Here is a 712,928-nt window from a genome sequence, read left to right as displayed (position 1 = left end):
CCTTCACCCCGCTGTCGTTGAGGTTCTGCGCGTGCGCGTGGCCCTGGCTGCCGTAGCCGATGATCGCGACCGTCTTGCCCTTGATGAGGGACAGATCGCAGTCCTTGTCGTAGAAAACTTTCATGGTTGCTCCGTTGGAATGGAAGGGGTGATCAGACGCGCAGGATTCTCTCGCCGCGGCCGATGCCGCTGGCACCGGTGCGCACCGTCTCCAGGATGGCGCCGCGGTCGATGGCTTCCAGGAAGGCGTCGTTCTTGCCCTGGTCGCCGGTGAGTTCGATGGTGTAGCTCTTGTCGGTCACGTCGATGATGCGGCCGCGGAAGATGTCGGCCATGCGCTTCATCTCCTCGCGTTCCTTGCCCACCGCGCGCACCTTCACCATCATGAGCTCGCGCTCGGTGTAGGCGCCTTCGGTGAGGTCGACGACCTTGACCACCTCGATGAGGCGGTTCAGGTGCTTGGTGATCTGCTCGATGACGTCGTCCGACCCGGTGGTCTGGATCGTCATGCGCGAGAGGCTCGGGTCCTCCGTCGGCGCCACGGTGAGCGATTCGATGTTGTAGCCACGGGCCGAGAACAGGCCCACCACGCGGGAGAGTGCGCCGGGCTCGTTCTCGAGCAGCACGGCAATGATGTGCTTCATATGCAGCTTCCTCTTTTTGCCGCCCTCCCCCGTGCACGGTAATGCACGGGCTCGACGGTCAATAGATTCGACTTGGGGATGGACCGGCCTCGCGGCCGGTCCGCGGGGGGTGGATCAGAGGTCTTCCGAACCCAGCAGCATCTCGGTGATGCCCTTGCCGGCCTGGACCATGGGGAACACGTTCTCGGTCGGGTCGGTGCGGAAGTCCATGAAGACCGTGCGGTCCTTGAGCTTGCGCGCCTCGCGCAGCGCCGGCTCCACGTCCTGCGGGCGCTCGATCAGCATGCCCACGTGGCCATAAGCCTCGGCCAGCTTCACGAAGTTGGGCAGCGCGTCCATGTAGCTGTGGCTGTAGCGGCCCGAGTACTCGATCTCCTGCCACTGACGCACCATGCCCAGGTAGCGGTTGTTGAGCGAGACCACCTTGATCGGCGTGTTGTATTGCAGGCAGGTGGACAGCTCCTGGATGCACATCTGCACCGAACCTTCGCCGGTGATGCAGAACACCTCGGACTCGGGCTTCGCGAGCTTGATGCCCATGGCGTAGGGAATGCCCACGCCCATGGTGCCCAGGCCACCCGAGTTGATCCAGCGGCGTGGCTGATCGAAGCGATAGAACTGCGCCGCCCACATCTGGTGCTGGCCGACGTCGGAGGTGATGTACGTCTCCGTGTCCTTGGTCATGTTCCACAGGGTCTCGATGACCATCTGGGGCTTGATGACGTCCGTGTTGTGGCGGTCGTACTTGAGGCAATCGCGCGAGCGCCACCCCTCGATCGTCTTCCACCAATCCGCCAGCGCCTTCTCGTCCGCGCGCTGAGGCGTCTCGCGCACCATGTGGATCAGCTCGGTGAGCACGTCCTTCACGTCGCCGACAATGGGCACATCGACCTTGACGCGCTTGGAGATGCTCGACGGGTCGATGTCGATGTGGATGATCTTGCGCTCGTTCTGCGCGAAGTGCTTGGGGTTGCCGATCACGCGGTCGTCGAAACGCGCGCCCACGGCCAGCAGCACGTCGCAGTTCTGCATGGCGTTGTTTGCTTCGATGGTGCCGTGCATGCCCAGCATGCCGAGGAACTTGCGGTCCGACGCGGGGTAGGCGCCCAGGCCCATGAGCGTGTTCGTCACCGGGTAGCCGAGCATGTCGACCAGCGTGCGCAATTCCTGCGTGGCATTGCCCAGCAGCACGCCGCCACCGGTGTAGATGTAGGGACGCTTGGCGCTCAGCAACAGCTGCAAGGCCTTGCGAATCTGGCCACCATGGCCCTTGCGCACCGGGTTGTAGGAGCGCATGGCCACGGACTCGGGGTACCCGGTCCAGGTGGTCTTGTTGAAGGACACGTCCTTCGGGATGTCCACGACCACGGGGCCGGGTCGGCCCGAGCGCGCGATGTGGAACGCCTTCTTCATCACCTCGGCCATGTGGCGCACGTCCTTCACCAGGAAGTTGTGCTTGACGATGGGGCGCGTGATGCCGACCGTGTCGCATTCCTGGAAGGCGTCCAGGCCGATGGCCGCCGACGGCACCTGCCCGGTGAGGATCACCATCGGGATGCTGTCCATGTAGGCCGTGGCGATGCCGGTGACGGCGTTGGTCACGCCGGGACCGGAGGTGACCAGGGCCACACCCACGTCGCCCGTGGCGCGCGCGTAGCCGTCGGCGGCGTGCACGGCGGCCTGCTCGTGGCGCACCAGCACGTGCTGGATGCTGTCCTGCTTGTAGAAGGCGTCGTAGATGTGCAGCACGGCACCGCCGGGGTAGCCCCAGACGTACTTCACGCCTTCGGCCTGCAGGGCCTTGACGAGGATTTCCGCGCCGCGGAGTTCGAGGGGGGGCTGGCCGGATGTGGAAGCGGCGGCCGCCGAGGCCAGTTCGGCCTTGGTGATGTCCATGATCAACCTTTCGAGAATTTCTCTGACGAAAAACCTTGGGTGCCCCTTGGCCCACCCTTGTGGGGCGGCTTCGGGACTTGAGACCAGTGGCCATGGGCGGAACGATCTGCCGCCGGACCCTGATCCGTTTGCCTTGTGAAGACGGAAGCCCGAGATTATGGCACTGCAGCAAAAGCCGGCCAGGGCTTTTTTGTCGGCCCGGGCCGGAATGCGACAATTCCGCCCTTCTCCCAGAGTCCCCATGACCCCCGACGCCCCCGCTTCCGGCGCCGCCGACCGCCCCGACCGCCCCGACCTCACCGCCCCTTCGCTGCGCCGCCGCATGGCCTGCTGGCTGTACGAAGGCATGCTCATGTTCGGTGTGGTCTTCATCGCCGGCTACCTGTTCTCCGCCCTCACCCAACAGCGCCACGCACTGGAAGGCCGCCACGCCCTGCAGGGCTTCCTGTTCGTGGTCTTCGGCATCTACTTCACCTGGTTCTGGCACAAGGGGCAGACCCTGGCGCAGAAGACTTGGCACATCCGCGTGGTGGACACCGCAGGCCGGCCGATTGGCCAGGCCCGCGCCCTGGTGCGCTACGTGTTCTCGTGGCTGTGGCTGCTGCCGCCACTGGCGCTGAGCTGGGTGCTCGGTGCCCAGGGCGGCGAGGCCGCCGTGCTGCTGATCGGCTGGGTGCTGGTCTATGCGCTGCTCTCGCGCCTGCACGCGCAGCGCCAGTTCCTGCACGACGCGCTGGCCGGCACCCGGCTCGTGCACCACGCGCCGCCCCCCCAACCGAAGAAACCGAAGAAAGCGCGCCGCCCGTGAACGCCCCCGAAGTGAACCCGCAGAAGCGCCGGCGCGGCATCAGCCGCGTGTGGCACGCGATGTTTTACTCCCTGGCCGGGCTGCGCGCCGGTTGGGGCGAAGCCGCCTTTCGCCAGGAGGCCATCGCCGCCTTCCTGCTGGTGCCGCTGGCTTTCTGGGTGGGAGAGGGATGGGTCGAGGTGGCGCTGCTGATCGGTACCGTGGTGCTGGTGATGGTGGTCGAGTTGCTCAACACCGGCATCGAGACGGCCATCGACCGCATCGGGCCCGAATGGCACGCGCTGTCCAAGCGTGCCAAGGACATGGGCAGCGCCGCCGTGCTGCTGAGCCTGCTGCTGTGCGGTGGCACCTGGCTGGCGGCGTTGTGGGTGCACGCGAAGGATCTGCTGTGAGCGCCCCGAGTTTTTCCCTTTGTGTGTACTGCGGTTCGAGGCCGGGGGGGAGTCCCGCGTTCCTGGACGCCGCCCGCCAGGTGGGCGAATGGATCGGCCGCCACGGTGGCCAGCTCGTCTATGGCGGTGGCCGCAACGGCCTGATGGGCGTGGTCGCCGACAGCACGCTCAAGGCCGGTGGCCGCGTGGTGGGCATCATTCCCAAGGCCTTGGTGGAAAAGGAATGGGCCCACAACGGCTGTACCGAACTGCACGTGGTGGACACCATGCACGAGCGCAAACGCCTCATGGCCGAGCACGCGCACGCCTTCCTGGCCCTGCCCGGCGGCATCGGTACCTTCGAGGAGTTCTTTGAAGTCTGGACCTGGCGCCAGCTGGGCTACCACGACAAGCCCGTGGGCCTGCTCAACGTCGGCGGCTACTACGAGGGCCTGATGGCCTTCCTGCGCACCGCCGTGCAGGCGCAGTTCATGAACGACTGGCAGATGGACCTGATCCGCGTGGACGCGGACATCGAGCGCCTGCTGCCGGCGCTCATCGAGGCCGCGGGCACGGCGCCACAGCCTCGTCTGGACGAAATCTGAGCGCCTGAACCTGTGCGGGAGGGCGCGCGGGCGCTCAGACCGCGGTTTCGTCTTCTTCGCCGGTGCGGATGCGCACCACGCGTTCGACAGAGGTGACGAAGATCTTGCCGTCGCCAATCTTGCCGGTGCGCGCGGCGCGCACGATGGCATCGACGCAGCGATCCACGTCTTCGTCCTTCACGACGACCTCGACCTTCACCTTCGGCAGAAAGTCCACCACGTATTCGGCGCCGCGGTACAGCTCGGTGTGTCCCTTCTGCCGCCCGAAGCCCTTGACCTCCGTCACCGTCAAGCCGGTCACGCCTTGTTCGGCCAGCGCTTCGCGCACCTCCTCGAGCTTGAACGGCTTGATGACGGCGGTGATCTGTTTCATGAGCGGGGCCCTTATGGATGACGGAACGTGCCGAAAAATGTATCACGCTCACGTCATCGACCGGCCCCGCAGGCCCGGCCAGCCGAAGGCCGTCGTCGGAAATGGATCTTTCGCTGTCCCCGACACCCTCGCGTGCCATACTGCCGCCCCCATACCGCCCCACGCCATGCCCCCTCACTGGCCCCGTCACGTCCCCATCACCGTGAGCTGCCGCGGTGGTCACCCGGAGAACGTGCACCACGGCTCGTTCGCGGTGGTCGATCGTGCGGGTCGGGTGCTCGCGAAGGCGGGCGACGTGGACACACCGGTGTTCACGCGCTCTTCGCTCAAGCCGTTCCAGGCCATGCCACTGATCGCGCGCTCGGCCGAGCGGCTGGCGCTGGACGAGGCCGACATCGCCTTGCTGTGTGCCAGTCACAACGGCGAGCCGGAACACGTGGCCCGCGTGGCCGCGCTGCTCGCGCGCATCGGTGCCGACGAATCGGCCCTGGCCTGCGGCGCGCACGAGCCGTATGTGTTCCGCTTCAACGGCCTGACGCCGCCGACCGGCGAGCGCTACGGCCCGCTGCACCACAACTGCTCGGGCAAGCACGCGGGCATGCTGCTGCTGGCCGAGGCTTTGGGGGCCCCTCTGGCGGGCTACCTGGCACCCGACCACCCCGCACAACGCGAGATCGCGCGCTGCGTGAGCCACTGGTCGGGCCTGCCCGAGGCCGCTCTGGTGCGCGGCCTCGACGGTTGCAGCGCGCCGAACTTCGCCCTGCCGCTGCGTTCGCTGGCACAGGCCTTCGCGCGGCTCGCCTCGCCCGAGCCCGACCCCGTGTACGGCCAGGCGCCGCAGCGCATCGCGCGAGCCATGAGCCGGCACCCCCACCTGGTGAGCGGCCGGGGCCGCAACGACCTGTTCCTCATGCGCGCGGGCCGGGGCGACTGGGTGAGCAAGGTGGGCGCCGACGGTGTGCAGGCACTGGCCAGTTTCCGTCGCGGCATCGCCATCGCGGCCAAATGCGGCGACGGTCAACTCACGCCGCTGATGGTGGCGCTGGTGGCCGCCCTGGAACAGCTGGGCTGGATCGACGACGGCATCGACCGCGAGGAGCTGGCCCGGCTGCTGCCGCCGCCGATGCAAAACGCGGCCGGCGCGGAGGTGGGCGAGATGCGGGCCGTGCTGCACCTGTCGGCCGCCTGAAGGGCCCCAGGCGGACGGCTCACGCCCGGTACTTGCTCGTGATCGGGTAGCGCCAGTCCTTGCCAAAGCTGCGGTGCGTCACGCGGATGCCCACGGGCGCCTGGCGGCGCTTGTACTCGTTGATGCGGATCAGCCGCACCACCTTCTCGACGTCCGCGCGCGCGAAGCCCGCGGCCACCAGGGTCTGCGGACTCTGGTCGTTCTCCATGTAGCGCTCGATGATGGCATCGAGCACGGCGTACTCGGGCAGGCTGTCCTGGTCCGTCTGGTCGGGGCGCAGTTCGGCGCTGGGCGGGCGCGTGATGATGCGCTCGGGGATGGGGTTGCCGCCGGTGCCGTAAGGGTCGTGCGCGTTGCGCCAGCGCGCGAGCTTGAAAACCGTGGTCTTGGCCACGTCCTTGATGACCGCAAAGCCGCCGGCCATGTCGCCGTACAGCGTGCAGTAGCCCGTGGCCATCTCGCTCTTGTTGCCGGTGGTCAGCACGATGCTGCCGAACTTGTTGGACAGCGCCATGAGCAGCGTGCCTCGGATGCGCGCCTGCAGGTTCTCTTCGGTGGTGTCCTCGGCGCGGCCCTCGAACAGCGGCGCAAGCGAGGCCTTGAAGGCTTCGAACTCGGGCGCGATGGCGATCTCGTCGTAGCGCACGCCCAGGCGCGCGGCCATGTCGCGCGCGTCGATCCAGGAAATGTCGGCCGTGTAGGGCGAGGGCATCATCACCGTGCGCACCTTGTCCCTGCCCAGCGCGTCGACGGCGATGGCCAGCACCAGGGCCGAATCGATGCCACCCGACAGGCCCAGGATGGCGCCGGGAAATCCGTTCTTGCCGACGTAGTCGCGCACGCCGAGCACCAGGGCGTGCCACAGGTCGGCCTCGGCGCTGTGTTCGCGATCGATGGCGGCGTGGATGCGCCAGGCGCCCTGCCCCGCGCGCTCGAAGCGGGCGTCGAACTCGGCTTCCTCGAAGCTGCGCGCGCGCCCGGCGAGATCGCCCGCCGCGTCGAGCACGAAGCTGCGGCCCTCGAACACGATCTCGTCCTGCCCGCCCACCAGGTGGGCGTAGACCAGCGGCAGGCCGGTGGCGCGCACGCGTTCGCGCATGGTGGCCTCGCGTTCACCGCCCTTGCCGGCATGGAAGGGCGAGGCGTTGATCACCGCCAGCAGCTCGGCGCCCGCGGCGCGCGCGTCGGCGGCCGGCGCCTCGAACCAGGCGTCCTCGCAAATGAGCAGGCCCACGCGCACCGGCTGGCCGTCGGTGCCGGGCACGTCGAACACGCAGGGGGTGTGACCGGGCACGAAGTAGCGGCGCTCGTCGAAGACCTGGTAATTGGGCAGCTCGCGCTTGGCGTAGGTCGCCACCACACGGCCTTCGCACAGCACCGTGGCGGCGTTGTGCAGCGAGGCCACGGCCACGCTGCGCCCGCGCGCCCCGCCGCCCGCGCGGGCCGGATGGCCCACCACGATGCAAAGGCCTTTGAGCTGCGCCGTGCAAGCCGCCACCGACTTGAGGGCATCATCGCAGGCGTCGACGAAGGCGGGCCGCAGGTACAGGTCTTCGGCGGCGTAGCCGCAGAGGGCGAGTTCGGGCGTGAGCAGCAGCCTCACCCCGCGCGCGTGGGCGGCCGTGGCGGCCTCGACGATGCGGCGGGCATTGCCCGCCATGTCGCCCACCACGAAGTTGAGTTGGGCAACCGATACGGAAAACGACATGGAATCTGGTGCGAAGGCAGGGGTCGGGCGTGGCTGAAATCGATTATGTCACCCGCGTCCTGGGCGATTGGGGCGCGGTGGACGCCGCGCAATGGGCGCAGTTGCTGGCCCTGGAGGACGACCCCAGCCCCTTCGCGCGGCACGAGTACCTGCGGGCCATGAGCGACACGGGCTGCGCCACGCCGGACACCGGCTGGACGCCGCGCATCCTCACCCTGTGGCGGGGTGAACGACTGGAAGCCGCCTGCGCGGTCTATCTCAAGTCGCATTCCTACGGCGAATACGTCTTCGACTGGGCCTGGGCCAACGCCTATGCGCAGCACGGCCTGGCCTACTACCCCAAGGCGCTGGTGGCCGTGCCCTTCACCCCCGTACCGGGCGCGCGGCTGCTGGCGCGCGACGGCGCCGCGCGCGCCGCGCTGGTGCGCTCGCTCGTGCGCTGGTGCGAGGAAGAGCGCCTGTCTTCGCTGCACCTCCTGTTCGCCCAGCCGCGCGACGCGACCGCCTGCGCCGAGGCCGGCCTCATGCTGCGGCACACGGTGCAGTTCCATTGGCAGAACACCGGGTGGCCCGACTGGGACGCCTTCCTCGCCAGCCTGCAGCAGGACAAGCGCAAGAAGATCCGCCAGGAGCGCCGCAAGGTGGCCGAGGCCGGGGTGCTGTTCCGCCACGCCGAGGGCCACGCCATCGCCCCGACCGACTGGGATTTCTTCTACCGCTGCTACGAGCGCACCTACTGGGAGCACGGCAACCCGCCCTACCTCAGCCGCGGCTTCTTCGAACGCATGGCGAGCGACATGCCGGAGCACTGGCTGCTGTTCATCGCCGAGCGCGGGGGCCAACCCATCGCCAGCAGCCTGATCGCCATCGACCCGGCGCATCGCGTGGCCTATGGCCGCTACTGGGGCGCCCTGCAGCGCGTGGATTGCCTGCACTTCGAGGCCTGCTACTACCAGCCGCTGCAGTGGTGCATCGCCCAGGGCTACCAGCGCTTCGAGGGCGGCGCCCAGGGCGAACACAAGATGGCGCGCGCCCTGCTGCCCGTCAAGACCACCAGCGCCCACTGGCTGGCCCACCCGGCATTCGCCGAGGCGGTGGACCGCTTCCTCGAACGCGAAGGCGAAGGCGTGGAGCAGTACCTGGGGCATCTCGCCGCGCGCAACCCGCTCAAGGCCGAGCCCTCCTGAGCGAACCCTTTCGCTACACTCGGCCGCCATGGACGAGCAGGACGCGTTCTTCACCCACGGCATCGTGGGCGCCCCGTTTTCGGTGCTGCTCGGGCGGCGCCTGGACACGGGCGACCGCAAGGCGCAGGGCCTGCGGCTCGACCCCAACAGCGGCGACAGCCGCCTGAGCTCGGCCTGGCGGTCCTGGGCCATCGAGCGCCTGGCCACGCTGCCCGCGGGGCAGCCGCGGCGCCGCCCCAGGCCCCTGCGCCGCTGGCTGGAGCGCCACGCCCTGGCCATCGCCGCGCTGGGCCTGGTGGCGCTGGCCGCGGGACTGGTGCTCACCGCCCGGTCCCAGGGCTGGCTGGCCCCGTTGCTGCCGAGGCTGCCATGGTGAGCAAGAACGCGCAGGACACCCTCACCATCGACCCGGTGGCGATGGAGATCACCAACCGCGTGGCCGCTGGCTGCGATCTCAGCGGCGACCTCAACTTCGAAGGCGGCCTGCTGGTCCAGGGGCACCTGGAAGGCCACATCCGCGTCGACGGCCGCCTCATCATCTGGACCGGTGCCAGCGTGCGCGGGCGCATCCGCGTGATGGGCGACCTCTACCTCTTCGGCCAGCTCGGCTCGCCCAACGGCGGCCCGCACGACACCAGCCTGGAATGCGAGGGCATGGTCTACGTGAGCAAGTCCGGCGTCAGCACCGGCACCCTGTTCGCGCGGCGGCTGCAGATGTACGAAGGGGCCCAGTTGAAGGGCCCCTTCCATACCCTGCAGGTCGAAGACCGCCTGCCGGTGCTGCGCGACGTGCTGGTGCAGCCGCCCGCCGCGTCCTGAACACCCTGGCCGCTCAGGCCTTTTTCTGGGCCTTCTCGTAGTTGGCGATCCCGTCCAGGATTTCCTTGTGGGCGGCGGCCTTGTCGGCCCAGCCCAGCACCTTGACCCACTTGCCCTGCTCCAGGTCCTTGTAGTGCTCGAAGAAGTGCTGGATGGTCTTGAGGCGCATGGGGTTCAGGTCCTCGGGCTTCTGCCACTGGGTGTAGATCGACAGGATCTTGTCCACCGGCACGGCCAGCAGCTTGGCGTCCTCGCCAGCCTCGTCTTCCATGCGCAGCATGCCCAGGGCGCGGCAGGTCACCACCACGCCAGGGTGCAGGGGCACGGGGGTGATCACCAACACGTCCACCGGGTCGCCGTCGCCCGAGATGGTCTTGGGGATGTAGCCGTAGTTGGTGGGGTAGTGCATGGACGTGCTCATGAAGCGGTCCACGAAGATGGCGCCGGTTTCCTTGTCGACCTCGTACTTGATCGGGTCGGCGTTCATCGGGATTTCGATGATCACGTTGAACGCTTCGGGAACCTTGCTGCCAGGGGTGACGTTGTCGAGGGACATGAAAGACTCGAGGGGAGGTTGAAGGGGATCGGTCACGGAGCCGTCGCGGGCGCGACGGGTGGGCGCGGCGCCCGCTCCGTATTTACCCTGATTTTACCGACGCCAGCCTGACGCCCCCGATGGCAAACGGGGGGAATCTGGCTACATTGCGTCGGTTGGCCAATCGCCGGTGCCCTGCTGCAAGTTCCGCAGCGCGGGCGACAGCGAGGAAGCAACGCAGCGGGGGCATACCCCGGAGGCGTTGCCCCCTCCAAGTCGAACTCACTGGCAGGAGAACTTCATGGTTGGTCAAAGTGCGCTGATCTTCGCGCTCGTCTGTGGCCTGATCGCCGTGGTCTACGGCTTCTGGTCGCGCAGCTGGATCCTTTCGCAGGACGCCGGCAATCCCCGCATGCAGGAAATCGCCGGCGCCATCCAGACCGGCGCGGCCGCCTATCTGGCGCGGCAGTACAAGACCATCGGCCTCGTGGGCATCGTGCTCGCGGTGCTCATCGGCGTCTTCCTCGACGGCCCCACCGCCATCGGCTTCTTGGTCGGCGCGGTGCTCTCGGGCGCCTGCGGCTTCATCGGCATGAACATCTCGGTGCGCGCCAACGTGCGCACCGCGCAGGCCGCCACCAAGGGCATGGGCCCGGCGCTGGACGTGGCCTTCCGCGGCGGCGCCATCACCGGCATGCTGGTGGTGGGCCTGGGCCTGCTGGGCGTCACCGGTTTCTTCTGGTTCCTGGTGGGCAACGGCAACCTCAACGCCGCCTCCAACCTGTCCAAGATGCTCAACCCGCTGATTGGCCTGGCCTTCGGCTCCTCGCTGATTTCCATCTTCGCGCGCCTGGGCGGCGGCATCTTCACCAAGGGCGCCGACGTGGGCGCCGACCTGGTGGGCAAGGTGGAGGCCGGCATTCCCGAAGACGACCCGCGCAACCCGGCGGTGATCGCCGACAACGTGGGCGACAACGTGGGCGACTGCGCCGGCATGGCGGCCGACCTGTTCGAGACCTACGCCGTCACGCTCATCGCCACCATGGTGCTGGGCGCGCTGATGGTGGCGACCGCGCCGCTGCAGGCCGTGATCTACCCGCTGGTGCTGGGCGGCGTGTCCATCATCGCGTCCATCATCGGCTGCTTCTTCGTCAAGGCCAGCCCCGGCATGAAGAACGTGATGCCCGCCCTGTACAAAGGCCTGGTCATCGCCGGCGTGCTCTCGCTGATCGCCTTCTGGTTCGTCACCGCCTGGGTCATGCCCGACAACGCCATCACCCAGAGCGGCAGCCAGCTGCGCCTGTTCGGTGCCTGCGCGGTGGGCCTGGTGCTCACCGGCGTGCTGGTGTGGATCACCGAGTTCTACACGGGCACGCAGTACAGCCCGGTCAAACACATCGCACAGGCTTCCACCACCGGCCACGGCACCAACATCATCGCCGGCCTGGGTGTCTCGATGCGCTCCACGGCCTGGCCCGTGCTGTTCGTCTGCGCGGCCATCGTGGCCGCCTACATGCTCGCGGGCCTGTACGGCATCGCCGTCGCCGCCACCTCCATGCTGAGCATGGCCGGCATCGTGGTCGCGCTCGACGCCTACGGCCCCATCACCGACAACGCCGGCGGCATCGCCGAGATGGCCGAGCTGCCCAGCAGCGTGCGCGACATCACCGACCCGCTGGACGCCGTGGGCAACACCACCAAGGCCGTCACCAAGGGCTACGCCATTGGCTCGGCCGGCCTGGCCTCGCTGGTGCTGTTCGCCGACTACACCCACAAGCTGGAGACCTACGGTGCCAAGGTCAGCTTCGACCTGAGCGACCCGATGGTGATCATCGGCCTGTTCATCGGCGGCATGATTCCCTACCTCTTTGGCGCCATGGCCATGGAGGCCGTGGGCCGCGCGGCTGGCTCGGTGGTGGTAGAGGTGCGCCGCCAGTTCAAGGAGATCGCCGGCATCATGGAAGGCACGGCCAAGCCCGAGTACGGCAAGGCGGTGGACATGCTGACCACGGCGGCCATCAAGGAAATGATCGTGCCCAGCCTGCTGCCGGTGATCGTGCCCATCCTGGTGGGCGTGTTCCTGGGGCCCAAGGCGCTGGGTGGCCTGCTCATGGGCACCATCGTCACCGGCCTGTTCGTCGCCATCTCCATGTGCACCGGCGGCGGCGCCTGGGACAACGCCAAGAAGTACATCGAGGACGGCCACCACGGCGGCAAGGGCTCGGAGGCGCACAAGGCCGCCGTCACCGGGGACACCGTGGGCGACCCCTACAAGGACACGGCCGGCCCGGCGGTGAACCCGCTGATCAAGATCATCAACATCGTGGCGCTGCTGATCGTGCCGCTGCTGCCGCTGACCTGACCCTCGGCAAGCCCATCAGGAAGCCCGCCCCGCGCGGGCTTTTCTGTTTTCAGGCCTGCGCGAGCCGGCGCACGATGTCGCTGGCCGCTGGTGTGAGCGAGGTGAGCCGCGCCTGCTCGCCGCGTTCGATCGCGTCGAGCACCAGCTCGGTGATCGCGCCCACGGCCGCCATGGCCATGGCCTCGCTCAGCGCGTGTTCGGCGTCGCGATCGCGGTTGACCGTGTCGCGCATGAAGTCGGCCAGAGATCGCATGACCTCTCGGCGCACGTTGGCGCCCGCCTCGCCCAGGTGGTGGATCTCCACAAACAGCGTGCGCAGCAGTTGCGGCCCGGCCGCAAGGTGAGCGAAGTAGGCCTGCAGCGCCGTTTCCAGCTGCGCCTGCCAGGGCCGCTCGGGCTGCACCGACTCGCGCAGCGTGCGCAGCGCCGAGGCGCTGGCCTGGCGGTACAGCGTGAGAAAGCAGGCGTCCTTGTCGCTGAAGTGTTCGTAAAAGGTGCGCTTGGAGACGCCCGCCACGCGCACCACGTCGGACACGGTGGTGGCCGCCAGTCCCTTCTCGCCGGCGACGGCGGCGAGGGCTTGCAGCAGGCGGGTGTCGTGCGGTTCGGCGACGGGGGCGTCCGGACGGGGCATCGCGCGATCTTACCGAGGGCCTTGTCGCCTCATGCCCCTTGCGCCAACACCCGCTCCACCGCCGCATGAAAGCGCGCCGCGCTGCACTCCGTCGCGCCCAGGTGCCAGTGCGCGTTCGCCCCGCTGGCCAGGGTCGATTGGCAGCTCACCCCGAGCGCGAAGTCCTCGTCCAGCGCTCCCCAGAAGGACTCGACGTTCTTCTGCCAGTGGCGGGCCGCTTTCTCGCTCGTGGGCTTCTCGGGGATCAGCGTGACCGCGCGCACCGTGCTGTGGCCCACGCTGTCCGGCAGCACGGTGAACAGATTGGCGTGGTCGCCCTCGTGCAGGATGAAGGTGGCCGGGAAGAAGAAGTAGATGATGTTTGAGTGCGGGCCAATCGCCCAGCGCTCATGCGGCTGCTCGCGCAGCCCCGCCATGCTGCGCTTGGGCAGCAGCAGCCGCTGGTGGTCGTCGTCGTGGTCGGCGATCAGCAGGTTGTCGTGGAACAGGTGGGCGATGCTCTGGCGGTGCGCGTACTGGAAGTGGTAGGTCTCCAGGTTGCCCTCGAAGGGGATCTTCCAGTTCGCGGCGTTGGGAAAGCTGCGCTCATGGAAGGGCACCCAGCCGTCGTAGCCCCAGTGGCGCAGGTCCTGGCCGAAGCGGCCCAGGTGGCGCTCCAGGTCGATGCGATCGGGCTCGCCCTCGCGCAGCGCGCGCGGCACCACCCACACCAGGCCCAGCGCCTCGCCCACGGGCACGCGGGCGAGCGAGCAGCGCTCGGGCGGTGCGTGCGGAAAATCCGCGGCGTGCGGGCGGCCGCGCAAGGCGCCGTCCAGACCGTAGGTCCAGCTGTGGTACGGGCAGATGAAGGCACGCTGGTGGTGGTGCGCTCCCGCCCCCAGCAGGCGCGCGCCGCGGTGGCGGCAGGCGTTGATGAAGGCGTTCAGCTCGCCGCCCTCGCCGCGCGCCAACAGCAACGGCACACCCGCCACGTCGAGGGCCAGGCTGTCGCCGGCGGCCGCCAGGCTGCCCGAGGCGCAGACCGCGATCGGCAAGGCGCGGAACAGCCGTTCCCGCTCGGCTTCGAAGCGCGCCGGGTCCAGGTAGCGGCTCACGGGGCTGAACGTGGGTTCGCCGCGCTCGCTGGCGCCGGCCTCGATGAGCGCGAGCGCGCGCTGGATCAGCCGAACCTGCTCGTCGTGGTGCATGCGGTCTCCTCTGCCCCGTGTGCGGTGCACGGGTGCGGGGCATTGTGCATGCCGTCGCGCACGGCGGACGCCGCCTGGGCGACGCGCCGCCCCCGTTCGGATCAACCCGCGCTGGCCTTGGCGCGCGCGCGGGCCATCACACGATCCAGCGCCTCGCGCGTGAGCGGCTTGACCAGGAAGTCCTCGATGACGGGCAGATCCTGCGCCGCGCGGCGGTCGTCGCGCCAGGTGGACGAGGTGAGCACGCTCACGAACACCGGGTGGCCCTCGCCCACCAGGGCCTCGATCTGGCGCGCGCAGTCGAAGCCATTCATGCCGGGCAGATTGATGTCCAGCAGCACCAGGGTCGCGGAGCGCTCAGCATCCTGGCGCAGGAATTGCAGGAAGTCCTCGGCCGATTCGAAGGCCCGGATCTCACCCGCAAAGCCGGTCTTGCGGATGGTGATCTCGTGGAACAGGTTGTCGTTCTCGCTGTCGTCGACGAGCAGGATGCGTTCGGTATTCATGGCGGGCGGGCCAGGGATGGGCCCGGAAAAGCGTCACCACCGCGCCCTCGTGGGGCACCGGCGGGATGAACGGAACGGAAAACGAAAAACCCGAGGGGCACGCCGGGTGGGCGCGCTCGCGCGGTGTGGACGCCAAGGGGCGGCGATGTGGCGGTGCGGTGTTCGCCCGACCGGCGGACCGCGCCGCGAGGGCGCCAATCGCATCGGATGACCTGGGGGACAGGTCGGCGGGAAGTTCCCGCTGGAGGACGCGCAGAAACGCGTCCCGTCAACGAACGCGCGGAATTTTGCACGCTCATGACCAAAATCACTAGGGTAAACCCTTAGTTCTCGGCGGGAATGCTTGGGCATTGCGGCCGGGTCTCCTGGATCCGCGCCTGTCTATGATCGCCACGCCCTCCCGCGCCCCCCCATGAAAGTCGACGTCGCCAAGCTCAAGCTGTTCATCGAGGTGCTCGACGCCGGGTCCATCACGGCTGGTGCCGGGCGCTGCCACCTGTCCGTGGCGGCGGCCAGCAGCCGGCTGCAGGAGCTGGAATCGGCCCTGGGCGTGCGCCTGTTCGAGCGCCGCGCCTCCGGCGTGCGGCCCACCGACGCTGGCATCGAGCTCGCGCGCCACGCCCGGTCGGTGCTGGTGGAACTGGACCGGCTGAAGCGCGAGATGGCGCCGTTCGCGCACGGCGTGCGCGGCCGCGTGAGCCTGCTGGCCAACACCGCCGCGCTCTCGGGCTACCTGCCCGAGCCGCTGTCGCGCTTCCTGAGCGAACACCCCGAGGTCGACGTCGACCTGCAGGAAATGTGGACCGGCGAAATCCTGGAGGCCCTGCACCGCCGCAAGGCCGACGTGGGCGTGCTGGCCGACACCATGGACACCAGCGGCCTGCACGCCATGCCGCTGGCCGACGACCATCTGGTGGTGGTGGGCACCGCGCACCGCCTGGCCGCGCTCGGCGATTCGCCGCGCTTCGACGAGTGCCTGGATCACCCCATGGTGGGCCTGCCCGCGCAGAGCGCGCTCTACACCTACCTGCAGGTGAAGGCGGCCGATCTCGGCAAGGTGATCCGCTACCGCGTGAGCCTTCGCACCTTCGAGGGCGTGCTCAAGATGGTGGCGCTCGACGTGGGCCTGTCCATCGTCTCCAGCCTCGCCACACGCGAACTGGTGCGCCAGTACCCCGGCCTGCAGTGGCGCCCGCTGCGCGACAGCTGGGCCAAGCGCCGCTTGCTCGTGTGCACGCACCACGCGCACGACACGGCACCGGCCTCGGTGAAGGCGCTGATCGGCTTCCTGCACGAGCAGTCCGCGCGCGACTGAATCGCGCCATGGCCCGCGCGGCCTCCGGTTTTTTCGAACGCCCCCTCCGCTTCTTTGCGATGGCTCGCCCGGCGCGGCCTCGACAGAATCGCGCCGCATGGAAATGCAGCAACTGGTGGCGGTGGCCGCCGTGTTCGTGGTCGCGGGCACCGTCAAAGGGGTGACCGGGCTGGGCCTGCCCACGGTGGCCATCGCCGGGCTGTCGATGGTGCTGCCGCTCGCGCAGGCCGCCGCGCTGCTGGTGCTGCCCTCCCTGCTCACCAACGTCTGGCAGTACCTGCGCTGCGGCGTGGCCTGGGCGGTGTGGCGCCGCACGCGCGGCCTGTGCCTGGGCACCGCGGCCGGGGCCTGGCTCTCGCCGCTGCCCGAGGTGGCCAGCGCCGGCCCCTGGGCGCAGGCCCTCACCGGCGGCCTGCTCGCGTTCTACGGCCTGGCCGGTCTGGTCGGCCTGCGCCTGCCGCCGCCCGGGCGCCACGACGCATGGATCGGTCCCGCCATGGGCCTGGCCACGGGCGCGCTCACGGTGGCCAGCGGCGTGTTCGTCATGCCCAGCGTGCCTTACCTGCAGTCGCTGGGCCTGAACAAGGACACCCTGGTGGGCGCGCTGGGCCTCACCTTCACCGTCTGCACGCTGTGCCTGTGGATCAGCCTGGGTGCCGGTGGCGTGCGCACGGACGCGCTCGCGGCCTCGGCCAGCATGCTGCTGCCCGCGCTGCTGGGGCTGGGCCTGGGCGCCTTCGCGCGCCAGCGGCTCAGCGAGGCCGCGTTCAAACGTGGGTTCCAGATCGCCATCGGCGCGCTGGGCCTCACCATGGTGCAACGCGCACTGGTATCGATGGGGGCCGCATGAACACGCTGCAAGACCTGTCCGCCCAACTGGAGGCGCTGCACGCATCCGCCTTGGCGCTGCGCTCGCTGATGGAAGACCTGGAGCCCAGCGCCGCGCTGTCCGAGCAGCGCTGGTTCGTGGGCCTGCACCTGGCGCGCCAGCTCACCGAGGCCAGTGACGAGGCGCGCGCGCAGCTGGTGCGCTGGTCGAACGCCGACGCCGCGCCGCTGCGCACGCCCCACTGAACACAGGCGACGCGGGGCATGACAGGCCTCGCATACACTGCCGCGCCATGGCTTCGCGCGCGACACCCCCTTCACGCACCGCCGGCGGCGGTGGCCGCGCCCGGCCCGCGAAACGCGCGCTGCTCTCCACCGAGAGTTCGCCCTACTACCGCATCTGGGTGCTCACCAACGTCACGGGCAAGCCCTTCGGCCTGCGCTTTGGGGAGCGCTTCGACCTCAACCTCACCGAGTGGCGCGTGCTGCTCACCGTGGCCGACAAGCCCGGCATCACGGCGCAGACGCTGTCGGATTTCACCGGCCTGGACAAGATGAGCGTCTCGCGCGTGGTGCGCAAGCTCGAATCGCAGGGCCGGCTGGCGCGCGAGAACAGCGAGGCGGACCGCCGCAGCTTCCACCTCAGCCTCACCGACGAGGGCTGGGCCGTGTATGGCGAGATCGCGCAGGCCGCGATCAAGCGCGAGGCCCATGTCTACGCGAGCCTGAGCGAGAGCGAGCTCAACACCTTGCACAAGCTGCTGGGCAAGCTGCTGCTGCAGGCGCGCAACGACCCCACGGGCGACGACCCGATCGAGTGATCTCGGCGCGCGCTCAGAAGCCGTAAGGCTCCAGCGCCGGATCGCCGCCCGCGTGCGCGGGCGCCTCGGCCCAGGCCAGCAAGGAGCAGCCGAAGGTGGACGACACGTCCACGCGCGACCCCGGTTCGATCACCACCACCGACGGCCCCGCCACGCGCGTGTCGCCGATGCGCAGGTCGCCCGCCATCACGAACCAGTCGGTCAGGCCCTGGTGCTGCAGATCGGGCAGGTGCGCGCCGGGCCACAGCTGCAACATGCACAGGCGCCGGTTGTGGCCCGTGCCCGCGTAGTCGAACACCGCGCGGCGCGACACCCGCGCAAACGGCGAAGCCACCGGCACCACCTCGTCGAGCACCACGGTGATGTCCGGGGGCGTGAACGGCGATTCGTTGACCACCGTGGTCTTCTTCGCGTGCGGGTGGATCGCCGCGCCATCGGGCTCGATGGTCACCGGCGCCTCCAGGCGCGAGAACAACGTGCAGCCGCCGTAGGTCACCGCGTCGTGCGTGGCACCCGCCAGGTTGATGCCCACCGCGCCCGCGCGCGTGGTGCACTGGAAATCGACCAGCTCGCCCGACAGGAAGTAGCTGCTCGCGGTACCCCGGTGCTGGTGCACGCCCGATCGGCTCATGGGATCGAAGGCGATCATCCCGAGGAACAGGCCCGCGGCTTCGTCGCGGCGCACCGCCTTCTCGCGCGCGGTGCCGCGCGGCGTGGTGCGCCAGGGCAGGCTCTCCAGGTCGTAGGCGTACACGCCGGGCAGCGCCTGATGGCCAGGCATCCAGCCGGCGCTTTGGCCCTTCTGCGGTTCGTGGACAGCGTTCATCGAGGCTCCTTAGGGTAAACGAGAGGGTTCGGTATTTGGTAACGATCGTTACTATATGGCCGAACCAAGGATGCTGTCATGTCTTTTGTTTCGACCCCCGACGACGCACCGGTGAGCGTGGTCACCGGCGGCGCCAGCGGCATCGGTGCCGCCACTGCCGCCCTGCTCGCGCGGCGCGGCCACCAGGTGGTCACGCTCGACCGCGCCGCCGTGCCGGATGCCACGCTCGCGGGCGCGGTGGCCGACGGGCGCCTCACGCACATCGCCTGCGACCTGGCGCGCGAAGACGCGGTGTGCGCCGCCTTCCTTGCCATCGCGCAGCGCTTCGGCCGCATCGGTGGCCTGGTGAACAGCGCCGGCATCGAATCGCGCCACCTGCTCGACGACATGACCGTGGCCGACTGGGACCGCGTGCTCGACGTGAACCTGCGCGGCACCATGCTCTGCCTGCGCGAGGCCGCGCCGCTCATGCGCCACGGCGGCTCCGTGGTCAACGTGGCCTCCATCGCGGGAAAGCGCATGTCCTATTCGGGCGACGCGGCCTACACCGCGTCCAAGGGCGCGGTGCTCGCCTTCACGCGCCACATGGCCTTCGAGCTCTCGGGCCAGCGCATCCGCGTGAACGCCGTGTGCCCCGGCCCCACACTCACGCCCATGATCCACCGCAGCCTCAGCGCCGAGCGCATTGCCGCCGTGGCCGAGACCGTGCCCCTGGGCCGCTGGGTCGAGGCCGCGGACGTGGCCGAGTCCATCGCCTTCCTGCTTTCCCCCGCCGCCGCCATGATCACCGGCAGCACCATCGACGTCGATGGCGGCATGCTGGTGTCCAACGGCACCCCTTACCGGGACTACGTGGCCGCCCGGCAAGCCCAGCGCCCCATGCCACCTCAACAGGAGACCACGCCATGAAACGCATCCGCCCCTTGCTGGCCGGGCTCGCGCTCGCCAGCCTCGCCTTCGCCGCGACCGCGCAACCCGCGCTGCGCATGGCCTACGTCGCACCGCCGCCGGTGTGGGGGCCCATCGCCGACCGCTACGCGAAAGAAGTGGCCGACCGCAGCAACGGCGAACTCAAGGTGCAGTCCTTCGGCGCCGGCCAGCTCGGCAGCCTGCCGCAGAACTACGCGGGCCTGCGCACCGGCCAGATCGACATGATGCTGGCCGACACCGGCACGCTGGCGCTGGCCAAGGGCGGCAAGGACTTCAACGCCCTGTTCGCGCCCTACGTGTTCCGCGACCACGCGCACTTCAAGGCCTTCATGCAGTCCGACACCTTCCGCCAGATGCTGGCGCCAGTGGAGAAGGAAGCCGGCTTCAAGTACGTGGGCTACGTGTCCGACCGCTCACCGCGCCAGCTCACCACCTCCAACCGCAAGGTGCTCAAGCCCGAGGACATGAAGGGCCTGAAGGTGCGCGTGCCCGAGACGCCCGCCATCCTGGAGGTCATGAAAGGCTGGGGCGCCGCGCCCACGCCCGTGCCCGCGGCCGAGCTCTACCTGGCCATGAAGCAGGGCCTGGTCGACGGCCAGGACAACGGCTTTGACGCCATCGCCGGCGCCAAGTACTACGAGGTGCAGAAATACGCCATGCGCATCGACTACATCCAGTCGGGCCTGATGGTGCTGATGGCCGCGGACAAATGGTCGCGCCTGTCGCCCGCCCACCAGAAGGCCATGACCGAGGCCGTGGCCGCCACCGAGAAGTGGGCCAGCCAGATGACCTGGGACGTGGCCACCAAGTCCATCGACACGCTCAAGGCCAACGGCATGGAGATCGTCGAGCCCGATCTCGCGGCCTTCCGCCAGGCGGCCGACAAGGTCACGACGGGCTTCGACGGCCAGCTCTGGGCCAAGGGCACGGTCGAGAAGATCCGGGCCGTCAAATGAACCGCCTGCTGGGCTGGCTCGACCGGCTGATGCTGGCCCTGCTGGGCGCCTGCCTGCTGGTCCTCGTCCTGGTGGGCGGGGGCCAGATCCTGCTGCGCGAGATCGCGGGCATCCCCTTGCCCTGGGCCACCGAATTCAGCGTCGTGCTCATGATCTGGGCCACCATGCTCACCGGCTACGTGGGCGTGCGCCGCGACAGCCACCTCTCGGCCGACTTTCTGGGCCTGAGCATGTCCGAGCGCAAACGGGCCGTGCTGCGCACCCTGGCGCTGCTGCTCTCGCTGGTGTTCGTCGCGGTCTACGGCTGGGAGAGCCGCCTCGTCATCGACGCCATGGAGGGCATTCCCTTCACCTCCATGCCGGCCACGCAGCCGCTGCTGTACTGGTCGCTGCCGGTGGGCGCGGCGCTGATGGCGCTGGCGCTGCTGGACAAGCTGTGGCAGCAGTGGACCGGCGTTCGCGGAGCGGCCTGATGCAGCAGCTGATCCTCTTCGGCATCCTGATGGCCGCCTTCATGGCCTTCGCGGTCATCGGCGTGCCGGTGTTCTTCGCCATGGGCCTGGCGGCGCTGGTCTTCATCGCCTGCAGCGGCGGGGCCGTGCCGCTCAACATCGTGGCCTCGTCCATGGTGCAGGGCATGGACTCCTTCGCCTTCCTGGCCATCCCCTTCTTCTTCCTCGCGGGCGAGCTCATGAACACCGGCGGCATCACGCGCCGGCTGCTCAACTTCGCCTCCGCCGCGGTGGGGCACATCCGCGGCGGCCTGTCGCACGTGGCCATCCTGGCGAGCATGGTGTTCTCGGGCGTGTCGGGCTCGGCCGTGGCCGACGCCTCGGCCATCGGCTCCTCGATGATCCCGGCCATGAAGGACAAGGGCTACCCCGGCGCCTACGCGGCCGCCGTGGTGGCCGCCGCGTCCACCATGGGCCCCATCATTCCGCCCTCCATCGCCTTCGTGGTGTATGCCCTGGTGAGCGACGTGTCGGTGGGCCAGCTGTTCCTGGCCGGCGCCATCCCGGGCCTGCTGATGGGCGTGTACCTGCTGGCCGCCGCGAGCTGGGTCGCGCACCGGCGCAACCTGCCCTATTCCGAACGCACCTCGCTGCGTGCCGTGGGACGCGCCGCCTGGGACGCGCTGCCCGCGCTGGCCATGCCGGTCATCATCATCGGCGGCATCGTGGGCGGCGTGGTCACGCCCACCGAGGCCGGCATCACCGCCGTGCTCTACGCCATCGTGATCAGCGTGCTGTTCTACCGCGAACTCAGCTGGGGCCAGACCTGGCACATCTTCCGCGAGTGCATGGTCAGCTCCGGCATCATCCTGCTCACCATCGCGGCCTCGGGCATCTTCTCCTGGCTGGTGGCCAACCTGGCCATCGGCGAGACCCTGGCCACCACGCTGAAGACGCTCACCGACAGCCCCTGGGTGATGCTCGCGCTCATCAACGTCGTGCTGCTGCTCTGGGGCCTGGCGCTGGAGCCGGCGGTGGCGCTGGTGACGCTGGTGCCGGTGCTGGTGCCCATCGCCAACGCCTATGGCATCGACCTCGTGCACCTGGGCGTGATCGTGGTGCTCAACCTCATGATCGGCCAGCTCACGCCGCCCTCGGGCGTCATCACCTTCCTCACGGCGCAGATCGCGGGATCGCCGCTGCACGCGGTGTTCAAGGAGGCCCTGCCGTTCACGCTGGCGCTGATCGCGGTGCTGCTGATCGTGACCTACGTGCCGCTGGTGTCGCTGTGGCTGCCGGCGGTGTGGATCGGCGGCTGAGCGCCGCCGCGCCCACCCACGCTCACGCCACCTTGCCCAGCGCCCGCAGCAGCTTCTGCGGCGTGATCGGCTGCGAGTGCACCACCGCGCCGAAGGGCGCGATGGCGTCGTTGATGGCGTTCATCACCGCCGCCGGCGCGCCGGCCGTGCCGGCCTCGCCAGCGCCCTTGGCACCCAGCTTCGAACTGCGCGTGGGCGTCATCACGTGCGCCAGCTCGATGTCGGGCATTTCGGCCGACATGGGCACGAGGTAGTCGGCCATGTTGGCGTTGAGCATGAGGCCGGCCTCGTCGTACAGGCATTCCTCGAACAGCGCGCCGCCGATGCCCTGCACGATGGCGCCGCGCATCTGCTCGTCCACCAGCATGGGGTTGAGCACGCGGCCGCAGTCTTCCACCGCCCAGTGCTTGAGCAGTTTCACGAAGCCGGTGTCGGGATCGACTTCCACGTAGGACGCCTGCACGCCGTTGGTGAAGATGAAGGGGTAGTCGCGCTGCGCGTAGTGGCGCGTGACCATGAGCTCGGGCGTGAAGCCCGCCGGCAGCGTGTCCGAACGGAAGTAGGCGATGCGGCCCAGTTCCTGGAGCGGCAGCAGCTCCTGGCCATCGCCAGCGTCGACCACGCGGTCGCGGCGCAGCGCCAGCGTGCCTGGCTCGCGCTGGAGAATGGCCGCCGCCACCTTGAGGATGTTCTCGCGCAAGGCCTGGCCCGCGAGCAGCACCGCCTCGCCGCCGATGCCGGCGCCGCGCGAGGCCCAGGTACCGCCGCCATAGGGCGTCACATCCGTGTCGCCCGTGATGACCTTGACCTTGGCGATGTCCACGCCTACCGCGTCGGCTGCGATCTGGCGGTAGATGCCCTCGGTGCCCTGCCCTTGCTCGCCCACACCCACCAACACCGTGACGTCGCCCTCGGGGTCCAGGCGCAGGGTGGCGCCGTCCTGCGAAGCGATGCGCGCGCCGCCCACGCCATAGAACGCGGCGCTGGGGTTGGTGAGCTCGATCACCACCGCGAAGCCGATGCCGCGGTGCACGCCCTGCTTGCGCAGCGCGGTCTGCTCGGCGCGCAGCGCGTCGTAGTTCATCAGTTCGCGCAGCTTCCTCAGGCTGGCCTCGTGCGACAGCACCTCGAGCTTGATGCCTGAGGCACCCGTGGCCGGGTAGGCGTCGTCCCGTATCACGTTGCGGGCGCGGATCTCGAATGGGTCCATGCCGATCTTCTGCGCCGCCAGGTCCACCAGTGCCTCGGTCACGGCGCAGGCGATGGGGTGGCCCACGCCGCGGTACTGGCAGGTGGGCGTCTTGTTCTGGAACACCACGTCCAGCTTGGCGCGGTAGTGCTGGTGCTTGTAGGGCCCGCCCACCAGGTTGACCACCTGGTTGCCCTCGATGGCGCTGGTGCGCGGAAACATCGAGTAGGGCCCGATGGCGGTGAGGTCGTCGATATCGAAGCCGAGGATCTCGCCGTCCTTGTTGGCCGCGATGCGGCCGCGCACGCGGTGGTGGCGCGCGTGGATGTCGCTGGTGAAACTCTCCAGCCGGTCGGCCACGAACTTCACCGGACGGCACAACAGGATGGACAGGGCCACGGTCGCGAAGTCGTCGGGATAGGCGTGCACCTTGATGCCGAACGAGCCGCCCACGTCCTTGCAGATCACGCGGATGGCGCTCGCGGGCAGGTCGAACTGGCGGCCGTAGAGGTCCTGCATCATGTGCGGCGCCTGGCAGGAGTGGTAGACCGTGAGGCGCTGCTCGGCCGAATTCCAGTGCGCGATCTGCCCGCGCGGCTCCAGCGTCACGCCGGTGTGGCGGCCGAACTCGAACGTGGCCTCGGCCACCGCATCGGCTTCGGCGAACACCCGATCGACCTCGCCCACGTTCAGGCTGCGCGTGAAGCACAGGTTGTCGCCCAGCTCGGCGTGGATCGGTGGCGTGCCGGCGTCCAGCGCGGACTCCATGTCGGTGGCCAGCGGCAGTTCCTCCCAGTCCACCACCAGGTGCTGCAGCGCGTCCTCGGCCTGCGCGCGCGTTTCCGCCACCACCGCCACCACGGGCTCGCCCTGCCAGCAGGCGCGTTCCACGGCCAGCGCGTGCTGCGGCGCGGACTTCATGCCCGCCAGGTGGCCCAGCACCGCCACCCAGGGCTTGCAGACCTTGGCGAGGTCGTGGCCGTCGGCCACCATCAGCACGCCGGGCATGGCGCGCGCGGCGTCGGCCTGCACGGCCTTGATGCGCATGTGCGCGACCGGGCTGCGCCAGAACACCACATGCGCCAGGCGCGGCAGTTCGATGTCGTCGATGAACTGGCCCAGGCCCTGCGTGAGGCGCTCGATGCCGCCGCGCGGCACCGGCGCGCCGATGTAGCGCTGGTCCTCGGTGACGGGCGCGATCGGCGTGGCCTGTTCGACGCCGGGCTCGAGGTTGACGATGTCGCGTTTCACAGGGCGGCCTCCTGGCGCTGGCGCAGCACGTCGCAGATCGCATCGACGATGGCGTGGTAGCCGGTGCAGCGGCAGTAGTTGCCCGAGATCCAGTCGCGCACCTCGGCGCGCGTGGCATCGGGGCGCGTCTCCACCAGCTCCTTGGCCGCCATCAGCATGCCCGAGGTGCAGAAGCCGCACTGCAGCGCGTTGCGCGCAACGAAGGCCTGCTGCAGGTCGCGGATCGCGCCACTCTGGCTCAGACCTTCGATGGTCTTGACCTCGCCGCCATCGGCCTGCACGGCCAGCGTGAGGCAGCCGCGCACGATCTGGCCGTTGAGTTCCACGGTGCAGGCGCCACAGACGCCGTGCTCGCAGCCGAGGTGGCTGCCCTTGAGGCCGAGGTCCTCGCGCAGGAAATCCACCAGGTGGGTGCGCGGCTCGACGCGGCAATGGCGCGTGTGGCCATTGACGCTGACTTGGATGGGATGCAGGTCCGACATGGGCGTGGGGCTTTCGGGTCAGGCGAGCGCCGCGGCCAGCAGGCGCTGCAGCAGCACGCCGGCCAGGTGGCGCTTGGTCTCGGGGGTGTTGGTGAGGTCGGGCAAGGGATCGATCTCGGCGCGCAGGCTGGCCACGGCGAGCGCCAGCGTGGCCTCGTCGGGCGCCTTGCCGTCGAGCAGGGCTTCGGTGCGGCGCGCGCGCCAGGGCGTGGTGGCCACGCCCATGAAGGCCAGCCGCGGCGACGACAGCGCGCCGCCGCGGCGCCGCGCCGAAGCCGCCAGGCCCACGATGGCGTAGTCGCCGTGGCGGCGCGCGAGCTGCGCCATGCCGCTCCACCCATCGGGCGCCGCCACCGGAATTTCGCCCGCGACCACGATCTCATCGGGCCGCAGCGCGGTGGTGTACAGGCCGGTGAAAAAATCGTCGGCGGCGATGCGGCGCTCGCCCGCCGGTCCTTGCGCCACCACCGTGCCGCCCAGCGCGAGCATGCAGGCGGGCCATTCGGCCGCCGGGTCGGCGTAGGCGATGGAGCCGCCCCAGGTGCCGCGGTTGCGGATGGCCCGGTGCGCGATGTGGGGCGCGGCCTCGACGAGCAGTGGCGCGTGCCGCGCCACCAGGGGGCTTTGCTCGATCTGCGAGTGCGTGGCCAGCGCGCCGATGCGCAGCACCTCGCCGCAACGCTCGATGCCGCGCAGCGCGGCCAGGCCGGTGATGTCGATCACCAGCGCGGGCTCGGACAGGCGCATGTTCAGCGTGGCCATCAGCGTTTGCCCGCCGGCCAATACGCGCGCGTCGTCGCCATGGCGAGACAGCAGGTCGATCACCTGCTCGATCGAGCCGGCCTTGACGTAATCGAATGCAGCGGCCTTCAAGGCACCCTCCTCAAGCGGACAACAGGGAAGCGATCCACACGCCGAAGCCGGTGGCCAGGGCGCCCAGCGCAAACCACAGCACACGCACGCCCTCGCCGAGCGGCGCGGGTGCCTGCGCCGATACGGCCCGGGGTGCGGGCGCGACGGACGCGGTGGTGGTGGCCGGCGCACCCGCCGCCGCGGGTGGCGCAGCGTCAGCGGGCGCGGTCTCTTGCGCCACGGTCTCGGCCAGCGGCACCGCCGCGCCAGGCGCCAGCTCGCCCTGGAAGGCCGCGAAGAACTGGTCCGCCATCTGCTTGGCGGCCGCGTCGATCATTCGCCCGCCCACCTGCCCCAGCTTGCCCCCCACCGAGGCCTGCGCCGTGTAGCGCAGCCGCGTGTCGCCGCCTTCGTCGGCCAGCGACACGGTGGACTGCCCCTTGGCCATGCCCGCCGCGCCACCCGAGCCCTCGAACTGCAGCGTGCAGCCCTCGCCGGGGCGCACGTCCTGCAAGCGCAGGTGGCCCGTGAAGCGCGCGCGCACAGGCCCCACCTTCACGGCCACGCGCGCCGTGCGCTCGGTGTCGCTGGTGGCCTCCAGGCTTTCGCAACCGGGGATGCAGCGCGCCAGGACCTGCGGGTCGTTGAGCGCGGCCCAGACCGTGTCGCGAGGTGACGCGATGAGGATGTCTCCGTTGAGTTCCATTCGTTTTCTCTGCCCCCGGGTTTTCACGGGTGCGCTTGTTTACCAACCGTTCAACAATGCTATGTCTCATTGACCGTTCGGTAAATAGCGTGCGCATACAGAAAAACCCTGAGCGAGCCAAAAAAGTCGACGCGGCAGCGGCCGAAGGCGCACCCGCGCGCCGCCGGCTCAGCGTGTCCGAACGCGAGCGCCAGATCGTCGACGGCGCGATCCAGTTCTTCGCCTCCAACGGCTTCGGCGGCCAGTTGCGCGACCTGGCCAAGAGCATTGGCGTGACGCACGCCCTGCTCTACCACTACTTCCCCACCAAGCAGGCGCTCATCGACCGCGTGTACCTCGACGTGTTCGAGGGCCGTTGGCGCGACAGCTGGGACGAACTGCTGGACGACACCAAGGCCGACGTCGAGGACAAGTTCACCGCCTTCTATGCCGACTACGTGAACAACGCGCTCTCGCGCGAGTTCGTCCGCATCCTCATGTTTTCGGGCCTGATGGACCACGCCATCTCCGACCGCTTCTTCGCCATGCTGCGCGAACGCCTGTTCCCGCGCCTGATCCGTGAGACGCGGCGCTTCCGCGGCTCGACTTCGCGCGCCAAGCCCAGCGAGCGCGAACTCGAACTGCTCATGGGCCTGCACGGCGGCATGTTCTACATCTCGATCCGCCGCTGGATCTATGGCCAGGACGTGCACAGCGAGGCCATGCACGACACCTGCGACGAAGCCCTGGTGCGCGACCGCGTGCGCGGCTACCTGCAGGCCAGCCGCGAACTGCTCACCCAGAAGAACCCGGCTCGATGAGCCGCCATCCCAAGAGCAACAGAAGGAGACACGACAGATGAAGCTTTCAACCCTCGCCGTGGCCGGCGCACTGGCCCTGGGCACCGGCCTGGCCGCGCTGCCCGCCGCCGCGCAACAGCGCATCACGGTCAACATCGGCTCCAGCCACCCCACCTCCAACATCTGGGCCTATGCCATGAAAGAGGTGTTCCAGCCCGAGGTGGACCGCATCCTCAAGGCCGGCGGCGGCAAGTACGAGATCCGCTGGCGCGAAAACTACGGCGGCACGCTCTACAAGTTCACCGACACGCGCACCGCCGTGCGCGACGGCATCGTCGACGTGGGCATGGTCGGCACGGTCTGGGAAAACTCGGCCATGCCGCTGCAGAACGTCACCTACTTCACGCCTTTCGCCACCACCAACCACGAGCTGCTCATCGAAATCTTCGACAAGCTCAACACCACCGTGCCGGCGCTGCGCGAGAGCTGGGCCGCGCAGAACATGGTGCCGCTGTCCTCGCTGATCACCGACAGCTACGACATCTACGCCAACTTCCCGATCCGCACCATGGCCGATCTTCACAACAAGAAGATCAACGCGCCCGGCACCTCGGCCAACTGGCTGCGCGAGACCGGCGCCACGCCGGTCGACGGCGCCCTCACCACCTACTACACCAACATCCAGACCGGCGTGACGCAGGGCGCGCTGTCCTTTGCCAGCGGCATCGGGCCGGCGCGCGTGTACGAAGTGGCCAAGTACCTCACGCGGGTGGACGTGGGCTCCATGTACTTCGGCAGCGTTGCCGCGAACAAGAAGTTCCACGACGCCCTGCCCAAGGAAGTGCAGGACGCCTTCGCCCAGGCCGGCAAGGCCACGTCCAAGGCGCATGGCCAGCACGTCACCAAGACGGCCAACGCCGCGCTGGACACCATGAAGGCCGCGGGCCTGCAGATCGCCGACCTGCCGGCGGCCGAGAAGGCCAAGTGGGTCAACGGCCTGCCCAACATCGTGCAGCCCTGGCTGCAGGCCACGGGCGACAAGGGCAAGGCCGTGCTCAAGGCCTACTTCGACGAGCTGCGCGCGCACGGCGTGAAGCCGCTGCGCGACTGGGACGGCCAGAACCGCTGAGCCCCGGCGCCCGCGCCCGACGCCACGTGGCGACGCGCGCGCCCCAGTGAAAGTGAACCGTGCACAAGAAAGCTGAACCCGCCGCCGAGGGCGGCGCCCCCGCCCCGGCCAACCCGCACCCGCTGCAAGGCATCGCGCGCACGCTCGCGGCCGCCGGCACCGTGTGGATCTTCCTCATGATGATGATGGTCGTGGCCGACGTGGTCGGCCGCAACTTCCTCGACAGGCCCATCACCGGCGTGGCGGAATTCGCCGCGCGCTCGGTGGCCTCCATCGTGTTCCTGCAGCTCGCCGCCGCCATTTGCTCGGGCCGCATGACGCGCAGCGACTTCCTGCTGCGGCTCATCGGCGCACGTTCGCTCGGCGCGCTGCGTGTGCTCGAGGTGGGCAACGCCCTGCTGGGCTGCCTGCTGTTCGTGGCACTGGCCTTCATCGCCTGGCCCGAACTCTCCCAGGCCTGGAGCACGAACGAGTTCTTCGGCGTGCAGGGCGTGTACACCGTGCCCACCTGGCCCTTTCGCGCCCTGATCGTGGGCGGCTCGCTGGTGGCCGCGGGCGCTTACCTGCTGCAGATCCCTTCGCTGTGGCGCCACGCGGGCGACTTCGGAGATCCGCATGAGTGAACTGGTTTTTGGCGGGCTGCTGATCGGCGCGCTCGTGGTCTTCGTGCTGCTGGGCGTGCACATCGCCGTGGCGCTCATCGGCATCGGCTTCGCAGGCATCTGGCTCATGCGAGAGGACGTGGAGATGGCCATGCGCCTGCTCTACCTCTCCGCCTACAACGGCGTGGCCGACTACATCTTCGCCACCATCCCGCTGTTCGTGCTGATGGGCCTGTTGGTGTCCATATCGAACGTGGGCAAGGACACCTTCGAGGTGGCCGAGGCCCTGCTGCGCCGCGTGCGCGGCGGACTGGGCGTGGCCACGGTGGCGGCCAACACCGTGTTCGCCGCGGTCACGGGCGTGTCCATCGCCTCGGCCGCCGTCTTCACCCGCGTGGCCGTGCCCGAGATGGCCCGCCACGGCTACCGCACGGCCTTCGCGGCGGGCACGGTGGCCGGCAGTTCGGTGCTGGGCATGATGATCCCGCCCAGCCTGCTGATGATCATCTACGGCGTGCTCGCCGAGCAGTCCATCGGCACACTGTTCATCGCCGGCATCATCCCGGGCTTCATGCTCGCCGCGGTGTTCGTGGCGATGATCGTGCTGATGGCCACCTTCGCGCCCGGCATGGTCTTCGACCTCAAGCGCCAGCGCGACATGGCCCAGCAGCGCGCCAGCGGCCCGCTGCTGAGTGGCGCGCAGATGGCCGGCAAGCTGGTGCCCATCGTCGCCCTGGTGGCGCTGGTGCTGGGCGGGCTCTACAGCGGCTTCTTCACCCCCACCGAGGCCGGCGGCATCGGCGCCTTCGGCGCGCTGGTGGTGGCGCTGGCGCGGCGCAGCCTGGGCCAGGGCCGCTTCTGGCGCGTGCTGCACGAAACGGGCAGCGTCTCGGTCACCATCCTGATCCTGCTGATCGCCGCGAGTTTCTACAGCCGCATGCTGTCGGTGGCGGGCGTGCCGGTGGCCATCAGCGAGCTGGTGCAGGACGCCGGCCTGGGGCCCTATGGCTTTCTGCTGATCTACGTGCTGATCGTGCTCTTCCTCGGCATGATCCTGGACTCCAGTTCCATCCTGCTGATCATGACGCCCGTGGCCGTGCCCATCGCCAGCGACCTCGGCTTCAACCTCATCCAGTTCGGCGTGCTGACCGTGCTCGCGGTGGAGATCGGTCTGCTCACGCCGCCCTTCGGCATTTCGGTGTTCACGGTGAAGTCCACCTTGAACGATCCGCGCGTGTCGGTGGAGGCCATCTTCGGCGGCACCCTGCCCTACGTGGCCGCCATGCTGTTCGTGCTGCTGCTGGTGGCGGTGTTTCCGGTGCTGTCGCTGGCACTGACCTGAGGCGCCCGCGCGCGGCGGGCTCAGCCCGCCGGGCCGGGCACGAAGATGTCGGCGTGGAAGCGCTCGGCCGGCAGTTGCATCGCATCGGCGCAGGCCGCGCGCACGGCGGACACCATGGGTGGCGCGCCGCAGCAGTAGACCTCGCCGCCGCGCGGCAGTTCATCGGCCAGGGCGCGCACGGCGGCGTCCACCCGGCCATGGAAAGCGCCCAAGGCCTTCGCCTCGGCACCGTCTTCCAGCGCCGCCACGAAGCGCCAGTTCGGCAAGGCCCTGGCCCATTTGGCGGCGTGTTCCAGCAGGTAGAGGCCGGCGCGGTCGCGCGCGCCCCAAATCAGGGAAACGGGACGCGCCGACCTGCGCTTCGCGAGGTCGTCGAGCAGCGATTTCACCGGCGCGAAACCGGTGCCGCCGCAGACGCACAGCAAGGGACTGCCGGCCTCGGGGTCGAGGTCCACCTGGCCGAAGGGCAGCTCCACTTCGAGCAGGTCACCGGGCTGCAGGTCCGCCACCAGGGCGCTGAAGCGCCCACCCGCGACGTGCCGCACGTGCAGTTGCACGCCGTCGCTTTCGTGCGGCGGGTTGGCCATCGAGTAGCTGCGCCGTTCGCCGTCGGGCAGGTGAACCTGCAGGTACTGCCCCGCGCGGAACTTCGCGCGCTGGCCCGCTGGCAGGCGCAGTTGCAACAGGCTGACATCGGGCGCGGCCAGGGTGTTGCGGTAGACCTTGAGCTGCAGGCGCTTGCGCGCGCCGGGCTCCAGGCGGCGCCAGCTCGATGGCGCGATCGCCAGGTCGGCGCGCGGGCGGCATTGGCAGAGCAGCTCCTGGCCAGGCGGCGTCGCTTCGGCGGACACGGGGCCGCGCTCGAAGTCACCGCCCTCGACGCGCGCGGCGCAGTTGCCGCACACGCCCTTGCGGCAGGAGTAAGGCACCTCGATGCCGGCCTTCAGCGCGGCGTCGAGGATGGTTTCTTCGGGCTCGCATCCGAAACACAGGTCGGAGCCCACGATGCGGATCTGGTGGCTCATGGCAAATGAAAGAAGAGGATCAGGCGCGCACCGGGTCCAGCATCAGGCGCAGGCTGCGCAGCAAGGCATCGGGCCGCGCCCGGCCGGTGCCGGCGATGTCCATGGCGCTGCCATGGCCGGTGCTGGCCAGCAGCACCTCGGCGCCGATGGACAGGGCGCAGGCGCCTTGCGGGGCCAGCAGCTTGATGGGGATGTGGCCCTGGTCGTGGAACATGGCCACGTAGAGGTCGTGCGGCCGGTGCGCGTGGTCCGCCAGCAGCACGTCGGCGCCTTGTGGTTCGCCCACGTCCAGGCCCTGCTCGCGCAGCGCGCGCGCCGCGGGCACGGTGCAGTGCGCGTCGTGCGGCCCGAACAGCCCCCCTTCGGACGCGTGCGGATTGATGCCGAACAGCGCCACGCGCGGCCGGGACAGGCCCAGCCGCTGGCAGGCGCGCACGCCGGCGCGCGCGGCCGCCGCCACCAGATCGGGACTCAGCCGCGACAGCGCGCGCTCCACGCTTTCGTGCAGCGTGGCGTGCACGATGCGCAGGCCGCCGCCAATGAGCAACAGGAACACCTCGTCTTCACCGAGTCCGCACACCGAGGCCACCAGGCTGGGGTAGCCGCTGAACACGATACCGGCCTGCGCGATGGCGGTCTCGTGGTGCGGGCCGGCCACCACGGCTTGCACCGCCCCCGCGCGGCAGGCCTCAATGGCGGCGCTGGCGCTGGCCACCGCGCTGCGGCCGGCGCCGGCATCGATGCGACCGGGCTGGTGCGAGCCCCTCGGCAGACCGCCCACGTGCACATGCTGCAGGCCGACCAGCAGGTCTTGCAGTCCCAGGCTTTGCGCCGTGGCGCGCAGCACCTCGCCCGGCCCATAGAGCACGAGGCGCTCGCGCGCTTCGGGCGCCAGCTCGGCCAAGGCCTTGAGCGCGATCTCCGGGCCGACGCCGTTCGGGTCGCCCAGGCTCAGGGCCACGCGCGAGCTGTTCATCGCGGACGCCGCGCCGCTCACAGCGGCAAGGCCATGAGCGTGTCGGTGACGGTGCTGTCGCACACCGCCACGCGCTCGGCCAGCAGCAGCCTCCCGTCCACCCGAACGAAGCGGTCGCGGTAGACGCCGGTTGCGAAGGGCTGCGTTTCACCGTGCGCCATGATGCGCGCCACCATGAAAGGCGTTCGGGCGCGCGCCGATTGCGCGTCGGCCGACTCCAGCACCGGCACGCCCAACAGGTGGCGGTAGCGCTGGCGCTCGTAGATGTTGGCCTCGCGCAGCGCGGCCACCCGGTCTTCGAGCATGGCGCGCGAGTCGGCCCAGACGATGCCAGCCGGCAGGCCCTGCTGTTCGTTCTCCACATGGGTGATGCGGTAGAGCGCATCGGGCGCGAAGAAGTCGGGCCACTGCTCCAGGCGGTCGCTGTCGATGGTGTCGGCGTAGGCCGCGTGAAAGGCCATCAGGCTCAGCAGGTCGATCATGCCGCCACCCCCATGTGCTGGCGGTAGGCCTTCCAGAAGCCGCGCACCGAGGTCTCCGTGGCCCGGCCTTCGCCCGAGGCCACCACCTCGCCGCCCATGGCCACCACGGCCTGCTGGTCTCGCGCCCCCGCGATGCCGCGCTGCACGAAGCCGCCCACGGCGCCGTCTTCCATGGAGATGAAGCCCGCCGGACCCACCAGGTTGCACTGCTTGAGCCGCACGCGCAGCCGCTCGGGCGTGTCGTCCTCGAAGCCCAGATAGACCCAGTGCAATTCGGCGCGGTCCTTGCCTTTGGTCACCACCTGGCGCACGGCCAGGCAGTTCTGTATCTGCTGCAGCACGAAACCGGGGAACACCGACAGGATCTGCAGCGTGACGCCATCGGGCCATTCCTCGAAGCCCTCGAGCAGACTCGGGTCCTTCAACCGGTAGCGGTCGTGGTCGGAACGCAAGCCCTGCTCCTTGTACGACGCGTCCTTGGCCGAGGGATCGATCATCGAATAGCTCACGTGGTTGCCACCCGATTCGTCCACGATCACCCCACCTTTTTGCGAGAGGCGGTTGATCTCGAAGGTGGTGAAGAACAGGTGCAACAGGCTCGCGTGGTAGCTGTCGCGCACGTTCTCCACGTAGAGCTTCCAGTCGTTGGGCAAGGCCTGCGTGAACCGGCCGATCACCTTCACCGGCTTGTGCAGAACGCGCTCGATGCGCGCGCAGATGTCCTCTCCCAGGTACTCCTCGATCGGCGGCACCTCCTCGCTGAAGCTGCCGAACACCAGGCCGCAGAACACGGCCACGCGCAGCTTGCGCGGCCCGTGGTTTTCCTTGCAGAAGTCCGGCGGCATGCCACCCTGCCCCTTCACCCCCTTCTCGAAGGCCACGCCGGTGAGGTCGCCCTGGCGGTTGTAGCTCCAGGCGTGGTACACGCATTGAAAGCTCTCGGCCTTGCCCGACTTCTCCAGCGCGATCAACGCGCCGCGGTGCGCGCAGCGGTTCTCGAAGGCGTAGATCTCGCCGTCGGCGTCGCGCACCACCACCACGGGCGTCTCGCCCACGTGCGTGGTGCGGTAGCTGCCGGGCTCGGGCAGCTCAGCGTCCAGACACAGGTAGTTCCAGGTGGCGCCTCTGAACACGCGCGCCTGCTCTTGCTCGTGGATCCCCTCGTCCGCATAGACCGCGTAGGGCACGCGGCTGAGCCGATCGGTCCACCGGATGGTTTGCACGTCTGGCATGGCCGGCATCACTCGAGGGTCACGTTGGCGGTCTTGATCACGCGCGCCCACTTGTCCGACTCCGCCTTGATGAAGGCGGCCGTCTGCTGGGGCGTCTGTCCACCGGGTTCGGCGCCCTGGGCGGCGAACTTTTCGCGCACGTCGGGCAAGGCCATGGCCTCGGCGAAATGCTTCTGGATCTGCTGGGCCACGGCGTTGGGCGTACCGGCGGGCGCCACCACGCCAAAGAAGGTCACGGCCTGCATGTCGGGCAGCTTGAGCTCGGCGAAGCTCGGCACGTCGGGCAAGGCCTTGGAACGGCGACTGTCGGCCACGGCCAGCACCTTGATGCGCTTGCCCTGGTGGTACTGGGCCGACGACGCGATGTTGTCGAAGAAGACGTCGACCTGGCCACCGACCAGGTCCGTGAGCGCGGGCGCGGTGCCGCGGTAGGGGATGTGAACCATGCGCGTGCCCGTGAGCTGCATGAACAGGTTGGCGGTCAGGTGCGAGGTGGAACCATTGCCCTGCGAGGCATAGGTCACCTTGTCGGGGTTGGCCTTGAGGTAGGCGATGAACTCGGCCAGGTTGGCCACCGGCAGGCGGTTCGACACGCCCAGCACGTTGGGCACCGTGGCCACGACGGTCACGGGCACCCACTTGGTGGGGTCGAACGGCATGGACTTGTAGAGGTGGTGGTTGATCGCGATCGGGCCCGGCGGCGATACGAGCAGGGTGCTGCCATCGGGCTCGGCCCGGGCGACGAACTCGCCACCGATGTTGCCGCCCGCGCCGGTGCGGTTCTCCACCACGATGCCGGCGGGATAGGCGTCGCGCATCTTCTCGGCCAGCACGCGCGGCAGCACGTCGGCCGTGCCGCCGGCCGGAAACGGCACCACCAGGCGCAGCACCTTGGGTGCCACGGCCGTTTGGGCCTGCGCGTTAAAGGGCAGCACGGCGCTGAGGCCGGCGGCGATCGACGCCGCGGCCAGCGCGCGTCGCGTGATTCGTGGGGAGCTCATGTCATTCCTCTACTGGGGTGGGCAGAACGTGGCGGCCAAACACCGACACGGCGGCGCAGTCTAGGCGCGCACTTGATGCACATCAACGAATTCGAACAAAATGTGCGCCATGCGAACTTCAACCAAAGCCTCTCCTGGCACCCATGCCGACGACGCAAGCCATGGCGCGGACGAACGCGCCGAGCGCGGCGAGCGCGACTACGTCATGGCGCTGGAAAAGGGGCTGGCCATCATCGAAGCCTTCGGCCAATTGCGCAGCGGGGCCACGCTCACCGAGTTGGCCGACGTCACGGGGCACACCAAGGCGTCGGTGCGCCGTTCGTTGCACACCCTGTGCCACCTGGGCTACGCCACGCAGGACGGCCGTCAGTTCCAGCTCGCCGCGCGCGCGTTGCGCCTGGGCTCTGCCTTCGTGGTGTCGGATGCGCTCACGCGATTGGCCCAGCCCATCCTGGAAACCACCGCCGAGCGCACGAAGGAATCGGCTTCGATCGCGGTACTGGATTCGCAAGACTCCGTGTTCGTGGCCCGCGCCACGCACCGGCGCAGCCTATCGGTGGGGCTGGGCGTGGGCGCGCGCCTGCCGGCCTACGCCAGTGCCACCGGGCGCGTGCTGCTGGCCGGGCAGCCGCGCGACGCGGTGCGCTTCATGCTCAGCCGCATGGGCCGCCCGGCGCTCACGGTCAAAACCATCACCAGCCTGCCGAAGGTGATGCAACAAGTGGAGCTGGCGCAGCGCCAGGGTTACGCGCTGTGCGACCAGGAACTGGAGATCGGCCTGCGCTCGATCGCGGTGCCCATACTCGACCGCCATGGCCGCACCATCGCGGCAATGAGCCTGTCGGTGGCAACCAGCCGAATGGACATCCCGGCCATCATGGACAAGCTGTTGCCTGAGCTGGAGCGAGCGAAGCAGAAGTTTCCGGCGCTGCTGTGAAGCGGCGCCCCACGCGCCTCAGGGGGTGGCGGCACGGCGGTGGCCCGCTCGGCAATCGAGGCGCCGGAAACAGAAAGCCCCTGGAGCCTGGCGGCTCAGGGGCTTTGTGCGTTTCAGAATCTGGGGTGGCTGATGGGACTCGAACCCACGACAACAGGAATCACAATCCTGGACTCTACCAACTGAGCTACAGCCACCGCAAGCCGCGCATTATAGCCTCAGCTGGAAAGCGCCCTCAGCGCGCGGCCAAGGTGGCCGCGCCGGGTTTGGGCACCTTGATGCTGGCCTTGTAGCGGGTCTTGAGCGTTTCGTAGTAGGCCAGGCCTTCGGCGCCCGACCACCACTGCGACACCTGCTGCACCTCCTGTCCCAGGCGCTGGGCGCTCACCTCGCCGCGCGGCAGCACCTGGCTGACCTGCACCACCGCATAGCCCTGCTCGCCCAGGTTCACGCCCGCCCAGGCCGGCAGGGCCTTGGGATCGGCGCTGAGGGCAGCGTCGAGCACGCGCGGATCCAGGTCGAGCGGAGCGTCGCGCGACACCGTGACCGAGGCACCCAGCGCGGCCGCATCGGCCCCGCCCTTCCAGGCCGCCAGCTGCTTCTCGCCTTCCTGCTTGGCCAGCTCGGTGGCGCGCTGCGCGACCAGTCGGGCGCGCACATCGTCGCGCACCTCGGCCAGGCTCAGGGTGCGCGCGGGGTGATATTCCACGATGCGCGCCGACACCAGCTGGTTGCTGCCAGTGTCGATGGCCTCGGTATTGCGCTTGCTGGCCGTGGACTCGGGCGCGAACAGGGCCTCGAGCAGGCGGCGGTTGCTCAGCACGCCCTGCGCGCCAGGGGCGGGCACGCGGTGCAGGCCCTTGGCGGTCTGGATCGTGAGGTTCAGGCGCTCCGCGGCGGGTTTGAGCGAATCGGACTGCTCGTAGACGAGGTTGGTGAAGCTGTCGGCCGACTCGGCGTAGCGCTGCTGGGCCTGCTGCTTGCGCAGCGCGGCCTCGATCTGCGGGCGCAGTTCCTCGAACGAGCGCTTGGGCGGCGCCTTGATGTCCGTGAGCTGGATGATGTGCAGGCCGAAATCGCTCTCGACCAGGTTCGAGATCTCACCCTTCTTGAGCGAGAACACGGCCTGCTCGAACGGCGGCACCATCGCGCCGCGGCCAAAGAAGTCGAGGTCGCCGCCGTTGGCGGCCGAGCCCGGGTCCTGCGAGTTGGCCTTGGCCAGTTCGGCGAACTTGGAGGGATCGGCCTTGACCTTGGCGAGCAGTTCCTCGGCCTTTTTGCGAATCTCCGCCTTCTGCTCGGGCGTGGCGCCCTGGGGCACGCTCAGCAGGATGTGGCTGGCGCGGCGCTCCTCGGCTCCGCTGAGTTGCGCGGCGTTCTGCTCGTAGTAGGCGCGCAGGTCGGCCTCGTTGAGCTTGACCGATTGCTCCAGCGCCGCGGCGTCGAGCACGAGGTACTCGATGTCGGCCTGCTCGGTGGCCTGGAACAGCGCCTGGTTCTGGTTGTAGAAGGCCTCGATGTCGGCGTCGCTCGGCGCCACGCGCGAGGCAAAGTCTTTGGCCGCGAAGGTCTTGACGCGCACCTGGCGTTTCTGGAAGAAGGCATCGAGCGACATCCGCGCCATCGCGCTGCCGGCGAAACCGCTGTCCTGCACGCTCTGCAGCACCTGGCGCTGCGACAGGTCGGCGCGCACGGAGGCCTCGAACATCTCGGGCGTCATGCCTTGGCGAGAAAGCAGCTGCCGGTAGGCCTCGACGTCGAGGCTGCCGTCGGGGCGGCGCATGGCGGCGATGGTGGGGTTGGACTGCAACTCGCGCGCGAGGCGCTGGTCGCTGGTGTAGAGGTTCAGCTTCTGCGCAGCGGCGGCCAGCACGCGCTCGCGCACCATGCGCTCCAGCGTGCCGTAGCGCGCCTCGTCGGAGTCGAGCATGGCGGGGTCGATCGTCGGCATCATCTCGCGCAAGCGCTGCGACTCCTGGCGGTGCGCCTGCTCCCACTCGTTGCGCTTGATGCTCTTGCCATCGACCGTGGCCACCGTTTCGCCACCCTCGCTGAAGCGGGTGTAGCCCTCGACCCCGAAGAGCACGAAGGAAGGAATGATCAGGATCAGCAGGAAGCCCATGAGGTACTTCTTGTGATCGCGAATGGAATCGAACATGCGAACGTCCTTGAGGTGGCGGGTCGAGTGCCGGATTCTGATGGACAACAAAAAAGGCGAACCCGGGTTCGCCTTTTTTTGGTGGGTGCTGACGGGGTCGAACCGCCGACCTACTCCGTGTAAGAGAGCCGCTCTACCGACTGAGCTAAGCACCCATGTACTTGAATGGCCAGGTCAGTTGACCGCATCCTTCAGTGCCTTGCCGGGGCGGAACTTCGGCACCTTGGCGGCCTTGATTTTAATCTCGGCGCCGGTGCGCGGGTTGCGGCCCTTGCGAGCGGGACGTTTGCTCACGCCGAACGAGCCGAAGCCCACCAGGGAAACGGTGCCGCCCTTCTTGAGCGTGGTGCGGATGGCGGCGATGGTGGAGTCGAGAGCACGCGTCGCAGCGGCCTTGGAGATGTCGGCGTGCTTGGCGATGTGTTCGACGAGTTCGGTTTTGTTCACGAAGAGCCCCTCTTGAAATGGATTGGGTGAAGCGTGTATTGGGCCGGGTGCGACGGCCGCCGCGGGGGCCGGCCGGTGTCTGCCCGGGAGCGCAGGCCCTGGCGGAAGTGCCGGAATCCATGCGCCGAACGATTAGACCCATGTGCCGCGGCGCGTGTCAACAAGACATCGGGCGCCGAGGCCCATGGGCCACACGAGCGGCGATTCTAGACGCAGATGCCCCACACAGGCCTCCCTTGCCTGGGGCATCGGCGCGTCGGCGAGATCAGCGGTCAGAGGAGCGCGGCGATCGCGCGGCCCACGTCGGCCGTACCCGCGCGCCCGCCCAGATCGGCCGTGCGCGGCGCACCACTCTTGGGCTCCAGCGTGGCCTCAATGGCGCGCAGCACGGCGTCGTGAGCCTCGCGGTAGCCCAGGAAGTCCAGCATCATCGCGCCGCACCAGATCTGTCCGATGGGGTTGGCCACCCCCAAGCCCGCGATGTCCGGCGCCGAGCCGTGCACCGGCTCGAACAGCGACGGCTGGGTGCGGTCGGGGTTGAGGTTGGCGCTGGGCGCGATGCCAATGGTGCCGGTGCAGGCCGGCCCCAGGTCCGACAGGATGTCTCCGAACAGGTTGCTGCCGACGACCACGTCGAAGAAGTCGGGCCGCTGCACGAAATGCGCGGTGAGGATGTCGATGTGGAACTTGTCCACCGTCACATCTGGATACTCTTTCGCCATTTCGGCCACGCGCTCGTCCCAGTACGGCATGGTGATGGCGATGCCATTGCTCTTGGTGGCGCTGGTCAGGTGCTTCTTGGGCCGCGAACGCGCCACCTCGAAGGCGTAGCGCAGCACGCGGTCGACGCCGTGGCGCGACATCACGGTTTCCTGCATCACGATCTCGCGCGGCGTGCCGGCGTACATGCGCCCGCCGATGCTGCTGTACTCGCCCTCGGTGTTCTCGCGCACGATGACCATGTCGATCTCGCCCGGCTGGCGCGGACTGCCGTCGCGCCGCACGACCGGCGCGACCACGCCGGGCATCAGGCGCGCGGGCCGCAGGTTGATGTATTGGTCGAACTCGCGGCGGAACAGCAGCAGCGAGCCCCACAGGGACACGTGGTCGGGCACCTTGGCGGGCCAGCCCACGGCACCGAAGTAGATGGCCTCGTGCCCCCCGATGAGGTCCTTCCAGTTGTCGGGCAGCATCTGGCCGTGCTTCTCGAAGTAGTCGCAGCTGCTGAAGTCGAAGTGGTCGAACTGCAGGTCGATGCCGAAGCGCGTGGCCGCGGCCTCGAGCACGCGCAGGCCCTCGGGCATGACTTCGGTGCCGATGCCGTCGCCGGCGATGACCGCGATGCGGTGCTTGCTCATGGGGGGTCTCCTGGTGGTGCTGTCGAATCGGTGCGCCACTGTAGCGAATCCATTCGCAATAATCCGTGCATTGATTATTGAGCCAGGAGCAATTCATGGATCGCGCCGATCTGGAGATGGTGCAAGCCGTTCGCCAGCACGGCAGCCTGGCGCAGGCCGCCCAGGCCCTGGGGCTCACGCCATCGGCCATCACGCGGCGGCTGGCGGCGCTCGAGGCCTCGCTCGGTGTGCGCCTGTTCCAGCGCACCACGCGCCGCGTCAGCCCCACGGCCGAAGGCGAGACCCTGTCGCTGCGGGCGGCCGAGCTGCTGCGCGGCTTCGAGGCGGCGCAGGCCGAGCTGCGCGAGCGCCAGGCCGAGCCCGCCGGGCCGATCCGCCTGGCGGCCACCTTCGGCTTCGGGCGGCGCTGGTTGGGGCCGGCGCTGGCGGCCTTCCAGGCGAAGCACCCGGCGGTGTCCATCCAGCTGCAGCTCACCGAGCGCCTGCCCGATCTGGCCGCCGAAGGGCTGGACGGGGCCGTGTGGCTGTGGAGCGCGCCCGACCAGCGCGCGGGCGAGTGGGTGTCGCGCCGGCTGGCGCCCAACCGGCGCGTGCTGGTGGCCGCGCCCGCCTACCTCGCCGTGCACGGCGCGCCGCGCACGCTGGACGACCTGGCCATGCACCACTGCCTGGTGGTGCGCGAGCACACCGACGCCGACCCGAGGCGACAAGACCACTGGGCGCTGCAGCACGAGGGCGACGCCGCCCTGCGCCGCGTGGCCATCGCCGGGCCGCTGTCGAGCAACTCGGGCGAGCTGGTGCGCGACTGGTGCCTCGCGGGCCAGGGCATCATGCTGCGCAGCCTGTGGGACATCGCGCCGCGGATCGCCAGCGGCGAACTGGTGCACGTGCTGCCGGCCTGGAGCCACCGCGACGCGGACATCCACTGGTTGGCGCCCTGGCAGGCGCAGTCGCCCAAGCGCATCCGGCTGCTCGTGACCGCCCTGGCCGAGGCCTTCCGTGACGAGCCCTGGCGGCCCGCGCCGGCGCTCAGCGCGGCGAGCGCACGACCAGGCTCACGCCGAAGGCCGTGACCGCGATGCCCGCCACCGTGAGCGGCGTGATCGGCTCGCGAAACAGCAGCCAGGCGATGACGGCCGTGGTCGGCGGCACCAGGTACATCAGGCTGGCCACACTGGCCGCGGCCCCGCGCTGGATCAGCAGATAGAGCAGCGAGCTGCCGCCCAGCGTGAGCCCCAGCACCGACCACGCCATGGCGCCGATGAACTCGCCCGAGTAGTGCATGGGCTCGGGCTCCAGCAGGGCCAGGGGCAGCGTGACGATGAAGGCCGCGATCAGTTGCACCGTGTTGGCGGTGCGCACGTCGCAGGCCTGCACGAAGCGCTTCTGGTACAGGGTGCCGGCCGTGATGGCGAACAGCGCGAACACCGCGTACGACAGGTTCTCCGCATTGGCGTGGTCGCCCGGCGAGCCTTCGACCAGCTTGCGCGATACCACCAGCACCAGCCCCGCAAACCCCAGCAGCAGGCCCAGCCACTGCCGGCGCGACACCCGCCCCTGCGCGCCGCCCACGGCGCTGAGCCAGATGGCGGTGAGCACCGGCTGCAGGCCGACGATGAGCGAGGACAGGCCCGAGCCCATGCCGGCCTTCACCGCGGCCCACACGCCGCCCAGGTAGCCCGCGTGCATGAGCACACCGACCACCGACAGGTGCAGCCATTGCGTGCGGTTGGCCGGCCACTTCACGCCGGCCCAGACGATCCACGGCAGGAAGCACAGGATGGACAGCGCGTAGCGCATCGCCAGGAAGGACAGCGGCGGCGCGTGCGGCATGCCGTAGCGCGCGACGATGAAACCCGTGCTCCAGATCAGCACGAACACCCAGGGCATGGCGCGCAGCCAGGCGTTGTCGGACGCGGGAGAACTCACGGGCTCGCTTTCAACGGGAACGCGCGCGGATCTCGGGCAGCGCCTTCTGCAGGTAATAGACCATGGACCACACCGTGAGGACGGCCGACATCCACAGCAGCCAGGTGCCCCACAGGCGGGTGTCGATCAGGCCGAACAGGCGGCCGTCGAACAGCAGGAAAGGGATCGCGATCATCTGCACCATGGTCTTGACCTTGCCGATCATGTGCACCGCCACGCTCTTGGTGGCGCCGATGATGGCCATCCACTCGCGCAGCGAGGAGATCGCGATCTCGCGGCCGATGATGATGAGCGCCGCGAACACGTCGGCCCGGCCCATGTGCACCAGCACCAGCAGGCTGGCGCAGACCAGGAACTTGTCGGCCACCGGGTCGAGGAAGGCGCCGAAGGCCGAGGTTTGGTTGAGCTTGCGCGCCAGGTAGCCGTCGGCCCAGTCGGTGAGCGCGAAGACGATGAACATGGCGGTGGCCACCAGGTTCTGCTCGGCCGGGCTGAGATGCCCCACATAGAACACCCCCACGATCAGCGGAATGGCCACGATGCGGGCCCAGGTCAGCAGGGTGGGGAGGTTGAAGAACATGGCCGGATTATGCGGGCTGGCCCGCACGGGCCAGATCGATGGCTGCGGCCATCGTGCGCCACTGCATAATTGACGTTTACGTCAACGTCAAAGCCACCCCGGCACACCCATCCCCTCAGGAGCACAAGCATGGAGATTGCAGGCAAGGTATTCATCGTCACCGGCGGCGCCTCGGGCCTCGGCGAAGGCACGGCGCGCATGCTCGCGGCCAACGGCGGCAAGGTCGTCATCGCCGACATGCAGGCCGACAAGGGCGAGGCCGTGGCCAAGGACATCGGCGGCGTGTTCGTCAAGTGCGACGTGAGCAGCGAGGCCGATGGCCAGGCCGTGGTCGCGAAGGCGGTGTCGCTGGGCAAGCTGATGGGCCTGGTCAACTGCGCGGGCATCGCCCCGGCCGAGAAGACCGTGGGCAAGAACGGCCCGCACGCGCTGGCCGTGTACACCAAAACCATCATGGTCAATCTGGTGGGCAGCTTCAACATGATCCGCCTGGCCGCCGACGCGATGTGCAAGAACGAGCCCGAGTCGACCGGTGAGCGCGGCGTGCTCATCAGCACCGCCAGCGTGGCGGCCTACGACGGCCAGATCGGCCAGGCGGCCTACAGTGCCTCCAAGGGTGGCGTGGTCGGCATGACGCTGCCGATCGCGCGCGACCTGGCGCGCAACGGCATCCGCAACATGACGATCGCCCCCGGCATCTTCGGCACGCCCATGCTGTTCGGCATGCCGCAAGAGGTGCAGGACGCACTGGCCGCCAGCGTGCCCTTCCCCAGCCGCCTGGGCACGCCGCAGGACTACGCCAAACTGGCCAAGCACATCATCGAGAACGACATGCTCAACGGCGAGGTGATCCGCCTGGACGGCGCGATCCGCCTGGCGCCTCGGTAAGCCGGTGCTTCGGGCGTAGAGTCGCGCCATGAAGCGCTGGCTCTCGCCCCTCCTCCTGACCTTGCTGCTGGCGGCCTGCGCGCAGCCGCCCGCCACGCCCCCTCAGCCCGAAGCCGCCTCCGGCTACACCGCGAAGCCGGGCTGGTCTTTCGGGCGCTTGGCCGTCGCCGCCGCCAACCCGCTGGCCACCGAAGCGGGCGCGCGCGTCCTGCGCGAAGGAGGCAGCGCGGTGGACGCCGCGATTGCGGTGCAGATGGTGCTGACGCTCGTGGAGCCGCAGTCCAGCGGCATTGGCGGCGGCGCGTTCCTGCTGCATTGGGACGGCCGGCGCGTGCAGGCCTTCGATGGCCGCGAGACCGCGCCGGCCGCCGTCGACGAGCGCCTCTTCCTCGACGCACAGGGCCAGCCGATGCCCTTCGCGCAAGCCGTGGCCAGCGGCCGTTCGGTGGGCGTGCCGGGCACCGTGGCCATGCTGGCCCTGGCGCACCGGCAGCACGGGCGCCTGCCGTGGGCGCGGCTGTTTCAGCCCGCCATCGACCTGGCCGAGCGCGGCTTTCCCGTGAGCCCGCGGCTGCACACGCTGCTGGCCGCCGAGCAGGCACTGCCGGCCGACCCCGTGGCACGCGCCTACTTCTACCGCGCCGATGGCACGCCGCATCCCGTCGGCCACGCGCTGCGCAACCCCGAGCTCGCGGCGGTGCTGCGCGACATCGCGGCCATCGGGCCACGGGCCCTGGTCGACGGCCCGATCGCGCGCGCCATCGTCGACAAGGTTCGCCAGCACCCCAGCCTGCCCGGCGCGCTCACGCAGGACGACCTGCGCCGCTACCAGCCGCGCGAGCGTGAGGCCCTGTGCCACCCGCTGCGCACCGGCGGGCGCTGGGTGCGCCTGTGCGGCTTTCCGCCGCCCAGCTCGGGCGGCATCGCGGTCGGGCAGATCCTGGGCCTGCTCTCACGCACGCCGCAGGCCCTGGCCGGCCTGCGCGACGGCCGCCCCGGCGCCGACTGGCTGCACGCCTACACCGAGGCCTCGCGCCTGGCCTTCGCGGACCGCGCCCAGTACGTGGGCGACCCCGACTTCGTGCCCGCGCCCGGCGGGGACTGGAACAGCCTGCTGGCCCCCGAATACCTCAACGCGCGCGCCCAACTCATCGGCCCGCAGCGCATGCCCGAGGCCAGGCCGGGCCGGCCGGCCGGCGCGACGCTGGCCTTCGCGCCCATGCCCTCGCAACCCGAGGCCGGCACCAGCCACATCAGCATCGTCGATGGCCGCGGCAACGCGCTGGCCATGACCACCACCATCGAATCGGCCTTCGGCTCGCGCCTGATGGTCAGCACCGATCCCTCTCGCCCCGGCGGCTTCCTGCTCAACAACGAACTCACCGACTTCAGCTTCGCCCCCGCCGACAGCCAGGGCCGCCCCATCGCCAACCGCGTGCAGCCGGGCAAGCGGCCGCGCTCGTCCATGGCGCCCACGCTGGTGTTCGACGCCCAGAGCGGCGAACCCCTCATGAGCGCGGGCAGCCCGGGCGGCGCGCTCATCATCCACTACACCGCCAAGGCACTGCACGGCAGCTTGCACTGGGGCCTGCACCCGCAGGCCGCGCTGAACCTGCCCAACTTCGGCACCCTGGGCGGTCCGCTGATGCTGGAGCAAAACCGCTTCCCCGACGCCACCGTCCAGGCGCTGCGCGCCCTCGGCCACACGGTGCAAACGGTGGAGATGACCAGCGGCGCGCAGGCCCTGCTGCGGCGCGGCGGGCGCTGGCTGGGCGGTGCCGATCCGCGGCGCGAGGGCATCGTCGCAGGCGATTGACCGACACCCCCGTCGGCGCGGGAGATCCCGTCCAGACAGGCCACGGGTCCGGCTGTGCCGGTCCCTTGGCAGGGTCCCCTCGGGGGGGCGCGCGCGGCGCGGCGGGGGTGCTTCATACTCTCCCCCTTCCCCATGGCCATCCCCCAGAGCTTCATCCAGGAACTGCTCACCCGCGTCGACGTGGTCGACGTGGTGGGCCGCTACGTGCAGCTCAAGAAGGGCGGCGCCAACTTCATGGGGCTGTGCCCCTTCCACGGCGAGAAGTCGCCCTCGTTCAGCGTCAGCCCGTCCAAGCAGTTCTATCACTGCTTCGGCTGCGGGGCGAACGGCAACGCCATCGGCTTCCTCATGGAGCACACGGGCATGGGCTTCGTGGAAGCCGTGAAGGACCTGGCCGCCCAGGTCGGCCTGCAGGTGCCCGACGACGCCGCCTCGCCGCAGGACCGCGAACGCGCCGCGCAGCAACGCCAGCAACAGGCCACGCTGACCGACGTGCTGGAGAAGACCGCCCGCGACTACCAGAAGCAGCTGAAGGCCTCGCCGCGCGCCATCGGCTACCTCAAGGGCCGAGGCCTGTCGGGCCAGATCGCCAAGGTGTTCGGTCTGGGCTACGCGCCCGAGGGCTGGCGCCACCTGGCCGGCGTGTTCCCGGACTACCAGTCGCCGCTGCTCACCGAGTCGGGCCTGGTGATCGAACACGCCGACGAAAAAGGCCAGGACGGCCAGGCCAAGCGCTACGACCGCTTCCGCGACCGCGTGATGTTCCCCATCCGCAACGTCAAGGGCGAGTGCATCGGCTTTGGCGGGCGCGTGCTCGACAAGGGCGAGCCCAAGTACCTCAACTCGCCCGAGACGCCGGTCTTCAGCAAGGGCCGCGAGCTGTATGGACTGTTCGAAGCCCGCACCGCCATCCGCCAACACGGCTACGCCCTGGTCACCGAGGGCTATATGGACGTGGTGGCGCTCGCCCAGCTCGGTTTTGGCAACGCCGTGGCCACGCTGGGCACGGCCTGCACGGCCGACCACGTGCAGAAGCTGTTCCGTTTCACCGACGCCGTGGTGTTCAGCTTCGACGGCGACGCCGCCGGCCGGCGCGCCGCGCGCAAGGCGCTGGACGCCGCCCTGCCCTGGGCCAGCGACACGCGCAGCGTGAAGTTCCTCTTCCTGCCCGCCGAGCACGACCCCGACAGCTTCATCCGCGAGCACGGCACCGAGGCCTTCGCCGCGCGCGTGAAGGAAGCCATGCCGCTGTCGCGCTTCCTGCTGGAGGCCGCCGGCGCCGACTGCGAGCTCGACACCGCCGAAGGCCGCGCGCGCATGGCCAGCCAGGCCCGCCCGCTGTGGAGCGCCTTGCCCGACGGCGCGCTCAAGAGCCAGCTGCTGGCCGACATCGCCCACACCGCCGCCCTGGACGCCCAGGACCTGCTGCGCCTGTGGGCACCGGCGGGCGGCCGCGGCCAGCCGGGCGGCGCCGCGCCGCGCCCGGCCCGCGCCCGCCAGGAACCGCGCGACCCCGACGGGGGCCCGGAACACGATCATGGGTACGAACACGGTGGCGGGTACGGGTCCGGTGCCCCGCGCCGCCGCCAGGGGCAGGCCGCCACCCAGCACGCCTGGCACGGCCGCTCGTCGGCGTCGCGCCGCGGCCTCATGAGCCGCGAAGACCGGGCCCTGGGCCTGCTGCTGTCGCATACCCCGTCCTGGGACCAGCTCTCCGCCGACGACCACCACCTGCTGGCCGAGTTGCCCGCACCGCACGGCCCCCTGTTCGCCTGGCTGGAGGCGCAACTGCACGAGCACGGCCACCAACCCTGGGCCGCCCTGCGCGAGGCCCTGCGCGGCCACGAACACGAGGCGCTGGCTTGCCAGCAGGTGGAGCGCTGCGCCCTGACCCCCGGCGCCGAGGAAGACGCCGAGGAACTGGGCGGCGTCATGCTGCGCCTGCGCATCGAGCACCTGAAGGCCCTGGAGGTCGAGGCCATCGCCCGCGCCGGCAGCGACCCGGCCGAACTGCGGCGTTATGCCGACATTCAGGCCCAGCGCAAGGCGCTGGAGCACCAGATCGGCGCCGCGCCGGTATAATCCTCGGTTGCACCGCAAGCGCGACAGCAGCACCTCCGGCACCGGCCCGGCCCTCCTGCAAGGGCTACATGGCAACACCGCCTGGCCACCCCGCCCTCCCCGGGCGCGCGGAACCCCGCAAGGACTGCACACCAAATGATCGCCCCACAGCTTGCAGGCCCGCCCGCACCGGCCCGTGGCGGGTGCCGTGCTCTTCCAAAACCACCGGTTGACCCCAAGTAGGGTTTTCTGGCGGCTGTTGGGTGTTCTGCCGGTTCCATCGACGTTTTTTTGAGGTTCCCATGCCCGCGAAGAAAGCCAGTCCGTCCGCTGCCGCCACCAAGACCGCCGCCAAGAAGGCCGCTCCGGCCAAAGCCCAACCGGTGGCCGCTCCCAAGAAAGCCCCCGCAGTGACGACCAAGACCACCCCCACCAAAGCCGCCGCCAAGGCCGCGCCAGCCAAGAAGGCTGCCGCCAAGACGACCGCCAGCAGCACCGCGAAAAAATCCAAGCCCGAGGCCCTGGCCGAGGAGTTGCTGGAAGGCGAAGCCCCCGCCAAGAAGAAACCTGGCCGTCCCGCCAAGGCTGCGGCCGACAAGCCCGCCGCCAAGCGCGGCCGCAAGCCCAAGGCCGACGCCAAGGGCAAGGGCGAGGACGATCTCGACGACGCCGACCTCGGTGACATCGACGAGGACCTGGTCGGCGACGACGTGCCCGAAGAGGCCAGCACCGAGGAAGCGCAGCCGGTCGAAAAGGCCAAGCCGCTGCGCATGAAGATCAGCAAGGCCAAGGAGCGTGCGCTGATGAAGGAATTCGGGCTGGACGAGACCGTCCTGTCCGAGGAGGAGGCGCGCGCCCGTCGCGAGCGTCTCAAGACCCTGATCAAGCTGGGCAAGACGCGCGGCTACCTCACGCACGGCGAGATCAACGACCACCTGCCCGACAAGCTGGTCGAGGCCGAGACCCTGGAAGTGGTGGTCTCGCTGCTCAACGACATGGGTGTGGCCGTCTACGAACAGACGCCCGATGCCGAGACCCTGCTGCTCAACAACACCGGCCCCACCGCCGCCACCGAAGAAGAGGCGGAAGAGGAAGCCGAAGCCGCCCTGTCCACGGTGGACAGCGAATTCGGTCGCACCACCGACCCGGTGCGCATGTACATGCGCGAAATGGGCACGGTGGAGCTGCTCACGCGCGAGGGCGAGATCGAGATCGCCAAGCGCATCGAAGGCGGCCTGCACAGCATGATGGAAGCGATCAGCGAATCGCCCGCCACCATCGCCGAGATCCTGGCCATGGCCGAGGAAATCCGCGAAGGCAAGGTCGTCATCTCCACCGTGGTGGACGGTTTCGCCGACGCCGACGAGGCCGACGACTACGTTGCCGAGGAAGACTTCGACGACTACGACGAGGCCGACGACGACGACGGCAAGGGCGGCTCCAAGGCCCTCACGCGCAAGCTCGAGGAACTCAAGCGCGAGGCGCTGGAGCGCTTCGACGCCATGCGCGGCATGTTCGAGAAGCTGCACAAGATCTACGACAAGGAAGGCTACGGCAGCCCCCACTACGCCAAGACGCAGCAGGCCATCACCGAGAAGCTGATGACCATCCGCTTCACGGCCAAGGCGATCGAGAAGCTGTGCAGCACGGTGCGCGGCCAGGTCGACGAGATCCGCAAGAAGGAGCGCGAACTGCGCCGCATCATCGTGGACAAGTGCGGCATGCCACAGGAGACCTTCATCAAGGACTTCCCGCCCAACCTGCTCAACCTCAAGTGGGTGGAGAAGCAGGCCGCCGCGGGCAAGCCCTGGAGCACGGTGCTCGAGCGCAACATCCCGCCGGTGCAGGAGCTGCAGCAGGGCCTGATCGACATCCAGAGCAGCGTGGTGGTGCCCATCGAGCACCTCAAGGACATCCACAAGCGGATGAACAACGGCGAGGCCTCCTCGCGCGACGCCAAGAAGGAAATGATCGAGGCCAACCTGCGCCTGGTGATCTCCATCGCGAAGAAGTACACCAACCGCGGCCTGCAGTTCCTGGACCTGATCCAGGAAGGCAACATCGGCCTCATGAAGGCGGTGGACAAGTTCGAATACCGCCGCGGCTACAAGTTCTCGACCTACGCCACCTGGTGGATCCGCCAGGCCATCACGCGCTCGATCGCCGACCAGGCGCGCACCATCCGCATCCCGGTGCACATGATCGAGACCATCAACAAGATGAACCGCATCAGCCGCCAGCACCTGCAGGAGTTCGGCTTCGAGCCCGATGCGTCCATCCTGGCCGAGAAGATGGAGATGCCCGAGGACAAGATCCGCAAGATCATGAAGATCGCCAAGGAGCCGATCTCCATGGAAACGCCGATCGGCGACGACGACGATTCGCACCTGGGCGACTTCATCGAGGACACCACCAACACCGCCCCCATCGAGGCCGCCATGCAGGCTGGCCTGCGCGAAGTGGTGAAGGAAATCCTCGACAGCCTCACGCCGCGCGAAGCCAAGGTGCTGCGCATGCGCTTCGGCATCGAGATGTCCACCGACCACACGCTGGAAGAAGTGGGCAAGCAGTTCGACGTCACGCGCGAACGCATCCGCCAGATCGAGAGCAAGGCGGTGCGCAAGCTCAAGCACCCGAGCCGCAGCGACAAGCTGCGCAGCTTCATCGACTCGCTCTGATCGGGCGGGTTGACCAGAAAAAAAAGGGAGCCACTGGCTCCCTTTTTTTTGGTCGCGTGGATCAGGTGCCGCGGGGCCGGACGACGAGCTCAAGGTAGCCCGTCGCCGCATCGGGCTCGCGCGCGAAGTCCCAGTCGGGCAGCCAGGCGATCAGCAGCTCGGCCGTGGTGCGCACGCAGCAACCCGCCATCACGTGCCCACCCCACACGCGGCCCTGGGCGTCCGCCACGCTCATGTGAAGGTGCGCGTGGTCCATGCCCAGCGAGCCGCTGAGCGTGAGGATCTCGCTGGGCCCGGGCACGAGCAGGACGTCCTCGGCCGCCGCCAGGCGCAGGCGAGCGTCCACCAGGCTGCCGATGCCCGCGACCACGAAGGCCGCGCGCTGGTGGTGCTCACGCGCCGCCGATTGCAGTGCGGCGCGCAGGTCCTCACCCGGGTTCAGGCGCAAGGGCAGGTGGTCCATGGTGGCGGTCTACATCAGCTCATCGAGAAATCCGCGCGCCGCCGGCGAGAGCGGATGGCCGTTGCGCTGGTAGATATAGAACGCGCGCTCGATCGCGGGTTCGACCAGCGGGATGAAGCTCAGCTTGAGATCGCGGCGCAAGGCCCTGGCGTAATCGGGGGCGGTGGTGACGCCCAGGCCCTGGCCGACCAGTGCGAGCGCCGTGGGCAGGTGCTCGACGACGGTGGCGTCTTCCATGCGCTGGGTGCGGCCGTGCCGCCACAGCGCCTCGCGGATGTCTTTCTCGAACGTGCTCGGGTAGCAGATCCAGGGATCGTCCTGCGTGTCGCTCCATCGGATGGACCGCTTGCGCGCCGCGGGATGCGCGGACGAACAGACGAACTGGATCGCGACCTTGCGAAAGAAACGGCGTTCCACGCCGGCATCGCATGGCCGGTCCGGACCGATGCCGAACTCCACCGCACCGCGCGAGACCGCGGCGGGAATGTCCTCCAGCGCCGTGTCCATGATCTGCACGCTGACCTGCGGGTGCCGGGCCGAGAACTCGGCCAGCGCCGGGGGAATGAGCGTGCAGGCGAGCAGGCTCGGCGCGCTGAAGCGCAAGGAGCCCCGCTGCAGCTGGCGGACGTCGGCCGCGCTGACGGCGATGCGGTCCAGATCGTCGAGCATGCGCTTGGCGATGGGCACCAGCTGCAGGCCCATCTCGGTCGGCGTGATGCGCTTGCCCTCCCGATTGAACAAGGGCAGGCCGACCTCGGCCTCCAGTTGGCGGATCACCATGCTGACGGCCGACTGGGTCAGGTGCAGTCGGTGCGCGGCGCGCGTGAAACCGCCGGTCTCGACCGCGGCAATGAAGGCCCGCAGTTGCCGGAGACTGATGTGCATCAGCTGAACTTATGGGTGGGTCAAAAAACAGCGTTTGAATCCTAGCACCGGGGGCCGCAGACTCCACCGCCAGCACAGCCCCCACCCGCGACGCCCATGCCCCGAATCACCTTTGTCAGCCCCGATGGGGGACGCAGGACCATCGACGCACCCGATGGCGAAACCCTGATGCGCGCCGCGACGCAGCACGCGGTGGACGAGATCCTGGGCGAATGCGGCGGCGCCTGCTGCTGCGCCACCTGCCACATCTACCTCGACGAAGCCTCCCTGGCCAAGGTGCCGCCGGCCAGCGAGATGGAACGGCAGGTCCTCGAGTTCACCGCCGCGCCGCGCCGAACGGGCAGCCGGCTGGCCTGCCAGGTGCTGGCGGACCGGCTGAGCGACGGGCTGATTGTTGAACTGCCGGCGACCCAGATCTAGGCGCCACCCCCAAGACACCGTTTCACCACCTCACCCCTACTGCCATGCCACAAGCCCCTCGCCCCCGCTCCTTCCAGCTCCATCCCGACGACAGCCCCTGGGAACCCGCGGACTACAACATCATCTGGGAGGACGGCCGCGAATACGGGCGCTTCCGCCGCGTGCTGCGCCGCGACGCGCACGGCCTGACCGTCATCGCCCGCTTCGTGGCGCCACCGGGCAAGGCCTGGAAGATCATGGGCCGCGCGCCCGAACTCGGTGAAGAGGTCTACATCATGAAAGGCGCCTACTACGACACGCGCGGACGGGTCGTGGCCAGGGAAGGCAGCTTCATGTACAACGCGCCGGGCGCGCTGCACGGCGGCATCTCGACCGACATGACGCTGTACCTGCACTGGTGCAGCGGCAAGCCGGACGAGATCGTGTCGGTGGACCTGATCGACTTCGAGGTGGCCCCAGGCGCCTGAGGCCGCGGGGCCGAGGCCTTCAGCCCATGTGCAGGCCGCCGTTGACCGAGAAGTCGGCTCCGGTGGAATAGCCCGCCTCGTCACCGGCCAGCCAGGCGATGATGGAGGCGATCTCGCTCGGCTCGCCCAGGCGCTTGACGGGCACGGTGGCCACGATCTTGTCCAGCACATCAGGGCGGATCGCCTTGACCATGTCGGTGCCGATGTAGCCCGGGCTCACGGTGTTCACCGTGACGCCCTTGTTGGCCAACTCCTGCGCCAGCGCCATGGTGAAGCCGTGCATGCCGGCCTTGGCCGCCGAGTAGTTGGTCTGGCCCGCCTGGCCCTTCTCGCCGTTGACGGAGCTGATGTTGATGATGCGGCCCCAGCCCTTCTCCACCATGTCGGGCACGACCTGCTTGGTCACGTTGAACATGGAGTTGAGGTTGGTGCTGATGACCGCGTCCCAGTCCTCGCGCGTCATCTTGAGGAACATGCGGTCGCGCGTGATGCCCGCGTTGTTGACCAGCACGTCGATGGAGCCGTGATCGGCCTTGGCCTTGGCGAACGCGGCGACGGTGGAATCCCACTCGGCCACATTGCCCACGCTGGCGTGGAACGTGAAGCCCAGGGCCTTCTGCTCGTCGAGCCACTTCTGGTAATCGCGCGTGGGCCCGCAGCCGGCAACGACCTTGAAGCCCTCCTTGTGCAGGCGCTGGCAGATGGCGGTGCCAATGCCCCCCATGCCCCCCGTGACGTATGCAACCTTCTGACTCATGGTGACCTTTCCAGGCGATTGTTGTTGAACACGTTCATGCTAGCCGTGCGCTCAGCGCTCGACAGCAAGGGAAACCCCCATCCCGCCGCCGATGCACAAGGCCGCGAGGCCGCGCTTGGCGTCGCGGCGCTGCATCTCGTGCAGCAGCGTCACCAGCACGCGGCAGCCCGAGGCACCGATCGGGTGCCCGATGGCGATGGCGCCGCCGTTGACGTTGACGCGCGACGGGTCGAGCTCCAGCGCTTTATTCACCGCGCAGGCCTGGGCCGCGAAGGCTTCATTGAGTTCGAACAGGTCCACGTCGGCCGCCTTCCAGCCCGCGCGTGCCAGCGCCTTCTTCGACGCCGGCACCGGACCCATGCCCATGGTGGCCGGGTCCAGGCCGCTGGTGCCGAAGGCGGCGATGCGCGCCAGCGGCGTCAGGCCCAGCGAGGCCGCCTTCTTCGCGCTCATCACCACCACGGCGGCGGCGCCGTCGTTGATGCCGCTGGCGTTGCCCGCCGTCACCGTGCCCGCCTTGTCGAACGCGGGGCGCAGGCCGGCCAGCGCGTCGGCGCTGGTCTTCTTGTTGATGAACTCGTCGGCGTCGAAGACCAAGGGGTCGCCCTTCTTCTGCGGGATGCTCACGCCCACGATCTCGTCCTTGAACCGGCCGGCCTCCTGCGCGGCCGAGGCCTTCTGCTGGCTGCCCAGGGCCAGCGCGTCCTGCATCTCGCGCGTGATGCCGTGCGCCTTGGCCACGTTCTCGGCGGTGATGCCCATGTGGTACTGGTTGTAGACGTCCCACAGGCCGTCCACGATCATGGTGTCGGTCATCTTCCAGTCGCCCATGCGCTGGCCGTCGCGGCTGCCGTTGAGCACGTGCGGCGAAGCGCTCATGTTCTCCTGGCCGCCGGCGATGACGATCTCGCTGTCGCCGGTCTGGATGGCCTGGGCCGCGAGCATCACGGCCTTCAGGCCCGAGCCGCACACCGCGTTGATGGTGAGCGCGGGCGTTTCCTTGGCGATGCCGGCTTTCATCATGGCCTGGCGCGCGGGATTCTGGCCCACGCCGGCGGCCAGCACCTGGCCCATGATCACCTCGCCGATGGCGTCGTTGGGCAGGCCGCTGCGCTCCAGCAGCGCCTTGATGACGGTGGCGCCGAGTTCGGTCGCGGGCGTCTTGGCCAGCGTGCCACCGAACTTGCCGACCGCGGTGCGGGCGGCGGCGACGATGACGATGTCTTCCATGAGCGTTCTCCTGTAGGGATAAAAAGCAAATGCGATCCGGGACGGGCGTCCTTCAGCCCGAGGCACCGAGGAACCGGCTTTGCCGGGCCCCTGGTGTCGCCCCCGGGTGGGGGGCGACGCGAAGCGGCGCGGGGGAGAGTCATCTCACGCCTTGGCCTTCACGTAGCGGCCCGGCGCGGGTTCGATGGCGCCGTAGGCCTTGCCCCGGCCGTAGGCCTTGGGCGCGGGAATCTGCTTGCCCCCCAGGGGCTTGAGCCAGGCGGCCCAGTCGGTCCACCAGCTGCCCGGGTGCTCGGTGGCCTGGGCGATCCAGTCCTTCACGTTCTCCGGGAAGGCGCTGGAGCCGCTGGTCCAGTGGCTGCGCTTGCCCTTGCTCGCGGGATTGATGACGCCCGCGATGTGGCCCGAGGCGCCCATGACGAAACGCTTCTTGCCCGGGAACAGCTGCGTGCTGCCATAAGCGCCGCCGATGGGCACGATGTGGTCCTCGCGCGAGCCGTAGATATAGACCGGCAGCTTGACCTGGCGAAAGTCGATCTTCTGCCCGCAGACCGACACCTCGCCGGGCTTGATCAGGTCGTTCTGCAGGTACATGTGGCGCAGGTACCAGGCGTAGTAGGGGCCGGGCAGGTTGGTGCTGTCGGAGTTCCAGTACAGCAGGTCGAAAGGCGGCGGCGTTTCACCCTTGAGGTAGTTGCCCACCACGTAGTTCCAGACCAGATCGTTGGGCCGCAGGAAGCTGAAGGTGGTGGCCAGGTCGCGCCCGGGCATGAGGCCGCCATTGGCGAACTGCATCTCGCGAAAGCGCACGAAGTTCTCGTCGATGAAGACGTCGAGGATGCCGGTGTCGCGGAAGTCGAGCAGCGTGGTGAGGAAGGTGGCGCTGTGCACCGGCTGCTGGCCCCTCCCGGCCAGCACGGCGAGCGCCGTGCCCAGCATGGTGCCGCCCACGCAGAAGCCCAGGGCGTTGATGTCCTTGGCGCCGCTGATGTCGCGCACCACCTCGATGGCACGGATGACCGCGTCCTCGATGTACTGGTCCCAGGTGGCCTGGGCCAGCGACTCGTCGGGGTTGCGCCAGCTCACGACGAAGGTGCGGTGACCCTGCTCCACCGCATAGCGGATCAGCGAGTTGTCGGGTTGCAGGTCGAGGATGTAGAACTTGTTGATGCAAGGCGGCACCAGCAGGAAGGGCCGCTCGTACACCTTGGCCGTGAGCGGCTTGTATTCGATGAGCTGGAACAGCTCGTTTTCGAACACCACCGCGCCTTCGGTGGTGGCCACGTTCTTGCCGACCTCGAACACGCTTTCGTCGGTCATGGAGACGTGGCCCTGCTTGATGTCGTGCAGCAGGTTGGCCACGCCCTTGGCGATGCTCTCGCCCTGGGTCTCGATGGCCTTCTTCTGCGCCTCGGCGTTGAAGGCCAGGAAGTTGCTCGGCGCGCTGGCGTCGATCCACTGCTGCACGGCGAAGCGCACGCGCGCCTTGGTCTTGGCGTCGCCCTGCACGGCCTCGGCCATGGCCATGAGGGTGCGGGCGTTGAGCAGGTAGGTGGCCGCCGTGAAGGCCGCCAGGGGATTGCCGCCCCAGGCCTCGGACGCGAAGCGGCGGTCACCCTCCGGCCTGGCCGCCAGGCCCTGATTCCACAAGGCCGCGGCGTCTTTCAGGTAGGTCTGCTGGATTTCCAGCAAGGTGGCCGGATCGAGCGACGCCTGGGCGCCACCGGCCTGCTGGAACAGCTCGGTGAAGGCCGGCATGCCCATCGGTGCGGCGCCCTGCGCGGGCGGCATGAAGGCCCGGAAGGCGGCCATGGGGTCGGGCGCGGGCCCGGCCGTGGCGGACGCGGCGCCGGGAAAAGACTGGGCCATCTGCGTCCACTGCCGCACCAGGCCCTGCTGGAACTCCTGGGCCGCCTGGGCCCAGTCGGCCGTGTCGTTCTTCTTGCCCGATGCCATGCCAGTCTCCTCAGCTTTCACGCTCGGCCTACAGTGTCGGCCCTTGTCTTCAGGAATGTCCCAGTATCCCTGCGCCGCCCCTATGGGGCATTGACGCCAATCAACGAGAAAGCAAGCCGTGTACCTGGTCGTGATCGCTTGGATGTACGTCGTGCTGATGATGTCGGTGGCCGAGGCCACGAACACGACCGGCTCGGTGCTCGGGGCCATTGTGACCTTTTTTCTCTACGGGGTACTCCCCATGGTCGTGGTGGTGTACCTGCTGCGCACGCCGCAGCGGCGCCGCGCGATCAAGGCGCGCGAAGCAGCCGAGGACGCGGCGCGCGCGGCCGAGCGGGCGGCGCCCTCAGCCCAGCCAGACGCAGGCGGCGAAGCGACCGGTGCCGCCGAGGCGGGCGGCGTCGCGCCGGTGCGAAAAGAACCTTGAGCGTTCGCTGACGGTGCACCAGCCGGCGCTGCCGTCGTTGCCATGCAAGGAGCGCAGCCCGGCCGCCGACAGGCGCTGGCGCGCGAGCGCGGGCAGGTCCGCCCACCACTTGCCGCGCGTGGGGTGGGCGTGAAAGTGCGCGGCGGCCGCGCGGTCGGCGCTGACGAAGGCTTCCCACACCTCTTCGCCCACCTCGAAGGCCGTGGGGCCGATGGCCGGACCCAGCCAGGCCATCACCTCGCCCGGGCCGGCCACCTCGCGCAGCCGCTGGAGCGTGGCCTCCAACACCCCGGCGTGCAGGCCGCGCCAGCCGGCGTGCGCGGCGGCCACGGCACGGCCGCTGGCGTGGGCGAACAGCACCGGCAGACAGTCGGCCACCATGATGGTGGCGGCCTGGCCGGGCGTGTGCACCACGGCCGCGTCGGCCTCGGCGCCGTCGGGCGTGCCGGCGTCCAGCACCGCCACGCCCGTGCCGTGCACCTGGCGCAGGAACACCGGGCGCGCCGGCGCGCAGAACGCGGCCAGGCGCTGGCGGTTGGCGGCCACGGCGGCGGGATCGTCGCGCACGTGGTCGCCCAGGTTGAAGCTGTCGAAGGGCGGCGCCGAGACGCCGCCCGCGCGCGTGGTGCACAAGGCGCGCACGCCCGCGGGCGCGGGCCAGGCCGGCGTGAAAACCGAAGCGGGGGTGTCCGGCGCCATCAGGCCGCGATGCCGCAACAGGCCAGGGCCATCAGGCCTCGGCGTCCGGGCAGGCCGAGGGCTGCGCCTTCTGGAAGGCGTCCAGCGCCATGCAGGCCTCGAATGCGGCCATGGTGCGAGGCAGGCCACTGAAGTCGGCCTTGAAGCGCTGGCCATTGAAGATCTGCGGCACCAGGCAGCAGTCGGCCATGGTGGGCGTGTCGCCGTGGCAGAAGCGGCCCGAGGGTCCGGCGGCGAGCTGTTTCTCGAAGGCCTCGAGGCCGACGCGCACCCAGTGGCGGTACCAGTCGTTCTTGGGCTCCTCACCCACCTTGAGCTCGTTGACGAGGTACTTGAGCACGCGCAGGTTGTTGATGGGGTGGATCTCGCAGGCCACGATCTGCGAGAGCGCGCGCACACGCGCGCGGCCCAGGGCGTCGGTGGGCAGCAGCTTGGCGCCGGCCTGGGTCTCGTCCAGGTACTCCATGATGGCCATGGACTGCGTCAGGCGCGTGCCATCGCCGAGTTCCAGGGTGGGCACCAGGCCTTCGGGCAGTTGCTCGGACCAGGCCGCCTGCCGGTGCTCGCCGCGCGCGATGTGGATCGGCACGTACTCGTAGGGCAGGCCCTTGAGGTTGAGCGCGATGCGCACGCGGAACGAGGCCGAGGAGCGGAAGTAGTTGTAGAGCTTCATGGCCCCCGAGGATAACCCCCGGGGGCTTGCGCACCGGGGCGCTCAGGCGCCGGCCAGCGCCGGGTAGTCGGTGTAGCCCTTCTCGCCGCCGCCGTAGAAGGTGGTCCGGTCGGCGGGGTTGAACGGACCGCCCTGGCGCAGGCGCTCCACCAGGTCGGGGTTGGCGATGAAGGGCTTGCCGAACGCCACCAGGTCGGCGCCATCCTTCAGCGATTGCTCGGCCAGCGCGAGGTCGTAGCCGTTGTTGACCATCCAGGCGCCCTGTCCGCCCGCGCTGCGCCAGGCCTGGCGCAGCGCGGCGTAGTCGAAGGGCCGGTCGTCGATCTGCCGGGGGCCACCGGTGGCGCCCTCGATGACGTGCACGTAGGCCAGGCCCAGCGGGCCGAGCTCGCGCGCCACGTACTCGAAGAGCGGCTGCGGGTCGGCGTCGACGATGTCGTTGGCCGGCGTCACGGGCGACAGGCGGATGCCGGTGCGGCCCGCGCCGATGGCGCCGACGACCGCCCGCGTGACTTCCAGCAGCAGGCGCGCGCGGTTCTCGATGGCGCCGCCGTAGGCATCGTCGCGCTGGTTGGCGCCGGTCTTGAGAAACTGGTCGAGCAGGTAGCCGTTGGCGGCGTGGATCTCTACGCCGTCGAAGCCGGCCTCGATGGCGGCGAGCGCGGCGCGGCGGTAGTCGTCCACGATGCCGGGCAGTTCGTCGGTCCGCAGCGCGCGCGGCGGCGAGGTTTCCACGAAGGTCGGCACGCCGTCGACGATGAGCACGGTCTTGGTCTTGGCCGTGACGGCCGAGGGCGCCACCGGCGCGCCCTTGCCCGGCTGCAGTTCGGTGTGCGAGACGCGGCCCACATGCCAGAGCTGGGTGACGATCTTGCCGCCGGCCTGGTGCACGGCCTCGGTCACGCGCTTCCAGCCGGCGATCTGCTCGGGCGCGTACAGGCCCGGCACGTCGGCGTAGCCCTGCCCCTGGTGGCTGATGGCGGTGGCCTCGGTGATGAGCAGGCCGGCGCTGGCGCGCTGGCGGTAGTAGGTCGCCATCAGCGGCGTGGGCACGGCGCCGGGCGCGCGGTTGCGCGTGAGCGGCGCCATCACGATGCGGTTCTTGAGTGCGATGTCGCCCGCGCGGGTGGGCTCGAACAGGGTGGTCATGGGCGGTTTCTCCAGATGAAGGGGCGCGGCCCGCAGGCCGCCGACACCCGCATTCTCGGGCCGCGCCGCAAAGGGCCTACGCCCCGTACGGCCAAGCGATTGGCGCTACCCGACGCCGCCCGCGCCGGCGCGCCAACCGCCTCAGCCCACCACCAGCTTCATCAGCGGCATCACGCGCTCGCTTTCGCTGCGCCGCTCCAGCGCCAGGCGCATGTTCATCTGCGCCACCTGGGTGTGTTCCACCGCCAGGGCCTGGGCGCGGGCGCCCTCGCCGCGCTTGAGGGCGTCGAACAGCATGTGGTGCTGGCGGTGCGCGTAGAGCATCCAGTCGCGGTCCATGGCCACGGTGCCCTGCATGGGCAGCATGGCCGAGGCCGGTGCGAAGGGCAGCTTGTCGTTCAACACCACCGCGCGCTGCAGGGCGCGATTGCCGCAGGCCTGCAGGATGAGTTCGTGGAAGCGGTCGTTCATGCGCGCGTAGGCCGCGTAGCTTTCCAGCGTGAGCGGGTCATCGGCCAGCAGGCGGTCGCCTTCGTCCAGCACGGCCTGCAGGTCGTTCTGCAAGGCACGCGGTATCCCGTGTTCGGCCACCAGCCGCGCGGCCATGCCCTCCAGGTGGCCACGCACGGCGATGGCGTCGACCACCTCCTGCGCGGTGAACTGGCGCACCAGGTACTTGCCGGTCTCGTTCGCCTCGACCAGGCCTTCCTGCTCCAGCGTCACCAGCGCGGCGCGCACCGGCGTGCGCGAAGCGCCCAGGCGCTCGGCCAGCTGTTGTTCGGCCAGGCGCTGGCCGGGCTCGAACTGGCCCGACAGGATCCAGTCGCGCAACTGCATCAAAACGGTTTCTTGCAAGCTCATGGTTGAAACTGTACACTGCATTTTCAAAACGGGATACCGTTTTAGACAGAACCCCCACCCAAACCTTCCAGAGCCCCATGAAAGCTGAACTGAATCAACGCCTTACCCAAGTCGGCCCCGGCACCCCCGGCGGCAACCTGCTGCGCCGCTACTGGCAGCCCGTGGCCCTGGTCGACGAGTTCAATCCGGCGATCGATCCGGCCATGGCGGTTCGCCCGGTCAAGCCGGTGCGGGTGCTGGGCCAGAACTTCGTGCTGTTCAAGAACAGCGAGGGCCGCTTCGGCCTGCTCGACCGCGATTGTCCGCACCGCGGCGCCGACCTGGCCTACGGCCGCAACGAAGGCGACGGCCTGCGCTGCCCCTTCCACGGCTGGAAGTTCGACGTCGAGGGCCGCTGCCTGGAAACGCCCGCCGAGCCCGCCGGCAGCACGCTGTGCAAGCGCGTGACGCAGAAGAGCTATCCGCTGATCGAGCGCAGCGGCGTGCTGTTCGGCTGGTTCGGCCCCGAGGGCGTGGAGCCCCCGCCCCTGCCCGCCCTGGACTGCTTCAGCGCGCCCGACACCCACGTCTTCGCCTTCAAGGGCCTGTGGAACTGCAACTGGCTGCAATCGCTGGAGGTGGGCATCGACCCCGCGCACGCCTCGTACCTGCACCGCTTCTTCAACGACGGCTCGCTCGACGACGCCTATGGCAAGCAGTTCCGCGGCGCCAGCGCCGGCGAAGTGGACGGCGAGCGCTGGCCCATGACGCGCGTGATGCGCGAGTTCGGCCAACCCGAGATCCTGCACGAGCCCAAGCCCTGGGGCCAGCAGCTCACCGCGCTGCGCAGCCTGAACGACGAGCTCACCCACGTGCGCGTCACCAACTGCGTGTTCCCCCAGACCTTCGTGATCCCGCTGTCCGAGACGATGACGATCACGCAGATGCACGTGCCGGTGGACGACACCCACAACTACTGGTACGCCTTCTTCACCAGCTTCGACAAGGCCGTGGACAAGGACGCCATGCGCAAGCCGCGCCTGGACGCCGTGACCCTGCCCTTCTTCCAGCCCAAGATGGGCCGCCACAACGACTGGGGCTTCAACGCGAAGGAGCAGGTGGAGCGCACCTACCTAGGCATGGGCGAGGAAGACATCAATGTGCACGACCAATGGGCCTGCGAGAGCATGGGCGCCATCCAGGACCGCACGCGCGAGCACCTGGGCACCAGCGACAAGGTCATCATGGCCCACCGCCGCATGCTGCAGCAGGCCATCGACACGGTGGAGCAAGGCGGCACCGCCCCCGGCATCGCCGACGCGGCCAAGCATGGCGACATCCATGGCCCCGACACCATCGACGGCTTCGCCCCCACGGGCGACTGGGACGCCTGGTGGCGCAAAGCGGTGGACGACCGCCGCGAACGTTCGCCCTGGAGCGCGAAGGACGCGGCCACGGCGGGCGCCAAATGAGCTTCGCCGAACGCTGCGGACTCCACACCCCCGAGCGCGAAGCCGCCTGCCAGCGGCTGGAACGGCTGATCGCCGAGCGCGGCATTCAGCGCGTGCGCGTGGGTTGGTGCGACGCGCACGGCCTGCTGCGCGGCAAGACGCTGATGCCGCACGCCGCCGTGCGCGCGCTGCGCCAGGGCGTGGGCATGGTGGGTACGCTGATGCTCAAGGACACCGCCGACCGCACGGCCTGGAAGGTGTTCGAGCCCGGCGGCACGGCCGACCTGCCCGGCTTCGCCGGCGCCTCCAACCTGCTCCTGCTGCCCGACCCCGAGAGCTTCATCGAGCTGCCCTGGTCGCCCGGCACCGCCTGGCTGCGCGCCCAGCCCTGGCATGAGGACGGCCGGCCCGTGGCCTTCGACAGCCGGCGCGTGCTGCAGGCCGCGCTGGAGCGGCTGGCGCAGCGCGGCCTGGGCTTCACCACCGGACTGGAGGTGGAGTTCCACATCTACCGCCTCACCGACGCCACGCCCCAGCTCGACCCCGAACGGGCCGCCTGGCCGGGCCTGCCGCCGGCGGTGCAGATGGTGCACCCGGGCTACCAGCTGCATGGCGAGGCCATGACCGACATGGCCGAGGACGCGCTGCGCATCGTCGAGCGCACCGCGCTGGGCCTGGGGTTGCCGCTGCAGTCGCTGGAGATCGAACTCGGCCCGAGTCAGGTGGAGGCCGTGTTCGACGCCACCGACGCGCTCACCGCCGCCGACCAGATGGTGCTGCTGCGCAACGGCGTGCGCCAGGCGCTGCGCCGCGAGGGCTACCACGCCACCTTCATGTGCCGCCCGCCCTTCCCCGGCATCATGTCCAGCGGCTGGCACCTGCACCAGTCGGTGGTGGCGCTGGACGGTGGACGCAACGCCTTCATGCGCGACGCGCCCGCGCCCGGCACCGACCCGCGCGACGCCACCCACACGCTCAGCGAACTGGGCGCCGGCTGGCTGGCCGGTCTGCTGGCGCACGCGCCCGCGCTCACGCCGCTGTGTACCCCCACCGTCAACGGCTTCGGCCGCTTCCGCCCGAACGCGCTGGCGCCGCAGGCCATCCTGTGGGGCCGCGACAACCGCGGCGCCATGCTGCGCGTGGTGGGCGGCGCGGGCGACGGGGCGACGCGCATCGAGAACCGCCTGGGCGAGCCGGCGGCCAACCCCTACGTCTGCATGGCCGGCCAGATCCACGCCGGCCTGGACGGCGTCGACCAGCGACTGGCCGCGCCCCAGGGCACCGAGGCACCCTACGCCGAAGGCAGCCAGCGCATCCCCAACAACCTGGGCGACGCCCTGGCCGCGCTGCGCGCGGACGCCGCCATGGTCAAGGGCCTGGGCGAGACCGTGGTGAACCACTTCTGCCGCATCAAGCAGAGCGAACTGGAGCGCCACGCCGCCGCCGAGGACAAGACCGACTTCGAACGCCGCGAGTACTTCTCGCGCTACTGAACCCCACGCACCATGATCAAGATCCGAATCATCAACGCCGACCAGAGCGAGACCGAGCTCAGCGGCGCGCCCGGCAGCAGCCTCATGAAGGTGGCCGTGGACGCTGGCGTCAGCGGCATCGCGGCCGACTGCGGCGGCACCCTCACCTGCGCCACCTGCCACGTCTACGTCGACCCCGCCTGGGCCGACAAGCTGCCGGCGCCAGCCACCGACGAGAGCGACATGCTCGACTTCGCCGCCGCGCCGGTGCGGCCCGAAAGCCGCCTGTCCTGCCAGATCGTGCTGACGCCCGAACTGGACGGCCTGGTGGTCACGCTGCCGGCCAACCAGTATTGAAGTGGCACACTCGGGGGTCTTGAGCGCCTTCGGCCGACCGAAGGCGCTCGCACCGCAGCGCATTGCGCGGAGGTTTATTCAGTGCCCGCCTACGTCATCCCCCCGCCCCCCACCGTCTCCGTGCCCGTGGTCGGGCGCGCCGAGCGCTTCCCGGTCCACCGCATCTACTGCGTGGGCCGCAACTATGAGGAACACGCCAAGGAGATGGGCTTCACCGGCCGCGAGCCGCCCTTCTTCTTCCTCAAGCCGGCCGATGCCATCGTGGTGGCCGACGCCGGCCAGACGGCCAGCCTCCCCTACCCGTCCCTGACCCAGAACCTGCACCACGAGATCGAGCTCGTGGCCGCCATCGGCACCGGCGGCAGGAACATCAAGGCCGCCGACGCGCTGAGGCACGTCTTCGGCTACGCCGTGGGCCTGGACATGACCCGGCGCGACCTGCAGGGCGAGATGAAGAAGCAGGGCCGCCCCTGGTGCATCGGCAAGGCCTACGACCAGTCGGCCCCCATCGGCCCCATCACCCCGGCCGCCCAGGCCGGCGACATCGCCAACGCCGCCATCTGGCTGCAGGTCAACGGCGCCGACCGCCAGCGCAGCAACGTCAGCAAGCTGATCTGGAACCTGGCCGAGACCATCGAACACCTCTCCGCCGCCTGGGAACTGCAGCCCGGCGATCTCATCTACACCGGCACCCCCGAGGGCGTGAACGCCGTCGTCAGCGGCGACACCCTGCACGGCGCGGTCGACGGCCTGGTGCCCATCACGGTCAAGATCGCCTGAAAACCGCCGATCTTGGGGTTTGACCTCTGATACAGGGGCACACCCACGGTTTAAGCTTGAACCAGTTCACCAACCCCGGAGACCCTTCCATGATCCAGCGCAGAACCCTGCTCCAGTCCGGCGCGGCCATCGCCCTCGGCGCCCCGGCCCTCACCGGCTTCGCCCAGCAAAGCGTCACGCTCAAGTTCCACACCTTCATGGCGCCCCAGTCCAACGTGTGGCTCAACATGCACAAGGCCTGGATGGACAAGGTCGAGAAGGACTCCGGCGGACGCATCAAGTTCGAGGCCTACCCTGCCATGACGCTGGGCGGCTCGCCGGTGCAGCTGTACGACCAGGCGCGCGACGGCGTGGTCGACGTCGTCTGGACCCTGCCGGGCAACACCCCGGGCCGCTTCCCCCGCATCGAGGTCTTCGAGCTGCCGTTCATGATGAACAACGCCGAGGCCACCTCCAAGGCCTACTGGGAGTACGTGCAGACGGTGGCGCAGGACGAGTTCAAGGAAACCCAGCCCATCGCCCTGCAGGTGCACGGCCCCGGCATGTTCCACATGCGCAACAAGCTGGTGAAGACCGCCGACGACCTGCGCGGCTCCAAGGTGCGCGGCCCCACCCGCCAGATCACCAAGATGCTGGGCCTGCTGGGCGCCACGCCCGTGGGCATGCCGCTGCCGCAGATTCCCGATTCCCTCTCCAAGGGCGTAATCGACGGCTGCGTGATCCCCTGGGAGGTGGTGCCTTCGGTGAAGGTGCACGAACTCACCAAGTTCCACAGCGAGTTCGCCCCGGCTGGCGGCGCGCTGTACACCACCACCTTCGTGATGGCCATGAACAAGGCCAAGTACAACAGCCTGGCGCCCGATCTCAAGGCCGTGATCGACAAGAACTCGGGCATCGAGACCTCGGGCTGGCTCGGCAAGACCCAGCAGGCCGGCGACGCCGCCGGCCGCAAGGCGGCGGCCGACCTGGGCAACACCATCTACCAGATTCCCGCCGCCGACGCGCAGGAGTTCAAGCGCAAGGCCCGCCTGGTGGAAGTGGAGTGGATGCAGGACATGGACAAGCGCGGCTTCGACGGCAAGAAGCTGTTCGAGACCGCCAAGGCCCTGATCGAGAAGCACGGCAAAAAGGCGTAAGCCGCCCGCTTGCCTGACCAGCCGGGGACATCCCCGGCTTTTTTTTGCGTTCCGCCCACTACACTGCCCCGATGCTGCGTCCGCCCGCCAAGTTCTGCCGCCACTGCGGCACCGCTGTGCAGATGCGCCTGCCCGACGACGGCGACACGCGCGAGCGCGCGGTCTGCCCGGCCTGCGGCACGGTGCACTACGACAACCCGCTCAACGTGGTGGGCACCGTGCCCGCCTGGGGCGCCGAAGGGGACCGGGTGCTGCTGTGCAAGCGCAACATCGAGCCGCGCTGGGGCAAGTGGACCCTGCCCGCCGGCTTCATGGAGCTCGGTGAGACCACCGCCGAGGGCGCGCTGCGCGAAACCGACGAAGAGGCCGGCGCGCAGATCGAGCTGGGCGAGCTCTTCACCCTCATGAACGTGCCGCGCGTGGGACAGGTGCACCTGTTCTACCGCGCGCGGCTGCTCAGCGAGCGCTTCAACCCCGGGCACGAAACCATCGAGGCCCGGCTGTTCCGCGAAGACGAGATCCCCTGGGACGAGATCGCCTTTCGCACCGTGCGCGAAACGCTGCAGTGCTACTTCGCCGACCGCCGCCAGGGCCGCTTCGGCTTCCACACCATCGACATCGTGTGAGGCATGGCCAGCAACACGCCGCTCGTGTTGCGCCTGGGGACGGCCCAGACCCTGGCCTGGGCCTCCAGCTACTACCTGCCGGCCATCCTGGCCCGGCCCATGGCCGAGGGCGCGGGCGTGTCCGAGGGCATGGTGTGGACGGCGTTCTCGGCGGCGCTGCTGCTGTCGGCCGGCATCGGCCCGTTCGCCGGCCGCGCCATCGACCGCTTCGGCGGGCGGCCGGTGCTGGTCGCCAGCAACCTGGTCTTCGCCGCCGGCCTGGGCCTGCTGTCGCTGGCCGATGGGCCGGCGCTGCTGTTCGCCGGCTGGCTGCTCATTGGCGTGGCGATGGGCGGGGGCCTGTACGAAGCGGCCTTCTCGGCGCTGGTGCGCCTGCAAGGTGAGGCCGCGCGCGACGCCATCACCGGCATCACCCTGCTCGCGGGCCTGGCCAGCACGCTGGGCTGGCCCCTGTCGGGCTGGATGGAGGCGCAGTGGGGCTGGCGTGGAGCCTGCCTGGGCTGGGCGGCGCTGCATCTGCTGCTGGGCCTGCCGCTCAACGCCCGCCTGCCGCGCGCGGTGGCCTTGCCTCCCCCCCGGCCCCATGGCGACGGCCAGGAGACGGGAGCGCCGCCGCGCGCGCCCCGCCACGTGGCCTGGGTACTGGCCTACGTGTTCGCCGCCACCTGGTTCGTGAGCACCGCGCTGGCCTCGCACCTGCCGGCCATGCTCATGGCCAGCGGCCTCAGCCTGGCCGGCGCACTGGCGGTGGGCGCGCTGGTGGGGCCGGCGCAGGTGGCCGGCCGCCTGCTCGAATTCGGCGGGCTGCGGCGCTTTCACCCGCTCGTCTCGGCGCGTGTGGCCGCCGCCATGCACCCCGCGGGCGTGCTGGTGTGGATGGCGGCCGGCGCGGTGGCCGCGCCGGTGTTCGCCGTGCTGCACGGCCTGGGCAACGGCATCCTCACCATCGCCAAGGGCACGCTGCCGCTGGTCTATTTCGGCCCGGTGGGCTATGGCCGCCGGCAGGGCTGGATCGTCGCGCCCTCGCGGGTGGCCCAGGCCTTCGCGCCGCTGCTGTTCGGCGCGCTGGTGGAGCGCTGGGGCGCGCAGGCGCTGTGGGTGTCGGGGGCGCTGGTGGCGAGCGCGCTGCTGTGCCTGCTGTGGCTGCGCTCCGCGCCGGTCGACCGTAGGACCTAAGGGTTCGCCCTGTCATTCCAAGGCGGGGGCGTCGACCGACCAACACCGTTTGGCGACCAGTCGTAGGCCCCAATGCCCAGGCCGCCATGTCACCGGAACATGAGCTCATGACTTCGTCACCCATGCAGCATCGTGGGGATCAAAGGAGTCAGCATGGACGAACCGGATCTGTCGACCTGGTTGCAGGATTGGCGATACGCCGCGCGCAGCGAACCAGCGCTCGGCATACACAGCCTGGATCCGATCGTCGTGTCGATCGACGACGACAACTGGGTCACCTTGTCGGCCACGGCGTCGCCCGACATGCTGCGCCTGGACATGCTGCTCGACGCGGACCTGCCCGACGAGGCCATTCCCTGGCTGGTCCGCCAGATCCTGCACTGGACCTTCGACCACCCCTACGCCGAAACCGCCCTGCAGTTCGCCCTCGCGCCCGACGCGACGCTCCTGGCCTACACCCACCTGCGCGTATCGCCCGAAGACGAAGCGCCAACGGTGATGGAGAGCATCCACACCGCCCTCGACCAAGCGGAGGACGCCTGGGGCCAGATCCTGGTCGACGCGCTGCTCAAGGCCCATCTGGAAGAGCGCGTCCCGGCCGGCGAACCCTCCGCACTCGCCGCCTGAGGGCGCCACCCCATCACCCAACGCCCTCTCGAACGCATCGACATGAAGCCTTGGACGACGCGACAGCCCTACGAACGGCACCACCATTCATGGTCGACGTCAGACCCGAGCACCCCGCGCCAGCGATCGGGAAGCGCCTCGTCCGACGAATCGTCGGAGGAACTCACCGTTCCCCTGCTCGGACAACGGGCGGCGAAGCACATCGCCCAGGCGCATGTCGATCGGTCCCGCCGTCCCCCCAGGGGGAGTGGCAGCTTCGGTGCGATTCAGCCGTCGGGCGATGCCATGCCCGTGCACACCCCACTGGCGCTGCCTGCGCTGCCAGACGCCCCCGGCATGGCCACCCCCCAGTCTCTGGTGCCTTGGGCACCCCAGCCACGGCTCCCTGGGGCGATGGCGGCGGAGATCACGCAGAACCAGCGCCACCGCGTGGCATTGACGGTGCACAACAAGAGCGTGGTCTATGGGCTGTGGGCGCTCACGGCGATCGGCCAGGTGATCCTGGCCAGCGTGAGCGCGGGCGCGGGCGTGGGCGGTCAGGCCTCTCCGGCGCCCGCCTTCCTCAGGAGTTTTTTCTCCTTCTACGACGGCTTCATCGTCAACAGCGACCACCGCTACGCCGACCGCGACTACAAAAAAGTGCGGGGCCTGCTCGAACAGGCCCTGGAGGATTGGCGAACCATGGCCCGGCAGGTGAACGGGCAGCCACTGGACGAAGCCTCCGAGCAACTGCTGGCCGCGACCCGCTACGCCGTGACGCTGCTTGCCGAAGTGTTGAGCGGCATCGAATCGACCTTCCTCACCATCCCCCAGGCCCGACTGTTGAAAACGCACCGCGACCTGTCCCTGGCCGCTGAAGACAAGTGGCTGGAACGCCAGCGACTGCCCGATACGGTTCTCAACGCCTCCCCAAGGGCGGCGCTGGACCAGGAGATGCGCGAGCTACTGAAGCAGCTCGATGCCTTGCCACACCTGCGCCACCCGCCCGTGACGCGCCGCGACCTCAAGGACCTGCAGCTGGAGGTCCGCCGAGGGGGCCGTCGGATTCGCCGTCTGGAAAAGACGGCACCCCTCGATCCCCATTTGGCGACCCTGCGCGCTGAGCAGGCCGATCGGCAGAACCGACTCGACCGGCTGCGCCCTTTCTTCAGCCGAGGCCGGGGCATCGCCCTGTTGGGGAACCCCCGCGATTTGGGGCCGCGGCAATTGGTGGAGATGCGCGATTGGGAGATCAACAAAATCACCGTGCCCGCCTCGGTGGCCTCCACGCTCGCCAACCTGATCGTGTCGAACCTGCACCTGGGCGCCCTCGCGTCACAAGGAATGGGCATTGCCGGCGCCCTGCTCGGCCTGGCGCTGACCCCGATCAGCTTCCGGTTCGCCGAACTCGACATGGAGGTCGCCAAGCGCGAGCGCCGGAGCACCGCCGACGGCATCCGCGGGGTATTCAGGCAACTGGCCGACGCGGTCGGCCTCAAGAATGACCTGGTCGGTGAATCCTCCCAGGCCACCATCGGCAGGTACCTGGTTGACAACCAGATCACCACCTTGCGTGGCGAGTTCAAGGCGCACAAACAAACCCAGTGGTACACGGGCATTCGCGCGCTCAGGGCGCAGTTCGTGTTCCTGCTGACCACGCCGGTGGCGGCCATCGCCCTGGGCGGCACGGCCCTTGCCCTGATCATCGTGGCCAACGTGGCCACGGCCGGCCTCGTGAGCGTGGTGGCCCTGGGCATCACTGCCGCGGTGCTGGCGCCCTTCTATGCCAGCATCTGGCACCGGCTGCGCAAAGCCAAGCAGGCCAAGGACGCAGACAAGCAACAGCTGCGCATCGAGCAGCACCTGCAAAAGGTGCTGGGCACGGACTACACCCAGTGGATCTACACGCTGTCCCAGGCAGAGTTCGATCGGCGCATGCAAGTGGCCAGGCAGAGCGCGCCCAAGGGCTTGCGCCAGGGGCTGGAACGCCAGGCCTTGCTCAAGCACAACAAGTTCGTCGCCATCGAGTGGCTCTCGCGCGATCTGCTGGGCGCCGCGCGACAGGCCGCCCTCAAGGGCGAGGCCGTGCGCGAGAGCTTCGCGGCGCAGATGCTGCGCAAGATGGGCCTGTGCGATGACGATGTCGACTACCTGCGGACCTGCCTCCCGCTCTGCGCGAATGAGCAGCACTACCTCGGCGTGTGCCGCAGCACCATCGCCGCCAAGGTGTACAAGACCCGGCACTTTCGGTCCGATCGCCTCCCGTTCCACAAACCGGCGGCCTCCGTCGAGAACACCCACCAGGCGCTGCTGGCCCTGCTGAACGATCCTGCCCATGCCGGCCTGCGGCAGGACCTGATCGCCGCGACCTCGCGCGATGCGCTGCATCCCTGGGGGGCCGCCACCACCCAAAAACGCCTGAACCGCGAGGAGCGCTTGGCCCGGTTCAGGGCCGCGCTGCTGGAAAGGAACATCGATCTGGACGACCTCGAGCGGTTCAGAACCAAGCGCACCGCCTTTCACATGGACGTGTCCGAACAGGTGACGACGACGGCGGCAACGGCGACGACGACCACCACCACGACAACAACGACGACCACAAGGGTCATGGGCCACAAGCTCCAGTGGCTGCTGGAGGTGCTGATCGACCCCAGCGAGCACGTCCCGTCCCCGCGCCATCTGCAGCCCCTGGCCCAGGCACCCAAGGTCCAGGCGCCGTTGATGGGCCACGACGTGCTGGTCGGCGCCATTCAGGAAGTCGGCCACACCAAACTGAAACCCTGGTTGGTCAAAGAACTGGAGGGCCCCAGCTTCCGCACGCCCAACCCCATGGGCACGGCGGGGCAGTTTCTGAAGCGGATCGATCAGCGCCCTGAGCTGATCGACGAGGTACTGAACGCCCTGAAGGCGTGGAAGCTGCGCAAATTGAGCGAACTGCCCGGCAAGCCCACCGCGCCCCCGGGATTCAACAGCCTGGACGACTGGTTGCTCGCGGCTTTGCAGGAACGCATCGACCACTCCCAGACGCTCAGCGATGGCATGGAGGCCGGCCTGGCCGCCGGGCACAAGCAGCGGGGAAAGCGGCTTTTCCGCCACCTGTCCGACGGCCGCCTGGCGGCCATGGCCTGCGCACGGCGCCAGGAGGCCCTGATGAACGGAATGGCCACGCCCCTGCATCCCCGCACCGGCTTGCAGCGCTTGATTTCCGTCGAGTAGAGAGGCCATGGGCCTCGCCCGTGGCGCTCTTCGGCTGGCGCCACCGGGCGGGCCTCTGCAAACAAAAAGGCCTTGCGATCACTCGCAAGGCCTTTTTTCTGGAACGGGGTTCCTGGTGGGCGGTGCAGGGTTCGAACCTGCGACCCCTGCCGTGTGAAGGCAGTGCTCTACCACTGAGCTAACCGCCCGATCAGCGCCGCTTGGCAGCGCTGTCGGAAGCCTCGCATTATAGCCAGATTTTCTGGGCCGCTTTTTCAGGCCGCTTCCAGCCGCCGCCACAGGGTCTTGCCCTTGCTGGATTTGTCGAGTTCGGCCAGCACGGTGTCGTGGGCCAGTGCTTCCTGCTCGTTGGCGCGCAGCACGGGCAGGTCCAGGCGGCTCAGGTCCACCACCTCCACCACCCCGCCCTCGCCCGGCGCGTCGGCCACCTCGATGAGCAGCGCGTCCTGGCCGCGCGTCATGTTGATGTAGACGTCGGCCAGCAGTTCGGCGTCCAGCAGGGCGCCGTGCAGCGTGCGGCCCGAGTTGTCCACGCCCAGGCGGTCGCACAGCGCGTCCAGGCCGTTGCGCTTGCCCGGGAACATCTCCTTGGCCATCACCAGGGTGTCGAGCACACCGCTCACCACCTCGGTCACGCGCGGCAGGCCCAGGCGCCTGAACTCCATGTTCAGGAAGCCAATGTCGAAGGGCGCGTTGTGGATGATGATCTCGGCGCCGCGCAGGTACTCGATCAGCTCCTCGGCGATGGCCGCGAACTTGGGCTTGGTGCGCAGGAATTCGTTCTGGATGCCGTGCACCTTGAGCGCGTCCTCGTGGCTGTCGCGCTCGGGGTTGACGTAGTGGTGCAGGTTGTTGCCGGTGAACTTGCGGTTGAGCAGTTCCACGCAGCCAATCTCGATGATGCGGTCGCCGTTCTCGGCCGACAGGCCGGTGGTCTCGGTGTCGAGAATGATCTGGCGCATCAGTGGTTCTCTTTGGCGTGGTTGATCGTGTACTTGGGTATCTCGATCGTCACGTCCTGCTGGGCCAGGATGGCCTGGCACGACAGGCGCGACTGTGGCTCCAGGCCCCAGGCGCGGTCGAGCAGGTCTTCCTCGTCCTCCTGGGCCTCGTTCAGGCTGTTGTAGCCCTCTCGCACGATGACGTGGCAGGTGGTGCAGGCGCAGCTCATGTCGCAGGCGTGCTCGATGTTCACGCCGTTCTCGAGCAGGGCCTCGCAGATGGAGGTACCGGCCGGCGCGCTGATGGTCTTGCCCTCGGGCGCGTACTCGGTGTGCGGGAGGATCTTGATCGTGGGCATGGGGTTCTTGGACTCAGACTTCTTCGATCTTCTTGCCGGACAGGGCCTGCTGAATGCCGCGGTTCATGCGCTCGGCGGCGAAGGACTCGGTGCCCTTGGCCAGCGCCTCGATCGCGGCCTCGATGGCGGCGGCGTCCTCGCCCTCGGCGGTGGTTCGCAGGGCGGCCATGAGGGCGTCGATCGCATCGCGCTCGTCGGCCCGCAGCAGATCGCCATCGGCCGCGAGCGCGGAATGGGTGGCCAGCAGCAGGCGGTCGGCGTCGACGCGGGCCTCGACCAGGGCGCGGGCCTGCATGTCCTGCTGAGCGGTGGCGAAACTGTCCTGCAGCATGCGGGCAATCTGCTCGTCGCTCAACCCGTAGGACGGCTTGACGTCGATGCTGGCCTCGACACCCGAGGTCAGCTCTTTCGCGGCCACGGCGAGCAGGCCGTCGGCATCGACGGTGAAGGTGACGCGGATGCGCGCCGCGCCCGCCGCCATGGGCGGGATGCCGCGCAGCGTGAAACGCGCGAGGCTGCGGCAGTCGGCCACCAGATCGCGCTCACCCTGCACCACGTGCAGCGCCAGCGCGGTCTGGCCGTCCTGGTAGGTGGTGAAGTCCTGCCCGCGCGCGGTGGGGATGCTGCTGTTGCGCGGCACGATGCGCTCGACCAGACCACCCATGGTCTCGATGCCCAGCGACAGCGGGATCACGTCGAGCAGGAGCAGGTCGCCGTCCTTGCTGTTGCCAGCCAGGGCGTTGGCCTGGATCGCCGCGCCCAGCGCGACGACCTCGTCCGGGTTGAGGTTCACCAGGGGTTCGGTGCCGAAGAAGCTGCCCACCGTGCGGCGGATCACCGGCATGCGCGTGGAGCCGCCCACCATCACAACGCCCTTCACCTCGTCCTTGGACGTGCGCGCGTCGCGCAGGGCCTTGCGCACGGCGGCCATGGTGCGGGCCGTGAGCGGCTCGGTGCAAGCCTCGAAATCGGCGGCGGTCACGCTTTGCTCCACCACGCGGCCCGCCAGCGTGGCGCGGAACGGCACCTGAGCGTCGGCCGACAGGGCCTCCTTCACGCGCCGCGCCTCCTTGTGCAGCGCCGCGCGCGCGGAGGCGTCCAGCGATTCGATCGCCATGCCTTGGCGCTGCAGCACCCAGGCCGCGAGCGCCTGGTCGTAGTCGTCGCCCCCGAGCGCGGAGTCGCCGCCCGTGGCCAGCACCTCGAACACGCCGCGCGTGAGGCGCAGGATGGAAATGTCGAAGGTGCCCCCGCCCAGGTCGTAGACCGCGTAAACGCCCTCGGCGCCGTTGTCCAGGCCGTAGGCGATGGCCGCGGCCGTGGGCTCGTTGATGAGGCGCAGCACCTCGATGCCGGCCAGCTTCGCGGCGTCCTTGGTGGCCTGGCGCTGCGCGTCGTCGAAGTACGCGGGCACGGTGATGACGGCGCCGAACAGGTCGTCGGCGAAGCTGTCCTCGGCGCGGTAGCGCAATGTGGCCAGGATCTCCGCGCTCACCTCCATGGGGGTCTTGCGGCCGGCCACGGTGTCGATCTGGGCCATGCCGTCCTGGTCGACCACCGCATAGGCCAGCCGGTCCACGTCGACCACCTGGTCGCGCCGGCGGCCCATGAGGCGCTTGACCGAGCTGATGGTGTTGGCCGGGTCGTCCACCTGCGCGGCCAGCGCGTCGTGCCCGATCTGGCGACCCGAACCGCCGGCCGAGGCCGGGAGGTAACGCACCACGCTGGGCAGGATCACGCGGCCTTGCTCGTCGGGCAGGCATTCCGCCACGCCATGCCGCACCGCGGCCACCAGGGAATGCGTGGTGCCGAGGTCGATGCCGACCGCCACCCGGCGCTGGTGCGGGTCAAGGGACTGGCCGGGTTCGGAAATCTGCAGGAGCGCCATCGGGGTTGTCTGTCGTGTCGGTATCGCGGGAACGGGAGCCGCTTATTGTCCCCGCTGATCGAGCCGATCCTCCACGTCGCTGGCAAAGCGCTCAATGAACATGAGGGCTCTGACTTGACGCGCGGCCTCCGGCGCGTCACCCCGCTCGTCCAGCGCGGCGCGCAAGGCCTCGACGCGCGCGCGCCTCGCCTCGGCCACCTCGTCGGCCAGGGCCTCCAGCGCCTCCACGCCCTCGGTCTCGTCGAGCGACTCGCGCCACTGCATCTGCTGCATGAGGAAGTCGGCCGGCATGGCGGTGTTGTTCTCGGCCTCGATCGGGGCGCCGCGCCGCTCGCACAGGTAGGCCGCGCGGCGCAGCGGGTCCTTCAGGCGCTGGTAGGCCTCGTTGATGCGCACCGACCATTGCATGGCCTGGCGCTGCGTGGCCGGATCGGCGTGCGCGTTGCGGTCGGGATGGGCCTGGCGCTGCAGGTCCTTCCAGCGCGCGTCGAGCGCGGCGCGGTCGATGGCGAAGGACTCGGGCAGGCCGAAGAGCTCGAAGTCGCTGGATTGCAGGTTCATGGAAAAAGAAAGACCGCCGAGGCCTGCGCCGGGCGGTCGATTCGAGACCTCATCGCTCAGATTCTGAAGCTCTCGCCACAGCCGCAGCGGTCCCGTTCGTTGGGGTTGTTGAACTTGAAGCCCTCGTTGAGGCCTTCGCGCACGAAGTCGAGTTGCGTGCCGTCGATGTAAGGCATGCTTTTCGGGTCGACCAGCACCTTCACGCCGTTGTCCTCGAACACCACGTCCTCGGGGGCGATCTCGTCGGCGTACTCCAGCTTGTAGGCCAGGCCCGAACAGCCGGTGGTCTTGACGCCCAGACGCACGCCCACGCCCTTGCCGCGCTTGGCGATGTAGCGCGTGACGTGGCGCGCCGCAGCTTCGGAAATCGTGACGGCCATGGGATCAGTTCGCGTGCTTCTTGCGGTAGTCGTCCACGGCCGCCTTGATGGCGTCCTCGGCCAGGATGGAGCAGTGGATCTTCACCGGCGGCAGCGCAAGCTCCTCGGCGATCTGGCTGTTCTTGAGCGCGGCGGCTTCGTCGAGCGTCTTGCCCTTGACCCACTCGGTCACCAACGAGCTCGAGGCGATGGCCGAGCCGCAGCCGTAGGTCTTGAAGCGCGCGTCCTCGATCACGCCGGTGGCCGGGTTCACCTTGATCTGCAGCTTCATCACGTCGCCACAGGCCGGCGCACCTACCATGCCAGTGCCAACCGTCTCGTCGCCCTTGTCGAAGGAACCGACGTTGCGGGGGTTTTCGTAGTGGTCAACGACTTTTTCGGAATAGGCCATGTTGTTCTCCTTCGGATCAGTGGGCCGCCCACTGGATGGTCGACAGGTCGACGCCATCCTTGAACATTTCCCACAAGGGTGACAGTTCACGCAGCTTGGCGACGTTCTCCTTGATCGTCGCGATCGCGTAGTCGATCTCTTCTTCGGTCGTCCAGCGGCCGATGGTCATGCGCAGGCTGCTGTGCGCGAGTTCGTCGCTGCGGCCCAGGGCGCGCAGCACGTAGCTGGGCTCCAGGCTGGCCGAGGTGCAGGCCGAGCCCGAGGACACCGCGAGGCCCTTGATGCCCATGATCAGCGACTCGCCCTCGACGTAGTTGAAGCTCATGTTGAGGTTGTGCGGGATACGGCGCGCCTCGTTGCCGTTGATGAACACCTCCTCGATGTCCTTCAGGCCATTGACCAGGCGGTCGTGCAGGGCCTGGATGCGCTTGTTCTCTTCGTGCATCTCGGCCTTGGCGATGCGGTAGGCCTCGCCCATGCCCACGATCTGGTGCGTGGCCAGCGTGCCCGAACGCATGCCGCGCTCGTGGCCGCCGCCGTGCATCTGCGCCTCGATGCGCACGCGCGGCTTGCGGCGAACGTACAGCGCGCCGATGCCCTTGGGGCCGTAGGTCTTGTGCGCGGTCAGACTCATCAGGTCCACCGGCAGGCTCTGCAGGTCGATATCGACGCGGCCCGTGGCCTGCGCGCCATCGACGTGGAAGATCACGCCCTTCTCGCGGCAGATGGCGCCCAAGGCAGCGATGTCCTGGATGACGCCGATCTCGTTGTTCACGAACATGACCGAGGCCAGGATGGTGTCCGGGCGGATCGCCGCCTTGAAAGCCTCCAGGTCGACCAGGCCGTCGGCCTGTACGTCGAGGTAGGTGACCTCGAAGCCCTGGCGCTCCAACTCGCGCATGGTGTCCAGCACGGCCTTGTGCTCGGTTTTCACCGTGATGAGGTGCTTCCCCTTGCCCTTATAGAAGTTCGCCGCGCCCTTGAGCGCGAGGTTGTTCGATTCCGTCGCGCCGCTGGTCCAGACGATCTCGCGCGGGTCGGCGCCGATCAGCGCGGCCACCTGCTCGCGCGCGGTCTCCACCGCCTTCTCCGCCTCCCAGCCCCAGGCGTGGCTGCGCGACGCGGGATTGCCGAAGTGCTCGCGCAACCAGGGAATCATGGCGTCCACCACGCGCGGATCGACCGGGCTGGTGGCGCTGTAGTCCATGTAGATGGGAAAGTGCGGGGTGCTCATGGGCTTGTTCTGTCTGGCGTTGGACAAGGGCTGGCGAGGCCGGCGGCCAACACGCCGCCAGCCCCGCGGGCCGGATTCACTTCGAGAGCGCGGCGCCTCCGAGGGCGAACACGGAGTTCGGCGCGTTCACGCGGATGGGCTTGACCACCGGCGTGCTGGAAATGGCGCGCTTGATCATGGGCGCGTTCTCCACCACCACGCCCTTGGCGAGCTGCTCGTCCACCAGCGACTGCAGCGTCACCGAATCCAGGAAATCGACCATGCGGGCATTGAGCTGGGCCCAGAGCTCGTGCGTCATGCAGCGCTGGCCTTCGCCCAGGCAGTTCTCCTTGCCGCCGCATTGGGTGGCATCGATCGGCTCGTCCACCGACACGATGATGTCGGCCACGGTGATTTCGCCCGCCTTGCGGCCCAGGGTGTAGCCACCACCCGGCCCGCGGGTGGACTCCACCAGCTGGTGCCGGCGCAGCTTGCCGAACAGCTGCTCGAGATAGGACAAGGAAATCTGCTGCCGCTGGCTGATAGCCGCCAGCGTGACCGGACCGTTGTTCTGGCGCAGGGCCAGATCGATCATGGCTGTGACCGCGAAGCGGCCCTTCGTCGTGAGGCGCATTGCAAGCTCCTATTGTGTTGCTTGACCTTCGTGGCAAGGCCCGCCGGGCATCCGCCGTGGCGAACCCCTCCTCCACCCGCCCCGACCCTTGAGGGTCTGTTGCTGTCGCGGGGTTTCCCGACTAATTTTGTCGAATTATAGCCCAAAAGCTGAGCGATTTGCTCGGCATTGTACCGGCATGGGGTTTGTGCCAGTGGACAGGCGCCCGGGCACACCCCCCGGATTCTGGGAGTCGGCTTGCCACGAAAACGTTCAGGCCGCGCTGTCGTGCCCGGTGGACCCGAACACCCGGGCCTTGAGCTCGGCGAGTTGGTCGCGCACCTGGGCGGCCTTCTCGAACTCCAGGTTGCGGGCGTGCTCCAGCATGAGCTTTTCCAGCCGCTTGATTTCCCGGGCCACGTCCTTCTCGCTCATTTCCTCAAGCTCGGCGCGGGCGGCGCTTTCGGCGGCCAGGCGGTCGGCCTCCTTGCCCGCCTTCTCGCTGTAGACGCCGTCGATCAGGTCCTTGATGCGCTTGTTCACGCTGCGCGGCTCGATGCCGTGCGCCGCGTTGTGCGCGATCTGCTTGGCGCGGCGGCGCTCGGTTTCGCCGATGGCCGCCTTCATGGAGTCGGTGATCTGGTCGGCGTAGAGGATGGCCTTGCCGTTGAGGTTGCGCGCGGCGCGGCCGATGGTCTGGATCAGGCTGCGCTCGGAGCGCAGGAAGCCCTCCTTGTCCGCGTCCAGGATGGCGACCAGCGAGACCTCCGGAATGTCCAGGCCCTCGCGCAGCAGGTTGATGCCCACCAGCACGTCGAAGGCGCCCAGGCGCAGGTCGCGGAGGATCTCCACGCGCTCGACCGTGTCGATGTCGCTGTGCAGGTAGCGCACCTTCACGCCGTTCTCGGTCAGGTAGTCGGTGAGCTGCTCGGCCATGCGCTTGGTGAGCGTGGTGATGAGCACGCGCTCCTGGCGCTGCACGCGCAGGCGGATCTCCTGCAGCACGTCGTCCACCTGGTGCATGGCGGGGCGCACCTCCAGCTCCGGATCGACCAGGCCGGTGGGCCGCACCAGCTGCTCGACCACCTTGCTGGCGTGGGTCTTTTCGTAGTCAGCCGGTGTGGCCGAGACGAACACCACCTGGCGCATGCGCTGCTCGAACTCCTCGAACTTCAGCGGCCGGTTGTCCAGCGCGCTGGGCAGGCGAAAGCCGTACTCCACCAGCGTGGTTTTGCGGGCGCGGTCGCCGTTGTACATGCCGCCGAGCTGGCCGATCAGCACGTGGCTTTCGTCCAGGAACATCACCGCGTCGCGCGGCAGGTAGTCGGTCAGGGTAGACGGCGGATCGCCCGGGCGCGCCTGCGACAGGTGGCGCGTGTAGTTCTCGATGCCCTTGCAGTGGCCCACCTCGCTCAGCATCTCCAGGTCGAACCGGGTGCGCTGCTCCAGGCGCTGCGCCTCCACCAGCTTGCCCATGCCCACCAATTCCTTCAGGCGCTGGTCGAGTTCGAGCTTGATGGTCTCCACCGCCTGCAGCACCTGCTCGCGCGGGGTCACGTAGTGGCTGCTGGGGAAAACGGTGAAGCGCGGGATCTTCTGGCGCACCTTGCCGGTGAGCGGATCGAACAGCTGCAGGCTTTCGATCTCGTCGTCGAACAGCTCGATGCGGATCGCCATCTCGGAGTGTTCGGCCGGGAAGACATCGATGGTGTCGCCGCGCACGCGGAACTTGCCGCGGCCGAAGTCGGTTTCGTTGCGCGTGTACTGCATGCGGACCAGCTGGGCAATGGCGTCGCGCTGGCCAATCTTGTCGCCCACGCGCAGGGTCATCACCATCTGGTGGTAGCTCTCGGGCTTGCCGATGCCGTAGATGGCGGAGACCGTGGCCACGATGAGCACGTCGCGCCGCTCCAGGATGCTTTTGGTGCAGCTCAGGCGCATCTGCTCGATGTGCTCGTTGATCGCGCTGTCCTTCTCGATGAACAGGTCGCGCTGCGGCACATAGGCCTCGGGCTGGTAGTAGTCGTAATAGCTGACGAAGTACTCGACCGCGTTCTTCGGGAAGAACTCGCGGAACTCGCTGTAGAGCTGGGCGGCCAGGGTCTTGTTGGGCGCGAACACGATGGCCGGGCGGCCAACGCGCGCGATCACGTTGGCCATGGTGAAGGTCTTGCCCGAGCCGGTCACGCCCAGCAGGGTCTGGAAAACCTCGCCGTCGTTGATGCCTTCGACGAGCTGGTCGATCGCCTCGGGCTGGTCCCCGGCCGGCGGGTAGGGCAGGAACAGCTCGAAAGGGGAGTTGGGGAAGCGCACGAACTCGCCCGGGGTGGGGGCCTCGCTCGCCACTTCCTGCAGCAGGGGGGTGGTCATCGGGAAATTGTGCCGGAACGCGATGGCCCTGGCGGCTATGCTGGCGCCCCATGACCGCGCGCGAAACCCGACCCACGCCCGACAAGGACGCCATCGACGCCCTACCCCCCTTCCCGCCGCTGGACCTCGCGCGCATCGCGCTGGTGCGCAGCGCCGACGGCGCCCGCGACGCCGCCGCCGCGCTGGCCGCTCACCCGGTCTGGGGCTTCGACACAGAATCCAAGCCCACCTTCTTCAAGGACCAGGTGTCTGACGGCCCGCACGTGGTGCAACTGGCCATCGCCGAGCGCGCCTGGGTGTTCCAGCTGGCCGACCCGGGCTGCCGCGCGGCGGTGGCGGCCCTGCTGGCCCACCCGGCGCACGCCAAGGCGGGCTTCGGCCTGCGCGACGACAACCTGCGGGTGCGCGCCAAGCTGGGCATCGAACCCGCGGGCGTGATCGAACTCAACGCCCTCTTCCGCGCCCAGGGTTACCGCAAGGACATGGGCGTGCGCGCCGCCGTGGCGGTGCTGTTCGGCCAGCGCTTCGCCAAGAGCAAGAAGGCCGCCACCAGCAACTGGGCCGCCGCCAGCCTGAGCGAAGCGCAGCTGCTCTACGCGGCCAACGACGCCTGGGCGGCGTTCCGGGTGGCTCAGGCCTTGGGGGTGGAGGCGGGCTGAGTCACGTTGGCCAGCCAGTCCTTGAGCACGGCGTGGAACTCGGCCGGCTTCTGTTTCATGATCCAGTGCCCCGTGTCCAGCGACTTGGCCGCGCAGCCGGTGGTGCGGTTGAGGTGGCGCACCCAGCGGCTGGAATGGAACATGAAGGGCTTGCGCCGGCCATAGACGAACAGGCCCGGCAGCTGCTCGTCGATCAGCCGCTCGGCCTGGCCCGCGCCGCGCAGACCGCCGAAGGCATTGAACCAGCGCATGGCGTAGGGGTAGTTCATCTCCCAGCCGATCAGGGCTGGGTCGTTGCGGCAGCCGATCCGGCGCGCCATCCAGCGCGTCATGCGGTTGGCCAGGCCGGGCGCACGCGGGCCCAGTGACCAGGCGGTGGCCAACCAGAGCTGGTAGCCCGCGATCATGAGCTTCTCGCGCCAGCCCAGGGATTCGAAGTAGTCGCGCGAGCCCACGTCGCCGATGTCCAGCGCCACGATGCGCGCCACGCGCTCGGAGTGGCGCTTGGCGTAGGTGTAGCCGAAGGCGCAGCCCCAGTCGTGCAGCAGCAGGGTCACGCGCTGGTCGGGGCTCACGGCGTCCACGATGCGCGCGATGAGCGCGACGATGTCGCTCTGGCTCATGGGCCGGGGGCCGCGCGCCAGGTCGAAGCCCGGCAGATGGAAGCGCACGCAGCGCCAGTCGGGCACCAAGGCGGCCACGGTGCCGTCCCACAGCGCGGGCGTGTCGGGCCAGCCATGCACCATCACCACCGTCTGGGGCCCCACGCCATCGATGAAGACGTCGACGTCGTCGATCACCAGTTCGGGCACAGGACCCGGTTGTGTCTCGGGACCGTCGTCGGCCCCGGCGACCCGGGGAGCGGTGGTGGTGGTGTTCATGTCACAAGGCTTTGCCCAACCGTTGAATGCCTTCTTCGATCTTGTCCAGCGGCGCGGTGGCGAAGCTCAGGCGCAGCGTGGCGTGCACCGGGTCGGTGGCGAAGAACGGGGCGCCTGGCACGAAGGCCACGCCCTGCTCGATGGCCTTCTTCGCGAAGACCGCGCCGTCGGCCACCTTGCCGCCCGCGCCGGTGAGCCAGGCCCACACGAACAAACCGCCCTGGGGCGCGACGAAGTCGATCGCGTCTCCCAGTTCGCGCCGCAGCGCGGCCGTCATGGTGGCGGCACGCTCGGCGTAGACGCGACGCACGCGCGACAGCGTGGCGGGCATGCGACCGGCCTTGAGGTACTGGGCCGCCGTGGCCTGGGCAAAGGTGCTGGTGTGGGCGTCGCTGAACTGCTTGCACATGGTGGCCTTGGCCAGCAATTCGGCCGGCCCCACCATCCAGCCCACGCGCAGGCCGGGGCTGAGCACCTTGCTCAGCGAACCGCAGTGCACCAGGACGTCGCGCGCGCCGGGCACCTCGTCGGCCAGGGCCAGCAGGCTGGGCGGCGGCGCTTCGCCGAAGTACAGGTCGCCGTAGGGGTCGTCTTCCACGATCAGGGTGCCGTGCTTGACCGCCATCCGCAGCACGGCCTTGCGGCGCTCCAGGCTCATCATGGCGCCGCTGGGGTTGCCGAAGGTGGGGATGAGGTAGACGAACTTGGGCTTGTGCTCGGCGATGAGTTGCTCCAGCCGATCGGTCTGGGCGCCCTGCCCGTCCACGGGTACGGTGACCAGGTCGGCGCCGTACAGGCGGAAGCACTGGATGGTGGCCAGGAAGGTGGGGCCTTCGACGATCACCTTGTCGCCGGGCGACACGAGCGTCTTGCCCAGCAGGTCCAGCGCCTGCTGGCTGCCGGTGGTGACGATCAGGTCGCTGGCGGCGAGCCCGCGCACGCCCTTGCTGGCCATGAAGGCGGCCAACTGCTCGCGCAGGGGCTGGTGGCCCTCGGTGGCGCCGTACTGCAGGGTGGCGCCGGGCTCTTCGCTCAACGCGGCGTTCACGGCCTCGCGGATGCCGTCGACGTCGAACAGGGCGCTGTCGGGAAACCCGCCCGCGAAACTGATGATGCCGGGCTTGCCGAGCAGCTTGAACAGCTCGCGGATGGCGGAGGTTTCGACGTTGTTCAGGCGATCGGCGAAGGGAATGGTGTGGCTCATGCGGACGGGGGGTGGGGTCGGATCGGAATGGCGCATTGTCACCAAAACCGCGCGCCGCGCATCGGCCCCGGGCAAACCCTCGGAGGGATGGATAGACTGCGCGCCCATGAAGCGCGAGCTGATCGAACCCTTCTTCGCCACCCTGAAGGCGAGCAACCCCAGCCCCCAGTCGGAGCTGGAATACACCACCGTCTTCGAGCTGCTGGCCGCCGTGCTGCTGTCGGCCCAAGCCACCGACGTGAGCGTCAACAAGGCCACGCGCCAGCTGTTCCCCGTGGCCAATACGCCGCAGGCCATCTTGGCCCTGGGGCTGCAGGGGCTGGAGGGCTACATCAAGACCATCGGCCTGTTCCGCAGCAAGGCCCGACACCTCATGGAGACCTGCCGCATCCTGGTGGAGCGCCACGGCGGCGAGGTGCCACGCACGCGCGAGGCGCTGGAGGCCCTGCCCGGCGTGGGCCGCAAGACGGCCAACGTGGTGCTCAACGTGGCCTTCGGCGAGCCCACCATGGCGGTGGACACGCACATCTTTCGCGTCAGCAACCGCACCGGCCTGGCGCCGGGCAAGACCCCGCTGGCCGTGGAACTGGCGCTGATGAAGCGCGTGCCGCCCGAGTACGCGGTGGATTCGCACCACTGGCTCATCCTGCACGGGCGCTACGTGTGCCTGGCGCGCAAGCCGCAGTGCCACCGCTGCGCGGTGGCGGCGTACTGCGACTTCACGCCCAAGACGGCGGGTTGACGCTGGCGTCAAGCCCGCGCCCGACAGCGGGGCTCAGCCCTTGGCCGCCGCCTTCGCCTCGGCGATCCAGCCGTCGAAGGTCTTCTGGTTGGCCTTGATCCAGGCGTCGACGTGGCGCTCGATGTCGGCCGGCTTGTTCTCACCGTCGCGCATGCGCAGGTTCTGGGCATTGATGTCGCCCACCGACAGCTTCATCACCTCGAACAGCTTGCCCGCGGCCGGGTTTTTCTCCACGAAGGCGCGGTTGGCCACGATGCGCTGCGTGTTGATGACGAAGCCGTAGTTCTGGCCATTGGGCAGCTTGGTGTCCAGCTTGGCCTGCTCGCCGGGCAGCGAGGAGAACGGCACCTGCAGCCACACCACGTCCTGACCCGGGCGCAGCACGCCGCTCACCCAGTAGGGCGTCCAGGTGTAGTACAGGATGGGCTTGCCCTGCTTGTAGCGGGTGATGGTGTCGGCGATCAGCGCCGAGTAGCTGCCCTGCACGTGGCGCACGGTGTCGCGCAGTTTGTAGGCCGTGAGCTGGTGTTCGATGACGGCCTCGCAACCCCAGCCGGGGTTGCAGCCGGTCAGGTCGGCCTTGCCATCGCCGTCGGCGTCGAAGAGCTTGGCGATCTCGGGCTTCTGCAGCTGTGCGACGTTGGTGATCTTGTGGGCGTCGGCCGTCTTCTTGTCGATCAGGTAGCCCTGGGCCGCGCCGGGCGAGTAGGCGCCGGTGCGCGAGAGCTTGGCGTCGCCGCCGGCGTTCTTGTAGAAGTCGGCGTGCAGCGGGTCCCAGTGGCTGGCCAGGTAGGTGGCGTCGCCGTTGGCCAGGGCCACGTGGGCGGTGGCGTACTCCACCTCGCTGATCGGCTGCACCTCATAGCCCAGCTTCTGCAGCGCGCGACCCACCAGCAGGGTCTGGAAGGTTTCTTCAGCGATGGAGCTCTTCACCGGCTTGACCACGACGCCCTTGCCGGGCAGGTCCTGGGCGATGGCGGTGGCCGCCGTGGCGGCCACCAGGCCGGCGGCGAAGAGCTTGCGCCACAGCGTGAATCGGTGGAATGGAACGTTCATGCGGTTTCTCCTTGGGTGAGGTCGTTGGAGGAAGAAAGTGAAGGGTGACGGCGGCTTCGCGCCAGCCGCAGCACCAGGCCCACAGGCCCGGTCTGCCACCAGTGGCGCGCGCCGCGGCGCGGCTGGCCCATGGCCTGGGTGATGCGGTCCAGCGTGATGGCCAGCAGCACGATGCCCAGGCCGCCGACCGTGGCCAGGCCCATGTCCAGGCGGCCGATGCCGCGCAGCACCATCTGGCCCAGGCCGCCCACCGCGATCATGGAAGCGATCACCACCATGGACAGCGACAGCATCAGCGCCTGGTTGACGCCCGCCATGATCGAGGGCATGGCCAGGGGCAGCTGCACCTTGGTCAGCATCTGCCAGGGCGAAGCGCCGTAGGCCTGGGCGGCTTCGATCAGGTCGGGCCGCACCTGGCGGATGCCCAGCGTGGTCAGGCGCACCAGCGGCGGCAGCGCGAACACGATGGTGACGATCACGCCGGGCACGTTGCCGATGCCGAACAGCATCACCACCGGCACCAGGTAGACGAAGGCCGGCGTGGTCTGCATCGCGTCGAGCACGGGCCGCACGACACGCTGGGCGCGGTCGTTGGCCGCCAGGAGCACCCCCAGCGGCAGGCCGATCAGCACACAGAAGGCCAGCGAGGTCAGCACCAGCGAGAGCGTGACCATGGCCTCGGGCCAGATGCCCAGCGTCGACACCAGCAGCAGCGAGACCACCGCGCCGATGGCCACGCCGCGACCCGCGCACTGCCAGGCGATCAGGCCCAGCAGGGCCACCATCACCGGCACCGGCACGGCCAGCAAGGCGGCTTCCACGCCGCCCAGCGTGGCGTCGATGGGGCCGCGCACGGCCTGGAAGAAGGGCCGGAAATGGTCCACGGCCCAGCCCAGGCCGCTGTTGATCCAGTCCTGCACGGGCAGGCTGCCGTCCCAGAGCTGGCTGAGGTGAAAGCCGTCCGCGCCGGGCGCGGCGGCGGCATCGGCCGGCGCGACGTTCAACCAGTCGCCACCCGAGGCTTGCGTGCTGGTGGACCAGGCGTCGCCGGCCGGCGCCGCGACCGACCCCTGGGGCTCAGCCGCGGGCGCGGCGGAGGCCCAGGGGTCGGTCGCGGCGGCGTCGGCCTGCGCGAGCGGGATGTCGTTCGGGGAAATGGGGGTCGTGTCCTGCATCGCTGCTCCTTTCTCACTCGCCGCCACGGTCCATGAACCGCAGCAGCGTGGTCTTGCTGATGGCGCCGACGTACCGGCCGTTTGCGCCCACCACCGGCAGCGGCCAGGGTGCTTGCGCCACCTGGCCGAACAGTTCATTGACGGGGTGCCCGGCCTCCAGCGCCTGCACGCCGGGCAGGAAGGCGTGCTGCAGGCCCAGCGGGCCCTCGTGCCCCTTGAGCGCGGCGCGCAGCGACTCCACGGACACCATGCCCTGGAAGCGCTCCTGCGTGCACACCACGAAGGCGTACTCCCGGTCCTGCTGCTCCAGCATGGACAAGGCCGCACGCGCGCCGCGCGTGGGGCTTTCGGCCACCACCACCTGGCTGCGGCGCGCGATGTCGCCGGCCTTGAACACGGCCGCCGCGTCCACGCCGCGCACGAAGTTGCGCACGTAGTCGTCGGCCGGTTCGCGCAGGATCTCCTCGGGCGTGCCCACCTGCACCACCTGGCCATCTTTCATGATGGCGATGCGGTCGCCGATGCGCATGGCCTCGTCCAGGTCGTGCGAGATGAAGACGATGGTGCGGCGCTTGACCTCCTGCAGACGCAGCAGCTCGCTCTGCATGTCGGTGCGGATGATCGGGTCCAGCGCCGAGAAGGCTTCGTCCATCAGCAGGATGGACGGGTCGCTGGCCAGCGCGCGCGCCAGGCCCACGCGCTGCTGCATGCCGCCAGACAGCTCGTCGGGGTAGCTGTCGCCCCAGCCGGCGAGGCCCACCTGCGAGAGGGCCTCGTCGGCCTGGGCCAGGCGCGTGGCCTTGTCCACGCCCGCCAGCTCCAGCCCGAAAGCGGTGTTGTCGCGCACCGTCATGTGCGGCATCAGCGCGAAGGACTGGAACACCATGCTGATGTCCTTGCGGCGCAGGGCACGCAGCTCGCGGTCGCTGTGCTCGAAGATGTTGCGGCCGTCGATCACGACCCGGCCGGCGCTGGGCTCGATGAGCCGGTTGAGCAGGCGCACCAGCGTGGACTTGCCGGAGCCCGACAGGCCCATGATCACGAAGATCTCGCCGGCCTGGATGCTGAAGTGCGCGTCGAAGACGCCGATGGACTGGCCCGTCTCGGCCAGGATTTCCTGCTTGCTGCGTCCCTCTCGCACCAGGGCGAGCGCGGCCTGCGGCTCGTCGCCGAAGACCTTGAACACGTGGTCGATCTGAATGTCTTTTGCCATTGCGGCGGGCCTCCTTGTGGGTGGGCTTTGGGCAATGGCCGCCTGGGGACAAACGCGCAGGCGGCCGCGGACCGCAGCCACGCAGCAGGCACTGAAGACGACGAAGCACGACGCATGCAGCGCCTGTGCACGCCAGGGGGAGCCGTTCAGCGGGCCTGGTCGAGGGGCGTGAACGAGGTGGCGCGACGCGGCGGCAGTTGGCTGGAATCCAGCCGGTGCCGGGCAAGGCCCGGCGGGGTATCACCAGCGCCGCGACGGGATTCAGGTCGATCCGCGAGTAGCGCCCGGTGCGTCAACATGTCTTGTTGACTGTTAGGGAAGCGAGGATTGTAACTTTTTGATCTATGCGAGTCAAGCCAGACCATTGGCATCGGCTGGCAACGGCCCGCATCGGAAAACAAAAAGCCCGCCGGAGCGGGCTTTTGCCGGGAACCGCAGCGATCAGCCGCTGTGCGGGCGCTTGCCCGGGTTCTTCTTGCTGCGCGTGGCCACGCCGCGCTCCAGGCTGCGGCGCTGGCCACGGCCGGGGGTGGGCAGCACGACGCCATTGGCAGCGACGGGACGGGGGGTGGCCTTGCGGTCGGCCTCGGTGACGATCTTGTTGCCCATGGCACTTTCCTTAGAGCGGCGGGTGACGAAAAACCGGTATTGGACCACAGGACGCGGACGCCTTCGCGCACCACCCCCGTCCACGTATGCTGCCCGCATGCTTCGCCTGCTCGCCACCGTCTCCTGGCCCGAGTTCCGCCACCACCCCTGGCGCACGGCCATCGCCGTGCTCGCCGTGGCGCTGGGCGTGGCGCTGGCGCTGGCGGTGCAGCTCATCAACGCCTCAGCCCTGGCCGAATTCCGCGACGCCGTGAGCGCCGTCAACGGCCAGCCCGACATCGAGCTGCGCGCCCGCCAGGGCCTGCTGGACGACGCCCTGTTCGAGCGCGTGGCCGCGCACCCGGGCGTGGCGGCGGCCAGCCCGGTGCTGGAGCTGCCCGCCTCGCTGGCCACGGCCCGCGGCGAGCGCCTGCCGGCGCGCCTGATCGGCGTGGACGCTCTCAGCGTGGGCCGCGTGGCGCCCGCGCTGATGCCGCTGACGGGTGGGGACGGCGGCCGCCGCCTGGACCTGTTCGCGCCCGACGCCGTGTTCCTGAACGCGAGCGCGCGCCAGGCCGTCGGCGGCGCCGCCACCGTCGGGCTGCGGCTGGGCGCGGCCGATCACGCCTTGCGCGTCGCCGGCCAGGTGAACGCGCCCGGCGCGCCGGTGCTGGTGATGGACATTGCGGCCGCCCAGGCCCTGGCCGGGCGGATCGGCGCGCTCAGCCGCGTCGACCTGCGGCTGGTCCCCGGCGCACCGGCCGAGCGCGTGCTGGACGAGCTGCAACTGCCCCCGGGCACCCTGGCCCAGCGCCCCGAACAGGCGGGCGAGCGCATCAGCAACCTGTCGCGCGCCTACCGCGTCAACCTCACGGTGCTGGCGCTGGTGGCCCTGTTCACGGGGGCCTTCCTGGTGTTCTCGGTGCTGTCCCTGTCGGTCGCTCGGCGGCAGGGGCCGCTGGCGCTGCTGGGCGTGCTGGGCCTGTCGGCGCGCGAGCGGCTGCGCCTGGTGCTGGCCGAATCGGCCCTGCTGGGCCTGCTGGGCGGCGCCATCGGCGTGGCCCTGGGCAGCGCCGTGGCGGCGCTCGCGCTGCGCCAGCTCGGCGGCGACCTGGGCGGCGGCTACTTCACCGGCGTGTCGCCCGCCCTGCGCTGGAGCCCGTGGGCCGCGCTGCTGTACGGCGCGCTGGGCGTGGCGGCGGCCGTGGCCGGCGGCTGGTGGCCGGCGCGCGCGGCGCAGGCCCTGGCGCCGGCGCAGGCGCTCAAGGGCCTGGGCACGGACGCGCCCACGGCGCGGCGGCACACACTGGCCCTGGGGCTGCTGCTGCTCGCCGGCCTGGCCGCGCTGGCGCCGCCCGTGGCCGGCCTGCCGCTGGGGGCCTATGTGTCGGTGGGCCTGCTGCTGGTCGGCGGTATCGCGGCGCTGCCGCTGAGCGTGTCGGCCCTGCTGGACCGCCTCGCGCCGCACACCATGCGCCACCTGTTGCCGCTGCTGGCGGTGGAGCGCGCGCGCCGCCTGCGCGAGACCGCCGCCGTGGCCACCAGCGGCGTGGTGGCCAGCCTGGCCCTGTCGGTGGCGCTCACGGTCATGGTGGCGAGCTTTCGCGACTCGGTGACGCACTGGCTGGACACCGTGCTGCCCGCCCCGCTCTACCTGCGCGGCAGCGGCGGCGCCGGGGACAGCCAGCACCTGCCGCCCGCCTTCGTGGACGCGGTGTCGGCCGTGCCCGGGGTGGCGCGCGCCGACCCGCTGCGCGCCCTGCCCCTGCAGTTCGACCCCGCGCGCCCGCCGGTGACGCTGGTGGTGCGCCCGCTGCGCGGCGATCCTTTGCCGCTGCCCCTGGTGGGCGAGACCGCCGCCGTGGCCGCGCCCGACGTGCCCGTCTATGCGAGCGAGGCCATGGCCGACCTGTATGGCGCACGCCTGGGCCAACCCCTGCCCGCGCTGGCCCAGGCCCTGGCCGCGCCCGAGGCCCGGCGCGCCCGCTACGTGGTGGCCGGCGTCTGGCGCGACTACGCGCGCCAGCACGGCAGCGTGGCCATCGACGCCGACACCTTCGCGCGCCTGAGCGGCGAGCGCCTCGTGAGCGACCTGGCGCTGCACCTGGCGCCCGGCGCCGACCCGCAGGCGGTGCGCGACGCCATCGACGCACTCGCGCAAGCGCAGGGCCTGCAGGACAGCATCGAGTTCGCCTCGGCGGAGCAGATCCGCGCCGCCTCGCTGCGCATCTTCGACCGCAGCTTCGCCGTCACCGTCTGGCTGCAGGCCGTGGCCATCGGCATCGGCCTGTTCGGCGTGGCCGCGAGCTTCAGCGCGCAGGTGCTGGTGCGGCGCAAGGAGTTCGGCTTGCTCGCGCACCTGGGCCTCACGCGGCGCCAGATCCTGGGCGTGGTGGCGGCCGAGGGCCTGGCCTGGACGGCCCTGGGCGCGCTGGCCGGCACGGCCCTGGGCCTGCTGGTCAGCCTGGTGCTGGTGCACGTGGTCAATCCACAGAGCTTCCACTGGACCATGGACCTGGTGCTGCCCTGGGCGCGGCTGGGTGCGCTGGCGCTGGCGGTGGTGCTGGCCGGCACGCTCACGGCCTGGCTGGCCGGGCGCGCGGCGGCCAGCCGCGACGCGGTGCAGGCCGTCAGGCAGGACTGGTGAACGCCATGCACCCCCTCTCCCGCCGCCACTGGCTGCTCGGCAGCGCCGCCGCCCTGGCCTGGCCGCTGGCGCCGGCGCGCGACATCGCCCGCCCCGGCGACACCCTGCGCCCGCGCGAACTGGTGTTCCCGCGCGACCACGGCAGCCACCCCGACACGCGCACCGAGTGGTGGTACCTCACCGGCCACGCGCGCGACGGCGGCGGCCGCGACTTCGGCTTCCAGATCACTTTCTTCCGCAGCCGCGTGGACGAGGCGCGCGACCTGCCCGGCCGCCTGGCCGCGCGCCAGTTGCTGTTCGCGCACGCCGCCATCACCGACGTCGCGGGCCGGCGCCTGCACCACGACCAGCGCATCGCGCGCTGGAACGGCGAACGGCCCGCCAGCACCGAACGCGCCGTGTTCGCCAGCGAAACCGACACCGAGGTGGTGCTGCGCGACTGGTTCATCCGCCGCCGCGCCGACGGCGGCTACGCCACGCGCGGCGTGGGCGACACGCTGCTGATCGACATCGAGGCCCGCGCGCCGCAGGCCTGGCTGCTGCAGGGCGACCGGGGCTTCTCGCGCAAGGGGCCGGACGCCGCGCAGTCCAGCTTCTACGTCTCGCAGCCGCAGCTCCAGGTGAGCGGCACCCTGGGCCTGGCCGGCCAGCGCTTCCAGGTGAGCGGCAGTGCCTGGCTGGACCACGAGTGGAGCGAGGCCCTGCTGCACCCCGAGGCCGTGGGCTGGGACTGGATCGGCATGAACCTGTTCGACGGCCACGCCCTCACCGCTTTCCGGCTGCGCCGCGCCGACGGCTCGGCCCTGTGGGCGGGCGGCTCCTTCCGCGCCGCGGCCGACGCGCGCGAGGCGAACGCCATCCACCGCTTCGCCCCGGGCGAGGTGGAATTCAAGCCCCAACGCTGGTGGACCAGCCCGCTCACGCGCACGCGCTACCCCGTGGAATGGCTGGTGCGCACGCCGGCCGACTTCTACACCGTGCGCGCGCTGGTCGACGCACAGGAACTCGACAGCCGCGCCAGCACCGGCGCGATCTACTGGGAAGGCCTGTCGGAGCTGATCGACAGCAACGGCCGCCTGGTGGGGCGGGGCTACCTGGAAATGACCGGGTACGCCCAGCGGCTGGTGCTCTGAGGCGGCGCGCGCGCCGCGCTCAAGCGGGCATCAGGACGGCTTCTTGTCCTCGGCGCCCACGGCGTCGCGCACGCACTTGTTGGTGAAGCTGGTCTTGGCCGCGCCGGAAAGCTTCTTCTCGCCCGCGGCCGTGGTGCAGGCCGCCGTGGCGTCCTTCTTGCACTTGGTCATGAAGGAGTTCTTGGCGGCGCCGGCCAGCTTCTTCTCCATCGCCTTCGCCTGGCAGGTGGCCTCGTCGGCCCAGGAACCGGTGGCGGTGAACGCCAGGGCGGCGGCGAGGATCAGGGTGCGGTTGAGCATGGGGAACTCCTGGGGGTGTCGGAGCGGCGATTGTTATCACGCGATTCGATGGCGTGCAATGGGATGGCGGGGGGAGGACAAGAAGCAACGGCGGCTGCGAGCGTTGCGCCGAAACGCCGATGCCGACGTGTTGACACGCCCGCTCGGCGGCTGTTGTTCGGGGCGTCCCCTTCACTGGCGCCTGGACCGGTGCGGCGAGCCGGGCCGGCGCTGGATCGGCGCATGGCGGGCGGCGCCGCTCGGCGCACGCGTCTTGGCCTAAGCTAAGCACCCCCCTCGGCACCGACCTCCGGGTCCCCTCCCCCATGGCCACCGCCTCCGACCGCCCCTCGGGCAAGAGCCCGCGTTCGCTCACCGGGCTGCTGCCCTTCATGCGTCCCTACCGCCTGCAAATGGGGCTGGCCCTGCTCTTCCTGGTGCTGGCGGCGGCGGCCACGCTGGCGTTTCCGGTGGCGCTGCGCCTGCTGATCGACGACGGCCTGGTGCCGGCGGGGCGTGGTGATCAGGTGCTGGCGCTGCGCGAGCATTTCGCGGCGCTGTTCGGGGTGGCGGTGGCGCTGGGCCTGTTCTCGGCGGTGCGCTTTTACCTGGTCAGCTGGATCGGCGAGCGCATCACGGCCGACCTGCGCAACGCGGTGTACCGCCACGTGCTGCGCCAAAGCCCTCAGTTCTTCGAGACCACGCAGACCGGCGAGGTGCTGTCGCGACTGACGGCCGACACCACGCTGGTCCAGACCGTCGTGGGCTCATCGTTGTCCATGGGCCTGCGCAACGCGGTGATGGGCCTGGGCGCGCTGGTGATGCTGGTGTGGTCGCACCCCTATGTGATGGTGTTGGTGCTGGCCACGGTGCTGCTGGTGGTGCTGCCGGCCATGTGGTTCGGGCGCCGGGTGCGCCGGCTCTCGCGCGCCAGCCAGGACCGCATCGCCGATTCGAGCTCCATCGCGGCCGAGGTGCTGAACGCGATTCCCACGGTGCAGAGCTACGCGGCCGAGGGGCGCGAATCCCAACGCTTCGAGCAATCCACCCAGCACGCGTTCGAGACCGCCGTGCGCCGCACCAAGGCGCGCGCCGCGCTGGTGGCCTTCGTCATCATCGCCAACGCGGCGCTCATCCTCTGGGGCATGTTCCAGGGCACGCAGGCGGTTCTGAACGGCCAGCTGTCGCCGGGGCAGCTGGGCCAGGCGGTGTTCTACGTGGTGATCTTCGCGGGCGCGGTGGCCGTGCTGGGCGAGGTGTACGGCGACCTGCTGCGCGCCGCGGGCGCGAGCGAGCGCCTGGTGGAGCTGCTGGCCAGCGAGTCGCCGGTGCGATCGCCCGCGAACGCCGTGGACGCGCCGCTGCCGGCGGGCGGCAGCGCGCTGGCGTTCGAGCAAGTCCGCTTCAATTACCCCTCGCGCCCGGCGCAGGCGGCGCTGGACGGGTTTTCGCTGGCGGTGGCGCCGGGGCAGACGGTCGCCATCGTGGGCCCCAGCGGCGCCGGCAAGACCACCGTGTTCTCGCTGCTGCTGCGCTTCTACGACCCGCAGCAGGGCCGCATCGTGCTCGACGGCACGCCGATCAACGCCCTGCGGCTGCAGGACCTGCGCGAGCGCATCGGCATCGTGCCGCAGGACCCGGTGATCTTCTCCAGCAGCGCCATGGAGAACATCCGCTACGGCCAGCCGGGCGCCAGCGACGAAGCGGTGAAGGCCGCCGCGCGCGCCGCCTTCGCCGACGAGTTCATCGCCCAACTGCCCGAGGGCTACGCCACCTTCCTGGGCGAGCGCGGTGTGCGCCTGTCGGGCGGCCAGCGCCAGCGCATCGCCATCGCGCGCGCCATGCTGAAGAACCCGCCGCTGCTGCTGCTGGACGAGGCCACCAGCGCGCTGGACGCGCAGAGCGAGCGCGTGGTGCAGGCGGCGCTGGAGGCCGCCATGCGCAACCGCACCACCCTGGTCATCGCCCACCGGCTGGCCACGGTGCAGCGCGCCGACCCCATCGTGGTGATGGACCACGGGCGCCTCGTGGAGCAAGGCACGCACGCCGAGCTGGTGGCGCGCGGCGGGGTGTACGCGGGCCTGGCGGCTCTGCAGTTCAACGCCTGATTCCGCCGGCGCGGCGTGCCCGCGCCCAGCCTCAGCGCTCGGGCGCCCACTCGCGGAAGAAGCGGATGCGCTCCTCGTCCGCCGGGTGGCTGGCCAACGCGATCGGCAGCACGCCGTCGGCGTCGCGGTCCTGGTTTTTTCGCGCGGTGGCCAGGCGCTCGAACAGCGAGACCATCACGGCCGGCGACAGGCCCGCGCGGTCCAGCCGCTCGGCCGCGTAGGCGTCGGCGCGGCGCTCCACGTCGCGCGAGTAAGACTGGGTCAGCAGCGCCGCCGGCACGCTGGCGATGAAGCCGCTGGCGTCGCCGAAGACCACGCCCACGATGGCGCTCAGCAGGCTGGCGCGCACCAGCATGTCCAGGCCGTCGCGGTGGCGCACGTGGCCCAGCTCGTGCGCCAGCACGCCGGTCAGCGCGTCGGGCCGGTCGTGCAGCAGCTCGACCAGTTGGTCGGTCACGACCATCTGTCCGCCCGGCAGGGCCAGGGCGTTGGGGCCCAACTCGGGCGCATCCCGGAACGACAGGCGCCAGGCGGGCGCGTCGCCCTCGGGGTGGGCGCGCTCGACGAAGGCCCGCCAGCGCCGCTCGATCGCCTGGCGCCGCGCCTCGTCCAGGCGCGTGGGCTTGAGCAGCGCGCGGTCGAGCTGGGCCAAGCCGTCGCGCCCGATGCGCTCGTCCAGCGACAGCGGCAGGCGCTGCGCGACGAACTGGCTGGCCACGGGCACGCCCCAGAACCAGCTCGCCAGCAGCACCGCGACGGCGCCCACCACCGCCGCGGCGGTGGCGCGCCAGCTCTGCTGCCAGCCCACCACCCAGGACTCGCGCAGGCCCTGGGCGGCCCACCAGGCGTCCCAGCCGCTGGCGTCGGCGTGCTGGATCAGGCCGCCGTCGGGCAGCTCGGTCTGGCGCTGGCCGTGTGTGCGGCGCTCAGGCCAGCGCACCTCGCGCAGGGGGTAGCGCCGCGGCGGCTCGGCGCGCTCCGCGTCCAGCGGCTCCAGCACCAGCTCATCGCCCTCGACGCGCAGCTGCACCGCGCGCCCGCGCGGGCTGCGGCCATCGAACCAGCGCGTGGGCAGCGGCTCACCCATGCCCGCTCACAACCCCATGTCGATGCCGAAGAAGTCGCCCGCGGCGTCGCCCAGCGGGCCGACGTCGCGCCGCTGCGCGTGCGCCAGCCAGTCGTTCACCGAGCCCTTGACCTGCAGCGCCATGGCCTCCAGCCGGGCGCGCGCCAGGCGCACCTGGGCGAAAGGCCAATACAGACCCAAGGTCAGCGCGATCAGCAGCCAGTTCACCGCCGTCACGCGCGCCAGCGCGCCAAAGCCCAGCCCGCTGCGAAAGCGCGTGTTGCGGCTGCGGGTGTTCTGCCACACCAGGTTCTGCAGCGCGGCGGTGTAGTGGGTCACCACCAGCATGGGAAACAGCAGATAGCCCAGCGCGACGGCGCCGCTCAGCATCAGCACGCCAGCCGCCGTGCGCCCCGCCAAGCCCACGCCCAGCGCCGCGATGGCGCCCACGATCAGCACCACCAGCAGCATCACGCCGCCGGTGCGCAAGCCAAGCCCGTAGAACTGGCGCACACCGGCGCGCAGCTCGGTGCGCTCGCCAGCAAAGCGGTAGCCGCCGTGCTGGTACTGCTTGATGCGCGCCAGACACCAGGGCATGACCAGCGCGAACAGCGCCATCACGCCCAGGAACAGCAGGCCCATGCGCCGCCGCTCCTCGGGCGAGGCGCCCTCGCCGGGTGCCAGGTCGGGCGCGCTCAGGCCCAGGGCCACGAAACCCAGCACGGGCAGCAGCAGCGGCGCGAAGGCCAGGTAGGCGCCCTTGAGGTCGCCCTCGAAGCTCAGGCGCACACCGCGCCAGCTGGTGTTGCGCAGGCGAAACTGCAGCGAGGCCCGCCACAGCGCCGGCCACAGCAGGGCGAACACCAGGAAGATGGCGCCGGCCACCAGCGGCGCCGTTTCCGAGGTGACGCCATAGGCCAGGCCGAACAGCGCCACCACCAGGTAGCCGCGGAACATCTTCCAGGGGTTGGCGTGAAAACCCAGCGGGTCATCGCCCACCAGGGTGTTGTTCTGGAAATACGCGATGCGCCGCGCCCGTGCGAAGGGCCAATACAGCGTGAACGTCACCAGGACCAACAACAGGTTCACGATCCAGATGCGGAAGTACTCGCTGCCTGAGCCGGTGAACCGGATCGGCAGCGTTTGCACCGGGGGCCGCGCATCCGGTGCGCCCGGCGCCTCACCCAGCCTATCGATGTTGTTCATCTTGCCTCCCTCCTGTTAGCAGGCCGGCGGATGCTAGCACCGGCCGGCCAAGGCCATGCAGCGCAGGCATGGAGCCATCCTCAGCCCGCCTTGGACAAGCGCCGGGGCGCTGCGTACAGTGCTTGGCGCCGTGGCCCCGCAGCGGCCATGCCCCATCGAAGGACCCACCATGTCGTCGCCCACCCCTCCCTCCGTGCTGACCCAGGCCCTGCCCTCCTACCTCGACCCCCACCACCTCGGCCCCTGGGGCATCTACCTCCAGCAGGTCGATCGCGTCGCGCCCTACCTGGGCAAGCTGGGGCGCTGGGTCGACACCCTCAAGCGGCCCAAGCGCACCCTCATCGTGGACGTGCCCATCCATCTGGACAACGGCACCGTGGCCCACTTCGAGGGCTACCGCGTGCAGCACAACACCAGCCGCGGGCCCGGCAAGGGCGGCGTGCGCTTCCACCAGGACGTGACCCTGTCCGAGGTGATGGCCCTGGCGGCCTGGATGTCCATCAAGAACGCCGCAGTGAACGTGCCCTACGGCGGCGCCAAGGGCGGCATCCGGGTCGACCCGAAGCTGCTCACGCGCGGCGAACTCGAGCGCGTGACGCGCCGCTACACCAGCGAGATCGGCATCATCATCGGCCCGACCAAGGACATCCCCGCGCCCGACGTGAACACCAATGAGCAGGTCATGGCCTGGATGATGGACACGTACTCCATGAACGAGGGCGCCACCGCCACCGGCGTGGTCACCGGCAAACCGGTCGACCTGGGCGGCTCGCTCGGCCGGCGCGAGGCCACCGGCCGCGGCGTGTACACCGTCGGCATCGAGGCCGCGCGCCGCATCGGCCTGGACGTGACCCGCTCGCGCGTGGCCGTGCAGGGCTTCGGCAACGTGGGTGGCGTGGCCGGCAAGCTGTTCGCCGAGGCCGGCGCCCGCGTGGTGGCCGTGCAGGACCATGGCGGCACGGTCTACAGCGAGGCCGGGCTGAACGTGCCCGCCCTGCTCGACCACGTGGGCCGCCACGGCTCCGTGGCGGGCTTCGCGGGTGGACAGGTCATCCCCAACGAGGACTTCTGGGGCGTGCCTTGCGACATCCTCATCCCCGCCGCGCTCGAAGGCCAGATCACCGACAAGAACGCCGGCCGCATCCAGGCCCGCATGGTGATCGAAGGCGCCAACGGCCCCACCACCCCGCAAGCCGATGACATCCTGCACGACCGCGGCGTGCTCGTGTTGCCCGACGTGATCGCCAACGCCGGCGGCGTGACGGTGAGCTACTTCGAGTGGGTGCAGGACTTCTCCAGCTTCTTCTGGACCGAGGACGAGATCAACGCCCGCCTGGTGAAGATCATGAAGGACGCCTTCTCGGCCGTGTGGCAGGTGTCGGAGGACCACAAGGTCAGCCTGCGCACCGCCACCTTCATCATCGCCTGCCAGCGCATCCTGCACGCGCGCGATCTGCGCGGCTTGTATCCCTGACTCCCCCTGCGCCGCTGCGCGGCGTCCCCCTGTCTGGCGCGCCTGCGGCGCTTGGAGGGGGGACGATGCCCGCGGCCCGGCAAAGCCGGTTCCACGGCATCTCTGGCGTTGCGCACGCGCTCCGGGTAGGAAGCTGCGCAGCGGCCGCAGGGAGAATTCCTGCTATTGCAGGGTGTCTTTCACCGCCGGCAGCAGGGGCAGGGGCATCACCTCCACGCCTTCTTCCAGCAGCTCCAGGGCCACGGCCGCGCTGGTCTGGCCGCGGATGTTGCGGCGCTCGATCTCGCCGTGGTGCATGGCGCGGGCCTGCTCGGCGAACCGCTCGCCGACGTCTTCGGTGTTGACCATGATCTCGCGCATGGCCTTGAGCATGCGCGCCTGCAGCTCGGCCAATTCGGCCTGTGCGGGGTGGTTGCTGAGCGTGAGGCCTTCGGGGCCATGGGCCGCGCCCTGTGGCTCGCGGCCCGCACGCAGGTTCAGGCGCGGCGCCGAGAGTTTTTTCTCCACGCGCTGATCCCCGCACAGCGGGCAGCTCACCAGCCCGCGCTCCAGCTGCTGGTGGAAATCGTCTTCGGAGCCGAACCAGCCCTCGAACACGTGCTGGTGGGCGCATTGCAGATCGAGCACCTTCATGGCGCGCAATTATCCTGCCAGTCCAAGACCCATTGGCCACTGAGCACATTCTGCAGCCACAGCATGCCCACCAAGGTCTTGCTGTCGATGACCCGGCCGTCGCGGCACCAGGCCTGGAGTTCGGCCGGCGTGGCAGTGAAGACGTCCAGCGCCTCGCCGTCGTCGAGCGCGCGCTCGCCCAGGCTCAGGCCGCGCGCGAACCAGACGTCGATGACCTCGTCGGAGTACGCGATGGTGGGCGCCAGGCGGCCCGCGAAGGCCCATTGCCGGGCCGCGTAGCCGGTCTCCTCGCGCAGCTCGCGCCGCGCGCAGGCCAGGCTGCCCTCGCCGGCGTCGAGCTTGCCAGCGGGAAACTCCACCATGACGGCCCCCATGGGGTGGCGGTACTGGCGTTCCAGCACCACGCGGCCATCGTCCAGCAAAGGGACCACCATCACCGCGCCCGGGTGCAGCACGAATTCGCGCGTGGCCTCGGCGCCCGTGGGCAGGCGCACGGTGTCGCGCACCACGTGCAGGAAGTGGCCACGCAGCAGCTCGGCGCGCGCCAGCGGCGCTTCGGTCAGGTGAGGCTCATCCACCGCGGCGTTTGTAGAGGTAGCGGTACACGAAGCCCGGGAAGGCCAGCGTGAGGAACAGGCTTGCCGTGGTGGCGTAGAACTCCCAGCCCTGCGGGTAGATCTGGCCCACGCGCTGCTCCAGGGCCAGGCCCAGGGCCCCGACGGCGAAGTACAGCAGCACGAGTTCGAGCAGGCGCAGCCACAGCGTCTTGGGCTTCGCGCGCGGCAGCACTGCGAGCCAGCGGTTGTTGACGAAGGGCAGGTTCGCGGCCACCAGGGCGGCCGCCAGCACCAGCCAGATCAGAGCGGTTTGGTTCATGGCGACGGTGTGAGCGGTCCGGCGCGGGAGGGTTCCCCGCGCCGCGGCCTCAGGCGAACAGGGCCGCCACCGCCTGCGCGCACACGGCCATGAGGCCGCCCGGCACGATGCCCAGAATCAGCACCAGCGCGCCGTTCACCGACAGCACCGAGCGCACGTCCAGGCTGGCCTCGATGGGCGCGCTTTGCGTGGGCGCGTCGAAGTACATCACCTTGACCAGGCGCAGGTAGTAGAAGGCGCCGATCAGCGACATCACCACCGCGAACACGGCCAGGCCGACGTGGAAGGTGCTGGGCGAGGCCAGCAGCGCCTGCAGCACCGAGAGCTTGGCGTAGAAGCCCACCAGCGGCGGCACGCCCGCCAGCGAGAACATGCAGGCCGCCATGACGCCTGCGTACAGGGGGCTGCGCTGGTTCAGGCCGGCCAGGTCCTGGATGGTGTCGGACTCGAAGCCCGCGCGCGAGAGCAGGATGATCACGCCGAAGGTGCCCAGCGTGGTGAGCACGTAGGTCACCACGTAGAACATGGACGAGCTGTAGGCGTTGGCCATGTTGCTGCCGTCGCCGCCGGACACGCCGGCCATCAGGCCCAGCATGAGGAAGCCCATTTGCGCGATGGTGGAGAAGGCCAGCATGCGCTTGAGGTTGGTCTGCGCGATGGCGGCCAGGTTGCCCACCAGCAACGAGAGCACGGCCAGCACGGCCAGCATCTGCTGCCAGTCCACGGCCAGCGGCTGCAGGCCTTCGACGAGCAGGCGGATCACGATGGCGAAGGCGGCCAGCTTGGGCGCGCCGCCGATGAGCAGCGTGATGGACGTGGGAGCGCCGTGGTACACGTCGGGCACCCACATGTGGAACGGCGCCACGCCCAGCTTGAAGGCCAGGCCCGCGACCACGAACACCAGGCCCAGCACCAGCACCTGGACAGAGCCCTTGAGCGTGGCCTCGCCGCCGGCGATGGACGCCATCACCTGGCCGATGTCGAGCGAGCCCGTGGCGCCATAGACCATGGACAGGCCGTAGAGCAGGAAGCCGCTGGCCAGCGCGCCCAGCACGAAGTACTTCATGGCGGCTTCGGTCGCGGCGGTGTCGTCGCGGCGCAGCGCCACCAGCGCGTAGCTGGAGAGCGTGAGCAGTTCCAGGCCCAGGTAGATCACCAGGAAGTTGTGGCCCGAGATCATGACGAACATGCCCAGCAGCGCGAACAGGCTCAGGCTGAACAGCTCGCCGCCACGCAGCATGTCGCGCGCGCCGGCGTAGGCGCGGCCGTAGACCAAGGTGGCCATCAGGGCGATGGTGGCGAAGCACTTGAGCCAGTTGCCCATGGGGTCGCTGACGATCATGCCGCCGAAGCCCTCGATGGTGCTGCCCGAGGCGCCGGCCATGCCGAGGAACACCGCGACGACGGCCAGGGTGAGCAGGGTCAGCGCGTAGGTGCTGCCGCGCAGCGGCGTCTTGACCGCGAGGTCGGCCAGCGCGATGACGCAGGTCATCACCGCCAACAGAATTTCCGGGTAGGCCGCGACCCAGCTGAGTTTGTCGATCATGGGGCTGTTCTCGCTCGGTCTATTCTTGTCAGTTCAGCTTGGAGTTCGCCACGTGGCGCAGCAGCTCGGCCACGGCCGGGTCCATCACGTCGGTGAAAGGCTTGGGGTACACGCCCATGGCGAGCACGGCGATGGCCAGCAAGGCCATCACCAGGAATTCGCGCGCATTGATGTCGCTCAGGCCGCGCACCTCGTCGTTGCCCGGCTCGCCCAGGTAGACGCGCTTGAACATCCACAGCGAGTAGGCGGCGCCGAAGATCAGGGCGGTGGCGGCCAGCAGGCCGATCCAGAAGTTGGCCTTGACGGCGGCGATGATCACCATCCATTCGCCCACGAAACCGGCCGTGCCGGGCAGGCCAGCGTTGGCCATGGTGAACAGCAGCGCGAAGGCGGCGAAGCGCGGCATGGTGTTGACCACGCCGCCGTAGTCGGCGATCTCGCGCGAGTGCACCCGGTCGTACAGCACGCCGATGGCCAGGAACATGGCCGCCGACACGAAGCCGTGCGACACCATCTGCACCAGGCCACCGCTCATGCCCAGGTCACTGAAGATGAAGAAGCCCAGCGTGACGAAGCCCATGTGCGCCACGGACGAATAGGCCACCAGCTTCTTCATGTCCTGCTGGACCATGGCCACCAGGCCGACGTAGATCACCGCGATCAGCGACAGCGCGATCATCAGCCAGGCCCATTCGTGCGAGGCGTCGGGCAGGATGGGCAGCGAGAAGCGCAGGAAGCCGTAGGCGCCCAGCTTGAGCATGATGGCCGCCAGCACGGCGGAGCCACCGGTGGGCGCCTCCACGTGCACGTCGGGCAGCCAGGTGTGCACCGGCCACATGGGCACCTTCACTGCGAAGGCCGCGAAGAAGGCGAAGAACAGCAGGGTCTGCGCGGTGCCGCCGATGGGCAGGCGGTACCAGTCGCTGAGCGCGAAGCTGCCACCCGACTGCACGTACAGGTAGATCAGCGCGATCAGCATGAGCAGCGAGCCCAGCAGCGTGTAGAGGAAGAACTTGAAGGCCGCGTAGATCTTGTTGGGGCCGCCCCAGATGCCGATGATGAGGTACATCGGGATCAGCGTGGCCTCGAAGAACACGTAGAACAGCATCGCGTCCTGCGCGCTGAACACGCCGATCATGAAGCCCGAGAGGATCAGGAAGGCGCCCATGTACTGGTTCACGCGCTCGGTGATCACCTCCCAGCCCGCGATCACCACGATGACGGTGGTGAAGGCCGTTAGCAGCACCAGCCACAGCGAGATGCCGTCCACGCCCAGGTGGTAGTGGACGTTGAAGCCCTCGATCCAGACGGCCTTCTCGACGAACTGCAGGGCCGCGCTGCCGACCTCGAAGCCGGTGTACAGCGGCACGGTGACGGCCAGGCCCGCGAGCGCGCCCAGGAGCGCAACCCAGCGGACCACGCCCGCGTGCTGATCGCGCCCCAGCGCGAGCAGCACGACGCCCACGAGGATCGGCGTCCAGATGGCAAGGCTCAGCAAACCCATGGTCTTTTCTTTCTTCGTTGTCTTATTTCGCGAGCCAGACGAAGTACGTCATGAACAGCATCACCCCCACGAGCATCACCAGCGCGTAGTGGTAGAGGTAGCCGGTCTGCGCGCGGCGCACCACGGCGGCGATGGCGCCGACGATCTTCCAGCTGGCGTTCACCACGCCGCCTTCGATGACGCCACGGTCCCCGCCCTTCCACAGGCCCACGCCCAGGCCGCGCGCGGCGCGGGCCAGCACGTTCTCGTTGAACCAGTCCATGTAGTACTTGTTCTCGAGGATGACCACGATGGGCCGCAGCGCGCGCGCGATGGCCGCAGGCACGGCCGGGTTGACCAGGTAGCAGTACCAGGCGCTCACGGCACCGGCCAGCGCCAGGTACAGCGGCGCCGTGCTGAAGGCGTGCGTGGCCATGGCCCAGGCGCCGTGGAACTCTTCGGCGAAGGTCTTCAGCGCGGGGTGCGCGTCGGCGTTGACGGTGATGGCATCGCGGAAGAAGTCGCCGATGACCATGGGCTCGATCGTGAAGTAGCCGATCACCACGGACGGAATGGCCAGCAGCACCAGAGGCAGGGTCACCACCCAGGGCGACTCGTGCGGCTTGCCGTCGCCGTGGCCATGCCCGTGATCGCCGTGGTGATCGTCATGGTGCGCGTCGGGGTTCTGGTCGTAGCGCTCCTGGCCGTGGAAGACCAGGAAGTACAGGCGGAACGAATAGAACGAGGTCACGAACACGCCCGCCAGCACCGCGAAGTGGGCGAACCCGGCGGCCGGCAGGTTGCTGAAGTGCACCGCCTCGATGATCGAGTCCTTGGAGTAGAAGCCCGACAACAGCGGCGTGCCGATCAGCGCCAGCGTGCCGATCAGCGAGGTGAGCCAGGTGATGGGCATGTACTTGCGCACGCCGCCCATCCAACGGATGTCCTGGTTGTGGTGCAGGCCCATGATGACCGAGCCAGCCGCGAGGAACAGCAGGGCCTTGAAGAAGGCGTGCGTCATCAGGTGGAAGACCGCGACCGAGTAGGCCGAGGCGCCGAGCGCCACCGTCATGTAGCCCAGCTGCGACAGCGTGGAGTAGGCCACCACGCGCTTGATGTCGTTCTGGATGATGCCCAGGAAGCCCATGAACAGCGCGGTGATGGCGCCGATGACCATGACGAAGTTGAGCGCCGTGTCGGACAGCTCGTAGAGCGGGCTCATGCGCGCGACCATGAAGATGCCGGCCGTCACCATGGTGGCGGCGTGGATCAGCGCGGAGATCGGCGTGGGGCCTTCCATGGAGTCGGGCAGCCACACGTGCAGCGGGAACTGCGCGCTCTTGCCCATGGCGCCGATGAACAGGCAGATGCAGATGACGGTGATCAGCATCCAGTCGGTGCCTGGGAAGCCCAAGGCACCGAGTTCACCCGCCTTGGCGAAGATCTCGCTGTAGTTCATGGTGCCGGCGTAGGCCACGATCAGGCCGATGCCGAGGATGAAGCCGAAGTCGCCCACCCGGTTGACCAGGAAGGCCTTCATGTTGGCGAAGATCGCCGAGGGCTTGTTGAACCAGAAGCCGATCAGCAGGTAGGACACGAGACCCACCGCCTCCCAGCCGAAGAACAGCTGCAGCAGGTTGTTGCTCATGACCAGCATGAGCATGGAGAAGGTGAACAGCGAGATGTAAGCGAAGAAGCGGTTGTAGCCGTCGTCGTCTGCCATGTAGCCGATGGTGTAGAGGTGCACCATGAGCGAGACGAAGGTGACCACCACCATCATCATCGCGGTCAGGCCGTCGACCAGGAAGCCGATCTCCATCTTGAGCCCGCCGATGACCATCCATTCGTAGATGGTCTGGTTGAAGCGGGCGCCGTCGATCACGTCGGCCAGCGTCATGACCGACAGGATGAAGGCGACCAGCACACCCAGGATGGTGGCGCCGTGCGAGGCGCGCCGGCCGATGACGTTGCCACCGAAGGCAGTGCCCAGGATGCCGGCCACCAGCGAGCCCACCAGGGGCGCCAGCGGCACGGCGAGCAGCGTGGAGGCGGATAGCGTGTTGCTCATGTTCCGGTCAGCCCTTGAGCGTGTTGAGTTCTTCGACGCTGATCGACGACTTGTTGCGGAACAGCAGCACGAGGATGGCGAGGCCGATGGCCGACTCGGCGGCCGCCACGGTGAGGATGAAGAACACGAACACCTGGCCGTGCAGGTCGCCCAGGTAGTGCGAGAAGGCCACGAAGTTCATGTTGACCGCGAGCAGCATGAGCTCGATGGCCATGAGCAGCACGATCAGGTTCTTGCGGTTGAGGAAGATGCCGACGACGGAGATCGCGAACAGGATCGCGCCGACCGACAGGAAATGACCCAGCGTGAGGCCGCTCATTTGAAATCCTCCGCGCAGTGCGCTACGGTGCGAGCCCCTTCGGGCGGCCGGGCGTGGCTCATGCCTTGCCCTCCTCGGTGTTGGGGGTGGCGGCCACGGGCGCCGGCTTGGCCGCCGCCATGGGCACGACCACCAGGCGGTCGCGGGCGCGCACGTGGACCTGGTCACCCGGGTTGATGGCCTTGCTGTCCTTGCGCTTGCGCAGCGTCAGCGCGATGGCCGCGACCATGGCCACGAGCAGGATGAAGCCCGCGACCTGGATGGGATAGAGGTAGGCCGAATACAGCAGCTTGCCGAGTTCGCCCGTGTTCGACACGTTGGCGGGCACGGTAGCGGCGGTGGTGGCGATGGAGGGGAAGCCCACCCACAGCACGGCGATCAGCTCGCCAGCCACCACGGCGCCGAGGATGGCCGCCAGCGGGAAGTGGTGCCAGAAGCCGCGGCGCAGCGACTCGATGTTGATGTCCAGCATCATCACCACGAACAGGAACAGCACCATGACAGCGCCGAGGTAGACCAGCACCAGCGTGATGCCCAGGAACTCGGCCTTGAGCAGCAGCCACAGCGCGGCCGCCTGCGAGAAGGAGAGCATCAGGTACAGCACCGCGTGCACGGCGTTGCGCGAGGTGACCACGCGAAAGGCCGCGAACAGCAGCACCGCCGCGAAGAGGTAGAAGAAACCGGTGGTGAAGTCCATGGGATCTCTGGATGGGCTCGGTCGCGCCGCGCTCAGCGGTACTTGGCGTCGGCGGCCTTGGCCGCGGCGATCTGGGGTTCGTAGCGGTCACCCACCGCGAGCAGCATTTCCTTGGTGAAGTACAGGTCGCCGCGCTTTTCGCCGTGGTATTCGAAGATGTGCGTCTCGACGATCGAGTCGACCGGGCAGCTCTCTTCGCAGAAGCCGCAGAAGATGCACTTGGTGAGGTCGATGTCGTAGCGCGTGGTGCGGCGCGTGCCGTCGGCGCGCACATCGCTTTCGATGGTGATGGCGACGGCGGGGCACACGGCCTCGCAGAGCTTGCAGGCGATGCAGCGCTCCTCGCCGTTCTCGTAGCGGCGCAGCGCGTGCAGGCCGCGGAAGCGCGGCGACAGTGGTGTCTTCTCCTCGGGGAACTGCACCGTGACCTTGCGGCGGAAGGCGTAACGGCCGGTCAGGGCCATGCCCTTGGCCAGTTCGACGAGCATGAAGCTCTTGAAGAAGTCGCGGAAACTGAAGGGCGCGACGGCGGTGGTGGTACTCATGCTTGTGCCCTCCTCACTGCCAGATGTTCCAGCGCGTCTGCATGAGCGCACCCACGAGCAGCAGCCACACCAGCGTGACGGGGATGAAGATCTTCCAGCCCAGACGCATGATCTGGTCGTAGCGGAAGCGGGGGAAGGTGGCGCGGATCCAGATGAACATGGACACCACCACGAAGGTCTTGAGGCCCAGCCAGATCCAGCCCGGCACCCAGTTGAAGATGGCGCTGTCGATGGGGGGCAGCCAGCCGCCCAGGAACATCAGCACAGCCAGGATGGACACCAGCCACATGCTGGCGTATTCGGCGAGGAAGAAGATCGCGAAACCCATGCCCGAGTACTCGACCATGTGGCCGGCCACGATCTCGGCCTCGCCCTCGACCACGTCGAAGGGGTGGCGGTTGGTTTCGGCCACGCCCGAGATCACGTAAACCACGAAGATGGGCAGCAGCGGCAGCCAGTTCCAGGACAGGAAGTTCAGGCCCATGCCGGCGCCCATGCCGCGGGCCTGCGAATTCACGATCTCGGCCAGGTTCAGGCTGCCGGCGGTCATCACCACCACCAGGAAGCAGAAGCCGATGGCGATCTCGTAGCTCACCATCTGGGCCGACGCGCGCAGCGCGCCCAGGAAGGCGTACTTCGAGTTCGAGGCCCAGCCCGCGATGATCACGCCGTAGACCTCGATGGAGGTGATGGCCAGGATGACCAGCAGGCCGGCGTTGACGTTGGCCAGCACGGCCTCGGGGCCGAAGGGGATGGCCACCCAGGCGGCCAGGGCCGGCATGATGGCCATGACCGGGCCAAGGCGGAACAGGCCGTTGCTGGCCGCGCTCGGGCGGATCAACTCCTTCGTGAGCAGCTTGAGCGCGTCGGCGATGGGCTGCAGCAGGCCGAAGGGGCCCACGCGGTTGGGGCCGTGGCGCACCTGCATCCAGCCCAGCAGCTTGCGCTCCCAGAGCGTGAGGTAGGCCACCGCGCCCATCAGCGGCGCCAGCACCGCGACGATCTTGATGAGGGCCCAGAGCACGGGCCAGGCCGCCGCGGTCCACCACGCGGCGTTGATGAGGCCCAGGCCGCCGTTGTACATCGCGTCGATCACGCTGCCACCCCTTCTTCTGCGCGCGCGCGGCGGGCATCGGCCGTGAGCTGCAGCGACGGAGCGCGGCGCACCAGGGCGTCGAGTTGGTAGATGCTGGCCACGCAGGGCGGGGCCGCCGCAGGCGTGGTGTCGATGGTCGTGCCAGGGGCCTGGTTGTTCAGGCGCTCGGCCGCCACCAAGGCGCCCGACTCGACACCCGGCAGCGCGCGCGCGAGTACGGCCTGCGAGGAATCGGCGTCGAAGCCCGGCAGCTCGAGCAGGTTGCCCAGCACGCGCAGCACCTTCCAGGCCGGGCGGGTGTCGCCCAGGGGGCGCACCACGGCGTGGAAGCTCTGCAGGCGGCCTTCGGCGTTGACGAAGCTGCCGGAGGTTTCGGTGAACGGTGCGATCGGCAGCAGCACGTCGCTCACGTCCAGGTTGGTCTTGAAGGGGCTCAGGGTCACGACCATGTCGGTGTTCGCCAGGCCCTGGAGCCCGGGGGCCGTGTCCTCGGCTTCCACGTTGAGCAGCAGCGCGGCCTTGAGCGCCCCGCCGAGCATGCGGCCGGCGTGCAGGCCGCCCTGCCCCGGCACGGCGCCCACGAGCTGCGCGCCCACGGTGTTGGCCGCCTCGGTGAGGTAGCCCACGCTGGCGCCGGTGTGCTGGGCGATGAACTGGGCCAGGGCCAGCAGGCTGGTGGCCTGAGCGTGGTGCGCGGCGGCGTTGCCGAGCAGCACCGCCTTGTGCTCGCCGCCCAGCAGCGAGGCCGCGATGGCGCGCTGAGCGTCGGTCGCCTCGACCGGCACCGGAGCGGACACGCCCTTCTCGGCGGCCACCGCGGCGGCCACGCCGGCCAGGGCCGATACCCAGGCCGCGCTGTCGCTGAGCAGCGTGTGCTTGACGTTCATGGCCCACTGGGGCGCGGCCTCGACCAGCGCGCTCAGTTGCGCGCCGCGGCGCACGGCCTGGCGGATGCGCTGCGCAAACAGCGGGTGGTCTTTGCGCAGGTTCGAGCCCACGACCAACACACGCTGCAGCGTGGAGAGTTCGGCGATGGGCCGGCCCAGCCAGCGCGCCTGGCCCTGGGGCGCCACGGCGCCGGGGTCGGCCGCGCGCAGGCGGCTGTCGATGTTCTCGCTGCCCAGGCCGCGCACCAGGGCGCCGGCCAGGGCCAGCTCTTCCACGGTGGCGTGCGGGCTGGCCAGCAGGCCGATGGCGCCGGCGCCGTGCGCGGCCTTGACCTGCCGCAGCCCATTGGCGACGTACTCCAGCGCGGTCTGCCAGTCCACGGTCTTCCACTCACCGCCCTGCTTGAGCATGGGCTGGGTGAGGCGGTCCGCGCCATTGAGCGCTTCGTAGGAGAAGCGGTCGCGGTCGGCGATCCAGCACTCGTTGACCGCTTCGTTCTCGAGCGGCACCACGCGCATCACCTGGTGGTTCTTGACCTGCACCACGAGGTTGGCGCCGGTGGAGTCGTGCGGGCTCACGCTCTTGCGGCGCGAGAGTTCCCAGGTGCGCGCGCTGTAGCGGAAGGGCTTGCTGGTGAGCGCGCCCACGGGGCAGATGTCGATCATGTTGCCCGAGAGCTCGGAGTCGACCGACTGGCCCACAAAGGTCTCGATCTCGGCGTGCTCGCCGCGGTGGCTCATGCCGAGCTCCATGACGCCCGCGATCTCCTGGCCGAAGCGCACGCAGCGCGTGCAGTGGATGCAGCGGCTCATCTCCTCCATGGAGATCAGCGGCCCCACGTTCTTGTGGAAGACCACGCGCTTTTCTTCCTGGTAGCGCGAGCCGGAGCCGCCGTAGCCCACGGCCAGGTCCTGCAGCTGGCATTCGCCGCCCTGGTCGCAGATGGGGCAGTCGAGCGGGTGGTTGATGAGCAGGAACTCCATCACCGACTTCTGGGCCTTGACGGCCTTGTCGCTCTGGGTGCGCACGATCATGCCCTGCGTGACGGGCGTGGCGCAGGCCGGCATGGCCTTGGGCGCTTTCTCCACGTCGACCAGGCACATGCGGCAGTTGGCCGCAATGGACAGCTTCTTGTGGTAGCAGAAGTGGGGGATGTAGGTGCCCGCCTTCTCGGCCGCATGCATGACCATGCTGCCCGGAGGCACTTCGACCTTCTTGCCGTCGAGTTCGATTTCAACCATGGGGATGTCCGTGTTCCTCGTGCTCTCAGGCCGTGGCCGCCTTGTTGCCCGTTTCGGCCTGCGCGGCGTTGATCTTGGCCTCGAACTCGTGGCGGAAGTGCTTGATCATGGCGCGCACCGGCATGGCCGCCGCGTCGCCGAGCGCGCAGATGGTGCGGCCCATGATGTTCTCGGCCACGTTGTCGAGCAGGGCCATGTCCTCGGGCCGGCCCAGGCCGCGGTCAATGCGGTCGACCATGCGCCAGAGCCAGCCGGTGCCTTCGCGGCAGGGCGTGCACTGGCCGCAGCTCTCGTGCATGTAGAAGTACGACAGGCGCTTGAGCGACTCGACCATGTCGCGCGAGTCGTCCATCACGATGACGGCGCCCGAGCCCAGCATGGAGCCGGCCTTGGCGATGGAGTCGTAGTCCATCGTGCACTCCATCATGATGTGCGCCGGCAGCACCGGGGCCGAGGAGCCGCCGGGGATCACGGCCTTGAGCGTGCGGCCCTTGCGCACGCCGCCGGCGAGTTCGAGCAGCTTGCTGAAGGGCGTGCCCAGCGGGATCTCGAAGTTGCCGGGCATCTCGACGTCGCCGCTGACCGAGAAGATCTTGGTGCCGCCGTTGTTGGGTTTGCCGATTTCCAGATAGGCCTGGCCACCGTTGCGGATGATCCAGGGCACCGCGGCGAAGGTCTCGGTGTTGTTGATGGTGGTGGGCTTGCCGTAGAGGCCGAAGCTGGCCGGGAACGGCGGCTTGAAGCGCGGCTGGCCCTTCTTGCCTTCCAGCGATTCGAGCAGCGCGGTTTCCTCGCCGCAGATGTAGGCGCCGAAGCCGTGGTGGCCGTGCAGCTGGAAGCTGAAGTCCGAGCCGAGGATGTTGTCGCCCAGCAGGCCGGCCGCCCTCGCCTCTTCCAGCGCGGCCTCGAAGCGCTCGTACACCTCGAAGATCTCGCCGTGGATGTAGTTGTAGCCCACGCTGATGCCCATGGCGTACGCCGCGATCGCCATGCCTTCGATGACGATGTGCGGGTTGTACATGAGGATGTCGCGGTCCTTGCAGGTGCCCGGCTCGCCTTCGTCGGAGTTACAGACCAGGTACTTCTGCCCCGGGAACTGGCGCGGCATGAAGCTCCACTTGAGGCCGCTGGGGAAACCGGCGCCCCCGCGGCCGCGCAGGGCCGATTCCTTGACGGTGGCGATCACCTGGTCGGGCGTGAGGCCTTCGCCGCCGTCCTTGCCCAGGATCTTGCGCAGGGCCTGGTAGCCGCCGCGCGCCTCGTAGTCCTTGAGGGACCAGTTCTTGCCGTCCAGGTCCGCGTAGATCTGCGGGCTGATGTGGCGGCCATGGAAGCAGGTCTGCACGCCGGTGGCGGCGAACTGACCGATGATCTGTTGGGCGTTCATCAGGGCTGGCCCTCCGCGGCGCGCAGGCCATCGACGAGCTGGTCGAGCTTGTCGTGGCTCATGAAGCTGCACATGTGGCGGTCGTTCACCAGCATCACGGGTGCGTCGGCGCAGGCGCCCAGGCACTCGCTCTGCTGCAGCGTGAACAGGCCGTCGGGCGTGGTCTCGCCCATTTCGATGCCCAGCTTCTTCTCGAGGTGGTGCAGCGCCTTCTGGCCATCGCGCAGCTGGCACGGCAGGTTGGTGCAGACGTTGAGCTTGAACTTGCCCACCGGCCGCTGGTTGTACATGTTGTAGAAGGTCGTGACCTCGTGCACCGCGATCGGCTCGACGCCGATGTAAGCGGCCAACGCGGCCTCTGCCTCGGTGCTGACCCAGCCCTGCTCCTGCTGGATGATGGACAGGCAGGCCATGACGGCCGAAATGCGCTGCTCGGCCGGGTACTTGGCGACCTCGCGGTCGAAGCGCGCGATGGTCGCGGCGGAGAATTGCACGGGGGTGCTCATCGGTCGATCTCCCCGAAAACGATGTCCATGGTGCCGATGATGGCGACCGCGTCGGCCAGCATGTGGCCACGCGCCATCTCGTCGAGCGTGGCGAGGTGCGCGAAACCGGGCGCGCGGATCTTCAGCCGGTAGGGTTTGTTGGCGCCGTCGCTCACGAGGTAGATGCCGAACTCGCCCTTGGGGTGCTCGACGGCGGCGTAGGCCTCGCCCTCGGGCACGTGGAAACCTTCGGTGAAGAGCTTGAAGTGGTGGATCAGCTCTTCCATGTTGGCCTTCATGGCCTCGCGCGCGGGCGGCGCCACCTTGTGGTTGTCGGTGATCACCGGGCCCGGGTTGGCGCGCAGCCAGGCCACGCACTGCTGGATGATGCGGTTGGACTGCTTCATCTCCTCCATGCGGACGAGGTAGCGGTCATAGGTGTCGCCGGTCTTGCCGACCGGGATGTCGAAGTCCAGGCGGTCGTACACCTCGTAGGGCTGCTTCTTGCGCAGGTCCCAGGCGATGCCAGAGCCGCGCAGCATGGGGCCGGTCATGCCCAGGTTGAGCGCGCGCTCGGGCGGCACCACGCCAATGCCCACGGTGCGCTGCTTCCAGATGCGGTTGTCGGTGAGCAGCGTGTGGTACTCGTCGAGGTAGACCGGGAAGCGCCGGGTGAAGTCGTCGATGAAGTCGAGCAGCGAGCCTTGGCGGTTCTTGTTCAGCTCGTCCACGCCGCGCTGGTTGCGCACCTTGCTCGCCTGGTACTGCGGCATGCTGTCGGGCAGGTCGCGGTAGACGCCGCCGGGACGGAAGTAGGCCGCGTGCATGCGCGCGCCCGACACCGCCTCGTACATGTCGAACAGGTCCTCGCGCTCGCGGAAGGCGTAGATGAGGATGGTGGAACTGCCGCAGTCGTTGCCGTGCGAGCCCAGCCACATCAGGTGATTGAGCAGGCGGGTGATCTCGCTGAACATCACGCGGATGTATTGCGCGCGGATCGGCACCTCGATGCCCAGCAGCTTCTCGATGGCCAGGCAGTAAGCGTGCTCGTTGCACATCATGGACACGTAGTCGAGACGGTCCATGTAGGGCAGCGACTGGATGAAGGTCTTGTGTTCGGCCAGCTTCTCGGTCGCACGGTGCAGCAGCCCGATGTGCGGGTCGGCGCGCTGCACGACCTCGCCGTCGAGCTCCAGCACCAGGCGCAGCACGCCGTGCGCGGCCGGGTGCTGCGGGCCGAAGTTCAGGGTGTAGTTCTTGATCTCTGCCATGTCGGTTCGTCCTGCGCCTTCAGTGCAGGCCGCCGTAGTTGTCCTCGCGGATCACGCGCGGCGTGATTTCGCGGGGTTCGATGGTCACCGGCTCATAGATGACGCGCTGGCGCTCGGCGTCGTAGCGCATCTCGACGTGGCCCGAGAGCGGGAAGTCCTTGCGGAACGGGTGGCCGATGAAGCCGTAGTCGGTGAGGATGCGGCGCAGGTCGTCGTGGCCATCGAAGACGATGCCGTAGAGGTCGAAGGCCTCGCGCTCGTACCAGTTGGCGCTGTTCCACAGGCCGTTGACCGAGGGCAGCACGGGGAAGTCATCGTCGGCGCAGAACGCGCGTACGCGCACGCGCTGGTTCAGGCTTACCGACAGCAGGTGAGAGACGGCCGCGAAGCGCGGACCTTCCCAGCGGCCGTCGCCGTAGGTGGAGTAGTCCATGCCGCAGAGGTCGATGAGCTGCTCGAAGCGGGCCTGGGGCGCGTCGCGCAAGGTCTGCATGACCTCGAGGTAGGCGGTGGCGTCGACCGTGACCGTGACCTCGCCGCGTTCCAGGTCGACCGCGCGCGCGCGGCCAGCGAGCAGTTCCTGGAGGCTGGCCTGCAGGGTCTCGGGCGCGACCAGGTGGTGGTTGGATGCGTCGCTCATGTCGTGGGGCTCGGTGGTGTTCTGTGACTCAGGCGCGGGCAATGGTCTGCGTGCGCCGGATCTTCTGCTGCAGCTGGATGATTCCGTACAGCAGCGCCTCGGCGGTGGGCGGGCAGCCGGGCACGTAGACGTCGACCGGCACGATGCGGTCGCAGCCGCGCACGACCGAGTAGCTGTAGTGGTAGTAGCCGCCGCCGTTGGCGCAGGAGCCCATGGACAGCACCCAGCGCGGCTCGGCCATCTGGTCGTAGACCTTGCGAAGCGCCGGCGCCATCTTGTTGCACAGCGTGCCGGCCACGATCATGAGGTCGGACTGGCGCGGGCTGGCGCGAAAGACCTCGGAGCCGAAGCGCCCGATGTCGTAGCGCGCGGCGGCCGCATGCATCATCTCCACCGCGCAGCAGGCCAGACCAAAGGTCATGGGCCACAGCGAACCGGTTTTGGCCCAGTTCACCACCGCGTCGTAGCTGGTGGTGACGAAGCCTTCCTTGAAGACACCTTCAATCATGTGCTGCTCCGAAGCGCCCGCGCAGCGGGGGTGAACTCACTCCCAGTCCAGGGCGCCCTTTTTCCATTCGTAGGCGAAACCCACCGTGAGGATGGCCAGGAACACCACGCCGGCGACGAAGCCCGTCATGCCGATGTCGGAGAAGGCCACGGCCCAGGGGATGAGGAACGCGATTTCGAGGTCGAACAAGATGAAGAGGATGGCCACCAGGTAGTAGCGCACATCGAACTTCATCCGCGCGTCTTCGAAGGCCTCGAAGCCGCATTCGTAAGGGGAGTTCTTCTCGGCGTCCGGCAGGTTCGGGCCGAGGATGAAGCCGAGGACCTGGGGAATGATCCCGACCGCGATGCCCACGACGATGAACAGAAGCACGGGCAGGTACTGGTCAAGGCTCATGGTGGGGCGGTTCCGTGGACAGGGCCTGCTGGCCCTGCCTTCAACGATCTGGTGCCGACGGCGAGACTCGAACTCGCACAGCTTTCGCCACTACCCCCTCAAGATAGCGTGTCTACCAATTTCACCACGTCGGCTTGGGTCTGCGTTGTCGTGCTCATGAGGGACACTGAGCACTGCGGACAACTCATAGAGTTTACCCTGAATCGCCTCCCCAATCTGGGGAGCGGCCCATCCTTTTTTCATGGGCGTCCCCGAGGCGTCAGGCCCCGCGGTCGGCGGGGTTTCGCATCACTGCGCGGGAATCTGGCCCGCGCCCGTGGGCGCGGGTGCGGTGGCGGGCGCCGGGGCATTGCCCGGGGCTGCAGGCGCGGTGGGCGCAGAGGCGCCACCCGGGATCTGCTGCACCGGGCTCGCGGGCGCGGCGGGCGCGTTTTCGAGCACGCTGCCCGAGCTTGCCGGCGCGGCGCGCAGGTTGCCGAAATAGGCCAGGCCGAGCGTGCAGGCCAGGAACACGCCCGCCAGCACGGCCGTGGTGCGCGACAGGAAGTTCGCGCCGCCCGAGGCGCCGAACAGGCTGGCCGAGCCCGCGCCGCCGCCGCCGAAGGCGGCGCCCGCGTCGGCGCCTTTGCCGTGCTGCATGAGGATCAGGCCGATCATGCCGAGCGCAGCGAGGATCTGCACCACGAGCAGGAGGGTCAACAGGACGTTCATCAGGTTCTCCGTAAGGGTCGATCGGCGCCTTCGCGGCGCCATCGGTTCGATGCTGTGTTCAGTGGGCGGCGGCAATGATCTGCAAAAAATCGGGTGCCTTGAGCGAGGCCCCGCCGATCAGCCCGCCATCGATGTCGGCCTGGGCCAGCAGGCTGGCGGCGTTGGCGGCGTTCATGCTGCCGCCGTAGAGGATGCGCACACGCTCCGCTTGGCCCGTCGCCGCGGCGAGCTGGGCGCGCAGCACGGCGTGCACCTGCTGGGCCTGCTCAGGCGTGGCCGTCTGGCCTGTGCCGATGGCCCACACGGGCTCGTAGGCCACCACGATTTCGCTGGTGCAGTGCGCCACGGCGTGGATCACAGCGGCCAGCTGGCGCTTGACCACGGCCTCGGTCTGCTCGGCCTCGCGCTCCACCAGGGTCTCGCCCACGCACACGATGGGCGTGAGGCCCGCGGCCAGCGCGCGCTGCGCCTTGGCGGCGACGGTGGCGTCGGTCTCGCCGTGGTACTGCCGGCGCTCGGAATGGCCCACGATGGCGTAGCGGCAGCCGAAGTCCTTGAGCATGGCGGCCGACACCTCGCCGGTGTAGGCGCCCTGCTCGTGCGCGGACAGGTCCTGCGCGCCCCAGCCGATCGGGCCGCCGGCCAGCAGGCCCTGCAGCTGCGCGAGATAGGGCGCGGGCGCGCAGACGGCCACGTCGGCCGAGGGCTGGCCGAGACCGGCCAGCAGCGCGCGCAGCAGCGCCTCGTTGGCGGCCAGGCCGCCGTTCATTTTCCAGTTGCCGGCGATGAGCTTTTTCTTCGTCATGACATCAGGCCCACTTCAGCACGAGTTTGCCGACGTGGCGGTTCGATTCCATGAGGGTGTGCGCCTCGGCCGCCTGAGCGGGGGCGAACACCTGGTGGATGACAGGCTTGATCGCGCCCGATTCGAGCAGCGGCCAGACGTGTTCCCTGAGCGAGCGCGCGATGGCGGCCTTGAAGGCCACCGGGCGCGGGCGCAGCGTGGAGCCCGTGACGGTGAGGCGGCGGCGCAGCACCAGGCCAGCGTTGAACTCGGCCTTGACGCCGCCCTGCACCGCGATGATGACCAGGCGGCCGTCCTCGGCCAGGCAATCGATCTCGCGCGCGACGTAGCCGCCCGCGACCATGTCGAGGATCACATCGACGCCGCGGCCGCCGGTGACGTCGGCCACCGCGGCGACGAAGTCCTGCGCGCGGTAGTTGATGGCGTGGTCGGCGCCGAGCGCCTTGCAGGCCGCGCACTTCTGATCGCTGCCGGAGGTGGCGATCACGGTCGCGCCGCGCGCCTTGGCCATCTGGATGGCGGTGACGCCGATGCCGCTGGTGCCGCCCTGCACCAGCAGGGTTTCACCGGACTGCAGACGGCCGCGGTCGAAGACGTTGCTCCAGACGGTGAAGAAGGTTTCGGGCAGCGAAGCGGCGGCGACCTCGTCCAGGCCACGCGGCACCGGCAGGCACTGGCCGACCGGCGCCACGCACCACTCGGCGTAGCCGCCGCCGGCCACCAGCGCACAGACCCGGTCGCCGAGCTGGAGGCCGGCCTCGGCCAGCGCCGCGGCGTCACCCGACTCGATGGTGCCGGCCACCTCCAGTCCGGGGATGTCGGACGCGCCGGGCGGCACCGGGTAGTTGCCGGTGCGCTGCAGCACGTCGGGGCGGTTCACGCCCGAGGCCGCGACGCGGATCAGCAACTCGCCGGCGCCCGCGACGGGGCGCGGGCGCTCGGCCAGGCGCAGCACCTCGGGCGCGCCAAAGCCGTTGATCTCGACCGCTTGCATGCTCGACATCGCGCGCGGGTTACTGCTGCTGTTGCTGTTGCTGCGCGGCCTCGTCGGCCGACGCCGCGGGGCGCTGGTCGCGGTGCTCACGCGGTTCGCGTGGCTCACGGTGCTCGCGCGGCTCGCGATCGCCACCGCCGCTGCGCTCCAGCAGCGCCTTCATCGACAGCTTGACGCGGCCCTTCTCGTCGGTCTCCAGCACCTTGACCTTGACGATCTGGCCTTCCTGCAGGTAGTCGCTGACCTTCTCCACGCGTTCGTGGGCGATCTGGCTGATGTGCAGCAGGCCGTCCTTGCCGGGCAGCAGGTTGACCAGGGCGCCGAAGTCCAGGATCTTGGTGACCGGGCCTTCGTAGACCTTGCCCACTTCCACCTCGGCCGTGATCTCGGCAATGCGGCGCTTGGCTTCCTCGGCGCGCGCGCCGTCGGTGGAGGCGATGGTGATGGTGCCGTCTTCGCCGATGTCGATCTGCGTGCCGGTCTCTTCGGTCAGTGCGCGGATGGTGGCGCCGCCCTTGCCGATCACGTCTCGGATCTTCTCGGGGTTGATCTTCATGGTGTAGAGGCGCGGCGCGAAATCGCTGATCTCGGTCTTGGCCTCGCCCATGGCGGCCTGCATCTTGCCCAGGATGTGCATGCGCGCCTCTTTGGCCTGGGCCAGCGCGACCTGCATGATTTCCTTGGTGATGCCCTGGATCTTGATGTCCATCTGCAGGGCGGTGATGCCGTTGGTTGTGCCGGCCACCTTGAAGTCCATGTCGCCGAGGTGGTCCTCGTCGCCCAGGATGTCGGTCAGCACGGCGAAGCGGTTGCCGTCCTTGATCAGGCCCATGGCGATGCCGGCCACGTGCGCCTTCATGGGCACGCCGGCGTCCATCAGCGCCAGGCAGCCGCCGCACACCGAGGCCATGGAAGACGAGCCGTTGGACTCGGTGATCTCGGACACCACGCGGATGGTGTAGGGGAAGTCTTCCTTGGTGGGCAGGCAGGCCACCAGGGCGCGCTTGGCCAGGCGGCCGTGGCCGATCTCGCGGCGCTTGGGGCTGCCCACGCGGCCGGTTTCGCCGGTGGCGAAGGGCGGCATGTTGTAGTGCAGCATGAAGCGGTCTTCGAACTCGCCAGCCAGCGCGTCGATCTTCTGGGCGTCGCGGTCGGTGCCCAGGGTGGCGACCACCAGGGCCTGCGTCTCGCCGCGCGTGAACAGCGCCGAGCCGTGGGTGCGCGGCAGCACACCATTGCGGATCTCGATGGGGCGCACGGTGCGGGTGTCGCGGCCGTCGATGCGGGGCTCGCCGGCCAGGATCTGGCCGCGCACGATGCCGGCCTCGATGTCGAACAGCAGGCCCTCGACCTTGACGCTGTCGAATTCGACGCCGGCGGCCTTCAGGCCGCTCATGACGGCGGCGTAGGCCTCGCGGCAGGCCTGGGTGCGGGCCTGCTTGTTGCGGATCTGGTAGGCCGCGCGCAGCTTGTCGCCGCCGAGTTCGTTCACCTGGGCGATCAACGCCTCGTCGCGCGCCGGGGCCTGCCACTGCCACTCGGGCTTGCCGGCCTCGCGCACCAGTTCGTTGATGGCGTCGATGGCGATGTTGGCCTGCTCATGGCCGAACACCACGCCGCCCAGCATGATTTCTTCGGACAGCTGCAGGGCCTCGGACTCGACCATCAGCACCGCGGCCTGCGTACCGGCGACCACCAGGTCCATCTGCGAGTTCTGGCGCTCGGTCTGGCCCGGGTTGAGCACGTAGGCGCCGTTGACATAGCCCACGCGCGCGGCGCCGATGGGGCCGTTGAACGGGATGCCCGAAACCGACAGCGCGGCCGAGGTCGCGATCATCGCGGCGATGTCGGCGTCCACCTCGGGGTTGAGCGACAGCGTGTGGATGACCACCTGCACTTCGTTGAAGAAGCCCTCGGGGAACAGCGGGCGGATCGGGCGGTCGATCAGGCGGCTGGTCAGCGTTTCCAGCTCGCTCGGGCGGCCTTCGCGCTTGAAGAAGCTGCCGGGGATCTTGCCGGCGGCGTAGGTCTTCTCGATGTAGTCGACGGTCAGGGGGAAGAAGTCCTGGCCGGCCTTGGCCTCGCTCTTGGCGACCACGGTGGCCAGCACGACGGTGCCGTCCATGTCGAGCAGCACGGCGCCGCTGGCCTGGCGGGCGATCTCGCCCGTTTCCATGGTGACCGTGTGTTGGCCCCACTGGAAGGTCTTGGTGACTTTGTTGAACATGCTCATGGCGTATCTCCGTTGGCGTCCCGTTCATCGGGACTGCGTGGCGTGCAATGCCTTGCACGAACCCGGAGAACGCACCCGCCAGACGATGCCATTCCAGAGGGACTGCGCTGGCCGCAGCCCCGTTGGAATGACACAGCTTCGCTCGGTGTGTGAACTCCGGAGGGATGGAGCGGGGGCGCCAAACGCAAAAAGCCCGAGCCAGCGAACCAACTCAGGCTTTTCGATCGGGCACACCCGGCTCGGTTTACTTGCGCAGGCCCAGTTTCTGGATCAGGGCCAGGTAACGGTCGGCGTCCTTGGACTTGAGGTAGTCCAGCAGCTTGCGGCGACGGCTCACCATGCGCAACAGGCCGCGGCGGCCATGGTGGTCCTTGGCGTGCGTCTTGAAGTGCGGGGTGAGTTCGTTGATGCGGGCCGTCAGGATGGCGACCTGGACCTCGGGGCTGCCGGTGTCGTTGGCGGAACGGGCGTTGTCGGCGATGACGCCGGCCTTGACTTGCTGATCGATCATGTGAAGCTTTCCTGTTGACTTGCGTCCCGCTGCAGCGCGGGCCACCCGAAGGGATGGCCTGCCGCGACGGGCGTGAAGCCGCTCCAGCTGGAACGGCAACCGCGCATTCTAGCCGAATCGGCGCGCTGGCGGCCTAGCGGCGGGGCCGGTTGTCCGCCAGCCAGCCGTGCAGGCGCCGCACGCCCTCCTCCAGCCGCGACACGTCCCGGCTGGCGAAACACCAGCGCAGCCAGCCGGCCGCCTCCGGGGCGAAGGCGCTGCCCGGCGCCAGGCCCAGGCCGGCCTCGCGCACCAGGCGCTTGGCCACGTCCAGGCAGTCGGCCTGTCCAGGCAGGCGGAAGAAAGCGTACATGCCGGCGCGCGGCGTGGCCAGCTCCACCCCGGGCAGGGCCTGCAGCAGGGGCACCAGCGTGTCGCGGCAGCGGCGCAGGTGGGCCACCAGGGCGGGCGTCACGGCGTCGCCGTGGGCGATGGCGGCCACCGCCCCGCGCTGCACGAACACCGGCGCGCAGGAGGTGTTGAACTCGATCAGCTTGCCCACCGCTTCGGTCAGCGCGGGCGGCAGCACCAGCCAGCCCAGGCGCCAGCCGGTCATCAGGAAGCTCTTGGAGAAGCTGTGGGCGACGATGAGGCGGTCGTCGGGATCGGCCACGTCCAGGAAGCTGGGCGCCGCGCCATTGGCGGTATCGGTCTCGAAATAGAGCCGCTCGTAAACCTCGTCGGCCACGATCCAGGTGCCGGTGGCGCGGCAGTGGGCCAGGATCTGGCGCTGCTGCTCGGCCGTGAGCGCGAAACCGGTGGGGTTGGCCGGGGCGTTGACGATGAGCACGCGCGTGGCCGGGGTGACGGCCTGTCGCAGGGCGTCGAGGTCCAGCGTCCAGGCGCCGCCGCGCGGCACCAGCGGCAGCGCCTTCACGCGCGCGCCCAGGATGAGCGGCTGGGCCACCAGGTTGGGCCAGGCCGGCGTGACCACCGCCACCTCGTCGCCCGCGTCGACCAGGGTCTGCGCCGCCAGCATGAGACCGTTGACGCCGCCCGAGGTGACGGCGATGCGCCCGAACCAGTGGGCCGCGCCGCGGCCGGGGTGCAGGCGCTCGGTGTAGCCGGCGATGGCCTCGCGCAGCTCGGGCAGGCCCAGGTTGTGCGCGTAGAAGGTTTCGCCGGCCTGCAGCGAGGCGATCGCGGCCTGCCGGATGGGCTCGGGCGTGACCTCGTCGCTCTCGCCGAACCAGAACTTGAGCACGCCCTCGCGGCCGATGCCTTCGTTCGCCACCTCCCGAATGCGCGAACCCTCCAGGCCCGCCACCACGTCACGCATCAAGACACTCCAAAAAGAAACCCGCCAGCGACAGCGCCGTCCAGGGGTGCCGCGGAACCGGCTTTGCCGGGCCGCAGGCACCGCCTCCTTAAGGGGTCGCGCGCGGCGCGGCGGGGGTACAGCTCAAGGACGGGTCATCGTACAGCTGTGCGGCATCTCGGCCTGCTGCGGGCTCAGGCTTCGGATCACGCGAAAACCGTAGCCCGATCCCTCGACGTCGAACTTCACACCAGGCGTGCCCTGGCGGTCCATCACGGCCACGGCCAGGCTCTGCTGGAACTGGTGGTCGGCGCCGCGCATGCGCGCGCGCTGGCCGGCCAGGGTGACGTCGGCCTTCTCCAGTTCGGCGGCGATGGCCCCCGCCTCCACCCGACCCGCGCGCTCGATGGCCTGCGCCAGCGCCTCGACCATGAGCTGCATGCGCATGTGCACGTAGTCGTCCTCGGGCTTGGGAAAGCGCTCGCGAAAGGCCTGGTAGAAGGCCTCGCTCTCGGGCGTGGGCACGTTGGGGAACCAGTCGGCCACGGCCACCACCTGGCCGATGCCGGCGTCGCCGAGCGCCGCCGGCGCGCCCAGGGCGTTGCCGTAGAAGGTGTAGAAGCGGCCCTCGAAGCCCACCTCGCGCGCGGCCTTCACCAGCAGCGTGAGGTCGTTGCCCCAGTTGCCCGTGAGCACGGCCTGCGCGCCGCTGGCTTTGATCTTGGTGGCGTAGGGCAGGAAGTCCTTGATGCGCGCCATGGGGTGCAGCTCGTCGCCGACGATCTTCACGTCCGGCCGCTGGGCGCCGAGCTGGCGGCGCGCCTCGCGCAGCACGCCCTGGCCAAAGCTGTAGTCCTGGCCGATGAGGTAGATGCGCTGCAGCGCCTTGTCCTCGCGCAGCACGCTCATGAGCGCGGCCAGGCGCATGTCGGCGTGGGCGTCGAAGCGGAAGTGCCAGTAGCTGCACTTCTCGTTGGTGAGCGCCGGGTCCACCGCCGAGTAGTTGAGGAAGAGCTGGCGGCGCGCCGGATAACGCTCGTTGTGCTTGTTGATGGCCTCGATCAGGGCGCTGGCCGCCGCCGACGAGTTGCCCTGGGTGACGATGGCGATGCCCCGGTCGTTGGCCAGGCGCAGGGAAGACAGGGCCTCTTCCGCCTGGTTCTTGCTGTCGAAGCGCTCGATGGCCAGCGGCCGCGCGCCGCCGGGCAGCCTGACGCCGCCGCGCGCGTTGACCCGCTCGGTGGCCCACAGCAGGTTGCGGAACACGGCCTCGCCGGTGTTGGCGAAGGGGCCCGAGAGGCCTTCGATCATGGCGATGCGGATGGGCTCGCCGCGCGCGGCGGGGGCCTGGGCCCAGCCGGACGGGATGGCGCTCAGGCCAAGGACGGCGGCGGCCAGGGTGGCCAGCCGGCGGCGGGAAATCAGGGTCATTCGGAACTCCGTGGTGTCAACGCCGGGCCCGCGAAGGGCCCGCTCTTGTCGCCTGCGCGACAGGACGGGTACTCTAATTCATAATTATTGGAACCCGCCGCCGCCGGTCAGGCGACCAAGGCCCGCTCAGGCGGCGGGCGCCAGCTCGGCCAGTGGCCAGCGCGGGGCCACGTCGAAGCGCCCGGCCGGGGCGTCGATGGCCAGCAGGCCGGCCTGGGCGCGCAGCCCGGCGGCCAGGGCGATCATGGCGCCGTTGTCCGTGCACAGCGCCAGTTCCGGGTAGTGCACCCGCAGGCCGCGCCGCGCGGCGGCCCCATCGAGCTCGGCGCGCAAGCGGGTGTTGGCGCCCACGCCGCCGGCCACCACCAGGCGGCGCAGACCGGTGGCGTTCAGCGCCGCCAGCGACTTCTTCACCAGCACCTCCACGATGGCGGCCTGCGCGCCGGCCGCCACGTCGGCCTTCTCCTGCTCGCTCAGTGGGTCGGCCAGGTGGCTGGTGGCCGGGCCCTCGGGCGCGGCGCGCGCCAGGCGCTTCACCTGGGTCAGCACCGCCGTCTTGAGGCCGGCGAAGGAAAAGTCCAGGTCGCCGCTGTGCAGCAGCGGGCGGGGGAACTTGTAGGCGGCGGCGTCGCCCCGCTCGGCCAGGCGCGCCAGCGCCGGCCCGCCCGGGTAGCCCAGGCCCAGCAGCTTGGCCGACTTGTCGAAGGCCTCGCCGGCCGCGTCGTCGATGGTTTCGCCCAGCAGCGCGTAGCGCCCCACCCCGTCCACCCGCATGAGCTGCGTGTGCCCGCCCGAGACCAGCAGGGCCACGAACGGGAAGTCGGGCGGATCCGCGCTCAGGAAGGGCGACAGCAGGTGCCCTTCCAGGTGGTGGATGCCATGCACCGGCCGGCCCAGCGCCACGCCCAGCGCGTGCGCCACGCCCGTGCCCACCAGCAGCGCGCCGGCCAGGCCGGGGCCGCGCGTGCAGGCGATGGCGTCGACGTCGGACAGCGCCAGCCCGGCCTGGGCCAGCACCGCGTCGGTCAGCGGCAGCACGCGGCGGATGTGGTCGCGGCTGGCCAACTCGGGCACCACGCCGCCATAGGCCTGGTGCATCTCGATCTGGCTGTGCAGCGCGTGGCCCAGCAGGCGCGGCACGCCCTGCCCGCTGGCGTCCACCAGGGCCACGCCGGTTTCGTCGCAAGAGGATTCGATGCCGAGGATTCGCATGAGGGGCGGGAGTTTAAGGGCGGCACGCTTGTTGCTCCCCATCGGGGAGATGTGCCGTCGCAAGGGTGAACGATGAAAACGGGCCTGGACTTCCTGTTGGCCGCCAAGCGCTGCGAGATCGATGGCCTGCAGCGCCTGGCCTTCACCGCCACCCTGGTGGACGTGAGCGCGCGCCTGGTGCACCAGCTGCAGCGCGAGCGCGGGCTCACCAATCTGTACCTGGGCTCCATGGGCCAGCGCTTCGCCGAGGCGCGCGCGGCGCAGATCGGCGCCTCGCGCCAGGTGGAGGCCGAGTGGCGCGCCCAGTTCGAGCGCGTGGACACCGGCACCGCCCAGGCCGGCCACGGCGCGCGACTGTTCAGCCGCATCGCCTACGTGCTGCAGGGCCTGGACGGCCTGGACGCGCTGCGGGGCCAGCTCGATGCCCAGGCCTGGGACACCGACCGCGCCACCGAGGCCTATGCCCGGCTGGTTGCCGCTCTGCTTGCCGTGGTGTTCGAGGCCGCCGACAGCGCCACCGACCCCGAGGTCTCGCGCCGCCTGGTGGCGCTGTTCAACTTCATCCAGGGCAAGGAGTTCGCGGGCCAGGAGCGCGCCGTCGGCGCCGCCCTGTTCGCGCGCGGCCAGTCCGACAGCGCCGGGCAGCAGCGCCTGCTGCACCTGATCGAATCGCAGGAGCGCTGCCTGGAGCTGTTCGACAGCGTCGCCCCACCCACCGCGCGCGCGCTGTGGACGGCGCCGCACACCAGCGCCCCCCTGGCCGAGCTGGAGCGCCTGCGCCGCGTGCTCTACACCGCCCCGCATGGGGCCGCGCTGCGGCCGGAACTCAGCCAGGCCTGGTTCGACGTCTGCAGCGCGCGCATGGACGCCATGAAGCTGGTGGAAGACCGCCTCACCGCCGACCTGCGCGCCCTGTGCGGCGAGAAGATCGCCCAGGCCCAGGCCGAACTGGCCAGCTTCGGCGCGCTCAGCGCCCAGGCCGCGGCCGACCCCCTGGTCTTCTACCTGGCGCCGGCCGATCCGAACGGCCCCGCCGCGCCAGGCGCCGCCCAGGGCTTCTCCCTGCCGCTGGACCGCTCGGTGCTGGAACTGGTGCACGACCAGGCGCGCCGCCTGCAGGCCATGGGCGACGAGCTGGAGGCCGTGCGCGCCAGCCTGAACGAGCGCCGCCTCATCGAGCGCGCCAAGGGGCTGCTGATGGCGCACCGCCAGCTGAGTGAGGCCGAGGCCCACAAGACCCTGCGCCAGATGGCCATGAACCAGAACCGGCGCCTCGTGGACGTGGCCGAGGCCCTGCTGTCCATGGCCGAGGTCATCAAGTAACCCCCGCCGCGCGGCGCCTTGGGGATTCACTCGCACTGCTGCGGTGCACAAAAGGCGGCAGGCGCACCAGACCGCGCACTGGCGCGGCGCCTTGGGGCCGAATTCGCGCTCCCGCGCGGGCCAAACGGGCTGGCACGGTCCCTGCTCAATACGCACGCACAGCTCGCGGCCAATGGCGGCCGCGGTCTGGACAGTCTTCCCAGACACGGACAACGGCGTCCATTTCCTTCCCGCGTTTCGCGGGCCTGGAAATGGGCGCCGTTGTGCTTTGGGTTTCCGGTTCGCCATTCGCCCCACAGGAGTCCACGACCATGCCATCGATCCCGCTGTCCCGCCGTCGCCTCATCCAACAGGCCGGCGCCCTCGGCTCCGCCGCTTTCGCCGGCGGCCTGCTGAGCCCCCGCGCGCAGGCCGCCACCGCGCTGGAAACCAAGGCCGCCAAGCTCGGCTTCATCGCGCTGACCGACGCCGCGCCCCTGTTCGTGGCCGACGAGAAGGGCTTCTTCAAGAAGCACGGCATGACCGAGGTCGAGGTGCTCAAGCAATCGTCCTGGGGCACCACGCGCGACAACCTGGTGCTCGGATCGCCCAAGGGCGGCATCGACGGCGCGCACATCCTCACGCCCATGCCCTACCTCATCACCACAGGCGCGGTCACCGCCAACAACGTGCCGGTGCCGATGAACATCCTGGCGCGCCTGAACCTGGGCGGCCAGGGCATCTCGGTGGGGGCGGAGTACGCCGACCTCAAGGTGGGCACGGACGCCAAGGCCTTCGGCAAGGCCTTGGCGGCCAAGCGCGGCTCGGGCAAGGCGGTCAACGCGGCCATGACCTTCCCCGGCGGCACGCACGACCTGTGGATCCGCTACTGGTTGGCCGCCGGCGGCGTGGACCCGAACAAGGACATCACCACCATCGTGGTGCCACCGGCGCAGATGGTGGCCAACATGAAGGTGGGCAGCATGGACACCTTCTGCGTCTGCGAGCCCTGGAACCGCCAGCTCATCAACCAGAAGATCGGCTACACGGCGCTCACCACCAGCGAGCTGTGGATGAACCACCCGGAGAAGGCATTCGCCATGCGGGCCGACTGGGTGCAGGCCCACCCCAACGCCACCCAGGCCCTGCTCAAGGCCGTGATGGAGGCGCAGATGTGGTGCGAGGAACCGGCCAACCGCGCCGAGGTGGCCGAGATCTGCTCGCGCCGGCGCTGGATCAACGCGCCCGTGGCCGACGTGATCGACCGCGTCAAGGGCGACTTCGACTACGGCACCGGCCGCGTGGAGGCCAACAGCCGGTTCCAGATGCGCTTCTGGAAGGACCAGGCCAGCTACCCTTTCCAGAGCCACGACCTGTGGTTCCTCACCGAGAACATGCGCTGGGGCTACCTGCCCACCACGCTGGACACCAAGGCCCTGATCGCCAAGGTCAACCGCGAGGACCTCTGGCGCCAGGCCGCCAAGGCGCTGGGTGTGGCCGCCAAGGACATCCCCACGTCCACCTCGCGCGGCGTCGAGACCTTCTTCGACGGCAAGGTCTTCGACCCCGCCAACCCGAAGAAGTACCTCGACAGCCTGTCGATCAAAACCCTCAAGGCCGCCTGAGCCCGCGTCCCCTGCCGACACCTGGAGCCCCGCGATGAACACCACCGACACCGTCGAGCCGATCCGGCTGGCCACGCCCGCCGCGCCCCCGACCCCGCTGCCCGATGGGCTGCGGCGCGCCGCGCGCGGCTTCATGACCCACGTGCTGCCGCCGCTGGTGATCACCGGCCTGCTGCTGCTCATCTGGGAACTGCTGGGCTCGCGCCCCGGCGCGGCGCTGCCGCCGCCGAGCAAGGTGGTGCAGGAGACCTGGGAGCTGATCGCCAGCCCCTTCTACGACAACGGCGGCAACGACGTCGGCATCGCCTGGCAGCTGCTGGCCAGCCTCAAGCGGGTGGCGTACGGCTACTCGCTGGCGGTGCTGGCGGGCGTGGGCCTGGGCGTGCTGGTGGGCCAATCCACCTGGGCCCTGCGCGGCCTGGACCCGCTGTTCCAGGTGCTGCGCACCGTGCCGCCGCTGGCCTGGCTGCCGATCTCGCTGGCCGGCTTCCAGGACGGCCAGCCCTCGGCCATCTTCGTGATCTTCATCACCTCGGTCTGGCCGATCATCATCAACACCTCCATCGGCATCCGCAACATCCCCGACGACTACCGCAACGTCGCGCGCGTGATCCGGCTCAACGGCCTCGAGTACTTCGGCCAGATCATGCTGCCGGCCGCCGCGCCTTTCATCTTCTCGGGGCTGCGCATCGGCGTGGGCCTGTCGTGGCTGGCCATCGTCGCGGCCGAGATGCTGATCGGCGGCGTCGGCATCGGCTTCTTCATCTGGGACGCGTGGAACAGCTCGCGCATCAGCGACATCATCCTCGCGCTCTTCTGCGTCGGCATCGTCGGCTTCCTGCTCGACCGTTGCGTCGCCTTCCTCGGCAAGCTCGTCACGCGCGGCACCAGCGCCGGCTGAACCCGCCCGTCCCCCACAGGAGCCTCCCCATGAACGACAACGCCTACCTCAGCATCAGCGGCGTGGACATGACCTTCACCAAGGGCCGCACCGCCAACCCCGTGCTGCGCCACATCCACCTGGACGTGCGGCGCGGCGAGTTCATCTCCCTCATCGGCCACTCGGGCTGCGGCAAATCCACCGTGCTCAACATCGTGGCCGGCCTGCTCAAGGCCAGCGCGGGCGGCGTCATCGTCGACGGCCGCGAGGTGAACGAGCCCGGCCCCGACCGCGCGCTGGTGTTCCAGAACCATTCGCTGCTGCCCTGGCTCACGGTGCAGCAGAACGTGGCGCTGGCGGTGGACAAGACCTTTCGCGGCAGCAAGAGCGCGGCCGAGCGCCGGGACTGGGTGCTGCACAACCTGGAGATGGTGAGCATGGGCCACGCCCTGCACCGCCTGCCGGCCGAGATATCGGGCGGCATGAAGCAGCGCGTGGGCATCGCGCGCGCCCTGGCCATGCAGCCCAAGGTGCTGCTGCTCGACGAACCCTTCGGCGCGCTGGACGCGCTCACGCGCGCGCACCTGCAGGACGAGGTGATGCGCATCCAGGGCGAGCTGCGCAACACGGTGATGATGATCACGCACGACGTGGACGAAGCCGTGCTGCTGTCCGACCGCATCGTGATGATGACCAACGGCCCGGCGGCCACCATCGGCGAGGTCCTGGACATCGAGCTGGAGCGCCCGCGCGATCGCCTCGCGCTGTCCGACGACGCCCGCTACAACCACTACCGCCACGCGGTGCTGAGCTTCCTGCACGAGAAGCAACGCAAGGTGGAGCCGCTGTCGCGCGGCGCCAAGGCCCGGGCGTGCGAAGCCCTCAGCGCCTGAACCCACCACCGGCCAAGGAGAGCCCCATGGACATGCGCGCCCAGCCGCGGCAACGGATGAAACTGGTGATGGTGGGCAACGGCATGGCCGGCGTTCGCACGCTGGAGGAGCTGCTCAAGCTCGCCCCCGATCTCTACGACATCACGGTGTTCGGCGCCGAGCCGCACCCGAACTACAACCGCATCCTGCTCTCGCCGGTGCTCGCGGGCGAGCAGACGCTGGAGCAGATCGTGCTCAACGATTGGGCCTGGTACGCGGACAACGGCGTCGCGCTGCACGCCGGCTTCGAGGTGACCGAGGTCGACCGCGTCAAGCGGCTGGTGCATGCGCGCCACGCCAGCGGCGAAACGCTCAGCGCGCCCTACGACCGCCTGATCCTGGCCACCGGCTCCAAGCCCTTCATCCTGCCCATCCCGGGCAAGGAGCTGAAGGGCGTGCTGGCCTACCGCGACATCGCCGACACCCAGGCCATGATCGACGCCGCCGCGAAGTACCGGCACGCGGTGGTCATCGGCGGCGGCCTGCTGGGCCTGGAGGCCGCCAACGGCCTGATGAAGCGCGGCATGCGCGTGAGCGTGGTGCACGCGGCGCCCTGGCTGATGGAGCGCCAGCTGGACGACGTGGCGGGCGGGCTGCTGCTGCAGTCGCTGCAGTCGCGCGGCATGAACTTTCTCATCGGCGCGCAGACGCAGGCGCTGGTGGGTGGCGAGGACGGCCGCGTGAAGGCCGTGCGCTTCATGGACGGCCGCGAGGTCCCCGCCGACCTGGTGGTGATGGCCGTGGGCATCCGCCCCAACACCGCGCTGGCCGAGGCCATGAAGCTGCACGTCGAGCGCGGCATCGTGGTCAGCGACACCCTGCAGACCGTCACCGACCCGCGCATCTACGCCGTGGGTGAGTGCGCCGCGCACCGCGGCATCGCCTACGGGCTGGTGGCGCCGCTGTTCGAGCAGGGCAAGGTGCTGGCCACGCACCTGGCCGAGTTCGGCATCGGCCGCTACACCGGCTCGCTCACCTCCACCAAGCTCAAGGTCACGGGCATCGACCTGTTCTCGGCCGGCCAGTTCATGGGCGGCGAGGGCACCGACGAGATCGTCATGAGCGACCCCGGCGGCGGCGTCTACAAAAAGCTGGTGATCCGGGACGACAAGCTGGTGGGCGCCTGCCTGTACGGCGACACCGTGGACGGCAGTTGGTACTTCAAGCTGCTGCGCGAGGGCCGCAGCGTGGCCGACATCCGCGACAAGCTGATGTTCGGGGAGTCCAACATCGGCGACACCGGGCACGAAGGCCACCACAATGCCGCCGCCATGCCCGACGCGGCCGAGGTCTGCGGCTGCAACGGCGTCAGCAAGGGCGCCATCTGCCAGGCCATCAAGGACAAGGGCCTGTTCACGCTGGACGAGGTGCGCCGGCACACCAAGGCCAGCGCCAGCTGCGGCTCCTGCACCGGCCTGGTGGAACAGATCCTGATGGCCACCGCCGGCGGCGACTACTCGGCCGCGCCGAAGCTCAAGGCCCTGTGCGGCTGCACCGAGCACGGCCACCAGGCGGTGCGCGACGCCATCCGCGACCGCAAGTACCTCAGCACCGCCGAGGTCTTCGCCGGCCTGGGCTGGCGCACGCCCAACGGCTGCGCCACCTGCCGCCCGGCCGTGAATTACTACCTCATCAGCACCTGGCCGAAAGAAGCCAGGGACGACCCGCAGAGCCGCTTCATCAACGAGCGTTGCCACGCCAACATCCAGAAGGACGGCACCTACAGCGTGATCCCGCGCATGTGGGGCGGCGAGACCACGGCGGCCGAGCTGCGCCGCATCGCCGACGTGGTGGACAAGTACCGGATCCCCACCGTCAAGGTCACGGGCGGCCAGCGCATCGACCTGCTCGGCGTGAAAAAGGAAGACCTGCAATCGGTCTGGACCGACCTGGCCATGCCCAGCGGCCATGCCTACGCCAAGGCGCTGCGCACCGTGAAGACCTGCGTGGGCAGCGAGTGGTGCCGCATGGGCACGCAGGACAGCACGCAGATGGGCAAGGACCTGGAGCGCGCCATGTGGCGCATGTACGCGCCGCACAAGGTGAAGTTCGCCGTCAGCGGCTGCCCACGCAACTGCGCCGAGGCCGGCATCAAGGACGTGGGCATCATCGGCGTGGACTCGGGCTGGGAGATGGTCATCGCGGGCAACGGTGGCATCAAGACCGAGGTGGCGCAGTTCCTGGTCAAGCTCAAGACCGCCGAGGAAGTGCTGGAATACACCGGCGCCTTCATGCAGCTCTACCGCCTGGAGGGCTGGTACCTGGAGCGCACCGTGCACTACGTGGCGCGCGTGGGCATCGACCACGTCAGGCGGCGCATCCTCGACGACGCCGAGGGCCGCAAGGCGCTGTGGGCGCAGCTGCAGGCCGCGCTCGACGGCGAGCCCGACCCCTGGTTCGAGCACGAGAAGGCCGCGCTGGACACGCGCCAGTTCATTCCCATTGAGCCCACGGCCGTTGAAGGGAGCGCCGCATGAGCCTTCCCGCCCCATGGACGCCCGTGTGCCGCGTCGAAGACATCCCCGTGCTGGGCTCGCGCACCGTGCGCCGCCCCGTGGGCCTGGACGTGGCCGTGTTCCGCAACGCCGAGGGCGGCGTGTTCGCCCTGCTCGACCGCTGCCCGCACAAGGGTGGCCCGCTGAGCCAGGGCATCGTGTTCGACCAGCGCGTGGCCTGCCCGCTGCACAACTGGACCATCGGCCTGGCCGACGGCTGCGCCCAGGCGCCCGACGAGGGCTGCACGCCGCGCTTCGCGGTGCGCGTGGCCGACGGCCTGGTGCACCTGGACGCGGGCGAACTCGCCACGCACGCCACCGACCTCACCCGGCCCGTGGCCGGCCCACCCACGCGGCGCCGCGAGAGCGCATGACCGAAACCCGTTCCACCTGCCCCTACTGCGGCGTGGGCTGCGGGGTGCTCATCGACAGCGAGGGCGATCGCATCACCGGCGTGCGCGGCGACCCCGCGCACCCGGCCAACGCCGGGCGCCTGTGCAGCAAGGGCCAGACCCTGCACCTCACCGCCGCCCCCCACGTGGCACGCCAGACGCGCCTGCTGCACCCCCAGGTCCGTGCCGCGCGCGGCGCCGCGCCGCAGCGCACCACCTGGGACGAGGCCCTGGATCTGGCCGCGCGCCGCTTCAACGGCGCCATCGCCACGCACGGCCCCGACGCGGTGGGCTTCTACATCAGCGGCCAGCTGCTCACCGAGGACTACTACGCCTTCAACAAGCTCGCCAAGGGGCTGATCGGCACCAACAACATCGACACCAACTCGCGCCTGTGCATGAGCAGCGCCGTCGCCGGCTACAAGCTCACCCTGGGCGCCGACGCGCCACCGACCTGCTACGAGGACCTGGACCACGCCGGCTGCGTGTTCATCGCCGGCAGCAACACCGCCTACGCGCACCCGGTGCTGTTCCGCCGCCTGGAAGACGCGCGCCGCGCGCGCCCCGGCATGAAGCTGATCGTGGCCGACCCGCGCCGCACCGACACCGCCGAGGCGGCCGACCTGCACCTGCCGCTGCAGCCCGGCAGCGACACGCTGCTGTTCCACGGCCTGCTGCACCTCATGCTGCGGGAAGGCTGGACCGACACCGCCTACATCGCGGCCCACACGCGCGGCTTCGAGGCCCTGGAGGCCCTGGTGCGCGACTGCACGCCGGCGCGCGTGGCCCAGGCCTGCGGCCTGGAGGTGCACGACCTGATCACCGCCGCGCGCTGGTTCGCCACCGGCGCCAGCGGCGACCCGCAAGCCCGCGGCGCCACGCTCAGCCTGTACTGCCAGGGCCTCAACCAGAGCAGCAGCGGCACCGCCAAGAACGCCGGCCTGATCAACCTGCACCTGGCCACCGGCCAGATCGGCCGGCCGGGCGCCGGGCCGTTCAGCCTGACGGGCCAGCCCAACGCCATGGGCGGGCGCGAGGTGGGCGGCCTGGCCAACCTGCTCTCGGCGCACCGCGACCTGGCCAACCCCGCGCACCGCGCCGAGGTGGCCGCGCTGTGGGGCATTCCCTCGGTGCCGGAAAAACCCGGGCTCAGCGCCGTGGAGCTGTTCGAGGCCGCCGCCGACGGCGCCGTGAAAGCCCTGTGGATCGCGTGCACCAACCCGGCGCAGTCCATGCCCGACCAGCGCACCGTGCGCCGCGCCCTGCAGCGCGCCGAGTTCGTGGTGCTGCAAGAGGCCTTCGCCACCACCGCCACCGCCGGCTTCGCCGACCTGCTGCTGCCCGCCACCACCTGGGGCGAGAAGGACGGCACCGTCACCAACAGCGAGCGGCGCATCAGCCGCGTGCGCGCGGCCGTGCCGCCGCCCGGCGAGGCGCGACACGACTGGCGCATCGTGGTCGACTTCGCCCGCCGCCTGCGCCCGGGCCATGCGCTCTTTCCCCACGAGACGCCCGAAGCCCTCTGGCGGGAGCACCGCGAGTCCACGCGCGGGCGCGACCTGGACATCACCGGCCTGAGCTACGCCCAGCTCGACCGGGACGGCCCCCAACAGTGGCCGCTGCGCGAAGGCGACACGCAAGGAAAGGCGCGCCTCTACGGCGACGGCGTCTTCCCCACCCCCGACGGCCGCGCCCGCTTCGCCGCCCTGCCCCACCGGCCGCTGGCCGAGCCACGCGAACCGCGCTACCCCTTCTCGCTCACCACCGGCCGCCTGCGCGACCAGTGGCACGGCATGGGCCGCACCGGCACCCTGGGCCGCCTGTTCGGCCACGTGGCCGAGCCGGCCGTGCAGCTGAACGCGGGCGACATGCAGCGCCTGGCCTTGCGCGACGGCGAGCTGGTGCACGTCACCAGCCGGCGCGGCAGCCTCGTGCTGCCCGCCCAGGCCAGCGGGCAGGTCGCGCCGGCCCAGGCCTTCATCGCCATGCACTGGGGCCCCGAGTACCTGGGCGGGCGCAGCAGCGCCGGCGAGCCGCTGGCCGGCGTCAACGCCCTCACCACCTCGGCCCGCTGCCCCGGCTCCCAGCAGCCCGAGCTCAAGCACGCGGCGGTGAAGGTACTCAAGGCCGAACTGCCCTGGACCCTGCTGGCCCTGGCCTGGCTGCCCGAGGAACGCGCCCTGGCCACGCAGGCCACGCTGCGCGCCCTGATGGCCGAATTCCCGTTCGCCAGCTGCGTGCCCTTCGGACGGGAGCGCACCGGCCTGCTGTTTCGCGCCGCCGCGCACGGGCCGGCGCCGCCCGCGCTGCTGGACCGCCTGGAAACCCTGCTGGGCCTGGACACGCCCGAGACCCTGCGCTATGCCGACCGCCGCCTGGGCCAGCGCCGCGCCGCGCGCCTGCGCCGCACGGACGACCAGGGCCAGCGGCTGGACGCCGTGCTGCTGGCCGGCGACACCCGCGCCGAGGCCTGGCTCAAGCCCCTGCTGCAGGACGACCGGCCCGCCGACGCCTACGGCCGGCGCCTGCTGATGCCCGGCGGCCACGCCCCGGTGGCCGAGGCCCCGCGCGGGCGGCAGGTCTGCACCTGCCTCAACGTCAGCGACAGCGCCATCCGCGCCTGCCTGGCGCGCATGGGCGACACCCCGGGCAACGACGAGGAACGCCTGGCCCAGCTGCAGACCCAACTGCGCTGCGGCACCCAATGCGGCTCCTGCCTGCCCGAGCTGCGTCGCCTGGTGCGCGAGCGCGACACCGCGCCGGCCTGATTCCTGCTCTGGGCATGGAAGGCCTTCATATAACGACAAGTCATCAAGCCTGCCAGACAATCCCCCGACCATGGGCATCAGCCAGTACATCAAGGAGATCGGCCGCGGCAAAGACGGCGCGCGGGCGCTGACGCGCGCGCAGGCCGCCGACCTGATGGGCCAGGTGCTCGACGGGGCCGTGAGCGACCTCGAACTGGGCGGCTTCTGCCTGGCCATGCGCATCAAGGGCGAAACGCCCGAGGAGATGGCCGGCTTCCTCGACGCCACGCACGCGCGCCTGCGCCGCGTGCCGGGCAACAGCCGGCCCATCGTGGTGCTGCCCAGCTACAACGGCGCGCGCAAGCTGCCGCTGCTCACGCCGCTGCTGGCCCTACTGCTGGCGCGCCGGGGCGCGGCGGTGCTGGTGCACGGCACCGCCACCGAAGACCGGCGGGTCACCGCCGAGGCGGTGTTCGCCGCGCTGGGCGTGGCGCCGGCCGCGCCGGCCCAGGCCATCGCGCCCGGCGCCTGCGCCTTCGTGCCCACCGAGGCCCTGCTGCCCGGCCTCAAGCGCCTGCTGGACGTGCGCCGCAGCGTGGGCCTGCGCAACCCGGGCCACAGCCTGGTCAAACTCATGAACCCGGTGCACGGGCCCGCGCTGATCGTGGGCAGCCACACCCACCCCGAATACGTCGTCAGCATGGCCGCCACCTTCGCGCTCACCGGCGCGCACGCGCTGCTGCTGCGCGGCACCGAGGGCGAGCCCGTGGCCGACGCCCGCCGCCAGCCGCGCATCGAGGCGTTGCGCGACGGCCAGCGCATCGAGCGCATCGCCGCCCAGGACGGCCCGCTCGCGCAACTGCCCGAGCTGCCGGCCATCGACCCGGCCGCCACCGCCGCCTACACCCGCGCCGTGCTCGACGGCCAGGCCCCCCTGCCCGCGCCCATCGCGCGCCAGGCCGACTGCATCCTTGCCGAGATCCACGCCGATGAACGCACCACCGCCTGATTTCCTGCCCGGCACCGTCACGCTCGTGGGCGCCGGCCCGGGCGACCCGGAACTGCTCACGCTCAAGGCGGTGCGCGCCATCGGCGCGGCCACCGTGCTGCTGGTGGACGACCTCGTCAACGAAGCGGTGCTGGAACACGCCAGCCCGCAGGCGCGCATCGTGCGCGTGGGCAAGCGCGGCGGCTGCCGCAGCACACCGCAGGCCTTCATCGACAAGCTCATGCTGATGGCCGCGCGCGAGGGCGAGGTGGTGGTGCGCCTCAAGGGCGGCGACCCCTTCGTCTTCGGCCGCGGCGGCGAGGAGATCGAGCACCTGCAGGCCGAGGGCGTCGCGGTGCGCGTGGTCAACGGCATCACCTCGGGGCTGGCGGCGGTCACCGCGCTGGGCGTGCCGCTCACGCACCGCGATCACGCGCACGGCGTGGTCTTCATCACCGGCCACGCCAAGCCCGGCGACGCCGGCACCGATTGGCCCGCCCTGGCCGCCACCGCGCGCGACGCCAAGCTCACCCTGGTCATCTACATGGGCGTGAGCGGCGCGGCGCAGATCGAGCAAGGCCTGCTCGCCGGCCTGCCGGGCGACACGCCGCTGGCGGTGGTGCAGCACGCCAGCCTGCCGCAGCAGCGCCACGCGATCGGCACCCTGGACGACCTGTGCGGCTGCCTGCGGCGCGAGGGCCTGGGCAGCCCCTCGGTGATCGTGGTGGGCGACGTGCTGCGCGGCCTGGCCTCGCTGGCGCGGCCCGAGCCGGCCAGCCGCGCCGCCTGAAGCGCGGGAAGCGCCGCGCGCGCTGGCTACACTGCCGCGCGTGCAAACCTTCGACGCCATCATCGTCGGCGCCGGCGCCGCCGGCCTGTTCTGCGCCGGCATCGCCGGCCAGCGCGGGCGGCGCGTGCTGCTGATCGACCACAGCCCCAAGATCGCCGAGAAGATCCGCATCTCCGGCGGCGGGCGCGCCAACTTCACCAACCGCGACCTCGACCCGCGCGCGCCGCAGAAGCACTTCGTGGGCGAGAACCCGAACTTCTGCCGCTCGGCGCTCTCGCGCTACACCCCCACCGACTTCATCGGCCTGCTGCAGCGCCACGGCGTCGCCTGGCACGAAAAGCACAGGGGCCAGCTGTTCTGCGACCGCTCGGCCGACGACCTGATCCAGGTGCTGCTGCGCGAGTGCGAGGCCGGCGGCGTCGACCGCTGGCAGCCCTGCGCCGTGCGGGCCGTGCGGCAGGACGGCGACGGCGCCTACGCGCTGGACACCGACCGCGGCCCGGTGCGTGCCCCGAAGCTGGTGGTGGCCACCGGTGGCCTGCCCGTCCCGCAGATCGGCGCCAGCGACTTCGGCCTGCGCCTGGCGGCCCAGTTCGGGCTGCGCGTGGTCGAACCGCGCCCCGCCCTGGTGCCGCTGACCTTCGACGGCGCCGCCTGGGCGCCCTACGCGGGCCTGGCCGGGCTCGCGCTGCCGGTGCGCATCGAGACCGGCGGCAAGAAAGACCGCATGGCCTTCGACGAAGACCTGCTCTTCACCCACCGCGGCCTGTCGGGCCCGGCGGTGCTGCAGATCTCCAGCTACTGGCAGGCCGGTGCGCCGATCCGCCTGAACCTGGCGCCCGACACCGACCTGGGCGCGGCCCTGAGCGAAGCCAAGCGCCGATCGCGCAAGCGGCTGGCCAACGAACTGGCCCAGTGGGTGCCCGCCCGCCTGGCCGACGCCTGGGCCGCCCAGGACGGCGACTGGCAGCGCCCCGTGATGGAAACCGCCGACCGCGCCCTGGCCCGCCTGGCCGAGCGCCTGCAGCGCTGGGAGCTGGTGCCCACCGGCACCGAGGGCTGGCGCAAGGCCGAGGTCATGCGCGGCGGGGTGGACACCCACGAGCTGTCCCAGCAGACCCTGGAATCGCGCCAGGCCGGGCTGTTCTTCATCGGCGAGGTGGTGGACGTGACCGGCTGGCTCGGCGGGTACAACTTCCAGTGGGCCTGGGCCTCGGCCCACGCCTGCGCCCAGGCGCTCTGAGCGTGGGCCCCCACGCCCCACCGCTGCGCGGGTCGCTGCCCGCCCGCGGGGGCTGATCGGCCTGGAGACGGCCCGGCGGCGGGTCGACCCGGGTAGCGAGCGCTGTAGAAACGTCTATAATCGCGGGCTTTGCTGGCAAATTCCCGTCGGCCAATACTAGTTTCAGACGGGACACCTCGCAGCCAAGAAGGCCGGGCCTGATCTTCCCCGCCATCCTCTGGCCGCATATTCAGGAATCGATCGATACATGACCACCATCCGTGTCAAAGACAACGAGCCCTTCGACGTGGCTCTGCGTCGCTTCAAGCGCACCATTGAAAAACTCGGCCTGCTGACCGACCTCCGCGCCCGCGAGTTCTACGAGAAGCCCACCGCCGAGCGCAAGCGCAAGAAAGCCGCCGCGGTCAAGCGCCATTTCAAGCGCGTTCGTTCCATGCAGCTGCCCAAGAAGCTGTACTGAACGAAGCCGGTCCGTCCGGCACCGAAAGCCCGCTCCAGGACGCTAGAGCGGGCTTTTTCGTTTCCCCTTCCCTCTTTCCTGCGCTGCGCCTGCCGGCAGCGCCACCGGAGCGACACCATGAGCCTCAAAGCCCGCATCACCGACGACATGAAAGCCGCCATGCGCGCCAAGGAAACCGAGCGCCTGGCCACCATCCGCCTGCTGACGGCGGCGATCAAGCAGAAGGAAGTGGACGAGCGCATCGAACTCGACGACGCCGCCGTGGTGGGCGTGATCGACAAGATGGTCAAGCAGCGCAAGGACTCCATCGCCGCCTTCGAACAGGGCAATCGCCCCGACCTGGCGGCCAAGGAAGCCGCCGAGCTGACCGTGCTGCAGGCCTACCTGCCCGAGCGCCTGTCGGCCGAGGCCGTGGCGGCCGAGGTAAAGGCCATCGTGGCGGAACTGGGCGCCAAGGGACCGGGCGACATGGGCAAGGTCATGGGCGCGGTGAAAACGCGCCTGGCGGGCAAGGCCGACATGGGGCAGGTGTCGGCGGCGGTGAAGGCGGCGCTGGCGGGATAAGCCGCGGGCGCGGCGCCCAGGCGGCGCCCGCCGCCGCTGGCATCAACTGCCGGCGACCTTCATGCGGTTCACCAGCACCGATCCCACCGTCTTGGCGCCGTAGTTGTAGGCGTCCGCGCCCACGGCCTCGACGCCCATGAGCATGTCCTTGAGGTTGCCGGCGATGGTGATCTCCTGCACCGGGTAGGCGATCACGCCGTCCTCGACCCAGTAGCCCGCGGCGCCGCGCGAGTAGTCGCCCGTGACGGGGTTGACGCCCTGGCCCATGAGCTCGGTGACGAACAGGCCACGGCCCAGCTTCCTGAGCATGGCGTCGAGGTCGTCGCCCGCCTTCGTGCGCCGGCTGGTCAGCGTGAGGTTGTGCGACCCGCCCGCGTTGCCGGTGGTGCGCATGCCCAGCTTGCGCGCCGAGTAGGTGGACAGGAAATAGCCCTGCACCACACCCCCCTCGACCACGCGGCGGGGCGCGGTGCGCACGCCCTCGTCGTCGAACGGCGAGCTGCCCTTGCCGCCGCGCACGAAGGGGTCCTCGTCGATGTCCAGGTGAGCGGCCATGGCCGGCTTGCCCAGGCTGTCGGCCAGGAAGCTGGTCTTGCGGTACAGCGCGCCGCCGCTGGTGGCCTGCACATAGGCGCCCAGCAGGCCGGCGGCCAGGGGCGATTCGAACAGCACCGGGCACTCGGTGGTGGCGATCTTTCGCGCGCGCAGGCGCGAGAGCGCGCGCTCGGCGGCGTAACGGCCCACGGCCTCGGGCGTGGCCAGGTCCTGCGGCGCGCGCATGGAGCTGTACCAGTAGTCGCGCTGCATCTGCGCGCCCTTGCCGGCGATGGGCGCCACCGACAGGCTGTGGCGCGAGCTGGCGTAGCCGCCGCTGAAGGTGCCGTCGCCGCCGCGCTCGCCGCCACGCAGGTGCGCGCCGAAGAAGTGCGACTGCTGCGCCGAGACGCTGGCGCCTTCGCTGTTGGTGATCTTCTTGCTGGTGGCAAAGGCCGCGGCCTCGCAGGCCAGGGCCAGTTCGGCGGCCTGCTCCGAGGTGACGGCCCAGGGGTGGAAGAGGTCCAGGTCGCGCGCGCGGTCGGCCCGAGAGGCCACGTCCTGCGCGTCGGGCAGGCCCGCCACGGGGTCTTCGGCGGTGAAGCGGGCGATGTCGTAGGCGGCCTGTACGGTCTGGCGCACGGCGGCGGCGGAGAAGTCGGAGGTGCTGGCGTTGCCGCGGCGGCGGCCCAGGTAAACCGTGACGCCCAGGGACTTGTCGCGGTTGCGCTCGACGTTTTCCAGCTCGCCCTTGCGCACCGACACGCTCAGGCCCGCGCCCTCGGAAACTTCGGCCGCGGCGTCGGCCGCGCCCAGGGATTTGGCGTGGCCCAGGGCCAGATCGACCAGTTCCTCGAACTGGTGGCGGCTGTACTGGAATCCGGGCAAGGGGGTGTTCGAGGCGGTCTTGGACATGGCGGCCGCTATGATACGGGCCCCTTTGCGAGACGTCCGCCGCCCCGCACAAGCCCCATCCCTTCCCCATGTCGCGCAAACCCACCCGAGGCTATTTCGTTCGCGGCCACTTTGTTGCCGAGGGCAGCGAGCTCGACCAGGAGCTCAAGCGCGACGCCAAGGGCGGCGAACTGAGCAAGACCGACCTGAAGAAGCTCAGCGATCGCCTGCAGAACCTGGGCGAGCAGCTGCTCACGCTGCGCGGCGACCTGTTCAACCGCCTGGGCCTGGACGACCGCCTGGTCGATTCGCTGGCCGAGGCGCGGCGCATCACCAACTTCGAGGGCCGGCGCCGGCAGATGCAGTACATCGGCAAGCTCATGCGCAAGCTGCCCGACGAGACCATCGCCGCCATCGAGGCCGCCATCGAGGAGCAGCAGCGGCCCTCGGCCGAGGCCACGCTGCAGCTGCACCAGGCCGAACAGTGGCGCGACCGCCTGATCGCCGACGACGGCGCCCTCACCGACTGGCTGGCCCAGGACGCCGGGGCCGACGTGCAGCAGCTGCGCACCCTCATCCGCCAGGCCCGCAAGGACGCGCAGGCCGTGAAGGAACGGCCCGGCGAGGCGCAGCGCCATGGCAAGGCCTACCGAGAGATCTTCCAACACGTCAAGGCCGCGCTGGCGCGCGGCGAAGGCGACGAACCCGGCGACCCAGCATGAGCGAACCCTCTCCCGCGCACGACCCGGTGCGCATCGGCATCGTCTCCATCAGCGACCGCGCCAGCAGCGGCGTCTACCAGGACCAGGGCCTGCCCGCGCTGCAGGACTGGCTGACGCGCGCACTGAAGAACCCCATCACTTTCGAGGCCCGCCTCATCCCCGACGAACAGGCGCGTATCAGCGAGACGCTCATCGAGCTGGTGGACCTGGGCTGCGCGCTGGTGCTCACCACCGGCGGCACCGGCCCGGCCAAGCGCGACGTGACGCCCGAGGCCACGCTGGCCGTGGCGCACAAGGAGATGCCGGGCTTCGGCGAGCAGATGCGCCAGGTGAGCCTGGCCTTCGTGCCCACGGCCATCCTCTCGCGCCAGGTCGCCGTCATCCGCGACGAATCGCTGATCATCAACCTGCCCGGCCAGCCCAAGGCCATCGCCGAAACGCTGGAAGGCGCGAAGAACGCCGACGGCTCGGTGCGCGTCAACGGCATCTTCTCGGCCGTGCCCTACTGCATCGACCTCATCGGCGGCCCGTACATCGAAACGCACGACGAAGTGATCAAGGCCTGGCGCCCGAAGAACGCGGTGCGCCCCGCCCGCTGAAGCCACCACCCGAGGAACCCGCCATGAAAATCGAAAAAGACACCGTCGTCACCGTCACCGCGCGCATCCAGAACGCCCAAGGCAAGGTGCTGGACGAAGGCAAGACCGCGCGCGCCTACCTGCACGGCGGCTACGGCAACACGCTGCACGGCATCGAGGTGGCGCTGGAGGGACAGGAAAAGGGCTTCGGCACCACCGTCACCCTGCAGCCCTCGCTGGCCTTCGGCGAACGCGACGAATCCCTGGTCACCAGCATCCCGAAGACGCAGTTCCCGCCCGGCATCAAGGTCGGCGGCCAGCTGGAAGGCTCCGACGAGCAGGGCCGGCGCCACCTGTTCACCGTCAAGAAGATCAAGGGTGACACCGTGCACCTCGACGGCAACCACCCGCTCGCGGGCGAAGACCTGACCATCACCCTGAAGGTGCTGGACGTGCGCGCGGCCTCGCCCGAGGAAATCCAGCACGGCCACGCGCACGGCGCGCACGGCCACCACCACTGACCCCCCTTCGCCGGCCGGACGGCCGTCTTCCCCCCGGGAACGGTGGCTGCGGCCCGGCAAATACCGGTGCCGCGGCGCCACAGGCTCAGGACCTCACTTGCCCACCAGCTGGTTGAGCTTGTCGGCCTGGAAGTGCTCTTCGCGCTGGGCGTCCCGGGGCACGCAGTCGCGCTCGCGCGCCTCGGCCAGTTTCTCGATCGCCTGCCACAGCAGCGCGATCTGGTGCTCCTGGCTGGCGGTGCTGTCGATCAGGCTGCGCATGGCCTGCGACAGCGGGTCGTCTTCCTGGGTGATGCCGTAGGCCGAGAACTTGGGCTTGGCGTCTTCGGTCACGTCGGCGCTCTCGCCCTTCTTGCTGGGGATGATGCGGGCCGGAATGCCCACGGCCGTGGCGCCCGCGGGCACGGGCTTGATCACCACCGCGTTGCTGCCGATCTTGGCGCCGTCGCCGACCTCGAAGCCACCCAGCACCTTGGCGCCCGCGCTCACCACCACGTCGCGGCCCAGCGTGGGGTGGCGCTTGGTGCCCTTGTACAGCGAGGTGCCGCCCAGGGTGACGCCCTGGTAGATGGTGCAGCCGTCGCCGATCTCGGCCGTCTCGCCCACCACCGTGCCCATGGCGTGGTCGAAGAACACCCGCTCGCCGATCTTCGCGCCCGGGTGGATTTCGATGCCGGTGAAGAAGCGGCCCAGGTGCGAGATGAAGCGCCCCAGCCACTTGAAGCCACGGTTCCAGCAGCCATGCGCCAGGCGGTGCAGCACCACGGCGTGCAGGCCCGGGTAACACGTCAGCACTTCGAAGGTGCTGCGCGCGGCCGGGTCGCGCTCAAGGATGCATTGGACGTCGGAGCGGAGGCGGTCGAACATGAGACGGGCTGTATCAGGGCCGTGCAGTCTAGCGTTTCGCGCGCTCGGCGGTCTGCAGCATGGCGCGGGCAACACCGCGAAGAATGTGGACTTCTTCGTCGGTGGGTTGCGCGCGGTTGAAGAGTTGTTGCAGGCGCGGCATCAGCTTCTTGGGCGCGGCCGGGTCCAGGAAGTCCACCGCCACCAGGGCCTGCTGCAGGTGCTCCAGCATGCCGGCCACGGCCGCCGCGTCGGCTCCCGGGCGCGCGGCCACGGGCGAGTCGACCGCGAAGCCCCCCAGGGCCTGGCGCCAGTCGTAGGCGATGAGCTGCACCGCGGCCGCCAGGTTGAGCGAGCCATAGCCCGGCGCGGTGGGAATGGACAGGGCCGCGTGGCAACGGTAGACGTCCTCGTTGGCCATGCCGAAGCGCTCGCTGCCGAACAGGAAGGCCACGCCGGACGGCGGCGCGGGCTCGGCCAACAGGGCGGCGAAGTGCTCGCGCGGGGCCCGCGTGGGCGGGCCGAAGTCGCGCGGCGTCATGGCGGTGGCGCACAGGTGGGTGATGCCGTCCAGGGCTTCGTCCAGCGTGTCGACCACGCGCGTCTTGGCCAGCACGTCGGTGGCGCCGCTGGCGCGCTGGATGGTCTCCTCCTTGCGCAGCACATTGGGCCAGCGCGGGCGAACCAGCACCAGTTCGTCGAAGCCCATGACCTTGAGGGCGCGCGCGGCGCCGCCGACGTTGCCGGCGTGGCTGGTTTCGATCAGGACGAAGCGGGTTTTCATGCGGGGAACGGCGTTGGGCGCCGGCCTAGTAAAATCGCCCGCCATTGTCGCCGCCCGCATCGCCGGGCCCGGCGCGCCCCCACCCCCTGCTCTTCACCGTTGCGCCCCGGCGCGAAGGTCACAATCCATGTCGTCCAGCTACCACCCCATGCTCAACGTGGCCATCAAGGCCGCGCGCGCCGCCGGCGCCATCATCAACCGCGCCGCGCTCGACGTTGAAGCCGTGCGGGTGACGGCCAAGCAGACCAACGATTTCGTCACCGAGATCGACCACGCGGCCGAGGCCGCGATCATCGAGACCCTGAAAACCGCCTACCCCGGCCACGGAATCTGGGCCGAGGAGTCCGGCCAGCAGCCCGGCAAGGGCCGCGAAAAGGACCACGTGTGGATCATCGATCCGCTGGACGGCACCACCAACTTCATCCACGGCTTTCCCGTCTACTGCGTGAGCATCGCGCTCATGGTGGGCAACCGCATCGAGCAGGCCGTGGTGTACGACCCCTCCCGAAACGACCTGTTCTGCGCCACGCGGGGGCGCGGCGCCTACCTGAACGAGCGCCGCATCCGCGTGGCCAAGCGCACCTCGCTGCGCGACTGCCTGCTGTCCACGGGCTTCCCGTTCCGCCCGGGCGACGCCTTCCAGACCTACATGCAGATGCTGGGCGAGGTCATGCCCAAGGTGGCTGGCGTGCGCCGCCCGGGCTCGGCCGCGCTGGACCTGGCCTACGTGGCCGCCGGCTTTTCCGACGGCTTCTTCGAGATGGGCCTGTCGCCCTGGGACGTGGCGGCGGGCGCGCTGCTGGTGACCGAGGCCGGCGGCCTGATCGGCAACTTCACCGGCGAGCCGGACTTCCTGGAGCAGAAGGAATGCCTGGCAGCCAACCCCCGGGTCTATGGCCAACTGGTGGCCCTGACGGGCAAGTACAGCAAGTTCGCCAGCGCGGGCGACAAGGCCGCGGTGCGCCAGGCCCGCGCGGCGGCGCGCAAGACGGTGGGCAAGCCCGCCGCCCCCGAGGCGGACGCGGCGCCGGACACCGAGGACCCCGCCGAGCGCGAGTGAGCCTCAGGCCCGGGGCAGGCTGAACCAGAACGTGGCGCCCTGCCCCGGCGCCGATTCGGCCCAGACACGGCCGCCGTGCCGCTCGACGATGCGCTGGACGATGGCCAACCCGACCCCCATGCCCGGCACCTCGCTGTTGGCGTGCAGGCGCTGGAACAGGCCGAACAGCTTGGCCGCGCGCGCCATGTCGAAGCCCATGCCGTTGTCGCGCACGAAGTAGGCGTGCAGGGCTGGGTCATGGCCCAGCCACACGCGCGGCTCCGCCTGCTGGCGCGAGTACTTCATGGCGTTGTCCACCAGGTTGCTCAGCACCTGACGCAGGAGGGTGGCATCGCCCAGGGCCTCGGGCAGCTCGCCCACCTCGATGGGCAGCTGCGGCGCCTGCGGCCCCAGCGACTCGGCCACGGCGTGGGCCAGCGCGGTCATGTCCACCGGCCGGGGCTCCAGTTCCACCTGCACCACGCGCAGCAGCTCCAGCATGTCGGTGATCATCTGCCCCATGTTGCGCGCCGAGCGCGAAATGCGCAGGAACATCTCGCGCCCGCTCTCGCTCAGTCGCTGCGACTCCTCCTCGGCCAGGATCTGCGCGAAGCCGTTGACCGAACGCAGTGGCGCGCGCAGGTCGTGCGCGATGGAGTACGAGATGGCCTCCATGTCGCGCATGGAGCGCTCCAGTTCGGCGGTGCGCTCGCGCACGCGCTGCTCCAGGCCGGCGTTGAGGGCGCGGATCTGTTCCTGCGCGGCCACGCGCTCGCTGATGTCCAGGTGCGTGCCCGACATATAGAGCGCACGGTCCTCGGCGTCGCGCTGGTGCACGCGCCCGCGCGAGTTCACCCAGACCCAGTGGCCGTCCTTGTGGCGCAGGCGCAGGTCGCATTCGTAGTACGGCAAGAGCCCCGAGGTGTGGCGCTCGCGCGCCTCGATGGCGCGCGGCAGGTCCTCGGGGTGCACGCGCGAGGACCAGGTCGCATGGTTCACGGGCTCGAGCTCGGCGCGCGCGTAACCCAGCATCTCGGCCCAGCGGTCGTTGATGCTCATGCTGCCGTCGGCCAGGTTGGTTTCCCAGATGCCGGGCCGCGTGGCCTCCAGCACCCAGGCCAGGCGCTGGCGCTCGCCGCGCAGCGCTTCCTGGGCCTCGATGTAGGAGGTGACGTCGGCGTAGGTGCGCACCAGGCCGCCTTCGGGAAAGCGGAAGGTGTGGATCTCCAGCGTGCGGCCCTCGCGCGTGCGGCGCCAGTACTGCTCGGGCAGGTCGGCGCGCGGGTCGAGCGCCACGTAGCTGCGCGCGCGCGGCTCGACCCAGTTGAACTCGGGCCCGAAGTCGCCGCGCCGGGCCTGGTAGACCACCACATCGTCGTGCAGCGGGCGCTCGCGCATCATCTCGTCGGGCAGGTCCAGCAGCTCCAGGAAGCGCCGGTTGTAGACGCTCACGCGGCCCTCGGTGTCGATCTTCACCAGACCCTGGGTGATGCTGTCCAGCGTGACCTGCAGCGCGGCACTTTTCTCGGCCAACAGGGCGCCGGTGGCCTGCAGTTGGGCGCTGGTGCGCAGGCGCTCCCCGTGGTGGCGCCAGGCCAGCACGAGCTGGCGCAGCGCGCCCAGCAAGGGCTGAAGAAAAGCGACGTCGTCGGCGCCGTAGCCACCGGGCTGGTTGGCCAGGCCCACCATGGCCACCAGGCGCTCGCCCACGGCCAGCGGAATGCCCAGGAAGGCGTTGAGCGCCGGATGCCCGCCGGGCATGCCCGCCGCACGCGGGTCGTGGGCCGGGTCGTTGGCGATCACGGTTTCCCCGGTGCGCAGCGCGTGCCCGAACAGGGTGTTCAGGTTGCGGAACTCCATGCCGGCATCCGCGTGCGCCGCGAAGGCCAGGCGCGAGGCCTCGTCCCACGAGATATCGGTCATGGCGTGCGTGCGCAGATAGGGCTGGTCCCGGTCGTCGTACTGCACCTCGCCCAGAAAGCCGTAGGTGCTGTCGGTGACGCCGAGAAAGGCGTCGAGCAGGCCCTCGAAGGCGCGGCGCTTGTCCTCGGCCTCAATGAACACCGACTGCGCCTGCGTGATAGCCGAGAGCATGCGGTTGACGCGTTCGCGGCGCAGCGCTTCCTGGCGCGCCTCGGTCACGTCGGTGGCCAGGCCGTGCCAGACCACGCTGCCGTCGGGCTCGCGCTGCGGCGTGCTGTCCAGGCTGAGCCAGCGCAGGCCCAGCGTGGGCAGCAGCACGCGGTAGGTTTCGCGCCAAGGCAGCAGGTGTTGCGCCGAGTAGGCCAGCGTGGCGATCACGCGCGCCCGGTCCTCGGGGTGCAGCACCTGGAACAGCTTGCGCGGCTCGCGCATGAGCGCGGCGGCGTCCTCGTCGAACAGCTCGCGCACGGCCTCGTTGATGTAGCCGAGCGCGGTGCGCCCGTCGGGCGTGAGGCGGGCCTGGTAGAAGATGCCCGGCACGCGCGCGGCGATGTTCTGCAGCAGCCGCAGTTGCTCGGCCAGCCGCTCGCTGGCCTCGCGCTCGGTGGTGATGTCCTGCACCACGCCGAAGTCGGTCTGCGGGTTGCCCTTGACCAGGGTCAGCCCCATGCGCGTGCGGAACCAGCGCACTTGGCCATCGGGGTGCAGCCAGCGGAAGGCCAGTTCGCGGCCGTCGCGGCGCTCGCGCGCGGCCAGCCAGGCGGCGCGGTCGTCCGGGTGGATGCCGGCGCGCACCTCGGCGCGGGTCAGGCGCTGGCTGCGCGGCCGTCCGGTGATGGCGAACAGGCCCGGCGACCAGAAGACCTCCTCGTCGTCCTCGGCGTTCGTCCAGTGGCCCAGGTGGGCGGTGCTCTCCATCACGCTGTGCAGCTCCACGCGCTGCTGCAGCTCCAGGTTGGTGGCGCGCAGGGCCTGGGCGGTCTGCTCGCGCGCCGCCTCGGCCAGCACCTCGCGGTCGGCCTGGGTGATCTGCACCAACAGCAGGGCCTCGGGCCGCTCATCCGTCACGGGCAGCTGCACCGCGTGCATGCGCACGAGGTGCGGGTCACCCCCCTTGAAGCGCACCACCGTGGGCGCCAGCGTGCCCGGCACCAGGGCCAGCGCGGCCGTGCGCTCGGCCTCGTCGTTCCAGTGGCCGAGCTCCACCGTGGTGCGCCCGATCGCGTCGCGCCGGGCGATGCCCGACAGCGCCTCCCAGGCCGCGTTGACGTCGATCACCAGGCCGTCGCTCACGCGCGTGACACAGGCGGCCACGGGCGAGAGCCGGAACAGCTCCTGGTACGGCAGCGGGGCTTCGGCGTCCATGGCGGGCGCCTCAGGCAAAGGGCTGCGTGCCGCCGAAGTCGCCGATCGGCACGGTATGGCTCACGAGCCGGCCACCGTGCCACAGGTGGAGTTGGAAGGCGGGGGGTTCCATGACGTATCCATCGGCCGACGACTGCAGCAAATTGAGCGCGATCTGATGCGCCGTGCTGGGGCAGACGCTGGCCACCGTGCCGCCGAAGCGCACCTGGATACTGCGGTGCAGATGGCCGCACAGGATGACCTGCACCTGGCCGTGCCGCCGCACGATCGCCTCCAGCGCCTCGGCGCCGTCCAGCAGGCCCATGGCGTCCATGTGGCCGATGCCGGTGGCGAACGGCGGGTGGTGCATGGCAACGACAGTGGGCGTGGCGTCCTCGGCCAGGCGCTGGTCGAGCCAGTCGAGCCGGCGCGCGCACAAGGCGCCGTGGCCCTGGCGCGGCACCACGGTGTCGAGCACCAGCAGGCGCAGCGGGCCCAGGCTGGCCGCGTACTGCCAGAAGCCCGGCAGGCGGGCGGTGTGCGGGCCGGCGCGGCCACCGAAGGCCTCGGCGAGGGCCTCGCGCTCGTCGTGGTTGCCCGCCACGGGGTACAGGGGCAGGTCGATGGGCGCGAGCAGTTCCAGCAGGTGGGCGTAGGACGCGGCGCCGCCAGCTTCCACCAGGTCGCCGGAGAGCAGCAGCGCGTCGGGCCGGGGTTGCAGCGCCGCTACGGCCTCCAGGCCGGCGCGCGCCATGGCGTTGGTGTCGACCACGCCGTTGGCCAGTTGGCCCGGCGCGCAGACGTGCAGGTCGGACACCTGGGCGATCAGCATGGGGAGAGCGGCGGGCTCGTGGGTGGGCGGGTGCCGGGCATTCACGCATCATCCACAGGCGCCCGGCGCCCGGCAAGCCTCCGAAACCCGAGGCCTCCCCCCATTTCGGGGGAGGCAGGCCAGTCGGGTTTGATGCCAGCTTTGGCGAGCAAGCGCGCGCAGCGGTCCTGCTCCATGCACAGGAGAGCGGCCGACGCCTGGCGGCCAAGGGATGGATGAAGTGGGTGCGGCTGGCGGCCAGCGCCTAGGCCATCGCCTAGGCCATCGCCGGGGCCCGGCTCGACGACGTGGCCGCCTTCATGCGGACGCGCGACCGACGTGTGAATCCGGATGCAATCGGATAGGGACGCTAGTTCCAGCAGCGGGTAGCTGCGGCGGCACCCTTCGCGCCGGTCTGGTTGAGGGTAAGGGTCCCGCAACGCGTGTCGCTCGCCTGGGGCCCCTGAGGTACGGCCTGCAGTGCATAGGCCGAGGCGGTGGGGTTGGCCGTGAACGAAAAGACATAGGCCCCTGCCAAATCGTTGCGGCAGGTCAGCGCAGGGAGTTGCGCGTTGGTCACGGCGGTGCCGCACCCCGCACCGGTCGCGTTGTAGCGCAAGCAGGTGGTGTAGTTGCGCTCCATCCATTGCGACAGTTCGGTCAGACAGGCGCCGGCGGCGGCACGGCGCGTCTTCTGCACGTGGCTGGTGTAACTGGGGTACGCCACAGCCGCGAGGATGGCCACTATGGCTACTGTGATCATGAGTTCGATCAGAGTGAAACCCCTCGAGCGTGCGCGTTGAATCGGATCTGGGTTCTGCATCATCAACACCTTAAAGCGAAGAGTCACCTCATCACTTGCTTTTCGAAAACCATCAATCGCGAACGACTTCGCGCCATGTCAGGCGGCCACGCACCGGCGTCAAGCCAAGGTTGACCCTAATCGACCCCATGGTGCCAGTTGAACCGCCCACGACGAGTTGATTACCCACCAAAATTGCCTCCCCCGGCATTCCAATGCCCAGATCGACTGCGCCAATGTATGCGCCATTCACCGTGTCGTCCAAGAAACTGCCATTGTCATTTACATCGAAAAATGGCCGGGTTAAGGCCGCCCCAGTGAATGGATTGATCGCGGCGACAACACCCGTACCGCCAGGCACGCACTCGTCGAACTGCGGACGAATGATGCTGGCCACCAACGCCGGCTCGACCGCCCGAAGGGTATTGGAAGCGGTGATGATGCGCTCCGGTTGCGGCAGATCAATATAGAAGCCCCGCTTGCCAACCATGTCGTTTGCCGATGCAGACGAAAACGTGCGGACATTTCGCCCAGCAAAAGTCACTGACAAACTCATGGTGCGCGGCACAAGCTCGTTGCGACCCGTGGTGATGGGCGCGCCATCGTCGATCAAGCCGTACCATGATTGCGAAGCTGCGCCTGCGGGCGGCGTGACATTGTCGCCTGTTCGAAAATAGCTGCCGGTTCCGAAATGCACAAACAACTTACCGAAGTTGGCATCTGCATTGACGAAGTTGCGCACGAGGCGAAGTTGGGCTGTGATGGGCTGTGCGTTGCCCGCGGCATCTTTCGCAACATACAAGGGCTGACCTGCATAAGCCACGCCCCAGAGGCTGGGGCTCGAACTGCTGAGATCGAACTTCCAAACGTTGCCCATCATGTCACCGGCGTACACGTGATCGATATAGCCGTCGTTATCAGAGTCAAACACACCGGGCGCAGCCAGTCCGTTGTCACCACCCGCACTGGTAGCAATTCTGCGGATGAGTGCGCCAGTCTCGAGATTAATGATGTAAAGAGCGGCTCGCGCGTTCGCGCTGTTGTATCCGTTCCCGACGATAACCACCCAGACGTCCGAGCCATCCACCTTCATGCGCGCCACCACCGGACGGCCAAGAACATGTCCCATGTCGTCCATTTCCGGATCGCTCAGCGAGGTCTCCCACAGAACGTTCGAGCCATCGAAGGTGTTTGGGTTGGTGACATTCAATGCAAACAAGCCGCGCCCGCCGCGCCCAAGAGCGGCGACGAGAAGGTTGCGCCCTGTGGTTTGACTTCTCGAGGTGACCGCGATTTCGCCGTCAACAAAGTAGCGATGACTCTCGTTGTACCCAAGCTCCGACAACGCCCGAATTCCCGCACATGCCGAACCTGAGCATGAGGCCGGCTTTGGCATCACGCTGCTGGGAATATACGCAAAGACTTCTTGGCCGTTCTGTGCGTTGAAAGCGTGCAGCATCCCATCGTTTGCCCCTACATACAGGGTATCGGTGTCTTTTGCATACACCGGGGACGAATGCGCGATATCGCCAAGCACGGTCGCTCCGCGGTCTCGAAGGCTACCGCCGTTCTGCAGTTCACGCGATCGATTACCCCGAAGATAATTGACCAAATTCGCATCATTTTTGAAGAGCGCCAGATCACCATTGGCCGTCAGAATGTCGCCGGTGAACTCCGCACTGCCCACAAGAGCATTGGGTGAGGTGTAGAAAATGCGCCGCCCAACGTCGTTCAACAAGTGATCTGAAGCACGCCAGCTTGCCGTTTCGTTCACACCCTTGGAGGTGATGCCTTTCGCCTCCAATTCCCCCGCCCAATTTTGAGCATTGAACTTGGCCTGGAATGCACGGGTGTCCTCGCGCAAGTCGGTCGAGTTGGAGCTAATATTTCCAGCGGAACCGCTTTTGTCAATAATGCTATTGAAGGTCTTTCTCAACGTATCCTTCAACGTCAGAGGGTTTTGGACCAAAAAGTAGGTATCGGGAACACCGTCGTTGTCCGCGTCCCACTCCACCGACAGATTGGGCGTTTTACTCTTGTCGCGATCGACGAAACCGCCGTACTTCGCCGCATACCAAAGCGGATTGTTCAAGAACGCAGCGCCCCCCGTTGTTCCGGGATTAAACACAAAAGTATTGGGCGTCTCGCCAATTTGCGGCAAACGATCGCAGTTGGCAGGCCGATTGGACGCGACATCACACATGCCAGACTTTTTGCTGGGGTCCGGCGCATTCAGGAAGTAGTACCGAGAGGAGCTTTCGTCCTGCGCCACAAGATAGGGGCCATCACGATCCGTACCAGAGATCACATAACCCATCACCTGCTGCGCGCTGCCCGCTTGATAACGCGGCGTCACGGTCACTGAGAGCGTGTTATTGGCATTGGCCTCGACCCGGTACTCCGCAATCGCATCCATGTCGTGATCGCCCCCCTGCTCCACGTCTTCGAAGTTGATCTGAAATCGTGCTGAATACCGGCCGCCATTCACCGTCGCATCAAAATCATTGGCACTCGAGTTGACGATGGACTCGACATAGAAATCAACGATCTGGTTGGTCGGCTGATAGGCGCCCTTTGCATTGGATACGCCATTGCCTCCGACCGTCTTGGCAAATGGCACCAGGCTGATTTCCTTACCATTGGGCAATTTCGCAACGATTCGCGGCAGTGGTGAGCTCAGGGCCACAGCATAGGTGTCGGCATACACCTCGCGACCGGCACCGAATTCCGGCCGCAGGTTTCGGGTTTTGGCGTAATACGCAATTGATGCAGCATAAAAAGAGCCATCCTTGGTCGGCTCTTCGGGAGACAGGCCACGAATATTGCCCAGTGAGCTGACTTCCTTGGGCGTGGGGGAACGGTCATCGATGGAGCCCGACTGAGCGATGAAGAACTGGCGCCCCGTGATATTGGACTCGATCGCCGTGATTGTGCCGCCGAGGGCGGTTACGTTTAGACCTGTGATGTCCCCCGAAAAGTAGCTGTTTGTTGTTCCGCGCAACGGAAAACTACTACCGGGCAATTGATCGGAATCGTATGAGGGGCTGATATCAGAAATCGTCAGCAAATTGGGACGCGCGCAGAACGGCGCCTTGGCTTTGCTATTCGTCCTATCGTAGGGGTCGTCCCAGGTCACCCGGCTCAGACCCACGGCGGTGTCCATCGTGGTGCCCGTATTGAAGGCCGTGGTTGGCGCCTTTTTGCCGGAAAAATAGCGAACCGCTTCATACATCATTTCGGCGATGGGATTTCCCCAATCAACCAATTGACCTTCTGTTGGGTCCTTAGAAGAGTCGATATATGGACCGCTTTTCCAGTATTCGGACGAACTGCTGCTCTGGTTAAAACCTCGAATTCTTAAGTTATTAAAGGTATTTACGATCGAAGCTGTACTCGCGAACTGCCCGGTCGTGGCATTCACTTCATCGGAGAAGGACGACACCACTTTTCGCAAGCGGCCGCCCGAAAAGTGCTGATCGTAGCTGCCCGTGATAAGGCCAAACAGCATTGCACCGTTTTCGCCATATTCATGCAAAATTCCGATTGGTTTGTACTGATTATTCGGATACAAGCGACATTCATTGTGAAAGGCAGCGGTGCAGACCTCGACTCGGATGACAAGATCCCGCTGATTTCCTGTGCCGCTCGGGAACGCCCCTGACGAGAGATCGTTTTGCAGCACCGGCCGCTCTTTTGACGCCCACTCCCAGATGCGCTTGTTGTTGCCCACATTGGAACGTATACGCAATAACGGCTGCAGATTGCTGCAATTGTCCAACGTCGCGCAGCTCTGACTGCGGTTGGCTGTCAGACTGCCAAAGAAGTGACGTGTACTGGCGTTGGGGGGCTCATCCAGATCGGTGTAGTCACTGATTCTATAGTTGTGACTGCTGTGAAACTCCTTGCCCCAACTGTGCGCATCTTGGGGAATATAGGCGCGGCGCAACACGGTCTGCGAATTGGTGTCCACGTCCCGATACCCGCCGTAGAGCACTTTGCGCAAGGCGTCAATGCGGCTGGTGCTAACGTAGTTAAGCCAATTGCCCGACCACTCGCCCGAACTGCCCCCCACCGTGCAACGCCCCAGACTGTCAGCCTGAGAAGCTGGCTGGAACATCGACGCGGCGCTGTTATATGAGTAGCACAAGCCCGAGTCGAACAAGCCGTAGTAGGTGATGCCGGGTTTGAAGTAGAGGTCCAGCTGACCATCACCGTCGAGATCACTGGCGTCGTTGTAGGCCTCGTAAAAGAACTTGTGATCACGCCCGGCGATCAGCATGGTCATCGGCTTGGCGCTGACCATCGCGGTGAGCGGCTGCGCCGGCCACTCAAGCGCTTGGCTTGGCGTGTAAAGCAGGCCCAGCCCGAGGGCAAGCGCCGCAGTCAGCCCAGCACGACGAAGTGGGGTATGGTGCATCTGAATCTCCGTTCGGTCTGGCTCAATCGGTGGCGTAGATGGACTGCAACATCACCACTGCACGATCGGCGCCAGGTGCACTCCGGGCGGTGATCCGGTAGCGCTTGCAGTCGTTTGTGGAAGCCGGGTTGCCTGGCTGACAAGGAAAGGTGTCGCCCAGGTACTCAACAATGTACTGAGGAGTGATGGAGATTCCTCCATTGACAACTACCGTGGCCGAATGCCAACCGCCTGGATTGGGCGGCACGGCCAACAAGGGGTCTAGCCAGCGCTCGGTGTTGGCGGGATTGGGTGCGCCGCAAATGCCGTTGACACAGGCGGCTAAAGCGGCCGGAGTAGGACGGGCTGTTTCCACGATCGACTCGGCCTCTTTCAAGGCGGCCTCGGCCGCTTGAAACGACAAACCGCGATCGTACGTATTCGCGCTCATGCGCTCTTCCAGCGCAACCCCGCGCATCGCAGCGAGGCCTACCAAGGTCATCAGCACCAGCAGGATGAGCGCGACGACCAGGGCAACCCCGCGCTGCCGACCGATCCGAAGACGTCGATGGGTCAAGGACACATGGCTCGGCTTCATGGCGCAGGACGGTTGCGAAGGTTGACGACGTGAAACAGCTGTCGCCGCAGCGGCTGCTGATCTGTTCCCACTCGATTGGTGGTCTCCAAGTCCAAGGTCAGTCGCACGGCCACCACCAAGTCCGCGGCCGCGTTGTCCCAGGCGGCCACCGCACTCGCCGTCACCCAGTCATTGCCGAGATTTCCACTCGTCTGGTTGCGCAACAAGAATTGCGCCTGCATGCCTGTCACGCTTTCAGCCACTTCTTCCGGCACCCCTGTGCGGTTCATCCTGTACAGCGACGTCCCTCCTCGAGGGTTGTGGCCGACGTACCAGAAGTTGGCGGTGTACCGCGACACCATGCCGCCCGGCTGAAAGGTCTTGGGTGACCCGAGGGGAAAGCCGAGATCGGTGGTGGTATTGAGGGTACCGGCCTGAGCGTGCGTCAAGCTTCCGATTGGGGCGCCAGAGACGGCCGACAGCTGAGCAATGGCCGCACTCGCGCCATCGCAGACCATCACAACGTCACCTGCTGCAAGATCGTGATTGGGTGTATTCAACGAAAAGACATGGGTCGTGGGGTTGTGACCTGTCACGACAAAGCCGTTAAACATGCCGCCACTGAGCACCGCAACCGCATGCGTTCCAGCCACCCGCTGCCCCACGCCCAATCCGAATGGCACGATGCCTACCGTGTCCTGAGTCTCGTCGTAACCACGAATGACACCGCCGTCCCAATCGGCCCACCACGTCGCCGCGGCATTGTTCAGCACATTCGCCGTAACGGTGGCTCCGCACAGGTTACCCCCCGCCTGCCGCACGTCTCGCGCCATCAATTCGAAAGCAACACGGGCGTTCTCCTGGAGACGAGCCAACCCCTCGTTCGCTCGGGCCGCCTGTTGGTTGCTCAGGAAAATGCTGATAACGCCACCAACGATGATCAGCCCCAGAACGAGTGCCACCATCAACTCGACTAGGCTGAAGCCTCGCACACGCGAGCGTGAGCTGCGACAGCTCACTCGATAGACCAAGCGCACATTCCTCATAGCCGGCTACTGGTGGTGAAGGTCTGGTTGCCCAGGCCGCCGGCTCGGCTGTCATCCCAAACGATCGTAACGGTGCAAACTCCAGCCGCATCGCAGCTGATAGCGCCGCAGGTGTCATCGGTATCGCCGAGCGTGTTACGCATACTTTGCAGCCAGTGCTTACGGCTATTGCCCGACAGGTCTGCAGTCGCGACCGCATCGGGACTGCACGTGGAGGGCATGTTGTAGTTCAACGCAATGGCTCCAACACGATCTGCACGCAAAACATCGAGCATGTAATAGCTCAACATCACAGCTTGGCTGCGACCGTAACTGCTCTGATTGGCTTTCAGTGCATTGGCTTGCAGGCCAGCCATTCCCAGCAGGCCCAAAGACAGCACCAGCACGGCAACCAGAACTTCAATCAAGCCAACGCCACGCTCTCGCGCGAAGAAGGAACGCCGAAGCGGTCTCGATGTTGCGTGCGTCACTGCGGTTTTCACGGTGTCGGGCATGAGTCATCCACATTTCCGGGAGTGGTAGAGGTTAGGCGGCCTGTCGCCAGCACCTCGATGTCGCGCGCTCGATTGCTGTTCGAGAGCACTTCGGGGTAGCAGACTCGGATTCGACCACCTTGCAATGCGCCAGCCATGGTCCTCATGGTGCCGTCGGCGGCGAATGACAGGAAATTCGCGGCGCCGGCGTTACCCCTGACCAACAGAGGCGGTGCCAATGCCTGACCATGGAGTAGCACAGTTTCCCCGGCATCCACGCTGGGGTTGACGGCCGCCCGGGTAACATCGGTGAAGCTGATCCAGCCCTGCTCCCATCCTCCGGCGACCGTGCAAGAAACGCCGTCGGCGCTCTTGCACAAGGTGATGCGCCCGCCTCGCCGAATGGCCTCACTGCGTGCCGCAGCGATAGCACTGATCAAGTCATTTGTGGATGCCGTCAATCGATTGCCGGCCAGAGCGCTGCGAAAGCTGGGTACGGCGATCGCCAACAGAATGGCGAGCATAGCTACAGCGACCATCAGTTCGATCAGCGTGAAGCCGTTCAGCACCAACGAGCGCCTTTTTTTACTGGTAAGGAGTAGCCGAGCTTGCATCCCGACATGTTTCCGCGTCCCGGCTCGCCAGCACGCTCCGACAGACAAGCGTCTGCGAGGCAACGACGAGTGGTTACAAACGGATGCGTTTCGCATCGAGAGGATGGCTGAGGCCATTCGGCTCACCAGCCAGCAAAATGGGGGTATCGGTATCCTCGCCCCTGCCGGCACTGCCCTCCTCTTTCAAACTGACGAAAGGCCGTTTTGGCCGCACGACCACTTGATCATGGGCCAGATGCTGCGCGCGGTGCCCATTGGCCTGTGGCCGCAGGGGCTCAGGTCGGAATGGCCCCCGGCAAGGGGCCAAGCTCGAAGGCCCGCACCTTCACCCCCTGAGTCGCTCCACGACGGCCGTCCGGGCCGCTGTGTTGCGTCGGCCGCCGCAGGGCCTTGCGCTCGCGGGTGGCACGCTTGTCGCCCTCCGCCCGCATGGGGGTTCACGGGGCGGCCATCGCGCGGCGAGCGAACCACCGAAGGTAGCGGCGAAGGTGGCTCTGCCGCCGAGCAGCACCTGGCGGTGCGAGAGTTCGCGGGAATCGCTGGCGTGGTCGGACATGGGAGGGCCCCTTCTGGTTGGGGAAAGCGCTTCGAATCCGATCGAAAGCAGATAAAGAGTCCCGCGAGTCGCATAATGGTGAGCGCACCCGACACCGCCAGCTTGCCATGTCCCCCAACCGCCCCGACCCCGCCATCGCGCTGCACGGCGCCTCCAACTTCCGCGACCTCGGCGGCCTGGCCGGCGACGGCGGGCGGCGCGTGCGGCGCGCCCTGGTGTACCGCTCCGACCACCTGGGCCGCCTGAGCGACGAGGACCTGCAACGCCTGAACGCGCTGGGCGTGTCGCACTGCGTGGACCTGCGCGGCCCCGCCGAATGCCGGGCCCTGCCCAACCGCCTGCCGGGCATCACCATCGAGCACCTGAGCATCGACCCCACGGTGCTGCGCCGCGTGCGCGAGCGCCAGAAGCAGGGGCAGCCGCTGGGCCGGGCCGAGGCGGTGGCCCTGATGCAGGATACCTACCAGGACTTCGTGCGCCTGCGGGGCGCCGTCTTCGGCCAATTGCTCGCGCGCATCGCGGGGCGCGAGGCACCGCTGGTGTTCCACTGCACCGCCGGCAAGGACCGCACCGGCATGGCCGCCGCGCTGCTGCTGGGCGCGCTGGGCGTGCACCGCGACGAGGTGATGGCCGACTACCTGCTCACCAACCGCCTGTACCGGCGCGACACACGCGTGGAAGAGCCCGCGCCGCCCGAGGTGCTGGAGGTGCTGTGGCAGGTGCAGCCCGAGTTCCTGCACACGGCCTGGCGCTGCATCGACGAGGAGTTCGGCGGCCTGGACGCCTACCTGGCCGGACCGGTGGGGCTGGACGGGGCGGCGCGCGAGCGGCTGCGCGAGCGGTTGCTGGCCGAGGCCTGAGCGGGTTGCGGACTCAGCCGCGCCCTTCGCCCGCGACCGGCTGAGCGCCGCGCCAAGCGCCGTCTCGACAAGCGCCATCTCGACAAGCGCCATCTCGACAAGCGCCGTCTCGACAAGCGCCATCTCGATAGGCCTGCGGCGTGAGGGCGTGCTGGCGGGCGAATGCCCGCTGCAGCGCGTCCACCGACCGGAATCCGCTGCGGCTCGCGATGCGTTCCTGGGTCCATTGCGTCTGCACCAACAGTTGCGCCGCCGCGGCCACGCGGGCCCGAACCACGAAGCGGGCCGGCGTGCAACCCACCTCCGCCGCGAACGCCCGCGCGAAGTGGCGGGCGCTCATGCCCGAGCGTTCCGCTAGCGCCTCCACCGACAGGTCCTCCTGCAGGTGCGTGCCGATCCATGCCACCACCTCGCGCAGGCGCCGGCTGGCCGCCGACTGCGCCTTCAAGGCCGGGCTGAGCTGTGGCTCGCGCGCGCCGCGCAGCAGGGGCAGCGCCAGCGTGCGCGCGATCTCCATCGCCACCGCGTGGCCAAGGTCGTCCTCCACCAAGGCCAGCGCCAGCTCAAGGCCCGTGGTGACGCCGGCCGAGGTCCACACCGGCCCATCGCGCACGTAGATGCGTTCGCGCAGCACGCGCGCCTGGGGACGCAGCGCCTGCAGTTGGTCGCAGACGCGCCAGTGGGTGGTGGCCTCGCGGCCGTCGAGCAGGCCGGCGGCGGCCAGCGCGAACGCGCCGCTGCAGACGCTGGCGACGCGGCGCGCGCCCCGCGCCTGCCGCGCCAGCCAGGCGCCCACCTGGTGTTCGGCAATGGCCGCCCGGACCGCCGGCTCGTCGCCGCCGCAGACGATCAGCGTGTCGATCGGCGTGGGCAAGCGCTCGAATCCCGTGGTGTCGGCCAGGCGCAGGCCGGCGTTGGTCGCCACCGTGTGGCCCGAAGGCGACGCGATGTGCAGCCGGTAGCTGCCGGGGCGCAGCGCCTCGGCTTTGCTGAACACGCTGGAGGGCCCGGCGACGTCGATCGCCTCGACGCCATCGAACACGACGAGAACCAGGTGTCTGGCAGGAATCGCGGCCTCTGTGTCCTTGTCCGGCGCGTGGGAGGTTCGTAGGCTCATGGCACTCAGGAGCTCGAGATGTTCACACCCCTACTCTACTTATCAAGGCCGGCCGGCGGGTTCGCCGCCGCGCCGGTCCCACGCCGCAACGGCGACGGCGCGCCATGAAACACCGCACACCGCTGCGCGCCGCGTTGGCTGTCGCCGCCTTGGGCCTGGTGGCCTTCGGGGGCTGGATCGCGTCCTTGCCGGCCCCGCCCGCCCCGGCGGCCGCCCAGCCGGTCCCATCGGCGCAGACCCAGGCCACGCTGGCGGCGCTGGCTCCACCCAAGCGCCCGCGCCCCCTGGTGGCCATCGTCGGCCTCAACGACGCGACCGAGACGACCGACTACCTCATGCCCTACGGCATTCTTCGGCGATCCGGCGTGGCCGATGTGGTGGCGCTCGCGACCGAGGCCGGTCCGGTGAAGCTCTACCCCGCGCTGACGGTGGAAGCGGACGCGACGCTCGCGCAGTTCGATGCGCGGCACACCGATGGCGCCGACTACGTCATCGTGCCCGCGATGAGCCGGGACGACGACCCGAGGGTGCTCGCCTGGATTCGCACCCAAGCGGCCAAGGGCGCGATCGTCATCGGCGTGTGCGCGGGCGCCAAGGTGGTCGGCGCGGCCGGCCTGCTCGACGGCAAGCGGGCGACGACGCACTGGTACTACCTGGACCAGTTGCGCGAACGAACGCCGTCGATCCGCTACGTGGCGGACCGGCGCTTCGTGGCCGACCAAGGCGTGGCGACCACGACGGGGATCTCGGCCTCCATGCCGATGTCGCTGACGCTGATCGAGGCCATCGCGGGCCGCGAAAAGGCCGAGGCCACCGCGCGCGACCTGGGCCTGGCGCACTGGGACGCGCGCCACCGCAGCGCGGCGTTCCGCTTCACCCGACCATTTGCGCTCACGGTCATGGGCAACACCCTCGCCTTCTGGAACCGCGAAGCGCTGGGCATCGAGCTCGTGCCCGGAATGGACGAGGTGTCGCTGGCCTTGGTGGCGGACGCCTGGTCGAGAACCTACCGCTCGCGGGCGGTGGCGTTCGCGCAAGCGCCGGGGCCGATCGAAGGCCGCCATGGCCTGCGCCTCGTTCCCGATCGGGTGAGCGTGGACTGGCCGGCGCAGCGCTTGCTGCCGGCCATCACCGCCGCTCCCCCTGCGCAGGCCTTGAACGACGCCCTCGCGCGCATCGAGGGCCGCTACGGCGCCAAGACGGCCGAGGTGGTGGCGATGCAATTGGAGCTCCAGCCGTCCCACTGAGCACGGTGGTCCACCCGTCGGGGCTCAGGGCGGAACGTCCAGCGGCGGCCGCGGCGCGTCCCCGGACCGGGCCGCCGGCCGCCACTCGCTCCACGCATACGCCGGCAGGGCCAGCGCCAGCGGCATCAGGTAGTGCGCCGCGCGGTAGGCCAGCACCGCCGCCAGCGCTTCGTTCAGCGGCACCACGCCCGCCAGCGCCGCCGCCACCACCGATTCCAGCACCCCCAGACCCGAGGGCACATGCGTCAGCGCCCCCGCCACGCCGGCCAGCAGCAGCGCGCCCAGCACCAAGGGGTACGGCGCGCGGCCCTGCAACAGGTTCCACAGGCTCAGCGCCATCAGCATCCACACCGCGGCGCCCATCGCCGCCTGCACCAGCGCCACGCGGGCGCCCGCCAGCGGCAGCGTGTGGCCGCGCCAGCGCAGCGCCTTGCGACCCCCGAACGCGCACAGCGCGTGGTAACCCACGGCCACCAGCAGCAGCACGGCGCCCAGCGCGCGCAGCGCGCCCGCGCCGGGGGCCCCATCGACCCGCAAAGGCGGGGGCGAGCACACCAGCACCGTGCCCAACACCCAGCACCAGCCCAGCCAGTTGGCGATGAAGCTGTGCGTCACCATCTGTCCCACCGTGCCCGCCGACAGGCCGGCCCGCGTGTACAGGCGCAGCCGCATGCCCACGCCGCCGATCAGCGCGCCGAAGTTGAGGTTGAAGGCGTAGGCGATGGCGGCCACCGCGAGCGTGCGCCCGCGGGTGATGCGCGCGCGCACCAGCCGGCGCCCGATCAGGTCGTAGGCGGAGAACAGGGTGTGCGCGCACAGGGCCAGTGCCAACGACGCGAACACCACGCGCAGCGGCAGCTCGCGCAGCGAGGCCCACACCCGGGCCCATTCCACCTCGCGCGCCTGTTGCGCCACCAGATAGAGCACGGCCGCCGCCAGCAGCCAGGGCAGCCAGCGGCGCGCGTGCGGCCACAGGCGCTTCAAGGCCCGGCCCGAGCTCATCGCCCCTCCTGTACGGGCGCGGGCTCTGGCTGGACGGGCACCACGCGCGGGCTGGCATGGTGCGCCCAGCGCGCCCAGGCCGGGAAACGCCGCAGCGCATGGAACACCACCAGGCTGCGCAGCACGATCCAGGCCGAGCGCAGCCGGCCGGGCCGCGACAGGCGAACGGGCTCGCAGCTGCGCCGCAGCACCTGGTCCAGCGTGTCGCGCAGCACGGCGGCGAAGGCCTGGTCGCGCACGACCACGTTCGCCTCCAGGTTCAGGCTCAGGCTGGTCGGGTCCAGGTTGCTCGATCCCACCGTGGCCCAGTGGTCGTCGATGACGGCCACCTTGGCGTGCAGCGGGCGCTCGGTGTATTCGTGGATGCGCACCCCCGCGCGCAGCAGGTGTTCGTACAGCAGCATGGTGGCGCGCTGCACCCAGGGCATGTCGGGATTGCCCTGCAGGATGAGGTCCACGCGCACGCCGCGGCGCGCCGCGCGGCGCAGGTCGCGCACCAGGCGGTAGCCGGGGAAGAAGTAGGCATTGGCGATGAGGATGCGCGAGCGCGCGCTGCGGATGGCGGCGCGGTAATGGCGCTCGATGTCGGTGGTGTGGCGGTCGTTGTCACGCGTGACGAAGGCGGCCACCGCGCCCTCGGCGGGTCCCGGTGGGTCGTCCGGGTGGCGACGCTGGCGCAAGCGGCGCCAGCGCTGCAGCCACATCTCGCGCGGGGGCTGCGGCGTGTTCAGCTTGGTGCGGCAGTAGGCCTCGATCTGCTCGACCAGCGGCCCCTCCAGGCGCACGGCGTAGTCGAGCTTGGCCTGCGGGTCCAGGCCGATGACGTGGTCGCGCGAGTAGTTGATGCCCCCCACGAAGGCCACGCGCCCGTCGACGACGGCCAGCTTGTTGTGCATGCGCCCCAGCATGTTGATGCGCGCGCCGAAGAGCCGGCGCACCGGTTCGAAAGCGCGCAGCCGCACGCCCGCGTCGAGCAGGCCCTGGGTGAACTCCGCGCCCAGGTCGGGTGACCCCCAGCCGTCGACGAGCACGTGCACCTCGACGCCGCGTTCGGCGGCGCGCATCAGCGCGGCGCGCAGCTCGCGGCCCACCGAGTCGTCGAACCAGATGAAGGTCTCGATCAGCACGGCGTGCTTCGCCGCGTCGACGGCCTGGAACACGCAGGGGTAGTAGTCCTCGCCGCAGCACAGCAGCTCGATGCGGTTGCCCGGCAGCCAGCGCGAGTTCATGGAACGGGTGGCCGTGTTCATGCGGCCTCCCCGAGGCGAACCTCCGCCGCCAGCGGCGCGTGGTCGGACAGGCGCGACCAGGGGTGGCGCGGCATGGGCAGCGGCCGCACCGAGGCCACGCCACGCACGTAGATGCGGTCGAGCCGCAGCAGCGGCCAGGCGGCCGGGAAGCTGCACGCGTGCCGGCCCTGGGTCTGGCGGAACACCTCGCTCAGGCCGATGCGCGCGAGCCGCGCGTCCGCGCGCTGGCGCCAGTCGTTGAAGTCGCCCGCCACGATCAGGGGTGCGTCGGGCGGCACCTCGCTGTCGATGACCTCGCGCAGCGCGGCGATCTGCGCCTGGCGATCGCGCTCCAGCAGGCCCAGGTGCACGCACATCAGGTGCAGGGCGGGCAGCGTTCCGTGGCTCACCACGCAGTGCAGCACGCCGCGCTGCGGCACCGTGTGCGGCCCCGAGAGACAGTGGTTGCGGCTCTTGACGATGGGAAAGTGCGAGAGCACGGCGTTGCCGTAGCTGTCGCGCGGCGCCACGGCGTTGCGGCCGTAGGCGTGGTCCTTCCAGATGCTGTCGGCCAGGAACTCGTACTGCGACACCCCGGGGTGGCGCTCGTCCGGCTCGCCGCCGCCGCGCACCTCCTGCAGGAAGACCAGATCGCTTTGGACCGCGCGCACGGCCTCGCGCAACTCGTGCAGCACGAAGCGCCGCTTGAAGAAGCTGTACCCCTTGTGGATGTTCACCGTCAGCACACGCAGGCTCCCCCGCTCTCTCTGCACGGGCATTGCACACTCCTTCCGGTCGCGCCCGGCGACGTCTTGTTCATGAGGCCGTCCATGGTGCGCGTGCCAGTGGGGGGCGGGGGCAACCACCGGTAAATGCGCCCCCGGCGCAGCCGGTCGCTGCCTGCCGGCTGATTGACATTTCGGCCGGGGGTGCTAGGGGGCCGCATCGGGCGCGGGGGGGCTGCGCGGCGTGCGCGCGGCGGCGGTGGCCCCGGGGCGATCGGCTACAGTGTTCGGCTGTTCTCGCCCGCCTCCCGCCCGCCGACCGTGACCGACTCCCTGGCCGCCCACACCCCCATGATGCAGCAGTACCTGGCCCTCAAGGCCGGGCATCCGCACACGCTGCTCTTCTACCGCATGGGGGATTTCTACGAACTGTTCTACGAGGACGCCGAGAAGGCCGCGCGGCTGCTGGACATCACGCTGACGCAGCGCGGCCAATCGGCCGGCAAGCCGGTGGTCATGGCCGGCGTGCCCTTCCATTCGGTGGACACCTACCTCGCGCGGCTGATCAAGCTCGGCGAGTCGGTCGCGATCTGCGAACAGGTGGGCGACGTGGCCACGGCCAAGGGGCCGGTGGAGCGCCAGGTGGTGCGCGTGGTCACCCCCGGCACCCTGACCGACGCCGAGCTGCTGTCGGACAAGAGCGAGTCCCTGCTGATGGCCGTGCACGCGGGCGCGCGCACGGGCTGCGGCCTGGCCTGGCTGTCGCTCACGCAAGGCATCGTGTTCCTGGCCCAGTGCGCCAGCGACGAACTGGCCGACTGGGTGGCCCGCCTGGCGCCCGGCGAACTGCTCTACAGCGCCGAGACCACGCCCGCCTTCGAGCAGCGCGTCATGGCCCTGGCCGGCGCGCCCACGCCGCAGGGCGGCAAGCTGGTCACGGTGCTGCGCCCGGCCTGGGCCTTCGACGCCGCGCTGGGCCAGCGCAAGCTGCTCGAGCAGCTGCAGGCCGCCAGCCTGGCCGCCTGGGGCGCCGAGGACCTGGGCGACGCGCACGCCGCCGCCGGCGCCCTGCTCGCCTACGCCGAACACACCCAGGGCCGCGCGCTGGCCCATGTGCGCAGCCTGCAGGTGGCGCGCATCGACGAGCGCATCGACCTGCCACCGAGCACGCGCCGCAACCTCGAGCTGGTGCAGACCCTGCGCGGCGAGAGCAGCCCCACGCTCTTCTCGCTGCTCGACACCTGCGCCAGCGGCATGGGCAGTCGCGCGCTGCGCCAGTGGCTGCTGGAGCCCCGGCGCGACCGCGCCGAAGCGCGCGAGCGCCTGGGCGCCATCGGCGTGCTGCGCGCGGGCCCCTGGCAGCGCCTGCGCGAGCGGCTCAAGGGCTGCAGCGACGTCGAGCGCATCACGGCGCGCATCGCGCTGCGCCAGGCCAAGCCGCGCGAGCTGGTGGGCCTGGGCCAGACCCTGGGCCGCGCCGGCGAACTCGCGTCGGCCCTGGCCCCGCTGGGCACCGACGCCCTGCTCGCCCGCCTGGCCACCCATCTGCAGCCGCCCGCCGGCTGCGCCGAGCTGCTGCAGCGCGCCCTGCTGAGCGAACCCTCGGCGCTGGTGCGCGACGGCGGCGTCATCGCAGACGGTTTCGACCCCGAGCTCGACGAGCTGCGCGGCCTGCAGCAGAACAGCGACGCCTTCCTCATCGAGTTGGAGGCGCGCGAGCGCGCGCGCACCGGCATCGCCAACCTGCGCGTGCAGTTCAACAAGGTGCACGGCTTCTATATCGAGGTCACGCAGGGCCAGCTCGACCGCGTGCCCGACGACTACAAGCGCCGCCAGACGCTCAAGAACGCCGAGCGCTTCATCACGCCCGAGCTCAAGGCTTTCGAGGACAAGGCGCTGTCGGCGCAGGAGCGCGCGCTGGCGCGCGAGAAGTGGCTGTACGAAGGTCTGCTCGACAGCCTTCAGGCCTTCATCGACCCGCTCACCACCCTGGCGCGCGCGCTGGCCGCGCTGGACGCGCTGTGCGCGCTCACCGAGCGATCGCTCACGCTGAACTGGTGCGCGCCCAGCTTCGGCAGCGAACCGGGCATCGAGATCCGCGGCGGCCGCCACCCAGTGGTGGAGGCCCGCCTGGCCGAGACCGGCGCGGGCGCCTTCATCGCCAACGACACGGTGCTGGGCCCCAAGGCGCGCATGCAGGTCATCACCGGCCCCAACATGGGCGGCAAGAGCACCTACATGCGCCAGGTGGCGGTCATCGCCCTGCTGGCCAGCATGGGCAGCCACGTGCCCGCGCAGTCGTGCCGCCTGGGCCCCATCGACGCCATCCACACCCGCATCGGCGCGGCCGACGACCTGGCCAATGCCCAGTCCACCTTCATGGTGGAGATGACCGAGGCGGCGCAGATCCTGCACACCGCCACGCCCAACAGCCTGGTGCTGATGGACGAAATCGGCCGCGGCACCTCCACCTTCGACGGCCTGGCGCTGGCCGGCGGCATCGCCGCGCACCTGCACGACAAGGCGCGCTGCTTCACGCTGTTCGCCACCCACTACTTCGAACTCACCGAGTTCCCCGCCACGCACCACGCGGCCGTGAACGTGCACGTGAGCGCGGCCGAGGGCGGCAGCAAGGGCATCGTGTTCCTGCACCAGATCGAGCCCGGCCCCGCCAGCCGCAGCTACGGCATCCAGGTGGCCCGGCTGGCGGGCGTGCCCGCCCCGGTGGTGCAGCACGCCCGCCACGCCCTGGCCGCGCTGGAGGCGCACAGCGCCGAGCAGCAGACCCAGGTCGACCTGTTCGCGCCGCCGCCCGCGGCCGAGGCGCCCGAAGCGCACCCGCTGGTGGCCGCCCTGGCCGCCATCGACCCCGACACGCTGAGCCCGCGCGACGCGCTGGACCAGCTCTACCAGCTGAAAAAACTCGCCCAACAGGCCGCCACCGAGGCCGGGAGCCCGTCATGACCTACTGCGTCGCCGTCAAACTCAAGGCCGGCATGGTCTTCCTGTCCGACTCGCGCACCAACGCGGGCCTCGACCAGATCAGCTCGTTCCGCAAGATGATGGTCTACGAGAAGGCCGACGACCGCTTCATGTGCCTGCTGTCGGCGGGCAACCTGAGCGTCTCCCAGTCGGTGCGCGAGATGCTGCAGACCGAGCAGCTCGACGACCACGAGGGCGGCGAGCCCATCACCATCTGGAACGCGCGCAGCATGTTCGACGCCGCGCGCGTGCTGGGTGCGGCGGTGCGCCACGTGTGGCAGCGCGACGGCGAATCGCTGCAGCGCGCGGGCGTGGACTTCAACGTCTCGCTGATCTTCGGCGGCCAGATCCGCGGCGAGGGCATGCGCCTGTTCCAGGTCTATTCGGCCGGCAACTTCATCGAGGCCACGGCCGAGACGCCTTTCTTCCAGATCGGCGAGTCCAAGTACGGCAAGCCCGTGCTCGACCGCGTGATCACGCCCGAGACGCCGCTGGACGAGGCGGCCAAATGCGCGCTGGTGTCCATGGACTCCACACTCAAGTCCAACCTGTCGGTGGGCCTGCCGCTGGACATGGCGCTGTACGAGGCCGACACCCTGCGCATCGACAAGATCGTCTGCATCGAAGAAAACAACCCCTACTTCCGCATGGTGCGCAGCACCTGGGGCCGCAAGCTGCGCGAAGCCTTCGACGACATCGAGCACCCCACCTGGGACGGCAGCCAGACCAGTGTGCCGCTGATCTGCGACAGCGAGCGCCTGGGCCCGCTCAAGAAAATCACCAACCCGCGCGAGCGCCTCATCTAAGGCGGTGCGAGAGAGCCCCGGCGTGATCGTCTTCTCCCACGCCAACAGCTTCCCCGCGGGCACCTACCAGGCGCTGTTCCGCTCGCTGCGCGCGCGCGGTCACACCGTGCGCGCGGTGGAGCAGTTCGGCCACGACCCGCGCTACCCCGTCACCAGCAACTGGCCGCACCTGGTGCAGCAGCTGGCCGACTTCGCCGCCGCCGAGGTGGCGCGCACGGGTCAGCCCCCCTGGCTGGTGGGCCATTCGCTCGGCGGCTTCCTCAGCCTCATGTGCGCGGCGCGCTACCCCGAACTGGGCGGCCAGCGCGTGCGCGGCGTGCTGCTGATCGATTCGCCGCTGCTGGGCGGCTGGCGGGCGCGCACGCTGGAGCTGGTCAAGCGCACGCAGCTGGTGGGTTCGATCTCGCCCGGACGCATCAGCCGCAAGCGCCGCCAGGCCTGGCCCGACGCGGCCGCCGCCCTGGAGCACCTGCGCCACAAGCGCGCCTTCGCGCACTGGGACCCGCAGTGCCTGAGCGACTACATCGAGCACGGCACGCACGACGCCGACACGCCCCAGGGCCCTCAGCGCGTGCTGAACTTCGACCGCGAGGTCGAGACGGCCATCTACAACACCCTGCCCCACAACCTGGACCGCCTGCTGCGCCGCCACCCGCTGCGCTGCCCGGTCGGCTTCATCGGCGGCACCCGCTCGCAGGAAATGCAGCAGGTGGGCATGGCCATGACGCGCCGCGTGCTCGGCCCAGGCGGCGAGGCACGCCAGCGTTTGATCGAAGGCTCGCACCTGTTCCCCATGGAGCGGCCCCAGGAAACGGCCGCCGCCATCGACGAGCTGCTGGCCGCGATGGCCTGAGCGCAGGCACCGGACCACCCCCGTATCGCCCCCGATGGTGGAGGCCCCCCATCGATATATGCTCGCCGCCGTGACCACCGACGACGCCCCGCCCGCCGACGCCACCCCCGACACCGCCAGCGCCCGAGCCTTGCGCCGGCTGCGCCTTCTGCTCACCTCCTGGAACCCGCACCGCCACCCCTGGTGGCTGCGCATCGGCGTGGCGGTGCTGCTCACCGCCGCCGCCACCGCGCTGCGCGTGGCGCTGGCGCCGGCAGAAAGCGGCGGGCGCTTCGTCACCCTCACGCTGGCGGCCGCGGTCTGCGCGCTCTACGGGGGTTTTCGCATCGGCATGCTCAGCACGCTGCTGGGCATGGCGGCGGTCAACTTCCTCCTGGTGAAGCCCTATTTCAGCTTCGCCATCAGCGACCTCCACGAGGCCTTCTGGCTCAACTTCTGGCACCTGCTCACGCAGCTCGTGGTGGTGGGTTCCATCGCGCTGATGCAACGCCAGACGCGCGAGCTCCATGCCACCATGGAACAGGCCCGCCGCAACCACCAGCGCATGCTCGACACCTTCGAAAACAGCGCCACCGGCGTCGTGCACACCCGCCCCGACGGCCGCTGGATCCGCATCAACCGCAGCTACTGCGAACTGCTGGGCTACACGCGCGAAGAACTCGAGCGCACCAACTGGCAGCAATACACCCACCCCGACGACCTGGCGGCCGACCTGGCGCAGATGCAGCGCGTGCTGCGCGGCGAAACCGACCACTACACGATGGAGAAGCGCTACTTCCACAAGCGCGGCCACATCGTCTGGGTGCTGCTGTCGGTTGCGCTGATCCGCAAGGCCGACGGCTCGCCCGACTACGAGATCGCGGTGGTGCAGGACATCACCGAGCGCAAGGCCATCGAGGAGGCCTTGCGCACCAGCGAGCGGCTGCTGTCCCAGGCGCAGGAACTGGCCCAGATGGCCGGCTGGCGCTACGACGCGGCGCGGCGCGAGTTCACCTCGCTGGGCAACGCGCACGTGATCATGGGCATCCCGCGCTCGGTGTTCAGCGACCTGGACATGGTGGCCGCCACCCACCCCAACGACCGCGAGCGCATGCAGCAGGCCTGGGCCGACGCCTTCCGGCTCGGCCGGCCCTACGACATCCAGTATCAGCTCAACCTCACGGGCGACTGGCGCTGGGTCTCGGTGCGGGCCGAGTTCGAGCGCGACGCCACCGGCCGCGTGACCCACGGCCTGGGCATGCTGCTCGACATCACCGAACACAAGCGGGCGGAGCTGCAGATCCAGCAGCTCAACGCCTCGCTGGAGGAGCGCATCCGCGAACGCACCCAGGCCCTGAAGGCCGCGTACGACGAACTGGAGAGCTACTCCTACGCGGTCGCGCACGACCTGCGCTCGCCGCTGCGCATCATCAACGGCTTCGCCCAGGCGCTGAAGGAAGACAACCCCGCGCTGCCGGCCGAAAGCCACCGCCACCTGGCGCGCATCCGCGAGGCGAGCAAGAAGATGGGCGAGCTCATCGACGGCCTGCTCAAGCTGTCGCAGATGGCGCGCGGCGAACTGCAACGCGCGCCGGTGGACCTGTCGGCCATCGCCACGCGGCAACTGCGCGAGCTGGCGGCCACCTCGCCCGAGCGCCAGGTGAGGTGGTCGGTGCAGCCGGGCCTGGTGGCCCTGGCCGACGAGCCGCTGATCGAGGCCCTGCTGCAGAACCTGCTGCACAACGCCTGGAAGTACAGCGCCCAGACCGAGCGGGCGACCATCCAGCTGCACATGCAGGAGCGCGACGGTCGGCGCGAGTTCGTGGTGGCCGACAACGGCGCGGGCTTCGACATGGCGCGCGCGGGCAAGCTGTTCCAGCCCTTCCAGCGGCTGCACCTGCCGCAGGAATTCGCCGGCCTGGGCATCGGCCTGGCCACGGCGCGGCGCATCGTGCTGCGCCACGGCGGCGAGCTGCGCGCCGACAGCGCGCCAGGCCAGGGCGCGCGCTTCTACTTCACGCTGCAGCCGCAGGCCTGAATCGGGCGCTCGTCAGGCCGTCCAGTTGATCCAGCCGCCCCAGGCGGTGAGCGCGATCAGCACGCCGAACGCGATGCGGTACCAGGCGAAGGGCACGAAGGTGTGCGACGAGACGAAACGCAGCAGCCAGCGCACGCACACCCAGGCCGACAGCCAGGACACGATGAGGCCGGTGGCGAAGAACGGCAGGTCGGCCATGGACAGCAGGTCGCGGTTCTTGTAGAGGTCCAGCGTGGCCGCGCCCAGCAGCACCGGCAGCGCCAGGAAGAAACTGAACTCGGTCGCCGCGCGCCGGCTGTAGCCCACCAGCATGCCGCCGATGATGGTGGCGCCCGAGCGGCTCACGCCCGGCACCAGGGCCAGGCACTGGATCAGGCCGACCTTGAGCGCGTCGGTCCAGCGCACGTCGTCCACGGCCTCCACGCGAACCGGCGCGCCGCGCGCCTGGCGCGCCTCCGCCCAGAGCATGATGAAGCCGCCGACGATGAAGCCGGCCGCCACCACGAAGGGGTGGAACAGCACGCTCTTGATGACGCCGATGAACAGGAAGCCCAGCACCGCCGCCGGCAGGAAGCCGATCAGCACGTTGGCCGTGAAACGGCGCGCCACCGCGTCGCCCGTGGGCAGGCCGCGCAGGGTGTCGAGGATGCGCTGGGCGTAGACCGAGACGATCGCCAGGATCGCGCCGGTCTGGATGACGACCTCGAAGACCTTGACCTTCTCGCCCGTGAGGCCGAGCAGGTGGCCCGCCAGGATGAGGTGGCCCGTGGAAGAGACGGGCAGGAATTCGGTGAGGCCTTCGACCACGCCCATGAGGGCGGCCTTGATCAGCAGAATCGGGTCCATGCGGTGGGGGGTTCGGAGAACGCGGTTGGGCAGTCGGGCATTCTAGGTGGCGCGCCGGCCGCGGCCCGCGGGCGCGAAACAAAGCGCAACGGCCGCCCGCGCGGCCGCGTGCTATGTTCGCGGCCATCATGCCCAAGACCCTGCGCTACACGCTGATTTCGCTCAAGGAGATGCTGCTGTCGGGCAGCCCCATCGTGCTGATCACCATCGCGCTGGTGGCCTTCACCTGGTGGTGGCTCAAGCCCAATCCGCCCACGCGGGTGGTGCTGGCCACCGGGCCGGAACAAAGCGCCTACGACACCTTTGGCCAGCGCTACGCCGAGGCGCTCAAGCGCCACGGCATCACGGTGGAGCTGGTGCGCACCGAAGGCTCGGCCGACAACCTGGACCGGCTGCGCGAGGGCACGGTGGAGCTGGGCTTCGTGCAGGGCGGCACCGCCGACATGGGCTACGACGACGACGAGAGCATCGTCTCCCTGGGCAGCCTGTTCGTGGAGCCGCTCTGGCTGTTCTACCGCGAGGCCGCCGCGCGCAAGATCAGCCCCAGGGATGGCACGCTGCGCAACCTGGCCGAGCTCAAGGGCTGGCGCGTCAACGTGGGCACACCGGGCAGCGGCGTGCCGCGCCTGTTCAACCGCCTGCTGGAGGTCAACCGCATCGAGCCCGGCCAGATCACGCTGAGCCGGCTGGAGCAGACGCCGGCCACCGTGGCCTTCCTGGACGGCCAGCTCGACGCCGTGGTGTTCGCTTCGGCGCCCGAATCGCTGATGGTGCAGATGCTGCTGCAGACCCCGGGCGTGAAGCTGCTGGACTTCGCCCAGGCCGAGGCCTACTCGCGCCGCTTCGGCTACCTCACGCCGGTGACCATGCCACAGGGCATGGTGGACCTGGCGCGCAACGTGCCGCCGCGCAACGTGCGCCTGGTGGCCTCCACCACCTCGCTGCTGGCGCGCTCGGACACCCACCCGGCCATCCTGCAGCTGTTCGCGCAGACGGCCATGGAGGTGCACAGCGGCGCCGGCTGGTTCAACCGCGCGCGCGAATACCCGAACCTGGACCACAGCGAATTCCCCGCGGCGGGCGAGGCCGAGCGCGCCTACAAGGGCGGCCTGCCCTTCCTGCAGCGCTACCTGCCCTTCTGGGCGGCCAGCGTGATCGAGCGCATGTGGCTGGCGCTGGGCCTGATCATCGCGCTGGCGCTGCCGCTCTCGCGCATCGTGCCGCCGCTCTACACCTTTCGCATCCGCTCGCGCGTGTTCCGCTGGTACGCGGAACTGCGCGAGGTGGAGCAGCGCGCCGAGTCGGGCAGCGCCACGCCCGACGACCTGCTGGAGCAGCTCGACGGCATGGAAGCCAAGGTGGAGAAGGTGGTGGTGCCGCTGTCGTACACCGACGAGCTGTACGCGCTGCGCAACAACATCCACCTGGTGCGCAAGAAGCTGCTGCGCCGCCGGGACAGTGGCGGCGGCGACCCCCAGGACGAGGACACGCCCGCCCGCACGGCGGCGGATCGCGTCGGCTAACGCTTGCCCGAGTTCTTGAGGGCCTGCTGGGCCACCGCGTCCAGCGCCTCGTCGACCACGCTGTGGTCGGCCACCACGCGCAGCTTGTCCTGCTCGATCAGGCGGTCCACGCCGCGGCGCGTCATGGACATGGATTTTCCCGAGGCGGTGCCGAACAGGAACAGCGTGCCGTGCGGGCTGGCCCAGGTGAGCTGCACGCGCAGCGCCTGGCCTTCCTGGTACAGATCGAACCAGCTGCCCACCGCGAGCGAGGTGGCGTCGCGCAACACCATCCCGGCCTTGATGTCGACCCATTCGCGCTGCATGGGCTGGGTGGCCGCGAAGCCGGGCTGCGTGGTCTCGGGCAGCGAGTCGTCGTAGAAATTGGTGGCCTTCGCCTCGTGCTGGCGCATCCAGAGCTCGGCGTCGTCGGGGTTGAGCACGCTGGCGTCGGCCTCGGCCGGCGCGGGTGCGGCCTCGCCGCTGCGCTGGGTCTTGTAGGCGGCCTCGTGCAGGCCCATCAGGGTCTGGAAGAAGGCCTCGACCTTGTCACGCGGGTAGTCGATGGCGTCCAGGCCTTCGCGCAGGGTGCGCAGCACCGGCGGGATGATGCGCACCAGGCGCGGCCGGTTCTGGCTGGCCAGCGCCAGCTGGCTGGACCACAGCAGATCGGACAGGATGTCGACGTAGCGCTTGGAGGTGGGGTCGCCGGAGGTGAGCGGCGGGTTGTCGGCCTCGTCGATGCGTGCCTTGGCCACCACCTGCGCCCACACGCCGGTGAGGAAACGGCGCACCGGGCCCGGCGTCCTGGGGTAGTCGGGCCGGGCACGGAATTCGTTGGCGATCTTCTCGGCCAGCAGCTTGCGCTGCTCCACCTTCACCAGGGTCTGCACGGCGCGGCCGCGCGCCTCGCGCTCGCCGCGCGGCACGGCGCGGTCCTCGAACTGGCGCAGCTGGTCGAGCAGCGTGGGGAAGCGGTCGGCCAGGTCGGTCTTGCCGGGGCGGCGCAGTTCGTACACCACGTGCCGCAGCTCCTGCAGGAAGCCGCTGTAGCCCTCGTCCTGTTCGCTGGTGAATGCCAGGCTGCGCGCGGTTACGGCATCGAGCAGGCGCCGCGCGGGGTTGTTGCGGTCGGCGAAGAAGCGTGGGTTGCTGGTGGCGAGCTCCAGCAGCGCGGGCTTCATCTCCTGCAGGTGGCCGCGCACCGGCTTGAGCAGGCGCTTGTCGGTGGCGATGCGCTGCATCATCAGCGTCACCACCTCGCCGGCCAGCGCGCGGGTCATGGCGTCGTTGGCGCGGCGAGCGCCCTCGCCGCCTTCGGTGTCGCCCACCAGCAGGCGGTGCAGGTGGTCCAGCGTGAGCAGGGCCTCCTGGTCGCTCATCGGGCCTTCAAGCAGGTCCTGGCCCATGAGTTCTTCCTCGACCACGGCGCGCGACTCGGGCGCCATCACGACCGCGTAGCCGGCCGGCTGCACGCCCTGGGCGTTGAGCCAGGCGCTCAGGTGGCGGTAGAACAGGTCGAGCGATTCACCGAGCGACGTGGCGCCCACGCGCAGCCAGCGGGCGCGCGCGGCGGGCGTCACGTCCAGGCCCTTCAGCGAGGACAGCAGGGTTTCGACGAAGACCTGCACGCGCAGCGGATTGAGCTCGGCGTTGACCACCTTGAAGCCCTGCGCGGTGGACAGGCGCGCGGTGAATTCGTTGAAGGCGTCGTCGGCCGACAGCATGGCCGTCTGCTGCGCGCGGGCGATCTCCACGCGCTCGTGCACCTGGTCGTCGCCCATGAGTTCGAGTTCGTCCAGGCTGAGCGCGGGCTTGCGCGCCTGCGCGCTCGCGGCCGGGGCCTGCTCCAGCCGATCGGCCAGGGCGGACAGCCAGTGGCGGGCCACCGCGTCGCGCTGGCGGTGCACCGCCTGGTGGGCCTCCAGCAGGGCCTGGCGCTCGTGGACCTGGGTCTGCGCCAGCTCACGCTCGCGCAGCAGGCCGTGCACGCGGTCGATCCAGGCGGGGATCCATTGCCGGCACTGGTCCAGTGCCTCCTTCAGGCAGAGGTCAAGGGCCGGGAGGGGGGAATTGGGCATGGCAAAGGCATCGACGACGAACGGCGGGGGCATTGTGCCCCGCGAACCATAGTCCCAAAAGGGCGGAAAAGGCCAGCCCGCCCCGGCAATTCAGGCCTTGGTGTCGCCCGGCGCCGACAGCAGCTCGCGCCAGCCCTGCGGCCCGAGGCGGCGCAAGGTGTCCATGTTGCGGGCCACGATGGCGTCCGCGTCGCCACCCTCGCTGGCCACGGCGCGGGCCACGCTGTCCTCGCGCAGCAGGTGCAGCGTGGGAAACGGCGAGCGGTTGGTGGCGTTGGTGATGTCCTCGGGCTCGGTGCCCTCGAAGCGGTAGTCGGGGTGGAAGCTGGCGACCTGGATCACGCCCTCCAGGTCGTGCTCGGCCACCACCTCGTCGGCAACGCCGAGGAAGTCGTTGAAGACCTCGAAGTCGGGGAACAGCGTGGGGTGAACGATGAGCGTGGTGTCGATCCGCTCGGGCGGCGTGGCCGCGAGCAGCTCGAGCTCGCGGTCCAGGTCGTCGAGCAGGCCGTCGACGTGGCGCGCGGTGCTCACCACGATGCGCACCTGGTTCTTCACCCACACGGCGCGCGCGAACGGGCACAGGTTGAGGCCGATGACGGCCTTCTCGATCCAGTGCCGCGTCGCGGCGACGACCTGCTCTTCGGTCACGCCAGGCTCTTGAAGCGCGGGCGCTTGGGCGCGGCGCCCTCTTCGCCCAGGCGCTGCTTCTTGTCGGCCTCGTACTCCTGGTAGTTGCCGTTGAAGAAGAACCACTGGCTGTCGCCTTCGGCGGCCAGGATGTGCGTGCAGATGCGGTCGAGGAACCAGCGGTCGTGGCTCACCACCAGGGCCGAGCCGGCGAACTCCAGCAGCGCCTCTTCCAGCGCGCGCAGGGTTTCCACGTCGAGGTCGTTCGAGGGTTCGTCCAGCAGCAGCACGTTGCCGCCTTCGCTGAGCATCTTGGCCAGGTGCAGCCGGCCGCGCTCGCCGCCCGAGAGGTTCTTCACCAGCTTCTGCTGGTCCCCGCCCGAGAAGTTGAAGCGCCCGCAGTAGGCGCGGCTGGGCATCTGGAACTTGCCCACGGTGATCATGTCCAGGCCACCGGAGATGTCTTCCCAGACGGTCTTGTCGCCGGCCAGGCCGTCGCGGCTCTGGTCAACGGCGGCGATCTTCACGGTCTGGCCGATCTTGACCTCGCCGCTGTCGGGCTGCTCCTTGCCGGTGATGAGCTTGAACAGCGTGGACTTACCGGCGCCGTTGGGGCCGATGATGCCGACGATGGCGCCCGCGGGCACCGAGAAGCTCAGGTTGTCGATCAGCAGGCGGTCGCCGTAGCTCTTGCTCACGCCCTTGAACTCGATGACCTCGTTGCCCAGGCGGTCGGCCACGGGGATGAAGATCTCGTTGGTCTCGTTGCGCTTCTGGTATTCGACGTCGCTCAGTTCCTCGAAGCGGGCCAGGCGCGCCTTGCTCTTGGCCTGGCGGCCCTTGGCGTTGGAGCGCACCCACTTGAGTTCTTCCTTCATGGCCTTGCGGCGCGCGTCCTCGGTGCGCTGTTCCTGCTCGAGGCGGGCTTCCTTCTGCTCCAGCCAGCTGGAGTAGTTGCCCTTGTAGGGAATGCCATGGCCGCGGTCGAGTTCGAGAATCCACTCGGCGGCGTTGTCGAGGAAGTAGCGGTCGTGGGTGATGGCCACCACGGTGCCAGAGAAGCGCTGCAGGAAGTGCTCCAGCCATTCCACCGACTCGGCGTCCAGGTGGTTGGTGGGTTCGTCGAGCAGCAGCATGTCGGGCTTGGACAGCAGCATGCAGCACAGGGCCACGCGGCGCTTCTCGCCCCCCGAGAGCAGGCCGATCTTGGCGTCCCAGGGCGGCAGACGCAGGGCGTCGGCGGCGATCTCGAGCTGGTGCTCGGAGTCGGTGCCGGCGGTGGCGATGATGGCCTCCAGCTGGGCCTGCTCCGCCGCGAGCGCGTCGAAGTCGGCGTTTTCCTCGGCGTAGGCCGCGTACACCTCGTCCAGGCGCTTCTGCGCGGCGCGCACCTCGCCCATGCTGTCTTCCACGGCTTCGCGCACCGTCTGGTCGGGATTGAGCTGAGGCTCCTGCGGCAGGTAGCCGATGCGGATGCCCGGCATCGGGGTCGCTTCGCCTTCGATCTCCTTGTCGAGGCCGGCCATGATCTTGAGCAGCGTGGACTTGCCCGAGCCGTTCAGGCCGAGCACGCCGATCTTGGCGCCCGGGAAAAAGGACAGGGAGATGTCCTTGAGGATCTGTCGCTTGGGCGGCACGATCTTGCCGACCCGGTTCATGGTGAAGACGTACTGAGCCATGGTCTTTCTGTGGGAAATTTGCAGCGCGAGGCATCGCGCGAAACCACGGATTATCGACCCATGCGACAATACGGCCGTTCGGGCACGTCAGTTGGCCCGACACCAGCTGCCTGCTGGGGCGTGCCTCCCGCGCGGACGCCGCCAACTCCCCCTGAAATCCATCGGCCCCGGACTGAGCGGGGCGGCACCCGAGCGGTGCTCCCCGTGTGGCCGATGCCCCAGCGCCCTGGAAGGGCGCAGATTCACATAATGACATTCGAAGAATTGAACCTGGCCCCGGCCATCGTGCAAGCCGTGCACGAGCACGGGTACCACACGCCCACCCCCATCCAGGTGGAGGCCGTCCCCGCCGTGCTGGCGGGCCGCGACCTGCTCGCCGGCGCCCAGACCGGCACCGGCAAGACCGCCGCCTTCACGCTGCCCATGCTGCAGCGCCTCTCCCAGGGCCAGCGCCCGACCAACCGCTTCGGCGGCATCGGCATCCGCGCCCTGGTGCTCACGCCCACGCGCGAACTCGCCGCCCAGGTCGAGGAATCGGTGCGCGTCTACGGCAAGCACGTGAACCTGACCTCCGCCGTGGTGTTCGGCGGCGTGGGCATGAACCCCCAGATCGACGCCATGAAGCGCGGCGTGGACATCCTGGTGGCCACGCCGGGCCGCCTGCTCGACCTGCAGCAGCAGGGCTTCCTCGACCTGTCGGCCGTGCAGATCCTCGTGCTCGACGAGGCCGACCGCATGCTCGACATGGGCTTCATCCACGACGTGAAGAAGGTGCTGGCCCTGCTGCCGCAGAGCAAGCAGAGCCTGCTGTTCTCCGCCACCTTCAGCGACGAAATCCGTGACCTCGCCCAGGGCCTGCTGAAGGACCCGCAGCACATCCAGGTCACGCCGCGCAACACCACGGTGCAGCGCATCACCCAAGTGATCCACCCCGTGGGCCGGGGCAAGAAGAAGTCGCTGCTGGTGCACATCATCCAGTTGCACAACTGGAGCCAGGTGCTGGTCTTCACCCGCACCAAGTTTGGCGCCAACAACGTGGCCGACTACCTCAACAAGAACGGCATCACGGCCATGGCGCTGCACGGCAACAAGAGCCAGGGCGCGCGCACCCAGGCGCTGGCCGGCTTCAAGAGCGGCGAGATCCGTGCCCTGGTGGCCACCGACATCGCCGCGCGCGGCATCGACATCGATGAGCTGCCGCACGTCGTCAACTACGACATCCCCAACATCTGCGAAGACTACGTGCACCGCATCGGCCGCACCGGCCGCGCGGGCCGAGAAGGCCAGGCGGTCAACCTCGTGAGCCTGGACGAAGAAGGCTTCATGATGGAGATCGAGCGCTTCACCAAGCAGCAGATCCCGGTGGAGATGTTCGCCGAGTACATGCCCGAGCCCGGCGAGAAGGCCGAGCCCATCGCCATGGGCCGCCAGACCCTCTGGGGCGGCGCGGGCAAGCCGCCCAGCCGCGACGTGATGGCCGCCGCGGCCAAGGCCGCGCGCCAGGAGATGGTGCAGCGCATCCGCGAGAAGAAGTCCAACGAAGGCCAGGGCCAGGGCCAAGGCCGGGGTGGCCGCGGCCAGGGTGATGGTCAGCCGCGTGGCCAGGGCCAGGGTCAGAAAGCCAAGGGCCCGCGCCCGCAGGGCAACGGCCAGGGCGGTCAGCACCACGGCCAGGGTGGCGGCGGCCAGGGCCAGCCGCGCCAGCGCCCGCCGCGCGGCGATCGTCCGCCGCGCGCCGAAGGCGAGGAAGGCTACGAGCGCCAGCCAGGCCCCAACGCCCACCTGGGCAGCCTGCGCATCCGCGAGCCGCGCCCACGCCAGGCCAACCCGAACGGCCAGCCCGATCCGCTGCGCACCGGCATCGACGCCATGCGCACCAGCAACCGCTTCAAGAAGAAGAACAACAACAAGAAGGGTGGTGGCGGTGGCGGCCAGCGCGGCGAAGGCAACGTCGATCCGCTGCGCACCAACTACGGCCGCATCGGCAACAACTAAACCACCCCCGCCGCGCTTCGCGCGGCCCCCTCAAGGGGGGCGCCGGCGGCCCGGCAAAGCCGGTTCCGCGGCGTCCCTGGGTTGGAGCACGGGACACGCGCCCAGTCCGTCGGCTGCGGCCAGCTTCAGGTCTTGACGAAAGCCGTCACCAGCGGCTCATCGCCCAGCTGCCGGCTCCAGTGGCCGTGCACGGCCGGATCGAACGTGGCGCCGGGGGGCAAGGTGTCGGCCGAGTAGAAGTGCTCGCCCGGGCCGAACACGCGGCTGCTGCCGTCCTGCAGGCCGATTTCCATGCGTCCGCGCAGCACGATGAGCCACTGCGGCGCGTCCGTGCAATGGAACTGGCTGCGAAACCCCACCGGGCTTTCGCGCAGCACCAGACCGCTGGCCGGCTGAGGGGCCGACAGGCGGGCGGCGGGCGAGCCGCCGTCCAGCGCCAGCGCTTCTTCGCGGAAGCGCGCACGGCCGTCGGTGTCGGTGAACAGAATGACGCGGGTGAAGGTGCTCATGGGGGCTCCGCAAAGGCCCGGTTTCTACCAGATGCGCCCCCGTCGATTCGGGCCGCGTTTTCGCGCACACTTGGTTCTTTGCCCGCCAAACCATGCGCCTGCTCCTTGCCGAAGACGACACCATGTTGGGCCAGGGCCTTGAAAAAGGCCTGGGCATGGCCGGTTTCACCGTGGACTGGGTGCGCGACGGCCTGGCCGCGCAAGCCGCCTTGCAGGCCGGCGGCCACGAGGTGCTGCTGCTCGACATCGGCTTGCCGCACCAGGACGGGCTGCAGCTGCTGCGCTGGATGCGCGAGCAGTTGCTGGACATCGCCGTGCTGGTGGTGTCCGCGCGCGACGCCGTGAGCGACCGCGTCGCCGGCCTCAACCTGGGCGCCGACGACTACCTCACCAAACCCTTCGACCTGGACGAGCTGGTCGCGCGCGTGCACGCGCTGGCCCGCCGGCGCCATGGCCGACCGCAGCCCGAAATGCGCCTGGGCGCGCTGGTGCTGAGCCCGCCGCGGCGCGAGGCCACGCTGAACGGCGAGCGCCTGGCGCTGTCGCCGCGCGAGTTCGACCTGCTGGCCACCCTGATGGAACGCCCCGGCCACGTGCTCTCGCGTGAGCAGCTGGAGCAGCGCCTGTACTCCTGGCAGGACGAGGTGCTCAGCAACGCCGTCGAGGTGCACCTGCACCACCTGCGCCGCAAGCTCGGCCCGGCCTGGGTGCGCAACGTGCGCGGCGTGGGCTACAAGCTGGTCGAACCGGTCGACCCCCAATGAGGTCCCTGCGCCAGCGGCTGCTGCTGTGGCAGATCGGCGCGCTGGTGGCCGCCGCCGCGCTGGAAGGCCTCATCACCTACCAGCTGGCCTGGGACGGCTTCAACCGCTCCCGCGACAGCGTGCTGCAATCGATCGCCTACTCGGTGGTCCGCCACGGTCTGCGGCCGCCACCAGGCGCCGCCAGCCCGTCCCCGCCGGCGCCGACCACCGCCCCGGACACGCCCGAGGGCCCGGCTCAGGACCTGGGCCACTTCACCACGCAGATCTGGACCGCCCAGGGCCGGCTGGTCTACAGCTCGGTGGTCGGGGGCGGGCCGCCGCTGCAGGCCCCGGGGCTGAGCGTGGCGAGCTGGAACGGCGAGGACTGGCGGGTCTACACCCTGGCCGAACGCGACCAGATCGTGCAGGTGGCCGTCACCAACGCCGATCGGCTGGCGCGCTTCGGCGAGCTCCTGCCCGGCCTGCTCGCGCCGCTGGGCGTCCTGGTGCTGGTGATGTGGCTGCTGATGCAAGCCGCCGTGAACAAGGCCCTGGCGCCGCTGAACGCCTGGGGCCGCGACCTGCGCCGCCGTGAGGGCGGCGAGCTGCACGCCGTGGGCACCGCGGCGCTGCCCGAGGAACTGGTGCCGCTGGGCGATGCGCTCAACCAACTGCTGGCGCGCGTCGAGGCCCTGCTGGGCAGCCAGCGCGCGCTGCTGGCCGACGCGGCGCACGAGCTCAACACGCCCCTGGCCGCGGTGAAGCTGCAGGCCCAGCTGGCGCGGCGCAGCGGCGAGGCCACGCGCACGGCGGCGCTCGACGAGCTCGACCGCGGCATCGAACGCGCCACCCACCTGGTGGCGCAGCTGCTGCAGATGGCCCGGCTGGAGCCCGGTGTGCGCGAGCGCGAGCCGCGCCCGCTGCGCCTGGACATCCTGGCGGCCGGGGTGGTGGCCGCCTTCTCGGCGCGCGCCGACCAGCGCGGCATCGACCTGGGCCTGGCGCCCAGCGACGCCGCCTGGGTGGCCGGCGACGAGGAAGACCTGCGCGTGCTGCTGAACAACCTGGTGGACAACGCGCTGCGCCACGCCCCCCACGGCGGGCGCGTGGACGTGCAGGCGCGCACCGAGGGCGGGCGCGTGCGGCTGACGGTGGACGACAACGGCCCAGGCATCCCCGAGGCCGACCGCGAGCGGGCGACGCGCCGCTTCGTGCGCCTGGACGGCTCCACAGCCCCGGGCAGCGGCCTGGGCCTGTCCATCGTCGCGCGCGTCGTGGCGCAGCACGGCGGCGCGCTCACCCTCGCCGAGCGCGAGGGCGGCGGCCTGAGCGTGCGCGTCGAGCTGCCCGCCGCGCCCGAGTCGCGCTAAACTGTTTCCGTTTTCGCAACAATTAGAGGCCTGCACGGCCAGACAACGATCCCATGGACCGATTGCATTCCATGCGCGCTTTCCAGCGAGTGGTGGACGAAGGCGGCTTTGCGGCCGCCGCGCGCGCGCTGGACCTCTCCCCCGCCGTCGTCACGCGCCTGGTGGCCGACCTCGAGGAACACCTGGGCACCCGCCTGCTGCACCGGACCACGCGCCGCGTCTCGCTCACCGAGGCCGGCGAGGTCTACCTGGAGCGCGTGCGCCAGATCCTGCTCGACCTGGAAGAGGCCAGTGCGCTCGTGAGCTCGCAAACGCAAGAGCTGGCCGGCGTGCTGCGCGTGCTGGCGCCGCCCGTGCTGGCCATGCACGTGCTCGCGCCCATGCTCGCGGGCTTTCGCCAGGCCTACCCCAAGATCCGGCTCGACATCGAGGTGGAGTCCCACCGCGAGCCGCCGGTGGAGGACTACGACATCACCCTCATCGGCGCCGACGCCAGCTTCGACGCCAACGTCATCGCGCGCAAGGTGGTCAGCACCGAGGGCATCCTGCTGGCCTCGCCCGCCTACCTGGCGCGGCGCGGCCATCCCCAGCGCCCGGAAGACCTGGCGCAGCACGACCTGCTGCGGCTCAAGCCGGCCGCGGGGCGCTCGCGCAAATGGCGCCTGCTCAACGCCAACGAGAGCGACCGCGTGGTGGAGGTGGATGCCCAGCCCGTGGTCTGGGCCAACCACAACGACACCCTGATCCACGCCGCGCTGGACGGCGCGGGCATCACCGCCACCTCGGTGGAACTGGCCGCGCCGCTGCTGGCCGACGGCGACCTGGTGCGCGTGCTCAGCCCCTGGATCACCAACCGCCTGACCATGTACGCCGCCCTGCCCAGCCGCAAGTTCGTGCCGCGGCGCACGCAGGTTTTCCTCGACCACCTCATCGAACAGACGCGCGCGCGCGTCGACCAGGCCCTGGCCACCTGCATGGCCTGCTGATGACGGAGACACCGCCATGACCGTCCCGAACGCCATCCATTTCGGCCACCACGACCGCGTCGTCATCGTCACCGGCGGCGCCCAGGGCATCGGCGCGGCCTGCGCGCGCCGCTTCGCGCGCGAAGGCGCGCGGGTGTTCATCGCCGACGTGGCGCGCGCGCCCGGCGAAGCGCTGGCGAGCGAACTCAACGGGCGCTTCGTCGCCTGCGACGTGGGCGACAAGGCGCAGGTGGACGCGCTGGTGGCCCAGGTGCTCGACGAGGCCGGCCGCATCGACGTGCTGGTGAACAACGCCGGCGTCTTCAAGGCGGCCGACTTCCTGGAGATCAGCGAGGCCGACTTCGACGCCGTGCTGCGGATCAACCTCAAGGGCGCCTTCCTGGTGGCGCAGGCCGTGGCGCGCGCCATGGTGCAGGGCGGCGTGCGCGGCGCCGTCGTGCACATGAGCTCGGTCAACGGCGTCATGGCCATCCCCAGCATCGCCAGCTACAACGTCAGCAAGGGCGGCATCAACCAGCTCACGCGCGTGATGGCGCTGGCCCTGGCCGACCACGGCATCCGCGTGAACGCGGTGGCACCGGGCACCATCGCCACCGAACTGGCGGCCCAGGCCGTGCTCACCAGCGACGACGCGCGCCGCAAGATCCTCAGCCGAACCCCCATGAAGCGCCTGGGCGAACCCGAGGAAGTGGCCGACGTGGTGGCCTGGCTCGCGAGCGACGCCGCGAGCTACGTGACGGGCGAGATCGTCACGGTGGACGGGGGGCGGATGGCGCTGAACTACACGGTGCCGGTGTAGTGTCTGGCCGGCACACCCGCCCACCCCTGCGAGGTCCCCGATGAAGCTCTTGCCGTTCGTGATTGCCTTGGCCGGCGCCGGCCTCATGGCCACCGTGGGCGCTGCCCAGGCCCAGGCCTCGTCGCCCCCACCCAAGCGCACGCCCCCGCCGGCGTCCCGCCAGGCCGCGCCGCCGGCGGCCGAGGCCCCGCGCGGCGACACCCCCGTGCACAAGTTCTTCCAGTCCTGGGGACGCGGCATGGACAAGGCCGGCGAGGCCCTCGACAAGGTGCCCAAGCCCGACAAGCGCTGGCCGGGCAAGGCCAATACCCAGCGGCCCCCGGACACCTCGCCGAAGGGCGACCCGTACAGCAGTCCGTGAAAAGTACAGCGCGGCTGTCCGAGACGCAGCGAATGCAAGACTGGGCTGATGTGCCATGCGGCACGCCTGCACCGGTTACCGGCTACGCCTTGGCAACCCTCCCAGAAGCCCCCGAGTTCTCAATCGAGGAACGGAAACTCCAAATCCACGAGTCGCAAGCCGTCGCTTGAAAGTTTGCTCCTGCTTCTCCTCAAGTAGCAGGACTCCAGCCAACTCTGCGCCGCTCATGGAAGCGGCGATTCCCTTTGCTTCTTCAGCGTCAGACGCGCAGATCGCAAACGAGAATTGACGCCCTTTGTATTGATGAGTAAAACCGTAGCTTTCCATTGGGAGGCTCCTATGGCTGAAGTGCAATACCCGTGCTATTGGCAAAAGAAAGATAACAGCGGCCAGTGGTACTGGATCTATTACGCTAAGAACGGCGAGGAGATCGCCCGCAGTAGCGAGAGCTACGTCCGTCGTGACGACTGCTACCACTCGATCAAGCTGATGCAGGCATCGAGCAGCGACAAGGTTTACTACACCGAATGAACAATCGGCCCTAAGCCGGTTTGTTTTCCTGCGGAGCCTTCGGCTCCGTCTTTTTCTTTGGGTCTGGTGGCGTGTTCAGCATGCGCTTGAGCACGTCATCCATGGGCGGTGGTGTTGACTCTTTTGGGAATGGTGCCGGCATGTTCAAGTCGAGGAATGTAGCGTTCAAGTTTCAACTCCCTATCGGGGCTGATGAAGTTTGGGGCGTTGGCTTGGTCACCGTCAAATGGGCGATGCTTGAAGACAGTATCGACAGCTTGCTAGAACACATGAACAGCGGGCCTGCGCTCACAAATGACGGTAAGCCAATGGGATTCAAAAGTCGCATGCGGCTGTTCAAGCAGATCGTGAAGAGAGACGTAGCGTCGGTAAGCAACGCTCTCTATTTAGAGGCATTTGCAGACAGAGTCCTTGGCTTCGAAGGTCAACGCAACTCGGTCACTCATCACATCTGGTCAGATACGCCAGATGGAAAACTAACGCAATTTGATTGGCGCCGGAAATCTGGCAGACCGTCTGAGCGCTCAATGAATACAGACAAACTTATCCAACTTGCGCAGAGCCTTGACTCTCTCCAGATGGAGTTATGGGACTTCCTGATCCGCGAGGGGTGTGTGAAGGTTGAACAGCCAATTTTCGAGACTGCATGGCGGCGTATATCTCGCCCACCATCACCCAAAAAGTAATACGTCCGCTGGTCCAGTTTTTTCCCCACAAACGTGTAGCTGCCGATGGCGCCGCAGGCCCCTTTCACGCCGCCGCCGCCCGCGGCGCCGGCCGCGCCTCGCGGATCGGCAGGTGGATGAGCGCCGCGCCCACGGCCAGCACGATGTCCACGTACCAGACCCAGTCGTAGGAACCCGTGGCCTCGAAGACGCGCCCGCCCAGCCAGGCGCCGAGGAAGCCGCCCACCTGGTGCGTGAACATCACCGCGCCGAACAGCATGGCCATGTTGCCCGTGCCGAAAAACTTGGCCACCAGCCCCACCGTGGGCGGCACCGTGGACAGGAAGCTCAGGCCCATCACGGCCGCGAACACCAGCAGCACCGCCTCCGTCTTGGGCGCCAGCAGGAACACCAGCACCGCCAGGGCGCGCGTGGCGTAGACCAGGGCCAGCAGCGACTTCATGCGCCAGCGCCCCACGGCCCAGCCCATGGCCAGGCTGCCCACGATGTTGAACAGGCCGATGACGCCCAGCGCCCAGGCGCCCACCGGTGCCGGCAGGCCGCAGGCCGCCACCACGCCCGGCAGGTGCGTGGCCAGGAAGGCCACGTGGAAGCCGCAGACGAAAAAGCCGGCGGCGAGCATGAGGTAGTCGCGGTGCCGCAAGGCGCGCTGGAGCGCCTCGCGCGCCGGCAGCGCCGCCGGGGCGGCGGCCTGGGCCGCGCCGCTGGGCCCGCCGCGCAGCACCCAGGCCGCCGGCAGCGCCAGCAGTGTGATGAAGGCCAGCGCCTGCAGGGCCCCCACCCAGCCCAGGCTGGCCGTGAGCCCGGCCGCGATCGGCGCCATCACGAACTGGCCGAAGGAGCCGCCGGCGTTGACGACGCCCGTGGCCATGCCGCGCCGCTCGGGCGCGATGTGGCGGCTGGCGGCGGCCATCAGCACCGAGGGCCCCGCCATGCCCGCCCCGCCCGCCGCCAGGATGCCCAGCGCGAAGATCAGGCCCAGCGTGGTCGTCATGTAGGGCGTGAGGAAGGTGCCCGCGGCCACCAGCAGTACGCCGATCAGCAGCACGCGGCCCGCGCCCACGCGGTCGGCGAAGGCCCCCGCGAAGGGCTGCGTGAGGCCCCACCACAGCTGGCCGAAGGCGAAGGCCAGGCTGATGCTGCCCACGCCCAGGCCGGTGGCCGTGTTCAGGGGCGACAGGAAAAAGCCCATGGTCTGGCGCGTGCCCATGGTGAGCGCGAAGGCGCCGGCCGCCGCCAGCAGCACCAGCCACCACAGGCGGGCGCGGGGTTCACTCGTTGTCATGGTGGGGCTCCGCGCCGTCCAGCAGCGCCAGGGATTGATCGATGAGGGCGTGCAGCGCGACCACGCGCGCCGCGCCCAGGCGTTGGTTCACCGTTTCCTGCGCCGCGCGCCAGCGGCGCTGCGCCTCGGCGCGCTTGGCCTGGCCCTCGGGCGTGGCCTGGATCAGCCAGCTGCGCGCGTCCGGCCCGGCGGCCTGCTCCACCCAGCCCGCGTCGATGAGCGGGCGCAGGTTGCGCGACAGCGTGGACGCGCTCATGTGCATCTGCTGCGCCAGCTCCACCGCGCGGATCGGCCCGAGCTTGGCGATGTAGGACAGCAGCGAGTACTGCGTGATCTTCAGGCCGGACTTGCCGACCTCGGCGTCGTACAGCGCGCCCACGGCGCGCACCAGTTGGCGCAGCTTGAGGTTGGTGCACCCCTGCGGCTTGGGCGGCGCGGATGACACGGCGGCGACAGTCGACATGGCAACGATTGTATCTACAATTCATGCATATACAACCTTCACGGAGCGACCGATGAGCGACACCCTGCAACGCTGGCTGGACGAGGAAAAGGCCGTGCTCGAGGCCATGGCCAAAGGGCCGGGCGCGGGCGTCTCCACGCCGCAGCAGGTCGCGGGCAAGAGCGGCCTGGAGCTGATGCAGGCCATGCTGCGCGGCGAGCTGCCCTTCCCGCCCATCGCGGCCACCATGGACTTCAACCTGGTGGCCGTGGCCGACGGCATGGCCACCTTCCAGGGCGCGCCGCTGGCGCGCCACCTCAACCCCATGGGTTCGGTGCACGGTGGCTGGTTCGCCACCCTGCTCGACTCGGCCCTGGGCTGCGCCGTGCACACCAAGATGCCGCCGGGCCGGGCCTACACCACGGCCGAGCTGGGCGTGAACCTGGTCAAGGCCCTCACGCCCAAGGTGCAGCGCGTGCGGGCCATCGGGCAGGTGATCCACGCCGGCCGCCAGCTCGCCACCGCCGAGGCCCGCCTGGTAGGCCCGGACGGCACCCTGTACGCGCATGCCACAACGACCTGCCTGGTCTTCGAGGCTCGGTGACAATCGACCCCATGCGACTCCTCCACACCATGCTGCGCGTGGGCAACCTCCAGCGCTCGATTCACTTCTACACGAACGTGCTCGGCATGAAGCTGCTGCGCACCTCCGAGAACCCCGAGTACAAGTACTCGCTGGCCTTCCTGGGCTTCGAGAGCAACCCGGCGCAGGCCGAGATCGAGCTCACCTACAACTGGGGCGTGGAGCAGTACGAGATGGGCACGGCCTACGGCCACATCGCCCTGGGCGTGCCCGACGCCTACGCGGCCTGCGAGAAGATCAAGGCCGCGGGCGGCCAGGTCACGCGCGAGGCCGGTCCGGTCAAGGGCGGCACCACGGTCATCGCCTTCGTGACGGACCCGGACGGCTACAAGATCGAGCTGATCCAGCGCGCCGACGACCACGCCGCCGGCCAGGGCTTGCGCTGAGGCCCCACCCCCAATGAAAAGGCCCGGTCGAACCGGGCCTTTTGTCTGGCGAACGGTGCCGCGCTCAGCGCACGATCACCACCTCGACCCGGCGCGCCTCGGCGTCGGCGCCCGTGCCGGTGGTCACGGCCGGCTTGCTCAGTTCCAGGCTGCTCTCCGCCACGCCCGCGCCCACCAGGGCGTCGCGCACCGCGAAGGCGCGCTGCTTGGCCAGCTCGGCGTTGAAGGCCGGGTCGCCGGTGGCGTCGTGAAAGCCCGAGACCACCAGGCGCGAACCGCCCTTGGCGGCCTCGATGGCCTCGGCCAGCGCGGCCAGCGCGCCGGAGGCCAGATCGGCCTTGCCGGTGGCGAAATAGAACTTCACCACACCGTTGTCGACCACCACGCTGGCGTCGGTGGCGGAAATGGCAATGGCGCCCGGCGCCGGCGCGGCGGTGGCCGATGCCGCGGGAGCGGCCTTGTCGCCGCGCGCCTTGAACACGCCCAGGCCCAGTACGCCAGCGATGATCAGTGCGATGAGGGAAATCAGGACGACCGCGACGACGCGTTGTTCGGGTTCGTTATCCTGTGTGGCCATGCAAAAAGCTCCTGTGGTGTGCGTGAATCGGCGAATCCGGCATTGTAGGCAGGCCGGATGAAGCCCCTGCGCACCTGGATCCCCGAACAGCGCGACGGCGCGGCCATGATGGCCGAGACCCTGGCCGACTGGCGCGCCCAGGGCGAGCGCCCGGACCTCTGGGTGTTCGGCTACGCCTCGCTGGTCTGGCGGCCCGAGTTCGAGGCCGTCGAGAGCCGCCCCGGCCGCGTGCATGGGCACCACCGGGGCCTGCAGATGTGGAGCCGCGTCAACCGCGGCACGCCCGAATGCCCGGGCCTGGTGTTCGCGCTCCTGTCGGGCGGCAGCTGCGACGGCCTGGCGCTGCGCGTGCCGCACGAGCAGGTGGAGGCGCTGATGCCACGCCTGTGGGCGCGCGAGATGCCCAACCCCGTCTACGACCCCAAGTGGCTGCGGGTGCAGACCCCGCAGGGCAGCGTGCGCGCGCTGGCCTTCACGCTCTCGCGCCGCAGCCCCAGCTTCACCGGCCAGCTCACACCCGAGCGCTACCGCGACATCTTCTCGCGCTCCTGCGGGCGCTACGGCACCACGCTGGACTACGCCCGCCGCACGTTTGAAGGGCTCAAGGCCCACGGCATCCACGACCACGCGCTGGAAAAGCTGCTGCAACTGGCCGACTGATCGGCCGCCTCACTACACTGCCGCCATGAACATCGCCGACCTGCGCAAGAGCTACGAGAAGGCCGAGTTGAGCGAGGACGCCTCGCACGCCGACCCGCTGCAACAGTTCGACCAATGGCTGCAGCAAGCCATCGCCGCCCAGGTGCCCGAGCCCAACGCCATGACCCTGGCCACCGTGGGATCGGACCTGCGCCCGAGCACGCGCATCGTGCTCATCAAGGGCTACGACGAGCGCGGCGTCGTCTGGTACACCAACTACCACAGCCGCAAGGGCCGCGAACTGGCGGGCAACCCCTACGCGGCGCTGCAGTTCCATTGGGTGGAGCTCGAGCGGGTGGTGCGCATCGAGGGCCGGGTGGAGTTCACCAGCGCCGACGAAAGCGACGCCTATTTCCACAGCCGCCCGCTGGACAGCCGCATCGGCGCCTGGGCCAGCCCGCAGAGCGAGGTGATCGAGGGCCGCTCGGTGCTGGTGGCCAACGCGGCGAAGTACGGCGCGCAGTTCCTGCTCAAGCCGCCGCGCCCGCCGCACTGGGGCGGCTACCGGCTGGTGCCGGACAACTGGCAGTTCTGGCAGGGGCGCAAGAGCCGGCTGCACGACCGGCTGCGCTACCGGCTGCAGGACGGCGCCTGGGTGCGCGAGCGGCTGGCCCCCTGAGGGCGCTCAGGCCCCGCGCAACCGCTCGATGGCCTGGCCCGCCACAGCGGCCAGGGCCTCGGCCGGCACCCGGTGGGGCGCGATCTCGGCCAGCGGCAGCAGCACGAAGGCGCGCTCGCGCCAGCGCGGGTGCGGAACGGTCAGCGTGGGCGAATCGATGCGGCCCTCGCCGTAGAACAGCAGGTCGAGGTCGAGCGTGCGCGGGGCGTGGCGGTAAGGCCGTTCGCGGCCGGCCGCGGTTTCGATGGCCTGCAGGGCGCCCAGCAGATCCGGCGCACTGAGCGTGGTGGCGATCTCGGCCACCGCGTTGACGAAGTCGGGGCCTTGCGCCTCGTGCGGCGCGCTGCGGTACAGGGACGAGGCGCGCACCAGCCGCAGGCCGGGGGTGTGGTCCAGGGCGCCGAGGGCCCCGCGCACGGCGGCCGCGGCCTGGCCCAGGTTGGCGCCGAGCGCGACGTAGGCCTGTAGCTCAGGCCGCCCCATCGCCTCCGGCGGGCGGGTTGCCCTCGCCGCCTTCGCCGCCCTCCGTGCGCGCGGCGCCGCCGGGTTTGCGGCGTCGGCGGCGGCGCTTCTTGGCGGGCGCGCCGCCGGGTTCGGCGTCGGCCTCAGGCGCCTGCGAAGGCCCGTCGCCCAGGGACTCGTCGTCGTCGCCGTCCTCGTCCACCGGGCGGAAGCGAGGGTCCTCGACGACATCGCTCTGCGGGTGGTCCGGGTCGCCGCGCTTGACGCGCCGCGCCTTGGGCGCGCCCTTGCCGGCGTTGCGCTGGGCGTCCACCATGTCGCGGCGGCGCTCGTCGCTGGCCAGGCTGAAGGTCTCCCACCAGTGGGCGAGTTCCTCTTCCACCTCGCCCACCTGCGAGCGCAGGCGCAGGAAGTCGAAGCCGGCGCGGAAACGCGGCTGCTCCACCAGCGTGAAGACGCCGCTGCCCGTGCGCTTGTCGAAGCGCGGCTGCATGAGCCAGATCTCGCGCATGTCGGCGCCGAGCTTGCCGCGGCCCGACACGTCGCCGATGCGCGCATCGAAGGCCTCGTCGATCGCGTCCTGCAGGGCCGCGAAGGCCGGCACGGGCTTGTGGCCCGGGCGCGACTCGATGCGGCGCTCCCAGCCGCGGCGCACGTCGGCCCACAGCACGCAGGCCAGCAGGAAGCTGGGCGCCACCGGCTTGCTCTCGCCCACGCGGCGATCGGTGTCCTGCAGGGCCAGTTGCACGAAGGGGTCGTCGGCGCGCTGCACCACCACGTCGAGCAGCGGGTAGATGCCCCGGTCCAGGCCCAGGGCCTTGAGTTGCTGCAGGCTGGCCAGCGAATGGCCGGTCTGCAGCAGCTTGAGCATTTCGTCGAACAGGCGGCTTTGCGGGATGTCCTGCAGCAGCGACTTGGAGGCCTGCAGCGGCTCGCGCGTCTTGGCGTCGAGCTTGAAGCCCAGCGGCGAGAGCTTGGCCGCGAAGCGCACGGCGCGGATGATGCGCACCGGGTCCTCGCGGTAGCGCGTGGCGGCGTCGCCGATCATGCGCAGCTGCTTCTTCTGCGCGTCGCGGATGCCGTGGTGGAAGTCGACCACGGTCTGCGTCTCGGGGTCGTAGTACATGGCGTTGACCGAGAAGTCGCGGCGCGCCGCGTCCTGCTCGATCGGGCCCCAGACGTTGTCGCGCAGCACGCGCCCGCTGGCGTCCACCGCGTGCTTCATGCCCGAGAGCTCGCCCTTGCTGGTGCGCTCGTTGCCCGCCACCTGTTCGGCGTCGGCGCTGTCGAGGTAGGCGCGGAAGGTGGAGACCTCGATCACCTCGTGCTCGCGCCCGCGGCCGTAGACCACGTGCACGATGCGAAAGCGCCGGCCGATGATGAAGGCGCGCCGGAACAGGCCCTTGACCTGCTCGGGCGTGGCGTTGGTGGCGACGTCGAAGTCCTTGGGCCGCAGGCCCAGCAGCAGGTCGCGCACGGCGCCGCCGACGATGTAGGCCTCGAAGCCGGCCTGCTTGAGCGTGCGGACCACGTCCAGCGCGCGCTGGTCCACCAGCTTGGGGTCGATGCCGTGCACGCTGGCCGGCACGTCCTGGCGCTTGCCGAAGGGCGAGCCCGCGCGGGCACCACTGGCCTTGCCCAGCAGCTTGTCGATGAATTTCTTGATCATTCGAAGAGATTGAGGATGCGCCAGCCGCGCTGCTTGGCGAGGGTGGCGAGGCGCTGATCGGGGTTGGTGGCCACCGGTTCGTCCACCTTCTCGAGCAGCGGCAGGTCGTTCATCGAGTCGCTGTAGAAGGTGCTGTGCGCCAGATCGGACCAGCGCAGGCCGCGATCGGCCAGCCATTGTTCCACACGGGCGACCTTGCCCTCGCGGAAGGAGGGGACGCCCGCGATGGCACCGGTGAGTTCGCCCGACGGATCGGTGGCCAGGTCGATGGCGATGAGCTGCTCGACGCCGAAGGCCTGGGCGATGGGCCGGGTGACGAAGGCGTTGGTGGCGGTGACGATGAGCACGGTGTCGCCCGCGTCCTGGTGGCGGCGCACCAGGGCGCGCGCGGCCTCGGTCATGGCCGGGCGGATCACCTCGGCCATGAAGCGCTCGTGCGCGCGCAGGCCCTCGGCCAGGCCGCGCTCGCGCACCGCGCCGGTGGCGAAGCGCACGTAGTCGTGGATGTCCAGGGTGCCGGCCTTGTAGTCGGCGTAGTAGCCGTCGTTGGCGCGGCGGAAGTCCTCGGCGTCGCGCCAGCCCAGGCGCACGGTGAATTCGCCCCAGGCGTGGTCGGAGTCCAGGGGGATGAGGGTGTGGTCGAGGTCGAAAAGGGCCAGTCGCATGGGGGAATGCCCGCTCACTCGTCTTCCAGCATGGATTTGATGAGCGGGATGGTGATCGCGCGCTGCGTGCGCAGCGCGTAGCCGTCGAGCCGCTCGAGCAGCAGCATCAGGCTGGAGAGGTCGCGCGAGAAGCGCTTGAGCATGAAGTCCATCACCTCGTCGCCGAGGAAGACGCCGCGCTCGTCGGCGGCGCGGCGCAGCACGGCGCGCCGCTCGGTCTCGCCGAGCGCGCGCAGCTGGAACACATGGCCCCAGCCGAGGCGGGTGCGCAGGTCCTCGCGCAGCACCAGGTCGGCCGGCGGGCGGTCACCCGCGGCCAGCACCCAGCGCGCCGGGCCATGGGCCGGGGTCTGGGCGTTGACGAACCAGTTGAAAGCCATGGCCTGCTGGGCCGCCGTGTAGAGGTGGGTGTCGTCGAGCAGCACCGCGTCCCAGTGCTCGTCGTACTCGGCCGGGTCCAGGGTGCTGGCGTCCATCCAGCCCACGCGCGAGCCCTGCTCGCGCAGCGCCTCGCGCACGGCGCGCAGCAGGTGCGTCTTGCCGCTGCCGCTCTCGCCCCACAGGAAGGTGGGCACCGGCGAGCGCAGGGGGTTGGGCACCCACAGGCGCAGGTGGGCCAGCGCGGCCTCGTTGCCCACGCCCACGAAGTTGTCCAGCGTGGGCAGCGGCGCCAGGCCGATGTCCAGCGCGAGCTGCTTCATGGGCTGGCCGGGCGACGCACTCATGGCAAACGCGGTGGTTCGTTGTGGCCGACCGGCGCCTTGAGGTACAGGTCGCTCGACAGGTACTGGCGCTTGAGCCGGCGCAGCGCCACCAGCAGCACCGCGCTGGCCGGCAGCGCGATGAGCACGCCCACGAAGCCGAACAGGTGGCCGAAGGCCAGCAGCGCGAAGATCACCGAGATCGGGTGCAGGCCGATCGCCTCGCCCACCAGGCGCGGGGTGAAGTAGTAGCTCTCCACGAGCTGGCCCAGCATGTAGACGCCGAACACCAGCGCCACGCCGGTGAAGGACTGGAACTCCAGCAGCGCCGCCAGCACGGCCAGCACCAGTCCCACGCCAAAGCCCAGGAAAGGCACGAAGGTGGCCAGGCCGGTGAACACGCCGATGGGCAGCGCCAGGTTGAGCCCCACCAGCGCCAGGCCCGCGGAATAGAACACCGCCAGGATGCCCATCACCATGAGCTGGCCGCGCAGGTACCTGCCGAGCACGCCATCGGTCTCGTCCAGGAAGCCCTGGACCGACTCGCGCCAGCGCGGCGGCACCAGCGCGCGGCCCCGGCCCATGAGGGCGCGCCAGTCGATCAGCAGGTAGAAGGCCACGATGGGCATGAGGAACAGATTGCCGAACAGCGCCGCCAGGGCGCTGCCGCCGATGCGCAGCGAGGACAACAGGCCCGCCAGCAGCTCGCTCTCCTTGCCGCTCATGAGCTGGCTGGCCCATTGGCGCAGCTGGCTGATGTCCAGGCGCAACTCGAAACCGAAGCGCGCCGCCAGCGCGCTCAGGCCGTCGGCCAGGCGGTCCAGCAACACCGGCACCTGCTTGCTCAGCAGCGGCACCTGCTGGGTGATGACCGGCACGATGAGCAGCACCACCGCCAGCAGCACCAGCATCAGCAGCGCCACCGACAGCCCGGCCCCGAGCCAGCGCGGCCAGCCGCGCCCGGCCAGGCGCTCCACCAGGGGGTGCATGGCGTAGGCCATGATCAAGGCCACCATGAAGGGCATGAGCACGGGCGCCAGCAGCGTGAGCAGCAGGACCAGGACCAGCGCGATGGCGGTCCAGGCGGCGATGCGGATCTGGGTGGGGGTGAAGGTCATGGGGCGGGGCTCGGTGGCGGGCCTGGGGCCCGGGGCGAGCCCGTAAAATCCGGTTCTGGATTCTATCGGCGCGCCCCCGGGCGCCCCGGGTATCCGCCCTCCCCCCCGCCCGACCACTGCCCGCGGCCCCGCCGCCGCGCCTTTCCCCATGAGCACCACCCCCCTGTCCTACAAAGACGCCGGCGTCGACATCGATGCGGGCGACGCCCTGGTCGAGCGCATCAAGCCGCTGGCGAAAAAGACCCTGCGCGAGGGCGTGCTGGGCGGCATCGGGGGCTTCGGCGCCCTGTTCGAAGTGCCCAAGCGCTACCAGGAGCCGGTGCTGGTGAGCGGCACCGACGGCGTGGGCACCAAGCTGAAGCTGGCCTTCGAATGGAATATGCACGACACCGTGGGCATCGACCTGGTGGGCATGAGCGTGAACGACGTGCTGGTGCAAGGCGCCGAACCGCTGTTTTTTCTCGACTACTTCGCCTGCGGCAAGCTCGACGTGGACACCGCCGCGGCCGTGGTTGGCGGCATCGCCAAGGGCTGCGAACTCTCGGGCTGCGCCCTCATCGGCGGCGAGACCGCCGAGATGCCCGGCATGTACCCCGCTGGCGAGTACGACCTGGCCGGCTTCTGCGTGGGCGCGGTGGAGAAATCCAAGATTCTCACGGGCAAGACCGTGGCCGAAGGCGACGTGGTGCTGGGCCTGGCCTCGCACGGCGTGCACTCCAACGGCTTCTCGCTGGTGCGCAAGTGCATCGAGCGCGCGGGCTCGAACCTGCCCGCCACGCTGGACGGCCTGCCCTTCCGCGAGGCGGTGATGAAGCCCACCCGCCTGTATGTGAAGAACGTGCTGGCCGCGCTGCAGCAACACCCCATCAAGGCCCTGGCCCACATCACCGGCGGCGGCCTGCTGGAGAACATCCCGCGCGTGCTGCCCGATGCCCTGGCCGCGCACCTGGTCAAGGGCAGTTGGCCGCAGACCGAGCTGTTTGCCTGGCTGCAGAAGACCGCGGGCATCGACGACATCGAGATGAACCGCACCTTCAACAACGGCATCGGCATGGTGGTGGTGATCGCCGCCGACCAGGCCGAGGCCTGCGCCGCCACGCTGCGCGGCCTGGGCGAAACCGTGCACGCCATCGGCCGCATCGCGCCGCGCGGCACCGGGGCGGCCGTGGTCGTGGCCTGAGAGACCGCCGCGCCTAGGTGATGTCCTCGGACATCACCACCCGCACACCCGGCGTGGCCGTCAGCGCCGATTCCAGCAGCGTGCGGGCGATGGCCTCGGCCTGCACCACGCGCCAGCGCCGCGGCAGCACCGGCCGCAGGGCCTCGGCCAGGCGCAGGAACAGGCGCTCGCGCGGGCGGTCTTCCACACGGTCACCGCCGATCAGGCCCGGGCGCACCAGCGTGAGCGAGGGATAGCCCAGCGCCAGCAGGTCGCGCTCCACCTCGCCCTTGGTGCGGGAATAGAACACCCGCGAACGCAGGTCCGCCCCCAGCGCCGAATTGAAGGCGTAGGCCTGCGTGCCCTGGCGCAGCGCCAGCTCGGCCACGCGCAGCGGCAGGTCGTGGTCCACGCGGTAGAAGGCCTCGCGCGAGCCGGCCGCCTTCATGGTGGTGCCGATCGTGCAGATCACCGCGTTCACGCCCCACCACTCGGCGTCTTCGGGCAGCCGGTCGAAGCTCACGAGGGGGTTCAGCAGCTTGGGGTGCGTGGGCAAGGCGCGCCGGGTGGGCGCCACCACCAGCCGCACCTGAGGATGCGCCAGCGCCTGGCGCAGCGCGTGGCTGCCCACCAGGCCGGTGGCGCCCGCGATCATCAGTGTTTTCAAGGAAAGGGCTCCGGGTCCAGGCTGCGGTGAAGCCCGGCTCTGCGTCGATATTCGTTGCAGCTCATGCGGCGCGTCAACCGCGCTTACACGCCGATACGGGACCAGGCCCTCAGTTCATGGCGCGCCGCAGGGTCTGCAGGCGCTGCTCGATGGCGCTGCGCTCCAGGGCGTCGTCGGTGCGGTCGACGAAGGTCTCGAGGTCGTTCACCGCCAGCCGCAGATCGCCGATCTCGGCCCAGGCCAGGCCGCGGTCGCGGTACTCCACCCAGGCCTCGGGCAGCAGCACGATCAGGCGGTCCTGCACGGCCACCAGGCGCAGCCAGTCGGACTGCGTGCGGTGGATTTCCTTGAGGTTGCGCAGCAGCCGCGCCAGGATCTCGCGCGGCGTGGCCGCCTGCAGGTAGAGGCCCACGGGCACGTCGAAGTCGTCCACCAGGCCGTTGCGGCGCTTGTAGGGCTCCAGGCGCTCGGACAGGTCCTCGCGGCTGAGCGACTGGCCGGTGAACGGGTCGATCACCACCTGCCCGTTGGGCAGGTTGATCTTGATCATGAAATGCCCGGGGAAATTGACGCCTCGCGCCTTCAGGCCCAGGCCCTGGGCCAGCTCCAGCCAGAGCACGGCCAGCGAGATGGGGATGCCCCGGCGCGTGCGCAACACCGCGTTGAGGTAGCTGTTGTCGGGGTCGTAGTAGTTGTTGACGTTGCCGCCGAACCCCATGTCGCGGAAGAAGAACTGGTTGAGCACGCGCAGGCGCTGCAGCGGGCCGGCGTCGTCGGGGCAGCGGCGCCTCACGCGCGCAAGCATCTGGTCCACGTCGCCCAGCACCTGCTGCACGTCCAGATCGGGGTATTCGTCCTGCGCCACCGCGGCCGCCGCCTCGAACAGCGGCAGGGCCTCGTCGTCACGCACGAGCGACGCGAAGTAGCTCAGGGGCGTGGGCGCGGTGAACTCGTACGGAAGGGCCATGGACGGAGCGCCGGCGGGTGCGGTCCAGCTATTGTCGGACGAACTGGCGCAAGTTCAAGCCCGAGAGAACCAAGGCCCCGAAATACAAGGCGCCCGCCCCCACGATGCCCAAGGCCAGCAGGCCCACGCGCTGCAGCGCGGCGCCCTCGAACCCCAGCCAGCCCACCCGCGCCGACAGCCAGGTGAGGTAGACCGCCAGCAGCACGCTGGCCGCCAGTACCTGCAGGCCGAACTTCGCCCAGCCCGGCGCCGGCCGGTAGGCGCCACGCCGGCGCAGACCCATCAGCAGGAACGCCGCGTTCACCAGCGCCCCCAAGCCAATGGCCAGCGCCAGCCCGGCGTGCGCCAGGTGCGGCACCAGCACCAGGTTGAGCGCCTGCGTGAGCACGAGCACCCCAATGGCGATCTTCACCGGCGTACGGATGTCCTGGCGCGCGTAGAAGCCCGGCGCCAGCACCTTGATGGCGATCAGCCCGATCAAGCCCGCCCCGTAGCCCATCAGGGCGGTGGCGGTCTGCTGCACGTCGGCCGCGCCGAAGCGGCCGTAGTGGTAGAGCACCGCGACCAGCGGCTGGGCAAAGGTGAGCAGCGCCACCGCGCAGGGCACGGCCAGCAGGACGACCAGGCGCAGACCCCAGTCGAGCAGGCCGCTGTAGCGATCTGTGTCGCCTGCAGCCTGCGCGGCCGACAATTGCGGCAGCAGCACCACCCCCAGGGCCACGCCCAGCAGGGCCGTGGGGAACTCCATCAGGCGGTCGGCGTAGGTGAGCCAGCTCACGCTGCCCACGGCCAGGTGCGAGGCGATCTGGGTGTTGATCAGCAGCGACAGCTGGGCCACGCTCACGCCCAGCAGCGCCGGCAGCATGAGCGTGAGCACCCGGCGCGTGCCCGGGTGGTTCCAGGCGGCCTTGACCGCGCCCCAGCCCAGCCCCACCCGCGGCCACAGGCCCAGGCGGTGCAGCGCGGGCACCTGCGCGCCCAGCTGCAGCGCTCCGCCCAGCAGCACGCCGCCGGCCATGGCGTAGATGGGCGGCAGGCCCAGGCGCTCGAACCAGGGGGCGCCGAACCAGGCGGCGGCGATCATGGCCAGGTTGAGCAGCACCGGCGTGGCCGCTGGCACCGCAAAGCGCTTCCAGGTGTTCAGGATGCCGGCCGCCAGCGCCACGAAGGACATGAAGCCGATGTAGGGGAACATCCAGCGCGTCATGACCACGGCGGCGTCGAAGCCCTCGGGCGACTGCTTGAGCCCGGCCGCCATGGCGTAGACCAGCACCGGCGCGGCCAGCACGCCCAGCACGCAGGTGGCCAGCAGCACCCAGGCCAGCACGGTGGCGATCTGGTCGACCAGGCGGCGGGTGGCCTCGTCGCCCTCCTGGGCGCGGGTGCCGGCCAGCACCGGCACGAAGGCCTGGCTGAAAGCGCCCTCGGCGAACAGCCGCCGCAGCAGGTTGGGGATGCGGAAGGCCACGTTGAAGGCGTCCGTCATGGCGCTGGCGCCAAAGGTGGCCGCCATGAGCAGCTCGCGCACCAGGCCTGTGATGCGCGAGGCCAGGGTCAGCAGGGAGACGAGGGAGGCGGACTTGAACAGCGACACGGCGCAGAGTGTAAGCGGCCCCTAACCGGCAGCCGACGGGTGTGTCTGGGACGGCCAGGGGCACCGGGCTATAATCGCGGGCTTTGCTGGCAACATCCACAAACACCTAAGGAATACACCATGGCCACCAAGCCGAAGAAAAAGAACCCCCGCCTGGCGTCGGGCCGCAAGCGCGCGCGCCAGGACGTCAAGCTCAACGCCGCCAACAGCTCGCTGCGCTCGAAGTACCGCACCGCGGTGAAGAACGTCGAGAAGGCCGTCGTCGCCGGCGACAAGGCCAAGGCCACCGAGCTGTTCGCCAAGATGCAGGCCGTTGTCGACACCATCGCCGACAAGGGTATCTTCCACAAGAACAAGGCCGCTCGCGACAAGAGCCGCCTGTCCGCGAAGGTCAAGGGCCTGGCCGCCGCGGCCTGAGCCTCACCACCAGCCGCCCGGGCCCCTCGGGGCCTGCCGTTTGAATCGGGTGCGCTGCCAGCAAAGCAAAAAAGCCGTCGTCAGACGGCTTTTTTGTTGCCCGCTCGTTGTCAGGCCTTGGGTGGGGGCTCGGGGAGCAGGCAGGCCTCGGCCACCTGCAGGTCGTTGTCGCGCGCGAAGTTGAGGCAGAAATCCCAGGCCATGGGCTCGGCCTCGCGCAGTTCGCCATTCACCACCACGCACTTGATGCCGTTGACGACGGTGGGCACACACCAGGGGGAATAGCTCAGGTGGCTGCCCGGTTGCACGCCGCCGGGGCGAAAGCCGCTCATGACGCCGGCGAGGCGTTCGGCCCAATCGCTCGGGCGAAAGGTGCGTCCATCGCGGGTGATGCCCTGGATGAACACTTGCTTGGGCGTGGGTGCTGCCATCGGGTGGAGGGTACGCCTCGGATGGAGGGCTCGTGCGGGAATCGGGCCTTCGCGGCGACCGGGATCGCCGGCCGGGAGGGCAGCCAAGAATTATATCTTATATAAGACTTGTGGCACCCCGGCGACCCCCGGCAGGGCATGGCACCGATGCCCAGGCGTCATCGATCCCGTGCAAAACGTGTGCCTACAATCGCGCTTCAACGGCTCCCCTCCTGCCCCGCAGGCGTTGAGCCGATTTCTTTTTTCTGGCCCGCCCTCGGAGAGTCCCCGCATGAACGCCGCGCTGAAACCCGTCGCCTCGCCCCACGTGATGAACACCTACGGCCGCCTGCCGATCGCGCTGTCGCACGGCCGAGGCTGCCGCGTGTGGGACACGAACGGCAAGGAATACCTCGACGGACTCGCCGGCATCGCCGTCAACACCCTGGGGCACGCCCACCCCAAGCTGGTGCCCGCGCTGCAGGACCAGATCGCCAAGCTGATCCACAGCAGCAACTACTACCACGTGCCCGACCAGGAACGCCTGGCGCAGATGCTGGTGGAGCGCTCCGGCCTCACCAACGTGTTCTTCTGCAGCACCGGCCTGGAAGCCAACGAGGCCGCGCTCAAGCTGGCGCGCAAGTACGGCCACGACAAGGGCATCGAGCGCCCCGAGATCGTGGTCTACGAGAAGGCCTTCCACGGCCGCTCCATCGCCACGCTGTCGGCCACCGGCAACCCCAAGGTGCAGGCCGGCTTCGGCCCGCTGGTCGAAGGCTTTGTGCGCGTGCCCGCGAACGACATCGAGGCGCTGAAGAAGGCCACCGCGAACAACCCCAACGTGGTCGCCGTGTTCTTCGAGACCATCCAGGGCGAAGGCGGCATCAACCCGATGCGCGCCCAGTACCTGAAGGATGTGCGCGCCCTGTGCGACGAGCGCGACTGGCTGCTCATGATCGACGAGGTGCAGTGCGGCATGGGCCGCACCGGCAAGTGGTTCGCCCACCAGTGGGCCGGTATCGTGCCCGACGTGATGCCCCTGGCCAAGGGCCTGGGCTCGGGCGTGACCATCGGCGCCGTCGTGGCCGGCCCTAAGGCGGCCAACATCTTCCAGCCGGGCAACCACGGCACCACCTTCGGCGGCAACCCGCTGTCCATGCGCGCGGGCGTCGAGACCATCCGCATCATGGAAGAGGAAGGCCTGCTGGCCAACGCGGAGCGCGTGGGCGCGCACCTGCGCGCCGCCCTGGAAAAGGGCCTGGCCGGCGAGGCCGGCGTGAAGGACATCCGCGGCCAGGGCCTGATGCTGGGCATCGAGCTGGCCAAGCCCTGCGGCGCCATCCTGCAGCGCGCGGCCGACGCCGGCCTGCTGCTGTCGGTGACGGCCGACAGCGTGATCCGACTGGTGCCGCCGCTGATCCTCAGCACGGCCGAGGCCGATGAAATCGCCGCCATCCTGGTGCCGCTGGTCAAGGCCTTCCTGGCGGAGTGAGCGCGCCCATGTCGACCACCATCCGCCACTACCTGCAGTTCAAGGACCTGGGCGCCGAGGAATACGCGCACCTTTTCGAGCGCGCGGCCTTCATCAAGCGCAAGTTCAAGGCGGTCGAGAAGTACCAGCCCTTCGCTGACCCCGACCGCACCCTGGCCCTGATCTTCGAGAAGGCGAGCACGCGCACGCGCGTGAGCTTCGAGGCCGGCATGTACCAGATGGGCGGCTCGGTGGTGCACCTGACCACCGGCGACAGCCAGCTCGGCCGCGCCGAGCCCATCGAGGACAGCGCGCGCGTCATCAGCCGCATGGTCGACCTGGTGATGATCCGCACCTTCGAGCAGGCCAAGATCGAGCGCTTCGCCGCGCATTCGCGCGTGCCGGTCATCAACGGCCTGACCAACGAGTTCCACCCCTGCCAGATCCTGGCCGACCTGTTCACCCTGGTGGAGTACCGCCCCGCGCCGAGCGGCAAGCCCCTGGACGCGATCCGCGGCAAGGTGGTGGCCTGGGTGGGCGACGGCAACAACATGGCCAACACCTGGCTGCAGGCGGCCGAGCTGCTGGGCTTCACCGTGCACGTGAGCACGCCCGGCGGCTACGAGGTCGACCCTGTGCTCGCCGGCATCAGCAACCGCGGCTGCTACAAGGTGTTCAAGGACCCGCGCGAGGCCTGCCGCGGCGCCGACCTGGTGACCACCGACGTCTGGACCAGCATGGGCTTCGAGGCCGAGAACGAGGTACGCCGCCAGGCCTTCGCCCAGTGGTGCGTGGACGAGGCCATGATGAAGCTCGCCAAGCCCGACGCGCTCTTCATGCACTGCCTGCCCGCGCACCGCGGCGAGGAGGTCGCCGCCGAGGTGATCGACGGCCCGCAGAGCGTGGTCTGGGACGAGGCCGAGAACCGCATGCACGCGCAGAAGGCCCTGATGGAGTACCTGCTGCTGGGCCGCAGGAACTGAACCACCCCCGCCGCGCTTCGCGCGACCCCCTCCAGGGGGCGGCATCTGCGGCCCGGCAAAACCGGTTCCGCGATGCCCTGGACCCAGTCACTTCGCCCGACAAACACCGGTATGTCCCACTGCGTATCTTGCGGCGCCTGCTGCGCGTGCTTTCGCGTGGACTTCTCGGTCCACGAGATGGAGGACATGGGCGGCAGCGTGCCCAGCGGCCTGGCGGTGGAGCTCACCGCCAGCACCATGCGCCTGCGCGGCACCGACCATTCGCCGCCGCGCTGCGCGGCGCTGACCGGCCGGGTGGGCCAGAAAGCCAGCTGCGGCATCTACGAATGGCGGCCCTCGCCCTGCCGCGAGTTCGAGGAAGGCAGCGAGGCCTGCACCCGCGCCCGCGCCCGGCACCAGTTGCCGCCACTCGACGGCGCGGCGTGAACACCGCCCCGAAACTTCAGACCTGAAGTTTTCCGTCAGCTGTTGGCAATAACCGACACCACGGGTATTTTTGCGGTGCTACCTTCGCCGCGCCATGAAAACGCTCTGGGACATTTCCCCTCCTGTTCACGCGGGCGCACCGGTGTTTCCCGGTGACACCGCGTACGCGCAGCAGTGGGTCGCCCGCATCGGCCCCGGCTGCCCGGTGAACGTCAGCGCGATCACGCTTTCCCCCCACGTGGGCGCGCACGCCGACGCACCGCTGCACTACGACCCGCACGGCGCGCCCATCGGCGAGGTGCCGCTGGACGCCTTCATCGGCCCCTGCCGCGTGATCCACGCGATCGGTGCCGGCCCGCTGATCCGGCCCGAACACCTCGCGCACGCGCTGACGGACCCGCCGCCGCGCGTGCTCGTGCGCGCCTATGCCCGCATGCCGCAGGACGCCTTCGACCAGGACCTGCCCGCCTTCGCGCCCGAGACCGTGGAGCAACTCGCCGGCCTCGGCGTGGTGCTCATCGGCATCGACAGCGCCAGCATCGACCCGGCGAGCAGCAAGACGCTGGACAGCCACCAGGTGATCCGCCGCCGCGGCCTGCGCGTGCTGGAAAACCTGCTGCTCGACGGCGTGCCCGAAGGCGACTACGAACTCATTGCCCTGCCCCTGAAGCTCAGCACCGCCGACGCCTCCCCCGTGCGCGCGGTGCTGCGATCGCTCTGACCCCGATCCGTCCGGCCCGAGCCCCCGAAGGCCTTTCCACCACCATGACCACCACCCGACAAGACTGCCGCGCGCTCGACGCGAACGACCCGCTGCGCGCGCTGCGCGATCTCTTCGACATCCCCGCGGACACGATCTACCTCGACGGCAACTCGCTCGGCGCCATGCCGCGCTCGGCGCCCGCGCGCGTGGCCGAGGTGGTCACCACCGAATGGGGCCGCGACCTGATCCGCAGCTGGAACAGCGCCGGCTGGTTCGAGATGCCGCGCAAGGTGGGCGACCAGATCGCGCGCCTGATCGGCGCCGCGCCGGGCACCACCATCGCCACCGACAGCACCAGCGTCAACCTGTTCAAGGCGCTCAGCGCCGCGCTGCGCATCAGCGCCGAGACCCGCCCCGGCCGCTGGCGCATCGTCAGTGAACGCAGCAACTTCCCCACCGACCTCTACATCGCCGAGGCCCTGTGCAAGGACAAAGGCTGGGAGCTGGTGCTGGTGGAGCCGCAAGAAATCGCCGAGGCCCTGAAGGACGACAGGCTGGCGATCCTGATGCTCACGCACGTGAACTACCGCACCGGCGCCATGCACGACATGGCCGCCATCACCCAGGCCGCGCACGCCGCCGGCGCCCTGGTGGTCTGGGACCTGGCGCACAGCGCCGGCGCGGTGCCCGTGGACCTGACCGGCGCCGACGCCGACTTCGCCGTGGGCTGCGGCTACAAGTACCTCAACGGCGGCCCCGGTGCACCGGCCTTCGTCTGGGTGAACCCCAAGCACGCCGAGCGCTGCTGGCAGCCGCTGGCCGGCTGGTGGGGCCACGACAAGCCCTTCGCCTTCACGCCCGACTACCAGCCGGCGCCCGGCATCGTGCGCTACCAGTGCGGCACCCAGCCCATGATCAGCCTGGCCGCCCTCGAGTGCGGCGTGGCCACCGTGCTGGCGGCCGAACCCCTGGGCGGCATGGCGGCGCTGCGGCGCAAGTCGCTGGCGCTCACCGACCTGTTCATCGCGCTGGTGGAAGAACGCTGCGCGGGCCACGGCCTGTCGCTGGTCACGCCGCGCGAGCACGCGCGGCGCGGCTCGCAGGTCTGCCTCTCGATCACCGTGAGCCCCCACGCTCCACCGCTTCACGGGTCGCTGCCCCCCGAGGGGGCGCCCACCGGCTTGGGGCGGCCCGGCGCCGGTGGCGAAGGCGCCTACGCCATCGTCCAGGCCCTGATCGCGCGCGGCGTGATCGGCGACTACCGCGCGGGCGACGGCGCGGGCCACCCCGACATCCTGCGCTTCGGCTTCACGCCGCTGTACCTGGGCTTCGAGGACGTGTGGAACGCCGTCGAACACCTGCGCCAGGTGCTGGAAAGCGGCGAGTGGCAGCGGCCCGAGTTCAATCGCCAGCACGCGGTGACCTGAATGCCTTGCCCGCACGACCCCATGAACGACAGCACCCAACGCCCCGAGGACGTGGTGCGCGAGGAGCGCGCCCAGCTCGACTTCAGCCACGACATGAGCTACGGCGACTACCTGCAGCTCGACGCCGTGCTCAACGCGCAGAAGCCGCTGTCGCCCGCGCACGACGAGATGCTCTTCATCGTGCAGCACCAGACCAGCGAGCTGTGGATGAAGCTCATGCTGCACGAGCTGCACGCGGCCATCGCCCACATCGCGCGCGACGAACTGCCGCCGGCCTTCAAGATGCTCGCGCGCGTCAGCCGCATCATGGAACAGCTGGTGCACGCCTGGGACGTGCTGGCCACCATGACGCCGCCCGAGTACAGCGCGCTGCGGCCCTACCTGGCGCGCTCCAGCGGCTTCCAGAGCCACCAGTACCGCTGCATCGAGTTCGCCATGGGCAACAAGAACGCCGCCATGCTGCAGCCCCACGCCCACCACCCGCAGCGACTGGCGACGGTGCGCGCCGCCTACGAAGCGCCCTCGCTCTACGACGAATGCCTGCGCCTGCTCGCGCGGCGCGGCCTGCCAGTGCCGCAAAGCCACCTGCAGCGCGACTGGACCCAGCCCTACGAGGCCAGCGACGCCGTGGAACAGGCCTGGCTGATCGTCTACCGCGACCCCAAGGCCCACTGGGACCTGTACCAGCTCGGCGAAGAGCTCACCGACCTGGAGGACACCTTCCGGCTCTGGCGCTTCCGCCACGTCACCACGGTGGAACGCGTGATCGGCTTCAAGCGCGGCACCGGCGGCACCGGCGGCGTGAGCTACCTGCGCAAGATGCTCGACGTGGTGCTGTTCCCCGAGATCTGGCGCCTGCGCACCGACCTCTGAGGCCGCTCAGAGCGGCCCGCGCAGGCTGTCCACGGGGTTGGGCGGCCCCCGCCAGGCGCGCTCGCAGTCGGCGCGCGCGCGCCGGAAGACCTCCTCGCCCAGGCCCGCGCGCAGCTCCAGCATGAGCGGCCGCACCCAGCGCGCCGCGGCCTCGCGCCCCACCAGGTCCACCAGCGTGGCCCAACCCATGGCCAGCCGTTCATAGGCCTGAGCCGGCTCGCCGCGCTCCACGTGCACGGCGGCGGCCTGGCTCACGGCGTCCAGGTAGGTGATGGCATCGCGCACCTCCAGCGCGCCCCGGCGCGCCATGTCCAGGCGCTGCAGGGCCTCGGCGCGCTCGCCCAGGGCCCGCGAGAGGCGCGCACCCAGCAAGCCGCGCCGCGCGGCGGCGTCGCCCGAGCTGTCGCCGATCGCCGCCAGGCCCTGCCAGAGCTCGTCGGCCCGCCGGGGGTCGTGGTTCATCAGGGCGGCCACGGCCGCCAGCCGGGCCGCCTCGGCATCGCCCGACAGCCCCTGCGCGGAAAACAGGCTGGCCGCCCGCAGGAAGCGCTGCGTCGCGCCTTCGGTGTCGCCCACGGACAGCGACTCCCGGGCCTGCGCCAGCAAGGTGTCCGCCACATCGTGTGCCCGCTCTCGGGCGTTCTCGGTCGTCCAGCCCACCGGGCCGGGCACGGTGTCGTCGTACGCACCCATGACCGCCTCCTTTGCGCCGCCCGCAGGGGCAGCCAGCCGAAGCTTAGATCAGCCGGCGATGCCGCCGGCCCCGTTTTCTCCCCTATGCAGAAATGGGCATAGCACGCGCCCGCAGCCCCACGCCGGAACCCCGGCCAGCCCTGCGCCACAGAGCCGGCAGCGCTGTCACACCGCTCGCCCCACCGGCCCATGTCCACCTCACTCGAACTGCTTCTGGGCCCCGCGCCCTCCGGCACCCCCACCCACCTGCGGCGGCTGCGCAGCGACGACGGCATCGCGCTGCGCCTCATCAGCAACACGGGCGACGACCAGGTGATGCTGCTCAGTTCGCCCGGCCGCCTGCCGCCCGGCACCGAGCTGGACACCCCACAGGGCCTGTGGCACCACACGCTGGCGCACCCGCGCCGCCCGGGCTTGCGGCTGTCGCTGGTGGTGACAGCGGGCAGCGCCCGCGTGCACCTGATGGATGTCTGGCCACGGCACGCCGTGCCACCGCAGGCCCTGGCCGAGGTGCTCGACGAACACAGCCGGCGCCACCGGCTCTGGCGCGAGGCGCTGGCCGCGGACGCCCCTCAGGACGACGGGGACAGCGGCGATGCGCCCCTCACGCCCGACCACCCGGCCGCCCTGCCCTACCCACTCGCCTGACCGGCGCCGCACACCCCCTTGCTGTCTCTGTCCACGCGCCCTCTGTCCCCATGAATCGCCACACCGCCCCATTCCCTCCCGCGGGGAACAGACCACCGGTCTTCCTGCCACGGCAGCAGGTCCCGCCCGCGCGGCACGCGGCGCCGCCCACCGTGGTGCCAACCCCATTCCCCCTGCCGGGGTACCAGCCCGACCACACGGTCGTGAACACGCTCACCAGCCAGTCCCTGGCATGGCTGGAGGAGAACGACCTGAGGTTCGACTTTGGGCAAGGCTTCGACTTTGTCCCCTTGCCTTCACCGCCCGGCTCACCGCCCCCCGCCGACGACAACCCGCCCGGGCCACACCCGTCGAACAACACCCTTCCACCGGTGCTGAGGGCCCTCCACCACATCAACGAAAAGCAGAAGAGCCAGGCACACCGCCAACTAAAGCAATGCACGACGATAGAGCAGGCCCTCGTGGAGATGCTGGCGGCCAGCAACTCAGGGACGCACTGCCATGGCCCCGCCCCCATGCGGGTGGGGTCCGTGCTCGGGTTGGTGGCCAGGCTGCCGCTGAACTCGCGTGTGCGGGAAACGTTTGCCTGCATGTGTCTCGTTCGAATGCGCATGGAACGCAGCGCCATGGGGGTGGCCAATCGCTACATCGACCTGGCGAATACACTGCCCCGCCAGTTCCCGGCTGATGAACTGGGGCCGTACCAGCAAGTCCTCATCGCGTGTGGCCGACTGGCGATCCAACAGATCCGCGACGAAGACGCTGAGCATTTCAAGAAGCAGCCAAGCGAGGCGCTCGACGCGCTGGCTCGCATTGAAAACAGGCTGAACGACTACGAGGCCCAGCCCTGCGTCCAACCACAGGTATCGATTGAGGAGTTGCGCCGGCAGGTCGGCGTTCGGTATCCGCAGCGCGGCACGCCCTCGGCGTCAAGTTTGAAGCGTCGCCATGAGCAGACGGTCACCGAAACGACGCAAGAGGATCCCGACGGCGAGGCAGATGAAGAGCGCATTTCTCCGGCGCGTACCCCCGCCTGGGGGCCATCGCGCTTCGTCGGTGAACTGCACGCGATGGTGTCCGGCGGCCGCTTGATCGTGCGGCAACCGGTCGCTCAGGCCCTGCGGGCTTTCGCCACCTGCCCCAACCGGCAAGGCCTGAGCAGGGCCCTGCCCAGCATCCCGGATGCACAAGGATTTCTGGACATGCTGGACCTGATGCTCGGCCTGAACCCATCGGCGGCAGGCGAGCTCGCGCTGCACACGGCGCTCAGCTACATCGAACATGGCCTGCTCATGCCGAACGCCATTGCCGAAGCCGTGGTCCGCGCCTTGCCCCAGGTGAACACCTGGCCCAGGGACATAGCCTTCACGCTCCCGCTGATGTCCCAGTTGAACCAGCAACCCGCCCTGGTTCGCGAGGCGGTGACCCGCTTGATCGACCGCCTGCTGCGCGCCCGCTCGTGATCGACCGCACCCGCGGCCCCCGGCATCGGCTGCGGGCGCCGGCCCTCGCTCAGCTCGGGCGGATGTTGTTGCGCCGGATCACGTCGGCCATGGCGGCGGTGTCGGCCTTGATGCGGCGCGCCAGGCCCTCCGGTGAGGTGCCGGCCACGGCCCAACCCTGGTTCAGGATCTTCTCGCGCACCTCGGGGCGGCGCACGATCTCGCTGAGCAGTGTGGCCAACCGGTTCACGTGCGCCTTCGGCAGGCTGTTGGGCGCGGCCACGGCGTTCCAGATCTCCAGCTGGAAGTCCTTCACGCCGGCCTCGGCCAGGCTGGGCACGTCGGGCACCACGGCGCTGCGGCCGGCCGAGGTGACGCCGATGGCGTGCAGCTTGCCGGCCTTGACCTGCGCCATGGCCAGGCCCGGCGGCAGCAGCGACATCTGGATCTGCCCGCCGATCATGGCCGCCATCACCTGCGGGTTGCCGGGGTACGGCACGTGCACCGCGCCCAGGCCGGCGCGCGACTTCAGCAGCTCCATGCCCAGGTGCGCCACCGTGCCGATGCCCGGCGTGCCGTAGTTCCACTTGTCGCCGTTGCGGCGCGCGGCCTCCAGGAAGGCGCGCGCATCGGCGGGCGTGCCCGGCGCGCCCGCCAGCAGCAGCGGTGCCACGGCGATCAGCGACACCGGCGTGAGGTCGGTGAGGGGGTCGTAGGTGGTGGCGGGGTTGAGGATCTTGGCGATCGTCATGTTGCCGTTGATCATCAGCCCGATGGTGTGGTCATCGTCGGCGCGCGCCACCTGGGCGGCGGCCACGTTGCCGCCGGCGCCGGGGCGGTTCTCCACCACCACCGGCTGGCCCAGCAGGCCCTGCAGCGGGTCGGCCAGGGTGCGGGCCATCAGGTCGGGCGAGGAGCCGCCGGGAAAGCCCACCACGATCTTGAGCGGGCGGCTGGGCCACGCGGGCTGGGCCAGGGCGGCGGGCAGCGCGGCGGCGGCGGCCAGGGCGGCACCGGTGGCGATGGCTTGGCGTCGGGTGGTGAGCTTCAGTGGCATGGGGGTCTCCAGCGGTTGTCAGGGGTTCGCGGAAGCGGGCCGGGGCGGGGCGCCCGGGCCGGCGTAGAGCCAGGGATTGTCCAACAGGCGTTCGCCCAGCACGCCCATGGCGGTGTCGCGGCCCAGACGCAGCAGGCCGCTGGCGTGGAAGATGCGCCCATTGCGGCGCGAGCGGCGCTGCACGCGGGCGTTGCGGGCCCAGCGCGCCTGGGCGTAGCGCGCGAAGCGCTCGGGCCAGTCGGCCGCCGTGGCGCCCCGCGCGAGGTGCCCCAGGACCCAGGCGTCTTCCAGGGCCATGGCCGCGCCCTGCGCGAGGTAGGGGCGCATGGGGTGCGCGGCGTCGCCCAGCAGGGCCACCGCGCCGCGCGCCATGTCGGCGGGGCCACGCAGCGGATCGCGGTCGTGCAGCACCCAGCGCGTCCAGCCGGGCACGGCGGCCAGCCAGTCGGCCAGCGGTCCGGCGACGGGGCCGAGCGCGGCGCGCAGCTCGCCGGCCTGGGCCGGCTGCGACCAGCTGCTGGCCTCCAACCCGCCCGCCTCGCCCTGCACCACGGCCACCAGGTTGAAAGCCTCACCGCGCCGCACGGGGTAGTGCACCACGTGCAGCCGGGGGCCCAACCACACGCCCACCGCGGGGTCGCGCATCGCGGCGGGCAGCGCCGCCACGGGGATCAGGCCGCGGTAGGCCAGGTGGCCGGTGCGGCGGGGCGGCGCGGCGTCGAAACCGCCCTGGCGCACGCGGCTCCAGAGGCCGTCGCAGCCGATCAAGGCCTGGCCGGCCAATTGGTCGCCGCTGGCCAAGGTGAGCGACACGCCCGGCCCAATCGGCCCACTCGGCCGCCAGGACTCGGCGCGCGCCCCCAGGCGCCACGACACGCAGGCCTCCTGCGCCACGGCGCGCTGCAGCAGCGCGTGCAGGTCGGCGCGGTGCAGGCAGGCATAGGCCTGGCCGTGGCGCGCCACGGCGGCCTCGCCCAGCGCCAGTTGGCCCAGCGCGCGGCCGCTGCGCGCGTCGCGCACGCGCAGCGCCTCGGGAAAGGCTGCGGCCTCGCGCAGCGCGGGCAGCAGGCCCCAGTCGGCCAGCACGCGCACCGCGTTGGGACCCAATTGCAGGCCCGCGCCGATCTCGCCGAACGCGGGGGCCTGTTCCAAGACGGTGACGGCCTGGCCCTGGCGCGCCAGGGCCAGGGCCGCACCCAGTCCGCCGATGCCGGCGCCGGCCACGAGCAAGGGAAGGTTCATGCGGGGGATGGTACCGACGCGGAACACCCAGCCAGCCCCCCGCCACGAAACGCATTGCGCTGTCCATTCGCTCAATCACGGAGAACACCCTTGAACCGCCATACCCCCACGTATTCCCCTTTCGGGCAGCCACATCTCTACCCCCCGCAATACCCCCACCCACAAGCACCGAGCGCCTCGCCCAGCGGCATTTCGCCACCAACCACCCAGCAGCAGCGCTACATCTATCCCCCTCCGGACGCCCTCATCCACCAGCCCCACGCCGGAAACAACACCAGCCTTCCGATTTTTTGCCTGACGACAGAGAGCGCCGACTGCCATCGCCTGCCCGGAGCCGCTTCACCATTCCACCCGATTCAATCCCTCACCGAAACAGAGCGCAGCGACGCCAGCCCATCGCCCATTGCCTGCGGCAGCGCCGAGTCCCGTGATGACTCCCCTCCGCGTCGAACGAACACACCACCCGAACTCAACCAATTGCGGTTGCAATCCATCACGGAACTGGCGGACACGTTCCAGAACTTCGGGAACACCGTGGCATTCACCGGCCACCCGATGGACCGGCACAGCCACCAATCGATCACCGCTATTCAGCTGGAACTGCTCCGCCACGGCCGAGAACTGCAGGCCAGGCTATTGACGCAGGTTCCGCCTCGACCACCGGCGAATCGCCCCGTTCCCCACCCCTACCTGCCAGGGCAGTTTCTGGACATGCCGTCGAACGGACAGGTGGACATGCACGCCCCCCCACTCTTTTCCAACAACCTCTACCAGGCCGTTGCACAGCAAACACCACAACACCCTGGAACGGCTTTCACCCCCCTGGTTCCGAATAGCCCCTGGGATACGCCGCCTCCGCAAGGGACGCCCGGCCACCAGGGACATCCGCCGCACACCCCGCCGCCGCCATTCACGCTGACGCCTCTCCCGACACCCCCCCGTACACCCTTCGTCGCCCCTGCGGCCAGCGCCACAACGGCATGGGCATTGGCCCGCCGGGTCAGTGACCTGATGACGCTCGACCCCCAAATCCCCCTGTCGGCCTTAAAGATCATCAAGCCGCTGTCCACCTGCCCGGACCGGCATCACATGGCCGAGGTGCTCTCCAACGACAACCTGAAGTTCTTCCCCCATGCCCTGGAGTGGCTGGCCCGTTTCGACGGCGAGAAGGCCAATGAACTCGGTGTGTGTGCGCTGCTTCATTTCGTTGAAGTTGACGAGATCGTGCCGAGCAGCCTGACCAATGCCCTGCTGTCGGTCCTGCATGGCGCCAAGACATGGCCCCGGGATGCGAAAGACGTGGGCCTTCTCCTGAGCAAACTGAAGCAGCAACCGGATACGCGCTTTTACGCGGCCACGAACGCGCTCATTGGCCGCCTGCTCTGCCCGGACCAGTGATCCGCCGGCCGCCAAACGCCCGCGCGGCGCCAGGCGCCGTTGTCACAGCACCCGCTTGAACCACGCCAGCGACAGCCCCGCCGCCAGCACCACCAGCCCCGCGGCCAGCAAGGCCAGCAGCCCGGAGACTTCGGTCTCCTTCTTCTCCACCGTCAGGCGCGAGCTCAGCGACTGGTAGATCTGTTTCAGGTTCTCGGCGGTGCCGGCGTAGAAGTACTCGGCCTTGGTGGTGCGCGCCACGTCCTTGAGCGTGTCCTCGTCCAGGCGCACGCGCATGGACCAGCCCTCGAAACCGATCACCTCGCCCTCGACCGTGCCCACGCCCACGGTGTAGACGCGCACGCCCCGGTCGGCCGCCATCTTCGCGGCCTCGGCCGTGTCCACGCCGGTGGTGCGCTGGCCGTCGGTGAGCAGGATGATCGCGGCCGAACCGTACGAGCCCGGTTCCACCGGCTGGAAGGCCTTCTCCTCGGTGTTGCGCGGCTGGTCAAGCGAGCGGCCGCGCGGCGCGAAGGGGTCGGTGTTGCGGCTGTAGGTCATGTCGGTCAGGCTGATGCGCTGATCGGGAAACAGCTCGGACAGCGAGACCACGATGGCGCTGCCGATGGCGGTGGCGCGCTGCAGTTGGAACTTGTCGATGGCGGTCACCAGGTCTTCGCGGCTGAGGGTGATCGGCTGCACCACCTGGGCCGAGCCGGCGAAGGCCACGATGCCCACCTTCACGTGGCGCGGCAGCTCGGCCAGAAAGGCCTTGGCCGCGTTCTGCGAGGCCACCAGGCGGTTGGGCAAGACGTCCTCGGCGCGCATGCTGCCCGACACGTCCATCGCCAGGATGATGGTCTGCTGGGTGGACGGCAGCGTGATGCTGGCCGTGGGCCGCGCCGCCGCCAGCAGCATGGCCGCCAGCGCCAGCAACAGCAACATCGGCGGCACGTGGCGCCGCCAGCCCGGGCCCTTGCCCAGGGCCTCGCGCACGATGGACAGGTTGGCGTAGCGCAGCGCCGTGCGCTGGCGCCGGCGCAGCAGCCACAGGTAGAGCAGCACCAGCAGCGGCAGGGCCAGCAGCAGCCACAGCATCTGCGGCCACAGGAAGCTCACGGGCGGCAGCCATCCGTTCATAGCAAAACCTCCGCGCGATGCGCTGCGGTGCGTGCCCCTTCGGGCGGCCGTGCGGTGCTCATGCGCGCACTCCTTCTCGGGTTCGGCGAGGCAGTTGCGTGGGCATGGGCCGCCCGAGCGCACCGTGGCGCACGCGCCGCTCGCGCAGGTCCACGAAGCGCAGCACCGCGTCGGTCAGGTCCTCGTCGGTGGCGAGTTCCAGCGTGTCCACGCCAGCGCGCGCCAGGCTGTCGCGCAACTGCGCCTCGCGCTGCGCGGCGATGCGCGCGAAGCGCTGGCGAAAGCCCTTGTCGTTCGTGTCGACCACGATCTGCTCGCCGGTTTCGGCGTCGCGGATGGGGATCAGGCCCAGGTCGGGCAACTCCAGCTCCAGCGGGTCGACCAGGCGCACGGCCACCACGTCGTGGCGGCGCGCCAGCTCGCCCAGCGGACGTTCCCAACCGGGCTGGCTGATGAAGTCGGACACCACGAAAACGGTGCTGCGCTGGCGCACGGTGAAGACGGCGCTGCGCAACAGGTCGCCCAGGCGCGTGGCGGCGTTGCCGGCGGGCGCGGGCGCTTTCCCGGCCGAGGCGGGCATGAGCATCTGCAGCAGGCGCAGCACGTGCAGGCGCCCGCCGCGCGCCGGCAGCATGGCCTCCACCCGCGCGCGGCCGCGCGAGCCGTACACCATGGCGCCCACGCGGTTGCCCTGGCCCGAGATGAGGCGCGCCAGCACCGCGGTGAAGCGCAGCAGCACGTCGCTCTTGCGCTGCTCGCCCGAGCCGAAATCCACCGAGGGACTGAGGTCGAGCAAGAACCAGGCCGCCATCTCGCGGTCCTCGGTGAACACCCGCACGTGCGGCTGTTGCAGCCGCGCCGTGACGTTCCAGTCGATGTGGCGCACATCGTCGTGCAGCTGGTACTCGCGCAGGTCGGCCAGGTCCAGGCCGCTGCCGCGCATGAGGGTCTTGTAGTGGCCCTGCAGCAGGCCGTCGAGCCGGCGCAGCACGGTCCACTCCAACTGGCGCAGCAGCGCATCGGCGCGCTGCGCGGCGGGCGCCCTCCCCGCCTCGCCGGGGGGCGCGGTGGGGGCTCGGCCGAACAGGCGCTTGAACATATCAGGCCACGCGCTTTTCCGCTTCCAGCGGGCGCGCTGGCGGCGGGATGTGTTTCATGATGCGCGCGATCAGCGCATCGCTGGTGAGGCCTTCGGACAGGCCCTCGTAGGACAGCACCACGCGGTGGCGCAGCACATCGGGCACCAGGTCGACCATGTCCTCGGGCAGGGCGTAGGCGCGGCCACGCATCATGGCCAGGGCGCGCGCGCCTTCCACCAGGCCAATGGTGGCGCGCGGGCTGGCGCCGAAGGTGATGAGACCGGCCATGTCCTTGATGCCATGCCGGTCCGGGTAGCGCGTGGCCGACACCAGGCGCACCGCGTACTGCACCAGCGAGGGGTCCACGTAGACCTCGCGGCACAGCGCCTGCAGCGCGGCCAGCTGTTCGGTGGTGGCGACCGCGTTCACCCGCACCGCGGGGCCGGTGACGCGCTCGACGATGACGTACTCCTCCTCGTCGCTGGGGTAGTCCACCAGCACCTTCATCATGAAGCGGTCCACCTGCGCCTCGGGCAGCGGGTAGGTGCCTTCGGTCTCGATCGGGTTCTGCGTGGCCATCACCACGAAGGGCCGCGGCACGGGGTGCGTCTCGCCCGCGATGGTCACCTGGCGCTCCTGCATCACCTCCAGCAGCGCGCTCTGCACCTTGGCCGGCGCGCGGTTGATCTCGTCGGCCAGCAGCAGGTTGGCGAACACCGGGCCAAGCGCGGTGCTGAAATCGCCGGTCTTCTGGTTGTAGATGCGCGTGCCGACCAGGTCGGCCGGCACCAGGTCGGGCGTGAACTGGATGCGCTTGAAGCGCCCCTGGATCGCCTCGGCCAGCGTTTTCACGGTGAGCGTCTTGGCCAGACCGGGCACGCCCTCCACCAGCAGGTGGCCCTGCGCCAACAGCCCCACCATCACGCGCTCGAGGAACCGGTCCTGGCCGACGACCACGCGCTTGACCTCGTAGAGGATCTCCTCCATCAGCTGGGCGGTCTCGGGGGCGTTGGTGTCGCTCATGAAGGGCTCCGGTCGGTGGATGGGGGGCTCAGAACGGGGGCAGGCCGGCGGCGCTGGCAGCGCTTTCGATGGGCACGGCAAAACCGATGCCCACGAAGGTGCGGGCGCTGGTGGGGTTGAGGATGCCGGTGACGATGCCGACCACCTCGCCGTCCATGGTGACCAGCGGGCCGCCGGAATTGCCGGGGTTGGCCGCGGCGTCGAACTGGATCAGGTTGCCGATGACCTGCTTGCCCTCGGGCGACTTGAACTCGCGGTCGAAGCCGGAGATGACGCCGGCCGACACCGAGGGCCCGATGCCAAAGGGAAAGCCCACCGCCACCACCTGGTCGCCGGCGTTCAGGTCGTTGGTGGAGCGCAGGGTGGCCGCGATCAGGTCGTCGGGGATGGTCTGGGCCTGCAGCACGGCCAGGTCGTTCTCGGGCTGCGCCCCGGTGACGGTGGCGCCCGATTCGCTGCCGTCGGCGAAGGTGATCTTGAGCCGGTCGGCGCCCTGCACCACGTGCAGGTTGGTCAGGATCACGCCCTTGTCGACGATCACCACGCCGGTGCCCACCCCCTGCTCGCTCTCCTTGCCCTTCTCATCCTTGCCGTAGGACAGCACGCGCACCACGGCGGGGCGGATTTTCTCGGCCGCCCGCGCGGCCGGCGAGGGCATCACCTGGGTGGTGAGGGTGCGCAGCACGGCGGCGTCGATGTCCTTCTGCGTGAGCGCGGCGGCGCCGCCCGCCTGGCGCTGCCACACCAGCGCGATCAGGGCGATGGACAGCAGGGCGATGGCCGCCCACATGAAGCGCGGGCTGGCCGCGCCGCGCGCCAGGGCGCTGCGCCAGCGGCGAACGGGCCGCGCTGGCGCGGCCGCCTCGGCGGCCGGTTCGATGGCCTGCACCCCCGGCAGCGCGTCGACCGGCGGGGCCGCGCGGCGCGAGGGGCTGTACTTCGCTGTCTTTCGCATCGCGACCCCCGACAAAGAAGCTGTGGGTCACATGATGCCGCGATGCGCCGACCGGCTCAAGCGGTCAACAATTGCCGCAGCACGTAGGGCAGGATGCCGTTCGCCCGGTAGTACTCCACCTCAACGGGCGTGTCGATGCGCAGGGTGACGGTGATCTCGCGCCGCTGGCCGTCGGGACGGGTGATCACCAGCGTGGCGTCGCTCTGCGGCGTCAGCTCGGGGTGCGGCAGCACGTCGATGGTTTCGTCGCCGCGCAGGCCCAGCGACTCCCAGGAGTCGCCCGGCTTGAACTGCAGCGGCAGCACGCCCATGCCCACCAGGTTGCTGCGGTGGATGCGCTCGAAGCTGCGCGCCACCACGGCCTTGATGCCCAGCAACTGCGTGCCCTTGGCCGCCCAGTCGCGACTGGAGCCGGTGCCGTACTCCTCGCCCGCGAAGATGACCGTGGGCACGCCGTCGGCCACGTAGCGCATGGCGGCGTCGTAGATGGGCAGCTTCTCGGGCCGCGCACCGGCGGCGGCCGCCGCCGGGGAGGGCTGGTGCAGGGTGAAGCCACCCTCCTCGCGCGTGCCGTCGGCCAGCGGCGGGATCATCAGGTTCTTGATGCGCACGTTGGCAAAGGTGCCGCGCATCATCACCTCGTGGTGGCCGCGGCGTGCGCCGTAGCTGTTGAAGTCGGCCGGCAGCACCTTGTGCGCCTGCAGCCACAGGCCGGCAGGCGAGGACGCCTTGATGTTGCCGGCCGGCGAGATGTGGTCGGTGGTGATGGAGTCGCCGAACAGCGCCATGATGCGCGCGCCATGCACCGCCACCGGGCGCTGGGCGTCCACCGCGTCCAGCGCGAAGCCCTGGAAGAACGGCGGCTCGGCGATGTAGGTGCTCTTGGGCCAGTCGTAGGTGGTGCCGCTCAGGCCCGGGATGCGCTCCCACAGCTCGCCAGGCTCGGTCTTCACGCGGGCGTAGTTGTCGCGGTAGGCCTTGCCGTTCATGGCGCTCTTCATCAGCGCGTGGATCTCGTCGCTGGTGGGCCAGATGTCGCCCAGGTACACGGCCTGCCCGCCGGTGCCGGTGCCCACCGGCTGGGTCATCAGGTCGGTGGTGACGGTGCCCGCGATGGCGTAGGCCACCACCAGCGGCGGGCTGGCCAGGAAGTTGGCCTTGATGTTGGGGTGGATGCGCGCCTCGAAGTTGCGGTTGCCCGAGAGCACCGCCGCGCAGACCAGGTCGTTGTCGGTGATGGCGGCGTTGAACTCGGGCCTCAGGTCGCCCGCGTTGCCGATGCAGGTGGTGCAGCCATAACCCGCGAGCGCGAAGCCGAGCCGCTCCAGGTAGGGCAGCAGACCGGTGTTGGTGAGGTACTCGGTGACGATGCGCGAGCCCGGCGCCAGCGAGGTCTTGATGTGCGGCTGCACCTTGAGGCCCTTTTCCACCGCCTTCTTGGCCAGCAGGCCGGCGGCCAGCAGCACGCTGGGGTTGCTGGTGTTGGTGCAACTGGTGATGGCGGCGATCAGTACGTCGCCGTTCTTCAGGTCCACGCCCTTGCCGGCGGGAAAGGCCTGCGCCAGCTTGCCCGGCGGCTGCTTGAAGCCGCCCTGTTCCATGGGCGCGCTGAACAGCTCGGTGAAGCGGCGCGACACGTCACCCAGTTCGATGCGGTCCTGCGGCCGCTTGGGGCCCGCGAGGCTGGGCGCCACGGTGCCCAGGTCCAGCGTGATCACCTGCGAGTAGTCGATGTCGCCGCGCTGCGGCACGCCGAACAGGCCCTGGGCCTTGAAGTAGGCCTCGAAGGCGTCGATCTCGGCCGCGCTGCGGCCGGTGCCGCGGAAGTATTCCAGGGTCTTGCCGTCCACCGGGAAGAAGCCCATGGTGGCGCCGTACTCGGGCGCCATGTTGGCGATGGTGGCGCGGTCGGGCAGCGTGAGCGAGGCCGTGCCCTCGCCGAAGAACTCCACGAACTTGCCCACCACCTTGTGCCGGCGCAGGATCTCGGTGACGGTGAGCACCAGGTCGGTGGCCGTGACGCCGCCGCGCAGGCGGCCCGTGAGCTCGAAGCCCACCACGTCGGGCGTGAGGAAGTACACCGGCTGACCCAGCATGGCAGCCTCGGCCTCGATGCCGCCCACGCCCCAGCCCACCACGCCGATGCCGTTGATCATGGTGGTGTGGCTGTCGGTGCCCACCAGCGTGTCGGGGTAGTACAGCCCACCCTTGAGGTGCACGCCGCGCGCCAGGTACTCCAGGTTCACCTGGTGCACGATGCCAAAGCCCGGGGGCACCACGCCAAAGGTGTCGAAGGCCTGCATGCCCCACTTCATGAAGCCGTAGCGCTCCAGGTTGCGCATGAACTCCAGCTTCATGTTCAGGTCCAGGGCGTCCTTGGTGCCGTAGTGGTCGACCATGACCGAGTGGTCCACCACCAGGTCGACCGGCACCAGGGGCTCGATGCGCTTGGGGTCGCGCCCCAGGCGCTGGGCGGTGCTGCGCATGGCGGCCAGGTCGGCCAGCAGGGGCACGCCGGTGAAGTCCTGCAGCACCACGCGCGCCACGGTGAAGGGGATCTCGTCCGTGCGCGCCGCCTTGGGCTTCCAGTTGGCCAACTGCGCCACGTGCTCGCGCGTCACGCGCTCGCCGTCGCAGTGCCGCAGCACGCTTTCCAGCACGATGCGGATGGAATGCGGCAGGCGCTTGACGTTGGGAAACTCGCGCGCCAGCGCCGGCAGGGAATAGAGGCGGCCGGTCTTGCCGACCGCGGGGGTGAAGGTCTTGACGGTCTGGGCAAAGGGGTGGGCGTAGCTCGTGGGGGCGTCCATGCGGTGGCTCCTGAAGATCGTTCCGTTCGGGTCAAGGGCCATTCTGCGATCTTCTGGCGCCACCGCAAGCGCGGCGGCGATTTGCCCCGGGAAGCCGGCTGGGATCAGACCGCCAGGCGCTGGACCGGCGCGCGCCAGCCCAGGAACTCCAGGTCGGCCAGGGCCAGCACCGCCACCGCCAGCACCGTCAGGTAGGCCTGGCCCAGCGCCGTCACGCCGCTGTCACCGCCCCAGGCCAGGACCAGGCAGGCGACACCCCAGAGCACGTTGCCCACGATCAGCACCATGAGCGGTCCGCGCGCGGGCATCACCTGGCGTGCCAGGATCGCCGCCAGCGCGATGTAGGCCAGCAAGGCCCAGCCGGCGGCGGTGATCAGGCCCTCGGACAGACCGAGCCAGCCCGCGAGCGAGCCGGCGAAGGCCAGGTGCAGCACGGCGGTGCCGGCGCCGGCGATGGCGTCCAGCGCGAGCACGCGGCGCAGCTGGGGGGTGGAGAGGCGCAAGGTCGAAAGGCTCATGTCGGGCTCCTGAGGGGGGTTGAACATGGCGCCCATCGTGTCGGCCCCCCAGCAGCGGGTCCATGACCTGCCAGGTCATGGCCGCCGCCCCCACCCGGCCTACCATGCGGCCATGCACGCCCACCGCCCCCACCACGCCGCCCCCCTGCCCTTCGGCGACCACCTGCGCCACTGGCGCCAGCGACGCCGCCTGAGCCAGCTCGAACTCGCCCTGCAGGCGGAGGTCTCCACGCGCCACCTGAGCTGCGTGGAAACCGGCCGCGCCAGCCCCAGCCGCGAGATGGTGATGCGCCTGTCCGAGCGCCTGCAGGTGCCGCCGCGCGAGCGCAACGCCCTGCTGGTGGCGGCCGGTTTCGCGCCCATGTACCGCGAGCGAGCGCTCGACGACCCGGCCATGGCGGCGGCGCGCGCCGCCGTGCAGCGCATCCTGGACGCGCACGAGCCCTGGCCCGCGCTGGCCATGGACCGCCACTGGAACCTGGTGATGCACAACCGGCTGGTGCCGCTGCTGATGCAAGGCATTGCGCCGGAACTGCTGCAGCCGCCCGTGAACGTGCTGCGCCTGAGCCTGCACCCGCAGGGCCTGGCGCCGCGCATTCACAACCTGCCGCAGTGGCGCGAGCACCTGCTGGAGCGCCTGCGCCAGCAGATCGCCACCACCGGCGACGCCGCCCTGGCCGAGTTGGCCGAGCAACTGCGCGCCCTACCCGCCCCGGCTGGCGGCGACGGCGACGGCGACGGCCACCACACCCTGCCCGGCGAGCACCTGGGCGTGCTCATGCCCTTTCGCTTCAACACGCCGCTGGGAGAACTGAACCTGATCAGCACCACCACCGTGTTCGGCACGGCGGTGGACATCACCTTGCAGGAACTGGCGCTGGAGACCTTCTTCCCGGCCGACGAGGCCACGGCCGAGCGGCTGCGCGCCATGGCGGCGGCCTGAGCCATCGGCGCGGCACCGGCCGTTCGCACTCGGCCATCCGGTCGGGCCACGGGGGGTGGCCGGCCGGAACCGCCTTCGGGGGCCACCCGACACAAGCAGCAGTGGCCTATGCGCCACCCGTAGCGAGCGACGCGGGAGCGACCTGCCCACGCGCCTTGCCCTGTGCTTCTTCGCCCCGAGGTCCTCATGCCAGTCACCACTCTCCCTGCGACGGGTGCCCGCCACCCCGTCCCGTCGCAACAAACCAAGGTTCTGCGCAGGCCTGCGCCTGCAACACCGGCCACCAAGCCCACGGTCGAGCCCGCGACGACCCAGGGCACCGAGCCCTCGTCGCCCCCCGTGGAACCGAACGCCCCCAACCTGCAGTGCAGCGACGCCGATGCCGGCCTGTCGCAGCCGGCGCCGAAGACACCAGGGCCCCGGTCAGGCAGCGCCAGGGAACTCTTGGCCAGGTACCGGGCGGAGAACCCGGAAGACAAGCACGAGGACAAGCACGAAGACGAAGCGGCATCCGTCTTCAAGGACGTCGTTTTCGATCTCTCGCCGCCGCCGGGCACCACCTGGGAGCAGATCAGGCAAGAGATGTTCGGCCACGACCCCGCCAAGGCCATCAAAGCGGTGGCCGCCCACCACGGCATTGCCTTGTGACCTGAGGGCCAAGCCCACGCGGCGCGGCCTCCAAAAACAATGGCGCCACCCCACCGGGTGGCGCCATGGCCAATTCAGCGCGGCCGAGCGGCCGCCGCCATTCAGACGGTCACGCCCTTGGCCGTTTCCGCGTACTCCTCGATCTGGTCGAAGTTCATGTAGCGGTACACGCTGTCGGCGTCCTGGTTGATGATGCCCATCTCGGCGTGGTACTCGGCCACGGTCGGGATGCGGCCCAGCTTGGAGGCGATGGCCGCCAGCTCGGCCGAGGCCAGGAACACATTGGTGTTCTTGCCCAGGCGGTTCGGGAAGTTGCGCGTGCTGGTGGAGACCACCGTCGCGCCCTCACGCACCTGCGCCTGGTTGCCCATGCACAGGCTGCAGCCCGGCATCTCGGTGCGCGCGCCGGCCGTGCCGAAGGCAGCGTAGTGGCCTTCCTTGATGAGCTCGCTCTCATCCATCTTGGTGGGCGGCGCCACCCACAGCTTGACGGGGATGTCGCGCTGGCCGCCGAGCAGCTTGGCCGCGGCACGGAAGTGGCCGATGTTGGTCATGCACGAGCCGATGAAGGCCTCGTCGATCTTGGTGCCCGCCACGTCGGACAACAGCTTGGCGTCGTCCGGGTCGTTGGGGCAGCAGAGCACGGGCTCCTTGAGCTCGTTCAGGTCGATCTCGATGACCGCGGCGTACTCGGCGTCCTTGTCGGCCTCGAGCAGCTGCGGGTTCGCCAGCCACTCCTGCACCTTCTGGATGCGGCGCTCCAGCGTGCGCTTGTCCTGGTAGCCCTCGGCGATCATGTTCTTCATGAGCACGACGTTCGAGTTCAGGTACTCGATCACCGGCTCCTTGTTGAGCTTGATCGTGCAGCCGGCGGCCGAGCGCTCGGCCGAAGCGTCGGACAGCTCGAAAGCCTGTTCCACCTTCAGGTCCGGCAGGCCCTCGATCTCGAGGATGCGGCCCGAGAAGATGTTTTTCTTGCCGGCCTTGGCCACGGTCAGCAGGCCGGCCTTGATGGCGGCGTAGGGAATGGCGTGCACCAGGTCGCGCAGGGTCACGCCCGGCTGCATCTGGCCCTTGAAGCGCACCAGCACCGACTCGGGCATGTCCAGCGGCATCACGCCGGTGGCGGCGCCGAAGGCCACCAGGCCGGAGCCGGCCGGGAAGCTGATGCCGATGGGGAAGCGGGTGTGCGAGTCGCCGCCGGTGCCCACGGTGTCGGGCAGCAGCAGTCGGTTGAGCCAGCTGTGGATCACGCCGTCGCCGGGACGCAGGGCCACGCCGCCGCGGTTGCTGATGAAGGCCGGCAGCTCGCGGTGGGTCTTCACGTCCACCGGCTTGGGATAGGCGGCGGTGTGGCAGAAGGACTGCATCACCATGTCGGCGCTGAAGCCCAGGCAGGCCAGGTCCTTCAGTTCGTCGCGCGTCATGGGGCCGGTGGTGTCCTGGCTGCCCACGGTGGTCATGCGCGGCTCGCAGTAGGTGCCGGGGCGCACGCCCTGGCCTTCGGGCAGGCCGACGGCGCGGCCGACCATCTTCTGCGCCAGCGTGAAGCCGGCCTTGGTGGCCACGGGCGCCTGCGGCAGGCGGAACACGGTGGACGCCGGCAGGCCCAGGAACTCACGCGCCTTGGCGGTGAGGCTGCGGCCGATGATGAGGTTGATGCGGCCGCCGGCGCGCACCTCGTCGAACAGCACGTCGCTCTTGAGCTTGAACTCGGCCACGGTGCTGCCGTTCTTGGTGAGCTTGCCGTCGTAGGGCAGCACCTCGATCACGTCGCCCATCTCCAGTTGGGAGACGTCCACCTCGATCGGCAGCGAGCCCGAGTCTTCCTGCGTGTTGAAGAAGATCGGCGCGATCTTGCCGCCGAGCGTGACACCACCGAAGCGCTTGTTGGGCACGAAGGGGATGTCCTGGCCGGTGGCCCAGATCACCGAGTTGGTGGCCGACTTGCGGCTGGAGCCCGTGCCCACCACGTCGCCCACGTAAGCCACGAGGTGGCCCTTCTTCTTCAGGTCGTCGATGAACTGCATCGGGCCGCGCTTGCCGTCTTCCTCGGGCTTGAAGGCCGCGTCGGGGCGCGTGTTCTTCAGCATCGCCAGGTAGTGCAGCGGGATGTCGGGGCGGCTCCAGGCGTCGGGCGCGGGCGACAGGTCGTCGGTGTTGGTCTCGCCGGGCACCTTGAAGACGGTGACGGTGATGGACTTCGGCACCTCGGGGCGGCTGGTGAACCACTCGGCCTCGGCCCAGCTCTTCATCACCTCCTGCGCCTTGGCGTTGCCGGCCTTGGCCTTGGCCGCGACGTCGTTGAAGTAGTCGAACATCAGCAGCGTCTTTTTCAGGCCGTCGGCGGCCACGGCCGCCACCTCGGCGTCGTCGAGCAGCTCGATCAGCGGGTGCACGTTGTAGCCGCCCACCATGGTGCCCAGCAGCTCGGTGGCCTTGGCTTTGCTCACCAGTCCCACCTTCAGGTCGCCGTGCGCCACGGCGGCCAGGAAGCTGGCCTTGACCTTGGCGGCGTCGTCCACGCCCGGCGGCACGCGGTGGGTGAGCAGGTCCAGCAGGAAGGCGTCTTCACCGGCCGGCGGACTCTTGATCAGCTCGATCAGCTCGGCCACCTGCTGCGCGGACAGCGGCAGCGGCGGGATGCCCAGCGCGGCGCGTTCGGCGGCGTGGGCGCGGTAGTCGGCGAGGAAGTTGGACATCTCAGGTTCTCCGTGGGGACAGGCAAAAAAAGGATCAGGTGAACAGGGCGTGCACGGCCTCGGGCAGGCGGCGGCCGGTGCGCTGCGCGCGCTCCAGCACCTGCCAGAAGTAGCGGTAGCTGGCGCGGTCGTGCAGGCGGCCGGCCACCTGCACGGGGGCCCAGGCCGCGGCGGCGGCGCGCTCGATGACGGTGGCGGCCTCGTCCACCTCGTCGGCGGCGGGCGCGAAGGCCGCGACGATGGGGCGGATCTGGTCGGGGTGGATGCTCCACATGCGGGTGAAGCCGAGTTCGTGCGCGGCGCGGCGCGCGCTGTTTTGCAGCGCCGCGAGGTCCTTGAACTCGGTGACCACGCCGTGCGCGGGCACCTTGCCGTGCGCGTGGCAGGCGCTGGCGATCTCGACCTTGGCGCGCAGCACCAGCGGGTGGCTGAACTGGCCGGCGGAGGTCATGCCGGCCGAGGGAATGGCGCCGCCGTGGGCGGAGACGAAGTCCATCAGGCCGAAACTGAGGCTCTGCAGGCGCGGGTGCGCGGCGATGTCGAAGGCGCGGTGCACGGCCGCGGGCGACTCGATGAGCGCATGCAGCGGCAGCTGCGGTGCGCCGGCGGCGTCGAGCAGCGCGGCGGCGCGGTCGACGTCGGCCACGGTTTCGACCTTGGGCAGCATCACGTGCGCGAGCCGCGTGCCGGCGCGCCCGACGATGTGGGCGACGTCGGCCTCGAAGGCCGGGTGGTCGACCGCGTGCACGCGCACCGCGACGCGGGCGCCGGCGGGAGCCGACAGCGCCAGCTCGGTGACCAGCGCCGCGTGCTCGGCCTCGCCGCCGACCGGAGCGCCGTCCTCGCAGTCGAGGGTGACGTCGAACACGCAGGCGCCGAACTCGGCCGTGAGCTCGGCCTGCAGCGCCAGGCTCTTGCGCATGCGCGCCTCGACGCCGCTGTAGTGGTCACAGACCGGCAGCGCGATGGCGCCGGCCTGGGGCCCGAGCAGAACGTCGCGCGGGCGGCTCATGACGGGCGCTGCGCCACGACGAAGAGGCGCGGGAAGGCCAGCAGCCGTCGACCATCGGCGCGGGTGGGGTAGGCGGCGGCGATGCGGCCCTGGTAGTCGGCCAGGAAGTCCGACCGTTGGGCGGCGTCCAGCGGATCGATGAAAGGCCGCAGTCCCGTGGCGCTGACCCACTCGACGATGGCGGCGGCCGAGTCCATGCGGTGCTGGTAGACCGTGTGCCAGGCGTCCACCCGCTCGGCGTCCCCGGCGAGCAGGTCGTAGTAGGTGGTGATGGGCCGGCGCGGTTCGCGCACGCGGCTGGCGTCGCCGATGGCCGTGGCGAAGCGCGGCTGGGCCGCGGTCTCGCGCATCAGGCGGTGGCTGGGCTCGTCGAGGTTGTCCGGCATCTGCACCGCGAGCACGCCGCCCGGCGCCAGCAGCGCGAACAGGCGGGGAAACAGCGCCTCATGCCCCGGCACCCACTGCAGGGCGGCGTTGGCGTAGATGAGGTCGGGAGCGCCCTCGGGGCGCCAGCTGGCGATGTCGGCCAGGGAAAAGGCCACGCCCGGCAGGCGCTGGCGCGCGCTCTCGAGCATGGCCGGGGAATTGTCGATGCCCGTCACGCGGGCATCGGGGAAACGCTGCACCAGCAGCTCGGTGGAGTTGCCCGGGCCGCAGCCCAGGTCCACCACCCAACGCGGCGTGGCCAGCGGAACGCGCGCCAGCAGCTCGCGCGCGGGACGGGTGCGTTCGTCCTCGTAGCGGCTGTACAGCGCGGGGTTCCAGTCGGCCATCGTGTGCGGAGGGAATTACAGGAGGTGCTTGACGCCGTCCTGCTCGCCCTGCAGCTCGGCCAGGGTCTTGTCGATGCACTTCTGGCTGAATTCGTCGATGGCCAGGCCTTCGACGATCTTGTACTTGCCGCCTTCGGTGGTGACCGGGAAGCCGAACACCACGTCCTTGGGGATGCCGTATTCGCCGTTGGAGGGCACGCCCATGGTGACCCACTGGCCATTGGAGCCCAGGGCCCAGTCGCGCATGTGGTCGATGGCGGCGTTGGCGGCCGAGGCCGCCGAAGACAGGCCGCGCGCTTCGATGATGGCGGCGCCGCGCTTGCCCACGGTGGGCAGGAACACGGTTTCGTTCCAGACCTGGTCGTTGATCAGGTCCTTGACGGCCTTGCCGCCGATGGTGGCGAAGCGGTAGTCGGCGTACATGGTGGGCGAGTGGTTGCCCCACACGGTGAGCTTCTGGATCTCGCCGACCTTGCCACCGGTCTTGGCGGCGATCTGGCTGGCCGCGCGGTTGTGGTCCAGGCGCAGCATGGCGGTGAAGTTCTCGCGCGGCAGGTCCGGCGCGCTCTTCATGGCGATGTAGGCGTTGGTGTTGGCGGGGTTGCCGACCACCAGCACCTTCACGTTGCGGCTGGCCACGGCGTTCAGGGCCTTGCCCTGGGCGGTGAAGATCTGGGCGTTGGCGGCCAGCAGGTCGGCGCGCTCCATGCCGGGGCCACGCGGGCGGGCGCCCACGAGCAGGGCGTAGTCGGTGTCCTTGAAGGCGGTCATCGGGTCGCTGTGGGCTTCCATGCCGGCCAGCAGCGGGAAGGCGCAGTCTTCCAGTTCCATCATCACGCCCTTGAGCGCCTTCTGGGCCTTCTCGTCCGGGATCTCCAGCAGTTGCAGGATCACGGGCTGGTCCTTGCCGAGCATTTCGCCGGAGGCGATGCGAAACAGCAGGGCGTAGCCGATCTGGCCGGCGGCGCCGGTGACGGCGACGCGAACGGGCTTCTTGGTCATGGTGAAGACTCCAGGGATGGGGTTGGAAAGCGTGGCAGCCGCAGGCGCCGGTGCGCGCCAACAGGGCGTGGCGGGCGGGCTGGGCGGGTCGGGTGACGGTCGGCGAGTTTACCCGGGTGAACCCTAGGCGGTCAATTTGTCTTATGTCTTATATAAGATATGATTCGACGCCCCATGTTGGCGCCACCACGCCCTCCCATGGCCACCACGCCCACCTCCCCCGACCCCAGCCCGGACCCCGACGCCCTCGCGCCAGCGTTCAGCCCGCTGTACCAGCAGATCAAAGGGCTGATCCTGCGCAGCCTGCAGGCCGGCGAGTGGAAACCCGGCGACATGATCCCGAGCGAGTTCGACCTCGCGGCGCGTTTTCGCGTCAGCCAGGGCACGGTGCGCAAGGCCATCGACGAGCTCGCCACCGACAACCTGCTGGTGCGCCGCCAGGGCAAGGGCACCTTCGTCGCCACGCACGCCGAGCAGCACATCCAGTTCCGCTTCCTGCGCCTGCTGCCCGACCAGGGCACGCTGGACGACCAGGGCCCGGCCGAGCGCCGCATCATCGACTGCCGCCGCCTGCGCGCGCCCGCCGAGGTGGCGCGCCCGCTGGGCCTGCGCAGCGGCGACGCCGTGCTGCAGGTGCGCCGCGTGCTGGCCTTCGGCGGCACGCCGGCCATCCTGGAGGAAATCTGGCTGCCCGGCGGGCCGTTCAAGGGCCTCACGCTTGACACCCTGGCCAGCGACACCGGCCCGATGTACGCGCTGTTCGAATCGCGCTTCGGCGTGCGCATGGTGCGCGCGGCCGAAAAAATCAAGGCGGTGGCGGCCGACGCCGACGCCGCCCAGCGCCTGAGCGTCCCCGAGGGCCACCCGCTGCTCAGCGTGGAGCGCCTGTCCTACACCTACAACGACACGCCCATGGAACTGCGGCGCGGCCTGTACCGCACCGACGCCCGGCACTACCGCAATGAATTGAGCTGATTCCGCCGCGCACCACCACGGCGCAGTCGGACATAGCCGGCCCGGCATAGTCCATCGCTTGGTGCATTGCAATAGAATTTGCCCGCCCCGGTGACCCCGGTTACCAATGGGTTACATCCCTCTCCCCGCCCGAGAGCCTTCCCCACGAAAGCCCTTCCCATGCCCGAGTTGACCCGCAAGCGGCCTGAGTTCCGCAACATCAACGCGTTCAAGGACCTGACCACCTACCGCCTGCCCGCGGCCGGCTGGGTGTCGATCCTGCACCGCGTCAGCGGCCTGTTGATGTTCCTGCTCCTGCCCCTGATCGTCTGGCTGTTCGACACCTCGGTGTCGTCCGAGATTTCTTTCGAGCGCTTCACCAGCGCCTTCGCCGGCGGCGGCTGGCTGCCGGGCTGGCTGCTCAAGCTCGTGGTGCTGGCGCTCATCTGGGCCTACCTGCACCACTTCATCGCCGGCCTGCGCCACCTCTGGATGGACGTGAGCCACGACGCCGTGAGCAAGCAGTTCGGCAAGACCTCCGCCGTGGTCACCCTGGTGCTGAGCATCGGCCTGACCGTGGTGCTGGGCGCCAAGCTGTTCGGCCTGTACTGATCGCCGGGAGGTCCCACACCATGTCCGTCAACTACGGTTCCAAGCGCGTCGTCACCGGCGCCCACTATGGCGCGCGCGACTGGCTCGCCCAGCGCATCACCGCCGCCCTCATGGCCCTGTTCACCCTCGTGCTGCTGGTGAAGGTGCTGTTCACCAGCGGCCCGCTCGGCTACGACAGCTGGGCCGCGATCTTCGCCGCGCAGTGGATGAAGGCCCTGACCTTCGCCGTCTTCATCGCGCTGGCCTACCACGCCTGGGTCGGCGTGCGCGACATCTGGATGGACTACGTCAAGCCCGCCGGCCTGCGCCTGGTGCTGCACGTGTTCACCCTGGTCTGGCTCCTGGCTTGCCTGGGCTGGGCCGTTCAAGTTCTCTGGAGACTCTGACGCCATGACCGCCTCTGCATCCCTTCTCAAGCGCCAGTTCGACGTCGTCATCGTCGGCGCCGGCGGCTCCGGCATGCGCGCCTCGCTGCAACTGGCGCGCGCCGGCCTCAAGGTGGCCGTGCTGTCCAAGGTCTTCCCCACCCGCTCGCACACCGTGGCCGCGCAAGGCGGCATCGGCGCCTCGCTGGGCAACATGAGCGAGGACAACTGGCACTACCACTTCTACGACACGATCAAGGGCTCCGACTGGCTCGGCGACCAGGACGCGATCGAGTTCATGTGCCGCGAAGCGCCCAAGGTGGTGTACGAGCTCGAGCACATGGGCATGCCGTTCGACCGCAACCCCGACGGCACCATCTACCAGCGCCCCTTCGGCGGCCACACGGCCAACTACGGCGAGAAGGCCGTGCCGCGCGCCTGCGCCGCGGCCGACCGCACCGGCCACGCCATGCTGCACACCCTGTACCAGCAGAACGTGGCCGCTCGCACCACCTTCTTCGTGGAGTGGATGGCGCTTGACCTGGTGCGCGACGCCGAAGGCGACGTGGTGGGCGTGACCGCGCTCGAAATGGAAACGGGCGACGTCTACCTGCTCGAGGCCAAGACCACGCTGCTGGCCACCGGCGGCGCGGGCCGCATCTTCGCGGCCTCCACCAACGCCTTCATCAACACCGGCGACGGCCTGGGCATGGCCGCGCGCGCGGGCATCCCGCTGCAGGATATGGAGTTCTGGCAGTTCCACCCCACCGGCGTGGCCGGCGCGGGCGTGCTGCTGACCGAAGGCTGCCGCGGCGAAGGCGCCTTCCTGGTCAACTCCGAGGGCGAGCGCTTCATGGAGCGCTACGCCCCGACGCTCAAGGACCTGGCGCCGCGCGACTTCGTCTCGCGCTGCATGGACCAGGAAATCAAGGAAGGCCGTGGCTGTGGTCCCAACAAGGACTACGTCATGCTGAACTTCAGCTACCTCAGCGCCGACACCATCCACAAGCGCCTGCCGTCGGTCTATGAGATCGGCGTGAACTTCGCCAACGTGGACATCACGCGCGAGCCGATCCCGGTCGTGCCCACCATCCACTACCAGATGGGCGGTATCCCGACCAACGTCAATGGCCAGGTCGTCGTGCCCGACGGCACGGGCGGCCAAAAGGTGGTCAATGGCCTGTACGCGGTGGGCGAATGCTCCTGCGTGAGCGTGCACGGCGCCAACCGCCTGGGCACCAACTCGCTGCTCGACCTGCTGGTGTTCGGCCGCGCGGCCGGCAACCACATCGTCCAGTACAACGACAAGAACAAGAGCTTCAAGCCCGTGCCCAAGGACGGCGCCGACCTCACGCTGTCGCGCCTGGCCCGCCTGGACGCCACCACCAGTGGCGAGTACGCGCAGGACGTCGCCAACGACATGCGCTCGGCCATGCAGCAGCACGCCGGCGTGTTCCGCACCCAGGCCGGCATGGACGAAGGTGTGCAGAAGATCAACGCCATGCGCGAGCGCGTGGGCAAGATCGAGCTCAAGGACAAGTCCAAGGTCTTCAACACCGCGCGCATCGAAGCGCTGGAAGTGGAAAACCTGATCGAGTGCGCCCAGGCTACCATGACCTCGGCCGCCGCCCGCCGCGAATGCCGCGGCGCGCACACCGTGTACGACTACGAGCGCCCCGCCGACGACGCGCAGTTCCCGCTGGGCCGCAACGACGCCGAGTGGATGAAGCACACCCTGTGGCACAGCGCGGACAACTCGCTGAGCTACAAGCCGGTGAACCTCAAGCCGCTGACCGTCGAATCCGTGCCGCCCAAGGTCCGCACGTTCTGAGCACGCCCCCGGAGAGCCCCACATGCTTCGCACATTCAAGATCTACCGCTACGACCCCGAGAAGGACGCCAAGCCGTACATGCAGACCATCCAGGTCGAATTGGACGGCCACGAGCGCATGCTGCTCGACGCGCTGATGAAGCTCAAGGCCGTGGACCCGTCCATCTCGTTCCGCCGCTCCTGCCGCGAAGGCGTCTGCGGTTCGGACGCGATGAACATCAACGGCAAGAACGGCCTGGCCTGCCTGACCAACATGAACACGCTCAAGGGCGACATCGTGTTGAAGCCCCTGCCCGGCCTGCCGGTGGTGCGCGACCTCATCGTCGACATGACGCTGTTCTTCAAGCAGTACCACAGCATCAAGCCCTACCTGGTCAACGACAGCATCCCCCCGGAGAAGGAGCGCCTGCAGTCGCCCGAGGAGCGCGAGGAGCTCAACGGCCTGTACGAGTGCATCCTGTGCGCGAGCTGCTCCACGAGCTGCCCGAGCTTCTGGTGGAACCCGGACAAGTTCGTCGGCCCGGCCGGCCTGCTGCAGGCCTACCGCTTCATCGCCGACAGCCGCGACCAGGCCACGAGCGAGCGCCTCGACAACCTCGAGGACCCGTACCGCCTGTTCCGCTGCCACACCATCATGAACTGCGTCGATGTCTGCCCCAAGGGCCTGAACCCCACCAAGGCCATCGGCAAGATCAAGGAAATGATGGTGTTGCGCGCCGTCTGAGCGCGCCCGCCGTCCCACCCGCCATGCACGCCACCGCCGCCGTTGACGACCTGCTCGACGAGCGCAGCCTCAGCAAGCTGCGCTGGCGGTGCCGCCGTGGACTGCTCGAGAACGACCTGTTCATCGAGCGCTTTTTCGCCCGCCATGCCCACCGGCTGACGGTGCGACAGGCCGATGCCTTGGGCCAGCTGATGGAGCTGTCGGACAACGACCTGCTCGATCTGCTGCTCGGCCGCAAGCCCCCCGAAGGGGCCATCGACCGCGACGACGTGACGCAAGTGCTTGCCTTGCTGCGCGCCGCCCGCTCCACTCCATCACCCGAGGAATCTGCATGAAACTCGTCGACAACAAAGCCACCCTGACGTTCTCCAACGGCAGCCCCAGCGTCGAACTGCCGGTCTACGGCGGCAGCATCGGCCCGGACGTCATCGACATCCGCAAGCTGTACGCGCAGACGGGCATGTTCACGTATGACCCGGGTTTCCTGTCCACCGCCTCGTGCCAGTCGGCCATCACCTACATCGACGGCGACAAGGGCGAGCTGCTGTACCGCGGCTACCCCATCGAGCAGCTCGCCACCCACTGCGACTACCTCGACGTCTGCTTCCTGCTGCTCAACGGCGAGCTGCCCGACGACAAGCAGCGCACCGACTTCCACAAGCTCGTGACCAACCACACCATGGTCAACGAGCAGATGCAGTTCTTCCTGCGCGGCTTCCGCCGCGACGCCCACCCCATGGCCGTGCTCACGGGCCTGGTGGGCGGCCTGTCGGCCTTCTATCACGACAGCACCGACATCAACAACCCGCAGCACCGCGAGATCGCGGCCATCCGCCTGATCGCCAAGATGCCCACGCTGGTGGCCATGGCCTACAAGTACGGCGTCGGCCAGCCCTACATGTACCCGCGCAACGAGCTGTCCTACGCCGGCAACTTCCTGCGCATGATGTTCGGCGTGCCCTGCGAGGACTACAAGGTCAACCCGGTGCTCGAGCGCGCGCTCGACCGCATCTTCATCCTGCACGCCGACCACGAGCAGAACGCCTCCACCTCCACCGTGCGCCTGTGCGGCTCCTCGGGCACCAACCCGTTCGCCGCCATCGCGGCCGGCGTGGCCTGCCTCTGGGGCCCCGCCCACGGCGGCGCCAACGAGGCCTGCCTGAACATGCTGGAAGACATCCAGCGCAACGGCGGCGTGGCCAAGGTTGGCGAGTTCATGGAGAAGGTCAAGGACAAGAACTCCGGCGTCAAGCTCATGGGCTTTGGTCACCGCGTGTACAAGAACTACGACCCGCGCGCCAAGCTGATGCAGGAAACCTGCAACGAGGTGCTGGAAGAGCTGGGCCTGGGCAACGACCCGCTGTTCAAGCTGGCCAAGCAGCTGGAAAAGATCGCCCTGGAAGACGACTACTTCGTGCAGCGCAAGCTCTACCCCAACGTGGACTTCTACTCGGGCATCGTGCAGCGCGCCATCGGCATTCCGGTCAACCTGTTCACCGGCATCTTCGCGCTGGCCCGCACCGTGGGCTGGATCGCCCAGCTCAACGAAATGATCAGCGACCCCGAGTACAAGATCGGCCGCCCGCGCCAGCTGTTCACCGGCTCGCCGCGCCGCGACGTGCCCGGCGCCAAGAAGTGACGCGGCCCCCGCGCCCCTTCACCTGACCCTGCGCCCGCCGCGGCATCCAGCCGCGGCGGGCGTCTTTTTTCGCTCCGACGCCTAAAATGTTTGCCCGGCCCACAGAGGCCCTGTGAGACAAGCCATGGGACGCACGCTCTACGACAAGATCTGGGACGAACACGTCGTCCACACCGAGGAAGACGGCACCGCCGTCCTCTACATCGACCGCCACCTCGTGCACGAGGTGACCAGTCCGCAGGCCTACGAAGGCCTGCGCCAGGCCGGCCGCAAGGTCTGGCGCGTGAGCTCGGTCGTCGCCACGGCCGACCACAACACGCCCACCACCGGCTGGGAGCGCGGCTATGCCGGCATCGCCGACCCGATCAGCAAGGAACAGATCACCACGCTGGACGCCAACATCGCCGAATTCGGCGCCGCGGCCTTCTTCCCCTTCCTGTCGCAGCGGCAAGGCATCGTGCACGTGATCGGCCCCGAGAACGGCGCCACCCTGCCCGGCATGACGGTCGTCTGCGGCGACTCGCACACCAGCACGCACGGCGCCTTCGGCGCGCTGGCGCACGGCATCGGCACCAGCGAGGTCGAGCACGTGCTGGCCACGCAGACACTGCTGGCCAAGAAGGCCAAGAACCTGCTCATCAAGGTGGAAGGCCAGCTGGCCAAGGGCGTCACCGCCAAGGACATTGTGCTGGCCATCATCGGCCGCATCGGCACCGCGGGCGGCACGGGCTACACCATCGAGTTCGCCGGCAGCGCCATCCGCGCGCTGTCGATGGAAGGCCGCATGACCGTGTGCAACATGGCCATCGAGGCCGGCGCGCGCGCCGGCCTGGTGGCGGTGGACGACAAGACCATCGAGTACCTCAAGGGCCGCCCGCTCTCGCCCAATGGCGTGGAATGGGACCAGGCCGTCGCCTACTGGCGCGGCCTGCACTCCGACCCCGACGCAACGTTCGACTCCGTGGTCGAACTCGACGCCGCGAAGATCGTGCCTCAGGTCACCTGGGGCACCTCGCCCGAAATGGTGCTGGGCATCGACGCCCGCGTGCCCGACCCCGACAAGGAAAAGGACGCCAGCAAGCGCGGCGCCATCGAGCGCGCGCTGCAGTACATGGGTCTGGAGCCCGGCAAGCCCCTGAACGACATCTTCGTCGACAAGGTGTTCATCGGCTCGTGCACCAACAGCCGCATCGAGGACATGCGCGAGGCCGCGGCCATGGTCAAGAAGCTGGGCCAGAAGGTCGCCAAGAACGTGCGCCTGGCGATGGTGGTGCCGGGTTCCGGCCTGGTGAAGGCCCAGGCCGAGCGCGAAGGCCTGCACGAGATCTTCAAGGCCGCCGGCTTCGAGTGGCGCGAGCCAGGCTGCAGCATGTGCCTGGCCATGAACGCCGACCGCCTGGAGCCCGGCGAGCGCTGCGCCTCCACCAGCAACCGCAACTTCGAAGGCCGCCAGGGCGCTGGTGGTCGCACCCACCTCGTGTCGCCGGCCATGGCGGCCGCGGCCGCGGTGCACGGCCATTTCGTGGACGTGCGCACCCTCGCCTGACCCACCGCAACTTCAGGAGACCCGCATGAAATCCCCTCTCTGGATGGTCACCACGCTGACGCTGTCGCTCTCGCTGGCGGCGTGCAACACCTGGCAGGGCGTCAAGGCAGACGCCAAGGAAGCCGGCCAAGCGACCGGACGCGGCATTGAGAAAGCCGGTCAGGCCACGGGCCGCGGCATCGAAAAGGCCGGCGAAAAAATCCAGGACATCTCCAAGTAAGCGCCCTCGACATGCAGAAGTTCACCCTCCACAAGGGGCTGGTCGCCCCGATGGACCGCGAGAACGTCGACACCGACGCGATCATCCCCAAGCAGTTCCTCAAGTCGATCCGCAAGACGGGCTTCGGCCCCAACCTGTTCGATGAGTGGCGCTACCTCGACAAGGGCGAGCCCGGCCAGGACCCGGCCGTGCGCAAGCCCAACCCCGACTTCGTGCTCAACCAGCCGCGCTACGCGGGCGCTTCGGTGCTGTTGGCGCGCAAGAACTTCGGCTGCGGCTCCAGCCGCGAGCACGCGCCCTGGGCCATCGACCAGTACGGCTTTCGCGCACTGATCGCACCCAGCTACGCCGACATCTTCTTCAACAACTGCTTCAAGAACGGCCTGCTGCCCATCGTGCTGCCCGAGGCCACGGTCGCGCGCCTGTTCGACGAAGTCGCCGCCTTCCCCGGCTACGAACTCACGATCGACCTGGAGCGCCAGGTGGTCGTGGAGCCCAATGGCCAGGAAATCCCGTTCGAGGTGCAGCCCTTTCGCAAGTACTGCCTGCTCAACGGCCTGGACGACATCGGCCTGACCTTGCGCCACAAGGACAAGATCGCCGCCTACGAAGCGCAGCGCCTGGCCACCAAGCCCTGGCTGGCCCACACCCTCAACGGCTGACCCCTGATCCATGAAAATCGCAGTTCTCCCCGGTGACGGCATCGGCACCGAAATCGTCGCCGAAGCGGTGAAGGTCCTCCAGGCGCTCGACCTCTCCTTCGAAATGGAAACCGCCCTGGTCGGCGGCGCGGCCTATGAAGCCCATGGCCACCCGCTGCCCGAGGCCACGCTGCAACTGGCGCAGCAGGCCGACGCCGTGCTGTTCGGCGCCGTGGGCGACTGGAAGTACGACAAGCTCGACCGCCCGCTGCGCCCCGAGCAGGCCATCCTGGGCCTGCGCAAGCACCTGGGCCTGTTCGCCAACTTCCGCCCCGCCATCTGCTACCCCGAACTCGTGGGCGCCTCCACGCTCAAGCCCGAGGTCATCTCCGGGCTGGACATCCTCATCATCCGCGAGCTCACCGGCGACATCTATTTCGGCCAGCCGCGGGGCCGCCGCACTGCGGTCGACGGCCACTTCCCGGGTGCCGACGAAGCCTTCGACACCATGCGCTACAGCAGGCCGGAGATCGAGCGCATCGCGCACGTCGCCTTCCAGGCCGCGCGCAAGCGCCACAAGAAGGTCACCAGCGTCGACAAAGCCAACGTGCTCGAAACCTTCCAGTTCTGGAAGGACGTGGTCACCGAGGTTCATGCCCAGTACCCCGACGTGGAACTGGAGCACATGTACGTGGACAACGCCGCCATGCAGCTGGTGCGCGCGCCCAAGAAGTTCGACGTGGTCGTCACCGGCAACATGTTCGGCGACATCCTGTCCGACGAAGCCTCCATGCTCACCGGCTCCATCGGCATGCTGCCCTCGGCCAGCCTGAACGCGAAGAACCAGGGCCTGTACGAGCCCAGCCACGGCAGCGCGCCCGACATCGCGGGCCAGGGCGTGGCCAATCCGCTGGCCACCATCCTGAGCGCGGCCATGATGCTGCGCTTCAGCCTGAACCAGCCCGAGGCCGCCGACCGCATCGAGACCGCCGTGAAGGCGGTGCTCGCCCAGGGACTGCGCACGCCCGACATCCACAGCGACGGCACCACCCGTGTCGGCACCGCCGAGATGGGCGCCGCTGTGGTGAAGGCGCTGCGCTGAAGCGCGCCGGGGCCTTGCGCACCCGGCGATCCACTACAATCGCGCTCCATGTTTGCCGCCCGCCCGTTCGCCTTGAACATCGCATCCGCCGCCACGGCGGGTGTGGCCGTGCGCGCAATCTCCACCAAAACCACGACCATTAAGGGCTGATCCAGCCTGGTTCGTCGTGCGCCCTTCCCGGCCAGACGAGCCGGGCAAGTCGGTCTGGTCTGGACCCGATGACTTCAACGAAAGGGCGTATCTCAATGAGCAAGTTGGTTGGACTGGTTGGCTGGCGCGGCATGGTCGGGTCGGTCCTGATGGATCGCATGGTCGAGGAAAAAGACTTCGACCTGATCGAGCCCTTGTTCTTCTCCACCTCCAACGCGGGCGGCCAGGCCCCCGCGATGGCGAAGAACGAGAACAAGCTGCAGGACGCGAACGACATCCAGGCGCTCAAGCGCTGCGACATCGTCATCACCTGCCAGGGCGGCGACTACACGAACGAGGTTTATCCCCAGCTGCGCGCCGCCGGCTGGAAGGGCCATTGGATCGACGCCGCCTCCAGCCTGCGCATGAAGGACGACGCCGTGATCGTCCTCGACCCCGTCAACCTGTCGGTCATCCAGAACGCGCTCGCCAAGGGCGGGCGCGACTGGATCGGCGGCAACTGCACCGTGAGCTGCATGCTCATGGGCGTGGGCGCCCTCTACAAAGCCGGCCTGGTCGAGTGGATGAGCACCCAGACCTACCAGGCCGCCAGCGGCGGTGGCGCGCAGCACATGCGCGAGCTGCTCACGCAATACGGCACGCTCAACGCCGAGGTGAAGGCCCTGCTGGACGACCCCAAGAGCGCCATCCTCGAAATCGACCGCAAGGTCATCGCCAAGCAGCGCTCCCTCAGCGGCGCCGAGGTGGCCAACTTCGGCGTGCCCCTGGGCGGCTCGCTGATCCCCTGGATCGACAAGGACCTGGGCAACGGCATGTCCAAGGAAGAATGGAAGGGCATGGCCGAGACCAACAAGATCCTCGGCCAGGGCGAGGGCTTCGGTACCCCGGCCACGCCCGTGGACGGTTTCTGCGTGCGCGTCGGTGCCATGCGCTGCCACTCGCAGGCCCTGACCTTCAAGCTGAAGAAGGACGTGCCGCTGGCCGACATCGAGGCCATGATCGCGGCCGACAACGCCTGGGTGAAGGTGGTGCCCAACACCAAGGAAGACACCCTGCGCGACCTCACGCCCGTGGCCGTGACGGGCACCATGACCATTCCCGTGGGCCGCCTGCGCAAGATGGCGATGGGCCCGGAATACCTCGGCGCTTTCACCATCGGCGACCAGCTGCTCTGGGGCGCCGCGGAGCCGCTGCGCCGCATGCTGCGGATTCTGCTGCAGGCCTGAGCAGGGCCTCGGCCAGGCCTAGCGCCCCCTGGTCTCGTTGCACACCCGCAACGAGACCGGAGGGGCTCAGCGGGACGAACGGTAGGCTCACAAACTCAAGCGGATTCTCAGCTTGTAACCGTAATCCGTTGATGCTATGGTCATTTCTCGGTTTTTCCCATCGAGGTTCCAGTGCCATCCCACACCCGACACACCCCATTGCCCTTGACCTCGTCCGTGTCGGACCGCACAAGTCGGCGTGGCCTGGCCAACCTGCACGCCATCGCAGCCGCCGCGCTGGTCACCACGCTGGTGTTCAGCGCCCACGACGCCCAGGCACTGGCCCTCGGACGGGTCTCGGTGCAATCGGCCCTCGGCGAGCCCTTGCGCGCCGAGATCGACGTCCCTGAAATCAATGCCAACGAGGCGTCCAGCCTGCGCGTGACGCTCGCCCCCGGCGCCACCTACCGCGCCGCCGGCGTGGACGTGAACCCGGCCCTCAACGGCCTCGAAATCACCCTGCAGCGCCGCGCCGACGGCCGCGCCTACCTGCGCCTGCGCGGCCCGAACGCCGTCAACGAGCCCTTCGTCGACCTGATCCTCGAAGCCAACTGGGCCACCGGCCGCGTGGTGCGCGACTACACCCTGCTGTTCGACCCGCCGAACCTGCGTGCGTCGACGCCGCAGCCGGCGCCCATCGCACCACGCGCCAGCGCGCCGGCCCCGACGGCGCCCGCCCCTTCGGCCGCGGCACCCGCGCCCGTGCCTGCGCCCGCAGCTTCGGCGCCGGCCCCCGTGGCCAGCGCGCCGCGCCCGGCGCCCGCGCCTGCCGCCGCACCGGCCAGCGCCGCGCCGCGCCAGGTCACGGTACGGCGCGGCGACACGGCCGGCGCCATCGCCCAGGCCCACCGCCCGGCGAACGTCTCGCTCGACCAGATGCTGGTCGCCATGCTGCAGGCCAACCCCAGCGCCTTCATCGACAACAACGTCAACCGCGTCCGCGCGGGCGCCGTCATCGACCTGCCCTCGCAGGCCAGCGCCTCGGCCATCGACGCCGGTGAAGCCCGACAGACCATCGCCGCGCAAAGCCGCGACTTCGACGAGTACCGCCGTCGCCTGGCCGGCGCCGCCCCCGCCGCCCGGGTCGACACCGCCCAGCGCGAGGCCACTGGCCGCGTGCAAAGCGAGGTGCAGGACCGGAGCGCCCCGGCGCCGTCCAGCGACCGCCTGACGCTGAGCCGCCCCTCGGGCAGCACACCGGGCACCAGCAGCGAAGCCCAGATCGCGCAGCAGCGCCAGTCGTCCGACGCGGCCCAGCGCAGCGCCGAACTGCAACGCAACATCGAAGAGCTCGCCAAGCTTGGCGACCAGGCCAAGGCCCCTGCGGCGCCCGCTGCCCCCGCAGCGGCCCCCACCCCGGCGCCGGCGCCCGCCGCCGCTTCGCCCGCGCCGGCGGCACCCACCACCCCGGCCACGGCACCGGCCGCCGAGGCCCCTGCGCCCAGCACTGCCCCCGCGCCAGCCGCCGAAGCACCGGCCACGCCTGCACCCGCTCCCGCGCCGGCGCAAGCCACGGCCCCGGCGCCCGCGCCGGCCCCTGCCGTGAAGGTCCCGAGCCCGCCCGCCGTGCCGGCGCCCGCCGCCGATGAACCCAGCTTCCTCAGCAGCCTCACCGAGAACCCCCTGCTCCTGCCCGTGGTGGGCGGCGTGCTGGCGCTGCTGGCCGGCCTCGGTCTGTGGCGCGTGCGGCAGCGAAAGGCCAACGCCAACGTCGACAGCTCCTTCCTGGAAAGCCGCCTGCAGCCCGACTCCTTCTTCGGCTCCAGCGGCGGCCAGCGCATCGACACCGCCGAGGCCATGGCCTCGGGCTCGTCCATGGTCTATTCGCCCAGCCAGCTCGACGCCGCCGGCGACGTGGACCCGGTGGCCGAGGCCGACGTGTACCTCGCCTATGGCCGCGACCTGCAGGCCGAGGAAATCCTCAAGGAGGCCATGCGCAGCACCCCCACGCGCGTCGCCATTCACACCAAGCTGCTGGAGATCTACGCCAAGCGCCGCGACGCCCGCGCCTTCGAGGTGGTGGCGAGCGAGGCCTTCGGCCTCACGCAGGGCGAAGGCCCCGAGTGGGAGCGTGCCTGCGAACTCGGCCGCGAACTCGACCCCACCAACCCGCTCTACCACCCCGGCGGCAAGCCCTTGGCCAAAGCCGGCGCCGCCGCCGCCACCCTGGCCGGCGGGCTGCACGCCTTCAGTCCCAGCACGGTCAACCTCGATTCACAGGCCTCCACGGGCGCCGGTCCGCTGGACCTGGACCTCGATCTGCCCATGGACGACGCCCCGCCGTCCCGCCCGGCACCGGCCGAGCACCCCGACATGGTCGCCATGTCGGACCTGGACGACCTCGACGCCACCGACGCCCTCACCGCGCCCTCGGTGCAGCCCGCCAGTGCCGCGTCCTCGCACGCGATGGACTTCGATCTCGACCTGCCTTCGCCCGCCCACGAGACCGAGCGCTCGGCCACCACGCCGGCCGACATCGAGGTGCCCAGCCTGCGCGGCGCGCCCGACAGCATCAGCGCCCCCGGCTTCGACCTGGACCTGGCCAATGCCGCGGCACCCGCCCCCGCGCCCGCCGGCAACCTGATGGACTTCAACCTCGACGGGCTCAATCTCGACCTCGACAGCGGCCACAAGGAGCCCGTGACCATGGCACCCGCGGGCGAGCTCACGGAAGAAAACCCCCTGGAGACCAAGCTTTCGCTGGCCGAGGAATTCCGCGCCATTGGCGACTTCGAAGGCGCGCGCTCGCTCGCCGAGGAAGTGCTGGCCGAAGCGTCCGGCCCGCTCAAGGCCAAGGCCAGCACCTTCCTGGCCGACCTGACGACCTGACGCCATCGCTTGACCGACACCCCTGCCGATCCCGCCGCCACGCCCAGCCCGATGCCCCGCATCGCGCTGGGCGTGAGCTTTAACGGCCGCGCCTACGACGGCTGGCAGAGCCAGCCCAGCGGCAACACCGTCCAGGACAAGTTGGAGGCGGCGCTCAGCCAGTTCTGTGCCCTGCCCGCCGTGAGCACCCTGTGCGCGGGCCGCACCGACACCGGCGTGCACGGGCTCATGCAGGTGGTGCACTTCGACACCCCCCTGCAGCGCGACGAATACGCCTGGGTGCGAGGCACCAACAGCTTCCTGCCCCCCGACATCGCCGTGCAATGGGCGCGGGAAGTGCCCGCGGCCTTCCACGCCCGCGCCAGCGCCATCGCGCGGCGCTACGCCTACGTGCTGCTCGAATCGCCTGTGCGGCCCAGCGTGGAGCAAGGCCAGGTCGGCTGGGTGTTCCGGCCGCTCAGCCTCGACGCGATGCGCCAGGCCGCCGCCTCGCTCATCGGCGAGCACGACTTCACTTCTTTCCGCGCCTCGCAATGCCAGGCGCACACGCCGGTGAAGGCGCTGCGGCGCATCGACATCACCCGGCGCGGTGCCTACTGGCGCTTCGAGTTCGAGGCCAACGCCTTCCTGCACCACATGATCCGCAACATCATGGGCTGCCTCATCGCCATTGGCAGCGGCAACCGCCCGCCCGGGTGGATGGCCGAGGTGCTGGCCGCCCGCAGCCGCGACGCCGCGGCGCCCACCTTCTCCCCCGACGGCTTGTACTTTCTCGGCCCGGTCTACGATGCCGCCTGGGGCCTGCCCGAGCGCACGCCGGCCTTCGACTGGCTGCCCTAGCCCTTCCATCCATGTCCGCCCACCGCACCCGCATCAAGTTCTGCGGCTTCACGCGCGAAGCCGACGTGGACGCGGCCGTGCACGCCGGGGCCGACGCCATCGGCTTTGTGCTCTACGAGCCCAGCCCGCGCTTCGTCTCGCCCGAGCGCGCCGGCGAACTGGCGCGCCGCCTGCCCGCCTTCGTCACGCCGGTGCTGCTGTTCGTCAACGCCAGCCCCGAGTGGATCGCGCGCGGCCTGCGCGCGGTGCCCAACGCCCTGCTGCAGCTGCACGGCGACGAAACGCCCACCGAGGCACAGGCCGCGGGCCGGCCCTACCTGCGCGCGGCACGCATTCCCGCCGGCGAGGCAGGCAAAGGCTTCGATCTCCTACAATTCGCCGATGATTTCGTCTCCGCCCAAGCCATCCTGCTCGACGCCCACGTCGAGGGTTTCGGTGGCGGCGGCCAATCCTTCGACTGGACGGCCTTCTCGTGGTCACACCCTCGACTAAACGCCAGCTCTCGCCTCGTTTTGTCTGGTGGACTCACGCCTGCAAACGTGACCGATGGCATTCGGCTCGTCCGGCCCTGGGCCGTTGACGTGAGCTCCGGCATCGAGGTGTCCAAGGGCATCAAGAGCGCCGACAAGATGCAGGCCTTCGTGGCCGCCGTGCGCGCCGCCGATGACCCGGTCGGTCCGGCGCCAGCACCCTCCCCGCAGCGATCCTGACCCGTTCCCGGGTCGCGCGGGGGCCATTCACCGCACAGGATTTCGCATGCAGACCCCCTACCAGCAACCCGACGCCCGCGGCCACTTCGGCATCTACGGCGGCAGCTTCGTGAGCGAGACGCTCACCCACGCCATCAATCAACTCCAAGCGGCCTACGAGAAGTACCAGCACGACCCGGACTTCCTGGCCGAATTCCGCTACGAGCTCGCCCACTTCGTGGGCCGGCCCAGCCCGGTCTACCACGCCGCGCGCATGAGCCGCGAGATGGGCGGCGCGCAGATCTTTCTCAAGCGCGAGGACCTCAACCACACCGGCGCGCACAAGGTGAACAACACCATCGGCCAGGCCATGCTGGCGCGCCGCATGGGCAAGCCGCGCATCATCGCCGAGACCGGCGCGGGCCAGCACGGCGTGGCCACCGCCACCATCTGCGCGCGCTACGGCCTGGAATGCGTGGTCTACATGGGCAGCGAGGACGTCAAGCGCCAGAGCCCCAACGTCTACCGCATGAAGCTGCTGGGCGCCACCGTGGTACCCGTGGAAAGCGGCAGCAAGACCCTGAAGGACGCGCTCAACGAGGCCATGCGCGACTGGGTCGCCAACGTGGACAACACCTTCTACATCATCGGCACCGTGGCCGGGCCGCACCCCTACCCGATGATGGTGCGCGACTTCCAGAGCGTCATCGGCAAGGAATGCCTGACGCAGATGCCCGAGATGCTGCGCGAGGCCGGCTGCGCGGGCGAGCAGCCCGACGCGGTGATCGCCTGTGTGGGCGGCGGCAGCAACGCCATGGGCATCTTCCACCCTTACATAGGGCATGCCAACACCCGCCTCATCGGCGTGGAGGCGGCCGGCGAAGGCCTGGACAGCGGCAAGCACTCGGCCTCGCTGCAGCGCGGCAGCGCCGGCGTGCTGCACGGCAACCGCACCTACGTGCTGCAGGACGACAACGGCCAGGTGACCGAAACGCACAGCATCAGCGCGGGCCTGGACTACCCTGGCGTCGGGCCGGAGCACGCCTTCCTCAAGGACATCGGCCGCGCCGAGTACGTGGGCATCACCGACACCGAGGCGCTGGAGGCCTTCCACTACCTCTGCCGCACCGAGGGCATCATCCCGGCGCTGGAGTCCAGCCACGCCGTGGCGCACGCCATGAAACTCGCCAAGACCCTGCAGCCCACGCAGTCCATCCTGGTCAACCTCTCGGGCCGAGGCGACAAGGACATCGGCACCGTGGCCGACCTCTCGGGCGTGGACTTCTACGACCGCCCTTCCCTGCGCGGCCACACCGTCAAGGGGGGCCAGAACAAATGAGCCGCATCGAAAAGACCCTGTCCGACCTCAAGGCCCAGGGCCGCAAGGCCCTGATCCCCTACGTGACCGCCGGCTTCCCCTTTGCCGACATCACACCCGAGCTGATGCTGGGCATGGCCGACGCGGGCGCCGACATCATCGAACTCGGCGTACCCTTCTCCGACCCCTCGGCCGACGGCCCCGTGATCCAGAAGGCGGGCGACCGCGCGCTGGCCGCCGGCATCGGCCTGGCGCAGGTGCTGGCCATGGTGAAGCGCTTCCGCGAGCGCAACACCACCACGCCCGTGGTGCTCATGGGCTATGCCAACCCGGTGGAGCGCTACGACCAGAAGCACGGCGCCGGCGCCTTCGTGAACGACGCGGCCGAGGCCGGCGTGGACGGCGTGCTGGTGGTGGACTACCCGCCCGAGGAATGCGAGGACTTCGCCCGCGCCCTGCGCGCGCGCGACATGGACCTGATCTTCCTGCTCGCCCCCACCTCCACCGACGAGCGCATGGCCCAGGTGGCGCGCGTGGCCAGCGGCTACGTGTACTACGTTTCACTGAAGGGCGTCACCGGCGCGGGCACGCTGGACGTCTCGCAGGTCGAGGCCATGCTGCCGCGCATCCGCGCGCACGTGAGCATCCCGGTCGGCGTGGGTTTCGGCATCCGGGACGCGGACACCGCCCGTGCCATCGGCCGCACCGCCGACGCGGTGGTGATCGGCAGCAAGCTCATCCAGCTCATAGAAGACGAACCGCACGAAAAAGTGGTGCCCGTGGCCGTCCAGTTCATGCGCACCATCCGAAAAGCGCTGGACGCATAATCCCGCCTCGCGCCCCTCACTCCCCCCTGGAGAACCGCATGTCCTGGCTCGAAAAGCTGCTCCCCCCCAAGATCACCCCGACCGACCCCACCGAGCGCCGCAGCGTGCCCGAGGGCCTGTGGGTGAAGTGCCCCAGCTGCGAGGCCGTGCTCTACAAGAACGACCTCGAGAAGAACCAGAACGTCTGCCCGCACTGCTCGCACCACCACCGCATCGGTGCACGCGCGCGCCTCAACGCCTTCCTCGACGCCGAGGGCCGCTACGAGATCGGGCAGGAGGTGCTGCCGGTCGACGCGCTCAAGTTCAAGGACAGCCGCAAGTACCCCGAGCGGCTGAAGGAAGCGCTGGAGAGCACCAGCGAGACCGATGCCCTCATCGTCATGGGCGGCGCCGTCAAGGGCATCAGCCTGATCGCGGCCTGCTTCGAGTTCGACTTCATGGGCGGCTCCATGGGCTCGGTGGTCGGCGAGCGCTTCGTGCGCGGCGTCGAAGAGGCCATCGCGCAGAAGGTGCCCTTCGTCTGCTTCACCGCCACCGGCGGCGCGCGCATGCAGGAGGGCCTGCTGTCGCTGATGCAGATGGCCAAGACCAACGCCTCCCTCACGCGCCTGGCCAAGAAGGGCCTGCCCTACATCAGCGTGCTCACCGACCCCACCATGGGCGGCGTCAGCGCGGGCTTCGCCTTCGTGGGCGACGTGGTGATCGCCGAACCCAAGGCGCTGATCGGCTTCGCCGGCCCGCGCGTGATCGAGAACACCGTGCGCGTGAAGCTGCCCGAGGGCTTCCAGCGCGCCGAGTTCCTGCAGACCAAGGGCGCGGTCGACTTCATCTGCGACCGCCGCGAACTGCGCGCCACCGTGGCCAGCCTGCTGGCCATGATGCAGCGCCAGAGCGCCGACGCGGTGGTCGAGGATTGAGCGACGGCCCGGCGGCTGAGGCACTCAAGCTCGCCCAGCTGCCCCTCTTCCCGCTGCAGACCGTCCTGTTCCCAGGCGGCTGGCTGCCGCTTCGCATCTTTGAGGTGCGCTACCTCGACATGATCGGCCGCTGTCACAAGGCCGGCGCGCCCTTCGGCGTGGTGAGCCTGAGCGAAGGCAGCGAGGTGCGCCGGCCCGACCCCAAGGCCCCGCCCGGCGGCGACGGCTTCGCCAAGGAAGATTTCCACCCGATCGGCGTGCTCGCGCGCATCGAATCGCTGGAAAAACCCCAGCCAGGGCTTTACATGATCCGCTGCCAGGGCTTGCAGCGCTTCAACGTCACGCGCCGCACGCGGCTGCCGCATGGCCTGTGGGTGGCCGACGTCGAACTGCTGCCGGCCGACCTCCCCGCGCCCGTGCCGGACGAACTGGCCTCGGTGGCCACCGGCCTCAAGCGCGTGCTGGAGAACCTGCGCGAGCGCCAGCCCGGCGCCGAGGACCAGTTGCCGATCCAGCCACCGTACCACTGGGACGACGCCGGCTGGGTGGCCAACCGCTGGTGCGAACTGGTGCCGGCCCCGCTGGCGCTCAAGCAGCGGCTGATGGCGCTGGACAACCCGCTGCTGCGCCTCGAACTCGTGGCCGACCTGCTCGACAAGCTCGGACTGGACCGCTGAGCGCCCGCCCGGGGCGCCTCAGGGCAGCAGCGACAGCGCACGCATGTAGCGCGGATCCACCATCAGATCGTCCCAGGCCATGGCCTGGCCCTGAGGCAGCAGGGTGCGGCGGCGCTCCTCGCTCGCGGGCGACGGCGTCCAGCCGCCCTGCAGCGCGGCGCGCGAAAGCTCGTCGATCGCCTCGTCGATCGGCGCGCCGCCGTCCACCACGCTCTGGTTGCACAGCAGCACCATGTCGCAGCCCGCCTGCAGCGCCGCCGTGGCGGCCTCGGCGAAGCGCACCGCGCGGCCTTCGATCTGGCGCGCCGCGGCCATGCCCAGGTCGTCGCTGAACACCGCGCCGGTGAAGCCCAGGCGCGCGCGCAGCACGTCCTGCAGCCAGCGCGCCGAGAAACCGGCGGGCCGGGCGTCCACCTTGGGGTAGACCACGTGCGCGGGCATGACCGCGCTGAGCGAGGCGCTGAGCCAGCCGTAGGGCAATGCGTCGTCGGCCAGGATGGCCTTGAGCGAACGCGGATCGCGCGGGATCTCGTGGTGCGTGTCGCCGCGCACGTAGCCGTGTCCGGGAAAGTGCTTGCCGCAGTTGGCCATGCCGCTCTGGCGCAGGCCATGCATCAGCGCCTGCGCCAGCACCGTGACCACGCGCGGGTCGCGCGCGAAGGCGCGGTCGCCGATGACCGAGCTGTCCCCGTGGTCGAGGTCGAGCACGGGGGTGAAGCTCAGGTCCACGCCGCAGGCGCGCAGCTCGGCGCCGAGCACGAAGCCGGCCGCCGTGGCGGCGTCGGCCGCGCGCATCGCGCCGTCGCCGTCGGCGCCGCCGGCCATCCAGCGCTCGCCGAAGGCGGCCATCGGCGGCAGCGCGGTGAACCCGTCGGTGCGGAAGCGCTGCACACGGCCGCCCTCGTGGTCGACCGCGATCAGCAGGTCGTCGCGCACCGCCTTGATCTCGGCGCACAACCGCGTGAGCTGCGCGCGGTCGCGCCAGTTGCGGGCAAACAGGATGGCGCCGCCCACCAGGGGGTGGTCCAGGCGCTGGCGGTCGTTGTCGGTCAGGCTCAGGCCGGCGACGTCGATGATCAGGGGGGCGTGGTGGTTCATGGCGAAGGGGGGGCTGTGCGTTCGACGACCACGAAGCTGGCCGCGTAGTCGGTTTCGTCGGTCACGGTCACGTGGGCGCGCAGGCCGCGCGCCTCGAACCAGGTCTTGAGCTCGCCGTGCAGCACGATCACGGGCTGGCCGCTGGGCAGGTTGGCGATCTCGCAGCGGCGCCAGCTCATGGGCATGCGCATGCCCAGGCCGATGGCCTTGGAAAAAGCCTCCTTGGCCGAGAAGCGCGTGGCCAGGTAGCGCAGGCCGCGCTGCGGCCAGCGCGCGCTGCGGCGCTGCCAGACGGCGAACTCGGCCTCGCTGAGCACCTTGCCGGCGAACCGTTCGCCCTGGCGCTCCAGCGTGGCCGCGATGCGGCGCACGTCGCAGATGTCGGTGCCGATGCCGTAAATGCTCATGCGTCGAACGCGCCGTCGATGCAGCGCTTGTAGGCCTGGACGGTGGCCGCGTAGCCCAGCTCCAGCGCGTCGGCGATCAGCGCGTGGCCGATGGAGACTTCGCTGACGGCCGGCACCTGGCGCAGGAAGGGCGTGAGGTTGTCGCGGTTGAGGTCGTGCCCGGCGTTGACCGCCAGGCCAGCGTCCAGCGCGGCCTGCGCGGCGCGGGCGAAGCGGCGCAGCTGCTCGTCCTGCGCCGGCGTGCCGAAGGCGGCGGCGTAGGGTTCGGTGTAGAGCTCGACCCGGTCGGCACCGACCGCCCGGGCCGCCGCCATCTGGTCGGCCTCGGCGTCCATGAACAGGCTCACGCGCACGCCCAGCGCGTGGCATTCGGCGATCAGGGGGCGCAGGCGCTCGGCGTCGGCGGGAAAGCGCCAGCCGTGGTCGCTGGTGAACTGGCCTTCGGCATCGGGCACGAAGGTGGCCTGGTGCGGGCGCACCGCGCGCACGAAGTCCATGAGGTTGTGGAAGGGGTTGCCCTCGATGTTGTATTCGCGATCGGGCCAGGCCTTGAGCGCGGCGGCCAGCTCGTGCACGTCGTGCGCGCGGATGTGGCGCTCGTCGGGCCGCGGGTGCACGGTGATGCCGGCGGCGCCGGCCCGCAGGCACAGCTCGGCCGCGCGCACGACCGAGGGAATGCCCAGGTGGCGGGTGTTGCGCACCAGCGCGACCTTGTTGAGGTTGACCGACAGCGCGGTCCGGTTGTGCACCATGCTCAGGCCCAGTCAGGAGTCGGTGGGGTCGGTGGAAGGGGCATCGGCGGCATGCCCGCGACGGCGGCGCAGGGCCTGCACATCGAGCAGCAGCTGGCGCGTGCCGAACACGCGCACATTGCCATGGTAGAGCAGCAGGTTGCGCAGGGGGATGCGCAGGGTCGGCGCAATCTCGGCGCAGGCGCGCAACACGGGCACGAAGGGGGCGGGCCCGTCCAGCGCCTGCTGCAGCCCGCGCCAGCGCGCCGCGTCCAGCGCGTGGTGGTCCTCATCGTGCGCCAGGCGCAGGCCGGACTCGGGCTGCAGCACGTAGCGCCCGGCCTCGCTCAAGGGGGCCAGCGTCGCGCCCTCGCGCAGCAGGTCGGGCAGCAGGCCGGTCTCGCGCAGCAGCAACAGCTCGAAGGCGCGCAGCACCACGCTGCGCGCGTCGGGCTGCTCGGCCAGGGTGTGCACGGCGGTGGCGAACCAGTCGAACAGGCGCGGGTAAGGGTCTTCGCGCGCCAGCAGGCGCATCAGCAGTTCATTCAGGTAGCTGCCCGCGATGAGCGCCTCGCCGGTGGGCATGACGTGTCCCCCCACCCAATGCGCGGCCTTGAGCGTGCGGACCTCGGCATCGCCGCTCCAGCTCAGCTGCAGCGGCTGCAGCGGCAGCAGCACGGGGCGGAACTGTGAGGTGGGCCGCTTCACACCCTTGGCCACCAGGGCGATGCGGCCGTGGTAGCGCGTGAACACCTCCAGCACGAGGCTGGTCTCGCTCCAGTCGTAGCGGTGCAGGACGAACGCGGACTCGTCGGCTACCCGGGCCTTCATCGATAGGCATCGGCCTGCCGCCGGGCCGCCCCACGGCAGGCCAGCCCCCGCGGGGGGCAGCGACGCGCGCAGCGGTGGAGCGCGGAGGCCTCATTCATATCCGAAGGAGCGCACGCGGGCCTCGTCGTCGGCCCAGCCGGAGCGAACCTTGACCCACAGTTCCAGGAACACCTTGCCGCCCCAGAGCTTTTCCAGTTCCATGCGGGCCTCGGTGCCGATGCGCTTGAGCTTCTCGCCCTTGTCGCCGATCACCATGCCCTTGTGCCCTTCGCGCTCGACCACGATGGTGGCCGCGATGCGGCGCAGCTGTCCCTCTTCCTCGAAGCGGTCGATGATCACCGTGGAGGTGTACGGCAACTCGTCGCCGGTGAGGCGGAACAGCTTCTCACGCACCATCTCGGCGGCCATGAAGCGCTCGCTGCGGTCGGTCAGGTCCTCGGCGTCGTGGATCCAGGGCTGCTGTGGGAGGTACTTCTCGCAGATGGTGAACAGGCGCTGGATGTCCTTGGCGGCCTTGGCCGACATGGGCACGAACTCGGCGAAGGCGTGGCGCTCCTGCATGGAGCGCAGCCAGGGCGCCAGGTCGCCGCGGCGGTGCACCTCGTCCAGCTTGTTGGCCAGCAGGATCACCGGCACGTCCGGCGGCAGCAGCGACAGCACCTTGGCGTCGGCCAGGTTGAATCGACCGGCCTCCACCACGAAGAGGATCAGGTCGACGTCGGCCACGGCACCCAGCACGGTCTTGTTGAGCGAGCGGTTGAGCGCGTTGCCATGGCGGGTCTGGAAACCCGGGGTATCGACGAAGATGTACTGAGACGCGCCTTCGGTGCGGATGCCGGTGATGCGGTGCCGCGTGGTCTGGGCCTTGCGCGAGGTGATGCTGACTTTCTGTCCCACCAGCGCGTTGAGCAGGGTGGACTTGCCCACGTTGGGCTTGCCCACGATGGCGACGTAGCCGCAGCGCTTATCGGCCTCGGCCACCTCGGGTCTCGGCTCAGGGGCCTCGGCCGCGCCGGGCTTGCCCAGGGCGCGCGCCAGCATGGCCTCGAGGTTGTCGGCGGGCGGGGGGGCGGGTGTCTTCTGGCTCATGGATCGGTTCGTCAGCGCGCGCTGGCCATCAGGTGCTGCAGCATGGCCGCGGCGGCGGCCTGCTCGCCCGCGCGCCGCGAGGCGCCAATGCCACGCTCGCTGTGGCCGGACTCCTGCACGGTGCACTCCACGTCGAAGGTCTGCTTGTGGGCTTCGCCCAGCGTGGCCACCACGCGGTAGACGGGCAGCTTCATTTTGCGGCCCTGCAGCCACTCCTGCAATTCGGTTTTTGGGTCCTTGCCCAGGGCCGTCATGGTGTGGCTCAGCTCCACGCCGCTGTACAGCCGCCGCACCAGGGCCGATGCGGTCTCGAAACCGGCGTCGAGGTAGACGGCGCCGATCACGGCCTCCAGGGCGTCGGCCAGGATGGAGGGGCGCTTGTGCCCGCCCGAGCGCTTCTCGCCGTCGCCCAGCCGCAGGCCGGACGACAGGCCCAGCGCCTGGGCGAGCCCGAACAAGGTGTCCTGCTTGACCAGGTTGGCGCGGATGCGGGACAGATCGCCCTCGGGCAGGGCGTCCAGCTTCTCGAACAGCAAGCCGGAAATGGCCAGGTTGAGCACGGAGTCGCCGAGGAATTCCAGGCGCTCGTTGTGGTCGGCGCCGAAGCTGCGGTGGGTCAGCGCCCGCTCCAGCAGGCGTGGGTTGGCGAAGCGGTGCTGCAGCCGGCCCTGCAGCGCGGTGAGATCGGGGCTCAAACCATCAACCGGGCCGCGCTCATTGCGAGCTGCCCTTGTACTTCATCACCAGCCAGGCCGGCCCGGCCAGGTGGATTTCGCGGACGTAGTCGTAGGACACCACCACGCGGTCGCCCTGCTTGCCCACGGTGAGGTCCTTGCCCGAGATGGTGCGGATGTCGTCGATCGTGGCCGCCTTGTCGAAGATGTCGCGCACCTCGGCCACCGTGCTGCCCGCCGAGGCCTTCTGCACCGCCTTCTGCACGGCCATGTACTCGAGGTAGGTGGGGAACACCTGGGCCGCCACGATGCCCGCGAGCGCCAGCAGGGTGCCGACGATGATCAGGCCGACGAAGGTCAGGCCCCGTTGTTGCCGCTTCAGCTTCATGCGCTCCTCCTCAGGGTTCGCTCTTACTCGAATCGTCCGATGCGACCGAGGTCGCCGAAATTCATCCAGACCAGGAAGGCCTTGCCCACGATATTCGCTTCGGGCACAAAGCCCCAATACCGCGAGTCGAGCGAATTGTCGCGATTGTCGCCCATCATGAAGTAATGCCCGGCCGGCACCTTGCAGACCGCGCCCTCCACGCTGTAGCGGCAGTTCTCGGCGAAGGGGAACTGGGTGGCACCGTCGACGAAGGCCGGGCGGTTGTCCTCGTTGAGGGTGTTGTACTGCTTGCCGCCCAGGCTTTCCTGCCATTGCTTGGCGTAGCGCATCGAGTCCTTGTCGAAGAAGTCGGGCTGCGCCACCCGCGGCACGGGCTGGCCGTTCACCGTGAGCTGCTTGTTCAGGTAGGCCACCTCGTCACCGGGCAGGCCGATCACGCGCTTGATGTAGTCCAGGCTGGGCTTGGGCGGGTAGCGGAAGACGACCACGTCGCCGCGCTGCGGCGCCTGGTTGTCCCAGACCTTGGTGTTGACCACGGGCAGGCGGATGCCGTAGTGGTACTTGTTCACCAGGATCAGGTCGCCCACGCGCAGGGTGGGGATCATGGAGCCCGAGGGAATCTTGAAGGGCTCGAACAGGAAGGAGCGCAGCACGAAAACGGCCAGGATCACCGGGAACAGGCCCGCCGTCCAATCCAGCCACCAGGGCTGGGCCAGCGCCCGCTGCCGCGCCGGTTCGATGTCGCCCTCGATCTGGCTGAAGCCCTGCTTGGCCAGGGCCTCCTTGCGCTGGTGGTGCTCCACCACGAGCTGGTCGGCCGCACGGCGGCGCTGCGGCAGGAAGACCAACTTGTCGATCACCCAGTAGACGCCGGTGACGAGCGTCGCCAGCAGCAGCAGCAGGGAGAAATTGCCCTCGACCGCGCCCATGTACCAGGCCACGGCATAGAGCCCGAACGCCGCGAGGATGATCCCCGTGACCGCACCCATCGCGGACTTCATCAATCTTGCACCTGCAGGATGGCCAGGAACGCTTCCTGGGGCACTTCGACGGAGCCGATCTGTTTCATGCGTTTTTTGCCAGCTTTCTGTTTTTCGAGCAGTTTGCGTTTGCGGGTGATGTCACCACCGTAGCATTTTGCCAGCACGTTCTTGCGCAGCGCCTTGATGGTTTCGCGCGCGATGACGTTGCCCCCGATGGCCGCCTGGATCGCCACGTCGAACATCTGTCGGCTGATGATCTCGCGCATCTTGGCTGCCACCGCGCGGCCACGGTACTGCGCCTGGCTGCGGTGCACGATGATCGACAGGGCATCGACCTTCTCGCCGTTGAGCAGGATGTCGACCTTGACCACGTCGGAGCGGCGGTACTCCTTGAACTCGTAGTCCATGCTGGCGTAGCCGCGGCTGACGGATTTGAGTTTGTCGAAGAAGTCCAGCACGATCTCGCCCAGCGGCAGTTCGTAGGTCAGCATGACCTGCTTGCCGTGGTAGGCCATGTTGATCTGCACGCCGCGCTTCTGATTGGCCAGGGTCATGACCGGACCCACGTACTCCTGCGGCATGTACAGGTGCACGGTGACGATGGGCTCGCGGATCTCTTCGATGCGGCCGGGGTCGGGCATCTTGGAGGGGTTCTCCACCATCAGCACCTCGCCGTCGCCCTTGACCACCTGGTAGACCACGCTGGGCGCGGTGGTGATGAGGTCCTGGTCGAACTCGCGCTCCAGGCGCTCCTGCACGATCTCCATGTGCAGCAGGCCCAGGAAGCCGCAGCGGAAGCCGAAACCCAGGGCCTGCGACACCTCGGGCTCGTAGTGCAGCGAGGCGTCGTTGAGCTTGAGCTTCTCCAGGGCGTCGCGCAGGGCGTCGTACTGGTTGGCCTCGGTGGGGTACAGGCCGGCGAACACCTGCGGCTGCACCTCCTTGAAGCCGGGCAGCGGTCGCTCCGCCGGGCCGGCGTTGTTGGGCAGCTTCTTTTCCAGCGTCACGGTGTCGCCCACCTTGGCGGCCGCGAGCTCCTTGATGCCGGCGATGATGTAGCCCACCTCCCCCGCTTCCAGCGAGTCGCGGGGCTGGGTGGCCGGCGTGAATACGCCCAGGTTGTCGGCGTTGTAGGCCGCGTTGGTGGCCATGAGCTTGAAGCGCTCGCCCTTGAGCAGGCGACCATCCACCACCCGGACCAGCATCACCACGCCCACGTAGGCGTCGTACCAGCTGTCGATGATCATGGCGCGCAGAGGGGCGTCCGGGTTGCCGCGCGGCGCCGGCACCTTGGCCACCACGGCCTCCAGGATGTCCTCGACCCCCATGCCCGTCTTGGCCGAACACGGGATGGCGTCGCTCGCGTCGATGCCGATCACGTCCTCGATTTCGCTCTTGGCGTTCTCGGGGTCGGCGTTCGGCAGGTCCATCTTGTTCAGGACTGGCAGCACCTCCACGCCGAGGTCGAGAGCGGTGTAGCAGTTGGCCACCGTCTGGGCCTCCACGCCCTGGCTGGCGTCCACCACCAGCAAGGCGCCCTCGCAGGCCGACAGGGAACGCGAGACCTCATACGAGAAGTCCACGTGGCCTGGGGTGTCGATCAGGTTCAGGTTGTAGACGCGGCCGTCGCGCGCCTTGTACTGCAGCGCGGCCGTCTGCGCCTTGATGGTGATGCCGCGCTCCTTCTCGATGTCCATGGAGTCGAGCACCTGCTCGCTCATCTCACGATCGGAGAGGCCGCCGCAGCGGGAGATGATGCGATCCGCGAGCGTCGATTTGCCGTGATCGATGTGCGCGATGATCGAGAAATTGCGGATGTGGTTCATCGGAAGGCCGGGCCAGGGACCATGTTCATCGCGCGCCGGGCCAGGGCGCGCGACCATAAAAAAGGGCGCGTCAGCTGCTGACGCGCCCGTAACCAACAATCAATGGCAACTGCGATAGTTGGGGTTTCATTGTAGGCAAAAAGCCCCCCGCAGACAGCCGCCACCAAGCTTCCCGACCCTGTCGCCGGGCCGCAACAGGGCAGTTGTTTACAGCTTATCCACAAGCTCTGGGTACAAGCTGTGCAACGGCTGTGGATCAAGGACCACCGGGAGCGACTGGGCTCCCGCATCGTGAATTGGGTGCTCGCGCGCCGGCTTCAATCCGTCAACAACGCGCGGGATTTTATCGAATCCGGTCAAGACTGGCCGAATTCCTGTTGGTGCTCACTAACTTATCTATTAACCGACCCGCCGGACGGGCTCGGGAGGGCGTCGCATCCCCGAAACACCCGGCGACGGACGGCGCCGATGCCCGGGGACGGGCGGGGGTTATTGGCCCAAGCCACCCGAAAGGCGTTCCACACCCGGGCCCGTCACCGGGCCTGCGGCCGCACCACCGCGTATTGGGCCCATTCGCCCCGGCGCAGCAGCAGATTCACCGGCTTGGACTTGTCCAGCTTGGCGAGCACCGCCTCCACGTCCTTGACCGAAGACACTTCGGTGTTGGCCACCGCCACGATCACGTCGCCTTCGCGCAGGCCGGCCCGGGTGGCGGGCCCGGCGACACCGATCACGCGAACGCCGCCCTTGACCTTGAGCGCCTTGGCGTCGTCCGCGCCGAGTTCGGCCAGCGTCAGGCCCAGCGACTGCGTCGCGTTGTTGCTCGGCACCGGCTTGGGCTCGGGGGCGGCGGCACGCGCCTCGGGGCGCTCAGGCTCGAGTTCGGCGATGACCACATTCAGCTCGCGCTGGCTGCCCCGGCGCAACACCGTCATGGTGCTGCGCGTGCCCGGCTTGGTGTTGCCCACCAGGCGCGGCAGGTCAACCGACTTGTCGATCTCCTTGCCATCGAACTTGAGGATGATGTCGCCCGGCTCGACGCCCGCCTTCGCGGCCGGCGAATCGGGCTCAACGCCACGCACCAGCGCGCCCTTGGGCTGCGCCATGCCCAGCGACTCGGCCACCTCCTTGCCCACCTGGTCGATGCGCACGCCGATGCGCCCGCGCGTGACGCGCCCGCTGGCGCGCAGCTCGTTGGACACGCGCACGGCCTCGTCGATGGGAATGGCGAAGGAAATGCCCTGGAAGCCGCCCGAGCGCGAGTAGATCTGGCTGTTGATGCCCACGACCTCGCCGCGCATGTTGATCAGCGGCCCACCCGAGTTGCCCGGGTTGATGGCCACGTCGGTCTGGATGAAGGGCAGGTAGTCGCCCGTGTCGCGCTGCTTGGCGCTCACGATGCCGGCCGTGACGGTGTTCTCCAGGCCAAAGGGCGAGCCGATCGCCATCACCCATTCGCCCACGCGCAGGCGGTTGATGTCGCCCACCTTCACCGGCACCAGACCGGTGGCCTCGATCTTCACCACCGCCACGTCGGTGCGCGCATCGGCACCGACGATGCGCGCCTTGAATTCGCGCTTGTCCGCCAGCGTGACGATCAGCTCATCGGCGCCGTCCACGACATGGGCGTTGGTCATGATGAAGCCGTCGGCGCTGAGCACGAAGCCCGAACCCACGCCGCGCGGACGCGCCTCGTCGGACGGCGGGCCCTGCCGCGGGCCGCGCGGCGTCACGCCCGGCGGGATGGGGATGCCGAAGCGGCGGAAGAACTCCAGCATCTCCTCGTCGGGGCCGCCCTCGGCATTGCCGCGCGCCGCGGCGCGCTCGAGCGTGCGGATGTTGACCACCGACGGGCCGACCAGGTCGACGAGGTCGGTGAAATCCGGCAGGCCGCGCGCATTGGTCGCGGCCGCCTGGGCGAGCGAGGGGGTGGGCGTGAACAAAGCCAGGGATCCGGCCGCACCGAAGGCGGCGGCCAGGGCCAGGGCTTGCAGGGAAGGACGGAGTCGGGCAGCGGACATCGGCGGCTTTCTTCGGTGGTCGATCAAGGGCGGTCTCAGCGGATGCGCTCCAAGGCGTCGGCGAAACGTTTCAGGGTGGCGGGAGGCACCTCGCCCAGGGCGGTCACCCAATGGTCGCCGACACGGCGGCTGACGGAGTGGGTGGCCCCCATGGCCACCTGCTGCTCCTCGTTGCCGTGGCGCTGCGGGTCGAAGGGCTCGACGAACAGCGACACGGACGCCAACCCATCGGAGAACACCCACTGCATGGGGGCCTGGCCCGCCGGCAGGGGGCCGCCGGGCACTTCGCGCGTGTGGCAGCTCATGGCGGTGAAGCCCGGGATGGACTCCTTCAACTGCCAGCCCTCGGCCTGCGGCGTGGTCTTGCGCAGCGCGGGCTTGATCACCTCGTAGCCGCGCGTGTCCTTCATGAGGCGCGCGAGTTTGTCCATGCTCACGGGGGCGTCGAGCTGCAGTTCGGAGAACGCCACCTGCTCCAGCACCTGGCCCTGGGCGCCCAGCGTCTGCAGCTTCACGATCAGGCCACTCTTTTTCTCGGACCAGATCCGGTAGCCGAAGCGCCACTCATCGCGAGGCACGATCTCCACCATGTCGGCCATGTGGCCCGCCACGCGCTGGTAGCCCACTTCGCGGGCACCGTAGAACTGCGCGATGGCGCTGGCCGGCGTGCGCAGCATGTCGGGAAAGACGCCGAGCGATTCGCGCTTCTCGACCATGGCGGTGCGCGTTTCCGGCTCGAAGGTGATGACCTCGCTGTTGCGGCGGATGGTGGTGCGCGGCGCGCCGGTGAGCGTCTCCACACGCTCCATCTGCTGCGTGCCGTCGCACACATGCCAGATCTTGGAGGCCGACATCGCGCTGCCGGAGCTGACGACCAGCGTGCCGGTGTACGAGCGCTGGAGCGAGGCCTGGTGCATGCGCGAGAGCCATTCGGTGACGCTGCGTGCGGAACCCGCGCCCGGCGACACGCTGGTCCCCTGGGCCAGCACCGGCGCGCTCCAGCCACCGGCACAGGCCCAGACGATCAGGGCGGCCCCGAAGCGGCGCAGCCGCGGCGCGCCAAGCCGACGGGCGCAGGGCAGAACGGCGGGGGGAAAAACGGCGGTCGTCATGGGCGCGGCCATCAGCGGGCGTCGGCGTCGTAGGTGGCGTTGCGGATGAAGCCGGTCGAGGTCTGGAAGGCCGACATGCCGCCGTGCTGGCGGTGCTCGGACAGCAGGCGCTCCAGCGCCGGGTCGCGGATCAGCTGGCCCTGCGAGGTGGACACCACCACCGGCCGCGTGGACGGGACCCCGGCCGACGCGGCCGGCGGCGGCGCCGAAGCCAGGGTGGCGGGCGGCAGCGCCACCCGCTCCTGGGCCAGCACCGGCGCCTGCGGGCCACTGGGCGCGGAGGCCAGCACGGTCCAGCCGACGGCGGCGACCGCCACCACGCTGGCCAGGCCCGACACCATCTTCCAGCGGAACAAGGCGTCGTTCGCCGCCGCGCCACGCACCGCGCGCACGGGCCGAGACCCGGCGTCCGCGGCGGGCTGGTGCTCGGCGTCGAGCCGCTGGTTCAGCTCGGCCAGGAAATCCATGGGGGATCGGGCCGGCAGGGCCGCGCCATCGCCTCGCAGCACCTCGCCGATGAGCTGGTAGCCGCGCCACTGCGCCAGGGCCTCGTCGCCCAGGCGACAGCGCGCGAACAGGGCGTCGCTTTCGCGCTCGTCCAGGTAGCCATCGCACAGGGCCGACACCTGGTCGGCGCCCGGGTGGGCCGAATCGAAGGAAGTGGGCTGGTTCATGGCGGCGACCTCAGCGTGGCAGGCCTCTTACCAGCGCTTGCCCGACTGCCGGTCGAGCAAGGGCTTGATGCGGGCCGAAATGGCTTCGCGCGCCCGGAAGATGCGGGAACGCACGGTGCCAATGGGGCATTCGAGTGCTTGGGCGATCTCTTCGTAACTCAGGCCCTCGATTTCGCGCAGGGTGATGGCCATGCGCAGTTCCTCGGGCAAGGCTTCCATCGCGGCGTTGACCGCGTTGGCGATTTCCTTGCTGGCCAGCACCGCCTCGGGCGTCTCGGTGTCGGCTACGTTGGCGTTTAGTTCGCGCTCCGGAGCGGAAGTTTCATCGTCCTCCCCCCCCTTGAGCTGCGATTGGAAGACCAGCGGATCGCGTTTCAGTTCCATCAGCTGCTTCTTCGCCGTATTGACGGCGATGCGGTACAGCCAGGTGTAGAACTGGGCATCGCCCCGGAACTGGGCCAGCGCGCGGTAGGCGCGAATGAAGGTTTCCTGGGCGATGTCCTGGACCAGGTCGCTGTCGCGCACCATGCGTCCGATGAGGCGCTCGACGCGCCGTTGGTACTTCAGGACCAGCAGATCGTAGGCGCGGCGCTCGCCGGCCAGGGTGCGTTGCACCAGCATGACGTCGCTGTCGGGCGGCGGCGGAGCGGTGTGGTCTTCCGTTGTCATGCGCGCGGGACTATACCCCATGCCCCCACCGCCTCCAGGGGCGCGGACGGGGCGTCAAACCGGCCGATCGGACACCAGGGCGCGGCGCAGCGCCAGCCAGTCGGCGGGTGCCCGGTCGCGCTCCACCCACACCCAGACCGGCGCGCCGGCAGAGCCCCTCAGTTGCAAGAGGACGCGGCTTTGCAGGTCCAGCGCCACCCGCACGGCATCGAGCGCGAGGCCGTCGCTGCAGCCGTCCGGCGACCAGCGCCAGGCCGCCCCCTGCCCCGGCGCACCGCTGAAACGCAGCACGCCCACGACCAGGCGGCGCTCGACGCGCGCGGCCCAGCCCATCCAGGCCAGGCCCGCCACGGCCAGCGCCAGCCAGGTACTCAGCGCCAGGGACGCCGCCATCCAGGCCGCCAAGAGGGCCACGGCCAGCGCCAGGACCGCCAGCGACAGCCCCCAGAAACGGCAACGCCCCACCGGATAGGCAACCGATGGGGCGCCGGGCCGGGTGGTCAAACGATCAGACCCGCTTGAACACCAGGGTACCGTTGGTGCCGCCGAAGCCGAAGTTGTTCTTCAGCGCCACGTTCACCTGGCGGTCGCGCGCCGTGTTGGCGCAGTAGTCGAGATCGCACTCGGGATCCTGGTTGACGATGTTGATCGTCGGCGGGATCTGCTGCTGATGGATGGCCATCACCGTGAAGACGCTCTCGATGCCACCGGCGCCACCGAGCAGGTGACCGGTCATGGACTTGGTGGAGCTCACGACCATGCGCTTGGCGTGGTCGCCCAGCGCGGCCTTGATGGCGTTCGACTCGTTGATGTCGCCCAGCGGCGTGGAAGTGCCGTGCGCGTTGAGGTAGTCGACCTCGTCGGCGTTCACGCCGGCGTTGCGCAGGGCGTTCAGCATGGCGCGGCGCGGGCCGTCCATGTTGGGTGCGGTCATGTGGCCGGCGTCGGCGCTCATGCCGTAGCCCGCCACCTCGGCGTAGATCTTCGCGCCGCGCGCCTTGGCGTGTTCGTACTCTTCGAGCACCATGACGCCAGCGCCCTCGCCGAGCACGAAGCCGTCGCGGTCCTTGTCCCAAGGTCGCGAGGCGGCGGTGGGGTCGTCGTTGCGGGTCGACAGGGCGCGCATCGCGGCAAAGCCGCCCACGCCCAGTGGCGACACCGTGGCCTCCGAGCCGCCCGCCACCATCACGTCGGCGTCGCCGTACTCGATCTTGCGGGCCGCCTCGCCGATGCTGTGCAGGCCCGTGGTGCAGGCCGTCACGATGGCGATGTTGGGGCCCTTGAAGCCGAAGCGCATCGACACGTGGCCCGAGATCATGTTGATGATCGAGGCCGGCACGAAGAACGGCGAGATGCGGCGGGGCCCGCGGTTGGTCAGCTCGGTATGGGTTTCTTCGATCAGCGGCAAGCCACCGATGCCCGAGCCGATGATGCAGCCGATCCGCGTGGCGGCCTCCTCACCCAATGCCTCGCCCGTGGGCAGGCCGGAATCGATCACGGCCTGGTGGGCCGCGGCGATGCCGTAATGGATGAAGGTGTCCATCGTGCGCGCCTCCTTGGCGCTCATGTAGGACTCCAGCTCGAACCCCTTGACCTCTCCCGCGATGCGGCACGCGAAGTTCGACGGGTCGAACTTGGTGATCGTGGAGATGCCGGAGCGCCCGGCCAACAGATTGGCCCAGGAGTCGGCCACCGTGTTGCCCACGGGGCTGATGCAACCCAGGCCGGTCACGACGACGCGACGACGGCTCATGGGGCGATCAGGCTTTCTGGTGCTTCAGCGCGTAATCGATGGCGTGCTGCACCGTGGTGATCTTCTCGGCTTCTTCGTCGGGGATCTCGATGCCGAACTCGTCTTCGAGGGCCATCACGAGTTCCACCGTGTCCAGCGAGTCGGCGCCCAAGTCGGCCACGAAGGCTTTTTCGCTGGTGACCTGACCTTCTTCCACGCCGAGTTGTTCGGCAATGATTTTCTTGACGCGTGCTTCGATATCGCTCATAGGTCCCTCAAAGGGTGGGTTGGAATGCAGGGCGGCATTTTAGCCGGGGGGACGGGGCCGGGACCCCGAGGGACATCAGGCCATGAACATGCCGCCGTTGACGTGCAGTTCCTGGCCGGTGATGTAGGCCGCGCGCGGGCTGGCCACGAAGGCCACGGCGTGCGCGATGTCGGCGGGTTTGCCGAGGTGGCCCAGGGGAATCTGCGACAGCAGGGCCTTCTGCTGCTCTTCGGGCAGCGAAGCGGTCATGTCGGTCTCGATGAAGCCCGGCGCGACGCAGTTGACGGTGATGTTGCGGCTGCCCAGCTCGCGCGCCAGCGCGCGCGTCATGCCGGCCAGGCCGGCCTTGGCGGCGGCGTAGTTGGCCTGACCCGGGTTGCCCGAGGCGCCAACGACGCTGGTGATGCTGATGATGCGGCCATAGCGCTGCTTCATCATGGGACGGATGACCGCGCGGCTGAGACGGAACACGGCCTTGAGGTTGGTGTCGAGCACGGCGTCCCAGTCCTCGTCCTTCAGGCGCATGGCCAGCATGTCGCGCGTGATGCCCGCGTTGTTGACCAGGACATGCAGCGCACCGTGCGCCTTGACGATCTCGTCGATGAGGGCTTCGGCGGCCTTGGCGTCGTTGACGTCGAGCACCGCGCCGCGGCTGCCGGCGCCGGCCCCGCCCACCGCCTTCAGTGCGGCGTCGATCTTGGCCGCGCCATCGCCGCTGGTGGCGGTGCCGATGACGATCAGCCCCTGTTGCGCGAGCTCGTGCGCGATGGCCGCGCCGATGCCGCGCGAGGCGCCAGTGACCAGGGCCACCTGGCCCGCGAATTTCACATCCGTCATATCGACCTCTTTGGAATGGGCGGGTTCAGGCCAGCAGGGCCTTGGCCTCGGCCAGCGTGGCCGGGTCGTACAGGGCGGCGCCCTGGATGCTGGCGTCGATGCGTTTGGTCATGCCGGCCAGCACCTTGCCAGGGCCGCATTCGATCAGGGTACCGATGCCGCGCGCCTGCATGGCCTGCACGCACTCGACCCAGCGCACCGGCCCGAAGGCCTGGCGGTACAGCGCGTCGCGGATGCGGTCGGCATCGGACTCGACCGCCACGTCGATGTTGTTGATGAGCGGAAAACGCGGCACCGCCAGCGCCACGCTGGCCAGCTTCTCGCGCAGGCGCTCGGCGGCCGGCTTCATGAGGCTGGAGTGGAACGGCGCCGACACCGGCAGCGGCAGCGCGCGCTTGGCGCCGTTGGCCTTGAGCACCTCGCAGGCCTTGTCGACGGCGGCTTTGCTGCCCGCGATCACGGTTTGTGCCGGGTCGTTGAAGTTCACGGCCTCCACCACCTCGGCGCTGCCCGCGCCGAACGTGGCCTGCGCCTCGGCGCAGCCGGCCTTCACGCGCTCGGCGTCCATGCCCAGGATCGCGGCCATCGCCCCGACGCCGACGGGCACCGCCTCCTGCATGGCCGCGGCGCGAAAGCGCACCAGCGGCGCGGCGTCCGCCAGCGTGAGCACCTCGGCGGCGACCAGCGCGCTGTACTCGCCCAGCGAATGGCCGGCCACGGCGGCGGGCAGCTCGCCGCCCTCGGCGCGCCAGGCGCGCCAGGCAGCGACGCCAGCCACCAGCATCACAGGCTGGGTGTTGGTCGTCAGGCCCAAAGCCTCCTTGGGGCCTTCCTTGATGAGCCGGCCGACGTCCTCGCCCAGGGCATCCGACGCTTCGCGCAGGGTGTCGACGACGGCGGGGTGGTCACCCCAGGCGTCGAGCATGCCCACGGACTGGGAACCCTGGCCGGGAAAGACAAAGGCAAACGGTTTCATTCTGTTCAGCTGTCTGCGACGGCGCGCGGCGGCGGCGCCGTCCGTTCGTTCAAAAATCGAGCAGCACCGCACCCCAGGTGAAGCCACCGCCCACCCCTTCGAGCAGCACGGTGTCGCCCGGGCGCACGCGGCCGCCACGCACTGCGTGATCGAGGGCGAGCGGAATGGAGGCCGCCGAGGTGTTGCCGTGTTCGTCCACGGTGGCGACGAGCTTTTCCAGCGGCAGGTGCAGCTTCTTCGCCGTGCCCTGCATGATGCGGATGTTGGCCTGGTGCGGAATCAGCCAGTCGATGTCGGTGTCCACGCGGCCGGCCTTGTGCAGCACGGTGCGCGCGGCGCGCTCCAGCACCGTGACCGCGAGCCGGAAGACCGCCTGGCCATCCATTTTGAGCAGCGGCTGGCCCGTGACCTGGCCGCCCGACACGTGCCCCGGCACGCACAGGATGCCCACGTGCTTGCCGTCGGCGTGCAGGTCACTCGCCAGGATGCCGGGCGTGTCGGAGGCCTCGAGCACCACGGCGCCCGCGCCGTCGCCGAACAGCACGCAGGTGGTGCGGTCGTTGAAGTCGAGCAGGCGCGAGAACACTTCGGTGCCAATGACCAGGGCCTTGCGCGCCGTGCCGGCGCGGATCATCGCGTCGGCCACGGTGAGGGCATAGACGAAGCCGCTGCACACGGCCTGCAGGTCGAAAGCCGGGCAACCCGCGATGCCCAGCTTGTGCTGGACGATGGCGGCGGTGGACGGAAACACCATGTCCGGCGTGGACGTGGCGACGATGATGAGGTCGATGTCCTTGGCCGTGCGGCCGGCCGCTTCCAGCGCGGCCTGCGCCGCCAGCACACCCATGTCGCTGGCGAACACGCCGTCGTCGGCGAAGTGCCGCGCGCGGATGCCGGTGCGCTCGATGATCCACTGGTCGCTGGTCTCAATGCCCTTGGGCGCCAGCATGGCCACCATGTCGTCGTTGGTCAGGCGGCGCGGCGGCAGATGGCTGCCCGTGCCGGTGATGCGGGAATAAGCGCTCATGCGGAGGAATCAGATGGTCGGAATGCCGCCACGCTCGCTGATGGTCGTCTCGGGCGACAGCAGCGGCTGCGCACGCGCAATGCGTTGTCTCACGTTGTCCAGCAAGCCGCGGGAGGCGGCATCATACGCGCGGGCCAGCGCTTGCTCGAAGGCGAAGGCGTCGGCCGAGCCGTGGCTCTTGAACACCAGGCCCTGCAGGCCCAGCAGGGCCGCGCCGTTGTAGACGCGGTGGTCGGCGCGCTGGCGGATGGCGTTGAGCACCGGCATGGCCACCACGGCCGCCAGCTTGCGCCACAGGCCGCGCGTGAACTCCTCGCGGATGAAGCCTCCGATCATCGAGGCCACGCCCTCGCTCGCCTTGAGCGCCACGTTGCCCACGAAGCCGTCGCACACCACGATGTCGGTGGTGCCCTTGAAGATGTCGTTGCCCTCCACGTTGCCGTGGAAGTTCAGGTCGCCCGCCGTGGCGGCGTGGCGCAGCAACTGGCCCGCCTGCTTGATCACGTCGCTGCCCTTGATGACCTCCTCGCCGACGTTGAGCAGGCCCACCGAAGGGTCGTCGCGCCCGGTGACGGCGGCCACCAGGGCCGAGCCCATCACCGCGAACTGCAGCAGGTGCTCGGCGGAGCAGTCGACATTGGCGCCGAGGTCGAGCACGGTGGTGGCGCCGCCGCGCGCATTGGGCATCTGGGTGGCGATGGCGGGGCGCTCGATGCCGTCCAGCGTCTTGAGCAGGTAGCGCGAGATCGCCATCAGCGCACCGGTGTTGCCGGCCGAGACCGCGGCCTGCGCATGGCCGTCCTTGACCTGCTGGACCGCCACGCGCATGGACGAATCCTTTTTGCGGCGCAGCGCGACCTCGATCGGGTCGCTCATGTCCACGACCTCGCTGGCCGGCACCACGGTGCAGCGCTCATGCGCCGTGAGACGGGACCAGTCGCGCAGGTCCTCGGCGCGCCCCACCAGCAGCAGGCGCGCCTGGGGGTGGCTGGCCAGAAAGGCCTCGGCCGCGGGCATGGTCACGGCCGGCCCGACGTCTCCCCCCATGCAATCCACGGCGATGGTGATCATCTCGACATCCTGCGGGACGCTCGCGGCGACCTCGTCGTTCTAATGAAAAAGGCCCGCATGCGGCATGCGGGCCCGTGTCTCCGTGGCCAGCGGACGCGCGCGCGCACGCCCGGCGGGCAGCCCGTGGATCAGGCTTCGGATTTGTTCTTGAGCACCTGGCGGCCGCGGTAGAAGCCGTTGGGGCTGATGTGGTGGCGCAGATGCACTTCGCCCGTGGTGGGCTCGACGGCGGTGCCCGGGGTGGTCAGTGCGTTGTGCGAACGGTGCATGCCCCGCTTGGAGGGCGATTTCTTGTTTTGCTGGACAGCCATGTTGGGCTCCTGGAAGGCGTTGGTGAGGACTCGAGGGCGTCATCGGCTGGGACACGGGGTGGAAACCGCACGCTGCCCGGCCTTTCAGGCCCGCCCTGGCGCAAAGCCAAGCATTATAGCCCGAGTTATCCGGATGCGGATGGCCTCCCCTCACGGCCGGCCCTTGAGCTTGGCCAGCGCCGCGAAGGGGTGCGGGCGCTCACTGCCCGGCGCCTTTTCGCCACCGGCGGGCCCGTCGGCCGCCGACAGGGGCTGCGGGCAGCGCTCGTGCAGGGGCACCAGCGGCAGGGACAGGATCAGTTCGTCCTCGACCAGCTCGACCAGGCTGGGCCGTGGCTCCAAGGCGAGCAGGTCCTCTTCGCTGTCGTCGTCCAGCGCCTCGGCCGTGGCCTCGTCGGCCACGAAACGGAACCAGCGGTCCACCTCCACCGGGGTCTGCACCGGCGCCAGGCAGCGCTGGCAGGTCAGGGGCACGAGGGCGCGTGCCTCCAGATGCAGCCAGGCCTGCGGGGCACCGCCGGTCGGCCCGTCGCGCATCTCACCCCGGGCCTGCCAGCGCACGCGCTCGCTCGGGTCGACGGGCGGGTGCAGGTCACCGGCGAGGCGCGCGAAACCGGTGAGCGGCGGATCGCCTTCGAGCCGGGCGCCGGCCTGGGCGAAGCGCAGCGCGTCCAGGCGCTGCGGATTGAAAACGGAAGCGGGGGGCTTGCTGGCCATCGGGCGATTCTAGGCAGGCCCCGACAATACGCCCATGAGCAACACCCCCTCCCCCGCCCGGGCCGTGGTCCTGGGATCGACGTCCCGCTACCGACGCGAGCTGCTGCAGCGCCTGGGCCTGCCGTTCGAGGTGGCCGCGCCCGAGGTCGATGAAACGCCGCGGCCCGGCGAGGCCCCCGCCGCCCTCGCCCAACGCCTGGCCCTGGCCAAGGCACGCGCCGTGGCCGAACGCTTTCCCGAGGCCGTGGTCATCGGCAGCGACCAGGTGGCCGATCTGACCGGCGAGCCGCTGGGCAAACCCGGCACCCACGAACGCGCCGTGCTGCAGCTGCGCCGCATGCGCGGGCAGACCGTGGTCTTCCAGACCGCCCTGGCCGTGGTCTGCCGCGCCAGCGGCTTCGAGCGCCAGGACATCGCTCCCGTGCGCGTGGCGTTCCGCGAGCTGGACGACGGCGAGATCGAGCGCTACCTGCTCGCCGAACAGCCCTACGACTGCGCCGGCAGCGCCAAGAGCGAAGGCCTGGGCATCGCCCTGCTCGAGCGCATCGACAGCGACGACCCCACCGCCCTGGTGGGGCTGCCGCTGATTCGCACCTGCCAGATGCTGCGCGCCGCCGGCGTGCGCCTGCCATGACGCCGGGCGCGCTCTACCTGGTGCCCACGCCGCTGGACTTCGGCGTGTCCGAGGCCGTGGACCCGCTGGGGGCGCTGCTGCCGGGAGAGACCCTGGCCGTGGCCGGCCGGCTCACCCACTGGATCGCCGAGAACGCCAAGAGCGCGCGCGCCTTCCTCAAGCGCGTGGACGCCGCCGTGGGCCTGGCCGCGCCGCTGCAGGAGCAGCAGATCCTGGAGTTGCCCCGGCAAACGCACAAGCGCGGCGACCACACGCAGGACGACCGGGCGGCGCGCGACTGGCTCGCGCCCGCGCTGCAGGGCCATGGCATCGGCCTGCTCAGCGAGGCCGGCATGCCCGCCATCGCCGACCCCGGCAGCGGCGTGGTGCGCGCGGCGCACGCCCTGGGCCTGCGGGTGTGCCCACTGGTGGGGCCGGTGTCGCTGATGCTCGCGCTCGCGGGCAGCGGGCTCAATGGCCAGCACTTCGCCTTCGTGGGCTACGTGGCGCAGGACCCGCCCACGCGCACCAAGCGCCTGCGCGAACTCGACGCCCTGGCCACGCGCAGCGGCCAGGCGCAGATCCTGATCGAGACGCCCTACCGCAACGCGGCCTTGCTGCGCGCGCTGATCGACACCCTGCAACCGGGCACGCGCCTGGCCGTGGCCTGCGGGCTGGCGCTGCCCACACAAGCCATCCACAGCGCGCGCGTGGCGGATTGGCGGCGCGAGCCCGCGCTGGCGGCCGACCTGCCACTGGATCTGCCCGCCGTGTTTCTCTTCGGCCCCTGAACGGGCGACGGGCCTCAGCCCATCACGCGCTGCAGGTGCGCGCGCACCGAGCCACTCAGCTCGGGATTGGCCAGGGCGAGGTCGATGGTGGCTTCCAGGAAGCCTTCCTTGCTGCCGCAGTCGTAGCGCCGGCCTTCGTAGCGGTAGGCCTGCACGCGCTCCTTGCCGATCAGCGCGGCGATGCCGTCGGTGAGCTGGATCTCGCCCCCCGCGCCGCGCGGCTGCTGGCGGATGCTCTCAAACACCGCCGGCGTGAGGATGTAGCGCCCGGCCACCGCCAGGGTGGACGGTGCCTTCTCGGGCGCGGGCTTTTCCACCATGGCGAAGACCTCGGCCAGCGCGGCGTTCGCGCCGTGCACGTCGACCACGCCATAGCGCTTGGTCTCGGCGCGCGGCACGTCCTGCACGGCCAGCACGGCGCCCGGGCTGCGCTCGTAGGCCTTGACCATCTGCGCCAGCACGGTGGCACCGCCGCTGAGCTGGTCCTTGCCCAGCATCAGGTCGTCGGCCAGCAGCACGGCGAAGGGCTCGTCGCCCACCAGGCGCTCGGCGCACAACACCGCATGGCCCAGGCCCAGCGCGCGCGGCTGGCGCACGTAGAAGCAGTCCATGTCGTCGGGCTTGATGGACGTCACCAGGTTGAGCAGCGCGCCCTTGCCCGCCGCCTCCAGCTCGGTCTCCAGTTCGTAGGCGACGTCGAAATGGTCCTCGATGGCCCGCTTGTTGCGGCCGGTGACGAAGATCATTTCGCGGATGCCGGCCGCGTAGGCCTCTTCCACGGCGTACTGCATCAGCGGCTTGTCCACCACGGGCAGCATCTCCTTGGGAATGGCCTTGGTGGCGGGCAGGAACCGGGTGCCCAGGCCACCCACGGGAAATACGGCTTTACGAATCGTCGTCATGTCGTGCACTGCTCCCGAGCGATTTGACAAACAAGCTGACCATAATACCCACGGCCCGTGCCCGCGACCCGGCACGCCACCGCACCGCAGCATCACGCGCGGTCTTCCCGGATACACACGAATGCAGATCACTCCCGTCATCCTGTGTGGCGGCTCGGGCACCCGCCTGTGGCCCCTGTCGCGCCAGAGTTTTCCCAAGCAGTTCGTCCCGCTGGTGGGCAACAAATCTTTACTTCGCCTTACCTTGGACCGTGTGGCCTGGAGCGCACAGCCGCCCCTGTGCGTAGCCGCCGACGAGCACCGCTTCCTGGTGGCCGACGCCATCGAGTCGGGCGGCCAGGGCGGCACGCTGCTGCTGGAGCCCGCCGCGCGCAACACCGCGGCCGCCATGGCTCTGGCCACGCTGCAGGCCCTGCGCGATGGCGACGGCAGCGGGCTGCTGCTGTTCTGCCCGGCGGACCACCACATCCCCGACGCCGTGGCCTTCGCCGACACCGTGCGGCAAGGCGCGGCCGCGGCGCAGGCTGGCGCCATCGTCACCTTCGGCGTGATGCCCACCTTCCCCAGCACGGCCTACGGCTACATCGCCCAGGGTGAGCCGCGCCCCGACGGCAGCCGCCGCGTGGCCCGCTTCATCGAAAAGCCCGCTGCCGAGGCCGCGCAGGCGCTTCTGCTGCAAGGCGGCGTGCTGTGGAACGCGGGCATCTTCCTGGCCAGCGCGGCCACCCTGCGGGCCGCGCTGCAGCGCCACGCGAACGACATCTGGGTCGCCTGCGAGCAGGCCATGGCCGCGCCCAAGGAAGAGTCCGTGGGCCGCTGCCGCTTCGTGCGCCCGGTGGCCGAGCCTTTCCTGGCGTGCCGCTCGCAGAGCATCGACTACGCCGTGATGGAGCCGCACGACGACGTGGCCGTGGTGCCCTTCCAGGGCCAGTGGAGCGACGTGGGCAGCTGGAACGCCGTGGCCGACCTCGCGCCCGCCGACGGCAACGGCAACCGCGTGCAGGGCCAGGGCCATGCCCTGCGCGCGGCCAACACCTTCATCCACGCGCCGCACCGGCCCGTGGTGGCGCTGGGTACGCACGACCTGCTCATCGTCGACACACCCGACGCCCTGCTCGTGGCCCAGCGCGACCACGCCGAACAGGTGAAGGACGTGGTGGCCCATCTGGCCAAGAGCGACGTGCCGCAGGCCGCCGCGCACCGCCGCGTGGCGCGACCCTGGGGCTGGTACGACAGCATCGATACGGGGGCACGCTTCCAGGTCAAGCGCATCGGCGTCAAACCCGGCGCCTCGCTGAGCCTGCAGAAGCACCACCACCGCGCCGAGCACTGGATCGTGGTCAAGGGCACGGCCGAGGTCACGCGCGGCCAGGAGGTGTTCCTGTTGTCGGAGAACCAGTCCACCTACATCCCCATCGGCGAGGTGCACCGCCTGCACAACCCCGGCAAGATGGAACTGGAGATGATCGAGGTGCAATCCGGCGCCTACCTCGGCGAGGACGACATCGTGCGCCTCGAGGACGTCTACGGCCGCGAGCCCAAACCCCAATAGGCACCCGCATGAAGATCCTGCTCACCGGCGGCGCCGGCTACATCGGCAGCCACACCGCCGTGGCCCTGGTCGAGGCTGGCTACGCGCCCATCGTGCTCGACAACTTCGCCAACAGCCACCCGGTGGTGATGGAGCGCCTGCAACGCATCACCGGCCAAGCCCTGCCACTGGAGCGCGGCGACGTGCTGGACACGCCCTGGCTCACCGAGGTGCTGCGCCGCCACCGCCCGGCGGGCGTCGTGCACTTCGCGGGCGACAAGGCTGTGGGCGAGAGCGTGGCCGATCCGCTCAAGTACTACCGCAACAACCTGGGCGGCGCCACCAGCCTGCTGCAGGCCATGTCGGCGCTGGCCGCCGAAGACCCCTCGCAGCCACCCACACTGGTGTTCTCCAGCAGCGCCACGGTCTATGGCGACCCGGTGCGCGTGCCCATCACCGAAGACTTCGCGCGCAGCCACACCAACCCCTACGGCCACACCAAGCTGGTCATCGAGGACATGCTTCAGGCGCTGCAGACCGCGCAGCCGCACTGGCGCATCGGCACGCTGCGCTACTTCAACCCGGTGGGCGCGCACGAAAGCGGCCTGATCGGCGAGGACCCGGCCGGCATCCCCAACAACCTGATGCCCTTCGTGGCCCAGGTGGCCGTGGGCGCGCGCGAGCACCTCAACGTCTTCGGCGGCGACTACCCCACACCCGACGGCACCGGCGTGCGCGACTTCATCCACGTGATGGACCTGGCGCGCGGCCACGTCGCCGCCATCCAGGCCCTGCTGGGCCGGGGCGAGAGCTTCACCGTGAACCTGGGCACCGGGCGCGGCCACAGCGTGCTGGAAGTGGTGGCCGCCTTCGAGAAGGCCAGTGGGCGGCCCGTGCCCTACCGCGTGACCCCGCGCCGCGCGGGCGACGTGGCCCAGTGCTGGGCCGACCCGTCGCTGGCGCGCCAGCTGCTGGGCTGGCAATCGCGCCACACGCTCGATGAAATGTGCGCCGACGCCTGGCGCTGGCAGCGCGAGAACCCGAACGGTTACCGCAGCTGAATGCCGGCGGACTGCGCCGCCTTGAACGCCCCTTCGCCGAAGCTCGCGCCGAACTGGCGCGCCAGGCGCAGGCCCAGGTTCTCGCGCTGGGTGTAGTCCACCACCTCCTCGGCCTTGATCACCTCGCGCGCCACGTAGTCGAGGTTGCCCAAGCCATCGGCCAGGCCGTGGCTCACGGCCTGCTGGCCGCTCCACACCAGGCCGGTGAAGGTGTCGGCGTCTTCCTTCAGGCGCTTGCCGCGGCCCTGCTTCACCACCTCGATGAACTGCAGGTGGATCTCGTCGAGCATGGCCTGCAGGTAGGCTTTCTGCTGCTCGTCCTGCGGGCTGAAGGGGTCGAGCATGGCCTTGTTGCGGCCCGCCACCATCAGGCGCCGCTCCACGCCCAGCTTGTCCATCAGGCCCGTGAAGCCGAAGCCGTCCATCAGCACGCCGATGCTGCCCACCAGGCTGGCCTTGTCGACGTAGATGTCGTCGGCCGCCGCCGCGATGTAGTAGGCCGCGGAGGCGCAGGTTTCCTCCACCACGGCATAGACCTTCTTGTCGTGCAGGCCCTTCAGGCGGCGGATCTCGTCGTTGATGATGCCGGCCTGCACCGGGCTGCCGCCCGGCGAGTTGATGAGCAGCACGATGCCCTGGGCCCCCTGGTCCTCGAAGGCCTGGCGCAGCGCGGGCAGCACGTTCTCCGCGCTGGCCTGGGCGCCGGCACCGATGGTGCCTTCGATTTCGATCACCGCGGTGTGCGGCGTGCTGGGCTGCGAGCCCGCCATGTGCTCGGCCTTGACGGCCAGCCAGACGATGGCGCCGATCACCAGCAGCCAGGCGAAGCGGAAAAACAGCTTCCAGCGGCGCGCGGCGCGCTGCTCCTTGAGCTGGGCGAACAGCAGCTTTTCGATGGCCTCGCGCTCCCAGGCAACGCCGGCGGGGCGCGGGGTGGCGGCGGTGTTGAAGTCCTCGTTCACGACGGGCTCGCTTTCAGAATTCCACGGGTTTGAGATGGTACTGGGAGCGCCAGTGCACCACGCCGTCGAGCTCCACCAGTTCGATCCGGAACAAGCCACCCCGGCAGGGGCCGCCGCGGCATTCGCCGGTGTCGGGCGCGTACACCGCGCCGTGCGTGGCACACAGCAGCCAGCGCGCGCTGTCGTCGAAGAAATGGTCGGGACGCCAGTCCAGCTCCATGGCCACGTGCGTGCAGCGGTTCAGGTAGGCGTGCGCGCGGCCCTGGTAGCGGATGGCGAAGGCCCGGCAGGTCTGGCCCGCGTAGTTGACGTCGAAGGACACGCCCTGGCCGCCATCGACCAGGTCGTGGCTGTGGCACAGCGGGTGCAGGTCGTCGGCGGGGGCGGGCGCCATGCGGGTCGGGCCTCAGGCGTGTTCGAGCAGCCAGCCGTGCAGTTCGGCCACCGAGTGCGCGACGAAGCGTGGCCCCAGGGCGTGGAAGGCGTCGGGCTCGTGCGCGCCGTAGCTCACGCCCACGCTCGCGCAGCCGGCGTTCACCGCCATCTGCAGGTCGTGCGTGGTGTCGCCGATCATGAGCGTGCGCTCGGGCTCGACGCCGAACTCGCGCATCAGCTGGTGCAGCATCAGTGGGCTGGGCTTGCCGGCCGTTTCGTCGGCCGTGCGCGAGCCGTCGAACACGCCGCTCAGTTCCACCGTGCGCAGCACCTCGTCGAGCCCACGCCGGCTCTTGCCGGTGGCCACGGCCAGCCAATGCTGCCGTTCCTTGAGCGCCTGCAGCAGCGGCAGCACGCCGTCGAACAGGCTGAGCTCGTTCTGGCTGGCCAGGTAGTGGTGGCGGTAGCGCTCGCCCAGGCGCGGGTACAGGTCGGGCGGCACGTCGGGCGCGGCATGCGCCAGGGCCTGCATCAGGCCCATGCCGATGACGTAACTCGCCTGCTCGCGCGTGGGCACGGTGCCGCCCACGTCGGCCACGGCGCGCTGGATGCTCTGCGCGATGACCGCCGTGGAGTCGTAGAGCGTGCCGTCCCAGTCGAAGGCGATGAGATCGTAGCGGCGGACCATGGCTCAGCCCAGTTTTTCCAGGGTCCTGACGTGGTGCCGCAGGTGATCGGCCACCACGCTCTGGACGAAGTAGTAGCCGTGGTCGTAGCCCTCGTGCCAGCGCAGCGTGAGCGGCTGGCCGGCGGCGCGGCAGGCGGCTTCAAGCCGGTCCGGGTGCAGTTGCGCCGCCAGGAACTGGTCGGCGCGGCCCTGATCGATCAGCAGCGGCGGGCAGCGCTTGCCCGCCTGGATGAGCTCGGTGGCGTCGTGCTCCGCCCAGCGGGCGCGGTCCTCGCCCAGGTAGCCGGTGAACGCCTTCTCGCCCCAGGGGCACTGCGTGGGCGCGGCGATCGGCGCGAAGGCCGAGACGCTCTGGAACAGCGACGGGTGGCGCAGCGCCAGCGTGAGCGCGCCGTGCCCACCCATGGAGTGGCCGAACACGCCGACGCGGTCGCGGCGCAGGGCGAAGCGCTCGAACACCAGCGCGCGCAGTTCTTCCACGATCCAACGCTCCATGCGGAAGTGACGCGACCAAGGCGCTTCGCTGGCGTCGAGGTAAAAGCCCGCGCCGTGGCCGAAGTCCCAGGCCGCGTCGGCGCCCTCGATGCCGGTGGCGCGCGGGCTGGTGTCGGGCGTGACGATGGCCAGGCCCAGCTTGGCCGCCAGGCGCTGCGCGCCGGCCTTGATGGCGAAGGTTTCCTCGGTGCAGGTCAGCCCCGCCAGGTAGAACAGCACCGGCACCGGGCCCTTGGCCGCCTGCGGCGGCAGGAACACGCCAAAACGCATCGGCAGGCCGATGGCGGCCGACTCGTGCCGGTAGAAGCCCTGCACGCCGCCGAAGCAGCGGTGCTCGCTCAGCGTCTCCACGGCCATCAGAACTCCACCACCGAGCGGATCGACTCGCCGCGCTTCATCAGCGCGAAGCCCTCGTTGATGTCTTCCAGCTTGAGCTTGTGCGTGATGAGGTCGTCGATGTTGATCTTGCCGTCCATGTACCAGTCGACGATCTTGGGCACGTCGGTGCGCCCGCGCGCGCCGCCGAAGGCCGAGCCCTCCCACTTGCGGCCGGTGACGAGCTGGAAGGGCCGCGTGCTGATCTCCGCGCCCGCCTCGGCCACGCCGATGATGATGCTGCGGCCCCAGCCCTTGTGCGTGCACTCCAGGGCCTGGCGCATCACCTTCGTGTTGCCGATGCACTCGAAGCTGTAGTCGGCGCCGCCGTCGGTGAGCTGCACGATGGCGTCGACGATGTTGTCGTGGTCCTTGGGGTTGAGGAAGTGGGTCATGCCGAACTTCCTCGCCATCGCCTCGCGCTCGGGGTTGAGGTCGATGCCGATGATCTTGTCGGCGCCCACCATCTTGGCGCCCTGAATCACGTTCAGGCCGATGCCGCCCAGGCCGAAGACGACCACGTTGGCGCCCGCCTCCACCTTGGCGGTGAACAGCACCGCGCCGATGCCGGTGGTGACGCCGCAGCCGATGTAGCAGACCTTGTCGAAGGGCGCGTCGGGGCGGATCTTGGCCAGCGCGATCTCGGGCACCACCGTGTGGTTGGCGAAGGTGCTGGTGCCCATGTAGTGCAGGATGGGCTTGCCGTCGAGGCTGAAGCGGCTGGTGGCGTCGGGCATCAGGCCCTTGCCCTGCGTGCCGCGGATGAGCTGGCACAGGTTGGTCTTGCGGCTCAGGCAGAACTTGCACTGGCGGCATTCGGGCGTGTACAGCGGGATGACGTGGTCGCCCTTCTTGAGCGTGGTCACCCCCGGACCCACGTCCACCACGATGCCCGCGCCCTCATGGCCCAGGATGGCGGGGAACAGGCCCTCGGGGTCGGCGCCCGAGAGCGTGTAGTAGTCGGTGTGGCAGATGCCGGTGGCCTTGATCTCGACCAGCACCTCGCCGGCCTTCGGCCCTTGCAGGTCCACGGTTTCGATGGTGAGGGGGGCTCCGGCCTTCCAGGCCACGGCGGCGCGCGTTTTCATGGTGGGTCTCTCTCGGGTGTCAATGATGCGGGGAACACCCGCGAGGTTAACCCGCCTCCCCATGCCCGAGCCCGGCGCCGGGCATGCGTCCGGTCGCCTCAGTCGGCGGGCGCGCCGGCGCGGAACCAGTCACCGATCAGCGCGCGCTCCTCGTCGGTGATGCCGGTGGCGTTGTTGATGGGCATCACCTTGGTGACCACGGCCTGCTGGTACACCGCCTGCGCGTGGCGCTGGAGTTCGGCCGGGCTGTCCAGCCGAACGCCCTTGGACTGCAGGGCCTCGCCATGGCACATCACGCAGCGCTGCGCCACCACGGCCTGCACCCGGGCCGCGCTCACCGCCGGCCGCTCGGCCACCGGGGCGGACGGCGCGGGCTTGAGCCAGACGATCACGCCGATCAACACCACCACGCCCGCCAGCGCGTACTTCCAGGGGTGCGGGTTGCGGCCCAGCTTGAAGCCGTGGCGCAGCACGAAGAACTGCCGGATCGCCGCGCCCGCGGCCATCATGGCGATCAGCACCCAGCCGTTGTGCGGGTTCGCATAGGTGAAGCTGTAGTGGTTGCTCAGCATGGCGAACAGCACCGGCAGCGTGAAGTAGGTGTTGTGCACGCTGCGCTGCTTGCCGCGCTGGCCATGGATGGGGTCCACCGGCAGGCCGGCCTTGAGCGCGGCCACCACCTTGCGCTGGCCCGGGATGATCCAGAAGAACACGTTGGCGCTCATGGCCGTGGCGATCATGGCGCCCACCAGCAGGAAGGCCGCCCGCCCCGCGAACAGCGAGGTGGCCAGCAGCGCGGCCACCGCCACCAGCACGGCCACGGCCGCGCCCACCTTGGCGTCGCCGTTCTTGGTCTGCCCCAGGGTGCGGCAGATGGTGTCGTAGGCCAGCCAGAACACCACCAGGAAGGCCAGCGCGGTGGCGATGGCCGCGCCAGGCGACCAGTCGAAGACCTGCGGATCGATCAGGTAGACCTTGGGGCTCCACAGATAAGACACCAGAAACAGCGCAAAGCCCGAGAGCCAGGTGGAGTAGCTTTCCCAGAAGAACCAGTGCAGGTGGCCCGGCAGCTGCGGCGGCGAGACCGCGTACTTCACCGGGTGGTAGAAGCCGCCGCCGTGCACGGCCCACAGCTCGCCGGTGGCGCCGTCGCGGCGCAGCGCCTCGTCCTCGGGCGGCGTGAGGCTGCTGTCGAGGAAAACGAAATAGAAGGAGGAGCCGATCCAGGCGATGGCGACGATGACGTGCAGCCAGCGCAACAGCAGGTTGGCCCAGTCGAGCAGGTAGGTTTCCATGGCACCTCGTTCAAGGGATGGCCTTGGGCCATCCGGCGTTTCGACTCACCACCGCGGGCGCTCTGAGCCGACCGAGGGCCGCGATACACGGTGCGTTGCACCGGCTCCGCTGCGACCACAGAAGGCCCGCAGTGTAGCGGTTTCAATGGACGACCCGCCATGCTGCGCACTGCGGGGCCGAGCGCCTTGGGAGCGGCCCGACAGCGCTCAAACGCCGCTCGCGGCGGTCGTCGACGTCAGCAGCAACAACTGCGCCACCACGGCCGCCGCGATCACGGCCGGCGCCTTGCCGGTGATGCCGGGCAGACCGATCGGGCAGGTCACGCGCGCCAGCTCTTCTTCGCCGAAGCCGCGCTCCGCCAGCCGGTGGCGGAAGGTGGCCCACTTGGTGCGGCTGCCGATGAGGCCAATGAAGCCGAGGTCGTCGCGTTCGCGCAGGCGGCGCAGGCAGGCCGCCACGATGTCCAGGTCCTCCGCGTGCGAAAAGCTCATGACCAGCACCAGCGAGCCGCTGGCCAGCGCCGGCACGGCGGCCTGCACCGGGTCGGAATGCTCGGCCGCCACACCCTCGGGCAGCGGGTCGGGAAAGGCCTCGTCGCGGCTGTCGATCCAGGTGATGGCGAAAGGCAGCGGCGCGAGCGCGCGCACCAGCGCGCGGCCCACGTGCCCACCGCCAAACAGCGCCACCGGCCTCAGGGCCATGCCCAGGCGCTCGCGCAGCGCCGGCGCGTCGGCGGCGCCGACGGGTTGATACGAAAGTTCCAGCGCCCCACCGCAGCACTGGCCCAGGCTGGGGCCGAGCGTGACCGACTGCACGGATGGCTGGACCGCGCGTCGCGCCAGCATCTCGCGCGCGCGGCGCATCGCGTCCCATTCCAGGTGTCCGCCGCCGATGGTGTCGATGGTGTCGTTGCGAAACACCGCCATCCAGGTGCCGGCCTCGCGGGGCACCGAACCACGCGAGGCGCGCACCGTCACCAGCACGGCGGGCTCGTCGCGCAAGCGGCGAAGAAAGGTCTGCAGCTCACCCGCCATGTGTGGCGTTCCTGTCGACAAAGCTGTATGGATCTGTAAGAGAAACCCAAGGGCCGCCAGTATCGGCCGTAGTGATTGGCACCGTGTGCGGTTTCGCACATACACTCCATCGGCCCCGCGGTATGGCGAGGCCGGCCCCGCTGAGAGAAACGCATGAGCACCCGAGACAAGAAGCCCTCCGCCCCCGCCCGCTCCGACGCCCCCCGGGCCAGCGCGCTGCGCTGGACCGGCCTGACGATCGCCGCCCTGCTGGCCGCCTGCGCGGCGCCGCTGCCGCCCCCGCCGCCCCCTCCCCCCCCACCCGCGCCGGTACCCGCACCGCCGCCACCGCCCGTGAGCCAGCGCCCCACCCCCAAGTTCATCTCGCAAGCCGCCTCGGCGACCGACTACCGCAAGGACGGCGCGCGCCACATCTACGCCCGCAACGGCCACCGCATCTACAAGGGCCAGCTGCCGCCGCTGCTGCACGCCGTGGGCGTGCTGCAGGTCGAGGTGGACGACATCGGCGAGGTCCGCCAGGTGAGCTGGATGCGGGCGCCCAGCCACGCGCCCGACGTGATGCGCGAGATCGAGCGCACGGTGCGCGCCGCGGCTCCTTTCCCGGCGCCGGTGCGCATGGGCCGCGTCACCTACACCGACGTGTGGCTCTGGGACAAGAGCGGCAACTTCCAACTCGACACGCTGACCGAAGGACAGCGCAACAAGTGATCTCCGTGGTTTGAGACGTTTTCAAGGCCCGCTTCGCGCGGGCCTTCTTGTTGGCGGCGCGCCGGCCACGCGGCCGCCGCGGCGGCTCAGCTGCCGCGGTAGGTGGAGTAGGCCCAGGGGCTCACCAGCAGCGGCACGTGGTAGTGCTGGTCCACCCGCGCCACGCCGAAGTCCAGCGCCACGCGGTCCAGGAAGCGGGGCTGCGGCAGGTCGACGCCGCGGGCGTCGAAGTAGTCCTTCACATCGAACACCAGCCGGTAGGTCCCCACCTTCAGCGAGGCGTTGTCCAGCAAGGGGCCATCCGGGTTGCGCCCGTCCGCATTGAGCGTGAAGCGCTTGATCAGCGTCGCCTGCTCGCCCTGCGTGGCATAGAGCGCCACCGCCATGCCCGCCGCCGGGCAACCGTGCATCGTGTCCAGTACGTGGGTGCTCAAGCCCATGGCCGCGTTCTCCTGTGAATTTGGTCGACCGAAAGTGTATACACTTTGGCGCGAATCTGGCTATCATGCGGCGCATGGAAACGTCCAGCACGGCCCAGATCGTCGACGCCCTCACGCGCGCCATCGTCGAACACCGGCTGCGCCCGGGCACCAAGCTCGCCGAGCAGAAGCTCGCCGATCACTTCGGCGTTTCGCGCACCCTGGTCAGGCAGGCCCTGTTCCAGCTGTCCCAGAACCGCCTCATCCGCCTGGAGCCCGCGCGCGGCGCCTTCGTGTCCACGCCCTCGGCCGACGAGGCCCGCCAGGTCTTCGCCGTGCGCCGCATGCTCGAGGTGGAAATGACCCGCGCCTTCGCCCGCCAGGCCACGCCAGCCACCCTGCGCGCCCTGCGCGAGCACCTGGCGCAGGAGCGCCAGGCCGTGCTCCGTCAGGACGTGCCCGGCCGCACCGAGCTGCTGGGGGACTTCCATGTGCGCATGGCCGAACTCATGGGCAACCGCGTGCTGTCGGACCTGCTGCGCGACCTGATCTCGCGCTGCGCGCTCATCACGCTCATGTACCAAAGCAGCGAGGCCGCCGCCGATTCGTGCGACGAGCACGCCGCCATCGTCAAGGCACTGGCCGGTCGCGACGAAGCCCTGGCCGTGCGCCTGATGGAAGAGCACCTGCAGCACGTCGAGGCCAGCCTGGCCTTCGACCGCCCCCGGCCCGCCAACGACCTCTCGCTCGCCCTGTCCTGAGCCCCTTCATGACCTACGACGCCACCGCCCCCTACCCGCGCGACCTCATCGGCTACGGCCGCGATGTGCCGCACGCCCGCTGGCCCGGCGGCGCGCGCATCGCCGTGCAGTTCGTCCTCAACTACGAGGAAGGCGGCGAGAACAGCGTGCTGCACGGCGACGCCGCCTCCGAGCAGTTTCTCTCCGAGATGTTCAACCCCGCGGCCTACCCCGCGCGGCACATCAGCATGGAGGGCATCTACGAGTACGGCTCGCGCGCCGGCGTCTGGCGCCTGCTGCGCGAGTTTGAGTGCCGCGGCCTGCCGCTCACCGTGTTCGGCGTGGCGCAGGCGCTGCAACGCCACCCCGAGGTCTGCGCCGCCTTCACCGAACTCGGCCACGACATCGCCTGCCACGGCCTCAAGTGGATCCACTACCAGAACGTGGACGAGGCCACCGAACGCGCCCACATGGCCGAGGCCATGCGCCTGCTCACGGCGCTGACGGGCCAGCGCCCGCTGGGCTGGTACACCGGGCGCGACAGCCCGAACACGCGCCGCCTGGTGGCCGACTTCGGCGGCTTCGAGTACGACAGCGACTACTACGGCGACGACCTGCCCTTCTGGATGAAGGTGCGCAAGAGCGACGGCAGCGACGCGCACCAGCTCATCGTGCCCTACACCCTGGACTGCAACGACATGCGCTTCGCGCTGCCGCAGGGCTATTCGCACGCCGATCCCTTCTTTCAGTACATGAAGGACACCTTCGACACGCTCTACGCCGAGGGCGACCCGGACGGCCTGGACCGGCCCAAGATGATGAGCATCGGCATGCACTGCCGCCTGCTCGGCCGGCCCGGGCGTTTCACCGCGCTGCAACGCTTCCTGGACCACATCCAGTCGCACGACCGCGTGTGGGTCGCGCGCCGCCTGGACATCGCGCGCCACTGGCGTGCCCAACACCCATTCACGGTCTGACACCATGGCCCTCACGCTCGACACCTTCAACGCCGCCGCGCCCGACGAAGCCCTGCGCCTGCTCGACGGCCTGTACGAACACTCGCCCTGGGTGGTGGAACGCACGCTGGCCCAGCGCCCCTTCGCCAGCCTGGCCGCACTCAAGTGGGCCTTGGTGCAGGCGGTGGCCCAGGCCACGCGCGACGAGCAGCTGTCGCTGATCCGCGCCCACCCGGAATTGGCGGGCAAGGCCATGGTGGCCCAGACCCTCACCAGCGAAAGCACGGGCGAGCAAAGCCGCGCCGGCCTCACGCACTGCACGCCCGAGGAGTTCCAGGCGCTGCAGAAGCTCAACGCCGACTACAACGCGCGCTTCGGCTTTCCCTTCATCCTCGCGGTGCGCGGGCCGCGCGGCAGCGGCTTCACGCGCCAGCAGATCATCGCCACCTTCCAGCGCCGCCTGCACAACCCGGTGGACTTCGAGCGCGAAGAGGCCTTGCGCAACATCCACCGCATCGCCGAGATCCGCCTGGCCGACAAGTTCGGCGCCGAACCCGCGCTGGGCCACCACGTGTGGGACTGGCACGAAGACCTGGCGCGCCACAGCGACCCGGGGTTCAAGGAGAGCGGCCAGCTCACCGTCACCTACCTCACCGCCGCGCACCAGGCCTGCCAGCAGGAGCTGATGGCGCGCATGCGCGAATGCGGCTTCGACGAGGTCTCCATCGACGCGGTGGGCAACGTGGTCGGCGTGTACCACGGAGCCATGCCCGATGCGAAGCGCCTGCTCACCGGCAGCCACTTCGACACCGTGCGCAACGGCGGCAAGTACGACGGCCGGCTCGGCATCTTCGTGCCGCTGGCCTGCGTGCAGCGCCTCCACCAAGCCGGCCGGCGCCTGCCCTTCGGCGTCGAGGTCGTGGCGTTCTCGGAAGAGGAAGGCCAGCGCTACAAGGCCACCTTTCTGGGCTCGGGCGCGCTCACCGGCGACTTCAACCCCGCCTGGATGGACCAGACCGACGCCGACGGCGTGCGCCTGCAGGACGCCATGCGCGCCGCCGGCCTGCCGGGCACGCTGGACGCCATCGGCGCGCTGCGCCGCGACCCGTCGCGCTACCTGGGTTTCGTCGAGGTGCACATCGAGCAGGGCCCGGTGCTCAACGAGATGGGCCTGCCGCTGGCCGTGGTGACCTCCATCAACGCCGGCGTGCGTCACGTGGGCGAGGTCATCGGCATGGCCAGCCACGCCGGCACCACGCCCATGGACCGCCGCCGCGACGCCGCCTGCGCCGTGGCCGAGCTCGCGCTCTACCTGGAGCGGCGCGCCGCCCAGGACGGCGACTCGGTCGCCACCATCGGCCTGCTCAACGTGCCCGGTGGCTCCATCAACGTGGTGCCCGGGCGCTGCCAGTTTTCGCTCGACCTGCGCGCGCCCAGCGACGCCCAGCGCGACGCGCTGGAGCGCGACGTGCTCGCCGAGCTCAGCGCCATCTGCGAACGCCGCGGTCTGGGCCAGCGCCTGGAGCGCACCATGGCCGCTTCCGCCGCCCCCAGCCACCCCGACTGGCAGGCCCGCTGGGAAAAGGCCGTGGCCGCGCTGGGCCTGCCGGTGCACCGCATGCCCAGCGGCGCCGGCCACGACGCCATGAAGCTGCACGAGGTGATGCCGCAGGCCATGCTGTTCGTGCGCGGCGAAAACAGCGGCATCAGCCACAACCCCCTGGAAAGCAGCACCAGCGACGACATCGAACTGAGCGTGCTGGCCTTCGACCACCTCCTTGAGCAGCTCGCGAAAGACACCGCCTGACCATGACCGCCCACACCCAACTCGACGCCTGGATCGACGCCCACTTCGACGAGCAGCTCGCCTTCCTGCGCGAACTCGTGCGCGTGCCCACCGACTCGCCGCCCGGCAACAACGCGCCGCACGCCGAGCGCACCGCCGAACTGCTCGCCCCCATGGGCTATGCCGCCGAGAAGCACACCGTGCCCGAGGCCGAGGTGAAGGCCGCCGGCCTGCAGAGCATCACCAACCTCATCGTGCGCCGCCGCTTCGGCGAAGGCGGTCCCACCATCGCGCTGAACGCGCACGGCGACGTGGTGCCCCCCGGCGAGGGCTGGACCCACGACCCCTACGGCGGCGAGATCGTCGACGGCGCGATGTACGGCCGCGCCACCGCCGTGAGCAAGAGCGACTTCTCCAGCTTCACCTTCGCGCTGCGCGCGCTCGAATCGCTCGGCGCGCCACTCAAGGGCGGCGTGGAGCTGCACTTCACCTACGACGAAGAATTCGGCGGTGAACTGGGTCCTGGCTGGCTGCTCGCCAAAGGCCTGACCAAGCCCGACCTGATGATCGCCGCCGGCTTCAGCTACCAGGTGGTGGTGGCGCACAACGGCTGCCTGCAGCTCGAGGTGACGGTGCAGGGCGAGATGGCGCACGCCGCCATCCCCGACAGCGGCACCGACGCGCTGCAGGGCGCCACCCACATCCTGAACGCCCTGTACGCGCTCAACCGCGACTACCTGCAGGTGCGCTCCAACGTCGAAGGCATCAGCCACCCTTACCTCAACGTCGGCCTCATCAGCGGCGGCACCAACACCAACGTCATCCCGGGCAAGGTGGTGCTCAAGCTCGACCGCCGCATGATCCCCGAGGAAGATCCCGCGCAGGTGGAAGCCGCGCTGCGCGAGACCATCGCGCAAGCGGCGGCCAGCTTCGACCCGCCGCGCGGCGGCAAGGCGCTGCGGGTCGAGATCAAGCGCATGCTGCTGGCGCGCGCCATGAAGCCCCTGGCGGGCAACGCCGCCCTGGTGAAGGCCCTGCAGACCCACGGCGAGCAGGTTTTCGGCGAACCCATCCCCGCCGTCGGCACGCCGCTCTACACCGACGTGCGCCTCTACGTCGAGCGCGGCATCCCCGGCGTCATCTACGGCGCCGGCCCGCGCACCGTGCGCGAGTCCAACGCCAAGCGCGCCGACGAACACGTGCGCCTGGACGACCTGCGACGCGCCACCAAAGTCGTCGCGCGCACGCTGCACGACTTGCTGCGGGCCTGAGGGCTTCGCTCGCTGACGGGACCACGCGGGGCGGCCGGGCGCTGGCAGGCCCGCCGCCGACCGGCCCCTAGCGGCTGGTGGTGTCCGGGACGTTCTGGCGCCACGTGTAATCGAACTTGCAGAAGTACTCCGCCACGAAGACACCCGGCATGGTGTTGGACACCGAGTTCTTCGCCAGTTCGCAGCCACACGGACCCATGCCGATGAAGTCGTTCTTGCTGCCGATGAACCCGTCGCGGATGGACTTGGTCCACTTGGTGCACCAAGCGTCGGCGTTCTTCTTGCCCGTGACCTGGCTGTCCCACTGGTCGGTCCGCACCTTGGGCAAGCCCGGGTAGCTACGCTGGCCGCCGCCGGCGTTTGGCGCGGGCGCCTGGGCGTTCCCGGGGCTGGGCGCGCGGGCGGCGGCGTTCCCTGTTGCCGTGGCCTGTGGCGTCGCGGCCGGCCGCGACGGGGCGCTGGTCGGCCGGCCCGGCGCGGCGGCGTTGTCCGCGCTCCCCTGCAGCCGGCGGAACTCGGCCACGGAGATCGGCGTGGGGGCGCGGCCTGCGGCCGCCGCCGCGGGCGGACGCGCACCGGGCGCCATGGGCGAGCGCTCGCCGCGGATCAGGCCCGTCATCGAGTCGAGCGTCGCGCGGTCGGCCGCGGCCATGGCGCGCGCGCTGCCATAAATGATGGCGGCGCCGGCCGCGACGTTCAGGATGGTGTTGAAGGCCTCCCGGCTGGCGCGCTGCTCCTCGGCCAGTTCTGCCGCATTGGCGGCGCGGTCCGCCACGAAGGTGGAGCGCAGGCTTTCCAGGTAGTCCGGGCGGGCGCGGATCAGCCGGATGTCCGCTTCGGGCCGGGTCGGCTCGCTGATGAACAGCCCGCGGACCACTTCGTCCAGCTCGGTGTCGATCCTGGCGCCAACGAAGACGAAGGCGCCCGAGCGCAGAAAGGTCTTGCCGTAGCCGGGCAGCTCCACCGAATCGCGGATGGGGATGTAGTCGAACTCGCCTTCCCAGAGGATGCCGCGCGTGTCGGTGTAGGTGCCGCTCTTGTACGAGGACACGGTTTCCCGGGTGAAGGGATTGCTCACGGCGAAGAAGGTCCCGGAGAACGAGGCCACGCGCGGCGCCTGGCTCATGGCCAGCGAGTCCTTCATGCAGGTGCGGATGATCGTGCCCGACACCGGGCGCTTCTGCGCGTCGTAGGTCAGGGCGTGCGTCCTGTCCGGCTGGCAGGGCCAGCGGATCTGGTACGTGCCGGCCATCTGTTCGCCATGGGCGCGCGCCCCGGTGATCTCGGTGCCATCGAGGTAGCGCAGGGTCCCGATGCCGTTGCGGCAGTCCCCTGCGATGCACTCGGCGTGGGCCGGGCGCTTGAATTCCGCTTCGGTGTAGCTCCGGCTGGCGCAGCCCGCGACCAGGCTCGCCAACAACAGGTGGATCAATGGGCGCATGCTCAGTCCGCCGGGCAGGTGTTGGTCAGGACCTTTTCCCCCTCCTGCCAGCACACCGTCGAGGCCGCAATGGGGAACTGCCCCATCATGCCGGCGAAGGTCTGCTGGGGCCCGTGAAGCTTGCCGTTTCGCCGCAGCGTGCGGGAGTCGTGGTGCCCGGGGCCGCCAAACGCCCCATAGCCGTCCTCGACCACCTGCCCGTCCGGGCGTGAGAAGCGCGTGCGGGTGGTCAGGCTGAGCGCGCCATCGACGGTGGTGCGGGCGATGGCCACCGAGGTTTTGGGCGCCGGCCCGGCCACCGTGAAGGCCATGAAGAACACGGTGGATATCTTGGGCTTGGGCTGCGCCGCCATCATGTCCGCGGTCGCCCGGTCGGCGTACTCCGTCTGCTGCGACAAGGTGGTCCCCGTCACCAGCACCGCGCCGTCCGGCCGGCCCTGCAGGGCCTGGGCCCGCACGCGGATGAGGTTGTGGTACTTCAGCGTGATCTGGCTGCTGCCGACGGTTTGGTCGTATTCGACCCAGAACTCGACGGGGCCCGACAGCTTGCCCCCTTCGCATTGGGCGCGCACCGGCGTGACCACCTTGTTGGCATACACGATCCTGCTGGGCGGCATGCCGCCGGAACGCGCGTCGTTCACCAGTTCCGCTTTCGCGACCGGGTCGTTGTCCGAGTCGACGGTGTTCGCGAACACATCCAGTTCGGCCGGGGACACGGCACAAGGCCAGGCCAGCGCGTCCTTGGGCGCGGCCAGCGCGACCGGATGGGCCATGTACCGCTGGTATTCGGCGCTTGCCGCCGCCATCAGCGGTTGCAAGGGCTCGTCCTTCAGTGCCGGGAACGCCAGGGCCTGGCCGCACCACAAGGGCAACGCCAGCAAAAGGTTCGCGCGCAGCGCGTGGGAAGGCTTCATGGACATGGGCATGGGTCTCGATGGGCTAGGACCACCCAAGCCTATTGAGCGGGGGCGCGCCGCCGAATAGTGCAGATGCACCATGGACCCGCCGGTCCGTTGCCCTCCGTGACGCGGGTCACGCCTTGCCCTGGGAGACTTCAGCGCGAGGTCATGCCCGGACCCGGCCGAACCCATCGTGTCCTCCTGCGACAATCCGCGCTCGCAACCGGTCCATTGAGGAGACAAGCATGACCCCCGCCGAACAGGCCTTGCGCGACGCCGCGCTTGAGTACCACCGCGCGCCCCGCCGGGGCAAGATCGCCGTCACCCCGACCAAGCCGCTGTCCAACCAGCGCGACCTGTCCCTGGCCTACTCGCCCGGCGTGGCCTATCCCTGCCTGGAGATCCAGGCCGACCCGAACAAGGCCGCCGACTACACCAGCCGCGGCAACCTGGTGGGCGTGATCACCAACGGCACGGCCGTGCTGGGCCTGGGCGACATCGGCCCGCTGGCCGGCAAGCCCGTGATGGAGGGCAAGGGCTGCCTGTTCAAGAAGTTCGCCGGCATCGACGTCTTCGACATCGAACTCGCCGAGCGCGACCCGGACAAGCTGGTGGACATCATCGCCGCGCTGGAGCCCACGCTGGGCGGCATCAACCTCGAGGACATCAAGGCGCCCGAGTGCTTCTACGTCGAGAAGAAGCTGCGCGAGCGCCTCAACATCCCGGTCTTCCACGACGACCAGCACGGCACCGCCATCATCAGCGCGGCCGCGCTGATCAACGGCCTGGAGCTGGTGGGCAAGGCCATCGGCGACGTCACGGTGGCCGTCTCGGGCGCGGGCGCCGCCGCCATCGCCTGCCTGGACGTGATGGTGGGACTGGGCGTCTCGCGCGATCGCATCTACGTCTGCGACTCCAAGGGCGTGCTGTACCAGGGCCGCCCCGGCGGCATGGACGAGTCCAAGCAGCGCTATGCGCAGGCCACCGACAAGCGCACCCTGGCCGACGCGGTGAACGGCGCCGACGTGTTCCTGGGCTGCTCGGCCCCCGGCGTGATGACGGCCGAGATGGTCAAGACCATGGCCGCCAAGCCCATCATCCTGGCCCTGGCCAACCCCGAGCCCGAGATCCGCCCCGAGCTGGCCAAGGCCGTGCGGCCCGACTGCATCATCGCCACCGGCCGCAGCGACTACCCGAACCAGGTCAACAACGTCCTGTGCTTCCCCTACATCTTCCGCGGCGCGCTCGACTGCGGCGCCACCCGCATCACGGAAGAGATGAAGCTGGCCTGCGTGCGCCAGATCGCCGACCTGGTGAAGAGCGAGACCAGCGAGGAAGTGGCCAACGCCTACGCCGGCCAGGAGCTGAGCTTCGGCCCCGATTACCTGATCCCCAAGCCCTTCGACTCGCGCCTGATCCTGCGCATCGCGCCCGCCGTGGCGCAGGCCGCGGCCGACTCCGGCGTGGCCACGCGGCCCATCGCCGACATGGACGCCTACCGCCAGCAGCTCGGGCGTTTCGTCTACCAGACCGGCATCCTCATGCAGCCGGTGTTCAACGCCGCCAAGGCCCAGCCCAAGAAGCAGCGCGTGGCCTACGCCGACGGCGAGGACGAGCGCGCCCTGCGCGCCGCGCAGATGGCCATCGACGACGGCCTGGCCCACCCCATCCTCATCGGCCGGCCGGCCGTGATCGAGGCGCGCATCGCCAAGGCCGGTCTGCGCATGCGCCTCGGCGTGGACGTGGAAAACGTCAACCCCGAGGACGACCCGCGCTTTCGCCAGTACTGGGAGCACTACCACCAGCTGATGGGCCGCCAGGGCGCCACGCCCGAGGTCGCCAAGGCCGCGGTGCGCCGCTCCAACACCATCATCGGCTCGCTCATGATCTCGCTCGGCGACGCCGACGCCCTCATCTGCGGTCTGGTGGGCAGCTACATGACGCACCTGGAGCGCATCGACAGCATCCTGGGCCGCCGCGAAGGCGCCAAGCTGTACGCCGCGGTCAACGCCCTCATGACCGACCGCGGCCCGGTGTTCATCGCCGACACCTACGTCAACGAGGACCCGAGCGCCGAGGAGCTGGCCGAGATCGCCGCCATGGCCGCGCACGCGGTCCAGCGCTTCGGCCACCAGCCGCGCGTGGCCTTCCTGTCGCACTCCAGCTACGGCTCCAGCAAGCGCGCCTCGGCGCGCAAGATGGCGCGCGCCCGCGACCTCTTCGTGGCCAGCCACCCCGGCATCGAGTGCGACGGCGAGCTGCACGGCGACGCCGCGCTGCAGCCCGAGATCCGCAGCGCCTACCTGGCCGAGAGCAGCCTCACCGGCTCGGCCAACCTGCTGGTGTGCCCGAACCTGGACGCGGCCAACATCCTCTACAACGTGATGAAGACCACCACCAGCGGCGGCGTCACGGTGGGCCCGGTGCTCATGGGTGTCAAGGGCGCGGTGCACATCCTCACGCCCGCGGCCACCGTGCGCCGCGTGCTCAACATGACGGCACTGGCGGCGGCCCAGGCCTGAGTGCGGCGCCCCCCGGGACCAGCCCGGGGGTGCGGCGCACCACATCGGGGTAACAATGCGCCCCACGGCGGTGCCCACACCGCCGTGGGGCATGCCATTTCAGGGTATGTCTGGATAACCCCGACCCGACCCCGCACGGAGAATGTGTATACAGATTTCGTGTGCAAAAAAGGCCACGGCCACCCCGCCGCCAGCGGCCGCGCACTGGCACCGATGTTGCTATCCGTTCCGCATGGCCCGCCGGCCCCCGCCAGCGGCGCCTATCCCCAACGACGACTCGCCAGCCTTGGAGAAACCATGAACAAACGCCGCTTCCTCCAGACCACCGCCGCCCTGGCGCTGGCCGCCAGCTTCGCGGGCGCCGCGCACGCGCAAACCCCTATCAAGTTCCAGCTCGACTGGCGCTTCGAAGGCCCCGCCGCCCTGTTCCTGCAGTCCGCCGCCAAGGGCTACTACAAGCAGGCCGGGCTGGACGTGACCATCGACTCCGGCAACGGCTCCAGCGGCGCCGTCACCCGCGTGGCCTCGGGCACCTACGACATGGGCTTCGCCGACATGGCCGCCCTGATGGAGTTCCATGCCAACAACCCCGACGCGCCCAACAAGCCGGTCGCGGTGATGATGGTCTACAACAACACGCCGGCCGCGGTGCTCGCGCTCAAGAAAAGCGGCATCACCAAGCCCAAAGACCTGGAAGGCCGCAAGCTCGGCGCGCCCGTGTTCGACGCCGGCCGCAAGGGCTTTCCCATCTTCCAGAAGGCCAACCACATCAACAGCGTGAGCTGGACCTCCATGGACCCACCGCTGCGCGAGACCATGCTGGTGCGCGGCGACATCGAGGCCATCACCGGCTTCTCGTTCACCTCGCTGCTCAACCTGGAAGCGCGCGGCGTCAAGACGGAAGACGTGGTGATCCTGCCCTTCGCCGAACACGGCGTGAAGCTCTACGGCAACGTGATCGTGGCCACGCCCAAGCTGATCGCCGAGAACCCCGGCGCAGTGAAGGCCTTCCTCTCGGCCTTCGCCAAGGGCGCCAAGGAAGTGATGGCCAATCCGGCCGCCACCATCGAGACCGTCAAGGCGCGCGACGGCATCATCAACGTGCCCCTGGAAACGCGCCGTCTACAGCTCGCCATCGACGCCGTGGTGGCCAGCCCCGACGCGCGCCGGGAAGGCTTCGGCCAGGTCGTGCCGGGCCGCCTGGCCCTGATGGCCTCGGAGGTGTCGGACGCCTACGCCACCAAGACCCGCGTCGACCCGTCCAAGGTCTGGAACGGCAGCATGCTGCCCAGCAAGGCCGAACTCGACATCCTGCCGCCCGCCAAGAAGTAAAGCCCGCGCGGACCGGGGCCAGCCTCCCCAGCGGGTGGCTGGCCCTTCTCACGAAAGAAGCCCATGTCGACCAACGCCCCGCCCAACGACGCCGCCTTCGTCGATTTCGACCAGGTCTGGCTCGCCTACAACGAGGACCTGCTGGCCCGCAAGGTCTTCGCCGTCGAGGACATCAACCTGAAGGTCCAGCGCGGCGAGTTCATCGCCATCGTCGGTCCTTCGGGTTGCGGCAAATCCACCTTCATGAAGCTCACCACGGGCCTGAAGATGCCCAGCATGGGCCAGATCCGCATCGACGGCCAGCCCGTGACCGGCCCGCTGAAGATCTCGGGCATGGCCTTCCAGGCGCCTTCGCTGCTGCCCTGGCGCACCACGCTGGACAACGTGCTGCTGCCGCTGGAAATCGTCGAGCCCTACCGCCACCAGTTCAAGGACCGCCGCAAGGAGTTCGAGGAGCGCGCGCTCAAGCTGCTGGAGAGCGTGGGCCTGGGCGGCATGGGCCAGAAGTTTCCCTGGGAGCTGTCGGGTGGCATGCAGCAACGCGCCAGCATCTGCCGCGCGCTCATCCACGAACCCAAGATGCTGCTGCTCGACGAGCCCTTCGGCGCGCTCGACGCCTTCACCCGCGAGGAGCTGTGGTGCACCCTGCGCGACCTGTGGGAAGCGCAGCGCTTCAACGTCATCCTGGTCACGCACGACCTGCGCGAATCGGTCTTTCTCGCCGACACGGTGTATTGCATGAGCAAGAGCCCGGGCCGATTCGTCGTCAAGCGCGAGATTCAGATTCCGCGCACGCGCGAGCTCGAAGTCACCTACACCAAGGACTTCACCGACGTCGTGCACGAGCTGCGCGGCCACATCGGCGCCATGCGCAAGGCCGGCGCCGTCATCAACCAATGAGCGCGCCATGACCAGCCAACAACGAAAGAACCTCGAGCGCTTCTCGCCGCTGCTGCTGCTGATCGCGATCGTGGTGGTCTGGGAACTCATCACCGTCGGCTTCGGCGTGTCCGAGTTCATCTTCCCCAGCCCCTCGCGCATCTGGGAACAGACGCTGGAGCACAAGGCCACCATCATGGGCCACGCCTGGCGCACCTTCTGGGTCACCATGGCCGGCTTCGGCCTCGCCATCGTGGTGGGCGTGCTGCTGGGCTTTCTCATCGGCAGCTCGCGCCTGGCCTACGCGGCGGTCTATCCGCTGATGACCGCCTTCAACGCCCTGCCCAAGGCGGCCTTCGTGCCCATCCTGGTGGTGTGGTTCGGCATCGGCGTGGGCCCGGCCATCCTCACGGCCTTCCTCATCAGCTTCTTCCCCATCATGGTCAACATCGCCACCGGCCTGGCCACGCTGGAGCCCGAGTTGGAGGACGTGCTGCGCGTGCTGGGCGCCAAGCGCTGGGACGTGCTCACCAAGGTGGGCCTGCCGCGCTCCATGCCCTATTTCTTCGGCTCGCTCAAGGTCGCCATCACCCTCGCCTTCGTGGGCACCACGGTGTCGGAGATGACCGCCTCGAACGAAGGCATCGGCTACCTGCTGATCTCCGCCGGCTCGTCCATGCAGATGGGCCTGGCCTTCAGCGGCCTGCTGGTGGTGGGCGTGATGGCCATGGCCATGTACGAGCTGTTCAGCTTCATCGAGAAGCACACCACGGGCTGGGCGCACCGGGGCTCACAGGGCGGCTGAAGAGCGATCTGGAAACCTTGACCGCCAGGAGCCGCGTGGGAACCGGCTCCCGCCGCGGCGACCACAGAGCGCGGAAGCCTGCCGCACGGGCAGGCCAACCACCGCAATGCCCCGTTGCCATGAAGCGCTCAAGCCATCTCGTCAACCCCTTGTTCTCATCCCACAGCCAATGGACGCTGGCGTCCGTGCGCGTGCCACACCCCCTCGCCCGCATCGCCCCCTGGAACACGGCCCTTCCAGCCACGCGGGCGCCTTTGGACAGCGCGCTGCGCGACGCCCCGCCGCTGGTGTGGGGCCATCACCACCCAGGCATGGGCGACCAGCCCGTGCGCGGTTCCCAGCCGGTCTGCCTGCCCCCCACCGAGACCTTGCCGCCCCTGTTCCAGCCCGTGGGCGACCTGAGCCACATCGGCCAGCGCGCCGAACAGGTGCTGCTGGACGCCGCGTCGGATCCTCCGCATTTTCTCGACACCCTGAAAGGGCTGCTGGGCCCCGCCCGGCAACTGGCCGAACACCGCCAGATCGACCCCACGCAGGGTGCCTGCCTGGAACGGCTGCCGATCACCGCACTGGCCATCGCGCACCAGCAGGGCCTCACGCAAGACGCCGAGTACCTGAAGGGCCTCGGCGCGCTCGCCCTGGAGCACAGGGAAGGGCTTTCGCTGGGCGAACAGCGGCGGCTGCTCAGCGACCTCGAGGCCGCGCTGCAGGACCATGCCGACACCCATGACACAGGTCTGTCGCCGCCGCCCGGCCAACGCCAGGCGCTGGAACAAGACCCCTTCGTCGCCGACTTTCTGCCGCGCGACCCGCGCACCCTGGGAGAGGCCTCGTTGGAGGAAAAAGAGGCTTGCCTGAAGGCGCTCGTGAACCAGCACCCGCCTTGCGGCCCTTTCTTCGTCGCGCAATGGGCCTGGGCGGCGAGGCACTGGACGGAACCCGAGCTGCGCCCCTACCTGCTCGACGGTGTCAAACAACTGCTGACCGAAGCCGCCAAGGGCGTGCAGGGCAACCACCCCTTTCGGGGCACCTTCCTCTTCGAGCGCTTCCCCGAGCGTCTGCTGATCGATGCGTTCTACCGCGTGGGCGGGCCCGACAACGCCAAGCTGCTCCAAGTCCCAACGCTGACCGACCGAAGCCGGAGCTTGCTCAACCACTACCTCCAGAACACCGACATTCCCGAGGCGGATCGCCAGCGACTGCGGCACTGGCATTCGATCGACTGAACCACCGGCGGCGGCCCGGCACCCGCCCCTACACTCGCCGCATGCCCTGGCACGCCACCCTCGACCTGAGCTACCGCCGCGACGGTCCGCGCACCACGCTGCGGCACCGGCACGACGGACCGCTGCGCATCCTCAAAAGCCTCCACCCCGAGGGCGAGGGCGTCTGCCACAACGTGATCGTTCACCCGCCGGGCGGCCTGGTCGGCGGCGACACCCTGGACATCCGCGCGCACGCCGAGGCCGGGGCGCACGCGCTCATCAGCACGCCTGGCGCCACGCGCTTCTACCGCAGCGACGGGCCCGAGGCCGCGCAGCGCGTGCAGCTGCGCGTGGACGAGGGCGCGCGCCTCGAATGGCTGCCGCTGGAAGCCATCGCCTACCCCCAATGCCGGGCGCGCAACGCGCTCACCCTGGAGATCGCCCCGGGCGGCGAGTGCCTGGGCTGGGACGTCTGCGCCTTGGGCCTGCCCGCCGCCGGCCAGGCCTTCAGCCAGGGCAGCCTGCTGCAGGAGTTGCAGTGGCCCGGCGTGTGGCTGGAGCGCGCGCGCATCGACGCGAGCGACACCCGCCTGCTCGACAGCCCCCTGGGCCTGGCCGGGCAGCGCGCCCTGGGCACGTTGTGGCTGGCGAGCGGCGAGCCCTGGCCCAGTGCACGGCGAGAAGCACTGCTCGACAGCGTGCGCCTGGCCCTGGCCGGCGCGTCACCCGAGGTGCGGACCGGCGCCACCTGCCCCGACCCGCGCCTGCTCCTGGTGCGTGCACTCGGGCCGCAGGTCGAACCGCTCATGGCGGTCTTGCAGCGCGCCTGGGCAGCGCTGCGCGAACAAGCCTGGGCGCTGAGCGGCACCGCCCCCCGCATCTGGCGGGTCTGAGACCGGCTCCCTCGGGACACGGCTGCAACGCCGCGGCGGGCCGGCGATGGCGTGGCGGGCGACAGGAACCGCCGGCCAGGCGGCATCACTCACCAGCACGCCAGTCCGCCCTCCCGCTCATGCGCAGCCAAAGCATTCCCCCCCACGTGGTCGCCACGCGCCACCTCTTGACGCCAAGCCCCCTCAGCTCAGGCTCGGCACCGCAGCACCCGACGATCCGGCATGCAGCGCCCGACGACACCCAGCGGGCAGTCCCTGGCGCGCAGGCGGGGCCGGACCAGGAGCCGCCCACCCCCGACGACGGCATCGCCAGCTCGCTGCACCGCTTCACCACCGCCTTTTGCCAGCACCCCAACGACCCCAACGGCGAAAGCCTGCTGCTGGCCAACCTGCTGTCGCTGGTGCCTCGGATTCAGACACAGGCCCACATGAACCTGTGCGTTGGCGCCCTGGACGGGTTCGCGGGCATGCCCAACATCGGCGCGTTCGAGCAGCGGTTGAATGCGCACGCCGAACGCCAGCAGCTCCTCGGGCCGGACCAGGTTCGCATCGATGCCCGCTACAGCAGCACCCTCTCGCTCGACCTGCTGGCCGGTGGCCAGGGCGATCGCTGGACCTTGAACTGGGCCGGCGCCATCGAGCGGCTGCTGCAGCCCTACCGCGACTGGTTGGCGACCGACGCGGGGCAGCGCTGGAACACCCACGTGCCCCCGGGTTTGCTGAATGCCTTGACACAGTGGCTGCCGGCCATGAAGGAGCAGTCGGCGAACCTGAAGCAACTGCTGGCGTTTCTCGAGGGGCTGAGCTGGCTGCCTCCCGACAACGCCTTGACGGAATGCCTGGTGGCCGCGACGCTGGAACACAGCTTGCGCCTGCTTGTGCAGACCGCGCTGTCCGAGGTGGTGTCGCACACGCGGGCAGAAGATGGCTACCTGCTCCAGAACATGCAGGGGCTGTGTGTCCCGCTGGCACTGAAGCTGTTGTGCCAGCCCTGCCGCCACACGGTGCCGTTCATGGGCATCGACGCCGAAATGGCGAGGCTGAAATCGGCATACGACAGCGCCATGGCGAGCGCCCCCGTGGAGGCACCCGAGCCCGGTCTGCAGGACAGCCATCTCCCGTCGCGGACCGAGGCGGCCAGACAGCTGCTCGACGCGGCCCTGACACTGCTGCCCCACGTCGCCTCGCCCGCCGAGCTGCTCAAGGTGAAGGTCGTGACGAACTACCGTCGGAAGGAGACCCATCCGGGGGACTTCGACCGCCGCATGTTCCTGCAAAAGCTGCGCTGGGCCTTGGGCATTCCCAACCTGGCCACCGATCTCGGCCCCCTGGACGACGACGTGCTGGTGTTGAATGTCCTGCGCCTTCTGCTGGTGGCGCCCCAGGCCCCGGCTTTGCTCAATACCTGGGGCCCGTCTGCCGATGCCTGGAACCCACTGAAGCAGGCCATGGACGAGGAGGTGGTCCCGCCCCCCTACCTGGACACGCCGCCGCCATCGGACGCCCTGGACAAACAAGTGCAGCTGGCGCTCACCTGCACGCAGCGCGCCCCCGATGCCCAGGCCCTGGTCGAGGCGCTCCTGGTGGCGCTGCGCCGCCTGCCGGCGCCGGGGCAGGACAGGGTCTGTCGATCGGTGCGGCAGGCCTTTGGCGCACAGGAAGCGACAACGCTGGCCGTGGTCGCGCACGCCGAGCCCTCTGCCGCGACCTTCAGCGCCGATCGGCCCCCTGCCGTGAACACCCCTGCCACCGCGGCGACGCCGGAAACCGGGACCGGCTTCTCCACGCGCCTTCAATACGCGCAAGAGGTCTTTGAGCGCTCGCCGAAAGGCCTCAACTCCGGTCAAGTGTTCATCAACGCCCTGAGCGCCGCCGTCCACGCGATCGCGTCGCCCGATCAGGTCGACCAGCTGTACATGGCCACCGCCTCGTTCATGCGGCATCTCAAGTCACGCAACAACCAAAAGAGGCAGGCTTTCGAAGACCAGCTGCGCAATGCCCTGCGCGCGCGCATCGACGACGTGCGACGGAACCATGGCCTTGAGACCGACCCCGCGGTGCACACCACCACCTTCGCGGGCGCCCTGTCCACGCTGCGCGCCTTGCTCTGAGACCGCCGATCGACGAATCTGCGCCGCTCGCACCGCGCTTTTTCCCGCACCGGTCCCGGCGCCCAGCCCGCAGAATCCCCAAACGGCCCCCTGCGGGCCGGGCCGTTTCATGCACGTCACCGACAACCCCCTGCACACCGCATCGGCCCTCGTCATCGAGGGCAACGCCCAATCGCGCGCGATCATCGTTTCGCAGCTGCGGGACCTGGGCGTGGGCAACGTGGCGCAGTGCGCGCGCGTGCACGACGCGCGCCGCCGCCTGGAGGCGCAGCGCTACGACGTGGTGGTCTGCGAACAGCGCTTCGACAAGGAAAGCTACTCCGGGCAGGAACTGCTGGACGACCTGCGCCGCCACCAGATCCTGCCCTTCCACACGGTGTTCGTGATGCTCACCGCCGAGGCCACCTACAGCAAGGTGGCCGAAGCGGCCGAGTCGGCGCTCGACGCCTACCTGCTCAAGCCGCACACCGCCGCCAGCCTGGGCGAGCGCATCCAGCTCGCGCGCCAGCGCAAGCAGGTGCTGCACGCCATCTTCACGGCCATCGACGCGCAGGACTTCGACCACGCCACCGCGCTGTGCCTGGCGCGCTTCGAAGCCCGGCAAGCCTACTGGCTGTACGCCGCGCGCATCGGCGCCGAGCTGCTGCTGCGCGCCGGACACATCGGCGAGGCGCAGCGCCTGTACGAGGCCGTGATCGAGGCCAAGACCCTGCCCTGGGCCCGCCTGGGCGTGGCGCGCGCGCAGCTCGAATCGGGCGTGCCGGCCAAGGCCGTCAGCACCATCGAAAGCCTGCTGGTGGACGACGACGCCTACGCCGACGCCTACGACGTCATGGGCCGCGCCCAGTTCGAGCTGGGCCAGTTCGACCAGGCCCTGGGCACCTATGCCATGGCCACGCGGCTCACGCCGCACTCGGTGAGCCGGCTGCTCAAGCACGGCATGCTGGCCTTTTATGGCGGCGACCGCGGCGAAGGCGTGGCCCTGCTGGACCGCGCGGCGCGCCTGGGCGTGGACTCCAAGCTCTTCGACCCCCAGGCCCTGGTGCTGCTGGCGCTGGCGCGCTTCGACAACAACGACACGCGCGGCCTGCAGCGCTGCGTGGACCAGCTGGCGCGCACCGCCGAGCGCAGCTTCGAGCCCGAACGCCCGCGCCGCCTGCACGAGGTGGCGGCCGCCATCAACAACCTGCACAACAAGCTGGGCGCGGCCGCGCTGGACACCACGGTCCGGCTCATGGGCGAGGTGCTCGCGCCCGGCTTCGACACCGAGAGCGCCTGCAACCTGATCACGCTGATGGTTCGCCTGGCCCAGCGCGGCACGGCGCCGGCCGGGGCCGACGCGGCCATCGGCGCCATCGCCCTGCGCTTTGGCACCAGCCGCGCCATGAGCGAGCTGCTGGCCTGCGCCGCCAAGGGCCACGAGGCCTGGGCCGAGACCTTGCGCCAGGGACACGCGCGCGTGCTGCACCTGTCCGAACAGGCCATGCGACTGAGCCTCAAGGGCGACCCCGCCGGTACGGTGGAACAGCTGCTGGCCGACGCCGAGCGCACGCGCAACGCCAAGCTCATCGAATCGGCCCACCAGGTGCTGCAGCGGCACGCCGAGCGCATCGCCACGCGAGAAGCCCTGCAGCAGCGCGTGGACGCCATGCGCCAGAGCTACCGCGCCCGCCCGCTGCGCCTGGGCGACCACGCCGGCGTGACGCCGGGTGGCGTGGCGCTGTCGACGGGTTACCGGGAACCCGAGCGCGCCGGGCTGCTCGACGCGCGGCCGGCCTGAGGCCGCGGCGCCCGGCAAGGGCTGGGCCCTCAGCACTCGGCGAACAGCTGGACCGCGACCTCGCGGAACCACCGGTGCGCCGGGTCGGCCTCGAAGCGGTGGCTCCAGTGCAGCGAGACCGTGAAATCGGCGCCCTCGAAGGGTGGCTCCAGCACCGTGCAGCCGCCAGCCTGAACGAAGCCGCGCGCGATGTTGCGCGGCATCACGCCGCACAGGTTGGTGGCTTGCACGATGGAGGGCAGCACCATGAAGTGCTCCGTGGTCAGGCGCAGGCGCTCCTGCAGGCCGGCGCGCTGCAGGATGCGCAGCGTGTCCGCGTGCGCGCGCACGGCCACGAAGTCCAGCTGCTGCAGCGCGCGCAGCTGCGCCACGCCGCGCAGCTTGCGCAGCGAGGCCACCATGGGGTGCCCGGCGCGCATCAGCACCACGTAGCGGTCGTGCAGCAGTTCCACGCGGCGCGTCTCGCGGACCTGTGGCAGGAAGCCAAACGCGAAATCGATCGCGCCCGCGTCCAGCGACTCGGCCAGCGCCGCGTGCGGCACCGGCTGCGTGGCCACGCGCACGCCCGGCGCCTGCGCGTGCAGCCAGGCCATCAGTTCGGGCAGGAAGCGCCCCTCGCCGATGTCGCTCATGTGCACACGGAAGAGGTGGCGCGAGGTGGAGGGGTCGAACACGCTGGTGCGCCCGAGCGCGCCTTCCAAAGCGTCCAGCGCGTCCTGCACCGCTTCGGCCAAGGCCACGGCGCGCGGCGTGGGCCGCACCCCGCCGGGGGCGCGCATGAACAGCGGGTCCTTCACCAGCAAGCGCAGCCGCGTGAGGCCATGGCTCACCGCCGGCTGCGTCAGCCCCAGGCGCTCGGCCGCCCGGCTCACGCTGCCCGCGCGGTACACCTCGGCAAACAGCCGAAGCAGGTTCAGGTCGAGGTCTTTGACATGCATGAATCTAATGTCAGTTAGTAGGCTCATTGTATGGATCGATGCCGACCGAGCGCCCATACTCGCGTGTTCGACACGACAAACCCACGGAGACACAGGCCTTGGAAGTTTCATTTGGCGAGGAGATCCAATCCCTCCAGCTCGGCGCGGGCCAGACATTTCACGGCGAAGGCATCCTCGCCATCACCAAGGGCCTGCTGCAGTCCGGCGTGTCCTACGTGGGCGGCTACCAGGGCGCACCGGTTTCGCACCTGCTCGACGTCATGGTGCAGGCCAAGCCCTACCTCGACACCCTGGGCGTGCACGTGGAGGCCTGCTCCAACGAGGCCTCGGCCGCGGCCATGCTGGGCGCGTCCATCCACTACCCCGTGCGCGGCGCGGTCACCTGGAAGTCCATCGTCGGCACCAACGTGGCGGCCGACGCGCTGTCCAACCTGGCCTCGCCCGGTGTCACCGGCGGCGTGCTGATCGTCGTCGGCGAGGACTACGGCGAGGGCGCCAGCGTGATCCAGGAACGCACCCACGCCTACGCGCTCAAGAGCGGCATGCTGCTGCTCGACCCCCGGCCCGACCTGGCGCGCATGGTGCACATGGTCGAGCACGGCTTTCGCCTGTCGGAGGCCTCGAACATGCCGGCCATCATGGAGCTGCGCATCCGCGCCTGCCACGTGCGCGGCAGCTTCGAGACCAAGGACAACCTCGCGCCCGCCATCTCCACCCGCCAGCTGATCCAGGAGCCCGCGGGCTTCGACTACATGCGCCTGGCCCACCCGCCCGTGACCTTCCGCCACGAGAAGCTCAAGGGCGAGCAGCGCATCCCCGCCGCGCGCCGCTACATCGCCGACAACGGCCTGAACGAGCTGTTCGAGGGCGAGCACAAGGACCTCGGCCTCATCGTGCAGGGCGGGCTCTACAACACCCTCATCCGCTCGCTGCAGCAGTTCGGCCTGGCCGACGCCTTCGGCGAGTCGAAGATCCCCATGCTGGTGCTCAACGTCACCAGCCCACTGGTGCCCGAGCAGCTGGAGCGCTTCTGCGAGGGCAAGCGCGCCGTGCTGATGATCGAGGAAGGCCAGCCCGAGTACATCGAGCAGGAACTGGCCACGCTGCTGCGCCGCGCCGGCATTCCCACGCCGCTGCACGGCAAGGACCTGCTGCCCAGCGCCGGTGAATACACGGCCGAGGTGATGTCCCAGGGCCTCGCGGGTTTCGTCGAGAAGTACCTGGCCAGCGACGCCGCCGCGCTGGGCTCGGCCCGCGCCTGGCTGCAAGGCAACGCGCAGCGCCGCGCCGACGTGGCCAAGGCCGTGGGCGGGGCCCTGCCCGCGCGACCGCCGGGCATGTGCATCGGCTGCCCCGAGCGGCCGGTGTTCTCGGCCCTCAAGCTCGCCCAGCAGGACGTGGGTCCGGTGCACATCGCGGGCGACATCGGCTGCCACGCGCTCGCCACCTTCGAGCCCTTCTCCTTCGGCCACTCCATCCTGGGCTACGGCATGAGCCTGGCCAGCCGCGCCGGCGTCTCGCCACTGATGCGCCGGCGCGTGCTGTCGGTAATGGGCGACGGCGGCTTCTGGCACAACGGCCTGCTCACCGGCGTGCAGAGCGCGCTCTTCAACGGCGACGACGCGGTGCTGCTGATCTTCAAGAACGGCTACACCTCGGCCACCGGCACGCAGGACATCATCTCCACGCCCGACGACGAGGCCAAGGCCGCCGCACCCAACAAGGCGCAGAGCCTGGCCCACGTGAACCAGACCATCGAGAGCACGCTCAAGGGCCTGGGCGTGCAATGGATGCGCACCGTTCACACCTACGAGGTGGACACCGTGCGCGCCACGCTCACCGAGGCCTTCACCACCGACTTCCAGGGCCTCAAGGTCATCGTGGCCGAGGGCGAATGCCAGCTGGAACGCCAGCGCCGCATCAAGCCCTGGATCGCCGGCCTGCTGAAGAAGGGCCAGCGCGTGGTGCGCGTGAAGTACGGCGTGGACGAGGACGTCTGCAACGGCGACCACGCCTGCATCCGCCTCTCGGGCTGCCCCACGCTCACGCTCAAGGACAACCCCGATCCGCTGAAGGTCGACCCCGTGGCCACCGTCATCGACGGCTGCGTGGGCTGCGGCCTGTGCGGCGCCAACGCGCACGCGGCCACGCTGTGCCCCTCCTTCTACCGCGCCGAGGTGGTGCAGAACCCGAAGTGGCACGAGCGCCTGCTCGATGCCGTTCGCGCGCCCTTCGTCCGCCTGTTGCAAGCCGCCTGATACCGACATGTCTTCCGCCCAACCCATTTCCCTTTTGCTCTGCGCCCTCGGCGGCGAAGGCGGCGGCACGCTGACCGACTGGCTGGTGGACACCGCGCGCCACGCCGGCTACGCGGCCCAGGCCACCAGCATCCCCGGCGTGGCCCAGCGCACCGGCGCCACCACCTATTACCTCGAGGTCTTTCCCACGCCGCTGGCCGAGCTGCGCGGCCGCCGCCCGGTGTTCGGCCTGAACCCGCTGCCCGGCCGGCTCGACGCGCTGGTCTCCTCCGAGCTGCTGGAAACCGGCCGCCAGATCGGCAACGGCCTGGCGTCGGGCGAGCACACGCTGGTCATCACCTCGTCCTCGCGCGCCTTCACCACCGCCGAGAAGATGGTGATGGGCGACGGCCGCCGCGACGAGGCCCCGCTGCTGGCGCTGGTGCGCGAGCACAGCCGCGCGCACCACGTGCTGGACATGGCCGCGCTCACGCGCGAGGCCGGCACCGTGGTCAGCGCGGTGATGCTGGGCGCCATCGCCGCCAGCGGCCTGCTGCCCTTCACGCGCGCCGACTACGAGGCCGTGGTGGGCGGTGCCGGCGGCCACGCCAAGGCCAGCCTGCGCGGCTTCGCCCTCGCCTTCGACGCGGTGAGCGCGCAGCGCGAGCAGGCGCGCTGGGTCGAGCAGGTGATGAACGACGACGCCGAAGCGCCGGTGCCCACCACCACGCCCACCGCCCTGCTGGCGCCCTTCCCCACTGCGCTGCACGACATCCTGGCCCTGGGCCACGCGCGCGCCGTTGAGTACCAGAACGCCGCCTACGGCCAGCGCTACCTCGAGCGCCTGCAGCGCGTGCTCGCCGCCGAGCGCGCGGGCGATCCGGCCGGCGCGCAGGGCTTCGCCGCCACGCGCGAGGCCGCGCGCTGGCTCGCGCTGTGGATGGCCTTCGACGACATCGTTCGCGTGGCCGAGCTCAAGGCGCGCGCCAGCCGCGCCGAGCGCGTGCGCCGCGAGGTCAAGGCCGGCAGCGGCGACCTGCTGCGGGTCTACGACCACTTCAAGCCCGGCGCCCCCGAGTTCGCCGCCATGCTGCCCGAGTCCCTCGCGCGCCGCGTGCTGGCCTGGGACCAGCGTCGCGTGCAACGCGGCCAGGCGCCCTGGGCGCTGCCGCTCAAGGTGTCCAGCCACGGCGTGCTGGGCCTGCTCGCGCTGCGCGCGCTGGCCGCCACCAAGCGCCTGCGCCCCCTGGGCAGCCGCTTCGCCACCGAACAGGCGCTCATGGACCGCTGGCTGGCGGCCGTGGAAGCCGGCGCGCGCGCCGATGCGCGCCTGGGGCTGGAGCTGGCGAAATGCGGCCGGCTCATCAAGGGCTACGGCAGCACCAACGAGCGCGGCAAGGACAACCTGCTGCACATCGTGGACCACCTGTCCGACGCCACCAGGGCCGGCGCCGCGGAAGCCGTGGCCCAGGCCCGCGAGGCCGCGCTGGCCGACGAGGCCGGCACCGCGCTCGACCGCACCCTGGTGCAGCATGGCGCGCCCGCGCGCCCGCTCAAGGCCCAGCCCATCCGCTGGCACCACAACCCGCGCCTGAAGAAGCAGGCCCACTGAGTTCCGTTCCCATCCACAACACACACATCCAGGAGACCCGCATGAAATCCCTGCTCACCGCCACCGCCCTGGCCGCCGCCACGCTGCTGGCCGCCCCCGCCGCGCTCGCGCAGGCTTGGCCCGACAAGCCGGTCAAGGTGATCGTGGGTTTCGCGCCCGGCGGCGCGGCCGACCAGATCGCGCGCCTGGTCTCCACCCCCCTGGCCGACGCCCTGGGCCAGACCGTGGTGGTGGAGAACCGCGCCGGCGCCAACGGCAACGTGGCGGGCGACGCCGTGGCCAAGTCGCCGGCCGACGGCTACACCCTGCTGCTGTCCTCGGGCGGCATGGTCTCGGTGAACCCGCACCTCTACGCCAGGATGGCCTTCGACCCCGCGAAGGACCTGGTGCCCGTGGCCTCGGCCGCGCGCATCGCCGTCTACCTGATGGCGCGCAACGGGCTGGAAGTGAACAACATTCAGGAATTCATCGCCTACGTGAAGGCGCGCCCGGGCAAGCTCAGCTACGGCTCGCCGGGCAACGGCAGCTCGCCCCACCTGGCCGGCGAGATGTTCAAGAGCCAGGCCGGCCTGTTCGCCGTGCACGTGCCTTACCGCGGCGCGGCGCCCGCGCTCAACGACCTGCTGGGCAACCAGATCGACTACACCTTCGACCCGGGCATCGGCTTGCAGCACGCCAAAAGCGGCCGCCTGAAGCTGCTGGCCGTGGGCAGCAGCAAGCGCTCGCCGCTGTTCCCCAACGTGCCCACGCTGGACGAGGCCGGCCTCAAGGGCTTCGACGCCGACACGGTGTTCGGCTTCTACGCGCCGGCCGGCACGCCCCCGGCCGTCATCGCGCGGCTGAACACCGAGATCAACAAGATCCTGGCCACGCCCGCCGTGCGCGAGAAGATGATCAGCCTTGGCGGCGAGGCCCTGCCGCTGTCGCCGGCCGAGTTCGGCAAGCGCGGCATGGACGACTCCAAGCGCTTCGGCGCCGTCATCAAGGAACGCAAGATCACCGCGGACTGAGCGCGCGCCGGGCGTCGGCGGCGCACGCCCACGTCCGGCTCAGGCCATCACCACCGCGATGAAGGCCAGCATGAACATCTGCAGCGCCGCCATCAGCGGCAGCACCAGCGGCATGATGGGCGTCACCTCGTCGAGGATGTCCTGGGCGAACTCGTCGGTGTATTCCTTGAGTTCGGGGTCCGAGTAGTCCTTCGGGTGCTCGGCCAGCGCCTGGTCGGGGGGTGGGTGCTTGTGCGTCATGGCAGGGCCCTCACACAGTTGATGGGCAATGCGCGCGGCAAGCGGCGTTCCTGCAGGCACGTCCGGGTGAACGCGCCGCGCGCCGCGCCCACCCAGGCATGCCATGGTGCGCCGGCGCCCAGGGGCTGTGCGCAGAGACCCCGTCGGCGGCGCGGTTGGCCAGGACCTGGCCGAACCACCGGACCAGGCCCTGACCCCGGGCGGAGGCCGCGGCCTCAGATGGCCACCAGCTGCCGCACGCCCTTCTGCGCCATCTCACCGCCTGGCCCGCTGGCGATGACCTCGCCACGCTCCATCACCAGGTAGCGGTCGGCCAGGGCCTCGGCGAAGTCGTAGTACTGCTCCACCAGCACGATGGCCATGGGTTCGCCGTCCAGGCCCCGCGTGGCGAGCTGGCGGATCACGCGGCCGATGTCCTTGATGATGTTGGGCTGTATGCCCTCGGTGGGCTCGTCCAGGATCAGCAGTTTGGGCCGGCTCGCCAGGGCGCGCGCGATGGCCAGCTGCTGCTGCTGGCCGCCCGAGAGGTCGCCACCGCGGCGGCCCAGCATCTGTTGGAGCACGGGGAACAGCTCGAACAGCTGCGGCGGCACTGGCGTGCCCAGGGGGCGCGTGGCCAGGCCCATCTGCAGGTTCTCCTGAACGGTCAGGCGCGCGAATATCTCACGCCCCTGCGGCACGTAGCCCATGCCCAATCGCGCCCGCACATAGGGCGGCGCGGCGCGCACCGATTGGCCGTCGAACACCACTTCGCCGCTCTTGGTGGGCACCAGACCCATCAGGCACTTGAGCAGCGTGGTCTTGCCCACGCCATTGCGGCCCAGCACCACCGTCACCTCGCCCGCGCGGGCCTGCAGGTTCACGCCGCGCAGGATGTGGCTGCCGCCGTAGGCCTGGTGAATGTCTCTTGCGTCGAGCATGGGGAGTCCTTCAGCGGCCCAGGTAGACCTCGATCACGCGCTCGTCGGCCTGCACCTCGTCGAGGGTGCCTTGGGCGAGCACGGCCCCGTCGCACAGCACCGTCACCGTGGCGGCGATGGCGCGCACGAAGGCCATGTCGTGCTCCACCACCATCAGCGAGTGCCGGCCCTTGAGCGAGAGGAAGAGCTGCGCGGTGCGCTCGGTCTCTTCGTCGGTCATGCCGGCCACGGGTTCGTCGAGCAGCAGCAGCTTGGGGTCCTGCATCAGCAGCATGCCGATCTCCAGCCACTGCTTCTGGCCGTGGCTCAGCTCTCCGGCGGGGCGCACCACGTGTTCGACCAGGTGGATGGTCGTCAGCACCTCGGCCAGGCGGTCGCGCTGTTCGCCATTGGGCTGGAAGCGCAGGGACGGCCAGACGCGCTTGTGGGTCGCCAGCGCGAGTTCCAGGTTCTCGTAGACGCTGAGCCGCTCGAACACCGTGGGCTTCTGGAACTTGCGGCCGATGCCCAGCGTGGCGATCTCGGCCTCGCGGTGGCGCAGCAGGTCGATGGTGGAGCCGAAGAACACGGTCCCCCGGTCCGGCCGCGTCTTGCCGGTGATGATGTCCATCATCGTGGTCTTGCCCGCGCCGTTGGGGCCGATGATGCAGCGCAGCTCGCCGGGCGCGATGTCCAGCGACAGGCCGTTGATGGCCTTGAAGCCGTCGAAGGCGACGTGCACGTCCTCCAGGTACAGGATGCGGCCGTGCGTGACGTCCACCTCGCCCGGCACCAGGGGGCGCGCGAAGCCCGCCGCGCGGCCGCCCGAGGCGGTGTTGCCCGAGGGCAGGACGCCCGCGAAGCGCTGCAGGCGCTCGGCGCCGGCCTGCATCAGGTCGGGCGTCATGCCGAACCTCCCCGGCGCAGCTTCTTCACCAGGCCCACCACGCCCTGCGGCAGGAACAGCGTCACCGCGATGAACAGGCCGCCCAGCACGTAGAGCCAGAACTCGGGGAAGGTCACGGTCAGCCAGCTCTTCGCGCCGTTGACCAGGAAGGCGCCGGCGATGGGCCCGATCAGCGTGCCGCGCCCGCCCACGGCCGCCCAGACGGCGATCTCGATGCTGTTGGCCGGCGTCATCTCGCTCGGGTTGATGATGCCCACCTGCGGCACATACAGGGCGCCGGCGATGCCGCACATCACGGCCGACAACGTCCAGACGCTCAGCTTGTAGGGCAGCGGGTCGTAGCCGCAGAACATGGTGCGGCTCTCGGCGTCGCGGATGGCCTGCAGCACGCGGCCGTATGGGCTGCGCACCAGCCAGCGCGCCAGCAGGAAGCAGCCCAGCAGCGTGAGGCCCGTGAGCACGAACAGCACCATGCGCGTGGACGGCGTGGCGATGGGAACACCCAGGATGCGCTTGAAGTCGGTGAAGCCGTTGTTGCCGCCGAAGCCGGTCTCGTTGCGGAAGAACAGCAGCAGCGCGGCGTAAGTCAGGGCCTGCGTGATGATGGAGAAGTACACGCCCTTGATGCGCGAGCGGAAAGCGAAGTAGCCGAACACGAAGGCCACGCCGCCCGGCACCAGCACGATGAGCGCGAGCGTGGCGAGGAAGCTGTCCGACAGCGCCCAGTGCCAGGGCAGCTCCTTCCAGTCCAGGAAGACCATGAAGTCCGGCAGCTCGCTCTGGTACTGGCCGTCGCGGCCGATCTGGCGCATGAGGTACATGCCCATCATGTAGCCACCCAGCGCGAAGAACAGCCCATGGCCCAGCGAGAGGATGCCGCTGTAGCCCCAAATGAGGTCCATGGCCAGCGCACAGATGGCGTAGCACATGATCTTGCCGACCAGGCTCACCATGTAGTCGCTCAGGTGCAGCGGGTGGCCCGCGGGCAGCAGCAGGTTGAGCACCGGCGCCAGCGCGCACACGGCCAGCAGCGCGGCCAGGAAGGCGCTCCAGCCGGCGCGCGTGAGCAGCGGCGCGCGCGCGGGCAGCACCACGGTGGCGGGCGATGGCATCCGGCTCATGCTTCCACGCTCCTTCCCTTGAGGGCGAAGATGCCTTGCGGGCGTTTCTGGATGAACACGATGATGAAGACCAGCACCGCGATCTTGGCGAGCACCGCGCCGGCCCAGCCTTCGATGAACTTGTTGAGCAGGCCCAGGCCCAGCGCCGCGTAGACGGTGCCCGCCAGCTGGCCGACGCCGCCCAGCACCACCACCATGAAGGAGTCGACGATGTAGGCCTGGCCGAGGTCGGGGCCGACGTTGCCGATCTGCGAGAGCGCGCAGCCCGCCAGGCCCGCGATGCCCGAGCCCAGCGCGAAGGCCCAGGTGTCGATGCGTGCGGTGTTCACGCCCATGCAAGCGGCGATGGGCCGGTTCTGGGTCACGCCGCGCACGAACAGGCCCAGCCGCGTGCGCGCGATGAGCAGCGACACGCCGATCAGCACCGCCGCCGCGAAGGCCAGAATGATGAGCCGGTTCCACGGCAGGCTCAGGCTGCCCAGCACGGTGAGGCCGCCACTCATCCAGCTCGGGTTTTCCACCGCCACGTTCTGCGCGCCGAACAGGCTGCGCACCAGCTGCATCAGCACCAGCGACAGGCCCCAGGTGGCGAGCAGGGTTTCCAGCGGCCGGCCATACAGGAAGCGGATCACCGTGCGCTCCATCACCGCGCCCACCGCGGCCGAGGCGGCGAAGGCCGCCGGCAGCGCCAGCAGCAGGTAGTAGTCGAACGCCTCGGGCCAGTACTGGCGGAACAGGCCCTGCACCAGCCAGGTGGCGTAGGCGCCGATCATGATGAGCTCGCCATGGGCCATGTTGATCACGCCCATGAGCCCGTAGGTGATGGCCAGGCCCAGCGCCGCGAGCAACAGGATGCTGCCCAGGCTGATGCCGGTGAAGGCCTGGCCCAGGCCGCTGGCCAGGGCCAGGCGGCGGTCGATGGCCGCCAGCGAGCGTGTCAGCGCGGCCTTCACGTCGGCGCTGGCCTCGTGCTTCAGCCGCTCCTCGATCAAGGGCCGCACGATGGCCTGGCGCGCCTCGCCCAGCTTGGTGGCGGCGGCCAGGCGAAGGGCCTGGTCCTCGCTCGCCAGCTGCAGGGCCGCCTGCGCGAGTTCCAGCGACTGGCGCGCCCCCGCGTCCAGCTCGGTGGCCAGGGCTTTCTCAATCAGGGGCAGGCCTTCGGGGTCGGGATCGTTGAAGGCGTTGCGCTGCAGGCTGCGCGCGGCCTCGCGCTGGCGCTCGGGACCGGCGGTGAACAGCTCGATGCCGGCCAAGGCGGTGTCCAGCGCGCCGCGCAACCGGTTGTTGAGCATCGCGTCCTCGGCCGCATCGGGCAGCGCCGCGGGCTGGCCGCTGAGGGCGTCGAGGGCGCGCTCGCCCTCGACGATGAAGACCTGGGTCTCGCTGAACTTCAGCGACTCGGTGGCGAGCGCACGCAGCAAGGCCGCGGCGCGCCCGTCGGCCGAACCGGCGAGGCGGTGGATGGCGGCGATGCGCTCGTCCGTGTCGCCCCGCGCCACCGCGAGCGCGTCGGCCGCGCTCAACGCCAGGGCGGGTCCCGCCAGGCAGCACCAGGCCAGCAACGCGGCACAGCAACGGACGATCACACCGCGCATCGGGCCTCCACCACCGGCTTACTTGGACGCCACCTTGGCGGCCTTGCTGGGCACGTTCTTCTTGCCCTTGTTCTCGGGGATGTAGTCGCTCCACGGGTCGGCCACCACCGGGCCCGGGGTCTTCCACACCACGTTGAACTGGCCGTCGGCGCGCACCTCGCCGATGAACACCGGCTTGTGCAGGTGGTGGTTCTCTTTGTCCATGGTGGAGACGAAGCCGCCCGGGGCCGGGAAGGTCTGCCCGGCCATGGCCTCGCGCACCTTGTCCACGTCGGTGCTCTTGGCCTTGGTCACGGCCTGCGCCCACATGTTGAAGCCGATGTAGGTGGCCTCCATCGGGTCGTTGGTGATGGGCTTGTCCTTGTGGCCGGCGATGTTCTTGGCCTTGGCGTAGTCGCTCCACTTCTTCACGAAGGCCGTGTTGGCCGGGCTCTTGATGCTCATGAAGTAGTTCCACGCGGCCAGGTGGCCCACCAGCGGCTTGGTGTCCACGCCGCGCAGCTCTTCCTCGCCCACCGAGAAGGCCACCACCGGCACGTCCTTGGCGGAGAGGCCGGCGTTGCCCAGTTCCTTGTAGAAGGGCACGTTGGAGTCGCCGTTGATGGTGGACACCACGGCCGTCTTCTTGCCCTCGCTCGCGAACTTCTTGATCTTGGCGATGATGGTCTGGTAGTCGCTGTGGCCGAAGGGGGTGTACTCCTCCATGATGTCGGCCTCGCTCACGCCCTTGCTCTTGAGGAAGGCGCGCAGGATCTTGTTGGTGGTGCGCGGGTAGACGTAGTCGGTGCCCAGCAGCACCCAGCGCTTGGCGGAACCGCCGTCCTTGCTCATGAGGTACTCCACCGCCGGAATGGCCTGCTGGTTGGGCGCGGCGCCGGTGTAGAACACGTTGGGGCTGAGCTCCTCGCCCTCGTACTGCACGGGGTAGAACAACAGGCCGTTGTTCTCTTCCACCACCGGCAGCACCGACTTGCGGCTGACCGAGGTCCAGCAACCGAAGATCACCGCGACCTTGTCCTGCGTGAGCAGCTGCTTGGTCTTCTCGGCGAACAGGGGCCAGTTGGACGCCGGGTCCACCACCACGGGCTCGAGCTTCTTGCCCAGCAGGCCGCCCTTGGCGTTGATCTCATCGATGGCCATGAGCACCGTGTCCTTGAGCACGGTTTCCGAAATGGCCATGGTGCCCGACAGGCTGTGCAGCACGCCGACCTTGATGGTGTCCTGGGCGTGCGCGCTCAGGCCGGTGAAGCCGAGCGAGGCGGCGGTGGCGGCCGCCGCGAGGGTCTTGAGCGTCAGGCGACGCGGTTGGGAGGTGTTCGACGACATGGCGCTTCTCCAGCTGGATCCGTTGGGGGCCCGTGGGACGGGACTCGCGCCGCTGGGGCGGGCCCGAAAGCCCTGACAGCGGACGGAACGGATGCTAGGAAGAAGCGGGGGTGGCGTATGTACGCCGGGTGGCGTACGCGCCCCGGAGTGGGTGGGCGGCCGCGCCCGAACAGGGCGCGCCCGGCCTCGCTGTCAGCAGCAGCGCCCCATGCGCGAGCCGTAGCGCGCGGCCTGGCGCTCGCGGAAGAAGGCCTCGTAGCTCATGGGCGGCTGGTCGGGGTGCGTGGCCTTCATGTGGGCCACGTAGCTGCCGTAGTCGGGCACGCCCACCATGAGCCGAAAGCTCTGGGTCAGGTAGCGGCCGGCCCGCCCGATGTCGTCGAGCAGGCCGGCACCGGGTGGGGCGTTGTCAGGCACCGGCGTTGGCGCCGGCGGGCAGCGCTTCGAAGGGCACCTCGTTCGCGGTGGCGTGCCGTTCGGCGCGCGCCTGGAAGATGCTCTTGACGCTGTAGACCAGCACGCTCAGCACCACGAACATGAACAGGCCGCACAGCACGGCGTCGAGGCGGTTGTTGAAGACGATGCGCGACATGGCCTCTGCCGTCTTGGCCGGCGCCAGCAGCGCGCCCTGCTGGATGGCGTCGGCGTAGCGCTGGGCGTTGGACAGGAAGCCCACCTTGGGGTCGCTGGAGAAGATCTTGAGCCAGCCCGCCGACAGCGTGCAGACCAGCAGCCAGGCCGCGGGCGCCATGGTGACCCAGGCGTAGCGGTCCTTCTTCATCTTGTAGAGCACCACGGTGCCCAGCATCAGCGCCACGGCGGCCAGCATCTGGTTGGCGATGCCGAACAGCGGCCACAGGGTGTTGATGCCACCCAGCGGGTCGACCACGCCCTGGTACAGGAAGTAGCCCCAGGCGGCCACGCACAGGGCGGTGGCGATCAGGTTGGCGGGCAGCGAGTCGGTGCGCTTGAGCGCGGGCACGAAGCTGCCCATGAGGTCCTGCAGCATGAAGCGGCCCGCGCGCGTGCCGGCGTCGACGGCGGTGAGGATGAACAGGGCCTCGAACAGGATGGCGAAGTGGTACCAGAAGGCCATCATGGTCTTGCCGCCCACCACCTGGTGCAGGATCTGCGCCATGCCCACGGCCAGCGTGGGCGCGCCGCCCGCGCGCGCCAGGATGGTGTTCTCGCCCACGTCCCTGGCGGTCTGCACCAGCATCTCGGGCGTGATCACGAAGCCCCAGGTGGACAGCTTGGCCGCGACCAGCTCGGGCGTGTTGCCCACCAGCGCGGCCGGGCTGTTCATGGCGAAGTAGACGCCGGGGTCGATGCAGGCCGCGGCCACCAGGGCCATGACGGCGACGAAGGACTCGGCCAGCATGCCGCCGTAGCCGATGAAGCGCGCATGGGTCTCGTTGTCCAGCATCTTGGGCGTGGTGCCCGAGGAGATCAGCGCGTGGAAACCCGACACCGCGCCGCAGGCGATGGTGATGAACAGGAAGGGGAACAGGTTGCCCGACCACACCGGGCCGTTGCCGGCGGCGAACTGCGTCATGGCGGGCATCTGCAGCGGCGGGGCGACGATCACGATGCCGATGGCCAGCGCGACGATGGTGCCGATCTTGAGGAAGGTGGAGAGGTAGTCGCGCGGCGCCAGCAGCAGCCACACCGGGATGGAGGCGGCCACGAAGCCATAGCCGATGAGCATCCAGGTCAGTGCCTTGCCGTCGTAGGTGAACAGCGGCGCCCAGACCGGGCTCTCGTGCACCCACTGGCCGCCCACGATGGCCAGCATGAGCAGCACGAAGCCGATCACCGAGACCTCGCCGATGCGACCGGGGCGGATGAAGCGCAGGTACACGCCCATGAACAGCGCCACGGGAATGGTGGCCGCCACGGTGAAGGTGCCCCAGGGCGATTCGGCCAGGGCCTTGACCACGATCAGCGCCAGCACCGCGAGGATGATGATCATGATCATGAAGGCGCCGAACAGCGCGATCAGACCGGGCACCGTGCCCATCTCCTGCTTGATCAGGTCGCCCAGCGAGCGGCCGTCGCGGCGCGTGGAGATGAACAGCACGATGAAGTCCTGCACCGCGCCGGCGAACACCACGCCGGCCAGGATCCACAGCAACCCGGGCAGGTAGCCCATCTGCGCGGCCAGCACCGGACCCACCAGCGGGCCGGCGCCCGCGATGGCGGCGAAGTGGTGGCCGTAGAGCACGTACTTGTGCGTGGGCACGTAGTCCAGGCCGTCGTTGTGGCGCCAGGCCGGGGTCATGCGCTGGCCGTCCAGGCCCAGCACCCGGGTGGCCAGGAACAGGCTGTAGTAGCGGTAGGCGATGAGGTAAACGCAGACGGCGGCGACCACCACCCACAGGGCGCTGACGGCCTCGCCGCGCCCCAGCGCCACGGCCGCGAGTGCGAAGGCGCCCAACGCGGCCACGAAAAACCACCCGAGGTGGCGACCCAGTCCAGACATGCCAGTCTCCTCTTGAGCCCCGCCCCCGGAAAAGGCGGGGCCGCCAGGCGCCGGGCAGTATGGTCAGCGCACCGCCGTGGCGCATCCGTTGCACCACGTTCGATCCCTCGCGGCACCACTTAAGGGAAAACCCTTGGTCACCCGCGGCGCGGCGGCGCCGGTGGGCTCAGGGCGCTTCGCGCGCGTGCTCCACCGCGTACTTGATGAGCTCGGCCTGGCCCTCGATGCCCAGCTTGCGCTTGATGCTCTGGCGGTGCGCCTCGACGGTGCGCACGCTCAGGTGCATGGCCTGGGCGATCTGTTTGCTCGATTCGCCGCGGCCCAGGGCGCTGAGGATCTGGCTTTCGCGCGGCGTGAGCATGGGCCGCGGCGCCTGGCCGCGGAACAGGCGGCGCGAGACGGCGGGGCTGAGGAAGGTGCCACCCGCCACCACGGCGTCGATGGCGGCCAGCACCTCCTCGGCCGGCGTTTCCTTGAGCACGTAGCCGCGCGCGCCCGCCAGCAAGGCGCGCTGCACGTACTCGGGGTTGTCGTACATGCTGAACATCAGCACGCGCAGCGTGGGCTGATGCGCCAGCATGGCCTGCACCAGGTCGATGCCGTTGCCGTCCTTCAGGCCCACGTCCTGCAGCACCACGTCGGGCAGGCTCAGTTCGAGCTGGCGCAGGGCCTCGGCGGCGTCGCCCGCCTCGCCCACCACCTGCAGGCGCGGCACGCTGGACAGGCGCGCGCGCAGGCCCTCGCGCACCATGGGGTGGTCATCGACGAGCAGGATGCGGATGGGCGTGTCGGGGGCGTTCATGGGACGGCTCAGGCGGGCAGCGCGGCCTCCAGCTGGGTGCCATGGCCGGGCGCGGACTGAATGCGCAGGCGCCCGCCGATGGCCGCCAGGCGCTCGCGCATGTTGCGCAGGCCAATACCGCGCTCCGGGTCGAGCTGCACGGCCTGCTCGTCGAAGCCGCGGCCGTCGTCGGTCAGGCTCAGGCGCAGCGCGCCACCGGCGCCAAAGCCCAGCAGCAACTCGACCTGGCGGGCCTGCGCGTGCTTGACCACATTGGTCAGGCCCTCCTGGGCGATGCGAAACAGCGCCGTCTTGACCTCGTCGCCCAGCTCGCGCGGCGCGCCCTCCAGGCGCACGGCCACCGCCAGGCCGCTGGCGTCTTCGACCTCGCGCGCCAGGTGCTGCAGCGCGGCGGGCAGGCCCAGGTTGTCGAGCAAGGCGGGGCGCAGGCGGTGCGAGATGCGCCGCACCTCCACCAGGCTGTTCTCGAGCTGGCGCAGGGCGCGCGCCAGGGACTCGCGATCGCCATCGGCCGCGCCCGCCTCCACCAGCAGCTTGCTCGACACCAGGGTCTGGCTGACGCCGTCGTGCAGCTCGCGCGCCAGGCGCGCGCGCTCGTCCTCCTGCGACTGCTGCACCTGGCGCGCGAGCAGGCGCAGCTTGTTCTCGGCCACGCGCTGCTCGCTGAGGTTGAGCGCCAGGCCGCTGGCGCTGATGAGGGCGATGCCGAAGCCTGCGATGCCGGCGATCCACAGCAGCGTGGTGGCGATGTTGCGGTTGGCCTCGCGCTCCAGCTGCGACAGCGTGGCCTGGATGCCGTCGAGGTAGAGCCCGGTGCCCATCATCCAGCCCCAGCGCTCGAGCGCGATGACGTAGCCCAGCTTGGGTTTGACCAGGCCGCTGGAGGGCTGTTGCCACAGGTAGTCGACGAAACCGCCGCCCGCGCGCGCCTGGGCGATCAGGCGCTGGATGGTGGGCCGGCCCTGCGGGTCGCGCAGCTCCCACAGGTTCTGGCCCACGAGTTCGGTCTGGCGCGAATGCATCAGCACCTTGCCCTGGAGGTCGTAGACGAAGAAATAGCCGTCGGGGCCGTAGTCGAGCGAGGCCAGCAGGCGCAGGGCCTGTTCCCGCTCCGCCTCGCCGCCGCGCCGGTCGTAGAGCGGCTGCACCGTGCTCACGGCCAGGTCCACATAGCTGCGCAGCTCGCTGCGCCGCGCGTCCATGTAGGCGCGCTCGACCAGGGCGTGCTCGCGCTGCGCCAGCGCGCGCTCCTGCTGCTGCACGGCCAGGGCGATGAGCGCGAGCGCGGCCAGCATCGGCAGGATGGCCAGCAGGAGGATCTTGGTGCGCAGTCGCATGGCGGGAACGGGGCGGCGAACGCGAATTGTCCGCCAAGCGCGGCCCGCCCCTCAGCCCCTCAGCGTCTCCAGCTGCCGCACCCGCTGCATCGCCATCGCCGCCGCCGCCGTGCGCGTTTCCACGCCCATCTTGGCGTGGATGCGCTCCAGGTGCTTCTTCACCGTGGCCGGGCTGGCGCCCAGGATGTCGGCGATGTCGCGGTTGATCTTGCCCTTGACGACCCAGTAGAGCACCTCGGCCTCGCGCGCGGTCAGGCCGAAGGCCTGCGACAGCGCGCTGAAGGCGGATTCGTCCGAGGTCTCCTGCATCACGATCAGCCAGTCGCCCTGGCCCAGGGGATCGCCGTCCTCGTCGCCCACGCGCTGGTGCAGGCGAAAACTCAGGCGGCGCGGACCGTTCTGCAGCGTGAGCCGGGGCGGCTCGCGCAGGGCCTGGGCGTCGGCCAGGTGGCGGCGCAGCCAGTGCAGCACCGCCTCGGGCGCGTGCACCGAATCGCCGCCGCCGTGCTGGCGCAGCAGCTCGCGCGCGAGCGGTGTCTGCCACAGCAGGCGGCCGTCGCTGGCGCGCACGGTGATGGTGGCGTAGCCGAAGGCGTCGAGCGCGTGGCGCGCCTGGCTGCGCTCGCGCGCGCCGTCGCGGGCCTGGCGCGCCTGGCGCAGGTGCAGGGCCATGCGGGCCATCACCTCGCGCGGCTTGACCGGCTTGGTCACGTAGTCCACGCCACCGGCCTCGAACGCGGCCTCCAGGTGCTCGGGCTCGGTCAGGCCGGTCATGAAGATGATGGGCGTGGCGGCCGTCAGCGCATCGGCCTTGAGGCGGCGCGCCACCTCGAAGCCGTCGATGCCGGGCATCAGCGCGTCGAGCAGCACCATGTCGGGCAGGGCCTGCTGCGCGCGGCGGATGGCGCTCTCGCCGTCGAGCGCCACGAGCACGGTGTAGCCGGCGCCGTCCAGCGCGTCGTGCAAGGGCGCCAGGTTGTCGGGCGCGTCGTCGACCAGCAGCACCACGCGGTGCTCACCGCGCGGCAGGCGGGGCGACAGGCGCTGCGGGTCGATGGCCTCAGACACGGTCCTGCCCCAGCTGCCGTTCGATGGCCTCGAAACGAAACTCACGCGCCAGCGTGGCCAGCGCGGCGGCCTGACCCGCGCGCTCCGGCCGCCGCCGCACCCAGTCGTCCAGCCACTGCAGGATGCCGCGCGTGTAGCCCAGGCGCACCAGTTCCAGCAGCGGCGCGATCTCCTCACGCGCCGGGAGCGCTGCCTCGGGCCGCGCCAGCGGCGGTGGCTCGGGCGCCGCGGCCGCCTCGGTCCAGCGCAGGTTCAGCCGTTGCGCCAGCCAGGCCAGCAGTTCCGAACGCCGCACCGGCTTGACGAAGAAGTCCTGCGGCGCCAGGGCCTCGCCGGGCCCCAGTTCGCTGTGCAGGCCCTTGTCGAAGGCGTTGGCCGAGACGATGGCCAGCGGCACCCCGGCCCAGCCGGCGGCGCGCAGGCGCCGGCGCGTCTCCCAGCCGTCGATGCCGGGCATGGCGAGGTCGAGAAACACCGCGTGCGGCGCGCGCGCCTCGCCGGGTCGCAGGCCGGCCAGCAGTTCCAGCGCGTGGTCGCCGCTGCGCGCCAGCTGCACCTCGAAGCCCAGCGGCTCCAGCCAACGCTGCAGCAGCTCGCGGTCGGCCTCCTCGTTGTCCACCACCAGCACGCGGCAGCGCTCGCCCTCGTAGCCCGCCGGCAGCTCCAGGCGCTCGCGCACGGGCAGCGCACCGCGCATCTCGGGCAGGAACAGGCGCACGGTGAACACGCTGCCCTGGCCCGGCGCGCTGCGCACGCTGAGCTCACCCCCCATCAGGTCGGTCAGCATCTTGGCGATGGTCAGGCCCAGGCCGGTGCCGACCACGCCAGAACGTTCACCGGCCTCGCCCGCGCCGCGCGCGAAGGGCTCGAACACGCGCTCGACATCGGCGCTGCCCATGCCGGGACCGGTGTCGTGCACCTCGAAGTGCGCCATTTCGCGCGCGTGGCGCACGCGAAGGCGCACCTCGCCCGTCTGCGTGAACTTCACCGCGTTGCCGAGCAGGTTGATGAGGATCTGGCGCACGCGCTTGTCGTCGGCGCGCACGGCCTCGGGCAGGCGGCCGTCGGTGTCGTAGACGAAGCGCAGGCCCTTGGCCGCGGCCTGCAGCTCGAACAGGCCCGCCACCTCGGCCAGCGTGGCCGCGAAGGCCATGGGTTTGACGTCGAGCGCGAACTTGCCGGCCTCGATGCGCGCGATGTCCAGCGTGCCCTCGATGAGCGACAGCAGGTGTTCGCCGCCGCGGTGGATGACCCGGATGGCCTGGGCGCGGTGCGGCGCCAGGCCGCTGTCCTCCTGCAGCAGCTGCGCGTAGCCCAGGATGCTGTTGAGCGGCGTGCGAAGTTCGTGGCTGATGGTGCTGATGTAGCGCGTCTTGGCCTGGTTGGCCTGCTCGGCCGCGTGGCGCGCCTGCTGCAGGGCCTCGTCGGTGCGGCGGTGCGACTCGATCTCCCGCATCAGCAGGTGGGTCTGCCGGTTCGACTCCTCCTGCGCCACCTCGCGGCTCTTGTGCGCCAGCACCAGCCACCAGGCCACCGTGGCGGCGATCAGCAGCAGCACGGCGTACACGCGCAGGAAGCCTGAGCGCAGCGCGGTGTCGAGCAGGGAGGCGCTGCCGCCACCCAGGGTCGCCGCCAGGGACTGCACCTCCTGCCGGTACAGCAGCCCGAGCACGGCCGCCAGCAGCGGCGCCACGATGAGCATGAGCAGCAGGTAGTGCGCCAGGCCGGCGTCCAGGTAGGGCCAGGCCCGCCGGGGCAAGAGGCGGCGCAGGGCGCCGTTCCACTGCACCGACAGGCGCGCGTGCGGCTTGCACAGGTCGCCGCAGCGCGCGTCCAGCGTGCAGCACAGGGAGCAGATGGGCCCCTGGTAGGCCGGGCAATGGGCCATGTCGGGCCCTTCGTAGACCTGTTCACAGATGACGCAGACGCCCCCGGCGGCAGCGCTGGCCCCGCCCACTTGAATGGGGGCCACACCGGCGGCCTGGCGGCGCCGGCTCTGCGGTGTCTGCGGGCCAGACGGCCTCGCGAGATAGAAGCGCCCCCGGGTCAGCCAGGCGATCGCCGGCGCGGCCAGGAAGGCCGTGACCATCGCGATCACGGCCGAGAAGGCCTCGGCCGTGGGCCCCATCACGCCCAGGTGCGCGGTGATCGACACCACCGAGGCCAGCGCCATGGCGCCCACGCCCACGGGGTTGATGTCGTACAGGTGGGCGCGCTTGAACTCGATGCCGGGCGGGCTCAGGCCCAGGGGCTTGTTGACGATCAGGTCGGCCACCACGGCCATGATCCAGGCGATGGCGATGTTGGCGTACACGCCCAGCACCTGGCCCAGGGCCTGGAACACGTTCATCTCCATCAGCAGGAAGGCGATGAAGGTGTTGAACACCACCCAGACCACGCGGCCCGGGTGGCTGTGCGTGAGGCGCGAGAAGAAGTTGCTCCAGGCCAGCGACCCCGCGTAGGCGTTGGTGACGTTGATCTTGAGCTGCGAGACCACCACGAACAGCGCCGTGGCCGCCACCGCCCAGCCATGGGGCAGCAGGAAGTCGTAGGCGGCCAGGTACATCTGGTTCGGGTCGACAGCGCGCTCGGCCGGCACGCTGTGGCGGATGGCCAGGTAGGCGAGCAGCGCGCCGCCAAGCATCTTGAGCACCCCGATCAGCACCCAGCCCGGCCCGCCGGCGATGACCCCCGCCCACCAGCGCAGGCCCCGGCCGGGCTGGCGCGCCGGCATGAAGCGCAGGTAGTCGGCCTGCTCGCCCATCTGCGTGATCAGCGCGATGCCCACCGTGAGTGCCGCACCGAACAGGTGCCAGTCGAAGCCCATCGCGGTGCCGGACGCACCCGCGTAGTGCACCACCTCGCGGAAGGTCGCGGGCGCGTGCACCGCGACGGCCACGAACGGCACCACCATCATCACCAGCCACAGCGGCTGGGTCCACATCTGGAAGCGGCTGATCGCCGACACCCCGTGCGTCACCAGCGGAATCACCACCAGCGCGCAGATCAGGTAGCCCCAGGCGGGCGGGATGTCCAGCGCCAGCTCCAGCGCGTAGGCCATGACGGCGGCCTCCAGCGCGAAGAAGATGAAGGTGAAGGAGGCGTAGATGAGCGAGGTGATGGTCGAGCCGATGTAGCCGAAGCCCGCGCCGCGCGTGAGCAGGTCCATGTCCACGCCGTGGCGCGCCGCATAGACGCTGATGGGCAGGCCGGCGAGGAAGATGATCAGGCCCGTGGCGAGGATGGCCAGCGCCGCATTGGTGAAGCCGACGCTGAGCAGCAATGTGGCGCCCACCGCTTCCAGCACCAGGAAGGAGGCCACGCCGAAGGCGGTGTTGGCCACCCGCCATTCGCTCCACTTGCGAAAGCGCTGCGGCGTGTAGCGCAGCGCGTAGTCTTCCAGGGTCTCGCTGCCGACCCAGCTGTTGTAGTCGCGCCGCACCTTGATGATGCGCTGCGGGGCGTCGGGCGCGGCGGCGGCGGGATCGGCGGGCGAGGCGTTCACGGGGCTGGCGCTGCAGCTTTCATGCCACTACCCTCACCGGGTATGCGTCTTGCTGACCCGGCCCGCAGGAGAAATCGACCCCCATGGACCTGACCCCGCGCGAGAAGGACAAGCTGCTCATCTTCACCGCCGCCCTGCTGGCCGAGCGCCGCCGCGCGCGCGGCCTCAAGCTCAACCACCCCGAGGCCATCGCCCTGATCACCGCCGCCGTGATGGAGGGCGCGCGCGACGGCCGGACCGTGGCGCAGCTCATGAGCGCGGGCCGCGAGGTGCTCACGCGCGCCGACGTGATGGACGGCGTGGCCGAGATGATTCCCGACATCCAGGTAGAAGCCACCTTCCCCGATGGCACCAAGCTGGTCACCGTCCACCAACCGATTCCATGAACGAGGAGACACACGCATGACACAACACCACTGGATCAAGGCCCTGGGCGCTGCCGCACTCGCGGGCACGGGATCGATCGCCCTGGCCCACGTGGGGGCCGATGGCCACGGCCACCACGGTTTCTTCGCCGGCCTGCTGCACCCCATCACCGGCCCGGACCACCTGGCCGCAATGGTGGCCGTGGGCGTGTGGAGCGCGGCCACCACGCGCCGTGCCTGGACCGCCCCCCTCGCCTTCGCGCTCACGCTGCTGGCCGGCGCCCTGCTCGCGCACGGGGGCATTGGATTCCCCGCCGTCGAACCCATGATCGCGGCTTCGCTGCTGGTGGTGGGCCTGCTGCTGGCGGCGCGCGCGAGGCTGCCGGAGGCGGCGGGCGCGCTGCTGGTGGGCGGCTTCGCGCTGTTCCACGGCGCGGCGCACGGACAGGAACTCGGCGGGCTGGCCGCCCTGGCCGGCATGGTGGCGGGCACGGCCCTGCTCCACGGGGCCGGCATCGCCCTGGGCCGGCGGCTGCGGCACCACAGCGTGTGGTGGACGCGCGCGGCCGGCGCCGTGGTGGCCCTGATGGGCCTGAACATGGGCTGGGGCCTGCTCGCGGGTTGACGGCCATGACACCCGGTGAATACCTCATCGCCGAGGGCGAGCACGCCCTCAACCCAGGGCGGCCCGCGCTCACGCTGGTGGTGAAGAACACCGCGACGCGGCCCATCCAGGTCGGCTCGCATTACCACTTCGCCGAAACCAACGGCGCGCTCGACTTCGACCGCGCCGCCGCGCGCGGCAAACGCCTGAACATCGCCAGCGGCACCGCCGTGCGCTTCGAGCCCGGCCAGCAGCGCACGGTGGAACTGGTGGACTACGCCGGCGACCGCGTGGTGTTCGGCTTTCGCGGCCTCCTACAAGGACCCCTCTGATGGCGAGCATTGGACGACGCGCCTACGCCGACATGTTCGGCCCCACCGTGGGCGACCGCGTGCGACTGGCCGACACCGACCTGATTATCGAGGTCGAGCGCGACTTCACCCTGGCCGCGGGCGGCTACGGCGAAGAAGTGAAGTTCGGTGGCGGCAAGACCATCCGCGACGGCATGGCGCAGTCGCAGCGCTCGCGCGCGCAGGGCGCCGTCGACACCGTGCTCACCAACGCCCTCATCGTCGAGCACTGGGGCATCGTCAAGGCCGACATCGGCCTCAAGGACGGGCGCATCGCCGCCATCGGCAAGGCCGGCAACCCCGACACGCAGCCCGGCGTGGACATCGTCATCGGCCCCGGCACCGAGGTCATCGCCTGCGAAGGCCTGATCGTCACCGCCGGCGGCATCGACAGCCACATCCACTTCATCTGCCCGCAGCAGGTCGACGAAGCCCTGGCCTCGGGCGTGACCACCATGCTGGGCGGCGGCACCGGCCCGGCCACGGGCACCTTCGCCACCACCTGCACGCCCGGGCCCTGGCACATCGAGCGCATGCTGCAGGCGGCCGATGGCCTGCCCATGAACATCGGCTTCCTCGGCAAGGGCAACGCCAGCCGGCCCGACGCGCTGCGCGAACAGGTCCACGCCGGCGTCATCGGCCTCAAGCTGCACGAGGACTGGGGCACCACGCCCGCGGCCATCGACCAATGCCTGGCCGTGGCCGAGGAGACCGACACCCAGGTCGCCATCCACAGCGACACGCTCAACGAATCGGGCTTCGTGGAGAACACCATCGAGGCCACGAAGGGCCGCACCCTGTGCGCCTTCCACACCGAAGGCGCGGGCGGCGGCCACGCGCCCGACATCCTGCGCGTGGTGGGCGAGAAGAACTTCCTGCCCTCCTCCACCAACCCCACCATGCCCTACACCGTGAACACGCTCGACGAACACGTCGACATGCTCATGGTGTGCCACCACCTGGACGCCGCCATCCCCGAGGACCTGGCCTTCGCCGAGAGCCGCATCCGCAAGGAAACCATCGCGGCCGAGGACGTCCTGCACGACCTGGGCGCCATCAGCATGATGAGCAGCGACAGCCAGGCCATGGGCCGCGTGGGCGAGGTGATCCTGCGCACCTGGCAGACCGCACACAAGATGAAGCTGCAGCGCGGCACCCTGCCCGAAGACCCGTCGCGCCACGACAACTTCCGCGTCAAGCGCTACATCGCCAAGTACACCATCAACCCCGCCATCGCCCACGGCATCTCGCACACCGTGGGCTCGCTGGAGGCGGGCAAGTGGGCCGACCTGGTGCTGTGGAAGCCGGCCTTCTTCGGCGTCAAGCCCTTCATCGTGCTCAAGGGCGGCAGCATCGCGCTGGCCGCCATGGGCGACCCCAACGCCTCCATTCCCACGCCGCAGCCGGTGCACTTTCGCCCGCAGTTCGGCGCCTACGGCGGCGCGCTCGCGCGCGGCAGCCTGAGCTTCGTCTCGCAGGCCGCGCTGGACGCCGGCGTGGGTGAGCGCTATGGCCTGCGCAAGACCCTGTCCGCCGTGCGGGGCTGCCGCGGCGTGAACAAGACCCACATGGTGCACAACGCCTGGCTGCCCACCATGGAGATCGACGCCCAGACCTACCGCGTGCGCGCCGACGGCCAGTTGCTCACCTGCGAACCCGCCACCGCGCTGCCCCTGGCGCAGCGCTACTTCCTGTTCTGATGCTGCACGCCTCCCGACTCATCGCCCAGGGCCAGGGCCTGGCGTCCGTGCTGCTCAAGCGCGCGCCCACGGTCGAGCTCGACTGGGACGTGCGCCAGAAGAGCCGCTTCGACACCGTGCTGAGCGACGGCCGCGCGCTCGCGGTCTTCCTGCCGCGCGGCCGCGTGGTGCGCGGTGGCGACGCGCTGCTCACGGCCGAGGGCGAGCTGGTGCGCGTGATCGCCGCGCCCCAGCCGGTGCTGCGCATCACCGCCTGCCCGGCGCACCCCCAGGCGGCGCAGGCCTTTGACCTGATGCGCGCGGCCTACCACCTGGGCAACCGCCATGTGCCCATCGAACTGAAGCCCGATCACCTGAAAATCGAGCCCGACCACGTGCTGGCCGAGATGCTGCGCGCCCTGCACCTGGACGTGACCGAAGTGAGCGAGGCCTTCGAGCCCGAGGGCGGGGCCTACGGCGGGCAGGACCACGGCCATTCGCCTGGCCACTCGCACGGCCATTCGCACGGCCACGCCCCCCATGAGCACCACCACGGCCATCCGCACGACCACTGACGCGGGCCTGCTGCGCACGCTGTGGCTGGCCTCGCCGGCCCTGCCGGTGGGGGGCTTCTCCTACTCCGAAGGCCTGGAGGCCGCGATCGACGCCGGCCTGGCCAAAGACGAGGCCGGCGTGGCCAACTGGCTCATCGACCAACTGCACCTGGGCCAGTCCCGCAGCGACCTGGCGGTGATGGCCGAGGCCGTGGGCGCCTGGCGCGCGCACGACCTGGACCGCGTGCGCGCCCTGAACCAATGGGTGCTGAACACGCGCGAAACCAGCGAACTGCGCCTGCAGACCGAGCAGATGGGCCGGTCCCTGCTCGCCTGGGCCCAGGCCCTGGGCGAACACGGCGAAGCCGTGCGCGCCGCGCTGACGCGGGCCGGGCTGAACCCGCCCACCTGGCCCCTGGCCGCCGCCTGCGCCGCCGCGCAGGGCGAGGCCAGCGTGCGCGAGGCCCTCATCGGCCTGGCCTTCGGCTGGGCCGAGAACATGGTGCAGGCCGCCATCAAGGCCGTGCCCCTGGGCCAGGGCATGGGCCAGCGCCTGCTCGCGCGCCTCGTGGGCGAGATCCCCGCCGCCGTCGACGAGGCCATCGCGCGCGGCACCGACGACCAGCGCCAGGCCTTTACCCCCATGCTCGCCATCCTCTCGGCGCGCCACGAAACCCAGTACTCACGCCTGTTCCGATCATGAACACAACACCACTGCACCACATCCCGAACCGCACCAAGCCCCTGCCCCCGCTGCGCGTGGGCATCGGCGGCCCGGTGGGCTCGGGCAAGACCACCCTGCTGGAGATGCTGTGCAAGGCCATGCGCGAACGCCACGACCTCATCGCCATCACCAACGACATCTACACCAAGGAAGACCAGCGCCTGCTCACCGTGAGCGGCGCGCTGCCGGCCGAGCGCATCCTGGGCGTGGAAACGGGCGGCTGCCCGCACACCGCCATCCGCGAGGACGCCTCCATCAACCTCGAGGCCATCGACCGCATGCTGGAGCGCTTTCCAGAGGCCGACATCGTCTTCGTGGAAAGCGGCGGCGACAACCTGGCCGCCACCTTCAGCCCCGAGCTGAGCGACCTCACCATCTATGTCATCGACGTGGCGGCCGGCGAGAAGATCCCGCGCAAGGGCGGCCCCGGCATCACCAAGAGCGACCTCTTCGTCATCAACAAGACCGACCTGGCGCCGCACGTGGGTGCCGACCTGGAGGTGATGAGGGCCGACACCGCGCGCATGCGCCCCGACGCCCAGCGCCGGCCCTGGGTGATGACCAACCTCAAGACCCGCGAAGGCCTGGACGAGGTGGTGCGCTTCATCGAAACGCGCGGCCTGCTGAAGGCGGCGCAGCCGGCCTGAAAGCCTCGGCCCGCCGGCCCTGTGTGCTGTCGGACGCGGCGCACTAGAATCCCAGCCTCTGCGGAGACGTGGGTGAGTGGTTTAAACCAGCAGTCTTGAAAACTGCCGACCCGCAAGGGTCCGTGAGTTCGAATCTCACCGTCTCCGCCAGCGCCTCCCACCGGCCCCGTTACAGTCGGCGGCTCAGCCCTTGGTTGATCCCCCATTCCAACACTGTCGGAGACTCTCCCCATGCCCCTCACCCGCCGCGCCCTCGCGCCCCTGTTCGCCAGCCTGCTGTTCAGCGGCGCCGCCATCGCCGGGCCCAACGACCCGTCCAAGTTCGACGGCACCCGCTACGCGCCGCAGAAGGCGCTGTACGACTTCAACTTCGCCAGGCCCCTGGACGCCAAGCCCGCCTTCGGCTATGTGAAGAACCACCTGCGCGCGATCAAGGAATACGGCGACCCGAAGTCGCACATCGTGATCGTGGCGCACGGCAACGAACTGCACGCCTTCTCGCGCCTGAACCGCGCGGCCTATCCCGACATGTACGAGGAACTCAAGGCCCTGGCCGACGCCGGCGTGACCATCCGCGTCTGCGCCAACGCGGCGCGCTCGCGCGGCTACAAGCCCGACGAGTTCTACGACGTGATCACCGTGGTGCCGGCCGCCGTGATCGACCTGGCCAAGTGGCAGAACGAGGGCTACAGCTACATGTACGCCGAGTGGTTTCCGCGCCTGACCCGCGAGGAACTGGTCAAGCAGACCCCCGAACTGCAGTAAGCCGGCGCTTCACCAGGTCCGCCCGAAGCGCCCGGGCGGACCGTGCTGCACCAGCAGCGCCTGCCACAGCGCCGTCAACTCGGCGGTGGCGCCCGGGTCGATGGGGTTGAGGTTGACGGCGGTTTGCACCAGCACGAAGCGCGTGATCGGGTCGATCAGCACGAACTGGCCCAGCACGCCGCGCATGGCGTAGTAGCGCGGCGCCTCGCCCGACAGCCAGATCTGGTAGCCGTACGGCGCGTTCAGCCCACGCGCTGGCGTGGTGCTCTCGTAGACCCACGGGCGCGAGACCACCTGCCGCCCGTTCCAGCGGCCGTCGTGGGCGAGCATGAGGCCCAGGCGCGCCCAGTCGCGCAGGCGGGCCACCACGCAGCAAAAGCCCAGCGCCTCGCCCGACGGGTCGGTGTCCCAGGCGGCGTTGGCCTCCGCGCCCAGCGGCGCCCACAGCCGGCGGCTGAAGTACTCGGGCAGCGGCATGCCCACCGCGCGGCTCACCACCATGCCCAGCACCTGCGAGTCGGCGCTGGCGTAGTGGAACACCGTGCCCGGCTCGGCCACGCGCGCGTCGAACTGGCGCACCGCCGCCACCGCGCCCAGGGGCGAGGGCCCGACCAGCGCCTCGGCCAGGCGGTGCACGTCGTCGTTCGGCTGGTAGCTCTCGTTGAAGGCCAGGCCCGAGGACATGGTCAGCAGCGCGCGGATCGGCGTGGCGCCGTAGGCCGTGCCCGCGAGTTCGGGCAGGTAGGCCGACACCTTGTCGTCGATCGAGCGGAGGGCGCCGTCCTCCAGCGCCGCGCCCACCAGCAGGCCGGTGATGGTCTTGGCCAGAGAGTGCGACAGGAAGCGGTCGCTGTCGCGGCGGCCGTACTGGTAGCGCTCGAACAGGATGGTCGAGTCGCGCGCGATCAGCAAGCCCGTCACCGGGTGGCGGCGCAGGTAGTCGTTGAGCGTGAGGGAACGCCCTTCATACGCGTACTGCAGTTCCAGGCTTTGCGCGGCGCGCGACAAAGGGGACGGCGCGCCGGCGGTCGGTACCTCCTTCAGGGGGCGAACCTGGTCGTAGTGGCTGTGCAGGCCCACGTAGAGTTCCTGCCGCAGCTCATCCGGCCGCAAACCGGGCCGGGGCACGGGGTAGCCCTGCGCCTGGCCATAGGCCGCGGCCTGCGGGCCATCCGGCACGAACACGGGATCGGCCCGCGCGCCCCAGGCCATCAGGGCCAAGACGCCGAAGAACGCGGCGGCCAGCGGGCGTCTGCGCAAGGGGAGCGGCGGCATCGCGGTTCCTGTGGGGCCCCGCAGGGGCGGTCGCGCGCATTATGCGAGGCACCCGCGCCGGCACAAAAAAAACAGCGGCCCATGGGCCGCTGTCCAAACCTTGGAGGAGACGCGCGATCGCGGGATCAGTGGGCCTGCACGGCGCTCGGCGCCTGCACCACCGCATTGCCTTGCACGGCGCGCAGGCCGGCCAGGCGGATCTGCTCGGCCTGCTGCGGCGTGGCCACGGGCAGGATCTCGCCGCTGGCGACCAGGCCCAGGCGGCGGGCCTCGGCGGCCTCGGCCAGCACCTGCGCGCGGCTCAGCTGGCTGGCCACCACGGTGGCCTGGGCTTGCGCGGGGTTGGCTTCGCCGCGGGCGATCTGGTCGGCCTTGTACGCCGGTGCGACCTGGGCCTGCACGTCGGCGCGGCTCAGGGTCGATTGGAAGTTGAACACTTCATTGCCCTCCAGCGGACCTTCGGCGAAGGCGGCGCCAGCGGTGAGGGCGAAGGCGATGGGCAACAGGAGGCTTTTCGAGGCTTTCATGACAGTTCCTTTGATGACGACAGATGGAGGGGAGGAGACGCTCTGAATGCCGCTGTGTGCCGGCATGGAAGGAACTGTAGGAAGCGGGGCTGTCGTTTTCCGAACGCCTGAATTACGTATTCGTAACCCAAGGCCGGCTCACTTTCCGTGACAATTTCATGGTGCGCAATCAAATAGCGCACGCCTATTTCCGCCCCTGCCCCACGCCATGCGCATCCTGGTCATCGAAGACGAAGCCAAGCAGGCCGACTACGTGCGGCGCGGCCTGACCGAGGCCGGCTATACCGTCGACGTGGCCCGCGACGGCATCGAGGGCCGCTACCTGGCCACCGAAGGCGACTACCAGCTCGTGGTGCTGGACATCATGCTGCCCGGCGTGGATGGTTTCGGCGTGCTGGCCGCGCTGCGCGAGAAGCGCAACACCCCGGTGCTCATGCTCACGGCGCGCGATCTGGTCGAGGACCGCGTGCGCGGCCTGCAGTCCGGCGCCGACGACTACCTCGTCAAACCCTTCGCTTTCTCCGAGCTGCTCGCGCGCATCGGCGCGCTGCTGCGCCGCGGCCCGGCGGCCAGCAACGAGGCCACCAACAGCCGGCTCAGCGTGAGCGACCTCGAGATCGACCTGCTCAGCCGCAAGGCCACGCGCTCGGGCCAGCGCCTGGAACTCACCGCCAAGGAGTTCGCCCTGCTGGCCCTGCTGGCGCGCCGCAAAGGGCAGATCCTGTCGCGCACCACGCTCGCCGAACAGGTGTGGGACATGAACTTCGACTCCGACACCAACGTGGTCGAGGTGGCCATCCGCCGGCTGCGCGCCAAGATGGACGACCCCTTCCGCCCCAAGCTGCTGCACAACGTGCGCGGTATGGGCTACGTGCTGGAGGAACGCGCGTGAACACCGCCGCCATCACCCCGCCCACCAACTCGGCCACGACGGAGCTGCGCGCCGCGCCCACGCCCTGCGCCTATTCCATCGGCAAGCGCCTGTCGCTGTTGCTGGCGGTGCAGACCATCATCGGCCTGGGCGTGCTGCTGGCCGTCATCTACGCCGCCACCTGGATGCTGTTCGCCTCGCGTCAGCAGGAGGAGCTGCGCGGCTACTCGCACGTGCTCATCGAGGTGCTGAAGGAGACCGATGCCCACGGCACCGAGGCCGACATGGTGCAAAAGCTGCTGTGGCTGAGCGAGCGCCGCCCCGGCAACTTCGTGGAGCTGCGCCGCGCCGACGGCAGCACCCTGTACCGCGATCCCCTGCCCAGCTTCGACCCCGCCACCGCCCCCACGAGCGAACTGCGGTTCGAGGTGCCGCGCGCCGATGGCAGCGCGCCGCTCAAGGGTCGGCTGGTGATGGACTGTTCGCGCGACGCGCAGTACGGCCGGCGCATGGCGCTGCTGCTGGTGGCCGTCACGCTGGCGGGCGGCGCCTTCGTGGCCTGGGCCACCTACTGGCGCGTGCGCAGCAGCCTGCGCCCGCTGATGGACCTGGCGGCGCAGACGCGTGCCATCGACGTGCGCCGGCTGGACCAGCGCCTGACGCTGTGCGAGCCCACCGAAGAACTGCAGCCGCTGATCGAGCAGTTCAACGGCCTGATGCAGCGCGTGGAGCGCACCTACGTTCAGCTCGAAGGCTTCAACGCCGACGTGGCGCACGAACTGCGCACGCCGCTGGCCAACCTGATCGGCCACACCGAGGTGGCGCTGAGCCGCGAGCGCAGCGCGCCCGAGCTCGAGGAGGTGCTGCTGTCCAACCTGGAAGAGCTGCAGCGCCTCGCCGGCATCGTCAACGACATGCTCTTCCTGGCGCAGGCCGACCGCGGCGTGAAGGCGCGGCGCGGCGCGCCCCTGAGCCTGGCCGAGCTGGTGCAGCAGGTGGTGGAGTTCCACGAGGCGCCCATGGAGGAAGCCGGCCTGGGCATCGACATCGAGGGCGACGCCCTGCTCGCGGTGGACGAGCCCCTGGTCAAGCGCGCGCTGTCCAACCTGCTGGGCAACGCCATCCGCTACGCCGACAAGGACTCGCGCCTGTGCGTGCGCATCCTGCGCGAGGGCGAACAGGGCGTGCGGCTGTGGGTGGAGAACGTCGGCCCGGCCATCGAGCCCGAGCACCTGCCGCGCCTGTTCGACCGCTTCTTCCGCGCCGACGCCTCGCGCTGCGAGCTGGAGAAGCCGCACCACGGCCTGGGCCTGTCCATCGTGGCCGCCATCGCGCGCATGCACGACGGCTTCGCGGCCGCCGAGTCGGCCGCGGGCCGCACGCGCGTGGGCTTCAATATGGTGTGAGTCCGGCCTGCCGCGCCTCAGGCCGGCAGGAACAGCGACTGCAGGTCGCTCAGGAAGTCGAAGCCGCGCTCGGTCGGACGCACCCAGCCCCCCTCCCGTTCGACCAGGCCCTTGGCCTCGGCCTCGCGCAAGGCCGCGTCGATGCTGGACAGCGGCAGGCCGGTGCCGGACATGAAGTCGGCCAGCGCGAAGCCCTCGCGCAGGCGCAGGGCGTTGAGCATGAACTCAAAAGGCAGCTGCGCGCGCGGCACCTCGTCCATGCTGGCCACGGCGTCGCCGGCCAGGGCGCGCTCCATGTACAGCCGCGGTTCGCGCACGCGAACCGGGCGAGCGATGCGGTGCGCAAAGCTGAGCTTGCCATGCGCGCCCGCCCCGATGCCCAGATAGTCGCCGAAGCGCCAGTAGTTGAGGTTGTGCCGGCAGGCGTGCCCAGGCCGGGCATAGGCCGAGACCTCGTATCGCTGCAGGCCCGCCACGGCGGTCAGCTCGGTGATGCGGTCCAGCATCTCGTAGGCCTCGTCGTCGCCGGGCAGCGGGGGCGGGAACTTGGCGAAGTAGGTGTTGGGCTCCAGCGTGAGGTGGTAGACCGACAGGTGCGGCGGCGCGAAGGACAGCGCGGTGCGCAGGTCGGCCTCGCACTGCGCGAGCGTCTGGCCCGGCAGCGCGTACATCAGGTCGAGGTTGAAGGTATCGAACACCTGGGCCGCCTCCTCCAGCGCGGCGCGCGCCTGCGCGCCGTCGTGCACACGGCCCAGGGCCTTGAGCTGCGCGTCGTCGAAGCTCTGCACGCCGATCGACAGGCGCGTGACGCCGGCCTGGCGGAAGGCGCGGAAGCGGTCTTTCTCGAAGGTGCCGGGGTTGGCCTCCAGCGTGATCTCGGCGTCGGGCTCCAGCGGCAGGCGCGCGCGCACGTCGGCCAGCAGGCGGTCGATGGCCTGCGGCGAGAACAGGCTGGGCGTGCCGCCGCCGATGAACACGCTGTGCACCGGCCGGCCCCAGACCAGGGGCAGCGAGGCCTCGAGGTCGGCGCGCAAGGCGTCGAGGTAGCGCGCCTCGGGCATGGCCTCGCCCGACGCGGCCGTGGCGCTCCATTCGTGCGAGTTGAAGTCGCAGTAGGGACACTTCTTCAGGCACCACGGCAGGTGGATGTAGAGCGACAGCGGCGGCGGCGCGCCGAGCTGCAGCGTGCCCGGCCGCATCCAGTGGCGCGGGTCGCGGCTGGGCTGCAGATCGCTCATACCGGTGGGGTGGGCGCGAACCAGCGCTCGCGCATGAGCTCGAGCATGGCGCGCGCGGCCTGTCCGCGGTGGCTGTGCCGGTTCTTCACCTCGGGGTCGAGCTCGGCGAAGGTCTTGCCCAAGGCCGGGATGAACATCACCGGATCGAAACCGAAGCCGTGCGCGCCCACGCGTTCGCGCGTGATCAGGCCGGGCGCGCGGCCGGTGGCCACGAGGGGTTCGGGGTCGTCGGCGTGGCGCAGCGCCACCAGGGTGCTGACCAGGGCCGCGCGGCGGTCGCCGACGTCGCGCATCTGCTCCAGCAGCGCGGTGACGTTGTGGTCGTCGCCCTTGGGGTAGCCGTGCTGCGTGGCGTAGTAGGCGGTGTCCACGCCGGGCCGGCCACCGAAGGCTTCCACGCAGAGGCCGGCGTCGTCGGCCACCGCCGGCAACCCGCTCTCGCGCGCGGCGTGCCGGGCCTTGGCCAGGGCGTTCTCGATGAAGGTGCGGTGCGGCTCGGGCGCCTCGGGGATGCCCAGCTCGGCCTGGCGCACGAGCTGCACACCCAGCGGCGCGAACAGGGCCTGCAACTCGGCCAGCTTGCCGGCGTTGTTCGACGCGAGAACCAGCTTCATGCGCCGAGCGCGGCCTTCTGCAAGGCCACGAGTTCGGCGATGCCCTGTTCGGCCAACGCCAGCAGCTGGTCCATCTCGGCGCGGGTGAAGGCCGCGCCCTCGGCCGTGCCCTGCACCTCCACGTAGTGGCCGGCACCGGTCATCACCACGTTCATGTCGGTGTCGCAGGCGGCGTCTTCCACGTACTCCAGGTCGAGCAGCGGTGCGCCGTCCAGGATGCCAACGGAGATCGCGGCCACGTGGTCCCTGATCGGCGAGGCCGTCAGCTTGCCGGCGTCCATCAGGCGGCTCACCGCGTCCTGCGCGGCCACGAAAGCGCCGGTGATCGCCGCCGTGCGCGTGCCGCCGTCGGCCTGCAGCACGTCGCAGTCGAGCGAAATGGTGCGCTCGCCCAGGGCCTTGAGGTCGAACACCGCGCGCAGCGAGCGGCCGATCAGGCGCTGGATCTCCTGCGTGCGCCCGCTCTGCTTGCCCTTGGCCGCCTCGCGGTCGCTGCGCGTGTGCGTGGCGCGCGGCAGCATGCCGTACTCGGCCGTCACCCAGCCCTCGCCGCTGCCGCGCTTGTGCGGCGGCACCTTTTCTTCCACGGAAGCGGTGCACAGCACCTTGGTGTTCCCGAACTCGATCAGCACCGAGCCCTCGGCGTGCATGGTGTAGCCACGGGTGATGCGCACCGGGCGCAGGGCATTGGCGGCCCGCTGGCCCGGTCGTTGGACGGCCGTCATAAAGAAAAACCTCAGGAAATACGAAGCTCAGGCGTTGCGCGCGGCCGCCGTGCGGGCGATCGCCGCATTGATCTCGGCGATCGACTTTTCGATGGCCGCGTCGTCCAGGTCTTCGACGGTGGGGTCGGGCACGCCCGACTGGATGGTGGAGGCGAACACGCCGTCCTCGATGTCTTCGGTGGACACGCGCGTCGTCTGGTACTCGTCGGCGGTTTCCCACTCCATGGCGAGCACGGTGACGTTGTCGCAGCGTTGGCCGCCGCGCCGCAGCGCGGTTTCCACCAGGTCGGGAACGGCCTGCTCCAGCGGGCGCGTGGAGAGCTCGTTCACGATTTCTTCGTCCTCGACCGTGCCCCAGAGACCGTCGGAACACAGCAGCACACGGTCGCCCTGCATGAGCTGCACCGGGCCGGACAGGTCATACACCGGCTTGGCCGGCGAACCCAGGCAAGTGAAAAGGATGTTGCGGTTGATGTGCTCGGTGTTGCGGCCCAGGTGCGCCTGCTGCTCCATGTAGGAATGGTCGCGCGTGCGCGTGAGCAGCTCGCCGTCGCGCACCACGTACAGGCGCGAGTCGCCGCAGTGCACCCAGTGGATGTGGCCGCGCTCCATGACGGCCGCCACCAGCGTGGTGCGCGGCGTGTCGAGCATGCCCTTCTCGGCGGCGTAGCGGATGATCTGGTGGTGCGCGGCCATGAGCGCGCTGGAGAGGAACTCGGGCACCTCGCGCACCGTCGGGTTGGCCGCTTTCTGGAAGTAGGCCGAGAGCGTCTGCAGCGCCAGTTGCGCGGCCATGGCGCCTTCCGGATGGCCGCCCATGCCGTCGGCCAGCACGAACAGGCCGGACTCGCGCGTGTAGGCGTAGCCCATGCGGTCTTCGTTGCGCTCGCGACCGCCTTGCCGGCTGATCTGATAGACCGAAAACTTCATCGGAATTTGGTGCCCACGTCGGTGGACTTGCGCAGCAGTGACTTCTGCTTGTCGGAGACGATGTTGTCGAACTGCAGTCGCATCTTCTCGGCCACGGTGAGCTTGGTGTAGCTGCGCTCGGTCTCGCGGCTGAGTTCCTTCTGCAGCGCGAAGACCGATTGCGGGCGCGAGAGCGGGTCGAGCGACATGCACCACTCGACCACTTCGATCAGGTTGTCGGAGTACACGCCACGCAGGCGCGACAGGGCCAGCGAGAGGCGGTCCTTTTCGAGGCGCTGGGGCGCGTCGTTGGGCGGGTAGCCCTGCATGCTGGCGTAGATGCAGGCACCGATGGCGTAGATGTCGGTCCAGGGGCCCATGGACGAATCGCGCCGGTACATCTCGGGCGCGGCGAAGCCCGGCGTGTACATGGGGCGGATGAAGTTGCCCTCCTTGCTCAGCACTTCGCGCGCGGCGCCGAAGTCGATGAGCACCGCGCGGTTGTCGTCGGTGACGAAGATGTTCGCGGGCTTGATGTCGAGGTGCAGCATCTTGTGCTGGTGCACGATGCGCAGGCCGCGCAGCACCTCGTCGTAGAGCGAGCGGATGGTGGATTCGCGGAAGACCTTCTGCTTCTTGAGTTCGCGCGCGGTGATGATGAATTCCTGCAGGGACGAGCCCTCCAGGTAGTTCATGACCATGTAGACGGTTTCGTTCTCGCGGAAGAAGTTCAGCACGCTCACCACCGATTGGTGGGAGATCTGCGCGAGCGCGCGGCCTTCCTCAAAGAAGCTCTTGAGGCCCAGGCGGTACAGCGACAGCTTTTCGGGCTGCACCTGCGGCAACAGCTCGCCGGGGCCACGCGTGGCCAGGGACGAGGGCAGGTATTCCTTGACGGCGACCTGCTGACCTTCGGTGTCGACCGCGAGGTACACCACGCCAAAACCGCCGGCGGCCAGCTTGCGAACGATGCGGTAGCCACCGATCACCGTGTCGGGTGGCAGAGGAGCGGGTTTGACCTTTGACATAATTCGACCGGTTTCCGAAACGCCCCGTTTTGGACCTCCAACACCACCGGCCCAGAGCGATGGCAGTTTACAGCATGACCGGCTACGCCTCGGCCCAGCGAAACGCTGGCGCAGAGCCGGCCGCGGGAGAATCCGGCCCGTCCGTCGGTGTCGAAATCCGTTCGGTCAACAGCCGATTCCTCGATCTCGGTTTCAAGCTCCCCGACGACTTGCGCGCGAGCGAACCCGCCCTGCGCGAACGCCTCACGCAGCGGCTCAAGCGCGGCAAGGTCGAGGTGCGCGCCTGGATCGAAGCCCCATCCGACGCCACGCCGCGCGCGCCGGGCAGCGCCGAACTGCAGCGCCTGCTGGGGGCGCAGGACAGCATCCGCACCTGGCTTCCGCAGGCGCAACCGCTGTCGGTGGCCGAGGTGCTGGCCCTGGTGGGACGCCGCAGCGCCCCGCCGGCCGATCTGCACGAACGCCTGCCCGAACTGCTGGACACCGCCCTGACGCAGCTGCTGGAAGCCCGGGCGCGCGAAGGCGCCCGGCTGGCCAGCATGCTGCTCGATCGCGTGGGCCAGTTGCGCGCCCTCACCGACACGGCCCAACCCCTGATCCCCGAGCTCGTGGCCCAGCAGCGCCAGCGCTTCCTCGACCGTTGGCAGGAAGCCCTGGGCGCCGACGCCTCGGGCAGCGTCGCCGCCAGCGAGGCCGCGCGCGACCGCGCCCTGGCCGAGGCCACGGCCTTCGCCATCCGCATCGACGTGGCGGAAGAACTCACGCGCCTGCGCTCCCACCTGGACGAGATCGAACGCCTGCTGCAGCGGGGCGGCGAGGTGGGCAAGCGCCTGGACTTCCTGATCCAGGAGCTGCACCGCGAAGCCAACACCCTGGGCTCCAAATCGTCGAGCCTGGAGCTCACCCGCGTCTCGGTGGACATGAAAGTGCTCATCGAACAGATGCGCGAGCAGGTGCAGAACCTCGAATGAGACCCTGATGCAATACCCCGGCAACTTGTTCGTCGTGGCCGCGCCCAGCGGGGCCGGCAAATCCAGCCTGGTCAAGGCGCTGATGGAGCTCGATGCCCGCGTGCAGCCCTCGGTGTCGCACACCACGCGCCCGCCGCGGGGGCAGGAGCTGCATGGCCGCGAGTACTACTTCGTGAGCCAGGAAAGCTTCGACCAGATGGTCGCGCAGGACGCCTTCCTGGAGTGGGCGCAGGTGCACGGCAACCGCTACGGCACCTCCAAGACCGCCATCGAGCAGCGCATCAAGCAAGGCGCCGACGTGGTGCTGGAGATCGATTACCAGGGCGCGCTGCAGGTCAAGCGCATCTTTCCCAACGCGGTGCTGATCTTCATCCTGCCACCCAGCTGGGAGGAGCTGCGCTCGCGCCTGGAGCGGCGCGCCGAGGACACCGCCGAGGTGATCGATCTGCGCCTGCGCAATGCCGCCCTGGAGATGGCCCATGCCCGGGATTTCGACTTCGTTATAATCAATGAGTTGTTTGAACGGGCCCTGTTTGACCTCAAGGCCATCGTTCACGCCCAGCGCTTGAAGTACGCGGCGCAGCGCAGCGCCCGCAGCGACACCTTCGAAGCGCTCAACATCCCCTGACATTGCCCGGAGCCCACCATGGCACGCATCACCGTCGAAGACTGCCTGGAACAGATCCCCAACCGCTTCCAGCTCGTGCTGGCCGCCACCTACCGCGCCCGCATGCTGAGCCAGGGCCACGCTCCCAAAATCGAGAGCAAGAACAAGCCGGGTGTCACCGCCCTGCGAGAGATCGCCGAAGGCAAGGTCGGCCTCGAGATGCTCAAAAAAGTGCCGACCTGAGCCCCCAACGTCGCACCCTCCCCACAAAAGGCACCGTTCGACGGTGTCTTTTTGTTTCTGGGGGCGCCGATTCCGCCCCGGGACCAGGGCCTAGATCGGTGACCCAAAGCGGTGCGTGCCGTCTGGCGCTACAGTTGCAGGATGACCCCTACCGTCGACGGTACCCTGGCGGTCAGCCCGCCTGATGCGGCCACAGCGGCCGCGAGCGCGGCTGCGGCCAGCTTCGCCGCGCTGCTGGGCAAGCTCGACTACCTGGGCCCCACGGACATCGAGCACATCCGGCAGGCCTACCGTTTCGCCGACGAAGCCCACCTGGGCCAGCTGCGCAAGAACGGCGATCCGTACATCACCCACCCCATCGCGGTGGCCTCGATGTGCGCGGAATGGAAACTCGACGCCCAGGCCCTGATGGCCGCGCTGATGCACGACGCCATCGAGGACTGCGGCGTGACCAAGCAGGAACTCGTCGAGCGCTTCGGTGCGCCAGTGGCCGAACTGGTCGACGGACTGACCAAGCTGGAGCGGCTGGAGTTCACCTCGCGCGAGCACAACCAGGCCGAGTCCTTCCGCAAGATGCTGCTGGCCATGGCCAAGGACGTGCGGGTCATCCTGATCAAGCTGGCCGACCGCACGCACAACATGCGGACGATGGCCGACATGCCGCGCAGCAAGTGGCAGCGCATCAGCTCGGAAACGCTGGAAATCTACGCCCCGATCGCCCACCGCCTGGGCCTGAATTTCACCTACCGCGAACTGCAGGATCTGGCCTTCCGGTTCCTGCACCCCTGGCGCTACGAGGTGCTGTCCAAGGCACTGAACCGGGCGCGCAGCCGCCGCCGCGACCTGATCGCCCGCGTGCAGCAGGAAGTGGAAGCCGCCTTCAAGCGGCAGCTGATGCCGGTGCGCATCATGGGTCGCGAGAAAACGCTGTACTCGGTCTACCGCAAGATGGACAGCAAGCACCTGTCCTTCGCCCAGGTGACCGACATCTACGGCTTTCGCATCGTGGTGCCCGAACTGACCGACTGCTACACCGCCCTGGGCGTGCTGCACCAGCTTTACAAGCCGCTGCCGGGCAAGTTCCGCGACTACGTCGCGATTCCCAAGGTCAATGGCTACCAGTCGCTGCACACCACGCTGGTGGGGCCTTTCGGGACCGCCATCGAGTTCCAGGTGCGCACGCATGGCATGGACGTGGTGGCCGAGTCGGGCGTGGCGGCGCACTGGCTCTACAAGGCCAACGAGCCCGGCAGCGACATGTCGCAGCGCCTGGGCACACAGTGGCTGCAGTCGCTGCTGGACATCCAGCAGGAAACGCACGACGCCAGCGAGTTCTGGGACCACATCAAGATCGACCTCTTCCCCGATGCGGTCTACGTGTTCACGCCCAAGAGCAAAATTCTTGCGCTGCCGCGCGGCGCGACGGTGGTCGACTTTGCGTACGCCATTCACAGCGACATCGGCCAACGCACGGTGGCCGCGCGCATCAACGGCGAGCAGCGGCCGCTGCGGTCCGAACTGGCCAATGGCGACGTGGTCGAAGTCATCACGGACGAGAAGGCGGAGCCCAATCCCACCTGGCTGTCCTTCGTCAAGACCGGCCGCGCGCGCTCCAAGATCCGCCACCACCTCAAGACCGTGGCGCAGGAGAAATCCCTTGAACTCGGCGAACGCATGCTCAGCCAGGCCCTGCGCTCCGAAGGCATCGCGCAATTGCCGGGCGAAGACGGTGAGCAGGCCCTGGTGTGGGAGAAGCTGCTGCGCTTCACCGGCAACAAGAGCCGGGCCGAATTGCTGTCCGACATCGGCATGGGCCGGCGCATCGCCAGCATGGTGGGCAAGAAGCTCGCGGTGCTGCTGTCCGAAACCGGACTCAAACCCGACGCGGTGCTGATCAGCACCGAGCGCTACGCCACTGCCGGCCATAACGATGGCGCCTTGCAGGGCGTGGTCACGCTGGACGGCAGCGAAGGCCTGTCCGTGCAGTACGCCCCTTGCTGCAAGCCCATCCCGGGCGATCGCATCGTGGGCTACCTGGGCCGGGGAGAAGGCCTGGTGGTGCATGCCGAGGACTGCCCCACCGCCCGCCGCCTGCGCGACCGCGACGCCGAACGCTTCCTCGAGGTGGAATGGGCCGATGAACCCGTACGCTCCTTCGACACCACCGTGATCGTCACCGTGGCCAATGGCAAAGGCGTGCTGGCGCGCGTGGCCTCAAGCATCGCCGCGGCCGAGGCCGACATCACCCACGTGGACATGGGCGACGAACCCGCGCAGACCGCCACGGACATCCGCTTCTCGGTGGCGGTGCGCGACCGCCAGCACCTGGCCGACGTGCTGCGCAGCCTCAAGCGCACGCCCTCGGTCATCAAGGCCCAGCGCTACAAGGCCGCGGCCAAGGCCTGATCAGGCGGCAGTGGGCGCCGGGTAGCTCACGTCCAGCACCTCGAGTTCCTGCACACCGCCCGGCACGGCGAGTTTGACCACGTCGCCGACGCGGGCCTTGAGCAGGGCGCGCGACACCGGCGCCACCCAGCTCACCTGCCCTAGCGTGCTGTCGGCCTCGTCGATGCCGATGATGGTGATGGTGGTCTCGCGCCCCGACCCGTCCGCGTAGGTGACGGTGGCGCCGAAGAACACCTGGTCGCTGCCGTGGTGCGCGGAGGGATCCACCACCTCGGCGATCTCCAGGCGCTTGGTGAGAAAGCGGATGCGCCGGTCGATCTCGCGCAGGCGCTTCTTGCCATACAGGTAGTCCCCGTTTTCCGAGCGGTCGCCGTTCTTGGCGGCCCAGTGCACGGCCTCGACCACCTTCGGCCGCTCCTCGTCCATGAGGCCCAGGAGCTCTCGGCGCAGGCGCTCGTAGCCCGTGCGCGTGAGGTAGTTCTTGCCGCCCGGTGTGGCCGGCGCGCCGACGCCATCGTCATCGTCGTCCGAATCGGATTCGCGGGTGAATGCCTTGCTCATGGTGACGGGTACGCGCGAAAGAGGCACCAGAAAGAGAAAAGCCCGCAGCTTGTGGCTGCGGGCTTTCAGTAGTGGCGCGGCTGGCAGGATTCGAACCCACGACCCCTTGGTTCGTAGCCAAGTACTCTATCCAACTGAGCTACAGCCGCGAAGCCTCGCAGTATAGCAGGCTTTTTTGGTAGGCCGTGAAGGGCTTGAACCTTCGACCAAAGGATTATGAGTCTGCTGGTCTTGACCCGCTCTGCTTCATTGTACGAGGAGAGAAGGCCGACCTCGGGCATGTAGCGGCCAGGGAATTGCTCACGAGTTGCTCACGCGTGAGCAGGGGTAGGCGTTTGTGTTGCGGTTGAGCCTCAAATCCGAGAATCTGACCACTACGCCTGCGGTCAGAAGCCGCGGCGCAACTGGAACCTGCAACCTCCGGGCACCGAATGCTTGGACACCTAGTCGTGTTCTCTTGCCTTGGCAGATTCGTGATATGTCTAGGCCGTTCTGGACATGAAGTGGGCCTTGCCCAGGACGACGTACCAATGCCATCAGTCAACGGAGGGCCCGCAAGGTGCTGATGAATGCAGAGGGGCTCGAATTCATGAGTTGCGCGAGTAGCGGCGCGTCCTCCCTCGGAACGCCCATACGCGAATGCAACCGAGCCAGAGCGACCAGCTCCGCCGCTTCGCGCTCAGTCCAGTTCTGGCGGTGCGCGCTGGTCAGGACCAGCCGCAAAGAGCTAACCGTTGCCAAGGCTGGCAGCATCTCCGCGACCCGCCTCCGCGCGCGCTTCTCGTCCACCACGATGCCTGCACCGCGTGAGGCAATCGCAATGGCTGCGCTCTCCCCGTCGCCGAGGCGAACACCGAGTGGTCCGTGGACCAGTTCAATGAACACTTCGTACTCGGCATCGGTCATTCGGACAGCCTCGAGCAGGCCATCACGGAAGAGCATGTCCATGCGCTCTTCCAGTTTGAAGCCTGGTATCGGGTGCCGCTTCACCTCATGGAGCGTCTTCTGCTCGATGAGGCAGCGCTGCCGAAGGCCTGCAAGGACCTCAACGGGTTGCCCAGTCCCCAAAAGGTTGATGACCACACTTGCGTCCAGCACTAGGGCGCCCGACGGGAGATGGTCACTCAGCAAGGTCAAGCACCACCTCCTGCGAATCGGCATCCCTGCCATTGAGCGCTCGCCGAACGTCGACAAGATTGAGTTCGAACATCGAAGCAATCTGCTGCTCCGATAGCAGCTCTCTCTCATAAGCAACGCTAGCCAAGAGCAGCGAACGCGGCGTGAAGGGTTGACCTTCTTCCGCCACGCTCATCTCCTCCGCAACCTTGCGGCGATGCTCGAGACCGATACCCTGCCCTCGCAGCCCTTCGTAGGTACCCTGCGGTAGCATGTCCAGAGCTTCCAGACGACGCGTCATCGCTTCGATGGATATACCGAAGAACACGGCAAGCATCAGCAACTGCCTGACTGAGAAAATGCCGAAGGTGTCCTTCAGTTCCTTCGCCTTCCGTCTGACAGTTGGCGCGGGCGCCAGGAACGCTATCCCGAACAAGTCGCAGAAGCGCTCCTCGCGTCCCTGATAGGTGTCTTTCTCGAAGTGAACGACTAGCCCCAGTTGCCGAATGAGCAGGTGTCCAACCTCATGCCCGCAAGTCACCCGCCGGCGGTATACGGGATGCCGCGAATTGAGCAGTACGAATGCTCCGCCACGTTGGTCAAACGCGACTCCGCCGGAAATCCTCGACGGCAGCGGTCGCTCATACACGCGCACACCCATCTCGAACTCAAGGAGTGCCGCCAAGTTCTGGATGGGTCCTAGTCCAATACCCAGGCGCGAGCGCAGATTCATTGCTGCGTCTTCGGCCTGTCTTTCCAACGACCCGGTCTTCGTGACCGTCACGGTCGGTAGGTCGACAATGGGAGCGGGCTGCTTCAGCAGCGATTCAAGCTGTAGCGTCGAGTTTGCCAGGCGGTTGAGCAACGTCGCGACTTGGGCCTCGTCATCGGAAAGTACAGAGCCAGCTGAACTCCGGAAGTCCACGCTAAGCTCAACGGGAGCAACGTCGTCGTTGACGAGCTCACTCTCGGGCATGCCATACAGCTCAGCGAAGGCGCGCAACTCGGCGTTCGACAGCGACCTCTTGCTGGCTTCGATTGCCACGAGCGTCGTTCGCGCGAGCCCCAGGCGTTCTGCCGCCACGCCTTGCGTCATGCGTAGCATCTCCCTTGCGCGCCGGAGCTTCGTGCCGAGCGAGTCTGCTCGACTTGCGTTCTCGGTTGCCATATCAAGTTCCAGCGAGGTCGGTGACCCACGATTTGGCGCCACATGACTTCAGGAATCGCTTCCACTCTCGCTGGTGCTGGGAAAGGAAGTGCATCATTTTTTCTCTCACTAGTGGTATTGGTTCATCGAGGCCACGAGACAACGCGACGACCTCTGACTCAACGCGCAACCGATGCGGCGCACTGGTCAGTTCGGCCAGTCTTTGCATAGCGCGAACGCTGTTCCTTGCTACGTCCAGGCTCGCTTGGAAGTTGCGCGGCATCTTGCCCCTGAAGGCTTCTTCAAGGGTGCGAGCGGTAAGGTCGACCGCCCGATATTCCGTGGTGTCATCCACCTCTGCCCAGATGAGCGAGGTCCTTCTCAAAAGGCAGTTCCCGCAGAGGCCGCAGTGCATGACCTTGCCGTCTTGACTCGAGTGCCGGGCGTCGTATGAGCATGAGCGATGCCGCTTCAACCAGTGAGTCGCCCCTTCCTCTCGCTCGGCCAGCGCAGACAGGACCTCACCCTTAGTTCGGAAGAGTGCCGGGTGGCTGAACTTCACTGGTTCGCCCGTCAGTGCTTGGAGAAGTCGCGAGAGCCTCGACGTGAAGCCCGGATGGCAACTTCTGTGTGGCGCCTCTGAACCGAGAGGGACCAGTGACCCGCCAAGGCTTCCCTGACCATTCTCCGGGATGACGACAGACGCAGGTTGAGCCATCGCTGCGCCATACCCTGCCAACAGGTCGAAGAGGAAGGGGCGCGAGCGATAAGTCAACTCCGCACGATGCGGGTCTACTGCGTAGCAGGCCACCTGCACCGATGGCAGGCTTTGGTCCTTCTTTACAGCTAACTTCTCCCAAGCAGTTGGCCTGTCCCTCGGTCGCACGTTGACCAGCACAAGCTCGGGCGGGTTTGCCTCGGCCAACAGCTCTGTTGCGATGGCGTAAGAGTCCAAGCCGTTGCTGAATGGCATGAAAACCCGAGCCTGATACGGAGATTCGACCAGAGGAATTTGGCTTGGGTCGGCCTTCACCCGCCGATGGGTAACAAATTTGAAACTCCATCGGTCGGCCGTTAGGTACCCTAACGCGCCGACGAGCGCCTCGCGCACCTCGGGTCTGCGCCAAAGACTCACATTCCTGACAGAGACCTTCACAGCAAGGTCCCGCCCCCACTCAACGCTGTGGCGGCGAACCGAACTGCGGTCGGCTGCTCTCACAGCACTGAGTAACGACGTCAGGTCGGCGAGCATCTCGTCGTCAGCTTTGAAGCAGTACCGCTCCAGATGACTTGCATCTATGCGCGAGGACGCCGACGTCTGAGAGCTGCGTGGTTTTCTGCGAGTGCCGTTGCAGGTTCCAACTGGGGCCATCGGGTCGACTGCGGGTGCGGTCGTCAATTGCATGTAATCACACCCCCTTCAAGGCCAATGGCATCTCGAGGCCATCCGAGACAGAGAGTTTGGGCCGGCGCTTCTTCGGCGGCGGGGGTGCACCCAAGTTGCATTGAGCGAGTGCTTGCGTCAGCACCACCCGCAGTGGACGCGCATGCTTTTCTCCACGCTGGTCGGCAACCCAGGCAACAGCACCTTCTATTCCGTCTTGGGCCGCAATCTCAAGCGTCGCCCGGACGACTGTATCCAGGGTACCGGGACCAGGGCCATTGATGGTGACCTCGGCCATAGCGATTTCGGACATGCGACGCGCCAACGGTGACGTGCAGCAGTCCTCCAGCGCGGCGAGCTTGGCTTGAATCTGCTCCACGCCAACGCCGAAGAGGTCCTGGTGTTCCGTCGAAAGAGCTGCCGCGAAAGCTACCCCCCACTGGCTAGCCAGTAGGTCTCTGGTCGGCTCCCAGACTGACCGGGCGAGTTCGTCCGAGAGGTCGCCCCCTAAACCAGGCGCGCAGGCCACACGCACAACGCGGCGCCATCGATGCGTCTGGGGCAGGCAATGGTGCAGGTCATCACGCACGTGGACTCTCCTGACAGTGTCCACAAAAGATAGTCGAAGTTTATGACAATGTCAAACGCCAGGATGCGCTTCAAATGACAATGTCAACCCTCGAGGTGCGCGAATGAAGCCCCTCGATTTCCTGAGCCAGTCAGAAGTCCACTACTCGACCTGGGGGAGCCGGCAAATGTGGGTGAACTCCAAGCAGGTCTCGTTCAGACCGGAACCGTCTACTTGCGGGCCGACTGCTTGGCCTTCTTGGTGGCGGCTGCAGCCTCTGCGGCCGCTAGAGCAAGCTTCTCGGCCTTGCGCTCTTCGCGCCGTTGACGTGCGAGCTCCTTCTTCTCGAGTTCGTGACGCGCATCGCTTTCAGCACGCTGCTTTGCCGCCTTGTCGCGCTCCGCTTGCCGCTTCTTCCCCGTGGGGTCTTTACGCTCAGTGGCTCGGATGTCTTTCAACATCTGTGCCAATTCGAGCTTCGCCTCGATGAAATTTCTGTCCTCGGACTTGGCCATGGAATGCAGACGATAGGACTCTTTGGGTCTTTCTTCCTTTTCGAGAAGCAACCAGCACATGTCGCTCTCCTTGGCAGCCTCCGCCACTTGGATGAGCTTGCTTAGCAAGCGCCACGCGTGTTCCCGTGCAGCTTTGGTCAGTATGGTCTGCCTCTCAAGAGGGACATCAGCGATGGCAGCGTAGTGAGCGATGTGCTGGCTGTACTCCACCAGGACGGCGGCTGCTTCTTTGTTGACCATTGGCTCTCCATTCAATACAGAAACTCTCTGTATCGGCAAAGAGCTGATGAATCTTGAACTCTGATACTCACGGAATTGACAGCCTTGAGGCTGCCCCATCAATCAGCGAGAGCCTTCAGCAGCGCATCGCGGCCATCTTGGTAGAACTCAATGTCCAGCTTGGTCGCCATCTCGTCTGAAAGGTCAAAGAGCTGACGACGGCAGGAGACAGGCAATAGCAGAGACTTGGCGCCCTTTTCGATTGCGAGCTCGGCCAGTGTCACCGCGTTGTGAACCGGTTCGATGGTTCCACCTAACGTCACCTCCCCCACGAGCACCAGCCCACCGCGCACCGATTTCTTCAGCAACGCGCTGGATAACGCGATTAGCGCCCCGACGCCGGTCTTGGCACCGGCCTTGGCCGCATCGAATCCGCGCAGCTGGACTGAAAACTCATGCGACCGCGGGTCACGGTCACCCACCAGTTGCTGGGCCCGGGCATACAGGTTCTGCTCCGCACAGCGGATGGACTCCTTGAACGCGGCCGGCACCGGGTTGTTCAGCACCCGAACTCCGCTCCCAGGCCCCTCATTGACCTCGAGCCGGAAGAGGCCCGGGTGCTCCTCGTCACCGCCGGGGCTCAGCACCCAGACCTGGCCGCACTCAAGTGGCTCGTCACCAATACCACCCTGACTCTGCAGCTCCGGCGTGCTAACGAACTTCTCGACGCCCTCGGCGCCCAAGGTGTAGCTGAAGTGGGTGTTGCGAAACTCGGCCGCACCGATGCGCTTCTGCTGTTCCTTGACCCGGCGGCGCACTTCCAGCGCCAGGCGCACGGCCCACTCAAGGTCTTCTTCGCTGACCGCCATATCCGAGCCGGGATACATCAGCTTCAGCAGCCCGCTCACAGTCTTGTTGACGCCGTTGAGGTCTCGGCCAGAAAGCGCGCCGCCCCAGCGCACACGACCTTGCAGCGTCGAGACCCGGCTCTGGTTGCGCAGCTGAGTGAAGCACTCCGACAGGAAGTCGCTCACCAGGCCGAAGTGCGCTGTGAACAGCGTGGGATTCAGCTTCGGCACATCCCAGCCTGGCAGGAAGCAGTGGATACGGTCCATGAACGCGGTGTCGTCGCGCATCTCGGGCGGCAGCGGCCCGAAGAGGTGACCGATGCGCTGCTGGTGCTCCACGTCGACGTCGAAGTTACCCACGAGCACGATGGAGCCGTCGGCCCGGATGCTTTCCTTGCCCCGGGAGAACTCGCCGCTCTCCATGTAGCCCTTCATGATGTTGACGCCGTCCTTCTGGTCGAAGGAAACGCCGGACACCTCGTCGAAACACACCACGTCGTACTGGCAGACCAAACCACGTTGGCCGCTGGCGTTGTTGACGAACATGCGCGCCACGGTTGCCTTGCCACCGGAGATGAGGTGGGCGTAGGGCGACACCTGTTGGAAAAGGTGGGACTTGCCCGTGCCCCGCGGGCCGAGCTCCACCAGGTTGTAGTTGCGCTCCACGAATGGAACCATGCGCAGCAGCAGCGCGTCCTTGGCGCGCTCCGATAGGGTCTCGGGCTCGAAGCCGACGCTGCGCAGCAGCAAGTCGCGCCACTCGGCGGTGGAGAACTGCTCCCGCCCCTTGGCCAGAACGTCCAGCGTCTCGCGCTTTGAAAGCTGAATGGCCCTCAGCGCTTCGACACCGAAGGGCCGTCCGCCCTTCTCTTGTGCGATGGATGCGTCGTAGCCCAGGGTCACCTCGGCATAGAAGCCGCCGGTGAGCATGCGCTCGTTCTCCTTGACCATCTCGGGCGTGAGCCGAACGTCCGTGAGGCGCAGGCTGGGCAAGGTGGCGATGTAGGAGTCGGTCTTGGAGTCCAACCGGGCCGTGACGATATCGATAATCTTCACGGAGCCGGCCTCGCGTGCACGGGCCTTGAAGAGCTCCTCCTCACCGGCTTTGACCGTCCGCGACGCTAACTGCCGCTGGACGATATCCAAGCCCTCCTGGATTTCCGCTTCGTCGGTGGTGGCGCAGTAGCGGCCCAGCAGGAACTCGACCACGTACGTCGGCACCGGAAACTGGCGGCTGAACGTCCGCACCAGGTCCTTGCGTACCACGTAGCCTTCGAAGGCAGCGGTCGCCTTCCTGTCCAAGTCGTCGAGTTGCATCGTCAATCACCCATCTGCGACCTGTCTGGAGCCGGTCGCCCGCCTTGTTGTTCTCTATCTCTGTGCCAGGTAACGAGGTAACAGCTCCGTCCCTGGCTCGGCTTCATTCAGCCACCCACTGTCGTCGCCTGCTTCTGCAGCACCTGGCCATCGGCACCGAGGATGACGACAACGGCCGCCGCGCCCAGGTTGTCGTCGTCGTCCACCGCCACGCTGGCCTTGCCGGCCTCCAGCGGCTTCACGCTCGCCACCAGGCTCGACGTTGCCAGGGCGGGCTTCGTCCGCACGTCCACCATCAGGCCGGCCGACGAGCTGTCCACCTCGACCACACAGCGCAGGCCCTTCCAGGTCACCGCCCTAATGATGACCTGGGCGGCTACCGCTGGCGCAGCCACCACCAGGTCCAGCACGGGCACCAGGCACTCTTGCAGGCTCAGGCCACCGTGCGCGTAGTCGGCCCCAGCAATGAAAGACGACACGCCTGGCGCATACGCAACTTGGACATCTTTACACCAATCCCAACCGAAGGTCAGCGGGGCGCCGTGTGCCGTGTCTTTGAGAACAGCGCAGCGCCCCCAGCGGGTCTCGGCCTGGTGTTTGGGCAGTTCCGTCTTAGGCAAGCCACCTGGAACCAGCAGCCAGCCGTGGTCGGTGACGATGCGCACTCGGCGCCACCCCGCATCGCGCAGTTCCTGCACCCGTTCGACCACCGCAGCCAGCTGGGCATCGACGTCACGTGCGAGACGAACGCCGTGCTCGTGGCCGTAGTGGTCCAGGTCGCCCGACTCCGTCCAGGCGCGTCCGCTCGGGTCACCTGTCTCATGCTTGTCCAGTGGCTGCACGCCGTTGTCGGTCAGCAGCTTCCTGAAGTTGTGGCCAGAGAGCGGTTTGCCGTCTGCGGCCACGCGGGGCTCGAACTCCACGTCTTCTGCCGTGCCGGACACCAGCCCCGCTACTGGCGAGCACCAGGCCTTGCCGGATGCCGTGACCGACGGCATGCTGGTCCAACGGGCTGCCAACGTCGTGGTGCCCAGCCCATCCAGCTTGGCACGCAACCGCTGGGCGACGTCGTACCGCAGGCCGTCCACGAACACCGTGCAGGTGCCCGAATCAGCTGCTGCGTCCGATGTCGCCTGCAGCGCTGGCATACCTCCCACCTTCTTCACGGCGTCCTGCAGTCGCTTGGCCGCTTCTTCCAGCCAGGGCAGGTAGACGGCGCGCACTGCGGTGCCCACGGCGTCGGTGTCTGCCTTGGTTTGCACAGCGCCCATGGCCTGCGTCGCCGCCTCGTCCACACGCCACCCGGACTGCTGGTAACTCGCAGCCAGCTCCGAAGGCGTAGCGCCGATGGGCGCCGCTGCGCTCAGCTCAGCCAAGCGGGCTAGGTGCTCCAGCGCTTGGGCCAAGGGCGACTGCCCCATGCGGGACCATAACCAACCCCGGCGCGCGCCGTGCTCCTTCTCAGCGGTAGCAATCGCGATGCGCGCCTGGGTGGCATCCATGGCTGCACAGTCAGACAGCGCGTTGCGCAGACTGGCCTCACCATGCTCATTGGCCAGCGGGTAGCCGGCCAAAGGTCCATGGGGGTCCATGTCCGGGAATAGCCCCAACGGCGGTGGCTGCACGGTGCGGAGCAGCGTCAGCACCTCTGGAAAGCTCGTGTACGAGTCCCGATAGAGCTCAGCCACGGCCGCCCACTTACCCTCGCGCCGAGCCAGCTTCTCAGCGGCAACAAGGGCGCCGTCACTGACTGGGTCGAAGCCGAAGTCGGACTTGGACCGCCTGGAAAACACGTCCCAGCGCACACCGGCCCAGTCCTTCTGTGTGGCCTGGGGAGCGTTCATCCACACGAGCAGGTCTCGGGTCGGGTTCGGCGCCAACAGGCTCAGCAGCCACTCGGCGTTGATTTGCCGGCCCTTCAGTTCGTCCAGCGGCCTGTCGAGCAACGCGCCCGCCGATAGCACCTGGGCCAAGGCCTCCTGCGTAGCCTTGTCCTGGGCCACATCTAGCCCAAGGCCACCGCTCTTCGAAGACAGGAACGCGCTGACCGTCCAGTCCTTGGTGTTGACCTGGCTCCAGAACACGCCCCGGTACTGCAGCTCGGCCAGCGGCTGCAGGTCCCGTGGGCAGCTCTCGATGGCCCGCAACTCGGCGCGGCTCACTCCGGGCAGGTAGACAACTGGCACGCCCTGGAACTGCACCTCCGGCAATACACCGGCAATCGCGCACTTGAGCCAGACAGCTGGGCCGCTTCGCGACGCGGGGTCGAAGGCGCCGAGTTCAAGCAGACCGGGTAGTAGCTGCTTCAGGTTGGGAAGGGCAGTCTCCCACTGGCGCTCTTTGTCTGGCCATAGAACTGCTGCAGCAGGCGCAGCGGTATGGGCATTTCCCTTGGCAGACCCAGCCAAAGCTGCCACCACGAGCCCTGCGATGCTGTCCGCGTAGTTGTCTGTTTTTTTCATAGAGGGCCTTGCACCGGTCCTTAGAAGTGGTACTTCTCGCTACGCTGTTTGAATGCTTGCTCCGAGCCTTCCATGATGTCTAGAACCGAAGCGGCCACGGCCTTCCGGTCCAGGCCACCTTGGGCGCGGAGCTTCCCTCGACCGTCGCGGGCTTCGAGGGCGTAAATCTGCTCAGCGTCAGCGTTAACCGGCAAGTTGGCGTTATGAGTAGCCACAATCAGCTGTCGGCGGTTCTTCACTGCACGGAGGTCTTGAACAAGCGTCCGATAGATGAAGCTGGAGTCAAGCTCATCTTCGGGCTGGTCAATCACGATTGGGCCTTCTCCGCGAGCAAGCATCAGATTGAGAAGCACTGTGTTCCGCTGACCCTCAGAGAGCGCGCCTTTCATCGACCCCGCGACGGACCCGTCTTCCCTAAGAAGCTCCACATCAATCCCATCACTCACCCGGGACACACGGACGTCTTCCCAAATGGGGCGGACGTCCTTGCTGTCCAAGTGTGCAAAGAGAGGTGCGTGGAGGTCCTCAAACCCAGGGCTCAGAAGAATCGCCAAATGGGCAGGGTCCTCGCGGGTGACTTCGACGGTCTCCCATGGCGATGATTCGCCAGCCGCTTTCCAGGTTCGATACACATCGTCGCCAATCTCGTCCCACCGCCTCGCAAGCTTGACGCGCTTGTCAGCAGGCGCGAGCCGCGCCCATGCCGACTTGAACGAAGCTTCATCGGCCATGTACGCCGTCGTAAGGCGTACGGTCTGCGACGCCACCGACGCCTGGATTGCCACTGCAGTCTGTCGACGCGCCTCGAACTGCTGATGCCACACAGCGTGAAGCTGCGCCAGCACTTCGGGAAACTTGATGGCCTCTGCCTCGACCTGGCCAAGCCGTAGCCTTCTCTGTTCCACGAGCCTGAGCTTCTCCTGGCGCTTGTCTTCAAGCTCTTGAACGCGGGCAATGTCGTCCTCGCGGATACCCCGTTCGAGGCAGGCCGCTCTGAAACGGTCGTGCACTGCTTGAATCGCGTCTCGCGTCGGATGCGTCGCCTCATCTCCTAAGACAGCCGCCATCACCTGCTTGTAGTCGCCAAGAGCCTTGCCGATGGCCGAAGCAAGGTCCGCCCGTGCCTGCTGAACCCTTGCCGCGCTCTCGGCAAACCATGGGGCATTCGGCCACTGGACGGCGCCTTCTGGCAGGGGCTCACCACGCTCCTCAATGTCCTTGACGGCTTGCTCAATCGTCGAAATCGACGCCTCGTCGGCCAGTCTCAGTTGGTCAAGATGCCGCTGAGCAGCCATAGCCAATTGATTTAACTGGGAGTCAGCCTGCACAGCCGCTCTTGCTCGGAGCTGCCGCTCCAACTCGACGGCCTCCTGCGCAGCCTCGTTCACTTCTGCGCGCAGCCGGGCCGCGTCGCGTGTGCTCTGAAACAGTGTTGTGAGCCGGGCTTTGAGGTCCCGCTCTTGGGCTTTCAGTTCTTGAAGTCCAGGACCACTCGCGTTATCGATGAGGGCCAAGACTTGTGACTGGCCACGACCTCCACTCGTCATCCTGCTCAGTTCCCCTTGGCTGAAGAACTGCAGCTGTAGCTGCCGCAAGACGGTGTTCAAGTCGGCGACTTCACGTCCGTCCAGCCAGCGCTGCTGACCGCGAGGCCGACCTGGCGAGAAGACCAGCGTGTCGGCGACGCCGTTGCCGACCTCGAAGCTCAAGCGGACCTCCGACTCATTGGTCAGCGACTCCCTCAACTGGGAGCGCTTGAGTCGAAGTGCCTGGTCCTCCTCGGCACCATTCACGTTTGCGTCGTCGAACCCGATGGCGAATCGAACGTACTCCAGCAGGGAGGATTTACCGCTGCCACGCCCTCCGATAACGCAGTTCAAGCTCTCGGAGAAGCAAACCTCCTGGTCGTCCAAAAACTTCGCACCGCGCACCGCAATCTTGGTGATTCGCGGATGCACAAGTGCTTCGCTTGGCCGCTCACCCATCAACTGGATTCGAGACAGCGGGTCCAGGAAGGCCTGACGCAACGCCTCGACAGACGGTTTTGACATCTTCAGCCATGTGTATCGGTATCCCAGCGCATTCGCGTTTGGATTCCCTGCGGCGTCCGTGCGCAAAGACTTGGCGTCCGAGGACATGACATAGGCAGGGTGGCTATCGGACCTTGCCCATGTGCGGTCGCGTCCCTCGACGATATCGAGCACCCGCCTCGGCGGTGGGTTGGCTGTCACCTCAAGCGCAAGGAGGCTCTTGTTCTTGTAGTCCTCGATGTGCCTAGGGTCGTCGAGAAGCCCGTCGTTCTGGTCAGAGTGTGCGGCGATGACAATGCCCCTGCGCTCGTCCTGAACCAATTCCAGCAACTCCTTCAGGCTAACGGTCGCGTTGTTCCGTCGCAGCGGCATCGGACGACCTTGACGGAATCGCTCGTTCTCATCCAAGCCCAGCTTACATAGCAGCCGGTTCACTCGCCAGACATGGCTCGCCTTGGTCGCAGGCTCGAAGAGGCACAGTACGTGGTAGCCAATGTCGACTTCGAATCCGGGAAGGATGTACAAGGGAGGCCGCCCCAGCTCCCTGGCGACCGACTTGTTTTGTTCAACCAAGTGGGTGAGGAACCAGTCGCGCGGGTCGGTTTTCTGCGAGAAGTTGTGGTCCGTGACACCAATCAGCTCGAGCCCAACCTCATGACACCGGCGTAGGTAGATTCGTGCAAGCTCTTGGAGCCGGCTCTCATCAGGCTTCGCAGGCCCAATCAGCCCGTTGGCATCTGGTGCGGGCTGAACCATCGGTCGCCGGGGCTCTGGCAATCTGGTGTCCTCGTCACCCCAGTGCGCGGCATCCTCCGGCGTTTGCACCTGGAAATCGCACTTGAGCCACCGCATACCTTCGTAGTCAGCCACCGCATGCCTCCCGCGCTGCCTTCTTCTCCGCCACCGTTAGGTGGTGGTCATTGATACGGTCGCCCTTGAAGTCCTTGAACCAAGGTGCGCTCTCGACGTCCTTGCCCCTGTCCTTGTCCCAGGTGATGTTGAGCTTGGGCTTCTTGTTGTGGCGCAGGACCTCGGCAGTCATGAACGGGCGGATGTTGAGCCGCACGCCGTCGTTGAGGTCGGGGTTCCAGCCGATGGGCTGTTCGGATGGCTTCTTCCAGCGGACAAAAATGTCGTAGGGTGGCTCGCCTTCCAGGATGAGCTCCAGCTGGCGCTTCAAGGCCTGAGCGGCAGCCAGTCGAGGCTGAGCGCCGTCGACGTTGGAGCGAACGCCAGCCTCCTGCTGGCGAATCCAGTCGCCCAGGTAGGTGTGGATGAGGCGCTCCAGCTTCTTGTGGTCGAGCTGGTGGTAGTTCACGAGCGCGGCAAAGCCGTCCTTCAGGCCATCCCACACGTGCCAGATGAAGGGGCGGTGGTGGAAGCGCTTGGCGTGCTGTTCGAAGAACTTCTCGCGCAACCAGACGTCCAGGCCCTTGCCGGCGCAGTCGGCATCGACCAGCAGCTTGTCGAGCACGGCAGGCTTCCAGCTACCGGGTTGCACGGTCTCCCACGCGGCAATCAGCAGCTTGAGCAGGCGGTCATGCGCGGGCGACTCGCCCCGCACCGAGGGCAGGCAGACGATTCCGTCGTCGTCGATGTGCTCGCCCAGCTTCTCGCAGCGGGTAATCCAGTTGCGGGCCTCGTCGGCCAGTTCCATCGCCGTGTCGGTTTCGGCCGGCCAGCGATAGCCAGCCAGGCGGGCGACGGCAACTTGTAGCGGGTCGGTGGCGGGCTGCGGGTAGCCGTGGAACAGCCATTGGGTCGGGTCGTCGGAGTACGGTTTCGGCAGGCCGTTGGGGTAGCGCTCGGCGGCAATTTGTTGCCAGTGGGCGAGGTCGAAGGGAACCTTGACCAGCGTTGAGTTGGTGACCTTAAGCGCCTGGTCAATCTGACGCACAGCATCGTTGTACTGCGGCGACGAACAGAAGCACCAGACAGCGGGGAGATGGGCCGGGTCTCTTGGGACAACGACGGCGACGTTCGAGTCGAACCTACTTCCAAGGAACCTGGATACTGGCAGGCTACCCATTGAGGACACAGCCACTCCAAGCTTGCCCACAACAGATTGACCACGTTGGTCTGAGTTGTGTAAGCGCTCTCGGCGAATCCACTCTTCCTCCCTAAGATGTCCTTCTTGTTCGTCGTAAAGAACGAGGTTGTGCAACCCGCCAAAATAGGACGTTTCATCTTGGGTGGTTTGCTGAAGGCTCCATAGGTCTTTCCGGTCTAGGATTTCCCAGAAGACCTTTAAGAACCTTGGCGAGTCCCCGTTCAGGATTCCTGCAAGACCGACTGCGTACTTCGAGAGAAGGTCTTGTTCAACCCCTTCGTATAACGCAATCCTAGAGTCCGGATTTAGCAACTGCCCCCTTTGCGCAACCGTGGCCAATTTGCCTTCAAGCAGCTCTGCCGCTTTTTCGTGTACTGCTGTGGCTGCGCTGGCATCAACTCCCCTTAGCTGAAACCCGTCTGCCGCGTTGTCGCGGGTTTGGGTGAGTAGGACAGCCTGAACAACCTCGCCACTGATGGTTTCAAAGGCACCAGGCCCCAGCCGCGCAAGCAGGTTCCACTGCACGCGTTTAAGGAGCGACTCACGCTGCTTCTTGTAGCTGCTTAGGAACAGCCAGTTTTGCGGCATCACGATTTGCACTACGCCTGCGCCCTGGTCGCGGCAGAGTTCGAGGCAACGCTCCAGAAAAACGTTAGCTAGGTCGTTTTTTGCATCGGCGTAATGGAGAGCCGTGTAGGACCTCAACTCTTCCGACTGCTTTCGTACTGAGAGGTAGGGCACATTGGTCACCACCAGGTGGTAACGCCCATCCAGCAGCCGGGCCGCATCTAGCAGGCCCTTGGCAGTGAGCGCTAGGTCCCAGCTGTCGTCCTGCAGCTCGCTGGCCTGCCCCCAAAGCGTTGCCGGACGCTCGGTGGCCAGCGCACGCCCCAGCAAGTCGCGCAGGGTGTCGAAGCTGGACGTGGCCAAATCGTTCTTCAGGCTGCGTGCCGGGTCCAGCAGGCTGCCAAGCAGCGGCGCCTGCGCAAAGCTGGCGTGCAGCAGGCGCAACTCTTGCCGTAGGTAGACCGCGTTCGGTGCGTCATCGGGCACCAGGGCCATCCAGTCCTCGGGCTTGGCGGCGACCTTCAAGCCGCAGCAGGCCACCTGCGGCGCAGGCATATCGGCCCGCACCCCCAGCGGGTCGCCGTTCTCGTCCGGGAAGCGCCAGGCCGCCAGGGCCAATGCGAAGACGGCGATTTCCACGCAGCGGGCGTCCAGCTCCAGGCCATGCAGGTTGTCGGCCAGCACAGCATCCACTGCATCCATCGCGCTCAGACCCTCAGCCGCCATGCGCATGGGCACCAGCAGCAGGAAGGCCGCCACCAGGAAGTGCCCCGAGCCGCAGCAGGGGTCCAGCAACTTGAACTCGTCGAGCCGGTTCGGCCAGCCTTCGAACCTGCCGGCGGCCGGCGTGCCATCGTCCAACGTGCGTAGGTAGGTCAGCGGCACAGGGCAGGTCTTACCCGGGTGGCGCGTCACCCACCAGGCGCCCAGCGAGTTGTGGAGCAGGAAGTCCACCATGTAGGGCTCGGTGAAGAGCTGGGTGACGGCGGGCAGCTCGTCCGCGCCAATCTTTACTTCCGAGGCATTGACCTCGTCCTTGCGCTTGGCCTGCCAGAACTGGTAGACCCAGCCCAAGCTGTCGCTGGCCTTGAACACCTCGGTTGGCAGCCCGGCCAGAAGGCGCTCCAGCTCCAGCTGATGCTCGGGCGCGAAGGCCAGCTCGAACACGGGGCTCTGCGGCTTGAACACCTGGGGCAACATGCGAGCAGCCAGCTTGCCGGCCAGCTCCCACTGCGTCTTGGAGTCGAGCTTCTCGCCTTCCAGCATGGGCTGTTCGTGGTCGACCAGGTTCTGGCAATCCTCCAGCGATACCGGGGCGCCAAGCTCCCACATCAGCAAGCCGTTCTCGGCCAGGAAGCGGGCGAACAACATCCGGTGCCAGTGTTCGTAGGCCACCTCCCAAACCAGGTGCTGCAGTCCCTGGGTGTCGTCCTTGGCTTTCACGTCGCCCAGCGCTCGCCCGTGGGCGCGCAGGCGGCGGCGCAGGGCTTTGAGGTCATCGCTCAGGTAGTCCGGGGCCTTCGCCTCGCTCACAGCCAGCTGCCGAAGCGCGGCCAGCGTGGCCTTCTCGGCCACGTCGCGGGCGGACTTGACGGTGTTCTCGAGCTGGCTGCGCAAGGGCTTGGCCAGGGGCTGGTTGCTGATGCTTGCGGTTGGCATGGTGTTCTTTGTCTTCCCTGAATGGGGCCCCGCAGGTAACGGCGGTTGTTGCCTGGTCTCCCCTTTGGACGTACTGGGTCGTTACAGCGCCACAGGCCCCTTCTGAAGCTTGGCGCTGAGCAGCGCTTCAACCTCGGCCAACCAGGCCTTCAGCTCGGCTTCGTCGTTCAGCGTGCGCTTGGGCAGCGCCACGTGGACGACGTTGGGCTTGAGCAGCTGCACGGCGGCATGCCGCGCGGCTTCGAACCGGCTCGGCAAGGCCTGGGCCCTGGAGACCCAGTGGTCCAGGTCGCAGTCGTCCAGAGCGTCCTGCAGCTGCTCGGGGGTGCCGGTGACCACTGCAGAAAGCGGCGTCAGATGGTGCTTGGCCGTCAGCTCTTCGCGCTGAGCGTCGTTGAGCTTGTTCCAGTCGGCGTCTAGCTGCAGCAGGGCCTGCTGCTGTGCGAAGCCGTGCTGGAACGAGTCCAGCTTGGCCTTCAAGGCCTGGCGCAGCAGGTCGACCGCCTCGTCCAACAGGGGACGAACAGGGTCTGGGTCCGCCAGCAGGCTGCGCTGGATTTCGATGGCATCAGCTTCAGCCTTGAGCTTGGCGTAGGGGCCGAGGGCCTTTGCGTGGCGGAGCAGGTCGCCCAGCTTGTGCCATGCCGGCATGCGCTTCGCAATCTCAGTAGCCGTCTTGGTCCAGCCTTGCGAGAGGGCCAGTACCTCGTCGTGCCGGGTGAACAGTTCCAGCAGCTGCGCGTTGCCGCTCTGCGCCTCGATAGCTTCGATGACCGTGAGCTTCGGCGTCTCGGGCGCCGGGGCCGGGCCGCCTGCCTTGGCGGCTTGCTCGCGCAGCTTGGCCAGCAGGGCTGGCATCCGGTTCAACTCTTCCTTGGGCTGGCAGGGCACGCCCACGGCGTCGAACAGCTTGCGAATCTTGATGAACTGAATCGGCGTGATGTTGATGCTCTCGCGCCGGAAGCTGGCCTGCGTGAGCTTCGCGCGGTCCAGGCTCTTGGCATCGACAGGTTTGGACGCGGCATCGGTGGCGTTGACATGCCCAGACGCCAGTAGCGCGTAAAGCGCGCCGTCGATAGCGTCACGCGGCCAGCCGTACGGCGGTGCCTCGAAGTTCTCGCGAATCTCCGAGCCCTTCTTGCCGGGGCCAATGAAGCCCAGCAACTTCTGGCAGACCGGGTGCTTGTCGGCTTCCTGGGTGTGACCGACAGCCTTCAGGGCCTCCAGGTTGCCCTTGCGGGCTTCGTCCAGCACCTTGCCCCACTGCTCGTGGTCAGCCGCATCGAACTGGCTGTAGAGGCGGATGGCCGAGGACCTAGCCGCGCGGTTGATGCGGTCGGCCAGGTCACTGCCGTCGGTAGCCTCCTGCCCGCCGGCCTGGAACACGCGTACGCCGGCCATCAGCTTTTCCACCAGCTCGGCCAGTTCCTTCTCGGCGTTGCGCTGGCGGCTTTCCATCGAGCGCTGGGCGTCGCGGCCCTCTTCGGTGGACGGGTTGCCCTTCTTCTGCAGCGTGGTGCGCGCAGCCTCCAGCGCCACGATGGCGTTTGTCAGCTCGGTCTTGTGCTGGGCAGGTAGGAAGGCAAAGAGCGTAGGGTTTTCTGAGCTCTTGGCCTTGGACTCGGCAATGACCGACTTCTCCTCGGTCTGCCAGCCGTCCTGAATCCACAGGTACAGGCTCTTGTCGTTGTCTTTGGGCAGGGTGTCGTCGTAGGTCGGACTGAGCGTGCGCGCCTCGTTACCCTTGCCCTGGGTTACGCGCACCTTCTTCAACACCTCGGCAAAGCGGGTCTTGAGCAGGTCGGCACGCTTCTGCTCCACGCGCTGCGGCGCAGCCTTGAGCTCGGCCTCCTGGGCACGGAACTCGTCGTACCAGGCGCTGGACTCGCGGGTCTGCAGGCGGTACTCGATGCCGTTGCCGCCGGCCAGGGCCATGACCAAACGGTCTTTGTTCTGGAGCTCTTCAAGCAGGGCCGGCAGCGACTTGCGCAGCTCGGACGAGCCGGCGGACAGGTCGGTGACTAGCAGGTCGGCCAACGCTTCCTCCGTGGCCTTCAGTCCCAGGTCCATCGCCGCATCGGCGGGCAGCTTATTGATGAGATAAATGAGCTTGAGCAGATTGGCCTTGAGCTGTGCGTTCGCGTCCCCAGCGGCGAATCGCTGGACGTTCTCGAACACCTCTTTCGGCAACTGCGCCGTGGAGACGAGGTTGGCAGCAATCTGGTCGTAGAGGAAGTCGCCGGAAACGACGTGCCCCAGCGGTGCCTCAGCGGTGGCCAGCACGGCCTCGTGCACCACGCGCAGCTGGCTCCGCAGCTGCGAGACGGTGCCAGTGGTGTCGATGGTGCGGAGAACGCGTTCCCAGAAGCGGCGGCGGACCGGCAGCAGCGGGTAGTCGGACGTCATGACACTCTCGTCGTCGGTGACGTGCTCGAGCTTGGTGCCGCGCAGGTGGCGGGAGATTTCGCCGAGGTTGTTGCGCCAGACCTTCTCGACCTCGGGCTGCACCGAAGGCTTCTTGGCCAGGATGATTTGGCGGGTGACGTTCTCGACGTCCCAGTCGCCTAGCATCACTTGCACCGGGAAGCGGCCCATAAGTCGCTGCAGGTTGACCATACTCGACAGTGCAGACTGGCCAGTGGCGACGAACAGCAACTTGCCGTTGAAGTGCTTGCTGAGGGTTTCAGTAACCTCCTGGACTTGGAACGCCTTTTCTACATCGTTGCCGACGAACTGCTGGACCTCGTCCAACACCACCAACGTCAACGGGAACTTGCCATCCACCATCAGCGCGTCGCCGATGGCGTTGGTCATCTGCTCGCTGCTGACGTCGGTCACCTGCGGGAATTGCTCCTTGAGCAGCTTGCGTACGTCTGCTTCGGTGTGCGCGAGGTCGGGACGAACCTTCAGCAGCGCCTTGGCCAAGTGGCCTGAGACGTACATGTGGGGCAGCTCCTGAGCCAACGAACGGCCAGCGGCTTTGAGCTCTGCCTCGACGGCGTCGAGAATGTTCTCGCGCTTCATCCACAGGACGAGCTGTGCTTGGTTGTACTGCTCGGGCAGGCCCTTGGACTTGAACACGATGCCCAGCAGTGCGAGCCGTACTTTGTCGCCGGCACCGGCACCCAGCTTGCCGGCTGCGGCGTGCAGACCACCATGACGCTTGCCCTGGGTGGAGAGCTCCTTCAGGTGTTCGAACACCCCAGTGGGAAGCTTGGCGATGCTGCGGGCGGTTGCACCATCGGTGAAATCGTAGTCGGTCCACAGCGTGCGCAGCATCTTCGCGAGATGCGACTTGCCGCTGCCGTAGAAGCCGGAAATCCACACCCCGGGCTGCTCAGTCTTGGAGTCGAGGTTGAGCAGGAACTTGTCGAGGATGGTCTCCAGACCTTTCTCATACTGCCCGTCGCAGACGAAGGTCTCAAGTTCGTATCGCAGGATGGCCTGCGCGGCCTCGGAGTGGTCTTCAGAGACCTCGGCCACACCGTTGTTAACGAGGCGGTTTTCCTTCGGGGCCTTGCTGTAAATGTCCCTGTTGAGCATGGTGGTCCTTGCTTTGGTTCTTCAGGTGGTTCGATGCGTCATTCCTGGGCGAACAGCGGCACGGCGAGGTAGTTCCAGCCGTCGCGCGCATCCAGCAGGCGGTAGGTGTGGTTCTCCGGGTGGTGTTCGCCCGGGAAGAAGACGAGCAGCCGGCCCTGGACGCTCTCCTTGATGCCTTCGACAACCGAAGACACCCGAGCGAGGCCGAACAGCGCTCCGACGCCCAGCAGGGCGACGACCGTGTCGGGACCGGCCTCTGCGGCAATCCTGGCCTTCAGCTTCGCGGTCAGGTCTGCAACGAACTCCGTGAGCTCGCTGGTCTGGTAGCCGGCCAGGTCTTCGGGTGACTCGAAGTAAGCATCGCGGTACTCCTGGGCTGCCATCCACAGGGGGAAGGCGTTGGTCACGTCCAGCAGCAGCCACTGCTTGCCGGCCTGCTGGGTGGCGAGCTCGAACTCACCGACGTTGGCGCGCAGGCGAAGCTCGTCGGCCTTGTCGTACACCGCAAAGATGACGCGCTGGATAGCGGCCAGCCCGGCCTGCCATGGCACCGACAGGTGCTGCCGGTAGGCAGCAGCCAGCTTGGTGACCCTAGACGACATGTGAGACCTCCTGACGGGTGCGTTCTTCTTCGGGAGAGAGGTATCCCGGGAAGCGAACCTCCTTGACGCCGCCCGCATTCATGAACACGAGCAGACCCCGGTGCGAAGCGGAGTTTGCAAGCGCTTCGAGGTCATCGGGCGAACTACCCAGCAACCTTGTCCACTCTGATGAGAAGAGGCGTTGTCCGGTACGACCTTCAAGGTATCCCAGGAAGAGCATCATGCTCACGGATTCTGGGTGAGCTAGGGGCTGCGAGCGGGTCTTGTTGCGGTGGCCGGAGAGAAGGCCGGCGGCCGTCCAGGTACCCGCAACGTTCTGGGCAAATGACTTGAGCGACGCGGGGCTGAAGCGGTCGGGGTATGTCTGCGCGAGAAAGCGCTCGACTGCCTCCCGAGAAACCGAAGCGCCGATGGACTGGCCGAGGATGAAGTCCTGGGTGGCGCGCAGCAAAGGGTCGCGCGCCAAAGCCGCCGCCAGGGCCAGCATCGGCTGGGCGGCCTCATTCAATAGCCATAGGCGGCGCAGTGCACGAAAGATGGGGTTGGCCGTGTCTAAGCCGTAAAGCGCGCTCATGTAGCGCAGCGTCAACTCGCGAGCCTTGCGGGTGGGCTTGCCGAGGACGTTGTCTTCCAAGATGGCAGTCTTGTATTCGCCGAAGGCGGCATGCGATTCAGTGTGGCTAAGGAGCAATCGCAGTTCGTCCAGCATCATCGTGCGCGCCGCATGTGGGCCATTTGCACCGTCACGAAAGCCCAACCTGGCAATGAGTGACTGGATTTCCTCTGTCACGCGGCACTTCCCCGGTGAGCGGTGTTCGCGAGTGCGTCATCCGGAACGCCCTCCAGCGGGTGACCCTGAGCACGGCAATACGCCACCACCATAACCTCCACCATGTTCGCGAGACTGCGCATCTCACGCTCGGCCGCCACCTGCAGCGCCGCCTTTATATGAGGCTCCACCCGAACACTGACCACCTCTGACTTGACACTGGCCATCGTCGGCTCCTGTAAGTAAAACGCCACTCAGTCGCTAGCTTAATGCAAGTAGCAGGAGGCATGGTCCGCGCTCCTCTGACATGTCGCCTAGGCCGCAGCACCACCCCAAAAAGAACTACCTGGTGATGGAAGAACCTGTCACTGGGCAGGTTGACGGAATGTGCAAGGCCGAACGGACCAGGGAGGTCCCCACCAGCAATCGCGTCAGGCATACGCCACTGCAGAGGCAGAGAGGGGCCATCCGCAAGGCCCCGCCCTGCCATGCAGCGGGTTACCCTATTAAGAACTTGTACGTAGCTCGTCATATCGCAGCGAAAGCTTGTCCGCTCAGGCGTTCTTCCAAAAGGGCTGCTCGGCATACGACGCGCTCGGAACCTTGAAATGACTCCCCCTCGTCATTTCGCGAGCTGTCGCTACAGGCGAGTCCTTTCCCGTAGAAGACGCCTCACGCTTAGCCCGTTCAGCCGTTTGTGCGAGCGCCGGTTTGGCACGGACGCGAACCACATTCGCGACGGAGTTGCCCAGTGAGACCTCCCAGTGCGTGAGACGCCCCACCGAGCGCAACGCCGACTTGACGTCGGCAATACGCCGACGGTGCGTACTCGCGGGCACGTGAATTCCCTGGCCAGGCCAAAGGCGGTCCACGAGCGTCGCGTACCCAATCGCCATCGTTTTGCCCTGACCAAGGCAGGTCGAAAGAAACGCATGGACCAGCATCGCCGTTTGCGAGTCGAGTCGCAGGCGCTCGGAGAGCAGCACCTGGGCGTACCCGGGACTCAGCAGCGCCAACGCCAGCCGGTGGTTCAAGGCCACATGAACTTTCTGGTCGTCCCCCACCAGCCAGCTGACCAGGCGGCCTGAGCGGACCGTCCTGGCCGCCTCCGATTTCTCCCAAACCGTCACTTCGCACAATCGCGCAAGCGACGCGCGCCGGCTTTCTGTCACGGCTCCCCCTACGCTGGTCGAACCACACCGGCGATGGAGTTCACTCCAACTGCAGCTGAGCATGAGGGTCGCCGGCTCGTCTTGCAGGGGAGTCGGTGAATCCTCGTGCAACGAAGTCCAGAGCTGCGAACCGATTTCCGTTCTGTCAGTCCGGTCGAGGCGTTGCTCAACAGGTCTTCGCCGATGCTGTTCTTCCGCAAGCTCAAGAAGCACGAGTAGCAGGGTTTGCTCAGGAGCGCCGAGCGCTTCCCGCGCGCTGAAACGAAGCGTAAGGTCCTGGCCGTACTGGTATGTCTCGTTGAGGGTTGGGCGCGCTGCGCGGCTCTTCGTCAAGGGACGGAAGAGCTGACACAGCCCAACCGGTGGGGAGAGTCGAACCACCCGTGGATGCGTGGCTTCCGGTGGCACCGCTATTGCCAAGGACGGCCGCTTCATGCCCGGTCCTCCGCCAACATAAGCACGCCGTGCGGACCTCGTCGCGCCAATAGGGTTCCTGGGGTTCCAACGTAGTTCGATTTCGGAACGTCGAGCAGAACGATTTCATTCAGCTCGTCAGCCGGTATGCGATGCTGCTTGGCAGTTTCGCGGCTAGGACGGCTCAAGTTCATTTGCCACCGAACGGCATTTGTGAGCGCGGTAGACCCGCGTCCAGCGTCTGCTGAGCCCCCAAACCCGTGCACAGCCGCAGCACGGCTGGAGTGATGCACAAGCAACCACGCGGCGCCCGTCGAAGCCGCGTAACTCGCAATATGACGAGCCAGCGCCTTCATAGCGGTCGAGTCGTTTTCGTCCGCGTTGTGAAAGTCGCGTACAGGGTCAAGGATGACGAGCCTGGCCCCCATGCAAGCCTCCCGCAATTGCTCACCAGCTGGCGTCCTATCCAAGTTGTCGCCGAGCAGATTCACCTGGTCTCCACCAGCGAGTGCGTGGATAACGAGGTTGCGCTCGATAAGCTCCGCGGCGGTACCAGGGTCGATGCCACTAGCTGCGAGCTGAACGCTTGCGATGGCATGCAATCGATGCCAGACGACCTCAGCCGACTCCTCGGCAAGGACCAAAACAACACGCTGCGCCTTCCCAGCCTCAGAAACAGACCCACCCACGAGACCGCCCAGCAGGGGTGTACCGGTGGCCATTGCGATGCCCAATTGCAGGGCGAGCATGGTCTTGCTGACGGCGCCTGGGCCAACCAGCAGCCCGACAGACTTCGCCAACAGGCCTGGAAGAACGTGGTCAAGGGCAGGCGGCGGGTTGCGCAGCATGAACTTAATGTTCAATGGCCTGCTGAAGGGATTCTTCTTCACTTGCTTAGTCATGTTGAACACCCTCCACGCGTCGTGCCAACCACGCATGTACGTCTTCGGCACGCCACCGCAAAAGACGGGTGCCAGGAATGACGAGCCGTGGAGGGACAGCGGCCGGGTTGCGGTGCACATCCTTTCGGATGGTCTCCGGGCTGCGCGCCAGGAGAAGTGACAGGTCCCTTAGGTCGAGGACGTGTTTTGATTCAAGCATCGAATGCTCCAAGCCGGTGAATGGAGCACGTGGTGACCGGAAGCGCCTGTTCGTGCCCGCTAGCGCCACGAATCGGTGCCAGCTGACACCTACAGCGATTGGCTTTTATCCCTTAGGGCTTTGGGCGGTCGGCGAGCCTTTGGGAAACAGGAGGCTAGGGGAACAAAAAAAAGAGGCGAGCTATGTGCTCGCCCTTTTCAATCAAGTCTTTTGGTCTTATGCAGACCTCAATGGCTGATGCCCTTGTGTCCGATGAGCGCGTCCGCTTCCGACTCGTTGTGAAGTACTGCGGCTCGCTGCAGCCACCGAACGGCCTCGGGAACCTCTCGTAGGGAGAAGAAGTCCTGGCAACTGACCTCGGAGTACAGGATGACCAGCGCACGGCGGGCCTCGTAGCTCAGCGAATCCAGGCTCTCGGGCAGGGCAGCCATCACGACCGGGTCGGACCGCAGCCGCTGAAATGCGCGTTCGACGAGCTCTTCTTCTGAAACATTCGGCCAGGCGAAGTCCGACATGCGAATCAGCCCGGACACCAGCTTCACGACGACGGCGGGCACCATCAGATAGCTTGCGCACGCTGCTGCGAAATCGTGGCTGATGTGATTCACCTGACGCAAGCCGTTGCGCAACTGGTGGAGGTACCCGACCGTCACGCCGAGCTGACGGGCCAGCTCCTGCTGATGGTGCCCACGAGCCAGCGCCTCATCGAGGAGCCAGCCCATCAGCGGCCCGCCAGGCGCACTGTAGAGGCGGCGCACACGCGCTTCGCGCGCTTCTACGCTACCAAGGGTATCTACGACTGGGTTGATGGCTTTGGGCTGCTTGGAGTTGAGGGTCTTGTGCATTGCTGATGTCCTATGGAACACGGAAATCGTGTCCTTCGTATAGCAACCGTCCTTCCAACACCCCTGGGACTGGTTCAGGCCTTGCGCCTCGACGCGAAACCTGCTGTCTGAAGGGCTCGCAGCAAGCTGTTGTCACCTCCGTCAACTGCTGCGAGGATGTCGGTCCAGCGCCGAAAGACAGGGGTTTTCCGGAACCCGCTCGCCGGAGCACGGCCATACCGTCCACGCTGAACCGCCTCTGCAGCAGCCTTTATCGCCTTCACGGCCTCTTGCAGCGGGTCTGACGCCGTGCCCTGATGAGTCGATGGACCAGGCTCTACGGTTCTGACCTTCTTCAGTGCTGCGAGCACGCGCTCGGTACGTACTGCGGAAACGGCGGCTGCCTGGCTGTGCGCCGCCGCCTCCTCGACGAGACGGAGCGCTTCTGTGAGACGCCACAGGGGGTCTACTTGGTGCTGCATGGCCTGCTGCCTGACCGCCTCTTTCGCCAACGTGGCCGGCACGATGATGCGACGCTCGACCATGGCGCATTCGCTCGGTGTGAGGAGCAAGGAAAGCCCAGTGGGAAGCGAGGTGGCGTCTGCCTCGATGCTGCCGACGAATGTCTGATGGGTGTAACCGTGCGGGACATCCGGACCCTTTGGGACCCAGCGGCTGCGGTACAGAGAAATGCGGTTGCCGCGGCGTTTGAAATGCATGTGTGCTCCAGACAAAGTTGATGGAGACACCTATAGGCATCCAGTTTATGCACCGCGGAGCGACACCGTGGTGCCAGCGCATGGTCACCGTGATGCAAGCACTCTGAACCCTCGCGAACAAGTCTTTGAGGGCTCCCTCACCATCGGGAAGAGCGCCTTCACTGACGACCTGCCTGGTCGGTGCCATGCGCCATCCCTTTGGTTGACCAGCAGGCGGACGGGCCGGTGTTCAGCCGGCGCCCTGGACGAGACAGCTGATGCGTGCGGGGAAGCACTTCCACCTCGGCAATACGTCTTCGGGAGAAGTGCTGCTCGCGACCGGGACCGGCCAGGCGGTGCGAACCGCCGCCGTCCCAGCGCGTGCCGACCTAGGAAGTTCAAGGCGCGAAGCGCCGCTGTCTGCGGCCGGGGCCCCAGTCACGACGCATGAACGCCTGCTTTGTCGTGTCGGGGCAAGCCGCAGAAGAACGGCATGCCGAAAGAACAGTTGCGCAAGCCGTCCCCGTGAGTACGTTGACCTCGAGAAAAGGGTTCGGGACGGCGGCGGTTCGCACCGGCGCAGCCGGTCCGGAAGCACAGCGACCTTGAGGGACGTCGCGACGAATACGCGACAGACGTGTGCCCCTGGCACACGAGGCCGACAGAGGGGAAAACACAGCTGCCCCATTCCCTCTGGCCGCCGTGCTGGAGAACATCGCCGGTGCCCCGAAAGAGCGCGTTGGCGTGGTGCGCCGGTTACTGCCGCTGGGTAGCGCCGCCCTCTAGGCGGTCGCTACACGGGATAAGGCGACGCCACCACCTCGAGGGTCGAGGACCGGGTCGAGCGGCCGCCGGTACGTCCCCTGGAGAACTGGTTACATGCCGCAAGAACACAGGATGCCGCGCCGCGCATCACAGCCCCACAAACGCCCGACCACTGCAGTACACGAGCCTGCGCCAAGCGGTGCCGCGAGCCATGCCCCTGTGACGCCTGAGGAGGCATCACCAAGGCACACGAGAGTGCGTCCACCGTCCCGAGGACTTACCTCAACTGTTCACAGCAGCGCGCTGCAGGAGTACATCCGCGCGGTGGCACTGAGGCTGGCGAATCGCTTCAGGGTCATTCGAACAATTGATGTTGCTGTGGGGTGCTTCGCCGAGCGCCCGTTCAAGGCCGCGCTGACGGCTGCCCAGCGCGCCATGCGCGGGATGGTCAAGGATGATTTGCTGCGCCGTTACAGGACAGACCGATTTCAGACGGTCTACGGCCTGACCGGTAAGGGCGCGGATTGGCTGGCCAACCGTGGGGTAGACGCCTCGTCATCTGTGCGCCGAGTCTCCGACATGAGCAATCCGGAGCATCGCCTATGGGCCCAGTTCCTGACGCTGTGCTGCGAAGCGCGAGGACTTCGGGCGCATACGGAGCAAGAACTGATGGTCCTGCTTGCGAAGAATGGGGGGGTAAACGATGACACATCGCATGGGCTCCTGAACGTTCTCGTCACGATGAATCGAGGTTCAAGACGGATTGAACTGCGCCCCGACGCAGTTGCCATCGAGTCGGACGGTGTGACGTGGCTCGAGGTGGACCGCAGCGCCAGAGGTGCTGACCGTGCTGCATCGCTCAAAGCCCTCGCGCTTTCTGCGGGTCGAACTACTCGTCTCGGCGTACCGCTGCGCCGAGTCGTTGTGCTTACGCGTTCACCGCGCATCGAGAACCGGGTACGCGCGACGCTTGACGCTTTGGCGCAAGAGTCGGCGGCGTTCTCGCTCAGTGAGGGACGGAGAATTCTTGTTCCCGGCCTCGGCGGCGCCTACACAGTGATTCGAACGCGCGAGGAGGTCATGTCGGATGGCAGGACGCGGCTCGTGGACGAAACCGCCGGATACGTGCTGGTCCAAGCACTCCCCGTCTGGCTTCCTAAGGTCAGGCTCGATGGGCGCGATGGGCACGCATGCGATGGCTGGTTCGACGTGAACTACCTGCCCTACCAGCGCATTCCCCCGATGGAGCCCTGGCGCGCGCCAGGGTCACCGCTGCATTCGCTCGTTACGCAGAAGGGCGCTTGAGACGGGTGTCGCTACACGTTGTGCGCACTGTCGCGCACAAGGACATCCATGAAAGAGAAACACATTGAAGACCTGGTCCGGGACACGAGCGATGCGGCCGCCAGCACGGTTGCAGAAGCGGGGTTTCGCTCACCCCAGAACCTGACTGAAGCCTTCATCCGGGTTGGATTGAGAGTTCCACCGGACATACAGGGACACTGGATTCTGTACGGGGAAGTGCCTGCGGCCATGTACGACGCGTCCTTCGGTCCCAACGCACCAGCACCGTTGGTTCATGTCGCTTACTGCAGAACCCCGGGCGGAGGAACGTATCTGGTTCTCACACATCAAGCATTGTCACGGCAGCACCGATTCTTGATTCCGCTTTGGGATGCAGAGGTGCTCAATGCCGTGAAAGTCATGCGTGAAGGACGTATGAGGGTCGTGCTGATGAAGTCGCAAGGGTCTGATGCCGCGGTTTACGCATTGAACTTCGGCTTACAAGCACTGGATGCGGCGCTTGTCAAAGCGGCGCCAACTGACCACGCGGTCCTCGAGAAGCTGTTGATGGAGCTGCCCGAGGTCGTGGCATCGGTCCGCGAACTGGACGCCATCCCTGGCAGCGTCGACATGGAGGGAGTCAGCGAGGTTGCGGTGTCGGTTGTTCCGCCGATACACGCGACGCTGCGCTTCATCGAATCGGTGCCAAAGGGAACGCGGCACTGACTGCCAGGCGGTTGCTATACGAAGTTCCAGGGCAATGTCCCTGCCATCAATCAAGGAAAGAAGAGATGCAGATTTTTGGAAATGTCGCCACAGAGCCGGAGATGAAAACCTCCAAGACCACTGGACGAAAGTTCTCTGAGTTCAGAGTAGCCGAGAGCATGCGCGGTGTGGACACTCAGCCCACGTGGTACACGGTTCGCCTCATGAAGGAGGAGAAGCCCCATCTCAACAAAGGGGACTTCGTCAAGGTGACTGGCAAGCTCAAGGCGGACTTCTATCTGTCCCGAGACGGCAAGCCGACGGGCACCTTGCTCGTCATCGCCTTCGAGGCAGCAAAGATTTCGAAGCCGGTGGCTCAACCGGCAGAGGCGGTCGAGTAACCGTTCAACAACGGGCTGATGGTTGATTCGCTCCCCCTGTGAACCAGGGGGAGATTTTCTATGTGCTCCCGAGTTGGTCGCGTGACGCAGCCCCCGGGCTTGTCCTTGCGGACCATCCCCCAACGAATCCTGAACTGCCTCTGCGTTTTCGGCGCCGAAAGTCTCCCCCTCTGTTGCAGCTTCCTTCTGGTGGTCAATACGGCACAATCCGCCTCGCGACATACAGGCCATCATGTAGACCACAACTGAACCCCGATTACAGCCAGACCACACACCAAAGGTGCGTCTGTCGACGGCTGAGCAATCCGGAGTTCAGCATGCATATTCGCTTCGCGCGTGCGGCCGTCACCGCCGAGCTTTCACCGTCGGATGAGTCCTTCGACGACATGTTCTCCATCCCACAAGCCGGCACGGACGTGCCGAGGTCCAATGTGCTCTGGGCGTCGCCCGCACTGTCCGTTCCGGCCGGTAGGCTGTTGGGCGTCAGGCGCTTCGACCAAGCGGTTCAAGTAGCGCTCATCAAGCCGGGCGAGGACAGGCTTCGGTGGGTTGCTTCCGAGGCGGTGCTGTCCGAGTTTCAAGCGAGGACCTGGGCGCAGACCTCACGGTTTTCTCCAGGCCAGTGACCCCAGGTCTGCGAGTCTTGCAGCGCCAAGCCTCGGCGCTCGACTTTGCCACCCATAGCGTGGTGGAGCAATGCCCGCCAAGTTGAGGTGAGCCCCGCCAGAAGTCACCAAAGGCACCGCAAAAACCAAGGGTACTTACGGCATCGCGGGGGGCGCTTGCTATGCCGAGACATCCTGAAAATCAGACCGTAACCGTCGACCTGGCCTGGCCAACTCCAAATTACTGCATGAGCACCTGCTCATGTTTGCGAGTGGTAGGCCGTGTTGGGCTTGAACCAACGACCAAAGGATTCCGGTTTGTGCCCATTTCTGGACTCCCTGGACTATGCCTTCGCCATAGCCAGCAGGCCTGTAGGCGGGCGCCGTCTAGTCTCTACACCTTCCCGCACATGCGGGCTTGGCTCGGCGTTGCCTTGCGCTTTGCAGCCGTCAGGTTTCACCGACTTTGACGCCATTCACGCGCCGGGTTTCCCGCGACGGTGCACAACTAACGCTATGAGTCCTCTGCTCTAACCAACTGAGCTAACGGCCCACTCGCTTCGATTCTAGCGGCCCTGTTGTCGAGACCATGGGAGCCCTCTTGGTCGACTCATACCGCCAAGTCGCGCCAACCAGCTGTGCCCGCCCAATCGGCATACGAATTCAGCGACATGCTCGGGGTGCCTCTCCCGCGCCAGCCAGACCCAGCCGCGCGTTGCTATTGTGTCGCTGCGCCCGTCTTGGCGCTGGTGCGTTTGCGCTCCTTGGCCGCCGGAACCCTGCGCATTTCCACGAGTTCCTCGTCACTGATGGGTAGCAGCATTTCACCAGGTCTGAGGCCAAGCGATGGATGCGCGCCGCTGGCAGCTCGGTCGATTGCATGGCTCACCTCAAGGTCCAGGGCATTGACGATGCCACGCTGGTGCTCGTTGCGGAGGTGCCGGTAGTTCCAAAGAGCCTGAGCGCTACGGTGTCCGGTAAGACCAGCAATCTGACCATCACTCAGATTCGTTCGCTCAAACAGCCTGCTCACGCCTTCGTGACGCGAGAGGTGCGGCACGACGCCCGTCAGGCCACAAGCTTCCACTGCCTTGTCGAATGGATGCCTGTAGTTGTAGGGACTCCAGCCTTTCCCTGACCGCTTGGGGGTTCCAAAAAGGTAGGGGCAGTCCGCGGGTTGTTCCTCAAGGTGGCGTAGCAACATCTGAAAGTTTGACGCTGTAAGGAGGATAGTGCGAGGGTCTGAGTTCTTTGTAACCGGCAGATTGATTTGAGGAGGGTCATGTCTGAGCCACTCCTTCCGGGCTCCCGCCAACTCGCCAGGCCGACACAGCGACGCAAACAAGATTCGGAAAAACGCATAGGCCTTTCCGTCATCTCCCATGTTCCAGACATCGAACAACTGACCAATCTCAGCGTCTGTCAGTCGGCGCTTCCTACCTGCGCCTTTGGGACGTCTTACGCCCCTGACAGGGTTGGTATCGATGACCTTCAACTCCTCCACGCAGAACCGAAGAATGCCGCTCAGAGCCGCGACCTCCAAGCGCACTGCGTGTTGAGACATTGTCTTGCTCTTGTCGCGGTTCAGAGGAGACTCAAGTAGCCTTTGCTTGATGTACAGGCGCACATCCTCGCTTGTAATGCTGCGCACGTCTCGGTCACCCAGAACCTCTAAGGGACGCTTCTGCTTCGAGGGCTCCGTCGCCCGCGTCCGTTCGCCGAGCGCTGCCCAAGTGTCACTTTCGGCGTACAGTACCGCCGCCTTGCGAAGCGTGAGCAAGTCTGGCTTGGCACCCTTGTCGGGTTTCGACCAAGTACCTCCCTTCATGCGCTTCTCAGTACCCTGAGCCCAAGTTCGGGCCTGGTCTTCGCGGTCGAAGACCCGGGCTTCCTTCATGTCTTTGTGCCGTGCGAACCCTCGAAACCGTCCGCTCGGCAGCATTGCTACGCTAGCCACTTGCTCACACCTTGCTCACGTTGATACGTCAGAACAGGTTTTCGACCGAGCAATAGACTTCTTGAGCAATTTTCCCCTGGACGAGGGAGTCCGTTTTGCTCACGCCAAGGGTTTTCGGCGTTGGATTATGAGTCCTCTGCTCTGACCAACTGAGCTAACGGCCCGAGCGCGGGATTGTAGGGCGCCCCCTGCGCACCTACCCCTGCTTGGCGTGGCTCAGCGCATTGCTCACCAGCTTGGCCGTCACGTCGACGATCTGGATCATGCGGTCGTAGGGCATGCGCTGCGGCCCGATCACGCCCAGGGTGCCGACGACCTGGCCGTCCACCTCGTAGGGCGCCGTCACCACCGACAGGTCTTCGTACGGCACCACCTGGCTTTCACCGCCGATGTAGATGCGCACGCCGTCGGCCTGCGTGGAGACGTCGAGCAGGCGCATGAGCTGGGTCTTCTGCTCGAACAGGTCGAACAGGCGGCGCAGGTTGCCCAGGTCGCTGCTGAACTCGCTCACCGACAGCAGGTTGCGCTCGCCGGCGACCACCACCTCGTCCTGCTGGGCCGGCTGCGCGCCGATGTCCACGGCCTGCTTCATCAGGTCGGCGATCTCGCCGCGCAGCGCGTCCAGCTCGGTGGTGAGGCGCTCGCGCACGGCCTCGATGGTGAGCCCCGCGTAGTGGGTGTTGAGGAAATTGGCCGCTTCGACCAGCTGCGACTGCGTGAAACTGGCCTGGGTCTGGATGATGCGGTTCTGCACCTCGCCGTCGGGCGAGACGATGATCACCAGCACGCGACGCTCGGACAGGCTGAGGAATTCGATGTGCCGGAACACCGAGGCCCGGCGCGGCGCCATGACCACGCCGACGAACTGCGACAGGCTGGACAGCAGGTGCGCGGCCTGGCTGATGACGCGCTGCGGCGATTCCGCGCCCGGCGCGCTGAACTCGGTGACGCGCGGCATCATTTCCTCGCGCCGCACGGTGAGCATGGTGTCCACGAAGAGCCGGTAACCGCGCGCCGTGGGAATGCGCCCCGCCGAGGTGTGCGGGCTGGCGATCAGGCCCAGCTCTTCCAGGTCGCTCATCACGTTGCGGATGGTCGCCGGCGACAGCTCCAGCCCGGCGGCCCGGGCCAGCGTGCGCGAACCCACCGGTTGCCCGTCGGCGATGTAGCGCTCCACCAGCGCCTTGAGCAGCAACTTAGCGCGATCGTCCATCATCCGAACCATTCTAAGGAAAGCCCCGGCGGCGCGCGCTGCGGTGCGGCGCAACCCACTTCGCCCACGACACCGTGTGATGTAATTTGCGCATGAATGCCCCGCTGCATCCCCGCGCCACGACACCCGCCGCGAAACGCCCCTTGCGCTTCGTCCACGTGGTCATCGTGGGCAAGTACCAGGCGCCGGGCGCCCGCCATGTGGTCGAGGAGATCGCCCAATTCCTGCACGCCCAGGGCTGCGAGGTCTCTCTGGAGCAGCAGACCGCGCAGAACACGGGGCTGACGGACTACCCCTCGCTCGATGTGCCCGGCATCGGCCGACACGCCCAGCTCGCGCTGGTCGTCGGGGGCGACGGCACCCTGCTGGGCATCGGCCGGCAGATGGCGCGCCAGGGCGTGCCGCTGGTGGGCATCAACCAGGGCCGGCTCGGCTTCATCACCGACATCGCCTTCGAGGACTACCGCGAAGCCCTGTGCCCCATCCTGCGCGGCGACTACCAAGAAGAGGCGCGCGCCCTGATGGCGGCCAGCGTTTGGCGCGACGGCCATTGCGTCTATGAGGCCACCGCGCTCAACGACGTGGTCGTCAACCGCGGCGCCGTGGCCAGCATGATCGAGTTGCGCGTGGAAGTCGACGGCCGCTTCGTGGCCAACCAGCGCGCCGACGGCCTGATCATCGCCTCGCCCACCGGCTCCACCGCCTACGCGCTGTCGGCCGGCGGGCCGCTGCTGCACCCGAGCATCGGCGGCTGGGTGATGGTGCCGATCGCGCCGCACACCCTGTCCAACCGCCCCGTGGTACTGCCCGCGCATTGCGAGATCGCCCTGGAGCTCGTCAACGGGCGCGACGCCAGCGCGAACTTCGACATGCAGACGTTCACGAGCCTGTTGCACGGCGACCGCATCGTCGTGAAGCGCTCGGAACACGCGCTGCGCCTGTTGCACCCGGTCGGCTGGAACTACTTCGACACCCTGCGCCGCAAGCTGCACTGGAACGAGGGCGCCTGACGCGGCCCGATTCACCCACTCCCTGCCATGAGCCTTCGACGCATCGTCCTGCGCGACTTCGTCATCGTCACCTCGCTGGACCTGGAACTGGCCAGCGGCTTCGGCGTGCTCACGGGCGAAACCGGCGCCGGCAAGTCCATCCTCATCGACGCGCTGCAGCTGGCGCTGGGCGCGCGCGGCGAGGCCGGCGTGGTGCGCGAAGGCGCGCCGCGCTGCGAGATCGCCGCCGAATTCGACCGGCCCGAATCCCTCCAGCCCTGGCTGGATGAGCAAGGCTTCGTCGACGATGGCGGGCTGCTGCTGCGCCGCACCATCGACACCGACGGCCGCAGCCGCGCCTGGATCAACGGCAGCCCGGCCACGCTCGCGCAACTGCGCGTGGCCGCCGACGCGCTGGTCGACATCCACGGCCAGCACGCCTGGCAGAGCCTCACGCGGGCCGAGGCCGTGCGCGAGCTGCTCGACGCCTATGCTGGCATCGACGCCACCGCCTTGAACGCGGCCTGGACCGCCTGGCGCCAGGCCGCCCTCACGCTGCGCGAGGCCCGCGAGCGGCAGGACGCCGCGCGCCAGGACAGCGAGCGCCTGGCCTGGCAGATCGCCGAGGTCGACAAGCTCGGCCCGCAGGCCGGCGAATGGGCCGAGCTGAACACGCGCCACGGTCGCCTGGCCAACGCCCAGGCCCTGATCGACGCCGCCGAAACCGCCGTGCAGGCGCTCGACGAGCAGGACGACAGCGCCACCCGCCTGCTCAGCCGCGCGGTGGCCGCGCTGCAGGCCCAGGCGCACGTGGAGCCCGCCTTCGCCCAGACCATCGAATCCCTGAACGGCGCGCTGGCCCAGGTGCAGGACGCGGTGCACGAGCTGCACCAGCACCAGCGCCACGCCGAACTCGACCCCTCCGCCCTGGCCGCGCTCGACGAGCGCCTGGGCGCCTGGCTTTCGCTCGCCCGCCGCTACCGCACCACGCCCGAGGAGCTGCCCACGCTGCACGCGCAGTGGAAGCACGAACTCCAGCGCCTCGCCGACACCCTGGACCTGGACGCGCTGGAGCGGCGCGAAGCCAGCGCGCGCGCCGCCTTCGACCAGGCCGCGCGCGCCGTGGGCCGCCAGCGCCAGAAGGCCGCGCCGCGCCTGGCCGCCGCCGTGACCGACGCCATGCAAACCCTGGGCATGCAGGGCGGCCGGTTCGAGGTGGCCTTGCAAGCGCTGGCCGAACCCCAGTCGTTCGGCCTGGAGCAGGTGGAGTTCCGCGTGGCCGGCCACGCCGGCAGCACGCCCAAGCCGGTGGCCAAGGTCGCCTCGGGCGGCGAACTCTCGCGCATCGCCCTGGCCATCTCGGTCGTCACCAGCCGCCTCGGCCAGGCGCCCACGCTGATCTTCGACGAGGTGGACGCCGGCATCGGCGGCGCCGTCGCGCACACGGTCGGCCAGATGCTGCGCCAGCTCGGCCAGGACAGGCAGGTGCTGGCCGTGACCCACCTGGCCCAGGTGGCGGCCTGCGCCGACCACCACCTGCTGGTGGCCAAGCAGCGCCAGGGCCAGCAAACCCTGAGCAGCGTGCAGGCCATCGACGCCGAGGCGCGCGTGCGCGAACTGGCGCGCATGCTCGGCGGCAACGAACGCTCTGAAATCTCGCTCGCGCACGCGCGCGAGCTTTTGTCGGCCTGATGAACACTCCCTCCCCCACCGAACTCGTCGTCATCACCGGCATGTCCGGTTCGGGCAAGTCGGTCGCGCTCACCGCCCTCGAAGACCTGGGCTTCTACTGCGTCGACAACCTGCCGCCCGAGTTGCTCGAGGCCTTCATCGACCTGGACCGCCACGACCGGGTGCGCAAGGTCGCCATCGCCATGGACGTGCGCAGCGCCCAGTCGCTGCCCGGCCTGCCGCGCCGCCTGGCCGCGCTGCGCTCGCGCGACGTCCACCTCACCACGCTGTTCCTCGACTCGACCACCGACACCCTGGTGCGCCGCTTCTCCGAAACGCGCCGCCTGCACCCGCTGTCGCTGCAGGAGACCGACGACCAGCGCCGCGCGCTGACCGACGCCATCGAATACGAGCGCGAGCTGCTGGCCGAGTTGCGCGAGCAGGCCCTGGTGCTGGACACCAGCCTCACGCGCGCTGCGCAGCTGCGCAGCCAGGTGAAGGAGTTGGTGGGCGCGACGCGCACGCCCATGACGCTGGTGTTCGAGTCCTTCGCATTCAAGCGCGGCATTCCCATGGACGCCGACTTCGTGTTCGACGTGCGCATGCTGCCCAACCCGCACTACGACCCGCTGCTCAAGCCCCTGACCGGGCGCGACGCGCCGGTGGCGCGTTTCCTTGAAGCCAGCCCCGACGTGCTGGCGATGGAGGAGCAGATCCGCACCTTCCTGCGGCATTGGCTGCCCCACATGGAACGCGACCACCGCAGCTACGTCACGGTGGCCATCGGCTGCACGGGCGGTCAGCACCGTTCGGTGTTCCTGGTGGAGCGCCTGGCCGCGCACTTCGGCCAGGACTGGGTGGCGCGCGTGCGCCACCGCGAGGCCGACTACTGGTCCAGGACCTGAGGGTCCCAGGCGCCGCCGAGCAGGCTGCGCACCGGCGCCGGCAGGCCCACCGCGGCCAAGGCCGACCGCTTCACCCACTCGCCGGCCCAGCCGGCGGGGGCCTCGTCCACCGCCACCCAATGCGGCAGCAGCTGCAGTTCGCGGTGGGTCAGCGCGTGGGCCACCGGCTCGGTGGCGGTCCAGTGCGACGGCCAGCCGGCCGGCACCGCAGCCCGCATGTCGTCTTCGCCCGCGAACACCGGGGGCGAGTGCAGGCCGGCCCAGATGCCGCGTTCGGGCCGGCGCTGCAGCCACACGGCATCACCGCGCACGGCGAACAGCAGCCACCAGCGCTCGAAGCGCCGCTGCACACGGCGCGTTTTCACGGGGTAGCGCGCGATGGCCTCGCGCTCGAAGGCCAGGCAGAGCCCGCGCGCCGGGCAAACCTCGCAGCGCGGGCGTGTGCGCGTGCACACCGTGGCGCCCAGGTCCATCAGGCCCTGGGTGTAGGCGCGCATGTCCTCAGCCGACGGCTGGGGCGGCAGCAGACCCTGGGCCAGGTCCCACAGCGCGCGCTGGCTCGCGGCCTGGCCCACGTCGCCGTCGAACGCCAGCAGGCGCGCCAGCACGCGCTTGACGTTGCCATCCACGATGGACACGCGCTCGCCGAAGCAGAACGCCGCGATGGCCGCCGCCGTGGACGCGCCGATGCCCGGCAGCGCTTCCAACCCGGCCGCCGTGGTGGGGAAGCGGCCCGCGTGGTCGGCCACCACCGCCTGCGCGCAGCGGTGCAGGTTGCGCGCGCGGCTGTAGTAGCCCAGGCCGCTCCACAGGGCCATCACCTCGTCGATGGGTGCGGCCGCGAGCGCGGCCACGTCGGGGAAGCGTTCGAGGAAACGCGGGTAGTAGGCCAGCACGGTCGACACCTGCGTCTGCTGCAGCATGATCTCGGACAGCCAGACGCGGTAGGGATCGCGCGTGCCCTGCCAGGGCAGGCCGTGCCGGCCGTCCCGGGCCTGCCAGCGGATGAGGCGCGGCGCGAAGTCCGCCGGCAGCGCCTGCACGGGATTGCCTTGCGTGCTGCGCACTGCGGTGCGAGCGCCTTCGGGCGGCCGTGCGGCGCTCATTGAGAAACCTCCGTGCTGCGCACTGCGGTGCGAGCGCCTTCGGGCGGCCGTGCGGCGCTCATGCCGCCAGGGCTTCGGCGGGTTCTTCGTCGGGCGCTGCGAGCAGGTGCGCGGTGAGTTCCTCGAACTTGGCCTCGAGCTGGTTGAGCGCCGCCTGCTGCGCCTGCAACTCGCGGATGCGCTCGTCGAGGCCACTGGCGGCCTGCTGGATGCGCGAGACCGCCTCGATGCGGCGCGTGAAGTTGCGGCGGCGCTCGCGCAGCTGCGCGTCGAGCTGGGCCGCGGCCGACTTGTTCCAGAGCTCGACCTCGTTGACCGCGGTCTCGTAGACCACGCGCAGGCGGCTCATCAGCGCGCGCGCCAGGCGCTCGGCGAACTCGGGCTGCGCCAGGCGCAGCGCGTTGCCCAGGCTCAGGTACTGCAGGTGGCTTTTCTCGATCAGGTCGAGGTCTCGGCGGTAGAGCGCGAGCTGCGGCGACGACGGCGCCTGCAGCGAAAAGCCGTACTCGGCGTTGAGGTTCTTGAAGCTGCCTTCCAGCATGGACTGGATCTCGCCGGCCATCTCATCGGCGCGCGCGAGGTCTTCGCGCAGGCGGTTGAAGGTGCCGTCGTAGGCGCGGCGCACGCCGAGCTTGATGCCGGGGCTCTTGAGCTGCTTCGCGAGCGTGGCGACCTCGGCCTTCAGGTGCGAGGGGCTGAGCAACGCGAACAGGTCCTTGAGCAGGCGCAGGTGCACCGAGCGCACCGCCTGGATCTTGGCGCCGCTGGCGTCGAAATCGGCCTGCTCCTGTTCGATGCGCAGGCGCATCTGCTTGATCACGCCCGCGTTCTTGCCCCGCAGGCCGTCCAGCTCCTGGATCTGCTCGACCAGGTCGCGCAGGCGCGAATGCACCATGCGCCCGGCCTCGCCGCGCAGCGCCTCGACGCCGGACGCCACGGCCGCACCCAGGATGCGGCGGCGCTGGCCCAGCAGGCCTTCGCCGAGCGCGCGCTCCAGGTCGATCAGTTGGCTGGCCTTGAGCAGCTCCTCGTCGCGGTTGACCTTGGCGAGCAAGCCCTTCTGGGCCGACACCGCGAGCACCTGCGACTGCGGCACGCCCAAGATCTCGGCCGAATCGGCGCGTTGCGCGGCGATCTGCAGCTGCACCTGCTCGGGCGAGCTCAGCGCGTCCCACATGGTGTCGATCTTGTTGAGCACCACCAGGCGCGAAGCCTGTCCGTCGCCCAGGGTGGCCAGGTGCTGGCGCCAGATGCTCAGGTCGGACTTGGTCACGCCCGTGTCGGCCGCCAGAATGAACACCACCGCGTGCGCCTGGGGCAGCAGGCTCACGGTGAGCTCGGGTTCCGCGCCAATGGCGTTGAGGCCCGGCGTGTCCAGGATGACCAGGCCTTGTTTGAGTAGCGGGTGCGCCATGTTGATGAGCGCGTGGCGCCAGCGCGGCACCTCGATCAGGCCGTCCGGGCCGGGCAAGGGGTTGTCCTCGGGCAGTTCGTCGTGCCAGAAGCCCAGGGCGCGCGCTTCGTCCACCGGGACATGCCGCACCTCGGACACCTTCTGGATCGCCTTGGCGAGCTGCTTGGGGTCGTTCACGTCGAGGTCGACGCGCTCCCACTTGGCCGGGGCGTGGCGCCAGTCGAGCAGGGACTGCGGCTGCAGGCGCGTCTCGATGGGCAGCAGGCGCAGACAGGGGGGCAGGTCGGCGTCGTAGGCCAGCTCGGTGGGGCACATGGTGGTGCGACCCGCGCTCGCCGGCATGATGCGCCGGCCGTAGCCCGCGAAGAACACGGCGTTGATGAGCTCGGACTTGCCGCGCGAAAACTCGGCCACGAAGGCGACCGTGATCTTGTCGTTCTTGATCTGCGCGTGCAGCTGGTCCAGCCGCTCGCGGATGCCCGGCTCCATCAGGTCGTGGTCGGCCAGCCATTCGGACAGGAGCTTCAGGCGCAGCGCGAACTGCTTGCGCCAGGCGCCGTGCTGATCAAAGGCTTGAATGAAACTCATGCGGCAGTGCTTTGCGGGCGATCGGTCAATATAGCACCCACCCCTCGGCAGGGCCGCCCATCGGGGACGCATGGTCAGCGGGCCTGGCAGAGCGGGCAAAAGTAGGTCGAACGTTGGCCCTGGCGAATGGTCCGGATCGCCGTCGCGCACTGGCGGCAGGGCTGGCCGGCGCGGTCGTAGACCATGGTGTCGAGCTGGAAGTAGCCGCTCTGGCCATCGGCGCTGACGAAGTCGCGCAGGGTGCTCCCGCCCACGGCCAGGGCGCGCTGCAGCACCTGGACGATGGCCGCGTGCAGCCGCGCGGCGCGCGGGCCGCTGATGCGATCGGCCCGCGTGGTCGGCCGGATGCCGGCGCTGAACAGCGCCTCGCTGGCGTAGATGTTGCCCACGCCGACCACGATGTCCCCCGCCAGCAGCACCTGCTTGATGGGTGCGCGCCGCCGGCGCAAGGCCTGATGGAAGCGCACGGGGTCGAAGCCGGCCTCCAGCGGCTCCACGCCCAGCCCGCCCAGCAGCTGGACCGCGCGGGGGTGGTCCAGCGAAGGCACGTGAACCACCGCGCCAAAACGCCGCGGGTCGTGCAGCCGCAGCAAGCCCTGGCTGGTGTCGAGCTCGAAGTGGTCGTGCGGGCCGGGGGGCGGCAGCGCCGGCGCGAACTGCAGGCTGCCCGACATGCCCAGGTGCACCAGGAGCCAGCCGGCGTCCATCTCCACCAGCAGGTACTTGCCGCGCCGCCCCACCGAGCGCACGCGCTGCCCCACCAGCGCCTCGGGCGCCACGCCCAGCGGCCAGCGCAGCGGCTTGCCCAACCGGGCGGCGCGCACGGAAGCGCCGGCGATGCGGTCGGCAAAGCTGCGTCGGGTGACCTCGACTTCGGGCAATTCGGGCACGGCGATTCGGCGAAGGAAGGGGTGGGACGGCGCGCGGGGAACGCCCGCCGGGGATTGGGATCAAGACACCAAAGGCCTTAAACCCTTCAATTATCATGACCCGATGAAACCCGCGCCGCTGCACAGACGTCTTCGCCTCCCGCTGATCGTGCTGGCCTGCGCCGGCGCATTGGCCGGTCCGGCGGCCCTGGCACAAAGCCCGCTCAACCCGGCCGCCAGCAGTTCCTCACTCGACGCGCCCTTGTTCTATCAGCTGCTGCTGGGCGAGCTCAATGTGCGCGGCGGCGACCCCGGCGCGGGCTACTCCCTCTTTCTCGAGGCGGCCCAGCAGCAGAAGAACCCCGAGCTCTACCGCCGGGCCGTCGAGGTCGCGCTGCAATCGCGCCAGGTCGACGCCGCGCTGGCCGCCGCGCGCGCCTGGGCCCGGGACATCCCCAGCGACGCCGACGCCAGCCGCTTCACGCTGCTCACGCTGCTGTCCCTGGGCCGGGTGAGCGAGACCGCGGCTCCCCTGCGCGCCGTGCTGATGGCGACGCCGGCCGACGACCGCAACGGCGGCATCGCGGCCATTCCCCAGATGTACGCCCGGGTGAGCGACAAGGCCCAGGTGCTGGCCGCCACGCGCGAGGCCCTGGCCCCCTTCCTGACCCAGCCGGCCCACGCGGGCGCGGCCTGGTCCACCATCGGCCGGCTCGAACTCGACCTCGACCGCCCGGTCGCCGCCACCGACGCCGCGCGGCGCGGGCACGCGGTGGACCCGACCTCGCCCTACCCCGCGCTGCTGGCGCTGGAACTGCTGGAGCGCGGCCAGGCCGAGGCCGAGCCGGTGGTGCGCGAGCACATCGACGCCGCCCGCGCCAAGGACCCCGCCAACACCACCATCTCCACCGCCTACGCCCGCGTGCTGCTGGACCTGGGTCGCCTGCGCGACGCGCGCGTGCAACTGGAGCGGCTCACCACCCGCGCGCCGCAGCAGCCCGACCCCTGGCTGCTGCTGGGCATGCTCCAGGTGCGCGACAACGCCCTGCCCGCCGCCAACGTGTCGCTCGACACCTACCTGCAGCTGGTGCGCGACGCCAACGACGAGCGCACGCGCCGCGCGCTCACTCAGGCCTACCTGCTCAAGGCCGAGATCGCCGAGAAGCAGCAAGACTACATCGCCGCCAACGCCTGGATCGACCGCATCGACAACCCCGAGGAAATCATGGCCGCGCAGATGCGCCGCGCCTCGGTTCTGGCCCGCCAGGGCCGGCTCGATGAGGCCCGCGCCCTGTTGCGCAACCAGCCCGAGCGCCGGCCCGACGACGCGCGCCTCAAGCTGATCAGCGAAGCCCAGCTGCTGCGCGAGTTCAAGGCCTGGCGCGAGGCCTACCAGGTCTACGGCGAAGCCGTGCAGCGCTTCCCGCAGGACACCGAGCTGCTCTACGAGCAGGCCATGATGGGCGACAAGGCCGGCCAGCCCGCCGACATGGAGCGCCTGCTGCGCCAGCTCATTGCCATCGATCCGAACCACCACCACGCCTACAACGCGCTGGGCTACTCCCTGGCCGACCGCAACGAGCGCCTGCCTGAGGCCAAGCAGCTCATCGAAAAGGCCGTGTCCATGGCGCCCAACGACGCCTACATCCAGGACAGCCTGGGCTGGGTCGAGTTCCGCCTGGGCAACACCGAGCGCGCGCTGAACATCCTGCGCGACGCCTATGGCAAGCGCCCCGACCCCGAGATCGCCGCCCACCTGGGCGAGGTGCTCTGGGTGAAGGGGCAGCGCGACGACGCCCGCCGCGTCTGGCGGGAGGGCCTGGCGCTCGCCGGCGACAACGAGACGCTGAAGAGCACGCTCAAGCGCCTGAACGTCGAGCCGTGACGCCGGCCTGCGCCTTCACCCGGCGTTCGGCCATGGTCGCCCTGGCCGCCGCCCTCGCCGGCTGCGCCACGCCACGCCGCCCGCGCGCGCCCGGCGAAACCGCCTGGACCGGTCGGCTCGCGCTGCGCGTGGACAGCGCGCCGCCCCAAGCCTTCTCGGCCCTGTTCGACCTGCGCGGCAGCGCCGATACCGGCGAGTTGCAGCTCACATCGGCGCTCGGTCAGACCCTGGCCACGGTGCGCTGGTCCGCCCGGGGCGCCGAATTGCAGCGCGGCAATCACACCACCCGCCGCGACAGCCTGGACGCGCTCACCGCCGAACTCAGCGGCGCCCCACTGCCCGTGCTGGCCATGTTCGACTGGCTGGCCGGCCGCGACGCCGCGGCCGGCGGCTGGCGCGTCGACCTTTCGCAGCACGCCAGCGGCCGCCTGGTGGCCCGGCGCGAGCAGCCCCAGCCCTCGGCCGAGCTGCGGCTGGTGTTCGAGCAGCCATGAAGCGCCTGTACGACGTTCCCGCGCCGGCCAAGGTCAACCTGTTCCTGCACATCGTGGGCCGCCGCCCGGACGGCTACCACGAGCTGCAGTCGGTGTTCATGCTCATCGACTGGTGCGACCACCTGCATTTCGAGCGCCTGGACAGCGGCGCCATCGAGCGCGTGGACAGCACGCCCGGCGCACTGCCCGCGGACGACCTGTGCGTGCGCGCGGCCCGCGCCCTGCGCCAGGCCACGGGCTGCACGCAAGGCGTGCGCATCACCCTGGACAAACACCTGCCGGCCCAGGCCGGCCTGGGCGGCGGCTCGTCGGACGCCGCCAGCACGCTGCTGGCGCTCAACCGGCTGTGGAACCTGAACCTGCGGCGCGAGGCGCTCGCGCGCATCGGCCTCGCGCTGGGCGCCGACGTGCCCTTCTTCATCGGCGGACATCACGCCTGGGTCGAAGGCATCGGCGAGCGCCTGACGCCCATCGCGCTGCCGCGCGGCCACCTCGTGCTGGTCAAACCCCCAGGGGGAGCGTCGACGCCGCAGATCTTTGCCGACCCAGCGCTCAAACGCGATTCGAAAACTGCTACAATCCAAGGCTTTGCTGCAAACGGCAACCTCGATTCGCTGATGGCCTTCGGCCACAACGATCTGGAGCCGGTGGCACGGGCCCTGTGCCCCGAGGTCGGTGAATGCCTTCACTGGCTGACAGACCAAGGTCTGTCGGGGCGCATGACCGGTTCGGGAACGGCGGTGTTCGCACCGTGCGGCGCGAACCCGGTTCTCGGTCCGGCGCCAGCGTCCTGGCAGGTGCGGGTTTGCAGCAACATGGATGCCCATCCATTGCTCGATTGGTGCGACGGCTGAACGGCCGGCCCACCAGACGGCGCAGCGGTTGAGCAACCTGCGACAATTCGGTGGTTCGTGGTTTCGCCACGGATCTCCAGCGTAGGGGAGTCGCCAAGTTGGTAAAGGCACCGGATTTTGATTCCGGCATGCGAGGGTTCGAGTCCTTCCTCCCCTGCCACCGTTTTTCTGACATCACTCACACTGGCCATCGTTGATGGCCGTTGTTTTTTGATCGCGGCCCCGCCGGTGGCCGCCAGACCGCTGGGAATGCCATGCAAGTTCAGCCCCCGGATTACATGATCTTCACCGGCAACGCGAACCCCGTGCTGGCGGCCGAGATCGCCCAGCACCTGGGCACGCAGCTCGGCGCGGCCACCGTGGGCCGCTTCTCCGACGGCGAGGTCACCGTCGAGATCACCCAGAACGTGCGCGCCCGCCATGTGTTCGTGGTGCAGTCCACCTGCGCGCCCACGAACGAGAACCTGATGGAGCTGCTTATCATGGTCGACGCGCTCAAGCGCGCCTCGGCCGAGCGCATCTCCGCCGTCATCCCCTACTACGGCTACGCCCGCCAGGACCGCCGCCCGCGCTCCAGCCGCGTGCCCATCAGCGCCAAGGTCGTGGCCAACATGCTGCAGACCGTGGGCGTTCAGCGCGTGCTGACCATGGACCTGCACGCCGACCAGATCCAGGGCTTCTTCGACATCCCGGTCGACAACATCTACGCCTCGCCCGTGCTGCTGGGCGACCTGCGCACCAAGAACTACGAAGACCTGCTGGTGGTCTCGCCCGACGTGGGCGGCGTGGTGCGCGCGCGCGCGCTGGCCAAGCAGCTCAACTGCGACATGGCCATCATCGACAAGCGCCGCCCCAAGGCCAACGTGTCCGAGGTGATGCACGTGATCGGCGACATCGAAGGCCGCAACTGCGTGATCATGGACGACATGATCGACACCGCCGGCACGCTGGTGAAGGCGGCCGAGGTGCTCAAGGAGCGCGGCGCCAAGAAGGTCTACGCCTACTGCACGCACCCCATCTTCTCGGGCCCCGCCATCGAGCGCATCGCCAAGGGCAGCGCGCTCGACGAGGTGGTCGTCACCAACACCATTCCCCTGTCGCAGTCCGCCCAGGCCTGCGGCAAGATCCGCCAGCTCTCCGTGGCGCCGCTGATCGCCGAGTCGATCGCGCGCATTGCCTCGGGCGAGTCGGTCATGAGTCTGTTCGCCGACCAGGACAACCTGTTCTGATCGACGGACGATAGCCCCGGCCGCCACCAGGCGGCCTTCGTCAACCCGAGGCGTTCTGGTCGCGGAACCCCTCAACTGGAGTCAGTCATGCAATTCGTCGCTTTCGAGCGCGCCAAGCAGGGCACGGGTGCGAGCCGCCGCCTGCGCATCACCGGTCGCGCGCCCGGTATCGTTTTTGGTGGCACCACCGCCCCCGTCTCGATCGAACTCGATCACAACGCGCTGTGGCACGCCCTCAAGAAGGAAGCTTTCCACGCCTCCATCCTCGACATGGAGCTCAACGGCAAGGTCGAGAAGGTCCTGCTGCGCGATGTGCAATACCACCCGTTCAAGCCGCAGGTGCTGCACGTCGACTTCCAGCGCGTGGACGACAAGACCCGCCTGCGCAAGAAGGTGCCGCTGCACTTCACCGGTGCCGAAGAGTCGCCGGCCGTCAAGCTCGACAAGTGCCTGGTCAACCACGTGATCAACGACATCGAGATCGAGTGCCTGGCCACCCAGCTGCCCGAGCACATCACCGTGGACCTGAGCCAGGTCACCAAGGGTGCCACCGTGCACGCCGGCGACATCAAGCTGCCCAAGGGCGTGAAGATCGTCACCCACGGCCGCAAGGACATCACCGTCGCCACGGTGGTGGAGCCGGTGGAAGAAGTGGTGGCCGCACCGGTGGCCGCCGCTCCCGCCGACGACAAGAAGAAGGGCAAGGGCAAGAAGTAAACAGGTTCCCCACGCTGCGCCGCTGCACGGGTCGCCGCTCCTCCTGGGGGCGCGTCCCGGCTTGGGGCGGCCCGGCGCCGGAACCCACTTCCCCTCCCCCCAAGGCCCGCCCCGCGCGGGCCTTTTCTTTTGGGACAATCGCGCCCCATGATCAAGCTCATCGCCGGCCTGGGCAACCCGGGCCCCGAGTACGAACAGACGCGGCACAACGCCGGCTTCTGGTGGGTGGACGAGGCCGCGCGCCTGCTCAAGGTCTCGCTGCAGATGGAGCGCTCGCACTTCGGCCTGGTGGCGCGCGCCAACGTGGGCGGCCAGACGGTCTGGCTGGTCGAGCCGCAGACCTTCATGAACCTCTCGGGCAAATCGGTGGGCTCGCTGGCGCGCTTCTACAAGATCGCGCCCGAGGAGGTGCTGGTGGTGCACGACGAGCTGGACCTGCCCCCCGGCGAGGCCAAGCTCAAGAAGGGCGGCGGCCACGCGGGCCACAACGGCCTGCGCGATATCCACGCGCAGCTGGGCAGCGCCGACTACTGGCGCCTGCGCATCGGCATCGGCCACCCGGGCAACAAGAACGAGGTGGCGAACTGGGTGCTCAAGAAGCCCTCGCCCGACGACCGCATCGCCATCGCGCAGGCGCTGGACCGCTGCCTCAAGGCCCTGCCCCAACTCATCGCGGGCGAAATGGACAAGGCCACCGCCCTGATCCACACCAGCAAGCCGCCCCGGCCGAAGCCGCCGCGGCCCGCCGCGCCGCCTCAGGCCGGTGGTGCCTCACCCGAGGCCGACGACAAGCCCTGACCGGCCTTCTGCAGGCGCTGGTACTTCTGCCACAGCGTCTCCTTGGACTCCACGTGCGCCGGGTTGACCGGGATGCAGGACACAGGGCAGACCTGCACGCACTGCGGCTCCTCGAAGTGGCCCACGCACTCGGTGCAGCGCGAGGGCTCGATCACGTAGAACTCCTCGCCCATGGAGATCGCCTGGTTCGGGCACTCGGGCTCGCAGACGTCGCAGTTGATGCACTCGTCGGTGATCATCAGCGCCATGGCGGTCCTCCCCTCAGGCCTGCAGCGGCGGCGGCACGAGCCGCGCGGCCACCGAGGGATGCACCATGGTCGACACGTCGCCGCCGAGCTTGGATATCTCGCGCACCAGGGTGCTGCTGATGCACTGCAGGTCGGCCTGCGGCAGCAGGAAGACCGTCTCCACGCCCGGGTGCAGCTTGCGGTTCATGGCCGCCATCTGCGCTTCGTAGTCGAAGTCGGTGAGGTTGCGGATACCGCGCACCACGGCCTGGGCGCCATGCTCGCGGCAGAAGTCCATGATCAGCCCGTCGAAGGGCAGCGCGCGCACGCGGCCCGGCAGGCGCTGCGCGGCCTGCGCCACCATCGCCAGGCGCTCGTTCACGCCGAACTGGGTCTTCTTGTGGTGGGCCACGGCCACGGCCACGATCACCTCGTCGAACAGGCCGGCGGCGCGGCGCACCACGTCCTCGTGGCCGAGGGTGATGGGGTCGAAGGTGCCGCTGTAGACGGCGATGCGGGCGGTGGTCTCGGGCATGGGGGGATTATCCCGTGGGCTCAGGGCGCGACCGGGCGCAGCAGGTGAAAGGCCACGGCGCCCGCGCGGCCGTGCCGGTGCAGGGCCAGGCCCAGAGGCGCCAATTCGGCCTCGGTCCAGGGGCGCGGGGCCTCCAGGTAGACGAATCCCTCGGCCGACACGGCCTCGCGCGCGGCGCGCAGCGCGGGCTCGAACAGGCCGCTGGCCTCGAAAGGGGGGTCGAGGAAGACCACGTCCAGGCCCTGCCCCGCCGCCGCGCGCAGGGCCGCCAGGCCGTCGCCGCGCTGCACGCGCACGGCCTCGGCCTTCAGGCGCGCGCGCACGGCCTGCAGCTGCACCACCAGCGCGGGCTCTTGCTCCACCATCAGCAGCTCGCGCGCCCCGCGCGAGGCGGCCTCGAACCCCAGCGCGCCCGTGCCCGCGAAGGCGTCCAGGCCGCGCCAGCCGCTCAGGTCCTGGCCCAGCCAGTTGAACAGGGTCTCGCGCACGCGCGAGGGCGTGGGCCGCAGCCCGGGCCGATCGGCCACGGGCAGCTTGCTGCGTTTCCATTGCCCGCCGAGCAGGCGGACTTCCTGCGGCGGCGCGCCCGAGTTCCGTTTCATGCCCGCGAGCTTACTGGGTGCGCCAGCCCCCAGGCGGGGACACTGTCGGGCCGGCTTCGCCGGGCGGCTGGTGTCGCCCCCTTGAGGGCGTCGCGCGAAGCGCGGCGGGGATGGTGCCTATTTCGCCCCGACGACGACCGTGGCCAGGCGATCGGGCTTCACCACCCGCTGCATGGCGCGGCGCACCTCGTCCACGCTCAGCGCGCGCACGCGCTGCGTCCAGGTGTCGAGGTAGTCCAGCGGCAGGCCGTTCCAGGCGATGTTGACCACGTTGTCGAGCAGCTTGCGGTTGCTGTCGAAGCGCAGCGCGAAGCCGTTGATGAGGTAGTCCTTGGCGGCCTGGAGCTCGGCCTCGCTGGGGCCGTCGCTCACGTAGCGCGCCAGGGTTTCGCGCACCACGCGCACGGCCTCGTCGGCCTGATCGGGCCGGGTGCTGAGGCCGATCTGGAAGGCCCCCGCGTGGCGGCCGGGCGAAAAGTAGCTGTACACGCCATAGGTCAGGCCGCGCTTCTCGCGCACCTCCTGCGTCAGGCGCGAGGTGAAGCCGCTGCCACCCAGGATGTGGTTGCCCACGAGCAGGGGAAAGAAGTCCGGGTCGTCGCGCTTGATGCCGGGCTGGCCCATGAGCACCTGCGCCTGCGCGGCGGCCATGGGCAGGCGCTGTTCCGTGGACGCGGCCAGGGGCTTCACCTCGGCCACCGGCGGCAGCTCGGCGCAGCCGTTCGGCGCGATGGCGCGCACCAGCGCGTCGACGATGCGCTCGGCGCCCGCGCGGTCCACCGCGCCCACCATGACCACCTGCGCGCGGCAGGCCGTGACGTGGCGGCGGTAGAAGCCGCGCATGTCGTCCACGGCGATGGCGGCCAGGGTCTCGGGCGTGGCGAAGCGGCCATAGGGGTGGTCGCCGTACACCGCGCGCCCGAAGGCCTGGCCGGCCACGGTGGAGGGTCGGTTCAGCGCCTCGCGCAGCGCCGCCACCGAGCGCTCGCGGTCACGCTGCCACACCGCCTCGGGCCAGGTGGGCCGCGCCAGTTGCTGGGCCGCCAGGGCCACGGCGCGCGGCAGGATCGCCGGGTCGGTCAGGCTGCGCAGCTGCACCGAGAAGCGGTCGCTGCCCGCGCTCGCGTCGAACTGCGCGCCCAGGTCCACCCAGGCCGCCGCCAGCGCGTTTTCGTCGCGCGCGGGCTGCCCCTCGTAGGCGGCCACGCCCCCCGTCAGCAGGCCGGCCGTGGCATTGGCGAGGCCCGCGCGGTCCGCCGGCTCTCGCCGGCTGCCGCCGTCGAAGTCCATCTGCACGTCGACCATCGGGATCGAGGGGCTGTTGACCAAGTAGACCCGGGTGCCGCTCGCGTGCACCCAATGCTCGATGGGGATGGCCGCCCAGGCCGCTCCCAGGCCCAGCGCCAGGCCCAGCGCGGCCAGCGTTTGGCGAATGGCTCGCATCGTTTTCATGGCCGGCCCTCCGCCGCCCGGGCCTCGGGCACCAGCACGCCGGTGTTGAGCGTGCGGTCCGTGAAGTAGCGGCCCGCCACCGCGCGCACCTGCTCGGCCGTCACGGCCCGCAGGCCCGCCATCAGGCGTTCGCCCGCGTCGGTGGGCAGGCCGTTGACCCAGTAGCTGCCTTGCTCTTGCGCCTGGCTGAAGACCGAGTCCAGCTTGTAGACCTCGGACGCGGTCCACTGCGTCTTCACGCGCTGCAGCTCCTCCTCGCTCACGCCTTCGCGCGCGATCCGCTGAATCTCGGCCTTGAGCGCGGCCATGGTGGCCTCGGGCGTGACGCCGCGCGCCGGCACGGCCGAGGCCGTGAACACCTGCGGTCCGCGCCCCATCAGGCCGTAACCCGAGCTGGCGCTGTCGGCGATGCGCTGCCCGCCCGTGCCTTGCCCCTGCACCAGCGCGCGCTCCAGGCGCGCACCGCTGTAGCCGTCGAGCACGCCCGACAGCACCGCCAGCGCCAGCGCGTCGCGGCTGGCCGCGTCGTCCTTGCCGCTGTAGCGCGGCGCGTGCCAGGCCAGCACCACCAGGGCCTGGTCGGCCACGGCCCGGTACTCCAGCCGGCGCGGGCCCTGCTGGGCCGGTTCCGTGCGCGGCTTGCGCGCGGGCACGGCGCGCGCCGGGATGCGCCCGTAGGTTCGCTCGGCGATCTCGCGCACGCGCTGCGGGTCCACGTCGCCGGCCACCACCACGGCCGCGTTGGCCGGCACGTACCAGCGCTGGTGGAAGTCGCGCACGTCCTGCGGTGTCATGGCGTCGATGTCGCTCATCCAGCCGATGATGGGCCGGCGGTAGGGACTGGCCTGCCAGACCATCGCATTGAAGGCCTCGAACAGGCGCGCGCGCGGCGACTCTTCGGTGCGCTGGCGCCGCTCTTCCTTGACCACCTCGATCTCGCGCGTGAACTCGATGTCGGGCCACTGGTTGCTGGCGAAGCGGTCGGCATTGAGCGCCATCACCGCCTCCAGCCGGTCGGCCGGCACCTGCTCGTGGTAGGCCGTGGCGTCGCGGTTGGTGAAGGCGTTCTGCTGGCCGCCCAGCGCGGCCACGCGCTCGGAGAACTCGCCCGGCTTGAGCGTGGCACTGCCCTTGAACATCATGTGCTCGAGCGCGTGCGCCACGCCCGAGGTGCCGTCGACCTCGTCCATGGCGCCCACGCGCACCCACAGCATGTGCACGGCCGTGGGCGCGCGGTGGTCGGGCCGCACGATCAGCGACATACCGTTGGCGAGGGTGAATTGCTGGACCGCCGGGGCGGCGTTGGAGGGGGGCGCCGCGCGCGCGATGGACGCGGCCAGCACCAGCCCCAGGAGCGTCGGGAGGCGTTTCATAGAATCCCAAGGATTCCAGAGATTCTGAAATGTTCTCGTTCTTTCGCAAAAAAAATCCCGCGCCCCCGCCTGAAGCGCCGGCCGCCCAGCCCCCCGCGGACGGTCCCGCCCACCCATCGGCGCCGACGCCCGTGGCGGTGCCGGCGCCCGTCCCCGCGCCCCTGCCCGCCCCGGTGGACGCGCCCGCGGCCCCGCGCCAGGGCTGGCTCGACCGCCTCAAGTCCGGCCTGCGGCGCACCGGCAGCGGCATCGCCACCGTGTTCACGGGCACGCGCATCGACGAGGACCTGTACGACGAGCTCGAGGCCGCCCTGCTCATGGCCGACAGCGGCGTGTCGGCCACGCAGCACCTGCTGAACGACCTGCGCCGCCGCGTGAAAGAGGCCAAGGCCACCGAGCCCGCCGCCGTGAAGGCCTTGCTGGCCGAGGCCATCGCCGACCTGCTCAAGCCCTTGCAGAAACCCCTGGTCATCGGCGAGCACAAGCCCACCGTGATCATGGTCGCGGGCGTGAACGGCGCGGGCAAGACCACCTCCATCGGCAAGCTCACGCGCCACCTGGCCGACGAAGGCGCGAGCGTGCTGCTGGCCGCCGCCGACACCTTCCGCGCCGCGGCGCGCGAACAGCTGGCGGTCTGGGCCGACCGCAACACGGTCGACATCGTCACCCAGGAAGGCGGCGACCCGGCCGCCGTGTGCTTCGACGCGGTGAGCGCCGGCCGGGCGCGCGGCAAGGACGTGGTGCTGGTCGACACCGCCGGCCGCCTGCCCACGCAGCTTCACCTGATGGAGGAGCTGCGCAAGATCAAGCGCGTGGTGAACAAGGCCGATCCCACGGGGCCCCATGAGGTGCTGCTGGTCATCGACGGCAACACCGGCCAGAACGCGCTCGCGCAGGTCAAGGCCTTCGACGAGGCGCTGCAGCTCACCGGCCTGGTCATCACCAAGCTGGACGGCACGGCCAAGGGCGGCGTGCTCTGCGCCATCGCGCGCGAGCGGCCGGTGCCGGTGTACTTCATCGGCGTGGGCGAAAAACTCGAGGACCTGGAAACCTTCGACGCGCGCGAGTACGCGCAGGCCCTGCTCAGCTAAGCCCGCCGGCCTGCCTCAACGGCCGCGACCGGATCCACTGCCACCGGGGCCAGCGCCTCCGCTGCCCGGGCCGGAGCCGGAGCCAGGGCCCAATCCGGGACCGCGGCCGGGCGGCGGCACATCGGGCAAGTTGACGCCTTTCTCGCGGGCCCGCGCTTCCATGCGCTCATGGTTCTCCGCGCGAATGCGTTCCCGCTCCTCATTGGTTTGCGCGGCGCGCATACGGGCGCGGTACTGCTCCCGCTCGGCGGGCGTCATCAGCTGGTAGCCGTAGATGTTCTGATCGCGCAAGAGCTCGCGCGTCTGGTCCTGCGTCTGGTCTCGTATCTGGTCTCGTGTCTGGTCCTGGGCCTGAGCACCCACGCCCAGCAAGGCCGCGGCCAACATCGCCGCCATCGAAAGTTTCTTCATCACGCATCCTCTTCAGTGGTTGTTGAAGCGCTCATGGGTCGATCCCATGCGAAGACACTGTCGTGCACAAGAGGGCGGGCGTGTTTGTCGCAGCGCAAGCTTGCTGCGCACCTGGAGGCGTTGGGGGCTTTGCCCGAGAGGCGAACGGTTGATGGCTCCACGCGCGAGCGCGCAGGCTCGGCTCAGCGGGACTCGTCGTCGCTGTAGTGGCGCCAGGCGCCCATGGCCTGGCGCATGGTCAGCAGCTGCCGCTCGAAACTGGGGCAGGCCTTGCACACGACCAGGTGCAGCCGCAGGGCCCAGCGCTCCAGGCGCGGCAGCTCGCGGTCCTCGCGCGCGATCATGAGCGCGACGGCTTCCTTGCAGGTGCGGCGCAATGGGTAGAGGGGCTTCATGCGGCGTCTCGGCGGGCAAACCAGTTGAGTTCGAGGCACTCGCGCAGGCGCAGGCGGGCCCGGTGCAACTGGACGTACAGGTTGGTCGGCGTGAGCGACAGCGCCTTACAGATCTCCTCGCTGCTCATCTCCAGCCACTCGCGCATCAGGAACAGGCGCCCTTGCGCGGCGGGAAGTTTCTCGGTGCAGGCCTCCAGCACGCTCAGGAACTGGCGGCTGCCCAGGTCCTGTTCGGGATTGCCCCAATCCGCCGGGCGCTCGGCAAAGTGCCCGCCGGCGTCGAAAGGCAAGTGATCCAGCGGATCGGCCCGATCGTCCTCGCCCTGCCCCAGCGCCACCTCGCGCCCCTGGTGGCGCAGCGCGTCGACGATCTTGTGCTTGAGGATGCCCACGAGCCAGGTCCGCAGCTGCGCGCGGCGCTCGAAGGCCTGCGGCTTGGCGATGGCCGCGAGCACGGTTTCGGACACCGCGTCCTCGGCCCAGGTCTCGTTGCGCAGCTGCAGGCGCGCGAACTTCATGAGGTAGCCGCGCGACGCGGCCACTTCCTGTTCGAACGTTGGAGAAGGCATGGCGCGGCAGTGTAGGTGAAGGCGGCGGCGGTGCGCCACGACAGGCGGTGTAAGAACCCACGCGCCGCCGCGACACACACCCACCAGATCGCCTGCACCGAGCCATCGCGCGGTGGGCACTGGGTCTGAGGAGTCCCTCCCATGAACCAACGCCAATTCCTCGCCGCCGCCGCCGGCTCCCTGATGTCGCTGGCCTTGCTCTCCACCCCCGCGCTGGCGCAGAACAGCGGCAAGGAGAAGTGCTACGGCATCGCCAAGGCCGGGCAGAACGACTGCGCCAATCTCGCGGGCACGCACTCCTGCGCGGGCCAGGCCAAGATGGACATGGACAAGGGCGACTGGAAGTACGTGCCCGCAGGCACCTGCAAACAGATGGGCGGCCTGTCGGCCGACGAGGCCAAGAAGGCTTCGATGAAGGGCTGACCGCATCAAGCCGCACGCCATGCCGACCGCCCCCGCACACGAGGCCGCCGCGCCAGCGCTGGGCATCGGCTGGCGCGCGCCGCACCAGCGCGCGCTGCTCGAGCAGCGGCCCGCGCTCGACTTCATCGAGGTGCACGCAGAGAACTTCTTCGCGCCCCACGCGGCCCTCAGGGCGCCCTTGCTGAAGGCCCGCGAGTCCTACGGCCTGAGCCTGCACGGCGTGGGCCTGTCGCTGGGCTCGGCCGAGGGCCTCGACCCCTGGCACCTGGACCGGCTGACCGAACTCGTGGCGGCCACCGAACCGCGCTTCGTGAGCGAGCACGCCAGCTTCGCGCGCGGCACCTGGAGAGGCCAGACCGTGCACGCCGCCGACCTGCTGCCCCTGCCCTTCACGCGCGCCGCGCTCGCCGTGCTGTGCGCCAACGTGCAGCGCGTGCAGGACCGGCTGCGCCGCCCGATCGCGGTGGAGAACCTGTCGGCCTATGTGCACTGGCCCGTGGCCGACATGACCGAGGCCGACTTCCTCGCGGCCCTGAGCCGGCGCACGGGCTGCCGGCTGCTGGTGGACGTCAACAACCTGGTCGTCAACGCGCTGAACGAGCAACGCGCCGGGCGCGCCCAGGCAGCGCTGCCCGCCGTGCGCGCCTGGCTCGACGCGGTACCGCCCGCCTGCGTGGCCGAGCTGCACCTCGCCGGCCACCACGACCGCGGCGACCTCGTGATCGACGACCACGGCAGCCGCGTGTCCCCGCTGGTGTGGCAGGCGTACCGGCACGCCGTCGCACGCTTCGGTGCCGTGCCGACACTGATCGAATGGGACACCGACCTGCCCGCGCTGGCGGTGCTGCTGGACGAGGCCGCCCACGCGCGGGCCCTGGCTGTCGATGCGCTGAACGCGCGCATCCCGGAGGCCTGCGCATGAACGCCCGGCTCGCCCGCCAGCAGCGCGGGTTGCTCGACGCCCTGCTGCGGGCCCGCCCACCCGGGCCCCAGTCCCGCTGGCACGGCCCCGGCCTCGGCGCCTACCGCGCCAACGCCCACGCCCACGCCGAACGCGCCCTGATCGACACCTACCCCGTGGTCGCCGCGCTGCTGGGCGAGGACACCTTCGCCACGCTCGCGCGCGCCCTGTGGCACCACCACCCACCCACGCGCGGCGAGCTCGGCGAATGGGGTGGCGCGCTGGCCGGGTTCATGGCGGACCAGCCCGGCCTCGCCCACCTGCCCTACCTGCCCGACGTCGCGCGCCTCGAATGGGCCTTGCATGGCGCCACCCGCGCCGAGGGCGCCCGCGCCGACGCCGCCAGCTTCGCCTGGCTCGAACGCGAACCGCCCGAGCGCCTGTGCCTGCGGTTCGCGCCCGGCACCGCCGTGGTGCTGAGCCCCTGGCCCGTGCTCAGCCTGCTCGACGCCCACCTGCACGGCGAGCCCGACCTCGCCACCGCCGCGCGCCGCCTGCGCGACGGCGTGGCCGAGAACGTGCGCGTCTGGCGCCAGGGCCAGGCCGTTCGGCTCACGCCGCTGGACCACGCCATCGCGCCTTTCGAGGCCGCGCTGCTGGTCGGCCGCACGCTCGCGCAGGCCCTGGACGCCGCCCCCATCGACGCCCTCGGCTGGCTGCGCGAGGCCGTGCGCAGCGGCCTGTGCGTGGGCGTGGCGCCCGTGTCCGATCCCCGCCCCAACACCCCCGACGGAGCCCACCCATGAACACGAACACCTTCAGCCACCGCATCGCCGCCGGCTGGCGGCCCCTGGCCCGCCTGCTCGACGCCGCCCAGCCCCTGGGCGCGCTGCTGGCGCGGCTCTACATCGCCCAGGTCTTCTTCCTCTCGGGCCTGACCAAGGTCCGCGACTGGGACACCACCCTGCTGCTGTTCACCGAGGAATACCACGTGCCCCTGCTGCCACCGGCCCTGGCCGCGCCGCTGGGCACGGCCGGCGAGCTGGTGCTGCCGGTGCTGCTGGCCCTGGGCCTGGCCGGGCGCTTTTCCGCGCTGGGGCTGTCGGTCGTCAACGTGGTGGCGGTGCTCAGCCTGAGCGAGATCGCGCCAGCGGCCTTCCAGCAGCACCTCACCTGGGGCGCGCTGCTGGCAGCGCTGGCGCTGTTCGGGCCGGGGCGCTGGTCGCTGGACCACTGGCGGGGGCGTCACGGGCCTCGCTGAGCCCGCCGGCGCGGGGGCCGTACCATCGCGGCCCATGCGCAGCGGCATCACCCGACTCGTTCTCATCGGCGCCGGCCCGGCCCACCGCGAGGTGCTGGCCCGGCTGACGCGGCACCACCCAGCCGACCTGCAGGTCACCCTGCTGGCACCACCTCCCGCGCCCGTGCACGAACCCCTGGTCCCGGCGGTGGTCGCGGGACGGTACACGGCCGACGCCTGCCGCGTGGGCCTGTCGGGCCTGCTCACCCTGGCCCACGCCCGCTGGGTGCCCGGGCGCTGCCTCGCGCTCGACCTGGAGGGCCGGCGCGTGCATGCCGCGCCGGCCGACGGTGGCGCCGCCCTCGAACTGCCCTTCGACCTGCTGTCGCTGGACACCGCGGCCAGCACCGACCGCGAGGCGCTGGAGCAGCGCCTGCCCGGCGCGCGCGAGCAGGCGCTGGCGCGCTACCCCAGCGAGGCTTTCCTGGGTCTGTGGCCGCGCGTGGTCGACATGGCGCGCGAGCGGCCGCTGTCCATCGCCGTCATCGGCTCGGGCGCGGCCGCCATCGAACTGGTCTTCGCCGCCGCCCAGCGCCTGCGCGCCGAGGGCCTGCCCGGCAGCATCCTCACCCTGCTCACCGACGGCGGCGCGCTGGCCGGCGAGCTGCCGCCCGACGTGGCCTCGCGCGTGCGGCGCGAGCTCAAGCGCCAGCGCATCCACGTGCTCAACGAACGCTGCACGGGCATCACGGTCGAGGGCGTGCGCCTGGCCAATGGCGCGCTGCTGCGCTGCGACGTGCCCCTGGTGGCCGGCGCCGCGCAGGCGCCCGCCTGGCTGCGCGGCACGCCGCTCGCGCTGGCCGAGGGCGGGCAGGTGCTGGTGAACCGCTTCCAACAGAGCACGAGCCACCCGCAGGTCTTCGCCGCGGGCCCCGCCGCACGCCGCGACGACCACGCCTACCCCGACGCCGCCACCACCTCGGCGCGCGCCGGCGCCACACTGGCGCACAACCTGCTGGCCGCCTTCGCGGGCCAGCCCCTGAAGCCGCACTGGCCGGCGCAGCGACCGCTCACGCGGCTGTCCTGCGGCACGGAATGCGCCATCGCCGCCTGGGGGCCGCTGCGCGCGCAAGGCGCCTGGGTGGCGCGCTGGAAGGACCGCGCCGAGCGCCACGAGACCGCGGCGCCACCACCCCTGATGGACGAAACGGCCTCTCCGACGCAGCGCCGCCATGGTCGGCCCGTAAACTGAGGGGCCACTGCCCCTACCGGTGCCCCCACCGACCGACCATGCGCCAGCGCCCCACCCCTGTTCTTCGCCCCACCATCGCCCTGGTGGCCGCCCTGGGCGCCAGCGCCGCGCTCGCGCAGTCGGCCCCCGAACCGGCCCGCACCGTGCACCCCTGGCAGGCGGCGCCGCCGCGGCTGTCGGCCGAGGCCTATTTCACCAACCTCAAGGACGGCGACCGCATCGAGACGCCGTACGTGCTGAAGTTCGGTCTCTCGGGCGGCTGGGGCCTGGCGCCCATCGCGCAGAGCGGGCACGGCAAGAGCGGCCACCACCACCTGCTGGTCAACCGCGACCTGCCGCTCAACTTCAAGCAAGCCCTGCCCTTCAACGATCAGTACATCCACTTCGGCAAGGGCCAGATGGAGACCGTGCTGAACCTGGCGCCGGGCGAGTACACGCTGCGCATGCTGCTGGCCGACCAGAAGCACCTGCCGCACTTCGTCTTCAGCAAGCCCGCCAGGATCACCGTCACGCGCCAGAACGCCACCGACCCGGCCACGCTGCAGAAAAAAGGCCTGGCCCTCGACCTGCCGGACGGCGCCAGCCCGCGCCCGCCCTTCCTGGTGCGCTTCCACGCCTCGCTGCTCAACGTGGCGCAGATGTCGCAGAAGATTCCCGACACCGGCCACTTCAAGCTCACCGTGGCCCCCGCCGGCGGCGGCGCGCCCGCCGTGATGGACTTCCGCGACGGGCAGACCGAGGTCTGGCTGGCGCCGCCCGCAGGCGCCTACAACCTCAAGCTCGAAATGCTGGACAACCTCGGCGCCGCCCAACCGCTGGCCGAAGCCGCGGTGGCGCGCATCGAGGTGCGCTGAAGCCAGACCGGGCGGCGGCTTCAGCAGCCGAGCTGGTCCGCCAGGTCCAGCAGGTCGCGCGCGTGGCGCGTATTGGCCGGGTCGGGCGACACGTCCTTCACGTGCGCCGCGCCGAACTCCAGCGGGCGCTCGATGTAGGCCGTGGCCAGGCCGCAGGCGCGCGCGGCGGCCAGGTCGTCCTGGTGGGCGGCGACCATCATCACCTCGGCCGGTGAGACATCGAACACCTCGGCCGCGCCCCGGTAGACGCGCGGGTCGGGCTTGTAGGCGCGAAACACCTCGGCCGAGAGCACGCAGTCCCAGGGCAGGCCCGCGCGCTTGGCCATGTTCGTGAGCAGGCCGATGTTGCCGTTGGAGAGCGAACAGAGGGTGAAGCGCGCCTTGAGCCGCGTGAGGCCGGGCACGCTGTCGGGCCAGGGGTCCAGCCGGTGCCACACGCGATTGAGCTGGGCGCGCTGGGCCCCGTCCAGGTGGTCGAGCCCGAAGCGCGGCAGGATCTCATCGAGGATGCCGCGGTGCAGCTCGTCGATGCGCGTCCAGGCCCGCTCGCCGCTGCGCACGCGCTGCATGGCGGGCTGGTAGCCCTCGCGCCAGGCGCGCGCGAAGGCGTCGGCGTCCACCTGCGGGTGAGCGGCCGACAGCTCGCGCACGATGCTGCCGTGCCAGTCGACGACGGTGCCGAAGATGTCGAAGACGAGGATGGACACCTGGGACATGGAAACGCTCCTTCTGCGTTCGGTGATCAGGCCACGCCGTACTGGCGCAGCAACTCCCCCCAGGCCGCGAGCTTGCGCTCGAACGGCCAGCTGGCGTTCGCGGGGCTGGTGGACGGCAGCCGGTGCACCGGCAGGCCGAAGGCGCGCGTGAGCCGCGCGTGGCGGAAACTCTCGCCACCGTTGTGTGCGATGGCGCGCAGTTCGGGGCAGCGGTGGCGCAGCTGCGCGAAATCGTTCAGCTCGGCCGCGCGGATGGCGGTGTCCAGGCTGCCTTCGCGCTCGCAGCTGGCGTACACGTCCCACACGCCCAGGCCGCGTTCGAGCACGGCCGCCACGCGCTGGTCGTAGCTGGCCTGGGCCAACGGCAGCTCCCACAGCGCGCCCAGGATCTTCCAGAAGGCGTTCTGCGGGTGCCCGTAGTACTGCTGCGCGCGCAGCGAGGCCACGCCCGGAAAGCTGCCCAACACCACCAGCCGCGTGCGCGCATCGGCCACCGGGGGCAGGCCGAGCAGGCGCGTCATGCCAGGGCCGCCAGTCGCGGCAGCACGCGCCGCGCGTTCGCGCTCGTGGCCTGCGCGAGTGCGTCCACCGGCACACCGCGCAGGCCGGCGACCACTGCGCCGATGCGCGGCAGCTCGCGCGGGTGGTTCACGCCCTGGGCTTGGCCGGCCGCGCGCTCGGCGGCCGTGGCATACAGCCACTGCGGCGGAATATCGGGCGCGTCGGTCTCCAGCACCAGGGCCTCGATGGGCAGCTCGCCGGCCAGGCGGCGTATCTGCCGCGCGGTGTCAAAGGTGGACGCGCCGCCGAAGCCCAGCGCGAAGCCGCGTTCGGTGAAGGCCAGCGCCTGCGCCAGGCTGCCGTTGAAGGCGTGGCCGATGCCGCCGTCCACCGGCAGCTCGCGCAGGCCCTTGAGCAGGGCGTCGGCGCTGCGCCGCACGTGCAGGATCACCGGCAGGCCATGGCGGCGCGCCAGGCGCAGCTGCGCGCGGTAGAAGCGGACCTGGCGCTCGCGCATCGCGGGTTCGGTGAGTTCGGGCACGAAGAAGTCCAGGCCGATCTCGCCCACCGCCACCAGGCGCGGGTCGTCGCGGTGGACGCGCAGGGCCTCGTCCAGCGCGTCCAGGTCGGCGTCGTGCGCGGCCGGCACGCCCATTGGGTGGATGCCCAGGGCGTAGGCGTCATCGAGCCGGTGCGCGAGCTCGCGCACCGTGTCCCAGTTCGAGCGCGCCACGGCGGGGATCACGCAGCGCGCGACGCCGCGCCCGCGCGCCTCGCTGCGAAGGGCCGCGACCTCGGCGGCCGCGAACTCGGGCGCGTCGAGGTGGGCGTGCGTGTCGATCCACAAGGGCGTCATCGTTGCGCGTATAAGCTCGGGCAGGCATTGTGACCGCAACACCCCAAGACCCCAGGAGGACCCCCATGACACCCCGCTGGATCGCCACGCTCGCCCTGCCCTTCATCGCCGGCCTGGGCGCCTGTGCCATGCCCGCCGGCCCCGGCGGCGCGCCGTCCCTGGTGGGCACGGAATGGCGGCTGGAGGACCTGGGCGGCAGCGGCGTGCTCGACCGCGTGCCGGCCACGCTGGCCTTTCCCGAGGCGGGTCGCGTGGCGGGCCAGGGCTCCTGCAACCGCTTCTTTGGCAGCTACACCCTGGTGCAGGACCGCATCGCCTTCGGCCAGATGGGCATGACGCGCATGGCCTGCGCGGGCGCGGTGGGCGAGCAGGAGAACCGCTACATGGCGGCGCTGCAGAAGGCCCAGCGCGTGCAGGTGCAAGGCTCGACGCTCACGCTGAGCGTCGAGGGCATGGACAAGCCCCTGCGCTTCGTGCGCACCAGGCCGTGAACGGGCTCAGCCCAGTCGGCCGGCGCTGAGGCGCAGCACGCGGCCGCAGCGCGCGGCCAGGCCTTCGTCGTGCGTGACCACCACGAAGGCCGTGCCCTGGTCGCGCGCCAGGTCCATCATCAGCGCGAAGACGCCGTCGGCGGTGGCGCGGTCCAGGTTGCCAGTGGGCTCGTCGGCCAGCACGCAGGCCGGCTGCGTGACCAGGGCGCGCGCGATGGCCACGCGCTGGCGCTCGCCGCCCGACAGCTCGGCCGGCCGGTGCGCCAGGCGCTCGCTCAGGCCCACGCGCGCGAGCGTCGCGCTGGCGCGCTCGGCCGCCTCGGCGCGCGGCAGGCGGCGGATCCACAGCGGCATGGCCACGTTGTCGCGCGCGCTGAACTCGGGCAGCAGGTGGTGGAACTGGTACACGAAGCCCAGGTGCTGGTTGCGCAACTCGCCCTGGCGCGCCGGGCCCAGGGCCGAGAGCTGCTGGCCCTTGAGGGCCACCGTGCCGGCGCTGGGTGCGTCCAGCCCGCCCAGCAGGTGCAACAGCGTGCTCTTGCCGGAACCGGAGGCGCCGACGATGGCCACGGTTTCGCCCGCGCGCACCTCCAGGTCCACGCCCTGCAGCACGGTGACGTCAAGACGGCCTTCGACGAAGCGTTTGCTCAGGCCACGAGCGCAAAGAACGGAATCGGTCATGGTTGTTTCGCCGCCGGGCCGCCCCAAGGCGAAACGCCCCCCTTCGTGGGGCAGCGACCCGCGCCGCGGCGGAGCGTGGGGGCTTTACTCATAACGCAGCGCCTCCGCCGGGTTCACGCGGCTGGCGCGCCAGCTCGGGTACAGCGTGGCCAGGAAGGCCAGCACCAGCGAGATCACCGCCACGGGCACGATGTCGCCGCGCTGCGGGTCGCTGGGCATGCGGCTGATGAGGTAGATGTCCTGCGGCAGGAAACTCGCGCCCAGCAGGTGCTCCAGCGCCGGCACCAAGGTGTCGATGTTGAAGGCCACGCCCAGGCCCAGCAGCAGGCCCAGGCCGGTGCCGATGAGGCCGACCGCCGCGCCCTGCACCACGAAGATGCCCATGATGCTGCGCGGGCTCGCGCCCAGGGTGCGCAGGATGGCGATGTCCGCGCGCTTGTCGGTCACGGTCATCACCAGCGTGGACACCAGGTTGAACGCGGCCACCGCCACGATCAGCGTGAGGATGATGAACATCATGCGTTTTTCGAGCTGCACGGCCGCGAACCAGGTGCGGTTCTGGCGCGTCCAGTCGCGCACCACCAGGCCTGGCGGCAGGTCGGCCGCCATCTTCACCGCCACCTCGCGCGCGGCGTGCAGGTCGCGGATCTTCACGCGCACGCCCGTGGGGCCCTCGACGCGGAAGATGCGCGCGGCGTCGTCCTGGTGCAGCATGGCCAGCGCCGAGTCGTATTCGTAGTGGCCGGAATCGAAGGTGCCCACCACCGTCATGCTGCGCACGCGCGGCACCACGCCGGCCGGTGTCACCTGCCCGCTCGGCGCGATCAGCGTCACCGTGTCGCCCACCACCACACCCAGGCTGCGCGCCAGTTCGCCGCCCAGCACGATGCCATAGCCGCCGGACGCCAGGCGCGGCAGCACGGTGTCGGCCAGCTCGGCCGCAAGGTCGGTCACCTTGGGTTCCAGCGTGGGGTCGATGCCGCGCACCAGCGCGCCCTTCATGTCCTCGCCGCGGGCGATCAGGGCCTGCGCGCCCACGAAGGGCGCGGCGCCCAGCACCTCGGGGCGCGCCTCGATGGTGGACAGCACCTGCGGCAGGTTGGCAATGGCCTGGCCGTTGGCCTCGAACACCTCGATGTGCGAGAGCACGCCCAGCATGCGGTCGCGCACCTCCTTCTGGAAGCCGTTCATGACCGACAGCACGATGATCAGCGCCGCCACGCCGAGCGCAATGCCCAGCATGGACACACCCGAGATGAAGGAGATGAAGCCGTTGCGCCGCGTGGCGCGGCCGGCGCGCGTGTAGCGCCAGCCCAGCAGGAGTTCGTAGGGGGTTTGCATTTCTGGGGGCGATTGTGGCATCGCCGACAATCGCACCATGCCCGACGAGCCCTTGGTCCTGGATCCCGCACACCACTGGCTGGTTCCCTTCGCCGCCCTGGGCGCGGCCCTTGAGCCCCCCGCCCTGCCCGCGCTCGACGCCCTGCTCGCCCACCTGCGCGAGGCCGCGCGCGACAGCGACGACGGCCTCAGCCTGAGTCCGCCCCACGAGCGCGCCCTGGCGCGCGCACGAGGCCTGCCCCCGCGCGACGGCGCCCTGCCCTGGGCCGCATTGGCCAGCGACACACCGCAGGCGCCACAGGCCTGGGTGCACCCCGTGCACCTGCAGGTGGGCATGGACCAGGTGATGCTGCAGCGCGCCGAACAGGCCGGTGGCCTGGACGCCGACGAATCGCGCGCGCTGTTCGCGGCCTTCGAACCGCTGTGCGCCGAAGACGGCGTGGAACTGCTGTTCGACGAGCCCACCCGCTGGCGGGCGCGCGGCGAGCGCCTGCGCGACCTGGCCTGCGCCAGCCTGGACCGCGTCAGCGGCCGCTCGCTGGCCGCCTGGCTGCCGCGCGGCAAACCGGCGCGCTGGCTGCAACGCCTGCAGAGCGAGGCACAGATGCTCTTTTACACGCACCGCGTGAACGACGCCCGCGAGGCCGCACGCCGCCTGCCCATCAACGGCCTGTGGTTCAGCGCGCCCGGCGCGCTGGACGCGCACACCCGCCTGCGCCCGCCGCCCCAGGTGGACGATAGCCTGCGCGCCGCCGCCCTTGGCGGCGACCTCGAGGCCTGGCGCCGTGCCGCTACGGCGCTCGACCACAGCCTCTTCGCTCCCCTGCTCGACCGCGCGCGGCGCGGCGAACCGCTGGCCCTCACCCTGTGCGGCGAGCGCGCCGCCGTCACGCTGGTGCCCGAACGGCCCGGCCTCACGCAGCGGCTCGCCCGCGCCGTCGGCCTGCGCCCGCGCGCCAGCGCCCAAGACCTCCTCAGGACCCTATGAAGATCATCACCCGCGACGTCCCGCCGCGCGCCGCCTGGGCGCTCGAACAGGCCGGTCTGCACCCGCTGCTGGCGCGCCTGTTCGCCGCGCGCGGCGTCACCAGCACCGAAGAACTCGACGACGGACTCGCGCGCCTGCTCCCGCCGGACACGATGACCGGCGCGGGCGAGGCCGCGCGCCAGCTGGCCGATGCCATGGTGGCGAACCGGCGCCTGTGCATCGTGGCCGACTACGACTGCGACGGCGCCACCGCCTGCGCCGTGGGCGTGCGCGGCCTCCGGCTGCTGGGCGCGCCCCTGGGTTTCGACAGCGTGCACTACCTGGTGCCCGACCGCGTGGTCGACGGCTACGGCCTCACCCCCGCCATCGCGCGGCGCGTGAAAGACAGTGGCGCCGAGGTGCTGATCACCGTGGACAACGGCATCGCCAGCGTCGACGGCGTGCGCGTCGCGCGCGAACTGGGCCTGCAGGTGATCGTGACCGACCACCACCTGCCGGGCCCGCAGTTGCCGGCCGACTGCGTCATCGTCAACCCCAACCAGCCCGGCTGCGCCTTCGACAGCAAGAGCATCGCCGGCGTGGGCGTGATGTTCTACGTGCTGCTCGCGCTGCGCGCCGAGCTGCGCGAGCGCGGGGTTTTCGATGCCAAAAACCAGCCCCGCATCGACGCCCTGCTGCCCCTGGTGGCCCTGGGCACCGTGGCCGACGTGGTAAAGCTCGACGGCAACAACCGCCGCCTCGTCGCCCAGGGCCTCAAGCGCGTGCGCGCGGGCGCCCTGCCGGCTGGCATGGACGCGCTGTTCGCGGTCGCCGGCCGGCGCCTGGACACCGCGAGCAGCTTCGACTTCGGCTTCGCGCTCGGCCCGCGCCTGAACGCGGCCGGCCGCCTGTCCGACATGACGCTGGGCATCGAATGCCTGCTGACCGACGACAAGGCGCGCGCCGAGGAACTGGCGCGCACCCTGGACGGCATCAACCGCGAGCGCAAGGCCATCGAGGGCGAGATGCGCGAGCAGGCGCTGGAGATGGCCGAGGCCTTGTTCGACGACGGCGAGGAACCGCCACCGGCCATGGTGCTGTTCGACCCGGACTTCCACGAAGGCGTGGTCGGCATCGTGGCCTCGCGCCTGAAGGACAAGCTGCACCGGCCGACCTTCGTCTTCGCCGCGAGCGCGGCGCCGGGCAAGGAACACGAGCTCAAGGGTTCGGGCCGCTCGATCCCGGGCTTTCACCTGCGCGACGCGCTGGACCTGGTGGCCAAGCGCCACCCGGGCGTGCTGCTGCGCTTCGGCGGCCACGCCATGGCCGCGGGCTGCACCGTCGCGGAAGAGCACCTGGACCTGTTCGAGCAGGCCTTGCAGCAGGTGGCGCACGAGTGGCTGGACGCCGCCACGCTGCAGCGCCGCCTGGAGGCCGACGGCGCGCTGGACCGGCAGTACCGCCGGCCCGACCTGGTCGAGCTGCTGCAAGGCCAGGTCTGGGGCCAGGGCTTCGCACCACCGGTGTTCTGCGAGGAGCTGCGGGTGGTGAGCCAGCGCATCGTCGGCGAGAAGCACCTGGCGCTCAAGCTGCAGCACCAGGGCGATGCGGTGGACGGCATCTGGTTCGGTCACACCGAACCGCTGCCCGAGCGGGTGAAGCTCGCCTTCCGGCTGGAACTGGACGAATGGCAGGGCCAGCGGCGGGTGCGGTTTCTGGTGGAAGCCGCGGAAATCTGAACCCGCGCGCCGCGCGGGCAGGCCTCAGCCCATCAAGGCTTCGCGCACCGCCGCCAGCTGGCGGCGCGACACCGCCAGCCGCTCCTCGACCCCGTCGAGCCGCACGGTCCAGCCTTCACCCTCGACCGGGTCGCTGTGCTTTTCCACCGCCCGCACCGCCCGCCGCGACACCAGGGCGTTGCGGTGCACGCGCACGAAGAGGTGGGAGTAGCGCGCCTCCAGGTCGCTCAGCGCGCCGTCGTAGATGTGCTCCTTCTCCGCCGTGCGCACGGTGATGTACTTCAGCTCGGCCTTCAGGTAGATGATGTCCGACAGCGCCACGCGCTCGCTGCGCCCGCGCTCCTGGATGATCAGCGCCTCCGGCGGACCGGAATCGCCACTGCCTTCCTTGCCCGCGCGCACTTTCACCACCTTCTGCAGCGCCTGCTGCAGTCGCTCGCGGCGCACCGGCTTGGTCAGGTAGTCCACCGCCTCCACCTCGAAGGCGCTCACCGCGTGCTCCGGGTAGGCTGTAACAAACACGATCGAGGGCGGCGCGGCCATCTGGCGCAGGGTGTTCGCCAGGGTGATGCCATCCACCCCCGGCATGTGCACGTCCAGCAGCACCAGTTCGCAATGGGTGCGCTGGATCATGTCCATCGCCTGCACGGCGTTGCCGGCCTCGCCCACCACGTCGGTGCGCGGCTCCGTGCACTCGGCCAGCAGGGTGCGCATGCGCGATCGCGCCAGGGCTTCATCGTCGACGATCAGAACCTTCAGTGCCATGTCTTGCTCCGTGGTCGGTCTTTTGCCATGTCGCGCTTATACCGGGATTTCGAGGCGCACCTGGAAAACGCCGTTGACCAGCGCGCTCTGGAAGCGCCCCTGCACATCATGCAACAAGGTCAGCCGCTGCCGCACGTTGTCCAGCGCCAGGCCGTTGCCGCGCTTGCCGCTGCCCGCCGGCACGGTATTGGTGACCTTGATCACCACCACCCCGCCGCGGCGCTGCGTGCTGATGCGCACCGTGGCCCCGGTGGGGCTGGGCTCCACGCCGTGCTTGACGGCATTCTCCACCAGCGGCTGCAGGATCAGGGGCGGCAGGCGGGCCTTGGACGCCGCTTCGTCGATCGCCCACTCCACCTGCAGGCGATCGCCGAAGCGCACCTGCTCGATGGCCAGGTAGTGCTCGGCCAGCTCCAGCTCCTGCCACAGCGGCACCGCCTCCTTCGGATCGGCCAGGGCGTGGCGGAACAGCTCGCTGAGGTCTTCCAGCAGGCTCTCGGCCTTGGCCGGCTCTTCGCGCACCAGGGCAATGGCGCTGTTGAGCGTGTTGAACAGGAAGTGCGGGCGGATGCGCGCCTGCAGCTCGGCCAGCCGGGCCGTGGTGCCCGCCGGCATGCGCGCCTTGGCCCGCCACACGAGCCCGGCCACCAGCACCGCCGCCACCAGCGCCCCGGCCGCCGCCGACGCCAGCCACAGCTGCTGCGTGAGAACGCCCAGCCAGACCACCAGCGCGCAGCCGTACAGGCCCGCCAGCGCCCCCAGCGAGACGCCCACGGCCCACTGCCAGTGCGAGGCCAGTCGGCCCAGCTGGCGCTTGAGCGCGCAGATGGCCAGCAGCCAGGCCAGCACGGCGGGCAGCGCGGCGCCGGTGTAGATGGCCAGCGCGGCACCCCAGGTGACGAAGCTGGTGGCGGTGAACAGCGCCGCCACGGCCACCACGGCCTGCACGAACAGCACCGCGCGCAGCACCACGCCGACCTGGCAGGTGTCGAACACCTGCACGCGGGCCCGCACATGCTCGGGCATCTCGGTGAGCGGGCGCGCCCCAGCCGCGTGGGGCAGTTCCTGGAAGGTCGATAAAATCCGCGAATCTTTCATGGGAAGCGATGCCGTTTTCCATTCGGTCGGCCACCCAGGCCCGCGCTTGGTTGCCCAGGCGCTCTCACACTCCCCCGTCCAGCCGCTGACAACACCATGTCATCCAACCAACTCGACAAGAAATCCGAAGCCTGGTCCGCCCTATTCTCGGAGCCGATGAGCGAGTTGGTCAAACGATACACCGCCAGCGTTTTCTTCGACAAGCGACTGTGGCAGGCCGACATCGAGGGCAGTCTCGCACACGCCGAGATGCTGGCGGCGCAAGGCATCATCGGCCCATCGGACCACGCCGACATCCAGCGCGGCATGGCGCAGATCGCGCAGGAGATCGAGAGCGGCGCCTTCGAGTGGAAGCTCGACCTGGAAGACGTGCACCTCAACATCGAGGCGCGCCTGACGCAGCTGGTGGGCGACGCGGGCAAGCGACTGCACACCGGCCGCAGCCGCAACGACCAGGTCGCCACCGACGTGCGCCTGTGGCTGCGCGGCGAGATCGACCTCATCGGCGGCCTGCTCACCGAGCTGCAGCGCGCGCTGGTGGACGTGGCCGAGAAGAACGTCGAGGTGATCCTGCCCGGCTTCACGCACCTGCAGGTGGCCCAGCCCGTGAGCTTCGCGCACCACCTGCTGGCCTATGTGGAGATGTTCTCGCGCGACGCCGAGCGCTTCGACGACGTGCGCCGCCGCACCAACCGCCTGCCACTGGGCAGCGCCGCCCTGGCCGGCACCACCTACCCGCTGGACCGCGAGCGCGTGGCCCGCACCTTGGGCATGGTCGACGAGAACGGGGCCCCCGCGGTGTGCCAGAACAGCCTGGACGGTGTGAGCGACCGCGACTTCGCCATCGAATTCACGGCCGCGGCCTCGCTGTGCATGGTTCACATCAGCCGCCTGAGCGAAGAGCTGATCCTGTGGATGAGCCAGAACTTCGGCTTCGTGAAGATCGCCGACCGCTTCACCACCGGATCGTCCATCATGCCGCAGAAGAAAAACCCCGACGTGCCCGAGCTGGCGCGCGGCAAGACCGGGCGCGTGGTGGGCCACCTCATGGGGCTCATCACCCTCATGAAGGGCCAGCCCCTGGCCTACAACAAGGACAACCAGGAAGACAAGGAGCCGCTGTTCGATACGGTGGACACGCTCACCGACACGCTGCGCATCTTCGCGGAGATGGTGGGCGGCCAGTTGAACCCGGCCACGGGCGCCAAGGAAGGCGGCCTCACGGTGAACGCTCCCGCCATGGAGGCCGCCGCGCAGAAGGGCTACGCCACCGCCACCGACCTGGCCGACTACCTCGTCAAGAAGGGCCTGCCCTTCCGCGACGCGCACGAGACCGTGGCGCACGCGGTGAAGGCCGCCACCTCGCACAACTGCGACCTCTCCGAGCTGCCGCTCACCGTGCTGCAGGGCTTTCACCCCAGCATCGAAAAGGACGTGTACGAGGTGCTGAGCCTGCGCGGCTCGCTCTCGGCGCGCCACACGCTGGGCGGCACCGCGCCCGCACAGGTGCGCGCGCAGATCGCGCGCCACCGCGCCCGACTGGGCTGAGGCCACTCCCCGGCGCCACGGCATGCTCGAGCCCATCGACCTCGGCACGCTGCGCGTGGTCATCGCCGCCGCCGACCTCGGCTCCATCAGCGCCGCCAGCGAGCGCCTGCAACTGGCGGTGGCCGCCGCCAGCTCGCGCATCACCGCGCTGGAGGATTCGCTGGGTTTCCGCATCTTCGAGCGCTCCTCGCGCGGCGTGCAGCTCACGCCCGCGGGCCAGATGCTCGTGCAGCGCAGCCGCGCCCTGCTGACCGACGCCGACCGGCTGGCCCAGCACCTCAAGGGCTACAGCCAGGGCCTGCAAGGCCAGGTGCGCGTGCTGGCCAACACCTCGGCCCTGCTGGAGGTGCTGCCGCAGCGCCTGCAGCGCTTCCTGTCCAGCCACCCGCTGATCCGCGTCGACATCGAGGAACGCGGCAGCCCCGAGATCCCGCTGGCCCTGATCGAAGGCCGCGCCGACTTCGGCGTGGTCGACCTGCCGGTGCCCCCGGCCGGCCTGACCTTCACGCCCTTCTTCAGCGACACCCTGGTGCTGCTCACGCCGCGCTCGCACCGCCTGGCGGGCCGCAAGAAACTGCGCCTGGCCGAGGCGCTGGACGAGCCCTTCATCACCCTGAGCGACGGCACCGCCCTGTCCAACCGCCTGCTCGCTTCGGCCACCGACGCCGGCCAACCGCTGAACGTGCGCATGCGCATGCGCGGCTTCGACGCCGTCTGCCGCATGGTGGCCGCCGGCCTGGGCGTGGGCGTGCTGCCGCTGGAGGCCGTGGCGCCGCAGCTGGCCCACCTGCCGCTGGCGGCGGTGCCGCTGAGCGACGCCTGGGCCCGGCGCACGCACAGCATCGCCACCCGCACCGACGCGCCGCTGGCCCCGGCGGCGGCCACGCTGGTGCGCGCGCTCCTGCGCTGAGCGCCCGCGCGGCTTTTCACGCAGCCTTCGGCTTTCGCCAAACGCGAAAGCGGCCTCACGCGCAGGCCATTGCCGCGCGCCGGCGGCCCTTCCTACACTGCCCGCGAACCGCAACCCACACACGCCGCCGCCCCCGGCGGCGCAGGAGACAAGATGAAGATCGCCCGCGTCTGGGCCACGCCGCTGAACCTGCCCGTCACCGTGCCGGCCAGCGGCGGCACCAAGACCACCAGCCTGTCCGTCTGCCTGGTGTCCATCGAGACCGATACCGGCCTGGTCGGCACCGGCATGACCGCCATCACCGAAGAAGAGGTGATCGGCAGCATCGTCAATGACATCGCGGCCCACCACCTGGTGGGCCAGGACCCGATGCGCCACGAGCAGATCTGGGAGCGCCTGTACTGGCTGCTCACGCCGCGCGGGCAGTCGGGCTACGCCAGCCACGCCATCGCCGCCATCGACCTCGCGCTCTGGGACATCAAGGGGCAGGCCCTGGGCGAGCCTTGCTGGCGCCTGCTGGGCGGCGCGCGCGCCGAGGTGCCCGTGTACGCCACCTTCGGCTTCGCCTTCTTCGAGCGCGACGAGCTCGCCGCCGCCGCCAGGGACTGGGTGGCGCGCGGCTTCACCCGCCTGAAGATGACCGTGGGCCACCACGCGCTGGCGCGCCGCGACGAGCCGCGCCCGCTGGACGCGGTGATCGCCGAGGACGTGCAGCGCATCCGTGCCGTGCGCGAGGCCGTGGGCCCCGACGTGCAGATCTACATCGACGCCAACTGCAGCCTGGACTACTTCCACGCCCTGAAGCTGGCCAAGCAGGTCGAGCCTTACGACATCAGCTTCTTCGAGGAGCCGGTGACGCACAACGACATCCCCAACCTGCAGAAGCTGCGCGCCAAGACCAGCATCCCCCTGGCCGCCGGGCAGAACGAGGGCCTGGCCACGCGCTTTCGCGACCTGCTGGTGGCGCAGGCGGTGGACGTGGTGCAGCCCAACGCCTGCATCAGCGGCGGCTTCACCCAGTGCGGGCGCATCGCGGGCATGGCCGCCGCCTTCAACACGCGCTTCGCCAACGGCGGCGCCTGGCCGCACCACAACATGCACCTGCACGCGGGCCTGGCCAACGGCTCGCTGGTCGAGTACCACTCGGTGGCCGTGCAGTGCTGCGAGCTGGTCTTCGATGACCTGCCCAAGCCCGAGCGCGGCGTGCTGCGCCTGCCCGAGGCACCGGGCCTGGGCTTCAAGCCCCACCCCGATCGCCTGGCGGAACTCGCCAAGCGGCCCGGCTCGCGCGGCGCCGGCAAGGCCTGAACGATTTTCCCCGCGACACAAACACAGGAGACAGACATGCACAAGCACGACACCCCTTCGCCCCACCCCGGCCGCCGCGCGCTGATCGCCGGGCTGCTGGCCGCCTTCGCCGCCACCGGCGTGACCACCAGCGCCTCGGCGCAGCAGAACTGGCCGCAGCGCCCGGTGCGCCTGGTGGTGGGCTACTCGGCCGGCGGTGGCGTGGACGCCGTGGCGCGCCTGGTCGCGCCGCGCCTGTCCGAGCTGCTGGGCCAGCAGGTGGTGGTGGACAACCGCACCGGCGCGGCCGGCCTCATCGCCGGCGACACCGTGGCGCGCGCCGCGCCCGACGGCTACACGCTGATGCTGGGCGACAGCTCGCTGCTGATCGCCCAGTACCTGCAGCCGAAGATGAGCTTCGACCCGGTCAAGGCCTTCACGCCGGTGGCGAGCCTGTTCACGCTGCCGCTGGTGATCGTCACCGCCAACGACTTCCCGGCCAAGACGCCGGCCGAGTTCGTGTCCCTGCTGAAGAAGAACCCCGGCCGCTACTCCTTCGCCACCTCGGGCGTGGGCACGGTGCACCACCTGGGCTTCGAGATGCTCAAGGGCCAGACCGGCGCCTACGTGGTGCACATCCCTTACCGCGGCGCGGCGCAGATCGTGCCCGACGTGATGAGCGGCCAGGTGCCGATCGGCGTGGTGAGCGCGGCCTCGGCCATCGCCCAGGCGCGCGCCGGCAAGCTGCGCGCGCTGGCGGTCATGAACCCGGTGAAGCTGCAGGGCGGCGAAGACATCGCCCCGCTGTCCGACGCCCTGCCCGGCTTCTCGGCCGTGCCGCGCCTGTACGTGCTGGCCCCCGCGGGCACGCCCGCGCCCATCGTGGAGCGGCTGAGCGATTCGCTGCGCAAGGTCATGGACGCGCCGGACATCGCGCAGGCGGCCGCCGCGCAGGGCGCCGTGCCGGCCTACATGCCGGCCGGGCCGCTGGCCGCCGACATCGCGCGCGAGTCCGCCGCCTGGGGCAAGGTCATCCGCGAGCAGAAGATCAGCAACCAGTGAGCCTGGACCGGGCCCGGCTCAGCGGCAGGGCTCGGGCTCGGGCAATTCGCGGCAGCGCTGGAAGGCCTCGGGCTTGAGGCCGCCGCCCACCAGGCGGTAGGCGTCGAAGCAGGCCTGGCTGGCCGCGTAGCGGTGCCAGGCCGCCTCGCAGGCGCTGGTGCCCGGCGGCAAGGGCGCGTCGGCCGGCACGGCGCTGGCCCGGTAGCGCTCGGGGATGTCCACCGCCTGGCTGTAGTGCACGTAGCCGTCGCGGTCGACCCAGCGCCAGATCTCCGCTGCTGCGGCGCACCAGGGCAGCAGCGCGGCGGCCAGCGCGAGGGCGGGGAGCGGGAGGCGGCGCATGGACATGGCAGTGGCCAGTATCCGCCCGCTTCCCCGGGGTGTGTCAACCCGCCCCGGGCGCCCTTCTGAAAATGTTTCAATCCGCGCCAGCGCGCTTTCACGCGCGCCGGGCGGGGCGGCTGGCTACCATCGCGGCCAGCCCGCCGCCCCCACCGACAACGAGGAGACCCGCCCATGACCGTGATCACCAACATCGAAGACCTGCGCGTGCTGGCGCAAAAGCGCGTGCCGCGCATGTTCTACGACTACGCCGATTCCGGTTCCTGGACCGAAGGCTCCTACCGCGCCAACGAGGCCGACTTCCAGAAGATCAAGCTGCGCCAGCGCGTGGCGGTGAACATGGAGAACCGCAGCACGCGCACCACCCTGGTGGGCCAGTCCGCCGCCATGCCGCTGGCCATCGCGCCCACCGGCCTCACGGGCATGCAGCACGCCGACGGCGAGATCCTCGCGGCGCGCGCGGCCAGGAAGTTCGGCATCCCGTTCACCCTGTCCACCATGAGCATCTGCTCCATCGAGGACGTGGCGCAGCACGCGGGCGAGGGCTTCTGGTTCCAGCTCTACGTGATGAAGGACCGCGCCTTCATCGAGCGCCTGATCGACCGCGCCAAGGCCGCGAACTGCGGCGCCCTGGTGCTCACGCTGGACCTGCAGATCATCGGCCAGCGCCACAAGGACCTGAAGAACGGCCTGACCGCGCCGCCGCGCCTGACGCTGCCCAACATCATCAACATCGCCAGCAAGCCGCGCTGGGCCCTGGGCATGCTGGGCACCAAGCGCCGCCAGTTCGGCAACATCGTGGGCCACGTGCAGGGCGTGACCGACATGGCCAACCTGGGCGCCTGGACCTCGCAGCAGTTCGACCCCAGCCTCAACTGGGGCGACGTGGAGTGGATCAAGAAGCGCTGGGGCGGCAAGCTCATCCTCAAGGGCATCCAGGACGTGGAGGATGCCCGCCTGGCCGTGCAGACCGGCGCCGACGCGCTGATCGTGAGCAACCACGGCGGGCGCCAGCTGGACGGCGCGCAAAGCAGCATCGAGGCCCTGCCCGCCATCGTGGATGCCGTGGGCGGCCAGATCGAGGTGCACATGGACGGCGGCGTGCGCAGCGGTCAGGACGTGCTGAAGGCGCGCGCCCTGGGCGCGCGCGGCTGCTACATCGGCCGCGCCATGCTCTACGGCCTGGGCGCCCTGGGCGAGCAAGGCGTGAGCAAGGCGCTGGAGATCATCCACAAGGAGCTCGACCTGACCATGGCCTTCTGCGGCCACACCAACATCGAGTCCGTGGACAAGTCCATCCTGCTGCCGGGCAGCTACCCGACGGCCTGACGACGGCCCGAGGCGGCGCGCTCAGCGCAGCTCGTACACGAAGGTGCTGACCACGCGCAGGCGCTTCTCGCGCGAGCTGCCGTCGTCGTAGTCGCTGCCGGCGGCGCCGCTGATCTGGATCACACCCTGGTTGGCGCTCTTGAGCGCGCCCAGCTGGGCGCCGGCCTCGGCGGCGAACTTCTCGGCCTGCTCGCGCGCGTTGCGCGTGGCCTCGGCCAGCAGCGGGGCCTTCACGTCGTTGAAGCCGCGCAGCTGGAACTGCGGGCCGCCATGGCCGTTGCCTTCGCCGCCCAGTTGCACGCCGGCCTGGATCAGCGGGTCCACCGCCAGCGCCGCGGCCTGCACGTCCGCCACACGCGCGGATTTCACGATCACCTGTCCCGTGCCATTGAAGCGCAGCGGCTGGTTGCCCGAGCCGTACTCGCGCGCGAACAGGTCCTGCACGCCGAGCGGGCGCACCTCGATCTCCTCGTCCTTGAAGCCGCGCTGCTTGAGGAAAGCCACCACCGCGTCGCGGTCGCCCGCCAGCGCCTTCTGCACATCGCCAAAGGCGTTGCCGCCGCGCCGGAAACCCAGGGTCCAGACGGCGAAATCGCTCTCCACGTTCTTCTCGGCCAGGCCCTTGACGGTGACGCTGCGGTCGGCCAGGCGGAAGCGCTCCAGGCCGTGGCTGACGGCCAGGCCGGCGATGGCGACGCCCGCGCCGACCAGCGCGGCCGCGAGCAAACGGGTGAGGGGATGCGTCATGGGGTCCTCCGACGGTGGCACACCGGACAGCCGGTGCAAACGACATACCCGGGCATGGTAAGCCGGCTACGATGGCCGGCTTGAAACCCGAGCGCCGCATCGCCCACCTCGACATGGACGCCTTCTTCGCGTCCGTGGAGCTGCTGCGCTACCCGCAGCTCAAGGGCCTGCCCATGGTCATCGGCGGCGGGCGCCGGCGCGAGACCGCCATGTTCGAGCGCCTGCGCGAGGCCTTCCCCGACACCGACTGGGGCCCCGGCACGCTGGACCGCATCCCGGTGGCGTTCTTCCCCCGCCTGAGCGAGTACGCGGGCCGCGGCGTGGCCACCACCGCCACCTACGCGGCGCGCCAGTTCGGCGTGGGCTCAGCCATGGGCCTGATGAAGGCCGCCAAGCTCTGCCCGCAGGCCATCCTGCTGCCGGTGGACTTCGACGAGGTCAAGCGCCTGTCGCGCACCTTCAAGCGCGTGATCACCGAGATCGCGCCGGTGATGCAGGACCGCGGCGTGGACGAGGTCTACATCGACTTCACCGAGGTGCCCGGCGGCCAGCGCGAGGGCGGGCGCGTGCTGGCGCGGCTCATCCAGAAAAGCATCTTCGAGGCCACGGGCCTGACCTGCTCCATCGGCGTGGCGCCCAACAAGCTGCTGGCCAAAATGGCCAGCGAGTTCAACAAACCCAACGGCATCAGCATCGTGCACGCCGGGGACCTGCAGCGCCTGATCTGGCCCCTGCCCTGCCGCAAGGTCAACGGCGTGGGCCCCAAGGCCGACGCCAAGCTGCAGTCCTTCGGCATCCACACCATCGGCGAGCTGGCCGCGCGCGAGCCCGATTGGTTGATCGCAAACTTCGGCAAGAGCTACGGCGCCTGGCTGCACGAGGTGGCCTGGGGCCGCGACGACCGCCCCGTGGTGACCGAGAGCGAGCCCGTGGGCATGAGCCGCGAGACCACCTTCGAGCGCGACCTGCACGCCGTGCACGACCGCGCCGAGCTCGGCGCCATCCTCACCGAGCTGTGCGAGCAGGTGGCCGGCGACCTGCAGCGCAAGGGCTACCTGGCGCGCACCATCGGCATCAAGCTCACCTACGTGGGCTTCACCAAGGTCACGCGCGACCTCACGCTGGACGAGCCCACGGCCGACGCCGCCACCATCCGCCGGGCGGCCGGCCTGTGCCTCAAGCGCGTGGACCTGACGCGGCGCTTGCGCCTGCTGGGCGTGCGCTCGTCCAAGCTGGTCAAACCGGGGACAGACGGCCCCGCGGCGCCCGACCAGAATGCCCGCCACCCCAAGCCCCGAGACAAGGCCCACCGCGATGACCACACCGACCTGCTTTTCCCTGAGCTGGACTGAGCCCGACGTGGCGCACCTGGCGCTGAACCGCCCCGAATCGCTCAACACCATGGGGCCCACGTTCTGGCGCGAACTCGACGGGCTGCTGCGCGAGATCCACGACGAGGGTCGGGCACGCGCCCTGGTCATCAGCAGCACCGGCAAGCACTTCAGCGCCGGCATGGCGCTGGAGACCTTCGGCGGCGCCATCACCCTGGACGACCGCAGCCCCGAGGGCCGCGCCGCGGTCTTCGACCTGCTGGCCCAGATGCAGGCCACCTTCACGCGGCTGGAAACGCTGCGCGCGCCAGTCATCTTCGCCATCCAGGGCGGCTGCGTGGGCGGCGCGGTGGACATGGTCACCGCCGGCTGCATCCGCTACGCCTCGGCCGACGCCTTCTTCTGCATCCAGGAAATCAACATCGGCATGGTGGCCGACGTGGGCACGCTGCAGCGCCTGCCCAAGCTGATCCCGCTGGGCCTGGTGAAGGAGCTGGCCTACACCGGGCGGCGCCTGCCGGCCGCGCGCGCCCAGGCCCTGGGCCTGGTGAACGAGGTCTTCGACAGCCACGCCGCCACGGTGGAGGCCGCGCTGCAGTGCGCGCGCGAGATCGCCAGCAAGCCGCCGGTGGCCATCTGGGGCACCAAGCAGGCGGTGAACTACGCGCGCGACCACTCGGTGGACGACAGCCTGCGCCAGATGGGCTGGCTGCAGGGCGCGATCTGGAGCAACGCCCAGGTGGGCGAGGCCATCGTGGCGGCCAAGGAGCGGCGCGCCGGCCGGTTCGCGCCGCTGGCGCCGCTCAAGTCCTTCCTGGACGCCGAGTGACACCCGCCCCGCCGTGCTGACGCTGCTGAACCCGCGCCACGCCGAACACGCCGGCCGCCAGGAGATGTTCCGGGGCCGGCTGGTGGCCAGCCATGAGAGCCCGGCGCGCCTGGAGCATGTGCTGGCGGAGCTGCGCCGCCGCCCGCTGGGCGAGCTGCGCGAGCCCGCCCTGGACGAGGCCACGCTGATGCCCGCCGTGCGGGCCGTGCACGAGCCGCGCTACCTCGACTTCCTGCGCACCGCCTGGGACGACTGGGTGGCGCTGGACCCGGCCAACGCGGGCCTCGACGCCCTGCCCTCGGTCTGGCCGCTGCCCAACCGGCACGGCTTCCGGCAGGACGGCTGGCCCGACAACATCGCCGCGCGCCTGGGCCAGTTCGCTTTCGATTCGGGCACACCGCTCACCGCCGGCAGCTGGCGCGCCGCGCTGGGCGGCGCCGCCTGCGCCCTGGCCGCCGCCCAGGCCGTGCTGGCCGGCGAGCGCGCCGCCTTCGCGCTCACGCGCCCGCCGGGCCACCACGCGGGCCCGGGCTTCTACGGCGGCTACTGCTTCCTCAACAACGCCGCCATCGCCGCGCAGGCGCTGCGCGACGGCGGCCACGCCCGCGTGGCCGTGCTGGACGTGGACTACCACCACGGCAACGGCACGCAGACCGTGTTCTACGAGCGCGCCGACGTGCTCACGCTCTCCCTGCACGGCGACCCGCGCACCGAGTACCCCTTCTTCCTGGGCCACGCCGACGAGCGCGGCGCCGGCGCGGGCGAGGGCTTCAACCGCAACTGGCCGCTGCCACGCGGCACGGCGCTGGCGGCCTGGCGCGCCGCGCTTGACCAGGCCTTGCAGGCCGTGTCGGACGTTGGCGCCACTGCCCTGGTGGTGCCGCTCGGCCTGGACACCTTCGAGGGCGACCCGATCTCGGGCTTCCGACTGCGCTCGGCCGACTACGCGGGCATCGGCGCGGCGCTGGCGTCGCCGGGATTGCCTACCCTCTTCACCTTCGAAGGTGGCTACGCGGTGGCCGAAGTGGGTGTCAATGCGGTGAACCTGCTCGAAGGCTTCGAGCGCGCGGCTTAAAGCCGCGCGGGAAAAAGCGCCCTGCGGCGATCCTCCGTCCGCAGGGCAAAAGGGGCGCCCGCCCGCCGGGCCGCGCCCCTGAGGGGACCTCGGAGCGGCGGGGGCTCAGGCGGCCTTGTAGAAGATGTAGTCGGCGCGGTACTGGACCACCTGCTTCGCGCCCAGGTTGGCCGCGCCACAGGCCATGGCCGGCGCCACGCCGCCCACGGTGGCCACCCGCTGGACGTAGGTCACGCCTTGCATGGCGCCCATGCCCATGGCCGGGTTGGCCTTGACCAGCTGCAGGGGAATGTTGCCGCTGCCGCCGGGGGCCACGGCCAGTTGCGTGCCGGTGATCTTGGAGCCGTCCATGGACTCCCAGGTGGCGGGCGGGCCGTAGTACTTGCCGACCTGCTTGCCACCGCGGTCCATCAGGCGGGCGTCGGGGCCAGCGAAGACCCATTCGAACTGGCCCGCCATGCCCTGTTTGGCGCGGCATTCGTAGGTGATGTCGCCCGCGCCCACGGTCTCCATGGCCACGCGGTGGCCGGCGGGCACCTTCACCGCGTCGGGCAGGCCCGCCTGCGAGAACACCATGGGCTGGCCCCCCATCGAAGAGGCGCAGGCGGTCATGGCGAGAACGGCCGAAGCGGCCAGGGTGGTCTTGAGGATCATGGAAATACTCCGGTCAAAGGTTGGGGAGAGAAAGCCGGGCGGGTGCATGGCCCACCCGTGTTGGAATGGGTCTCAGGCGCCGAACGACAGGGCGTTCGCGGGCAAGGGCCGACCCAGCGCGCTGCTGAGCACGGTGAAGTGCATGGTCTCGTCGGCGGCCAGCCGCGCGGCCACCTGGGCCAGCGCGCGGTCGCTCAGCGGCGGAATCACGCTGAGGTAGGCATTGGTCGCGCCCAGCTCCAGGCGCGCGGCCAGCGACAGCACGTCGGCCTGGCTCTTCAGCGAATCGGCCTTGAGGTCCCTGGCGTACTCATCGAGCTTCTTTTCCGCCACGGCCTGGCCACCGAGCTTGCGGATGGTGGCGGCCAGGGCGTCGCGGTGCGCCTTGTGGTGGCCCTGGAACTGCACCGCCACGTCGAGCACGGGCTTTTGCAGCAGGCCGCTGCCCGCGCCGAGCTGGTAGGCGTTGATGGCCTCGTGCTCCAGGCCGAGCGCGATGTTGAGGATGTCGACGTCCTTGGCGACGTCGGCCTTCATGCCCTGGGCCAGGGCGGGCCGCCCGGCGAGCATCGCCAGGCCGACAGCGGACAGGGTGGCGCCGGTGCGCAGGAAGGCGCGGCGTGGATCGATGGAGGTGCTCATGGTCTTGTCTCTCGCAGTGGGTTTGAGGAGGGGGAGCGGCGGCCGTCGACACCCATACGCAGGCCGGCCCCGCACCGGATTCAGCGAACCCGACTGTTTTGCTGGGTTGTGCGCATCCGCACGGTGGCGTTGAATCCACACGGGAAACACCGGCGTAGTGGTGGATGCAAACGCCCCCACAATGCGCCGCATGAGCGCCGACCCCGACGAACTCCTCATGGACCTGATCGATCGCATCGCCCAGCGCGACGAGGCCGCGCTGAAGGCGCTCTACGACCTCACCGCGCGCAAGCTCTACGGGCTGTCGCTGCGCGTGCTGGGCTCCGCGGAGGCGGCGGAGGACGCGCTGCAGGAGGCCTACCTGCAGGTCTGGCGCAGCGCGGGCGACTACCGCGCCACACTGAGCCCGCCCATGGCCTGGCTGGGCCTGATCGTGCGCAGCCGCTCACTGGACCTGCTGCGCCGCCGCGCGGCCGATCGCGCCCACCTCACGCAGGAGCTCGACGAGGTCCTGGCCGACACGCTGCCCGGCGACGCGCCCAACCCCATGGACACCAGCCTGGCGAGCCAGCAGGCCTGGGCCATGCACCAGTGCCTGGGGCAACTGGAGAACAAGCAGCGCGAAGTGATCAGCCTGGCCTACCTGCGCGACCTGAGCCACGGCGAGCTGGCCGAGCGCCTGGCGCTGCCGCTGGGCACCGTCAAGACCTGGATCCGCCGCGGCCTGGACAAGCTGCGCGACTGCATGGCCCGTTTCGCCTGAGGCCCGCGCCATGCAACTGCACCGCCACCCCGAACTGCTGCAGCGCCTGGCCGCCGCGCACGCCCTGGGCACGCTGCGCGGCGGCGCGCGGCGCCGCTTCGAGGCCATCGCGCGCGAACAGCCCGCGGTGCGCGCGGCCGCCATCGAATGGCAGACCCGCGTGGCCAGCCTCAACGAACTGCAGGCGGGCGCCGAGCCCGGGCCGCAGGTGTGGACGCGCATCCAGAACCTGGTGCGCGCCGACGCCGAGGGCGCCGCCCTCGCGAAGCAGCGCCAGGAGGCGGCGGTGGCGCCGGCCACGGGTTGGTGGCACAGCCTGGCGCTGTGGCGCGGCGCCGGATTGGCCGGACTGTGCGCGGTGGCGCTGGCGCTGGCGCTGCTGCCCGCGCTGCGCGGCGAACTGGACCGGCGCGGCGCCGAAGTGGCCGCGCTGCAGCGCCAGCTGCTGGCCACCCCCGACGTGCGCTACGTGTCCGTGCTCAACGACGACCAGGCCCGGCCGGCGGTGCTGATCACCTTCGACCCCAAGCACAACCGCCTGAGCCTGCAGCGCGTGGGCGGCTACCAGGAAGCGGCCGACCGTTCGCTGCAGCTCTGGGCGCTGCCGCCGGGCGCGGCGCCCCGCTCGCTGGGCGTGCTCACGCCCGAGCGCCTGCTGCAGCTGGCGGCCAGCGAAAGCGCGGTGCGCGAAGTGCCCGCGCTGGCCATCAGCCTGGAACCCCTGGGTGGCGTGCCCAGCGAGCGCGGCCCCACCGGGCCGGTGCTGTTCCACGGGCCGCTGATCCACAAGCAGATCTGAGGCGACCAAAGAAAAAAGCCGGCGCGAGCGCCGGCTTTTTGACGAGAGGTCAGGGCTTAGTAGCGCGGACCGTTGCTGCGGTAGCCACCGCCGCCGCCTTCTTTGGGGCGCGAGATGTTCACCACGATCTGGCGGCCGTCCACCGACTGGCCATTGAGGCCGTTGATGGCGGCTTGCGCCTCGGCCTCGGAGGACATCTCGACGAAACCGAAACCCTTGGAGCGGCCGCTGTCGCGGTCGGTCATGACCTTGGCCGAGGCCACGGCACCGTATTCGGAGAAGTTGTGACGAAGCGAATCGTCGTTGACGGAGTAGGGCAGGTTGCCCACGTACAGTTTGCTGCTCATGACTGAGCCTTTCAGAGAAGCGGGCCGGCCTGCAATGGCACGGACGCCGCGAGAGAAGGCGGTTGCCACGTGGAAGTGGGCCACCTGAGAAGACCGCCAGCCCGAGAGGACCGAGCGGTCAGTGAACGGCCGTTCGAGGACGGCGAAGCGGGCGATCCTACGCGCGATGCCAGGATTCACCTAAGGATTTCGGCAATTCCGCGATTGGCCTGACCAACGGTCAGCCCCCTCATTGCCGCGCCGTGCGCACATTGGCCGGCGGTTGCTGCGGGTGGCTGCTGCGCCAGGGGTTGATGTCCAGCCCGCCTCGGCGCGTGTAGCGCGCGTAGACGCTCAGCTTGGCGGGCTTGCAGCGCGTCCACAGGTCCATGTAGATGCGCTCCACGCACTGCTCGTGGAATTCGTTGTGGTTGCGAAAGCTCACCAGGTACTGCAGCAGGCCCGCCTGATCGATCTGCGGGCCGCTGTAGGCGATCTGCACGCTGCCCCAGTCGGGCTGGCCGGTCACCAGGCAGTTGCTCTTGAGCAGGTGGCTGACCAGGGTTTCGCTCACGGGCTGTTCGTCGAAGGCCGCCGTGAGCAGCTCGGGCGCGGGCTCGTAGCGCGTGCATTCCACGTCGAGCCGGTCCAGGCTCAGGCCGTCAAGCTCGTGAATGGGTTCGGCGTCGAAGCGTTCGGGCGCCAGCAGCTTCACGCCCACGCCGGCCTGCATGGGCCCGCCATGCCAGACGGCGGCGCTCAGGTCGGCGCGCAGGCGATCGCGCACGGCGTCGGCGCTGTCGAAGGGCGTGTTGTTGAAGCTGTTGAGGTAGAGCTTGAAGGACTTGCTCTCCACGATGTGCGTGCTCTCGGCCGGCACGGTGATGTGCGCGATGGCCACCTGCGGCTTGCCGCGCGGGTTGAGCCAGGACAGCTCGTAGGCCGTCCACAGGTCGCAGCCCACGAAGGGCACGTCGCCGGCGATGCCGATCTCGCGCCGCTTGGCCTCGCGCGGCAGCGGGAAGATCAGCGAGGGGTCGTAGCGGTCGACGTAGGCCGAGGCCTTGCCCAGCTGCGATTGTTCGGGGGTGTTCTGGCTCATCTCGGCTTTAACTGAACTCTCGTTCGCGCAGCCACTTGGTGGCGACCCACTTCTCGCCCTCGAGCACCGGCGCGCCGCCGTGCAGGGTGCGCGTGCTCGGGTGCGGCCGGTCGTAGCTGAAGAAGACGGCGTGGCCGCGCACGGGCGCCACCTCCAGGCCGACGTCGGGGAAGGTGGTGCCGCCGCCGCGCGCCGGTTCGTTGAGGTACATCACCAGCGTGGCCACGCGCTGGCCGCCGCGCTTGAGGATGGTGGGCGTGCCGGCCTCGTTGGGATCGAAGTAGTCGTAGTGCGGCTTGTACTCGGCGCCCGGGCGGTAGTGCAGCACCTGCAGGCCCTCGCCGTTTTCCATCGGCCAGCCCACCAGGCGCGCGATGCGCTGCTCCACGGCCGTGACCTCGGGCGTCTGGCCGCGCGCGAAGAACATGCCGCTGCTGGTGCGGTCGGGGTTGAGCTCCTCGCCGCCGGTGGCGGTCTGCACCGTGAGCGAGCGCGCCAGCCGGGGCTTGGCCGATTCGATGATGGCCTCGCACTCCTCGGCGCTGAGCAGGTTGCCCAGCACCACCACGCGCGGGTGGTTCACGTGCGCGATGACGTCCACCCAGCGGTCGCCGGCGTCGATGCGGCGCGGCGAACCCGAGGTGTCGATGACCGGCACCGCCGAGCCCTGCCCCACCACGCCCTGCACGGCCTCCCTCACTTCGGGGGCGGCCTGGGCCAGCGCGCCGGGCGAAACGGTGGACAGGTGCTCCAGCAGCGTGCGCTCCAGCGCGGCCTCGGCCACACCGGCGTTCCAGCCGGCGTCGAGCATGGCCTTGAGCACGGACTCGGGCGTGCAGCCGGCGCTGGCCTGCTCGATGATCCAGCGGCGCAGTTCGGGCGTGACGGACTGGGACATGGCGGTCTCCGGTGTCGCTCTCAGGAGGTGGCCTCGCGCCGGAACACCAGCCGGTCGGGCCCGGACGCGTCGGGCGTGAAGCGGTAGCCCTCGAGGTCGAAGGCCTTGAGCTGCTCGGGCGTGCTGGCCTGGTGCCGCACCGCCCAGCGCACCATGAGCCCGCGCGCGCGCTTGGCCATGAAGCTGATGACCTTGTAGCCCGCGGGCTTGCGCTCCTCGAACACGCAGCTGACCACGCGCGGGCGCAACACCTTCAGGTCCACCGCCTTGAAGTACTCCTCGCTGGCCAGGTTGATCACCACCGGGCTCTTGTCGGCCAGGGCGCGCTGGTTCAGGTAGTCGGCGATGCGGCTGCCCCAGAAGGCGTAGAGGTTGGCGCCGCGCGGCGTCTTCAGGCGCGTGCCCATCTCCAGCCGGTAGGGCTGCATCCAGTCAAGCGGGCGCAGCACGCCGTACAGGCCGCTGAGGATGCACAGGTGCTGCTGCAGCCACTCCAGCTCGGTTTCGGACAGGTTCTTGGCGTCCAGGCCGCCGTAGACGTCGCCATCGAAGGCCAGCACAGCCTGCTTGGCGTTCTTGGCGGTGAACTTCGGCACCCAGGCTTCGTAGCGCGCGGCGTTGAGCGCGGCCAGCTTGTCCGACAGGTCCATGAGCGTGGCGATCTGCTGCGGCGTCTTGCGCTTGAGCACCTCGATCAGCTCGGCCGACTGCTCGACGAACAGCGGCTGGGTGTGCGCCTTCACATGGGGGGGCGTCTCGAAATCGAGGGCCTTGGCGGGCGAGATCAGGAATAGCATGGATGAACGGTGGAACCAGACGGGCCGACGGAGACCTCGATTATCGCGAAGCCCCGCCGCCGCCCCCCGCCCCAGGGCCATGGCCGCCGCCCAGAGAATTACGTTTTGCGAAATGCATTTCACTATGGTAAATTGCCAGCACCGTTCAAGGAGACCGCCATGACGCCTGCCATGCCCCGCGCCGACCTGCCCGCGCCGGCCCCGATCCAGCAACTGCACCACTACGCGTACCGCGCGCGCGACGCGGAGGAAACGCGGCATTTCTACGAAGACATCCTGGGCCTGCCGCTCTACCACATCATCCAGAGCGACTACGTGCCCAGCACGGGCGAGTACTGCCCGTACACGCACTTCTTCTTCCGCCTGCAGGATGGCTCCTTCATCGCCTTCTTCGACCTGGGCGACGACGAGGCGGCGCTGCCGAGCCCGAACACGCCGAAGTGGGTGAACCACATCAGCTTCCGGGTGAACACCGTCGGCGAGCTGGAGAACACCAAGGCGCGCCTGGAGGCGAGCGGGATCGAGGTGCTGGGCGTGACCGACCACCACATCTTCAAGAGCATCTATTTCTTCGACCCGAACGGCATCCGGCTGGAACTGACGGCCCAGCTGGCCGACGAGTTCCAGATGCTGCAGGAAAGCAAGACCGCGCACGCCCGCCTGGGCGAATGGAACGCCCGCAAGGAGCAGTGGCGCAAGGAACGCGCGGCGGGCAAGAGCGCCGCGCCGCTCAAGCCGCAGCAGAACGACCGGCCCGAGGTGGCCGAGCGGGCCAAGGGCTGAAGGACGGCACCCATGTCGCTGAACACCTACCGGGACGTCGCCCACACCAACGGCTATGAGTTCACCCAGGGCGGCGGCTACGAGCTGCCCACCTACCCCTTCGTGCCGCCCCCAGAACTCCACAGCCAGGCGCCGGCCCGCCACCCCATCGTCATCGTCGGCGGCGGCATCACCGGCCTCACCCTGGCCTGCTCGCTCGCGCGGCTGGGTGTCAAGGCCATCCTGATCGACGAGGACGACACCGTCGGCGTCAAGGGCGCCTCCTCGCGCGGCATCTGCTACACGCAGAAATCGCTGGAGATCTTCGAGCGCCTGGGCGTCTACGAGCCCATCGCCGCCAAGGGCACGCAGTGGAGCGTGGGCCGCACCTTCGCTGGCGACGACGAGGTCTACAGCTTCGACCTGCGCCAGCAGGGCAGCTTCAACCTCAGCCAGCAGCCGCCCTTCATCAACATCCAGCAGTTCTATATCGAGGCCTTCCTGGTCGACCGCATCCAGCAACTCGGCCACGTCGAGCTGCGCTGGCGCAACCGCCTCACCGCCTTTGAGCAGAACGAGCAGTTGGCCACGCTCACCGTGGAAACGCCCGCGGGCAGCTACCGCATCGAGGCCGAGCACGTCATCGACGCCACCGGCAGCAACAGCCCGCTGCGCAAGTGGCTGCAGGTGCCGTTCGACAGCAAGCGCGGCGACGACCGCTGGTGCATCGCCGACGTGCGCTTCAGCACCCGCCCGCCGACGGAGCGCCACACCTGGATCGAGGCGCCCTTCAACGAGAACCGCGCGGTCTGGCAGCACCTGATGGCCGACGACGTCTGGCGCATCGACTACCAGATGGCGCCCAACGCCGACCCGGCCCACGTCAGCCGCGAGGACGTGGTGCGCGAGCGCCTGGCGCGCCAGTTCGGCCCCGAGGTGGAGGTCGAGATCGTCTGGGTCGGTCCCTACGCCTACCGCAGCGAGTGCGTGCACCACATGCGCCACGGGCGCGTGTACTTCATGGGCGACTCGGCCAAGGTGGTCAGCCCCTTCGGCGCGCGCGGCGGCAACACCGGCGTGGCCGACGCCGACAACCTGGCCTGGAAACTGGCCGCCGTGCTGCGCGGCCAGGCCGCGCCCGGCCTGCTGGACAGCTACGAGGACGAGCGCCTGGAGGCCGCGCGCGAGAACGTGCGCGTGACCAACCGCACCGCGCGCTTCCTGCGCCCGGCCGAGGGCATCGAGCGGGTCTACCGCGACGCGGCCATCGCCCTGGCCAAGCGCCACCCCTTCGCGCGCGCCCTCGTCAACACCGGCCGCATGGCCGTGGCCAACCCCTACACGCAATCGCGCATCGTGCAGTACGCGCCCGGCAGCGCCGCGGGCCAGTCGGTCCAGAACGTGGCCTTCCGCTGGGCCAACGGCCAGGCGGGCCGCATGAACCAGCTGCTGGACTGGGCCGGCGGCGAACTGCTGCTGCTGTGCTTTGGCGCGCTGGATGCGCCCGCGCTGCGGCGCCTGCGCGAGGTGCTGGCCACCACGCCGCTGCGCGCGGTGCAGGTGCCCGCCGGCCGCGCCCCGGCCCAAGCCAGCGAACACGTCCGCGACCCGCAGGGCCACCTGCGCGGCGCCTGCGGCCTGGCCGAAGGCGACGAACCCGCCTGGGCCCTGGTGCGGCCGGACGGCTACCTCGCCGCCAGCGGCGGCGCCATCGACGGCCGCCTGGTGCAGGCCATTGGCCTCACCCTGGGCCTCACCGGAGTGCACGCATGATCACCACCCCCCACTGGCAGGACGCCGACACCTTCTACGAGCAGTTGCTGGACGCGCAGGCGGGCCTGTCGCCCGAGCAACTCCAGGCGTTCAGCGCGCGCCTCATCCTGCTGCTGGCCAATCAGGTCGGCGACGCGGTGGTGCTGGCCGAGTGCATCCAGGCCGCCCGAGAGGCCGCCTGAGAGCGCCGCCAAGCCCCATGCCCCGGGGGGTGGCGGGCTAAAATGCCCGCTTCCCCCCGTCATCTCCAACGGCATCCCACGGGATGCCGTTGCCATTACTGGCGTCCCCCATGACCGACACCGTGCAGCAACCCGGACTGGCCTCGCTGGCCAAGTCCTTCGAACCCGCCCCCATCGAAGCCCGCTGGGGCCCCTGGTGGGAGCAGCGCGGCGTAGGAAAGGCCGGGTTCCGCGGCACCGGCGAGGCCAAGGCCGGCGCGCCCGCCTTCTCCATCCAGCTGCCGCCGCCGAACGTGACCGGCACCCTGCACATGGGCCACGCGTTCAACCAGACCATCATGGACAGCCTGACGCGCTACCACCGCATGATGGGCGCGAACACGCTGTGGGTGCCGGGCACCGACCACGCGGGCATCGCCACCCAGATCGTGGTCGAGCGCCAGCTGCAGGAACAGGGCCTCAAGCGCCACGACCTCGGCCGCGAGGCCTTCACGCAGAAGGTCTGGCAGTGGAAGGAAAAGAGCGGCGACACCATCACCACACAGATGCGCCGCATGGGCGACACCGTGGACTGGTCGCGCGAGTACTTCACCATGGACCCCAAGCTTTCGGCCGTGGTGACCGAAACCTTCGTGCGCCTGTACGAGCAGGGCCTCATCTACCGCGGCAAGCGCCTGGTCAACTGGGACCCGGTGCTCAAGTCGGCGGTGAGCGACCTGGAGGTGGAGAGCGAGGAGGAAGACGGCTTCCTCTGGCACATCCGCTACCCCCTGGCCGACGGCAGCGGTTCGGTGGTGGTGGCCACCACGCGCCCCGAAACCATGCTGGGCGACAGCGCCGTCATGGTGCACCCTGAGGACGAGCGCTACGCGGGTCTGATCGGCAAGACGGTGAAGCTGCCGCTGTGTGATCGCGAGATTCCGGTCATCGCCGACGCCTATGTCGACCGCGAGTTCGGCACCGGCGTGGTCAAGGTCACCCCCGCGCACGACCACAACGACTACGCCGTGGGCCAGCGCCACGGCCTGCCGCAGATCGGCGTGCTCACGCTGGACGCGGCGATCAATGACAACGCCCCCGAGAAATACCGCGGCCTCGACCGCTTCGTGGCCCGCAAGGCCGTGGTGGCCGACCTCGAGGCCCTGGGCCTGCTGGTCGAGACCAAGAAGCACAAGCTCATGGTGCCGCGCTGCGCGCGCACCGGCCAGGTGGTGGAGCCCATGCTCACCGACCAGTGGTTCGTGGCCATGACCAAGGTCAGCGAGCAGGACCCCAGCGGCAAGAGCATCGCGCAGAAGGCGATCGACGCCGTCGACTCGGGCGCGGTGAAGTTCGTGCCCGAGAACTGGGTCAACACCTACGACCAGTGGATGAAGAACATCCAGGACTGGTGCATCAGCCGCCAGCTCTGGTGGGGCCACCAGATCCCCGCCTGGTACGACGAGGACGGCCGGGTCTACGTGGCGCGCAATCAGGCCGACGCCCAGGCACAGGCCCCGGGCAAGACCCTCACGCGCGACCCCGACGTGCTGGACACCTGGTACTCGTCCGCGCTGGTGCCCTTCAGCACCATGGGCTGGCCCGAGCACAAGAGCGGCCCCACCGAGGACTACGACGTCTACCTGCCCAGCAGCGTGCTGGTGACGGGCTACGACATCATCTTCTTCTGGGTCGCGCGCATGATCATGATGACGACCCACTTCACGGGTCGCGTGCCGTTCCGCCACGTCTACATCCACGGCCTGGTGCGCGACGCCCAGGGCCGCAAGATGAGCAAGAGCGAAGGCAACGTGCTCGACCCGGTGGACCTGATCGACGGCATCGCGCTGGCGCCGCTGCTGGACAAGCGCACCACCGGCCTGCGCAAGCCCGAGACCGCGCCGCGCGTGCGCAAGGACACCGAGAAAGAATTCCCCGAGGGCATTCCCGCCTACGGCGCCGACGCCCTGCGCTTCACCTTCGCGGCCCTGGCCTCGCTGGGCCGCAGCATCAACTTCGACAGCAAGCGCTGCGAGGGCTACCGCAACTTCTGCAACAAGCTCTGGAACGCCACGCGCTTCGTGCTGATGAACTGCGAAGGGCAGGACTGCGGCCTCGAAGAGCACACCAAGGCCGAATGCGCCGTGGGACAGCCTTTCCATGGCTACCTCAGCTTCAGCCAGGCCGACCGCTGGATCAGCTCCGCGCTGCAGCGCACCGAGGCCACCGTGGCGCAAGGTTTCGCCGAGTACCGCCTGGACAACGTCGCCAACGCCATCTATGACTTCGTCTGGAACGAGTTCTGCGACTGGTACCTGGAGATCGCCAAGGTGCAGATCCAGACCGGCGACGCCGCGCAGCAGCGCGCCACGCGCCGCACCCTGATCCGCACGCTGGAAGCCATCCAGCGGCTGGCCCACCCCATCATTCCCTTCATCACCGAAGAGCTGTGGCAGAAGGTGGCGCCGGTGGCCGGGCGGGCCGGCGAATCGGTGGCGCTGGCCGCCTACCCGGTGAGCCAGCCTGAGCGCATCGACGAGGCCGCCGAAGCCCATGTGGCGCGCCTGAAGAAGCTGGTGGACGCCTGCCGCACCCTGCGTGGCGAAATGGGCGTGTCACCGGCCCAGCGCCTGCCGCTCTACGCCGTGGGCGACGCCGCCTTCCTGCGCGGTGCCGCGCCGGTGCTGCAGTCGCTGGCCAAGCTGGCCGAGGTGCGCGTGTTCGACGACGAGGCCGCCTGGGCCCAGGCCGCGGGCGCCGCGCCCGTGGCGGTGGTGGGCGAGGCCCGCCTGTGCCTGTTCATGGAAATCGACGTCGCGGCCGAGAAGGTCCGCCTGGGCAAGGAAGCCACCCGCCTGCAGGGCGAGATCGCGAAGGCCCAGGGCAAGCTTGGCAACGAAGGCTTCGTGGCGCGCGCGCCGGCGGCGGTGATCGAGCAGGAAAAACAGCGCCTGGCCGACTTCGGCGCCACGCTGGAGAAGGTGCAGGCCCAGCTGGCGCGCCTGGGCTGAACCCTGGGCACAGCGGCACCGGCTGGGCCGGGCCGCTGGCACCGCCCCTCAGGGGGTACAGCGCCGCGCGGTGGGGGTCAGTCCCTGGACAGCGCCGCGAGCGAGGCCCACTGCGAGGGTGAGGCCGACTGCGGCGGGTCGCCCGACTCGGGGAAGCCCAGGCTGTCGAGCATGGAGAAGTCGCTGCTGCCCGGCTCGCGGCGCGCGTCGTCGGGCGACAGGGTTTCGTGGATGCGGTGGGCCAGGTACCAGCTCGCCCGCAACTTGGCCTCGCGCGTGTGCGAACCCAGGCGGGGCGTGAGGTGCAGGTTGGGAATGCCGTAGAGCGGCGAACCGGGCGCGGCAAACTGGGCGTTGGCACCGTCGAGCAGGCAGGCGTCGATGCGGCCGTCGCACAGGGCCAGGGCCAGGGCCTCGGGGTCGAACAGCGCGCTGCGGCTCACGCCCACCCAGAGCTGGCCCGGCTTGCAGTGGTTGAGCAGGCGCTCGTTGATCCAGCCCTTGAAGCGCGAGGCGTAGACCATTTGCAGCGAGATGGCGTCGGCGCGCTCCAGCAGCTCGTGCAGGGGGACAGGCTCCACGTGCAGCTTGGCCCAGAGCTCGGCGGCGTGGTGCACGGCCGGGTCGTAGCCCAGCACGCGCACGCCCAGGCTGCGCAGCATGGGCGCCAGCGTGTGCGCCACCGGCGCCAGGCCCAGCAGGCCCACGGTGCTGCCCGCCAGTTCGCGGCCCATGCGCACCTGGCCCAGCTTGCGGCCCAGCAGCGCGCTCACCATGCCACGCCGGTAGAGCATCAGCAGGCCGTAGAGCAGGTACTCGGCGTTGGAGCGCACCGTGGCGCTGCGCGCCTGCAGCACACGCACGCCGCGCTGCGCGCAAGCGTTGAGGTCGGTGTTGTCGCTGGAGATCTGCATGCGCGCGACCATCATGAGGTGGGGCGCATGGTCCAGGAATTCCTGGGAGACCACCACGTGCGGTGGCAGCACCACGGCGCGGGCCTCGGCCAGCGCGCGGCGCAGCTCGGCGGGGTCGTCCGCCAGCTCGGGAAGGTAGACCACGTCATGGCGCTCCTGCAGCCACGCCAGGGCTTCGGGCACCAGCGGGTCGACGAGCAGGACGTCCATGGGCGTGGGCATCAGCGCCGTTTCAGCACCGACACGAAATCGCCGCCCAGCGTTTCCTGGTGGACGAGCAGGTTGCCGGTCTGCTTGGCGAAGGCCTGGAAATCGCGCACCGAGCCGGCGTCGGTGGCCACCACCTTCAGGGTCTGGCCGCTGTGCATCTCGGCCAGGGCTTTCTTGGCCTTCAGGATGGGCAGCGGGCAGTTCAGGCCCCGGGCGTCGAGTTCTCGGTCAGCAGCGATCATGAAGGCAGGGCTCCGTCTGGGTAACGGCGCATTTTAGGCCGCGTCGGCCTTTGGTGTGTCGTCCAGGAATTGCGGCTGCAAGCCCCGTGACATAAGCCACTGGGCCAGGGCCAGGCCCGTACCCGCCCGCCAACAACGCACCGCCGCCGGCTCCAGCAGCCGGTACTCCGACAGCTCCGGCGACAGGCGCACCTCGCCCCGGCAGCGGGCGTGGTAGGTGATGATGACCTGGTTCATGCGCTGGAAATCGTGCACGGCCACCAGGCTCAGGGCCTCGGTGTCGAGCGAGGTTTCCTCGGTGATCTCTCGGCGGATGCCCTCCTCCGGCGTCTCGCCAGCCTCCATGAAGCCGGTGATCAGCCCGAAAAAGCGGCCCGGCCAGGCGGCGTTGCGCGCCAGCAGCACCCGCCCGTCGAGCTCGACGATGGCCGCCAGCACCGGCGTGGGGTTGTTCCAGTGGGTGTAGCCGCAGGCCGGGCAGCGCAGGCGCCGCTTGTCGCCGCCGTCCTCGGCCTGGACGATCTCGCGCAGCGCCGTGGCGCACTGCGGGCAGTAGCGGAAGGCGCCGTCGCCGCTCACGGGGTCAGGCGGGGAAGACGCCGGTGGACAGGTAGCGGTCGCCGCGGTCGCAGACCACGAACACGATGGTGGCGTTCTCGACCTGACGCGACACCTGCAGGGCCGTCCAGAGCGCCCCGGCGGCGGAGATGCCGCCGAAGATGCCTTCCTCGCGCGCCATGCGCCGGGCCATGTCTTCGGCGTCGGCCTGCGAGACGTAGATCATCTCGTCGACCGCCTTGGGGTCGTAGATCTTGGGCAGGTACTCCTCGGGCCATTTGCGGATGCCGGGGATGCGCGAACCCTCGCTGGGCTGGGCACCGACGATGCGCACGGCCGGGTTCTTTTCCTTGAGGAAGCGCGAGACGCCGGTGATGGTGCCGGTGGTGCCCATGGCGCTCACGAAATGGGTGATGCGCCCGCCGGTCTGCTCCCACAGCTCGGGGCCGGTGGTCTCGTAGTGGATGCGCGGGTTGTCGGGATTGGCGAACTGGTCGAGCACCCGGCCCTTGCCATCGGCCTGCATCTTGTCGGCCAGGTCGCGCGCCGACTCCATGCCGCCGCTCTTGGGCGTGAGGATGAGCTCGGCGCCGAAGGCCTTCATGGTCTGGGCGCGTTCGACGGACAGGTCCTCCGGCATGATGAGCACCATGCGGTAACCCTTGATGGCCGCCGCCATGGCCAGCGCGATGCCGGTGTTGCCGGAAGTGGCCTCGATCAGGGTGTCGCCGGGCTTGATGTCGCCGCGCTCCTCGGCGCGCCGGATCATGGACAGCGCGGGCCGGTCCTTCACCGAACCGGCCGGGTTGTTGCCTTCCAGCTTGGCCAGGATGACGTTGCCGCGCGGGCCGTTGTCCGCCGCGCCGATGCGCTGCAGCGCCACCAGCGGCGTGCGGCCGACGGCGTCTTCGATGGTGGGGTATTGCATGGCGCCACTGTGCCATAATCCGCGCCCTTGCTCGGGCCGAAGTGGCGAAATCGGTAGACGCAGCGGATTCAAAATCCGCCGCCGCAAGGCGTGCCGGTTCGAGTCCGGCCTTCGGCACCACCAGAGCAAGCCCTGCAACCAGCCCGCTCCACGCGGGCTTTTTGTTGGCCGCTCGCCGGCCTCAGCCGCGCAGGCCTTCGGCCACGGTGGGGTAGCGCAGCCGCAGCCCCAGCTCATCCTTTAGCCGCTGGTTGCGCAGGCGGCGCGATTCGCTCATGAAGCTCAGCAGCACCAGCGGCAACTGGTCCTGCGCCGTGTCGCGTGGCACGCGCGGCGGGCGTGGCAGGCCGTAGAGATCGGCCGCGAGGTCGAAGTAGTCGCCCATCTTGAGTTCGCTGTCGTCCACCACGTTGAGCACGCGCTGCGCGCGGCCGCGCCACAGCGCCAGCGCGCAGGCCCGCGCCAGGTCGTCGGCGTGGATGTGGCTCGTGTAGACGTCGTCCTCGGCGCGCAGCACGGGCGTGCCGCGCAGCAGCCGCTCGCGCGGCGTGCCGCCCTCGCGGTCGTTGGCGTAAATGCCCGGGATGCGCAGCACGCTGGCGCGCACGCCCAGGGCGCGGCCCAGCCAGCGCACACGCTCCTCCGCGTCCACGCGGCGCGCCGCGCGCGGGGTGCGCGGCCGCGCGGGCTGCGACTCGCTGGTCCAGGCGCCACCGCGGTCGCCATAGACGCCGGTGGTGGAGCCATAGACCAGCGCCAGCGGCGGCGTGCGCTGCGCCAGCGCGTGCACCAGGGCGCGCGTGCGCGGGTCGATGCGCCAGTCGGCCATGTCCTGCGAAGGCGGCGGCGCCAGGTGCAGCACGCGCGTGGCCAGGCCGGCCAGGCGGCGCAGGCTGCGCGCATCGTCCAGGTCGCCCCGCAAGGGCACCAGGCCCGCCGCGCGCAGGCCAGGCATGCGCTCCGGACTGGAGGTGAGCGCCAGCAGGCGCGCGCGCCGACCGGCGCCCAAGGCACCGGCCGTACGCAGGCCGACGTCGCCACAGCCCACGATCAGCACCCGTTCACGCCGAAAGCGCGCGGGCAAGGCCCCAAGGAAACTCATGCAAAACGGGTTTTTGCGACAATGCGCGGTTGCTTGGAACGGGGTGCGCCACCGGAGCGCGCCCCTCGACAGAAAGAAGACGGCGAGTATGACATTCACGATCACGGTGCAGCCCAGCGGGCGCGCCTTCACCGCCAACCCCGACGAAGCCATGCTGGCCGCCGGCATCCGCCAGGGCATCGGCCTGCCCTATGGCTGCAAGGACGGCGCCTGCGGCTCCTGCAAGTGCAAGCTGGTGTCGGGCACCGTGGTGCACGGGCCGCACCAGGCCAAGGCCTTGTCGGCCGACGAGGAGGCCGCGGGCTACGTGCTCACCTGCTGCGGCGTGGCCCACAGCGACGTGGTGCTGGAGTCGCGCCAGGTCACCGAGCTCGGTGCCTTCCCCATCAAGAAGATGCCCGCGCGCGTCAACAGCCTCACGCGCGCCTCGCACGACGTGATGGTGGTGCGCCTGCAGCTGCCCGCCAGCGACACCTTCCAGTACCGCGCGGGCCAGTACGTGGAGTTCATCCTGCGCGACGGCGACCGCCGCAGCTACTCCATGGCCAACGCGCCGCACACGCAGGCCGAGGCGCCAGGGTTGGAGCTGCACCTGCGCCACATGCCCGGCGGCAAGTTCACCGACCAGGTCTTCTCCACCATGAAGGAGAAGGACATCCTTCGCATCGAAGGCCCCTTCGGCGGCTTCTTCCTGCGCGAGGACAGCGACAAGCCCATGGTGCTGCTCGCCTCCGGCACGGGCTTCGCCCCCATCAAGGCCATCGTCGAGCACATGCGATTCAAGGGCATCCAGCGCCCCGCCACCCTGTACTGGGGCGGCCGCCGCCCGGCCGACCTGTACCAGAGCGCCTGGATCGAGGAGCAGCTGGCCGCCATGCCGAACCTGAAGTACGTGCCCGTGGTGTCCGACGCCCAGCCCGAGGACGCCTGGACCGGCCGCACGGGCTTCGTGCACCGCGCCGTGCTGGAAGACCACGCCGACCTGAGCGGCTTCGAGGTCTACGCCTGCGGCGCGCCCATCGTGGTCGAATCGGCCAAGCGCGACTACGTGGCGCAGGCCGGCCTGCCCGAGGAGTGCTTCTTCGCCGACGCCTTCACTTCCGCCGCGGACAAGGTCTGAACACCCCCACCCCCTAGGAGACACCGCATGATTTCCCGCCGCCACGCCATCGCCCTCGTCACCACCGCGCTCGCCCTGCCCGCCTGGGCGCAGGCCCGCACCACGCGCATCGTGGTGCCCTTCGCGGCCGGTGGGCCGATCGACGTGACGGCGCGCGTCCTGGCCGACGCGGTGAAGGATTCGCTCGGCACGGTGATCATCGAGAACCGCCCCGGCGCCGGCGGCAACATCGGCGTGAGCCAGGTCGCCAAGGCCGCGCCCGACGGCCTGACCCTGGGCATCGCCACCACGGCCTCGCACGGCATCAACCCCTGGCTGTTCAAGCAGTTGCCCTACGACCCGGCGAAGGATTTCGCGCCCGTCACGCAGATGCTGCGCGTGCCCAACGTGCTGGTGATGAACGCCGAGACCGCGCAGCGCCTGAACATCCAGAGCGTGCGCGACCTCATCCGCTACGGCAAAGCGAACCCGGGCAAGCTCAACTACGGCTCGGGTGGCAACGGCAGCGCCGGCCACCTGGCGGGCGAGCTGTTCAAGAACCAGGCTGGCGTGTTCGCCGTGCACATCCCCTACAACGGCGGCAACCCGGCGCAGCTGGGGCTGCTGTCGGGCCAGGTCGACTTCAACTTCGACAACCTCGCCACCGCGGCGGCCAACATCCGCGCGGGCAAGCTCAAGGCCCTGGCCGTCACCACCGCCCAGCGCAGCGGCGTGATGCCCGAGGTGCCCACCGTCGCTGAGACCCTGCCCGGCTTCGAGATCGACACCTGGTGGGGCCTGGTGGCCCCGGCCGGCACGCCGGCCGACGTGGTGTCGCAGCTCAACGCGGCCTTCACCAAGGCCCTGCAGTCGCCGGACGTGAAGGGCAAGTTCGCCGCCCTGATGGCCGAGCCGGCGCCCAGCACGCCCCAGGCCTTCGGCGAGTTCATGGCCCGCGAGCGCGCCAAGTACGAGCGCCTGGTCAAGCTCAGCGGCGCCAAGGTGGATTGAATTCGAACCGCACACGCGACAAGGGCGCCCTCGGGCGCCCTTTTTCCTGCCTGGCCGATGTTCAGCCCTTCAGCAGTAGCCTCACATCGTCGGCCAGCGACTGCGCGCCGCTGTTGTAGCGGTTGTAGAGGCGGATGCGCCCCGTCGTGTCGTACACGTAGCTGCCCGCCGAGTGGTCCATGGTGTAGCTCGTGGGCGTCTTGCCCTCGACCTTCTTGTAGTAGACCTTGAAGCTCTTGGCCACGGCCTCCAGCTTGCCGGGCGCCGCGTACAGCGCAAGAAAGCTCGGGTCGAACTGGGTCACGTACTGCTTCATCACCTCGGGCGTGTCGCGCTCGGGGTCCACGCTGATGAACAGGCCCTGGAAGCGATCGCCGTCGGGCCCGAGCAGGCGCTTGGCTTCGGCCATCTCGGTCATCGAGGTGGGACACACGTCGGGGCATTGCGTGAAGCCGAAGAAGATCACCACCACCTTGCCCTTGAAGTCGTCCAGCGTGCGCTTCTGGCCGTTGTGGTCGGTGAGCGAGAAGCCGGTGGCGTAGTCGGCGCCGGTGATGTCGATGCCTTTGAACGCCGGCGGCGACTCGGAACACGCGGCCAGCAGCAGGGAAGCGGCGCCAGCGGCCATCAGGCGGCGGCGGGAGACGGTGTTCTTCACCATGGCAGGTAGTGGTCGATGAGCAGCGCCGCGAACAGCAGCGACAGGTGGATGAGCGAGAAGCGGAAAGTCTTTCGAGCCAGGGCGTCGGAATAGTTCCGCCACAGCGCGAAGGCGTAACCGCAGAAACCCAGGCCGAGCGCGAGCGCGCTCACCAGGTAGAACCAGCCGCTCATGCGCAGCATGAAGGGCAGCAGCGTGGCCGCCAGCAGCACGAAGGTGTAGAGCAGGATCTGCAGGCGCGTGAACTCGGAACCGTGCGTGACCGGCAGCATCGGCAGGCCGGACTTGCGGTAGTCCTCCACGCGGTAGAGCGCCAGCGCCCAGAAGTGCGGCGGCGTCCAGAGGAAGATGATGAGAAAGAGCACCAGCGCCTCGGGCGCGACCGTGCCCGTCATGGCCGCCCAGCCCAGCACCGGTGGCATGGCGCCCGAGGCCCCGCCGATCACGATGTTCTGCGGCGTGAGCGGCTTGAGGATGACGGTGTAGACCACCGCGTAGCCCACGAAGGTGGCGAAGGTCAGCCACATGGTGAGCGGGTTGACCCAGAACCAGAGGATGGCCGAGCCGATCGCGCACAGTGCGGCCGAGAACGAGAGCGTCTGCCAGTTGGTGAGCTCGCCCTTGGCCGTGGGACGCCAGGCGGTGCGCTTCATCTTCGCGTCGATGTGCTGCTCGACCACGCAGTTGAAGGCCGCCGCCGCGCCGGCCACCAGCCAGATGCCGAAGCAGGCGATGGCCGCGAGCCGCAGCTGCGGCCAGCTCGGCAGGCCGGGCACGGCGAGCACCATGCCGATGAGCGCGCAGAACACGATCAGCTGGATCACACGCGGCTTGGTCAGCGCGTGGAACTGGCGCCAGGTCGACGGCAGGGACAAGGGATGCACTTCTGTGTTCACGGGAAAACCTCCGCGCTGCGCGTGGCGGCCACGGCGCCCGTGAAGGCGATCACCAGCGCGGCGGCGCCGCCGGTGTGGCCCACGGCGGCCAGCAGCGGCCAGTCGAGCACGACATTGCTGAGACCGGTGAGGAACTGCCAGGCGCACAGGGCCACGAGCACGCGCGCGAAGCGCTGCAGCCCCGGCACGCGCCACAGCGCCCAGGCGAGCGCCAGCAGCAGCGCGAACACGGCGTAGGCCATGAGGCGGTGCACGTAGTGGATGGCGGTGAGCGCCGGGAAGGTGATGGCCTCACCCGCGTGGTTGGCCCCCAGTTTGCGCCAGAGCGTGAAGCCCTCGCGCAGGTTCATGGCGGGCCACCAGCTGCCCTGGCAGGTGGGGAACTCGCTGCAGGCCAGCACGGCGTAGTTGGTGCTGACCCAACCACCCAGTGCGATCTGCAGCCACACCAGCGCGAAGGCAGCCAACAGCCAGCCGCGCTGCGCCGCGCCGATGGGCGTGGGGCCGGCGCTGCCCGGCTCGCCCAGGCGGTAGGCCACCGATTGCGCGCGCAGCAGCGCCAGCAGCACCAGGCCGCCCAGCAGGTGCAGGGTGACGATGGCGGGGAAGAGCTTCATGGTCACCGTGAACGCGCCGAAGGCGCCCTGCAGGCAGACCCAGGCCAGCGTGACCACCGGCCAGACCCAGTGCACATGGATGCGGCGGCGTTCGATCCAGCTGCCCACGGCCAGCACGATGATCAGCACACCCACGCCGGTGGCGAGGTAGCGGTGGACCATCTCGATCCAGGCCTTGGAGAAGGTGACCGGGCCGGTGGGCATGGCCGACTGCGCGGCCGAGATGTCGGCGTGCGCGCCGAGCGGGCTGGCCGCGCCGTAGCAGCCGGGCCAGTCGGGACAGCCCAGGCCGGAATCGGTGAGGCGCGTGAAGGCGCCGAACAGCACCAGGTCGAAGGTGAGGAAGAGCGTGACCAGGGTCAGCACGCGCAGGCGCTGCGCGGGGCTGGCCTGGCGGTGCTTGAGGCCGATCCAGACCAGCGGGCCGAACGCGATCGCGATGCCCAGCAGCATCATGCGCGTGAGCGGCGCGAGGTCGACCAGGGAAGACGGGGCGTCCATGCGATCAACCGCCGGGGTGCCCGCCGACGCCGCGGCCGGGCTGGTCCCAGGCCGAGGAGGCGCGCAGCAGGCGGTCGAGGTCGCGCTTGGCGCGCGTGGGGTCGATGTCGGCCGGGAAGCGCAGCATCCAGTGGCCCAGCGGGTCGACCACGTAGAGGTGGTCTTCCAGGCGATGGCCGGGCGCGGGCTGCAGCCACTGCGCCAGCGCGGCGGCGTCCACGTGCAGCACGGTGGCGGCGGCCGTCGCGGTTTTCAGCGGCTCACGCAGCTCGCTGGCGCCGGTGCGCAGCCAGACCCAATCGAGGCGGTCTTTCTCGCGGCCCAGGGTCTCGCGCAGCTGGCGCTGCAGGTACAGGTGCTTCTCGCAGGCGGCGTCGCAGGCGCTGTCGGCCACGCTGACCAGCAGCCACTGGCCTTCCAGCGAGTTCAGGGGCACCGAGCGGCCCTGAGCATCGGTGCCGTTGATCGCCGGCAGCAGGGGTTGCGCCGCGATGAGCTCGCCGTAGTTGCGGCGGCCCTCGGGCCGGATCACGTAATAGGTGAGGTACGAGGCGATGACGGGCGAGGCGCAGACCAGCAGGATGGCCAGCATCTTCCAGCGGCCGCTGCGTGTGGCGGCGGCGCGCTCGGCATCGCCACGGTCGGGCGTGGGCAGGCTGTGCACCGTCAGCGTCAGGGGTTCATCGGGCGTCTTGGCCATGGAGGCGGGCGCGTTGGCGGCGGGGTTGAATGATCTGGAACCAGAGGTAAAGGCCAGCGACCAGGGTGCACAGGGCGAACCACTGGAAGGCGTAGCCGTGGTGTTTGCTCACGTCGACGGCCGGCAGCGGCCATTGGCGGCGCAGCAGGCCCTCGTCGTCGCCCGTTTGCTGGACCGAGGGGTCCAGCAGCGCCAGCCCGGTTTCCAGGCGGTAGGCGGCGGGGTCGATATTTTGCCGGATGGCCCCGGTACCGGCCTCGCCGAACTGGTAAAGGCGCCCGGGCGGCGGGGCCAAGCGGCCCTGCACGGTCACCTCGCCCGCGGGGGTGTCGACGTCGGGCACGCGCGCGCGGTCGTGGAAGTCGCGCGGCACCCAGCCGCGCTGCACCAGCACCACGCGCTCGCTGCCGCTCAGGCGCAGCGGCGTGACCAGGAAGAAGCCCACGCGGCCGTCCATCTGGCGGTTGTCCAGGAACACGTTGTGCCGCGCGATCCACTGGCCCCGCAGGCGCACCGGCCGGTACACGCCGGCGGAGGGGTCGGTCTGCGCCAGCAGCGCGGCGTTGTCCCAGGCGGGCAGCTCGGCGCGCGACAGGATGGCGGCCTGCAGCGCGGTCTTCTGCCGCGCGCGGTCGAGCTGCCAGAGGCCCAGCGACGCGGTTGCGGCCATGGTGAGCACCGTGGCCACAGTGACGACCAGGAATCGCGCGCGGCTCATCGCCCGTCCTCCGCGCGGCCTTGTCCGACAGCGGCGCGCGGCCGGCCCCGGATAATGCGGGCCATGAAATACGTGGTGATCGTGGCTTTCGTGGCCATCATCGGCAGCCTGGCCGCGGCGCTGGTGTTCATGATGCGCGGCGGCGTGCACGACGGCAGCGAGGGCGAGGCCCCGCGCAAGCGACAGATGGCGCGCGCCCTGGCCTTTCGCGTGGGCTTTTCCGTCCTGCTGTTCGTGCTGGTGCTGGTGGCGTATTTCATGGGCTGGATCCAGCCAACTGGCCTACCGGTGCAGCGCTGAGCGCGGCGCGCCGGCACCGAAAGAAAAAAGCGCCTCGCGGCGCTTTTTTCATGGGGCGATCGTCCCGGGGTGGGCATCACATCCAGTAAACGAGGATGTACAGGCCCAGCCAGACCACGTCCACGAAGTGCCAGTACCAGGCCGCGCCTTCGAAACCGAAGTGGCGCTCGGCGGTGAAGTGGCCCTTGTGCAGACGCAGGGTGATGAACAGCAGCATCAGCATGCCCACGAACACGTGGAAGCCGTGGAAGCCGGTGAGCATGAAGAAGGTGGAGCCGAAGATGCCCGAGCTGAGCTTGAGGTTCAGGTCGGCGTAGGCGTGCGCGTATTCGTAGCCCTGCACCAGCAGGAAGACGAAGCCCAGCAGCACGGTGATCCACATGAAGCCGATGGTCTTGGCGCGTTGGCCGGCCTGCAGCGCGTGGTGAGCGATGGTCAGCGTGACGCCCGAGGTGAGCAGCAGGGCCGTGTTGATGGTGGGCAGCCAGAACGGGCCCACGGTCTGGAAGGGCTCGACGATGTTGCCCGGCGACGCGGTGGCGCCGGCCTGCAGGCTGGGCCACACGGCCGAGAAGTCGGGCCAGATCAGCGCGTTCTCGATGCTGCCGAGGTTGGGCACCGAGTGCGCGCGCGCCCACCACAGGGCGGTGAAAAAGGCACCGAAGAACATCACCTCGGAGAAGATGAACCAGCTCATGCTCCAGCGGAACGAGAGGTCGATCTTGCGGCCGTACATGCCGGTCTCGCTCTCGTGCACGGCGTCGCGGAACCACTGGAACAGCACGAACAGCCAGAAGGCCAGGCCGAAGGCGAGCGAATACGCGCCCCACCCGTGGCCGTTGATCCATTGGGCGGCGCCCAGGATCACGAAGAAAAGGCCGATGGCGGCCATGACCGGATGACGCGACGGTCCGGGGACGAAGTAGTACGGCGTCGAGCCATGGGATGCTGCGGACATGCTGCTCACTCCTGTTGTGCTATCGCTGTGTCGATGTCAATGAATAGTCTGCGCGGGTCGCCGCCCTCATCCGGCGACCCAATTCACCAGCGCGATGAGCGCGCCGACGAAGATGAAGGCCATCACCAGGCCCACCGCCACCAGGTGCAGCGGGTTGAGGCGCTTGATGTCCTTCTCGTACTCGCCCCGCTGCCGCAGACCCAGGAAACCCCAGAGCACGGCCTTGACGGTGCTCAGCAGGGACCCGGATTGCGGTGGCGTGGCCATGCGGTTCACGCGCCCCCCTGCGCCTTGGCGTCGGGCGCCAGGGCCGCCGCGTCGGGCGCCGGTGGTGTCTTGCCGCCCACCTCGAAGAAGGTGTACGACAACGTGATGGTGGTGACGTCCTTGGACAGGCGCGGGTCGATCACGAAGGCCACGGGCCACTCCTTCTTCTCGCCAGGCGCGAGCGTGTACTGCGTGAAGCAGAAGCACTCGAGCTTGTTGAAAAAGGCGGCCGCCTGCTTGGGCGCGTAGCTCGGGATGGCCTGCGCGGCCATGGTGCGGTTCTGGATGTTCTGGAACTCGTACAGCACCGTGGTGAGTTCACCCGGGTGGACCTGGAGCGAACGCACGGCGGGTTTGAAATTCCAGGGACCGCGCACGTTGGTGTCGAACTCGACGGTGATGGTGCGGCTGCGATCCACCTGGGTATTGGCGGGCAGCTGAGCCGCGCCGGGAATGCGCGTTTCCGACACCGCCAGCACGTTGATGCCCAGGGCTTCGCAGATGTGGCGGTAGATCGGCACCAGCGCATAACCGAACGCGAACATGCCCAGCGCGATCACGCAGAGCTTGCCCACGATCTTGAGGTTTTCCTGGCGCAGACCCATCGCAACGCTCCGCTCAGCCGCCCAGCAGCACCATCTTGCCCACGAAGCCGAGGAAGAAGACCACGGCCACCGAGGCCAGGATCAGGCCCAGGCGCGCGTTGCTCTTTTTCTGTTCAGGCGTCATGGCGTGGCGTGCGAGGCGTTCAGCCGATCACCTTGGTGGCGGTGGCGTCGAGCTTGGGCGGGTTCTCGAAGGTGTGGAAGGGCGCCGGCGAAGGCACTTCCCATTCCAGGCCTTCGGCCGCGTCCCAGGGCTTCTGCGGGGCCTTTTCGCCCTGGCCGCGCATGGCGGGCAGGACCACGGCCAGGAAGAAGTACACCTGCGCGAAACCGAAGCCGAAGGCGCCGATGGACGCGATCATGTTGAAGTCGGCGAACTGCATGGGGTAGTCGGCGTAGCGGCGGGGCATGCCGGCCAGACCCAGGAAGTGCATCGGGAAGAAGGTGATGTTGAACGAGATCATCGACCACCAGAAGTGGATCTTGCCGCGGGTCTCGCTGTACATCACGCCGGTCCACTTGGGCAGCCAGTAGTAGAGGCCGGAGAACATGGCGAACAGCGAACCGGCCACCAGCACGTAGTGGAAGTGCGCCACCACGTAGTAGGTGTCCTGCATCTGGATGTCGATCGGCGCCACCGACAGGATCAGGCCGGTGAAGCCACCCACGGTGAACACGAAGATGAAGCCCACGGCCCACAGCATCGGGGTCTCGAAGGTCATCGAGCCTTTCCACATGGTCGCGACCCAGTTGAAGATCTTCACGCCCGTGGGCACGGCGATCAGCATGGTCGAGTACATGAAGAAGAGCTGACCCGTCACCGGCATGCCGGTGGTGAACATGTGGTGCGCCCACACGACGAAGGACAGGATGGCGATGGAGCCGGTGGCGTAGACCATGGAGGCGTAGCCGAACAGCTTCTTGCGCGCGAAGGCGGGCACGACCTGGCTCACGATGCCGAAGGCCGGCAGGATCATGATGTAGACCTCGGGGTGGCCGAAGAACCAGAAGATGTGCTGGTACATCACCGGGTCGCCGCCGCCGGCGGGATTGAAGAAGCTGGTGCCGAAGTGGCGGTCGGTCAGCGTCATGGTGATGGCGCCGGCCAGCACGGGCATCACGGCGATCAGCAGGTAGGCGGTGATGAGCCAGGTCCAGCAGAACATGGGCATCTTCATCAGCGTCATGCCGGGCGCGCGCATGTTCAGGATGGTCACGATGATGTTGATCGAGCCCATGATCGACGAGGCGCCCATGATGTGCATGGCGAAGATGCCGGCGTCCATCGAGGGGCCCATCTGCAGCGTCAGCGGCGCGTAGAGCGTCCAGCCCGCGGCGGGCGCGCCGCCGGGCATGAAGAACGAGCCCACGAGCATGAGGGCCGCCGGGATGAGCAGCCAGAAGCTCAGGTTGTTCATGCGCGCGAAGGCCATGTCGGAGGCCCCGATCTGCAGCGGGATCATCCAGTTCGCGAAGCCCACGAAGGCCGGCATGATGGCGCCGAACACCATGATCAGGCCGTGCATGGTGGTGAGCTGGTTGAACAGCTCGGGGTTCACCAGCTGCAGGCCGGGCTGGAACAGCTCGGCGCGAATGCCCAGGGCCAGCAGGCCACCGATCATCAGCATGGTGAAGGAGAACAGCAGGTACAGGGTACCGATGTCCTTGTGGTTGGTGGCAAACACCCAGCGGCGCCAGCCCGTGGGGGCGTGGTGGTCGTGGTCGTGGCCGTGCGCGTCGTGGTGGTCAAGCACTGCACTCATGGTCTGTTCCTCAGGTTCTCAATCTCGATGCGCGGACGGGTCACTGGCGCGCGGCCTGCACTTCGGCGGGCTGCACGATCTGTTCGGTCTTGTTGCTCCAGCTGTTCTTGGCGTAGGTCATGACCGCGGCCAGCTCGGTGTCGGAGAGCTGTTTCCAGGCGGGCATGGCGCCGTTGTTCTGGCCATTGAGCAGCACATGGGTCATCTTGCCCTTGTCGGCGTCGAGCACCACGGCCGAGCCGTCGAGCGGCTTGATGGGGCCCGCGCCCTTGCCGTTGGCCTGGTGGCAGGCCGCGCAGTTGGCCGCGTAGACGGATTCGCCGCGCTTGACCAGGTCGGTCAGCGTCCAGACCTTGCTCGGGTCGTCGGCCGCAGCGGCCATGGCCTTGTGCTTCTCGCCCACCCAGGCGCTGTATTCCTCGGCCGACACCACTTTCACGTGGATCGGCATGTAGGCGTGTTCCTTGCCGCACAGCTCGGCGCACTGGCCGTAGAAGTCGCCGGTTTTCTCGGCGCGGAACCAGGTGTCGCGCACGAAGCCGGGGATGGCGTCCTGCTTGACGCCGAAGGCCGGCACCATCCAGGCGTGGATCACGTCGTTGGCGGTGGTGATGATGCGCACCTTCTTGCCCACGGGCACCACCAGCGGGTTGTCGACCTTGAGCAGGTAGTCGTCGGTGGCCTCGGGCTTGCCACTGTTGGACATCACGCGGTGCGAGGTGTCCAGCGTGGAGAGGAAGCCGATGCCCTCGCCCTCGCCCTTGATGTATTCGTAGCCCCACTTCCACTGCATGCCCACCGCCTTGATGGTCACGTCGGCGTTGGTGGTGTCCTTCTGTGCCACCAGCACCTTGGTGGCGGGCAGCGCCATGCCGATGACGATCAGCAGGGGGACGATGGTCCAGCCCAGCTCCACCCAGATCGGCTCGGGCAGCGCCTGCGACTGGTGGCCCACCGATTTGCGGTGCTTGAGGATGGAATAGAACATGACGCCGAAGACGATCACGAAGATCACGGCGCAGATGCCCATCATGAACCAGTGCAGCCAGTGCTGCTCTTCGGCGATCTTGGTGACCGGCGGGGCGAAGTTGAGCTGGTTGACCGCGGGGCCGCCCGGCAGATCGTTGACCTTCTGCGCGGCCGCCGAGGACCAGACCCCGGCGCTCAGCAGCGCCAGTCCCACCGCGTTCCGCGCTGCACGTAGGGCTTGCAGCGTCTTTGTCGTCTTGCTCACTTGTTGCGCCTCAAATATAAGTGTCGATTGATATCGACCCCGATTACACCAAAACCTGCCAGGCCTGCGCCAGCGCTTCGCGCGCCGCGCAAGGCAGTCGCATCTCACGCGCCAATCAGGAACGCGCCCCCGGACGCGGCACGCCGGCACAGGGGGAAATGCCCTTGAACCCAAACCGCGGGATTGTAGCCGCCGCCATAGGGAGCCCTGACCGCAAGCCGGGACCCCTTGGTCGGGTTTGGCTCAGCCGCGGCGCTGGCGCAGCTGCTCGCGCAGCGCGTCCAGCGGCACGGTGGCGTCCCCGCGCGGCGGCTTGGGCGCCGCCTTGAAGGCGTGGCCATAGACGATTTCGACCGTCAGGCGCAGGCGGCCGCCGTCGGTTCGCGGGCCACGCGCCTCGATCGCCGCCAACAGGCGCTCACGCCAGCCCCGGCCCCGGCAGGCCCCGAAGCGCTCGGTCGAGAGGTTGCGACCGAAGCCGCGCAACTCATCGACCAGGCTGGCGGCGCTGCCGTAGGTGAGTTCGAGTCGCTCCATGTCCATGACGGGCTCGGCGAAGCCGCCGTGCACCAGCATGTCACCCCAGTCGTGCATGTCGGTGAAGGCGTGCGTGGGCGCGGGCCAGCCCTCGGCCGCCCAGACCTCGCGCAGCTCGTTCAGGCTGTCCGGGCCCAGGCAGGCAAACATCAGGAAACCGCCGGTCGCTATGTGCGAATGCCAGCGCGCGATAAGCCGCTGCGGCTGGGGCTCGGCGTGCAGGCCCATGTTAGCCCAGAGCATTTGCACCGGCCGCTGCGGGTCGGCGGCTCGGGGCTCCAGCCAGCGCGGGCGCAGCGGGTTCCAGGACCGGGGCGCGGCCTCCCGGGTGGCCGCGGCGGCGCGCGCCATGTCGCGCGACCACACCTGCCACTCGGCGCGGGGCAGCGCCGCGCGCAGGCGCGCATGCGTCTTCAGGCCGCCGAGCACAGGCTCCCAGTGCAGCCAGCTCGTGGGCGGCTCGCGGAACCACTGCAGGCGTTCGGCCATGCGCCCGCCCACTTCCTCGTGCAGCCAGGGGCTGTGTGTGCGCGGCAGGCCCTGCCAGCGGGCGCAGGCCACGGCATCGAGGCCGGGCACGGCGTCGGCAGCGTCGGAGGGGGATGGGTTCAAGGCGGCGGGCCGGTGCGAACCGGCCCCGGTATCGGGAGGGGGCGCTCAGTATATTGAGCCCGCATGCGCCGCTTCGCCGTATGGACACCCGGCTGGTCATGGCCCAGCCAATGCCATGTGTGCGGCCAGTGGCCGGCCTGGCCGCTGTGCGAGGCCTGCCGCCAGCGCTTCGCGCCGCCGCGCCCCCGCTGCCCGCGCTGCGCCGCGCCCGCCAGCGACGCTTCGCCTTGCCCCTGCCGGGCGCGGGCCGCCGATCGCGTTCTCGGCGCCTGCGTGGCCGCGGTGGACTACACCTTTCCCTGGGACCGGCTGATCGCGCGCTTCAAATTCCACGGCGAGACCGCCTGGGCCCGGACCTTCGCCGGGCTGATGCGGGCTGCGCCCGGCGCCGGCGCCCTGCTCGACGCGGCCGACGGCATCGTGCCCCTGCCGCTAACCCCCGGGCGCCTGGCCGAACGCGGCCACCACCCGCCCTGGGCGCTGGCCCGGGCCCTCGTGCCACGGCACCCAGACGCACTGCGGCCGGACGCGCTGATGCGCCTGAGCGACGGCCCCGCACAGCACCGCCTGGCCCGCGAAGAACGCCTGCGCAACCTTCGCGGCGCGTTCGCGGTGCCGGCCGAGTACCTGTCGCGCCTGCGCGGCGCCCGGCTGCTGCTGGTGGACGACGTGGTCACCACCGGCGCCACCCTGGACGCCGCCGCGCAGGCCCTGCTGGCGGCGGGCGCCGCGCGCGTCGACGCCCTGGTCTTCGCCCGCACGCCAGCACCGCACGAGCGCGCGGACTGAGGCGCACCACTATCATGCGCGCCCCACCATGTTCAATGTCGTCCTGGTCCACCCCGAAATCCCGCCCAACACGGGCAACGTGATCCGCCTGTGCGCCAACACCGGCTGCGCGCTGCACCTGATCGAGCCCCTGGGCTTTTCCATGGACGACAAGCTGATGCGGCGCGCCGGACTGGACTACCACGAGTACGCCGAGGTGCGCCGACACGCCGGCTGGGGAGCCTTTCTGCACGCCGCGCGACCCGATCCCGAGCGCCTGTTCGCGCTGACCACGCGCGGCCGGCGCGGCGTGCACGACACCGCGTGGCGGGCGGGCGACTGGCTGGTGTTCGGGGCGGAGTCGAGCGGCCTGCCCGAGGCGGTCCGGGCGGACATCGCCCCCGGTCAATGGTTGCGCCTGCCCATGCGGGCGGGCCAGCGCAGCCTCAACCTGTCCAACGCGGTGGCCGTCACCGTGTTCGAAGCCTGGCGCCAAAACGGCTTCCAAGGCGGGGTTGCGTGATCCATATCACGCGAGTTCCCCCTGAAACATCCCCCATTTGTGGCAACTGCTCCACCATGCGCGACATGGAGACCACGATCAACCCCCGCCACCACCGGCTGCCCGCCACCGGTCCGCGCCGGGACCGCGGGCCTCAGGGACACCCGGTGATCGCGCGCATCGCCCGATGGATCGGCGTGGTGCACCCCCAACCCCAGCCGCGCACGCCCCACTTGCGGGACATCGTCGCCATCCGCCAGCGCCTGCTGGCCACCATCGAGGACTGCGTGCACTCCGTGCCGGCCCTGCGCCTGCGCCGCCAGATCGAGCAGGCGCGCAGCCCCCAGGAGCTTTGGCTGCTGCGCAACGACGCCTTCCAGCTCATCGCCCAGCGCCACAGCCAGCACGTGGCCGCCGCGCGCATCGACGCCCTGCGCCAACTCTTCGAAGACTGGCTGGACCCGAAGCAGCTCGCTCGCATCCGCTGAGCCCGGCGCTCAGGGGTAGTGGCGCACCAGCGACTCGGCCAGGCACACCGGCTTCTCGCTGCCTTCGCGCTCCACCGTGACCGCCCAGGTCATCTGGCGCCCGCCGTTGTCGATCGGCTCGCAGGCCTGCAGCGCCATGTGCGCGCGCAGGCGGCTGCCCACCGGCACCGGGGCCGTGAAGCGCACCCGGTTCAGCCCGTAGTTCACGCCCATGCGCGAGGCGCGCACGTTCATCGCGGACTCGAAGAACACCGGCAGCAGCGACAGCGTGAGAAAGCCGTGTGCGATGGGCGCGCCGAAAGGGCCGGCCCTGGCCCGCTCCACATCGACGTGGATCCACTGCTGGTCACCGGTGGCGTCGGCGAAGCGGTTCACCCGCTCCTGGGTGATGGTGACCCAGTCGCTGGTGACCACGGCCCGGCCCACCAGCGCGTCGAATTCCTCGAGGGTGTCGAATGTGCGCATGGGCGCACTCTACAAATCCGGGCCGCGATCGGATGTCGGGCGCGCGACAAGCCCCTGCCTCAGCGGTCCAGCCAGTCGCAGATGCCCTGCCACTGCTGCAAATCCTTCTCCACCCGCCAGGGCGCCACGTCGAACAGCGTGAGGCCGCGCGCGGCCAGGTGGATGTAGTTCTGCGTGTCGCGCAGGTAGCCCAGCACCGGCAGGTCCAGGCCGGCCACGAACTCGGCCAGCTTGTCGGCCGCGATGGTGCGCGGATCGACCCGCATGCCCACGATGCCCACGGCAGCGCGGCGCGTCTCGGTCAGCTCGTCGAGGAAATCGCGCGTGGCGTAGATGTCGAAGATGCTGGGCTGCAGCGGCACGATGACCTTGTTGGCCAGCTTGAGCACATCCTTGAAGCGCTTGCCGTGCAAGCCGGCGGGCGTGTCCAGCACCACGTGGGTGGCCTCTTTCGGCGGGCGCGCGATCTGGTCGTGCGACACCTCCCAGGTGTGGATGGGGCGCGCCGTGGGTGGCCGCAGGCGCAGCCACAGCGCGGATGACTGCTGGCGGTCCACGTCGCCCAGCATGACGGTATGGCCGCGGCTGGCGTAGTAGCCGGCCACATTGGTCGACAGCGTGGTCTTGCCGACGCCCCCCTTCGGATTCGCAACCACCACGATCGGCATGTCGTCTCCTTGAGTTCGGCCCCCTGGGGCGGCCGGTACTGGCACAGGTAAGCCTATGTTAGCCCGAGCCCGTCCCAGACCAGCTTGCAGCCCGTGAGGAACATGCCGGTGTAGATGAGGCGGTAGAACAGCACCGGCCGGATGCGGTGCGCGATGCGCACCCCGATCCACACCCCCACCGGCGCCAGCGGCAGCAGCACCAGCGAGGTGGCCATGTTGCGCAGGTCGATCAGCCCCAGCCAGGCGTAGGGCACCCACTTGGCCATGTTCACGAAGAAAAAGAAGAAGGCCATGGTGCCCGTGAACAGCAACGGCGGCAGGCGCATGGGGATCACGTAGGCGTTGATCGGTGGCCCGCCCGCGTGCGCCACGAAGCTGGTGAAGCCCGAGGTGGCGGTGAGGATGGCGCCCACCCAGCGCGGCGGCGGCGCGCTGTCGGGCCGGGGCGGGAACAGCAGGCGCTGGGCCAGGAACAGCAGCGTGAAGGCGCCCACGATGCCCGCGACCAGGCGCGGCTCCAGCCAGCGGAACAGCAGCGTGCCGATCACGATGCCCAGCAGGCCATAGGGCAACAGGAACTTCAGCAATTGCCGGTCCACGTTCTTGCGGAAGGCCGCCATGCCCAGCAGGTCCATCACCAGCAGCACCGGCATCAGGATGGCCGCGGCCTGCGGCACCGTCACGGCCAGCGCCATCAGCGGCACCGCCAGCGAACCGAAGCCGGCGCCAAAGCCGCTCTTGCTGATGCCCAGCAGCAGCACGGCCGGCACGGCCACGGCATAGAAGAAAGGGTCGGTGATGAGGGGAAGCGATGACACGGAAGACAATCCGGCGATGCAAAACGTGACATTGTGGGGGGAAACCCTCAGGCTGCTGGTGGAGGTGGCCGCCACCGCGGCCTTCGCGCTGTCGGGCATCCTGGAAGGCGCGCGCAAGCGGCTCGACGCGGTCGGTGTGGTCGTCGTCGGGTTTCTGGCGGCCTTCGGCGGAGGCACACTGCGCGACCTGCTGCTCGACCAGCGCCCGTTCTTCTGGGTGCACCACGTGGAGCTGCTGTGGGGCGTGCTGGGCCTGAGCGTGCTGGCCATGCTGTTCCTGCGCACGCGGCACTTCGAGGTCACCGAGCGCGCCATGCAGTGGCCCGACGCCCTGGGCCTGGGCCTGTTCGCCGCCACCGGCGCGCACCAGGCGCTGCTGCTGGAGATGCCGCCCCTGGTGGCCGTGCTCATGGGCATCGTCACCGGCGTGGCCGGCGGCGTGCTGCGCGACGTGGTCTGCAACCAGATCCCCAGCGCCTTTCGCGACCACCGGCCCTACGCGGTCTGCGCCTTCGTGGGCGGCTGGGTCTACGTGGGCTTGTGGGCGATCGCCGCACCGGGCTGGCTGGCGCTGCTGGCCTGCGTGGGCGTCACGGCCGGGCTGCGCGGCCTGGCGCTGTGGCGCGATTGGCAGTTGCCGCAGTGGCGGCTTTGAGTCCCGGGGACAATCGCGCCATGTTCAACCCTTCCCAAGCCGACGTGCGCCGCTTCTTCTGCGGCGCCTACGCCAAGCTGCGCGACGCCCAGCCCATGGACGCGCTGGAGCAGCTCGCTGCCCAGTGGATCGCCGAGCACCCCAAGTACCACGGCGAACTGGCCGACGCCGAGGCCGCCGTGGCGCGGCTGAGCCAGCCCGACGCGGCGCGCGAGAACCCTTTCCTGCACCTGTCCATGCACCTGTCGATCAGCGAGCAGTCCAGCATCGACCAGCCGCCGGGCATTCGCCAGGCCGTGGAACTGCTCACCGCGCGCCGGGGCGACCTGCACACCGCCCACCATGAGGTGATGGAGTGCCTGGGCGCCATGCTCTGGGAAAGCCAGCGCGCCGGTCGCCCGCCCGACGGCCAGGCCTACATCGACGCCGTGCGCCGGCGGGCGACAGTGGATTAACCCCCCGCCGCGCTCCGCGCGTCCCCCCTTGAAAGGGGGCATCACCGACGGCCCGGCAAAGCCGGTTCCGTGGTGACCCTGGAAAACAAAAAGCCGCTCGGTGAGCGGCTTTTTGTTGGGGGCGCTTCGCGAATCGATCAGCGGAAGCGCGACTGCGGCACGGTCTGCAGCTCGCCCTGGACGGTGCTGAGGTACTTGGCGATGGCGCGCATCTCGGCCGGGGTGTACTGCTTGGCGATGCCGGCCATGATGCCGTTGCTGCGGCCGATCAGCTTGTTGCCCTCGACGGTGTACGACTTGAGCGCCACGAACAGGTAGTCGGGGTGCTGGCCACCGATCTTGGGGTAGCTCGGGTCGATGGGCTTGCTGAAGTTGACGCCGTGGCAGGAGACGCAGGCGCCCTTCTGCAGCAGCGCGGCGACCTCGGCGCTCGCGGCGGCCGGGGTCTCCGGCGCGGCGGGGCCGGCCTGGCCGGCGTAGAAGGCCGCGAGATCGGCCATGTCCTGCTCGCTCAGCGAGCCGGCGATGCCGCGCATGGACGGGTGCTTTCGGTCGCCCTTCTGGTAGGCCTTGAGGGCCGCCACGATATACGGCGCGCCCTGGCCCGAGATCTTGGGCACCTTGTGGATTTCGGGGAAGCTGTTCTGGTAGCCGGGGATGCCGTGGCAGCCGATGCACATCTCGGCCTTCTTGTGGCCGGCTTCGACGTCACCGGTGACGCCCTGCGCCTGGGCCGATGCGGCAGCGACAAACAGCGTCGCAGCGGCGACAAGGGTACGGGCGATCGGTTTCAGCAGTGGGGTCATTTTGCTAGCACAATCAAGAACGGCCGGGAAAGATCAACCGCGAATTATATGAGCGGTCGCCGCGTCTCCCGCCACATCCCGAGTCCCGCGCGCGGGCAGCCGCGCCGCCACCCCGAGGCCGCCTCCATGAAATTCCAGGGTTCCCAGAACTACGTCGCCACGCAAGACCTGATGCTGGCGGTCAACGCCGCCATCACGCTCAAGCGCCCGCTGCTGGTCAAGGGCGAGCCCGGCACCGGCAAAACCATGCTGGCCGAGGAGGTCGCCCAGGCCCTGGACATGCCCCTGCTGCAGTGGCACATCAAGAGCACCACCAAGGCCCAGCAGGGCCTGTACGAATACGACGCGGTCAGCCGCCTGCGCGACTCGCAGTTGGGCGACGAACGGGTGAAGGACATCCACAACTACATCGTCAAGGGCGTGCTGTGGCAGGCCTTCACGGCCGACCAGCCGGTCGCGCTGCTGATCGACGAAATCGACAAGGCCGACATCGAATTCCCGAACGACCTGCTGCGCGAGCTCGACCGCATGGAGTTCTACTGCTACGAAACGCACGAGCTCATCAAGGCCAAGCACCGCCCCCTGGTCTTCATCACCTCGAACAACGAGAAAGAGCTGCCCGACGCCTTCCTGCGCCGCTGCTTCTTCCACTACATCAAGTTCCCCGACGCCGAGACGATGCACAAGATCGTCGACGTGCACTTCCCCACGCTCAAGCAGGACCTGCTGAAGGTCGCCATGAAGACCTTCTACGACGTGCGCAACCTGCCCGGCCTGAAGAAGAAGCCCAGCACCAGCGAACTGCTCGACTGGCTCAAGCTGCTGATGGCCGAGGACATCCCGCTGGAAGCCCTGCAGAGCGCCGATGACAAGGTCGCCATTCCGCCGCTGGTCGGCGCGCTGCTCAAGAACGAGCAGGACACCACGCTGTTCGAGAAGCTGGTGTTCATGAACCAGAGGAACCGCTGATGTTCGTGGCCCCCGTCGTCCTGAGCGAACGCGGCCTGCGGCTGGAGCCCCTGGACCCGCGCCACGAGGACGGCCTGCGCGCGGCGGCGGCCGACGGCGAGCTCTGGAAGCTGCGGGTCACCTCCGTGCCCGAACCCGGCCAGACGCGCGACTACATCGACACCGCGCTGCGCATGCGCGAGGAAGGCAGCCGCTTCGCCTTCGCGGTGGTCGACGAGGCCAGCGGCGCGGTGCTGGGCAGCACCAGCTACCACGACATCCTGCCCGCGGTGAAGCGCGTGGAGATCGGCTACACCTGGTACGCCCGGCGCGCGCAGCGCACCCACGTCAACACCACCTGCAAGCTGCTCATGATGGGCCACGCCTTCGACACCCTGGGCTGCCACGTGGTGGGCTGGCGCACCGACAACTACAACTTCGCCTCGCAACAGGCCATCGAACGGCTGGGCGCGAGGAAGGACGGCGTCATCCGCGGCCACGCCCTGCGCCGCGACGGCACCATCCGCGACACCGTCATGTACAGCATGCGCGCGGGCGAATGGCCCGAGGCGCGTGCGCAGCTGCTGTACCTGCGGGCGCGGCACGACTGAACCCGGGGAGATCGCCATGCTGATCGACTTCTTCTACACCCTGCGCGCGGCCAAGCTGCCGGTGTCGGTGAAGGAGTACCTCACGCTGCTGGAAGCGCTCAAGGCCGACGTGGTCGGACCGGCCAACCCCGAGGCCTGCAGCATGGACGACTTCTACTTCCTCTCGCGCACCGCGCTGGTGAAGGACGAGAAGCACTTCGACAAGTTCGACCGCGCCTTCGCCGCCTACTTCAAGGGCGTGGAGATGATCGCGGACTTCACCAAGCCCATCCCCGCCGACTGGCTGCGCCAGGAGATGGAGCGCATCCTGTCCGAGGAGCAGAAGGCCAACGCGCCCAAGATGGACTGGGACGAGCTCATGGAGACGCTGCGCAAGCGCCTGGAAGAACAGAAAGAGCGCCACGAAGGCGGCAACCGCTGGATCGGCACCGGTGGCACCTCGCCTTTCGGCAACGGCGGCGTCAACCCGCAGGGCATCCGCATCGGCGGCAAGGGCGGCGGCAAGAGCGCCGTGAAGGTGTGGGAGCAGCGCAGCTACCGCGACTACGACGACACGCAGGAACTGGGCACGCGCAACATCAAGGTGGCGCTGCGCCGCCTGCGCAAGTTCGCGCGCGAGGGCAACGACCTCGAACTCGATCTGCCCGACACCATCCGCAGCACCGCGGCCAACGCCGGCTACCTGGACATCAAGATGATCCCGGAGCGGCACAACAACGTGAAGGTGCTGCTGCTGATGGACGTGGGCGGCACCATGGATGAGCACATCCAGCGCGTCGAGGAGCTGTTCTCGGCCGTCAAGAGCGAGTTCAAGCACCTGGAGTTTTATTACTTCCACAACTGCGTCTACGACTTCATGTGGAAGAACAACCGCCGCCGCTACGCCGAGAAGTTCCCGACCTGGGACATCATCCGCAAGTACAACAAGGACTACAAGCTGATCTTCGTGGGCGACGCGACCATGAGCCCCTACGAGATCCTGCAACCCGGCGGCAGCGTGGAATACAACAACGAGGAAGCCGGCGCCGAGTGGCTGCAGCGCCTCACGCACGCGTTTCCCAAGTTCGCGTGGATCAACCCGGAACCCCATGGCGTCTGGCAGTATCGACAGAGCATCAGCATCATCCAGCAGCTCATGGGCCAACGCATGTTTCCGCTCACCCTGAAGGGCCTGGAAGACACGATGCGCATGCTGTCGAAATAATCGGCGCATGCGTTTCCTGTCTCCGGCCCGCCACCGCCGGGCCGCGTGGCGGCTTGTGCTGGCACTCGCCTGCGGCGCCACGCCGGCCTGGGCGCAGGTCGACCCCGCCACGGCAGGTCCGGCCGCGGCCCCCGCATCGCCCGACACCCCAGCACCCGCCGCGGACGAGGACGACGCCCGTCCTTCCGGCGCCGACACCCGCCGCGCCGCGCGGGCCGCCCGCCCCCCCGTCACGCCACGCTTCGAGATCGAGCTCGACGCCCCCGAGGAACTGCACGCCTTCCTGCTGCGCCACCTGGACATCCAGCGCTTTCGCGAGCAGCGCAGCCTGGACGCCACCGAGCTGGAGCGCCTGCTGAGCGAGCTGCCCGCCAACGCGCGCGAGCTGATCGCCACGCGCGGCTACTTCGCGCCGCGCATCGAGATCGGCGAACCGCTGCCGCCCACCGCGGCCGCCCTCGCCGCCGCCGGCCAGGGCCCCGCGCCGCTGGGCCGCATCCCGGTGCGGGTGGACCCCGGCCCGCCCACCACGGTGCAAAGCGTGCAGATCAGCTTTCTGGGCGACATCGCCAGCGACGCCGACGCCCAGGCGCAGCGCGAGGAGATCCAGCGCGAGGCCGCCCTGCTCGCCGGTCAGCGCTTCACGCAAGACCAGTGGGACCGCACCAAGACCGCCGCGCTGCGCCGCCTGACCGCCCAGCGCTACCCCGGCGGGCGCATCAGCAGCAGCCTGGCCGACGTGGACGGCGCCAGCGCCAGCGCGCGCCTGTACGTGGAGCTCGACTCCGGCGCGCACCGGCGCTTCGGCGCCATCGAGATCGACGGCGCGCAGCGCTACGACCGCGAGATGAGCGAGCGCATCGTGCGCCTCACCGGACTCACGCCGGGCAGCGACTACGACCTCGCCCTGCTGCAGCAGGCCCAGCAGCGCCTGCTCGACAGCGGCTACTACGATGCCGCCTTCGTCTACGTGGAGCCCGGCGCCGGCGGCGGCGCGCTGCCGGTGAAGGTGCAGCTGCGCGAGGCCATGCGGCAGAAGCTGGTGCTGGGCATTGGCGCCAGCACCGACAACGGCGCGCGCCTGTCGCTGGAGCACATCCACAACCGCCTGCCCGGCATCGGCTGGCGGGCCTTGTCCACCCTGCGTTTCGAGCGCCAGGACAGCCTGGCCAAGACCGAGTGGTCCTCGCCGCTGGACAAGGAGGGCTGGCGCTGGGTCTCGCTGCTGCAGGCCGCCAAGCAGGACACCAACCAGGTCGAGACCACCAGCCAGCGCGCGCGCTTCGGCCGGGCACAGGACGGCGTCGAGTACGACCGCAGCGTGTACCTGCAATACGACCGCGCGCGCACCCTCACCGACAGCGAGCGCCTGAGCGGCATCAAGGGCCGCATCGAGTCGTCCATCACGGCCAACTACGCCTGGTCGCGCGAGCGCTTCGACGACCCGATCTCGCCCAACCGCGGCCATGCGCTGGCGGTGGAGCTGGGCGTGGGCAGCACCCTGGGCATCACGCGCAAGCCCTTCGGCCGCACGCAGGCGCGCTGGCTGGGTTACTTCCCGCTCGACCGCGAAGCCGAGCTGCCCTCCACCGTGCCCGGCGAACGCGCCACCGCGCGCCCGCCCACGCGCCTGGGCCGGCTGGCGCTGCGCCTGGAAGGCGGCGCCGTGATCGCCGAGCGGTCCACGCCCGTGCCCGACACCCAGCTCTTCTACGCCGGCGGCGACGCCTCGGTGCGCGGCTACGGCCTGCGCGACATCGGCGTGGTGCAGCCCGACGGCAGCGTGCTCGCCGGCCGCTACAAGGCCGTGGTGAGCCTGGAATGGCAGCGCCCCATCTGGGGCGACGGCGTGTCGCGCTCCCCCTTCGAGCACGTGCTGTTCGTCGACGGCGGCGCCGTCGCCAACCGCGTGAGCGAGCTCGATTTCCTGTGGGGCGTGGGCACCGGCCTGCGCTACAACAGCCCGGTGGGCCCGCTGCAGGTGGACATCGCCTATGGCGTGCAGCCGCGCAAGCTGCGCCTGCACCTGAGCGTGGGCTTCGTCTTCTGAGGTGGCGATGGCCGAGCCCCAGCGCCCCCTTCCCCCACCGGTCGCGCCGCCGCCGGCCCCGCGCTGGCCCGGCGCCGCCGGCTGGTTCGGCCGCGCCCTGGTGTGGCTGTTCGGCGCGCTCGCCGGCGCCGGGCTGGCCGGCGCGCTGCTGCTGGGGGCCTGGGCCGCCAGCGAAGGCTCGCTGGCGCAGGCGCTGCGCTGGGGCCTGGCCTGGCAGGCGGAGAAGGCGCCCGAGGCCGGCCGCATCCAGGCCGAGGGCGTGAGCGGCAGCCTCATCGGCGGTGGCCAAGTGCAGGCGCTCGGTTGGTCGCGGGACGGGCTGTCGGTGCAGGTGGAGGGCCTGCGCCTGCGCCTGGGCGGGCTGTTCTGGCTCGGCCTGCTGCGCCGCGACCTGCTGGTGAGCGAGTTGCATGCCGCGCGCGTGCGCGTGAGCGACCAGCGCCCACCCGCGCCGCCCGCGCCCACCGAGCCCCTGCAGTCCCTGGTGCTGCCGATCGACATCGAGGCCAACCTGTCGGTGGACGAACTGCTGCTGCCCGGACAGGCGCCGCTGGCGCTGCGCGCGCTCGACGCGCGCTACCGCTACGGCCGCGCCGAGCCCGGCCTGGGCACCGAACAGGCGCACACCCTGCTGTTGCGCTCGCTGCAATGGGCCGAGGGCCGCTACAGCGCCCAGGCCACGCTGGGCGCGCAGGCGCCCATGCCGCTGCGCCTGCAGGCCGAAGGCGAACTCAGCGCCGAGGTGCCCGAAGGCGGGCGCCTCGACCTGCGCGCGCGCGCCACCGCCCAGGGCGCGCTGGCCGGCGCCGGCGCCGCGCTCGACCTGGTCGCGCAGATCGAACCCGTGGGCCGCGCCGAGGCCACCCCCACCCTGGCCGGCACCGCGCGCCTGCGCCCCTGGGCCCCTCAGCCCCTGGCCGAAGCCGACCTGCGCCTGTTCCGCCTGAACCTGGCGCTGCTGTGGCCCCAGGCCCCCACCACCGCGCTCACCGGCACCGCCCAGGCCCGACCCGACGGCGCCGACTGGCGCGCGCGACTGGCGCTGGCCAACGAATCGGCCGGCCCGCTGGACCGGCGCCGGCTGCCGCTGGAGTCCATCGACGCCGAGGTGGTGCAGAGCGGCGCGCGCTGGACCCTGGAGCGCCTGGACGCCGCCCTGGCCGGCGGCCGCGTGCGGGCCGAGGGCCGGCGCGACGCCCCCGCCGAGGGCGCCGCCTCCGCCCTGGGCGACTGGCGGGGCCAGCTGCGCGCCAGTGGCCTGAACCCCGCCCTGGCCTGGAGCGCGCTGGCGCCGGCCGCCCTGGACGCCCGCGTCGACGCCCGCGCCGTCGACCCGAACGCCGCCCACCCCGCCATCGACATCGACGCCCGCGTGGCGCCCGCCGGCCGCCAGCCCCGCCGCAGCGCGGCCGAGGCCTGGCGCCTGCGCGAACTGCTGCTGCAAGGCCGCTGGCAGCCCGGCGACACGCCCGGCCAGGGCCAGCTCACCCTGCGCCAGGCGCGCCTCGACGCGCTCGACGGCGTGCTGAACGCCCAAGGCCGCATCGACACCGCGCGCCCCTTGGCGGAGGGCTCGCTCGACGCCACGCTGCCGGGCCTGCGCGCGCGCTGGAGCGGCCTGCTCGCGCACGCGCAAGGCCAGGGCGAGCTGAACCTGGACCTGGCCGACGGCGCGCGCCTGCTGGCCTGGGTGCGCGCCCTGGGCGAGGCGCCGCTGCTCGGCGACCACCTGAAAACGGTCCTGGCGGCGTTGGCCGACGGGCAAGCCGAGGGCCAGGCGCAAGCCCGCCTGCGCTGGCAGGGCGGCCTGGGCGCCTTCGGCTTCCCCGGGCCGGGCCGCGCCGCCGCGCCGCGCCTGGACCTGAGCCTGGGCACCGAGCGCCTGCGCCTGGCCCGTGGCGGCGATGCCCCCCTGGCCCTGGAACTGGGCGCCACGCGCCTCACCGTGCAGGGCCCGCCCGAGGCCCTGGCCCTGGCGCTGCGCACGCGCGCCGAGGCCTCGGGCTGGCGCGCGGAGCTGGACACCGCCGGCGAGCTGGGCTTCATCGGCCTGCCGCTGGACGCGCGGCGCGGCCAGTTGGCCCTGAGCCGGCTCAGGCTGTCGGCCACGCCAACCGGCAACGGCCAAGGCGCAGGCCAGGCGACGGCCGGCGGGAACGGCGGCGCCGTGTCGTGGACGCTGACCAGCGACTCGCCCCTGCGCGCGCGCTGGCAGCCGCGCGCAGGGGCCATCGACGCCGAACTCGACGGTGCCCGCCTGCACGCCCAGCCGAGGCGCGCCGGCGGCGCCGCGCCCGCCCCCGTCACCCTGGCCTGGGAGCAACTCATCTGGCGCGGCGGCGCCCTGCAGACGCGCGGACGCATCGAAGGCCTGCCGCTGGCCTGGGCCGACGCGCTCACCCTCAGCGAGGAAGACCCCGAAGGCGCCCTGGCGCGCGCCGGCCTGGGCGGCGACCTGGTCTTCGACGGCCGCTGGGACCTGAACCTGCCGGCCCAGGCCAGCGAGCCGCCGCGCCTGAGCGCCCTGCTGCAGCGCCGCGGCGGCGACCTCGCCGTGCAGACCCTGGGCGCCTTCGACGACCCGCGCGCCAGCGCGCACCGCATCCAGGCCGGCGTGAAGACCGCCGAGCTCGAACTGCGCACCGAGGGCCGGCGCGTCAGCGCGCGCCTGCGCTGGGACAGCGAGCGCTTCGGCCAGGCCGAGGCCGACCTGGGCAGCGAGTTGGCCCCCCCCGACGCCCCACACGGCGCCTGGCACTGGCCCGACAGTGCGCCGCTGTCGGGCCGCGTGCGCGCCAGCCTGCCCGAGGTGGGCGTGTGGAGCGTGCTGGCGCCGCCGGGCTGGCGCGTGCGCGGCAGCCTCGGCGCCGAGTTCAACATCGCCGGCACCCGCGCCGCGCCGCAGCTGACCGGCCTGCTGGAAGCCAAGGACCTGGCCCTGCGCTCGCTGGTCGACGGCATCGTGTTCCGGGGCGGCGAGCTGCGCGCCACGCTCGCGGGCGAGCGCCTCGTCATCGAGCGCTTCCGCCTCGAAGGCCGCGGCGGCGCCGAGCGCGGCGGCGTGCTGCAGGCCACCGGCAGCGCCGAATGGCGCCGCGTGCAGCGCGACGGCGCCACCGTGCGCGAGCCCCTGATCGCGCTGGACGTGAGCGCCGAGCAGCTGCGCGCCTCCTCGCGCCCGGACCGCAACGTCACCGTCAGCGGCCAAGTCAGCGCTCGACTGGAAGGCGCGGCCCTGCGGCTGCGCGGCCAGCTGCGCGCCGACCAGGCCCTCATCGTGCTGCCCGACGAGGCCGCGCCCAGCCTGGGCGACGATGTGGTGGTGCGCGGCACCGAGTACCCCATCGACCGGCGCGGCGGCGTGCCCGTGGTCCCCGACGTGCGCATCACCGTCGACCTGGGCCCGTCCTTCGAGCTGCGCGGCCAGGGCCTGCAGACGCGCCTGGCCGGCCAGCTGGAGATCCGCACCAACCCGCCCGACCCGGCGCCGCGCATCGTGGGCGAGGTGCGCACCGCGCGCGGCACCTACCGCGCCTACGGCCAGCAGCTCGCCATCGAGTCCGGCGTGCTGGGCTTCGCCGGCGCCTACGACAACCCCCTGCTCGACATCACCGCCGTGCGCCCCAACACCGCGCAGCGCGTGGGCGTGCAGATCACCGGCACGGCGCAGGCGCCGCGCGTGCGCCTGTTCTCCGACCCCGAGATGCCCGACAGCGAGAAGCTGGCCTATCTCGTGCTGGGCCGCCCGGCCAGCGGCGCCGGCGCCGAAGCCGCCGTGCTGCAGCAGGCCGCGCTGGCCCTGCTGGCCGGCAGCGACGGCGGCCCGCTCGACGGCGGCCTGGCCCAGGCCCTGGGCCTGGACACGCTGAGCTTCACCGGCAGCAGCGCCAGCGCCACCGGCGACAGCGGCTCCACCTCGGCCGCCGTCACCCTGGGCAAACAGATCGCCGACAACCTGTACCTGAGCTACGAGCGCAGCCTGGCGGGCACGCTGAGCACCGTGTCCATGTTCTACGACGTGTCGCGCCGCGTGACCGTGCGCGCCCGCGCGGGCAGCGAGAACGCCATCGACCTGATCTTCACGCTGCGCTACGACTAGGCCTTGCGCACGACCAGGCGGCGCGGACCCCGCCGATACAATCGCCGCTCCCCGCGCCGCCGTAGTTCAATGGATAGAACGAGCGCCTCCTAAGCGCTAGATGCAGGTTCGATTCCTGCCGGAGGCACCACCCCACTTCCCGGCTTCCCGGCTTGCCGGCTTCCCGGCTTCCCGGCCTCCCCTCCCCCCGCTCCCGCACCGTTCGTCGGCCCGCCCCCGCGCCGGTGTCGAAACGCCGCGTCCCCATCCGTCGTGGGCATGAAGCCTGCCGGGGCCATCCCCCCAGCCTTCATCACCCCCAACCGGAGACCCCGCATGACCTCGCTCAGCCCCTACCTGTCCTACAACGGCAACTGCACCGAAGCCATGAACTTCTACGCCAAGCTGTTCGGCGCGAAGCTGGAAACGCTGCTCACCTACGGTGACATGCCGCCCGAGATGGGCCCTTGCGCGCCGGGCGCCGAGAAGCTGGTGATGCACGCCCATCTGGTGCACCCCGGCTTCACGATCATGGCCGGCGACACGCCGCCCGGCATGGAGTTCAAGGGCATCGCGGGCGCCATGATGGCCATCAGCTTCGACACCCCCGCCGAGGCGCAGCGCGTGTTCCAGGCGCTCAGCGAGGGCGGCAACGTCACCATGCCCCTGAGCGAGACCTTCTGGGCGCAGACCTTCGGCATGGTCACCGACCGCTTCGGCACGCCCTGGGGCGTCAACGGCGGGCCGAAGAACTTCAAGCAGCCCTGAAGCGGCCGGGGCCGGCTCAGCGCAGCATCGCGTAACCGATGGCGATGGCCGCCACCAGCCCCACCGCGTCGGCGAACAGCGCGCACGCCAGCGCGTAGCGCGTGCGCTGCACGCCCACGCTGCCGAAGTACACCGCGAGCACGTAGAACGTGGTCTCGGTGGACCCCTGCACGATGGCCGCCAGGCGCCCGGCGAAGGAGTCCACGCCGTGCACCTGCATCACGTCGATCATCAACCCGCGCGCGCCCGCGCCCGAGAAGACCTTCATCAGGCCCACAGGCAGCGCGGGCAGGAAGTCGGTGTCCAGACCCAAGGCCGACACCCCGGCGCCGATGCCCGCGAGCAGGAAGTCCATGCAACCCGCCGCGCGGAACAGGCCCACGGCGACCAGGATGGCGATCAGGTAGGGCACGATCTGGATGGCCACGCCGAAGCCGTCCTTGGCGCCGTCGATGAAGGCCTCGTAGACGTTCACGCGCCGCCACGCGCCCGCCAGCAGGAACAGCATCACCACCCCCAGGATCACGGCCGCGCCCGTGGTCCCCGCGATGCGCGCGGCCTGATCGGCCGGCAGGCGGGCCATGCCCCCCACGGCGGCCGCCAGCAGGCCGCCCACCGCCAGCACGGGCAGCAGGAAACGCGCGCGCCACAGCGGCAGGCGCTGGCACACGGCCACCGCCAGCACGCCGGCCAGCAAGGCGATGAAGGTGGCCAGCAGCGTGGGCAGGAAGATGTCGGCCGCGTTGAAGTCGGCGCCCAGGCCCTGCTTGAGCGCCACGCTCTGGCGGATGGCGATCACCGAGGTCGGGATGAGCGTGAGCCCGGCCGTGTTCATCACCACGAACATGATCTGCGCGTGGCTGGCGGTGCCGGCGGGCGCGGTGTTGAGCGACTGCAGCTCGCGCATGGCCTTCAGGCCCAGCGGCGTGGCGGCGTTGTCCAGGCCCAGCAAGTTGGCCGAGATGTTCATGGTCATGGCGCCCTGCGCCGGGTGGCCCTGCGGCACCTCGGGGAACAGGCGGCGCAGCAGCGGCCCGGCCAGGCGCGCCAGCAGCTCGATCATTCCCGCGCGCTCACCCACACGCATCAGGCCCAGCCACAGCGCCATCACGCCGGCCAGACCGAGCGAGATCTCGAAGCCCGAGCGCGCGCCGTCGAACAGCGCGCCGAGCAGCGCCGGCAGGATGCCGTCCTCGCCCAGGGCCCAACGCACCAGGGCGGTGGCGAAAGCCACCGTGAAAAGACCGATCCAGGCCCAGTTCATCGCCATGGGGGGCGATGGTAGGGCCTGCGGCGAGGGGGCCGGTTCAGCCCTGCAGCTGGCCTTCGCTCAGCGTGTCGAGCTGGAAGCGCCCGCTGCGGTCCCAGAGCCAGGTGTCGATGTAGCTGGTGCGGCTGCCCGGCGAGGGAAAGGGCGCGGCGTCGCGCACCAGGCGCTCGATCTGCGCCACCACCTCGGGCGCGTGCGTGGGCGAGCGCAGCCACTTGAAGGAGCCGACGCGCCCGTTGCCTTCGACCACCACCTCCAGCACACCGATGGCGTACAGCATGGGCGGCAGCTTGCCCGGGTAGATGCGCTGCGGGTAACGGCGGTAGAGGTGGTTGGCGGCGGTGCGGCGGTAGGCCGGGTCGGCGGCCGGCGCCTGCCGGCCCGGCACGGGCAGCGAGGGCAGCACCGAGCAGCCGGCCATGAGCGCGGCGGCGCCGGTGGCGGCGCCCAGCGCCAGGAGCTGGCGGCGGTCGGGCATGGGGTGGGGGGGTAGCGGTTCCATGCGCGGCATTGAAGCAGCACGCGCACCGGCGCACAAGGCGGCATACAAGTGCTTACGCCGGCGCGCGGCGGGTTGTTTCACTTGCCGCGCAGCGTGCGGCTGAGCAGGATCACCGGGATCAGGCCCACCAGCACCAGGGCCAGCGCGGGCAGCGCGGCCTCGCCCAGGCGCTCGTCGCGCGCCAGGTTGTAGGTCACCACGGCCAGGGTGTCGCTGTTGAAGGGCCGCAGCACCAGGGTGGCGGGCAGTTCCTTCATCACGTCCACGAACACCAGCAGCGCGGCCGCCGCCGTGGCGCGCCGCAGCAGCGGCCAGTGCACGCGCATGGCCAGCGCCGCGCCGGTGGTGCCCAGCATGCGGGCGGAGTCGTCCAGGCTGGCGGGGATGCGGGCGTAGCCGGCCTGCACCGACTGCAGGGCCACCGCCGTGAAGCGCACCAGGTAGGCCCAGACGATGCCCAGCGCCGTGGCCGTGACCCAGTAGCCCACGCCGGCCTCGGGCCAACGCTCCTGCACCCAGCCCACGGGCAGCAGCAGGCCCACCACGATGACCGCGCCCGGGATGGCGTAGCCCAGGCTCACCAACTGCGAGACGCCGCGCGTGAGCCCCGAGGGCCGCGCGCGCACCGAGAAGCCCAGCGCCAGCGCGATCAGCACCGCCAGCGCGGCCGACAGGCCGGCCAGCCACACGCTGTTGCGCGCCCACTGCTGGAACTGGCCCCAGGGCAGCACGTCCCAGCCGCCGATGAGCGGGTGCAGCATGAACAGCACCGGCAGCACGAACCCGGCCAGCACCGGCAGCGCGCACACCCCCACCGCCAGCGCGGCCCGCCCGCCGCGCAGGCGCACCGGCTGGGCCTCGGCGCTGCCGGCGCGCTGGCCGCGCAGCGTGGCGAAGCGCATGCGCCGTTGCGCGCGCTGCTCCACCCACAGCAGCGCGGCCACGGTGAGCAGCAGCAGCGTGGCCAGCTGAGCGGCCGCCAGGCGGTTGTCCATCACCAGCCAGGCCTTGTAGACACCGGCGGTGAAGGTCTGGATGCCGAAGTAGCTGGCCACGCCGAAGTCGGCCAGGGTTTCCATCAGCGCCAGCGCCACGCCGGCCGCCACGGCCGGGCGCGCCAGCGGCAGCGCCACGGTGCGGATGCGCCGGCCCAGCGGCGCGCCCAGCAGGCGCGCGGCCTCCATCAGCTGCGCGGCGCGCTCAGCCAACGCGGTGCGCGCCAGCAGGTAGACGTAGGGATAGAGCGTGAAGGTGAAGACCCAGACCGCGCCGCCCGTGCTGCGCACCTCGGGCAGCAGGCGGCCGCTGAGGCCGAAAGTCGAGCGCATCCCGGTCTGCAGCGGGCCGCTGAACTGAAGGAAGTCGGTGTAGGCATAGGCCACCACATAGGCCGGCATGGCCAGCGGCAGCAGCAGCGCCCATTCGAAGCTGCGCCGGCCGGGAAAGTCGAACAGGGTGACCGCGCTGGCCGTGAGCACGCCCACCAGCGCCACCCCCAGCGCCACGCTCACGCACAGCAGCAGCGAGGTGAGCGTGTACTCGGGCAGCACGGTCTGCGCCATCTGCGAGAGCACGTCCCGGGCGGCGGCGTCGAAGCCGAACCAGGAGGCGGCGAGCGCGAACACCGGCAGCACCAGCGCGGCGGCCAGCAGCAACAAGAGCACCTGAGCGGGCCAGCGCGGCATGGAAGGTTCTTTTGGGGCGCCGCGGCCCAAAGGATCGACCGCACCAACGCAAATGAGAATTGTAGACATCTACAATGGGCCCTATGTTCCTGAAGGTCTCGCAACTCCAGGTGCGCTACGCCGGCGCGCCGCACCCGGCTGTCGATGGCGTGAGCTTCGGCCTGGCGGCGGGCGAGATCGGCGTGCTGATCGGCCCCTCGGGCTGCGGCAAGACCACGCTGCTGCGCGCGGTGGCCGGCCTGGAACGCGCGCAGGGCGGCGAGATCGTGCTCGACGGCGAGACCGTGAGCAGTCCCGGCCACCACCTGCCGCCCGAGCGCCGGCGCATCGGCATGGTGTTCCAGGACTACGCGCTGTTCCCGCACCTGGACGTGGCGGCCAACGTGGCCTTCGGCATCCACCAGATGCCCCGCGCCCAGCGCGAGGCGCGCGTGGGCGAGGTGCTGCGCCTGGTGGGCCTGGAGGGCCTGCGCACGCGCCACCCGCACGAGTTGTCGGGCGGCCAGCAGCAGCGCGTGGCGCTGGCGCGCGCGCTGGCGCCCAACCCGCGCCTGCTGCTGCTCGACGAGCCCTTCTCCAACCTCGACGTGGACCTGCGCGAGCGGCTCGCGCACGAGGTGCGCGGCATCCTGAAGGCCGCCAACGCCACGGCGCTGTTCGTCACGCACGACCAGCTGGAGGCCTTCGCCATCGGCGACCGCATCGGCGTGATGCACGAAGGCCGGCTGCACCAGTGGGACGAGGCCTACGCGCTCTACCACCGCCCGGCCACGCGCTTCGTGGCCGAGTTCATCGGCCACGGCGTGTTCGCGCCCGCGCAGATCCTGCAGAACGGCGGCCAGGTGGCCGTGCAGACCCCCCTGGGGGCCCTGCAGGACATGGAGGAATGTCCGCTGCCCAATGCCTATGAGTCCGGGCTGTGCGACGTGCTGCTGCGCGCCGACGACATCGTGCACGACGACGCCGCGCCGGTGAAGGCGCAGATCGTGCGCAAGGCCTTCCGGGGCTCCGAGTTCCTCTACACCCTGCGCCTGGCCAGCGGTGAGACGCTCATGACCCACGTGCCCTCGCACCACAACCACGCGGTGGGCGAGTGGATCGGCATCCGCGCCGAGGTGGACCACGTGGTCACCTTCGAGCGCAACGGCCCGGCCTCCTCGCCGCCCGCGCCGGGCGTGCACCGCTCGCCCGGCGCGCCGCTGGCGAGCGGCTGATCAGCCGGGCCGCGCGCGGCCCGGGCGCCGCAGCCACCACATCGCCGCACCGGCCGCGCACAGCAGCACCACGGCCGCGCAGGCGGCCAGGTTGAGCAGCGCGTTCCACAAGCCCATGTCGCCCTGGTGCAGGGCGATGGCCACGGCCATGGTCTTGGCCATGGCGCCGTAGTCGGCGAAACGGATGTCCGCCAGCACGCGCCCGCTGTAGCGGTCCAGGTGCACGGTGCGGTCGGCCGTGGGCTGGCCGAGGTCGCCGCTCATGGTGCTGGCCGAGACGGTGTAAACGCCGCGCGGATCGCGCGGTGGCGCGATCTGGTGCTGGCCCTGAAAGCCCAGTTGCTTCGCAAAGGCGGCGACGCTGTCGAGGTCCACCGGCGCGTGGGCGGCCAGGCCTTCGCTGCCGGCGCCGGAACCCGAGGCCGGCAGCGGCGTCTGGGCCAGGCCCCAGGGCACCTCCTGCAGACCCGCCGTGTTCAGCACCGCGTGCGCTTCACCCGAGAGCGGCACGGCGTCCCACTGCTCGGCGGGAAAGCTGCCCCAGGCCTGCAGCCAGCGCTCGCCGGTCACGCCGGTCCAGGTGAGGCCCGTGAGCAGGAAGGCCAGCAGCACGGCGCCGGTGCCCAGGCCCAGGCTGCCGTGCAGCGAGCGCCACCAGCCCAGGCCGCGCAGGCGGGCGTCGGGCCACAGGCGCGAGCGCCAGCCAAGCCCGCCGCGCGGCCACCACAGCACCACGCCCGTGAACAGCATGACCAGCATGGCCCAGGCCGCGATCTCGATCAGGCGATCGCCCCGATCGCCCATGAGCAGGGTGCCGTGGATGCGCTGGGCCCAGGCGAAGGGCGTGTCGCCCTTGTCCACCCAGTGCAGCACGGTGGCGCGGTAGGGGTCGACCGCGGCGGCGAGGGTCTGCCCGTCGCGTTCGATGACGAACCAGGCGGCGCGCTCGGGCGAGCGCGGCGCGATGTAGCCGCGCAGGCGCCCCTCGGGCACCTCCACCAGGGCGGCGAGCGCCTGCGCGCTCACCGGCTGGGCCGTGGGCAGCGGCACCACGCGCGGATCGGCGCCCAGGCGGGTCTGGAAGCCGGTGTAGAAGACCATCACGGCGCCGGTGATGGCGAGCGTGAGCAGAAAAGGCATCACCAGCAGGCCGGCGATGGCGTGCCAGCGCCAGGCGATGGCGCGCAGGTCGGCGCGGGCGCGCGCGGGCGCGCCCGAGGTATCGGGCGGGAAGGACATGGGAAGGCCTCGGCGGCTGGCGCTCAGTGCTTGCCGTGGCCGCTGCCGTGGGCAGCGCCAGCGGGCGCGGCCGGCATGGGCGCCATCGCGCGGGCCGTGGCCTTCACGTCCTGGGTCTGGCGCTGGCCGTCGGCGCCTTCGAACACCAGCGTCAGGGGCACCGCGTCGCCCGCTTTCACGGGCGCCTTGAGGTCCATCATCATCACGTGGTAGCCGCCGGGCTTGAGCTCCACGGTCTGGCCCGCGGGCAGCGGCAGCGCGGCGATGGCGCGCATGCGCATCACGTCGCCCTCGAGCTTCATCTCGTGCACCTCGACGACGCCGGCGGCCGGCGAGCGCACCTCCACCAGGCGCGTGGCCTGCGGCGCGGTGAGTTTCATGAAGGCGCCGGTGGACGACTGCGCGCCGACGGTGGCGCGCGCCCAGGCGTCCTGCACCTGCACGGGCGTCTGGGCCCAGGCGGTGGCGGCGATGGCAAAGGAAGAGGCGATGAACAGGTGTTTCATGGGGAATCCGAATCGGCAATGGGGAGGACACGGCGCGGGCCAGAGCGGCGCGCCGTGCGGGAAGGGATTCAGATGCCCCGGGGCGGCGCGCGCGCCGGCGCGTGGGCCGTGGCCGGCGCGTCCTGCCCGCGCTGCGCCTGCGCCAGCGGCACGGGCTGAGGCGCCGCCTCGGGCAAGGCCAGCGCGGGCGCGGGCGGCAGGCCCGCGCCACCGGCGCTGATGGCGCCCCAAGGACAGGTCAGCGCGGCCTCGGGCGCGTGGCCGTCGGCGCTGTCGCTGGCGTCGGCGCGCACCCAGGTGATGCCGCTGGCGCTGCAGATCTGCACCCAGTGGCCCGCGTCGGGCCCGCGGGCCTGCAGCGCGGCCTGCGACAGCACGGGCGCGAAGGCACCGAAGCAGACCGCCAGGAGGGCGATCCACGCGGTGAGGCGACGCGGCCAGCGGTGCAGGAACATGGGACGGGATTCTACGGGCGGGGTCCCGCCCGCGACGCCCGAGGCCTTGCGCCCCCCCGGCATCGGGGCCACGATCCCCCGTTTCGAACGACCACCGGAGACATCGCCCATGCTCAAGCTCTGCGGCTTCGCGGCCAGCAACTACTACAACAAGGTCCGTCTCGCCCTGCTGGAAAAGGGCATCCCCTTCGAGGAAGAACTGGCCTGGATCGGCGAGACCGACCCCAGCTGCAGCCCGCTGGGCAAGGTGCCCTACCTCAAGACCGACCAGGGCGCGCTGTCGGAGTCGACCGTGATCCTGGAGTACCTGGAGGACGCCTACCCGCACCCGCCGCTGCTGCCGGCCGACGCCTTCGCGGCCGCCAAGGTGCGCGAGCTGGTGCGCTACCTGGAGCTGCACCTGGAACTGGTGGCGCGCAACCTCTACCCCGAGGCCTTCTTCGGCGGCAAGGTCAGCGACGCCGCGAAGGAGAAGATCGCGCCGCAGCTGGAGAAAAACATCGCCGGCTTCGCCAAGCTCGCCAGCTTCTCGCCCTTCCTCGCCGGCCCTGAGTTCACCCTGGCCGACTGCGCGGGCGCGGTGCACCTGCCGCTGGTGAGCAGCGCCACCAAGATCATCTACGGCCGCGACTTCCTGGCCGAGCTGCCCGTGCGCGACTACCTCAAGCGCCTGGGCGAGCGGCCCACGGTGCAGAAGCTCAACGCCGACCGCAAGGCCAACACCGAACTGATGTTGAGCCGAAGCAAACGCTGAACCAACGCCCATCCACCACCCGGCGGCACCTCGGAACCGGCTTTGCCGGGCCGCAGGTGCCGCCCCCTTTAGAGGGGGCGCGCGAAGCGCGGCGGGGGTGCTTCTACTTCTTGGGGCGGATCGCGTCAGCGGTTCCCTGTATGAAGGCCTTGATCTTCTGCACGTCGTCCGGCGTGAGCTTGCCCGTGAAGTCGGGCATGCCGCGCGCCATGGCCGGGCCCTTGAAGACGAACTTGTCCAGGTTCTCGATGAAGGCCGAGTCCATGTAGCCCAGGTTGGGGATGTTGCCGCCGCGGTCCACGCCCGGCACGCCGTGGCAGAACACGCAGTTGCTCACGTACAGCGCGGTGCCCTCGGGCACATGGGCCGGGTCGTACTTCACGCCCTGCACGAGCTGGCCCAGCCGGTAGGCCACGAAGTCCGGCGCCGGCGCCTTGCCGCCCACGGCGAAGGTGTAGACCGTGCCCGGGCCCTGGCGCTCGGTGGCGCGCTGCGCCAGGCCGTACACACCGCCCCAGCCCACGGCAATGGACACGTACTGCTTGCCGTCCACCAGGTAGGTGGTGGGCGCGGCCACCACCCCGGTGCCGGTGGGCGTCTCCCACAGCTTCTCGCCGCTGGCGGCGTTGTAGGCCACGAAGCGGCCGTCGGCCGTGCCCTGGAACACCAGGTTGCCGGCCGTGGTGAGCGTGCCGCCGTTCCAGGGCGAGACGTGCTCCACCGTCCAGCGCGCCTGCTGCTTCACCGGGTCCCAGGCCACCAGGCGGCCAAAGGGCTTGCTGGCGGGCGGCTCCACGTTGGCGAAGGTGGCCAGGTTCCAGCCCATGTTGCTGTGCGGCTCGCCCGGGCGCACGCCGTTGAAGTTCCAGTTCTTGTTGTCCATCAGCGTGAGCGGCACGCCCTGCACCGGCATGTAGACCAGGCCGGTCTTCGGGTTGAAGGACATGGAGTGCCAATTGCGCGCGCCAAAGGCGCTGGGGATGATCTCGCGCGGGCGGTCGGCCGTGCGCGCGATGTCGGTCTCGATCGGGCGGCCATTCTTGTCGTAGCCCGTGGCCCAGTTCACGTCGACGAAGTTCTTGGCCGAGATGAACTTGCCGTTGGTGCGGTCGACGATGAAGAAGAAGCCGTTCTTGGGCGCGTGCATCACCACCTTGCGCTTCTTGCCGTCCAGCGTGAGGTCGGCCAGGATCATGGGCTGCGTGGAGGTGAAGTCCCAGTTGTCGCCGGGCGTTTCCTGGTAGTGCCAGACGTACTTGCCGGTGTCCGGGTTGAGCGCGACGATGGACGCCAGGTACAGGTTGTCGCCGCCGGCCGGACTGCGCTTGCTGCGCGCCCAGGGCGAGCCGTTGCCGGTGCCGATGTAGAGCAGGTTCAGCTCGGGATCGAAGGCCATGGCGTCCCAGGCCGTGCCGCCGCCGCCCGCCTCCCACCACTTGCCGGCCGGGTCCCAGGTCTTGGCGGCCTTGGCCATGGACTCGTCCTCGAAGGGTTTGGACGGGTCGCCCGGCACGGTGAACCAGCGCCACTTCTGCTCGCCGGTCTTGGCGTCGTAGGCCGTGACATAGCCGCGCACGCCGTACTCGGCGCCGCCGTTGCCGATGATGACCTTGCCCTTGACCACGCGCGGCGCGCCGGTGATGGTGTAGCTGAACTTGCGGTCGATGATGGTGTCCTTCTCCCACACCTTCTGGCCCGTGGCGGCGTCCAGCGCCACCAGGCGGCCGTCGTAGGAGGCCACGAAGACCTTGCCCTCGTACAGGGCGACGCCGCGGTTGACCACGTCGCAGCAGCCCTTGAAGCCGCCCTCGCGCGGCACCTGCGGGTCGTAGGACCAGATGCGCTTGCCGGTGCGCACGTCGATGGCGTGCACCACGCTCCACGAGGCGGTCACGTACATGATGCCGTCCACCACCAGCGGCGTGGCCTCCACCCCGCGCGTGGACTCCAGGTTGTAGGACCAGACCAGGCCCAGGTCCTTCACGTTGCCGGTGTTGACCTGGTCGAGCCTGGAGTGCCGGGTCTCGGCGTAGTCCAGGCCGTGGCTGGGCCAGTCGGGCGTGGCGCGCGCGTTGCTGCGCACGAAGGCGCCGTCGACCTTCTTCGTGACCGCGCTGATGTGCGCGGCCGATCCCTTGACCGTCGCCTGCTGGGCCTGCGCGCCGAGCGCGGCGCCCAGCAGCAGCGCCAGGCCGACGGCGGCGCGGGCGGTGAGCGAATGGGTGCTCATGTTGTCTCCTGATGTGCCGGTCCGGGCCGGCGTGTGGGGTCGGTGGCAAGGCTCGCGCATCCCCCCGGAACACGGATGCCGCGACGGCCATGTTCCGCAGCCGGCCATCGCGCGGCACCCCCGGGATTTCCCTCAAGTGTTTTGTTCCACGGTGGAACAGAGTGGGCGGATGGCGCAGGGATTTCCCGCAGCGCGGTGCCCGTGCGCGGCACCGATACTGCCCTGGCCCACCCCGAGCGAACCCATGGCCGAGCCCGCCCGCCCCCTGTTCTTCCAGACCGCCGAGCAGCGCACAGCGCTCGCGCGGCAGCGGTTCTTCGACGAAGGCGAACGCCCCACCGGGCTGGTGAACGAAGCCGTCATCCAATCGTGGATGCGCTGCACCGCCACGCGCCGCGACCCGCACCAGGCGGTGAGCTTCGACCCCGTGACGCGCAGCCGCATGCACGCCTGCCTGACGCGCAACCAGCAGCTGCTGCTGGCCGGCAACGAAGACCTGCAGCAGCTCGCCGCGGCGCTGGGCGGCACCAGCTGCCGCGTGCTGCTCACCGACGGCCAGGGCGTGGTCATCCACGCCAGCGCGCCGCTGGGCACGGCACCGCAGCCGCTGCTGGACGCGGGCAGCCGCGTGGGCGTGAACCTGGCCGAGGGCGAGATCGGCACCACGGCGCCGGGCATCGTGGCGCGCGTGGCCAGCGCCTGCACCGTGCAGGGCGCCGAGCACTTCCACGAGATGCTGCAGACCCTGCACTGCGCGGCCGCGCCCATCCGCGACGTGCACGGCCGCCTGGCCGGCGTGCTGGACCTGTCCATCGAGGGCTCGCCCTTCGGCTTCGACGCCGCCGGCCTGGTGGCGCTCTACGCCAGCACCATCGAGAACCGGCTGCTGCGGCTGCAGTCGCCCGCGCACCTGGTGCTGCAGTTCCAGGCCAGCCCGCGCGTGCTGGGCACGCCGCTGGAAGGCCTGGCCGGCATCGACGTGGGCGGCCAACTGGCCTGGCTCAACCCGGTGGCGCAACGCCTGACCGGCGCCAACGCCCTGGCCCACCCACCGGTGGACGAGGTGTTCGGCCTGGCCTTCGAGGAACTGCTGGCCTTGCACCGCGCCCGCGAGCCGCGCGCGCTGCGGCTGCCCAACGGGCTCACGGTCTGGGTGCGCGCCCACATCGGCAGCGCCGACGGCGTGGACTTCAACCGCGCCGTGGCCACCGGCGCGCCGCCGTCCTCGGCCGGCGAGGCCGCGCCCGACGCACCGATCGCCGACGCCGCGCCCTCCTCCACGCTGGACGACCACCGCGACCGCGTGATCTCCGAAACGCTGGCGGCCTGCGGCGGCAACATCGCGCGCGCCGCGCGTCAGCTGGGGGTGTCGCGCGGGCTGCTGTACCGGCGGCTGCGGGCCGCGCCGGCGACCGAGGCCTCCGCCCCCTGAACCGGCCCGGCGGGCCCGCTCAGCGCGCCGCGTCGAACTCGGCCTGCACCTCGGCGCGCAGCGCCTCGGACCAGGCGCGGCGGTCGCGCGCCCCCGCGCGCTGCGGCGTGCCGTAGCGCACCACGGCGCGCACCGTGTCCGAGCGCAGCGTGCGCCACACCGACGCGACCAGGGTGTCGTCGCCAATGAACACCGGGCCCGGGTGCGGCTGGCCGCTGCCGCGTTCCAGGTAGCGCAGCGCCACCGGCTGCACCGGTGCGCTGGCCGATATCGCGGCCTGCAGCAGGTTGGCGTGGAAGGGCAACAGCTGGGCGCCGTCGCCCGTGGTGCCCTCGGGAAACACCGAGACGGTCTCGCCCGCGCGCAGCCGCTCGGCCATGCGGTGCACCACGCGCAGCGCGTCGCGCCGGCTCTCACGCTCGATGTACAGCGTGCCCGCGCCGGTGATGAGCGAGCCCAGCAGCGGCCAGCGCTGCACGTCGGCCTTGGACACGAAACGGCTCGGGTGCGCGGCGTTCATGACCAGGATGTCGAGCCAGGAGATGTGGTTGGCCACCATCAGCACCGCGCCGTGCGCGGGCGGCTGGCCTTGCACGTCCAGCGCGATGCCCATGATGGCCAGCATGCGGCGCGACCACTCACGCACGATGAGCTGGCTCTGCGCGTGCGTGAGGCGGCCGAACTCGCTGCGGATGATCCATAGGCCGCGCAGCACGTGCAGCACGGCGCGCAGGGCACGCCAGGCCGCGCGCAGCTGCCCACCCCGGGTGCGCGCCCCCCCGGCCTGGCCGTGCGGCGCGTTCACGCCGGCGCCGCCACGCCCTCGGCCGCGTGCGCGATCTGCCCGCCCACCAGCGTGGCGCGCACCGACACCGGCATCTCGTGGCCCTCGAACGGCGTGTGCCGGCCCTGGCTGCGCAGGGCCGCGGGCGCCACGGTCCAGGGCGCGTCGGGGTGGAAGACCAGCACGTCGGCCGCGCCGCCCACGGCGAGCTGGCCCACGCTGGCCTGCAGCGTGCCCAGGCTGGCGCCCAGCACGCGCTGCGGACCGTGTGTGAGCACCGCCAGCGCCTGCATCAGGCCCAGGCCTTCCTGCTGCGCCCAGGTGCAGGCCAGGCCCAACAGCAGCTCCACCGCGCTGGCGCCGGGCTCGGCCTCGGCGAACGGCAGGGTCTTGGCGTCGCTGTCCACCGGGTTGTGGTCGGACACCAGCGCGTCGATGGTGCCGTCCGCCAGGCCGGCGCGCAGGGCGTCGCGGTCGCGCTGCTGGCGCAGCGGCGGCTGCAGGCGAAAGCGGCTGTCGTAGAAGCCGATGTCCACGTCGGTGAGGTGCAGGTTGTGCACGCTCACGTCGCAGCTGACGGGCAGGCCCTCGGCCTTGGCGGCGCGCACCAGGTCCACGCCGGCCGCGCTGCTGAGGCGGCACAGGTGCACGCGCGCGCCGCCCTTGGTGGCGCGCATGAGCTCGAACAGCGTGTGCAGCGCGATGGTCTCCGCCGCGACGGGCACGCCGGCCAGGCCCAGGCGCGTGGCCAGCGGGCCGCTGGCGGCCACACCCTTGCCCAGCCACAAGTCCTGCGGGCGCAGCCACACGGTGTAGCCGAAGGTGGCCGCGTACTGCAGCGCGCGCAGCAGCACCTGGGTGTTCTGGATGGTGGTTTCGGCCTGTCCGAAGCCCACGCAGCCGGCCTCGGTGAGCTCGGCCATCTCGGTCAGCACCTCACCGGCCAGGCCGCGCGTGAGCGCGCCGAGCGGGAAGACGCGCGAGCGGTGCAGCTTCTCGGCGCGGAACTTGAGCATGTCCACCAGGCCGGGCTCGTCGAGCACGGGCTCGGTGTCGGGCGGGCAGACCAGCGAGGTGACGCCGCCGGCCACCGCCGCCGCGGTCTCGCTCTCCAGCATGCCGGCGTGTTCCTGGCCGGGTTCCTTCAGCCGCACGGACAGGTCCACCAGGCCCGGCGCGACCACGCAGCCAGCGGCGTCGATGGTGCGCGCGGGGTGGAAGTCGGCGGCGACCCGGCCGATGGCGATGATGCGACCGGCGGCGATGGCGACGTCGGCCATCTCGTCGCGGCCGCTGGCCGGGTCGATCACGCGGCCGTTCTGGATCAGGATTTTCATGCGGGTGTCACCTTGGAATCGCGGTGCCGGACGGGATCGATCAGCTCGCGCAGCGCGGCCACCAGGGCCTCGCATTCGGCCGGCGAGCCGATGGTGATGCGCAGGTGCTCGGCGATGCGCGGCTGGTTGAAGTGGCGCACCAGGATGCGGCGCTCGCGCAGGTCTTGCTGCAGCCGGGCCGCGCTGTGGCGCGGGTGCCGCGCGAGCAGGAAGTTCGCGCTCGAGGGCAGGCAGTGAAAGCCCAGGGCCTGCAGCTCGCGCGCGAGCCATTCGCGGCTGTCGACGATGCGCCGCGTGAGCGAGGCGAAGTGCGCCTGGTCCTCCAGCGCGGCCTGCGCGCCGGCCAGCGCCACGCGGTCCAGCGGGTAGGAGTTGAAGCTGTCCTTGACGGTGCTCAGCGCCCGGATCAGGTCGGCGTGGCCCAGGGCGAAGCCCACGCGCAGGCCCGCGAGGGCGCGCGACTTGGACAGGGTCTGCACCACCAGCAGCTGGGGAAACTCGTCGACGAGCGACACGGCGCTCTGCGCGCCGAAGTCCACGTAGGCCTCGTCCACCACCAGCACCGAATCGGGGTTGCGCTCCAGCAGCCAGCGGATCTCGCCCAGGGACAGCGCGATGCCGGTGGGCGCGTTCGGGTTGGGCAGCACGATGCCGCCGTTGGGCTGCAGGTAGTCGGCCACCCGCACGCGGAATTCGGCGTCCAGGGGCACGGGCTGGCAGGCCACGCCGTAGAGCGCGCAGTAGACCGGGTAGAAGGAGTAGCTCACGTCGGGCACCAACACCGGCCGGCCGTGGCGCAACAGGCCCATGAAGGCGTGCGCCAGCACCTCGTCCGAGCCGTTGCCCACGAAGACCTGCTCCACCCGCAGCCCCTGCTGCGCGGCGATGGTCTGGCGCAGCGCCAGCGCCGAGGAATCGGGGTAGAGGCGCAGCCGCTCGTCCACCGCCTCGGCCATGCGCCGCAGCGCCAGCGGCGAGGGCGGGTAAGGGCATTCGTTGGTGTTGAGCTTGATCCAGCCCGTGCCCTGCGGCTGTTCGCCGGGCGTGTAGGCGCTCAGCCCGCGCAGGGGCGGGCTCCAGAAGCGCGTGTCGGGGTCGGGCGCGGGGGTGCTCACGCTTCGTTGCCCGCGACGATGGACATCACCGCCATGCGCACGGCGATGCCGAAGGTGACCTGCGGCAGGATCACGCTCTGCGGACCGTCCACCACGGCGGAGTCGATCTCCACGCCGCGGTTGATGGGGCCCGGGTGCATGACGATGGCGTCGGGCTTGGCCCACTTCAGGCGCTCGGGCGTGAGGCCGAAGCTCTTGAAGTACTCCTGGCTGGAGGGCAGCAGCGCGCCGCTCATGCGCTCGTTCTGCAGGCGCAAGGTGATGACCACGTCGCAGCCCTTGATGCCCTCCTCCAGCGTGTGGCACACGCGCACGCCCATGTGCGACAGGTCGCTCGGCACCAGGGTGCGCGGGCCGACCACGCGCACGTCGGGGCAGCCCAGGGTGGTGAGGGCGTGGATGTCGGAGCGCGCCACGCGCGAGTGCAGCACGTCGCCCACGATGGCCACCGACAGCTTCGTGAAGTCCTGCTTGTAGTGGCGGATGGTGTACATGTCGAGCAGGCCCTGCGTGGGGTGCGCGTGGCGCCCGTCGCCGGCGTTGACCACGTGCACGTGCGGGGCCACGTGCTGCGCGATCAGGTAGGGCGCGCCCGACTCGCTGTGGCGCACGACGAAGATGTCGGCCGCCATGGCGCTGAGATTGGCGATGGTGTCGAGCAGCGACTCGCCCTTGGCGGTGGAGCTGCGCGCGATGTCGAGGTTGATGACGTCGGCGCTCAGCCGCGTGGCCGCGATCTCGAAGGTGGTGCGCGTGCGCGTGCTGTTCTCGAAGAACAGGTTGAACACGCTCTTGCCGCGCAGCAGCGGCACCTTCTTCACCTCGCGGTTGCTCACGCTGGTGAAGCTGGACGCGGTGTCGAGGATGTGCGTGAGGATGTCGCGCGACAGGCCCTCGGTGGAGAGCAGGTGGATGAGCTCGCCGTTCTTGTTGAGCTGGGGGTTGCGGGCGGGGGTCATGTTTGGCTTTCCAGCACGAAGCGCAGGCGGCCGTCGCCGTCGCGCGCGAGTTCGAGCGACTGGCCGGCGGGCACCTCGACATGGGCCATGCTCAGCTGCGCCTCGATCGGCAGCTGGCGTCCGCCGCGATCGACCAGCACGGCCAGGCGCACGCTCGCGGGGCGGCCGTGGTCGAAGAGCTCGTTGAGCACGGCGCGCAGCGTGCGGCCGGTGTAGAGCACGTCGTCGATCAGCAGCAGGCTCGCGCCGTCCACCTCGAAGGGCAGCTGGGTCTGCACGCTGCTGGCCAGGCCGCGGCGCGCGAAGTCGTCGCGGTGCATGACGGACGAGACCACGCCGCAGGCGCCGGGCTGTTTCAGGTCGGCGTGCAGGCGCTCGGCGATCCAGGCGCCGCCGGTGGCGATGCCCACGAGCCGCGTCGCGGGTTCGGCCTCCAGCACGGCCCGCACGCGCGTGAGCAGTTGCGCGTAGAGCGCTTCGGCATCGGGTGGGGTCAAGGCAGGCTCCTCAGGAACTGTTCCAGGATGATGCAGGCGGACGCGGCGTCGGCGTCCCGCGCGCCCTGCGCGTGCGCCTCGGTGGTGCTGTAGCGCTCGTCCACCTCGAACACGGGCAGGCCATGGCGGCCGTGCAGGCGGCGCGCGAACTTGCGCGCCATGGCGGTGTTGGCGTGCTCGGCGCCGTCGGGGTGGAAGGGCACGCCCACCACCAGCGCGTCGGGCGCCCACTCGCGGATGCGCTCGGCCGCGCGCTCCAGGCGCGCGTCGCCGGTGGCCACGATGGTGGGCTGCGGCGTGGCGCTGCGGGTGAGCCGGTTGCCCGTGGCCACGCCGGTGCGGCGCTGGCCCAGGTCAAAGGCCAGGAAGGTCTGCAGCGTGGCGGCGACTTCGGGCATGGCCGGCTCAGGCATGGCCGGCATCGGGTGAGAGCATCCAGGGCTGCTGCAGGCCCAGCAGGGCCATGGCGCGCTCGTAGCGCTCGGCCACCGGGGCCTCGAAAATGATCTCGATGTCGGCCGGCACCGTGAGCCAGGCGTTTTCGGCGAGCTCGGACTCGAGCTGGCCCTGACCCCAGGAGGCGTAGCCCAGCGAAACGAACACGCGGCGCGGACCGGCGCCGGCCGCCATGGCCTCGAGCACGTCCTTGGAGGTCGTCATTTCCAGACCGCCGGGGATGGACAGCGTGGAGGCGTAAACCGACTCGCCGTCCTGCTCGGGGTTGACGGCCTCGTGCAGCACGAAGCCGCGCTCGGTCTGCACCGGGCCGCCCTGGAACACGGGCAGTTCCATGAGGTCTTCGCGCGACAGCGGCAGCTCGACCTTCTCGAACAGCTTGGGCAGCAGGATGTCGCTGGGCTTGTTGATCACCAGGCCGAGGGCGCCGCGTTCGCTGTGTTCGCACATGAACACCACGCTGCGGCCGAACAACTCGTCGGTCAACCCCGGCATCGCGATCAGGAAATGATGGGTCAGGTTGGTCGGAGCAAAATCGGCGGCCATGCGTGGATTCTATGTCCCGCCCCCCGCCCGCCCGGCTTCGCCGGTCACCTCCGCCAGCCACCGACCATGAGCCATTTCGACGCCGGCCTGATGTGGTTCCGCCGCGACCTGCGCGCCAGCGACAACGCGGCCCTGCACCACGCGCTGCGCCACTGCCGCCAGCTGTGGTGCGTGTTCGTGTTCGACCGCGACATCCTGGACCCGCTGCCGCGCGCCGACCGCCGGGTGGAGTTCATCCGCGAATCGCTGGTGGCGCTGGACGCGCGGCTGCGCGAGCTGGGCGCCGAGCACGGCCGGCCGGGCACTGGCCTGATCGTGCTGCACGACCAGGCCTCGCGCGCCATCCCCGCGCTGGCCGAGCGCCTGGGCGTGCAGGCCGTGTTCGCCAACCACGACGACGAACCCGCCGCGCTGGCGCGCGACGCCCAGGTGCTGGGCGCGCTGGCGCACCAGGGCGTGCTGCTGCGCACCCACAAGGACCACGTGATCTTCGAGCGCCGCGAGGTGCTCACGCAGTCCGAGCGGGCCTTCGGCGTGTTCACGCCCTACAAGAACGCCTGGCTCAAGGCGCTCACGCCCTTCCACCTCAAGGCCTACCCGATCGCCAAGCACGCGGGCGCGCTGGCGCCCTTGCCCGAGGGCCTGTCGCGCCCGGTGCCCACGCTGGCGGAGATCGGCTTCCAGCGCACCAACCTCTCACAGCTCGCCCTGCCCACCGGCGAGGACGGCGCGCACCAGCTGTTCGACGACTTCCTGCAGCGCATCGACCGCTACGACGAGGCGCGCGACTACCCGGCGGTCAAGGGCCCCAGCTACCTGAGCGCGCACCTGCGCTTCGGCACCGTGTCCGTGCGCGCGCTGGCGTCCATCGCACACGGGCTGCACGCCCAGGGCAACCCGGGCGCCAGCACCTGGCTGTCCGAGCTCATCTGGCGCGACTTCTACCACCAGATCCTGGCCAACTTCCCGCACGTGGTGCAGCGCGCCTTCAAGCCTGCCTACGACGCCGTGCGCTACGAGCACGGCAAAGCCGCCGACGCCCTGTTCCAGGCCTGGTGCGAGGGCCGCACCGGCTACCCGCTGGTGGACGCGGCCATGGCGCAGATTCTCCAGACCGGCTACATGCACAACCGCCTGCGCATGGTGGTGGCCAGCTTTCTGGTGAAGGACCTCGGCATCCACTGGCAATGGGGCGAGCGCTACTTCGCCGAGCACCTGATCGACTTCGACCTCGCGGCCAACAACGGCGGCTGGCAGTGGGCCAGCTCCAGCGGCTGCGACGCGCAGCCCTGGTTCCGCATCTTCAACCCCGTCACCCAGAGCGAACGCTTCGACCCGCAGGGCCGGTTCATCCGGCGCTACCTGCCCCAACTCGCCGGCCTGCCGGACGCGGCGATCCATGCGCCCTGGAAGGCCAGCCCGGTGGAGCTGGCCGCCGCCGGCCTGGTGCTCGGCGACAACTACCCCCTGCCGCTGGTGGACCACGCGCAGGCCCGCGAGAAGACCCTGGCGCGTTATGCGGTGGTGAAAGAAGCGGGGGGCTGATCGGCCGGCGAGGTTTCCGGTGCCGATCGACCCGTGGAAGGACCCGGCGGGGGCGTTCTACCAGGACGTTCTCAGCGGCCTGGGAGCGTGAGGCGCCAGCGGCCGGGGCCGCCGGCCCTCAGGCGTCGGCGGTGGTCTTGGCGTAGCGCGCCACCAGCACCAGCAGCTCGTCTTCGGAATAGGGCTTGCCCAGGTAGTGGTCCACGCCCAGTTCTCGCGCGTGCTCGCGGTGCTTCTCGGCGATGCGCGAGGTGATCATGATCACCGGCAGATCGGCCAGGCGGGCGTCGGCCCGGATGTTGCGCACGAGGTCGAAACCGTCCATGCGCGGCATCTCGATGTCGGACAGCACCACGGCCGGGCGCTCCACCTGCAGCCGCTCCAGCGCCTGCAGGCCGTCGGCCGCCAGCGCCACGCGGTAGCCCTCGCGCTGCAGCAGGCGCTGGGTGACGCGGCGCACCGTGATGGAGTCGTCGACCACCAGCACCAGCGGCACGCTGGCCAGCGCGGCCTCCGCGCCGGCGTCGCCGCCCGTGGCGGCGCGCTCCGTGGCCTGGGGCAGGGCCGCCTGCTGGCGCACCCATTCGGGCACCTGCGGTCCGTACACCGTGGACAACGCCACCGGGTTGTAGATCAGCGCCACCGCGCCCGAGGCAAGCACCGACATGCCTGCCAGGCCCGGCAGCCGCGACAGCTGCGCGCCCAGGTTCTTGACCACGACTTCCTGGTTGCCCAGCACCTCGTCGACGTGCATGGCCAGGCGCTGGGACGCGCTGCGGAAGACCACCACCGGCAGCGTGCGGTTCTGCGGCTCCTGCGACTGCGCCGTGGACTGCAACAGGGCGCCGCTCCAGAAGAAGGGCACGTCCTCGTCGCCATGGCGCATGTGGCCGCTGGCGTAGGCCGCCTGCAGCTCGGCCGGCGGCACGCGGCGCACGATCTCCACCAGGTTCGACGGCACGCCGAACATGAGCTCGCCCGCGCGCAGCATCACCACCTGCGTGACCGCCGTGGTCAGCGGCAGCACCAGCTTGAACGAGGTGCCCTGCCCGGCGCGCGTGGCGGTCTCGATGCGGCCACCGAGCGCGAGCACGTCGCTGCGCACCACGTCCATGCCGATGCCGCGCCCGGCCAGCTCGGAGACTTCGCGGGCCGTGCTGATGCCGGCCTCGAAGATGAGCTGGGCGGCGTGCTCGTCGTCAATGACTTGATCGGGCGCCAGCAGGCCGGCCTCGCGGGCCTTCTCGCGCAGGCGCTCCAGGTCGATGCCGCCGCCGTCGTCGGCGAACACCAGCGAGACGTCGTTGCGCTCCTGGTGCAGTTCGATGTCGATGCGGCCTTCGGCCGGCTTGCCGCGCTGCTCGCGCAGCTCGGGCGATTCGATGCCGTGGGCCACGTGGTTGCGCAGCAGGTGTTCGAAGGTGCCGGTCATGCGGTCCAGCACGCCCCGGTCCATTTCGATGTTGCCGCCGGTGATGTCCAGGCGCACCTGCTTGCCGGTTTCCTTGGAGGCCTGGCGCACCACGCGGTACAGGCGCTCGGAGATGCCCTCGAACTCCACCATGCGCGTGCGCAGCAGGTCGCGCTGCAGCTCGCGCGTCTGCCGCGCCTGGGCCACCAGGTTGTCTTCGGTCGCTTCCACGGCGCGCTGCAGGTTGCGCTGCAACGTGGCCACGTCGTTCACCGACTCGGCCATCATCCGGGTCAGCTCCTGCACGCGGGTGAAGCGGTCGAATTCCAGCGGGTCGAAGGCCTGCACGTGGTCGCGGGCCTGGGCCAGGCGCGATTGCATCTGCGTCTCGGCCTGCAGCTCGATGTCGCGCAGCTGCTGGCGCAGGCGGTCCAGGTTGCCCGTGAGGTCCTTCAGCGAGGCACGCAGCGTGACGACCTCGGCTTCCATGCGCGAGCGCGAGATGATCACCTCGCCGGTCTGGTTGACCAGGCGGTCGAGCAGCTCGGGGCGCACGCGCACGGCGGCCCCACCGCGCGCCGCCAGCTGGGCCGGCGCGATGGGCGCGACGAAGTGGGCGCCCAGGGCGCTGGTCGCGGCGAGCGGCGCGGCCGGCACCGCGGCCTCGGCCACGGGCTGCGCCTCGGGCGCGGGCTGCGCCTGTGTCTCGGGCGCGGACTGCACCACGGCGCCGGTCTGGGCGTCGGGGTGCCGCAGGGCGTCGAAGCGCGCCACGATGGCGTCGAAGGCGCTTTGCAGCACCTCCAGGTCGCTGGCGCGCTGCACGTCGGAACCCAGGCGCTCGGCCGCGGTTTCCATGCGGTGGGCCATTTCACCCAGGCGCAGGGCGCCGGCCAGGCGGGCACTGCCCTTGAGCGTGTGCAGGCCGCGCAGCACCTCGGCGCGCGCGTTGCCGTCGTCGGGACGGGCGCTCCACTGGCGCAGGGCCGCGCCCATCTGCGGCAGCAGTTCCTGGGCCTCTTCCTCGAAGATGGGGAACAGGTCGACGTCGATGGTGTCGACCGCGTCGATGTCGTCGTCGATGTCCTGGTGGCCGGCGGGCGCCAGTGCGGCGCGCGCCGGCTCGGGCGCGGCGGGCAGGTCCCACTGGGTCACGGAACCGGCGCTGGTGTCCAGGGCCTCGTCGGCCGCCGAAGGTGTCGGCGCGGGCTCGTCGTCGGCCGGCAGCAGCTCGACCTCGTCGCTGACGGTGAGGAACACCTCGTCGTCGGCCGTGGCGGGCGCGGCCGACGGCGGCTCGCCAAAGGCCAGCGGGTCGTGCACCACCCGCACCAGCGACTGCAGCACGAAGGGATCGGCTTCCTTCAGGAAGCCCGCCGCGAACTGGTGCAACAAGCGGCGGATGTCTTCACCGGCGTCCACGAACAGCTGGCCCAGCGCGGCCGGCGCCTGCTGTCCCTCGCGCTGGCGCGCGGCCACCGAGCCCAGCGCGTGCTCCAGCGCGCGCGCGACGCCGGACAGCGATTCGAAGCCGACGGTGCCCGAGCTGCCCGCCAGCGAGTGCGCGAGCGCCTCGGCCGACTCGGGCACCGGCACATGGGTCTCCATGGCCCACTCGGACAGGCTGGTGCCCAGGCGGCGGGACCACTCGTCGGCCTCGTTGAGGAAGACGTTGTAGAGCTTGTGGCCAATGCGCAGCGAGCCGATTTCGCGCACGGGCTCCTCGGCAGGGGCGCTCACCAGGGGCACGGGCATGGACACCGGCTCGGCGGGCGGCAGCGGCGCCGGCGCCGTCAGCTCGATTTCCTGGATGTCGGCAAAACCGGATTCGACGGCCTCGCGCGGGAAGTCCTCCAGCTGGTCGAACTCGGGCGGCACCACGGGCGCGGCCACCGGGGGCTGGTCCCGCGCCTCGGCCGGCGTCGCCTGTGCGGCTTCGGCTTCGGCTTCGGCTTCCGCTTCGGCTTCGGCTTCGGCTTCGGCGGGTGCGTCGGTCGCGGCTGGCTCGGGCGCCTCGGCGGCCGCGGGTTGCGCGACGGCCGCCAGCAGGTCGAGGTCGATGTCGGCGAGCAGCGGAACCTCGAGCGCGGCCTCGGACAAGGGCTCGGGCAGGGGCAGGTCGCCGAAGCCGGTGGAGGGCGCGGCCGCGTCGGCCGCCGGTGCCTGGGCCGGCGGCTCGGCCTCGGCCCCTGGCGGCTCGTCGTCCAACGCGATGTCGATGGGTTCCTGTGCCACGGTGGCGGGGGGCGCCTGCAGGGGCAGCCACACGCCCTGGGCCTTCAGGGCCTCGGCGCTGGCCCGGAAGGGCTGCGAGCGCCAGGCGGACGCCTGCTGGGCCGCGATGTCCCGCACCCAGCGTTCGAATTGATCCAGGGCCTCGCCCGACAGGCCCAGCAAGGCTTCGCTGGCGGGCCGCTGCTCGGCCAGCACGGCGTTGAGCAACTGCTCCAGGGCCCAGGCCGCCTCGCCGAACTCATTGAGGCCAACCATGCGGGAGCTGCCCTTGAGCGTGTGGAAGGCGCGGCGCAGCGTGGTCAGGTGGTCGAGATCGGAGGGCTGCTCGCGCAGGTGCGAGACCGCTTCGCGGCCATTGGCCACGACCTCGCGCGCTTCCTCCAGGAAGATGTCGAGCAGGTCGTCTTCGTCCGTGTCGTCGGCCGCCGGTGCGTCGGAGGGAGCCGCCGGCGCGTCGGGCGCGGCGGCTTCGGTCAGCCCGACCAGCGCCTGCGCGCCGACCGCGGCGTCATCGCGCACCACGGCTTCGGCGGCCTCGCGCGCGGCCTTGGCCACCGCCGGCTGTTCGGCCAGCGCGGCCTGGTCGGCGAGCGAATCCAGCTGCTGGCTCAGGCCGCTGAGGTCGTCCAGTCCACCGAAGACGCTGTCGACCACGCGGCGCACGCCCGCCTGCAAGGCCTCGGCGTCGCTGCGGGCGGGCGGCGAGCGGTCGCGGCCCACACTGGCGCGCCCCATGAGCGGGACCAGGCCGCCTTTGTCCTCGTCGAAGACGAAGAGCTTCTTGGCCAGCGCCGGCTGGTAGCTCAGCATGTCCACCAGGAAACTCAGCGCGCTCAGGTTGTCGCCGAGCTGCTGGAAGGTGCCGGCCTCACGGGCCAGGGCCTCGTCGACCTCGGTGTCCAGGATCTGCTCGACGCTGCCGCGCATGCGGGTGACGGCCTGCACCGCGTGGTCCAGGCCCAGCACCGACAGCACGCCGCGCATCTGGGCCAACTGGGTCACCGCGACGTGCAGGCCCGCTTTTTCCTGCGGCTGGCGGAAGAACTGGTCGAGCGATTTTTCGACCTCGCCGAGCGACACCTTCAGCTCGTCGACCACGCTGCCCATGGTCTGGCGGTCGCTGACGCGGCGGTAGAGCTGCTCCATCCACCCGTCCAGCGGGCGGGCCGCCTCGCCGTCGATGACGCTGCCCAGGCGCTGCGCCAGGTCCTGCGTGCGCGCCGCGAGCTCGGGCTCGGCGGGATCGAAGTCCTCGAACGCGGCCTCCAGGTACAGGGTGGTCGTGGCCACTTCCATGGCGAGCTCGGGGCGCACGCCGCCGGGCTCGTTCACGGCGCGATCGGCCGCCTTGACCAGCGCCGCCGCGAGCGGCGCGCTGGGCGGATGCAGTTTGAGCAGCGACTCGCCAATCAGGCCGAACTGGTCGCCGACCTGGCGGGCCCGGGCATGGTCGCCACCCGAGAACAGGGACCAGGCCTCCTTGGCCGTCTGGATGCGTTTGCGGGCCTGCGCCAGCACGGCGGGGTCGTAGCGGCCCAGCGTGGCCTGGTGGTAGTCGGCCGGGCGGTAGCGCTGCAGCCCATAGGTCTCGCGCACGGCGCCCAGGTGCTGGGTGGCGGCCGCGTCGGCGGGCTGGCTCTGCGCGCAGAAGAACAGCAGGTCGTGCAGCAGGGTTTCCGACACCTGGCCGGTGCCGGCGGCCATCTGGCCGAACTGCATGAGCAGGCGCGACGCCGCCCGCTTCACGTACACGTCGAACGGCAGGCCAGGCCCGCCCGCGGCCTCGAAGAAGGCCGCCGCCACGCGCCAGAACGTGCGCTGGCGCGGCTCCGCGGCGGCGGCGGACATGCCGCCGCACAGCTTGGCCAGTTGCTGGCAGGCCGCCGCGCTCTGCGTCTTGACGACGAGCAGGATCAGGCGGTCGAACAGCGAACGGACCGCCGGGCTGACATCGAGCGGCTTGGCGCCCGGCGGCGCCGGCATATCGATCGCCCGGTGATCAAAATCCCAGAGGTCCGAGGGATGCACGCGCTCGGCGCCCGCGAGCTCCAGCACCTCGCGGTACTGCTGGAACAGCGCCACCGGCTGCACGGGCTTGTGGTTGAGCACCGCCTCGAGGTACTCGACCAGGGCGAAGCTGGCGCGTTCCACCCGGCTGGCGGCCTGCTCGTCGCAACTGGCCGGCTTCTGCACGAAGCGCTGCACCGCCGACTCCATGCCGCGCAGCACCTGCGCGGGCGCGCCCAGGCCGACCACCTCCAGCGCCCCCACCGCCTGGTGCAGCTGCTGGCGGGCCATGCGCAGGGCGGCCGGGTCCACCGCTTCGAGATCGCCGTGGCGCGACTGCTCGTTCTCGCGCACGAACCGCCGAATGGCCTTGTTGGCCGCATCGAGCGATTTGCGCAACTCCTCGAAGACCCAGGCCAGTGGCCCAAGGTCGGTGTTGGGCAAGTCCTGCAGAGCGGATTCGGGCGCTTCGGTCATGGGCCTCCCTGATGGATTCGAGCGGTCCGCCGTCAGGCGATCTTGAATCGGGCCACCGACTGGCGCAGTTCTTCGGCCATGGCCGACAGCTCACGCACCTGCTGGGCCGTGGAGCGCGTGCCCTCGCCGGTCTGCTCGGTCACCGCGAAGATGTGCTGGATGTTGCCCGCCACCTCGTTGGCCGACTCGGCTTCGCGGGAGGCGGCGGTGGAGATCTGCTCGATGAGGTCGGCCAGCCGGCGCGACACGCGGTCGATTTCGGACAGCGCGGTGCCCGCGTTGTCGGACAGCCGGGCCCCGGCGACCACGCCCTGCGTGGAGCGCTCCATGGCGGCCACCGCGTCCTGCGTGTCGGTCTGAATCGCCTTCACCAGCGCCGCGATCTGGCGCGTGGCGTCGGCCGAGCGTTCGGCCAGGCGCTGCACCTCTTCCGCCACCACCGAGAAGCCCCGGCCCGCTTCACCGGCGGACGCGGCCTGGATGGCGGCGTTGAGGGCCAGCACGTTGGTCTGTTCGGTAATGTCCGAGATCAGTTCGGTGATCTCGCCGATCTCCTGCGAGGACTCGCCCAGCCGCTTGATGCGCTTGGAGGTTTCCTGGATCTGGTCGCGGATGGCGTTCATGCCGCCGATGGCGTCCTGCACCGCCTGCAGGCCGGATTCGGCGGCCTGCAGCGAGGCCCGGGCCACCTGGGCCGACTCCTGCGCCTGGCTGGACACCTGGTTGATGCGCTGCGCCATGTCGAGCACCGACTGGCCGGTTTCGCGGATCTCGCGCAGCTGCTCGGTGGAGGCCGCCAGCAGCTCGGTCGAGGTGTTTTCCACCGCCGACGTGGTCTGCGCCACGCGGGTGGCCGTGGCCTGCACGTTGCCCACCAGCGACCGCAGTTCTTCCACGGTGTAGTTCACCGAGTCGGCGATGGCGCCCGTGATGTCCTCCGTCACGGTCGCTTCCTGCGTCAGGTCGCCCTCGGCCACCGTCTGCAGTTCGTTCATCAGGCGAAGAATGGCCGCCTGGTTGGCGTCGTTGACGCGCTTGGCTTCCTGCTCCTGCGCCTCGGCGGACAGCCGCTGGCCTTCGGCCATCATCTGGCGCTGGCGGCTGTCCTGTAGCTGCACGTAGGCCAGGCCGCCCGCGCACAGCAGCGCGAACACCGTGGACAGGGCCAGGGCCAGCAGCTGGCCGCCACCCAGGCCCGAGCGGCCGGAGAGGTCCTGCTGCAGCTTCTCCAGGCCCACGCGCAGCGGTTCGCTGTCGGCCACGATGGCGGCCTGCGCCTCGCGCGCGGCCACCAGGCCCTGCAGGTTGCCCAGGATGGCGCCGGCTTCGACGCGGGTTTCCTCGTAGCGCTGCAGCAGGGCCTGCAGGCGCTCGCGCACTTGCGGGTCGCGGGCGGCGCTCAGGCGCAGCTCGTCGCTGCCCTTGAGCAGGCCGTCCGCCACTTCCTTGAAGGTGATCAGGTCCTTGCCGAGCAGGAACACCGCCTCGGGGCTCACGCCTTCCAGCGTCAGGAACTCGTTGGCCGACTTGCCGATGCGCTGCGTCAGCATCACGAGCTGGCCGGAGGCGGAGATTTCGGCGGCGGGCGCGTTCTGCTGCAGCTTGAGGGAGGAGATCGTCTCAGCGATCTCCAGCAGGTCGGACGACTGGCGGTTGATGGTGCGCAGCGCGGCGCCCACCTGCGTCAGCGTGGCCTGCTGGCCCAGCACGGCCGAAGCGTTGCGCTCGGCGGCGTCGATGCGCGGCAGAAGGTCGTCGAGCGCGCCGCCGTATTCCGGCCCCAGCGGCTCGATCGCCATGTTGCTGTCGCCCTGCTTGAGGCCGCGCACACTGGTGGCCAGCACGCTGGCGCTGTCGCGCACCTCGGGGAAGGCGGTGGGGCTGCCCACCAGCGCCTGCGACACGCTCTTGGCCAGACGCTGCGACTGCATCAGCGCCTGACCGCTGGCGGCCACCTGCTGGCTGATCTTTTCCGCCTGGCTCAGCACGAAGAACGTGATGGCGCCCAGCACCAGCAGCGCGAAGGCCAGCAGCACCGCGAGCGAGCGCTGGTGCTGTTCCGCCGGGCGGCGACCCAGAATGGGCAGTGAAACCAGCGCGTCCTTGGGCGTGTCGCCATCGTCCTCGGTGATCAGCAGGTTGTCGTCGAGATCCCCCGTGTTGGCGTCGGGCGCCAGGCGGGCCGCGGCAAGCTCCGCGATCTCCTGATCCGTCACGCCGGCCAGGTCAGGCTCATCCGCCTCCTTGTTCTTCTTGGAGAACAGCCCTTGGAATCGATCAAGCGTGGCCATGGTTTACCTTCCAACTCACAACGGGTGAACAAAAACGTCGGGTGCCGGGTGGGGCGCCGTCAGGCCGCGATGGCCAGGAATTCGGGTTCGCTCACGAGCAGCTGCAGGTCGAGTTCCTGCCAATCCTGCCCCTGTGCGTCCACCAGAACGCGTGTCATGTAGCCGGGCGCGTCCGCCGGACGCTCGCCCAAGGCGCTGAACGCGCCGGGATTGCGCAGGCCCAGCAGGCGATCGATCCAGAACACCGCGTTCAGGCCGAGGGCGCCGTGCAGGCTCACCAGCCGCGACTCGGAGGTGATCCGCTCTGTGGCGCGCCCCGCGCCGCGAGCGGTCCCCTGCACCAGGCCAGCCAGGTCGATCACGCCATGCAAGCCACCGCGCAGGTTGGCGACGCCGAGGTACCAGGGCTTGGTGTACGGCACCCCCTGCACCGCCGACCAAGGAAAAATCTCGCCGGACTGCACCAGCGGCAACAGGTAGCGGCGACCGCCGGCCTCGATGGCCAGCCAGGTCGCGGTCAACGCTTCGGTCTTCGCTGCCGTGAGGCGCTGGGCCAGCCGTTCCTGGAGCTCCTTCAGCGACTGTCGTTTGGCCATGCTGGTGCGGTTCGGGCACCGGCCTCAGGCCAGCGCTCGGATCTTGGAAAGCAGTTCTTCGCCGTTGACCGGTTTGGTGACGTAGTCGCGGGCCCCCTGGCGCATGCCCCACACGCGGTCCGTCTCCAGGTTCTTGCTGGTGCACATGACGATGGGGATGCTCGAATACTGAGGATCGCGCGTGATGGCGCGGGTCAGCTGAAAGCCATTCTGGCCGGGCATCACCACGTCCATCAGAATGAGATCAGGCTTTTCCTCCCCGAGACGACGGAAGGCCTCGTCCGCATTCTCGGCGGTGCGCACCGTGTAGCCATTTTTGGTCAACAGATCCGACAGGACCAGCAGCTCGGTCTTCGAATCATCGACGACGAGGATCTTGTGGATGGGCATCAGGCAACTCCGTTGACGTTGAGATGGGCGCCAAACTGCTGCACGGCCTGCAGCAGCTGGTCTTTGGTGAAGGGCTTGGTGAGGTAGTCCTGCGAGCCGACCATGCGGCCGCGGGCCTTGTCGAACACGCCGTCCTTGGACGAGAGCATGACGACCGGGATGCTGGCGAAGCGGGCGTTGCGCTTGATGATCGCGCAGGTCTGATAGCCGTCCAGCCGCGGCATCAGGATGTCGCAGAAGATCAGGTCGGGCTGGTAGTCGTTGATCTTGGCCAGGGCGTCGAAGCCATCGTCGGCCAGCAGCACTTCATGGCCGCCTTGCTTGAGAAAAATCTCGGCGCTGCGCCGGATGGTGTTGCTGTCGTCGACGACGAGAACCTTCAGGGCAGGCGTTGCACTCACGATGGACGGGCTCCTCAACCACTATCGGGCCCGATGCGGCGGCGCCGCCCGGACCCCGGACAACGGATCGACGGCCCCCTGGCCACCGTCCGCTCAGATTTGAACCATCTCGAAATCTTCCTTGCGGGCGCCACACTCGGGGCAGGTCCAGTTCATCGGAACGTCGGCCCAGGGGGTGCCGGCAGGTACGCCGTGCTCGGGTGCTCCTGCTGCTTCGTCGTAGATCCAGCCGCAGATCAGGCACATCCAAGTCTTGCTGTCGCTCATGGTTTTTGTGGTCTGTATCGTAGAATGCAAGGATTGTATCCAGCCCGTTCAAGCGCTCTGCGGTGTCATTTCACAGGCGAGTGGACGGCGCCAGAGGCCCCCGCACCACAGTGCCTGCGGGCCCGCGCAGGCCGCACAATCCCCCCACCATGTCCGATCCCGACGATTCCTCCGTCGTCCGCGAGGCCACGGCCCCGGGCGAATCCCCCCTGCCCTGCGTGATGAGCTTCAACGCCAACGACCCGAGTGGGGCGGGCGGCCTGAGCGCAGACCTGACGGCCATGTCCAGCGCGTCGGCGCACGTGCTGCCGGTCGTCACCGGCGCCTACGTGCGCGACACCTCCGCGATCCGCGACCACTTCAGCCTCGACGAAGAGGCGGTGGTCGATCAGGCGCGCTGCGCGCTCGAGGACATGCCCGTGCGGGCGATCAAGGTCGGCTTCGTGGGCACGCCCGAGAACCTGAGCGCTGTGGCCCAGATCACCAGCGACTACACCGAAGTGCCGGTGATCACCTACATGCCCGACCTGTCCTGGTGGGACGAGCTCGACATCGAGAACTACCTGGACGCCTGCACCGAGCTGTTGCTGCCGCAGACCACCGTGCTGGTGGGCAACCACAGCACCCTGTGCCGCTGGCTGCTGCCCGAGTGGGAGGGTGACCGCCCGCCGGGACCACGCGACGTCGCCCGCGCCGCTGCGGTGCACGGCGTGCCCTACACCCTGGTGACCGGCTTCAACGCGGCCGACCAGCACCTGGAAAGCCACCTGGCCTCGCCCGAGACCGTGCTCGCCACGGCCCGCTACGAGCGCTTCGAGGCCACCTTCGCCGGCGCCGGCGACACGCTATCGGCCGCGCTGTGCGCCCTCATCGCCAGCGGGGCCGACCTGCAGACCGCCTGCGCCGAGGCCCTGACCTACCTGGACCAGTGCCTGGACGCCGGCTTCCAGCCCGGCATGGGCCACGCGGTGCCCGACCGCCTGTTCTGGGCGCACGAAGAGGACGCCGAGGCCACCGACGAGTCCGCCACCGATCCCGCGCCGCCCGACAGCGCGCTGGACGCGGGCGATTTCCCCCTGGACACCACCCGACACTGACCGACCCATGCCCGACCGCAACCTGGACCTGTTCGAGCGCGCCAAGACCCTGATCCCCGGCGGCGTCAATTCCCCGGTGCGCGCCTTCCGCGCCGTCGGCGGCACGCCGCGTTTCGTGCAGCGCGCGCAAGGCGCCCACTTCTGGGACGCCAATGGCCAGCGCTACATCGACTACATCGGCTCCTGGGGCCCGATGATCCTCGGCCACGGCCACCCCGCCGTGCTCGAAGCGGTGCAAAAGGCCGCGCTCGACGGTTTCTCGTTTGGTGCCCCCACCGAGCGTGAGGTCGAGCTCGCCGAGGCCATCGTGGCCCTGGTGCCCAGCCTGGAGATGGTGCGCCTGGTCAGCTCGGGCACCGAGGCCGGCATGAGCGCGATCCGGCTGGCGCGCGGCGCCACCGGCCGGCGCAAGATCATCAAGTTCGAGGGCTGCTACCACGGCCACGCGGACGCCCTGCTGGTCAAGGCCGGCTCGGGCCTGGCCACCTTCGGCAACCCCACCAGCGCAGGTGTGCCGCCCGAGGTGGTGCAGCACACCCTGGTGCTTGAGTACAACAACCTCGAACAGCTCGACGCCGCCTTCGCCGAGCACGGCGCCGACATCGCCTGCCTGATGATCGAACCGATCGCCGGCAACATGAACTTCGTGCGCGCCAGCCTGCCCTTCATGGCGCGCTGCCGCGAGCTGTGCACCCGGCACGGCGCCCTGCTGGTGTTCGACGAGGTCATGACGGGTTTTCGCGTGGCCCTGGGCGGCGCGCAGAGCGTCTACGCCCGCCAGCTCCCCGGCTTCGAGCCCGACATGACGGTGATGGGCAAGGTCATCGGCGGCGGCATGCCGCTGGCGGCTTTCGGCGGCAAGCGCGCCGTGATGGAGCAGCTCGCGCCGCTGGGCCCGGTCTATCAGGCCGGCACGCTGTCGGGCAACCCGGTGGCCACGGCCTGCGGCCTGGCCACCCTGGCCGAGATCCGCCGGCCCGGCTTCTTCGAGGCCTTGTCGGCGCGCACGCGCCAGCTGGTCGACGGACTGAAGGCCGCGGCCGACCAGGCCGGCGTGCCCTTCAGCGTGGACGCCGAGGGCGGCATGTTCGGCTTCTTTCTCATGCCGGGGCTGCCGCAGAACTACCAGGCCGTCATGAAGACCGAGGGCGCCCGGTTCAACGCCCTCTTCCACGGCCTGCTCGACCGCGGCGTCTACATCGCGCCCGCGCTGTACGAGGCCGGCTTCGTGAGCGCGGCCCACAGCGAGCAGGACATCGCCGACACCGTGGCGGCGGCCAGCGAGGTGTTCAAGACGCTGCCTCGAGTGGCGTGACGTGTCGAGCGTCGCCGCGGAACCGGCTTTGCCGGGCCGCGGGCGACGCCCCCTGAAAGGGGGGAAGCGGCCCTCAGGCCGCTGCGGGGGTCAGTGGCGAAAATGCCGCACGCCCGAGAACACCATCGCCACGCCGCGCTCGTTCGCGGCGTCGATGACCTCCTGGTCGCGCATGGAGCCGCCGGGCTGGATCACGCAGCTGGCGCCGGCGTCGACCACCACGTCCAGACCGTCGCGGAACGGGAAGAAGGCGTCGCTGGCCACCGCCGTGCCCTGCAGCGAGAGATTCGCGTGGCCCGCCTTGATGCTGGCGATGCGCGCCGAGTCGAGGCGGCTCATCTGGCCCGCGCCCACGCCCATGGTCATGCCGTCCTTGCAGAAGACGATGGCGTTGGACTTGACGAACTTGGCCACCTTCCAGGCGAACAGCAGGTCTTCGAGCTGCTGCGGCGTGGGCTGCAGCGTCGTCACCACCTTCAGGTCCTCACGCTTGAGCACGTGGTTGTCGGCCGACTGGATCAGCAGGCCCGAGCCCACGCGCTTCACGTCGGACAGGTTCAGTCCCTTGTCCCAGGCCGTGGGTCCGCCGGGCGGCAGATCGATCTGCAGCACGCGCACATTGGCCTTGGCCTTGAACACGGCCAGCGCCTCGGGCGAGTAACCCGGCGCCATCAGCACCTCGACGAACTGCTTGCTGATCGCCTCGGCCGCCGCGCCGTCGAGCGGGCGGTTGAGGGCGATGATGCCGCCGAAGGCGCTGGTCGGGTCGGTCTGGAAGGCTTTCTGGTAGGCCTGCAGCGGGCCGCCGCCCACGGCCACGCCGCAGGGGTTGGCGTGCTTGACGATGACGCAGGCCGGCTCGTCGAAGCTCTTGACGCATTCCCAGGCGGCGTCGGCGTCGGCGATGTTGTTGTACGAGAGCTCCTTGCCCTGCAGCTGCTTCGCCGTGACCAGCGAGCCCGGCGCGGGGTACAGGTCGCGGTAGAAGGCGGCCGTCTGGTGCGGGTTCTCGCCGTAGCGCAGGTCCTGCAGCTTGATGAAGCGGCCATTGGCCTGGGCCGAATAGGCGCTGCGCTTCGGCACCTCGTCCGCCGCGTCGAACTCGATGGAGGACAGGTAGTCGCTGATCGCGCCGTCGTAGTTGCTGATGCGGTTGAACGCCGCCACCGACAGGCCGAAGCGCGTCTTGTCGCTGAGCTTGCCGCTGGCCCGCAGCTCCTCGACCACACCCGCGTACTGGGAGGCGTCGGTGAGCACGGCCACGTCCTTCCAGTTCTTGGCGGCGCTGCGCACCATGGCCGGGCCGCCGATGTCGATGTTCTCGATCGCGTCGGCCAGCGTGCAGCCGGCCTTGGCCACCGTGGCCTCGAAGGGGTAGAGGTTCACCACCAGGATGTCGATGGTCTGGATGCCGTGCTCGCGCAGCGCGGCCATGTGCTCGGGCAGGTCGCGCCGCGCCAGCAGGCCGCCGTGCACCTTGGGGTGCAGCGTCTTCACGCGGCCGTCGAGCATCTCGGGAAAGCCGGTCACCTCGGCCACCTCGGTGACGGGCAGGCCCTGCTCGGCCAGCAGCTTGGCGGTGCCGCCGGTGGACAACAAGGTCACGCCGAGGGCGTGCAGCGAACGGGCGAGGTCGACGATGCCGGTCTTGTCGGAAACGGAAATAAGGGCACGCATGGGAAAGAAAGGGAGAGGTTGGGGATTCAGTCGAGCAGGCCGTGGTCGAGCAGCTTCTTGCGCAGGGTGTTGCGGTTCAGGCCCAGCCACTGCGCGGCGCGCGACTGGTTGTACTGGGCCTGGGCCATCACCACCTCGAGCAGGGGACGCTCCACCGCTTTCACCAGCATGTCGTAAAGGTGGGCGGGCTCGGTGCCATCGAGGTCGCGGAAGTAGCCCTCGAGGCTGTCGCGGATGCACTCGTCCAGCGGATTCGTCTTTTTCATGCGGCCAGCTTCCAATCGGCGCGATCGCCGAAGTCCGCGGCCATCCAGGCATCGAAGGCCTGGCTGACGACACGGCGTTGGTCATCGATGGTGTGGGTGGCGTTGACGCTCGCGCGAAAACGCGCGGCCTCGCCCGCGGGCAGGGCCAGCGACTGCACGTACCAGCCCAGGTGCTTGCGCGCGCTGCGCACGCCGGTGTCTTCGCCGTACAGGTCGTAGTGGTCGTCCAGGTGGTCGAGCAGCCAGCCCTTCACCTGCGACAGCGCGGGCGGCGGCAGGTGCTCGCCCGTGGCCAGGAAGTGCGCGATCTCGCGGAAGATCCACGGCCGCCCCTGCGCCGCGCGGCCGACCATGACGGCGTCGGCGCCGGTGCGCCGCAACACCTCGCGCGCGGCCTCGGGCGAATCGATGTCGCCGTTGGCCACCACCGGAATGCGCACGAGGCTCTTGATGTGGGCCACGGTGTCGTGTTCCGCCTGCCCCTTGTAGCCCTGCTCGCGCGTGCGGCCGTGCACCGTGAGCATCTGCACGCCCGCGCGCTCGGCGGCCAGGGCCAGCACCGGCGCGTTGCGCACCGCGGCGCACCAGCCAGTGCGCATCTTGAGCGTGACCGGCACGCCCCGCGGCTCGCAGGCCCGCACCACGGCCTCGACGATGCCGATGGCGAGCGCCTCGTCCTGCATGAGCGCGCTGCCGGCCCACTTGTTGCAGACCTTCTTGGCCGGGCAGCCCATGTTGATGTCGATGATGCGCGCGCCGCGGTCGATGTTGTAGCGGGCGGCGTCGGCCATGGACTGGGGGTCGGTGCCCGCGATCTGCACGGCGATGGGCGCGGACTCGCCCTCGTGGTTGGCGCGGCGCGAGGTTTTGAGGCTGTCCCAGAGCTCGCGCCGGCTGGTCACCATCTCGCTCACCGCGTAGCCCGCGCCCAACCGCTTGCACAGCTTGCGGAACGGCCGGTCCGTCACCCCGGCCATGGGCGCGACGAACAGGGCATTGGGCAGGACGTGGGCCCCGATCTGCATGGCGTGGCGGAACTGGCTGGACGGCGGGTTCGGAGGGGGACGCCGGGGACGGGCCGGCGGCGGAGGGCGGATTGTATCTGCTCAAATTTTCAGCAGACGAAGCGTCTGCCGGCACCACCGCATGCGCCCGCCGCGCCAGGGCCCGCCCCCAACCATCGGCCATATGGCCTGGCAACGGCACGGAACCCGTTGCACGCCCTTGCAACCCAGGTGTCGCATGCAGTCCATCACCTTGCTGGGCCGCGGCAATCGAGCAACCGCAGCCCTCTGGCGCGCTCTCAAGGTGACCCCGACATGAAAGCCTCATCCGGTACGAAGCGCCCGCCCGCCGGCCAGCATCCCCTGCAACCGGTTGTCGACAGGCTCCACAAGATCAACAAGAAGCACCCCGGAGCCGTGTTGTCCCTTCGCGAGAACCAGACGCTGAACCCGGACACTGTCGACGACCTGAAAGCCCGGCGCGGTGGCCTGCTCGGCAGAGTGTTGAACCCGTTCAGCCATCGGCGGCAATTCGCGGAGGGAAGCACGCAGGCGCTGAACTTCCTCCTCAAGACACTGGACCAGCACCAGCACAGCTTGAGCCCCGAGATCGCGAAGCAGGGCCGCAAGCAAGTGGAGCAACTCCTTCAGCAACCCCTTGGCAAGGGCCTTCCGGTGCAGGAGGCCCTCAACATCTACCAGGACATGCTGCAGCGCCAGCTGCACCAGTGCAGCGACGCCGCGGCGCGGGCCCGAAGCGCCGATGAGGCCTACAGGCAACGGTTCGATGACCAGCGACAACGGCCCCCGCAACGCCCCTCGACCCCGGTGCTGGCGCCAGACCAAATGGCCCACAACGCCCAAACCCTGTCGGACGCCTACCGCGACGCCGCCGGCAAGGCCTCGCGAGGGGAACCCGATGCAGGGCCCCCACCGGCCAACCCGCAGGCGGGTGCACTCGGCCAGTTGGCGCCCCTGCTGCACATCCTTCAAACGGCAATTGATAGCCCCGATGGGCATCGGGCCAGGCAGTTGCAAGACGTGTGGGAGGGCCTGGCGTGCCCGCAGGACATCGAAGAGGCCTTCACCCCACTGCGTTTTTCCCGGCATGTCCAGACCCTGCTGCAGAGCTGCAGCGACGCCCTGCAGGCGCTCAAGCGGGCGCAGTCCGACGGCGACCTTCGCGAAATGCGCACCTGCTGCGAAGGCTACGCGGCCTGCTTTGAGCAACTGATCGGCGACCTGACCGCCGCCGCCCGCGATCTTCTGGGCGCCGTGGCCGGCGGGCAGCTGCCCGCCGGCCTGCCCACGCCAGACAGCGTGTTCTTGCTGGACCTGGGAGAAACGCTGCTGGCCGCGGCCAAGGCATTGGCGGATTCGGAAAGCCCCTCGATGGCCAACCACCAATCGGCGCTCGCCTTGCTGGCGCGCGACGACGCCCAGCTGCGCACCGTGCTCGAGCACTGGAGCCGCCCGCACCGCCTCGACCAGCCACCTGGCGCCCCCCTGCCCGCCCAGAAACCGCGTGTCGATGCAAGAACGCAGATCGGCAAGCGCAACGCCCCCACGCCACCCGGGATGCCCATTCGCCGGCCACTCGGCCAGCTGGGCCAATACCGGATCAAAGGAAGCCCCATCGACAGCGGCGATGAATGGACCTCCAAGCCAGACGTGCCGATGCCCCCGCTCGTCAGCGCAGGGCCCAGCGAAAAAGCAGCGCCAACCGATCCGGTGGGGAGCTTCGACGATCAAGTCGAGGATTTCCTGAACGACATGGAAGCGCGGCAAACGTCTTTGCCCGGCCTGGAGTCGGTGACCTCGTTCGTCAACAGCCCGAGGCGCGGACCCGCTCCCGACACAGAGGAAAACACGGACGCGCTGCGGCGGCTGGTGGACGAGGAGTTGGAGAACCTGTTGGTGCAGATGGAAGAAGGACGCCAGCCCAAGCCCATGGGGTCCAAGTCCATGGGCTACGGCCTCGGCGACCCGGCTCCTGACCGGCAGCGGGCTTTCTCGGTCCCGGCGATCCCCAGCGGCAGAGCGACGCAGTCCACGAACCCCCAGGAGCCGACGGATGAGAAACCGTCGCGCCTGCAGCGGGTGACCCGACAGGTATCCAACTCCTGGTGGAAGCGGTCACCGTCAAAGTCGGGCCAATGAGTCCCCGTCCGCCGCATGGTTCACCCTCCCGCGCGCCAGCCGAGGCGGCGCGCGGGTCTCTGGATCGGTGACAGAATCCGCGCGGCCCACCCGCCGCGCCCATGCCCCCCTGGTTCCAGCACCTCGCCCAACTGCTCGCCCTGCCTGAGGTCGGGCTGACCACCGTCTTCGTGGTGGCCTTCGTCTCGGCCACGCTGCTGCCCATGGGCTCCGAGCCTGCCGTCTTCGGGCTCATCAAACTCAACCCCGAGTTGTTCTGGCCCGCCGTGCTGGTGGCCACGGCCGGCAATACGCTGGGTGGCGCCGTGAGCTGGGCCATGGGCCTGGGCACGCACCGGCTGGTGGACCGGGCGCGCGGCAACAGCACCGAGCTGCGCGCCCTGCGCTGGCTGGAGCGCTTCGGCCCCAAGGCCTGCCTGCTGAGCTGGCTGCCCGTGGTGGGCGATCCGCTGTGCGCCGTGGCCGGCTGGCTGCGCTTTCCGTTCTGGCCCTGCGTGGCCTACATGGCCATCGGCAAGTTCGCGCGCTACCTCAGCATGACGGCCGCGCTGCTGTGGGTGTTTCCCGAAGGGCTGTCCTTGTGAGACGCGATCCGTCCGCCCCCATCCTGTGGGCCCTCATGATCGGCAACCTCGTCATCGGCACGGGGGTCATGGTGGTGCCCGGCACGCTGAACGACATCAGCCAGTCGCTGGGCATTTCGGTGCCGCAGGCGGGGCAACTGATCACGGCCGCCGCCATCCTCATGGGCCTGGGCGCGCCGCTGTTCGCCGGCCTGGTGGCGGGCTGGGACCGGCGGCGCCTGCTGACGGGCTCGCTGATCTGGTACGGCCTGCTGCACGCGGCCTGCGCGCTGGCGCCCAACTACGCCACCCTCATGCCCCTGCGCGTGCTGGCGGTGATCTCGCCCGCCGTGTTCACGCCGCAGGCCGCGGCCTGCGTGGGCCTGCTGGTGCCGCCCGAGCAGCGCGGGCGCGGCATCACCTTCGTGTTTCTGGGCTGGTCGGTGGCGTCGGTGATGGGCATGCCTTTGGCCGCCTGGATCGGCGGGGCCTGGGGCTGGCGCTGGGCCTTCGGCCTGGTGGCGGTTTCGGCCTGGCTGGTCAGCCTCTGGGTCTGGCGCGCCATGCCCGACGGCGTGCGGCCCGCTGCGCTGTCGCGCGAGGCCTGGGGCCGCACCCTGGGCTCGGCGCCGCTCATGATGGCGGTGGGCGTGACCCTGCTCTCGGCCTTCTCGCAGTTCACGCTGTTCTCGTACTTCGCGCCCTACTTCGCGCAGACGCATGGGCTGAACGGCGCCGGGCTGTCGCTGCTGTTCCTGTGGTTCGGCGCCTTCGGCCTGCTGGGCAACGTGCTGGTGTCGCGCTCCATCGACCGCATCGGCGCGCCGCGCGCGGTGCTCATCACCCTGAGCCTGATCGCGCTGACGCTGTTGCTGTGGCCGCTGGGCCGCGCCTCGGTCTGGCTGCAGGCGCTGGTGCTGGTGCCCTGGGCGCTGGGCTGCTTCTCGGCCAACTCGGCGCAGCAGGCGCGGCTGGTGCATTTGTCGCCCGCCCTGGCGCCGGCGACGGTGGCCTTGAACAGTTCGGCCATGTACAGCGGGCAGGCGCTCGGGGCCGCGCTGGGCGGGCTGATGATCGCCCAAGGGCACATGCTGAGCCTGCACACCGTGGGCCTGGTGGTGGCGGCCACGGCCATCGCCCTGAGCGTGTGGGCGGGCGGGGTGTCGCGCCCGGCGCCCGCCGCCCAGGTCGCCCCACCCGGCCCATCGACCTAGTCCACCGCCGGGGGAACGCCTCGGCGGGCCCGGCCACTCAAGGCAGCACATCCCCAGCCACCGTCCGCCGAGGCCCCATGACCGAACTCCGCACCCCCGAAGAAGCCGCTGCCTGTCTGGTGGCCGCCGCCGAGCACAGCGAGGCCGTCGAGGCCGTGGTGGAACTGCGCGAGGCCACCTGGCTGGTGCATTTCGAAACCGGCGGCGAATGCGTGGTCGAGTGGGCCCAGCACCCGCTGCGCCTGGTGCTCACCACCGCACTGGGCGAACCGGCGCCCGAGGCGCGCGCCAAGGTGCACTCGGCCGCCCTCACCTTCAACCTGCTGTGGGGCGAACTGGGCAGCATGCGCCTGGCCAAGGACGACGAGGACGAGAACCTGCTCCTGATCAACGACGTGTTCCCGCAAGACGAGTCGAGCCGGCACATCGTGCTGGCCAACGAGATGCTGCGGCTGGAGGGCCTGCGCCTGCTGTGGTCCATGTACATTGAAAGCGCCGCCGCGGCCGACGGCGAAGCCCCGAAGATCCCCAGCGCGATGCTCACGCGCGCCTGAACCGGTCTCGCGCCCACGAACGAACGCCCGTTTCAACATCCCTGAGGCACCTCGCATGTCCACCCCCACGCCCACCTCCGACGACGCGACCGCCGCGCCCGCCACCGATGAGGCGGGCGCCGCCCACCGGGCCGCCGCGCCCCAGGGGCACCTGATCTTCCGCCGGCCCGGTGGGGCGCCCACGGTGACGGCCAACGCGCGCGACGCCGCCCGCCGCGAATGGCTGCTGGACCACCTTGCCCGCCGCCAGGCCCGCCGCGACGCCACCGTGGCCCTGATGCGCAGCCGCCACCTGCCCGACGCAGCGGCGGCCGACCCCCAGCTGCAATCGGAGCTGAGCCGGCTCATGGCCTTTCTGCGCCAGTCGCCCGGGGCCGGCGACACGCCAGCCGATGACGGGGCCACCCGGGGCGCGCCACCGTCGGAATGACAAAGGGCCCCCTTGGGGCCCTTTTTTTTGGGGGACAGCGGCCGAGGCCTTCAGCCCGAGAACAGGAAATTCATCACGTCGCCGTCCTTGACGACGTACTCCTTGCCTTCGGCGCGCATCTTGCCCGCCTCCTTCGCGCCCTGCTCGCCACCGTGCGCGATGTAGTCGTCGAAGGCGATGGTCTGGGCGCGGATGTAACCCTTCTCGAAGTCGGTGTGGATCACGCCCGCGGCCTGGGGGCCGGTGTCGCCGGCGTGGATGGTCCAGGCGCGCACCTCTTTCACGCCGGCGGTGAAGTAGGTCTGCAAGCCCAGCAGCTGGTAGGCGGCGCGGATCAGGCGGTTCAGGCCGGGCTCCTCCTGCCCCAGCTCCTTGAGGAATTCGAGCCGGTCGGCGTCGTCCATCTCGGAGAGTTCGGCCTCGATCTTGGCGCAGATGGCGACCACGGGCGCGTTCTGCTTGGCGGCGAAGGCCTGCAGGCGGTCGAGCAGCGGGTTGTTCTCGAAGCCGTCTTCCGACACGTTGGCCACGAACATCGCGGGCTTGGCCGTGATGAGGAAGAACTGCTTGAGCTGCGCCTGTTCTTCCTTGCTGAAATCGATGGTGCGCACCGGCTGGGTGTCGTTGAGCGCGGCCTGGCATTTCTCCAGGATGGCCAGTTGCTTGATCGACTCCTTGTCGCCCGAGCGCGCGGTCTTGCTGATGCGGTGAATGGCCTTTTCCACCGAGGCCAGGTCGGCCAGGCAGAGCTCGGTCTGGATGACCTCGATGTCGGCGATCGGGTCGACCTTGTTGGCCACGTGGATCACGTTCGGGTCTTCAAAGCAGCGCACCACGTTGACGATGGCGTCGGTCTCGCGGATGTGCGCGAGGAACTTGTTGCCCAGGCCCTCGCCGGTGCTCGCGCCCGCCACCAGGCCGGCGATGTCCACGAACTCCACGATGGCCGGCACGATGCGCTCGGGTTTGACGATCGCGGCCAGTTGCGCCAGGCGCGGATCGGGCACCTCGACCACGCCCGTGTTGGGCTCGATGGTGCAGAACGGGTAGTTCTCGGCCGCGATGCCGGCCTTGGTGAGGGCGTTGAAGAGCGTGGACTTGCCCACATTGGGCAGGCCCACGATGCCGCATTTCAAGCTCATGACGTGGGTGGGGGAGTTGCGGCTTGCCGAGGGCGCGGCCCTCGTTCTGCCAGGGGGAAATGGGTGCCGATTGTACTGAGCGGGGGTGTTCAGGCCCCGGACCGGCCGGCCTGCCCGCGCACCCAGCGGGCAAAGGCCTCCACCGCCGCCGAGGCGGGGGCGGTGCGCGGGCGGCACAGGTAGTAGCCGCGCTCGGTGGTGGCGCTGCCGGGCACCGGCATGAGCAGCCGGCCGGCCGCCAGCTCACCCTGCACCATGCAGCGCTGGACCACGGCCACACCCATGCCCGAGCGGGCCGCCTCGATCAGGTTCATCACCAGATCGAAGCCCGTGCCGCGCCAGTGCGCGGGCAGCCGGGTGCCCACGGCCTCGGCCCACAGCGCCCAGTTGTCCCGGTAGTTGCTGTGGTAGAGCTTGGGCAGGGCCAGCAGCGCGTCCGCGCCCACCACGCCCTGCGCCAGCGCGGGTGCGCACACCGCCACGAGCTCGCGGCCCACGAGGTACTGCGCCGCCACCTGCCGGGGCCAGCGCTGGCGCGCCCCGGTCTTGAGCGCCAGCCACAGGTCCACGTCGGCGCGGGTGAAGTCCTCGTCGTGGTGGTACTGGCGGAACTCGATGTCGATGTCCGGGTGTTGGTGGCGGAAATCTTCCAGGCGCGGCAGCAGCCAGAGATTGCCCAGGCTGGGCACCACGGACAATCGCAGGCGCAGGGCCTCGGGGCGGTTGCGAACCCGGCCGGCGGCGGCTTCCAGCGCCGCCACGGGCGCCTCCACCTGGCCGCGCAGCTCGCTGCCCGCCGGGGTCAGTCGCACCCCGGTGGCGGCGCGATCCAGCAGTTGCACGCCCAGGTGGCTTTCCAGCCGGGCCACCGCGCGGCTCACCGCGGCCTGGGTCACGCAGAGATCGTCGGCCGCGCGGCGGAAACTGCCGTGGCGGGCCACGCCCAGAAAGGCGTGCAGCTCGACCAGCGAAGGGCTTCGTATGCGCATGCAAACGATTACATCATGTCATCACCCCGGCCGAAAAAGTCGTTTGCTCCGTGCGGGCCGCCTCCCTACGCTGCGGCTCCCATCCCTGAAGGAGGAGACCGTTCATGCCCCCCATCCCCGCCCTGCTGCGCGCCGCCCTGGCCCTGAGCGCCGCGCTGGTACTGGCCAGCGCCCAGGCCCAGGCCCCGTACCCGAACCGCCCGGTCAAGCTGATCGTGCCCTTCGCCCCCGGCGGCTCGACCGACCTGGCCGCACGCCTGGTGGCCGAATACGGCAGCCGCGAGCTGGGCCAATCCATCGTGGTGGAGAACAAAGCCGGCGCCGGTGGCTCCACCGGCATGGAGTTCGTCGCCCGCGCGCCGGCCGACGGCTACACCCTGGGCATGGCCACGGTCAGCACGCACGGCAGCAACCCGGCGGTCTATGGCAGCAAGCTGCGCTACAACGCCCAGAAGGACTTCGCACCCATCACCAACGTGGCCACCACGCCCAGCGTGTTCGCGGTGCACCCGGGCACGCCAGCCAAGACCATGAAGGAGTTCATCGCCCTGGTCCAGGCCAATCCTGGCAAGTACAGCTTCGCCTCGCCTGGCATCGGTTCGCTGGGCCACGCCAACATCGAGCACTTCATGGCCCTGGCGAAGATGGACCTGCTGCACGTGCCCTACAAAGGCGCCGGCCAGGCCATGACCGACGCCATGTCGGGCCAGGTGACCGCCATCACCGACAACCTGCCCTCGGCGCTGCCGAACATCCAGGCCGGCAAGCTGCGCGCGCTGGCGGTGCTGAGCGACAAGCGCTCGCCCGCGCTGCCGGACGTGCCCACCTACGGCGAACTCGGCTTTCCCCAGATGGGCAACGGCGGCTGGTTCGGCGTGGTCGCGCCGGCCGGCACGCCGCCCGAGGTGGTCGCCCGGCTCAACGCCGCCTTGCACAAGGCCATGAAGCACCCCGAGTTCGTGAAGAAGATGGAGGAGTCGGGCGCCACCCTGATCCCTGGCACGCCCGAGGCCTTCGCCCAGCAGATACAGCAGGCCCTGGAGCGCTACGAGCGCGTGGCGAAGATGGCCAAGATCTCCCTGGACTGAGGCCGATGCCGATCGCCCCGCCCTTCACGCTGCACGCGCCCGTGGCGCCGGCCGTGCCCCTGGTCTGCGACTCCCCGCACAGTGGCACCGACTACCCGGCCGACTACGACCACGCGGTGCCCCGGGCGCTGCTGCGGCGCGGCGAGGACACCCACGTGGACGCGCTGTGGGCCGCCGTGCCCGAGGTGGGCGGCAGCCTGTTGGCGGCCCACTTCCCGCGCACCTACCTGGACTGCAACCGCACGGAGGACGACCTCGACCCGGCCCTGCTCGACGGCCCCTGGCCCACCCCGCTGAACCCCAGCGAGAAGAGCCGCCTGGGCTATGGCCTGGTCTGGCGCAACATCGACGCCGGCACCCCCATCTACGCCCGCCGCCTCACGGTGGCCGAGGTGCGGGCGCGCATCGAGCGCTGCTACCGCCCCTACCACGCGGCCCTGTCGCGCTGCATCGACGAGACCGCCGAACGCTTCGGCGCGGTCTGGCACCTGAACCTGCACTCCATGCCCAACGACGCCTACGAGCGGCTGGGCATCCGCAGCCCACGCCCGCTGGCGGACTTCGTGCTCGGTGACCGCGACGGCAGCACCTGCGAGCCGGCGTTCGTCGACCTGGTGGAGCGCGAGCTGCGCGCGCGCGGCTACTCCGTGGCCCGCAACGACCCGTACAAGGGCGTGCAACTGATCGCGCGCATCGGCCAGCCCGCGCGGCGGCGCCACAGCCTGCAGATCGAGATCCGCCGGCCCATCTACATGGACGAGGTCAGCCGCGAGCGAAACGCCGGCTTCGCCACGGTGCGGCGCGACCTGGGCCAACTGGCGGCCGTTCTGGCGCGCTACGCGAAAGAGCAGGCCGGCGGTTGAACTCTTGCGCCCAGGGCGCGGTGGCGGCGCCGCGTGGCGCCATCGTTCAACAGGGCGCAGCGGCGGGCGCGATGTTCGGCGCCGGGGCCGGGCTCAGTCGAAGCGCCAGTCGGCGCTGACGCGCTGCCCCACGCGCAGCACCCGGCCATCGCCTTCGAGCACGATGGCGTTCATGCCGAAGGTGATGGCCCCGTCCATGCGCGGGTCGGCCCGGTAGCTGCGCATCGCATCGCCCACGGCGTGGCCGGGTTGCCCGGCATCGGGGTCGACGTCCGGGATCGAGCAGCGCGCGCAGGGCTTGACGGGCTCGATCACCGCATCGCCGCCCTCGGCGGCGATGCGCAGGGCGCCGACGCGGTCCTCGTCGTGCGCCTGCAGACCGCCGAGCACGATGTTCGGCCGCACGCGGCGCTGGTCCACCGGCGCGTGGCCGTCGCCCACCAGGCGGGCGTTGAGCTCGTCGAGCGAGGCCGCGCTGGTCAGCAGCAGCGCAAAACCGTCGGCGAACTGGGTGCCGGCCTCGCGGCCGCCGGTCCACTCGGGGTCGCTGGGGCGGCGCACCTCGGGGTCGAAGCGCGCCAGGCGCAGCCGCTTGAGCGGCCCGGGCGCGTCCGGCCCCAGGAAATCGCTGAACCACTGGGCCGCGATATCGCCCATGTCGTAGGCCTGCACGGTGTCGCTCCACACGCGCACGGTGGCCGGCTCCTCGGCCGCGTCCAGCGCCAGGTGCAGCGAGAGCATGCCCGGGGCCCGCAGCACCAGCTGCCCCATCTTGAAGCTGGGCTGGATCAGCGCCATGCGCGGCAGTTCGCGCTGCGTCACGAACCCGCCCTGTTCGTCCACCACCATCCAGGCGCGGTCGTAGAGCAGCCCGGTGTCGGTCAGCTCGGCCTCCTCCAGGCGCACCCCCGCACAGGACTTGATGGGGTAGATCCAGAGTTGCTCGATGGTGGCTTGCACGTCGGCGGTGTCGCTCATGGTGGATGCGGGTATCGGTATCGGCGAAACGACGGATTGTGCCGCGCTCCTAGAATCCCGCCATGTCCCCTTCTTCCTCCCCCCGGCGCGCCGACGTGGCCATCCGCGGCGCCGGCGTGGTGGGCCAGGCCCTGGCCTTGCTGCTCGCGCAGGACCGCCTGCGCGTCGCCCTGGTGGCTCCCGATACCCCCCCGCGCGCCCAGGACGTGCGCGCCTACGCCCTCAACAAGGCCTCGCGCGACCTGCTCGTCTCGCTGCGCGCCTGGCCCGACGCCGTGCCCGGCGCCGTGACCCCGGTGCGCGCCATGCAGGTCTGGGGCGACGACGGCGGCCAGCTGCGCTTCGACGCGGATGCGTTGGGCGCCGAGGCCCTGGCCTGGATCGTGGACGTGCCCGCGCTGGAGCAGCGCCTGGCCGATGCCGTGGGCTTCGCGGCCGGCGTGGAGCGGGTGACCGAGGCCCCGCCGGCCCGGCTCACCGTGGTCTGCGAAGGCCGGCACAGCGCCACGCGCGAGGCCCTGGGCATCGACTACGACACCCACGCCTACCCCCACAAGGCCGTGGCCGCGCGGCTGCGCGCCGAACGGCCGCACGGCGGCGTGGCGCGCCAGTGGTTCGCCCACGGCGAGGTGCTGGCCCTGCTGCCCCTGGGCGGCGCCGACGGCCACGAGCTCGCCCTGGTCTGGTCGCTGCCGGGCCCGCAGGCCGACGAATGGCTCCAGGCCGACGCCCCGGCCTTCGCCGAGGCCGTGCAGGCGCGCTGCGCCCAGGCCCTGGGCTCCCTCACGCCCCTGGGCCCGGCGCAGGCCTGGCCGCTGCAGCTGTCGCGCGCGCGGCGCTGGTTCACCCACACCGAACAGGGCGCCGTGGCCCTGGCCGGCGACGCCGCCCACGCCGTGCACCCGCTGGCCGGCCAGGGGCTCAACCTGGGCCTGGCCGACGCCGCCGAACTGGCCCGCGTGCTGCACGCCCGCGAATACTGGCGCGAACTCGGCGACGCCAAACTGCTCAGACGCTACGAGCGCGCCCGCGCGGCCGATGTCCAGGCCATGTCCGCCGTCACCGACGGCCTGTTCTCGCTCTTCGGCCTGAGCGACCCACGCGTGCAGCTGCTGCGCAACCGCGGGCTCGCCGGCTTCGACCGCAGCGGCCCGCTCAAGCGCTGGTTCGCGCGCCAGGCCATGGGCCTGTCGCTCTGAACCGACTCCCGATCCACGAGACCCGTCCATGAAACTGCCGCTCAAGACCCTCTGGCTGCCGCTGCTCGCCAGCCTGGCCTTCGCCGCCTCGGCCAACGAAGCCGCCATCCGCAAGAACCTCACCGAGCGCCTGCCCAACCTGCCGCCCATCGAGGAGGTGAGCAAGACGCCCTTCCCCGGCCTCTGGGAGATCCGCATCAACCGCTCCGAAATCCTCTACTCGGACAGCGAGGGCAACTACCTGATCCAGGGCTCCATGTTCGACACGCGCAGCCGCGTCGACCTGACCGAACAGCGCGTGCAGAAACTCGGCGCGGTCGACTTCTCCAGCCTGCCGTTGAAGGACGCCTTCAAGGTGGTGCACGGCAAGGGCACGCGCCAGATCGCCGTCTTCAGCGACCCCAACTGCGGCTACTGCAAGCGGCTGGAAAAAACGCTCGCCGAGGTGCAGGACGTGACCATCCACGTCTTCATCTACCCCATCCTCGGCCCCGATTCGGTGAAGAAGGCCCAGTCGCTCTGGTGCGCCAAGGACAAGGGCAAGACCTACATCGACTGGATGCTGCGCGGCACCGCCATCCCCAACGCCAGCTGCGACACCGCCGCCGTGGAGCGCAACGTGGCCCTGGGCCGCGAACTGCGCGTCAACGGCACGCCCACCATCTTTTTCGTCGATGGCACGCGCGTGCCGGGCGCGGTCGACGCCGAGCGCCTGGAGACCCTGCTCAAGACCGCCAAGGCCAAATGAGCACCGCACGACTGTCCGAAGGGGCTCGCCCCGCAGCGCGCCGCGCGCAGGTATGCCGATGAGCACCACACGGCGCCGCCCCTCGCGCGACACGGCCGCCGCCGTGCGCTACCGCATCGCGGTGGACAACCCGCACAGCCACCTCTTCAGCGTCACGCTGACCGTCGAGCGGCCCGCGGCCCGCCAGCGCTTCGCGCTGCCGGTGTGGATTCCGGGCAGCTACCTGGTGCGCGAGTTTTCCCAGCACCTGCAGGGCCTGGACGCGCGCCAGGGCGGTCAGGCGGTGGCGCTCAAGCAGCTCGACAAACACCGCTGGCAGGCCGACAACGCGGCCGGCCAGGCGCTGGAGCTGCGCTACCAGGTCTACGCCTTCGACGCCTCGGTGCGCACCGCCTTCCTGGACGCCACGCGCGGCTTCTTCAACGCCACCAGCACCTGCCTGCGCGCGCTCGGCCTGGAAGACCGGCCGCACGCCCTCACGCTGGAACGCGGCAACGCGCCCGAGGACTGGCAGGCCGCCAGCGGCCTGGGCGCCGCGCGCACCGATGAGCACGGCTTCGGCGACTACCTCGCCACCGACTACGACGAGCTCGCCGACTGCCCGTTCACGCTGGGCCGCTTCTTCAGCGCCGAGTTCGTGGCCGGCGGCGTGCCGCACCGCTTCGTGCTCACCGGCGCCGGCGGCTGGGTCGACACCGAGCGCCTGATCGAGGACACGCGCCGCGTCTGCGAGGCGCAGATCGCCTTCTGGCACGGCGACGGCGCGCCGCCCTTCGAGCGCTACGTCTTCATGCTGCACGCCAGCGGCGACGGCTACGGCGGCCTGGAACACCGCAACAGCACCGCCCTCATCTGCCAGCGCAACGACCTGCCGCGCGCCGGTGCCAAGGACCGCGCGCTCAAGGCCAGCGACGGCTACACCACGCTGCTGGGCCTGATCAGCCACGAGTACTTCCACACCTGGAACGTCAAGCGGCTGCGCCCGGCGGAATTCGCGCGCTACGACTACGACGCCGAGAACTACACCGAGCTGTTGTGGTTCTTCGAGGGCTTCACCAGCTACTACGACGACCTGTTCCTGCGCCGCGCGGGCCTGATCGACGACGCCACCTACCTGCAGCTGGTGGCCAAGAACATCAACCAGGTGAACCAGACGCCCGGGCGTCTGCTGCAAAGCGTGGCCCAGGCCAGCTTCGACGCCTGGGTGAAGTACTACCGCGTGGGCGAGAACACGCCCAACGCCACGGTGAGCTACTACACCAAGGGCGCGCTGGTGGCGCTGTGCCTGGACCTCACGCTGCGCGACGAAGGCCAGGGCTCGCTCGACGAGGTGATGCGCGAGCTCTGGCGCCGCTGCGATGGCGGTCCCCTGCGCGAGAGCGAGGTGCGCGCCGCGCTGCGCCGCGTGGGCGGCCGGGCCTATGGGGCCGAACTCGCCGACTGGGTGCACGGCACCGGCGGGCTGCCGGCCGAGCGCCTGCTCAAGGCCCGCGGCGCCAAGGTGCAGCACGACGCGGCGCCGCTGGCCCAGCGCCTGGGCCTGCGCGTGGGCGAGGCCGGCGGCGCGCTGCACATCAAGACCGTGCTGCGCGGTGGCGCCGCCGAGGCGGCCGGCTTCGCGGCCGGGGACGAGTGGCTGGGCGTGGAGTTCGCGCCCGCGCGGCGCGGCGCGCCGGCCGAGGCCTGGCGCGTGGCGCGCCTGGACGAGGTCGATGCCCTGCGCGGCGCACGCCCCCGGCTCACGGCCCTGGTCTCTCGCGATCGGCAGATCCTGCGCCTGGCCCTGCACTGGCCCGAAGAGCAACAGGCGCTGCGCCTGGGCGTGGACGACGCCGCGCGCCTGGCGGCCTGGCTGAACGCCTGAGCGCCCGGGCCCGCGCGGGCCGCTCAGGACAGGCGCGAGGCCACGTCCTGATCGAACTGGGCGACCGTGGCGGCGTTCTTGAAGTTCAGCAGGCCGTCGCGCACGCGCGGCAGCAGGGCCTGCAGGTCCGCCAGCGTCTTGCAGCCTTCGATGCGCAGGGCCAGCGGCTCGCCCATAGGCCCGAGCTGGTCGTTCACGAAGCGCACCACCAGGCGGCGCGCCTCCGCAAAGGGCAGCGCGGGCGCGGCATCCGCCGGCGCGGGGGCCGGGGCCACGCCGTCCCCGGTGGCCACACCATCCGGCGCCGCCCCCTCGCCCTGCACCCAGCCTTGCCCGGCCAGTTGTTCCAGCAGGGGGGCCGCGTCGGCGCCCAGCAGCTTGTCGAAGTCGGCCACGCTGCGCTTGCCGTCCACCATGATCAGCAGGGAACGCAGGCGCGGCCCCAGGCCAGAGGGGCGGCTGCTCAGGGCCTCGCGGCCCTGTTCCGTTTTGGAGAAGACCAGGTGTTTGTCCATCGCTCGCTGGGCAGGCTTTGGCCGCGAATGTAGCGATCCCCTCCGGGGGTGACCAGCGGGTTTGACCTCAATTCGCCACAAACCCGCCGCCGCCCGTGCGATTCATCGCGGCCGCTGGTCGATCACGCGCCGGGCCTTGCCCTGGCTGCGCTCCACGCCGCCCTCGTGCAGCAGCACCACCTCGATGCTGGTGCCCACGAAGGTCTTCACATCGTGCTGCAGTTCACGCGCGGCGCCACGCGCCTCGTCGGCCTCTGGCGCCAGGCCGGGCCGTGTTTCCACGCGCACCGTCAGGCAGTCCAGGGGGCCCTCGCGGGTGAGCACGCATTGGTAGTGCGCGGTGAGCGCGGCGTGCTTGAGGATGAGCTCCTCGATCTGCGTGGGGAAGACGTTCACGCCGCGCACGATCATCATGTCGTCGCTGCGGCCGGTGATCTTCTCCATGCGGCGCATGGTGCGCGCCGTGCCCGGCAGCAGGCGCGTGAGGTCGCGCGTGCGGTAGCGCACGATGGGCAGCGCCTCTTTCGTGAGGCTGGTGAAGACCAGCTCGCCGAGTTCGCCGTCGGGCAGCACCTCACCCGTCTCGGGGTGGATGATCTCGGGGTAGAAGTGGTCTTCCCAGATGGTCGGGCCGTCCTTGGTCTCCACGCACTCGTTGGCCACGCCGGGACCCATGACCTCGGACAGGCCGTAGATGTCCACCGCGTCCAGCCCCAGGCGCTGTTCGATCGCCAGCCGCATGTCGTTGGTCCAGGGCTCGGCGCCGAAGATGCCGATGCGCAGGCTGCTGTCGCGCGGGTCCAGGCCCTGGCGCTCGAACTCGTCGGCAATGGCCAGCATGTAGCTCGGCGTGACCATGATGATGTCGGGCCGGAAGTCCTGGATCAGCTGCACCTGGCGCTCGGTCTGGCCGCCGCCGAAGGGCACCACCGTCAGGCCCAGCTTCTCGGCGCCGTAGTGCGCGCCCAGGCCACCGGTGAACAGGCCGTAGCCGTAGCTCACGTGCACCAGCTCGCCCGGGCGCGCGCCGCTGGCGCGGATGCTTCGCGCCATCACCGTGGCCCAGGTGTCGATGTCGCGCAGCGTGTAGCCCACCACCGTGGGCTTGCCGGTGGTGCCGCTGCTGGCGTGGATGCGCGCGCACTTCTCCCGCGGCACCGCGAACATGCCGAAGGGGTAGTTGTCGCGCAGGTCGGCCTTGGTGGTGAAGGGGAACTTCGCCAGGTCATCGAGCGAGCGGCAGTCGTCGGGGTGCACGCCCGCGGCGTCGAACTTGGCGCGGTAGACGGGCGAATTGGCATAGGCGTGGGCCAGCGTGGCGCGCAGGCGCTTGAGCTGCAGCGAGCGCAACTCGTCGAGGCTGGCCTTCTCGATGGGTTCCAGGGGGAAGCTGTTCATGCCTTGTCCTCTTCGGGAAACACGTGACCGGGGATCTGCGCGCTCTTGCCGCGAAACATGGCGACCACCTCGCCGCGCTGGTTGCTGACCTTCATGTCGTAGATCCCATGGCGGCCCGACAGCGTCTGCTCCACGCCTTCGCAGGTGAGCACGTCGCCCGCGTGCGCGGGACGCAGGAACTCGATGCTGCAGCCCGCGGCCACGGCGTTGCGGTTGTGGCTGTTGCAGGCAAAGGCGAAGGTGGAATCGGCCAGGGTGAAGATGAAGCCGCCGTGGCAGATCTGGTGGCCATTGAGGTGCAGCGGCTTCACGGCCATGCGCATGGTGGCGCGGCCGGGGCCGCAGGCCAGCAGCTCCATGCCCATGGTGTCCTTGCTGGCCACGTCGTTGGCGAACATGGTCGTGCCGACCTTGTCGGCGCGTTGCTCGGGCGTCATCACTCCCCCTTGAAGCGCGCCGGGCGCTTCTCGCGGAAGGCCATCACGCCCTCGATGTAGTCGTGCGTGCGGCCCAGGGCCGACTGCGTGTCGCGCTCGGCATCGAGCTGCTGGCTGAAGCCACGCGTGGAGGCCTCGCGCAGCAGGCCGCGCGTGGCCACCAGGGCCTTGGTCGGCATGGCCGCGAGCTTGTCGGCCAGGGTGAGCGCGCTGCCCACGCAGTCCTCGGCCACGTCCCAGATCATTCCCCAGTCCTTGGCCTGCTGGGCGGGCAGCTTGTCGCCCGTCATGGCCAGGGCCATGGCGCGCGCCAGGCCCAGGCGCTCCACCAGCAGCCAGCTGCCGCCGGCGTCGGGGATCAGGCCGATCTTGCTGAAGGCCTGGATGAAGCTCGCACCCGGCGCGGCGATGGCGATGTCGCAGCACATGGCCAGGGACGCCCCCGCGCCCGCCGCCACGCCATTGACGGCCGCGATGGTGGGCATGCGCAGCGCCATGAGGCGGCGCGCCGTGGGATTGAAGGCCTGCTCGATCACCGGCCCCGGGTCGGCGCGCTGAACCAGGTCGGGGCCAGGCTCGAAGTCGAACTCCGCCAGGTCGGCGCCGGCGCAAAAGCCGCGCCCCGCACCGGTGATGACCAGTGCGCGGATGGCCGCATGGGCCTCGGCGCGGTCCAGCGCGGCCCAGAGGTCGCGGTGCATGGCGCGCGTGAAGCTGTTCAGGGCCTCGGGGCGGTTGAGGGTCAGCAGGGCCACGGCCCCGCGTTCCTCGTACACCACGGTGGTGTCGCTCATCGTGTCTCCTCGTTGGGTGGGTCGGCGGCAATTTACCATTAACCAACCGATCGGTCGGCTAATATTTTCCCTGACGCTATAGTGATTGGTTGAACCGCGTACCCCTACCGAGGAGACCCATGAGCACCACCCCCGAATGCATCACCGTGCGCACCGAAGGGCGCGTCGGCATCGTCGCGCTGAACCGGCCCAAGCAGCTCAACGCGCTGAACGACCAGCTCATGGACGAGCTGGGCGCCGCGCTCAAGGCCTTCGATGCCGACCCGGACATCGGCTGCATGATCGTCACCGGCAGCGAGAAGGCCTTCGCCGCCGGCGCCGACATCGGCGCCATGGCCACGTACGACTTCGCCGACGTCTACAAGGGCGACTACATCACCCGCAACTGGGAGCAGATCCGCTCGGTGCGCAAGCCCGTCATCGCCGCCGTCAGCGGCTTCGCCCTGGGCGGCGGCTGCGAACTGGCGATGATGTGCGACTTCATCATCGCCGCCGACAACGCCAAGTTCGGCCAGCCCGAGATCAAGCTGGGCATCATCCCCGGCGCGGGCGGCACGCAGCGCCTGCCGCGCGCCGTGGGCAAGTCCAAGGCCATGGACCTGGTGCTCACCGGCCGCATGATGGACGCCACCGAGGCCGAGCGCGCCGGGCTGGTCAGCCGTGTGGTGCCGCTCGACAAGCTCATGGACGAGGCCCTGGGCGCGGCGCTCATCATCTGCGGCTTCTCGCTGCCCAGCGTGCTGGCGGCCAAGGAATCGGTCAACCGCGCCTTCGAGGGCTCGCTGTCCGACGGCGTGATGTTCGAGCGCCGCCTGTTCCACGCCATGTTCGCCACCCGCGACCAGAAAGAAGGCATGGCGGCCTTCGTGGAAAAGCGAAAACCCGATTTCAAGGGCGCCTGAGGCCGTCGCGGCTTGGGCTATAATGCGCGGCTTCGGCGATATAGCTCAGTTGGTTAGAGCGCAGCATTCATAATGCTGATGTCGGTGGTTCAAGTCCACCTATCGCCACCAGACCAGCGAGGCGGGTTCCGGCAACGGGACCCGCCTTTTTCATTCCCGCCGCCCGATCCGCCATGGCCCTCAAGTCCACCGTTTTCAAGGCGCACCTGCAGATCGCCGACATCGATCACGGCCACTACGCCGACCACGCCCTCACCCTGGCCCGCCACCCCAGCGAGACCGACGAGCGCATGATGGTCCGCCTGGCCGCGCTGGCGCTGAACGCGCACGAGCTGGTGGACATCTGCGGCGGCGACGGCACCCTGGCCTTCGGCGCCGGCCTGTCGGACCCGGACGACCCCGACCTGCACCTGACCGACTTCACCGGCCGCAAGCGCCTGTGGGTGGAGGTCGGCCAGCCCGAGGACAAGCCGCTGGCCAAGGCCTGCAGCCAGGCCGACGCGGTGCGCGTCTACGCCTTCGGCCCCGCGGCCGAGGTCTGGTGGCGCGGCATCGAGAACAAGCTGACGCGGCTGGACAAGCTGCAGGTCTGGCGCCTGCCGGCCGACGCGGCGCCCGCGCTGGGGGCGCTGGCCGAGCGCAGCATGCAGCTGCAGGCCACGGTGCTCGAGGGCGTGCTCACGCTCAGCGGCGAGCGCGGCAGCGTGAGCCTGGAGCCCGTGCGCTGGCGGTGAGCCCGGCAACGCACGCGTGAGACAATCGCCGACTTCGTTCAGCCTCTGGATCAACACCATGAACCGCTGTCTCACCTCCCTGGCGATCGGGACCTCGCTGGCCCTGGCGGGCGCCGCGCAAGCGCAGTCCGAAGCCTCCACCACCAGCACCACGACCACCACGGTCCTGCCGGCCCCCGCGCCCGGCGCGCAGGTCGGCGTGCGCAGCTTCCCCAAGGAAGCCCTGCGCGGCACCCTGACCGTCAAGCTGCCGCCCCACGTCGAGATGGACGACCGGGTCACCCGGCTCACGCCCGGCGCGCGCATCCTCGACGAAAGCAACCGCAACCTGCGCTCGGCCTCGCTGGTGAACCGCGAACTCACGGTCAACTACCTGATGGACCGCCAAGGCCAGATCACGCAGGTCTGGATCCTGAGCGAGGCCGAGAAGAAGGAGCGCCGCCGCACCCTGGGTGTGGAGCGCAACTTCAGCTTCGAATCGCAGCAGGGCGCGGCCCAGCCGGCCACCCTGCCCGCCACCCGCTGATCCCCCATTGAATGCGTGCCCCGCCATGGGGCGCAACGGGCGCTTCGCGCCCGCAGGAGCTTTGCCATGAGCCAACAGAAAAAGGTGTTCATCAAGACTTTCGGGTGCCAGATGAACGAGTACGACTCGGACAAGATGGCCGACGTGCTGGGCGCCGCCGAGGGCTACGAGCCCACCGACGACCCCGAGCAGGCCGACCTCATCCTCTTCAACACCTGCTCGGTGCGCGAGAAGGCGCAGGAAAAGGTGTTCTCCGACCTCGGCCGCGTGAAGCACCTCAAGCAAAAGGGCGTGCTCATTGGCGTGGGCGGCTGCGTGGCCAGCCAGGAAGGCGACGCCATCATCCAGCGCGCGCCCTTCGTCGACGTGGTGTTCGGCCCGCAGACCCTGCACCGCCTGCCCGAGCTGCTGGCGCAGCGCCAGAAGCAGGCGCGCCCGCAGGTGGACATCAGCTTCCCCGAGATCGAGAAGTTCGACCACCTGCCGCCCGCCAAGGTCGACGGCGCCTCGGCCTTCGTCTCCATCATGGAGGGCTGCTCCAAATACTGCAGCTACTGCGTGGTGCCCTACACGCGCGGCGAGGAGGTGAGCCGTCCCTTCGACGACGTGCTGGTGGAGATCGCCGGCCTGGCCGACCAGGGCGTGAAGGAGGTGACGCTGCTGGGCCAGAACGTCAACGCCTACCGTGGCGCCATGGGCGGCACCAGCGAGATCGCCGACTTCGCCCTGCTCATCGAGTACGTGGCCGATATCCCCGGCATCGAGCGCATCCGCTACACCACCAGCCACCCGAACGAGTTCACGCAGCGCCTGATCGACGTCTACGCGCGTGTCCCGCAGCTCGTGAGCCACCTGCACCTGCCGGTGCAGCACGGCAGCGACCGCATCCTCATGGCCATGAAGCGCGGCTACACCGCCATGGAATACAAGAGCACGATCCGCAAGCTGCGGGCGATCCGGCCCGACATCTCCATGAGCAGCGACTTCATCGTCGGCTTCCCCGGCGAGACCGAGGACGACTTCAACAAGATGATGAAGCTGATCGAGGACGTGGGCTTCGACAGCAGCTTCTCCTTCATCTTCAGCCCGCGCCCCGGCACGCCCGCGGCCAACCTGCCCGACGATACGCCGCACGAGGTGAAGCTCAAGCGCCTGCAGCACCTGCAGGCCACCATCGAGGCCCATGTGCGGCGCATCAGCGCCAGCCGCGAGGGCACCGTGCAGCGCATCCTGGTCGAAGGCGCCGCGCGCCGCCCCGGTCCCGGCGGCGCGGCCGAGCTCATGGGCCGCACCGAGTGCAACCGCATCGTCAACTTCGACGGCGGCCCGAACGGCGCGCGCCTGGTCGGCCAGATGATCGACGTGCGCATCACCCAGGCCCTGCCGCACTCCTTGCGCGGCGAGGTGGCGATGAACACCCCCGCGGCGCTTCGCGCCACCCCCTCAAGGGGGCAACACCTGCGGCCCGGCGAAGCCGGCTCCGCGGTGTCCCTGGACTGAATCCCCTTCGCTCGTGCGGCCCTCCTCGCTCTCGTTTCAACAGCTGCTGCTGGTCGCCTTCCTGCTGATCGGCGCGCTGCTCGGCGGCGCGGCGGTGCGCACGCTGTTCTCGCTGGAGACCCTGCTCGGGCAGAGCCGCGAGGGCACGGCCCAGGCCATCGCCCTGTCCACGGCGGCGCAGTCGCTGTCCGAGCGCAGCCTCACCATGGAGCGCGCGGCGCGCCAGTCGCTGGTGCTGCGCGACAGCCAGCTGCGCCAGCGTTTCGGCGAGGCCGCCAGCGACGCGCGCGACATCCTGCAGCGCCTGCAGGACAACGAGCTGCCGCCCGAGTTCGCGCAGAACTGGCGCGAACAGATGCAGGCCGTGGCCGAACTGCTCGACGGCCCGCCCGAAACCGCGCTGGACCGCGAACGCGACGTGGCGCGCGCCTTCCGCGAGCTCGACGGCCACAGCGCGGCCATCGCGCAGAAAGTGCAGTCCATCATCGCCGCGCGCAACGCCGCGCTGCAGGCTGGCTTCCAACGCAGCCAGGAGCAGCTCACGCAGGTCGTCACCGGCGCCATCCTGCTGGCCGCCGGCATGGCCCTGGGCTTTGGCGTGTGGCTGGCCAAGCCTTTCAAGCGGCTGGAGCGCGCCATCGTCTCCCTGGGCGAGAACCGGCTCGACCAGCCGATCGACATCGTCGGCCCGAGCGACGTGCGCCGCGTCGGCCAGCAGCTCGACTGGCTGCGCCTACGACTGACCGAACTCGACGCCGACAAGGCGCGCTTCCTGCGCCACATCTCGCACGAGCTGAAGACGCCGCTGGCCTCGCTGCGCGAGGGGGTCTCGGTGCTGGGCGACGGCGTGGCCGGCGCGCTCAACCCCGACCAGGCCGAGGTGGTCAACATCCTGCAGCACAACACCCAGGTGCTGCAGACCCAGATCGAGGCACTGCTGCGCTTCAACGCCGTGGCCTTCGAGGCCCGCCAGCTCAGGCGCGAGCGCACCGACCTGCGCGCCCTGCTCGACGACCTGGTGGAAGAACAGCGCCTGCACTGGCAGGCGCACGGCCTGCAGGTGCGCGTCGAGGGCGATCCGGTCTGGCTGCAGGTCGACCGCGAGAAGATGGCCTCGGCCATCGGCAATCTGCTGCTCAACGCCATTCGCTTTTCGCCGCAGGATGGCACCATCCGCCTGGTGTTGCTGGGCCTGCCGGGGCGCGTGAGCATCGACATCGTCGACCAGGGGCCCGGCGTGGCCGAGGCCGACCGCGACCGCATCTTCGAGCCTTTTTATCGCGGAGAACGCCAGCCCGATGGCGCGGTGCGCGGCACCGGCATCGGCCTGTCCATCGTCCATGAGTACATCGTCGCCCACGGCGGCCGTGTCGAGCTGCTTGACAGCCCCGCCGGCGCCCACTTCCGCATCGAGTTGCCCCATGCCACATGAACCCGCGCGCCCCACGGCGCCCGCCCGCTTCGATCCCTCCCGCACCCGGGTCGGGCTCTGGCTGGCCACCTGCGCCCTGAGCGCCTGCGCCACCACCCCGCTGCCGCCGTCGCCGGCGCCCGCCCCGCCCGCCGCCAGGAGCGCGCCCCAGGCGGCGCCGGCGCCAGTGAGCACCGCTGCGCCCCAGGCGGCCCAGCAGGCTCATCCGCCCGCCGCCGCGCCCGTGGCCGCCGCCGCAGCCCCAGCCCCGCTGGCACCGTCCCTGGTGCAGCCGGCGCCGGCCAGCGCGACCGAGGGCGAGGCCGCCGCCCGGCTGCTGCGCTACGCCGACCGCGTGCGCGGCCTCAGCCCGGCCGAACTGAGCCTGGAGATCGCCGCCATCGGTGACCCCGGCGGCGCGCCCGAACGCCAGCTGCAGCTCGCCCTGGCGCTGATGCACCTGAACCAGCCAGTGGAGACCGCGCGCGCCCTGGGCCTCGCGCAGCGCGTGGCCAACAGCGCCGCGCCCGACAGCGCGCCGCTCAAGCCCCTGGCGCGCCTGCTGGCGCAGCGCCTGCTCGAACACCGCAAGATCGAAGAGACCCTGGACAAGCAGAACGCGCAACTGCGCGAGCAGCAGCGCCGCATCGACCAGCTCAACGAGCGGCTCGAGGCCATGCGCGCCATCGAGCGCAGCATCAACAACCGCCCGCCGGCGCCCGCGGCCCCCGCGCCGCGCGCGCCCTGAGAAAGCCACCATGAGTAGCGCACGGCCGCCCGACGGGGCTCACACCGCAGCGCGTTGCGCGAAGGCCATCCCATGAGCGACGTCCCCCACCACCGATCCCGCATCCTGGTCGTCGACGACGACCCCGACATGCTGCGCCTGCTGTCCATGCGCCTGGGCGCGGCCGGCTACCAGGTCACGGCGGTCGGCTCGGCCGAGGCCGCGCTGGCCCAGCTGGAAATCGAGCGCCCGCAGCTGGTGCTGTCCGACGTGCGCCTGCCCGGGCGCGACGGCCTGGCCCTGTTCGCCGAGGTGCGCTCGCGCCACCCCTCGCTGCCGGTCATCCTGCTCACCGCGCACGGCACCATTCCCGACGCGGTGGAGGCCACCGCGCGCGGCGTGTTCGGCTACCTCACCAAGCCCTACGAGGCCAAGGAACTGCTCGACAAGATCGCCCAGGCCCTGGCGCTGAGCACGCCCGCCGGCCCCTCGCGGCGCGCCGACGAGGCCTGGCGCAGCGACATCGTCAGCCGCTCCAACCGCATGGACGACCTGCTGGCCGAGGCGCGCATGGTCGCGCAGAGCGACGCCAGCGTGCTGCTGCGCGGCGACTCGGGCACCGGCAAGGAGATGCTGGCGCGCGCCATCCACAAGGCCAGCGCGCGCGCCGGCAAGCCCTTCGTGGCGGTCAACTGCGGCGCCATCCCGGAGGCCCTGCTCGAGTCCGAGCTGTTCGGCCACGTCAAGGGCGCCTTCACCGACGCGGTGGCCAACCACAAGGGCCTGTTCCAGGCCGCCGACGGCGGCACCCTGCTGCTCGACGAGATCGGCGACATGCCACCCGCCCTGCAGGTCAAGCTGCTGCGCGTGCTGCAGGAGCGCGCCGTGCGCCCGCTGGGCTCCAGCCAGTCGGTGCCGGTGGACGTGCGCATCGTCTCGGCCACGCACCGCGACCTGGAGGTCGCCATGGCCGAGGGGCAGTTCCGCGAGGACCTGTACTACCGCCTCAACGTGGTCACGCTCACCCTGCCCACGCTGGCCGAGCGGCGCGAGGACATCCCGCTGCTGGCCAATCACTTCCTCTCCAAGCTGGCGGCCAAGTACGGCAAGCGCAGCTCGGGCTTTGCGCCCGAGGCGCTCAAGGCCCTGACCATGGCCACCTGGCCCGGCAACGTGCGCCAGCTCTACAACGTGGTCGAGCAGGTCTGCGCCCTGTCCACCACGCCGCTGGTGCCGCTGGCGCTGGTGCAGCGCGCGCTGCGCACGCCCACCATGGAGGTGCTGAGCTTCGCCGAGGCGCGCCAGCGCTTCGAGCGCGCCTACCTGGTCGACCTGCTCAAGATGACCGACGGCAATGTCGCCGACGCGGCCCGCCTGGCCCAGCGCAACCGCACGGAGTTCTATCGCCTGTTGCAGAAGCACGCGCTCACCCCGGGCCTGTTCAAGAGCGACGGCTCCGGCGCCCCCGAGGCCGCGGGTGACGAGGCTGTCGCCGATACGTGACACAAAAAGATCGTTGATTTCGTTCAGAATTTTTGGTCACCCCCCACCCCATGTCGCCGGTCGGCGACAAAAAACGCGGGTTTACCCTAGTGTCGACGCCCTGTGTGGCCGACGGGCCCCTTCAGCCTGTTCCAGGCCGTTGATTTAAAAGGCTTTTTCCCAACTGGCACAGGCCTTGCCCTCAAGGGGGCATGCCTTTGGTTTTTTCCCTTCCCCTGCCGGCCCTGCGCTGGCGCCTGGGCGGCCTGCTGGCCGCGCTGGCGCTGGTGTCCTCGCCGGCCCGGGCCCTGAGCTGGGAGCAGCTCTCCCACCTCGCCCAGACGCGCGCCGCCGAGCCCTGGCGCGAAAGCGGCGACAAGCTGCCTCCGGCCCTGGCCGACATCACCTACGACCAGCTGCGCGACATCCGCTTCCGCACCGAGCGCTCCACCTGGCGTGACCTGAACCTGCCCTTCGAGGTGCAGTACTTCCACCTGGGCCTGTACCAGACCCAGCCGGTGCGCATCCACGAAGTCGCCCCCGACGGCCAGGTGCGCGCCCTGCCCTACCGCGCGCAAGACTTCCATTTCGGCAAGAACGGCTTCGACACCAGCGGCTGGGGCGACCTGGGCCACGCCGGCCTGCGCCTGCACTACCCGCTCAACAACCTCGCCTACAAGGACGAGCTGGCCGTCTTCCTCGGCGCGAGCTACTTCCGCGCCCTCGGCGCGCAACAGGGCTATGGCCTGTCGGCGCGCGGCCTGGCCATCGACACCGTGGGCGGCAGCGGCGAGGAGTTCCCGCGCTTCAGCGAGTTCTGGCTGCGCCGCCCCAGCGCCGACGCGCGCGAGGTGACGGTGATGGCCCTGCTCGAATCGCCGCGCGTGACCGGCGCCTACGAGTTCGTCATCCGCCCCGGGTTCACCACCACCATGAACGTGCGCCTGCGCCTGTTCGCGCGCGAAGGCGCCGCGCCGGTCAACACCCTGGGCATCGCGCCGCTCACCAGCATGTTCCTGTCGGGCGAGAACCAGCCCCTGCCCGGCGACTTCCGCCCCGAAGTGCACGACTCGGACGGCCTGATGCTGGTCACCGGCGAGGGCGAGTGGATGTGGCGCCCGCTGCAGCGGCCCAAAGCCATTGCCGTGAGCTCCTTCACCACCAGCAACCCGCGCGGCTTCGGCCTGATGCAGCGCGACCGCCGCTTCGCCAGCTACGAAGACGTGGAGGCCCGCTACGAGCGCCGCCCCAGCGCCTGGGTGCAGCCCGTGGGCGACTGGGGCCCGGGCCGCGTGGAGCTGGTGCAGCTGCCCACGCCCGACGAGACGCACGACAACATCGTCGCCTACTGGGTGCCCGCGCAGCCGCTGGTGGCCGGCCAGCCGCTGGAGCTGCGCTACGACCTGTCCTGGCAAGGCGACGAGCAGCAGCGCCCGCCCGCCAGCTGGGTCACGCAGAGCCGCCGCGGCTATGGCTACACCAAGCTCAGCGCCGCCGAGCAGGCCGCCCAGCCCAAGTTCGTGCTCGACTTCGCCGGCCCCGCGCTGGACGCCCTGCCCGCGGGCGCCAGCGTCGAGCCCAAGGTCAGCACCAATGCCAACGGCCGCGTGCTCGAGGCCATCGCCTACCCCAACCCGGCCACGCGCACCTGGCGCCTGAGCCTGCGCGTCGAGCGCATCGACCCCACCCAGCCGGTCGAACTGCGCGCCTTCCTGCAACACCAGCAACACACCGTGAGCGAAACATGGACGCAACTTCTGCTGCCCGAATGACCCCCCGCAGCCTGCTGCGAGAAGAGCGCCACCCGAACGCGGTGACCGCGCCCCCCATCAACCGCGGCTCCATGGCGCCGCGCCCCTGGCGCGGCTTCTGGAACAGCATCGGGACCGTGCTGCTCAGCACGGCGAGCGGCCTGCTGCCGCCCTATGCCCAGGGCCAGGCGCCCGCGCGCGCCGGCGAGCCGCTGGAGCCCTGGCAGAACGCCGCCAACTGGCGCCGCGCGATCTTCGTGGCCCTGACCCTGGCCTGGACGCTGATGGCCGGCCTGATGTTCTGGGAACTGCAGCCCGCCAGCGGCAACGGCCTGCTGCGCGTGGCGCAGCTCACCCTGTTCGTGGTGCTCTCGGCCTGGGTGCTCACCGGCTTCGTCACCGCGCTCATGGGCTTCTGGGTCTCGATCTTCGGCGACCGCCACACCCTGCGCGCGGCCGAGGTGCGCGACCACGCCATGAACCCCGAGGCGCGCACCGCCATCATCATGCCCATCTGCAACGAGGACGTGGCCACCGTCTTCGCGGGCCTGCGCGCCACCTGCGAATCGCTCGCCGCCACCGGCGAATCGAAGGTGTTCGACGTCTTCGTGCTGTCCGACAGCTACGACCCCGAGATCCAGCGCGCCGAGCGCGCCGCCTGGGAAAACCTGCGCAGCGCCCTCGCCACCAGCGGCCTGCCCTCCATCGAGGTCTACTACCGCCTGCGCACGCGCCGCAGCCACCGCAAGGCCGGCAACGTGGCCGACTTCTGCCGCCGCTGGGGCAAGGACTACCGCTACATGGTGGTGCTCGACGCCGACAGCGTGATGAGCGGCCGCTGCCTGGTCGATATGGTCAAGCTGATGGAAGCGCACCCGCGCGCCGGCATCATCCAGACCGCCACGCAGGCCGTGGGCCACGCCACGCTGCACGCGCGCTCGCAGCAGTTCGCCTCGCGCGTCACCGGCCGCCTGTTCACGCTGGGCATGCAGTTCTGGCAGCTCGGTGAATCCCACTACTGGGGCCACAACGCCATCATCCGCGTCGAGCCCTTCATGAAGCACTGCGCGCTGGCCCCCATCAAGGGCACCGGCGGCATGTCGGGCGGCATCATGTCGCACGACTTCGTCGAGGCCGCGCTGATGCGCCGCGCCGGCTACCACGTGTGGCTGGTCTCCGACCTGCAGGGCAGCTACGAGCAGCAGCCGCCCGACCTGCTGAGCGAGCTGCAGCGCGACCGCCGCTGGTGCCAGGGCAACCTGCAGAACGCGCGCCTGATGGCCGAGCCCGGCATTCACCGCGTGCACCGCAGCATGTTCGCCATCGGCGCCATGTCCTACCTGTCGGCGCCGCTGTGGCTGGGCTTCCTCACCATCGGCACCGCCCTGTGGGTGGCCGACAGCACCCTGCTGCCCGACTGGCAGGCCCTGCCGGCCGAGCTGCGCGGCCTGTGGGTCTGGACGCTGTGCCTGCTCTTCATGCCGCGCGTGCTGGGCTTGATCGCCGTCTTCCTCAAGCGCGAGCAGCGCCAGTTCGGCGGCACGGGCACGCTCATGCTGAGCGCCGTCGCCGAGACCCTGCTGGCCGTGCTGCAGGCGCCGATCCGCATGCTCGCGCACTCGCTGTTCGTGCTGGTGGCCCTCACCGGCCTGAAGCTGGAGTGGAAGTCGCCCCCGCGGGAGGCCAGTGGCGTGAGCTGGGGCGATGCCGCCCGCCGCCTGGCGCCCATGACCGCCGTCATCGCCCTCATGGGCGCGGGCGTGGCGCTGCTCAATGCCGCCGCGCTGCTGTGGCTGGCCCCCGTGGCCCTGCCGCTGCTGCTGGCCATCCCGCTCACCGTGGCCACCAGCCACGTGGACCTGGGCCAATGGATGCGCTCGCGCGGCGTGCTGCTGATCCCCGAGGAATCCTGGTCGCCCGCCGTGCTGCGCCGCGCGTGGAAGCACGCGAGCCGGCTGGCGTTGAAGGCGGCCTGAGGCGGACCGGGCGACTCGGCCCGGCACCCCCTGAACGACAAGGGCCAGCAAAGGGCCCTTGTCGTTCTTGGCGCGGGCTCAGCGCTCGCGCAGGCTTTCGTCGGTGTGCCGCAGCAGCGGCGCCAGGAAGTACTCGATCACCCGGCGCCGGCCGGTCTTGACCTCCACGGTCACGGCCATGCCCGGCGACAAGCGCACCTCCATGCCATCCACGTCCAGGCTGGTGCGCGCCAGACGCACGCGGCTGGCGTAGATCAGGCCCCGCTGCTCGTCGCTGATGGCGTCGTGCGAGACGCTGGCGAGCTCCGCGTGCAGCGTGCCGTACTTCGTGAACTGGAACGTCTCCACCTTCACCTCAGCCACCTGGCCCTGGCGAAGAAAGCCGATGTCCTTGTTCTCGAAGAAGGCCTCCACCTCCAGCGGCTGGTCCGCCGGCACGACCACCATCAGCGGCTGCGCGGGTGTGACCACACCGCCCTCGGTGTGCACCGCCAGCTGCTGCACCGTGCCGTCCACCGGCGAGGTGAGCCGCGTGAGCCGGCCCCGGGCATCGGCCTTGATGCGCTCCTGCGCCAGCGCGTCCAGGCGCTGCTGGGCCTGCTCGATGCTGTCCAACGCGGTGCGCCGCGTCTCGGCCGTCAGGGCGCGCTGCTGGGCGCGCGCCTCGTCGAGCGAGGACGCGATCTCCTGCAGGCGGTTGCGCTGCGCGGCCAGGTCGGCCTCCATCTCGATGCGCGCCTGCTCCTGTTCCAGGTAGCCGTGGTTGGACACGAAGGACTGGTCCACCAAATTGCGGTAGTCCTGCGCGCGCTGGGTGGCGATGGGCAAGGTCTGCTCCAGCTTGCGCACCAGGGCTTGCGTGGCGCGCCACTCGGCCTCGCGGCGCGCGGTGTCGGCGGCCACCCGTTCGCGGCGGGTCTGGTACTCGGCGTACTGGCCTTGCAGCAAGCGGGCGGCTTCCTGGCGGCGGGTGGCGTCTACCCCCTTCAGCAGCGGCAGGCTCGGCGCACCGGAGCCGTCCAATGCCGTCAGCAGCGCTTGCCCGCGCACGAGCTGCAACAGCGCGGCCGTGTGCTCCGCCGCCAGCCGATCGGCGTCGGCCAGGGGCGCCGTGGGGTCCAGCTCGATCAGCACCTCGCCGGCGCGCACGAACTGCCCGTCGTGCACGTGGATGGCCTTCACCATGGCGGTTTCCAGGGGTTGAACGGTTTTGGTTCGGTCGCTGGGCACCACCTTGCCTTGCCCCACCGCCACCACGTCGATGCGCCCGAACGTGGCCCACAGCAGAGCGATCAGCAGGAAGGCCACGATGAGCCCCATGGCCAGGCGCGGCGCGGGCGAGACAGGGGTTTCCTGCAAGGCCAGCGCGGCCGGCAGGAACTGGGTCTCGTGCGCCGGGCGCGGCGGTGCGTCCAGCGCCGCGCGCTGCGCCCAGACGTGGCGCCACGCGGCGCAGTGGCGACCCAGCAGGTCGCGCAGGGCCTGCCATTGCAGACGGAGTTTCATGCCTGCCCTTTCACGCCTGCTGCAGACGCCACAACTGGCCGTAGCGGCTGCCCGGCCGCGCCAGCAGTTCCGCGTGGGTGGCCGACTCCACAATCCGGCCACGCTCCATCACCACGATGCGGTGCGCGTCGCGCACCGCGCTCAGCCGGTGCGCCACGATGATCACCGTGCGCCCCTGGGCGATGCGCTGCATGTTCTGCTGCACGATGCGCTCGCTCTCGTAGTCCAGCGCACTCGTGGCCTCATCCAGGATGAGGATGCGCGGATTGGTCATGAGCGCGCGCGCGATGGCGATGCGTTGCCGCTGCCCGCCGGACAGGGTGGAACCGTGCTCACCCACCATCGTGTCGTAACCCTCGGGAAGCTCGGCGATGAACTCGTGGGCCCCCGCCAGGCGAGCGGCGCGCACCACCGCCTCCAGCGGCGCGCCCGGGTCGGCCAGGGCGATGTTGTCGCGCACGCTGCGCGCGAAGAGCACGTTCTCCTGCAGCACCACGCCCACCTGGCGGCGCAGGGAGCTCGCATCGGCCATCAGCAGGTCGATGCCGTCCACCAGAACCCGCCCGCGCTCGGGCGCGTACAAGCGCTGCACCAGCTTGGTCAGGGTGCTCTTGCCCGAACCCGAACGCCCCACCACCCCCACCACCGTGCCCGGCGCGATGTCCAACGACAGGTCGCTCAACACCTCGGGGCCGTCCGGCCGGTAGCGGAAATGCACGCCTTCGAACGTGACCCGTCCGGCCAATGGCGGCAGCGCCGCCTTCTGGCCCGCCACCTCGGTGCGCGTGTTCAGGATGTCGCCCAACCGCTGCACCGAAATCCCGGTCTGCTGAAAGTCCGTCCACAGATTGGCCAGGCGCATCACCGGCTGCGCCACCTGGCCCGCCAGCATGTTGAAGGCGATCAGTTGGCCCACGGACAGATCGCCCTCGATAACGAAGCGCGCGCCGAAATACAGCGTGAGCACCGTCACCGCCTTCGAGATCAACGTGACCGCGCTGTTGGCCAAGGTGCCAATGGTCGCCGTTCGGAAACTCGCGGACACGTAGCCCGCGAGCTGCTGGTCCCAGCGGCGCGTCCACTGCGGCTCCACCGCCATGGCCTTGACCGTGTCGATGCCGCTGATGGTCTCCACCAGAAAGGCCTGGTTTTCCGCCCCGCGGTTGAACTTCTCGTGCAGGCGCGCGCGCAGGATGGGCGTGCACACCGCCGTCACCAGCACGTAACACGGCAGCGAGGCTAGCACGATCAGCGTGAGCCAACCGCTGTAGTACGCCATCACCGCCAGGAAGACGACGGAGAACAGCAGGTCGAGCACCACCGTGAGCGCGTTGCCGGTGAGGAAGGCGCGGATGTTCTCCAGCTCGCGCACGCGCGCCACCGAATCGCCCACGCGCCGGGCCTGGAAGTACTGCAAAGGCAGACCCAGCAGGTGGCGGAACAGGCGAGCGCCCAACTCCACGTCGATGCGGCTGGTGGTGTGTGCGAACACGTAGCTGCGCAAGCCGCCCAGCACCACCTCGAACACCACCACCACAGCGAAGGCGATGGCGATCACGTCCAAGGTGGTGTACCCACGGTGCACCAGCACCTTGTCCATCACCACCTGGAAGAACAGCGGCGTGATGAGCGCGAAGAGCTGCAGAGCGAAGCTCACGCCCAGCACCTCCAGCAGCAGGCGGCGGTACTTCACCACGGCGGGGATGAACCAGGTGAAATCGAACTTCGCCATCTCGCCGGCGATGGATGCGCGCGAAGTGAAGAGGATGAGCTCGCCGGACCACTGGGCTTGCAGGGCGTCGAGGCTGAGGGACTCGGGGCGGCCGACGCCAGGGGACTGGATGAGCGCACGACCTTGGTCGATGCGGGCGAGAAGGAAGAAGTCGGCCCCGCCCGGCGTACCGTCCACGGCTTCCAAGCCGATCGCGATCGCCGGCAGCGGCGTCTTGGCCAACCGCGCCGGGTCCACTCGCACGCGCTTGGCGACGAGGCCGAGCTGCTTTGCCGCCAGCAGCAAGCCCGGTACGTCCAGGGCCCGGCCGTCGTGAGCGAACCCGTGCGCGATCTGGTCCGGGTCCGCCGCCACGCCGTGCAGACGGGCGATCATCACCAGGCAGGCGATGCCACTGTCCCGCTGGCGGAGCGCCTTGGAGGCAATGGCGGTGCCTCATCGGCGCGCGCAGGCCCCGAGGCATCCGGCGCGTCCAGCGTCGGGTCAGACATGTTGTGCTCCTCCCTAGGAGGTGTTTCCTCAGTTCCAGCCCGCGGCGATCACAGGGGACAACGCGGTCTGCTGCTCGGGGGTTAGGGCGATCTGACCGGGGGCGGGTGGGGCGAAGGCGGCCATGGCGTTGACCAGGGAGTCGACTTGCGCGGCCAGGAGCTTCTGGCCGTCACTCAACTGCATCTGCTCGATGCGGTTGTTGGGGCTGGACCAATCCTGTGTGCAGGTGGATCGATTGATATCGCCTAGCACCCTGGTGCACCGGATGTTCGAAACGAGTTTCCCTTCGGCATCACGACCGAAGTGCTCCTCTTTCAACATCAATTTCTTCGGATCAGGCCCCTCGGGTGCAGGACGACGGAGCGGGCGGAGTTGAACAGATTGTTCACCTCGATGTTTAGCCATTGCGTGTAGGGGTTCCAGACAATGGTCTCAAAAACGTCACGCAAAAACCAATCGGGCACCAAGTTCGGACTCGCAGCCGCGTCTATCCCTGCCTCCGTCAGCGCGAGAAATGCCCAATTCGAACATTGCGCACCATACGGAAGATAGTAATCTGGCGGATTGTTCGTCGATTTCTCAACATATTCCATCAGCCTCAGACACCCCTCAGCATCGATTGGGATTTTTCCTGTCGTAGACGAATACTCGTGCGCAGTGTCATCAAATATCTTGCCCTCGCCGGTCAGTTGTCCAGAGACTGCTGGCGCAAAGCCATAACCACGCTCCAGACCATCGGGCCCGGTCACTACAATGAAGGTGTGAGGAATCCAATCTGCCCCACCAACATCCACACGCAGTTCGATGCTGGACATTACTTTCCTCCTTGAAAATCAACTTCCAGAATGACCTTGTTCTTTTCCCAGAATGATGTGGCCAACGAAGTCTTCTTGTCATTGGAATACGCCACAAGTTTGGCATTCATTTGACCGCCTTGCTGCGCGAACTCACGCCCAATGATGGCAATAGCCTCTGCATGTGCGGCCTTGTCCTGAACACCCCACAATTGAAAGCTCAGCCCGCTTTTCGCCGGACTGCAGAACAGTAGTTGTCGGGCGGTGCAGTCTTGCTCGCCAGAGCATTGGTTCTTCTGCACGAGCATTTCGCGCAACTCTTTACACAGCTTCAAGCGCGCATCCTCGAAGGCTCTATCTTCGCCCGCCATTGCTTGCCCTGCCGAAATGGCACAAACAATCACCATAACGGCAAATTGAATTGATTTCCTCATTATTCTCTCCTTGAGATTTCCATTCGAATTACTTTCGAATAGCTCCGCATACGCGCGTTGGGCCCTCAAAGCGCCGCCTCCAACTCATCAACCTGCGTGCCCGACAGGCTCATCGCTGCCCACAGGTTCCTCACCATCCCCGAGCTGTTCATCTGCGGCAACGCGAGTACGCCCTCGCCGATCACCAGCGGATGGCCTCCCTCATCCACCACCTCCGGTAGCACCAGCGAAGACAAGCCGTTGGGCCATAGCCCACGCCAGGCCATTTCCCAGCCACCGAACTCACCCATCGGCTTTTGAGCGCCCGCGATCAATCGGCCGGCGCCAACACGCGCCATGGCATCGCACCATGCGTTCATGTGTTTCCCCCTCCCTGTCGGTCGCGGTTGAAAGGCCTGTTGGCTTTCACCGGACGTGGTCGGTTTGTAACGTCCAGCATCTGATACGTCTATCGTCGTTTGCCGTGAGGCGCCGGGCACCACTGCACATCCCATGGCTTCGCGGATCAGTTCGCCAAGTCAGCGGCCGACAATACGCGCGCCGTTAGGCGACTACAGGCCGCCGTATGCGGCCTGGTCCATGTGGTAAGTCGCGAGGTGGCCCATCGGGCCGCGCGGCCTGATCAGCCGCGCATGGGCTGCGGCGCCGCCGCCGGCACCGCGTCGTACACCAGCCGCTGCGGGTTGGCGTAGCACAGGAAGTGCTTGTTGGTGGCCCGGCCCACCGCGCACAGGCCCACGCGGCGCGCCACCTGCAGGCCCATCTGCGTGATGCCGCTGCGCGAGATCACCGCCGCCACGCCCATCTGGGCGCTCTTGATGACCATCTCGCTGGTCAGGCGGCCGGTGGTGTAGAAGACCTTGTCGAGCGTGTCGCCGCCTGCGCGCGGCGCGTCGTCCTGAAGGGCCAGCCAGCCGGCGATGGTGTCCACCGCGTTGTGGCGGCCCACGTCTTCCACGAACAGCGCCAGCTCGGTGCCGCGGAACAGTGCGCAGGCGTGCACGGAGCCGGCCGATTTGTAGGTGCTCTCCTTCACCCGGATCGCGTCCACGATGGCGTAGACCTGCGACTGGCGCAGCACCCCCTCGGGCAGCCGGATGCGGTCCAGGTCGTCCATGAGCCCGCCGAACACGCTGCCCTGGCCGCAGCCGGTGGTCACCACCCGCCGGGCCGTGCGCTCCTCGATGCGGGCGATGCCGTGGCGGGTTTTCACGCTCGCGGCGTTCACCTCCCAGTCGACGGTGATGGACTGTATGTCGTCCACCGAGCCGATGAGCCGCTGGTTGAGCAGGTAGCCCAGCGTGAGCCACTCGGGCCGCGCGCCCAGGGTCATGAGCGTGACCAGCTCGCGCTTGTCGACGTAGACCGTCAGGTCGCGTTCGGCGGGGATGTGGATGGCGCGGGGCTGGCCGAACTCGTCCAGCGCGTCGATGGACTCGGTCAGCGGGGCACGGGCCTCGGTCAGTTGGGGCAGGCGCATGGGGCGAGACTACTAAAGAAAAAGGCCGGCACCCGGGGGTGCGGCCTTTGGCGCTGCCCCGCGCGGGGGCATGGGGGCCGGCGGCGGCGCGCGGCGCTTACGGCTTCTTGGGCGTGGGCGCGCCGGCCGGCGCCTGGTTGCTGGGCGGGCTGGTCGCCGGTGCCGCGGGCGAATGCGCGCCCGCCGCTTCGGCCGGCTTGGGCGGCACGTAGGAGAAGGGACCCGGGTCCGTGCAGGCCGGCGCGCCCGCCGAGGGCTGCTTGCCCGCGCCTGCGGTGGTCTTGAAGTAGTTGGCCGCCGCCTTGTCCATGGCCTTGCACAGCTTGTAGGCGTCGAGCTTGGTGTTGTACGCGGCCTTGGCCTTGGCCTCGTCGGCCTTGGCGGCGGCCTCGGGCGTGGGCGGCGGCGGTGCCGGCAGCTTGGCCTGGGCCAGGGTGGCCGCGGCCAGCAGGCCCACGGCGATGGCGATTTTCTGGATGCTCATGCGGTCTGTCTCCTGAAACGCTCAGGCCTTCGCCGGCTGGCCGGACGCGCCCTCGGGCTTGTTCGCCGTGCGCTGGGCGGGGATCTTGCCGGCCTTGATGTCGTCGTACCACAGCGCGTGGTGTTCCTTGGCCCAGGTCTCGTCCACGTAGCCGGTCTTCATGGCCTTGTAGGCGCCCTTCATGCCGATGGTGCCCAGGTAGATGTGGCCCAGGAACAGCGCCATCATCAGCGCCGCGGCCGTGGCGTGGATCATGTGGGCCACCTGCATGTTGGCGCGCGTGAACTCCACCGCCGGCAGCAGCTTGTCCAGGAACAGGCCGGACCCCACCACGACGAGGCCGAAGAAGAACACACCAGCCCAGAACACCACTTTCTCGCCCGCGTTGAAGCGGTGCGAGGGCACTTCCTTGCCGCTGAGCAGGCCACCGCCCTTGAGCAGCCAGACCAGGTCACCCTTGGCGGGCAGGTTGTCCTTGATGAAGGTGAAGATCACCACCACCAGCGACACCGCGAACAGCGGGCCGACGAAGTTGTGCAGGTTCTTCAGCGCGTAGGTGAGCCAGCCGAACAGCGTGCTGCCGATGACGGGCAGCAGGAAGAACTTGCCGAAGGCCATGACGATGCCGGAGACGGCCAGCGCGACGAAGGCGATGGCGTTGACCCAGTGCGCCGCGCGCTCGAAGTAGGTGAAGCGCTCGATCTTGCGACCGGTCTCCTGCCCGTGCAGCTTGATCGAACCCTTGGCGAAATAGAACAGCGCAATCGCCACCAGCACGATCAGCAGCAGCGAGCCGCCATAGGGAATGATCCAGTTGTTGCGCACCTGGCGCCAGGCCTCGCCGGCGGTGGTCAGCTTGGAGCCTGGGTACTGCACGAAGCCCTGGATCAGGTTGCCGTACTCGGGGTACGGCAGCATGGTCTGGCCGGTCACGCCCTTGCTCACGTCGTGCCACATGGGCGCGTTGTTGCCGGGCTGCACCTTGCGCCGCTCGGCGTTGCTCTGGCCGGCGTAGTTCGGGTCGGTGTCGGCGTCGGGGCGGATATCGAAGATGTTCTGGCTCTTGATGCCACCCTGCCCCGCGGGCGCCGCCTGCTGGCTCGCCGGCGCGGGATCGTCCGGCACCGGCTTGGGCGCCTGTGCCCAGGCCGAGACCGCGCCCAGACCCAGCAGCAGCGCCGCGAGTCCGGCCCGCCAGCGTGGGGTTGCTTGCTTGTGCATGGCCGTCGCCTTTACTTCTGCTGCGCGCCGATGCGCACGTAGTCGTTCTGGCCGTACTGGGCGCGCGCCTTGAGCTGCTGCTCCCAGTTGCCCTTGTCGCCGGCCTTCCAGCCCGGTTGCGAGTACTGGCTTTGTCCAACGCCGCTGTAGGCCGCGTTGTCCTGCTTTACACCGTTGGCGTTCATCTCCTGCGGCTTCTCGCCGCAGGCCGCCAGGCCCAGCAGGGCCACCATCGCCAGAGAGCTGAGGGTCAGGCGTTTCATCACGATTTTTTCCCTTCGGCGGTGCCGTAAGCCGTGCCCCAGCCCCACACCTCCGCGCCCTTGCCGCGCGTGATCACGCGGGTGCGGAAGATGTCGGCCACGGTGTCGCCGTCGCCGGCCAGCAGGGCTTTGGTGGAGCACATCTCGGCGCAGGCCGGCAGCTTGCCTTCGGCCAGGCGGTTGCGGCCGTACTTCTCGAACTCGGCCTGACTGCCGTTGGCCTCGGGGCCGCCGGCGCAGAAAGTGCACTTGTCCATCTTGCCGCGCACGCCGAAGGTGCCCTGCGAGGGGAACTGCGGCGCGCCGAAGGGGCAGGCGTAGGAGCAGTAGCCGCAGCCGATGCAAACGTCCTTGTCGTGCAGCACCACCCCCTCGTCGGTGCGGTAGAAGCAGTTCACCGGGCAGACCGCCATGCAGGGCGCGTCGCTGCAGTGCATGCAGGCCACCGAGATCGACTTCTCGCCGGGCACGCCGTCGTTGAGGGTGATGACGCGGCGGCGGTTCACGCCCCAGGGCACCTCGTGCTCGTTCTTGCAGGCGGTGACGCAGCCGTTGCACTCGATGCAGCGCTCGGCGTCACAGATGAATTTCATTCGTGCCATGGTGTTCTCCTCAAGCCTTCTCGACGTTGCAGATCGTGGTCTTGGTTTCCTGCATCATCGTCACGATGTCGTAGCCGTAGGTGGTGGCGGTGTTGACCGCCTCGCCGCGCACCACGGGGAAAGCGCCATCGGGGTAGTAGGGTTTCATGTCGGTGCCCTGCCAGTGGCCCGAGAAGTGGAAGGGCAGCCACACCGTGTCCGGGCCCACGCGCTCGGTCACCAGCGCCATCACCTTGATGCGCGCGCCGGTGGGCGTGCTCACCCAGACCTGCTCGCCCTGGCGGATGCCGCGCTCGGTCGCCGCCTTCGGATTGATCTCGACGAACATGTTCTGCTGCAGCTCGGCCAGCCAGGGGTTGGAGCGCGTCTCCTCGCCGCCGCCCTCGTACTCCACCAGACGGCCCGAGGACATGATGAGCGGGAATTTCTCCGGCAGCTTGTCCTCGACGTTCTTCGCCTGCAGCGACTTGTAGAGGATGGGCAGGCGCCAGCGGTTCTTCTGGTCGTCGTGGCTGGGGTACTTGGCGATGAGGTCCGGGCGCGTGCCGTAGATGGGCTCGCGGTGCTGCGGGATCGCGTCCGGGAAGTTCCACACCACCGCGCGCGCCTTGGCGTTGCCGAAGGGGTGGCAGCCATGCTTCATGCACACGCGCTGGATGCCGCCCGAGGGATCGGTTTTCCAGTTCTTGCCTTCGGCCTTCTGCTTTTCCTCGGCGCTCAGGTCGTCCCACCAGCCCAGCTTCTTGAGCAGCACGTGGTCGAACTCTGGGTAGCCGGTGGTGATCTCGGCGCCCAGCGAATGCGAGCCGTCCTCGGCCAGCAGGTTCACGCCATCGCGCTCCACGCCGAAGTTGGCGCGGAAGTTGCCGCCGCCGTCCATGACGTGCTTGGAGGTGTCGTACAGGTTGGGCGAGCCGGGGTGCTTGATCTCCGGGTTGCCGAAGCAGGGCCAGGGCAGGCCGAAGTAGTCGCCCGACAGGTCATAGCCGGTCTCCTTGTCGACCACCTTGCCCTTGGCCTTGAGCGTCTTCACGTCGAAGGCGTCCATGTGGCGCATGTGGGCCTTCAGCCGCTCCGGGCTCTGGCCGGTGTAGCCGATGGTCCAGACCGAGCGGTTGATTTCGCGCAGGATGTCCTCGGGCATCGGCTCTTCGCGGCCCTTGATCTTCTGCATCTTGTAGTTCTTGGAGAGCTGCTCCGCGAAGCCCAGCTTCTGCGCCAGCTCATGCATGATCATGTGGTCGCTGCGGCTCTCCCACAGCGGGTCGATCACCTTCTCGCGCCACTGGAGGGAACGGTTGGACGCGGTGCACGAGCCGCTGGTCTCGAACTGCGTGGCCGCGGGCAACAGGTAGACCTCGCGCTCGGGGTTGATCTTGTCGCTCGGCATCGCCGCCATCGACGCGGTGGCCGAGGGGTACGGGTCGATCACCACCAGCAGGTCCAGCGCGTCCATGGCCTTCTTCATCTCCAGGCCGCGCGTCTGCGAGTTCGGTGCGTGGCCCCAGAAGAACATGCCGCGGATGTTCGGACCCTGGTCGATCAGCTCATTTTTCTCCAGCACACCATCGATCCAGCGCGAGACGGTGATGCCGGGCTTCTCCATCATGCCCTCGGCATACTGCGACTTGATCCAGTCGTAGTCCACGCCCCAGGCGTTGGCGAAGTGCTTCCACGAGCCCGCCGCCACGCCGTAGTAGCCCGGCAGCGAATCGGGGTTGGGGCCCACGTCGGTGGCGCCCTGCACGTTGTCGTGGCCACGGAAGATGTTCGCGCCACCACCGCTCACGCCGATGTTGCCCAGGGCCAGTTGCACGATGCACGAGGCGCGCACCATGGCGTTGCCAATGGAGTGCTGCGTCTGGCCCATGCACCACACCAGCGTCGACGGGCGGTTCTTGGCCATCATCTCGGCCACGCGCGCCATCTGTTCTTCCTTGACGCCGCAGGCCTCTTCCACCTTGTCGGGCGTCCACTTGGCCATCACGTCGGCCTTCACCGCTTCCATGCCATAGACACGGTCGTTGATGTAGCGCTTGTCTTCCCAGCCGTTCTTGAAGATGTGGTACAGCAGACCGAAGAGGAAGGGGATGTCGGTGCCCGAGCGGATGCGCACGTACTCGTCGGCCTTGGCCGCGGTGCGTGTGAAGCGCGGGTCGACCACGATCATCTTGCAGCCGTTCTCCTTGGCATGCAGCATGTGCAGCATCGAGACCGGGTGCGCCTCGGCCGCGTTGGAGCCGATGTACAACGCGCACTTGCTGTTCTGCATGTCGTTGTACGAGTTGGTCATCGCGCCATAGCCCCAGGTGTTCGCGACGCCCGCCACCGTGGTGGAGTGGCAGATGCGCGCCTGGTGGTCGCAGTTGTTCGTGCCCCAGAAGCTCACGAACTTGCGCATCAGGTAGGCCTGCTCGTTGCTGTGCTTGGACGAGCCGACGAAGTACACCGCGTCCGGACCGCTGGCCTCGCGCAGGGCCTTCATCTTCTTGACGATGCCGTCGTAGGCCTCGTCCCAGGTGATGCGCTGGTACTTGCCGTTGACCAGCTTCATCGGGTAGCGCAAGCGGTATTCGCCGTGGCCGTGCTCGCGCAGCGAGGCGCCTTTGGCGCAGTGCGCGCCCAGGTTGATCGGCGAGTCGAACACCGGCTCCTGCCGCACCCAGACGCCGTTCTCCACGATGGCGTCGCTGGCGCAGCCCACCGAGCAGTGCGTGCACACCGTGCGGCGCACCTCGATCTTGCCGGTGCCGTCGATCGAGCCGCCCGAGGCGGCCTGGGCCTTCTTCACCAGGGTGAGCTGCGAAGCGGCCAGGCCCACGCCCACCCCGAGACCGGAGCGGCGCAGGAAGGCGCGGCGGTCCATGGTGGGCAGCGCGGACGACAGGCCGCGCTGCAAGGCGTTCACGAAGGTGGCGTGCGCCGGCGTGCCACGGCCGGCGGCGGAGGGGGATTTCTTGGTCAGCAGCATGGTGTGTCTCCTGGGGCGCCGCGGGATGCCGTGGGGCAGTGGGCGGCGGACGGGACGTTCGTGGGGAGGCTCTGTTTCTCGCGCGCCGGATCAGAGGCGCGTGGTGCGGTAGTAGTGCTTGACGTGCTCGCTGAGCGTGTAGCCCCCGCCGCGCTCGGGCGCGGGCTTGGGCTCGATGGCGGCGCTCTCGGGGGCTTGGACAACGGGCATCACGCTGGCCACGGCGGCCACGGCACCGGCGGTGCCGGCACCCGCGAACAGGGTGCGCCGGCTCAGGCGCGAACGGCCCTCGGCCGGGCCGGAGCGGGAAGACTCATTCATGCATGTCTCCAGGTGTGCAGGGCCCACACACCAGACGTGTGGACTCCTTGCATAAGGCGAATCTACTTCGCCCCCTGGGGGTATGCAAGCTTGTGCATGAGCGCTCTGGCCAAGGCGCGAAACCCTCGCGCGGGCGCCGAGGTGGGCCAGCGGCGGTGGCGCCTCGACTAGCGATAAGCATGCCAGCCACCATCGATGAGAACCACTCGCAATGTCGGCCCGCACAGGCCCATTCATCCCTCCAAAGCGCGGGCAAACCCGCAGAACTTAGGACCACTCGGGGTTTTGCCTGCGCCATGTTGTCCAGCGAGTGCGACAACTTGTCGCGCCCCACGCACCGGTCCGCGCAGGGTCGGGGGCGCCTATGCCCGAGTGATTCGATCAGGCTCCGGGGCCTCGGGCGTGTGGGTCATCGAGGTCCCGCGCCCGGTCGGCGCACCGGTGCGTCCATGCCTGCTTCATAGAATCGAACGGTGGAGACGATCACCCCCCCGACAAGCCCCGAGCGCGCCCTGGATGGTTGGCCCAACTGGTCCATCCTGGTCGTCGACGACGAACAGGGCATGCTCAACTTCCTGGTCAAGACGCTCGCCCCGCGCTGCCATTTCGTCATGAGCGCCACCAGCGCCGAAGAAGGCGCCGAGTGGCTGCGCGGCCACCACGTGGACCTCGTGGTGCTCGACATCTCCCTGCCCGGCAAGAGCGGCGTCGAATGGCTCAAGGAGCTGCGCGAACAGGGCTACACCGGCGAGGTCATCCTCATCACCGCCTTCGCCGACCTCGACACCGCCATCGAAGCCCTGCGCGCCGGCGCCTCCGACTTCATCCTCAAGCCCTTCCGCGTTCCGCAGATCCTCAACGCCATCAAACAGTGCCACGAGCGCTCGCGCCTGCGGCGCGAGAACTTCGTGCTGCGCCGCGCCATGGGCCCCGCCACCGTGCACCGCGCGGCGCTGGTGGGCGACTCGCCGTCCCTGGCGGCCCTGCGCGACTCCCTCGACCGCGTGGCCAGCGTGGACAGCACCGTGTTGCTGCAGGGCGAATCGGGCACCGGCAAGGAACTGGTCGCACGCGAGCTGCACGCGCGGGGCGCGCGCGCCGCCGGCCCCTTCGTGCCCGTGAACTGCGCGGCCGTCTCGCCCGAGCTCATCGCCAGCGAGCTCTTCGGCCACGCCAAGGGCGCCTTTCCCGGCGCCACGCGCGCGCGCGACGGCCTCTTCCACTACGCCCAGGGCGGCACCCTGTTCCTGGACGAGATCGCCGAGCTGCCGCTGTCCATCCAGGCCACGCTGCTGCGCGCCATCGAGGACCTGCGGGTGCGCCCCGTGGGCAGCGAGCAGCTGGTGCCGCTCAACCTGCGCATCGTCGCCGCCACCAACCGCCAGCTCAGCGCCGAGGTCGCGGCCGGCCGCTTCCGCAAGGACCTGTACTTTCGCCTGCAGGTGGTGGAGCTCGCGCTGCCGCCGCTGCGCGAGCACAAGGCCGACATCCCCGCGCTGGTGGCGCACTTCATGGGCCAGCTGGCGCCCACGCTGGGCGCCGAGCCGCTGCGCATCAGCGAGGCCGAGATGGCCTTCCTGCAGCAGTACGACTGGCCCGGCAACGTGCGCGAGTTGCGCAACCTGATCGAGCGCTCGCTCATCCTCGGCACGCTCAACGTGTCGGCGCTGTACCCCGGCGCACCCGAGGCGCCGGCGGCCGAGCGCCCCACCGACCTGCACACGCTGGAGAAGATGCACATCCTCTCCGTGCTCGACTCGGTGCAGGGCGACAAGACCCGCGCCGCGCAGTTGCTGGGCGTGTCGCGCCGCACCCTGGAGCGGCGCGTGGCCGAATGGGCGAGCTAGAGACATCCCCCCCCGCCGCGCTTCGCGCGCCGCGCTGGCTCGCGGGCTCGGTGCGCAACAAGCTGCTGGCCATGGCGCTGCTGCCGCTGCTGGTGGCCTTTCCGCTGCTGGTGCTGGCGCTGGCCGTGTGGAGCGACCAGGCCTACGACCGCCTGCTCATCACCAAGGTGCGCAGCGACCTGGCGGTGGCGCGGGGCTACTTCGACCAGGTGCTGATCGAGATCGGCTCGGGCACCCAGGGCGTGGCCGATTCGCGCGCGCTGGCCGACGGACTGGCCCCGGGCACGCCCGACGCACGGGCCGCGCTCGCCGCGCACCTGGCGGCCGAACGCGAGCGGCTGGGGCTCGACTTCCTCGTGCTGTACGGCAACGACGGCCTGCCGTTGGCGCGCGGCGCGCCGCCCGGCCTGAGCCTGCAGGACCAGCGCGCCGGCCTGCTGCCGCAGCCGCCCGCGCTGGGGGGGTCCATCCAGGCCCGGCGCGACCGCGCCAAGGCCAGCCTGCTGGTGCTCGACCGCACCGCGCTGCACGCCCTGGCGCCGCACCTGATGTCGCGGCTGGACATCCCCCTGGTGCCCACGCGCAATGCCACGCCCACGCAGCGCAGCGCCGAAGACCGCGCCATGGTCGCGCAGGCCACGCTGCCCGTGGTCGACGCGCAGGGCCGGCGCCTGGGCTTGCTGAGCGGCGGCCTGCTGCTCAACCAGAACCTGGATTTCATCGACCACATCAACCGCATCGTCTACCCGGCCGGCTCCCTGCCCTTCGACAGCCAGGGCACGGCCACGCTGTTCCTCGACGACGTGCGCATCACCACCAACGTGCGCCTGTTCCAGGACCGGCGGGCCATCGGCACGCGCGTATCGCAGGCGGTGCGCGGCGCCGTGCTCGGCGAGGGCCACACCTGGCTGGACCTGGCCTTCGTGGTGAACGACTGGTACGTCTCGGCCTACGAGCCCCTGGCCGACGCCAGCGGCGCGCGCGTGGGCATGCTCTACGTGGGCTTCACCGAGGCGCCCTTTCGCCTGGTGCGCTACGCCATGCTGGCGCTCATCGGCCTCATCTTCGGCGGCGTGATGGCGGCCTCGGCCTGGTTCTCGCTGCGCTGGGCGCGCAGCATCTTCCAGCCGGTGCAGCAGATGAACCTGACCATGCAGCGCGTGGAACAGGGCCAGGGCGGCGCGCGCGTGGGCCCGCTGCCCGCGCGCGACGAGCTCGGCGCGCTCGCGGGCCACCTCGACCAGCTGCTCGACACCATCGACGAGAAAACCCAGGCCCTGCAGCGCTGGGCCGACGAGCTCGACCGCAAGGTGGCCGAGCGCACGCGCGAACTGCAGGCCAGCAACGCATCGTTGAGGCTCGCGCAGGAGCAGCTCGTCAAGAGCGAGAAGCTGGCCGCCATCGGCCAGCTCACCGCCAGCATCGCGCACGAGATCAACAACCCCATCGCGGTGATGCAAGGCAACCTGGACCTCATCCGCGACACCCTGGGCCGCGCCACCGACCCGGTTCAGGGCGAGCTGCGCCTGCTCGATCAGCAGGTCGAGCGCATGCGCATCATCGTCACGCAGCTGCTGCAGTACGCGCGACCCACCGAATACGCCGGCTACGTCGACACGCTGCCACTGGACCGCACGGTGGACGACTGCCTGGTGCTGGTGGGCCACCTGCTGTCGCAGACCGACATCGCGGTGGAGCGCGAGCGCGGCGCCACGCATGGCGTGGGCATCAACCGGCAGGAACTGCAGCAGGTCATCATCAACCTGCTGATCAACGCCATCCAGGCCATGCCCGGGGGCGGCCGTCTGCGCCTGGTCACGCGCGACATGGAGGGCGGCGCCGAGCTGCAGGTGATCGATGGCGGCGCCGGCCTGAGCGAGGCCACGCGCGAGCGCCTGTTCCGCCCCTTCTTCACCACCAAGAACGACGGCAACGGCCTGGGCCTGTGGATCAGCCAGGGCCTTGTGGAGCGCTACGGCGGGCGCATCACCGCGGCCAACCGCGGCGACGGCATGAGCGGCGCGGTGTTCACCGTGCGCCTGTTCACCGAACCGCGCGCGCCCGCGGCCACGCCGACGAACGACGGCCGGCCCCTGCCGGGCTGAGGCCGGGCGGCGGCCCGCCAGCCGCGGCCAGTGGCGCTGTGAATACTGCGTCGGGGGTATGGATGGGCCCACAAGGCATCCGCTTCAATGGCCATGCCTGCCATCCACCGCCAAGCGTTCATGCAAGTTCGCCTGTTCACTGCCGCCCGCGCCGCCGCGTTCGCGCTCGCCGCCCTGCTGTCGGCCTGCGGCGGCAACGGCGGGGGCGCGCCGTCCTCCGCCACGGTCGCCTTCCCCCCCGCGGCCGCCCTCACGGCACCGGTCCTGGCCCTCACGCCCACCGCCATCAAGGCCTTTCACTTCAGCTGGGCCGGCGTGGCCGGGGCCAGCGAGTACCGGCTGCTCGAAGACGCCGACGGCACCTCGGGCTACACCCTGATCGCCACGCTACCGGCCGGCAGCACGCAGATCGACCACGCCGTGTTCCTGCCCGAGCGCATCAACGCGCGCTACCTCCTGCAGGCCTGCCAGGCGTCGGCGTGCGTGGACTCGGCCGCCGTCACCGCCAGCGGGCCACTGGTCGAGGCCATCGGCTACGTGAAGGCCTCCGATCCGGCCAGCGACGCCCAGTTCGGCCAGGGCATGGCGCTGTCGCCGAATGGCCAGACCCTGGCCGTGGGAGCGCCAGGCGGCAACTCCCTCAACAGCGCCAGCGGCGCCGTCTACCTGTTCGCGCGCGACGGCACCACCTGGCGACAACAGGCCCGGCTGGAGGCCCCCATCCCTCAGTCGAACGACGGCTTCGGCTACAGCCTTGCCCTGTCCAGCGCGGGCGACACCCTGGCCGTGGGCGCGCCGCACGACAGCCAGACGGCCAACTATGGCGGCGCGGTCTACGTCTACACGGGCCAGGGCGCGGCCTGGGCCCTGCAGACACGCCTCACAGGCTTGAACACCAGCAGCGGCGATGCCTTCGGTGGCAGCGTCGCGCTGTCCGCACAGGGCGACGTGCTGGCAGTGGGCGCGGATCAGGAAGCGGGCAGCGGCACCGGTGCCAATCCCCCCGACGACAACAACAGCCCGCAAAGCGGCGCGGCCTATGTCTTCGCGCGCCAGGGCAACGCCTGGAGCCAGCAGGCCTACCTCAAGGCCTCCACCAACCACATCGGCGATCAGTTCGGCCGGCGGATCGCCCTGTCGGCCGACGGCCATACCCTGGCCGTCGGCATGCCCTCCCCGGCCGGTGGGGGTGGCGGCACCAGCGGGTCGGTGCATGTCTACGCCCACGACGGGCTTGTCTGGGGCCTACAGGCCTTCCTGTCGGCGCCCAACCCCTTGCTCCTGTCGGGTTTCGGCGAAGCCCTGGCCTTGTCGGCCGACGGCCAGGTCCTGGCGGTCGGCAGTCCCTACGACAGCAGCGCCGCAACGGGCATCGACGGCGACCCAGGCAACACGGGCGCCACCTTCAGCGGCGCGGCGTACGTTTTCACCCGGAACAACGCCAGCTGGGGCCAGCGCGCCTACATCAAGGCCTCCAACACCGGCGCGAACGACCGCTTCGGCACCACCCTGGCCCTGTCCAGCGATGGCCAGACGCTGGCCGTGGGCGCCATCAGCGAGAGCAGTGACGCACGGGGCATCGGCGGCGACCAGGGCAACGACAACGCGCCCGACACCGGCGCGGCCTACCTGTTCACGCACAGCGCCACGGGCTGGCGGCAACAGGCGTACATCAAGCCCTCGAACACGGCGGAATACAGCGTGTACCAGTTCGGCGCCGCGCTGGCCCTGTCGGGCGACGGCCAGGCCCTGGCGGTGGCCTGCCCCTATGCGAACAACGCCACGGCCGGTGTGGGCGGCGACCAGACCGATGCCTCGGGTGTGAACGTCGGCGCCGTCTACCTGTATTGAGTCGAAGCGCGCCCGCGCCCGTTCAGGGCTGCGCGCCCTCGTGGCCCTCGATGATGATCAGGTCGATCACCGACACCGGCGCGCGCAGCGCGATGGCGGCCTGGTAGCCCGGCGAGCGATAACAGGCCATGGCCTGTTCGTACGAGGGAAACTCGATCACCACGTTGCGCGAGCGGCTGGCGCCCTCCACGCACTCGAAGCGCCCGCCGCGCACCAGGAACTTCGCGCCATACTCGCGAAACGGCGCCGCGTTGGCCTCCACGTACAGCTTGTAGCGCTCCAGGTCGTCCACGTCGACGCGACCGATCCAATAGCCCTTGCCTGCCATGCCTGCTCCTGTGTGCGTGATCCCGGTCAGGCCAGCATGTCGAAGCCCTGCGCCTCGACCCCGATGAAGGCCTGCGTGAAGCCCGCGAGCGCGGCGTAGAAGCCGGCGCGGGGCTGGGCCGCGATGGTCTCACACAGCTGCGGCACCCAGGTCTGCACGTGCTTCGTGAAAAACTCGCGCTGGCGCGTGAGGTTGGCCACCTCGACGTCGTCGCCGGCGATCAGGTAGCGCATGACCTCGAACACGTAGGCCACGTGGTCCTCGGTCTCGGGCATGCTTTCTTCGCGCGCCAGGCCCAGCGCGGCCAGGTCGCCGCGCAGCTGGGCCAGCGGCTTTTCGTTCAGGAAGCCGCTGAGGTAGTGCGAACCGAACAGGTGGACCTCGGGCTTGCCCACGCCGCCGAACAGGGCGTCGAACTCGTCGGCGATGGCCGCATCGTCGCGCTCGCGCGCGGCCGCCACGACCTGGCGCCAGGGCTCTTCGAGAAAGGCGCCCGCCGCCGGCGCCTCGGTGGCGGCCACGCGCAGCTGGCTCAGCAGCTCGGCGCCGGGCGGCGCGTAGTACAGCGCGGCCAGCAGGCCATAGACCTCGGCGCGTGCGGTTTCTTCGTCGAGCGTGGAGGAGACGGGGATGCGTTCCATCATGGCGGCGTGTCTCAGTGGTCGGTGATGCGCGATTCGTTCGGGTTGCTGTAGATGTCCACCACGCGGCAGTCGCCGCACATCTTCAGGCGCTCCAGCGCCTCGCCCTGGAACATGGCGTGGCCGGCCAGCTTGCCCAGCATCAGCTCCACGCCCTTGAGCGTGCCGAAGAGCTTGCCACAACGCACGCAGGCGTAGGGCTGGGCCTCGTTGAGCACGCGCGGCTGGCGGCGCTGCTCGGTGAGCAGCAGGCGCGGCTGCAGGCTGATGGCGTCCTCGGGGCAGGTGGTGGCGCAGAGGCCGCACTGCACGCAGTTCTTCTCGACGAAGCGCAGCTGCGGTCGCTCGGCGTTGTCGAGCAGGGCGTTGGCCGGGCAGGCGCTCACGCAGCTCAGGCACAGGGTGCAGGCGTCCTTGTTCACGTTCACCGCGCCGAACAGCGAGGCCGTAGGCAAGGCCACGGCCTCCGCCGCGCGCGGGTGCGCGGCGCTGTCTTGCAGCAGGTGGTCGAGCGCGAGCTCCATGGTGGCGCGCTTCTCGCGCTGCACCGCGTAGCTCGCGCGGCGCTTCACGCCCTGCGCGGGCGGCGAGCCCAGTTGCACATCCAGCGTGGCCGCGTCGCGCGCCTCGATCAGGCGAAAGTGCGTGCCCGCGTAACCCAGGCCGCTCACGATGGCCTGGGCCACCGCCATCTGCTCGCGCAAGGCCTCGCGGTACTGCGGCGCCTCTTCCTCCGTCATCAGCACCCAGACCTGCGAGGCGCCGTAGGCGAAAGCGCTGAGCCACAGGTCCAGGCCGGCCGAGGCGGTGTGCCACAAGGGCAACGGGATCACGCGCGCGGGCACGCCCTTGACGGCCTTGGGCCGCAGCACGGCCTCGCGGCCCAGGGCCTCGATGAGTTCGGTGCCCGCGGTCTGGCTGTGCAGCAGCAGCGCCGCGTCCCGGCCGCCGGCCTTGGCGTAGGTGGCCAGCACGGTGCGCAACCGGGTGCCCTGCTCGCTGGCGCGCGGGTAGGCGTAGCCCAGCGCGCCCGTGGGGCAGACGGTGGTGCAGGCGCCGCAGCCCACGCACAGATTGGGGTTGACGGCGATCTGCTGGCGCTCGACCTCACTGCGAATGGCCAGGGCCGAGCAGACCGCTATGCAGGCGTCGCAGCCCACGGTCTCGTTGCGGCCGTGGGCGCAGAGCTTGTGGTTGTAGGTGAAGAACTTGGGCTTCTCGAACTCGCCCACCATCTCGCGCAGGCGGACCAGGGTCTCAAGGCCCTTGTCGTGGCGCAGGCCGCCGGGCAGGTGGAAGTAGCCCTGCGGGGGCGCGTGCTGAACGAACGCGGGCGCCTCGCGCAGGTCGAGCACGAGGTCGAAGCGCTCGCGGTGCGGGACGGCGTCGCGCTGGAAGTTGATGGCGCCCACGGCCTCGCAGGCCTTCACGCAGGCGCGGTGGTTCTGGCAACGGTCGAGGTCGATCTGGTAGTCCAGGCCGATCGCGCCTTCGGGACAGGCGGCCACGCAGGCGTTGCAGCGCGTGCACAGGTCCAGGTCGATGGGGTTGGTGCTGGACCACTCGACCTCGAAGGCGCCGAGCCAGCCCCGCATGGCGCCCAGTTGCCCGCCCAGCACCGGCCAGGCGCGCGCCTGCTGGCCCCGCCCGCCCTGGGCGAACACGGTGACCTGGAGCGCATCGGCCAGCTGCGCGGCGATCCGCTCGGCGGCGTCGAGCGGACCGACGATGAGCAGGCGGCCCTCGCTCTGGTAGCTCACCGTGGGCACGGGCTCGGGATCGGGCAGGCGCGCGGCCGCCAGCAGCGCGGCCATCTTGGGCGTGGCGGCCTGGGCCTCGCGGCCCCAGCCACCGGTCTCGCGCAGGTTCACGAAACGGATGGGGCGCACGTCCAGCGGCACCGCGCCCTCGGTCTGCTGCGAGAGCTCGGTGAACAGGCGGCTTTCCTGCGTGCAGGCCACCACCAGTTCGTCGCCGCTGCGGCTGGCGCGCTGGAACGCGGCCGCGTCGCGCCGGCACAGCGTGGTGTGCGTCGTCAGGTCTTCATCCAGCGCCGCGCCCAGGGCCTTCGGGTCCAGGGGCATGGTCTGGTTGCAGTTGCAGATCAGCGTGGTCATCGTGGGTGGGGGGCGTGTCGGCGGGAGGGCCGCCGGGGATGGCGGCGGTGGGTCCGCCGCTCGGTGTGGGTTCGCTGGCCGGCGCCGTCGCCCGGTCTTCTTCCGGGTCGTCCACCAGCTTGAGGAAGCGCGCGCCGACCATCTGGGCCATGTCGGCCTTGGACAGCGGGCTGGGCAGGCTGTAGTCGTCGATGTAGACGTCCAGGCCGTCCATCACGTTGAAGTGCGGGTCGGCGAAGAGCTTCTTCACGGCGGCGTTGCGCACCTCGCTGGAGACGTCCGGCGCGACGAAGCGGCTGAAGTCGGCCTCGGGTGTGAGCCGGGCGACGTCGTCCAGCGTGGGCGACGGGGTGGTTTCGCGCGGCGCGTCGGCGGGCGGCAGGGTCGAAGCGGCCGACAGGGCCGATGCGCCCGGGGCCGCGGGCACCGGCTCCACGCGCGCGGCCTGAGGCGCGGCCGTCGGCTCGGGCGGCAGCGCCTGGCCCTCGCGCACCGCCTGCTTGCGTCGCGACCAGCGCGAGAGGAAGCCGCCGCCCTCGTCCGCCACCTCAATGGCCTCCGTTGCCGCCGCGCGGCTTGTCCGTGCTCACGCGCACCGGCTGGCCGAAGCGGTCCGTCAGCGGCCGAAAGCTCTGGGGGCGCTGGCGCCGCTTCGGCTCGGGCACGTAGGTCGCGTCGACGAAAGCGCGCAGCCAGTCCACCACCTCGGGCGGCGCGGCCACCTGGTCCACACGCTCCTGCGCGTCCAGCCAGCGGCCGGCGTCGTGGTAACTCAGGGTCACGATCAGGGGCACGGCCATGGGCTCGCCCCCAACCAGCGCCTCACCCTCGGCGCGCCACATGACCCAGAAACAGGGACGGGGGCTGCTGAGGTTGAGGAAGTAGCCCTCCGCGTCGTCGCGGAACAGCTCGACGCGAAAGCGCGGGTGCAGCCAGTGCTGGCGGCCATCGGCCACCGAGCCCGCATCGATGGGCTCGACCGCCTGCGGCGGGTGCGCCTCGTCCGGCGCCAGCCGGGCGGCCTCGTCGGGTCCGGCGCTCAGCACCACGTCAGCCAGCACCCAGCGCCAGGGCTGCCAGCGCGCCATGGGCCCCTGAACGGGCTCGCGGCGCATCACGACATCGACCTCGATCACGGGGCGTTGCCGGGCCGGCACGGGAGACGTATGGGCAGCATGCATAGGGAACGACGACTGTACGCCATCCGTCGGCCTCCCCCCAGGAGATGTCCGGGGCCTCGACGGGGTTTGCCCGTGCCACGGCGAAGGCCCATCTTTCTCTGATGGGTGCGGGAGCTACTGCCTAGGCCGTATGGATGCCGCGTGGGATCGCCGATCCAATCGCGGGCTTCCCTGCCCGACGCTTCCGACATGACACCCGACACCCGCCGCGCAATCCGCGCTTCCCTGCTTCTGTTGGCCAGTGCCCTCGCGGCCTGTGGTGGCGGCTCCAGCGCCGTGACCTCGTCCGCCACCGTCCGGTTCCCCAGCGACGCCACCCTGGGCTTCGCGCTCGCGCCCACCGCCATCAAGACCTTCCACTTCAGTTGGAACGACGCGGCCGCCGAAACCGGCTACCGCCTGCTCGAGGACCCCGACGGCGCCTCGGGCTACACGCCCATCGCCGATCTGCCGGCCCACACCACGCAATACGACCACGAGGTCTTTCTGCCCGAGCGCGTGAACGCGCGCTACCGGCTGCAGGTCTGCCACGACCAGGACTGCGTCGACACCGCGGCGCTGCGGGTGAGCGACACACTGGTGCCGGCCATCGGCTACGTCAAAGCCGCCGCCCCCGCCGACAACGACCACTTCGGCCAGAGCGTGGCCGTGTCGGCCGACGGGCAGTTCCTGGCCGTCGGCGCACCGGGCAGCGCGTCGGGCCGGGGCAGCGGCGGCGCGGTCTACGTCTTCGCGCGCACAGGCGCCCAATGGGCGCAGGCGTCCCGACTGACGCCCCCCGCGCCGGAACCGGGCGACCTGTTCGGCCACAGCCTGGCCTTGTCGTCCGACGGCGGGACACTGGCGGTGGGGGCGCCGAATGGCAGCAGCGGCGTCGGCCACAGCGGCACCGCCTTTGTCTTCACGCGCGGGAGCGGTGCCGCTGCCTGGGGCCTTCCGGTCCGGGTCGCGGCCCCGAACGCCGATGCGGGCGACCGGTTCGGCTGGCGCGTGGCGCTGTCGGACGACGGCGCCACCCTGGCCGTGGGCGCGCCCGACGAATCGGGTGATGCCCGCACCGTCAATGGGGCCGACAACAACAGCCGGCGCCGAAGTGGCGCGGCCTACGTCTTCGCCCTCGCCGCCGGCGCCTGGACGCAGCAGGCCTACGTCAAGGCCTCCAACGCCGACGCCGACGACGGCTTCGGCGCGGCGTTGGCGCTGTCGGCCGACGGCCAGACGCTGGCCATCGGCGCCATCAACGAATCCAGCGCCGCCACGGGCGTGGGCGGCGACCCCGACGACAACACCGCCCAGAGCAGCGGCGCGGTGTACGTCTTCGGCCGGGCCCGGGACAGCTGGAGTCAGCTGGCCTACGTGAAAGCCTCCAACACCTTGGGCAACGCCGCCTTCGGCGGTGCCATCGCGCTGTCGGCCAATGGCCAGGTCATGGCCGTGGGCAGCCCCTACGAGGCCAGCGGCGCGAGGGGCATCGATGGCGATCCCCACAACAACGCCGCCACGGGCAGCGGGGCCGTGTACCTGTTTGACCGCCCGGGCGGCCAGTGGCGCCAGTCAGCCTACGTCAAGGCATCGAACGCCGACGCCGACGACAACTTCGGCACCAGCGTGGCGATGTCCGGTGATGGCGACACGCTGGCGGTGGGCGCCCCCGGTGAGGGCAGCGCCGCACGGGGCCTGCAGGCCGACCAGGGCGACAACAGCGCCCCCTGGAGCGGCGCGGCCTATCTCTTGCGGCGCACCGCGTCGGGTTGGCGGCAGCAGACCTACATCAAGCCGTCGAACACGCTGCGCGGCGACGGCTTCGGTTCCACCCTCGCCCTGTCGGGCCAGGGCGGCGTGGGGACCCCCAGCGTGGCCTTGGCCGCGGGCAGCCCTTCGGCGGTCAACGCCAGCCCCGGCATCGGGGGTGACCAGGCCGACCGGTCCGGCAGCGACGTCGGCGCGGTCTACCTCTACTGAGCCCCGCCGGGCGTCAGTAGGTTTCGAGGTGCAGCCGGCCTTCGCGCTGCAGCGCGGCGCCCACGCTCTCCCAGTCCATCCCGGCGCCCGTGGCGATGTCGCGCAGCGCCAGCACCACGCCCTCTTCCATGCTCTTCAGGCCGCAGACGTAGAGGTGGGTGTTCGGGTCCTTCAGCAGCGCGGCGAGGTCGGCCGCGCGCTCGCGCATGGCGTCCTGCACGTACTTCTTGGGCTGGCCCGGCGTGCGGCTGAAGGCGAAGTTGGTGTCGATGAAGTCCTTGGGCAGGCTCTGCAGCGGGCCGAAGTACGGCAGTTCCTGCTGCGTGCGCGCGCCGAAGAACAGCATGAGCTTGCCGCCCTCGAACTTGCCCGAGGCGCGCAGGCGGCGGCGCCACTCGGTCATCGCGCGCATGGGCGCCGAGCCGGTGCCGGTGCAGATCATCACGATGTGGCTCTTCGGGTGGTTGGGCATGAGGAAGCTCGAACCGAAGGGCCCGATCACCTCGACCTTGTCGCCCACCTTGAGGTCGCACATGAAGTTGCTGGCCACGCCGCGCACCGGCTGGCCGTCGTAATCCTCCAGCACGCGCTTGATGGTGAGCGAGAGGTTGTTGTGCCCCGGCCGCTCGCCGTTGCGCGGGCTGGCGATGCTGTACTGGCGCGCGTGGTGGGGGCGGCCTTTGGCGTCGGTGCCCGGCGGCACCACGCCGATGCTCTGGCCTTCCAGCACGGGGAAGGGCATGGCGCCGAAGTCCAGCACGATGTGGTGGGTGTCGTACTCGGTGCCGACGTCGGTGACGCGCAGGTTGCCGACCACGGTGGCCGTGATGGTCTTCTGCGCGGCCTTGGGGCCGTAGAGGTTGGTGAAGGCGTGCGCGGCCGACCAGGGCGGCAACGTGGCGCCATAGCGGCTGGCGACGAACTTGTCCTCCAGCGTGGCGGCGGTGGGCGCGGGCGCCGGGGCGGGCGCGTCGGCCACGGGCGCCTCGGCGCCGGCGGCCGCCAGCTGCTCGGGCGGCAGCTCGGCGGGCAGCGACTCCCAGCCGAACTGCTCCTCGATGGAGTAGGCGCGCGCCTTGGGCATGGTGCGCCAGTTGTCGATCGAGCCCGTGGGACACGGCGGCACGCAGGCCATGCACAGGTTGCACTTGCTCGCGTCGACCACGTAGTTGTTCGAGTCGTGCGTGATCGCACCCACGGGGCAGGTCGCCTCGCAGGTGTTGCAGCGGATGCAGATCTCGGGGTCGATCAGGTGCTGCTGGATGACAGCGAGTTCAACAGGGGCGTTCATAAACCTACTCCAGAAAAAGGCGAGGCCCGTGGGAGTGCCCGGGCCTAAACCAGGGATGCCGCGGAGCCGGCTTTGCCGGGCCGCTGGCATCGCCCCCCTTTCTAAGGGGGGAGCGGCGAAGCCGCGCAGGGGGATTTACCCGAACCTGACGTACTCGAAATCGACGGGCTGGCGGTTGATGCCCATCACCGGCGGCGCGATCCAGTTGGCGAACTTGCCCGGCTCGACCACGCGGCCCATCAGCGAGGCCACGAAGGCGAAGTCTTCCGGCGTGGGCAGCCATTCGGCTTTCTTCGCTTCCCATTCGGCTGCGTTGACGACCCGGCCCTCGGGCGACAGGCGGATGCCCGCGAGCGCGCCGATCTGGCGGTTGAAGGCCTTGTGCGGCACGGTCAGTCGCGTGGGGATGCCGGCCTTCTCCAGCACCTTGTTCCAGCGGTTCACACCCGCCACGGAATCGGTGATGAAGTCGTCGCGCAGCACCTCGTTGAGCGCGTTGAGCATGGGCACTTCCTTCTCGACGAGCTGGCCGTTCTGCACCTCGAGCACCTTGTAGGTCTGGCCCTTGAGCACGTGGTCGTCGGTGCGCTTGCCCTCTTCGTAGCGGCCCTTGAGGCCCGAGCTGTAGAAGATGGCGGCGTTGCTCGACTGGTCGGCACCGAACAGGTCGATGGTGACCGAGTAGTGGAAGTTCAGGTAGCGCTGCACCGTGCCGAGGTCGATGGCGCCAGCGGCGCGCACCTTGGCCGGGTCGTCGGTCTTGAGCTCGTTCATCACCTGCGCGGTGCGCTGCAGCACGCGCGACACGCCGCTCTCGCCCACGAACATGTGGTGGGCTTCCTCGGTCAGCATGAACTTGGTCGTGCGGGCCAGCGGGTCGAAGGCGGACTCGGCCAGCGCCGACAGCTGGAACTTGCCGTCGCGGTCGGTGAAGTAGGTGAACATGAAGAAGGCCAGCCAGTCGGGGGTCTTCTCGTTGAACGCGCCCAGGATGCGCGGGTTGTCCTGGTCGCCGGACTGGCGCTGCAGCAGGGCCTCGGCCTCCTCGCGGCCGTCGCGGCCGAAGTGCTTGTGCAGCAGGTAGACCATGGCCCAGAGGTGGCGGCCCTCTTCCACGTTGATCTGGAACAGGTTGCGCAGGTCGTACATGCTGGGCGCGGTCAGGCCCAGGTGGCGCTGCTGTTCCACCGACGCGGGCTCGGTGTCGCCCTGCGTGACGATGATGCGGCGCAGGTTGGCGCGGTGCTCGCCGGGCACGTCGTTCCAGGCGGCCTCGCCCTTGTGGTCCCCGAAGTGGATCTTGCGCTCGGCGTCGCCGGGGTTCAGGAAGATGCCCCAGCGGTAGTCGCGCATCTTCACGTGGCCGAACTGGGCCCAGCCCTGCGGGTCCACGCTGACCGCCGTGCGCAGGTAGACCTCGTGGTTGGTCGAGCCCTCGGGGCCGACGTCGTCCCACCAGTTGATGAAGTTGGGCTGCCAGCCTTCCAGCGCGCGTTGCAGCGTGCGGTCTTCGGACAGGTTGACGTTGTTCGGGATCTTCTCGCTGTAGTTGATCGTGGACATGTCGTTCTTCCTCGGGTTCGGTGGGTGGGTCAGACGCGGTTGAAATCGAACAGGGCTTTGTCGCCCTTGCCATAGACCTTGAGCGCGCCCTTGTCGCCGACGGCGTTGGGGCGGATGAAGATCCAGTTCTGCCAGGCGGACAGGCGCCCGAAGATGCGGGTGAGCATGTTCTCTTTCTGGGCGAAGCGCAGGTTGGCTTCCAGGCCGGTCAGCGCGTCGGGCGACATGGCGGCGCGCTCTTCGATGGCGATGCGCACCTCGTCGGCCCAGTCGATGTCGTCGGGCGCGGCGGTGACCAGGCCCAGTTTGACCGCGGCGTCGGCGTCCAGCGCCTGGCCCACGGCGCCGCGCACGGCCTCCATGGCGGGCGTTTCTTCATAGAAGCGGCGCTGCAGGCGCGACTGGCCGTTCACCATGGGCAGCAGGCCCAGATTGAACTCGCCCAGCGTGATCTTGGGCGCATTCGCCTCGTCGTCGGGCAGCGCCAGCATGTAGGTGCGGTCGGCGCAGAAGGCCAGTTCGGCCAGCGAGCCGGCGAAGCACGAGCCCTGCTCGACCAGCGCGAACAGGCTGCGCGAGGACACGTCCAGGCGGGCGAAGGTGCGGCGCAGCAGGCCGATGGTTTCGCGCACGAACCAGTGGTTCTGGTGCTTGAGCAGGGTGGCGTCGCTGGCCAGCACGGCGGCGGCGTCGCCTTCGGTCTTGATCAGCCAGGTGCCGATGTCGAGCTCGTTGGTGCGCAGGTTGAGGATGGCGTCGTCGAGTTCGCGGCCCATCTGCAGCGGCCACCACGAGGCGCCCGCGGCCTCGATGCCGGCGATGTCGGTGGGCTGGGCGCTGCCGGGCGCCTTCACGGTCAGCGTGGCGGTGCGCTTGGCGCGGTCGATGGCGACGTTGACGTATTGATAGGCGATGCCGTCGGCGCTGTCGGTGCGCTGGATGCGCGGCAGGGCCACGCCTTTGGCATCGGCCGGGCGGTCGCTCTGCGCGGCCAGGGCCTCGGCGCGTGCGGCGACGTGGGCGGCGAACTGCTGCGGCTTGGCGATGGAGTCCACCAGGCGCCAGTCCACGGCCTTCTGGCCGCGCACGCCTTCGCTGGTGGTGCAAAAGATGTCGGCCAGGTCGTGGCGCACGTGGCGCTTGTCGGTCACGCGGGTGAGGCCACCGGTGCCAGGCAGCACGCCCAACAGCGGCACCTCGGGCAGGCTCACGGCGCTGCTGCGGTCGTCCACCAGCACGATTTCGTCGCAGGCCAGGGCCAGCTCGTAGCCGCCGCCGGCGCAGGCGCCGTTCACCGCGGCGATGAACTTCAGGCCGCTGTTCTTGGAGGAGTCTTCCAGGCCGTTGCGCGTTTCATTGGTGAACTTGCAGAAGTTCACCTTCCAGGCGTGGCTGGACAGGCCCAGCATGAAGATGTTGGCGCCCGAGCAGAACACGCGGTCCTTGCCGCTGGTCACCACCACGGTGCGCACCTGCGGGTGCTCGAAGCGGATGCGGTTGACGGCGTCGTGCAGCTCCACGTCCACGCCCAGGTCGTAGCTGTTGAGCTTGAGCTTGTAGCCGGGGCGGATGCCGGCGTCTTCGTTGATGTCGACGGCCAGCGTGGCGGTGGCACCGTCCACCGACAGCTTCCAGTGGCGGTACTGGCTGGGTTCGGTGCGGTAGTCGACGGGGGCGGGGTGGCTCATGGCGGTCTCCTCGGGAGGGTGGGGCTTGGCCGGCGGACCATGGCAGGTGTCACCGGCATGACCGGAATAATAGTGCATGCGTCAAAGTGCAGTCAATGCATTTTTATGCATGTTCCGGCCGTTGGTCGGCCGGGTCGCTCAGCCGCCGGGGGCGGCGATCAGGGCCTGCACCCGCTCCCGCAGGGCGGCGTAGGCCTCGTCCACGCCCGCGTAGGCGCTGGTGTTGAAGTGCAGATCGGCCTTGGAATAGAAGGCCGAGCGGCCCGCGAGGATGCGCTTGAGGTCTTCCATGGCCTCGCGGCTGGCGGCCATGGGCCGCAGATCGCCCTGGGCCGCCACCCGGCCCATGTGGTCGGCCGGGTCCGCCTGCAGCCACACCGTGGTGCAGTGGGCCAGCAAGACGTTGAAGTTGGCCGCGTCCGAGACCAGGCCGCCGGGCGTGGCGATCACCACCTCGGGGTAGATCTGGATCGCCTCCTCCAGCGCGCGGCGCTCGTAGCGCCGGTAGGCTGGCGTGCCGTAGAGCGCGTGGATCTCGTCGATGCTGCAGCCGGCGAACTTCTCGATCTCGCGGCTCAGCTCGATGAAGGCATAGCCGAGTTCATCCGCCAGGCGCTGGCCCAGCGTGGACTTGCCGGCGCCGCGCAGGCCGATGAGCGCGATGCGCGTGTGCCGGGTGCTGTCGCTCTCCGTCTGCGACTGGCCCAGCGCGCCGCCGATGGCCACGCGCACGCGGCGCAGGTCGGTCTCGGATCGGCCCGCCAGCATCTCGCGGATCAGCAGCCACTCGGGCGAGCTGGTGCTCACGTCGCCGATCAGCTCGGCCAGGGGGCAGTGCAGCGCCTCCGCCACCTGCAGCAGCACCAGGATGGAGGCGTTGCCGGTGCCGTACTCGAGATTGGCCAGGTGGCGCTCGGACACGTCGGCCGCCAGCGCCACGGCCTTGCGCGTCATCCCACGGCGCGAGCGCAGCGTGCGCACGCGCTCGCCGAGCGCCACGAGGAAGGGGTGTCGGCCTTCGTCCTCGGCGGCGGGGCTGGAGGCGGCGGCACTGGCTTCGGCGTCCATGGGGGGCATGGTTTGTCGGGCTTAGGGTTTGCGGGCTTGCCAAATAGCAAAACATGCACTTTAATGCACATTTCGCCGCACGCAACATAGTGCACTTTATCGCGTCACCGGTTTCGACACCAGCCCCCGGTGTGAACCAGCCCCCGGTTTGATGGAGCCCACCATGACCACCACCCCCCTGCTGCCCAACATCGTTGCCGGTAAAGCCCACCTGGGCCAAGGCCCGGGAACCCCCCTGTTCGATCCGGTGCTGGGCACCGAACTCGTGCGCGTGAGCCGCGAAGGCCTGGACCTGGCCAGCGCCTTCGCCTTCGCGCGCGAACAGGGCGGCGCCGCGCTGCGCGCGCTCAGCTACCGCGAGCGCGCCGGCCTGCTCGGCGCCATCGGCCAGGTGCTGCAGGCCAAGCGCGACGACTACTACGCCATCGCCACCGCCAACTCCGGCACCGTCACGCGCGACTCGGCCGTGGACATCGACGGCGGCATCTTCACCATCGGCCAGTACGCCAAGTGGGGCGAAAAACTCGGCGACGCGCGCGCCCTGCTCGACGGCGAGCGCATCCGCCTCGGCAAGGACCCGGCCTTCCAGAGCCAGCACGTCCTCACGCCCACGCGCGGTCTGGCGCTGTTCATCAACGCCTTCAACTTCCCGAGCTGGGGCCTGTGGGAGAAGGCCGCCCCCGCCCTGCTGAGCGGCGTGCCCGTGGTGGTCAAGCCCGGCACGCCCACCGCCTGGCTGACGCAGCGCATGGTGCAGGACGTGGTGGAGGCCGGCGTGCTGCCCGCGGGCGCCCTGTCGGTGATCTGCGGCGCCTCGGCCGGCCTGCTGGACGCGCTGCAGCCCTTCGACGTGCTGTCCTTCACCGGCTCGGCGGGCACGGCCGCGCAGATCCGCGGCCATGCGGCCATCGCCGAGCGCTCGGTGCGCTGCAACATCGAGGCCGACAGCCTCAACAGCGCCCTGCTCGACCCGAACGCCAGCGCCGACAGCGAGGCCTTCACCCTGTTCGTGAACGAGGTGGTGCGCGAGATGACCGTCAAGAGCGGCCAGAAGTGCACGGCCATCCGCCGCGCCTTCGTGCCGCGCGCGCTCTACGACGCCGCCGCGCAGGCGATCGGCGCCAAGCTGGCCAAGGTCAGCGTGGGCAACCCGCGCAACGAGGCCGTGCGCATGGGCGCGCTGGTGAGCCGCGCGCAGTTCGATGGCGTGCAGGAAGGCCTGGCCCAGCTGCTCGCCGAGGCCACGCCGCTGTACGACGGCCGCGCCCAGGCCCTGGTGGACGCCGACCCCGCCGTGGCCGCCTGCGCCATGCCCGTGCTGCTGGGCACCAGCGACCCGGTGAAGGCCCGCGTGCTGCACGACGTGGAGGTCTTCGGCCCCGTGTCCACGCTCATGCCTTACGACGGCGAGGCCCAGGCCTTCGAACTCATCCGCCGCGGCCAGGGCTCGCTCGTGGCCTCGGTCTACAGCGCCGACCCCGCCTTCGTGGCGCGCGCCGCGCTGGAGCTGGCCGACAGCCACGGCCGCGTGCACGCCATCTCGCCCGACGTGGCCAGCCTGCACACCGGCCATGGCAACGTGATGCCGCATTCCCTGCACGGCGGCCCCGGCCGCGCGGGCGGCGGCGAAGAGCTCGGCGGCCTGCGCGCCCTGGGCTTCTACCACCGCCGCAGCGCGGTACAGGCCAGCACGGCCGCGCTGGACGCGCTGGCCGCGAGCGCCACGCCCTTGGCGTTATGAACCACCCCCGCCGCGCTGCGCGCGACCCCCTCAAGGGGGCAACACCTGCGGCCCGGCAAAGCCGGTTCCGCGGTGTCACGGGACGGCGCGGCGGGCCCATGCAGCTATGTCATCAAGGAGACCGCCATGAGTCATGACACCGTGGCCGCGCCACCGGTGCGCTTCAACTTCGCCCGCCACCTGCTCGACCTCAATGCCGCGCGCGCGGCCAAGACCGCGCTCATCGACGACCAAGGCACGCTCAGCTACGGCCAGCTCGCCGACGCCGTGCGCCGCTGCGCGGGCGCGCTGCGGGCCCTGGGCCTGCGCCGCGAGGAGCGCATGCTGCTGCTGGCGCAGGACAGCAGCGACTGGGTCGTGGCCTTCCTGGGCGCGCTGTACGCTGGCGTGGTGCCGGTGGCGGTGAACACCCTGCTGCCGGCCAAGGACATCGCCTACATGCTGGGCGACAGCCGCGCGCAGGCGGCCATCGTCAGCGGCGCGCTGCTGCCCACCGTGCAGGAGGCCATGGCCCTGGGCACGCACGGCGTGAAACACCTGATGGTCTCGCGCGGCCAGAACCTTCCCCCGGGCGCCCACGCCTTCGACGCCCTGCTCCAGGCCGCCGCGCCCGCCGAGCCCACCGACACGCACGCCGAGGAGCCCGCGTTCTGGCTCTACTCCAGCGGCTCCACCGGCGCGCCCAAAGGCACGGTGCACACCCAGGGCAACCTGTACTGGACGGCCGAGCTCTACGGCAAGGGCGTGCTGAAGATGCGCGAGGACGACGTGGTCTTCTCCGCCGCGAAACTCTTCTTCGCCTACGGCCTGGGCAATGCGCTGAGTTTTCCGCTCAGCGTGGGCGCCACCGTGGTGCTGATGGCCGAGCGGCCCACGCCGCAGGCCTGCTTCAAGCGCATGACGGAACACAGGCCCACCATCTTCTGCGGCGCCCCCACGGGCTATGGCGGCATGCTCGCCAGCCCCGACCTGCCGGCGAAAAGCGCCGTGGCGCTGCGCCTGTGCTCATCGGCCGGCGAGGCGCTGCCGCAGGACATCGGCGAGCGCTGGACGCGCCACTTTGGCGTCGAAATCATCGACGGCATCGGCTCCACCGAGATGCTGCACATCTTCCTGTCCAACGTGCCGGGCGAGGTGCACTACGGCACCACCGGCCGTCCCGTGCCGGGCTACGAGGTGGAACTGCGCGGCGAGGACGGCCGCCCCGTGGCCGACAACGCCGACGGCTCCTCCGAGATCGGCGACCTCTACATCAAGGGCCCCAGCGCCGCGCTGATGTACTGGAACAACCGCGCCAAGAGCCGCGACACCTTCCAGGGCGCCTGGACCAAGAGCGGCGACAAGTACCTGCGCAACCCCAACGGCACCTACACCTACGCCGGCCGCAACGACGACATGCTCAAGGTGAGCGGCATCTACGTCAGCCCCTTCGAGGTGGAGGCCACGCTGGTGCAGCACCCCGCCGTGCTGGAGGCCGCCGTCATCGGCAAGGAAGACAGCGACGGCCTGACCAAGACCAAGGCCTACGTGGTGCTCAAGCCCGGCCAGCAGGCCAGCGCGGCCGAGCTGCAGGCCTTCGTGAAGGAGCGCCTGGCGCCCTACAAGTACCCGCGCTTCATCGAGTTCCTCGACGAACTGCCCAAGACCGCCACCGGCAAGATCCAGCGCTTCAGGCTGCGCGAGCGCGAGAAGGCGGCGGGCTGAGCGCTTCCGCGGATGGCCTCGGCCATCTGGCCCGGAGCCTCGGGCGGGGCGGCGTTACTGATTGAGCGTCCAAAACCGCGCCGGCCCTGTTGTGCAGGGTCGGCGCACAGCCGAAGCTCGACCATGCCCAAGATCCTCTCGTTTCACGTACCCAACCCGTTCAAGAAGAAACGCGCGCCGTCAGCGGCCTCGCTCGCCAAGTTCACGGGCCCCACCGCCGGCGCACCAGCCACCACGACACCCCCGCCCAAGGCCCAGCGCTGGAGTGCCAAGAAGTCGGCTCAGAGATTCTTCAGCCACTTCTTCAAGCCCACTGCATCCACCAAAGTCGCCGTGGCCACGGCCCAGCAGGGCGTCATCCAAGCCGTGACAAGCGACCAGCCCCTGGCCGGAAACGAGCAATACCAGGCGCATCTGCAGGTGCTGATCCAAGACTACGCCGCCGCACTGAACGTCCCTGGGCCCGCCGCCCCAGCGCCCGTCACCCCGGAACCCGCCACTCAGGGGCCGGCCGACAACACGCCTGCCACTGGCTTGGGCTGGTTTGAGCAACAGATTTTGGGGTCCAAGACGTTCCCCATGGAGCCCCTGGACAGCGCTCTGTCGCGCAAGGAAGCCGAGGTCAAACAAGCCCTGGCGCAACTCAGCGCGGATATGGTCAAAACCGGTGAACCCTACAGGACCGTGAAGCTGAACGATGGAAGCACCGTCAGCGCCAGCTTCAACAAGGACAAGAGCGTATTCACCGTTCAAGACTCCGCGGCCTACAACTCCCAAGGTAAGTTCGGCGAGTGGGTCAGCGTGCACACGCAAAGCGGCAGCCTCCGGCTGAACACAGTCGCCCCGGCCGACCACGTGTCTCCCGGTCCCGCGTTGCGCGATGCGCTGGCCAACATCGAGGTCCTGCAGGGGTCCGCACCCGCGGCGGTCTGAGCCGGCACGCCGGTGGCCCTGGCGCTCAGCCGATCTCCAGCGCCGTCAAGGCGTACTGCCGCGCCAGATCGATGGCCGGCGCTGGGCCCCTGACCATGCGCGCCGTGGGGAAGCCCGCGACGAAGCCGTGGCGCTCCATCAGCACCACGGCCTCGCGGTTGGGCTCCGGCACATCGAGGTGCACAGCCTCCTGCGACGCCACGCCCGCGCACAGGGCCCGCAACAGGCCCTCGGCGATGGCCGGTGAATCGGCGCACAACGGGCCGATCTTGTGGCCCTGCACGCAGGCGCGGCGCACGCCATAGCCGCGCAGCCGCCCGTCCTGCAGCCAGCCCAGGGCCGTGCCCCGGCGCTGGCGGATCCAGGTCTGCAGGAAGGCCGGGCGCGGCTCGGGGTGGAAGGCCAGGTCGTAGGCGGCCAAATCGTCGAACGGCAGGCCCGCCAGGCGCACGATGGCCGGGTGCGCCGGGCGCGGTCCCAGGCCGTGCCCGCTGTAGCGCCGGTTGCGCCAGGCCAGGTCGAAGCCGCTGCGCATGTAGTTGTGCTGCTGCTCGACCACGCCATCGAGGGCCACCACGCAGCCCTTCAGGTGTTCCAGCGCCGCGTGCCACACCGCCAGGCCCAGCCCCTGGCCGCGGGACGCCGGCTCCACGATGTACAGACCAATGAAGCCGTAGCCCACGCCGTAGCGCAGGGCGCTGATGCTGGCCACCGGCCGTTCGCCCACCCAGGCCATGAAGTGGCCGCGCGGGTCGATGGCGTGGAACATCTCGGTGTCGTGCAGGCCGGGGTTCCAGCCCTCGCGCGCGGCCCAGTGCAGGGCCAGGCCGAGGTCGTGGCGCGACATGCGCTGGATGCGGTGGGTGGGTGTCTTCATGCGCGGTCTCTTGGGTGAAACCGCGATGAAAGCCCAAGCCGCGCCCGGGTGCCATACCGCGTCGGCGGTAGGGCACATGACGACCCTGCTCAGGTGTCGCTGGAGATCTTGATGCTGGGGAACTTGGACGAGAAGTCCTTGGCTTTGGCGGCGATCTTGATCGCCACCTGGCGCGCCACCGACTTGTACAGGCCGGCGATCTCGCCCTCGGGGTCGGCCACCACGGTGGGCCGGCCGCCGTCGGCCTGCACGCGGATGCTCATGTTCAGCGGCAGCGCGCCCAGGTAGTCCATGCCGTACTCGGCGGCCATGTGCTTGCCGCCGTCGGCACCGAAGATGTGCTCCACGTGACCGCACTTCTCGCACACGTGCACGGCCATGTTCTCCACGATGCCCAGGATGGGCACGCCCACCTTCTCGAACATCTTGATGCCCTTGCGCGCGTCCAGCAGGGCGATGTCCTGCGGCGTGGTGACGATCACCGCGCCCGTGATGGGCACACGCTGCGACAGCGTGAGCTGGATGTCGCCGGTGCCGGGCGGCATGTCGACGATGAGGTAGTCGAGGTCCTTCCAGTTGGTCTGGCGCAGCAGCTGCTCCAGCGCCTGCGTGGCCATGGGGCCGCGCCAGATCATGGCCTCGTCGCGGTCGATGAGGAAACCGATGGAGATGACCTGCACGCCGTAGTTTTCCAGCGGCTCCATGGTCTGGCCATCGATGCTCTCAGGCCGGCCCTCGATGCCCAGCATCATGGGCTGGCTGGGGCCGTAGATGTCGGCATCGAGCACGCCCACGCTGGCGCCCTCGGCCGCCAGCGCCAGCGCCAGGTTCACGGCCGTGGTGCTCTTGCCCACGCCGCCCTTACCCGAGGCCACGGCGATGATGTTCTTCACCTGCGGCAGCAGCGCCACGCCGCGCTGCGCAGCGTGCGCGATGACCTTGGTGTGCAGGTTCACCGACACGTTTTCCACGCCCGCCACCGACCGCGCCGCCGCCACCAGGGCCTTGCGCAGCGCGGGCATCTGGCTCTTGGCCGGGTAGCCCAGCTCGACGTCGAAGGACACCTCGCCGTCCTGCACCTGCAGGTTCTTCAGGGCCTTGGTGGAAACGAAGTCGCGCCCGGTGTTCGGGTCCTGCACGGCTTGCAGCGCCTGCATCAGCGCCTGTTGGTCGACGGGCATGGGGGGATGGCTCCTGGGGTGAGGGGATGGCCGCCACGCCGTAGGGAAATACGGGGGCGGGTGCTCTGCGGCGGCGAAAGTCTACCGCCGCGGGGACACCACCGCCATGAAAGGGGTTCAGCGCCGGGCGCCCGGGTGCCCGAACGCCCCCCGGTTCATTGCGCCTTCGATGACAGCAGGGCCTCGCGCCAATCCAGCGCCGCTTGTTTCAGGACTTGGGGTTTGTCCTCCCCGGGAATGTCTGTCGACGTGAAGAGGCCCACCATGGCCTTGACCCAGATGGCCTCGTGCTGCCCGATCGCGGTGTCCAGCCACTGCGGAAAGGTCTCGGCCGCCGCGGTCCAGAGCGCGGCGAGGTTCAAGGCCCAGCCAGGCCCCACCGCCTCGGCGTTCGGCTGCGACAGCACCTCCCGGCACGCCGTCACCAAGGCGCTGGCCCAATGCTCTGCCCATCGGAACGCGGGGCCACCCGACCCGCTCGGCGAGCAGGCCGCGACGCGGGCGGCGTTCAGGGCCTGACCGCAGTGCAGCAGCCCCTTCGCCAGGTTGTGCCGCAACAAGACCACGGGAGCCGGTCCGCCTGTCGGTGCCCCCGGCGGGGGCTCCATCAGGGAAAGGAACAACCCCTGGTTGTCATGGTCCCAAAGGTGAATCTGCATTCGCTCACGCCACAGGTAGTTGTCCATGAGCCGCGCGTGCAGTTCCGCGGGGCACGTCAACCCATTGACCAGCGCCCTGACCCACAGGTCTTCCAGGAATGCCCTGCGCTGCTTGCCTTCGGCGCGCTCGACCTCGAGGCCACGGCCGAGGCAGAACTCGATGAGCCACCGCTCCATCGACGTCGATGCGGGATCGGGCTTGGCCGCGACGAACCGGCAGAAATCCAGCAGCATCCTCCACCCCGGCTGCCAGCGGTGGGTGTGGCTTTCCCCTTCGGCCAGCCAGTCGCGCTGTGACATCAGCCGGCTGGCGATGCGCAGGAAGCGGTCCACACCCGACACCGGCGTCTCACTCTGCAGAGAAGGCGGCATCGCCACCAGCACCCGCCGCAGATCAAGGCCGTCGGCGAAGCGCTCGAACAACCACACCATGCGGGCGATGCCGCAGGCCTCGCCGTCCATGGCCGCTGCCAAGACGCCCGCCAGCAGGGGACCGGAGGCCTTCTGGTCCTTGACCACGGGTCGCAACCACCCATCAAACTCGGCGGAAGACAGCGCCTGGCCCACGCCGCTACCGAAAGCGCCCAGGCCCAGGTCCAGCAGCTGGTCTATCCAGTGGCGCGTCTCCCACCACGCCCCCCAGGCCGGGCGCCAGGCCCGGCGGGCCAGTTGTTCCACATGGGCCCGCAACCGGTTCATCCGGGCCTGCCTGCCGGCCCCCTCAGGGTTGGCGCAAGGCGGCACCGCCCCGCTGTCCAGGTGCTGGCGCACCACGCCCTCCAAGGGGTGGTTCTCGCCCAGCCCGCAGCGCTCCAGCAGCCCCAGCAGGCGCTGGAGCACCGGTCTGCGCCGTGCCCGCCTTTCGCTCCTCACTGTCGTCAAGCGCGCCCGCGTCCTGTCCAACTGCCGCCCCAGCGCCTTCAGCTCCCGCGCATGCTGCTCCTGTTCCTGCGGTGTTTTGTGCCTTGGGTCCTCGGCCCAGGTGATCTCGGCTCTCTGGATCGCCTCGCTCAGCCCATCGGCTTTCTCCTGAATGAGCCGCAGGGCTTCGTCGTCTTCTTCGGGCAGGTCGTGGATTTGCAGGCCCTGGCCGGTCAAGCCGTAGGTCAGGCCAACGGTCTTGAGCAGCGCCTGGACGTCCTGCGCCAGCCGATCGAAGTGCTCCAGGGCGACACCCGGCCCCGCCAACCAGCACAGCTCGGCGATGCCATCGGCGGCCTTCTCGGGGCATCCCTCCTGGAGATGGCGAGCCAGCTGTTGCGGCACCCCCCGGTCCAGACGCGCCTGCATTGCCTGCACCTCGGCCCGCGCCCGCTCGTCCAGGCCACTGTCGGACGCGAGCAGGTCTTTGAACGCCGACCTCAGGCACTCACCGAGCCACAAGCGATCGTCTGCATGCGCCTGCGGTTCGTCGCACAGCGCCAGGTAGCAAGCGACCAGCCCGTTCAGGGCGTGGGCCGTGTCGGCATTGGCCGCCCGCTGCACCGCCGCCGACAGCAGGCGCTCGCGGCACGGCTCGGGCACGGCGTCCAGCAGGTCGGGCGTCAGCTCGCAGGCCCAGGCCCGCTCGAGCAAGCTGGCCCAACCGCCGAGCTGCACCGACGGCTGCTCTGGCGCAGGGGCGTTCTCTGTCAAGGCATGCGCCACGGCACTGCGCAGGATGGCGCGGCGCAACGGGTCCCCCAAGCCCTCCGCGCGGTCCAGCCAGGTCGCGCACACGCCCATGCCGGCCGACAAGCTGGCGTCAAAGCCCGCCTCGATGTTCTGGCGTACCCAGCCAAACAGGTCCTCGGTCGAAAGGCCGGTCAACACCTCGTGCAAGCCGCCCACCGCATCGGGGACCCCATACGCGAGGCCGCGCTTGTCCTCGCGGGAACACCCGCGATAGGCGCTCCAGAAGCCGCTCCAGTCATCGCGCAGCAGCGCAATCTTGGCGAGCGAGTGGGCCGAGCAATGGGCGCTCACTTGTTCGACGATGAAGTCGTGGTACTCGAACTTCTCATTCATGTGCCGGCAAGCGTGCGCCGCCACGCCAAACAGCGCGCGCTGGAATCGCTGGCGAATCTCCTCGTCCGCGTGGTCCTTGAGCGCGTCCTTGTCCTCAACGTTCATCGACAGGAACAGGTGGGCTCGCGTGGCAGGAGCCAGCACCTCCAGCCAGTCGCAGACCTGCGAATGCTGTCCCGTCGCCACCAGTCCTTTGATGCACTGGGCCAGGTGGGTCGTCCCGCCCGTGTCGAGTTCCACCGGGCCATTGAACTCCAGGCGGCCGTCGCCGACGCGCGCGGGCGGCTGGTCCTGGCTTTGGAACGTCTGGATCGTTTGGCACAGGCCGAACCACGCGCCCTCGCTCATCGCCCCCCGCGCAACGACGAGGGGCTTGAGCTCGCCGGGGGTGGGCGGTTCGATCCCCTCCCGCGGGGACAAGGCGCGCCCCCCGGGCGGGTGCTGCATCGGCCCGGTGTTCTGTGGCACGGCCTCTGGGCGCTGCTCGTGGACGCTTTCACGCGATGGGCGTCGAGGAGATGTCGAAGGAGAACGACGGATCATTCGCATGCTGATGGCTTTGTAGCGGGAGAACGAAGGCGAAACGACGCCGCCGCGGCCTGCCGGCGGCAGCGCATGGCCACGCTCTCAGGCCGGCCCCTTATCGTTTGAGGTGCTGATGAACCCAGCGCACGACGGCCCTCCCAGCCGCCTCGTCGTGGGCACCTGTGTTGCTGGCGCTGTTGGCATCGCTGTCATTCACGATTTCGATGACACGCGCCAACCACGGGTGGCGCGACAACACCGCTTCCCACCACTCGGGCTTCAGCCTGGCCAGGCCGCTCCAGAAGCGGCCGACGTCCAACAGGATGGGGGCCAGGACTTCCTGGGGAAGGTCGATCAGTGGCGGCTCGAACGCCTGCGACGCCGTCCACCACTGCAAAGTGAACTCCACCGACGCCGTGGCCCGTTCAACATCCTCGCCGGACCACGAATCGCCATGCTGAGGCGCCAACAGCGGCAACAAGCGCGGGTTGCGCACCGCCATGCGCGCCAGGTTGTCGTTCAGCAGCGCGAGTTGCTGCCGTTGATCGAGGTCTGAGCAGCGGCCAGCGCACAGACGCGCCAGCAACCGCGGGTGTTGACCGCGGTCCCGAAGGACGTTCGATACCGCTGGCACGCCGGACACCTCGCTGAACATGAAATGGTCGTCGAGGACCTTAGGGGAGAGACCGTTCACCACAGCCGACAACCAGAGGTCGTCAAAAAGGGCGCGCCGTTCGGCTTGGCCGCCGGACAGCATCGACTGGTGCAGGAACGCCCGAATGACCAACCCCTCACCCCACGGGGCAGCATCGGGCGAATCCTGGATGAACTGTCCGAGGGCGAAGAGCACATCCCACCCCTCCCAGGCGGTGGGACTTGACCACCGATCGCCGGCCTGGCGTTGAAGCGCGTTCAGTTGCTCGGGCTCGCCGGCCAAACGGGCGGCCAGCGCGAAGAGGCGATCGAGGCCCGATATCGGTGGCTCGTTGGGCGACGAGGGCGCCCAAATGGGCGAGAGCAGTCTGCGCAGGGCGACGTGAGGGGCATAGGCCGAGATGAGGGCACACAACTGGCTGGTCGTGCAATGCGGCGATCCCATGGCTTTCGTGATCATCTCCAGCAACAGCGCCTTGATCGGCGGGGTCGCTTGGGACAAGGCCTGTAGCACCGGCTCGTTCGCTTGTCCCGCGTCATCGAGCAGTTCCTTCAGCACCGCCTTCACCGACGGCCCGTCGTGCGGCTTGGGTAGGGCGAGCAGCGGCAGGGACAGAGGCGTCTGCGGCGCTTGCATGCCCGCGGGAGGAAAGCTGAGGGGCTGCTCAGGCGGACGCACGTCCCTGCCTTCGAGGCGGCGGTCATCCGGGGCGTCCGGCTGCGACGCTGTCGTGCCCGGCGGCATCGGCGCCGAGAGGGACGGGTCTTGTTCCGGGTTCTTCTTCGAGGTCGAGGGGAACCGGGGAATCGGGCGTTGGGGGAACGTTGCGCTGTGTTTTTGCATGTGGCTGCTCCTTTCGATCGACAACGGGGGGCATGCGGGAACGGGTCTGCAGCCTGGCCAATGCCTTTGCCCTGCTGCTCTTTGACCGCTCCCGATGCATCGCCGCGTCAGTACCCCCGTCAGATGAGGCGGTTCCTCTCGCCCATAAAATGAAGGGTTTCATCACGAGCGCCACCATGCCCCGCCAGCTCTTCGTCACCACCGCATTGCCGTACGCCAACGGCCACTTCCACATCGGCCACATCATGGAATACATCCAGGCCGACATCTGGGTGCGGTTCCAGCGCATGCAGGGGCACACGGTGCACTTCGTCTGTGCCGACGACGCGCACGGCGCGCCGATCATGATCGCGGCCGACAAGGCCGGCAAAACGCCCCAGCAGTTCGTGGCCGACATCGCCGCGGGCCGCAAGCCCTACCTCGACGGTTTCCACATCGCCTTCGACAACTGGCACAGCACCGACGCGCCCGAGAACCACGAGCTCGCGCAGGCCATCTACAAGGACCTCAAGGCGGCCGGCCTGATCGAGACGCGCACCATCGAGCAGTTCTTCGACCCCGAGAAGAACATGTTCCTGCCCGATCGCTTCATCAAGGGCGAGTGCCCGAACTGCCACGCCAAGGACCAGTACGGCGACAACTGCGAGGTCTGTGGCAAGGTCTACAGCCCCACCGATCTCATCAACCCCTACTCGGCGCTGTCGGGCGCCAAGCCGGTGCTCAAGCACTCCGAGCACTTCTTCTTCAAGCTGTCCGATCCGCGCTGCCTGGCCTTCCTCAAGCAGTGGACCACCAGCGGCGCGGTGCAGCCCGAGGTGCTGAACAAGATCAGCGAATGGATCGCGCCCGACGAGAACGGCCAGACCAAGCTGGGCGACTGGGACATCTCGCGCGACGCGCCCTACTTCGGCATTGAGATCCCCGACGCGCCGAGCAAGTACTTCTACGTGTGGCTGGACGCGCCCGTGGGCTACCTGGCCTCGCTGAAAAACTGGCTGGGCCGGCAGGGCATCGACTACGCCGCCTTCATGGCCGACCCGTCCACCGAGCAGTACCACTTCATCGGCAAGGACATCATCACCTTCCACACGCTGTTCTGGCCGGCCATGCTGCACTTCAGCGGCCGCAAGACGCCCAACGCGGTCTTCGTGCACGGCTTCCTCACCGTGAACAACGGCGAGAAGATGAGCAAAAGCCGCGGCACCGGCTTGGACCCCTTGAAGTACCTGAGCCTGGGCATGAACCCGGAATGGCTGCGCTACTACCTGGCGGCCAAGCTCACGGCGCGCAACGAGGACCTGGACTTCAACCAGGAAGACTTCCAGCTGCGGGTCAACAGCGACCTGATCGGCAAGTTCATCAACATCGCCAGCCGAGCGGCGGGGTTCATCGCCAAGCGCTTCAACGGCCGGCTGGGCGCGGCCTCGGCCGACGGCGCGGCCCTGCTGCAGGCGCTGCAGGCCAAGGCTCCGGCCATCGCCGCGCTGTTCGATGCGCGCGAGTACGGCAAGGCGCTGCGCGAGGTGATGGCCCTGGCCGACCAGGTCAACGCCTACGTGGACCAGAACAAGCCCTGGGAGCTGGCCAAGCAGGACGGCCAGGAGGCCCGCCTGCACGACGTCTGCAGCACCTGCATCGAGGCCTTTCGCCTGCTCACGCTCTACCTCAAGCCCGTGCTGCCGGCGCTGGCCGCGCAGGTCGAGGCCTTCCTGCAGGTCCAGCCCCTGCAATGGGCCGACGCCGCCCACCTGCTGGGCGCGGGCCACGCCATCCAGCCCTACCAACACCTCATGCAGCGCGTGGACCCCAAGCAGCTGGAGGCGCTGTTCGAGCCGCCGCCCGCGCCGGTGCAAGCTGCGCCGCTGCCCGGCGGCGAGGTGAAAAAGGCCCCCACGGTCGGCGCTGACGCGTCCTCCCTGCCCCCCGAGGGGGCTGGCTCCGCCGTGGGGCGGCCCGGCGGCGAAGCCATCGCCGACACCATCACCATCGACGACTTCGCGAAAGTCGACCTGCGCATCGCCCAGATCGTGGACTGCGAGCGCGTGGAGGGCTCCACCAAGCTGCTGCGCCTCACGCTCGACGTGGGCGAGGGCAAGACGCGCAACGTCTTCAGCGGCATCGCCAGCGCCTACCAACCCGAGCAGCTCAAGGGCAAGCTCACCGTGCTGGTGGCCAACCTCGCGCCGCGCAAGATGAAGTTCGGCGTGAGCGAGGGCATGGTGCTGGCCGCCAGCCACGCCGACGAAAAGGCCCAGCCCGGCATCTTCGTGCTGGAGCCCACGCCCGGCGCCGTGCCGGGCATGCGGGTGCGCTGAGCTAGCGCTTCTGCAGGTCCGGGTCCGGCATGGTCCCGGTCTTGATCACGCGCAGGTCCTTGTCGAAGGCCACGCTGAAGATCATGGGCTCGGTCTGGCCCTTGGCCTGGAAGCGCCAGTCCTGGTGCGTCTCGCCATTGAGCGGAAAGGTCTGCACCTTGCGCGGCTTGCCGAGCAGGCGGCGCACCTGCTCCAGCGGCATGCCGGGCTGCACCTTGGCGAAGTTCTCCTCGGTCAGCACCTGCGAGACCTTCACCAGCACGCCGTCGGCGCCGATGGTGACCATGTAGTTCACCACGCCCTCGGGCTGGCGGTTGTACTCATAGATCTGCGCGCCCTCCTCGCCCTCCCACACGGCCTCGGGCTGGCCGAACTTCTCGCGCACGTCGGCCTCGGTGGACACGCCGGGCTCCAGCTCGGCGATGTTCTGCAGATCGCAAGCGCCCACGAAGCCGACGGCGGCGAGCACGCCGGTGATCAGGCGGCCCAGGCGCCACCAGGCGCTGCGGGTGTTCGGTCGGGTCATGCGGGGGCTCCTTCTGTCCTGGCGGCCGGCGGGGGTCGGCCGGCGTGAGCGGCAGTGTAGGACCTTGCCTTGCGGTGCCGGTAGCCATCGGTAACATCGGCCCATGCCTGGCCTGCCGCCCCTCGCACCGTTTCGCCCGCGCCTGCTGGCGGACCTGCGCGGCTACGACGGCGGCCGCTTCGCCCGCGACCTCGGGGCGGGTGTCACGGTGGGCATCGTGGCGCTGCCGCTGGCCATGGCCTTCGCCATCGCGAGCGGCCTGCCGCCCCAGGCGGGGCTGTGGACGGCCATCATCGGCGGGCTGCTGGTCTCGCTGCTGGGCGGCACCTCGGTGCAGATCGCGGGGCCGGCGGGCGCGTTCATCGTCATCGTCTACGGCATCGTCGAGCGCTACGGCGTGGCCAACCTGCTGATCTCCACCGCCAGCGCCGGCGTGCTGCTGTTCCTGCTGGGCCTGTTCCGCCTGGGCGCGCTGGTGCGCTACGTGCCGGTCAGCGTGGTGATCGGCTTCACCAATGGCATCGCGGTGCTGATCGCGCTGTCGCAGCTGCGCGACCTGCTGGGCCTGCGCGTACCGCACATGCCGGCCAACTTCTTCGGCCAGATGGCCACCATGGGCCGCCACCTGGACACCGTCAACCCCTGGGCGCTGCTGTTGGGCGCGCTGTGCGTGCTGGGCCTGTTCGTGTGGCCGCGCCTGTGGGCCACCGACTCGCGCTTTCGCCGCCAGCTGGACCACCTGGAGGTGCCCGGCGCCCTGCGCGCGACCTCGCGCGTGCCGGGGCCGGTCGTGGCGCTGCTCACCCTCTCGCTGCTGGCCTGGGCGCTGAAGCTGCCGGTGGAGACCATCGGCACGCGGTTCGGTGGCATCCCGCAGGGCCTGCCGGCCTTTGCACTGCCCGATTTTTCGTGGGAGACCGTGCGCCTGCTGGTCACGCCCACCCTGACCATCGCGCTGCTGGGGGCTGTGGAGTCGCTGCTGTGCGCGCGGGTGGCCGACCAGCTCGCCGACGCGCGCAAGCACGACCCGAACCAGGAACTGATGGCCCAGGGCGTGGCCAACGCGGTGGTGCCCTTCTTCGGCGGCATGCCGGTCACCGGCACCATCGCGCGCACCGTCACCAACATCCGCGCCGGCGCGGCCTCGCCGGTGGCGGGCATGGTGCATTCGCTCACGCTCACGGTGGTGGTACTGGCGGCGGCGCCGCTGGCCTTTCACATCCCGCTGGCGGTGCTGGCCGGCGTGCTGCTGTTCGTGGCCTGGAACATGGGCGAGTGGCGCGAGTTCGCCCGTCTGAAGCACTTCAGCAACCACTACCGGTTGATGCTGCTGAGCACCTTCTCGGTCACCATCGTCTTCGACCTCACGGTGGCCGTGGAGCTGGGCCTGGTGCTGGCGGTGGTGCTGTTCGTGCGGCGCCAGCGCGACATCTTCAGCGCCGAGCCGGTGCGGCGCGAGGACGGCCGCCAGACCTGGCGGCTCTACGGCTCGCTGTTCTTCGGCGCGGTCACCAAGATCGACCCCATCGTCGCCGAGGTGGAGGCCGCGCCCGGGCCGCTGCACCTGCTGCTGGACGCGCACCTGATGGTCTCGCTCGACACCACCGGCCTGGACGCGCTGGAGCAGCTGCACAAGGCGCTGCGGCGGCGCGGCGGGCGGCTGGAGATCGTGGGCCTGCAGCCGCAGCCGGCCTCGCTGATGGCGCGCTCGGGCTTTGCCGGACGCCTGGCCGAGGCCACCGGGGACGGCCAGTAAAATCGCCGGTTTCCCCGATCCGGACACCCTCCCCCGCCGCCATGTCCTTCTTCCGCCGCCCCGACTACCAATCCGAAGCCACCCAGTTCATCGAGCAGCTCAAGGCCGATCGGCCGGGGCTGGAGGCCCGGCAGCGCGAGGGCCGCGGCCTGCTCTGGGACAAGACCATCGACCGCGAGTTCGCGGCCGAGGCCGAGGCGGCCGAGGTCCCGCAGAAGCCCTACGTCTACCAGACGAATTCCGACTTCAACTGAGCCGGCGACCATGACCGAACCGGCGCCCTCCCTGGACGAAGCCCCGCAGGGCCTCGACGAGGTGCTGCCCTCGGTGGTCGACAACGTGGCGCTGGCGCGGCTCTATGGCGAGCCGCTGTTCAAGCTGCCGCAGGACCTGTACATCCCGCCCGACGCGCTGCGCGTCTTCCTCGAGGCCTTCGAGGGCCCGCTGGACCTGCTGCTCTACCTGATCCGCAAGCAGAACTTCAACATCCTCGACATCCCCATGGCCGGGGTCACGCGCCAGTACCTGGAGTACGTCGAGGAAATCCGCGCCAACAACCTCGAACTGGCGGCCGAGTACCTGCTGATGGCCGCGATGCTGATCGAGATCAAGTCGCGCATGCTGCTGCCACCCAAGAAAACGGCCGAGGGCGAAGAGGCCGAGGACCCGCGCGCCGAACTCGTGCGCCGCCTGCTCGAGTACGAGCAGATGAAGCTGGCCGCGCAGCGCCTGTCCGAGGTGCCCCAGTACGGCCGCGACTTCCTGCGCGCCCAGATCTATGTCGAGCAGGCGCTGCAGCCGCGCTTTCCCGACGTGGACATGGTCGACCTGCAGAGCGCCTGGCGCGACATCCTCAAGCGCGCCAAGCTCGTGCAGCACCACAAGATCAGCCGCGAGGAGCTGTCGGTGCGCGAGCACATGAGCATCGTGCTGCGCCAGCTGCAGGGCCGCCAGTTCGTCGAATTCGGCGACCTGTTCGACACCAGCCGGGGCGTGCCGGTGGTGGTCGTCACCTTCATCGCCATGCTCGAGCTCGCCAAGGAAACCCTGATCGAGCTGACCCAGGCCGAGGCCTTCGCGCCCATCTACGTGCGCCTGGCCTATACCCCCACATCATGAGCCCCCACGCTCCGCCGCTGCGCGGGTCGCGGCCCCCCAAGGGGGCTGAGCCGCCTTGGGGCGGCCCGGCGGCGGCTCGTACTCCGTCCTCCAACAGCACATGACCCAACACTTCGACGTCCTGGTCATCGGCAGCGGCCTGGCAGGGCTGTCGACCGCCCTTCACCTGAGCGCCACCCACCGCGTGGCCGTCATCACCAAGCGCGCCCTGCTCGACGGCTCGAGCAACTGGGCCCAGGGTGGCATCGCCGCCGTGCTGGCCGAGGGCGACAGCTACGCCTCGCACGTGGAAGACACCCTCGTGGCCGGCGCCGGGCTGAGCGACCGCGAGGCCACCGAGTTCACGGTGGAGAACGCACCCGCCGCCATCGCCTGGCTGCGCGAATTGGGCGTGCCCTTCTCCACCGCCGACGGCGAGCTGCACCTCACGCGCGAGGGCGGCCACAGCCACCGACGCATCGTGCACGCGGCCGACGCCACCGGCGCTGCCGTGCAGGCCACCCTGGTCGAGCGGGTGAAGGCCACGCCCGGCATCCAGGTGTTCGAGCACCACATGCTGGTGGATCTGATCACCGAGCGCCATGTCGGCGGCTGCGGCGAGCGCCGCTGCTTTGGCGCCTACGTGCTCGACACCGTGCGCGACGAGGTGGTCACCTTCGCGGCCCGCCACACCGTGCTGGCCACGGGCGGCGCGGGCAAGGTCTACCTCTACACCACCAACCCCGACACCGCCACGGGCGACGGCATCGCCGCCGCCTGGCGCGCGGGCTGCCAGGTGGCGAACATGGAGTTCATCCAGTTCCACCCCACCTGCCTGTACCACCCGCACGCCAAGAGCTTCCTCATCACCGAGGCCGTGCGCGGCGAAGGCGGCATCCTCAAGCTGCCGCCGCACCTGGGCGGCCACCGCTTCATGCCCGACCACGACCCGCGCGCCGAACTGGCGCCGCGCGACGTGGTGGCGCGCGCGATCGACTTCGAGATGAAGAAGCATGGCCTGGACTGCGTGCACCTGGACATCTCGCACCAGAGCCCCGAGTTCCTGCGCGAGCACTTCCCCAACATCCTGGCGCGCTGCGCCGAGCTGGGCATCGACATCACCAAGGAGCCCATCCCGGTGGTGCCGGCCGCGCACTACACCTGCGGCGGCGTCGTCACCGACCTGCAGGGCCACACCGAGATCGCCGGCCTGTACGCCGTGGGCGAGACCACCTGCACCGGCCTGCACGGCGCCAACCGGCTGGCGAGCAATTCGCTGGTGGAGTGCATGGTGTTCGCGCAGGCGGCGGCCAGCGCCATCCGCGCGCACCAGGCACCCGACACGCCGGCGCTGCCGCTGTGGGACGACAGCCGCGTGACCGACGCCGACGAGATGGTCGTCATCTCGCACAACTGGGACGAGCTGCGCCGCTTCATGTGGGACTACGTGGGCATCGTGCGCACCGACAAGCGCCTGGAGCGCGCGGCGCACCGCATCACCCTGCTGCAGCGCGAGATCCATGAGTTCTACGCGCAGTTCCACGTCACGCGCGACCTGCTGGAGCTGCGCAACCTGGTGCAGGTGGCCGACCTGATCGTCATGTCGGCCATGCTGCGCCGCGAAAGCCGCGGCCTGCATTTCAGCCTGGACCACCCGGGCATGCTGCCCGAGGCGAAGCCGACGATTCTGGTGCCGCCGGGGCGGTGAGGCAGCCAGCGAGCCCGCACCGGCGGTAACGTGGTTCTGCCGGGATCACGTCAATTGATCTCGTTGGGGCCAATGAGCGTGGGCTTGCCGAATCCCAGGAATGGCTTGACGCAGCGCCAACGCGAGTGCTTCACGGGACGCGCCTGTGATGCTTCGTCCAAGGCTTGAATGCTCAATCGGCAGATGTGGTCCTGCAAATCCGTCGACAGCACATAGCGTTTGCCTTCCTCCGGTGTGAACCGAAGAAACAATGGGCCGCAGGAGGCGTCGTTGGTGTATGTGGTGGCCGCGAAGGCGATCGCCTGGCCAGCGGGGAAGTGGGTGATCTTGGTCCTTGGAAGTTTCTCGATCCGATTCAGATTGCCCAAGGACATGAAATTGGCCAGACCATGAAAGCGCTGTACTGAAGCAGGGAGCATCTCGCGCCTTCTGACACGGGCGACCATGTCCTCGGATTCGGGCTCACACAGCTTGTCTCCCACACGCTGCTGAAAGACCGCGATCGCCACGGAGTTCGTCGTGAACTCGACGACGGCGCTTCCTGGCGGAGGCGCGGAGCCCACCTCATCTTCGATCGCTTGTTCGGCATCGGGGTAGTACTGAACGGGCGGAGTGGCGCACCCCGTCAGTACTGTGCTGGCGGAAAACACGACGCAGCTCATCAACAGCCTGATCCGGCCACAGGTTTCGGTATTCATTGTCCCACGCACATTAGTTTGGGAAGTCCACTTCAATCGGTTTTTTCTTTGGATCCGCCAGAAAGCGAACATAGGTTTCGACGGCCAACTTGTATTGGGCGAAACTGACTTCACCGCCTTCGCCTTGGCTGTATAGCCCCTCGAACCAGACTTTGTCAGGGGTGATGTAGGTGACCCAGGCATTGCCATCGGATTCGATATAGGCCGATTCACCGGATTCAATCTGGCGAATTTCCTCGAGTGCCGTAGCTCCCGAGCCGTCAGCACTTTGGACGTCCCCGTCAATCGCCGAGCACATCAATCTGAAATGTTCAACCGCGCCCCCCGCGTCATCGACCACTTCGATCCTTGGCGTCGCCCTGGACATCGCCCTCGATGCGCGGGGCGCTGATCACCGCACCGTCCAGGGTGGTGTCGCCCCCGGACTCGACCACCACCTTGTCTGCCGCCGTGACGTGGGTGTTGGTGTGGCTGATGGCCTGCCCCTCGGCGTGGCCACGCCCCGCGCTGGCGCTGGCGGTGACGCCCCAGCCGGAGTTGGCGCCGCCCAACTGCCAGCCGATGCCCACGCTGCCCGAGCGGTTCTCGCTCTCGGTGCGCTCCTGCACGGTGTTCTGTGCCGCGCCCAGGTCCACGTTGCCCTCGGCCTTCAGGCGCACGGTCCGGCCCGCGTTGAGCTCGCTGCCGCGGACCTGGATGTCGCTGTCCTGGCCGGCCCCTTCGGCGATGAACGTCACGTTGCCACCGGCGTAGACGCGGCTGGCGGCCACCTCGCTGGCCTGGTTGTCCACCGCCGCGCCCGGCGTGTGCAGGACGGCGAGCCGCTGTAGCGGTAGTCCTGGTAGAGGCCGGCCACGCTCTGAAAGTAGCTGTAGCGGCTGGCGTTGAAGCCCAAGGCCCAGTATCCCAGGGGCAGCGAGTAGTACAGGCTGGTGTTGCGCGTACCGCGCGCGCCAGGCTCGCCACCCCCCAGGTCCCGGCCCTGCGTGAGGTAGAACAGGTCGTTGAGCGTCCACCAATGGTCCGCGCTGAGCGTGGCGCTGAGCTGGTAGCGGCCGGTGGCCCGGGTGCCGCTGTCGTCGAGCGAGAGGTTCAGGCGCAAGGGCAGGGCCTGCCTCCAGCGGAGGACGAGTTCGCTCTCGGCGGGCCCTTTGCCGGGCACGATCTGGATGTCCGCCTCCACCGTGGGCACGCGGCGCAGGTTCTCCAGCGCCTGCTCGATGTCGCGCAGATTGAGGATGTCGCCCACGCGGACTGGCACCGCGTTGAGCTGCGTGGCGCGCGGCGAGGTGCCGTCGGCGAAGCGGATGGCGCTGATGCGACCGGGCAGCAGGCTCAGCCGCAGGGTGCCCTGCGACAGGTTTTGCGGCTCGAGCAGGATGCGCGAGGTGGTGAAGCCCCGGGCCGTCAGCCGCCGCTGCGCGCGGGCCACCGCGATCGACACCCCCTCGGTGCCCAGGCAGCGGCCAACGGCCGGATCGGCGCCGGCGACGAGGTCTTGCAGGACAAACTGGAAGCGATCGCTTTCGGCGCCCGTCAGCGCAATGTGCCGCACGGGAACGCACGGCGCTTCGTGTTCGGGCCAGTGCAGCGCAGGCAGCGGCACATCGGGCGTGCCCCACACCTCGGCGCCGCGTTGCAATGCCTCGCGCTGCTGCAGTTGGCGCTCCTCGGCCCGGCGCTGTTCGGTGGGGGCGCGCGCGCTGGCCTCGGCCGCGGTCTGTGCCCAGGCGGGCGCGACCAGCAGGGAAAGCAGCAGGCCACAGGCCTGCATCGGGCGTTGATGGGTCACGGGGTGCAAGCGGTCGGCCTTGGAAAAGGCGCGAATTACAACCGCGGCGCCCGGTCACAACGGGCGGGGGGTATGCATGGCCGGCCAGTGGCCGGCGCGGTGGTTCAGCGCCCGTCCAGCACCGCCGGCAGCCAGCCGCGCAGGCTGTTGAGGAAGGCCCACTCCCGCACCCGCTCCAGGGCCGACAGCGGCACCACCGCTTCGCGCAAACGCCCTTCGTCCAAGGCCAACTGCCGGGCGATGCCCGGCAGCAGCCCGCAGTCCAGCGCGGGCGTGACCCAGCCCCCGTCGAAGCGCAAGGCGATGTTGCCCCGCGTGCACTCGGTCAGCTCGCCGTCGTCGTTCCACAGCAGCGTGTCGAACACCCCGGGCGCCACGCGTTCGGCCGCTTCGTAGTGCGTGCGGCGCGTGGTCTTGTGGCGCACGAAGGGCGAATGCGCGGCCGCGAAGGGGCGCTCGGCCAGCCGCAGACGCACCGGCGTCGGCGAGGTGGCCATGGCATGGGCCGTGGCCCACACGCGGCCGTCGCTGCGGCAGAGCACGCGCACGCGCCAGGGGCCCGTGGAATGCGCCTCGACCAGCGCGCGCAAGGCGCGCGACCAGGCCTCTTCGGTCCAGGCGAAGCCCAAGTGGCGCGCCGAGCCCGCCATGCGCGCGCGGTGGCGTGGCTCATGCCGCCAGCGGCCGTCCTCCAGCAGCAGGGTTTCCAGCAGCTCGAACGGTTCGGCCGCGCGCACCGCGAAGGCGCCCTTGTGCTGCCATTCGCGCCATTCGGCGCGCGCGCGCGAACCCGAGGTGACGCCGCTGCCCACGCCCAGGGTCAGGGCGCGTTCGCGAACCACCACCGTGCGGATGGCCACGTTGAAGGTGGCGCCGCCGCCCGGGCGCAGCACGCCCACGGCGCCGCAGTACACGCCGCGTGCGCCGGCCTCGTGCTGCACGATGCGGCGCATGGCCTGGCGCTTGGGCGCGCCGGTGACGGAGCCGCATGGGAACAGGGCGCGCAGCAGGTCCACCAGCGCCACGCCCGGCCGCGTGCGCGCGCGCACGTCGGAGGTCATCTGCCACACCGTGGGCAGCGGGCGGGCGTCGAACAGCGAGGGCACCGCCACCGAACCCGGCCGCGCGACCCGAGAGAGGTCGTTGCGCAGCAGGTCGACCACCATCACGTTCTCGGCACGCTCCTTGGGACAGGCCACCAGGCGCGCGGCCTGCGCCGCGTCCTCGCGCGGGTCCAGGCCGCGCGGCGCGGTGCCTTTCATGGGCCGCGTCAGCACCTGGTCGCCATCCCAATCGAAGAACAGCTCGGGCGACAGGCTCAGCACCTGCTGCCCGCCGCCGTCGACATAAGCCGCGTAGTCCGCGGGCTGTTCGCACCGCAGGCGCTCGAACAGATCGAGCGCGCGGCCTTCGTGCAGCTCGCCGCGCCAGCGCGCGGTGTGGTTCACCTGGTAGACCTCGCCGGCCTCGATGGCCTGCAGCAGGGCCGCCAGCGCGGTGTCGAAATCGGCGCGGACGCCGGGTGCGTCGGCCCAGTGCGCGCGCACGGCGGGCGGGTCGCGCGGCGGGTCGGTGTCCATCGACAGCGGGGCATCGTGCACGCCGAACCAGGCCAACGGCCCCTCGGGCACGTGCGTGGCGAGGGCGGGGTCGAAGGCGCCCGCGGCCTCATAGGCCAGCCAGCCCACCACCCAGGCGCCCTGCCGCGCGGCGGCCTGCGCGGCCTCGATCACCGGCACGAGCCCGGACAGCGCGTCGGCCCGCAGCACGGCGCGCGGTGCGCCGAAGTCGAGCCGCAGCGCGGCGTGCGACGCCAGACCGCTCGCCGCGAAAGCGAGCCGGGCGTGCACGCCCTCGGCGCTCACGCGGCGCCGATGTTCGGCACCAGCGCGCCCGCGTCCTGGCCCGACTTGTGGGCGGCGGTGAAGGCCAGCATGCGGTCGATGGGCAGGCGTGCGCGCGGGATCAGCCCGGGGTCCACGTGGATCTGGTTGAGACCCTTTTCCAGCACCTGGGCCACGCCCGCCAGCCCGTTCATGGCCATCCAGGGGCAGTGCGCGCAGCTCTTGCAGGTGGCGCTGTTGCCGGCCGTGGGCGCCTCGATGAAGACCTTGCCCGGGTTCTGTTGGCGCAGCATGTGCATCATGCCCTTGTCGGTGGCGACGATGAACGCCGGCGCGTCCAGTTCCTTGGCGGCCTTGAGGATGGCCGAGGTGGAACCCACCGCGTCGGCCAGCGCGATCACGTCGGCCGGGCTCTCGGGGTGCACCAGCACCTTGGCCTTTGGGTGCTCCTGCTTGAGCGCCGCCAGCTCGAAGGCCTTGAACTCGTCGTGCACGATGCAGGAGCCGTTCCACATCAGCATGTCGGCGCCGGTCTCGCGCTGGATGTAGCCGCCCAGGTGCTTGTCGGGCGCCCAGAGGATTTTGTGGCCCTTGTCTTTCAGCGCGCGCACGATGTCCAGCGCGCAGCTGCTGGTGACCAGCCAGTCGGCGCGCGCTTTCACCGCCGCGCTGGTGTTGGCGTAGACCACCACGGTGCGGTCGGGGTGCGCGTCGCAGAAGGCGCTGAACTCATCGATCGGGCAGCCGAGGTCCAGCGAGCAGTTCGCGTCCAGGTCGGGCATGAGCACGGTCTTCTCCGGGCTCAGGATCTTGGCCGTCTCGCCCATGAAGCGCACGCCCGAGACCACCAGCGTCGTGGCCGGGTGGTCGCGCCCGAAACGCGCCATCTCCAACGAGTCGCTCACGATGCCGCCGGTGGCGATGGCCAGGTCCTGCAGGTCGGGGTGCACGTAGTAGTGCGAGACCATGACCGCGTTGCGCTCCTTCAGCAGGCGCTTGATGCGCTCCATGAGCTCGGCGCGCTGCTTCGGCCCGGGCTCCACCGGCACACGGGCCCAGGCGTGCTGCGTGGGACAGGCGGGCTGTTCGTACTCGACGTCGATGATGGCTTCGTTGCTCATGGACTGGCTCCTCACAGCGCCTCGAAGCGCATGGAAAAGTCGATCGCCTTGACGTCCTTGGTCAAGGCGCCGATGGAGATGCGGTCGACCCCGGTTTCCGCCAGGGCCCGCACGGTGGACAGGTTGACACCGCCCGAGATTTCCAGGATGGCGCGACCGGCGTTGCGGCGCACGGCCTCGCGCAGCGTGGGCAGGTCCATGTTGTCCAGCAGCACCATGGTGGCGCCGCAGGCCAGGGCCTCGTCGAGCTGCGCCAGCGTCTCGACCTCGATCTCGACGAAGCGCGCGGCCGGCGCGGTGTCGCGCACGCGCTGCAGCACCGCGGCCACGCCGCCCGCGGCGGCGATGTGGTTTTCCTTGATCAGCACCGCGTCGAACAGGCCGATGCGGTGGTTCACGCCGCCGCCGGTGGTCACGGCGATCTTCTGCGCCAGCCGAAGGCCCGGCAGGGTCTTGCGCGTGTCGACGATGGCCGCCCGCGTGCCGGCCACGGCCGCCACATAGGCGGCCGTCTGCGTGGCCACGGCCGACAGCAGCTGCAGGAAGTTCAGCGCCGTGCGCTCCGCCGTCAGCAGCGGCTGCGCGCGGCCTTCGATGCTGAGCACGGTCTGGTCGGGCTCGCAGCGCGCGCCCTCGGCCACGTGCCAGGTGAGCGTGGCCTGGGGGTCGAGCGCGTGCACGGCGGCGGTGACCCAGGGCGTGCCGCACAGCACGGCGCTCTCGCGCGCGATCACGCGGGCGCGGGCCGGACGCGCCGCATCGACCAGCGCGGCGGTGAGATCGCCCGTAGCCACGTCTTCGGCCAGGGCGCGCGCGACGTCCTGCGCGGCCAGCGCGGCGATGTCGGCGGAGGTGTAGTCGCTGAGGTGTTTCATCGTGGGAAAAAGGCCGGTGAAAGAGCCATCGGAAAGACCGTCCGGGAGGCATGCCTCCGAATGGTGCAATGCACTATAGTCCCGCATTCTCGTTCACCGCCCGGCCTGCGCCGGACCACGACATGAGCAACCCCACCCCCGCCACACCCTACGGCACGCTGCCGGCGGCCTCTCCCCTGCCCGCCCGCAAGCCCGTGAGCCTGCCTCGACTGGCCGAGCTGCGCGAGCGCGGCGAAAAGATCACCATGCTGACCGCCTACGACGCCACCTTCGCGGCCGTCGCGGACGCGGCCGGCGTCGAATGCATCCTGGTGGGCGATTCGCTCGGCATGGTCTGCCAGGGCCTGGCCAGCACCGCCGGCGTGACGCTGGAGACCATGGCCTACCACGTGGAAAGCGTGGCGCGCGGCCTGCGCCGCGTGCAGGGCACGGCCTGGCTGCTCGGCGACCTGCCCTTCGGCAGCTACCACGAATCGAAGGAACAGGCCATGCGCAGCGCCGCGCAGCTGGTGCACGCGGGCGCGCACATGATCAAGCTCGAAGGCGGCGGCTGGACCGCCGACACCGTGCGCTTCCTGGTCGAGCGCGGCATCCCCGTCTGCGCCCACCTGGGCCTCACGCCGCAGACCGTGCACGCGCTCGGTGGCTATCGCGTGCAGGGCCGCGACGACCAGGCCGCACTCACGCTCAAGCGCCACGCGCTCGAACTGCAGGACGCCGGCGCCACCATGCTGGTGCTGGAGATGGTGCCGGCCGCGCTGGCGGCCGAGATCACCCAGCAGCTGCCGCGCTGCCACACCATCGGCATCGGCGCCGGCAAGGGCACGGCCGGCCAGGTGCTGGTGATGCACGACATGCTGGGCATCAACCTGGGCAAGAACCCGAAGTTCGTGCGCAACTTCATGGACGGCGCCAGCTCGGTGCGCGAGGCCATGGCCAATTTCGTCAGCGCCGTCAAGAACGGCCAGTTCCCCGATGACAGCCTGCACGCCTGGTGAGATGAAAGTCGTTCACACCATCGCCGAACTGCGCGACGCGCTGCGGCCCTTCAACTCCCCCGCCCTGGTGGCCACCATGGGCAACCTGCACGCCGGCCACCTCGCGCTGATGAAGACCGCCAAGCCGTTGGGCGACGTGGCGGTGGCGAGCATCTTCGTCAACCGCCTGCAATTCGCGCCGCACGAGGATTTCGACACCTACCCGCGCACCCTGGAGGCCGACTGCGAGAAGCTGCGCGGCGCCGGCTGCGACATCGTGTTCGCGCCCAGCGAGCGCGAGATGTACCCCGAGCCCCAGGGCTTCAAGGTGCAGCCGCCCGCCGAACTCGCCGACATCCTCGAAGGCCATTTCCGCCCCGGTTTCTTCACCGGCGTGTGCACGGTGGTGATGAAGCTCTTCCAGTGCGTGTTCAGCGAGGCCAAGGGTCGGCGCAGCGCGCTGTTCGGCCTCAAGGACTACCAGCAGCAGCTGGTCGTGCGCCGCATGGTGAAGCAGCTGGCGCTGCCCATCGACATCGTGAGCGCCGCCACCGAGCGCGCCGCCGACGGCCTGGCGCTGAGCTCGCGCAACAGCTACCTGAGCGAGAGCGAGCGCGCCGAGGCGGTCCAGCTCTCGCTGGCGCTGCGCGCCCTGGCGCGCGACGCGCTGGCGGCGGCCGACGGCCTGGAGCGCCAGCTGCCCGCCCTGGAGCAGCGCGCCATGCAGGCCCTGGCCGCGCGCGGCTGGCAGCCCGACTACCTGACGGTGCGCCGCCGCGAGGACCTGCAGGCCCCGAAGGCGGGCGATGCGCTGGTGGTGCTGGGCGCGGCGCGGCTCGGCAATACGCGCCTGATCGACAACCTGGAAATCTGAAGCGCCGACCCGGCCTCAGAGGCCCTCGGCCTTGGGGTCGCGCCCCATGAGCGCGGCCACCGCCTCGTCGGGCCGCAGCCGGCCTTCGAGCAGGGCCACCACTGCGTCGGTGATGGGCATGTCCACGCCCAGCCGCTGGGCGCGTTGCGCCACGGTGCGCGCGCTGTACACGCCCTCGGCCACGTGGCCCAGCGAGGCCACCGCCTGCTCCAGCGTCTGGCCCTTGGCCAGGAGCCGCCCCACCTGCCGGTTGCGCGACAGGTCACCCGTGGCCGTGAGCACCAGGTCGCCCAGGCCGGACAGTCCCATGAAGGTCTCGGCGCGCGCGCCCAGGGCCAGGCCCAGGCGGGTCATCTCGGCCAGGCCGCGCGTGATGAGCGCGGCGCGCGCGTTCAGGCCCAGGTTCAGCCCGTCGCACAGGCCGGTGGCGATGGCCAGCACGTTCTTCACCGCGCCGCCGACCTCCACGCCGGCCACGTCGTCGTTGGCGTAGATCCGCAGCGTCGGGCCATGGAGGGCGTTGACCAGGGCATCGCGCACGTCGGCGCGCGCGCTGGCGGCCACCAGGGCCGTGGGCTGGCCGCGCGCCACCTCCTGCGCGAAGCTGGGGCCGCTGAGCACGCCGGTGGGCAGGCCCGGCGCCACGGCGGCGGCGATCTCGTGGCCCAGCAGGCCCGCCTCGTCGGCCGAGGCCGCGCGCTCGAAGCCCTTGCAGAGCCAGGCCACGGGCACGGCCAGACCGCGCAGTTCCTGCAGCCAGCCGCGCAGCGCGGCCATGGGCGTCGCCACGATGACCAGGTCGGCCTCGGCCAGCAGGGGCGCGGCCTCGCCCGAGGCCACGCACAGGCCCTCGGGCAGGGCCAGGCCCGGCAGGTAGCGCTGGTTCTCGCGCTGGCGGTCGATGGCGATGGCCTGCGCCGGGTCGCGCGCCCACAGGCTCACACGGGTGGCCCCGTGCCGCGCGCCCGCAATGGCCAACGCCGTGCCCCAGGCGCCGGCGCCCAGCACCACGGTGCGCGGCGGTGCGGCGTGCGTCATGCGCGGGGGATCAGGTGATGATGCGCGGCGCCTCGGCCGTGTCCTGGCCCGCCTGCTGCTGTTCGTACATGGCCTGGAAGTTGATCTCGGCCAGGTGCACGGGCGGGAAGCCGGCGCGCTGGATCAGGTCGGCGACGTTGCCGCGCAGGTAGGGGTAGACGATCTGCGGGCAGGCGATGCCCATGATCGGGCCCATCTGGTCGTCGGGCAGGTTGCGGATCTCGAAGATGCCGGCCTGCTTGCATTCCACCAGGAACACCGTCTTGTCCTTGATCTTGGTGGTGACAGTGGCCGTCACGCGCACCTCGAACACGCCCTCGGCCACGGGCTGGGCGTCCACGCCGAGCTGGATGTCCACCGTGGGCTGCTCCTGCTCGAGCAGGATGGCCGGCGAGTTGGGCTGCTCCAGCGAGGCTTCCTTGAGGTAGATGCGCTGGATCTGGAAAACGGGCGTGTCGGTGTCGGCCATGGTGCGTCTCGGGTGTCGGGAATGAAAAAGCCCGCCGGGGAAGTCCCTCAGCGGGCACAGCGGCGGATTATGTCAGCCGCGAATGGCGGCCGCCTGTCAGGCGGCCTGCAGCAGCGGGGCCAGGCCCCCGCGCGCGTCCAGGGCGTGCAGGTCGTCGCAGCCACCCACGTGGGTGTCGCCGATGAAGATCTGCGGCACGCTGGTGCGCCCGGCCCGTTCCGCCATCCGGGCGCGCAGCTCGGGCTGGCCATCGACCACGATCTCTTCGTAGTCCGTCACGCCGCGGGCCTGCAGCAGGGCCTTGGCGCGGTGGCAGTAGGGGCAGTAGTCGCTGGAATAGATGGTGACCTTGGGCATGCGGACGCTCGCAGACAAAACCCAATGATCAGGCTTTCTCGCTCGGCAGGCCGGCGGTGCGCCAGGCACCCATGCCACCCGTCAGGGATTGCGGATTCTCGTAGCCCAGCTTCTTGGCCACCGCCACGGCCCGGTTGGCGCGCGCGCCGGTCGGACAGACGAAGATCAGCGGCAGGGCCTTGTTCTTGACGGCGCCGGGCAGCTTGGCCTCCAGCTCGTCCAGCGGCAGATGCCTGGCGCCGACGATGTGTCCCTCGGCGAATTCCTTGGCGTCGGAGACGTCGATCACGACCGCCTTCTGGCGGTTCATCAGCGTCACGGCGTCGTTGGCGTTGAGGGTGCCGGTGCGTCCGCCGGCCTTGACGGCCGGCCACACCAGCAGGGCGCCCGACACGAAGGCCACGGCGATCAGGACCCAGTTCTCGATGAAGAAGCTCACGGTGTTACCTTGGAGGGAAAGGCCGCGATTCTAAAATGCGCGGTTTCCGATCCTTCCGGCGCCCGGCGCCCCGCACTCCGCCATGCACAAGCTCGTCCTGATCCGCCACGGCGAATCCACCTGGAACCTCGAAAACCGCTTCACCGGCTGGACCGACGTGGACCTCACGCCCACCGGGGTGTCGCAGGCCCTGTCGGCGGGGCAACTGCTCAAGGCCGAAGGCTACGACTTCGACGTCGCCTACACCAGCGTGCTGAAGCGGGCCATCCACACACTCTGGCACGTGCTCGACGCCATGGACCGCACCTGGTTGCCGGTGGTCAAGAACTGGCGCCTGAACGAACGCCACTACGGCGCCCTGCAGGGCTTGAACAAGGCCGACATGGCCGCAAAGTACGGCGACGAGCAGGTGCTGGTCTGGCGCCGCAGCTACGACACGCCGCCACCCGCCCTGGAGCCCAGCGACCCGCGCAGCGAGCGCAGCGACCGCCGCTACGCCCGCCTCAAGCCCGAGGAAGTGCCGCTGACGGAATGCCTGAAGGACACCGTGGCGCGCGTCATCCCGTTCTGGAACGAGGCGCTCGCGCCGGCCATCCAGTCGGGCAAGCGCGTCGTGGTGGCGGCGCACGGCAACAGCATCCGCGCCCTGGTGAAGTACCTCGACGGCATCTCCGACGCCGAGATCGTCGGCCTGAACATCCCCAACGGCATCCCGCTGGTCTACGAGCTCGACGAGCAGCTCAAGCCGGTCCGCCGCTACTACCTGGGCGATGCCGAAGCCGCCGCCCGGGCCGCCGCCGCCGTGGCGGCTCAGGGCAAGGCCTGATCCCCTCCGCCCGCCTGGACGGGCGAAACCGCCGCCGGCCGGTGGGGAACCCCGACGAGGCCCCATTCTCCAAGGTGTATATTGGCCCGCAGGGCCAAGGGCCCTTGTTGGGCAGATTGCAAAGGTGAATCCATGACGAAGCGGGTCGGTTCCAAGCTCAGGACCGTTGGCTGGGTGGCCATTGGCGCGGTGGCCGGTGCGCTCACCACGGTGCAATTGCAGGCGGTGGCGCGCAACACGCTCACCCCCCTGCCGCTGGAAGAACTCCAGCAACTCGCCGCCGTGTTCGGCATGGTCAAGACAGACTATGTGGAACCGGTGGACGAGAAGAAGCTGATCTCGGACGCCATCTCCGGCATGGTGAGCAGCCTCGACCCGCACTCGCAGTACTTCGACAAGAAGTCCTTCAAGGAATTCCGCGAGGGCACCAGCGGCCGCTTCGTGGGCGTGGGCATCGAGATCACCATGGAAGACGGCCTGGTCAAGGTGGTCACCCCGATCGAGGACTCGCCCGCGTTCCGGGCCGGCCTCAAGAGCGGCGACCTGATCACGCGCATCGACGACACCGCCGTCAAGGGCCTCACCATCAATGAGGCCGTCAAGCTCATGCGCGGCGAGCCGCGCACCAAGGTGCTGTTGAGCATCCTGCGCAAGGACGAGGACCGCAGCTTCACCGTCACCATCACGCGCGAGGAAATCAAGACCGTGAGCGTGAAGTCGCGCACGGTCGAGCCGGGCTACGCCTGGGTGCGCGTCTCGCAGTTCCAGGAACGCACCATCGACGACTTCACGCGCAAGCTCGAAGACCTCTACCGCGCCGACCCGAACATGAAAGGTCTGGTGCTCGACCTGCGCAACGACCCGGGCGGCCTGCTGGACGCCGCCGTCGGCCTGTCGGCCGTGTTCCTGCCCGAGAACGTGACCGTGGTGTCCACCAACGGCCAGCTGGAAGAAAGCAAGTTCATCTACAAGGCCATCCCGCAGCACTACCTGCGCCGCGGTGGCAACGACTCGATCCGCCGCCTCACGGAGAACACCAAGGGCTTCTACAAGCGCCTCCCCCTGGTGGTGCTGGTCAACGAAGGTTCGGCCTCGGCCAGCGAGATCGTCGCTGGTGCCCTGCAGGACCACAAGCGCGCCACCGTCATGGGCAGCCAGACCTTCGGCAAGGGCTCGGTGCAGACGGTTCGCCCGCTGGGGCCCGACACTGGGCTGAAACTCACCACCGCGCGCTATTACACGCCCTCGGGTGTGTCCATCCAGGGCAAGGGCATCGTGCCCGACGTCATGGTGGACGAAACCGCCGATGGCAACCTGTTCGCCGCCCTGCGCACCCGCGAGGCCGACCTGAACAACAGCCTGGGCAGCACGCCGCACGGCCCCATGACGGACGCACAGCGCGAGGCCGAGAAGAAACGCGAGGAAGCGCGCGAGGAAGCCCGCAAGAAGCTCGAAGAGGAAGCTCGCAAGAACCCCGGCCAGCGCCTGGTGCCCGAGTTCGGCAGCGACAAGGACTTCCAGCTCCAGCAGGCGCTGAACCGCCTCAAGGGCCAGCCGGTGGTGGTCAGCAAATCGCAGACCGTGCGCCCCGACGAGAAGAAAGAGAACTGAGCCCCGGTGGGCCGCGCGCCGGCCCGCCGCCCTCTTCCTGCGCGGCCCCGCCGCGCCAGATCGCGTGAACGACGCCCAACTGCTGCGCTACTCGCGCCACATCCTGCTCGACGAACTCGGCGTCGAGGGCCAGCAGCGCCTGCTGGCCTCGCACGCCCTGCTCATCGGCGCGGGCGGGCTGGGCTCGCCGGTGGCGCTGTACCTGGGCAGCGCCGGCGTCGGGCGGCTCACCGTGATCGACGACGACACCGTCGACGAGACCAACCTGCAGCGCCAGATCGCGCACAACCTGGCGCGCGTGGGCCGGCCCAAGGCCGAGTCCGTGCGCGAGGCGGTCGCCGCCCTCAACCCCGACGTGCAGGTCACCGCCCTGAACCAGCGCGCCGACGACACCCTTCTCGACGCCTGGGTGCCCACGGCCGACGTGGTCATCGACGGCTGCGACAACTTCGCCACGCGCCAGTTGGTCAACCGGGCCTGCGTGCGCCACGGCAAGCCGCTGGTCTCGGGCGCGGCGATCCGCTTCGACGGCCAATTGGGCGTGTTCGATCCGCGCGTGGCCGACGCGCCCTGCTACGCCTGCGTTTTCCCTCCCGACGCCGGCGTGGAAGAAGTGCGCTGCGCCACCATGGGCGTGTTCGCGCCGCTGGTGGGTATCGTGGGCAGCATGCAGGCGGCCGAAGCGCTGAAGCTCCTCGCGGGCCTGGGCTCGCGCCGCACCAGCCACCTGCTCATGCTTGACGGCCGCGAACTGGCCTTCCACGACATCGCGCTCAAGCGCGACCCGCACTGCCCGGTCTGCGGCTCAGCGCACGGCGGCGCGTCGGCGGTCGGCTGAGGCCGGCGCCGGCCAGGGCGGCTCACAGGGCCCGTGCCGGCGGCGGAAATCGCGCGGCGCCTCGGGTGTGTCCCCGCCCACCCACACGCCGCGGCGTGCCTCGCGCGCCCGCGCTTCGTCTGTCACGTAGCGCCCCTGGCCGCGCCAGCGCGCGGCCCAGGCCCAGCCCGCGCGCACCAGCCAAGCATTCGTGTCTTCGCCCGCGGACTCCAGGCGCGCCAGGCCCCGGCCGTAGCCGTCGCGCGCGCGTTCATGCACCGTCACGGTCCGATCGAGCACGCGAGCGGCCAGGGCGTCGCGCGCAGCCACGCCCACGCGCTGGCAGATTTCGGGGGCGTCGAGGCCGTCCAGGCGCAGCTTGCGCCAGCGCCCGCCCGAGGCGGGCTGCACCCACAGGGTGTCGCCGTCGAACACCCGCATGACACGCGCCGAATAGACCGTTTCGCCCGCCGCCGGGGCCACGGCGAAGCCGGCCAGCAGCGCGCCGGCCACCGCCGCCGCGAAGCGCCGCATCAACCCTTGCGGCCGCCCATGACCAGCAGCACCACGCCCACGGCGATGGCACCGATGCCGGCCCACACGGGCACGTTGATGGTTTCCTTCTGCTTGACCGAGAGCTCCACCGGACCCAACTTCACGGCCTCGGTGTCCTTGGTGTACGTGAAGCTGCCCATGATGAGGCCGATGGCCCCTGCCGCGATGAGCACGACGCCGACGACTTTGGCAAGGTTCATGTGGAGGCTCCGTTGAATGGTCAGAAAGGCCCGATGATGCACCAGCCGAGCCCCAGGACCAGCGCCCGGTGTGAGCGACAAAAGCCCACGGTTCGACGGGTCCATGCCAGCGCCGCCGCGGGCGACGAGCGCAAACGCCTCAGGTGCGCGCGTCGAGCCCGCGCAGGCCGGCCACCGTGCTCAGCAGCGCCTGCGCCGCCTCGGTGCCCTTGGCGCCGAAGTGCTGCTGCAGGAACTTGCGGTGCTCCACGTGCTCGTGGAAGTGGTGCGGCGCCTGCACCGCGCAGATCACCGGCACGCCGGTCTTCAGTTGCACGTCCATCAGCGCCCGCACCACGGCGTCGGCGACGAAGTCGTGGCGGTAGACGCCGCCGTCCACCACCAGCGCGCTGCCCACCACGGCCGCGTAGCGCCCCGACTGCGCCAGGCGCTGCACGTGCAGCGGGATTTCGAAGGCGCCGGCCACGTCGAAGACGTCGATCGCCCCGGGCCCGAAGCCGGCGCGCGCCATCTCGGCGAAGAAGGCGTCGCGCGAGCGCTGCACGATGTCGGCGTGCCAGGACGCTTCGACAAAGGCGAAGCGCAGTTCGCGCGGCAGCGGGGGGAGGTCGATGAGGGACGGGGCTTCGGGCATGGAGGGCATTCTAGGAGCCCACGATCCAGCCCTCGAGCGGGTCGAAGCCCGGCAGGCCCCAGCGCGCATCGCCCGCGCGCCGGCGCTGCAGCGCCCAGGCCGCCTGCAGCAGGCACAGCACCGCGTCCAGCCGGTCGCCGCTGGCGTCGTCGGCCAGGTCGTCGCGCTGCGCGTGCGTGAGCCTCAGCCGCAGGCCGGCCGCCTGCAGCAGGGGCGCCTGGCCATTTTCCAGCGCGTTTACCAGGGTCTTGCGTGCGATCAGGCGCTCGCCAGTCTGCCGGGCCTTGTCGTCGCTCTTGTAGGACACCGCGCCCAGCACGCTGCGCGCAAGCAAGCCGGGATAGGCCTCCAGCGCCACGCGCTGCGGGTCCCCGTCGAGCAGGCCGGGCAGGTGCGCGCCGGCGGCGATCAGGCGCGGCACGCCCGCGTGCATCATGAAGGCCACCGGCGGGTTCACCCACTTCATGCTCGGGCTGGAGCCGGCCGGCCCGTCGGTGGCGCGGTGCGCGAACTTGCCGCCGACGGGGCGCGCATCGCAAAAGGCCGCGAAGGCTTCGCGGATGGCCGCGCGCGGCAGCGCCGCGTAGTGCGCCATGCAGGCGCGCCAGTCCTGGGGCCAGCCCAGGGCCTGCACCAGTTCGCGTGGCAAACCAAACGGCAGGTCGAAGCCGCCCACCCAGGGACCGGGCGCGCGCAGGCGCTCGCCCCAGGCGTCCAGCGATTCGAAACGCTCGATGGCGTCAAGCAGCACGCGGCCCCGCTCGGCGCGGCCCACGGCCAGCACGATGGGCTTGCGCCGCGTCGGCGCGCTCGTGAAATCGCAGCCCAGCAGCGTGAAGTCCATGGCCGCGCCCGCCGAGCCCACGCCGCCTCAGGCCAGGGCCAGCGCCGCCACGCCCAGTCCGATGCACAGCGCGCCGAGGATGCGCAGGCCCCGGTCGCCCTCGCGCAGCAGGTGGCCACCGATGAGCGCGGCGAACAGCATGGACACCTCGCGCGCCGGCGCCACGTGCGACAGCGGCGCGCGCTGCATGGCGAACAGCACCAGCACGTAGGCCACCGGGCTGAGCAGCGCCACCAGCAGCGCGTGGCGCCACTGCAGGCGCCACAGGCGCAGTGCCTCGGCGCGGTCGCGCAGCACACGCGGCGAGAACAGCACCAGCCGAACGAGGTTGCCCATGTAGTCGACCAGGATGGGCGACATCAGCAGCACCTTCACCGCGTAGCCGTCCACCACCGAATAGGCTGCGATGGACAGGCCTGTGAGCGCGCCGTAGTAGAGGCCGCGGTGCAGGCGCTCGCGTTTGGCCGGGTCGTGCGCCGCGCGCCACAGGCCCGGGCCGCCCGCAATGAGGAACACGCCACCCACCACCGCCGCGATGCCGGCGGCGCCGAGCGCGCTCAGGCGCTCGCCGAGGAACAGCACCGCCACCAGCGCAGTGATCAGGGGGCCGCTGCCGCGCGCCAGCGGGTAGACCACGGTGAGGTCGGCGCGCCGGTACCCGCGCAACAAGGTGGTGAAGTAGAAGACGTGGATGACGCCGCTGGCCACCACCATGGCCCATTCGGTGGTGCCCCAGCGCGGCAGTTCGCTGCGCGCGAACCACCAGCCCACGGGCGCCCAGATCACGGCGATCAGCGCGGAGGAAAACCAGGCGAAGCGCGTGTCGCCGCCCGCGTGCTTGGCGGCGATGTTCCAGCCCGCGTGGATCAGGCCCGCGAGCAGGATGAGCAGGAACGCATCGAGCGCCATGGAACGGTGCCGGGCGGGCCCGGGCCGATCAGGCGCGACCGATGATGCTGGCCGTGGCCATCAGCTCTTCGAGCAGCGCCAGCGAGACCTCGCCCGAAACCGCATAGGGGTCGAGCTCGGGGCGCTCGGAGTACTTGAGCACGATGGAGGTGTTGAGCTTGGCGAGGTTGACCTGGCCCATGGTCCAGCCACCGAAGCGGCGCTCGCTGATTTCCTGGTAGTGCAGCAGCACCACGTCCTTGTGGCGCGGGTCGGCCGCGATGTGGTTGTAGAGCTGGTTGACCGCGGCGCGGCCGCCTTCGATGGCCTGCAGGAAGATGCCACCGCCATAGCACAGCACCCCCGTGATGCCGTTGGACAGGTTGTGCTGGCGCGAGGACTCGAGGATGCCTTCGATGGCCTTGGCGTCCTTGTCGACGGCGCGGCTGACGTAGAGCAGACGGACCAGCATGTTGGTTCTTTCCGGTGGAGGGGTCTCAGCGGGGCACGAGGGCGAGGAATTCGCGGCGCAGGTTGGCGTCCTTGAGGAAGACACCGCGCATCACCGAGTTGATCATCTTGCTGTCCATGTCCTTGACGCCGCGCCAGGCCATGCAGTAGTGGCTGGCCTCCATCACGATGGCCAGGCCGTCGGGCTGCGTCTTGTCCTGGATCAGGTCGGCGAGCTGGATCACGGCCTCTTCCTGGATCTGCGGGCGGCCCATGATCCATTCGGCCAGGCGCGCGTACTTGGACAGGCCGATGACGTTGGTGTGCTCATTGGGCATGACGCCGATCCACAGCTTGCCGATGACCGGGCAGAAGTGGTGGCTGCAGGCGCTGCGCACGGTGATCGGGCCCACGATCATGAGCTCGTTGAGGTGCTCGGCGTTGGGGAATTCGGTGACCGCCGGGCCTTTGACGTAGCGGCCCGCGAAGACCTCCTTGAGGTACATCTTGGCCACGCGGCGCGCGGTGTTGCCGGTGTTGTGATCGCTCTCGGTGTCGATCACCATGGCCTCGAGCACGCCCTGCATCTTTTCCGTGACCTCGTCGAGCAGCTTCTCGAGTTCGCCGGGCTGGATGAACTCGGCGATGTTGTCGTTGGAGTGGAAGCGCTGGCGCGCGGCCTTGAGGCGTTCGCGGATCTTGACGGACACGGGCACGCCTTCGTCGCCGGAAGGCGGCGTGGCCGGGGTCTGGTCAGGGTCGGTCTTCATGAGCATTGGGCATGCTACCACCCGGCCCACCCGAGCCGGGCCCGGGCACCCGGGTATCCCCCGGGCGGCTGGGGATCACTACAGCAGCCGCTCGAGCACCAGCACCGCGAAGAAGCCCAGGGCAGCGATCACCGTCCACTTGAGGATCACCAGGCCCCACTGGCGGTAGCGCGGCTGGCCGGTGCCCACGTAGAAGGCGAAACACACGCCGGCCGCGATCAGCAGCAGCAGGACGGCCCAGCGGAACAGCAGCATGCGCGGCGCCGCCTCACCAGGCCGGGGCCACCTGGGCGAAACCGCGCGGGGCCTCGCGCTCGTTCTCGAAGCTCACCAGCTCGTAGGCCTGCGGCCGGTCGAGCAGCGCGCGCAGCAGTTGGTTGTTCATGGCGTGGCCGCTGCGGAAGGCGCTGTAGGCGGCCAACAGCGGCTTGCCGACGATGTACAGGTCGCCCATGGCGTCGAGGATCTTGTGCTTGGCGAACTCGTCGCCGTAGCGCAGGCCATCGGCGTTGAGCACCTTGACGTCGTCCATGACGATGGCGTTGTCCAGCCCGCCGCCCAGCGCCAGGCCGTGGGAACGCATCATCTCCACGTCCTTCGTGAAGCCGAAGGTGCGCGCGCGCGCGATCTCGCGCGCGTAGTTGCCGCTGCCGAGGTCGAACTCCACGCGCTGTCCCGAGGCGTTGACGGCCGGGTGGTCGAACTCGATTTCGAAGCTGAGCTTGTAGCCGTGGTAGGGCTCGAGCCGCGCCCACTTCAGGCCGCGGCCTTCGCCTTCGCGCACCTCCACCGGTTCGATGACGCGAATGAAGCGCTTGGGCGCGTTCTGCGTGGCGATGCCCGCGCTTTGCAGCAGGTAGACAAAGGAAGCGGAAGAGCCGTCGAGGATGGGCACCTCTTCGGCGGTGATGTCGATGAGCAGGTTGTCCAGGCCCAGGCCGGCACAGGCACTCATCAGGTGCTCGATGGTGTGGACCTTCGCGCCGCCGTTGGCGATGGTGGACGCCAGGCGGGTGTCGCTGACGGACAGCGCGTTGACGGGGATGTCGACCGGCTCGGGCAGGTCGACACGGCGGAACACGATACCGGTGTCGGGCGCGGCGGGGCGCAGGGTCAGCTCAACGCGCTGACCGCTGTGCAGGCCGACGCCGACGGCCTTGGTCAGGGATTTGAGGGTGCGTTGCGCAAGCATCCTCGAATTGTAGGTTTCTCGACCCCAGGCCATGGTGGGAAAAGGCGATGACCGCGATAGGGGCGGGCTTTGCCCGCCCCCCTGGCGCTCAGTCGGCCTGCTTGCGCAGGAAGGCCGGGATCTCGAAGTCGTCCATGCCGCCCGAGGCCAGCGCGTCCACCTTGGCCGCCGCCTGGGTGCGGTTGGTGCGCCACACGCTGGGCACGGCCATGTGCTGGTAGTCCGGCTGGGCCGTGCCCGCGCCCGGGCCGCCCACGGCCTGGTTCACCGTCGGCACGTTGAACGGCACGTCGTCGGTGCCGGTGCGCAGCACCTGCAGCGGCGGCTGGCGGCGCTGCTGGCTCTGGCGCGACAGGCCCGTGGCGACCACGGTGACGCGCATCTCGTCGCCGAGGCTGTCGTCGTAGGCGGCGCCGTAGATCACGTGCGCTTCCGCCGAGGCGTAGGCGCGGATGGTGTTCATGGCCAGCTTGGACTCGGCCAGCTTCAGCGAGCCCTTGGCCGCCGTCACCAGCACCAGCACGCCCTTGGCGCCCGACAGGTCGATGCCCTCCAGCAGCGGGCAGGCCACGGCCTGCTCGGCGGCGATGCGCGCGCGGTCCGGGCCGGACGCCGTGGCGGTGCCCATCATGGCCTTGCCGGGCTCGCCCATCACCGTGCGCACGTCCTCGAAGTCCACGTTGACGTTGCCGTACTCGTTGATGATCTCGGCGATGCCGCCCACGGCATTCTTGAGCACGTCGTTGGCGTGCGCGAAGGCCTCGTCCTGGGTGATGTCGTCGCCCAGCACGTCCAGCAGCTTCTCGTTCAGCACCACGATCAGCGAGTCCACGTTGGCCTCGAGCTCGGCCAGGCCCTGGTCGGCGTTGACCATGCGGCGGCCGCCTTCCCAGTCGAAGGGCTTGGTGACCACGCCCACCGTGAGGATGCCCATCTCCTTGGCCACGCGCGCGATCACGGGCGCCGCGCCGGTGCCGGTGCCGCCGCCCATGCCGGCGGTGATGAACAGCATGTGCGCGCCTTCGATGGCCTCGCGGATGCTGTCCACGGCGCCTTCGGCGGCCTCGCGGCCCTTCTCGGGCTTGCTGCCCGCGCCCAGGCCGGTGACGCCCAGCTGGATGGTCTTGTGCGAGGCGCTGCGCGCCAGCGCCTGCGCGTCGGTGTTGGCGCAGATGAACTCCACGCCCTGGACCTGGCGGGCGATCATGTGCTCGACGGCGTTGCCGCCGCCGCCGCCCACGCCGATGACCTTGATCTGCGTGCCCAGGTTGAATTCTTCAACTTCGATCATTTCGATGCTCATTGGGTGCTCCTTTGCAGTTGCCTGTTCTGTTGCCGTGCCACCGGCGATGCTTGGAATGTGAAAACGGAAATCGGGACAAGGGTTCGGGTCATCCGGGAGGACCGGTGTGTTTGGCACACCGTCCTCGTCGTCGGCGCCGCCCCGGCGGCCGCCACTGCGGCGGGCCGTGCGTGGTGAGGGAGATCGTCCAAGGCATCAGAACGTTCCCATGAACCAGTTCTTCACGCGCTCCAGCGTGCCCGACATCGAGCCCGCCTTCTGCGCCACCTTGTGGCCGCGCACGCGGGCCAGCCGCGCTTCCTCCAGCAGGCCCATCACCGTCGCCGCGCGCGTCTGCGCCACCATGTCGGACAGCGCGCTGTGGTAGTTGGGCACGCCGCGGCGCACCGGCTTGAGGAAGATGTCCTCGCCGAGTTCCACCATGCCCGGCATGACCGCGCTGCCGCCCGTGAGCACGATGCCGCTGGAGAGCATTTCCTCGTGCCCGCTGTCGCGCAGCACCTGCTGCACCAGCGAGAAGATTTCCTCCACGCGCGGTTCGATCACGCCGGCCAGGGCCTGCTTGCCCAGCAGGCGCGGGCCGCGGTCGCCCAGGCCCGGCACCTCCACCTGCGTGTCGGGGTCGGCCAGCAGCTGCTTGGCGCAGCCGCTGTCCACCTTGATGTCCTCGGCGTCCTTGGTGGGCGTGCGCAACGCCATGGCGATGTCGCTGGTGATCAGGTCGCCGGCGATCGGAATCACCGCGGTGTGTCGGATCGCGCCACCCGAGAAGATGGCCACGTCGGTGGTGCCGGCGCCGATGTCGACCAGCGCCACGCCCAGCTCCTTCTCGTCGTCGGTCAGGATCGCCTGGCTGCTCGCCAGGGGGTTGAGCATCAGCTGGTCGACTTCCAGCCCGCAGCGGCGCACGCACTTGATGATGTTCTCCGCCGCGCTCTGGGCGCCGGTGACGATGTGCACCTTGGCTTCGAGGCGGATGCCGCTCATGCCGATCGGCTCCTTGACCTCCTGGCCGTCGATCACGAACTCCTGCGGCTCGACCAGCAGCAGGCGCTGGTCGGTGGAGATGTTGATGGCCTTGGCGGTTTCGATCACGCGCGCCACGTCGGTGGCGCTGACCTCACGGTCCTTGATGGCCACCATGCCGCTGCTGTTGATGCCGCGGATGTGGCTGCCGGTGATGCCGGTGTAGACGCGCGCGATGCGGCAGTCGGCCATCAGCTCGGCCTCTTTCAGGGCCTGCTGGATGCTTTGCACCGTCGCGTCGATGTTGACCACCACGCCGCGCTTGAGGCCGTGGCTCGCGGCCACGCCCAGCCCGGCCAGCTTGAGCGTGCCGCCGGCCTGCACCTCGGCCACCACCACCATGATCTTGGCGGTGCCGATGTCGAGTCCGACGACGAGGTCCTTGTATTCCTTGGGCATGATGGTGCGGGCGTTACCGGTTCGTGGGTGTGCGGGGGTTGGCGGGGTGGTCGCTGGTGGTCGTCACGCCGCGGATGCGCAGCGCGTAGCCGTTGGGGTAGCGCAGGTCCACCGTCTGCAGCGCGCCTGCGGTGCGTTCGGTGAGTTGGGGCAAGGTGCCGACGAAGCGCTGCACGCGGGCCTGCAGCTCGTCGGGCGTGCCGCGGCCGAGTTCGACGACCGCGCCGCTGTGCAGCCGCGCGCGCCAGGCGCCGCGCTCGCCGAGCTCCAGGCGGTCCAGGCCGAGCTCCAGGCGCGCGAACTGCGCCTGCAGGGTCTTGTGCATGGCCAGCACCTCGCCCGCCCGGTCCTCGGGGCCGGCGAGTTCGGGCAACTGGTCGACGTCGTCCGGGCTGGCCTCGAAGACCTCGCCGTGGGAATTGACCAGTTCACCCGAGCCTGCTTCGCCCCACCAGGCCACGGCATCGTGCTCCTGCAGGGTCACGCGAAGGCGGTTGGGGAACTCGCGCTGCACCACGGCGCGGCGCACCCAGGGCACCTGCTCGAACATCTGGCGCACCTGATCCAGGTCGACGGTGAGGAAGCTCGACGACAGGCGCGCGCGCATCTGCGTGGCCCGCTGGGCGCGCAGGCCCACGGCGTTCTGGTGCGCCACGTCGCCGTGCACGCTGATGCCCTTGACCGTCCAGGCCGGGTGGCGCACGGCCCAGGTGCCGAGCGCGCCCAGCGCGAGCAAGGCGAACACGCCCAGCAGAAGCTGGGTGGCCAGGGCCATCAGCTTCACGTCCAGGGGCATGTCGGTCGTCGTGGGCATTGGGGGGTGGGTCAGGCGTTGTCCAGCGCGGCGGTGGCCAGCAGGCGCACGCACAGGTCTTCGTAGGAAATGCCCGCCGCGCGCGCCGACATCGGCACGAGCGAGTGACCGGTCATGCCTGGCGAGGTGTTGATCTCCAGCAGGTAGGGCTTGCGCGTGGCGGCGTCGATCATCACGTCGGCGCGCGCCCAGCCGCGGCAGTCCAGCGCCAGGAAGGCCTTGAGCACCAGGACCTGGATGGCGGCCTCCTCGCCCTCGGGCAGGCCGCAGGGCACCAGGTACTGCGTGTCGTCGGTGAAGTACTTGTTCTGGTAGTCGTAGTTGCCGTCGGGCGCCACGATGCGGATGACCGGCAGCGCGCGGGCCGAGTCGCCCGTGCCGAGCACCGGGCAGGTGACTTCGTCGCCAGCGATGAACTGCTCGCACATCACCATCGGGTCCTGCTGGGCGGCCAGGGCATAGGCGGCCTCGCACTGGTCGGCGCTCACCACCTTGGTGAGGCCGATCGTGGAACCCTCTCGCACGGGCTTGACGATCATGGGCGAGCCCAGCGCCTCGAAGGCGGCGCGCGTCTCGGCCGCGCTGCGCACCTGGCGCCAGGCCGGCGTGGACAGGCCCTCGGCCACCCAGATGCGCTTGGTCATGAGCTTGTCCATGGCCACGGCCGAGGCCATCACGCCGGGACCGGTGTAGGGAATGCCCAGCAGCTCCAGCGCGCCCTGCACCGTGCCGTCCTCGCCGAAGCGGCCGTGCAGCGCGATGAAGCAGCGCGCGAAGCCGTCGCGCTTGAGCTCACTCATGTCGCGCTCGGCCGGGTCGAAGGCGTGCGCGTCCACGCCCTGGGACCGCAGGGCCTTGAGCACGCCGGTGCCCGACATGATCGATACCTCGCGTTCGGCGGAACGCCCGCCCATGAGCACCGCCACTTTGCCGAAGTCCTTGCCAGTCATTTCGCCAACTCCATGATTCGTCCCGCCACCGTGCCGATCGTGCCGGCGCCCATGCACAGCACCACGTCGCCGTCGCGGGCGTTGTCCAGCACCGCGCGCGGCATGTCGGCCACGTCGTCCACGAACACCGGTTCCAGCTTGCCGGCCACGCGCAGCGCGCGCGCCAGCGAGCGGCCGTCGGCCGCGACGATGGGCGCTTCGCCGGCCGCGTAGACCTCGGCCAGCAGCACGGCGTCGGCCTGGCCGATGACCTTCACGAAGTCCTCGAAGCAGTCGCGCGTGCGGGTGTAGCGGTGCGGCTGGAAGGCCAGCACCAGGCGCCGCCCCGGGAAGGCGCCGCGCGCGGCAGCGATGGTCGCGGCCATCTCCACCGGGTGGTGGCCGTAGTCGTCGACGATGGTGGCGTGGCCGCCGTCGGCCAGGCGTGCCTCGCCATAGCGCTGGAAGCGCCGGCCCACGCCCTTGAAGCTGGCCAGCGCCTGCAGCACGGCCGCGTCGGGCACGCCCAGCTCGACCGCGATGCCGATGGCGGCGAGCGCGTTGAGCACGTTGTGCTGGCCCGGCAGGTTGAGCACCACGTCGAGATCGGGCAGGGCCACGCCGTTGCGGCGCTGCACGGTGAAGTGCATCTGGCCACCGACCGCGCGCACGTTCAGCGCGCGCACCTGGGCATCCTCGCTCAGGCCGTAGCTGGTGATGGGGCGTGCGATCTGCGGCAGGATCTCGCGGATCGCGGCGTCGTCCACGCAGACCACGGCCGCGCCGTAGAACGGCATCTTGTGCAGGAAGTCCACGAAGGCAGCCTTGAGGCGGCCGAAGTCGTGGCCGTAGGTGTCCATGTGGTCGGCGTCGATGTTGGTGACGACCGAGATCACCGGCAGCAGGTTGAGGAAGGAGGCGTCGGACTCGTCGGCCTCGACCACGATGTACTCGCCGCTGCCCAGGGCCGCGTTGGCGCCGGCGCTGTTCAGGCGCCCGCCGATCACGAAGGTCGGGTCCAGGCCGGCCTCGGCCAGCACGCTGGCCACCAGGCTGGTGGTGGTGGTCTTGCCGTGCGTGCCGGCGATGGCCACGCCCTTCTTCATGCGCATCAGCTCGGCCAGCATCACCGCACGCGGCACCACCGGCACCAGCCTGGCGTGCGCGGCCACCACTTCGGGGTTGTCGGCCTTCACGGCGGTGGAGGTGACGATGGCGTCGGCGCCCTCGATGTGCCTGGCCTCGTGGCCGATGCAGACCTTCGCGCCCAGGGACTCGAGTCGGCGCGTCGTCGCACTCTCGCCCAGGTCGCTGCCGGAGACGGTGTAGCCCTGGTTGAGCAGCACCTCGGCGATGCCGCTCATGCCCGCGCCGCCGATGCCGACGAAGTGGATGTGACGGATGGCGTGCTTCATTCGGTTCTGACTTTCGCGAGTTCGAGGCAGGCGCCGACCACGGCCTCGGTGGCGCCGGTCTTGGCCACGGCGCGCGCCTTTTCGGCCATGGCCTGCAGCTGGGCGCGGTCCAGGCCCTGCAGCAGCAGGGCGAGCTTGTCGGGCGTGAGGCCGGCCTGCGCCTCCAGCCAGGCCGCGCCCGCGTCGACCAGGAAACGCGCGTTGTGCGTCTGGTGGTCGTCCACCGCGGCCGGAAACGGCACCAGCAGCGAGGCCGCGCCCACGGCGGCCAGTTCGGTCACCGTGCTGGCGCCGGCGCGGCCGATCACCAGGTCGGCCTCGGCGTAGGCGCTGGCGGTGTCCTCGATGAAGGGGGTGAGGTCGGCCGCCGCGCCGGCGCTGGCGTAGTTGGCGCGCAGCTCGTCGATCTGCTTCTCGCCGCTCTGGTGCAGCACCACCGGGCGCTGGGCCGCGGGGATCAGGGCCAGCGCCTGCGGCACGACACGGTTGAGCGCCTGCGCGCCCAGGCTGCCGCCCACCACCAGCAGGCGCAACGGGCCCGTGCGGCCCGCGAAGCGCTCGGCCGGCGCGGGCTGGTTCAGAAAGGCCGCGCGCATCGGGTTGCCCACCCACTCGGCCTTGGACAGCGCGTTCGGGAAGGCGCAGAAGCGGCGGTCGGCCACTTCGGCCAGCACCTTGTTCGCCAGACCCGCGATGGAGTTCTGTTCGTGCAGCACCAGGGGCTTGCCCAGCAGCACGCCCATCATCCCGCCCGGGAAGGTGATGTAGCCGCCCAGGCCCACCAGCACGTCGGGCTTCACGCGGCGCACCACCTGCAGGCTCTGCCAGAAGGCGCGCAGCAGGTTCAGCGGCAGCAGCAGCTTCGTGACCAGGCCCTTGCCGCGCAGGCCGCCGAATTCGACGGTCTCGAGCGCGAAGCCGCGCGGCGGCACCAACCGGCTTTCCATGCTGCCCGGCGCGCCCAGCCAGTGCACGCGCCAGCCGCGCGCGCGCAGCGCCTCGGCCACCGCGAGCCCGGGGAAGATATGGCCGCCGGTGCCGCCAGCCATGATCAGGGCGCAGGGCGGGCGTGTGCTCACGTGCGGCCCCCCTTCATCATCTGGCGGTTCTCGAAATCCACCCGCAGCACGACCGCCAGCGCGACCAGGTTGAGCAGGATGGCCGAGCCGCCGTAGCTCATGAAGGGCAGCGTCAGACCCTTGGTGGGCAGCGCGCCCAGGTTCACGCCGATGTTGATGAAGGCCTGGAAGCCGAACCACAGGCCCACGCCCTGCGCCACCAGGCCGGAGAAGACCTGGTCGAGCGCGATGGCCTGGCGGCCAATGTGCATGATGCGCCGCGTGAGCCACAGGAACAGGGCGATCAGTGTGAGCACGCCCAGCAGGCCGAACTCCTCGCCGATGACGGCGAGCAGGAAGTCGGTGTGCGCCTCGGGCAGCCAGTTGAGCTTTTCCACGCTGCCGCCCAGGCCCACGCCGAAGATCTGACCGCGACCGAAGGCGATCAGCGCATGCGAGAGCTGGTAGCCCTTGCCCAGGGCGTGCTCGGCGCTCCAGGGATCGAGGTAGGCGAAGATGCGCTCGCGGCGCCACTCGCTGGCCATGATCATCAGCGCGAAAGCGCCCACCACCACCAGGGCGATGAGGAAGAACATGCGCGCGTTGACGCCGCCCAGGAACAGGATGCCCATGGCGATGACCACGATCACCATGAAGGCGCCCATGTCGGGTTGGGCCAGCAGCAGCACGCCCACCACGCCCAGGGCCACGGCCATGGGCAGCACGGCCTGCCAGAAATTCTGCTTGATCTCCATCTTGCGGACCATGTAGCTGGCGGCATAGAGCAACACCGCGAGCTTGCCCAGCTCGGAGGGCTGGAAGTTCATCACGCCCAACGAGATCCAGCGGTGCGCGCCGTTGACGCCCTTGCCCACCACCAGCACCACCACCATGAGCAGCAACGCGAGGCCGAACAGCCAGGGCGCGAGTTGCTCCCAGCGCTGCATGGGCACCTGAAAGGCCAGCAGCGCGGCGACGAAGGCGATCGCCATCGACAGGCCATGGCGCAGCACGAAGTGCGTGTGCGCGTAGTTTTCGAAGCGCGGGTTGTCGGGCAGCGCGATGGAGGCCGAATAGACCATCACCAGGCCCCAGGCCATCAGCGAGAACACCACCCACAGCAGCGGCTGGTCGAAGCCGGTGACCCCCACCGGCGCGCCGCGCTGCCGACCGTAGCTGCGGCTGGACAGGCGCACCGGGATGCCATCGCCGCCCGCGCCCACCAGCGCGCCGGCGGCCCAGGACGGCAGCCAGCCGCGCAGCCGCTCGCGCAGGCCGGCCCCGAGGCGGGCCATCCGGCCGGGCCCCGGGGCGGCAGTGGCCTTGCGCCGGCTCACAGGCCGCCCTCCAGGCTCATGCCGCGCGCCTCGGCGAGCTCGCGCACGGCGGCGACGAACACCTCGCCGCGGTGCACGTAGTTGCGGAACTGGTCCAGGCTGGCGCAGGCCGGCGACATCAACACGGCATCGCCAGGGCGCGCGAGCTCGGCGGCCAGGGGCACGGCGGCCGCGAGTTCGCCCGCGTCGTGCAGGGGCACGCCGGCACCGCGCAGCGCCTCCTCCACGGCAGCGCGCACCCGCGGCGCGTCGCGGCCAATCAGGACGACGGCACGCGCATGGCGCGCCAGCGGCCCGGCCAACGGGAGGAAATCCTGGCCCTTGCCGTCGCCGCCCAGGATCACCACCAGCCGGCGCTCGGCGCCCAGGCCATTGACGGCCGCCAGTGTGGCGCCCACGTTGGTGCCCTTGCTGTCGTCGAAGTACTCGACCTCGTCCACGATGGCCACGGGCTCCATGCGGTGCGGCTCGCCGCGGTACTCGCGCAGGCCGTGCAGCATGGGCGCCAGCGGCGCGCCGGTGGAGGTGGCCAGCGCCAGGGCGGCCAGCGCGTTGGCCGCGTTGTGGCGACCGCGGATGCGCAAGGCCTCGGCGGGCATGAGGCGCTGGAGATAGATCTCTTCGTCCTCCTGCGCGCGACCCTTGGCGCGGGTTTCGTCGAGCGCCAGCGCGCGCACCAGCCAGGTCATGCCATTGACGGTTTCCAGGCCCCAATCGCCCGCGCGGGTGGGTGCGTCCAGCCCGAAGCTGCACCACTGGCGCGCCGGCACCTGGCGGTTGCGGTTGCCGATCTTGACCGTCACCAGCCCGGGCTTGAGGGCCATCACGCGCGCATCGTCGCGGTTGAGCACCATGAGCGCGCGCTCGCCGAACACGGCGGCCTTGGCCTGGGCATAGGCGTCCATGCCGCCGTGCCAGTCGAGGTGGTCCTCGGTGAGGTTGAGCAGCGTGGCCGCCGTGGGCACCGAGGCCCAGGCGCCCGAAGCGGTGCCGTCGAGCTGGAAGCTGGACAGTTCGAGCACCCATACGCGCGGCAGGTGCGGGGGCTGGGGCGGCTCGGGCGGCGGCGGCGCGATGAGCGCGGGGCCCTCGTCGTCCGCTGCGGCGGGCGCGGCTTCGTCGGCGGCCGAGGTTTCGGCGGAGACGGGGCCGTCGTTGGCCTCTGCCTCGGCTGGCGCTTCGCCCGGCGGCGTGTCCTCGGGCTCGGGCTCGGGCTCGGCGGGCGACGCCGCTGCCACGGCCTTCGCCTGTTCGGCCAGGGCCTCGGCCTCGGCGGCTTGCGCCGCTTCGCGCTCGTCGTCGGCCGCCTGCGCGACGGCCTCCGCGCGCAGCGCGGCGGCCAGCACGTCCAGCAGGGCCGGGCCGATGTTGCCCGCCACGGCCACGGACCAGCCCGCGCGATCCAGCAACTGCCCGGCGAGCGAGGTGACCGTGGTCTTGCCGTTGGTGCCGGTGATGGCCAGCACCTGCGGCCGGTAGGGGAAGCGCTCGCGCCGCGACAGGCCCTGCAGGGCCTGGGCGAACAGATCCAGTTCGGTGAGCACCGGCACGCCGCGCTCGCGCGCGAAGGCGAACACGCCCTGCAGCTCGGCCGGCATCAGGCCGGGGCTGCGCGCGATGAAGGCCCAGGGCTCGCGGGCCAGCAAGGCCTCGTCGAAAGCGCCGCTGACGAAGCGAGCTTCGGGGCAGGCGCCCTGCAGCGCCATGAGCTGCGGCGGCGCGGCCCGCGTGTCGGCCACGGTCACGTGCGCACCTTCGCGCGCGCACCAGCAGGCCATGGACAGCCCTGAGGTGCCCAGACCGAGGATGAGGACGTGCTGGTCTTTCATCGCAGCTTGAGCGTGGACAGGCCGATCAGGCACAGCAGCATGGTGATGATCCAGAAGCGCACCACCACCTGGGTTTCCTTCCACCCCTTCTTCTCGAAGTGGTGGTGCAGCGGCGCCATCTGGAACAGGCGCCGGCCTTCGCCGTAGCGCTTCTTGGTGTACTTGAAGTAGGTGACCTGCAGCATCACCGACAGCGCCTCGACCACGAAGATGCCGCCCATGATGGCGAGCAGGATCTCCTGGCGCACGATGACCGCGATGGTGCCCAGCGCGCCGCCCAGCGCGAGCGCGCCGACGTCGCCCATGAAGACCTGCGCCGGGTGGGTGTTGAACCAGAGGAAGGCCAGGCCGGCGCCGGCCATGGCGGCGCAGAAGATGAGCAGCTCGCCCGAGCCCGGGATGTGCGGCAGCAGCAGGTAGCGCGCGAACACCGCGTTGCCCGTGACGTAGGCGAAGATGCCCAGGGCCGAACCCACCATCACCACCGGCATGATGGCCAGGCCGTCCAGTCCGTCGGTGAGGTTGACCGCGTTGCTCGCGCCCACGATGACCAGGTAGGTGAGGATGACGAAGCCGGCCACGCCCAGCGGGTAGCTCACTTCCTTGAAGAAGGGCACGATGAAGCCCGACTGCGGCGGCAGGTCCAGCGTGAAGCCCGAGCCCACCCAGTCGATGAAGAGCTCCAGCACGCGCGCGTTGCTGGTCTCGGACACCGCGAACACCAGGTAGAAGGCCGCCACCAGGCCGATCAGCGACTGCCAGAAGTACTTCTCGCGCGAGCGCATGCCCTCGGGGTTCTTGTGCACCACCTTGCGCCAGTCGTCGGCCCAGCCGATGGCGCCGAAGCCCAGGGTCACGATGAGCACGATCCAGACGAAGCGGTTGCTCCAGTTGAACCACAGCAGCGTGGACGCCGCGATGGCGAACAGGATCAGCACGCCACCCATGGTGGGCGTGCCGCCCTTGCTCAGGTGGGTTTGCATCGCGTACTCGCGGATCGGCTGGCCGATCTTGAGCGCGGCGAGGCGGCGGATGAACCAGGGGCCCGCCACCAGGCCGACCACCAAGGCCGTCATGGCGGCCATGACGGCGCGGAAAGTGAGGTACTGGAACACCCGCAGGAAGCCCAGCTCGGGGGACAGGCCCTGCAGCCAGAGGGCGATGCTAGGCAGCATGGGAAGAATCCTTGTGGTTGTCGGCCTGCGTCGGGTCGAGCGCGCGCACGGCCCGCACCACGCGTTCCATGCGCATGAAGCGCGAGCCCTTGACGAGCACGCTGGCCACCACCCCGGTGGCGACCTCGGCGGCCACGTCGGTGGCCAGCGCGTCCACCTCGGCGACGCAACGCGGCGCGGGCTCGCCGGCCGCGCGCAGGGCCTCGGCGGCCTCGCACATGGCCGTGCCGCTCACGCGCACCTCGTCGATGCCGCGCGCGAAGGCGTGGCGCAGCACCTCCAGGTGGAAGGCCAGGCCCTGGTCACCGACCTCGCCCATGTCGCCCAGCACCAGCAGGTGCGGCGCGGGCAGCGAGGCCAGCACATCGATCGCGGCGCGCACGGAATCGGGGTTGGCGTTGTAGCTGTCGTCGATCAGCGTGAGCACGCGGCCACCCACGGTGACGGTGATGGCGCGCGAGCGGCCGCCCACCGGCTCGAAGGCCTCCAGCCCGCGCGCGATGGCGTCCAGCGGCACACCGGCGGCCACCGCGCAGGCCGCGGCCGCGAGCGCGTTGCGCACGTTGTGCCGGCCCGCGATGCGCAGCCGCACCTCGGCATCGCCCAGCGGCGAGGCGATGTGCAGCGCCCAGGCGCCGTCGCGCCACTCCGCGCTGTGCGCGCGCACGGTGGCCTCGGGGTCGGTGTCGCTGAACGTGAGGCTGCGCCGCGCGCCGGCCAGCGCCTGCCAGACGCGGGTGTGCACGTCGTCGCTGGGAAACACGGCCACGCCATCGGCGCCGAGCGCCGCGATGACGGCGCCGTTCTCGCGCGCCACGGCCTCCACCGAGCTCATGAACTCCTGGTGCTCGCGCTGCGCGTTGTTCACCAAGGCCACCGTGGGCGCCGCCACGGCGGCGAGCTGGGCGATCTCGCCCGGGTGGTTCATGCCGAGTTCGATCACCGAGCAGCGGTGCCGCGGATTGAGGCGCAGCAGCGTGAGCGGCACACCGATGTCGTTGTTGAAATTGCCCTGTGTGGCGTGCGCGGCCTCGCCGGCGTGCGCGCGCAGGATGCTGGCGACCATCTGCGTGACCGTGGTCTTGCCATTGCTGCCGGTCACGGCGATCAGCGGCAGCGTGAACTGGGCGCGCCAGGCCTGCGCCAGCTGCAGCAGCGCGGCACGCGAATCGGGCACCTCGGTACCGGGCAGGCCGGCCTCGGCCAGGCCACGCTGCGCGAGCCCGGCCACCGCGCCAGCGGCCGCCGCCTGCGCCAGGAAGTGATGGGCGTCGAAGCGCTCGCCCTGCAGCGCGACGAAGAGGTCGCCGGCGCGCAGGCTGCGGGTGTCGGAATGCACGCGCTCAATGGGCGCGGCGATGCGGCCGACGGCGCGCGCGCCGGGCAGCGTGGTGAGCAGTTCGGCCAGGGTCTTCATGCGGCCTCCCGGCGCAGCGCGAGCGCGCGGCGCGCGTGCTCGATGTCGGAGAACGGCGACTTCACGCCCCGCACCTCCTGGTAGTCCTCGTGGCCCTTGCCGGCGATGAGCACCACGTCGGCGGGCGCGGCTTCGCGCACCGCCAGCGCGATGGCCTCGGCGCGATCAAGCACGGTGCGCGCGGCGGCCGGGTCGCTCAGGCCGCGCGCCATCTGCGCCAGGATGGTGGCCGGGTCTTCACCACGCGGGTTGTCGCTGGTCAGCACGGCGTGGCGCGCCTCGCGCTCGGCCACGGCGCCCATCAGCGGGCGCTTGCCCGGGTCGCGGTCGCCACCGCAGCCGATCAGTACCCACAGCGCCCCGCCGCGCCGCGCGGCCAGCGGTTGCAGCGCCTGCAGGGCCTTCTCCAGCGCGTCGGGCGTGTGCGCGTAGTCCACCAGCACCAGCGGCGCGCCAGGTGCGTCGGCCTGTGCCTGCTGCATGCGGCCGGGCACGGGCGTGAGCGCCGCGCAGGCCTGCGCGGCGGCGGCGAAAGGCACACCCAGCGCGCGCGCCGCGGCCAGCACGCCCAGCAGGTTGTGCACGTTGTATCGGCCCACCAGCGGCAGGCTCAAGGCCTGGCGTTGCCGCTCCTGGCCGCGCGGGTCGCGTTCGATCAGTTCGAAGGCCAGGCCCGCGGGCGTGGTGACGACGCCGCGCGCCTCGAGCCGCGCCTCGCTGTCGATGGCCACGGGCCAAAGGTCCAACCCCCGCCCCTGCAGGCGCGCCAGCAGGCCGGCGCCGTGCGGGTCGTCGGCGTTGACCACCGCGGCCTTGAGGCCGGGCCAATCAAACAGGCGCTGCTTGGCGGCCCAGTAGGCGTCCATGCTGCCGTGGTAGTCGAGGTGGTCTTGGGTGAAGTTGGTGAACACGGCCACCGCCACGCGCGTGCCGTTCAGGCGCCCTTCCTCCAGGCCGATCGACGAGGCCTCGATGGCGCAGGCGCGCAGGCCCTGGTCCACGAAGCCGCGCAGCTCCTGCTGCAGCATCACCGGGTCGGGCGTGGTCAGGCCGGTGGCCAGCAAGGCCGCGCCGGGGCGGCCGATGCCCAACGTGCCCACCACCGCCGCGGGCCGGTTGCAGGCCGACAGCAGCTGCGCCGCCCACCAGGCGCTGGAGGTCTTGCCGTTGGTGCCGGTGATGGCGATCACGTCAAGCGCACCGCTGGGCTCGTGGCACCAGGCGCTGGCGATGGGGCCGGCCTGGGCCTTGAGGCCGGGCACGGCCAACACGCGTGGGTCGTTGCGGCAATCGAAGGCGTCCAGGCCTTCGCGCTCGACCACGGCCGCGCTGGCGCCGCCACGCAACGCGTCGGCCACGAAGCGGCGGCCGTCGGTGGCCGCGCCGGGCCAGGCCACGAAGCCGTCGCCCAGGCGCACGCGGCGGCTGTCGCACACCAGCCCGCCGGTGACGCTGGCGCGCAGCCACTGGGCCACGGCTTCGGGATGGACGAGCGTCTGAACCATCAGAACGTCTCCTCCACCGGCTCGCCGAAGATCTGCGGCTTGACGTTCATGTCGGGCTGCACGCCGAGGATGCGCAGGGTTTCCTGCACTGTCTCGCTGAACACGGGCGCGGCCACCAGGCCGCCATAGAACCCGCCTTCGCTCGGTTCATCGATCGACACCGCGACGATGATGCGCGGCTGCTCGATGGGCGCCATGCCGACGAAGAAGCCGCGGTATTTGCCTTCGGCGTAGCCGTTGCCCTCTTGCTTGCGCGCGGTGCCGGTCTTTCCGCCCACGGAGTAGCCCATGGTCTGCGCGCGCGTGGCGCTGCCGCCGGGCTTGGTCACCAGGCCCAGCATGTCGCGCACGGCGCGCGCGTTCTGGGCGCTGAAGACACGCACGCCCTGCGCGGGCGTGTCGCTCTTGAGCAGGGTCAGCGGAATGAGCTCGCCCTCGCGCGCGAAGATGGTGTAGGCCTGCGCGAGTTGGTAGAGCGAGACGGACAGGCCGTAGCCGTAGCTCATGGTGGCCTGCTCGATCGGGCGCCAGCTCTTGTAGGGGCGCAGCCGGCCGGCCACCGCGCCCGGGAACGGCACCTGCGGCTTCTGGCCGAAGCCCACCTGGGCGTACATCTCCCACATCTCGCGCGGGCTCATCTGCATGGCCATCTTGACCGTGCCCACGTTGCTCGATTTCTGGATCACCTCCGACACCGTCAGCACGTCCTTGGGGTGGGTGTCCCGGATGGTGGAGCCACCGATGACGATGCGGCCAGGCGCCGTCTGGATGGGCGTGTTGGGCCGCACCAGGCCCTTGTCGAGCGCGAGCGCGGCAATGAAAGGCTTCATCGTCGAGCCGGGCTCGAAGGTGTCGGTGAGCACGCGGTTGCGCAGTTGCTCGCCACTGAGGTTGCGCCGCTGGTTCGGGTCGTAGCTGGGGTAGTTGGCCAGGGCCAGCACCTCGCCCGTGCGGGTGTCGAGCACGATGACGCTGCCGGCCTTGGCTTTGTGCTGCAGAACGGCCTGGCGCAGCTTCTGCCAGGCGAAGTACTGCACCTTGCTGTCGATGGACAGGCTGAGGTCGGGGCCGTCCACGGGCGGCACGACGTCCTGCACGTCCTCGACCACGCGGCCCAGGCGGTCCTTGATGACGCGGCGCGAACCGGCCTTGCCCGCGAGTTGCGACTGGAACGCCAGTTCCACGCCCTCCTGGCCACGGTCTTCCACGTTGGTGAAGCCCACCACGTGGGCCGTGGCCTCGCCCTCGGGGTACTGGCGCTTGTACTCGCGGCGCTGGTAGATGCCCTTGATGCCCAGCGCGGCGATCTTCTGCGCCACGGGCTCATCCACCTGGCGCTTGACCCAGACGAAGGTCTTGTCGTTGTCGGCCAGGCGCTTGCGCAGATCGGCGAGCGGCATGTCGAGCAGGCGGGCGAGTTCGCGCAGCTTGGGGTGGTTCTTGTCCACGTCCTCGGGGATGGCCCAGATGCTCTGCGCCACCACGCTGGAGGCCAGGATCAGGCCGTTGCGGTCGAGCACGCGGCCGCGGTTGGCCGGCAGCTCCAGCGTGCGCGCGAAGCGCACCTCGCCCTGGCGCTGAAAGAAGTCGTTGCCGATGACCTGGACGTAGGTGGCACGCCCGGCCAGACCAGCAAAGGCCAGCGCCAGGCCGAAGACGATGAACTTGCTGCGCCACACGGGCGTCTTGCTCGCCAGCAGCGGGCTGGAGGCGTAGTTGATGCTGCGGCTCATCGCGCGCCCTCCCCGCCTTCGGCTGCGGGCGCCGGGGCCGGCGTGGCTGCGCGCTCGCTCACGTACTGCGTGATGCCCGGGGTGACCTGGCGCATCTGCAGCTGGCGCTGGGCGAGTTGCTGCACGCGCGCGGGCGCGGCCTGCGCGCGGCGCTGCACGGCCAGTTGCTCGTGGTCGGCGTCGAGCCGCTTGGACTGGGTCTGCGCACGGTCCAGCGCCGAGTAGAGGCGGCGCGACTCGTACTGGGTGTGCACCAGGTAGAAGGCGCTGGCCAGAACGGCCAGCAGCAGCACGAGGTTGAGCCGGATCATGGCAAGGCCCTCACGCAGGCCACTGCGTGTGCTGCGCGATCCCCCGAAGGGATGCGAGCTGGCTGGAGGCGGTCCGGCGCGGCGCTCATGCCACCCCCGTTCGCGTGGCCACGCGCATGACGGCGCTGCGCGCGCGCGGGTTGCCCTGCACCTCCGCTTCGGACGGCATCACGCGGTGCACCTCGGCCAGGCGCGTGGGCGCGGGCTCGGCGAAGGGCGCGCGGCGGTCCACCACGGCGCGCGAGTGGCGCGCCATGAACTGCTTGACCGGGCGGTCTTCCAGGGAGTGGAAGCTGATGACCACGAGGCGACCTTGGGGCTTGAGCAGGGACAGGCTGGCTTCTAGCGCCTGTTGCAGCTCTTCAAGCTCGGCGTTGATGAAAATCCGAAGAGCCTGAAATGTGCGCGTTGCAGGGTCCTTGCCCGGCTCGCGGGTTTTGACCGCGCCAGCCACGATTTCGGCCAGCTCGCCGGTGGTTCGAACAGGGCCCCGTTCCTGTCGGCGACGATCAATCGCCTTTGCAATCGGTGCAGCAAACCGTTCTTCGCCATAGTCACGAATGACCTCCGCCAGGGTGGAAATGGGCACCGTCTCGAGCCACTGGGCCACGCTCTGGCCACGCGTGGTGTCCATGCGCATGTCCAGCGGGCCGTCGTGGCGAAACGAGAAACCCCGCGCGGGGTCGTCGATCTGCGGCGAGCTCACGCCGAGGTCCATGAGGATGCCGTCGGCGCAGGCCGGCGGCAGTTCGGTCATGGCCGCAAAGCCGCTGTGCCGCACCGAGACGCGCGCATCCTGCGCGGCCAGTTGGTGCGCCACCTCGATGGCCTGGGGATCCTTGTCGAAGACGGTCAGCCGCCCTTGGGGCGACAGCCTTTGCAGAATGGCGCGGCTGTGCCCGCCGCGGCCGAAGGTGGCATCGACGTAGTGGCCGTCCGGGTTGATCGAAAGCGCCTGCACGGCCTCGTTCAACAGGACGGTCTGATGGGCCCATGTCGTCTCCACCACCGCCCTTAGAAGGAAAAGTCCTTGAACACATCGGGCATCTCGGCCTTCATGGCCTCGGCCTCCTGTGCGGCATACACCTGGGCGTCCCACAGTTCAAGGTAGGCGCCCATGCCGAGCAGCACGACATCTTTGCTGATGCCCGCCGCGGCGCGCAGTTCGGGTGAGACCAGCACGCGACCGGTGCCGTCCACCTCCACATCCATGGCATTGCCGAGGAAGATACGTTTCCACCACTGGGCCTGCATGGGCAGGTTGGCGATGCGGCCGCGGAAGTCTTCCCAGGCCTCGCGCGGGAAGACCATGAGGCAGCCATGGGGGTGTTTGGTGATCGTGAGCGAGCCACCCAGGGCGTCGCGGTGCCGGGTCGGCACGGACAGCCGCCCCTTGGCATCGAGACTCAGCGAAGACGCGCCCTGGAACACCGCTTTTGACCTTCAGGTGGGACATACCACCACTTAATTGCACTTATTCCCACTGTAGCAGGAAAACACTCGCGCACCAGGGGTCATGCACACTTTTTTTCAATGAAATCAACCACTTAGAAGTGATTTCGCGGGGAATCCAGGACCAAAAAGCACATAAAAAGCAAGCACTTACAAAGGTCAGTGCAAGTGAAGCTTCAAAACAGGAACGCCCGTGGGGTGGTTCCACGGGCGTTTCACGAGGCGACGGGCGGTGAGGGTGGGTCGGCGGCGGGAAAGGAGCCCCGACCAGTCAGGCCGCTCAGAGGATGTAGCGCGACAGGTCCTCGTCCTGGCTGAGCGCGCCCAGCCGCCCCTGCACGAAGGCGGCGTCGATGTTCACGGTCTGGCCCTGCAGCTTGGCCGCGTCGAAGCTCACTTCGTCGAGCAGATGTTCCATCACCGTGGAGAGCCGCCGCGCCCCGATGTTCTCGGTGCGCTCGTTCACCTCGCAGGCGATCTGGGCCAGCTGGCGGATGCCGTCGGGCTGGAACACCAGCGTCACGCCCTCCGTCTCCAGCAGCGCCTGGTACTGCCGCACCAGCGACGCATGGGTCTGCGTGAGGATGGCCTCGAAGTCGTCCACCGACAGCGACTGCAGTTCCACGCGGATCGGGAAGCGCCCCTGCAGCTCGGGGATGAGATCGCTGGGCTTGGACAGGTGGAAGGCACCGCTGGCGATGAACAGGATGTGGTCGGTCTTGATCGGCCCGTATTTGGTGGACACCGTCGTGCCCTCCACCAGCGGCAGCAGGTCGCGCTGCACACCCTGGCGCGACACCTCGGCCGTGCCACCGCTCTCGCTGCGCGAGGTCACCTTGTCGATCTCGTCGATGAAGACAATGCCGTTCTGCTCGGCGTTGTGCAGGGCGCGGGCCTTGATCTCGTCTTCGTTGACGAGCTTGGCCGCCTCTTCGTCGATCAGCAGTTTCAGTGCCTCGGCGATGCGCAGCTTGCGCTGCTGCTTGCGCCCGGCGCCGAACTGGCCGAACAGGCCCTTGAGCTGCTCGGCCATTTCCTCCATGCCGGCGGGCCCCATGATCTCCATCGTGGGGCGTGGCTCGGCCACCTCGATCTCGATCTCGCGGTCGTCGAGCTGGCCCTCGCGCAACTTCTTGCGGAAGGCCTGGCGCGCGGTGCTGTCGGGCGTGGGCTGGGGCTCGAAACCCACGGCGCGCGGCGGCGGGATCAGTGCGTCGAGGATGCGCTCCTCGGCCACGTCCTCGGCGCGCGCGCGCTGCTGGCGCATCGCCGCGTCGCGCGTCTGCTTGATGGCGATGTCGGCCAGGTCGCGCACGATGCTGTCCACATCCTTGCCGACGTAGCCCACCTCGGTGAACTTGGTGGCCTCGACCTTGATGAAGGGTGCGTCGGCCAATTTGGCCAGACGGCGCGCGATCTCGGTTTTGCCCACGCCGGTCGGGCCGATCATGAGGATGTTCTTGGGCGTGATCTCCGGGCGCAGTTTTTCGTCCACCAGCTGACGCCGCCAGCGGTTGCGCAAGGCGATGGCCACGGCGCGCTTGGCGCCCTTCTGGCCGATGATGAAGCGGTCGAGCTCGGAGACGATCTCCTGGGGTGTCATCGAAGACATGTCAAACGGCCTCAGTCGAGCGTTTCAATGGTGTGGTTCATGTTGGTGTAGATGCACAACTCGCCCGCGATGGCGAGCGATTGGCGCACCACATCTTCGGCGCTGAGCGCGGTGTGGTCGATGAGCGCCTTGGCCGCGGCCTGGGCGTAGGCACCGCCCGAGCCGATGGCGACGATGCCGTGCTCTGGCTCGAGCACGTCGCCATTGCCGGTGATGACCAGCGCGGCGCTGCGGTCGGCCACCGCGAGCATGGCCTCCAGGCGGCGCAGCACGCGGTCGGTGCGCCAGTCGCGCGTGAGCTCGATGGCCGCGCGCGCCAGGTGGCCCTGGTGCTTCTCCAGCTTGGCCTCGAAGCGTTCGAACAGGGTGAAGGCGTCGGCCGTGGCGCCAGCGAAGCCCGCCAGCACGCGGTCGTGGTAGAGCTTGCGCACCTTGCGCGCCGTGCCCTTGATGACGATGTGGCCCAGGGTGACCTGGCCGTCGCCGCCGATGGCGACCTGCACGCCCTGCGGCGTTTCGCGGCGGACGCAGACGATGGTGGTGCCGTGAAAAGATTCCATGGGGTGGCAGATGGGGATGCGATGGCCCCCCCTCAAGGGGCAATGGAGAAAAAGCCGGCGCACAACCCGCCACGCACCACGCGGTCCAACCCAGTGACGCCGCGGAACCGGCTTTGCCGGGCCGCTGGTGTCGCCCCTTTGAGGGGGTCGCGCGCAGCGCGGCGGGGGTGCTTCCTGCTAGTCGTTGCGAAGGACCACCTTCGCGTACTCGGTGATGCCGATGACGTGGAAGAAGGCCGAGACCAGTCGGTGCACGTCGACGAACTGCACGAGCCGGTTCTGCGCATGGTGGTTCGACACCCAGTTGAGCAGCGTGCCCGCGGCCGAAAAATCGACGCGGATCAGGTTGCGGCAGGAGAGGATCAGCACGTCGGCACCTTCCAGCCGCTGCTCCAGCATGTCGATGGTGCTCTGCGCGTCGCCGCGGATTTCGCCCGACAGCTCCACCAGGCCAAGGTGGTTGATCGACCCGGGCTGCGAGTCCATGGCCGACTCGCCCGAAAGCGTGGACGGCGGCGAGAGGGTCTCGATCACCGATTCGCCCAGCACGGAATGGCCTTCGTCGCCATCGCCACGCATCGACTGGTAGCGGCAGCGTGGCCGCTCCCAGCCCGGCGGGGACAGCTCGTAGGTGACGCAGAAGTCCAGCGCAGTGAGCTCGAACTCATCCGCCCGGTTCATCAGCCGCAGCACGGCCATGCGCAGCTCCCACCACAGCTGCTCGACGTCGCGGCGGCCCGAATGGGTCATGCTCTTGAGCACGTCGCGCAGCCTGGCGCCGCCCACGAAGCGCAGCTCCACGTCCTGGTCGGTCCAGAGCGTGACCAGGCCCAGCAACGCGCGCGCGGCCTTGGGGTCCATGCTGCTGAGCAGGCTCCAGTCGATCACCCAGGGCTGGCGCGCGCGCGTCAGCACGTTCTGCAGCGAGCCCACGGCGTGCGCGTCAAGTTCGGCCTCGCAGGCCCACACGGCGCGTGCGTGCCCGGCGGCGATCGGCGCGTCGGCCGCGACCACCATGCGCTGCACCGCGGCCGGCATGTCGTACCACTGCGGGGCCGAGCGGTCGAAACGGTTCACGAACTCCACCGCCCGGTTCTCGAAGGGCGCGAGCTGGCCGGTGGCGCGGTACAGGTCGAACAGGGCGAGCCAATCGGCCTCCTGGTCGACGCGGGCGCCGCCGTCGGACACGGCCTCCAGCAGCCCCTGTTCCGCACCGGCATCGTCGCCATTGGCGAAGCGGATGGCGGCCTCCTCCACCTCAGGGTCCTGGGCCACCTCCTGCACGTCCAGCGCGTAGAAGTGCGAGGCCGAGAACTCCGAGCCCAACTGCTGGCTGCTGGGCGTGCCCGCGCGCGGCGCCATCAGGCCCGTGCGGGGACTGCTGGGGGGCTTGATCGGCGCGGGCGCCGTCGCCTGCGACGGCCGCAGCGCCATCGGCTCGGTGGGTTGGTGCTCGCGCTGCGCCGAGGGATGCAGCAGCGGCGCGGGCTCGGTCACGTCGTACTGGGCGCGCAGGCGCGCCGGGTCCACCTGAGGCAAGGGCCGGATCGGCGAGGCCTCGCGGGCCTTCGACGGCAAGGTTCCGGGCGGCTGCGCGGCGCTGTTGGGTCCCGGTGAACCGGTGCTGGTGATCGAGTCCGCGCCCTTGGTTTTCCACCACTGCATGGACATCTGCGCCTCGATCTCGTCGATCTTCTTGAGCGTCATCGCCCGGTCATCGGGCTTGGAGGGGATGCTGCTCTGGAAGAAGGACGGGCGCATGCCCTGGGCCTCGGCGGGCGAGCCCTCGCGCGAACGGATCTTGCGCAGCATGTCGAACTCGCGCTTGCGCACGAAGTCGTTGCGCCGCTTGCGCTCGATCATCTCCTTGAGCGCGGCCTTGCTGTATTCGCTCTCGCGGTCCGACTGACGGGTGTCCAGGTCGGCCCAGCTCGTGGTGGGGTGGCGAACGAACTTCACCACCTTGGAGAGGAAGCCGCCGCTGGATTCGTCCTTGGACATTGGAACCGGGCTGTGGATCGGGTCGGTGCCGGTCGAACTCAGTCGCCGAACATCTTCTGCTTGAGCTCGCGGCGCTGCTGCGCCTCGAGCGAGAGGCTGGCCGTGGGCCGCGCGATGAGCCGGCCCACGCCGATGGGCTCGCCGGTTTCCTCGCAATAGCCATAGTCGCCGGCCTCGATGCGGGCGATGGCCTGCTCGATCTTTTTGAGCAGCTTGCGCTCGCGGTCGCGCGTGCGCAGCTCCAGGGCGTGCTCTTCCTCGATGGTGGCGCGGTCGGCCGGATCGGGCACGACGACGGTGTCCTCGCGCAGGTGTTCGGTGGTTTCACCCGCGTTGTTGAGCATGTCGGTCTTCAGGCCCTTGAGCTTGGTCTTGAAGAACGCCAGTTGCACGTCGTTCATGTACTCGCTGTCGGGCATGGCCAGCACGTCCGCGTCGGTGAGCTGTTCGACCTTGAGGGTCTTCCAGTTGTTGGCCCGCTTGGGGTCCTTCTGCAGGGATGGGGGGGCGGGGGACGTCATGACGGTTCGTTCATTCACGGGAGAGAAAGTCGCCTTGGGAGCGTCTGGGGCATGGCTGGGCGCGGAGGCCGGCTGGGACATCTGCGCCAGCATGGCCTTGCGCGCCTCGCGTTTGCCCATGGGCGCCGGCGAGGGTTCGGTCGCGGTGGGCGCCGCAGCGCTGGCCACCTTGGAAATGAGGTCGCTGGCCACGGCCGCGGCCTTGGCGGCGGGCGATGCCGCGACCTTGGCCTTGACCGGTGCCTTGGCGGCGGCTTTCACCACCGGCTTCTTGGCGGTCGGCGCTTTGGCCACGGGCTTTGCCACGGCCTTGACAACGGGTTTCACCGGCGGCTTGGCCACGGCCTTGGGCAGCGGTTTCGGCGCCGCCTTCTTGGCCACGGCCTTGGGCGCCTTCACGGGTGCCTTCGCCGGTGCCTTGGCCACGGCCTTCTTCGCCACCGGCGCCTTCTTGGCCACAGCCTTGACCGGGGAGGCCTTCTTGTGTGCCACCGGCTTGCCGGCACGCGCCGTGGCGCCCGAGGCGACGGACTTGCCTGCTTTCGCTGCCTTGGAAGCCGGGGCTTTCACAACGGGTCTCCTTGGGATGGCCGGCACGCCCCTTCACAGGGATCGCGCCCGGCTCGTGGACCGATGGCGACGGGCTCCAACCCGGGCCTGCCATCGGCAAAGGCGCTGTTATACCCCCTTGCCGTGTGACAAATGCCCTGGTTGATTCGGGGCGCGATTGTAGCCATGCGCGAAGCGCGGCCCGCGCCGGCCGGCAGACCGGGGCAGGCCGTGGTGAGACAAACGACACGGCCCGGCCCCCTGCGCTGAACGGCCCGACCCGCGCCCGGTTCAGGCCAGGCTCTGCTCGAGCCCCTGCTCGAGGATGTCGCGCGGCAGTTCGATGCCGATGAACACCATCTTGCTCACGCGCTTTTCGTCCGGCCCCCACTCGGGGCCCAGGTCACTGCCCATGAGCTGGTGCACGCCCTGGAAGATGACCTTGCGCTCGGTGCCTTGCATGTGCAGCACGCCCTTGTAGCGCAGCATGCGCGGGCCGTAGACCTGCACGATGGCGCCCAGGAAGTCCTCCAGCTTTTCGGGGCTGAAGGGGCGCTCGGCGCGGTAGACGAAGCTCTTGACGTCGTCGTCGTGGTGGTGGTGGTGCCCGTGGCCGTGCTGGTGCGAGGGGTGGTCGCAGTGCTCGCCATGGGCGTGGTCGTGGTGCCCATGGCCATGGTGGTCGTGGTCGTGGTCGTGGTCGTGGTCGTCGGCCTTGAGGAAGTCCGGGTCGATCTCGAGCTTGGCGTTGAGGTTGAAGCCGCGCAGGTCGAAGACCTCGTTGATGGCCACTTCGCCGAAGTGCGCGGGCCGCATGGCCGCGCGCGGGTTCATGTGCTTGAGGCGGTGCACCAGCGCATCGACCTCGTCGGCCGAGACCAGGTCGGCCTTGCTGATGAAGATCTGGTCGGCGAAACCCACCTGGCGACGCGCCTCCTGGCGGTCGTTGAGCTGCTGGGCGGCGTGCTTGGCGTCCACCAGGGTGACGATGGCGTCCAGCAGGTACTGCTCGGCCACCTCGTCGTCCATGAAGAAGGTCTGGGCCACGGGACCGGGGTCGGCCAGGCCGGTGGTTTCGATCACCACGCGCTCGAAGTCGAGTTCGCCCTTGCGCTTTTTCTGCGCCAGGTCGGCCAGCGTGGCGCGCAGGTCGTCGCGGATGGTGCAGCAGATGCAGCCATTGCTCATCTGGATGATGTTTTCGGTGGTGTCGGCCACCAGGATTTCGTTGTCGATGTTCTCTTCGCCGAACTCGTTCTCGACGACGGCGATCTTCTGGCCGTGGGCCTCGGTGAGCACGCGCTTGAGCAGGGTCGTCTTGCCCGAGCCGAGGAAGCCGGTGAGGATGGTGGCGGGGATCAGGGCCATGGTGCGTAGGGGGTGGGGAAAACGAAGGCGGAAGAGTGTAGGCCAGCCCGGTGCGAACCGGCTTCAGGGCCGGCGCATCACCACCAGGCCCTTGAGGTATTCGCCTTCGGGGAAGCTCACCGTCATCGGGTGGTCACGGGCACCGCCCAGGCGCTGCAGGAAAACGCCGTCCACGCCGGCTTCCAGGCCGGCCGAGGCCACGATTTTGTGGAACAGCTCCACCCCCACCCCGCCGGAGCAGGAGAAGGTGAACAACACGCCACCCGGGCGCAGCAGCTTGAAGCCCAGGCGGTTGAGGTCCTTGTAGGCGCGCGCGGCGCGCTCGGCGTGCGCCGCCGTGGGGGCCAGCTTGGGCGGGTCGAGCACGATGCCGTCGAATTGCCGGCCCTCGTCGATGAGGCGGCGCAGGGTGGCATTGACGTCGGCGTCCCGCCACTCGCAGCGGCCGGCGTCGAAGCCATTGAGGGCCACATTGGCCCGGGCCTGCTCCAGCGCGGGCCCCGAGGAGTCGACGGAGAGCACGCGCTCGGCACCGCCGGCGAGCGCGGCCACGGTGAAACCGCCGGTGTAGCAAAAGCCATTGAAAACCTCGGCCAGGCGGTGCCGCGCCACCAGTTCGCGGCAGGCGGCGCGGCTGTCGCGCTGGTCGAGGTAGTAGCCGGTCTTGTGGCCGCTGGCGATGTCCAGGCCCAGGCGCCAGCCGTGTTCCTGCAGCACCAGCGCCGTCTCGCCCTGCCCGCGCAGCCAGCCGGTGGCGTCGGCCAGACCTTCCAGGCGCCGGCTGCTGGTGTCGCTGCGCTCGTACAGGCGCTCGCAGCCGCTGAGCTCGAGCAGGGCGTCCGCGATCACGTCCTTCCAGCGCTCGACGCCGGCGGCGCCGAACTGGGCGACCAGGGTGTCGCCGTAGCGGTCCACCACCAGGCCGGGCAGGCCGTCGGACTCGGCGTGCACCAGGCGCACGCCATCGCTGTCGATCGCCAGGCGCTCACGCAGGGCCAGGGCGGCGCGCAAGCGCTCCTTGAAGAAGGCGGCGTCGATGCGCTGTCGTTGATCGAAGCTCCAGGCGCGCACGCGGATTTTCGAGGCGGGCGAGACGGCGCCCCAGGCGAGGAACTGGCCGTCGGCACCCTCCACGCGCACGGTTTCGCCGGGGTCGCCGCCACCCTTGGCGATGGCACCGTCGAACACCCAGGGGTGGTGGCGCTGCAGGGAGCGTTCCTTGCCGGGCCTGAGTCGGATGGATTTCATGCCCGGTCGTGTCCGTGGGGTGGGGTGGCCTTACTTGGCGCGTGGCTTGCGGGCCTGGGCGCGCGGGTGCGCGGCGTCGTAGACGCGCGCCAGGTGCTGGAAATCCAGCCGGGTGTACACCTGCGTGGTGCCGATGCTGGCGTGGCCCAGCAGTTCCTGCACGGCCCGCAGGTCGCCGCTGGACTGCAGCACATGGCTGGCGTAGGAATGGCGCAGCATGTGCGGGTGCACCGGCGTGGCCAGGCCGGCCTGGATGGAACGGCGCTTCAGCCGCACACGGATGTACTGCGGCGTGAGCCGCCCGCCGCGCTGGCCGATGAACAGCGCCGCGTCGTCCCGCGCGAAGGCGGGGCGCAGGTCCAGCCAGCGCCGCAGCGCGTCCAGCGCCGCGCGGCCCACGGGCACGCTGCGCCGCTTGCTGCCCTTGCCAAGCACGTGGGCCTCGGCGCCGCTCAGGTCGATCCAACCGCGCGCCGTGGCGCTGGCCGCCACGTCCAGCCCCACCAGCTCGCCGATGCGCAGGCCGCAGCCGTACAGCAGTTCGGCGATGCAGGCGTCGCGCGCCTCCAGCGCCGGGTCGTCCTCGGCGTCTGCGTGGCCCATCAGGCGCACGGCCTCGTCCACCGGCAGGGCCTTGGGCAGGGGCTTGCCGGCCTTGGGCGCGCGCACGTCGTTCACCGGGTGCTGCTGGATCAGGCCCTGGCGGCCCAGCCAGCCGTAGAAGCCGCGCCAGCCCGAGAGGATGAGCGCGATGCCGCGCGCGCTGCGCCCACCCGAGTGCATCTGCGCCACCCAACGCCGCACGTGCGCGGGCATCACGTCCGCCAGGGCCACGCCGGCCTCGCGCGCATTCGCCTGCAGCTTCTCCAGATCGCCCGTGTAGAGCGCCAGCGTGCGATCGGCCAGGCGCTTGTCCACGCGCACGTGGTCCAGGTAGGCCCGCACCAGGCCGGCGTCGTCGCTGCGGGCCGGCCCGGCGTGGCTCATTCCGTGGCCGCGGCCACCACCGGGCGCAGGCGCGAGAGCGCGGCGCTGGTGAGTTCGCCGATGCGTTCGAGGAAGTCGGTGCCCATGTCGGAGGCGAAGCGCTGCGGGTCGGGCGAAGCCAGCACCAGCAGGCCGAAGGCCTCGGGCGCGGCGCCCGCGCGCAGCGGGATCAGCGCCAGCGACTGGGCCGACGAGGGATCGACCAGCCACTGCGCGGCCTCCAGGCCCGGGTTGTGGCCGCAGTACGGCACCGCCAGCGAGCCCGCGAAAGCCTGGGCATCCTGGCTCGCGCCCTGGGCGTAGTCCTCGCCGGCGAACTCGGCCGACACGCCCCAGACCTTGATGCCCACCTGCGGCACCAGGAACTGCGCCGACAGCTCGGTCGCGGCCACGCGCGGCAGGTCGCGCGCCTCGCGCACCAGCAGCAGCTCGCGCATCCAGCGCTGCAGCTTGTCGGCGATGGCGGTGTTCTCCTTGCCGTGGCGCATCATCTCGGCGGCCTTGAGCTCCAGGCCGCGGATCTTCTCGCGCAGCATCTCGGCCTGGCGCTCCTGCAGGCTCACGGCGCGCCCGCCGTGCGGGCTGGTGAGCTGCACCGCCGCCAGCAGGCTGGCGTGGCGCTCGAAGAAGTCGGGGCTGTTGGCCAGGTACTGGGCGATGTCGTCCTCGGTGATGGGCGGGATCGGCTGGGTCATGGTGGTGGGCGAAAAAGACTACGGTTGGTTCAGCTCGTCGGGCACGGTGATCTCGCCCTCGAACACGGGGGTGGCGGGGCCGGTCATGAACACGGGGGCGTCGTGTTCGGGCGTGTCGACCCATTCGATGGTGAGCACGCCGCCACGGGTGTGCACGTCCACGCGCGAGCCCAGCCAGCCCAGGCGGATGCCCGCCACCACGGCGGCGCAGGCACCGGTGCCGCAGGCCAGGGTTTCGCCCGCACCGCGTTCGTACACGCGCAGCTTCACGGTGCGGGTGTCGATCACCTGCAGAAAGCCGGCGTTGACGCGCCGGGGAAAGCGCTCGTGGTTTTCGATCAGCGGGCCCCAGGCCGCCACCGGCGCGGTGTCGACGTCGTCGACCAGCAGCACCGCGTGCGGGTTGCCCATGGACAGCACCGCCACGTACTGGTCGCCCGCGTAGGGCACGGCCAGCGGCCAGCGCTCGAAGTTGCCGAGCTTCTCGGCCTTCAGGCCCTTGGCGTCGAAGGGCACCTGGGACAGCGCGAAGACCGGCGGGCCCATGTCCACGGTGACGCGGCCGTCGGGCAGGCGCTTGAGTTCCAACACGCCGTTCTTCACCTTCACGCGCAGCGGGTTTCGCTCGCTCAGGCCCTTGTCGTGCACGTAGCGCACGAAGCAGCGCGCGCCGTTGCCGCAGTGCTCCACCTCGCCGCCATCGGCGTTGTGGATGACGTATTCAAAGTCAAGGCCCGGCTCGGGGGCCTCGCGCACGGAGAGGATTTGGTCGGCGCCAACGCCGAAGTGGCGGTCGGCGAGAAAGCGGTACTGCGCCGTGCTGAGCCCGAGCCGTCCGCGCGTCTCGTCGAGCACGACGAAGTCGTTGCCCGCGCCTTGCATCTTGGTGAAGCGGATCCGCATGGAGGCGGATTATCCGCGTTGCCCGCGGCCCCTGACGCGCGCACGACGCAAGACCGTGCCGCCCTCCCCCACAATCCCGCCATGGTCCGCCCCACCCAACTCCTGCACCCGCCCCGCCCTGCCGCGCCGCTGCGCCCCGCCGCCACCGTGCTGCTGCTGCGCGACGGACCCGATGGTGTCGAGGTTCTGATGACCCGCCGCTCCATGACGGCCAGCTTCGCGCCCGGCGCCTACGTGTTCCCGGGTGGCGGCATCGACGCCGCCGACGCCCAGGCCTTCGGCGCCGCCGCGCGCCGCCCCACACAGACCGACCTGCGCCTGACCCAGGCCATCGCCGCCATCCGCGAGAGCTTCGAGGAGTTGGGCGTGCTGCTCGCGCGCCGCGCCGACGGCGGCTGGGCCACGGCCGAGGACATCGCCGCGCTCGACCGAAAAGCCCCCTTCGCGCCGCAATGCACCGCGCGCGGGCTCAAGCTGGCGGCCGACGAGGTCTTCGTGCTCGCCCACTGGATCACCGACCGCGACCTCTCGCGCCGCTTCGATGTGCCGTTCCTCATCGCGCGCATGCCCGAGGGCCAGGAGCCCGTGGCCGACGAGAGCGAGCAGTTCGAGCCCCTGTGGGTGCGCCCGGCCGACGCGCTGGCGCGCCACGCCGCCGGCCAGTTTTTCATCATCTTCCCGACCATCCGCACGCTGGAGCGCCTGCAGGCCCACGCCTCGGTGCAAGCGGTGCTGGACGCCTGCGCCGCGCACGACGAACCACTGTGGACCAGCTGCCCGCGCGCCGGCCTGGTCCGGGGCCGCGAGTCGCGCCACATGGAACACGAGCCGCCCTTCGGTGAGCTGGCCCTGGTCTGCCCCGACGGCCAGATCGTGCACCCGCTGGACTGGCAGCACGAACAGCCGGTGCCGCTGCTCAAGCAGGTGATGCGCCTGACCGCGCCCAACAGCGGCGTCATGACCGGCCCCGGCACCAACAGCTACATCGTGGGCGACCCGGCCAGCGGCTACATCGCCATCGACCCGGGCCCGGACGACGGCGCGCACATCGAACGCCTGTGGCGCGCCTGCGGCGCCGACCTGCGCGCCATCGTCTGCACGCACTCGCACCCCGACCACTCGCCCGGCGCCGCGCGCCTGCAGACCCTGTGCGTGCAGGCCGGCGCCACGCGCCCACCCATCCTCGGGCTGGCCAGCGCGGCCACCGCACGCGAGAACAGCCGCTTCACGCCCGACCGCGCGCTGGCCGACGGCGAGCGCCTGGCGCTGCAGGCGCCCGACGGCACCACGCACACGCTGATGGCCGTGCACACGCCCGGCCACGCGGCCAACCACCTGTGCCTGGTGCTGCTGGAAGACGGCCTGCTGTTCTCGGGCGACCACATCCTCAATGGCAGCACCACGGTGATCGACCCGCCCGACGGCGACATGAGCGCCTACCTGGCGTCGCTGGACCGCCTGGCCGCGCTGTGCGACGAACAGGGCATCGAATTCATCCTGCCCGCGCACGGCCACGTGCTGGGCGACCTGCGGCGCACGGCCGACAACCCCTCGGCGCCGGTGGAGGGCGGCGCGCGGCGCGCCATCGACCAGCTCAAGGCGCACCGGCTCGCGCGCGAGGCCAAGATCGCGCGCGCCATGCAGGTCCGCCCCGACGGCGGCCTGGACGACTGGGTGCCGCTGGCCTACGACGACGTGCCCGAGCGCCTGTGGCCGGTGGCGCGGCGCTCGCTGCTCGCCCACGTGGAGCGCATCCGCGCCCTGGGCGGCTTCAACGCCTGAGGACGGCGGCCAGGCCGCTGGCGGCCTGGCCTGCGCCGCGCGCTCAGAAGCGCCGGCCGTACACGATGCCCACGCCCTCGGCCTTGACGCCGTCCTTGTCGTGGTAGTTCATCCAGTTGGCCTGCAGGTAGGACACCGGGCTCAGGTGGACATTGACCCCCAGGCCGTAGGCCGTGTCGGTGCCGGTGTCGTCCCGGTTGATGCCGCCCGCCGACAGCTCCAGCTTGGTCCGCGCCACGCCCACGCGCCCGAACAGCTCGACCCGCTCGCCCAGCGGCAGCGTCGGCTTGAGGAACAGGCCGTAGGTGCTGGGCACCTTGGCATCGATGCCCGTGTTCACGCCATTGAGCTTGATCTCGTCCTTCATCACGCCGCCGGCCACATGGCCTTCGACGGACAGAAACGGCCACAGGCGGTAGCCCAGCGTGCCCGTGAGCAGGCCGGGCTTGGCCTCGGCGCTCAGGGGGCCGTCCTTGGCGGTGATCTTCAGCTGCGACAAGCCGATCTCGCCGTACAGCTTCGGGTCGGACGGGGACTGGACCTGCTGGGCGGAGGCGGCGCTGGCCAGCCCCGCCGCGAGCAGGGAAACGAGCATGGTTCTGCTGAGGTGCGTCATGTGCGGTCCTTTCGGTCAAAAACCCTCCGGGACCGATAGGGCAAACGCCGTACCTGGCCGCTGGCGCGGCCGGCACATGACGGCAGGAAGAAAAGTGTGAAGCGCGCCGGTACGCCGGATTCTGTGCGCCCCGGTTGCCCGGAACGTGACCGCCATTCCTCTGGGCCGCCGGTCACCCGAACGGCTCGATGCCACCTACCCGCCAGCTCCGCGGAGCCACATCAACGCTGGCCTATTTGGTGTTGCTGCGCGTAGAGATTGCCCGTTTCACCCGGTCCGGGTTGCCCCGGACCGACTCGTCTCTGTTGCTCTGATCCTCACCTTAGGGCCCCGCGGGCGAACCCTCGGGGCTTGTCGGTGGAGAGGTGTTACCTCCTACGCTGCCCTGCGCAGTCCGGACGTTCCTCCAGCACACCCTTTCGGGTCTTGTGCCAGCGGCGGTCTGGCGCGCTTCACGGGCGCGATTATCCCGCGTCCTCAGATCAGCCGCTCGATGCGGCGGTGCCGCCAGACAAAGCGGTAGAACGCCGTCTGCAGCAGCAGCATCGCCACGTAGGCCACGGGGAAAGCCAGCCAGATGCCCGGCAGGCCGAGCCGCGCGTCCAGCAGCCAGGCGGCGGGTAGCTGCACGCCCAGGATGCAGAAGATGGAGATCGCCATGGGCACCATCACCACGCCACTGGCGCGCATCAACCCGCCGACGATGGCCTGGAAACCAAAGACCAGGATGCTCCACAGCATGATGTGCAGCAGGTGCTCGGCCTGCAGCCGCACCTCGGCCTGCGTGAGAAACAGCCCCAGCAGGTGGTGCGACAGCCCGTAGCCGAGCAGCACCAAGGCGCCGGTGAGCACCAGGTTGAGCCACAAGCCGGTGCGCAGGATGGCGCCGAGCCGGTCGACCCGGCCCGCACCGATGGACTGCGCCGCCAGGATGGAGGTGGTGATGGCGATGGACAGCGCCGGGAACTGCACGTAGTTCACCACCTGCGTGACCGCGCCGTAGGCCGCCGTGGCCTGCGATCCGTGGCCGTTGACCAGCGCCAGGATGACCAGCTCCGAGACGGAGATCACCACCATCTGCACGCCCGTGGGCAGGCCGATGCGCATCACCTTGCCGAGGATGGCGCGGTCCAGCCGCAGCGCGGCCCGCATCTCGGCGTCGAAGGCCATCACGCTGCCCTGGCGCGCCAGGCGCCAGCCCAGGAACACCAGCGCCAGCGCGTAGGACACCAGGCCCGCGTAGGCCGCGCTTTGAATGCCCAGCGGCGGCAGGCCCAGCCAGCCCTTGATGAGCGCCGGCGTGAGCAACAGCCCCAGCACCGTGGACATCAGCAGCGCCAGCAGCGGCGAGACCGTGTCGCTGATGCCGCGCAGCAACTGCGTGAACAGGATGAACACCAGCAGCAGCGGCATGATCAGCAGCATCACGCGCGCGTAGGCCACGGCGTCGTCCAACACGTCCAGCGGCGTGCCCAGGGCCTGCATGGCGGGCCGCGCGAACGCCACGCCCAGCGCGGCGGCCACCAGACCGATCAGCGCCCCCAGCATCAGCGCCGTGCCGGCGATGGCCTTCACCTTGTGCGGCTCGCGCGCGCCCCAGGCTTGGCCGATCAGCACCGAGGCGCCCGCGCCCAGGCCGATCACCAGCGAGATGAAAAAGAACACGATGGGGAACATGCCCGAGACGGCCGCCAGCGCGTGCGTGCCGAGCATCTGCCCAATGAAGATGCCGTTGAGCGTGCCCGACAGCCCTTGCAGGATGTTGGACAGCACCATGGGCACGAGGAACACGAGATAGACCCGCCAGAGCGGGCCTTGTGTGGAGGGAGGCATGGGAAGGGTCCGGAAAGGGTGGATCAGTCGTTGGGGTCGGCGTCGGGATCGGCGGGGCCGGTGGCCATGAAGGCCTCGCGCGCCAGCCAGCTGGCGTGCGCCTGCACGTCCGGCGGCCAGGGCGCGATCTGGCGGGCGAAGGCCTCGGCGTCGTGCGCGAACAGCGCGCGCGCGGCCTCCTCGAAGCCGGGAAAGCCGCCTGCGATGGCGCTCATGAAGCGGTAGGCGCGTTCGGTGGCCTCGCGCCGCGCGTCGCGGCCGGCGTGCACGCGACGCGCTTCGTCGACCAGCCGGCGCAGCGCGGCCGAGGCGCCGCCGGGCTGGCGGGCCAGCCAGTCCCAGTGGCGGGGCAGCAGCGTCACCTCGCGCGCCACCACGCCCAGGCGCGGCCGGCCCACCTGCGGCGCGGCGGCGACAGGGGCATCGGGCGGCGGGGCCGGGAAAGGGTAGTCGACGAGCGCACCACTGGCGTCGTCGAACACCAGCAGGCCACCAGCCGACAGGTCCAGCGCGCCCAAGGCGCGGGCGACCTCGTCGCATGCGCCGAAAGCCACGCGCCGCGCGCCCAGGAAGGCGGTGCACCGGGAGGGAGATTTTGCAGACATGGTCGAAATTATACCCGGGTATTTTTATTTTGCCCGGATCAATTCAAAACCGGGTCGGGCGCGGGATTGGGGACAATGCGCGGCTTCGTCTGCTTGATCGCCACAAGCCCCACGACCCATGATCCGCATCGCCGAACTCAAACTCCCCCTGGCCGAGGTGCCGGCCGAAGCGCGCCGCGCCGCCGACGCGCCCAGCGAAACCGAGGCCGACCGCGCGCCGCCACCGCACCCGGTGCAGGCGCTCACCCGACTGGCCGCGCAGGCCCTGGGCATCGACCCCGCCGCCATCGCCGCGCTGACGGTCTTCAAGCGCAGCTTCGACGCCCGCAAGGCCGAGCTGCTGGCGGTCTACATCGTCGATGTGGCCCTCGCCGACGCCTCGGCGGAGCCGGGTTTGCTGTCGCGCCACGCCCAAAACCCGCATGTGCGTGCTACGCCCGACATGTCGTGGACCGCGCCCGGCCACGCGCCCGAGGGGTTTCCGCGCACCGGGGACGAGCGCCCCGTGGTGGTGGGCCTCGGCCCCTGCGGTCTGTTCGCGGCGCTCGCCCTGGCGCAGATGGGCTTGCGGCCCATCGTGCTGGAGCGCGGCAAGCCCGTGCGCGAGCGCACCCGGGACACCTGGGGCCTGTGGCGCCGCCGCGTGCTGAACCCGCAGAGCAACGTGCAGTTCGGCGAAGGCGGCGCGGGCCTGTTCTCCGACGGCAAGCTCTACAGCCAGATCAAAGACCCGCGTTTCTTCGGCCGCAAGGTGATGAACGAGTTTGTCGACGCGGGCGCGCCGGGCGAAATCCTCTACACCGCGCACCCGCACATCGGCACCTTCAAGCTCGTGAAGGTGGTGGAGGCCATGCGCGAAAAAATCATCGCCCTGGGCGGCGAGATCCGTTTCCAGCACCAGCTCACGGGCCTGGTCACCGAGGGCGATGGCGCCGCGCGGCGCGTGCGCGCCCTGCGCGTGCACCGGCTCGACACGGACGAGCACCTGGAGTTGCCCGCGCGGCGCTTGGTGCTGGCGCTGGGCCACAGCTCGCGCGACACCTTTGCCTGGCTCTGGGACCAGGGCGTGGCCATGGAAGCCAAGCCTTTCTCGGTGGGTTTCCGCATCGAACACCCGCAAAGCCTGATCGACCGCGCCCGCTGGGGCCGCCACGCCGGCCACCCGCTGCTCGGCGCGGCCGACTACAAGCTCGTGCACCACGCGAAAAACGGCCGCGCGGTCTACAGCTTCTGCATGTGCCCGGGCGGCACGGTGGTGGCGGCCACGTCCGAGCCCGGGCGCGTGGTCACCAACGGCATGAGCCAATACTCACGCGCCGAGCGCAACGCCAATTCGGGCCTGGTGGTCGGCATCGAGCCCAACGACTACCCGCAGCGCTTTCCGCAGGACACGCCGCTGTGGACCGCCGCCTTCGGCGAAGCCGACGGCGCGCGCTACGCCGCCCAGGCCGAGACCCTGCGCGCCCAAGGCCGTCACCACCCACTGGCCGGCGTGGTGCTGCAGCGCCAGCTGGAGAGCCGCGCCTACGAACTCGGCGGCAGCGACTACAGCGCGCCCGGCCAGCGCGTGGGCGACTTCCTCGCCGCGCGGCCCAGCACCGCGCTGGGCGAGGTCGAACCCTCCTACAAGCCCGGCCTGCACCTCACCGACCTCGCGCCCTCGCTGCCGGCCTACGCCATCGAGGCCATCCGCGAAGCCCTGCCCGCCTTCGGCCGCCAGATCCGCGGCTACGACCTGCCGGACGCCCTGCTCACCGGCGTGGAAACACGCACCTCTGCGCCGCTGCGCATTCACCGCGACGAAGGCCTGCAAAGCCCGAACACGCGCGGCCTGTACCCGGCGGGCGAAGGCGCGGGTTACGCCGGCGGCATCCTGTCGGCCGGCGTGGACGGCCTGAAAGTGGCCGAGGCCCTGGCCCGGGACCTGCTCGGCCTGCCGCCCGTCGGGGGCTTTACAAAAAATGACAAGCTTGGCGCGCCGGCTTGACGTCCCAGGCGCAGCATGCAGCTTCCCCATTCCTCTTTCAGGAGCCTTCCGTGAACACCCCCCGATCGCTCGTCTGGCTTCCCCTGGCGGCCGCGCTGGCCGCCGCCACCGGCGCGGCCCACGCCCAGGAAGCGCAAGGCCGCGTCATCAGCAGCACACCCATCATCCAGCAGGTGGCCGTGCCGCGCGATGTCTGCTCCGATCAGCAGGTGACCTACCCGGGCCGCAAGTCGGGCGCCGGCGCGGTGCTGGGCGCCATCGCGGGCGGCGCGGCGGGCAACGCCATCGGTGATGGCAGCGGCCGCGCCGCGGCCACCGTCATCGGCCTCATCGGCGGCGCCATGCTGGGCAACCGCATCGAAGGCTCCAGCCCGCCGCAGACCGAGATCGTGCGCAACTGCGGCACGCAGACGTTCTACGAGCCCCGCACCGTGGCCTACGACGTGGTCTACGAGTACGCCGGTCAGCAGTACCGCACCCAGATGGCGCAAGACCCGGGCCGTTACGTGCGCCTGAACGTCACGCCCGTGGACGCCATGCCCCCGCCGCCCCCCGCCTACCCTTCGCGCCCGCAGGTGCGCTACGAAACGCCGGAGCCGCCCGTGGTGTACAGCGACGGCTACGCGCCGGGCTACTCCAACATCTCCACCGAGGTCGTGATCATTGGCGGCCAGCGCTACTTCCGGCCCCCGGGCTGGCGCGGCCACCCCGGTCCGGGCTACCACGACCACGGCTACCCCCGCTTCGAGCGCAACCGCTGAGTTCTTCCGCCACCCGGCGGCTCAAGAAAAAGGCCACCCCAGGGTGGCCTTTTTTGCCGGGCGCTCGCGGCGCGATCAGCCTTGCTGCAGCGCGGCGATGCGCTCTTCGATCGGCGGGTGGGTGCTGAACAGCTTGCCCAGGCCACCGGTGATGCCCAGGGCCTGCATGGTCTTGGGCAGTTCGCCGGGCGTGAGGCCACCCAGGCGGGCCAGGGCATTGATCATGGGCTGCTTGCGGCCCATCAGCTGCGCGGCGCCGGCGTCGGCCCGGAACTCGCGCTGGCGGCTGAACCAGGCCACGATGATGGCGGCCAGGAAGCCCAGCACGATGTCCATCACGATGGTGGTGACCATGTAACCGATGCCGGGGCCCGAGTTGCTGTCGCTGCCGCGGCGCAGGAAGCTGTCCACCGCGTAGCCGATGACACGCGACAGGAACACCACGAAGGTGTTCATCACGCCCTGGATCAGCGTCATGGTGACCATGTCGCCGTTGGCCACGTGCGCGACCTCGTGGCCGATCACGGCCTCGACCTCTTCGCGCGTCATGTTCTGCAGCAGGCCGGTGGACACGGCGACCAGCGCGCTGTTCTTGAAGGCGCCGGTGGCAAAGGCGTTGGGCGCGCCCTCGAAGATGGCCACCTCGGGCATGCCGATGCCCGCCTTGTCGGCGAATTTCTGCACCGTCTGCACGATCCAGGCTTCGTCGGCCGTCTGCGGTTGGTTGATCACGCGCGCGCCGGTGCTGAACTTGGCCATGGGCTTGCTGATGAGCAGCGAGATGATCGCGCCGCCGAAGCCGATGACGAGCGAGAAGCCCGCCAGCGCCGTCATGTTCAGGCCGTTGGCGGTGAGGAAACGGTCCACGCCGAGGATGCGCGTGGTGATGAGCAACACCGCCATCACGGCGACGTTGGTCAGGACGAACAGCAGGATGCGTTTCATGTGTGCTCCGTTAGGCGCCGGCGCGTGGGGGCCGGCTGCGCCACTGACCCGGTTTCGGGCCTTCAGGTTCCCGGTGCCAGGTCAAGGGCAGCGGATGATACCGGCACCGAAAGTGGGGTTGATGGCGCCGGTTTCAAGCCGCGCGCGGCGGACGGAACACCGCCGCATCGGCGTAGAACGCGGGGTCGGCGTTGCCGTCCCACCAGCCCGGCACGCCCAGCACGGGCAGCGGCGTGAAGGGTTTGGCGCGCAGCCGCGCGGCGTCCAGTTGCGCGGCCAGCCAGGCGTCCCAGGCCGCGAGGTCGTCGCCCAGCGACTGGGGCACGGGCAGCGCCAACACGTGCGCGGTGATGGATTTGTAAGGCCGGGCCAGCTTTTCCAGCAGCGCATGCCCGAAGGGCAGCAGCCGCGCGCGCGCCCAAGCCCCCCGCTGCGCGACGAACAGCTCGGTCCAGTCGCGCGCCCGCAGGGCCCGCCACAGCGGCTCGGGGGCCTGCAGCAGGGCTGCGTTCTCGTCGAACAGGGTGATGGCGTCGCGCAGCGGCCCGCGCACCGCGCCCACGCCGTCGGCCGCGATGGCCTGGGCCTGCAGGCGGTTGAGTTGGCGCTTGCTCGCGGGAAAGCGGTGCCAGATCAGCCCATTGAACAGGTCGTGAAGGTTCTCGCGCGTGGGCACGCTGGCCGTGGCGGCGATGAAGGCCTCATAGGCCTGGCCCTCGGGCAAGGCCGATTGGGACACGGCGCGCAGCGGACCCGGCGCATGCCGGTTCAGGGCCTCGGGCAGGGGCAGGCCCTGCGCCTGCGCGGCCTGCACCGCACGGCCCGCCTCGGCCACGGAGGCGAACCACGGGGCCGACCAGTGAATGGCCATGCCGTCGCCAGCGTTCAGGCCAGCAGCCGCCAGCGCAGCGCCTCGCCCGCGCGCAGGGGCTTGAGTTCGGCCTCGCCGAAGGCATAGGACTCGGGCGGCGTCCAGGTCTCGCGCCGCAGCGTGACCGTGCCGGCGTTGCGCGGCAGGCCATAGAAGTCGGGCCCGTGGAAGCTGGCGAAGCCCTCGAGCTTGTCCAGCGCGCCGGCGGCTTCGAAGGCTTCGGCGTACAGCTCCATGGCCGCGTGCGCCGTGTAGCAGCCCGCGCAGCCCACCGCGTGCTCCTTCAGGTGCGCGGGGTGCGGCGCGCTGTCGGTGCCCAGGAAAAAGCGGTCGCTGCCACTGGTGGCGGCCTGCACCAGGGCCACGCGGTGCGTCTCGCGCTTGAGCACGGGCAGGCAGTAGTAGTGCGGACGGATGCCGCCCAGGAAGATGGCGTTGCGGTTGTAGAGCAGGTGGTGCGCGGTGATGGTGGCCGCCGTGTGCGGACCCGCACCGGCCACGTACTGCGCGGCTTCCTTGGTGGTGATGTGCTCCATCACGATCTTCAGTTCGGGGAAGTCGCGGCGCAGGGGGATCAGCACCTGGTCGATGAACACCGCCTCGCGGTCGAACAGGTCGATGTCGGCGGACGTGACCTCGCCATGCACCAGCAGCTTGAGGCCTTCGCGCTGCATGGCCTCCAGGGTCTTGTGGGTCTTGCGGATGTCGGTCACGCCCGCGTCGCTGTTGGTGGTGGCGCCGGCGGGGTACAGCTTGAGGGCCACGACACCGGCCGCCCGGGCGCGCGCGATTTCCTCGGGCGGCAGGTTGTCGGTGAGGTAGAGCGTCATCAGCGGCTCGAAGGCCACGCCGGCGGGCACGGCCGCCAGGATGCGCTCGCGGTAGGCCTGCGCCTGCGCCGCCGTGGTCACCGGCGGCTTGAGGTTGGGCATGATGATCGCGCGGCCGAACTGGGCGGCGGTGTGGGGCACCACGGCCTGCAGGGCGATGCCATCGCGCACGTGCAGGTGCCAGTCGTCGGGGCGGGTGAGGGTCAGGGAGTCGGGGGTGGCGGCGCTCATGGTGCCGCGATTGTCGCAGCCACCACGGATGGCTTCGGCCGGCCTCAGGGCACCTGGTCGGTGGGGTACTTCCAGAAGTCGCGCAGCAGGTAGCTGATGGGCAGGTTCATCGGCAGGTTGTTCGGCGGGATCGGCTGCTCGAACCAGCGCTGGTAGATGGCGTGGATTTCGTGGCTGTAGATCAGGCGGCGCATTTCATCGTCGATGATTTTCTTGAACGCCGGATCGCCCTTGGGCAGCATGATGGCCAGCGGCTCGGTGGTGATGAAGCGGCCCACCACCTTGAGCGCCTTGGGGTCGGGCCGGGTGGACGCCAGTCCATAGAGCAGCACGTCGTCCATCACGAAGGCCTGCGCCTCGCCGCGCTCCACCATCTGCACGGCTTTCTCGTGGTCCTCGGTCTCGACGATCTCGAAGCGCAGGCCCCGCTCGGCCTGGATGCGCCGCACCGCGGCCAGCGGCGTGGTGTTGCGGGTCACGGCCACGCGCTTGACCTCGGGCTGGTCGATGCGGTCGATGCCGCTGTTCGCCTTGACCAGCATGCGCGCGCCGGTGATGAAGTGGGGAATGGTGAAGGCCACCTTCTCGCGCCGTTGCGCGTTGTTGGTGGTGGAACCGCATTCCAGCTGGGCCTTGCCGGTCTCGATCATCTCGATGCGGTTGGCCGGGGTGAGCTGCAGGTACTCGATCGGCAAGGCCGGCAGCGCCAGCCGGGCCTGCACGGCGGCGGCCAGGCGGCGACAGACGTCCACCGCGTAGCCGATGGGCCGCTTGTCGGGGCCCAGGTAGGAAAACGGCACCGAGGATTCGCGGTGGCCGATCACGAGGCGCCCCTGTGCGCGGATCTGCTCGATCACGGGACCCGAATCGCTGGCCGGCGCGGGCCCGGCCCACGCCAGGAGGACCAGCGCGGCCAGCGCCGCGCGCAGGGCAAGCAACAAGGGGGGCTGGGGCATGGCGGGCGTCCTCACGGTGTGTCCTGCGTCCACGAAGGGCGGGACGATACGTCGCGCCGGCAGGTCGGCCGCTACCGCGAATGCGGTATTTCTTCTGAGGAACGTGCCAACGGAAGCGCCGCCCCGATCGGCGGCACCCGGGGGAAGCCTCAACCGAGCAGGTCGCTCAGCCGGTTCCAAAAACCGATGGCGGCCCGCTTGCCCTTGCTGGTGTCCATGGGGCGCGTGCGGTACAGGCGGATATCCAGCGTCAGCGTGAGGCCGTCGGCCGCCGGCACCAGGCGCCGGCCCGCCACCTCGTTGCGCACCGCGCTGGCGGGCAGGAAGGCGATGCCATGCCCCTCGACGGCCATGGCCTTCAGGCCCTCGGCCATGTCGGTTTCATAGACGCGCTCGAGCTGGCTGGCCAGTGAGGTGTCCTTGAGCAGGTGCTCGACAGCGCGGCCCAGGTAAGCCCCGGGCGCGTAGCCCAGGAAGGGCTGCGCCTGGCCACCGGGCGAGGGCAGCGCGTACAGCGGCCCGCCCTGGGCGTTGGGTCGGCTGTAGGGCGCCAGCACCTCGGTGCCCAGGGGCAACATCTCATAGCGCGAGGTGTCCAGCTGGATGGGGTGCGCCGCGTGGTGGTACGCGATCAACAGGTCGCAGCTGCCCTCCACCAGGCGCATGACGGCGTCGTGCACGTTGAGCGCGATCAGCCGGCTTTTCACCGGGCCGACCGTCTCGCGCAGGCCGGACAGCCATTGCGGGAAAAAGGTGAAGGCCAGGGTGTGCGGCACGGCGAACTCGATGACGTCCTGCGCCGCCGCCGTGTGCGCGCGCAGCATGGCGCGCGTGGTGTTGAGGGTCTGCAGCAGGTCCAGCGCCTGCTCGTACAGGGTCTGGCCGGCCGGCGTGAGCCGCGTGGGGTAGGAGGAGCGATCGACGAGGTCGGTGCCGGCCCAGGCCTCCAGCGACTGGATGCGGCGGGAAAACGCCGGCTGGGTGACGTGCCGCAGCTGGGCCGAACGGCTGAAGCTGCGGGTCTCGGCAAGACTGACGAAGTCTTCCAGCCACTTGGTTTCCATGGCGCGCGATTATGGTGGTGTGGCGGGCCGACACCCGCTGGGGTTTTCTCGATCCGGGGCTCAGTCGTTGCCGGCTTGCTGCAGCGCCCACATCCGGGCGTAGGCGCCGCCCCGCGCCACCAGGTCGGCGTGGCGCCCGCGTTCGACGATCCGGCCGTTCTCCAGCACCAGGATTTCGTGGGCGTCGACCACCGTGGACAGGCGGTGCGCGATGACGAGCGCGGTTTTGTGGCGCGCGGCCTGGCGCAGTTCCGCCTGGATCGCCCGCTCGTTGGCCGAGTCCAGCGCGCTGGTCGCCTCGTCGAAGATCATGATCGGCGGGTTCTTCAGCAGGGTGCGGGCGATCGCCACGCGCTGCTTCTCGCCGCCCGACAGCTTGAGCCCGCGCTCGCCCACCATGGTGCGCCAGCCCTGGGGCAAGCGCTCGATGAAGCCACGGATGTGCGCCGCCTCGGCCGCCGCCACCGCCGCCTCGTGCCCGGCCTCGGGCCGGCCGTAGAGGATGTTGTATTCGATGGTGTCGTTGAAGAGCACCGTGTCCTGCGGAACGATGCCGATGGCCTCGCGCACGCTGGACTGCGTGACCTCGGCGATGTCCTGGCCGTTGATCGTGATGCGGCCTTCCCCATTGGCCCGGTTGCTGGTGTCGTAGAAGCGGTAGAGCAGGCGCGCCAGCGTGCTTTTGCCCGAACCCGAGGGGCCCACCACCGCCACCGTCTTGCCGGCCGGGATGTCAAAGCTCAGGCCGTGCAGGATCTCGCGCGCGGGCTCGTAGGAGAAATGCACGTTCTCGAAGCGCACGGTGGGCGGCCCGTCGAGCACGAGCGGCTTCGCGCCGGGCGCGTCGGCCACCTCGCGCTCCTTCTCGAGCAGCGAGAACATCTTCTCCAGGTCGGTCAGGCTCTGCTTGATCTCGCGGTAGAGCACGCCCAGGAAACCCAGCGGGATGTAGAGCTGGATCATGAAGGCGTTGATCATCACGAGGTCGCCCAGCGTGAGCTTGCCGGCCACCACGCCGTTCGTGGCGCGCCACAGCATGAACACCAGCGCCACCGCAATGACCAGCTGCTGTCCCGCGTTCAGCAGCGACAGCGTGCGCTGGCTCACCAGGCGCGCGCGGCGCAGCTTCTGCAGGGCCTCGTCGTAGCGCGTGGCCTCGTAGTGTTCGTTGTTGAAGTACTTGACCGTTTCGTAGTTCAGCAGCGAATCGATGGCGCGCGTCTGGCCGGCCGATTCCAGTTCGTTCATGCGGCGGCGAAACTGGGTGCGCCACTCGGTCACCACCACGGTGAAGCCGACGTACAGCACCAGGGCCGCCAGCGTGATCCACACGTAGCCCATGTCGAACTGCGTGCCCAGCAGCGTGAGCACCAGCGCCACCTCGATCAGCGTGGGCACGATGCTGTAGAGCGAGTACGAGATCAGCGATTGCACGCCGCGCGTGCCGCGCTCGATGTCGCGCGTCATGCCGCCGGTCTGGCGCTCCAGGTGGAAACGCAGGCTCAGGCTGTGCAGGTGGCCGAACACCTGCAGCGCGATGTGGCGCGTGGCACCCTCGGTGGCCTTGGCGAAGACGAGTTCACGCAGCTCGGTGAACAGGCTGGTGCACAGGCGCAGGCCGCCGTAGGCCAGCAACAGGCCCAGCGGCACCACCAGCAGGGCCTGGGCGCTGCCCGGCGGGATGTTCATGGCGTCCACCAGCTGCTTGAGCAGCACCGGCACGCCCACGTTGGCGAGCTTGGCCGCCACCATGAAGGCCAGCGCGGCGATCACGCGCCATTTGTATTGCCACAGGTAGGGCAGCAGGCGCCGCAGGGTGGCCCAGTCGGAGCGGCGGGCGGGCGCCGCGGCGGACTCGCCGGGCGCGGACGGCAAGGCCACACGGCCTTGGGTGGGGGTATCGGGACGCATGCAAGACAATCGTGGGAGTCAGCCGGAGATTGTGCCCATGCCCACCGATTCAAGCGCCGCCCACGCGCCTTTGCCCTCTTTGCCCTCGGACCACCGCGAACTGGTGCTCAAGGTGATCCCCATGCCGGCGGACTGCAACGCCAACGGCGACATCTTCGGCGGCTGGGTCATGGCCCAGGTCGACCTGGCCGGCGCTGTGCTGCCGGCGCGCTTCGTGCGTGGGCGCATGGCCACGGTGGCGGTGAACCAGTTCATCTTCAAGCAGCCGGTGCGCGTGGGCGACATCCTCAGCTTCTATTCGCAGGTCACGCGCATCGGGCGCACCTCCATCACCGTGATGGTGGAGGTGTTCGCCGAGCGCATTTCCTCGCAGGGCCAGTACCTGAAGGTGACCGAGGCCAGCCTGACTTATGTCGCCATCGACCTGGAGGGCCGGCCCCGGCCGATTCCCGCCGACGCCAAGTCGGCCTGGACGGCGCCGGCCTGAGCGCGGGCGGGGGCGCTCAGCCGCCCCAGCGGCGCACGCGCCCGGTGTCGATGTGCACGAACTGCTCGCGTGGGTAGAAGCCCACGCCGCCGGCCTGCAGCGACAGCGCGGCATCGCGCAGGTCGGCCAGCGGCACGCCGGGCAGGCGCACGTCGATGGCGCGCCCGTCCATGTGCAGGCTGCGGGTGGCCACACCGCCGCCCCGCGTGGCCTTGAGGTGTGCGTTGGTGAGCGGCGAGCGGTAGCCCGATACCACCTGGTACGGCCGCTCGGTGCCCAGCACCCGGCGCAGGGCGTGCAGCACGTCGTGCAGGCCGGGGTCGATGTGGCCGACATCGCCCGAGTAGTGGTCGCGCAGGAAATGGTCGAGCCGGCCCAGGGCCTCGGGCAGGTAGTCGGCACCCGTGGCGTAGACCAGGTCGATGCGCTCGTGCGTGTGCAGGTGGTCGAAGGCCAGCGCGCGCTGGGGCGCGGCCCACACGTGCCGGGGCAGGGCGAGCAGCGGCGCGGCCACCGCGGCGCCCAGGCCTTGGCGCAGGAAACGGCGGCGAGAGGCAGGGAAGAAGGGACGGTCGTTCATCGGGATGGCTGCGGTTGGGGCCGGGGGCGGGCGTCGAGGGCGGCCTGCAGCCGCGCGTCGTGACCATACACGTCGGCGAAGAAGTGGGGGCGGCCCTGCTTGACGAGCACCGTGCCGTAGGCGATGAGCACCGGCAGCGGGTCGCGCAGGGCGACGTGGGTGGACGTGCCGGCGGCCATCTGCTCGCGGATGCGCGCTTCGTCCCAGCCGGGCATGCCCGCCATCACGAAGCGCGCCAGCGCCACCGGGTCCTCCACGCGGATGCAGCCGTGGCTGAAGTCGCGCCGTTCGCGCGCGAACAGGCCGACCGAGGGCGTGTGGTGAAGGTAGATGTTGTCGCGGTTGGGGAAGACAAACTTGATGTCGCCCAGCGCATTGGCCGGCCCCGGGCGCTGGCGGATGCGCAGCCGGCCGGCCAGCACCGCGTCGAGCTTGGCCGGGCTCAGCACGGTGTCCACGCTGCCGTCGCCGCCGACGAACTCGAAGCCCTGGCGCACCCAATGGCCCGGGTCGCGGCGCAGGCGCGGCACCGTCTCCTGGCGCGCGATCGATGGCGGCACGTTCCAGTAAGGGCTGAACTCGATGCTGCGCAGGCGTTCGTCGAACAGCGGGGTCTCGTGGCCCACGGCCTTGCCCACGATCACGCGCATGCTCAGGCGCACCTCGATGCGGCCGTCCACCACTTCGTAGGCGCGCAGCACGTACTCGGGGATGTTGACCACGATCATGCGCGGCCCTTGCAGCAGGGGTGTCCAGCGCAGGCGCTCCAGGGTCAGCGCCGTCTGGCGCGCGCGCGCCGCTGGCGGCACCTCCAAGGCCGCCAGCGTGGCGGCGCCGAGCACGCCATCGTCCGTCAGGCCATGGCGCCGCTGGAAGGCCCGCAGGGCCTCGAGCGCGGCGCCATCGAGGCGGTCGGACAGCGGCGCGCCGCCAGCCAGGTCGCCCAGCAACGCCAGGCGCTGGGCCATCGCGGGCAGGCCCGCCCAGCTGCCGCCCGGTTCGAGTTTGGGCGAGCGCGCACCCGCCGGCCGCGGCAAGGGCGGCAGGCGCCGCGACCAGGCGGGGTGGCCGGCCAGCGCGTCCATGTCGCGCAGGACCTTCTGCAGCTGGCCATAGATTGGCAGCGGGGGAACCGCCGCCCGCACCGCCGCGTCGAGCCGTCCCTGGGCCAGGGCGTCGGCCAGCGCCTTCGCCGGGTCGAAGGCCCTCGGCGCCACGCTGAAGCGCTGGTGCACGGCGCGGGGATCGACGCGGCCGAAGGCCAGGTCGTGCAGGTAGCGGCGCATGGCGGCGCCCAACTCGGTGGCGAACCGGGCGCCGGCCGCCCCGTCCGGGCGGGCCAGCGCCTCGCCCAGCTGCCGCTGGAGCGCCTCGGCCTGGTAATCGCCCGGATCGAGGCCGTTCGCCCCCGCGCCGGCCAGCAGGGCCAGGGCCTGGCGGGCCAGCGGCTCGTTCCAGGCCTGGCCGCTGCCGGCCTCGACCCAGGTGGCGGCCGCGGCGGGGTCCAGCCACCAGGGCCAGGCGCCCAGGGCGAGCAGCCAGTGGCGGCGGCGCCAGGAAAACGAAGCCAGGTGCATGGCGGCATTGTCCCCGACCGGGCGGCCGCGCCCGGGCCGCGGGTCAGAACCGGCCGTGGCGCCCTTCGCCCGCCGCGAAGCGCTGCGCGCCTTCCAGCGCGTCGGGGATGCGCGCCTGGCCGCGCCGCCATTCCTGCTGCAGGGCCTCGCCCAGGGGCAGGTCCCACTGCGCGTAGGCGCTCTCGCGGTCCGCGAGCATCGTGGCCTGCGGGAAGCCCGCGAGCTGGCGCGCCAGCGCGATGGCCGCCTCGCGCGCCTGGCCGCTCGGCACCACCCGGTTGGCCAGGCCGATGCGCAAGGCCTCGTCGGCCTCGACCTTGCGGCCGGTCAGGATCAGGTCCATGGCGTGACCCATGCCGATCAGGCGCGGCAGGCGCACGGTGCCGCCATCGATCAGCGGCACGCCGAAGCGGCGGCAGTAGACGCCGAAGTAGGCGTCGGCCTCCATCACGCGCAGGTCGCACCACAGCGCCAGCTCCATGCCACCGGCCACGGCCGCGCCGCTCACGGCGGCGATCACGGGCTTGGACAGGCGCAGGCGCGAGGGTCCCATGGGGCCGAGGGCGCGCGCGTCGGCGCTGTCGAAGTCCAGATCGGCCAGGGCACCGCCCTCGCCGGCCCGCGCGGCGCGCGCGCCGAACTGCAGGTCCCAGCCGGCGCAGAAGTGGCCGTGCGCGCCGTGAAAGACCGCGACCCGTGCCGCGGCGTCGTCCTCGAAGGCCAGGAAGGCCGCGTGCAGTTCGCGCGCGGTGGCGCTGTCCACCGCGTTGCGCACCTCGGGGCGGTCCAGGGTGACGACGCGGATGCCGTCGTCGAGGGATTCGAGGCGGACGGTCATGCGATCCGGCGCCGGGCCGCCCCAAGCCGGATCAGCCCCCTCGGGGGGCAGCGACCCGCGCAGCGGTGGAGCGTGGGGGTCATGCCTCGCCCCACCAGCCCACGCGCGGCTGCTGCAAGGCGGCTTCCAGTTCGGCCGCCTCCACCTCGATCTCCAGCCGCAGCAGCGCCGCCGCCATGGCCTTGCCCAGGTTGTCCAGGCGCAGGTTGCGGGCGCCGCCGCCCTGCAGCGCCCCCTTCAGCACGAACTTGAGCGCCAGGATGTTCGGCAGCGCCCAGGCCTCCACCGCGCCCGGCAGCCAAGGCGCGAAGTGCGCGCGCACGCGTTCGGCCGTGACCTCCCGCGCCAGCAGGGCGTAGCCCGCCGGGTTCCAGGCGAACAGGCCAAAGTCCACCCAATCGGCTTTGTCGCCGCTGCGCGCGTGGGCGATGCGCGCCAGCGGAATGCGGACCCGGCTCATGCGGCTTCTCCCATGAACGCCACCTGGACACCCGCCTCCACCTCGCCCCGGTCCACCAGCGTGGGCCAAATGCCCAGCAGCTCGCTCACGTTGTGCAGCCCGGTGAAGCCGCAGGTGTAGGCCGGGCCGCTGAGACCCATCCAGGGGAACAGGCGCCCGAAGCCCTCGGCCGCGGCCTTCTCGGGCGTGCGCAGCACCAGCCGCGTCCAGATTTCGTTGAGCTGGTTGAGCGCGTCCACCGCCGGCAGCGGCGCCAGCGGCCCATGGGCGGAGTTCAGGCCGGGGTACTCCACGTACAGCTCGTCGTGCGGCACGCGCCGCTCCTTCAGCTGGGCGCGGATGGTCGCCTGCGCCTGCTGCGACTTGTCCCAGGCGTCGGGCCAGGAGAAGCCCCAGGTCACCTCGGCCTTGTAGCCGTCGCGGAAACCCGCCACCACCTTCAGCCGCTCGCTGGGCGCGCGGCCACGCGCGCCGGTCAGCCGCACGCGGTCCTGCCCGAGGTCTTCCAGGTGGATACCGCTCATGTCCAGCACCACGTCGGGGCTGTGGTAGGCGTGCGGGTCGTGCACCTCGTACAGCAGCTGCTGGCGCACGGTGTCGAAGTTCACCCGCCCGCCGGTGCCCGGCGCCTTGGTGATGAGCGCGCGGCCATCGGCCCAGACCTCGGCGATGGGGTAGCCGATGTGCGCCAGATCGGGAATGGACTGCCAATGGCCCTGCGCGCCGAAGTTGCCGCCGCTGCCCTGCCCCGAGCACTCCAGCAGGTGGCCCACGGTGAGGCCCTGCGCCAGGCGGTCGAGCGTCTCGCCCTCGCCCTCGCGCGCGCCGTCCAGGCGCCAGCCGTGCGCGTGCGCGATCGGGCCCAGGAACAGCGCCGCGTCCGCCACCCGGCCGGTGATGACGATCTGCGCGCCCCCGTCCAGCGCGCGCACGATGGGCGCGGCGCCCAGGTAGGCGTTGGCGAACACCAGCCGCTCCCGCACCGACGCCACCGGCGCGCCGGTGAACAGGTGCTCGAAGGCGCCGCCGGCCGGGTCGGCCAGGCGCGGCAGCACGTCGTCGCCGCTGACCACCGCCACGCGCGCCTTCAGGCCCTTGGCGGCGAAGGCGGCCAGCACCGCCTGCGCCGCGCCCTGCGGGTTCAGGCCGCCGGCGTTGCAGACGAAGCGCACGCCCTGGCGCTGCATCAGCGGCCACAGGCGCAGCAGCAGCGGCACCACGTCGCGCGCGTAGCCCAGGCCGGGGTCGCGCTGGCGGTCCTTCTGCAGGATGGCGAGCGTGAGTTCGGCCAGATGGTCGCTGGCGATGAACTGCACGCCACCGCGTTCGATGCTCGCGGCGATGGGCTCCCAGGCGTCGCCGTAGAAGCCCAGGCCGGCGCCGATGCGGACTGATTTCATAAAAGATGTTCGTGAACCGGGTGCCATCCAGAGGCGCCGAGGAACCGGCTTTGCCGCGCCTCAGGTGCCGCCCCTTGAGGGGTCGCGCGAAGCGCGGCGGGGTGGTTGTCATCTTCATGGCGCCTGCGCGACTGCCGATGGGGGAGAACCCCTAGCGGCAGTCCCGGGGAGGACAGCTATAAATCTTCGACCCCTGCGGTGCGGCCCGCTCCCAAGCTTGCAGCAAGCTGCGCACCAGCCCCGGGGCAATACAAGACAGGAGACGGTTCCGTGCAACTGCTGCAACTGCTGATCAGCGGGGCGGCCCAGGGATGCATCTACGGCCTCATCGCGCTGGGCTTCGTGCTCATTTACAAGGCGACCGAGACCGTGAGCTTCGCGCAGGGCGACCTCATGATGGTGGGCGCCTTCGGCGGCCTGCTCACCATGACGCTGCTGGGTTTCCCGTTCTGGCTGTCCGTCGTCGCCGCCGTCGTGGGCATGGGCCTGTTCGGCATCGTGCTCGAGCGCCTGGTGATCCGCCCCATCCTGGGGCAACCCGCCTTCTCCATCGTCATGCTCACCATCGGGGTGGGCTACCTGCTGCGCGGGCTCATCACCATGATCCCCAACATCGGCACCGAGACACACACCCTGCCGGTGCCCTACGCGGGCCAGGTGCTCAAGCTGGGCACGCTGGTCATCTCGGCCGAGCAGATCGTGGTGATCGGCGCCACCGCCGTGCTGTGCGCGCTGCTGTTCGCCATGTTCCGCTACAGCAAGCTGGGCGTCGCCATGCAGGCCTCGTCGCAGAACCAGCTGGCGGCCTACTACATGGGCATTCCGGTCAAGCGCCTCAACGGCCTGGTGTGGGGCCTGGCGGCGGGCGTGGCGGCCATCGCGGGCCTGCTGCTGGCGCCCATCACCTTCGTGCACGCCAACATGGGCTTCATCGGCCTCAAGGCCTTCCCGGCGGCGGTGGTGGGCGGCTTCGGCAGCCTGCCCGGCGCCATCGTGGGCGGACTCATCATCGGCATCGTCGAGGCCATCGCGGGCTTCTACCTGCCCGAGGGTTTCAAGGACATCGCGCCCTACCTCGTGGTGCTGATCATGCTGGTGCTCAAGCCCAACGGGCTGTTCGGCGAGAAGCTGCGCAAGAAAGTCTGAGGCCGAACGATGCGATTCCTCTTCAAGACGAACTACGACCAGGACATCCGGCTCGCCAAGCACGGCGGCCACGTGTTCTGGTACGGCCTGCTGTGCCTGTTCCTGCTGGCCGCGCCCTGGGTGATCGACGAGTACTGGCTGGCGCAGCTCACCTTCGTGCTGATCTACGGCATCGTGGGCCTGGGGCTGATGCTGCTGGCCGGCTTCACCGGCCTGTTCTCGCTCGGCCACGCGGCCTTCCTGGGCGTGGGCGCGTACACGCAGGCCGCCCTGGTCAACGCGGGCGTGCCTTTCCCCATCGCCCTGGCCTGCGCGGGCCTGCTGGCGGCGGCGGTGGGCGTGGTGGTGGGCCTGCCGGCGCTGCGCGTCAAGGGCATCTACCTGGGCATGGCCACGCTGGCCTTCGGCTTCATCGTGGAAGAAGGCATCGCGCGCTGGGAGTCGGTCACCGGTGGCAACAAGGGCCTGATGGTCAACCCGCCCCAGCTCTTCGACTGGGCGCTGGACTCCACCAACGAGTTCTACTTCCTCTGCCTGGTGGTGTGCGTGCTCAGCACCCTGGCGATCGTGAACCTGATGCGTTCCTCCACCGGCCGCGCCTTCGTCGCCATCCGCGACTCGGAGATATCGGCCCAGAGCATGGGCATCCACCTGGCGCGCTACAAGACCCTGTCCTTCGCGCTGTCGGCCGCGCTGGCGGGCCTGGGCGGCGCGCTCTACGCGCACAAGATCCAGTTCCTATCGCCCGAGCAGTTCTCCATCATCCAGTCGATCGACCTGCTGCTCATGGTGGTGATCGGCGGGCTGGGCTCCATCCACGGCGCTTTCCTCGGCGCCATCTTCCTCATCGTCATGCCGCAGCTCATCGCGCTGGGCAAGGACACCCTGCCCGAGGCCATCGGCCAGTCCGCCGGCCTGCAGGGTGCGGTCTACGGCGCGGTGCTGATCGCCTTCGTGCTGTTCGAGCCCATGGGGCTGTACGGGCGCTGGCTCAAGGTGCGCGCCTACTTCCAGCTCTTCCCGTTCTACCGCCAGGGCATGTTCAAGCGGCAGAAGTCGTTCCAAAAGTCGGACCGCCTGAAATGAGGACCACCCCCGCAGCGCCTTCGGCGCTTCCCCCCTCAAGGGGGCGGCGCCCGCGGCCCGGCAAAGCCGGTTCCGCGGCACCTCCCGATTCCGCGCCTGCGCGCGTTGCGTTGTCGGCAAGAAGAACCGTATGAGCAATGTGCTTCTCTCCGCCAAGAACCTCAGCGTGCGCTTCGGCGGCGTGCTGGCGGTCAACAACGTCAGCTTCGACGTGAAGAAGGGCGAGGTCTTCACCCTGATCGGCCCCAACGGCGCGGGCAAGACCACGGTGTTCAACCTCATCAGCCGCATCTACACGCCCACCACCGGCGGCATCGACTACGACGGTCCCGCCGGCCCGGTGCGCCTGACGGACCAGGCGCCGCACAGCATCGCCCGCCTGGGCATCGCGCGCACCTTCCAGAACATCGAGCTGTTCGAGCACGCCACCGTGCTGCAGAACCTGCTGATCGGGCGCCACACGCACCGCCGCACCGGCCTGTGGAGCGAGATCTTCTTCACCGGCAAGACCCGCGCGGCCGAGGTCGAGGCGCGCGAGAAGGCCGAGCAGGTGATCGACCTGCTGGACCTGCAGCACCACCGCGAGAGCCTGGTGGCCGGCCTGCCCTACGGCGTGCGCAAGGTGGTGGAGCTGGCGCGCGCCCTGTGCACCGAGCCGCGCCTGCTGCTGCTGGACGAGCCCTCCTCCGGCCTGAACGTGGAAGAGACCGAGGACATGGCCTTCTGGATCACCGACATCAAGAACGAGCTCGGCATCACGGTGCTGATGGTCGAACACGACATGAGCCTGGTGTCCAAGGTGTCCGACCGCGTGCTGGCCATGAGCATGGGCACGGAACTCGCCACCGGCACGCCGGCCGAGGTGCAGAGCCACCCGGGCGTGATCGAGGCCTACCTGGGCAGCGTGGACGACGTGTCCAGCCTGCGCCGCGAGAACCACAAGGTGACGTCATGAGCGTGCCCACCAGCGACGCGCCGGTTCTCAAGCTGTCCAACGTGGAGAGCGCCTACGGGCCCATCAAGGCCATCCGCGGCGTGAGCCTGCAGGTGCGCCGCGGCGAGATCGCCACCGTGCTGGGCAGCAACGGCGCGGGCAAGACCACCATCCTCAAGACCATCAGCGGCATCATCGACCCGCGCAAGGGCACGGTGGAATTCAAGGGCCAGGACATCACCGCGCAGGACCCGGCGCTGATCGTTCAGCAAGGCCTGCTGCACGTGCCCGAGGGGCGCGAGGTGTTCCCGCTGCTGAGCGTGCGCGACAACCTGCTGATGGGCGCTTACACCCGCAAGGACCGCGACGGCGTGGCGCGCGACATGGAAATGGTCTTCGGCTACTTCCCCATCCTGAAGGAGCGCGCCGCGCAGGACGCCGGCCTGCTCTCGGGCGGCCAGCAGCAGATGCTGGCCATCAGCCGGGCGCTCATGGCCAACCCCGATCTGGTGCTGCTCGACGAGCCCAGCCTGGGCCTGTCGCCCAAGCTCACCAAGGAGATCTTCGAGATCGTGGTGCGCATCAACCGCGAGCGCGGCACCACCATCCTGCTGGTGGAGCAGAACGCCAACATGGCGCTCAACGCCTCCGACTACGGCTACGTGCTGGAGAACGGACGGATCGTGATGGAAGACACCTGCGCCCACCTGCGCGAGAAGGACGACATCAAGGAGTTCTACCTCGGCATGAAAGAAGCCGGCGTGCGCGCCGACCGCCGCTGGAAGAAGAAGAAGAACTGGCGCTGAGCGGCGACGAAGGGGACACGACATGAGCTACCTCTGGGACCTCTCCCACATCCAGCCCCAGACGGCCAGCGTGCTGGACGGCGACACCATTCCCGCGATGTTCTGGAACGCCGTGCGCGCGCGCGGCCCGAACGTGTGGATGCGCCAGAAGGACCTGGGCCTGTGGCGCAGCTGGACCTGGACGCAGACCGGCCAGGCCGTGCGCGAGATCGCCCACGGCCTCATGGCCCTGGGCTTCGCGCCCAAGGAAACCGCGTCCATCCTGTCCAACACCACCATCGAGTGGGTGCTGGCCGACCTGGCCGTGCTGAGCGCGGGCGGCGTGGCCAACGGCATCTACCCCACGGACGCGCCCGAGCAGGTGCACTACCTCTGCGAGGACTCGCGCACCACCGTGCTGTTCGTGGAGGACGAGGAGCAGCTCGACAAGGCCCTGGCCGTGCGCGCCCAGCTGCCACTGCTGCGCAAGATCGTGGTGGTCGACATGGAAGGCCTGCGCGACTTCCACGACGACCAGGTGATCAGTCTGGACGCCCTGCGCGCCCTGGGCCGCAACCACCTGGCGCAGCACCCGCAGATGCTGGAACAGCGCGTGGCCGGCGTGGGCCCGGACGACCTCGCCATCCTGGTCTACACCTCGGGCACCACGGGCAAGCCCAAGGGTGCCATGCACTCGCACAAAGGCCTCGTCTACACCGTGCGCGGCTACAACGCCATCCTGCCGCGCTACGACAGCGACGAGTGCATGTGCTTCCTGCCGCTGTGCCACATCGCCGAGCGCATGGGCGGCGAGTACTTCTCGCTCTACACCGGCGCGCGGCTGAACTTCGTCGAGAACCCCGAGACCGTGCCCGAGAACGTGCGCGAGATCGCGCCCACGGTCTTCACCGCCGTGCCGCGCGTGTGGGAGAAGTTCTACTCGGGCGTGATGATCGCCCTGAAGGAAGCGAGCCGGCTGCAGCAGGCCGCCTACGCCTGGGCCATCGGCGTCGGCCAGCGCGTGGCCGATCACGTGCTCAAGGGCGAGGCCGTGCCGGGTGGCCTCAAGCTGCGCTTTCGGCTCGCGCGCCTGCTGGTGCTCGACAACGTGCGCAAGCTCATCGGCATCCACCGCTCGCGCTTCCTCGTCACGGGCGCGGCGCCCATCTCACCCGACCTGGTGCGCTGGTACCTCGCGCTGGGCGTGCCCATGCTCGAGGTCTGGGGCATGACGGAGACCTGCGGCGCCTCCACCGGCGTGCCGGCGCAGCGCATCAAGCCCGGCAGCATCGGCCCGGCGGCGCAGTACAACGAGGTCCGGCTCGACGCCGCCACCGGCGAGATCCTGGTGCGCGGGCCCAACGTCTTCATGGGCTACCTCAACCTGCCCGAGAAAACCGCCGAGACCATCGACGCCGAGGGCTGGCTGCACACCGGCGACGTGGGCGTGGTGGACGAGGAAGGCTTCTTCCGCATCACCGACCGCATGAAGGACATCATCATCACGGCCGGCGGCAAGAACATCACGCCCAGCGAGATCGAGAACGAGCTGAAGTTCTCGCCCTACGTCACCGACGCGGTCGTCATCGGCGATCAGCGCCCCTACCTCACGGTGATCATCATGATCGACCAGGAGAACGTCGAGAAGTTCGCGCAGGACAACGACGTGCCCTTCTCCAACTACGCCAGCCTCACGCGAACGGCCGAGGTGCAGCAGCTCATCCAGGGGCTCATCGACGCCACCAACCGCAAGTTCGCGCGCGTCGAGCAGATCAAGAAGTTCTGGCTGCTCGACACCCAGCTCACCGCCGAGGACGAAGAGCTCACGCCGACCATGAAGCTCAAGCGCAAGCTCGTGCAGAAGAAGTACGCCGAGCAGATCGAGGCCATGTACCACTGACGCCGCCCCGCGCGGCACCACCCGAGGAGACCCGCGCCGTGAAGACCCGCAACACCCTGACCGCTTTCGCGCTGGCGCTGTCGGCCAGCGCCGCCCTGGCCCAGTCGCAGGGCGTGAGCAAGGACGAGATCGTCCTCGGCTCCATCCAGGACCTCTCCGGCCCGCTGGCCGGCTTCGGCAAGTCCGTGCGGCTGGGCATGGTGCTGCGGGTGGACGAGATCAACGAGCAGGGCGGCATCAACGGCCGCAAGATCCGGCTGCTCGTCGAGGACTCCAAGTACGACCCGCGCAACGCCGTGCTCGCGGCGCAGAAGCTGGTCAACCAGGACAAGATCTTCGCCATGGTGGCCCACATCGGCACCGCGCAGAACATGGCCGCCATGCCGGTGCAGTTCCAGAAGAACGTCATCAACTTCCTGCCCGTGACGGCCGCGCGCGAGATGTACGAGCCCTTCCACCGGCTCAAGTTCGCCAACATCGGCCCGTACTACGAGCAGATGCGCACCTTCCTGCCCCGCATGGTGCAGGAGAAGAAGCCCAAGGCGGTCTGCGCCATCTACCAGGACGACGAGTTCGGCCTGGAGGTGCTGCGCGGCGCCGAAGAAGGCCTCAAGGCGGTCAACCTGCAGATGGTCGAGAAGACCTCGTTCAAGCGCGGCGCCACCGACTTCTCCTCGCAGGTGGCGAAGATGAAGTCCGCCAACTGCGACTTCATCGTGCTCGGCACCATCATCCGCGAGACCATCGGCACCATCGCCACGGCGCGCAAGCTGGACTACAACCCCACCTTCTTCGGCTCGCAGGCGGCTTACACCGACCTCATCCACAAGCTCGGCGGCCCGGCCATGAACGGCCTGTACGCCACCATGACGACCCAGCACCCCTACCTGGACGAGGCCTCCCAGCCCATCCGCTTCTGGGCCAACAAGTACAAGACCAAGTTCAACGAAGACCCCAATGTCTTCTCGGTCTACGGCTACAACGCCATCGACATCTTCGCCCGCGCCGCGGGCAAGGCCGGCGCCAACCTCAACACCGACAGCTTCGTCAAGACCATGGACAGCCTGAGCGTGCCGACCGACATCTTCGGCTCGCCGCCGCTCAGCTTCAGCCCGCAGCGCCGCTACGGCAGCATGGCGATGCGCCTGTCGCAGATCCAGGACGGCCGCTGGAAGGTCGTCTCGGACTATGTGAACAACTGAGCGCTCGCCTCGGGCCGGTGCGGCGGGAAGGGTTTTTCCGCATCACCAGCCCGGTCAAAGACCCCATCATCCCCGCAGAAACGACAACCCACCGGAGACGACAGCGATGAAAACGACACTGAGTCTGATCGGCGCGGCCATCGCGCTGAGCACCGGCGCCGCCATGGCGCAATCACAGGGTGTGAGCAAGAACGAGATCGTGCTCGGCTCCATCCAGGACCTCTCCGGTCCCATCGCCGGCTTCGGCAAGCAGGTGCGCCTGGGCATGATGCTGCGCGTGGACGAGGCCAACGAGCAGGGCGGCGTCAACGGCCGCAAGATCAAGCTCATCGTCGAGGACTCCAAGTACGACCCGCGCAACGCCGTGCTCGCGGCGCAGAAGCTGGTCAACCAGGACAAGATCTTCGCCATGGTGGGCCACATCGGCACCGCGCAGAACATGGCCGCCATGCCGGTGCAGTTCCAGAAGAACGTCATCAACTTCTTCCCCGTGACGGCCGCGCGCGAGATGTACGAGCCCTTCCACAAGCTCAAGTACAGCTTCGCCGCCACCTACTACGACCAGATGCGCGTCGCGGTGCCCAAGCTGGCCAAGGAGAAGAACGCCAAGAAGGTCTGCACCATGTACCAGGACGACGAGTTCGGCCTGGAGGTCAAGCGCGGCGCGGAAGACGGCCTCAAGGCCAACGGCATGACGCTCGCGGTGGAGACCACCTACAAGCGCGGCGCCACCGACTTCGCCTCGCAAATGCAGAAGCTGGCCTCGGAGCAGTGCGACATGGTCGTGCTGGGCACCATCATCCGCGAGACCATCGGCGCCATCGCCACGGCCAAGCGCCTGGGCTTCAACCCCACCTTCATCGGCTCCAGCGCGGCTTACACCGACCTCATCCACAAGCTCGGCGGCCCGGCCATGAACGGCCTGTACGCCACCATGACGGTGCAGCACCCCTACCTGGACGCGGCCTCGCAGCCCATCCGCTTCTGGGCCAACAAGTACCAGACCAAGTTCAACGAAGAGCCCACGGTGTTCTCGGTCTACGGCTACCTGGCCATCGACGCCTTCATCCGCGCCGCCACCAAGGCCGGCCCCAACCTCAGCACCGACAGCTTCATCAAGGCCATGGACACCATGACCATTCCGCCCGACATCTTCGGCAGCGCCGAGCAGACCTTCGGCCCCACCAAGCGCCTGGGCAGCAACGCCACCCGCATCTCGATGCTGGACAACAACCGCTGGAAGGTGGTCACGGAGTACATCAACACCACCACCGGCAAGTGAGTCCCGGCTGACGGTTTCCTGAGCATTCGCGCCGCCCGCTCGACGGGCCATGCGCGGCAGCCGCCGGTGTCGCAAGCCCCGGTGGCTTTTTTTTGCCGGGGCCACGCCGCCGCTCAGGCGGCGGGCAGCGTCCACCAGAAGCGCGCGCCCTCGCCCACCCGGCCGCAGGCGCCCACCTCGCCACCGTGCTGCTGCACCACGCGGCGCACCACCGTCAGGCCCAGGCCGGTGCCGGGCACCGCCTCGCCGGCCAGGCGGCTGAAGGGCTTGAACAGCTCGCCGGCGCGCGCCTCGTCGAAACCCGGGCCGTTGTCGCTGACGGCGAAACGCCAGGCCTGGTCCTCGCGCTGCGCGCCCACGTCCACCGCCAGCCCGGGCCGGCCCTGCCCGTACTTGAGCGCGTTGCCCACCAGGTTGGTCACCACGTGCGCCATCAGCCCGCGGTCCACCGCCACCACGGGCAGCGGCCCCACGCGCACCGCCTGGCGCGCGCTCGGGTATTCCATGGCCAGCTGCTCCACGCATTCGCGCACCAGCTCGCCGAAGTCGACCTGCGCCTTGTGCAGCGCCTGCTGCTCCACGCACGCCAGGTCCAGCAGGTCGCTCACCATGCGGCTGGCGCGCAGGGACTCGTGGCCCAGCTTGCGCACCAGGGGCAGGGCCTGGGCCGGCTGGCCTTCTTCGATGGCCTCGCGCGCCATCTCGCTCAGGCCGTGGATGTTGCGCAGCGGGCCGCGAAGGTCGTGCGAAACCATGCCCGAGAAGGCGCGCAGGCCCTGGTTGATCGCCTCTAGCTGGGCCGTGCGCTCGTGCACCGTGCGGTCCAGACCATCGGCCAGGCGCTGCAGCGCGGCCTCGGCCTGTTCGCTGCGGCGCAGTTCGCTCGCCAGCCGGCGCGCGTCGCGCTGCAGGATCAGCGTCAGCACGAAGAAGTACACCAGCACGATGGGCAGCGGCGTGATCTCCCGAAACGTCCGCACGTCCAGGCCCACGCGGATGGCCAGCAACAGCAGCAGCGGCTGCACCAGCAGCGCCGCCGCCAGGGCGAACTGCCCGCTCCAGCGGTCGTGCCACCAGCGCCACAGCAGCCACAGCGAGGCCGCCACGAGCACCCCCGATGAAGCCAGCGGGCCGCGGAAGGGGTTGTCGCCCAGCGCCCTCACCAGCCCCACCACCCAGACCAGGCCCAGCGCACTCAGCCAGGCAAAACGCCACCCCTGGCGGCGGGCGCCAGGCGTCAGGTAGGTGTGCAGCCCCACCAGCAGGGCGGTCAGCGCGAACACCACCACCGCGGCGGCCGGGCCGCCGATGCCCTCGGCCCGCACGCCGAAATGCAGCTGGGCCACCCGAAAACCGAGCTGCGCGAGCCCGAACAGCACGGCCGAGCCCGCCAGCCAGCGCACGTAGGGCCAGGACGCCCGGTTGGCGTAGGCGATGAAGATCACCCCCAGCAAGGCGACCATCGCCCCGGTCATGAACCGCAGGTCGCCAAAGAGTGAAAGCCAGCCCATGCGTGCTCCGAAACCGCAACGCCGCGAGTGTGACAGACGGATACATCTCCGCCAGCGGGTTCTCACCGAACGGGCGGTGCAAGCGGCCGCCGGTGCATCGCACAATGCCCAGGATGGCCCCCGACACCGCCCTCCGGCTCGCCGACGCCCTGCTCGCGCTGCACGTGGGGGTGGTGCTGTTCGTGGTGGGCCTGCTGCCCCTGGTGCTGCTGGGCGGCGCCCTGGGCTGGCGCTGGGTGCGCCACGCCGGCCTGCGCGCCGCGCACCTGGGGCTGATGCTCTTCATCGCGGTCCAGGCCTGGCTGGGCCGACTCTGCCCCCTCACGGTCTGGGAGCAGGACCTGCGGCGATCGGCCGGCGAGACCGGCCACCGCGAGAGCTTCATCGGGCACTGGCTCTCGCGGCTGCTCTACTGGGAGGCGCCGTGGTGGGTGTTCGTGGCCGCCTACACGGCCTTCGCGGCGCTGGTGGGGCTGGCGTGGTGGTGGGTGCGGCCGTTCAGAGGCCGAACACCCTGAGCGCGTTGCCCCCACGCACCGCCTCGCGCTGGTCGGCCGCCAGGGTGTCGATCTTGCCCAGCGCGCCCTTCACGTCGTGCACCTGGTGCGGCCAGTCGGTGCCCAGCATGACCTGCGAGGCGCCCACGATGGACACCAGGTACTGCAGCGAGCGCGGGTCGTAGGTGATGCTGTCGTAGTAAATGTGGCGCAGGTAGTCGGTCGGCTTGCGCTGCATGCGCCGGCGCTGGGGGATCTCCACCTCGTCGCCCTTCTCGAAGCGGCCCACCAGGTAGGGCAGCGTGCCGCCGCCGTGCGAGGCAATGAGCTTCATGTTCGGGAAGCGGTCGAAGAAGCCGTCGAAGATCATGCGCGTGAAGGCCAGCGTGGTGTCGAACATGAAGCCCACGGACCAGCTCAGGTCGTACTTCGTCATGTCCATCAGGTCCACGCCCGGCGGGTCGGTGGGGTGCACCAGCACCGGCAGGCCGCGCCGGTCGATGGCGGCCCACACGGGCTCGAAGAAGGGGTCGGTGAGGCTGCGGCCCGAGATGTTGGCCAGCACCATCACGCCCACCGCGCCATTGGCGCAGGAGCGCTCCAGCTCCTGCACGGCGCGCTCGGGGTACTCCCAGGGCAGCGAGGTGAACCAGCGGATGCGGTCCGGGTACTGCGCCTGGGCGCGCGCCATGGCGTCGTTCGACTCCACCGCCGCCTGGCGGCTCGTGGCCTCGTCGCCCCAGTACACGTTGGGGCAGGTCAGCGAGACGATGGAGATGTCGATGCCCGCCGCGTCCATCTGCCGGATGCGCAGCGCGTAGTCGAAGTGGCCGGGCTGCGGAATGGCCACCGGCGTGTCGCCGCGGAAGATCTCGTCCTGCCCGTCGGGACGGCGCTGGATGTTGTAGGCCCCGCCCTTGGCCTTGAGCAGCTCCAGCCAGGCGGGCGTGTACATGTGGGTGTGAACGTCGATGACGGGCATGTGGTGTCTCCGGTGTTGTCCTTGTTTGTCGCGCGCCCGCGCCGTCGCGCGGGACCGTTAGCAAGCATACCTTTTCGGGAAAACACGCATGCGTCCATCGGGTGCGCCCTCCCAGAATCGGTGCTCCACACAACGAGGAGACACGCATGCGACGCCGACACTTCCATGCCCTGGCGGGCGCTGGCCTGCTGGCCGCGGCCCAACTGGGCCTGCCGGGCCTGGCCCAGGCGCAAGACAGCGGCACGCTGCGCGTGTGGGTGGGCTTTCCGCCCGGGGGATCGGTGGACACGGTGGCGCGCATCGTGGCCGAGAAGATGCGGGGCACGCTCAACCAGAACGTGATCGTCGAGAACAAGCCCGGCGCGGGCGGGCGGCTGGCCCTGGGCGAGCTGCGGCGCATCGCGCCGGACGGCAACACCATCATCCTGGCGCCCAGCGGGGCCCTGGTCATCTCGCCCTACCTGTACCCCAACGTGGGCTACGACCCCATCAAGGACTTCAGCCCCATCGCGCGCGCCACGGTGTTCGACTTCGCCGTGACGGCCGGCCCGGGCGCGCCGCAGGGCAAGCTGAAGGACGTGCTCGACTGGATGAAGGCCAACCCCGCCAAGGCCAGCTACGGCACCTCCGGCGCCGGCACGGTGCCGCATTTCGCGGGCCTGCTCATCGGCCAGGCCACGGGCATCCCCCTCACGCACGTGGCCTACCGCGGCGGCGCGCCGGCCGCGCAGGACCTGCTGGGCGGGCAGATCCCGCTGATGGTGGACACCGCGTCCGAGACCATCGAACACCACCGCGCGGGCCGCCTGCGCATCCTGGCCGTGACGGGCGAACAGCGCTCGGCCGCGCTGCCCGAGGTGCCCACGCTGAAAGAGCAAGGCATCAACCTGGCGGCCGACGCCTTCTTCGCCTACTTCGGCCCGGCCGGCATGAACCCGCAGGCGGCGGAGCGCCTCAGCAAGGCCGTCGCGGTGGCGCTGGCGGACCCGGGCATCCAGGAAAAAATCCGCGGCTACGGCCTGGTGCCCAGCCACGCCGGGCCGGCCGAGACGGGCGCGATGGTGGTGGAGCACCTCAAGCGCTGGGAAGCGCCGGTCAAGGCCTCGGGCTTCAAGCCGGAGTGAGGCGCTGCCCGCTCAGGGCTGGCGCCCGTACTGGCTGAGGCGCCGCGTCCGTTGTTTGCGCGCCCGGCGCCGCTCCTCGGCCGCCGTCGACGGCGCCCCGCGCCGCAGCAGTTCGGCGGCGACGCGGGCGTCGGGATCCTCGGCCAGACGGGCCGTCAGCAGGCGGCTGAAAAAATCGGTGATGCCCATCCGCAGGCGGACCTGGGCATCGTCCGGGGTCGGCGGCTGGCTCACGCCGGGCTTCGTGAACAGGGCCTTGCCCTCCTTCGTCGAGGTGTCGGGCGGCACAGGCTGGGCGGCGCGCGTCGGCAGCGGCGCGGGGCGCGTCTTCGAGGACGGGGCGGGAGAAACGCGGCGGGCGGCTGAAACGGTCATGCGGTGACTGGGGCAAGGGGCGCTCTGGTGGGCACCGGAGAACGGCCATGAGTGGTGAATCGCCCACCCTGGTTTCCACCATCGGCCGTCTGGCCAGGGCCACGCGGCGCCGGCTTGAGCCAGCGCAAGGTGCGACAGGGCCGGCCAGGCCACCATCGGCGGGCCCGCTTCGCCCTCGCCGTGGCGCGCGTGCCGCATGGACACCCCCCGACACCCCCACCGCCCCGCGCGCCCGCCGGACGCCAGCGCCCCCGACTGGAGCCTGCCCGAGGCCGAGCTGCTGGCCCGCCACGCCAGCGGCCCCCAGGGCCTGGGCCAGGCCGAGGCCCTGGCCCGCCTGCAGCGGCACGGCCCCAACGCCGTGGCCGAGCAGGCCGCCGCCACGGCGTGGCGCTTGGTGCTGCGCCAGTTCGCCAGCCCGCTGGTGCTCATCCTCGTGGCGGGCGCCCTGGTGTCCGCCGCGCTCAAGAGCTGGGCCGAAGCCACCACCATTCTCGCCATCGTGCTGTGCAGCGCGGGCCTCGGCTGGTGGCAGGAGTGGCGGGCCTCGGACGCGGTGGCGCGCCTGCGCCAGCGGCTGGCGCTCAACGCGCGCGTGCGGCGCGACGGCGCCTGGCGCCCGCTGCCCGCGCGCGAACTGGTGCCGGGCGACCTGATCGAGCTGAGCGCGGGCAAGCTGGTGCCGGCCGACGGCGTGGTGCTGCAGGCGCGCGACTTCCTCGTCACCGAGGCCAGCCTGACCGGCGAGTCCTTCCCGGTGGAAAAACGCCCCGGCCCCGTGGCGGCCAACGCGCCGCTGCGCGAGCGCGGCAACAGCGTTTTCCTGGGCAGTTCGGTGCGCAGCGGCACCGCCACCGTGCTCATCACCCGCACCGGCGCGGCCACGGTGTTCGGCGAACTGGCGGCCGAGCTGAAGCAGCGTCCGCCGCAAACCCGCTTCGCCCAGGGCGTGCGCCGCTTCGGCGACATGCTGCTGCGCCTGATGCTGGCCGTGGTGCTGGCGGTGCTGGTGGTCAACCAGTGGCTGGGCCGCCCCCTGATCGATTCGCTGATGTTCTCCGTGGCGCTGGCGGTGGGCCTGTCGCCCGAGCTGCTGCCCGCCATCGTGAGCGTGATGCTGGCGCGCGCCACGCGGGCCATGGCCGCCCAGGGCGTGCTGGTGCGCCGGCTCGAGGCCATCGAGGACCTGGGCGGCATGAACGTGCTGTGCACCGACAAGACCGGCACCCTCACGCAGGGCGTGATGACGCTGGACGCCGCGGTGGACCCCGACGGCCAGCCCGACGCGGGCGTGCTGCGCTGGGCGCACCTGAACGCGGCTTTCGAGAGCGGCATCGAGAACCCGCTGGACCAGGCCCTGGTGGCCGCGGGCGAGCGCGCGGGCCTGACGCTCGAGGGCTGGCGCAAGGTGGACGAGATTCCCTACGACTTCGTGCGCAAGCGCCTCACCATCGTGGCGCAGCGCGGCGCCGATGGCGAACGCCTGCTGGTGACCAAGGGCGCGGTGCCACAGACCCTGGCGGTGTGCGATCGCGTGCGCCAGGCTGGCGGCGAGGCCCCGCTGGACGCGGCGCGGCGCACCCGCATCGACGAGCACGTGCGCGAACTCGGCGGGCAGGGGCTGCGCGTGCTGGCGGTGGCCACCCGCGCGGTGCGGGCCGACCGGGTGGGCCTGGCCGACGAAGCCGGCCTCTGCCTGGAGGGCTTCCTGGCCTTCACCGACCCGCCCAAGCCCGGCGCGGCGCAGGCGGTGCGGGCGCTGCGCGCGCACAAGGTGCGTGTGAAGATGGTCACCGGCGACAGCCGCCATGTGGCCGCGCACGTGGCCCGGCAGGTGGGCCTGGACCCCTCGGCCCTGCTCACCGGCGCCGAGATCGCCGCCATGCGCGACGAAGCGCTGTGGCACCACGCGCCGCGCACCGACCTGTTCGTCGAGGTCGATCCCTCGCAGAAGGAACGCATCGTGCGCGCGCTGCAGCGCACGCGGCACGCCGTGGGCTACCTGGGCGACGGCATCAACGACGCGCCCGCGCTGCTGGCGGCCGACGTCGGCCTGTCGGTGGACCAGGCCGTCGACGTGGCGCGCGAAAGCGCCGACGTGGTGCTGCTCCAGCCCGACCTCGACGTGCTGTGCCGCGGCGCGGAGGAGGGCCGGCGCACCTTCGCCAACACGCTCAAGTACATCGCGCTGAGCATCAGCGCGAACTTCGGCAACATGGTCAGCATGGCCATCGCGGCGCCCTTCCTGCCCTTCCTGCCGCTCACGCCCACCCAGATCCTGCTGAACAACTTCCTGTCGGACCTGCCCTCCATGGCCTTGTCCACGGACCGCGTGGACGCCGCGGTGCTGGGGCGGCCACTGCGCTGGGACCTGCACGGCCTGCGGCGCTTCATGATGGGCTTCGGCCTGATCAGCTCGCTGTTCGACCTGCTCTGCTTCGCCTGGCTGCTGTGGGTGCTGCGCGCCGACGAAGCGGTGTTCCGCACAGCCTGGTTCCAGGTGTCGCTGCTGACCGAACTCGCCGCGGTGCTGGTGCTGCGCACGCACGGTCCGGTGTGGCGCAGCCGCCCGGGCGAACTGCTGTCGGGCGCGCTGATCGCGATGGCCGCGCTGGCCCTGGCCCTGCCCTACAGCGGCCCGCCGGCCGCGCTGCTGGGCTTCGTGCCGCTGGGCTGGGCGGCCACCGCCGTGGTGCTGGCGCTGGTGTTGGCGTACGCGGCGGCGATCGAAGCGGCCAAGCGCTGGGCGCGCTGAGGCCCGGCCTGCCGCCGGCGGTCAGGGCTCGATGCGCGTCTGCGACTGCTCCCGCATGTACTGCGGCAGGTAGTGGAACGACGCCAGCGCCTTGCCCGTGCTCCCCGAGCCCTTCCATCCCCCGAACGGCTGGTAGCCCGGCCAGGCGCCCGTGGTCGCGCCCAGCGGGCGGTTCACGTAGGTCACCCCGGCCTCGATGTGGTCGAGGAACCAGGCCACCTCGTCCTCCGCGCCGAAGAAGCCCGCCGTGAGGCCGAAGTCGCTGGCGTTCGCTTCTGCCATGGCCTGCTCGGCGCTGTCCACGCGGCCCAGCATCACCAGCGGCGCGAACATTTCCTTGCGCCACAGCGGGTGGTCCAGCGGGGCCTCGGCCACCAGGGGCGCGCAATAGAAGCCCGCGTCGGCATCGGCCGGCAGCGGGCCCGCCGCGACGATGCGCGCACCCCCGCCGTCCAGCTGGCGCCGGCAGTCGGCGTGCCGCAGCTGGGCCGCGCGCGTGGCCACGGGACCGGTCCAGCTGGACTCGAGCTGCGGCTCGCCCACGGCGATCGCGCCCACCGCCACGCGCAGGCGCTCGATCAGCGCATCGGCCACCGAGCGGTCCACGTACACGCGCGACAGCGCCGAGCACTTCTGCCCCGACATGCCGAAGGCCGAGCGCACGATGCCCTGGGCCGCCGCGTCCAGGTTGGCGCGCGCGGTGACGATGGCCGCGTTCTTGCCGCCCATCTCGGCGATGCAGGGACGCGGCCAGCGCCGGTTCACCTGCGCGCGCAGGATGCGCATGCCCACCTCGTAGGAGCCGGTGAAGGTCACGCCGCCGATGCCGTCGTGCTGGATCAGCGCCTCGCCCACGGTCGCACCATCGCCCACCAGGCAGTTGAAGGCGCCGTCGGGCAGGCCCGCGTCCTTCAGGCATTGCGCCAGCAGCAGGCCGGACCAGGGCGTCTCCACCGATCCCTTGAGCACCACCGTGTTGCCCGTGACCAGCGCCGCCGCCGTGGGACCACCCGCCAGCGCGAAGGGGAAATTGAACGGCGCGATGACGGCCCACACGCCGTAGGGCTTCATCACGCTGCGGTTGCGGCTCTTCATGTGGGGCAGCGGGTCGTCGGGCAGGGCATGGTCGTAGCCCCCGTTCTCTTCCATCTGCCGCGCGTAGATGTCGAAGAAGGCGCTGACCTCGGCCACCTCGCCCAGGGCCTCCATGCGGGTCTTGCCCACTTCCAGCGACACGATGGCCGCCATCTCGTAGAGGCGTTCGTCCACCAGGCGCGCGGCGCGGCGCAGCAAGGCCACGCGCTCGCGCCAGGGGGTGCGGCGCCAGGCGGGCAGCGCGCGCCGCGCGGCGGCCACGGCCTGCTCCACGTCGTCCACCGAGGCCTGGGCGAAACGGCCCAGCCGCTCGCTCTGGCGCGCGGGGTTGTGCTTGTCCAGCGTCGCCGCGCGCGCGACGAAAGCACCGTCGATGAACAGGCCATGGTCCTGGCCCAGCCGCTGGCGCACGCGCGCGAGCGCGGCGTCGAAACGCTCGTGCAGCGCGCGCGGCGGCGCGAACATCGTGGAATAGGTCAGTTGAAAATCGCTCATGCCCAGGTCTCCTTCTGGTCTCGATGGGTCCGCGCCGCGCGCCTCAGGACACGATATAGGCCGCCGACCCTACCGCCAGCAGCGTGCCATCGGCGCCGTGAAATTCCATGCGCGTGCTGGCCACGCGCGAGCCCAGGCGCAGCGTTTCAGCGCCAATGCGAAAGCGCGCGCTGCCCACGGCCGGGCGCAGGTAGTCCACGCGCAGGTCGATGGTGCCCAGCTTGGCGAAGCGGAGCATGCGCTGCTCCACGCTGTCGTCCATGTGGCGCGCGGCCATGGCGGCCAGCACGGCCAGACCGCCCATGGAATCCATGGCGGCGCTGATGACCCCGCCGTGCAGGCGGTGGTGCGCGTAGTGGCCGATCAGCTCGGGCCGCAGGTCGAGGTGGCCGTTCACGCGTTCGGGCCGGACCTCGTCGATCTTGAGGCCGATGTGCTGGTTGAAGACGATCTTCTGCTCGAAGAGCTCGACGATGGCCTGCAGGAACTCGGGTTCGAAACACACGGCGGATGGGGTTTTGGCGGTGCTCATGGTGTCCTCCGGAAGGTGCTGCCGGCTCAGGCGCCGAACTGCCGCGCCGCCAGGTCTTTCATGATCTCCTCGGCGCCGCCGCCGATCATCATGACCTTCACCTCGCGGTAGAGGCGCTCGCTGGCGGTACCCCGCATGTAGCCCATGCCGCCCAGTATCTGCACGGCCGCGTCGGCGTTGGCCTGCATGGCCTGGGTGCTGTGGTTCTTGAGCAGGCAGACGTGGCCCACCCAGTCGGGGCCCTCGTCGCCCGCGTCGATGCGATCGCCCAGCGCGTCCAGCCAGGCCTGGGTGGAGCCGATGCGCATGCGCATGTCCATGAGCTTGTGGCGGATCGCCTGGCGCTGAATCAGCGCTTCGCCAAAGGTCTGGCGCTCGCGCGCCCAGGCCAGCGCCTCGTCGTGGCAGGCCTCGGCAAAGCCCAGGGCCAGCGCGCTCATGGCCAGGCGCTCGCCGTTGAAGTTGCCCATGATGCAGCGAAAGCCCTTGTTCTCCTCGCCGATCAGGTAGCGCGCCGGCACGCGCACGCCGTCGAAGCGCAGGTGGCCGGTGTCGCTGCAGTGCCAACCCATCTTGTGCAGCGGCGTGCGGCTGAGGCCTTTGGCGTCGCAGGGCACGGCGATCAGGCTGATGCCGCTGGCGCCCTTGTTGTTCGGATCGGTTCGAACGGCCAGGGTGATCCAGTCGCAGCGCAGGCCGGAGGTGATGAAGACCTTCTCGCCGTCGATGACGTAGTCGCCGCCCTCGCGGCGCGCGCTGGTGCGCAGGCTGGCCACGTCGCTGCCCGCGCCGGGTTCCGTGATGCCGAGCGCGGCGATCCGCTCGCCCTGCAGCACCGGCGGCACGACCTCGGCCTGCAACTCGGGCGAGCCATGCTTGAGCACCGGCGGCAGACCGATGTTGTGGCTGAACAGGCTGGCCAGCAGGCCGCCGCTGGCGGTGCGCCGCGCCAGCAGCTGCGACACGGCATTGCGCGCGCGCCAGGGCGCGGGCGTGCCGCCCAGCGCCTCGGGGTAGCCCAGGCCCAGCAGGCCGATGCGCGCGGCCTCGCGGTAGAGCCCGCGCGGGAACGTGGCCTGGGCGTCCCAGTCGTTCACGAGCGGCACCAGCGCGTCGCGCGCGAAGCGGTCCACCGTGTCGAGCAGGGCCTGGGTGTCGGCGGGGTCCCAGTTCATGCCGTTGCCTCTGCCGCAAAGCTGACGAGCAGTTGCCCCGGCGCCACCTGCTGTCCGGCCGACACGGACACGGCCTGCACCGTGGCGTCGCGCGGCGCGGCGATCAGGTGCTCGATCTTCATGCTCTCGATGGCGAACAGCGCCTCGCCCTTGGCCACGCGCGCGCCGGGCCGGGCGTGCACGGCCACGAGCTTGCCGTTGAAGGGCGCGCGCAGCTCGCCCACCGCGCCAGCGGCGCCGGCACGGGTTCGCGCGCGGTGGCTCAGGTCGCTGAGCGTGAGCGTGTGCGGGCCCACCTGCACCTGCCAGTGGCCGTCGCCCAGCGCGACGGCGGTGGTGGCGTGGCGCACGCCGTCGATGGCGACGCCCTGGGGCTGCAGAAGGGCCTCGTGCGTGCGATCGCCCAGCGCGACGCTCTGGCGGCCGTGGCCGTGTTCCAGCACGGCGAGGTCGAGCACCGCGTCGCCGTGCCGCCAGCGCAGCGGCCGCGCGAAGGGGCACGGCAGCGCGCCGGGCGCGGGCCGATCCGCGCAGGCCGCGACCAGCACCCCGGCCAGCACCGCCTCGGCCGGCGGCCGCAAGGCATCGCGCAGGCCCTCACCCTGCTCCGCCAGAAAGGGGATGAGCGCCTCGCCCGCGCCGAACACCGGGTGGCGCAGGCAGGCCGCCAGCAAGGCGCGGTTGGTGGGCAGGCCCAGGAGCACGGTCGCGTCCAGCGCGTGCGCGAGGCGTTCGATGGCCTGCGCGCGCGTGGGCGCGTGGGCGATGAGCTTGCCCAGCAGGGCGTCGTAGTGCGGCGTCACCTCCGTGCCGGTCTCGATGGCGTGGTCGAAGCGCAGGCCCTCGCCCAGCGGGGGTTCGGCGAAGGCGCGCACGGTGCCGGTGTGGGGCGCGAAGCGCTCGTCCTCGGCGCACAGGCGCACCTCGATGGCGTGGCCTTGCAAGCGCACCTGGTCCTGCGCCAGCGGCAGCGGCTCGCCGCGCGCCACGCGGATCTGCCACTCCACCAGGTCCAGGCCGGTGAGCATCTCCGTCACCGGGTGCTCCACCTGCAGGCGGGTGTTCATCTCCATCAAAAAGAACCGGTTGCCGTCCAGCAGGAACTCCACCGTGCCCGCGCCCACGTAGCCCGCCGCGCGCGCCAGCGCCACCGCGGCCTCGCCCAGGCGCTCGCGCAGTTCCGGCGTGACCGCCGGGCTCGGCGCTTCCTCGACGATCTTCTGGTGGCGCCGCTGCACCGAGCAGTCGCGCTCGCCCAGGTGGATGCAGCGCCCCTGCGCGTCGGCGAAGACCTGCACTTCCACGTGGCGCGGGCGCCGCACGGCCGACTCGATCAGCAGGTCCGCGCTGCCGAAGCCGGCCAGCGCCTCGGCGCGCGCGCTGGCCAGCGCGGCGGGCAGCTGCGCGGCCTCGGTGACGAGGCGCATGCCGCGCCCGCCGCCCCCCGCCACGGCCTTCACCATCACCGGGTAGCCGATGCGCTCGGCCTCGGCGGCGAAGGTCCCGTCGCCTTGGTCGGCGCCGAAGTAGCCCGGCAGCACCGGCACGCCATGCGCTTGCGCCAGGGCCTTGGCGGCCGACTTGCTGCCCAGCGCGCGGATGGCCTCGGGCGGCGGACCCACCCAGGTGAGGCCGGCGTCGATCACGGCCTGCGCGAAGTCGGCGTTCTCGCTGAGGAAACCGTAGCCGGGGTGCAGCGCGTCGGCGCCGGTGGCGCGCGCGGCGGCGATCAGGCGATCGATGCGCAGGTAGGACTCGGCCGAGCCCGCGCCGCCGAGCGCGAAGGCCATGCCGGCCTCACGCACGTGCGGCGCGCGCGCGTCGGGCTCGCTGAACACCGCCACGGTGGCGATGCCCATGCGGTGCGCGGTGCGGATCACGCGGCGCGCGATCTCGCCGCGGTTGGCGATGAGCAGGCGCTTCAAGACGCGTCTCCCCTGGCCCAGGGTGCGGGCTGTTTTTGCGCGAACGCGGCCAGACCGGCGGCGGCCTCGGGGCTGCGCAGCGCATTCGCGAAGGCGATGGCCGCCTCGTCGCGCAGGTCGGGCAGGTGCTGGTGCAGGCGGTGCAGCAGCTGCTTGGTGGCCGCCAGCGCGCCGGGCGCGGCGCGGCCCAGGGCCTTGGCGGCGTAGGCCACGGCGGCGTCCAGCGCGTCGTCGGCCACCACGGTGTTCACCAGGCCCACGGCCTGCGCCTCGCGCGCGGTCCAGCGCGTGCCGCTCAAGAGGCACTGGCGCGCGGTGGCGTCGCCCAGGCGCCGCCACACGAAGGGCGCGATCTGCGCCGGTGGCAGGCCCAGCGTGACCTCGGGCGTGGCGAAGGCCGATCGCTCGGTGGCGATCACCACGTCGGCGCAGCACACCAGGCCGAAGCCACCGCCCATGGCCGGGCCGTCGACGGCGCACATCAGCCACTGCGGCAGGCCGATCAACGCGTGCAACAGATCGCCGAAACCGCGGTTCATGGCGATCAGCGGATCGGGCTCGCCGGGGGGCAAGGCCTGGCCAATGGCGCTGGCGAAACCGCCCAGGCTGCCGCCCGCGCAGAAGGCGCCGTCCGCGCCCGTCAGCACCACGCCGCGCAAGGAAGCATCGGCCTTGGCGCGCAGGCAGGCCTCGAACAGGGCCAGCACCATCGCGTCGCTCAGCGCGTTGCGCGCGGCGGGTTCGTTCAGCGTCCAGGTTTCCACGTCGTGCCGACGATCGATGAGCAAACTGGCCATGGTCACTTTCTGCAGAGTTGAGCGAGCGAAGGGCTGATGTCGCGGGCCACCGTCGAACCGGCTTGGCCGGGCCACGGGTGGCGTCCCCCTTGGGGGAAGCGGCGTCAGCCGCGCAGGGGGGTTTTCTTGATCCCCATGATCTTGCTGAGGATGCCCAGCATCACCTCGTCGGCCCCGCCGCCGATGGACGCCAGGCGCCCGTCGCGGTACATGCGAGAGACCTTGTTCTCCAGCGTGAACCCCATGCCGCCCCAGAACTGCAGGCAGGTGTCGGGCACCTGGCGGTTGAGCCGGCCGGCCTTGAGCTTGGCCATGGTGGCCCACTCGGTCACGTCCTCGCCGGCCACGTAGCGGTCGCACGAGAGGTAGGTGAGCGCGCGCAGGGCCTCGACCTCGGTCTTGAGCTCGGCCAGCTTGAACTGAACCCACTGCTGGTCGGCCAGCTGGGCGCCGAACAGCTTGCGCTCCTGCGCCCACTCGATGGTCCATTCGATGCAGTTGTTCAGGCTTTGCAAGGTGCTGGCCGCGCACCACAGGCGCTCTTCCTGGAACTGCTGCATCTGGTAGACGAAGCCCGCGCCCTCCTGGCCGATGCGGTAGCGCTGCGGCACGCGCACCTCGTCGAAGTACAGCAGGCCGGTGTCGCTGCTGTGCATGCCGATCTTGCGGATCTTCTTGCCGACCTCGAAGCCTTTCACGGTCTTGCCGTTCTCGCGCAGCGGCACCATGACCAGGCTCTTGTTCTTGTGCGCGGGGCCGTCGCTGGTATTGACCAGCAGGCAGATCCAGTCGGCCTGCAGGCTGTTGGTGATCCACATCTTCTGGCCGCTGATGACGTAGTCGTCGCCGTCCTTGCGGGCGGTGGTCTTGATGGCGGCCACGTCGCTGCCGGCGCCCGGCTCGCTCACGCCGATGGCGCCCACCGCCTCGCCGCGGATCGCGGGCGCCAGGAACTGCGCCTTCAGTTCCTCGCTGCCGAAGCGCGCCAGCGCCGGCGTGGCCATGTCGGTCTGCACACCGATGGCCATGGGCACGCCGCCGCAGTGGATGTGGCCCAGGGTCTCGGCCATGGCCACGCTGTAGCTGTAGTCCAGGCCGGCGCCGCCGTGCGCCTCGGGCTTGGTCAGGCCCAGCAGGCCCAATTGCCCCAGGCCCTTGAAGACCTCGTGCGCGGGAAACATCTCGGCCGCTTCCCACTCGTCCACGTGGGGGTTGATGTGGTCGTCGATGAAGCGCTTGAGCGTTTTCTGTATTTCGCGGTGCTCGTGCGTGAACTGCATGGGGGGTCTCCTCGGGGTGGGTATGTGAGGGGTCTACATGCGCGCCACGCCGAACGGCAAGGGGCGCGGGTGGCGCTGTTCGGCCTCGGCGCAGGTGTCCAGGCAGAAGGCCAGCACGGCGCGCGTGTCGCGCGGATCGATCACGCCGTCGTCCAGCAGCAGGCCGCTGGTGTGGAAGGCGTCGGCCTGGCTCTCGAAGACCTGCACGATCTGCTCGAACTGCTGCTGCATCTGCGCCGGGTCGGGCGCGATGCCTTTGCGGGCCAGCCCGGCCTCGGCCACGATCTGCATGGTGCGCGCGGCCTGCTCGCCGCCCATCACGGCCGTGCGTGCGTTGGGCCAGCTGAACAGGAAACGCGGCCCGAAGCCGCGCCCGCACATGCCGTAGTTGCCGGCGCCGAAGGAGGCGCCGCACTGGATGGTGATCTGCGGCACGGTGGCGCCCGTCACGGCCTGGATCATCTTGCTGCCGTGCTTGATCATGCCGCCCTGCTCGCTGTCCTTGCCCACCATGTAGCCGGTGGTGTTCTGCAGGTAGATGAGGGGGTGGCCCAGCTGGCACATCCACTGGATGAAGTGCGTGGCCTTGTTGGCGCCGGCCACGTCGATGGGTCCGTTGTTGCTGATGAGGCCCACCGCGTGGCCGCCGATGCGGGCCTGCGCGCACACCGTGGCCGCGCCGTAAAGCGGCTTGAATTCCAGCAGGTCGGAGCCGTCGGCCAGGCGGGCCATCACCTCGCGCATGTCCACCGGCTCGCGGTGGTGCGTGGGCATGAGGCTGAGCAGGTCGTCGCTGGGCAGCAGCGGCTCGGCCACCACCGGCGCCACCGGGCGCGCGACACCGTCGCGCAACTGGTCGACGATGCGCCGCGCCAGCCCCAGCGCCTCGCGGTCGTCCTCCGCCAGGTACTCGCCCAGGCCCGACACGCCGGTGTGCATCTCGGCCCCGCCCAGCTCCTCTTCGGTGGCCACCTCGCCCGTGGCGGCCATGAGCAGCGGCGGCCCCGCCAGGAAGGCGCGCGAACGCCCGCGCACCATCACCACGGTGTCCGACAGCCCCGGCATGTACGCCCCCCCCGCCGTGCCCGAGCCGTGCTGCACCGTGATCACCGGCAGGCCCGCGGCCGAGTGCCGGGCGAGGTTGCGGAACAGCGAGCCGCCGTGCACGAAGCCCTCGACCTTGTACTTGGTGAGGTTGGCGCCCGCGCTCTCCACCAGGTGAACGAAGGGCAGCTTGTTCTCCAGCGCGATGTCCTGCACCCGCAGAATCTTTTCCAGCCCACGGGGCTGGATGGCGCCGGCCTCAATGCCCGAGTCACTGGCCACCACCATGCAGCGCACGCCGCTGACGAAGCCGATGCCCGCGACCACGCCGCCGCCGGCCACCGACTTCGCGGGGTCCTTGGTGTCCTGCAGAAAGCCCGCGAGCGAGCACAGCGGCAGCCAGGGCGCGCCCGGGTCCAGCAGCAGCGCGATGCGCTCGCGCGGCAACAACTGGCCGCGCTTGTCGAACACGGGCTTGGCCTGGGCCGAGGCGGTGGCCGCGCGCTGCTCGAGCGCGCGCAGCTGCGCGATGCGCTCGAGCATGGCCACCCGGCGCAGCTGCGCGGCTTCGGTGTGGGGGTTGAAGCAGGACGCGAAGCTCATGGCTGGAACACCTGGGGCACCACGTAGCGGTGGAAACCATCGAAAGGCTTTACGGCGTCGCGCGACTGCGCCTCGGCCGGCGCCGCGACCTGGCCCCAGCCCAGGCGTACCTGGGGCCGCGCGCCGTCCACGCGCAGCACGCTGCCGCTGATGAAGCTGGCGGCCGGCGACAGCAGGAAGGCGATGGCCGCGCTGGTTTCGGCCTCGTTACCGAAGCGGCCCAGGGGCACCGTTTCGCGCATCTCGCGCAGCATGGGACCGGCCTCCGGCGGGTAGTGGTCCATGCCGCTGGAGGCGATGTAGCCCGGCGCCACCGCGTTCACGCGCACGCCGCTGCGGGCCCATTCCAGCGCGGCGGTCTCGGTGAAGCTCACCATGCCCGCGCGCGCCGCGCCGCTGTGGCCCATGCCGGGCATGCTGCCCCACATGTCGGCCACGATGTTGACGATGGCGCCGCCGTGCGCCTGCAGGCTTTGCAGGTAGCACTCGCGCGCCACCAGGAAGCCGCCCATGAGGTTGGTGTCCAGCACGGCCTGCCAGCCCTTGGCACCGATCTTTTCCAAGGGGCTGATGTACTGGCCGCCCGCGTTGTTCACCAGGCCGTGCACGCGGCCGTGCGCGGTCACGATGTCCGCCACCAGGGCGCGCACCGCGTCTTCCTGGCGGATGTCGCCGGCGTGGCAGCTCGCGCGCCCGCCATCGGCCGCGATCTCCTCGGCCACGGCCCGCAGCTTCTCGGGCTTGCGGCCCACCAGGGCCACGTGCGCGCCCAGCGCGGCCAGTTCGTGCGCGGTGCAGCGGCCGATGCCCGAGCCACCGCCCGTGACCACGATGACCTGGCCCGCGAACAGGCCGGGCCGGAAGACGGAGCGGTAGCGGTCCGCCGCGGGGCCGCCCCCCGCCGGATCAGCCCCCTCGGGAGGCAGCGACCCGCGCAGCGGCGGAGCGTGGGGGCCTGGGTTCATTCCATGTCCTTGACGAAGAGTTGCAGCGCGGCCTCGGTGAGGCCGTCCAGCGTGGTCGGCCCCTCGGGGTCGTACCACTGCGCGGTCCAGTTGAGCGCGCCGAAGATCAGCAGCCGCGCCAGCGCGGTGTCGCCCCGCAGCGCGCCTTCGCGTCGCAGGGCCTGCAGCACCGGCACCCACACGGCCTCGTACTCGGCCATCAGCTCGCTCACCACGCGCTTGGGCTGCGGCGCGAGCCAGCGCCACTCGTACAGCATCACGGGGATGTGGTCGCTCTCGGGGCCCAGCAGGTTGTCGAAGTGGCCGCGCACCAGTACGCGCAGGCACTCGCTGGCCGACAGCGGCCCAGGCGCGGCGGCCACGGCCGCGTCCATGCGCTCGCGCTGGTGCCGCAGGGCGCGCTGCATGCCCTCCTCCATCACGGCGGCGAGCAGGGCTTCCTTGTTCTCGAAGTGGTAGAAGGGCGAGCCCGAGCGCATGCCCACGGCGGCGGCGATGTCGCGCGTGCTGGTGGCCGCGAAACCCTTCTGGCGAAACAGGCGCGCGGCCGCGCGCAGCAGGGCCTGGCGGCGGTTGCCGTCGTCGCGCTCATCGGCGGTCTTGCGGGGGCGTCCGCGGCTGCGGCGTTCGGGCGCGGGGGTGGCCTGGGGATCCATGGCGCGCCACGTTAGCAGCGCCGTTCATTTATAGCAAGCGGATGCTTGGTGAAAATACCAATGCCCGCTGTCGCCGGCCCGACAGCGGCGGCGCGGCGCCTCAGCCCGTGGCGTGGCAGGCCACAAGGGCGTAGGGCAGCGCCGGGTCCTCGAACCAGGCCCGCAGCTCGAAGCCGGTGTCGGCGGCCATGGCCTCCACGCCCGCGCGCTCGTACTTCTGCGACTGCTCGGTGTAGATGAACTCGCCGGGCCCGAAGTGAAACTCGCGCCGCAGCAGCGCGCTGCGCACAGTCTGGCGCGCCTGGCTCACCAGGAAACTGCGCGCCACGCCCTGCAGCGGGCAGTAGCTCGCGTAGTGGCGGAAGCGCTCGAGATCGAAGTCCATGCCCAGCTCGCGGTTGAGGCGGCGCAGCAGGTTCAGGTTGAAGGCGGCCGTCACGCCCGCGGGGTCGTCGTAGGCGGCCCGCACGGTGTGCGGGTCCTTGCGCAGGTCCAGGCCGAGCAGCAGGCTGTCGCCCCGGCGCAGGTGGGCGCGCACGCGGCGCAGGAAGCGCCGGGCCTCCTCGTCGGTGAAGTTGCCGAGGTTGCTGCCCAGGAACAGCGCCACCTGGCGGCGCCGCGCGCTGGGAATGGGCCAGGTCTGGAAGTAGTCGCCGCACAGCGGGTGCACCGCCAGCGCGGGCAACTGGCGCGCCATGCGCGCGCTCAACTGGTCCAGCGCCTGGGCGGAGATGTCCATGGGCCGGTAAACCAGCTCGGCGCCGGCCTTGAGCCAGGCGCGGCACAGCGCCAGCGTCTTGCGCCCGTCGCCGCTGCCGAGCTCGAGCATCTCGATCGGCGAGCCGCCGGTGTCCAGCGCGCCCAGCAGGTCCCTGGCGTGGCGGCGCAGCAGGGCGGCCTCCACCCGCGTGGGGTAGTAACTGGGCAGGCGCATGATGCGTTCGAACAGGCGCGAACCGCGGTCGTCATAGAAGTACTTGGACGACAGCCGCTTGGGACTGCCCGACAGGCCCGCCAGCACGTCGGCGGCCAGGCCGCGCGGCGCGGCGGCCCCGGCTTCGGGTGGTGCGGTGTCGCGCGCGGGTTGGATGGCGGATGCGGGGTCGCGGCCTCGGGTCATTCTGCAAACCTTGCTCGGTGCCCGCCGGCGCTCATGGCCGGGCCAGGCGGATGCCGGTGTATTGCCAGCGCAGCGGCGGCTGAAAGAAGTTGCGGTACGTCAGGCGTTCATGCCCCGGCGGTGTGGCAAACGACGCGCCACGCAGCACCTGCTGGTTCACCATGAACTTGCCGTTGTATTCGCCCACCGAGCCTTCGGCGCGCCGAAAGCCCGGGTAAGGCGCGTAGGCGCTGGCGGTCCACTCCCAGCGGTCGCCCCAGGCCATGCCCCGGCCAGCGGCGGCCTCCCATTCGAACTCGGTGGGCAGGCGCGCGCCAGCCCAGTCGGCGTAGGCGCTCGCTTCGTACCAGCTCACATGCGTCACCGGCGCCTGCGGTGGCAGGGGCAAGGGGCCGGCCAGGGTCTGGTGCCACCAGTCGCCGCCCTCGCCGCGGAACCAGTACATCGGCGCCGCGATGGCGTTCTGGCGCAGCCAGTCCCAGCCGTCGGCGTGCCAGTGGCGCGGGTCCTGGTAGCCGCCGGCGCCGATGAAGGCGGCGTACTCCGCGTTGCTCACCAGCCGGTCGCTGAGCGCGAAGGGCGCGAGCAGCCATTCGTGGCGCGCGCCCTCGTTGTCGAAGGCGAAACCATCGCCCGCGTGCCCGATGGCGACCACACCGCCAGGGTGCTCGAGCCATCCCATCGGGGCGGCTTGAGGCAGGTGTTCGCCGGCCAGGCTCACCACGGCGGTGTCGGCGCAGGCATAGGCGGGGCGCAGGGGGTTGTGGCCCAGGATGGCCTTGATGTCGGTGAGCAGCAGTTCCTGGTGCTGCTGCTCATGCTGCAGGCCCAGCGCCAGGCGGTCCAGCCACCGGGCCGGTGGCTGCGTGGCCAGCCAGGCCATCACGGCGGCGTCCACGTGCGCGCGGTAGGCCAGCACCTCGGCCACGGTCGGCCGGCTCAGGTGGCCGCGCTGGGCGCGCGGCACGCGCTCCCCCTCGCCCTCGTAGTAGCTGTTGAAGAGGTAGCCGTAGGCCGGGTGGAACGGTGCGTAGCCCGGCGAGGCGTGCGCGAGCAGCATGGCCTCGAAGAACCAGCTGGTGTGCGCCAGGTGCCACTTGGGCGGGCTCACGTCCACCACGGGCTGGACCACGTGGTCCTCGATGGCCAGCGGCGCGCACAGCGCCTCGCTGCGCGCGCGCACCTCGGCGTAGCGCGCGGCGGCGTCGGCGGTGGCGTCGCGCCGCATGCTCAGTCCACCACCTGCACGCCGCGCCAGAAGGCCACGCGGTCGCGCACCATGTCGGCCTCGGGCTTGGGGTCGGGGTAGAACCAGGCGGCGTCGCGATTGAGTTCGCCGTCGATGAGCAGGCTGTGGTAGCTGGCCTGGCCCTTCCAGGGGCAGTAGGTGTGGTGGTTGCTGTGCTGCAGGTACTCGCGGCGCAACGCGCTCGCAGGGAAGTAGGCATTGCCCTCGACGAGCACGATGTCGTCGCTTTCGGCAATCACCGTGCCGTTCCAGATCGCCTTCATGGGCGCTCCTCGGGTGTGTTGGGATGGGGATGTGTCGCATCCTGGGCGCATTTGCGGCTCATTGCAAGCCTGTGGCGATCGGGAATGACCGCATGGGGTCATTGACTTGTCATCGGCGCCGTTTCTCCCTGTGCGGCGCGCGCCCGTTGCCGCCTCGACCTAGCGCTGAGGCATGTTCCTGGTCCCGTAACCCTGCCTCACGCGGGCGTCCTCCGGGATGGGGGGCATGGTGCGGTTCCACGCTTCCCATGCCTCCCGCATGTCGCTCATCCGCTGTGGGTCCCGCGCGGCCAGATTCGCGCGCTCGCGCGCATCCGAGGCGATATCGAACAGGTAGTCGATTCCATCCACGCGCAGGTACTTCCAGTCACCGTTGCGGTGCGCCCGCTGCTCTCGGTGCTTCATCCGCCAGAACAGCGGACGATCGAAGTGGGCCTGGGGCGCGTGCAGAACCGGCAGGAGCGACAACCCATCCAGCGGGTAGTCCGGATCCGGACGCGCGCCCGCCGCCTCCAGAACGGTGGCGGACCAGTCCATGGTCATGCAGTGTTGCGCGGTCACGGCACCGCGCGGAATCACGGCCGGCCAGTGCGCGATCCATGGCACGCGGATGCCACCTTCGGTCAGGTCCATCTTGCCGCCCACGAGCGGCCAGTTGTCCGAGAACCGTTCGCCGCCGTTGTCGCTGGTGAAGACGACCAGCGTGTTGTCGGCGATGGCGTTCCGGCGCAGCGCCTCCATCACCCAGCCGATGCCCTCGTCCATGTGGTGGATCATCCGCTGGTAGGTGTGGACGCTGCCACCATGCAGATGGAAGAGGTTCTGCATGACGTCTGGCGCGAGGTGTTCGTCATCCCGCGTCTCCCAAGGCCAATGGGGGGCGGTGTAATGGAGGCTGAGAAAGAACGGTTCTTTCTTTCCAGCCATGCGATCGATGCAGTCGACGGCGCGTCGCGAGAGAAGGTCCGTGAGGTAGCCCTCTTCGTGCCTCTCCTGCTCGCCGAGGTACAGGTCGTGGTCGCCGTTGCCGCTGCAGTGAGAGAAGTAGTCCACCCCACCCGACAGGGGGCCGAAGAATTCGTCGTACCCCGACTTGAGGGGACCAAAATGCGGCGGGTACCCGAGATGCCATTTGCCGATCAAGGCGGTCTGGTAACCCGCCCGCTTCAACAGCGAGGGAACGCTGGGGTGTCCCGGGGGCATACCGAGCGTCGCGCTGCCCTTGCTGTCCGCGTGAATCGGCTCCTCGGCCGCCCCTCGCAGTCTGTACTGGTAACGTCCCGTGATCAGTGCAAAGCGCGTCGGCGAGCAGAGCGATGAGTTCGCGTAGCCATCGGTGAAGCGGATGCCGTTCTCGGCCAGCGCATCGAGAACCGGTGAAACGCGGCCGAAGGCCGCCTCGCGCCCACCGTAGCAACCCAGGTCGGCGAACCCAAGGTCGTCGGCAACGATGAAGATCACATTGGGTTGCATGGCAAGGGGTGTTGCAGGATCCACGGGAGCGCTGGGGGCCACGGCGCGTGCGGTCAGTCCAGCGTCAGATTCAACCGCTTCACCACTGGCGCCCATCGCGCCGTATCGGCCTGCACCTGCGCCTCGGCCACCTGGCGCGTGCTGCCCACGCCACGCAAATCCAGCGCTTGCAGGCGGGTTTGCACATCGGGGGTCGTCATGATGGCGCCGGCGGCCTGCTCCAGTGCGCTGGCGACCGCCGCGGGCAGGCCTTTGGGCGCCTGCAGCAGCAGCTTGAAGCTGATGTCCAGGGTCGGCTTGTGGAGTGCCTCGGCCAGCGTCGGCACCTGCGGCGCCAGCGCGGAAGGTTCGGCGGACGAGACGGCCAGCGCCACCAAGCGGCCGGTTTTCACATGCGGCAGCACCGTGGGCGTTGCCAGAAAGCCGCAGCTCACCTCGCCGGCCAGAACGGCGGTGGTGGCTGGCGCGGGGCCGCGGTAGGCGATGTGCTCCATGCCGACGCCGGCCTCGCGCAAGAACATTTCAGCGGCCAGATGGCCCGGCACGCCAGCGCCACCCGACGCGTAGATCATTCGGTTCGCATTCGCTCGGGCCACCAGCTCGGCCGCGGTCTTCACGCCCGTGCCTGGGTGGCACACCAGCATCTGGGTGAAGTTCGCCAGCACGGAGAGGTTCATCAGGTCTTTGCGCGCATCGAACGTGAGCTTGGGGTACACGAGCGGGTTCACGGTCACCACGGTGTCCGGGCTGACCCCCAGGGTGTAGCCATCGGGCTCGGCAGCCGCCACCACACCGGCGGCCAGGCTGGTGCCGGCGCCCGGGCGGTTCTCGACCACCACGCTCTGTCCCAAGCGCTGCGACAACCGTTCGGCGAAGAGACGGGCCGTGATGTCGGAGGGCGCGCCCGGCGGCGATCCGACGAGCAGGCGAATGGTCTTGCTCGGGTAGGCGGGCGCCTGCGCCTGCGCGTTGCCGGCGCTCAGCACGGCCAGCGCAAGGCCGGCCAGCAGGGAGGGAAGAAGTCGCTGGGTCATGGCTGTCTCCTGGTAGAGGTCGAACGAAAGGTGTGCCCGTGCGCTGCGGGCCTCAGCCCCCGGTGAAGCGCGGTGCGCGCTTGTCCAGCCGCGCGCGCATGCCTTCGTGCTGGTCGTGCGTGGAAAAAAGCGTCTGAAAGGAGCGCCGCTCGAACCGCAGCCCGCTCTCCAGCCCGCTGCTCATGCCTTCCAGCACGGCTTCCTTGATCAGGCGCAGCGCCAGCACGGGCAGTGCGGCCAGCTCGCAGGCGATCTGCAGCGCGCGCGCTTCCACTTCGTCGTCGTTCACCACTTCGCTGGCCAAGCCCATGGCCAGGGCCGCGTCGGCGCCGAAGGGTTCGCCCCGCAGCAGGATGTGCATGGCAGCGAATTTGCCCACCACCTGGGTGAGACGTTGCGTGCCCCCACCCCCGGGCATGATCCCGAGCTTCACCTCCGGTTGGCCGAAGCGCGCGCCCTGGCCCGCGACGAGGATGTCGGCGTGCATCGAGAGTTCACAGCCTCCGCCAAGCGCGTGGCCCCGCACGGCGGCGATCACCGGTTTGCGGCAGTTGGCGATGGCGCCCCACAGCCGGTCCATCTGGCGCGCCATGATCTGCGCCGGCGTGGCGTCCACGTACTCGTTGAGATCGGCCCCGGCGCAGAACGCGCGCTCACCGCCCGCCAGCACGATGGCGCGAACCCGGTCGTCGGCGTCGAGTCGCAGAAAGGCCTCGGCGAGTGCATGGCGCAGCTCGAGGTTGAGCGCATTGAGCACGGCCGGGCGGTTCAGGCGCAGCAGCGCCACGCCATCCATGGGGTTCGCCTGCAACAAGCAGTCGCTCGCGGTGCTCATGTGGCTGCGCCCTGAAAGCGCGGCGCGCGTTTCTCGAAGAAGGCGGCAACGGCTTCGGCGTGGTCGGCCGTGTGGTGCGCCAGGCCCTGCAGGCGACCCGCGCTGCCCAGAGCCTCGTCCAGCGTTGCGGTGCGTGCCTGCTGCAGCAGCTGGCGCGTCCATCGAAGCACCTGGGGCGGGTTGGCCGCGATGCGGGCGGCCAGTTGCAAGGCCTCGTCGAGCAGCGCCTCGGGCGCCACCACCCGCGAGACCAGGCCGATGCGCAGGGCCTCCTCGGCATCGATCGCATCGCCGGTGAGCGCCATCTCGGCCGCGCGCGCGTAGCCGACAACACGCGGCAGCAGCCAGCAGCCTCCGTCGCCGGGCACGATGCCGACCTTGACGAAGCTCTCGGCGAAGCGCGCCTGGCGGGAGGCGATGCGCAGGTCGCACATGCAAGCCAGGTCGTTGCCGGCGCCGATGGCCGGGCCGTTGACCGCGGCGATGATGGGCACTTGCAGCGCCTCGAAGGCGCGTGGGATGCGCTGGATGCCGTCGCGGTAGGCCTGCGCGATCTGCTCGGGCGTGCCAGCGAACATGCCACGGCGCTCGCGCATCTCGGCCACGTTGCCGCCGGAGCAAAAGGCTGTTCCCGCGCCGGTCAGGATGGCGACGCGCACGTTGAGGTCCGCGTTGAGCGCGGCGAAGGTCTGTTCGAAGGCCGCGAACATCGCTTCGCCGCTAAGGGCGTTTCGGGTGTCGGGACGGTTGAGGGTGAGCAGCGCGACATGGCCGCGCCGCTCGATCAGGATGGGTTCGCTCATCGGGGGTCTCCCACGCGTTCGATGGCCATGGCCACGCCCTGCCCCACGCCCACGCACATCGTCACGAGGCCGTAACGCCCGCCGCTGCGTTGCAGCTGCCGCGCGGCGGCCAGCACCAGGCGCGCGCCGCTCATGCCCAGCGGGTGACCGAAGGCGATGGCCCCGCCGTGGGGGTTCACCTGCGGTGCGTCGTCACTCAGGCCGAGCGCGCGCATCACAGCCAGGCCCTGGGCCGCGAAGGCCTCGTTGAGCTCGATGACATCGAAGTCGCCGATGCGCAGGCCGGTGTGTGCCAGCAGGCGCCGCACCGCCGGCACCGGGCCGAAACCCATCACACGCGGGGCTATGCCCGCGCTCGCGTAGCCGAGCACACGGACCAGGGGCCGCAGGCCGTGGCGCTGCGCCCCGGCTTCGCTGGCCAGCAACAGTGCGGCGGCGCCATCGTTCACGCCCGATGAATTGCCGGCGGTGACCGTGCCGCCCGGGCGAAACGCCGGTTTGAGCGCGGCCAGGCTCTGGGCCGTGGCGTCGGCGCGCGGGTGCTCGTCCTCGCTCACCCGCACGACGGCGCCTCGGCGGCCCGGCACCTCCACGGGCACGATCTCCTGCGCCAGCACTCCGGCCCGCGCGGCGGCCGCCGCGCGTTGCTGGCTGCGCAGGGCGAAGGCGTCCTGGTCGGCGCGCGAGATGCCGTGTTCCTGCGCCACGTTCTCCGCCGTGTCGCCCATGCTGTCCACGCCGTGCAGCGTTTCCATGCGCGGATTCACGAAGCGCCAGCCGATGGTGCTGTCGTGCACCTCGGCGTGGCGCGAGAAGGCCGCCGTGGGCTTGGGCATCACCAACGGCGCGCGGCTCATGCTTTCCACGCCCCCCGCGATGGCGATCTGCGCCTGGCCCGCGTGCAGCGCGCGCGCCACCTGGGCCACGGCCTCAAGGCCCGAGCCGCACAGCCGGTTGACGGTGAGCGCCGGCACCTCGACCGGCAACCCCGCCAGCAGCGCGCTCATGCGCGCCACGTTGCGGTTGTCCTCGCCGGCCTGGTTCACGCAGCCAAAGACCAGTTCGTCGATCAGCGCCGGCTCGAGGCCGGGGTGACGCGCCATCAGCGCGCGGATCGGGATGGCGCCCAGGTCGTCGGTGCGCACGCCCGAGAGCGCGCCGCCGTAGCGCCCGATCGGCGTGCGCACGCCGTCGCAGAGGAAGGCGTCCATGCTCACAACCCCAGCACGCGCTCGGCGTTGCCGTGCATGATCTTTTCCATGATCTCCGGCGTGTAGCCGAGCCCGTCCCACTCCCGCAGGATGCGCTCATAGGGCAGGCTGGGGTAGTCGCTGCCGAACATGATCTTGTCCTGCAGGCGGCCGCGGATGTCCACCTTCAGGTTGCCCGGGAAGTGCTTGGGCGCCCAGCCCGACATCTCCCAGAACACATTGCCCTTGTGCAGGGCCACGGCGGTGGTTTCGTCCACCCAGGGCCAGCCGGGGTGGGCCATGATGATCTTCAGCGTCGGGAAATCGGCCGCGAGCTGATCGATGTGTTGGGGGTGGGCGTGGCGGATCACCGCACCGTGCCCACCCGGCATGCCCGCGCCCATGCCGGTGGTGCCGACGTCGATCATCACCGCGGCGCCCATGGCGTCGATCTCCTCGAACAGCGGGTAGTAGCGCCGGTCGCTGACACCGAAGTGCTGCATGATGGGGTGGAAGTGAAAGCCGATGAAGCCCAGCTCGCGCACGGCCTTGCGGGCCTGGATCATGGCGATCTCGCCTTTGGCCGGCTCCACCGCGCCCCAGCACTGGATGATCCGTTTCGGGTGGCGCTTCCACATGCCGTGCACGTACTCGTTGGTGCAGGGCGGCGCGGCAATGGTGGTCTCCAGGTCCAGCGCCACCAGGCAGGCCTCGACGCCCGCGCCGGCGAACTCGGCGATCACCTCGTCTTCGCTCTTGCCCACCCAGTCCCGCTTCCAGTAGCGGGCGAGCTCGGCGGGATAGGGACCCTGGGAATCGGTCCAGGTGGACGTACCCGGGTAGCAGTGCAGGTCGATGATGCGCATGGGGTCTCTCGGGGGTTCGGTCAGTGGGGGATGCGGCGCGCGGCCTCTTCTTCTGCCAGCCGCTGGCCGATGAGTTCGCCCAGCGCCTTCTTGGATACCTTGCCAAAGGTGGAGACGGGAAAGTCCGGCAAGACCTCCAGCCGCTCGGGCAACTTGAACTTGGCGATTTCCTTGGTCAGCAGAAAACCCACGAGCTCCTTCAGGTGCAACTCGTGTCCGGCCTTGAGGATCACGAAGGCGCACATGCGCTCGCCCAGGTTGGCGTCGGGCATGGGCACGCAAGCCACGTTCTGCACCGCGGGGTGCATCAGGATCAGGTTTTCCACCTCCTCGGCACTGATCTTTTCGCCGCCGCGGTTGATCAGGTCTTTCTTGCGGCCCTCGACGATGTAGTTGCCGCTGGGGTGCTTGCGCATCAGGTCGCCGGAACGGTAGAACCCGTCGGGCGTGAACTGGCGCGCGTTGTACTCAGGCACACCGAAGTAGCCGCGCAAGGTGTAGGGGCCGCGCACGGTGAACTCGCCGACCTCGCCGTCGGGCACCACGCGGCCCTCGTCGTCGAGCAGCAGAACCTCGTCGTCCTCGCACACGGGACGGCCGCAGGTCTCGAGCTTGACGTCCTCCGGGTCGCTGGCGCGCACGAACATCAAGGTGCCTTCCGACATGCCGAAGTTCTCCTGCACGAACACGCCGGGTATCAGCGCGCGTGTCTTCGCGCGCACTTCGGGCTGCATGCGTTGTCCGCCGCTCTGGATCAGCCTGAGGCTGGACAGGTCGTAGGCGCTGGCGGCCTCGTCGTTGATCAGGCGGATCAGCAGCGCGGGCACCACCTTGAGGTGCGTGACCCGGTGCTTCTGGATCAGCGCGAACATGTCCGTCGGGCGCGTGTTGGCGTGCAGGACCACCTTGGCTCCCTTGAACAGAAAGCCCTGGATGCCCGGGCAGGCCAGCGGCAGGTTGTGGGCGATCGGCAGCACCAGCAGCAGCACCGATTCCGCGTCGATCTCGGTCACCTCGGCGGCCACCTTCGAGTTGTAGGCGTAGTCGTTGTTGGTTCGCGGGATCAGCTTGGGGATGCCGGTGGTGCCACCCGAGAGCTGGAAGATGCAGGGGTCTTCGGGGTCGATGCGGATCTCGGCCAGGCGCGAGGCCGGCAGCTTGGCCGGCGTGTCGATCAGCGCACGCAGTGAGACCTCGCCCGGCCCCGCGTTGCCCAGCACCAGACGAAATTTCAGCGAGGCGTTCTCGGCCTGCACGCGTTCGATCATCGGCGCGAAAGTGAAGTCACCTGCGGTGCCGGGGTAGACACAAGTGGTCGCGCCCGAGAGCCGAACGAACTGGCTGATCTCGGCGTAACGGTGCGTGACCAGCGCAGCGATCGGGATGCAGCCGATCTTCTGCAGTGCGAAGTACAGCAGCACGAACTCGTGCACGTTGGGCAGCGTGGGCACCACGCGGTCCAGCGGGCGCAGGCCGAGCTCGAGCAGGTTGAGCGCCAGGTTGGTGGTGACGCGGTCGAGTTCGGCGTAGGTGAAAGACACGTCGCCGTCAATCAGCGCGACGCGGTCCGCGAAGCGCTTGAACACGGCGTCGAACTCCTGCGCCAGCGAGCGGTCCTGCCAGTAGCCCTTGGCGCGGTAGCGCGCGGCGCAGTCGGGCGGAAAGGGAACGAATCCTTCAAGCATGGGAAGTCTCCGGAGGATCAAGGGGGATGGGGCAACGCGGGCGCGGCCTCAGGTCGAACTCGTGAAGCCGCCGTCGATGACGACCACCTCGCCGGTGACGAAGCGCATGCCCTGGATCAGGTTGAGCATCACCTCGGCCACGTCGTCGGCGGTGACGCAGCGCTTCAGCGGCGTGGCCTTGGCGCGCGCGCCCATGAGCGTTTCGTACTTGTCGCCCAGCATGCGCTGCATCCAGTCGCCTTCCATCCAGCCCGGCGCCACCGCGTTCACGCGGATGTCCGGGCCCAGGTTCCAGGCCAACATCTTGGTCAGGCTCACCACGGCGGCCTTGCTGGCCGCGTACGGTGGCGGCTGCGGGCCGGGGCGCAGACCCACGATGCTCGCGGTATTGACGATGCAGGGCTCGCCTCCTTGTGCCCTGCTCTTGCGCAGCAGCGGCACCGAGGCGCGGCTCACCTGGAAGTTGCCGCGCACGTTGACCGCGAAGGTGCGGTCCCAGGCGTCCATGTCCAGGCTGTCGAGGTCTTTCACCTTCCAGGTGGCGGTGGTGCCGGCGTTGTTGACCAGCGCGTCCAGGTGGCCGAAGGCGCTACCCACCTCGGCCAGCATCTGGCGCACGGCACTGTCGTCGCTCACGTCGCAGGGCAGCACCAGGGTCTGGGCGCCCAGAGTCCGGGCTTCTTCGGCCACCGCTTGCGCGGCCTTGGCGCTCGAGGCGTAGTTGATGGCCACGTCGTAGCCGGCTTTCGCCAGCGCCAGCACGGCGCTGCGGCCGATGCCGGTGCCACCGCCGGTGACGAGGGCCTTCTTGCGGGGGGTCATGTTGGGAGGCTCCTGTTTCGGTTGTGAAAGCTTGAGTCGGCCCAGGGCGCCAGCTGCGCCGGCGCCATCGGGTCTGGAAAACGTTGCGGCGAGTGCTACTGGGGCTGCACGCCGAGTGCGGTCACCAGGCGCCTCATTGCGCCTTGCTGCTGCACGAAGAACGCGTGCGCGGCGCTCACGCTGTCCTGTCGCGGGTACACCCCCATGTCGGCCAGCCGACGGGTGACTTCGGACGAGGCGGTGATGCGGTTGACGTCGGCGTTGATGCGTTCGATGACGCCGGGCGGTGTGCCCGCCGGCGCGATGATCTGGAACCAGCCGATGGCCTCGTAACCGGGATAGGTGTCCGCCACCGGCGGCGCATCGATGCCGGGCAGGCGCTGCGCCGAGGTGACGCCCACGGCGCGCAGGCGGCCCGACTTCACATGCTCCAGCAGTCCCGGCACACCATCCACCGTGAGCACGGCGTCGCCCGCCAGCACGGCCGCCACCGCGTCGGGCGGCGTGCGGTAGGGCACGGTGAACAGGCCCATGCCCCCGGCCTTGCTGACCATCTCGCCGGCCAGGTGCGGCAGCGAGTTGAGCTGCGGCGCGGCGAAGTTCACCTTGCCCGGATGGGCCTTGGCGTGCTGGGCTAGGTCCGCCATGGATCGGATGCCGCTGCTGGCCGGAACCGCCAGCATCAGCGGGCTGATGCCCACCGTGGCCACGGGGGCGAGGTCGGTGTCCGGGTTGAACTGCGGGTTCTTGAACACGAGCGGAGTGATCGTGCCCATGGCGGCCGGGACGAAGCCAATGGTGTAGCCATCGGGCGCCGAGCGCACCAGCGCCGACATACCTGGAATGCCGCCTGCACCGGGGCGGTTGTCCACCACAACGCCTTGGCCCCAGGCGTTGGCAAGCCGCTCGCCAACGATGCGCGCAATCACGTCTGGCGCAGAACCCGCGCCCACCGGAACGATCATGCGCACGGGCCGGCTGGGCCAGTCCTGTGCCGCGGCGCTGCCCAGTGTGGACAGCAGACAGGCCGCTGCCAGCAGGCGCCTTCTGGAAATGGGGTTCATGGCGTGTCTCCGTCTCGTTGTCTGTGTTCCCGGCGCGGGATGGGGCGGACTGTAGGCAGGCCTAAAGATTCAAATAAGATGGAAATATTCGAAAAGTGATTCGAATCTGATATCTCCCCGAATGAACAACAGGTAAGTCAAGGCATGAAGCTCGATCAGCTACAGCACCTGATGGCCATCGTCGAACACGGCAGCCTGCGCGCGGCCGCCAGGCGCTTGGACATGCCCCAGCCCGCGCTGACGCGCAGCGTGCGGGCACTGGAGCGGGAACTGGGTGTGAGCTTGTTTGCGCGGGAGACCACGGGCATGGTCCTGACCGCCGAAGGCGTGCGCTTTCATCGCCGGGCCTGCGTCATCACCAGCGAGGCTCAGCGCGCGCGGGAAGAGGTGCAGCACCCGGGGCCGGCCTACGAGGGAACGGTATCGGTGGCCTTGTCGATCATGCCCCACCTGGGCATGCTGCCCGATGCGCTGCCGGTGTTCCGCCATGCCTATCCGAAGGTCAGGCTCAACATCACCGAGAGCCTGATGCCCGGCGTGGAAAGCGCATTGCGCGACGGCGGGCTGGAGTTCTACCTTGGCGCTGCGCCATCGCAGAAGCTGGCGCCGGGCCTGGCGATGCGGCACCTGTGCGACAACACGCGCGTGGTGGTTTGCCGCAAAGGCCACCCGCTGGCGCGCGTGCGCAGCCTCAAGGCGCTGGCCGGCGCCGAGTGGGCCAGCACCACCATCGACCACAACGCCGAGCAGGACCTGGCGCGGCTGTTTGCCTCCCACGGTCGGGCCGCGCCGCGCGTGATGCTGAGCGCGCACTCCGCGCTGTCGGTGCAGGTGGCCCTGGTGCGTACCGACCTGCTGGCCATGTTGCCTCGGCAGTGGTTGGACTTCGTCATGACGCGTGACCTGCTGGACGTCATCCCCGTGCGCGAGCGCCTGCCGGCGCCCGCCATCGTGCTGGTGCGCCGACCCGATCTGCCGCTGTCGCCGCCAGCGGAGTTTTTGTGCGACGTGCTGATGCGCCGTCTTCCATCAGCCTGACTGGGCCACCCGGCCGGCGGTGCCTGAGGCCGGCGCCAGCGAAGCCGCGATGTGCCCGGCCACCCGCTCGGCCTGCATCGCGATCGTGCGCAGCAGCCCGCCCGGCTGGCGGATGTCGTAACCCACGAAGTGCAGCCCCGCCAATGCGCCTTCACCGTGCAGCACCGTGGGCAGGCCGCGTTCATCCAGCGGCAGCGGGTGGTTCGGGAACAGTCCCTGCACCAGGGGCTGGTAGCCGGTGGCGAGCACGATGCTGTCGAAGCCCTGCCCCCGTCCGTCGGTGAAGCGCACGCCACCGCGCATGAGCGTGGCGATGCCGGGGTAGACGGTGATCTCGCCGCGCCGGATGCGCGCGAGGGTGCCGACGTCGATCACCGGCGTCTTGCCCTCGCGGCGCAACTGGCGCAGCGGCGAGGCGGCCGGCGTGCGCAGGCCCCAGCGCGACAGGTCGCCCACGGTGAGCCGGCGCAGCAGCGTGGCGCAGGCGTCGCCCATGGGTTCGGGCAGGCGGGCCAGCGCGATGCTGGAGAGCTGCGTGGGCCGGCCCAGCACGTCGCGCTTGACGATGTTGACCGGCGAGCGCACCGACAGCGCCACCGCCACGCCCTGCTCGGCCAGGTCCAGCGCGATCTCCGCGCCCGTGTTGCCCATGCCCACCACGAGCACGCACTGGTCTTTGAACGGCTGGGCGTTGCGGTAGTCGTGGCTGTGCAGCACGCGGCCGGTGAAGGCGTCCTGCCCCGGCAGCACCGGCCTGCGCGGCTCCCGGTTGGCGCCGGTGGCCAGCACCAGCTGCGCGGCGTCCAGGACCCGGCCGCCAGCGGTGTGCACGCGCCAGCGCGCGCCGGGGTCGGCGGCGGCGCCGGCGGTGATGCGCACCACCGTCTGCCCGCCCACGGGTTCGATGCGGTGGTGGCGGGCGTAGGCCTCCAGGTAGTCCACCACCCCCTGGCGCGGCACGTAGCGCGGCGCCTCGTCGGGGAACGGCAGGCCCGGCAAGGCCGAGTGCGACTTGACCGTGTGCAGGTGCAGCCGCTCGTAGTGCTCGCGCCAGGACGAGCCCAGTTGCGCGGCCTCGTCGATGACCGTGGCGTCCCGCCCCAGCAGGCGAAGGCCGCCGGCCACCGCCAGGCCCGCGGGCCCGGCACCGACGATGAGGACAGCGTGGCGATCGTTGGGGGCGGCGGACTCGGTCATGGTGGACGCGAGTGTGAGGGTGCGCTTCGTCGCACGCCATCGGTGTTCGCCCGTGGCGGGCACCCGAAGGACCGCGCACCGCCCTCCCCCACCTGGGGGAGCCGCCTGTACCCCGCCCGTGTATCTCCGCCGCAGTGCACACCCTATCGTGCCCAGCCCGGCGCCGGCCGGCCCCGCGGCCCACCCCCATGGAGAAACCAACGTATGGCATCCCTCATTGAATGCGCCCATCTCGCGTGGGCCGTCGGCATCGGCCCCTTGTCCGGGGGGGCGCACCGCACCCCCTTGCTGCCGGGCTGGAAGGCCTTGCAAGCGCCGCCCCTGGCGGCGCAGGCTGAGCAAGCCCTGCACGGCGGCGGCTTCGGCGCCAGGGCGTATCTCAACCCGTCCACGGGGGACATGGTGGTGGCCTACCGAGGCCGGGACTTGCCTTCGGCGCTGCCGGGCCCTGCGCGGCAGGACTTGCCCGAGCTGTTGCTGGGGCTGAGCCTGGTGCTCGGCCGCCAAGGAGTCGAGATCGGCACTGAGCTGCGGCGCCAGGCGATAACGCACTGCCTCGCGGTGGTGGCGTCGGCCCAGCGGCAGGGACAGGACCCTGGCCGCCTGTTCTTCACCGGTCACGGCATGGGCGCGGCCCTGGCCGCCAGCATGGCCGTCTGGCTGGGGCGCCCCGCCACGCTGTTCGCCGCCGCCCCCTTCACGGTGGCCGGCGGAGGCCAGGACTGCCACGACGCCCTCAGCCACGTGTCGGTGCAAGGCGAACCGATGGGCTACGCGCGCCACGCCATGCCCTTCGCCGTGAGCGCCGAGCGCGACCGGGCGATCGAGGCTGGCCAGGCGCCGGTGTCGAAGGCCCTCGCCCTGCACCGCATGGACCTGCACCTGGCGCTGCTGCTGGACGAGCGCCTGCCCGCCCTGATGCAGCGCCTGCCGGAACTGCTGCCCGCGCTGTGCGGCGGTTCACCCGACCCGGCGCACGATCTGATCGGCCCGCTGATCGAAGACCAGCTGCGCCAGGGCACGGGCGCCCCCAGCGCCCTTCGGCGCTTCATCGACGATGTCGAGAAGCTTCCCCTGCTGAGCGCGTTCGACACGCCGCCCGGCGGGCGCCAGGCGCTGATCGCCCTGCTGGCCATCCTCCATGGGTCGCAGGCCGGCCGGGGCACCCGTCCGTCACGGTGGCCGGCGGACGAGGCGCCGCCAGGGCCAGCGAGCGGGACCCAGCACCAGCACCGCCCCGGCATCGGGGTCAGGGAACCGGCCTGAGCGGGCCATCACGTCGGCAGCACGAGCCCGAAGGCCAGGCCGCTCGCCAGGCCCAGGGCCAGGCCCGCGAGCACGTCGAGCGGGAAGTGCGCGCCGGTGTGCACGCGCGCCCAGCCGGTGGCCAAGGCCACGGCCGCCATGGCGGTGATCAGCGCCCCGCTGCCGGTGTGTGGCAGCAGCGCACCCAACACGGCGCCCATCACCAGGGCATGGCTGCTCGGGAAGCCCGCGCGGCCGCCGTGGCCCAAGTGGTTGGGGCACAAGCCCAATGCAAAGGGCCGCTGCGCCTGCCAGCGGCGCGCCAGGCGCTTGCCCGCCAGCTGCACCAGCCCGGCCCAGGACAGGCACAGCAGGGCCAGGGCCGGCCCCAGCGGGTGCGGCAGCGACACCAGCACCACGAGCGCCAGCAGCGGCAGCCAGCTCCAGCGCGCGACCAGCCGCGCCAGCACCAGCGCGGCGACCGGGCCGCGCCCCGCGCCGAGGCGGCGGAACAGCCAGATGTCGACCCGCAGCCAGGGGCTGGCGGGCGCGAAGGGAAGCGTCTGGTCGGCCATCCGCGCACTGTGCGGCGCGCAGATGACAGGCGCGTTAAGCGCGTTAAGCGCGGTCGGCTCGGGGCGGTTGTGCCGGGGTGTCGCGCAGCGCCTCGGCGCGCTCGCGCATCAGGGCCTGGTCGGCCTCGTTCTGGGTGAGGCTGGCGGCGCGCTCGAAGGCCTCGCGCGCTTGCGCCCGGCGACCCAGCTGTTGCAGCAGGTCGCCGCACACCGCGCTGAGCCAGGGGTAGCGCGCCAGCGCGGGCTCTTGCAACAGCGGCGCGAGCACGGCCAGGCCAGCGGCCGGGCCAGCGTGGCGCGACACCGCCACCGCGCGGTTGAGCTCCACCACGGGCGAGGGCGCCAGGCGCGCCAGCTCGGCGTACAGCGCGGCCATGCGCGCCCAGTCGGTGGACTCCACCGAGGCGGCGCTCGCATGGCAGGCGGCGATGGCCGCCTGCAACTGGTAGGGGCCGGGCGATTCGGTGATGAGGTCGGCGCGCGACAGCGCGTCCAGCCCGCGGCGGATGAGCAGGCGGTCCCAGCGCGCGCGGTCCTGCTGCTCCAGCAGCACGGGGCGGCCCTGCGCGTCGGTGCGCGCGGCGCTGCGCGAGGCCTGGATCTCCAGCAGCGCCTGCAGGCCCAACGCCTCGGGCTCTCGCGGCATCAGATCGGCCAGCACGCGCGCCAGGCGCAGCGCCTCGTCGCACAGCGCGGGGCGCATCCAGTCGCTGCCCCGCGTGGCCGTGTAGCCCTCGTTGAAGATGAGGTAGATGACCTCCAGCACCGAGCCCAGGCGCTCGGCCAGCGCGGGGCCGTGCGGCAGTTCGAAGGGCACGCCCGCGTCGCGCAGGGTGCGCTGCGCGCGCACGATGCGCTGCGCCACGGTGGACTCGGTCTGCAGCACGGCGCGCGCGATCTCGTGCGTGCTCAGGCCGCCCAGCAGCTTGAGCGTGAGCGCGACACGCGCGTCGGCCGAGAGCACGGGGTGGCAGGCGGTGAAGATCAGGCGCAGCAGGTCGTCGCCGATCGGGTCGCGGCGTGCGGCGTCCACCAGCTCGGCCACGTCGGGCGCGCGGTCGGCCTGCAGGGCCACCAGGTCGGCGGCGATGTCGGCCTCGTGCCCCTCGCGCGTGGCGCGCTGGCGCAGGTGGTCGAGCGCGCGGTTGAGCGCGGTGCGCATCAGCCAGGCCCCGGGCTTGTCGGGGATGCCGTCCTTCGGCCAGTGCTCCAGGGCCGCCACCAGCGCGTCCTGTGCGATGTCCTCGGCCACGCCGAGGTCGCGCACGCGGCGCATGACGGCCGCCACCACCTGGGCCGACTCCAGTCGCCAGGTGGCGGCGATGCGCTGGTGGATGGCACTGTGCATCGGTCGCCGCGCCTCAGGCCTGCTGCGCCTGCTGGGCGAACGCCGCCTCGTCCATGTAGAACACCTCCCACTGGTGGCCGTCCGGGTCGGCGAAACCGTGCTGGTACATGAAGCCGTGGTCCTTGGCCGGGTTGGGCGTGCTGCCGCCGGCGGCCAGGGCCTTGGCGACGAAGGACTCGACCTCGGCGCGGTTCTCGCACGACAGCGCGTTGAGCACGGCCGTGGCCTTGGCCGGCTCGGCCACCGGCAGGTGGGTGAAGGTCTGGAAGTAGGGGCGCACGAGCAGCATCACGTAGACGTGTTCGCTGATGACGATGCAGGCGCCCTGGTCGTTGCTGAACTGCGGGTTGAGCGTGAAGCCCAGGCCGGTGTAGAAGGCGCGGGCGCGCGGCAGGTCGGCGACGGGCAGGTTGACGAAGATCTGGCGGGACATGGGAGGCTCCTGGGTCGGGGGTGGATGGTGGGGGCGGCGGGATCAGGCTTGCAACATCTGGCGGAAAGCCTCCACGCTGGGACCGTCGGCCTGGATTTCGTCGAGCTCGATGAGCTGGCGCACCTCGACCACGGCGGGCTTGCCTTCGCCCACCGGGTTGGGGAAGCGGCGCGACCACTCGATGGCCTCGTCGCGGCTGCGCACCTGGATCAGGGTGTAGCCGGCGATGAGCTCCTTGGCCTCGGCGAAGGGGCCGTCGACGACGCGCGGCGCGCCGGGGCCGTGCTGCACCCGCCAGCCCTTGCGACTGGGGTGCAGGCCCGAGGCGTCGAGCAGCACACCCGCCCGGGCCAGCTCCTCGTGGAAGCGCAGCATGGCGTCGAACACGGCGGGGTCGGGGCTGGGTGTGGTCTCGGCCTCGAACTCGGGGATGGAGCGCACGATGATCATGAATCGCATGGGACTCTCCTGGACGGCGCGGGCAACCGTTTCGCCCGCTTCATCCCCACGACGGTTCATCGCCCCGGGTTTCGACGGGGTGACTCTAGGTAAAAACCCTAGGCTCGACTCTCGTCGAAGCAGGGCGCCAGGCCGCGCACCTCGACCGTGGCCCACTCGGCCGCCGGGCACTGGCGGGCCAGCTCGATGGCCTCCTCGCGCGTCACGCCGTCGAGCAGGAAGAAGCCGCCCACCATTTCCTTGGCTTCGGCAAAGGGTCCGTCGAGCCGGCGCGCCGCACCGGGCGCCTGGCTCACGCGCACCGCGTCGCCCAGGCCGGCGAGCGACTCCACCGCCCTGAGCTTGCCCTGCGCGCGCAGCGCGTCGCCGAAGGCCTGCATGCGGGCATAGACCTCACGGCCCTGCGCCTCGGTGCGCTCGGCGCGCTGGCCGGCGGGTTCGATGATGAGCAGCATGTAAGACACCTGCGTGTTCTCCCGGTAGGCAAAGCGCGCATCCTAGACGCACAATGCGCCGCCATGAACACCCCACCGTTCGATGCGTTCCGTGACCAGGCCCTGGCCGAGGGCTTCGATGAGGTGTTGGAGCGCCGCTGGGCGCCGAACACGGTGCTGGGCACCCACACCCACCCGTTCTCGGTGAAGGCCTTCGTCGCCGAGGGCGAGATGTGGCTCTCCTGCGGCGAAGACACGCAGCACCTGCGGGCGGGTGCGCCCTTCTCCCTGGGCCACGAGGTGCCGCACGCCGAACGCTACGGCGAGGCCGGCGCGGTGATCTGGGTGGCGCGGCGCCGCGCGGGCTAGGCGGCGCGGCGCAGCCAGGCGTACCAGCCCATCACGGGCCGGCCCTGCTCTTCCCGTATCGGCCCGGCCTCGATGGCCTGCACCGCGAAACCGTGAGCGGCGGCCAGGCGCTCGATCTGTTCGCGCGAATGCGCGTAGCGCAGGCTGGGGCGCAGCTGCAGGTCGCGCCCGGGATCGGCTCGCTCAACGCTGAAGGCAAAGCGGCCACCACTGGCCAGGCGGGCGGCGACGGCGGCGAAGACCGCGTCGAGCGGCCCCACGTAGATGAACACGTCGGCGGCGACGATGAGATCGGCCGGGACGTTGCTGGCGCGCAGGAAGCCGAGCAGGTCGCCGTGCACCACCCCGCGGTACGCGCCGCTGGCGCGGGCGCGTTCCACCATGGCGTGCGAGGCGTCCACGCCCTCGACGGCGTCGGCGATCGGCGCGATCAAGCGGCCGCACAGGCCGGTGCCGCAACCCAGGTCCAGCACCAGGCCGATCCGCCGACCCTCGGCCAGCAGCGGCTTGAGCAGGGTATCGGGCGCGGCGTACCGCAGCTGCGCGAGCAGGTGGTCCTGAAAGTCGTCCGCGTACTGGTCGAACAGCGCGCCCGCGTACACCGGCGGCGGGGGCGGCGGATCGCGCAGGTCCTGCACCGAAGCGAGGTAGTGGCGGTGCAGCGCGGGCTCGGCACCGTGCTGCAGGGCCTGTTCGTAGGAGCGCGCGGCCTCCTTGAGCTGACCGCTCTCGCGCAGCAAGTGGCCGCGCTGGCTCCAAACCTCGGGCTCGCGCGGGTCGATCTCCAGCGCGTCGTCGAGCGCCTGCAGAGCCTCGCGCCAGCGCTCCTGGCGCAGCTCGCAATGCGACAGCGCGAGGTACAGACTCGGCAGGAGGGCACCCAGCGCGATGGCCTGGCGCAGCGCGTGCGCCGCACCAGCCCACTGGTTCAGCGCTTCGCGGCTGAGGCCCAGGGCCGCCCAGGCGTCGCGGTGCGTCGGGTCGGCGAGCAGCGCGGCGTCCAGGCGCTCGATGGCGGCGTCCCATTGGCCCAGCCGGCACAGCGTGACGCCCAGGTTGGCCAGCACCGACGGCCGGCCCGGCACGAGCGCCTGCGCCGCCTCGTAGTCGGCGCGCGCGGCGTCCAGGCGGCCGGCTTCGAAGTGCGCGTTGCCGGCAAAAAAATGCGCCTTGGCGCGTTCGGTGGTGTCGTCTGACATGTCGGCGGGCAAGGAAGCGACGAAGACGCGCATCCTACCCAGGCGCGAGGGGCGCATGGCGCTTTCGCCACCGCCTTGCGTGCCAAACAATCGCGCACCAGGCAACAAGCCCACGTCCATCGGCATTGCGGCGCCTCAGCGGCAGCGGCCCCTCTGGGCCTAGACGCCGAGGTAGCGCTGAAGAAGATCGGGCTGTGCCTTGAGCTCGGCGGCGGGCGCTTCGTGCACGATGTGGCCGTTGCCGATGATGTACACGCGGTTAGCCAATGCCAGCGTGGCGGCCAGGTTCTGCTCGACCAGCACAATGGTCTGCCCAGCCCGCGCCAGTTCGTGGCAGATGCGCACCAGGTCCTCCACGATGACCGGCGCGAGCCCCTCGAACGGCTCGTCGAGCAACACGATCTTCGGATTTCGCACCAGCGCGCGCGCGATCGCCAGCATCTGCTGCTCGCCCCCCGAGAGGTCGGTGCCCCGGCTGGCGCGTCGCTCCTTGAGCCGTGGAAACATGTCGTAGATGCGCTCCAGCGGCCATCGGCTGTCGGCGGTCAGCCCGGCAAGGACGATGTTCTCCTCGACATTGAGGCTGCCGAAGATGCGGCGGTCTTCGTGAACCAGCTGCACGCCGCCCCGCGCAATGTCGTGCGCGGGCCGGCCGACCAGCTCCGCGCCGTCGAGTCTGACGCTCCCGGATGTCGGCCGAACCACGCCCATGAGGCTCTTGAGCGTGGTGGACTTGCCCGCGCCGTTGCGGCCCAGCAGCGCCACCACCTCGTGCTTTTTCACCTGGAGCGCGACATCGAACAGGATGTGGCTATCGCCGTAGTGGCTGTTCAGCCCAGTGACTTCGAGCAAGTTCATGAGGTGCCCTCCGCCCTCGGGATGGCGGCGCAAGCCCTCTGCGGATCTGCGGATCGGTGTCTCATGCGTTCAATGCCTCTTCCTGGGCATGCAGCCCGCCAAGGTAGGCCTCCTGGACCTTCACGTTGGTCTTGATCTCATCGGCCGTGCCTTCCACCAGCACGCGACCTTCCTGCAGCACAGTGACTTTCTGCACCAGCTCGAACAGCGAATCCATGTCGTGGTCGATAACGATCATCGTGCGACCCAACGCGATCGACTTGAGCAGCGCCACGGTCTCGACGCGCTCCTGCGGACTCATGCCGGCGAGCGGCTCGTCCAACAGCAGCAGGCTGGGGGACGTGGCCAGTGCCAGCCCGATCTCAAGCCGCCGCTTCTCGCCATAGGCGAGCTCTGACACGGGCGTGTCGAGCCGGTCGCTCAGATGAACCAGCGCCGCGGTGTCGTGCACCAGCGCGTCCAGGCCCGGCACCTTCCACAGGCTGCGGAACAGGTCCAGCCTGAATTTGCCGCGAACCTCGCCGAGCGCGGCGATGCTGAGGTTCTGCTGCACGGTCAGCCGCTCGAAGAGCTGGTTGATCTGGTAGCTCTTGGTGAGCCCGAGCTGGCAGGCATCGGTAACGCCCAGGCTGGTGATGTCTCGCCCATCGAACACGATCTTGCCGGCGGTCGGCGTGACCTCGCAGGTGAGCATCTTGAAGAAGGTGCTCTTGCCCGCGCCGTTCGGTCCGATGATCCCGCGGATCTCGCCGTGATCGACGGTGAAGTCGATGTCGCTGTTGGCCATCAGTCCCCCATAGCGCTTGCTCAGACCAGTCACCTGCAGCACGGGGCCGCTGCGGCTGGTGGTCGGCTTGTGGCGGCTGGTGGTGGCCGTGCTGGCGAACGCCGACCCGGATGCCATGGGCGCCGCGCCATTTGACCGCCGCGCCGCCGGCCCGCGGCCACGCGTGACGATCCGATAGGCGTCGACGAGGGCTCCCACGATCCCGCGGCGAAGAAACACCACGAGCAACACGAACACCAGGCCCAGCACCAGCTTCCAGGTGGCGCCCAGGTGCAGCGTCGTCTGCAGGAAATCGCTCAGCAGCAGCCAGGTCGCCGCGCCCACCAGCGGGCCGAACAGGGTGCCTGCACCGCCGATGGCGGTCATCATGACGATCTCTCCCGAGGTGTGGAACATGAACGCATCGGGCGGCATGAAGCCTTGCATGAGTCCGAGCAGGCCACCAGCGAATCCCGCGTACATCGCGGCGACGACGAAGATGGTGAGCTTGTAGCCGTGAATGTTGTGACCGAGCGCCTGCGCGCGCTGCGGGTTGTCGCGGATGGCGCGCAACAGCAGGCCCACCGGCGAGCGCACGATGCGCAGCGCCAGCACCAGCGCGACGAAGTACCAGAACGCGAAGAACACGTACATCGCCTGGTTGCTCTCGAAGCCGAGTGTCGTGAAGCCCAGCTTCAGATTCGGTGGCGGCACGCCCGGCAGACCGTTCTCGCCGCCCGTGAAGGCCGAGAGCGGGTTGAACTCGACGAAGAAGAAGACCTCGGCGATCGCCACGGTGATCATGGCGAAGTAGATGCCGGTGCGCCGCAGGGCGATCAGCCCGATCACGTAACCGATGGCCCCTGCGACGAGCGTTCCGAGTACCACTGCGACGACCGTGTTGTCGAACGTCGTCTGCGTGAGCAGGTAGGCGGCGAACATGCCGCCGGTGCCGAAGAACGCCGACTGGCCGAACGACAGCAGTCCCGTGTAGCCGAACAACAGGTCGAAGCCGATGCCGACCAGCCCCATGATGAGGATCCGGTTGATGGTGGTGGGCGAGAAGCCCAGCAGGGGTAGGACGAAGGGGGCGGCGATCAGCGCGAGCAGCGTCAGTGCTTCGACGAGAAAGGGGCGTTGTCTGTGCATCGGGAGACCGGTGTTACTCGCGACTTGCCGTGCCGAGCAGCCCGTGAGGACGCAGCACCAGCACCAGCGTCATCGCCACGAACAGCATGACGTAGGAATAGGCGGGATTGAACATGGAGGTGATGGAGATGATCTCGCCAGCGATCAGGCCTCCCAGGACGGCCCCGGGGAAAGATCCGACGCCACCGATGACCACGACGACGAAGGTCTGCACCAGGATGGCGTCGCCGACGTCTGGCGCGATTGCGACGACCGGGGCATTGACCACGCCAGCGAAGCCAGCCGCCATCGCGCCGATGCCGAACACCAGCATGAATATCCTGTAGACGTTGATGCCGAGCGAGCTGACCATGGTCGCGTCCTCGATGCCCGCGCGAACGATCATGCCGATGCGCGTTCGATAGAGCACGAAATACAGCAACACCAGCGCCGCGGCCACAATGCCCAGCAGGGCCAGCCGGTAGGTCGGGTACATCATGAAACCCAGCGGCGTGATGCCCACCAGCGCGTCGGGCGGCGGCAGCCGTTTCGACAGGCTGCCGAAGAAAAAGCGCACGGCCTCGACGAACACGATGCCCAGCCCGAAGGTCACGAGCAACTGGTCTTCGGGAGGACGCGCATAGAAATACCGGATGATCAGCCGCTCGGTCAACAGGCCCACCAGCATGACGAACAACGAGCCGGCGAGGATGGCCACGAGGAAAGAGCCCGAGTAGCTCCAGGCCACCCAGCCCGCGTAGCCGCCCAGCATGAACATGGCGCCGTGCGCGAGGTTGAGTACGCCCAGCGTGCCATAAATGATCGTCAGGCCGGAGGAGATGAGCGCCAGCAATGCGCCCAGCACCAGCCCGTTGAAGCATTGCGAGATGAAATTGGCCCAGTTGATCACGCGGTACAGCCCTGTTCGTCGATGGATCGACCCGCAGGCCGATGCGCAGCGCTGCGTCCGGCGAAGCGGACGCAGCGACCCTCAGGTGTAGTCACCCGGCTTGCAGCCGAACGCATCGGGTGGCTGGATCACTGTGTCGCCGGGCACGATCTCGACCACTTCCCAGAAGTCCTCGTTGTTCTTCATGTCCTTCTTGGCCTTGCCGCGCACGATGACCACGGGGCGCACGCACTGGTGGTCCTGCGGCCGGTAGTGGACATCGCCCAGCAGAGAAGGAATCGTTTCCCCCTTCTCGAACTGCCGGATGACGTCGGGCGGGTAGAAGCTGCCGGCCTGCGTGACCATGCGCGCCCAGTGCGCGAAGCTGACGTAGGCGTTCTCGGCGCCCCACTCGGGTCGGTAGCCGTGCTTCTGGCGGAAGGCGTCCACGAACATCTTCGCCAGCGGGTACTTGTCTTCCAGCGTCCACCAGAAGTCGGTCGCGGCGAAAACGCCAGCGGTGAGGTCCGGTCCCGCCTCCTTGGCGATGAAGGGAATCTGGTAGGGCAGAACGAGTGTCATCTTGGGGATGAGACCGAACTGCTTGGCCTGCTGCGTCGACAGCACGGCGTCTCGACCCCAGTTGACGTTGATCAGGAACTCGGCATCCGAATTCATGATGTTGGTGAGGTATTGGCTGAAGTCCTGCGTGCCCAGCGGTGATACCTGGTTCGTGACGACGGTCCAGCCGGCGTTCTTGGTCAGGTAGTCCTCAACCGATTTCGTGGTGGTGTGGCCGTACGTGTAGTCCGGCGTCATGAACGCCGCCTTGCGGTTCTTCCCGAATGTCTTGACCAGGATGGGGCCGATCGCGTTGGCCGCCATTTCGCCGTAGAAGCCTTGCCGGAAGCCATACCGCACGCAGTCCTTGCCGGTGGTGTCGTTGGACCCCGAGATGCCCGGCATATAGAGAATTTTCTCGCGCTGCGCAAACTTGTTGAGCGCCACCGCCACCGCCGACGAGGTGGAGCCGGTCATCAGAATGATCTTCTTCTGGTTGATGAAGGTCTGCTGCACCTGCACGCCCTGGTTGGGCTTGGCAGCAGAGTCGGCCGAGAGCAGTTCGACCTTCTTGCCGAGCACGCCCTTGTCGATCTTCGGCGCGAGCTTCTTCATCAACTCGTGGTTGGTGTTGATGTGTTCGACCGCGAGCTGCCAACCCTTGAGCTCGTCCTCACCTTGCGCCGCGTAGGTGCCGGTGAGCGGCACCGCAGCACCGATGTAGACCGTGTCGCCCTGCGAGCCGGCCGGCCAGGTGCCGATGGCCGACTTGTCCTCGGCGTAGGCCCATTGCACGCCAGCGAAGTTGCCGAGCAAGGCCGTTCCGGCGATGCCTGCGCCTCGGTACAGCACGTCGCGGCGCGAGATGGGGGGCGTCGTTTCCTGGGGGAGCGTGAACTTGGACACTGCTTTCCTTTCGTGGAGAGGGGTCTGGTTTCGGCCCAGGCCATTGCCGCGGAGGCCGGCGCCTTGCGCGTGGCGGCTGCCTGTCTGAATGCAGGATCGCAGTTGCCCATGCGCCCCGCAACAGCGGTTGGAGCATGGCCGCCGATTTGGTGAAGAAACGAAAATCGCTTGTCAAAGCGCTGTCAACAATTGACACTGCGACGCAGCAAATTCGCCCCGCCCGCGCCCCGATGCCCCGCACCCTCGTCGGCCCCAAGATCCGCGATCGCCGCAAGGCGCTCGGCCTGACCCAGGCGGGGCTGGCGCACAGCATCGGCATATCGGCTTCCTACCTGAACCTGATCGAGAGCAGCCGCCGGCCGATTGCCGGCGCCTTGCTCAAGCGCGTGGCCGACGCGCTGTCGGTGCCGGTGGACGACTTCGACCGTGCGGCCGAGCGCCGGCTCATCGACGACCTGGGCGAGGCGGCGGCCGACCCCGCCATCGCCTCGCGCGCGCCCGACCCGGCCAGCGCGGCCGACCTCGCCGCCGGGCACCCCGAATGGGCCCAGGCGCTGGTGTCGCTCCATCGCAGCCTGCGCGACAGCCGACAGGCCGCCGCCGCGCTGTCCGACCGGCTGAACCAAGACCCCTTCCTGGGCGACGCCGTGCATCGCCTGCTGACGCGGGTGACTGCGATCCGCTCGGCCTGCGAAATCATGGCCGACCAGGGGGAACTTGACGCGGCGCAACGCTCGCGCTTCCTGGCCATCATCGGCGACGACAGCCGACGACTGGCGGAGGTGGCAAGCGCGCTCGCGGATTTCTTCGAGCCCTCTCGCATCAGCGCGCGCTCGCTCACGCCGATGGACGACGTGGACGACTTCATCGCAGAACACGACAGCCACTTCCCGGCGTTGGAAGACGCTGCGCTGGCGCTGCGCGCCGCCGTCGGCGGCCCCGACAGCGACATCGAACGGCGGCTGGTGCGCTACCTGCAGCGCATGCACGGCGTGCAGGTGGTGTTCGCGGCCGAGCCACCAGCGAACGCCGCGCACGCGCGGCATGGCACCTGGTTCGATGCCCACGCCCGACGCTGCACGCTGCTGGAGGTGCTGCCCGGCACCACGCGCCGCTTCGAGTTGGCGCGCCTGGCGGCCCAACTGGCGTCGGGAGAAGCCATCGATGCGCTGCTCGACGCCTCGCTGCAAACCGATGCCGCGCGACGGGGTGCCCGGCGCGCGCTCGGCGCCTACACGGCCGCCGCGGTGCTCATGCCCTACGACGCCTTTCTGGCCGCCGCCCGCCGCACGCGCTACGACATCGACCACCTGTGCCGCCGCTTCGATGCCAGCTTCGAGCAGGTATGCCACCGGCTGGTCACGCTGCGGCGGCCCGGTGCACAAGGCGTGCGCTTCGGCTTTATGCGCGCCGATCCGGCCGGCCACATGACCAAGCGCTTCCCCCTGCCCGGCATGCCGCTGCCGCGCTACGGCAACGCTTGCCCGCTGTGGGCGGTCTACAAAGCCTTCCAGACCCCAGGCGTTCTGGAACGCCAGCTGGTTGAATTTCCGAACGCCCAGCGCTTCCTGCTGCTGGCGCGGGCGGTGGAAAAGCCGCGCCTGACCTGGCAGGTGCCTCGGCGTTTCGTCTCGGTGATGCTGTCTTGCGACGCCCTGCAAGCCGACCAGATGGTGTACGCCGACGGGCTGAACCTCTCCTCGGCCGCGCCGGCCGTCCCCGTGGGCCAGACCTGCCGGCTGTGCCTGCGCCCCGGTTGCGACTGGCGCGAGGAAGAACCCATCATCCACGCAGGGATTGACTCGATATCCACCGACGCCGGGTCGGCATAGACTTTGCTGCACGGCCGGCAAGCGCCCCGGTCGACGGAGACATCGATGACCATGCGCGTTTTGATCGCCGAGGACGAGGCGAACATCACCGAATCCCTGCGCTTCATCCTGGGCCGAGAGGGCTTCCAGGTCACCTGCGTGGCGGACGGCGAGAGCGCGCTGCGCCGCCTGCGCGCCGACCCGCCGCAGGTCCTGGTGCTCGACGTGATGCTGCCCGGCGTCAACGGCTTCGAAGTGCTCAAACAGGTGCGCGCTGACCCGGCGCTGCAGGGGCTGCCGGTGCTGGTCTTGACGGCCAAGACGCAGGCGTCCGATCGGCGCATCGCCGAGGAAGTTGGCGCCAGTGCCTACATGACCAAGCCGTTCTCCAATCGGGACGTTGTCGAGCAGTTGCGGCGCATGGCCGAGGCCGCCTAGACACCGCAGGCCCCGCCATGGATTCGCGCTTCGCCGCCCGGGCCCGCCTCAAAGACGCGGCCGTGCTGCTGCCGTTCACCGGCCTGTTCCTGCTCATGCCTCCGTTCATCGGGCTGTTTCCGCCCGACGCGCGGCTGGCCGGCATCCCGGTCATGGTCCTCTACGTGTTCGGTGTGTGGGGCCTGCTGATCGCCCTGGCCGCGCTGCTGGCGCGCCGCCTGAGCGCCTCCGAGCGCCGGCCGCCCGAGCCACCGCCTGGCTGATGCTGTCCGGCGACGTCGTCCTCGCCGCGGCGCTCATCTACGTCGCGCTTCTGTTCGCCGTCGCTTTCTTCGGTGACTGGCGGGCCGGCCAGGGGCGCCTGGGGTGGCTGAGCTCACCGGTCGTCTACACGCTGTCGATTTCGATCTACTGCACGTCGTGGACCTACTACGGCATGGTCGGATCGGCCACGCGCGACGGCATCGAGTTCGCCGCGGTCTACATCGGCCCGATGCTGGTGTTTATCGGCTGGTGGCTGCTGCTGCGCAAGCTGGTTCGCATCGGCCGGGTACACCGCATCACGTCCATCGCCGACATGGTGTCCTCGCGCTACGGCAAGAGCACGGCGCTGGCGGCGCTAGTGACGGTCATCGCCGTGGTGGCGTCCACGCCCTATATCGCACTTCAGCTCAAGGCAGTGGTCGCCAGCTTCGAGGTGATCAGCGGCGCGCACGCCGATGGCGGCATGTTTGGCCCGCGGGGCGACTCGACGCTGGCGCTCGGGGTCGCCGTCGGCATGGCGGTGTTCGCCATCCTGTTTGGCACGCGCAACATCGACGTCGACGAGCGCCACCACGGCGTGGTCGCGGCCATCGCGCTCGAAGCGATGGTCAAGCTGGTGGCGATGCTCGGGGTCGGGCTGCTGGTGGTGTTCGGCATCGCCGACGGTCCGGGCGAGATCTTCGCGCACATGCCGGCGCAGCTGCTGCGCAGCGAGCAGGTGCTCGGCCCACGCTGGGTCACGGTGGTCTTCCTGTCGGCCGCGGCGGTGGTGTGCCTGCCGCGCCAGTTCCAGGTCACGGTGGTGGAAATCGGCAACGAGCGCCACCTGCGCACCGCCTCGTGGTTGTTCCCGCTGTACCTGTTCCTGATCACCCTGTTCGTGCTGCCGATCGCGATCGCCGGGCTGACATGGCTGCCGGCCGGCGCCAATCCGGACATGTTCATGCTCACGCTGCCCCTGTGGGCCCAGCGCCCCGAGATCGCGCTGTTGGCGTTCCTGGGCGGCTTCTCGGCGGCGACCTCGATGGTCATCGTCGCCGCGATCGCGCTGTCGACGATGGTGTCGAACCACCTGATCCTTCCGGTGGCGCTTCGGCTGCCGCGGCTGTCGCTGGCCGCCAGCGGCGACATGCGCCGCCTGCTGCTGCGCAGCCGACGCATCAGCATCTGCCTGATCCTGCTGCTGGGCTTTCTCTACCTCAGGCTGAACGCGCGCTTCAACCCCATCGCATCCATCGGACTGACCTCTTTCGCCGGCATCGTTCAGCTCCTGCCCGCCCTGCTCGGCGGCTTGTTCTGGCGCCAGGCCACCGGGCGCGGCGCGGCCGCAGGGCTCTGCGCTGGCGCCGCTGTGTGGGCCTATACCCTGCTGCTGCCCAGCTTCAAAGGCGACTGGCTGCTGTCGGCGGCCACCATGGCCGACGGGCCCTTCGGCCTGCACTGGCTGCGCCCCTATGCGCTGTTCGGCCTCGATGGACTGGACCCGCTGGTCCATTCGGTGTTCTGGAGCTTCACGTTGAACGTGCTGCTGTTCGTCGGCGTGTCGCTGCTGCGCGATCCCAAGCCGCTGGAGCGGCTGCAAAGCGCCCTGTTCATCGACGTGTTCCGCGACCCGCTGGGCGACACCTCGCGCTTCGTCAGTCGCTCGGCCACCACCTCCGATCTGAACATCCTGGCCCAGCGCCTGATGGGGGTGGACGAGGCGCGCCAGCTGCTGGAAGGCGGCGCGGGCAGCGACGCGGGAGCCAACGAGCCGATCGCCGACGAAACGCTGATCGCCGAGCTGGAACGCAAGCTCGCCGGCAGCGTGGGCGCCGCTTCGGCGCGCGCCATGATCTCTCAGGTGGTGACCGGCGAGACCATCAGCCTGTCGGCGCTGCTGCGCATCGCCGACGAGACCGAGCGCATCCGCGCCTACAACCTGCAACTGGAGAACCAGTCGCGCCAGCTCGCCGAGGCGGCCGCGGAACTGCGCCTGGCCAACGAACGGCTGACGCAGCTGGACCGCCAGAAGGACGACTTCCTCAGCCACGTCAGCCACGAAGTGCGCACGCCCATGACCTCGATCCGCTCGTTCGCCGAGATCCTGCTCGACAGCGGCGACCTGGAGCGCGCCCAGGTGCAGCGCTTCCTGGGCATCATCCACGAGCAGAGCCTGCGCATGACACGCCTGCTCGACGGCATCCTCGATCTCAACGTGCTGGAAGACGGCGCCGCTTCCTGGATGCTGACGCCGGTGGACCCCGAGGTCGCGCTGGACAATGCGCTCAGCCTGTGCGAGGGCCTGGGCAGCGCCAGCGGCGTGCGGCCGCGGCGCCTGGCGCGCCTGGACGGCGTTCGGGTGATGGCCGACGTCGATTACCTGACCCAGGTATTCATCAATCTGATCGCCAATGCCATCCAGCACAACACCAGCGATGCGCCGCGGGTTCTTGTCAGCAGCGCGGTGCGCGAGGGCATGTACGTCGCGCTGATCGAGGACAACGGACCGGGCATCCACCCGAGCGAGCGCGAGCGCATCTTCTCCAAGTTCTCGCGCGGCTGGGCGCACACGCGCTCGGCGACCCAGGGCGCCGGGCTGGGCCTGGCCATCAGCTGGCAGATCATGCAGCGGCTGGGCGGCTCGCTGAAGCTGCTGCCGGCACGGCCCGGTGGCCAAGCCGGCAATTGCTTCCAGGTGCGGCTCGCGTGCTGCCCCCCCACGGCGACGCCCATGAGCACCCGTGCGCCATCGCCCCTGGCCGATTGACGTCCGCCGCCAAGGGCCCGCCACCGGCGGGGCGCTCGGTTCAGAGCGCGGAAAAATCCGGCTTGCGGCGCTCCATGAACGCCCCGAAGGCCTCCTTCGCCGCCGGCTCGCGCAGCATGCGGCCGAAGCTCTCGCCCTCTTCGGCGATGGTGCGCAGAACGCGCTCTTCCTGGCCCTTCTTCATGAGCCGCTTGGTCTCGATCAGCGAGCTCAGCGGCTTGGCCGCGAGCTTCTTCGCCACCGACTGCGCGTAGCCGTTCGCTTCGGTGGGCGGTAGCACGCGGTTGACCAGGCCCACCTCCAGCGCGGCCTCGGCCATGAAGGGCTCGCCCAGCAGCAAGGCCTCGGCCGCGCGGTGGTAACCCAGCATTTGCGGCACCAGCAGGCTGCTGGCGGCCTCGGGGCACAGGCCCAGGTTGACGAAGGGCATGGAGAAGGCGGCGTTGTCGCCCGCGTAAACCAGGTCGCAATGGAACAGCAGCGTGGTGCCCACGCCCACCGCCGGGCCGCAGACCGCCGCCAACAGCGGCTTGGGAAAGGTGGCGATGCCCTGGAGGAAACGGAACACCGGCGAGTCCAGCCCGGCCGGCGGGTTGTTCAGGAAGTCGCCGATGTCGTTGCCGGCGGAGAACACGGTCTCGTGACCCTGCAGCAGCACCACGCGCACGCCGGGGTCGTCCACGGCCGAGGCCAGGGCCTCGGCCATGGCGCCGTACATGGCCGAAGTGAAGGAGTTCTTCTTGTCGACGCGGTTGAAGGTGATGGTGCGGATGCCGGCTTCGGTGTGGACGAGGATGTCGCTCATGGTCGTTGGCGGGAAAGGGTTGGAAACAGCAGCCGGGCAAGTTAACACGAAGGCCACCGGGTGGCCCACCTAAACTTCGGCGTTTCCCCCGCCCGTGCCGCCCGCCATGTTGACCCGCCTGCTGCTGACCTGCCTTGCCGCGTGCCTTGCACTGCCCTTGGCCGCGCAGACCCCGCCCACGTCCGCGCCCGCGGCCGAGCCCCTGCCCCCGCAGCCCCGGCCGCGCGTGGCGCTGGTGCTCTCGGGCGGCGGCGCGCGCGGCTTCGCGCACGTGGGCGTGATCAAGGCGCTGGAGGCCGCGCGCGTGCCGGTGGACCTGATCGTCGGCACCTCCATGGGCGCCATCATCGGCGGCCTGTACGCCAGCGGCATGACCGGCGAACAGCTCGAGCGCGAGATCCTGACCGTGGAATGGAGCGGCCTCTTCAATACGCGCCAGCCGCGCCAGGTGCTGTCGCAGCGCCGCAAGGAAGAGGACTTCGAGCTCTCGCCCGTGTTGCTGGTGGGCTTTCGCGACGGCGAGTTCCGCCTGCCCACGGGCGCGGTGTCCTCGCGCTCGCTGGAAATGCTGCTGCGCCGCTACACCCTGCCCACGCGCCACCTGAGCAGCTTCGACGCCCTGCCCACGCGTTTCCGCGCCGTGGCCACCGACATGGAGACCGGCCAGGAGGTGGTGATGGACCGCGGCGACCTCGCTGCCGCGCTGCGCGGCAGCATGTCGGTGCCGGGCGTGTTCTCTCCACTCGGCATGGACGGCCGTATCCTGGGCGACGGCGGGCTGGTGAACAACCTGCCGGTGAACGTGGCGCGCGCGCTCGGCGCGGACGTGGTCATCGCCGTCAACATCGGCACGCCGCTGGCCGGGCGCGAAACCCTGGGCTCGCTGGTGGGCATCACCACGCAGATGGTGAACATCCTGACCGAGCAGAACGTAAAGGCCAGCATCGCCCTGCTCACCCCGCGCGACCTGCTGCTCACGCCGCCGCTGGGCACGCTCAGCTCGTCCGACTTCGACCAGGCCAAGGAACTGGTGCGCCTGGGCAATGCATACGGGCGCACCGTGAACGCGGCGCTGGAGCGCTTCTCGGTCGGCGAGCGCGAGTACGCCGCCTGGACCGGGGCACGGCGCACGCAGGCCGAGCTCAACGCCACGCGCGTGGGCACCATTTCGGGCATCCGCTTCGAGGGCGTGGACGAGACGCGCGCCCAGCGCCTGGGCGTGGGCCTGGAGCACCTGAAAGGCCAGCGCGCCGACGTGCAGCTGATCGAGAACGACATGGAGGCCCTGGCCGCCACCGGCGACTACGAGCGCGTGGACTACCGCCTGGTGCGCAACACCGACAGCGGCGGCGAAGACCTGGTGGTGGGCCTGCGCGAGAACAGCTGGGGGCCGAACTACCTGCGCGTGGGCCTGGACCTGCGCACCGACTTCCGCGGCGAAGGCGCGTTCAACCTGCGCATCAGCCACAACCGCCACTGGCTCACGCCCAGCGGCACCGAGTGGCGCAACCGCGTGCAGCTGGGTGAGACCCTGGGCCTGTACTCCGAGATCTACCAGCCCCTGGACCCGCTGGCCAACACCTTCGTATCGGCCTATGGCGACCTGAGCGTGCGCAAGGTCGACCTCTACGGCGAGGAAAGCCGCCCGCTGGCGCGCATCCAGCGCGAGTCGCTGCGCGTGGGCGCGGACATCGGCTGGCCGATCGGGCGCCAGGGTTCGGTGGGCGACATGCGCCTGGGCGTGGTGGCCAGTTCACGGCGTTCGTCGCTGGAGCTGGTGCAGCCGGGCCTCAACCTGCAGCCCGACGTGCTGGACGTGCACTGGCGCGAAGCCGGCCTGCGCGCGGCCGTGATGGCCGACCAGCTCGACTATGCGAACTTCCCGTCGCGCGGCTACCGGGCCTTCGGCGAGGTGGTGGTGGGCAAGCGCCACGTGCGCGGCGGCGAGCGCAGCAGCTTCGCGCGGCTCGAGGGCTCGTACACCGGCGTGCGCAGTTTCGGCGAGCACACCTTCAACCTGGGCCTGCGCTTCGCGCACGCCAACAACATCCCCATCGGGGCGATCGACGAGTACTCGCTGGGCGGGTTCCAGAACCTCTCGGGCTTCCGCTCGGGACAGGTGGCTGGCAACTACCTGGCCTTCGGCCGCCTCACCTACTACCGCCGCCTGCCCTGGGACATCGGCATCGCGCGCGCGATGTTCGCGGGCGGCTCCATCGAGGCGGGCAACGCCTGGCTGGACCGGCGCGACGTGTCCTTTCGCCACCTGCTCGCCGGCGGCAGCCTGTTCGTGGGGGCGGACACGGGGATCGGGCCCCTGTACCTGAGCGTGGTGAGCGCGCCCAAGGGCTTCACGGGGCTGTACCTGTTCCTCGGCCGGCCCTGAACGCCCGACGCCCCGGGTCGCTGGCGAAGCGCCTCACTCCTTGAAGTACACCACCTGGTGGGTGGTGGCCAGCAGCGCCCCCGCCTGGCTCCACACCTGCGCGCGCTGATCGAAGTAGCCGTTGCGAAAGGCGCTGGCCTGCGCCTGGCCCAGCAGCCAGCCCTCGCCCACCGCCGCCAGCTCGGCGGCCCCGGCGTGGAAGTACACCGTCATCGACACCGTGCCCGCCGGCACGCGCGTGGCGCGGCGCAGCCACACGCGCGGGTAGAAGACGTCGCACAGCGCCGCGAGGGCTGGGAAGTCCAGCGGGCGCGGCGGCTCGTCGCGCATCCACACCGTGGTGCGGCTGGACTCGCCCGTGCCGTCCCACACGCGCGGCATGGCGCCTTCGGGAAAGCGCAGGTCGTAGCGCTTGACCCATTCCACCGGCGCCATCATCGAGGGCTTGCCCAGCGCCGCTGGCGACAGCACCGGCGGCAGGGGCTCTTCCTGCGCGCCCCAGGTGTCGCGCCGCACCGCGGTGAGCGCGGTGGCGCTCAGCACGGTCTCGCCGCCCTGCTCGATGCTCACCGCCCAGTGCTGCGTGGAGCGGTTGGTGCGCACCGTCTGCGCCTCCACCTCGAAAGCGCCGTCGTTCAGCGCGGCGCAGAAGTTGACGGTGAGCGCCACCGGCTCGCCCAGGCGATCGGGGTGCAGAAGGAGGGCGTTGAGCGCGGTGGCCGCCGTGATGCCACCGAAGGGGCCGACCATGTTGGCCCAGGCCGGATCGGTGCGGCCGCTGTAACGGCCATCGGCCATGGCGTCGAGGGCAATGGCCCGGTCAAAAAGGTGCGGATTCATCCGGGGCAGTGTGCACCAGCGGCGTGCACCCACCCCCCGACTGTCCGCCGACCGACAGTCCGGCTGTTGCCTGCGCGACAAGCGCATGACGGGCGGCGGGCGTTCCGCCGAAATCCATAGCAGCGCCGCCGCGCCGCGTGGGGTTTCCCCTCATTCTTGATATGGGTCGCGTGCTCACAATGCCCCTCCTACATGGCACCGAACACCCCCAACGACTGCATTCTCGAAGCGCGCGGACTGGTCAAGGAGTTCAAGGGCTTCGTCGCCGTGAACGACGTCAACCTGCGCGTGCGGCGCGGCCACATCCACGCGCTCATCGGGCCCAACGGCGCGGGCAAGACCACGGTCTTCAACCTGCTCACCAAGTTCCTCATCCCCACGCGCGGGCAAATCCTCTACAACGGCGAGGACATCACGCCGCAAAAGCCCGCCCAGGTGGCGCGCCGGGGCATGGTGCGCTCGTTCCAGATTTCGGCCACCTTCCCGCACCTGAGCGTGCGCGAGAACGTGCGCATCGGCCTGCAGCGCGCCACCGGCCAGTCCTTCCACTTCTGGAAAAGCAAGAAGGTGCTCGACCGGCTGGACGAGCGCGCGATGGCGCTGCTCGACACCGTGGGCCTGTCCGAGTTCGCCGACTGGGTCACGGTGGAGCTGTCCTATGGCCGCAAGCGCGCGCTGGAGATCGCCACCACGCTGGCCACCGAGCCCGAGCTGATGCTGCTCGACGAGCCCACGCAGGGCATGGGCCACGAAGACGTGGAGCGCGTGACGCAGCTCATCAAGAAGGTGTCGGCCAACCGCACGGTGCTGATGGTGGAGCACAACATGAACGTGGTGTCGAGCATCGCCGACACCATCAGCGTGCTGCAGCGCGGCCAGGTGATCGCCGAGGGCGACTACGCCACCGTATCGGCCAACCCGCAGGTGCTGGAGGCCTACATGGGCAGCGCCGACGCGCAGCTGCAAGGGGCGCATTGATGGCCGCTGAAGAACTGCTCCGCCTCAGCGGCGTGAACGCCTGGTATGGCGAGTCGCACATCCTGCACGGCGTCGACCTGCAAGTGAACCGCGGCGAGGTCGTGACCTTGCTCGGCCGCAACGGCGCGGGCCGCACCACCACGCTCAAGGCCATCATGGGCATGGTGGGCAAGCGCGCGGGCTCGATCCGGCTCTTCGGGCAGGAGACCGTGAACATGGCGACGCACCAGGTGGCGCGCCTGGGCCTGGGCTACTGCCCCGAGGAACGCGGCATCTTCGCCAGCCTGAGCTGCGAGGAGAACCTGCTGCTGCCGCCCGTGGTGGCCGACGGCGGCATGCCACTCGACGAACTCTACGAGCTGTTCCCCAACCTCAAGGAGCGCCGCCACAGCCCGGGAACGCGCCTGTCGGGCGGCGAACAGCAGATGCTCGCGGTGGCGCGCATCCTGCGCACGGGTGCCAAGCTGCTGCTGCTCGACGAAATTTCCGAAGGCCTGGCGCCGGTCATCGTTCAGACGCTGGCGCGCACCATCCGCACGCTGCGCGAGCGCGGCTTCACCATCGTGATGGTCGAGCAGAACTTCCGTTTCGCGGCGCCGCTGGCCGACCGCTTCTACGTCATGGAACATGGCCGCATCGTGGAGGGCTTCGGCGCCGCCGATCTCGACGCGAAGATGGGCATGTTGCACGAGTACCTCGGCGTCTGACCCTGGTCGCCGGGTTTGGGTCTTTCCACGTTCACACACCGATGAAGGAGACGACGACATGAAGACGACGAAGAAATTGCTGGCCACCGCGGCGGCGGCCATGCTGACGGCGGGGGTTGCGCAGGCGCAGATCTCCGATGGCGTGATCAAGATCGGCGTGATGAACGACATGTCGGGCCTGTACGCCGACATCGGCGGACCGGGCTCGGTGCTCGCCGCGCGCATGGCGGTCGAGGACTTCGCGCCCGAGAAGAAGGGCATGAAGGTCGAGGTCGTCTCGGCCGACCACCAGAACAAGCCCGACGTGGGCTCGACCGTGGCCCGCACCTGGTACGACGTGGACAAGGTGGACGCCATCTTCGACGTGCCCACCTCGTCGGTGGCGCTGGCCATCAATCAGATCACCAAGGAAAAGGGCAAGGCCTTCATCAACACCGGCGCGGCGACCTCCGACCTGACCGGCAAGCAGTGCAGCCCCAACACCGTGCACTGGCTGTACGACACCTGGATGCTGGCCAACGGCACCGGCGGGGCGATCGTGAAAACCGGCGGCGACACCTGGTTCTTCCTGACCGCCGACTACGCCTTCGGCCACGCGCTGGAACGCGACACCGAGGCCGTGGTGCTGAAGAACGGCGGCAAGGTGCTGGGCAAGGTGCGCACGCCCTTCCCGGGCAGCGACTTCAGCTCCTTCCTGCTGCAGGCCCAGGCCTCCAAGGCCAAGATCATCGGCCTGGCCAACGCCGGCGGCGACACCATCAACAGCATCAAGCAGGCGGCCGAGTTCGGCATCACCAAGGGTGGCCAGAACCTGGCCGGTCTGCTGGTGTTCCTGCCCGACGTGCACGGCCTGGGCCTGGCCACCGCGCAGGGCCTGATCTTCACCGAGACCTTCTACTGGGACCTGAACGACCAGACCCGCGCCTGGAGCAAGCGCTTCGCCGAGCGCAACGGCGGCAAGTACCCCAGCTCCGACCACGCGGGCGTATACGCCTCGGTGCTGCACTACCTGAAGGCGGTGGAGGCCGGCAAGACCGACGACGGCACCAAGGTGGTGGCCAAGATGAAGGACATGCCGACCGACGATCCGCTGTTCGGCAAGGGCACGATCCGCGCCGACGGCCGCAAGATCCACCCGGCCTACCTGTTCGAGGTCAAGAAGCCCTCGGAGTCGAAAGGCCCTTACGACTACTACAAGGTCCGCGCCACCATCCCCGCCGACCAGGCCTTCCGTCCCCTCAAGGACGGCGAGTGCCCGCTCGTGAAGTAAGCACCGGAGCGTTCTGAGCATGACCGAGATCTTCGGCGTCCCCACCGCGGCCCTGTTCGGGCAATTGCTGATCGGGCTGATCAACGGCTCGTTCTATGCCCTGCTGTCGCTGGGGCTGGCCGTGATCTTCGGTCTGCTCAACATCATCAACTTCACGCACGGCGCCCAGTACATGATGGGCGCCTTCGTGGCCTGGCTGCTGCTCAACAAGCTGGGCATCGGCTACTGGTGGTCGCTGCTGATCGCGCCCGTCGTGGTCGGGGCCACCGGGGTGCTGATCGAGCGCTTCATGCTCAAGCGGCTCTACCAGCTCGACCACCTCTACGGCCTGCTGCTGACCTTCGGCATCGCGCTCATCATCCAGGGCCTGTTCCGCCACGAGTACGGCTCCTCGGGGCAGCCCTACGCGATCCCGCCGCAGCTCATGGGCGCGCAGAACCTGGGCTTCATGTTTCTGCCCAACTACCGCGGCTGGGTCGTGGCCGCCTCGCTGGTTGTCTGCCTGAGCACCTGGTTCGTCATCGAGCGCACCAAGCTCGGCGCCTACCTGCGTGCGGCCACAGAGAATCCCACGCTGGTGCAGGGCTTTGGCGTGAACGTGCCGCGCATGATCACGCTCACCTATGGCTTCGGCGTGGGCCTGGCCGCACTGGCCGGCGTCATGGCCGCCCCCATCTACCAGGTGAGCCCGCAGATGGGCTCGGACCTGATCATCGTGGTGTTCGCGGTGGTGGTGATCGGCGGCATGGGCTCCATCATGGGCGCCATCCTCACGGGCTTCGGCCTGGGCATCATCGAAGGCCTCACCAAGGTCTTCTACCCCGAGGCCTCCAGCACGGTGATCTTCGTCATCATGGCCATCGTGCTGCTGATCAGGCCCGCGGGGCTGTTCGGAACCCAGAAATGAAACACCCCCGCCGCGCTTCGCGCGACCCCCTCAAGGGGCCGGCGCCTACGGCCCGGCACAGCCGGTTCCCTGGCACCCCTGGCCGCACAGCCCCGCGTGCCGCGCGATGGGCCATCGACGGAAATTCCTGATGAGCACCTCGACCACCACCATCGCCCACGCGGGCAGCGCCCACAAGGCCCCTGCCGGCACCTCGTCCCTGGTCATCGCCTTCGCCATCATGGCCGCGTTCTTCCTGATCGCGCCGGTGGTCGTGTACCCCGTGTTCCTGATGAAGGTGATGTGCTTCGCGCTCTTCGCCTGCGCCTTCAACTTGCTCATCGGCTTCAGCGGCCTGCTGTCCTTCGGCCACGCCATGTTCCTCGGTGGGGCGGGCTATGCCTCGGCGCACGCCGCCAAGGTCTGGGGCTTCACGCCCGAGCTGGCCATCCTCTTCGGCACCTGCTGCGCGGTGCTGCTGGGCGTGGTGGTGGGCGCACTGGCCATCCGCCGCCAGGGCATCTACTTCGCCATGATCACCCTCGCGCTGGCGCAGATGGTGTTCTTCTTCAGCCTGCAGGCCCGGTTCACCGGCGGTGAAGACGGCATCCAGGCGGTGCCGCGCGGCCAGCTCTTCGGCCTGGTCGACCTGAGCCAGCCCATGGCCATGTACGCCGTGGTGTTCGTGATCTTTTTCGCCGGCTTCCTGCTGATCTGGCGTGTGGTGCACTCGCCCTTCGGCCAGGTGCTGCAGGCCATCCGCGAGAACGAGGCGCGCGCCACCTCGCTGGGCTACGACACCGACCGCTACAAGCACCTGGCCTTCGTGCTCTCGGCCGGCCTGGCCGGCGCGGCCGGTGCCACCAAGGCCATCGTGTTCCAGCTCGCCTCGCTCACCGACGTGCACTGGAGCATGTCGGGCGAGGTGGTGCTGATGACGCTGCTCGGCGGCATGGGCACGCTGTTCGGCCCGGTGGTGGGCGCGGCCATCATCGTCTCGATGCAGAACTACCTGGCCCAGCTCGGCGCCTGGGTGACGGTGGTGCAGGGCGTGATCTTCGTGATCTGCGTGCTGGCCTTCCGCCGCGGCGTGGTGGGCGAGATCGCGAACCTGATCAAGAAACCGCTGTAAAGCAGCCGCCCTCAGGCGGCGCGTGGGTGGGCCTTCGGGTGGGGCGGGGGTGACGGCTCAGACCGTGCCTGGCGCCTTGACCGGCACCGCCACCGGCCGATCGGCCACGGGCCAGTCGCGCGCGATGGCCTGGGGACCGTCGAGCTTGCCTTCCCACTGGGCGATCACCGCCGTCGCGATGCTGTTGCCGATCACGTTGGTGCCGGTGCGCCCCATGTCCAGCAGCACGTCCACGCCCAAGATCAGCAGCAGACCGGCCTCGGGCACGCCGAACATCGGCAGCGTGGCGGCGATGACGACCAGCGAGGCCCGGGACACGCCAGCCATGCCTTTGCTGCTCAGCATCAGGAACAGCAGCAGCGTCAGCTGGGTGGCGAGGGGCATCTGGATGCCGTAGACCTGGGCCACGAAGAGCACCGCGAACGTCAGGTACATCATTGAGCCGTCGAGGTTGAAGGCGTAGCCCAAGGGCAATACGAAGCCACTCACCTCGCGGCGCACGCCGAACCTCTGCAACTGCTCCAGGGTCTTGGGGTAGGCGGCCTCGCTGCTGGCCGTGGAGAAACCAATGAGGGCGGGCTCCTTCAGCAGCTTCAAGAGATGGAACACGCGCCCCCGCAACACCAGGTAGCCGGCGGCGATCAGCACCAGCCACAGGGAGCCCAGCGCGACGAAGAAACTGAGGATGAACCTGGCATAGGACCCCAGCACGTCCAGCCCCTGCACCGCGATGGCGGCGGCGACCGCGGCGAAGACGCCCGCCGGGGCGAACAGCATGACGAAGTCGGTGACCTTGATCATCACGAGCACCAAGGCGTCGATGGCCGAGACGAGCGCGGGGTCCACATGGGACTTGACCGCCCGCAGCCCGAAGCCGAAGAAGAGCGAGAACACCACGATCTGCAGTACCGAGTTGGTGGCCATCGCGCTCACGATGCTCGTCGGGAACACGTTGAGGAGGAAGTCCTTGACGTTCAGCGAGCTGGTCTTCAGGTGGGTGGTGGCCTGGGCGTCGGGCAGCGGCAGGCGCAGGCCCGCGCCCGGCTGCAGGGCGTTGGCCCACAACAGGCCCAGCAGCAGCGACACGAAGGACGCCCCGATGAACCAGGCCATGGCGCGAGCGCCCATGCGGCCCACGCGGCTCTCGTCGTCCATGCCCGCGATGCCCGCGACCAGGGTGGCGAACACCAGGGGCGCGATGATCATCTTGACCAGGTGCAGGAAGATGCCCGCCACCACGCTGAAGTGGTCGCCCCACTCCTTGGCGGCGGCCGCGTTCGGGGCCATGGCATGGCACACGTAGCCGGTCGCCACGCCGAGCACCAACGCGAGCGCGATCCAGGCGGTGAGTCTGTTGAAGTGCAAGTGGGTCTCCTGGGGAAAGGGATGGCGGCCGGCTGAAACGCCCGCAGCCTCAGTGGACAGCCGCCCGGCGACGTTCCCCCAACCATCCATATGGCCGGGCCGCCGACGCGCCGGCCCGGCGTGCCAGCCCCACCGGCGCGGCGCAGCCCCCCAAAAGCAAAGGCGCCCCGAGGGGCGCCTTTGTCATGGCGGCAGCGGTCCTTACACCCGCTCGAAAATCCCCGCCGCGCCCTGCCCCATGCCCACGCACATGGTGACCATGCCGTACCGCTTCTGGTGGCGCTGAAGTGCGTGCACCACGGTGGCCGAGCGGATGGCGCCGGTGGCGCCCAGCGGGTGGCCCAGGGCGATCGCGCCGCCCATGGGATTGACCTTGGCCGGGTCCAGGCCCAGGGTGTTGATGACCGCCAGCGACTGGGCCGCGAAGGCCTCGTTGAGCTCGATCCAGTCCATGTCGTCCTGCTTCAGGCCGGCGTAGCGCAGCGCGGCGGGAATCGCCTCCACCGGGCCAATGCCCATGATGTGCGGCGGCACGCCGCGGCTGGCGTAGCTCACGAAGCGCGCCAGCGGCGTGAGGCCGAAGCGCTTGACCGCGGCCTCGCTGGCCAGGATCAGCGCGCCCGCGCCGTCGCTGGTCTGCGAGCTGTTGCCCGCCGTGACCGAGCCACGCGCCGCGAACACGGTGCGCAGCTTGGCCAGGCCTTCCAGGCTGGTGTCGGGGCGCGCGCCTTCGTCCAGGTTCACCGTGCGCGTGCGCTTGTTCACCTCGGCCGTGTCCAGGTTCACCGCGCGCTCGGTCACCTCCACCGGCGTGATCTCGTTGGCGAATTCACCGTTTTTCATGGCGATGAGCGCGCGCTGGTGCGACTGCAGAGCGAACGCGTCCTGCGCCTCGCGCGAGACCTTCCACTGCTGCGCCACCTTCTCGGCCGTGAGGCCCATGCCGTAGGCAATGCCGTACTGCTCCACGTCCTGGGTGTTGGCGAAGATGGCGGGCGACAGGCTGGGCGAATTGCCCATCATGGGCACCATGCTCATGCTTTCGGTACCGGCGGCGACCATCACGTCGGCCTCGCCCACGCGGATGCGGTCGGCCGCCATGGCCACGGCCGATAGGCCCGAGGCGCAGAAGCGGTTGACCGTGATGCCGCCCACGCTGTTGGGCAAGCCGGCGAGGATGGCGCCGATGCGCGCCACGTTCAGGCCCTGCTGCGCCTCGGGAATGGCGCAGCCGCAGATCACGTCTTCGATGGCCTTGGGGTCCAGCCCCGGCGCCTGCGCCAGCGCCGAGCGCAGCGCCAGGGCCAGCAGGTCGTCGGGCCGCAGGTGCTTGAACGCGCCCTTGTGCGAACGCCCGATGGGCGTGCGCGTGGCGGCGACGATGTAGGCGTCTTGGATTTGCTTCATTGGAGGAACTCCAGAGGTATTGGTCCAGAAACACCGCGGAACCGGCTTTGCCGGGCCGCTGGTGTTGCCCCCTCGAGGGGGTGACGGGCAAAGCCCGGCGCGGGGGTGTTCATCAGTTCCTCACCGGCTTGCCGGTGTTGAGCATCCCGAGGATGCGTTCCTGCGTCTTGGGGTGCGTGATGAGCGCGCAGAAAGCCTGGCGCTCCAGCGTCATAAGGTACTCCTCGCTGACCAGGGTGCCAGGGTCCACGTCGCCGCCGGTAACCACGTTCGCGATCAGGCTGGCGATGTGGAAGTCGTGCTGGCTGATGAAGCCGCCGTCGCGCATGTTCACGAGCTGGCCCAGGATGGTGGCCTTGCCGTCGCGTCCGGCCACGGGGAACAGGCGCTTGTGCGGCGCGCGGTAGCCGGCGCGGAACATCGCCTTCGCTTCGTTGAGCGCGACGAACAGCAGCTCGTCCTTGTGCGGCACGATCAGATCGGACTCGAGCAGGTAGCCGATGGCGCGCGACTCGATCGCGCTGGTGCCGACCTTGGCCATGGCGGCCGCCGTGAAGCCCTCGGTGAGGAACGGCAGCAGGTCCTTGCCGGTGGAGCTGGCCGCGTTCTCGGCCGCGCGGCGCGCCACGTAGGTGAGGCCGCCCGCGCCCGGGATCAGGCCCACGCCCACCTCCACCAAGCCGATGTAGCTCTCCATGTGCGCGACGCGCCGGCCGCTGTAGACGGCCAGCTCGCAGCCACCGCCCAGCGCCATGCCACGGATGGCCGAGACCACGGGCACGCTGGCGTAGCGCAGGCGCAGCATGGTCTGCTGCATGAAGCCCTCGGCGTCCTCGATGGCGGCCACGCCCACGGCCAGGAAGGCCGGCAGCATGGCCTGCAGGTCGGCGCCCACGCTGAAGGGCTCGTCGCCCGACCACACCACCAGGCCCTGGTACTGCGCCTCGGCGAGTTCCACCGCCTGCATCAGGCCCTCGCAAACCTCGGGGCTGATCGCGTGCATCTTGGTCTTGATGCTGGCGATCAGGACCTCGTTGTCGAGCGTCCAGAGCCGCACCGCGTCGGTTTCCTCGACGGTGGTGCCGGCATTGGCGAAACGCGGGCCCGCCTCGCCGAGCAGCAGCTCGGGGAAAGGCTGACGCTGGTAGACCGGCAGTTCACGGCGCGCCTCGAACACGCCCTTGGTGGGGTTCCACGAACCCTGGGCGGTGTGCACGCCGCCGGCCTCGGCCACCGGGCCCTTGAACACCCAGTCGGGCAGCGGCGCCGTCGACAGCGCTTTGCCGGCGTCGATGTCCTCCTGGACCATCTTCGCCACCTCCAGCCAGCCGGCTTCCTGCCACAGCTCGAAGGGACCCTGCTTCATGCCGAAGCCCCAGCGCATGGCCAGGTCCACGTCGCGCGCGGTGTCGGCGATGTTCGCCAGGTGCACGGCCGCGTAGTGGAAACCGTTGCGCAGGATGGCCCAGAGGAACCGGCCCTGAGGACCTGTGCTGTCCTTCAGCAGGCGCAGGCGCTCGGCCGCGGGCTTCTTGAGCATGCGGCCATAGACCTCGTCGGCCTTCTCGCCCGAGGGCACGTAGTCGCCGCTCGCCAGGTCGAAGCGCTGGATGTCGCGGCCCACCTTCCTGAAGAAGCCGGCCTTGGTCTTCTGGCCGAGGTGGCCCTTGTCGAGCAGGGCCTTGAGCACGGGCGGCGTGCCGAAGCTGCCGTAGAACGGGTCGCTCTCGGCGCTCAGGTTGTCCTGCAGGGTCTTGATGACGTGGGCCATGGTGTCCAGGCCCACCACGTCGGCGGTGCGGAAGGTGCCGCTGCTGGCGCGGCCCAGGCGCTTGCCGGTGAGGTCGTCCACGACGTCGAACGTCAGGCCGTGGTTTTCCACCTCCTTCATCGTGGCCAGCATGCCGGCAATGCCGATGCGGTTGGCGATGAAGTTGGGCGTGTCCTTGGCGCGCACCACGCCCTTGCCCAGGCCGCTGGTCACGAAGGTTTCGAGCTGGTCCAGGATCAGCGGCTGCGTCGCCGGCGTGGCGATCAGCTCCACCAGCACCATGTAGCGCGGCGGGTTGAAGAAGTGGATGCCGCAGAAGCGCGGCTGGATGGCCTCGGGCAGCGCCTCGCTCAGCGCCGTGATCGACAGGCCCGAGGTGTTGGACGCCACGATGGCGTGCGGGGCGACGTGCGGCGCGATCTTCTGGTACAGGTCGCGCTTCCAGTCCATGCGCTCGGCTATGGCCTCGATGACCAGGTCGCACTCGCCCAGCAGGGGCATGTGATCCTCGTAGTTGGCCGCGACGATGAGGTCGGCGTCGGCGGCCACGCCGAGGGGCGAGGGCTTGAGCTTCTTCAGGTTCTCGATCGCCCGGGTGACGATGCCGTTCTTCGGGCCTTCCTTCGCGGGAAGATCGAAGAGCACGACAGGCACCTTGGCGTTGACGAGATGGGCGGCGATCTGCGCGCCCATCACGCCCGCGCCGAGCACGGCGACTTTTCTGACGTTGAATCGGTTCATTGAGAGTACTTTCCTTGGCGGGCTAGCTGTTGCGCCTCGCACGAGGGGGAGTGGTCGAGGGACACCGAGGAACCGGCTGTGCCGGACCTCTGGTGTCGCCCCCTTGAGGGGGTCGCGCGAAGCGCGGCAGGGGTGTCATTCCATTCTTTGCCAGACCTGGGTTCGGAAGAAGGGGCCGATGTAGCCGCGCATCTCAAGTTGCGCGCCGCCATTGACGGGCTTGAGGCGCGCGCGGTAGCTCTTGCCGTTGTTCGGGTCGACGATGCTGCCGCCCTCGAACACGGTCTTGTCGCTCTCGCCGGCCTTGATGCCGCGCAGGATCTCCAGGCCCACGATGGGTTTGTCCTTGCGGTCGTCGGTGCACTTGTCGCACACGCCCTTGGGGTCGCTGGCCGGGTCGAGCAACTTCTCGATGCGGCCGCTGAAGACGCCATTGTTCTCGGTGATGCGCACCAGCGACTTCTCCTTCTTGGTGTCGTCGTCGATGGTCTTCCACAGGCCCGCGGGCGTCATCTGCGCGTGGGCCAGGCCGGCCAGGGCCAGCAGGGAAACGGCGATCGTGGTCTTGAGCAACATGGCGGTCTCCTGGTTGAACGGCGATCGATCAGGCGAGGGCTTCGTTGGTGTCCATCAGGACCCGGCTGCCCGATCGCGCCAGTCGCATCAGCGTGGCCGTCTCGGGGAACAGCTTGGCGAAGTAGAAGCGCGCGGTCTGCAGCTTGGCGGCGTAGAACGGGTCGCTGCTGCCGCCGTCGATGGCGCGTTGCGCGGCCTGGGCCATGCGCGCGAAGAAGTAGGCGAACACCAGGTGGCCGGCCACGCGCAGGTAAGGCACGGCGGCCGCGCCCACCTCATCGGGGTTCTGCAGGCCCTTGAAGCCGATCTCGGTGGTGAACTTGGTCATCTGCTCGCCCAGGTAGGCCAGCGGGTTGATGAACTCGGCCATCTTCTCGTTCACGCCCTCCTCTTCCACCAGCGCGGCCACGAGCTTGCCGAACTTCTTGAGCGTGGCCCCGTTGTTGCCCAGCACCTTGCGGCCCAGCAGGTCCAGGCTCTGGACCGTGTTGGTGCCCTCGTAGATCATGTTGATGCGGGCATCGCGCACGAACTGCTCCATGCCCCATTCCTTGATGTAGCCGTGCCCGCCGAACACCTGCATGCAGTGGTTGGTGGCCTCGAAGCCGTTGTCGGTGAGGAAGGCCTTGGCGATGGGCGTGAGCAGCGCGGCGAGGTCGGCGCTGTCCTTGCGCACCTTCTCGTCGGGGTGGTGCAGCTCCTTGTCGAGCAGCAGGGTGCAGAACATCAGCAGCGCGCGGCCGCCTTCGGCGTAGGCCTTGGCCGTGAGCAGCATCTTGCGCACGTCGGGGTGCACGATGATGGGGTCGGCCGGCTTGTCCTTGGCCTTCACACCCGAGAGGCTGCGCATCTGGATGCGGTCCTTGGCGTAGGCCAGGGCGTTCTGGTAGGCCACTTCGGTCAGGCCCAGGCTCTGGTTGCCCACGCCCAGGCGGGCGGCGTTCATCATCACGAACATGGCGGGCAAGCCCTTGTTGGGTTCACCCACCAGGGTGCCCACGGCGCCGTCGAGCACCATCTGAGCGGTGGCGTTGCCATGGATGCCCATCTTGTGCTCCAGGCCGCCGCAGTGGATGGCGTTGCGCTCGCCCAGGGTGCCGTCGGCCTTCACCAGGTGTTTGGGCACCAGGAACAGGCTGATGCCCTTGCTGCCCGCGGGCGCGTCCGGCAGCCGCGCGAGCACCAGGTGCAGGATGTTCTCGGCCAGGTCGTGCTCGCCCGCGCTGATGAAGATCTTCTGGCCCGTGAGCTTGTAGGTGCCGTCGGCCTGGGGTTCGGCCTTGGTGCGCAGCAGGCCCAGGTCGGTGCCGCAATGCGGCTCGGTCAGGCACATGGTGCCGGTCCATTCGCCGCTGGTGAGCTTGGGCAGGTAGCGCTGCTTCTGCTCGGGCGAGCCATGGGCGTGCAGGCATTCGTAGGCGCCGTGCGACAGGCCGGGGTACATGGTCCAGGCCTGGTTGGCGCTGTTGAGCATCTCGTAGAAGCACTGGTTCACGATCAGGGGCAGCCCCTGGCCGCCGAACGCCGGGTCGCAGGAGAGCGCGGGCCAGCCGCCTTGCACGTATTGCGCGTAGGCCTCCTTGAAGCCCTTGGGCGCCTTCACCTCGTGCGTGGACTGGTCCAGCACGCAACCTTCCGCGTCGCCGCTGACGTTGAGCGGGAAGGTCACCTCGGCCGCGAACTTGCCACCCTCTTCCAGCACCGCGTTGATGGTGTCGGCGTCGATGTCGGCGTGCGGCGGGCAGGCCTTGAGCTCCTCCACGGCATTGAAGACCTCGTGCATCACGAACTGCATGTCGCGCAGCGGGGGGGAGTAGACGGGCATGGGTGGGTTCTCCTGTGGTTTCGTCGAGATGAAAAGGGGGCGTTCAGGCCTTGCGGCCGGCGGACTGGCGCGCGCCGTTGCGCTCAAGGATGGCGCCGAAGCCGCGCCAGGCGCGGTCGAGGCAGCCGGGGCTGCGCAGGAAGCGCGCCTCGTAGTGCAGGGCAAGAATCAGACCGTGGATTTCGAAGGCCACCTGTGACGCGTCGGTGTCGGCCGACAGGTGGCCCTCCTCTGCGGCGATCTCGATCGCGCGCCGCAGGGCCTCCTGCCAGGTGCTGACCGAGCTCGCGAGCGCGTCGCGCACGGGGCCGGGGCGGTCGTCGAACTCGACGGCGCCGCTGATGTAGATGCACCCCGAGTCGATCTCGACCGAGGTGCGCTTCATCCAGTTGTCGAACATCGCGCGCAGGCGCGGCAGGCCGCGCGGGGCGCTCATGGCGGGGTAGAAAACCTCGTCCTCGAAGCGCGTGTGGTACTCGCGCACCACCGAGATCTGCAGCTCCTCGCGCGAGCCGAAGTGCGCGAAGACACCGGACTTGCTCATCTGCATGACCTCGGCGAGCGCGCCGATGGACAGGCCCTCGAGCCCGATCTGCGTGGCCAGACCCAAGGCGGCGTCGACGATGGCGGCCTTGGTCTGCTGGCCCTTGGCTTGGGGCTTGGCCGAGCGGCCATTGGCGGGCGCGGCGCGGCGGGGACGGCTGGCGGTGGTGTCGCTCATGCGGGGCCTGGGTGGATCGGCCGAGGGGTGTCGGCCGAAAGAAACGAACGGTCGTTCTATTTTTACCCAGATTCCGGCGCAGCTGGCAAGCCCGAGGGCATTTGCGCGGGTTTGATTTAGAGCCAGCTGCCTAAGGCGGCGGGGTTGCTGCGACCGAAGGACTGGCCGCGCGGTCGCCCGCCCCGGGCTGGCCGGGACGCGATGCCGGCGCCCAAGGCGCCTGCCGCCTGAAGCGGCGGATCAGCCCCGCCCGCCGGGCAGCAGCAGCGCCAGGCTGTGCTCCAGGCTTTCGTTGGGCGAGCGTTTGAAGCCGCTGCGCGCGAAGCGCTGCAGGCGCCCGACGCAGAAGGCCGTGATGACCGAGGCGTCGGCCTGCGCGTCCACCGTGGGCGTGGCGGCGCCGCCGAGCGTGGCGGCCTCGCGCAGGTTCTGGCGCAGCGTGGCCTCGATCTTGTCGAAGAACAGGTTCATGCGCTGCTGCAGGCGTTCGTTCTCGAACACCAGGGCGTCGCCGACCATCACGCGCGTCATGCCGGGATTCTTTTCGCCGAACTGCAGCAGCAGGGCCACGAGCTTGCGGCAGCGCGCCTGGGCATCGGGCTCGCGCTCGTCGAGCTGGTTGATGAGGCCGAAGACGGTTTGTTCGATGAACTCGATCAGGCCCTCGAACATCTGGGCCTTGCTCGCGAAGTGGCGGTACAGCGCCGCCTCGCTCACCTCCAGCCGCGCCGCCAGGGCCGCGGTGGTGATGCGCTCGGCACCGGGCTGCTCGAGCATGGTGGCCAGGGCCTGCAGGATCTGCACGCGGCGCTCGCCCGGCTTGGGCCGCTTGCGGCCGGTGGCTTCGACCGCTTCCGTGGCGGACGCGGCGTCCAGCGTGTCGTCGTCGGGCGAGGGCCTGTCGGGCGCGGCAGCAGGGGTCATGGTCGGTGGTCCGTGAGGTGGCTGTCAGTCCGGTGGACGCGGCCCCCGAGGGGGCTCGGGGGTATTCGCGCGGCATTCTCGCACAGCCGGCTACATCTGGTTACCCAGCATCGGCGCGGTCTGCGCAGCTAGTGGGCAACCGCATCGAAAACCACGCGCACGCACAGGCCATGCCCCGCGGCACCGCTGCCCAGCCGCAGCTGCGTGTGGTGTACGCGCGCGATGCCATCGGCAATCGCCAGGCCCAGGCCGTGCCCGCTGCCGCCGGTACCGGGCACGCGGTAAAAGCGCTGCAGGACGCGCGCACGCTCGGCCGGCGCGATGCCGGGGCCGTCGTCCTCCACCTCGATCCAAGCCGCGCCCGCCCCGCCATCGCCCTGACCGCAGCGCAGGGTGACGGCGCCACCCACGGGGGTGTATTTGATGGCGTTGTCCACCAGGTTGATCAGCAGTTCGCGCAGCAGCCAGGCGTGGCCTTGCACGCGCGCGGGCGCCGCCTCCAGCCCCAGGTCGATGCGGCGCGCGCCGGCAGCGTCCAGGAAATGCGCGAGCACGGTCTCGCAGAGCTCGGCCAGGTCCACCGTCTCGCGGGCCGCATCGTCGTCGCGCAGCGCGTCGGCCCGCGACAAGGCCAGCAGCTGGTTGGCGAGCTGGGTGGTGTTGCGCGTGGCGTCGCGCAGGCGCAGCACCTGCTCGGCGCGCAGGCTCAGCAGGTCGCCCGCGCCCATGCTGCGCGCCGCCTGGGCCCAGGCCTCCACCTGGGCCTGCAGTCCGGCCAGCGGCGTGCGCAGCTGGTGCGCGGCGTCGGCCACGAAGCGCCGCTGGGTGTCGCTTTGCTCGTTGACACGCGCGAACAGGCGGTTGAGGGCGTTGACCAGCGGGCGCACCTCGGCCGGCGTCTGGCGCTCGTCGATCGGACTCAGGTCGCGCGGCGAGCGCCGCTCCACCGCCTGCCTCAGGTCCATGAGCGGCTGCAGCGCGCGCGTGACGCCCCAGCCCAGCACGCCCGCGGCCACAGCGAACAGGGCCAGGTTGGGCAGGAGCACGCGCAGCAGCACGTTGCGCAGCCAGTGCTGGCGCGCGTCGCTGCCGTCGGCCAGCACCAGGATGAGCTCGCCCGCCTCGGTGACCGCGCGCTGGGCGACCACGCGGTGCGTGACGCCGGCATCGACCACGCTCACGAACTCGGGGGCCTCGGTGGTGGGCAGCAGCACCGGCAGCCAGTCGGCGCCGACCAGGCGCTCGCCCTGCGGGCTGAACACGCCCACGGCGGTGTGGCCGTCGCGGTCGGCCAGGAACTCCTGGATCGGGGGCGCCATCAGCAGGGTGAGGTCGGTGCCATCGGTGGGGGCAACACCGCGCGGCACCACCACCGAATCGGCCAGCATGGGCACCAGGCGCAGCAGGCGCTGGTCCTGCTGCAGCGCGGCGGTGCCCGCGCCCTGGTAGTGGAAGGCCACCGTGGCCGCGCCGATGGCCCCGATGGTGGCCAGCAGCATGACCATGAGGCGGCGCCGCAGGCCGCCGATCAGGTCGCGCGGTGCGCCGGGATCAGGCGTCGGCACGACCCGCGGCATCGGCGCACTCCAGGCGGTAGCCGAAACCGCGGATGGCGCGCACCGCGATGCCCGCCGGCTCCAGCTTGGCGCGCAGCCGCGAGACGTAGACCTCGATCGCGTTGGGCGTGATTTCCTTGTCCCAGCCGGTGAGCGCGGCCAGCAGCTTGTCCTTGGCCACGGGCTTGGGGGTCTGCATCAGCATGTACTCGAGCACGGTCCATTCGCGCGGGCCCAGCTCCAGCGGCTGGCCCGCGAGCGTGACGCGCCGGTGCGCGGTGTCCATCTCCAGCGCGCCGAAGCCCAGCACGGCCGAGGTGGCGGCCTGGGAGCGGCGCAGCAGCGCGCGCAGGCGGGCCAGCAGCTCGGGCAGCTCGAAGGGCTTGACCATGTAGTCGTCGGCGCCGAGGTCCAGGCCCTGCACGCGGTCGTGCAGCGCGTCGCGCGCGGTGAGGATCAGCACGGGCAGCGCCAGGCCCTGCGCGCGGATGTGGCGCGTGAGCGCCAGGCCGTCGCCACCGGGCAGGCCGATGTCGAGGATGGCGGCGTCGAAGCCCTCGCGCGCCAGCACCTGCTCGGCGCGCTCGGCGCTGCCCACCCAGTCGACGGTGTAGCCCGCGTCGGCCAGGCCCAGCTTGATGCCGCTGGCGACCATGACGTCGTCCTCGACCAGCAGCAGGCGCATGGGATCAGTGGCTTTTGATCATGGTGCCGAAGGGCTCGTTGCCCAGCACCTCGAGCAGCAGCGCGTGCGGCACGCGGCCGTCGATGATGTGCACCGCGTTCACGCCGCTCTTGGCGGCGTCCAGCGCCCCGGCGATCTTGGGGATCATGCCGCCGGAGATGGTGCCGTCGGCCACCAGCTCGTCGATGCGGCGCGGCGTGAGCTCGGTGAGCAGCTGGCCGTCCTTGTCGAGCACGCCGCGGATGTTGGTGAGCATGAGCAGCTTCTCGGCCTGCAGCACGGTGGCCAGCTTGGCGGCCACCACGTCGGCGTTGATGTTGTAGCTCTCGTTGTGCTCGCCGAAGCCGATCGGGCTCACCACCGGGATGAACTGGTCGTCCTGCAGGGCCTTCACCACCGCCGGGTCGATGCCCACGATGTCGCCGACCTGGCCGACGTCGTGCTCGCGCGAGGGGTCGGCCTGGTCGGCCATGCGCAGCTTGCGCGCGCGGATCATGGCGCCGTCGCGGCCGGTCAGGCCCACCGCCTTGCCGCCGGCCTGGTTGATCAGGCCCACGATGTCCTGCTGCACTTCGCCGGCCAGCACCCACTCGACGACTTCCATGGTCTCGGCATCGGTGACGCGCATGCCCTGGATGAACTCGCCCTTCTTGCCCAGGCGCTTGAGCAGGGTCTCGATCTGCGGGCCGCCGCCGTGCACCACCACCGGGTTGATGCCCACCAGCTTGAGCAGCACCACGTCCTCGGCGAAATCCTGCTGCAGGGCCGGATCGGTCATGGCGTTGCCGCCGTACTTGATGACCATGGTCTTGCCGTGGAACTGCCGGATGTAGGGCAGCGCCTGGGCGAGGATTTCCGCGCGGTCGCGCGGTGCGATGGTGGTGATGTCGGGGGCGGTGGACATGCGCGAGGTTCTTCCGAGAGGAGCAAAACCGCGATTTTAGAGAGGCACCGAACGCCAGGCCCTCAACCCCGAAACACCGCGGAACCGGCTTCGCCGCGCCGCAGGTGTTGCCCCTTCGGCGGGTGGTTCAAGGCGCCGCGGGGGGACTTCAAAAATGGATGCCCCGCATCATCTGCTGCATGGCGATCGCCTCGGGCGACAGCTGCGCCTTCGCGCCCTTCTCGCCCTTGGCCGCCGCCGAGTCCGGGAACATGCGAAAGCTGGTGTTCATCACGATCTGCGCGATGCGCGGCACCAGCGCGTGCATCACCTGGCCGGTCACGCCCAGGCGGGTGGCGATGCGCACCGGCTTGTCGATACAGGCCTGGGCGATCATGTCGGCGGCCTCCTCGGGGCTCAGCGTGGGCACGTTGTTGTAGATCTTGGTGGGCGCGATCATGGGCGTGCGCACCAGGGGCATGTTGATGGTGGTGAAGGTGATGCCCTGGTCGGCGAACTCGCTGCTGGCGCAGCGCGTCCAGGCGTCCAGCGCGGCCTTGCTGGCCACGTAGGCCGAGAAGCGCGGCGCGTTGGTGAGCACGCCGATCGAGCTGATGTTGACCACATGCCCCCGGCGCCGCTGCACCATGCCCGGCAGCAGGCCCATGGTCACGCGCAGGCAGCCGAAGTAGTTGAGCTGCATGGTGCGCTCGAAGTCGTGAAAGCGGTCGTAGCTGCCCTCGATGGCGCGGCGAATGGAGCGGCCGGCGTTGTTGATGAGGAAGTCCACGCCGCCGTGCTGCTGCACCAGCAGCTGCACGAAGCGGTCGCAATCGGCCATGTCGGCGATGTCGGCCGGGTAGGCGATGAACTGGTATCCCTTGGCCTTGGCCTCCTTGCAGGCCTCGTCGAGCTTGTCCTGGTCACGGCCGCAAATGATGGTGGTGGCACCGGCCTCGGCGAAGGTGTGCGCCGCCGCCAGGCCGATGCCGGAACTACCGCCCGTGACCAGGACCACCTTTCCCGCGACGGTCCCCCTGAGGCTGCGGTCGCGGTGCAGGTCGGGGTCGAGGTGGCGCTCCCAGTAGTCCCACAGGCGCCAGGCGTAGTCCTTCAGGTTCGGGCACTCCACGCCGCTGCCCTTGAGCGCGGCCAGGGTGCCGCGGCAGTCGAAGCGTGTGGGGTAGTTGACGAAGGTGAGCATGTCCTCGGGCAGGCCCAGGTCCTTCATCACCGCGTCGCGCACGCGGCGCACCGGCGCCAGGGCCATCAGGCCCTTCTTGACGCTCTTCGGGATAAAGCCCAGCAGCGCCGCGTTGACGAACAGGTTCATCTTGGGCGCGTGCGCGGCCTTGCTGAAGATGTCGAGCACATCGCCCACGCGGTAGCCCACCGGGTCCACCAGGTGGAAGCACTCGCCGCCCTGGCGCGGGCCATGGGCGATGTGGTCGAGCGCATTGACCACGAAGTCCACTGGCACGATGTTGATGCGCCCGCCCTCGAGGCCGATGCTGGGCATCCACGGCGGCAGGATCTGGCGCATGCGCTGGATCAGCTTGAAGAAGTAGTAGGGGCCGTCGATCTTGTCCATCTCGCCGGTCTGGCTGTCGCCCACCACCATCGCCGGGCGGTACACGGTCCAGGCCAGCTTGCTCTCGGCGCGCACCAGCTTCTCGCTCTCGTGCTTGGTCATGAAATAGGGGTGGTCGATGTTCTCGGCCTCCTCGAACATGTCCTCGCGGAACACGCCCTCGTACAAGCCCGCCGCGGCGATGGACGAAACGTGGTGGAAGTGGCCCGCACCGATGGCCTTGGCCAGCTCCAGCGTGTGGCGCGTGCCGTCGATGTTGACGGCCACCTGGCTCTCCTCGTCGGCGCCCAGGTCGTACACCGCGGCCAGGTGAAAGAAGTGGTCGATCTGCCCCTTGAGGGCCTTCACGTCGTCGGCCGAGACGCCGAGCTTCTTCTCGGTGAGGTCGCCGAACACCGGCACGGCGCGCGCCGGCCCCACGCCCCAGTACTCGCGCAGCGCCGCCACCTTGCCTTCGCTTTCGCGCCGGATCAGGAAGTGCACCACCGCCCCCTTTCGCTGCAGCAGCCGGCGAACGAGGCGCTTGCCGATGAAGCCGGTGGCTCCGGTCACGAAGTACTGCATGGGGGGCTCCTGTGTGTTGTTGCTGGGGTGCCGCCAAGGGCATTGCTCGCGATTCTGTTGCACGCGATCGGGCGGCCCATTCCGCAGAAACCCGTGGCCGATTTAGTCGCATGCCCCTACACAGGCCCGGCGCGGGCCGCCACCATGCGCGGCATGGCGACGCCCCGCAGGCCGCCAGCGCATCCGCAGCAACCACCATTCAGGAGCCCGAAGCATGGTCAAGAAGATCCAGAAGAAGGGCGGCAGCGCCCGCACCAATGGCGGCGACGAGAAGGGCAGCGGCGCCTCGCCGCTGGCCGGCGCCATCAAGGAATCGGCCCAGCAGATCTGGCTGGCCGGCCTCGGCGCCTTCGCCAAGGCGCAGGCGGAAGGCGGCAAGGCCTTCGAGACCCTGGTCAAGGAAGGCATCAACATCCAGCGCAAAACCCAGACCGCGGCCGAGGAGCGCATCAGCGAGGCCACCAGCCGCGTGAGCAGCATGGCCAACGACATCCAGAGCAAGGCCGCCGGCCAGTGGGACAAGCTGGAGAGCCTGTTCGAGGAGCGCGTGGCCAAGGCCCTGGGCAAGCTGGGCGTGCCCTCGGCGCGCGACGTCGAGGCGCTGATGGAGCGCATCGAGGCGCTCAACCAGCAGGTGCTCAAGCTCGGCGGCGTGGACGTGGCCACCAAGCCCGCGCGCAAGGCCTCGGCCAGCGCCAAGGCCGCGCCCCGCAAGGCGCCCGCCAAGCGCAGCCCCGCCCGCAAAGCCGCGGCGAAGAAGGCCGCCACCTGAGCCGCGCTGCTGCAGCGCAGCACGCTTGAGCCGGGGCGCCCCCTACACTCGCTCGCATGAGCCGTACC

Annotated in this window: 670 protein-coding genes, 10 tRNA genes, 1 other RNA gene and 1 pseudogene (1 of these 682 cut by a window edge); 272 read left to right on the top strand and 410 right to left on the bottom strand. The window is 69.7% G+C overall.

The window, feature by feature from the left end:
• The 3 genes and pseudogenes from BHU06_RS22000 to BHU06_RS03575 form a co-directional block, all read right to left on the bottom strand.
• Positions 1-124, bottom strand: a pseudogene (locus tag BHU06_RS22000) (ketol-acid reductoisomerase); the annotation flags it as partial.
• Between the two features lie 28 nt (positions 125-152).
• Positions 153-644 (bottom strand): acetolactate synthase small subunit, encoded by a 492-nt coding sequence (gene ilvN, locus BHU06_RS03580; RefSeq protein WP_009518995.1) that lies wholly within the window; start codon positions 642-644, stop codon positions 153-155.
• 114 nt (positions 645-758) lie between these two features.
• Entirely contained in the window at positions 759-2,540 is a 1,782-nt protein-coding gene (locus BHU06_RS03575; RefSeq protein WP_070397736.1) for an acetolactate synthase 3 catalytic subunit, read from the bottom strand.
• A 241-nt stretch (positions 2,541-2,781) separates the two neighbouring features.
• Between BHU06_RS03575 and BHU06_RS03570 the strand changes: the two genes are divergently transcribed.
• From BHU06_RS03570 to BHU06_RS03560, 3 genes are read left to right on the top strand one after another with little or no spacing between them, the layout of a single operon-like run.
• Positions 2,782-3,348 carry an RDD family protein gene (locus tag BHU06_RS03570; protein WP_070397735.1) on the top strand — a complete coding sequence of 189 codons (567 nt, stop codon included), beginning with the start codon at positions 2,782-2,784 and terminating at the stop codon, positions 3,346-3,348.
• A complete protein-coding gene (locus BHU06_RS03565; protein WP_070397734.1) occupies positions 3,345-3,740 on the top strand; it encodes a diacylglycerol kinase in 396 nt (131 codons plus the stop codon). The genes BHU06_RS03570 and BHU06_RS03565 overlap by 4 nt, the downstream gene beginning before the upstream one ends.
• Complete coding sequence (locus BHU06_RS03560; protein ID WP_070397733.1) at positions 3,737-4,324, top strand: TIGR00730 family Rossman fold protein; 588 nt, start codon at positions 3,737-3,739, stop codon at positions 4,322-4,324. Before BHU06_RS03565 ends, BHU06_RS03560 begins: the two co-directional genes overlap by 4 nt.
• A 34-nt stretch (positions 4,325-4,358) precedes the next feature.
• Here BHU06_RS03560 and BHU06_RS03555 read toward each other — a convergent pair whose 3' ends face one another.
• Positions 4,359-4,697 carry a P-II family nitrogen regulator gene (locus BHU06_RS03555; RefSeq protein ID WP_070397732.1) on the bottom strand — a complete coding sequence of 113 codons (339 nt, stop codon included), beginning with the start codon at positions 4,695-4,697 and terminating at the stop codon, positions 4,359-4,361.
• Positions 4,698-4,863: 166 nt separating this feature from the next.
• On the opposite strand from BHU06_RS03555, the gene BHU06_RS03550 reads away from it, so the two are divergent.
• Positions 4,864-5,886 (top strand): asparaginase, encoded by a 1,023-nt coding sequence (locus tag BHU06_RS03550; protein WP_070397731.1) that lies wholly within the window; start codon positions 4,864-4,866, stop codon positions 5,884-5,886.
• A 19-nt stretch (positions 5,887-5,905) separates the two neighbouring features.
• Here BHU06_RS03550 and BHU06_RS03545 read toward each other — a convergent pair whose 3' ends face one another.
• On the bottom strand, positions 5,906-7,594 hold the full coding sequence (locus BHU06_RS03545) for an NAD+ synthase (protein WP_070397730.1): 1,689 nt from the start codon (positions 7,592-7,594) through the stop codon (positions 5,906-5,908).
• Positions 7,595-7,653: 59 nt separating this feature from the next.
• Between BHU06_RS03545 and BHU06_RS03540 the strand changes: the two genes are divergently transcribed.
• Genes BHU06_RS03540 through BHU06_RS03530 form a run of 3 tightly spaced genes read left to right on the top strand, consistent with a single transcriptional unit; the run spans position 7,654 to position 9,600 of the window.
• Positions 7,654-8,781, top strand: coding sequence for a GNAT family N-acetyltransferase (locus tag BHU06_RS03540; RefSeq protein WP_254668109.1), 1,128 nt, complete (start codon positions 7,654-7,656; stop codon positions 8,779-8,781).
• 28 nt (positions 8,782-8,809) lie between these two features.
• Positions 8,810-9,157: a hypothetical protein gene (locus tag BHU06_RS03535; protein ID WP_070397728.1), complete on the top strand. Its 348-nt coding sequence runs from the start codon at positions 8,810-8,812 to the stop codon at positions 9,155-9,157.
• The gene (locus tag BHU06_RS03530) at positions 9,151-9,600 is read left to right on the top strand and encodes a polymer-forming cytoskeletal protein (RefSeq protein ID WP_070397727.1); all 450 of its coding nucleotides are present in this window, start codon (positions 9,151-9,153) and stop codon (positions 9,598-9,600) included. Before BHU06_RS03535 ends, BHU06_RS03530 begins: the two co-directional genes overlap by 7 nt.
• Positions 9,601-9,613: 13 nt before the next feature.
• Here the strand turns inward: BHU06_RS03530 and ppa are convergent, their stop codons facing one another.
• Positions 9,614-10,156, bottom strand: a complete 543-nt coding sequence (ppa, locus tag BHU06_RS03525; protein ID WP_070397726.1) for an inorganic diphosphatase — start codon at positions 10,154-10,156, stop codon at positions 9,614-9,616.
• 280 nt (positions 10,157-10,436) lie between these two features.
• On the opposite strand from ppa, the gene BHU06_RS03520 reads away from it, so the two are divergent.
• Complete coding sequence (locus BHU06_RS03520; protein ID WP_070397725.1) at positions 10,437-12,497, top strand: sodium-translocating pyrophosphatase; 2,061 nt, start codon at positions 10,437-10,439, stop codon at positions 12,495-12,497.
• Positions 12,498-12,546: 49 nt separating this feature from the next.
• Here BHU06_RS03520 and BHU06_RS03515 read toward each other — a convergent pair whose 3' ends face one another.
• The 3 genes from BHU06_RS03515 to BHU06_RS03505 all read right to left on the bottom strand — a co-directional run bounded on the left by BHU06_RS03515 (position 12,547) and on the right by BHU06_RS03505 (position 14,824).
• On the bottom strand, positions 12,547-13,131 hold the full coding sequence (locus BHU06_RS03515; protein WP_070397724.1) for a TetR/AcrR family transcriptional regulator: 585 nt from the start codon (positions 13,129-13,131) through the stop codon (positions 12,547-12,549).
• A 29-nt stretch (positions 13,132-13,160) separates the two neighbouring features.
• Positions 13,161-14,318, bottom strand: coding sequence for an aromatic ring-hydroxylating dioxygenase subunit alpha (locus BHU06_RS03510; protein ID WP_070397723.1), 1,158 nt, complete (start codon positions 14,316-14,318; stop codon positions 13,161-13,163).
• 101 nt (positions 14,319-14,419) lie between these two features.
• On the bottom strand, positions 14,420-14,824 hold the full coding sequence (locus BHU06_RS03505) for a response regulator (protein WP_070397722.1): 405 nt from the start codon (positions 14,822-14,824) through the stop codon (positions 14,420-14,422).
• Positions 14,825-15,236: 412 nt separating this feature from the next.
• Between BHU06_RS03505 and BHU06_RS03500 the strand changes: the two genes are divergently transcribed.
• From BHU06_RS03500 to BHU06_RS03485, 4 genes are all read left to right on the top strand, one after another.
• Complete coding sequence (locus BHU06_RS03500; RefSeq protein ID WP_070397721.1) at positions 15,237-16,139, top strand: LysR substrate-binding domain-containing protein; 903 nt, start codon at positions 15,237-15,239, stop codon at positions 16,137-16,139.
• Between the two features lie 97 nt (positions 16,140-16,236).
• Positions 16,237-16,989 (top strand): TSUP family transporter, encoded by a 753-nt coding sequence (locus BHU06_RS03495; RefSeq protein ID WP_070397720.1) that lies wholly within the window; start codon positions 16,237-16,239, stop codon positions 16,987-16,989.
• A complete protein-coding gene (locus BHU06_RS03490) occupies positions 16,986-17,213 on the top strand; it encodes a hypothetical protein (protein ID WP_070397719.1) in 228 nt (75 codons plus the stop codon). Before BHU06_RS03495 ends, BHU06_RS03490 begins: the two co-directional genes overlap by 4 nt.
• A gap of 47 nt (positions 17,214-17,260) precedes the next feature.
• Positions 17,261-17,788 (top strand): MarR family winged helix-turn-helix transcriptional regulator, encoded by a 528-nt coding sequence (locus BHU06_RS03485; RefSeq protein ID WP_070397718.1) that lies wholly within the window; start codon positions 17,261-17,263, stop codon positions 17,786-17,788.
• A gap of 13 nt (positions 17,789-17,801) precedes the next feature.
• Here the strand turns inward: BHU06_RS03485 and BHU06_RS03480 are convergent, their stop codons facing one another.
• The gene (locus BHU06_RS03480) at positions 17,802-18,614 is read right to left on the bottom strand and encodes a hypothetical protein (RefSeq protein ID WP_083292856.1); all 813 of its coding nucleotides are present in this window, start codon (positions 18,612-18,614) and stop codon (positions 17,802-17,804) included.
• A 78-nt stretch (positions 18,615-18,692) separates the two neighbouring features.
• On the opposite strand from BHU06_RS03480, the gene BHU06_RS03475 reads away from it, so the two are divergent.
• Genes BHU06_RS03475 through BHU06_RS03460 form a run of 4 tightly spaced genes read left to right on the top strand, consistent with a single transcriptional unit; the run spans position 18,693 to position 22,271 of the window.
• On the top strand, positions 18,693-19,523 hold the full coding sequence (locus tag BHU06_RS03475; protein ID WP_070397717.1) for an SDR family NAD(P)-dependent oxidoreductase: 831 nt from the start codon (positions 18,693-18,695) through the stop codon (positions 19,521-19,523).
• On the top strand, positions 19,520-20,500 hold the full coding sequence (locus BHU06_RS03470) for a TRAP transporter substrate-binding protein (protein ID WP_070397716.1): 981 nt from the start codon (positions 19,520-19,522) through the stop codon (positions 20,498-20,500). Before BHU06_RS03475 ends, BHU06_RS03470 begins: the two co-directional genes overlap by 4 nt.
• The gene (locus BHU06_RS03465; RefSeq protein WP_070397715.1) at positions 20,497-20,973 is read left to right on the top strand and encodes a TRAP transporter small permease; all 477 of its coding nucleotides are present in this window, start codon (positions 20,497-20,499) and stop codon (positions 20,971-20,973) included. Before BHU06_RS03470 ends, BHU06_RS03465 begins: the two co-directional genes overlap by 4 nt.
• The gene (locus tag BHU06_RS03460; RefSeq protein WP_070397714.1) at positions 20,973-22,271 is read left to right on the top strand and encodes a TRAP transporter large permease; all 1,299 of its coding nucleotides are present in this window, start codon (positions 20,973-20,975) and stop codon (positions 22,269-22,271) included. Before BHU06_RS03465 ends, BHU06_RS03460 begins: the two co-directional genes overlap by 1 nt.
• A gap of 22 nt (positions 22,272-22,293) precedes the next feature.
• On the opposite strand, the gene BHU06_RS03455 is transcribed toward BHU06_RS03460, so the two are convergent.
• Genes BHU06_RS03455 through BHU06_RS03440 form a run of 4 tightly spaced genes read right to left on the bottom strand, consistent with a single transcriptional unit; the run spans position 22,294 to position 26,751 of the window.
• Positions 22,294-24,711 carry a xanthine dehydrogenase family protein molybdopterin-binding subunit gene (locus tag BHU06_RS03455; RefSeq protein ID WP_083292854.1) on the bottom strand — a complete coding sequence of 806 codons (2,418 nt, stop codon included), beginning with the start codon at positions 24,709-24,711 and terminating at the stop codon, positions 22,294-22,296.
• Entirely contained in the window at positions 24,708-25,193 is a 486-nt protein-coding gene (locus BHU06_RS03450; protein WP_070397713.1) for a (2Fe-2S)-binding protein, read from the bottom strand. Before BHU06_RS03450 ends, BHU06_RS03455 begins: the two co-directional genes overlap by 4 nt.
• An 18-nt stretch (positions 25,194-25,211) precedes the next feature.
• Positions 25,212-26,066 carry a xanthine dehydrogenase family protein subunit M gene (locus BHU06_RS03445; protein ID WP_070397712.1) on the bottom strand — a complete coding sequence of 285 codons (855 nt, stop codon included), beginning with the start codon at positions 26,064-26,066 and terminating at the stop codon, positions 25,212-25,214.
• A 10-nt stretch (positions 26,067-26,076) separates the two neighbouring features.
• Complete coding sequence (locus BHU06_RS03440) at positions 26,077-26,751, bottom strand: CoxG family protein (RefSeq protein ID WP_070397711.1); 675 nt, start codon at positions 26,749-26,751, stop codon at positions 26,077-26,079.
• Positions 26,752-26,840: 89 nt separating this feature from the next.
• Here BHU06_RS03440 and BHU06_RS03435 point away from each other — a divergent pair, with 89 nt between their 5' ends.
• Genes BHU06_RS03435 through BHU06_RS03420 form a run of 4 tightly spaced genes read left to right on the top strand, consistent with a single transcriptional unit; the run spans position 26,841 to position 30,603 of the window.
• Positions 26,841-27,551: a TetR/AcrR family transcriptional regulator gene (locus BHU06_RS03435; RefSeq protein WP_254668104.1), complete on the top strand. Its 711-nt coding sequence runs from the start codon at positions 26,841-26,843 to the stop codon at positions 27,549-27,551.
• 37 nt (positions 27,552-27,588) lie between these two features.
• Positions 27,589-28,659 (top strand): C4-dicarboxylate TRAP transporter substrate-binding protein, encoded by a 1,071-nt coding sequence (locus BHU06_RS03430; protein ID WP_070397709.1) that lies wholly within the window; start codon positions 27,589-27,591, stop codon positions 28,657-28,659.
• Between the two features lie 59 nt (positions 28,660-28,718).
• Entirely contained in the window at positions 28,719-29,282 is a 564-nt protein-coding gene (locus BHU06_RS03425) for a TRAP transporter small permease subunit (RefSeq protein ID WP_070397708.1), read from the top strand.
• On the top strand, positions 29,275-30,603 hold the full coding sequence (locus BHU06_RS03420; RefSeq protein ID WP_070397707.1) for a TRAP transporter large permease: 1,329 nt from the start codon (positions 29,275-29,277) through the stop codon (positions 30,601-30,603). The genes BHU06_RS03425 and BHU06_RS03420 overlap by 8 nt, the downstream gene beginning before the upstream one ends.
• Positions 30,604-30,623: 20 nt before the next feature.
• Here the strand turns inward: BHU06_RS03420 and BHU06_RS03415 are convergent, their stop codons facing one another.
• From BHU06_RS03415 to BHU06_RS03395, 5 genes are read right to left on the bottom strand one after another with little or no spacing between them, the layout of a single operon-like run.
• Positions 30,624-31,628: an FAD-binding oxidoreductase gene (locus BHU06_RS03415; protein WP_070397706.1), complete on the bottom strand. Its 1,005-nt coding sequence runs from the start codon at positions 31,626-31,628 to the stop codon at positions 30,624-30,626.
• A gap of 19 nt (positions 31,629-31,647) precedes the next feature.
• Entirely contained in the window at positions 31,648-32,604 is a 957-nt protein-coding gene (locus BHU06_RS03410; protein WP_070397705.1) for a PdxA family protein, read from the bottom strand.
• 17 nt (positions 32,605-32,621) lie between these two features.
• Positions 32,622-33,086: a nuclear transport factor 2 family protein gene (locus BHU06_RS03405; RefSeq protein WP_070397704.1), complete on the bottom strand. Its 465-nt coding sequence runs from the start codon at positions 33,084-33,086 to the stop codon at positions 32,622-32,624.
• A complete protein-coding gene (locus BHU06_RS03400) occupies positions 33,083-34,318 on the bottom strand; it encodes an aromatic ring-hydroxylating dioxygenase subunit alpha (protein ID WP_083292878.1) in 1,236 nt (411 codons plus the stop codon). Before BHU06_RS03400 ends, BHU06_RS03405 begins: the two co-directional genes overlap by 4 nt.
• Before the next feature lie 8 nt (positions 34,319-34,326).
• Positions 34,327-35,319, bottom strand: coding sequence for a tripartite tricarboxylate transporter substrate binding protein (locus tag BHU06_RS03395; RefSeq protein WP_070397702.1), 993 nt, complete (start codon positions 35,317-35,319; stop codon positions 34,327-34,329).
• A 109-nt stretch (positions 35,320-35,428) separates the two neighbouring features.
• Here BHU06_RS03395 and BHU06_RS03390 point away from each other — a divergent pair, with 109 nt between their 5' ends.
• Entirely contained in the window at positions 35,429-36,256 is an 828-nt protein-coding gene (locus tag BHU06_RS03390) for an IclR family transcriptional regulator C-terminal domain-containing protein (protein WP_083292876.1), read from the top strand.
• A gap of 121 nt (positions 36,257-36,377) precedes the next feature.
• Here the strand turns inward: BHU06_RS03390 and BHU06_RS03385 are convergent.
• The 5 genes from BHU06_RS03385 to BHU06_RS03365 all read right to left on the bottom strand — a co-directional run bounded on the left by BHU06_RS03385 (position 36,378) and on the right by BHU06_RS03365 (position 40,219).
• Positions 36,378-36,453 (bottom strand) — tRNA-His (locus BHU06_RS03385).
• A 38-nt stretch (positions 36,454-36,491) separates the two neighbouring features.
• Positions 36,492-38,414, bottom strand: coding sequence for a SurA N-terminal domain-containing protein (locus tag BHU06_RS03380; protein WP_070397701.1), 1,923 nt, complete (start codon positions 38,412-38,414; stop codon positions 36,492-36,494).
• Positions 38,415-38,493: 79 nt separating this feature from the next.
• Positions 38,494-38,569: transfer RNA gene (locus tag BHU06_RS03375), tRNA-Val, on the bottom strand.
• Positions 38,570-38,588: 19 nt separating this feature from the next.
• Positions 38,589-38,861 carry an HU family DNA-binding protein gene (locus BHU06_RS03370; RefSeq protein WP_070397700.1) on the bottom strand — a complete coding sequence of 91 codons (273 nt, stop codon included), beginning with the start codon at positions 38,859-38,861 and terminating at the stop codon, positions 38,589-38,591.
• A 272-nt stretch (positions 38,862-39,133) separates the two neighbouring features.
• Positions 39,134-40,219 (bottom strand): tartrate dehydrogenase, encoded by a 1,086-nt coding sequence (locus tag BHU06_RS03365; RefSeq protein WP_070397699.1) that lies wholly within the window; start codon positions 40,217-40,219, stop codon positions 39,134-39,136.
• A 95-nt stretch (positions 40,220-40,314) separates the two neighbouring features.
• Between BHU06_RS03365 and BHU06_RS03360 the strand changes: the two genes are divergently transcribed.
• Positions 40,315-41,292, top strand: a complete 978-nt coding sequence (locus tag BHU06_RS03360; RefSeq protein ID WP_070397698.1) for a LysR family transcriptional regulator — start codon at positions 40,315-40,317, stop codon at positions 41,290-41,292.
• Here BHU06_RS03360 and BHU06_RS03355 read toward each other — a convergent pair.
• Positions 41,249-42,109, bottom strand: a complete 861-nt coding sequence (locus BHU06_RS03355) for a DMT family transporter (RefSeq protein ID WP_070397783.1) — start codon at positions 42,107-42,109, stop codon at positions 41,249-41,251. The two genes, BHU06_RS03360 and BHU06_RS03355, sit on opposite strands and share 44 nt — an antisense overlap.
• 49 nt (positions 42,110-42,158) lie before the next feature.
• The gene (gene pgsA, locus BHU06_RS03350) at positions 42,159-42,728 is read right to left on the bottom strand and encodes a CDP-diacylglycerol--glycerol-3-phosphate 3-phosphatidyltransferase (RefSeq protein WP_070397697.1); all 570 of its coding nucleotides are present in this window, start codon (positions 42,726-42,728) and stop codon (positions 42,159-42,161) included.
• 129 nt (positions 42,729-42,857) lie between these two features.
• Here pgsA and BHU06_RS03345 point away from each other — a divergent pair, with 129 nt between their 5' ends.
• From BHU06_RS03345 to rpoD, 4 genes are all read left to right on the top strand, one after another.
• The gene (locus BHU06_RS03345; RefSeq protein WP_070397696.1) at positions 42,858-43,616 is read left to right on the top strand and encodes a 3-hydroxyacyl-CoA dehydrogenase; all 759 of its coding nucleotides are present in this window, start codon (positions 42,858-42,860) and stop codon (positions 43,614-43,616) included.
• A 28-nt stretch (positions 43,617-43,644) separates the two neighbouring features.
• Positions 43,645-45,432 (top strand): gamma-glutamyltransferase family protein, encoded by a 1,788-nt coding sequence (locus BHU06_RS03340; RefSeq protein ID WP_070397695.1) that lies wholly within the window; start codon positions 43,645-43,647, stop codon positions 45,430-45,432.
• Positions 45,433-45,564: 132 nt separating this feature from the next.
• Positions 45,565-47,514: a DNA primase gene (gene dnaG / locus BHU06_RS03335; protein ID WP_070397694.1), complete on the top strand. Its 1,950-nt coding sequence runs from the start codon at positions 45,565-45,567 to the stop codon at positions 47,512-47,514.
• A 281-nt stretch (positions 47,515-47,795) separates the two neighbouring features.
• Entirely contained in the window at positions 47,796-50,171 is a 2,376-nt protein-coding gene (gene rpoD / locus BHU06_RS03330) for an RNA polymerase sigma factor RpoD (RefSeq protein ID WP_139146934.1), read from the top strand.
• Positions 50,172-50,232: 61 nt separating this feature from the next.
• On the opposite strand, the gene BHU06_RS03325 is transcribed toward rpoD, so the two are convergent.
• Positions 50,233-50,634, bottom strand: coding sequence for a PPC domain-containing DNA-binding protein (locus tag BHU06_RS03325; RefSeq protein WP_070397692.1), 402 nt, complete (start codon positions 50,632-50,634; stop codon positions 50,233-50,235).
• Between the two features lie 9 nt (positions 50,635-50,643).
• Positions 50,644-51,519, bottom strand: coding sequence for a LysR family transcriptional regulator (locus BHU06_RS03320; protein ID WP_070397691.1), 876 nt, complete (start codon positions 51,517-51,519; stop codon positions 50,644-50,646).
• Between the two features lie 96 nt (positions 51,520-51,615).
• Between BHU06_RS03320 and BHU06_RS03315 the strand changes: the two genes are divergently transcribed.
• Together BHU06_RS03315 and BHU06_RS03310 are read left to right on the top strand one after the other, a co-directional pair.
• A complete protein-coding gene (locus BHU06_RS03315) occupies positions 51,616-51,939 on the top strand; it encodes a 2Fe-2S iron-sulfur cluster-binding protein (protein ID WP_070397690.1) in 324 nt (107 codons plus the stop codon).
• 44 nt (positions 51,940-51,983) lie between these two features.
• The gene (locus BHU06_RS03310; RefSeq protein WP_070397689.1) at positions 51,984-52,406 is read left to right on the top strand and encodes a hypothetical protein; all 423 of its coding nucleotides are present in this window, start codon (positions 51,984-51,986) and stop codon (positions 52,404-52,406) included.
• Between the two features lie 19 nt (positions 52,407-52,425).
• Here the strand turns inward: BHU06_RS03310 and phbB are convergent, their stop codons facing one another.
• The 3 genes from phbB to phaC all read right to left on the bottom strand — a co-directional run bounded on the left by phbB (position 52,426) and on the right by phaC (position 56,349).
• Positions 52,426-53,163 carry an acetoacetyl-CoA reductase gene (phbB, locus tag BHU06_RS03305; RefSeq protein ID WP_070397688.1) on the bottom strand — a complete coding sequence of 246 codons (738 nt, stop codon included), beginning with the start codon at positions 53,161-53,163 and terminating at the stop codon, positions 52,426-52,428.
• A gap of 51 nt (positions 53,164-53,214) precedes the next feature.
• Entirely contained in the window at positions 53,215-54,393 is a 1,179-nt protein-coding gene (locus BHU06_RS03300) for an acetyl-CoA C-acetyltransferase (RefSeq protein WP_070397687.1), read from the bottom strand.
• Between the two features lie 144 nt (positions 54,394-54,537).
• Complete coding sequence (gene phaC / locus BHU06_RS03295; RefSeq protein WP_070397686.1) at positions 54,538-56,349, bottom strand: class I poly(R)-hydroxyalkanoic acid synthase; 1,812 nt, start codon at positions 56,347-56,349, stop codon at positions 54,538-54,540.
• A 118-nt stretch (positions 56,350-56,467) separates the two neighbouring features.
• On the opposite strand from phaC, the gene BHU06_RS03290 reads away from it, so the two are divergent.
• The gene (locus tag BHU06_RS03290) at positions 56,468-56,776 is read left to right on the top strand and encodes a hypothetical protein (RefSeq protein ID WP_070397685.1); all 309 of its coding nucleotides are present in this window, start codon (positions 56,468-56,470) and stop codon (positions 56,774-56,776) included.
• Here BHU06_RS03290 and pgeF read toward each other — a convergent pair.
• The 4 genes from pgeF to BHU06_RS03270 form a co-directional block, all read right to left on the bottom strand.
• Positions 56,696-57,475: a peptidoglycan editing factor PgeF gene (gene pgeF, locus BHU06_RS03285; RefSeq protein ID WP_070397684.1), complete on the bottom strand. Its 780-nt coding sequence runs from the start codon at positions 57,473-57,475 to the stop codon at positions 56,696-56,698. The two genes, BHU06_RS03290 and pgeF, sit on opposite strands and share 81 nt — an antisense overlap.
• A 31-nt stretch (positions 57,476-57,506) precedes the next feature.
• Positions 57,507-58,148, bottom strand: coding sequence for a maleylacetoacetate isomerase (gene maiA / locus BHU06_RS03280; RefSeq protein WP_070397683.1), 642 nt, complete (start codon positions 58,146-58,148; stop codon positions 57,507-57,509).
• A 42-nt stretch (positions 58,149-58,190) separates the two neighbouring features.
• Positions 58,191-59,297, bottom strand: a complete 1,107-nt coding sequence (locus BHU06_RS03275) for an alkene reductase (RefSeq protein WP_070397682.1) — start codon at positions 59,295-59,297, stop codon at positions 58,191-58,193.
• A 141-nt stretch (positions 59,298-59,438) separates the two neighbouring features.
• On the bottom strand, positions 59,439-60,158 hold the full coding sequence (locus tag BHU06_RS03270; RefSeq protein WP_070397681.1) for a GntR family transcriptional regulator: 720 nt from the start codon (positions 60,156-60,158) through the stop codon (positions 59,439-59,441).
• A 77-nt stretch (positions 60,159-60,235) separates the two neighbouring features.
• Here BHU06_RS03270 and BHU06_RS03265 point away from each other — a divergent pair, with 77 nt between their 5' ends.
• The 9 genes from BHU06_RS03265 (at position 60,236) to BHU06_RS03225 (ending at position 70,957) form a co-directional block, all read left to right on the top strand.
• On the top strand, positions 60,236-61,609 hold the full coding sequence (locus BHU06_RS03265; protein WP_070397680.1) for a Rieske 2Fe-2S domain-containing protein: 1,374 nt from the start codon (positions 60,236-60,238) through the stop codon (positions 61,607-61,609).
• Positions 61,606-63,081 (top strand): glutamine synthetase family protein, encoded by a 1,476-nt coding sequence (locus BHU06_RS03260; RefSeq protein ID WP_070397679.1) that lies wholly within the window; start codon positions 61,606-61,608, stop codon positions 63,079-63,081. Before BHU06_RS03265 ends, BHU06_RS03260 begins: the two co-directional genes overlap by 4 nt.
• A gap of 12 nt (positions 63,082-63,093) precedes the next feature.
• The gene (locus tag BHU06_RS03255; protein WP_070397678.1) at positions 63,094-63,417 is read left to right on the top strand and encodes a 2Fe-2S iron-sulfur cluster-binding protein; all 324 of its coding nucleotides are present in this window, start codon (positions 63,094-63,096) and stop codon (positions 63,415-63,417) included.
• 81 nt (positions 63,418-63,498) lie between these two features.
• Entirely contained in the window at positions 63,499-64,197 is a 699-nt protein-coding gene (locus BHU06_RS03250) for a fumarylacetoacetate hydrolase family protein (protein ID WP_070397677.1), read from the top strand.
• A gap of 89 nt (positions 64,198-64,286) precedes the next feature.
• A complete protein-coding gene (locus BHU06_RS03245) occupies positions 64,287-65,333 on the top strand; it encodes a TRAP transporter substrate-binding protein (RefSeq protein WP_070397676.1) in 1,047 nt (348 codons plus the stop codon).
• Between the two features lie 71 nt (positions 65,334-65,404).
• Positions 65,405-65,959, top strand: a complete 555-nt coding sequence (locus tag BHU06_RS03240; RefSeq protein WP_070397675.1) for an NUDIX hydrolase — start codon at positions 65,405-65,407, stop codon at positions 65,957-65,959.
• A gap of 3 nt (positions 65,960-65,962) precedes the next feature.
• Positions 65,963-67,135, top strand: a complete 1,173-nt coding sequence (locus BHU06_RS03235; protein WP_070397674.1) for an MFS transporter — start codon at positions 65,963-65,965, stop codon at positions 67,133-67,135.
• 153 nt (positions 67,136-67,288) lie between these two features.
• Positions 67,289-67,762 carry a hypothetical protein gene (locus tag BHU06_RS03230; RefSeq protein WP_070397673.1) on the top strand — a complete coding sequence of 158 codons (474 nt, stop codon included), beginning with the start codon at positions 67,289-67,291 and terminating at the stop codon, positions 67,760-67,762.
• A 393-nt stretch (positions 67,763-68,155) separates the two neighbouring features.
• A complete protein-coding gene (locus BHU06_RS03225) occupies positions 68,156-70,957 on the top strand; it encodes a hypothetical protein (protein WP_070397672.1) in 2,802 nt (933 codons plus the stop codon).
• A gap of 113 nt (positions 70,958-71,070) precedes the next feature.
• Here BHU06_RS03225 and BHU06_RS03220 read toward each other — a convergent pair.
• The 10 genes from BHU06_RS03220 to uvrB all read right to left on the bottom strand — a co-directional run bounded on the left by BHU06_RS03220 (position 71,071) and on the right by uvrB (position 79,673).
• Positions 71,071-71,145, bottom strand: a tRNA-Val gene (locus BHU06_RS03220).
• A gap of 66 nt (positions 71,146-71,211) precedes the next feature.
• Positions 71,212-71,919, bottom strand: a complete 708-nt coding sequence (gene dnaQ, locus BHU06_RS03215) for a DNA polymerase III subunit epsilon (protein WP_175442788.1) — start codon at positions 71,917-71,919, stop codon at positions 71,212-71,214.
• On the bottom strand, positions 71,919-72,257 hold the full coding sequence (gene fdx / locus BHU06_RS03210) for an ISC system 2Fe-2S type ferredoxin (protein WP_070397671.1): 339 nt from the start codon (positions 72,255-72,257) through the stop codon (positions 71,919-71,921). The genes dnaQ and fdx overlap by 1 nt, the downstream gene beginning before the upstream one ends.
• Before the next feature lie 13 nt (positions 72,258-72,270).
• Positions 72,271-74,145: a Fe-S protein assembly chaperone HscA gene (gene hscA / locus BHU06_RS03205; protein ID WP_070397670.1), complete on the bottom strand. Its 1,875-nt coding sequence runs from the start codon at positions 74,143-74,145 to the stop codon at positions 72,271-72,273.
• 42 nt (positions 74,146-74,187) lie between these two features.
• A complete protein-coding gene (gene hscB, locus BHU06_RS03200; protein WP_070397669.1) occupies positions 74,188-74,706 on the bottom strand; it encodes a Fe-S protein assembly co-chaperone HscB in 519 nt (172 codons plus the stop codon).
• Between the two features lie 56 nt (positions 74,707-74,762).
• The gene (iscA, locus tag BHU06_RS03195; RefSeq protein WP_070397668.1) at positions 74,763-75,086 is read right to left on the bottom strand and encodes an iron-sulfur cluster assembly protein IscA; all 324 of its coding nucleotides are present in this window, start codon (positions 75,084-75,086) and stop codon (positions 74,763-74,765) included.
• Between the two features lie 4 nt (positions 75,087-75,090).
• Entirely contained in the window at positions 75,091-75,477 is a 387-nt protein-coding gene (gene iscU / locus BHU06_RS03190; protein ID WP_070397667.1) for a Fe-S cluster assembly scaffold IscU, read from the bottom strand.
• 16 nt (positions 75,478-75,493) lie between these two features.
• On the bottom strand, positions 75,494-76,711 hold the full coding sequence (locus BHU06_RS03185; RefSeq protein WP_070397666.1) for an IscS subfamily cysteine desulfurase: 1,218 nt from the start codon (positions 76,709-76,711) through the stop codon (positions 75,494-75,496).
• Positions 76,712-76,787: 76 nt separating this feature from the next.
• Positions 76,788-77,324, bottom strand: coding sequence for a Fe-S cluster assembly transcriptional regulator IscR (iscR, locus tag BHU06_RS03180; RefSeq protein WP_070397665.1), 537 nt, complete (start codon positions 77,322-77,324; stop codon positions 76,788-76,790).
• Between the two features lie 252 nt (positions 77,325-77,576).
• On the bottom strand, positions 77,577-79,673 hold the full coding sequence (uvrB, locus tag BHU06_RS03175; protein WP_070397664.1) for an excinuclease ABC subunit UvrB: 2,097 nt from the start codon (positions 79,671-79,673) through the stop codon (positions 77,577-77,579).
• A gap of 50 nt (positions 79,674-79,723) precedes the next feature.
• Between uvrB and BHU06_RS03170 the strand changes: the two genes are divergently transcribed.
• On the top strand, positions 79,724-80,332 hold the full coding sequence (locus tag BHU06_RS03170; protein ID WP_070397663.1) for a 3'-5' exonuclease: 609 nt from the start codon (positions 79,724-79,726) through the stop codon (positions 80,330-80,332).
• On the opposite strand, the gene BHU06_RS03165 is transcribed toward BHU06_RS03170, so the two are convergent.
• Entirely contained in the window at positions 80,305-81,213 is a 909-nt protein-coding gene (locus tag BHU06_RS03165; RefSeq protein ID WP_083292850.1) for an alpha/beta fold hydrolase, read from the bottom strand. The two genes, BHU06_RS03170 and BHU06_RS03165, sit on opposite strands and share 28 nt — an antisense overlap.
• Position 81,214: 1 nt before the next feature.
• A complete protein-coding gene (locus tag BHU06_RS03160; protein ID WP_070397780.1) occupies positions 81,215-82,405 on the bottom strand; it encodes a PLP-dependent aminotransferase family protein in 1,191 nt (396 codons plus the stop codon).
• Between the two features lie 118 nt (positions 82,406-82,523).
• Here BHU06_RS03160 and nth point away from each other — a divergent pair, with 118 nt between their 5' ends.
• On the top strand, positions 82,524-83,159 hold the full coding sequence (gene nth / locus BHU06_RS03155; RefSeq protein ID WP_070397662.1) for an endonuclease III: 636 nt from the start codon (positions 82,524-82,526) through the stop codon (positions 83,157-83,159).
• A 33-nt stretch (positions 83,160-83,192) separates the two neighbouring features.
• On the opposite strand, the gene proX is transcribed toward nth, so the two are convergent.
• The 4 genes from proX to BHU06_RS22760 all read right to left on the bottom strand — a co-directional run bounded on the left by proX (position 83,193) and on the right by BHU06_RS22760 (position 87,212).
• A complete protein-coding gene (gene proX / locus BHU06_RS03150) occupies positions 83,193-84,215 on the bottom strand; it encodes a glycine betaine/L-proline ABC transporter substrate-binding protein ProX (RefSeq protein WP_070397661.1) in 1,023 nt (340 codons plus the stop codon).
• Complete coding sequence (proW, locus tag BHU06_RS03145) at positions 84,212-85,390, bottom strand: glycine betaine/L-proline ABC transporter permease ProW (RefSeq protein WP_070397660.1); 1,179 nt, start codon at positions 85,388-85,390, stop codon at positions 84,212-84,214. Before proW ends, proX begins: the two co-directional genes overlap by 4 nt.
• A 13-nt stretch (positions 85,391-85,403) precedes the next feature.
• A complete protein-coding gene (proV, locus tag BHU06_RS03140) occupies positions 85,404-86,603 on the bottom strand; it encodes a glycine betaine/L-proline ABC transporter ATP-binding protein ProV (RefSeq protein WP_070397659.1) in 1,200 nt (399 codons plus the stop codon).
• 441 nt (positions 86,604-87,044) lie between these two features.
• Positions 87,045-87,212: a hypothetical protein gene (locus BHU06_RS22760; protein WP_009515307.1), complete on the bottom strand. Its 168-nt coding sequence runs from the start codon at positions 87,210-87,212 to the stop codon at positions 87,045-87,047.
• A 97-nt stretch (positions 87,213-87,309) separates the two neighbouring features.
• Here BHU06_RS22760 and BHU06_RS03135 point away from each other — a divergent pair, with 97 nt between their 5' ends.
• Entirely contained in the window at positions 87,310-89,838 is a 2,529-nt protein-coding gene (locus tag BHU06_RS03135) for an FtsX-like permease family protein (RefSeq protein ID WP_070397658.1), read from the top strand.
• A gap of 5 nt (positions 89,839-89,843) precedes the next feature.
• Positions 89,844-90,971 (top strand): lipocalin-like domain-containing protein, encoded by a 1,128-nt coding sequence (locus tag BHU06_RS03130; RefSeq protein WP_070397779.1) that lies wholly within the window; start codon positions 89,844-89,846, stop codon positions 90,969-90,971.
• Positions 90,972-91,001: 30 nt separating this feature from the next.
• Here the strand turns inward: BHU06_RS03130 and BHU06_RS03125 are convergent, their stop codons facing one another.
• Entirely contained in the window at positions 91,002-91,271 is a 270-nt protein-coding gene (locus tag BHU06_RS03125) for a hypothetical protein (protein WP_070397657.1), read from the bottom strand.
• Positions 91,272-91,576: 305 nt separating this feature from the next.
• On the opposite strand from BHU06_RS03125, the gene BHU06_RS03120 reads away from it, so the two are divergent.
• The gene (locus BHU06_RS03120) at positions 91,577-93,358 is read left to right on the top strand and encodes an ABC transporter transmembrane domain-containing protein (protein ID WP_070397656.1); all 1,782 of its coding nucleotides are present in this window, start codon (positions 91,577-91,579) and stop codon (positions 93,356-93,358) included.
• A gap of 31 nt (positions 93,359-93,389) precedes the next feature.
• Here BHU06_RS03120 and BHU06_RS03115 read toward each other — a convergent pair whose 3' ends face one another.
• Both BHU06_RS03115 and BHU06_RS03110 read right to left on the bottom strand, forming a co-directional pair.
• Complete coding sequence (locus BHU06_RS03115) at positions 93,390-94,445, bottom strand: M48 family metallopeptidase (protein WP_070397655.1); 1,056 nt, start codon at positions 94,443-94,445, stop codon at positions 93,390-93,392.
• A gap of 6 nt (positions 94,446-94,451) precedes the next feature.
• On the bottom strand, positions 94,452-95,630 hold the full coding sequence (locus BHU06_RS03110; protein ID WP_070397654.1) for a YjgN family protein: 1,179 nt from the start codon (positions 95,628-95,630) through the stop codon (positions 94,452-94,454).
• Between the two features lie 169 nt (positions 95,631-95,799).
• On the opposite strand from BHU06_RS03110, the gene BHU06_RS03105 reads away from it, so the two are divergent.
• Positions 95,800-97,104 (top strand): Glu/Leu/Phe/Val dehydrogenase, encoded by a 1,305-nt coding sequence (locus tag BHU06_RS03105; RefSeq protein WP_070397653.1) that lies wholly within the window; start codon positions 95,800-95,802, stop codon positions 97,102-97,104.
• A gap of 162 nt (positions 97,105-97,266) precedes the next feature.
• Here BHU06_RS03105 and BHU06_RS03100 read toward each other — a convergent pair whose 3' ends face one another.
• From BHU06_RS03100 to tsaD, 26 genes are all read right to left on the bottom strand, one after another.
• Complete coding sequence (locus tag BHU06_RS03100; protein ID WP_070397652.1) at positions 97,267-97,737, bottom strand: DUF1178 family protein; 471 nt, start codon at positions 97,735-97,737, stop codon at positions 97,267-97,269.
• On the bottom strand, positions 97,734-98,300 hold the full coding sequence (locus BHU06_RS03095; protein WP_254668108.1) for an NUDIX domain-containing protein: 567 nt from the start codon (positions 98,298-98,300) through the stop codon (positions 97,734-97,736). The genes BHU06_RS03100 and BHU06_RS03095 overlap by 4 nt, the downstream gene beginning before the upstream one ends.
• A gap of 7 nt (positions 98,301-98,307) precedes the next feature.
• Positions 98,308-98,613 carry a DUF2818 family protein gene (locus tag BHU06_RS03090; protein ID WP_070397650.1) on the bottom strand — a complete coding sequence of 102 codons (306 nt, stop codon included), beginning with the start codon at positions 98,611-98,613 and terminating at the stop codon, positions 98,308-98,310.
• A 49-nt stretch (positions 98,614-98,662) separates the two neighbouring features.
• Positions 98,663-100,159 carry an NADH-quinone oxidoreductase subunit NuoN gene (gene nuoN / locus BHU06_RS03085; RefSeq protein WP_070397649.1) on the bottom strand — a complete coding sequence of 499 codons (1,497 nt, stop codon included), beginning with the start codon at positions 100,157-100,159 and terminating at the stop codon, positions 98,663-98,665.
• A 28-nt stretch (positions 100,160-100,187) separates the two neighbouring features.
• A complete protein-coding gene (locus BHU06_RS03080) occupies positions 100,188-101,663 on the bottom strand; it encodes an NADH-quinone oxidoreductase subunit M (protein ID WP_070397648.1) in 1,476 nt (491 codons plus the stop codon).
• A 22-nt stretch (positions 101,664-101,685) separates the two neighbouring features.
• Positions 101,686-103,710, bottom strand: coding sequence for an NADH-quinone oxidoreductase subunit L (gene nuoL, locus BHU06_RS03075; protein ID WP_070397647.1), 2,025 nt, complete (start codon positions 103,708-103,710; stop codon positions 101,686-101,688).
• 7 nt (positions 103,711-103,717) lie between these two features.
• Positions 103,718-104,029 carry an NADH-quinone oxidoreductase subunit NuoK gene (nuoK, locus tag BHU06_RS03070; protein ID WP_070397646.1) on the bottom strand — a complete coding sequence of 104 codons (312 nt, stop codon included), beginning with the start codon at positions 104,027-104,029 and terminating at the stop codon, positions 103,718-103,720.
• A 58-nt stretch (positions 104,030-104,087) separates the two neighbouring features.
• On the bottom strand, positions 104,088-104,726 hold the full coding sequence (locus tag BHU06_RS03065; protein WP_070397645.1) for an NADH-quinone oxidoreductase subunit J: 639 nt from the start codon (positions 104,724-104,726) through the stop codon (positions 104,088-104,090).
• 32 nt (positions 104,727-104,758) lie between these two features.
• A complete protein-coding gene (gene nuoI / locus BHU06_RS03060; protein ID WP_070397644.1) occupies positions 104,759-105,271 on the bottom strand; it encodes an NADH-quinone oxidoreductase subunit NuoI in 513 nt (170 codons plus the stop codon).
• Between the two features lie 13 nt (positions 105,272-105,284).
• Positions 105,285-106,367, bottom strand: coding sequence for an NADH-quinone oxidoreductase subunit NuoH (gene nuoH, locus BHU06_RS03055; RefSeq protein ID WP_070397643.1), 1,083 nt, complete (start codon positions 106,365-106,367; stop codon positions 105,285-105,287).
• Entirely contained in the window at positions 106,364-108,496 is a 2,133-nt protein-coding gene (nuoG, locus tag BHU06_RS03050) for an NADH-quinone oxidoreductase subunit NuoG (protein ID WP_070397642.1), read from the bottom strand. The genes nuoH and nuoG overlap by 4 nt, the downstream gene beginning before the upstream one ends.
• A 25-nt stretch (positions 108,497-108,521) precedes the next feature.
• Complete coding sequence (gene nuoF, locus BHU06_RS03045) at positions 108,522-109,883, bottom strand: NADH-quinone oxidoreductase subunit NuoF (RefSeq protein WP_070397641.1); 1,362 nt, start codon at positions 109,881-109,883, stop codon at positions 108,522-108,524.
• A complete protein-coding gene (gene nuoE / locus BHU06_RS03040) occupies positions 109,883-110,389 on the bottom strand; it encodes an NADH-quinone oxidoreductase subunit NuoE (RefSeq protein WP_070397640.1) in 507 nt (168 codons plus the stop codon). Before nuoE ends, nuoF begins: the two co-directional genes overlap by 1 nt.
• Positions 110,386-111,639: an NADH-quinone oxidoreductase subunit D gene (locus BHU06_RS03035; protein ID WP_070397639.1), complete on the bottom strand. Its 1,254-nt coding sequence runs from the start codon at positions 111,637-111,639 to the stop codon at positions 110,386-110,388. Before BHU06_RS03035 ends, nuoE begins: the two co-directional genes overlap by 4 nt.
• 19 nt (positions 111,640-111,658) lie before the next feature.
• Entirely contained in the window at positions 111,659-112,279 is a 621-nt protein-coding gene (locus BHU06_RS03030; RefSeq protein ID WP_070397778.1) for an NADH-quinone oxidoreductase subunit C, read from the bottom strand.
• Between the two features lie 28 nt (positions 112,280-112,307).
• Positions 112,308-112,787, bottom strand: coding sequence for an NADH-quinone oxidoreductase subunit B family protein (locus BHU06_RS03025; RefSeq protein WP_009520160.1), 480 nt, complete (start codon positions 112,785-112,787; stop codon positions 112,308-112,310).
• Positions 112,788-112,823: 36 nt separating this feature from the next.
• On the bottom strand, positions 112,824-113,183 hold the full coding sequence (locus BHU06_RS03020; protein WP_070397638.1) for an NADH-quinone oxidoreductase subunit A: 360 nt from the start codon (positions 113,181-113,183) through the stop codon (positions 112,824-112,826).
• 49 nt (positions 113,184-113,232) lie between these two features.
• Positions 113,233-113,317, bottom strand: a tRNA-Leu gene (locus tag BHU06_RS03015).
• 154 nt (positions 113,318-113,471) lie between these two features.
• Positions 113,472-113,894 (bottom strand): preprotein translocase subunit SecG, encoded by a 423-nt coding sequence (gene secG, locus BHU06_RS03010; protein WP_070397637.1) that lies wholly within the window; start codon positions 113,892-113,894, stop codon positions 113,472-113,474.
• Positions 113,895-113,952: 58 nt separating this feature from the next.
• Positions 113,953-114,699 (bottom strand): triose-phosphate isomerase, encoded by a 747-nt coding sequence (gene tpiA, locus BHU06_RS03005; protein ID WP_070397636.1) that lies wholly within the window; start codon positions 114,697-114,699, stop codon positions 113,953-113,955.
• A gap of 4 nt (positions 114,700-114,703) precedes the next feature.
• Positions 114,704-115,693: an NAD(P)H-quinone oxidoreductase gene (locus BHU06_RS03000; RefSeq protein WP_070397635.1), complete on the bottom strand. Its 990-nt coding sequence runs from the start codon at positions 115,691-115,693 to the stop codon at positions 114,704-114,706.
• Between the two features lie 19 nt (positions 115,694-115,712).
• Positions 115,713-117,926 carry a polyribonucleotide nucleotidyltransferase gene (gene pnp / locus BHU06_RS02995; RefSeq protein WP_070397634.1) on the bottom strand — a complete coding sequence of 738 codons (2,214 nt, stop codon included), beginning with the start codon at positions 117,924-117,926 and terminating at the stop codon, positions 115,713-115,715.
• 244 nt (positions 117,927-118,170) lie between these two features.
• A complete protein-coding gene (gene rpsO / locus BHU06_RS02990; protein ID WP_070397633.1) occupies positions 118,171-118,437 on the bottom strand; it encodes a 30S ribosomal protein S15 in 267 nt (88 codons plus the stop codon).
• A 133-nt stretch (positions 118,438-118,570) separates the two neighbouring features.
• Positions 118,571-119,755 (bottom strand): pyridoxal phosphate-dependent aminotransferase, encoded by a 1,185-nt coding sequence (locus BHU06_RS02985; protein WP_070397632.1) that lies wholly within the window; start codon positions 119,753-119,755, stop codon positions 118,571-118,573.
• Between the two features lie 123 nt (positions 119,756-119,878).
• The gene (locus BHU06_RS02980) at positions 119,879-121,165 is read right to left on the bottom strand and encodes a branched-chain amino acid ABC transporter substrate-binding protein (protein WP_139146933.1); all 1,287 of its coding nucleotides are present in this window, start codon (positions 121,163-121,165) and stop codon (positions 119,879-119,881) included.
• Between the two features lie 126 nt (positions 121,166-121,291).
• A complete protein-coding gene (gene tsaD / locus BHU06_RS02975; protein ID WP_070397631.1) occupies positions 121,292-122,377 on the bottom strand; it encodes a tRNA (adenosine(37)-N6)-threonylcarbamoyltransferase complex transferase subunit TsaD in 1,086 nt (361 codons plus the stop codon).
• Positions 122,378-122,449: 72 nt separating this feature from the next.
• Between tsaD and BHU06_RS02970 the strand changes: the two genes are divergently transcribed.
• The 12 genes from BHU06_RS02970 (at position 122,450) to BHU06_RS02915 (ending at position 136,795) form a co-directional block, all read left to right on the top strand.
• A complete protein-coding gene (locus BHU06_RS02970; protein ID WP_070397630.1) occupies positions 122,450-123,700 on the top strand; it encodes a nitrate regulatory protein in 1,251 nt (416 codons plus the stop codon).
• A gap of 311 nt (positions 123,701-124,011) precedes the next feature.
• Positions 124,012-125,304, top strand: a complete 1,293-nt coding sequence (locus BHU06_RS22915) for a CmpA/NrtA family ABC transporter substrate-binding protein (protein WP_070397629.1) — start codon at positions 124,012-124,014, stop codon at positions 125,302-125,304.
• A 34-nt stretch (positions 125,305-125,338) separates the two neighbouring features.
• A complete protein-coding gene (gene ntrB, locus BHU06_RS02960) occupies positions 125,339-126,205 on the top strand; it encodes a nitrate ABC transporter permease (protein WP_070397628.1) in 867 nt (288 codons plus the stop codon).
• 29 nt (positions 126,206-126,234) lie between these two features.
• Positions 126,235-127,077 carry an ABC transporter ATP-binding protein gene (locus BHU06_RS02955; protein WP_070397627.1) on the top strand — a complete coding sequence of 281 codons (843 nt, stop codon included), beginning with the start codon at positions 126,235-126,237 and terminating at the stop codon, positions 127,075-127,077.
• A 26-nt stretch (positions 127,078-127,103) separates the two neighbouring features.
• A complete protein-coding gene (gene nirB / locus BHU06_RS02950) occupies positions 127,104-129,593 on the top strand; it encodes a nitrite reductase large subunit NirB (protein ID WP_254668103.1) in 2,490 nt (829 codons plus the stop codon).
• Positions 129,590-129,985: a nitrite reductase small subunit NirD gene (gene nirD / locus BHU06_RS02945; protein ID WP_070397626.1), complete on the top strand. Its 396-nt coding sequence runs from the start codon at positions 129,590-129,592 to the stop codon at positions 129,983-129,985. Before nirB ends, nirD begins: the two co-directional genes overlap by 4 nt.
• Positions 129,982-132,771 carry a nitrate reductase gene (locus BHU06_RS02940; RefSeq protein ID WP_070397625.1) on the top strand — a complete coding sequence of 930 codons (2,790 nt, stop codon included), beginning with the start codon at positions 129,982-129,984 and terminating at the stop codon, positions 132,769-132,771. The genes nirD and BHU06_RS02940 overlap by 4 nt, the downstream gene beginning before the upstream one ends.
• Positions 132,772-132,841: 70 nt before the next feature.
• The gene (ybiB, locus tag BHU06_RS02935) at positions 132,842-133,759 is read left to right on the top strand and encodes a DNA-binding protein YbiB (RefSeq protein ID WP_070397624.1); all 918 of its coding nucleotides are present in this window, start codon (positions 132,842-132,844) and stop codon (positions 133,757-133,759) included.
• The gene (gene cobA, locus BHU06_RS02930) at positions 133,740-134,528 is read left to right on the top strand and encodes a uroporphyrinogen-III C-methyltransferase (RefSeq protein WP_070397623.1); all 789 of its coding nucleotides are present in this window, start codon (positions 133,740-133,742) and stop codon (positions 134,526-134,528) included. Before ybiB ends, cobA begins: the two co-directional genes overlap by 20 nt.
• A 31-nt stretch (positions 134,529-134,559) precedes the next feature.
• A complete protein-coding gene (locus tag BHU06_RS02925) occupies positions 134,560-135,771 on the top strand; it encodes an NAD(P)/FAD-dependent oxidoreductase (protein ID WP_175442790.1) in 1,212 nt (403 codons plus the stop codon).
• Between the two features lie 247 nt (positions 135,772-136,018).
• A complete protein-coding gene (rpsU, locus tag BHU06_RS02920) occupies positions 136,019-136,231 on the top strand; it encodes a 30S ribosomal protein S21 (RefSeq protein WP_009520186.1) in 213 nt (70 codons plus the stop codon).
• A gap of 117 nt (positions 136,232-136,348) precedes the next feature.
• Positions 136,349-136,795 (top strand): GatB/YqeY domain-containing protein, encoded by a 447-nt coding sequence (locus BHU06_RS02915; RefSeq protein ID WP_070397621.1) that lies wholly within the window; start codon positions 136,349-136,351, stop codon positions 136,793-136,795.
• A gap of 42 nt (positions 136,796-136,837) precedes the next feature.
• Here BHU06_RS02915 and pmbA read toward each other — a convergent pair whose 3' ends face one another.
• On the bottom strand, positions 136,838-138,244 hold the full coding sequence (gene pmbA / locus BHU06_RS02910; RefSeq protein WP_070397620.1) for a metalloprotease PmbA: 1,407 nt from the start codon (positions 138,242-138,244) through the stop codon (positions 136,838-136,840).
• Positions 138,245-138,312: 68 nt separating this feature from the next.
• Between pmbA and yjgA the strand changes: the two genes are divergently transcribed.
• From yjgA to BHU06_RS02895, 3 genes are read left to right on the top strand one after another with little or no spacing between them, the layout of a single operon-like run.
• Positions 138,313-138,945: a ribosome biogenesis factor YjgA gene (gene yjgA / locus BHU06_RS02905; RefSeq protein ID WP_070397619.1), complete on the top strand. Its 633-nt coding sequence runs from the start codon at positions 138,313-138,315 to the stop codon at positions 138,943-138,945.
• Positions 138,942-139,544 (top strand): molybdopterin adenylyltransferase, encoded by a 603-nt coding sequence (gene mog / locus BHU06_RS02900; RefSeq protein ID WP_070397618.1) that lies wholly within the window; start codon positions 138,942-138,944, stop codon positions 139,542-139,544. Before yjgA ends, mog begins: the two co-directional genes overlap by 4 nt.
• Before the next feature lie 23 nt (positions 139,545-139,567).
• A complete protein-coding gene (locus BHU06_RS02895) occupies positions 139,568-140,044 on the top strand; it encodes a peptidylprolyl isomerase (protein ID WP_070397617.1) in 477 nt (158 codons plus the stop codon).
• A gap of 93 nt (positions 140,045-140,137) precedes the next feature.
• Here BHU06_RS02895 and cysE read toward each other — a convergent pair whose 3' ends face one another.
• Entirely contained in the window at positions 140,138-140,911 is a 774-nt protein-coding gene (cysE, locus tag BHU06_RS02890) for a serine O-acetyltransferase (protein ID WP_070397616.1), read from the bottom strand.
• A 28-nt stretch (positions 140,912-140,939) separates the two neighbouring features.
• Positions 140,940-141,674, bottom strand: a complete 735-nt coding sequence (locus BHU06_RS02885; protein WP_070397615.1) for an RNA methyltransferase — start codon at positions 141,672-141,674, stop codon at positions 140,940-140,942.
• A gap of 127 nt (positions 141,675-141,801) precedes the next feature.
• On the opposite strand from BHU06_RS02885, the gene BHU06_RS02880 reads away from it, so the two are divergent.
• Positions 141,802-142,734: an inositol monophosphatase family protein gene (locus BHU06_RS02880; RefSeq protein WP_070397614.1), complete on the top strand. Its 933-nt coding sequence runs from the start codon at positions 141,802-141,804 to the stop codon at positions 142,732-142,734.
• 3 nt (positions 142,735-142,737) lie between these two features.
• On the opposite strand, the gene BHU06_RS02875 is transcribed toward BHU06_RS02880, so the two are convergent.
• From BHU06_RS02875 to BHU06_RS21990, 8 genes are all read right to left on the bottom strand, one after another.
• Positions 142,738-146,001, bottom strand: a complete 3,264-nt coding sequence (locus BHU06_RS02875) for a PAS domain-containing protein (RefSeq protein ID WP_070397613.1) — start codon at positions 145,999-146,001, stop codon at positions 142,738-142,740.
• A 10-nt stretch (positions 146,002-146,011) separates the two neighbouring features.
• Positions 146,012-146,812, bottom strand: coding sequence for a phosphodiesterase (locus tag BHU06_RS02870; RefSeq protein WP_070397612.1), 801 nt, complete (start codon positions 146,810-146,812; stop codon positions 146,012-146,014).
• A 349-nt stretch (positions 146,813-147,161) separates the two neighbouring features.
• Positions 147,162-147,614: a type IV pilin protein gene (locus BHU06_RS02865; RefSeq protein WP_070397775.1), complete on the bottom strand. Its 453-nt coding sequence runs from the start codon at positions 147,612-147,614 to the stop codon at positions 147,162-147,164.
• 52 nt (positions 147,615-147,666) lie between these two features.
• Complete coding sequence (locus tag BHU06_RS02860) at positions 147,667-152,010, bottom strand: pilus assembly protein (RefSeq protein WP_070397611.1); 4,344 nt, start codon at positions 152,008-152,010, stop codon at positions 147,667-147,669.
• 22 nt (positions 152,011-152,032) lie between these two features.
• Positions 152,033-152,587 carry a PilX N-terminal domain-containing pilus assembly protein gene (locus BHU06_RS02855; RefSeq protein ID WP_070397610.1) on the bottom strand — a complete coding sequence of 185 codons (555 nt, stop codon included), beginning with the start codon at positions 152,585-152,587 and terminating at the stop codon, positions 152,033-152,035.
• Positions 152,584-153,612: a PilW family protein gene (locus BHU06_RS02850; RefSeq protein WP_083292848.1), complete on the bottom strand. Its 1,029-nt coding sequence runs from the start codon at positions 153,610-153,612 to the stop codon at positions 152,584-152,586. The genes BHU06_RS02855 and BHU06_RS02850 overlap by 4 nt, the downstream gene beginning before the upstream one ends.
• Positions 153,609-154,106, bottom strand: a complete 498-nt coding sequence (pilV, locus tag BHU06_RS21995) for a type IV pilus modification protein PilV (RefSeq protein ID WP_139146932.1) — start codon at positions 154,104-154,106, stop codon at positions 153,609-153,611. The genes BHU06_RS02850 and pilV overlap by 4 nt, the downstream gene beginning before the upstream one ends.
• On the bottom strand, positions 154,091-154,654 hold the full coding sequence (locus BHU06_RS21990) for a GspH/FimT family pseudopilin (protein ID WP_275564512.1): 564 nt from the start codon (positions 154,652-154,654) through the stop codon (positions 154,091-154,093). The genes pilV and BHU06_RS21990 overlap by 16 nt, the downstream gene beginning before the upstream one ends.
• Before the next feature lie 708 nt (positions 154,655-155,362).
• On the opposite strand from BHU06_RS21990, the gene BHU06_RS02845 reads away from it, so the two are divergent.
• Positions 155,363-156,115 (top strand): tyrosine-protein phosphatase, encoded by a 753-nt coding sequence (locus tag BHU06_RS02845; RefSeq protein ID WP_070397608.1) that lies wholly within the window; start codon positions 155,363-155,365, stop codon positions 156,113-156,115.
• Between the two features lie 13 nt (positions 156,116-156,128).
• On the opposite strand, the gene BHU06_RS02840 is transcribed toward BHU06_RS02845, so the two are convergent.
• Positions 156,129-157,232 (bottom strand): GlxA family transcriptional regulator, encoded by a 1,104-nt coding sequence (locus BHU06_RS02840; protein ID WP_083292844.1) that lies wholly within the window; start codon positions 157,230-157,232, stop codon positions 156,129-156,131.
• A gap of 104 nt (positions 157,233-157,336) precedes the next feature.
• Here BHU06_RS02840 and BHU06_RS02835 point away from each other — a divergent pair, with 104 nt between their 5' ends.
• Positions 157,337-158,479, top strand: a complete 1,143-nt coding sequence (locus BHU06_RS02835) for a DJ-1/PfpI family protein (protein ID WP_070397607.1) — start codon at positions 157,337-157,339, stop codon at positions 158,477-158,479.
• A gap of 24 nt (positions 158,480-158,503) precedes the next feature.
• Here the strand turns inward: BHU06_RS02835 and BHU06_RS02830 are convergent, their stop codons facing one another.
• The 3 genes from BHU06_RS02830 to BHU06_RS02820 are packed head-to-tail and all read right to left on the bottom strand — an operon-like array spanning position 158,504 to position 161,489.
• Positions 158,504-159,481 (bottom strand): lysylphosphatidylglycerol synthase domain-containing protein, encoded by a 978-nt coding sequence (locus BHU06_RS02830; protein WP_070397606.1) that lies wholly within the window; start codon positions 159,479-159,481, stop codon positions 158,504-158,506.
• Positions 159,478-160,731, bottom strand: coding sequence for a cardiolipin synthase ClsB (gene clsB / locus BHU06_RS02825; RefSeq protein ID WP_070397605.1), 1,254 nt, complete (start codon positions 160,729-160,731; stop codon positions 159,478-159,480). Before clsB ends, BHU06_RS02830 begins: the two co-directional genes overlap by 4 nt.
• Positions 160,728-161,489: an endonuclease/exonuclease/phosphatase family protein gene (locus BHU06_RS02820; RefSeq protein ID WP_070397604.1), complete on the bottom strand. Its 762-nt coding sequence runs from the start codon at positions 161,487-161,489 to the stop codon at positions 160,728-160,730. The genes clsB and BHU06_RS02820 overlap by 4 nt, the downstream gene beginning before the upstream one ends.
• Before the next feature lie 297 nt (positions 161,490-161,786).
• On the opposite strand from BHU06_RS02820, the gene mutS reads away from it, so the two are divergent.
• From mutS to BHU06_RS02800, 4 genes are read left to right on the top strand one after another with little or no spacing between them, the layout of a single operon-like run.
• Positions 161,787-164,399, top strand: coding sequence for a DNA mismatch repair protein MutS (gene mutS / locus BHU06_RS02815; protein ID WP_070397773.1), 2,613 nt, complete (start codon positions 161,787-161,789; stop codon positions 164,397-164,399).
• The gene (locus tag BHU06_RS02810; protein ID WP_070397603.1) at positions 164,396-165,223 is read left to right on the top strand and encodes a proteasome-type protease; all 828 of its coding nucleotides are present in this window, start codon (positions 164,396-164,398) and stop codon (positions 165,221-165,223) included. Before mutS ends, BHU06_RS02810 begins: the two co-directional genes overlap by 4 nt.
• Positions 165,224-165,245: 22 nt before the next feature.
• Entirely contained in the window at positions 165,246-166,076 is an 831-nt protein-coding gene (locus tag BHU06_RS02805; protein WP_070397774.1) for an alpha/beta fold hydrolase, read from the top strand.
• Between the two features lie 58 nt (positions 166,077-166,134).
• Positions 166,135-168,093, top strand: coding sequence for a PAS domain S-box protein (locus BHU06_RS02800; RefSeq protein WP_070397602.1), 1,959 nt, complete (start codon positions 166,135-166,137; stop codon positions 168,091-168,093).
• Between the two features lie 12 nt (positions 168,094-168,105).
• Here the strand turns inward: BHU06_RS02800 and BHU06_RS02795 are convergent, their stop codons facing one another.
• Positions 168,106-168,939: an undecaprenyl-diphosphate phosphatase gene (locus BHU06_RS02795; RefSeq protein ID WP_070397601.1), complete on the bottom strand. Its 834-nt coding sequence runs from the start codon at positions 168,937-168,939 to the stop codon at positions 168,106-168,108.
• A 128-nt stretch (positions 168,940-169,067) separates the two neighbouring features.
• Between BHU06_RS02795 and BHU06_RS02790 the strand changes: the two genes are divergently transcribed.
• Complete coding sequence (locus BHU06_RS02790; RefSeq protein ID WP_254668102.1) at positions 169,068-170,462, top strand: TAXI family TRAP transporter solute-binding subunit; 1,395 nt, start codon at positions 169,068-169,070, stop codon at positions 170,460-170,462.
• Here the strand turns inward: BHU06_RS02790 and BHU06_RS02785 are convergent.
• The 3 genes from BHU06_RS02785 to ettA form a co-directional block, all read right to left on the bottom strand.
• Positions 170,459-172,522 carry a DUF1631 family protein gene (locus tag BHU06_RS02785; protein WP_175442783.1) on the bottom strand — a complete coding sequence of 688 codons (2,064 nt, stop codon included), beginning with the start codon at positions 172,520-172,522 and terminating at the stop codon, positions 170,459-170,461. The genes BHU06_RS02790 and BHU06_RS02785 overlap by 4 nt on opposite strands.
• 90 nt (positions 172,523-172,612) lie before the next feature.
• Positions 172,613-173,173, bottom strand: a complete 561-nt coding sequence (locus tag BHU06_RS02780; protein WP_070397599.1) for a DUF1415 domain-containing protein — start codon at positions 173,171-173,173, stop codon at positions 172,613-172,615.
• The gene (gene ettA / locus BHU06_RS02775) at positions 173,170-174,831 is read right to left on the bottom strand and encodes an energy-dependent translational throttle protein EttA (protein ID WP_070397598.1); all 1,662 of its coding nucleotides are present in this window, start codon (positions 174,829-174,831) and stop codon (positions 173,170-173,172) included. The genes BHU06_RS02780 and ettA overlap by 4 nt, the downstream gene beginning before the upstream one ends.
• A 249-nt stretch (positions 174,832-175,080) precedes the next feature.
• Between ettA and BHU06_RS02770 the strand changes: the two genes are divergently transcribed.
• Complete coding sequence (locus tag BHU06_RS02770; RefSeq protein ID WP_070397597.1) at positions 175,081-176,826, top strand: DEAD/DEAH box helicase; 1,746 nt, start codon at positions 175,081-175,083, stop codon at positions 176,824-176,826.
• A 125-nt stretch (positions 176,827-176,951) separates the two neighbouring features.
• On the opposite strand, the gene BHU06_RS02765 is transcribed toward BHU06_RS02770, so the two are convergent.
• Entirely contained in the window at positions 176,952-177,335 is a 384-nt protein-coding gene (locus BHU06_RS02765; protein ID WP_070397596.1) for a hypothetical protein, read from the bottom strand.
• 92 nt (positions 177,336-177,427) lie between these two features.
• Between BHU06_RS02765 and BHU06_RS02760 the strand changes: the two genes are divergently transcribed.
• The 7 genes from BHU06_RS02760 to BHU06_RS22345 all read left to right on the top strand — a co-directional run bounded on the left by BHU06_RS02760 (position 177,428) and on the right by BHU06_RS22345 (position 182,811).
• Positions 177,428-178,099: a response regulator gene (locus BHU06_RS02760; protein WP_070397595.1), complete on the top strand. Its 672-nt coding sequence runs from the start codon at positions 177,428-177,430 to the stop codon at positions 178,097-178,099.
• The gene (locus BHU06_RS02755; protein WP_070397594.1) at positions 178,096-179,448 is read left to right on the top strand and encodes a HAMP domain-containing sensor histidine kinase; all 1,353 of its coding nucleotides are present in this window, start codon (positions 178,096-178,098) and stop codon (positions 179,446-179,448) included. Before BHU06_RS02760 ends, BHU06_RS02755 begins: the two co-directional genes overlap by 4 nt.
• A 53-nt stretch (positions 179,449-179,501) precedes the next feature.
• Positions 179,502-180,434, top strand: coding sequence for a LysR family transcriptional regulator (locus tag BHU06_RS02750; protein WP_070397593.1), 933 nt, complete (start codon positions 179,502-179,504; stop codon positions 180,432-180,434).
• Between the two features lie 16 nt (positions 180,435-180,450).
• Positions 180,451-181,233 carry an SDR family NAD(P)-dependent oxidoreductase gene (locus tag BHU06_RS02745; RefSeq protein WP_070397592.1) on the top strand — a complete coding sequence of 261 codons (783 nt, stop codon included), beginning with the start codon at positions 180,451-180,453 and terminating at the stop codon, positions 181,231-181,233.
• Positions 181,234-181,273: 40 nt separating this feature from the next.
• Complete coding sequence (locus BHU06_RS22755) at positions 181,274-181,594, top strand: hypothetical protein (protein WP_070397591.1); 321 nt, start codon at positions 181,274-181,276, stop codon at positions 181,592-181,594.
• Positions 181,595-181,933: 339 nt separating this feature from the next.
• On the top strand, positions 181,934-182,125 hold the full coding sequence (locus BHU06_RS02735) for a DUF1508 domain-containing protein (protein ID WP_139146931.1): 192 nt from the start codon (positions 181,934-181,936) through the stop codon (positions 182,123-182,125).
• An 86-nt stretch (positions 182,126-182,211) separates the two neighbouring features.
• Positions 182,212-182,811, top strand: a complete 600-nt coding sequence (locus tag BHU06_RS22345) for a hypothetical protein (RefSeq protein ID WP_139146930.1) — start codon at positions 182,212-182,214, stop codon at positions 182,809-182,811.
• Positions 182,812-182,875: 64 nt separating this feature from the next.
• Here the strand turns inward: BHU06_RS22345 and BHU06_RS02730 are convergent, their stop codons facing one another.
• Positions 182,876-184,096 (bottom strand): MFS transporter, encoded by a 1,221-nt coding sequence (locus BHU06_RS02730; RefSeq protein ID WP_070397590.1) that lies wholly within the window; start codon positions 184,094-184,096, stop codon positions 182,876-182,878.
• Positions 184,083-184,559: a MarR family winged helix-turn-helix transcriptional regulator gene (locus BHU06_RS02725; protein ID WP_070397589.1), complete on the bottom strand. Its 477-nt coding sequence runs from the start codon at positions 184,557-184,559 to the stop codon at positions 184,083-184,085. Before BHU06_RS02725 ends, BHU06_RS02730 begins: the two co-directional genes overlap by 14 nt.
• Positions 184,560-184,611: 52 nt before the next feature.
• On the opposite strand from BHU06_RS02725, the gene BHU06_RS02720 reads away from it, so the two are divergent.
• Together BHU06_RS02720 and gloA are read left to right on the top strand one after the other, a co-directional pair.
• Positions 184,612-185,142, top strand: a complete 531-nt coding sequence (locus BHU06_RS02720) for a PaaI family thioesterase (RefSeq protein WP_139146929.1) — start codon at positions 184,612-184,614, stop codon at positions 185,140-185,142.
• A gap of 11 nt (positions 185,143-185,153) precedes the next feature.
• Positions 185,154-185,567, top strand: a complete 414-nt coding sequence (gloA, locus tag BHU06_RS02715; RefSeq protein WP_070397587.1) for a lactoylglutathione lyase — start codon at positions 185,154-185,156, stop codon at positions 185,565-185,567.
• A 64-nt stretch (positions 185,568-185,631) separates the two neighbouring features.
• Here the strand turns inward: gloA and BHU06_RS02710 are convergent, their stop codons facing one another.
• On the bottom strand, positions 185,632-186,144 hold the full coding sequence (locus BHU06_RS02710; protein WP_070397586.1) for an OmpA family protein: 513 nt from the start codon (positions 186,142-186,144) through the stop codon (positions 185,632-185,634).
• Between the two features lie 57 nt (positions 186,145-186,201).
• Here BHU06_RS02710 and BHU06_RS02705 point away from each other — a divergent pair, with 57 nt between their 5' ends.
• On the top strand, positions 186,202-186,804 hold the full coding sequence (locus BHU06_RS02705; RefSeq protein WP_083292838.1) for a gamma-glutamylcyclotransferase: 603 nt from the start codon (positions 186,202-186,204) through the stop codon (positions 186,802-186,804).
• Positions 186,805-186,829: 25 nt separating this feature from the next.
• A complete protein-coding gene (gene pdxH, locus BHU06_RS02700) occupies positions 186,830-187,462 on the top strand; it encodes a pyridoxamine 5'-phosphate oxidase (protein ID WP_070397585.1) in 633 nt (210 codons plus the stop codon).
• Positions 187,463-187,468: 6 nt separating this feature from the next.
• Here pdxH and folK read toward each other — a convergent pair whose 3' ends face one another.
• From folK to BHU06_RS02675, 5 genes are read right to left on the bottom strand one after another with little or no spacing between them, the layout of a single operon-like run.
• Entirely contained in the window at positions 187,469-187,945 is a 477-nt protein-coding gene (folK, locus tag BHU06_RS02695; RefSeq protein WP_070397584.1) for a 2-amino-4-hydroxy-6-hydroxymethyldihydropteridine diphosphokinase, read from the bottom strand.
• Positions 187,932-189,593, bottom strand: a complete 1,662-nt coding sequence (gene pcnB, locus BHU06_RS02690) for a polynucleotide adenylyltransferase PcnB (protein ID WP_070397583.1) — start codon at positions 189,591-189,593, stop codon at positions 187,932-187,934. The genes folK and pcnB overlap by 14 nt, the downstream gene beginning before the upstream one ends.
• Complete coding sequence (locus tag BHU06_RS02685) at positions 189,590-190,258, bottom strand: HAD family phosphatase (RefSeq protein WP_070397582.1); 669 nt, start codon at positions 190,256-190,258, stop codon at positions 189,590-189,592. The genes pcnB and BHU06_RS02685 overlap by 4 nt, the downstream gene beginning before the upstream one ends.
• Before the next feature lie 14 nt (positions 190,259-190,272).
• A complete protein-coding gene (gene hda, locus BHU06_RS02680) occupies positions 190,273-190,959 on the bottom strand; it encodes a DnaA regulatory inactivator Hda (protein WP_070397581.1) in 687 nt (228 codons plus the stop codon).
• A gap of 20 nt (positions 190,960-190,979) precedes the next feature.
• Positions 190,980-192,077: an AI-2E family transporter gene (locus BHU06_RS02675; protein WP_070397580.1), complete on the bottom strand. Its 1,098-nt coding sequence runs from the start codon at positions 192,075-192,077 to the stop codon at positions 190,980-190,982.
• Positions 192,078-192,225: 148 nt separating this feature from the next.
• Here BHU06_RS02675 and purM point away from each other — a divergent pair, with 148 nt between their 5' ends.
• Positions 192,226-193,257, top strand: coding sequence for a phosphoribosylformylglycinamidine cyclo-ligase (gene purM, locus BHU06_RS02670; RefSeq protein ID WP_070397579.1), 1,032 nt, complete (start codon positions 192,226-192,228; stop codon positions 193,255-193,257).
• A 13-nt stretch (positions 193,258-193,270) separates the two neighbouring features.
• Here the strand turns inward: purM and BHU06_RS02665 are convergent, their stop codons facing one another.
• The 3 genes from BHU06_RS02665 to murJ all read right to left on the bottom strand — a co-directional run bounded on the left by BHU06_RS02665 (position 193,271) and on the right by murJ (position 196,464).
• The gene (locus BHU06_RS02665) at positions 193,271-193,891 is read right to left on the bottom strand and encodes an NAD-dependent epimerase/dehydratase family protein (protein ID WP_070397578.1); all 621 of its coding nucleotides are present in this window, start codon (positions 193,889-193,891) and stop codon (positions 193,271-193,273) included.
• A 121-nt stretch (positions 193,892-194,012) separates the two neighbouring features.
• Positions 194,013-194,870: a SirB1 family protein gene (locus BHU06_RS02660; protein ID WP_070397577.1), complete on the bottom strand. Its 858-nt coding sequence runs from the start codon at positions 194,868-194,870 to the stop codon at positions 194,013-194,015.
• Positions 194,871-194,898: 28 nt separating this feature from the next.
• A complete protein-coding gene (murJ, locus tag BHU06_RS02655; RefSeq protein WP_070397576.1) occupies positions 194,899-196,464 on the bottom strand; it encodes a murein biosynthesis integral membrane protein MurJ in 1,566 nt (521 codons plus the stop codon).
• 120 nt (positions 196,465-196,584) lie between these two features.
• Between murJ and rpsT the strand changes: the two genes are divergently transcribed.
• The gene (gene rpsT / locus BHU06_RS02650; RefSeq protein ID WP_070397575.1) at positions 196,585-196,881 is read left to right on the top strand and encodes a 30S ribosomal protein S20; all 297 of its coding nucleotides are present in this window, start codon (positions 196,585-196,587) and stop codon (positions 196,879-196,881) included.
• Positions 196,882-196,991: 110 nt separating this feature from the next.
• Here the strand turns inward: rpsT and BHU06_RS02645 are convergent, their stop codons facing one another.
• Positions 196,992-197,312 (bottom strand): DUF3579 domain-containing protein, encoded by a 321-nt coding sequence (locus BHU06_RS02645; RefSeq protein ID WP_070397574.1) that lies wholly within the window; start codon positions 197,310-197,312, stop codon positions 196,992-196,994.
• Positions 197,313-197,583: 271 nt separating this feature from the next.
• On the opposite strand from BHU06_RS02645, the gene BHU06_RS02640 reads away from it, so the two are divergent.
• The 6 genes from BHU06_RS02640 (at position 197,584) to kynA (ending at position 203,174) form a co-directional block, all read left to right on the top strand.
• Positions 197,584-198,783, top strand: a complete 1,200-nt coding sequence (locus BHU06_RS02640) for an aspartate aminotransferase family protein (RefSeq protein WP_070397573.1) — start codon at positions 197,584-197,586, stop codon at positions 198,781-198,783.
• An 8-nt stretch (positions 198,784-198,791) separates the two neighbouring features.
• On the top strand, positions 198,792-199,745 hold the full coding sequence (gene argF, locus BHU06_RS02635) for an ornithine carbamoyltransferase (protein ID WP_070397572.1): 954 nt from the start codon (positions 198,792-198,794) through the stop codon (positions 199,743-199,745).
• A gap of 111 nt (positions 199,746-199,856) precedes the next feature.
• On the top strand, positions 199,857-200,171 hold the full coding sequence (locus tag BHU06_RS02630; RefSeq protein WP_070397571.1) for a YkgJ family cysteine cluster protein: 315 nt from the start codon (positions 199,857-199,859) through the stop codon (positions 200,169-200,171).
• Between the two features lie 94 nt (positions 200,172-200,265).
• Positions 200,266-200,892, top strand: coding sequence for an arylformamidase (gene kynB, locus BHU06_RS02625; RefSeq protein WP_070397570.1), 627 nt, complete (start codon positions 200,266-200,268; stop codon positions 200,890-200,892).
• A 44-nt stretch (positions 200,893-200,936) separates the two neighbouring features.
• Entirely contained in the window at positions 200,937-202,301 is a 1,365-nt protein-coding gene (kynU, locus tag BHU06_RS02620; RefSeq protein ID WP_070397569.1) for a kynureninase, read from the top strand.
• A 21-nt stretch (positions 202,302-202,322) separates the two neighbouring features.
• Complete coding sequence (gene kynA / locus BHU06_RS02615) at positions 202,323-203,174, top strand: tryptophan 2,3-dioxygenase (protein ID WP_175442782.1); 852 nt, start codon at positions 202,323-202,325, stop codon at positions 203,172-203,174.
• A 6-nt stretch (positions 203,175-203,180) separates the two neighbouring features.
• Here the strand turns inward: kynA and BHU06_RS02610 are convergent, their stop codons facing one another.
• Positions 203,181-203,867: a hypothetical protein gene (locus tag BHU06_RS02610; RefSeq protein ID WP_070397567.1), complete on the bottom strand. Its 687-nt coding sequence runs from the start codon at positions 203,865-203,867 to the stop codon at positions 203,181-203,183.
• Between the two features lie 189 nt (positions 203,868-204,056).
• Here BHU06_RS02610 and BHU06_RS02605 point away from each other — a divergent pair, with 189 nt between their 5' ends.
• Positions 204,057-204,515: a hypothetical protein gene (locus BHU06_RS02605; RefSeq protein ID WP_070397566.1), complete on the top strand. Its 459-nt coding sequence runs from the start codon at positions 204,057-204,059 to the stop codon at positions 204,513-204,515.
• A 203-nt stretch (positions 204,516-204,718) separates the two neighbouring features.
• Positions 204,719-205,978, top strand: a complete 1,260-nt coding sequence (locus tag BHU06_RS02600; protein WP_139146928.1) for a hypothetical protein — start codon at positions 204,719-204,721, stop codon at positions 205,976-205,978.
• A 49-nt stretch (positions 205,979-206,027) separates the two neighbouring features.
• Here BHU06_RS02600 and BHU06_RS02595 read toward each other — a convergent pair whose 3' ends face one another.
• Together BHU06_RS02595 and BHU06_RS02590 are read right to left on the bottom strand one after the other, a co-directional pair.
• On the bottom strand, positions 206,028-207,014 hold the full coding sequence (locus BHU06_RS02595) for a tripartite tricarboxylate transporter substrate binding protein (RefSeq protein WP_070397564.1): 987 nt from the start codon (positions 207,012-207,014) through the stop codon (positions 206,028-206,030).
• An 18-nt stretch (positions 207,015-207,032) separates the two neighbouring features.
• On the bottom strand, positions 207,033-208,256 hold the full coding sequence (locus BHU06_RS02590) for an FAD-dependent monooxygenase (RefSeq protein WP_070397563.1): 1,224 nt from the start codon (positions 208,254-208,256) through the stop codon (positions 207,033-207,035).
• A 90-nt stretch (positions 208,257-208,346) separates the two neighbouring features.
• Between BHU06_RS02590 and BHU06_RS22340 the strand changes: the two genes are divergently transcribed.
• Complete coding sequence (locus tag BHU06_RS22340; RefSeq protein WP_139146927.1) at positions 208,347-209,654, top strand: hypothetical protein; 1,308 nt, start codon at positions 208,347-208,349, stop codon at positions 209,652-209,654.
• A gap of 42 nt (positions 209,655-209,696) precedes the next feature.
• On the opposite strand, the gene BHU06_RS02580 is transcribed toward BHU06_RS22340, so the two are convergent.
• The 6 genes from BHU06_RS02580 to BHU06_RS02555 all read right to left on the bottom strand — a co-directional run bounded on the left by BHU06_RS02580 (position 209,697) and on the right by BHU06_RS02555 (position 217,158).
• On the bottom strand, positions 209,697-210,752 hold the full coding sequence (locus tag BHU06_RS02580) for a VWA domain-containing protein (protein ID WP_070397770.1): 1,056 nt from the start codon (positions 210,750-210,752) through the stop codon (positions 209,697-209,699).
• 79 nt (positions 210,753-210,831) lie between these two features.
• The gene (locus tag BHU06_RS02575; protein ID WP_070397561.1) at positions 210,832-211,872 is read right to left on the bottom strand and encodes a DUF58 domain-containing protein; all 1,041 of its coding nucleotides are present in this window, start codon (positions 211,870-211,872) and stop codon (positions 210,832-210,834) included.
• Position 211,873: 1 nt separating this feature from the next.
• Complete coding sequence (locus BHU06_RS02570) at positions 211,874-212,875, bottom strand: MoxR family ATPase (RefSeq protein WP_070397560.1); 1,002 nt, start codon at positions 212,873-212,875, stop codon at positions 211,874-211,876.
• A 28-nt stretch (positions 212,876-212,903) separates the two neighbouring features.
• Positions 212,904-213,830 carry a S1C family serine protease gene (locus tag BHU06_RS02565; RefSeq protein ID WP_070397559.1) on the bottom strand — a complete coding sequence of 309 codons (927 nt, stop codon included), beginning with the start codon at positions 213,828-213,830 and terminating at the stop codon, positions 212,904-212,906.
• Between the two features lie 56 nt (positions 213,831-213,886).
• Entirely contained in the window at positions 213,887-216,640 is a 2,754-nt protein-coding gene (gene acnA, locus BHU06_RS02560; protein WP_070397558.1) for an aconitate hydratase AcnA, read from the bottom strand.
• A gap of 104 nt (positions 216,641-216,744) precedes the next feature.
• Positions 216,745-217,158, bottom strand: coding sequence for a hypothetical protein (locus BHU06_RS02555; RefSeq protein ID WP_070397557.1), 414 nt, complete (start codon positions 217,156-217,158; stop codon positions 216,745-216,747).
• A gap of 112 nt (positions 217,159-217,270) precedes the next feature.
• Between BHU06_RS02555 and BHU06_RS02550 the strand changes: the two genes are divergently transcribed.
• Together BHU06_RS02550 and BHU06_RS22335 are read left to right on the top strand one after the other, a co-directional pair.
• Entirely contained in the window at positions 217,271-218,101 is an 831-nt protein-coding gene (locus BHU06_RS02550) for a helix-turn-helix domain-containing protein (protein WP_070397769.1), read from the top strand.
• A 186-nt stretch (positions 218,102-218,287) separates the two neighbouring features.
• A complete protein-coding gene (locus tag BHU06_RS22335) occupies positions 218,288-218,749 on the top strand; it encodes a hypothetical protein (RefSeq protein ID WP_139146925.1) in 462 nt (153 codons plus the stop codon).
• 101 nt (positions 218,750-218,850) lie between these two features.
• Here BHU06_RS22335 and acnB read toward each other — a convergent pair whose 3' ends face one another.
• Genes acnB through BHU06_RS02525 form a run of 4 tightly spaced genes read right to left on the bottom strand, consistent with a single transcriptional unit; the run spans position 218,851 to position 224,238 of the window.
• Positions 218,851-221,451 carry a bifunctional aconitate hydratase 2/2-methylisocitrate dehydratase gene (acnB, locus tag BHU06_RS02540; protein WP_070397555.1) on the bottom strand — a complete coding sequence of 867 codons (2,601 nt, stop codon included), beginning with the start codon at positions 221,449-221,451 and terminating at the stop codon, positions 218,851-218,853.
• A 34-nt stretch (positions 221,452-221,485) separates the two neighbouring features.
• Positions 221,486-222,463 (bottom strand): CoA ester lyase, encoded by a 978-nt coding sequence (locus BHU06_RS02535; protein ID WP_070397554.1) that lies wholly within the window; start codon positions 222,461-222,463, stop codon positions 221,486-221,488.
• Positions 222,460-223,236, bottom strand: a complete 777-nt coding sequence (gene tam / locus BHU06_RS02530; RefSeq protein ID WP_070397553.1) for a trans-aconitate 2-methyltransferase — start codon at positions 223,234-223,236, stop codon at positions 222,460-222,462. Before tam ends, BHU06_RS02535 begins: the two co-directional genes overlap by 4 nt.
• Positions 223,237-223,251: 15 nt before the next feature.
• Positions 223,252-224,238: a malate dehydrogenase gene (locus tag BHU06_RS02525; RefSeq protein ID WP_070397552.1), complete on the bottom strand. Its 987-nt coding sequence runs from the start codon at positions 224,236-224,238 to the stop codon at positions 223,252-223,254.
• Positions 224,239-224,436: 198 nt separating this feature from the next.
• Here BHU06_RS02525 and BHU06_RS02520 point away from each other — a divergent pair, with 198 nt between their 5' ends.
• From BHU06_RS02520 to BHU06_RS02430, 19 genes are all read left to right on the top strand, one after another.
• Entirely contained in the window at positions 224,437-225,213 is a 777-nt protein-coding gene (locus tag BHU06_RS02520; RefSeq protein ID WP_070397551.1) for a GntR family transcriptional regulator, read from the top strand.
• Between the two features lie 159 nt (positions 225,214-225,372).
• A complete protein-coding gene (gene sdhC, locus BHU06_RS02515; protein WP_070397550.1) occupies positions 225,373-225,804 on the top strand; it encodes a succinate dehydrogenase, cytochrome b556 subunit in 432 nt (143 codons plus the stop codon).
• A gap of 20 nt (positions 225,805-225,824) precedes the next feature.
• A complete protein-coding gene (gene sdhD / locus BHU06_RS02510; protein ID WP_070397549.1) occupies positions 225,825-226,190 on the top strand; it encodes a succinate dehydrogenase, hydrophobic membrane anchor protein in 366 nt (121 codons plus the stop codon).
• A 4-nt stretch (positions 226,191-226,194) separates the two neighbouring features.
• Positions 226,195-228,000 carry a succinate dehydrogenase flavoprotein subunit gene (gene sdhA, locus BHU06_RS02505; RefSeq protein ID WP_070397548.1) on the top strand — a complete coding sequence of 602 codons (1,806 nt, stop codon included), beginning with the start codon at positions 226,195-226,197 and terminating at the stop codon, positions 227,998-228,000.
• A gap of 22 nt (positions 228,001-228,022) precedes the next feature.
• Positions 228,023-228,724, top strand: coding sequence for a succinate dehydrogenase iron-sulfur subunit (locus tag BHU06_RS02500; RefSeq protein WP_009518810.1), 702 nt, complete (start codon positions 228,023-228,025; stop codon positions 228,722-228,724).
• A 23-nt stretch (positions 228,725-228,747) separates the two neighbouring features.
• The gene (locus BHU06_RS02495; RefSeq protein ID WP_070397547.1) at positions 228,748-229,059 is read left to right on the top strand and encodes a succinate dehydrogenase assembly factor 2; all 312 of its coding nucleotides are present in this window, start codon (positions 228,748-228,750) and stop codon (positions 229,057-229,059) included.
• Entirely contained in the window at positions 229,056-230,363 is a 1,308-nt protein-coding gene (locus tag BHU06_RS02490; RefSeq protein ID WP_070397546.1) for a citrate synthase, read from the top strand. Before BHU06_RS02495 ends, BHU06_RS02490 begins: the two co-directional genes overlap by 4 nt.
• A gap of 124 nt (positions 230,364-230,487) precedes the next feature.
• Entirely contained in the window at positions 230,488-231,909 is a 1,422-nt protein-coding gene (gene leuC, locus BHU06_RS02485; protein ID WP_070397545.1) for a 3-isopropylmalate dehydratase large subunit, read from the top strand.
• A 25-nt stretch (positions 231,910-231,934) separates the two neighbouring features.
• Entirely contained in the window at positions 231,935-232,129 is a 195-nt protein-coding gene (locus BHU06_RS02480) for an entericidin EcnAB (RefSeq protein WP_070397544.1), read from the top strand.
• An 11-nt stretch (positions 232,130-232,140) separates the two neighbouring features.
• Entirely contained in the window at positions 232,141-232,791 is a 651-nt protein-coding gene (leuD, locus tag BHU06_RS02475) for a 3-isopropylmalate dehydratase small subunit (protein WP_070397543.1), read from the top strand.
• Between the two features lie 10 nt (positions 232,792-232,801).
• On the top strand, positions 232,802-233,872 hold the full coding sequence (gene leuB, locus BHU06_RS02470; protein ID WP_070397542.1) for a 3-isopropylmalate dehydrogenase: 1,071 nt from the start codon (positions 232,802-232,804) through the stop codon (positions 233,870-233,872).
• Positions 233,873-234,117: 245 nt separating this feature from the next.
• On the top strand, positions 234,118-235,248 hold the full coding sequence (gene asd, locus BHU06_RS02465) for an aspartate-semialdehyde dehydrogenase (protein WP_070397541.1): 1,131 nt from the start codon (positions 234,118-234,120) through the stop codon (positions 235,246-235,248).
• Positions 235,249-235,452: 204 nt separating this feature from the next.
• Positions 235,453-238,116 carry a FimV/HubP family polar landmark protein gene (locus tag BHU06_RS02460; protein WP_254668101.1) on the top strand — a complete coding sequence of 888 codons (2,664 nt, stop codon included), beginning with the start codon at positions 235,453-235,455 and terminating at the stop codon, positions 238,114-238,116.
• Positions 238,117-238,167: 51 nt separating this feature from the next.
• Positions 238,168-238,956 (top strand): tRNA pseudouridine(38-40) synthase TruA, encoded by a 789-nt coding sequence (gene truA / locus BHU06_RS02455; protein WP_070397540.1) that lies wholly within the window; start codon positions 238,168-238,170, stop codon positions 238,954-238,956.
• Positions 238,957-238,967: 11 nt separating this feature from the next.
• Positions 238,968-239,666 carry a phosphoribosylanthranilate isomerase gene (locus tag BHU06_RS02450; protein ID WP_070397539.1) on the top strand — a complete coding sequence of 233 codons (699 nt, stop codon included), beginning with the start codon at positions 238,968-238,970 and terminating at the stop codon, positions 239,664-239,666.
• Positions 239,667-239,712: 46 nt separating this feature from the next.
• Positions 239,713-240,984: a tryptophan synthase subunit beta gene (trpB, locus tag BHU06_RS02445; RefSeq protein WP_070397538.1), complete on the top strand. Its 1,272-nt coding sequence runs from the start codon at positions 239,713-239,715 to the stop codon at positions 240,982-240,984.
• Complete coding sequence (gene trpA / locus BHU06_RS02440; protein WP_070397537.1) at positions 240,981-241,790, top strand: tryptophan synthase subunit alpha; 810 nt, start codon at positions 240,981-240,983, stop codon at positions 241,788-241,790. Before trpB ends, trpA begins: the two co-directional genes overlap by 4 nt.
• Positions 241,791-241,828: 38 nt before the next feature.
• Complete coding sequence (gene accD / locus BHU06_RS02435) at positions 241,829-242,707, top strand: acetyl-CoA carboxylase, carboxyltransferase subunit beta (RefSeq protein WP_070397536.1); 879 nt, start codon at positions 241,829-241,831, stop codon at positions 242,705-242,707.
• Positions 242,704-243,384 carry an LON peptidase substrate-binding domain-containing protein gene (locus BHU06_RS02430; RefSeq protein ID WP_070397535.1) on the top strand — a complete coding sequence of 227 codons (681 nt, stop codon included), beginning with the start codon at positions 242,704-242,706 and terminating at the stop codon, positions 243,382-243,384. The genes accD and BHU06_RS02430 overlap by 4 nt, the downstream gene beginning before the upstream one ends.
• 18 nt (positions 243,385-243,402) lie before the next feature.
• On the opposite strand, the gene nagZ is transcribed toward BHU06_RS02430, so the two are convergent.
• The 22 genes from nagZ to BHU06_RS02320 all read right to left on the bottom strand — a co-directional run bounded on the left by nagZ (position 243,403) and on the right by BHU06_RS02320 (position 262,826).
• Positions 243,403-244,482: a beta-N-acetylhexosaminidase gene (nagZ, locus tag BHU06_RS02425; RefSeq protein ID WP_070397534.1), complete on the bottom strand. Its 1,080-nt coding sequence runs from the start codon at positions 244,480-244,482 to the stop codon at positions 243,403-243,405.
• Entirely contained in the window at positions 244,479-244,889 is a 411-nt protein-coding gene (gene acpS / locus BHU06_RS02420; protein WP_070397533.1) for a holo-ACP synthase, read from the bottom strand. Before acpS ends, nagZ begins: the two co-directional genes overlap by 4 nt.
• Complete coding sequence (locus BHU06_RS02415) at positions 244,886-245,641, bottom strand: pyridoxine 5'-phosphate synthase (protein WP_083292836.1); 756 nt, start codon at positions 245,639-245,641, stop codon at positions 244,886-244,888. The genes acpS and BHU06_RS02415 overlap by 4 nt, the downstream gene beginning before the upstream one ends.
• 12 nt (positions 245,642-245,653) lie before the next feature.
• A complete protein-coding gene (recO, locus tag BHU06_RS02410) occupies positions 245,654-246,451 on the bottom strand; it encodes a DNA repair protein RecO (protein WP_070397531.1) in 798 nt (265 codons plus the stop codon).
• Positions 246,452-246,541: 90 nt separating this feature from the next.
• A complete protein-coding gene (gene era, locus BHU06_RS02405; protein WP_070397530.1) occupies positions 246,542-247,540 on the bottom strand; it encodes a GTPase Era in 999 nt (332 codons plus the stop codon).
• A gap of 11 nt (positions 247,541-247,551) precedes the next feature.
• The gene (rnc, locus tag BHU06_RS02400; RefSeq protein WP_070397529.1) at positions 247,552-248,235 is read right to left on the bottom strand and encodes a ribonuclease III; all 684 of its coding nucleotides are present in this window, start codon (positions 248,233-248,235) and stop codon (positions 247,552-247,554) included.
• A 19-nt stretch (positions 248,236-248,254) separates the two neighbouring features.
• Positions 248,255-248,602 (bottom strand): DUF4845 domain-containing protein, encoded by a 348-nt coding sequence (locus BHU06_RS02395; protein ID WP_070397528.1) that lies wholly within the window; start codon positions 248,600-248,602, stop codon positions 248,255-248,257.
• Between the two features lie 23 nt (positions 248,603-248,625).
• Entirely contained in the window at positions 248,626-249,603 is a 978-nt protein-coding gene (lepB, locus tag BHU06_RS02390; RefSeq protein ID WP_070397527.1) for a signal peptidase I, read from the bottom strand.
• Positions 249,603-251,411 carry a translation elongation factor 4 gene (gene lepA / locus BHU06_RS02385; RefSeq protein ID WP_070397526.1) on the bottom strand — a complete coding sequence of 603 codons (1,809 nt, stop codon included), beginning with the start codon at positions 251,409-251,411 and terminating at the stop codon, positions 249,603-249,605. Before lepA ends, lepB begins: the two co-directional genes overlap by 1 nt.
• 533 nt (positions 251,412-251,944) lie before the next feature.
• Positions 251,945-253,432 carry a Do family serine endopeptidase gene (locus BHU06_RS02380; RefSeq protein ID WP_070397525.1) on the bottom strand — a complete coding sequence of 496 codons (1,488 nt, stop codon included), beginning with the start codon at positions 253,430-253,432 and terminating at the stop codon, positions 251,945-251,947.
• A gap of 35 nt (positions 253,433-253,467) precedes the next feature.
• A complete protein-coding gene (locus tag BHU06_RS02375; RefSeq protein ID WP_239478162.1) occupies positions 253,468-254,544 on the bottom strand; it encodes a MucB/RseB C-terminal domain-containing protein in 1,077 nt (358 codons plus the stop codon).
• Between the two features lie 11 nt (positions 254,545-254,555).
• The gene (locus tag BHU06_RS02370; protein WP_070397523.1) at positions 254,556-255,218 is read right to left on the bottom strand and encodes a sigma-E factor negative regulatory protein; all 663 of its coding nucleotides are present in this window, start codon (positions 255,216-255,218) and stop codon (positions 254,556-254,558) included.
• Between the two features lie 27 nt (positions 255,219-255,245).
• Positions 255,246-255,887: an RNA polymerase sigma factor RpoE gene (rpoE, locus tag BHU06_RS02365; RefSeq protein ID WP_070397522.1), complete on the bottom strand. Its 642-nt coding sequence runs from the start codon at positions 255,885-255,887 to the stop codon at positions 255,246-255,248.
• Positions 255,888-255,941: 54 nt separating this feature from the next.
• Complete coding sequence (locus tag BHU06_RS02360) at positions 255,942-256,352, bottom strand: hypothetical protein (protein WP_070397521.1); 411 nt, start codon at positions 256,350-256,352, stop codon at positions 255,942-255,944.
• Positions 256,353-256,395: 43 nt separating this feature from the next.
• Positions 256,396-257,640: a beta-ketoacyl-ACP synthase II gene (fabF, locus tag BHU06_RS02355; protein ID WP_070397520.1), complete on the bottom strand. Its 1,245-nt coding sequence runs from the start codon at positions 257,638-257,640 to the stop codon at positions 256,396-256,398.
• 7 nt (positions 257,641-257,647) lie between these two features.
• Entirely contained in the window at positions 257,648-257,887 is a 240-nt protein-coding gene (gene acpP / locus BHU06_RS02350) for an acyl carrier protein (RefSeq protein WP_070397519.1), read from the bottom strand.
• 75 nt (positions 257,888-257,962) lie between these two features.
• Entirely contained in the window at positions 257,963-258,724 is a 762-nt protein-coding gene (gene fabG, locus BHU06_RS02345) for a 3-oxoacyl-ACP reductase FabG (protein WP_070397518.1), read from the bottom strand.
• A 25-nt stretch (positions 258,725-258,749) separates the two neighbouring features.
• A complete protein-coding gene (fabD, locus tag BHU06_RS02340; protein WP_070397517.1) occupies positions 258,750-259,700 on the bottom strand; it encodes an ACP S-malonyltransferase in 951 nt (316 codons plus the stop codon).
• A gap of 49 nt (positions 259,701-259,749) precedes the next feature.
• On the bottom strand, positions 259,750-260,727 hold the full coding sequence (locus BHU06_RS02335) for a beta-ketoacyl-ACP synthase III (RefSeq protein WP_070397516.1): 978 nt from the start codon (positions 260,725-260,727) through the stop codon (positions 259,750-259,752).
• 9 nt (positions 260,728-260,736) lie between these two features.
• Positions 260,737-261,798, bottom strand: a complete 1,062-nt coding sequence (plsX, locus tag BHU06_RS02330) for a phosphate acyltransferase PlsX (RefSeq protein WP_070397515.1) — start codon at positions 261,796-261,798, stop codon at positions 260,737-260,739.
• 128 nt (positions 261,799-261,926) lie between these two features.
• Positions 261,927-262,109, bottom strand: coding sequence for a 50S ribosomal protein L32 (gene rpmF / locus BHU06_RS02325; protein ID WP_009518787.1), 183 nt, complete (start codon positions 262,107-262,109; stop codon positions 261,927-261,929).
• Between the two features lie 150 nt (positions 262,110-262,259).
• Positions 262,260-262,826 (bottom strand): DUF177 domain-containing protein, encoded by a 567-nt coding sequence (locus tag BHU06_RS02320; RefSeq protein ID WP_070397514.1) that lies wholly within the window; start codon positions 262,824-262,826, stop codon positions 262,260-262,262.
• A gap of 34 nt (positions 262,827-262,860) precedes the next feature.
• Here BHU06_RS02320 and BHU06_RS02315 point away from each other — a divergent pair, with 34 nt between their 5' ends.
• A complete protein-coding gene (locus BHU06_RS02315; protein ID WP_070397513.1) occupies positions 262,861-263,460 on the top strand; it encodes a Maf family nucleotide pyrophosphatase in 600 nt (199 codons plus the stop codon).
• Positions 263,457-264,230, top strand: coding sequence for an SAM-dependent methyltransferase (locus tag BHU06_RS02310; RefSeq protein WP_070397512.1), 774 nt, complete (start codon positions 263,457-263,459; stop codon positions 264,228-264,230). Before BHU06_RS02315 ends, BHU06_RS02310 begins: the two co-directional genes overlap by 4 nt.
• Positions 264,231-264,244: 14 nt before the next feature.
• On the opposite strand, the gene galU is transcribed toward BHU06_RS02310, so the two are convergent.
• Complete coding sequence (gene galU, locus BHU06_RS02305; RefSeq protein ID WP_070397511.1) at positions 264,245-265,132, bottom strand: UTP--glucose-1-phosphate uridylyltransferase GalU; 888 nt, start codon at positions 265,130-265,132, stop codon at positions 264,245-264,247.
• A gap of 121 nt (positions 265,133-265,253) precedes the next feature.
• Here galU and BHU06_RS02300 point away from each other — a divergent pair, with 121 nt between their 5' ends.
• Positions 265,254-266,684 carry a mannose-1-phosphate guanylyltransferase/mannose-6-phosphate isomerase gene (locus BHU06_RS02300; protein WP_070397510.1) on the top strand — a complete coding sequence of 477 codons (1,431 nt, stop codon included), beginning with the start codon at positions 265,254-265,256 and terminating at the stop codon, positions 266,682-266,684.
• A gap of 8 nt (positions 266,685-266,692) precedes the next feature.
• Positions 266,693-267,724, top strand: coding sequence for a UDP-glucose 4-epimerase GalE (galE, locus tag BHU06_RS02295; protein WP_070397509.1), 1,032 nt, complete (start codon positions 266,693-266,695; stop codon positions 267,722-267,724).
• On the opposite strand, the gene BHU06_RS02290 is transcribed toward galE, so the two are convergent.
• The 7 genes from BHU06_RS02290 to xdhC all read right to left on the bottom strand — a co-directional run bounded on the left by BHU06_RS02290 (position 267,712) and on the right by xdhC (position 274,037).
• Entirely contained in the window at positions 267,712-268,686 is a 975-nt protein-coding gene (locus tag BHU06_RS02290) for a S49 family peptidase (RefSeq protein WP_239478163.1), read from the bottom strand. The two genes, galE and BHU06_RS02290, sit on opposite strands and share 13 nt — an antisense overlap.
• A gap of 13 nt (positions 268,687-268,699) precedes the next feature.
• Positions 268,700-269,080 carry a Rieske 2Fe-2S domain-containing protein gene (locus BHU06_RS02285; protein ID WP_070397508.1) on the bottom strand — a complete coding sequence of 127 codons (381 nt, stop codon included), beginning with the start codon at positions 269,078-269,080 and terminating at the stop codon, positions 268,700-268,702.
• Between the two features lie 12 nt (positions 269,081-269,092).
• A complete protein-coding gene (locus BHU06_RS02280; protein ID WP_070397507.1) occupies positions 269,093-269,749 on the bottom strand; it encodes an HAD family hydrolase in 657 nt (218 codons plus the stop codon).
• A 3-nt stretch (positions 269,750-269,752) separates the two neighbouring features.
• A complete protein-coding gene (fghA, locus tag BHU06_RS02275) occupies positions 269,753-270,601 on the bottom strand; it encodes an S-formylglutathione hydrolase (RefSeq protein WP_070397506.1) in 849 nt (282 codons plus the stop codon).
• Positions 270,601-271,707 carry an S-(hydroxymethyl)glutathione dehydrogenase/class III alcohol dehydrogenase gene (locus BHU06_RS02270; RefSeq protein WP_070397505.1) on the bottom strand — a complete coding sequence of 369 codons (1,107 nt, stop codon included), beginning with the start codon at positions 271,705-271,707 and terminating at the stop codon, positions 270,601-270,603. Before BHU06_RS02270 ends, fghA begins: the two co-directional genes overlap by 1 nt.
• Before the next feature lie 98 nt (positions 271,708-271,805).
• Positions 271,806-273,002 carry a urate hydroxylase PuuD gene (locus BHU06_RS02265; RefSeq protein ID WP_070397504.1) on the bottom strand — a complete coding sequence of 399 codons (1,197 nt, stop codon included), beginning with the start codon at positions 273,000-273,002 and terminating at the stop codon, positions 271,806-271,808.
• Between the two features lie 207 nt (positions 273,003-273,209).
• Positions 273,210-274,037, bottom strand: coding sequence for a xanthine dehydrogenase accessory protein XdhC (xdhC, locus tag BHU06_RS02260; protein ID WP_070397503.1), 828 nt, complete (start codon positions 274,035-274,037; stop codon positions 273,210-273,212).
• 153 nt (positions 274,038-274,190) lie between these two features.
• Here xdhC and BHU06_RS02255 point away from each other — a divergent pair, with 153 nt between their 5' ends.
• On the top strand, positions 274,191-274,745 hold the full coding sequence (locus tag BHU06_RS02255) for a hypothetical protein (RefSeq protein WP_239478164.1): 555 nt from the start codon (positions 274,191-274,193) through the stop codon (positions 274,743-274,745).
• An 86-nt stretch (positions 274,746-274,831) separates the two neighbouring features.
• On the opposite strand, the gene uraH is transcribed toward BHU06_RS02255, so the two are convergent.
• On the bottom strand, positions 274,832-275,185 hold the full coding sequence (uraH, locus tag BHU06_RS02250; RefSeq protein WP_070397502.1) for a hydroxyisourate hydrolase: 354 nt from the start codon (positions 275,183-275,185) through the stop codon (positions 274,832-274,834).
• 65 nt (positions 275,186-275,250) lie between these two features.
• On the opposite strand from uraH, the gene BHU06_RS02245 reads away from it, so the two are divergent.
• From BHU06_RS02245 to BHU06_RS02230, 4 genes are read left to right on the top strand one after another with little or no spacing between them, the layout of a single operon-like run.
• Complete coding sequence (locus BHU06_RS02245) at positions 275,251-275,925, top strand: GntR family transcriptional regulator (RefSeq protein WP_070397501.1); 675 nt, start codon at positions 275,251-275,253, stop codon at positions 275,923-275,925.
• 8 nt (positions 275,926-275,933) lie between these two features.
• Positions 275,934-276,881, top strand: a complete 948-nt coding sequence (gene puuE / locus BHU06_RS02240; RefSeq protein WP_070397500.1) for an allantoinase PuuE — start codon at positions 275,934-275,936, stop codon at positions 276,879-276,881.
• A 4-nt stretch (positions 276,882-276,885) separates the two neighbouring features.
• A complete protein-coding gene (uraD, locus tag BHU06_RS02235) occupies positions 276,886-278,667 on the top strand; it encodes a 2-oxo-4-hydroxy-4-carboxy-5-ureidoimidazoline decarboxylase (protein WP_070397499.1) in 1,782 nt (593 codons plus the stop codon).
• Positions 278,668-278,669: 2 nt separating this feature from the next.
• On the top strand, positions 278,670-279,917 hold the full coding sequence (locus BHU06_RS02230) for a M20/M25/M40 family metallo-hydrolase (protein WP_070397498.1): 1,248 nt from the start codon (positions 278,670-278,672) through the stop codon (positions 279,915-279,917).
• A 67-nt stretch (positions 279,918-279,984) separates the two neighbouring features.
• Here the strand turns inward: BHU06_RS02230 and BHU06_RS02225 are convergent, their stop codons facing one another.
• Entirely contained in the window at positions 279,985-281,358 is a 1,374-nt protein-coding gene (locus BHU06_RS02225; RefSeq protein ID WP_139146923.1) for a hypothetical protein, read from the bottom strand.
• Positions 281,359-281,360: 2 nt separating this feature from the next.
• Entirely contained in the window at positions 281,361-282,278 is a 918-nt protein-coding gene (locus BHU06_RS02220) for a hypothetical protein (RefSeq protein WP_175442781.1), read from the bottom strand.
• 224 nt (positions 282,279-282,502) lie between these two features.
• Here BHU06_RS02220 and BHU06_RS02215 point away from each other — a divergent pair, with 224 nt between their 5' ends.
• From BHU06_RS02215 to BHU06_RS02180, 8 genes are all read left to right on the top strand, one after another.
• Complete coding sequence (locus tag BHU06_RS02215; protein WP_070397495.1) at positions 282,503-284,779, top strand: NADP-dependent malic enzyme; 2,277 nt, start codon at positions 282,503-282,505, stop codon at positions 284,777-284,779.
• Between the two features lie 297 nt (positions 284,780-285,076).
• A complete protein-coding gene (locus BHU06_RS02210) occupies positions 285,077-286,111 on the top strand; it encodes an ABC transporter substrate-binding protein (RefSeq protein WP_070397494.1) in 1,035 nt (344 codons plus the stop codon).
• Between the two features lie 63 nt (positions 286,112-286,174).
• Positions 286,175-287,011, top strand: coding sequence for an ABC transporter ATP-binding protein (locus tag BHU06_RS02205; protein ID WP_070397493.1), 837 nt, complete (start codon positions 286,175-286,177; stop codon positions 287,009-287,011).
• Positions 287,012-287,018: 7 nt separating this feature from the next.
• A complete protein-coding gene (locus BHU06_RS02200) occupies positions 287,019-287,795 on the top strand; it encodes an ABC transporter permease (RefSeq protein ID WP_070397492.1) in 777 nt (258 codons plus the stop codon).
• Positions 287,796-287,914: 119 nt separating this feature from the next.
• Positions 287,915-289,021: a hypothetical protein gene (locus tag BHU06_RS02195; protein WP_139146921.1), complete on the top strand. Its 1,107-nt coding sequence runs from the start codon at positions 287,915-287,917 to the stop codon at positions 289,019-289,021.
• Between the two features lie 41 nt (positions 289,022-289,062).
• Positions 289,063-289,893, top strand: coding sequence for an urease accessory protein UreD (locus BHU06_RS02190; protein WP_070397490.1), 831 nt, complete (start codon positions 289,063-289,065; stop codon positions 289,891-289,893).
• A gap of 119 nt (positions 289,894-290,012) precedes the next feature.
• Positions 290,013-292,004 (top strand): hypothetical protein, encoded by a 1,992-nt coding sequence (locus tag BHU06_RS02185; RefSeq protein WP_070397489.1) that lies wholly within the window; start codon positions 290,013-290,015, stop codon positions 292,002-292,004.
• A gap of 109 nt (positions 292,005-292,113) precedes the next feature.
• Positions 292,114-293,784, top strand: coding sequence for a response regulator (locus BHU06_RS02180; protein WP_070397488.1), 1,671 nt, complete (start codon positions 292,114-292,116; stop codon positions 293,782-293,784).
• A gap of 29 nt (positions 293,785-293,813) precedes the next feature.
• On the opposite strand, the gene BHU06_RS02175 is transcribed toward BHU06_RS02180, so the two are convergent.
• The gene (locus tag BHU06_RS02175) at positions 293,814-294,722 is read right to left on the bottom strand and encodes a LysR family transcriptional regulator (protein ID WP_070397487.1); all 909 of its coding nucleotides are present in this window, start codon (positions 294,720-294,722) and stop codon (positions 293,814-293,816) included.
• A gap of 98 nt (positions 294,723-294,820) precedes the next feature.
• On the opposite strand from BHU06_RS02175, the gene BHU06_RS02170 reads away from it, so the two are divergent.
• From BHU06_RS02170 to BHU06_RS02160, 3 genes are read left to right on the top strand one after another with little or no spacing between them, the layout of a single operon-like run.
• Positions 294,821-296,980, top strand: a complete 2,160-nt coding sequence (locus tag BHU06_RS02170) for an indolepyruvate ferredoxin oxidoreductase subunit alpha (protein WP_070397486.1) — start codon at positions 294,821-294,823, stop codon at positions 296,978-296,980.
• Between the two features lie 7 nt (positions 296,981-296,987).
• Positions 296,988-298,571, top strand: coding sequence for an indolepyruvate oxidoreductase subunit beta family protein (locus BHU06_RS02165; RefSeq protein WP_070397485.1), 1,584 nt, complete (start codon positions 296,988-296,990; stop codon positions 298,569-298,571).
• Between the two features lie 41 nt (positions 298,572-298,612).
• Positions 298,613-299,581: a tripartite tricarboxylate transporter substrate binding protein gene (locus tag BHU06_RS02160; RefSeq protein WP_070397484.1), complete on the top strand. Its 969-nt coding sequence runs from the start codon at positions 298,613-298,615 to the stop codon at positions 299,579-299,581.
• Between the two features lie 39 nt (positions 299,582-299,620).
• Here BHU06_RS02160 and BHU06_RS02155 read toward each other — a convergent pair whose 3' ends face one another.
• The 12 genes from BHU06_RS02155 to BHU06_RS02100 all read right to left on the bottom strand — a co-directional run bounded on the left by BHU06_RS02155 (position 299,621) and on the right by BHU06_RS02100 (position 314,863).
• Entirely contained in the window at positions 299,621-299,821 is a 201-nt protein-coding gene (locus tag BHU06_RS02155; RefSeq protein ID WP_070397483.1) for a hypothetical protein, read from the bottom strand.
• A 215-nt stretch (positions 299,822-300,036) separates the two neighbouring features.
• Complete coding sequence (urtE, locus tag BHU06_RS02150) at positions 300,037-300,741, bottom strand: urea ABC transporter ATP-binding subunit UrtE (protein ID WP_070397482.1); 705 nt, start codon at positions 300,739-300,741, stop codon at positions 300,037-300,039.
• A gap of 10 nt (positions 300,742-300,751) precedes the next feature.
• Positions 300,752-301,627 (bottom strand): urea ABC transporter ATP-binding protein UrtD, encoded by an 876-nt coding sequence (urtD, locus tag BHU06_RS02145; protein WP_070397481.1) that lies wholly within the window; start codon positions 301,625-301,627, stop codon positions 300,752-300,754.
• A complete protein-coding gene (gene urtC, locus BHU06_RS02140) occupies positions 301,624-302,748 on the bottom strand; it encodes an urea ABC transporter permease subunit UrtC (protein WP_175442780.1) in 1,125 nt (374 codons plus the stop codon). Before urtC ends, urtD begins: the two co-directional genes overlap by 4 nt.
• Positions 302,745-304,343 carry an urea ABC transporter permease subunit UrtB gene (urtB, locus tag BHU06_RS02135; protein ID WP_070397480.1) on the bottom strand — a complete coding sequence of 533 codons (1,599 nt, stop codon included), beginning with the start codon at positions 304,341-304,343 and terminating at the stop codon, positions 302,745-302,747. Before urtB ends, urtC begins: the two co-directional genes overlap by 4 nt.
• Before the next feature lie 18 nt (positions 304,344-304,361).
• Positions 304,362-305,669, bottom strand: coding sequence for an urea ABC transporter substrate-binding protein (urtA, locus tag BHU06_RS02130; RefSeq protein ID WP_070397479.1), 1,308 nt, complete (start codon positions 305,667-305,669; stop codon positions 304,362-304,364).
• Between the two features lie 192 nt (positions 305,670-305,861).
• Complete coding sequence (locus BHU06_RS02125) at positions 305,862-306,056, bottom strand: YbdD/YjiX family protein (protein WP_070397764.1); 195 nt, start codon at positions 306,054-306,056, stop codon at positions 305,862-305,864.
• A gap of 22 nt (positions 306,057-306,078) precedes the next feature.
• Positions 306,079-308,151 carry a carbon starvation CstA family protein gene (locus BHU06_RS02120; protein WP_070397478.1) on the bottom strand — a complete coding sequence of 691 codons (2,073 nt, stop codon included), beginning with the start codon at positions 308,149-308,151 and terminating at the stop codon, positions 306,079-306,081.
• A gap of 166 nt (positions 308,152-308,317) precedes the next feature.
• The gene (locus BHU06_RS02115; RefSeq protein ID WP_070397477.1) at positions 308,318-308,953 is read right to left on the bottom strand and encodes a response regulator transcription factor; all 636 of its coding nucleotides are present in this window, start codon (positions 308,951-308,953) and stop codon (positions 308,318-308,320) included.
• Positions 308,954-308,961: 8 nt separating this feature from the next.
• Positions 308,962-310,290: a cache domain-containing protein gene (locus tag BHU06_RS02110; RefSeq protein WP_070397476.1), complete on the bottom strand. Its 1,329-nt coding sequence runs from the start codon at positions 310,288-310,290 to the stop codon at positions 308,962-308,964.
• Between the two features lie 51 nt (positions 310,291-310,341).
• The gene (locus BHU06_RS02105; RefSeq protein ID WP_070397475.1) at positions 310,342-311,358 is read right to left on the bottom strand and encodes a response regulator; all 1,017 of its coding nucleotides are present in this window, start codon (positions 311,356-311,358) and stop codon (positions 310,342-310,344) included.
• Entirely contained in the window at positions 311,351-314,863 is a 3,513-nt protein-coding gene (locus BHU06_RS02100) for an ATP-binding protein (protein ID WP_070397474.1), read from the bottom strand. Before BHU06_RS02100 ends, BHU06_RS02105 begins: the two co-directional genes overlap by 8 nt.
• Before the next feature lie 83 nt (positions 314,864-314,946).
• Between BHU06_RS02100 and BHU06_RS02095 the strand changes: the two genes are divergently transcribed.
• The 9 genes from BHU06_RS02095 (at position 314,947) to BHU06_RS02055 (ending at position 320,551) form a co-directional block, all read left to right on the top strand.
• Positions 314,947-315,249 (top strand): urease subunit gamma, encoded by a 303-nt coding sequence (locus BHU06_RS02095; protein WP_070397473.1) that lies wholly within the window; start codon positions 314,947-314,949, stop codon positions 315,247-315,249.
• Between the two features lie 16 nt (positions 315,250-315,265).
• Positions 315,266-315,853, top strand: coding sequence for a HupE/UreJ family protein (locus tag BHU06_RS02090; RefSeq protein ID WP_070397472.1), 588 nt, complete (start codon positions 315,266-315,268; stop codon positions 315,851-315,853).
• A gap of 5 nt (positions 315,854-315,858) precedes the next feature.
• Entirely contained in the window at positions 315,859-316,164 is a 306-nt protein-coding gene (locus tag BHU06_RS02085) for an urease subunit beta (RefSeq protein WP_070397471.1), read from the top strand.
• Positions 316,164-317,882, top strand: coding sequence for an urease subunit alpha (gene ureC / locus BHU06_RS02080; protein WP_070397470.1), 1,719 nt, complete (start codon positions 316,164-316,166; stop codon positions 317,880-317,882). Before BHU06_RS02085 ends, ureC begins: the two co-directional genes overlap by 1 nt.
• Positions 317,882-318,436 (top strand): urease accessory protein UreE, encoded by a 555-nt coding sequence (gene ureE, locus BHU06_RS02075; RefSeq protein ID WP_070397469.1) that lies wholly within the window; start codon positions 317,882-317,884, stop codon positions 318,434-318,436. The genes ureC and ureE overlap by 1 nt, the downstream gene beginning before the upstream one ends.
• Positions 318,402-319,118 (top strand): urease accessory protein UreF, encoded by a 717-nt coding sequence (locus BHU06_RS02070; protein ID WP_070397468.1) that lies wholly within the window; start codon positions 318,402-318,404, stop codon positions 319,116-319,118. Before ureE ends, BHU06_RS02070 begins: the two co-directional genes overlap by 35 nt.
• The gene (gene ureG, locus BHU06_RS02065) at positions 319,115-319,786 is read left to right on the top strand and encodes an urease accessory protein UreG (protein ID WP_070397467.1); all 672 of its coding nucleotides are present in this window, start codon (positions 319,115-319,117) and stop codon (positions 319,784-319,786) included. The genes BHU06_RS02070 and ureG overlap by 4 nt, the downstream gene beginning before the upstream one ends.
• A 62-nt stretch (positions 319,787-319,848) precedes the next feature.
• A tRNA-Ser gene (locus tag BHU06_RS02060) sits at positions 319,849-319,936 on the top strand.
• Positions 319,937-320,017: 81 nt separating this feature from the next.
• The gene (locus BHU06_RS02055; protein ID WP_070397466.1) at positions 320,018-320,551 is read left to right on the top strand and encodes a DsrE family protein; all 534 of its coding nucleotides are present in this window, start codon (positions 320,018-320,020) and stop codon (positions 320,549-320,551) included.
• A gap of 9 nt (positions 320,552-320,560) precedes the next feature.
• Here BHU06_RS02055 and BHU06_RS02050 read toward each other — a convergent pair whose 3' ends face one another.
• Positions 320,561-321,826: a serine hydrolase gene (locus BHU06_RS02050; protein WP_070397465.1), complete on the bottom strand. Its 1,266-nt coding sequence runs from the start codon at positions 321,824-321,826 to the stop codon at positions 320,561-320,563.
• Positions 321,827-321,951: 125 nt separating this feature from the next.
• Entirely contained in the window at positions 321,952-322,353 is a 402-nt protein-coding gene (locus BHU06_RS02045; protein WP_070397464.1) for a hypothetical protein, read from the bottom strand.
• A gap of 208 nt (positions 322,354-322,561) precedes the next feature.
• Here BHU06_RS02045 and BHU06_RS02040 point away from each other — a divergent pair, with 208 nt between their 5' ends.
• Both BHU06_RS02040 and BHU06_RS02035 read left to right on the top strand, forming a co-directional pair.
• On the top strand, positions 322,562-323,245 hold the full coding sequence (locus BHU06_RS02040; RefSeq protein ID WP_070397463.1) for a heavy metal response regulator transcription factor: 684 nt from the start codon (positions 322,562-322,564) through the stop codon (positions 323,243-323,245).
• A complete protein-coding gene (locus BHU06_RS02035) occupies positions 323,242-324,630 on the top strand; it encodes a heavy metal sensor histidine kinase (protein ID WP_204742891.1) in 1,389 nt (462 codons plus the stop codon). The genes BHU06_RS02040 and BHU06_RS02035 overlap by 4 nt, the downstream gene beginning before the upstream one ends.
• 17 nt (positions 324,631-324,647) lie before the next feature.
• On the opposite strand, the gene hemW is transcribed toward BHU06_RS02035, so the two are convergent.
• Genes hemW through BHU06_RS02010 form a run of 5 tightly spaced genes read right to left on the bottom strand, consistent with a single transcriptional unit; the run spans position 324,648 to position 329,144 of the window.
• Positions 324,648-325,868 carry a radical SAM family heme chaperone HemW gene (gene hemW / locus BHU06_RS02030; RefSeq protein WP_070397462.1) on the bottom strand — a complete coding sequence of 407 codons (1,221 nt, stop codon included), beginning with the start codon at positions 325,866-325,868 and terminating at the stop codon, positions 324,648-324,650.
• Positions 325,865-326,482, bottom strand: coding sequence for an RdgB/HAM1 family non-canonical purine NTP pyrophosphatase (gene rdgB, locus BHU06_RS02025; RefSeq protein WP_070397461.1), 618 nt, complete (start codon positions 326,480-326,482; stop codon positions 325,865-325,867). The genes hemW and rdgB overlap by 4 nt, the downstream gene beginning before the upstream one ends.
• Entirely contained in the window at positions 326,479-327,207 is a 729-nt protein-coding gene (rph, locus tag BHU06_RS02020; RefSeq protein WP_070397460.1) for a ribonuclease PH, read from the bottom strand. The genes rdgB and rph overlap by 4 nt, the downstream gene beginning before the upstream one ends.
• A 27-nt stretch (positions 327,208-327,234) precedes the next feature.
• Positions 327,235-328,137 (bottom strand): PP2C family serine/threonine-protein phosphatase, encoded by a 903-nt coding sequence (locus BHU06_RS02015; protein ID WP_070397459.1) that lies wholly within the window; start codon positions 328,135-328,137, stop codon positions 327,235-327,237.
• A complete protein-coding gene (locus BHU06_RS02010) occupies positions 328,134-329,144 on the bottom strand; it encodes a serine/threonine-protein kinase (RefSeq protein WP_070397458.1) in 1,011 nt (336 codons plus the stop codon). Before BHU06_RS02010 ends, BHU06_RS02015 begins: the two co-directional genes overlap by 4 nt.
• Before the next feature lie 59 nt (positions 329,145-329,203).
• Between BHU06_RS02010 and BHU06_RS02005 the strand changes: the two genes are divergently transcribed.
• The 4 genes from BHU06_RS02005 (at position 329,204) to BHU06_RS01990 (ending at position 333,371) form a co-directional block, all read left to right on the top strand.
• Positions 329,204-330,115, top strand: coding sequence for a YicC/YloC family endoribonuclease (locus BHU06_RS02005; RefSeq protein WP_083292834.1), 912 nt, complete (start codon positions 329,204-329,206; stop codon positions 330,113-330,115).
• Between the two features lie 7 nt (positions 330,116-330,122).
• The gene (gmk, locus tag BHU06_RS02000; RefSeq protein WP_070397456.1) at positions 330,123-330,743 is read left to right on the top strand and encodes a guanylate kinase; all 621 of its coding nucleotides are present in this window, start codon (positions 330,123-330,125) and stop codon (positions 330,741-330,743) included.
• Positions 330,744-330,761: 18 nt separating this feature from the next.
• Positions 330,762-330,965 (top strand): DNA-directed RNA polymerase subunit omega, encoded by a 204-nt coding sequence (gene rpoZ, locus BHU06_RS01995; protein WP_009519945.1) that lies wholly within the window; start codon positions 330,762-330,764, stop codon positions 330,963-330,965.
• 141 nt (positions 330,966-331,106) lie between these two features.
• Positions 331,107-333,371 carry a bifunctional (p)ppGpp synthetase/guanosine-3',5'-bis(diphosphate) 3'-pyrophosphohydrolase gene (locus BHU06_RS01990; RefSeq protein WP_070397455.1) on the top strand — a complete coding sequence of 755 codons (2,265 nt, stop codon included), beginning with the start codon at positions 331,107-331,109 and terminating at the stop codon, positions 333,369-333,371.
• Here the strand turns inward: BHU06_RS01990 and greB are convergent, their stop codons facing one another.
• From greB to BHU06_RS22320, 19 genes are all read right to left on the bottom strand, one after another.
• The gene (gene greB / locus BHU06_RS01985; RefSeq protein WP_070397454.1) at positions 333,372-333,932 is read right to left on the bottom strand and encodes a transcription elongation factor GreB; all 561 of its coding nucleotides are present in this window, start codon (positions 333,930-333,932) and stop codon (positions 333,372-333,374) included.
• 72 nt (positions 333,933-334,004) lie between these two features.
• Positions 334,005-334,081: transfer RNA gene (locus tag BHU06_RS01980), tRNA-Arg, on the bottom strand.
• Between the two features lie 391 nt (positions 334,082-334,472).
• Complete coding sequence (locus tag BHU06_RS01975; RefSeq protein WP_175442779.1) at positions 334,473-334,880, bottom strand: hypothetical protein; 408 nt, start codon at positions 334,878-334,880, stop codon at positions 334,473-334,475.
• A 172-nt stretch (positions 334,881-335,052) separates the two neighbouring features.
• On the bottom strand, positions 335,053-336,216 hold the full coding sequence (locus BHU06_RS01970; RefSeq protein ID WP_070397453.1) for an XRE family transcriptional regulator: 1,164 nt from the start codon (positions 336,214-336,216) through the stop codon (positions 335,053-335,055).
• A gap of 1 nt (position 336,217) precedes the next feature.
• Complete coding sequence (locus tag BHU06_RS22330; protein WP_139146919.1) at positions 336,218-337,447, bottom strand: hypothetical protein; 1,230 nt, start codon at positions 337,445-337,447, stop codon at positions 336,218-336,220.
• Between the two features lie 157 nt (positions 337,448-337,604).
• Positions 337,605-338,168 (bottom strand): hypothetical protein, encoded by a 564-nt coding sequence (locus BHU06_RS22325; RefSeq protein ID WP_139146918.1) that lies wholly within the window; start codon positions 338,166-338,168, stop codon positions 337,605-337,607.
• Positions 338,169-338,377: 209 nt separating this feature from the next.
• Entirely contained in the window at positions 338,378-338,902 is a 525-nt protein-coding gene (locus BHU06_RS01965) for a hypothetical protein (RefSeq protein WP_070397452.1), read from the bottom strand.
• A gap of 98 nt (positions 338,903-339,000) precedes the next feature.
• Entirely contained in the window at positions 339,001-341,046 is a 2,046-nt protein-coding gene (gene brxL / locus BHU06_RS01960; RefSeq protein WP_083292830.1) for a protease Lon-related BREX system protein BrxL, read from the bottom strand.
• Positions 341,047-341,153: 107 nt separating this feature from the next.
• Positions 341,154-343,508, bottom strand: coding sequence for a BREX-1 system phosphatase PglZ type B (gene pglZ / locus BHU06_RS01955; protein WP_070397450.1), 2,355 nt, complete (start codon positions 343,506-343,508; stop codon positions 341,154-341,156).
• Between the two features lie 20 nt (positions 343,509-343,528).
• Positions 343,529-346,408, bottom strand: coding sequence for a TrlF family AAA-like ATPase (locus BHU06_RS01950; protein WP_070397449.1), 2,880 nt, complete (start codon positions 346,406-346,408; stop codon positions 343,529-343,531).
• Positions 346,401-349,814, bottom strand: a complete 3,414-nt coding sequence (locus BHU06_RS01945) for a DNA methyltransferase (protein ID WP_070397448.1) — start codon at positions 349,812-349,814, stop codon at positions 346,401-346,403. The genes BHU06_RS01950 and BHU06_RS01945 overlap by 8 nt, the downstream gene beginning before the upstream one ends.
• Positions 349,815-349,895: 81 nt before the next feature.
• Positions 349,896-353,357: a BREX system P-loop protein BrxC gene (gene brxC, locus BHU06_RS01940; RefSeq protein WP_070397447.1), complete on the bottom strand. Its 3,462-nt coding sequence runs from the start codon at positions 353,355-353,357 to the stop codon at positions 349,896-349,898.
• A 38-nt stretch (positions 353,358-353,395) separates the two neighbouring features.
• Positions 353,396-353,959 carry a BREX protein BrxB domain-containing protein gene (locus tag BHU06_RS01935; protein WP_070397446.1) on the bottom strand — a complete coding sequence of 188 codons (564 nt, stop codon included), beginning with the start codon at positions 353,957-353,959 and terminating at the stop codon, positions 353,396-353,398.
• Positions 353,949-354,749: a hypothetical protein gene (locus BHU06_RS01930; protein ID WP_070397445.1), complete on the bottom strand. Its 801-nt coding sequence runs from the start codon at positions 354,747-354,749 to the stop codon at positions 353,949-353,951. Before BHU06_RS01930 ends, BHU06_RS01935 begins: the two co-directional genes overlap by 11 nt.
• On the bottom strand, positions 354,746-354,955 hold the full coding sequence (locus tag BHU06_RS01925; RefSeq protein ID WP_070397444.1) for a hypothetical protein: 210 nt from the start codon (positions 354,953-354,955) through the stop codon (positions 354,746-354,748). Before BHU06_RS01925 ends, BHU06_RS01930 begins: the two co-directional genes overlap by 4 nt.
• 327 nt (positions 354,956-355,282) lie before the next feature.
• Complete coding sequence (gene repC / locus BHU06_RS21985; protein WP_083292826.1) at positions 355,283-356,335, bottom strand: replication protein C, IncQ-type; 1,053 nt, start codon at positions 356,333-356,335, stop codon at positions 355,283-355,285.
• The gene (locus tag BHU06_RS21980; protein ID WP_175442777.1) at positions 356,332-357,216 is read right to left on the bottom strand and encodes an AAA family ATPase; all 885 of its coding nucleotides are present in this window, start codon (positions 357,214-357,216) and stop codon (positions 356,332-356,334) included. The genes repC and BHU06_RS21980 overlap by 4 nt, the downstream gene beginning before the upstream one ends.
• A gap of 426 nt (positions 357,217-357,642) precedes the next feature.
• On the bottom strand, positions 357,643-358,260 hold the full coding sequence (locus tag BHU06_RS01915) for a hypothetical protein (protein ID WP_070397442.1): 618 nt from the start codon (positions 358,258-358,260) through the stop codon (positions 357,643-357,645).
• A 74-nt stretch (positions 358,261-358,334) separates the two neighbouring features.
• Entirely contained in the window at positions 358,335-358,958 is a 624-nt protein-coding gene (locus tag BHU06_RS22320; protein ID WP_139146917.1) for a hypothetical protein, read from the bottom strand.
• 1,068 nt (positions 358,959-360,026) lie between these two features.
• Between BHU06_RS22320 and BHU06_RS01910 the strand changes: the two genes are divergently transcribed.
• From BHU06_RS01910 to BHU06_RS01895, 4 genes are all read left to right on the top strand, one after another.
• Positions 360,027-361,007 carry a hypothetical protein gene (locus BHU06_RS01910; protein WP_254668100.1) on the top strand — a complete coding sequence of 327 codons (981 nt, stop codon included), beginning with the start codon at positions 360,027-360,029 and terminating at the stop codon, positions 361,005-361,007.
• A 48-nt stretch (positions 361,008-361,055) separates the two neighbouring features.
• Complete coding sequence (locus tag BHU06_RS22315) at positions 361,056-361,712, top strand: hypothetical protein (RefSeq protein ID WP_139146916.1); 657 nt, start codon at positions 361,056-361,058, stop codon at positions 361,710-361,712.
• Between the two features lie 65 nt (positions 361,713-361,777).
• A complete protein-coding gene (locus tag BHU06_RS01900; RefSeq protein WP_070397440.1) occupies positions 361,778-362,092 on the top strand; it encodes a single-stranded DNA-binding protein in 315 nt (104 codons plus the stop codon).
• 317 nt (positions 362,093-362,409) lie between these two features.
• Positions 362,410-362,718 (top strand): hypothetical protein, encoded by a 309-nt coding sequence (locus BHU06_RS01895; protein ID WP_070397439.1) that lies wholly within the window; start codon positions 362,410-362,412, stop codon positions 362,716-362,718.
• Positions 362,719-363,415: 697 nt separating this feature from the next.
• On the opposite strand, the gene BHU06_RS21970 is transcribed toward BHU06_RS01895, so the two are convergent.
• Positions 363,416-364,594 carry a site-specific integrase gene (locus tag BHU06_RS21970; protein WP_217494339.1) on the bottom strand — a complete coding sequence of 393 codons (1,179 nt, stop codon included), beginning with the start codon at positions 364,592-364,594 and terminating at the stop codon, positions 363,416-363,418.
• A gap of 256 nt (positions 364,595-364,850) precedes the next feature.
• On the bottom strand, positions 364,851-365,870 hold the full coding sequence (hrcA, locus tag BHU06_RS01890; protein ID WP_070397438.1) for a heat-inducible transcriptional repressor HrcA: 1,020 nt from the start codon (positions 365,868-365,870) through the stop codon (positions 364,851-364,853).
• A gap of 89 nt (positions 365,871-365,959) precedes the next feature.
• On the opposite strand from hrcA, the gene BHU06_RS01885 reads away from it, so the two are divergent.
• Genes BHU06_RS01885 through rapZ form a run of 3 tightly spaced genes read left to right on the top strand, consistent with a single transcriptional unit; the run spans position 365,960 to position 369,432 of the window.
• A complete protein-coding gene (locus tag BHU06_RS01885; protein WP_070397437.1) occupies positions 365,960-366,877 on the top strand; it encodes an NAD kinase in 918 nt (305 codons plus the stop codon).
• 27 nt (positions 366,878-366,904) lie between these two features.
• Positions 366,905-368,548 carry a DNA repair protein RecN gene (gene recN, locus BHU06_RS01880; RefSeq protein WP_070397436.1) on the top strand — a complete coding sequence of 548 codons (1,644 nt, stop codon included), beginning with the start codon at positions 366,905-366,907 and terminating at the stop codon, positions 368,546-368,548.
• Positions 368,548-369,432 (top strand): RNase adapter RapZ, encoded by an 885-nt coding sequence (gene rapZ, locus BHU06_RS01875; protein WP_070397435.1) that lies wholly within the window; start codon positions 368,548-368,550, stop codon positions 369,430-369,432. Before recN ends, rapZ begins: the two co-directional genes overlap by 1 nt.
• Here the strand turns inward: rapZ and mutY are convergent.
• From mutY to mutM, 3 genes are all read right to left on the bottom strand, one after another.
• Positions 369,414-370,538 (bottom strand): A/G-specific adenine glycosylase, encoded by a 1,125-nt coding sequence (gene mutY / locus BHU06_RS01870; protein ID WP_083292815.1) that lies wholly within the window; start codon positions 370,536-370,538, stop codon positions 369,414-369,416. The genes rapZ and mutY overlap by 19 nt on opposite strands.
• 58 nt (positions 370,539-370,596) lie before the next feature.
• On the bottom strand, positions 370,597-372,540 hold the full coding sequence (locus BHU06_RS01865; protein ID WP_070397434.1) for a dynamin family protein: 1,944 nt from the start codon (positions 372,538-372,540) through the stop codon (positions 370,597-370,599).
• A gap of 74 nt (positions 372,541-372,614) precedes the next feature.
• Positions 372,615-373,430 carry a bifunctional DNA-formamidopyrimidine glycosylase/DNA-(apurinic or apyrimidinic site) lyase gene (gene mutM, locus BHU06_RS01860; protein WP_070397433.1) on the bottom strand — a complete coding sequence of 272 codons (816 nt, stop codon included), beginning with the start codon at positions 373,428-373,430 and terminating at the stop codon, positions 372,615-372,617.
• Between the two features lie 103 nt (positions 373,431-373,533).
• Between mutM and BHU06_RS01855 the strand changes: the two genes are divergently transcribed.
• The 7 genes from BHU06_RS01855 to pth all read left to right on the top strand — a co-directional run bounded on the left by BHU06_RS01855 (position 373,534) and on the right by pth (position 379,386).
• Entirely contained in the window at positions 373,534-375,294 is a 1,761-nt protein-coding gene (locus BHU06_RS01855; protein WP_070397432.1) for a tetratricopeptide repeat protein, read from the top strand.
• Positions 375,295-375,326: 32 nt separating this feature from the next.
• A complete protein-coding gene (locus tag BHU06_RS01850) occupies positions 375,327-375,788 on the top strand; it encodes a lipoprotein insertase outer membrane protein LolB (protein WP_070397759.1) in 462 nt (153 codons plus the stop codon).
• A complete protein-coding gene (gene ispE / locus BHU06_RS01845) occupies positions 375,785-376,642 on the top strand; it encodes a 4-(cytidine 5'-diphospho)-2-C-methyl-D-erythritol kinase (protein WP_070397431.1) in 858 nt (285 codons plus the stop codon). The genes BHU06_RS01850 and ispE overlap by 4 nt, the downstream gene beginning before the upstream one ends.
• 83 nt (positions 376,643-376,725) lie before the next feature.
• Positions 376,726-376,802: transfer RNA gene (locus BHU06_RS01840), tRNA-Gln, on the top strand.
• 94 nt (positions 376,803-376,896) lie between these two features.
• On the top strand, positions 376,897-377,871 hold the full coding sequence (locus BHU06_RS01835) for a ribose-phosphate pyrophosphokinase (RefSeq protein ID WP_070397430.1): 975 nt from the start codon (positions 376,897-376,899) through the stop codon (positions 377,869-377,871).
• A gap of 87 nt (positions 377,872-377,958) precedes the next feature.
• A complete protein-coding gene (locus tag BHU06_RS01830) occupies positions 377,959-378,588 on the top strand; it encodes a 50S ribosomal protein L25/general stress protein Ctc (RefSeq protein WP_070397429.1) in 630 nt (209 codons plus the stop codon).
• 147 nt (positions 378,589-378,735) lie between these two features.
• The gene (gene pth / locus BHU06_RS01825) at positions 378,736-379,386 is read left to right on the top strand and encodes an aminoacyl-tRNA hydrolase (RefSeq protein WP_070397428.1); all 651 of its coding nucleotides are present in this window, start codon (positions 378,736-378,738) and stop codon (positions 379,384-379,386) included.
• On the opposite strand, the gene BHU06_RS01820 is transcribed toward pth, so the two are convergent.
• The 5 genes from BHU06_RS01820 to BHU06_RS01800 all read right to left on the bottom strand — a co-directional run bounded on the left by BHU06_RS01820 (position 379,344) and on the right by BHU06_RS01800 (position 383,575).
• Entirely contained in the window at positions 379,344-379,634 is a 291-nt protein-coding gene (locus BHU06_RS01820) for a YfhL family 4Fe-4S dicluster ferredoxin (RefSeq protein WP_070397427.1), read from the bottom strand. The two genes, pth and BHU06_RS01820, sit on opposite strands and share 43 nt — an antisense overlap.
• A gap of 13 nt (positions 379,635-379,647) precedes the next feature.
• Positions 379,648-380,148 carry a pantetheine-phosphate adenylyltransferase gene (gene coaD / locus BHU06_RS01815; RefSeq protein WP_070397426.1) on the bottom strand — a complete coding sequence of 167 codons (501 nt, stop codon included), beginning with the start codon at positions 380,146-380,148 and terminating at the stop codon, positions 379,648-379,650.
• Between the two features lie 20 nt (positions 380,149-380,168).
• Positions 380,169-380,750 (bottom strand): 16S rRNA (guanine(966)-N(2))-methyltransferase RsmD, encoded by a 582-nt coding sequence (gene rsmD / locus BHU06_RS01810; protein ID WP_070397425.1) that lies wholly within the window; start codon positions 380,748-380,750, stop codon positions 380,169-380,171.
• A 117-nt stretch (positions 380,751-380,867) separates the two neighbouring features.
• Positions 380,868-382,202 (bottom strand): pitrilysin family protein, encoded by a 1,335-nt coding sequence (locus tag BHU06_RS01805; RefSeq protein WP_070397424.1) that lies wholly within the window; start codon positions 382,200-382,202, stop codon positions 380,868-380,870.
• Positions 382,199-383,575 (bottom strand): pitrilysin family protein, encoded by a 1,377-nt coding sequence (locus BHU06_RS01800; RefSeq protein WP_070397423.1) that lies wholly within the window; start codon positions 383,573-383,575, stop codon positions 382,199-382,201. The genes BHU06_RS01805 and BHU06_RS01800 overlap by 4 nt, the downstream gene beginning before the upstream one ends.
• 29 nt (positions 383,576-383,604) lie before the next feature.
• Between BHU06_RS01800 and ftsY the strand changes: the two genes are divergently transcribed.
• Positions 383,605-384,666: a signal recognition particle-docking protein FtsY gene (gene ftsY, locus BHU06_RS01795; RefSeq protein ID WP_070397422.1), complete on the top strand. Its 1,062-nt coding sequence runs from the start codon at positions 383,605-383,607 to the stop codon at positions 384,664-384,666.
• 15 nt (positions 384,667-384,681) lie between these two features.
• Here the strand turns inward: ftsY and BHU06_RS01790 are convergent, their stop codons facing one another.
• The 3 genes from BHU06_RS01790 to BHU06_RS01780 form a co-directional block, all read right to left on the bottom strand.
• Positions 384,682-385,077, bottom strand: coding sequence for a hypothetical protein (locus BHU06_RS01790; protein ID WP_070397421.1), 396 nt, complete (start codon positions 385,075-385,077; stop codon positions 384,682-384,684).
• Between the two features lie 182 nt (positions 385,078-385,259).
• On the bottom strand, positions 385,260-385,472 hold the full coding sequence (locus BHU06_RS01785) for a zf-HC2 domain-containing protein (RefSeq protein ID WP_070397420.1): 213 nt from the start codon (positions 385,470-385,472) through the stop codon (positions 385,260-385,262).
• Positions 385,469-386,041 (bottom strand): sigma-70 family RNA polymerase sigma factor, encoded by a 573-nt coding sequence (locus BHU06_RS01780; protein ID WP_070397419.1) that lies wholly within the window; start codon positions 386,039-386,041, stop codon positions 385,469-385,471. The genes BHU06_RS01785 and BHU06_RS01780 overlap by 4 nt, the downstream gene beginning before the upstream one ends.
• Positions 386,042-386,182: 141 nt before the next feature.
• On the opposite strand from BHU06_RS01780, the gene BHU06_RS01775 reads away from it, so the two are divergent.
• Genes BHU06_RS01775 through BHU06_RS01750 form a run of 6 tightly spaced genes read left to right on the top strand, consistent with a single transcriptional unit; the run spans position 386,183 to position 390,711 of the window.
• Positions 386,183-386,464, top strand: coding sequence for a DUF2282 domain-containing protein (locus BHU06_RS01775; RefSeq protein WP_070397418.1), 282 nt, complete (start codon positions 386,183-386,185; stop codon positions 386,462-386,464).
• 19 nt (positions 386,465-386,483) lie between these two features.
• Positions 386,484-387,386: a DUF692 domain-containing protein gene (locus tag BHU06_RS01770; protein WP_070397417.1), complete on the top strand. Its 903-nt coding sequence runs from the start codon at positions 386,484-386,486 to the stop codon at positions 387,384-387,386.
• A complete protein-coding gene (locus BHU06_RS01765; RefSeq protein WP_070397416.1) occupies positions 387,383-388,171 on the top strand; it encodes a DNA-binding domain-containing protein in 789 nt (262 codons plus the stop codon). The genes BHU06_RS01770 and BHU06_RS01765 overlap by 4 nt, the downstream gene beginning before the upstream one ends.
• The gene (locus tag BHU06_RS01760; RefSeq protein WP_070397415.1) at positions 388,168-388,626 is read left to right on the top strand and encodes a DoxX family protein; all 459 of its coding nucleotides are present in this window, start codon (positions 388,168-388,170) and stop codon (positions 388,624-388,626) included. The genes BHU06_RS01765 and BHU06_RS01760 overlap by 4 nt, the downstream gene beginning before the upstream one ends.
• A gap of 34 nt (positions 388,627-388,660) precedes the next feature.
• A complete protein-coding gene (locus BHU06_RS01755; RefSeq protein ID WP_070397414.1) occupies positions 388,661-389,857 on the top strand; it encodes an NAD(P)/FAD-dependent oxidoreductase in 1,197 nt (398 codons plus the stop codon).
• 38 nt (positions 389,858-389,895) lie between these two features.
• The gene (locus tag BHU06_RS01750; protein WP_070397413.1) at positions 389,896-390,711 is read left to right on the top strand and encodes a DUF4399 domain-containing protein; all 816 of its coding nucleotides are present in this window, start codon (positions 389,896-389,898) and stop codon (positions 390,709-390,711) included.
• A 20-nt stretch (positions 390,712-390,731) separates the two neighbouring features.
• Here BHU06_RS01750 and BHU06_RS01745 read toward each other — a convergent pair whose 3' ends face one another.
• The 3 genes from BHU06_RS01745 to BHU06_RS01735 are packed head-to-tail and all read right to left on the bottom strand — an operon-like array spanning position 390,732 to position 392,784.
• A complete protein-coding gene (locus BHU06_RS01745; RefSeq protein ID WP_070397412.1) occupies positions 390,732-391,427 on the bottom strand; it encodes a haloacid dehalogenase type II in 696 nt (231 codons plus the stop codon).
• Between the two features lie 26 nt (positions 391,428-391,453).
• The gene (locus BHU06_RS01740) at positions 391,454-391,948 is read right to left on the bottom strand and encodes a DNA-deoxyinosine glycosylase (RefSeq protein ID WP_070397411.1); all 495 of its coding nucleotides are present in this window, start codon (positions 391,946-391,948) and stop codon (positions 391,454-391,456) included.
• Complete coding sequence (locus tag BHU06_RS01735; RefSeq protein WP_070397410.1) at positions 391,945-392,784, bottom strand: TatD family hydrolase; 840 nt, start codon at positions 392,782-392,784, stop codon at positions 391,945-391,947. The genes BHU06_RS01740 and BHU06_RS01735 overlap by 4 nt, the downstream gene beginning before the upstream one ends.
• Before the next feature lie 65 nt (positions 392,785-392,849).
• On the opposite strand from BHU06_RS01735, the gene BHU06_RS01730 reads away from it, so the two are divergent.
• Complete coding sequence (locus tag BHU06_RS01730; protein WP_070397409.1) at positions 392,850-393,275, top strand: META domain-containing protein; 426 nt, start codon at positions 392,850-392,852, stop codon at positions 393,273-393,275.
• Positions 393,276-393,281: 6 nt separating this feature from the next.
• On the opposite strand, the gene lolD is transcribed toward BHU06_RS01730, so the two are convergent.
• Both lolD and BHU06_RS01720 read right to left on the bottom strand, forming a co-directional pair.
• Positions 393,282-393,956, bottom strand: coding sequence for a lipoprotein-releasing ABC transporter ATP-binding protein LolD (gene lolD, locus BHU06_RS01725; protein WP_070397408.1), 675 nt, complete (start codon positions 393,954-393,956; stop codon positions 393,282-393,284).
• 84 nt (positions 393,957-394,040) lie between these two features.
• The gene (locus tag BHU06_RS01720; protein ID WP_070397407.1) at positions 394,041-395,297 is read right to left on the bottom strand and encodes a lipoprotein-releasing ABC transporter permease subunit; all 1,257 of its coding nucleotides are present in this window, start codon (positions 395,295-395,297) and stop codon (positions 394,041-394,043) included.
• A gap of 37 nt (positions 395,298-395,334) precedes the next feature.
• Between BHU06_RS01720 and BHU06_RS01715 the strand changes: the two genes are divergently transcribed.
• Positions 395,335-396,285, top strand: a complete 951-nt coding sequence (locus BHU06_RS01715; protein WP_070397406.1) for a hypothetical protein — start codon at positions 395,335-395,337, stop codon at positions 396,283-396,285.
• Positions 396,282-398,003, top strand: a complete 1,722-nt coding sequence (gene recJ / locus BHU06_RS01710) for a single-stranded-DNA-specific exonuclease RecJ (RefSeq protein ID WP_070397405.1) — start codon at positions 396,282-396,284, stop codon at positions 398,001-398,003. The genes BHU06_RS01715 and recJ overlap by 4 nt, the downstream gene beginning before the upstream one ends.
• Positions 398,004-398,027: 24 nt before the next feature.
• Here recJ and BHU06_RS01705 read toward each other — a convergent pair whose 3' ends face one another.
• Both BHU06_RS01705 and BHU06_RS01700 read right to left on the bottom strand, forming a co-directional pair.
• On the bottom strand, positions 398,028-398,768 hold the full coding sequence (locus BHU06_RS01705) for a LytTR family DNA-binding domain-containing protein (RefSeq protein WP_070397404.1): 741 nt from the start codon (positions 398,766-398,768) through the stop codon (positions 398,028-398,030).
• Between the two features lie 36 nt (positions 398,769-398,804).
• Positions 398,805-399,866, bottom strand: coding sequence for a sensor histidine kinase (locus BHU06_RS01700; RefSeq protein WP_070397403.1), 1,062 nt, complete (start codon positions 399,864-399,866; stop codon positions 398,805-398,807).
• Between the two features lie 96 nt (positions 399,867-399,962).
• Here BHU06_RS01700 and argH point away from each other — a divergent pair, with 96 nt between their 5' ends.
• The 4 genes from argH (at position 399,963) to BHU06_RS01680 (ending at position 404,673) form a co-directional block, all read left to right on the top strand.
• Entirely contained in the window at positions 399,963-401,414 is a 1,452-nt protein-coding gene (gene argH, locus BHU06_RS01695) for an argininosuccinate lyase (RefSeq protein ID WP_070397402.1), read from the top strand.
• Positions 401,415-401,436: 22 nt separating this feature from the next.
• A complete protein-coding gene (locus tag BHU06_RS01690) occupies positions 401,437-402,324 on the top strand; it encodes a LysR substrate-binding domain-containing protein (RefSeq protein WP_070397401.1) in 888 nt (295 codons plus the stop codon).
• A gap of 153 nt (positions 402,325-402,477) precedes the next feature.
• Complete coding sequence (locus BHU06_RS01685) at positions 402,478-403,632, top strand: mandelate racemase/muconate lactonizing enzyme family protein (RefSeq protein WP_070397400.1); 1,155 nt, start codon at positions 402,478-402,480, stop codon at positions 403,630-403,632.
• A gap of 36 nt (positions 403,633-403,668) precedes the next feature.
• Positions 403,669-404,673 carry a tripartite tricarboxylate transporter substrate binding protein gene (locus tag BHU06_RS01680; protein WP_070397399.1) on the top strand — a complete coding sequence of 335 codons (1,005 nt, stop codon included), beginning with the start codon at positions 403,669-403,671 and terminating at the stop codon, positions 404,671-404,673.
• Between the two features lie 18 nt (positions 404,674-404,691).
• Here BHU06_RS01680 and BHU06_RS01675 read toward each other — a convergent pair whose 3' ends face one another.
• Positions 404,692-405,015: a DUF4124 domain-containing protein gene (locus BHU06_RS01675; RefSeq protein WP_175442775.1), complete on the bottom strand. Its 324-nt coding sequence runs from the start codon at positions 405,013-405,015 to the stop codon at positions 404,692-404,694.
• A gap of 174 nt (positions 405,016-405,189) precedes the next feature.
• Here BHU06_RS01675 and BHU06_RS01670 point away from each other — a divergent pair, with 174 nt between their 5' ends.
• Positions 405,190-406,344: an alpha-hydroxy acid oxidase gene (locus BHU06_RS01670; protein WP_070397397.1), complete on the top strand. Its 1,155-nt coding sequence runs from the start codon at positions 405,190-405,192 to the stop codon at positions 406,342-406,344.
• A 21-nt stretch (positions 406,345-406,365) separates the two neighbouring features.
• Here the strand turns inward: BHU06_RS01670 and BHU06_RS01665 are convergent, their stop codons facing one another.
• Complete coding sequence (locus tag BHU06_RS01665) at positions 406,366-407,091, bottom strand: SIMPL domain-containing protein (RefSeq protein ID WP_070397396.1); 726 nt, start codon at positions 407,089-407,091, stop codon at positions 406,366-406,368.
• Positions 407,092-407,162: 71 nt separating this feature from the next.
• Between BHU06_RS01665 and BHU06_RS01660 the strand changes: the two genes are divergently transcribed.
• From BHU06_RS01660 to BHU06_RS01650, 3 genes are read left to right on the top strand one after another with little or no spacing between them, the layout of a single operon-like run.
• Complete coding sequence (locus BHU06_RS01660; RefSeq protein WP_070397395.1) at positions 407,163-408,443, top strand: DNA polymerase IV; 1,281 nt, start codon at positions 407,163-407,165, stop codon at positions 408,441-408,443.
• Positions 408,406-409,251, top strand: coding sequence for an enoyl-CoA hydratase-related protein (locus tag BHU06_RS01655; RefSeq protein WP_070397394.1), 846 nt, complete (start codon positions 408,406-408,408; stop codon positions 409,249-409,251). The genes BHU06_RS01660 and BHU06_RS01655 overlap by 38 nt, the downstream gene beginning before the upstream one ends.
• Before the next feature lie 13 nt (positions 409,252-409,264).
• Positions 409,265-410,326 (top strand): histone deacetylase family protein, encoded by a 1,062-nt coding sequence (locus BHU06_RS01650; protein ID WP_070397393.1) that lies wholly within the window; start codon positions 409,265-409,267, stop codon positions 410,324-410,326.
• Positions 410,327-410,431: 105 nt separating this feature from the next.
• Here BHU06_RS01650 and BHU06_RS01645 read toward each other — a convergent pair whose 3' ends face one another.
• Together BHU06_RS01645 and BHU06_RS01640 are read right to left on the bottom strand one after the other, a co-directional pair.
• Positions 410,432-410,980, bottom strand: coding sequence for a DUF3455 domain-containing protein (locus BHU06_RS01645; protein WP_070397392.1), 549 nt, complete (start codon positions 410,978-410,980; stop codon positions 410,432-410,434).
• Positions 410,981-411,052: 72 nt separating this feature from the next.
• Complete coding sequence (locus BHU06_RS01640; RefSeq protein WP_070397391.1) at positions 411,053-411,622, bottom strand: ferritin-like domain-containing protein; 570 nt, start codon at positions 411,620-411,622, stop codon at positions 411,053-411,055.
• A gap of 181 nt (positions 411,623-411,803) precedes the next feature.
• Between BHU06_RS01640 and BHU06_RS01635 the strand changes: the two genes are divergently transcribed.
• Positions 411,804-412,385, top strand: coding sequence for a sigma-70 family RNA polymerase sigma factor (locus BHU06_RS01635; protein WP_083292811.1), 582 nt, complete (start codon positions 411,804-411,806; stop codon positions 412,383-412,385).
• Positions 412,386-412,395: 10 nt separating this feature from the next.
• Positions 412,396-413,184, top strand: a complete 789-nt coding sequence (locus tag BHU06_RS01630) for an anti-sigma factor (protein WP_070397390.1) — start codon at positions 412,396-412,398, stop codon at positions 413,182-413,184.
• Positions 413,185-413,240: 56 nt separating this feature from the next.
• Here BHU06_RS01630 and BHU06_RS01625 read toward each other — a convergent pair whose 3' ends face one another.
• From BHU06_RS01625 to yaaA, 4 genes are all read right to left on the bottom strand, one after another.
• Positions 413,241-413,567, bottom strand: coding sequence for an RNA-binding protein (locus BHU06_RS01625; protein ID WP_220377564.1), 327 nt, complete (start codon positions 413,565-413,567; stop codon positions 413,241-413,243).
• A gap of 193 nt (positions 413,568-413,760) precedes the next feature.
• Entirely contained in the window at positions 413,761-414,612 is an 852-nt protein-coding gene (gene queF, locus BHU06_RS01620; RefSeq protein WP_070397388.1) for an NADPH-dependent 7-cyano-7-deazaguanine reductase QueF, read from the bottom strand.
• Positions 414,613-414,619: 7 nt separating this feature from the next.
• Complete coding sequence (locus BHU06_RS01615) at positions 414,620-415,510, bottom strand: 2OG-Fe(II) oxygenase (RefSeq protein ID WP_070397387.1); 891 nt, start codon at positions 415,508-415,510, stop codon at positions 414,620-414,622.
• Positions 415,511-415,530: 20 nt separating this feature from the next.
• On the bottom strand, positions 415,531-416,307 hold the full coding sequence (gene yaaA, locus BHU06_RS01610; RefSeq protein WP_070397386.1) for a peroxide stress protein YaaA: 777 nt from the start codon (positions 416,305-416,307) through the stop codon (positions 415,531-415,533).
• Between the two features lie 159 nt (positions 416,308-416,466).
• Here yaaA and BHU06_RS01605 point away from each other — a divergent pair, with 159 nt between their 5' ends.
• The 4 genes from BHU06_RS01605 (at position 416,467) to BHU06_RS01590 (ending at position 422,014) form a co-directional block, all read left to right on the top strand.
• Complete coding sequence (locus BHU06_RS01605) at positions 416,467-417,090, top strand: VOC family protein (protein ID WP_070397385.1); 624 nt, start codon at positions 416,467-416,469, stop codon at positions 417,088-417,090.
• 12 nt (positions 417,091-417,102) lie between these two features.
• Positions 417,103-418,842 (top strand): FAD-dependent oxidoreductase, encoded by a 1,740-nt coding sequence (locus BHU06_RS01600; RefSeq protein WP_070397384.1) that lies wholly within the window; start codon positions 417,103-417,105, stop codon positions 418,840-418,842.
• Positions 418,839-419,024, top strand: coding sequence for a DUF2783 domain-containing protein (locus tag BHU06_RS01595; RefSeq protein WP_070397383.1), 186 nt, complete (start codon positions 418,839-418,841; stop codon positions 419,022-419,024). The genes BHU06_RS01600 and BHU06_RS01595 overlap by 4 nt, the downstream gene beginning before the upstream one ends.
• A 110-nt stretch (positions 419,025-419,134) precedes the next feature.
• Entirely contained in the window at positions 419,135-422,014 is a 2,880-nt protein-coding gene (locus BHU06_RS01590; protein ID WP_070397382.1) for a valine--tRNA ligase, read from the top strand.
• A 77-nt stretch (positions 422,015-422,091) separates the two neighbouring features.
• Here the strand turns inward: BHU06_RS01590 and BHU06_RS01585 are convergent, their stop codons facing one another.
• The 4 genes from BHU06_RS01585 to cysM are packed head-to-tail and all read right to left on the bottom strand — an operon-like array spanning position 422,092 to position 424,866.
• Entirely contained in the window at positions 422,092-423,138 is a 1,047-nt protein-coding gene (locus BHU06_RS01585; RefSeq protein WP_239478167.1) for a D-isomer specific 2-hydroxyacid dehydrogenase family protein, read from the bottom strand.
• Between the two features lie 11 nt (positions 423,139-423,149).
• Positions 423,150-423,377 (bottom strand): sulfurtransferase TusA family protein, encoded by a 228-nt coding sequence (locus BHU06_RS01580; protein WP_116959620.1) that lies wholly within the window; start codon positions 423,375-423,377, stop codon positions 423,150-423,152.
• A gap of 36 nt (positions 423,378-423,413) precedes the next feature.
• Positions 423,414-423,959 carry an NUDIX domain-containing protein gene (locus tag BHU06_RS01575; protein WP_070397379.1) on the bottom strand — a complete coding sequence of 182 codons (546 nt, stop codon included), beginning with the start codon at positions 423,957-423,959 and terminating at the stop codon, positions 423,414-423,416.
• Positions 423,960-423,963: 4 nt separating this feature from the next.
• Positions 423,964-424,866 (bottom strand): cysteine synthase CysM, encoded by a 903-nt coding sequence (cysM, locus tag BHU06_RS01570; protein WP_070397378.1) that lies wholly within the window; start codon positions 424,864-424,866, stop codon positions 423,964-423,966.
• A gap of 35 nt (positions 424,867-424,901) precedes the next feature.
• Here cysM and BHU06_RS01565 point away from each other — a divergent pair.
• Positions 424,902-424,986 (top strand) — tRNA-Leu (locus tag BHU06_RS01565).
• Positions 424,987-425,047: 61 nt separating this feature from the next.
• Here the strand turns inward: BHU06_RS01565 and BHU06_RS01560 are convergent.
• Complete coding sequence (locus BHU06_RS01560) at positions 425,048-425,968, bottom strand: NAD-dependent epimerase/dehydratase family protein (protein ID WP_070397377.1); 921 nt, start codon at positions 425,966-425,968, stop codon at positions 425,048-425,050.
• Positions 425,969-426,056: 88 nt separating this feature from the next.
• On the opposite strand from BHU06_RS01560, the gene BHU06_RS01555 reads away from it, so the two are divergent.
• Together BHU06_RS01555 and BHU06_RS01550 are read left to right on the top strand one after the other, a co-directional pair.
• Entirely contained in the window at positions 426,057-427,088 is a 1,032-nt protein-coding gene (locus BHU06_RS01555; RefSeq protein ID WP_070397376.1) for a CDP-6-deoxy-delta-3,4-glucoseen reductase, read from the top strand.
• A 27-nt stretch (positions 427,089-427,115) separates the two neighbouring features.
• Positions 427,116-428,078: a tripartite tricarboxylate transporter substrate binding protein gene (locus tag BHU06_RS01550; RefSeq protein ID WP_070397375.1), complete on the top strand. Its 963-nt coding sequence runs from the start codon at positions 427,116-427,118 to the stop codon at positions 428,076-428,078.
• A 61-nt stretch (positions 428,079-428,139) separates the two neighbouring features.
• Here the strand turns inward: BHU06_RS01550 and BHU06_RS01545 are convergent, their stop codons facing one another.
• The 5 genes from BHU06_RS01545 to BHU06_RS01525 are packed head-to-tail and all read right to left on the bottom strand — an operon-like array spanning position 428,140 to position 432,171.
• On the bottom strand, positions 428,140-428,706 hold the full coding sequence (locus tag BHU06_RS01545) for an SCO family protein (protein WP_254668106.1): 567 nt from the start codon (positions 428,704-428,706) through the stop codon (positions 428,140-428,142).
• A gap of 26 nt (positions 428,707-428,732) precedes the next feature.
• The gene (gene cyoE / locus BHU06_RS01540) at positions 428,733-429,635 is read right to left on the bottom strand and encodes a heme o synthase (RefSeq protein ID WP_070397373.1); all 903 of its coding nucleotides are present in this window, start codon (positions 429,633-429,635) and stop codon (positions 428,733-428,735) included.
• Positions 429,632-430,753 (bottom strand): heme A synthase, encoded by a 1,122-nt coding sequence (locus BHU06_RS01535; protein WP_070397372.1) that lies wholly within the window; start codon positions 430,751-430,753, stop codon positions 429,632-429,634. The genes cyoE and BHU06_RS01535 overlap by 4 nt, the downstream gene beginning before the upstream one ends.
• A 4-nt stretch (positions 430,754-430,757) precedes the next feature.
• On the bottom strand, positions 430,758-431,453 hold the full coding sequence (locus BHU06_RS01530) for a hypothetical protein (RefSeq protein ID WP_070397371.1): 696 nt from the start codon (positions 431,451-431,453) through the stop codon (positions 430,758-430,760).
• The gene (locus BHU06_RS01525) at positions 431,434-432,171 is read right to left on the bottom strand and encodes an SURF1 family protein (RefSeq protein WP_070397370.1); all 738 of its coding nucleotides are present in this window, start codon (positions 432,169-432,171) and stop codon (positions 431,434-431,436) included. The genes BHU06_RS01530 and BHU06_RS01525 overlap by 20 nt, the downstream gene beginning before the upstream one ends.
• A 63-nt stretch (positions 432,172-432,234) precedes the next feature.
• On the opposite strand from BHU06_RS01525, the gene BHU06_RS01520 reads away from it, so the two are divergent.
• The gene (locus BHU06_RS01520) at positions 432,235-432,471 is read left to right on the top strand and encodes a twin transmembrane helix small protein (protein ID WP_070397369.1); all 237 of its coding nucleotides are present in this window, start codon (positions 432,235-432,237) and stop codon (positions 432,469-432,471) included.
• 76 nt (positions 432,472-432,547) lie between these two features.
• Here the strand turns inward: BHU06_RS01520 and BHU06_RS01515 are convergent, their stop codons facing one another.
• The 7 genes from BHU06_RS01515 to BHU06_RS01490 all read right to left on the bottom strand — a co-directional run bounded on the left by BHU06_RS01515 (position 432,548) and on the right by BHU06_RS01490 (position 438,447).
• The gene (locus tag BHU06_RS01515) at positions 432,548-433,429 is read right to left on the bottom strand and encodes a cytochrome c oxidase subunit 3 (protein ID WP_070397368.1); all 882 of its coding nucleotides are present in this window, start codon (positions 433,427-433,429) and stop codon (positions 432,548-432,550) included.
• 66 nt (positions 433,430-433,495) lie between these two features.
• Positions 433,496-433,696 carry a DUF2970 domain-containing protein gene (locus BHU06_RS01510; RefSeq protein ID WP_070397757.1) on the bottom strand — a complete coding sequence of 67 codons (201 nt, stop codon included), beginning with the start codon at positions 433,694-433,696 and terminating at the stop codon, positions 433,496-433,498.
• A 5-nt stretch (positions 433,697-433,701) separates the two neighbouring features.
• Entirely contained in the window at positions 433,702-434,301 is a 600-nt protein-coding gene (locus BHU06_RS01505) for a cytochrome c oxidase assembly protein (protein WP_070397367.1), read from the bottom strand.
• Between the two features lie 13 nt (positions 434,302-434,314).
• Positions 434,315-434,425, bottom strand: coding sequence for a cytochrome oxidase small assembly protein (locus BHU06_RS22910; protein ID WP_217494338.1), 111 nt, complete (start codon positions 434,423-434,425; stop codon positions 434,315-434,317).
• A 19-nt stretch (positions 434,426-434,444) separates the two neighbouring features.
• Entirely contained in the window at positions 434,445-436,064 is a 1,620-nt protein-coding gene (ctaD, locus tag BHU06_RS01500; protein WP_070397366.1) for a cytochrome c oxidase subunit I, read from the bottom strand.
• Between the two features lie 40 nt (positions 436,065-436,104).
• The gene (coxB, locus tag BHU06_RS01495; protein ID WP_254668105.1) at positions 436,105-437,247 is read right to left on the bottom strand and encodes a cytochrome c oxidase subunit II; all 1,143 of its coding nucleotides are present in this window, start codon (positions 437,245-437,247) and stop codon (positions 436,105-436,107) included.
• Between the two features lie 294 nt (positions 437,248-437,541).
• Positions 437,542-438,447: a biotin synthase gene (locus tag BHU06_RS01490; protein ID WP_139146914.1), complete on the bottom strand. Its 906-nt coding sequence runs from the start codon at positions 438,445-438,447 to the stop codon at positions 437,542-437,544.
• A gap of 63 nt (positions 438,448-438,510) precedes the next feature.
• On the opposite strand from BHU06_RS01490, the gene BHU06_RS01485 reads away from it, so the two are divergent.
• The 3 genes from BHU06_RS01485 (at position 438,511) to BHU06_RS01475 (ending at position 440,205) form a co-directional block, all read left to right on the top strand.
• Positions 438,511-439,236, top strand: a complete 726-nt coding sequence (locus BHU06_RS01485) for a ComF family protein (protein ID WP_070397364.1) — start codon at positions 438,511-438,513, stop codon at positions 439,234-439,236.
• Between the two features lie 28 nt (positions 439,237-439,264).
• On the top strand, positions 439,265-439,738 hold the full coding sequence (gene trmL / locus BHU06_RS01480) for a tRNA (uridine(34)/cytosine(34)/5-carboxymethylaminomethyluridine(34)-2'-O)-methyltransferase TrmL (RefSeq protein WP_070397363.1): 474 nt from the start codon (positions 439,265-439,267) through the stop codon (positions 439,736-439,738).
• 65 nt (positions 439,739-439,803) lie between these two features.
• Entirely contained in the window at positions 439,804-440,205 is a 402-nt protein-coding gene (locus BHU06_RS01475) for a hypothetical protein (RefSeq protein WP_139146913.1), read from the top strand.
• 9 nt (positions 440,206-440,214) lie between these two features.
• Here the strand turns inward: BHU06_RS01475 and BHU06_RS01470 are convergent, their stop codons facing one another.
• Genes BHU06_RS01470 through BHU06_RS01460 form a run of 3 tightly spaced genes read right to left on the bottom strand, consistent with a single transcriptional unit; the run spans position 440,215 to position 442,156 of the window.
• On the bottom strand, positions 440,215-440,670 hold the full coding sequence (locus BHU06_RS01470; protein WP_070397361.1) for a MaoC family dehydratase: 456 nt from the start codon (positions 440,668-440,670) through the stop codon (positions 440,215-440,217).
• A gap of 59 nt (positions 440,671-440,729) precedes the next feature.
• On the bottom strand, positions 440,730-441,338 hold the full coding sequence (locus tag BHU06_RS01465) for a ParA family protein (protein ID WP_070397360.1): 609 nt from the start codon (positions 441,336-441,338) through the stop codon (positions 440,730-440,732).
• Positions 441,339-441,391: 53 nt separating this feature from the next.
• Complete coding sequence (locus BHU06_RS01460; RefSeq protein ID WP_070397359.1) at positions 441,392-442,156, bottom strand: sulfite exporter TauE/SafE family protein; 765 nt, start codon at positions 442,154-442,156, stop codon at positions 441,392-441,394.
• A gap of 16 nt (positions 442,157-442,172) precedes the next feature.
• Between BHU06_RS01460 and BHU06_RS01455 the strand changes: the two genes are divergently transcribed.
• Both BHU06_RS01455 and BHU06_RS01450 read left to right on the top strand, forming a co-directional pair.
• On the top strand, positions 442,173-442,811 hold the full coding sequence (locus BHU06_RS01455) for a trimeric intracellular cation channel family protein (protein ID WP_070397358.1): 639 nt from the start codon (positions 442,173-442,175) through the stop codon (positions 442,809-442,811).
• 20 nt (positions 442,812-442,831) lie between these two features.
• Positions 442,832-443,266: a DUF1841 family protein gene (locus tag BHU06_RS01450; RefSeq protein ID WP_070397357.1), complete on the top strand. Its 435-nt coding sequence runs from the start codon at positions 442,832-442,834 to the stop codon at positions 443,264-443,266.
• 137 nt (positions 443,267-443,403) lie between these two features.
• On the opposite strand, the gene BHU06_RS01445 is transcribed toward BHU06_RS01450, so the two are convergent.
• A complete protein-coding gene (locus tag BHU06_RS01445; RefSeq protein WP_139146912.1) occupies positions 443,404-444,072 on the bottom strand; it encodes a cytochrome c in 669 nt (222 codons plus the stop codon).
• 126 nt (positions 444,073-444,198) lie between these two features.
• Between BHU06_RS01445 and BHU06_RS01440 the strand changes: the two genes are divergently transcribed.
• The 7 genes from BHU06_RS01440 (at position 444,199) to BHU06_RS01410 (ending at position 453,731) form a co-directional block, all read left to right on the top strand.
• Positions 444,199-445,041, top strand: a complete 843-nt coding sequence (locus tag BHU06_RS01440) for a MoxR family ATPase (RefSeq protein ID WP_070397356.1) — start codon at positions 444,199-444,201, stop codon at positions 445,039-445,041.
• Entirely contained in the window at positions 445,038-445,631 is a 594-nt protein-coding gene (locus BHU06_RS01435; RefSeq protein ID WP_070397355.1) for a GNAT family N-acetyltransferase, read from the top strand. Before BHU06_RS01440 ends, BHU06_RS01435 begins: the two co-directional genes overlap by 4 nt.
• A gap of 16 nt (positions 445,632-445,647) precedes the next feature.
• Positions 445,648-446,835: a VWA domain-containing protein gene (locus BHU06_RS01430; protein ID WP_070397354.1), complete on the top strand. Its 1,188-nt coding sequence runs from the start codon at positions 445,648-445,650 to the stop codon at positions 446,833-446,835.
• 7 nt (positions 446,836-446,842) lie between these two features.
• Complete coding sequence (locus BHU06_RS01425; RefSeq protein ID WP_070397353.1) at positions 446,843-448,885, top strand: autotransporter assembly complex family protein; 2,043 nt, start codon at positions 446,843-446,845, stop codon at positions 448,883-448,885.
• A gap of 7 nt (positions 448,886-448,892) precedes the next feature.
• Positions 448,893-452,984: a translocation/assembly module TamB domain-containing protein gene (locus tag BHU06_RS01420; protein ID WP_070397352.1), complete on the top strand. Its 4,092-nt coding sequence runs from the start codon at positions 448,893-448,895 to the stop codon at positions 452,982-452,984.
• A gap of 55 nt (positions 452,985-453,039) precedes the next feature.
• A tRNA-Arg gene (locus BHU06_RS01415) sits at positions 453,040-453,114 on the top strand.
• 185 nt (positions 453,115-453,299) lie between these two features.
• Entirely contained in the window at positions 453,300-453,731 is a 432-nt protein-coding gene (locus tag BHU06_RS01410) for a VOC family protein (protein WP_070397351.1), read from the top strand.
• Between the two features lie 16 nt (positions 453,732-453,747).
• Here the strand turns inward: BHU06_RS01410 and BHU06_RS01405 are convergent, their stop codons facing one another.
• The 3 genes from BHU06_RS01405 to BHU06_RS01395 form a co-directional block, all read right to left on the bottom strand.
• A complete protein-coding gene (locus tag BHU06_RS01405) occupies positions 453,748-455,001 on the bottom strand; it encodes a nucleoside recognition domain-containing protein (protein WP_070397350.1) in 1,254 nt (417 codons plus the stop codon).
• A gap of 37 nt (positions 455,002-455,038) precedes the next feature.
• Entirely contained in the window at positions 455,039-455,422 is a 384-nt protein-coding gene (locus BHU06_RS01400) for a hypothetical protein (RefSeq protein ID WP_239478346.1), read from the bottom strand.
• Positions 455,423-455,580: 158 nt separating this feature from the next.
• The gene (locus BHU06_RS01395) at positions 455,581-457,188 is read right to left on the bottom strand and encodes an iron ABC transporter permease (RefSeq protein WP_070397348.1); all 1,608 of its coding nucleotides are present in this window, start codon (positions 457,186-457,188) and stop codon (positions 455,581-455,583) included.
• Positions 457,189-457,271: 83 nt separating this feature from the next.
• On the opposite strand from BHU06_RS01395, the gene BHU06_RS01390 reads away from it, so the two are divergent.
• Complete coding sequence (locus BHU06_RS01390) at positions 457,272-458,402, top strand: ABC transporter ATP-binding protein (protein WP_254668099.1); 1,131 nt, start codon at positions 457,272-457,274, stop codon at positions 458,400-458,402.
• On the opposite strand, the gene BHU06_RS01385 is transcribed toward BHU06_RS01390, so the two are convergent.
• The 3 genes from BHU06_RS01385 to BHU06_RS01375 form a co-directional block, all read right to left on the bottom strand.
• The gene (locus tag BHU06_RS01385; RefSeq protein WP_070397347.1) at positions 458,403-459,641 is read right to left on the bottom strand and encodes a PepSY domain-containing protein; all 1,239 of its coding nucleotides are present in this window, start codon (positions 459,639-459,641) and stop codon (positions 458,403-458,405) included. It lies immediately after the preceding gene.
• Between the two features lie 23 nt (positions 459,642-459,664).
• Complete coding sequence (locus BHU06_RS01380) at positions 459,665-460,147, bottom strand: copper chaperone PCu(A)C (RefSeq protein ID WP_070397346.1); 483 nt, start codon at positions 460,145-460,147, stop codon at positions 459,665-459,667.
• A gap of 68 nt (positions 460,148-460,215) precedes the next feature.
• Positions 460,216-460,602, bottom strand: a complete 387-nt coding sequence (locus BHU06_RS01375) for a DUF2946 family protein (protein WP_070397345.1) — start codon at positions 460,600-460,602, stop codon at positions 460,216-460,218.
• Between the two features lie 109 nt (positions 460,603-460,711).
• On the opposite strand from BHU06_RS01375, the gene BHU06_RS01370 reads away from it, so the two are divergent.
• Entirely contained in the window at positions 460,712-461,356 is a 645-nt protein-coding gene (locus tag BHU06_RS01370; protein ID WP_070397344.1) for a glutathione S-transferase family protein, read from the top strand.
• Between the two features lie 103 nt (positions 461,357-461,459).
• Here the strand turns inward: BHU06_RS01370 and BHU06_RS01365 are convergent, their stop codons facing one another.
• Positions 461,460-463,586 (bottom strand): PQQ-dependent dehydrogenase, methanol/ethanol family, encoded by a 2,127-nt coding sequence (locus BHU06_RS01365; protein ID WP_070397343.1) that lies wholly within the window; start codon positions 463,584-463,586, stop codon positions 461,460-461,462.
• A gap of 244 nt (positions 463,587-463,830) precedes the next feature.
• Between BHU06_RS01365 and BHU06_RS01360 the strand changes: the two genes are divergently transcribed.
• A complete protein-coding gene (locus BHU06_RS01360) occupies positions 463,831-465,018 on the top strand; it encodes a helix-turn-helix domain-containing protein (protein ID WP_070397342.1) in 1,188 nt (395 codons plus the stop codon).
• A 19-nt stretch (positions 465,019-465,037) separates the two neighbouring features.
• On the opposite strand, the gene BHU06_RS01355 is transcribed toward BHU06_RS01360, so the two are convergent.
• Genes BHU06_RS01355 through BHU06_RS01325 form a run of 7 tightly spaced genes read right to left on the bottom strand, consistent with a single transcriptional unit; the run spans position 465,038 to position 470,712 of the window.
• Positions 465,038-465,823: a 1-acyl-sn-glycerol-3-phosphate acyltransferase gene (locus BHU06_RS01355; protein WP_254668098.1), complete on the bottom strand. Its 786-nt coding sequence runs from the start codon at positions 465,821-465,823 to the stop codon at positions 465,038-465,040.
• A complete protein-coding gene (locus tag BHU06_RS01350) occupies positions 465,820-467,139 on the bottom strand; it encodes a dihydroorotase (RefSeq protein ID WP_070397341.1) in 1,320 nt (439 codons plus the stop codon). Before BHU06_RS01350 ends, BHU06_RS01355 begins: the two co-directional genes overlap by 4 nt.
• A complete protein-coding gene (gene hisC / locus BHU06_RS01345) occupies positions 467,136-468,254 on the bottom strand; it encodes a histidinol-phosphate transaminase (RefSeq protein WP_070397340.1) in 1,119 nt (372 codons plus the stop codon). Before hisC ends, BHU06_RS01350 begins: the two co-directional genes overlap by 4 nt.
• A complete protein-coding gene (locus BHU06_RS01340; protein ID WP_070397339.1) occupies positions 468,251-469,213 on the bottom strand; it encodes an aspartate carbamoyltransferase catalytic subunit in 963 nt (320 codons plus the stop codon). The genes hisC and BHU06_RS01340 overlap by 4 nt, the downstream gene beginning before the upstream one ends.
• Positions 469,210-469,710, bottom strand: a complete 501-nt coding sequence (gene pyrR, locus BHU06_RS01335) for a bifunctional pyr operon transcriptional regulator/uracil phosphoribosyltransferase PyrR (protein WP_070397338.1) — start codon at positions 469,708-469,710, stop codon at positions 469,210-469,212. Before pyrR ends, BHU06_RS01340 begins: the two co-directional genes overlap by 4 nt.
• On the bottom strand, positions 469,707-470,132 hold the full coding sequence (gene ruvX, locus BHU06_RS01330; protein WP_070397337.1) for a Holliday junction resolvase RuvX: 426 nt from the start codon (positions 470,130-470,132) through the stop codon (positions 469,707-469,709). Before ruvX ends, pyrR begins: the two co-directional genes overlap by 4 nt.
• On the bottom strand, positions 470,116-470,712 hold the full coding sequence (locus BHU06_RS01325; RefSeq protein ID WP_070397336.1) for a YqgE/AlgH family protein: 597 nt from the start codon (positions 470,710-470,712) through the stop codon (positions 470,116-470,118). The genes ruvX and BHU06_RS01325 overlap by 17 nt, the downstream gene beginning before the upstream one ends.
• 66 nt (positions 470,713-470,778) lie before the next feature.
• On the opposite strand from BHU06_RS01325, the gene BHU06_RS01320 reads away from it, so the two are divergent.
• Positions 470,779-472,257 carry a deoxyribodipyrimidine photo-lyase gene (locus BHU06_RS01320; protein ID WP_070397335.1) on the top strand — a complete coding sequence of 493 codons (1,479 nt, stop codon included), beginning with the start codon at positions 470,779-470,781 and terminating at the stop codon, positions 472,255-472,257.
• A 118-nt stretch (positions 472,258-472,375) separates the two neighbouring features.
• Here BHU06_RS01320 and BHU06_RS01315 read toward each other — a convergent pair whose 3' ends face one another.
• The 6 genes from BHU06_RS01315 to BHU06_RS21960 form a co-directional block, all read right to left on the bottom strand.
• On the bottom strand, positions 472,376-478,387 hold the full coding sequence (locus BHU06_RS01315; RefSeq protein ID WP_070397334.1) for an Hpt domain-containing protein: 6,012 nt from the start codon (positions 478,385-478,387) through the stop codon (positions 472,376-472,378).
• A 32-nt stretch (positions 478,388-478,419) separates the two neighbouring features.
• A complete protein-coding gene (locus BHU06_RS01310; protein WP_070397333.1) occupies positions 478,420-480,678 on the bottom strand; it encodes a methyl-accepting chemotaxis protein in 2,259 nt (752 codons plus the stop codon).
• Positions 480,679-480,737: 59 nt separating this feature from the next.
• Positions 480,738-481,274: a chemotaxis protein CheW gene (locus BHU06_RS01305; RefSeq protein ID WP_070397332.1), complete on the bottom strand. Its 537-nt coding sequence runs from the start codon at positions 481,272-481,274 to the stop codon at positions 480,738-480,740.
• Between the two features lie 24 nt (positions 481,275-481,298).
• The gene (locus tag BHU06_RS01300) at positions 481,299-481,664 is read right to left on the bottom strand and encodes a PleD family two-component system response regulator (protein ID WP_070397331.1); all 366 of its coding nucleotides are present in this window, start codon (positions 481,662-481,664) and stop codon (positions 481,299-481,301) included.
• Positions 481,664-482,065, bottom strand: a complete 402-nt coding sequence (locus BHU06_RS01295; RefSeq protein WP_175442774.1) for a PleD family two-component system response regulator — start codon at positions 482,063-482,065, stop codon at positions 481,664-481,666. The genes BHU06_RS01300 and BHU06_RS01295 overlap by 1 nt, the downstream gene beginning before the upstream one ends.
• A 93-nt stretch (positions 482,066-482,158) precedes the next feature.
• Positions 482,159-482,332, bottom strand: a complete 174-nt coding sequence (locus BHU06_RS21960; protein WP_083292799.1) for a rubredoxin — start codon at positions 482,330-482,332, stop codon at positions 482,159-482,161.
• A gap of 149 nt (positions 482,333-482,481) precedes the next feature.
• Between BHU06_RS21960 and BHU06_RS01290 the strand changes: the two genes are divergently transcribed.
• Positions 482,482-483,429, top strand: a complete 948-nt coding sequence (locus BHU06_RS01290) for a bifunctional hydroxymethylpyrimidine kinase/phosphomethylpyrimidine kinase (RefSeq protein WP_070397330.1) — start codon at positions 482,482-482,484, stop codon at positions 483,427-483,429.
• A gap of 7 nt (positions 483,430-483,436) precedes the next feature.
• Entirely contained in the window at positions 483,437-484,744 is a 1,308-nt protein-coding gene (gene hemL, locus BHU06_RS01285) for a glutamate-1-semialdehyde 2,1-aminomutase (protein WP_070397329.1), read from the top strand.
• Positions 484,745-484,834: 90 nt separating this feature from the next.
• Here the strand turns inward: hemL and purH are convergent, their stop codons facing one another.
• From purH to dusB, 3 genes are read right to left on the bottom strand one after another with little or no spacing between them, the layout of a single operon-like run.
• Positions 484,835-486,421 carry a bifunctional phosphoribosylaminoimidazolecarboxamide formyltransferase/IMP cyclohydrolase gene (gene purH, locus BHU06_RS01280; RefSeq protein WP_070397328.1) on the bottom strand — a complete coding sequence of 529 codons (1,587 nt, stop codon included), beginning with the start codon at positions 486,419-486,421 and terminating at the stop codon, positions 484,835-484,837.
• A gap of 26 nt (positions 486,422-486,447) precedes the next feature.
• On the bottom strand, positions 486,448-486,687 hold the full coding sequence (locus BHU06_RS01275) for a Fis family transcriptional regulator (protein WP_070397327.1): 240 nt from the start codon (positions 486,685-486,687) through the stop codon (positions 486,448-486,450).
• Positions 486,684-487,712, bottom strand: coding sequence for a tRNA dihydrouridine synthase DusB (gene dusB / locus BHU06_RS01270; protein WP_070397326.1), 1,029 nt, complete (start codon positions 487,710-487,712; stop codon positions 486,684-486,686). Before dusB ends, BHU06_RS01275 begins: the two co-directional genes overlap by 4 nt.
• A gap of 294 nt (positions 487,713-488,006) precedes the next feature.
• On the opposite strand from dusB, the gene BHU06_RS01265 reads away from it, so the two are divergent.
• The 5 genes from BHU06_RS01265 (at position 488,007) to BHU06_RS01245 (ending at position 492,612) form a co-directional block, all read left to right on the top strand.
• A complete protein-coding gene (locus tag BHU06_RS01265; RefSeq protein ID WP_139146910.1) occupies positions 488,007-489,851 on the top strand; it encodes a hypothetical protein in 1,845 nt (614 codons plus the stop codon).
• A gap of 101 nt (positions 489,852-489,952) precedes the next feature.
• Entirely contained in the window at positions 489,953-490,435 is a 483-nt protein-coding gene (locus BHU06_RS01260; RefSeq protein ID WP_070397324.1) for a YqaA family protein, read from the top strand.
• A 35-nt stretch (positions 490,436-490,470) separates the two neighbouring features.
• Positions 490,471-491,628 (top strand): MFS transporter, encoded by a 1,158-nt coding sequence (locus tag BHU06_RS01255; RefSeq protein ID WP_070397323.1) that lies wholly within the window; start codon positions 490,471-490,473, stop codon positions 491,626-491,628.
• A 77-nt stretch (positions 491,629-491,705) separates the two neighbouring features.
• Positions 491,706-492,182: a type III secretion system chaperone gene (locus tag BHU06_RS01250; protein ID WP_070397322.1), complete on the top strand. Its 477-nt coding sequence runs from the start codon at positions 491,706-491,708 to the stop codon at positions 492,180-492,182.
• A gap of 55 nt (positions 492,183-492,237) precedes the next feature.
• Positions 492,238-492,612: a hypothetical protein gene (locus BHU06_RS01245; RefSeq protein WP_070397321.1), complete on the top strand. Its 375-nt coding sequence runs from the start codon at positions 492,238-492,240 to the stop codon at positions 492,610-492,612.
• 50 nt (positions 492,613-492,662) lie between these two features.
• Here the strand turns inward: BHU06_RS01245 and ychF are convergent, their stop codons facing one another.
• On the bottom strand, positions 492,663-493,754 hold the full coding sequence (gene ychF / locus BHU06_RS01240; RefSeq protein ID WP_070397320.1) for a redox-regulated ATPase YchF: 1,092 nt from the start codon (positions 493,752-493,754) through the stop codon (positions 492,663-492,665).
• 89 nt (positions 493,755-493,843) lie between these two features.
• Positions 493,844-494,743, bottom strand: a complete 900-nt coding sequence (locus BHU06_RS01235) for a LysR substrate-binding domain-containing protein (protein WP_070397319.1) — start codon at positions 494,741-494,743, stop codon at positions 493,844-493,846.
• Positions 494,744-494,847: 104 nt separating this feature from the next.
• Between BHU06_RS01235 and BHU06_RS01230 the strand changes: the two genes are divergently transcribed.
• A complete protein-coding gene (locus BHU06_RS01230) occupies positions 494,848-495,831 on the top strand; it encodes a tripartite tricarboxylate transporter substrate binding protein (RefSeq protein ID WP_070397318.1) in 984 nt (327 codons plus the stop codon).
• Positions 495,832-495,836: 5 nt separating this feature from the next.
• Positions 495,837-496,694, top strand: a complete 858-nt coding sequence (locus tag BHU06_RS01225) for an N-formylglutamate amidohydrolase (RefSeq protein ID WP_070397317.1) — start codon at positions 495,837-495,839, stop codon at positions 496,692-496,694.
• A 93-nt stretch (positions 496,695-496,787) separates the two neighbouring features.
• Here the strand turns inward: BHU06_RS01225 and BHU06_RS01220 are convergent, their stop codons facing one another.
• Complete coding sequence (locus BHU06_RS01220) at positions 496,788-497,672, bottom strand: MOSC domain-containing protein (RefSeq protein ID WP_070397316.1); 885 nt, start codon at positions 497,670-497,672, stop codon at positions 496,788-496,790.
• Positions 497,673-497,734: 62 nt separating this feature from the next.
• Here BHU06_RS01220 and BHU06_RS01215 point away from each other — a divergent pair, with 62 nt between their 5' ends.
• Genes BHU06_RS01215 through BHU06_RS01205 form a run of 3 tightly spaced genes read left to right on the top strand, consistent with a single transcriptional unit; the run spans position 497,735 to position 501,483 of the window.
• Positions 497,735-498,871, top strand: coding sequence for an FAD-dependent monooxygenase (locus tag BHU06_RS01215; protein ID WP_070397315.1), 1,137 nt, complete (start codon positions 497,735-497,737; stop codon positions 498,869-498,871).
• A 28-nt stretch (positions 498,872-498,899) separates the two neighbouring features.
• Entirely contained in the window at positions 498,900-499,619 is a 720-nt protein-coding gene (locus BHU06_RS01210) for a DsbC family protein (RefSeq protein WP_070397314.1), read from the top strand.
• A 58-nt stretch (positions 499,620-499,677) separates the two neighbouring features.
• Entirely contained in the window at positions 499,678-501,483 is a 1,806-nt protein-coding gene (locus BHU06_RS01205) for a M61 family metallopeptidase (protein ID WP_070397313.1), read from the top strand.
• 23 nt (positions 501,484-501,506) lie between these two features.
• Here BHU06_RS01205 and BHU06_RS01200 read toward each other — a convergent pair whose 3' ends face one another.
• From BHU06_RS01200 to BHU06_RS01185, 4 genes are all read right to left on the bottom strand, one after another.
• Positions 501,507-501,998: a hypothetical protein gene (locus tag BHU06_RS01200; RefSeq protein WP_070397312.1), complete on the bottom strand. Its 492-nt coding sequence runs from the start codon at positions 501,996-501,998 to the stop codon at positions 501,507-501,509.
• A 102-nt stretch (positions 501,999-502,100) separates the two neighbouring features.
• Positions 502,101-503,396: a phenylacetate--CoA ligase PaaK gene (paaK, locus tag BHU06_RS01195; protein WP_070397311.1), complete on the bottom strand. Its 1,296-nt coding sequence runs from the start codon at positions 503,394-503,396 to the stop codon at positions 502,101-502,103.
• Entirely contained in the window at positions 503,393-503,833 is a 441-nt protein-coding gene (paaI, locus tag BHU06_RS01190) for a hydroxyphenylacetyl-CoA thioesterase PaaI (protein ID WP_070397310.1), read from the bottom strand. The genes paaK and paaI overlap by 4 nt, the downstream gene beginning before the upstream one ends.
• Complete coding sequence (locus tag BHU06_RS01185; RefSeq protein WP_070397309.1) at positions 503,833-504,627, bottom strand: enoyl-CoA hydratase-related protein; 795 nt, start codon at positions 504,625-504,627, stop codon at positions 503,833-503,835. The genes paaI and BHU06_RS01185 overlap by 1 nt, the downstream gene beginning before the upstream one ends.
• A 119-nt stretch (positions 504,628-504,746) precedes the next feature.
• Between BHU06_RS01185 and BHU06_RS01180 the strand changes: the two genes are divergently transcribed.
• The 10 genes from BHU06_RS01180 to mdoH all read left to right on the top strand — a co-directional run bounded on the left by BHU06_RS01180 (position 504,747) and on the right by mdoH (position 515,636).
• Entirely contained in the window at positions 504,747-505,529 is a 783-nt protein-coding gene (locus tag BHU06_RS01180; protein WP_070397308.1) for an enoyl-CoA hydratase, read from the top strand.
• 34 nt (positions 505,530-505,563) lie between these two features.
• Positions 505,564-505,640 (top strand) — tRNA-Met (locus BHU06_RS01175).
• 62 nt (positions 505,641-505,702) lie between these two features.
• Entirely contained in the window at positions 505,703-506,263 is a 561-nt protein-coding gene (locus tag BHU06_RS01170) for a YaeQ family protein (RefSeq protein ID WP_070397307.1), read from the top strand.
• A gap of 58 nt (positions 506,264-506,321) precedes the next feature.
• Entirely contained in the window at positions 506,322-506,789 is a 468-nt protein-coding gene (locus tag BHU06_RS22310; protein ID WP_139146909.1) for a hypothetical protein, read from the top strand.
• 66 nt (positions 506,790-506,855) lie between these two features.
• Positions 506,856-508,289, top strand: a complete 1,434-nt coding sequence (gene miaB / locus BHU06_RS01160) for a tRNA (N6-isopentenyl adenosine(37)-C2)-methylthiotransferase MiaB (RefSeq protein WP_239478170.1) — start codon at positions 506,856-506,858, stop codon at positions 508,287-508,289.
• Between the two features lie 13 nt (positions 508,290-508,302).
• Entirely contained in the window at positions 508,303-509,721 is a 1,419-nt protein-coding gene (locus BHU06_RS01155; protein WP_070397306.1) for an ATP-binding protein, read from the top strand.
• The gene (locus BHU06_RS22750) at positions 509,711-510,448 is read left to right on the top strand and encodes a hypothetical protein (RefSeq protein ID WP_070397305.1); all 738 of its coding nucleotides are present in this window, start codon (positions 509,711-509,713) and stop codon (positions 510,446-510,448) included. The genes BHU06_RS01155 and BHU06_RS22750 overlap by 11 nt, the downstream gene beginning before the upstream one ends.
• Before the next feature lie 72 nt (positions 510,449-510,520).
• A complete protein-coding gene (locus tag BHU06_RS01145) occupies positions 510,521-511,930 on the top strand; it encodes a sigma 54-interacting transcriptional regulator (protein WP_070397304.1) in 1,410 nt (469 codons plus the stop codon).
• A 191-nt stretch (positions 511,931-512,121) separates the two neighbouring features.
• Positions 512,122-513,681: a glucan biosynthesis protein gene (locus BHU06_RS01140; protein ID WP_083292797.1), complete on the top strand. Its 1,560-nt coding sequence runs from the start codon at positions 512,122-512,124 to the stop codon at positions 513,679-513,681.
• Positions 513,678-515,636 (top strand): glucans biosynthesis glucosyltransferase MdoH, encoded by a 1,959-nt coding sequence (gene mdoH / locus BHU06_RS01135; RefSeq protein ID WP_175442773.1) that lies wholly within the window; start codon positions 513,678-513,680, stop codon positions 515,634-515,636. The genes BHU06_RS01140 and mdoH overlap by 4 nt, the downstream gene beginning before the upstream one ends.
• A gap of 78 nt (positions 515,637-515,714) precedes the next feature.
• Here mdoH and BHU06_RS01130 read toward each other — a convergent pair whose 3' ends face one another.
• The 13 genes from BHU06_RS01130 to BHU06_RS01080 all read right to left on the bottom strand — a co-directional run bounded on the left by BHU06_RS01130 (position 515,715) and on the right by BHU06_RS01080 (position 527,936).
• Positions 515,715-517,142 (bottom strand): HlyD family type I secretion periplasmic adaptor subunit, encoded by a 1,428-nt coding sequence (locus tag BHU06_RS01130; RefSeq protein ID WP_070397302.1) that lies wholly within the window; start codon positions 517,140-517,142, stop codon positions 515,715-515,717.
• 10 nt (positions 517,143-517,152) lie between these two features.
• Entirely contained in the window at positions 517,153-519,249 is a 2,097-nt protein-coding gene (locus tag BHU06_RS01125) for a type I secretion system permease/ATPase (RefSeq protein WP_083292795.1), read from the bottom strand.
• A gap of 144 nt (positions 519,250-519,393) precedes the next feature.
• A complete protein-coding gene (locus tag BHU06_RS01120; RefSeq protein WP_070397300.1) occupies positions 519,394-519,687 on the bottom strand; it encodes a hypothetical protein in 294 nt (97 codons plus the stop codon).
• Positions 519,687-520,181 carry a hypothetical protein gene (locus BHU06_RS21955; protein ID WP_083292793.1) on the bottom strand — a complete coding sequence of 165 codons (495 nt, stop codon included), beginning with the start codon at positions 520,179-520,181 and terminating at the stop codon, positions 519,687-519,689. Before BHU06_RS21955 ends, BHU06_RS01120 begins: the two co-directional genes overlap by 1 nt.
• Positions 520,181-520,594: a hypothetical protein gene (locus tag BHU06_RS22300; RefSeq protein ID WP_139146908.1), complete on the bottom strand. Its 414-nt coding sequence runs from the start codon at positions 520,592-520,594 to the stop codon at positions 520,181-520,183. The genes BHU06_RS21955 and BHU06_RS22300 overlap by 1 nt, the downstream gene beginning before the upstream one ends.
• Before the next feature lie 65 nt (positions 520,595-520,659).
• Complete coding sequence (locus BHU06_RS01115) at positions 520,660-520,953, bottom strand: hypothetical protein (RefSeq protein WP_139146907.1); 294 nt, start codon at positions 520,951-520,953, stop codon at positions 520,660-520,662.
• Between the two features lie 263 nt (positions 520,954-521,216).
• The gene (locus BHU06_RS01110; protein ID WP_070397298.1) at positions 521,217-522,074 is read right to left on the bottom strand and encodes a formate dehydrogenase accessory sulfurtransferase FdhD; all 858 of its coding nucleotides are present in this window, start codon (positions 522,072-522,074) and stop codon (positions 521,217-521,219) included.
• A gap of 97 nt (positions 522,075-522,171) precedes the next feature.
• Positions 522,172-522,558, bottom strand: coding sequence for a hypothetical protein (locus BHU06_RS01105; protein WP_070397297.1), 387 nt, complete (start codon positions 522,556-522,558; stop codon positions 522,172-522,174).
• A gap of 21 nt (positions 522,559-522,579) precedes the next feature.
• Positions 522,580-523,779: a formate dehydrogenase subunit gamma gene (locus BHU06_RS01100; protein WP_070397296.1), complete on the bottom strand. Its 1,200-nt coding sequence runs from the start codon at positions 523,777-523,779 to the stop codon at positions 522,580-522,582.
• A gap of 11 nt (positions 523,780-523,790) precedes the next feature.
• Positions 523,791-524,042 carry a hypothetical protein gene (locus BHU06_RS01095; protein WP_070397295.1) on the bottom strand — a complete coding sequence of 84 codons (252 nt, stop codon included), beginning with the start codon at positions 524,040-524,042 and terminating at the stop codon, positions 523,791-523,793.
• Entirely contained in the window at positions 524,042-524,644 is a 603-nt protein-coding gene (gene fdh3B, locus BHU06_RS01090; protein ID WP_070397294.1) for a formate dehydrogenase FDH3 subunit beta, read from the bottom strand. Before fdh3B ends, BHU06_RS01095 begins: the two co-directional genes overlap by 1 nt.
• Before the next feature lie 10 nt (positions 524,645-524,654).
• Positions 524,655-527,615: a formate dehydrogenase subunit alpha gene (locus BHU06_RS01085; protein ID WP_070397293.1), complete on the bottom strand. Its 2,961-nt coding sequence runs from the start codon at positions 527,613-527,615 to the stop codon at positions 524,655-524,657.
• 90 nt (positions 527,616-527,705) lie between these two features.
• A complete protein-coding gene (locus BHU06_RS01080) occupies positions 527,706-527,936 on the bottom strand; it encodes a formate dehydrogenase (RefSeq protein WP_070397292.1) in 231 nt (76 codons plus the stop codon).
• Between the two features lie 473 nt (positions 527,937-528,409).
• Here BHU06_RS01080 and BHU06_RS01075 point away from each other — a divergent pair, with 473 nt between their 5' ends.
• The 3 genes from BHU06_RS01075 (at position 528,410) to BHU06_RS01065 (ending at position 533,739) form a co-directional block, all read left to right on the top strand.
• Positions 528,410-529,783 (top strand): sigma-54 dependent transcriptional regulator, encoded by a 1,374-nt coding sequence (locus BHU06_RS01075; protein WP_139146906.1) that lies wholly within the window; start codon positions 528,410-528,412, stop codon positions 529,781-529,783.
• Positions 529,771-531,888: a cache domain-containing protein gene (locus tag BHU06_RS01070; RefSeq protein WP_070397291.1), complete on the top strand. Its 2,118-nt coding sequence runs from the start codon at positions 529,771-529,773 to the stop codon at positions 531,886-531,888. The genes BHU06_RS01075 and BHU06_RS01070 overlap by 13 nt, the downstream gene beginning before the upstream one ends.
• Positions 531,889-532,008: 120 nt before the next feature.
• Positions 532,009-533,739, top strand: a complete 1,731-nt coding sequence (locus tag BHU06_RS01065; protein WP_083292862.1) for an FG-GAP repeat protein — start codon at positions 532,009-532,011, stop codon at positions 533,737-533,739.
• A gap of 22 nt (positions 533,740-533,761) precedes the next feature.
• On the opposite strand, the gene BHU06_RS01060 is transcribed toward BHU06_RS01065, so the two are convergent.
• Genes BHU06_RS01060 through BHU06_RS01040 form a run of 5 tightly spaced genes read right to left on the bottom strand, consistent with a single transcriptional unit; the run spans position 533,762 to position 538,006 of the window.
• Positions 533,762-534,067 (bottom strand): DUF1330 domain-containing protein, encoded by a 306-nt coding sequence (locus tag BHU06_RS01060; RefSeq protein WP_070397289.1) that lies wholly within the window; start codon positions 534,065-534,067, stop codon positions 533,762-533,764.
• A 26-nt stretch (positions 534,068-534,093) separates the two neighbouring features.
• Entirely contained in the window at positions 534,094-534,711 is a 618-nt protein-coding gene (locus BHU06_RS01055; protein ID WP_070397288.1) for a molecular chaperone, read from the bottom strand.
• 11 nt (positions 534,712-534,722) lie between these two features.
• Complete coding sequence (locus BHU06_RS01050; protein WP_070397287.1) at positions 534,723-536,792, bottom strand: 4Fe-4S binding protein; 2,070 nt, start codon at positions 536,790-536,792, stop codon at positions 534,723-534,725.
• On the bottom strand, positions 536,752-537,372 hold the full coding sequence (locus BHU06_RS01045; RefSeq protein ID WP_070397286.1) for a DUF3306 domain-containing protein: 621 nt from the start codon (positions 537,370-537,372) through the stop codon (positions 536,752-536,754). Before BHU06_RS01045 ends, BHU06_RS01050 begins: the two co-directional genes overlap by 41 nt.
• A 1-nt stretch (position 537,373) precedes the next feature.
• Positions 537,374-538,006, bottom strand: coding sequence for a DUF3305 domain-containing protein (locus tag BHU06_RS01040; protein ID WP_070397285.1), 633 nt, complete (start codon positions 538,004-538,006; stop codon positions 537,374-537,376).
• Between the two features lie 276 nt (positions 538,007-538,282).
• On the opposite strand from BHU06_RS01040, the gene BHU06_RS01035 reads away from it, so the two are divergent.
• On the top strand, positions 538,283-539,968 hold the full coding sequence (locus BHU06_RS01035) for an FG-GAP repeat protein (RefSeq protein WP_070397284.1): 1,686 nt from the start codon (positions 538,283-538,285) through the stop codon (positions 539,966-539,968).
• Positions 539,969-539,981: 13 nt separating this feature from the next.
• Here BHU06_RS01035 and boxA read toward each other — a convergent pair whose 3' ends face one another.
• The 4 genes from boxA to BHU06_RS01015 all read right to left on the bottom strand — a co-directional run bounded on the left by boxA (position 539,982) and on the right by BHU06_RS01015 (position 545,578).
• Positions 539,982-541,259: a benzoyl-CoA 2,3-epoxidase subunit BoxA gene (gene boxA, locus BHU06_RS01030; RefSeq protein WP_070397283.1), complete on the bottom strand. Its 1,278-nt coding sequence runs from the start codon at positions 541,257-541,259 to the stop codon at positions 539,982-539,984.
• A gap of 135 nt (positions 541,260-541,394) precedes the next feature.
• Positions 541,395-542,822, bottom strand: coding sequence for a benzoyl-CoA 2,3-epoxidase subunit BoxB (gene boxB, locus BHU06_RS01025; protein WP_070397282.1), 1,428 nt, complete (start codon positions 542,820-542,822; stop codon positions 541,395-541,397).
• Positions 542,823-542,851: 29 nt separating this feature from the next.
• The gene (gene boxC, locus BHU06_RS01020) at positions 542,852-544,510 is read right to left on the bottom strand and encodes a 2,3-epoxybenzoyl-CoA dihydrolase (RefSeq protein WP_070397281.1); all 1,659 of its coding nucleotides are present in this window, start codon (positions 544,508-544,510) and stop codon (positions 542,852-542,854) included.
• Positions 544,511-544,648: 138 nt separating this feature from the next.
• Positions 544,649-545,578: a helix-turn-helix transcriptional regulator gene (locus BHU06_RS01015; protein WP_070397280.1), complete on the bottom strand. Its 930-nt coding sequence runs from the start codon at positions 545,576-545,578 to the stop codon at positions 544,649-544,651.
• Positions 545,579-545,741: 163 nt separating this feature from the next.
• On the opposite strand from BHU06_RS01015, the gene BHU06_RS01010 reads away from it, so the two are divergent.
• The 3 genes from BHU06_RS01010 (at position 545,742) to BHU06_RS01000 (ending at position 549,956) form a co-directional block, all read left to right on the top strand.
• Positions 545,742-547,319, top strand: a complete 1,578-nt coding sequence (locus BHU06_RS01010) for a 3,4-dehydroadipyl-CoA semialdehyde dehydrogenase (RefSeq protein ID WP_070397279.1) — start codon at positions 545,742-545,744, stop codon at positions 547,317-547,319.
• Positions 547,320-547,445: 126 nt separating this feature from the next.
• The gene (locus BHU06_RS01005; protein ID WP_070397278.1) at positions 547,446-549,023 is read left to right on the top strand and encodes a benzoate-CoA ligase family protein; all 1,578 of its coding nucleotides are present in this window, start codon (positions 547,446-547,448) and stop codon (positions 549,021-549,023) included.
• 123 nt (positions 549,024-549,146) lie between these two features.
• Positions 549,147-549,956: a hypothetical protein gene (locus BHU06_RS01000; protein ID WP_070397277.1), complete on the top strand. Its 810-nt coding sequence runs from the start codon at positions 549,147-549,149 to the stop codon at positions 549,954-549,956.
• A 25-nt stretch (positions 549,957-549,981) separates the two neighbouring features.
• On the opposite strand, the gene BHU06_RS00995 is transcribed toward BHU06_RS01000, so the two are convergent.
• From BHU06_RS00995 to BHU06_RS00980, 4 genes are all read right to left on the bottom strand, one after another.
• The gene (locus BHU06_RS00995; protein WP_070397276.1) at positions 549,982-550,833 is read right to left on the bottom strand and encodes a GNAT family N-acetyltransferase; all 852 of its coding nucleotides are present in this window, start codon (positions 550,831-550,833) and stop codon (positions 549,982-549,984) included.
• 89 nt (positions 550,834-550,922) lie between these two features.
• A complete protein-coding gene (gene apbC, locus BHU06_RS00990; protein WP_070397275.1) occupies positions 550,923-552,014 on the bottom strand; it encodes an iron-sulfur cluster carrier protein ApbC in 1,092 nt (363 codons plus the stop codon).
• 155 nt (positions 552,015-552,169) lie between these two features.
• A complete protein-coding gene (locus BHU06_RS00985; protein WP_070397274.1) occupies positions 552,170-555,127 on the bottom strand; it encodes a hypothetical protein in 2,958 nt (985 codons plus the stop codon).
• Between the two features lie 193 nt (positions 555,128-555,320).
• Complete coding sequence (locus BHU06_RS00980; protein ID WP_139146905.1) at positions 555,321-556,703, bottom strand: hypothetical protein; 1,383 nt, start codon at positions 556,701-556,703, stop codon at positions 555,321-555,323.
• Positions 556,704-556,879: 176 nt separating this feature from the next.
• Between BHU06_RS00980 and metG the strand changes: the two genes are divergently transcribed.
• A complete protein-coding gene (metG, locus tag BHU06_RS00975) occupies positions 556,880-559,018 on the top strand; it encodes a methionine--tRNA ligase (protein ID WP_070397749.1) in 2,139 nt (712 codons plus the stop codon).
• Between the two features lies 1 nt (position 559,019).
• Here the strand turns inward: metG and bamE are convergent, their stop codons facing one another.
• Positions 559,020-559,544 (bottom strand): outer membrane protein assembly factor BamE, encoded by a 525-nt coding sequence (gene bamE / locus BHU06_RS00970; protein ID WP_070397272.1) that lies wholly within the window; start codon positions 559,542-559,544, stop codon positions 559,020-559,022.
• 103 nt (positions 559,545-559,647) lie between these two features.
• Here bamE and BHU06_RS00965 point away from each other — a divergent pair, with 103 nt between their 5' ends.
• From BHU06_RS00965 to nadB, 4 genes are all read left to right on the top strand, one after another.
• A complete protein-coding gene (locus BHU06_RS00965) occupies positions 559,648-561,300 on the top strand; it encodes a SulP family inorganic anion transporter (protein ID WP_070397271.1) in 1,653 nt (550 codons plus the stop codon).
• A gap of 41 nt (positions 561,301-561,341) precedes the next feature.
• Entirely contained in the window at positions 561,342-561,554 is a 213-nt protein-coding gene (locus BHU06_RS00960) for a DUF3460 family protein (RefSeq protein WP_070397270.1), read from the top strand.
• Between the two features lie 10 nt (positions 561,555-561,564).
• Entirely contained in the window at positions 561,565-562,419 is an 855-nt protein-coding gene (locus tag BHU06_RS00955; protein WP_070397269.1) for a ScpA family protein, read from the top strand.
• Positions 562,420-562,519: 100 nt separating this feature from the next.
• Positions 562,520-564,106 carry an L-aspartate oxidase gene (gene nadB / locus BHU06_RS00950; protein WP_070397268.1) on the top strand — a complete coding sequence of 529 codons (1,587 nt, stop codon included), beginning with the start codon at positions 562,520-562,522 and terminating at the stop codon, positions 564,104-564,106.
• A 50-nt stretch (positions 564,107-564,156) separates the two neighbouring features.
• On the opposite strand, the gene BHU06_RS00945 is transcribed toward nadB, so the two are convergent.
• From BHU06_RS00945 to nadC, 7 genes are all read right to left on the bottom strand, one after another.
• Positions 564,157-564,804: a hypothetical protein gene (locus BHU06_RS00945; protein ID WP_070397267.1), complete on the bottom strand. Its 648-nt coding sequence runs from the start codon at positions 564,802-564,804 to the stop codon at positions 564,157-564,159.
• 13 nt (positions 564,805-564,817) lie between these two features.
• Positions 564,818-565,144, bottom strand: a complete 327-nt coding sequence (locus tag BHU06_RS22295) for a hypothetical protein (RefSeq protein WP_139146904.1) — start codon at positions 565,142-565,144, stop codon at positions 564,818-564,820.
• Positions 565,134-565,595: a hemagglutinin repeat-containing protein gene (locus BHU06_RS00940; RefSeq protein WP_070397266.1), complete on the bottom strand. Its 462-nt coding sequence runs from the start codon at positions 565,593-565,595 to the stop codon at positions 565,134-565,136. The genes BHU06_RS22295 and BHU06_RS00940 overlap by 11 nt, the downstream gene beginning before the upstream one ends.
• Positions 565,538-566,596 (bottom strand): ShlB/FhaC/HecB family hemolysin secretion/activation protein, encoded by a 1,059-nt coding sequence (locus tag BHU06_RS00935; RefSeq protein ID WP_254668097.1) that lies wholly within the window; start codon positions 566,594-566,596, stop codon positions 565,538-565,540. Before BHU06_RS00935 ends, BHU06_RS00940 begins: the two co-directional genes overlap by 58 nt.
• Positions 566,597-566,700: 104 nt before the next feature.
• Positions 566,701-568,461, bottom strand: coding sequence for an aminodeoxychorismate synthase component I (pabB, locus tag BHU06_RS00930; RefSeq protein ID WP_353744336.1), 1,761 nt, complete (start codon positions 568,459-568,461; stop codon positions 566,701-566,703).
• On the bottom strand, positions 568,458-569,561 hold the full coding sequence (gene nadA / locus BHU06_RS00925; protein ID WP_070397265.1) for a quinolinate synthase NadA: 1,104 nt from the start codon (positions 569,559-569,561) through the stop codon (positions 568,458-568,460). The genes pabB and nadA overlap by 4 nt, the downstream gene beginning before the upstream one ends.
• 11 nt (positions 569,562-569,572) lie before the next feature.
• Positions 569,573-570,436 (bottom strand): carboxylating nicotinate-nucleotide diphosphorylase, encoded by an 864-nt coding sequence (nadC, locus tag BHU06_RS00920; protein ID WP_070397264.1) that lies wholly within the window; start codon positions 570,434-570,436, stop codon positions 569,573-569,575.
• 122 nt (positions 570,437-570,558) lie between these two features.
• Here nadC and panB point away from each other — a divergent pair, with 122 nt between their 5' ends.
• Both panB and panC read left to right on the top strand, forming a co-directional pair.
• Positions 570,559-571,434 carry a 3-methyl-2-oxobutanoate hydroxymethyltransferase gene (gene panB / locus BHU06_RS00915; RefSeq protein WP_070397263.1) on the top strand — a complete coding sequence of 292 codons (876 nt, stop codon included), beginning with the start codon at positions 570,559-570,561 and terminating at the stop codon, positions 571,432-571,434.
• Between the two features lies 1 nt (position 571,435).
• Positions 571,436-572,287: a pantoate--beta-alanine ligase gene (gene panC / locus BHU06_RS00910; protein ID WP_070397262.1), complete on the top strand. Its 852-nt coding sequence runs from the start codon at positions 571,436-571,438 to the stop codon at positions 572,285-572,287.
• A 15-nt stretch (positions 572,288-572,302) separates the two neighbouring features.
• Here the strand turns inward: panC and BHU06_RS00905 are convergent, their stop codons facing one another.
• The 4 genes from BHU06_RS00905 to BHU06_RS00890 all read right to left on the bottom strand — a co-directional run bounded on the left by BHU06_RS00905 (position 572,303) and on the right by BHU06_RS00890 (position 574,590).
• The gene (locus tag BHU06_RS00905) at positions 572,303-573,325 is read right to left on the bottom strand and encodes an NAD(P)H-dependent glycerol-3-phosphate dehydrogenase (protein WP_070397261.1); all 1,023 of its coding nucleotides are present in this window, start codon (positions 573,323-573,325) and stop codon (positions 572,303-572,305) included.
• 10 nt (positions 573,326-573,335) lie between these two features.
• Positions 573,336-573,794 carry a protein-export chaperone SecB gene (gene secB, locus BHU06_RS00900; RefSeq protein WP_070397260.1) on the bottom strand — a complete coding sequence of 153 codons (459 nt, stop codon included), beginning with the start codon at positions 573,792-573,794 and terminating at the stop codon, positions 573,336-573,338.
• Between the two features lie 96 nt (positions 573,795-573,890).
• Positions 573,891-574,151 (bottom strand): glutaredoxin 3, encoded by a 261-nt coding sequence (gene grxC, locus BHU06_RS00895; protein WP_070397259.1) that lies wholly within the window; start codon positions 574,149-574,151, stop codon positions 573,891-573,893.
• A gap of 28 nt (positions 574,152-574,179) precedes the next feature.
• A complete protein-coding gene (locus tag BHU06_RS00890; protein ID WP_070397258.1) occupies positions 574,180-574,590 on the bottom strand; it encodes a rhodanese-like domain-containing protein in 411 nt (136 codons plus the stop codon).
• Positions 574,591-574,672: 82 nt separating this feature from the next.
• On the opposite strand from BHU06_RS00890, the gene gpmA reads away from it, so the two are divergent.
• From gpmA to BHU06_RS00875, 3 genes are all read left to right on the top strand, one after another.
• Positions 574,673-575,416: a 2,3-diphosphoglycerate-dependent phosphoglycerate mutase gene (gene gpmA / locus BHU06_RS00885; RefSeq protein ID WP_070397257.1), complete on the top strand. Its 744-nt coding sequence runs from the start codon at positions 574,673-574,675 to the stop codon at positions 575,414-575,416.
• 132 nt (positions 575,417-575,548) lie between these two features.
• Positions 575,549-577,027 carry a S41 family peptidase gene (locus BHU06_RS00880; protein WP_070397256.1) on the top strand — a complete coding sequence of 493 codons (1,479 nt, stop codon included), beginning with the start codon at positions 575,549-575,551 and terminating at the stop codon, positions 577,025-577,027.
• A gap of 64 nt (positions 577,028-577,091) precedes the next feature.
• Complete coding sequence (locus tag BHU06_RS00875; RefSeq protein WP_070397255.1) at positions 577,092-577,865, top strand: molybdopterin-synthase adenylyltransferase MoeB; 774 nt, start codon at positions 577,092-577,094, stop codon at positions 577,863-577,865.
• On the opposite strand, the gene BHU06_RS00870 is transcribed toward BHU06_RS00875, so the two are convergent.
• From BHU06_RS00870 to dapF, 33 genes are all read right to left on the bottom strand, one after another.
• Complete coding sequence (locus tag BHU06_RS00870) at positions 577,833-578,378, bottom strand: thermonuclease family protein (protein ID WP_070397254.1); 546 nt, start codon at positions 578,376-578,378, stop codon at positions 577,833-577,835. The genes BHU06_RS00875 and BHU06_RS00870 overlap by 33 nt on opposite strands.
• Complete coding sequence (locus BHU06_RS00865) at positions 578,378-578,599, bottom strand: hypothetical protein (RefSeq protein WP_070397253.1); 222 nt, start codon at positions 578,597-578,599, stop codon at positions 578,378-578,380. The genes BHU06_RS00870 and BHU06_RS00865 overlap by 1 nt, the downstream gene beginning before the upstream one ends.
• A 139-nt stretch (positions 578,600-578,738) precedes the next feature.
• Complete coding sequence (locus BHU06_RS00860; protein WP_070397252.1) at positions 578,739-579,242, bottom strand: 6,7-dimethyl-8-ribityllumazine synthase; 504 nt, start codon at positions 579,240-579,242, stop codon at positions 578,739-578,741.
• A gap of 1 nt (position 579,243) precedes the next feature.
• Positions 579,244-580,077, bottom strand: coding sequence for a DUF429 domain-containing protein (locus tag BHU06_RS00855; RefSeq protein WP_070397747.1), 834 nt, complete (start codon positions 580,075-580,077; stop codon positions 579,244-579,246).
• A 27-nt stretch (positions 580,078-580,104) separates the two neighbouring features.
• Positions 580,105-580,986: an EamA family transporter gene (locus tag BHU06_RS00850; RefSeq protein ID WP_070397251.1), complete on the bottom strand. Its 882-nt coding sequence runs from the start codon at positions 580,984-580,986 to the stop codon at positions 580,105-580,107.
• Positions 580,987-581,014: 28 nt separating this feature from the next.
• Positions 581,015-581,437, bottom strand: coding sequence for a BLUF domain-containing protein (locus tag BHU06_RS00845; RefSeq protein ID WP_070397250.1), 423 nt, complete (start codon positions 581,435-581,437; stop codon positions 581,015-581,017).
• A gap of 25 nt (positions 581,438-581,462) precedes the next feature.
• Positions 581,463-582,191, bottom strand: a complete 729-nt coding sequence (gene folE, locus BHU06_RS00840) for a GTP cyclohydrolase I (protein ID WP_070397249.1) — start codon at positions 582,189-582,191, stop codon at positions 581,463-581,465.
• Positions 582,192-582,263: 72 nt separating this feature from the next.
• The gene (locus BHU06_RS22745) at positions 582,264-582,440 is read right to left on the bottom strand and encodes a hypothetical protein (RefSeq protein WP_175442772.1); all 177 of its coding nucleotides are present in this window, start codon (positions 582,438-582,440) and stop codon (positions 582,264-582,266) included.
• 13 nt (positions 582,441-582,453) lie between these two features.
• Positions 582,454-583,377, bottom strand: coding sequence for a UDP-3-O-acyl-N-acetylglucosamine deacetylase (gene lpxC, locus BHU06_RS00835; RefSeq protein ID WP_070397248.1), 924 nt, complete (start codon positions 583,375-583,377; stop codon positions 582,454-582,456).
• A gap of 88 nt (positions 583,378-583,465) precedes the next feature.
• On the bottom strand, positions 583,466-584,680 hold the full coding sequence (gene ftsZ / locus BHU06_RS00830; RefSeq protein ID WP_070397247.1) for a cell division protein FtsZ: 1,215 nt from the start codon (positions 584,678-584,680) through the stop codon (positions 583,466-583,468).
• 195 nt (positions 584,681-584,875) lie between these two features.
• Positions 584,876-586,105, bottom strand: a complete 1,230-nt coding sequence (gene ftsA, locus BHU06_RS00825; protein ID WP_070397246.1) for a cell division protein FtsA — start codon at positions 586,103-586,105, stop codon at positions 584,876-584,878.
• 13 nt (positions 586,106-586,118) lie between these two features.
• A complete protein-coding gene (locus tag BHU06_RS00820; RefSeq protein ID WP_070397245.1) occupies positions 586,119-586,919 on the bottom strand; it encodes a cell division protein FtsQ/DivIB in 801 nt (266 codons plus the stop codon).
• An 11-nt stretch (positions 586,920-586,930) separates the two neighbouring features.
• Positions 586,931-587,869: a D-alanine--D-alanine ligase gene (locus BHU06_RS00815; protein ID WP_070397244.1), complete on the bottom strand. Its 939-nt coding sequence runs from the start codon at positions 587,867-587,869 to the stop codon at positions 586,931-586,933.
• Positions 587,866-589,263, bottom strand: coding sequence for a UDP-N-acetylmuramate--L-alanine ligase (gene murC / locus BHU06_RS00810; RefSeq protein ID WP_070397243.1), 1,398 nt, complete (start codon positions 589,261-589,263; stop codon positions 587,866-587,868). Before murC ends, BHU06_RS00815 begins: the two co-directional genes overlap by 4 nt.
• Entirely contained in the window at positions 589,260-590,312 is a 1,053-nt protein-coding gene (gene murG / locus BHU06_RS00805; RefSeq protein ID WP_070397746.1) for an undecaprenyldiphospho-muramoylpentapeptide beta-N-acetylglucosaminyltransferase, read from the bottom strand. Before murG ends, murC begins: the two co-directional genes overlap by 4 nt.
• Before the next feature lie 26 nt (positions 590,313-590,338).
• Positions 590,339-591,616 (bottom strand): putative lipid II flippase FtsW, encoded by a 1,278-nt coding sequence (gene ftsW / locus BHU06_RS00800; protein WP_070397242.1) that lies wholly within the window; start codon positions 591,614-591,616, stop codon positions 590,339-590,341.
• Between the two features lie 38 nt (positions 591,617-591,654).
• Positions 591,655-593,487: a UDP-N-acetylmuramoyl-L-alanine--D-glutamate ligase gene (murD, locus tag BHU06_RS00795; protein WP_070397241.1), complete on the bottom strand. Its 1,833-nt coding sequence runs from the start codon at positions 593,485-593,487 to the stop codon at positions 591,655-591,657.
• Positions 593,484-594,662, bottom strand: a complete 1,179-nt coding sequence (gene mraY / locus BHU06_RS00790; protein ID WP_070397240.1) for a phospho-N-acetylmuramoyl-pentapeptide-transferase — start codon at positions 594,660-594,662, stop codon at positions 593,484-593,486. The genes murD and mraY overlap by 4 nt, the downstream gene beginning before the upstream one ends.
• On the bottom strand, positions 594,652-596,079 hold the full coding sequence (gene murF / locus BHU06_RS00785) for a UDP-N-acetylmuramoyl-tripeptide--D-alanyl-D-alanine ligase (RefSeq protein WP_070397239.1): 1,428 nt from the start codon (positions 596,077-596,079) through the stop codon (positions 594,652-594,654). The genes mraY and murF overlap by 11 nt, the downstream gene beginning before the upstream one ends.
• Entirely contained in the window at positions 596,076-597,584 is a 1,509-nt protein-coding gene (locus BHU06_RS00780; protein WP_070397238.1) for a UDP-N-acetylmuramoyl-L-alanyl-D-glutamate--2,6-diaminopimelate ligase, read from the bottom strand. The genes murF and BHU06_RS00780 overlap by 4 nt, the downstream gene beginning before the upstream one ends.
• Positions 597,584-599,317 carry a penicillin-binding protein 2 gene (locus BHU06_RS00775; RefSeq protein WP_070397237.1) on the bottom strand — a complete coding sequence of 578 codons (1,734 nt, stop codon included), beginning with the start codon at positions 599,315-599,317 and terminating at the stop codon, positions 597,584-597,586. Before BHU06_RS00775 ends, BHU06_RS00780 begins: the two co-directional genes overlap by 1 nt.
• Positions 599,314-599,628 (bottom strand): cell division protein FtsL, encoded by a 315-nt coding sequence (gene ftsL, locus BHU06_RS00770; protein WP_070397236.1) that lies wholly within the window; start codon positions 599,626-599,628, stop codon positions 599,314-599,316. The genes BHU06_RS00775 and ftsL overlap by 4 nt, the downstream gene beginning before the upstream one ends.
• Before the next feature lie 85 nt (positions 599,629-599,713).
• On the bottom strand, positions 599,714-600,634 hold the full coding sequence (gene rsmH, locus BHU06_RS00765) for a 16S rRNA (cytosine(1402)-N(4))-methyltransferase RsmH (protein WP_070397745.1): 921 nt from the start codon (positions 600,632-600,634) through the stop codon (positions 599,714-599,716).
• An 8-nt stretch (positions 600,635-600,642) separates the two neighbouring features.
• The gene (mraZ, locus tag BHU06_RS00760) at positions 600,643-601,059 is read right to left on the bottom strand and encodes a division/cell wall cluster transcriptional repressor MraZ (RefSeq protein WP_070397235.1); all 417 of its coding nucleotides are present in this window, start codon (positions 601,057-601,059) and stop codon (positions 600,643-600,645) included.
• A gap of 301 nt (positions 601,060-601,360) precedes the next feature.
• Positions 601,361-602,692: an ATP-dependent protease ATPase subunit HslU gene (gene hslU / locus BHU06_RS00755; RefSeq protein ID WP_070397234.1), complete on the bottom strand. Its 1,332-nt coding sequence runs from the start codon at positions 602,690-602,692 to the stop codon at positions 601,361-601,363.
• Positions 602,693-602,703: 11 nt separating this feature from the next.
• A complete protein-coding gene (hslV, locus tag BHU06_RS00750) occupies positions 602,704-603,252 on the bottom strand; it encodes an ATP-dependent protease subunit HslV (RefSeq protein WP_070397233.1) in 549 nt (182 codons plus the stop codon).
• Between the two features lie 177 nt (positions 603,253-603,429).
• The gene (locus tag BHU06_RS00745) at positions 603,430-605,253 is read right to left on the bottom strand and encodes an STAS domain-containing protein (RefSeq protein ID WP_070397232.1); all 1,824 of its coding nucleotides are present in this window, start codon (positions 605,251-605,253) and stop codon (positions 603,430-603,432) included.
• Between the two features lie 38 nt (positions 605,254-605,291).
• Entirely contained in the window at positions 605,292-606,344 is a 1,053-nt protein-coding gene (gene dksA, locus BHU06_RS21945) for an RNA polymerase-binding protein DksA (RefSeq protein WP_083292775.1), read from the bottom strand.
• Positions 606,345-606,614: 270 nt separating this feature from the next.
• Positions 606,615-607,691, bottom strand: a complete 1,077-nt coding sequence (locus tag BHU06_RS00735) for a GTP-binding protein (protein WP_070397231.1) — start codon at positions 607,689-607,691, stop codon at positions 606,615-606,617.
• 63 nt (positions 607,692-607,754) lie between these two features.
• On the bottom strand, positions 607,755-608,939 hold the full coding sequence (locus BHU06_RS00730) for a class I SAM-dependent rRNA methyltransferase (protein WP_070397230.1): 1,185 nt from the start codon (positions 608,937-608,939) through the stop codon (positions 607,755-607,757).
• Positions 608,940-608,969: 30 nt separating this feature from the next.
• Positions 608,970-609,926, bottom strand: coding sequence for a tyrosine recombinase XerC (locus BHU06_RS00725; RefSeq protein ID WP_070397229.1), 957 nt, complete (start codon positions 609,924-609,926; stop codon positions 608,970-608,972).
• The gene (locus tag BHU06_RS00720) at positions 609,923-610,621 is read right to left on the bottom strand and encodes a DUF484 family protein (RefSeq protein ID WP_070397228.1); all 699 of its coding nucleotides are present in this window, start codon (positions 610,619-610,621) and stop codon (positions 609,923-609,925) included. Before BHU06_RS00720 ends, BHU06_RS00725 begins: the two co-directional genes overlap by 4 nt.
• 18 nt (positions 610,622-610,639) lie before the next feature.
• On the bottom strand, positions 610,640-611,524 hold the full coding sequence (gene dapF / locus BHU06_RS00715; protein ID WP_070397227.1) for a diaminopimelate epimerase: 885 nt from the start codon (positions 611,522-611,524) through the stop codon (positions 610,640-610,642).
• 81 nt (positions 611,525-611,605) lie between these two features.
• Between dapF and BHU06_RS00710 the strand changes: the two genes are divergently transcribed.
• On the top strand, positions 611,606-613,306 hold the full coding sequence (locus tag BHU06_RS00710) for an MBL fold metallo-hydrolase (protein ID WP_070397226.1): 1,701 nt from the start codon (positions 611,606-611,608) through the stop codon (positions 613,304-613,306).
• Positions 613,307-613,349: 43 nt separating this feature from the next.
• Here BHU06_RS00710 and BHU06_RS00705 read toward each other — a convergent pair whose 3' ends face one another.
• The 4 genes from BHU06_RS00705 to BHU06_RS00690 form a co-directional block, all read right to left on the bottom strand.
• A complete protein-coding gene (locus BHU06_RS00705; RefSeq protein WP_070397225.1) occupies positions 613,350-613,922 on the bottom strand; it encodes an outer membrane beta-barrel protein in 573 nt (190 codons plus the stop codon).
• Between the two features lie 94 nt (positions 613,923-614,016).
• Positions 614,017-614,376, bottom strand: an RNA gene (rnpB, locus tag BHU06_RS00700) — RNase P RNA component class A.
• 23 nt (positions 614,377-614,399) lie between these two features.
• The gene (locus BHU06_RS00695; protein WP_070397224.1) at positions 614,400-615,755 is read right to left on the bottom strand and encodes an MATE family efflux transporter; all 1,356 of its coding nucleotides are present in this window, start codon (positions 615,753-615,755) and stop codon (positions 614,400-614,402) included.
• A gap of 23 nt (positions 615,756-615,778) precedes the next feature.
• Positions 615,779-616,360, bottom strand: coding sequence for a DUF2239 family protein (locus tag BHU06_RS00690; RefSeq protein ID WP_070397223.1), 582 nt, complete (start codon positions 616,358-616,360; stop codon positions 615,779-615,781).
• A 118-nt stretch (positions 616,361-616,478) separates the two neighbouring features.
• On the opposite strand from BHU06_RS00690, the gene BHU06_RS00685 reads away from it, so the two are divergent.
• Entirely contained in the window at positions 616,479-618,347 is a 1,869-nt protein-coding gene (locus BHU06_RS00685; protein ID WP_070397222.1) for an NAD(P)/FAD-dependent oxidoreductase, read from the top strand.
• Positions 618,348-618,397: 50 nt separating this feature from the next.
• Entirely contained in the window at positions 618,398-619,108 is a 711-nt protein-coding gene (locus BHU06_RS00680) for a glycine zipper 2TM domain-containing protein (RefSeq protein ID WP_070397221.1), read from the top strand.
• Positions 619,109-619,183: 75 nt separating this feature from the next.
• On the opposite strand, the gene htpX is transcribed toward BHU06_RS00680, so the two are convergent.
• The 6 genes from htpX to BHU06_RS00650 all read right to left on the bottom strand — a co-directional run bounded on the left by htpX (position 619,184) and on the right by BHU06_RS00650 (position 625,916).
• Positions 619,184-620,053, bottom strand: coding sequence for a protease HtpX (gene htpX / locus BHU06_RS00675; protein ID WP_070397220.1), 870 nt, complete (start codon positions 620,051-620,053; stop codon positions 619,184-619,186).
• Positions 620,054-620,186: 133 nt separating this feature from the next.
• On the bottom strand, positions 620,187-620,924 hold the full coding sequence (locus tag BHU06_RS00670; protein WP_070397219.1) for a DUF3025 domain-containing protein: 738 nt from the start codon (positions 620,922-620,924) through the stop codon (positions 620,187-620,189).
• A gap of 14 nt (positions 620,925-620,938) precedes the next feature.
• Positions 620,939-621,985, bottom strand: a complete 1,047-nt coding sequence (pyrC, locus tag BHU06_RS00665) for a dihydroorotase (RefSeq protein WP_070397218.1) — start codon at positions 621,983-621,985, stop codon at positions 620,939-620,941.
• A 44-nt stretch (positions 621,986-622,029) separates the two neighbouring features.
• Positions 622,030-622,941: an amino acid ABC transporter substrate-binding protein gene (locus tag BHU06_RS00660; RefSeq protein WP_070397217.1), complete on the bottom strand. Its 912-nt coding sequence runs from the start codon at positions 622,939-622,941 to the stop codon at positions 622,030-622,032.
• 149 nt (positions 622,942-623,090) lie between these two features.
• Positions 623,091-624,005 carry a LysR substrate-binding domain-containing protein gene (locus BHU06_RS00655; protein WP_070397216.1) on the bottom strand — a complete coding sequence of 305 codons (915 nt, stop codon included), beginning with the start codon at positions 624,003-624,005 and terminating at the stop codon, positions 623,091-623,093.
• Positions 624,006-624,065: 60 nt separating this feature from the next.
• Positions 624,066-625,916: an ABC transporter ATP-binding protein/permease gene (locus BHU06_RS00650; RefSeq protein ID WP_070397215.1), complete on the bottom strand. Its 1,851-nt coding sequence runs from the start codon at positions 625,914-625,916 to the stop codon at positions 624,066-624,068.
• 37 nt (positions 625,917-625,953) lie between these two features.
• Between BHU06_RS00650 and BHU06_RS00645 the strand changes: the two genes are divergently transcribed.
• Positions 625,954-626,403, top strand: coding sequence for an acyl-CoA thioesterase (locus BHU06_RS00645; protein WP_070397214.1), 450 nt, complete (start codon positions 625,954-625,956; stop codon positions 626,401-626,403).
• 16 nt (positions 626,404-626,419) lie between these two features.
• On the opposite strand, the gene BHU06_RS00640 is transcribed toward BHU06_RS00645, so the two are convergent.
• The 5 genes from BHU06_RS00640 to BHU06_RS00620 form a co-directional block, all read right to left on the bottom strand.
• Positions 626,420-626,983 (bottom strand): DUF882 domain-containing protein, encoded by a 564-nt coding sequence (locus tag BHU06_RS00640; RefSeq protein WP_070397213.1) that lies wholly within the window; start codon positions 626,981-626,983, stop codon positions 626,420-626,422.
• Positions 626,980-628,560, bottom strand: coding sequence for a murein L,D-transpeptidase (locus BHU06_RS00635; protein WP_070397212.1), 1,581 nt, complete (start codon positions 628,558-628,560; stop codon positions 626,980-626,982). The genes BHU06_RS00640 and BHU06_RS00635 overlap by 4 nt, the downstream gene beginning before the upstream one ends.
• Positions 628,561-628,603: 43 nt before the next feature.
• On the bottom strand, positions 628,604-629,398 hold the full coding sequence (locus BHU06_RS00630) for a crotonase/enoyl-CoA hydratase family protein (protein ID WP_070397211.1): 795 nt from the start codon (positions 629,396-629,398) through the stop codon (positions 628,604-628,606).
• 79 nt (positions 629,399-629,477) lie between these two features.
• On the bottom strand, positions 629,478-629,858 hold the full coding sequence (locus BHU06_RS00625; protein WP_070397210.1) for a hypothetical protein: 381 nt from the start codon (positions 629,856-629,858) through the stop codon (positions 629,478-629,480).
• Entirely contained in the window at positions 629,855-631,258 is a 1,404-nt protein-coding gene (locus tag BHU06_RS00620; protein WP_070397209.1) for an acyclic terpene utilization AtuA family protein, read from the bottom strand. Before BHU06_RS00620 ends, BHU06_RS00625 begins: the two co-directional genes overlap by 4 nt.
• Before the next feature lie 270 nt (positions 631,259-631,528).
• On the opposite strand from BHU06_RS00620, the gene BHU06_RS00615 reads away from it, so the two are divergent.
• The 7 genes from BHU06_RS00615 to BHU06_RS00585 all read left to right on the top strand — a co-directional run bounded on the left by BHU06_RS00615 (position 631,529) and on the right by BHU06_RS00585 (position 639,593).
• Positions 631,529-632,404 carry a branched-chain amino acid ABC transporter permease gene (locus BHU06_RS00615; RefSeq protein ID WP_070397208.1) on the top strand — a complete coding sequence of 292 codons (876 nt, stop codon included), beginning with the start codon at positions 631,529-631,531 and terminating at the stop codon, positions 632,402-632,404.
• A gap of 9 nt (positions 632,405-632,413) precedes the next feature.
• Positions 632,414-633,490, top strand: a complete 1,077-nt coding sequence (locus BHU06_RS00610) for a branched-chain amino acid ABC transporter permease (protein WP_070397207.1) — start codon at positions 632,414-632,416, stop codon at positions 633,488-633,490.
• Between the two features lie 130 nt (positions 633,491-633,620).
• On the top strand, positions 633,621-634,445 hold the full coding sequence (locus BHU06_RS00605; protein WP_070397206.1) for an ABC transporter ATP-binding protein: 825 nt from the start codon (positions 633,621-633,623) through the stop codon (positions 634,443-634,445).
• Positions 634,442-635,230: an ABC transporter ATP-binding protein gene (locus tag BHU06_RS00600; protein WP_070397205.1), complete on the top strand. Its 789-nt coding sequence runs from the start codon at positions 634,442-634,444 to the stop codon at positions 635,228-635,230. Before BHU06_RS00605 ends, BHU06_RS00600 begins: the two co-directional genes overlap by 4 nt.
• A gap of 22 nt (positions 635,231-635,252) precedes the next feature.
• Positions 635,253-637,109, top strand: a complete 1,857-nt coding sequence (locus tag BHU06_RS00595) for a long-chain fatty acid--CoA ligase (protein WP_070397204.1) — start codon at positions 635,253-635,255, stop codon at positions 637,107-637,109.
• A 38-nt stretch (positions 637,110-637,147) separates the two neighbouring features.
• Complete coding sequence (locus BHU06_RS00590; protein ID WP_070397203.1) at positions 637,148-638,311, top strand: ABC transporter substrate-binding protein; 1,164 nt, start codon at positions 637,148-637,150, stop codon at positions 638,309-638,311.
• Between the two features lie 106 nt (positions 638,312-638,417).
• Entirely contained in the window at positions 638,418-639,593 is a 1,176-nt protein-coding gene (locus BHU06_RS00585; protein ID WP_070397202.1) for an ABC transporter substrate-binding protein, read from the top strand.
• Positions 639,594-639,706: 113 nt separating this feature from the next.
• Here the strand turns inward: BHU06_RS00585 and BHU06_RS00580 are convergent, their stop codons facing one another.
• Positions 639,707-641,104, bottom strand: a complete 1,398-nt coding sequence (locus BHU06_RS00580) for an ATP-binding protein (protein WP_070397201.1) — start codon at positions 641,102-641,104, stop codon at positions 639,707-639,709.
• A 113-nt stretch (positions 641,105-641,217) separates the two neighbouring features.
• On the opposite strand from BHU06_RS00580, the gene BHU06_RS00575 reads away from it, so the two are divergent.
• Positions 641,218-641,622, top strand: a complete 405-nt coding sequence (locus BHU06_RS00575) for a DUF2784 domain-containing protein (protein WP_070397200.1) — start codon at positions 641,218-641,220, stop codon at positions 641,620-641,622.
• Here BHU06_RS00575 and BHU06_RS00570 read toward each other — a convergent pair.
• On the bottom strand, positions 641,603-642,583 hold the full coding sequence (locus BHU06_RS00570; protein ID WP_070397199.1) for an amidohydrolase family protein: 981 nt from the start codon (positions 642,581-642,583) through the stop codon (positions 641,603-641,605). The two genes, BHU06_RS00575 and BHU06_RS00570, sit on opposite strands and share 20 nt — an antisense overlap.
• Positions 642,584-642,729: 146 nt before the next feature.
• Here BHU06_RS00570 and BHU06_RS00565 point away from each other — a divergent pair, with 146 nt between their 5' ends.
• Positions 642,730-643,707: a Bug family tripartite tricarboxylate transporter substrate binding protein gene (locus BHU06_RS00565; protein ID WP_070397198.1), complete on the top strand. Its 978-nt coding sequence runs from the start codon at positions 642,730-642,732 to the stop codon at positions 643,705-643,707.
• Between the two features lie 12 nt (positions 643,708-643,719).
• Here BHU06_RS00565 and BHU06_RS00560 read toward each other — a convergent pair whose 3' ends face one another.
• Entirely contained in the window at positions 643,720-644,082 is a 363-nt protein-coding gene (locus BHU06_RS00560; RefSeq protein WP_139146901.1) for a hypothetical protein, read from the bottom strand.
• 196 nt (positions 644,083-644,278) lie between these two features.
• On the opposite strand from BHU06_RS00560, the gene mgtA reads away from it, so the two are divergent.
• Positions 644,279-646,837 (top strand): magnesium-translocating P-type ATPase, encoded by a 2,559-nt coding sequence (gene mgtA, locus BHU06_RS00555; RefSeq protein WP_070397196.1) that lies wholly within the window; start codon positions 644,279-644,281, stop codon positions 646,835-646,837.
• 21 nt (positions 646,838-646,858) lie between these two features.
• Here the strand turns inward: mgtA and BHU06_RS00550 are convergent, their stop codons facing one another.
• The 21 genes from BHU06_RS00550 to BHU06_RS00450 form a co-directional block, all read right to left on the bottom strand.
• Positions 646,859-648,427 (bottom strand): aldehyde dehydrogenase family protein, encoded by a 1,569-nt coding sequence (locus tag BHU06_RS00550; protein ID WP_070397195.1) that lies wholly within the window; start codon positions 648,425-648,427, stop codon positions 646,859-646,861.
• A 43-nt stretch (positions 648,428-648,470) separates the two neighbouring features.
• Positions 648,471-648,959, bottom strand: a complete 489-nt coding sequence (locus tag BHU06_RS00545; RefSeq protein ID WP_070397194.1) for a thioesterase family protein — start codon at positions 648,957-648,959, stop codon at positions 648,471-648,473.
• 26 nt (positions 648,960-648,985) lie between these two features.
• Positions 648,986-650,134, bottom strand: a complete 1,149-nt coding sequence (locus tag BHU06_RS00540) for an acyl-CoA dehydrogenase family protein (RefSeq protein ID WP_070397193.1) — start codon at positions 650,132-650,134, stop codon at positions 648,986-648,988.
• Entirely contained in the window at positions 650,131-652,059 is a 1,929-nt protein-coding gene (locus BHU06_RS00535; protein WP_070397192.1) for a biotin carboxylase N-terminal domain-containing protein, read from the bottom strand. The genes BHU06_RS00540 and BHU06_RS00535 overlap by 4 nt, the downstream gene beginning before the upstream one ends.
• Positions 652,056-652,856 (bottom strand): enoyl-CoA hydratase/isomerase family protein, encoded by an 801-nt coding sequence (locus BHU06_RS00530; protein WP_070397191.1) that lies wholly within the window; start codon positions 652,854-652,856, stop codon positions 652,056-652,058. The genes BHU06_RS00535 and BHU06_RS00530 overlap by 4 nt, the downstream gene beginning before the upstream one ends.
• A 104-nt stretch (positions 652,857-652,960) precedes the next feature.
• Positions 652,961-654,136 (bottom strand): acyl-CoA dehydrogenase family protein, encoded by a 1,176-nt coding sequence (locus tag BHU06_RS00525; RefSeq protein ID WP_070397190.1) that lies wholly within the window; start codon positions 654,134-654,136, stop codon positions 652,961-652,963.
• A gap of 33 nt (positions 654,137-654,169) precedes the next feature.
• Entirely contained in the window at positions 654,170-655,783 is a 1,614-nt protein-coding gene (locus BHU06_RS00520; RefSeq protein WP_070397189.1) for an acyl-CoA carboxylase subunit beta, read from the bottom strand.
• Entirely contained in the window at positions 655,780-656,748 is a 969-nt protein-coding gene (locus BHU06_RS00515) for an SDR family oxidoreductase (protein WP_239478173.1), read from the bottom strand. Before BHU06_RS00515 ends, BHU06_RS00520 begins: the two co-directional genes overlap by 4 nt.
• Positions 656,745-657,404, bottom strand: a complete 660-nt coding sequence (locus tag BHU06_RS00510; RefSeq protein ID WP_070397188.1) for a TetR/AcrR family transcriptional regulator — start codon at positions 657,402-657,404, stop codon at positions 656,745-656,747. Before BHU06_RS00510 ends, BHU06_RS00515 begins: the two co-directional genes overlap by 4 nt.
• Before the next feature lie 100 nt (positions 657,405-657,504).
• Positions 657,505-658,524: an L-histidine N(alpha)-methyltransferase gene (gene egtD / locus BHU06_RS00505; RefSeq protein WP_070397187.1), complete on the bottom strand. Its 1,020-nt coding sequence runs from the start codon at positions 658,522-658,524 to the stop codon at positions 657,505-657,507.
• 31 nt (positions 658,525-658,555) lie between these two features.
• Entirely contained in the window at positions 658,556-659,752 is a 1,197-nt protein-coding gene (egtB, locus tag BHU06_RS00500; RefSeq protein ID WP_070397186.1) for an ergothioneine biosynthesis protein EgtB, read from the bottom strand.
• A gap of 2 nt (positions 659,753-659,754) precedes the next feature.
• A complete protein-coding gene (locus BHU06_RS00495; protein ID WP_070397185.1) occupies positions 659,755-660,036 on the bottom strand; it encodes a DUF427 domain-containing protein in 282 nt (93 codons plus the stop codon).
• 159 nt (positions 660,037-660,195) lie between these two features.
• Entirely contained in the window at positions 660,196-661,509 is a 1,314-nt protein-coding gene (locus tag BHU06_RS00490) for a sulfatase (protein WP_070397184.1), read from the bottom strand.
• A gap of 53 nt (positions 661,510-661,562) precedes the next feature.
• Entirely contained in the window at positions 661,563-662,543 is a 981-nt protein-coding gene (locus BHU06_RS00485; RefSeq protein ID WP_070397183.1) for a tripartite tricarboxylate transporter substrate binding protein, read from the bottom strand.
• Positions 662,544-662,595: 52 nt separating this feature from the next.
• On the bottom strand, positions 662,596-663,378 hold the full coding sequence (locus BHU06_RS00480; protein ID WP_070397182.1) for an enoyl-CoA hydratase-related protein: 783 nt from the start codon (positions 663,376-663,378) through the stop codon (positions 662,596-662,598).
• A complete protein-coding gene (locus tag BHU06_RS00475) occupies positions 663,375-664,181 on the bottom strand; it encodes a crotonase/enoyl-CoA hydratase family protein (RefSeq protein ID WP_070397181.1) in 807 nt (268 codons plus the stop codon). The genes BHU06_RS00480 and BHU06_RS00475 overlap by 4 nt, the downstream gene beginning before the upstream one ends.
• Complete coding sequence (gene pcaF / locus BHU06_RS00470; RefSeq protein WP_070397180.1) at positions 664,178-665,392, bottom strand: 3-oxoadipyl-CoA thiolase; 1,215 nt, start codon at positions 665,390-665,392, stop codon at positions 664,178-664,180. The genes BHU06_RS00475 and pcaF overlap by 4 nt, the downstream gene beginning before the upstream one ends.
• Positions 665,393-665,394: 2 nt before the next feature.
• Positions 665,395-666,237, bottom strand: a complete 843-nt coding sequence (locus BHU06_RS00465; protein WP_070397179.1) for an amidohydrolase family protein — start codon at positions 666,235-666,237, stop codon at positions 665,395-665,397.
• 20 nt (positions 666,238-666,257) lie between these two features.
• Positions 666,258-667,922, bottom strand: coding sequence for a (2,3-dihydroxybenzoyl)adenylate synthase (locus tag BHU06_RS00460; protein WP_070397178.1), 1,665 nt, complete (start codon positions 667,920-667,922; stop codon positions 666,258-666,260).
• A gap of 48 nt (positions 667,923-667,970) precedes the next feature.
• On the bottom strand, positions 667,971-668,744 hold the full coding sequence (locus BHU06_RS00455) for an SDR family NAD(P)-dependent oxidoreductase (protein ID WP_070397177.1): 774 nt from the start codon (positions 668,742-668,744) through the stop codon (positions 667,971-667,973).
• Positions 668,745-668,839: 95 nt separating this feature from the next.
• On the bottom strand, positions 668,840-669,808 hold the full coding sequence (locus tag BHU06_RS00450) for a tripartite tricarboxylate transporter substrate binding protein (RefSeq protein WP_083292773.1): 969 nt from the start codon (positions 669,806-669,808) through the stop codon (positions 668,840-668,842).
• A gap of 144 nt (positions 669,809-669,952) precedes the next feature.
• Here BHU06_RS00450 and BHU06_RS00445 point away from each other — a divergent pair, with 144 nt between their 5' ends.
• The gene (locus BHU06_RS00445; protein ID WP_070397175.1) at positions 669,953-670,846 is read left to right on the top strand and encodes a LysR family transcriptional regulator; all 894 of its coding nucleotides are present in this window, start codon (positions 669,953-669,955) and stop codon (positions 670,844-670,846) included.
• Here BHU06_RS00445 and BHU06_RS00440 read toward each other — a convergent pair.
• On the bottom strand, positions 670,838-672,043 hold the full coding sequence (locus BHU06_RS00440) for an NAD(P)/FAD-dependent oxidoreductase (RefSeq protein ID WP_070397174.1): 1,206 nt from the start codon (positions 672,041-672,043) through the stop codon (positions 670,838-670,840). The genes BHU06_RS00445 and BHU06_RS00440 overlap by 9 nt on opposite strands.
• Before the next feature lie 204 nt (positions 672,044-672,247).
• On the opposite strand from BHU06_RS00440, the gene BHU06_RS00435 reads away from it, so the two are divergent.
• Positions 672,248-673,309 (top strand): hypothetical protein, encoded by a 1,062-nt coding sequence (locus BHU06_RS00435; RefSeq protein WP_070397173.1) that lies wholly within the window; start codon positions 672,248-672,250, stop codon positions 673,307-673,309.
• 8 nt (positions 673,310-673,317) lie between these two features.
• On the opposite strand, the gene BHU06_RS00430 is transcribed toward BHU06_RS00435, so the two are convergent.
• The 5 genes from BHU06_RS00430 to BHU06_RS00410 form a co-directional block, all read right to left on the bottom strand.
• Positions 673,318-673,863: a phosphatase PAP2 family protein gene (locus tag BHU06_RS00430; RefSeq protein ID WP_070397172.1), complete on the bottom strand. Its 546-nt coding sequence runs from the start codon at positions 673,861-673,863 to the stop codon at positions 673,318-673,320.
• A gap of 43 nt (positions 673,864-673,906) precedes the next feature.
• Positions 673,907-675,211 (bottom strand): RNA polymerase sigma factor, encoded by a 1,305-nt coding sequence (locus BHU06_RS00425; protein WP_070397171.1) that lies wholly within the window; start codon positions 675,209-675,211, stop codon positions 673,907-673,909.
• A gap of 13 nt (positions 675,212-675,224) precedes the next feature.
• A complete protein-coding gene (locus BHU06_RS00420) occupies positions 675,225-675,644 on the bottom strand; it encodes a VOC family protein (protein WP_070397170.1) in 420 nt (139 codons plus the stop codon).
• A 42-nt stretch (positions 675,645-675,686) separates the two neighbouring features.
• The gene (locus BHU06_RS00415; RefSeq protein WP_070397169.1) at positions 675,687-676,103 is read right to left on the bottom strand and encodes a YciI family protein; all 417 of its coding nucleotides are present in this window, start codon (positions 676,101-676,103) and stop codon (positions 675,687-675,689) included.
• A gap of 98 nt (positions 676,104-676,201) precedes the next feature.
• Positions 676,202-676,567, bottom strand: coding sequence for a YciI family protein (locus BHU06_RS00410; protein ID WP_070397168.1), 366 nt, complete (start codon positions 676,565-676,567; stop codon positions 676,202-676,204).
• A 54-nt stretch (positions 676,568-676,621) separates the two neighbouring features.
• On the opposite strand from BHU06_RS00410, the gene BHU06_RS00405 reads away from it, so the two are divergent.
• Entirely contained in the window at positions 676,622-676,906 is a 285-nt protein-coding gene (locus BHU06_RS00405) for an AraC family transcriptional regulator (RefSeq protein WP_070397167.1), read from the top strand.
• Here BHU06_RS00405 and BHU06_RS00400 read toward each other — a convergent pair.
• The 5 genes from BHU06_RS00400 to BHU06_RS00380 all read right to left on the bottom strand — a co-directional run bounded on the left by BHU06_RS00400 (position 676,903) and on the right by BHU06_RS00380 (position 683,213).
• Positions 676,903-678,105 (bottom strand): tetratricopeptide repeat protein, encoded by a 1,203-nt coding sequence (locus tag BHU06_RS00400; protein WP_175442771.1) that lies wholly within the window; start codon positions 678,103-678,105, stop codon positions 676,903-676,905. The genes BHU06_RS00405 and BHU06_RS00400 overlap by 4 nt on opposite strands.
• 159 nt (positions 678,106-678,264) lie before the next feature.
• Positions 678,265-678,963: an ABC transporter ATP-binding protein gene (locus BHU06_RS00395; protein ID WP_070397165.1), complete on the bottom strand. Its 699-nt coding sequence runs from the start codon at positions 678,961-678,963 to the stop codon at positions 678,265-678,267.
• A gap of 61 nt (positions 678,964-679,024) precedes the next feature.
• Positions 679,025-680,878, bottom strand: a complete 1,854-nt coding sequence (locus BHU06_RS00390; protein WP_070397164.1) for an ATP-binding cassette domain-containing protein — start codon at positions 680,876-680,878, stop codon at positions 679,025-679,027.
• Positions 680,879-680,891: 13 nt separating this feature from the next.
• Complete coding sequence (locus BHU06_RS00385; RefSeq protein WP_070397163.1) at positions 680,892-681,767, bottom strand: branched-chain amino acid ABC transporter permease; 876 nt, start codon at positions 681,765-681,767, stop codon at positions 680,892-680,894.
• 81 nt (positions 681,768-681,848) lie between these two features.
• Positions 681,849-683,213 (bottom strand): substrate-binding protein, encoded by a 1,365-nt coding sequence (locus BHU06_RS00380; RefSeq protein ID WP_070397162.1) that lies wholly within the window; start codon positions 683,211-683,213, stop codon positions 681,849-681,851.
• Positions 683,214-683,443: 230 nt separating this feature from the next.
• Between BHU06_RS00380 and BHU06_RS00375 the strand changes: the two genes are divergently transcribed.
• From BHU06_RS00375 to BHU06_RS00360, 4 genes are read left to right on the top strand one after another with little or no spacing between them, the layout of a single operon-like run.
• The gene (locus BHU06_RS00375; RefSeq protein WP_070397161.1) at positions 683,444-685,045 is read left to right on the top strand and encodes a helix-turn-helix domain-containing protein; all 1,602 of its coding nucleotides are present in this window, start codon (positions 683,444-683,446) and stop codon (positions 685,043-685,045) included.
• A 51-nt stretch (positions 685,046-685,096) separates the two neighbouring features.
• Complete coding sequence (locus BHU06_RS00370) at positions 685,097-685,462, top strand: response regulator transcription factor (protein WP_217494337.1); 366 nt, start codon at positions 685,097-685,099, stop codon at positions 685,460-685,462.
• Positions 685,463-685,479: 17 nt separating this feature from the next.
• A complete protein-coding gene (locus BHU06_RS00365; RefSeq protein WP_070397159.1) occupies positions 685,480-685,725 on the top strand; it encodes a hypothetical protein in 246 nt (81 codons plus the stop codon).
• A complete protein-coding gene (locus tag BHU06_RS00360) occupies positions 685,725-688,475 on the top strand; it encodes a sensor histidine kinase (RefSeq protein WP_070397158.1) in 2,751 nt (916 codons plus the stop codon). Before BHU06_RS00365 ends, BHU06_RS00360 begins: the two co-directional genes overlap by 1 nt.
• A gap of 40 nt (positions 688,476-688,515) precedes the next feature.
• Here BHU06_RS00360 and BHU06_RS00355 read toward each other — a convergent pair whose 3' ends face one another.
• Positions 688,516-689,280, bottom strand: a complete 765-nt coding sequence (locus BHU06_RS00355; RefSeq protein ID WP_070397157.1) for an enoyl-CoA hydratase — start codon at positions 689,278-689,280, stop codon at positions 688,516-688,518.
• Positions 689,281-689,386: 106 nt separating this feature from the next.
• Here BHU06_RS00355 and BHU06_RS00350 point away from each other — a divergent pair, with 106 nt between their 5' ends.
• The gene (locus BHU06_RS00350; RefSeq protein WP_070397156.1) at positions 689,387-691,666 is read left to right on the top strand and encodes a patatin-like phospholipase family protein; all 2,280 of its coding nucleotides are present in this window, start codon (positions 689,387-689,389) and stop codon (positions 691,664-691,666) included.
• A gap of 33 nt (positions 691,667-691,699) precedes the next feature.
• Here the strand turns inward: BHU06_RS00350 and BHU06_RS00345 are convergent, their stop codons facing one another.
• Positions 691,700-692,506, bottom strand: coding sequence for an acyl-CoA thioesterase II (locus BHU06_RS00345; RefSeq protein ID WP_070397155.1), 807 nt, complete (start codon positions 692,504-692,506; stop codon positions 691,700-691,702).
• Positions 692,507-692,698: 192 nt separating this feature from the next.
• Between BHU06_RS00345 and BHU06_RS00340 the strand changes: the two genes are divergently transcribed.
• From BHU06_RS00340 to BHU06_RS00320, 5 genes are all read left to right on the top strand, one after another.
• The gene (locus tag BHU06_RS00340; protein ID WP_070397154.1) at positions 692,699-693,484 is read left to right on the top strand and encodes an ABC transporter ATP-binding protein; all 786 of its coding nucleotides are present in this window, start codon (positions 692,699-692,701) and stop codon (positions 693,482-693,484) included.
• On the top strand, positions 693,484-694,191 hold the full coding sequence (locus BHU06_RS00335) for an ABC transporter ATP-binding protein (RefSeq protein ID WP_070397153.1): 708 nt from the start codon (positions 693,484-693,486) through the stop codon (positions 694,189-694,191). The genes BHU06_RS00340 and BHU06_RS00335 overlap by 1 nt, the downstream gene beginning before the upstream one ends.
• Positions 694,192-694,249: 58 nt before the next feature.
• Positions 694,250-695,461 (top strand): ABC transporter substrate-binding protein, encoded by a 1,212-nt coding sequence (locus tag BHU06_RS00330; RefSeq protein ID WP_070397152.1) that lies wholly within the window; start codon positions 694,250-694,252, stop codon positions 695,459-695,461.
• Between the two features lie 19 nt (positions 695,462-695,480).
• Positions 695,481-696,368 (top strand): branched-chain amino acid ABC transporter permease, encoded by an 888-nt coding sequence (locus BHU06_RS00325; RefSeq protein ID WP_070397151.1) that lies wholly within the window; start codon positions 695,481-695,483, stop codon positions 696,366-696,368.
• A 220-nt stretch (positions 696,369-696,588) separates the two neighbouring features.
• The gene (locus BHU06_RS00320; protein WP_204745096.1) at positions 696,589-697,479 is read left to right on the top strand and encodes a branched-chain amino acid ABC transporter permease; all 891 of its coding nucleotides are present in this window, start codon (positions 696,589-696,591) and stop codon (positions 697,477-697,479) included.
• Between the two features lie 57 nt (positions 697,480-697,536).
• Here the strand turns inward: BHU06_RS00320 and BHU06_RS00315 are convergent, their stop codons facing one another.
• The 11 genes from BHU06_RS00315 to BHU06_RS00265 form a co-directional block, all read right to left on the bottom strand.
• Positions 697,537-698,844, bottom strand: coding sequence for a dicarboxylate/amino acid:cation symporter (locus BHU06_RS00315; RefSeq protein ID WP_070397150.1), 1,308 nt, complete (start codon positions 698,842-698,844; stop codon positions 697,537-697,539).
• Between the two features lie 201 nt (positions 698,845-699,045).
• Complete coding sequence (locus BHU06_RS00310) at positions 699,046-700,251, bottom strand: acetyl-CoA C-acyltransferase (protein ID WP_070397149.1); 1,206 nt, start codon at positions 700,249-700,251, stop codon at positions 699,046-699,048.
• 112 nt (positions 700,252-700,363) lie between these two features.
• Positions 700,364-702,763 carry a 3-hydroxyacyl-CoA dehydrogenase/enoyl-CoA hydratase family protein gene (locus BHU06_RS00305; protein WP_070397148.1) on the bottom strand — a complete coding sequence of 800 codons (2,400 nt, stop codon included), beginning with the start codon at positions 702,761-702,763 and terminating at the stop codon, positions 700,364-700,366.
• Between the two features lie 135 nt (positions 702,764-702,898).
• On the bottom strand, positions 702,899-703,339 hold the full coding sequence (locus BHU06_RS00300) for a DUF2147 domain-containing protein (RefSeq protein WP_070397147.1): 441 nt from the start codon (positions 703,337-703,339) through the stop codon (positions 702,899-702,901).
• Between the two features lie 28 nt (positions 703,340-703,367).
• A complete protein-coding gene (locus BHU06_RS00295) occupies positions 703,368-705,164 on the bottom strand; it encodes an acyl-CoA dehydrogenase C-terminal domain-containing protein (protein WP_070397146.1) in 1,797 nt (598 codons plus the stop codon).
• Positions 705,165-705,207: 43 nt separating this feature from the next.
• On the bottom strand, positions 705,208-705,885 hold the full coding sequence (locus tag BHU06_RS00290) for a TetR/AcrR family transcriptional regulator (RefSeq protein WP_070397145.1): 678 nt from the start codon (positions 705,883-705,885) through the stop codon (positions 705,208-705,210).
• A 240-nt stretch (positions 705,886-706,125) separates the two neighbouring features.
• Positions 706,126-706,809 carry a nucleoid occlusion factor SlmA gene (gene slmA, locus BHU06_RS00285; protein WP_070397144.1) on the bottom strand — a complete coding sequence of 228 codons (684 nt, stop codon included), beginning with the start codon at positions 706,807-706,809 and terminating at the stop codon, positions 706,126-706,128.
• A gap of 128 nt (positions 706,810-706,937) precedes the next feature.
• On the bottom strand, positions 706,938-708,386 hold the full coding sequence (locus tag BHU06_RS00280; RefSeq protein ID WP_070397143.1) for an ATP-binding protein: 1,449 nt from the start codon (positions 708,384-708,386) through the stop codon (positions 706,938-706,940).
• Positions 708,361-709,050: a response regulator transcription factor gene (locus BHU06_RS00275; protein WP_070397142.1), complete on the bottom strand. Its 690-nt coding sequence runs from the start codon at positions 709,048-709,050 to the stop codon at positions 708,361-708,363. Before BHU06_RS00275 ends, BHU06_RS00280 begins: the two co-directional genes overlap by 26 nt.
• Positions 709,051-709,054: 4 nt before the next feature.
• Entirely contained in the window at positions 709,055-709,954 is a 900-nt protein-coding gene (gene argB / locus BHU06_RS00270; RefSeq protein ID WP_070397141.1) for an acetylglutamate kinase, read from the bottom strand.
• Between the two features lie 148 nt (positions 709,955-710,102).
• Positions 710,103-712,088: an SDR family oxidoreductase gene (locus BHU06_RS00265; protein ID WP_070397140.1), complete on the bottom strand. Its 1,986-nt coding sequence runs from the start codon at positions 712,086-712,088 to the stop codon at positions 710,103-710,105.
• 214 nt (positions 712,089-712,302) lie between these two features.
• On the opposite strand from BHU06_RS00265, the gene BHU06_RS00260 reads away from it, so the two are divergent.
• Complete coding sequence (locus BHU06_RS00260; RefSeq protein ID WP_070397139.1) at positions 712,303-712,860, top strand: phasin family protein; 558 nt, start codon at positions 712,303-712,305, stop codon at positions 712,858-712,860.
• 56 nt (positions 712,861-712,916) lie between these two features.
• Positions 712,917-712,928: the beginning of a patatin-like phospholipase family protein gene (locus BHU06_RS00255; protein ID WP_070397138.1), read on the top strand. The gene runs 1,257 nt beyond the window's last position; the window shows 12 of its 1,269 coding nt (coding positions 1-12); it begins with the start codon at positions 712,917-712,919; the stop codon falls past the right edge of the window.

Origin of the sequence: Hydrogenophaga sp. PML113, assembly GCF_001777155.1 — a bacterium.
Taxonomy (GTDB): domain Bacteria; phylum Pseudomonadota; class Gammaproteobacteria; order Burkholderiales; family Burkholderiaceae_C; genus Hydrogenophaga; species Hydrogenophaga borbori.
Note: the sequence above shows the minus strand (reverse complement) of the source record. Positions and strands in the feature narration are given on the sequence as shown.

What these genes read in the sequence shown, in the direction of transcription:
- ilvN (WP_009518995.1), bottom strand. Translation starts at nt 644, where the DNA reads ATGAAGCACATCATTGCCGTGCTGCTCGAGAACGAGCCCGGCGCACTC.
- BHU06_RS03575 (WP_070397736.1), bottom strand. Translation starts at nt 2,540, where the DNA reads ATGGACATCACCAAGGCCGAACTGGCCTCGGCGGCCGCCGCTTCCACA.
- BHU06_RS03570 (WP_070397735.1), top strand. Translation starts at nt 2,782, where the DNA reads ATGACCCCCGACGCCCCCGCTTCCGGCGCCGCCGACCGCCCCGACCGC.
- BHU06_RS03555 (WP_070397732.1), bottom strand. Translation starts at nt 4,697, where the DNA reads ATGAAACAGATCACCGCCGTCATCAAGCCGTTCAAGCTCGAGGAGGTG.
- BHU06_RS03550 (WP_070397731.1), top strand. Translation starts at nt 4,864, where the DNA reads ATGCCCCCTCACTGGCCCCGTCACGTCCCCATCACCGTGAGCTGCCGC.
- BHU06_RS03545 (WP_070397730.1), bottom strand. Translation starts at nt 7,594, where the DNA reads ATGTCGTTTTCCGTATCGGTTGCCCAACTCAACTTCGTGGTGGGCGAC.
- BHU06_RS03535 (WP_070397728.1), top strand. Translation starts at nt 8,810, where the DNA reads ATGGACGAGCAGGACGCGTTCTTCACCCACGGCATCGTGGGCGCCCCG.
- BHU06_RS03530 (WP_070397727.1), top strand. Translation starts at nt 9,151, where the DNA reads ATGGTGAGCAAGAACGCGCAGGACACCCTCACCATCGACCCGGTGGCG.
- ppa (WP_070397726.1), bottom strand. Translation starts at nt 10,156, where the DNA reads ATGTCCCTCGACAACGTCACCCCTGGCAGCAAGGTTCCCGAAGCGTTC.
- BHU06_RS03520 (WP_070397725.1), top strand. Translation starts at nt 10,437, where the DNA reads ATGGTTGGTCAAAGTGCGCTGATCTTCGCGCTCGTCTGTGGCCTGATC.
- BHU06_RS03515 (WP_070397724.1), bottom strand. Translation starts at nt 13,131, where the DNA reads ATGCCCCGTCCGGACGCCCCCGTCGCCGAACCGCACGACACCCGCCTG.
- BHU06_RS03510 (WP_070397723.1), bottom strand. Translation starts at nt 14,318, where the DNA reads ATGCACCACGACGAGCAGGTTCGGCTGATCCAGCGCGCGCTCGCGCTC.
- BHU06_RS03505 (WP_070397722.1), bottom strand. Translation starts at nt 14,824, where the DNA reads ATGAATACCGAACGCATCCTGCTCGTCGACGACAGCGAGAACGACAAC.
- BHU06_RS03500 (WP_070397721.1), top strand. Translation starts at nt 15,237, where the DNA reads ATGAAAGTCGACGTCGCCAAGCTCAAGCTGTTCATCGAGGTGCTCGAC.
- BHU06_RS03495 (WP_070397720.1), top strand. Translation starts at nt 16,237, where the DNA reads ATGGAAATGCAGCAACTGGTGGCGGTGGCCGCCGTGTTCGTGGTCGCG.
- BHU06_RS03490 (WP_070397719.1), top strand. Translation starts at nt 16,986, where the DNA reads ATGAACACGCTGCAAGACCTGTCCGCCCAACTGGAGGCGCTGCACGCA.
- BHU06_RS03485 (WP_070397718.1), top strand. Translation starts at nt 17,261, where the DNA reads ATGGCTTCGCGCGCGACACCCCCTTCACGCACCGCCGGCGGCGGTGGC.
- BHU06_RS03480 (WP_083292856.1), bottom strand. Translation starts at nt 18,614, where the DNA reads ATGAACGCTGTCCACGAACCGCAGAAGGGCCAAAGCGCCGGCTGGATG.
- BHU06_RS03475 (WP_070397717.1), top strand. Translation starts at nt 18,693, where the DNA reads ATGTCTTTTGTTTCGACCCCCGACGACGCACCGGTGAGCGTGGTCACC.
- BHU06_RS03470 (WP_070397716.1), top strand. Translation starts at nt 19,520, where the DNA reads ATGAAACGCATCCGCCCCTTGCTGGCCGGGCTCGCGCTCGCCAGCCTC.
- BHU06_RS03465 (WP_070397715.1), top strand. Translation starts at nt 20,497, where the DNA reads ATGAACCGCCTGCTGGGCTGGCTCGACCGGCTGATGCTGGCCCTGCTG.
- BHU06_RS03460 (WP_070397714.1), top strand. Translation starts at nt 20,973, where the DNA reads ATGCAGCAGCTGATCCTCTTCGGCATCCTGATGGCCGCCTTCATGGCC.
- BHU06_RS03450 (WP_070397713.1), bottom strand. Translation starts at nt 25,193, where the DNA reads ATGTCGGACCTGCATCCCATCCAAGTCAGCGTCAATGGCCACACGCGC.
- BHU06_RS03440 (WP_070397711.1), bottom strand. Translation starts at nt 26,751, where the DNA reads ATGGAACTCAACGGAGACATCCTCATCGCGTCACCTCGCGACACGGTC.
- BHU06_RS03430 (WP_070397709.1), top strand. Translation starts at nt 27,589, where the DNA reads ATGAAGCTTTCAACCCTCGCCGTGGCCGGCGCACTGGCCCTGGGCACC.
- BHU06_RS03420 (WP_070397707.1), top strand. Translation starts at nt 29,275, where the DNA reads ATGAGTGAACTGGTTTTTGGCGGGCTGCTGATCGGCGCGCTCGTGGTC.
- BHU06_RS03415 (WP_070397706.1), bottom strand. Translation starts at nt 31,628, where the DNA reads ATGAGCCACCAGATCCGCATCGTGGGCTCCGACCTGTGTTTCGGATGC.
- BHU06_RS03410 (WP_070397705.1), bottom strand. Translation starts at nt 32,604, where the DNA reads ATGAACAGCTCGCGCGTGGCCCTGAGCCTGGGCGACCCGAACGGCGTC.
- BHU06_RS03405 (WP_070397704.1), bottom strand. Translation starts at nt 33,086, where the DNA reads ATGATCGACCTGCTGAGCCTGATGGCCTTTCACGCGGCCTACGCCGAC.
- BHU06_RS03400 (WP_083292878.1), bottom strand. Translation starts at nt 34,318, where the DNA reads ATGCCAGACGTGCAAACCATCCGGTGGACCGATCGGCTCAGCCGCGTG.
- BHU06_RS03395 (WP_070397702.1), bottom strand. Translation starts at nt 35,319, where the DNA reads ATGAGCTCCCCACGAATCACGCGACGCGCGCTGGCCGCGGCGTCGATC.
- BHU06_RS03390 (WP_083292876.1), top strand. Translation starts at nt 35,429, where the DNA reads ATGCGAACTTCAACCAAAGCCTCTCCTGGCACCCATGCCGACGACGCA.
- BHU06_RS03380 (WP_070397701.1), bottom strand. Translation starts at nt 38,414, where the DNA reads ATGTTCGATTCCATTCGCGATCACAAGAAGTACCTCATGGGCTTCCTG.
- BHU06_RS03365 (WP_070397699.1), bottom strand. Translation starts at nt 40,219, where the DNA reads ATGAGCAAGCACCGCATCGCGGTCATCGCCGGCGACGGCATCGGCACC.
- BHU06_RS03360 (WP_070397698.1), top strand. Translation starts at nt 40,315, where the DNA reads ATGGATCGCGCCGATCTGGAGATGGTGCAAGCCGTTCGCCAGCACGGC.
- BHU06_RS03355 (WP_070397783.1), bottom strand. Translation starts at nt 42,109, where the DNA reads ATGCCCTGGGTGTTCGTGCTGATCTGGAGCACGGGTTTCATCGTCGCG.
- pgsA (WP_070397697.1), bottom strand. Translation starts at nt 42,728, where the DNA reads ATGTTCTTCAACCTCCCCACCCTGCTGACCTGGGCCCGCATCGTGGCC.
- BHU06_RS03345 (WP_070397696.1), top strand. Translation starts at nt 42,858, where the DNA reads ATGGAGATTGCAGGCAAGGTATTCATCGTCACCGGCGGCGCCTCGGGC.
- BHU06_RS03340 (WP_070397695.1), top strand. Translation starts at nt 43,645, where the DNA reads ATGAAGCGCTGGCTCTCGCCCCTCCTCCTGACCTTGCTGCTGGCGGCC.
- dnaG (WP_070397694.1), top strand. Translation starts at nt 45,565, where the DNA reads ATGGCCATCCCCCAGAGCTTCATCCAGGAACTGCTCACCCGCGTCGAC.
- rpoD (WP_139146934.1), top strand. Translation starts at nt 47,796, where the DNA reads ATGCCCGCGAAGAAAGCCAGTCCGTCCGCTGCCGCCACCAAGACCGCC.
- BHU06_RS03325 (WP_070397692.1), bottom strand. Translation starts at nt 50,634, where the DNA reads ATGGACCACCTGCCCTTGCGCCTGAACCCGGGTGAGGACCTGCGCGCC.
- BHU06_RS03320 (WP_070397691.1), bottom strand. Translation starts at nt 51,519, where the DNA reads ATGCACATCAGTCTCCGGCAACTGCGGGCCTTCATTGCCGCGGTCGAG.
- BHU06_RS03315 (WP_070397690.1), top strand. Translation starts at nt 51,616, where the DNA reads ATGCCCCGAATCACCTTTGTCAGCCCCGATGGGGGACGCAGGACCATC.
- BHU06_RS03310 (WP_070397689.1), top strand. Translation starts at nt 51,984, where the DNA reads ATGCCACAAGCCCCTCGCCCCCGCTCCTTCCAGCTCCATCCCGACGAC.
- phbB (WP_070397688.1), bottom strand. Translation starts at nt 53,163, where the DNA reads ATGAGTCAGAAGGTTGCATACGTCACGGGGGGCATGGGGGGCATTGGC.
- BHU06_RS03300 (WP_070397687.1), bottom strand. Translation starts at nt 54,393, where the DNA reads ATGGAAGACATCGTCATCGTCGCCGCCGCCCGCACCGCGGTCGGCAAG.
- phaC (WP_070397686.1), bottom strand. Translation starts at nt 56,349, where the DNA reads ATGGCATCGGGCAAGAAGAACGACACGGCCGACTGGGCCCAGGCGGCC.
- pgeF (WP_070397684.1), bottom strand. Translation starts at nt 57,475, where the DNA reads ATGGCGCCGGACACCCCCGCTTCGGTTTTCACGCCGGCCTGGCCCGCG.
- maiA (WP_070397683.1), bottom strand. Translation starts at nt 58,148, where the DNA reads ATGAAGCTCTACAACTACTTCCGCTCCTCGGCCTCGTTCCGCGTGCGC.
- BHU06_RS03275 (WP_070397682.1), bottom strand. Translation starts at nt 59,297, where the DNA reads ATGACCACCCTGTTCGAGCCCACCCGCGCGGGCGACATCGCACTCAAG.
- BHU06_RS03270 (WP_070397681.1), bottom strand. Translation starts at nt 60,158, where the DNA reads ATGAGCTTGCAAGAAACCGTTTTGATGCAGTTGCGCGACTGGATCCTG.
- BHU06_RS03265 (WP_070397680.1), top strand. Translation starts at nt 60,236, where the DNA reads ATGAAAGCTGAACTGAATCAACGCCTTACCCAAGTCGGCCCCGGCACC.
- BHU06_RS03260 (WP_070397679.1), top strand. Translation starts at nt 61,606, where the DNA reads ATGAGCTTCGCCGAACGCTGCGGACTCCACACCCCCGAGCGCGAAGCC.
- BHU06_RS03255 (WP_070397678.1), top strand. Translation starts at nt 63,094, where the DNA reads ATGATCAAGATCCGAATCATCAACGCCGACCAGAGCGAGACCGAGCTC.
- BHU06_RS03245 (WP_070397676.1), top strand. Translation starts at nt 64,287, where the DNA reads ATGATCCAGCGCAGAACCCTGCTCCAGTCCGGCGCGGCCATCGCCCTC.
- BHU06_RS03240 (WP_070397675.1), top strand. Translation starts at nt 65,405, where the DNA reads ATGCTGCGTCCGCCCGCCAAGTTCTGCCGCCACTGCGGCACCGCTGTG.
- BHU06_RS03235 (WP_070397674.1), top strand. Translation starts at nt 65,963, where the DNA reads ATGGCCAGCAACACGCCGCTCGTGTTGCGCCTGGGGACGGCCCAGACC.
- BHU06_RS03230 (WP_070397673.1), top strand. Translation starts at nt 67,289, where the DNA reads ATGGACGAACCGGATCTGTCGACCTGGTTGCAGGATTGGCGATACGCC.
- BHU06_RS03225 (WP_070397672.1), top strand. Translation starts at nt 68,156, where the DNA reads ATGGCGGCGGAGATCACGCAGAACCAGCGCCACCGCGTGGCATTGACG.
- dnaQ (WP_175442788.1), bottom strand. Translation starts at nt 71,919, where the DNA reads ATGCGCCAGATCATTCTCGACACCGAGACCACCGGCCTGTCGGCCGAG.
- fdx (WP_070397671.1), bottom strand. Translation starts at nt 72,257, where the DNA reads ATGCCCACGATCAAGATCCTCCCGCACACCGAGTACGCGCCCGAGGGC.
- hscA (WP_070397670.1), bottom strand. Translation starts at nt 74,145, where the DNA reads ATGGCGCTCCTGCAGATTTCCGAACCCGGCCAGTCCCTTGACCCGCAC.
- hscB (WP_070397669.1), bottom strand. Translation starts at nt 74,706, where the DNA reads ATGAACCTGCAATCCAGCGACTTCGAGCTCTTCGGCCTGCCCGAGTCC.
- iscA (WP_070397668.1), bottom strand. Translation starts at nt 75,086, where the DNA reads ATGGCCGTCACGATTTCCGAAGCTGCGGCGCGCCACGTCACGCGCTAC.
- iscU (WP_070397667.1), bottom strand. Translation starts at nt 75,477, where the DNA reads ATGGCCTATTCCGAAAAAGTCGTTGACCACTACGAAAACCCCCGCAAC.
- BHU06_RS03185 (WP_070397666.1), bottom strand. Translation starts at nt 76,711, where the DNA reads ATGAGCACCCCGCACTTTCCCATCTACATGGACTACAGCGCCACCAGC.
- iscR (WP_070397665.1), bottom strand. Translation starts at nt 77,324, where the DNA reads ATGCGCCTCACGACGAAGGGCCGCTTCGCGGTCACAGCCATGATCGAT.
- uvrB (WP_070397664.1), bottom strand. Translation starts at nt 79,673, where the DNA reads ATGACCACCCCCCTGCTGCAGGAAGTGGCGAGCGAGGCCCCCACCCCG.
- BHU06_RS03170 (WP_070397663.1), top strand. Translation starts at nt 79,724, where the DNA reads ATGACCGCGCGCGAAACCCGACCCACGCCCGACAAGGACGCCATCGAC.
- BHU06_RS03165 (WP_083292850.1), bottom strand. Translation starts at nt 81,213, where the DNA reads ATGAACACCACCACCACCGCTCCCCGGGTCGCCGGGGCCGACGACGGT.
- nth (WP_070397662.1), top strand. Translation starts at nt 82,524, where the DNA reads ATGAAGCGCGAGCTGATCGAACCCTTCTTCGCCACCCTGAAGGCGAGC.
- proX (WP_070397661.1), bottom strand. Translation starts at nt 84,215, where the DNA reads ATGAACGTTCCATTCCACCGATTCACGCTGTGGCGCAAGCTCTTCGCC.
- proW (WP_070397660.1), bottom strand. Translation starts at nt 85,390, where the DNA reads ATGCAGGACACGACCCCCATTTCCCCGAACGACATCCCGCTCGCGCAG.
- proV (WP_070397659.1), bottom strand. Translation starts at nt 86,603, where the DNA reads ATGGCAAAAGACATTCAGATCGACCACGTGTTCAAGGTCTTCGGCGAC.
- BHU06_RS22760 (WP_009515307.1), bottom strand. Translation starts at nt 87,212, where the DNA reads ATGGGCAACAAGATCGTCACCGAGGCCGACCGCAAGGCCACCCCCCGT.
- BHU06_RS03135 (WP_070397658.1), top strand. Translation starts at nt 87,310, where the DNA reads ATGCTTCGCCTGCTCGCCACCGTCTCCTGGCCCGAGTTCCGCCACCAC.
- BHU06_RS03130 (WP_070397779.1), top strand. Translation starts at nt 89,844, where the DNA reads ATGCACCCCCTCTCCCGCCGCCACTGGCTGCTCGGCAGCGCCGCCGCC.
- BHU06_RS03125 (WP_070397657.1), bottom strand. Translation starts at nt 91,271, where the DNA reads ATGCTCAACCGCACCCTGATCCTCGCCGCCGCCCTGGCGTTCACCGCC.
- BHU06_RS03120 (WP_070397656.1), top strand. Translation starts at nt 91,577, where the DNA reads ATGGCCACCGCCTCCGACCGCCCCTCGGGCAAGAGCCCGCGTTCGCTC.
- BHU06_RS03115 (WP_070397655.1), bottom strand. Translation starts at nt 94,445, where the DNA reads ATGGGTGAGCCGCTGCCCACGCGCTGGTTCGATGGCCGCAGCCCGCGC.
- BHU06_RS03110 (WP_070397654.1), bottom strand. Translation starts at nt 95,630, where the DNA reads ATGAACAACATCGATAGGCTGGGTGAGGCGCCGGGCGCACCGGATGCG.
- BHU06_RS03105 (WP_070397653.1), top strand. Translation starts at nt 95,800, where the DNA reads ATGTCGTCGCCCACCCCTCCCTCCGTGCTGACCCAGGCCCTGCCCTCC.
- BHU06_RS03100 (WP_070397652.1), bottom strand. Translation starts at nt 97,737, where the DNA reads ATGAAGGTGCTCGATCTGCAATGCGCCCACCAGCACGTGTTCGAGGGC.
- BHU06_RS03090 (WP_070397650.1), bottom strand. Translation starts at nt 98,613, where the DNA reads ATGAACCAAACCGCTCTGATCTGGCTGGTGCTGGCGGCCGCCCTGGTG.
- nuoN (WP_070397649.1), bottom strand. Translation starts at nt 100,159, where the DNA reads ATGATCGACAAACTCAGCTGGGTCGCGGCCTACCCGGAAATTCTGTTG.
- BHU06_RS03080 (WP_070397648.1), bottom strand. Translation starts at nt 101,663, where the DNA reads ATGGGTTTGCTGAGCCTTGCCATCTGGACGCCGATCCTCGTGGGCGTC.
- nuoL (WP_070397647.1), bottom strand. Translation starts at nt 103,710, where the DNA reads ATGAGCAACACGCTATCCGCCTCCACGCTGCTCGCCGTGCCGCTGGCG.
- nuoK (WP_070397646.1), bottom strand. Translation starts at nt 104,029, where the DNA reads ATGAGCGGCCTCACGCTGGGTCATTTCCTGTCGGTCGGCGCGATCCTG.
- BHU06_RS03065 (WP_070397645.1), bottom strand. Translation starts at nt 104,726, where the DNA reads ATGGACTTCACCACCGGTTTCTTCTACCTCTTCGCGGCGGTGCTGCTG.
- nuoI (WP_070397644.1), bottom strand. Translation starts at nt 105,271, where the DNA reads ATGAGTACCACCACCGCCGTCGCGCCCTTCAGTTTCCGCGACTTCTTC.
- nuoG (WP_070397642.1), bottom strand. Translation starts at nt 108,496, where the DNA reads ATGGTTGAAATCGAACTCGACGGCAAGAAGGTCGAAGTGCCTCCGGGC.
- nuoF (WP_070397641.1), bottom strand. Translation starts at nt 109,883, where the DNA reads ATGAACGCCCAACAGATCATCGGTCAGTTCGCCGCCACCGGCGTGCAG.
- nuoE (WP_070397640.1), bottom strand. Translation starts at nt 110,389, where the DNA reads ATGAGCACCCCCGTGCAATTCTCCGCCGCGACCATCGCGCGCTTCGAC.
- BHU06_RS03035 (WP_070397639.1), bottom strand. Translation starts at nt 111,639, where the DNA reads ATGGCAGAGATCAAGAACTACACCCTGAACTTCGGCCCGCAGCACCCG.
- BHU06_RS03030 (WP_070397778.1), bottom strand. Translation starts at nt 112,279, where the DNA reads ATGAGCGACGCATCCAACCACCACCTGGTCGCGCCCGAGACCCTGCAG.
- BHU06_RS03025 (WP_009520160.1), bottom strand. Translation starts at nt 112,787, where the DNA reads ATGATTGAAGGTGTCTTCAAGGAAGGCTTCGTCACCACCAGCTACGAC.
- BHU06_RS03020 (WP_070397638.1), bottom strand. Translation starts at nt 113,183, where the DNA reads ATGAGCCTTGACCAGTACCTGCCCGTGCTTCTGTTCATCGTCGTGGGC.
- secG (WP_070397637.1), bottom strand. Translation starts at nt 113,894, where the DNA reads ATGAACGTCCTGTTGACCCTCCTGCTCGTGGTGCAGATCCTCGCTGCG.
- tpiA (WP_070397636.1), bottom strand. Translation starts at nt 114,699, where the DNA reads ATGACGAAGAAAAAGCTCATCGCCGGCAACTGGAAAATGAACGGCGGC.
- BHU06_RS03000 (WP_070397635.1), bottom strand. Translation starts at nt 115,693, where the DNA reads ATGCAAGCGGTCGAGATCAACGGCTTTGGCGCGCCCGAGGTGCTGCGC.
- pnp (WP_070397634.1), bottom strand. Translation starts at nt 117,926, where the DNA reads ATGAGCATGTTCAACAAAGTCACCAAGACCTTCCAGTGGGGCCAACAC.
- rpsO (WP_070397633.1), bottom strand. Translation starts at nt 118,437, where the DNA reads ATGATCGATCAGCAAGTCAAGGCCGGCGTCATCGCCGACAACGCCCGT.
- BHU06_RS02985 (WP_070397632.1), bottom strand. Translation starts at nt 119,755, where the DNA reads ATGCGTGACGTGGTGGCGGGCCTGGAGGGTTCGCGCATTCGGGAGGTG.
- BHU06_RS02980 (WP_139146933.1), bottom strand. Translation starts at nt 121,165, where the DNA reads ATGACCCTGATTTCCCGCCGCCGGCTGGCCACCCTGGCCGCCGCCGTC.
- tsaD (WP_070397631.1), bottom strand. Translation starts at nt 122,377, where the DNA reads ATGCGAATCCTCGGCATCGAATCCTCTTGCGACGAAACCGGCGTGGCC.
- BHU06_RS02970 (WP_070397630.1), top strand. Translation starts at nt 122,450, where the DNA reads ATGAAAACGGGCCTGGACTTCCTGTTGGCCGCCAAGCGCTGCGAGATC.
- BHU06_RS22915 (WP_070397629.1), top strand. Translation starts at nt 124,012, where the DNA reads ATGCCATCGATCCCGCTGTCCCGCCGTCGCCTCATCCAACAGGCCGGC.
- ntrB (WP_070397628.1), top strand. Translation starts at nt 125,339, where the DNA reads ATGAACACCACCGACACCGTCGAGCCGATCCGGCTGGCCACGCCCGCC.
- BHU06_RS02955 (WP_070397627.1), top strand. Translation starts at nt 126,235, where the DNA reads ATGAACGACAACGCCTACCTCAGCATCAGCGGCGTGGACATGACCTTC.
- nirB (WP_254668103.1), top strand. Translation starts at nt 127,104, where the DNA reads ATGGACATGCGCGCCCAGCCGCGGCAACGGATGAAACTGGTGATGGTG.
- nirD (WP_070397626.1), top strand. Translation starts at nt 129,590, where the DNA reads ATGAGCCTTCCCGCCCCATGGACGCCCGTGTGCCGCGTCGAAGACATC.
- BHU06_RS02940 (WP_070397625.1), top strand. Translation starts at nt 129,982, where the DNA reads ATGACCGAAACCCGTTCCACCTGCCCCTACTGCGGCGTGGGCTGCGGG.
- ybiB (WP_070397624.1), top strand. Translation starts at nt 132,842, where the DNA reads ATGGGCATCAGCCAGTACATCAAGGAGATCGGCCGCGGCAAAGACGGC.
- cobA (WP_070397623.1), top strand. Translation starts at nt 133,740, where the DNA reads ATGAACGCACCACCGCCTGATTTCCTGCCCGGCACCGTCACGCTCGTG.
- rpsU (WP_009520186.1), top strand. Translation starts at nt 136,019, where the DNA reads ATGACCACCATCCGTGTCAAAGACAACGAGCCCTTCGACGTGGCTCTG.
- BHU06_RS02915 (WP_070397621.1), top strand. Translation starts at nt 136,349, where the DNA reads ATGAGCCTCAAAGCCCGCATCACCGACGACATGAAAGCCGCCATGCGC.
- pmbA (WP_070397620.1), bottom strand. Translation starts at nt 138,244, where the DNA reads ATGTCCAAGACCGCCTCGAACACCCCCTTGCCCGGATTCCAGTACAGC.
- yjgA (WP_070397619.1), top strand. Translation starts at nt 138,313, where the DNA reads ATGTCGCGCAAACCCACCCGAGGCTATTTCGTTCGCGGCCACTTTGTT.
- mog (WP_070397618.1), top strand. Translation starts at nt 138,942, where the DNA reads ATGAGCGAACCCTCTCCCGCGCACGACCCGGTGCGCATCGGCATCGTC.
- BHU06_RS02895 (WP_070397617.1), top strand. Translation starts at nt 139,568, where the DNA reads ATGAAAATCGAAAAAGACACCGTCGTCACCGTCACCGCGCGCATCCAG.
- cysE (WP_070397616.1), bottom strand. Translation starts at nt 140,911, where the DNA reads ATGTTCGACCGCCTCCGCTCCGACGTCCAATGCATCCTTGAGCGCGAC.
- BHU06_RS02885 (WP_070397615.1), bottom strand. Translation starts at nt 141,674, where the DNA reads ATGAAAACCCGCTTCGTCCTGATCGAAACCAGCCACGCCGGCAACGTC.
- BHU06_RS02880 (WP_070397614.1), top strand. Translation starts at nt 141,802, where the DNA reads ATGTCGTCCAGCTACCACCCCATGCTCAACGTGGCCATCAAGGCCGCG.
- BHU06_RS02875 (WP_070397613.1), bottom strand. Translation starts at nt 146,001, where the DNA reads ATGGACGCCGAAGCCCCGCTGCCGTACCAGGAGCTGTTCCGGCTCTCG.
- BHU06_RS02870 (WP_070397612.1), bottom strand. Translation starts at nt 146,812, where the DNA reads ATGCTGATCGCCCAGGTGTCCGACCTGCACGTCTGCGCGCCGGGCCAA.
- BHU06_RS02865 (WP_070397775.1), bottom strand. Translation starts at nt 147,614, where the DNA reads ATGCAGAACCCAGATCCGATTCAACGCGCACGCTCGAGGGGTTTCACT.
- BHU06_RS02860 (WP_070397611.1), bottom strand. Translation starts at nt 152,010, where the DNA reads ATGCACCATACCCCACTTCGTCGTGCTGGGCTGACTGCGGCGCTTGCC.
- BHU06_RS02855 (WP_070397610.1), bottom strand. Translation starts at nt 152,587, where the DNA reads ATGAAGCCGAGCCATGTGTCCTTGACCCATCGACGTCTTCGGATCGGT.
- BHU06_RS02850 (WP_083292848.1), bottom strand. Translation starts at nt 153,612, where the DNA reads ATGAGGAATGTGCGCTTGGTCTATCGAGTGAGCTGTCGCAGCTCACGC.
- pilV (WP_139146932.1), bottom strand. Translation starts at nt 154,106, where the DNA reads ATGCCCGACACCGTGAAAACCGCAGTGACGCACGCAACATCGAGACCG.
- BHU06_RS02845 (WP_070397608.1), top strand. Translation starts at nt 155,363, where the DNA reads ATGTCCCCCAACCGCCCCGACCCCGCCATCGCGCTGCACGGCGCCTCC.
- BHU06_RS02840 (WP_083292844.1), bottom strand. Translation starts at nt 157,232, where the DNA reads ATGAGCCTACGAACCTCCCACGCGCCGGACAAGGACACAGAGGCCGCG.
- BHU06_RS02835 (WP_070397607.1), top strand. Translation starts at nt 157,337, where the DNA reads ATGAAACACCGCACACCGCTGCGCGCCGCGTTGGCTGTCGCCGCCTTG.
- BHU06_RS02830 (WP_070397606.1), bottom strand. Translation starts at nt 159,481, where the DNA reads ATGAGCTCGGGCCGGGCCTTGAAGCGCCTGTGGCCGCACGCGCGCCGC.
- clsB (WP_070397605.1), bottom strand. Translation starts at nt 160,731, where the DNA reads ATGAACACGGCCACCCGTTCCATGAACTCGCGCTGGCTGCCGGGCAAC.
- BHU06_RS02820 (WP_070397604.1), bottom strand. Translation starts at nt 161,489, where the DNA reads ATGCCCGTGCAGAGAGAGCGGGGGAGCCTGCGTGTGCTGACGGTGAAC.
- mutS (WP_070397773.1), top strand. Translation starts at nt 161,787, where the DNA reads ATGATGCAGCAGTACCTGGCCCTCAAGGCCGGGCATCCGCACACGCTG.
- BHU06_RS02810 (WP_070397603.1), top strand. Translation starts at nt 164,396, where the DNA reads ATGACCTACTGCGTCGCCGTCAAACTCAAGGCCGGCATGGTCTTCCTG.
- BHU06_RS02800 (WP_070397602.1), top strand. Translation starts at nt 166,135, where the DNA reads ATGCTCGCCGCCGTGACCACCGACGACGCCCCGCCCGCCGACGCCACC.
- BHU06_RS02795 (WP_070397601.1), bottom strand. Translation starts at nt 168,939, where the DNA reads ATGGACCCGATTCTGCTGATCAAGGCCGCCCTCATGGGCGTGGTCGAA.
- BHU06_RS02790 (WP_254668102.1), top strand. Translation starts at nt 169,068, where the DNA reads ATGCCCAAGACCCTGCGCTACACGCTGATTTCGCTCAAGGAGATGCTG.
- BHU06_RS02785 (WP_175442783.1), bottom strand. Translation starts at nt 172,522, where the DNA reads ATGCCCAATTCCCCCCTCCCGGCCCTTGACCTCTGCCTGAAGGAGGCA.
- ettA (WP_070397598.1), bottom strand. Translation starts at nt 174,831, where the DNA reads ATGGCTCAGTACGTCTTCACCATGAACCGGGTCGGCAAGATCGTGCCG.
- BHU06_RS02770 (WP_070397597.1), top strand. Translation starts at nt 175,081, where the DNA reads ATGACATTCGAAGAATTGAACCTGGCCCCGGCCATCGTGCAAGCCGTG.
- BHU06_RS02765 (WP_070397596.1), bottom strand. Translation starts at nt 177,335, where the DNA reads ATGAGCACCTTCACCCGCGTCATTCTGTTCACCGACACCGACGGCCGT.
- BHU06_RS02760 (WP_070397595.1), top strand. Translation starts at nt 177,428, where the DNA reads ATGCGCCTGCTCCTTGCCGAAGACGACACCATGTTGGGCCAGGGCCTT.
- BHU06_RS02755 (WP_070397594.1), top strand. Translation starts at nt 178,096, where the DNA reads ATGAGGTCCCTGCGCCAGCGGCTGCTGCTGTGGCAGATCGGCGCGCTG.
- BHU06_RS02750 (WP_070397593.1), top strand. Translation starts at nt 179,502, where the DNA reads ATGGACCGATTGCATTCCATGCGCGCTTTCCAGCGAGTGGTGGACGAA.
- BHU06_RS02745 (WP_070397592.1), top strand. Translation starts at nt 180,451, where the DNA reads ATGACCGTCCCGAACGCCATCCATTTCGGCCACCACGACCGCGTCGTC.
- BHU06_RS22755 (WP_070397591.1), top strand. Translation starts at nt 181,274, where the DNA reads ATGAAGCTCTTGCCGTTCGTGATTGCCTTGGCCGGCGCCGGCCTCATG.
- BHU06_RS02735 (WP_139146931.1), top strand. Translation starts at nt 181,934, where the DNA reads ATGGCTGAAGTGCAATACCCGTGCTATTGGCAAAAGAAAGATAACAGC.
- BHU06_RS02730 (WP_070397590.1), bottom strand. Translation starts at nt 184,096, where the DNA reads ATGACAACGAGTGAACCCCGCGCCCGCCTGTGGTGGCTGGTGCTGCTG.
- BHU06_RS02725 (WP_070397589.1), bottom strand. Translation starts at nt 184,559, where the DNA reads ATGTCGACTGTCGCCGCCGTGTCATCCGCGCCGCCCAAGCCGCAGGGG.
- BHU06_RS02720 (WP_139146929.1), top strand. Translation starts at nt 184,612, where the DNA reads ATGAGCGACACCCTGCAACGCTGGCTGGACGAGGAAAAGGCCGTGCTC.
- gloA (WP_070397587.1), top strand. Translation starts at nt 185,154, where the DNA reads ATGCGACTCCTCCACACCATGCTGCGCGTGGGCAACCTCCAGCGCTCG.
- BHU06_RS02710 (WP_070397586.1), bottom strand. Translation starts at nt 186,144, where the DNA reads ATGGCCACACAGGATAACGAACCCGAACAACGCGTCGTCGCGGTCGTC.
- BHU06_RS02705 (WP_083292838.1), top strand. Translation starts at nt 186,202, where the DNA reads ATGAAGCCCCTGCGCACCTGGATCCCCGAACAGCGCGACGGCGCGGCC.
- pdxH (WP_070397585.1), top strand. Translation starts at nt 186,830, where the DNA reads ATGAACATCGCCGACCTGCGCAAGAGCTACGAGAAGGCCGAGTTGAGC.
- folK (WP_070397584.1), bottom strand. Translation starts at nt 187,945, where the DNA reads ATGGGGCGGCCTGAGCTACAGGCCTACGTCGCGCTCGGCGCCAACCTG.
- pcnB (WP_070397583.1), bottom strand. Translation starts at nt 189,593, where the DNA reads ATGATCAAGAAATTCATCGACAAGCTGCTGGGCAAGGCCAGTGGTGCC.
- BHU06_RS02685 (WP_070397582.1), bottom strand. Translation starts at nt 190,258, where the DNA reads ATGCGACTGGCCCTTTTCGACCTCGACCACACCCTCATCCCCCTGGAC.
- hda (WP_070397581.1), bottom strand. Translation starts at nt 190,959, where the DNA reads ATGAAGCAGCTCGCGCTGGACATCGGCCTGGCGCCGCTGCCCACGCTG.
- BHU06_RS02675 (WP_070397580.1), bottom strand. Translation starts at nt 192,077, where the DNA reads ATGACCTTCACCCCCACCCAGATCCGCATCGCCGCCTGGACCGCCATC.
- purM (WP_070397579.1), top strand. Translation starts at nt 192,226, where the DNA reads ATGAGCACCACCCCCCTGTCCTACAAAGACGCCGGCGTCGACATCGAT.
- BHU06_RS02665 (WP_070397578.1), bottom strand. Translation starts at nt 193,891, where the DNA reads ATGATCGCGGGCGCCACCGGCCTGGTGGGCAGCCACGCGCTGCGCCAG.
- BHU06_RS02660 (WP_070397577.1), bottom strand. Translation starts at nt 194,870, where the DNA reads ATGGCCCTTCCGTACGAGTTCACCGCGCCCACGCCCCTGAGCTACTTC.
- rpsT (WP_070397575.1), top strand. Translation starts at nt 196,585, where the DNA reads ATGGCCACCAAGCCGAAGAAAAAGAACCCCCGCCTGGCGTCGGGCCGC.
- BHU06_RS02645 (WP_070397574.1), bottom strand. Translation starts at nt 197,312, where the DNA reads ATGGCAGCACCCACGCCCAAGCAAGTGTTCATCCAGGGCATCACCCGC.
- BHU06_RS02640 (WP_070397573.1), top strand. Translation starts at nt 197,584, where the DNA reads ATGAACGCCGCGCTGAAACCCGTCGCCTCGCCCCACGTGATGAACACC.
- argF (WP_070397572.1), top strand. Translation starts at nt 198,792, where the DNA reads ATGTCGACCACCATCCGCCACTACCTGCAGTTCAAGGACCTGGGCGCC.
- BHU06_RS02630 (WP_070397571.1), top strand. Translation starts at nt 199,857, where the DNA reads ATGTCCCACTGCGTATCTTGCGGCGCCTGCTGCGCGTGCTTTCGCGTG.
- kynB (WP_070397570.1), top strand. Translation starts at nt 200,266, where the DNA reads ATGAAAACGCTCTGGGACATTTCCCCTCCTGTTCACGCGGGCGCACCG.
- kynU (WP_070397569.1), top strand. Translation starts at nt 200,937, where the DNA reads ATGACCACCACCCGACAAGACTGCCGCGCGCTCGACGCGAACGACCCG.
- kynA (WP_175442782.1), top strand. Translation starts at nt 202,323, where the DNA reads ATGAACGACAGCACCCAACGCCCCGAGGACGTGGTGCGCGAGGAGCGC.
- BHU06_RS02610 (WP_070397567.1), bottom strand. Translation starts at nt 203,867, where the DNA reads ATGGGTGCGTACGACGACACCGTGCCCGGCCCGGTGGGCTGGACGACC.
- BHU06_RS02605 (WP_070397566.1), top strand. Translation starts at nt 204,057, where the DNA reads ATGTCCACCTCACTCGAACTGCTTCTGGGCCCCGCGCCCTCCGGCACC.
- BHU06_RS02595 (WP_070397564.1), bottom strand. Translation starts at nt 207,014, where the DNA reads ATGCCACTGAAGCTCACCACCCGACGCCAAGCCATCGCCACCGGTGCC.
- BHU06_RS02590 (WP_070397563.1), bottom strand. Translation starts at nt 208,256, where the DNA reads ATGAACCTTCCCTTGCTCGTGGCCGGCGCCGGCATCGGCGGACTGGGT.
- BHU06_RS02575 (WP_070397561.1), bottom strand. Translation starts at nt 211,872, where the DNA reads ATGTTCAAGCGCCTGTTCGGCCGAGCCCCCACCGCGCCCCCCGGCGAG.
- BHU06_RS02570 (WP_070397560.1), bottom strand. Translation starts at nt 212,875, where the DNA reads ATGAGCGACACCAACGCCCCCGAGACCGCCCAGCTGATGGAGGAGATC.
- BHU06_RS02565 (WP_070397559.1), bottom strand. Translation starts at nt 213,830, where the DNA reads ATGCGAAAGACAGCGAAGTACAGCCCCTCGCGCCGCGCGGCCCCGCCG.
- acnA (WP_070397558.1), bottom strand. Translation starts at nt 216,640, where the DNA reads ATGGACGCCCCCACGAGCTACGCCCACCCCTTTGCCCAGACCGTCAAG.
- BHU06_RS02555 (WP_070397557.1), bottom strand. Translation starts at nt 217,158, where the DNA reads ATGAGCCTTTCGACCTTGCGCCTCTCCACCCCCCAGCTGCGCCGCGTG.
- BHU06_RS02550 (WP_070397769.1), top strand. Translation starts at nt 217,271, where the DNA reads ATGCACGCCCACCGCCCCCACCACGCCGCCCCCCTGCCCTTCGGCGAC.
- BHU06_RS22335 (WP_139146925.1), top strand. Translation starts at nt 218,288, where the DNA reads ATGCCAGTCACCACTCTCCCTGCGACGGGTGCCCGCCACCCCGTCCCG.
- acnB (WP_070397555.1), bottom strand. Translation starts at nt 221,451, where the DNA reads ATGTCCAACTTCCTCGCCGACTACCGCGCCCACGCCGCCGAACGCGCC.
- BHU06_RS02535 (WP_070397554.1), bottom strand. Translation starts at nt 222,463, where the DNA reads ATGAGCCGCCCGCGCGACGTTCTGCTCGGGCCCCAGGCCGGCGCCATC.
- tam (WP_070397553.1), bottom strand. Translation starts at nt 223,236, where the DNA reads ATGGCCGACTGGAACCCCGCGCTGTACAGCCGCTACGAGGACGAACGC.
- BHU06_RS02525 (WP_070397552.1), bottom strand. Translation starts at nt 224,238, where the DNA reads ATGACCAAGAAGCCCGTTCGCGTCGCCGTCACCGGCGCCGCCGGCCAG.
- BHU06_RS02520 (WP_070397551.1), top strand. Translation starts at nt 224,437, where the DNA reads ATGGCCACCACGCCCACCTCCCCCGACCCCAGCCCGGACCCCGACGCC.
- sdhC (WP_070397550.1), top strand. Translation starts at nt 225,373, where the DNA reads ATGCCCGAGTTGACCCGCAAGCGGCCTGAGTTCCGCAACATCAACGCG.
- sdhD (WP_070397549.1), top strand. Translation starts at nt 225,825, where the DNA reads ATGTCCGTCAACTACGGTTCCAAGCGCGTCGTCACCGGCGCCCACTAT.
- sdhA (WP_070397548.1), top strand. Translation starts at nt 226,195, where the DNA reads ATGACCGCCTCTGCATCCCTTCTCAAGCGCCAGTTCGACGTCGTCATC.
- BHU06_RS02500 (WP_009518810.1), top strand. Translation starts at nt 228,023, where the DNA reads ATGCTTCGCACATTCAAGATCTACCGCTACGACCCCGAGAAGGACGCC.
- BHU06_RS02495 (WP_070397547.1), top strand. Translation starts at nt 228,748, where the DNA reads ATGCACGCCACCGCCGCCGTTGACGACCTGCTCGACGAGCGCAGCCTC.
- BHU06_RS02490 (WP_070397546.1), top strand. Translation starts at nt 229,056, where the DNA reads ATGAAACTCGTCGACAACAAAGCCACCCTGACGTTCTCCAACGGCAGC.
- leuC (WP_070397545.1), top strand. Translation starts at nt 230,488, where the DNA reads ATGGGACGCACGCTCTACGACAAGATCTGGGACGAACACGTCGTCCAC.
- BHU06_RS02480 (WP_070397544.1), top strand. Translation starts at nt 231,935, where the DNA reads ATGAAATCCCCTCTCTGGATGGTCACCACGCTGACGCTGTCGCTCTCG.
- leuD (WP_070397543.1), top strand. Translation starts at nt 232,141, where the DNA reads ATGCAGAAGTTCACCCTCCACAAGGGGCTGGTCGCCCCGATGGACCGC.
- leuB (WP_070397542.1), top strand. Translation starts at nt 232,802, where the DNA reads ATGAAAATCGCAGTTCTCCCCGGTGACGGCATCGGCACCGAAATCGTC.
- asd (WP_070397541.1), top strand. Translation starts at nt 234,118, where the DNA reads ATGAGCAAGTTGGTTGGACTGGTTGGCTGGCGCGGCATGGTCGGGTCG.
- truA (WP_070397540.1), top strand. Translation starts at nt 238,168, where the DNA reads ATGCCCCGCATCGCGCTGGGCGTGAGCTTTAACGGCCGCGCCTACGAC.
- BHU06_RS02450 (WP_070397539.1), top strand. Translation starts at nt 238,968, where the DNA reads ATGTCCGCCCACCGCACCCGCATCAAGTTCTGCGGCTTCACGCGCGAA.
- trpB (WP_070397538.1), top strand. Translation starts at nt 239,713, where the DNA reads ATGCAGACCCCCTACCAGCAACCCGACGCCCGCGGCCACTTCGGCATC.
- trpA (WP_070397537.1), top strand. Translation starts at nt 240,981, where the DNA reads ATGAGCCGCATCGAAAAGACCCTGTCCGACCTCAAGGCCCAGGGCCGC.
- accD (WP_070397536.1), top strand. Translation starts at nt 241,829, where the DNA reads ATGTCCTGGCTCGAAAAGCTGCTCCCCCCCAAGATCACCCCGACCGAC.
- nagZ (WP_070397534.1), bottom strand. Translation starts at nt 244,482, where the DNA reads ATGAACCACCACGCCCCCCTGATCATCGACGTCGCCGGCCTGAGCCTG.
- acpS (WP_070397533.1), bottom strand. Translation starts at nt 244,889, where the DNA reads ATGAGCATTTACGGCATCGGCACCGACATCTGCGACGTGCGCCGCATC.
- BHU06_RS02415 (WP_083292836.1), bottom strand. Translation starts at nt 245,641, where the DNA reads ATGGTGCACAACCGGACCGCGCTGTCGGTCAACCTCAACAAGGTCGCG.
- recO (WP_070397531.1), bottom strand. Translation starts at nt 246,451, where the DNA reads ATGAAGGCCCGGGTAGCCGACGAGTCCGCGTTCGTCCTGCACCGCTAC.
- era (WP_070397530.1), bottom strand. Translation starts at nt 247,540, where the DNA reads ATGAGCCAGAAGACACCCGCCCCCCCGCCCGCCGACAACCTCGAGGCC.
- BHU06_RS02395 (WP_070397528.1), bottom strand. Translation starts at nt 248,602, where the DNA reads ATGAAGCTGAAGCGGCAACAACGGGGCCTGACCTTCGTCGGCCTGATC.
- lepB (WP_070397527.1), bottom strand. Translation starts at nt 249,603, where the DNA reads ATGAAGTCCGCGATGGGTGCGGTCACGGGGATCATCCTCGCGGCGTTC.
- lepA (WP_070397526.1), bottom strand. Translation starts at nt 251,411, where the DNA reads ATGAACCACATCCGCAATTTCTCGATCATCGCGCACATCGATCACGGC.
- BHU06_RS02380 (WP_070397525.1), bottom strand. Translation starts at nt 253,432, where the DNA reads ATGTCCGCTGCCCGACTCCGTCCTTCCCTGCAAGCCCTGGCCCTGGCC.
- BHU06_RS02375 (WP_239478162.1), bottom strand. Translation starts at nt 254,544, where the DNA reads ATGACGACCGCCGTTTTTCCCCCCGCCGTTCTGCCCTGCGCCCGTCGG.
- BHU06_RS02370 (WP_070397523.1), bottom strand. Translation starts at nt 255,218, where the DNA reads ATGAACCAGCCCACTTCCTTCGATTCGGCCCACCCGGGCGCCGACCAG.
- rpoE (WP_070397522.1), bottom strand. Translation starts at nt 255,887, where the DNA reads ATGACAACGGAAGACCACACCGCTCCGCCGCCGCCCGACAGCGACGTC.
- fabF (WP_070397520.1), bottom strand. Translation starts at nt 257,640, where the DNA reads ATGAGCCGTCGTCGCGTCGTCGTGACCGGCCTGGGTTGCATCAGCCCC.
- acpP (WP_070397519.1), bottom strand. Translation starts at nt 257,887, where the DNA reads ATGAGCGATATCGAAGCACGCGTCAAGAAAATCATTGCCGAACAACTC.
- fabG (WP_070397518.1), bottom strand. Translation starts at nt 258,724, where the DNA reads ATGACGGATGTGAAATTCGCGGGCCAGGTGGCCCTGGTCACTGGCGCC.
- fabD (WP_070397517.1), bottom strand. Translation starts at nt 259,700, where the DNA reads ATGAAACCGTTTGCCTTTGTCTTTCCCGGCCAGGGTTCCCAGTCCGTG.
- BHU06_RS02335 (WP_070397516.1), bottom strand. Translation starts at nt 260,727, where the DNA reads ATGAGCGCTTATTCCCGCATCACCGGCACGGGCAGCCATCTGCCGCCG.
- plsX (WP_070397515.1), bottom strand. Translation starts at nt 261,798, where the DNA reads ATGATCACCATCGCCGTGGATTGCATGGGGGGAGACGTCGGGCCGGCC.
- rpmF (WP_009518787.1), bottom strand. Translation starts at nt 262,109, where the DNA reads ATGGCTGTCCAGCAAAACAAGAAATCGCCCTCCAAGCGGGGCATGCAC.
- BHU06_RS02320 (WP_070397514.1), bottom strand. Translation starts at nt 262,826, where the DNA reads ATGGCCAGCAAGCCCCCCGCTTCCGTTTTCAATCCGCAGCGCCTGGAC.
- BHU06_RS02315 (WP_070397513.1), top strand. Translation starts at nt 262,861, where the DNA reads ATGAGCAACACCCCCTCCCCCGCCCGGGCCGTGGTCCTGGGATCGACG.
- BHU06_RS02310 (WP_070397512.1), top strand. Translation starts at nt 263,457, where the DNA reads ATGACGCCGGGCGCGCTCTACCTGGTGCCCACGCCGCTGGACTTCGGC.
- galU (WP_070397511.1), bottom strand. Translation starts at nt 265,132, where the DNA reads ATGACGACGATTCGTAAAGCCGTATTTCCCGTGGGTGGCCTGGGCACC.
- BHU06_RS02300 (WP_070397510.1), top strand. Translation starts at nt 265,254, where the DNA reads ATGCAGATCACTCCCGTCATCCTGTGTGGCGGCTCGGGCACCCGCCTG.
- galE (WP_070397509.1), top strand. Translation starts at nt 266,693, where the DNA reads ATGAAGATCCTGCTCACCGGCGGCGCCGGCTACATCGGCAGCCACACC.
- BHU06_RS02285 (WP_070397508.1), bottom strand. Translation starts at nt 269,080, where the DNA reads ATGGCGCCCGCCCCCGCCGACGACCTGCACCCGCTGTGCCACAGCCAC.
- BHU06_RS02280 (WP_070397507.1), bottom strand. Translation starts at nt 269,749, where the DNA reads ATGGTCCGCCGCTACGATCTCATCGCCTTCGACTGGGACGGCACGCTC.
- fghA (WP_070397506.1), bottom strand. Translation starts at nt 270,601, where the DNA reads ATGGCCGTGGAGACGCTGAGCGAGCACCGCTGCTTCGGCGGCGTGCAG.
- BHU06_RS02270 (WP_070397505.1), bottom strand. Translation starts at nt 271,707, where the DNA reads ATGAAAACGCGCGCCGCCGTGGCCTGGAAGGCCGGAGCCCCCCTCACC.
- BHU06_RS02265 (WP_070397504.1), bottom strand. Translation starts at nt 273,002, where the DNA reads ATGGAAACCTACCTGCTCGACTGGGCCAACCTGCTGTTGCGCTGGCTG.
- xdhC (WP_070397503.1), bottom strand. Translation starts at nt 274,037, where the DNA reads ATGGCGGGTGAGCTGCAGACCTTTCTTCGCCGCTTGCGCGACGAGCCC.
- BHU06_RS02255 (WP_239478164.1), top strand. Translation starts at nt 274,191, where the DNA reads ATGAGCACCCGAGACAAGAAGCCCTCCGCCCCCGCCCGCTCCGACGCC.
- uraH (WP_070397502.1), bottom strand. Translation starts at nt 275,185, where the DNA reads ATGGGCTTGAGCACCCACGTACTGGACACGATGCACGGTTGCCCGGCG.
- BHU06_RS02245 (WP_070397501.1), top strand. Translation starts at nt 275,251, where the DNA reads ATGCGGCGCATGGAAACGTCCAGCACGGCCCAGATCGTCGACGCCCTC.
- puuE (WP_070397500.1), top strand. Translation starts at nt 275,934, where the DNA reads ATGACCTACGACGCCACCGCCCCCTACCCGCGCGACCTCATCGGCTAC.
- uraD (WP_070397499.1), top strand. Translation starts at nt 276,886, where the DNA reads ATGGCCCTCACGCTCGACACCTTCAACGCCGCCGCGCCCGACGAAGCC.
- BHU06_RS02230 (WP_070397498.1), top strand. Translation starts at nt 278,670, where the DNA reads ATGACCGCCCACACCCAACTCGACGCCTGGATCGACGCCCACTTCGAC.
- BHU06_RS02225 (WP_139146923.1), bottom strand. Translation starts at nt 281,358, where the DNA reads ATGCGCCCATTGATCCACCTGTTGTTGGCGAGCCTGGTCGCGGGCTGC.
- BHU06_RS02220 (WP_175442781.1), bottom strand. Translation starts at nt 282,278, where the DNA reads ATGTCCATGAAGCCTTCCCACGCGCTGCGCGCGAACCTTTTGCTGGCG.
- BHU06_RS02215 (WP_070397495.1), top strand. Translation starts at nt 282,503, where the DNA reads ATGACCCCCGCCGAACAGGCCTTGCGCGACGCCGCGCTTGAGTACCAC.
- BHU06_RS02210 (WP_070397494.1), top strand. Translation starts at nt 285,077, where the DNA reads ATGAACAAACGCCGCTTCCTCCAGACCACCGCCGCCCTGGCGCTGGCC.
- BHU06_RS02205 (WP_070397493.1), top strand. Translation starts at nt 286,175, where the DNA reads ATGTCGACCAACGCCCCGCCCAACGACGCCGCCTTCGTCGATTTCGAC.
- BHU06_RS02200 (WP_070397492.1), top strand. Translation starts at nt 287,019, where the DNA reads ATGACCAGCCAACAACGAAAGAACCTCGAGCGCTTCTCGCCGCTGCTG.
- BHU06_RS02195 (WP_139146921.1), top strand. Translation starts at nt 287,915, where the DNA reads ATGAAGCGCTCAAGCCATCTCGTCAACCCCTTGTTCTCATCCCACAGC.
- BHU06_RS02190 (WP_070397490.1), top strand. Translation starts at nt 289,063, where the DNA reads ATGCCCTGGCACGCCACCCTCGACCTGAGCTACCGCCGCGACGGTCCG.
- BHU06_RS02185 (WP_070397489.1), top strand. Translation starts at nt 290,013, where the DNA reads ATGCGCAGCCAAAGCATTCCCCCCCACGTGGTCGCCACGCGCCACCTC.
- BHU06_RS02180 (WP_070397488.1), top strand. Translation starts at nt 292,114, where the DNA reads ATGCACGTCACCGACAACCCCCTGCACACCGCATCGGCCCTCGTCATC.
- BHU06_RS02175 (WP_070397487.1), bottom strand. Translation starts at nt 294,722, where the DNA reads ATGCATGTCAAAGACCTCGACCTGAACCTGCTTCGGCTGTTTGCCGAG.
- BHU06_RS02165 (WP_070397485.1), top strand. Translation starts at nt 296,988, where the DNA reads ATGTCTTCCGCCCAACCCATTTCCCTTTTGCTCTGCGCCCTCGGCGGC.
- BHU06_RS02160 (WP_070397484.1), top strand. Translation starts at nt 298,613, where the DNA reads ATGAAATCCCTGCTCACCGCCACCGCCCTGGCCGCCGCCACGCTGCTG.
- BHU06_RS02155 (WP_070397483.1), bottom strand. Translation starts at nt 299,821, where the DNA reads ATGACGCACAAGCACCCACCCCCCGACCAGGCGCTGGCCGAGCACCCG.
- urtE (WP_070397482.1), bottom strand. Translation starts at nt 300,741, where the DNA reads ATGCTCGACGCAAGAGACATTCACCAGGCCTACGGCGGCAGCCACATC.
- urtD (WP_070397481.1), bottom strand. Translation starts at nt 301,627, where the DNA reads ATGACGCCCGACCTGATGCAGGCCGGCGCCGAGCGCCTGCAGCGCTTC.
- urtC (WP_175442780.1), bottom strand. Translation starts at nt 302,748, where the DNA reads ATGAGCCGGATGCCATCGCCCGCCACCGTGGTGCTGCCCGCGCGCGCG.
- urtB (WP_070397480.1), bottom strand. Translation starts at nt 304,343, where the DNA reads ATGCGCGGTGTGATCGTCCGTTGCTGTGCCGCGTTGCTGGCCTGGTGC.
- urtA (WP_070397479.1), bottom strand. Translation starts at nt 305,669, where the DNA reads ATGTCGTCGAACACCTCCCAACCGCGTCGCCTGACGCTCAAGACCCTC.
- BHU06_RS02120 (WP_070397478.1), bottom strand. Translation starts at nt 308,151, where the DNA reads ATGTCTGGACTGGGTCGCCACCTCGGGTGGTTTTTCGTGGCCGCGTTG.
- BHU06_RS02115 (WP_070397477.1), bottom strand. Translation starts at nt 308,953, where the DNA reads ATGAACGCCCCCGACACGCCCATCCGCATCCTGCTCGTCGATGACCAC.
- BHU06_RS02110 (WP_070397476.1), bottom strand. Translation starts at nt 310,290, where the DNA reads ATGCGACTGCGCACCAAGATCCTCCTGCTGGCCATCCTGCCGATGCTG.
- BHU06_RS02095 (WP_070397473.1), top strand. Translation starts at nt 314,947, where the DNA reads ATGGACCTGACCCCGCGCGAGAAGGACAAGCTGCTCATCTTCACCGCC.
- BHU06_RS02090 (WP_070397472.1), top strand. Translation starts at nt 315,266, where the DNA reads ATGACACAACACCACTGGATCAAGGCCCTGGGCGCTGCCGCACTCGCG.
- BHU06_RS02085 (WP_070397471.1), top strand. Translation starts at nt 315,859, where the DNA reads ATGACACCCGGTGAATACCTCATCGCCGAGGGCGAGCACGCCCTCAAC.
- ureC (WP_070397470.1), top strand. Translation starts at nt 316,164, where the DNA reads ATGGCGAGCATTGGACGACGCGCCTACGCCGACATGTTCGGCCCCACC.
- ureE (WP_070397469.1), top strand. Translation starts at nt 317,882, where the DNA reads ATGCTGCACGCCTCCCGACTCATCGCCCAGGGCCAGGGCCTGGCGTCC.
- BHU06_RS02070 (WP_070397468.1), top strand. Translation starts at nt 318,402, where the DNA reads ATGAGCACCACCACGGCCATCCGCACGACCACTGACGCGGGCCTGCTG.
- ureG (WP_070397467.1), top strand. Translation starts at nt 319,115, where the DNA reads ATGAACACAACACCACTGCACCACATCCCGAACCGCACCAAGCCCCTG.
- BHU06_RS02055 (WP_070397466.1), top strand. Translation starts at nt 320,018, where the DNA reads ATGCCCCTCACCCGCCGCGCCCTCGCGCCCCTGTTCGCCAGCCTGCTG.
- BHU06_RS02050 (WP_070397465.1), bottom strand. Translation starts at nt 321,826, where the DNA reads ATGCCGCCGCTCCCCTTGCGCAGACGCCCGCTGGCCGCCGCGTTCTTC.
- BHU06_RS02045 (WP_070397464.1), bottom strand. Translation starts at nt 322,353, where the DNA reads ATGAAAGCCTCGAAAAGCCTCCTGTTGCCCATCGCCTTCGCCCTCACC.
- BHU06_RS02040 (WP_070397463.1), top strand. Translation starts at nt 322,562, where the DNA reads ATGCGCATCCTGGTCATCGAAGACGAAGCCAAGCAGGCCGACTACGTG.
- hemW (WP_070397462.1), bottom strand. Translation starts at nt 325,868, where the DNA reads ATGAGCGATCTGCAGCCCAGCCGCGACCCGCGCCACTGGATGCGGCCG.
- rdgB (WP_070397461.1), bottom strand. Translation starts at nt 326,482, where the DNA reads ATGAAGCTGGTTCTCGCGTCGAACAACGCCGGCAAGCTGGCCGAGTTG.
- rph (WP_070397460.1), bottom strand. Translation starts at nt 327,207, where the DNA reads ATGACGGCCGTCCAACGACCGGGCCAGCGGGCCGCCAATGCCCTGCGC.
- BHU06_RS02015 (WP_070397459.1), bottom strand. Translation starts at nt 328,137, where the DNA reads ATGAAGTTTTCGGTCTATCAGATCAGCCGGCAAGGCGGTCGCGAGCGC.
- BHU06_RS02010 (WP_070397458.1), bottom strand. Translation starts at nt 329,144, where the DNA reads ATGTCAAAGGTCAAACCCGCTCCTCTGCCACCCGACACGGTGATCGGT.
- BHU06_RS02005 (WP_083292834.1), top strand. Translation starts at nt 329,204, where the DNA reads ATGGCAGTTTACAGCATGACCGGCTACGCCTCGGCCCAGCGAAACGCT.
- gmk (WP_070397456.1), top strand. Translation starts at nt 330,123, where the DNA reads ATGCAATACCCCGGCAACTTGTTCGTCGTGGCCGCGCCCAGCGGGGCC.
- rpoZ (WP_009519945.1), top strand. Translation starts at nt 330,762, where the DNA reads ATGGCACGCATCACCGTCGAAGACTGCCTGGAACAGATCCCCAACCGC.
- BHU06_RS01990 (WP_070397455.1), top strand. Translation starts at nt 331,107, where the DNA reads ATGACCCCTACCGTCGACGGTACCCTGGCGGTCAGCCCGCCTGATGCG.
- greB (WP_070397454.1), bottom strand. Translation starts at nt 333,932, where the DNA reads ATGAGCAAGGCATTCACCCGCGAATCCGATTCGGACGACGATGACGAT.
- BHU06_RS01975 (WP_175442779.1), bottom strand. Translation starts at nt 334,880, where the DNA reads ATGGACATGCTCTTCCGTGATGGCCTGCTCGAGGCTGTCCGAATGACC.
- BHU06_RS01970 (WP_070397453.1), bottom strand. Translation starts at nt 336,216, where the DNA reads ATGGCAACCGAGAACGCAAGTCGAGCAGACTCGCTCGGCACGAAGCTC.
- BHU06_RS22330 (WP_139146919.1), bottom strand. Translation starts at nt 337,447, where the DNA reads ATGCTCGCCGACCTGACGTCGTTACTCAGTGCTGTGAGAGCAGCCGAC.
- BHU06_RS01965 (WP_070397452.1), bottom strand. Translation starts at nt 338,902, where the DNA reads ATGGTCAACAAAGAAGCAGCCGCCGTCCTGGTGGAGTACAGCCAGCAC.
- brxL (WP_083292830.1), bottom strand. Translation starts at nt 341,046, where the DNA reads ATGCAACTCGACGACTTGGACAGGAAGGCGACCGCTGCCTTCGAAGGC.
- pglZ (WP_070397450.1), bottom strand. Translation starts at nt 343,508, where the DNA reads ATGAAAAAAACAGACAACTACGCGGACAGCATCGCAGGGCTCGTGGTG.
- BHU06_RS01945 (WP_070397448.1), bottom strand. Translation starts at nt 349,814, where the DNA reads ATGCCAACCGCAAGCATCAGCAACCAGCCCCTGGCCAAGCCCTTGCGC.
- brxC (WP_070397447.1), bottom strand. Translation starts at nt 353,357, where the DNA reads ATGCTCAACAGGGACATTTACAGCAAGGCCCCGAAGGAAAACCGCCTC.
- BHU06_RS01935 (WP_070397446.1), bottom strand. Translation starts at nt 353,959, where the DNA reads ATGTCGTCTAGGGTCACCAAGCTGGCTGCTGCCTACCGGCAGCACCTG.
- BHU06_RS01925 (WP_070397444.1), bottom strand. Translation starts at nt 354,955, where the DNA reads ATGGCCAGTGTCAAGTCAGAGGTGGTCAGTGTTCGGGTGGAGCCTCAT.
- repC (WP_083292826.1), bottom strand. Translation starts at nt 356,335, where the DNA reads ATGAAGCGGCCGTCCTTGGCAATAGCGGTGCCACCGGAAGCCACGCAT.
- BHU06_RS21980 (WP_175442777.1), bottom strand. Translation starts at nt 357,216, where the DNA reads ATGACTAAGCAAGTGAAGAAGAATCCCTTCAGCAGGCCATTGAACATT.
- BHU06_RS01915 (WP_070397442.1), bottom strand. Translation starts at nt 358,260, where the DNA reads ATGCACAAGACCCTCAACTCCAAGCAGCCCAAAGCCATCAACCCAGTC.
- BHU06_RS22320 (WP_139146917.1), bottom strand. Translation starts at nt 358,958, where the DNA reads ATGCATTTCAAACGCCGCGGCAACCGCATTTCTCTGTACCGCAGCCGC.
- BHU06_RS22315 (WP_139146916.1), top strand. Translation starts at nt 361,056, where the DNA reads ATGAAAGAGAAACACATTGAAGACCTGGTCCGGGACACGAGCGATGCG.
- BHU06_RS01900 (WP_070397440.1), top strand. Translation starts at nt 361,778, where the DNA reads ATGCAGATTTTTGGAAATGTCGCCACAGAGCCGGAGATGAAAACCTCC.
- BHU06_RS01895 (WP_070397439.1), top strand. Translation starts at nt 362,410, where the DNA reads ATGCATATTCGCTTCGCGCGTGCGGCCGTCACCGCCGAGCTTTCACCG.
- BHU06_RS21970 (WP_217494339.1), bottom strand. Translation starts at nt 364,594, where the DNA reads ATGAAGGAAGCCCGGGTCTTCGACCGCGAAGACCAGGCCCGAACTTGG.
- hrcA (WP_070397438.1), bottom strand. Translation starts at nt 365,870, where the DNA reads ATGATGGACGATCGCGCTAAGTTGCTGCTCAAGGCGCTGGTGGAGCGC.
- BHU06_RS01885 (WP_070397437.1), top strand. Translation starts at nt 365,960, where the DNA reads ATGAATGCCCCGCTGCATCCCCGCGCCACGACACCCGCCGCGAAACGC.
- recN (WP_070397436.1), top strand. Translation starts at nt 366,905, where the DNA reads ATGAGCCTTCGACGCATCGTCCTGCGCGACTTCGTCATCGTCACCTCG.
- rapZ (WP_070397435.1), top strand. Translation starts at nt 368,548, where the DNA reads ATGAACACTCCCTCCCCCACCGAACTCGTCGTCATCACCGGCATGTCC.
- mutY (WP_083292815.1), bottom strand. Translation starts at nt 370,538, where the DNA reads ATGAGCGCCGCACGGCCGCCCGAAGGCGCTCGCACCGCAGTGCGCAGC.
- BHU06_RS01865 (WP_070397434.1), bottom strand. Translation starts at nt 372,540, where the DNA reads ATGAGTTTCATTCAAGCCTTTGATCAGCACGGCGCCTGGCGCAAGCAG.
- BHU06_RS01855 (WP_070397432.1), top strand. Translation starts at nt 373,534, where the DNA reads ATGAAACCCGCGCCGCTGCACAGACGTCTTCGCCTCCCGCTGATCGTG.
- BHU06_RS01850 (WP_070397759.1), top strand. Translation starts at nt 375,327, where the DNA reads ATGGTCGCCCTGGCCGCCGCCCTCGCCGGCTGCGCCACGCCACGCCGC.
- ispE (WP_070397431.1), top strand. Translation starts at nt 375,785, where the DNA reads ATGAAGCGCCTGTACGACGTTCCCGCGCCGGCCAAGGTCAACCTGTTC.
- BHU06_RS01835 (WP_070397430.1), top strand. Translation starts at nt 376,897, where the DNA reads ATGCAAGTTCAGCCCCCGGATTACATGATCTTCACCGGCAACGCGAAC.
- BHU06_RS01830 (WP_070397429.1), top strand. Translation starts at nt 377,959, where the DNA reads ATGCAATTCGTCGCTTTCGAGCGCGCCAAGCAGGGCACGGGTGCGAGC.
- pth (WP_070397428.1), top strand. Translation starts at nt 378,736, where the DNA reads ATGATCAAGCTCATCGCCGGCCTGGGCAACCCGGGCCCCGAGTACGAA.
- BHU06_RS01820 (WP_070397427.1), bottom strand. Translation starts at nt 379,634, where the DNA reads ATGGCGCTGATGATCACCGACGAGTGCATCAACTGCGACGTCTGCGAG.
- coaD (WP_070397426.1), bottom strand. Translation starts at nt 380,148, where the DNA reads ATGCCCGAGACCACCGCCCGCATCGCCGTCTACAGCGGCACCTTCGAC.
- rsmD (WP_070397425.1), bottom strand. Translation starts at nt 380,750, where the DNA reads ATGAAACGGAACTCGGGCGCGCCGCCGCAGGAAGTCCGCCTGCTCGGC.
- BHU06_RS01805 (WP_070397424.1), bottom strand. Translation starts at nt 382,202, where the DNA reads ATGAAAACGATGCGAGCCATTCGCCAAACGCTGGCCGCGCTGGGCCTG.
- BHU06_RS01800 (WP_070397423.1), bottom strand. Translation starts at nt 383,575, where the DNA reads ATGAAACGCCTCCCGACGCTCCTGGGGCTGGTGCTGGCCGCGTCCATC.
- ftsY (WP_070397422.1), top strand. Translation starts at nt 383,605, where the DNA reads ATGTTCTCGTTCTTTCGCAAAAAAAATCCCGCGCCCCCGCCTGAAGCG.
- BHU06_RS01790 (WP_070397421.1), bottom strand. Translation starts at nt 385,077, where the DNA reads ATGAAGAAACTTTCGATGGCGGCGATGTTGGCCGCGGCCTTGCTGGGC.
- BHU06_RS01785 (WP_070397420.1), bottom strand. Translation starts at nt 385,472, where the DNA reads ATGAAGCCCCTCTACCCATTGCGCCGCACCTGCAAGGAAGCCGTCGCG.
- BHU06_RS01780 (WP_070397419.1), bottom strand. Translation starts at nt 386,041, where the DNA reads ATGCCTTCTCCAACGTTCGAACAGGAAGTGGCCGCGTCGCGCGGCTAC.
- BHU06_RS01775 (WP_070397418.1), top strand. Translation starts at nt 386,183, where the DNA reads ATGAACCAACGCCAATTCCTCGCCGCCGCCGCCGGCTCCCTGATGTCG.
- BHU06_RS01770 (WP_070397417.1), top strand. Translation starts at nt 386,484, where the DNA reads ATGCCGACCGCCCCCGCACACGAGGCCGCCGCGCCAGCGCTGGGCATC.
- BHU06_RS01765 (WP_070397416.1), top strand. Translation starts at nt 387,383, where the DNA reads ATGAACGCCCGGCTCGCCCGCCAGCAGCGCGGGTTGCTCGACGCCCTG.
- BHU06_RS01760 (WP_070397415.1), top strand. Translation starts at nt 388,168, where the DNA reads ATGAACACGAACACCTTCAGCCACCGCATCGCCGCCGGCTGGCGGCCC.
- BHU06_RS01755 (WP_070397414.1), top strand. Translation starts at nt 388,661, where the DNA reads ATGCGCAGCGGCATCACCCGACTCGTTCTCATCGGCGCCGGCCCGGCC.
- BHU06_RS01750 (WP_070397413.1), top strand. Translation starts at nt 389,896, where the DNA reads ATGCGCCAGCGCCCCACCCCTGTTCTTCGCCCCACCATCGCCCTGGTG.
- BHU06_RS01745 (WP_070397412.1), bottom strand. Translation starts at nt 391,427, where the DNA reads ATGTCCCAGGTGTCCATCCTCGTCTTCGACATCTTCGGCACCGTCGTC.
- BHU06_RS01740 (WP_070397411.1), bottom strand. Translation starts at nt 391,948, where the DNA reads ATGACGCGCCTGCTCGGCCTGCCCCCGGTGGCCGATGCGCGCACGCGG.
- BHU06_RS01735 (WP_070397410.1), bottom strand. Translation starts at nt 392,784, where the DNA reads ATGACGCCCTTGTGGATCGACACGCACGCCCACCTCGACGCGCCCGAG.
- BHU06_RS01730 (WP_070397409.1), top strand. Translation starts at nt 392,850, where the DNA reads ATGACACCCCGCTGGATCGCCACGCTCGCCCTGCCCTTCATCGCCGGC.
- lolD (WP_070397408.1), bottom strand. Translation starts at nt 393,956, where the DNA reads ATGACCGATTCCGTTCTTTGCGCTCGTGGCCTGAGCAAACGCTTCGTC.
- BHU06_RS01720 (WP_070397407.1), bottom strand. Translation starts at nt 395,297, where the DNA reads ATGCAAACCCCCTACGAACTCCTGCTGGGCTGGCGCTACACGCGCGCC.
- BHU06_RS01715 (WP_070397406.1), top strand. Translation starts at nt 395,335, where the DNA reads ATGCCCGACGAGCCCTTGGTCCTGGATCCCGCACACCACTGGCTGGTT.
- recJ (WP_070397405.1), top strand. Translation starts at nt 396,282, where the DNA reads ATGAAGATCATCACCCGCGACGTCCCGCCGCGCGCCGCCTGGGCGCTC.
- BHU06_RS01705 (WP_070397404.1), bottom strand. Translation starts at nt 398,768, where the DNA reads ATGGCACTGAAGGTTCTGATCGTCGACGATGAAGCCCTGGCGCGATCG.
- BHU06_RS01700 (WP_070397403.1), bottom strand. Translation starts at nt 399,866, where the DNA reads ATGAAAGATTCGCGGATTTTATCGACCTTCCAGGAACTGCCCCACGCG.
- argH (WP_070397402.1), top strand. Translation starts at nt 399,963, where the DNA reads ATGTCATCCAACCAACTCGACAAGAAATCCGAAGCCTGGTCCGCCCTA.
- BHU06_RS01690 (WP_070397401.1), top strand. Translation starts at nt 401,437, where the DNA reads ATGCTCGAGCCCATCGACCTCGGCACGCTGCGCGTGGTCATCGCCGCC.
- BHU06_RS01685 (WP_070397400.1), top strand. Translation starts at nt 402,478, where the DNA reads ATGAAGATCGCCCGCGTCTGGGCCACGCCGCTGAACCTGCCCGTCACC.
- BHU06_RS01680 (WP_070397399.1), top strand. Translation starts at nt 403,669, where the DNA reads ATGCACAAGCACGACACCCCTTCGCCCCACCCCGGCCGCCGCGCGCTG.
- BHU06_RS01675 (WP_175442775.1), bottom strand. Translation starts at nt 405,015, where the DNA reads ATGCGCCGCCTCCCGCTCCCCGCCCTCGCGCTGGCCGCCGCGCTGCTG.
- BHU06_RS01670 (WP_070397397.1), top strand. Translation starts at nt 405,190, where the DNA reads ATGACCGTGATCACCAACATCGAAGACCTGCGCGTGCTGGCGCAAAAG.
- BHU06_RS01665 (WP_070397396.1), bottom strand. Translation starts at nt 407,091, where the DNA reads ATGACGCATCCCCTCACCCGTTTGCTCGCGGCCGCGCTGGTCGGCGCG.
- BHU06_RS01660 (WP_070397395.1), top strand. Translation starts at nt 407,163, where the DNA reads ATGGCCGGCTTGAAACCCGAGCGCCGCATCGCCCACCTCGACATGGAC.
- BHU06_RS01655 (WP_070397394.1), top strand. Translation starts at nt 408,406, where the DNA reads ATGACCACACCGACCTGCTTTTCCCTGAGCTGGACTGAGCCCGACGTG.
- BHU06_RS01645 (WP_070397392.1), bottom strand. Translation starts at nt 410,980, where the DNA reads ATGATCCTCAAGACCACCCTGGCCGCTTCGGCCGTTCTCGCCATGACC.
- BHU06_RS01640 (WP_070397391.1), bottom strand. Translation starts at nt 411,622, where the DNA reads ATGAGCACCTCCATCGATCCACGCCGCGCCTTCCTGCGCACCGGCGCC.
- BHU06_RS01635 (WP_083292811.1), top strand. Translation starts at nt 411,804, where the DNA reads ATGCGCCGCATGAGCGCCGACCCCGACGAACTCCTCATGGACCTGATC.
- BHU06_RS01630 (WP_070397390.1), top strand. Translation starts at nt 412,396, where the DNA reads ATGCAACTGCACCGCCACCCCGAACTGCTGCAGCGCCTGGCCGCCGCG.
- queF (WP_070397388.1), bottom strand. Translation starts at nt 414,612, where the DNA reads ATGAGCCAGAACACCCCCGAACAATCGCAGCTGGGCAAGGCCTCGGCC.
- BHU06_RS01615 (WP_070397387.1), bottom strand. Translation starts at nt 415,510, where the DNA reads ATGTCCCAGTCCGTCACGCCCGAACTGCGCCGCTGGATCATCGAGCAG.
- yaaA (WP_070397386.1), bottom strand. Translation starts at nt 416,307, where the DNA reads ATGCTATTCCTGATCTCGCCCGCCAAGGCCCTCGATTTCGAGACGCCC.
- BHU06_RS01605 (WP_070397385.1), top strand. Translation starts at nt 416,467, where the DNA reads ATGACGCCTGCCATGCCCCGCGCCGACCTGCCCGCGCCGGCCCCGATC.
- BHU06_RS01600 (WP_070397384.1), top strand. Translation starts at nt 417,103, where the DNA reads ATGTCGCTGAACACCTACCGGGACGTCGCCCACACCAACGGCTATGAG.
- BHU06_RS01595 (WP_070397383.1), top strand. Translation starts at nt 418,839, where the DNA reads ATGATCACCACCCCCCACTGGCAGGACGCCGACACCTTCTACGAGCAG.
- BHU06_RS01590 (WP_070397382.1), top strand. Translation starts at nt 419,135, where the DNA reads ATGACCGACACCGTGCAGCAACCCGGACTGGCCTCGCTGGCCAAGTCC.
- BHU06_RS01585 (WP_239478167.1), bottom strand. Translation starts at nt 423,138, where the DNA reads ATGGACGTCCTGCTCGTCGACCCGCTGGTGCCCGAAGCCCTGGCGTGG.
- cysM (WP_070397378.1), bottom strand. Translation starts at nt 424,866, where the DNA reads ATGCAATACCCCACCATCGAAGACGCCGTCGGCCGCACGCCGCTGGTG.
- BHU06_RS01560 (WP_070397377.1), bottom strand. Translation starts at nt 425,968, where the DNA reads ATGAGTTTCCTTGGGGCCTTGCCCGCGCGCTTTCGGCGTGAACGGGTG.
- BHU06_RS01555 (WP_070397376.1), top strand. Translation starts at nt 426,057, where the DNA reads ATGACATTCACGATCACGGTGCAGCCCAGCGGGCGCGCCTTCACCGCC.
- BHU06_RS01550 (WP_070397375.1), top strand. Translation starts at nt 427,116, where the DNA reads ATGATTTCCCGCCGCCACGCCATCGCCCTCGTCACCACCGCGCTCGCC.
- BHU06_RS01545 (WP_254668106.1), bottom strand. Translation starts at nt 428,706, where the DNA reads ATGGCCGCTGGCGCCGCTTCCCTGCTGCTGGCCGCGTGTTCCGAGTCG.
- BHU06_RS01535 (WP_070397372.1), bottom strand. Translation starts at nt 430,753, where the DNA reads ATGGACGCCCCGTCTTCCCTGGTCGACCTCGCGCCGCTCACGCGCATG.
- BHU06_RS01530 (WP_070397371.1), bottom strand. Translation starts at nt 431,453, where the DNA reads ATGGCCAAGACGCCCGATGAACCCCTGACGCTGACGGTGCACAGCCTG.
- BHU06_RS01525 (WP_070397370.1), bottom strand. Translation starts at nt 432,171, where the DNA reads ATGAGCCGCGCGCGATTCCTGGTCGTCACTGTGGCCACGGTGCTCACC.
- BHU06_RS01520 (WP_070397369.1), top strand. Translation starts at nt 432,235, where the DNA reads ATGAAATACGTGGTGATCGTGGCTTTCGTGGCCATCATCGGCAGCCTG.
- BHU06_RS01515 (WP_070397368.1), bottom strand. Translation starts at nt 433,429, where the DNA reads ATGTCCGCAGCATCCCATGGCTCGACGCCGTACTACTTCGTCCCCGGA.
- BHU06_RS01510 (WP_070397757.1), bottom strand. Translation starts at nt 433,696, where the DNA reads ATGGCCACGCCACCGCAATCCGGGTCCCTGCTGAGCACCGTCAAGGCC.
- BHU06_RS01505 (WP_070397367.1), bottom strand. Translation starts at nt 434,301, where the DNA reads ATGGGTCTGCGCCAGGAAAACCTCAAGATCGTGGGCAAGCTCTGCGTG.
- BHU06_RS22910 (WP_217494338.1), bottom strand. Translation starts at nt 434,425, where the DNA reads ATGACGCCTGAACAGAAAAAGAGCAACGCGCGCCTGGGCCTGATCCTG.
- ctaD (WP_070397366.1), bottom strand. Translation starts at nt 436,064, where the DNA reads ATGAGTGCAGTGCTTGACCACCACGACGCGCACGGCCACGACCACGAC.
- BHU06_RS01485 (WP_070397364.1), top strand. Translation starts at nt 438,511, where the DNA reads ATGCGCCGCTTCGCCGTATGGACACCCGGCTGGTCATGGCCCAGCCAA.
- trmL (WP_070397363.1), top strand. Translation starts at nt 439,265, where the DNA reads ATGTTCAATGTCGTCCTGGTCCACCCCGAAATCCCGCCCAACACGGGC.
- BHU06_RS01475 (WP_139146913.1), top strand. Translation starts at nt 439,804, where the DNA reads ATGGAGACCACGATCAACCCCCGCCACCACCGGCTGCCCGCCACCGGT.
- BHU06_RS01470 (WP_070397361.1), bottom strand. Translation starts at nt 440,670, where the DNA reads ATGCGCACATTCGACACCCTCGAGGAATTCGACGCGCTGGTGGGCCGG.
- BHU06_RS01465 (WP_070397360.1), bottom strand. Translation starts at nt 441,338, where the DNA reads ATGCCGATCGTGGTGGTTGCGAATCCGAAGGGGGGCGTCGGCAAGACC.
- BHU06_RS01455 (WP_070397358.1), top strand. Translation starts at nt 442,173, where the DNA reads ATGCAAAACGTGACATTGTGGGGGGAAACCCTCAGGCTGCTGGTGGAG.
- BHU06_RS01450 (WP_070397357.1), top strand. Translation starts at nt 442,832, where the DNA reads ATGTTCAACCCTTCCCAAGCCGACGTGCGCCGCTTCTTCTGCGGCGCC.
- BHU06_RS01445 (WP_139146912.1), bottom strand. Translation starts at nt 444,072, where the DNA reads ATGACCCCACTGCTGAAACCGATCGCCCGTACCCTTGTCGCCGCTGCG.
- BHU06_RS01440 (WP_070397356.1), top strand. Translation starts at nt 444,199, where the DNA reads ATGAAATTCCAGGGTTCCCAGAACTACGTCGCCACGCAAGACCTGATG.
- BHU06_RS01430 (WP_070397354.1), top strand. Translation starts at nt 445,648, where the DNA reads ATGCTGATCGACTTCTTCTACACCCTGCGCGCGGCCAAGCTGCCGGTG.
- BHU06_RS01425 (WP_070397353.1), top strand. Translation starts at nt 446,843, where the DNA reads ATGCGTTTCCTGTCTCCGGCCCGCCACCGCCGGGCCGCGTGGCGGCTT.
- BHU06_RS01420 (WP_070397352.1), top strand. Translation starts at nt 448,893, where the DNA reads ATGGCCGAGCCCCAGCGCCCCCTTCCCCCACCGGTCGCGCCGCCGCCG.
- BHU06_RS01410 (WP_070397351.1), top strand. Translation starts at nt 453,300, where the DNA reads ATGACCTCGCTCAGCCCCTACCTGTCCTACAACGGCAACTGCACCGAA.
- BHU06_RS01405 (WP_070397350.1), bottom strand. Translation starts at nt 455,001, where the DNA reads ATGGCGATGAACTGGGCCTGGATCGGTCTTTTCACGGTGGCTTTCGCC.
- BHU06_RS01400 (WP_239478346.1), bottom strand. Translation starts at nt 455,422, where the DNA reads ATGGCCGGCTGCTCGGTGCTGCCCTCGCTGCCCGTGCCGGGCCGGCAG.
- BHU06_RS01395 (WP_070397348.1), bottom strand. Translation starts at nt 457,188, where the DNA reads ATGCCGCGCTGGCCCGCTCAGGTGCTCTTGTTGCTGCTGGCCGCCGCG.
- BHU06_RS01390 (WP_254668099.1), top strand. Translation starts at nt 457,272, where the DNA reads ATGTTCCTGAAGGTCTCGCAACTCCAGGTGCGCTACGCCGGCGCGCCG.
- BHU06_RS01385 (WP_070397347.1), bottom strand. Translation starts at nt 459,641, where the DNA reads ATGTCCTTCCCGCCCGATACCTCGGGCGCGCCCGCGCGCGCCCGCGCC.
- BHU06_RS01380 (WP_070397346.1), bottom strand. Translation starts at nt 460,147, where the DNA reads ATGAAACACCTGTTCATCGCCTCTTCCTTTGCCATCGCCGCCACCGCC.
- BHU06_RS01375 (WP_070397345.1), bottom strand. Translation starts at nt 460,602, where the DNA reads ATGTTCCTGCACCGCTGGCCGCGTCGCCTCACCGCGTGGATCGCCCTC.
- BHU06_RS01370 (WP_070397344.1), top strand. Translation starts at nt 460,712, where the DNA reads ATGCTCAAGCTCTGCGGCTTCGCGGCCAGCAACTACTACAACAAGGTC.
- BHU06_RS01365 (WP_070397343.1), bottom strand. Translation starts at nt 463,586, where the DNA reads ATGAGCACCCATTCGCTCACCGCCCGCGCCGCCGTCGGCCTGGCGCTG.
- BHU06_RS01360 (WP_070397342.1), top strand. Translation starts at nt 463,831, where the DNA reads ATGGCCGAGCCCGCCCGCCCCCTGTTCTTCCAGACCGCCGAGCAGCGC.
- BHU06_RS01350 (WP_070397341.1), bottom strand. Translation starts at nt 467,139, where the DNA reads ATGAAAATCCTGATCCAGAACGGCCGCGTGATCGACCCGGCCAGCGGC.
- BHU06_RS01340 (WP_070397339.1), bottom strand. Translation starts at nt 469,213, where the DNA reads ATGACCCCCGCCCGCAACCCCCAGCTCAACAAGAACGGCGAGCTCATC.
- ruvX (WP_070397337.1), bottom strand. Translation starts at nt 470,132, where the DNA reads ATGCCGGCCATGCCTGAGCCGGCCATGCCCGAAGTCGCCGCCACGCTG.
- BHU06_RS01325 (WP_070397336.1), bottom strand. Translation starts at nt 470,712, where the DNA reads ATGGCCGCCGATTTTGCTCCGACCAACCTGACCCATCATTTCCTGATC.
- BHU06_RS01320 (WP_070397335.1), top strand. Translation starts at nt 470,779, where the DNA reads ATGAGCCATTTCGACGCCGGCCTGATGTGGTTCCGCCGCGACCTGCGC.
- BHU06_RS01315 (WP_070397334.1), bottom strand. Translation starts at nt 478,387, where the DNA reads ATGACCGAAGCGCCCGAATCCGCTCTGCAGGACTTGCCCAACACCGAC.
- BHU06_RS01310 (WP_070397333.1), bottom strand. Translation starts at nt 480,678, where the DNA reads ATGGCCACGCTTGATCGATTCCAAGGGCTGTTCTCCAAGAAGAACAAG.
- BHU06_RS01305 (WP_070397332.1), bottom strand. Translation starts at nt 481,274, where the DNA reads ATGGCCAAACGACAGTCGCTGAAGGAGCTCCAGGAACGGCTGGCCCAG.
- BHU06_RS01300 (WP_070397331.1), bottom strand. Translation starts at nt 481,664, where the DNA reads ATGCCCATCCACAAGATCCTCGTCGTCGATGATTCGAAGACCGAGCTG.
- BHU06_RS21960 (WP_083292799.1), bottom strand. Translation starts at nt 482,332, where the DNA reads ATGAGCGACAGCAAGACTTGGATGTGCCTGATCTGCGGCTGGATCTAC.
- BHU06_RS01290 (WP_070397330.1), top strand. Translation starts at nt 482,482, where the DNA reads ATGTCCGATCCCGACGATTCCTCCGTCGTCCGCGAGGCCACGGCCCCG.
- hemL (WP_070397329.1), top strand. Translation starts at nt 483,437, where the DNA reads ATGCCCGACCGCAACCTGGACCTGTTCGAGCGCGCCAAGACCCTGATC.
- purH (WP_070397328.1), bottom strand. Translation starts at nt 486,421, where the DNA reads ATGCGTGCCCTTATTTCCGTTTCCGACAAGACCGGCATCGTCGACCTC.
- BHU06_RS01275 (WP_070397327.1), bottom strand. Translation starts at nt 486,687, where the DNA reads ATGAAAAAGACGAATCCGCTGGACGAGTGCATCCGCGACAGCCTCGAG.
- dusB (WP_070397326.1), bottom strand. Translation starts at nt 487,712, where the DNA reads ATGCAGATCGGGGCCCACGTCCTGCCCAATGCCCTGTTCGTCGCGCCC.
- BHU06_RS01265 (WP_139146910.1), top strand. Translation starts at nt 488,007, where the DNA reads ATGAAAGCCTCATCCGGTACGAAGCGCCCGCCCGCCGGCCAGCATCCC.
- BHU06_RS01260 (WP_070397324.1), top strand. Translation starts at nt 489,953, where the DNA reads ATGCCCCCCTGGTTCCAGCACCTCGCCCAACTGCTCGCCCTGCCTGAG.
- BHU06_RS01255 (WP_070397323.1), top strand. Translation starts at nt 490,471, where the DNA reads ATGATCGGCAACCTCGTCATCGGCACGGGGGTCATGGTGGTGCCCGGC.
- BHU06_RS01250 (WP_070397322.1), top strand. Translation starts at nt 491,706, where the DNA reads ATGACCGAACTCCGCACCCCCGAAGAAGCCGCTGCCTGTCTGGTGGCC.
- BHU06_RS01245 (WP_070397321.1), top strand. Translation starts at nt 492,238, where the DNA reads ATGTCCACCCCCACGCCCACCTCCGACGACGCGACCGCCGCGCCCGCC.
- ychF (WP_070397320.1), bottom strand. Translation starts at nt 493,754, where the DNA reads ATGAGCTTGAAATGCGGCATCGTGGGCCTGCCCAATGTGGGCAAGTCC.
- BHU06_RS01235 (WP_070397319.1), bottom strand. Translation starts at nt 494,743, where the DNA reads ATGCGCATACGAAGCCCTTCGCTGGTCGAGCTGCACGCCTTTCTGGGC.
- BHU06_RS01230 (WP_070397318.1), top strand. Translation starts at nt 494,848, where the DNA reads ATGCCCCCCATCCCCGCCCTGCTGCGCGCCGCCCTGGCCCTGAGCGCC.
- BHU06_RS01225 (WP_070397317.1), top strand. Translation starts at nt 495,837, where the DNA reads ATGCCGATCGCCCCGCCCTTCACGCTGCACGCGCCCGTGGCGCCGGCC.
- BHU06_RS01220 (WP_070397316.1), bottom strand. Translation starts at nt 497,672, where the DNA reads ATGAGCGACACCGCCGACGTGCAAGCCACCATCGAGCAACTCTGGATC.
- BHU06_RS01215 (WP_070397315.1), top strand. Translation starts at nt 497,735, where the DNA reads ATGTCCCCTTCTTCCTCCCCCCGGCGCGCCGACGTGGCCATCCGCGGC.
- BHU06_RS01210 (WP_070397314.1), top strand. Translation starts at nt 498,900, where the DNA reads ATGAAACTGCCGCTCAAGACCCTCTGGCTGCCGCTGCTCGCCAGCCTG.
- BHU06_RS01205 (WP_070397313.1), top strand. Translation starts at nt 499,678, where the DNA reads ATGAGCACCACACGGCGCCGCCCCTCGCGCGACACGGCCGCCGCCGTG.
- BHU06_RS01200 (WP_070397312.1), bottom strand. Translation starts at nt 501,998, where the DNA reads ATGGACAAACACCTGGTCTTCTCCAAAACGGAACAGGGCCGCGAGGCC.
- paaK (WP_070397311.1), bottom strand. Translation starts at nt 503,396, where the DNA reads ATGAACAGCTTCCCCCTGGAACCCATCGAGAAGGCCAGCCTCGACGAG.
- paaI (WP_070397310.1), bottom strand. Translation starts at nt 503,833, where the DNA reads ATGACGCCCGAGCAACGCGCCGACAAGGTCGGCACGACCATGTTCGCC.
- BHU06_RS01185 (WP_070397309.1), bottom strand. Translation starts at nt 504,627, where the DNA reads ATGAGCGACACCACCGTGGTGTACGAGGAACGCGGGGCCGTGGCCCTG.
- BHU06_RS01180 (WP_070397308.1), top strand. Translation starts at nt 504,747, where the DNA reads ATGAGCACCACCCCCGAATGCATCACCGTGCGCACCGAAGGGCGCGTC.
- BHU06_RS01170 (WP_070397307.1), top strand. Translation starts at nt 505,703, where the DNA reads ATGGCCCTCAAGTCCACCGTTTTCAAGGCGCACCTGCAGATCGCCGAC.
- BHU06_RS22310 (WP_139146909.1), top strand. Translation starts at nt 506,322, where the DNA reads ATGAACCGCTGTCTCACCTCCCTGGCGATCGGGACCTCGCTGGCCCTG.
- miaB (WP_239478170.1), top strand. Translation starts at nt 506,856, where the DNA reads ATGAGCCAACAGAAAAAGGTGTTCATCAAGACTTTCGGGTGCCAGATG.
- BHU06_RS22750 (WP_070397305.1), top strand. Translation starts at nt 509,711, where the DNA reads ATGCCACATGAACCCGCGCGCCCCACGGCGCCCGCCCGCTTCGATCCC.
- BHU06_RS01145 (WP_070397304.1), top strand. Translation starts at nt 510,521, where the DNA reads ATGAGCGACGTCCCCCACCACCGATCCCGCATCCTGGTCGTCGACGAC.
- BHU06_RS01140 (WP_083292797.1), top strand. Translation starts at nt 512,122, where the DNA reads ATGCCTTTGGTTTTTTCCCTTCCCCTGCCGGCCCTGCGCTGGCGCCTG.
- mdoH (WP_175442773.1), top strand. Translation starts at nt 513,678, where the DNA reads ATGACCCCCCGCAGCCTGCTGCGAGAAGAGCGCCACCCGAACGCGGTG.
- BHU06_RS01130 (WP_070397302.1), bottom strand. Translation starts at nt 517,142, where the DNA reads ATGAAACTCCGTCTGCAATGGCAGGCCCTGCGCGACCTGCTGGGTCGC.
- BHU06_RS01125 (WP_083292795.1), bottom strand. Translation starts at nt 519,249, where the DNA reads ATGATCGCCCGTCTGCACGGCGTGGCGGCGGACCCGGACCAGATCGCG.
- BHU06_RS01120 (WP_070397300.1), bottom strand. Translation starts at nt 519,687, where the DNA reads ATGTTGAAAGAGGAGCACTTCGGTCGTGATGCCGAAGGGAAACTCGTT.
- BHU06_RS21955 (WP_083292793.1), bottom strand. Translation starts at nt 520,181, where the DNA reads ATGTCCAGCATCGAACTGCGTGTGGATGTTGGTGGGGCAGATTGGATT.
- BHU06_RS22300 (WP_139146908.1), bottom strand. Translation starts at nt 520,594, where the DNA reads ATGAGGAAATCAATTCAATTTGCCGTTATGGTGATTGTTTGTGCCATT.
- BHU06_RS01115 (WP_139146907.1), bottom strand. Translation starts at nt 520,953, where the DNA reads ATGAACGCATGGTGCGATGCCATGGCGCGTGTTGGCGCCGGCCGATTG.
- BHU06_RS01110 (WP_070397298.1), bottom strand. Translation starts at nt 522,074, where the DNA reads ATGCGCCTGCCCCAACTGACCGAGGCCCGTGCCCCGCTGACCGAGTCC.
- BHU06_RS01105 (WP_070397297.1), bottom strand. Translation starts at nt 522,558, where the DNA reads ATGAGCATCCAGAAAATCGCCATCGCCGTGGGCCTGCTGGCCGCGGCC.
- BHU06_RS01100 (WP_070397296.1), bottom strand. Translation starts at nt 523,779, where the DNA reads ATGCACAAGCAAGCAACCCCACGCTGGCGGGCCGGACTCGCGGCGCTG.
- BHU06_RS01095 (WP_070397295.1), bottom strand. Translation starts at nt 524,042, where the DNA reads ATGAAACGCCTGACCCTCAGCTCTCTGGCGATGGTGGCCCTGCTGGGC.
- fdh3B (WP_070397294.1), bottom strand. Translation starts at nt 524,644, where the DNA reads ATGGCACGAATGAAATTCATCTGTGACGCCGAGCGCTGCATCGAGTGC.
- BHU06_RS01085 (WP_070397293.1), bottom strand. Translation starts at nt 527,615, where the DNA reads ATGCTGCTGACCAAGAAATCCCCCTCCGCCGCCGGCCGTGGCACGCCG.
- BHU06_RS01080 (WP_070397292.1), bottom strand. Translation starts at nt 527,936, where the DNA reads ATGAATGAGTCTTCCCGCTCCGGCCCGGCCGAGGGCCGTTCGCGCCTG.
- BHU06_RS01070 (WP_070397291.1), top strand. Translation starts at nt 529,771, where the DNA reads ATGGGCGAGCTAGAGACATCCCCCCCCGCCGCGCTTCGCGCGCCGCGC.
- BHU06_RS01065 (WP_083292862.1), top strand. Translation starts at nt 532,009, where the DNA reads ATGCAAGTTCGCCTGTTCACTGCCGCCCGCGCCGCCGCGTTCGCGCTC.
- BHU06_RS01060 (WP_070397289.1), bottom strand. Translation starts at nt 534,067, where the DNA reads ATGGCAGGCAAGGGCTATTGGATCGGTCGCGTCGACGTGGACGACCTG.
- BHU06_RS01055 (WP_070397288.1), bottom strand. Translation starts at nt 534,711, where the DNA reads ATGATGGAACGCATCCCCGTCTCCTCCACGCTCGACGAAGAAACCGCA.
- BHU06_RS01050 (WP_070397287.1), bottom strand. Translation starts at nt 536,792, where the DNA reads ATGCCCCTGGACCCGAAGGCCCTGGGCGCGGCGCTGGATGAAGACCTG.
- BHU06_RS01040 (WP_070397285.1), bottom strand. Translation starts at nt 538,006, where the DNA reads ATGCATGCTGCCCATACGTCTCCCGTGCCGGCCCGGCAACGCCCCGTG.
- boxA (WP_070397283.1), bottom strand. Translation starts at nt 541,259, where the DNA reads ATGAACGCCCCTGTTGAACTCGCTGTCATCCAGCAGCACCTGATCGAC.
- boxB (WP_070397282.1), bottom strand. Translation starts at nt 542,822, where the DNA reads ATGTCCACGATCAACTACAGCGAGAAGATCCCGAACAACGTCAACCTG.
- boxC (WP_070397281.1), bottom strand. Translation starts at nt 544,510, where the DNA reads ATGAGCCACCCCGCCCCCGTCGACTACCGCACCGAACCCAGCCAGTAC.
- BHU06_RS01015 (WP_070397280.1), bottom strand. Translation starts at nt 545,578, where the DNA reads ATGGACGCCGAAGCCAGTGCCGCCGCCTCCAGCCCCGCCGCCGAGGAC.
- BHU06_RS01010 (WP_070397279.1), top strand. Translation starts at nt 545,742, where the DNA reads ATGACCACCACCCCCCTGCTGCCCAACATCGTTGCCGGTAAAGCCCAC.
- BHU06_RS01005 (WP_070397278.1), top strand. Translation starts at nt 547,446, where the DNA reads ATGAGTCATGACACCGTGGCCGCGCCACCGGTGCGCTTCAACTTCGCC.
- BHU06_RS01000 (WP_070397277.1), top strand. Translation starts at nt 549,147, where the DNA reads ATGCCCAAGATCCTCTCGTTTCACGTACCCAACCCGTTCAAGAAGAAA.
- BHU06_RS00995 (WP_070397276.1), bottom strand. Translation starts at nt 550,833, where the DNA reads ATGAAGACACCCACCCACCGCATCCAGCGCATGTCGCGCCACGACCTC.
- apbC (WP_070397275.1), bottom strand. Translation starts at nt 552,014, where the DNA reads ATGCCCGTCGACCAACAGGCGCTGATGCAGGCGCTGCAAGCCGTGCAG.
- BHU06_RS00985 (WP_070397274.1), bottom strand. Translation starts at nt 555,127, where the DNA reads ATGCAGCACCCGCCCGGGGGGCGCGCCTTGTCCCCGCGGGAGGGGATC.
- BHU06_RS00980 (WP_139146905.1), bottom strand. Translation starts at nt 556,703, where the DNA reads ATGCAAAAACACAGCGCAACGTTCCCCCAACGCCCGATTCCCCGGTTC.
- metG (WP_070397749.1), top strand. Translation starts at nt 556,880, where the DNA reads ATGCCCCGCCAGCTCTTCGTCACCACCGCATTGCCGTACGCCAACGGC.
- bamE (WP_070397272.1), bottom strand. Translation starts at nt 559,544, where the DNA reads ATGACCCGACCGAACACCCGCAGCGCCTGGTGGCGCCTGGGCCGCCTG.
- BHU06_RS00965 (WP_070397271.1), top strand. Translation starts at nt 559,648, where the DNA reads ATGCCTGGCCTGCCGCCCCTCGCACCGTTTCGCCCGCGCCTGCTGGCG.
- BHU06_RS00960 (WP_070397270.1), top strand. Translation starts at nt 561,342, where the DNA reads ATGTCCTTCTTCCGCCGCCCCGACTACCAATCCGAAGCCACCCAGTTC.
- BHU06_RS00955 (WP_070397269.1), top strand. Translation starts at nt 561,565, where the DNA reads ATGACCGAACCGGCGCCCTCCCTGGACGAAGCCCCGCAGGGCCTCGAC.
- nadB (WP_070397268.1), top strand. Translation starts at nt 562,520, where the DNA reads ATGACCCAACACTTCGACGTCCTGGTCATCGGCAGCGGCCTGGCAGGG.
- BHU06_RS00945 (WP_070397267.1), bottom strand. Translation starts at nt 564,804, where the DNA reads ATGAATACCGAAACCTGTGGCCGGATCAGGCTGTTGATGAGCTGCGTC.
- nadA (WP_070397265.1), bottom strand. Translation starts at nt 569,561, where the DNA reads ATGAGCAACGAAGCCATCATCGACGTCGAGTACGAACAGCCCGCCTGT.
- nadC (WP_070397264.1), bottom strand. Translation starts at nt 570,436, where the DNA reads ATGAAACACCTCAGCGACTACACCTCCGCCGACATCGCCGCGCTGGCC.
- panB (WP_070397263.1), top strand. Translation starts at nt 570,559, where the DNA reads ATGAGCAACCCCACCCCCGCCACACCCTACGGCACGCTGCCGGCGGCC.
- panC (WP_070397262.1), top strand. Translation starts at nt 571,436, where the DNA reads ATGAAAGTCGTTCACACCATCGCCGAACTGCGCGACGCGCTGCGGCCC.
- BHU06_RS00905 (WP_070397261.1), bottom strand. Translation starts at nt 573,325, where the DNA reads ATGACGCACGCCGCACCGCCGCGCACCGTGGTGCTGGGCGCCGGCGCC.
- secB (WP_070397260.1), bottom strand. Translation starts at nt 573,794, where the DNA reads ATGGCCGACACCGACACGCCCGTTTTCCAGATCCAGCGCATCTACCTC.
- grxC (WP_070397259.1), bottom strand. Translation starts at nt 574,151, where the DNA reads ATGCCCAAGGTCACCATCTATTCCAGCGACTACTGCCCCTACTGCCAC.
- gpmA (WP_070397257.1), top strand. Translation starts at nt 574,673, where the DNA reads ATGCACAAGCTCGTCCTGATCCGCCACGGCGAATCCACCTGGAACCTC.
- BHU06_RS00880 (WP_070397256.1), top strand. Translation starts at nt 575,549, where the DNA reads ATGACGAAGCGGGTCGGTTCCAAGCTCAGGACCGTTGGCTGGGTGGCC.
- BHU06_RS00870 (WP_070397254.1), bottom strand. Translation starts at nt 578,378, where the DNA reads ATGCGGCGCTTCGCGGCGGCGGTGGCCGGCGCGCTGCTGGCCGGCTTC.
- BHU06_RS00865 (WP_070397253.1), bottom strand. Translation starts at nt 578,599, where the DNA reads ATGAACCTTGCCAAAGTCGTCGGCGTCGTGCTCATCGCGGCAGGGGCC.
- BHU06_RS00860 (WP_070397252.1), bottom strand. Translation starts at nt 579,242, where the DNA reads ATGCCCTCCATGCCCGAAGCCCCGTCCCTCATCGACCTCCCCCCGCTG.
- BHU06_RS00855 (WP_070397747.1), bottom strand. Translation starts at nt 580,077, where the DNA reads ATGGACTTCACGCTGCTGGGCTGCGATTTCACGAGCGCGCCGACGCGG.
- BHU06_RS00850 (WP_070397251.1), bottom strand. Translation starts at nt 580,986, where the DNA reads ATGGCGCTCGATGCGTTCCTGCTCATCCTGCTCGCGGGCCTGATCCAC.
- BHU06_RS00845 (WP_070397250.1), bottom strand. Translation starts at nt 581,437, where the DNA reads ATGCTGGTCCGTCTGCTCTACGTCAGCCGCGCCGTCGACAAGGACGCC.
- folE (WP_070397249.1), bottom strand. Translation starts at nt 582,191, where the DNA reads ATGCTCATGAAGACCGACCCTGACCAGACCCCGGCCACGCCGCCTTCC.
- BHU06_RS22745 (WP_175442772.1), bottom strand. Translation starts at nt 582,440, where the DNA reads ATGCTGCTGTTCCGCTGGGCCGTCCTGCTGCTGCTGATCGCGGCCGGC.
- lpxC (WP_070397248.1), bottom strand. Translation starts at nt 583,377, where the DNA reads ATGCTTGCGCAACGCACCCTCAAATCCCTGACCAAGGCCGTCGGCGTC.
- ftsZ (WP_070397247.1), bottom strand. Translation starts at nt 584,680, where the DNA reads ATGAGCATCGAAATGATCGAAGTTGAAGAATTCAACCTGGGCACGCAG.
- ftsA (WP_070397246.1), bottom strand. Translation starts at nt 586,105, where the DNA reads ATGCCCAAGGAATACAAGGACCTCGTCGTCGGACTCGACATCGGCACC.
- BHU06_RS00820 (WP_070397245.1), bottom strand. Translation starts at nt 586,919, where the DNA reads ATGCCCACGACGACCGACATGCCCCTGGACGTGAAGCTGATGGCCCTG.
- BHU06_RS00815 (WP_070397244.1), bottom strand. Translation starts at nt 587,869, where the DNA reads ATGACTGGCAAGGACTTCGGCAAAGTGGCGGTGCTCATGGGCGGGCGT.
- murC (WP_070397243.1), bottom strand. Translation starts at nt 589,263, where the DNA reads ATGAAGCACGCCATCCGTCACATCCACTTCGTCGGCATCGGCGGCGCG.
- murG (WP_070397746.1), bottom strand. Translation starts at nt 590,312, where the DNA reads ATGGCTGGCGGCACCGGCGGCCATATCTTCCCCGGGCTCGCGGTGGCC.
- ftsW (WP_070397242.1), bottom strand. Translation starts at nt 591,616, where the DNA reads ATGGCCCGCCTCGGGGCCGGCCTGCGCGAGCGGCTGCGCGGCTGGCTG.
- murD (WP_070397241.1), bottom strand. Translation starts at nt 593,487, where the DNA reads ATGAAAGACCAGCACGTCCTCATCCTCGGTCTGGGCACCTCAGGGCTG.
- mraY (WP_070397240.1), bottom strand. Translation starts at nt 594,662, where the DNA reads ATGCTGCCTAGCATCGCCCTCTGGCTGCAGGGCCTGTCCCCCGAGCTG.
- murF (WP_070397239.1), bottom strand. Translation starts at nt 596,079, where the DNA reads ATGAAGACCCTGGCCGAACTGCTCACCACGCTGCCCGGCGCGCGCGCC.
- BHU06_RS00780 (WP_070397238.1), bottom strand. Translation starts at nt 597,584, where the DNA reads ATGGTTCAGACGCTCGTCCATCCCGAAGCCGTGGCCCAGTGGCTGCGC.
- BHU06_RS00775 (WP_070397237.1), bottom strand. Translation starts at nt 599,317, where the DNA reads ATGAGCCGCAGCATCAACTACGCCTCCAGCCCGCTGCTGGCGAGCAAG.
- ftsL (WP_070397236.1), bottom strand. Translation starts at nt 599,628, where the DNA reads ATGATCCGGCTCAACCTCGTGCTGCTGCTGGCCGTTCTGGCCAGCGCC.
- hslU (WP_070397234.1), bottom strand. Translation starts at nt 602,692, where the DNA reads ATGTCTTCGATGACACCCCAGGAGATCGTCTCCGAGCTCGACCGCTTC.
- hslV (WP_070397233.1), bottom strand. Translation starts at nt 603,252, where the DNA reads ATGGAATCTTTTCACGGCACCACCATCGTCTGCGTCCGCCGCGAAACG.
- BHU06_RS00745 (WP_070397232.1), bottom strand. Translation starts at nt 605,253, where the DNA reads ATGTCCAAGGACGAATCCAGCGGCGGCTTCCTCTCCAAGGTGGTGAAG.
- BHU06_RS00735 (WP_070397231.1), bottom strand. Translation starts at nt 607,691, where the DNA reads ATGGCCCTGATCCCCGCCACCATCCTCACCGGCTTCCTCGGCTCGGGC.
- BHU06_RS00730 (WP_070397230.1), bottom strand. Translation starts at nt 608,939, where the DNA reads ATGAAATCCATCCGACTCAGGCCCGGCAAGGAACGCTCCCTGCAGCGC.
- BHU06_RS00725 (WP_070397229.1), bottom strand. Translation starts at nt 609,926, where the DNA reads ATGAGCCACGCCGGGCCGGCCCGCAGCGACGACGCCGGCCTGGTGCGG.
- BHU06_RS00720 (WP_070397228.1), bottom strand. Translation starts at nt 610,621, where the DNA reads ATGACCCAGCCGATCCCGCCCATCACCGAGGACGACATCGCCCAGTAC.
- dapF (WP_070397227.1), bottom strand. Translation starts at nt 611,524, where the DNA reads ATGCGGATCCGCTTCACCAAGATGCAAGGCGCGGGCAACGACTTCGTC.
- BHU06_RS00710 (WP_070397226.1), top strand. Translation starts at nt 611,606, where the DNA reads ATGGTCCGCCCCACCCAACTCCTGCACCCGCCCCGCCCTGCCGCGCCG.
- BHU06_RS00705 (WP_070397225.1), bottom strand. Translation starts at nt 613,922, where the DNA reads ATGACGCACCTCAGCAGAACCATGCTCGTTTCCCTGCTCGCGGCGGGG.
- BHU06_RS00695 (WP_070397224.1), bottom strand. Translation starts at nt 615,755, where the DNA reads ATGCCTCCCTCCACACAAGGCCCGCTCTGGCGGGTCTATCTCGTGTTC.
- BHU06_RS00690 (WP_070397223.1), bottom strand. Translation starts at nt 616,360, where the DNA reads ATGTCTGCAAAATCTCCCTCCCGGTGCACCGCCTTCCTGGGCGCGCGG.
- BHU06_RS00685 (WP_070397222.1), top strand. Translation starts at nt 616,479, where the DNA reads ATGATCCGCATCGCCGAACTCAAACTCCCCCTGGCCGAGGTGCCGGCC.
- htpX (WP_070397220.1), bottom strand. Translation starts at nt 620,053, where the DNA reads ATGAAACGCATCCTGCTGTTCGTCCTGACCAACGTCGCCGTGATGGCG.
- BHU06_RS00670 (WP_070397219.1), bottom strand. Translation starts at nt 620,924, where the DNA reads ATGGCCATTCACTGGTCGGCCCCGTGGTTCGCCTCCGTGGCCGAGGCG.
- pyrC (WP_070397218.1), bottom strand. Translation starts at nt 621,985, where the DNA reads ATGAGCGCCGCCACCCCCGACTCCCTGACCCTCACCCGCCCCGACGAC.
- BHU06_RS00660 (WP_070397217.1), bottom strand. Translation starts at nt 622,941, where the DNA reads ATGCCCCAGCCCCCCTTGTTGCTTGCCCTGCGCGCGGCGCTGGCCGCG.
- BHU06_RS00655 (WP_070397216.1), bottom strand. Translation starts at nt 624,005, where the DNA reads ATGGAAACCAAGTGGCTGGAAGACTTCGTCAGTCTTGCCGAGACCCGC.
- BHU06_RS00650 (WP_070397215.1), bottom strand. Translation starts at nt 625,916, where the DNA reads ATGCGTCCCGATACCCCCACCCAAGGCCGTGTGGCCTTGCCGTCCGCG.
- BHU06_RS00645 (WP_070397214.1), top strand. Translation starts at nt 625,954, where the DNA reads ATGCCCACCGATTCAAGCGCCGCCCACGCGCCTTTGCCCTCTTTGCCC.
- BHU06_RS00640 (WP_070397213.1), bottom strand. Translation starts at nt 626,983, where the DNA reads ATGAACGACCGTCCCTTCTTCCCTGCCTCTCGCCGCCGTTTCCTGCGC.
- BHU06_RS00635 (WP_070397212.1), bottom strand. Translation starts at nt 628,560, where the DNA reads ATGCACCTGGCTTCGTTTTCCTGGCGCCGCCGCCACTGGCTGCTCGCC.
- BHU06_RS00630 (WP_070397211.1), bottom strand. Translation starts at nt 629,398, where the DNA reads ATGACCGTCCGCCTCGAATCCCTCGACGACGGCATCCGCGTCGTCACC.
- BHU06_RS00625 (WP_070397210.1), bottom strand. Translation starts at nt 629,858, where the DNA reads ATGAGCCGGGTCCGCATTCCGCTGGCGCGCATCGCCCACGCGCGCAGC.
- BHU06_RS00620 (WP_070397209.1), bottom strand. Translation starts at nt 631,258, where the DNA reads ATGAAATCAGTCCGCATCGGCGCCGGCCTGGGCTTCTACGGCGACGCC.
- BHU06_RS00610 (WP_070397207.1), top strand. Translation starts at nt 632,414, where the DNA reads ATGCGATTCCTCTTCAAGACGAACTACGACCAGGACATCCGGCTCGCC.
- BHU06_RS00605 (WP_070397206.1), top strand. Translation starts at nt 633,621, where the DNA reads ATGAGCAATGTGCTTCTCTCCGCCAAGAACCTCAGCGTGCGCTTCGGC.
- BHU06_RS00600 (WP_070397205.1), top strand. Translation starts at nt 634,442, where the DNA reads ATGAGCGTGCCCACCAGCGACGCGCCGGTTCTCAAGCTGTCCAACGTG.
- BHU06_RS00595 (WP_070397204.1), top strand. Translation starts at nt 635,253, where the DNA reads ATGAGCTACCTCTGGGACCTCTCCCACATCCAGCCCCAGACGGCCAGC.
- BHU06_RS00585 (WP_070397202.1), top strand. Translation starts at nt 638,418, where the DNA reads ATGAAAACGACACTGAGTCTGATCGGCGCGGCCATCGCGCTGAGCACC.
- BHU06_RS00580 (WP_070397201.1), bottom strand. Translation starts at nt 641,104, where the DNA reads ATGGGCTGGCTTTCACTCTTTGGCGACCTGCGGTTCATGACCGGGGCG.
- BHU06_RS00575 (WP_070397200.1), top strand. Translation starts at nt 641,218, where the DNA reads ATGGCCCCCGACACCGCCCTCCGGCTCGCCGACGCCCTGCTCGCGCTG.
- BHU06_RS00570 (WP_070397199.1), bottom strand. Translation starts at nt 642,583, where the DNA reads ATGCCCGTCATCGACGTTCACACCCACATGTACACGCCCGCCTGGCTG.
- BHU06_RS00565 (WP_070397198.1), top strand. Translation starts at nt 642,730, where the DNA reads ATGCGACGCCGACACTTCCATGCCCTGGCGGGCGCTGGCCTGCTGGCC.
- BHU06_RS00560 (WP_139146901.1), bottom strand. Translation starts at nt 644,082, where the DNA reads ATGACCGTTTCAGCCGCCCGCCGCGTTTCTCCCGCCCCGTCCTCGAAG.
- mgtA (WP_070397196.1), top strand. Translation starts at nt 644,279, where the DNA reads ATGGACACCCCCCGACACCCCCACCGCCCCGCGCGCCCGCCGGACGCC.
- BHU06_RS00550 (WP_070397195.1), bottom strand. Translation starts at nt 648,427, where the DNA reads ATGAGCGATTTTCAACTGACCTATTCCACGATGTTCGCGCCGCCGCGC.
- BHU06_RS00545 (WP_070397194.1), bottom strand. Translation starts at nt 648,959, where the DNA reads ATGAGCACCGCCAAAACCCCATCCGCCGTGTGTTTCGAACCCGAGTTC.
- BHU06_RS00540 (WP_070397193.1), bottom strand. Translation starts at nt 650,134, where the DNA reads ATGAACTGGGACCCCGCCGACACCCAGGCCCTGCTCGACACGGTGGAC.
- BHU06_RS00530 (WP_070397191.1), bottom strand. Translation starts at nt 652,856, where the DNA reads ATGGCCAGTTTGCTCATCGATCGTCGGCACGACGTGGAAACCTGGACG.
- BHU06_RS00525 (WP_070397190.1), bottom strand. Translation starts at nt 654,136, where the DNA reads ATGCAGTTCACGCACGAGCACCGCGAAATACAGAAAACGCTCAAGCGC.
- BHU06_RS00520 (WP_070397189.1), bottom strand. Translation starts at nt 655,783, where the DNA reads ATGAGCTTCGCGTCCTGCTTCAACCCCCACACCGAAGCCGCGCAGCTG.
- BHU06_RS00515 (WP_239478173.1), bottom strand. Translation starts at nt 656,748, where the DNA reads ATGAACCCAGGCCCCCACGCTCCGCCGCTGCGCGGGTCGCTGCCTCCC.
- BHU06_RS00510 (WP_070397188.1), bottom strand. Translation starts at nt 657,404, where the DNA reads ATGGATCCCCAGGCCACCCCCGCGCCCGAACGCCGCAGCCGCGGACGC.
- egtD (WP_070397187.1), bottom strand. Translation starts at nt 658,524, where the DNA reads ATGACCCGAGGCCGCGACCCCGCATCCGCCATCCAACCCGCGCGCGAC.
- egtB (WP_070397186.1), bottom strand. Translation starts at nt 659,752, where the DNA reads ATGCGGCGCGACGCCACCGCCGACGCCGCCGCGCGCTACGCCGAGGTG.
- BHU06_RS00495 (WP_070397185.1), bottom strand. Translation starts at nt 660,036, where the DNA reads ATGAAGGCGATCTGGAACGGCACGGTGATTGCCGAAAGCGACGACATC.
- BHU06_RS00490 (WP_070397184.1), bottom strand. Translation starts at nt 661,509, where the DNA reads ATGCAACCCAATGTGATCTTCATCGTTGCCGACGACCTTGGGTTCGCC.
- BHU06_RS00485 (WP_070397183.1), bottom strand. Translation starts at nt 662,543, where the DNA reads ATGACCCAGCGACTTCTTCCCTCCCTGCTGGCCGGCCTTGCGCTGGCC.
- BHU06_RS00480 (WP_070397182.1), bottom strand. Translation starts at nt 663,378, where the DNA reads ATGAGCACCGCGAGCGACTGCTTGTTGCAGGCGAACCCCATGGATGGC.
- BHU06_RS00475 (WP_070397181.1), bottom strand. Translation starts at nt 664,181, where the DNA reads ATGAGCGAACCCATCCTGATCGAGCGGCGCGGCCATGTCGCGCTGCTC.
- pcaF (WP_070397180.1), bottom strand. Translation starts at nt 665,392, where the DNA reads ATGGACGCCTTCCTCTGCGACGGCGTGCGCACGCCGATCGGGCGCTAC.
- BHU06_RS00465 (WP_070397179.1), bottom strand. Translation starts at nt 666,237, where the DNA reads ATGCGCATCATCGACCTGCACTGCTACCCGGGTACGTCCACCTGGACC.
- BHU06_RS00460 (WP_070397178.1), bottom strand. Translation starts at nt 667,922, where the DNA reads ATGCTTGAAGGATTCGTTCCCTTTCCGCCCGACTGCGCCGCGCGCTAC.
- BHU06_RS00455 (WP_070397177.1), bottom strand. Translation starts at nt 668,744, where the DNA reads ATGACCCCCCGCAAGAAGGCCCTCGTCACCGGCGGTGGCACCGGCATC.
- BHU06_RS00450 (WP_083292773.1), bottom strand. Translation starts at nt 669,808, where the DNA reads ATGAACCCCATTTCCAGAAGGCGCCTGCTGGCAGCGGCCTGTCTGCTG.
- BHU06_RS00445 (WP_070397175.1), top strand. Translation starts at nt 669,953, where the DNA reads ATGAAGCTCGATCAGCTACAGCACCTGATGGCCATCGTCGAACACGGC.
- BHU06_RS00440 (WP_070397174.1), bottom strand. Translation starts at nt 672,043, where the DNA reads ATGACCGAGTCCGCCGCCCCCAACGATCGCCACGCTGTCCTCATCGTC.
- BHU06_RS00435 (WP_070397173.1), top strand. Translation starts at nt 672,248, where the DNA reads ATGGCATCCCTCATTGAATGCGCCCATCTCGCGTGGGCCGTCGGCATC.
- BHU06_RS00430 (WP_070397172.1), bottom strand. Translation starts at nt 673,863, where the DNA reads ATGGCCGACCAGACGCTTCCCTTCGCGCCCGCCAGCCCCTGGCTGCGG.
- BHU06_RS00425 (WP_070397171.1), bottom strand. Translation starts at nt 675,211, where the DNA reads ATGCACAGTGCCATCCACCAGCGCATCGCCGCCACCTGGCGACTGGAG.
- BHU06_RS00420 (WP_070397170.1), bottom strand. Translation starts at nt 675,644, where the DNA reads ATGTCCCGCCAGATCTTCGTCAACCTGCCCGTCGCCGACCTGCCGCGC.
- BHU06_RS00415 (WP_070397169.1), bottom strand. Translation starts at nt 676,103, where the DNA reads ATGCGATTCATGATCATCGTGCGCTCCATCCCCGAGTTCGAGGCCGAG.
- BHU06_RS00405 (WP_070397167.1), top strand. Translation starts at nt 676,622, where the DNA reads ATGAACACCCCACCGTTCGATGCGTTCCGTGACCAGGCCCTGGCCGAG.
- BHU06_RS00400 (WP_175442771.1), bottom strand. Translation starts at nt 678,105, where the DNA reads ATGTCAGACGACACCACCGAACGCGCCAAGGCGCATTTTTTTGCCGGC.
- BHU06_RS00395 (WP_070397165.1), bottom strand. Translation starts at nt 678,963, where the DNA reads ATGAACTTGCTCGAAGTCACTGGGCTGAACAGCCACTACGGCGATAGC.
- BHU06_RS00390 (WP_070397164.1), bottom strand. Translation starts at nt 680,878, where the DNA reads ATGCACAGACAACGCCCCTTTCTCGTCGAAGCACTGACGCTGCTCGCG.
- BHU06_RS00375 (WP_070397161.1), top strand. Translation starts at nt 683,444, where the DNA reads ATGCCCCGCACCCTCGTCGGCCCCAAGATCCGCGATCGCCGCAAGGCG.
- BHU06_RS00370 (WP_217494337.1), top strand. Translation starts at nt 685,097, where the DNA reads ATGCGCGTTTTGATCGCCGAGGACGAGGCGAACATCACCGAATCCCTG.
- BHU06_RS00365 (WP_070397159.1), top strand. Translation starts at nt 685,480, where the DNA reads ATGGATTCGCGCTTCGCCGCCCGGGCCCGCCTCAAAGACGCGGCCGTG.
- BHU06_RS00360 (WP_070397158.1), top strand. Translation starts at nt 685,725, where the DNA reads ATGCTGTCCGGCGACGTCGTCCTCGCCGCGGCGCTCATCTACGTCGCG.
- BHU06_RS00355 (WP_070397157.1), bottom strand. Translation starts at nt 689,280, where the DNA reads ATGAGCGACATCCTCGTCCACACCGAAGCCGGCATCCGCACCATCACC.
- BHU06_RS00350 (WP_070397156.1), top strand. Translation starts at nt 689,387, where the DNA reads ATGTTGACCCGCCTGCTGCTGACCTGCCTTGCCGCGTGCCTTGCACTG.
- BHU06_RS00345 (WP_070397155.1), bottom strand. Translation starts at nt 692,506, where the DNA reads ATGAATCCGCACCTTTTTGACCGGGCCATTGCCCTCGACGCCATGGCC.
- BHU06_RS00340 (WP_070397154.1), top strand. Translation starts at nt 692,699, where the DNA reads ATGGCACCGAACACCCCCAACGACTGCATTCTCGAAGCGCGCGGACTG.
- BHU06_RS00335 (WP_070397153.1), top strand. Translation starts at nt 693,484, where the DNA reads ATGGCCGCTGAAGAACTGCTCCGCCTCAGCGGCGTGAACGCCTGGTAT.
- BHU06_RS00330 (WP_070397152.1), top strand. Translation starts at nt 694,250, where the DNA reads ATGAAGACGACGAAGAAATTGCTGGCCACCGCGGCGGCGGCCATGCTG.
- BHU06_RS00325 (WP_070397151.1), top strand. Translation starts at nt 695,481, where the DNA reads ATGACCGAGATCTTCGGCGTCCCCACCGCGGCCCTGTTCGGGCAATTG.
- BHU06_RS00320 (WP_204745096.1), top strand. Translation starts at nt 696,589, where the DNA reads ATGGCCGCGTTCTTCCTGATCGCGCCGGTGGTCGTGTACCCCGTGTTC.
- BHU06_RS00310 (WP_070397149.1), bottom strand. Translation starts at nt 700,251, where the DNA reads ATGAAGCAAATCCAAGACGCCTACATCGTCGCCGCCACGCGCACGCCC.
- BHU06_RS00305 (WP_070397148.1), bottom strand. Translation starts at nt 702,763, where the DNA reads ATGAACCGATTCAACGTCAGAAAAGTCGCCGTGCTCGGCGCGGGCGTG.
- BHU06_RS00300 (WP_070397147.1), bottom strand. Translation starts at nt 703,339, where the DNA reads ATGTTGCTCAAGACCACGATCGCCGTTTCCCTGCTGGCCCTGGCCGGC.
- BHU06_RS00295 (WP_070397146.1), bottom strand. Translation starts at nt 705,164, where the DNA reads ATGCCCGTCTACTCCCCCCCGCTGCGCGACATGCAGTTCGTGATGCAC.
- BHU06_RS00290 (WP_070397145.1), bottom strand. Translation starts at nt 705,885, where the DNA reads ATGAGCGACACCACCGCCAGCCGTCCCCGCCGCGCCGCGCCCGCCAAT.
- slmA (WP_070397144.1), bottom strand. Translation starts at nt 706,809, where the DNA reads ATGACCCCTGCTGCCGCGCCCGACAGGCCCTCGCCCGACGACGACACG.
- BHU06_RS00280 (WP_070397143.1), bottom strand. Translation starts at nt 708,386, where the DNA reads ATGCCGCGGGTCGTGCCGACGCCTGATCCCGGCGCACCGCGCGACCTG.
- BHU06_RS00275 (WP_070397142.1), bottom strand. Translation starts at nt 709,050, where the DNA reads ATGCGCCTGCTGCTGGTCGAGGACGACGTCATGGTCGCCAGCGGCATC.
- argB (WP_070397141.1), bottom strand. Translation starts at nt 709,954, where the DNA reads ATGTCCACCGCCCCCGACATCACCACCATCGCACCGCGCGACCGCGCG.
- BHU06_RS00265 (WP_070397140.1), bottom strand. Translation starts at nt 712,088, where the DNA reads ATGCAGTACTTCGTGACCGGAGCCACCGGCTTCATCGGCAAGCGCCTC.
- BHU06_RS00260 (WP_070397139.1), top strand. Translation starts at nt 712,303, where the DNA reads ATGGTCAAGAAGATCCAGAAGAAGGGCGGCAGCGCCCGCACCAATGGC.